Annotated in this window: 718 protein-coding genes, 3 rRNA genes, 28 pseudogenes, 4 riboswitches and 1 other annotated feature (2 of these 754 cut by a window edge); of the genes and pseudogenes, 290 read left to right on the forward strand and 459 right to left on the reverse strand. The window is 45.0% G+C overall.

The genetic code is table 11. The annotated features are described in order from the left end of the window. Both MHI21_RS12165 and MHI21_RS12170 read right to left on the reverse strand, forming a co-directional pair. Positions 1-194 carry the beginning of an AEC family transporter gene (locus MHI21_RS12165; RefSeq protein ID WP_209942071.1) on the reverse strand. It extends 733 nt beyond the left edge of the window, so only the first 194 of its 927 coding nucleotides appear in the window; its start codon is at positions 192-194; its stop codon lies beyond the left edge, outside the window. A 209-nt stretch (positions 195-403) separates the two neighbouring features. Beyond that, entirely contained in the window at positions 404-1,297 is an 894-nt protein-coding gene (locus MHI21_RS12170; protein ID WP_342420090.1) for a rhodanese-related sulfurtransferase, read from the reverse strand. A 210-nt stretch (positions 1,298-1,507) separates the two neighbouring features. Here MHI21_RS12170 and MHI21_RS12175 point away from each other — a divergent pair, with 210 nt between their 5' ends. The 3 genes from MHI21_RS12175 to MHI21_RS12185 all read left to right on the forward strand — a co-directional run bounded on the left by MHI21_RS12175 (position 1,508) and on the right by MHI21_RS12185 (position 6,455). Continuing rightward, entirely contained in the window at positions 1,508-2,797 is a 1,290-nt protein-coding gene (locus tag MHI21_RS12175; RefSeq protein ID WP_341161550.1) for a glycoside hydrolase family 27 protein, read from the forward strand. 227 nt (positions 2,798-3,024) lie between these two features. After that, positions 3,025-4,068 carry a carbohydrate kinase family protein gene (locus MHI21_RS12180; RefSeq protein WP_342420205.1) on the forward strand — a complete coding sequence of 348 codons (1,044 nt, stop codon included), beginning with the start codon at positions 3,025-3,027 and terminating at the stop codon, positions 4,066-4,068. Between the two features lie 647 nt (positions 4,069-4,715). Next, positions 4,716-6,455, forward strand: coding sequence for a proline--tRNA ligase (locus MHI21_RS12185; protein ID WP_342420091.1), 1,740 nt, complete (start codon positions 4,716-4,718; stop codon positions 6,453-6,455). Here MHI21_RS12185 and MHI21_RS12190 read toward each other — a convergent pair. Further along, entirely contained in the window at positions 6,452-7,198 is a 747-nt protein-coding gene (locus MHI21_RS12190) for a fused MFS/spermidine synthase (RefSeq protein WP_342420092.1), read from the reverse strand. The two genes, MHI21_RS12185 and MHI21_RS12190, sit on opposite strands and share 4 nt — an antisense overlap. A gap of 236 nt (positions 7,199-7,434) precedes the next feature. Here MHI21_RS12190 and MHI21_RS12195 point away from each other — a divergent pair, with 236 nt between their 5' ends. The 4 genes from MHI21_RS12195 (at position 7,435) to MHI21_RS12210 (ending at position 10,432) form a co-directional block, all read left to right on the forward strand. Next, entirely contained in the window at positions 7,435-8,154 is a 720-nt protein-coding gene (locus MHI21_RS12195) for a YebC/PmpR family DNA-binding transcriptional regulator (protein WP_013310214.1), read from the forward strand. 170 nt (positions 8,155-8,324) lie between these two features. Continuing rightward, positions 8,325-8,909, forward strand: coding sequence for a TetR/AcrR family transcriptional regulator (locus tag MHI21_RS12200; protein WP_061830154.1), 585 nt, complete (start codon positions 8,325-8,327; stop codon positions 8,907-8,909). A 165-nt stretch (positions 8,910-9,074) separates the two neighbouring features. Continuing rightward, positions 9,075-9,503 (forward strand): nuclear transport factor 2 family protein, encoded by a 429-nt coding sequence (locus tag MHI21_RS12205; protein ID WP_342420093.1) that lies wholly within the window; start codon positions 9,075-9,077, stop codon positions 9,501-9,503. A gap of 74 nt (positions 9,504-9,577) precedes the next feature. Continuing rightward, complete coding sequence (locus MHI21_RS12210; RefSeq protein WP_341161547.1) at positions 9,578-10,432, forward strand: NAD(P)H-binding protein; 855 nt, start codon at positions 9,578-9,580, stop codon at positions 10,430-10,432. 82 nt (positions 10,433-10,514) lie between these two features. Here MHI21_RS12210 and MHI21_RS12215 read toward each other — a convergent pair whose 3' ends face one another. The 4 genes from MHI21_RS12215 to MHI21_RS12230 all read right to left on the reverse strand — a co-directional run bounded on the left by MHI21_RS12215 (position 10,515) and on the right by MHI21_RS12230 (position 13,432). After that, positions 10,515-11,705: an oxalate decarboxylase family bicupin gene (locus MHI21_RS12215; RefSeq protein WP_328802814.1), complete on the reverse strand. Its 1,191-nt coding sequence runs from the start codon at positions 11,703-11,705 to the stop codon at positions 10,515-10,517. 88 nt (positions 11,706-11,793) lie between these two features. After that, the gene (gene ybaK / locus MHI21_RS12220; RefSeq protein WP_250244980.1) at positions 11,794-12,273 is read right to left on the reverse strand and encodes a Cys-tRNA(Pro) deacylase; all 480 of its coding nucleotides are present in this window, start codon (positions 12,271-12,273) and stop codon (positions 11,794-11,796) included. 17 nt (positions 12,274-12,290) lie between these two features. After that, positions 12,291-12,626 carry a ribosomal protein L7/L12 gene (locus MHI21_RS12225; RefSeq protein ID WP_328802604.1) on the reverse strand — a complete coding sequence of 112 codons (336 nt, stop codon included), beginning with the start codon at positions 12,624-12,626 and terminating at the stop codon, positions 12,291-12,293. 104 nt (positions 12,627-12,730) lie between these two features. Further along, positions 12,731-13,432 (reverse strand): GntR family transcriptional regulator, encoded by a 702-nt coding sequence (locus MHI21_RS12230; RefSeq protein ID WP_328802605.1) that lies wholly within the window; start codon positions 13,430-13,432, stop codon positions 12,731-12,733. A gap of 209 nt (positions 13,433-13,641) precedes the next feature. Between MHI21_RS12230 and dpaL the strand changes: the two genes are divergently transcribed. The 12 genes from dpaL to MHI21_RS12290 all read left to right on the forward strand — a co-directional run bounded on the left by dpaL (position 13,642) and on the right by MHI21_RS12290 (position 26,956). Next, entirely contained in the window at positions 13,642-14,871 is a 1,230-nt protein-coding gene (gene dpaL, locus MHI21_RS12235; RefSeq protein WP_342420094.1) for a diaminopropionate ammonia-lyase, read from the forward strand. Positions 14,872-14,910: 39 nt separating this feature from the next. Continuing rightward, on the forward strand, positions 14,911-16,161 hold the full coding sequence (locus MHI21_RS12240) for a Zn-dependent hydrolase (RefSeq protein ID WP_328802607.1): 1,251 nt from the start codon (positions 14,911-14,913) through the stop codon (positions 16,159-16,161). Positions 16,162-16,462: 301 nt separating this feature from the next. After that, positions 16,463-17,371 (forward strand): ROK family protein, encoded by a 909-nt coding sequence (locus MHI21_RS12245; RefSeq protein ID WP_342420095.1) that lies wholly within the window; start codon positions 16,463-16,465, stop codon positions 17,369-17,371. A 35-nt stretch (positions 17,372-17,406) separates the two neighbouring features. After that, positions 17,407-18,015, forward strand: coding sequence for a DUF1349 domain-containing protein (locus MHI21_RS12250; protein ID WP_103047531.1), 609 nt, complete (start codon positions 17,407-17,409; stop codon positions 18,013-18,015). 209 nt (positions 18,016-18,224) lie between these two features. Continuing rightward, a complete protein-coding gene (locus MHI21_RS12255) occupies positions 18,225-19,640 on the forward strand; it encodes a glycoside hydrolase family 1 protein (RefSeq protein WP_342420096.1) in 1,416 nt (471 codons plus the stop codon). A 306-nt stretch (positions 19,641-19,946) separates the two neighbouring features. Beyond that, complete coding sequence (locus tag MHI21_RS12260) at positions 19,947-20,327, forward strand: VOC family protein (protein ID WP_342420097.1); 381 nt, start codon at positions 19,947-19,949, stop codon at positions 20,325-20,327. 22 nt (positions 20,328-20,349) lie between these two features. Beyond that, on the forward strand, positions 20,350-20,652 hold the full coding sequence (locus MHI21_RS12265) for a maltose acetyltransferase domain-containing protein (RefSeq protein ID WP_341161543.1): 303 nt from the start codon (positions 20,350-20,352) through the stop codon (positions 20,650-20,652). Positions 20,653-20,806: 154 nt separating this feature from the next. Beyond that, complete coding sequence (gene yfcE, locus MHI21_RS12270) at positions 20,807-21,358, forward strand: phosphodiesterase (protein WP_342420098.1); 552 nt, start codon at positions 20,807-20,809, stop codon at positions 21,356-21,358. Positions 21,359-21,476: 118 nt separating this feature from the next. Next, positions 21,477-22,508 (forward strand): agmatine deiminase family protein, encoded by a 1,032-nt coding sequence (locus tag MHI21_RS12275; protein ID WP_341161541.1) that lies wholly within the window; start codon positions 21,477-21,479, stop codon positions 22,506-22,508. 29 nt (positions 22,509-22,537) lie between these two features. Further along, complete coding sequence (gene aguB / locus MHI21_RS12280) at positions 22,538-23,413, forward strand: N-carbamoylputrescine amidase (protein ID WP_025721082.1); 876 nt, start codon at positions 22,538-22,540, stop codon at positions 23,411-23,413. 410 nt (positions 23,414-23,823) lie between these two features. After that, positions 23,824-25,845 carry an FAD-dependent oxidoreductase gene (locus tag MHI21_RS12285; RefSeq protein WP_342420099.1) on the forward strand — a complete coding sequence of 674 codons (2,022 nt, stop codon included), beginning with the start codon at positions 23,824-23,826 and terminating at the stop codon, positions 25,843-25,845. Between the two features lie 190 nt (positions 25,846-26,035). Then, on the forward strand, positions 26,036-26,956 hold the full coding sequence (locus MHI21_RS12290; protein ID WP_342420100.1) for a phosphotransferase family protein: 921 nt from the start codon (positions 26,036-26,038) through the stop codon (positions 26,954-26,956). 44 nt (positions 26,957-27,000) lie between these two features. Here the strand turns inward: MHI21_RS12290 and MHI21_RS12295 are convergent, their stop codons facing one another. Continuing rightward, complete coding sequence (locus MHI21_RS12295; RefSeq protein WP_165179703.1) at positions 27,001-27,432, reverse strand: hypothetical protein; 432 nt, start codon at positions 27,430-27,432, stop codon at positions 27,001-27,003. 179 nt (positions 27,433-27,611) lie between these two features. Here MHI21_RS12295 and MHI21_RS12300 point away from each other — a divergent pair, with 179 nt between their 5' ends. The 4 genes from MHI21_RS12300 (at position 27,612) to MHI21_RS12315 (ending at position 31,241) form a co-directional block, all read left to right on the forward strand. Further along, a complete protein-coding gene (locus tag MHI21_RS12300) occupies positions 27,612-28,061 on the forward strand; it encodes an Imm63 family immunity protein (RefSeq protein ID WP_061830167.1) in 450 nt (149 codons plus the stop codon). Positions 28,062-28,194: 133 nt separating this feature from the next. After that, positions 28,195-29,178 (forward strand): ABC transporter substrate-binding protein, encoded by a 984-nt coding sequence (locus tag MHI21_RS12305; RefSeq protein WP_342420101.1) that lies wholly within the window; start codon positions 28,195-28,197, stop codon positions 29,176-29,178. A 33-nt stretch (positions 29,179-29,211) separates the two neighbouring features. Further along, the gene (locus MHI21_RS12310) at positions 29,212-30,237 is read left to right on the forward strand and encodes an iron ABC transporter permease (protein ID WP_342420102.1); all 1,026 of its coding nucleotides are present in this window, start codon (positions 29,212-29,214) and stop codon (positions 30,235-30,237) included. Beyond that, complete coding sequence (locus MHI21_RS12315) at positions 30,234-31,241, forward strand: iron ABC transporter permease (RefSeq protein ID WP_342420103.1); 1,008 nt, start codon at positions 30,234-30,236, stop codon at positions 31,239-31,241. Before MHI21_RS12310 ends, MHI21_RS12315 begins: the two co-directional genes overlap by 4 nt. Positions 31,242-31,516: 275 nt before the next feature. On the opposite strand, the gene MHI21_RS12320 is transcribed toward MHI21_RS12315, so the two are convergent. Next, a complete protein-coding gene (locus MHI21_RS12320) occupies positions 31,517-32,092 on the reverse strand; it encodes an NAD(P)H oxidoreductase (RefSeq protein ID WP_322176160.1) in 576 nt (191 codons plus the stop codon). A 233-nt stretch (positions 32,093-32,325) separates the two neighbouring features. Between MHI21_RS12320 and MHI21_RS12325 the strand changes: the two genes are divergently transcribed. Then, positions 32,326-32,697 (forward strand): helix-turn-helix domain-containing protein, encoded by a 372-nt coding sequence (locus MHI21_RS12325; protein WP_160790722.1) that lies wholly within the window; start codon positions 32,326-32,328, stop codon positions 32,695-32,697. Positions 32,698-32,798: 101 nt separating this feature from the next. Here MHI21_RS12325 and MHI21_RS12330 read toward each other — a convergent pair whose 3' ends face one another. After that, the gene (locus tag MHI21_RS12330) at positions 32,799-33,227 is read right to left on the reverse strand and encodes a VOC family protein (RefSeq protein WP_341161536.1); all 429 of its coding nucleotides are present in this window, start codon (positions 33,225-33,227) and stop codon (positions 32,799-32,801) included. 210 nt (positions 33,228-33,437) lie between these two features. Between MHI21_RS12330 and MHI21_RS12335 the strand changes: the two genes are divergently transcribed. Beyond that, the gene (locus MHI21_RS12335; RefSeq protein ID WP_342420104.1) at positions 33,438-33,635 is read left to right on the forward strand and encodes a DUF3934 family protein; all 198 of its coding nucleotides are present in this window, start codon (positions 33,438-33,440) and stop codon (positions 33,633-33,635) included. 115 nt (positions 33,636-33,750) lie between these two features. Further along, positions 33,751-34,443, forward strand: coding sequence for a pseudouridine synthase (locus tag MHI21_RS12340; protein WP_342420105.1), 693 nt, complete (start codon positions 33,751-33,753; stop codon positions 34,441-34,443). Between the two features lie 106 nt (positions 34,444-34,549). Here the strand turns inward: MHI21_RS12340 and MHI21_RS12345 are convergent, their stop codons facing one another. The 4 genes from MHI21_RS12345 to MHI21_RS12360 are packed head-to-tail and all read right to left on the reverse strand — an operon-like array spanning position 34,550 to position 38,543. Further along, positions 34,550-35,644, reverse strand: a complete 1,095-nt coding sequence (locus MHI21_RS12345) for an endospore germination permease (RefSeq protein ID WP_342420106.1) — start codon at positions 35,642-35,644, stop codon at positions 34,550-34,552. Between the two features lie 12 nt (positions 35,645-35,656). Beyond that, the gene (locus MHI21_RS12350) at positions 35,657-35,884 is read right to left on the reverse strand and encodes a hypothetical protein (protein WP_342420107.1); all 228 of its coding nucleotides are present in this window, start codon (positions 35,882-35,884) and stop codon (positions 35,657-35,659) included. A 5-nt stretch (positions 35,885-35,889) separates the two neighbouring features. Continuing rightward, positions 35,890-37,098 (reverse strand): Ger(x)C family spore germination protein, encoded by a 1,209-nt coding sequence (locus MHI21_RS12355; protein ID WP_342420108.1) that lies wholly within the window; start codon positions 37,096-37,098, stop codon positions 35,890-35,892. A 14-nt stretch (positions 37,099-37,112) separates the two neighbouring features. Continuing rightward, on the reverse strand, positions 37,113-38,543 hold the full coding sequence (locus tag MHI21_RS12360) for a spore germination protein (protein ID WP_342420109.1): 1,431 nt from the start codon (positions 38,541-38,543) through the stop codon (positions 37,113-37,115). A 328-nt stretch (positions 38,544-38,871) separates the two neighbouring features. On the opposite strand from MHI21_RS12360, the gene MHI21_RS12365 reads away from it, so the two are divergent. After that, positions 38,872-39,714 (forward strand): alpha/beta hydrolase, encoded by an 843-nt coding sequence (locus tag MHI21_RS12365; protein WP_342420110.1) that lies wholly within the window; start codon positions 38,872-38,874, stop codon positions 39,712-39,714. A 220-nt stretch (positions 39,715-39,934) separates the two neighbouring features. On the opposite strand, the gene MHI21_RS12370 is transcribed toward MHI21_RS12365, so the two are convergent. Beyond that, on the reverse strand, positions 39,935-40,162 hold the full coding sequence (locus MHI21_RS12370; RefSeq protein ID WP_342420111.1) for a hypothetical protein: 228 nt from the start codon (positions 40,160-40,162) through the stop codon (positions 39,935-39,937). 116 nt (positions 40,163-40,278) lie between these two features. Here MHI21_RS12370 and MHI21_RS12375 point away from each other — a divergent pair, with 116 nt between their 5' ends. The 9 genes from MHI21_RS12375 to MHI21_RS12415 all read left to right on the forward strand — a co-directional run bounded on the left by MHI21_RS12375 (position 40,279) and on the right by MHI21_RS12415 (position 50,521). Next, positions 40,279-40,710 carry a MerR family transcriptional regulator gene (locus MHI21_RS12375; RefSeq protein WP_342420112.1) on the forward strand — a complete coding sequence of 144 codons (432 nt, stop codon included), beginning with the start codon at positions 40,279-40,281 and terminating at the stop codon, positions 40,708-40,710. Between the two features lie 189 nt (positions 40,711-40,899). Next, positions 40,900-41,352, forward strand: a complete 453-nt coding sequence (locus MHI21_RS12380) for a MarR family transcriptional regulator (RefSeq protein WP_028541357.1) — start codon at positions 40,900-40,902, stop codon at positions 41,350-41,352. Positions 41,353-41,363: 11 nt separating this feature from the next. Beyond that, complete coding sequence (locus MHI21_RS12385; RefSeq protein WP_342420113.1) at positions 41,364-42,485, forward strand: alpha/beta hydrolase; 1,122 nt, start codon at positions 41,364-41,366, stop codon at positions 42,483-42,485. Between the two features lie 531 nt (positions 42,486-43,016). Further along, positions 43,017-43,262 carry a DUF6809 family protein gene (locus tag MHI21_RS12390; RefSeq protein WP_342420114.1) on the forward strand — a complete coding sequence of 82 codons (246 nt, stop codon included), beginning with the start codon at positions 43,017-43,019 and terminating at the stop codon, positions 43,260-43,262. A gap of 337 nt (positions 43,263-43,599) precedes the next feature. After that, positions 43,600-44,802 (forward strand): WXG100 family type VII secretion target, encoded by a 1,203-nt coding sequence (locus tag MHI21_RS12395; RefSeq protein WP_076160939.1) that lies wholly within the window; start codon positions 43,600-43,602, stop codon positions 44,800-44,802. A gap of 5 nt (positions 44,803-44,807) precedes the next feature. Next, positions 44,808-45,059 (forward strand): hypothetical protein, encoded by a 252-nt coding sequence (locus MHI21_RS12400; RefSeq protein WP_250261422.1) that lies wholly within the window; start codon positions 44,808-44,810, stop codon positions 45,057-45,059. A gap of 378 nt (positions 45,060-45,437) precedes the next feature. Then, positions 45,438-45,707, forward strand: a complete 270-nt coding sequence (locus tag MHI21_RS12405; RefSeq protein WP_342420115.1) for a hypothetical protein — start codon at positions 45,438-45,440, stop codon at positions 45,705-45,707. 823 nt (positions 45,708-46,530) lie between these two features. Beyond that, positions 46,531-48,426, forward strand: coding sequence for a carbohydrate-binding protein (locus tag MHI21_RS12410; RefSeq protein WP_341161523.1), 1,896 nt, complete (start codon positions 46,531-46,533; stop codon positions 48,424-48,426). A 67-nt stretch (positions 48,427-48,493) separates the two neighbouring features. Then, positions 48,494-50,521 carry a family 43 glycosylhydrolase gene (locus MHI21_RS12415; protein ID WP_342420116.1) on the forward strand — a complete coding sequence of 676 codons (2,028 nt, stop codon included), beginning with the start codon at positions 48,494-48,496 and terminating at the stop codon, positions 50,519-50,521. A 277-nt stretch (positions 50,522-50,798) separates the two neighbouring features. Here the strand turns inward: MHI21_RS12415 and MHI21_RS12420 are convergent, their stop codons facing one another. Continuing rightward, positions 50,799-51,911: an alpha/beta hydrolase gene (locus MHI21_RS12420; RefSeq protein ID WP_342420117.1), complete on the reverse strand. Its 1,113-nt coding sequence runs from the start codon at positions 51,909-51,911 to the stop codon at positions 50,799-50,801. Positions 51,912-52,057: 146 nt separating this feature from the next. On the opposite strand from MHI21_RS12420, the gene MHI21_RS12425 reads away from it, so the two are divergent. Then, positions 52,058-52,633, forward strand: coding sequence for a TetR/AcrR family transcriptional regulator (locus MHI21_RS12425; protein WP_342420118.1), 576 nt, complete (start codon positions 52,058-52,060; stop codon positions 52,631-52,633). A gap of 170 nt (positions 52,634-52,803) precedes the next feature. Here the strand turns inward: MHI21_RS12425 and MHI21_RS12430 are convergent, their stop codons facing one another. From MHI21_RS12430 to clpP, 3 genes are read right to left on the reverse strand one after another with little or no spacing between them, the layout of a single operon-like run. Further along, positions 52,804-53,469, reverse strand: coding sequence for an MBL fold metallo-hydrolase (locus MHI21_RS12430; RefSeq protein ID WP_342420119.1), 666 nt, complete (start codon positions 53,467-53,469; stop codon positions 52,804-52,806). Between the two features lie 48 nt (positions 53,470-53,517). Beyond that, positions 53,518-53,724, reverse strand: a complete 207-nt coding sequence (locus MHI21_RS12435) for a hypothetical protein (protein ID WP_341161518.1) — start codon at positions 53,722-53,724, stop codon at positions 53,518-53,520. Positions 53,725-53,783: 59 nt separating this feature from the next. Further along, positions 53,784-54,368 carry an ATP-dependent Clp endopeptidase proteolytic subunit ClpP gene (gene clpP / locus MHI21_RS12440; protein ID WP_341161517.1) on the reverse strand — a complete coding sequence of 195 codons (585 nt, stop codon included), beginning with the start codon at positions 54,366-54,368 and terminating at the stop codon, positions 53,784-53,786. 199 nt (positions 54,369-54,567) lie between these two features. Here clpP and MHI21_RS12445 point away from each other — a divergent pair, with 199 nt between their 5' ends. Beyond that, positions 54,568-55,293 (forward strand): RNA polymerase sigma factor, encoded by a 726-nt coding sequence (locus MHI21_RS12445; RefSeq protein ID WP_341161516.1) that lies wholly within the window; start codon positions 54,568-54,570, stop codon positions 55,291-55,293. 313 nt (positions 55,294-55,606) lie between these two features. Here the strand turns inward: MHI21_RS12445 and MHI21_RS12450 are convergent, their stop codons facing one another. Then, positions 55,607-56,137 carry a DUF4303 domain-containing protein gene (locus MHI21_RS12450; RefSeq protein ID WP_342420120.1) on the reverse strand — a complete coding sequence of 177 codons (531 nt, stop codon included), beginning with the start codon at positions 56,135-56,137 and terminating at the stop codon, positions 55,607-55,609. Between the two features lie 298 nt (positions 56,138-56,435). Between MHI21_RS12450 and MHI21_RS12455 the strand changes: the two genes are divergently transcribed. Continuing rightward, the gene (locus tag MHI21_RS12455; RefSeq protein ID WP_341161514.1) at positions 56,436-56,726 is read left to right on the forward strand and encodes a hypothetical protein; all 291 of its coding nucleotides are present in this window, start codon (positions 56,436-56,438) and stop codon (positions 56,724-56,726) included. A 209-nt stretch (positions 56,727-56,935) separates the two neighbouring features. Here the strand turns inward: MHI21_RS12455 and map are convergent, their stop codons facing one another. Then, complete coding sequence (gene map / locus MHI21_RS12460; RefSeq protein ID WP_254327420.1) at positions 56,936-57,682, reverse strand: type I methionyl aminopeptidase; 747 nt, start codon at positions 57,680-57,682, stop codon at positions 56,936-56,938. A gap of 26 nt (positions 57,683-57,708) precedes the next feature. Beyond that, the gene (locus MHI21_RS12465; protein ID WP_342420121.1) at positions 57,709-58,431 is read right to left on the reverse strand and encodes a TetR family transcriptional regulator; all 723 of its coding nucleotides are present in this window, start codon (positions 58,429-58,431) and stop codon (positions 57,709-57,711) included. A gap of 401 nt (positions 58,432-58,832) precedes the next feature. Between MHI21_RS12465 and MHI21_RS12470 the strand changes: the two genes are divergently transcribed. The 5 genes from MHI21_RS12470 to MHI21_RS12490 all read left to right on the forward strand — a co-directional run bounded on the left by MHI21_RS12470 (position 58,833) and on the right by MHI21_RS12490 (position 67,836). Continuing rightward, positions 58,833-59,105, forward strand: a complete 273-nt coding sequence (locus tag MHI21_RS12470) for a CD3324 family protein (RefSeq protein ID WP_341161512.1) — start codon at positions 58,833-58,835, stop codon at positions 59,103-59,105. Positions 59,106-59,527: 422 nt separating this feature from the next. Next, on the forward strand, positions 59,528-60,532 hold the full coding sequence (locus MHI21_RS12475; protein WP_342420122.1) for an alpha/beta hydrolase: 1,005 nt from the start codon (positions 59,528-59,530) through the stop codon (positions 60,530-60,532). 128 nt (positions 60,533-60,660) lie between these two features. Then, positions 60,661-62,727, forward strand: coding sequence for a thioredoxin domain-containing protein (locus MHI21_RS12480; protein ID WP_342420123.1), 2,067 nt, complete (start codon positions 60,661-60,663; stop codon positions 62,725-62,727). A gap of 400 nt (positions 62,728-63,127) precedes the next feature. Continuing rightward, the gene (locus MHI21_RS12485; RefSeq protein WP_341161445.1) at positions 63,128-65,128 is read left to right on the forward strand and encodes a methyl-accepting chemotaxis protein; all 2,001 of its coding nucleotides are present in this window, start codon (positions 63,128-63,130) and stop codon (positions 65,126-65,128) included. A 146-nt stretch (positions 65,129-65,274) separates the two neighbouring features. Further along, positions 65,275-67,836 (forward strand): response regulator, encoded by a 2,562-nt coding sequence (locus MHI21_RS12490; RefSeq protein WP_341161444.1) that lies wholly within the window; start codon positions 65,275-65,277, stop codon positions 67,834-67,836. A 5-nt stretch (positions 67,837-67,841) separates the two neighbouring features. Here MHI21_RS12490 and MHI21_RS12495 read toward each other — a convergent pair whose 3' ends face one another. Beyond that, the gene (locus tag MHI21_RS12495; RefSeq protein ID WP_165179665.1) at positions 67,842-68,528 is read right to left on the reverse strand and encodes a response regulator transcription factor; all 687 of its coding nucleotides are present in this window, start codon (positions 68,526-68,528) and stop codon (positions 67,842-67,844) included. A 592-nt stretch (positions 68,529-69,120) separates the two neighbouring features. On the opposite strand from MHI21_RS12495, the gene ectB (MHI21_RS12500) reads away from it, so the two are divergent. Next, on the forward strand, positions 69,121-70,383 hold the full coding sequence (ectB, locus tag MHI21_RS12500; RefSeq protein ID WP_069291890.1) for a diaminobutyrate--2-oxoglutarate transaminase: 1,263 nt from the start codon (positions 69,121-69,123) through the stop codon (positions 70,381-70,383). An 88-nt stretch (positions 70,384-70,471) separates the two neighbouring features. Here ectB (MHI21_RS12500) and MHI21_RS12505 read toward each other — a convergent pair whose 3' ends face one another. The 3 genes and pseudogenes from MHI21_RS12505 to MHI21_RS12515 all read right to left on the reverse strand — a co-directional run. Next, on the reverse strand, positions 70,472-70,990 hold the full coding sequence (locus tag MHI21_RS12505) for an NAD(P)H-dependent oxidoreductase (RefSeq protein WP_165179664.1): 519 nt from the start codon (positions 70,988-70,990) through the stop codon (positions 70,472-70,474). A gap of 168 nt (positions 70,991-71,158) precedes the next feature. Further along, positions 71,159-72,283 carry a GGDEF domain-containing protein gene (locus MHI21_RS12510; RefSeq protein WP_341161442.1) on the reverse strand — a complete coding sequence of 375 codons (1,125 nt, stop codon included), beginning with the start codon at positions 72,281-72,283 and terminating at the stop codon, positions 71,159-71,161. A 95-nt stretch (positions 72,284-72,378) separates the two neighbouring features. After that, positions 72,379-74,026 (reverse strand): annotated as a pseudogene (locus MHI21_RS12515) (glycosyl transferase); the annotation flags it as partial. 190 nt (positions 74,027-74,216) lie between these two features. On the opposite strand from MHI21_RS12515, the gene MHI21_RS12520 reads away from it, so the two are divergent. Then, on the forward strand, positions 74,217-74,951 hold the full coding sequence (locus tag MHI21_RS12520; RefSeq protein ID WP_342420124.1) for an alpha/beta fold hydrolase: 735 nt from the start codon (positions 74,217-74,219) through the stop codon (positions 74,949-74,951). Positions 74,952-74,970: 19 nt separating this feature from the next. After that, positions 74,971-75,834 (forward strand): sugar phosphate isomerase/epimerase, encoded by an 864-nt coding sequence (locus MHI21_RS12525; protein WP_342420125.1) that lies wholly within the window; start codon positions 74,971-74,973, stop codon positions 75,832-75,834. Between the two features lie 91 nt (positions 75,835-75,925). Here the strand turns inward: MHI21_RS12525 and MHI21_RS12530 are convergent, their stop codons facing one another. Continuing rightward, entirely contained in the window at positions 75,926-76,294 is a 369-nt protein-coding gene (locus MHI21_RS12530) for a DUF423 domain-containing protein (RefSeq protein ID WP_061831662.1), read from the reverse strand. A 316-nt stretch (positions 76,295-76,610) separates the two neighbouring features. Here MHI21_RS12530 and MHI21_RS12535 point away from each other — a divergent pair, with 316 nt between their 5' ends. The 20 genes and pseudogenes from MHI21_RS12535 (at position 76,611) to MHI21_RS12630 (ending at position 119,184) form a co-directional block, all read left to right on the forward strand. Beyond that, positions 76,611-79,559 carry a glycoside hydrolase family 48 protein gene (locus tag MHI21_RS12535; RefSeq protein WP_341163677.1) on the forward strand — a complete coding sequence of 983 codons (2,949 nt, stop codon included), beginning with the start codon at positions 76,611-76,613 and terminating at the stop codon, positions 79,557-79,559. A gap of 134 nt (positions 79,560-79,693) precedes the next feature. Beyond that, positions 79,694-80,197, forward strand: a complete 504-nt coding sequence (locus tag MHI21_RS12540) for a ferritin (protein WP_013310291.1) — start codon at positions 79,694-79,696, stop codon at positions 80,195-80,197. A gap of 288 nt (positions 80,198-80,485) precedes the next feature. After that, the gene (locus MHI21_RS12545; RefSeq protein ID WP_165179659.1) at positions 80,486-81,034 is read left to right on the forward strand and encodes a GNAT family N-acetyltransferase; all 549 of its coding nucleotides are present in this window, start codon (positions 80,486-80,488) and stop codon (positions 81,032-81,034) included. A 56-nt stretch (positions 81,035-81,090) separates the two neighbouring features. Further along, positions 81,091-81,887: pseudogene (locus tag MHI21_RS12550) on the forward strand (LLM class flavin-dependent oxidoreductase). A gap of 216 nt (positions 81,888-82,103) precedes the next feature. Continuing rightward, positions 82,104-84,131 (forward strand): S9 family peptidase, encoded by a 2,028-nt coding sequence (locus MHI21_RS12555; RefSeq protein WP_342420126.1) that lies wholly within the window; start codon positions 82,104-82,106, stop codon positions 84,129-84,131. Between the two features lie 613 nt (positions 84,132-84,744). Beyond that, entirely contained in the window at positions 84,745-85,968 is a 1,224-nt protein-coding gene (gene fabD / locus MHI21_RS12560) for an ACP S-malonyltransferase (RefSeq protein ID WP_341161438.1), read from the forward strand. Beyond that, the gene (locus MHI21_RS12565) at positions 85,943-98,617 is read left to right on the forward strand and encodes an amino acid adenylation domain-containing protein (protein ID WP_342420127.1); all 12,675 of its coding nucleotides are present in this window, start codon (positions 85,943-85,945) and stop codon (positions 98,615-98,617) included. The genes fabD (MHI21_RS12560) and MHI21_RS12565 overlap by 26 nt, the downstream gene beginning before the upstream one ends. A 24-nt stretch (positions 98,618-98,641) precedes the next feature. Continuing rightward, complete coding sequence (locus MHI21_RS12570; RefSeq protein WP_342420128.1) at positions 98,642-108,004, forward strand: amino acid adenylation domain-containing protein; 9,363 nt, start codon at positions 98,642-98,644, stop codon at positions 108,002-108,004. Between the two features lie 12 nt (positions 108,005-108,016). Further along, positions 108,017-109,270: an MFS transporter gene (locus MHI21_RS12575; RefSeq protein WP_342420129.1), complete on the forward strand. Its 1,254-nt coding sequence runs from the start codon at positions 108,017-108,019 to the stop codon at positions 109,268-109,270. A 172-nt stretch (positions 109,271-109,442) separates the two neighbouring features. Continuing rightward, positions 109,443-110,546 carry a hypothetical protein gene (locus MHI21_RS12580; RefSeq protein ID WP_342420130.1) on the forward strand — a complete coding sequence of 368 codons (1,104 nt, stop codon included), beginning with the start codon at positions 109,443-109,445 and terminating at the stop codon, positions 110,544-110,546. A gap of 178 nt (positions 110,547-110,724) precedes the next feature. Next, entirely contained in the window at positions 110,725-112,314 is a 1,590-nt protein-coding gene (locus tag MHI21_RS12585) for an acyl--CoA ligase (RefSeq protein ID WP_165179652.1), read from the forward strand. 47 nt (positions 112,315-112,361) lie between these two features. Then, positions 112,362-113,594 carry an aminopeptidase gene (locus tag MHI21_RS12590; protein ID WP_342420131.1) on the forward strand — a complete coding sequence of 411 codons (1,233 nt, stop codon included), beginning with the start codon at positions 112,362-112,364 and terminating at the stop codon, positions 113,592-113,594. Between the two features lie 230 nt (positions 113,595-113,824). Further along, positions 113,825-114,415: a TetR/AcrR family transcriptional regulator gene (locus tag MHI21_RS12595; protein WP_342420132.1), complete on the forward strand. Its 591-nt coding sequence runs from the start codon at positions 113,825-113,827 to the stop codon at positions 114,413-114,415. 18 nt (positions 114,416-114,433) lie between these two features. After that, on the forward strand, positions 114,434-115,060 hold the full coding sequence (locus MHI21_RS12600; RefSeq protein ID WP_235309902.1) for an HXXEE domain-containing protein: 627 nt from the start codon (positions 114,434-114,436) through the stop codon (positions 115,058-115,060). Positions 115,061-115,180: 120 nt separating this feature from the next. Continuing rightward, positions 115,181-115,876: a DUF4309 domain-containing protein gene (locus tag MHI21_RS12605; RefSeq protein WP_165179649.1), complete on the forward strand. Its 696-nt coding sequence runs from the start codon at positions 115,181-115,183 to the stop codon at positions 115,874-115,876. A gap of 150 nt (positions 115,877-116,026) precedes the next feature. Further along, positions 116,027-116,554, forward strand: a complete 528-nt coding sequence (locus MHI21_RS12610) for a TetR/AcrR family transcriptional regulator (RefSeq protein ID WP_342420133.1) — start codon at positions 116,027-116,029, stop codon at positions 116,552-116,554. A 212-nt stretch (positions 116,555-116,766) separates the two neighbouring features. Further along, the gene (locus MHI21_RS12615; protein ID WP_342420134.1) at positions 116,767-117,357 is read left to right on the forward strand and encodes a sulfurtransferase TusA family protein; all 591 of its coding nucleotides are present in this window, start codon (positions 116,767-116,769) and stop codon (positions 117,355-117,357) included. Further along, a complete protein-coding gene (locus MHI21_RS12620; protein WP_061831673.1) occupies positions 117,354-117,869 on the forward strand; it encodes a DsrE/DsrF/DrsH-like family protein in 516 nt (171 codons plus the stop codon). The genes MHI21_RS12615 and MHI21_RS12620 overlap by 4 nt, the downstream gene beginning before the upstream one ends. Before the next feature lie 76 nt (positions 117,870-117,945). Further along, a complete protein-coding gene (locus MHI21_RS12625; protein WP_013310304.1) occupies positions 117,946-118,212 on the forward strand; it encodes a metal-sensitive transcriptional regulator in 267 nt (88 codons plus the stop codon). A 291-nt stretch (positions 118,213-118,503) separates the two neighbouring features. Further along, on the forward strand, positions 118,504-119,184 hold the full coding sequence (locus tag MHI21_RS12630) for a DUF421 domain-containing protein (RefSeq protein ID WP_342420135.1): 681 nt from the start codon (positions 118,504-118,506) through the stop codon (positions 119,182-119,184). Positions 119,185-119,229: 45 nt separating this feature from the next. Here the strand turns inward: MHI21_RS12630 and MHI21_RS12635 are convergent, their stop codons facing one another. Then, positions 119,230-119,457, reverse strand: coding sequence for a hypothetical protein (locus MHI21_RS12635; protein WP_342420136.1), 228 nt, complete (start codon positions 119,455-119,457; stop codon positions 119,230-119,232). 357 nt (positions 119,458-119,814) lie between these two features. Between MHI21_RS12635 and MHI21_RS12640 the strand changes: the two genes are divergently transcribed. From MHI21_RS12640 to MHI21_RS12670, 7 genes are all read left to right on the forward strand, one after another. Then, positions 119,815-120,975: an aminotransferase class I/II-fold pyridoxal phosphate-dependent enzyme gene (locus MHI21_RS12640; RefSeq protein ID WP_342420137.1), complete on the forward strand. Its 1,161-nt coding sequence runs from the start codon at positions 119,815-119,817 to the stop codon at positions 120,973-120,975. 461 nt (positions 120,976-121,436) lie between these two features. Further along, a 16S ribosomal RNA gene (locus tag MHI21_RS12645) occupies positions 121,437-122,992 on the forward strand. Positions 122,993-123,404: 412 nt separating this feature from the next. Beyond that, a 23S ribosomal RNA gene (locus tag MHI21_RS12650) occupies positions 123,405-126,333 on the forward strand. Between the two features lie 145 nt (positions 126,334-126,478). Further along, a 5S ribosomal RNA gene (gene rrf, locus MHI21_RS12655) occupies positions 126,479-126,595 on the forward strand. The 16S, 23S and 5S rRNA genes sit together here, the layout of an rRNA operon. Before the next feature lie 276 nt (positions 126,596-126,871). Beyond that, positions 126,872-127,723, forward strand: coding sequence for an alpha/beta hydrolase (locus MHI21_RS12660; RefSeq protein WP_341161429.1), 852 nt, complete (start codon positions 126,872-126,874; stop codon positions 127,721-127,723). 273 nt (positions 127,724-127,996) lie between these two features. Continuing rightward, positions 127,997-128,722 (forward strand): YjjG family noncanonical pyrimidine nucleotidase, encoded by a 726-nt coding sequence (locus MHI21_RS12665; RefSeq protein WP_342420138.1) that lies wholly within the window; start codon positions 127,997-127,999, stop codon positions 128,720-128,722. Further along, the gene (locus MHI21_RS12670) at positions 128,719-129,264 is read left to right on the forward strand and encodes a GNAT family N-acetyltransferase (protein ID WP_342420139.1); all 546 of its coding nucleotides are present in this window, start codon (positions 128,719-128,721) and stop codon (positions 129,262-129,264) included. The genes MHI21_RS12665 and MHI21_RS12670 overlap by 4 nt, the downstream gene beginning before the upstream one ends. Positions 129,265-129,401: 137 nt before the next feature. On the opposite strand, the gene MHI21_RS12675 is transcribed toward MHI21_RS12670, so the two are convergent. After that, positions 129,402-131,678, reverse strand: a complete 2,277-nt coding sequence (locus MHI21_RS12675) for an alpha-galactosidase (protein WP_342420140.1) — start codon at positions 131,676-131,678, stop codon at positions 129,402-129,404. Positions 131,679-131,760: 82 nt separating this feature from the next. After that, complete coding sequence (locus tag MHI21_RS12680; RefSeq protein ID WP_061830985.1) at positions 131,761-132,747, reverse strand: substrate-binding domain-containing protein; 987 nt, start codon at positions 132,745-132,747, stop codon at positions 131,761-131,763. 177 nt (positions 132,748-132,924) lie between these two features. Here MHI21_RS12680 and MHI21_RS12685 point away from each other — a divergent pair, with 177 nt between their 5' ends. The 7 genes from MHI21_RS12685 to MHI21_RS12715 all read left to right on the forward strand — a co-directional run bounded on the left by MHI21_RS12685 (position 132,925) and on the right by MHI21_RS12715 (position 141,565). Then, positions 132,925-134,733, forward strand: a complete 1,809-nt coding sequence (locus MHI21_RS12685) for a histidine kinase (protein ID WP_342420141.1) — start codon at positions 132,925-132,927, stop codon at positions 134,731-134,733. Next, on the forward strand, positions 134,726-135,832 hold the full coding sequence (locus MHI21_RS12690) for a response regulator (RefSeq protein WP_341161423.1): 1,107 nt from the start codon (positions 134,726-134,728) through the stop codon (positions 135,830-135,832). Before MHI21_RS12685 ends, MHI21_RS12690 begins: the two co-directional genes overlap by 8 nt. A gap of 198 nt (positions 135,833-136,030) precedes the next feature. Beyond that, positions 136,031-137,332 carry an extracellular solute-binding protein gene (locus MHI21_RS12695; RefSeq protein ID WP_341161422.1) on the forward strand — a complete coding sequence of 434 codons (1,302 nt, stop codon included), beginning with the start codon at positions 136,031-136,033 and terminating at the stop codon, positions 137,330-137,332. 78 nt (positions 137,333-137,410) lie between these two features. Further along, positions 137,411-138,289, forward strand: a complete 879-nt coding sequence (locus tag MHI21_RS12700) for a sugar ABC transporter permease (RefSeq protein ID WP_061830977.1) — start codon at positions 137,411-137,413, stop codon at positions 138,287-138,289. Between the two features lie 28 nt (positions 138,290-138,317). After that, positions 138,318-139,160, forward strand: coding sequence for a carbohydrate ABC transporter permease (locus MHI21_RS12705; protein WP_341161421.1), 843 nt, complete (start codon positions 138,318-138,320; stop codon positions 139,158-139,160). A 480-nt stretch (positions 139,161-139,640) separates the two neighbouring features. Then, positions 139,641-139,772: a sigma factor-like helix-turn-helix DNA-binding protein gene (locus MHI21_RS12710; protein ID WP_342420142.1), complete on the forward strand. Its 132-nt coding sequence runs from the start codon at positions 139,641-139,643 to the stop codon at positions 139,770-139,772. A gap of 191 nt (positions 139,773-139,963) precedes the next feature. Next, positions 139,964-141,565 (forward strand): alpha-amylase family glycosyl hydrolase, encoded by a 1,602-nt coding sequence (locus MHI21_RS12715; protein ID WP_165179842.1) that lies wholly within the window; start codon positions 139,964-139,966, stop codon positions 141,563-141,565. 363 nt (positions 141,566-141,928) lie between these two features. Here MHI21_RS12715 and MHI21_RS12720 read toward each other — a convergent pair whose 3' ends face one another. The 4 genes from MHI21_RS12720 to MHI21_RS12735 all read right to left on the reverse strand — a co-directional run bounded on the left by MHI21_RS12720 (position 141,929) and on the right by MHI21_RS12735 (position 146,358). Continuing rightward, on the reverse strand, positions 141,929-142,681 hold the full coding sequence (locus tag MHI21_RS12720; protein ID WP_342420143.1) for an HAD family phosphatase: 753 nt from the start codon (positions 142,679-142,681) through the stop codon (positions 141,929-141,931). A 30-nt stretch (positions 142,682-142,711) separates the two neighbouring features. Then, entirely contained in the window at positions 142,712-143,761 is a 1,050-nt protein-coding gene (gutB1, locus tag MHI21_RS12725) for a 2-amino-2-deoxy-D-mannitol dehydrogenase GutB1 (protein ID WP_069291925.1), read from the reverse strand. A 33-nt stretch (positions 143,762-143,794) separates the two neighbouring features. Further along, complete coding sequence (locus MHI21_RS12730) at positions 143,795-145,036, reverse strand: aspartate aminotransferase family protein (protein WP_165179840.1); 1,242 nt, start codon at positions 145,034-145,036, stop codon at positions 143,795-143,797. 113 nt (positions 145,037-145,149) lie between these two features. Beyond that, positions 145,150-146,358 carry an MFS transporter gene (locus tag MHI21_RS12735; RefSeq protein ID WP_342420144.1) on the reverse strand — a complete coding sequence of 403 codons (1,209 nt, stop codon included), beginning with the start codon at positions 146,356-146,358 and terminating at the stop codon, positions 145,150-145,152. Positions 146,359-146,848: 490 nt separating this feature from the next. Here MHI21_RS12735 and MHI21_RS12740 point away from each other — a divergent pair, with 490 nt between their 5' ends. From MHI21_RS12740 to MHI21_RS12800, 13 genes are all read left to right on the forward strand, one after another. Beyond that, a complete protein-coding gene (locus MHI21_RS12740) occupies positions 146,849-147,757 on the forward strand; it encodes an AraC family transcriptional regulator (RefSeq protein ID WP_341161417.1) in 909 nt (302 codons plus the stop codon). 117 nt (positions 147,758-147,874) lie between these two features. Further along, positions 147,875-148,939 (forward strand): Gfo/Idh/MocA family oxidoreductase, encoded by a 1,065-nt coding sequence (locus tag MHI21_RS12745; protein ID WP_069291929.1) that lies wholly within the window; start codon positions 147,875-147,877, stop codon positions 148,937-148,939. Positions 148,940-149,948: 1,009 nt separating this feature from the next. Further along, a complete protein-coding gene (locus MHI21_RS12750; protein WP_341161416.1) occupies positions 149,949-150,977 on the forward strand; it encodes a helix-turn-helix domain-containing protein in 1,029 nt (342 codons plus the stop codon). A 137-nt stretch (positions 150,978-151,114) separates the two neighbouring features. Continuing rightward, the gene (locus MHI21_RS12755; RefSeq protein ID WP_341161415.1) at positions 151,115-151,909 is read left to right on the forward strand and encodes an SDR family oxidoreductase; all 795 of its coding nucleotides are present in this window, start codon (positions 151,115-151,117) and stop codon (positions 151,907-151,909) included. A gap of 93 nt (positions 151,910-152,002) precedes the next feature. Continuing rightward, a complete protein-coding gene (locus MHI21_RS12760) occupies positions 152,003-152,305 on the forward strand; it encodes a putative quinol monooxygenase (protein ID WP_028541298.1) in 303 nt (100 codons plus the stop codon). A 525-nt stretch (positions 152,306-152,830) separates the two neighbouring features. Next, positions 152,831-153,358, forward strand: a complete 528-nt coding sequence (locus MHI21_RS12765; protein WP_342420145.1) for a GNAT family N-acetyltransferase — start codon at positions 152,831-152,833, stop codon at positions 153,356-153,358. Then, complete coding sequence (locus MHI21_RS12770) at positions 153,355-153,750, forward strand: methyltransferase domain-containing protein (protein WP_238808385.1); 396 nt, start codon at positions 153,355-153,357, stop codon at positions 153,748-153,750. The genes MHI21_RS12765 and MHI21_RS12770 overlap by 4 nt, the downstream gene beginning before the upstream one ends. 396 nt (positions 153,751-154,146) lie before the next feature. Further along, the gene (locus MHI21_RS12775; RefSeq protein WP_341161413.1) at positions 154,147-154,932 is read left to right on the forward strand and encodes an S-layer homology domain-containing protein; all 786 of its coding nucleotides are present in this window, start codon (positions 154,147-154,149) and stop codon (positions 154,930-154,932) included. Between the two features lie 628 nt (positions 154,933-155,560). Further along, positions 155,561-156,781, forward strand: a complete 1,221-nt coding sequence (gene fabD, locus MHI21_RS12780) for an ACP S-malonyltransferase (protein ID WP_341161412.1) — start codon at positions 155,561-155,563, stop codon at positions 156,779-156,781. After that, complete coding sequence (locus MHI21_RS12785) at positions 156,756-162,845, forward strand: aminotransferase class III-fold pyridoxal phosphate-dependent enzyme (protein ID WP_342420146.1); 6,090 nt, start codon at positions 156,756-156,758, stop codon at positions 162,843-162,845. The genes fabD (MHI21_RS12780) and MHI21_RS12785 overlap by 26 nt, the downstream gene beginning before the upstream one ends. Before the next feature lie 709 nt (positions 162,846-163,554). Continuing rightward, positions 163,555-172,431 carry an amino acid adenylation domain-containing protein gene (locus MHI21_RS12790; protein ID WP_342420147.1) on the forward strand — a complete coding sequence of 2,959 codons (8,877 nt, stop codon included), beginning with the start codon at positions 163,555-163,557 and terminating at the stop codon, positions 172,429-172,431. A 23-nt stretch (positions 172,432-172,454) separates the two neighbouring features. Next, positions 172,455-177,080, forward strand: a complete 4,626-nt coding sequence (locus MHI21_RS12795; RefSeq protein WP_342420148.1) for an amino acid adenylation domain-containing protein — start codon at positions 172,455-172,457, stop codon at positions 177,078-177,080. Positions 177,081-177,094: 14 nt separating this feature from the next. Beyond that, a complete protein-coding gene (locus MHI21_RS12800; RefSeq protein WP_342420149.1) occupies positions 177,095-198,115 on the forward strand; it encodes a non-ribosomal peptide synthase/polyketide synthase in 21,021 nt (7,006 codons plus the stop codon). Between the two features lie 279 nt (positions 198,116-198,394). Here MHI21_RS12800 and MHI21_RS12805 read toward each other — a convergent pair whose 3' ends face one another. Continuing rightward, entirely contained in the window at positions 198,395-199,780 is a 1,386-nt protein-coding gene (locus MHI21_RS12805; protein WP_165179810.1) for an MFS transporter, read from the reverse strand. Between the two features lie 111 nt (positions 199,781-199,891). Between MHI21_RS12805 and MHI21_RS12810 the strand changes: the two genes are divergently transcribed. Further along, entirely contained in the window at positions 199,892-200,779 is an 888-nt protein-coding gene (locus tag MHI21_RS12810) for a LysR family transcriptional regulator (RefSeq protein WP_342420150.1), read from the forward strand. Between the two features lie 171 nt (positions 200,780-200,950). Here the strand turns inward: MHI21_RS12810 and MHI21_RS12815 are convergent, their stop codons facing one another. Beyond that, positions 200,951-201,793 carry an AraC family transcriptional regulator gene (locus MHI21_RS12815; RefSeq protein WP_053325439.1) on the reverse strand — a complete coding sequence of 281 codons (843 nt, stop codon included), beginning with the start codon at positions 201,791-201,793 and terminating at the stop codon, positions 200,951-200,953. Between the two features lie 149 nt (positions 201,794-201,942). Between MHI21_RS12815 and MHI21_RS12820 the strand changes: the two genes are divergently transcribed. The 3 genes and pseudogenes from MHI21_RS12820 to MHI21_RS12830 all read left to right on the forward strand — a co-directional run bounded on the left by MHI21_RS12820 (position 201,943) and on the right by MHI21_RS12830 (position 207,146). Further along, the gene (locus MHI21_RS12820) at positions 201,943-204,003 is read left to right on the forward strand and encodes a beta-galactosidase (RefSeq protein WP_342420151.1); all 2,061 of its coding nucleotides are present in this window, start codon (positions 201,943-201,945) and stop codon (positions 204,001-204,003) included. A 263-nt stretch (positions 204,004-204,266) separates the two neighbouring features. Next, positions 204,267-205,196, forward strand: coding sequence for an ArsR family transcriptional regulator (locus tag MHI21_RS12825; RefSeq protein ID WP_342420152.1), 930 nt, complete (start codon positions 204,267-204,269; stop codon positions 205,194-205,196). Between the two features lie 280 nt (positions 205,197-205,476). Then, positions 205,477-207,146, forward strand: a pseudogene (locus MHI21_RS12830) (glycoside hydrolase family 2 TIM barrel-domain containing protein). Between the two features lie 152 nt (positions 207,147-207,298). Here the strand turns inward: MHI21_RS12830 and MHI21_RS12835 are convergent. Then, complete coding sequence (locus MHI21_RS12835; protein WP_013310350.1) at positions 207,299-207,640, reverse strand: helix-turn-helix domain-containing protein; 342 nt, start codon at positions 207,638-207,640, stop codon at positions 207,299-207,301. Positions 207,641-207,746: 106 nt separating this feature from the next. Here MHI21_RS12835 and MHI21_RS12840 point away from each other — a divergent pair, with 106 nt between their 5' ends. The 3 genes from MHI21_RS12840 (at position 207,747) to MHI21_RS12850 (ending at position 209,190) form a co-directional block, all read left to right on the forward strand. Beyond that, on the forward strand, positions 207,747-208,661 hold the full coding sequence (locus MHI21_RS12840; protein ID WP_342420153.1) for an arginase family protein: 915 nt from the start codon (positions 207,747-207,749) through the stop codon (positions 208,659-208,661). 233 nt (positions 208,662-208,894) lie between these two features. Further along, on the forward strand, positions 208,895-208,999 hold the full coding sequence (locus MHI21_RS12845; RefSeq protein ID WP_023988604.1) for a DUF6254 family protein: 105 nt from the start codon (positions 208,895-208,897) through the stop codon (positions 208,997-208,999). Between the two features lie 38 nt (positions 209,000-209,037). Next, on the forward strand, positions 209,038-209,190 hold the full coding sequence (locus MHI21_RS12850) for a hypothetical protein (protein ID WP_342420154.1): 153 nt from the start codon (positions 209,038-209,040) through the stop codon (positions 209,188-209,190). Positions 209,191-209,407: 217 nt separating this feature from the next. Here the strand turns inward: MHI21_RS12850 and dapA are convergent, their stop codons facing one another. Next, positions 209,408-210,292: a 4-hydroxy-tetrahydrodipicolinate synthase gene (gene dapA, locus MHI21_RS12855; protein WP_342420155.1), complete on the reverse strand. Its 885-nt coding sequence runs from the start codon at positions 210,290-210,292 to the stop codon at positions 209,408-209,410. A gap of 108 nt (positions 210,293-210,400) precedes the next feature. Between dapA and MHI21_RS12860 the strand changes: the two genes are divergently transcribed. The 3 genes and pseudogenes from MHI21_RS12860 to MHI21_RS12870 all read left to right on the forward strand — a co-directional run bounded on the left by MHI21_RS12860 (position 210,401) and on the right by MHI21_RS12870 (position 213,941). Continuing rightward, positions 210,401-211,273: a LysR family transcriptional regulator gene (locus MHI21_RS12860; protein ID WP_069292117.1), complete on the forward strand. Its 873-nt coding sequence runs from the start codon at positions 210,401-210,403 to the stop codon at positions 211,271-211,273. A 357-nt stretch (positions 211,274-211,630) separates the two neighbouring features. Next, positions 211,631-212,052, forward strand: a pseudogene (locus MHI21_RS12865) (NAD(P)H-binding protein); the annotation flags it as partial. 983 nt (positions 212,053-213,035) lie between these two features. Then, complete coding sequence (locus tag MHI21_RS12870; protein WP_342420156.1) at positions 213,036-213,941, forward strand: hypothetical protein; 906 nt, start codon at positions 213,036-213,038, stop codon at positions 213,939-213,941. A gap of 497 nt (positions 213,942-214,438) precedes the next feature. Here MHI21_RS12870 and MHI21_RS12875 read toward each other — a convergent pair whose 3' ends face one another. The 5 genes from MHI21_RS12875 to aiiA (MHI21_RS12895) form a co-directional block, all read right to left on the reverse strand. After that, positions 214,439-215,050 carry a TetR/AcrR family transcriptional regulator gene (locus MHI21_RS12875; RefSeq protein WP_342420157.1) on the reverse strand — a complete coding sequence of 204 codons (612 nt, stop codon included), beginning with the start codon at positions 215,048-215,050 and terminating at the stop codon, positions 214,439-214,441. A gap of 159 nt (positions 215,051-215,209) precedes the next feature. Then, positions 215,210-215,401: a hypothetical protein gene (locus MHI21_RS12880; RefSeq protein WP_165179820.1), complete on the reverse strand. Its 192-nt coding sequence runs from the start codon at positions 215,399-215,401 to the stop codon at positions 215,210-215,212. Positions 215,402-215,430: 29 nt separating this feature from the next. Continuing rightward, complete coding sequence (locus MHI21_RS12885; protein WP_029515916.1) at positions 215,431-216,819, reverse strand: Asp-tRNA(Asn)/Glu-tRNA(Gln) amidotransferase GatCAB subunit A; 1,389 nt, start codon at positions 216,817-216,819, stop codon at positions 215,431-215,433. Positions 216,820-216,864: 45 nt separating this feature from the next. Continuing rightward, positions 216,865-218,187 carry an MFS transporter gene (locus tag MHI21_RS12890; protein ID WP_061830911.1) on the reverse strand — a complete coding sequence of 441 codons (1,323 nt, stop codon included), beginning with the start codon at positions 218,185-218,187 and terminating at the stop codon, positions 216,865-216,867. Positions 218,188-218,201: 14 nt separating this feature from the next. Then, entirely contained in the window at positions 218,202-218,960 is a 759-nt protein-coding gene (gene aiiA / locus MHI21_RS12895) for an N-acyl homoserine lactonase AiiA (RefSeq protein ID WP_342420158.1), read from the reverse strand. 1,658 nt (positions 218,961-220,618) lie between these two features. Here aiiA (MHI21_RS12895) and MHI21_RS12900 point away from each other — a divergent pair. The 11 genes and pseudogenes from MHI21_RS12900 (at position 220,619) to MHI21_RS12950 (ending at position 273,895) form a co-directional block, all read left to right on the forward strand. After that, positions 220,619-220,837, forward strand: coding sequence for a hypothetical protein (locus MHI21_RS12900; RefSeq protein ID WP_165179807.1), 219 nt, complete (start codon positions 220,619-220,621; stop codon positions 220,835-220,837). Positions 220,838-220,965: 128 nt separating this feature from the next. After that, a complete protein-coding gene (locus MHI21_RS12905) occupies positions 220,966-221,571 on the forward strand; it encodes a hypothetical protein (RefSeq protein WP_341161399.1) in 606 nt (201 codons plus the stop codon). A 56-nt stretch (positions 221,572-221,627) separates the two neighbouring features. Next, entirely contained in the window at positions 221,628-222,197 is a 570-nt protein-coding gene (locus MHI21_RS12910; RefSeq protein ID WP_341161398.1) for a hypothetical protein, read from the forward strand. A gap of 352 nt (positions 222,198-222,549) precedes the next feature. Next, positions 222,550-222,777, forward strand: a pseudogene (locus tag MHI21_RS12915) (NAD(P)H-binding protein); the annotation flags it as partial. A gap of 173 nt (positions 222,778-222,950) precedes the next feature. After that, positions 222,951-223,973, forward strand: coding sequence for an NADH:flavin oxidoreductase/NADH oxidase (locus tag MHI21_RS12920; RefSeq protein ID WP_341161397.1), 1,023 nt, complete (start codon positions 222,951-222,953; stop codon positions 223,971-223,973). 749 nt (positions 223,974-224,722) lie between these two features. Continuing rightward, positions 224,723-225,133, forward strand: a complete 411-nt coding sequence (locus MHI21_RS12925) for a MarR family transcriptional regulator (RefSeq protein ID WP_013310356.1) — start codon at positions 224,723-224,725, stop codon at positions 225,131-225,133. A 74-nt stretch (positions 225,134-225,207) separates the two neighbouring features. After that, entirely contained in the window at positions 225,208-226,971 is a 1,764-nt protein-coding gene (locus MHI21_RS12930) for an ABC transporter ATP-binding protein (RefSeq protein ID WP_165179824.1), read from the forward strand. Continuing rightward, on the forward strand, positions 226,964-228,814 hold the full coding sequence (locus MHI21_RS12935; RefSeq protein WP_341161396.1) for an ABC transporter ATP-binding protein: 1,851 nt from the start codon (positions 226,964-226,966) through the stop codon (positions 228,812-228,814). The genes MHI21_RS12930 and MHI21_RS12935 overlap by 8 nt, the downstream gene beginning before the upstream one ends. Before the next feature lie 120 nt (positions 228,815-228,934). Continuing rightward, complete coding sequence (locus MHI21_RS12940; protein WP_025723019.1) at positions 228,935-229,243, forward strand: hypothetical protein; 309 nt, start codon at positions 228,935-228,937, stop codon at positions 229,241-229,243. 301 nt (positions 229,244-229,544) lie between these two features. Next, on the forward strand, positions 229,545-229,721 hold the full coding sequence (locus tag MHI21_RS12945) for a hypothetical protein (RefSeq protein ID WP_342420159.1): 177 nt from the start codon (positions 229,545-229,547) through the stop codon (positions 229,719-229,721). Between the two features lie 2,015 nt (positions 229,722-231,736). Beyond that, the gene (locus MHI21_RS12950; RefSeq protein WP_342420160.1) at positions 231,737-273,895 is read left to right on the forward strand and encodes a non-ribosomal peptide synthase/polyketide synthase; all 42,159 of its coding nucleotides are present in this window, start codon (positions 231,737-231,739) and stop codon (positions 273,893-273,895) included. An 885-nt stretch (positions 273,896-274,780) separates the two neighbouring features. Here MHI21_RS12950 and MHI21_RS12955 read toward each other — a convergent pair. Next, positions 274,781-275,674, reverse strand: a complete 894-nt coding sequence (locus MHI21_RS12955) for a LysR family transcriptional regulator (RefSeq protein ID WP_342418310.1) — start codon at positions 275,672-275,674, stop codon at positions 274,781-274,783. 347 nt (positions 275,675-276,021) lie between these two features. Here MHI21_RS12955 and MHI21_RS12960 point away from each other — a divergent pair, with 347 nt between their 5' ends. The 3 genes from MHI21_RS12960 to MHI21_RS12970 all read left to right on the forward strand — a co-directional run bounded on the left by MHI21_RS12960 (position 276,022) and on the right by MHI21_RS12970 (position 279,897). After that, a complete protein-coding gene (locus tag MHI21_RS12960; protein ID WP_023988632.1) occupies positions 276,022-276,462 on the forward strand; it encodes a DMT family transporter in 441 nt (146 codons plus the stop codon). Between the two features lie 21 nt (positions 276,463-276,483). Beyond that, positions 276,484-277,929: a glycoside hydrolase family 1 protein gene (locus MHI21_RS12965; protein ID WP_250261356.1), complete on the forward strand. Its 1,446-nt coding sequence runs from the start codon at positions 276,484-276,486 to the stop codon at positions 277,927-277,929. A 105-nt stretch (positions 277,930-278,034) separates the two neighbouring features. Further along, on the forward strand, positions 278,035-279,897 hold the full coding sequence (locus tag MHI21_RS12970) for a beta-glucoside-specific PTS transporter subunit IIABC (protein WP_342418311.1): 1,863 nt from the start codon (positions 278,035-278,037) through the stop codon (positions 279,895-279,897). A 350-nt stretch (positions 279,898-280,247) separates the two neighbouring features. Here the strand turns inward: MHI21_RS12970 and MHI21_RS12975 are convergent, their stop codons facing one another. Then, positions 280,248-281,162 carry a dihydrodipicolinate synthase family protein gene (locus MHI21_RS12975; RefSeq protein WP_160790423.1) on the reverse strand — a complete coding sequence of 305 codons (915 nt, stop codon included), beginning with the start codon at positions 281,160-281,162 and terminating at the stop codon, positions 280,248-280,250. Positions 281,163-281,380: 218 nt separating this feature from the next. Further along, the gene (locus tag MHI21_RS12980; protein ID WP_342418312.1) at positions 281,381-282,025 is read right to left on the reverse strand and encodes a YitT family protein; all 645 of its coding nucleotides are present in this window, start codon (positions 282,023-282,025) and stop codon (positions 281,381-281,383) included. A gap of 114 nt (positions 282,026-282,139) precedes the next feature. Here MHI21_RS12980 and MHI21_RS12985 point away from each other — a divergent pair, with 114 nt between their 5' ends. From MHI21_RS12985 to MHI21_RS13000, 4 genes are all read left to right on the forward strand, one after another. After that, positions 282,140-282,592, forward strand: a complete 453-nt coding sequence (locus MHI21_RS12985; RefSeq protein ID WP_023988638.1) for a MarR family winged helix-turn-helix transcriptional regulator — start codon at positions 282,140-282,142, stop codon at positions 282,590-282,592. A 25-nt stretch (positions 282,593-282,617) separates the two neighbouring features. Beyond that, positions 282,618-283,142, forward strand: coding sequence for a GNAT family N-acetyltransferase (locus MHI21_RS12990; protein WP_053325458.1), 525 nt, complete (start codon positions 282,618-282,620; stop codon positions 283,140-283,142). A 77-nt stretch (positions 283,143-283,219) separates the two neighbouring features. Next, positions 283,220-283,318, forward strand: a riboswitch (guanidine-I (ykkC/yxkD leader). Between the two features lie 93 nt (positions 283,319-283,411). After that, positions 283,412-283,753 carry an SMR family transporter gene (locus MHI21_RS12995; protein ID WP_053325459.1) on the forward strand — a complete coding sequence of 114 codons (342 nt, stop codon included), beginning with the start codon at positions 283,412-283,414 and terminating at the stop codon, positions 283,751-283,753. 3 nt (positions 283,754-283,756) lie between these two features. Continuing rightward, positions 283,757-284,071 (forward strand): multidrug efflux SMR transporter, encoded by a 315-nt coding sequence (locus MHI21_RS13000; RefSeq protein WP_023988641.1) that lies wholly within the window; start codon positions 283,757-283,759, stop codon positions 284,069-284,071. A 101-nt stretch (positions 284,072-284,172) separates the two neighbouring features. Here MHI21_RS13000 and MHI21_RS13005 read toward each other — a convergent pair whose 3' ends face one another. Further along, on the reverse strand, positions 284,173-285,357 hold the full coding sequence (locus MHI21_RS13005; RefSeq protein ID WP_341161391.1) for a helix-turn-helix domain-containing protein: 1,185 nt from the start codon (positions 285,355-285,357) through the stop codon (positions 284,173-284,175). Between the two features lie 86 nt (positions 285,358-285,443). Next, positions 285,444-286,444, reverse strand: a pseudogene (locus tag MHI21_RS13010) (IS110 family transposase). Positions 286,445-286,623: 179 nt separating this feature from the next. Here MHI21_RS13010 and MHI21_RS13015 point away from each other — a divergent pair. The 3 genes and pseudogenes from MHI21_RS13015 (at position 286,624) to MHI21_RS13025 (ending at position 289,609) form a co-directional block, all read left to right on the forward strand. Then, entirely contained in the window at positions 286,624-287,718 is a 1,095-nt protein-coding gene (locus MHI21_RS13015) for an L-dopachrome tautomerase-related protein (RefSeq protein ID WP_341163676.1), read from the forward strand. Between the two features lie 582 nt (positions 287,719-288,300). Next, positions 288,301-289,140: pseudogene (locus tag MHI21_RS13020) on the forward strand (alpha/beta hydrolase). 1 nt (position 289,141) lies between these two features. Next, entirely contained in the window at positions 289,142-289,609 is a 468-nt protein-coding gene (locus tag MHI21_RS13025; RefSeq protein WP_341161390.1) for a PAS domain-containing protein, read from the forward strand. Positions 289,610-290,421: 812 nt separating this feature from the next. Here the strand turns inward: MHI21_RS13025 and MHI21_RS13030 are convergent. Next, entirely contained in the window at positions 290,422-290,556 is a 135-nt protein-coding gene (locus MHI21_RS13030) for a hypothetical protein (RefSeq protein ID WP_342418313.1), read from the reverse strand. Between the two features lie 251 nt (positions 290,557-290,807). On the opposite strand from MHI21_RS13030, the gene MHI21_RS13035 reads away from it, so the two are divergent. Beyond that, positions 290,808-291,263 carry a MarR family transcriptional regulator gene (locus tag MHI21_RS13035; protein ID WP_342418314.1) on the forward strand — a complete coding sequence of 152 codons (456 nt, stop codon included), beginning with the start codon at positions 290,808-290,810 and terminating at the stop codon, positions 291,261-291,263. 127 nt (positions 291,264-291,390) lie between these two features. Continuing rightward, positions 291,391-291,654 (forward strand): hypothetical protein, encoded by a 264-nt coding sequence (locus tag MHI21_RS13040; RefSeq protein ID WP_342418315.1) that lies wholly within the window; start codon positions 291,391-291,393, stop codon positions 291,652-291,654. 12 nt (positions 291,655-291,666) lie between these two features. Here MHI21_RS13040 and MHI21_RS13045 read toward each other — a convergent pair. Beyond that, a pseudogene (locus tag MHI21_RS13045) lies at positions 291,667-292,052 on the reverse strand (IS1595 family transposase); the annotation flags it as partial. Between the two features lie 300 nt (positions 292,053-292,352). After that, positions 292,353-293,265, reverse strand: a pseudogene (locus MHI21_RS13050) (LysR family transcriptional regulator). A gap of 137 nt (positions 293,266-293,402) precedes the next feature. Between MHI21_RS13050 and MHI21_RS13055 the strand changes: the two are divergent. Together MHI21_RS13055 and MHI21_RS13060 are read left to right on the forward strand one after the other, a co-directional pair. Continuing rightward, positions 293,403-293,489: pseudogene (locus tag MHI21_RS13055) on the forward strand (hypothetical protein); the annotation flags it as partial. 60 nt (positions 293,490-293,549) lie between these two features. After that, positions 293,550-294,111, forward strand: a pseudogene (locus MHI21_RS13060) (alpha-amylase family glycosyl hydrolase); the annotation flags it as partial. Positions 294,112-294,336: 225 nt separating this feature from the next. Here the strand turns inward: MHI21_RS13060 and MHI21_RS13065 are convergent. Beyond that, a complete protein-coding gene (locus MHI21_RS13065; RefSeq protein ID WP_165179876.1) occupies positions 294,337-294,882 on the reverse strand; it encodes a TetR/AcrR family transcriptional regulator in 546 nt (181 codons plus the stop codon). Between the two features lie 304 nt (positions 294,883-295,186). On the opposite strand from MHI21_RS13065, the gene MHI21_RS13070 reads away from it, so the two are divergent. The 16 genes and pseudogenes from MHI21_RS13070 to MHI21_RS13145 all read left to right on the forward strand — a co-directional run bounded on the left by MHI21_RS13070 (position 295,187) and on the right by MHI21_RS13145 (position 311,563). Beyond that, complete coding sequence (locus MHI21_RS13070; RefSeq protein WP_342418316.1) at positions 295,187-296,236, forward strand: NAD(P)-dependent alcohol dehydrogenase; 1,050 nt, start codon at positions 295,187-295,189, stop codon at positions 296,234-296,236. Between the two features lie 206 nt (positions 296,237-296,442). Further along, entirely contained in the window at positions 296,443-297,645 is a 1,203-nt protein-coding gene (locus MHI21_RS13075) for a multidrug effflux MFS transporter (RefSeq protein WP_342418317.1), read from the forward strand. 65 nt (positions 297,646-297,710) lie between these two features. Then, entirely contained in the window at positions 297,711-298,241 is a 531-nt protein-coding gene (locus MHI21_RS13080; protein WP_342418318.1) for a carboxymuconolactone decarboxylase family protein, read from the forward strand. Between the two features lie 14 nt (positions 298,242-298,255). Beyond that, positions 298,256-298,717: a cyclophilin-like fold protein gene (locus MHI21_RS13085; protein ID WP_342418319.1), complete on the forward strand. Its 462-nt coding sequence runs from the start codon at positions 298,256-298,258 to the stop codon at positions 298,715-298,717. 80 nt (positions 298,718-298,797) lie between these two features. Next, positions 298,798-299,193, forward strand: a complete 396-nt coding sequence (locus MHI21_RS13090; RefSeq protein ID WP_250261329.1) for a cupin domain-containing protein — start codon at positions 298,798-298,800, stop codon at positions 299,191-299,193. A gap of 148 nt (positions 299,194-299,341) precedes the next feature. Continuing rightward, positions 299,342-300,013 carry a DUF3737 family protein gene (locus tag MHI21_RS13095; protein WP_342418320.1) on the forward strand — a complete coding sequence of 224 codons (672 nt, stop codon included), beginning with the start codon at positions 299,342-299,344 and terminating at the stop codon, positions 300,011-300,013. A gap of 419 nt (positions 300,014-300,432) precedes the next feature. Then, positions 300,433-300,732: pseudogene (locus MHI21_RS13100) on the forward strand (SDR family oxidoreductase); the annotation flags it as partial. Positions 300,733-301,275: 543 nt separating this feature from the next. Then, a pseudogene (locus MHI21_RS13105) lies at positions 301,276-301,550 on the forward strand (alpha-amylase family glycosyl hydrolase). Positions 301,551-301,664: 114 nt separating this feature from the next. Further along, the gene (locus tag MHI21_RS13110; protein ID WP_342420206.1) at positions 301,665-302,648 is read left to right on the forward strand and encodes a LacI family DNA-binding transcriptional regulator; all 984 of its coding nucleotides are present in this window, start codon (positions 301,665-301,667) and stop codon (positions 302,646-302,648) included. 200 nt (positions 302,649-302,848) lie between these two features. Next, positions 302,849-304,084, forward strand: a complete 1,236-nt coding sequence (locus MHI21_RS13115; protein ID WP_165179882.1) for an MFS transporter — start codon at positions 302,849-302,851, stop codon at positions 304,082-304,084. Between the two features lie 11 nt (positions 304,085-304,095). After that, complete coding sequence (locus tag MHI21_RS13120; protein WP_342418321.1) at positions 304,096-305,577, forward strand: sucrose-6-phosphate hydrolase; 1,482 nt, start codon at positions 304,096-304,098, stop codon at positions 305,575-305,577. Positions 305,578-306,627: 1,050 nt separating this feature from the next. Continuing rightward, positions 306,628-306,696, forward strand: a complete 69-nt coding sequence (locus MHI21_RS13125; RefSeq protein WP_237166414.1) for a hypothetical protein — start codon at positions 306,628-306,630, stop codon at positions 306,694-306,696. A 22-nt stretch (positions 306,697-306,718) separates the two neighbouring features. Then, on the forward strand, positions 306,719-306,835 hold the full coding sequence (locus MHI21_RS13130; RefSeq protein ID WP_254325705.1) for a hypothetical protein: 117 nt from the start codon (positions 306,719-306,721) through the stop codon (positions 306,833-306,835). A 187-nt stretch (positions 306,836-307,022) separates the two neighbouring features. Continuing rightward, a complete protein-coding gene (locus MHI21_RS13135) occupies positions 307,023-307,367 on the forward strand; it encodes a hypothetical protein (protein WP_342418322.1) in 345 nt (114 codons plus the stop codon). Positions 307,368-307,498: 131 nt separating this feature from the next. Beyond that, on the forward strand, positions 307,499-310,927 hold the full coding sequence (locus MHI21_RS13140) for a GH32 C-terminal domain-containing protein (protein WP_342418323.1): 3,429 nt from the start codon (positions 307,499-307,501) through the stop codon (positions 310,925-310,927). Positions 310,928-311,146: 219 nt separating this feature from the next. Next, on the forward strand, positions 311,147-311,563 hold the full coding sequence (locus tag MHI21_RS13145) for a hypothetical protein (protein WP_342418324.1): 417 nt from the start codon (positions 311,147-311,149) through the stop codon (positions 311,561-311,563). Positions 311,564-311,764: 201 nt separating this feature from the next. Here the strand turns inward: MHI21_RS13145 and MHI21_RS13150 are convergent, their stop codons facing one another. Next, a complete protein-coding gene (locus MHI21_RS13150; protein WP_165179886.1) occupies positions 311,765-312,343 on the reverse strand; it encodes an NAD(P)H oxidoreductase in 579 nt (192 codons plus the stop codon). A gap of 242 nt (positions 312,344-312,585) precedes the next feature. Between MHI21_RS13150 and MHI21_RS13155 the strand changes: the two are divergent. From MHI21_RS13155 to MHI21_RS13175, 5 genes and pseudogenes are all read left to right on the forward strand, one after another. Beyond that, a pseudogene (locus MHI21_RS13155) lies at positions 312,586-312,956 on the forward strand (helix-turn-helix domain-containing protein). 121 nt (positions 312,957-313,077) lie between these two features. Continuing rightward, positions 313,078-313,785: a DUF2785 domain-containing protein gene (locus MHI21_RS13160; RefSeq protein ID WP_342418325.1), complete on the forward strand. Its 708-nt coding sequence runs from the start codon at positions 313,078-313,080 to the stop codon at positions 313,783-313,785. 525 nt (positions 313,786-314,310) lie between these two features. Beyond that, complete coding sequence (locus MHI21_RS13165) at positions 314,311-314,781, forward strand: hypothetical protein (protein WP_342418326.1); 471 nt, start codon at positions 314,311-314,313, stop codon at positions 314,779-314,781. A gap of 189 nt (positions 314,782-314,970) precedes the next feature. Next, a complete protein-coding gene (locus MHI21_RS13170) occupies positions 314,971-315,888 on the forward strand; it encodes a hypothetical protein (RefSeq protein ID WP_342418327.1) in 918 nt (305 codons plus the stop codon). Positions 315,889-316,082: 194 nt separating this feature from the next. Further along, complete coding sequence (locus MHI21_RS13175) at positions 316,083-316,376, forward strand: hypothetical protein (RefSeq protein ID WP_165176773.1); 294 nt, start codon at positions 316,083-316,085, stop codon at positions 316,374-316,376. A gap of 58 nt (positions 316,377-316,434) precedes the next feature. On the opposite strand, the gene MHI21_RS13180 is transcribed toward MHI21_RS13175, so the two are convergent. Further along, a complete protein-coding gene (locus MHI21_RS13180) occupies positions 316,435-316,788 on the reverse strand; it encodes a helix-turn-helix domain-containing protein (RefSeq protein WP_061828404.1) in 354 nt (117 codons plus the stop codon). 484 nt (positions 316,789-317,272) lie between these two features. Between MHI21_RS13180 and MHI21_RS13185 the strand changes: the two genes are divergently transcribed. From MHI21_RS13185 to MHI21_RS13205, 5 genes are all read left to right on the forward strand, one after another. Beyond that, on the forward strand, positions 317,273-317,446 hold the full coding sequence (locus tag MHI21_RS13185) for a hypothetical protein (protein WP_342418328.1): 174 nt from the start codon (positions 317,273-317,275) through the stop codon (positions 317,444-317,446). 14 nt (positions 317,447-317,460) lie between these two features. Further along, on the forward strand, positions 317,461-318,246 hold the full coding sequence (locus MHI21_RS13190; protein ID WP_342420207.1) for an LLM class flavin-dependent oxidoreductase: 786 nt from the start codon (positions 317,461-317,463) through the stop codon (positions 318,244-318,246). A 38-nt stretch (positions 318,247-318,284) separates the two neighbouring features. Then, complete coding sequence (locus MHI21_RS13195; protein ID WP_342418329.1) at positions 318,285-319,250, forward strand: nitronate monooxygenase; 966 nt, start codon at positions 318,285-318,287, stop codon at positions 319,248-319,250. Positions 319,251-319,616: 366 nt separating this feature from the next. Continuing rightward, the gene (gene nfsA / locus MHI21_RS13200; RefSeq protein ID WP_341161371.1) at positions 319,617-320,357 is read left to right on the forward strand and encodes an oxygen-insensitive NADPH nitroreductase; all 741 of its coding nucleotides are present in this window, start codon (positions 319,617-319,619) and stop codon (positions 320,355-320,357) included. A 119-nt stretch (positions 320,358-320,476) separates the two neighbouring features. Next, positions 320,477-320,902 carry a MarR family winged helix-turn-helix transcriptional regulator gene (locus MHI21_RS13205; protein WP_160790819.1) on the forward strand — a complete coding sequence of 142 codons (426 nt, stop codon included), beginning with the start codon at positions 320,477-320,479 and terminating at the stop codon, positions 320,900-320,902. 348 nt (positions 320,903-321,250) lie between these two features. Here MHI21_RS13205 and MHI21_RS13210 read toward each other — a convergent pair whose 3' ends face one another. Beyond that, on the reverse strand, positions 321,251-321,679 hold the full coding sequence (locus MHI21_RS13210; RefSeq protein ID WP_061828399.1) for a MerR family transcriptional regulator: 429 nt from the start codon (positions 321,677-321,679) through the stop codon (positions 321,251-321,253). A gap of 169 nt (positions 321,680-321,848) precedes the next feature. Here MHI21_RS13210 and MHI21_RS13215 point away from each other — a divergent pair, with 169 nt between their 5' ends. Continuing rightward, a complete protein-coding gene (locus MHI21_RS13215) occupies positions 321,849-322,970 on the forward strand; it encodes an NADH-dependent flavin oxidoreductase (RefSeq protein WP_341161370.1) in 1,122 nt (373 codons plus the stop codon). Positions 322,971-323,259: 289 nt separating this feature from the next. Here MHI21_RS13215 and MHI21_RS13220 read toward each other — a convergent pair. After that, positions 323,260-323,562 (reverse strand): annotated as a pseudogene (locus MHI21_RS13220) (Tn3 family transposase); the annotation flags it as partial. Between the two features lie 417 nt (positions 323,563-323,979). On the opposite strand from MHI21_RS13220, the gene MHI21_RS13225 reads away from it, so the two are divergent. The 8 genes from MHI21_RS13225 to MHI21_RS13260 all read left to right on the forward strand — a co-directional run bounded on the left by MHI21_RS13225 (position 323,980) and on the right by MHI21_RS13260 (position 338,530). Beyond that, entirely contained in the window at positions 323,980-324,948 is a 969-nt protein-coding gene (locus tag MHI21_RS13225; RefSeq protein ID WP_165176780.1) for a LacI family DNA-binding transcriptional regulator, read from the forward strand. 305 nt (positions 324,949-325,253) lie between these two features. Beyond that, positions 325,254-326,207 carry an ABC transporter permease subunit gene (locus MHI21_RS13230; RefSeq protein WP_235309800.1) on the forward strand — a complete coding sequence of 318 codons (954 nt, stop codon included), beginning with the start codon at positions 325,254-325,256 and terminating at the stop codon, positions 326,205-326,207. 13 nt (positions 326,208-326,220) lie between these two features. Further along, complete coding sequence (locus MHI21_RS13235) at positions 326,221-327,117, forward strand: carbohydrate ABC transporter permease (protein WP_342418330.1); 897 nt, start codon at positions 326,221-326,223, stop codon at positions 327,115-327,117. Positions 327,118-327,240: 123 nt separating this feature from the next. Next, a complete protein-coding gene (locus MHI21_RS13240; protein WP_342418331.1) occupies positions 327,241-328,866 on the forward strand; it encodes an ABC transporter substrate-binding protein in 1,626 nt (541 codons plus the stop codon). A 25-nt stretch (positions 328,867-328,891) separates the two neighbouring features. Next, positions 328,892-331,360, forward strand: a complete 2,469-nt coding sequence (locus tag MHI21_RS13245) for a PfkB family carbohydrate kinase (RefSeq protein WP_342418332.1) — start codon at positions 328,892-328,894, stop codon at positions 331,358-331,360. Then, a complete protein-coding gene (locus tag MHI21_RS13250) occupies positions 331,357-333,630 on the forward strand; it encodes a GH32 C-terminal domain-containing protein (RefSeq protein ID WP_342418333.1) in 2,274 nt (757 codons plus the stop codon). The genes MHI21_RS13245 and MHI21_RS13250 overlap by 4 nt, the downstream gene beginning before the upstream one ends. 190 nt (positions 333,631-333,820) lie before the next feature. After that, complete coding sequence (locus MHI21_RS13255; protein WP_342418334.1) at positions 333,821-337,822, forward strand: GH32 C-terminal domain-containing protein; 4,002 nt, start codon at positions 333,821-333,823, stop codon at positions 337,820-337,822. Between the two features lie 495 nt (positions 337,823-338,317). Then, entirely contained in the window at positions 338,318-338,530 is a 213-nt protein-coding gene (locus tag MHI21_RS13260; protein ID WP_342418335.1) for a hypothetical protein, read from the forward strand. Positions 338,531-338,601: 71 nt separating this feature from the next. On the opposite strand, the gene MHI21_RS13265 is transcribed toward MHI21_RS13260, so the two are convergent. Then, a complete protein-coding gene (locus tag MHI21_RS13265) occupies positions 338,602-338,970 on the reverse strand; it encodes a helix-turn-helix domain-containing protein (protein WP_342418336.1) in 369 nt (122 codons plus the stop codon). Between the two features lie 207 nt (positions 338,971-339,177). Here MHI21_RS13265 and MHI21_RS13270 point away from each other — a divergent pair, with 207 nt between their 5' ends. The 5 genes from MHI21_RS13270 to MHI21_RS13290 all read left to right on the forward strand — a co-directional run bounded on the left by MHI21_RS13270 (position 339,178) and on the right by MHI21_RS13290 (position 345,741). Then, complete coding sequence (locus MHI21_RS13270; protein ID WP_254330413.1) at positions 339,178-340,146, forward strand: nitronate monooxygenase; 969 nt, start codon at positions 339,178-339,180, stop codon at positions 340,144-340,146. A 526-nt stretch (positions 340,147-340,672) separates the two neighbouring features. Then, complete coding sequence (locus tag MHI21_RS13275; protein ID WP_342420208.1) at positions 340,673-340,771, forward strand: hypothetical protein; 99 nt, start codon at positions 340,673-340,675, stop codon at positions 340,769-340,771. A 606-nt stretch (positions 340,772-341,377) separates the two neighbouring features. After that, a complete protein-coding gene (locus MHI21_RS13280; RefSeq protein WP_342418337.1) occupies positions 341,378-342,991 on the forward strand; it encodes a hypothetical protein in 1,614 nt (537 codons plus the stop codon). A 25-nt stretch (positions 342,992-343,016) separates the two neighbouring features. Beyond that, on the forward strand, positions 343,017-345,392 hold the full coding sequence (locus MHI21_RS13285) for a site-specific integrase (RefSeq protein ID WP_342418338.1): 2,376 nt from the start codon (positions 343,017-343,019) through the stop codon (positions 345,390-345,392). A gap of 1 nt (position 345,393) precedes the next feature. After that, a complete protein-coding gene (locus MHI21_RS13290) occupies positions 345,394-345,741 on the forward strand; it encodes a hypothetical protein (protein WP_028541583.1) in 348 nt (115 codons plus the stop codon). A gap of 94 nt (positions 345,742-345,835) precedes the next feature. Here the strand turns inward: MHI21_RS13290 and MHI21_RS13295 are convergent. Continuing rightward, positions 345,836-346,169 (reverse strand): annotated as a pseudogene (locus tag MHI21_RS13295) (transposase); the annotation flags it as partial. Between the two features lie 139 nt (positions 346,170-346,308). Here MHI21_RS13295 and MHI21_RS13300 point away from each other — a divergent pair. After that, positions 346,309-346,779: a Wadjet anti-phage system protein JetD domain-containing protein gene (locus MHI21_RS13300; RefSeq protein WP_023988778.1), complete on the forward strand. Its 471-nt coding sequence runs from the start codon at positions 346,309-346,311 to the stop codon at positions 346,777-346,779. A gap of 496 nt (positions 346,780-347,275) precedes the next feature. On the opposite strand, the gene MHI21_RS13305 is transcribed toward MHI21_RS13300, so the two are convergent. Continuing rightward, a complete protein-coding gene (locus tag MHI21_RS13305) occupies positions 347,276-347,458 on the reverse strand; it encodes a hypothetical protein (RefSeq protein WP_342418339.1) in 183 nt (60 codons plus the stop codon). Positions 347,459-347,602: 144 nt separating this feature from the next. On the opposite strand from MHI21_RS13305, the pseudogene MHI21_RS13310 reads away from it, so the two are divergent. The 13 genes and pseudogenes from MHI21_RS13310 to MHI21_RS13370 form a co-directional block, all read left to right on the forward strand. Further along, positions 347,603-347,722, forward strand: a pseudogene (locus tag MHI21_RS13310) (carbohydrate-binding protein); the annotation flags it as partial. A gap of 108 nt (positions 347,723-347,830) precedes the next feature. Then, positions 347,831-348,238 carry a transglycosylase SLT domain-containing protein gene (locus MHI21_RS13315; RefSeq protein WP_230486250.1) on the forward strand — a complete coding sequence of 136 codons (408 nt, stop codon included), beginning with the start codon at positions 347,831-347,833 and terminating at the stop codon, positions 348,236-348,238. A 215-nt stretch (positions 348,239-348,453) separates the two neighbouring features. Next, positions 348,454-349,734, forward strand: a complete 1,281-nt coding sequence (ectB, locus tag MHI21_RS13320) for a diaminobutyrate--2-oxoglutarate transaminase (RefSeq protein WP_025719505.1) — start codon at positions 348,454-348,456, stop codon at positions 349,732-349,734. Next, positions 349,727-358,366 carry an amino acid adenylation domain-containing protein gene (locus MHI21_RS13325; protein WP_342418340.1) on the forward strand — a complete coding sequence of 2,880 codons (8,640 nt, stop codon included), beginning with the start codon at positions 349,727-349,729 and terminating at the stop codon, positions 358,364-358,366. The genes ectB (MHI21_RS13320) and MHI21_RS13325 overlap by 8 nt, the downstream gene beginning before the upstream one ends. Before the next feature lie 42 nt (positions 358,367-358,408). Then, positions 358,409-375,727 (forward strand): non-ribosomal peptide synthase/polyketide synthase, encoded by a 17,319-nt coding sequence (locus MHI21_RS13330; RefSeq protein ID WP_342418341.1) that lies wholly within the window; start codon positions 358,409-358,411, stop codon positions 375,725-375,727. A gap of 29 nt (positions 375,728-375,756) precedes the next feature. Then, entirely contained in the window at positions 375,757-385,866 is a 10,110-nt protein-coding gene (locus tag MHI21_RS13335) for an amino acid adenylation domain-containing protein (RefSeq protein ID WP_342418342.1), read from the forward strand. Positions 385,867-385,889: 23 nt separating this feature from the next. Then, positions 385,890-386,612 (forward strand): thioesterase domain-containing protein, encoded by a 723-nt coding sequence (locus MHI21_RS13340; RefSeq protein WP_025721395.1) that lies wholly within the window; start codon positions 385,890-385,892, stop codon positions 386,610-386,612. Positions 386,613-386,741: 129 nt separating this feature from the next. Next, complete coding sequence (locus tag MHI21_RS13345; RefSeq protein ID WP_023988770.1) at positions 386,742-387,062, forward strand: short-chain dehydrogenase; 321 nt, start codon at positions 386,742-386,744, stop codon at positions 387,060-387,062. A gap of 288 nt (positions 387,063-387,350) precedes the next feature. Continuing rightward, positions 387,351-388,558 (forward strand): annotated as a pseudogene (locus MHI21_RS13350) (IS5 family transposase); the annotation flags it as partial. A gap of 599 nt (positions 388,559-389,157) precedes the next feature. After that, a complete protein-coding gene (locus MHI21_RS13355) occupies positions 389,158-390,108 on the forward strand; it encodes a phosphotransferase (RefSeq protein WP_023988769.1) in 951 nt (316 codons plus the stop codon). A gap of 196 nt (positions 390,109-390,304) precedes the next feature. Next, positions 390,305-391,375, forward strand: coding sequence for a tyrosine recombinase XerS (gene xerS, locus MHI21_RS13360; protein WP_023988768.1), 1,071 nt, complete (start codon positions 390,305-390,307; stop codon positions 391,373-391,375). Positions 391,376-392,444: 1,069 nt separating this feature from the next. Continuing rightward, entirely contained in the window at positions 392,445-394,610 is a 2,166-nt protein-coding gene (locus MHI21_RS13365; protein ID WP_341161354.1) for an amidase, read from the forward strand. Between the two features lie 181 nt (positions 394,611-394,791). Then, positions 394,792-394,915: pseudogene (locus MHI21_RS13370) on the forward strand (LLM class flavin-dependent oxidoreductase); the annotation flags it as partial. 196 nt (positions 394,916-395,111) lie between these two features. Here MHI21_RS13370 and ppsA read toward each other — a convergent pair. The 3 genes from ppsA to MHI21_RS13385 all read right to left on the reverse strand — a co-directional run bounded on the left by ppsA (position 395,112) and on the right by MHI21_RS13385 (position 399,826). Continuing rightward, positions 395,112-397,724, reverse strand: coding sequence for a phosphoenolpyruvate synthase (ppsA, locus tag MHI21_RS13375; protein WP_342418343.1), 2,613 nt, complete (start codon positions 397,722-397,724; stop codon positions 395,112-395,114). Positions 397,725-398,188: 464 nt separating this feature from the next. After that, positions 398,189-398,560, reverse strand: coding sequence for a hypothetical protein (locus tag MHI21_RS13380; RefSeq protein ID WP_165176824.1), 372 nt, complete (start codon positions 398,558-398,560; stop codon positions 398,189-398,191). 612 nt (positions 398,561-399,172) lie between these two features. After that, positions 399,173-399,826, reverse strand: coding sequence for a GntR family transcriptional regulator (locus MHI21_RS13385; protein ID WP_342418344.1), 654 nt, complete (start codon positions 399,824-399,826; stop codon positions 399,173-399,175). 162 nt (positions 399,827-399,988) lie between these two features. Between MHI21_RS13385 and uxuA the strand changes: the two genes are divergently transcribed. Next, positions 399,989-401,065, forward strand: a complete 1,077-nt coding sequence (gene uxuA / locus MHI21_RS13390) for a mannonate dehydratase (protein ID WP_342418345.1) — start codon at positions 399,989-399,991, stop codon at positions 401,063-401,065. Then, positions 401,065-402,672 carry a mannitol dehydrogenase family protein gene (locus MHI21_RS13395; RefSeq protein ID WP_341161349.1) on the forward strand — a complete coding sequence of 536 codons (1,608 nt, stop codon included), beginning with the start codon at positions 401,065-401,067 and terminating at the stop codon, positions 402,670-402,672. Before uxuA ends, MHI21_RS13395 begins: the two co-directional genes overlap by 1 nt. Positions 402,673-402,925: 253 nt before the next feature. Here the strand turns inward: MHI21_RS13395 and MHI21_RS13400 are convergent, their stop codons facing one another. The 11 genes from MHI21_RS13400 to MHI21_RS13450 all read right to left on the reverse strand — a co-directional run bounded on the left by MHI21_RS13400 (position 402,926) and on the right by MHI21_RS13450 (position 414,466). After that, complete coding sequence (locus MHI21_RS13400; RefSeq protein ID WP_341161348.1) at positions 402,926-403,924, reverse strand: NADP-dependent oxidoreductase; 999 nt, start codon at positions 403,922-403,924, stop codon at positions 402,926-402,928. A gap of 179 nt (positions 403,925-404,103) precedes the next feature. Next, a complete protein-coding gene (locus MHI21_RS13405) occupies positions 404,104-405,189 on the reverse strand; it encodes an alkene reductase (RefSeq protein ID WP_341161347.1) in 1,086 nt (361 codons plus the stop codon). Between the two features lie 47 nt (positions 405,190-405,236). After that, positions 405,237-405,989, reverse strand: a complete 753-nt coding sequence (locus MHI21_RS13410) for an SDR family NAD(P)-dependent oxidoreductase (protein ID WP_342418346.1) — start codon at positions 405,987-405,989, stop codon at positions 405,237-405,239. Positions 405,990-406,300: 311 nt separating this feature from the next. After that, positions 406,301-406,873, reverse strand: a complete 573-nt coding sequence (locus MHI21_RS13415; protein WP_165176836.1) for a TetR/AcrR family transcriptional regulator — start codon at positions 406,871-406,873, stop codon at positions 406,301-406,303. A gap of 100 nt (positions 406,874-406,973) precedes the next feature. After that, entirely contained in the window at positions 406,974-408,011 is a 1,038-nt protein-coding gene (locus MHI21_RS13420; protein WP_061828332.1) for an aldo/keto reductase, read from the reverse strand. A 299-nt stretch (positions 408,012-408,310) separates the two neighbouring features. Next, positions 408,311-409,417, reverse strand: a complete 1,107-nt coding sequence (locus MHI21_RS13425) for a Gfo/Idh/MocA family oxidoreductase (RefSeq protein WP_342418347.1) — start codon at positions 409,415-409,417, stop codon at positions 408,311-408,313. A gap of 49 nt (positions 409,418-409,466) precedes the next feature. Then, a complete protein-coding gene (locus MHI21_RS13430; protein ID WP_342418348.1) occupies positions 409,467-410,195 on the reverse strand; it encodes a ThuA domain-containing protein in 729 nt (242 codons plus the stop codon). 36 nt (positions 410,196-410,231) lie between these two features. After that, entirely contained in the window at positions 410,232-411,404 is a 1,173-nt protein-coding gene (locus tag MHI21_RS13435; RefSeq protein ID WP_342418349.1) for a Gfo/Idh/MocA family oxidoreductase, read from the reverse strand. Positions 411,405-411,456: 52 nt separating this feature from the next. Beyond that, entirely contained in the window at positions 411,457-412,512 is a 1,056-nt protein-coding gene (locus MHI21_RS13440; RefSeq protein ID WP_250268437.1) for a LacI family DNA-binding transcriptional regulator, read from the reverse strand. Positions 412,513-412,631: 119 nt separating this feature from the next. Further along, complete coding sequence (locus MHI21_RS13445; protein ID WP_342418350.1) at positions 412,632-413,489, reverse strand: GRP family sugar transporter; 858 nt, start codon at positions 413,487-413,489, stop codon at positions 412,632-412,634. 137 nt (positions 413,490-413,626) lie between these two features. After that, a complete protein-coding gene (locus MHI21_RS13450; RefSeq protein WP_342418351.1) occupies positions 413,627-414,466 on the reverse strand; it encodes an AraC family transcriptional regulator in 840 nt (279 codons plus the stop codon). 243 nt (positions 414,467-414,709) lie between these two features. Between MHI21_RS13450 and MHI21_RS13455 the strand changes: the two genes are divergently transcribed. Together MHI21_RS13455 and MHI21_RS13460 are read left to right on the forward strand one after the other, a co-directional pair. After that, positions 414,710-416,953, forward strand: a complete 2,244-nt coding sequence (locus tag MHI21_RS13455; RefSeq protein ID WP_342418352.1) for an alpha-galactosidase — start codon at positions 414,710-414,712, stop codon at positions 416,951-416,953. Positions 416,954-417,001: 48 nt separating this feature from the next. Continuing rightward, positions 417,002-417,400 (forward strand): annotated as a pseudogene (locus MHI21_RS13460) (AraC family transcriptional regulator); the annotation flags it as partial. Between the two features lie 428 nt (positions 417,401-417,828). Here the strand turns inward: MHI21_RS13460 and MHI21_RS13465 are convergent. Both MHI21_RS13465 and MHI21_RS13470 read right to left on the reverse strand, forming a co-directional pair. Further along, positions 417,829-418,854, reverse strand: coding sequence for a Gfo/Idh/MocA family oxidoreductase (locus MHI21_RS13465; RefSeq protein ID WP_165176853.1), 1,026 nt, complete (start codon positions 418,852-418,854; stop codon positions 417,829-417,831). 1 nt (position 418,855) lies between these two features. Continuing rightward, positions 418,856-419,875 (reverse strand): Gfo/Idh/MocA family oxidoreductase, encoded by a 1,020-nt coding sequence (locus MHI21_RS13470; RefSeq protein WP_342418353.1) that lies wholly within the window; start codon positions 419,873-419,875, stop codon positions 418,856-418,858. Positions 419,876-420,057: 182 nt separating this feature from the next. Between MHI21_RS13470 and MHI21_RS13475 the strand changes: the two genes are divergently transcribed. Further along, positions 420,058-420,924: a MurR/RpiR family transcriptional regulator gene (locus MHI21_RS13475; RefSeq protein WP_342420209.1), complete on the forward strand. Its 867-nt coding sequence runs from the start codon at positions 420,058-420,060 to the stop codon at positions 420,922-420,924. A 77-nt stretch (positions 420,925-421,001) separates the two neighbouring features. On the opposite strand, the gene MHI21_RS13480 is transcribed toward MHI21_RS13475, so the two are convergent. Beyond that, complete coding sequence (locus MHI21_RS13480; protein WP_342418354.1) at positions 421,002-422,129, reverse strand: FAD-binding oxidoreductase; 1,128 nt, start codon at positions 422,127-422,129, stop codon at positions 421,002-421,004. A gap of 149 nt (positions 422,130-422,278) precedes the next feature. Between MHI21_RS13480 and MHI21_RS13485 the strand changes: the two genes are divergently transcribed. From MHI21_RS13485 to MHI21_RS13515, 7 genes and pseudogenes are all read left to right on the forward strand, one after another. Further along, complete coding sequence (locus tag MHI21_RS13485) at positions 422,279-422,986, forward strand: lantibiotic protection ABC transporter ATP-binding protein (protein WP_254325574.1); 708 nt, start codon at positions 422,279-422,281, stop codon at positions 422,984-422,986. Position 422,987: 1 nt separating this feature from the next. Continuing rightward, positions 422,988-423,719, forward strand: coding sequence for a lantibiotic immunity ABC transporter MutE/EpiE family permease subunit (locus tag MHI21_RS13490; RefSeq protein ID WP_342418355.1), 732 nt, complete (start codon positions 422,988-422,990; stop codon positions 423,717-423,719). A 1-nt stretch (position 423,720) separates the two neighbouring features. Continuing rightward, the gene (locus tag MHI21_RS13495) at positions 423,721-424,479 is read left to right on the forward strand and encodes a lantibiotic immunity ABC transporter MutG family permease subunit (RefSeq protein ID WP_342418356.1); all 759 of its coding nucleotides are present in this window, start codon (positions 423,721-423,723) and stop codon (positions 424,477-424,479) included. A 37-nt stretch (positions 424,480-424,516) separates the two neighbouring features. After that, the gene (locus MHI21_RS13500) at positions 424,517-425,176 is read left to right on the forward strand and encodes a response regulator transcription factor (protein WP_068938789.1); all 660 of its coding nucleotides are present in this window, start codon (positions 424,517-424,519) and stop codon (positions 425,174-425,176) included. Further along, complete coding sequence (locus MHI21_RS13505; RefSeq protein WP_341161333.1) at positions 425,167-426,564, forward strand: HAMP domain-containing sensor histidine kinase; 1,398 nt, start codon at positions 425,167-425,169, stop codon at positions 426,562-426,564. The genes MHI21_RS13500 and MHI21_RS13505 overlap by 10 nt, the downstream gene beginning before the upstream one ends. A gap of 497 nt (positions 426,565-427,061) precedes the next feature. Next, complete coding sequence (locus tag MHI21_RS13510) at positions 427,062-427,241, forward strand: hypothetical protein (RefSeq protein WP_254325710.1); 180 nt, start codon at positions 427,062-427,064, stop codon at positions 427,239-427,241. Further along, positions 427,207-427,374 (forward strand): annotated as a pseudogene (locus MHI21_RS13515) (aldo/keto reductase); the annotation flags it as partial. The gene MHI21_RS13510 and the pseudogene MHI21_RS13515, both read left to right, overlap by 35 nt. A gap of 87 nt (positions 427,375-427,461) precedes the next feature. Here MHI21_RS13515 and MHI21_RS13520 read toward each other — a convergent pair. Further along, positions 427,462-429,525, reverse strand: coding sequence for a fibronectin type III domain-containing protein (locus tag MHI21_RS13520; RefSeq protein WP_342418357.1), 2,064 nt, complete (start codon positions 429,523-429,525; stop codon positions 427,462-427,464). Positions 429,526-430,033: 508 nt separating this feature from the next. On the opposite strand from MHI21_RS13520, the gene MHI21_RS13525 reads away from it, so the two are divergent. Beyond that, the gene (locus MHI21_RS13525; RefSeq protein WP_341161331.1) at positions 430,034-430,363 is read left to right on the forward strand and encodes a DUF3817 domain-containing protein; all 330 of its coding nucleotides are present in this window, start codon (positions 430,034-430,036) and stop codon (positions 430,361-430,363) included. A gap of 206 nt (positions 430,364-430,569) precedes the next feature. Here the strand turns inward: MHI21_RS13525 and MHI21_RS13530 are convergent, their stop codons facing one another. Together MHI21_RS13530 and MHI21_RS13535 are read right to left on the reverse strand one after the other, a co-directional pair. Next, a complete protein-coding gene (locus tag MHI21_RS13530; RefSeq protein ID WP_061828313.1) occupies positions 430,570-430,821 on the reverse strand; it encodes a YolD-like family protein in 252 nt (83 codons plus the stop codon). Positions 430,822-431,022: 201 nt separating this feature from the next. After that, positions 431,023-431,592 carry a TetR/AcrR family transcriptional regulator gene (locus MHI21_RS13535; protein WP_165176873.1) on the reverse strand — a complete coding sequence of 190 codons (570 nt, stop codon included), beginning with the start codon at positions 431,590-431,592 and terminating at the stop codon, positions 431,023-431,025. A 128-nt stretch (positions 431,593-431,720) separates the two neighbouring features. Here MHI21_RS13535 and MHI21_RS13540 point away from each other — a divergent pair, with 128 nt between their 5' ends. The 7 genes from MHI21_RS13540 to MHI21_RS13570 all read left to right on the forward strand — a co-directional run bounded on the left by MHI21_RS13540 (position 431,721) and on the right by MHI21_RS13570 (position 439,690). Continuing rightward, positions 431,721-433,193, forward strand: coding sequence for a DHA2 family efflux MFS transporter permease subunit (locus MHI21_RS13540; protein WP_165176875.1), 1,473 nt, complete (start codon positions 431,721-431,723; stop codon positions 433,191-433,193). Between the two features lie 208 nt (positions 433,194-433,401). After that, complete coding sequence (gene nikA, locus MHI21_RS13545) at positions 433,402-434,937, forward strand: nickel ABC transporter substrate-binding protein (RefSeq protein ID WP_342418358.1); 1,536 nt, start codon at positions 433,402-433,404, stop codon at positions 434,935-434,937. A 1-nt stretch (position 434,938) separates the two neighbouring features. Next, a complete protein-coding gene (gene nikB / locus MHI21_RS13550) occupies positions 434,939-435,883 on the forward strand; it encodes a nickel ABC transporter permease (RefSeq protein ID WP_342418359.1) in 945 nt (314 codons plus the stop codon). Continuing rightward, positions 435,880-436,734, forward strand: coding sequence for a nickel transporter permease (nikC, locus tag MHI21_RS13555; protein ID WP_322172267.1), 855 nt, complete (start codon positions 435,880-435,882; stop codon positions 436,732-436,734). Before nikB ends, nikC begins: the two co-directional genes overlap by 4 nt. A gap of 7 nt (positions 436,735-436,741) precedes the next feature. Beyond that, positions 436,742-437,578 (forward strand): ABC transporter ATP-binding protein, encoded by an 837-nt coding sequence (locus MHI21_RS13560; RefSeq protein ID WP_342418360.1) that lies wholly within the window; start codon positions 436,742-436,744, stop codon positions 437,576-437,578. Continuing rightward, positions 437,571-438,413 carry an ATP-binding cassette domain-containing protein gene (locus tag MHI21_RS13565; protein ID WP_342418361.1) on the forward strand — a complete coding sequence of 281 codons (843 nt, stop codon included), beginning with the start codon at positions 437,571-437,573 and terminating at the stop codon, positions 438,411-438,413. Before MHI21_RS13560 ends, MHI21_RS13565 begins: the two co-directional genes overlap by 8 nt. Continuing rightward, positions 438,380-439,690, forward strand: coding sequence for an MATE family efflux transporter (locus MHI21_RS13570; protein ID WP_342418362.1), 1,311 nt, complete (start codon positions 438,380-438,382; stop codon positions 439,688-439,690). The genes MHI21_RS13565 and MHI21_RS13570 overlap by 34 nt, the downstream gene beginning before the upstream one ends. A gap of 124 nt (positions 439,691-439,814) precedes the next feature. Here MHI21_RS13570 and katA read toward each other — a convergent pair whose 3' ends face one another. The 5 genes from katA to MHI21_RS13595 form a co-directional block, all read right to left on the reverse strand. Further along, the gene (gene katA / locus MHI21_RS13575) at positions 439,815-441,272 is read right to left on the reverse strand and encodes a catalase KatA (RefSeq protein WP_341161326.1); all 1,458 of its coding nucleotides are present in this window, start codon (positions 441,270-441,272) and stop codon (positions 439,815-439,817) included. 289 nt (positions 441,273-441,561) lie between these two features. Further along, entirely contained in the window at positions 441,562-442,164 is a 603-nt protein-coding gene (gene cysC, locus MHI21_RS13580) for an adenylyl-sulfate kinase (protein ID WP_254325560.1), read from the reverse strand. Between the two features lie 61 nt (positions 442,165-442,225). Further along, positions 442,226-443,125, reverse strand: a complete 900-nt coding sequence (locus MHI21_RS13585; protein ID WP_342418363.1) for a TIGR02452 family protein — start codon at positions 443,123-443,125, stop codon at positions 442,226-442,228. A 5-nt stretch (positions 443,126-443,130) separates the two neighbouring features. Next, complete coding sequence (locus MHI21_RS13590; protein WP_023988856.1) at positions 443,131-443,613, reverse strand: NADAR family protein; 483 nt, start codon at positions 443,611-443,613, stop codon at positions 443,131-443,133. A 28-nt stretch (positions 443,614-443,641) separates the two neighbouring features. Continuing rightward, on the reverse strand, positions 443,642-444,547 hold the full coding sequence (locus tag MHI21_RS13595; RefSeq protein WP_342418364.1) for an NUDIX domain-containing protein: 906 nt from the start codon (positions 444,545-444,547) through the stop codon (positions 443,642-443,644). Between the two features lie 284 nt (positions 444,548-444,831). Here MHI21_RS13595 and MHI21_RS13600 point away from each other — a divergent pair, with 284 nt between their 5' ends. Next, complete coding sequence (locus tag MHI21_RS13600) at positions 444,832-445,134, forward strand: hypothetical protein (protein WP_254347401.1); 303 nt, start codon at positions 444,832-444,834, stop codon at positions 445,132-445,134. Between the two features lie 107 nt (positions 445,135-445,241). Here the strand turns inward: MHI21_RS13600 and MHI21_RS13605 are convergent, their stop codons facing one another. Beyond that, positions 445,242-446,300: a DUF1835 domain-containing protein gene (locus tag MHI21_RS13605; protein WP_341161324.1), complete on the reverse strand. Its 1,059-nt coding sequence runs from the start codon at positions 446,298-446,300 to the stop codon at positions 445,242-445,244. Between the two features lie 135 nt (positions 446,301-446,435). On the opposite strand from MHI21_RS13605, the gene glsA reads away from it, so the two are divergent. Next, positions 446,436-447,374 (forward strand): glutaminase A, encoded by a 939-nt coding sequence (gene glsA / locus MHI21_RS13610; protein ID WP_069289638.1) that lies wholly within the window; start codon positions 446,436-446,438, stop codon positions 447,372-447,374. Between the two features lie 73 nt (positions 447,375-447,447). Here the strand turns inward: glsA and MHI21_RS13615 are convergent, their stop codons facing one another. Then, the gene (locus MHI21_RS13615; RefSeq protein WP_341161323.1) at positions 447,448-448,314 is read right to left on the reverse strand and encodes a VOC family protein; all 867 of its coding nucleotides are present in this window, start codon (positions 448,312-448,314) and stop codon (positions 447,448-447,450) included. Positions 448,315-448,361: 47 nt separating this feature from the next. Beyond that, positions 448,362-448,775 (reverse strand): DoxX family protein, encoded by a 414-nt coding sequence (locus tag MHI21_RS13620; protein WP_341161322.1) that lies wholly within the window; start codon positions 448,773-448,775, stop codon positions 448,362-448,364. Positions 448,776-449,046: 271 nt separating this feature from the next. Between MHI21_RS13620 and MHI21_RS13625 the strand changes: the two genes are divergently transcribed. Next, positions 449,047-449,586, forward strand: a complete 540-nt coding sequence (locus MHI21_RS13625; RefSeq protein ID WP_013310428.1) for a cupin domain-containing protein — start codon at positions 449,047-449,049, stop codon at positions 449,584-449,586. A gap of 125 nt (positions 449,587-449,711) precedes the next feature. On the opposite strand, the gene MHI21_RS13630 is transcribed toward MHI21_RS13625, so the two are convergent. The 9 genes from MHI21_RS13630 to MHI21_RS13670 all read right to left on the reverse strand — a co-directional run bounded on the left by MHI21_RS13630 (position 449,712) and on the right by MHI21_RS13670 (position 460,202). After that, positions 449,712-450,719 (reverse strand): copper amine oxidase N-terminal domain-containing protein, encoded by a 1,008-nt coding sequence (locus MHI21_RS13630; protein WP_342418365.1) that lies wholly within the window; start codon positions 450,717-450,719, stop codon positions 449,712-449,714. Between the two features lie 38 nt (positions 450,720-450,757). Then, the gene (locus MHI21_RS13635) at positions 450,758-451,879 is read right to left on the reverse strand and encodes a phosphodiester glycosidase family protein (RefSeq protein ID WP_165176905.1); all 1,122 of its coding nucleotides are present in this window, start codon (positions 451,877-451,879) and stop codon (positions 450,758-450,760) included. A 221-nt stretch (positions 451,880-452,100) separates the two neighbouring features. Further along, the gene (locus MHI21_RS13640) at positions 452,101-453,567 is read right to left on the reverse strand and encodes a potassium/proton antiporter (RefSeq protein WP_061828294.1); all 1,467 of its coding nucleotides are present in this window, start codon (positions 453,565-453,567) and stop codon (positions 452,101-452,103) included. Between the two features lie 200 nt (positions 453,568-453,767). Continuing rightward, on the reverse strand, positions 453,768-455,156 hold the full coding sequence (fumC, locus tag MHI21_RS13645; protein WP_025722755.1) for a class II fumarate hydratase: 1,389 nt from the start codon (positions 455,154-455,156) through the stop codon (positions 453,768-453,770). A gap of 164 nt (positions 455,157-455,320) precedes the next feature. Beyond that, positions 455,321-456,865 carry a 2-isopropylmalate synthase gene (locus MHI21_RS13650; RefSeq protein WP_254349604.1) on the reverse strand — a complete coding sequence of 515 codons (1,545 nt, stop codon included), beginning with the start codon at positions 456,863-456,865 and terminating at the stop codon, positions 455,321-455,323. Positions 456,866-456,961: 96 nt separating this feature from the next. Then, complete coding sequence (locus MHI21_RS13655; protein ID WP_061828291.1) at positions 456,962-457,663, reverse strand: FadR/GntR family transcriptional regulator; 702 nt, start codon at positions 457,661-457,663, stop codon at positions 456,962-456,964. Positions 457,664-457,818: 155 nt separating this feature from the next. Further along, positions 457,819-458,838 (reverse strand): aldose 1-epimerase, encoded by a 1,020-nt coding sequence (locus tag MHI21_RS13660; RefSeq protein ID WP_013310435.1) that lies wholly within the window; start codon positions 458,836-458,838, stop codon positions 457,819-457,821. A gap of 137 nt (positions 458,839-458,975) precedes the next feature. Next, the gene (locus tag MHI21_RS13665) at positions 458,976-459,779 is read right to left on the reverse strand and encodes an MBL fold metallo-hydrolase (protein ID WP_061828289.1); all 804 of its coding nucleotides are present in this window, start codon (positions 459,777-459,779) and stop codon (positions 458,976-458,978) included. A 126-nt stretch (positions 459,780-459,905) separates the two neighbouring features. Beyond that, a complete protein-coding gene (locus tag MHI21_RS13670) occupies positions 459,906-460,202 on the reverse strand; it encodes a hypothetical protein (RefSeq protein WP_342418366.1) in 297 nt (98 codons plus the stop codon). A 162-nt stretch (positions 460,203-460,364) separates the two neighbouring features. On the opposite strand from MHI21_RS13670, the gene MHI21_RS13675 reads away from it, so the two are divergent. Beyond that, positions 460,365-461,597, forward strand: a complete 1,233-nt coding sequence (locus tag MHI21_RS13675; RefSeq protein ID WP_069289646.1) for an aminopeptidase — start codon at positions 460,365-460,367, stop codon at positions 461,595-461,597. Positions 461,598-462,036: 439 nt separating this feature from the next. On the opposite strand, the gene MHI21_RS13680 is transcribed toward MHI21_RS13675, so the two are convergent. The 10 genes from MHI21_RS13680 to MHI21_RS13725 form a co-directional block, all read right to left on the reverse strand. Further along, entirely contained in the window at positions 462,037-463,155 is a 1,119-nt protein-coding gene (locus MHI21_RS13680) for a glycerol dehydrogenase (RefSeq protein WP_165176913.1), read from the reverse strand. A gap of 36 nt (positions 463,156-463,191) precedes the next feature. Continuing rightward, complete coding sequence (bioB, locus tag MHI21_RS13685) at positions 463,192-464,199, reverse strand: biotin synthase BioB (protein WP_342418367.1); 1,008 nt, start codon at positions 464,197-464,199, stop codon at positions 463,192-463,194. 211 nt (positions 464,200-464,410) lie between these two features. Continuing rightward, positions 464,411-465,712, reverse strand: coding sequence for a hemolysin family protein (locus MHI21_RS13690; protein WP_185156284.1), 1,302 nt, complete (start codon positions 465,710-465,712; stop codon positions 464,411-464,413). A gap of 388 nt (positions 465,713-466,100) precedes the next feature. Continuing rightward, a complete protein-coding gene (gene gerQ, locus MHI21_RS13695; protein ID WP_341161315.1) occupies positions 466,101-466,553 on the reverse strand; it encodes a spore coat protein GerQ in 453 nt (150 codons plus the stop codon). Between the two features lie 56 nt (positions 466,554-466,609). Then, positions 466,610-467,032 carry a cell wall hydrolase gene (locus MHI21_RS13700; RefSeq protein ID WP_061828283.1) on the reverse strand — a complete coding sequence of 141 codons (423 nt, stop codon included), beginning with the start codon at positions 467,030-467,032 and terminating at the stop codon, positions 466,610-466,612. 120 nt (positions 467,033-467,152) lie between these two features. Then, complete coding sequence (locus MHI21_RS13705; RefSeq protein WP_342418368.1) at positions 467,153-467,902, reverse strand: glucose 1-dehydrogenase; 750 nt, start codon at positions 467,900-467,902, stop codon at positions 467,153-467,155. Between the two features lie 136 nt (positions 467,903-468,038). Beyond that, positions 468,039-468,434 (reverse strand): DUF2500 domain-containing protein, encoded by a 396-nt coding sequence (locus MHI21_RS13710; RefSeq protein ID WP_013371386.1) that lies wholly within the window; start codon positions 468,432-468,434, stop codon positions 468,039-468,041. Positions 468,435-468,623: 189 nt separating this feature from the next. Continuing rightward, on the reverse strand, positions 468,624-468,806 hold the full coding sequence (locus MHI21_RS13715; protein ID WP_061828281.1) for a hypothetical protein: 183 nt from the start codon (positions 468,804-468,806) through the stop codon (positions 468,624-468,626). Positions 468,807-468,959: 153 nt separating this feature from the next. Continuing rightward, on the reverse strand, positions 468,960-470,210 hold the full coding sequence (locus tag MHI21_RS13720) for a YCF48-related protein (RefSeq protein ID WP_342418369.1): 1,251 nt from the start codon (positions 470,208-470,210) through the stop codon (positions 468,960-468,962). A gap of 163 nt (positions 470,211-470,373) precedes the next feature. Further along, the gene (locus MHI21_RS13725) at positions 470,374-471,765 is read right to left on the reverse strand and encodes an amino acid permease (protein ID WP_076295092.1); all 1,392 of its coding nucleotides are present in this window, start codon (positions 471,763-471,765) and stop codon (positions 470,374-470,376) included. A gap of 232 nt (positions 471,766-471,997) precedes the next feature. On the opposite strand from MHI21_RS13725, the gene MHI21_RS13730 reads away from it, so the two are divergent. Continuing rightward, on the forward strand, positions 471,998-472,927 hold the full coding sequence (locus MHI21_RS13730; RefSeq protein WP_013310450.1) for an L-lactate dehydrogenase: 930 nt from the start codon (positions 471,998-472,000) through the stop codon (positions 472,925-472,927). A 118-nt stretch (positions 472,928-473,045) separates the two neighbouring features. On the opposite strand, the gene MHI21_RS13735 is transcribed toward MHI21_RS13730, so the two are convergent. After that, positions 473,046-474,143, reverse strand: a complete 1,098-nt coding sequence (locus MHI21_RS13735) for a DUF3900 domain-containing protein (protein ID WP_069289650.1) — start codon at positions 474,141-474,143, stop codon at positions 473,046-473,048. A gap of 383 nt (positions 474,144-474,526) precedes the next feature. Between MHI21_RS13735 and MHI21_RS13740 the strand changes: the two genes are divergently transcribed. Beyond that, positions 474,527-475,744, forward strand: a complete 1,218-nt coding sequence (locus MHI21_RS13740; protein ID WP_190299413.1) for an MFS transporter — start codon at positions 474,527-474,529, stop codon at positions 475,742-475,744. Positions 475,745-475,908: 164 nt separating this feature from the next. On the opposite strand, the pseudogene MHI21_RS13745 reads toward MHI21_RS13740, so the two are convergent. The 5 genes and pseudogenes from MHI21_RS13745 to MHI21_RS13765 all read right to left on the reverse strand — a co-directional run. Beyond that, positions 475,909-476,060 (reverse strand): annotated as a pseudogene (locus MHI21_RS13745) (ABC transporter ATP-binding protein); the annotation flags it as partial. Positions 476,061-476,338: 278 nt separating this feature from the next. Further along, entirely contained in the window at positions 476,339-477,319 is a 981-nt protein-coding gene (locus MHI21_RS13750; RefSeq protein ID WP_342418370.1) for an alpha/beta hydrolase, read from the reverse strand. A 211-nt stretch (positions 477,320-477,530) separates the two neighbouring features. Next, positions 477,531-478,898 (reverse strand): HAMP domain-containing sensor histidine kinase, encoded by a 1,368-nt coding sequence (locus tag MHI21_RS13755; RefSeq protein ID WP_165176929.1) that lies wholly within the window; start codon positions 478,896-478,898, stop codon positions 477,531-477,533. Continuing rightward, a complete protein-coding gene (locus MHI21_RS13760; RefSeq protein ID WP_342418371.1) occupies positions 478,895-479,569 on the reverse strand; it encodes a response regulator transcription factor in 675 nt (224 codons plus the stop codon). The genes MHI21_RS13755 and MHI21_RS13760 overlap by 4 nt, the downstream gene beginning before the upstream one ends. 110 nt (positions 479,570-479,679) lie before the next feature. After that, positions 479,680-480,257, reverse strand: a pseudogene (locus tag MHI21_RS13765) (AraC family transcriptional regulator); the annotation flags it as partial. A gap of 613 nt (positions 480,258-480,870) precedes the next feature. Here MHI21_RS13765 and MHI21_RS13770 point away from each other — a divergent pair. After that, positions 480,871-482,832 (forward strand): DNA mismatch repair protein MutS, encoded by a 1,962-nt coding sequence (locus MHI21_RS13770; protein WP_342418372.1) that lies wholly within the window; start codon positions 480,871-480,873, stop codon positions 482,830-482,832. Between the two features lie 202 nt (positions 482,833-483,034). Here the strand turns inward: MHI21_RS13770 and MHI21_RS13775 are convergent, their stop codons facing one another. The 4 genes from MHI21_RS13775 to MHI21_RS13790 form a co-directional block, all read right to left on the reverse strand. After that, the gene (locus tag MHI21_RS13775) at positions 483,035-483,937 is read right to left on the reverse strand and encodes an ROK family protein (protein WP_341161308.1); all 903 of its coding nucleotides are present in this window, start codon (positions 483,935-483,937) and stop codon (positions 483,035-483,037) included. Positions 483,938-483,995: 58 nt separating this feature from the next. Further along, positions 483,996-484,802 (reverse strand): HAD-IIB family hydrolase, encoded by an 807-nt coding sequence (locus tag MHI21_RS13780; RefSeq protein WP_341161307.1) that lies wholly within the window; start codon positions 484,800-484,802, stop codon positions 483,996-483,998. A gap of 267 nt (positions 484,803-485,069) precedes the next feature. After that, the gene (locus tag MHI21_RS13785) at positions 485,070-486,026 is read right to left on the reverse strand and encodes a tyrosine-type recombinase/integrase (RefSeq protein WP_165176937.1); all 957 of its coding nucleotides are present in this window, start codon (positions 486,024-486,026) and stop codon (positions 485,070-485,072) included. A 316-nt stretch (positions 486,027-486,342) separates the two neighbouring features. Beyond that, positions 486,343-486,546 carry a hypothetical protein gene (locus MHI21_RS13790; protein WP_342418373.1) on the reverse strand — a complete coding sequence of 68 codons (204 nt, stop codon included), beginning with the start codon at positions 486,544-486,546 and terminating at the stop codon, positions 486,343-486,345. A 306-nt stretch (positions 486,547-486,852) separates the two neighbouring features. Between MHI21_RS13790 and aiiA (MHI21_RS13795) the strand changes: the two genes are divergently transcribed. The 3 genes from aiiA (MHI21_RS13795) (at position 486,853) to MHI21_RS13805 (ending at position 488,531) form a co-directional block, all read left to right on the forward strand. Then, entirely contained in the window at positions 486,853-487,608 is a 756-nt protein-coding gene (gene aiiA / locus MHI21_RS13795) for an N-acyl homoserine lactonase AiiA (protein WP_250261238.1), read from the forward strand. Between the two features lie 68 nt (positions 487,609-487,676). Beyond that, positions 487,677-487,811 carry a hypothetical protein gene (locus tag MHI21_RS13800; RefSeq protein WP_342418374.1) on the forward strand — a complete coding sequence of 45 codons (135 nt, stop codon included), beginning with the start codon at positions 487,677-487,679 and terminating at the stop codon, positions 487,809-487,811. Between the two features lie 552 nt (positions 487,812-488,363). Then, on the forward strand, positions 488,364-488,531 hold the full coding sequence (locus MHI21_RS13805; protein WP_007432475.1) for a hypothetical protein: 168 nt from the start codon (positions 488,364-488,366) through the stop codon (positions 488,529-488,531). A 116-nt stretch (positions 488,532-488,647) separates the two neighbouring features. On the opposite strand, the gene MHI21_RS13810 is transcribed toward MHI21_RS13805, so the two are convergent. The 11 genes from MHI21_RS13810 to MHI21_RS13860 form a co-directional block, all read right to left on the reverse strand. Continuing rightward, positions 488,648-489,694 carry an iron ABC transporter permease gene (locus tag MHI21_RS13810; protein WP_061828269.1) on the reverse strand — a complete coding sequence of 349 codons (1,047 nt, stop codon included), beginning with the start codon at positions 489,692-489,694 and terminating at the stop codon, positions 488,648-488,650. Between the two features lies 1 nt (position 489,695). Next, on the reverse strand, positions 489,696-490,760 hold the full coding sequence (locus tag MHI21_RS13815; protein ID WP_342418375.1) for an iron ABC transporter permease: 1,065 nt from the start codon (positions 490,758-490,760) through the stop codon (positions 489,696-489,698). 218 nt (positions 490,761-490,978) lie between these two features. Further along, positions 490,979-491,941: an ABC transporter substrate-binding protein gene (locus tag MHI21_RS13820; RefSeq protein ID WP_342420210.1), complete on the reverse strand. Its 963-nt coding sequence runs from the start codon at positions 491,939-491,941 to the stop codon at positions 490,979-490,981. A 56-nt stretch (positions 491,942-491,997) separates the two neighbouring features. Then, a complete protein-coding gene (locus tag MHI21_RS13825) occupies positions 491,998-493,713 on the reverse strand; it encodes an ABC transporter ATP-binding protein (RefSeq protein WP_025720642.1) in 1,716 nt (571 codons plus the stop codon). Between the two features lie 37 nt (positions 493,714-493,750). Continuing rightward, positions 493,751-494,758 (reverse strand): ABC transporter substrate-binding protein, encoded by a 1,008-nt coding sequence (locus MHI21_RS13830; RefSeq protein WP_341161303.1) that lies wholly within the window; start codon positions 494,756-494,758, stop codon positions 493,751-493,753. 219 nt (positions 494,759-494,977) lie between these two features. Beyond that, entirely contained in the window at positions 494,978-495,898 is a 921-nt protein-coding gene (gene rbsB / locus MHI21_RS13835; RefSeq protein WP_025720638.1) for a ribose ABC transporter substrate-binding protein RbsB, read from the reverse strand. A 34-nt stretch (positions 495,899-495,932) separates the two neighbouring features. Beyond that, positions 495,933-496,901, reverse strand: a complete 969-nt coding sequence (rbsC, locus tag MHI21_RS13840) for a ribose ABC transporter permease (RefSeq protein WP_341161302.1) — start codon at positions 496,899-496,901, stop codon at positions 495,933-495,935. A 1-nt stretch (position 496,902) separates the two neighbouring features. After that, positions 496,903-498,384, reverse strand: coding sequence for a sugar ABC transporter ATP-binding protein (locus tag MHI21_RS13845; RefSeq protein WP_165176949.1), 1,482 nt, complete (start codon positions 498,382-498,384; stop codon positions 496,903-496,905). Between the two features lie 30 nt (positions 498,385-498,414). After that, complete coding sequence (rbsD, locus tag MHI21_RS13850; protein ID WP_165176951.1) at positions 498,415-498,849, reverse strand: D-ribose pyranase; 435 nt, start codon at positions 498,847-498,849, stop codon at positions 498,415-498,417. 1 nt (position 498,850) lies between these two features. Then, entirely contained in the window at positions 498,851-499,729 is an 879-nt protein-coding gene (gene rbsK / locus MHI21_RS13855; RefSeq protein WP_341163669.1) for a ribokinase, read from the reverse strand. Further along, a complete protein-coding gene (locus MHI21_RS13860) occupies positions 499,722-500,750 on the reverse strand; it encodes a LacI family DNA-binding transcriptional regulator (RefSeq protein WP_165176955.1) in 1,029 nt (342 codons plus the stop codon). The genes rbsK and MHI21_RS13860 overlap by 8 nt, the downstream gene beginning before the upstream one ends. A gap of 212 nt (positions 500,751-500,962) precedes the next feature. Between MHI21_RS13860 and MHI21_RS13865 the strand changes: the two genes are divergently transcribed. After that, positions 500,963-501,688, forward strand: coding sequence for a DsbA family oxidoreductase (locus MHI21_RS13865; protein WP_341161301.1), 726 nt, complete (start codon positions 500,963-500,965; stop codon positions 501,686-501,688). A gap of 79 nt (positions 501,689-501,767) precedes the next feature. Here MHI21_RS13865 and MHI21_RS13870 read toward each other — a convergent pair whose 3' ends face one another. Continuing rightward, a complete protein-coding gene (locus MHI21_RS13870; protein ID WP_341161300.1) occupies positions 501,768-502,556 on the reverse strand; it encodes an SDR family oxidoreductase in 789 nt (262 codons plus the stop codon). A gap of 238 nt (positions 502,557-502,794) precedes the next feature. Beyond that, complete coding sequence (locus tag MHI21_RS13875; protein WP_342418376.1) at positions 502,795-503,769, reverse strand: copper amine oxidase N-terminal domain-containing protein; 975 nt, start codon at positions 503,767-503,769, stop codon at positions 502,795-502,797. Positions 503,770-504,019: 250 nt separating this feature from the next. Here MHI21_RS13875 and MHI21_RS13880 point away from each other — a divergent pair, with 250 nt between their 5' ends. Further along, entirely contained in the window at positions 504,020-504,937 is a 918-nt protein-coding gene (locus MHI21_RS13880; RefSeq protein WP_025682690.1) for an AEC family transporter, read from the forward strand. Positions 504,938-505,281: 344 nt separating this feature from the next. Here MHI21_RS13880 and MHI21_RS13885 read toward each other — a convergent pair whose 3' ends face one another. The 7 genes from MHI21_RS13885 to MHI21_RS13915 form a co-directional block, all read right to left on the reverse strand. Continuing rightward, complete coding sequence (locus MHI21_RS13885) at positions 505,282-508,353, reverse strand: X2-like carbohydrate binding domain-containing protein (protein WP_342418377.1); 3,072 nt, start codon at positions 508,351-508,353, stop codon at positions 505,282-505,284. 470 nt (positions 508,354-508,823) lie between these two features. Continuing rightward, positions 508,824-509,996 carry a M20 family metallopeptidase gene (locus MHI21_RS13890; protein WP_322172289.1) on the reverse strand — a complete coding sequence of 391 codons (1,173 nt, stop codon included), beginning with the start codon at positions 509,994-509,996 and terminating at the stop codon, positions 508,824-508,826. Between the two features lie 114 nt (positions 509,997-510,110). Then, the gene (locus MHI21_RS13895; protein WP_342418378.1) at positions 510,111-512,243 is read right to left on the reverse strand and encodes a dipeptide ABC transporter ATP-binding protein; all 2,133 of its coding nucleotides are present in this window, start codon (positions 512,241-512,243) and stop codon (positions 510,111-510,113) included. Positions 512,244-512,288: 45 nt separating this feature from the next. After that, positions 512,289-513,185 carry an ABC transporter permease gene (locus MHI21_RS13900; RefSeq protein ID WP_342418379.1) on the reverse strand — a complete coding sequence of 299 codons (897 nt, stop codon included), beginning with the start codon at positions 513,183-513,185 and terminating at the stop codon, positions 512,289-512,291. Between the two features lie 30 nt (positions 513,186-513,215). Further along, entirely contained in the window at positions 513,216-514,142 is a 927-nt protein-coding gene (locus tag MHI21_RS13905; protein ID WP_342418380.1) for an ABC transporter permease, read from the reverse strand. 50 nt (positions 514,143-514,192) lie between these two features. Continuing rightward, positions 514,193-515,836 carry an ABC transporter substrate-binding protein gene (locus MHI21_RS13910; RefSeq protein ID WP_342418381.1) on the reverse strand — a complete coding sequence of 548 codons (1,644 nt, stop codon included), beginning with the start codon at positions 515,834-515,836 and terminating at the stop codon, positions 514,193-514,195. 257 nt (positions 515,837-516,093) lie between these two features. Further along, positions 516,094-516,603, reverse strand: a complete 510-nt coding sequence (locus tag MHI21_RS13915; RefSeq protein ID WP_023988942.1) for a GNAT family N-acetyltransferase — start codon at positions 516,601-516,603, stop codon at positions 516,094-516,096. Between the two features lie 116 nt (positions 516,604-516,719). Here MHI21_RS13915 and xerS (MHI21_RS13920) point away from each other — a divergent pair, with 116 nt between their 5' ends. Continuing rightward, complete coding sequence (gene xerS, locus MHI21_RS13920) at positions 516,720-517,820, forward strand: tyrosine recombinase XerS (protein ID WP_338532467.1); 1,101 nt, start codon at positions 516,720-516,722, stop codon at positions 517,818-517,820. A 4-nt stretch (positions 517,821-517,824) separates the two neighbouring features. Here the strand turns inward: xerS (MHI21_RS13920) and mobB are convergent, their stop codons facing one another. The 11 genes from mobB to MHI21_RS13975 form a co-directional block, all read right to left on the reverse strand. Next, entirely contained in the window at positions 517,825-518,373 is a 549-nt protein-coding gene (gene mobB / locus MHI21_RS13925) for a molybdopterin-guanine dinucleotide biosynthesis protein B (RefSeq protein WP_165176970.1), read from the reverse strand. After that, positions 518,370-519,647, reverse strand: coding sequence for a gephyrin-like molybdotransferase Glp (gene glp, locus MHI21_RS13930; RefSeq protein WP_342418382.1), 1,278 nt, complete (start codon positions 519,645-519,647; stop codon positions 518,370-518,372). Before glp ends, mobB begins: the two co-directional genes overlap by 4 nt. Before the next feature lie 324 nt (positions 519,648-519,971). Then, a complete protein-coding gene (locus tag MHI21_RS13935) occupies positions 519,972-520,103 on the reverse strand; it encodes a hypothetical protein (protein WP_257785361.1) in 132 nt (43 codons plus the stop codon). Next, positions 520,076-520,624: an accessory gene regulator B family protein gene (locus MHI21_RS13940; RefSeq protein WP_342418383.1), complete on the reverse strand. Its 549-nt coding sequence runs from the start codon at positions 520,622-520,624 to the stop codon at positions 520,076-520,078. The genes MHI21_RS13935 and MHI21_RS13940 overlap by 28 nt, the downstream gene beginning before the upstream one ends. After that, positions 520,575-521,288: a hypothetical protein gene (locus MHI21_RS13945; protein WP_342418384.1), complete on the reverse strand. Its 714-nt coding sequence runs from the start codon at positions 521,286-521,288 to the stop codon at positions 520,575-520,577. Before MHI21_RS13945 ends, MHI21_RS13940 begins: the two co-directional genes overlap by 50 nt. Positions 521,289-521,479: 191 nt before the next feature. Further along, positions 521,480-521,932 (reverse strand): SRPBCC domain-containing protein, encoded by a 453-nt coding sequence (locus MHI21_RS13950; RefSeq protein WP_342418385.1) that lies wholly within the window; start codon positions 521,930-521,932, stop codon positions 521,480-521,482. A 222-nt stretch (positions 521,933-522,154) separates the two neighbouring features. Further along, the gene (locus MHI21_RS13955; protein WP_069289667.1) at positions 522,155-522,910 is read right to left on the reverse strand and encodes a DUF4247 domain-containing protein; all 756 of its coding nucleotides are present in this window, start codon (positions 522,908-522,910) and stop codon (positions 522,155-522,157) included. A 13-nt stretch (positions 522,911-522,923) separates the two neighbouring features. After that, complete coding sequence (locus MHI21_RS13960; protein WP_007432513.1) at positions 522,924-523,430, reverse strand: DUF4178 domain-containing protein; 507 nt, start codon at positions 523,428-523,430, stop codon at positions 522,924-522,926. A gap of 24 nt (positions 523,431-523,454) precedes the next feature. Beyond that, positions 523,455-523,862, reverse strand: coding sequence for a DUF350 domain-containing protein (locus MHI21_RS13965; protein WP_342418386.1), 408 nt, complete (start codon positions 523,860-523,862; stop codon positions 523,455-523,457). A gap of 131 nt (positions 523,863-523,993) precedes the next feature. Further along, positions 523,994-524,662: a PspA/IM30 family protein gene (locus MHI21_RS13970; RefSeq protein WP_013310486.1), complete on the reverse strand. Its 669-nt coding sequence runs from the start codon at positions 524,660-524,662 to the stop codon at positions 523,994-523,996. Between the two features lie 87 nt (positions 524,663-524,749). Then, positions 524,750-525,772 (reverse strand): NADH:flavin oxidoreductase/NADH oxidase, encoded by a 1,023-nt coding sequence (locus MHI21_RS13975; protein ID WP_342418387.1) that lies wholly within the window; start codon positions 525,770-525,772, stop codon positions 524,750-524,752. A 295-nt stretch (positions 525,773-526,067) separates the two neighbouring features. Here MHI21_RS13975 and MHI21_RS13980 point away from each other — a divergent pair, with 295 nt between their 5' ends. Continuing rightward, positions 526,068-526,874 (forward strand): polysaccharide deacetylase family protein, encoded by an 807-nt coding sequence (locus MHI21_RS13980; RefSeq protein WP_069289669.1) that lies wholly within the window; start codon positions 526,068-526,070, stop codon positions 526,872-526,874. 198 nt (positions 526,875-527,072) lie between these two features. On the opposite strand, the gene MHI21_RS13985 is transcribed toward MHI21_RS13980, so the two are convergent. From MHI21_RS13985 to MHI21_RS13995, 3 genes are all read right to left on the reverse strand, one after another. Beyond that, positions 527,073-527,741: a 3D domain-containing protein gene (locus tag MHI21_RS13985; protein ID WP_342418388.1), complete on the reverse strand. Its 669-nt coding sequence runs from the start codon at positions 527,739-527,741 to the stop codon at positions 527,073-527,075. A 6-nt stretch (positions 527,742-527,747) separates the two neighbouring features. Further along, positions 527,748-527,916: riboswitch (cyclic di-AMP (ydaO/yuaA leader) on the reverse strand. A 235-nt stretch (positions 527,917-528,151) separates the two neighbouring features. Continuing rightward, positions 528,152-528,874, reverse strand: coding sequence for an amino acid ABC transporter ATP-binding protein (locus MHI21_RS13990; RefSeq protein ID WP_013310491.1), 723 nt, complete (start codon positions 528,872-528,874; stop codon positions 528,152-528,154). Beyond that, positions 528,861-530,324, reverse strand: a complete 1,464-nt coding sequence (locus tag MHI21_RS13995; RefSeq protein ID WP_165176986.1) for an ABC transporter substrate-binding protein/permease — start codon at positions 530,322-530,324, stop codon at positions 528,861-528,863. The genes MHI21_RS13990 and MHI21_RS13995 overlap by 14 nt, the downstream gene beginning before the upstream one ends. 148 nt (positions 530,325-530,472) lie before the next feature. On the opposite strand from MHI21_RS13995, the gene MHI21_RS14000 reads away from it, so the two are divergent. Then, positions 530,473-531,651, forward strand: coding sequence for a M20 family metallopeptidase (locus tag MHI21_RS14000; RefSeq protein WP_342418389.1), 1,179 nt, complete (start codon positions 530,473-530,475; stop codon positions 531,649-531,651). A 42-nt stretch (positions 531,652-531,693) separates the two neighbouring features. Next, positions 531,694-532,764: a hypothetical protein gene (locus MHI21_RS14005; protein ID WP_342418390.1), complete on the forward strand. Its 1,071-nt coding sequence runs from the start codon at positions 531,694-531,696 to the stop codon at positions 532,762-532,764. An 84-nt stretch (positions 532,765-532,848) separates the two neighbouring features. Here the strand turns inward: MHI21_RS14005 and glgA are convergent, their stop codons facing one another. Both glgA and glgB read right to left on the reverse strand, forming a co-directional pair. Continuing rightward, positions 532,849-534,291 (reverse strand): glycogen synthase GlgA, encoded by a 1,443-nt coding sequence (glgA, locus tag MHI21_RS14010; protein WP_342418391.1) that lies wholly within the window; start codon positions 534,289-534,291, stop codon positions 532,849-532,851. A 21-nt stretch (positions 534,292-534,312) separates the two neighbouring features. Further along, a complete protein-coding gene (gene glgB, locus MHI21_RS14015) occupies positions 534,313-536,235 on the reverse strand; it encodes a 1,4-alpha-glucan branching protein GlgB (RefSeq protein ID WP_342418392.1) in 1,923 nt (640 codons plus the stop codon). Between the two features lie 236 nt (positions 536,236-536,471). Between glgB and MHI21_RS14020 the strand changes: the two genes are divergently transcribed. Next, the gene (locus MHI21_RS14020) at positions 536,472-537,698 is read left to right on the forward strand and encodes a glucose-1-phosphate adenylyltransferase (RefSeq protein ID WP_342418393.1); all 1,227 of its coding nucleotides are present in this window, start codon (positions 536,472-536,474) and stop codon (positions 537,696-537,698) included. 84 nt (positions 537,699-537,782) lie between these two features. Here MHI21_RS14020 and MHI21_RS14025 read toward each other — a convergent pair whose 3' ends face one another. From MHI21_RS14025 to MHI21_RS14045, 5 genes are all read right to left on the reverse strand, one after another. Further along, entirely contained in the window at positions 537,783-539,213 is a 1,431-nt protein-coding gene (locus MHI21_RS14025; protein WP_071641091.1) for a HAMP domain-containing sensor histidine kinase, read from the reverse strand. Continuing rightward, the gene (locus MHI21_RS14030) at positions 539,210-539,908 is read right to left on the reverse strand and encodes a response regulator transcription factor (protein WP_023988960.1); all 699 of its coding nucleotides are present in this window, start codon (positions 539,906-539,908) and stop codon (positions 539,210-539,212) included. Before MHI21_RS14030 ends, MHI21_RS14025 begins: the two co-directional genes overlap by 4 nt. 1 nt (position 539,909) lies before the next feature. After that, complete coding sequence (locus tag MHI21_RS14035) at positions 539,910-541,244, reverse strand: hypothetical protein (protein WP_160790034.1); 1,335 nt, start codon at positions 541,242-541,244, stop codon at positions 539,910-539,912. Beyond that, a complete protein-coding gene (locus tag MHI21_RS14040) occupies positions 541,241-541,966 on the reverse strand; it encodes an ATP-binding cassette domain-containing protein (RefSeq protein WP_103049153.1) in 726 nt (241 codons plus the stop codon). Before MHI21_RS14040 ends, MHI21_RS14035 begins: the two co-directional genes overlap by 4 nt. An 82-nt stretch (positions 541,967-542,048) precedes the next feature. Then, positions 542,049-543,206: an MFS transporter gene (locus MHI21_RS14045; protein ID WP_342418394.1), complete on the reverse strand. Its 1,158-nt coding sequence runs from the start codon at positions 543,204-543,206 to the stop codon at positions 542,049-542,051. A gap of 437 nt (positions 543,207-543,643) precedes the next feature. Here MHI21_RS14045 and MHI21_RS14050 point away from each other — a divergent pair, with 437 nt between their 5' ends. Further along, positions 543,644-544,561, forward strand: a complete 918-nt coding sequence (locus MHI21_RS14050; RefSeq protein ID WP_023988964.1) for a hypothetical protein — start codon at positions 543,644-543,646, stop codon at positions 544,559-544,561. A 66-nt stretch (positions 544,562-544,627) separates the two neighbouring features. After that, entirely contained in the window at positions 544,628-545,392 is a 765-nt protein-coding gene (locus MHI21_RS14055; RefSeq protein ID WP_028541704.1) for an HAD family hydrolase, read from the forward strand. Between the two features lie 67 nt (positions 545,393-545,459). Here MHI21_RS14055 and MHI21_RS14060 read toward each other — a convergent pair whose 3' ends face one another. The 8 genes from MHI21_RS14060 to pdhA all read right to left on the reverse strand — a co-directional run bounded on the left by MHI21_RS14060 (position 545,460) and on the right by pdhA (position 556,852). Then, a complete protein-coding gene (locus MHI21_RS14060; RefSeq protein WP_338532472.1) occupies positions 545,460-547,817 on the reverse strand; it encodes a DNA topoisomerase 3 in 2,358 nt (785 codons plus the stop codon). Between the two features lie 529 nt (positions 547,818-548,346). Continuing rightward, a complete protein-coding gene (locus MHI21_RS14065; RefSeq protein ID WP_061831490.1) occupies positions 548,347-549,834 on the reverse strand; it encodes a glutamate synthase subunit beta in 1,488 nt (495 codons plus the stop codon). 237 nt (positions 549,835-550,071) lie between these two features. Next, complete coding sequence (locus MHI21_RS14070) at positions 550,072-550,560, reverse strand: dihydrofolate reductase (RefSeq protein ID WP_341161274.1); 489 nt, start codon at positions 550,558-550,560, stop codon at positions 550,072-550,074. Positions 550,561-550,577: 17 nt separating this feature from the next. Then, positions 550,578-551,372: a thymidylate synthase gene (thyA, locus tag MHI21_RS14075; RefSeq protein ID WP_341161273.1), complete on the reverse strand. Its 795-nt coding sequence runs from the start codon at positions 551,370-551,372 to the stop codon at positions 550,578-550,580. 258 nt (positions 551,373-551,630) lie between these two features. After that, positions 551,631-553,052, reverse strand: coding sequence for a dihydrolipoyl dehydrogenase (gene lpdA, locus MHI21_RS14080; RefSeq protein WP_061831492.1), 1,422 nt, complete (start codon positions 553,050-553,052; stop codon positions 551,631-551,633). Between the two features lie 3 nt (positions 553,053-553,055). After that, positions 553,056-554,669 carry a 2-oxo acid dehydrogenase subunit E2 gene (locus MHI21_RS14085; RefSeq protein ID WP_165177008.1) on the reverse strand — a complete coding sequence of 538 codons (1,614 nt, stop codon included), beginning with the start codon at positions 554,667-554,669 and terminating at the stop codon, positions 553,056-553,058. 34 nt (positions 554,670-554,703) lie between these two features. After that, positions 554,704-555,684, reverse strand: a complete 981-nt coding sequence (locus MHI21_RS14090; protein WP_039271308.1) for an alpha-ketoacid dehydrogenase subunit beta — start codon at positions 555,682-555,684, stop codon at positions 554,704-554,706. A 100-nt stretch (positions 555,685-555,784) separates the two neighbouring features. After that, complete coding sequence (gene pdhA / locus MHI21_RS14095; RefSeq protein WP_165177010.1) at positions 555,785-556,852, reverse strand: pyruvate dehydrogenase (acetyl-transferring) E1 component subunit alpha; 1,068 nt, start codon at positions 556,850-556,852, stop codon at positions 555,785-555,787. A 255-nt stretch (positions 556,853-557,107) separates the two neighbouring features. Here pdhA and MHI21_RS14100 point away from each other — a divergent pair, with 255 nt between their 5' ends. Then, the gene (locus MHI21_RS14100) at positions 557,108-557,842 is read left to right on the forward strand and encodes an alpha/beta hydrolase-fold protein (protein WP_061831494.1); all 735 of its coding nucleotides are present in this window, start codon (positions 557,108-557,110) and stop codon (positions 557,840-557,842) included. Positions 557,843-557,981: 139 nt separating this feature from the next. Here the strand turns inward: MHI21_RS14100 and MHI21_RS14105 are convergent, their stop codons facing one another. Beyond that, positions 557,982-558,446: a low molecular weight protein-tyrosine-phosphatase gene (locus tag MHI21_RS14105; protein ID WP_023988973.1), complete on the reverse strand. Its 465-nt coding sequence runs from the start codon at positions 558,444-558,446 to the stop codon at positions 557,982-557,984. A gap of 148 nt (positions 558,447-558,594) precedes the next feature. On the opposite strand from MHI21_RS14105, the gene MHI21_RS14110 reads away from it, so the two are divergent. Beyond that, positions 558,595-559,236, forward strand: coding sequence for a thiamine diphosphokinase (locus MHI21_RS14110; RefSeq protein ID WP_023988974.1), 642 nt, complete (start codon positions 558,595-558,597; stop codon positions 559,234-559,236). Positions 559,237-559,516: 280 nt separating this feature from the next. Further along, positions 559,517-560,014: a C40 family peptidase gene (locus MHI21_RS14115; RefSeq protein ID WP_028541710.1), complete on the forward strand. Its 498-nt coding sequence runs from the start codon at positions 559,517-559,519 to the stop codon at positions 560,012-560,014. A gap of 64 nt (positions 560,015-560,078) precedes the next feature. Here the strand turns inward: MHI21_RS14115 and MHI21_RS14120 are convergent, their stop codons facing one another. From MHI21_RS14120 to metH, 26 genes are all read right to left on the reverse strand, one after another. Beyond that, entirely contained in the window at positions 560,079-560,771 is a 693-nt protein-coding gene (locus tag MHI21_RS14120; RefSeq protein ID WP_342418395.1) for a response regulator transcription factor, read from the reverse strand. 141 nt (positions 560,772-560,912) lie between these two features. Beyond that, positions 560,913-561,974: a thiazole biosynthesis adenylyltransferase ThiF gene (locus tag MHI21_RS14125; protein ID WP_342418396.1), complete on the reverse strand. Its 1,062-nt coding sequence runs from the start codon at positions 561,972-561,974 to the stop codon at positions 560,913-560,915. After that, on the reverse strand, positions 561,971-562,738 hold the full coding sequence (locus MHI21_RS14130) for a thiazole synthase (RefSeq protein ID WP_254349647.1): 768 nt from the start codon (positions 562,736-562,738) through the stop codon (positions 561,971-561,973). The genes MHI21_RS14125 and MHI21_RS14130 overlap by 4 nt, the downstream gene beginning before the upstream one ends. 2 nt (positions 562,739-562,740) lie before the next feature. Further along, positions 562,741-562,944, reverse strand: a complete 204-nt coding sequence (gene thiS / locus MHI21_RS14135; RefSeq protein WP_061831499.1) for a sulfur carrier protein ThiS — start codon at positions 562,942-562,944, stop codon at positions 562,741-562,743. Further along, on the reverse strand, positions 562,941-564,089 hold the full coding sequence (gene thiO / locus MHI21_RS14140) for a glycine oxidase ThiO (protein WP_342418397.1): 1,149 nt from the start codon (positions 564,087-564,089) through the stop codon (positions 562,941-562,943). The genes thiS and thiO overlap by 4 nt, the downstream gene beginning before the upstream one ends. Before the next feature lie 64 nt (positions 564,090-564,153). Continuing rightward, a complete protein-coding gene (locus MHI21_RS14145; RefSeq protein ID WP_165177024.1) occupies positions 564,154-564,747 on the reverse strand; it encodes a thiamine phosphate synthase in 594 nt (197 codons plus the stop codon). 264 nt (positions 564,748-565,011) lie between these two features. Continuing rightward, a riboswitch (TPP riboswitch) is annotated at positions 565,012-565,120 on the reverse strand. A gap of 93 nt (positions 565,121-565,213) precedes the next feature. Beyond that, entirely contained in the window at positions 565,214-566,767 is a 1,554-nt protein-coding gene (locus tag MHI21_RS14150; RefSeq protein WP_023988981.1) for an ABC-F family ATP-binding cassette domain-containing protein, read from the reverse strand. Positions 566,768-566,951: 184 nt separating this feature from the next. Continuing rightward, positions 566,952-567,941, reverse strand: coding sequence for a hypothetical protein (locus tag MHI21_RS14155; protein WP_342418398.1), 990 nt, complete (start codon positions 567,939-567,941; stop codon positions 566,952-566,954). Next, positions 567,928-568,482 carry a hypothetical protein gene (locus tag MHI21_RS14160; RefSeq protein WP_342418399.1) on the reverse strand — a complete coding sequence of 185 codons (555 nt, stop codon included), beginning with the start codon at positions 568,480-568,482 and terminating at the stop codon, positions 567,928-567,930. The genes MHI21_RS14155 and MHI21_RS14160 overlap by 14 nt, the downstream gene beginning before the upstream one ends. A 1-nt stretch (position 568,483) precedes the next feature. Further along, the gene (locus MHI21_RS14165) at positions 568,484-568,879 is read right to left on the reverse strand and encodes a hypothetical protein (protein WP_134903844.1); all 396 of its coding nucleotides are present in this window, start codon (positions 568,877-568,879) and stop codon (positions 568,484-568,486) included. A 40-nt stretch (positions 568,880-568,919) separates the two neighbouring features. Beyond that, a complete protein-coding gene (locus MHI21_RS14170; RefSeq protein ID WP_023988985.1) occupies positions 568,920-569,399 on the reverse strand; it encodes a hypothetical protein in 480 nt (159 codons plus the stop codon). Positions 569,400-569,449: 50 nt separating this feature from the next. After that, positions 569,450-571,534, reverse strand: coding sequence for a hypothetical protein (locus MHI21_RS14175; protein WP_165177030.1), 2,085 nt, complete (start codon positions 571,532-571,534; stop codon positions 569,450-569,452). Further along, a complete protein-coding gene (locus tag MHI21_RS14180; protein ID WP_342418400.1) occupies positions 571,524-573,359 on the reverse strand; it encodes an ATPase, T2SS/T4P/T4SS family in 1,836 nt (611 codons plus the stop codon). The genes MHI21_RS14175 and MHI21_RS14180 overlap by 11 nt, the downstream gene beginning before the upstream one ends. Next, on the reverse strand, positions 573,360-574,217 hold the full coding sequence (locus tag MHI21_RS14185; RefSeq protein ID WP_165177034.1) for a hypothetical protein: 858 nt from the start codon (positions 574,215-574,217) through the stop codon (positions 573,360-573,362). Next, positions 574,214-574,927, reverse strand: a complete 714-nt coding sequence (locus tag MHI21_RS14190; RefSeq protein WP_068942622.1) for a hypothetical protein — start codon at positions 574,925-574,927, stop codon at positions 574,214-574,216. The genes MHI21_RS14185 and MHI21_RS14190 overlap by 4 nt, the downstream gene beginning before the upstream one ends. Positions 574,928-574,949: 22 nt before the next feature. Next, entirely contained in the window at positions 574,950-575,936 is a 987-nt protein-coding gene (locus MHI21_RS14195; protein ID WP_341161264.1) for an SAF domain-containing protein, read from the reverse strand. Between the two features lie 41 nt (positions 575,937-575,977). Next, positions 575,978-577,471 (reverse strand): serine/threonine-protein kinase, encoded by a 1,494-nt coding sequence (locus MHI21_RS14200; protein ID WP_342420211.1) that lies wholly within the window; start codon positions 577,469-577,471, stop codon positions 575,978-575,980. Between the two features lie 180 nt (positions 577,472-577,651). After that, positions 577,652-578,710: an SAM-dependent methyltransferase gene (locus MHI21_RS14205; RefSeq protein ID WP_341161263.1), complete on the reverse strand. Its 1,059-nt coding sequence runs from the start codon at positions 578,708-578,710 to the stop codon at positions 577,652-577,654. A 22-nt stretch (positions 578,711-578,732) separates the two neighbouring features. Further along, entirely contained in the window at positions 578,733-579,506 is a 774-nt protein-coding gene (locus tag MHI21_RS14210; protein ID WP_165177040.1) for an ATP-binding cassette domain-containing protein, read from the reverse strand. Continuing rightward, positions 579,503-579,817: a thioredoxin family protein gene (locus MHI21_RS14215; protein WP_165177497.1), complete on the reverse strand. Its 315-nt coding sequence runs from the start codon at positions 579,815-579,817 to the stop codon at positions 579,503-579,505. The genes MHI21_RS14210 and MHI21_RS14215 overlap by 4 nt, the downstream gene beginning before the upstream one ends. Then, complete coding sequence (locus MHI21_RS14220) at positions 579,814-580,152, reverse strand: cyclic-phosphate processing receiver domain-containing protein (RefSeq protein WP_025724126.1); 339 nt, start codon at positions 580,150-580,152, stop codon at positions 579,814-579,816. The genes MHI21_RS14215 and MHI21_RS14220 overlap by 4 nt, the downstream gene beginning before the upstream one ends. A 72-nt stretch (positions 580,153-580,224) precedes the next feature. Beyond that, a complete protein-coding gene (locus tag MHI21_RS14225; RefSeq protein WP_185156285.1) occupies positions 580,225-581,073 on the reverse strand; it encodes a deoxyribonuclease IV in 849 nt (282 codons plus the stop codon). Continuing rightward, positions 581,063-581,881 (reverse strand): Fpg/Nei family DNA glycosylase, encoded by an 819-nt coding sequence (locus tag MHI21_RS14230; protein ID WP_165177044.1) that lies wholly within the window; start codon positions 581,879-581,881, stop codon positions 581,063-581,065. Before MHI21_RS14230 ends, MHI21_RS14225 begins: the two co-directional genes overlap by 11 nt. Before the next feature lie 70 nt (positions 581,882-581,951). Beyond that, a complete protein-coding gene (locus tag MHI21_RS14235; RefSeq protein WP_165177503.1) occupies positions 581,952-582,758 on the reverse strand; it encodes a TIGR01457 family HAD-type hydrolase in 807 nt (268 codons plus the stop codon). A gap of 506 nt (positions 582,759-583,264) precedes the next feature. Continuing rightward, positions 583,265-584,194, reverse strand: coding sequence for a ribonuclease Z (gene rnz / locus MHI21_RS14240; protein WP_103049124.1), 930 nt, complete (start codon positions 584,192-584,194; stop codon positions 583,265-583,267). Between the two features lie 79 nt (positions 584,195-584,273). After that, the gene (gene metH / locus MHI21_RS14245) at positions 584,274-587,714 is read right to left on the reverse strand and encodes a methionine synthase (RefSeq protein ID WP_069080595.1); all 3,441 of its coding nucleotides are present in this window, start codon (positions 587,712-587,714) and stop codon (positions 584,274-584,276) included. A 280-nt stretch (positions 587,715-587,994) separates the two neighbouring features. Here metH and MHI21_RS14250 point away from each other — a divergent pair, with 280 nt between their 5' ends. Further along, positions 587,995-588,537 carry a cupin domain-containing protein gene (locus MHI21_RS14250; protein WP_342418401.1) on the forward strand — a complete coding sequence of 181 codons (543 nt, stop codon included), beginning with the start codon at positions 587,995-587,997 and terminating at the stop codon, positions 588,535-588,537. A 100-nt stretch (positions 588,538-588,637) separates the two neighbouring features. Here MHI21_RS14250 and MHI21_RS14255 read toward each other — a convergent pair whose 3' ends face one another. The 4 genes from MHI21_RS14255 to MHI21_RS14270 form a co-directional block, all read right to left on the reverse strand. After that, positions 588,638-589,432 carry an HAD family hydrolase gene (locus MHI21_RS14255; protein ID WP_342420212.1) on the reverse strand — a complete coding sequence of 265 codons (795 nt, stop codon included), beginning with the start codon at positions 589,430-589,432 and terminating at the stop codon, positions 588,638-588,640. 155 nt (positions 589,433-589,587) lie between these two features. Beyond that, positions 589,588-590,097: a hypothetical protein gene (locus tag MHI21_RS14260; protein ID WP_061831521.1), complete on the reverse strand. Its 510-nt coding sequence runs from the start codon at positions 590,095-590,097 to the stop codon at positions 589,588-589,590. 120 nt (positions 590,098-590,217) lie between these two features. Next, on the reverse strand, positions 590,218-590,424 hold the full coding sequence (locus MHI21_RS14265; protein WP_013310543.1) for a DUF896 domain-containing protein: 207 nt from the start codon (positions 590,422-590,424) through the stop codon (positions 590,218-590,220). Positions 590,425-590,532: 108 nt separating this feature from the next. Next, positions 590,533-590,901, reverse strand: a complete 369-nt coding sequence (locus tag MHI21_RS14270) for a LysM peptidoglycan-binding domain-containing protein (RefSeq protein WP_165177506.1) — start codon at positions 590,899-590,901, stop codon at positions 590,533-590,535. 188 nt (positions 590,902-591,089) lie between these two features. Here MHI21_RS14270 and lexA point away from each other — a divergent pair, with 188 nt between their 5' ends. The 5 genes from lexA (at position 591,090) to MHI21_RS14295 (ending at position 593,653) form a co-directional block, all read left to right on the forward strand. Next, positions 591,090-591,716 carry a transcriptional repressor LexA gene (lexA, locus tag MHI21_RS14275; RefSeq protein ID WP_013310545.1) on the forward strand — a complete coding sequence of 209 codons (627 nt, stop codon included), beginning with the start codon at positions 591,090-591,092 and terminating at the stop codon, positions 591,714-591,716. 281 nt (positions 591,717-591,997) lie between these two features. Then, the gene (locus MHI21_RS14280; RefSeq protein ID WP_165177050.1) at positions 591,998-592,300 is read left to right on the forward strand and encodes a hypothetical protein; all 303 of its coding nucleotides are present in this window, start codon (positions 591,998-592,000) and stop codon (positions 592,298-592,300) included. A 233-nt stretch (positions 592,301-592,533) separates the two neighbouring features. Then, positions 592,534-592,698 (forward strand): hypothetical protein, encoded by a 165-nt coding sequence (locus MHI21_RS14285; RefSeq protein ID WP_016821950.1) that lies wholly within the window; start codon positions 592,534-592,536, stop codon positions 592,696-592,698. A 41-nt stretch (positions 592,699-592,739) separates the two neighbouring features. Further along, positions 592,740-592,880, forward strand: coding sequence for a hypothetical protein (locus MHI21_RS14290; RefSeq protein WP_165177052.1), 141 nt, complete (start codon positions 592,740-592,742; stop codon positions 592,878-592,880). 233 nt (positions 592,881-593,113) lie between these two features. Then, positions 593,114-593,653 (forward strand): GNAT family N-acetyltransferase, encoded by a 540-nt coding sequence (locus tag MHI21_RS14295; protein WP_342420213.1) that lies wholly within the window; start codon positions 593,114-593,116, stop codon positions 593,651-593,653. 138 nt (positions 593,654-593,791) lie between these two features. Here MHI21_RS14295 and tet read toward each other — a convergent pair. Then, positions 593,792-595,168, reverse strand: a pseudogene (gene tet / locus MHI21_RS14300) (Tet(L)/Tet(K)/Tet(45) family tetracycline efflux MFS transporter). Between the two features lie 1,084 nt (positions 595,169-596,252). Here tet and MHI21_RS14305 point away from each other — a divergent pair. Next, positions 596,253-596,591 (forward strand): hypothetical protein, encoded by a 339-nt coding sequence (locus MHI21_RS14305; protein WP_342418402.1) that lies wholly within the window; start codon positions 596,253-596,255, stop codon positions 596,589-596,591. A gap of 56 nt (positions 596,592-596,647) precedes the next feature. Here the strand turns inward: MHI21_RS14305 and MHI21_RS14310 are convergent. The 5 genes and pseudogenes from MHI21_RS14310 to MHI21_RS14330 all read right to left on the reverse strand — a co-directional run. Further along, positions 596,648-596,856, reverse strand: a pseudogene (locus MHI21_RS14310) (fibronectin type III domain-containing protein); the annotation flags it as partial. Positions 596,857-597,182: 326 nt separating this feature from the next. After that, positions 597,183-597,395 (reverse strand): hypothetical protein, encoded by a 213-nt coding sequence (locus MHI21_RS14315; RefSeq protein ID WP_341161259.1) that lies wholly within the window; start codon positions 597,393-597,395, stop codon positions 597,183-597,185. An 89-nt stretch (positions 597,396-597,484) separates the two neighbouring features. Then, positions 597,485-597,646, reverse strand: a complete 162-nt coding sequence (locus MHI21_RS14320; RefSeq protein WP_342418403.1) for a hypothetical protein — start codon at positions 597,644-597,646, stop codon at positions 597,485-597,487. Positions 597,647-597,743: 97 nt separating this feature from the next. Then, positions 597,744-598,280, reverse strand: coding sequence for a phage antirepressor KilAC domain-containing protein (locus tag MHI21_RS14325; protein WP_341161257.1), 537 nt, complete (start codon positions 598,278-598,280; stop codon positions 597,744-597,746). A 45-nt stretch (positions 598,281-598,325) separates the two neighbouring features. Next, on the reverse strand, positions 598,326-598,457 hold the full coding sequence (locus MHI21_RS14330; protein WP_274597336.1) for a hypothetical protein: 132 nt from the start codon (positions 598,455-598,457) through the stop codon (positions 598,326-598,328). Between the two features lie 508 nt (positions 598,458-598,965). Here MHI21_RS14330 and abc-f point away from each other — a divergent pair. Beyond that, the gene (gene abc-f, locus MHI21_RS14335) at positions 598,966-600,453 is read left to right on the forward strand and encodes an ABC-F type ribosomal protection protein (protein ID WP_165177060.1); all 1,488 of its coding nucleotides are present in this window, start codon (positions 598,966-598,968) and stop codon (positions 600,451-600,453) included. A 280-nt stretch (positions 600,454-600,733) separates the two neighbouring features. Here the strand turns inward: abc-f and MHI21_RS14340 are convergent, their stop codons facing one another. Both MHI21_RS14340 and MHI21_RS14345 read right to left on the reverse strand, forming a co-directional pair. Beyond that, complete coding sequence (locus tag MHI21_RS14340; protein ID WP_342418404.1) at positions 600,734-601,048, reverse strand: hypothetical protein; 315 nt, start codon at positions 601,046-601,048, stop codon at positions 600,734-600,736. Beyond that, positions 601,018-601,323: a stalk domain-containing protein gene (locus MHI21_RS14345; RefSeq protein ID WP_342418405.1), complete on the reverse strand. Its 306-nt coding sequence runs from the start codon at positions 601,321-601,323 to the stop codon at positions 601,018-601,020. Before MHI21_RS14345 ends, MHI21_RS14340 begins: the two co-directional genes overlap by 31 nt. A gap of 761 nt (positions 601,324-602,084) precedes the next feature. Between MHI21_RS14345 and MHI21_RS14350 the strand changes: the two genes are divergently transcribed. Next, positions 602,085-602,270: a transposase gene (locus MHI21_RS14350; RefSeq protein WP_238807837.1), complete on the forward strand. Its 186-nt coding sequence runs from the start codon at positions 602,085-602,087 to the stop codon at positions 602,268-602,270. Positions 602,271-604,160: 1,890 nt separating this feature from the next. Here MHI21_RS14350 and MHI21_RS14355 read toward each other — a convergent pair. Continuing rightward, complete coding sequence (locus MHI21_RS14355) at positions 604,161-604,913, reverse strand: collagen-like protein (protein ID WP_342418406.1); 753 nt, start codon at positions 604,911-604,913, stop codon at positions 604,161-604,163. Positions 604,914-605,284: 371 nt separating this feature from the next. Here MHI21_RS14355 and MHI21_RS14360 point away from each other — a divergent pair, with 371 nt between their 5' ends. Both MHI21_RS14360 and MHI21_RS14365 read left to right on the forward strand, forming a co-directional pair. After that, positions 605,285-605,587, forward strand: a complete 303-nt coding sequence (locus MHI21_RS14360) for a hypothetical protein (protein WP_342418407.1) — start codon at positions 605,285-605,287, stop codon at positions 605,585-605,587. Between the two features lie 118 nt (positions 605,588-605,705). Continuing rightward, the gene (locus MHI21_RS14365; protein WP_165177070.1) at positions 605,706-605,927 is read left to right on the forward strand and encodes a DUF6199 family natural product biosynthesis protein; all 222 of its coding nucleotides are present in this window, start codon (positions 605,706-605,708) and stop codon (positions 605,925-605,927) included. Between the two features lie 580 nt (positions 605,928-606,507). Here the strand turns inward: MHI21_RS14365 and glnA are convergent. The 16 genes from glnA to MHI21_RS14445 form a co-directional block, all read right to left on the reverse strand. Next, on the reverse strand, positions 606,508-607,836 hold the full coding sequence (gene glnA / locus MHI21_RS14370) for a type I glutamate--ammonia ligase (RefSeq protein WP_013310575.1): 1,329 nt from the start codon (positions 607,834-607,836) through the stop codon (positions 606,508-606,510). Positions 607,837-607,953: 117 nt separating this feature from the next. Continuing rightward, complete coding sequence (locus tag MHI21_RS14375; protein WP_007430683.1) at positions 607,954-608,367, reverse strand: MerR family transcriptional regulator; 414 nt, start codon at positions 608,365-608,367, stop codon at positions 607,954-607,956. 83 nt (positions 608,368-608,450) lie between these two features. Next, positions 608,451-609,704 (reverse strand): methionine gamma-lyase family protein, encoded by a 1,254-nt coding sequence (locus tag MHI21_RS14380; protein WP_341161254.1) that lies wholly within the window; start codon positions 609,702-609,704, stop codon positions 608,451-608,453. 111 nt (positions 609,705-609,815) lie between these two features. Beyond that, on the reverse strand, positions 609,816-611,102 hold the full coding sequence (hflX, locus tag MHI21_RS14385) for a GTPase HflX (RefSeq protein ID WP_013310577.1): 1,287 nt from the start codon (positions 611,100-611,102) through the stop codon (positions 609,816-609,818). Positions 611,103-611,215: 113 nt separating this feature from the next. Then, positions 611,216-612,199, reverse strand: a complete 984-nt coding sequence (locus tag MHI21_RS14390; RefSeq protein ID WP_025718768.1) for an AAA family ATPase — start codon at positions 612,197-612,199, stop codon at positions 611,216-611,218. Positions 612,200-612,314: 115 nt separating this feature from the next. Further along, entirely contained in the window at positions 612,315-613,010 is a 696-nt protein-coding gene (locus tag MHI21_RS14395) for a YdcF family protein (RefSeq protein WP_342418408.1), read from the reverse strand. Continuing rightward, positions 613,007-613,564, reverse strand: a complete 558-nt coding sequence (locus MHI21_RS14400; RefSeq protein WP_013310580.1) for a DUF402 domain-containing protein — start codon at positions 613,562-613,564, stop codon at positions 613,007-613,009. Before MHI21_RS14400 ends, MHI21_RS14395 begins: the two co-directional genes overlap by 4 nt. A 165-nt stretch (positions 613,565-613,729) precedes the next feature. Continuing rightward, positions 613,730-616,390: a PBP1A family penicillin-binding protein gene (locus MHI21_RS14405; RefSeq protein WP_342418409.1), complete on the reverse strand. Its 2,661-nt coding sequence runs from the start codon at positions 616,388-616,390 to the stop codon at positions 613,730-613,732. 190 nt (positions 616,391-616,580) lie between these two features. Further along, positions 616,581-616,826 carry an RNA chaperone Hfq gene (gene hfq, locus MHI21_RS14410; protein ID WP_023989043.1) on the reverse strand — a complete coding sequence of 82 codons (246 nt, stop codon included), beginning with the start codon at positions 616,824-616,826 and terminating at the stop codon, positions 616,581-616,583. A 20-nt stretch (positions 616,827-616,846) separates the two neighbouring features. After that, on the reverse strand, positions 616,847-617,827 hold the full coding sequence (gene miaA / locus MHI21_RS14415; protein WP_069289755.1) for a tRNA (adenosine(37)-N6)-dimethylallyltransferase MiaA: 981 nt from the start codon (positions 617,825-617,827) through the stop codon (positions 616,847-616,849). After that, positions 617,811-618,659 (reverse strand): class I SAM-dependent methyltransferase, encoded by an 849-nt coding sequence (locus tag MHI21_RS14420; protein ID WP_342418410.1) that lies wholly within the window; start codon positions 618,657-618,659, stop codon positions 617,811-617,813. Before MHI21_RS14420 ends, miaA begins: the two co-directional genes overlap by 17 nt. 12 nt (positions 618,660-618,671) lie before the next feature. After that, a complete protein-coding gene (gene mutL, locus MHI21_RS14425) occupies positions 618,672-620,846 on the reverse strand; it encodes a DNA mismatch repair endonuclease MutL (RefSeq protein ID WP_342418411.1) in 2,175 nt (724 codons plus the stop codon). Between the two features lie 64 nt (positions 620,847-620,910). After that, positions 620,911-623,730, reverse strand: a complete 2,820-nt coding sequence (gene mutS, locus MHI21_RS14430) for a DNA mismatch repair protein MutS (RefSeq protein ID WP_342418412.1) — start codon at positions 623,728-623,730, stop codon at positions 620,911-620,913. Between the two features lie 110 nt (positions 623,731-623,840). After that, positions 623,841-625,076 carry a hypothetical protein gene (locus MHI21_RS14435; RefSeq protein WP_342418413.1) on the reverse strand — a complete coding sequence of 412 codons (1,236 nt, stop codon included), beginning with the start codon at positions 625,074-625,076 and terminating at the stop codon, positions 623,841-623,843. Between the two features lie 131 nt (positions 625,077-625,207). After that, positions 625,208-625,765 carry an outer spore coat protein CotE gene (locus tag MHI21_RS14440; RefSeq protein ID WP_061831597.1) on the reverse strand — a complete coding sequence of 186 codons (558 nt, stop codon included), beginning with the start codon at positions 625,763-625,765 and terminating at the stop codon, positions 625,208-625,210. A 126-nt stretch (positions 625,766-625,891) separates the two neighbouring features. After that, positions 625,892-626,788 carry a LysR family transcriptional regulator gene (locus tag MHI21_RS14445; protein ID WP_342418414.1) on the reverse strand — a complete coding sequence of 299 codons (897 nt, stop codon included), beginning with the start codon at positions 626,786-626,788 and terminating at the stop codon, positions 625,892-625,894. Between the two features lie 115 nt (positions 626,789-626,903). On the opposite strand from MHI21_RS14445, the gene MHI21_RS14450 reads away from it, so the two are divergent. Further along, a complete protein-coding gene (locus MHI21_RS14450; protein ID WP_342418415.1) occupies positions 626,904-628,220 on the forward strand; it encodes an amino acid permease in 1,317 nt (438 codons plus the stop codon). Positions 628,221-628,241: 21 nt separating this feature from the next. Here the strand turns inward: MHI21_RS14450 and MHI21_RS14455 are convergent, their stop codons facing one another. The 5 genes from MHI21_RS14455 to MHI21_RS14475 all read right to left on the reverse strand — a co-directional run bounded on the left by MHI21_RS14455 (position 628,242) and on the right by MHI21_RS14475 (position 633,739). Continuing rightward, on the reverse strand, positions 628,242-629,198 hold the full coding sequence (locus tag MHI21_RS14455) for an aromatic acid exporter family protein (protein WP_023989050.1): 957 nt from the start codon (positions 629,196-629,198) through the stop codon (positions 628,242-628,244). 153 nt (positions 629,199-629,351) lie between these two features. After that, entirely contained in the window at positions 629,352-630,185 is an 834-nt protein-coding gene (locus MHI21_RS14460) for an ABC transporter permease (RefSeq protein WP_013310592.1), read from the reverse strand. Positions 630,186-630,193: 8 nt separating this feature from the next. After that, positions 630,194-631,006, reverse strand: a complete 813-nt coding sequence (locus MHI21_RS14465) for an ABC transporter ATP-binding protein (protein WP_342418416.1) — start codon at positions 631,004-631,006, stop codon at positions 630,194-630,196. Beyond that, positions 631,003-632,094: an ABC transporter substrate-binding protein gene (locus MHI21_RS14470; RefSeq protein WP_165177094.1), complete on the reverse strand. Its 1,092-nt coding sequence runs from the start codon at positions 632,092-632,094 to the stop codon at positions 631,003-631,005. Before MHI21_RS14470 ends, MHI21_RS14465 begins: the two co-directional genes overlap by 4 nt. A gap of 127 nt (positions 632,095-632,221) precedes the next feature. Beyond that, positions 632,222-633,739: a carboxypeptidase M32 gene (locus MHI21_RS14475; protein ID WP_342418417.1), complete on the reverse strand. Its 1,518-nt coding sequence runs from the start codon at positions 633,737-633,739 to the stop codon at positions 632,222-632,224. Positions 633,740-633,912: 173 nt separating this feature from the next. Between MHI21_RS14475 and MHI21_RS14480 the strand changes: the two genes are divergently transcribed. From MHI21_RS14480 to MHI21_RS14495, 4 genes are all read left to right on the forward strand, one after another. Continuing rightward, positions 633,913-634,476: a carbonic anhydrase gene (locus MHI21_RS14480; protein ID WP_061831592.1), complete on the forward strand. Its 564-nt coding sequence runs from the start codon at positions 633,913-633,915 to the stop codon at positions 634,474-634,476. 251 nt (positions 634,477-634,727) lie between these two features. Beyond that, positions 634,728-635,300 carry a PadR family transcriptional regulator gene (locus MHI21_RS14485; protein WP_322159886.1) on the forward strand — a complete coding sequence of 191 codons (573 nt, stop codon included), beginning with the start codon at positions 634,728-634,730 and terminating at the stop codon, positions 635,298-635,300. Positions 635,301-635,452: 152 nt separating this feature from the next. Next, positions 635,453-635,908 carry a hypothetical protein gene (locus tag MHI21_RS14490; RefSeq protein WP_061831590.1) on the forward strand — a complete coding sequence of 152 codons (456 nt, stop codon included), beginning with the start codon at positions 635,453-635,455 and terminating at the stop codon, positions 635,906-635,908. 3 nt (positions 635,909-635,911) lie between these two features. Continuing rightward, complete coding sequence (locus MHI21_RS14495) at positions 635,912-636,190, forward strand: YxcD family protein (protein WP_013310599.1); 279 nt, start codon at positions 635,912-635,914, stop codon at positions 636,188-636,190. Positions 636,191-636,335: 145 nt separating this feature from the next. Here MHI21_RS14495 and MHI21_RS14500 read toward each other — a convergent pair whose 3' ends face one another. The 10 genes from MHI21_RS14500 to MHI21_RS14545 form a co-directional block, all read right to left on the reverse strand. After that, a complete protein-coding gene (locus MHI21_RS14500; protein ID WP_250268675.1) occupies positions 636,336-637,250 on the reverse strand; it encodes an STM4011 family radical SAM protein in 915 nt (304 codons plus the stop codon). Beyond that, positions 637,247-638,665, reverse strand: a complete 1,419-nt coding sequence (locus MHI21_RS14505) for an STM4012 family radical SAM protein (RefSeq protein WP_342418418.1) — start codon at positions 638,663-638,665, stop codon at positions 637,247-637,249. Before MHI21_RS14505 ends, MHI21_RS14500 begins: the two co-directional genes overlap by 4 nt. Positions 638,666-638,734: 69 nt before the next feature. Next, the gene (locus MHI21_RS14510; RefSeq protein ID WP_342418419.1) at positions 638,735-639,517 is read right to left on the reverse strand and encodes an STM4013/SEN3800 family hydrolase; all 783 of its coding nucleotides are present in this window, start codon (positions 639,515-639,517) and stop codon (positions 638,735-638,737) included. Continuing rightward, positions 639,510-640,850 carry an STM4014 family protein gene (locus tag MHI21_RS14515; protein WP_342418420.1) on the reverse strand — a complete coding sequence of 447 codons (1,341 nt, stop codon included), beginning with the start codon at positions 640,848-640,850 and terminating at the stop codon, positions 639,510-639,512. The genes MHI21_RS14510 and MHI21_RS14515 overlap by 8 nt, the downstream gene beginning before the upstream one ends. A 64-nt stretch (positions 640,851-640,914) precedes the next feature. Beyond that, positions 640,915-641,757 carry an STM4015 family protein gene (locus MHI21_RS14520; RefSeq protein WP_341161240.1) on the reverse strand — a complete coding sequence of 281 codons (843 nt, stop codon included), beginning with the start codon at positions 641,755-641,757 and terminating at the stop codon, positions 640,915-640,917. A 235-nt stretch (positions 641,758-641,992) separates the two neighbouring features. Further along, the gene (locus MHI21_RS14525; RefSeq protein ID WP_069289769.1) at positions 641,993-643,459 is read right to left on the reverse strand and encodes an efflux RND transporter periplasmic adaptor subunit; all 1,467 of its coding nucleotides are present in this window, start codon (positions 643,457-643,459) and stop codon (positions 641,993-641,995) included. 69 nt (positions 643,460-643,528) lie between these two features. Continuing rightward, positions 643,529-645,046, reverse strand: coding sequence for a DHA2 family efflux MFS transporter permease subunit (locus MHI21_RS14530; protein ID WP_235309639.1), 1,518 nt, complete (start codon positions 645,044-645,046; stop codon positions 643,529-643,531). A 15-nt stretch (positions 645,047-645,061) separates the two neighbouring features. Then, on the reverse strand, positions 645,062-645,715 hold the full coding sequence (locus MHI21_RS14535; protein WP_250268677.1) for an HlyD family efflux transporter periplasmic adaptor subunit: 654 nt from the start codon (positions 645,713-645,715) through the stop codon (positions 645,062-645,064). Positions 645,716-646,076: 361 nt separating this feature from the next. Beyond that, positions 646,077-646,889 (reverse strand): hypothetical protein, encoded by an 813-nt coding sequence (locus MHI21_RS14540; protein WP_342418421.1) that lies wholly within the window; start codon positions 646,887-646,889, stop codon positions 646,077-646,079. A gap of 20 nt (positions 646,890-646,909) precedes the next feature. Further along, positions 646,910-647,368, reverse strand: coding sequence for a flavodoxin (locus MHI21_RS14545; protein WP_069289771.1), 459 nt, complete (start codon positions 647,366-647,368; stop codon positions 646,910-646,912). Between the two features lie 499 nt (positions 647,369-647,867). Between MHI21_RS14545 and MHI21_RS14550 the strand changes: the two genes are divergently transcribed. After that, positions 647,868-648,731, forward strand: coding sequence for a class I SAM-dependent methyltransferase (locus MHI21_RS14550; protein ID WP_028540694.1), 864 nt, complete (start codon positions 647,868-647,870; stop codon positions 648,729-648,731). A 9-nt stretch (positions 648,732-648,740) separates the two neighbouring features. Beyond that, positions 648,741-649,487, forward strand: coding sequence for an RluA family pseudouridine synthase (locus tag MHI21_RS14555; RefSeq protein ID WP_341161239.1), 747 nt, complete (start codon positions 648,741-648,743; stop codon positions 649,485-649,487). Between the two features lie 134 nt (positions 649,488-649,621). Here the strand turns inward: MHI21_RS14555 and MHI21_RS14560 are convergent, their stop codons facing one another. The 22 genes from MHI21_RS14560 to leuC all read right to left on the reverse strand — a co-directional run bounded on the left by MHI21_RS14560 (position 649,622) and on the right by leuC (position 679,548). Continuing rightward, on the reverse strand, positions 649,622-651,124 hold the full coding sequence (locus tag MHI21_RS14560) for a DHA2 family efflux MFS transporter permease subunit (protein WP_341163664.1): 1,503 nt from the start codon (positions 651,122-651,124) through the stop codon (positions 649,622-649,624). Next, positions 651,108-651,593, reverse strand: a complete 486-nt coding sequence (locus MHI21_RS14565; protein WP_342418422.1) for a MarR family transcriptional regulator — start codon at positions 651,591-651,593, stop codon at positions 651,108-651,110. The genes MHI21_RS14560 and MHI21_RS14565 overlap by 17 nt, the downstream gene beginning before the upstream one ends. A 264-nt stretch (positions 651,594-651,857) precedes the next feature. Then, entirely contained in the window at positions 651,858-652,328 is a 471-nt protein-coding gene (locus MHI21_RS14570) for a MarR family transcriptional regulator (protein WP_061831576.1), read from the reverse strand. Positions 652,329-652,603: 275 nt separating this feature from the next. After that, positions 652,604-655,066, reverse strand: coding sequence for a DNA gyrase subunit A (gene gyrA / locus MHI21_RS14575; protein WP_165177112.1), 2,463 nt, complete (start codon positions 655,064-655,066; stop codon positions 652,604-652,606). A gap of 22 nt (positions 655,067-655,088) precedes the next feature. After that, positions 655,089-657,068: a DNA topoisomerase IV subunit B gene (gene parE, locus MHI21_RS14580; protein ID WP_028540692.1), complete on the reverse strand. Its 1,980-nt coding sequence runs from the start codon at positions 657,066-657,068 to the stop codon at positions 655,089-655,091. Positions 657,069-657,166: 98 nt separating this feature from the next. Continuing rightward, positions 657,167-658,156 carry an ABC transporter permease gene (locus MHI21_RS14585; protein WP_165177114.1) on the reverse strand — a complete coding sequence of 330 codons (990 nt, stop codon included), beginning with the start codon at positions 658,154-658,156 and terminating at the stop codon, positions 657,167-657,169. Beyond that, positions 658,149-659,225 carry an ABC transporter ATP-binding protein gene (locus MHI21_RS14590; protein ID WP_342418423.1) on the reverse strand — a complete coding sequence of 359 codons (1,077 nt, stop codon included), beginning with the start codon at positions 659,223-659,225 and terminating at the stop codon, positions 658,149-658,151. Before MHI21_RS14590 ends, MHI21_RS14585 begins: the two co-directional genes overlap by 8 nt. Continuing rightward, positions 659,225-660,169 (reverse strand): GDSL-type esterase/lipase family protein, encoded by a 945-nt coding sequence (locus MHI21_RS14595; protein ID WP_341161235.1) that lies wholly within the window; start codon positions 660,167-660,169, stop codon positions 659,225-659,227. Before MHI21_RS14595 ends, MHI21_RS14590 begins: the two co-directional genes overlap by 1 nt. 175 nt (positions 660,170-660,344) lie before the next feature. After that, positions 660,345-661,025, reverse strand: coding sequence for a TIGR00266 family protein (locus tag MHI21_RS14600; RefSeq protein ID WP_061831571.1), 681 nt, complete (start codon positions 661,023-661,025; stop codon positions 660,345-660,347). A 227-nt stretch (positions 661,026-661,252) separates the two neighbouring features. Further along, on the reverse strand, positions 661,253-661,993 hold the full coding sequence (locus MHI21_RS14605; RefSeq protein ID WP_341161234.1) for a CAP domain-containing protein: 741 nt from the start codon (positions 661,991-661,993) through the stop codon (positions 661,253-661,255). Positions 661,994-662,200: 207 nt separating this feature from the next. Next, the gene (locus MHI21_RS14610) at positions 662,201-662,662 is read right to left on the reverse strand and encodes a GNAT family N-acetyltransferase (protein ID WP_061831569.1); all 462 of its coding nucleotides are present in this window, start codon (positions 662,660-662,662) and stop codon (positions 662,201-662,203) included. After that, a complete protein-coding gene (purT, locus tag MHI21_RS14615) occupies positions 662,655-663,839 on the reverse strand; it encodes a formate-dependent phosphoribosylglycinamide formyltransferase (protein ID WP_341161233.1) in 1,185 nt (394 codons plus the stop codon). Before purT ends, MHI21_RS14610 begins: the two co-directional genes overlap by 8 nt. Before the next feature lie 129 nt (positions 663,840-663,968). Further along, complete coding sequence (locus tag MHI21_RS14620; protein ID WP_342418424.1) at positions 663,969-665,807, reverse strand: ABC transporter ATP-binding protein; 1,839 nt, start codon at positions 665,805-665,807, stop codon at positions 663,969-663,971. Beyond that, on the reverse strand, positions 665,804-667,579 hold the full coding sequence (locus tag MHI21_RS14625; protein WP_061831566.1) for an ABC transporter ATP-binding protein: 1,776 nt from the start codon (positions 667,577-667,579) through the stop codon (positions 665,804-665,806). The genes MHI21_RS14620 and MHI21_RS14625 overlap by 4 nt, the downstream gene beginning before the upstream one ends. Before the next feature lie 263 nt (positions 667,580-667,842). After that, complete coding sequence (locus MHI21_RS14630) at positions 667,843-671,505, reverse strand: dynamin family protein (protein WP_342418425.1); 3,663 nt, start codon at positions 671,503-671,505, stop codon at positions 667,843-667,845. 479 nt (positions 671,506-671,984) lie between these two features. Beyond that, positions 671,985-672,257 carry a hypothetical protein gene (locus tag MHI21_RS14635; RefSeq protein WP_013310628.1) on the reverse strand — a complete coding sequence of 91 codons (273 nt, stop codon included), beginning with the start codon at positions 672,255-672,257 and terminating at the stop codon, positions 671,985-671,987. Between the two features lie 57 nt (positions 672,258-672,314). Beyond that, positions 672,315-672,989 (reverse strand): endonuclease III, encoded by a 675-nt coding sequence (gene nth / locus MHI21_RS14640; RefSeq protein ID WP_023989081.1) that lies wholly within the window; start codon positions 672,987-672,989, stop codon positions 672,315-672,317. Between the two features lie 213 nt (positions 672,990-673,202). Next, on the reverse strand, positions 673,203-673,853 hold the full coding sequence (locus MHI21_RS14645; RefSeq protein ID WP_341161231.1) for a GerMN domain-containing protein: 651 nt from the start codon (positions 673,851-673,853) through the stop codon (positions 673,203-673,205). 45 nt (positions 673,854-673,898) lie between these two features. Next, positions 673,899-675,398 (reverse strand): N-acetylmuramoyl-L-alanine amidase family protein, encoded by a 1,500-nt coding sequence (locus MHI21_RS14650; protein ID WP_342418426.1) that lies wholly within the window; start codon positions 675,396-675,398, stop codon positions 673,899-673,901. A 294-nt stretch (positions 675,399-675,692) separates the two neighbouring features. Next, the gene (locus MHI21_RS14655; RefSeq protein ID WP_342418427.1) at positions 675,693-677,267 is read right to left on the reverse strand and encodes an N-acetylmuramoyl-L-alanine amidase family protein; all 1,575 of its coding nucleotides are present in this window, start codon (positions 677,265-677,267) and stop codon (positions 675,693-675,695) included. A 233-nt stretch (positions 677,268-677,500) separates the two neighbouring features. Then, the gene (gene leuD, locus MHI21_RS14660) at positions 677,501-678,103 is read right to left on the reverse strand and encodes a 3-isopropylmalate dehydratase small subunit (RefSeq protein WP_341161228.1); all 603 of its coding nucleotides are present in this window, start codon (positions 678,101-678,103) and stop codon (positions 677,501-677,503) included. Between the two features lie 20 nt (positions 678,104-678,123). Next, entirely contained in the window at positions 678,124-679,548 is a 1,425-nt protein-coding gene (gene leuC / locus MHI21_RS14665; RefSeq protein WP_013310634.1) for a 3-isopropylmalate dehydratase large subunit, read from the reverse strand. A 703-nt stretch (positions 679,549-680,251) separates the two neighbouring features. Here leuC and MHI21_RS14670 point away from each other — a divergent pair. Continuing rightward, on the forward strand, positions 680,252-681,730 hold the full coding sequence (locus MHI21_RS14670) for an FAD-binding protein (protein ID WP_342418428.1): 1,479 nt from the start codon (positions 680,252-680,254) through the stop codon (positions 681,728-681,730). Positions 681,731-682,030: 300 nt separating this feature from the next. Here MHI21_RS14670 and MHI21_RS14675 read toward each other — a convergent pair whose 3' ends face one another. The 5 genes and pseudogenes from MHI21_RS14675 to MHI21_RS14695 form a co-directional block, all read right to left on the reverse strand. After that, positions 682,031-682,138: a sporulation protein YjcZ gene (locus MHI21_RS14675; protein WP_196233322.1), complete on the reverse strand. Its 108-nt coding sequence runs from the start codon at positions 682,136-682,138 to the stop codon at positions 682,031-682,033. A gap of 131 nt (positions 682,139-682,269) precedes the next feature. Then, the gene (locus MHI21_RS14680; protein ID WP_342418429.1) at positions 682,270-683,073 is read right to left on the reverse strand and encodes a discoidin domain-containing protein; all 804 of its coding nucleotides are present in this window, start codon (positions 683,071-683,073) and stop codon (positions 682,270-682,272) included. 169 nt (positions 683,074-683,242) lie between these two features. Then, positions 683,243-683,553, reverse strand: a pseudogene (locus tag MHI21_RS14685) (NucA/NucB deoxyribonuclease domain-containing protein); the annotation flags it as partial. A gap of 538 nt (positions 683,554-684,091) precedes the next feature. Then, positions 684,092-684,478, reverse strand: a complete 387-nt coding sequence (locus MHI21_RS14690) for a hypothetical protein (protein WP_341163887.1) — start codon at positions 684,476-684,478, stop codon at positions 684,092-684,094. Between the two features lie 252 nt (positions 684,479-684,730). Then, positions 684,731-686,149, reverse strand: coding sequence for a transcriptional regulator (locus MHI21_RS14695; protein ID WP_342418430.1), 1,419 nt, complete (start codon positions 686,147-686,149; stop codon positions 684,731-684,733). Between the two features lie 345 nt (positions 686,150-686,494). Here MHI21_RS14695 and MHI21_RS14700 point away from each other — a divergent pair, with 345 nt between their 5' ends. From MHI21_RS14700 to hydF, 8 genes are all read left to right on the forward strand, one after another. After that, entirely contained in the window at positions 686,495-686,920 is a 426-nt protein-coding gene (locus tag MHI21_RS14700; RefSeq protein ID WP_028540679.1) for a MaoC family dehydratase, read from the forward strand. A 580-nt stretch (positions 686,921-687,500) separates the two neighbouring features. Next, a complete protein-coding gene (locus tag MHI21_RS14705; protein ID WP_238807852.1) occupies positions 687,501-687,983 on the forward strand; it encodes a DUF2294 domain-containing protein in 483 nt (160 codons plus the stop codon). Between the two features lie 127 nt (positions 687,984-688,110). After that, the gene (gene fdhF / locus MHI21_RS14710; RefSeq protein ID WP_165177138.1) at positions 688,111-690,273 is read left to right on the forward strand and encodes a formate dehydrogenase subunit alpha; all 2,163 of its coding nucleotides are present in this window, start codon (positions 688,111-688,113) and stop codon (positions 690,271-690,273) included. After that, entirely contained in the window at positions 690,270-690,920 is a 651-nt protein-coding gene (locus MHI21_RS14715) for a 4Fe-4S dicluster domain-containing protein (protein WP_342418431.1), read from the forward strand. The genes fdhF and MHI21_RS14715 overlap by 4 nt, the downstream gene beginning before the upstream one ends. 32 nt (positions 690,921-690,952) lie before the next feature. Beyond that, positions 690,953-692,458 carry a [FeFe] hydrogenase, group A gene (locus tag MHI21_RS14720; protein WP_322159837.1) on the forward strand — a complete coding sequence of 502 codons (1,506 nt, stop codon included), beginning with the start codon at positions 690,953-690,955 and terminating at the stop codon, positions 692,456-692,458. A 65-nt stretch (positions 692,459-692,523) separates the two neighbouring features. Then, positions 692,524-693,114 (forward strand): 4Fe-4S dicluster domain-containing protein, encoded by a 591-nt coding sequence (locus tag MHI21_RS14725; RefSeq protein WP_013310648.1) that lies wholly within the window; start codon positions 692,524-692,526, stop codon positions 693,112-693,114. Beyond that, on the forward strand, positions 693,111-694,559 hold the full coding sequence (locus MHI21_RS14730; RefSeq protein WP_342418432.1) for an aspartate ammonia-lyase: 1,449 nt from the start codon (positions 693,111-693,113) through the stop codon (positions 694,557-694,559). The genes MHI21_RS14725 and MHI21_RS14730 overlap by 4 nt, the downstream gene beginning before the upstream one ends. After that, a complete protein-coding gene (hydF, locus tag MHI21_RS14735) occupies positions 694,546-695,799 on the forward strand; it encodes a [FeFe] hydrogenase H-cluster maturation GTPase HydF (RefSeq protein WP_341163891.1) in 1,254 nt (417 codons plus the stop codon). Before MHI21_RS14730 ends, hydF begins: the two co-directional genes overlap by 14 nt. 147 nt (positions 695,800-695,946) lie before the next feature. Here the strand turns inward: hydF and hydG are convergent, their stop codons facing one another. From hydG to MHI21_RS14750, 3 genes are all read right to left on the reverse strand, one after another. Next, positions 695,947-697,359, reverse strand: coding sequence for a [FeFe] hydrogenase H-cluster radical SAM maturase HydG (gene hydG / locus MHI21_RS14740; protein ID WP_013310651.1), 1,413 nt, complete (start codon positions 697,357-697,359; stop codon positions 695,947-695,949). 49 nt (positions 697,360-697,408) lie between these two features. Beyond that, the gene (gene hydE, locus MHI21_RS14745) at positions 697,409-698,467 is read right to left on the reverse strand and encodes a [FeFe] hydrogenase H-cluster radical SAM maturase HydE (RefSeq protein WP_223822128.1); all 1,059 of its coding nucleotides are present in this window, start codon (positions 698,465-698,467) and stop codon (positions 697,409-697,411) included. A gap of 250 nt (positions 698,468-698,717) precedes the next feature. Continuing rightward, positions 698,718-700,334 carry an alkaline phosphatase gene (locus MHI21_RS14750; RefSeq protein WP_342418433.1) on the reverse strand — a complete coding sequence of 539 codons (1,617 nt, stop codon included), beginning with the start codon at positions 700,332-700,334 and terminating at the stop codon, positions 698,718-698,720. A 239-nt stretch (positions 700,335-700,573) separates the two neighbouring features. On the opposite strand from MHI21_RS14750, the gene MHI21_RS14755 reads away from it, so the two are divergent. After that, positions 700,574-701,491 (forward strand): LysR family transcriptional regulator, encoded by a 918-nt coding sequence (locus tag MHI21_RS14755; protein WP_069289796.1) that lies wholly within the window; start codon positions 700,574-700,576, stop codon positions 701,489-701,491. A gap of 339 nt (positions 701,492-701,830) precedes the next feature. On the opposite strand, the gene MHI21_RS14760 is transcribed toward MHI21_RS14755, so the two are convergent. The 5 genes from MHI21_RS14760 to MHI21_RS14780 form a co-directional block, all read right to left on the reverse strand. Further along, positions 701,831-701,971 (reverse strand): hypothetical protein, encoded by a 141-nt coding sequence (locus MHI21_RS14760; protein ID WP_023989112.1) that lies wholly within the window; start codon positions 701,969-701,971, stop codon positions 701,831-701,833. Positions 701,972-702,053: 82 nt separating this feature from the next. Beyond that, positions 702,054-702,854, reverse strand: coding sequence for a hypothetical protein (locus tag MHI21_RS14765; protein WP_165177153.1), 801 nt, complete (start codon positions 702,852-702,854; stop codon positions 702,054-702,056). A gap of 46 nt (positions 702,855-702,900) precedes the next feature. Continuing rightward, positions 702,901-703,320 carry a hypothetical protein gene (locus MHI21_RS14770; RefSeq protein ID WP_341163893.1) on the reverse strand — a complete coding sequence of 140 codons (420 nt, stop codon included), beginning with the start codon at positions 703,318-703,320 and terminating at the stop codon, positions 702,901-702,903. A gap of 234 nt (positions 703,321-703,554) precedes the next feature. Next, a complete protein-coding gene (locus MHI21_RS14775) occupies positions 703,555-704,835 on the reverse strand; it encodes a helix-turn-helix transcriptional regulator (RefSeq protein WP_342418434.1) in 1,281 nt (426 codons plus the stop codon). 22 nt (positions 704,836-704,857) lie between these two features. Continuing rightward, on the reverse strand, positions 704,858-705,676 hold the full coding sequence (locus MHI21_RS14780; RefSeq protein ID WP_342418435.1) for a carbon-nitrogen family hydrolase: 819 nt from the start codon (positions 705,674-705,676) through the stop codon (positions 704,858-704,860). A gap of 176 nt (positions 705,677-705,852) precedes the next feature. Between MHI21_RS14780 and MHI21_RS14785 the strand changes: the two genes are divergently transcribed. The 7 genes from MHI21_RS14785 to MHI21_RS14815 all read left to right on the forward strand — a co-directional run bounded on the left by MHI21_RS14785 (position 705,853) and on the right by MHI21_RS14815 (position 713,231). Continuing rightward, the gene (locus MHI21_RS14785; RefSeq protein WP_342418436.1) at positions 705,853-707,034 is read left to right on the forward strand and encodes a pyridoxal phosphate-dependent aminotransferase; all 1,182 of its coding nucleotides are present in this window, start codon (positions 705,853-705,855) and stop codon (positions 707,032-707,034) included. 241 nt (positions 707,035-707,275) lie between these two features. Then, positions 707,276-708,481 (forward strand): glutamate 5-kinase, encoded by a 1,206-nt coding sequence (gene proB / locus MHI21_RS14790; RefSeq protein WP_069289799.1) that lies wholly within the window; start codon positions 707,276-707,278, stop codon positions 708,479-708,481. 12 nt (positions 708,482-708,493) lie between these two features. Next, positions 708,494-709,786, forward strand: a complete 1,293-nt coding sequence (locus MHI21_RS14795) for a glutamate-5-semialdehyde dehydrogenase (protein ID WP_209947394.1) — start codon at positions 708,494-708,496, stop codon at positions 709,784-709,786. Positions 709,787-709,825: 39 nt separating this feature from the next. Then, positions 709,826-710,692 carry a pyrroline-5-carboxylate reductase gene (gene proC / locus MHI21_RS14800; RefSeq protein ID WP_165177165.1) on the forward strand — a complete coding sequence of 289 codons (867 nt, stop codon included), beginning with the start codon at positions 709,826-709,828 and terminating at the stop codon, positions 710,690-710,692. Then, a complete protein-coding gene (locus tag MHI21_RS14805) occupies positions 710,689-711,900 on the forward strand; it encodes a 2,3-diketo-5-methylthiopentyl-1-phosphate enolase (RefSeq protein WP_342418437.1) in 1,212 nt (403 codons plus the stop codon). Before proC ends, MHI21_RS14805 begins: the two co-directional genes overlap by 4 nt. Next, complete coding sequence (locus tag MHI21_RS14810) at positions 711,897-712,574, forward strand: 2-hydroxy-3-keto-5-methylthiopentenyl-1-phosphate phosphatase (protein ID WP_165177169.1); 678 nt, start codon at positions 711,897-711,899, stop codon at positions 712,572-712,574. Before MHI21_RS14805 ends, MHI21_RS14810 begins: the two co-directional genes overlap by 4 nt. Continuing rightward, on the forward strand, positions 712,575-713,231 hold the full coding sequence (locus tag MHI21_RS14815) for a methylthioribulose 1-phosphate dehydratase (RefSeq protein WP_342418438.1): 657 nt from the start codon (positions 712,575-712,577) through the stop codon (positions 713,229-713,231). It abuts the gene before it with no gap. Positions 713,232-713,397: 166 nt separating this feature from the next. Here the strand turns inward: MHI21_RS14815 and MHI21_RS14820 are convergent, their stop codons facing one another. From MHI21_RS14820 to MHI21_RS14950, 27 genes are all read right to left on the reverse strand, one after another. Continuing rightward, positions 713,398-714,009, reverse strand: coding sequence for a flavin reductase family protein (locus tag MHI21_RS14820; protein WP_165177173.1), 612 nt, complete (start codon positions 714,007-714,009; stop codon positions 713,398-713,400). 164 nt (positions 714,010-714,173) lie between these two features. Continuing rightward, positions 714,174-714,956: a hypothetical protein gene (locus tag MHI21_RS14825; RefSeq protein WP_165177175.1), complete on the reverse strand. Its 783-nt coding sequence runs from the start codon at positions 714,954-714,956 to the stop codon at positions 714,174-714,176. 1 nt (position 714,957) lies between these two features. Continuing rightward, positions 714,958-716,226: a multi-tm2 domain protein gene (locus tag MHI21_RS14830; RefSeq protein ID WP_165177177.1), complete on the reverse strand. Its 1,269-nt coding sequence runs from the start codon at positions 716,224-716,226 to the stop codon at positions 714,958-714,960. Positions 716,227-716,321: 95 nt separating this feature from the next. Further along, positions 716,322-716,792 (reverse strand): hypothetical protein, encoded by a 471-nt coding sequence (locus tag MHI21_RS14835; protein ID WP_165177179.1) that lies wholly within the window; start codon positions 716,790-716,792, stop codon positions 716,322-716,324. Continuing rightward, positions 716,789-717,409, reverse strand: a complete 621-nt coding sequence (locus MHI21_RS14840) for an RNA polymerase sigma factor (RefSeq protein ID WP_155729679.1) — start codon at positions 717,407-717,409, stop codon at positions 716,789-716,791. The genes MHI21_RS14835 and MHI21_RS14840 overlap by 4 nt, the downstream gene beginning before the upstream one ends. A gap of 70 nt (positions 717,410-717,479) precedes the next feature. Beyond that, on the reverse strand, positions 717,480-718,208 hold the full coding sequence (locus MHI21_RS14845) for a DnaD domain-containing protein (RefSeq protein WP_312887656.1): 729 nt from the start codon (positions 718,206-718,208) through the stop codon (positions 717,480-717,482). Between the two features lie 3 nt (positions 718,209-718,211). After that, positions 718,212-719,507 carry an asparagine--tRNA ligase gene (gene asnS / locus MHI21_RS14850; protein WP_013310674.1) on the reverse strand — a complete coding sequence of 432 codons (1,296 nt, stop codon included), beginning with the start codon at positions 719,505-719,507 and terminating at the stop codon, positions 718,212-718,214. A gap of 132 nt (positions 719,508-719,639) precedes the next feature. Then, positions 719,640-720,836: an acetate kinase gene (locus MHI21_RS14855; RefSeq protein ID WP_013310675.1), complete on the reverse strand. Its 1,197-nt coding sequence runs from the start codon at positions 720,834-720,836 to the stop codon at positions 719,640-719,642. After that, positions 720,833-721,705, reverse strand: a complete 873-nt coding sequence (locus tag MHI21_RS14860; RefSeq protein WP_061829181.1) for a 3-hydroxyacyl-CoA dehydrogenase NAD-binding domain-containing protein — start codon at positions 721,703-721,705, stop codon at positions 720,833-720,835. The genes MHI21_RS14855 and MHI21_RS14860 overlap by 4 nt, the downstream gene beginning before the upstream one ends. 136 nt (positions 721,706-721,841) lie before the next feature. Beyond that, a complete protein-coding gene (locus MHI21_RS14865; RefSeq protein ID WP_209947386.1) occupies positions 721,842-723,344 on the reverse strand; it encodes an AAA family ATPase in 1,503 nt (500 codons plus the stop codon). After that, a complete protein-coding gene (locus MHI21_RS14870; protein ID WP_061829183.1) occupies positions 723,337-723,870 on the reverse strand; it encodes a hypothetical protein in 534 nt (177 codons plus the stop codon). The genes MHI21_RS14865 and MHI21_RS14870 overlap by 8 nt, the downstream gene beginning before the upstream one ends. 541 nt (positions 723,871-724,411) lie before the next feature. Then, complete coding sequence (locus MHI21_RS14875; protein ID WP_342418439.1) at positions 724,412-724,936, reverse strand: DUF5590 domain-containing protein; 525 nt, start codon at positions 724,934-724,936, stop codon at positions 724,412-724,414. 37 nt (positions 724,937-724,973) lie between these two features. After that, positions 724,974-726,275: an amidohydrolase gene (locus tag MHI21_RS14880; protein ID WP_342418440.1), complete on the reverse strand. Its 1,302-nt coding sequence runs from the start codon at positions 726,273-726,275 to the stop codon at positions 724,974-724,976. Then, entirely contained in the window at positions 726,262-726,915 is a 654-nt protein-coding gene (locus tag MHI21_RS14885; RefSeq protein ID WP_023989135.1) for a redox-sensing transcriptional repressor Rex, read from the reverse strand. The genes MHI21_RS14880 and MHI21_RS14885 overlap by 14 nt, the downstream gene beginning before the upstream one ends. Positions 726,916-726,959: 44 nt before the next feature. Further along, positions 726,960-729,827, reverse strand: a complete 2,868-nt coding sequence (dinG, locus tag MHI21_RS14890) for an ATP-dependent DNA helicase DinG (RefSeq protein WP_342418441.1) — start codon at positions 729,825-729,827, stop codon at positions 726,960-726,962. A 154-nt stretch (positions 729,828-729,981) separates the two neighbouring features. Continuing rightward, on the reverse strand, positions 729,982-730,614 hold the full coding sequence (locus tag MHI21_RS14895; RefSeq protein ID WP_342418442.1) for a tetratricopeptide repeat protein: 633 nt from the start codon (positions 730,612-730,614) through the stop codon (positions 729,982-729,984). A gap of 82 nt (positions 730,615-730,696) precedes the next feature. Beyond that, positions 730,697-731,080 (reverse strand): aspartate 1-decarboxylase, encoded by a 384-nt coding sequence (gene panD / locus MHI21_RS14900; protein WP_013371641.1) that lies wholly within the window; start codon positions 731,078-731,080, stop codon positions 730,697-730,699. Continuing rightward, positions 731,073-732,011, reverse strand: a complete 939-nt coding sequence (panC, locus tag MHI21_RS14905) for a pantoate--beta-alanine ligase (protein ID WP_342418443.1) — start codon at positions 732,009-732,011, stop codon at positions 731,073-731,075. Before panC ends, panD begins: the two co-directional genes overlap by 8 nt. Then, a complete protein-coding gene (gene panB, locus MHI21_RS14910) occupies positions 732,008-732,907 on the reverse strand; it encodes a 3-methyl-2-oxobutanoate hydroxymethyltransferase (RefSeq protein WP_023989139.1) in 900 nt (299 codons plus the stop codon). The genes panC and panB overlap by 4 nt, the downstream gene beginning before the upstream one ends. A gap of 345 nt (positions 732,908-733,252) precedes the next feature. Continuing rightward, the gene (locus tag MHI21_RS14915; protein WP_342418444.1) at positions 733,253-734,227 is read right to left on the reverse strand and encodes a biotin--[acetyl-CoA-carboxylase] ligase; all 975 of its coding nucleotides are present in this window, start codon (positions 734,225-734,227) and stop codon (positions 733,253-733,255) included. After that, positions 734,220-735,542, reverse strand: coding sequence for a CCA tRNA nucleotidyltransferase (locus tag MHI21_RS14920; protein WP_342418445.1), 1,323 nt, complete (start codon positions 735,540-735,542; stop codon positions 734,220-734,222). Before MHI21_RS14920 ends, MHI21_RS14915 begins: the two co-directional genes overlap by 8 nt. A gap of 55 nt (positions 735,543-735,597) precedes the next feature. After that, the gene (gene bshA, locus MHI21_RS14925) at positions 735,598-736,761 is read right to left on the reverse strand and encodes an N-acetyl-alpha-D-glucosaminyl L-malate synthase BshA (protein WP_061829193.1); all 1,164 of its coding nucleotides are present in this window, start codon (positions 736,759-736,761) and stop codon (positions 735,598-735,600) included. Positions 736,762-736,846: 85 nt separating this feature from the next. Next, positions 736,847-737,539 carry a bacillithiol biosynthesis deacetylase BshB1 gene (gene bshB1 / locus MHI21_RS14930; RefSeq protein ID WP_061829194.1) on the reverse strand — a complete coding sequence of 231 codons (693 nt, stop codon included), beginning with the start codon at positions 737,537-737,539 and terminating at the stop codon, positions 736,847-736,849. Further along, the gene (mgsA, locus tag MHI21_RS14935) at positions 737,536-737,973 is read right to left on the reverse strand and encodes a methylglyoxal synthase (protein ID WP_013310694.1); all 438 of its coding nucleotides are present in this window, start codon (positions 737,971-737,973) and stop codon (positions 737,536-737,538) included. Before mgsA ends, bshB1 begins: the two co-directional genes overlap by 4 nt. A gap of 56 nt (positions 737,974-738,029) precedes the next feature. Then, complete coding sequence (dapB, locus tag MHI21_RS14940) at positions 738,030-738,833, reverse strand: 4-hydroxy-tetrahydrodipicolinate reductase (protein WP_069289816.1); 804 nt, start codon at positions 738,831-738,833, stop codon at positions 738,030-738,032. A 31-nt stretch (positions 738,834-738,864) separates the two neighbouring features. Continuing rightward, complete coding sequence (locus MHI21_RS14945; RefSeq protein WP_342418446.1) at positions 738,865-739,383, reverse strand: tetratricopeptide repeat protein; 519 nt, start codon at positions 739,381-739,383, stop codon at positions 738,865-738,867. A 50-nt stretch (positions 739,384-739,433) separates the two neighbouring features. After that, a complete protein-coding gene (locus MHI21_RS14950) occupies positions 739,434-739,763 on the reverse strand; it encodes a nucleotide pyrophosphohydrolase (RefSeq protein WP_023989148.1) in 330 nt (109 codons plus the stop codon). 214 nt (positions 739,764-739,977) lie between these two features. On the opposite strand from MHI21_RS14950, the gene MHI21_RS14955 reads away from it, so the two are divergent. After that, positions 739,978-740,847: a YitT family protein gene (locus MHI21_RS14955; protein WP_069289817.1), complete on the forward strand. Its 870-nt coding sequence runs from the start codon at positions 739,978-739,980 to the stop codon at positions 740,845-740,847. A gap of 77 nt (positions 740,848-740,924) precedes the next feature. On the opposite strand, the gene MHI21_RS14960 is transcribed toward MHI21_RS14955, so the two are convergent. The 9 genes from MHI21_RS14960 to MHI21_RS15000 form a co-directional block, all read right to left on the reverse strand. Beyond that, a complete protein-coding gene (locus MHI21_RS14960) occupies positions 740,925-741,770 on the reverse strand; it encodes a sporulation protein YpjB (RefSeq protein ID WP_342418447.1) in 846 nt (281 codons plus the stop codon). A gap of 18 nt (positions 741,771-741,788) precedes the next feature. Beyond that, entirely contained in the window at positions 741,789-742,094 is a 306-nt protein-coding gene (locus tag MHI21_RS14965; RefSeq protein ID WP_342418448.1) for a hypothetical protein, read from the reverse strand. 243 nt (positions 742,095-742,337) lie between these two features. Then, positions 742,338-742,982, reverse strand: a complete 645-nt coding sequence (locus MHI21_RS14970; protein WP_342418449.1) for a DUF1405 domain-containing protein — start codon at positions 742,980-742,982, stop codon at positions 742,338-742,340. Positions 742,983-743,155: 173 nt separating this feature from the next. Continuing rightward, the gene (locus MHI21_RS14975) at positions 743,156-743,335 is read right to left on the reverse strand and encodes an IDEAL domain-containing protein (protein WP_013371655.1); all 180 of its coding nucleotides are present in this window, start codon (positions 743,333-743,335) and stop codon (positions 743,156-743,158) included. A gap of 22 nt (positions 743,336-743,357) precedes the next feature. After that, positions 743,358-743,864 carry a gamma carbonic anhydrase family protein gene (locus MHI21_RS14980; RefSeq protein WP_023989153.1) on the reverse strand — a complete coding sequence of 169 codons (507 nt, stop codon included), beginning with the start codon at positions 743,862-743,864 and terminating at the stop codon, positions 743,358-743,360. Positions 743,865-743,916: 52 nt separating this feature from the next. Further along, positions 743,917-745,026, reverse strand: a complete 1,110-nt coding sequence (locus MHI21_RS14985; protein ID WP_342418450.1) for a hypothetical protein — start codon at positions 745,024-745,026, stop codon at positions 743,917-743,919. A gap of 165 nt (positions 745,027-745,191) precedes the next feature. Continuing rightward, on the reverse strand, positions 745,192-745,794 hold the full coding sequence (locus MHI21_RS14990) for a histidine phosphatase family protein (protein ID WP_068941607.1): 603 nt from the start codon (positions 745,792-745,794) through the stop codon (positions 745,192-745,194). Positions 745,795-745,864: 70 nt separating this feature from the next. Next, positions 745,865-746,491: an anti-sigma factor gene (locus tag MHI21_RS14995; protein WP_254325417.1), complete on the reverse strand. Its 627-nt coding sequence runs from the start codon at positions 746,489-746,491 to the stop codon at positions 745,865-745,867. Next, the gene (locus MHI21_RS15000; RefSeq protein WP_172828252.1) at positions 746,488-747,084 is read right to left on the reverse strand and encodes an RNA polymerase sigma factor; all 597 of its coding nucleotides are present in this window, start codon (positions 747,082-747,084) and stop codon (positions 746,488-746,490) included. Before MHI21_RS15000 ends, MHI21_RS14995 begins: the two co-directional genes overlap by 4 nt. A gap of 681 nt (positions 747,085-747,765) precedes the next feature. On the opposite strand from MHI21_RS15000, the gene MHI21_RS15005 reads away from it, so the two are divergent. Beyond that, positions 747,766-748,380, forward strand: coding sequence for a class I SAM-dependent methyltransferase (locus MHI21_RS15005; RefSeq protein WP_342418451.1), 615 nt, complete (start codon positions 747,766-747,768; stop codon positions 748,378-748,380). Positions 748,381-748,659: 279 nt separating this feature from the next. On the opposite strand, the gene MHI21_RS15010 is transcribed toward MHI21_RS15005, so the two are convergent. The 21 genes from MHI21_RS15010 to mtrB form a co-directional block, all read right to left on the reverse strand. Further along, positions 748,660-749,748 carry a prephenate dehydrogenase gene (locus MHI21_RS15010; protein ID WP_341163915.1) on the reverse strand — a complete coding sequence of 363 codons (1,089 nt, stop codon included), beginning with the start codon at positions 749,746-749,748 and terminating at the stop codon, positions 748,660-748,662. 26 nt (positions 749,749-749,774) lie between these two features. After that, the gene (hisC, locus tag MHI21_RS15015) at positions 749,775-750,878 is read right to left on the reverse strand and encodes a histidinol-phosphate transaminase (RefSeq protein WP_341163916.1); all 1,104 of its coding nucleotides are present in this window, start codon (positions 750,876-750,878) and stop codon (positions 749,775-749,777) included. Between the two features lie 57 nt (positions 750,879-750,935). After that, positions 750,936-751,742, reverse strand: a complete 807-nt coding sequence (gene trpA, locus MHI21_RS15020; RefSeq protein ID WP_023989161.1) for a tryptophan synthase subunit alpha — start codon at positions 751,740-751,742, stop codon at positions 750,936-750,938. Then, positions 751,739-752,935 carry a tryptophan synthase subunit beta gene (trpB, locus tag MHI21_RS15025; protein ID WP_013310713.1) on the reverse strand — a complete coding sequence of 399 codons (1,197 nt, stop codon included), beginning with the start codon at positions 752,933-752,935 and terminating at the stop codon, positions 751,739-751,741. Before trpB ends, trpA begins: the two co-directional genes overlap by 4 nt. After that, positions 752,932-753,603 (reverse strand): phosphoribosylanthranilate isomerase, encoded by a 672-nt coding sequence (locus MHI21_RS15030; RefSeq protein WP_341163917.1) that lies wholly within the window; start codon positions 753,601-753,603, stop codon positions 752,932-752,934. Before MHI21_RS15030 ends, trpB begins: the two co-directional genes overlap by 4 nt. After that, complete coding sequence (trpC, locus tag MHI21_RS15035) at positions 753,600-754,394, reverse strand: indole-3-glycerol phosphate synthase TrpC (RefSeq protein ID WP_069289827.1); 795 nt, start codon at positions 754,392-754,394, stop codon at positions 753,600-753,602. Before trpC ends, MHI21_RS15030 begins: the two co-directional genes overlap by 4 nt. After that, the gene (gene trpD / locus MHI21_RS15040; RefSeq protein WP_025723078.1) at positions 754,384-755,430 is read right to left on the reverse strand and encodes an anthranilate phosphoribosyltransferase; all 1,047 of its coding nucleotides are present in this window, start codon (positions 755,428-755,430) and stop codon (positions 754,384-754,386) included. Before trpD ends, trpC begins: the two co-directional genes overlap by 11 nt. A 34-nt stretch (positions 755,431-755,464) precedes the next feature. After that, the gene (gene trpE / locus MHI21_RS15045) at positions 755,465-757,015 is read right to left on the reverse strand and encodes an anthranilate synthase component I (protein ID WP_342418452.1); all 1,551 of its coding nucleotides are present in this window, start codon (positions 757,013-757,015) and stop codon (positions 755,465-755,467) included. A gap of 385 nt (positions 757,016-757,400) precedes the next feature. Next, positions 757,401-757,775, reverse strand: coding sequence for a chorismate mutase (gene aroH, locus MHI21_RS15050; RefSeq protein ID WP_013310718.1), 375 nt, complete (start codon positions 757,773-757,775; stop codon positions 757,401-757,403). Between the two features lie 2 nt (positions 757,776-757,777). Further along, on the reverse strand, positions 757,778-758,872 hold the full coding sequence (gene aroB / locus MHI21_RS15055; RefSeq protein WP_342418453.1) for a 3-dehydroquinate synthase: 1,095 nt from the start codon (positions 758,870-758,872) through the stop codon (positions 757,778-757,780). A 1-nt stretch (position 758,873) separates the two neighbouring features. Further along, positions 758,874-760,043 carry a chorismate synthase gene (gene aroC / locus MHI21_RS15060; protein WP_013310720.1) on the reverse strand — a complete coding sequence of 390 codons (1,170 nt, stop codon included), beginning with the start codon at positions 760,041-760,043 and terminating at the stop codon, positions 758,874-758,876. 229 nt (positions 760,044-760,272) lie between these two features. Further along, positions 760,273-761,073 carry a protein-glutamate O-methyltransferase CheR gene (locus MHI21_RS15065; protein WP_023989169.1) on the reverse strand — a complete coding sequence of 267 codons (801 nt, stop codon included), beginning with the start codon at positions 761,071-761,073 and terminating at the stop codon, positions 760,273-760,275. Between the two features lie 30 nt (positions 761,074-761,103). Then, a complete protein-coding gene (gene ndk, locus MHI21_RS15070; protein WP_061829211.1) occupies positions 761,104-761,547 on the reverse strand; it encodes a nucleoside-diphosphate kinase in 444 nt (147 codons plus the stop codon). Between the two features lie 110 nt (positions 761,548-761,657). Further along, positions 761,658-762,632, reverse strand: a complete 975-nt coding sequence (locus tag MHI21_RS15075; protein WP_254325409.1) for a polyprenyl synthetase family protein — start codon at positions 762,630-762,632, stop codon at positions 761,658-761,660. Beyond that, positions 762,629-763,495, reverse strand: a complete 867-nt coding sequence (locus MHI21_RS15080) for a menaquinone biosynthesis protein (RefSeq protein WP_165177225.1) — start codon at positions 763,493-763,495, stop codon at positions 762,629-762,631. Before MHI21_RS15080 ends, MHI21_RS15075 begins: the two co-directional genes overlap by 4 nt. Next, positions 763,452-764,111 (reverse strand): flavin prenyltransferase UbiX, encoded by a 660-nt coding sequence (locus tag MHI21_RS15085; RefSeq protein WP_061829214.1) that lies wholly within the window; start codon positions 764,109-764,111, stop codon positions 763,452-763,454. Before MHI21_RS15085 ends, MHI21_RS15080 begins: the two co-directional genes overlap by 44 nt. Beyond that, positions 764,111-764,983: a UbiA-like polyprenyltransferase gene (locus MHI21_RS15090; protein ID WP_028540635.1), complete on the reverse strand. Its 873-nt coding sequence runs from the start codon at positions 764,981-764,983 to the stop codon at positions 764,111-764,113. The genes MHI21_RS15085 and MHI21_RS15090 overlap by 1 nt, the downstream gene beginning before the upstream one ends. After that, positions 764,976-765,704 carry a demethylmenaquinone methyltransferase gene (locus MHI21_RS15095; RefSeq protein WP_023989173.1) on the reverse strand — a complete coding sequence of 243 codons (729 nt, stop codon included), beginning with the start codon at positions 765,702-765,704 and terminating at the stop codon, positions 764,976-764,978. Before MHI21_RS15095 ends, MHI21_RS15090 begins: the two co-directional genes overlap by 8 nt. 9 nt (positions 765,705-765,713) lie before the next feature. Beyond that, a complete protein-coding gene (locus MHI21_RS15100) occupies positions 765,714-766,583 on the reverse strand; it encodes a heptaprenyl diphosphate synthase component 1 (RefSeq protein ID WP_342418454.1) in 870 nt (289 codons plus the stop codon). Positions 766,584-766,699: 116 nt separating this feature from the next. Continuing rightward, a complete protein-coding gene (locus MHI21_RS15105; RefSeq protein ID WP_061829217.1) occupies positions 766,700-767,251 on the reverse strand; it encodes a hypothetical protein in 552 nt (183 codons plus the stop codon). Positions 767,252-767,349: 98 nt separating this feature from the next. Continuing rightward, on the reverse strand, positions 767,350-767,580 hold the full coding sequence (gene mtrB / locus MHI21_RS15110) for a trp RNA-binding attenuation protein MtrB (protein ID WP_013310730.1): 231 nt from the start codon (positions 767,578-767,580) through the stop codon (positions 767,350-767,352). A gap of 37 nt (positions 767,581-767,617) precedes the next feature. Between mtrB and MHI21_RS15115 the strand changes: the two genes are divergently transcribed. Then, a complete protein-coding gene (locus tag MHI21_RS15115) occupies positions 767,618-767,911 on the forward strand; it encodes a hypothetical protein (RefSeq protein ID WP_342418455.1) in 294 nt (97 codons plus the stop codon). Between the two features lie 71 nt (positions 767,912-767,982). Here the strand turns inward: MHI21_RS15115 and MHI21_RS15120 are convergent, their stop codons facing one another. The 5 genes from MHI21_RS15120 to MHI21_RS15140 all read right to left on the reverse strand — a co-directional run bounded on the left by MHI21_RS15120 (position 767,983) and on the right by MHI21_RS15140 (position 773,452). Continuing rightward, positions 767,983-768,255, reverse strand: a complete 273-nt coding sequence (locus tag MHI21_RS15120) for an HU family DNA-binding protein (RefSeq protein ID WP_013310732.1) — start codon at positions 768,253-768,255, stop codon at positions 767,983-767,985. A gap of 247 nt (positions 768,256-768,502) precedes the next feature. After that, the gene (locus MHI21_RS15125; RefSeq protein ID WP_341163922.1) at positions 768,503-769,489 is read right to left on the reverse strand and encodes an ABC transporter permease; all 987 of its coding nucleotides are present in this window, start codon (positions 769,487-769,489) and stop codon (positions 768,503-768,505) included. Next, positions 769,486-771,003 (reverse strand): sugar ABC transporter ATP-binding protein, encoded by a 1,518-nt coding sequence (locus tag MHI21_RS15130; RefSeq protein WP_342418456.1) that lies wholly within the window; start codon positions 771,001-771,003, stop codon positions 769,486-769,488. The genes MHI21_RS15125 and MHI21_RS15130 overlap by 4 nt, the downstream gene beginning before the upstream one ends. 67 nt (positions 771,004-771,070) lie before the next feature. Beyond that, positions 771,071-772,186: a sugar ABC transporter substrate-binding protein gene (locus MHI21_RS15135; RefSeq protein WP_341163924.1), complete on the reverse strand. Its 1,116-nt coding sequence runs from the start codon at positions 772,184-772,186 to the stop codon at positions 771,071-771,073. Positions 772,187-772,519: 333 nt separating this feature from the next. Then, the gene (locus MHI21_RS15140; RefSeq protein ID WP_341163925.1) at positions 772,520-773,452 is read right to left on the reverse strand and encodes a zinc-binding dehydrogenase; all 933 of its coding nucleotides are present in this window, start codon (positions 773,450-773,452) and stop codon (positions 772,520-772,522) included. Between the two features lie 131 nt (positions 773,453-773,583). On the opposite strand from MHI21_RS15140, the gene MHI21_RS15145 reads away from it, so the two are divergent. After that, complete coding sequence (locus MHI21_RS15145; protein WP_023989180.1) at positions 773,584-774,495, forward strand: hypothetical protein; 912 nt, start codon at positions 773,584-773,586, stop codon at positions 774,493-774,495. A gap of 331 nt (positions 774,496-774,826) precedes the next feature. Here MHI21_RS15145 and spoIVA read toward each other — a convergent pair whose 3' ends face one another. From spoIVA to MHI21_RS15220, 15 genes are all read right to left on the reverse strand, one after another. Next, positions 774,827-776,305 (reverse strand): stage IV sporulation protein A, encoded by a 1,479-nt coding sequence (gene spoIVA / locus MHI21_RS15150; RefSeq protein ID WP_023989182.1) that lies wholly within the window; start codon positions 776,303-776,305, stop codon positions 774,827-774,829. Positions 776,306-776,726: 421 nt separating this feature from the next. Then, on the reverse strand, positions 776,727-777,077 hold the full coding sequence (locus MHI21_RS15155; protein WP_165177234.1) for a 2Fe-2S iron-sulfur cluster-binding protein: 351 nt from the start codon (positions 777,075-777,077) through the stop codon (positions 776,727-776,729). Positions 777,078-777,131: 54 nt separating this feature from the next. Then, entirely contained in the window at positions 777,132-777,767 is a 636-nt protein-coding gene (locus tag MHI21_RS15160) for a hypothetical protein (protein WP_342418457.1), read from the reverse strand. A 178-nt stretch (positions 777,768-777,945) separates the two neighbouring features. Continuing rightward, a complete protein-coding gene (locus MHI21_RS15165; protein WP_013310741.1) occupies positions 777,946-778,221 on the reverse strand; it encodes a stage VI sporulation protein F in 276 nt (91 codons plus the stop codon). Positions 778,222-778,387: 166 nt separating this feature from the next. After that, positions 778,388-779,428, reverse strand: a complete 1,041-nt coding sequence (locus MHI21_RS15170; RefSeq protein ID WP_039271042.1) for an NAD(P)H-dependent glycerol-3-phosphate dehydrogenase — start codon at positions 779,426-779,428, stop codon at positions 778,388-778,390. Beyond that, complete coding sequence (plsY, locus tag MHI21_RS15175) at positions 779,421-780,029, reverse strand: glycerol-3-phosphate 1-O-acyltransferase PlsY (protein ID WP_039271041.1); 609 nt, start codon at positions 780,027-780,029, stop codon at positions 779,421-779,423. The genes MHI21_RS15170 and plsY overlap by 8 nt, the downstream gene beginning before the upstream one ends. A gap of 11 nt (positions 780,030-780,040) precedes the next feature. Continuing rightward, positions 780,041-781,363 (reverse strand): ribosome biogenesis GTPase Der, encoded by a 1,323-nt coding sequence (gene der / locus MHI21_RS15180; RefSeq protein WP_013310744.1) that lies wholly within the window; start codon positions 781,361-781,363, stop codon positions 780,041-780,043. Positions 781,364-781,510: 147 nt separating this feature from the next. Then, complete coding sequence (rpsA, locus tag MHI21_RS15185) at positions 781,511-782,737, reverse strand: 30S ribosomal protein S1 (RefSeq protein WP_165177239.1); 1,227 nt, start codon at positions 782,735-782,737, stop codon at positions 781,511-781,513. Between the two features lie 120 nt (positions 782,738-782,857). Beyond that, positions 782,858-783,451, reverse strand: coding sequence for a lysophospholipid acyltransferase family protein (locus MHI21_RS15190; RefSeq protein ID WP_013310746.1), 594 nt, complete (start codon positions 783,449-783,451; stop codon positions 782,858-782,860). Further along, on the reverse strand, positions 783,448-784,155 hold the full coding sequence (gene cmk / locus MHI21_RS15195; protein ID WP_338532518.1) for a (d)CMP kinase: 708 nt from the start codon (positions 784,153-784,155) through the stop codon (positions 783,448-783,450). Before cmk ends, MHI21_RS15190 begins: the two co-directional genes overlap by 4 nt. Before the next feature lie 129 nt (positions 784,156-784,284). Next, a complete protein-coding gene (locus MHI21_RS15200) occupies positions 784,285-784,944 on the reverse strand; it encodes a flagellar brake domain-containing protein (protein ID WP_342418458.1) in 660 nt (219 codons plus the stop codon). Between the two features lie 165 nt (positions 784,945-785,109). Then, complete coding sequence (gene ypeB / locus MHI21_RS15205) at positions 785,110-786,495, reverse strand: germination protein YpeB (protein ID WP_061829227.1); 1,386 nt, start codon at positions 786,493-786,495, stop codon at positions 785,110-785,112. A gap of 265 nt (positions 786,496-786,760) precedes the next feature. Next, positions 786,761-787,456 (reverse strand): glutamic-type intramembrane protease PrsW, encoded by a 696-nt coding sequence (gene prsW, locus MHI21_RS15210; RefSeq protein ID WP_165177245.1) that lies wholly within the window; start codon positions 787,454-787,456, stop codon positions 786,761-786,763. Positions 787,457-787,542: 86 nt separating this feature from the next. Beyond that, on the reverse strand, positions 787,543-788,157 hold the full coding sequence (locus tag MHI21_RS15215; RefSeq protein WP_013310751.1) for a genetic competence negative regulator: 615 nt from the start codon (positions 788,155-788,157) through the stop codon (positions 787,543-787,545). 197 nt (positions 788,158-788,354) lie between these two features. After that, positions 788,355-788,732 carry a hypothetical protein gene (locus MHI21_RS15220; protein WP_165177247.1) on the reverse strand — a complete coding sequence of 126 codons (378 nt, stop codon included), beginning with the start codon at positions 788,730-788,732 and terminating at the stop codon, positions 788,355-788,357. 94 nt (positions 788,733-788,826) lie between these two features. On the opposite strand from MHI21_RS15220, the gene MHI21_RS15225 reads away from it, so the two are divergent. Next, a complete protein-coding gene (locus MHI21_RS15225) occupies positions 788,827-789,753 on the forward strand; it encodes a polysaccharide deacetylase family protein (protein WP_342418459.1) in 927 nt (308 codons plus the stop codon). Between the two features lie 139 nt (positions 789,754-789,892). On the opposite strand, the gene MHI21_RS15230 is transcribed toward MHI21_RS15225, so the two are convergent. After that, positions 789,893-790,234 (reverse strand): hypothetical protein, encoded by a 342-nt coding sequence (locus MHI21_RS15230; RefSeq protein ID WP_039271029.1) that lies wholly within the window; start codon positions 790,232-790,234, stop codon positions 789,893-789,895. Beyond that, entirely contained in the window at positions 790,231-790,818 is a 588-nt protein-coding gene (locus MHI21_RS15235) for a type II CAAX endopeptidase family protein (RefSeq protein WP_061829230.1), read from the reverse strand. Before MHI21_RS15235 ends, MHI21_RS15230 begins: the two co-directional genes overlap by 4 nt. A 185-nt stretch (positions 790,819-791,003) precedes the next feature. Beyond that, positions 791,004-791,252: a binding site (T-box leader), on the forward strand. 261 nt (positions 791,253-791,513) lie between these two features. Here MHI21_RS15235 and serA point away from each other — a divergent pair. Next, a complete protein-coding gene (serA, locus tag MHI21_RS15240; RefSeq protein WP_165177250.1) occupies positions 791,514-793,106 on the forward strand; it encodes a phosphoglycerate dehydrogenase in 1,593 nt (530 codons plus the stop codon). Positions 793,107-793,326: 220 nt separating this feature from the next. On the opposite strand, the gene MHI21_RS15245 is transcribed toward serA, so the two are convergent. From MHI21_RS15245 to MHI21_RS15270, 6 genes are all read right to left on the reverse strand, one after another. Then, positions 793,327-794,769: an ATP-binding protein gene (locus MHI21_RS15245; RefSeq protein WP_071641423.1), complete on the reverse strand. Its 1,443-nt coding sequence runs from the start codon at positions 794,767-794,769 to the stop codon at positions 793,327-793,329. Between the two features lies 1 nt (position 794,770). Beyond that, entirely contained in the window at positions 794,771-795,487 is a 717-nt protein-coding gene (locus MHI21_RS15250) for a response regulator transcription factor (RefSeq protein WP_029517311.1), read from the reverse strand. 109 nt (positions 795,488-795,596) lie between these two features. Beyond that, entirely contained in the window at positions 795,597-796,355 is a 759-nt protein-coding gene (locus tag MHI21_RS15255) for a pseudouridine synthase (RefSeq protein WP_165177252.1), read from the reverse strand. 78 nt (positions 796,356-796,433) lie between these two features. Beyond that, the gene (locus tag MHI21_RS15260; protein WP_013310760.1) at positions 796,434-796,964 is read right to left on the reverse strand and encodes a spore maturation protein; all 531 of its coding nucleotides are present in this window, start codon (positions 796,962-796,964) and stop codon (positions 796,434-796,436) included. 7 nt (positions 796,965-796,971) lie between these two features. Continuing rightward, positions 796,972-797,715 (reverse strand): nucleoside recognition domain-containing protein, encoded by a 744-nt coding sequence (locus tag MHI21_RS15265; protein WP_039271021.1) that lies wholly within the window; start codon positions 797,713-797,715, stop codon positions 796,972-796,974. A gap of 59 nt (positions 797,716-797,774) precedes the next feature. Next, positions 797,775-799,037 (reverse strand): D-alanyl-D-alanine carboxypeptidase family protein, encoded by a 1,263-nt coding sequence (locus MHI21_RS15270; RefSeq protein WP_341163927.1) that lies wholly within the window; start codon positions 799,035-799,037, stop codon positions 797,775-797,777. A gap of 207 nt (positions 799,038-799,244) precedes the next feature. Between MHI21_RS15270 and MHI21_RS15275 the strand changes: the two genes are divergently transcribed. Beyond that, a complete protein-coding gene (locus MHI21_RS15275; protein ID WP_165177255.1) occupies positions 799,245-799,967 on the forward strand; it encodes a protein-glutamine gamma-glutamyltransferase in 723 nt (240 codons plus the stop codon). A gap of 92 nt (positions 799,968-800,059) precedes the next feature. Here MHI21_RS15275 and ytfJ read toward each other — a convergent pair whose 3' ends face one another. From ytfJ to MHI21_RS15375, 20 genes are all read right to left on the reverse strand, one after another. Beyond that, entirely contained in the window at positions 800,060-800,551 is a 492-nt protein-coding gene (gene ytfJ, locus MHI21_RS15280; RefSeq protein WP_039271014.1) for a GerW family sporulation protein, read from the reverse strand. A 166-nt stretch (positions 800,552-800,717) separates the two neighbouring features. Continuing rightward, on the reverse strand, positions 800,718-801,431 hold the full coding sequence (locus MHI21_RS15285; protein WP_342418460.1) for a DUF2953 domain-containing protein: 714 nt from the start codon (positions 801,429-801,431) through the stop codon (positions 800,718-800,720). 167 nt (positions 801,432-801,598) lie between these two features. After that, positions 801,599-802,210 (reverse strand): SMC-Scp complex subunit ScpB, encoded by a 612-nt coding sequence (scpB, locus tag MHI21_RS15290; RefSeq protein ID WP_013310766.1) that lies wholly within the window; start codon positions 802,208-802,210, stop codon positions 801,599-801,601. Then, positions 802,179-802,973, reverse strand: a complete 795-nt coding sequence (locus MHI21_RS15295) for a segregation/condensation protein A (protein WP_029517304.1) — start codon at positions 802,971-802,973, stop codon at positions 802,179-802,181. Before MHI21_RS15295 ends, scpB begins: the two co-directional genes overlap by 32 nt. A gap of 173 nt (positions 802,974-803,146) precedes the next feature. Next, positions 803,147-803,611, reverse strand: a complete 465-nt coding sequence (gene ribE, locus MHI21_RS15300) for a 6,7-dimethyl-8-ribityllumazine synthase (RefSeq protein ID WP_023989205.1) — start codon at positions 803,609-803,611, stop codon at positions 803,147-803,149. Positions 803,612-803,690: 79 nt separating this feature from the next. After that, positions 803,691-804,374, reverse strand: coding sequence for a 3,4-dihydroxy-2-butanone-4-phosphate synthase (ribB, locus tag MHI21_RS15305; RefSeq protein ID WP_080710688.1), 684 nt, complete (start codon positions 804,372-804,374; stop codon positions 803,691-803,693). A 60-nt stretch (positions 804,375-804,434) separates the two neighbouring features. Further along, positions 804,435-805,100, reverse strand: coding sequence for a riboflavin synthase (gene ribE / locus MHI21_RS15310; protein WP_342418461.1), 666 nt, complete (start codon positions 805,098-805,100; stop codon positions 804,435-804,437). Between the two features lie 325 nt (positions 805,101-805,425). Then, a riboswitch (FMN riboswitch) is annotated at positions 805,426-805,599 on the reverse strand. Positions 805,600-805,667: 68 nt separating this feature from the next. Further along, positions 805,668-806,135: an IDEAL domain-containing protein gene (locus MHI21_RS15315; protein WP_342418462.1), complete on the reverse strand. Its 468-nt coding sequence runs from the start codon at positions 806,133-806,135 to the stop codon at positions 805,668-805,670. Between the two features lie 219 nt (positions 806,136-806,354). Beyond that, entirely contained in the window at positions 806,355-808,643 is a 2,289-nt protein-coding gene (locus tag MHI21_RS15320) for a thiamine pyrophosphate-dependent enzyme (RefSeq protein WP_342418463.1), read from the reverse strand. Continuing rightward, positions 808,643-809,656: a 2-oxoacid:acceptor oxidoreductase family protein gene (locus MHI21_RS15325; RefSeq protein WP_342418464.1), complete on the reverse strand. Its 1,014-nt coding sequence runs from the start codon at positions 809,654-809,656 to the stop codon at positions 808,643-808,645. The genes MHI21_RS15320 and MHI21_RS15325 overlap by 1 nt, the downstream gene beginning before the upstream one ends. A gap of 251 nt (positions 809,657-809,907) precedes the next feature. Then, positions 809,908-810,342, reverse strand: coding sequence for a peptidylprolyl isomerase (locus MHI21_RS15330; RefSeq protein WP_013310775.1), 435 nt, complete (start codon positions 810,340-810,342; stop codon positions 809,908-809,910). Between the two features lie 161 nt (positions 810,343-810,503). After that, a complete protein-coding gene (gene lysA / locus MHI21_RS15335; protein ID WP_342418465.1) occupies positions 810,504-811,871 on the reverse strand; it encodes a diaminopimelate decarboxylase in 1,368 nt (455 codons plus the stop codon). Positions 811,872-811,981: 110 nt separating this feature from the next. After that, positions 811,982-813,667 (reverse strand): spore germination protein, encoded by a 1,686-nt coding sequence (locus MHI21_RS15340; RefSeq protein ID WP_342418466.1) that lies wholly within the window; start codon positions 813,665-813,667, stop codon positions 811,982-811,984. 26 nt (positions 813,668-813,693) lie between these two features. After that, positions 813,694-814,116 (reverse strand): stage V sporulation protein AB, encoded by a 423-nt coding sequence (locus MHI21_RS15345; RefSeq protein ID WP_039271000.1) that lies wholly within the window; start codon positions 814,114-814,116, stop codon positions 813,694-813,696. After that, positions 814,113-814,766: a stage V sporulation protein AA gene (locus tag MHI21_RS15350; protein WP_250261084.1), complete on the reverse strand. Its 654-nt coding sequence runs from the start codon at positions 814,764-814,766 to the stop codon at positions 814,113-814,115. Before MHI21_RS15350 ends, MHI21_RS15345 begins: the two co-directional genes overlap by 4 nt. Before the next feature lie 176 nt (positions 814,767-814,942). Continuing rightward, positions 814,943-815,698, reverse strand: a complete 756-nt coding sequence (gene sigF / locus MHI21_RS15355; RefSeq protein WP_023989213.1) for an RNA polymerase sporulation sigma factor SigF — start codon at positions 815,696-815,698, stop codon at positions 814,943-814,945. Between the two features lie 11 nt (positions 815,699-815,709). Further along, positions 815,710-816,165 carry an anti-sigma F factor gene (gene spoIIAB, locus MHI21_RS15360; RefSeq protein ID WP_013310781.1) on the reverse strand — a complete coding sequence of 152 codons (456 nt, stop codon included), beginning with the start codon at positions 816,163-816,165 and terminating at the stop codon, positions 815,710-815,712. Further along, positions 816,162-816,515 (reverse strand): anti-sigma F factor antagonist, encoded by a 354-nt coding sequence (spoIIAA, locus tag MHI21_RS15365; RefSeq protein ID WP_013310782.1) that lies wholly within the window; start codon positions 816,513-816,515, stop codon positions 816,162-816,164. Before spoIIAA ends, spoIIAB begins: the two co-directional genes overlap by 4 nt. Positions 816,516-816,611: 96 nt before the next feature. Then, entirely contained in the window at positions 816,612-817,805 is a 1,194-nt protein-coding gene (locus MHI21_RS15370) for a D-alanyl-D-alanine carboxypeptidase family protein (protein WP_061829243.1), read from the reverse strand. 215 nt (positions 817,806-818,020) lie between these two features. Then, positions 818,021-819,664, reverse strand: coding sequence for a glycosyl hydrolase family 28-related protein (locus MHI21_RS15375; RefSeq protein ID WP_342418467.1), 1,644 nt, complete (start codon positions 819,662-819,664; stop codon positions 818,021-818,023). Positions 819,665-819,868: 204 nt separating this feature from the next. On the opposite strand from MHI21_RS15375, the gene MHI21_RS15380 reads away from it, so the two are divergent. Beyond that, positions 819,869-821,080: an O-antigen ligase family protein gene (locus tag MHI21_RS15380; RefSeq protein WP_342418468.1), complete on the forward strand. Its 1,212-nt coding sequence runs from the start codon at positions 819,869-819,871 to the stop codon at positions 821,078-821,080. A gap of 124 nt (positions 821,081-821,204) precedes the next feature. Here MHI21_RS15380 and MHI21_RS15385 read toward each other — a convergent pair whose 3' ends face one another. From MHI21_RS15385 to MHI21_RS15415, 7 genes are all read right to left on the reverse strand, one after another. Beyond that, on the reverse strand, positions 821,205-822,029 hold the full coding sequence (locus tag MHI21_RS15385; RefSeq protein WP_209947348.1) for a purine-nucleoside phosphorylase: 825 nt from the start codon (positions 822,027-822,029) through the stop codon (positions 821,205-821,207). A gap of 72 nt (positions 822,030-822,101) precedes the next feature. Then, positions 822,102-823,046 carry a site-specific tyrosine recombinase XerD gene (gene xerD, locus MHI21_RS15390; RefSeq protein ID WP_342418469.1) on the reverse strand — a complete coding sequence of 315 codons (945 nt, stop codon included), beginning with the start codon at positions 823,044-823,046 and terminating at the stop codon, positions 822,102-822,104. Between the two features lie 105 nt (positions 823,047-823,151). Next, positions 823,152-823,394: a YqzK family protein gene (locus tag MHI21_RS15395; protein ID WP_043882230.1), complete on the reverse strand. Its 243-nt coding sequence runs from the start codon at positions 823,392-823,394 to the stop codon at positions 823,152-823,154. Positions 823,395-823,546: 152 nt separating this feature from the next. Next, complete coding sequence (locus tag MHI21_RS15400; protein WP_013310789.1) at positions 823,547-824,044, reverse strand: Fur family transcriptional regulator; 498 nt, start codon at positions 824,042-824,044, stop codon at positions 823,547-823,549. 99 nt (positions 824,045-824,143) lie between these two features. Beyond that, a complete protein-coding gene (spoIIM, locus tag MHI21_RS15405; RefSeq protein WP_023989222.1) occupies positions 824,144-824,797 on the reverse strand; it encodes a stage II sporulation protein M in 654 nt (217 codons plus the stop codon). Between the two features lie 188 nt (positions 824,798-824,985). Next, on the reverse strand, positions 824,986-826,182 hold the full coding sequence (locus MHI21_RS15410) for an endonuclease Q family protein (protein WP_342418470.1): 1,197 nt from the start codon (positions 826,180-826,182) through the stop codon (positions 824,986-824,988). Positions 826,183-826,186: 4 nt separating this feature from the next. After that, positions 826,187-826,798 (reverse strand): NUDIX hydrolase, encoded by a 612-nt coding sequence (locus MHI21_RS15415; protein WP_061829249.1) that lies wholly within the window; start codon positions 826,796-826,798, stop codon positions 826,187-826,189. A gap of 125 nt (positions 826,799-826,923) precedes the next feature. Between MHI21_RS15415 and mciZ the strand changes: the two genes are divergently transcribed. Further along, positions 826,924-827,067, forward strand: a complete 144-nt coding sequence (gene mciZ, locus MHI21_RS15420) for a Z-ring formation inhibitor MciZ (protein ID WP_076159536.1) — start codon at positions 826,924-826,926, stop codon at positions 827,065-827,067. A gap of 71 nt (positions 827,068-827,138) precedes the next feature. Here the strand turns inward: mciZ and MHI21_RS15425 are convergent, their stop codons facing one another. Next, complete coding sequence (locus tag MHI21_RS15425) at positions 827,139-828,272, reverse strand: tripeptidase T (protein WP_039270980.1); 1,134 nt, start codon at positions 828,270-828,272, stop codon at positions 827,139-827,141. An 85-nt stretch (positions 828,273-828,357) separates the two neighbouring features. Between MHI21_RS15425 and prli42 the strand changes: the two genes are divergently transcribed. Continuing rightward, positions 828,358-828,462, forward strand: a complete 105-nt coding sequence (prli42, locus tag MHI21_RS15430) for a stressosome-associated protein Prli42 (protein WP_023989226.1) — start codon at positions 828,358-828,360, stop codon at positions 828,460-828,462. A 120-nt stretch (positions 828,463-828,582) separates the two neighbouring features. On the opposite strand, the gene lipB is transcribed toward prli42, so the two are convergent. From lipB to MHI21_RS15460, 6 genes are all read right to left on the reverse strand, one after another. Further along, entirely contained in the window at positions 828,583-829,281 is a 699-nt protein-coding gene (gene lipB / locus MHI21_RS15435; RefSeq protein WP_039270978.1) for a lipoyl(octanoyl) transferase LipB, read from the reverse strand. Positions 829,282-829,326: 45 nt separating this feature from the next. Beyond that, positions 829,327-830,718: a dihydrolipoamide acetyltransferase family protein gene (locus MHI21_RS15440; protein ID WP_209947341.1), complete on the reverse strand. Its 1,392-nt coding sequence runs from the start codon at positions 830,716-830,718 to the stop codon at positions 829,327-829,329. 88 nt (positions 830,719-830,806) lie between these two features. After that, positions 830,807-831,793: an alpha-ketoacid dehydrogenase subunit beta gene (locus MHI21_RS15445; RefSeq protein ID WP_039270974.1), complete on the reverse strand. Its 987-nt coding sequence runs from the start codon at positions 831,791-831,793 to the stop codon at positions 830,807-830,809. A 2-nt stretch (positions 831,794-831,795) separates the two neighbouring features. Then, positions 831,796-832,824 carry a thiamine pyrophosphate-dependent dehydrogenase E1 component subunit alpha gene (locus MHI21_RS15450; protein ID WP_025723034.1) on the reverse strand — a complete coding sequence of 343 codons (1,029 nt, stop codon included), beginning with the start codon at positions 832,822-832,824 and terminating at the stop codon, positions 831,796-831,798. A 140-nt stretch (positions 832,825-832,964) separates the two neighbouring features. Further along, positions 832,965-834,386 (reverse strand): dihydrolipoyl dehydrogenase, encoded by a 1,422-nt coding sequence (lpdA, locus tag MHI21_RS15455; protein ID WP_209947339.1) that lies wholly within the window; start codon positions 834,384-834,386, stop codon positions 832,965-832,967. A gap of 126 nt (positions 834,387-834,512) precedes the next feature. Further along, positions 834,513-834,746 carry a hypothetical protein gene (locus MHI21_RS15460; protein WP_013310799.1) on the reverse strand — a complete coding sequence of 78 codons (234 nt, stop codon included), beginning with the start codon at positions 834,744-834,746 and terminating at the stop codon, positions 834,513-834,515. A 208-nt stretch (positions 834,747-834,954) separates the two neighbouring features. On the opposite strand from MHI21_RS15460, the gene MHI21_RS15465 reads away from it, so the two are divergent. Both MHI21_RS15465 and MHI21_RS15470 read left to right on the forward strand, forming a co-directional pair. Then, entirely contained in the window at positions 834,955-835,551 is a 597-nt protein-coding gene (locus tag MHI21_RS15465; RefSeq protein WP_023989232.1) for a thymidine kinase, read from the forward strand. A gap of 170 nt (positions 835,552-835,721) precedes the next feature. Then, positions 835,722-836,498, forward strand: coding sequence for a sporulation protein (locus MHI21_RS15470; RefSeq protein WP_209947337.1), 777 nt, complete (start codon positions 835,722-835,724; stop codon positions 836,496-836,498). Between the two features lie 106 nt (positions 836,499-836,604). Here the strand turns inward: MHI21_RS15470 and MHI21_RS15475 are convergent, their stop codons facing one another. The 33 genes and pseudogenes from MHI21_RS15475 to MHI21_RS15635 all read right to left on the reverse strand — a co-directional run bounded on the left by MHI21_RS15475 (position 836,605) and on the right by MHI21_RS15635 (position 866,538). Continuing rightward, positions 836,605-837,009, reverse strand: a complete 405-nt coding sequence (locus MHI21_RS15475) for a hypothetical protein (protein WP_209947335.1) — start codon at positions 837,007-837,009, stop codon at positions 836,605-836,607. Positions 837,010-837,357: 348 nt separating this feature from the next. After that, entirely contained in the window at positions 837,358-837,912 is a 555-nt protein-coding gene (locus MHI21_RS15480) for a hypothetical protein (protein ID WP_245248875.1), read from the reverse strand. 113 nt (positions 837,913-838,025) lie between these two features. Continuing rightward, entirely contained in the window at positions 838,026-839,726 is a 1,701-nt protein-coding gene (locus tag MHI21_RS15485; RefSeq protein ID WP_342418471.1) for a methyl-accepting chemotaxis protein, read from the reverse strand. A gap of 289 nt (positions 839,727-840,015) precedes the next feature. Next, positions 840,016-840,766 (reverse strand): annotated as a pseudogene (locus tag MHI21_RS15490) (class I SAM-dependent methyltransferase). Between the two features lie 355 nt (positions 840,767-841,121). Next, positions 841,122-841,925 carry a sporulation transcription factor Spo0A gene (gene spo0A / locus MHI21_RS15495; RefSeq protein WP_023989239.1) on the reverse strand — a complete coding sequence of 268 codons (804 nt, stop codon included), beginning with the start codon at positions 841,923-841,925 and terminating at the stop codon, positions 841,122-841,124. 216 nt (positions 841,926-842,141) lie between these two features. Beyond that, the gene (gene spoIVB / locus MHI21_RS15500; RefSeq protein WP_039270958.1) at positions 842,142-843,302 is read right to left on the reverse strand and encodes a SpoIVB peptidase; all 1,161 of its coding nucleotides are present in this window, start codon (positions 843,300-843,302) and stop codon (positions 842,142-842,144) included. A gap of 123 nt (positions 843,303-843,425) precedes the next feature. Next, on the reverse strand, positions 843,426-845,144 hold the full coding sequence (gene recN / locus MHI21_RS15505; RefSeq protein ID WP_342418472.1) for a DNA repair protein RecN: 1,719 nt from the start codon (positions 845,142-845,144) through the stop codon (positions 843,426-843,428). Positions 845,145-845,202: 58 nt separating this feature from the next. Then, positions 845,203-845,652 (reverse strand): transcriptional regulator ArgR, encoded by a 450-nt coding sequence (gene argR / locus MHI21_RS15510; RefSeq protein WP_013310809.1) that lies wholly within the window; start codon positions 845,650-845,652, stop codon positions 845,203-845,205. A gap of 16 nt (positions 845,653-845,668) precedes the next feature. After that, positions 845,669-846,145: a hypothetical protein gene (locus MHI21_RS15515; protein WP_341163799.1), complete on the reverse strand. Its 477-nt coding sequence runs from the start codon at positions 846,143-846,145 to the stop codon at positions 845,669-845,671. Positions 846,146-846,300: 155 nt separating this feature from the next. Next, a complete protein-coding gene (locus tag MHI21_RS15520; protein WP_023989243.1) occupies positions 846,301-847,152 on the reverse strand; it encodes a TlyA family RNA methyltransferase in 852 nt (283 codons plus the stop codon). Between the two features lie 76 nt (positions 847,153-847,228). Continuing rightward, positions 847,229-849,127, reverse strand: a complete 1,899-nt coding sequence (gene dxs, locus MHI21_RS15525) for a 1-deoxy-D-xylulose-5-phosphate synthase (protein WP_342418473.1) — start codon at positions 849,125-849,127, stop codon at positions 847,229-847,231. A gap of 107 nt (positions 849,128-849,234) precedes the next feature. Then, the gene (locus MHI21_RS15530; protein ID WP_342418474.1) at positions 849,235-850,158 is read right to left on the reverse strand and encodes a polyprenyl synthetase family protein; all 924 of its coding nucleotides are present in this window, start codon (positions 850,156-850,158) and stop codon (positions 849,235-849,237) included. Next, positions 850,130-850,390 (reverse strand): exodeoxyribonuclease VII small subunit, encoded by a 261-nt coding sequence (xseB, locus tag MHI21_RS15535; RefSeq protein ID WP_013310814.1) that lies wholly within the window; start codon positions 850,388-850,390, stop codon positions 850,130-850,132. The genes MHI21_RS15530 and xseB overlap by 29 nt, the downstream gene beginning before the upstream one ends. Beyond that, complete coding sequence (gene xseA, locus MHI21_RS15540; RefSeq protein ID WP_342418475.1) at positions 850,380-851,744, reverse strand: exodeoxyribonuclease VII large subunit; 1,365 nt, start codon at positions 851,742-851,744, stop codon at positions 850,380-850,382. Before xseA ends, xseB begins: the two co-directional genes overlap by 11 nt. A 12-nt stretch (positions 851,745-851,756) precedes the next feature. Continuing rightward, positions 851,757-852,614 carry a bifunctional methylenetetrahydrofolate dehydrogenase/methenyltetrahydrofolate cyclohydrolase FolD gene (gene folD / locus MHI21_RS15545; RefSeq protein ID WP_069289850.1) on the reverse strand — a complete coding sequence of 286 codons (858 nt, stop codon included), beginning with the start codon at positions 852,612-852,614 and terminating at the stop codon, positions 851,757-851,759. A 37-nt stretch (positions 852,615-852,651) separates the two neighbouring features. Then, positions 852,652-853,101, reverse strand: a complete 450-nt coding sequence (nusB, locus tag MHI21_RS15550) for a transcription antitermination factor NusB (protein ID WP_165177314.1) — start codon at positions 853,099-853,101, stop codon at positions 852,652-852,654. Between the two features lie 135 nt (positions 853,102-853,236). After that, positions 853,237-853,470: a DUF2273 domain-containing protein gene (locus tag MHI21_RS15555; protein ID WP_023989248.1), complete on the reverse strand. Its 234-nt coding sequence runs from the start codon at positions 853,468-853,470 to the stop codon at positions 853,237-853,239. 15 nt (positions 853,471-853,485) lie between these two features. Next, positions 853,486-854,025, reverse strand: coding sequence for an alkaline shock response membrane anchor protein AmaP (amaP, locus tag MHI21_RS15560; RefSeq protein WP_013310819.1), 540 nt, complete (start codon positions 854,023-854,025; stop codon positions 853,486-853,488). 73 nt (positions 854,026-854,098) lie between these two features. After that, positions 854,099-854,512: an Asp23/Gls24 family envelope stress response protein gene (locus MHI21_RS15565; protein ID WP_013310820.1), complete on the reverse strand. Its 414-nt coding sequence runs from the start codon at positions 854,510-854,512 to the stop codon at positions 854,099-854,101. 125 nt (positions 854,513-854,637) lie between these two features. Next, positions 854,638-855,981: an acetyl-CoA carboxylase biotin carboxylase subunit gene (gene accC, locus MHI21_RS15570; RefSeq protein ID WP_165177316.1), complete on the reverse strand. Its 1,344-nt coding sequence runs from the start codon at positions 855,979-855,981 to the stop codon at positions 854,638-854,640. A gap of 60 nt (positions 855,982-856,041) precedes the next feature. Then, on the reverse strand, positions 856,042-856,533 hold the full coding sequence (accB, locus tag MHI21_RS15575) for an acetyl-CoA carboxylase biotin carboxyl carrier protein (protein ID WP_039270944.1): 492 nt from the start codon (positions 856,531-856,533) through the stop codon (positions 856,042-856,044). A 138-nt stretch (positions 856,534-856,671) separates the two neighbouring features. Further along, on the reverse strand, positions 856,672-857,496 hold the full coding sequence (locus MHI21_RS15580) for a SpoIIIAH-like family protein (RefSeq protein WP_342418476.1): 825 nt from the start codon (positions 857,494-857,496) through the stop codon (positions 856,672-856,674). A gap of 62 nt (positions 857,497-857,558) precedes the next feature. Beyond that, entirely contained in the window at positions 857,559-858,200 is a 642-nt protein-coding gene (spoIIIAG, locus tag MHI21_RS15585; protein ID WP_029517255.1) for a stage III sporulation protein AG, read from the reverse strand. A 16-nt stretch (positions 858,201-858,216) separates the two neighbouring features. After that, a complete protein-coding gene (gene spoIIIAF, locus MHI21_RS15590) occupies positions 858,217-858,987 on the reverse strand; it encodes a stage III sporulation protein AF (RefSeq protein ID WP_342418477.1) in 771 nt (256 codons plus the stop codon). Positions 858,988-859,026: 39 nt separating this feature from the next. Next, positions 859,027-860,217, reverse strand: a complete 1,191-nt coding sequence (gene spoIIIAE, locus MHI21_RS15595; RefSeq protein ID WP_039270939.1) for a stage III sporulation protein AE — start codon at positions 860,215-860,217, stop codon at positions 859,027-859,029. A gap of 12 nt (positions 860,218-860,229) precedes the next feature. Next, positions 860,230-860,619 carry a stage III sporulation protein AD gene (spoIIIAD, locus tag MHI21_RS15600; protein ID WP_039270937.1) on the reverse strand — a complete coding sequence of 130 codons (390 nt, stop codon included), beginning with the start codon at positions 860,617-860,619 and terminating at the stop codon, positions 860,230-860,232. A gap of 8 nt (positions 860,620-860,627) precedes the next feature. Further along, on the reverse strand, positions 860,628-860,831 hold the full coding sequence (gene spoIIIAC / locus MHI21_RS15605) for a stage III sporulation protein AC (protein ID WP_010345636.1): 204 nt from the start codon (positions 860,829-860,831) through the stop codon (positions 860,628-860,630). A gap of 12 nt (positions 860,832-860,843) precedes the next feature. Further along, positions 860,844-861,362 (reverse strand): stage III sporulation protein SpoIIIAB, encoded by a 519-nt coding sequence (spoIIIAB, locus tag MHI21_RS15610; protein WP_029517252.1) that lies wholly within the window; start codon positions 861,360-861,362, stop codon positions 860,844-860,846. Next, on the reverse strand, positions 861,355-862,350 hold the full coding sequence (gene spoIIIAA / locus MHI21_RS15615) for a stage III sporulation protein AA (protein ID WP_013310828.1): 996 nt from the start codon (positions 862,348-862,350) through the stop codon (positions 861,355-861,357). The genes spoIIIAB and spoIIIAA overlap by 8 nt, the downstream gene beginning before the upstream one ends. Before the next feature lie 410 nt (positions 862,351-862,760). Then, positions 862,761-864,014: an aspartate kinase gene (locus tag MHI21_RS15620; protein WP_028540593.1), complete on the reverse strand. Its 1,254-nt coding sequence runs from the start codon at positions 864,012-864,014 to the stop codon at positions 862,761-862,763. 196 nt (positions 864,015-864,210) lie between these two features. Continuing rightward, positions 864,211-864,768: an elongation factor P gene (efp, locus tag MHI21_RS15625; RefSeq protein ID WP_029517249.1), complete on the reverse strand. Its 558-nt coding sequence runs from the start codon at positions 864,766-864,768 to the stop codon at positions 864,211-864,213. Between the two features lie 33 nt (positions 864,769-864,801). Further along, positions 864,802-865,875 (reverse strand): Xaa-Pro peptidase family protein, encoded by a 1,074-nt coding sequence (locus tag MHI21_RS15630; RefSeq protein ID WP_061829060.1) that lies wholly within the window; start codon positions 865,873-865,875, stop codon positions 864,802-864,804. An 81-nt stretch (positions 865,876-865,956) separates the two neighbouring features. Continuing rightward, the gene (locus tag MHI21_RS15635) at positions 865,957-866,538 is read right to left on the reverse strand and encodes a YqhR family membrane protein (RefSeq protein WP_013310832.1); all 582 of its coding nucleotides are present in this window, start codon (positions 866,536-866,538) and stop codon (positions 865,957-865,959) included. A 286-nt stretch (positions 866,539-866,824) separates the two neighbouring features. Between MHI21_RS15635 and MHI21_RS15640 the strand changes: the two genes are divergently transcribed. From MHI21_RS15640 to MHI21_RS15650, 3 genes are all read left to right on the forward strand, one after another. Then, complete coding sequence (locus tag MHI21_RS15640; RefSeq protein ID WP_165177332.1) at positions 866,825-867,826, forward strand: iron-siderophore ABC transporter substrate-binding protein; 1,002 nt, start codon at positions 866,825-866,827, stop codon at positions 867,824-867,826. A 176-nt stretch (positions 867,827-868,002) separates the two neighbouring features. Beyond that, positions 868,003-868,995 (forward strand): DUF1385 domain-containing protein, encoded by a 993-nt coding sequence (locus tag MHI21_RS15645; RefSeq protein WP_254325369.1) that lies wholly within the window; start codon positions 868,003-868,005, stop codon positions 868,993-868,995. A 7-nt stretch (positions 868,996-869,002) separates the two neighbouring features. Next, on the forward strand, positions 869,003-869,323 hold the full coding sequence (locus tag MHI21_RS15650; protein WP_023989265.1) for a hypothetical protein: 321 nt from the start codon (positions 869,003-869,005) through the stop codon (positions 869,321-869,323). 117 nt (positions 869,324-869,440) lie between these two features. On the opposite strand, the gene MHI21_RS15655 is transcribed toward MHI21_RS15650, so the two are convergent. The 3 genes from MHI21_RS15655 to mntR form a co-directional block, all read right to left on the reverse strand. Continuing rightward, a complete protein-coding gene (locus tag MHI21_RS15655) occupies positions 869,441-870,430 on the reverse strand; it encodes a patatin-like phospholipase family protein (RefSeq protein ID WP_342418478.1) in 990 nt (329 codons plus the stop codon). A gap of 95 nt (positions 870,431-870,525) precedes the next feature. Continuing rightward, entirely contained in the window at positions 870,526-872,268 is a 1,743-nt protein-coding gene (locus MHI21_RS15660) for a family 10 glycosylhydrolase (RefSeq protein WP_342418479.1), read from the reverse strand. 136 nt (positions 872,269-872,404) lie between these two features. Further along, positions 872,405-872,830 carry a transcriptional regulator MntR gene (gene mntR, locus MHI21_RS15665; protein ID WP_007430946.1) on the reverse strand — a complete coding sequence of 142 codons (426 nt, stop codon included), beginning with the start codon at positions 872,828-872,830 and terminating at the stop codon, positions 872,405-872,407. 252 nt (positions 872,831-873,082) lie between these two features. On the opposite strand from mntR, the gene splB reads away from it, so the two are divergent. Then, the gene (gene splB / locus MHI21_RS15670; protein ID WP_023989268.1) at positions 873,083-874,147 is read left to right on the forward strand and encodes a spore photoproduct lyase; all 1,065 of its coding nucleotides are present in this window, start codon (positions 873,083-873,085) and stop codon (positions 874,145-874,147) included. On the opposite strand, the gene MHI21_RS15675 is transcribed toward splB, so the two are convergent. The 8 genes from MHI21_RS15675 to adhE form a co-directional block, all read right to left on the reverse strand. Further along, positions 874,140-874,856, reverse strand: a complete 717-nt coding sequence (locus MHI21_RS15675) for a cytochrome c biogenesis protein CcdA (RefSeq protein WP_250262059.1) — start codon at positions 874,854-874,856, stop codon at positions 874,140-874,142. The two genes, splB and MHI21_RS15675, sit on opposite strands and share 8 nt — an antisense overlap. A 165-nt stretch (positions 874,857-875,021) precedes the next feature. After that, a complete protein-coding gene (gene metG, locus MHI21_RS15680; protein ID WP_342418480.1) occupies positions 875,022-877,040 on the reverse strand; it encodes a methionine--tRNA ligase in 2,019 nt (672 codons plus the stop codon). A gap of 414 nt (positions 877,041-877,454) precedes the next feature. Further along, entirely contained in the window at positions 877,455-877,745 is a 291-nt protein-coding gene (gene yidD, locus MHI21_RS15685) for a membrane protein insertion efficiency factor YidD (protein ID WP_341163808.1), read from the reverse strand. Position 877,746: 1 nt separating this feature from the next. Further along, a complete protein-coding gene (locus MHI21_RS15690) occupies positions 877,747-878,238 on the reverse strand; it encodes a Fur family transcriptional regulator (protein WP_013310843.1) in 492 nt (163 codons plus the stop codon). A gap of 253 nt (positions 878,239-878,491) precedes the next feature. After that, complete coding sequence (locus tag MHI21_RS15695; protein ID WP_342418481.1) at positions 878,492-880,714, reverse strand: copper amine oxidase N-terminal domain-containing protein; 2,223 nt, start codon at positions 880,712-880,714, stop codon at positions 878,492-878,494. Positions 880,715-880,932: 218 nt separating this feature from the next. Then, positions 880,933-881,691 carry a pyruvate formate-lyase-activating protein gene (gene pflA, locus MHI21_RS15700; RefSeq protein ID WP_013310845.1) on the reverse strand — a complete coding sequence of 253 codons (759 nt, stop codon included), beginning with the start codon at positions 881,689-881,691 and terminating at the stop codon, positions 880,933-880,935. A 51-nt stretch (positions 881,692-881,742) separates the two neighbouring features. Continuing rightward, entirely contained in the window at positions 881,743-884,004 is a 2,262-nt protein-coding gene (pflB, locus tag MHI21_RS15705; protein WP_103048672.1) for a formate C-acetyltransferase, read from the reverse strand. 328 nt (positions 884,005-884,332) lie between these two features. Next, the gene (gene adhE, locus MHI21_RS15710; RefSeq protein ID WP_341163810.1) at positions 884,333-886,945 is read right to left on the reverse strand and encodes a bifunctional acetaldehyde-CoA/alcohol dehydrogenase; all 2,613 of its coding nucleotides are present in this window, start codon (positions 886,943-886,945) and stop codon (positions 884,333-884,335) included. 258 nt (positions 886,946-887,203) lie between these two features. Here adhE and MHI21_RS15715 point away from each other — a divergent pair, with 258 nt between their 5' ends. Further along, positions 887,204-887,920 (forward strand): Crp/Fnr family transcriptional regulator, encoded by a 717-nt coding sequence (locus MHI21_RS15715; RefSeq protein ID WP_013310849.1) that lies wholly within the window; start codon positions 887,204-887,206, stop codon positions 887,918-887,920. Between the two features lie 139 nt (positions 887,921-888,059). On the opposite strand, the gene MHI21_RS15720 is transcribed toward MHI21_RS15715, so the two are convergent. The 8 genes from MHI21_RS15720 to MHI21_RS15755 form a co-directional block, all read right to left on the reverse strand. Further along, positions 888,060-888,827 (reverse strand): class III extradiol ring-cleavage dioxygenase, encoded by a 768-nt coding sequence (locus tag MHI21_RS15720; RefSeq protein ID WP_341163811.1) that lies wholly within the window; start codon positions 888,825-888,827, stop codon positions 888,060-888,062. Positions 888,828-889,532: 705 nt separating this feature from the next. Continuing rightward, entirely contained in the window at positions 889,533-889,877 is a 345-nt protein-coding gene (locus MHI21_RS15725; protein WP_071641521.1) for a helix-turn-helix domain-containing protein, read from the reverse strand. A 246-nt stretch (positions 889,878-890,123) separates the two neighbouring features. Further along, positions 890,124-890,855 (reverse strand): ThuA domain-containing protein, encoded by a 732-nt coding sequence (locus MHI21_RS15730; protein ID WP_342418482.1) that lies wholly within the window; start codon positions 890,853-890,855, stop codon positions 890,124-890,126. A 20-nt stretch (positions 890,856-890,875) separates the two neighbouring features. Beyond that, a complete protein-coding gene (locus MHI21_RS15735) occupies positions 890,876-891,844 on the reverse strand; it encodes a sugar phosphate isomerase/epimerase (protein ID WP_341163812.1) in 969 nt (322 codons plus the stop codon). Between the two features lie 77 nt (positions 891,845-891,921). Continuing rightward, positions 891,922-893,004: a Gfo/Idh/MocA family oxidoreductase gene (locus tag MHI21_RS15740; RefSeq protein WP_342418483.1), complete on the reverse strand. Its 1,083-nt coding sequence runs from the start codon at positions 893,002-893,004 to the stop codon at positions 891,922-891,924. Continuing rightward, a complete protein-coding gene (locus tag MHI21_RS15745) occupies positions 892,997-893,764 on the reverse strand; it encodes a sugar phosphate isomerase/epimerase family protein (protein WP_342418484.1) in 768 nt (255 codons plus the stop codon). The genes MHI21_RS15740 and MHI21_RS15745 overlap by 8 nt, the downstream gene beginning before the upstream one ends. 18 nt (positions 893,765-893,782) lie before the next feature. Further along, the gene (locus MHI21_RS15750; protein ID WP_233903743.1) at positions 893,783-893,953 is read right to left on the reverse strand and encodes a hypothetical protein; all 171 of its coding nucleotides are present in this window, start codon (positions 893,951-893,953) and stop codon (positions 893,783-893,785) included. Beyond that, on the reverse strand, positions 893,950-894,219 hold the full coding sequence (locus tag MHI21_RS15755; protein WP_342418485.1) for a Gfo/Idh/MocA family oxidoreductase: 270 nt from the start codon (positions 894,217-894,219) through the stop codon (positions 893,950-893,952). Before MHI21_RS15755 ends, MHI21_RS15750 begins: the two co-directional genes overlap by 4 nt. Positions 894,220-894,413: 194 nt before the next feature. On the opposite strand from MHI21_RS15755, the gene MHI21_RS15760 reads away from it, so the two are divergent. Beyond that, positions 894,414-895,232 carry an AraC family transcriptional regulator gene (locus MHI21_RS15760; RefSeq protein ID WP_061829048.1) on the forward strand — a complete coding sequence of 273 codons (819 nt, stop codon included), beginning with the start codon at positions 894,414-894,416 and terminating at the stop codon, positions 895,230-895,232. 83 nt (positions 895,233-895,315) lie between these two features. Here MHI21_RS15760 and MHI21_RS15765 read toward each other — a convergent pair whose 3' ends face one another. From MHI21_RS15765 to MHI21_RS15785, 5 genes are all read right to left on the reverse strand, one after another. Next, a complete protein-coding gene (locus tag MHI21_RS15765) occupies positions 895,316-896,800 on the reverse strand; it encodes an alpha-N-arabinofuranosidase (protein WP_342418486.1) in 1,485 nt (494 codons plus the stop codon). Positions 896,801-897,119: 319 nt separating this feature from the next. Continuing rightward, positions 897,120-897,398: a hypothetical protein gene (locus MHI21_RS15770; RefSeq protein ID WP_029517224.1), complete on the reverse strand. Its 279-nt coding sequence runs from the start codon at positions 897,396-897,398 to the stop codon at positions 897,120-897,122. A gap of 97 nt (positions 897,399-897,495) precedes the next feature. Continuing rightward, positions 897,496-897,816, reverse strand: coding sequence for a hypothetical protein (locus tag MHI21_RS15775; RefSeq protein ID WP_061829046.1), 321 nt, complete (start codon positions 897,814-897,816; stop codon positions 897,496-897,498). Between the two features lie 72 nt (positions 897,817-897,888). After that, positions 897,889-898,833 carry a Gfo/Idh/MocA family oxidoreductase gene (locus tag MHI21_RS15780; protein WP_342418487.1) on the reverse strand — a complete coding sequence of 315 codons (945 nt, stop codon included), beginning with the start codon at positions 898,831-898,833 and terminating at the stop codon, positions 897,889-897,891. A 167-nt stretch (positions 898,834-899,000) separates the two neighbouring features. After that, positions 899,001-899,690 carry a TerC family protein gene (locus tag MHI21_RS15785; RefSeq protein ID WP_025722249.1) on the reverse strand — a complete coding sequence of 230 codons (690 nt, stop codon included), beginning with the start codon at positions 899,688-899,690 and terminating at the stop codon, positions 899,001-899,003. A gap of 351 nt (positions 899,691-900,041) precedes the next feature. Between MHI21_RS15785 and MHI21_RS15790 the strand changes: the two genes are divergently transcribed. Both MHI21_RS15790 and msrA read left to right on the forward strand, forming a co-directional pair. Then, positions 900,042-900,659, forward strand: a complete 618-nt coding sequence (locus MHI21_RS15790) for a TVP38/TMEM64 family protein (protein ID WP_342418488.1) — start codon at positions 900,042-900,044, stop codon at positions 900,657-900,659. Between the two features lie 180 nt (positions 900,660-900,839). Further along, positions 900,840-901,811, forward strand: coding sequence for a peptide-methionine (S)-S-oxide reductase MsrA (msrA, locus tag MHI21_RS15795; RefSeq protein WP_254325358.1), 972 nt, complete (start codon positions 900,840-900,842; stop codon positions 901,809-901,811). A 104-nt stretch (positions 901,812-901,915) separates the two neighbouring features. Here the strand turns inward: msrA and MHI21_RS15800 are convergent, their stop codons facing one another. Then, complete coding sequence (locus MHI21_RS15800) at positions 901,916-902,719, reverse strand: lipid II flippase Amj family protein (protein ID WP_061829042.1); 804 nt, start codon at positions 902,717-902,719, stop codon at positions 901,916-901,918. A gap of 151 nt (positions 902,720-902,870) precedes the next feature. On the opposite strand from MHI21_RS15800, the gene MHI21_RS15805 reads away from it, so the two are divergent. Next, complete coding sequence (locus MHI21_RS15805; protein ID WP_342418489.1) at positions 902,871-903,320, forward strand: DUF2188 domain-containing protein; 450 nt, start codon at positions 902,871-902,873, stop codon at positions 903,318-903,320. A 66-nt stretch (positions 903,321-903,386) separates the two neighbouring features. Here the strand turns inward: MHI21_RS15805 and MHI21_RS15810 are convergent, their stop codons facing one another. Both MHI21_RS15810 and MHI21_RS15815 read right to left on the reverse strand, forming a co-directional pair. After that, a complete protein-coding gene (locus MHI21_RS15810) occupies positions 903,387-904,091 on the reverse strand; it encodes a YitT family protein (protein WP_013310869.1) in 705 nt (234 codons plus the stop codon). Positions 904,092-904,553: 462 nt separating this feature from the next. Continuing rightward, positions 904,554-905,444 (reverse strand): DMT family transporter, encoded by an 891-nt coding sequence (locus tag MHI21_RS15815; RefSeq protein WP_061829040.1) that lies wholly within the window; start codon positions 905,442-905,444, stop codon positions 904,554-904,556. Between the two features lie 302 nt (positions 905,445-905,746). Here MHI21_RS15815 and MHI21_RS15820 point away from each other — a divergent pair, with 302 nt between their 5' ends. The 7 genes and pseudogenes from MHI21_RS15820 to MHI21_RS15850 all read left to right on the forward strand — a co-directional run bounded on the left by MHI21_RS15820 (position 905,747) and on the right by MHI21_RS15850 (position 909,979). Then, a complete protein-coding gene (locus tag MHI21_RS15820) occupies positions 905,747-906,148 on the forward strand; it encodes a hypothetical protein (RefSeq protein ID WP_250239353.1) in 402 nt (133 codons plus the stop codon). Positions 906,149-906,364: 216 nt separating this feature from the next. After that, a pseudogene (locus tag MHI21_RS15825) lies at positions 906,365-907,829 on the forward strand (spore germination protein). A 66-nt stretch (positions 907,830-907,895) separates the two neighbouring features. Further along, positions 907,896-908,234: a GerAB/ArcD/ProY family transporter gene (locus MHI21_RS15830; RefSeq protein ID WP_341163820.1), complete on the forward strand. Its 339-nt coding sequence runs from the start codon at positions 907,896-907,898 to the stop codon at positions 908,232-908,234. Between the two features lie 161 nt (positions 908,235-908,395). Next, entirely contained in the window at positions 908,396-908,911 is a 516-nt protein-coding gene (locus MHI21_RS15835; RefSeq protein WP_341163821.1) for a GerAB/ArcD/ProY family transporter, read from the forward strand. 22 nt (positions 908,912-908,933) lie between these two features. After that, positions 908,934-909,266 (forward strand): hypothetical protein, encoded by a 333-nt coding sequence (locus tag MHI21_RS15840; RefSeq protein WP_342418490.1) that lies wholly within the window; start codon positions 908,934-908,936, stop codon positions 909,264-909,266. Between the two features lie 89 nt (positions 909,267-909,355). After that, entirely contained in the window at positions 909,356-909,661 is a 306-nt protein-coding gene (locus MHI21_RS15845; protein ID WP_341163823.1) for a hypothetical protein, read from the forward strand. Positions 909,662-909,787: 126 nt separating this feature from the next. Then, complete coding sequence (locus MHI21_RS15850) at positions 909,788-909,979, forward strand: Ger(x)C family spore germination C-terminal domain-containing protein (protein ID WP_341163824.1); 192 nt, start codon at positions 909,788-909,790, stop codon at positions 909,977-909,979. A 14-nt stretch (positions 909,980-909,993) separates the two neighbouring features. Here the strand turns inward: MHI21_RS15850 and MHI21_RS15855 are convergent, their stop codons facing one another. Further along, complete coding sequence (locus MHI21_RS15855; protein WP_342418491.1) at positions 909,994-912,522, reverse strand: transglycosylase domain-containing protein; 2,529 nt, start codon at positions 912,520-912,522, stop codon at positions 909,994-909,996. A 216-nt stretch (positions 912,523-912,738) separates the two neighbouring features. Here MHI21_RS15855 and MHI21_RS15860 point away from each other — a divergent pair, with 216 nt between their 5' ends. Further along, positions 912,739-914,007, forward strand: coding sequence for a DNA polymerase IV (locus tag MHI21_RS15860; protein ID WP_342418492.1), 1,269 nt, complete (start codon positions 912,739-912,741; stop codon positions 914,005-914,007). Positions 914,008-914,161: 154 nt separating this feature from the next. Here MHI21_RS15860 and MHI21_RS15865 read toward each other — a convergent pair whose 3' ends face one another. The 4 genes from MHI21_RS15865 to MHI21_RS15880 all read right to left on the reverse strand — a co-directional run bounded on the left by MHI21_RS15865 (position 914,162) and on the right by MHI21_RS15880 (position 919,314). Then, positions 914,162-914,449, reverse strand: coding sequence for a stage VI sporulation protein F (locus tag MHI21_RS15865; RefSeq protein WP_342418493.1), 288 nt, complete (start codon positions 914,447-914,449; stop codon positions 914,162-914,164). Between the two features lie 111 nt (positions 914,450-914,560). Next, entirely contained in the window at positions 914,561-916,609 is a 2,049-nt protein-coding gene (gene recG / locus MHI21_RS15870) for an ATP-dependent DNA helicase RecG (protein ID WP_342418494.1), read from the reverse strand. A gap of 1 nt (position 916,610) precedes the next feature. After that, a complete protein-coding gene (locus MHI21_RS15875; RefSeq protein WP_342418495.1) occupies positions 916,611-917,480 on the reverse strand; it encodes a DegV family protein in 870 nt (289 codons plus the stop codon). A gap of 49 nt (positions 917,481-917,529) precedes the next feature. Continuing rightward, positions 917,530-919,314, reverse strand: coding sequence for a DAK2 domain-containing protein (locus MHI21_RS15880; RefSeq protein ID WP_322171427.1), 1,785 nt, complete (start codon positions 919,312-919,314; stop codon positions 917,530-917,532). 508 nt (positions 919,315-919,822) lie between these two features. Here MHI21_RS15880 and rpmB point away from each other — a divergent pair. Continuing rightward, positions 919,823-920,011: a 50S ribosomal protein L28 gene (gene rpmB / locus MHI21_RS15885; protein ID WP_013310881.1), complete on the forward strand. Its 189-nt coding sequence runs from the start codon at positions 919,823-919,825 to the stop codon at positions 920,009-920,011. A 224-nt stretch (positions 920,012-920,235) separates the two neighbouring features. On the opposite strand, the gene spoVM is transcribed toward rpmB, so the two are convergent. The 4 genes from spoVM to pknB all read right to left on the reverse strand — a co-directional run. Further along, the gene (spoVM, locus tag MHI21_RS15890) at positions 920,236-920,316 is read right to left on the reverse strand and encodes a stage V sporulation protein SpoVM (RefSeq protein WP_010345573.1); all 81 of its coding nucleotides are present in this window, start codon (positions 920,314-920,316) and stop codon (positions 920,236-920,238) included. A gap of 390 nt (positions 920,317-920,706) precedes the next feature. Then, positions 920,707-921,375, reverse strand: coding sequence for a ribulose-phosphate 3-epimerase (gene rpe / locus MHI21_RS15895; protein ID WP_342418496.1), 669 nt, complete (start codon positions 921,373-921,375; stop codon positions 920,707-920,709). A gap of 4 nt (positions 921,376-921,379) precedes the next feature. Continuing rightward, on the reverse strand, positions 921,380-922,297 hold the full coding sequence (gene rsgA, locus MHI21_RS15900) for a ribosome small subunit-dependent GTPase A (protein WP_254328364.1): 918 nt from the start codon (positions 922,295-922,297) through the stop codon (positions 921,380-921,382). A 73-nt stretch (positions 922,298-922,370) separates the two neighbouring features. Next, positions 922,371-922,746, reverse strand: partial view of a Stk1 family PASTA domain-containing Ser/Thr kinase gene (pknB, locus tag MHI21_RS15905; protein ID WP_342418497.1) — the 3' end only. The gene runs 1,904 nt beyond the window's last position; only the last 376 of its 2,280 coding nucleotides appear in the window; its start codon lies off the right edge, out of view — the gene reads right to left on this strand; the stop codon is at positions 922,371-922,373.

Genomic DNA, 922,746 nt, shown 5'->3' on the forward strand with positions numbered 1-922,746 from the left:
GCTACATCATGCCAAGAAAGCTGTGCTTTGAGTAGCGTGTCCAGAATCATGGCGGGGCTTAAAAAATATAAATACAAAGTCGAGAGCGGTTTCGTTTCCAGCTTCATGAATTTTCCGAGTAAAAATCCGGCGATCACTGGAATGGACAGCGGAACGATAACGGATAATAGAGTTGAAAGTACGATTTGTATCATGAATTCCACCGATCCTTTCTGTAATGACATTTTCCATTATAAGGCGCTACTTTCGAGCCCGTCCAAGATGAAAACACAATCAAGGTCATAGGTATATACTATGAAGCCTTCGACACTTATTGTGAAAACAATAAAAGGGATGCCCTATTAGCCGTTTATCATGGCTGTGGGCATCCCTTTTATTATAATGAACCAATGATACTGCCGATTTATGCAGTAGCAACGGTTTCCGCTTTGGTTCGACAATCATCGGAGCAATAGTGCTGATGCTGTTCTTCGCAATCCGGACATACGATATGCTGGAGATTGCACACCGGGCAGTTGATATAATGATCGCTTGGCGTTTCACAATGGAAGCACTTGCCGACAATGACGTCTTCATCCGTATGATTGATCGGAATGGAGATTCGTTCGTCAAATACGTAGCATTTACCGTCAAACAAACGTCCTTGTACTTCCGGGTCCTTGCTGTAAGTCACAATGCCGCCATCCAACTGGCCTACATCGTTAAACCCTTCTTTGATCAGAAGACCGGACAACTTTTCGCAACGGATACCTCCGGTGCAGTACGTCAGGATTTTCTTGTCTTTGAACTGAGTCATATTGTCGCGAATCCATTGTGGAAATTCACGGAACGATTCGACTTCAGGGCGAATAGCCCCGCGGAAATGACCGATGTCATATTCATAGTCATTACGTCCGTCCAGAACAACTACATCTTCAGCTTGAAGCTGTTCATAAAACTCCTTTGGTGACAGCCGCTTACCGCTAATTACATTAGGGTCCAGTTCATCCTCATGACGCAGCGTAACTAGCTCCTGACGATGGCGTACAAATATTTTCTTGAACGCATGACCGTCAGACTCATCTATTTTAATAACAATATCGTGGAATTTCGGATTGGCGCGCAAATCACGCATATATTGCTCCGTTTGCTCTACTGTGCCAGACAGTGTTCCGTTGATTCCTTCTGCAGCAATCAAGATTCTTCCCTTGATACCCAGCTCCTTGCAGTAAGCCAGATGCTCTGCCGTAAAGGTGGCAGGGTCTTCTATGTTGACATATTTGTAAAACAACAAAATTCGATAAGCATGTTCACACACGTAAAATCACCCTCTGATTCAAGTCAAAGTTTTTTAACAAGCAATTTTAAATGTACCACATTCTTTAAGTTAGTCAACTTAAATGTATAAAAAGTGGAAATGGAAAAGATGACGAGCGACAAAAGTAAGGGTTTACATTATAATAGTAACGTAGTAATGAGGGGATTTCTGGTAGCAGGATGAGTTTTACTAGGTGAAAGGATGAATGAAATGAAACATCATTTGACAGCGCATACACCACCTATGGGGTGGAATAGCTGGGATTGCTACGGTGCAGCAGTACGGGAAGAGGAAGTACGGGGAAATGCTCAATATATGGCGGAGCACCTGAAGGAATATGGTTGGGAATATGTCGTGGTGGATATTCAGTGGTATGAGTCAGGAGCAGTTTCTTCACAGTATCGCCCGTTCGTCCCATTGGAAATGGATTCATTTTCACGTCTTATTCCAGCGGTGAATCGTTTTCCTTCGGCAGCAGATGGACGAGGCTTCCAAGCTCTTGCGGAATATGTACACAGTCTGGGATTGAAATTTGGTATACATATTATGAGAGGCATCTCCCGTCAGGCGGTGCACCAGGATACCCCAATTTTGGGAACCACATCCACGGCGAGACAAATTGCGCATCCCAACTCTATTTGTCCCTGGAACACAGATATGTATGGGGTAGATGCATCCAAGGAAGGCGCACAGGAGTACTATAATTCGTTGTTTGACCTGTATGCGGAATGGGGTGTGGATTTTGTCAAAGTAGATGACATTGCTGCATCACGTCTCTATGGTATTCATTTGGCGGAAATTGAATTGATTAGGCGGGCTATCGCCCAATGCGGACGTCCGATGGTGCTGAGTCTATCACCTGGTCCTGCACCGCTGGAGCATGCATCTGATTTAATTGCAAACGCGAATATGTGGCGTATGACTGATGACTTCTGGGATGTATGGCCTTTACTGTATGGTATGTTTGAGCGCTGCGAGAAGTGGGCGGAACATGTAGGTCCGGGTCACTGGCCGGATTGCGACATGCTGCCACTAGGTCATCTGGGTATTCGTTCGGTAGATTCGGTGGATTCCGGCAGCCATGACCGATGGACACGCTTTACGAAGGATGAGCAGCTAACGATGATGACCTTGTGGAGCATTTTCCGATCTCCACTGATGTTCGGGGGAGAACTGCAGGATAATGATGCATGGACCCTTTCCTTGCTAACGAATGAAGAAGTGTTAAATGCTCATCGCAACGGTTTGAATGCGCGGCAGGTGTACAGAAAGGATGAACATATCGTTTGGACTTCACATAACGGGGAAGGTCATGTATACGCAGCTTTGTTTAATGCTGGAGATGAAGCTTCAAAGGTGCGTGTATCCTTAAAAGACCTTGGTATTGAAGGACAGGCAAATGCCAGAGATTTGTGGAACCATGTGAATTTAGGTGTTTTAACACAAGAACTGTCCGCAGATTTACCTCCTCACGGAGCAGCTCTATTTATTTTGAAATAATGTAAGGAAGAACTATGCGCAGTTCCAACCCAATCACCCTATCGTACAAGTGGAAGGTAAACTTTACAATAGGGTGATTTTTTTGCATGTGTAACTTTAGGATATTTTAACGAACTCGACATTATTCTTGGGAATATGACATTTGGAACGTGTTAATTTTATATAGTGCCTATTTCTGTACAAATTTAAATCATTCTAACGAATAGACTCGAGAAAGGAGTCAAATGATGAAATTAAAAAAAATCCACAAAAATGAACAGGACGAGCCTTGGCCCTCTAGCAAACCAATACTATGTATCGGGGGGGCCAATCTGGATCGTAAAATCATGATTAAAGGTACATTTCAGCTTCATACCTCCAATCCGAGCAGTACAAGGCTGCAATCTTGCGGTGGGGTAGCACGAAATGTAGCCGAAAATTTAGGGAGGTTGAGCCAACGGGTCAGCCTGCTAACTGCGGTTGGGGACGATGCGGAAGGTGAATTTATTATCGAGCAGTCCAGCCGTTACATGCACGTGGTTCCTCTGCAAGTCAAAGGTGAACCGTCAACTGGGGTTTATACTGCCTTGCTGAACGAGCGTGGTGAACTGATTATAGCGACAGCAGAAATGGAGATTTATGATCAGATTCGTCCTTCAGTAATTTATGAAAATACTCCTTTAATCGCCTCGTCCCGACTCGTTCTGCTGGACACTAATTTCTCTATGAACGTAATTGCAGCCACCATACATGTCTGCCATGAACATCGGGTTCCGATTGTCGTTTCTTCGGTATCGGCCTCCAAGATGAGAAAGCTTCCCCGAAATTTGCATGGAGTGGAATGGCTGGTATGTAAACCGGTGGAGGCTGAAGCTTATTTGGGGCTAGAACTTACAGATGATCAGCATATGTTGGATGCCACCCGGATTTTTCACAAACTTGGGGTTCAAAATGTCATTTTTATCTGTGGTGCTGATCGAGTTTTGTACGCCTCTCAGGATGGAACTCATGGACAAATTCCTATGCATCCCGTTCAAGAGGTCATTGATGTCACAGGCGCAGATGATGCTTTTATTGCCGGGATGATTTATGGAATCACCCAAGGTTATCCTATGGAGCAAGTGTGCCAATTTGGAATTAGCTGTGTCGACTTGACCCTGCAAACGGATCGGACGGTTTCAGAGACCCTTTCTATGAATAAACTCCATTCTAGGTTTCAGGAGCTGTATGGCACACATTCGCAAAATTTTGTGTTTTTCAAGGGCGTGTATTTTAAAAAGGAAGATACATAAGTAATTAAGAGAACTCTACCCTACAACAGCTCGTACTGGGAGCTACACGTACGTAATGGCCTCAACCAATTAATTGGTAAAAGGAGCATGTTGTCTGATGGACAGCGTGAAATACGTAATTGTTTTTCTGCCACAGTGCCTCCTTTATTTGCTTTTAAAGGGAGGTTCTTTGGTAGAGTCCGCTTTGTTCTGGGTTTTCGCAGGTGTATCCGTTCTAAAGTCTGGCCACTCATTATGCAATAGGGTAACCAACGGAATTTAATTATCTTGAAAATTAAATATCGTTCATGTCCCTGGCTGATCTCAGATAGACGATTATCTCCTTGACTAGAAATTACATTTCGTGTAAAGTGGTGAAAATTGTAATATATAGGAATAGTGTAGACCAAGGATCAAAGGTTCAATACCCGCTGTACAGAGAAGAAACTCATGGGCTGAAAGGTTTCTCGCCGCGAATGAACGTTTCCCTGCCTTGCGAGCTGTAGCGGTTTGTAAGATAAACCGTTACCGGCTAGACGCCGTTATCTGATGAAGGACCGTTCCGTGTATGGCTACGGTCAAATTAGGGTGGTACCACGACACATTCGTCCCTGACGGATGTGTCTTTTTGCGTACATTTTATCGTCCATACAAGGAGGTAGCTACACATGCGCCAAAGCCAATTATTACTGACAACCTTGCGTGAAGCACCCGCAGAGGCCGAAGTGATCAGTCATCAGCTTATGTTGCGGGGAGGATTTATCCGCCAACTGGCGGCTGGAATGTACACCTACATGCCATTGGGCAGACGGGTGCTCAGAAAAGTAGAGCAAATCATACGAGATGAAATGGATCGCGCCGGAGCTGGGGAGCTGCTGATGCCTGTATTGCAGCCAATGGAGCTATGGCAAGAATCAGGGAGATACGATGTTTACGGTCCTGAGCTGATGCGTCTGCAAGATCGACATGATCGAGAGTTTGCATTGGGGCCTACACATGAAGAGGTCATTACGTCTTTAATACGAAATGAAGTGAATTCTTATCGCAAATTGCCTGTAACCCTGTATCAAATTCAAACCAAATTTCGGGATGAACGACGTCCTCGATTTGGCCTGCTTCGCAGCAGAGAATTCTTGATGAAGGATGCCTATTCGTTTGATGCACATTGGGAAGGACTAGATCATACCTATTGGACTATGTTCCAGGCATATCAGCGCATTTTTACCCGCTGCGGTCTGTATTTTCGTGCAGTAGAAGCAGATGCGGGTGCCATTGGTGGCGAAGGTGAAACCCATGAATTTATGGCTCTAGCTGATATTGGAGAGGACACCATTGTAGCATGCACCTGCTGTGAATATGCAGCTAATCTTGAAAAAGCCGTCGCGCGGTCGACGGAGAAAATAGAAATAGCTCCAGTCTCAGATGAAAATGAACTTGTCAGCTATCCTTCTTTTGATACAGCTAAAATGGAAAAATTCCATACTCCAGGCCTACGTACAATAGATCAACTGGTTGAATCGCTTCACATAGAACCTGAAGAAATCATCAAAACACTGATTTATATGGCTGACGATCAACCTGTTGCTGTAGTTGTCAGGGGTGATCATGAGGTTAACGAAGTGAAAGTTAAACATATTTTAGGTAGTGAAAAATTCGAAATAGCAAGTACAGACACCGTGTCAAAGGCGACTGGAACCCCCTCGGGGTTCATAGGCCCATGCGGATTGACGATCCCTGTGTGGGTAGATTACGCCGTTGTCCAAATGTCCAGCGGTATCGCAGGCGCGAATGAGCTGGATTATCATTATCGACATGTGAATCCAAGGCGCGATATAGATCTTCGGCATGTGGCTGACTTGCGGAATGTAATAGAAGGGGATAGATGTCCTCGATGTGACGAAGGGGAATTGAAACTTTATCGTGGGATTGAGATCGGACACGTGTTTAAGCTGGGCACCAAATATAGTGAGAAGCTGGGTGCGACTTTTCTGGATGCATCTGGAACGGAGCAAACGATGATTATGGGCTGCTACGGTATTGGGGTTTCCCGAATCCTTTCTGCCATTGTAGAGCAAAATCATGATCAGAACGGAATGATATGGCCTCATGCGCTGGCCCCGTTTCAAGTTCATATCATTCCGATTTCTGTGAAAGACAGGCTTCAGATGCAATTAGCCGAGAAATTATACAACCAACTGCAGGATCACGGTGTGGAGGTGCTGCTGGACGATCGGGAGGAACGGCCCGGGGTTAAATTCAAAGACTCTGATTTAGTAGGCATTCCCGTGCGCATCGTCGTTGGTAAAGATGCCGAACACGGGAAAGTAGAGTTAATGGAACGAAAAAGCTGCAACAAAGAGACGATTCATATCGAAGATGTAGAGAGACGGATATTGGAACTACGCTAAGCATCTGTATCCCGTAGAATATGGCCTTCTCCAAGTGTAATCTCATGAAAGTCCGCCATCTGACGTGCCTGAAACCGGATTGGCTTGTCCCGACCTACCATAATGATATTTTGAATGTCGGCAGCGCCTTCCGAGGGGAGCGAGAAAGTTGTGACATAGGCGAATTCTTCACGCAACGTTGTGTGAATGGCATTGATTAGGTGGTCGTGTTCACTTTTGCCCATTAAATTCATGATCAGGGAGCCTTCGGAATCCAGCTTTTCTTTGGCCATCTTGAAAAATTCCCAGGATACTAAATGCAAGGGTGTACCCTGCTCTGTGAAGGCGTCCAGAATAATATAGTCATAAGCATTAGGCGCTTCCTTCTCCAGAATGCGTCGTCCATCGCCAACAGTTACATTATCCTGATCGTATCCAAAGAATGTTCGGCTGAACTCTACGACTTGTGCATCCAGTTCGGCAATCTTAAAGCGTTTATCTATAAAATGACCCGCTATTGTACCTATACCGTGCCCAATAACAAACACGTCTTCAAATGTCGGATCGTTCAGTTCCATGAGATGGATGATTGCTCTCGGATATTCGAACAGAATGCGTTGCGGATGATTCAAGTCCAGCGCGCCTTGGATGGCTGTATTTGAAAACTGCATCACCCGAAATAATCCCTTTTCACCGTACAGCTCGGTGGTTTCGTATACTGTGATTTCATGATTATGGCTCAACTTTTTGTACAAGACATCCAATTAAATGATCTCCTTCAAGTCAGACTTCCTCCTCATCTTAGACATGGATAGGGGGATTGTCCATAGATGAGGAGAATTGAAAGTTCATATTTCCAAGCATTCCTAATTAGGTAGAATTGTTTATTTTTCCATAACGGAGTTGTTTGAACTTGTTCGTATGTCCTTTAGGAGATATAATATACAAGGATATAATGAAGTTCGTTGTGTATATTCATACAGGAAGAGAGCGGGATATTATGGGACGTAAGTGGAATAACATTAAAGAAAAGAAGGCATCCAAGGATGCTAATACGAGTCGTATATATGCTAAATTTGGCGTGGAAATTTATGTGGCAGCCAAACAGGGCGAACCTGATCCTGAATCCAATCGGGTATTAAGAGTCGTTTTAGAACGTGCAAAAACGTACAATGTACCCAAAGCAATCATTGACCGTGCTATTGAAAAAGCAAAAGGTGCTGGCGATGAAAACTACGTAGAGCTTCGTTATGAAGGTTTCGGACCGAACGGTTCCATGGTCATTGTAGATGCACTGACCAATAACGTTAATCGTACAGCATCGGATGTGCGTTCTGCTTTTACTAAAAATGGCGGTAGCCTAGGCGTGAGCGGATCTGTAGCCTATATGTTTGATTCAACAGCAGTTATTGGTCTGGTGGGTAAAACCGCAGATGAAGTGCTGGAGCTGCTAATGGAGGCAGATGTAGAGGTGCGTGACATCATTGAAGAAGATGAAGCCGTCATCGTATATGCAGAGCCTGACCAATTCCATGCTGTGCAGGAAGCTTTCAAACAAGCAGGAGTGACTGAGTTTACCGTTGCGGAGCTCACCATGCTTGCTCAAAATGATATTTCTCTTCCAGAAGATGCACAAGTTCAATTCGATAAATTGATTGATGCATTAGAAGATTTGGAGGATGTTCAGCAGGTTTACCACAATGTAGACTCTGAGGAATAGTCGGATTGCATCATTTACATCTGAGCGTTTGTATAAAATAAACATTCCTAAACCATCGTATTTCGGTACGATGGTTTTTTTGTATATAAACTTATAAAAAATCAATTTTATTTTCTTGACTGATCAGTCTGTAAAAATTATAATCATAGGCAAGGAGGTGAACATAAGGTTTGGGAAGAGCAAAAGAATTTGATACTGAAAGTGTTCTACGAAAAGCTATGGCTGTATTTGGAGAGCATGGCTATGAGGGAACTTCTCTGACAATTTTACTGGATCAGCTGGGTATAGCGCGGCAGAGTCTTTATGATACCTACGGAACGAAATATGATTTGTTTTTTTCGGCTATTCAGCTTTATATACGTGACAAGACCGAAGCCGTAGTTCATCTGCTCAGTCAACCTGGGAGCATTAAGGATGCAATAGCGATGATTTTTAATGAATCTGTTAGAGTGTTGACGGATAAGAGGCTGTCCAAGGAATGCTTTATTATGAACAGTGCTATTGAACAGGCTCCGCATCATCATGAGATCAAAGCTTTTATTTCTGAAAACACTGAAAAGCTTGAACTTGCTTTTTACGACGCCCTAGTCCGCGCCCAAAAAGAGGGGGAGATTCATGCTACGGAATCTGAGCTATTGTCAATCGCCAGATTTCTAAATCATGCCCGACTATCGTTGACATTTACCGCCAAGACAGGCGCGAGCACTGAGGTGCTTAGAGATATTGTGCGTACAACGCTGTCGATTTTAGATTGATCTTTATGAACGCTTAATAGCGTTTATTTTTTGAACATTCCAGACTGATTGGTCAAATTTTTTTGAGTATTATAGACTGTTCAATCTAGAATGCTTATGTTTATTTTAGCGTCTTGAATTCGTTTTTTAAGCAGTAACTAAAAATATATTTGCGAGGTGTCTACCATGACAATCAATCCGAATACTGACGAAGTAAAACAGCAAGCGCAAGCAGTCATGCATAAATTTACGAGCAACCTGTTAGAAGAAAATATGGAGCAATGGATTTCATTATTTGATGATAACGCTGTTTTCGAGTTCCCTTATGCACCTAAGCATTTTGCACAAATGCTTCAGGGCAAAGCAGCAATTTACGAGTACATTAAGGAGTTTCCTAATATACTTCGGATTCAGCATTTCTCTTCACCAATTATCCATACGACAACGGACCCGGATTTATTCGTGGCCGAGTTCGCCAGTGAGGCGCAGGCTGTGAGCACAGGTAAACCGTATAATCAAACCTACATTTCTGTTATTAAGCTGAAGAACGGAAAAATTATTCACTACAAAGATTACTGGAACCCTTTAGTAGCTCTTGAAGCCCTGGAATCATGAATGAAAGAGTTCAAGCCTCATGGGGATAAGGATATCTAGGCGAAAACAAAAAATTTAAATAGGAGTTGAATTTCATGAAAGACAGAAATATAGCGTTGATTACAGGAGCAAACGGCAAAACAGGTAGCCGTGTAGCCGCCAGACTTACGCAACTTCAGCATCCGGTACGTTTGGCAGGACGTGCTCATCCTGCCGAATGGGAAGGGAAAGATTATGTATATTTTGATTGGTATGATGAATCAACACATGCACAGGCGCTGATGAATGTAGATAAAATTTATTTGGTAGTACCTGTGCTGGATGTCAATCCCGCCAAAGTGATGATTCCTTTTATTGAGAGGGCCTTGAGAGAAGGAGTGCAAAGGTTTGTGCTGTTAGGGAGCGCATCTGTGCCTGAGGACGGACCAGTATTTGGACCTGTACATCAAGCACTACGTAGATTAGCTCCAGAGTGGGCTGTATTGCAGCCATCCTACTTTATGGAGAATTTTACAGAAGGTCAGCATGTAAGTACCATCAAAAACACCAGCACGATTTATAGTGCGACAGGAGATGGGAGAGTAGGTTTTGTCAGTGCAGATGACATTGCAGAAGTGGGAGTACGAGCTCTGATTGACGATAAACCACATAACACAGCTCATGTCATCACTGGACCTCAGTCACTAACCTATGGCGAAGTCGGTAAGATTATTGGGAAGTTAACAGGCCAAGCGATCCAGCATATCTCGTTGCCTGATGAAGAGCTAAAAGAGGGCATGGTTCGAGCTGGAATGCCTGAAGAATATGCAGATATGCTGGCGGGATTGGATAGAAGGATACGTGAAAATGGAAGTGAAGATCAAGTTACTCATACCGTAGAGCGTGTCACTGGGCGCCGTCCGATATCATTCGAGCAGTTTGTGCAAACACACGTAGACATCTGGAAGTAATCATGAAAGGGGCAAATGAATAACCCATCATATTCAAGAAGAGGATTCATTGATCTAGTGGCGAGCGTGATACCGTTCCCGGTTACTTCTTTTTAGGGTCATAAGAATAACCAGGATATTTGACGACGGGCCATTTTACCTTTCGTAAATTAGAGATTACATCAACACCTACATGTAAATTACTCTGAATCAGTTCTGTGGGGGTAAGAGCCATCCATTGATTTAGTGAAACATCCGCAAAACGGTCACTCTTAAACATTTCAAGAAACCATAATGAGCTAGAGCCAGTATTTTGAATGTAATGCCCGTAAGCAAAAGGCACATATCCGACATCTCCGGCTCTAAAATCAAATGTGCGGGCAGCGCCATTACCACCAAAGACAGTCATCCGTCCTTGCCCTGTAAGATAGTATTGCCATTCGTCGTTATTGGGATGCCAGTGCATTTCTCGCATGGCTCCGGGCTCAATCTCAACAAGGGCAGCAGCGATGGTTTTGGATATCGGAAAATTGGAGGAGTCAACGATTCGTACGCTTCCGCCCGGTGTTTTGATTGGGGGCTGGGCTAGTAATTCATGCTTGAAGGATTGGGGCAACGTCCCGTAAGGAGAGGGAACCGCTTGGCTTTGAATTGAACCGGGAATTGAATCCTGATAGATGTATACTTGGTCTTGAGGAATTGCTGCAAAATCAGCTTCTGGTACACCAAAATTTGCAGAAAGTACGTCTTTGGGAGTATGTGCGAACCAATCCGAGATGGATAGGGTGTTCAGATCGGAGAAACTGCCATCATCAAAAACCAGCAGAAATTCACAGCCATCCTCAAGCCCCTGTATAGAGTGCGGAATGCCAGGAGGAAAATACCAGAGATCCCCGGGACCCACATCAGCAATAAAATTACGTCCATTTTGGTCAACTGCCGTAATGCGAGCACTTCCCAACAGCATATATGACCATTCCGCCTGCTGATGCCAGTGAAGCTCACGTACACCACCCGGTGTCAAACTCATATTCACCCCGGCAAGGGTTGTAGCAATAGGTAATTCTCTTACCGTAACTTCTCTTGACCACCCACCATGATTAAGCTGCATATGGGCATCAGAAAAAGAAAATCTCATATTTGGAATGAGACCATTGTCCGTTACGGGGGGAACCAGCATATCGGGATTCTGTAGATCCCTCATCACATCACGTGGACCCTTGTCGATGCCCCCAGCACCATCACTTCTGATGGGTTGGGGGATTCTTACATTTTTCGGGCAATCATTATGCATCATTAGATCTTCCTCTCCAGGTTGAAGCTTGATGAAGTATGGGATAAGAGAAAATACGCATAAAGATTTTATGATCATGTGGTGAGTTTTATGCTGTATGCGTCAGATCTGTAAATTGAGCCTGAATGATTTGAGCTAAATCGTGTGGACTCAACTCCAGTTGGGTCCCAATTTTCCCACCGCTCACAACGATGGCTTCCAGTTCCGATGCAGGCTGGTCGATAAAAGTGGGGTAGAGCTTTTTCATTCCTATGGGGGAGCAGCCACCGCGAATATATCCCGTAAACTTTTGCAAATCCTTAACTGGAAGCATTTCAATTTTTTTCTCTCCCGCGGATTTGGCTGCTTTTTTGAGATCAAGCTCTTTATGTACAGGGATTACAAAAACAAACAGATTTTGTTTGCTGTGTGCAACCAAAGTTTTGAAAACCATTTCCGGGGCTCTCTCGATTTTCTCAGCCACATTCATCCCGTCTATTTTTCCATCTTGATGATCATAACTCAAAATATTGTATTGTATATGTTGCCTGTCCAATATGCGCATGGCGTTTGTTTTGCTGGCACTCATCTTATTTCTTCCTTTCTTTAGAGTTTTTCCAATTGATCGACATAATCCTTTGCATCCTTAAGGGAAAGATCCTTAGCGGTTCTCAGCTCTTTTATGGCTTGAATCTTTTTTCCTTCCCTAATTAGCAGGAGCAACCTTTCATTGATATCTTCTGAAGCTCCTGCATCTAGAACATGTGAAGGAGTGGCGGCAATAGTACCTGACAGCGATGTTCCTTGTATTCCTGAACGATTTTCAAGACGCTCCACGTCGGATTTCAGGTCATTAAGACGCGATTGAAGGCTATAGACCTTAATTAAAAGTATGACGGAGAGGAGCAACGCGATTATTGCTGTATACTCAATAGCTGACAACAGAATCCCCCCAATTTCACTTCGTTTTATCGCAAAGATGCCGCACTAAAAATTTGTTTCTTATTTCTAGTATAGCATGATGATGGAGGAGAAGAGGAAGAGGCTCATTCCTCTTGAAACGGTAGCACGGTTTCGTCCTTTCCTATATCCATTTTAGATAATCGGCGTTGAAAACTTTCTTTCCAATTCGATTCAATCATGTCGGCGGCCGCTGCGAAATTTTTAGCTATAAGCGCACTGATTATTTTTTGGTGTTCTGCAACTGATGACTCTGCGCCCAAAAAACCGTCAAAGTATGTCACCTCATAACGGCGCAGCTTTTTTTTCAATCCCTCCAGCACATAAATCAATTCTTCATTTGCCGACAGATCAATAATAACCTGGTGGAATTGAGCATCATATTGTTGCGCAAGGATTGCATTTTCTTCCTTTAGCGCCCGTTTGAGCTCTCCATTTAATATTTCTAATTCCTCAATGTGCTTAGATTCAATATTTTCTTGAGCAAACGAAACAGCAAGCTTCTCAAGTGACCCGATGATGGGGTACAGCCGATAAGCCTGTTTAATATCAACAGGTGCTACCTGCGTCCAGCTATTGGCTTTAGTCTGAACCATCCCTTCTTCTTCCAATCTTAAAATAGCTTCACGGATAGGTGTACGGCTGGCTCCTAGAACCTCCGCTAATTCTTGATCCTTTAACTTATCTCCAGGCTTTAAAACACCACTAATAATCCATTCTTGTAGCTGAAGGTATACTTGCTCACGTATAGATGAACGCTTAACTTTGGTTGCATGTTTGGATAGCAATGATTAGACCTCCTTCGTATTTTATTTGAATGTAATATATCACATACAATTCATGAGTATCAATGATTGCAGTCCGATTTCATACATATTTCATATCGCAAACCAAGTTGACAGTATATAGCTAGATGGGTAACATGTAATATATCACATGCAATATTTTATTGATTAAGCTAAGACATTTAATATTTTAAGAATAGAAGGAGACATGTATGCAGGACATGACAGCATTAAAATACATGACAAATGAGAAGGCGCGTAAAGTAGAATTTAAGAAAATATCAGTGGGATTTATGGATAGGAATATGGCCCAAAAGGTTAGAAACTTCCATAAAAGTTTTCCTGAATATGAAGTCACTCCACTGCACAGCTTGAAAAATTTGTCATGCAAGCTCAATGTAGGGAACATATGGATAAAAGACGAATCCTACAGATTCGGATTGGGTGCTTTTAAAGTATTAGGTGGGTCCTTTGCTGTCGGCAAGTATCTGGCAGATAGACTGAATATGGATATTTCAGAGCTTTCTTTTGAAAAGTTGAAAACCGAAGAGATTAAGGGACAATTGGGCGATATTACTTTTGTAACAGCTACAGATGGAAATCATGGTAGAGGGATTGCTTGGGCGGCTAGCCAGCTAGGACAGAAATCTGTCGTGTTTATGCCAAAAGGATCTTCTGAAGTTAGATTAAATCATATCAGAAATGAAGGGGCAGAAGCCTCTATTACGGAACTAAACTATGACGACACTGTTAGGTTGGCCAGCACCTATGCTTCTGAGCATCGTGGGGTTTTGCTGCAAGATAGTGCATGGGAAGGCTATGAAGAAATTCCAACTTGGATTATGCAAGGCTATGGGACGTTGATAGATGAGGCATTGGAACAGATCCGAGTGGCTGGAGATGATTATCCGACGCATGTATTTTTACAGGCAGGTGTGGGTTCATTTGCAGCAAGTATACTGGGATATTTGATATCTCATTTTGGTGAAAAAAGACCGACAACGGTTATTGTTGAGCCTAATGAAGCAGCGTGCATCTATAAATCAGCGGCGGAAAATGACAGAAAACCTCATGCTGTAACAGGTTTTATGCCCACGATTATGGCTGGACTTGCTTGCGGGGAACCTAGCACAGTGGCTTGGGAACTATTGAGAGATTATGCGGATATGTATATCACCTGTTCGGATTTTGTATCGGCAAAGGCAATGAGGATGCTTGGAAATCCATTACCTGGTGATCCCCAAATTATATCTGGTGAGTCTGGCGCTGTTGGCTTAGGTGTTTTGAGCTTGTTGCGGAAGCAAGAAAATCTAATAGAAGCTGCATCTCAGCTACAATTAAATGAAGACTCCAGAATCCTCATCATAAGCACGGAAGGAGATACAGATCCCGAGGCATACAGACAAATTGTATGGGAAGGCAAGTATCCTTCTTTTTCATGAGAATGAGCAAAACTTTTAAAATGAAAAGAGGAATGCAAAATGGTATTTAAAAGTTCCAACCTATGCATTGATGAAGCACGTTTACTGGATGGGATTCAATCGCTTGGCCGAATGGGACGTGACCCTGAGCAAAAGCTGACCAGACTGGCAGCTTCTGCTGCAGACATGAGTGGTCGTGACGCCTTGGTAGCCTGGATGAAGGAGGCTGGTTTGGAGGTTGTGGTTGACCGTATTGGAAACATCTTCGGCATATGGAAAGGTGCAAATGATCCTCAACTAGCTCCGGTGCTGATTGGGTCGCATATTGACACAGTGATCAATGCCGGTGTGTACGATGGTTGTTATGGTGTGCTTTCTGGTCTTGAGGTTATTCAGACATTGCAGGTTTCTGGCTTTATTCCTGCTCGCTCTATTGTTGTGGGTGCTTTTACGAACGAGGAAGGGGTTCGTTATGCTCCTGATATGATGGGTTCGCTGGTATATGCAGGTGGACTCTCGCTTGAGGATGCATTGGCCTCTGTGGGAACAGACGGCACTATATTGGGAGAAGAGTTGGTGCGCATTGGGTATGAAGGAACAGAGGAGCCGGGTTTTATGCTGCCACATGCTTATGTGGAGCTTCATATTGAGCAGGGCCCGGTACTGGAAAGTGTCGGCGTTCCAATTGGTGCAGTTGAGAACCTTCAAGGAATATCCTGGCAGCGCGTTACTATTGAGGGGGTTGCCAATCATGCCGGGACTACACCAATGTCGATGCGCAGAGATGCGGGACATGCAGCAGCCAGTGTCATCACATTTTTAAGAGACCGGGCGACAAGGTCGCAGACGCCTACGGTGGCTACGGTTGGTTGTCTTAGCATGGAGCCTAATGCGATTAATGTTATTCCTTCACGCGCCACGTTTACTGTTGATTTGCGTGATCCTGATGAGCAGAGATTGCAGGCTGAAGAAGCGGCGCTGACCGAGTATCTTAGAGAACTTGCAGCTTCCGAAGGGGTAACCATCACCACCGAGCGAATGGCCCGTTTTAAGCCGGTTGCTTTTGATGCCAACATTGTGGAGTTGATAGAGGCTGCTGCCATGCAGCGCGAGCTGCCCTCCAAGCGAATGACATCCGGCGCTGGTCATGACGCTCAAATGATGGCTCGCATTTGTCCGGCAGCTATGATCTTTGTCCCAAGTATTGGCGGCATTAGTCATAATCCGTGCGAATACACGCCGAAGCCGGATCTGGTGGCCGGAGCCAATGTACTATTAGACGTAATTAAACATCTTGCTGGTGATGTATAATACGAGCTATTTCATCAATTTAAAACCAATAAATCAAACGGGGTACCCATGGTTCAAAATCTGCGGTACTCCGTTTTTTCTTATTCAAATGAGTACAAATTGACTTTTTGCAGGCAGAGCGTTATATTACAACTTATTATAAACCTTTTAATAAATACTGGAAAAGGAGTGTATTCAAATACAACCAGTCTCCAATAATACCATTCGGGTTAAACAAATTAATGTAGAGTTAGTTAAAAACACACTGAAATCCAAGGAATATGCAACCAAGTCATCCATAGCCAGTATCACAGGTCTTAGTGTGGCAACCTGCGGAAATATTCTAAATGAGCTTCTTCAAACCGGGGAAGTATTAGAGACGGAATTGGAAGAGTCGAACGGCGGACGTCCAGCTAGACGGTACAAATATAACGCTGATTATTCTTATATTATCTGTTTAAATGTGAAAACGGAAGGCTGTATACATTCTCTTACTTATGCTGTAGCCAATTTGCTTGGTGATATCATCATCGAGAATACTTCCATAGTTCCCCATATTGATTATGAGGTCATAGAAACCCAAATTGGAGAGCTGATTAATAACTATGGAAACGTCAAAGCCATTGGGATTGGCATCCCTGGGGTTGTTCATCAAGGGATTATCGATGTTTGTGATCTCGACCTGCTCATAGGAGTCCCTGTAGGTCCACGACTTCAAGATAAATACGGATTAGAAGTAACCATTGAAAATGATATGCATTTGACAGTCTACGGATTTTATAACATGCAGAATTATGATGAGGATAAAACCTTTGCTATTGTTACGTTTCCCAAGGACAATTTCCCGGGAGCGGGTTTTATTGTCGACGGACATTTGTTAAAAGGAAATACCAAGTTTGCGGGGGAGGTGTCCTTCTTACCCTTTGATTTAACAAGAGAGGAACAGCTTAAACAGTTAAATAGCATAGAGGGATTTGTTCCTCTGGCGATCCAAACGATAACTTCCATTATTGCGATTATAGACCCTGTATCTATCGCTTTGACTGGAGAGTTATCCAAGCCGACTCTGTTGGACGATATTTATAACGGCTGTCTAAAAGATGTACCCAAAGAACATATGCCCGAGATTTTTGTGAAAAACGACACGCATGATGAATACATGTATGGGTTGATTTCGGTGACCCTTGAAAGTCTGACGTACAATTTGCAATTGGTGGAGAAAAGGAAATAGGACATCGTTCAATAAAGCATGAGAGGATGAGATTAATGACTCAAAAATCGATTGCATGGACTACAGGGACATGGACTAATCACCCTGTATCATCCATAGAAGAAGACCAGTTTCTTAAAGTTGAAACCAGAGAAGGAAGCGACTACTGGGAAAAAACTTTGTATGGATTTGAACGCAGTAGCGGACATTCTCTGCTTACAGACTGGGAAGAAGGCTCTGCCATCGAAGTCACGTTTCAATTAGGCTCATTTACGGAGCTTTACGACCAAGCCGGTATTATGTTGTATCAAGGACAGCAAAAGTGGATTAAAGCTGGGATTGAATTAAATGACGGAATTCCTCAATTAGCTGTCGTAGTCACAGATGGCTATTCCGATTGGTCATTAGCTCCTGTACCTGAGTGGGTAGGGAAAAATGTCACGATTCGTGCTTCACAGCTACAGGATGCAGTTATCATTAGAGCCCGAACCGAAAATCAAAGCTGGCGCACCGTACGTGTAGCACGTTTTCCTTATGAAACGGGACAACAGGCGGGTCCTTTTGCCTGCGCGCCGACTCGAGCCGGCTTTCAGGTTATCTTTACACGTTGGGTAAGCACTGAACCAGATAGAGATATTCATGTAGATCCGCCAATTAAAGAATAGTCATTTTACTCAATAATAGAAGAGTTATAAATATGGGAGTACTTATTGGAGATAATACAGTTATAAGCTCTAGAAGTTTTTAAAATAATACTTGACATGAAACGCGTTACAAACCTTAAGATTCATTTAGAAGTACTTATAACACATTAGCATAGAGGTAACATATTTCTATTTAGTTAATGAAAAACATCAGCAAAGGCGGAGAAAATATGAGTACACAGTTTCCAAAAGATTTCCTGTGGGGCGGAGCAGTTGCTGCTAATCAGCTCGAAGGCGCTTATCAAGAAGATGGAAAAGGCTGGTCCATTCAGGATGTAACTCCTCGTGGTGGCTGGGGGCCCGTTACGGATGCCCCAACAGAAGATAACATGAAGTTGATCGGTATTGATTTTTATCATCATTATAAAGAAGATATCAAACTTTTTGCGGAAATGGGCTTCAAAGTATTCCGTACTTCTATTGCATGGTCACGTATCTTTCCTAAAGGTGACGAACTGGAGCCTAACGAAAAAGGCTTGCAATTTTATGATGATTTGTTTGATGAACTTCACAAATATGGAATTGAGCCACTCGTTACATTATCTCACTATGAAACACCTTTACATTTGTCCAGAGAATACGATGGTTGGGTAAACCGTAAGCTTGTTGATTTTTATGAGCGCTATGCTACAACTGTATTTAATCGCTACAAAGATAAAGTTAAATACTGGTTGACTTTCAATGAAATCAACTCCATTCTTGAAGCACCATTCATGAGTGGAGGAATTAGCACACCAAAAGATCAACTTAGTGAGCAAGATCTTTATCAAGCTATTCACCATGAGCTTGTAGCGAGTGCAAGAGCGGTAAAAATCGGTCATCAGATCAACCCTGATTTCAAAATTGGCTGTATGGTGCTGAGTATGCCTACTTATCCGCTGACACCTAATCCAGACGATGTGATTGCTGCGATGGAATTTGATCACAGAAACATGGCATTTGCCGATATTCACGCAAGAGGTCAATACCCTGGTTACATGAAACGATTCTTTAAAGAAAACGGAATTTCTATTCACTTCGAACCAGGTGATGCCGAAGATTTGAAGCATACCGTTGATTTTATCTCGTTCAGCTATTATATGAGTACTTGTGAGACAGCTGACGAAGCTAAAAAAGTCAAAGGTGAAGGTAACATCCTTGGTGGTGTCAGCAATCCGCATCTCGAGGCAAGTGAGTGGGGCTGGCAAATTGATCCGCAAGGTCTGCGTTATGTACTGAATACGTTCTATGATCGCTTCCAAAAACCACTGTTCATCGTTGAAAATGGCCTGGGCGCCGTTGATGAACTGATCACGAATGAAAAAGGCGAAAAAACGGTTGAGGATGACTACCGAATCAACTACCTGAATGATCATTTGGTTCAAGTTGGAGAAGCTATTGAGGACGGAGTAGAGGTTTTGGGCTATACGTCTTGGGGATGTATTGACCTTGTCAGCGCATCGACCGCTCAGCTTAAAAAACGTTATGGCTACATTTACGTAGACCGTCATGATGATGGCAGCGGTACACTTGAAAGATTTCCGAAGAAATCGTTCCATTGGTACAAAGAAGTTATTGCTACGAACGGTGAAAGCTTGAAACGTTAATTTATAAATAAACCAGTGATTAAGTATTAAAGGCTTATAGATAGCGACCGCTTCTTCTCTTTTACGAAGCGGTCGCTAATTTTTTAGGGGTATTAGCAACCGAATTACAAGCTGAAGACGAAAGAGCTTTCATGAATGATTCGTAAGCGTTATTTATTGATAATTGATGATAAATAGATTGGACAAAAATGAAGTACTGAGATATATTAATACTTATTAAAACATTAATAATAACTAAAATAAATAATTGAGTCCAGTATAAATTAATGATTTTTTAATGATGAGGGCTGCAGAAGGAGGAAAATAATGAAGATTGAACATGTAGCGATCTGGGTGAGAGACTTAGAAAAGATGAAAAGCTTTTACGAGCAATATTTTGATGGAAAATCTAACGATAAATATTATAACGCTACAAAAGGATTTGAGTCCTATTTTATCACCTTTGAGGATGGAGCAAGGTTAGAGGTTATGCGTAAAACGGAAGTAGATCATTCACCACAGATAAATATTACGGGCTGGGCTCATGTGGCATTTTCCGTTGGAAGTAAAGAACTGGTGAATGAAAAGACAGAGCAGCTCATGCATGCAGGATATGAAGTAGTGGGCCAGCCAAGATTGACAGGTGACGGCTATTATGAAAGCGTAATTAAAGATCCAGAAGGTAATTTGGTGGAAATTTCAATGTGAGTAGCTTTCCAGTTCTGAAGAGTTGATTGAAGAACGTTTATACGCCAAAAGTCTCTGTCACGAATATAATCAGCTTCATCCTAGAAATATCGAAGAACGAGAAACACTCATCAAAACTTTACTTGGGAAGACAACTGATAGATTCTTGATTGAGCAACCTTTTGTGTGTGACTATGGCTATAACATTGAAATCGGTGAAAATTTCTATAGTAACCATAATACGATCATGCTTGATGGGGCAAAAGGTGTGATCGCTGCTGGAAACCCATGTAAGGTAATCCGTAAAATCACCGAAGATGATAAGACCAAGTACAAAAGGAACTAAGAATAAACTACAGTTCACTCGGAGCTGTAGTTTATTGTCTTATAAGAGTGTTACCAAACAAAAGAACAATTTTGCACAGATTTGTTCAGGGAATAATGCAATAATGTACTTAAGTGGAATATTTTTTAGCCTATTCAGAAAGGAAAGAACAATCATGAAATTGATGTTTATATCAGATATTCACGGCTCATTACACTGGTTGCAATTGGCACTGGAAAAGTACAGGGAGGAGAAAGCCGATCGTCTTGTTCTGCTCGGAGATTATATGTACCACGGACCACGTAATCCGTTACCAGAAGGGTATAATCCGGCAGAAGTGGCCGCTCTGCTGAATAAGTACAAGTCCCATATTGCGGTTTCTGTGCGCGGAAATTGTGATGCAGAGGTGGACCAGATGCTACTGGAGTTTCCTATGATGGGTGATTATGCTTTGTTGCACCATGAAGGACGGAGAATCTATGTCACGCACGGACATGGCTTTAGTATCGGAAATTTACCACCACTGGAAGCGGGAGATGTGTTCATCCAGGGACATACTCATATTCCGGTAGCGGATGTGGAGAATGGGGTCTTTATACTGAACCCCGGTTCGATCTCGCTGCCAAAAGGAAACTATCCATCCTCTTACGGTGTGCTGGAGGGAGCACAATTCACTGTGAAGGATTTTGATGGGAATACGGTGAAAGCAATCACGTTTTCAAAGTAATTTATTCCAATGTGAATGTAAATTATTAAAACTTTTCCGCTTCGATTGAGACAAAGATCATATTATTGTATGATAGGAGCGGAGTCTACATTATGAAAAAGAAAGAGAGCTTCAATACATGCAAATTAAGGATTCACATTATAAGATGCCGCCTGAATGGGCGCCACATGAACGCACGTATATTTCTTGGCCTGTAAAATCTTCAATGGTTTACCCAGATATGCATGCTGATGTATGCAAGGGCTATGCCGGAATTGTACGCGCCATGGCGGAATTTGAACCAGTTACTGTGGTCGTAAATCCGGATGATCTGGAGAGCGTTAAGGCGCTTGAACTTGGGGAACGGGTAGAACTGCTGCCAATTGAGCACAGCGATGCGTGGCTGCGTGACAACGGCCCTACTTTTCTCACAGACGAGCATGGTCAGTTGGCAGGTGTAAACTGGAAGTTTAATGCCTGGGGTGGAAAATACGCTCCATGGGATCTAGATGACCAGGTTGCGCCGCAAATTTTGGACCAACTTGGAGTTCCACGGTTTGATGCACCGCTTGTGATGGAAGGCGGCTCATTGCACGTAGACGGCGAAGGCACACTGATTACAACCGAAGAGTGTTTGCTCAATTCCAACCGAAATCCGGAATTAAGCAGAGAAGAAATTGAACGGTATGTATGTGAGTATACAGGTGTCGAGAAAATAATATGGCTAAAACGTGGTCTTAGTGGCGACGAAACAGATGGCCATGTGGACAATATTGCTTGCTTTGCAGCTCCTGGCAAGGTCATTATGCAAGTATGTGATGATCCTGAGGATGAAAATTACGAAATCACGCAGGAAAATCTGCGTATTTTGGAGCAAGCAACGGATGCTCAAGGCCGTAAGCTGGAAGTGATTCGGATCGGCCAGCCACCGCGCGTGGATTATGAAGATAGCCGATTGACACTGAGCTATATTAACTTCTACTTTGTGAATGGCGGCATTATTTTGCCGGTGTTTGGCGGCACTGCCGCTGAGAGCGATCTTGCAGCTGAGCAAGTGTTGGCAAATGTATTTCCAGATCGCACCATTCGTACTGTAGACGGTATGGCGGTCATCCGTGAAGGCGGTAACGTACACTGTACGACCCAGCAGATGCCTGCTGTAAATCGTTGAACGATACAACATCTAAAAGGAGGACTAACGTGAGAAAAGTAAAAGTGGCAGCAACTCAAATGAGCTGCTCTACCAATATCGAAGAAAATATTAGTAAAGCAGAGAAGTTAGTACGTGAAGCGGCTGCGCAGGGCGCACAAATTATTTTGCTGCAGGAGTTGTTCGAGACTCCATATTTCTGTCAGAAGGAAAAGTCTGATTATTATTCATATGCAACTGAGCTGGAGCACAACAAGGCGGTTAACCATTTTAAGAAGATCGCCAAAGAATTACAGGTTGTGCTGCCCATCAGTTTTTATGAAAAGAAAAACTACGCGCGCTACAACAGTCTTGCTGTCATTGACGCAGACGGTGAAGTGTTGGGTAAATACCGCAAAAGCCATATCCCTGACGGTCCTGGGTATGAGGAAAAATTTTATTTTAATCCGGGCGATACCGGTTTTAAAGTATGGAATACACGTTATGCCAAAATTGGGGTAGGTGTGTGCTGGGATCAATGGTACCCAGAGGCGGCCCGCTGTATGGCGCTCATGGGCGCAGAACTTTTGTTCTATCCGACAGCTATTGGCTCAGAACCACAGGATTCTGCCATTGATTCCAAAGATCACTGGCAGACCTGCATGCTGGGTCATGCGGCTTCCAATCTGATTCCAGTCATTGCTTCCAATCGGATTGGAACTGAAACGGACGAGGACTCCAGTATTACATTCTACGGTTCTTCCTTTATTGCCGGACATCAAGGTAACAAGATCGCAGAAGCGGGTCGTACCGATGAGGAAGTGCTTACTGCTGAATTTGATCTGGATGAGCTGGAAGTAGGACGGATTGAATGGGGCATTTTCCGTGACCGTCGTCCTGAACTGTACAATATGATTGCCACCTATGATGGTGATTTAAAAGTATAATCTGTATACGGATAGACAAGTCTCCCTTGACGTCAAGCTGGGGTGTTTCCTTTCATTGGATTCACCCGGCTTTTCGGGCAGGGGATTTTGGAGCGTGTACCCAACGGTTTCAAAAGAACGGATCGGTAGGTGGTCCGGAATATAAGCATGATTTTTTCACACAAAAGGGACATTCCTCACAGGTTTGTTCCTTTTTTATGTCTTAATCCAGTTAATCCATAGACTGAAACTATGATTCACTACATAAAATAGCATTAGAATTTATGAATTAGATGATATAAAATCAAACCATAAGGAATGATCGTACTCAATAACATCTCGATATTCCTAAAAGTGAAAAAAATCACATATAAAAATGCTTTAATGGAAGCTTGAACATGAAATTTGTAAACTCGCAAGGAGGAAGAACAATGAACCACTATCCTGCTATCTTTGAACCTCTAACCATACGACGCATGACCTTGAAAAATCGGATTGTTATGCCCCCGATGGGAACTAACTTTGCTGCCATGGACGGAAGCTTTGTTCAGGATCATATTGACTATTACGTGCAACGGGCCAAAGGTGGTACCGGCTTGATAACAGTAGAAAATGTTTGTCTGGATTTCCCAATGGGTACGAACGGAACAACCCAGTTGCGTATGGATAACGATCAGTTTATTCCCGGACTATTTAGATTAACAGAAGCCCTGCACTCTTATGGAGCTTGTGTTTCTGTACAAATTAACCATGCGGGTGCTTCGGCTTATGTGGGAAGACTGAACGGAGTTCAGCCTGTATCTTCTTCGAATATTCCTTCCAAAAAGGGCGGAGTGATTCCAAGACCTCTGCAAAAAGAAGAAATTTACTCCATTGTGCGCAAATACGGAGAAGCAGCGGGAAGAGCGCAACGAGCAGGATTTGACTGTGTTGAAATTCATGCGGGACACTCCTACTTGCTGAGTCAGTTTCTTTCGCCGATGTATAATAAACGCACGGATGAATTTGGCGGAAGCGCAGAAAACCGTACCCGTTTTGCCAGATTAGTCATTGATGAAATTCGTTCAGTGGTGGGTCCATTTTTCCCTATTTGCTTACGGTTTAGCGCGGAAGAGTTCACAGAAGGTGGGAACACACTGGAAGATACACTCGAGTTATTGGAGTATCTTAATGATGAGGTAGATATTCTGAACGTTTCTGCTGCTCTGAATGATTCCATCCAGTTCCAGATTGACGGGATGAACTTGCCGGATGGTTGGCGCTCATATATGGCCAAAGCAGTAAAAGAAAAATTCGGGAAGGTCACGATGACCTCAGGTAATATTCGGAACCCACAGGTTGCGCAGAATATTTTGGAGAGAGGTGACGCTGATCTTCTGGCTATGGGTAGAGGCTTGATTGCAGAACCGAACTGGGTGCTTAAAGTGCAAAACGGCTACGAACATTTGCTTAGAAAATGTATCTCTTGCAACATTGGTTGTGCGGATCACCGTATCTCCAAAAGTAAACCGATTTGCTGTACGGTAAATCCGGATCTGTTCAAGGAAGCTGAATACCGGAAACAACGAGTTAAGAACAATGTTCGGGTTGTAGTTATTGGTGGTGGGACCGCTGGTATGGAAGCTGCATGTACGGCAGCCGAAGTAGGCTGCAAAGTAACCCTCTTTGAGGAAAAACCAGAGTTGGGCGGCTTGGCTCGTGATATTGCCCGCCTGCCAGACAAAACACGCATCAATGATTTCCCTGATTATCTGATTCAGCGCACCAAACAGTTAACCAATCTGAACATTGTAGCAGGTACCCGAGCCGATTTGGCGATGATTAGTGCCCTGAATCCTGATATTATTGTCAATGCGACGGGGGCCACACCACTTCTTCCGCCCATTGCAGGTTTACATGAGCAACTGGGTAAACCAGGTACAAAAGTGTTCTCCATCTTTGATCTTTTGCACAACATGGAGAAATTCCAGGAATTTGAAGGTAAACGCATTGCTGTAGTTGGCGGCGGAGCCGTGGGACTGGATGTCGTCGAATATTATGCAGAGCGCGGGGCACAAGAGGTTTCTATTATTGAGATGATGCCGCTACTGGGTAAAGATCTGGATATGATTACCCGGATTTCCATGATGAAAATGGTAGAGGAGCGGGAAGTGAACGTCCATACGGAAACAGCTTTGACAGAAGTGTGTAGCGACCGCTTCAAAGTAAAGCACGGAGAACAGGAGTTTGAGATTCCTTTTGACCTTGGATTCGTATGCTTGGGTATGCGTTCATACAGTCCGCTGATGGACAGCTTGCTCGAATATGGTAAAGAACATCAAGTAGAAGTTATTAATATCGGGGATAGTAAACAAGCTCGTCGTATTATTGATGGCACACGTGAAGGTCGCAATATTCTGAAAACCATTCAACGGGTTAACGAATTTAAACATGAGTTTTCTTATTCTTACTGATTTGAAAATACAAGTGATGGGTGTTCACGATGGCAACTCAGTGAATATTGAGGTTGAAGAGACGGCTTGTCTTTTCAGCCTTTTTTATTTGAGTTTTTCCGGGAAGAGGATTGATTCCTCTGTCATTACGAAGGTAAACTATGGAAAGCATATATAGTAAGTAAGGCTATCTTAACTTGGGGGGATGAGCGTGAATCAACTCTTTAGTGAAATACCGGGTGCCAGCAGGTGGAGACACGTGGAAGAAATTCATAGAGGCTGGTCCAGTGACAAGAAATATTATATTCAAACCACTGACGGTAGGGACTTGCTGCTAAGAATGGCGGATATGGTTCATTATGATAAAAAGAAGCGCGAGTTTGAAGCTGTAACAAAGCTGAACCACGTGGAGAATCTGTTCATGTCCCGGCCGCTTGAATTTGGGATTTGTCATGATGGTCAATCTGTATATTCCCTGTTCACCTGGATCGAAGGGAAAGATGCTGAAGAGATTATCCCTACGTTGACCGCAGCACAACAGTATCAACTCGGGGTTCAAGCAGGAGATGCATTGAAAAAAATGCATGAGATTCATGCGGAGCAAGATCGAGTCCCATGGGCTGAACATTATAATGGCAAAATAAACAGATATATTACAAACTATAAGTCATGCGGTATTCCCCTAAAGGGAGCAGATCAAGCCATAAGCTTTATTGAGCAAAATCGTCAGCTATTAGAAAATCGTCCCCAGACTTTTCAGCATGGGGATTATCATGTGGGCAATATGTTGGTTACCCCATCCGGTGAACTGGGTATCATCGATTTTAATAGAATGGATTATGGTGATCCTTGGGAGGAATTCAATAGAATTACCTGGTGTGCAGCGTTAAGTCCTTTATTCGCTTCGGGCCGTATCCACGGTTATTTTAATAACCATGTACCTGATTTATTTTTTAGATTAATGGCTCTGTATATTGCAAGCAATCAGCTTTCATCGGTTCACTGGGCCATTCCATTTGGCAATAAAGAGGTGGACGATATGGTGCAACGAGCTGAAGAGGTTTTGGAAGCGTATGATTACTTTCAAACCTATATACCGAAATGGTATGTGCCCGGTTACCGCGACTTGTAAAAGCGAAGACCGCCCCTCCTGGGAGTGACGGTCTATTTTTTCTATTATTGTTTCTTAATCTTATACGTAAATTCCCAAACGGCTTGATGACCTGAGTAACGCCCACGGTTTTCAGTAACCGTCACTCTTAGCTTAACGGTAGAACCTTTGGCAGAAACAGAGGAGACCTTTACATTCTTGGTGGCTTCGCCTTCATCAGGAATTTTGTCTTGTTCCTCGGCATACGCATACAGCTTAATGCTGCCCCCTGATTTGACCTTTACCTTTTCGCTGTTGCCTTCACTAATGGATTGGCCCGCCACCTGGGCAGCAATGGCCCATTCGTTGCCTACGTGATCGTTGGATACCAAGGTTGCTTGTTGAAACGTAACGATATACGTTGATGTTGCTGAAGCTGCGAGCGCGTACGTTCCATTGAACAACAGGGATATTACTACCAATAGAATAGCCGATGCTTTCGTCCATACTCTATTCATTCGCCTGTCTCCTTCAGTTGGATATATTGAGGGAAATCCCTCTATTCTAATTATCGTTTGCATCAAACAAAATTGTTAATGGTTGGTAAAAAAAGAGTTTGACTTCTTATTGCATCACTTGTGATCTAATTTAACTATGACTTGAATTTATTTAGCAGAGAAAGGCAAGGGAAAATCTGATGAAAAAAATATACAGTGAACAAGAAATCATAGATATGACTATTAAGCTGCTTGAACAAACTTCAATATATGAAGAGCAGTATGAGCAATATGTAAGACGACCTTTCCGTACGGATTTTTATGATGATCTTAGTCCGTATGTTCAAGTAGGCAAGCGGGGTTATACGCTCCAGATGTATGAAAGAGGCATACAGATGCTGAACAAGCTTACGAAAGATGTAGAGGATGTGATTTATTGGATTATCGAAGATACGATTCACATCATTGCTCATCTAAATCTGCTTCGCAAATATAAAGTGGATAACATAAATACTCATTTAAAATATACCAAGGAGATCATGAAGGAGCTGACAACTGTAATGAACAAAGCCTTTTATGAAATTGGAGGAATCTATCAGGAATGGCATGAAGCAAATAGAAGAGGGGAGCTGGAGAACCCATTAAAGTAAAACATAAAACTTAAAGAAACAGTTGACAATCAGTGAGGTAAAATTTACAATTTGAAATTAGTGATAATGATTATCAATATCACTAATTTTAAGTATGTTTTGCACTTACTATATTTCAAAGGAGATTTACAACATGCATCGTATGATGAATAAGAAGTTTCACATGATTTTATGTGCACTATTCGTAGTGATTTTCGTTATTTCAGGTTGCGGGAATGCTGGCAGTTCCTCTGATTCATCTGCTAAACCCGCGTCGTCCGTGAAGGAAGAGACAAGCAGTGATTCTGATACGCGTACAGTCTCTACGATAAAAGGAGACGTGAAGGTGCCCGCTAATCCTCAACGGGTAGTCGTGAACTGGTATGTTGGCGATGTATTTACACTAGGGATTAAGCCAGCCGCAGTCATGGGGTGGAAACAAGAAACGATGCCTTTTTACGATAAGTTTAACGACATCCCCAATATTGAAAAGTGGGAAACTGAGGAAATTATGAAGTATGATCCTGATCTCATCATTACATATGATACAAAGGATTATGATAAGCTGTCTAAAATTGCGCCTGTTCTTGTGATACCTGAGGATAAAATGACCTCCCTAGAACGTTTGAAATTTCTTGGTCAGGCCACGGGACATGAAGCAGAAGCGGACAAAGTGATTTCACTGTTTGAAAGCAAGCTGAGTCAGGCCAAAGAAAAACTAAATTCCGACATATTCAAGGACAAAACGTTTAGCATTTTCGAAGACTGGGGCAGTGGCTCTTACGGAATATATTATGAAACAGGCTCACGTGGAGGAACGTTGCTTTACAATTATCTGGGACTTCACAAACCGGAAAAGCTCAACACATTGGTTAAAAATTCCGGAGAGAGTCGGGGTTCTTTATCCTACGAGGTAGCTGCTGAATACTTTGGAGATTATGTCCTTTGGTTTAAGCAGGAAGGCAAGGAATCTGAATATGCGAAGACAAAAATCTGGAGCAGTATTCCAGCCGTTAAAAACGGACATATCATCGAAATTCCAGCGAAATATGCAGGACTGTTCTATTATTCGGACGTTGCTAGTATGACGGGACAGCTAGATTATATTATTAGCAAATTGCTGGAACAGACTAAGTAACGATGCATAATTGACCAACTAAGGGTGTAATCGATGTCTACTCACAAAGAACCAAATAAAAAAGGAATATTTCATTTTGTAAGCTACATGATCGTGGGCGTGTTCCTGCTCCTGCTGGTTACCGCAGCATCTATTACCTTTGGTGCTGCGGAAATGAGCCTGAAGCTGGCATGGGGTGCTATATTTCAGTTTGATCCCAACATTACAGAACATCAGATTATTCACACCTTGCGTTTTCCACGAACCGTGGCAGATATCATTGTAGGGTGCAGCTTGGCTGTGTGTGGGGCAATTATGCAGGGAACCACTCGTAATCCACTAGCGGATTCGGGACTCATTGGCATAAGTTCTGGGTCGACATTTGCAATTGCGTTATGTATGGCCTTTTTGCCTGGTCGCACCTACGGAGAAACTATGCTGTATTCTTGTCTAGGTGCAGCAATCACTACAGGCATTACGTATTACATCGCATCTATAGGCAAGCGAGGAATGACGCCTCAGCGACTGGTGCTGGCAGGAATGTCCATCTCCATGCTTTTTGGTGCGTTTAGTACGTTTATCGCTATTAAGTATGAGATTGGCCAAGCCCTTGATTACTGGTCTGCTGGTGGTACAGCCAGTGCCAAGTGGGGTGAATTAGCTTTCATTGCGCCACTGTTTATAGTGGGTTTGATCTGTGCCATCGTGCTTTCTCCCTCGATTACGATTTTGAGCTTCGGGGAGGATGTGGCATCAGGCTTGGGTATTCGTGCGAACAGGATTAAGCTATTTTCAACCTTAATTGTATTAATTCTAACGGGGTTATCGGTTATTGTGGTCGGCCCTGTTGGCTTCGTTGGTTTGATCGTGCCACACATTATGCGCCATCTGGTCGGAACGGATTATCGGTATATTATCCCGGCCTCAGCTTTGTATGGAGCAGTCTTTCTGTTGGCGGCGGATTTACTCGGACGTCTGATCAATCGTCCCCACGAAACACCCCTTGGCATTATTTTTGCCTTGGTGGGCGTACCCTATTTTCTCTACCTTGTGCGCAAGCAGAGGAGGGAGTTTAGTTGAAACTGTCCCGTAATACCAGGGGGATTAGCATTATTTTACTGTTAGTAGTGCTGACGCTGCTAGTGGCTGTACTTAGTATGAATGTTGGGAAAATGAACCTTTCTCCACTCGAAGTTTTCAAGGTTATCATTGGCGAAGGAACGAGCAAACAGAACCTGATCGTGTTTGACTTTCGACTGCCACGTATTGTGCTTTCTATATTGGTAGGTATTGGCATGGGGATATCAGGCTGTATTATGCAAAGCTTGCTCAAAAACGACATGGCCAGTCCGGGAACACTCGGCATCAGCTCAGGCTCAGGGTTATTTGTACTTATGTATATTACGTTGTTCGCTAGTGAAGGATTGCTATCGCCTATTCTTCTTCCTGGGCTGGCTTTTGCAGGCGGCCTTACGGCAGCATTTTTGATTTTTATGTTTGCTTTCAGGCCGGGAAGAGACATCTCGCCTACAGGCTTAATTTTAACTGGTGTCGCTATGGGCAGTGGCTATAGCGCATTATCTCTGATGTTGACACTCCGGCTAGACAAGCAACAGTATGACTTTGCTCTGCGATGGCAGGCTGGAGATCTGTGGGGGGACGACTGGAGCTATATTATGGTGCTGCTCCCGTGGGTGCTTATCATTTGCTTTTACGTTTTTTACAGGTCGAACACACTCAATACGTTGAATTTGGGGAATCAGACAGCATCGGGGCTCGGCGTAGCAATTAAAAGGGAGTTTATCGGCTTGACGATTGCTGCCGTTGCGCTCGCTTCTGGTAGCGTGGCACTTGGTGGAAATTTCTTTTTTGTAGGCATGGTCAGTCCCCATCTAGCGCGCAAGCTAGTAGGGCCCAATCATAAGCTATTGCTACCTACGACGGCATTAGTTGGTGCACTCGTCATTTTGATTGCTGACACACTTACTCGGACGATTAGTTTTGGTGCAGATATTCCAACCGGAATTATTATCACCATACTGGTCACCCCTTATTTCCTTTACTTGCTGTCGAAAGCCAGTTAAATGCACGATAAATGAAGAGACGCTAACCCATGTCCATGCAAAATATGGCTGGGTTAGTATCTTTTTTTGTTACTACTTAGGTCTCCTTGTGGAAAACAATTCTTTCTCACATTCTGTTAGGATTTCCGGCCTTCGTGTTGAAGGGTGGGGATTGTAAAAAATTGATTTGCTATAAAGCTGAACAATTATTGTAGGAAACACATTATCATTGTAGGAGTTTTGATACGTTGGGCCAATAAATTGTCACGATTGTTCAAACTCAGCCTACTTAAAGCCTAATCCTTGGCATAATTCAAACCCAAGTGATAAGCTTGGTCCAGCAGCATTTCAAAATGACCGGAATTTGAACTCAGGGTCTCATATAAGAATTCAACCTTGGAATTGGAAACCCCGCAATAATCTGCAATTCCCACATTCAGCAAATGAGTAATCATTTCATCATACTTACGCTTTTTCATCTGTTCCTTCGAAACTCCGGCCAAGCCAATCCACAAGACATGCTGATGATGCAGGTAATTCGAACCGTACGCAAACCCATTGTTCCATACACGGTCAATATAACCCTTCAGCATAGCTGGCAAATTCCACCACCAAAGAGGAAAAATAAATGCCAATGCATCATGCTCCTTCATCCGCCTCATTTCCATTTCTACTTCAGGGGAAAAGGACTGTTCCGCAACTGTCAAATCCGGTTCATCTACTCCTTTTAAAATAGGATCAAAACCAATCTCATGCAAATCCAATATCTCATAATCGTGGCCTGCATCGGCAAGACCCTGTACGAAACGATCAGCAACCTTAAAGGTCAAGGAATCTTTTCTCGGGTGTGAAACAACGGTTAATACTTTCATGCTTCTTCACTACCTTTCTCAATAGTTTACTTCTGGGAATGCTCAATGCTTGATGCTATTATATACAGTAGGAAAATAATCTGGAAGTACGCACTTTCAAGTTCTATAGGATGGTACAGGTGCCATAGGAACATGGAAGTGCCCTAGGTAGATTCCCTAGAAACTGATCTGAGTAATGAATTGAAGTGATGGTTGTTCTGAGCAAACGAAGCCTTCTAAAGGAGGATTAAGAAATGACTGAACAGATAAAAAATAGGGTTCAAAAGAAGTATCAAGTTGGAGTGGAAGCGGCTTTAGAGGTGATGGGAGGGAAATGGAAGCCTTTAATTATCTATCATCTGATGACAGGACGGAAACGAACGTCTGAGTTTCGTCGGTTAATACCCGGCATTACACAAAAAATGCTGACTACTCAGCTCAGAGGCCTAGAAAAGGATGAGATCGTTACACGAAAGGTTTATAATGAAATCCCTCCTAAAGTGGAGTATGAGTTAACGGACTACGGCTGGGGATTAAAACCCGCGCTAGACCATTTATGCTACTGGGGTGAGGATCACCTGGATAAGATCCATGGAGACAAATCCAAGGTCTTGGAAGAATTCTAAGGCTGCTGTATAGAGTAACTTCAAGCTAATATTAAGCCCTCACAATGCATTCAATCAGAATAGCTTTCGAGGGCTTAATTGTCGTATAACAATATTAAAGACTAACTGTTGGTCATTCCGTTATCATAACTTAATTGCCATTCAATTCCGAACTTATCTTTAAGGCTACCGTAACATTTGCTCCAGAATGTTTCTTGAAGTTCCATGCTTACGGTTCCTCCTTCTTTTAATTTATGAAAGTACGATCGAATTTTCTCTTCGTCCTTATTGACGATGGCGAGGCTGATGTTGTTTCCGGCTACGAAATGCATACCAGGAAAAACGTCTGAAAACATGACATTACTACCATCAATTTGAAGCCGCGTATGCATGACCAAATTTTTGGCTTCTTCTGGTAGAGGATAATTGGGATTGGGCGGTGCTTCACCGAACGTCATGATTTGTGGTTTCTCAGTCCCAAATGCCTCTGCGTAAAACTCCGCTGCTTCACGACAGTTTCCATTAAAGTTAAAATAAACATCAACAGACATGTGTTTTACTCCTTCAAGAATCATAATTTTTCCATACTATACGATCTTATTTCATTATTTACCTGCAAACAAACAAAAATACAATAAGATCCGTTTTGCGAAAGTATTTGCGGCTTAACATGTTCAATTTTTTAAACAAATGGGCATGATGATCAAAGTAATGGTATGATAGCTTAGTTAAATCTGAACGACTAGTAATGGAGTGATCATATGGGTGGAAAAAGCAAGGGCGGCGGAACCGGCAGAGGTACAGGTAGTAAGGGCTGGACACGCTGGAACAAAACTGCGAAGCCAGTAAGGACAAAAAGCGCTTCTACAAGCGCACCGGGAAGCAAAGCGGCACGTGGCACAAAAGGCGGCACTGCCAAACCAACAAGGAATAAAAGCGGCGGTAACAGTAGCAAATAAGCCGGGAAAGTATACGTTGTCGTAAACGGCGAACATCTGATTAAGCAAGAACAATCAGGTGTTTTTTTAATTATTTTACTTAAACTCGCATATTATAATCAGAAGCAGGTGAATCGTGAGAATTAACAAGTACATCAGTGAGACAGGATTCTGCTCACGTCGGGAAACCAACAGGCTGATTGCAGCAGGACGAATTACGATTAATGGAAATGTTTGTGAAGCGGGCGCAGAAGTAGAGCTACAGGATATCGTGCTAATTGATGGGGAAGTTATCCCGCTTAATTCCAGTGAACCTGTATATTTGGCTCTGAATAAGCCTATAGGCATTGTTTGTACCGCAGCGGAGCAAGTGGCTGGCAATATTATTAGTTATATTAACTATCCTTCGCGGATTTTTGCCATCGGCAGGCTAGACAAAGCGTCAGAGGGACTCATTCTATTAACCAACGATGGAAGCATTGTCAATCAAATGATGCGTTCCGAGAATGGTCATGAGAAGGAATATATAGTGACTGTAGACAAACCTGTTACAAACGAGTTTACGCAAGCCATGTCTCGTGGCGTTGAAATATTGAACGTCATTACCAAACCGTGCAAAATTGATCGTACAAGCGAATACGAGTTCCGCATTATTTTGACGCAAGGTCTGAACTTGCAAATTCGCAGGATGTGCAAGGCTTTGGGGTACAGGGTGCTAAAGTTGGAACGTGTTCGAATTATGAATATTACCTTGGATCATCTGGAACGGGGCCAATGGAGACATCTTGAGAGGGAGGAACTGGAGTTACTTCTTGCTAAATTGCAATAATGATTACAACAAGAGCAAGTCCCCTAGCCCAATAGGCGTCTTCCATGTCCTTTGGACGTGGTGGAGAGGCTGGAATTGGCAGTATGTTCATACAGCCAACGCAACTTTAGTGATACTTTTTATTTAATTTCAACGATACCTTACCCACCAGCCATAGCACAATAGGAAACACGATACCGAAAATCATGGCGTAAAAAGGCCATACTGAAAAAAACTTGATTAAAAATTGCATATTTGGCCAAATAGAATGAACCATTGCCAATGCGATTAGGATCAGAGGAACTAAGAGAGAGTTAGCGCTTCGAAGACGAAAAGCATCTGCAAGCCCTTGCGCTGAAACATATAAAAGCAGTGCGAGTCGGAAAAAAATGGTGACAAACCAAAACACTGCAACGAAAATTTCAAACCGTTGAAGAAACTCTCCGTTACTGATTGTTCGGTTAATAAAAAAAGTAGGAAATGTCAAATTAGATACAACACCTTCACTCATCACGGCGATTATTTGTAAAACCATGAAAAAATACATGCCGCCGCTAATCAAAGCACAAGTTATCACTGTCTTTCTCCACTTTTTTGGATCGGGGATGTACTGTGCAAAAAAAAGATACAGAATTGCCTCAAGGTAGGGAAAGGCAAACAAATTGAACGATGCGAGAACGATAGGGTTCAAACCATACTCAAAAATAGGGAGCACATTATCTATGGTGGTATCAGAAAGAAGGGTAATTCTGACCAACAGATACAGAACCAGAAGGAAAAAAAATAGGATTTCCGCACAACGGCCAATTACAGCAGGGCCAGATCGAACGGCAAAATAAATGACTATAAGCATAATGAAATATATCGAGTCGGAGGGAGTTTCCGGCATAATAGCTGTCGTGATAAAGTCGCCCAGATTTCGAAGTGTCATAATGAACACAAGAAAGGGAAAGAAAAAAATGAAAACGATGCTAATCGTCCCGCCCAAGGGACCGAAGAGGCAACGGAGATGCTCTACGAAAGATTTCCCCTGCATTTGCCTAGCGATGGAGGCATATAAAGGTATCAATAACAGATGGAAACCTAAGGAGACTGGGATGGAGAGCCAGGCATCTTGTTTAGCGACAGCGGTAATTACCGCTGGGAGCACCAGATATGCGCTTCCTATTTGATACAATGCAAACCACAAAATAGCTTGTCGAACTGTCAAATTGGAATTCATTCCAACGCCCCCTTAAGATAACATTTCTGTAAGAAACCTACTTATCGGTTGAAATAGGATTTGAACACCCGTCAGTGGAGTCGGCAGTTTAATGTTGGCGATCCGTAGGATAATCAATATAACGCCTATAATCAACAATATCGAGCTGAATACAATTTCACGCAAATAATGTTGCTCCTTAAATTTTTTAAACTCATACAACGATGTTAAAATGGAAGTTACGAGAATCACATAAAGCATTGCACTCACTCCTGATTGTGTATTCCCATATCGATTGGACTGGTAATGTCTCCGAACCGGACTAAACGATAATTGAGCTGAATATCCACTTTAAGCGTTTGAAATTTTTGTGGCCAATCCTCTTTCCATTTATGCCATTCACGTGGGTACTTGTGGTGAAAAGCTTCTCCAAACCCGAATATATCGGAACCGATTTGTTGTGCGTACGAAATGCCTTCCTTCAAAGAGTGTTCCAGATGCTCTTTAGCTGATTCTTGAAGATCTCTAAATGTCTCTTCATTCTTAAGGTTGACATTGCACGAGACCGTTCCGATATTGGATTCTGTATCCACAATAAGAGAAATGTGCGGCTCATGGTCTATTATTTCTGGACGCATCTTTACTTTGGAACGGATTACTTCAACAACAAATTTTCCTTTGGAATTCGGACAATCGATGGAAGCTACGGTGCTGGAAACACGGTTGGATATATAGGTAAAGGCTTTACTTTGTGAATCATCCATCCAATCGATAAGTCGGTCGCCCTTGAAAAGACCAATTCCAGTGAAAAAATATTTAACATGTTGGGGCGACTTTGTCACATTATCAATAGTTAGACCTTTTTCTAGGTTTGTCAGTCGAATACCGGTGAGAACCGGTTCAATGCCATCCTCTGTAAATTTTTGTAAAATATCTTTCACATTGACCGCGGAAGTTGGAGCCCATGCTTTTTCAGAAAGCCTTAATGCCTTATACATATCCATTGCAGGCAAGACCTCGGTCGGAGCTACAAAAGTAACGGCCTCCTTTGCCGTGTTTCCTCTGACAACGGCCAAATAGAAATCAGGCCGAACTTCATGATCACGGAACAGAAAGTCCAGCGGCTCCTTGATTCCTTTTTTTGCCGTTTTTTCATCAAAAATGACAAACTTTAAGTGAGACATATACATTTTTCGGGACGATTCCGTTGTTAATTTTCGAATAGCTTCAAATATGGTATCGGCGCGTTTGGAAAAAACAATCGTTGGCGTCCGTTCCATGGGGGAATTCTGAGACATTTGCGATGGGTCAACCACTTGTAAACTGACTTCATATTGGTCATCAACTGCATCAATGCCCAGAGCCATCACGACGGAAATTGCGCTCAATTCCTTACTGTTCCAGCAACCCGTAAGAAACACCATTAGCCAGATGCACATAAACAGTAATAAAATGGTGGATCGATACGAGTTCATGATGGTCTACTCCTTTAGTTTTTGCGATGTTTTTTTTTAGTTCTATATGGAAAACGTAATATGGCGTCCCTCTGCTCCGACGATTTGTAATTGGCAAAGGGGCTCAAATACGGTACACCGAACGAATGAAGCCCATTCAGATGCACAAAGAGCATGAGGATACCAACAGTCAATCCGTACACACCAAACATAGCGGCTATGCCTATGAAAGCGAAACGTAATATCCGGATTGGAATAGCAAAGGTGTACGAGGGAATGACAAAGCTCGAAATGGCAGTTATTGCAACAACAATGACCATAACAGCCGAAACGATGTTTGCTTCTACAGCTGCCTGGCCGATCACTATTGACCCAACAATTGAAACGGCTTGACCGACCGTCCGTGGCATACGAAGACCTGCCTCCCTCAGAATTTCAAAAACCACTTCCATGATCATTGCCTCAATAAATGCTGGAAACGGTACTCCTTCACGTTGCGCGGATAAGCTTAATAACAAAACTGTTGGAATCATATCCTGGTGGAATGTCGTTAATGCGACATAAATGGCCGGAGCCAACATACAGATTGCTAGACAGATGTACCTTAATATTCGAATGATACTGCTGTAAATAAAGGATTGATAATAATCTTCTGCGGATTGAAGGAAATCTGCAAACACCGCAGGTGCAAGGATGGCGAAGGGAGATCCATCCACAAATATCGCAATTTTCCCCTCCATAATTCCTGCTGCAATAGAGTCTGGGCGATCAGAATTATAAAAGAGCGGAAATATCGTGAGTTGCTTATCTTCATGGAGACATTCTTCCAAATATTCGCTTTCAAGCACGCCTTCTACATGCATGTTCTTTAACTTGGATATCATGTCCTGCACCTTTTTTGGGTCAGCGACCCCATGTAAATACATGACAGATACATCGGTCTTGGTTTTTTCGCCAACTTTTACCGTAGTTAGACGTACTCTTGTATCCTTCACCCTTCGACGAACCATAGTCGTATTCGTACGTAAACTTTCTGTAAACGCTTCTTGCGGACCTCTGACCACAGGCTGCGTCTTCGAGTCCGTAATGCTGCGTTCTTCCCATCCAGGCAAAGAAATGACCAATCCTTCATCCGTATCGTTCAGTAGTAGGAGAAGACCACCTGAGAGGATCTGTTCCAAGGCATCTTCAAAGTTTTGAGTAAAGCTTGCTTCCCCAATGTCCAAAATTGCGTTTTTCAATAACGGTAAAGTGATCTCGTCAGAGGAAACACGATCATGCAACGGACGGATCACGTTGTCCTGTACCTTTTGCATGTCAGTCATTCCGTCTAAATAAAAAAGTGCGGCGTGTTTATGGCCAACTGTGATTTCACGAACAATAAAATCCGAACTGTTTCCCATGAAGTCACAAATGAGATCGATATTCCGGCATAATTCTCTTGAAAATTTGGTATGTAACTTCATTTTCACCCTCCTCAGATACGTAGTATTAACAATAATCCGTAATAATACTACAATAATCCATAATTGAGTTTGTGTCAGTAAGGTCAATGACATCTTAACGGTGGAGGATTCGGGTTAAGTAATTTTTGAAGACAGTTGCGGACAACAAGAAACTCTTGGATAAGGGAAATTTTGATATAGCAAACAGCGTGAAAGAAACCAATTGTGTGCTTAAAACATCCGTTTGACTACGGAAAACACTAAAATCCATAGCTGGGCCTAGTCAGGACTAGCAGAAGGGTGACTACGAAGGGTACAATACCTATATCATTGAGGGGAGGAATTCTACATGAACGAACAACTCATAAAAAGCGATGGAATAGTAATTTGTACTGACAGTTTCGGAAAACAAGTTAACCCGGCAATATTACTGATTATGGGGGCTCAATCCTCACTGGTCTGGTGGGAGGAAGAATTCTGCCAGCGTTTAGCAGAGACAGGTCGCTTTGTCGTTCGCTATGATAACCGAGATGTTGGACGTTCTACAACCTATGAACCTGGGCAACCGGACTATACTTTCGAAGACATGGCAGATGATGCTATTCGAGTATTGGATGCGTATAAGATTGAGCAAGCGCATATTGTGGGCATGTCCATGGGCGGCATGCTGACTCAAATGATAGCTCTGCGACATCCAGGCAGAGTTCTAACCGTTACCCTCGTATCAACGTCCAATTTTGCTCCCGATCTTCCACCGATGGAGGAAAAGGTTATGGACTATTTCTTGAATATGGGAGCAATAGATTGGACGAACGAACAATCGGTGGTCGATTTTGTGATAGGTAGATCAAGAATTCTAGTAGGTTCAAAACACGCTTACGATGAGAAAAAAGTTTATAAATTAGCAAAAGAAGAATGGAAAAGAAGCAACAATATAGCCAGCATGAACAATCACGCAATGCTGTCAGGTGGAGAATCCTATCTGGCTAGGACAAGGGAAATAATCGTCCCTGCTCTGGTTATACACGGTACTGAAGATCCGATTATCCCTTATGAACACGGAATAAATCTTGCTAACGAAATTCCAGGTGCGGTTTTACTGACATTGGAAGGTACTGGACATGAACTTCACTACGACGATTGGGATTTAATAATCGATTCTATTTCAAATCACACTTCGATATCCAATTAAGTTAAACTGATGTGTAGGATAGTTGAATAAAACAGTGGCAGTCTAAGATTTATTTTTCGTCCATGGATGCCGCTGTTTCTATTACTTGGCTCAGTATAATGTAGTGTTGTGCTTAGGGAAATGGGCTATCTTGCAGCAAACATGACCTATAGCTTTATTCTTCGCTTTTCTCCGTTCAACTAACGTTTTCCGTTTGGTAATTAGCAAAACACATAAGGGGTTATACAAAATAATGCTTGTTTTCATTAACCCATTGAGTAAATGTTCTGGCTGGCTTGCCTGTAACGTGTTCTTCTGTAATTTCAACAAGATCAATGTATTTATCTATAACTACAGAAATTTGTTTAACCATACTTCTTGTAGACAATGCTTCTGGTCCTGTGAGATGTGCTTTTATAGTTTCGGGAATATCAAGATCACCTAGAACTACTTGTGCTCCTTTAGGCAAGTTGCTTTCCTTCCTTTACAATGCCTTTACTTCTATAGAAGAAGAAACGAATTACCCAAGCAGCAACTGAGACCATTTCAACTGATATTATTATTGAGGAAAAAAAGGAGGAGTTTTTGGTAGTAACAGAGGCTGATCCTTACACAAATGATAAAAGCATTTACGATTCTATGATAAAACACGAAAAGTACTTGAACATTTATAGTATTGATGCTTCCCATACAGTAGGCTGGATGAGAGATACTAAAAGAGTTTTAGCAAGTGAAACATTCAATTATGATTATCTTTTTACTAGAGTTAGTAAAAAATCAAATTATTCAAATTTCAAGCGAGAAAAAGGAACATATTTAATCGCGTACCATACAGAGGGATACTCAAGCGTATGTGACACTTATGATCGAATAATAAATTATGCTAATGATAAGAGTATAGAACTACAGGGATTTTTTTATGAGGATGTTTTGTTAGATGATCTTTCAGTTAGAGGTTATGAAGAGTATTTAATTAAGATCTCTGTTCAAATTTTAACCATCCATGCATCCCAATAAAACATTTTCCTCGCTGTAGTGAATGCCTAATGTCTGTTGAGCCGTACTTACTACTATTAATTGGTGTGATCTACAGATCGCAAGAGATAATGAATGCAAACATTCAAAAAATACAGGTTGAAAATAGTACCATATCGAACTATAATATTAGTACGATATGGTACTTTTTTTGAGAAAATGGAGGTGCACATGGGAATTATAAAAGGAAGATCTGTTTTTTTATCAGCATCCATAGATGCATTGCTGGCTAGAATAGTTTCAAGAAAACACAGGGAATCTGAGGTTGATACTTTAACAGCAACTCAAGCAAGGATTTTGTTTTATCTTTGGACGAAAGACGAAATACCTATACATGAAATCTCAAGGGTTACCAATCTTCAAAAGTCAACTTTAACGAGTATATTAGCTAAGTTGGAAAAAGCAGGACATATCAGTTTTATGCCTTGCCAAACAGACAAACGGAAAACAATAGTTAAAGTAGTGAACAGAAATGAAAAATTAGTGGAATTAAACAAAAAGATTATTGATGAAGTCGGAGAGATTTTTTACAAGGGATTTAGCGAGGAAGAAATAGCATTGTATCAAAGTTTCTTAATAAGAACTTTAGATAACCTGATAGAATGCGAGAATGAAAAAAAGTGAGGAGAGAGAGTATGAATAAAAAACTAAGAATGGTATCCTTCGTACTTTTAGCAACATTGGCTTTTGCCACACAAAAGGAAAGTTTCGTAGCTGCTGAAAGTCCTCCTACAGATGTGATTAGTATGGCTCCTACCTATAAAGATGTGGTGTATGCAACCGTAACTAATGACGATGGAAAGAAAAAAGAGTTAAAAATGAACATCTTTAAGCCGGAGGGTGTAACCGAAGCAACTCCTGTCTTGGTATATATTCATGGTGGAGGATGGGCTATAGGGGACTATCAGGGCGATGATGCGCCTAAAGATGCAAAGAAGGAAACAGCCGCGCCACCAAATCGACCAGCACAAATGACAGGTAGAGTTACAGATCAAGTGGCTACAGATTCAGCATATCAAGTTTTCAAAAAAGTATTAGAAGATAAAATTGCTTTCGTTTCCATAGATTATCGGCTAAGTGGCGAAGCTATTTTTCCGGCTCCCATTTATGATGTTAAGGGCAGTATCAGATATCTGCGTGCACATGCCAAGGAATACGGTATTGATCCAGAAAAAATTGCAGTAGCAGGAAATTCTGCAGGTGGACATCTGGCTACCGAACTCGCTGTTACTAGTGATATAAAAGAGCTTGAAGGTGATGTTGGGGGCAATCTTGAGTATTCAAGCAAAGTAATGGCTGCAGTTGATTTTTACGGTCCAACAGATATTTTTACCATGGGCCCTGAGATGGACCCAACCCTGCAATCTCCTGAGGAGGCAGCCGAAACACATGACTCTCCACGAGCAGCTGAAGCCAAACTTCTTGGATTTGATAAAGAAGGACAAGGTGTGGCAGTCCTGAGAGATATTCGGGATAAAAAACAAACCAATTCTCCTTATTGGGAAAAAGTAAAGTTGGCAGAATTGGCAAGTCCTATAAATTATGTATCTTCAGATGATCCACCCATGTTTATTGCACATGGAGGAAGTGACAGTTTAGTATCTATTCAACAAAGTTTGAGACTTAGAGATACTCTTAACCATGCAGGAGTAGAAAATATTTTTATGTCTAACTCTAAAGCTCCCCACGGTGGCCAGGGTGAAGATGTCAATAATGCAGCTATAACCTGGGTAACAAAAAAATTGCTTAATAAGTGAGAAATTTTAAATATTTATGTTATTTTATTAAAAAAAGGGATCTCCATTTATGGAGGTTCCTTATTCTTTAAAGCCTACTTTAGATGAATTAGATTGGCTCTTTTAACCGTTTCATTGCAGATTAAGTCGTTAGGCTATGAGTTAGATTAATAATGTACTACCCATTGGATATCAAGATGAAATGTTTCTTGAACGGAAGATGCCGATCGAACAATAGGATCAGACAATTTTGTAGCGGAAAATGCTCATATGTGAGATGGCTTGATGATTTTAGGAACTCTATCCTAAGGGGGAGGGCTTCTTTTGGTTTGTTCTATTTAATAAATAGTCTGTGCTTGTTTGGTGGAAATTTGCCAATAGTCCTTCAATTATTCCTAGTGAAATATTCGCTAAAATTCAATATTGATATTTCCAATAGGATATTCTTATTTTTGGGGAACAAAACGCATCTACGGATCCGAAATTTACGCAAAGTCTGTATCAAGAAGGAGAAGATGAAATGAGTATCTTGGAGGATTTATATTACGGCAAATGTATCCAAGTGAACGAATCAAACCGAAGAACCCTGAACTTGAACTAACCCATCAGAAAATATCCGCTTCTATGGAAACTCTAAAAGCAAGATTGCCAGAACAAGATTATAAGTTAATTGAAGAACTATTTGATTTAAATGATGTCCTAATTTCTATATTATCTGCCTCGGATTATATTTCTGGGTACAAAACGGGAGTTTTGATGATGTTAGAAATATTTGATGGGAAAAATTATCGAAACTAAGGTATACCTTTGTAAAGTAAAGGGAAAGAAAACTTATACAGAATAGAGTTAAAAGGCAAGGGCCGGACGCTATAGCGTACCGGCTTATTTAATATGAGATGGCTGTTAATCTTATGATCATATAACTGAAATAAGATATATTTTCACGATTATTCAGAAGAAGATGAGGCATTAAAAAGGTACTTATTTATAATGAAGGGGAGCTGAATTTAATAAATATAAGTCAGAGGTCATAGGGATTAAGTCTTCTAATTCATATAACAATTAGTAATAAAGATTGTTTTCCATAAATTTGAATAATGTTATTATGTCTTAATGAACTCAACCGAGGTAAATTATGACAACAATTAAAGTGACACCTGAACAACTTATAACTGTCTCTAAGAAATTTGAGCTTGCGCAGCAAACGGCGATGCAAATGAATAGTCAGTTATCGCAGCAAATTTCGTTTATGGAACGATTTTGGGAGGGGATAACAAAGGAGCAATTCTATTATAGATTCCAAACATCTCAGAAGAATATGGCTGACTTTGTTACACTAACAGATTCGATTGCTAGAGAACTACGGCAGCATGCAAATAAGTTTAGATTAGCAGATATGATGGAGGATGGGAATCTAGACCCAGGTTGCTTGCCACCTCCACCGAATACTTGCGCAGTTCCTGTTGCAGATACACGAAATGCGCTTCAGAAATCGGCGGATAGCTTAACGGAGCTTGGGCAGGATTTTGTAGCAGCTAATTCAGAACGATATGAGAAAAAATTTGATTCAGTCTGGAGCTTCCTAGATTATATGTCGTACGGCATTCCGAAGGGAATGTATCAAGGGTACATGGAACGGGCAGCTAAACAAAACGATTCGTGGAATGACATGCTCAATTTCGGTACATTTGGAGTATCGGGCATGATTCAGGGAGCATTTAATCCCACAAATGCATGGTCAAAAGAACATATGGCAAATTTGATTGGTACAGCTGGTTTGATGATAGGTTCTACGACAACCAAAGCGCTGATTAAGCCCAAAAATATTTTGGAAGGGTCTGTAAAGTTTGAATCGACTCAGAGTAAAGCCAATATTTTAAAAGAAAGCGAACAGCGCTCTTCTAATATAAAATCAGACGATTTTAATTATGCTGAAACTGGTGCTCGTAATATTTCTCCAGAGCAATTTTTTAGAGAAGAAGCTATTGCAGAAGAGTTGTATGAAAAATTTAGGAATTTAGGAAATCAAGACGTGGAAGCCATTTCTAAAAATACTGGTTTTTCAGAAAATAGAATTCAAAGAATCAAAGACCATGTTTTTAACGATACCCACATTAAAGATCATGGAATCGGGAGATTTGACCCAGACTTTGAGTTATCACAAGCGTGGGAGAGATTAATGGATGGGAAGTACGTGGATTCTGATGTACAATTACTACATCATGAGCTTTTTGAATCGAGATTTGAAGGCATATTCCATACGAATTACAGAACAGCACATGATAAAACTATAGAATCTGGAAGACCATGGAATTGGGAAAAGATTTATGAGGAGTGAGAATAATGGCCGTATATATAATCATGTTAAAAGATTACGAAGATGAGGAAAGAGTTGTATATAGTTATGGACCGAGTGAAGATGTAATGGGGAAAATAGAATATGACAAAAAAAATGAGGTTATAAATCAAATTTCACCGATAGTTTCAGAGAATTATGCTGACGAATTTTTCTTTAAGAGAGCGGGACGAAGGTTGGCAAGGATGATTATTAAGGAGAATGGAAACTTCGTAGAAAAAACTACTATTGAATCGTAAGTGAAACATATAAACTATTTACAAGAATCGTAGAAACAAATGGCGATGCCATTTTAGTTTTTTAAAGTAGCTCTCACATTAGGAGTTACTTTTTTTATTACAAGAGGTGCAGTACGAGGCTTGGGAAATACGTGTAGACAGAAGGCTTTCTTTATAGATGAGAAAGTTTGCTAGTGAAATCGAAGATATTGTAAATGAATTCTAGTTAAGGGAATTGCATCTAATTCGGATTATGTTAACAATCAATAATATTAAGGGGAGTACGTAAAGGTGATTTTGAGAATGGAAGCATTTATTTTACTTTATAAAGAACAGTATGATGAGACTGTGGTTGTGTATAGATAAGGTCCAAAAAAGAATTCATGAGAGAAAATCCAATTGAATAAAGATGTTAGTTTAACTTTTGAGTCAAAAGATGAAGGTACAATTATAGTAGGAACAAACAAAGGATTAGATCATTTAACCTACCCAGAAATAAAAAAAATGATAGGTAATAAAATTCTTATTAAATATACAAATCAAAATGAAATGGTATTAAGCGTTAGCTCTGTTCAAATTTCAACTTCAATGGCTGAAAAGAAGAATATTGGAATATGCATTGGTAAGTTAGCATCTCCTGATCTTGTTCAAGTGGGGGCAAGTATTTAAAGTTTGGAACATTAATTAATATCTGTTTTAAGGAGGAATAAAATGAATATAGTAAAAAAATTGAAGAAGGAAAATGTTCAATAGATGAGTTAGAAAATTTGCTAGAAGAAAAGAACCCCATAGTTTTATATCATGCAACTAGTCGCATAAAATGAAATGAATATAAGCTTCGCAACAGCCTGGAATTATTAGCATACTCCACAAGTTGCAAAGCTGTCGCACTTGTTCCAAAGTGGCGTTTATGGTATTATATTCCTGGATATCATTTCCCCGACTGCGTAGCCTAAAACTCGCTTCCACGCTTACTAACGACATAATATTCCTTTGTAATTATGTAAAAGCTTTCAAGTTCAACTCTAAAGTTAAAGTTTTCAATCGGTACGTGAAATGATAAAGAAGGGAGGGGAATTTGGGGATTGACATTTGAGCACAAACAGCTCGAATGCACCATCTTGCATGAAGACGACTGTTATGGCTTGCCATCGGTGAATTAAGGCGCTGATATCCAAAAGAATGCCTGGAACCCGTGCAACGCAGTTTGCTGTATGTACCGTAACCAAGGTAATTATAAAAAGCCATTAACTGAAATTTATTGGGCGAAAATAAAATGATGAACTAATTCGGTTTGATTCGAATCCCCACCCAAAAATGAAAGCGGTTACAAATTTAGAAGGGAGGCTATAACATCTGCTGAAAATGTTACAAGTCCGAGTTTCGGAGCACTAACCTTCAAATAGGATACAAAATTACTAATTAAATCTATGCATAGGCAATTTGTAAACTTTTAATAGACATGATATATAGAAATGGAGGTAATATGTTTATGATTAAAAAATTTTCGGTGTTTTTATTAGCTTTTACATTATTGCTGAGTTGTTTACCAATGGTACCTGTACATGCTGCTAACAATGCAATTGCAAAGCTTCCAGGGAATTCAAATCCTCTTATGGACCATAAATTGGGGGCGGATCCCTATGCGTTGGTCTATGATGGAAGGGTTTATATCTATATGTCGAGTGATGCATATGTATATAACAGTAATGGAACGGTGAAAGAGAATGATTTTAGTGAACTAAATAAAATATTCGTCATATCTTCTGCTGACATGGTGAACTGGACAGACCACGGTGCAATTCCGGTCGCAGGATACAATAACAAAAATAATGGAAAAGGTATTGCAAAATGGGCATCACTCTCATGGGCACCGGCCGTTGCACATAAAAAAATAAATGGTAAGGATAAATTCTTCCTTTATTTTGCAAATGGTGCCTCAGGTATTGGTGTACTAACTGCAGACACTCCGATAGGACCATGGACAGACCCACTCGGAAAGGCTCTTGTTACACACGGTACAACTGGAATGTCTGGAGTTACATGGCTTTTTGACCCGGCAGTATTGGTGGATGATGATGGTACAGGATATCTGTATGTTGGTGGAGGTATACCCAATACTTCGGACCCAGCTTCAATTGCAAATCCTAAAACAGCCAGAGTTTTAAAACTGGGCGCTGATATGACCAGTATTATTGGAAGTGCAGTAACCATTGATGCTCCTTACATGTTTGAAGACTCAGGAATTCATAAGTATAACGGCAAATATTATTACTCTTATTGTATCAATTTCTCCGGTACACACCCGTCAAATTACCCAGCAGGTGAAATAGGCTACATGGTGAGCAGCAGTCCTATGGGACCCTTTACTTATACTGGACATTTCCTGAAAAATCCACAAGCATTTTTCGGAGTTGGTGGAAATAACCATCATTCGGTGTTTAACTTTAATAACCAATGGTATGTAGTGTACCATTCCCAAACTGTCAGCAAGGCTCTGTTGGGAGAAGGGAAAGGATATCGTTCTCCTAATATTAACAAGCTTATCCATAATACAAATGTAACGATACAAGAGGTTCAGGGAAATATGGCAGGCGTGCCTCAGATAGCCAATCTTAATCCATACAATAGGATTGAGGCTGAAACAATCGGGTGGAATGCAGGGGTTACAACCGAGGCGAGTCAAGCATCAGGCGGACCGACAAATAATCTTAATGTGACAAACGTACACAATGGAGATTGGATCGCTGTAGGAAATGCCGACTTTGGTAGCGGTGGAGCCAAGACGTTTAAAGCAAACATAGCATCCAATGCAGGCGGTAAAATAGAAATACGTCTGGACAGTGCAACGGGTCCTCTGGTTGGAACTCTTAATGTCAGTTCTACTGGAGGAACACAGACCTGGAAGGAAGTCGAAACCACTGTAAGCAATGCAACAGGAGTCCACAAGGTTTTCTTAGTGTTTACCGGAACAGGGACTGGTAACTTATTTAATATTGATTACTGGCAGTTTACACCCAATACTACTGGAACAAGGGTTGAAGCTGAGGATATGACTCTCGGTGGTACTTACGCTGGGAAGATCAGTTCTCCTTTCAATGGGGTGGCTTTATACGCCAATGATAATTATAGTGCATACACTCAGTATTTTGCCAACTCTACTCATAGTATTTCAGTCAGGGGTGCTTCGAATAACTCCAGTACCGCCAGAGTAGACTTACAAATAGGAGGAACCACAGTTGGTTCCTTTTATTTTACTGGAACTACGCCGACGGTCCAAACCTTGTCTAATATCACCCATGTAACCGGAAATCAAGAGGTCAGACTGATTGTAACCACCGATAACGGGACTTGGGATGCCTATGTGGATTATTTACAATTTAATTAACTAAAACTAAAAGCTTTTAAACCTATCAAAGATTAGGGGCGATTCTAATATGTATAGGAGGATAAGTGTGCTTTTATTAGTTTTACCATTATTCATGAGTATGATGTCCAATACTTCTGTATTTGCAGCTACTACTTTTACAAATCCGTTTATAAATGCTGATTCTCCAGACAACGATGTTATCAGGGTAGGTAATACTTTTTATATGACTAGCACGACCATGCACATGAATCATGGAGTTCCGATCATGAAATCTTATGATCTCGTCAATTGGGAAATCGTAAATTATGTTTACGATACGTATGCCAACAATGACGCACAAAATCTTAAAAACGGGCAGAACGAATATGGAAAAGGCTCGTGGGCAAGCAGCCTTAGATATTATAACGGCATCTACTATGTGTCCTTTGGCTCCAATTCTACCGGCAAAACATACATCTATCAAACCAGCAATATAGAAACTGGTCCATGGACATCATCAGTGCTTGACAACTATTATCATGACGCATCGCTGCTGTTTGATAATGGACGTGTATTCTTGGTTTATGGCAGTGATAATATCAGCATTATTGAGCTTACTGCAGATGCAAAGGCTATCAAGCCAGGGGGACTTAATCAGGTGATTATTTCCGCTGCCAGTAATATTGCCGGGTCCAGCTTCATAGTCAAGGCTGAAGGCGCGCACATACAAAAGATCAAGGGAATGTACTATATATTTCTTATATGCTGGCCATCGGGAGGCAACCGCACACAATTAACCTATCGTGCAAGTAGCTTGACAGGATCCTATACAGGTCAGGTGTCATTGAATGATTCAGGTATTGCACAGGGGGGAATTGTTGATACTCCTTCTGGCTCCTGGTATGCTATGCTGTTTAAAGACAGCGGAGCAATTGGACGTATGCCGTATCTTGTTCCGGTTACATGGTTAAATAATTGGCCGGTATTCGGTGTTAACGGTAAGGTTCCTCTTACGATGGATGTTCCTGTTGAAGGTTATCCCGAAAAGAAGGTCTATGCGTCTGATGAGTTTTCATCTTCTCAAGCCTCCAGTCAGCTTATTGCAAACGGTGGATTTGAAAATGCCACCATAAGCCCGTGGACGAATAATAACACTGCAATTGTTGCAGCAACCACTACAGACTATTACATCGGCTCAAAAAGCTTGTTTGTCAGCGGTAGACAACAAACAGCTGCTGGTCCAAAACAAGTAATTACCGGAAAAGTAACAGCCGGCGGAATGTATAATTTTTCTGCAAAGGTTAAATACACTGAAGGCCCTGCCACTAAGCAATTTAATTTTGGTATTCAGAATGGTCCAAGTTACACAGGTATATCGATTCTTGGGTCCACCACGCTAACCAAGGGCCAATGGGGCACAATTCAAGGAACATATACACTTCCGACAGGTGCCGACCTCTCACAAACGTTTATTTTCATTGAGACACCCTACAGTTCAACCCCAGACCCAACAAGTGATTTGATGAATTTCTATGTGGACGATGTTTCGTTTACAGGAACCTCGTCTTCTGAAGCAACTCTTAAAAAGGAGTGGCAATGGAACCACAATCCTGACAATACTCATTGGTCCCTTACACAGCGTCCTGGATTTATGAGAATGACTACAGGGAAAGTGAGTAAAAGTATTCTGGATGCCAGAAATACGCTTACCCAAAGGACATTTGGACCGAAAAGTACAGGAATCATTGCAATGGAAACAAGCGGGATGAAGGACGGAGACTATTCCGGTCTTGCAGCTTTTCAGGCTAATTATGGATTTGTAGGCATAAAGATGAACGGGACCTCCAAATCCATTGTTATGGTGAATGCCAGCTCTGGAGCAATGACTGAAGTGGCAAGTGTCCCTTTCACCCAGAACAGAGTATATCTTAAGCTTATATGTGATTTTACAAATCAGATGGATAAAGCATATTTCTACTACAGTCTTGACGGCACAAATTGGACGGCTATAGGCAACACACTTCAGATGTCATATACAATCCCTCACTTTATGGGATACCGTTTTGCTTTGTTCAATTATGCTACTAAATCAACGGGTGGTTTTGTTGATTTTGATTATTTAAACTTGCAGTGACAAACAAGAGGGTTTGAAGCTGTGGATCTAAGTTCGTTTCTTGCGCTCCTTCAAGGTTCTTCGGTTCGAAAATCTAACCATGCTAGGCCGCATGAATTGAAAAGCTCAGAGGAAATTACGGACTTCTCCATTGAGATAACAGGGGAAAATGAATGGACTAAACCGACTCCATAATTGGAGTCGGTTTTTACTTGCCAATTGAATAACAACGATTGAAGCTATGGAACTACGATTTTGATGGGCATGTTGCGCATAAAAAAATATATATTTACAGTTGTTATAGGAACTTCTTCATTTCATTAAATGCTAACTCTCTGTGACCTGCTTGGCAATGTTGCTCACCGCCCGTTTCTTTAGTAAATACTTTGGTTGTAATGGACGCAGCATTGATTAATTCTTGTTGGATTTGAGCGAGTCGGCTAATAGGTACGTATTGATCATCTTCTCCAGCTAGTAAAAGAACATCTTGATTAATGAATGCCCCAATGCCGTGCATCGTGTGCTTTTCGAAATTTTTAATGAGATCAAAAGGCGTTGCTTCACCGGTGTTTTCCATCCCTTTGGTAATCTTCCAATGCAAATCAATATTGTGAGTCATCATCTGTTCGAATAATAAATTTACTTGGTCTACTTCATTACGATCGACTAGCTGCACTATGCTCTGGTAAGTTTCTTCTGGCATTCCCATTTTTAAGGCATCTAAACCACAATAGAAAATGTTAAAAGCAACTACTTTATCGATTCTCTTTTCGAAGGCTGCTGCACGCATAGCTAAATACCCTCCCCAAGAAGCACCTACGAGACTTACACGATCTAGTTTGAAATAATCAATCATCGTTGATATGGGCTTTTCCCAGTTGTGAATGAATTTTAGACCGTTTTTTAATGCAGTTCCTTGGCCTGGACCATCAAATACAATAATATTGTAATTAATTCCCTTCATGAATTTCATCATTTTAAGCATCTCTTCCATGTAAGAATCATACCCACCAAAGACAAGTAATGTCTTCGTAGCTCCGTGCGCCAACAATTTTACTGCAGGAAGATAGGAGTCTTCATAGGGAATCTTGTAGGATTCATAATCAAAATCATGAAAGCCTTTATAGAATGTTTCTCTATATTTCTGATACATTTTTTCTTTATTGGGGTCTGTGGTTGCAAGATAAAATTCTGCTGCTTGATAGTAGACTGAGGCTAAGTCATAGTCCTTGCTATCTTCGCGTTCCCTTGCAAAATTGAGCCAAGCTTCATACCAGCTATGGGTGTCTTTTAATTTCGGAATCATTTTTTCTAAGTCAGCTTGTGCTCGATCATCTTCTTGAAAATAATCATTGATAAAACGATTAATTTGAAGATTGAACTGTTCGTTATTGACATAGCATTTAAACATATATTGTCCTCCTTCAATTTGGGTATGTGCTTACTATAGAGTATAGTTACTACATAAAAAATAATTAGTATCGCATAATCTGTAAGATATCTTACACGGTATATATGAAGTGTTCGAAAACTTACACATAAGGAGCAAGTGGTTAAATGAATGAAGATATCAGAATTTATAAAACAAAAATAGCTATTGAGCGAGCTTTCATTGAATTACTCCAACAACATGATTTTAAAGATATTACGATCAAAAAAATCTGTGATCAATCCCTTATCGGACGTTCTACTTTTTATAGTCATTATTTGGATAAGTACGACTTGCTAGAAAAATTAGTTAAACAGTATGCTTCTGATTTTAAAGTTGAAATTGAGCAGCGTTTTGATTCCATGAAAGATGGCAAGGTGGCCAATGCCATAGAACTTGTAACCGATAATATGATTAAAAATAAGCTGGAAATTTCAACATTGTTAACCGTTCATGAAGTATCAGCTGATTTACGTAAAGAATTTGAACAAATTTTGATTAGGACTTGCTTAGATTATTTAAAGCAACAGAATTCTTCAACTTCGATCGCATTGGAGTATTTAGCAGAACTATATGCTGCTAACTCAATGATGTCTATTCAGTGGGTTTTGAAAAATGGTAAAGATACTAACATCATTCTTCTTTTAGATCAAATGCAAGAATATATTTTTTCTCAGTTAAAGTCTGATCTATATACAAGTTAGCACGCGTGGAGTGAGGTTTTTATGACTGATATATCATCAGATGGGTTGCAGGAATAAGCTTTAAAGAAGGGGTCGAAGGGAGGAAACAGTAGAAGAATTGAAGCACTGGTTCAATTCTTCTACGCTAACAACATCGTTTCACCAAAAGGCAGCTTGCTGGAACTTTAACTTTATAATCCTTGGGTAAGTCCTAATATCTGATCATTCACATGTACATTACTTAATCCCCCGTGATAACAAACTACAGATGCAATGTCGAGATCTAAATACTTTTTCAATGAGAGATGAGCTGCATCCATATCCGGTGTGGTCGGGACATGAATTCCCCCGAGAATCCCGTTAACACTGTACATCGAATCCCCGGCAATAAGAGTCTTACTTTGCATTAAATAAAGGCTGATATGGCCAGGAGTATGCCCAGGCGTATGGATGACTCGAATTCTGCCGCAAAACGGCAGTTCCTGACCATCTATTAAGGTATCGTCCACTTTGCCCTTCGGGGGATTCTCAAGGTGACTATCTTTTAAAAGTGGGATATCCCCCTGAATATACGGCTTATCTAGTTCGTGTGCATAGACTTTAATATGATCGCCACACTCCTGCAAAATCTCAGGAAGACTTCCTATATGATCCACATCCTGATGCGTCAAAATCACAGATTTTAGTTGGTCGAACGACACGCCAACCTTTTCCATAGCCACGCGTAAATCTTCCATTTGTCCGGGGAATCCTGTGTCTATTAAAACAACCGTTTCTTGATCCCACAAAAGAATGGGGTGAATCATATTCCCATGAAAATCTAGCTGAAGCATTTCTACTCCCTGTGAAATTTCCATAATATCGGGCCTCCGTACAATGTAATTGCCACCCATGCTAAAATAGGTTCATGGGGCGAATCCAACTCTGTAGCGTTGCCGTTCCTTAATGTCAATGGATACGGTGCGAATGGATGTAATAGGAATAACAAGCGTCTGATATTGCGTAAGGTATTTAACGAACTTGTCGTCAATCTGATCCAGTACCCCGTCGCATACATGGGTCCCATCTATAAAATGAATAGTTACTTCCTTTCCTTGTAAGCTTGTTAACATGATATCACCTCGTATTATTTCTTGAAGTTTCTTGCAGATCATTAGGTTTTGAGCATACTCTACAAAGAAGTTATCACTTGATCAATAACCCCATATTCCAGTGCTTCCTGAGCGGACATGTAAAAATCCCGCTCCATATCTTTTTCGACTTTTTCAAAAGATTGTCCGGTTCGTTCAGCTGTGATACGAGTTGCCTTTTCACGAGTCCATAAAATTCGTTTCGCGCTAATCGCAATATCGCTGGCTTGCCCTTGTGCGCCTCCGTGCGGCTGATGGATCATGATTTCACTGTTCGGCAACGCCGAACGTTTCCCTTTGGCGCCCGCCAGCAACAAGATCGCGCCAAACGAAGCAGCGAATCCCGTACATATCGTGTGTACATTGGGTTTGATGTACTGCATCGTATCATAAATGGCAAATCCTGCGGAAGTAGAGCCACCCGGGCTGTTGATATACATGTAAATTTCTTTTTCCGGATCTTCAGCCGCCAGGAACAATAATTGAGCAATAATACTGTTAGCCAAATGATCATCGATGGCTGCCCCGACAAACACAATACGATCCTTTAAGAGTCTGGAATAGATATCGTACGATCTTTCACCTTGAGCGGTTTGCTCAACAACATAAGGAACATAAACACTCATTTTTATACCCCCAATTTCTTGTTTTCAGTTGATTTCTCCTTGTAAACGAACCGAGGCCGTAAAAAGATACGGAGGTTTCAATGGGAAAACGATTTACGTAAATGGTGTAACTTTTACAACCACTTGTTCGTTTACATTGGAGGTAGCAAATGGCTTTGCTCTAGGAAAGGGCAGAATAAGACCGTGGAGGAGAGGACCTATGCGCATAGATGATTCTATACAAATGACAGATAATACAATAAACATCGAGAACTTGAAGGAATTACAGGCGGTCCTGAAACGTTACTGTCTGTCGCTTACGAAATCAAATTGGGATGCGGAAGAACTGGCTCAGGACACTTGGATAAAAGCATTAGGTAAGTTAAATAGCTTCGAGCATAAAAATCCCAAAGCGCTTTTGCTACGAATTGCTAAGAACATCTGGATTGATGATATACGGAGAAAAGCAGTCTACACTCGAATATTGAATAGGGAACAAGCGAAAGTAACTGTACCGGATCATGGATCTTTTGAAATCGAGATAGCGTTGCAGTCCTTAATGAAACATTTATCTCCGCTTCAGAGAACTGTTTTTTTGCTGCGAGATGTGTTTGGATATTCGATTAGTGAGACATCCGACATGCTCGAAACAACGGAGGGAGCGGTAAAAGTTGCACTCCACCGGGCACGAAAATCGCTTGAAGCAGTCAAGAAGGATCTCCTCAAAGGAGAGTTATCCTTACCGGAAAGTGAAAACTCGAAGACTTTTCTAAGGGCGTTGACGGCGGCATATCAGAAGGGAGATATTGCAGCTATGGTTATGCTCTCCCATCAGGATGAAATGGAGCCGGACGTGGTGATCGGAATCGTCAATCATAAGCTGCAGCGGAGTCTCGCTTTAGTAAAACAAACGGATTCCCATACCATGAGTATGATAGCGGCGTAGTTTGCGAAGAGAAATGCGGGGCTGATCATAGTGGTTGTTTCTGATGAAACAAGTTCCCGGTCATACCAATTTACAGCTCTTAGCTGGGAATAAAATGAAGTATATTAAAGAAGATAGCGGAAGGGGAATGTTCAAATAAGTGAATTAGAAAATTTGCTAGAAGATAGGAACCCCGGGGGTAGTGTCAGCTTCGCTAGTACTACCCCGTGTAGATCAAGAGGGTACTAGCGATGCATAGGACAAGCACATTGCGAATTTGTCTAGCAAAGCAACCTACCTAAACGAAATGAGTGTAATATTCCAAACTGCACTTCTATTGATAACGATGCAAGAAGTCATCAACTAATTTGGCGTTTGTCATCTGAATTACGGACTGATTTTCCAGTTCCTCGGCCATATCATCATCCGTCATGGACACGAAAAAAATAATATCTTCTTTGGATTGGCCAAATTGATTAATAAGTACATCGTCTGTTTCCTTAACTACCTTGGCCATAATTTTTATCACTTCATCTTTATAGTCAAACACATTTTCGGTTGCATACAGAAATTTGCTAATATGATTCAAGTGTGTTGTATCGCCATATTGATATTCGCAAAATCCCCATCTATAATAATTTTCATCTTCCTTGCTGTTGCACAGGCCTTGGGCTTTCATGTTTGTGATATGTCTAACAAGTGATTCCTCCGTATTAACAGCAAGAAACAAAGTGACAAAATCGCTGTCTGTCCCAAAAGCACAACTGTAAACCTTCTCATTCTTCACTTCTTCCAGTATGCTTTTAAGATCATCCAAAAATCCTGCCCTAAATCTTTCCTCAAATTCATTCAGAAAATTGTTCATCGGGTTCATATACTCCTTTATGAGTTTTATGCTTGATTATATTTTACATTATTAGCACGACCGTGTAGCCTACCGTTTATTCTCTTGCTATTCTTGTCTTGTACTGACAATCCAAGGATCGTCACAGTTAACGAATGTCACCTTGATAAACTTAGAAAACCCTTTTATTTGTTTAAAAAAAGTTGTTATAATTGTTAGATCAGTGTGTAGAGATATTGGTACTAGTTTTAATGACCAAAAATATATGTCGCATGATACGTCTACCATCTGAAATATTTTTATTTCGGAGGGAAACAATATGTATAAGGAAGAAAGACTGCCTCAAAACGCAAAAGAAGGTATATTATTTTTATTGATTATTTCAATTATTTCAGTAAACACGATCGCCCCCATTATTATGGGATTGGAACGAGGCTTTAGTAAAGAAAACTATTTAGAAACGCTAAAGATTATTCCGTTTATGTGGATTATCGTTGTTTTATTAGTAAGATTTTGGATTGAGCTATTGGTTGCTCAGCCAATAGCAAGATTTGCAATGAAAAAAATACACGCAAGACAGGCTAGCAAAGCAGAGAGTGTAAATCCGTAACACGATACCAAAGGCATAATAAAAAAACCGTATAACAACGTGGTTTTTCGTAAATCGGTAAAGTTACAAACCATATAAAAAAAGCGCTGGTCCCAAGCTGGAACCAGCGCTTTTTCGCGTTTCGGATTACGAACTTTCGTCAGGCCAAGGAGGGCGGGTTGGCGACTTATTTCCTAAAATGACGCATTGCCGTCCGTTCTCCTCTATTCTTACTGGGCCGTTAAAATCAGTGGTCCGTCCGCAGTAACTGCGATCGTATGCTCATATTGCGCCGACAACTTGCCGTCGGCCGTTCTCGCCGTCCACTGATCGTCGTCGATCGTGATACGGAACGTACCTTCGTTGAGCATCGGTTCAATCGTAAACACCATGCCTTCCTTTAACCGAATGCCTTTGCCGGCTACGCCGATATGCTCGTAGCTCGGCTCCTCGTGCAGGCTCCGCCCGATCCCATGCGCCAGCAGATCGCGCACGACTGAATACCCGTTCGCTTCCGCATGTTGTTGAATCGCCGACGTTATGTCGCCGAGCCGGCCCCCCGGGAGTGCCCGGGCGATCCCCATATCCAAGCATTCCTTTGTCACCTTCATTAATTTTTGCGCTTCCGGCCGGATATTGCCCACCGCATAGCACCAGCACGAATCGCCAAACCATCCACCATATTCCACGACGATGTCGAGCTTCAGCAAGTCGCCGTCCATAAGCGCCCGGTTCGAAGGAATGCCGTGGGCCACCACATCGTTGACCGAAATGCAGGTTTCGGCGGGGAAACCGTTGTACCCTTTCGTAAACTGCTTGCCACCCAGCTTGGTGATGTGTCTGGCAACAAAGTCATTGATTTCCCGGGTGGTGATCCCAGGCTCGATCAGTTTGGCCACCTCGCGGTAGCAGTCCGCAACGATTTGGCTCGCCGGCTTCATCTCTTCGATTTCCCTAGGTGATTTTAGAATGATCATCTTTGTGTATTCGCTCCTTATCAATTCTATAATTTTAAAAACCGGACGATATCTTTGGCCTCCTCGTGCAGCTTTCCGCGACGAAGCGAAAGCGACGCGCAGCCGACCAAGGCGGCCAGCAGCATTTCCGCGCGCTGTAGCCGATACGGCGGCTCCGCCGCGTTTACGCCGGAAGCGGTAGCCCCGTCCGCCGCACGACCGGTTTCCAGCAGCGAGGCAAGCGGCGCGAGCACCTCCCGGCGAAAGGCGTCCGAGAGCGGGGCAGAGCGCGCTTCAGGCAGCGAGGCAAAGCCCTCACCGGCCAGCTTATGCAGCAGGTACAAGGCGTGGTCCTCCGCCCAAAGCTGCAGCAGCCGAATGCCGGCGGCGGCGACGGAGCCAAGCTCTGTGGAAGCGACCGTTTCGCGGCTGCTGCTTTGGGAATCCGCGGCAGCCGAGTTCCCGGTGTCCGCCGCAGCAGCCAAGCCGAAATGCTCGCCCGCTGGCGCCTCCCCCGAAGCCGAAGCGCGCGGGGCCTCCAGCCATCCCCCGGCCCGCTCCAACGCGTCCCACAGCAGATCGTGGAGCAAATTGCCCTTATTGCTGTAATAATGGTATACCGTGCCATAGCCGAGTCCCGCCTGCACGGCCACATCGCGGATTTCCAGTAAAGGCCCTTTATTCAAAAACACATCGGCAGCGGCTTTTCGGATTTGCGCCAGACGCCGCAGCCGGATCTCTTCGTTTTGTTCCTTCGTACGTGGAGACATCTCGTCCGTTCACCTCTTTTATTTTTGACCTACTCTTATGTCAATATAAAACATCGGCTTGCGAATAACAAGAGTCGGGCAAACAAAAGTCCCGGCAACACCTCATAAACGAATGAAGATCAGTTATTTATTAGCTCAATTTTAATGGTTTGATTGTACTGATATCATTTAGCTGGTCTCAGGTGAGCAGAAGTTATGCTATACTTGCGAAGTAAAAGGGGGTGCCTACTGATGGAGAATCTATTGGGATTGTCTGTGACTTCTTACACTCATGCAAAGCCAATTATTAGGAAAGCGTTACTTTGTATGGGGCGAAACCATTTTTAACGCTGAACAAGCTTTTTTAATATTTTTGGCTTTGCACCTTATTTTAAAATAATCAAAATAAGGGGCGAGCAAAATTGAGATATACGAATGCTACAAAAGTTTTACCTCAAAAACTAATTATGGAAATCCAAAAATATGTTCAAGGAGAGACTCTGTATATTCCTAAGCCAAAAACGGAATATATGGATTGGGGAAGTTTGAGTGGCGGGAGAATGTTGCTTGAACAGCGAAATGCTGCAATCAGAAATGCTTTTCAAAATAGCAGCAGTATCGAGCAATTAGCTAAGGAATTTTTCCTCTCTACCGAAACCATTAAGAAAATTGTGTATTCACATAAAAATACCTAGTTTGCAAAGTGGCGTGGTGCTATACTCGCGTCAATGAATTTAATTTTGGCCTCATAACATGGTGAGCTTAGGGCGTGACCGGATGATCGTGGTGAAAAATCAATCCGGTCACGTCTTTTTGTTTGGCAAAAGGTTTGATGTGTGTTCGCATTTCATTTTCTCTCTTGAGCTTTTTTACATACCGTTCTTGATCCCAAAATTCCGTTCACCCTCCCCGATGATCCAACAGACCCATTCTATTTCAAAGGCTGTACTTCATTTTTTCATTATTGTTTTTATGCCAAAAATGATTCTAAATCGTTGTTTTCATTTATTAAGCTTATTTTAATCTTTAAAATATGAATATAAACAACAGCAACAATTAAAGGGAAAAATGTATTGATTCATTGTCTTTAAAATAAGAAAGTGAGGAAACAATTACTATGGGAGAGCAAAAAAGTAGAAGTAGACATCTGATTGATCCGGAAATTATCAGTGCAGTTGATTTAATACCAACAACCGATCTTACCGAATCTACACTAATGGAAGCACGTAAAAATCAATCTCAAATGATGCAACAAATAGATGTAACGCAGATGTTCCCTATTACATTAGAAAAAAAGGTTGTGCCAAGTTACTTTAGTGGTCCAGATATTCAAATAGAAATCATTAAGCCCAAACATTCAAAGCATCATAAGATGCCTCTATATTATTCGATACACGGAGGCGGGATGGTCTTAGGAAGTCCAGTCGTGGATCGTCCTGCTAATGCATCTCTTGCTGCACAACATGGTTTCTGTTGTGTATCCGTGTACTATCGCCTAGCACCAGAGCATGTGCAGCCAAGTCAGTTACAGGATTGTTATTCGGGCCTAAAATGGTGTATTGAACATGCGGAAGAGTTAGGGATAGATACTCAGAAAGTTGCCGTAGGGGGCAGCAGCGCTGGCGGCGGTTTGGCGGCTGGCCTAGCCTTGTACATTCGTGATCAGAAGGAATTCGAAATCCATCATCTAAGATTGATGAGGCCAATGCTAGACGATCGGACAAGTACCGCACCAGAGCATCCATACGCAGGAGAGTTTATTTGGACAAAACAAAGTAATTATTTTGGCTGGAAATCTGTATTGGGGGAAGAACCGGGTCAAGAGGAGGTAAATGAGTATTTTGCGCCGGCCCGTGCTAAGTCATTGGCCGGGTTACCACCGACTTATATAAATATAGGTACCCTTGATTTATTCATTGATGAAGCCTTGGTTTTTGCAAAACAACTAGCTTTTGATGGAGTCTTAGTGGAATTACATGTCTATCCCGGGTACCATCATATGTCTCCTGCGTTTCCGGATGCACATTTTTCAAAAGAAGGGGCCAGAACAAGTGAATACGCCTTACTGAAAGCGCTGGAGATCTTTGATATAAATTCTAATGAGTATAATGCTAAACTCTAATAAGCTCCGACTGCAGTTATTAATTCTAATCTGATATCATCTTTTTTTCATCTCTTCCGACTTTTACCACCCATTTAGGGTAAAATAGTACCAAGCATAAAATCCAACTACGGAAGTGGTGATGTCCCATGACAACGAGCAGCAAACCGAATAGACTATCCAAGGAAAAATCACCGTATTTGCTACAGCATGCTCACAATCCGGTAAATTGGTTCCCTTGGTCAGATGAGGCTTTTGAAATTGCTAAACGTGATAACAAGCCTATTTTCCTATCTGTTGGCTATTCCACTTGCCATTGGTGCCATGTAATGGGGAGAGAATCTTTCGAGGATGAAGAAGTGGCTGAGCTATTAAACAGGGATTACGTATCCATTAAGGTGGATCGTGAAGAACGTCCGGATGTGGATCATATCTATATGTCCATCTGCCAGACGATGACAGGGCATGGAGGCTGGCCACTGACAATATTGATGACGCCGGATCAGAAGCCTTTTTTTGCGGGGACGTATTTGCCCAAGGAGCAAAAGTATGGCCGTGTCGGACTGTTGGAGCTGCTGGACAAGGTGGGTGCCCGGTGGAAAGAACAACCCGAAGAGCTGGTGGAGCTGAGTGAGCAGGTACTTACCGAGCATGAGCGGCAGGACTTGCTTGCAGGTTATCGCGGTGAACTGGATGAACAGAGCTTGAATAAAGCCTTCCATGAATATAGCCACACCTTCGATAAGGAATATGGCGGCTTCGGGGAAGCTCCTAAGTTTCCTTCTCCGCATAACCTGTCTTTTCTGCTGCGATATGCACAGCATACGGGGAATCAACAGGCACTGGAAATGGCAGAGAAAACGCTAGATGCGATGTCCCGTGGCGGAATCTACGACCACGTAGGCATGGGGTTCTCACGATACTCCGTGGACGAGAAATGGTTGGTGCCGCATTTTGAAAAAATGCTGTATGACAATGCTCTGTTGGCCATCGCGTATACAGAAGCTTGGCAGGTGACAGGCAAGGAACTGTACCGACGGATTACAGAACAAATCTTTACATATATCGCAAGAGACATGACGGATGCAGGGGGTGCCTTTTATTCGGCGGAGGATGCGGATTCCGAAGGAGAAGAGGGGAGATTCTATGTCTGGGACGACTCTGAGGTAAGGGCTATACTAGGCGATGAGGATGCCGCCTTTTTCAACGATTTGTATGGGATTACACCTTACGGCAATTTTGAAGGCCACAACATTCCAAACCTGATTGATATCAATCTGGAAGCCTATGGGATCAAACATGACTTGACTGAGCAGGAACTGGAACAGCGGGTTAGTGAGCTACGCGCCAAGCTGTTTGCTGCCAGAGAACAGCGGGTTCATCCTCATAAGGATGACAAGATTTTGACCTCGTGGAACGGGTTGATGATTGCTGCACTGGCGAAGGCGGGACAAGCTTTTGGAGACACAAGATATACAGAGCAAGCTCAGAAAGCTGAGACGTTTTTGTGGAACCATTTGAAACAGGAGAACGGACGGCTGTTAGCACGTTATCGGGACGGAGAAGCAGCTTATCCCGGTTATGTAGATGATTATGCTTTTTATGTGTGGGGCTTGATCGAGCTATACCAGGCGACCTTCGATATAGAGTATCTGCAACGGGCGTTGACGCTCAATCAAAATATGATCGACTTATTCTGGGATGAGGAGCGGGACGGATTATTCTTTTATGGGTCAGATAGTGAGCAGCTAATTGCCAAGCCTAAAGAAATCTATGACGGTGCGATTCCGTCGGGTAACAGCATTGCGGCTCATAATTTTGTGCGGCTTGCACGGCTAACGGGTGAATCCCGATTGGAGAATTATGCAGCCAAGCAGTTTAAGGCTTTTGGCGGCATGGTTGCTCATTACCCGTCAGGCTGCTCAGCCTTGCTCAGCGCGTTGCTGTATGCAACAGGAACGACAAAAGAGATTGTGATTGTAGGTCATTGGGACGATCCGCAGACCGTACAGTTCATTCAGGCGATTCGAGCGGGGTTCAGGCCGAATACGGTCGTTATTCTGAAGGATGAAGGACAGTCGGAGATTGCAGAGACAGTTTCTTATATCCGTGATTACAATCTTGTGGAAGGCAAACCAGCTGTATATGTGTGTGAGCATTTTACCTGTCAGGCACCTGTTACCAGACTTGAAGATCTGAAGGTGTTGTTGGATTGAACTGAATAAAGCGATCAAACCTAATCCCCTCGGGGGTAGTAAGCATAAGGTGATTTTCGAAAATGACCTTATGTTTGCTACCTTCAAGGGGATTATTTTCATATTAAGAGGTAGGTATAGTGAGATGAAACTAATATTTTCTTAACATATGCTACGCATTTTTTTTAATATTTTTTAGGTATATTATATCAAAGAACCGGTTCCGACCAGCCTTGCTGTTTTCGAAAATGAGTACATATACCTATTTAACTAGCGTGTTTATATCTTTTATGTCCAAGCGTTTTAGCAGCAGATGTGAAAAATGTGAAAGAGAGTCTGTCGGGTGATTGTCGTCATCGGCAAGACGAAGAGGTTCGCCATAGGTTAGGAAATCCAGGTAATGAAATGGAGATGTTTATTAATGAAGAAGTTATCGGGGAAAAAGTGGCTAGTCGCAAGGATGCTCAGCAAAAATTTTAAAACGAAGCTAATGGTCGCCTTTATTGCATTTCTGATTTTACCGTCCATGATCGTGGGGGCTTTGTCGTTTGTGAGCGCTAGTCAGCAGATTCGAAACCAGATTGAAGAAAGTGCCGAGCAGGCTATCATCCGCACTAATTTTATTATTGATAGTACTATTGAACCCAAGGTACATGATGCAGAATATTTTGCAGAAAGACTAAAAGGCAATCGGGTAGAGACGGAGGAACAAGCGGCCAAACTGGAAGAGTTTTTTAAGCAATATGCTGCACTTCATCCTGAAGCAGAATCCATTTCTTATGGTACGAAGGACGGTAAATTTACAACCTATCCACAGAAGCAATTACCGGATAATTATGATCCACGAGTCAGACCTTGGTACGATAAAGCGATAAAGGAGCAAGCAAAGACAGCGATTAGTTCTCCCTATCTTTCGGCAAGCTCGAAGCAAATGACGGTTACGGTGTCCAAGGCAACGTCAGATGGATCGGGTGTTATTGGCATTGACCTGAAAATAAGTGGTATTAAAGAGACGTTGAACAATATTAAAGTAGGTCATGAGGGTTATGCTATATTGCTGGACAGCAACCATACTTACATTGTACATCCGACGAAGGAAGCGGGCACCAAAATTACAGATATTGAATCACGCATGTTTCAGAGCGATGCTGGTGAATACGAGTATGAGTATGAAGGACAGCCCAAATATATGAACTATGCGACTAACAAGCTAACTGGCTGGAAGATAGGCGGAACGCTATATTTGTCTGAAGTCGATGAGGCAGCAGGACCGATTTTGATCAGCACTTTACTAACCATCATCGGTTGTCTTGTGATTGGTATTATCATCGTTTATTTCCTGATCCGTTCCATCATCAAACCGATTTTAAAGTTAAAAGAACAAGCGGTAAATGTGAGCGCCGGAGATCTGACACAGGACATTCAAGTAAAGAGCGAGGACGAGATCGGAGAATTAGGAGTGGCTTTTCAAAATATGCAGAATAACTTGCGATCTGTCATTCAGAACGTAGGGAACAGTGCAGATCATGTCGCAATTTCTTCGAATGAACTGACAATAAGCGCGGAACAAACCAGTGCTGCAAGTGAGCAGGTGTCCCAGGCTGTGCAAGAAATAGCCAGTGGTGCAGAGAAGCAGACTACAGGGCTGGAAAATAATTCGGTGGCCCTCGATGAAATTGCACAAGGAATCACCCAAATCGCTGAACGCTCGATTTCGGTAGCCGATTTGGCCAAACGATCTGCCTTGCAAGCCGAGGAAGGACGAAAGTCTGTTGAGCAGACAGGTGAGCAAATGAATTCCATTCATCAATCAGTAGAGCGTTCCAACCAGATGATTCAAACCTTGCAAGCCCGCTCTCATGAAATCGGTGAAATTACGAAGGTTATCGGCGATATCTCCAATCAGACAAACCTGCTGGCATTGAATGCAGCTATTGAGGCAGCCAGAGCGGGTGATCATGGAAAAGGCTTTGCCGTCGTTGCTGATGAGGTGCGCAAGCTGGCAGAGCAGTCTCAGACATCCGCCACACAGATTGCCACCTTGATTGCCGAAATTCAGCATGAAACCGAAACAACAGTGAAGACGATGGACAGGGTTACGACTGAGGTGCAGGATGGACTGCAGATTTCCAAAGCAACCATTGTCAAGTTGGGTCATGCGATGGAAGGCATTCGAGAGACAACACCTCAGGTAGAGGAGGTCGCTGCGATTGCACAGCAAATATCAGCCAGTGTACAAGAGATTGCAGCGACAGCCAACGAACTGGCGACGATTGCAACCGGTAATGCCGCCACATCTGAGGAAGTTGCCGCCTCCTCACAAGAGCAGCTGGCTTCCATGGAGGAAATATCAGCTTCTGCACAGTTGCTTTCAACCATGGCTACTGATTTGAAGGTGATGATCAGTCGTTTCAAATATTAAAACGAGCTTGAACCCTATGGAATCTATAGTACAATGAATGCTCGGGACAGTTCTTTAAGCCTTATGGCATAAGGAATCTGTCCTGAGTTTTTTTATATTTTCGATTTATTGTACAAAACATGGAAGATTATAAGGGGGGCGAACACTTGGTTCGAGATTTAATGCTATGTGCTATCGTGATATTATTGTTAGTTTTAATTTTTCAGCGTCAGCTTGTTCGTCAGGCGATTACAGGTGTTTTTTATGGAGTGGCAGGAATTCTGTTCTTATATTTTGGCATAAGTGATAAAACACTGCTGACCTGCTTGCTGGAGCTAGGGATTGGTCTAATGTTCATGATTCTGTTTGTGCACACTTTAATGACCGCTAAGTATACATATGGACAACGTTTGTTAAACAAAGACCGTGATCTGCTGAATTTACTTCGGGTCCAACCGGGTTTTACCTTCAGGCTGGAGAAAAGTGGTGATGAATTTTATTATAGGCTGCTTGAAGGGGAATTGCTGGAGCGCGTAGGTCTGAATCTGCAAGTCAACTACAACAAAAGGGAGCATGTGAAGCGTCTCGGGGACATATTGGAGCTTTCCTCTGAAACGATGGAGCAGCTTAGTCAATACTACAAGCAAGCTTGGTTTGGTGATCGAACCGTATTTGAATTGGAGTTTTGGGAATATTCGGCTCTCATTACCTTACATCCGGTTATGGAGGACGGGATTACTGGGTATGTTATCGGTCACGTGTTGGATATTACAGAGTATAAAGCCTCCGAGCAGAAGAGAATGGAGATGGACGAGGCTAACCATGCGAAAAGCATTTTTTTGGCTCATATGAGTCACGAAATCCGCACCCCGCTGAATGGAATCATCGGTCTGTCAAAGCTATTGAATAAGACTGAACTGACTGCCGTTCAAAGAGATTACCTCGACAAGCTTCTTGCCTCCTCGCGTACCCTTTCATCCATGCTCAGTAACGTATTGGATTTTTCCAAAATGGAAGCCGGCAGTCTGGAACTGGAAAAGGTAGAATTTGAGCCGGAAAAAATGCTTCGGCATCTCGCAGATACCGTTGGAACTTTGCTGGAAGATAAGGAAATAGAGATCGTATTTATAACGGACCTGGCGTTACCGAAAAGGTTTAAGGGTGATCCGCTTCGAATGGAGCAGGTGCTTTCAAATCTTCTGACCAACGCCATCAAGTTTACGGATCAGGGACATGTATTGTTACAGGTGAAAATGCTCAGTCAGCAGGGCGGACGAGTAGGCGTTTCTTTTATGGTAGAAGATACGGGAATAGGAATTTCTGAGACGTGTATGGACAAGCTATTCGTCCCTTTTATCCAGGCGAGTACCTCAACCAGCCGCAGATATGGGGGCTCTGGGCTGGGTTTGGCCATTAGCAAGCATTTGGCTGAAGCTATGGGGGGGAAAGTAGAGGTGAAAAGCCAATTAGGAGAGTACAGTCAATTTTACTTTAATGTCGAGTTGGATACCGGGGAATTGAATGCGGGAAGCACACGAATAGAAAAACAAATCAAAGGCAAAGCCTTAATTGTTGCACAACATGAACTGGTGAAATACAGCTTGAACGAACTACTGCAAGATTTGGGATTAAAACCATTCACTATTTCATCCTTCCAAGAAAGTATGGACGCTTTTCAAAAGGGTGAGCATTTTGATTTTGTTATCATTGATATGGGGATGGAAGGTTTTAGAGAACTGGACTCCCGGAGGCAATGGCTTCAAATGCTGGATAGGCAGATAACTCAGATCATTGGACTTACAACCGTGTTTCAGATGGAAACCATAGCTGATGGGGACATGGATCATAGGATCGATGCCTTTTTGTCCAAGCCCGTTACCCGGAACGCTCTGCTGGAGGTTCTCTGCTGGAAGAAGGAACAGTCAGTGCCTGCAGATGGTAATACTCTGGAGACTCATGTGACCATGAGTTCCCGCAATGAGGTGGGGGATACAACACAGAAGTATCAAATTCTCATAGCAGAGGATAACGAAATTAACCAGGTGGTAATTACCGAGTTTTTAGCAGAGCGTAACTTTGAGGTAACGATGGTCACGAACGGAAGAGAACTAATAGCGTTACTGGAACTGCGTTACTGGGATATGGTGTTGCTTGATCTGCATATGCCAGAGATGGATGGTTTTGAGACGGCGAGACATATTCGGAGAAACAAAGCTTTTAACAGACTTCCCATTATCGCTTTTACCGCTGATGCTGTGCAGCATGAACAGGAAGTTTGTCTTCGTGCCGGTATTAATGCCGTGCTTCTCAAGCCTATCCATGAGCTGAACGCTGCTAGAGTGTTAACTAGCTGGATTAACTTAGCGTGGCTGCAAGATTTACATGGTATTCACGCAGAGCAGGCGATAACCGCTATGGATGGCAAGGTGTATATTTTTCAATTTGCCCTTTATAAATGGATTCAAGAATACCAGCATCTTGATAAGAGAGTAGTGAAAAAAATGGGCAATGGGCAGTTATCTTCTGCTCTTCGATTAATCCACTCGCTTAAGGGAGGAACGGGGAATCTATGCGCGCCAGAGCTGCTGGCAAAGGTGATAGAGCTGGAAAAGGCATTGAAGCGCAGCAATGAAACCTCAACAGGTGAACTGTATCCGGACTGGAAAGAGCAACTCAGTATGGTTCAGAAGGAGATTAATCAGATCAAGTCATCACTTCCCTGGAGCTGACCGTATTATTGCATAAATTTGTAGCCGATTCCCCAGATGGTCTTGATCAATTGCGGTTTCTTAGGGTCTTTTTCAATTTTTCTGCGTAAATGGTTAATATGTACGTCCACAGCCCTCTCATTAATAAAGGAGTCTGTGCCACGGAGAGCTTGAATCAAAGCATACCTGCTGAATACAATTCCCCGGTTCAAATAAAAAAGCTTCATGAGCTCAAATTCTGAATATGTTGTCTCCACATTCTGTCCGTTAACGGTAATCATTCTTTTCGCTAGATCCAAAGTAATGCCCGTTTCAGGTTCAGGTGCTCTGCCTCTTCCTTGCAAGCGTGTGATTTCAATACGACGGAAAAGAGCCTCTATCCGTGCTTTTAGCTCTTGCATACTAAAAGGCTTGCAAATATAATCATCTGCTCCCAACGTAAGTGTACGAATGCGCTCTGATATGTTGTTTTCTGTAGAAATCACGATGATGGGCACGTCCGTATGCTTGCGTATCAGTGGGCAGGGATTCATTCCATCCAAATCTGGAAGCAACAGATCCAGCAAAATAATATCGGGCTGTACGATCTCAAGCCTAGCAATACCCTCAGACGCTTGTTCCACTCGAGTAACGTTGTAGTCTTCTCCTGTTAAATACAAGGAAAGGGTATCTCCCAGCATATTGTCATCTTCAATAATTAAAACATTAGACATGATCATATTTCCTTATCTTTCTATCAAATTCGAGCCAAATAGTTAGGATAGCTGCAATAGTTTACAACAAGTTTTTGGCAGGTCCTGTTGATAGAGTAAACTCCTTTGGACAGTCTGTCAAAAGATCAGGTTTGTTGTGGCAATCCTGTGGACAAATAGTCCAGATGTATATCTATTTGATATGGAAATGTACTATTTTTGAGATTTATTTCTATAATACGACAATTTTCGTTTTCTTATAACAATATACTACAAGCCGTTGATAATAAATTACAAAAATTTAACAAAACACCTCAGAAACATGCATTGACTTAAATGAAAATTATGGTATTTTATTACATAGGAGTTGACATCCTCTGATAGGCCTCTTAGAAAAACCCACTATTTAATCTTCTACTAACTTACTCTCAATGTGCTATCTCTGTATTTAATTTTCGTACTTTAATTGTTCTTGCGATCATACTTATGATTCTTTGGTGTGGATATCCCATTGTGAATTCAGACTGTCTACTCTTTTAGATTACATATTTACATTTTTTTGCTTTCCATGCTTGTATTTTTTAAAATCAGGTCAGCGGGAGGACGAGAGATCATGAACACATTCGAAGTGCTGGAGTCCAATGTAAGATCCTATTGCAGAAGTTTTCCAGTTGTTTTCAACAAAGCTAAAAACGATGTACTGTACACGGAGGCAGGCAAGGGCTACATTGACTTTTTTGCCGGTGCAGGGGCTTTGAACTATGGGCACAATAATGATTTTATGAAAAATCGGATATTGGATTATTTAACTTCCGACCGGATTATGCATGGTCTGGATATGTACACGACGGCCAAGCAAGAGTTTATGGAGTCTTTTTCAGAGCGTATTCTCCAGCCCAAGGGCTTGAATTATAAGCTGCAATTTTGCGGACCGACCGGAACTAATGCAGTGGAAGCAGCACTGAAACTTGCACGCAAGGTGAAAAACAGAAATGGTATTTTTGCTTTTATGGGCGCGTTCCACGGGATGTCGCTGGGTAGTTTATCTATTACCAGCAACAACTCCATGAGAGAGAGCGCAGGGGTTCCCCTGAACAATGTTACCTTCATACCTTATAACAGCACATTTAACGGAATGGATACCATTTTGTATATGGAGCAGCTTTTAACAGACACCCATTCGGGTGTGGAAAAGCCTGCCGCGATCATTTTGGAAACGGTACAGGCTGAAGGCGGTATTCATATTGCAGAGACCGAATGGCTGCGTGATTTGCGACAGCTGTGCGATGATCATGATATTTTGCTCATTGTTGACGATATTCAAGTCGGTTGCGGCCGGGTTGGATCGTTCTTCTCATTCGAGCGGGCGGGAATTGTTCCTGATATGGTTGTTTTGTCCAAATCGATCAGTGGATACGGATTGCCAATGTCTCTGTTGCTACTGAAGCCAGAATTGGATATATGGAGTCCGGGTGAGCATAACGGCACCTTCCGTGGAAATCAGCTTGCTTTCGTCGGGGCAAAGGCTGCGCTGGAGTTCAGAGATACGGTAGAGCTGGAAGCACAAGTGAAGGAAAAAGAGGCTTTTGTTCAGCAGTTCTTACGTGAACATATCCAATCGATAGATCCTCTTATTGAAATTCGTGGCATGGGATTGATCTGGGGGATTGATGTGTCTCATCTGGGAGAAGTGTTCGCCAAGGAGGTAGCGTCTCTCTGCTTTAGTAGGGGACTCATTATTGAACGCGCTGGGCGTAACGATACGGTAATTAAAATTATGCCAGCGTTAACGATAAGCTTGGAAAACTTGCGTAAGGGCTGCGAAATTATTAAAGAAAGTATGGCACAGGTAACCAGTACCTTGGTTACGATGTAAATCGATCAGTAAAGCCCCTTGGCTGGAGCTGCCGTCTGCTGTAAAGCAGGTATGGCGGGCGCCGTCCAAGGGGCTTTCTAGTAAAAAATTAAGAAATAACCGTTTGGGCGTATTTTTGTGCGGATTGTTCTAGTTGCTCATCGGTCAATACTGCAGCACCATATTGTACGAAATAAGGGAGCAATTTGACACCAATCATATGGCCTGTAGCTTCCAGAGGTCTCAACAGCTCTTCGATCGTATACCTGTTCCGTCCGTCATGTTGATAATTTTCCTCAACGCTGGCAGCAGACAAGGCGATCAACAACTCTTTGCCCTGTAGCTTGCCACCTTCGCTTCCATAAGCCCAGCCGTAGGTTAGAACCTTATCCAGCCATTTTTTCAGCAGAGAAGGAGTGCTGTACCAGTAAAAAGGGAATTGCAGAACGATACGGTCATGCTGCTCTAGCAGTTCCTGCTCCTGGGCGACATTGATTTGCTCATCTGGATATACCTCATACAGGTTGTGAACGGTCACGTCGGATTGTTTCTTGAGTTCTTGCACCCATCTTTTGTTAATGCGAGATTGCGCAAGATCAGGGTGAACGACAATAACGAGGGTTGACATTTAAAAACCATCTCCTTCGAACTTATTTATTGTAAGTAAATAACTAATACATATGTAACAATTTTAGTTTCAACTTATGGAATTGTCAACTCTATTACATTTTAAGCTCTATATTCAAAAGACTCCGGCAAGCTCATGCCGGAGTCCATCAAATGAAGTGTTTTTACATTAAGCGATATGATTAAGAGCAACAATTTTGTTTTTCCCGGAGCGCTTAGCTTGATACAGATAGTCATCTGCTTGCTGAAAAAATACATCTTTATCTTTGTTCATTTCCTCTGTATAGCTTTTCAGTCCAATGCTTACGGTTACAGAAACGATTTGCAATTTCTCCTGAAAGGTCATTTTCTCCACTTCACGCCGGATGTTTTCGACGATCTGATAAGCTTCTTCGAAAGTATGCTCAAACATCAAAATAGCAAATTCCTCACCGCCATAGCGAGCCGCAATGTCATTTGCGGTAATCTGCTCTGTAATGATTTGCGAGATGCCTTCCAAAATTTTATCTCCGAACTGGTGTCCGTAAGTATCATTGATCTTCTTGAAATTATCAATATCCACTAACGCCAGATGGATGATCGCGCCTTGTTCAGCATATTCGAGTGCTTTTTCATAAAAGTTTTGAAAGGACAAATGATTGTAGAGCTTTGTCAAACCATCAGTCATTGACATTTTGCTGATAATCGCGTTACTGATCATTAATTCCTGTTGGGCACGCTTTGTTTTATACAAATCCACTAACAAATCGCGGCCGCTGGCCTGAATAATGAGAGCAATAAAGGTGGATATAATTAAAAAGGTTGGAATCGCCACGATATCAAAGTCTGACAAATAGCTGCGGAATGATCCATCTGCTGCCAGCAACAGAAAAAAGACGACCACTTGCAATACAAAGGAAAGCCATATTAAGCGACGATTGAAGAACAGAATAGAAGAGAAAATAGGCAACAAACATAGCGCAGGAATAATCCGGATATCATAATTTAGGCGAATAATCATCCAGCAAATGACGGAGCTTGCCATAAACAGGATCGCAAAAGAATACCTGTTAAATTTAAAATGAGCCAACTCTGCCAGTAAGTTGGAACCACTCATGATTAGCGTGGGAACAATGAGGGTTCCGACGTAAAATTCATAAGGCGAAGCGTGGTAATCAAGAAATAAGTAGCTGCCCAGCTGGACGATAAAATGTACAGCTATAATCATCCAATACAGTAATAACATTTTGCGTACCCAGCGGGCTTGCTTTGTTTTGTAATCCATGGTTTGAGTAAGCCGTTTTGTCTTGTTCATGATGTCACCACACTTAATGTATCTTTAGCCATTCTCGTATTATAAGATACTATGTGATGAAGTTGAAGCTAATTTTTTTGAAGGCCATGAACTTGCTAGCCTAGCAACACTTTTACTTGGTGGATAGCCCCGTCCCCTGCAACCGGCAGAATATTATCGTAAGGACGGTGCCATCTAAGGTAACTGTAACTACACCCTTGGAGACATGCTGTGGATTCGTGATATGAATCACGTAGGTATCACCGCGGAAGACACGGGTGACTGTGAATTCGTCCCAGGCTGTAGGAATGCACGGATCAATACGCAGACCATCCCATTCAGGCTGAATACCGAGAATGAATTGAGTAATAGCTATAAAGTTCCATGCCGCTGTACCCGTCAGCCAGGAATTTTTGGCTTCGCCTTCACGAACAGCATCCTTGCCCGCAATCATTTGAGCGTACACATACGGCTCGGTGCGGTGAATGTCGCTGATGTCCTCCAGATAGGCGGGTGCAATTTTGCTATACAGCTCGAAAGCACGGTCCCCACGTCCTATTACGGCTTCCGCCATCATAATCCACGGGTTATTGTGACAGAAAATACCGGCATTTTCCTTATAACCGGGAGGATAAGATGAGATTTCGTCCAGGTTGATGTAATAGCGAGAATACGGTGGATTTTGCAACATGATGCCGTAGGGAGTTTCTAACCGATCACGTGTAGAATCGAGAGCTTTTTGAGCTAGACCTTCTTCAACACCAATTCCTGCCATGACACAGAAACCTTGAGGTTCAATGAAATTTGACCTTCTTCACAATCCTTGCTCCCTATTTTGTCTCCATAATGGTCATAAGCACGTAAGAACCATTCCCCGTCAAAACCATGCTCCAATGTGGCTGTTTGCATACGATCCACATATGCTTGAGCGGTTGCCGCTTCCTCATCCAATCCTCTGCGCTTGCAAAGCTCAATAAAATCCGGTCCCGTATATACAAATAATCCGGCGATGAACACGGATTCGGCTATTCGACCCTCAATAAGCCACAACGGATCGTCGTTAAAGCCACCGCCAACCTCGTGATTTCCTTTTTTGGTTAACGGTTGGTACTGATGATAAGCCCCCCCCGTTTTCAAATTGAGTAGAGGCAATGTCGATAATCCGTTCCCGCGCCCGCTCCGGTATTTGGTGGACGAAACCGAGCAAGTCCTGATTCGAATCCCGGAAGCCCATTCCACGCCCGATACCAGATTCAAAATACGAAGCGGAACGCGACATATTGAACGTAACCATACACTGATAAGGGTTCCATATGTTTACCATTCGGTTCAGCTTGTCGTCGTGGCTTTGAAGGGTATACTTGGACAGCAAATTATTCCAATAAGTTCGCAGCTCACTCAACGCTCGTTCTACATCAGATTCATCCGCAAACTGCGCAATGAAGCTTAACCTGATGGACCTCGCCGTCAAAGGATAAGGGCACAAAAGCTAGTTGCGTGACCCGAATACCGCTGCGTTCCCCCATAATTGAGGTATAGCCAAGTCCATGGCGGCATTCATACTGCTCCAGCTCCCGTTTGACCGGCATCCAGCCTGGAGTCCAATAATCCCCGTTATCATAAATATAAAAATAGCGACCGCCATTGTCGACTGGAATATTGTTGTACCGGTAACGTGTTAAGCGACGTAAGCGAGCCATCCCGGTAAAATGCATAGCCGCCACCTGTATTGGAAATCAGTCCAAAAAATCGTTCATTACCTAAGGCCCAACACATGATTATATTCAAACATAAAGCCGTTCTTTCTTTAGAAAAACATTTCCTGCCTTATACAAAATGTGCTTGATTTTCTCAAGCATTCTTCTGGAATTTGCAAAATATTTGAAATGGGTAAATATACCTTTTTATGCTAAAATGAAAAAGTTAGAACTTAGCAAGGCAGGAGGTTGCAAGAATGGCACCTATCACATTATTTTTTATCCCGTATGCAGGCGGATCGGCGTCGGTCAGCTTCAAATGGAAAAAGTTGCTGCTTCCGCAGATTAAGCTTGTTCCACTGGAATTAGCGGGCAGAGGTATTCGTTCTGGGGAACCGCTAAAGGAAAGCATTGAGGAGATGAGCGAGGATCTGTTGCACAAGATCAGCGAAGAGATAGCCCCCGGCGATCCTTATGCCATATACGGTCACAGTATGGGGACGATGATCTCATTCGAGCTGTACTACAAGCTGGTGGCCGCTGGATATGGCAAGCCTGCACATCTGTTCGTTTCGGGTGGACGGGCACCGCATGTCCCAAGAAATTCCCCGTGGTTACACGATCTGCCCGCACATCAGTTCAGGACGCATTTGCAGCGGTACGGTCAGCTTTCGGAAGCGATTTTTGACAATCGGGAATTATACGACTATTTTATGCCAGTGTTAAGAGCGGATTTCAAAGCTGTCGAGTTGTACAAGTACATGGCTAAAGCCGTACCTTTACATTGTCCTATCACCGCTTTGACGGGAATGACCGATAACACGGTGACCTTACAAGATGCGGAGGCATGGGCACACCATACGGATCAGCAATTTCGTATGTTTACCTTTGAGGGAGGACACTTTTTTATTCATGATGAAGTGGAACGGATTACGCACATCATCAATGAGACCTTGGAGCAGAGTTCGGTGACAAGTAGCATACAACAATAAAAATAAGAGGTGATTTTTAGTGACAGTAGGTGTATTGGCACATTTGTTTGGCAAGTTGCCTTATCGTGAATTGGCTGCAAAGGTAGGCGCAGCGGGCTTTACTCATGTTCAGCTGGCTCCGTGGAGAGCGATCAGTGATGTAGATTTTAATAAACCGGGTAAGTTCAATCCGGGATTGGCACTGTCTATCGCAGAAGAATTTCGTAAGCATGGTGTATCCATATCGGTGCTCGGGTGCTATTTACATTTTTTTATACAGGATGAGGAATTGCTGCGTGAAAATGTAGAGCGCTTCAAAGAGCTGATCCGATATGCGGGTCTGTTAGGAGCACCAATGGTTGCAGCTGAAGTCGGACGTAATGAGGACGGTACTGCCTATACGGAACGTGACTGGAGAGTTGTAAGGGAAGTAGTGCGTGAATTAGCAGATGAAGCGGAGAAGTGGGGCGTATTCGTAGGATTGGAAGCTGCAAATGATCACTTGGTCGGAACCGCCGTAGAGTTGGCTACCTTTCTGGAGGAAGTACCTTCTTCACACATCGGTGTTGTGATTGATCCGGGTAATCTGCTGAAAACGGAAAATCTGGCGCAACAGGATGAGATCATCCGCGAAGCTTTCCAACTGCTAGGCCCCCGGATTATCGCAGCGCATGCCAAAGACCGGCGGTTGTCATCGTCAGGTGAAATTGAGACGGTGCCGCCGGGTTTTGGAGACATGAACTATGGCCTCTACATGGAACTACTGGAGCAGTACAAGCCGGGGGTTCATATTATTATGGAAGCTGCTCAGGAGCATGAGATGGCTGAATCCAGACGTTATATCGAAGGTCATCGGATAGCCGCTCAGAAAGCGCAACAAGTGCAACAAGTGCAGACGAGATAGTGCATTCTTTCATATAATCAGGAATGCTGCGTTAATAATTGAGAGACTTGGAAGCGCCTCCTTTTCCAAGTCTCCGTTCCTTTATCCTTCTTTAACCTTGCACAACCGCCACGATTACAATGACCCAGCTTGCCAAAAAAGCCAACCCGCCAAGGGGAGTGATTGCCCCAAGCTTTCTCACACCGGATATACTAAGGGCATACAGACTGCCGGAAAACAGGAGAATACCCACTAGCATAACCCAACCTGCGGTTACGATGAGAGAAGAATGGACAAGGCTGTCAGCAAGAACTCCAAGCAGTAGCAAACCCAGTCCATGAGCGATTTGATATTGAATTCCTGTCTGGAATATGCTGAGCATGTCTGCGGAAAGTCTTTTTTTCAATGCATGCGCGCCGAACGCTCCCAGAGCTACGGCTAAAAACATCACGATACAACCAAGCAATAGCAAAATTTTCATGTTTTAACGCCTCCCTGTGAAATAGTACCGATTCCAATCGATTTCGTCAATTTTCCTTGTGAATCTCTAAACTTATAGAATTTTTCGACTCTCATTTGGCGCCTAGTGTGGTATATTTTTTCCAGGGCCAATGCGAAGCATTTGGAGCAATAGACAGCGTGTCCTCCACCTTTTTTAGGGGAAAGTGAGGTGATGATGCTGTCTTTTTGTGCTGTCGTTTTTCGGAATAAAATCTTGTGTAAAGCCAAAATTGATAATGGAGAGGATGAATGCAAAAGTGATCAGCAGAAAATCAGTGTTCAGGAAATCTGTCTCTATGGTCATGTCAGCCATTTTGGTACTTCCATTAACCTTGGGCTTATTTCAGGCAGGACCCGACCGTGCATCAGCCGCAACACCGGAATCGACACGCTTTCTACAATTGTATAAACAGCTGAAGGATCCGGCTAGCGGATACTTTTCAAAAGAAGGCATCCCTTATCATTCCGTTGAAACGCTCATGAGCGAGGCTCCGGATTACGGACACTTAACGACTTCGGAAGCGTACAGCTACTGGATGTGGCTGGAAGTGCTGTATGGTCATTATACCGGGGATTGGGGGCATTTGGAATCCGCATGGGACAACATGGAGAAATATATCATTCCTGTTAATGAAGGGGACGGTAAGGAAGAGCAACCGACAATGAGTAACTATAATCCGAACAGCCCCGCCACTTATGCCGCAGAATATTCGCAGCCGGATCAGTACCCAAGCCGTTTGAGTGGTCAGTATGGTGCTGGCAAGGATCCACTGGATTCTGAGCTGAAGGCAACCTATGGCAACAACCAGACTTATCTGATGCACTGGTTGTTGGATGTGGATAATTGGTACGGCTTTGGCAATCTGCTGAATCCGTCGCATACAGCTGCCTATGTAAACACCTTCCAGCGTGGGGAACAGGAATCAGTCTGGGAGGCTGTACCGCATCCATCACAAGATAATCATAAGTTTGGCAAGCCTAATGAAGGCTTTATGAGCCTGTTCACTAAGGAAAATAATGCCCCGGCACAGCAATGGCGCTACACGAATGCCACCGATGCGGATGCACGGGCAGTTCAAGCGATGTACTGGGCTAAGGAATTGGGATATGACAACTCCGTATATTTGGATAAAGCCAAAAAGATGGGAGACTTTTTGCGGTACGGCATGTACGATAAATACTTCCAGAAAATCGGAAGCGCTTCCAATGGAAGTCCTATTGCTGGTACGGGGAAGGATGCCAGTCTTTATCTGATGGCATGGTATACGGCTTGGGGCGGCGGACTTGGCCAAAGCGGCAACTGGGCTTGGCGAATTGGTGCCAGCCATGCGCATCAGGGCTACCAAAATGTCGTCGCAGCGTATGCGTTGTCCGATCAAGATGGTGGATTAATACCGAATTCACCAACGGCGGGACAGGACTGGGCGACCTCGCTGAAGCGCCAACTGGAGTTTTATACTTGGCTGCAATCCGATGAGGGGGCCATTGCAGGCGGAGCGACGAATAGCTGGGATGGTGCCTATAAGGCTTATCCATCTGGCACAAGTACCTTTTATGGTATGGCTTATACAGGGGCTCCTGTATATAACGATCCACCGTCGAACAACTGGTTCGGGATGCAGGCTTGGCCTGTCGAGCGAGTTGCCGAGCTGTACTACATTTTAGCCAAGAAAGGGGATACTTCATCCGAGCAGTTTAAAATGGCTAAACAAGTGACGGAAAACTGGATAGCGTGGTCCAAGAGCTATGTATTTGCCAACGAACGGCCTGTGACTGATGCACAGGGATACTATTTGGACGCTCAAGGTAAGCGTATTCTGGGTGGCAAGAATCCGAAAGTGGCTACTACAGCAGCTAAAGGGGAATTCTGGCTGCCGAGCAATCTGGAATGGAGCGGAAAGCCTGAAACCTGGAGCGGATTTGCCAATCATAAAGGGAATACCAATCTCCATGTGGTAACAAAGAATCCAGGGCAGGATGCCGGAGTGCTGGGCAGCTATGTTAAAGCACTTACTTTTTTTGCTGCTGGAACGAAAGCTGAAAAAGGAGACTATTCCGAGTTAGGCAAGGAAGCTAAGGATCTGTCTAAAGCTTTGCTTGATGCTGCATGGGGTTATAATGATGGTATAGGCATTACAACGAAGGAAGCGCGCGAGGATTATTATCGCTATTTCACTAAAGAAGTGTATATTCCGAGCGGCTGGAGCGGTAAGACTGGACAAGGCAACACAATCCCTGGCACAGGTGCTACACCGTCTGATCCGTCCAAAGGCGGTAATGGTACGTATTCCAGCTATAGTGACATCCGGCCTAATATCACTAAAGATCCGCAATGGTCTTATCTCAAAGATAAATACATGACTTCTTGGAACAATCAGACCAAAAAATGGGATAAAGGCGCTCCAGAATTTACGTATCATCGTTTCTGGTCCCAAGTGGATATGGCAACGGCTTATGCCGAGTATGACCGTCTCATTAACGGTGGTGGACCAACCGAGCCGACAGCTCCCAAAGCTCCGGCAAATGTGAAGGCAAATGCTGGGGATGCTCAGGTTACACTGACCTGGAGCAAAGCGACGGGTGCCGATAGCTATACGGTCAAGCGCTCGACAACCAGTGGTGGCCCTTATACCACAGTAGCAACGGTAACAGACAGCACTTACAAGGATACAGGAGTGGTGAATGAAACCACTTATTATTATGTGGCAAATGCAACAAATTCTTTAGGAACCGGCCCGGATTCTGCCGAGGTCAGTGCCAAGCCTACGGCAGCACCCATTCCAGTAACGGGAGATGTGATTGCACAATATCGCGTGGGTGACACCAACCCGGGAGATAACCAGATTCGGCCACTGTTCCGTGTAGTAAACAAGGGCAAAGAGGCAGTTGATCTGAAAAATGTCAAGCTGCGATACTACTACACTGTAGATGGCGACAAGCCACAGGAATTCCATTGTGACTATGCACAGTTGGGCAGTAGTAACGTTCAGGGACGTTTTGTGAAACTGGATAAGGCCGTTACAGGCGCAGATTATTATCTGGAAATCTCCTTTGGAGCTGGTGCGGGAAGTCTGACAGCAGGGGAAAACACAGGGGATATTCAGATTCGCATGAACAAGGCGGATTGGAGCAACTATAACGAAAGTGATGATTTTTCCTATGATCCAACCAAGACATCTTATACGGATTGGGACAAAGCACCTTTGTATATAAACGACAAACGTGTCTGGGGGCTGGAGCCTTGATTGTGAACTGATTGTGGAAATTGCGGACGGAACGTGAGAGCACTGAATTCACTTCCGTCCATTTTTTTGTGATCGGATTCGTGGTACACTATGATCGTTACATCACTACATACATGACCGAGGTGACCTGAGACATGAATGACAATTTGGCACAGGCTCTGAATGAGCAAATGAACTTTGAATTTTACTCCGCTCACGTATATCTGGCGATGGCTGCTTATTGCTCCAGTGAAAGTCTGGATGGGTTTGCAAACTTCTTCCTGGTACAAGCTGAGGAGGAACGGTTTCATGCCATGAAACTGTATAAATACATTAATGACCGTAGAGGACGCGCCACATTGGCTGCATTGCCGGAGCCGAAAAATAGCTACGATTCCATGCTGGATGTATTTGAGCATGGCTACAAGCATGAGCAGCAAAACACGCAAAAATTTTATCATCTGGCTGACTTGGCCCTCGATGGACGCGAGCATGCAACGATCCATTTCCTGAAATGGTTTATTGATGAGCAAGTCGAAGAGGAAGCTCTGTTCGACAGTGTTATCCAGAAGCTTAAACGCATTGAAAGAGACAGCAATGCCTTTTATATGCTGGACAGCGAGTTTGCCAAACGCAGCTTTACTGCCCCTGCGGAGTAATACAGCTTACATGATGTGTTTTGAATGCCGGAGATATGGCCAGTATTTTATTCGTCTAGAAAGTAGAGGAGCCCGATTTTCGGGCTTTTTTGCGTTGACTTTAATTAATGAATTCTCATCTTTCGAGGGGCTATTGTTATTTTAAATGGAGTTATAGAAAAAATTAATTTGTCGCTGAATGGTGAGCATGCTACAGTTATGTTAACTTTTATATCTTATTAAATAGATGGGAATAGTTATATAGTGGTTCACTCGTTTTATAAAAACATTATAAGGAGGCGGGTTAGTATGAGTGAAATCTATCGTCTGGCACTCCAGGAGGACGCAGAAAGATTGCAGTATGTGACGTATGAGGCGTATGAAACAATTCGGCAGTTGGAGCTTCGATGGCCTGCCGCTCAGGCAGACGTTGCTCTCATTCAAGAAAACATTAGAAATAATGATTGCTATGTGCTGGAAGTAGACGGTGTTATTCAGGCTACCGTTAGCCATCTCAAAAATAGAGCCCTTAATTTTATAACCGATCTACCGTTTGTGATGTGGTTCGCTGTAGACCCGGCTGCCCAGGGCAAAGGATATGGGAAAAAACTGCTGAATTGGGTAGAGCAAACGATTATTCGTGACAAGGTCGGTGCTCCTGCTGTGACACTGGCGACTGCGGAAAAGCATCCCTATTTGCTATCCATGTACGAGCGTTGGGGATATGAACGTATCCATGCTTTTGACCATGGAACAGGGGACGGGACGATGCATTTACTACGTAAAGTGGTGAATCCTGAATTATTCTCCACCTACATTCGTGAAAAAAATGAAGCCGAGACAGTTAATCGAAATTAGACGCGATCATAGGGAACGGACGAAGCCGATTCGTTTGCAGAAGGGGGGCAGGACTTATGAAGTTTGTATTGTTCAGCCTAATGGCTAATCTGCCTAATGCGATTACCGGAGAAGCCTGGAGTTCGCAGCAAAAATTCCAAAATGTAATAAAGCAGGCTGTGGTCGCAGAGGAGCTTGGTTTTGATGCGTATGGTGTGGGGGAGCGGCATGGTACGCCTTTTTTGTCGTCTTCACCTCCACTCGTTCTGACCGCTTATAGCAGCGAGAACTGAACGGATTCGTCTGCTGATGATGGTAGCGGTGCTTAGTATTCTTGACCCGGTACGCGTAGCTGAGGATTATGCGACATTGGATCATTTATCGGGCGGAAGATTAGAACTGATTATCGGAAAAGGCAATGATCCACGCCATTATCCGTTGTTTGGAATTACGGAGGAAGAGCAGTGGGAGTCGCTAGCAGAACGCTATCGTCTGCTCAAACGGCTATGGAGCGAGGAAGAGGTTACGTGGAAGGGCAACTATCGGCCCCCGCTGTATCAGGTCACGACACAGCCACGCCTGTATCAACAGCAAATTCCGATATGGCATGGAAGTGCCTCCAGTACATTATCGACGGAGCTGGCTGCACAATATGGAGAGCCGTTATTTTCCTCTAATTCTTTGCGTGGATGGGCTGGGAGAGCAGGAGCAACTTGAACAGTTGCATCGGTTTGCCGAGGATATCATCCCTGTGCTGCGGCGAGAGATTCCCAGCACTATTTGGCAGCAGGTGCCGATTCTACACAAAGAAAATGGATCACTGGCTGCTATTCCTAAAGGTGCTCCCTCCATTTCTCCTATTTTTCAGTTGTGATTGATGAATAACGTTACCCTCTCTCATGAAAGCAACCGAAGTAGCGGTGTTTTCGGGTCGATAGCGACTGAGAGAGGGGCTTTTTAGTTTTAGACAAATTGACAGAGATACATAAAAAGAGTAACGTAATTGTATATTTATTTAAATCTCATAAAATTAATCGGATTAATTAAAATTTAAAGATGTGGAATCTAATGATATAAAGGAGGAATTTTTTTGAGCGACCCACAATCTAGTACGACCAAGCGCTGTATAACAGCCGAGGATTTATATCGACTTCACTGGGTTAGCGATCCAGCTATTCATCCTCTCAGCAGTGAAATCGCTTACGTAGAGCAGCATATTAATAAAGAGCGGACAGATTATAACTCAGGAATTTGGCTATTATCGCCTGAAGGCGCTAACGCAGTACCCTTTACATATGGACCCAAAGATGAAACGCCTGTCTGGTCACCAGATGGAACACAACTAGCTTTTCTTCGTACAACAGACGGCAAGCGCCAGGTATGGATTATTCCGAAACGCGGGGGAGAGGCACGACAGCTTACACACGTAGAGAACAACGTTCGTTCATTAGCCTGGTCTCCTGATGGGACCTGCATATCGTTTGTAGCCAAAACGGCCGAGAACCCGTCAAGCCCTCCATCCGATGGAGGAACTCAGGAGGCACAACTTAAGGGACGAGTCGTTAATCGAACGAAAGCTAAATCGGACGGCTATGGACTGTGGGATGATACTCGTGATCACTTGTATGTAACTGATGTGACTTCGGGGCACACGGTTCAGCTGACGTCCGGCGCCTATGATGTGGCAGAGCCTGTGTGGTCACCGGATGGTCGTCGTATTTTATTCGTCGCCAGGATCGCAGAGCATTCGAAAGAGGATACGGATTTACGTGAGCAAAATGATTTGTTTACGATAGCTCCAGCGACCTCAAGTAGTGATGCAGTAGCACCGCTTAAGCTGACCCATTCCGAACTGCACATTGAGAGTGCTGCTTATTCTCCCGACGGTTCAACGATTGCCTTTTACGGTCATGATCGACATGCCAAAGGCGCTACTCAGACTCGACTGTATACGGTTCCCTCCAGTGGCGGGACGGTAGTATGTGTTAGTGAGACACTGGACGCTCACATCGGTAATGCAGGTATGAGCGACATGCGTTCACATCTTCATATAGGACCACCACGCTTCAGTGCGGATGGTCAATCCCTGTATACGCTAGTAACTCTTGAAGGGAATGTACACGTATATCAGTTTGCGCTTGATGGAACTTTTAAAATTTTAACGCAAGGAGATCGGGAAATTTATCAATTTGAGCTTACTTCAGATGAGCAGCATATCATTGCTGCTTCCACTGATGTGGCTTTACCAGGCGATTTGTTCCGAATTGCGATCCATTCAGGAATTGAGGAACGGCTGACCAGAGTGAATGACCCTCTGCTTGATGAGATTGAGATCAGTGTGCCTGAGAGCTTCTGGACTGAGGTTGAGGATGGACGACGGGTGCAGGGATGGGTGATGAAACCTGTTGGATTTAAGGAGGGCGTATCTTATCCTGCCATATTGGAAATTCACGGTGGTCCTCATGCCATGTATTCCAATTCTTTTTTTCATGAATTTCAGTTGCTGGCCGCTCAGGGATATACAGTCATCTACACGAATCCGGGAGGAAGCCGAGGGTACGGACAGTCTTTTACCAATGTCGTCCTTGGAGATTATGGCGGGCGCGATTACACCGATCTGCTGAGCGCAGTGGACGAGGCTATACGTCAATTTCCATTCATTCATCCAGAAAGGCTGGGCGTAACAGGGGGCAGCTATGGTGGTTTTATGACAAACTGGATTGTCGGCCATACCGATCGTTTCCGCGCAGCTGTAACCCAGCGTTCCATATCCAACTGGCTATCGATGTATGGGGTGAGTGACATAGGGTACTCGTTTACAGAAGACGAAGTTGGCGGGAATCCGTGGAAAGATTTCGAACTCCTGTGGAGACAATCTCCGCTGGCTTATGTGCAGCAAATCAATACACCGCTGCTCATATTGCACGGGGAGCAGGATCTGCGTTGCCCAATTGAGCAGGGAGAGCAGCTGTTTACAGCATTACGTCGCTTGGGGAAACCTACGCAATTTGTCCGTTTTCCAGCTTCAAGTCACGAGCTTTCACGAAAAGGGCACCCGCAGCTTCGCGTGGAACGACTGCAACGTATTACTAATTGGTTTGTCAAGCACCAGATATAACACATTATGCGTTTCTTGCACTTACGACACAGAAATTTTTACAAAAATCATTAAAAATTTACAAACAATGCCTGATTTTTAAACAAAAAAGGGTATTGTTTGTGTGTATAATATTTTTATACATTATAACGTCATACTTTAATTTTTTGTGTTTATAATAACATAAAAAATGACATATACATTTTTTTCTTATTAAAGGAATTTAAAAATATTGACATTTTTATAGTCCATATTTATTATGTAAATAAAATATTTCACATTTAATAATTACTTATGGAAAAACATCCTGTATGACCTCAGCAATTTCTCACCACATTCATCTTTGATGCTGAATTTTAGGTTCCAAGCCTGAAATTCCAGTATACTCCAAGGTTTTTTACACTTCCAAGTCTACTCACACACCTGACTTTTGATCTCAATCACACCACGAATGGAAACTCCATAACCAATTCACTTTTACAAGTCGATTACTGTTTTTTTGGAAATCCGTTTTGTTTCTTTTTGCTGCATCTATCTCTACATCTCGATGTCTCCATACATATGTACATTAACACCTGAATCGTAAAAACATTTTTGTTTTGCCACATCTTTGTGGGGAGGAAAGGGGTTTGGTATGAATCGCATTGCTTTGGTTTTTCCAGGACAAGGTTCTCAGTATGTAGGAATGGGAGCGGCATGGCATAGCGATTTTAATGAAGCGGATCGTTTGTTTGAAGAGGCTGCTGATATTTTGGGATATGATCTGAAAGCTTTATGCATGGCAGGTCCGATTACCCAGCTATCCAGAACATTCTATACTCAGCCTGCACTGCTTACGATCAGCGTCATTGCATTTCGGCGTTATATGCATGAAATCGGGATGATCCCTGAATTTTCAGCAGGTCATAGCCTGGGTGAATATTCAGCGCTGGTAAGTAGCGGTGTTCTAGCCTTTGGCGACGCTTTACGACTGGTACAAGAGCGGGGACGCTTCATGGAAGCAGCCGCAGAGGCCGGTCTGGGCAGCATGATTGCCATTCGCGGAGCTGAGTTGAACGCCGTGGAAGAATTCTGTCGTCTGCACTCCACAGTCGATCAGCCTGCTGTCATTGCTTGTTACAATTCGCCCAATCAGTATGTCGTCTCTGGTCATCATACGTCGGTAGCTATGGTAGCTGGCAAGTTAGAACAGCGGGGAGCCCACATTACTCGCTTGCAGGTTAGTGGTCCTTTTCATAGTCCGCTTATGCAGCATGCTGCGGACAGGCTGACCATCGAGCTGCAAAAATACACTTTCCATGAAGCGCTGTGGCCCGTGATCTCCAATGTGACCGCTCTGCCATACCCCGATGTTGACAGCATCCGTCAAGGATTGATTTTGCAAATGACTCACCCGGTTCGCTGGATTCAAACCATGCAGTATATGGCGAATCGCGGCGTGGAACAAGGCATCGAGTTAGGTCCACGAACGGTGCTGAAAAATTTGGTGAAGGAAATAAACACTACCATTGAATTTCTGTCCGTGGATAGAGACTTGGATCGCGTTGAACTGGAACGCCGCTTCTCAATTCGTGATTGGGTTGCTCGTTCCCTTTCACTGGCGGTATCTACCCCCAATGCCAATTGGAATGAAGATGATTATCGAAAGGGTGTTATTTTACCTGTTCAAAGACTGGAAGAATTACTTCGAAGCTCTGAATCAGGGAGCGGTTCACCTCCTGCTTTTGAGCAAAGACAGGAGATTTTGGAGTGTATTCGCCTGGTGTTGCAAACCAAACAGGTCTCCGAAGGAGAGCAGAAAGTAATGCTAGAGCAATTGAGGAGGGATCAGGATGGAACAGTTTCAAACTTTAACTGAAATCATTCAAGACCGTGCAAGCCGGGATGAGAACGGAATCACCTTTATTTCTGGTGATAAACAAGAGGAATACGTATCCTACTGTAAACTTCTGGAGCAAGCATCACAGGTACTTTATGAATTACAGGAAAAAGGGATACAGCCTGGCGATGAGCTGATCATGCAGATCGACGACAATCATACCTTTGTGAATGTATTTTGGGGTTGCCTACTCGGTGGAATCGTCCCTGTTCCTGTAAGCATAGGGAATAATGATGAGCATAAAATGAAATTGTTTAAAATCTGGAATACACTTTCCCGCCCTTATATGATTGCAGATGACAAGGTATTGGAACAGTTAGAAAAATACTCGCACCAGCACGAACTGCTGGATTCCTTTGAGCCCGTTAAAAAAGCGACTTTTTCAAGCCATATATTCGATTATTCCAATCAGAGTAAAGGTGTTGCCCATATACCCAAACCGGAGGATTTAGCTTTTATCCAATTTTCCTCAGGTTCTACAGGTGATCCCAAAGGAGTCATGCTGACGCATGAAAATTTGGTTTACAATATTCGGGATATTGCAAATCAAACGGGCATGAGCTCCAAGGATGCTTATTTGGGCTGGATGCCGCTTACGCATGACCTGGGATTGATCGCATTTCATTTAACCTGTGTGATCGCTAATGCCAAGCAGTTGATTATGCCAACGGCACTTTTTATCAGACGCCCGTCTTTATGGCTAAAAAAAGTATCGGAGCATAAGGTGACTCAAATATGCTCTCCCAATTTTGGATATAAATTTTTTCTCGATCAGTATAAACCCGAAACAGCAGCTAACTGGGATTTGTCAAGTGTCCGTATGATCTTAAATGGAGCTGAGCCCGTATCTGTGGAGCTTTGTCATGGGTTTATGGATGCAATGAGTGTTCACGGTTTGAATAAAAATGCGATGTTGCCTGTCTACGGGTTGGCAGAGGCAAGCGTGGGCGTTTCCTCTCCACCTCTGGACAAAAGTACGTTTATCCCCATTCATTTGAATCGACAGCAGTTACACGTAGGTGAACCTATAGAAGAAGTGGACAAGTCCGACAAGCGGTGTCTTACTTTTGTGGATTTGGGGTATCCGCTGGCTAGTACCTCTGTCCGCATTTGCGATGAACAAAATCAGGTGCTCGAAGATGGGGTGATTGGACACACACAGATCCGCGGCAAAAATGTGACATCCGGATACTATAACAATCCAGAGGCTACCGCGAAGGTCAAAACAGAGGATGGCTGGCTTATCACCGGCGATTTAGGGTTTATGCGGAACGGCCGCCTGACTATTACCGGTAGAGCCAAGGATATCATTTTCGTGAACGGACAGAATGTCTACCCGCATGACATCGAGAGGATTGCCGAGGAACTGGATGGCGTGGATCTCGGGAAAGTAGCTGTGTGCGGTGTACATGATGCGCAGACCAGGCAGGATCGTATTGTTGCCTTTGTGATGCATACGAAAAAGATAGAGCATTTTGTACCGCTTGTACAAAAGCTGAAAAGCCATCTGAATTACCGGGGAGGCTGGAATATTCAGGATATAGTTCCGATACGGCGTATTCCTAAAACAACCAGTGGAAAGGTTCAGCGCTTCAAATTAGCCCAGAGTTATGAGCAGGGCGAATTTAATGAGATATTGACAGCACTGGCTGAGGCCACGCAAACCGTGCAAGCAGCTGAGCGTGCAGTCTTGCCTCAAGGAGAGATAGAACAGAAGCTGATTGGAATCTGCCAGGATATTTTAAATGTAAAATCGATCGGGACGGACGATAGCTACTTTGATATCGGAGTGACTTCCTTGCAGCTCGTTCAAATTGTGGACGTGTTGGAGGATCAATTAGGGATTCATATTGAGGTGACGGACTTCTTTTCCTATCCGACCATCGCCAAGCTTGCTGCATATATCTCTAGTCAGGGCATGAGCAGCGATCCGGCTGCAACAGCACAGTCCGAGGCCAAGGAGGAAGCAAATGTCCGGGATATCGCCATCATCGGCATGTCAGGCAAGTTTCCTCAAGCGGAAACATTGGAGCAGTTTTGGGCGAATGTGGCATCAGGGGCTGACAATATCGGCCCGTACAGCGATGAAAGAAGAAAAGATGCCGAAGATTTCATTTCCCGTCTGAATACGAAAGGACGGAATATGCAAATTGCAGAAGGCGGCTATTTGGATGAAGTAGACAAGTTCGATTACTCCTTCTTTAAGCTGACTCCACGGGAAGCCTCACTCATGGACCCGAATCAACGGTTATTTCTACAAACAGCCTGGAGCACGATTGAGGATGCGGGGTATGGGGGGAAGCAACTGGCAGGCCAAAAGGTCGGCGTGTATGTTGGCTTCTCCAAAACCAGCTTCGAATACGAGCGTTTGTTGTCCGAGGTGGAACCGGGCGCGCTGCCGAACTTTGCCATTGGTAATTTATCATCCATTATTTCCAGCAGGATTGCCTATTTGCTCGATCTAAAAGGTCCGGCGCTAACCATTGATACAGCATGCTCTTCATCACTCGTGGCAGTGCATTTGGCCTGCAAATCCATCCTTAGCGGAGACTGCGACATGGCCTTGGCTGGTGGAGTGAAGACCATTTTGCTGCCGCTGAAAGCGGGCATTGGCATGGAATCCTCCGATGATCGAGCACGCGCCTTCGACGACCAGTCGGACGGAACAGGCTGGGGTGAGGGAGTTGGAGCCGTTTTCCTGAAGCCGCTGCGCAAAGCGGAACAAGACGGTGACAACATTTTAGCCGTGATCAAGGGAAGTGCTATCAATCAGGACGGCAGCACGATTGGTATTTCCGCGCCGAATGCGCTGGCTCAGGCAGAAGTGATTTTGCAGGCGTGGCGCGATGCACGGATTGATCCTGAAACGATAAGTTATATCGAAGCACATGGCACCGGAACCAAGCTGGGCGATCCGGTTGAGATTGACGGCATTACCAATGCTTTCCGCAAGCATACACAGCGTAAGCAGTTTGTGGCGATCAGCACGGTCAAAACGAATATCGGTCATTTATACGAAGCCGCCGGAATTGCGGGCTTGATCAAATCCGTATTGTCCATGAAGCACCAACAGATTGCACCGCTCGTTCATTTTCGCACACCAAACCAGAAGATCCATTTTGAGGAATCCCCGGTATATGCCAATACGAAGCTGCGGGAATGGAAGACGAACGGTTTCCCGAGAAGAAGCGGGCTGAGTTCCTTTGGATTCAGCGGGACAAACTGCCATGTGGTGCTGGAGGAATATATAGCGAAGACGGAATCAGACCAAGCCTCAACGGACAGCAACAATAGATCATCACCACTGCTGCTGACCTTGTCAGCGCGGAGTGAATCCGCTTTGCACGAGCTGGTCGGGCAGTACGCAGAACGGTTCGGACGTGCGGAAGAACTCGTGATGCAGGATGTATGCTATACGGCTAACACAGGCAGAAGTCACCTGAATCACCGGATTGCTGTGACTGCCTCAGGGGCGGATGCGTTGAAAGCGAAGGTGCTTCAGTTGCACGAACAAGGCAGAGTCGTCGAAGGCGTATACACCGGGAAAGCGGATAGTACAGGTGGCGCAGAAATGGTCACTGGAAGCTTGGACACGTTGCAATCACTGGAGCAACTGGCTGCCAAGTATGTGCAAGGAGCGCAGATCGATTGGAATGCCCTTTATGCAGGTAAGCACTATAAAAAGGTTTCTCTGCCTACGTATCCATTCGAACGGAAAAGATGCTGGATTAACGTACCCGAACAGGTTCGAACGGAACAGAAGGTACCAGTTCATGAGAACTCAACAGTAAAGGAGTCTGGAATTATGGGGAACGAGTATTTAGCGCCAGCATCTGCTACCGATCAGCACAAATCATCTATTCTTCAAAAGTTAGCGAAAATGATCGGTAACGTGTCCCAACTCAGCCTGGAGGAACTGGAGCCACAAACACATTTTCTGGAGCTTGGGCTGGATTCCATTAATTTGTCCCAGGTTCGCCACAGTATCAAGGATACCTTCGGACTGGACGTTCCAATGAACGAATTTTTCGAATCGTTGACCACGCTGGAGCTGTTGGCCAGCTACGTAGCCGAGCGGGTGAGCATTTTCACTTCCGCTGAAACCCCGGTTCAATCTGTGGAAAATCGCCCAGAAACAACTCTGAATCAGGTTGATCATGCAGCTTTCCCGTTAACCCAACCGTCTCATGAATCCGCTGTTCCGGCTGCCACATCCGTTTATGCCATAGATACGGCTGGGCAAACACGGGCTCAAAGCTTTCCAATCGCTACAGCTTCTGCGGCTGTAGAGCGAATTTTGGAGCAACAGCTACATCTGATGTCACAGCAGCTCGATGTTCTCCGGCAACAGCCATCTGCATCCGTAATAGCTTCCGAGCCATTTAACCCGGAAACGGGCGTTTTGCTATCAGCAAGTAGTGAAGGTGCGCAGATCATCCGTACCGAATCCAAGCAGAAAGTCGCGGCTGCATTAGCACCAGCACCATCCGTAAAGGCTGTTTCCAAGCAGATAGGCAATGAAGCCAAGCCGTATACGCCTTATAAAAAGCTGGATGTTAAAGCACGTGAATTGCTTTCGCTCCGTCAGGAACAACACCTGCAAGAGCTGATTGAGCGCTACACGGCCCGTACGCGTAGCACCAAACAGTACACCCAGCAGTATCGCTCCGTATACGCCAATAACCGTAATGTGGCTGGTTTCCGGCCTGTTTTGAAGGAAATGGTGTATCAAATTGTATCCCAACGTGCAGACGGGTCTAAAATCTGGGATCTGGATGGCAATGAATATGTCGATTTGACGATGGGCTTTGGTGTAAATCTGTTTGGACATAATCCAGCCTTTATTCGTGAAAAAATTGAGAAAGAACTGAAGAACGGCATGTGTATTGGCCCCATGTCCAACATGGCTGGGCAAGTCGCCGAGCGAATGTGCAAGATGACCGGTGTGGAACGGATTGCCCTGTATAATTCCGGCACGGAAGCCGTCATGGTCGCGCTCCGTTTGGCACGTGCTGCCACTGGACGAGCTAAAGTCGTCATTTTTGCTGGCTCGTATCACGGTACATTCGACGGGGTGCTGGCACTGGGGAGCGCGGGTGATGACAAGGAGCATTCGACACCTCTAGCTCCAGGTATCTTGCAGCATATGGTGGACGATGTCGTCGTGCTTCATTATGGGGCGGACGATTCTCTGGATTATATCCGCACCCATGCGCATGAACTGGCCGCGGTTATCGTGGAGCCGGTACAAAGCCGCCGACCAGATTTTCAGCCTAAAGCCTTTTTGCAGGAAATTCGCCAGATAACGGAGCAGTCGGGTACTGCCTTCATTTTTGATGAAGTCATCACAGGCTTCCGGATTCAGCCCGGAGGAGCCCAAGCGTGGTTTGGGGTACAAGCCGACCTCGTGACCTACGGTAAAATCATTGGCGGCGGGTTGCCCATCGGCATCGTAGCCGGAAAAGCCGCCTTTATGAACGGGATCGACGGAGGCACGTGGAGCTTCGGAGACGATTCCTATCCGCAGCATGAGCAGCAGCGAACCTTTGTGGCAGGAACCTTCTGCCATCATCCGCTGGCAATGGCTGCATCCTTAGCGGTGCTGGATCATTTGGAGAAGCATGGCGAGCAACTGCAAAATCGCTTGAACAGCCGCACCTCGGCGTTAGCAGCGGAGCTGAACAGCTATTTCACTGACGAACACGTACCTATGAAGGTCGTTCACTTTGGCTCCCTATTCCGCTTCGTGCTCAAAGGCGATTTGGAGTTGTTCTTCTATCACATGCTGGACAAAGGCATCTATATCTGGGAGGGACGAAACTGCTTCTTGTCCACGGCCCATACCGAGGAAGATATTGCGCGAATCGTAGAAGCGGTCAAAGATAGCGTGAACGAGCTGCGTAAAGGGGGATTTTTACCGGACCCGCCCCCGAATGGAAACGGCCCGGGACCGGGAAAGCAACCTGTAACCGTACCTCCAGAGGCTGAAGCAGCAGAAACTATTATTGCGTTAACTCCAGAGCAAAAGCAGCTTTGGTTCGCTTCTGTTTCAGATCGAAGTGACTCTCAATCTTTACACGAAACCGCCTTGTTGCGGTTTCGTGGTCCACTTCAGCAGCAGGCGTTCAACCAAGCTGTCCAGACCATTGTAAACCGTCATGAAGCCTTACATATCTTTATGAGCGGCGATGGGGAAACTCAGGTGTTCGCTCCTGTGATGAAAGCGGAAATCCCGCTTCATGATTTTACCAGTTATCGCCCAGATGAACAGGAACAACATATCCGGGCATGGATGATCAAGGACAGTGAAACCCCATTTGCCATGACGCCAGGCGAGCCATTATTCCGGATTCATCTGCTGAAAATATCGGATGAAGAGCATCTGGGTGTTTTTACGTTTCATCATTTTATCGCGGATGGCTGGTCAATCAGTGTATTCATTCAGGAATTGGAACACATCTATTCTGCGCTTGTCCGACACGCTGACTACAACCTTCCCGATCCAGTACCTTTTCGGAATTACGTTGTTTGGCAGCAGGATCAATTGAAAGCAGGGAAAAAAGAGGCCCTTGCTTTTTGGTCGGCAGTGCTAGAAAAGCAGCAGCCTGTCCTCCATCTGCCATCTCCGGTGAGGGGAATACAAATTCCGTCTTCCAGAGGAAGCAGACATACCATAATGCTCGAAACGAAGCTCGTTAAACAATTGAGATCTGCCAGCATAAAGCTAGGCAGCAGTCTTTTTATAACGCTGCTGTCCGCCTTTCAGATTTTTCTACATCGCCTGACAGGGCAGCAGGAAGTAACGGTGGGGGTTCCCACCGCAGGACAATCCCATATGGACGCCTTCTCTCTGATCGGCAACTGTGTCAACTTGCTTCCGATGATCAGCGAAGTGCGTCCTGATGCTACTTTTACGGAGCATGTCCAAACGGTCAAAAAGCGCATGAATGAACTGGACAGATTTCAAAAGTATAGCTTTGCCGGACTCGCTGAGCTGGGGCTGAGGCATTTGCCTGTCATTAACGCTGTATTCAATATGGATCGACCGATTCCGCGTTTTCAATTCCATGGACTGGAAGCAGAACTCGTTGAGAATGAGGTGTCATTCAGCAAATACGAGTTGTTTTTGAACGTGACAGAGGCGCAGAAACAATTACGTCTTGATTTCGACTACAATTTGGATCTTTTTCAGCCAAACATTATCGAAGCCTGGTCAGGATATTTCCTGAATCTGCTGCATTCCATTGTAGAGGAAGAAGGGGCTCGCGTTTCTACGCTGACTTTACTCCGTGCGCCGGAGAACGAACAACTTCGAGCTGCATGGGCAGCAAATACCGATGCCAACGGAAACTATCTTTGCGTCCTCGATGTCTACAAGCATTTGGCACCTGTTGGGACAGCAGGGGAGGTGTATCAAGCCTCAGTAGCAGGTCTGTTGGGAACGACCCGGGAATGGGCTTACGTGGAAAACGATGGCAAGCTGCGGCATATTGGCAATTTGAATCGGACTATCCACATTCGCGGACATCAGGTTAATCTGGGGCAGTTGGAGAAACATCTACTGCAAACTTTCCAATTGGAGTCCTGCGCCATTACACCGCAAACGGACGAGGCTGGAAAAGTCTCATATATAACCGCCTATGTGGTCGCAAACGCATCGAAGCCATGGGAAGAAGACGCACTGAAAAAGGCTGTAATCGAAATTCTTCCAGATTATACGCAGCCTCGTTTTTGGATTCCTATGGATCATATTCCTCTTCTGCCGGATGGTCAGCCTGATCTACAGGCTTTGCCAGAGCCGGGACAAGCAAGTGTATTCACTAAAACACACACCGCTTCTGAGAACCACGGCGTAGAAGATCAACTCGTGAACATTTGGAAGGACGTTCTGAATGTAACGGATATCAGCTATGACGATAACTTTTTTCAACTGGGCGGTGATTCACTAAAAGCGACGGTCATTCTGTCGAGAGTCAATAAGGAACTGGGTGTACACATTCCACTTAGCCACATTTTTGAGCTGCAAACGATTGCAGAGCTGGCTACATATATTGCGGGTGGAACAAAGAAGACCTACGAACCAATTGTATCTGTGAAATCGCAAGCCTTCTATCCGGTATCTTCTTCCCAAAAGAGAATGTACGTGCTGGATCAGTTGGGAGGTGGAAAGGCCTATCATGTACCAGGTCAGCTTTTCATAGAGGGAGATCTGGAGGTTCCCCGCTTCATTGAAGCCGTTAGGGAAGTTATTTTGCGTCATGAATCCTTTCGGACGTATTTCGATCTGGAAGACGGAGAAGTGGTACAAAAAGTTCGGGACACGATTCCATTCGACATCCCGTGTACCCGCATTTCCAAGGAAGAAGCAAAACAGGCTCGGACCTTGTTTGTTCAGCCTTTTCACCTAGGAACAGCTCCTTTATTCCGCGCCGAACTGTACGAATTTATCGAAGGTGGCTTCATACTGTTAGTGGATATGCATCACATCGTGTCCGATGGTTTCTCCATGGCCGTGCTGCTGGATGAAATCATTCAACGGTATCAGGGCAGACAGCTTGCGAACATTCAGCTTCATTACAAAGACTTTGTTGCTTGGCAGAAGCAGCAGATCACTGACGACGCATTGCAAGCGCATGAATCATATTGGCTCCAGACCTTGAATGGCGAGCTTCCTATACTGAATATACCTACGGACTTTTCACGTCCACAAACACAAAGCTTTGAAGGTGACAGCTTGACCGTCACCTTGGAATCCAAACTTACTAACACACTCTACAAATTGGCCCAAGATACCGAATCTACGATCTTTATGGTACTTTTGGCGGCTTATAATGTCCTGCTGGGCAAATATTCTGGTCAAGAGGACATTATCGTGGGTACACCTGTTGCCGGAAGACGACATGTGGATACGCAAACGATGATTGGCATGTTCGTCAATACGCTGGTTCTTCGCAATCAGCCGCGATCTTTTTTAACGTTCCAATCCTTTTTGCAGAAGGTTAAGCAAAACTCGCTGCTGGCACTGGAGCATCAGGAATACCCGTTTGATGAGCTTGTAGACAAACTGGAACTGGTACGCGACGTAAGTCGAAACCCGGTGTTCGATACGATGTTCAGTTTGCAAAATGTCGGCACAGAAGTTTTGGAAACAGGAGGAATTCGTTTTAAACCGGAAGAATTCAACGCGGGTATATCCAAGGTGGATTTTTCATTGCATGTGACCGAGGAAAAAGAACGTTTGTCCTTCACTTTGGAGTATGGCACAAAGCTGTTTAAACCGGAGACCATCCGACGGCTGGCAGAGCATTTTGTGCGAATTTTGGAAACGGTGACGCAGGATGTCCGGGTACGGTTGGCCGATATTACGATCGTATCTGATGAAGAGAAGCAATTGCTGCTAACCGGTTTTAATGATACCGTCGTACCTTTCCCGTACCATGAGACAGTCCACGGGCAGTTTGAAAAGCAGGTCGTACAGACGCCGGATCATATAGCATTGGTGTTCGGAAATCAGCGGTTGACCTACCGGGAGTTGAACGAACGCGCTAACTCACTGGCACGGGTACTTCAAGCGCATGGTGTAGGACCCGATAAGCTAGTTGGTCTGATGGTGCAGCGTTCGGCGGAAATGATTATCGGTCTGCTGGCCGTGCTAAAAGCGGGTGGCGCTTATGTGCCTATCGACCCTGAATATCCGTCAGCCCGTATTGAATATATGCTGAGTGACAGTGAGGCTGCCGTACTCCTGACCAGTCGCGATCTGGTAGGAGAACACCATTACAGCGCCAACACCCTGTTTATTGAAGATGAGGAAGTATATCAAGGGGAAAGGACCAATCTGGAAGCCACTGCTCAGCCGGAGCATCTGGCTTACGTCATCTATACTTCTGGCTCAACCGGAAATCCGAAAGGAGTTATGCTCCAGCATCGCTCGGTGCTGAATTTTATTACAGGAATGCGTGAAGTGATCGACTTTGCAACGAACAAAACGATTTTATCGCTAACCACTATTTCGTTCGATATTTTCGTTTTGGAAGCGATTCTGCCGCTGCTAGGCGGAATGACCGTCGTGCTAGGCGACCGCCATCATCAGGTCGATCCTCAGGCACTTGGCGAACTGATTACTGCACATCATATTGACATGCTGCAAATGACGCCATCCCGGCTGCACATGCTGCTGAGTCATGAGGAAGGCTCCCGTGCGCTGCAAGGTGTACAGGAAATTATGGTTGGGGGAGAAGCGCTTTCACCCAGGCTGCTGGAGGCATTGCAGAAATTGAACGGCCCCCGTATTTATAACATGTATGGACCTACGGAAACGACGGTTTGGTCGGCAGTGCAGGAACTTACCCATGCCAATCAGATTGACATTGGACGCCCCATTGCGAATACGCACATTTATATCATGGATGCGCAGAACAGATTACAGCCAATCGGTATACCGGGCGAGCTATGCATTGCAGGGGAAGGGCTGGCCCGTGGCTATTGGAACCGCGAGGATTTGACGGCAGAAAAATTTGTGGATAATCCATTTTCAATAGGGACACGAATGTACAGAACGGGTGACCTCGCTCGCTGGAAAGCAGATGGAAATCTGGAGTTTATCGGCCGAATCGACCATCAGGTGAAAGTACGTGGATTCCGGATCGAACTGGGTGAGGTTGAAAATGCTTTGATGAGCCATTCTGCAATTCAAGAGGCTGTCGTCACTGTATATCAAAACAAAGAGCAAGAATCCGTCTTGTGTGCCTACATTGTATTGCATACAGAAGAAACACCAAGCTTAACGGTCATTCATGAACATGCCGCCAAGTTGCTCCCGTATTATTCGGTTCCGTCTTACTTCGTGTTTCTGGATCGGATACCGTTGACACCGAACGGAAAAACCGACCGAAAAGCATTGCCGGAGCCTGAAAAGCTATTCCGACCGGATGTGGCCTATGTAGCGCCACGAAATGATGTGGAAGAAGCTTTGGCCGCCGTATGGCAAGATGTTTTGAGACGCGATCAGGTGGGCATTCAGGATAACTTTTTTCTGCTCGGAGGCGACTCGATTAAAGCAGTTCAAGTCATCGCACGCATGCGTCTCCACGGGTATTTACTGGATATCCGACACATACTGGAGCATCCGTCCATTGAAATCCTGAGCGGCTATGCAGAAACATTGTCCCGTCCGATAGAGCAAGGTCCGATAGATGGAGAAGTACCACTGACACCGATACAACGACATCTACTCGATGGGTTTGAACGGCATCCAGCATCCGAGGCACTTCCTGCCGCAATGTCGGTACTGCTGTTGGCAAAGTCGGGCTTTGACGAGCAACCATTGCGAGCCGCATTGAAGAAAATCGTAGAGCACCACGATGCTCTGCGTCTTGGCTTATTACAACAGGCTGACGAGTCGGTTACGCAAGCTCACAAAGGACTGCATGAGGAGCTAATCACGCTGGAGGTACTGTCGCTTACGGGAACGGAAAGCGAAGCACGCAGCCACATGGAAGCTGAATGTCAACGGATTCAAAGCAGCCTGCGGCTGTTTGAAGGACCACGAGTTCGGGCAGGGCTTTTCCGTCTGGATAGCGGAGATCATCTTTTCCTTGCTGTAGACCCACTAGTGGCTGACGCCATTTCATGGAATCTTTTGCTCGAAGATCTGGCAACAGGCTACGGACAAGCTCTGGATGGGGAAACGATTGTTTTACCGGACAAAACGAACGCTTACCAAACGTGGGCAGAGCATCTTGAGCATTATGCGAATAGTAAAGAGCTGCTCAAGGAGCAGGACTATTGGAACAAGATAGAGTTGTCAGAGTGGAGAACGCTTCCCAAAGACCATGAAGTCATTACGGATTCTGGGTCGGAGAGACAAACACATCAGCTCCACCTGCAATTATCAACTGACGAAACCCAGCATCTGATGACACAGGTCAATCATGCCTATAATACCGTGCCGGAGGAAGTACTGCTGTCCGTACTGGGGCAAACAGTGTCCGAATGGTCAGGACAAGAACGGATTGCACTCTACGTGGAGAACCCTGGCCGAGAGCAGGCTGAAACAAATTCGCTGGATATCTCCAGAACGGTAGGGCAGTTTACGTCCGTGTATCCAGTTGTACTGGACATCAAATCTGCGGATGATATAGCGCTGTTGCTCAAGCGTGTGAAGGAAACGGTTCGGCAGGTTCCAAATCACGGATTGGGCTACGGTGCATTGAGATATCTGACCGAAGCCAGCAATCCAACGGATTCTAAACGTTTTCGTCATCCGGAAATTGGTTTCCGTTATATAGACTCCCCACACCCGGAATCGGTTTATTTTTCAATATCGCCGCTGCAAGCTGAAATTGGACCAGGTACCAAGAATGTGATTAATGGTTCATCTTATGCTCTTTATATGGATAGCCGGTTGGAGGACGGAAAATTAAGTATCCGTATATCCTATGACAGGAATGCATATGAAGAACGCACGGTCAAACAACTTTTCTCCCGCTTCGAAACACACCTGTTGAATACCATTCGTCATTGCCTTGATCAGTCCGGTCAGGAACTGACACCAACAGACGTAGGGGCAGATGATCTGGATTTGGAAGAGTTCGAAGAGATGAAGCATTTTTATGAAAGCCTATAAATATTCGATTGAGGGGGAAATCCGATGAGTAAAAGGCTTGAAATCGAAAAAGTGGCCAATTTAACGCCTTTGCAGGAGGGGATGCTCTTTCATACAGTGATAGAGCCGGAATCACAAGCGTACTATGAGCAAGTACGAATGACCATCCGGGGTGAACTGAACCTGGAGGCTCTGCAAAAGAGCTTCGAGACTCTGGTGCAGCGTCACGAAACGCTTCGTTCGAATATTTATCATAAAAGTGCTTCCCGTTCGCGGCTCATCGTGTTTAAGGAGCGAAATCCAAGGCTTCGTTACGAGAATCTGACGAATATTCCCGAGGCAGAGCAAGCAAAGGCCATTCGCAGCTACGCAGACGCAGACCGAAACCATCGTTACGATCTGAGTAAGGATTTGCTCATTCGTCTGGCTGTGCTTCAAACCCAAACGAACGCATATACGCTGCTTTTAAGCTTTCATCATATTATTATGGACGGCTGGTGCCTCGGCATCGTTATGGACGAGCTGTTCGCGGCTTATGAAGCGCTGAAAGCGGGTAAGACCGTACAACTGCCAACACCGCAGCCCTATACTGGCTATGCCCGCTGGCTGGATAAGCAGGATAAGGAGGCGGCGAAGGAATACTGGCGGTCCATCCTGAACGGCTATGATCAGCCAGCCGTGCTGCCAACCCTGCCAATAGCCCATCCGCTCCAGCCAGATACCGGGTACTTGCTGCATGAGCATAAAATAACACTCACGGATGAAACAACCCGTCAATTGCGGACGGTGGCTGAACGCAACGGAACAACCCTTAGCAGTCTGTTTCTGGCTGCATGGGGAGTGGTGCTTGGAGGATACAACCAAAGTGAAGACGTCGTCTTCGGCACCGTTGTTTCCGGCCGACCGCCGGAACTTGAAGGTGTTGAACAGATGTTGGGACTTTTCATTAACACAATACCGGTACGAATCAAATTGGATGCAGATCTGCCATTCTCAGGTCTGCTTCGTGAAGTGCAGCGCAGCGTGGTTCAATCACGGGCGTATGACTATTTTTCACTCGCTGAAATACAGTCCCAGTCAGCGCTCAAGCAGCAACTCATGGATCATTTTGTTGTATTTGAAAACTACCCGCTGGAGGATATGGTTGGCCGGCCTGATCTGAAGGAACGGCTTGGATTCGTCATGGAGGACGCCCAGCTGTCCGAAGAAACACCTTACCACTTCAACATCGAAGTGGAGGACGGAAAAGCGCTGAGCTTTATGCTGTCCTACAACAACCATGTCTACAGCGATGAAGGGATGACACGGTTAGCCGGGCATTTGGAGCATGTACTCGTCCAGATTGCACGTACATCAGAACTCCTGCTGCGGAACATTCGTCTGCTGACCGCTACAGAAGAGGCGGAACTCACCAATGTATGGAGCGGACCGATTGCCGACTATCCTACCGGAACATTTCATGGAATATTTGAGGCACAGGCAGAACGTATCCCGGAACAGACCGCTATCATCTACGAAGATACTGCATTGACCTATCATGAGCTGAATGAGCAGGCCAATCTGCTTGCTCAAGCATTACAAAACCGCGGGGTCCAACGCGAACATCTCGTCGCCGTGATGCTTGAGCGTTCAGCAGACATGATTATCGCTGTGTTAGGGATTATGAAGGCGGGAGCTGCCTACGTACCTGTCGATCCGACCTACCCGAAAGAAAGAATTGCTTACATGCTTCAGGACAGCGGAGCTACGATTATGCTCACGCAGTCTTCCTTGACTGAACTATTGGCCGATGTGGATTTTGCGAGTGAAGTGCTGGACTTGCCAGCGTTACTTCAACAAGCTTCACAAGCGGAGCATTCCCATCAACAAGCGCCTATCTACGCACCTATTTATGATCCTGAGGCTTTGGCCTACGTCATTTACACATCGGGAACGACGGGCAACGCCAAAGGCGTGATGATCGAGCATCGCCATTACGTAAATACGGCGTGGGGCTATAGAGAAGCTCACCAGTTAAAAGAGTTTCCCGTCAAGCTCCTTCAGATTGCCAGTATGTCGTTCGATGTCTTTGCCGGTGATCTGGCCAAGACATTCGTGAACGGAGGCACCATGGTCATTTGTCCACAGGATGTGCGCAACGATCCTCCAGCTTTGGCCCAGTTTCTCGAACAGCACGAAATTACGACGTTTGAAGTTCCGCCAGCCTTGTTGACGTTGCTTATGGCCTACGTATATGAACACGGTACAGATGTCAGTGCCATGAAGCTGCTTACTACAGGCGCGGACAGCTTTGGCGTTGAAAACTACCGGACGCTTTTGAATCACTTCGGCGATACGATGCGCATCATGAATACCTACGGTGTAACCGAAGCGGCTATTGATTCCAGCTTTTATGAAGAAACAGCTGAACGTCTGCCTCCGTCAGGTATCGTCCCGATTGGAAAGGCACTGCCGAATCATAAAGTATATATCGTGGATGAGGCTTTGCGTCCGCTCCCTGTCGGCGTAGCCGGGGAGTTGTGCTTGGGCGGCGCTTCTGTGGCCCGCGGTTATTTGAACCGTCCTGACCTGACGGCGGAGAAATTTGTACCGAATCCTTTTGTAAAGGGAGAGCGTCTGTACCGCACCGGAGATCTGGCACGCTGGCTGCCGGATGGCAACATTGATTTCATCGGTCGGATTGACTTTCAGGTGAAAATTCGTGGCTACCGGATCGAACCTGGTGAAATTGAGTCGGCCTTACTCCAATTGGATGAGGTACGCCAAGCGGTGGTCACGGATAGAACGGATAAAACCGGACAAAAGTATTTGTGCGCCTACGTAGCAGGTACAACCGACAAATCCTTCTTGCGGACAGAGCTTGCCAAGCAGTTGCCAAGCTATATGGTGCCCGCACATATTATCGTGCTGGATCAATTGCCTTTGACCCATAACGGTAAAATTGATCGACGTGCGCTTCCAGAACCCGAAGATTTTGTGTTGACCGACGTCGAGTATGAAGCGCCGCAGAGCGAACTGGAGCAAACACTCGCTTCCATCTGGGAGGAAGTCATTGGTGTTAAGCCGATTGGTCTGCGCAACAACTTTTTCGAGCTTGGTGGTGATTCGATCAAAGCGTTGCAAATCGCAGCCCGATTGAACGCGAAGGGCCTCAAAATGGACATGAAGGATTTGTTCCGCCATCCGCAGATTGATTTGATTGCTCCTTATATAAAAAAAGTAATTCGGACCATCCCGCAGGGGGCGGTACAAGGTACAGTGGAGTTGACACCGATCCAATGGGAATTTTTTGAGCATCATCGAACAGAACGTCATCATTACAGTCAGGCTGTCATGCTTAAGAACCCCGAAAGATGGAACGAAACCTTGCTGCGAAGCGCCGTGGACAAGCTGACCACGCACCATGATGCCTTGCGCATTACCTTTGATGAACGTGAAAAAAAACCTGTCGCCTATAACAGAGGCACAGCCGAAGGTGAACACTTTACATTGGAAAGCTACGATTTTTCACATGCTGACCAGCCTGAGGAAGAAATCGCGCAGCTCACTGACGCGTTACAAAGCCGTTTTGATTTGCGTAACGGCCCGCTTGTGCGTTTGGCTTTAATCCGGCTACAGGAATCCGATCATTTGTTAATCGTCATTCATCATCTTGTCGTAGACAGTGTGTCGTGGAGAATCCTGCTGGAAGACTTGGAAACAACCTACCAACAGTTAGCTAACGGTGAAAAGCTACAGTTACCCGCCAAGACCGATTCCTACAAAGAATGGGCAACACGTCTGTCCAAGTATGCGCAAAGCGAACTGGCGCGTCAGGAAATCAGCTATTGGAATACGGTAGAAGCTCGTGAAATACTTTCGCTACCAAAAGATCATGAGGTTCCAGATAGCCTGATCCGTGACGGGCGCAGATCCGCAGTGACACTCAGCCGGGAAGAAACCGAAAACCTGCTGAAACACGCGCACCATGCTTACAATACAGAAACAAATGATATTTTACTGACGGCGCTAGGACTGGCTTACCGGGAATGGAGCGGACATGCTGAAATTGCAGTTCAGGTGGAAAGTCATAGCAGGATGGAATTGATTAAAGACATTGACGTATCCCGTACAGTTGGCAGGTTTACGTCCGTGTATCCGTTTGTGGTAAATGTGAGCAAGCCCGAAGATTTGGCCCATCAAATCAAGCTGGTTAAGGACAATTTGCGACGTGTACCCAACAAGGGTGTCGGCTATGGCATTTTACGCTACTTGACCGACAGGGAGCAGCAGGATAGGGCAGCTCTTTTTTCTGCCAAGCCACCTGAGATCAGCTTTAGCTTTGACGGAGAAGCCAGAGAAGGTACGACATGGCGTACCTCGCCACTATCCACGTTTGCTGGTACTGAAATCAACCCTCTGACTGAAAAAGCGTCCAGCTTTGATATTCATGGTGCGGTGACTGACGAAAGACTCCGCATTGTATTCGAATACAACGGACGTGAATATGAAGCATCGACGGTGGAGCGACTTACAGCCAGCTTTAAGACTCATCTGATCGAACTTATTCGCCATTGCTGTGCCAAGGATACAGCAGAACAAAGCCCGACGGATTTTACATATGGGCAATTGTCTCTGGACCAGTTTGAAAATATTGCAAATCGCTTATCAAATAAGGTGTTAAACCACCAAGTGAAAATTAAAGACCTCTATCCGCTATCCCCGATGCAGGAGGGAATGCTATTTCATTCCATACTTGATGAAAAGTCAGAGGCTTATTTCGAACAAACGATTATTACCATTCATGAAGCTATGGATACCAACCTAATCAGCCGAAGCTTACAAAAGCTGATTGAGCGATATGATATTTTCCGTACGGTATTCATGTATAAGGAGATGGATCGTCCGCTTCAGGGTGTACTGGAGGAACGATTAGCTGCTCCTGTCCATACCGAAGATGTGCGTAGTCTACCGGATGCGGAAAAGCACAGACGACTTCAAGCCATTTTACAGGAAGAGCGGCAGAGAGGTTTTGATCTGGAAAAGGGGGTTCTCATCCGGTTAGCGCTTGTACAGTGGGATGAGGACACCTCAAAGCTCATCTGGATCTCTCATCATATTATTATGGACGGCTGGTGCCTGCGGACGGTAGCCAAAGATTTTTTTGATATTTACACATCACTTCGGGACGATACTCCTTTAAAATTAGAGCCTGTCCATCCATTTAGCAGCTTTATTCAGTGGTTGGAAAGACAAAATAAAGAGGAAGCAGCAGCATACTGGAAACAATATGTGACTGATTTTGAAAATGAAACCGTCGTGCCCGGCTATACTCGATCCGTCGATCCTTCGTTTCAGGCAGAGCAACTCATATGCACATGGGGAGAGCAGCTGACCCAAGGCATGGAACAAATCGCCAAACAAAACCGTGTCACCGTCAGCACCTTATTTCAAACCGTTTGGGGCTTATTACTACAAACGTACAACAACAGTAAGGACGTCATTTTCGGGTCTGTCGTATCGGGCAGACCTGATGAAATCCCCGGTATTGAAAATATGGTCGGATTATTCATTAATACCATACCTGTACGTGTTAAAAGCTCCGCTGACCTGCGGTTTTCCGACTTGCTTACGTCTATACAGGATTCCTTGATGGAGTCCAATCGGTATTCCTATTTTTCCTTGGCTGATATTCAAGCCCATAGTGTACTAAAACAAAATCTGATCCAGCATATTGTCGCCTTTGAAAACTTTCCCGTTTCGGAAGAACTTACGGGCCTGGAAAAAAATCCTAAATCCCTCCGTGTTGGTGAAATAGAGGATATTGAACAGACCAATTATGATTTGAATGTAATCGTCATGCCTGGCCGAGAGCTGGAAATCAAATTTAGCTATAACGCGCTGACGTATAACAAAAATGCGATCAAACAATTGGCTGCTCACCTCATCCAAATGATGGAGCAAGTTATTCAAAACCCAAATATCCGGGTTTCGGAGATTGATCTTTTGACAGCGGAGGAAAAACAGCAGCTCTTGTTTGATTTTAATGATACACGGAGACCGTATCCATCGGACCACACCATACATCACGGCTTTGAATTACAGGCAGAGAAAACACCGGATGCAGTAGCTATTGTATTTGAAAATCGTGAGCTAACTTACCGCGAGTTAAATAAAAAAGCTAATCAACTGGCTTCGAAGCTGCGGAAACTGGGTGTTACGCCGGATACCATCGTAGGCATTTTGACTGAACGTTCACCAGAAATGATTATCGGTATTCTTGGTATTTTGAAGGCGGGTGGAGCCTACTTGCCACTGGAGCCTTCTTATCCACTGGAACGGATTATGTTTATGCTTCAGGATAGCGGTAGCGAAATTCTGCTAACCCTATCCAACAAGGGAAAACAGATGAACACTTTCGATTTTTCCGGTACTGTTCTGGATCTGGCCGACATCAGCTCCTACGACTCCGACGACTTCATTTTTTCCGAATCGACAACGGCAGACGATCTGGCCTATGTCATGTATACATCCGGCTCGACCGGGCGTCCCAAGGGTGTCATGATTGAACACCGGAATGTCATACGGCTGGTGAAGAACACCAATTACATGCCATTTGCCGAGAACGAGCGCATTTTGCTGACCGGGGCGCTCGTGTTCGATGCCTGTACCTTTGAAATTTGGGGAGCTTTGCTGAACGGATTGCGCTTGTACATTGTACCGGAATCCGTAATCTTGGATGCTGTTCAGCTTGGTGAAGCGCTGAATCGATATCATATTACAACGATGTGGCTGACATCGCCCTTGTTTAACCAACTCACTCAGCATAAACCAGATCTCTTTGCTTCGCTAGAGCACTTGCTGGTGGGCGGGGATGTGCTTTTACCTGGGATCATTAATACAGTGAGAGCACATTCTCCGGGGCTGAACATTATCAACGTCTATGGCCCGACGGAAAACACAACATTTTCTACTTATTTCCCGATTGATAAGGAATATAATCGCATTCCTATTGGTCGTCCAATTGGAAATTCAACTGTTTATATTTTGGACTCTTCAAGCAGGCTGCTGCCTATTGGTGCTCAAGGAGAAATATGTGTTGGCGGGGATGGTCTGGCACGTGGCTATCTGAACAGGGATGATCTGACCCAGCTAAATTTTGTCCCTAATCCATTCATTCCGGGCGAAAAAATGTATCGGACAGGTGATTTGGGCAGATGGCTACCGGATGGCAATCTTGAGTATCTCGGACGGATAGACCAGCAGGTTAAAATCCGCGGATATCGTATTGAGCCTGGGGAAATTGAAACCCAGCTCATGAGGCATGATGCAGTTCAGGAGGTGCACGTAGCCGTAAAAAGCACAAACGATGGTCAAAAAACGCTCTGTGCTTATATCTCAACCGACGTACCGCTATCTAAGAGTGATATGAAGACCCATTTGACTGGCCAGTTGCCGGATTATATGATTCCTGCCCAGTATGTGTTCCTGCCAGCGTTTCCTCTGACAACGAACGGTAAAATCGACCGCCAAGCATTGCCTGAGCCAGAAATGACCAGCGGTTCCGATATGGAATACGTTGCTCCAAGAAATGAAGTGGAACAACAGTTGGCGGACCTGTGGCAAGCAGTGCTTGGCGTTGAAAAGGTCGGCATTGACGACGGCTTTTTCGAGCTTGGAGGTCATTCATTGAAGGCCATTCAACTGGTATCCAAAGTACAGGAATCGAACATTCCGCTGGATATACATCAATTGCTTCAATATCAGACGATAAGAAGCTTGTCTGATCTTTTACAACGTGGTGAAGAGGGCGGAGTAAACGCGGATACGCTCATTGCGAAAGCTCAGGAGGTTGAGCGGGCTATTACAGAAGCGTTTGGTGTACAGGTCTTGCTTCAGTCCGTATCCACCGATAAGCAAAACTATTTGTTCCTGCAAGTAGAGCCTTTTTGTGTAGAACAAGTTCAGGCAATCTCTGAATTTATCCAATCTTATATCCATCCAGACCTGCACCCGCATTATATCGTTCGCTGGGGAACCGACGAACCAGATAGAATTCTCGGAGCTACACCGATACACGAAGAACAAGAAACCTTACTTAAACAACAGGCCGATGTATGGCTTGCCAGCATTGCTGAGTTAAATACAGAGTGGAATACCAATATACTAAGTCTGAATGCTATTGGGCGCTATCCGCTTGCACCAGCTCAGCATTACCATTTGCAACATTTTACAGGTTCGGGTATGGCTGTGCAGTTAGATAGCTACTTGGACACCGAGCGTTTGACCGTAACAATTCAGCGGCTTATTCAACGCCATGAATTGCTAAGAAGCGTACTTGTTCAATCGTCCGGAGCATGGGAATGGGAGTTGCGTCCAGTTCCAGAGCATCTTTCTTTACCGACTGTTGATCTCTCGGATCAGCCGGTACAAGCACAACGCAGGCTTCTTTCTTCCATTGCCTCTAACCTATTTTTAGAACCTTATGAACTTGCACAGTCGCTGCAGTACCGGATCGTCCTGATTCGCTTAAATTTGCGGGAACATCTGCTATTGCTCCCTTGCTCGCACATCATTTTTGATGCTACGAGCAGTGACATCCTGCGGAGACAACTCCTTGATGAATATCATCGTCCGCAGCAGACGGCACATGCGACAGAAGAGGTGCAATACGGGGAATATGTAAACCATATCCGCCAAGGCCCTCAAGGAATCGGGGATCAGGAAATCAGCGAGCAATTCAAACTCCAGACGTTTGGTGAGAATAATGATCGTATCCATGTGCTGACCGAAGAACGCAACTATGCGGACACTACCAGATATCGTTGGGAGCTGAATTTAAGCGACATTTCAGAGCAGCACAGCGCTGCGAATATGTGGGATATTTCGCTTCAAATGGCTGTACGTTTTTTCAGCAGCTATTTCCAACTCTCTGATGTTCCGCTTTGGCTTACTAATTATGGAAGACAATATGGCGACCGAAACTATTTTGGAACCGTAGGCGAGTGTATTGATCATATACCCGTTGTACTGCAGGAAGATGACACTGAATCCTATGAAAAGAGTATCCATACCCACCTGGGCTTTGCTTCACGCTATCATTTGAACTTTTTCAATCTGATCTTCAATGCTGAAATGGAGAAAGCTTACCCGGTATCCAGCAGCATTTTGAAAAAAGGACTTGAACAGCTGCCTATCGTATTCAACTATTTGGGTGAGGGACGAGAGGATGCAGAATTGCTCGACAATCTGCATACCGAAGGCACACAGGCCAATGTCAACAAGGTTATTTTCTTTGAGTCAGAGCATGTAGGGGATATTCTGAAAATCTCACTTACCATTCCATATCATGAGAACGACCAGTATATCCATCAAATCTTCCAGACTGCTAGTGACAGGCTCTTGAATGCTTTGACCATTTTGCAGTAAGGAGATGAAGATGTGAATCTATTGTTTAAGGATAGCCGTTTTATCCGTTTTTTTGCATCTCGTACTTCTGCCAATATCGCAGACAGCATTTATTCTATCGTCCTGCTGTATTTTGTTCAGCAATCGACACAGTCGGTGGCGATGACCAGCTTCACGTATACGGCCGTATCTGCGGCGTCGATTTTTAGCTTTCTCGTAGGTCCTTTGGTGGACCGTTATTCACCGCCTTTGTTAGCCAGCATCGCCTTGTTTACGCAGGCTGTGCTCATTTTGGCCGTCCCGTTTCTCATTCAGAACGGGATGGTCAATCTGGTCGCTATCCTTGTTATTGTATTCATTGCATCCTGCTTCTCCACACTCTTTTATCCGGCCAACAATAAAATGCTGCCGCAATTGGTAGGCTCGCCGGATTTGATTGTCCGGGCGAATTCCATGATTTCGTCGACGGATCAGGTTATTAATATCGCCGGATATCTGGCTGGAGCCTCGCTCATCATCGCAATGGGGATGAAAAATACGTTTTTTCTAGCCAGTGCGATGCTGTTTCTGTCAGGCTTTGTGTACGTCAGGCTCAACAAGCAAATTGATTCTCCTGCGGTGGAAGACACTAACGGTAGGGGTTCACTGAAGCTGGGGTACTATCTGAAGGAGTTGAAAGAAGGGTATCTTTTTGTAAAACAGCACACCTTCCTGAGAATCATGCTTCCATTTTTTGCGCTGACGAACTTTTCGATGGCGATCTTGGTCATTGCCATGCCTTCCATCGCTGTATCCTATGGCTCACCGATCTATTACAGCTTGCTCTATGTAGCCTATTTTATCGGTATTTTTATCGGTTCCTTTCTGGTCAGTGTACTGAAAAAGAACGGCATTACCATCGCGGTTTCCTGGGTAGCTATGGGGCTGGCAATCTATGTGTTTTCCATTGTGCCGGAGATGTGGATGAAGCTGCTGGCAGCTCTGTTATTAGGCGTTTTTACAGGCATCATCAATGTACTGCAAACGTCTTTGATTCAAATTATTACACCGCTGCCGTTACTGGGACGTGTTACAGCCTTTCTTAACACCTTGTCGAGCGCGGCTCTGCCATTAGGGGCCTTGATTGGAGGGGCGTTAGCTTTACGGTTTGCTCTGAGTGAGGTCCTTTTTTTCAGCGGACTGATTACTGGATTGTGCGGATTGGTTATGTTCCTGGTCAAGGATATTCGCCAGTTTGAGATTCCATCAGAGGAGATTGGAGGAGTAGCCCCTTTCCACAATTCATAAGCCACGCATGCAAAATGTCAGGTCCTCATCACAGGGTCTGGCATTTTTAGTATGTCTGGCTTCGCCACGTTTAGGCTGACTATTTTGGCGCTGGTGTTGGAGCGCCGTTTATGGTTATCATAGACGAAGATATCATTCGTAGTTTACATTCACATATTAAAGGAGATATATAATGGCCGAGCCCTTAAAAAATATGTACACGGAGAATTTTCTTCAACTATTCGGTGAAAAAGTACAGTCTGCGTACATGCCGTTCGATACCAACGGATTCATCCATCAAGTGATGGATGAAAAATGGGATGAGCTGGAGCTAAAAGAACGAATACGGCGTATTTCGTTTACATTAGGGGCATTTTTGCCCAGCAATTATGGAGAAGCTCTGGATATTCTTTTTGCTATAGACGAGCATTGCAGTGGTTTTCCGTATTTGTTTTTCCCCGATTTTGTGGAGGTGTATGGGCAGGGAGAAGAGCATTGGGACCTGTCCATGAAGGCACTGGAGCGCTTCACATCTAAATCCTCTGCGGAGTTTGCCGTGAGACCCTTCCTCCTGCGTGAACCAGAACGGATGATGCAGCAGATGACGACCTGGGCGGGACACCAAAGTGAACACGTTCGCCGTCTTGCCAGCGAAGGTTGCCGTCCACGGCTACCCTGGGGACAGGCATTGCCTGTGTTTAAGCGCAATCCTGCTCCAGTATTGACCATATTGGAATTACTGAAGGCCGATCCATCACTATATGTACGTAAAAGTGTAGCCAACAACCTGAACGATATTGCCAAGGATCATCCTGATGTGGTCATTGCTACGGCTCAACGGTGGAAAGGGACACATCCTGACACCGACTGGATTGTGCGTCATGGCTGTCGAACCTTGATTCGCAAATCCATCCCCGAAGTGATGGCAATGTTTGGCTATGCGGATGAAACAGACGGGGCGCCGTTAGTCACTGAAGCCTCTTTCAGCACAGACCCTGCCTTGTTAAGGCTCGGTGATAACTGTGAGTTGAGCTACGCGCTTCAGCTTCGAGAAGGTGACCCAGTACGAGTCCGTATCGAGTACGGCATCGATTTTGTGAAGGCGAGAGGACAAGTCTCACGTAAACTGTTTTTGCTATCTGACAAAACGGTCCCCGGAGGAACCCGTCTTACAGGTACACGGACACACCGCTTTGCAGACCTGACAACTCGTCGCCATTATGCGGGAGCGCACCGGATTGCGCTACTCGTAAACGGGCAGGAAGCAGCTTTTACAATGGTAGAACTCCAGTTGTAGAATCACGATAGCGGTGAAGAAAATGAGCCTGAAATCAGGCTCTTTATTTTTATCGTTCGCTTTACCAAATTTATTTTTTTCCAAAAAAATGATTCTGGTATTAGAACCTGGTACTAAGACGTGTTATACTACAGTAAGAAAGTGGATCTCATCTTATGTATAAAGGGGAAGGTATAATTTGACAGATCAACAACAATGGCTTGCGCCTGAATATTACAATATGACTTCGGAAATGGAACACCATGATACTGGTAAAACTGCACTCAAGTGGCTGAGTGAGACAGGAGAATACGAAGAAATCACCTACGGAGAGCTGTTGAAAAAGGCTAACCGGCTGGCTGGAGGACTCGCAAATCTGGGATTTAACAAAGGTGACAGGGTTCTGGTCGTAGTACCACGGCGTATTATTGCGTATGTAATTTATCTGGCCTGCTTGAAGCTGGGGCTTGCTGTCATTCCATCTTCAGAAATGCTACGTGCCAAGGATATTGCATATCGTCTTCGCCATTCGGAAGCGCGTGCAGTCATTGCCTGGACGGGAGTAACAAGCGAAGTGGACAAAATAAATGATGATTTGCCTGCTCTGGATTATCGTATCGTGGTCTCCGGGGACGACACGGCAGATGTATCTGGCTGGCTCGTGCTGAATGAACTGATGGATGGACAGGGAGATACTTTTGAAGCTGTAAAGACACACCGTGACGACATGGCCATTCTGGCCTATACATCGGGCACCACGGGAAATCCTAAAGGTGTTGTACATAGCCATGGCTGGGGATATGCTCATCTGCGGATAACATCACCATGGTTGGATATTCGAGCTTCAGACGTAGTATGGGCTACAGCTGCACCAGGATGGCAAAAGTGGATTTGGAGTCCGTTTTTATCCGTACTGGGGAATGGAGCGACGGGATTCGTATATAATGGTCCGTTTCGTCCGGGTCGCTATTTGCAGTTCATGCAGCAGTACGGAATCCAAGTGTTGTGCTGTACGCCGACAGAATACCGGATTATGGCGAAAACGGATGGTTTGGATCAATATGATCTATCCCAATTGCGCAGCGCAGTTTCTGCGGGAGAGCCTCTCAATCAGGAGGTCATTAATAAGTTTCAGGAGCAGTTCAACATTACGATTCGTGACGGCTACGGTCAAACAGAGAGCACATTAATTATTGGTAATTTAAAGGATGCACCTCTGCGTACAGGCTCAATGGGCAAATCTATTGCACCGGGACTCGTTGAGGTCGTAGACGAGGATGGCATTCCGCTGGCTCCGGGGCAAGTGGGCGATATTGCGGTACGCGCTGATCTGCCGGCATTATTCCATACGTATTACCATGATCCAGAACGCAAATTAGCTAGTGTCCACGGAGATTATTTTGTTACGGGAGACCGGGCTCGCAAAGATGAGGATGGATATTTCTGGTTCGAAGGACGTGGGGATGATATCATTATCAGTTCTGGCTATACCATTGGTCCTTTTGAAGTAGAGGAAGCGCTTATGAAGCATGACTCCGTGCAGGAATGTGCTGCCGTAGCCAGCCCTGACGAAATCCGTGGACATGTTGTAAAGGCTTTTGTCGTACTCAAAGCTGGAGTAGAAGGATCACCAGCGTTAGTGAAGGAACTGCAACATCATGTGAAAACATGGACGGCGCCTTATAAATATCCACGAAAAATAGAGTTTATTCAAGAGCTTCCTAAAACTAGCTCGGGCAAAATACGAAGAGTGGAGCTGCGTGAAATGGAGAAGCAATCCGTACTGTAGTGATGAAATCATTCAATATAATCAAAACGGAACAGGAGCGTGGAAAAATGAGTACTTTTGAATCATTGTTGGAGCAATACGCAGAACTGGTCGTAAGAGTAGGGGTTAACATTCAGCCCGGACAGGCGTTTTTGGTAACTGCACCACTGGAAACTGTTGAGTTTACACGCCTGATTGTCAGCAAAGCCTATGAAGCAGGCGCTAAATATGTACAGGTAGAGTTCGAGGATGATTCCATTACACGTAGTCGTTTTGAACATGGTGACGAAGCCAGCTTTGATTACTACCCTGCTTGGAAGGCAGAAATGATGGAGAAATTTGCTGAAGAGGGAGGAGCCACACTAACGATTAAAGTGCCGAACCCTGATTTATATCAAGGCATTGATCCACAAAAGGTTTCTCGTGCGACCAAGGCGGCGGCTACGGCGAGAGAAGGTTTTTCCAAATATACCCGAAATCATAAAATTAGCTGGTGTTTGATTAAAGCGCCGACGAAGGCTTGGGCCGATAAAGTATTTGCTGATGTAGCAGAAGAAGATCGTATACGTGTCATGTGGGATACAATCTTCCAAATGAATCGTGTAGATGGCTCTGATCCTATTCAGAATTGGCAGAAACATTTGAAAAACCTTGAACAGGTACAAGACAAGCTGAATCATAAAAAGTATAAAAGCCTCCACTATCGTGCACCAGGAACAGATTTGAGAATTGAACTGGCTGACGGACATATTTGGCGCAGCGGTGGTGGTGAGAACGAACGCGGAGATTACTTTGTCGCGAATATGCCGACAGAAGAAGTGTTCACGATGCCTAAGCGTACAGGTGTGAATGGTCATGTCACAAGTACCATGCCACTCAATTTAAATGGACAACTGGTGGATCGCATAACGTTTACCTTTAAGGACGGTAAAGTCACTGAATATACAGCAGAATCCGGCGAGCAGCCTTTGACTCATTTGCTCACTACGGATGAAGGGGCCAGCTATTTGGGAGAAGTTGCACTGGTGCCGCACGATTCACCGATTTCCAATCTCAATCGCATTTTTTACAATACAGGTATTGACGAAAATGCCTCCTGCCACTTGGCTCTAGGCAGTGCGTATCCATTTAATATGGAAAATGGCACACAAATGAACCGGGAGGAGCTGCTCCAGAACGGTGCCAATGTCAGCCTGACTCATGTGGACTTCATGATCGGCTCAGCTGAGCTGGATATTGACGGCGAACTGCAAGACGGAAGCAAAGAAGCCGTGTTCCGCAAAGGAAATTGGGCTATTTAGGCCTTTTTTCAATCTCCATTCAATCGACCCGCAAACGATCTCATTCGTTATGCGGGTTTTTCTATTCCCTAAATCTCAAATTGCTCCTTGTTTTGTGAAATATAAAGTGCTAAACTGAGTTTAAACAGTAATTTAAACAACGTTTTAATTACTGTTTGAAAAGTGATTTACATAAAATCGTCCCATTTCATTCATCCGTTATGATTGGACGAAACAGGAGGAGGAAAAACATGAATCACCCAGACAAGAAACAACAAACCAAAGAAAAAATCTTAGACGCTACGCTGGAATTTATTCAAAAGGAAGGTTTTGAGGCGGTTACAATCAGAAAAATTGCCGAGCTGTCTGCTACTAATATTTCTTTAGTTAATTATTATTTTGGCTCTAAGGAAAATCTGCTCAGTGAAGCTATTGAAGTGATATTAAATGGCTTTCAGCATACCTTTTCTATTTTGGACAATACAACGATGCCCCCCCAAGATAGACTGAAACAATTTTTACTTAACTATCTGCAGGTCATTCGTCAATATCCAGAGCTTCTTTCGCGAATTATTGCCATGGGCAGCACGCCCTTTACATCTCAACAGGAATACGGAAGGTTTTTAAACATAATGGGATTTCCAAAGGTTCAGAGCACGATCAAGGAGCTGACAGGTGAGCAACAGCCGGAGCGCTTGTTAGCGATGATGCTGCAAATATTTGGAGCTATTTTTCTGCCTGCACTGATGAGTCCAATTCTTGAATCAGGGGCAGTTGTGGAAATACCTTCAGTAGAGGAACAATTAAATCTGCTGTTCGAAAGATATTTCGATCAAAAATAAATCATAGGGGTGACTAATATGAATCTTTTGAGAAAATATTGGCAAGATGCAGGGGCTATAATCGGTGTGGTTGTATGTATTGTTTTACTTATGAATCCAGCTATCCTTTCGGATATAACAGGCATGTTATGGTTGAGTTTTGTGGCTATATTGTTTCATCAATTTGAGGAGTACCGCTGGCCTGGATATTTTGCTGGTTTATTTAACAATGTTATGTTTAAAAGTGACACACCGGATCATTACCCTTTAAACACTCAATCAGCGATGATTATCAATGTGGCAATTGCCTATGTGTTTTATCTGCTTCCCGTATGGTTTCCGCAAGTAATCTGGCTTGGACTCGCACCAGTTTTTATGGGATTCTTTCAGGTCGTTTGGCACGGCATCGTTGTCAATATTAAAGCAAAAACCTTATATAATCCTGGCTTGTTTACGGCACTTCTCCTGCATGTTCCAGTCGGAATCTGGTATATTCATGAAATAGTACAGCGAGACATCCCAACGGCAATAGACTGGATTGCGGGTACGATCTACTTTGTTTTTGCTGTATACATCTTCATCATTAAAGGGAATATATGGTTGAAGAAGAGTGACTCTCCTTACTCCTTTTCTAAACAACAGCTGGGAGCTTATGGTCGTAAATAGGGTATGTTAGAAAATCATCAATGTCCTTGTTTACAAGTTGGAAACAAGTAGAGGTATTCCGGAAATGAGGTTCGGTTACACTTGGTTTGTACCCAAGAACAAGGAAAGAGTGATCTTATAATGAAGCATACACATCAATCTTATGATCGTAAAAAGTTGGCTTACAAGCTAATCACCACTAGTGCTTTATTGGCTATAGGTTTTGCTGTGATGACAGGATGCAGCAATAGCGGGGAGGAAAAATCAACTGCTCCTACTAGAGCAGAAACAGTCACACCCCCTGCTAGTTCTACAGATCAAAACACGGATCTCAATACTAATGGGCAAGGCTCAACCTCTACCCATCAAGAACCTGCCAGTAGTACAGCTTCATCTCACGGTAAACACAGCTCCGCAGCTGCTATACTCAGCGCAGCCAAGCAGGGGACCTTACCGAATTTGCCTAAAGGTCTTGGCTTGGGAACTAGTAGCGATTTGTTATTTGAGCTGTGGGGGAAATCCGAGTCAGGTTCTACAGGTCCTATGAGAAGCTATGCTAAGTATCATACAGACATCATGCTGGATGGAAGTGATAAAGTTACAGAAATTACATCTTCCGATCCAGACTATAAGAAGTTGCTTATCAAACAAGTTGTTGACGAATTGGGCAAACCTACGGAAACCGTTGACACCTCTAGAGACATACCTGACACAGCAGAAGCTAATTATACGATCAATAACACATCAGGACTTAGTTATTATTTAGTATTTTCCTATCAAACCAAAACGCAAAAGATCAATTATATACGATTATATTTCAACTCTAAAACACCATAATTGGATGTATATAACAGAGTCGTTTCCGTCAGAATTGCGGAGGCGACTTTGTTCAAACTCATTGCATTTTTAGGTTATGTCGTTTATACTAATTTGTAATTGATTAATCACTAATCAGAAAACTGTGCTAAATAAAGGGATGAAAAAAACATGGCTAAAGCTACGTCAACCTCTATAAATCGCCAAAAGGAAATCATATCTGCTGCCATTGAAGTGTTTGCAGAGATGGGCTACTACCGAGCTACAACAGCCAAAGTTGCGGAACGGGCCAATATTTCTCAGCCCTATGTCTTTCGTTTTTTCGCTACCAAGGAAGCGTTGCTTGTTGAAGCCCTGAAGGTTTCATTTGCACGTATCATAGACTCTTTTCACAGCGTCATTCATTCGGCCTCATCTGAACAGCTCGAGCAAGAGCTAATTGCAGCCTATTCGCAAATGATGATGGAATACCGCAATGAAACACTTTTGCAAATGCAGGCGCAGACGATCCGCGAGGATGAGATTGTAAGCGTGATGCAGCAAGGATTCCGTGAAATTCATATGACGGTTTATGATGCTTTCCGACGGGCAGGTATTGAACAAGCAATGGAAAGAACGATGCTTTTTCTCGCCAGAGGTATGCTGTGTAATATTTCGATGTCGCTGGATCTGCCAGAACTGATGAAAAAAGACGATTAATTTTGGTTTATGCATTAGAGTCGCGTTTTTGCGCGGCTTTTTTTGCTTTTAATTTTATTTTGTTCAAGACATGATTTCATTTTCTTCTGAGAAAAAACGGCCAAATAAGTTGACAAGAGAAGCGAGTCTCGTTATTCTAATACCCATAGGGGTATATGTATAAAGAGATTTAACTAAACTAAGTCCCCCAAAAAAAAGACGGAGGTTATAGAATGTCATCAACTAACAATATCCAAGCAGATCATATTCTTGATTGCAAAGGGCTAGCTTGTCCTATGCCTATTGTAAAAACAAAAAAGGCTATGAATGAGCTCGTTCCCGGAAAGATTATAGAGGTTCAGGCGACTGACAAAGGTTCATTAGCCGATTTTCAGAGCTGGGCCAAAAACACCGGACATCAATATTTGGGTACTCTCCAAGAAGGAGATGTAATGCGACATTATTTACGCAAAGCAAATCCGGCTGAAGTGAAGAAGGAGCAAATATTTTCTTCTACGATAAGCCATGAAGAGCTACAAGCAAAATGTTCTGGAAAAGAGAACTTCATTTTGCTTGATGTTCGTGAACCCGCTGAATTTGCGCTTAAACATATCCCTGGATCTAAGCACATCCCTCTTGGCGAACTGGAGAACAGACTCTCTGAACTGAACTTGGAAGAAGAGATCGCAGTGATTTGTCAAGCTGGAGCACGCAGTGAAATGGCTTGTCAGTTATTAGTTTCCAAAGGCGCTAATAAAGTCAAATCTGTACTTTCAGGCATATCCGAATGGGCTGGAGAGACTAAGGGAAGCGAATCCATATGAGTACGACAGCAGGAATTTATACAAATAATCAAGAATATGCTCAGCCCAAAACAACGATTGTATTATTCAGCGGGGAGCTGGATAAGGCGATTGCTGCATTCATTATTGCGAATGGAGCGGCAGCATATGATCATGAAGTAACTATTTTCTTTACTTTTTGGGGGCTAAATACGCTGCGCAAGGATGAAATCGTGAGCACCAATAAGGGAATGCTCGAAAAAGCCTTTGGCTGGATCATGCCTCGTGGACCCAAAAAGCTTGCACTATCCAAAATGAATTTTGCCGGACTCGGTCCACAGATGATCAAGCATGTCATGAAAAAGCACAATGCGCTTTCCTTGCCGCAGCTTATAGAGTTGGCACGAGAGCAGGGGATCAAGCTCGTCGCCTGTACCATGACCATGGATTTGTTAGGGCTGCAGCAAGAAGAGTTAATCGACGGTTTGGAATATGCTGGTGTAGCCGCCTACTTGGGGGATGCTTCGCAGGGCAAGGTGAATCTATTTATTTAGGGTATCCTATTTATTTTTTTGGTTTATAATATACCTATACGTGTATATGGTAAGTCAAAAAAGGAGTGCATTACTTATGGATTACAATTACAGTGATGAACTGAAAACGCGCCTGAGGAGGATTGAGGGACAGGTGCGTGGGGTACTTCGTTTAATGGATGAAGGAAAATCGTGCAAAGACGTCGTTAGCCAGTTATCTGCTGTACGTAACGCATCAGATAAAGCGATTGCCCAAATTGTAGCAGAGAATCTGCAACGATGTATATTGGAAGAGCAAGAGGCTGGAGGAGACACGGATAAGCTGGTTAAAGAAGCGATTCAGCTTCTTGTGAAAAGTAGATAATCCTGACTCCAGAGTCCAAGCTAGCGGGCAATGATGTCACTATGCACAAAATTACGGGAGCTGGCATATTGCCTTTAACCAGCCACATATATTGGACGTGGTTAAGAGTTTTTTGATAAACATCTGAAATTCTAAGATTATATAATAGCCGTAATTAAAAAGTTCGCTGCCTCTAGTTGGTAGCGGGCTTTTTTAATCGGACAATTTTTGGGAATAACCCCTCTGTTTATGCTGAGGTAGACAGGTGTAAATAACACATAAGGAAAACAACTTCTTCCGGGAGGCCTATTTATGGAGGTATTTGTTACGATTGGTGTCAAATTGATCATCAGCTTTTTTGGCTTGTGGATCATCACTTTTATTACAGGTCGGAAAACACTCAGTCAGTTAACACCACTCGATTTCCTAACATCATTGGTGTTAAGCGAAATTGTGGGAAATACGTTATATGACGATAAGGTAACCATTGGGCAGCTATTGTTTGCTTTGGCACTATGGTGCGCGCTGGCCTACTTTTTTGAAAAGGCGACGACCCGTTTTGTGAAATTTGGCTATATGGCAGAAGGTCGAACAGTGCTGCTCGTGGATAAGGGACAGGTCAATCAAGAAATGCTGGAGAAATATGATATAGAATTTACACAGCTACTTTCCATGCTACGCCAGCAAAATATTTTTTCTCTGCGTGAGGTCTGGTACGCTACGTTAGAGACGAACGGCTCATTGTCAGTCATGCGCAAACCCGAATATGAGCCACCCGCCGCTCAGGATATGGGAATAGATGCACAGCCTGATCTTTTTTCTGTTACAGTCATTGATAAAGGAAAGCTTCTGAACGAATCTATGCGTGGGAAGTCAATCGATATTGAAAAGATTAAAGCTAAGGTGCGAGAGCAGGGATATGATAGTATCGATGAGATTGCCTATGCAGAGTTTAGCGAGGATGGAACACTTTACATCGTGCCGATGAAATAGAAAAAGCACAATAAAAGAGGCTAAATTACGAAGCGGGCTGTTTTTTTAGCTCGGTATTGTTCTTTCTAATAATGAAGCAGCAGTAATTCTTTCAAGCTTCAAAGAAGCTGTGGAGGCCATCTCTGTAATCAAGCCCTCCATTAAATCAGAAAGCAAGTTTTGGTCAATCAGTCCTTCAATATAACAAACGGCAAATTGGCCGGCATGGGTAGGACTTTCGGGAAAATCACGAATAATAAAGTCAGAGCTTTTCCCAAGTTTTAATTTGAGCAAAGATAGAGTCTGTGCTAATGATGGATTTATGGGTTCTGAAGAGGCTTGCTGTTTGGATTTTTCGATATCCTGTGTGTACCTTTTCCAGGTTTCAGAACATTTCTAATCCAACGTGTTAACACATGTGAACCCCCTCTTTTTTTGATAAAGCATATCTTTGCCCTGTAACCCCAAAATATACGTTATTTTTATGAATTGGATACTTAGTGAAAGACATTTGGAAGCCTCATAATTCTCCGAATTTCGCAATCAACCACCACAGGGTCTAGAGGATTTTACATTATAGAATATTTGAGTTCCGGATTGAGGAGACTACCATATATGGGTTTGAAATTTTTCAGAAAGTGGTGATCAGGTTTGAGTTTCTCGGATGATCAGCTTATCTGTCTCCGATTTGAGGGCGAACTAGGGGATTTTGCTAAGGCTGCTGCTCCTCCTATTTATGAGACTGCTCCATTTTTCTTTGATACTTACGAAGATTATGCTGAAGCAGCTAATAATGAAAAGGAGCATTATGTCTATTCGAGGGGAACCAATCCTACCGTTCAGATTGCAGAGCAAATGATTGCTGCGCTGGAAGGTGGGGCGGACTGTAAGTGCTTTGCTTCCGGAATGGCTGCTATCAGCGCCGCGCTAATGTGTAGCTTGTCCGCAGGGGACCATCTGATTTTGGTCGGACACATATATGAGACCTCCGTCAGCCTAGCCCAATATTTAAAGAGGTTCCATATAGACTATACAATCGTACATTCGACTTCTACAGAAGCAGTCGCTAGTGCCATCAAACCGCAGACCCGAGCTATTTTTATGGAGTCTCCTACCTCATTCACATTCGATATGGTAAATATTCAGGAGGTAACTGCGCTTTCCAAAGAGAAGGGTATACGCACAATCATAGATAATTCATGGGCTACACCCCTTTTCCAAAAACCATTGGAATGGGGCGTAGATATCGTTGTTCACTCCGCATCCAAGTACTTGGGTGGTCATAATGATTTAATTGCAGGGGCAGTGATCGCTTCTAAAGAGATAATAAACCGTATGTATGCTGAAGAGTATGAGTTGATTGGCGGCTCGTTGGGCCCTTTTGAAGCCTGGCTACTCATTCGGGGGCTAAGAACACTCCCGCTCCGAATGGAAGCCCATCAGAGAAATGCTTTGTTGGTTGCTCGTTTTCTATCAGATCATCCGGCCATTTCCAAAGTGAATTATCCCGGACTCCCTTCTCATCCACAACATGAGCTCGCATGTAGACAGCTCAAAGGCTATGCCGGATTATTCAGTTTTGAACTAAAGGATTCGACTTATGAGGATATATGTAGAGTGATCAATAAACTGCGACTGATCCGGATCGGTGTATCTTGGGGGTCCATGGAGAGTCAGGTGATCTCACCAAACTACGGCTTCAATAAGCAGAGTCTAAAAAAACAACACATGCCTGAATCGCTTATCCGCTTGGCTGTAGGGCATGAGCCTGCTGAACTTTTGATACAGGATTTAGCTACAGCTTTAAGCTAAACGAACATTTCAGGATTTTTATCATAAAAGCTAAAGCAGCAGCTCATCCAATACATAAAGAGCTTCTGCTTTTCTGATTTATGACGTTTATACCTGATCAACTCTGCACTTCAAGTAGGAGATAAGAGAGTTTCGGTTATTACAGGTAAATCATCGTGTGTTGGAGTATTTTAATAAAAACTACACCGTGTAGAAATACAAATTAGCAAACTGGTAAATATTACAACTTGCCTGATAGGTATACACGTGATAAATTATATATCCAGCCAGTTAAACGGCTGTTGATTTGATCTTTGAAAACTGAACAACGAGTGAGTACGGATTTTGTTTACAAAATCCAACGCTGAGATTTTGGTGCATGCCGTCAGGCTGTATGAAATGGAAGCGAAAATGAGATATTTTATCTCGTCAGTTTCAACATGAGCTTATCGCTCTTTCTATAAACCAACTTCGGTTGGTCTTTAATGGAGAGTTTGATCCTGGCTCAGGACGAACGCTGGCGGCGTGCCTAATACATGCAAGTCGAGCGGGGTTGTGTAGAAGCTTGCTTCTAAACAACCTAGCGGCGGACGGGTGAGTAACACGTAGGCAACCTGCCCACAAGACAGGGATAACTACCGGAAACGGTAGCTAATACCCGATACATCCTTTTCCTGCATGGGAGAAGGAGGAAAGACGGAGCAATCTGTCACTTGTGGATGGGCCTGCGGCGCATTAGCTAGTTGGTGGGGTAAAGGCCTACCAAGGCGACGATGCGTAGCCGACCTGAGAGGGTGATCGGCCACACTGGGACTGAGACACGGCCCAGACTCCTACGGGAGGCAGCAGTAGGGAATCTTCCGCAATGGGCGAAAGCCTGACGGAGCAACGCCGCGTGAGTGATGAAGGTTTTCGGATCGTAAAGCTCTGTTGCCAGGGAAGAACGTCTTGTAGAGTAACTGCTACAAGAGTGACGGTACCTGAGAAGAAAGCCCCGGCTAACTACGTGCCAGCAGCCGCGGTAATACGTAGGGGGCAAGCGTTGTCCGGAATTATTGGGCGTAAAGCGCGCGCAGGCGGCTCTTTAAGTCTGGTGTTTAATCCCGAGGCTCAACTTCGGGTCGCACTGGAAACTGGGGAGCTTGAGTGCAGAAGAGGAGAGTGGAATTCCACGTGTAGCGGTGAAATGCGTAGAGATGTGGAGGAACACCAGTGGCGAAGGCGACTCTCTGGGCTGTAACTGACGCTGAGGCGCGAAAGCGTGGGGAGCAAACAGGATTAGATACCCTGGTAGTCCACGCCGTAAACGATGAATGCTAGGTGTTAGGGGTTTCGATACCCTTGGTGCCGAAGTTAACACATTAAGCATTCCGCCTGGGGAGTACGGTCGCAAGACTGAAACTCAAAGGAATTGACGGGGACCCGCACAAGCAGTGGAGTATGTGGTTTAATTCGAAGCAACGCGAAGAACCTTACCAGGTCTTGACATCCCTCTGACCGGTCTAGAGATAGACCTTTCCTTCGGGACAGAGGAGACAGGTGGTGCATGGTTGTCGTCAGCTCGTGTCGTGAGATGTTGGGTTAAGTCCCGCAACGAGCGCAACCCTTATGCTTAGTTGCCAGCAGGTCAAGCTGGGCACTCTAAGCAGACTGCCGGTGACAAACCGGAGGAAGGTGGGGATGACGTCAAATCATCATGCCCCTTATGACCTGGGCTACACACGTACTACAATGGCCGGTACAACGGGAAGCGAAATCGCGAGGTGGAGCCAATCCTAGAAAAGCCGGTCTCAGTTCGGATTGTAGGCTGCAACTCGCCTACATGAAGTCGGAATTGCTAGTAATCGCGGATCAGCATGCCGCGGTGAATACGTTCCCGGGTCTTGTACACACCGCCCGTCACACCACGAGAGTTTACAACACCCGAAGTCGGTGGGGTAACCCGCAAGGGAGCCAGCCGCCGAAGGTGGGGTAGATGATTGGGGTGAAGTCGTAACAAGGTAGCCGTATCGGAAGGTGCGGCTGGATCACCTCCTTTCTATGGAGAATCGTTTCCTGCAATGGAAACATTCAAATCAGCAGGTACAACGTACCTGCAACTGGATATTCAATTCGGTTCATCACGTTCGTGTGAATGAAATGAATATCCTTAACTTACTCACTCGTTGCTCAGTTTTGAGAGTTCAAACTCTCACATCGGATTTCCAAAATATACTTGTATTCAAGTGTTGAGGAATTTGATATGATGTTTTTCCGGGGTTAAAGCCGGAGAGAATATTGCACCTTGAAAACTGGATACCGAAACGAAATTGCGTTTTAGAATATTCCTTTAAGCTGATCTTGTGTAAACAAGTGAAATAAAGGTAGCAGGTAAGGAAAGATCTTTTGCCTTTGGCAAAAATCATTCTTTATCGAACATCGACATTTTCTTTCTTTGAAAGAAAAGTCTAGGTTAAGCTACAAAGAGCACACGGAGGATGCCTAGGCGCCAGGAGCCGACGAAGGACGTGGCGAACAACGATAAGGCCTCGGGGAGCTGTAAGCAAGCTTTGATCCGGGGATGTCCGAATGGGGAAACCCGGCTGTCTTCATCGACAGTCACTTTCTGCTGAATACATAGGCAGAATAGAGGCAGACCAGGGGAACTGAAACATCTAAGTACCCTGAGGAAGAGAAAACAATAGTGATTCCGTCAGTAGCGGCGAGCGAACGCGGATTAGCCCAAACCAAGGAGCTTGCTCCTTGGGGTTGTGGGACGTCTCACATGGAGTTACAAAGGAACCGGTTAGATGAAGAGGTCTGGAAAGGCCCGCCAGAGAAGGTAAAAGCCCTGTAGTTCAAAACTTGTTCTCTCCGAGACGGATCCCGAGTAGTGCGGGGCACGTGAAACCCCGTATGAATCCGGCAGGACCATCTGCCAAGGCTAAATACTCCCTGGCGACCGATAGTGAAGCAGTACCGTGAGGGAAAGGTGAAAAGCACCCCGGAAGGGGAGTGAAATAGATCCTGAAACCGTGTGCTTACAAGAAGTCAGAGCCCTATTTATGGGTGATGGCGTGCCTTTTGTAGAATGAACCGGCGAGTTACGTTCCCGTGCAAGGTTAAGGTGAAGAGCTGAAGCCGCAGCGAAAGCGAGTCTGAATAGGGCGAATGAGTACGTGGACGTAGACCCGAAACCGGGTGATCTACCCCTGTCCAGGGTGAAGGTGCGGTAACACGCACTGGAGGCCCGAACCCACGCATGTTGAAAAATGCGGGGATGAGGTGGGGGTAGCGGAGAAATTCCAATCGAACCCGGAGATAGCTGGTTCTCCCCGAAATAGCTTTAGGGCTAGCCTCGGAAAGAAGAATCGTGGAGGTAGAGCACTGATTGGGTGCGGGGCCCGCAAGGGTTACCAAGCTCAGTCAAACTCCGAATGCCATAGATTTAGTTCCGGGAGTCAGACAGTGAGTGCTAAGATCCATTGTCGAAAGGGAAACAGCCCAGACCATCAGCTAAGGTCCCCAAGTGTGTGTTAAGTGGGAAAGGATGTGGAGTTGCACAGACAACCAGGATGTTGGCTTAGAAGCAGCCACCATTGAAAGAGTGCGTAATAGCTCACTGGTCGAGTGACTCTGCGCCGAAAATGTAACGGGGCTAAACACACCACCGAAGCTATGGCTTGATGCATTGCATCAGGGGTAGGGGAGCGTTGAATGCGGGTTGAAGGTGTACCGTAAGGAGCGCTGGACTGCATTCAAGTGAGAATGCCGGTATGAGTAACGAAAAGATCTGTGAGAATCAGATCCGCCGAAAGCCTAAGGGTTCCTGAGGAAGGTTCGTCCGCTCAGGGTAAGTCGGGACCTAAGGCGAGGCCGATAGGCGTAGTCGAAGGACAACAGGTCGAAATTCCTGTACCACCGTAATCCGTTATGAGCAATGGGGTGACGCAGTAGGGTAGTGACGCGGACTGATGGATGTCCGTCTAAGCAGTGAGGCTGATGTGTAGGCAAATCCGCACATCGTTAAGGCTGGGCTGTGATGGGGAGCGAAAATTGTAGTAGCGAAGGTCATGATCTCAGACTGCCAAGAAAAGCCTCTAGCCAGGAGAAGGTGCCCGTACCGCAAACCGACACAGGTAGGCGAGAAGAGAATTCTAAGGCGCGCGGAAGAACTCTCGTTAAGGAACTCGGCAAAATGACCCCGTAACTTCGGGAGAAGGGGTGCCTCGGTAGGGTGAATAGCCCGAGGGGGCCGCAGTGAAAAGGCCCAAGCGACTGTTTAGCAAAAACACAGGTCTGTGCGAAGCCGCAAGGCGAAGTATACGGGCTGACGCCTGCCCGGTGCTGGAAGGTTAAGGGGAGTGGTAAGCCCTTCGGGGCGAAGCTATGAACCGAAGCCCCAGTAAACGGCGGCCGTAACTATAACGGTCCTAAGGTAGCGAAATTCCTTGTCAGGTAAATTCTGACCCGCACGAATGGCGTAACGACTTGGGCGCTGTCTCAACGAGAGATCCGGTGAAATTTTAATACCTGTGAAGATGCAGGTTACCCGCGACAAGACGGAAAGACCCCATGGAGCTTTACTGCAGCTTGATATTGAATTTGGGTACGATCTGTACAGGATAGGTGGGAGCCGTAGAATCTTGAGCGCCAGCTTGAGAGGAGGCATCCTTGGGATACCACCCTGATCGTATCTAGGTTCTAACTTGGTACCGTGATCCGGTGCGAGGACAGTGTCAGGTGGGCAGTTTGACTGGGGCGGTCGCCTCCTAAAGAGTAACGGAGGCGCCCCAAGGTTCCCTCAGAATGGTTGGAAATCATTCGAAGAGTGCAAAGGCAGAAGGGAGCTTGACTGCGAGACCTACAAGTCGAGCAGGGACGAAAGTCGGGCTTAGTGATCCGGTGGTACCGCATGGAAGGGCCATCGCTCAACGGATAAAAGCTACCCTGGGGATAACAGGCTTATCTCCCCCAAGAGTCCACATCGACGGGGAGGTTTGGCACCTCGATGTCGGCTCATCGCATCCTGGGGCTGAAGTAGGTCCCAAGGGTTGGGCTGTTCGCCCATTAAAGCGGTACGCGAGCTGGGTTCAGAACGTCGTGAGACAGTTCGGTCCCTATCTGTCGTGGGCGTAGGAAATTTGAGAGGAGCTGTCCTTAGTACGAGAGGACCGGGATGGACGTACCGCTGGTGTACCAGTTGTTCCGCCAGGAGCACCGCTGGGTAGCTATGTACGGAAGGGATAAGCGCTGAAAGCATCTAAGCGTGAAGCCCCCCTCAAGATGAGATTTCCCAGTATGTAAGACCCCTTGAAGACGACGAGGTAGATAGGTTGGGGGTGGAAGTGCAGTAATGCATGGAGCTGACCAATACTAATCGGTCGAGGGCTTATCCTAAGATAAAACGCAAATGAGTTTCGGATCCAGTTTTCAGGGTGTAAGTTTTGTGTTGTATAGGCTCAAGTAGCTTATATGAAACAAGTGAACACACAGCATTTGGCGATGCTGATTCCTGAAAAAGAATTTGCGCAGCAAATTCATGTTTGGTGGCGATAGCGGAGGGGTTCCACACGTACCCATCCCGAACACGACCGTTAAGCCCTCCAGCGCCGATGGTACTTGGACCGCAGGGTCCTGGGAGAGTAGGACGTCGCCAAGCAAATACAAGTATGACGTTAACATAAAAAACCGCGATTATCGCGGTTTTTTTGTTTTCAAAAAGATATGCTTGTCAAAAATCCAGTATGAATCCCCTAAGTCAAGACAAGTAAGACAAAAATAACACAGTTTTGTTTTTGAAAAAACCATGTTAAACTTTTCTCTTAGAAATAAATGTACTTTCTGAGGTGAGTTGAAGTGTTGGAACGTTCTATGGGGAATACAAGGGAATTACACAAAGGAAAGGGAGTGATTAAAAAAGAAAAGGAGATTATAAATGAGCACTTATCAAGCAGTTATTAGTGATGGATTTGAGCTGAAATATGCTATAAGAGGTAACGGAAGACCGATATTGGTGATCGGCAGTAGTGTATATTATCCTCGCTTATTTTCAGACCATTTATATAAAAAGTTTCAGTTTATTTTTCTGGATCATAGAGGGTTTGCAAAACCGACTCGAGCTTTAAAACCAGAAGACTATACTTTGGATAAAGTTATTAATGATATAGAAACAGCAAGACAATGCCTTCATCTAAATGAATTTATCATATTAGGACATTCCGGGCATGCTTTTATGGCTTTAGAATATGCTAAACAATACCCGGACTATGTTCAAAAAGTGGTACTTTTAAATTCAGCACCTACAAACAGCCAAGAAAGACAACGGCAAAGCTTTTCTTTCTTTAATGAAACGGCCAGTTCAGAAAGAAAGGAACGTTTTGAAAAGGACATTGTTTTATTAGAGGAAGATATCAAAAGAGACCCTGATAGAAGATTTGTTCACATGTGTATACGTATGGGAGCTCAAAGCTTTTATGATTATGCCTATAATGCGGCCTACACGTGGAATGATGTATATACGAACATGCCTATCATTGATTATTTATGGGGAGAAGTATTCGGAAACATGAATTTGATACAATCCTTAGCGGATATCCATAAATCCGTATTTATTGGTTTGGGAAGGTATGATTATTTGGTTGCGCCAGTTTCTTTATGGGATAGGGTCGATGACACCTACGAGAACGTGAAAAAAGTGGTTTTTGAATATAGTGGGCATAACCCGATGTTTGAAGAACCTCATTGTTTTGATCAAACATTAGCCGAATGGATAAATGAAGATCACTAGGATTCTTGCTAAATCATCTCTTAGATGCTCAGTGGCCCGTAAAATGAGAATCACCTTCATTTTACGGGCTTTCTTATTGAGCGTTATTTATCTTTTGCACCGATGACAAAATACTATGATTTTGTTATTAGTGACTTGACGGCTTAACTAGGTTCTGTATAATAACCGAAAGGAAATAATGTATTGTTAGTTTTTTGTTGTACTTCTATCTGGAACAGCTCAAAGGATCAAGCGGACTGAACAATTTAGTAAAGCAATGATATGGAGGTCGTTATGAAATACGAAATTATTTTGTTTGATGTTGATGACACGCTGTTTGATTTTAAAATGGCAGAGAGTCATGCGCTACATAATACGTTTGCCCAATTTGGATTGCCGCAAGGGGCCACGGAGTATAAATCCAGCTATGATGAAATCAACAGTTCGTTGTGGCGAGAGGCAGAGGAAGGACATATTACCTCGGCACAGCTACGGGTCGAGAGGTTTAAGCGATTATTTACTGTTCATGGTCTAGACTTCAATCCAGATGCCTTTAGTGCTGCTTATTTACGTTATTTGGGTGAAGGTGCTTTTTTGATGGACGGAGCGATTGAATTATGTAATGTACTATCCGACTGTCGTTTGGCGATCATTACGAATGGAATCAAAGAGGTGCAAACCTCCAGAATTCAGCTTTCGCCGCTGCGTGATGTGTTTGAGCAGGTAATTATTTCAGAGGAAGTGGGTTGTCAAAAGCCGCACCCTGGTATTTTCGATTACGCATTTACCAATTTGGCCATCTCAAATAAAAGTAAGGTCCTCATGGTCGGCGATTCTTTAACCTCTGATATTCAAGGAGGGAACAAATACGGAATTGATACCTGTTGGTTCAACCCTTCCAGAAAAACAAATACGTCTGGGATTCAACCTACTTATGAAATAACAAGTTTGATGGAGCTGCCGAATAGTGTACTTTCAAAGTATCCCGTACTGAATCATACATCGGCTGAAATTAGATGAATAATGTCGAAATCAGAAGGCCGGAAATTAAGGATATCGAAAAGTTAAATGAATTGTTTAGAGTTGTGATTACAGACACGTTTGCTAAAGAAGGCATTGGTCATATGCTGGAAGACATAGAGGAGGAAATTGATACTAAGAGGTTATATTTGGAAAGTGACTTGGAGAGTCACGGTGAGCAGCGATATTTCTTAATCGCTGTAGATGGGAATCAAATAATGGGTTCTATTGAATATGGACCAGTAAGTCAACTAATAAGTAAATCTACCAGTGATACATTTAAAAAGTTATGCGAGGTAGGAACTGTATTTGTTCACCCTGACTACCAGAAGATTGGGGTAGGGAATTTATTGTTGAAATCAATGTATTTGGCGCTGAAGAATAGAGGAGTAGAAGAATTTTGTTTAGATAGTGGATATCGTATTGCGCAGAAAATATGGAAAAAGAAATTTGGAACTCCTGATTATTTATTAAAAGATTATTGGGGAGCAGGCTCTGATCATATGATATGGAAAATCAAAGTCAAGGATGCTATTAAATGATCAATTGCTTGGTTGGCAATCTCTTGTGTGTCTTTAATCTACAGGGACCAAAGTTATAAAACAAGGCAGGCCGGAAAATCGGACTGCCTTGTTTTAATTTTTTCATCGATATTCACCGTTGCTAACTGCATTTGTTATTAGTTGGAGATAGCTTTAAGGCGGAAGGTAGAGCTGGCGAAATCTCCAGAGAGATCCGAGACAACAAGCCCAATTTTCATTAGGCGGTCACCTCCAAAAATTTCGCCATCAAATGCTACGCAGAAGGGGGAACCGCCATCTTTCACTAAGGTATTACCCGCATGGACTGGTGTGTTGCCCGTCGCTCCGTGTTCGATTATATACTTTTTATCTGGGTCAAGTCCTTTTAGAGTTAGTCGCCGGATGGGCCCATTCGGTTCAGCTAGTACGCGGAAGTAAGCGACAAAAGCTTCGGACTGGTCCTCGCTAACGAACATCCAGGCCGTATCGCCTCGGCCTTCAAATGGACTAAGGAGTCGATACATATCTCCCTGCTGTACGAGGGAACGAATTTCCTTATACTGGGCAATTTGTTTGGCAGCGAGCTCCTTTTCTTCATTTGTAAAGGCAGTTAGGTCAAGTTCGTAGCCAAAATTTCCGCTCATTGCCACGTCGCCGCGTATAGCGAGGGAGGTGATTCGCCCCACCTGGTGATTTGGTACGTTCGATACGTGTGCGCCCATGGTACTGGCTGGATACACGATGCTTGTGCCGTACTGGATAGCCAATCTTTCAATGGCATCGGTATCGTCACTGGTCCATGTCTGCGGCATATAGTAGAGCATTCCGGGATCGAATCGTCCGCCGCCTCCGGAACAGCTTTCGAACAAGATGTCCGGGAACTGAGAGGTCAGACGTTCCATCAGATCGTAAAGTCCGAGCATATATCGGTGCGCAGTTTCCTTTTGACGTTCACTAGGAGCGGTAGCCGAAGCAATCTCCGTCATATTACGGTTCATGTCCCACTTGACATAAGTAATTGGAGCGATCGAGAATACGGAGCTAAGTGTCTCATACAAGTAGTCACATACTTCCTTGCGGGAGAGATCGAGCACCAGTTGGGATCGGCCTTCCGTCCGCCGCCGGCCTTCTGCATGCAGGCACCAGTCGGGATGGCTGCGGTACAGTTCACTATCCGGTGAGACCATTTCCGGCTCAACCCACAAGCCAAACTGTAATCCTTGTTCATTAACCCGTTTTGCCAGGTCAGCAAGCCCGCCAGGCAGCTTGCGACGGTCTTCAAACCAGTCTCCAAGCGAACTGTCATCGTTGTCGCGCTTACCAAACCAACCGTCATCTAGAACAAAGAGCTCAATTCCAAGGGGTCCTGCTTCCTTGGCAATCGCTTCGATTTTGTCGGCGTCGAAGTCGAAATACGTGGCTTCCCAATTGTTCACGAGAATCGGACGTTCTTTGTCACGGTAAGCCCCTCGGCACAGACGTGTGCGATAGAGTCGGTGATAGGTGCGTGACATGCCTCCAAGACCTTCTTCGGAAAAGACCAATACAGCTTCAGGGGTCTGGAATGACTGACCCGACTCAAGCCGCCAGGAGAAGTCAAAAGGATTGATTCCGATACTTACACGAGTCTGATTGAACTGCTCTACTTCCGCCTGTGCGACGAAGTTGCTGCTGTAGATTAGACTGAAACCGTACACATCCCCACGGTCTTCAGTCGCATCAGGACGAAGCAATGCCAGAAATGGATTCATTTGGTGACTGCTGGATCCCCGTCTGCTCTCGAGTCGAATGGAACCAGGTCCGAGATCGCGTCGTTGGATATGTCTTTCCCGAACCCAGGCTCCAGGTAAGTAGAGAGCTTGGTAGTTGGAATCGGCGAAGTCGACTGAGGCGCTCATGGCATGTTCAATATTTATGGTAGCGCTTCCCTTTTGTTCAAAAAGAGCAGACCTAGCAATAGCACTGTGATTCGCAAATACAGTATAGAGCAGTGTAGTCTTAAGCCCAGAGTATGGATCTTCAAGGATCAAAAAGAGGGTTGTGGCTTCATCATCCGATTCGGTATAGACGGAAGGAAGTCCCTCGAGCTTTGGTTTACCCGGTTCAATACGGTAACCACTATATTTCAGCTCCGTAGTCCGAGTCCCGTCCGCAAGTGCAACCTGGTAAGCTGGTTGACGAAAGTCGCTTGTTCCATACTGGGGGTATTCCTGAGGAAGCGTGTCCAAAGAAATTGTACGGCTGGAAGAAACGGGAGTGGGAGAGAAGGAGCAACGCTCCCTAAGCTCCAGTATACTTGCGAGACTTTGGTCATGATGAAGTTGAGCTCCCCAATAGACATGTGCGGGATATCCTTCTACAAGCTGGATAATATAGCTGCAATCCTTGGACTGCAAATGAAACAAACCAAGCGTCTCGTTAACATGAATGTTCATGATATTCACTCCTTAGGGGGTTATCATTATTGTTTTACGTAAGGATACTGATCAATGACAATAAGACTCTCAAGTACTGATTTTAGCCTTTTTTGCATGAACTCTCCCGAATGACAAGCTTAGTCCCGATCACGCTATACGCAGGTGGTTCACGCCCCTCAAACCGTTCAGAGAGCAGTTGCACGGCAGCCTTTCCCATCTGTTCAGGATAGGCACGGACGGTGGTTAGCGGAGGCTGCACGAAGGCTGCCATCTCAATGTCGTCGAAGCCGACAACAGCCATATCTTCGGGTACCTTGACTCCATGTCCATGAAGGGCGCGGAGGGCACCAATAGCGAGCGGATCGCTTGCAGCGAAGCAGGCCGTCGGTCGTTCCTGTTGGGTTAGAAGTTCGTTCATCATGAGATAACCATCCGCGGTACTCCAGGCACCTATACGGACGAATTGAGGATTGTACAATCCCTGTTCCCGCATGAATCGTTCAAAATAATGCGCTCTTCGCTCACCGTCGCTCTTACCGCCGATAAATCCGATTTGTCGGTGGCCAAGCTCAAGTAGATGTCCGAGTGCCTGATCAACAGCTTGCCGGAAATGAAGTCGTACAGAATCATACTCCAGCTGTTCATGGTACTGGTCGACAAGGACAATGGTGTTCTTGTCAGGATGAAGTTTGAATACCTCTTCAGGATCAACGCCGCCCACAACAATCAGACCGTCCGCCTTCTGCAGGGTGCCGATGGATGAGCGGCCTCGCAAGGTCTGGCCCAACGTCAGTCCAAGCTCTTCACAGCGCAGTTCGATTCCACGGCGGATCGAGGCGTAATACGGATCGTCTCTTTCCTCCTCAATAGAACACCACAGCAGGAGGGAGACCGTTTTCCCGGCACGTTCCGTATTCTGCTTTAATTGCCTCAGCCGGGTAGGCTTATACCCGAGTTGCTCGGCAACCCCAAAAATTCTGTTTTTAGTGTCTGGGCTTACGGACAGTGACAGATCGTTATTTAAAACCCTTGAAACGGTTGCGGCAGACACACCCGCTTCGCGGGCAATGTCTTTAATGGTTGCCAAAAGAGCTCACACCTTTTTAGTTAATAATTTTACTAAAAATCGACTTTATCCTAACACATCTCTAAAGCACTTTCAAGAAGAACGGTTGAATTTTTTTAACTTTATTTTTGATCTACTACTGTAGAGATTGTTTGTGTTAACATGATGAATATTCTCTTGATGAGGGAGGGGTCCTAGTTGAATATTCTGTCACTAGCTCGTAAGTGGTTTGGTCGACTTCGCTTTAAAAGCAAGGTTATAACGGTATTTCTTCCGCTAATTATTATTTCTCTGCTTGTTCTTGGACTGTTGTCCAACCAACTTTTCAGCCGTTCTTTGATAGAGCAAACCACCAGTAATGTTGTCGATGAGTCTCAGCTTATCTTGTCTAGGACCGATTACATATTCAGGAGTGTGGAAACGGCGGCCAATATTATGGTCACGAATATTAACCGGATGTATGATTCATACGGTGTCAAACCTGATACTGCCATGGAGCCTATTCAGTTTGAAAACTTGATGCAGAGCCGCCTATCCATTGATTTGTCAATCTTTCGTGAGGTGGATGCCGCTGTATTCATTGATAATGAAGGGACGATTTTCGCCTCTTATACCGAAAGCGGGGATGATCGTAAGATCTATAGCATGCTTAAGCGGATAAGGGAATCCGAAAGTTATGGACAAGCCCTCTGGTTTGATATGGAGAAGAGGGATTTCCTAACACCAGATCCGAGCTCTCCCGTTTTGACGCTGGGGAAGACGGTCATTAATATAGACACCGGCGAACCCTATGGAACGCTTTTTCTGTTAGTGAAGGAAGAAGGTTTGTCCGATTACTTTCGTTCCAGCGATCCAGATGCACCCAAATCTTATTATTTTTTAGATAACGAAATGCGCGTGGCTGTGGCAGAAGACAATGAGATGTTGATGAATCCGGTGAATCCACAGCTGGGTGAGGCCATCCAACGTTGTGCACCTAATGCATCCCATGGAACGTGCTCATTCGAGTATGAGGGCAATCTGGTAACGGTCACGGATTACAACCGGATGGATTGGAAGTTGGTCAATATTGTTTCACTTAGCCTGCTTACGGCTGATGTCCGGAAAAATGTTAGGCTGTCGCTCTTAATCGGCGTGTTATGCCTTATTTTTTCCTGGCTGGGCGCTAGCTTTCTATCTAAAATGGTCGTTAGCCCTCTCGAACAACTAACTAGGGCCATGCGGACTGTTGTAACCGGTGACTTGCAATCGGTTACAACAGTCCGCACAGAGGATGAGATCGGTACCATTGCTGAAGCGTTTAATTTTATGATAAGACGAGTTCGGGAGCTGCTGGATGAGGTAAGGCAGGAACAGAACCGTAAGCGTGAATATGAACTTGCACTGATAAGTGCCCAAATTAAACCGCATTTTCTGTACAACACTTTGGATACCATTTATGCACTCAATGAGTTAGATCGGAATGAGGAGGCTAGAGATACCACAAAAGCGCTGGCAGATTTTTATCGAATGGTGCTGAACAAGGGACGGGAATTAATCACTTTAGAAAAGGAAGCTCAGATTACTGATGATTACCTGACGATTCTGCAAATCCGTTATCCCGATGTGTTTCGCTATGAAGTGGATATCCCTCCCGAGCTTGCAGGTACACCGATCCCGAAGCTCTCGCTTCAGCCACTTGTCGAGAATTCGATTTACCATGGTCTTAAGAAGAAAGAAACAAAAGGTTTTATCCGTATTTTTGCCTTTAAACAGGGCGATAAGGTGATCGTTCGGGTGCAGGACAACGGTGTGGGGATGGATGAATTCCAAGTTCAGACTATCATGTCCAGACATTTACCGAAAGAAGGAATACGATCAATCGGTACCTACAGTGTTCAGCAACGACTGAGCCTGTATTTTGGCGAGGAGTATGGGATATCCGTGCAAAGTGTGCTCACGGAGGGAACAACTGTTGACCTGTTGCTGCCGATGCTGCCAAAGGGGAGTGAACACCAAGATGTATAAAGTGATGATTGTCGATGATGAACCGCTGTTCCGAGACTTTCTGCGTATTAAGATAGATTGGGAAAGTCATGGCTTTCGGGTTTGCTGCGAAGCAAGGAACGGCCAGGAAGCACTTCAGGAAGCAGAGCGGCATCAGCCGCATCTCGCCCTCGTAGATATCAATATGCCCTTTATTGACGGAATTGAATTAGCCGAGAGGTTGAAAGTCAAGTTCGAACGCATCGTTATTGTATTCATATCCGGACATAACGAATTTGAATACCTACAGAAGGCGGTTCGAACCGGAGTACAGGATTATTTGTTGAAGCCGTTCAATGCAGAAGAAATGCTCTCGATGTTGGAACGTATTAAGCCGAAACTACCGGTGTTTCCACAAGAGAGCGAAAGTACCGAGTGGGGTAAGCATGGTAGCGAAGCGTTGCACGGCAGAGCAGGTATGCCTGATTTGGGCCATCTGCGTGATGCGGTCGTGCTAGACCTCCGAATGAAAGACAGTGAAACGTTAGAGGAGGTCCGTAAGGCAATCCGGCAGCTTAGTATATACAAGTGGGGGGATGAATACGCAGATGCGATGCTTATGGGAATCGTATCTCTAGCACTTTCCTTTGCAAGTGAACGCGGCATTCCTTATGATCGGCTATGGGATGAAGGAGGGAATAAATCTCCTTACGACCGGCTGCGGGAGTTGGATTCCTGGGAGGCTGCTGAAGATTGGATGCTCGCCCTATACCGCAAGCTGATCCAGCTGATGGAGAATATGCGTCCTACGAAGGCATCCAATTTGTTTGCGGCGGCGATCAATTATATCGAGGAACATTATGCAGACACAGAGTTGTCTGCTGAGCAGGTTTCGTGCGGAGTTTTCGTCGATCCCAGCTATCTCCGCCGCGTTTTTCGCAAGGAGTCTGGCTTCTCCATAGTGGATCATATTACACACATCCGGATGAAGAAGGCCAAGGAGCTTTTGCTGTATGGAAATCGGAAGCTGTCAGAAATCGCTGAAAGTGTTGGATACAGTGACCCCAATTATTTCGGCAAATGCTTCAAGAAACGCTTTGGCATGACACCGACTGAATATGAGCAACTTAAAAAAAGGTAGCGCCTTTCCTAAGAGGCAGGACAAATCGATTTAAGCCTGGCGGTTTTCCTATATATGGAGAACCGCTACTCTATTTGTCCCGTTTTTTACTGATTAAGCCCGTTTTATTCCTTAATCAAAAAAAGAAGCGGCAGTATACTGTAGTCATGCAAATGAAAGCGTAATCATAAAACACACTGCATGAGGGGGATTAAACACATGAAAAAAACTTACAGAAGTTGGAGTGCAGCTTTGCTAGTGCTCACCATGTCTATTGGATTGGTCGCTTGTGGCGAAGATAACTCGACCTCTTCCAAGAGCGAGGCAGAGGCCGGTACGATCAAATTGAAGGTGTATGCGCAGCATTTTGATGACGATACCATAAAGCCGTTCGATTATGCGGTGGAAGAACTCAAAAAGAAGATACCAAACGTAGAGATTGAACTGGATCCTGCCGTGCAGGATGGAGGCCAGAAGCTGAAAACCTATGCGGCAACGGGAAACATGCCAGACATCTATTTAGCGGATTGGTCTGTTCTGCAAACTTTCGCAAAATCGAAAAATGTTGAGGTGCTGGACAACTATGACACAACGGCCGAATTCAAGAAGAATCTTAACCCGGGTGTTGAATCGCGTTTGGTAGCTCCAGACAATCATGTATATGCTTATCCCGAAACCGGTATAGAATTCCAAATGATCTATTATAACAAGTCAATTTTTGAGAAGGTCGGAATCAAAACACCGCTTAAGACGATTGACCAGATGGCCGATGCAGCGAAAAAGTTGAAAGCCGCAGGTTATGTACCTATGTCAATATTTGCCAAGGAAAAATGGATAACGACCGCTTTTTATAATGGACTGGTTACAAGGGAGCAGCCACATGGATTCGGAGCACTTGATCAGAAAGGTGTAATAGCATTGCCGAAAGCATTTGTAACAGCGGCTCAGCAGATGAAGCAATTGCAGAGAGCCGGATTGTTCGATGCCAACGCCACGAATACCAATTATGATCAGGCATCGTCCTTATTTTATCAAGGGAAGGCTGCTATGTTCGTGAACGGACAATGGGAAATTTACAGTTCACAAGAAAAGCTGGGCGACCAGGTTGACTGGATGTACTGGCCTGCAAAGGATGAAGCAACCTACGAGAATTCCAAATATTTCATAGACGGCTCGGGTTCACCACAAGGTTACGCAGTATCACCGAGTAGCAAAAACAAGGAAACAGCTGTAAAGGTAGCGGCCTTCCTTGCCACAAAGTCAGCCGAGTACAGATACACCCAACTTGGAAGTCCAATTGTTTCGCAGAAAGTGGATAAGCCAATGGCCTCTAATGTCCCAGCAATGATGCAGCGAGTCGTCAAAGAGTTGCTGCCAAACGCGCAGGAATATGCTCAACTTCTGAGCAATACAAAAATTCAGAACACCATTAATGACAATACTCAAAATTTAATGGTAGACAATTTCTCTGAACAGGATTTTGTGAACAATTTGAATAGTACATTGGAAAAAGAAAACTGAGAATTCAGGGATTCGGCAACCCTTGGCGGATAAGTCGTTGGGGGATGCTGTTCCAAATATAAGGGGTGGAAGCAAGACATGAATAAATATTTGGGGAACAAATCGGCGCTCGCACTGTTTCTCCTCCCTGCTTTGATACTGTATAGCGTGATACTGATATATCCCGTTCTGCAAACTGTTCTTCGCAGCTTTTATGATTGGGACGGCCTGAGTACGCTGACCTTTTCGGGACTGAGTAATTATCGGGAACTGTTCTCCGATCCTCTACTTGCTACTTCGCTTAAGAACGGATTAATCTTTGCCATTGTGCTGGCGGTCTTTCAGATCGGACTGGGAACACTATTAGCGCTAATCTGTGCGGACCCGCGCACACGCGGGCGAAAAATACTGAAAACGTCTTATTTTATCCCAGTTGTCTTATCGGTAACCGTGGTGTGCCAGCTGTGGATCGCAATCTATGACCCAACTAACGGATTGATCAACCGGCTGTTTGATCTCTTGAACATCCCTTATCAGCAAAATTGGCTAAGCTCCCCGACAGCATCGATTATTGCCATCGCCTTCGTTAATGCCTGGCAGTTTATGGGGTATCAATTCGCGCTGCTATATGCAGGAGTTAAGTCAGTACCCGAGGACTACTTTGAAGCCGCCACGATTGACGGCTGCAGCAAATGGAGAGCGCACTGGCATGTCACACTTCCTCTGATGAGGGAAACTTACAAATTCTGCTTTATTATTGCGATTACCTCTGGAATTGGGGCCTTTGTGCAGATGCTGATTATGACAAATGGTGGCCCCGGCACTACAAACTATACAATGACATTCATGATTTACCGCTATGCTTTCATGGAAAGCAACTATGGGTATGCATGTGCTGTATCCGTGCTGCTTGTACTAATCTCACTATTGGCAACTGTAGTCATCAATAAGCTGTTCGACCGCGGACAAACCGCCTGATAAGGCGTGTATCGAAAAGGAGAACGAAATGAGTAAAACCGCTTTGAGCAAGTTCAGACAAGCTGTTCTGCAGATACCGCTGTGGTTGTATTTTATTGTTTCGGTCTACCCGTTGTTCTGGATGGTTTCCTACTCGTTCAAGAACAACGATGAGATCTTTGTCTCTAATCCATTTGGACTGCCGACGCATTTTCGTTACGAGAATTACATTAATGCCTGGACGCAGTTTAATATTCCCCGTTACTTTCTGAACAGTCTGGTCGTATCAACGATTTCGACTCTGTTCATCCTTTTACTGGCTCTGATGTTTGCCTTCGCAGTGGCTCGTATGAGATGGAGGTTTCGTTCTGCCGTTCGGACTTATATGATCATAGGAATGTTTATGCCACTGCAGGTTATCATGATACCGCTGGCGATTCTGGTTCGCGATTTTCATCTTACCAATACGTATGGAGCTCTTATTCTTCCTTATATCGCAATTGGCCTTCCTTTCTCGTCCATGATTTTTTACGGATTTCTTATAGGAATTCCTAAGGAGATTGAAGAGGCGGCATGCATGGATGGAGCTAATATTTATAGACTGTTCCTGAAAATCATTTTGCCACTTGCATTGCCCGCAATTGCGACGGTGGCCATTTTTCAATTCTTGAACAACTGGAATGAGTTCACTTTGGCCTATATTCTAATTTCTGATGAAAATATGAAGACATTACCACTCGGATTGCTTTTCTTCCAGGGTTCCTACAGCACGGATTGGGGAGCCATGGGAGCTGTTATGACTATGGCCTCCTTACCGATGGTACTCGTCTATCTGTTCTTGAGTGAACAAGTGGAGCGGGCGATGACGGTAGGTTCGGCTGTAAAAGGATAGAAAGGATAGAAAGGATAGACTGCCCGGGGTTGAGAATCAGAAAAAGATTCTCAACCCCGGGCAGTTTTGTTATGTACATACGTTAGTTCAATCCGACGATGGTCTGTAGGTAATCAGAAACCTTACAGCAAAGAAATGTTTTAGTAAGTTTAAACTACTGCTCGCTATGACGAAGCTGATTATGATGGTAATAGTTAGGCAAGGAAAGAAGTGAGCAGAATTTGAAAGATCCAAAGCAATGTTTCAATGAAACATTAAAACTCGTAAAAGGACCATTATAACAGTAACAATAACTTACCAACTTCAATCGAAATAGAAGCGATAAGCATTAATATGGATATTAAAGATCTGGAGGATCTATATTTATTTTGTAAATCAGAACTCTTGGGCTATCTTTTGAGAAATATTGCATAACAAACAGGATGCTGAAGATTTATTGCATGAATGCTTTATTCAGTCGAATTCTCTTGATGGCAAGTAATGACGAGCAAAGAACTACTTGAATTGCGTCTAGTTCAAGAATACTCCATAAAAGAAACGGCTAGAATTTTAGACAAAAGTGAAAGCTCTGTGAGGTCTTCGCTACACAGAGCTCAAAACGCATTAAATTAAGATATATTTCCTGAACTGATTTGGATGAAAAGCGGAGTAGACATAGAGTCTGCTCTTTTTTTGCTTGATACAGAGATATAACAATAAGATCGATATTTTCCACCATAATAGATAATAAATATCCCCTTTTTTTGGATTGTTTCTATTTATAATGAAAGCGCACCCATAACAATCAAAGGAGCTGATTTGTTTTGACACGTAACAAACGCTTAAGAAGATTGTCCACCGCCATGTTAACGGTGCCTATGCTCACGATGTTCGCTTCAGGTGCAATGGCAGAGCAGGAATTGAACAGACATAAGCCTCCGGTTTCTACTGGAAGCGGCGTATTTTATGAAATTTATATCAATTCTTTTTATGATTCGAATGGAGACGGACACGGTGATTTGAAAGGAATCACACAAAAACTTGATTACTTAAACGATGGCAAACCCCATTCGGGTAAGGATTTGCAGGTCAGCGGCCTCTGGCTTATGCCCCTAAATCCATCTCCAAGCTACCATAAATATGATGTAACTGATTACTATCAGGTGGACCCGCAGTATGGGAGTCTAAATGATTTTCGCACCTTGATGAAAGAAGCGGACCGAAAGGGCGTCAAGGTGATCATGGACCTTGTTATCAATCATTCGAGCAGCGAGCACCCATGGTTTAAGGAGGCCAGTGCCAACCCACAAAGCAAATACCACAACTATTACGTATGGGCGGATGAGAACACAGATCTGGATGAAAAGGGCTCGTGGGGTCAGCAGGTATGGCATAAGAATCCGAACGGCGAAGGATATTTCTACGGTACATTCTGGTCGGGCATGCCGGATCTGAACTTTGACAATCCCGAAGTCCGCAAAGAAATGATCAAAGTCGGCAAGTATTGGCTGCAGCAGGGTGCAGACGGGTTCCGGCTTGACGCGGCGATGCATATTTTTAGAGGACAGACGAAGGATGGTGCGGATAAGAACATCGCCTGGTGGAATGAATTCCGTTCCGAGATGGAGAAGGTAAATCCAAATGTATATCTGGCAGGAGAGGTATGGGACAAACCGGAGACCATTGCTCCTTATTACGGACCGCTTCACTCCCTGTTTAATTTTGACCTGGGTGGAACGATTTTGAACTCCGTGAAAAACGGCCGGGATCAGGGTATCGCGACATTCGCCGAGAAAACGCTGCAACTGTACAATTCGTATAATAAGGCGGCACTCGATGCTCCGTTCCTGAGCAACCATGACCAGACCCGTGTCATGAGCGAACTGGGCGGGGATGTACGAAAAGCCAAGCTGGCCGCTTCCATTCTTTTGACGCTTCCGGGGCAGCCATTCCTGTATTACGGGGAAGAAATCGGCATGAAGGGAGAGAAGCCTGATGAGTATCTTCGTGAGCCTATGCGCTGGTACAAGGGAGATGGCCCTGGTCAAACGACGTGGGAGAAACCCAAATACAACACAGGCGAGGTATCGGTGGAAGCGCAGCTGAGGGACGATGATTCCTTACTGGAAAGCTATCGCACACTCATCCGTCTGAGGGAAGAACATGAAGCTTTACGCAGCGACAGTCTGCAACCTATACAAGCAGGTTCTGCCAGCGTGACCGCATTTAAACGTACTTCAGGCAAAGAAACAATGTATGTATATCATAACCTGTCTGGAGAGCCGGTTACCTTGCAGATAAAAGATTTCGATAAGGGTAAATGGAAAGTGGTCTTCTCCACCTCAAAGGATGTAAAGGTGAAGAAAGGAACAGTTACAATTCCGGCTTACAGTTCTCTAATTACCGAAGAAGACAGAAAGAGCTGAATATAGGGCAAAATTACCGTTCAGATGAAGCAGGATATATATCTATGAATCCAGTTTGGGGTGTTAACAGCACCCCATTTTTCTATATAAGTTTTGCTGCATACGAATAGAGGATTTAAAACTCTCAGGAGATCAGTTATATGTCAAAAAAACAGTTTTTACAACAGTTGTGTGTTGAACCGGGAAATTACTAGTTTCAACTAGACCACTTCGATGCAAAGCACGCCCCTTAGAGTACACACAGGGAAGGATAAATGACATTCTCCCGTGTATATTCCAAGGGGCATTATTTAATACCCTCAATCATAGTAAAGATCGGACGATTCCATATGATTATAAAGGGAGTATACCTTCCGGTACCTTTCAGCTCTTGCTCTTAGCAAGCAACTGCTCATCGAACGGTAGATTCTCTTTGATCGCCCACAGGTCGTCATAGCTGAGAATCCAGCGATCGGCTCTGGACAGATCCTGCCGGCCGGAGCCGGGGTTGTGAAAGCCGATGCAGTACATTCCTGCACTTTTGGCTGCCTGGACCCCGTTCTGTGAATCCTCAATAACGATGCAATGGGCCGGTGCAATGCCTAGCTGCTCGGCGGCGTATAAGAAGATGTCCGGTGCCGGCTTACCCTGCAATACCTCTTCACCGGTGATTCGAATGTCGAAGTAACGGCCAAGTCCTGTCTTTTCCATAATGAGATCAATCAGCGCCCGTGGAGAGGAAGAGGCCACCGCGACCGGAATCCCTTTCTCTTTCAGCCAGTCCAGCCACCGCTCCAGTCCGTCAATCGCCACAAGGCCCTCGTGCGCAATCATCGTCTGCATCACATTTTTTCGGTGATAGGACAGGGCCTCTTCCACCGTATTGGTGAGCTGATGCCTGTCCAGCACTTGACGCCACATGGATTCGAGTGTCACTCCGACATAGGTGTGATGCTCTTCTTCCGTCATGGGCGCACCGAAATGGGCAAAGGAGCTGCGTTCGACCTCAAAGTAAATCGGTTCGCTGTCTACTAACACACCGTCCATGTCGAAAATGACCGCTTTGACCGGAACGGACGCTGATAGGTCTCCTGTGCATTCATTATTGGTCGGTGTAACATGATGGATGCTCGTCATGTCCATTCTCTCCCTTGTTAGTAGCTAAATTTAGTTGCCGGAGCCATTAGATTGCAGTACAATCTTGATCGCCTGAGACGAAGGCTGAAGTGTCCGCTCGCTGATATTGCATCCAAGCGTCTTAAAGGCTTCATGGTAGTCATCAAGCGGATACGAGTGGGTTATGATTTTTTTGGCGGGAATGATTTGTTGCTCAATCAGGTAATGCGCCGTGGAAAACGTGCCCAGAGAATCAATCGAGCCGATGATTTTAAGGCTACGGTCAACTACCTCTTTCGGATTAAACGAACTTATCCCATCTCTCAGCCCCACCAGCATCAAATACCCGCCGCTCGCAAGCTGGCTTAGTACCTCAGTGCCGACCACTCCTGTGGTATCCACAATCATGTCCACCTGATTTTTTAACGGAGCCAGCTCATGAATGGCCGACTCCAGTGTGGCGTGCGCGGACCACCGTTCGGGAGCAATAGAATCCGCTATAGCGAGCCGTTCCTCCGAGATGTCAACAAGGCAACCAGTTATGCCTTTCGAAGCAAGAGCATAACTGTACAGAATCCCGATCGGACCTGCGCCTAAAATAACGGTTGTGAAGTTCGGCAGCAGGTGAATCTGGTTGATTCCGGTCAGCATACAGCTCAGCGGTTCGGTCAGCGTCGCTTCTTCGTAGCTGATATGGTCCTTCAGCTTGTACAAAAAACGGTCCTCAGTCACATAATAATCGGTGAACGTACCGTCGGCGCTGACTCCGGTCTCGGTTACGGATTTGTGTGTGCAATGATTCTGTCTTCCTGTCCGGCACATTTCGCATTGGCCGCAGTAGTATGTTGGATCAATCACCACCCTGTCCCCAGGCTGCAGTGAACTGACGGCTGATCCTACAGCGATCACATCCCCCGCTGATTCGTGGCCCAAGATAGTGGACGGAACGGCATGATATTTGCCACTAATGATACCTAGGTCCGTACCGCATACGCCTGTCGCCCGAATTCGGACGAGTACATCGTTATCTTTTTTTATCTCCGGGATAGGTCTTTCCTCAAGTGCGACATCCCAAGCCGATTTGTATACCAGTGCAAGCATAAATAGTCCTCCTTTTGCCTGTTAGGCAGATGGTTAGTGAAGGGTGGTCAGAACAGCGTCAAGCCGCTTGGCAATTTCGACAATTTCATCTTCCGTAGCCGTGAGGGAAGGTCTCACTTTGACCACATTGCCGTAACCGTAACGGGAGCCTCTGAGAATCAGCTGCTGTTCGGCAAAAGCGCGGTCGATAATCGCATTGCTCTTAACTGCGTCTGGGGCATTATCCTCATCGACAATTTCCAGTCCCCACATCAAGCCGACTCCGCGAGCCTCACCAATGATGCAATCGTGCTTGTCGGCCATCTCCGTCAGCAGGGTTCCGAGCAGGCTTCCTTTGGACCGAACGGCTTCCAGAAAACCGGGTTCAGATACAACCTCTAGCGTGGCTTTGGCTGCCGTAACCGAGATTAGATTGCTACCTGAGGTGAAGGAGTGCTCGTGCTTCTCGAGGACATTAAGACGAGACTGCATCAATACCGCTGCTACTGGTACACCAATGCCGCCGAGACCCTTAGCGAGAGTAATGATATCTGGTTGGATATCAAATAGCTCACTTGCGAACATGTAGCCTGTCCGCCCAATCCCGGTCTGCACCTCATCAGCGATTAGGATCAGTCCGTACTCGTTGCACAGCTGACGGAGACGCTTAAAATATCCTGCAGGTGGGATGATATTGCCTCCGTTGCCCAGGATGGGTTCAATAATCATGCAGGCCACAGAGCCTGAGCTTGCATACTCAATAGCATCCGATATGGCTTCGACGCATTGATAGCCACACTTGTCAGGCGAAGAATTAAACGGGCAGCGATAGCAGTAGGGAGCAGGTACATGCAGGGAATTTGCTGCAGCCGAGTTGGGAAACTTCCTCCGCCGGAAGGCGTTGCCGGATATGCCTGTTGCGAACTGGGTCTGCCCATGATGGGATAGATACAGGCTGATTATATCGAGCGCTCCCGTATATTTCTGGGCTAGCTTCACAGCGCATTCGTTCGCCGTAGAGCCGGTAATATCTCTCATCCATCCCGCGTCAATGCCGTTCGGCGTATACTGGATCAGATGATCCAAGACTTCCTCGACGTAAGGCTCGGTAAAGGATGAGGACATGTGGGCAAGATTGGCGACTTGTTCCTGTACTTTGGTGACGACATGAGGGTGATTGTAACCGAGTGAGAGATTGAAGGTGCCAGATACGCCATCTAAATATTCCTTACCCGAATCGTCAATCAGAGTAATGCCTTTTCCGTATCTGAAGCGTTCTTTGGTTAAGGTATGCACGATGTTCCCCTCCATATCAGAATATACATTCTCATTAAGTACATCCTTAAAAAATGTACTGCCCTGCTACTACATAAAGCGGTGGGCCTCACCTCCCCCAAGAATAAAGAATCTCATCCTTCCTTGCCCTGATGGACAAGGGAGTCAACTACCCGTCTGCTCCTGCCATTCCACAGATGCGAGAAAATGACCGCCAGCAGCAAAATTAGGCTGAAAGCCGCCAAAATCCAAAGGGTAGCCGTCACCGACCATTCGCTCATGCTCCAGCCTGTTACATATTGAAGCACTGCTCCGCCAATTCCGCCTGACGCAATTAGAATGCTGGTCGTTCTCTCGGTCATTCCCGGAATCAGCACGTTCGCATAGACGAGGGCAATACAGAAGAGACCGGACATGAATAACCCTGCACCAAAAATCAGAAGGTATGTAGCCCACTGACTGGAGACAAACGCCATTGCGACCAGAAAGCAGAAAGTTCCGATTCCGCTCCAAAGCAGGAAAGGAATATATCCTGCGGACTCTGCAATCTTCCCTGAGAACATGCGGCCGATGATCATCGCAATCCATAGTATGCTAACACCCAACGAAGCTACGGATTCCCGAATCTGCAGGGTCTCGATCAGAATAGAGGGCAGGAAGTTCATGAGCCCCAGTTCAAGCCCCATGTAAACAAAGAAGAATACAATGAATATTCCCAGTAACACACGGTGCTGTACAGAGTACCGGGCTTGTTCGACCGATCGCTCAGAGGTTTGGAGATCTGCTTGGACAAGGTGGGAAGAGGAGGAAGTAGGCATGGTAATCCAGAATAGCCCCAGAATAAACGTCAGAAGGGAGATGGTGTAGAAGGTCAAATACCACATTCCAAGCCAGATATACAGGCTTACCACTGCGGGAATGAGCAGTGCACCAAGTGCAAAATAGACATCCAGCTTGGACATGGCTACGGCTTTCTGCTCTTCGGTGAACTCAATCGTGAACGCTCCGATGGACGACTCAATGATGCCTGAGCCGAAGCCAACCCAGATGGTCATCACGATAACCCAGGTCCATGAGGGGAGTACCCCCAAGATGACATACCCTGCTACGATACTAACCAGGGCAATGGACAGCATAGACTTGCGACCGATGTGTAGAGCCATGAAGGGGGAGAACAGAACACCGACAAGAAATCCGAAAAACTGAAGGAACAACAATAATCCGCCATCGCTGTACCCCAGTCCATAGTAAGGCAGTAGGACCGGCAGTAATGCTCCAAGCACCACACTAGTAATGCCGATTAACAGATAGAAAGCACAACTTAAAGCGAATAGTCTCTTCAAGGTCCGTCCCTCCATAAGTCTATATTTTTTATATGGATTCTGTTGCTTTACTAGATTATACCTTTTTCTTGGAAATGTACATACGTAATTATATAAAAATTGTAAAAATAATCGTTCGATAATTTTACACGTATTTGCTTAATCCAGTTAAGGCGAAACCTGTTTATCTGAAGAAACTGCATGCGGAAGGGAGAAATAAGATCAGCCCAAATTGTTTTCGGGCGCCAAACCGCTCATAATTGAGGCATAACTTTGTGTTTGCAAAATTAGGTTAGTAAGGATACCTAATAGTTGTTTTACTTAATACAACTATGATTGATAGGGTAGGAAAAAGAATGTTAACCGCTTACAAGTTAAAAGGGAGAGGGAATTTATTCGAAAGTCGAGAAGGAGAAAAATGAAGAAGGCAAGAAGAAAAGCAGTGCAGCATAATTATCAATAGTCATGTGTACGGCTTTTTTGAACTTTACAACAAAAGGAGTCTACCAAAATGAATTTTTATTTAGAAATCCCGGAGCTTGACCGACATTTTCCTTTCCGGAGTTTTATTAATAAAGGCGACGTGCTTTGCTATCCTCATTGGCATAAAGAAATTGAAATTATTTATGTGACCCAGGGAACCTTGGATCTGGGAATTAACGATATTTCGATACGCATGAAACAAGGTGAAGTTCAGTTTATAAATGGGGGTGATGTTCATTATTTCTTGGCTTCTCCCGACAGCGAACGGGTGGTTATTCAATTTGATCTGAGCTTTTTTCAAGAGGTTTCCACATTAAGTGATCAGAAACGCCCTCTTAGATATATATTTACGGAGATGGAGCAATCAAGCTGGAACTGGCCAGAAGAAACAGTAGCTAAAATGCTTCCTCTGATTCAAAGCATTTATGATGAGAACGTCAACCACCACGAAGGTCATGCCTATATGATCAAAGCCAAGTTGTTTGAGATGTTGACTCTTATTATGCGTGAAGTGCCGAGAAGCATGACGCCAAGGCTTCCTGAAATCTCTGAAAGACCCTTAACACAATCAAAGGACACCCTTAATAAACTGGAACGTATTTTTGAGTATGTGGAATGCCATTATCATGAAACCATCTCGCTGAAGAATGTCGCTAATTATATGGGGTTCAGTCCCTATTATTTCGCCAGGCTATTTAAGAAGAATACGGGGATGACCTTTGTAGCATTTTTGAATGATTATAGACTAAATAAGGCCAAATGGATTTTGCTGAATGAAAACAATTCGATCACTGAGGTCGCAGAGGCAGCAGGGTTCAGTAGTGTAAAGACGTTTCATCATCTCTTTAAAGAAGCAACAGGAACATCACCATTGAAATACCGCAGGACAATATTCGGGAATAAAACAGCAAGAAATGAGGAGGAAAGCTTTTCATGAGATTTGTATGATAGAGCTATCCGACGAAGTGAAGGGAGAGTTACGAGGACATTAAAATTTATTGATCTATGAGCAACCACTTGATACACGGTGGGCTTAAACCAGGAGTGGAGGAAGATGAAAATGGGCAATCGTATATACAATGTAGTCATTATCGGTTATGGAGGCATGGGAAGCTACCATGTTCAATTGATCGAATCTAATCAGCAACTTGCCGTTGGCGGTGTATATGATATTGTCGATTACCGAATGGAACTGGCTGCGGCTGCCGGCTATAAAACCTATGCCAGCCTGGATGCCGTCCTTGCCGATCAGGCCGTGGATATTGTTTTGATAGCAACACCTAATGATGTTCATAAGGAAATCGCGATCCAGGCACTGCAAGCCGGAAAACATGTCATTTGTGAAAAGCCGGTTACGATAACGAGCGCGGATTTACTGGACATTGTTGAGGTGGCGAAGAAAGAAAATCGTGTGTTTACAGTACATCAGAACCGTAGATGGGATGAAGACTTCCGAATTATCAAAGATATAATTGGCAATAAGACCGTGGGTGATCTTTTCCACTTGGAATCGCGAGTTCAGGGGGCTAATGGCATCCCAGGTGACTGGCGGCAACTAAAGGCATATGGAGGAGGAATGCTACTGGATTGGGGAGTACATCTGTTGGACCAGCTGCTTCAGATTACGGACAGTAAAATAGAAAGCGTAGCTGCTACCCTTAGCTATATTTTGGGGACTGAAGTGGATGACGGCTTTACCAGCTTTATTGAGTTCAAGGACGGTCTGACCGCAGTCATTGAAGTGGGTACAACCAATTACGTAAAGCTGCCGCGCTGGTATATTAAAGGAACTGAAGGAACCGCAATGATTAGAGATTGGGATTTGAGTGGAGAGATCGTCACCCGAAATCCAGATGTCGCTCACGTGGAACCCAAGCCGATTCAAGCAGGTCAAGGATTGACGAAAACGATGGCGCCGCCGTCTGAGGAATCTACCCTTAGGTTCCCGATTGAGAAAATACCTGCTGCTGCAGAAAGCTTTTATGAGAATTTTGTCTCTACCATCGAAGGAAAAGCGGAGATTGCGATCAAAAATGAAGAAGTACACCGTGTACTGGTGCTGATTGAGACGATTTTTGAGGCGGCAGCAACCAAAAGCGTGATTCGAAGAACTATTTAAATCCGCTCTATTTTTCGATCCATCATAAGAGAGAGATATAGGATCCTGGAGAGAACCAAACAGTATTGATCTAATGAAATTTTGGGATGCATTTAAGTAATCAGTAAACCTTTGAATGGTGAGCAAAATAATTTTGCCCACCATAAAACCAAGCGGGTATCGCTCCACAATCGAATTCTATTGCTTGATCATTTTTAAGTTGCTGAGATTTCGAATAGGTTTAATTTACACGTAAAGAGAAAAGAAGTTTTTACATAAAATCCGCTATTTCCTCCTTATAAATCAACATATTCTACTCTGAATTCTTCCATAAAAACATAAAATAATCCATGAGAGTGATAGAATAATCATTTGTATGAGAAAAGAGGAAGGGAGAGATCGTTTAATGTAGTGTGCGACCAGAAGAATATAGATGAAGGGACGTAGAGAATGAGGAGTTATAAACGAAGATCCTGGAAACGCTAATTTTCACTCATGATTACGGGGATACTTGTATTAACATCTGTAATTGTTGTAACGCCGATCAATGCTGCACACGATAAAGATATAAAATCATACAGGATGTTGTGTACATCTACTCTAGCCGCTGGGGTGCAAAAGGTTTATTGTACTTTGATCTCCCGGATAATCCTGCCTCCGGTAAGATCGGTGAACACGGGTCTTTCTTGAAGCCAATTTTTTAAAAGAAGCATGAAGGAATGACATTCCTAGGAGTGTCGGTGATTTGAGGTTTTAAAAACACACTCATAAACATATGGGTGTGTTTTTTGGTGTTGAGGATGAGTCGTTCATGCCATTAACTGAATTTTATCATGATTAAGTAATTCGCCATATTCCTCTTCATAGATTGAAAGTAGCACAGATGACAAGAAGTGTAGCATTTTCTGCAGCTTATTACGTTAATGTAGACACCCTAACATACTTAAGAGTATTCTTATGTGTACTTAAGAGGAACCCCATCGCAACCAAAACTAATGAATATGCAAGTAGATAAAGGAGGTCCATATATATGAAGTCTCACACCTCTGACCGTATTAAAATCCCGCTAGGATTGTGGGCAGGATTATGTAAGTTAGGGTTTGGCGCCCACGACGTAGCTCGCAAAGCACGATTGCCGATCACCATTAGTACTGAAACAGTAGTCACCACCGCTCAATATTTCGCGATTTGGCAGGCATATTCTGATCTCATTGGTGACACTGCACAAGGAATCATCAAGCTTGCGACCGTCTTTGATACAGCCAAGTACCCACCGACTGTCTTAGCGACTTACCATGCTCGGGACTACCGCGACGCTCTAAACCGAATGGTTCGGTACAAACAACTGTGTCCCCCGGAAAACCTACATATCACTGAGAAGGGCGAGCACTGTACAATTGATCTGGAATGGCTGTCTCCCGAGCAATCTGGCCCGCCGATGCTGGTGGGTATTACGCTGGCTTGTCTTCTGGAGATTGGACGCCGGGGGACAGGTCAACCTTTGACAGCGCAGCTTGTTGAATTTTCGCACTCCATGGGCGATGTACAAGCCCTTGAAGCATACTTCGGCTGTCGCATCCGAATTGGTGCAAAATGTAACCGACTGACGCTACATCGAAGAGATTTGGACCGTCCCTTTGTCTCGTACAACAAAGAGTTGCTGGGAATCCTGACTCCTGCTCTGGACCGATCGTTGGATGAGCAGCAGCGCAGCCGCTCAATTACTGAGATGGTCAAATGGATCCTGAAACGTAGCCTTACAGGAGGGCGTCCTGACATTCAGGCTGTGGCGAAGGAGCTCAGTATGAGCGATCGTACCTTGCAGCGCCGGCTTACTGACGAAAATACGAGCTTCAAGTTTCTATTGACACAAGCTAGGCATGAGCAGGCACGAGAGTACTTGGCAGACCCCTCGCTCGATATTAAAGAGGTGGCATTTTTGATTGGATATGAAGACCAGAATTCGTTTTACCGCGCCTTCCGCCAATGGGAGGGTGATACACCTTCAAATTGGCGGACTGAACACTTAGGTACAAACTCGATATCAGGAGCACGTTAGGACTGCCTAATGAGTTTTATCATTTGGCGTGTTAAACAAGAACTTTGGCGCAATATGCTAGTTACTGGACAATCCAGACAAGATAATATAATCACTATCCAGAGCTCAAGACTGTTTTAAAAAAGGAGAAGTGTATTATGGATATGGGATTAAACTATAAAACAGCTTTAGTTACAGGATCAACGAAAGGCATAGGTAAAGCAACTGCCATTGAACTAGCCAAAGAAGGTGTTAATGTACTAATTAATGGACGAAATTATGAAGAGGTAGAACGAACTGTAAATGAAATTAAGTCAAATTTCCCAGCTACCTCCCCTCAAAATGCGACTGCCGATATTGTGGATATTGGACAAAGAGAAGCTTTATTTGAAAAATACCCTAGTATTGATATTTTGGTTAACAATACGGGTATTTATGAAATTATGCAATATGAGGACGTAGACGATGAAGTATGGGAAAAATACTTCCGTACTAACGTTCTTGCTGCAAATGGATTATCAAAATTTTATTTACCTAAAATGTTGAAAAATGATTATGGCCGCATTATTTTTATTGCGAGTGAAGAAGCAATTATGCCTTCAGGACAAATGCCGCAGTATTGTATGACAAAATCTATGTTGTTATCATTGTCAAAAAGCTTATCTAAATTAACAATAGGGACAGAAGTTACAGTCAATACGATCATGCCGGGACCAACACTCTCTGAGAATGTGCACCAAATCATTGAGAGTATGTATCCTCATGAAGATATGACTTTTTCAGAAAAAGAGAAAGATTTTATGGTTACAAACCTGCCTCAATCTGAAATACAGCGATTTATCAAGCCTATTGAAATAGGTAGACTAGCTACATTTGTATGTAGTCCTTATGCATCTGCATTTAAAGGTTCTCCAATCCGTATGGATGGGGGAATGGTACCGACTATTTTTTAGCGCTTGTGGAGAAGCTTGCTGAAATTAGCGCTGACATTGCGGAACATTATAATAAGATGAAGTCAAATATCACTCGAGGGTAGGATGAGGATCATGAACCATTTTGCTATGTATGGAAAGTTGACGGCACGTCCAGGGCAAAGGGACGCTCTTGCAGACATCTTGCTAGAAGCGGCCGATCTGTTGAAGTCGAATAATGACTGCTATTTGTATATAGTCAATGTGTCAGACGACGACCCGAATGCGGTGTATGTGACCGAACTGTGGAAAGATGCAGATGCCCATGCAGCCAGCCTTAAGAACGAAGAGGTACTGGCGTCGATACAACGCGGCCGACCGTTGATTATTGGAGCGGAGCCCATTAAACTGCGTGCTCTAGGGGGAAAAGGCCTGTAGGGTCATGATGCAGTTGCTGCTACCACTGCAGCCGATCACTCGGTTGCTTTTAAGCTAACCAGCAGGATAGTCCTAATGAAACACTTTTGAAACATGTGAAAGGTTGGCAGATAAAATTGGCCCTGGTATAATAAGGGTAATTCACTAAGGAGAGATTTTTTTGTCTGGAGCTGTTCTTTACTAATCCAATTCCATAAAAAGAGGTTTTCATGCACCTACTATTCGTCTGCCCAATTTTTGTATTACGGGTGGGGATTTGAAAGCTTCGGAATTAGTTAAGAACAACGGATACTACCAGATCCTTAGGGATACCTGTTATAATGAGTCCAATCCGTGCTGGTTCAGCGCGGATTTTTTTGTGGCAAAATAGCAGGTGATATGAGGGTAGGAATGACGTATGTTCATTCCTGCCCTTTTCTAATTTTAGCAAAGGGGGATAGAAGGGAATTACTCCAATTTGGTCCAATACAACCAGACTTCTTGAATGAAAGATTCAATCTAAGTAAGTAGAAAGGTGGACAATACATGAAACTTCAAACGAATCGGCTCCTATTAAAAACACTTGATCTTAATTTAATCGAAGCAGCAGCCCAACGTGATATAGGTGCTATTGAAGCTTTGGGTTATAAAACCAGTGATGAATGGCCGGGTCCTGATTTCTTTGAAGCTTTACCTTATTTTCGAGAACTTTTGATAAAAAATAATGGCACTAGAGGTTTTGATTCTTGGATCATTGTGGAGAAGGATACCCAAGAAATTGTTGGAGGGATTGGTTTTTTAGGAGATCCTGATCAGAACGGTAAGATTGAGATCGGTTTTGCAACGAATGAAAGTCATCGCCGCAAAGGCTATTGCTATGAAGCCGCTCAAAAATTAATAGAGTGGTCCTTAAATCATGAAGAAGTCGAAATCGTAACGGCAAGATGCGTACCTGACAATAACAGCTCTAAGAATTTGTTATTGAAGTTAGGATTTCAAATTGATCACAAAGATGAAGAATTTCTTTATTGGAAATATCAAATGAAGAAAGTAGGAGGGGGTCAGCAGAAATGATCCGTCGAGATCTAGATAACGTAGATTTCATAAGAGCAAATTTAATGGGGCCTAGTTCGATTATCATGCTCGAGGAGCTATCGAAAAATTTGATTCTGCAGAAAGGAATGCGAGTGTTGAATTTGGGCTGTGGGACCGGACTTACTTCTATCTATCTGGCGCAAAAGTTTGACATAACCATATTTGCTGTCGATTTATGGATTAGTGCAACTGAAAACTATAGAAGATTCAGAGAGTTTGGTTTGGAAAGCCAAATTATCCCCATCCATGCAGATGCCTGCCACTTGCCTTTTGCGGAACAATACTTCGATGCAGTTATAAGCGTAGATGCGTATCAATATTTTGGAGCGAATGAGCTTCCCAGTCCTATGGGGTGGAATTCGCTAAACTAACTAAAAACGATAGTTCAACGCTACCAAAAACAGCCGAGCGCTCGGCTGTTTTTTAACTAACGGGCAGATTACACTAATGCAGATTCCTCATCGCATGAAGCGGTTAATCGATGCTAGGATCGAACTTACAGGCTTAGGTCAAAAGAGTAAAAAGCCAGAACGGCCTATGAAGGCCTCCACAAGCTTCCTCAATTCCCGACGGGTCTACCCGAATATGGAGAGGCTTTAGAACTTGTATCCATAACATTTTTAAACACAGATTGTCGATATTCCAAAATACTGTTTAACAGTGCTTTTTTCTCTCTAATATCATCATTTTCTTTTGAAATGCCGATATAAAATTGAGTCTATAGAACTATTTTATACATAAATTTTACCTAAAGGAAGTGGAAAGAGATGTTGAAAAAGAAATGGCTTATCACCCCGTTGGTTGCGACGACACTGTTTTTCGGTCAATCTGCATTCGCGGCAAACACGTTTCCTGATGTGGAAGGAACAAAATATGAATGGGCTGCCGAATCGATTCGTTCCATGGTTGACAAGGGCGTTGTCAAGGGCTATGCAGATGGGACCTTCAAGCCAAGCAAAACCATAACGAAAGCGGAATTTGTACATATGTTTCATAAGCTTTTTCCAGAAATCGATCATTCTTCCGGCGAACCTTCCGACTTTGTGGATGCGCGTAAACACTGGGCGAATAAAGATTTTGCAGCAATATTCAACGGGGACTACGTCTGGCCGTATGCTGAAAGTGTGGGCGGAAAATATCCAAACTATCAATTCTATGTCAAACCTGACAAATCATTGACCCGCTGGGATGTGATGATGATCGCCTCTCTTCGGACGGATTATACCAATCAGACGCTTCATCCTGAGATTGAGGAAGTGATTTCCGCAGCTGCGCAGTACAAGGATATGAAAGTTCGTCAGGCCAATTATAATGACAATTTCTCGGCCTACTATCCGGTGCTGTACATCGACAAGACTGGAGAAGAGTACAACTATGATGGAGATTCCCAGGATCAAAAGGCAGAAGCATTCTACACCCTAACCAAGATGGGAGTCCTTACTGCTAATGAAGGATACCTTCACCCAAAAGCGCTAGTCACACGGGCTGAAGCTGTTACCATTTTACAGCGTTTGTACGAAGCTACAACGAAGTCAGTGGAGGATCGACACTAGCCGCTTGCACATTGTAGCCATTAAGGAAACTGCATAAGAGATAAATCGCTTTGCATTTTTCTACTTATTTAGTTACGTATCTATGACGACGCCTAACCGTCGATTACTGTCGAATGAAACAATGTATAAAAGTCGCCAAATTGGCGGCTTTTTTGTTTTAACGATAGATGCCAGTCAATAGTTTAGAATATGAAATTTTCATGTAAATTCATTAAAAAGCTGAAAACAATTCCTTTTTTTAAACAAAAGAGGGGATTGTTTTTGTTTATAAAATATATGTATTATATATCACTGTACTTTAATTCATTTTAATGTTTATAATAAATTAATAGCCTTAATCTATGTTTTACTACACTCATCTATGATGCTGAAGTTTCTAAGTATCGAGCCTGAACTTCCAGCACTCTCCATTTTTTTACACTTCCAAGTCTACTTACACACTTTTTATTTCTAACTACATCATGAAACTCAAAAACGATTTACTTTAACATGTCGATTACTGTTTGTTTGTGGCAAGACATTTTGTTGTTTTTGCTGTATCTATTTTAAATACATAGGAATGTGAACATCTGGATCCCATAAAACATTTGTTTTACCGCTTTTTTTATGGTGAGGAAAGGGGTTGGACATGAATCGCATGACTTTGCTTTTTTCGGGACAAGGATCTCAGTATGTCGGGATGGGAGCGGCATGGCATGACGGTTTTTCAGAGGCAGGTCACATTTTTGAAGAGGCTGCTGATATTTTGGGGTATGATTTGAAAACTTTATGTATGGAAGGACCCATCTCTCAATTATCGAGAACATCCTACACCCAGCCGGCACTTCTCACGATCAGTGTCATCGCATTCAGACGTTACATGCACGATGTTGGGATTATTCCTGAATTTTCGGCAGGACATAGTTTGGGTGAGTACTCTGCATTGGTAAGCAGCGGAGTCTTGTCGTTTGGCGATGCTTTGCGGGTGGTGCAAGAACGAGGACGCTTTATGGAAGAAGCCTCAGAGGCCAGAGTGGGTTGCATGGTTGCTGTTCGTGGGGCTGATTTAAATCTGCTAGAAGAGCTGTGCGATCATTATGCCGTAACCAGTCAGCCTATTACCATCGCATGTTATAACTCTTCCTATCAATACGTCGTTTCTGGTCATCATGTCTCTGTTGCTGCGGTGGCGGGACAATTAGAGCAACGCGGGTTCCAAATTACCCGTTTGCAGGTAAGCGGCCCTTTTCACAGCCCGCTTATGCAGCATGCTGCTGACCGATTAGCATTGGAACTGCAAAAATATACGTTTCATGAACCACTGTGGCCTGTCATTTCTAATGTTACAGCACTGCCATATACGGATGCCAACAGCATTCGTCAAGGTTTGCATTTGCAAATGATCCGTCCAGTGCGGTGGATACAAACGATGCAGTATATGGAGAAACATGGGGTGAAGCAGGGGATTGAATTAGGACCGCGAACGGTGCTGAAAAACTTGGCAAAGGAAACAAACATCGCTTTTGAGGTGCTTTCCTTGGACAGAGACTTGGATCGGATTGAACTGGAACGTCGTTTTTCGATCCGTGATTGGTTGGTCAAACCGCTGGCGGTGGCGATGTCTACACCCAATGCCAATTGGAATGAGGATGAGTATCATAAGGGGGTTATTTTACCTATTCGCAGGTTGGAAGAGTTACTCAAAAGCATAGAATCGGACAACTCTTCTTCTGCTTATGAACTAAGACGCGAAGCGCTGGAGTGTATTCGCCTGATATTGCAAACCAAACAAGTATCTGCAGGAGAGCAGGAGGAAGTTTTAGACCTTTTGAGGAGGGATCAGGATGGAACAGTTTCAAACTTTAATTGAAATCATTCAGGACCGAGCCAGTAGAGCTGAAAATGGGATTATTTTCATTTCAGGTGATACACAGGAGGAGTATGTAAGCTACAGTCAGCTTCTGGAGCAAGCACTGCAGGTGCTTCATCAATTGCAGGAAAAAGGAGTACAGCCTGGTAATAAGCTAATTATGCAAATTGAAGACAATCATACCTTTGTGAATGTGTTTTGGGGCTGTCTGCTCGGAGGAATCGTCCCCGTACCTGTAAGTATCGGGAATAATGATGAACATAAAATGAAGCTGTTTAAAATCTGGAGTACCCTTACTTGCCCTTACATGATTGCGGATCATAAAGTACTAGAGCAGCTAGAAAAGTATTCTCACCAGCATGAGATGCTGGATTTCTTTGATTCTGTAAAAAAAGCGACCTTTTCTAGTCATGATTTTGATTATTCCGATCAGAACAAAGGGACCATACATGAATCCAGACCGGAGGATTTGGCGTTTATTCAATTTTCCTCTGGTTCGACAGGTGATCCTAAGGGAGTCATGCTGACGCATGAGAATCTCGTATACAATATTCGGGATATCGCCAGTCAAACGGGAATGACTTCAAGTGATGCGTATCTGGGCTGGATGCCACTCACACATGATTTGGGGTTGATCGCTTTTCATTTAACTTGTGTCATCGCCCATGCCAAGCAACTCATTATGCCAACAGCTCTTTTTATAAGACGTCCTTCATTATGGCTAAAAAAGGTGTCGGAGCATAAGGTGACTCAAATCTGTTCTCCTAACTTCGGCTATAAATTTTTCCTTGATCAATATAAATCTAAAACAGCGGATAACTGGGATTTGTCAAGTGTTCGTATGATTTTAAATGGGGCTGAGCCCATATCGGTGGAGCTTTGCCATGTATTTATGGAAGCCATGAGTGTACATGGATTAAATAAAAATATCATGTATCCTGTATACGGCTTGGCAGAGGCCAGCGTAGGTGTCTCCACTCCACCTTTGGATAAAAATAATTTTGTTACCATTCATTTAAATCGGCAGCAGCTGCATGTAGGTGAACCTATAGAAGAAGTAGATTCATCCGATAAGCGTTGTCTTACGTTTGCGGATTTGGGCTACCCCATGGCCAGCACCTCCGTTCGTATTTGTGATGAGCAAAATCAGGTGCTAAAAGATGATGTAATCGGATACACTCAAATTCGCGGCAAAAATGTGACTGCGGGGTACTATAACAATCCCGAGGCTACCGCAAAGGTCAAGACAGAGGATGGCTGGCTCATTACCGGAGACTTGGGTTTTATGAGAAACGGACGACTGGTGATTACAGGTAGAGCCAAGGATATTATTTTCGTGAACGGCCAGAACGTTTATCCGCATGATATCGAAAGGATTGCAGAGGAACTGGACGGGGTGGATCTGGGGAAAGTAGCTGTCTGCGGTGTACATGATGCACAAACTCGACAGGATCGTATTGTTGTTTTTGTGATGCACACGAAAAAAATAGAGTTATTTTTGCCAACAGTTCAAAGGCTGAAAAGCCATTTGAACTATCGGGGAGGATGGCATATTCAAGATGTAGTTCCAATCCGCCGTATTCCCAAAACTACTAGTGGAAAGGTTCAGCGCTACAAGCTAGCTCAGAGCTACGAGCAGGGAGAATTTGATGCAGTATTGGCATCCCTGGCGGAGGCCACTCAAATTACACAGGTAGCGAACCATGCCCCTATTCATCAAGGTGAGATCGAGCAAAAACTGATTGGGATTTGCCAAGCTATTTTAAATGTACAGTCAATTGGAACGGAAGACAGCTACTTTGATATCGGCGTAACTTCCTTACAACTCGTTCAGATCGTGGACCAATTAGAGGAACAACTCGGGATTCATATTGAGGTAACGGACTTCTTCTCTTATCCGACTATCGCCAAGCTAGCTGGATATATATCCAGTCAGAATTTAGGTCATAAGGTGATTACAGCACCGCAACTGGAATCCAAAGAGGAGGTAGAGGACTTGGATATTGCTATCATTGGCATGTCCGGTAAGTTTCCTCATGCGGATACACTGGAGCAGTTTTGGGCGAATGTAGCTTCCGGTACAGACCATATCAGTCCATATAGCGACGAAAGAAAAAAGGATGCCGAAGCTTTTATTTCCCGTCTGAATATGGAAGGGAGAAACATGCAAATCGCCGAAGGTGGCTATCTGGATGAAGTCGACAAATTTGACTACACCTTCTTCAAGCTAACTCCACGGGAAGCTTCTCTGATGGACCCGAATCAGCGTTTATTTCTGCAAACTGCTTGGAGCACGATTGAGGATGCAGGCTATGGAGGAAAACAGCTGTCGGGGAAAAAGGTAGGAGTGTATGTTGGATTCTCCAAAACCAGCTTTGAATATGAACGATTGTTGTCCGAAGTGGAGCCAGGGGCGCTTCCAAACTTTGGCATAGGCAATCTTCCGTCCGTTATCTCCAGTCGGATTGCGTATTTGCTTGATTTAAAAGGCCCGGCACTGACCATTGATACGGCATGCTCCTCGTCACTCGTGGCGGTACATCTGGCGTGTAAGTCGATTTTGAATGGAGACTGCGAGATGGCTTTGGCCGGTGGAGTGAAGACCATTTTGCTGCCGTTGAAAGCTGGCATTGGCATGGAATCCTCCGATGACCGGGCACGAGCATTCGACGATCAGTCGGACGGCACTGGCTGGGGCGAAGGCGTTGGAGCCGTTCTCTTAAAGCCGCTTCGTCAAGCGGAAAAAGACGGAGATCACATTCTGGGTGTGATCAAAGGAAGCGCGATTAATCAGGACGGCAGTACGATTGGAATTTCCGCGCCCAATGCGCTGGCTCAATCAGAAGTCATTTCGCAGGCGTGGCGTGATGCACGGATCGATCCCGAGACGGTAAGCTATATTGAAGCCCATGGTACTGGCACCAAGCTGGGTGACCCCGTTGAAATTAAGGGCATTACCCAAGCATTCCGCAAATTTACACAGCGCAAGCAGTTTGTGGCGATAAGCACGGTCAAAACGAATATTGGGCATTTATACGAAGCTGCTGGGATTGCGGGATTGATCAAATGCGTGCTGTCAATGAAACATCAGCAAATTGCACCGCTCGTTCATTTTCGCACACCCAACCGGAACATCCATTTTGAAGAATCTCCGGTGTATGCCAACACTAGACTGAGGGAATGGAAGACAGACGGATTCCCGAGAAGATGCGGGGTGAGTTCCTTTGGCTTCAGCGGGACAAACTGTCACGTGGTGCTGGAAGAATATATAGCGAAAAAGGGTGCGGACCAAGAAACCACCGACCGAAAAAATGGATCATCGCCATTGCTGCTGACACTATCGGCGCGAACTGAAGGAGCTTTAAGCGAGTTGATTGCACGGTACGTGGATCGCTTTGAACGTGAGAAAGAATTGCCGATGGAGGATGTATGCTATACGGCTAACACAGGCAGAAGTCACTTAACATATCGAGTGGCTGTGATAGCCGAAGGAGCGGAGGCCCTGAAAGCGAAATTACATCAGCTTCATGAGCAGGGCAAGGCCATTGAAGGTGTATACATTGGGAAAGTAGATAGTAATGTTGGTACAGAAACAGCCGTCGGAAGCTCAGACACTTTGCAAGCACTGGAGCAAGTAGCAGTGAAGTACGTACAGGGGGCACAGATAGACTGGGACACGCTATACGCAGGTCACCCGTACAAAAGGATTTCGCTGCCTACGTATCCGTTTGAAAGGAAAAGGTGCTGGATTCATGTTCCAGAACAGGTTCGAGCGGAGCAGACTGCACCCGTTTATAAAAATACAATAGTAAGGGAGTCTGAAATTATGGAGAATGAGTATTCGACGTCAGCGTCGTTTACGGAAAAGCATAAATATTCCATTCAACAAAAGCTAGCGAAAATGATCGGTAATGTGTCACAACTTAGTCTTGAGGAACTGGAACCGCGAACACATTTTCTAGAACTAGGGCTGGACTCCATTAATTTGTCCCAGGTCCGCCACAGCATCAAGGATACATTCGACCTGGATGTCCCAATGAATGAATTTTTTGAATCGCTGACCACGCTTGAATTGTTGACTAGCTACGTTGCAGATCAGGTGAGTTCCGTTTCTGACGAGGCAGCAGTTTGTGCTCTGGAAAGCCAACCGGAAATACCCCTTAATCGGGTAGATGCTACTACAGTATCAACCTGGACAGGGCAGGATTCCAGCGCAATTGGTACATCGACTCATGGAATAGTTACGTCCGGGCAAGAGCCATTTCAAAGCACAACAGTTATAGCGACTTCTGCTGGTATCGAGCAGATTTTGCAGCAGCAGCTGCACGTGATGTCACAGCAGCTTGATGTGCTCCGAACTCAACCGACTCCTCCGACATCCGTTTCTCAATCATTTCAACCGGAAAGGGGTTTGTCGTCAGCAAATAGAGGAAGCGCAGAGATCATTGAAACCAAACAGGAAGTCGCAACTGCATTAGCTACTGTTTCACCGGTACTAGCTGTTCCGAAGAAGGCAGGCCATGAAGCAAAACCGTTTACGCCTTATAAAAAGCTGGAGGTCAAAGCCCATGAATTGCTTTCACAACGACAAGAACAACATCTGCAAGAGCTGATTGAGCGCTATACTGCTCGGACGCGAAGCACCAAGCAGTACACTCAGCAGTATCGGTCTGTCTACGCGAATAACCGTAATGTAGCTGGCTTCCGGCCTATTTTAAAGGAAATGGTCTATCAAATTGTATCTCAACGTGCAGACGGGGCCAAAATTTGGGATTTGGATGGGAATGAATATGTAGATTTGACCATGGGCTTTGGTGTTAATCTGTTTGGACACAATCCAGCCTTTATCCGTGAAAAAATTGAGGCAGAGCTAAAGAACGGCATGTGTGTCGGACCTATGTCCAACATGGCAGGACAAGTCGCCGAGAAGATTTGCAAGCTGACCGGTGTAGAACGGATCGCTTTGTACAATTCCGGCACTGAGGCGGTTATGGTTGCTCTTCGTTTGGCGCGTGCTGCCACCGGGCGAGCCAAAGTAGCCATTTTTGCCGGCTCCTATCACGGTACATTCGATGGGGTGCTTGCGTTGGGTAGCGCTGGCAACAATAAGGAGCATTCCACACCTCTTGCGCCTGGCATTTTGCAGCACATGGTGGACGATATCGTTGTACTTAACTATGGAACGGATGAATCGCTGGATTATATACGCACACATGGGCAGGAGCTGGCTGCTGTGCTAGTGGAACCAGTGCAAAGCCGTCGTCCCGATTTTCAGCCGAAGGCCTTTTTACAAGAGGTTCGTCAGATTACGGAGCAATCTGGTACAGCTTTTATTTTTGATGAAGTGATTACAGGCTTCCGAATTCAACCGGGAGGCGCTCAGGCGTGGTTTGGTGTACAAGCTGACCTTGTGACTTACGGTAAAGTTATTGGCGGAGGGATGCCAATCGGTATCGTAGCAGGGAAAGCCGCCTTTATGGATGGGATTGACGGTGGCACCTGGAGCTTCGGAGATGGTTCCTATCCTCAGAATGAGCATCGGCGAACCTTTGTAGCCGGAACGTTCTGTCATCACCCGCTGGCGATGGCGGCATCCCTAGCAGTGTTGGATTATTTGGAAAGCCACGGCGAACAGCTGCAAAATCAGTTGAACAGCCGTACTTCGGCGTTGGCAGCAGAGTTAAATAGTTACTTTACCCATGAGCAGATACCCATGAAGATTGTTCACTTTGGTTCACTATTTCGCTTCGTACTCAAGGGTGATCTGGAGCTTTTCTTCTATCACATGCTGGAAAAGGGTATTTACATCTGGGAAGGGCGGAACTGCTTCTTGTCGACCGCTCATACGGAGGAAGATATTGCGCGGATCATACAAGCTGTCAAGGACAGTGTAGATGAGCTGCGTAAAGGGGGCTTCTTGCCTGATCTGACCCCGATCGGGAAAGGCCCAGGTCCAGGTAAGCGAAGTGTGTCTATAGCTGACCCTTCAGAAGTATCGACAGTGGATGTGGATGAAACGGTCATTCCACTAACCCCGGATCAAAGGCAGTTCTGGTTCGTTTAATGTCAAGAAACGAAGTGACTTCTTAACATGCGAACTTATATTAATGTGAGACGTTAAGTGAATTGGCCAATCCCGTATTATTTTGCCGAAAAATTAAGTAAAGTGCACCTCGGCGTCTTTACGCTCCAAATTTGATAAAATGTCAGGTTCTATTCTTAGGACTTGGCATTTTTAGTAGTGCGGGTACCAATTATAAAAAAAGCCAGTGGAAGAAAATCGCAATTGGGCTGTGAGGCTGCGCTGAATCGACAGGAGTCAAACAAAGGTCATATTTTGCAAGTGGTTGTAATCGCTCGTAAAGGGCAGAGCAACCATATTAAAGCCTTTGAGTCTTTAATTTGAGCTTTGAGTGTCGTGAATTTTAAAGTTTATGAGGACGCATGTCAGCGGGTAAAAGAAAATATTTGAGTTTTTAAGAATCAATACTGGAAAAAAACTATATCCTGCATAATAAGTTGAATTAAAGAATTTAGCCATTAATGGTTTAATAAAACAAATTAGATCCTCGCTTTACCAGATGGATACTTATATTTTATTAGTATAAGGATGGTTTCCTTATACAGTGGACCGTTCATATTTACCTTCCTATGAGAACTTTACCTTATCTTGTACCCCTAGCTAGGTTATATCGTGCTTTTTAGGCTAGCGTCACAGCTGGAAAGGATAAAATTAATTCCTTGAATACCCCATAGTAAAGGAGTCTGAAAAGATGGTGAATGAGTATTTTTCGACGGAATCTGCTTCCAATCCCCAAAAATCTACGATTACTAATAAACTGTCAAAAATAATCGAAAGTGTATCCCAACTCAGTCCAGACGAATTAGAGCCGCAAAAACATTTTTTAGAACTGGGTTTAGACTCTATTCTTCTGTCTCAGGTTAGACACAGCATTAAAAGTACGTTTGGCTTGGATATCCCGATGAACGAGTTTTTTGAATCACTGACTACGCTGGAGTTGCTGACAAATTATATTGCTGATAGGGTAGCCTCGACCTCTGAAGAATTGTTCCAGAATTCGGAGGAGCATCAGCTGGGTGCGTCGTCTAGTATCACTTCTTCGGTACCTTCCGTTTTGTCGGGCTGGAGTCAAAAATCTACTATCCCTATAGAAGGCCCCGCACCACAAGAAAGCAAGCTATCAAATAAGGATGTATTTGCGGGGAGAGAACGAATTTTAGAAATGCAACTTCAACTCATGTCGCAGCAGATGGAAATACTGTGTCAATCTCGGCTTGCACCAGTGGCAATGCCTGAATCGCTTTCACTACAAACTGCTGTCGAGCCTCAGACATCCGCGATGAAGGAGGTAGCTGCCACAGTTACTTCTGTTTCCCCCGTACAGGCTTCCATGTCAGCTGTTTTGCCAGACAGAAAAAAACCGAAAGCATTTGTTCCTTATCAAAAAATAAATGTACAGGCCCATAATTCACTTTCACTTAGGCAGGAAAAGCATCTGCAAAAGCTGATTGAACATTACACGATGCGCACACGAAAGACCAAAGAGTATACTCAGCAATACAGGTCTGTATACGCCAATAACCGGAATGTGGCCGGATTTAGGCTTGCTCTCAAGGAAATGGTGTATCAGATTATATCCCAACGTGCAGAGGGTTCTAAAATTTGGGATTTGGATGGTAATGAATATATTGATTTGACGATGGGGTTTGGGGTCAACTTGTTTGGTCACAACCCATCCTTTATCCGTGAATCGATAGAGAAGGAAATACATAACGGGATGTGCCTTGGACCGATGTCTAATATGGCCGGGCAGATTGCCGAAAAAATTTGCAAAATGACAGGCATGGAACGAATTGCGCTATATAACTCGGGGACAGAGGCGATTATGGTGGCTCTTCGGTTAGCACGGGCTGCCACCGAGCGCGATAAAGTGGTGATTTTTTCTGGTTCCTATCACGGTACCTTTGATGGAATATTGGCATTGGGGGGAGCAACGGATGACAGGGAACAACATTCCACTCCTCTGGCACCTGGTGTACTACAGCATATGGTGGACGATGTCGTTGTGCTCAGCTATGGAACGGACGAGTCACTCCAATATATCCGCTCCCATGCCCATGAACTGGCTGCTGTTCTCATAGAACCAGTGCAGAGTCGGCGCCCTGATTTCCAGCCTGCAGCTTTTCTGAAGGAAGTACGCCAGATTACGGAACAATCCGGGACCGCGTTCATTTTTGATGAAGTAATTACGGGCTTCCGTATTCAGCCGGGGGGTGCGCAGGCGTGGTACGGCATTGAAGCCGACCTTGTAACTTACGGTAAAATCATTGGCGGCGGTCTTCCCATCGGTATCGTGGCAGGAAAAGCATCGTTCATGGATGGAATTGATGGAGGAATGTGGAGCTTCGGAGATGACTCTTATCCAACGCATGAGCAACAGCGGACGTTTGTAGCGGGAACTTTTTGCCATCACCCCCTGGCTATGGCAGCTTCCCTGGCCGTACTAGAGCGGTTGGAGAAGGACAGGGGGCAACTGCATAACGAGCTGAATAGTCGTACGAAGGCGCTCGCAGCAGAACTGAATCACTATTTTACGGAGGAACAGATACCTATAAAGGTCGTTTACTTCGGTTCCTTGTTCCGCTTCGTCCTTAAAGGTGACTTGGAACTATTCTTCTATCACATGCTGGATAAAGGAATTTATATATGGGAAGGCCGGAACTGTTTTTTGTCAACGGCTCATACTTCGGAAGATATAGAGCGGATTGTACAGGCAATTAAAGAGAGCGTTGATGAGCTGCGCAAAGGAGGGTTTCTGCCGGATCTGCACCCTCATGCAAACGATCTAAACAAGGCTTTTTTTCCTGAAACTGCAACTGCAGACCTTAAGGAATCGACGATTAAGCTGACTCCGGATCAGAAGCAATTATGGTTCGCCTCGGTGTCGGATTTTAAGGAATCGCAGTCGCTTCATGAAACTGTTTTACTGCGTTTCCGGGGTCCGCTACATGTTAAGGAATTTAACGAGGCTGTCCATCGCATCGTTGAGCGCCACGAAGCCTTACGCACCTTTATGGGGGAGGACGGAGAAACGCAGATTATTGCTCCGGCAATGACCCTCAGCATTCCGCTACATGATATCAGCAGTCTTTCTGGAGAGGAGCAGAAACACGATATCCGTGCTTGGATGGAGAAAGACAGGGAGACCGTATTCCCAATAAGTGCGGGGGAACCTTTATTCCGTATCCAGCTTTTAAAAACGTCGAATGAGAAGCACATCGCTGCATTTACATTTCATCATCTGATTGCAGATGGCTGGTCCATCGGTGTATTTTTCCATGAACTGGAACAACTTTATTCCGCTTGTGTACGGGGCGAACGCTGCACGCTTCCCGATCCTGTTCCGTTCCGAGTTTTCGCAGCATGGCAGCAAAACCAGTTAGAGGCAGGTGGAGCAGCTGCCCTTGCTTTTTGGTCGGATGTACTTGCGAAGCCATTGCCAGTTCTTGACTTGCCGTCTCTCCAACGCAACATCAGCTCTCCCTCTTCGCGCGGAGCACGGCACACCATTGTGGTGGATGCGCCTCTGGTGAAGCAACTGAAATCAGTCAGTATTCGGCTTGGCAACAGCTTGTTTGTGACTTTATTGTCTGCTTTTCAGCTTTTCTTGCACAGACTGACAGGCCAAAATCAAATAATAGTAGGTATTCCAACCGCAGGGCAATCTCATATGGGTGTGTCCCCGCTAATTGGCCACTGCGTTAACTTACTTCCAGTGATTTGTGAGGTAGACTCTGGAGCAACGTTCACGGAATTCACGCAGACGGTCAAGCGAGTAATGCATACGCTGGATGCTTATCAGAAATACAGCTTTGCCGGACTTGCCCAGCTAGGATTAAGCCATTTGCCCATTCTTAAGGTGTTGTTCAATATGGATAGGCCCATTCCGGAGTTTCACTATTACGGACTGGAAACAGAATTGTTGGAACATGAAATATTGTCCTGTCAGTATGAGTTGTTCCTGAATGTTACGGAGTCTGGTCAGCAATTGCGGCTTGATTTTGACTATGCTGCAAGTCTTTTTCAACAAGACACTATAGAGGTATGGGCGCAGTACTTTTTACATCTGCTAAGCTCGATTGTGCAGGAAGACGGAATGCGTGTATCTGCGCTGTCTTTGCTTCGAAGTACGCAAAGGGAGCGGCTTCTGGAAGTGTGGGCGACACACTCGGATTCTAAAGGGAATTATCCTTGTGTCTTGGATAAATATAAACATCCGTCTCCTACGGGTACCATCGGACAAGTATATTTGGCCACATCCGCTGGTTTACTGGGAACGACGCTGGAATGGGCTTATGTCGAGGTTGGAGGGAGAATTCGACATATTGGTGCAGTTAACCAAGATGTTCTTATTCGCGGGCATCAAGTGAATCTTGAGCAGATAGAGAAACATCTTTTGCGAGCACTGGATTTGGATGCCTGTGTTTTGACGGCACGGAAAGACGGCGAGAGCAGTAACTCATCGTATCTAGTGGCTTATATAGTGGACAATAATTCTAATTCGTGGGATATAGCGAAGCTGAAAGAGAGTGTAAGCTCAATACTTCCTGATTATGGGCAACCTCGCTTTTGGGTTTTGATGGATAGCATCCCTCTTTTGGCTGATGGGAAGCCGGATTTTCAATCATTACCGAAACCAGAAGATATCAGGATAGAGGACTCGCAGAAGCAGGTTTCTGACGGTAATATGATTGAGGACAAACTTATATCCATATGTAAGGAAGTTTTGAATGTATCTAATATCGGATACAACGATAATTTTTTTCAAATGGGTGGAGACTCCTTAAAAGCGACTGTTATTCTAAGCAGAATTAACAAGGAATTCGAAGTATATATTCCGCTGGTACAAATTTTACATTTGCAAACGATTGCACAACTGGCGGCACATGTAAAAGGAGGACAAAAGCGAAAGTTTGAGCCGCTTGTTCCGGCAGATTTACATCCCTTTTATCCGGTATCTCCCGCTCAAAAAAGAATGTATGTGCTGGATCAACTGGGTGGAGGTGCAGCGTATCATGTATCGGGTCAACTGCATATAGAGGGAGAGTTACACGTTTCCAGGTTCATTGATGCAGTGAAGGAGGTTTTTTCACGGCATGAATCCTTTCGGACGTATTTTGAGTTAGTAGACGGGGAAACCGTGCAGAAGGTAAAGGATATGCTTTCACTGGACATTCCTGTTACTCCAATTTCCGAAGAGGATGCTAATCACGCCCATGAACTGTTTATTCAGCCTTTTGACCTGAGTAAGGCTCCTTTAATTCGTGCTGAGCTGTTCGCAATCCATCGTGACCAGTTTATGTTGCTGATCGATATGCACCATATCATTTCAGACGGCTTCTCGATGGCAGTATTAATGGATGAGATCAGCACGCGGTATCAGGGTATGCCACTTGCCCCCATTGACGTGCACTACAAAGACTATGTCGTTTGGCAAAAACAACATTATGCCGGAAACAGCCAAGTAAAGGATGAAGCATTTTGGTTAGACACGTTGGACGGCGAGCTCCCTGTATTGGACCTGCCAACTGACTTTGCTCGTCCGCCAAGTCAGAGCTTCGCAGGGGACAGTCTTATCGTCAATGTGCAACCCAAGCTGACGGAAAGACTAAATCAATTGGGAAGAGATACGGGAGCAACGCTCTTTATGGTGCTTTTAGCAGCTTATAATGTGCTGTTAAGTAAATACTCTGGGCAAGAGGACATCCTCGTAGGTACGCCGGCAGCGGGTAGAGGGCATGCGGATACGGAAGCGATGATCGGCATGTTTGTGAATACTTTAGTTCTCCGTAATCGACCGCTAGCGTCCCAGCCATTCAGTGCTTTCCTGGAGGACGTCAAACATAACACTCTGCTTGCGTTGGAGCACCAGGAATATCCATTTGAACAACTGGTCGACAAACTGGATCGAGTACGCGATGTAAGCCGCAATCCCATCTTTGATACGATGTTCAGTCTGCAAAATAAGGGAACAGAGGTCATTGAATTCGAGGGACTTCGTTTGCAACCGAATGAGTTTAATGCAGGTGTATCGAAGTTCGATCTTTCATTACATGTAACGGAAACTCAAGACTATTTAACTTTCACCTGGGAGTATTCGACCAGCCTGTTTAAGTTGGAGACGATTGAGCGATTTGCCCTCCATTATATAAAAGTGTTGGAAATCGCAACTCAAGATGTCGGAATTCGCTTGGCTGACATGGATATGCTGACAGAAGAAGATAAGCACTTATTACTATATGAGTTCAACAACACCTCTGCCTATTTTCCGCGGGATGCAACGATTCATGGAAGGTTTGAGCAGCAGGTTAGCAGGACTCCAGATGACATGGCAATCATATTTGGAGATAAGTGTATGACTTACCAAGAGTTGAATGAGCTGGCGAATCGTTTAGCGCGAACGCTGCGGGCGGAAGGAGTGGGACCGGATCAGCCGGTGGGGATTATCGCTCAGCGTTCACCTGAGATGATGATTGGCATCTATGCAATTCTAAAAGCGGGTGGAGCTTATGTACCCATTGACCCGGGATACCCACAAGAAAGAATTCAATATATGCTTGAAGATTCAAGAACACAACTGGTGCTGACACAACCACAGTTTGCAGAACAGCTGAAGCAATATGCGGACTGCAAGGTAATGGTGCTGGATTATGCTTCCACGATCATGGCTTTGCAAGCGTCCAGGTCGACGGAGCCTATGACCGACTGCATGAGTAGCTGGCATGAAGATGCCTCCAACCTTGCGCCTCTAGCAGAACCCAACCATGCGGCCTATATCATCTATACTTCCGGTTCCACAGGGAAACCGAAAGGGGTTATTGTTGAGCACCGCTCCGTCGTGAATCGGCTCTGCTGGATGCACAATAGATATGGGCTGAACGTAGAAGATACGATTTTGCAAAAAACTGCCTTTACTTTTGACGTATCCGTATGGGAGTTGTTCTGGTGGTCGATGGTGGGCTCTAAAGTAAGCTTGTTGCCAATCGGCGGAGAAAAGTCTCCCGAACAGATCCTGAACACGATTAATGAAGACAAGGTAAGCACCCTTCATTTTGTACCTGCGATGCTGCATATTTTTCTGGAATATCTGGAGCAGCAACCAAGGGAAGTCGTGCAAGCCAAATTGAAAACGCTAAAGCATGTATTTGCCAGCGGCGAAGCATTGCCTCCTCAGCAGGTGGCGCGTTTCTATCGAATTATGTCAGGGATTGGAAGCGCAAAACTAATTAACTTGTATGGTCCAACAGAAGCTACTGTAGACGTTTCATTCTTTGAATGCGAGCCTGTGGAAGAGCACTCGGTGATCCCGATCGGTAAACCGATTGATAATATTCATTTGTACGTTGTACAGGAAGGTACGGAGCGATTGCAACCGATTGGAGTGGTGGGAGAACTTTGTATCAGTGGTATAGGAGTAGCCCGGGGCTACCTTAATCGACCGGAATTGACAAAGGAAAAGTTCGCTACCAATCCGTTTAATAGCGGAGCGGAGGGTTATGAGCGGATGTACCGCACAGGAGATTTGGCTCGTTGGATGCCTGACGGCAACATTGAATATCTGGGGCGGATCGATCAACAGGTTAAAGTAAGAGGATATCGCATTGAACTGGGTGAGATTGAAGCGCAGTTGCTGTCCGTAGACGGAATCCAGTCAGCAGTGGTCGTAGCTCGGGAAAACAAAGACGGCTACAAGGATTTGTGTGCATACTTTGTGGCTTCTGAGCCATTAAGTCCGCTGGACGTGCAAAATGCGCTCAAGCAGAAGCTGCCGTTTTATATGATTCCAGCATATGTGGTGCCTCTGCAGCAGCTTCCTCTTACGGCCAATGGAAAAACTGACCGAAAAGCTTTACCTGAGCCGGACCGTCATGACTCTTTACAAACGGATTATGTTGCTCCAAGAACTGATGTGGAAAGGGCGCTGGTCGTGGTATGGCAAGACGTTTTGGGATGTGATCATATAGGCGTTCGAGATCATTTTTTTCTGCTTGGCGGCGATTCTATTAAGGCCGTTCAGGTGGCCTCACGTCTGCGTCAGCATGGCTATTCCCTTGACATTTCTCTTTTAATGGAGCACCCGTTCATTGAGGAGCTTAGCAAGCTTGTGACAACTTTGTTCCGCTACACAGACCAGAATTCGATACATGGAGAGATTCCAATAACATCGATTCAGCGGCAGTTGAATGAACTGGGTACATTGTACACCTTGCAGACGACAACATCCATGCTATTTGCAGGTAACCCGGACTTCGATGAGGATCTGTTACGGTCTGTGCTGCAAACATTAACTACTTATCACGAGGGACTACGGCTTGGTCTGGCGTCGATCGACGAACCGTCTACCCTTGTATACCGAGATGAAAATGAAGAATTGTTCACACTTGATGTGTTCTCACTCTCAGATGATGCCTATGAAGCTAGCAAGCAATTACAGACCGAATGCTTCCGAATTCAAAACAGTTATGGAATGTTTGAGGGACCCAGAGTACGCGCAGGCTTATTCAGGATGTCGGGCTCCGACCAGTTCTTCCTTTCAGTAGATCCGCTAGTGGCTGATCCCACATCTTGGCGTATCCTGCTTGAGGATTTCACAACTGCCTATGAACAAGCTCTTACCGGGGAACCGATAGTGCTTCCTGACAAAACAGATTCTTACCGCTCCTGGATGCGGTGGCTAGAAGACTATGCAGACAGCAAAAAGCTGGCCAAAGAGAAACTCTACTGGCTGGATAAGGTTCATTTCAATGGAGAATTTATACCGAAGGACCATAAGGCACCTGCACATTCAGAAACACTTCGTCCAGTAGAACATTGCATCATACAGCTTTCGGACGAGAAAACAAGCCAGCTGTTAACACGGGCTAATCAAACCTATAGTACGGTGACCGCTGAGTTACTGCTTGCTGCATTGGGATTGACTATAGTGGAATGGTCTGGACAGTCTAAGATCGCCATTGGATTTGAACATTATGATCGGGAGCAACAAACGGTGACTTTGGACAAACCGGACCTTTCAAGAACCGTAGGTCAATTCGGTTCCATATATCCGCTTGTCCTGGATATGGAGCCTGGGAAAGACAGTTCTCTTTTGCTCAGAAACGTAAAGGAGACAGTCCGGCAAGTACCCAACCAGGGTTTAGGATATGGATTACTAAAATATGGCTCTGCAACCTCCGGTAAATCGGAACTTAATGCTAAGTATTACCCGGAAATTGGCTTCCGCTTGATTCATTCTGAATCGGTTAGTTCCTCTCACTTTCATACATCACCTATGGATGTTGAATTATGGTCCGACCAGAATTGTAGCGTTTCAGATTTAGCCTATCACCTCTATCTGGATGGGCGGCTGAAAGACGGTAAGCTTTCCATCTGCATGCTTTATAACCGTCAAGCGTATGAAGCAGATACTATCCGAATGCTTCTGTTGCGTTTTGAACATCATTTGTCGGGCATCATTCAGCATTGTCTGGACCAATCCGGACGGCAACTAACACCATCGGATGTGGGAGCACGTGGTTTGGATCTGGATGAGTTTGAAGACATGAAGCAGTTTTATGAGAATCTATAACGATTCGTACGAGGAGGATATCCATGATCAAAGGACTTGAAATTGAAAAAGTGGTCAACTTGACTCCCTTACAGGAAGGAATGCTCGTCCATGCACTGATGGAACCAGAATCACAGGCTTATTACGAGCAATTACGTATTTCTATTCGGGGAGATCTGGATTGGAATGCCCTGCAAAAAAGCTTTCAATTGTTGGTTCAGCGTCATGAAACGCTGCGCTCGAACATTTATCATAAATCCGCTTCTCGTTCGCGGCTGATTGTCTTTAAAAAGCGAAACACGGCGATTACTTACGAAAATATGACAGAGCTGACCGGAAAGGAGCAAGCCGACGCTATTCGTAGATTTATGGATGTGGACCGTAACACCCATTACGATTTGAGCAGGGATATGCTCATCCGGATGGCTGTACTTCAGACGGATAAAGATGCTTATACGTTGCTTTTAAGTTTTCACCATATTATTATGGACGGCTGGTGTCTTGGCATCATAATGGACGAGTTGTTAACGGCCTATGAGGCCTATCGTACAGGCCGTTCCGTTCAATTGCCTGAACCACGACCTTACACCGGGTATGCCGACTGGCTTGAAGAACAGGATCAGGAGGCGGCCAAGGACTACTGGCGTTCTGAATTACAAGGTTACGAACAAACGGCCGGACTTCCGATGCTAAAAACTCCAGCTACAACTCCTGAAAAAGGCGGCTATCTGCTGCAGGAATATAGAACGACGCTGACGGAAACAGAGACCAGCACTTTGCGTACGATTGCTGAATGCAATGGGACCACGCTTAGCAGTCTTTTTCTGGCCGCCTGGGGAATTGTACTTGGTCGTTACAACGGAAGCAAGGACGTAGTTTTTGGCACGGTGGTATCTGGCCGCCCGTCGGAATTGGATGAAGTAGAGCGAATTGTCGGATTGTTCATTAATACCATTCCATTACGAATTAGATTAAATGAAGAAAAGAGTTTTGTTGAATTATTGCGCGATGTCCAGAGAGCCTCTGTCCAAGGAAGGATGAACGGTTACTGTTCACTTGCTGAAATCCAGTCGCAATCTGCACTCAAGCAACGCTTGCTTGATCATATCGTTGTATTCGAGAACTATCCGTTGGAAAACATGATCGGGAGACGGGACTGGCAAGACAAACTCGGATTCATTATTGAAGACGCCCGGTTATTTGAAGAAATACCGTATGACTTTAACATTGAAGTTGAAGACAAGACGGCAATGAGTTTCATATTGTCCTATAACGGTAAGGTCTATAGCAGTGAAGCGATGAAGCATCTGGCCCATCATTTGAAGCATGTCTTCCTCCAAATTGCCAGCAATCCAGATGTTTGCCTTCGTGACGTTCGGCTGTTAACAACCGAAGAAGAGGCTAATATGACGAAAATATGGAGCGGACCCGTTGTCCAGTTTCCTGCACTTACTTTTCACGGGATATTCGAAGCGCAGACGGAGCGTACACCAGAACGAGCGGCCGTCATATATGAAGATACGATGCTCACTTACAGACAACTTAATGATAGGGCAGATGCTCTTGCCCATCTTTTGCAGAAGCGTGGAATTACACGGGAGAGTCTGGTCGCTGTCATGGTTGACAGGTCTGTTGAGATGATAGTGGCGGTGCTGGGAATTATGAAAGCAGGAGCTGCCTATGTGCCAGTAGATCCCGTGTATCCAGAAGAACGTATTGAATATATGCTGCGTGACTGCGGAACGACGATTGTGCTTACGCAATCTCACCTGACGGGCTGGCTGAAAACAATGGATTTTATGGGCGAGGTAGTTGATCTCGCTACCTTGCCACTCCAGCCCGAGATGGATTCGAACAAGCAGTATATCTCCACATATGAGCCCGGCTCTTTGGCGTATGTCATTTATACATCGGGTACCACAGGTAAGCCCAAGGGCGTTATGGTTGAACATCAACAATATGTCAACACTGCACTCGGCTACAGACACAGCCAAGGATTCAAAAATTTCCCAGTTAAGCTACTGCAAATTGCCAGCATGTCGTTTGATGTGTTTGCATGCGATTTGGCCAAGGCATTTGTCAATGGAGGTACCTTAGTCATTTGTCCTGAAAACGTGAGAAATGATCCAGCTGCCCTGGCTACACTGTTGGAGCAGCAGAAGATTACTACGTTTGAGACACCTCCTGTGCTTTTAGCTCTGCTATTGAATTACATCTATGAGCACGGTACAAATATCAGTTCCCTAAAGCTGCTTACTACTGGAGCAGATAGCTTGGCTGTTGCAGATTACCGTAAGATGTTGACCCGTTTTGGCAGCAAGATGCGAATTATTAATACGTATGGAGTTACCGAAGCTGCAATCGAGTCTAGCTTTTATGAGAACGAGCTGGAAAAATTGCCGCTGTCCGGTATTGTGCCTATCGGCAGAGCTCTACCGAATCATAAGTTATACATTGTTGATGACAGGATGCGTCCGGTCCCTGTCGGTGTAACGGGCGAGCTGTGTATTGGTGGGGCTTCTGTAGCGCGGGGATATCTGAACAGACCGGAGCTTACAGCGGAGAAATTCGTGTCTGATCCTTTCTCGCCCGGTGGACGCTTGTATCGTACGGGGGATCTGGCACGCTGGCAGCCAGATGGGAATATAGATTTTATCGGGCGAGCTGACTACCAATATAAAATTCGCGGATACCGGATTGAGCCTGGAGAAATTGAATCTATTTTGCTCGAAACGGAAGGAGTACGCCAGGCGGTTGTTGTTGATCGACTGGACACGGCGGGACAAAAGTACTTATGTGCCTATGTTGCAGGTGCAGCTGAGAAAGACATGCTGCGAGATAAACTGGCTCAGCAGTTACCAGTCTACATGGTTCCAGCCCAAATCATTGTATTGGAACAGTTGCCATTGACCCATAACGGGAAAATAGACCGATCCAATCTGCCCGAACCGGATGAAATAGCACTGTTGGATAGCGTGTATGAGGCACCACAGGATGAATTGGAAAAAACAATCGCTTTGATCTGGGAAGAAGTGATTGGCGTTAAACCAATTGGATTACACAACAACTTTTTCGAGCTTGGCGGGGACTCGATTAAAGCCTTGCAAATTGCAATCCGCTTAAATGCCAAAGGCCTGAAAATGGAAGTAAAGGACTTATTCCGTTACCCTGAAATTCACTTGATAGCACCGTTTATAAAAAAAATCACCCGTATCATTCCCCAGGGGATTGTAGAAGGTGAGGTAGAATTGACACCTATTCAACTCGATTTTTTTCAGCATCATCGGAGAGATCGTCACCATTATAATCAGGCAGTCATGCTGCAAAATGATAGAGGATGGAATGAATTATGGCTGAAAAACGCTATGGACAAGCTGGTAGCTCATCACGATGCATTACGCATCATTTTTGTGGAAGAGGAAAAGGGAACCACCGCCTATAACAGGGGAGTGAACGAAGGTGAGTTCTTTACATTAACGAGCTATGATTTGACACAATCAAGCCAGCCTGAAGAAGAAATCCGACACATTGGCGATGAGCTGCAAAGCAGTTTGGATCTGCAACGAGGTCCTCTCATACGCTTGGCTTTATTCCATTTATCCGGTGAAGATCATCTGATGATCGTTATCCACCATCTTATTGTAGACGGTGTGTCTTGGAGAATTTTGCTGGAAGATTTGGGCACCGCCTATGATCAGGTAGCTCGGGGTGAGATGCCGAATCTGCCCGCCAAGACTGATGCTTACAAAGAGTGGGCTTCAGGACTGACCACTTACGCCGAAAGTGTACAGGTACGCCAAGAAATCAGCTACTGGAACAATGTAGATTCACGCAGGATACGTCGGTTGCCAAGAGATCATGAAATCGCGGTTAGCCTGATGCAAGATCGACGCCAAGCGGAGGTGGTACTCAGCAGGGATGAGACGGAAAAGCTATTGAAGCATGTACATCATGCCTATCATACGGAAATGAATGATCTGTTGCTTACAGCCTTGGGCCTGGCTTTTTATGAATGGAGCGGTTACAACGAAATCCCGATTTTGCTGGAGGGACACGGCAGGGAGGAGATCATTAAAGATTTGGACATCTCTCGTACAGTCGGCTGGTTTACCTCCCTGTATCCCTTTGTAATCGAGGTCAACAGACCCGAGAACTTGGCCTATCAGATCAAAATGGTTAAAGATAAGCTGCGGCGGGTGCCTAATAAGGGCGTCGGTTATGGTATTTTACGTTATTTGACCAAGGACCAGACTAAAGCCGCTTCTCTAGTAGCTGCACCATTCCCGGAAATCAGCTTCAATTATTTGGGACAATTCGACGAAGAAAACAAGACAGACATGCCTTGGCGTATTTCCCGATTAGCAGACTTAGCCAATGGTGAGAGAAGCCCGCGTGCGGAAAAGACGAATACATTTGACATTAACGGCATGATCACGAACGGAATCCTTCGGTTTGAATTTGAATATAACGGGTTTGAATATGGTGTAGCGACGGTAGATCGATTAACGATCGGCTTTAAAAAACATCTATTGAATATTATCCATCATTGTTGCACTAAAGATCAGGCGGAGCGCAGCCCTACGGATTTTACATATAATCAATTGTCTATGGGGCAATTTGAACAAATATCAAGCCGATTATCGGATAAGCTGGGAAATCTGTTGAAATAAAGGATATCAGCAAGTTGAAACTCAAATTCTGCATGGATAAAGGAAAGGTGAATGATTTGGCACAGGTAAATATTAAAGATATCTATCCGCTATCCCCGATGCAGGAGGGAATGTTGTTTCATTCCATCCTCGACGCAAAATCAGAAGCTTACTTTGAGCAGACCGTTATTACCTTTAATGAAGTGCTAGATGTTCATTTGGTTCAGCAAAGCTTGCAGCAGCTCATGAATCGATATGATACATTCCGTACCATTTTTATGTATAAAGAAACAGAACGTCCGCTTCAAATTGTCCTGGAAGAACGTGAAGCGTTGCCTGTTCATTTCGAAAATATCAGTGTTTTCCCTGAAGCTGAGAAAAGGGGGCATTTTACTGACTTTTTAAAGACAGAGCGTCAAGCGGGTTTTGACTTGGAAAAAGATGTTCCGATTCGGCTTGCCCTGTTTCAATGGGATGATGACTCTTGCAGGCTTGTCTGGAATGTTCATCACATTATAATGGATGGTTGGTGCATGGGAACGGTAGCCCAGGAATTTTTTACTATATATACTTCCCTTCGGTCTGGAGTGCCTGCGCAATTGGATACGGTATATCCGTACAGCAGTTTTATTCAGTGGCTGGAGCAACAGGACAAGGAAGAAGCGACAGCCTATTGGCGGGGGTATTTAAATGGACTTGAAAATGAAACAATTTTGCCGGGGTATAACCGTCCATTGAATCCAATCTTCGAAGCAGAACGTTACACATGCAAGCTGGGGAAAGAACTGACTCAAGGAATGGAGAGAATAGCTAAACACTACCACACGACAGTCAGCACTGTATTTCAAACGGTATGGGGATTATTGCTTCAAATGTACAACCACAGCCGGGATGTTGTGTTCGGGTCCGTAGTATCCGGCAGACCAGATGAAGTTCAGGGAATTGAAAATATGGTTGGATTGTTCATTAACACAATACCAACACGCATAACCAGTGATGCGGACCAGAGATTCTCAGATCTGCTGATATCTGTGCAAAACTCCAACATCGAGTCTACTCAGTACTCTTATTCTTCCTTGGCAGATATTCAGAATCACACGGATTTGAAACAAAATTTAGTCCGTCATATTGTTGTTTTTGAGAACTATCCTTATTCAGAGGAGCTTATTCATGCGGAAAAAGGGCCTGATACACTTCAGGTTACCGACGTAGAGGATATTGTACAGACCAACTATGATTTTAATGTGATTGTCGTTCCTGGATCACAGTATGAAGTTACATTTAGTTATAATCGACTGGTTTACGATGAAAATTGGATTAAGCTAATTGCAGCTCATCTTAAACGGGGACTGGAGCAGATTGTTCAACAGCCGGATCTACCGATTTCCGCTTTGGAATTTCTGACAACGGAAGAGAAAAGCCAGGTTTTATCCGAATTTAGCGGAGTACAGATCTCATATCCTTCTAGTGATACCATCCATCTTTGTTTTGAAAAACAAGTAGAAAAGACACCGAAGGCAACAGCAATTGTCTGTGAGAACTCCAGTCTGACTTATGTTGAGCTGAATGAACGTGCTAACCGACTGGCTCGTACCCTGCGTAGTTACGGCACAACAACCGATCGGCTAGTTGGACTCATGACTGATCGTTCTATAGATATGGTGGTTGGCATTCTTGCTATTCTTAAAGCAGGAGGGGCATATGTACCCATCGATCCGTCATATCCAGAGGAACGTATCCGTTATATATTTGAAGATTCCGGTGCAGACCTGCTTTTAACACAAACCCATCTTGTGGAAAAGCTCAAAGAAGCCGCCTTTGGAGGAAAAGTTCTGGTATTGGATGGAATCCCAACTGTATATCACATGGAAGGATCAAATCTGGAAGCCGTATCAGGAGCAAACGATCTAGCCTACGTCATATATACTTCAGGTACTACAGGACAGCCTAAAGGTGTAATGCTGGAGCACCATGGATTGTGTAACCTGAAAACGTATTTTGATGAAACATTGCAGATAAGTCCGTCAGATCATGCCCTACTGTTTGCGAGCTACGCATTTGATGCTGCATGCTGGGAAATATTTCAGGCGCTATTTTGTGGTGCGACACTTTACGTGCCTACTTCGGAAATCATTCTGAACTACAACCAGTTTGAACAGTATATGGCGGAACATAAAATTACGGTAGCGGCATTACCTCCTACCTACGCCGTGTATCTAAACCCAGAACGAATGCCGGATCTGCGTATTCTGTTCACCGCTGGTTCCGCTTCCTCGATGGAGCTTGTAAACAAGTGGAAGGATCAGGTTGCCTATTTTAATGGCTATGGCCCGACAGAAAACTCGGTAGCAACGTCCATTTGGCCGGTGTCGGAACACCCCGGAGCAATCGATACCATTTCTATAGGACGTCCCGTACCCAACCACCGGGTGTACATGATCGATGCTCTTGGTCATCTTTTACCTGCTGGAGTAGCAGGAGAGTTATGTGTATCCGGTCCAGGATTGGCACGCGGTTACTTGCACCGCCCAGAATTAACGGCTGAGCAATTTGTGGCTAATCCGTTTGTAGATGGGGAAGCGGGCTATGAACGCATGTATCGGACAGGCGACCTGGCAAGATGGATGCCGAACGGCAACATTGAGTATCTGGGCCGGATCGATCAGCAGGTCAAAATTCGCGGTTACCGGATTGAACTGGGCGAAGTTGAGGCGGCTATGCTGAAGGCAGATCGCATGCAAGAGGTCATCGTACTGGCACATGCAAACAGCCAAAACCAACACGAACTGGTTGCCTACTACGTGGCGGAACGCGAAGTGACGGGGAGCGAACTTCGCAAGCAGCTGAGTGAAGAACTCCCGAATTATATGGTTCCCTCGCACTTTGTTCAGATGGAGCAAATGCCGCTCACACCCAACGGCAAAATCGACCGTAAGGCATTGCCGGCACCGGAGCAGATTTCCCGTTCCACGCAGGAATATAGGGCTCCGCAGACAGCAGAGGAGCAGGCGCTGGCCCATGTGTGGGAGGCTGTACTGGGCGGCGGTCCTGTCGGATTGACGGATCAATTTTTTGATCGGGGCGGGGATTCGATCAAGGCGATTCAGGTATCCTCACGCCTGCTGCAGGCAGGCTACAAGCTGGATATTAAAGACCTGTTTAAGTACCCTGAGGTTGCTGAGCTAGCCACGCATCTGCGTGTGTCGGATACCCAATTAGCTGATCAGGAAGAGATCGAGGGAGCCGTTCTACTGACGCCGATTCAGCAGTGGTTTGTGGAGCAAGGGCAGCCTGTGCCGGACCACTTTAATCAGGCGGTTATGCTTCATCGGGAACAGGGATTCGAGGAAGAGCTGCTACGTCAGGCATTGACGCAGTTGGCGGTGCATCATGATGCGTTACGGATGGTGTTCCGCAAGGGGGAGCAAGGCTGGGAAGCGTGGAACCGCGGAGTGAAGGAAGGGAAGCTGTATGATCTGGAAGTGGCCGATTTCAAAGACGTGCCGATCGGTCCCGTATTGGGTCAAGCTATAGAAGCCCGTGCGAGCACTATTCAGAGTAGCATCCGACTGAATGAGGGGCCTTTGCTGAAAGCGGGCCTGTTCCACTGCGCTGATGGGGACCATCTGCTACTGGCTATTCATCATATGGTGGTAGACGGCGTATCGTGGCGGATACTGTTGGAGGATTTGTCGAATGCCTATGAGCAGGCTGTACGTGGAGAAGCCATACAGCTCCCGGCCAAAACAGACTCTTTCCAGGTCTGGTCGGAGCGGTTATCAGCCTATGCCGACAGTCCTGAGATGGAAAGTGAGCACGCATACTGGGAGCAAGTGAATGAATTGGCGGCATCCGAGTCTTTAAGACTTACAGAATTGTTGGATTCTAAAAAAACATTGACCATAAATAACACAGCTACTTTGAGCTTGAAATTCACGAAAGAAGAGACTGATCAACTGCTAAAGCAGGCTCATCGCGCGTACAACACAGAAGTGAACGATCTGTTGCTGACGGCGCTCGGCATGACGTTAAGCACTTGGACTGGCAGTGATCAGGTTGCAATTCTTCTGGAAGGCCATGGCCGGGAAGATATCATGAAGGATACGGATATATCACGAACGGTTGGCTGGTTCACGAGCCAGTACCCGATACTGCTGCGGATTAACGGGGAAGATCATATCTCCGGGAACATCAAACGGATGAAGGAGATGTTACGCAGCATTCCACATAAAGGGATTGGATACGGCATCTGGAGATATCTCAGCCAGAACGGACCGTCCGGGGCAACATACGCCGAGCCACAGATCAGCTTTAATTATTTGGGCGAATTTGATCAGACGCTGCGGCACAGCGAAACGCGCATGTCACCGTACTCCAGTGGAGCAGATGTTAACGAACAGACCAGAATGCCGTGTTCCCTGGATGTGGGGGGCATTGTAACAGATGAAATGCTCGAGCTGGATATTCGTTATAACACAAAAGTATTACAGGAAGATAATGTAATAAAACTAGCCAGGGAACTCAAGCAGAACGTGCTGGAAGTGATCCGCCACTGTGTATCACGGGAGCGTTCTGAATTGACGCCAAGTGATGTGCTGCTTCCGGGTTTAAGCCTGGAAGCACTGGACCGGATGGTGGAGCAGATTCAGCCTGACGGAGAACTGGAGAATATATATCCCATGACGCCGATGCAAAAAGGAATGCTGTTTCACAACATGCTGGATTCCCAGTCGAGCGCCTATGTAGAGCAGTCCACCTTTGAACTGAAGGGAACGCTGGATCTCGCTGCATTCTCTGCCAGTCTGGACTTGTTGGTGCAGCGTCATTCAGCACTGCGTACCAACTTCCGGAGCGATTTGCAGGACGAGCCCTTGCAAGTGGTGTACCGGAATAAACGCGGAGAGCTGTACGTGGAGGATATACGTGAAAAGGAGAAGGTGGCGCAGGAGCAATATATCGAGGAATTCGCGCGTCGGGATAAGCAGAAGGGGTTTAATCTGGAAAAGGATACGCTGATGCGGGTATCCATCTTCCGTACATCAGACGATTTATACCATTTTGTATGGAGCTTCCACCATATCATCATGGATGGCTGGTGCTTGTCACTGGTCACCAATGAGGTCTTTGGAGGATATACCGCCCTTACAGAAGGGAAGCCACCGCAATTGCCTGTGGTAACACCATATAGCCGATACATCGAATGGCTGGAAGGGCAGAACCGTCAGGAAGCAGCGGAGTATTGGAACGGTTACCTGCAGGGCCATGAGGAGACGACAGTTTTGCCCCAGGCCAAAACAGGGAAAGCGAAGGGATATGAGGCTGAATATCTGGAATTTGATTTAGGTATAGACCTGACGGCGCAACTTCAGCAGCTGGCAAAGCAAGAACAGGTGACGATAAATACGCTGATGCAAACAGCCTGGGGTGTATTGCTGCAAAAGTATAATCGCACAGAGGATGTCGTTTTCGGTAGTGTGGTGTCGGGACGTCCAGCAGACATTGCCGGAGTAGAGCAAATGATCGGACTTTTCATTAATACAATCCCAGTCCGTGTTCAAGGTAAACCAACAACTGCATTTACTGAATTAATGAAGGAAACTCAGCGACAGGCGCTTTCTGCCAATGCCTATGACACGTTCCCGCTGTATGAAATTCAGGCACTGACCGAGCAGAAGCAGGATCTAATCAAGCACATTATGATATTCGAAAATTATCCGGTGGAGCAGCAGGTAGAGCAGCTGGGAAGTGATGGGCAGAATGCATTCACAATTTTAAACGCAGTGGCTACAGAGCAAACCAACTACGATCTGAACGTCGTCGTAATGCCGGGAGAAGGCATCAAGATTCGTTTTATGTATAACGCATTGAGCTTTGATCAAACCGGCATTGAGCGTCTGCATGGTCATTTTGCTCGTCTGCTGGAGCAAATTTCGTTCAACCCGCATGTTCGCGTTGAAGAACTGGAATTGGTGACAACGGCGGAAAGACAACAGATTACAGGCGAGTTTAACGACACGGCTTCTGTATATCCGCGCAATCAGACGATCCAAAAGCTGTTTGAGGAGCAGGCTGAACGTACGCCAGATCACGTGGCCGTCACTTTGGGTCATCAATCGTTGACCTATCGGAAACTCAATGAGAAGGCTAACCGATTAGCGCATACACTACAGACTGCTGGAGTGAAGGTCGATGAGCCTGTCGGCATTCTAACGGAGCGTTCGTTGGATATGATTAGCGGAACGTTGGCTATTTTGAAGGCTGGAGGCGCGTATGTGCCGATAGATCCTCAATATCCGGAGGACCGTATCCGCTATATGCTGGAGGACTCGGGAGCCAAACTGCTGCTGACTCAACAAGATTTACTGGAACGTTGCTATTTTGATGGACAGATTGTCAATCTGAATGAGGATACGTCCTACAGTCCGGATACTTCCAATTTAGGAATAGATGGATCAGGCGAACATGCTGCTTATGTCATCTATACCTCGGGATCAACAGGCAAGCCTAAGGGCGTCGTTGTTGAGCATCAAAGTGTCGTGCGCTTGGTGCGTAATACGGATTATGTGCCGTTTGATGAATCGATCCGAATGTTGCAGACTTGCGCGTTTGTATTTGATGTGTCTACGTTTGAAATTTGGGGGGCGCTACTGAACGGCGGTGAGCTTGTACTCGTGCATAAGGATGATCTTTTGGACGTAGCTAAGCTCAAGGAGACCATACGGGACCATCGCATTACTATGATGTGGCTGACTACACCGCTATTTAATCAGCTTTCGCAGCAGGACAGTAAATTGTTCGGCGATGTGAAGTATTTGCTGGTCGGAGGCGACGTGCTGTCTGCACCGCATATTAACCGGGTGTTGCGTGATAATCCGGACATGAATATCATCAACGGCTATGGACCAACGGAAAATACTACTTTTTCGACCACTTATCATATTAAGGAAGAACAGCTTGATTCTGTGCCGATCGGGCGTCCTATCCGCAATTCTACGGCGTATGTGGTCGATTCGGCGTTTAACCTGCAGCCGATTGGAGCATGGGGTGAGCTGGTTGTTGGCGGAGACGGAGTCGCACGCGGTTACCTGAACCGTCCTGATTTGACGGCTGAGAGATTCCTTGCCAATCCGTGGGTGTACGGAGATCGCCTGTACTGCACGGGAGACCTTGTTCGCTGGCGTGAAGACGGTACATTAGAATACGCTGGACGGATGGATCAACAAGTTAAAATTCGCGGCTACCGAATTGAGCTGGGCGAGGTCGAGTCGGCTATGCTGAAAATAGATCGTATCCAAGAGGTCAGCGTACTGGCACATGCAAACAGCCAAAACCAACACGAACTGGTTGCCTACTACGTGGCAGAACGGGAAGTGACAGGGAGTGAGCTTCGCAAGCAGCTGAGTGAAGAACTCCCGAATTATATGGTTCCCTCGCACTTTGTTCAGATGGAGCAAATGCCGCTCACACCCAACGGCAAAATCGACCGTAAGGCATTGCCGGCACCAGAACAGATTTCCCGTTATACGCAGGAATATAGTGCTCCACGGACGGCAGAGGAGCAGGTTCTGGCTCGTGTGTGGGAGGCTGTACTGGGCGGCGGTCCGGTCGGATTGACGGATCAATTTTTTGATCGGGGCGGGGATTCGATCAAGGCGATTCAGGTGTCCTCACGCCTGCTGCAGGCAGGATACAAGCTGGATATCAAAGACTTGTTTAAGTACCCTGAGGTTGCTGAGCTAGCTATGCACCTGCGTGTGTCGGATACCCAATTAGCTGATCAGGAAGAGGTCAGCGGAGCCGTGCTGCTGACACCGATTCAGCAGTGGTTTGTGGAACAAGAGCAGCCTGTGCCGGACCACTTTAATCAGGCGGTTATGCTTCACCGGGAGCAAGGATTCGAGGAAGAGCCGCTACGCCAGGCACTGACGCAGTTGGTGGTGCACCATGATGCGTTGCGGATGGTGTTCCGCAAGGCAGAGCAAGGCTGGGAAGCGTGGAACCGCGGAGTGAAGGAAGGGAAGCTGTATGATCTGGAAGTGGCCGATTTCAAAGACGTGCCGATCGGTCCCACATTGGGTCAAGCTATAGAAGCCTGGGCCAGCACTATTCAGAGTAACATCCGACTGGATGAAGGACCTCTGCTGAAAGCGGGCCTGTTCCACTGCGCTGATGGGGACCATCTGCTACTGGCTATTCATCATATGGTGGTAGACGGCGTATCGTGGCGGATACTGCTGGAGGATTTGTCGAATGCCTATGAGCAGGCTGTACGTGGAGAAGCCATACAGCTCCCGACGAAAACAGACTCCTTCCGGGTCTGGTCGGAGCGGTTGTCAGCCTATGCCGACAGCCTTGAGATGGAAAGTGAGCACGCATACTGGGAGCAATTGAATGAACTGGCGGCATCCGAGTCGCCCCAACTTCCAGTGTCCCAAGAGCATAGCGATAAGTTTATGCAGCAAGACATGGGTATCGTAAATGTGAGGCTTACGAAGGAAGAGACTGATCAACTACTGAAGCAAGCCCACCGCGCGTACAACACAGAAGTGAATGATCTGTTGTTGACGGCACTCGGCAAGACGTTAAGCGCTTGGACTGGCAGTGAAAAGGTTGCGATTCTTCTCGAAGGCCATGGCCGGGAAGAAATCATAAAGGATACGGATATATCACGGACGATTGGCTGGTTTACGAGTCAATACCCGGTACTGCTGCGGATTAACCGGGAAGATGATATCTCCGGGCACATCAAACGGATGAAGGAGATGCTGCGCAGCATTCCACATAAAGGAATTGGGTATGGCATCTGGAGATATCTCAGCCAGAATGGACCGTCCGGGGCAACATACGCCGAGCCACAGATCAGCTTTAATTATTTGGGCGAATTTGATCAGTCACTGCAGCATAGCGGCATGCATTTTTCTCCATATTCCAGCGGAGCTAATACTCATGAATTGACCCAAATGCCCTGTGTTATGGACGTGGGAGGACTCGTTACAGATGGCATGCTGGAACTAAGTATTCAATACAACATTAAGGCACTCCAACAAAATGCTGCTGAGCATCTAGCAGAGCAATTCAAGCAGAACGTGCTGGAAGTGATTCAGCATTGTGCATCTCGGGAGCACTCCGAATTGACGCCAAGTGATGTGCTGCTTTCGGGCTTAAGCCTGGAAGAACTGGACCGGATGGTGGAGCAGATTCAGCCTGACGGAGAGCTTGAGAATATGTACCCCATGACGCCGATGCAAAAAGGCATGCTGTTTCACAACATGCTGGATTCCCAGTCGATCGCCTATGTGGAGCAGTCCACCTTTGAATTGAAGGGAACGCTGGATCTCGCTGCATTCGCCGCCAGTCTGGACTTGTTGGTACAGCGTCATTCAGCTCTGCGGACCAACTTCCGGAGCGATTTGCAGGACGAGCCGCTGCAAGTGGTGTACCGGAATAAACGCGGAGAACTGTACGTAGAGGATATACGTGAGAAGGAGAAGTCGGCGCAAGAGCAGTATATCGAGGAGTTCACGCGTCGAGATCAGCAGAGGGGCTTTGATCTGGCAAAGGATGCACTGATGCGTGTATCTATCTTGCGTACATCAGATGATTCATACCATTTTGTATGGAGCTTCCACCACATCATAATGGATGGCTGGTGTTTGTCGCTGGTTACCAACGAAGTCTTTGGAGGATATACCGCCCTAGTAGAAGGGAAGCCACCGCAATTGCCTGTGGTAACACCCTACAGCCGATACATCGAATGGCTGGAGGGACAGAACCGTCAGGAAGCAGCGGAGTATTGGAGCGGTTACTTGCGAGGCTATGAGGAGACGGCGGTTTTGCCGCAGGCCAAAACAGGGAAGACCCAGGGATATGAGGCCGAATATCTGGAATTTGATTTGGGTATAGACCTGACAACGGCCCTACTGCAATTGGCAAAGCAAGAACAGGTAACGATAAATACGCTGATGCAAACGGCCTGGGGTGTTTTGTTGCAAAAGTATAATCGCACAGAGGATGTCGTTTTCGGGAGCGTGGTATCTGGACGTCCAGCGGACATTGCCGGAGTAGAGCAGATGATTGGATTATTCATTAACACGGTCCCCGTCCGTATTCAAGGCGGACAAGCAACTGCATTTACAGAGCTGATGAAGCAAACTCAGCGGCAGGCGCTTGCTTCGGGATCATACGAAACGTTCCCACTCTATGAGATTCAGGCACAGGCAGAGCAGAAAGTGGAACTGATTAATCATATTATGGTATTTGAGAACTATCCGGTGGATGAACAACTTGAGCAATTAGGTGAAAGAGAGGAAGCTGATTTTAAAATAACCGGAGCAGGAGCGGTTGAGCAGACGAATTATGATTTTAATATCGTGGTTTTACCGGGAGAGACGCTGCGAGTTCATTTTGGTTACAACGCCCAGGTATATGACTATGAAAGGATAGAACAGATCCGGGGGCATTTGCTGCAACTGCTGGAGCAAATCAAGATCAATCCAGCTGGTCGGATTTGCGAGCTGGATATATTAACGCCTCAGGAACGCGAGCAACTGCTGGGTGCTTGGTGTGACACGAAAGCAGCATATCCACGTGAGCAGACGATTCACGGGTTGTTTGAGGAGCAGGTCAAGCAGACACCGGAGCAGGTAGCGGTATATTTTGAAGGAGCACAAGTGACCTACCGTGAATTAAATGAGCGAGCGAACCGTCTGGCGCGTACTTTACGCAGTAACGGTGTGATGGCAGACGGCCTAGTCGGCCTGATGACAGAGCGATCGATTGACATGATTGTCGGCATCTTAGGTATTTTGAAGGCAGGGGGCGCCTACATTCCGATCGATCCGACTTATCCGGAGAACCGCATCCGTTATATGCTGGACGATTCAGGTACGGAACTGCTGTTAACGCAGCAGCATTTGGTTGAAAAAGTGGAATTTAGGGGCAAGGTCCTGCTGCTGGATGCAGAAATGGACGAAGCCACTGCGGATGCAAGTATGGCTGAGGCAAAAGGAAAAGCTATATCCGCATATCACAGGGATGGTTCGAATTTGGAAGCCACATCGGGTCCTCATAACCTAGCATATGTAATCTATACGTCCGGAACGACAGGTCAGCCTAAGGGAGTCATGCTCGAGCATCGTGGACTCTGCAATCTGCATACGTATTTCAGGGAGACATTGCGGATCAGCAGTTCCGACCGTGTTGTATCGTTCGCCAGCTTTTCCTTTGATGCGGCATGCTGGGAAATGCTTCAGGCGCTCTTCAACGGGGCCACTTTATGTATCCCGACATCCGAAACCATTCTCAGTTATGACAAGTTTGAGCAGTATATGGCGGATCATCACATTACAATTGCAACGCTGCCCCCAACCTATGCCATATACTTGAGCCCTGAACGAATGCCGGAACTACGCATCATGTTCACGGCCGGATCGGCGACCAGCACTGAGCTAGTCAGCAAATGGAGAGACGGTGTGACCTATGTTAACGCCTACGGTCCAACGGAAAATTCCATAGCAACGTCTGTTTGGCCAGTACCGGGAGGGGCCGAAGCAGGGGTATCCATCTCAATCGGACGTCCTGTACCAAATCACCGCGTGTATATGGTCGATGCACATGGGCAACTTGCACCGACAGGAATCCCAGGTGAACTGTGCGTATCCGGCCCAGGGTTGGCACGCGGATACCTGCATCGTCCGGAATTAACGGCTGAACAATTTGTGACCAATCCGTTTACAGGTGGGGAAGCGGGCTATGAACGCATGTATCGGACAGGCGACCTTGCGAGATGGATGCCTGACGGCAACATTGAGTACCTTGGTCGGATTGACCATCAGGTCAAAATTCGCGGTTACCGGATTGAACTGGGCGAAGTTGAGGCGGCTATGCTGAAGGCAGATCGCATGCAAGCGGTCATTGTACTGGCACATGAAAATAGCCAAAACCAACATGAACTCGTTGCTTATTATGTGGCGGAACGGGAAGTGACGGGGAGCGAGCTTCGCAAGATGTTAAATGAAGAACTCCCGAATTATATGGTCCCTTCTCACTTCATTCAATTGCAGAACGTACCTCTTACACCGAACGGTAAAATTGACCGTAAGGCGCTGCCGATACCAGAAGGTCGTTTGTCCGACCATGTTGCACCGCGAACGTGGATGGAAATAAAATTGGCAGACATCTGGCAGGATGTGCTGGGTCTACCGCAAGTAGGCATCAACGAAAATTTCTTTGAAATTGGTGGTCATTCGCTGCGAGCGACGACACTGACTTCTAGAGTTCGCAAAGATTTAAACAAACCGATGGATTTGCAAAACATATTTGAGGCACCGACGATCGAGCAATTGGCGGTCTTGCTTGAAGAACAGGATCAAATCACATATGCATCCATTCCGGTGGCGGAAAAACGCGACACTTACCCGCTTTCTTTCGCACAGACACGGATGTATGTGCTCCACCAGCTGGATCCGGAAGGGATAAGCTATAACACCACATCAGCACTGAGAGTAATCGGTCCGATAGATGTGAACCAGGTGGAAGAGGTATTCCGTCAATTAATTTCACGTCATGCGGCCCTCCGGACAAGCTTTGAACTGGTAAATGGCGTGCCTATGCAGCGAGTGCACGATACGATTCAATTTGAGTTGGAATATGCCACAATATCAGAACTGCGGACAGAATCCAATGAACTTATGCTTGAAAATTTAGCAGAAGAACATGCCCGTTCCTTTGTACGCCCATTTGACTTGAGGATCGCTCCGTTGCTACGTGTAAAGCTGGTCAAATTGGGATTGGACGAAGAAGGCCAGGAGCCGCAGCACTTATTGATGCTTGATATGCACCACATCGTTTCAGACGGAGTATCCATTGAAATATTAGCTGGTGATTTTGCCCGCTTATATAGCGGTGAAGTATTATCTCCGCTGCGTATTCAATATACGGACTATGCTGTGTGGCAGCATAGCAAAACTCAGCAGGAGCGAATAAAGAGTCAGGGAGAGTACTGGCTGAATAGATTTAGTGGTGACTTGCCTCAACTGGATTTGCCAACTGATTTTGAGCGTCCGGTAACACGATGTACGAAAGGTGACGCTGTTGAGTTTGAAATGGGACAGGAATTGACTCAGTGTTTAAAAGAACTGGCGGTGCATACGGATTCTACGCTGTACATGGTACTTATGGCTGCATACACAGCATTGCTGCATTATTACACAGGGCAGGAAGACATCATTGTTGGTACTCCGATTGCAGGTAGACCGCATGCTGACCTGGAGCCTATGCTCGGTATGTTTGTCGGCACGCTCGCATTACGCAATCATCCTCACGCTGAACAGACGTTTTATAACTGCATTGAGGACGCCAAGACGTGTGCACTGCAAGCATATGCGCATCAGGATTATCCGTTTGAGGAGCTGGTGGAAAAGCTCGACCTGAAACGAGATATGAGCCGTAATCCGTTGTTCGACACGATGTTTGTATTGCAGAATGTGGAGAAAAAGGAAGTGAAGTTGGACAAGTTGTTCTTCCGCTCTTTTGGCATAGAGCAGGTTTCTGCGAAATTCGACCTGACGCTTGAAGTTAATGAGGAGGAAGCATCTATTCAACTCCAATTTCTGTACGCTACATCTTTGTTTAAACGGGAAACGGTAGAAAGCATGGCAAGGCATTTTGTACAGTTGGTTAAAACCGTTGTAGCCAATCCCGATACTAAGCTGGGCGAATTGACGCTGATTTCGGAAGAAGACAAAGGGATTCTAAAAAAACATAGGGACATCCTAAAGGCTTCTCGCTACTGGAGTACTCTGCTCGAAGGCTATGAAGAAGCACCTCAATTGCCATATGCCAATCTGATGGGACGCAGTCCATATCAGACAGAGCATCTGGAGATTAATTTGGATGTTGAACGAACGGTAGCACTAGAGCGAATTGCACTGAATGAGCAGGTGACGACAAATACGCTACTGCAGACAGCCTGGGGAATTTTATTACAAAAGTATAACGGTACAGATGATGTGGTGTTCGCTTGCTCCATATCAAGTCCTTTGACAGATAAATTGGATTCGAAGCATTCAATTGGACTGGGTAACCACACCTTACCAGTTCGCATTCGAACCGAAGCAGGAGCTAACTTTATCGGGTTGATGAGAGGTGTGCAGCAGCAAACCGATGAATCTGCGGTATATGAACATTTGCCAATGTCTGAATTGGTTACAGCGAAAGTGCAACAACTGGCCCTCTTTGGCCATAGAATGGTGTTTGAGACTACTTTGGAAGAGGCCAATACTGAGCAAGAAAGCTACGATTTAAGCATCATAGTACTTCAGGGAGATACGCTACGAATTGATTTTTCCTACAATGCCCAGGTGTATGATCATCAGAGTGTGTCGCAGATTCAAGGACATCTACTGCGGTTGCTGGATCAAATTATAGCGAACCCGGATAGTTTAATTGAGGCAATGGATCTGTTGACTAAGCACGAGCGGGAGCACATCATCCAGGTGTGGGGAAATACCACGGCAGAGTATTCGCGTGAACAAACAATTCACGAACTGTTCGAGGAACAGGTTTTGCAGACTTCGGATCAGACAGCGGTATATTTTGAAGGTCAACAATTGACCTACCATGAATTGAACGAGCGCGCAAACCGTCTGGCCCGTACTTTACGCAGCTATGGCGTGAAAGCCGATAGTCTGGTTAGTCTGATGACAGAGCGTTCCGTAGATATGATTGTGGGCATATTGGGAATTTTGAAGGCGGGGGGAGCATATATCCCGATAGACCCAACCTATCCGGAGGAACGCATCCGCTACATGCTGGACGACTCAGGTACGGAACTGTTGTTAACACAACAGCACCTGACGGAAAAGGTGCTGTTTGGAGGCAAAGTGTTGGTGCTTGACGGTGAACAGGACGGAGTCGCTTCCGATACAAGAAAAGCGGATGTACGCGGGGAAATGCTGCCCGTATATCATCAGAACGGTTCGAATCTGGAGGCTGTATCGGGTCCAAACGATCTAGCATATGTCATCTATACGTCCGGGACGACAGGTCAGCCTAAGGGAGTAATGCTTGAGCATCACGGTCTTAGTAATCTTAAAACCTACTTCGAGCAAAAGTTGAGTATTGGCTTGTCCGATCGGGTTGTCATGTTTGCCAGTTATTCGTTTGATACGTCATGCTCGGAAATAATCCAGTCTTTACTATGCGGAGCGACATTGTATATACCTTCCTCCGAGACTATTTTGAATTATGAACGTTTCGAGCAATACATGGCTGCCTGCAGAATTACAATTGCAACGCTGCCGCCAAACTATGCTGTATACCTGAACCCGGATCGCATGCCTGATTTGCGTGTTCTGCTCACAGCAGGATCGGCCTCTACCGCAGAACTGGTGTCCAAATGGAAGGACCGGGTGGCTTATTACAATGCGTATGGTCCTACCGAAAATTCCGTTGCAACGTCTCTTTGGCCGGTATCGGAAGAAAATTCTGAGTTAGGTGGAATCATATCCATCGGACGGCCAGTATCTAATCACCGCGTGTATATGGTGGATACACACGGAAATCTTTCACCTGCAGGAGTCCCTGGTGAGCTGTGTGTATCCGGTCCGGGGCTGGCACGCGGCTATCTGCACCGTCCAGAGCTGACAAAAGAAAAATTCGTAGCCAATCTGTTTGCAGCAGAGGAAGTTGGCTATGAGCGAATGTACCGTACAGGTGACTTGGCACGATGGTTGCCAGATGGGAACATTGAATATTTGGGTAGGATTGACCATCAGGTCAAAATCCGCGGGTATCGGATTGAGCTCGGTGAGATTGAAGCGCAAATTATCAAGGTGGACGGTGTTAAAGAATCTATTGTCATGGCTCGTGCAGATCAGCAGGGAGACTATCATTTGGCCGCTTACTACGTAGCTGAAAAAGAAATCAGCGGCAGTATGATGTTGAATTTGCTGAATGAGAAATTGCCGAACTATATGGTACCGTCGTATTTTATACAACTGCAGAACATGCCGCTGACACCGAATGGAAAAATTGATCGCAAGGCACTGTCAGCATTCGAGGAACATACTGATTTGACTGCAGAATATGCAGCGCCGCGCACAGCCATGGAGGCGAAGTTAGCACAAATCTGGAGAGAGGTACTCGACATTCCGTCCGTCGGAATTCATCATAATTTCTTTGCCATTGGCGGACATTCACTTCGTGCGACTGCATTGGCCGCAAAAATTCACAAAGAACTAAATATTGAGTTTCCGTTGCGTTATGTATTTGACTTTCCAACAATTGAGCAAATGGCGCAGGCTGTTCATGAATTGTCTCCAAATCCATTTGCAGCGATTCCTGTTGCCGAATTGAGAGACAGTTATCCGGCATCTATAACTCAAAATAGACTATACGTTTTGAGCAGTATGAATAACTACAATATGTCTGCCATGCTTTTGATGGAAGGGGAACTGAACCTTTTACGATTAGAAAGAGCGCTTAAGCAATTAATTCAGCGTCATGATACATTGCGAACTTCTTTTGAATTCGTAGATGCTAAACTGGTACAACGGATTCACGACCATGTCGATTTCACTTTGGAGGTTATGCAGGGACATGGGGAGAACGAAGCAAGAGCAATGATGAGACAATTTATCAGACCTTTTGATCTTGGGAAGGCACCGTTAATTCGAGCTGCTCTGTTGCAAGAGTCTCCACAGCGCCATTGGTTTATGTTTGACATGCATCATGTGATTTCAGATGGTGTATCCATGAGTATATTGATGAACGAGCTGCCCGCACTGTATGAAGAAAAAACGTTGCCCGCCTTGCGAATTCAATACAAGGATTATGCGGTATGGCAGCAAGGAGATATTGGTAGCTCATGGATGGAAAAACAAGAAGAATACTGGCTCAAGCAAATGAGCGGCGATATTCCGATTTTGGGTATCCCAGTCGACTTTGAAAGACCTGCAACACGTAGCACTTCGGGCAGCACTGTTTCCTTTGCCATTTCACCTCAGGACGTGGACCGTTTGAAAGAAATCAGTTTGCAGGCGGGAGCTACTTTATTTATGGTATTACTGGCGGCCTACAAGACCCTATTGTTCAAGTACAGCGGTCAGGAGGACATCGTTGTTGGAACACCTATTGCAGGTAGACAGCATCATGATTTGCAGCCGGTCATCGGTATGTTTGTCAACACGCTTGCATTGCGGAGCTTTCCTGAAGGGGATAAGTCTTTTTACGAATATGTTCAGGAAGTGAAGGACCAGGTGCTTGATGCCTTTGAGCATCAGGATTATCCGTTTGAATTGCTGGTGGAGAAGCTGAATGTACAAAGGGACCTGAGCCGAAATCCGTTATTCGATACTCTTTTTGAGCTAGATAACATGGACTCTGGTACGACGGAATTCCAAGACTTGCAGGTTACTCTGTGCCCGGGCGAACAGAATATGGCAAAATTCGATTTGACACTTACGGCCATGGAAAGCTCTGAAGGTTTGGTTTTCAGCTTCACATATGCCGATAGCCTGTACAAGAGAAGCACGATTAAACGAATGGCCGATCACTTTCTCCAGTTGATTAAAGCTGTTGTAGATGAACCACAGACAAAGCTTTCTGAAATTGAGATCATTACGCCACAGGAAATCGAAATGATATTGGATGTCTGGGGAAATACCGTGGTGAAATACCCAAGTGAAAAAACCATTCATCAATTATTCGAAGAACAGGTAGAGAAGACTCCAGATCAAGTAGCTGTAGTTTTTGGAGATAGCCAGATCACATATAACGAATTAAATGTGCGTGCAAACCAACTGGCTCGCGTGCTAAGAGCAGAAGGAGTCCAGGCGGATCAATTGGTCGGAATGATTATGGAGCGTTCTATCGAAATGATTGTAGGGATTTTTGGTATTTTAAAAGCTGGTGGGGGATATGTACCTATCGACCCTGAGTTTCCGCAGGAACGTATGCTCTATATGTTACAAGACAGCCATATTAAGCTTATGGTTGCCATGCCAGAAATGGCCGCGAAGGTACCGTCGGATGTGCTGATCATTTCACCTGAAAGTCACAGGCTATCCGCAGAAGACGGTTCCAACTTGGCTGAAGTATGTGAATCCGGCCATTTGGCTTATGTGATGTATACCTCAGGTACAACGGGCAAACCCAAAGGAGTGATGATTCAACACTCTAATGTCGTGAATATGACAACCGCATTTAGACAACAAGTGTATAAGAAGTACAAATCTCCAATGCGGATGGCATGGCTATCGCCGTATGTATTTGATGCATCAGTGAAACAAATTTTCCCATGCCTGCTTCTCGGGCATGCGCTTCACGTGGTGCCGAGAGAGATTAGCACCAATGGTCATCGTTTGGCTGACTATTTCAGATCCCAACGGATTGATTTTACTGATGGTACACCGGCACACATGCATATGCTGACGGAAATGCAAGACTCCGTTGCAGACCTGAATGTACAGCATTTTATTTTTGGAGCAGAGGCGCTGCCCAGTCATCTCGTTAAAACATTTTTGAGCACCCGGCCCGGATATCGTCCGCAAATAACTAATGTTTATGGTCCTACTGAGTGCTGCGTAGACACAACTGCATACGACATTGACGGGGAAACGATGACAGCTTGGACACATACGGTGCCGATTGGCAAGCCAATGGCTAACCAGCACGTATATATTATGGATATGAATCGGAAGTTGGTTCCGATAGGAATTGCAGGCGAGATCTACATCGGTGGTGATGGAGTAGGGCGAGGTTATATGGGAAATCGTGAGCTGACAGATGAGAAATTTATAGCAGACCCCTTCCAACCCGGAAAACGTATGTACCGCACAGGAGATTTGGCGCGATGGATGGCAGATGGAAATATTGAATATTTAGGCAGGATGGATCATCAGGTAAAAATTCGGGGTTACCGAATTGAACTTGGAGAAGTAGAAGCGCAATTAATGAACCTGCCTGCGATCCGTAAAGCGGTGGTTATTGCTCGTGAGAATGAATCAGGACAAAAAGATTTATGTGCTTATTTTGTGGCTGATAGCGATCTGACCATTCAGGAACTTAAAGCAGCGTTGGTTCCGAATCTTCCGATGTACATGCTGCCAAGCTATTTTGTTCAATTGGAGAAGATGCCGTTGACTACTAACGGAAAAATTGATCGTAAATCGCTTCCTGCGCCGGACGGAGACATTCAAACAGGTGTTGAATATGCAGCCCCGCGAAACGGCATGGAACGGCATATGGTAGATATTTGGAAGCAGAATCTGGGTGTCAGTATTGTTGGCATTGATGATAACTATTTTGATTTAGGCGGACACTCCCTAAAAGCCATTCAATTGGTTTCACAGGCTCAGGCTATTGGCATTGAAATAGGGATTAATCAGGTGTTTCAATATCAGACTATTCGCCAAATATCAGAGTATATGCGAGCAGACACTTCAATGTCGGGTATGCTAACACGTGATATTGCCGAGGCAATCGACATCATCGAAAAGGCTTATGACGTACATGCTCATTTCCAATCAACAGCTGTTGAAGGGCGAGATCAATTAACTTTGCACATAGATCCTTTCGATTCTATACAAGCAGAGGACCTGAAGAAAGTCATTTTGTCACGCCTTCATCCTGACCTTCATCCACATCATTTGCTTCCTTTTGAAGCAGCTGCTCAAGTACCTGACTGTGAAAAGCTGTACACAGATACGATGGTAGATGATGAAGCTGTGAAGCGGCATGCTGAGGAATGGCTGGAACATCTGCTGCGGATGAATGACCAATGGAACAGCACGATGCTGGCAGGAGAGCCTTTACAACGCTATGCGCTTGCTCCCGCTCAACATTATCATTTGGAGCATCCGCAATCTTCAGGAGGTGTCATTCCTTTTGATAGTTACCTGCTGGATGTAGAACGGTTATCTGCAATCATGCAACGCCTGATAGAGCGCCATGAACTCTTTAGAAGTGTGTTGGTCCAAACGGATGTCGGATGGGAATGGGAAATGTTGTCCTTGAAGGAGCGCATGGATATTCCAATGATAGATTTATCGAACTACGGTGCAGAGATGCAAAATCGTATACTCTCACATATACTGCCTGTATTCTTTATGAACCCTTATGAAACAACCGGAAACTTGTTATATCGCATTGCGCTTGTTCGCCTTAATTTACGGGATCATTTGCTGCTGCTCCCTTGTTCACATCTCATCTATGATGGCATGAGCGGAGAGGTCGTTAAGAGTGAATTGTACCGTGCATATGATGACATGAGCAATGTAAAAGAGCAACTAGCAGGAAGCTACCGTGATTATGTGAGTCAGGTTCGCAAAGGACCTCAGGGCATGGGCGATCAAGAGATTGTCGACAAATTTCGCTTGTCTGCATTTGCTGCTGCTTCGGATGCTGTAGTCCTCGCAATTGATGAGCGCAACCATACAACGGGCACAGATGTGACAGTAGAACTTGCAGATTGGAATGATTCTGACGCAATCGGAGACATGTGGGACTTGGCTATACGACTAGCTAACCGCTTTTTCCGCAGATATTTGCAAGTGGACGAGATTCCTATTCTTCTCACCAATTATGGCCGGGCATACGAGGACAAGCAGTATTTTGATATTATAGGTGAATTTATAGACCAAATCCCTGTACTGCTTACAGATGCGGATGAACATGGGCATGAGATCAGAAACAGTATGCAGTTGGCCGTAGCGCGTAACCTGAATTTTCTAAATCTCATATACAATGATGAAATGGCTTCGTTGTATCCGCAGTCTAACCGGTATCTGAAGCATAGCCTGAATAAGCTACCTATTGTCTTCAATTACCTTGGCGAAGCGTCGGATAAATATCAGCTGTTTAAAAATATCGAGCCGGAAGAGAGGGACATCTATCGGGATTCAATCATTTTCTTTACTGTTCAGCATGTGGAGAATGTATTGCAAATCTCACTGGAACTTCCTTTTGAAGAAAATCCAGAAATCGTTAAAGCGATGTTGGAAACAGAGCTAGCGAACTTACTAGTAACAGATGGAAATGGAATAATGTCCACCTAATTTTTCACTTTAGGCATTAAAAACAAGCTCTGAGTTCAAAATAGGGAAACTGCCCCAAAGCTTTCAAATGGCTTTGGGGCAATCTAAACAAACCACAAAAGCCGCAAGTCTCCAATAACCCCGGAGATTTACGGCTTTTGTGGTTTGAATGTAGCAAGTTTTTATGTAGCAATGTCGCTGAATTAAAACTTGTTGTAGTAGATCTTTACGCCAAATTAATGACATTGGAAGCATGATGATTGGTGCCGCGCAATGGTTTGAGATATGAACTTTGTGGGCCTACGACTCATACAATTGCGCTGACTTCCAGTGCTGCCGACTCATGAATACCAAAGACAATGCAATTACCGTGAGGATAATCCCAAGCATTTGAAATCCCTTGAAGCTAAACGTACCTCCCATTACGATAGCTATCAATAATGAAGAGATAATGGTTCCCAGATATCTTGATGTGTTAAATAATCCGGATGCTACACCGATTATTTCTTTTGGAGAACTTTGGAACAGGGCTGCTTGCATACCTACATTGTTCAAACCGTTGCTAATACCGAATGCAGCTAGAGCCAAACACACGCTGATAACCGGTGAAGTTGGATTCAATGTCACGAGCCACACTGACCCCAATGTCATCAGAATTGCGGACACCAGCAATGCCGGTCGGGGTCCTGATTTATCGATCCATTGTCCTGCAATTGGAGAAGTAATTAGCGAGCACAAGCCTAAGCTTAGCATGAGAATGCCTGTTTGGAACTCACTGACATGACGTACCATTTGCAAGTAGGACGGAAGCCCGAAAAAGAGCGAGTAATATAGTACATTAACGAGCATGAATTCAACATTAACCCAAGTCATCGCAGGGTACTTGGCAAATGTACGTAAAGGAATAAAGGGTGATGTCGCTTTTAACTCATGTCGTATGAATATCCCCAGCGCAACGAGACCTATCAGCCCAACAATGACATTTCCTAACGAGATATGCCCAGATGATTTTGCTGAGAGTAATCCAACGAGCAGGGTAACCAAAGCCACTGTGAAGAGCAGAATTCCTAATGCATCAATCAATTCAAACCATTTACGAAAGGACATGTTGCGTGCTACGGATGTTGGCAGTTCGTCCTTAGGAATAGTCCTCCAAGCCAATACAAAGCTGGCCACCACAAACGGAATATTGATGAAAAAGATAGCAGGCCAATTCCACCAGTGAATCAAGACACCGCCAATAAAGGGGCCAATCGCTGCTGCTCCAGATAGGAATATGGACAAAACAGACAACGCAGTTGCTTGTTTCTCTGTAATATGGATTCGAACAATAGCCATTCCAACCCCAGCCATCATGCTTGTTCCGATGGACTGCACAATGCGGAACACGATGAGCCACCCGAAATTTGGTGATAATGGAGCTAATAATGATGCAATGAAGCTTACAACAAGCCCAGAAAGAAATATCCTCCTACGACCGAATAAATCGCTGGCCTTTCCCATGACAGGTTGTGCGATGCTACTTGCAATGTAGAAAGAAAAAATAATCCAGGAAACACCTGTAAAGTCAAGTTGGAACACATTTTGCAGACTTGGAATAGCAACAGAAACCATCGAAGAATTTAATGGGTTCAATAGTATCCCTAGACCAACTGAAATCATTAACCACCAGCTGCGAACGCTCATTTCTGGTCCCCCCATAGCGAATTAATGTCATCGTACTTGAAATCGATTATTTATTCCAATGCATTTGATGTTATAATCTCATTGACTTGAGGGAATGAATGGGGGATCATAATGGAACTTCTCCAACTGCAATATTTTCTGACGGTAGCTCGTTTGGAACATGTGACCGAAGCTGCACGAAGTCTGCACGTTACTCAATCGTCGCTGAGCAAAACGATTCAACGCCTGGAGGAAGATCTGGGGGTTCCTCTATTCGATCGAACAGGGAGGAAACTGCGATTGAATGAGTTCGGAAGTAGATTCCTTCACCGTGCAGAGAGGGCTTTATTTGAATTGGAGCAGGGGAAGCAGGAGCTTAGTGATTTATCCAGCCCGGAACATGGCACTCTCGAATTGGCAGTGACCACCGCAAGCACATTACCCAATATTCTGCGAGAGTTTCGGAAAAAGCGACCCTTTATTCAATTTCATGTGCAAATGCTGACCACGCAGGAAATGGTAACGCTGCTTCATAGAGGAGAGGTCGATTTTTGCTTGTCCTCACCTCCAATAGAGGGAGATGACATCGAATGCCAAATCGTGTTTATCGACCCAATCCTTGTAGCTGTTCCAAAGGGGCATCGGCTGGCAGATCGAAGCAGTGTAACGTTGACAGATCTAAGGGATGAATGGTTTGTCGGTGTAAAGAGAGGCTACGGTACTCGCGATTTAGTGGACTCTGTATGCAAATCGGAAGGTTTTATACCTAAGTATGTGTATGAGGGGGATGAACCTGCAAGGCTTAGTACGCTTGTGGAAGCTGAAATTGGCATAGCCTTCATACCAAGCACGGCAAGAAACTCACGGGAACATCTTAAATATCTTCAAGTAGAAAATCACGAATTGGTACGGGAGATCGCTTTATTATGGCACAGGAGTCGGTATATTTCGCGGGCTGCTCTGGAATTCCGTGAGGTAGTTGTAGAATATTTCGGAGCAATATCCAAACAGACAATATAATCCCATATATAAGCGAAATAAAAAACATTAACAGAAGCGGTAGCGTAGGACATGTTAACCAAACGTCCTAAGCGGCCGCTTATTCTTTTATTCAACTGCAAAATTTGTAATTTCGATTTGTACGCTGCCATACACACATGCCCAGCTATTGAAGGAGTTTTTTAGATTGTACTAACCCATCCTTCTCAGCTGGCGAAACTGCTCCGGTGTGATGCCTGTATGCTCCCGAAATCTCTTGATAAAATAGCTGCTTTGATGAAAGCCAGTTTCCAGTGCAATCTGCTTTACAGTGAGTGCCGTGGATACAAGGAGATGTTTGGCCAGCGTTATTCGGCATTGGAGCAAATATTGAGCTGGGGTGCTGCCCATGATCTGATGGAAGAGCCGGCTAAAATGAAAGGAGCTATAACCTGACGTCGCAGCCATTGTCTTCAAATCGAGCATGTTCCGACAATGCATACGAATATATTCCGCCGTATGACGAATCCTCTCATGGACGGTGCCGCCGGGAGAGGTGCCGAAAATTTGGTGGGAATGGTGGACGATCTCCAGAAGAACTTCATAAAGCAGGGAAGAGATCCGTACATCATAGTCGTGACGGTAAGTTTGGGCAAGTTGCAGCATTTCTTCCATCAGTGGCTTTAAACGTTCTGGTCGGTGGAGCGAGAACAGATACGGTTCGTGAATGCTTCGACCTTGTAATAGCGAATCTACGTCCTGCCCGTCGAAATGAATCCATCGAACATCCCAGGGATCCTCGGGTTTTGTTCGATATTGCTGCGTCGTATGCTTGTCGAAAAGAAAGCCCATGCCAGGGGTAAGCTCGATTTCCTTCCCATCATGCACAATAACGCCTTTGCCTGCAAAAATGATATGTAAATTGTATTCTTTCAGTAATCCTGCATTCCTTCGCTCCCCATGATTAGGGAAGTTCTTGTAACGCCCTAATGATTCGGGAAACAGCATACCTTTATTTAGAATGGGCGAAGGAAGATAACAATCTATTTTAATCATGTGTCCATCTCCTTGAGTAAGTTAGCAAAAAAGTAATTCAATTAGCAAAATCGAGTTATTCTAATCCTTTTATTCCTATATTACAATAGATACGGTTACCAGAGAATCACATTTTCGTACTATCACTTCTACTGAAGGAGAATTGGAGCATGCCGAAATCCTTATCTTTAGATCGCTTTCATTTGGGAGCTTGTTATTATCCTGAACACTGGGACGAATCGTTGTGGTCGGACGATCTCATAAGAATGAAGGAACTGGGATTCAGCATCATTCGGATTGGAGAATTTGCTTGGTCGATCTTCGAGCCGGAGGAAGGAAAGTTCGAATTCACGCTGTTTGACCGTTTCTTGGAGCAGGCAGATGCGAACGGGATTCAAGTGATCATGGGCACACCAACAGCTACGCCACCAGCATGGCTTACTTATAAGTATCCCGAGGTGCTGAACGTATCTATGGAGGGGGTCACGTTCCAACATGGTCAGCGTCGGCATTATAACTACAGTAGTCCCATTTATTTAGAGCTTTGCGCACGTATTACAAGAGAGATGGCACAACATTACAAAGATCATCCGGCCATCATTGGGTGGCAAATTGATAATGAGCTGAACTGCGAGATAAACGTCTTCTATGCCGAGGCAGATCATCAGGCTTTCCGGCGCTGGCTAGAGGCAAAATACGGTACGTTGGAGCAGCTCAACAAGGCCTGGGGTGCTGTATTCTGGAATCAAACTTATGACAGCTGGAAGCAGGTCCATCTAACTCGTCCGACCGTATCTGGGTCAACGAATCCTCATCAGGCTTTGGACGAGAAACGATTTATATCCGATAACACCATTTCGTTTGCCAAGCTACAAGTGGACATACTTCGGTCAGTGGCGCCTAATCAGTGGGTGACAACCAACGGTGTATTCGGGCATTTGGATAGCCATAGGATGACGGATCAACTGCTTGATTTTTTCTCGTACGATTCTTATCCTCAATTTAGTACCATTTATCCGGACCAAGGGGAGAAGCCATTGCTGGATCGCAAGTGGGGGCTTTCTTTAAGTAACGTCAGAGGGATTTCACCAAATTTCTGCGTGATGGAGCAGCAATCCGGTCCGGGAGGATGGGTGAACAGGATGGAGATGCCATCTCCACGCCCGGGGCAGATGCGATTGTGGACCTACCAAAGCATTGCTCACGGGGCAGACATGATTTTGTATTTCCGCTGGAGAACGGCAACGTTTGGTACGGAAATGTACTGGCATGGAATTAATGATTATCACAATCAGCCGAATCGTCGGGTCGCAGAAGCAGGCCGCGTCGGAAAGGAGCTGCAAAAGGTTGGAGGGCGGATTCTTGGCAAACGTTACGTGGCAGAGGTTGCTCTACTTCGTGACTATGATAACGAGTGGGATGGCGAGTTGGATAAATGGTATGGTCCCTTGACAAAGCAAAGTGAGCTCGGCTGGTACAAGGCACTGCAGTATGGACATATACCTTCGGATATGGTTACAATCCGTCCGGGTATGGAATCAGAACAGCTGCGGGAACTGGCCAATTACAAGGTGCTGGTATACACGCATCCGGCGATCCTACGAGACAGTACGGCAGCTATGTTACAGAAATATGTAGAGGATGGGGGCATCCTGATCTTCGGCTGCCGCACCGGTTATAAGAACGAGTTCGGTCACTGCCGCATGCAGCCACTCCCAGGCCCTGCAGCCGCAATGAGCGGCGTCCACGTAGAGGACTTTACGATGATAAATGGGACGGCATCACCTGTATCGGTGCGATTTAAGGATCAAGAACTTGATTTTTGGGCTCCAGGCTTCAACGATATATTGAATGTTCATGCTGATACGGTAGAAGTACTCGCAGAGTACGCATCAAGCTACTATGAAGGGAAACCGGCCTTGACTGTCAACCGTGTCGGTGAGGGACTCGTCTACTATTGGGGTGCAGCTTTTGACTTAGCGTTAGCGGCTGAGCTCCTAAGACAGCTGCCGGTGACATCTCCGCTTGCGGGGTGGTGCCAAGCTCCTTCGACGGTAGAAGTCGCTATTCGTGCGGATGTACAAGAAGAGCTGGTAATTCTACTGAATTACAGCGGAGAAACGGCTATGATTAAACTGAAAGTTGAGACGGAGGAACTCCTTTCCGGTAGCAGGCTTACTGGTACCGCACCATTGGAACCGTATGGAGTATGGGTATTAAAGAAAGTTTAAAATGATTAGAGGATCAGCCGCTGATCTTAGTTCGAAGATCAGTGGCTTTTTATTGCATAAAGCAAGGGAATAACGTGTTGCTTTTGTGTACAGGGTTCGGCTCAATAATCGTTGTCTTTCTTATGGGTTCTTGAACCAGAAAAATCGAACATGATCAGTATTTAATACAAAAATAATGATTTAATACAATATTATTGACTATTTCAAAGCATACAAGTAAACTTACTGTAATATAATCACAGTAAAATGAGATGAGTGATGCAATGCTTGAGCTTAGTTTTGATGATCCGGACAAGCTGGTAACGGTTACACATGCTTTATCCACCCGTTCCCGAGTTGATATTCTCCGCCTCTTGATTTCCAAAAACCTTAATATTGTAGAAATAGCGGAAGCACTTCAACTTCCGGTATCTACAGTAGCCAACAATATCAAGGTTCTGGAGGCAGCTAGACTGATTAATACAGAGCTTCTGCCTGCCTCTCGCGGCGCGATGAAGATGTGCAGCCGCAATTATGATGACATTCATATTGTGCTAAATCTTGAAAAAGCAGTACCCAAAGGGGATGTACAGATCTACGAAGTGGACATGCCGATCGGTCATTATAGCGATTGTGAGATTTCACCGACGTGTGGTATGGCCAATGCCGACGGGATGATCATACGTGAGGACGAACCGGCGAGTTTTTTTCACCCGAAGCATATCGGAGCCCAGATGATATGGTTCCGCAAGGGCTATGTCGAGTATTTAATGCCGCTCGAAATACCAGCAGGAGCGCGAATAGAATCGCTTGAGCTATCGATGGAAATGTGCTCAGAAGCACCGAACTATGACAACAATTGGCCTTCCGATATTTCCTTGTGGATTAATGGCGTGGAGATTGGTATGTGGACGTGTCCCGGTGATTTTGGAGACAGGCGCGGCAAGCTGAATCCTACCTGGTGGTATGAGTGGTCTACCCAGTATGGTTTGCTCAAGACCTGGCGAGTAGATAAAGAGAAGACTGCGCTGGATATGGAGAAGGTTTCCTCGGTTACACTGGATCAGCTCAACCTGCAAAACAGCCACAAGTTGCATCTACGGATCGGAATTAAGCCAGATGCGGTGCATCAAGGTGGGCTCAACCTGTTCGGAAAGCAATTTGGAGATTATGATCAGAATATTAAAATGACTGTGAATTATGTCATGAATTGAGATATGGGTGAGGTAGATAGGCTTTAGTTGCAGGTGTTTTGTAGCTAAAGCCTTATTCAGTTTATTAGTTACATAAAATTAAAATGAAAGCGTTGACATTAAAAACGCATCGCTATATAATCCCCTAAAGACACAAAAATATTGTAACAAATTGATTTTATTGTTTGTATTTCAAAGCGGAAGTAAAGGATGACGATCGGACCTACAGATGATAACAATACACTGTAAAGTCATCAGGCTAAGGTGACTAATTATATATCAAAGGATAGGTGGAAACTGTATGACTACAAACGCTTATATCAAAAATTATCCAAGGCCGCAATTTGTCCGCAAAGAGTGGCTGGATTTGAATGGGGAGTGGGATTTCGCCTTCGACGACGGCAAAATGGGTGAAAGCGAGCAATGCGAAAAGGACAATTCTACATTTTCAGGGTGTAGATTATAAAGCGAAATGCTGGGTGAACGGAATTATGGTTGGTGAGCATGAAGGAGGTTATGCTGCGTTTTCTTTCGACATCACACCCTATATCACTTACGACTCGGAGAATAGCATCGTGCTTAAAGTGGAGGATAGTCAGAGCTGCACGCAGCCCCGGGGAAAGCAGCGCTGGGTGGATCAAAACTTTGAATGCTTTTATGTACAGAGCACCGGAATCTGGAAAAGTGTGTGGATTGAATATGTGAATGAGGTAAGAATCAATGAGGTAAGAATCAATGAGGTAAGAATCAATGAGGTAAGAATCAATGAGGTCAAGATAACACCGGATATCGACCGTCATATGATCCGCTTTGACTTTCAGCTCATGGGTATTGAGGCTAAAGATAATTTACGCCTGGAGACACGGATTGCGCTGAAAGGACAGCATGTGAAAAAGGTCAGCTTATCTGCCGACAGGCCCTGGATAACGGTGGAGGCCCATGTATTTCATGAAGCGGGTGGTCCATGGAAGCAGTGCTTGTGGTCACCGGAATCGCCCAACTTGTTCGATGTAGAGTTTGCTCTGTATGAGGATGAGAAAGAGAGTGACAGGGTGTATTCCTATTTTGGCATGCGGAAAATATCGATTGAAAACGGACGGATTCTATTGAATAATGGCCCTCTTTACCAGCGGCTGATTCTAGATCAGGGCTACTGGCCGGAAACTCATCTGACTCCCCCTTCTGAAGAAGCTCTTATCGAAGATATCGATAAAATAGCTGCGATGGGATATAACGGGGTTCGTAAACATATGAAGTTGGAAGACCCTCGCTTTTTATATTGGTGTGATGTGAAAGGCATGCTCGTCTGGTCAGAAATGGCGTCGACCTTTGAGTTCAATGATCAGGCGGTTAGCCGCTTTACGAAGGAATGGCTGGAAATCGTGCCGCAGCAGTACAATCATCCAAGCATCATATCTTGGGTCCCGTTCAATGAATCGTGGGGCATATCGACCATTGGACATGATGTAAGGCAGCAGCAGTTCACGCAAACGATCTATCATCTGACGAAGACGATTGATCCGTATCGTCCAGTGGTTACCAATGACGGTTGGGAGCATACGGTCTCGGATATTTTGACCCTTCATGATTATGTGGAGACGGGCGAAGAGTTTTTGGAGCGATATCATGACAAGGAAAGCATCGTAAACAACAGCATCTCCTTTAACAATTGGAAATATGCCTTTGCAGAAGGGATATGCCTACCGAGGACAACCGATTATCATAAGCGAATTCGGCGGCATTGCCTTCCAGACGGACAAGGGCTGGGGATACGGAAACCAGGTGGATTCAGTCGAAGCTTTTATCGAACGTTTCCGTGCAATCACCGGAGCAATTAAAGCGACCCCCTATCTCTCGGGCTATTGCTATACACAGGTAACCGATGTACAGCAGGAAGTTAACGGATTGTTGACGGAAGACCGAAAACCGAAGGTTCCGCTTGAAGTGATTCGGGAAATAAATCTGGCTTGAAGCGATAATTAAGATAATAGAATTTGCAGAACGGTTGCATGCTTTTGTTCAGCCATTGCTGGATTCACTTAACTAGAGAGTTTAAACTTGGAATAGCAATGTTGGAAAACAGGACAACTTTTCGCATACAGGATTTTAGTAGAAAACTGGATTTAATTATTTTGGTTTTTTGTTCCCCACTCACATAACCCTTCCAAAACAGGTAATAGCGTTTCTGCTTTATCTGTGAGACTGTACTCGACTTTAGGGGGGACTTGAGGATATTCTTTTCGATTCACCAGACCATCCGCTTCCAATTCTTTTAGTTGTGAACTCAATGTTTTATAAGTAATAGCCCCTATCTGTCTTTTCAGATCATTAAAGCGAACTGTTCGGTTTTCGGCTAGGAGATAAATAATAACCATTTTCCATTTACCACCAATCAGTGAAACTGTATAACCAAAAGGTGTATCTTGAATGTTTTTAACTTTACCTTTAAATTCAGCCATACTCATGTTTACAATATCCTTTCGGGTAGTACCTATCAAAATAGTGCGTACTACGTTTTTATTTGTGTTCAGTTTATACTAACCTTACTTTTGAAGTAAAGGAGAGAAGAACATGACTAAAAAAACAATACGCCTCTTAATGCCACAATGGCAAGGGGGAAACAATCCTAATTACTCTTTTGGAGCCGAACTGCTTGCTTGGCTAGCTCCGGATAATGATCAACCCCTTATTCATGTTCCAATTCAAGCTTATAACGGTACTCCGCTTGAAAACGAAAACGGTATGAATGGGAGAAAACAGCTACTTGAACAGTTAGAGGCGGCTCAGCATATCATTGATGCTCATAAGCCAGATCGTATTGTAATGTTTGGTGGTGACTGCTTAGTGGAACAAGCTCCATTTGCCTATTTGAACGAACGATACGGTGGGGAATTAGGTTTAATTTGGATCGATGCTCACAGTGATTTAGTTAGATATGTGAGCTATGATAACGGACATACATTACCGCTCGGAAATCTTTTGGGAGAAGGAGATGAGGAGTTTGCAAAACGTGTGAAAATCCCACTAAAACCTGAAAATGTTTTTATCGCGGGATTAGCGGCTCCTACAGAACAAGAAACAGAAGCCATTTCAGAAGCGTTTCAAAGACTAGGTATAGCTCCTGCAGAATCAGACACAGAAGTGATTCAAAGACTAGGGATTAAAACTGCAGGAACCAAAGAGTTAACGAATAGTACTGAATCTATTAGAGAGTGGATTAAAGAAAGTGGCATTAAGCATCTAGCTATTCACCTTGATTTAGATGTGCTTGACCCAAAAGCATTTCGTTCTTTACTGTTCGCCAACCCTGAAGCACCCTATAATTTTTCTCCTGCGGGAACAATGCAAATGCCTCAGCTACTTAATCTGATTAAAGAACTATCTGAAGAAACAGATGTAGTTGGATTAGGTATAACGGAGCATATGCCGTGGGATGCTATTAACTTAAAGAATCTGCTTGGAGAGATACCTATTTTAAATAAGTAAGTTCATACATGGATTATAATAGAACAATGAGCTGCTTAATCATAAAAATACACCCCCGCAAACATAAAGTGCGTGAGTGTATTTTTATGATTAAGCGATTTTGACATCCTATATTTGGGATTGTGATATTTAGGAGAAAATTCAACGAATTTAGTTTTATGAATGAACAGAGCTGAGAAATGACAACTTAAGAAAGTAGTATACATCACAATTTCCAAAGGAGGATATCTGTTATGGCTCACCAGAAGAAAAGGAAAGAAGCAGCCTGGAAGTCACGAAAGCAAGAGCAGCATCCCCATGGTAAAGTCAAATCGCTCAAGGAGCTGTCCAGCGAATAGGAGTGAGGAGTATACTGCTTGAAAGAGAAGGACTGTCGGTGAAATTCATCGGCAGCCCTTTTTTTGCAATAATTTCGCTTATAGACAACCCAATGCAGATAGCGGGACTTGTAAAAAATGTTTTCCTGATGGCAGAAAGTTGGGGTTGGTTGGGGATGAAGATGCGCAGTGATCTTTCGGACATTTTTTAAGCTCGATAAAAGACGCGTCTACGAACACCAAATTGCTATGCGTCACATACATCTTCACTTATTTTGGACCAGTAATTTACAGCGTTCTACTATAGAGGGTATCTTCTTAAATTCGTTTTTCTAAAGGTTGCCTGTTCCGGCTAAGAAATGAAGCATCTCCTGTCCAGGAGATGCTTCTTCTACGTTATGATTGGGGAGTCTGAGATAAGCTGATTTATCAGGATACGATTGAATTCAGGAGACCCTGCTTCACCTGATCCGACAGGGGCATAAGTGGCAGACGCAATTGCTCGCCGGCAATAATCTCTTGCTGGGTAAGCCACCACTTGATCGCGGCCGGGGCTGGCTCTGCAAATACATGCTGGATCATCGGTTCCAGTAGCATAAAACTGTCTCGCGACCCGTTCATGTCGCCAGCCACAAAACGTTGGTATATATCCACATACTTCTGGATATGGAGATGAGCGGATGCAAGCATACCACCGGTAGCCCCCTGGCATAGCATGGCATGGAAATAGGTATCCTCTCCGCAGAGGACAGGCTTGGTCTCGTACTGGGTCAATTTTAAGAGCAGATCAAGACCGCCCGTGCTGTCCTTGAGCCCAATTATGCCATCTAGGTCCAGCACTTTGCGTATTGTATCTATTGTCATGCGACTACCCGTGCGAACCGGAATCTCATATACTAGCACAGGCAGGCCTACACGAGATACGACACGGAAATGCTCCAATATTCCTTCCTGCGTCGGCCGGTTGTAATACGGAGTGACCACCATGGCTGCATCCGCTCCTAATTCAGCCGCCATTTCCGTCCGATGCACCGTTGAATAGGTATCGTTCGTTCCCGTGCCAATGACGATCGGAATGGTTTTGTTCATGCTCTTTAGAACATCCTGCGTCACATGTACCATCAGCTTCACTTCATCCCAGGATACGGTTGGCGACTCTCCTGTCGTACCGTTAACGACCAGACCCTGGATGTCATGGCCTGCAAGATAGGTAACATACTTCCGGTACGAATCGATGTCCAGCTTATAGTCACGCGTAAAAGGTGTAATCAGCGGTATGAAAATCCCATGAATATGTTGTTCGTTCATCATCATCAGTTATCCCTTCCCGTTGAATTAAATCTAATGTAACATAGGAAACAGCATCAGAGTTATCTATAATAAACGATAATTCTAATCAAAATTTTCGATGGGGTGGCCAGATTGGATTTCATTTATCTTCAAACATTTCGGGAAGTTGCCATTCGTGAAAGCTTTACAAGAGCAGCAGAAGTGCTCGGTTACGCACAATCCAGCGTCACGACCCAGATTCAGAAGCTGGAGAAAACGTATCAAGTTAAATTGTTCGAGCGCTACAATAACAATAAGATTCGTCTTACCTCCGCCGGAGAAGAGCTGTTCAAGCTTGCTGGACAAATGCTGGAGCTTTTCGAGCAATCGAAAGAAAAATTGGCCAAGCAGGGCGGGGGCTCCATGACGATCGGTACTATGGATTCCATCGCTTCGTATTTTCTGCCGCCGTATATGCAGGCGACTCGCAAAGAATACCCAGATCTGAACATACGATTGCATACGGATCGCGAAGAGATGATTTTGCACCAGGTGAGGGAAGGGGAGGCCGATGTTGGGTTGATCCTCGCGGACGATTCAAGCAATCCGGCCTTGCAGTGGATTACCATTCGAGAAGAACCGCTTGTGCTGATTGTCCATCCGAACCATCCGCTTATCGCTAAAGAGCGAATCGACCTGAATGATCTGGTTGATGCGGAGTGGATCATGCCCGAGCATACGTGCAACTACAGACAACTGCTGGAGAGAGTGCTTCGAGCAAATGGAATCACCTATCGCGTGAGTCTGGAGCTGGGTAATCCGGAAGCGATCAAACGGAGCATCAAGACTGGAGAGGGTATATCCATTCTACCTCTAATGGCTGCACTGGAGGAGATCGAACGGGAAGAGCTGAAGGTGTTACCCTTTGAGCATGCCGAGCTCAAACTGGAAATTCAGCTTGTTCTTCATCCCAAAAAGTGGGTGTCCAACGCATTGAGCTTTTTTATGGAGAGCATGAGAATATAGATTTTCCTCCATATCAAAATTAATATACAATACGAGCGCTTCCTAGTAGATACCAGAAGCGCTCAAAGTTTAACGTACCGAAGGATGAGAACTTAGAAAGCAAAGATGAACCAAAGTTTATTCAAAATATCGACGTATTTTTTCTAGAAGATAAGCAATCAATATTTGTATTCAAAACTTGACAGCAAGTCATTTTTTCACTAAATTAAATGCATGCGCATGTTTTTTTATTTGGTAATGTGCTAAACCATTCGGTTACTTAATGTTTAATTAGAACAAGATGATCGACCTTACTGCCCAAGAATGGTGATTTAAGTTAATGGGAAAGGAAAAAATATAATAATGAGGAGTGATTAGGTGAAGGTTTTGGTGGTAGGTTCAAATGGACAAATCGGACAATATCTTATCCATTTTTTTGGAAGAAAACAAAGAACACACAGTCCGTGCGATGGTTAGGAAACAAGAACAAGCTGATGCTTATCAAAAACAGGGCGTTGAAACGATCCTTGCAGATTTGGAAGGGACTGTAGACTCCATTGCAGAAGCCGCTAAGGGGTGCGATGCTATAGTGTTTACTGCTGGCTCTGGTGGAAAAACGGGATATGAAAAAAACGTTGTTAATCGATCTTGATGGTGCTGGGAAAACAATTGAAGCGGCTGAAAAGGCAGGTATTGATCGTTTTATTATGGTCAGTGCAATTCAGGCGAATAACCGGAAGAACTGGCATGACAATATCCTCCCCTACTATGCAGCAAAACATTATGCGGATAGAGTGCTGGTGTGAGTAACGGTAATAATTGAGACTGATTATTCAAATTTAGAATCATAATTGATACTTTTCGTAAAGGTGGTTTGGTTATGGCTTGGAGAAGTTGGACGTGGAGTTTGGAAGATGAGTTATATCTACCAAAACGAAAAGTAAGTAACCGTGGAAGTCACTACCATCATCATATTATCGGTAGTTTTTTTAGTCAGAAAACAAACGAACCGTTGAGTATGAGTCATTATCCGAACGTCTCTTTTACTACTATCTCGAATTGGATACAGAAGTGATTCGTTATTATGTACAACCAGTTGAAGTGTCTATCTTTGAGGAAGGGCATGAATGGTTCCATGTTCCTGATGTTTTGGTTTTTAGGCAAGGGTATATTCCATTACTTTATCAAATAAAACTGGAGCCCAAAGAAGAACGAAACAATGATCGAACAGAATTGGGTAATAAATATTGTAGAACATACGCATCAAAAAAGGATTGGGAATATCAAGTAGTTTTCCCAAAAACACCTCCGATATCTCTGTCCTGTAACCTTAAGTTTTTGAAAGGTTTTTTAAAAGAGAGAAAGTACTATTCACAATGGTATAACCCTGTTATCTATCGACTTCAGTGTATTTGGGTCTTGTCCAGTTGACCATCTTTCCTCCACATTCGTAAACAATACAGATCCCCTCTTAATTAAACCATTGATTTATCACCTCATCGCAAAAGGAACATTAATCACCAATCTCAACGAGCTTATTTCATCCCGTAGCATAATATCACTAAACACACAGGTGAACCCCCAAGTAAAAAAATAGATGGAGGAATGTTGTATGGCATTTAACCAAATCAGGATATATGCTTAGTGTTGTCTTTATGGGAAAAAGTTCAAGGTGGTTACCATAAATCCCCCTCATGTGTGGCTAAGGAGGCCTGATGGTGAGGATCTAGAGATATTTTTTACTGATTTAGTGAATCACCCGACTTTTGTACCGGAAGCCTCGATGAAACTTGAGAAGCAACAAGAGAAGAAGTCATACGATAATGTACTTGCAAAATTAGATCCGAAAAAAAGAGATGAGGTCAGTAAACGTTTTGATCTGATACAGCCGCTGATTTTACTCGAAAAGATAAAGAATGGTAATATTCAAGGCGTGTCAAAATTTAATGATAAATATAAGGAACTTCTTCATGAGGATGAAGAAGTGTTTAAACTTAAGCAAGAAGAGTTAATCTCTAAAATTGTGAAAAAGTATGGCGGATCCAGGGCAACCATTACGCGAATTTTGGCAAATTATAGAAAATACGAAGACGCATCGATATCCAGAGGACTTGAGAGATTAATATCAAATAAAGGAAAAGGATACACAGGAAGAAAAGATAACAATGTGATGACAATTTGCCATCCAGAACGGCAAGAAATTGTACTGGATACTATTCTTGTCCGTCTTACTGATAAGCAAATTGAAATATTAAAAGAAAGTCTTGAAAGGGACTACCTAAATAAATATCGTGTATCGAAAGCAACAATACATAGATTAGTAGAACGAAGATGCGCGAAGGTGAACGAAGCAGAAGTTAAATATAGCACAATCTCCGATATTATTGACCGAATTGATAAACAGGCAGTAGAAAGACTTCGAAATATAAATAAGGCTAAGACTATTTATGATGAAGTCGCCCGTGGTTATGCAAACAGAGAGGCCATATATAGGTTGGATATTATTCAGATGGATCATACACGCTTGGATATGCAGGTGATTGATGATGTAACAGGTCTTGTAATTGATCGACCCTGGATTACACTTGGAATCGATGTATTCTCTCGTGGGGTATGGTGTCTATATTTATCTCATGAAAATCCATCAATCAATGTAGTAAGGAAAGCTATTTTACCATACTTTATATAAATCTATGCCCGAAGTATTACTGTATATCCGTAAGGAGAAAGATAGACTAAATTTTAATAAAATCCCCAAGTGCTGTACAAATCTCTTCAACTGCAATTTTGGAATACATAAGATGAAAACCTGCTTGTTCTCCATGGATTCTCAGGCCACTAAGCCTGCTGCTACGAAGCCTACAGGAAGTAGACGAAAGAGCGCTGCTGATGATAAGAAGACCGAATAAGGAGAGCGTCCCATGGAAGTCCGATCCGGACAATTCGCATAGCAGCCATTGGCAGAAAAAAAGGGTTGTCCCATAAGTCATAAAAATGACTAGGGACGTCCTGTTCTCCAATTGTAAAACAATAAGAAACCGTTCCTGGGTAAAATGGAGGTACCACCCGACCATTTGAAAGGATATGGTTTCTTTGTACATTCAATATACCATTATGAGATAAAAAGAGGAGTTACGCAGGACTATCCCTCATCCATGTTATGTGGCTTTGTGGCCAGCCCCTCAATTAATGTCTATTAGCTCTTAAACCTTCAATAAATATGCGGTGTAATCCATCAAGAACTCGTTGGCTTGTAAAGCCTTCACCTTGGAGATGGTAATCGATATTGTGAAGCACGGCCAGCAGGGCTTCAATAGTATATGAAATGTCCACCCCGGATACGTCTCCCTGTTCAACGGCCTCATTTAGCAGATTTCTGCTTATATTGCGCATCCATTGACATAACGGAGATTGTAACGGACGATGCCCGGTTGAGGCCCGGCTGACCTCACAGAGCCAAGGAACTTTCGCCTCTAAAAAAGAGACATATCTTACGATTACATGGTAAAGCCGGTCCAAGGCAGCGGTTTCTGGGGATTGATCAAGAAATGCTTGAACTTCATCAAACAAAGGTTGGTATTCTTCATACGCGATCTCCTGACATATGTCGCCCTTATCCGAGTAGCGGCGGTATAGGCTTGCTTGTCCTACTCCAGCAGTCTTCGCAATCTGATGCATATTGACATTGTCAACACCGTTTTTGATGAAAAGTTCTCTAGCCGCCGCCAAAATTCGTCTTCGGTTTAACTCCTCTCTGGGAATTTTCAGAGAGACAGATTGCGATTCTGAATTCACCATAAACATCTCCCTTCATCATTAATTTAACTGTTATTTAACACGAAAAACGGACAATATGTCCGTTTTTCGTGTATAGGACATGTTGTCCGTCTTCATAATTATAATACATTTCGTGAAAAATTAAAAATACATTCATTTGGGTGACCGATGAGCTTTTTTTTAATTCTTGGTATAGTGCTTTTTGTAAATTGGAGGCAAATGCGGTTCAATGCCCGATAGGTCCAGTTCCTTTAAACTTGCGATCGTATGAATAAACTGCTCGTATGCTTTTTTCTTGTCGCTCGTCGTATCTGTTCCGGTTTCGGTTGATGCTTTCCTGCTAACTTCAGAGTTAAGTTGCTTTTGATCCATAGATTACCCTCCATCAAATATAGTCAGGCTTACAAATCCGGATGTCTCTTGTGCCAGTCTGTATTCATTTCATAAGTATTGCCGATACCTAGTACTGTCGCTTCTTCGAAGGGGCGGCCAATCAATTGCATATTAATCGGCAGACCGGAAGGTGAGAAGCCGCAAGGCATGCTCAGGCTAGGCAAGCCAGTCAAATTGGTCGGAACCGTAAATGAGTTCAATCTGAATACACTAGCATCATCATCTGCACGCGGCGCAGTGATCGGTGTTGCCGGCGTCAACAAGATGTCGATTCCGGACAATGCATTCAAAAAATCATTGACAATTAGTTGCCGGGCCCGCTGAGACTGAAGGTAAATGGAAGCCGGAATATCTCTACTGCTTTCAAGAAACATTCGGACGTCCGGTCCATACTGTTCCAATTCTGTCTCAAGCCACTTCTCGTGGTACGAGTACATTTCCGTCATCATAATGGCCATCGTCGCACTTCTAACATGTTTGATCAGGGGCAGGCTAACTTCGATGATTTCTGCTCCCAGTTCTCGGAATTTATTGATAGCGGCCTTCATCGCAGCTTCCACTTCCGGCATCAAATCCTCGTAATAGTAGCTTGTCGGCAATCCGATACGCACACCCCTGAGACCATTCGGATACATCTTGATACCTGGCGCAGGCAGATCGACAGTCGATTCATCCTTTGGATCGAAGCCAGACATCACATCCAAGCACAGGGACGCATCCATGACACAGCGGGTCAACGGACCCGAGTGGTCCAATGACCAGGCCATTGGAATGATACCATACCGACTGACCCGACCGTACGTCGGCTTCATCCCTACGACACCGCACAAAGCAGCGGGTATGCGGATCGAACCTCCGGTATCCGAGCCTGTGCCCAGATAAGTAAGTCCAGCCGCTAAAGCAGAAGCCGAGCCGCCGCTTGAACCTCCCGTTACAAGTTCAGTGTTCCACGGATTGAGGCAAGGACCGAAGTGCGGGCTAGTTGTTGTCAATCCCGCAGCGAACTCGTGAGTCTGTACTTTGCCTAGCAGAACTGTTCCAGCCTCATGTAGCTTAGCTGCAACCGTCGAATCGTAATCGGGGACGAAGCTGTTCAATATTTTTGAACCGGCAGTTGTTCGGATCCCTTTAGTGTAATATAGATCCTTATGAACGATGGGAATCCCGTGAAGGGGCCCTTTGTACCGACCATGCATAATATCGCGTTCCGATTGCTTCGCTTGTTCAATCGCCAGTTCGGACGTTTGGGTAACGAAAACGTTCAGTTTCGGATTCAAACGTTCGATGCGGTGAAGCGCATGTTCTGTAATCTCTACCGGGGATATTTCCCTTGTTCGGATCCCCTCGGCCAGCTCATGAATAGCAGCAAAGGACAGTTGGAAATTTAATTTACTCATCTATTCATCCTCCGTATCTTTCGGACATGTCGTAAGTCTACCAAACTAATTACCATAGCTTCCGCTACGATTTGCTTTTCTTGCGAATAAGTATGTCAGGATTGCCAACAGGGAAATGGTAAAATAAACAACAGAAAAAGGCATCTTTAGATCAATAAGTCGGCCGACCAGCGCAGGGCCGAATGCTCCGCCTAGGAGATAGGCCAGTGTGAAAATACCCATCCCTACACCCAGCTCAGCCGAACGGAGTGTCGTCGAAACTAAATTGCTGCTAGAGGTGAGGACACCGTTGAATCCAATCATAAGGATAATGATCAATAAAGCGTCGATCCATGGCGGCAAATGTACGGATACCCCCAGTAGTATAAATCCGCTGATGACGAGACTTTGCGATATGACAAGCACGCGGGAGCTTCCGAAACGATCTGTCCAACCTCCGATCCGGGATCCGAGCAAGGCTGCACAGGCGGCACCGGGAAGCATCAGCAGACCGATTTTACTAGTTGGTAAATGAAAGGAATTCTTCATCATGACAGGAAGAGTAAAGGTTAACCCCGTGTTGCATACGAAGGTAAGGAATCCAATCCCTAGAATTCGTCGGTAAGGAGCATTTTTCATGAAAGATGCATCGATAAATGGATGTTCTTTTTTCTGAATATGAGTACCGAACCATAGAAGAACTGCTGCTCCTGCAATGAGCATAAACCAATAGTTCGTAACCCCTAGCAATACCAACGCCAGTCCCGCGGAGAACAAAACAGCTCCGAGAAAATCGAATGAACCGCGGTCGTGTTTCTTGTCAGGAACATACTTGAATATCAAAGGGATAACAAATAGGCTCAGACTGGACACGATGAACAAAGCACGCCAGCCAAAGTATTGCTCCACGAAACCGCCGAACACAGGCCCGAAGCCGGAAGCAAAGGCAATTGTGGCGGATAAGGTTCCCAGCACCCGTCCCTTGACTGTAGGCTTAAAATACAGGGTTACTGCCGCATAAGACAGGGGAGAGATGGATGAGGCCCCTGCTGCCTGCAGCAGTCTTCCAATGATGACTTGCAAGTATGAAGCTGCAAAAAAGCCGATCATAGAGCCGAAAGCTAAAAGGATTAAACCAATGACATACAGCTGGCGAAAGGAAAAGGACTCCGTTAACTTGCCGTAAGTACCGGCGCCGATAGCCATCAAAATGCTGTAACCGACCATAACCCAGCTCACCTGCGAGGAGGTCAGGGCAAAGTCAGCGGAAATCGAAGGTATAGACAAATTAAACATGGTCATATTGATGTTTCCGAAAATAATGAGCAAGCAAAGTGTCCCCATTAATTTCCGCTCATTGCCGGATAAAGCCATTGATTGAGTATCCATAGCCTGTCCCTCCATTACAGGAAGTCAGGAAAGGTGCGGCATTTTTGCGCCTGATCTCTATCGTGTCCCAAGAAAACATAGGACGGCCGAACATCCTGAATTAACTCCTGCATGCGAGTAATCGATTTGGCAGCCATCTCTTGATCGAATGTCAAGAACGGTACGCTTTTCTCGAAGTTCTCCCGAGTATAAGCAACATCAATTGTCAGTAGCACTGGACCCGACTTTTCCGTTGTGACAAGGACTGATTGATGGCCAGGGGAATGACCCGGAGTGAATAAAATTTGAACCCCCGGAATCAATTCATGGTCACCCTCAATGATTTGATATTGTAAATCGGGCAGCCTGCACCCTAATGGAGAGTAATCCTCATTGTTTATGGCCGCATCATACTCTGCCCTTTGAATAAGGATCGGCGTATTGCGGAAATGCCCGTTTCCCCCAGAATGATCCAAGTGTAAATGGGAGCTAATGACCATTTGAATATCGTCAGGTCGATAACCTACACGCTTTAACACATTTACGATTGAGTCGCCGTCAGACATGTTGGGGACGACGCGCCCTTCACGTCTAGTCCCCTTGTAGTAATCGGGATTGTTGATAAAAGCGTCGGGCATTCCCGTATCGATGAGTATCGGCCCGCTGGTCGTTTCCAATAGAAAAGACCACACAGGCATTCCGACTAATTTCCCGGGGGCAAGGGTTCGATTAACTGCCGATTGATCTAGGAAACATTCACCTACAGGTAAAAAATACAACTTTTTTATATTCATCCCAGTTTCACCCTTCATATTATAAATTCGGACAGTTTGTCCGTTTTGTTTTGATTATATCGGACAAACTGTCCGATGTCAATTTGTCAACGGTGGTTGGGCTTCGGCAAAAGCCTTACACCTGCAACAATACGCCAAGCTAAAGAATGTCGCCTAGGTGGAGTGCAAAGAAACAACGGGGCTGCGTTAAAGCCGCAGTGTACAAAAACCAAGGGGATCGCGATATCAAAGTGAGCAAGAGTATTTGCGGCTAAAGAGCCACGCAAGACAAAAGCCAAGGAGCTAAGCGAAAACAGACCGCTTAGTCCTTGGCTTTTTACGATTATCATTCTATTTTTCTGGTGAGGGCGTTCAAATGTTTAGTTTTGGGACAGCCTCTTTTAACAAACTACCCGTTTACCCGTGGTTGAAAGGTACAACTGTTTCAGTAGGAGTAGTAATTGGAACGATAGCGCTAAAAAGCGCAACTGCTAGGCACATATCCGCCAATGCTTTTTTCATTTGTCAGCACTCCCTTTATAATATTTTCATATTGTTGTTGCTGCTCAGTTGTAGCTAATTTTCGCACTTTTTCATACATAGCAGTGGTTGTAATGAATTCCTTATATACATTCATATGAACTGCTATTGATAGATATTCCAGTATATAATTTATTGTGTCATGATAGGAACTTTGGTTGAGTTTATAAATTGCTAATTGATGCAACTTTCCATTCAGTGAACCAGAAGTGACCGTATGTCTGATAGTGATCGTTTTATTGAACAGATCAATGGTAGACCATTTTAGACCTACAACCTCACCCAATTAAAGATTTATATATATTTTTATAAAAAAAGGAAAAATATGAGTTTATCATCGTTGATGAAACACAGCGAATATACATCCACCAACTAGAGATTATCATTGATTATGTGAGACAAAACCAAGTTAAATGTGTTTTTCCATACGACCCAGATCAAGTCTTTACTACTAAAATTAAAGAACTCTTAAACAATTCAGTCGGAAAGATTGAGCAATTAAATCATAAAAAATATAAACTCACTCAAAAGATAAGGACTAATAAGGAGATTGTAGCTTTTATTACCAATTTATTCAATACCAATAATATCAACAATAATATGGACTATAAAAATATTCATCTTCAGTACTTTGATTCTGCAAAATCTTTGCGATACTAGTTAGAGCAGTTAAAAGAAAATAGTTGGGAAGTAATCGACTATACCAGTTCCAGCTATTACCTTTTATCAATTGATAAGTACTCAGTGGGAAATCGAAACGCTCATCATGTTATTGGACAAGAATTTGATAAAGTTGCCGTTGTAATAAACGAGCGTTTTTATTACAACGATTCTGGGCAGCTTTTGTCTACTAGAGAAGCGGGGGCACCTCCCTATCGTATGGACAAAATGCTGTACCAAATGCTAACGAGAGCACGACAGGAGATTACTGTTGTAATCTATAAAAACAAGGATATGCTGAATGCCTGTTTAAAAATAATGGGCTTAAAATGATTGATTGTAGTCAGGAGATAACAATGTTTCGGTTCAGCCATCAATCCAGCGGGAGAAAATTTTTAGAGGTAAAGATTGATTGAATAACTGCTACGGGCTGTGCAGTCGATCAGTTGGACTTAATTAATAAGGAAAGGATGAGTTTTATGAAACTAAGCCTAAGTCGAAAAGCTAATCTTGAAGGTATGCTGATAGGAGATCAAGTTACAATTGGAGGGCCGGCGGTAGAGGAGAACATCCGGTTTGAAGTATTGAGAAATGAATCGGGATTTGAAAATAAGGTTTTTGATCGATTGGTAAAAAAGTTAGATAAAGAACCTTTTTCGACTGTAGATCAAGTAATCAAATATATTGAAACCTATTGAGTTCAATTGATTGAGGACCTGGAAGCGGCTGCGGAGTCAATCAGATCGATTGGGGAAGTTCCAGCCTGCAGCCGGGTGCAGGTCGATATGTATGCCAATAATTGAGGACTTGAAAAGGGGGATTTTTTATGGCTGGAACGCAAACCAAGATAGATAATTTTAATGAACAATTACAGAAACTCAAGGACTTTTTTCAACGAATCATGGAGCGAGGGATGAACGGGTATGCGGGTGCCGTCTGGCCAGTTATTGTGCGTCGGTGGATAGATAGATGGGAAGATTCCCCTAAAGCTAAATATGTATACCAATACCCGGAAAGATTCTTTCGAAACCTGAGACACAGATATGATATCTTTTTGAATGCCGAAAAGAAGCCTGACCGTCTCGTAATGCTCAAGTACCTGGTGGACGAGCTCATGGACAATAAGATAGATATTCATCTATATCATTTTGGTATGTATCTGCTCTACCCTTACGCATCCCGGAAGCAAGAAGAAGATGCAGAGGCAGTTGGCAAAAAGCGATCCAAGTTTATTAGTCATCTGCCACGATTTGAATTGAAAAGCAACGATGAATTTGTATCTGAAGTGAGGTCCGATTTAATCTTACGACGGTACCCCGAAGTAGGAGAGGAAATTGTGACAGTGCCCTCTTTTAGTCAGCTTAGAATACTATTTACAGCGGATAACTTCGGAATCACACCGGAACATATTATTAGGATGCGGATTGGATAGAACCGATCCCTGGGTTGGAACTGAAAGTCAGGAAGTGGGTTGGGGAGAAGGACCCGATGACTCCGCAGCCGAAAAAAGATGGAATGATTGAAGATCTGATTACACTTGGACACGAAGGCAGCGGCAATGGCCTGCGGCATTTTGTTGCCGGTAAGCCGATCCAAGCGGGTAGCTACATGGAGGTTAAATTTGGGGACGGCTGGATACCAGGGAGATACGAGCAGAGATTTAAAGATTGGTGGGATGAAATGTTTAAGAGATTCAAATTTTGCTTCAGGCTTTATCAAGCGCGTTCGCTTGAAACTGTTTGCATAAGTTTTATATTTAGTTTTCTCGTTGGATTATTCTTGTATTTAGGTCATGCACCGGTTTCATGGTTGCCAATCTACATTATGGCATTCTTCTTGGATTGCTTAGCTTTAACACGAATAGTCTGGTGGCTACGAGTTCCTGGTAAAGGGACGAATATTTACGGCTATTTTCGGTGGGATAATACGATAGAAATTCATATCGGAAAGGTTAAATCACCAATGGAGTTTCAGCGTCGGATTAGAAACACAATCAAATATGCTCGTGAAAAAGGATATCTTATTGAATACACTTCCGGCATATTGACGCAGGTATGAGTTACGGTAATACATGAGACGAATTTAGCTATACTTTTTTTGGTATATGTCTGAGACTTTTTTAGCCGGGCAGATCGCCCACAGTTTACTCAAACGGATGTTGTGTCGCTGTTGCGGTTCAGGTAGAACCAGTAGCTAAAAGGAATCTACTGGTTCTCATTTCTCTTCACAGTTATAGAATGACGAGTGATCATATTAGGGTGTGATTATGTTATTGTTGGAGGATAAGTCTCAGTTATAATCCAAAAAAACGTAAAAAGTCTCAGTTATAAAGCAAGAAAGTATCACTTATAACTAGAAATTTTAGGAATGTAAGAATAACTTTTGTCTCAAGTATAGCCATTACTCATAGCTGGAAAGCAGCAGTTTGAACTACACAATCATAAGACCGGGGATTCTTTTGAATGAAATCGGTACGGGAAAAGTGGCTGCCGCGGAGAATATCACCTATGGCAGTATCCCACGTGAGGATGTAGCCCGTGCCATTGTGGCAGCTTTAGATGAGGAGAACACATACAAGCGAGCATTTGATCTGATTACTGGTGACGATTCAGTTGTCGAAGCATTGCAAAAAATCTGAAGATGAGGATCAAGTGTGAATCCAAACAATAAAGAATTATTTGCACCAATTACTTTGAAGTTTTGAAATCATGCCTAGAGTTGACAAATGAAACAAACATGTTAATGTATATGCTTGTGCATGCATTTTATTGATGCATTTCATAATATAAATCAGAGAGGAGTCTTTCTCACATGAAAGATTTATTTAGTCCCTATACAATTAAAGGTTTGGAATTGAAAAATCGTGTAGTTATGCCTCCAATGTGCCAATATTCGGTTGACAAAAAGGATGGGGTCGCCACAGATTGGCATTATATACACTACCTTAGCCGGGCGGTAGGCGGAGCTGGTTTTATCATAATTGAAATGACAGATGTAGAGCCAGATGGTCGTATCTCCGATTTTGATCTTGGTTTATGGTCAGATGAGCAGATTCCTGCTCTCAAACGGATTGTAGATGCTTGTCACAGCTACGGTGCCAAAGTGGGAATCCAGATCGCGCATGCCGGACGCAAGGCAGAAGATGCTGAAGTCCCTGTAGCACCATCTGCTATTGCATTTGATGAAAATTCTAAACAACCTCGCGCGCTTACAACAGAAGAGGTTAAAGGACTCGTTGAAAAATTTCGTGCTGCTGTAGCTCGCGCTGTTAAGGCTGGATTCGACAGCATTGAAATTCATGGTGCACATGGCTATTTGATTCATCAATTTCATTCGCCGCTTACGAACAAACGGGAAGATGAATATGGTAAAGATCTTACCCTTTTTGGTCGGGAGATCATTCAGGCAGCGAAGGGCGAAATGCCGGAAGATATGCCACTGTTGATGCGTATTTCTGCCAAAGAATATGTAGAAGGTGGATATGGTATTAAGGAAAGCATTGCTTTTGCCAAGGAATATCAAAAGGCAGGAGTAGATATGTTTGATATTTCATCTGGCGGTGAGGGACCTATAGCTGCATGGGGCAGACCAGGAACTCACGCAGCCTATCAAGTCCCCTTGGCAAAAGATATCAAAGAAGCTCTGGATATTCCGGTGATGGCCGTTGGAAGACTGGAAGATCCAATTTTGGCGAATGCAGTTATCGGAAATGAAGAGGCCGATCTGGTTGCTGTGGGTAGAGGGATGTTGAGAAATCCTTATTGGTCACTGGAAGCAGCATCAAAATTGAAAAAAGAAACTTCAATCCCTACACAGTATACTACAGGGTTTTAAGACTGACTGTATACATTACTGATTGAGCCTGCTTGGGTCAGTAAAACGATTCGAATCAAATAAATTGGCTTCATCAGCAGTGCAACCACAAGGAGAGCAACTTGCGTTTTATGGCGGCAAAGGAGCTCTTGCTAATCATAATTGGCCTGTCAAAGTTAAAAATGATGAACCTCTAGCTATATTCGACCAGGAAAATATTTTAAGTCCGAATGCAACGATAAAGGAATTTGAATTGGTCGATTAAGCAAAAAAAGTACATCCTTTAGACCTTCTGTAAAGTACTCTATCAAGGTACTCTACAAAAGGTCTAATTAATGAGCTCTGCGATCACAGAGAGCATCCAGAATATTGTTGCTCAAACCAATTTGCTGGCTGCCTGGGCATGAGCATGGAAGAAGGTTTCCGATTGTGGCGGGAGAAGTGCGTAAGATTGCCGAATATGCTTTGAATCTGTGGGCGGAATCGATGACCAGACGATTCATCAAAGTACGGCATGTAGAACTTGACCTTACAAACAATAATGAAGATGTTCAGAGGAAGATACATAAGAAGAGATTCAGTTTTAGCTCTGATGTCTTTACATTGGACTTTGTGTAGAAAAATTGGTAAAGATACAAGCTAGTTACGGAGGATTTTTTTGTATCCCATATTTTCTCTAATTGACTTTGTGACTCGACATTATTATTATCTTATACTATAAGATTAATTATCTCATACTATAAGGTATTAGCGAGAAGGTGTTGTGACCAATGGATTATAAAGCATTAGCGACAGAACTATTCGAGTATATCGTCAAATCGCGGAAACCGGCATTAGAGGAACGAGGGCACTTCTCACGTGGCGAAATGGGGATTCTCATTTGTCTGAATTTCAATAAGGACGGGGTTACCTCTGGCCACTTGAGTGAATACTTGTCCGTCAGTACGGGACGGGTAGCAACGGCACTGAAGAGTCTGGAGAAGAAAGGACTAGTTGTACGGCGTACTGATGTCAACGACAAACGTAAGGTGATTGTATTCATTACGGATTCAGGTAAGCAATTTATGATTGATAGGCATAATGAAGGAATTGCATGGACCGAGAATGTTCTTCGAAAGTTAGACGAAGAGGATGCTAAAGAACTGATTCGACTCATTAAGCTTATTGTCTCTAGAAGCTGAATTTCTATGCAGATGCAGGACGCACCATACTTCACCAAACATCAAAGACTATCAGATAAAAGGAGAGCAACAGAATGCTAAAGATATTCAAATATCTCAAGAAAAATGAATGGATGCTCGTGCTTTGCAGCCTAGCTTTCATCGTTGTGCAGGTATGGCTTGATCTGAAGCTACCTGATTATATGGCGGAAATTACGACCAAGCTGCAAACGGAAGGAACGCCTGTGTCCGAACTGCTGATTCCCGGCAGTTACATGTTGTTTTGTGCCGTCGGCAGTATGATTGCATCTATTATTGTGGGCTATTTCGCGGCAAAGGTGGCTGCTGGGCTGGCTATGCGTCTGCGTGCGATGGTCTTTGACAAGACCTTATCCTTTTCAATGGAAGAGATGAACAGCTTTTCGACGGCAAGCCTCATTACCCGCTCCACGAACGATGTTACGCAGATTCAAACGGTGGTTGCGCTGGGGCTGCAGGTGATCATCAAGGCACCTATTCTGGCTGTATGGGCTATTGTGAAGATTGCGGATAAAAACTGGCAGTGGACCGCCTCCACAGGAGCGGCCGTGGCTGTTCTGATTTTAATGCTAAGTGTCATTGTTGTTTTCGCTCTTCCAAGTTTTCAGAGAATCCAGCGTCTCACCGATAATCTGAACAGGGTAACACGTGAGCATCTGATCGGACTTCGGGTAGTACGCGCTTATAATGCAGATCAGTATCAGCAGGAGAAGTTCGAGCAGGCTAACGTTGAGTTGACGAATACAAACCTGTTCGCGAACCGATTAATGACGATGATTGGCCCAGGTATGACCTTTATTATGTCAGGTCTGAGTGTCTCTATCTATTGTATCGGCGCTTACCTGATTAACGGGGCGGCCGTACCAGACCGCATTACGTTGTTTTCCAATATGGTCGTATTCTCCTCTTATGCAATGCAGGTGGTTATGGCCTTTATGATGGTAAGTATGATATTCATTCTGATGCCTCGCGCCTCGATCTCTGCCAAACGGATCATGGAGGTTTTGAATACCGAATCCAGCATCGTTAACGGGCATGAGACGACTGGAGAAGAGAGCGTTATGGGGCAAGTGGAATTCCGTAATGTCAGCTTCAAATATCCAGACGCGGAGGAGGCCGTGCTTCGCAACATTAGCTTTACGGCGAAACGAGGCGAGACGGTTGCCTTTATTGGCGCTACAGGCAGCGGAAAAACCAGCGTGATCAATCTGATTCCCCGTTTCTATGATGTGACCGAGGGAGAGGTACTCGTGGATGGTGTGAATGTCAGGAACTATAATCAGCAGGCACTCCATAACAAAATCGGGTATGTCCCCCAGAGAGCTGTACTGTTCAACGGTACGGTTGTATCCAACGTTTCGTATGGCGATAACGGAAGAGCAGGAGCTTCGGAAAAACTCGTTAAAGAAGCCGTTGGTATTGCTCAAGGAACGGAGTTTGTCGAAAAAATGGATGGTCAATATCAGGGTAGAATTTCGCAAGGTGGAGCGAACGTGTCCGGTGGTCAAAAGCAGCGGCTGTCCATTGCGCGTGCCATCTACCGTCAGCCGGAAATTTATATTTTCGATGATTCCTTCTCGGCATTAGACTACAGAACAGACCGGATTCTGCGCTCCGCTCTCAAAAAAGAAACCGGCCACGCTACGACACTTATCGTTGGTCAGCGCATAGGTACTATCAAAGACGCTGATCGGATTATCGTGCTGGACCAGGGAGAGATTGTAGGGAGCGGCACGCATGAAGAGCTGATGACGAACTGCAGCACCTATCAGGAAATCGCATATTCGCAGCTTTCGAAGGAGGAACTTATACATGGATAAGAATGAACACACCGTCGACAGCCAGCAAATGAAAATGAATCAGCGAGGTCCCATGGGTAAAGGAGCCGCGGGGGGCAAGGGTACTGGTGAAAAAGCGAATAATTTTAAAAAGACCATCAGTCAGCTTGTATCCTACAGCAAGGCCTATGTGCCTATGATTATACTCGCTATGGTACTGGGCCTGGTCGGCTCTACCCTCAACGTGATTGGCCCCGATAAGCTCAGTGATATTGCCAACCTGATTCAGGAAGGAATCGTAACCGGGATTGATGTAAGTGCTGTTCAGAAGATTGTTCTTGTATTGGCGCTTTTATATGGATTTGGTCTTATTTTTAACTATTTCCAGGGCTTCATTACGGCAACCGTCTCACAGCGTCTTACAAAGAAGATGCGGACAGAGCTGTCTCGAAAAATCGATCATATGCCTTTGAAGTATTTTGACTCTACGAGTTACGGTAATGTGCTTAGCCGTGTAACCAACGATGTCGATACCATTGGACAAACGTTAAACAACAGTCTCGGCACGCTTGTCAGTGCGCTGGCTACCTTCGTGGGCGCCTTGATTATGATGCTGTATACGAACTGGATCATGACCGTTACCGGAATTATAGCTACGCTGATCGGCTTTTGCCTGATGAGCGTGATTATGAAGCATTCACAGAAATACTTTGTAGCACAGCAAGCGGAGCTTGGCCAGATCAACGGTCATATCGAAGAAACCTATGCTGGTCATAACGTAGTCAAGGTATATAACGGGGAACAAGCAGCCAAGGAAGTGTTTCATGGTATTAACAGCCGCTTATATACAAATGCATGGAAGTCCCAATTCATGTCTGGTCTGATGATGCCAGTCATGATGTTCATTGGAAATTTTGGTTATGTCGCGGTCTGTGTCGTGGGAGCTTTGCTGGTCAACCAACAGACTATAACTATTGGAACTATTGTCGCCTTCATGGTGTATATTCGTCTGTTTACACAGCCCTTGTCGCAGCTGGCACAGGCCGCAACCAATCTGCAGTCAGCGGCTGCCGCCAGTGAACGTGTATTCGAATTTCTGGGTGAAGAAGAATTGGCAGATGAGCGTCACAAGACCATAAAGCTGGAAACTGCCAAAGGGGATGTCGAATTCAAACATGTCCGTTTCGGCTATAATGCAGATCGTATGATCATCAAGGACTTCTCCATGAAAGCTGAAGCTGGTCAGAAAATTGCCATTGTCGGTCCGACAGGCGCAGGTAAGACCACGCTCGTGAATTTGCTCATGCGGTTTTATGAGCTGAACGATGGAGAAATCTACATTGACGGCACCCCGATTAGCCAATTAACGCGCGAGAATATTCATGAATTATTCTGTATGGTGCTTCAGGATACCTGGCTGTTCGAAGGAACGATTCGTGACAATATCGTCTTTTCCAAAGATCATGTTACCGATGAGCAGGTGGAAGCTGCATGTAGAGCGGTGGGTCTGCACAGCTTCATTAAAACACTGCCGCAGGGCTATGATACAGTGCTGGATGACAAAGCCAATCTCTCTGCCGGTCAAAAGCAATTGATTACCATTGCAAGAGCGATGATTGAAGATTCACCCATGCTCATTCTGGATGAGGCCACAAGCTCGGTCGATACGCGTACGGAATTGCTGATTCAACAAGCGATGGACCAGCTGACTGTGGGGAAAACCTCCTTTGTGATTGCTCACCGACTTTCGACGATCAAGAATGCGGATCTGATTCTGGTCATGAAGGACGGTGACATTATCGAAATGGGTAACCATGAGGAATTGTTGGCTAAAGGCGGCTTCTATGCCGATCTATACAATAGTCAGTTTGAACATGCATCTTAAAAGTAACTGCTTGAAAGCACAATAAATATCCATATAATTCCAAAGACATTGACATCAGCATATGGACATTATAAGGTATGAAAGCCAGAATTTTTTAATCATAATTGTGGAGGCAGATCAATGAACCAGCGTTTTCGAATCACCCGTTCCATGCAGGAAAGTCCTGTGGAGCAATCCATTTCCCTGGAGGAGTGCAAAGATTACTTTGCATCCCAGCCAGACTTTTCGTATTCACGAGTGCTAATCATACAAGGTGCTGAGAGCACCATGTCGATCGAGGGAGATTTTTTCATGTGGAAGTATGCTGATGTAGAAATACCTTTTCGTCATTACATGGGTGATGTGTATGTGGCTATTTCCGATGAGGCTGTCGTGCCTAAGATGATTGAAATTGCAACAGATTTGCAAGCAGATGTGGTGGATGGGTGAAGAACTATTCACTATTCTTATTCTGCTGAAGGTAGTTGACTTCGTAGTATATCTTTACAGCAAATTGACAGTGCTGATTTCTGCCTGCTGACATCGAGTTACATAGATGTCAGCATTTTTGTTAATTATGTCAATATACTGGGAAGAATAATCCATACCATAAAATACATATTCCATTGGCTTGATGCTAAGAGACTTAACAGCTGGATCAACTAAAAGGGGAACATGCTAGGTTAGAGATGTTTCGCTGTTTCCCATTACGGAGGCAGTGCAAGCTGGTAAATTAGGCGAACAACCATTGATGGTAAAAAGCAGCGATTTAATTATTGCTTTGGATGGCGCATTAATGGAGATCTCCAGTTCGGAACAGTTTGGATTGTCAGGATGGGCTGTCAGCGCTCGTTTGTATGGGATGTTTAGCAAGGAAGACAGTGATGAGATTGTTTTGCGTAAAAAACTGGAGCTTCCCAACGGGTGAAGCATTTCGAATCATTTCCCTGCCTGACGCACACCATTTTGAATCGGTTAATGTGAACAGCTGCGGCAAGCCCTTGTCATTTAAAAGACGTGATGTACGAGGGCTTGACTGGATAACTGGTGAGTGGTTTCAAAAGATTCGTTTCCTGTCTGGTCACAGGGCAGAAGCTCACTCGGTTGTGATGCGCTCGGCAACAAAAACGATTCGATTCGTACACAGTATACATTCCACAACAAATGTTTCCGGTACGTTCGCTGTGGGAGTATTCACTTCATTCTTAAGGGTCAAGTCGCCAAAACTTTAAAATAGCAAGTCTCTTGCAACATGGAGACTTGCTATTTTGTATTTTCCGTTCATTAAATTTTGCGAAAAAAAATAGTTCCAAAGTTTTGAGTTTTCTAAAAATTTATATTTTTAAAGGGGAATAAAAACGTTTCTATTAATTAAAAAATAAAATTTATAGCTTAAATTAGAGGAAATTTAAGCTGAACTAAAATTTCAGGAGAAAAATTAAAGAAAATTCCGCATGTAAATTAGTTCAAAAGATCTATTAAAAGTCACTATCTATTTAAAAAGTGAAGAGTTATTAATTTTGAATCATTCCAGTTTAATGCAAATAAATTCCATGATATAGGTAATTAAAGAATATTGCTGAAAAAGTTGAAATTTGTCGGATAATGTCAGGAATATTTGTTATATTTGTGTTAATGGTATGTAACGTAAAATTTGTTTTGGCACAAGGGTTTTGGACTTTCTTGCAAGCCTACATCATTTTGATCTTATCAATTTATAAAATCAAAAATTTTGTTTTGAATCACGTTAACGGGTCATGGTCAGTATTCAATTTAATAAAAAAGTAAAATTCTTGCATTTGAAGATATGAAAATAATAGAATAATATGGGTTATTTATTGATTTCATGAAATCCATCAATTTGGAACTTATGTCCCATGCTAATCGGTTTTAAAGTTTGTATATTTAAAATAGCTAGAAAGTATTGGGAGGAAAAAAGGGATATAAGGATTTATTGTGAGATTTTGGACAGTAAGAGGATATTATATGTCGACTCGGTCATGTCTTGGTTTTAAAAACGTGATCCATCTGACTGAGAAGATCCAGTTATTTTGTTTCGCCCGACATGGGGGCTTTAAACCTGAATGGCTTACAGAACATGAAAGTTGTTCAACAGAAGCTCCATGGATATCAAGCAGAACAATATGCCCTCACGGCTTCCCGAAATGGCTTCATAAGTACATAAGCTGTTTTCTTTTTTAGAACTGTATGGGAGCACTGATTGTAATTGAAACAGCATGGCAGTTGTATAGGCAAAACTGCAAGATTCCCTGTCCATAGCATCATATCTGGTAAATCCGTCTCACATTTTCCGTATTCCAAAAGACTGCTCTATTATTTTTAAGGTATGCGAAATATATCCTTAACAGCCTGGGAAGCCCGTTGGCTCGTCCGATGACCATCATTTTTCATCCATGTACAAAATCAGGAAGTTGTAAGCGCAGTCGTGAGTATTTTTTTGTCCTTTCATCCTAGAATTACGCTCCTCACCACGCTGCAGCAGCTCATGTATCTCGCAGCATCGATACCCTCCAGCCAAGATTCAAACAGCACACAGCATGATACACTACGTTGTTAACACTGCGGCAACCATTCTACAACCCACCACCAAGATGTACTCTCAGCATAATTCAAAAATGTTCTCACTCCATGCACATATTCATACATCCAGAGTCAGAGTTATTTCACTATGTCCGCCCAACTAAAAAAGCTTGCACTGCGAAAGTGTGAGTGATGAAAAAGAGAGATGTGCTTGTTTCGATTCAGATTCAGCTCTTCGAAGACACCCATATCTCAATGGTATATCAGGAGTGGTCGCTTTTGCCGACTGTCATTGGCAATTTAATGCCGGTGAAAAGGTACGCATGACCAGTTCCTTGACAAGGACGGTCATTTATGAGGAGTTACTTTTTACCCACATCTATTTCGCGAGGAGAGATACGTATGACTCAGCACAATGTTCAATTGTTTGCATTAAGCCAACCACAGCAACGTATTTGGTACACGGAGCTTGTGTATCCCAATCGCAACACGTCCACGATTATTACCACTGTTAAAATCAAGGGAACAGTTCGAATAGATGCATTGCAGCAGGCAATGAACCGGGTGATTGCACAAAACGATTCTTTTCGTATCAAAATCACGGCTCGGGACGGCATCCCTTATCAATATGTGGAGCCGTTTGCTGCTCAAAGCATAGAAACGCTTCAGGTTACCCCGGAGGAAGCTGAGCTATGGGTCAGCCATCATAACGCACAGCCGTTCCCCTTGTTGGATTCGCAGCTGTATCGGTTTGTTATTTTGCGGTTGGGGGCAGAAGACACCTGGTTTAGTTTCAAAATGCACCATATTATTTCGGACGGCGTAACCATGGAGCAGGCCATTAATGAAATTACGGGGCATTATATGAATATTGTGCATGGTACAGGTTCAGATGCGTCGGCTCCAGCGAATTCATATCTCGATTTTATTCAGGTGGAGCAAAGCTATGAGCAATCGGAGCGCTATCAAAAGGACAAGACGTACTGGACGGAGAAATTTGCCGATTTGCCGGAGGTTACAGGTTTAAAATCATACAATCCACTTACGGTGAGTACGGCTGCACGCCGGGAGAACTATACACTGGAGCACGAATTATATCGTGGTGTCACGGCTTTTTGCGAGGCGAATAACATCAGTATTTTTACATTTTTCCTGGCTGCTCTGTATATTTATTTGCATAAAATGACAGGGGAACAGGATTTAACCGTGGGTACATTGTATGCTAACCGTACGTTGAAGAAGGAAAAAAATACAATGGGCATGTTCGTCAGCACTGTGGCTACACGTCTGCGGGTTGATCCGGAATCCGAGCTACTCACCTTCCTGCAAGGTGTTGGCAAGGAGCAGGCGTCCATTTTGCGGCATCAGCGTTATCCGTACAACAAAATCATGCAGGATTTGCGTGAACAGCAAAGCGGCACGGATATTCGCCGCCTGTTTGGCGTTACCATTCAATACCGTACACTGAGCTTCTCCCGTTTTGATGAAGCCGTTCAGCAGGTGCATACCGATTTCTGCGGAGATACGGTGAGTGACTTCGATATTGCCATGATAGACATGCTGGATGACGATAAACTTGTATTGCAACTGGATTATCGGACCGAGTTGTTCAGCGAGCAGGAGATCGCCCGAATTATTCGCCAATTCCTGAGTGTGGTAGAGCATATGGTGAAAGGGCCACAGAAGCGGATTCAGGAGTTGTCACTGATGAGTGACGAAGAGCGGGCACAAATTATGGATGTATTTAATGCGACAGCAGTGCCCTATCCACACAATGTGGGGATTCATGAGCTATTCGAGGAACAGGCAGAACGTACACCGGATCAGACAGCGGTTATGTTTGGAAATCAGTGTCTGACCTATCGGGAGCTGAATGAACGAGCGAATTCATTGGCCCGAATGCTTCAAGCACAAGGAGTAGGACCTGACAAACTGGTTGGTCTGATGGTGCAGCGCTCATTGGAAATGATCGTAGGTCTGCTGGCCGTTTTAAAAGCAGGTGGTGCATATGTGCCGATCGATCCCGAATTTCCGTCCTCTCGTATTGAATACATGCTGGAAGACAGCAAGGCCGAAGTGCTTCTGACCAGTCGTGATCTGGCAGAAGAACATCATTACATCGCCAATACCATGTTTCTTGAGGATGCAGCATTGTATCAGGGAGAAAGCGGTAACCTGGAGGCGATTGCCCGCCCAGAGCATCTGGCTTACGTCATCTATACCTCTGGTTCGACTGGAAATCCGAAAGGAGTTATGCTCCAGCATCGCTCGGTACTCAACTTTATTACCGGGATGCGTGAAATCATCGACTTTGAAGCGAACAAAACGATTTTGTCACTGACGACCATTTCATTCGATATTTTCGTATTGGAAACCATCCTGCCCCTGTTGAGTGGAATGACTGTTGTGCTTGGCGACCGCCAGCATCAGGTGAACCCTCAGGCGCTTGGTGAGTTGATTGCTCACCATCATATTGATATGTTGCAAATGACACCATCGCGGCTGCAAATGCTGATGGATCATGAATCAGGTTTCCGCGCGCTGCGAGACGTAAAGGAAATTATGGTCGGGGGTGAAGCCCTTCCGTCCAAGCTGCTCGCAGCACTGCGAGAAATAAACGGCCCCCGCATTTATAACATGTACGGACCTACAGAAACGACGGTTTGGTCGACCGTACAGGAACTGACTCATGCTCAAGACATTAATATCGGACGTCCTATCGCGAATACCCAAATCTATATCATGAATGCGAGTGGGGAATTGCAGCCAGTCGGTGTGCCGGGCGAGTTATGTATTGCAGGGGAAGGACTGGCCCGTGGATATTGGAATCGCGAAGAACTGACGGCCGAGAAATTTGTGGATAATCCGTTTGCCGGAGGCAAAGTCGGGTATGAACGTATGTACCGTACAGGCGATTTGGCGAGATGGACGCTGGACGGCAACATTGAATATTTGGGACGGATGGACCACCAGGTGAAAATCCGGGGCTACCGGATCGAACTGGGCGAGATTGAATCGCAGCTATTGCAGGTGGAATCGGTACGAGAAGCGGTCGTCGTGGCCCATACGGACGAAACGGGTCAAAAACAACTCGTGGCGTACTATGTGGCGAGTCAAGAACTCGGAGCCAGCGAACTGAGAAGTGAGCTGGGGCGGGAGCTACCAAGCTATATGGTGCCGTCGTATTTCATTCAATTGGAGCAGATGCCGCTGACACCGAACGGTAAAATTGATCGTAAGTCCTTGCCAGCACCGGAAGGCAGCCTGCAAAGCGGAGCGGATTATGTAGAGCCACGCACTGCAACGGAACGGGCACTCGCAGCCGTCTGGCAGTCAGTCCTGGGCGTGCCAACCGTCGGAATGTTGGACAATTTCTTTGATCTGGGCGGCGATTCGATCAAGGCGATTCAAATCGTATCTCGTGCATTCCAGGCAGGCTACAAGCTGGACATGAAGGATCTGCTTCGGTATCCAAACGTTGCAGCATTGGCACCGCACATGCACGAGGCAAGTCATATGGCAGATCAGGGAGAAGTGAGCGGGGAAACAGCGTTGCTTCCGATCCAGCACGGGTTCTTTGAACAAGAGCAAGTGGATGCGCATCACTTTAATCAGGCGGTTATGCTGCACCGGGAGCAGGGCTTTGACGAAGCTGCTTTGCGTCAGGCGCTTATGCATTTGACGGAGCACCACGATGCACTGCGGATGGTGTTCAGGAAGACCGAGCAAGGCTATCAAGCGTGGAACCGCGGAATACAGGAAGGCGAGCTGTATCATCTGGACGTGCTGGACTTTAGGGATTTGACGGATGAAGCCATTCTGAGCTCGACGATTGAGGCGAAAGCAACTGAAATTCAAAACAACATAAACCTGTCCGAAGGACCGCTGGTAAATCTGGGTCTGTTCCGTTGCATCGATGGAGACCATTTGTTGGTAGCGATCCACCATTTGGTGGTCGACGGCGTGTCTTGGCGTATTTTGCTGGAAGATTTGGCAACCGGCTATGAGCAATCTTTACGGGGCGAGTCTGTCCGTTTGCCCAATAAGACGGATTCCTTCCGTCTGTGGGCTGATCAGCTGTCGACATATGCGAACAGTTCGGCTTTGGAGAAGGAGCGTGCGTACTGGCAACAGCTGGAGCAAGCGGCAGCTACACAAGCAGCTTTGCCCAAGGATTACACTTGCAAATCCGAGGTCAAGCCTCAGCTACGAGATGACCGCACACTGACCGTGGTATGGACTGTCGAAGAAACAGAACAATTTTTGAAGCAGGCACACCGGGCCTACAATACGGAAGCGAACGACCTATTGCTGACAGCTCTGGGCACCGCAATTCAGGAGTGGGTAGGCATCCGTCAGGTGCTTGTAAATCTGGAGGGTCACGGACGGGAAGCTATTTTGCCGGATGTGGATATTACGCGTACGGTCGGTTGGTTTACCAGCCAATTCCCGGTTGTGCTCGATATGGGCGAGGATCGGAATGTGGGACGGCGTGTCAAGAGCGTCAAGGAAGGGCTGCGTCGTTTGCCGCATAAAGGAATTGGATACGGTATTTTGAGATATCTTGCTGACGGGGAAGGGGAAGCCGCTTTTGTCGCCGAGCCGGAAATCAGCTTTAACTATCTCGGACAATTCGATCAGGATTTAAAGAAAAATGCCTTTCGCATGTCTCCTTATTCCATCGGAGCTTCCATTAGTGACACGTTAACCAAGCGGTATGCTCTGGATATCAACGGCATGATCACGGACGGTGCACTGGAACTGACGATCAGCTACAGCAACAAAACGTTCATGAAAAAGTCAATCCAAAAGCTGGCTGATCTGCTTCAGGAGAGCTTGCGTGAGGTATTGGCTCACTGTGTGGAAAAAGAGTTGCCAGAGCTGACGCCAAGCGACTTGTCCTTCCAAGGACTGACGGCTGGAGAGCTGGAACATATTGTAGAGCAGACGGCTGCTGCGGGTGAGCTGGAAAATGTTTATTCGCTCACACCCATGCAAAAAGGCATCCTGTTCCACGGCTTAATGGAGCCGAACTCCGGGGCGTACTTTGAGCAGGCGACATTTGATCTGCAAGGTAGCTTTCAAGTGGAGGCTTTTGCCGAAAGCTTAAATCAACTGGTGGATCGCCATCAAATATTCAGAACGAATTTTTATAGCGGTTGGAATGAGCAGCCTTTACAGGTGGTGTACCGCCATAAAGCGGCTGGATTCCGTTTTGAAGATGTACGTTCACTGGAGCAAGAGGAACTGGGCGCGTACATTGCTGATTTTGCAAAGCATGACAAAGCCGAAGGCTTTAATTTCAGCTCAGGCGAACTGATGCGGGTGTCTATTTTGCGTACAGGTGAGGAGTCGTACCGTTTTGTGTGGAGCTTCCACCATATTTTGATGGACGGCTGGTGCTTGTTCCTAGTTGTGGGGGAAGCATTTAATACGTACTTTGCCATCCTCGAAGACCGCAAGCCGGAGCTTGCCCCGGTAACGCCATACAGCGAATATATTGAATGGCTGGAGCGGCAGGACAAAGCAGAGGCTGAACGGTTCTGGAGTGATTATTTTGCTGGTTTCGAGCAGCAAACAGTGCTGCCGCAGGCGAAGCAACTGGATGGTCACGCGAAGGGATATGAAGGGGATAAGCTTTCGTTTACCCTGAGCCGTGAAGTGACCAAGCAGATGAACAAGCTGGTCAAGCAGCAGCAGGTAACGGTCAATACACTGCTGCAAGCAGCGTGGGGCGTTGTGCTGCAACGGTATAACAACAGTCGGGATGTTGTATTTGGCAGTGTCGTATCCGGCAGATCAGCGGATATTCCAGGCATCGATACAATGGTTGGTTTGTTCATTAATACCGTTCCTGTACGGATTCACAGTGAGAAAGATATGACGTTTGCTGCGTTAATGAAGCAGATACAGGAGCAGGCACTGGCTTCCCGTGCTTATGAAACCTATCCGTTATATGAAATTCAGGCCCTGACAGAGCAAAAACAGGACCTGGTGAACCATATTATGGTGTTTGAAAACTACCCAGTGGAACAGCGTATGGAGCAAATGGGTAGCCGTGGTGAGAATGGTTTTACAATTACAAATGCTTCCGTATCGGAGCAAACGAACTATGATTTCAACATTACGGTTGTGCCGGGGGATGAAATTTATGTCCATTTAGAGTACAACGTGCGAGTATTGGAACGTACAGCTGTAGAGCAAATCCGCGAGCATTTGCTGCATATGATTGAAGAAGCGATTAACAGACCAGATGCGCCGGTAGATGAGCTGGAGTTGGTGACTGCTTCGGAAAAAGCGAAAATCATCGACGGTTTTGGATCAGTGGGCGTATCTGCATGGAGTGATGAAAAGCAATCAGAAGGGTTGTTCCACGCCTATGTGGAAGAACAAGCGCAGCTTGTGCCGGATCACGTGGCAGTTGTATACGAGGAGCGGCAGCTTACGTATCGCGAGCTGAACGAGCGTGGGAACCAACTTGCTCGTAGATTGCGGAATGAAGGCATTGGGCGTGAATCCATTGTTGGTATTTTGAGCGAGCGCTCGGTGGACATGCTGGTCGGCGTATTGGCGGTATGGAAAGCCGGCGGGGCATATGTACCTTTAGATGCGGATTATCCGTCTGACCGTATCCGCTTTATGCTGGAGGACAGCGGCGCTACGGTGCTACTGACTCAAACAGGTATGCAGGAGCGTGCCCAAGCATGGCTGAATGAAAGCCGATGGGCTTTGGCCGAAGGAAAGGCTGAGGGTGAGCTGGAAACGGCGGTTAGCATTGAAACGATGGAAAGAGACAGCCTTAATGAGGGATTAAGCTTGAAATCAGATTCGGAGTCTGATAGCGAAGCAGCATCCGAATCCGCAGCGAACTTGCGTCTGCACACCGTACTGGCGCTGGACGATGAGTCGTTGTACACCGGGGATGCCACGGATGTGGAACCTATCAATGAGCCGCAGGATCTGGCGTATGTGATCTACACGTCCGGTACAACGGGGCGTCCAAAAGGGGTCATGATTGAGCATCGCAGCTTGGTGAATACGGCTGCGGCCTATCGCCGGGATTACCGTCTGAACCAGTTCCCGGTACGCCTGTTACAACTGGCGAGCTTCTCCTTCGACGTGTTCGTCGGCGATATCGCGCGGGCGCTCTATAACGGTGGCACGATGATCATCTGTCCGAAAGATGATCGCATTGACCCAAGCCGTCTATACGGCTGGATTCGCGACTATCAGATTACGGTGTTCGAATCAACCCCGGCCTTGATTGTACCGTTTATGCAGCATGTGCATGAACAGGGACTGGACATGAGCAGTCTGGAACTGCTGATCACCAGCTCGGACAGCTGCAGCGTGACGGATTATCGGGTGCTGCAAGAACGGTTTGGCGCGGATGTTCGTATTATGAACAGCTACGGCGTCACGGAAGCGGCGATTGATTCCAGCTTCTACGACGAAGAACTGTCGAAGCTGCCAAGTAGCGGCAATGTACCGATTGGTCAGGCGTGGCTGAACGCACGGTTTTACATCTTGGACAGCCAGTCGAATCCGGTGCCGATCGGCGTACTGGGCGAGCTGTGCATTGGCGGTGCCGGGGTGGCACGAGGCTATCTGAATCGTGCGGATCTGACGGCCGAGAAGTTCGTGGCAAACCCGTACGTACCGGGTGAACGATTGTACCGCACAGGTGACTTGGCGCGGTGGATGCCGGACGGCAATGTGGACTTTATCGGCCGGATGGATTATCAGGTCAAAATCCGGGGCTACCGGATCGAGCTAGGCGAGATTGAAACGGCGATCCAGCGGGTGCCGGGTGTGCGTCAAGCGGTAGTCATCGACCGGACGGACGAACGTGGACACAAGTATTTGTGCGGGTACATCACAGGAGAAATCGAGCTGCGGATCGAGGAAGTACAGGCCGAGCTGGAAGCAGCACTGCCAGCACATATGGTACCTGCACGCTTAATGCGTCTGGAGACCTTGCCACTGACCCACAATGGAAAAATCGACCGCAAGGCCTTGCCGGAACCGGAAGGAAGCATCCATACTGGCGCAGCCTATGTGGCTCCACGTACTGCGGTAGAACAGGTTTTAGCTTCAGTGTGGGCCGGGGTGCTGGGTGTCGAAACGGTAGGCACGCAGGATAACTTCTTTGAACTGGGCGGCGATTCGATCAAAGCGCTGCAAGTATCCTCCCGATTGCTGCAAGCAGGTTATCGACTGGACATGAAGAATTTGTTCAGCAATCCGACGGTAGCGTCACTCAGTCCTTTGCTTCGTACAGATGGCAAGATGGCCAGTCAGGAAGAAGTAGTAGGCCAGGTGGAACTGACACCCATTCAGCGGTGGTTCTTCGAGCAGCGGCCGGTTGATCTGCACCACAGCAACCAGGCGATGATGCTGTATCGAGCTGGGCGCTTTGACATCGACGCGCTGCGCCGTACGATGGAACGTATTGTCCAGCATCATGACGCATTGCGCACTGTATTCCGTGAAACGGAGCAGGATTATGTCGCTTGGAATCGGAGTGTAGAGGAAGGCGAGCTATACACGCTGGACATTATAGATTTTAGCGGAGTGGAAGACGAATTCACCGCTGTCGAAGCCAAGGCGAGTGAAATTCAAGCGAGCATTCACTTGAGCGAGGGTCCACTTGTGAAGCTCGGTCTGTTCCATTGCGCTGAGGGCGACCATTTGCTAATCGTCATTCATCATCTGGTTGTGGACGGTGTATCATGGCGCATTTTGCTGGAGGACTTGGCAGCCGGATATGAGCAGGCCGTTGCAGGTAAAACGGGTAAAGCTATTCAACTGCCGCATAAAACAGATTCCTACCAGGTATGGGCCAAACAGCTGTCAGCCTACGCAAATAGTGTGACGATGGAGCGGGAGTTTGCATACTGGCAGCATATCGAACAGGCAGAAGCCAGCCTCGCGAAGCCTCTGCCGAAGGATTTTGCAAATGACAATGCACGGCTCGGAGACAGTGAGGTTGTCACTGTCCGCTGGACGAAGCAGGAAACTGAGCAACTGCTCAAACAAGCTCATCGCGCGTACAACACGGAAATGAATGACCTGCTGCTGGCTGCGCTCGGAAAAGCCGTGTATGAATGGTCTGGTTCCGAACGGGTGCTGGTCAACCTGGAGGGCCATGGACGGGAAGCTATTGTACCCGACGTAGATATTACGCGGACGGTCGGTTGGTTTACGAGCCAGTTCCCGGTTGTACTGGATGGAAGTCTGGGACAAGGGGGAAATACCGCTCGTCTGATCAAACGGATTAAGGAAGGGCTGCGTCATATTCCGCAAAAAGGCATCGGTTATGGTATTTTGCGATACCTGTCAGATATGAATGTGCTGGAAAAAGCAGGCGTACAGTTACAGGCGCAGCCTGAGATCAGTTTTAACTATCTGGGCCAATTCGATCAGGACTATAAAGGCAATGATCTACAGCCTTCCTCCTATTCCATTGGTGTGCCTGTTAGCACGAACGCGGCTATGGATTTTGCACTAGATATCAATGGATTAATCGAGGATGGGGAGCTGATTTTCACAATTCGCTACGGCACAACGCAGTTCCGTCATGAAACGATTGCACGGCTGGGAGAACTACTGGTATCCGGTTTGCGTGAGGTGATTAGCCATTGCGTTGCGCAGGAAAGAACGGTGTTGACCCCAAGTGATGTCTTGTTAAAACATGTAACGCTGGACGAGCTGGAGCAATTGGTGAAAGATACACAAGATATGGGTGAACTAGAAAATGTGTATGCTTTGACGCCGATGCAAAAGGGTATGCTCTTCTTCAGTCTAATGGATGAGAGTTCGGCAGCTTATTTTGAGCAGGCCACCTTTGAATTGAATGGACGGTTTGATGTGGTTACTTTCGGTAAGAGCTTTGATCTGCTCGTACAGCGTCATGAGGCATTGCGGACGAACTTTATCAACTCTTGGAAGGATGAGCCTGTACAGGTCGTTTTCCGCAATCGCAGCGGAGAGTTGTACTATGAAGACCTGCGCGGACTGGAAAAAGAAGAACGAGCAGCGCGTGTTGAGGCTTTTACCCTTGCCGATAAAGCGAAAGGATTCAATCTCGCAGAGGATGCACTCATTCGTATTTCGATCCTGCAAACCGGGGATGAAACATATCACTTTATCTGGAGCTTCCATCATATTTTGATGGATGGCTGGTGCTTGTCCTTTATGACACAGGAGGTATTCGGCAGCTATCTGGCACTGCGCGCGGGTCATAAGCCCGTACTGGAGCCTGTTACGCCGTTCAGTCGATTTATTGAATGGCTGGAACGTCAGGACCGTGAGGCGGCCCTGCAGTACTGGAGCAGATATCTGGAAGATTATGAGCAGCAAATTACGCTCCCGCAGCAAAAAATACAGCCTAAATCGATGCACACCGGGGAATATGTTGCTGAAGATCTGGATTGCGAATTCCAGCCAGAGCTGGTTGCCCAGATCGAACAAGTGGCGAAGCAAAATCAGGTGACGATCAATACGCTGATTCAGACGGTATGGGGCGTCTTGTTGCAAAAATATAATAATAGTTCGGATGTTGTGTTCGGCAGCGTTGTGTCCGGTCGCCCAGGGGATATTCCAGGTGTGGAGCACATGATTGGGCTATTCATTAACACGATTCCAGTGCGCGTGCAGTCTGAACAAGGTGAAACCTTTGTCGAGCTGATGAAACGAACACAGCGGCAGGCGCTGGCTTCCAATGGTTATGATGCGTTCCCACTGTACGAAATTCAAGCACTGACCGAGCAGAAACAGGATTTAATCAATCATATTATGATATTTGAAAATTATCCGGTGGAGCAGCAGGTAGAGCAGTTGGGCAGTGATGGACAGGATAAATTTACGATTTCGAACGTGGTGTCTACAGAGGAAACCAACTATGATCTAAACGTCGTCGTGATGCCAGGTGAAGGCATCAAGATTCGTTTTATGTATAACACGCTCAGCTTTGATCAAGCAGGTATTGAGCGTCTGTATGGGCATTTTGCACGCCTGCTGGGGCAAATTTCGCTCAATCCGCATGTTCGTGTTGAAGAGCTGGAACTACTCACAGCAGCGGAAAAACAACAGATTACAGCGACATTTAATGACACCGCTTGTGCTTTTCCGTCTCATCAGACGATCCATCAGCTGTTCGAGGAGCAGGTAGAATATACGCCAGATCAGGTGGCATTGGTGTTTGGACATCAGAGTCTGACTTATCGGGAACTGAATGAACGGGCAAATTCATTGGCCCGAATGCTTCAAGCACAAGGAGTAGGACCTGACAAACGGGTCGGACTGATGGTACAGCGTTCAGTGGAAATGATCGTAGGTCTCCTGGCTGTTCTCAAAGCAGGTGGTGCTTATGTGCCGATTGATCCCGAATTTCCGTCCTCTCGTATTGCATACATGCTGGAAGATAGCGAGGCCACAGTGCTTCTAACCAGTCGTGATCTGTTGGAAGAGCATCATTGCAACGCCAATGCCATATTTCTTGAGGATGCAGCCTTGTATCAGGGAGAAAGCGGCAACCTGGAGACGGTTGCCCGCCCAGAGCATTTGGCTTATGTCATCTATACGTCGGGTTCGACTGGAACTCCGAAAGGAGTTATGCTCCAGCATCGCTCGGTCCTCAACTTTATTACCGGAATGCGCGAAGTCATTGACTTTGAAGCGAGCCAAACCATTTTGTCACTGACGACTATTTCATTCGATATTTTCGTCTTGGAAACCATCTTGCCCCTGTTGGGTGGAATGACGGTGGTGCTTGGCGACAGCCAGCATCAGGTGAATCCGCAGGCGCTGGGTGAATTGATTGCACATCATCATATTGAGATGTTGCAAATGACCCCATCCCGGTTGCAAATGCTGCTGGGTCATGAAGCAGGTTCCCGCGCACTGCAAAGCGTGAAGGCCATTATGGTCGGGGGCGAAGCCCTTCCGTCCAAGCTGCTGGCAGCACTGCAAGAAATAAACGGTCCTCGCATTTATAACATGTACGGACCTACAGAAACGACGGTGTGGTCGACCGTGCAGGAACTGACCCATGCGGAGCACATTAATATTGGACGTCCTATTGCGAATACCCAAATCTATATCATGAATGCGAATGGAGAATTGCAGCCCGTCGGCGTACCGGGTGAGTTATGTATTGCAGGGGAAGGATTGGCCCGTGGGTATTGGAAACGTGAAGAACTGACGGGCGAGAAATTTGTGAATAATCCGTTTGCTGATGACAAGTCAGACCATGAGCGGATGTATCGTACAGGCGATTTGGCAAGATGGATGCCGGACGGCAACATTGAATATTTGGGTCGGATGGACCATCAGGTGAAAATCCGGGGTTACCGGATCGAACTGGGCGAGATCGAATCGCAGCTACTGCAGGTGGAATCGGTACAAGAAGCGGTCATCATGGCACGCACGGACGAAACGGGCCAAACACAGCTCGTGGGGTACTACGTGGCGAGTCAAGAGCTTGGAGCGGGTGAGCTGAGACAGGAGCTGGGACAAGAGCTGCCAAGCTATATGGTGCCGTCGTATTTCATTCAGTTGAAGCAAATGCCGCTGACACCGAACGGTAAAATCGACCGTAAGTCCCTGCCAGCACCAGAAGGCGGTTTGCAAAGCGGAGCGGATTATGTAGAGCCGCGCACTGTAACAGAACGAGCACTCGTAGCGATCTGGCAGTCCGTCCTGGGCGTGCCAACCGTCGGTATTTTAGACAATTTCTTTGACCTGGGCGGCGATTCGATCAAGGCGATTCAAATCGTGTCGCGTGCGTTCCAGGCAGGCTACAAGCTGGACATGAAGGATTTGTTCCGCTATCCCATCGTCGCAACGCTGGCACCGCATATGCACGAGGTCAGTCGTATGGCAGATCAGGGAGAAGTGAGCGGAGAAACGGCGTTGCTTCCGATCCAGCATGGGTTCTTTGCGCAGGCGCAAGTGGATGCGCATCACTTTAATCAGGCCGTTATGCTGCACCGGGAGCAGGGCTTTGACGAAGCTGCTCTGCGTCAGGCACTTGGCAAACTAGCAGAGCATCATGATGCACTGCGGATGGTGTTCAGCAAAACCGAGCAAGGCTATAAAGCATGGAACCGCGGAATACAGGAAGGCGAGCTGTATCATCTGGACGTGCTGGACTTTAGGGATTTGACGGATAAAGCCATACTCAGCGCGGCAATTGAGGCGAAAGCCAATGAAATTCAAAGCAGTATCCAACTGCAAGAAGGACCGCTGTTAAAGGCTGGTTTGTTCCACTGTGCAGATGGGGACCATCTCCTGATGGCGATTCACCATTTGGTCGTGGACGGGGTATCCTGGCGTATCTTGTTTGAGGATTTGGCTACTGCCTATGAACAGGCCGTTCATCAGGAAGTGCTTCAGCTGCCGGACAAAACGGATTCCTTCCGTTCCTGGTCACAAAAACTTTCCAAGTATGCGAATAGCACAGCTATGGACAGGGAACACGCCTACTGGGAGCAATGGAACGCAGCCGCTTGGGCTGACCAAGTACGTTTGCCTGAGGATCAAGCGCAGGCTGAGCCCTTTACCTTGGCTGACACGGATACAGTGGCCTTCCAGCTTACGGAGGAAGAGACTGAACGGCTGTTGAAGCAAGCACACCGCGCATATAACACGGAAGTGAATGATCTGCTTCTGACTGCTTTGGGCATGATGCTGTACACATGGACCGGCCATGAACGCAGCCTGATCAACCTGGAGGGACACGGACGTGAGGATATTTTGCCGGATACGGACATTTCTCGTACGGTAGGCTGGTTTACGAGTCCATATCCGGTATTGCTGGACGTTGGTCGTGATCCCGCTTTGTCAGAACGCATCAAACAGGTCAAAGAGAGCCTGCGCCTTATTCCGAATAAAGGACTGGGCTACGGAATCTGGAGATATTTGAGTGAATCCGGCCAAGTCGCCAGTCAGCAAGCAGATACACTGAACCCTGGTCAACAGCAAGCTTTTGCCGAGCCGCAAGTGAGCTTCAATTATCTCGGACAGCTGGATCAGGACTTGCAAAACAGCGATATGCGTATGTCTCCTTACTCAATTGGATCGGTCGTTAGTGACCGGACGAAGATGAAATATGCTCTCGATGTGAGCGGAATCGTAACGAACGGCATCCTAGAACTGGACATTCGGTATAACGGCAAAGCCTTCCGTAAGGACACCGTCCACATGCTGGCTAATCTATTAAAATCCAACCTGCTTGAAATGATCGAGCATTGTGTCACACGGGAGCGGACCGAATTGACTCCAAGTGATGTATTGCTAAAAGGTCTGACCCTGGAGCAATTAGATACGATTAAGGAGCAGACCAAGACGGTTGGGGAATTGGAAAATGTGTACCCGTTGACCCCTATGCAAAAGGGGATGCTGTTCCATAGTTTGATGAATGCAGAAACAGGCGTGTATTTTGAACAGGCAAGCTTTGATCTGGAGGGGTACTTTGAAACGTCCCTATTCGAGGAAAGTCTGAAGCTGCTGGTTAGCCGGCATGCTATATTACGGACGAATTTCTACAGTGGCTGGTATGGTCAACCGTTGCAGATTGTCTATCGTCATAAAAATTTGAGCTTCTTTTATGAGGATGTCAGAGGGCGCGAACACGCTGTAGCTGAATTTGTGACCCAGGATAAAGCTCGAGGCTTTGATCTAAGCAAGGATGCGCTTATGCGCGTAGCCGTCTTCCGCACGGGTGAAAGCTCATACCGTTTTGTATGGAGCTTCCATCATATTGTGATGGACGGATGGTGCCTGTCTCTGATGACGGACGAAGTGTTTGGGGCATATGTTGCCTTGCTGGAGCACAAGCAGCCAGAGCTCGCACCTGTCAAGCCGTATAGTGACTATATCGAATGGTTGGAACATCAGGATGCACAGGAAGCGACCCGTTATTGGAGTAAGTATTTGGCAGGTTTTGAGCAGCAAACCTTGTTGCCTGGGGAGAACGCACAAGCTTCTGTCGTCGCACGGGATGAAGAACCGGACAGAAGTGGTGCGGGTTCCCATTCCGGCTATGTTTTGGAAAAGCTACCCTTTAGGTTGGGTAAAGAACGGACTGCGGCATTAAACCAAATGGCCAAGCAAAAACATGTCACGATTAACACATTGCTGCAAAGCGTGTGGGGCGTTATTTTACAGCAATACAATAATCATCAGGATGTTGTGTTTGGTGGTGTGGTATCCGGTCGTCCGGCAGACCTTCCAGGCGTGGAGAACATGATTGGATTGTTTATCAACACGATTCCAGTACGCATTTGCAGTGCACCGGATGCTACATTTGCTGAAGTATTGCAGCGCACCCAGGAACAGTCTTTGGCCTCCAGTGTCTATGATACGTTCCCGCTATACGATATCCAGGCACTGACTGAACAAAAACAAGACCTGATTCATCACATCATGGTCTTTGAAAACTACCCGATCGGGCAACAGATGAAGCAGATGGGCGGTTCCGGCGAGACAAAGGCACAAACAGGCTTCTCGATTGCCAATGTGGCACTTGCCGAGCAAACCAACTACGATTTCAACCTGATTGTCGTGCCTGACGAGGATATCTCTATCCTGCTTGAATACAATGCTCAGGTGTATAGCCGGTCTGCCATGGAGCGTATCCAGGGCCATATCGACCATGTCATCGAGCAAATTATCGACAATCCACATATCTGTGTGAATGAACTGGAATTGGTGACACCGGAAGAGCAGGCGCAGATCGTTCAGGTCTGGGGGGATATGGCGGCAGCCTATCCGCAGGATCAAACGCTAAGTGCACTGTTCGAGCAGCAGGTAGCGAACACGCCAGAGCAAGTAGCAGTGCTGTGCGGAGCGGAATCGCTGACCTACCGTGAGTTGAATGAGCGCGCGAACCGTCTCGCACGCACCTTGCGTGCCGAAGGTATTGAACCGGATCAGCCCGTGGGCATTTTGGTTCAGCGCTCGCTGGACATGATCGTGGGTATCTACGCGATCCTCAAAGCAGGCGGAGCTTACGTGCCCATCGATCCAGAATATCCGGCGGATCGTATCCGCTTTATGCTGGAGGACTCGGGCGCGAAGCTGGTGCTGACGCAATCGCATCTGGCGGAGCAAGCATTGCTGAGTTTCGACGGCCAGGTGCTGGTACTGGATCGTCATGAGCAAGATGGCCAAGACATTTACCACGAAGACGGTTCGAATCTGGAGCCACTGGCCGGGCCACACCATGTAGCCTATGTTATCTATACGTCCGGTTCCACGGGAAAACCGAAGGGCGTGATGGTGGAGCACCATTCTGTGCTGAACCGGATTTTGTGGATGCATGATCGTTACGGCTTGAGTGCGGAAGATACGATTCTGCAAAAGACGGCCTTCACGTTCGACGTGTCGGTGTGGGAGCTGTTCTGGTGGTCGCTGGTCGGCTCGAAGGTGAGCCTGCTGTCGGTTGGCGGGGAAAAGAACCCGGAAGACATCGTCGACACGATTGCCCGCGATGGCGTGAGCACGATGCACTTTGTACCTGCGATGCTGCATGCGTTCCTGGAGTACGTGGAGCAGCAGCCACGAGAAGTGATGCAAGCGAAGCTGGGTACGCTGCGCCATGTGTTTGCCAGTGGTGAAGCATTACCGCCACAGCATGTGGCGCGATTCCAACGGCTGGTGTCGAGCCTGTCCGGAACGAAGCTGATCAATCTCTACGGTCCAACCGAAGCGACGGTGGACGTATCGTACTTCGATTGCGAGCCGGATGAGGAATATGGAGTTATTCCGATCGGGAAGCCGATTCAGAATATTCGTCTGTACATCGTGAAGGAAGGCACGGAGCAATTGCAGCCGATCGGGGTTGCAGGGGAGCTGTGCATCGGCGGTATCGGGGTAGCCCGCGGTTACCTGAACCGACCGGAGCTGACGGCCGAGAAATTTGTGAAAGATCCGTTTGCTGGCGGGGAAGCCGGCTATGAGCGGATGTACCGCACAGGCGATTTGGCGAGATGGATGCCGGACGGCAACATTGAATATCTGGGCCGGATCGACCATCAGGTGAAAATCCGGGGTTACCGGATTGAGCTGGGTGAGGTCGAATCGCAGCTGCTCCAAGTGGAATCGGTACGAGAAGCCGTGGTCATGGCGCGTGCAGACGAAACGGGCCAAAAACAAATGGTGGCGTACTATGTCGCGGGGCAAGAAATGGGTGCCAGCGAGCTGAGAAGTGAGCTGGGCCGGGAGCTGCCAAGCTACATGGTGCCATCGTACTTTGTACAGCTGGAGCAGATGCCGCTGAGTCCAAATGGCAAAATCGACCGCAAGGCCCTGCCAGCACCGGAAGGCAGCCTGCAAACCGGAGCGGATTATGCTGAGCCGCGTACCGCGCAAGAACGTGCTCTGGCAGCGGTCTGGCAGTCAGTACTGGGACTACAGACTGTCGGTATTTTGGACAATTTCTTTGATCTGGGCGGCGATTCGATCAAGGCGATCCAAATCGCATCCCGTGCGTTCCAGGCTGGCTATAAGCTGGACATGAAGGATTTGTTCCAGTATCCAACGGTTGCAGCACTGGCACCGCATATGCATGAGGTCAGTCGTATGGCAGATCAAGGAGAAGTGAGCGGGAAAACCGCTTTGCTTCCGATCCAGCATTGGTTCTTTGCGCAGGAGCGCGAGCGTCCGCAGCACTTTAATCAGGCGGTCATGCTCTATCGTGCCAAGGGCTTTGATGAAACGGCGGTTTGCCGGACCATGGACCATATCGTGAAGCATCATGATGCGCTTCGTACGGTTTTCCGTCAGGCTTCAGCCGATTACGAGGCTTGGACACGCGGCGTAGATGAAGGCGCGTTGTATACGCTGGAAACCGCAGACTACCGTGAACAAGCATCCTATGCGGAAGCGCTGGAAGCGAAGGCAACCGAAATTCAAAGCAGCATCCACCTGTCCGAAGGGCCTCTGGTCAAGCTGGGATTGTTCCGCACAGCCGAGGGCGATCATTTGCTCATAGCCATTCACCATTTGGTGGTGGACGGGGTATCGTGGCGAATTCTGTTTGAAGATTTCTCGACAGGTTACGAGCAGGCGATCAAGGGCGAGCCTGTACGATTGCCCTATAAAACGGATTCCTTCCAAACATGGGCACGGGAGTTGTCGTCTTACGCCAACCGTCCAGAGGCTGCATCGGATGAAGCCTACTGGCAGCAGCTGGAACAGGCCAAAGCGAAAGCGGCACCGCTGCCTAAGGATTTCGCCTACGAGGGTTCCTTGAATGCAGACAGCGAAGTGCTGACGGTAGAGTGGACCGAAGCTGAAACCCAGCAGCTGTTAAAGCAGGCCCATCGCGCTTATAACACCGAGGTCAATGATTTGCTGTTGACCGCGTTAGGATTGGCGATGCACAACTGGACAGGCGCCGGACAGGTGCTGGTGAATCTGGAGGGGCATGGCCGGGAAGCGATCCTGCCAGAGGTGGATATTACACGTACAGTAGGCTGGTTTACGAGCTTGTATCCGGTGCTGCTGGACACAGATGTCAACCTGACGCTGGCCCAGCGGATTAAAGAAACGAAGGAAGGTCTGCGCCGGATTCCGCATAAAGGGCTGACGTATGGAACTTGGCGCTACTTGTCCCCTGCGTCCCATCCGATTGCAGCAGAACCGGAAATCAGCTTTAACTACTTGGGACAGGTCGATCAGGATGTGCAAAACAGTGGAATCACATGGTCATCCTATAGCGCAGGGGAGACAGAGGATGCCCATTCACCGCTGCAATATACGCTGGATTTGAATGCAATGATCTCGGAAGGCACGCTGCGCTTGACGATCGCTTACAGCCGTAAGCAGTATCGCCAAGAAACGCTGGAACGTGTGGCAGGACTGCTGCAATCCGCTTTGCAAGAGGTGATTACGCACTGTGTCGCTCAGGAACAGCCGGAGCTGACGCCGAGTGATGTGTCCTTCAAAGGTCTGACGACTGGAGAACTGGAACAAATTGCGGAACAGGCGGCACATATCGGTGAGCTGGAAAATGTATACGCACTGACGCCGATGCAAAAGGGCATGCTCTTTTACAATCTGATGGATTCGCAATCGGGAGCATATTTTGAACAGGCATCCTTTGATCTGCAAGGACATTTCAATATCGCTGCATTTGCGGCCAGTTTGGATGTCTTGGTGCAGCGGCATACGGTACTGCGCACGAACTTCTACAGTGGCTGGAAAGATGAACCACTTCAGGTCGTGTATCGGAATAAGCGCAGCGAACTGTATGTAGAGGATTTGCGGGATATGGAGCAAGAGCGGCAAAACGAGTACATCCTCGAATATACGCGTAAAGACAAGCAAAGAGGCTTTGATCTGGCGCAAGATGCTTTGATGCGTGTGGCTGTTTTGCGCACAGGTGAGGATGCGTACCGTTTTGTATGGAGCTTCCATCATATCGTCATGGACGGCTGGTGCTTGTCGCTGGTGACAGGCGAAGTGTTTGCGAGTTATTTTGCGATACTGGCTCATAAGCAGCCTGAACTGGCACCTGTAACGCCGTACAGTCAATATATTGAATGGCTGGAACAGCAGGATCGTCAGGCCGCATCAGGTTACTGGAGCAAGGTTCTGGAAGGATATGAGGAACAGTCCCGCCTGCCACAGGCTAAAATTCAGGGCAAAACGGAATATCAGGCGGAGCGTCTGGATTTTGACTTGGGCGCGGATCTAACGGCAGGCATTCAGCGCGTAGCCAAGCGTTATCAGGTAACCATTAATACGTTGATGCAGACCGTTTGGGGCCTGTTGCTGCAAAAATATAATGGTACAGATGATGTGGTGTTTGGCAGCGTGGTATCTGGACGTCCAGCAGACATTCCGAATGTGGAGCATATCATTGGTCTGTTTATCAATACCATTCCTGTACGCATCCGCAGTCAAGTGGACAGTTTATTCTCCGATGTGATGAAGCAAACCCAGGAGCAATCGATTGCTTCCCATACCTATGATACGTATCCGTTGTATGAAATTCAGGGGTTGTCGGAGCTTAAGCAGGATTTGATCAATCATATTCTTATTTTTGAGAACTATCCGGTAGAGGAACAATTGGAGCAATTAGGTAGCAGTGATGAGTCCAGCTTCAGCATCACAGGAGCTGAGTCTGTCGAGCAGACCAACTATGACTTTAACCTGGTGGTGCTGCCAGGGAACACCATTCATATGAGCTTTGGGTATAATGCGCTGGCCTTTGAACGGGAAAGTGTAGAGCAAATTCGAGGTCATCTGGTACAGCTGCTGGAACAGGTGACAGCGAAGCCGGACATTCGCGTGTATGAGCTGGATATGGTAACCACGCGGGAACGTGAGCAAATTCTCAGCGTATGGGGAGATACGGCGACCGAGTATCCAAGCGAGCAAACGATCCATGGCTTGTTCGAGGCGCAAACCGCGCAGACGCCGGAGCAGACAGCCTTGTTCTTTGAAGGAGAGCAGCTGACCTATCGCGAGCTGAATGCACGCGCCAATCGTTTGGCTCGTACCTTGCGTAGTCAAGGCGTGACGAAAGATCGTCTGGTGGGTCTGATGACCGAGCGTTCGGTGGACATGATCGTGGGCATCTTCGGGATTTTAAAAGCTGGAGGTGCATATGTCCCCATCGATCCGACGTATCCAGAGGAGCGTATCCGCTATATGCTGGACGACTCAGGTGCAAAGCTGCTGTTGACACAAAGTCATCTGGTGGACAAAGCAGTTATCGATGGTCAAGTACTGGTATTGGATGGAGCGCAGGATGTGTACCACAAGGATGATTCCAATTTGGAGCCGTGGTCCGGTCCGAACGATCTGGCGTATGTAATCTACACGTCGGGTACAACGGGGCAGCCGAAGGGCGTGATGCTGGAGCATCACGGGCTATGCAATCTGAAAACGTATTTTGATCAGACACTCAAGATCCGTACGTCGGATCATGCGTTGCTGTTCGCCAGCTATTCGTTTGATGCGGCTTGCTGGGAAATCTTCCAGGCGCTGTTCTGCGGAGCCACACTGTATGTACCAACGACAGAAACAATTTTGAACTACGAGCGGTTTGAGCAATATATGGCGGATTACCAAATCACGGTAGCCGCTTTGCCGCCGACCTATGCGGTGTATCTGGAGCCAGAACGGATGCCAAATCTGCGTATTCTGTTCACGGCGGGTTCTGCATCCTCAACCGAATTGGTGTACAAGTGGAAGGATCAAGTGGCGTACTACAACGGCTACGGTCCCACCGAAAACTCGGTGGCGACGTCCATCTGGCCCGTATCCGAGGATGATAGAGCCGGACAGCTGATTTCTATCGGACGCCCTGTGCCGAATCACCGGGTATACATGGTGGATGTGCATGGACATTTGGCTCCGGTAGGCGTAGCGGGTGAACTGTGCGTGTCCGGTCCGGGTCTGGCTCGGGGTTATCTGGATCGCCCAGAGCTGACGGCTGAGAAATTTGTAGCGAACCCGTTTGCGGCTGGGGAAGCAGGCTATGAACGAATGTACCGTACGGGTGACTTGGCGAGATGGATGCCGGACGGCAACATCGAATATTTGGGCCGGATCGACCATCAGGTGAAAATCCGGGGCTACCGGATCGAGCTGGGCGAAGTCGAGGCACAAATATTGAAAGTGGAAGACGTGCAAGAGGTCATCGTGCTGGCCCAAGCGGACGAGCAGGGGCAGAACCAACTGGTGGCGTACTATGTCGCCGAAAGAGACGTAAGCGCTGGTGAGCTACGCAGCTTACTGGGTGAGGAGCTACCAAACTACATGGTGCCTTCGTATTTCATCCAGCTGGAGCAAATGCCACTGACACCGAACGGTAAAATCGACCGCAAGGCCCTGCCAGCACCAGAAGGCAGTCTGCAAAGCGGAGCGGATTATGTAGAGCCGCGCACAGCGCTGGAGCAGACGTTAGTGTCCATTTGGCAGGCTGTATTAGGAGCAAAGAGAGTCGGGATTTTGGATAATTTCTTTGATCTGGGCGGCGATTCGATCAAGGCAATCCAGGTATCCTCCCGTTTGCTGCAAGCGGGCTACAAGCTGGACATGAAGGATTTGTTCCAATATCCTTCCATTTCGCTGCTGAGTGGTTATGTACACAAGGTCAGCCGTACAGCTGATCAGCGTGTGATTTCGGGGGCAGTTAGATTGACCCCGATTCAGCAATGGTTCTTTGGACAATCCTCAGCAAAGCCACATTATTTCAACCAGTCGGTGATGCTGTATAGAGCACAGGGATTCGATGAAGCCGCATTGCGTGAAACGGTGACCAAGGTAACGGAGCATCATGATGCGCTACGTATGGTCTTCCGTCAGACCGAACAGGGCTATGAAGCGTGGAATCGCGGTTTGAACGAAGGTCAGCTGTACAGTCTGGACGTTGTTGATTTGACGGGTATCGAAGATGCTGCGGATGTGGCGGTGGCGATTGAAACGAAAGCGAATGCCATCCAAAGTTCCATTCGTCTGGACGAGGGACCACTGGTCAAGCTGGGGCTTTTCCGCTGCATGGATGGAGATCATTTACTGATTGCGATTCACCATTTGGTCGTAGACGGGATTTCATGGCGGATTGTGTTTGAGGATTTTGCCGCGGGATATGAGCAGGCCGTGCGGGGAGAAGCGATTCACCTGCCTTATAAAACGGACTCGTTCTCCACTTGGGCAGAGCGCTTATCACAATATGCGAATAGTCCGGCCATCGAAGACGAACTCGAATACTGGCACCGTCTTGCCCAAACGGAAGTTGCATCGTTGCCTAAGGATCAAGAGAGAGCGGAGGGACAACATTCTCTAATCAGAGACACTGCGACGGTGAGCGTAGCTTGGAGTGAACAGGAAACACGGCTGCTGCTTCAGGAAGCACATCGTGCGTACCACACCGAGGTCAATGATCTGCTGTTGACCGCACTCGGCACAGCGGTATATAACTGGAGCGGTCAGGAGCGTGTGCTGGTCAATCTGGAGGGACATGGCCGGGAAGCCATTGTTCCAGATATCGACATCACCCGTACCGTGGGCTGGTTTACGAGTCAGTATCCGGTGCTGCTAGATGTGGACGGAAAGGCAGAAGTCGGGCAGCGCATCAAGCGGGTGAAGGAAGACCTGCGCCATGTACCGCATAAGGGCATTGGCTACGGGATTTTGAACTATATGTCTCAGGATGATGCCCATCCTTCCTGGACCTTGCAGCCCGAAATTAGCTTTAACTATTTAGGACAATTTGATCAGGACTTGGAAAATGGGGATATCACGCTGTCTTCACATCCAGGTGGAGAGCCGATGAGTGACCATACCGTTCTGGAGCATCCTTTGAATGTGAACGGAATGATTACAGCGGGCGCGCTGACACTGGACATTCGCTATGACAGTAAGGTATATCATCAGCAAAATGTAGAAAAATTTGCGCAGTTGCTGCAGGAAAGCTTGCAGGAAGTGATCGCTCATTGTGCCTCCAAAGAGCGGAGTGAGCTAACACCAAGTGATGTATTGTTCAAGAGCTTGACGCTGAAGCAGCTGGAACAATTGACAGAGCGAACGGCTTCTGTGGGCGAGCTGGAAAATGTGTATGCTCTTTCGCCTATGCAGAAGGGGATGCTGTTCCATAATCTGATGGAGCCGGACTCAGGCGCCTACTTCCAGCAAGCGTCGTTTGATCAAAAAGGCAGCTTTGATGTAGCTGTTTTCCGCAAGAGTCTGGATGTACTGACACAGCGTCATGAAGCACTGCGAACGAATTTCCATATGTTTGAGACAGGGCACAGTCAGGAGCCATTGCAGATCGTGTTCCGTCATAAAGATAGCGACCTTTCTTTCCAAGATATACGGGAAATGCAGGAAGCAGAGCAACAGGCGTATATCCAGGCGTTTAAGCAAGAGGACCAGGCTAGAGGCTTTAATCTTGGTACGGATGCGCTCATGCGCGTACAGGTATTGCAGACCCATGAAGAAACGTATCATTTGGTATGGAGCTTCCATCATATTGTCATGGATGGCTGGTGCTTATCGCTGGTTACAGGTGAAGTGTTTGGTACGTACTTTGCACTACTGGAGCAGAAGCAGCCGGAGCTTGCTCCTATCACACCATATGGCCAATATATCGAATGGCTGGGGCGTCAGGATGAACGTGCGGCAAAAGAGTACTGGAGCAGCTATTTGGCGGGCTTTGAACAGCAGACGTTGTTGCCGGGTGCAGATGCTTTATGGAAGGAGCCAACGCCGGACAGCAAGGAAAAAGAAAAGGAACATGTTCCATCCACTACAGCAAGTGAAACCAGCGAATATGTTTCTGAAAAAATAACGGTAGATCTGGACCCAACGTGGAGCGGAGCCATACATCGGATTGCAAAGCAGCAGCAGGTCACGATTAATACGCTGATGCAGAGCGTGTGGGGCCTTATTTTGCAGAAATATAACAACAACGAGGATGTTATTTTCGGTAGTGTCGTATCTGGACGTCCGACGGATATTGCTGGCGTAGAGCATATGATTGGTTTGTTCATTAATACGATCCCGGTGCGGATTCAAAGTGAACGGAATGCCACTTTTGTGGAAGTGATGCGGAAAACGCAGGAACAGGCACTGGCCTCGGGAGCCTATGACAGCTTCCCGCTGTATGAAATTCAGGCATTGACCGAGCAGAAGCAGCATCTGATTAACCACATTATGGTATTTGAGAATTATCCGGTAGAGGAGCAAGTCGAGCAGCTTAGTGAAGTTCGTCCATCCGCTTTTGAAATTACGAATGTAGAGGTTGTCGAGCAAACGAATTATGATCTGGACTTGATTGTGATGCCCGATGAAACCTTCCGCATCATGTTCAGATACAACGCCAATGTATACGAGCGGTCTACGATAGAGCGAATGCAGGGACATGTACTGCATGTCATCGAGCAAATCGTGAATAATCCGCATATCCGTGTGAATGAGCTGGAATTGGTGACACCCGAAGAGCAGACGCAGATCGTTCAGGTCTGGGGGGATACGGCGGCAGCCTATCCGCAGGATCAGACGTTAAGTGCGCTGTTCGAGAAGCAGGTAGCGGAAACACCAGATCAAGTGGCAGTGCTGTACGGATCGGAATCGTTGACCTACGCGGAGTTGAATGAGCGCGCGAACCGTTTGGCTCGGACGCTGCGTGCCGCAGGTGTTGAACCGGATCAGCCTGTGGGCATTTTGGTTCACCGTTCGCTGGACATGATCGTAGGTATCTATGCGATCCTCAAAGCAGGCGGAGCCTACGTGCCCATCGATCCGGAATATCCGGCGGACCGCATCCGCTTTATGCTGGAGGACTCGGAAGCGAAGCTGGTGCTGACGCAATCGCATTTGGCTGAGCAAGCAACGCTGAGTTTCGGCGGCCAAGTGCTGGTACTGGAACACGAGGACATCTACCACGAAGATGGCTCCAATCTGGAGCCACTGGCCGGGCCACACCATGTAGCCTATGTCATCTATACCTCCGGCTCCACGGGAAAACCGAAGGGCGTGATGGTGGAGCACCATTCTGTGCTAAATCGGATTTTGTGGATGCATGATCGGTACGGCTTGAGTGCAGAAGATACGATCCTGCAAAAGACCGCCTTCACCTTCGACGTGTCGGTGTGGGAGCTGTTCTGGTGGTCGATGGTCGGCTCAAAGGTGAGCTTGCTGTCGGTAGGCGGGGAAAAGAACCCGGAAGACATCGTCGACACGATTGCCCGCGATGGCGTGAGTACAATGCACTTTGTACCTGCGATGCTGCATGCGTTCCTGGAGTACGTGGAGCAGCAGCCACGGGAAGTGATGCAAACGAAGCTGGCAACGCTGCGCCATGTCTTTGCCAGCGGCGAAGCGTTGCCGCCACAGCATGTGGCCCGGTTCCAGCAGCTTGTGTCGAGCTTGGCCGGAGCGAAGTTGGTCAATCTCTACGGCCCGACCGAAGCGACAGTGGACGTATCGTACTTCGATTGTGAACCGGATGAGGAATATGGAGTTATTCCAATCGGAAAACCGATCCAAAACATTCGTCTGTACATCGTGAAGGAAGGTACGGAGCAATTGCAGCCGATCGGGGTTGCAGGAGAACTGTGCATCGGCGGTGTAGGTGTAGCCCGCGGTTACCTGAACCGTCCAGAGCTGACGGCCGAGAAATTCGTAGCCGATCCGTTTGCGGGCGGGGAAGCCGGCTATGAACGGATGTATCGCACAGGAGATTTGGCGAGATGGATGGCAGACGGTAACATTGAATATTTGGGCCGGATCGACCATCAAGTCAAAATCCGCGGGTACCGAATTGAGCTGGGCGAGGTCGAATCACAGCTGCTCCAAGTGGAATCGGTACGCGAAGCCGTGGTCACGGCGCGTGCAGATGAGACGGGCCAAAAACAAATGGTGGCCTACTATGTCGCCGGGCAAGAGCTCGGAGCCAGTGAGCTGAGAAGTGAGCTGGGCCAGGAGCTACCAAGCTACATGGTGCCGTCGTACTTTGTACAGCTGGAGCAGATGCCGCTGAGTCCAAATGGCAAAATTGACCGCAAAGCCCTGCCAGCACCGGAAGGCAGCCTGCAAAGCGGAACCGATTATGTCGCACCGCGAACGTGGGTGGAAGTGAAACTGGCGCACATTTGGCAGGATGTACTGGGTCTCACGCAGGTTGGTGTGAAGGAAAACTTCTTCGAGATTGGCGGACACTCGCTGCGGGCGACGACACTGGCCTCGAAGATTCACAAGGAGCTGAACAAGCCGCTTCCACTGCGCAGTATTTTTGAAGCACCAACGATTGAGCAACTAGCAGTCGTACTGGAAGGTCTCGATCAAGTAACCTATGCGTCCATTCCGGTAACGGAAGAACGCAGCTTCTACCCGTTATCCTCGGCGCAAAAACGACTGTATGTGCTGCATCAGTTTGATCCAAGTGATGTGAACTACAACATGCCGTCGGTGCTGCAAGTGAGTGGTCCGCTGGATGTGAAACGAGTAGAAGATGTGTTCCGTCAATTGATCGCCCGCCATGCGACCTTGCGTACCCGCTTTGAGCTGATCGACAGTGAGCCAATGCAATGGGTTGAGGACACCGTGCCGTTCGAGGTGGAATATACGAAGGTACAAGCAGAGCGTGCAACTACGGATACAGATCAGGACACATCTACAGATTTGGATACAGCTACGGACACGACGGTCAGCCAGGAAGCACAAGAACAGGTCCGGCAGTTTGTGCGTCCGTTCGATCTGAAAGCTGCGCCGCTGCTGCGGGTAGGCTTGGTGGATCTGGGCGCACAAGGAGCAGAGCAGGAATCCCAGCATTTACTCATGCTCGATATGCACCATATCGTTTCGGATGGTGTGTCGATGGAGGTACTGACCAATGAATTTGTCCGCTTGTATGGCGGTGAAGAGCTACCGGCATTGCGGATTCAGTACAAGGATTATGCGGTATGGCAGCAAAGCGAAGCCCACCAGGAGTGGATGCAGCGTCAGGAAGCGTACTGGCTGGGTACCTTCCGGGGCGGCGTGCCTGTGCTGGATCTGGCAACCGACTTTGCCCGTCCGGCGGTGCAGAGTACGGCAGGGGATACGATCGAATTCGGACTGGAGCGTGAAGTTAGCGAACGCCTGAAAGAACTGGCTTCGCAAACAGGTTCAACCTTGTATATGGTGCTGCTGGCGGCGTACACTACGCTCTTGCATAAATACACAGGCCAAGAAGATATCGTAGTCGGCACGCCGATTGCTGGAAGACCGCATGCGGAACTGGAGAGTCTGGTAGGTGTCTTCATCAACACGCTGGCAATCCGAAATTATCCGTCTGGCGACCAATCGTTCATGGATTATCTGCAAGAGGTGAAGGAGCATGCGCTCAGTGCTTATGAGCATCAGGACTATCCTTTTGAAGAGCTGGTTGAAAAGCTGAATTTGACGCGGGATACGAGTCGAAATGCGCTGTTTGACACGATGTTTGAGTTGAAAACATTGGAGCAGCAGGAGTTCGAGCTGGAAGGTCTGACCTTGAATTCATATCCGCTGGAAAATAATACGGCCAAATTTGATCTGAGCTTGGATGCAATAGAGCAGCCAGAAGGCATTCTGTGCCGTCTGGAATACAGCACGGCGCTGTACAAGCCTGAAACGATTGCGCGATTGGCGCAGCATTTTACCGAACTCGTACGTGCAATTACACTGCATCCACAACAGCCACTGGCAGCTTTGGATATGGTACCTGCCGAGGAAAAAGCACAAATCATCTCCGGTTTTGGAAATGTGGGGGTAACGGATTGTGCTGCTGTTGAAGCAGGAGCCTTATTCCATACCTATGTGGAAGAACAGGCACAGCTTGTGCCGGATCGCGTGGCGGTGGTGTACGAGGAGCAGCAGCTTACGTACCGAAAACTGAACGAGCGCGCGAACCAATTGGCGCGGAGATTGCGGAACGAAGGCGTTGGACGCGAGTCGATGGTTGGCATTTTGAGCGAGCGCTCGGTGGATATGCTGGTCGGCGTATTGGCGGTATGGAAAGCCGGAGGTGCATATGTACCGTTAGATGCAGACTATCCATCAGAACGTATTCGTTTCATGCTGGAGGACAGCGGCGCGACAGTACTGTTGACCCAAACGGGCTTGCAGGAGCGTGCACTGGGTTGGCTGAATGAAAGCCAATGGGGTCTGGGCGAAGGAAAGAATGAGAGTGAGCTGGAGACGGCGGTTAGCGCTGAAACGATGGAAAGAGACCGCCTTAGTGAAGGCGTAAGCTTGAAATCAGATTCGAAGTCTGACAGCGAAGCAGCATCCGAACCGGCAACAGTGCTGCGTTTGCATACCGTGCTGGTGTTGGACGATGAGTCGCTGTACATCGGAGACACCACCGATATCGAGCCTATTAACGAATCGCAGGATCTGGCGTATGTCATTTACACGTCCGGTACAACAGGACGTCCGAAAGGGGTCATGATTGAGCATCACAGTTTGGTGAATACGGCTGCGGCGTATCGTCGGGATTACCGTCTGAACGAGTTCCCAGTACGACTGCTGCAACTAGCAAGCTTCTCCTTCGACGTGTTCGTCGGGGATATTGCGCGGACGCTCTATAACGGCGGCACGATGGTTATTTGTCCGAAAGACGACCGGATTGATTTTAGCCGTTTGTATGACTGGATTCGCGATTACCAGATTACCGTATTCGAATCGACCCCGGCCCTGATCGTACCGTTTATGCAGCATGTGTATGAACAGGGGCTGGACATGAGCAGTCTGGAACTGCTGATTACCAGCTCGGATAGCTGCAGTGTGACGGATTACCGGGTGCTGCAAGAACGATTTGGCGCAGATATCCGCATTATGAACAGCTACGGCGTCACAGAAGCAGCAATCGACTCCAGCTTCTACGATGAAGATCTATCGAAGCTGCCAAGCAGCGGTAATGTGCCGATTGGTCAGGCGTGGCTGAACGCCCGCTTCTACATTGTGGACAGCCAGCTGAATCCAGTGCCGATCGGCGTACTGGGCGAGCTGTGCATTGGCGGAGCTGGAGTGGCACGAGGCTATCTGAATCGTGCAGACCTGACCGCCGAGAAATTCGTAGCGAATCCATATGTGCCGGGTGAACGATTGTACCGCACAGGCGATTTGGCGCGGTGGATGCCGGATGGCAATGTGGACTTTATCGGCCGGATGGATGATCAGGTCAAAATCCGGGGCTTCCGGATTGAACTCGGCGAGGTGGAAGCGCAGCTGCTGACCGTGGACGGCATTCAGAAAGCCATCGTCACCGCCTGGGAAAACGAAGACGGAGACAAGGATTTGTGTGCGTATGTCGTAGCCTCTGAGGCGCTGAATTTGCCCGAGCTGCGCAACCTGCTGCAGCCCAAGCTGCCGGGGTATATGATCCCGACGTATGTCGTACAACTGGATCATTTCCCGCTGACACCAAACGGGAAAATTGACCGCAAAGCGTTGCCTGCGCCGGAAGCACGGCTTGAAGGAGGCACAGCGTACGTGGCACCGCGGACACTGCTGGAAGAGCAGTTGGTACGTATTTGGCAAAGTGTTTTGAATCACTCGCGGATAGGCATCCAGGATAACTTCTTTGAAGTGGGAGGACATTCTCTGCGCGCGACAACACTGATGGCGAAAATCCATCAGGAGCTGAATTACAAGCTGGCGCTGCGAGATATTTTCCAATATCCGACGATTGAGCAACTGGTGCAGGTGATGGGAGAAGATCAGACACAGCAAACGTATGTATCCATCCCTGTTGCGGAGGAACGTGTATATTATCCGGTTTCCTCGGCGCAAAAACGGATGTACGTGCTGAGTCACCTGGAAGGCGGAGAGGTTAGCTACAATATGCCAGGCGCTTTGATTATTGAAGGTTCCTTGGATAAAACGCGACTGGAGCAAGCCTTCCGCCAGCTGATTGCCCGTCATGAAGCCCTGCGAACCCGATTCGACATGGTAGATGGTGAGGTGATTCAACGGATTGAATCGGGCGTCGCATTCAACGTGGAGCATGTGCAGGCAAGCGAAGAAGAGACCCAGCAGTACGCACAGGACTTTGTACGTGCATTTGATCTCGCACAAGCACCGTTGCTGCGGGTTCAGCTGGTGGAAACCGGACCGGAGCGTCACGTCATGCTCTATGACATGCACCATATTATTTCGGATGGCGTGACTGAAGGAATTATCGTGCAGGAGTTCTCTCAATTGTATGAAGGCAAGGAACTGCCGCCCCTGCGCATCCAATACAAGGACTATGCCGTTTGGCAGCATGCCGATATGCAAAGTGAACGTCTTCGTGAGCAGGAAAGCTACTGGCTGAACACGATGGCTGGTGACATTCCAGCACTGGATATGCCAACGGATTTTGCAAGACCAGCCGCACAGCGTCTAGAAGGAGCTCGATTGGAATTTGCGATCAGCCTGGAGGACAGCGAGCAGTTGAAACAGCTGGCCGCGCAAACGGGATCCACCTTGTACATGGTGTTGCTGGCAGCGTATAGCACGCTCTTGCATAAATATTCGGGGCAGGAGGATATTATCGTCGGCACGCCGATTGCCGGAAGACCGCATGCGGAACTGGAGGGCTTGGTAGGCGTATTCCTCAACACGCTGGCGATCCGCAATTATCCGTCTGGCGACAAAACGTTCCTGGATTATCTGCAAGAGGTCAAAGAGCATGCGCTCAGTGCTTACGAACATCAGGAATATCCTTTTGAAGAACTGGTTGAAAAGCTGAATTTAACGAGGGATACGAGCCGGAATGCGCTGTTTGACACGATGTTTGAGCTGAAAACATTTGAACAGCAGGAGTTCGAGCTGGAGGGTCTGACCTTTAAAACGTATCCGACGGACAATCATACGGCCAAATTTGATCTGACCTTGGATGCAGTGGAGCAGCCGGAAGGCATTCTGTGCAGTCTGGAATACAGCACGGCGCTGTACAAGGCTGAGACCATCGCGCGATTGGCACAGCATTTTACCGAACTTGTACGTGCAATTACCCTGCATCCGCAGCAGCCACTGGCAACTTTGGATATGGTAACTGTCGAGGAAAAGGCACAAATCATCTACGGTTTTGGAGATGTGGGAGTATCGGATGTTGCTGCTGTTGAAGCAGGAGCCTTGTTCCATACCTATGTGGAAGAACAGGCGCAGCTTGTACCAGATCACGTGGCGGTGGTGTACGAAGAGCAGCAGCTTACGTACCGCACACTGAACGAGCGTGCGAACCAATTGGCGCGTAGATTGCGGAATGAAGGCATTGGACGCGAATCGATTGTCGGCATTTTGAGTGAACGTTCAGTGGACATGCTGGTCGGCGTATTGGCGGTATGGAAAGCTGGAGGCGCGTATGTGCCGCTGGATGCAGACTATCCGTCCGAACGTATTCGTTTCATGCTGGAGGACAGTGGTGCGACGGTACTGTTGACCCAAACGGGGTTGCAGGAGCGTGCACAGGTATGGCTGGATGAAAGCAAAACTACATCCGAATCCGCAACGGGGATACGTCTGCATACCGTACTGGCGTTGGACGATGAGTCGTTGTACACCGGGGATACCACAGACGTCAATCACATCAACGAACCGCAGGATCTGGCGTATGTGATCTACACCTCCGGTACAACGGGACGTCCGAAGGGCGTCATGATTGAGCATCGCAGCTTGGTGAATACGGCTGCGGCATACCGTCGGGATTACCGTCTGAACCAGTTCCCGGTACGGTTGCTGCAACTGGCGAGCTTCTCCTTCGACGTGTTCGTCGGGGATATCGCGCGGACGCTTTATAACGGCGGAACGATGGTTATCTGTCCGAAAGACGATCGCATCGACCCAAGCCGTCTATATGGCTGGATTCGCGACTACCAGATTACGGTGTTCGAATCGACCCCGGCCCTGATCGTACCGTTTATGCAGCATGTATATGAACAGGGACTGGACATGAGCAGTCTGGAATTGCTGATCACCAGCTCGGATAGCTGTAGCGTGACGGATTACCGGGTACTGCAAGAACGATTTGGCGCAGATATTCGCATTATGAACAGCTACGGCGTCACGGAAGCGGCGATTGACTCTAGCTTCTACGACGAAGAACTGTCGAAGCTGCCGGACAGCGGCAATGTGCCGATTGGCCAGGCGTGGCTGAACGCGCGCTTCTACATCGTGGACAGCCAGCTGAATCCGGTGCCGATCGGTGTACTGGGTGAGCTGTGTATTGGTGGAGCTGGGGTAGCACGGGGCTACCTGAACCGTGCAGAACTGACGGCCGAGAAATTTTTAGCGAACCCGTACGTACCGGGTGAACGATTGTACCGCACAGGCGACTTGGCGCGGTGGATGCCGGACGGTAATGTGGACTTTATCGGCCGGATGGATTATCAAGTGAAAATCCGCGGCTACCGGATCGAGCTGGGCGAGATTGAAACGGCGATCCAGCGGGTGCCGGGCGTGCGTCAAGCGGTAGTCATCGACCGGACGGATGAGCGTGGACACAAGTACTTGTGCGGATACATCACGGGAGAAGCCGAGCTGCGGATCGAGGAGGTACAGGCCGAACTGGAAGCCGGGCTGCCAGCGCACATGGTGCCAGCACGTTTGATGCGACTGGAGACGATCCCCCTGACGAGCAACGGAAAAATCGACCGCAAGGCCTTGCCGGAACCGGAAGGAAGCATCCATACCGGTGCAGCTTATGTGGCACCGCGTACCACGGTGGAGCAAGTGCTGGCTGGGGTATGGGCCGGAGTACTCGGCGTGGAAGCGGTAGGCACGCAGGATAACTTCTTTGAACTGGGTGGCGATTCGATCAAGGCCTTGCAAGTATCCTCCCGATTGCTGCAAGCAGGTTATCGACTGGAGATGAAAGACCTGTTCAGTCATCCAACCGTGTCTGCCTTGGCACTGAAAGTCCAATCGGTGACCCGATTGGCGGATCAGAGCGAAGTGGTGGGCGCTGTGAAACTGACACCCGTTCAACAATGGTTCTTTGAGCAGAACCTGACGGATGCTCATCATCATAACCAGTCCATTATGCTGCATAGCAAGGACGGTTTTGATGAACCGGCCCTGCGCACAGCGATGGATCAAATCGTTAGCCATCACGACACACTGCGTATCATTTTCCGTCCTAGTGAGCACGGTTATGAAGCCTGGAACCGCGCGATTGGGGAGGGCGAGCTGTATACGCTGGAACGTATGGACTTCAGCCATGAGACTGGGGTGGCAGCGGCGATCGAGGCCAAAGTGAATGAAATTCAGGCGGGTATTCATTTAAGCGAAGGACCGCTGGTGAAGCTGGGGCTGTTCCATTGTCCAGATGGAGATCATTTGCTGATAGCTATTCATCACTTAGTGGTGGATACCGTATCTTGGCGCATTTTGTTCGAGGATATTACGACCGCCTATGAGCAGGCATTGAACGGACAAGCGGCTCGTCTTCCGCACAAAACGGATTCGTTCCGCACCTGGGCGGATGGGCAGTCTCAATATGCGAACAGTCCGGCCATGGCAGCAGAACTCGCATTCTGGCAGGAAATGGAACAAGGCGTATATCAGCCGCTTCCAAAAGACGAGTCCCCTTCTCATTCCTTAAATAGGGACAGCGAGAACATTACAGTTACGTGGACAGCTCAGGAAACGGAGCAGCTGTTAAAACAAGCGCATCGTGCTTACAACACGGAGATGAATGATTTGCTGCTTACCGCATTGGGACTGACGATTCATCGCTGGGCGGGCCTGGAACGAGTGCTCGTGAGCCTGGAAGGTCATGGACGGGAGTCCATTCTGCCAGAACTGGATATTACGCGCACCGTGGGCTGGTTTACGACCCAATTCCCGGTTGTGCTGGATATGAGCGTGGGGCAAGACCTTTCACAGCGCATCAAACAGGTGAAAGAAGGACTACGCCGCATTCCGCAAAAGGGCATTGGCTACGGTATGTTGAGATACCTGTCCGCAGCACGTGAGCAAGAGCGTTTTGTAACCGAACCTGAAATCAGCTTTAACTATTTGGGACAATTTGATCAAGATATGCAAAATCAATCCATTGGCGTATCTCCTTACGCTAGCGGTGCAGAGCTTAGCGCCCATGCAGCCAGATCGCACACGCTGGATATGAACGGACTGATTTCGGAAGGCGAACTGCAATTGACGATCAGCTACAGCAAGCAGGAATATCGTCGTGAAACGATGGAGCAGCTAGCTGAAGCGTTCCGAATCAGTTTGCAGGAAATCATTGCGCATTGCACAGGCCGCAAACAGCAAGAGCTGACGCCAAGCGATGTCATGCTGAAACATGTAACCATGGCCGAGCTGGATCAATTGGTAGAACGGACTCGCGACATGGGGGAACTGGAAAATGTCTATGCGCTGACGCCGATGCAAAAAGGCATGTTGTTCCATAGTCTGATGGATGCAGAGTCAGGTGCTTATTTTGAACAAACGACCTTTGATTTGCATGGACGCTTCCAAGCGGATATTTTCCAAGATAGCTTGAACCATTTGGCGCAGCGGCATGAGATCTTTAGAGCCAATTTCATCAGCGGTTGGCAGGATGAGCCTGTGCAGGTCATTTTCCGCCGCAAGGAGGTTGGTTTTAGATGTGAAGATTTGCGTCATCTGAATGAGCAGGAGCGTGACGCGTATGTGAAGGAATTTATTCGCAAGGACAAGGCAGCCGGATTCGATTTGTCCCGGGATGCGTTGATGCGCGTGGCGATTTTACGAACAGGTGATGAGGATTATTATTTTGTGTGGAGCTCTCATCACATCTTGATGGATGGCTGGTGTGTGGCATTAGTCACGGATGAGGTGTTTGAGGCTTATTTTGCAGCCGTGGAGCATAGAGACCCGAAGCTTGCCCCCGTGACTCCATACAGTCAGTATATTGAGTGGCTTGAAGCACAGGATGTAGAAGCAGCTGCTGCGTACTGGAAGGATTATTTGCTCGGCTATGATCAGCAAACTTCGATTCCGACCGGAAAAGTAGGCGTGAAAGCGGACGGTGCACAATTTGAGCATATCCTGTGCGATCTCGGCAAGGACTTGACCGGACGTATGGAAATGGTGGCTAAGCAGCATCACGTGACCGCGAATACATTGCTGCAAACAGCCTGGGGCTTGCTGCTCCAAAAGTACAACGGTAGTGACGACGCTGTTTTTGGCGGTGTAGTGTCTGGTCGTCCAGCGGATATTACGGGGATCGAAAATATGGTGGGCTTGTTCATTAACACCATTCCAATACGTATCCGCAGTGGGGCTGAGGACACCTTTGCTGACATGATCAGAACGAATCAGCAGCAGGCGCTGACTTCTCAAGATTATGAAACGTATCCGCTATATGAAATTCAAGCCTTGAGCGAGCAAAAGCAAGATCTGATCAACCACATTATCGTGTTTGAAAACTATCCGGTGGAGGAGCAGGTCGAGCAACTTGGCGAAGGTCCAGCGTCGGATTTTGAAATTCGCAATGCCGGCATGATTGAACAAACCAACTATGATTTTAATCTGGTCGTTATGCCGCAGGAAGCGATGAAAATCCGATTTGAATACAATGCGAAGCGATATGATCGTGAAGCCGTTGAACGGACTCAGGGCCATCTGATACAGCTGTTGGAGCAGGTGGTGGCGAAGCCGGACATTCGAGTGCATGAGCTGGATATGGTAAGTGAGCAGGAGCGCGAGCAAATTCTCAGCGTATGGGGAAATACAGCTGCTAAGTATCCAAGCGAGCAAACGATTCATGGCTTGTTCGAGACACAAACGGCGCAGACACCGGAACAGCCAGCGTTGTTCTTCGAAGGAGAGCAGTTGACCTATCGCGAGCTGAATGAACGCGCCAATCGTCTGGCTCGTACCTTGCGTAGTCAAGGCGTGACGAAGGATCGACTGGTGGGTCTAATGACCGAGCGTTCGGTAGACTTGATCGTGGGGATCTTAGGCATTTTGAAAGCCGGGGGTGCATATGTGCCCATCGATCCGACGTATCCGGAGGAACGTATCCGCTACATGCTGGACGACTCGGGGGCAGAGGTGTTATTGACGCAAAGCCATCTGGTAGACAAAGCAGCTTTTGACGGTCACGTGCTGGTGCTGAATGGGGCACAGGGTGTGTATCACGAGGATGGTTCCAATCTGGAGTCGCTGTCTGGTCCAAACGATCTGGCGTATGTGATCTATACGTCGGGTACGACGGGGCAGCCGAAAGGCGTTATGGTGGAGCATCGTAATGTCGTACGTTTGGTGAAAAATACAAACTACGCGCAATTGGATGCCGACACGCGCATTTTGCAAACAGGGGCTATTGTTTTCGATGCATCCACCTTCGAAATTTGGGGGGCGCTATTGAATGGTGGACAGCTGGTGCTAGTGAGCCAGGATGTCATTTTGGACGCACCCAAGCTTAAGGAAGCTGTGCGCAGCCACGGCATTACCACGATGTTTCTGACCACACCGCTCTTTAACCAGCTGTCCCAGCAGGATCTGACGCTGTTCGAGGGGATACGGGAACTGCTGGTCGGCGGTGATGTGATGTCCGTAGCACATATGAACCGGGTGCTGGAGGCTCATCCGTCCCTGCGAATCAGTAACATCTATGGGCCGACTGAAAATACGACTTTTTCCACAGTGCATGCGATCACCGGTGTGCAATCGGAATCGGTGCCAATTGGTAGAACGATCCATAATTCAACAGCGTACGTCGTGGACCGTTCGATGCGGCTTCAACCCGTCGGGGTATGGGGTGAACTGCTGGTAGGCGGTGACGGGGTGGCACGTGGATACCGCAACCGTCCGGACCTGACGTCCGAAAAGTTCATCGACAGCCCGTTCCGCAGCGGAGAACGCTGCTATCGCACAGGTGACCTGGTACGCTTGAATGTGGACGGGACGCTGGAATATAAGGGACGGATCGACGCACAGGTGAAAATTCGGGGCTACCGGATCGAACTGGGCGAGGTAGAAACGCAGCTGTTGAATCTGGAAGCGGTGCAAGAAGCTGTGGTCATCGCGCGTGAAGATGAGCAAGGGCAGAAGCAGCTCTGCGCTTATGTGGTCGCCGATGGGGAAGTTGTGGCAAGTGAACTACGCAGCGCTTTGAGCCAGAAGCTACCGGGTTACATGATCCCTTCCTATCTGGTACAGCTGGAACAAATGCCGCTGACACCGAACGGTAAAATCGATCGCAAGGCTTTACCAGCACCAGAAGACAGCCTGCAAAGCGGAGCCGATTATGTAGCACCGCGGACATGGGTGGAAGTGAAGCTGGCGCAAATTTGGCAGGATGTGCTGGGTCTGGCGCAGGTCGGTGTGAAGGAAAACTTCTTCGAGATTGGCGGACACTCGCTGCGGGCGACGACGCTGGCCTCGAAGATTCACAAGGAGATGAACAAGCCGCTTCCACTACGCAGTATTTTTGAAGCGCCAACGATTGAACAACTGGCAGCGGTCATGGAAGGTTTGGATCAAGTGGCGTATGTGTCCATTCCGGTGACGGAAGAACGCAGCTTCTACCCGCTTTCCTCGGCGCAAAAACGACTGTATGTGCTGCATCAGTTCGACCCGAATGATGTGAACTACAACATGCCGTCAGTGCTGCAAGTGAGTGGTCCGTTGGACGTGAAGCGAGTGGAGGACGTGTTCCGTCAACTGATCGCCCGCCATGCAACGTTGCGTACCCGCTTTGAGCTGGTGGACAGTGAGCCGGTGCAATGGATTGAGGACACCGTGCCGTTCGAGGTGGAGTATACGAAGGTACAGGTAGAGGGTGCAACTGCGGACACGATGGTCAGTCAGGAAGCACAAGAACGTGTGCAACAGTTTGTACGTCCGTTCGATCTGCAATCCGCTCCGCTGCTGCGGGTAGGCTTGGTAGATTTGGGTGTACAAGGAACCGAGCAGGAACTACAGCATTTGCTCATGCTCGATATGCACCATATCGTCTCGGATGGTGTGTCCATGGGAGTACTGACCGATGAATTTGTCCGCTTATACGACGGCGAAGAGCTTTCCCCATTGCGTATACAGTACAAGGATTATGCGGTATGGCAGCAAAGCGAAGCCCATCAAGAGTGGATGCAACGTCAGGAAGCGTACTGGCTCGACACCTTCCGGGGTGAACTGCCTGTGCTGGATCTACCGACAGACTTTGCCCGTCCGTCGGTACGAAGTACGGCAGGCGATACGGTGGTGTTCGGGCTGGAGCGCGAAGCAAGCGAACGCCTGAAGGAACTGGCGGCGCACACAGGCTCGACGCTGTATATGGTGCTGCTGGCAGCGTACACCGCGCTCTTACACCAATACAGCGGGCAAGAAGATATTGTAGTCGGCACACCGATTGCAGGACGACCGCATGCAGATCTGGAGCCAATGATTGGGATGTTCGTCGGAACGTTGGCATTGCGAAACTATCCGACAGCGGAACATACCTTCCGCAGCTACGTGGAAGAAGTGAAAGTTTGTGCTCTGCAAGCCTATGAACATCAGGACTACCCATTTGAGGAACTGGTGGAAAAGCTAAATGTGAAACGGGATATGAGCCGCCATCCGCTGTTCGATACGATGTTTACCCTGCAAACTACCGAGGAAGGCGAACTGCAACTGGCCGATCTGAGCTTCCGTCCATACGGCTTGGAACAAACGCCAGCGAAGTTTGATTTAACGCTGGAAGCCAGAGAGGAAGAGGCAGGTATCCAGTTCGGATTGCAGTATGCAACTGCGTTGTACGAGCGCGAAACGGTAGAACGGATGACGCGTCACTTTGTTCGCTTGGCCGAAGCCGTGGCGGCGAACCCGGATGCGAAGCTGGGTGAGCTGGAGTTGATTACGGCAGAAGAAACCGAGCAGATTCTGAAGGTGTTCAATGATCCGAATGCGCACAGCCTGCTTGGAGCATTGCAAGGACGTTCGCTCAGTGAGCGCTTTGAAGAGCAAGCTGAGCGCAACCCTGAGCGGATAGCAGTCGTGTCTGGGGACACCGCGCTGACCTACACTGAGCTGAATGAGCGTGCGAACCAATTGGCTCGTGTGTTACGAGCGGAAGGGGTCGAAGCAGATCAACCGGTAGGGGTATTGCTGGAACGTTCTGCGGATATCCTGGTGAGCATTCTGGGGGTACTTAAGGCCGGAGGCGCGTATGTGCCGATGGATACGATGTATCCACAGGAGCGCATCGACTACATGCTCCAAGACAGTGGGGCCAGGGTCGTGATTACAAGCAGAGTCGCCAACCTCTCGCTCAGCTTGCCATCCCTAGTACAAGCTGTAGTACTTGACGACGAGGACGTTCAAGCTCAGTTGGGAGCACAGGATGCGAGCAATTTAATCCCTGTCGCCCGCCCGCATAACCTGGCCTATATGATTTACACGTCAGGTACCACCGGCCAGCCGAAAGGGGTCATGATCGAGCAGGGCAGTGTTAGCAATCTGGTAGATGCTTTATTGGAGCGAGTATACAGCCGTTATGAACAGCCGCTTCATGTCGCATGGCTGTCGGCATTTGTATTTGACGCTTCAGTGAAGCAAATCTTTGCCAGCTTGCTGTTAGGCCACACCCTGCACGTGGTGTCCCGTGACGTCAGTCTGAGCGGAGAGCATTTGATCGCCTACTACCGCACGCACCGGATTGATCTGTCGGACGGCACACCTGCGCATCTGCATATTTTGAACGAAAGCGTCAATGTGACGGAAGCGCCGGAAGTGAAGCATTACCTGATCGGTGGCGAAGCATTATCCGTGCAGCTGGTAAATGTGTTCCTGCACAAGTGGTCCGGGTATCATCCGGTCATTACGAACGTGTATGGTCCGACCGAAACCACGGTAGATGCGACTGCTTATACGGTTGAAGATGTAGAGTCCCTGAACGTACTGCTGGAAAAAGGGGAGCATACGGTATCTATCGGAACGCCGATAGCGAACCAGTCTGTGTACATCTTGAACAGCCAGCAACAGCTGGTGCCGATCGGTATCGCAGGTGAGCTTTATATCGGAGGTGCAGGTGTCGGACGAGGATACCTGAACTTGCCGGAGCTGACGGCAGAGAAGTTCGTCCCGAATCCGTTCGCTGATGCAGCCGATCAAGCGGACAGCACTCACGCAAACCGGATGTACCGGACGGGCGACCTGGCACGGTGGTTGCCAGACGGCAGCATTGAGTATTTGGGCCGGATCGACCACCAGGTGAAAATCCGGGGTTACCGGATCGAGCTGGGCGAAGTGGAAGCGCAGCTGCTGACCGTGGCCGGCATTCAGAAAGCCGTGGTCACAGCATGGGAAAACGAAGACGGACACAAGGACCTGTGTGCCTACATCATAGCTTCAGAGTCCCTGAGTTTGCCGGAGCTGCGCAATGCGCTGCAGCCGAAGCTGCCGGATTACATGATCCCGACGTATGTGGTACAACTGGATCGTTTCCCGCTGACACCGAACGGGAAAATCGACCGCAAGGCGTTGCCGGCACCGGAAGCACGTCTCGAAGGAGGCCAGGAGTACGTTGCACCGCGGACGCCGCTGGAAGCCAAACTAGCCCAAATCTGGCAGGATGTCTTGAAGCTGTCCACCGTAGGAGTCACCGACTCATTCTTTGACGTGGGTGGGCACTCCCTGCGGGCAACGACGCTGGTGGCCAAAATCCATCAGGAACTGGACAGCCGGATTACGCTGCGTGAGGTGTTCCAACACTTTACGATTGAGCAGCAAGCCCAGCTCATAGCTACGCACGGCACAGACACCTATACGATGATCCCTGCGGCGGCGAAACAGGCGTACTACCCGGTTTCCTCGGCTCAAAAACGACTGTACATTTTGAGCCATCTGGAAGGTGGGGATCTTAGCTACAATATGCCGGGTGTATTAACCGTAGAGGGACCGCTTCAGGCCGATCGGCTGGAGGATGCGTTCCGTCAGTTAATAGCCCGCCATGAAACGTTGCGGACTTCCTTTGAAATGGTGGAAGGCGAGGTCGTTCAGCGGGTGTACGATCAAGTGGAGTTTGCAGTAGAGCACTTGCAGGCCAGGGAGTCCGAAGCCGAAGCCTATATCGGGTCCTTTGTACGCAGCTTTGATCTTCGTCAGGCACCACTGCTGCGTGTCCGTCTCCTTCAAACTGGACCAGAGCGCCATCTCCTGATGTACGACATGCACCATATTATTTCGGACGGTGTATCGTCTAACAATATCGTGCAGGAGCTGGTACAACTGTACGAGGGACAGGCATTGGAGCCGTTACAAATTCAGTACAAGGACTATGCCGTGTGGCAGCAGCAGGAGATGCAGCGTGAATCATACCAACGCCGGGAACACTTCTGGCTGGAGCATTTAGCCGGAGAATTGCCGGTACTGGATTTGCCAATTGCTTATCCTAGACCTGCTGTTCGCAGCTTCGAGGGTGCGATGTATGAATTTACAGTGGACGCGAATGTATCCGAGCAACTGCACCGAATTGCGGCACAAACCGGAAGCACGCTGTACATGGTGCTATTAAGCGCCTACACCGTTCTGCTGTCCAAATACAGCGGTCAGGAAGATTTGATCATCGGTACGCCGGTAGCAGGCCGCTTGTTGCCTGAACTGGAGCCACTGATCGGAATGTTCGTCAATACGCTAGCCATCCGGCATCAGCCGAGGGGCAACCAAACGTTCCACAGCTACTTGCAGGAAGCCAGAGATCGTACGCTGCAAGCCTTCGAGCATCAGGATTATCCACTGGAAGAGTTGGTGGAAAAGCTGGATGTAGCACGGGATGCAAGCCGTAACCCGTTGTTTGACACTATGTTTGTACTGGAAAATATGGAGTCACAGGAAGCGAAGCTTGAAATGCTGTCCTTCAGTCCGTATGTTCAGGAGCATCGTATTTCCAAATTCGATTTGACCTTGTCCATGAGTGATGAAGACGGGGAGATCAAGGGTTCGTTTGAATATTGCACGAAGCTGTTTGGAGCTGACGCTATTGAGAGATTAAGCAGGGATTTGATAGCGATCCTGTCCCAGGTTGGGATCAATCCAGATTTACTGTTAAGCGATATTCAGGTGAACTCGGACGAGCAACCGGAAGGCTTCTCGCCGGATTCCATCGACTTTGTTTTCTAAATGCAATGAATTCACTTTGTGTGTGCAAAGGGCGGCGGCTTGTCCGACTGCCCTTGCCTGCAAAGTATTCTTTTTCTGACACAACGCTCAAGTACGTAACAACGCACCATCCAACCGGGGGGGGGAACAGGCCCCGAGAAGCAGGAGGGATGTCATTGAAAGCCTTATTTGAGAAGGAAAAAAATTACTGGAGTCATAAACTGGAATCTGAGGATCATATCATCTGCCTGCCATACACCAACCAGGTGTCCAGGGATACAGCTGCAACGAGTATACGTTTGAAACCAAGGTAGAGGGCCATACGACTCCATATCGTAGAAGGTTGGACGTATCATAAACTCATGAAGAAGTTTGGGATCGCAGATCGAATTGATTACAAGAATGGATCAGAATAATATGACATCATGGTTACCTAAAGTAAACATCCCGACAAAATGGATACTCCAATGCAATATTCAGTCACCCATCGGGATACGGGTGGTGCTTTCCATATGCCAATAGTTAACAGCCGAAGGGCACTGCGGTTGGTACGTCATGTCAGAACGAGGAGATTGATTCAAAAAAATTGGTTGGTAGACTTGAGCTTTGAGTTAATAAAAGAATGTCGGAGGACAAAAGCATGTTGCATTAGGAGCCGCCTAAATGACGGCTTTTTTGTTTTAAGAAATCAAGTTCCTTGCTCCGAGCCAAGGACAAGAACTTGATTATTCCATTGCCGATTAGATATCTACCTATTTAATGCTCACTATACCAACCATCCAGTTGTCGCAGGAGCAGACGACCTCATTCTGGAGCGGTTGAAGCGAGGTTCGTTGACTGTCAAATAAGAAGCCCTCAGTGAGCTTTTTTTAGACAAGTCTTTAATAAATAACCCAATTTATAAATTTATACTGTGCAGCTTTGAAAAAGCTCAATAAACTTCTGAGCTGCTGAAGAAAGGGGCAAGTCTTTTTTGATAGCAATACTTAAAAACCTTTTAGGTATGATTTCTTGGATGGGCACTATGAATAGCTGTTGTTGATCCAAATCGCTGCGAACAAAATCCTCGATTACACACGATATGCCCAAACCTTTTTTAGCAAACTCAATTAACAGTTCCATGGTACTCAGTTCTACTTTAGGTATTACTTTTAAGCCATATGAAGTGAAAAAGTTGTCAATATATTTTCTTGTATTAAGTCCTTTCTGCATGAGAATGATCGGGTAATTTACCACTAGTTCTTTTAAGAATATTGGTTTATCACATATTTCTTTAAATCTCTCACCTACTACAAAACAATCTTGTATTTCTATTTTTCCAATCACCGTCAGCGAATCTCTGCTTCCGTTCAGATTGATGATTCCTATGTCAACTTCGCCTGACTCTAGCTGCTTAATTGTAGAATGAGTAGATTGATCTTTGATATAAATCTCGATATTAGGGTAAGCCAAGGAGAATGTCTCTAGGTATTGCATCAAGAAGTTACTACAAGCTGTTGTGCTTACGGCTATTTTTAGTTGGCCAGCATCTAAATTCCTTAATTCCAAAAATTTTCTTTCAGCCGCCTGTAATAACTCATAGCTTTGTTCTACATATTGAAATAATATCTCTCCTTCCGTAGTAAGGGACACTCCTTGTGCTCTTCTATGGAACAATTGTCCACCTAGCTTATTTTCAAGTAGTTTTATGGACTGACTAACTGCCGATTGTGATGTAAACAGTTCCTTTGCCGCATTAGACATACTTCCAGCTTTTACTGTGATATAGAAGATCTTATAGAGTTCATAATTAATATCCATATAAGTATTTAGTATACCTCCTATATTTATTATTAATTTTACTTATTATACTGCGTGAATTATACTCGGGTTGTCAATGATTAATCGAATAAATTGAGAAGGTGACCAATCTAGTATTCCCATATTTAAGTTATATTATTGACTCATCTGTAGGGGATATTCAATCTTCAGAATTTGAGAGGGGATAATACTGTGAGGCGGGATTACTTTTGCAATGGACACACTTGAAACCGTTCTTTTGGTATTTTCTTTTCTCGTGGTTCTAAAATCGGATAAACGATTTATTGAAGCACTTCGTTCAATTTCAGATTGGCTAATTGATCAAAGTAAGAGAAAGGGGAAAATACATGGCTATCATATTCATAATTTTCGCATTATTGGCAGGAATGGCCTTGCCTACACAATTTAGTGTTAATGCGCAGCTAAGGACGGTGGTGGGATCACCTATTGTTGCTTCGGCCATTTCTTTTACAGTAGGTGCCATCTCATTAATAATCATATCTTTTTTTGTAAAAGGATCGTTGTTCAAAAAAGAATGGTTTGAAGCTCCCTGGTGGATGTGGACAGGAGGACTACTGGGTGCTTTCTATGTATTGGCGACAACCATTCTCATGCCCAGAATAGGAGTAGCAGCTACGGTTGGATACGTTTTAGCTGGACAAATAATCGTGTCGGTGATCATTGATCATTTTGGATTAATTGGTGCTAGTATGCACACTTTGAATATTCCTCGATTATTGGGAGCTCTTTTGGTTATTGCAGGAGTCTTTATCGTACAAAAATTTTAAATACATTTGGGGGAAACGTACATGAGCAAAATAAGAAAAGACTTTCTGTGGGGAGGAGCTATTGCTGCTAATCAAGTAGAAGGTGCACATCGCAGGGATGGAAGAGGGCTAAGTACCGCTGATATTCAGCCGTTTATTCCAGGAGCTGATCCTATTGATCTACATTTTAATGACATGGATTCAGAAACATACGAAAAATACAAACATGGGACATACTATTTCCCTAAGCGCCAAGGAGTACATTTCTACGAACGATACCGTGAGTATATCGATGCGTTAGCAGACATGCATGTAAAAACATTGCGGTTGTCTATTTCTTGGAGCAGGATTTTTCCGAATGGAGATGATACCGTTCCAAACGAGCAGGGTTTGGCCTTCTATGATCGATTATTTGAGTACATGAAAGAAAAAAATATTGAGCCAATCGTCACGATTTTCCATTATGAAATGCCTTTAAATTTGGTTGAGCAATATGGCGGTTGGACAAACCCGAAACTGATTGATTTCTTCGTGAAGTATGGGCAAACCGTCCTGCAAAGATATCACCAAATCGTTAAATATTGGATCATTATCAATCAAATTAACCTTGTCCACAAAGAGGCATTTGCCTCCCTTGGCATACTGAAAGATAAAGTTGATCATTACGAGCAGTCTAAGTTTCAAGCGGTTCATCACCAATTCGTTGCTTCTGCAAAGATTACTGAGTTTGGCCACAAGCTAAATCCATCCCTTCAAATGGGAATGATGTTGGCCGATACATTAACCGCCCCTTATTCATGTGAACCTGCAGATGTCGAACTGAATTTCAGACGGAATCGAATGCAATATTTCTACAGCGATGTTCTGATTCGAGGCGAGTATCCAGAATATGCATCGACGTATTTCGAAGACCATGACATCCAGCTGGAAATTACGGAATCGGAGAAAGAGTTGCTTCGGAACAATACAGCCGATTTCCTTGCAGTCTCTTATTACTGGTCAAATACTGTTAAAGCTAGTGAGAATACGATGGACCCTAATTCTACCGTCAAAAATCCCCATTTGAAAGCGAATCGCTGGGGCTGGTCTATAAATGCTTCAGGATTATATCTCTGCATGTCTAAATATTGGGACAGGTATCATGTTCCCATGATGGTGGCTGAAAATGGTCTTGGATTTAAAGATGTTTTAACAGCGGACAATAAAGTTCATGACGATTATCGCATCGAATACCACCAGGAGCATATTGCAGCACTGAAAGAGGCAATACATGAAGGGGCAGATGTTTTTGCCTATTGTACCTGGGCCCCTTTCGACATCATCAGTGCAGGTACTGCTGAAATGAGCAAAAGATATGGCTTTATTTATGTGGACTATGATGATGAAGGAAACGGAAGTGGACAATTCCATTTTAAAGATAGTTTTTACTGGTATAAGCAAGTTATTGATTCAAACGGCGAGGATCTTCATAGAACCACCAACGATTAGGATGAGAATGACTGAATGATTAAGGCACCCCCGGATCATTTTGTATCGTGTCAGTTATACGGTATGTGGAAAATGGTCCGGGCATTTATAATAGGGGGGACAACTATGAGTTATCAAAAATTGGCAAAGGATATTCTGGATGGCGTAGGAGGAAAAGAGAATGTAAATGCGGTGTGGCATTGTGCCACTAGGTTGAGATTTAAATTAAATGATGTGAGTGCTGCAGATACTAAAAAGATTGAAAACACAGATGGGGTTATTACCGTCGTCAATAGTGCCGGACAGTATCAGGTGGTTGTTGGTAATTCCGTTGCTCAAGTCTATGATGCACTAACATCATTACCTGGAATGGCATTACATGTTTCTAGCAACAATGAAAGCGCTTCAGAAAAAATAACTGGGAAATTTAATCCTGTCAGTCAGTTGATGGATTTTGTTTCGGCCGTATTTACGCCATTTCTGGGAGCCTTGGCTGGATCCGGAATTTTGAAAGGCATTCTAGCTTTATTTACAACAATGAACTGGATATCGACCGACAGTGGTGCGTATAAAATATGGAATGCAGCAAGTGATGCCATTTTCTATTTTTTGCCGATTTTCTTGGCATTTACTGCGGCCAAGAAGCTGAAAGTCAACCCATTCGTAGCCGTTTCGTTAGCTGGTGCACTCATTCATCCGTCTTTAGTAGAGATCGTATCCAATTCACAAACGATTGATTTCTTTGGCATACCGATCATACCAATTACGTATACGGCGTCGGTGTTTCCCATTCTGTTGTCGATTTGGGGCCTCTCTTACTTGGAACCTTTGTTGAACAAATTCTTTCCGGAATCAATTCGTAATATGCTAACCCCTCTGGTTTCTCTAGTGATTATGTTGCCTCTAACTTTGGCTGTTATCGGCCCTCTAGGCACAAAGATCAGTGACCTGTTCGCCATGGTATTGTTAGCAATCTTTGGTTTCTCCCCATTACTTGCTGGGTTGGTTTTAGGAGCGTTCCATCAGTCGATTGTCATTTTCGGAGTCCATTGGGCGCTGATTACGCTGATGATAAACAATGTCGCTAATCAAGGATACGACCAATGGTTGCCGATTGTATGTGCAGCCGTACTTTCTCAAGCAGGTGCTGCTCTAGGCGTATTTTTGAAAACCAAGGATGCCAAAATCAAAGGCCTATCGGGTTCTGCAGCAATCACAGCCATTTTTGGTATCACTGAACCGGCAATTTACGGCGTAACCCTTAAATTAAAGCGTCCATTCTACTGTGCAATGATCGCTGCTGGTATTGGAGGCGCTGTTATTGGATCGTTTGAAGTACATGCATCCACATTTACATTTCCTAGCTTGTTGGCTATTCCAACTTATTTAGGCCAAGGTTTCATTGGAGAAGTCATCGGATTAATTGTTGCATTCTTTGGAGCCGTCATTTTAACTTATTTCTTCGGTGTTTCGAATAAGAGTGTGACGAATTTGAGTGATCAAGCAAATCCAAACGAGGTTGTGGTACCTGTTAATGGCCAAATTGTTCCTTTAAGCAGTGTAAGCGATGAGGTGTTTGCTTCTGAAGCGATGGGTAAAGGAGCAGGGATTGTTCCAATTAGCGGAATTGTTACAGCTCCGGTAAACGGAACGGTAAGCAGCGTGTACAAAACCGGGCATGCGATTGGCATTGTATCTGATTCCGGTATAGAACTTTTGATTCATATCGGTATTAATACTGTGAAATTAAAGGGACAACACTTTAAACCATTGGTTAAGGAAAATGATAGAATTGGCATTGATGACAAATTAGTTGAGTTTAACTTGGAGCAAATTAAGGCTGCGGGTTATGATCCTACGGTAATGGTTATTGTTACGAATTCATTTAATTATGATCAAGTGCATGTGAATCTGGAGGATCCAAATTCAAAACAGTTATTACATGTGATTCCTGCAAAACCTAGCGTTTCATCTTCAAATTTGGTTTAACACAGGACAGCATGGATTTGATCTTGGAAGTAAATTGAAAAAACGTATAACAGCCAGCTATAGCTATTATAGCTGGCTTTTTTTAGTAGATAGTTCTGTTGCTAACGAAGAAAAGGATTAAGAAATTACGAATGCTTGGGTAGTTCAGCAAAGTATTGGACAATAAGGTCTCGAAATAGCCTTATCGACTTCGAGAGGTAATGAGTTTGCTTCTAGGACAATGTAATTCAAAGCCTCTAGAACACGTTCAGCACCAATTGCAAATGTGAACCACATCTGTTGTTCCTCCAACACTCATAACGAAAAATTTTAATGCAAACGTGCTTAGTAGTCTCCCCTTCGAAAAGGTATTAGCCGAATGGTGAACAGAATGTTTCTGTAGACTGAAGATCCTTTAGTATGAATTTCAAGTGTTCTCTAGCTGATTGATTCAATGGTTGTAAGGGCAAAGGAAGACTGGGACTTGAGATCAAGCCACTTATTTCTGCTGCTGCTGAAATAACGCGAAGGCTGCCATATTGACGAAATAACGACCAAAGCGGTTCAAGTAGCGCCGAGAGTTGTTTCGCTTCTTCAGCAAAACCGGACTGGGCCAAACGGGTCATTTTTTGGCACGCCCTTGGAAACAAACCACCAAGAACTGAGTACCATACTTCACAGCCTGCATCCAAGCCAGTGACTGCGGATGAGTCTCCACTTACTCCTATAGTTACATGGGGAGGAATGGCCGTTCGCAGTTTTCTAATGCGTGCCTTGGCTGCTTCAGGATCAGAAGGCACTCCAGGAATCTTGATAGAACGAACGTTAGGCAGCTCAGCAATCCGACCGTGCAACTCATCACTGAAATGAAAATGTGTAGTCCCCGGATTATCATATACGCAGAGCGGAATAGAGAGCGAGCTTGTCACCTGTTCATACAACGAATATACCTCTTCATTTGTTAATGCCTGGTAAGAAACAGGAGCTAACAGCACTGCGCTTGCTCCTGCTCTTTGTGCATCTTCCGCTAATCGAAGTACTTCAGAAGTACGAATCGCACTTATACTTGTCATCACGGGAATCCCCTCAGATGAATGGACAGCAAGTCGAAGCACACGTAAACGTTCTTCTCGATTAAGATATGCATAATTTCCAGTTGAACCCAATGCACCAATTGAGTCTACACCAGCTGCAACTAATCGTTGAATTAGTGTCACAAATGCTTTTTCGTTAATACCTGTCTCGTTAACTGGGGTGAGTGGAAAAGCAGATAATCCACAGAACATAAAGCTACACTCCTTTATTAATTGACCTTCAAAATACAAACACATTATAAAAATGAATTAGACACAATTAAAGTACCAATGGAGAGACAAATAACAGTACCAATTCTTCTAGACAAACTTAAGATCGAAACAAAGAGATATGAGCATCAAGCTTCAGTGTCAACTTGGATATTACATCTTTTAACAGATCAGGTTAATTGAGAAACATAAAAAGCATTCTATATAGAATGCTTTTTATGTTTCTCATGATTTAGTGATGTATCAGAGTGTGTTAATATGCGGTCAAGTACTTTTTCAGTAAGTGGCATAAAGTAATTGAGTATTAGCCCCCCTAAACAAACGGTTAACAAAGTTCCAATGCCAATGGGTCCATTTAAAATGACTGCTATGATCAAGAATATAAGATAGATGAGTGTTCTCGAAAAAAATAGATTTGTTCTAGTTAATTCTTGTATGATTAATGTTAATCGGTCAACTGGAATTGGTGCAAAATTTGTCTTTAAATATGTTGCAGTTCCTAATCCTACAACAACTAAACCAATTCCAAAACAAACAACTTTGCTGTACCATAGTTCAGGTGCTATCAAATTGTGTAATAAAAAAAGCCACATATCAATACCAATACCCGTTATAAATGCTGTTAACAACCCCAAAACTTCAGGTCTTTGTCTTTTTAAAAGCGAATTACAACATATCAATATTATAGCTATTATGATTTCCCAACTTCCCACAGTAAGCCCTACATTTATGGACAGTCCTACCAAAAGTGCATCAAAAGGTGAAGTCCCAAGGTCTGATTGTATAGTGAACGAAATTCCAAGGGATAATATAAAAATTCCTAATACGAAAAAAACATATCTCACTTTACTCGACCTCTTTAACATAATTTTATGTTGCAAATGCAATAAAAATAAGGTAAATTCAATATATATCATTTTTATTGCATTTGCAATAAAATAGGTGCGAAGGAGTTAACTATGAAGGAAGTACTTCGTGAAATTGGAATGATCGCAAGGGCATTAGATTCTATAAGTAATATCGAATTTAAAGAATATGACCTTACAAAAGGGCAGTATTTGTACCTTGTGAGAATATGTGAAAACCCAGGAATCATTCAAGAAAAGTTAGCTGAGATGATAAAAGTAGATCGAACAACTGCATCTCGTGCTATAAAAAAACTTGTAATTAATGGATTTATTGAAAAGAAAGAAGATAACCATAACCAAAAAATTAAAAAACTCTATCCAACAGATAAAGGGAACAATGTTTATCCTTTTATAAAAAGAGAAAATGATTATTCCAATAACGTTGCATTAGAGGGATTTTCGGAAAGAGAAGTAGAAACCATTTTCAATCTTCTTCAAAGAGTGAGAGAAAATATAGGGGAAGACTGGGAATTTGTAAAAAAGGGGAACAAGAGAAATTATTGATTTACATGAAGGAGCGATACATTAAGTGACTGTAAAAATAATAAAGTGCAACCGTGAAGATTTACAAATACTCCAAAAAATAAGTATTGAAACATTTAATGATACTTTTAAAGATCAGAATTCACCTGAAAATATGAAAGCCTATTTGGAAAAAGCATTTAACTTTAAACAGTTGGAGGAGGAATTGTCCAACGTCTCTTCAGAAATCTTTTTCATCTATTTCAATGAAGAACTGGCTGGATATTTAAAGGTAAATATGAATGACGCCCAATCTGAAAAAATGGGTGATGAGTCGCTCGAAATTGAGAGGATTTATATAAAAAACAAATCTCAAAAACATGGGCTTGGTAAATATCTGCTAAATAAAGCTATGGAAATTGCGATGGAGCATAATAAAAAGAAAATCTGGCTCGGCGTATGGGAAAAAAATGAAAACGCCATTGCTTTTTATAAGAAAATGGGGTTTGTTCAAACTGGCGCACACTCTTTTTATATGGGTGATGAAGAACAAATTGATTTCATAATGACCAAAACAATGATACAAGTTTAGAATGATATAAGAATTCTTTATTATTTTATATTATAATTTATTCACTACTGTGTATAATATTAACTATAATTGAATTCGAAAATGTTTTCTAGGGTTCCGCGATGTAATATCGGCTGGTCCGAGAGAAAACTCACAGTCGTCGTACTGTGCCACGGAGGGATAAAAGCCTGGGAGAAAAACTGCTGTATGCAGTATTCTCTCAGGCTTTTTTTATTGCTGCTATAAATCCATACTACTTTGCAGCATTATCAAAAAGGAGGAAGCACAAAATGAACAAGACATGGTTATCTGTTGTAGTTGCGGCATTATTCGAAGTTGGATGGGTCATCGGCCTGAAACATGCCAGCGGCTGGTTAGAGTGGGGGGGCACTTTAGTTGCCATTTTAGTAAGTTTCATACTCATGATTATGGCTTCCCGTACGCTTCCGGTAGGTACGGTGTATGCAGTATTTGTCGGGTTGGGAACGGCCGGCACTGTATTAGCAGAAATTTTGTTGTTTGGTGCTGAGGTACAAGGATCTAAATTGTTGCTAATTGGGGTGCTTCTGCTCGGAGTTGTAGGGCTCAAAATACAGAGCAAAGAGAAGAAACAAGGAAAAGAGGTGGACTGACGTATGAACTGGGTATTTCTAATTTTGGCAGGCGTATTTGAGATGATGGGAGTTCTCATGATTAATAAGCTCCATAAAGATCGGAATTTCCTGTCTGCTTTTTACCTGCTTGCAGGCTTTGGATTGAGCTTCTTGTTTCTATCCCTGGCCATGGAAACACTACCAATGGGCACGGCCTACGCTGTTTGGACCGGTATTGGAGCTTCTGGCGGTGCCATATTGGGCATGATCTTTTACAGTGAACCGCGTAATACCGCGAGAATTCTGTTCATCGCGATGGTACTCGGTTCAGCAGTTGGCCTAAAGCTGGTAAGCTGAATAATGATGGAATTGGAAAAAATAAAGAAAATAGATAGAAAAGACCAGTATGCAGACAAAGTAGCGATAAGAAATTTTGTCTGCATGTTTTTTGCATTTGCTTACCCTTCTATACTCTGATCTTTAGGATCGTCGCGTTGTGTTTTCAGTTTTAGAAAATGAAGAGTCAATTGAAGTTTCAGGCGAATATCACCATCGCTTAGATCAATCTCGAAAAGCTCACGTATCCTGTTGATTCGATAGAACAAAGTATTTCTATGAATAAAAAGTGTTTTAGCAGCAATATTTGGAGTGTCCACATATTGAAGATAGGCTTCAAGGGTAGATAGCAAACTTGTTTTGTGGGCATTGTCATAAGCAATTAACTTTTGGATAACTGGATGGCAGAAGTCAGCGAGATCGTTCTGTTCCGATATGATTTTTCCAATATGCTCGCAGAGATAGTCCTCATACATATACACTGGCTTGTTAGAATTAATTTGGAAACCAATCTCAATGGCGGTTAGGCATTGCTTATAATATTTTCGCAAAAAAGTTAAATGACTAAAGCAGTCACTCAGCGAAGCAGTTAGTCCGTTTACTTGGAGAAATTCCAGAATACGTTTGTCTTCAGCAATGATTTTACAGGATGAATCAACAAGGGAAATGAGAAATACAATACGTCCCTGATATACGATCCAACGGCTATCCGGAAGTAATTGGATCATATGCTGTGCAACCAGCTGAACTTTCCCGTCAAAAAAGCCGTTCTTCAGGTCTGTCAAGGTCAGCACTCTCAGGTAAGGTGTAAGAGTCCATTCCAGATGAGCCAGTCGCATTGCGATGACATTAGCATCATTGAGCTCGCCTGTAAGCAGTTCGGAAAGCAAAAAACTATGCATCATTCCTGGATTGTAATTATAAAAGTCGTTCTTTTGCAATTCTACCGAAACCAGCTCACAAAGAAATTGTACGAGTTTAAAATCAATATCTGTAAATTTACGATCCAGTTCCATAACACTGACCTGCGCGAATTCTATACCATGTACGTACACAAAAGCTGTTATCCAACAGTCGTTGGTCTCGGGATCACGTGAATAATAAGGAATAAGAGCCATAAGGGTCAGTTCGTACAGATTGGATTTCTTCATGCTCTCAATATTACTGTCAAGAATATAGCCCAAATTTCGCTGCTGTTCGATATCAGGTCGGCTGGGGATAGGGGCTTGACACATAGCGAGTAACTTATAGCCTGCGTCGACAATGATTACCGGATTACCAAAGATGCGGGAGGCCTCGTTTGTCAAGTTCGGCCACCCTTATGGCTGCAGGAATGGTTCCTTGTATCGCTGCACGTGATTGACGAAGCGGTGAGAGTTACCTGAACAAGATTCTAAAGCTTTCGAACTTCTTGTTTAACAATTGCTTCTTGCTGTCGTTTTTCGAAATAATTACCGCCTAAATCTTTGTAATCCTTGCTGCGCGTGAGGAGATGGTAAACAATAGTCATGATGGAGTGGGCGACCGCCACGGCCGCTCGGTTTCTGCCTTTTCAGCGTCGGTACTGAACACCCGAGTAATTGTCGGATCTGCATACGGAATGGGCAACTTCAATGAGTGCCGAACAAAGGTATTTGTTGCCTTTGCGAGAGTCTTGGAGGATATTCGTTTACCACTTTCGTTCTGCCTTGGAACTAGACCTATCCACTAACAGAGATGAGTGTCGGAGGGGAAACGCGCACCAATGTCGGTCCCGACTTCGTGCAGAATTTGTTCCACGGTGCGTGTTGCGATCCCCGGGATCGTATCTAGCCTTCTTCAGTGTTCTTCGGGCGAATGCAGCCAGCTTTTCCGTATCTTCTTCACCCTCGATCAGGAATTCATCATGTCGCTGCTGCTCACCCCATGATGTCGGAGACAACGGCAGCTAGTTTAATGTTGGCTCCTTCCAGCACTTTTTGGCCCGGTTGTGTTCGCGGGACCGTCTCTGAATCAGGCTGCAACGGTAACGAACTAATTCGCGCAGTTCTCTTAGGTTCCGGTCTGGGATGTAACTGGGTTTCAGCAGACCGTGGCGGAGCAGATTACAAATCCATTCTGCATCTTTTACGTCCGTTTTTCTGCCGGGAATGGCTTTGATGTGCTGGGCGTTAACGACGAGGAACTGAATTTCTTCAGCTTCAAGCAAATTCACGATCGGTTTCCAGAACACGCCGGTACTTTCCATGGCCACATGAGTGCAGCAATGTTGCTTGATCCAGTCGATCAAATCAAGCAGGAAAACCGTGTAGCTATGAAACGTCTTAATCGCTTTCCTTCGGGAGTTACGACACATGCGGTAATGGACTTCTTGTGAACATCCAAACCGCAAGCTCGCTCGATCAGGACATCCATAACATTCACCTTTCTACGGCAATTAAAATTGAGAACTGGCGCAACAACCAGCAAAGGGTTACTCTACCCAGCGTGCTTCTATGTTATGGTTAGAAAAGAATCATTAAGAGGCAGGCATTAGAAAAAGTTTTTAAACATATTATAGGTAATATCCGTTCAAATATGTTGGGGAGGATATCATAAAACCTATGTTACCTATGGAAGAATATTTCGGTAAGTTAGAACTCGTTTATTCATTTTATGGGGCTATGCCTACAGGCGTTAGTGTATCAGAAACCGGGCGTATCTTCATTTGCTTTCCGAAATGGGGAGATGACGTTAGATTTACGGTAGCGGAAATTGTTGAGGGTCGGTTGCAGCCTTATCCTAATTTAGAAACGAATTTGGTAAATCCTTTGAATATCACTATGTCCTTCATCAGTGTCCAAAGTGTAATTGCTGATGGAAGGGGAACCCTGTGGGTACTGGATACAGCTGCACCAAATTTTTCTGAGCCTATTAAAGGAGGGGCAAAATTAGTCGCTGTAGATTTAAAAACAAATACAATAAGAAAAGTATACACGTTTGCAGAAGATGCAATCTTGCCGACAACGTATCTGAATGATGTCCGATTTGATTTTCGTGTTGGTAAATCAGGTTACGCATATATAACGGATTCTTCTTCCAAAGGTCCAGGCGCTATTATAGTCGTAAATTTAGAAAATGGAAATGCGTTTAGACGGTTAAATGGAGCAAATTCAACTTCACCCGATCCGTATTTTTTACCGAAAGTGGAAGGTAAAATTTTGATGAATCGAAACACAGATGGTTCGACATCTCCCTTTCGATTGGCCTCTGATGGTATAGCGATTTCTCCTGATGGAAAAATTATATTTTTTTGTCCATTAACCAGTCGTCATCTATACTCGATCTCAACAGAAGCCCTAAGAGACAGAACGATACCGGATTTCAATTTACGTTATCATGTGCAGTATTGGGGAGAAAAAGGTGCGTCTGATGGATTGATAACCGATGCAAAAGGAAACGTTTACGCTGGTGACTATGAAAACGATAGTATTCGAAAGATATTTCCGAATGGAATAATGGAAACCATCGCACATGATCCGAGAATTTTATGGCCAGATACTTTTTCTATTGGTCCAGATCAATACTTATATGTTATTGTGAACCAATTACATCGGCAGGCAAGATTTCATTATGGAAAAGACCTGCGACAAAAACCTTATAGTTTACTTCGTATAAAAATTGATGAATTACCTGCTCCTACCTTTTAATAAATATTTCACTTTACAAAGTTGACTTTATTTGAATAGAAAATGCATTTCATAACCAATGCATGCTGCCACACAATTAGTAGCGGCATGTATTGTTAATTTCAGCAATTCCAGGGAAGCTCTACATATTCTTATGTATACTTAAATTAGGACGTTTACGTTTTTTGAGAAATTGGAAATCAAATAGCTTTAATCGGTATGCTAGCTGCTGTTATTTTTGATCTTAAGCACTACACTACATTGTAGACTATCGGTACTCTGTTAAGAGCTAACAGGCAGTTTAGTCCAACGAGTAATCCTAATTCCGAAAAAACATTGTGGATAATGGAGCTGCAAACTGGCGACGGTAACTCAACTGGTGTTAGTCTCTTTAATCCAGCTTAGGTTCTTCGATTGTAAAACTATAAATCAAATCGGTGAATTGGTGGCTAGCCTTTAAGCCAATGATATGCGTAGCTTCTTGTGGAACCGCAGATAAGAGTCAAGCAGATGATTACGCACGTCAGAAAAAATTTAAAAATCTTGATATAGTGGTATAATGATTTATTGAACAGAATTTATCGTAACCAGGAGGAAAAGTCGATGGATAGCCAACAAATTCTCATTCGAAACAACGTCAAAGTAAGGGGCTTTGGTTCCAAGACTCTTATATTCGCCCATGGCTTTGGCTGTGACCAGAACATGTGGCGCTTTGTCGCACCAGCTTTCGAAGAGAAGTACAAGCTGGTATTGTTTGACTTTGTAGGTTCGGGAAAGTCCGATATGCAGGCCTATAATCCTTGTATTTATCATGATCTGAACGGGTATGCCCAGGATATCTTAGACATTTGTTCAGCGCTCGAATTGAAGAATGCCATTCTAGTGGGTCATTCCGTCGGTGCTACTATCGGTATGCTGGCCTCTATTCAAAGATCGGAATACTTTGATCGGCTTGTTCTGATTGGTCCTTCTGCACGATATTTGAACGATTTACCTGATTACATCGGCGGGTTTGAACGGGAAGATCTGATGGATTTATTGGACTTGATGGATCAAAACTTTCAAGGTTGGGTGAGCTAGCTGGCTCCTGTCATTATGGGGAATACAGACCGGCCGGAATTATCTCAAGATCTTGAGTTGAGTTTTTGCGCAACCGATCCTAAGGTAGCCCGTGGTTTTGCGGAAGCAACGTTTCTCTCTGATTACCGTAAGGAACTCGGTAAGGTAGTGGTGCCTTCGTTGATTTTGCAATGCTCCGATGATGTAATCGTTCCGATGGAAGCTGGAGCCTATATCCATCAGCAGATGAAGGAGAGCGAGTTCCGACTGATGGATGCAACCGGTCATTGTCCACACGTAAGCCATCCGGATGAAACCATTAGACTCATCAGTGAATATCTTGCCTCAATCGATTCAATACAGGAAAGCGAGTTGCACACATAATATGGACGAACGGTTGGATCATGCCCCCTGCGGTTATTTGTCGATGGATCAAAATCTGACAATACGCATCGTCAATGCAACGCTGTGCCGCTTGTTAGAATATGAAAAACAAGGGGTAAACGGTATCAGTTTTGAATCCCTGCTAAATCGGTCCAGCCAAATTTTCTTTCAGGTTTATTTTTTACCGTTGATTCGGCTTAATCATCACGTAGATGAGATATATTTAATGATGAAAACGGGTAGCGGCGGAACACTTCCCGTTCTTTTAAATGCTGTGATTCGAGAGCAGGGAGACGAATTGGTGTACGATTGTGTCTTAATTCCCATGCTGCGTAGGAAGGAATACGAGCAACAGATTGAAAAAGCTGAGAAAGCCTGTCGGAAGGCGGGAGAGGAGCTACTAAAGATTGAGCAGAAGCTTGATAAAAAAAAGGAAGAACTTTCATCTTTACCTAATCCCAAGATATAGTTCAATGCTTCTTTGAGTAGTTATACTCTAAAAGCCCGAATCACCCCGGCTTTTTATTTTTGGCTCTGTTAAACTATAGTATTGATAATGTCTATTGGAACCCCCCAGCTATCAGACTTACCTTTATTGACTACCGATAGGCAATTAAAAGAACAGGGAATTTGAACGAGGACCTATACGAACTCGCAAGTGATTTTTTCCAAGCGAATGAACACCCCTTTCGGTAAACAGATGTTGTCGTTATTGATATCAACATTATTAGGTATTCGAAGATTTCCGAATCATTTTGGGAGAATCACTCGCTACCAAAAACTAAGGAAATTTCAAGTATTATTGATCGCTTGAACGATGGTGTGTAAATGTTGACCTAGCTGCGGATCTTATGGTTGGTTTTAAACCACCGGCAAGTGATTTGGATGGCTCCATTAAGCAAGGAACTGAAATAGTTGTGAATGGTATGAGAAAACCTGATTAGGTCTTGTAGAAATTCTACAAGACTTATTTCATTGACATCTCCGATACGATACTGTCACCACGCTCCAGTCTACGTGTGTCTCCCAATTCAGGACTGAATGAGATCGTTAATAATAAGCGGTCTGAACTTGTTTCATAGTTTATATGATCTTCTTTTTTGACATGATCTCCACTTTGGGATAAAAAGATTTCACGTAAACAAGGTTTTGAATTTCAAGTTGTAAGTTACGTTTCCTTCTTCCTGATTTAGTTTCCAAGTTTAAGTTATAAGTGGGTGCCGTTTTTGAGAAAAGTTATAAGCGATGGCATACCCTTGTCACCTTTTTGACACAATTGCTTTACGTATTATATTTACGCACATTCATCTTTTGAAGATCGTTGAGAGAGTTGATGTCCTGCTTTCGATGATTGTATTTATTGGAATCGGAGTCAAAACGGCTGGCTTTGTGTTTGGTGCTGTCATTGGGCTCCAAACGATAACCCCCTTTAGATATAAGCCTGCTTTACTGTTGCTAAGCATCATCATATACGCTCTTACGTTTCTCTCCTCTAGGTTAACCGAATTTTTGTGGTTCGGTCTTCATGTAGCTGCTGTAGTCACGAGCATACAGGTCGTAAAAGATAATGAATGCAAGCATTTAAAATGGATGTTGAAAATAGTACGACACCGTGCAGAAATTTTAGTACGATATCGTACTATTTTCGAGGAAAAGGGAGGTGAAAAATGGGAATTATAAAAGAAGGAAGAGCTGTTTTTTTATCAGCAACAATAGATGCATTGCTGGCTAGAATAGTTTCGAGAAAACACAGGGAATCTGAGGTTAATACTTTAACAGCAACACAAGCAAGAATTTTGTTTTACCTTTGGAGGAAAGACGAAATACCTATACATGAAATCTCAAGGATTACCAATCTTCAGAAGTCAACTTTAACAAGTATATTAACTAAGTTAGAAAAAGCAGGACATATCAGTTTTATGCCTTGCCCAACAGACAGACGGAAAACAATAATTAAAGTAGTGAATAGAAACGAAAATTTAGTGGAATTGAATAAAAAGATTATTGATGAAGTCGGAGATTTTTTCTACAAGGGATTTAATGAGGATGAAATAGCATTGTATCAAAGTTTCTTAATAAGAAGTTTAGATAACTTGATAGAATGCGAGAAAGCAAAAAAGTGAGAATCATTTGAAAGGCCTTAAGGCATAGCTTTGAACCAGATTCTCGCTAATTCAGATTAAATGTTTCCAACCGCCGTCGGGATTAGATTCAAAATCGGCACCAAGAATATATATCAGGAGAGAGAGTATGAAAAATAAACTAAACAATGACGAAGGGAAGAAAAGAGAGTTAAAAATGAACATCTTCAAGCCGGAAGGTGTAACCGAAGCAACTCCTGTCTTGGTGTATGTTCATGGTGGAGGATGGAGTATAGGGGACTATCAGGGTAATGATGCTCCTAAAGATGGAAAAAACAAAACTGCCGCACCACAAATGACGGATAGAGCTACAGATCAAGTGGCTAGAGATTCAGCATACCAAGTTTTCAAAAAAGTAATTTCAATCAACTAACCTGCCACATTTCTTCAAGCGGCTATGATAGCTGTTTACGTTTAGGATATGGCACACGCCTTTGCCACGTTGTTTTCCTTCGGACTTGAATCGGTAATGAGCCAAGCCCTTTGCATTCGCATAGGAGCTGAATGCACACCAGGAATCCGTGCAAAGCATGTTTTGGTCCGATAGATGACCGCCAATCGCCTCATCTAATTTCGTTGTCCGAATGCGACCACGCCCAAGAACGCCAGAGTAAGTCATTTTCTGACGGTCACGGGCAACGAGGACACACACTTGGTCCTTGCTTATGCCACGATATTTAGCTTTTCCGCCTCGATACGTGGCTTGCGTTCGGTGATGTTCCTCTTGCTCTTTTCCGATTACAGAAAGTATGTCTCGTCCATTTCAACGATAGCTTCTGGCTTTAGAAGCGATTTGCTGATGTGCATCTTCCAAATCATAAAACCAGGAGAGATTTGTAATGGTCAATCATAACAAACGGAGTTTGGCGAAAAGGGATCAGCGATGTTAACGCGAAAAAAACGGCCTCTTTTGAATGGTCCAGCATGAAGGTCGTCTTTTTATTGTCCTCCGAATACCATTACTCAGATGTCATTTCATTACCTGATACGACATCTCATGCAGCTAGAGGCAAAAAGATTATTATGATTCGAGTAGATAATACGATAATACCAATTATCCAACAATGGTGCTCATCTTGATCTTTCGATCTCGTTATCCGTTTCACGTATCGACTTTATAACAAGTTCAGAGAAAGCTTTCACTGTTGGAGATAGCCACTTTTTCTTTTTAATCAGCATATGGGAATATATCGGATCGAACTTTTCGGAATGACTTACAATTTTAAGTTTTCCACTATCCACGTCTTCTTTAACTGTAATATAAGGCAAAAAAGAAAATCCAAGCCCACTCATCACGGTTTGTTTAATCGCCTCTATACTCCATAACTCCATGGTTTGAAATGGATGAATATCATGCTTTACAAGATATCTTTCAAACATGGTCCGATAACTACAGCTTTCTTCATTCGTTATAAAAAAATGGTTGGTGTTCTCTCGCTTATATTCATCGAAATGGTCTGGGCCGTCATTGCTGCACACCAGGACAATGTTCTCCTGGGCCAAAGAATAATGAATGTTGAATGCATTTTTCCGGATCTATTTCCGGGTAGACCATCAAAGCCACATCTACACGTCCACTGATTAAGTCAACCTGGTTTTGTTCACATGTACCGTTGGTAAGGATGAGTTTGACATGAGGATATTTCAAAGAGAATTCCCTTATAATCGGACTTAATCTAGAAATCGTTAAAGACTCTGGTGCAGCCACCTTAACAACACCTTTAACTTCCTGGTTGCTTCGTATATTTCTAATCTGGTCATGAGTAGCCAGTAGATCTTCTGCCAGAGGTATTAATTCTCTCCCTAATGGAGTAAGTTTCAAATGCCTTCTTTCGTAAGTGAAAAGCTCCCCGCCAATCTCTTCTTCAAGCGACTGTATATGGGCAGTGATCGTGGACTGAGTGTACCCCAATTGCGATGCAGCCCCTGTATAACTTCCGATTTCGATAATCGTCTGAAATGTAATAAGGTGTCTAATTTCCATCGGTGTTCTCCTTAGGTTTAATTTCTATCGATAAAAATGATAATGATTTTGAATATTTCAATTTTATTAATGAACAGATCCATCATACAATAGAATCCTTCTGATCGTAAATTAATCTACAAGGGAGGAAACAATGAATGGAACCGTTCAAAATTTCAATTCCAGAGCAACAATTGCACGATCTATCTATCAGACTAAAACAGGTTCGATGGCCTTCAAGTTTCTCTATAGAACCATGGGCTCTGGGGACAGACTATTCCTTTTTGATGAGATTAGTTGATTATGATTTTGGTTATGATATTTCGGACTATCGGGATATCGATCCGATGTTCGGGTCTTTGGATGATATGATGAGCATCCCTGGTTTCAAGAAGCAAAAAAAGTAAAGAAAATCCGTACCATGACTATTATGTCTGGAGAGATGGCATTGGAGAAATGCCACCAAACGACTTGGGTTCCATATTTGGTGGTTCAGCTTGGGAATGGTTACCCGAGATAGGACAATATTATTTACATCTTTTTTCTGTAAAACAGCCGGATCTCAACTGGGAGAACCCAAAAGTCCGACAAGAGATTTACGAAATGATCAATTGGTGGATAAGCAATGGTGTAGGCGGTTTTCGGCTTGACGTAATTGACTTAATCGGAAAAGAACCAGATTTGAAAATTACCAGCAACGGGCCAAATCTGCATAAGTATATCAGGGAACTCAGCAAGGAGACGTTTCAAAAAGCTGGAGATCTGCTGACGGTTGGAGAAACATGGGGCGCTACGCCAGAGATCGCCAAATTGTATAGCAACCCGGACGGCAGTGAGTTTTCAATGGTATTTCAATTTGAACATATCAGATTAACAAGGCTTGAGCTACGAGAAACTTGTTCATTATGGTATAAATGGATAATTTAAGGGAATGGGCGAAGTGATTACTGATATATCATTGAGCAGACGAAAAACGTTAGTTGAAAATAGCATGGAGCAGTTTGCCGGTTGGTAGCTGCTCCATTTTTGATAAACTAACGGGCAGTTATCTTCAATCAGTATAGACTCTATTTTAACCTATTATTTAACCCTCTATAGACTTCTCTCCAATAAGGCTCCAACTTGTTCAGCCATGATTTGTGGCGGATACGGCATTTCATTTCTAATCCACCATTCTATTACCCCTACATAAGCGGTACCAGCATATTGCAACATAACGTCTTCATTTAAATCCACATTTCTTCCACTTTCTCTATCAATCTCACCTCTGAATCCTCCCATAACATAATCAAGAAGACGAGTTCTAAAAGAGGGGGCTCCTTTACTGGCTAACATAGTCGAAAAAAATAAATAATTTTTCTCAAAATACTCAAAAAAAGGTACAAGTCCATTGCTCCAATCCAGCTTACATGCCCATTCATCCATTTCGCCTAATTCATTCATGTGTGATTCGATCAGTTTATCCAACAAATCATATTTGTCCTGATAATGAAGATAAATCGTACCACGGTTTACGTTTGCCTGGTCTGCAATGTCTTGAATGGTAATGTCATCGAAGTTTTTTACAGCCATCAGTTCAATAACGGCTTTTTTCAAGGATTCTTGCGTTTTTAGAATTCTCCGATCCACTTTTATCATTTAGTCTTTTCCCCCTGACCAACTCAAAATAATGAACACTTTTCGTGATGATGTTGTTATTTCAACAAATTGCGCTTTTTTAACCATTGAACTTAGGCTTCTTTTTTATAATAATAGACGTGAGTTGATAAAACAACAAGTTTTGTTTATCCGCTCTCTGCGGTTCACTAATATTACCTATAAGGAGAACTTAAATTTAGAAAGGAGGGATGTTCACTTGGTAGTTAATAAAAAAATGTGAATAATCATTACTAATTTCTAAAAAAGGACTAATAGATAAAATTGTATTCATTGGAGGTTATATATGATTAATGCTAATGCACGTGCTGTGTTCGGTCCAGAAGGTCCGTTCATACTAACTACAATTGAGCGCAGAGATCTTAAGCCGCATGATGTTCTCATTGAGATCAAGTATGCGGGTATTTGCCACTCTGACATCCATACCGCCCGTGGGGATTGGGGGCCAGTCCAATACCCTATCGTTCCAGGACATGAGATCGCCGGTGTTGTCACCCAGGTTGGCTCGGAAGTCACAAAGTATACTGTTGGTGACCGAGTAGGAGTTGGCTGCATGGTTGATTCCTGTCGAGAGTGCGAGAGTTGCCGTAGAGGAGAGGAGCAATATTGTCTTAATGGACATACGGGTACCTACGCAGCTATCGACAGATATGGACAATATACACAAGGGGGTTATTCCACCCACATCGTCGTAACGGAAGATTTCGTGGTTCGAATTCCTGACGGCATTGATCTTGATGTCGCCGCTCCGCTTTTATGTGCTGGGATCACAACGTACTCTCCGCTGCGCCATTGGGGTGCTGCTTCCGGCAAGAAGGTAGCAGTTGTTGGACTTGGCGGACTCGGACACATGGCTGTGAAGCTCGCTCATGCTATGGAAGCAGAAGTAACGGTTTTATCTCAAACCTTGAAGAAAAAAGAAGATGGTTTGAAACTAGGAGCGGACCATTATTATGCCACCAGCGATGCGGAGACATTTAAGAAGCTGGCCGGCAGGTTTGATCTCATCGTGAATACGGTGAGCGCGAAAATTGATTTGAATGCCTACCTATCACTGCTGGCAGTGGACGGTACCTTGGTTAATGTCGGTGCGCCGCCGGAGGCATTGCCTGTTCAAGTATTCTCTCTTATCCCGCATCGTCGGTCGTTTGCTGGATCGGCAATCGGCGGTATTCGGGAAACACAGGAAATGCTTGATTTCTGCGCTGAACACCACATTACGCCTGAGATCGAGGTTATCTCCGCTAATCAGATTGATGAGGCATGGGAACGCGTACTTGCTTCGGATGTCCGGTATCGATTTGTCATCGACATCAGCACGATGGGGAACGAATAGGGATTCATTGCAGCAAAAAAATATCAAGGGCACGCCGGGTGGTGTGCCCTTGAGTTGGATAAGGAAAAGACAGATCTTCCGAAATTTATCTAAGACCCTTTGTATATCGGAGGGGTATACTGTCACAGGGTAATAAAACGACAAAACCTAAAGCAAATGCGTTGGCTTAAAGAATGTGCATTTAATCAATCATAGGAGTTAAAGGAATGAAATATAAGACCCAAAAAAATCCCCTCGGTTTTGCTCTAATATTGGCCACATTCTCGGCGCTGGGGCCGTTTACCGTCGATATGTATCTTGCATCACTTCCGCAAATCGCTGTTTTTTTTGGAACAAGTGCAACTGCCGTTCAAGCGAGTTTAACCACTAGCCTGTTAGGATTAGGGTTAGGACAGTTGATAATGGGGCCGTTAAGCGACATTTATGGAAGACGCCGGCCTTTGTTGATTTCCATGATATTATTTATCCTTTCCTCGATTGGATGCGCTTTTGCACCAAGCATAGAATGGTTTATATTTTTAAGATTTATTCAAGGGGTTGCTGCGTCCGCCGGACTCGTTATTTCGCGCGCTATTGTTCGAGATCGGTTTAGTGGGATTGAAATGACTAAGTTTATATCGTTGCTAACGATGATAAGCAATGTCGCTCCGTTAATTTCCCCTACGGCCGGAAGTACGGTCATGTCATACAGCTCTTGGTTAGGTGTATTTATATTTTTAGGGGTGCTAGGTATAGGATTAACTGGGATAACCATATGGGGGTTAAAGGAAAGCTTACCTGTACAGCAACGTGCTCCAAGCAGTCTCCGTTCGTTGATGAAAAATTATAACAGCTTGTTCCGAAAGCGGTCTTTTATGGGATATGCTCTCGTCAATGGCATATTGTTCGCAGGTGTTTTTGCCTATGTTGCGGGTACCCCATTTATTTATCAAAACATATACGGCGTTTCGCCGCAACTGTTTTCGATTCTGTTTGCGTTGAATGGCCTTGCTATTATCTTGGGATCTCAATTCGTCAAACTGCTTGCAGGCCGGGTAACGGAAAGTCGACTATTTTTGATCGGATTAATACTGTCTTTTATATCTTCCGCTGCGGTCTTATTTATAGTACTAGTACATGGAGCATTATCAGCTATGTTTATTTCGATCTTCTTATTCGCCTTATCCATTGGGATCATTGGACCCATCTCTTTTACATTAGCAATGGAGTCGCAAGGGCATATTGCAGGGAGCGCTTCTGCCGTGCTCGGCACCTTACAATTCGCGTTAGGTGCCGTTACGTCTCCGCTTGTGGGAATTGCAGGCGAAAATTCCGCTATACCTTTTGGAATTATTATTTTTTCTACCAGTTTATTATCTATAATTACCTATATCATTCTGGTTAAAGGGATAAAAAAATTATCCGTTTGATGCACTCCATATCAAAGGAGTATTGGCGCTCACTCTATGTATGCACCGCGTGAAACCAACCCCTAATGTACATCAATAAAGGCGCTCATTGGACTATTTTTAAAGAGGCCATTTACCAATGTGCGCCTTATTTAGGATTCCCCAAAACGCTAAATGCCATCGCGGAGATTAAAGAAGTTTTCAAGGCCGAAAATATAGTGTTACCTCTCGAAAGCCCAAAGCAGGTTGAAGAAGAGAATCGGTTAGACAATGGGCTTGCAGTGCAGGTAGAGATTTTTGGCGATATCATTGAAAAAAATAGGGATAATGCTCCATCCAATCAAAAGCATATACAGGACTATCTTTCTGCCTTCTGTTTTGGCGACTTCTATACTCGTGGAGGTCTTGATCTGAAGACACGGGAGCTGCTGACCCTCTGTATCTTAAGCAGCCTGGGCGGTTGTGAAAGTCAAGTCAAGGCACATGTACGGGGCAATCTGAATGTGGGCAATGACAAGGATATGATGATCACTGCCATCACTCACTGCCTTCCATATATGGGTTTTCCGAGAACATTAAACGCTTTAAGTTGCTTAAATGAAATCATTCCGGAATAGGTGGAGAGAATTTAGTGAAGAAACAGATTTCTCTATCCCTTGTTTTTTTGCTGACCCTTACCCTCATGGCTTGTGGCGGTAATACCATTGGAGGAAAAACTGTGGCCAATCAAACAACTAATATAAAAATAAAATTGATATTTAACAACGAGGAAGTAATGGTAAGCATGTACGATAATCCGACCAGCCAAGATTTTTTACAGCAACTTCCAATGACTATAACCTTCGAGGATTATGCTGGAACCGAAAAAATCAGCAGGCTAGAGAAAAGATTGTCCATTGAAGCTGCGCCGTCAGGCATCGATCCTTCCGTTGGAGATTTTACTTATTATTCTCCTTGGGGCAATTTGGCTATATTTTATCAAGATTTTGGTTATTCAAGTGGACTTGTAAAGCTAGGTCATATTGAGGTCGGAGTTGAAAAGCTTGTAAAAATGAACGGCAGTTTCACGATGGCGATTGAGCAAGCCCAATAGCGTTAATGATTCCTAAAAAGTAAGAAGTCGATAGCATCGCGTTGGATAATAATAAAAATATAAGAAAGTAGGGATAAAAAATGAAGAATGAGCACTTAAGCAATAGCACACTCTTCCCATTGGGTCAAAAAGTCGAAAAAAATTTTATCGGTGACGCATACTTACAAATGGTGTTTACCGATCCAGCACCACTCAATACAGCAATTGGGAATGTAACCTTTGCTCCCGGTGCCCGCAATAACTGGCACTCTCATCATGCTGGGCAAGTGTTGTTGGTTACTGGCGGGGAAGGATGGTATCAAGAAGATGGAAAGCCAGCCCAATTACTCAAAACAGGCGATGTGGTAAACATTCCACCAAACGTAAAACATTGGCATGGTGCTACGAAGGACAGCTGGTTTGTTCACTTAGCTCTTACACCAGGACAAACAGATTGGTTAGAACCCGTAATGGATGAAGATTATACTAAACTTTAATAAATGAAGTAACACACAGAAACGGCAGACATCAATGCTGTCGTTTCTATTGAAGCTTCTCATAAACCAGGAACCCTCTGTTTCTAGTCTGCGGATATTCATCAAACGAATATGAGGTCAGGGAATATTTGAAGCTAGTACTGAGTGATTGGAGACAGTATTATGCAAACGATCGATCAACAAATACTTACTGGAGAACGAGCACTTTTCAAAAGAAATAACCTTACTATTACAATCTATTTTTGCAGATGGCGAGTCCCCACTGAAGGAAAGCAACGATATTACTATCGATAATAGCATTTTCAAATGGAAGTATCCCTTATGGTATTGCAATAATATTCGTGTTAGTAGCAGCACTTTCCTTGAAATGGCCCGATCAGGAATATGGTATACACATCAAATTGCCATCAGTGACAGCGTAATAGAGGCACCAAAGATATTTCGGCGTTCGAGCGGGATCCGACTGACAAAAGTCGATCTACCCAACGCGCAAGAAACCTTATGGAATTGCGCAGATATTCACTTGAATCATGTGACCGCAAAAGGCGATTATTTTGGAATGAATAGCGCAAATATCATCATCGACGATTTCACATTAGCGGGGAACTACGCATTCGACGGAGCAAAGAATATGGAGATTCGCAATGCAAAGCTTATTTCAAAGGACGCCTTCTGGAATTGCGAGAATATCACCGTTTATGATTCATTGATCATCGGAGAATATTTAGGCTGGAATTCGAAGAACATCACGTTTATCAACTGCACCATCGAAAGCAATCAGGGAATGTGCTACATGGACCGTCAAAGATTGGACGATTGATTCAATAACGGTTACTGGACACTCCTCCACGAAACGAATGGAAAATCTGCTTTAGAGATACGTAAAAAATTCGTTTAGTTAGCGATCGAGAAGTTATATATTATGATCAAACTGAAATCGATTTGACCTCTTTGGCGGCCACAATGCGGTCATGGTTATTAAGCATTTTGAGCCATAAGTGAAATATAAATGATTAAACCCCAGGGACCTTATCCATCTGGAAGGAGCCCTGAGGTTTTTTGTTATTGAGCAGGAAGGTCTTGTCTGTAGTAATACGAAGCAGTCTCAAAATCTTTTTGGTGATAATAAGCTTCAGCTATAAGGATATACAATTCGCTTAATACATGCAAAAAATTATCACAGATCCTTTGTGAAGAAGGCAGAATTATTATTATTTCCTCTGTAGCGGCTTTACGAGAGGAAGCTTCGGCCCTCATTATGGTGCTTCCAGTCTGATTGATTGGATTACCAAATCCTCAGCCCGTGAGCTAGCAAAATACAATATTAGTGTGAATGTGATCGCGCCGGGCCCGATCGCTTTGGAAATGACAGATTCATTAAATGACGCTGTGATGGAAGGGATTATCGGGAATACGCCGCTGGGTCGCCTGGGTAAAAAATCCGAGGTTGGGGGGCTTGTGCTCCAACTTGCCAATCCGAAAATTGGTTATCTCACTGGACAAACCGTTGTCATGGATGGAGGACGCTATATGCAATAATCATATTCGCAAATGGTGATATGGCGAGTTTCAACTAGGGTACTTTACAAATATTATGGCAAAGGGCTGACGTCGATATCAGGTAGACGTAAATACTATTATAGAACCCATTTACTTGGATACTAGCCGAAGTGGCATAAAAGTCACCCCTATTTTGCCGATACATGTAATAAGTTAAGTTAAAGTGTGCGTTTTACTTTCAAAAAACCTTAAGACCTACTGATTAAAATAGCTTATAGATTCTGCAGAGGCGTCGCCAGATTGGCTCCTTCTTTGTTGTATACTACCAGTTTCTACATGTAAAGCATGCCGCCCAAAAGCGGTAACACAGCCCCATCTTCTTCTACGAAATCACACATGAGATTCATTCCATTATGGTACGTTCGTATATTAGTCCATATAAAATGGCAAAAATCTCGGGATGTATACACTTAAATGGATACATTTATCCATACTCCACAAGATAATAATTCAACCAAGTATATTCACAAGACGGACACAGTGACTTGAAAGGAATTACACAAAAACTTGATTACTTAAACGATGGCAAACTCCATTCGGGGTGGATTTGGAGGTCAACTGCCTCTGGCTTATGCCCCTAATCCGTCTCCAAGTTACCATAAATATGATGTAACTGATTACTATCAGGTATACCCGCTGTGTGGGAGTCTAAATGATTTTCGCACCTTGATGAAAGTAGCGGACCGACAGGGAGTCAAGGTTTCATGGACCTTGTTATCAATCATTCAAGCAGCGAACATCCATGGTTCAAGGAGGCAGTAGCAACCTACAAAACAAATACCACTGTATATGGATGATATTACAGATTTGAATGAAAAGGGCTCGTAGGGTCAGATGTTTTTTCACGTTTAACCATGTTAAAATAATAGAATAATTGGAGACTTGGCATGGAGAGAAGGCAGGTTGAATCAATGAAACCAAAACTTAACGATGTTGCACAATTAGCTGGAGTTTCACCGACTACAGTTTCTCGCGTACTTAATAATCGTGGCTATATCAGTCAAGAAACGAAGGATCAAGTTCATAAAGCGATGCAGGAACTGAATTATTTACCAAATGATGTGGCTCGGTCATTATTTAGTAAACGAACAAATCTAATTGGATTAATCATTCCAACTACAAGCAACCCATTTTTCGGAGAGCTGACTTTTCATATAGAGAATATTTCTGCGTCATTAGGCTATAAGCTGTTGCTTTGTAACAGTTTGAATCAGCTGGATAAAGAAGAATCTTATGTGGATATGCTTATGCGAAATCAAGTTGACGGTATTATCGTTGGCACACACAACCGAGGTATCGTAAATTATGAACAGAAGAATATTGCCGTCATTGCGATCGATCACTTTCTATCCGATTCAATCCCAGTTGTAGGATCGGATAATTATTTGGGTGGAAAACTGGCGTCAGAACTGCTTATTGAAAAGGGATGCAAGCATATCTTACACATAAATGGCCCTGTTGAATTGGAAACACCGGCAAGCTTAAGAAGAAAAGCATATGAAGATGTGATGGAGCAGTATGGTCGAAAGGCAATTACCTATGAAGTACATGATCCCTTCCACCAACAGAATCACGATGAACCGATTAAACGCTTGCTCGATGAACATCCTGAAGTAGATGGATTGTTTGCGAGTAATGACTTGGTGGCTGCGTCTTTTATTGCTAAAGCAAGAAGAAGAGGAAAACGTGTTCCTGAAGATATTCGCGTAATTGGATATGACGGAACAGAAACAACCCGCAATCTTCTCCCAGAATTAACGACAATTCAGCAACCAATACAGGAGATCGCGAGATCTTCCATAGAGTTACTTATTAAAGAAATTGAAGGTGGATTCAGTGATGTCCCGCGAGAAACCTATCTACCAGTGAAACTTATTGAAGCTAGTACAGCTTAATACAATTTCCATAGTTTTCAGCATTGTGATATAAGGTGGAGCAATCCCTATTAGAGTAATTGAAATCAAAGAGGAGAGCTCTTTTCCTTTTAGAAATATGTCAAACGGTTGACATATGAAAGCGGTTGACATATAATCGATCTGTAAATACGGAAGTGCTTTCATTTACATTAAATGTTCAACTTAGAGGAGCGTTCGATATGAGAAAGTCAAAGAGCATGTACTGGAAACTAAGTGCCTATTTCTTCTTTTTCTTCTTTACTTGGTCAGCAAGTTATTCATTGTTCTCCATCTGGCTAGGGCAAGAAATCAGTCTGAATGGTGCTGAAACAGGTGTTATCTTTACTGTAAACGCTATCTTTGCGCTATGTATGCAACCGCTTTATGGCTATATATCTGATAAAATCGGATTAAAGAAGCATATTTTATTTCTAATCAGTTCTTTGCTCTTATTTGTTGGTCCTTTCTATATCTTTATCTATGGGCCGTTACTTCAATACAATGTATTCCTCGGCGCCATTGTAGGTGGATTATACTTGGGTATTTCTTTTTTGGCAGGGATCGGAGCCATCGAATCTTATGTCGAGAAAGTCAGCCGAAAATATGACTTTGAATACGGAAAATCTCGTATGTGGGGCTCGCTAGGTTGGGCAGCAGCAACATTTTTTGCTGGTCAGCTCTTCAATATCAACCCTAACATTAACTTCTGGATTGCATCCGTATCTGCTGTCATTCTGTTTATCATTATGATGACAATTAAAGTTGAAATGACAGATTCCGAGATGGAGCGAGCAGAATCTATTAACTTTAAGCAAATCGGCTATTTGTTTGCAAATAAGCATTTGTGGTTCTTCATTTTATATGTTCTTGGTGTTACCTGTGTTTACAATGTGTATGACCAGCAGTTCCCGAATTACTTTTCATCGACGTTCTCAACGGTTGCTTTAGGCAATCAAGTTTACGGTTACTTAAATTCCCTACAAGTATTCTTGGAAGCAGGCATGATGTTCTTAGCGCCTTTCATTGTCAACAAAATTGGAGCAAAAAAGGGTCTGATATTGGCAGGGTTCTTGATGGCATTCCGGATCATGGGTTCAGGCTTAGTTATTGGACCTTATGGTATCTCAGCTATGAAATTGATTCACGCATTGGAACTGCCAATCATGTTGATCTCCGTATTTAAGTACTTGGCTGCTAATTTCGATACGCGTCTGTCTTCGATCTTGTATCTGGTGGGATTCCAGTTTACGAGTCAGGTAGGAGCTTCGATCTTCTCGCCAATCGCCGGTATGTCTTATGACATTAGAGGCTTTGCAAATACGTACGTGATTATGGGTGTTTTCGTATTTGCCTTTACAACAATCTCAATCTTTACCTTAAAGAAAGAACCGAAAAAGCTGAATCCCAAGCCTAACAAGCATATTGAAACAGCATAGGAGGAAGACAGATGAACACATATAATAACAATACGAAGCAAGCTGAGGAAGCATTGAAACAGGCAGAAGCGAAAATGAACAAGCGGTACCGATTAGGTTATCATATTATGGCACCAGCAAACTGGATTAACGACCCAAATGGATTAATTCAATTTAAAGGTGAATATCACGCCTTCTATCAGCATCATCCTTATGATGAGAACTGGGGTCCAATGCATTGGGGTCACGTGAAGAGTAAAGACCTTGTACATTGGGAGCATTGTCCGATTGCATTAGTACCTGGAGATGCGTGTGATCTTGATGGCTGCTTCTCAGGAAGCGCAGTAGATAATAACGGAGAACTGACATTGATCTATACTGGCCATCACTATATTGATCAACCAAACAATATCTTCTTCCAAAACCAAAATGTGTCAGTAAGCACAGATGGTATTCATTTTACAAAACTAAGGCAGAATCCCGTAATCGCTGAACCTCCGATAGATAGCTCCCAGCATTTCCGTGATCCGAAGGTATGGAAGCATGAGGATACATGGTACATGATCCTAGGTAATAGCACGAAAGAAGATCTGCCGCGTGTTATTCTATATACATCTCCTGATCTTAGAACTTGGACCTATCATGGTGTGCTTCTGCAGGGAGATAAGAATATGGGCTTCATGTGGGAGTGCCCTGATTTCTTTGAACTGAATGGTAAGCATATATTCATGTTCTCCCCACAAGGTATCGATGCGCAAGGAGATAAGTACAATAACTTGTTCCAGACGGGATATTATGTTGGCGAATATAATTACGATAATAATGAATATAAACATGGAGAGTTTATCGAGTTGGATAATGGTCATGACTTCTATGCGGTTCAAACTTTTCTAGATGATCAAGGTCGCCGCATTGCGATTGGTTGGATGGATATGTGGGAATCGGATATGCCGACAAAAGCAGACGGCTGGTCGGGAGCACTGACGATCCCACGTGTAATTATGTTGGGTGCCAATAATAAATTGCTGATGAATCCAGTAGAGGAAATGAAATTGCTTCGTCAAAGCGAACATGTTTTGTACCAATATCGCGCTATTTCTGGAAGTTACTTGGCGGAAGTTGAAGCGGATCTGCTTGAAGTGAAGGTCGTGTTCGACCTGACGAAGTCAAGTGCAGACCTGGTAGGCTTGAAGCTTCGCGGAACAGGTGAAGAGGTGACGGTTATCACTTATTCTATCCTGGCTCAGAAACTTTTGCTTGATTGTTCTAAATCAGGCAAGAAAACGGATGGAGTACGTCAAACAGCCTTAAGTGCAGAGGGGCAGCTGACGTTGCATATATATCTGGATCGCTCATCCATTGAAATGTTTGCGAATGAAGGACAAGCTACGATGACAAGTCGCATCTATCCGAGTGAGAAATTGCTAGGCATAGAAATCATAACGGAGGGTGGAGAGGCTCTAGTAAATGAATTGACCTATTGGAAATTGAAAGATATATGGCAAGCTGAATAACTCAATGAAAAGATTGCAGTTCATATTATGTAAAAGAAAAGTAAGATTTTATATCGCTAAATTACTTAAGATAATCGGATTAAAGACGACACTGCAGAAAATATGTAGTGTCGTTTTTTTAAGGCGATAGAATTAATATTTTTTAAAGGCAAATGAGTGGATATTTAGTCTTGAATGAAGGAGCATAAAATTGTAAAAATCAGAGGTGTCAAATAAAGTTTTTATGATTTTTTAATTATTATATGTATACTAATACATTTATGTCTTAAACTTTTTTAAGCTTTATTGTCAGGAATAGTGGGGTGTCAGTTGGTTTTATGGTGTGCCTGTTTTTTTATGCCTGTAATATGTCTAATTCGGTGAGCCATCGTGGAAGAAAGCTCCAGCCATATATAACTGAAAATGAGTTCTGAAACAAGGGCGTTCATGGATTAATGAGCGTCCTTGTTTCGTTCCTGGTTGCACTCTAGGCTTGGCTTAAACCAAGCTTGGATTAAGGGAGGATTCCAGATAGGGAAGAAATCGGACCGTCTGCAGGAGGATCGGACGTGTTGCAGCTGCCGCGGCGAGACTAAGAGCTTGGTTACTTTGCCGGAAAGAACAAGAACTTGTAAACATTTGTAGATACATTTAGTTTACAAAATAAAGAAGGACGATTAGATAAAATTAAATAAAAGTTTCCATTTTCGAGTTATTTAATATATTTTTGTGCAAATGTAAAATCAACAAGCTCATTTATCTAAAAATATGTGAAATGAAGTAAAAAAAATTGACAAATGCACGCTATTGGATTATTTTGTTTCATAAGAGATGCATTTTTCAGGTACACTAAGCAGTTATTTGCACGCATTCCAATTTAGTTGCCAAGCTAGTTGAATCATTTCTATTAAGATCCTAAATAACCTAAAAGGAGGGTGAGTAACATTAAAGAAATACATTTATCTGGTGAGATGAGTAGCAGAAAAGGACCAGTGAATATTTTTTATAAAATAAATACAGCCTCAATTACACTATTCGCCTAAGGAAAATTGGATGAATGATCCCAACGGCATGGTTTACCATGAAGGAGAGTACCATCTGTTCTACCAACATACCCCTTATGATACACAGCCAAGGTAACCCTGTTTTGTTCCCAACGAAAATGCTAGACTTTCGTGATCCGAAGGTGTTTTGGTATGACGAATCGTCAATGTGGGTAATGGTTCTTGCCGTAAGAGACCGTGTAGAATTTTACACGTCTTCGAATCTTAAGGAATGATCTTTTGCAAGCGGTTTCAATTCCGATATTCCGGGTATCCATCGAGGATATTTTTGAATGTCCTGAGGCATTTAAAATCCAAGTGGATGAAGATCGCAATATCACTAAGTAGATTCTGATGCTAAGTGTCGGGGATAGAAATGGTGTGAATCCAAACGATTCAGAACCACCGGCAGGCGGTTCTGACATGATGTATTTTATAAGCAACTTTGACGGTAAGGTATTTACACTGGATGAAACGTTGGAACCATTCGATACGATCAAATGGATAGATTACGGATCTGACTTTTACGCGGCCGTGACCTGGGATGGCATTCCGAACGAGGACGCGCGAAAGTTTTGGGTCGGCTGGATGAACAATTGGCGTTATGCTTCCACTCTTCCTTCAGAAGAATGGCGTGGTCACATGTCAATCCCCCGAGAGATACAGCTTAGGACGTATTCGGAGGGAATTTGCTTAATCCAAACACCCATAAGTGAATTAAGTCAGCTAAGAGCTGTTCCCGTTGATTCGAAAGGCTGTGCTACATAACCTGAACGGCTATGTCAGCTCTAGTGTCATACTGGATCACATTGTTGATTATATTGTGCTGCCAGGACTCGTCCAGTTAAGCTCGAGTTGCTGACCGCTACTTTCAATTCCATTAGAAAAGAGGGTAAGGAATGAAAGATAAATCTAAATTTGCAATATGTCTTCTGATGGCAACGGGGTTAGCTCTGACTTCAATGGGCGTTTTTACATCTAATCCGGCTACGGGTTGGGCTGTGTTCGCTGATCAGGAAGCAAGTAAACAGGCAAAGGAGGAGCTTTCTATTTTTGAAAACGCAACCAAATCAAACACCAATTTGACAGGCTGGCAAGTGAAAGGGAAAGGGTTATTAGAGTATACTTCAGAAGGAATCTTGCTGACTTCGCAGCCTAAAGAAAATGTAACGGCCATCTCCGAGACGGTGTCCGATGATTTTATCTATGAAGCTGATGTCATGATCAGGGATACGAAGGCAGTCGCAACGTTGTTGTTCCGTTCTAATGAGGATGGCTTTAGCTCGTACATACTCCAAATCATTCCAGATACAGGTCTGATTCGGTTAAGAGATGCAAGGAATGGAGATGGGAAATTAAAGGAGGAGCGTAAAGTTTCTGTTGAAGCGGGTCAGATTTATCATCTCAAAGTGAAGGCAGTGGGTTCCTCGCTAAAAGTATATTGGGGCAATCAATATAAACCTTTGATTGATGTTCAGGACATTACGTATCGAAGCGGAAAGCTGGGACTTCATGTATGGGATGGATCCGCCTTGTTTTCGAACATCGTGGTGAGCGATCTGAAGGGTAATTTGGGTACAGTGGTTGCAAGTAAGGGAAAATGGCAGCCTGATATCAGCGGCAAAAGAGGGACGATAGCACATGAGAGCAAGGCACAGCAAATCTATAACAAACAGGCGGCTGATATTGTGTATGAAGGGAATATTACCCTTCTTCCTGATTCTGTTGCGGCTCTCGCATTTCGTTCCTCCGCCGATGGAGCTGATGGATATGAAGCTACTCTTACGAAGGAAGGAGATCAGGTCCGTGTAAGTTTGACGAATACGAAAGGAACAGTAATTGCAAGTTCACTGCGTACTTATCCGAGTCAGATGGGAGCCAAACATCATGTGGAGATCAAGGCAAAGGGAAATCAAATTCAGGTCTTCCTGGACGGATACACTACGGCCGCGATTGACGTGAAAGATTCAACCTACACGAATGGAAATACCGGAATCGTCGTCAAACAGGGGACGGCTTATTTCCAGGATACTTATGTGACGGAATCGAGCCAATATTATAACGAAATATATCGTCCTCAGTATCACTACACGCCAATACGTGGTTCAGCAAGTGATCCGAATGGACTTGTCTACTTCGAAGGAGAATATCATCTCTTCCATCAGGATGGAGGCACATGGGCGCATGCTGTCAGTAAAGATTTGCTGAACTGGAAGCGGCTTCCGATTGCACTTCCGTGGAATGATCACGGACATGTCTGGTCTGGATCGGCTGTTGCGGATATGACGAATGCATCCGGTTTATTCGGGGATTCAGGAGGCAAGGGCCTTATTGCATATTATACTTCCTTTAATCCGGATGGCCCGAATGGGAACCAGCGTATAGGTCTGGCATACAGCAAGGACCAAGGTCGCACTTGGGAATATTCGAAGGACCGCCCGTTCGTGATCGAGAACCCAGGTAAGAGCGGAGAAGACCCTGGGGGTTGGGATTTCCGCGATCCGAAAGCGATCTATGATGACGAGAATAACCGATGGGTTATGGTTGTGTCCGGAGGAGATAATATTCGTTTCTATACGTCAACGAATTTACTTGACTGGTCATTGACAGATAATTGGGGATACGGGGATTACGTCCGCGGAGGTGTATGGGAATGCCCTGATTTGTTCCAGCTTCCGGTAGACGGAACGTCACAGAAGAAGTGGGTTATGATGATCAGTACGGGAGCGAATCCAAAAACTGGTGGATCAGATGCCGAGTATTTTATCGGTCATTTAACAGCTGATGGTAAATTCGTGAATGATAATCCGGCGGGTAAGGTGCTAAGAACAGATTTTGGTAAAGAATTTTACGCTTCGATGTCTTTTGCTAACATGCCTGATCATCGCAGAGTGATGATGGCGTGGATGACGAATTGGGACTATCCGTTCGCTTTCCCAACGACGAATTGGAAAGGTGAACTAACCATTCCGAGAGAAGTATCATTGGTAACGACCGAAGATGGAATTCGGATGGCACAAAGTCCAATTAAAGAATTGGAATCATTGCGTAAACCGTTGTACTCTGCTTCTAACAAAGGGGTGAGTCCTTCTTCCGGGAACCTGCTAAAAGGCATTATTTCAGGTGCTTACGAAATTGAAGCTGAAATTGAAATCCCTGAAGCCAGCACAGTGACCGAGTTCGGCTTTAACCTTCGTGAGGGTGCAAATCAGAAGACGGTTGTGGGTTATACCGCAAGCGAGAGTAAAATGTTTGTGGACCGAACTGCATCTGGAGTAACGGACTTTTCCAGCCTTTTCAATAAAAAGCATGAAGCGCCGATGCAAATGGAGAATAATCGGGTCAAGATGCGTATTCTTGTGGATGAGTCTTCCGTTGAAGCCTTTGGTAACGGCGGCAAAGTCGTCTTTTCAGATGTTATATTTCCGAATCCAGCCAGTAGAGCGATGAGTTTTTACGTGAAAGGCGGGAATGTGAACGTTGTTTCCTTGAAAGTGCATCAACTTCAATCCGTCTGGAATGAGGACATTAATTCAAAAGCTCAGATAAAGATGGATACGAGGGTTCGGGAACTGGGTATAGGGGGGTCGGACACACTGCAGGCAATGGTCGAGTACAGACCAGGTTTTGGCGTTCAACCGCTTAAGTGGGAGTCCAGCAATAAAGAAGTAATAGCCATAGACGTGGTAGACAATTCACAGGCGGTTATTGAGGCGAAAAAAGAAGGGGAGTCCACGATCACCGTATCTACTCCGGATGGTAAAGCATCCGCTAGTGTGCTCGTTAAAGTCACAGGTGGTGAGTTCCGGACAAACCTGAGTGGATGGACCAAAGATCTGTCTGCTGCTTCATGGTTAGTTAGCGAGAATGGGATTCGTGGTAATTATTTCAGCGATGCGAATTATATCGCTAAAGAGAAGGCTGGGAATTTTACGTATGAAGCAGACATGATGCTTGGTGAAACAGGAGGGGCAGGTTCTATTTTGTTCAGGGCTAGCGAGGATGGGCGCAGTGGTTACTATCTGAATCTAGACCCTAACATGAAGGCGATCCGTCTGTTCTATAAAATTAATGGAGGATTTGAAGAACGGCAGGTTCTTGCGAAAGTACCGACTTTCATTCAGCCAGGTCAAACTTATAAGGTGAAAATAGAAGCGAATGGACCGCATATTGTAGTTTATGTGGATAGACAAAAAGTCATAGATGTAATGGATGGTACTTTTGCAGAAGGCCACTTTGGACTTCATGTATTTGGCGGCTACGCATCTTATCAAAACGTCAATGTGAGCAACGAAGAACCTGCAAACATCATCATGTCAGCCTTGTAAATGCCGCAGCACAGAAATCGATTTATACAGTGAACCTTGTCAATGGGGAGCCCGTTGTCCTGCAGGATGCAAGTGCAGCTTCAATGAGAACTTTTCTTATGTTGCCTGCATCATCATCAAGGCTGAAGTGAAGAGTCATTCTCTGACTTATACGGTTGCCATCCTGGCAGGAGAGACAATCTAATATTCCGCCGTGAAAAGCATGAGGTGGAAGTCATTGTGGATAACAACATGAATCTGACCGTGTATGGGTTCTATCAGAAGCAGGGATATGATGAGGAAAAGTCAGTTGCGGTTGCGACATTTATTGAAGTTTGTTTGTCAAGAGCAGGCATGATGGTGGGCGGACATATCCACAGAAGTATTACTTGCTTTACGGGAGAGATTGCCTTTTTACCATTTGGCATGTCTCATGATGAGCTGTACCGCCAGTTGCATGATCGGACAACTTTTCATTCTTTGTCTGGTCGTGCCGTAACCAGCTTGATTGCAATAATGAACCCGGAGACTATTGCCCTGACGGGGAGCTTGGTAGACTCCGGTGATGTGGATATCATTCGTCAGGAATCCCTGAAGTATATTCCAGAGATGCATATGCCAAAGCTGAGGCTGCTCGAACATCCGGATGAGGATTAGCGCAATACCTACATTTCCGTTCGAACAAATGCCAATGAAAAGGAAGAAGGACGCCCAGAACGTTGCGGGCGCTCCGGGCGTTCTGACAAAATAAGCTCAAAATAAATTTGAAATTCTCTGCTCAAATAAGGTGTAATTTCGTATTATTATTTTATCGCATTTCCTTGGACAGACTCCATAGAGTTCAGACTTAACTTAAGGCTACTGTTCCTTGGCATAATTCAACCCTAAATGATGAGCTTGGTTAAGCAGCATCTCATAGTGCTTGGGATTGGAGTCTAAAGTCTCGTATAAAAATTCAACCTTGGAATTTAAAACACCGCAATAATCTGCAATTCCCACATTGAGCAGATGAGTAATCATTTCATCATAGTTGCGCTTTTTCATCTGTTCTTTGGAAACGCCCGCCAAACCAATCCACAAGACATGCTGATGATGAAGCCGGTTCGAACCGTACGCAAACCCATTGTTCCATACACGGTCAATATAACCTTTTAGCATGGCAGGCAAATGCCACCACCAAATTGGAAAAATAAACGCCAAGGCATCATGCTCCTTCATTCTCCTTGTTTCCATTTCTACTTCAGGGGTAAAGGACTGTTCCGCAGCTGACCAGTCAGGTTCATCTACTCCCTTTAAAACAGGGTCAAAGCCAATCCCATGTAAATCCAATATCTCGTAATCGTGGCCAGCCTCGGCAAGACCTTGTACGAAACGATCGGCAACCTTAAAGGTCAGGGAATTTTTTCTCGGGTGCGAAACAACGCTTAATACTCTCATACTTGTATTCTTCACTACCTTTCTCAACAGCTAACTTGTAGCCATGATCAATGGCTGATGCTATTATAAACAGTACTAAAATAATCTGGAAGTACGTACTTTCAAGTTCTATAGGATGATACAGGTCCCTTAGGAACATGGAAGTGCCCTAGATAGATGCCCTAGAAACTTACCTGAATAATGGACTGAAGTGAATGAATGTTATGTAGGAAAAACACAGCCTTTTAACGGAGGAATAAGAGATGACTGAAAAGAGGGGAAATAGCGTTCAAAAGAAGTATAAAGTTGGAGTGGAAGCGGCATTAGAAGTAATGGGGGGAAATGGAAGCCTTTAATCATCTATCATTTGATGACAGGACAGAAACGGACGTCTGAGCTTCGCCGGTTAATCCCCGGCATTACGCAAAAAGTGCTGACCACTCAACTAAGAGGCCTGGAAAAGAATGAGATTGTTGCACGAAAGGTTTATAAAGAGATCCCACCCAAAGTGCAATATGAGTTAACTTCCTACGGCTGGGGATTAAAGCCCGCGCTAGACCATTTATGCTATTGGGGAGAGGATCACCTGGAAAAGGTTCATGGCGACAAATCCAAGGTTTTGGAAGAGTTTTAGGTCTGTACAAAGTAAACAAAGGTGCTCAAAAGTATGATGTTCAGTTATACATGAACTAGCTTGGATTGTTACTAAAATAGAGATGATTAAAATGAATAGCAATATAGTAGGAGTGTGTAAAATGAATCTAAAAGAAAAGTTGATATTGATAAAAGCAAATGACTACCAAGCACCTTCCGATACATTCCAATTGATACAAGAGATGATGAATAACATCGGTTCTTTAGATGCCCAATTACGTGATGAGCTAATTTATACAACCTTATCCAATTGGATTCCTGGTAATGCTCTAACTGTAAACGAACTGGAACAACTCCTACCCGTTGTTTTGGATAAAAACCATTTGCTTTTCAGGCTTGATGAAATAAATACAGACTCTGTCTTCACTAGATCTTTCTCTATGCTAGTTATACCGCTTCTCCTTATGAGGCATAGGGAGTCACCATTTCTCTCAAGTGAGCATATTCATCAGATCAAAGAGAAAGTATTTTGTAATATACATAAGGAGCGAGATTACCGTGGGTATGATGAAGAAAAAGGATGGGCTCACGCCATAGCTCATGCAGCAGATGCTTTGGACGATCTGGCCCAATGTTCCGAACTGGACAAAAAAGACCTCTTAACCATCCTCGATTTGGTTTATGAAAAGATGACCATATCAGATCGAGTTTACTCCGATGGGGAAGATGAAAGAATGGTGAAATCCGTAATTAGTGTTTTAAATAGAAAAATACTTAGTCAGACCTATGTAGAGAAATGGATCCAAAGTTTTGGTGACGTGGAGAAAAATCCAGAATTTCTTCATGCCTTTAAGAAAAAAATAATATAAAGAACTTCTTGAAAAGTTTATACTTTCGAGTTAAATTTCACAAAGTAGATGCCGAACTTTGTCCAACTATCGAGCATACATTATATAAAGTAGAACAAGTATACTATTCCTAGTTAAAGTGGGGAACGCCCCCTCACTTGTTCGTCTCACTTCAAGTGCAGTAAAAACAGTAGCCCCCAGAGGACACTTCATCTCCATATTTTTCACAGTTGATTTGATTGGTGGTTCAGATAAATCTCCATTGTTCAAGACGTGAAGTTATTCTGTCATCGAAGAACTCATTTTTTATATGCGGCAATTATTAGACGATTGGGGACGCATTATTTTAAATTTAAACGGAGCAGTTTGCTGTCAGCAGCTGCTCCGTTTTACATTAAGCTAACGGGCAGTTTAGTTCAACAAGTAATCTTAATTCCGAAAAAACATATTAAACAGTATTTTACTAATCTCATGAATTTGATTTGTAACAAATTTACTTCTTCTATCGTTGAATAATTAGGGTCGAATATAGATAGGAGGGTTTATATGAAGAATACAGTCTTGTTATTCGTTATGGCACTAACTCTTATATGTATAGTTGGTTGCGTGGGTGTTCAGGCAAAAAACAAGGACCTTGAGGGAGAAAAACCACCAAAGGTTCAAATTCAGATTGATAAACGAATGTACAAAACAAAACTCGGCACATATTGCTGGACAACATCATGTGTGGATTCAGCTGGTCCAGTTGAACTTTTAAAAGGAAAAGAACCGATTCCAGTAAAGCCTGGTGATGTTGTAAAATTCCTTATGAATTATGAGCCCCAACCGAATAAATTTCATGTCGAGCAATTCTATGAAGGAAGACTTACAGAAGTTTTATTGAAAGAAAATAGTTTTCAAGTTCCTACAGAAAAAGGGACATATTTTTATTCATACGGGGTATGGTGGATGGATGAAGATGTAGAGAACCAATCTCGTGGCGATGCGTTTTATCATTTTGCCTTAAAGGTCACCTAGAGATTAAGATAATTAACGCAACACGAATGGTATCATAAGAATAGGTTGCCGTAATATCGGCTGCCTGATAAGCTAACGGGCAGGATGGGTTAATAACATATCGAATTTTTTAAGAGTGGAAGGGTATACGAGATGAGCGTTGCTTAACTGAAGCATGAAGTAGAATGTAATCAAAATGGAGATACCCAGATGGAAACAAATCAAAATATTCGTTTAGCAATCGAAGAATCTATACAGTTCCTTGAATCTACTCCCCATTTGGGGATGACTCACGGCGAGTGCAGCCGTCGAAAATGGGATGGAGCTTGGTGGCATATGGCTGCTCTTTATGAAATGGGAGAGGTGAAACTAATTCCCGAGTCTGCTATTGTCGGAGCAAAATATTTACTCGAAACTCAGGTCTGGCCGACCTTCATCATATCCGCCGATGACCATCCAACAAGTGAAAGTGATAAGATGAAGATGGATTGCTGCCATTGTGAACTTGCCGTATACTATATGATTCTAATGGCGTATGGCTGTGATTTGGACAAGGAACTGCCTTGGATTCGCGAATGGCTCTTAAAGCATCAGTTACCTGATGGCGGGCTGAACTGCGACCCTGAAGCTTATACTTATTCTAAAAAGAGCTCTATTGTTTCAACACTTCCTCCGCTTGAAGCTATCTTATGGCATACAGACCGTGAATTTACTGAACAGGAAGTCGTTTTCTTAAATGAAGGCGCACGTTATTTAATTGAGCATCGTCTTGTATGTTCTAAACAAAATAGAAGCGTCATCGATATGGAATGGCTGAAGCCTTGCTTTCCGAGGTTTTTTGAATATGATATATTACGCGGCATGTCCTTCTTGGCAGAATGGTCCCGACGTAGGAACAAAACGCTGCCGATCGGGCTGCTTATTGAAGGATTGGAACGATTGAACATCTTCAAGGAAACAGGAGGATTGCGAATCGGTAGACAAGTCTTTGATCCACGAGGCCCGTGGAGTGGGCAACCCTTTCCCTTGTTGGAAGCAGTGGCTGGCATTGGTGACGTTTCGCCTTATCTAACCAAACAGTTGGATCGAGTTATCGAACGATTGGGACCGGAGTATACCTATGCATAAAGACTTCCTTTAGAAGGGAGCTCATGGTGGAAGAGGAAGTGACCAGGATGAGGAAGACTTAGAGGGGAAAGTTGCAAATTTCACATATGTAAAAGATTGTCTAAACACTGATTGAAGCCGTAAAACGGGAAGTAAAAGAAGAGGTCTTTGTTGAGGCAACTCAATAAACTAAACCATGAGGCTGGAGGATTACAATGAAAATAAATGATGAATATTTGAAGGAACAATTAAAGCATGTATATTGGTTAAATGGTGGTTGTTGTGCAGGGAAGTCCACAATGACAAAGAAATTTGTTAAAGAGTTAGGATTTCAAACACTGGAAGATAACGTGATGAAGTACCGACCATTCACCAATCCAGTTGAATACCCTGCCCTACAGTATCCTCATTCGGGTTTAGATTGGGATAAATGGTTCAATAAACCCAATGATGAACATGTTCATTGGCTTTTTCAAATTGTCGAAGAGATGATGGAAAGACTTAAATAAAAATGTTTTCTTTGGATTCAAAATTTCGGTAATAAGCTTGTTTGAAAACTTCATCAGATTAAGGTTTTTCGCCGTATTCCTTACCGAATTCCTCCATCTTCTCAAGGATCGGTAGTAATTTGATTCCCTTGCCTGTTAATGAATACTCTACTCGCGGAGGAACTTCCGGATAAACATTACGTTTAATAACTCCATCGTTCTCCAACTCTTTAAGCTGCTTTGTGAGAGAGCCTTGTGATAAACCTCCAAGAAATTTTTTTATATCCGTATAACGGCGTGTTTCTCCTTTTAAATACCATAATATAAAATATTTCCAACGTCCTGAAAGAACATTTTGGGTAAATGCTATCGCGTACATATCCCTTTTTTCATCCATAAATTCTTTATCAAATCCTTCATTACAGACCCTCATTGATATCACTCCTAATCTTAAGGTACAAAAAGTTGTACTATGTTCATTTATATTGCCCTCTTTGCAAATGAACATAATGACTTTATGATTGTGTCAACAAACCAAAACAATTAATTTTAATTAACCTAAAATGCGAAAGGATAATGTTCTTGTTTTCGTTTTATAGTTTAATAGGATAACTAAGATTGCGTTTTTATATTTAGTAAGCTAAATAAATATAACACAGAAAGGAGTTACTGATAAGTGAATACAGGAAATAGACTACAGCTTTCGATTTTAGACTTCGTTCATGTCTATAACGGAAGTGATGCTAAGAAAAGTCTCCAAAACATTAGGACTTCTGTAGCTGATGGCTGGACCATGTGGGCATTGCTAACATCCAGAGAATTATTGGGGTAAATGATTTTCCAGAGCAATTAGATAATCTGCTTTCCTTTTTTGACTGTAACTTTAAAGAACCTCATGAAAGGGAGATCATTCAACAATGGAAGGAAGAAAGTTAAAAATAGGAGGGATTATTGATGGCGTTGGTTGGAATCACACGGGATGGGGACACCCCGCTATTCCAGCAGATGCCAGTGAAAATATTGATTATTACGTTCAAAAAGCCAGGCAACTTGAACATATGCTGATCCATTTACTGTTGCTAGACAAATAGCCTCACTCGACAAGATTAGCAAGGGCCGAGCAGGATGGAATGCGATCACCTCTAATCCGGGAGGGTTAGCCAATTACAGTCGGTCCCATTTAAGGAAAGCAGATCTTTATCCCATGAAAAAGGAGTTTTTAGAGATTGTTGAAGGCCTCTGGGATTCGTATGAAGACGATGCATTCATACGTGACAAGAAAAGCGGAGTATTCTATGACCCAAGTAAGATGCATCCAATAAATTATACCGGGAATTACTTTTCAGTGGAGGGACCATTAAATGTTAGTCGATCTCGACAAGGCAGACCGGTCATCTTTCAAGCCGGTACTTCCTTGGAATTCATGGATATAGCTGCACAGCATGCCGAAGTCATCATGGCTCCTGGAGATCAGTTTGAATATCTTAAGAGATTCACTACTGAACTTAAAAGAAAAGTGCAAAATCAAGGGCGTTCACCAAACGATCTACTGATTATGCCTTCACATAGCCCCATCGTTGGTGAAACGGAAAAAGAAGCCTTAGAAAAGCTAAGAGAAATCGAATCATGGATACCTAAAGGTTATCGATTGCCAAAACCTCAATGGATGGGAGCTGCAGAGAATGTTGCAGAAAAAATAGAACATTGGGATCAAGAAGGCGTCATGGATGTCTTGCTGATTAGACAAGATTATCCAGCAGGATTTGAGGACTTTATTAAATTGGTAGTTCCCATCTTGCAAGATAAAGGCATCTTCCGCAAGGAATATGAGGACGACACACTTCGAGGGAATTTGGGTCTACCTTACCCTGAAAACAGGTATACGAAGTAATAATTAAAATTTTTTTTAAAAAAGAGGAGAAATCAATCATGAAAAACCGAATTACAGAACTACTGGGTATAGAATATCCTATTATTTCAGCTGCAATGACCTGGGTAACCTCTGCGGAATTTGTTGCAGCAGTATCCAATGCAGGTGGAATGGGCGTACTCGGGCCAAATGCCGGCCAAACCGAAAAGGCAACAAGTGCAGAAGATATGGCAGACCGGTTAACCCAAGAAATTCGCAAGGTAAAAGCTTTAACGAATAAACCCTTTGCAGTAAATTACATTTTCCCGATGGGAGGGGCTACAGAAGACCCCTTTACTAATGCAGTTTTTGATGTATTGGTTAAAGAAAATGTCAAAAACGTTATTGCCATTGGACAACATGTGGTCGATCGTGAACTGAAACGGCTTAAAGAACAAGATATTAAGGTAGTGTACAGAGACTTAAGTCCAACTGTAGAGAAGCTTGTAGAAGCCGAGAAATCAGGAGTGGACGCACTCATCGTTACAGGTTATGAAGCTGGTGGCCATATGAGTGATTATAAAATTAGTACGTTTTCCCTTGTTCCACAAATCACTTCACTTGTAAAAATCCCTGTTATTGCTGCTGGAGGAATTATAGATGGTCGGGGAGCGAAAGCAGCACTATCTATGGGTGCAGAAGGTGTATATATGGGAACAAGGTTTATAGTGACCAAAGAAAATCCAGCTAGTATGGAAACAAAGAAAGCCATCATTAAGGTAAAAAGTGAAGAGTTTATTGAATTTAAATCAGGTACAGGACATTTAAGAACCATTCCTACAGAAGCGGGCAAAAAAGCGTTAGAACTCATTAATCAAGGAAAGCCTGCAGAAGCATACAAATATTATGGAGAAGGGTTCAAAATAGGAATGTTAGATGGCGATCTGGTTAATGGGACCGTTAGTGTATCCGAATCAGCTGGTGGTATTCAGCAAATTCTAACGTGTCAAGAAGTGATTGATGAAATTGTTAAAACCATCGGATGAAGATCTCAAAAATTTTTTTCCTACAGTTTACCACTGATCAAATTCGGATAAATCTAATTCAACCAGGACCTATACAAACAAACATTGTGACTAAAGCTCTAAGTGAAAAGGCAATTGAAGAACGGGCACAACAAGTTCCTATCAAAAGATTAGGTCAGTCTCAAGAGGTAGCGAACCTTGCTTTGTTTCTTACGAGTGATGAAGCCTCTTATATTACGGGTGCTCATCATGAATTGATGGAGGATTGTCTGTAATGTAACGCAATTTTGTATTGAGTTAGTATATGAGGCCACCTATAACTAAGACCTCATTGCTATTTTTGCTAACACTTTTATTTATGATAATAACATTGAAGGAGATATTCATATGAATAATACCCTTAAATTACTTCATAATCATACGTCCATTCGTTCTTATACAAATCAACCACTGACACAAGAACAACGAGAAGAAATCTTTAAGGCAGCTAATCAAACATCATCATTCAGTCTTTTGCAGGCCGTTTCTATTATTAGAATTACAGATCCAGATCTTCGAAGAAAGGTGATGCAACTTTCGGTTAATCAACCTTATATTGAAGAAGCCGCAGAGTTCTGGATTTTTTGTTCAGATTTCCACCGGAATCATCAAATCGCCCCTGAAGTTGACCTTGAATATATAGAATTTCTTTTAATCGGTTCATTTGATGCCGGGCTTATGGCGCAAAATGCTTTAACCGCAGCAGAATCTATTGGACTTGGTGGCGTTTTTATTGGTGGTGTGAGAAGTAACATTAATGAATTATCTGAAATTTTGAATTTACCGAAGTATGTGATTCCTTTGGTGGGACTATGTATTGGTAGTCCATCTGGAAATAAACCTGAACTCAAGCCAAGGTTGCCTAAATCCATGGTTTTACATGAAAACCAGTATCAAACACTCGATAAACTGAAATTAGCAACTTATGATAAGACCATGTTGAAGTATTATGAAAATCGGTCTGTAAGCGCGCCTTTCACAGTGAAAAAAGTAAAAGGATGGAGTGATCACATTCATGATCATCTCCAAAGAAGCATTCAGCCACAAATGATGGACTATCTCCACAAACAGGGATATGCCAAAAAATGAAGCAGGGAAGAAACTTTTTTGACCAGAAGGAAGTTCATCACAAATTAATTTGACACATCAAATTCGTCGTGATATAGTTAGCCCGCTAAATAACATTCGAGTCGAGGGATGATGAATTAATGACAGATCAAGTGGATTGTGATATTCGTCAGTCGTTAGATCGAATCTCCTCCCAAATGCGTCGAAATTATAGTGAATCTCTCAGGGAACTTAACCTTTATGTAGGGCAAGATAATTTGCTGTATCGTCTGTGGTTGGGTGATGGGGTAACACAAATGCAACTATGTGAACACTTAAAATGCGAACCGCCTACGGTAACGAACATGGTTAAATCATTGGAGCAGAACGGATTTATATATCGTAAACGTGATGAACAAGATGCAAGGATAATGCGCATTTTCCTAACGGACAAAGGCAAAGAATTAGAGACACCGGTTGAGATCAAATGGAGACAACAGCAGGAAAAACTACTTCAATCCATTTCTACGGAAGATCGGCTGATATTAAGACAATTAATGCAACAAATGGAGAATAATCTATCATGAGTTCTCCATCTTTTTTAATATATTTAGCAAGCTAAACATTGCTGATTTAATAACACAACGAGAAAGGGTGCATTATTATTGGCTGCATCCCTATGTGTAATCATCCGAAGAAGGGGTAGTACCAGCGTCGCTGTCACAAGGGTAAATAGATGGATAAATATGTCAAATATAAGTTCTGGGAATTTCGCTATGATTGGAGAAATACCAGCGTCTCAAACGTATGGAATAAACCTTCATTTATCTTGTTGGGTAATGTGCAAAGACAGAGCTAGGCTGCCGACATTGATCGGCAGCCTAGTCTTAGTTGGAGATTGAACTATCGTTTCCCGTTAGCGCAAATACATTACATTAATTCACCGTCTTAATCTCCAGGCCGTGACCGTGACATTTAAAGTTATAGTTAGGGTTTTTCATAACCTCTTCTTTCTGAAGTTCATACATGGCAATTTTATAGTTTATTTCTTCCATGTGTTTAAAACTTTCGTCAATTTTCTTCTGAAGTTCCAATTTATGCTGTATCAACATCTCCTCTCTTTGCAAAAAGGTGCTATTTCCCAATTCATAAAGTTCCTTGTAATCCTTGATTTTTGAAAGAGGCATTCCTGTCTCTTTGAGACAACGAATAAAAGAAATCCAATCTATTTGTTGTTGGTTATAAACTCTACGGCCTTTTTCGTCACGAGATATATTTGGTAATATCCCCTGCTCTTCATAAAACCTAAGTGTCTTTGCAGATACATTTAAATTCTCCACTACGTATGTCATTGAATACAACATCTACTTGTCCCACCTTTAGTTACAGTTACTGTAACTAAATATATATCATAAAGAGAATGAAAGCACAACAATTCTATATGTAATCATATAAAAATAAATCCTTGACCTACTGTAACGGTAACCAATTACACTGAAACAGAAAATAAAATATGATAGCGAGGTTAAAGAAATGAATCAAAAATATAGTAGGTTATTTGAATCCTTCACATTCAGAAGTGGAATAACAATGAAGAATAGAATTGTTATGGCACCTATGACAACCTGGTCAAGCAATGACGATCTTACCATTTCGGATGACGAAGTAAAGTATTACAAACAAAGAGTGAATGGAGTAGGACTCGTCATTACAGGGTGTACTCATGTTACACCGAATGGACAGGGTTTTACGAATGAATTCGCCGGGTACAATGATGAATTTACTCCAAGTTTACGAAAATTAGCTGAGGCAGCGAAAAGTGGAGGCTCTCCTGCGATCCTACAGATTTTTCATGCTGGCAATAAAGCATTGCCCGAATTGGATGCAGTTAGTGCGAGTGCATTGCAACCCGAAATTACTAATTTAGGTTCAACTCCAGAAACAAGAGAACTATCACATGAGGAGATTTTGTCGATTGTACGTGCTTTTGGAGACACAACAAGACGAGCGATAGAAGCCGGATTTGATGGCGTCGAAATTCATGGGGCACATGGATTTTTAATTCAAAACTTCTGGTCGCCAGCAACGAATCAACGGACGGACCCATGGGGAGGATCACTTGAAAATCGCTTGCGTTTTCCATTGGCGATTATTAACGAAATCAAAAATGTCATTGAAAAACATGCTACAAAACCATTCATTTTAGGATACCGATTTTCACCTGAAGAATCCTCCAAAGTGGACGGATTACGTATGAAAGACACGTATGAATTAATCGATATTCTTGTTGAACAGAATTTGGATTATATACATGCTTCATTAGATAATGTGTCTTCAAAGCCAGTAGATAGTCAAGATGAAAAAACACGGCTTGAATTAATTCTTGAAAGAGCAAACGGTAAGGTACCTGTGATGGCTGCTGGTTCCATAATAACACCGGATGATGCTCTTAAAGCTGTGGAATTAGGATTGCCGCTAGTTGCCATTGGGCATGCGTTAATTATGAATCCTACTTGGGTTGAAATGGTCGCAAATGGACGAGAAGCCGAGGTAGATTCTAAGTTGAACGTTTCAAAACTCGACCAGCTTAATATTCCAGAAAAACTCTGGAATGTAATTCAAGCAATGCCCGGTTGGTTTAATATTGGGAAATAAAAAGTAGTCCTAAAGGCTACTCAGATTGACGAGAAACCCACGTCTTTTATGAGACTTCGGGTTTCTTTTGCTAATTCTTAAGTGCTCCGTCCATCCGTAGTTCGGTGGGGCAATTCTTACTGTTGCGGACACACATACTGCGAATGTTTCGATCTTGAAGGGGTACCACCAGCAAAACGCAGATTTACAACGCTAAGGAATTCTGAGTACAAAAATAGCCGGTTTTCACACGTTAAGGGTGTAACCGGCTTTTATGCTATCCTTGGTTCAGCGGACGTAATGATTCTAAGATACTAGGCGTTGCATCAGCCATTTTTGTTAAGCCTATATTGGTACCCATAGCCATGAGCGATGCCAGAACAATCGGTTTTTCTTCGGATTTAGGTTGACGATTGGTTGAAGCATGAATGAATTGCTCGTCAAACCCAGTCCAACTTGCTACTTCTAAAAGTAGGTCTGGTAGCTTTACCCGTGGCAACATGCCGTAGAGAGCAGCGCTATATTGTTTCGCCTCTTCTGGAACATCTTTTTCAAGCCGATTAATATGTAGTCTACCTTTTTCAACGTTTACTCCATCAAGCGCATCGATGTTGTCACCAATCTTAAACCGGAAGAGCTCGAGAGAAGAATCGGTCTCTAAAAGGAGATTTTATTTTTTTTGAAGAAGAAATAATAGATGTGATTATCTATTTTACATTGCGGTGGCGGTCATTTTGACCGCCGTTTCTAATACAATAAAGAGCTACAGTTCGCATCAACTTAATCTGAAATAATTAAGTTTTAATTTTATAGAGTTGCCATACATGTTTGTGTCGCTTCGAAAAGTACATTGAGTAAGTTTGTAAAAAAATAGAATAAAAAGCGAATAGGTGTGATTGAATCAGGTGGCACGAAATTCATATGCGGGGTAGGCAATGAAAAAAGTCAGAAAAAAAGCGCTTCAAAAAATAATTGAAACGTTTCCAACTTAGTGCTATTATAATTCCCATAAGAGAGATGGGGGGGTTAAATGCCAAGTATTAGAGATGTAGCTAAGGTAGCTGGTGTTGCTGTGGGAACGGTGTCCCGAGTTATTAATAACTCGGGCTCTGTAAAACCAGATACACGAAGGAAAGTGGAGAAAGCTATACAAGAACTGAATTATTTTCCTAATGAAGTCGCTCGAAATTTTAAAATGAGGAAATCCAAGATGGTAGCCTTGCTGCTTCCAAGTATCTGGCATCCTTTTTTTTCTGAACTAGCTTATTACATTGAGGATGAGTTGGATCGGGAAGGCTTTAAGCTCATGTTATGTAATAGCGGCGGCAAGCCAGAAAAGGAACTGTATTACCTGGATATGCTACGGCAAAACAAAGTGGCTGGTATTGTCGGCATTACTTACAATGATATAGAAAATAGCGTAAGCAATGACATTCCGATTCTAAGTATTGACAGACATTTCAACAAAAAAATCACTTGTGTAACCTCAGATAATTATGAGGGAGGCCGTCTAGCTTTGAGGGAACTTGTTAAAGCAGGGGCCCAGAAACCGGCTTTTATGGGAAGTGTAACTTCCGTTTTTAGTGAAACCATGAATCGAAGAAAAGGTTTCATTGATGAGGCGAAAAAATTAGGTGTAGACTATGTTGTATACGAGAAACCAGATCCTATTGTGGACGACGAAGCCTATTTTGGCGAATTTCTATCTAAGCATCAGGATGTGGACGGCATTTTCGCTATTACCGATATGTTTGCCGCCAAATATATAGAAAGAGCAGGTAGGCAGGGGATTCGTATTCCCGAGGATGTAAAGGTCATCGGTTACGACGGCATTCAGGATCATCGTTATTTTCATCCGATATTGTCTACAATCAGGCAGCCAGTGGAGGAGATGGCACGTTTGACAATCAGACTACTGTATCAAAAGATCGATGGTATAACTTTAGATCAGCAAGTGTATCGTCTCCCCGTTATCTTCAGACAAGGCGAAACTACATGATTTTATTGTAAAGATATTAGCTCGTAAAGTCGGATCACAGTCTGAATATGCAAACTTGACTTTCTCTTATAGAAAATTGGAAACGTTTCATTTGACAATCAGACTACTCTGTTAAAAGATCGAAGGAATAAGTTTGAATCAGCAAATGTATCATCTCCCGTTATCTTAGGCAAGTTTTTTTTAGATTGGAAAAACTTCAGCTCATTCGGTGGATTTATGGTATGGATCACCGACTGACGTTTTTCTTATAATAAATTGGAAACGTTTCAAAAATGAAAATATCCTTTTAGAAGAAAGGGAGTGTAATGGTGAATTCAAGAACTAGTGAGTTGGATCATTCCACGATCAAGCCAAATCGCAAAATATGGAACCAGGTCAAACGGGATTATGAACTGTATCTGTTTTTGCTGCCAATCATTATTATTTATCTCGTATTTAAGTACTATCCGATGTATGGAATACAAATTGCTTTTAAGGATTTTTCACCAAGTCGGGGAATCTGGGGAAGCGAGTGGGTAGGCTTTAAGCACTTTATTGATTTTTTCGATTCCTATAACTTCTGGACGATTATGACGAATACACTTACACTCAGTGTTCTATCGCTTGTGTTTAGCTTCCCAGCTCCGATTATTATAGCGATTATGTTGAATCAGATGCTGGCCAAAAGATACAAGAAAATTGTACAAACTGTAATTTACGCACCACACTTTATTTCTACCGTAGTGCTCGTCGGTATGCTTAATGTTTTTCTATCTCCAAACAGCGGAATCGTGAATCACATCATCACCTTGTTCGGAGGAGACCCCATTATGTTTTTGGCCGACGAAGGTTGGTTCCGTCCTTTGTATATTTTATCAGGGGTTTGGCAAGAGACAGGTTTTGCTACCATCATTTACCTTGCTGCACTGGCAGGGGTCAATCCAGAATTGCATGAAGCCGCGATTATGGATGGAGCAAGCAAATGGAAGCGCGTAATGCATGTGGATATTCCAAGTATTTTGCCGACGATTGTCATCTTATTGATTCTCGCACTCGGTAACATTATGGGCATCGGTTTTGAAAAGGCTTTCCTTATGCAGAACGATTTGAATTATGCCACTTCCAATATCATTCCGACCTATGTTTATGAAATCGGGATTCAAAAGGCACAATACAGCTTTTCTACGGCAATTGGTCTGTTTAATTCTGTTGTAAATATTATCCTGATAATCACCGTCAACCGGATCGCCAAGAAGTTGACTGAAACCAGCCTGTGGTAAGGGGGAGTTCATTTTGAATCAATTATTAAAGAGAAAAAGTAAGGGAGACCTATGGTTTGACATCATCAACTACGTCATGCTGACCATAGTTATGCTGCTTGTATTATTCCCGCTGTATTTTGTATTGATTGCTTCACTTAGTGACCCCAATCTCATCTACTCAGGAGAAGTATGGTTTTTTCCAAAGGGTTTTACGCTGGATGGATACGGGCGGATATTCAGTGATTCATCTATATGGATTGGTTATGCCAACTCGATTTTATATGCGGGTCTAGGAACATTAATCGGAGTAGCCGTGACCGTATGTGCAGCTTACCCGTTAGCTCGTAAAGGACTGGCGGGAAAATCGGCGATTATGTGGTTTTTACTGATCTCCATGTTTTTTAGTGGAGGGCTGATCCCAACCTATTTGCTGATAAAAGATCTTCACATGCTGAATACGATCTGGGCACTTGTTATTCCTGGAGCGGGAGGTGTGTTCAATGTCATTATCGTAAGGACTTTTTTTCAGTCGACCATCCCAGATGAAATGTGGGAGGCAGCTTCGATCGATGGTTGTTCCAATACCAGATTTTTTTGGAGCATTGTATTGCCTTTGTCTAAGTCCGTTATAGCCGTAATGGTACTGTATCATGTTGTCGGGTTCTGGAATGGTTTCTTTGACGCTTTGATTTACTTGAACGATGAAAGCAAGTATCCATTACAACTGGTCCTTCGCAACATTCTTGTCCAGAATCAGGCCAACTCGAGCATGATGATAGACGTGGAATCCTACGCAGCGAAGATGCGCGTTACAGAGCTTATCAAATATGGTGTCATCATGGTATCCAGCCTACCGTTGCTGATTTTGTATCCTTTCCTGCAAAAATACTTTGTTAAAGGCGTGATGATCGGCTCGATCAAAGGCTAACATTGTCAGGGTGCCTGAAAGGGGGAATGTGCAACAGAATACCTAAATTCAGCATTCAGACAAGTAAATAACAAGGACAAGGGAAGTTCTCGCTTGTGGACTGACATAAGGAGGTTATGTACGATGAAATTATTCAAAAGGGCTGGAATTCTAATGCTGGCTGGAGTGTTTGCTCTTAGCGGATGTTCGGGAGGCGGTGGCGAGTCAAAAAATCAGACGGTGAATCCGGATCAGGATTCGAATTTTAATAAAACCGGTCTTCCGATTGTTAAAGAAGCAGTGACATTAAAGATGGTATCCCCAAAAGCTGCTTTAGCGCCAGATTACTCAAAAATGGAAATATTTAAGCGGCTGGAAAAACAAACAAACGTAAAAATTGAATGGGAAAACATTCCGGACACTGACTTTGCAGAGAAGAAAAATTTGTTGTTGGCCAGCGGAGATTTGCCAGATGCCTTTTACGGAGCCGGATTCACAGATTACGAGCTGATCAATTACGGTAAAGACGGAACCATTATTCCGCTGGAGAATTTAATTGATAAATATGCGCCTAATTTGAAAGCGCTTCTCAATCGTCGGCCTGACATTAAACTAGCCATCACAGCACCAGACGGTCACATCTATGGGCTGCCGTCGTGGGAAGAGAATAAGCTCGATACCAACCCCTTCTTTCACGTCATCAATAAAAATTGGCTCGATAAACTGGGCTTAAAAGTACCTCAAACGTTGGACGAATACACGCAGGCTTTGATTGCCTTTAAAACGAAGGATCCGAACGGCAATGGCAAGGCTGATGAAATCCCATTAAGCTTTATGCACATGCAGTGGTGTAGTGACATTGCTGGCATATTCGGAGCTTTCGGTCTTCCGGATAATTTGGAACATCGGATCGTCCGCGAAGGTAAAGTGATCTTTACCGCTTCGCAACCTCAATATAAGGAAGCATTAAAATATATTCATGATAACTGGTATAAGCAGGGGCTGATTGACCCTGAATCGTTCACCCAGGATGCCGCTCAGTATTTAGCAAAAGGCAAAACACCAGATGAAACGCTCGGCTCCTACGTTTGGTGGGAAGTCGAAGAAGTTGTCGGACCGGAGCGTAGTAAGGATTATGCTCTGCTGCCCCCGCTTAAAGGCCCAAATGGAGATCAAATGGTTGGTCGCAACAACGGCGGAGGACCGGGACGAGGTAGCTTCGTGATTACAAAGGAGAACCGTTATCCGGCAATGACGATGCGTTGGATCGATCAACAGTTTGACCCTTACATGGCGGCTCAAATTCACTGGGGTCCGTTGGATGTCGTATTCAAGAAGGACGAAAAAGGAAAATTGGTGAACCTGCCGCTTCCCAAGGGAGTCTCAGCAGGTGAATTCCGTCAAAAAGTGGCTCCAGGCACAGGAAATCCGGGCGTCATTACTTTCGATGACTTCGGAAAAGTTGTTGATATGGAACCCCGAGCTCAGAAGCGTGCTGATTATCTGGAGAAATATTACACTCCATATATGAAAAAGGAAAACTATCCGAGCATCTTCTTTGAACCGGATGAACTAGATAAAATCAATCGGATTGAGCCAGAACTTATTAAATATGTAAATACCCAAAGAGGCAAGTTCATCGTCGATGGCGACGTAGATGAAAAGTGGGACAGCTATGTGAAGACACTCGAGAAGATGGGGCTGAACGAATTAATGGAGATCTATCAAAAAGGGTTGGACCGATATAATGCAAATTTAAAAAATAAATAATCAAACGATAGGTGGGGAGAAAACTGTGCTTGATGTAATAACCATTGGGGAAGTATTGATAGACTTTACGCCATCAGGTCGTACAGCGGGAGGCAACGAGCAGTTTGAATGCAATCCTGGAGGGGCTCCGGCTAACGTAGCAGCTGCTCTATCCCGTTTAGGAGCTAGAGCGACGTTGATTAGCAAAGTTGGGGATGATCAATTCGGTTCCTTGCTGCACGATACCTTGATGAACGGCGGCATCGACGTGTCTGCGCTTACGTTTACAGATGAAGCCAATACAACGCTGGCATTTGTTCATCTGGATGACAACGGAGACCGATCGTTCAGCTTCTACCGGAAGCCAGGAGCGGATACATACTTGCGCACGCAGGATGTCCCGTTCGATAGGATTGAAAACTGCCATGCACTGCACTTTGGTTCTTTGTCGATGACCCATGAGCCCGCCCGTACGGCAACAAGAGCGGCAGTTGTGAAGGCTAAAGAGGCAGGAGTCCTACTTTCATTCGATCCGAACATCCGGTTTGCTTTATGGGAGAGTAAAGAGGAAGCGAAACAGAATATCATTTGGGGCATGAAGTATGCCGACATCCTGAAAATATCGGAAGATGAGCTCCACTTTATAACGGGTACAACTGATGTGGAAAAAGGCTCGCTAGAGCTGCAACAGCAATTCGGCATCGCTGGGATCTTCGTAACTTTAGCGGAAAAAGGCTGCTATTACCGATTAGCGGGTCATGACGGATATGTGCCGGGTTTTCAAGTAGAGGCCATTGATACGACAGGAGCCGGCGACGCTTTTCTGGGCTGCTTATTATATAAGATACTGAATGCTGGTATTTCTTTGAATCAGCTGACCAAACAGCAAATCATCGGTATGCTAACTTTTGCTAATGGCGGTGGTGCATTAGTAACCACACGGAAAGGGGCTCTTCAATCTATGCCGACGACAGATGAAATTACCCAGATAATCGAGACAAATAAACAGCACGATGATGATAGATTTAGGCCGGGTTTTCATTTTTCACCTCACTCCCACTGGTTGAATGATCCGAACGGATTAGTCTATTACGAAGGAGTCTATCATCTGTTTTATCAACACCATCCTTATAGTAACCAATGGGGACCAATGCACTGGGGTCATGCTGTAAGCCAAGACCTGGTTCATTGGGAGCATATGCCTATCGCTCTGTTCCCGGATGAGCACGGCGCTATTTTCTCCGGTTGCTGTGTGGTTGACTGGAATAATAGCAGCGGACTGTTCGATGGTTCCCATGGATTGATCGCACTCTTCACTCATGCAGACAGCTGTCCGGAGACCGGACAACCTCGCCAGCGGCAAAGCCTAGCTTACAGCAGCGATAAAGGCCGAACTTGGCACAAATATGAGGGGAACCCAATACTCGACGAGCATGATCTGGTCGACTTCCGGGACCCCAAGGTGTTCTGGCATTCGCCAAGTGAATGCTGGATTATGGCTCTTGTTGCTGGAGACCACGTTCGGTTTTATCGTTCCGACAATTTGCGTGAATGGTCGTTGTCAGGCGAATTCGGAAAGAGTGAAGGCTCGCATGACGGAGTTTGGGAATGCCCTGATCTCTTTGAATTGCCGGTTGACGGCAGCGGATGTTCCAAATGGGTACTTATCATAAGCATCGGGGATAATCCCAACTGTCCGGAAGGCTCACGCACGCAATACTTTATCGGAGAGTTCGACGGAAATACGTTCATCAATGACCATCCGGCCGATCATATCCTGTGGCTGGATTATGGCCGGGACAATTATGCGGGGGTCACTTGGTCGGATATAGCTGAGCAAGACGGACGGCGCGTGATCATCGGATGGATGAGCAACTGGAAATATGCCAACCAAACGCCTACCGGAGCCTGGAGAGGCGCAATGACTCTACCTCGCGTCTTATCATTGACCAGCAGAGACGAGGGCGTAGTTCTGACTCAAATGCCTGTCCGGGAAATAGAGCAGCTGCGAAAAGGAACGCTCTGCTGGAATGAGGTCAAGGTTACGCCGGCGGTGCCGTTTACGCAAAAAATGAATGATGTTCTGCTTGAGATTGAAGCGGATATCGACATTCGTTCCGGGGACGAGGTTCATATCAAAATGAAGTCCTCTGGGCAAAGTGAGACTATTATCGGATATGACCCTGTGCGCCAATGGCTATTCATCGACCGTTCAAAATCAGGCCTGACTGACTTCCACCCGTCGTTTGCGTGCAAGCACGGTGCTAGAATGGTTCCGGAGAATGGAAAGATCAAGCTGCATATCTGGCTGGATCGCAACGCGGTTGAAGTGTACGCAAATGAGGGTTTGGTTGTACTGACGGATCAAATATTCCCTGATGCTCCGATGGATCGTATTGAGATAAGTGCGAAAACAGGGGAAGTTGTACTGAACTCGTTTCATATCCATGCTCTTAACTCCATCCATATTCCCAATGGCCCTACGGAGCAGGCATCAAGGAGGGTTGAAGTATGAGCCATGCAACCGATAATCGGGGATTGATCATGTATTGGGCCTTCAATGAAGGAACCGGTACAAGCGCTCTGGAGAGCGTATCCCAAGTCCAGGATAATATCCAGTACGTATTTAACCAAGCGGAGTTTACTAAACCTTGCCCTCCACGGTGGAGACAGGGAGTAATTGGAAATGGGCTCCTGTTCGATGGTTATTCGACTTACATTGCGCATTCGTTCGATGAGGGAAATCAGAACACCGAGCCAGAGTATCGCTCAGCGCTAAGCATTGGAGTATGGGTAGCCCCACGCTCCTATGAATGGGGGGATGATGGCAAATTGTCTGCCATCGTGAACCGCTACAACCTGGATCGCAAGCAGGGTTATCTGCTCGGCATGTTCCGTCACGGTTCCTGGTCCTTCCAAGTCGGGCTGGAAGGAGGGGATTGGAAGGAACTTTGGTCGCCGGACGGCCATGAACTGCCCAAGAATGAATGGTCATACGTGAATGCTGTGTTCGATGGGAACCAAGGGGAAATCAAGCTGTATTTGAACGGCAGTGAAATCGCTTCAGCTGCCGTGCCTCGTGGTTCCCGCCTAGCTGAGGCGGCGGACACGGATCTTCTTATCGGCAAGAATAACCATAGCAGCCTGCTGGCGGAAGTGTTCAGCCTGCACATGTTTAGCGGTATCGTTGATGAACTCAAGATTTATAATCGGGCGCTGAGCGCGGAAGAAGTGGCCGCTTCTTATCGGCATGTGCTGGATACCTTTCACGAAGGTATCCGGCCGCAATTAAACTATGACGAGATCAAGCTGGACCGGACGCCACTGCTGCTTGATCGGCACAGACCGCAATATCATGTTAGCCCGCCAGCCCATTGGATGAACGAACCCCATGCACCGATCTATTTTGACGGGCAATATCATTTGTTCTATCAGCATAACCCGCATGGGCCGTTCTTTCATCAGATCCATTGGGGACATTGGGTAAGTCAGGATTTAGTGCATTGGCGTGATCTTCCCGTGGCCCTGGCACCCGAAAAGGATCAGCTCGCACCAGACGGGATCTGGTCGGGAAGCGCAAGCTATGATGCAGATGGCCTGCCTGTCTTGTTCTTTACGGCGGGCAATGACAGCGCTTCGCCGAATCAGAGCGTGGCGCTTGCCCGAAGCACCTATACCCTTGACGGAAACCCGGATCTGGTTCACTGGGTCAAACATCCGGAGCCGTTGATCGTGCAAAAAAAGGGAATGGGCGCATTTGGGGATTTCCGGGATCCGTTCGTATGGAAGGACGATGACGGCTGGTATGCTCTGGTCGGGTCCGGAATCGAAGGCGGAGCAGCACTGGCATTTGCGTCACAGGATATGCTGAATTGGATATATAAGGGGCCATTTTTTAAAGCGGATATTCAGAAGTTTCCTTACCTTGGACCCATCTGGGAGCTCCCTGTTCTTCTTCCTCTTGGCAGTGACAAGCAGGGAGTGAACAAACATCTCCTGCTTGTCAGCCCTGTGGGGAAGGGAGCGGATGTCGAGGTGTTCTATTGGATCGGGCAACTTGACAAGCAAAATCTTTCGTTCATCCCCGATCAAGAAGAACCTCAATTGATTGACGTCGGGGATTTCCATTTTACCGGACCGAGCGGAATGGTTGATCCGAAGACCGGCAGAAATATCGTCTTTACGATAGCCCAAGGCGACCGGACGTCCGAGATGGAATATAAGTCGGGCTGGGCTCATAACGGCGGCTTGCCGTTAAGCGTGTATTTGAGGGATGACGGACGTCTGGGAATAGAGCCGATTCAGGAGCTTCAATCGCTGCGTGGCGCCAAGCGGCTATCGCTTCGGGACCAGTCATTGGCTGAAACTAATGTACAGCTCAGGGATGTTCGTGGTGACATGCTTGAGATTCAATTGGAATTGGAGCCCGGCAGCGCCAAACAATTTGGAATCAAGGTCCGTTGTACGCCGGACGGAGAGGAAGAAACTCTGCTGTATTATGATTGGAATCAAGCGATGCTCATGGTCGACCGGTCGAAAACGACACTGCATCCGGGAGAAAAGTGCAGAGGGATTCAGGGCGGTAAGCTGGAGCTACTTGGGGAGAATCTGAAGCTTCATATTTATTTGGACCGCTCCATGGTCGAAGCCTATGCAAACGGATTGAAAAGCCTGACAACCCGGGTGTACCCGAGCCGTATGGATGCTTTGGGACTCGAGATTTGGGGAGATGGAGAACCGTTTGTTAAATCCTTGGATATATGGGATATGCAGTCCATTTGGTAAGACGATTGCTTAGGCGCTCCTTACTAATGGGGTCATGCAGCAAATGATCAAGTAACTTCGCTTTTCTCTAATTGGAAACGTTTCATATATTTTCTCCTTTCTTCTTGACTTTCATCTTTGTACTAGGAGAGCATTTCGAAATGAAGTATCGATGTTTGAAAGTGCAAGAAATTTCGAAGGAGGATCTAGAATGAGAAAGGTAAAAATAAGAAAATATTGGATATCAGGAATGCTTATATGGGCTATGGTGCTCCAGCTTGTTATTCCAGGAATCTCCGCAGTAGCCGAATCTAGAACTGTTGCTGGGAACACGCTCATTCCTAAAAATGACGTAGACTCGTCGGTTACGAATGCGGTTTATCAAATCAAGAATATTCCTAAGAATGACGTGGGATTGTCAGTTACGGATTCGGTCTATCAAATCCGGAATCCTGGATTTGAAACAGGAGATTTGACGGGATGGACCGTTGTCAAAGGCAATGCGTTCGGTCCGAATAGCGTGACAGACGAAACGACTTGGTGGGCGGAAAAAATACCGTATAACCAGGAAGGCGCTTATCATTTAAACGGCTGGAAGTATGACGAATCTGCGACAGGTGTACTTCGTTCCAGCACTTTCGAGCTGGGCGGAAGCGGCTGGATCAGCTTCAAGCTTGGCGGTGCGAAGAACCCAGACAAGGTATTTATAAATATTGTGGAAGTCGATACGGGACAAGTTATTGCCCGATACGGAAATAGCGCATTCGCCGACGTTGGCTTCCCGGAGCCTGTGCAGGGCATGCGGCTTGCCAATATGGTGCAATACAAGGCGGATCTTTCCACACAATTGGGCAAGAAACTGTATGTGGAGGTCGTCGATAATGCAACCTCAGATTGGGGAATCATTTTTGCGGACACATTCTCCGTGTACCATGAATCGGAGCCAGCTGAAGGAATGGTTGCAACGGATATCAAGCCAGATTTCAAACGCTATGAAATCGATAATCCAAGCTTTGAAACCGGAAATCTCGATGGCTGGACGGTTGAGGGAGATGCTTTTGAAGTGACCGATGAAGCTCATGCGAGCAAAGAAGGGAACTTCTATGCCAAATCCTCCGTGCAAGGTAAGGGCTCCATCACCTCTAATACTTTCACGCTTCAGGGAACCGGAACAATTAACTTTACTATTTTGGATATCCTCAAACCAGAAAACGCATATGTTGCACTTTACGATGCGAACAGCAACACATTGCTTATGAAAACCGGGAATGTCAACGCGAACGAGAAAATCTCATGGAAAGTGCAAGAACACTACAACAAGAAGCTCTATGTAAAGGTCATCGATCATTCCAATGAAGCCAGCATTGCCGTTGATGGGTTCCAAGCAAGTGGTGTAGGTACCATTTTCTACTTAAACCTTGATGAAGGCGCAGGAAAGAAAGTGTTGGAGAATGTACGCAATCTTAAGCATGATGTGAACTATGTATTTAACAACGCCAGGTATATGGCATCGAAGGATCCAAGATGGACTCCGCGTGGAATAAAAGGCGGTGCCTTGTTGTTTGATGGATACTCGAATTATATTGAGGTCAATGCAAAGGATACTGTGCCTGTAAGCGACGCGTTAACCATCGAAGCTTGGGTTGCACCGCGGAGCTATGAATGGGGAGACGGAAACAAGCTGTCTGCGATCGTAAACCAATCCGATCAGGATAAAGCGGAAGGCTTTTCTCTTGGAATGTATCGGCACGGTACATGGTCGATGCAAGTAGGCATTGGCGGCCAGTGGATTCAGGTATGGGTAAAGGATCACCCGTTGGAAAAATACAAGTGGAATTATGTGGCCGCTACTTTCAGTAAAGAAGATGGAAAGATTAAGTTATATCTAAACGGTGAGGAAGTGGCTTCCCAAGCAACCCCCGTCAACGTTCCGATCACACCATCTACCGAAAGCATGATCATCGGTAAAAATAATAAACCTGTAGAGTTAGCAGGGTTGTTCTCCTTCAATATGTTCAGCGGACTCCTAGATGAAGTGAGGCTGCATAATAAAGCCCTTACGAACCAGGAGATACTTGCTGGATATGAGAGCGTGAAGGCGCTTCATGGAGGTTCGATTCCGAAAATTCAGAATGCGGACATTGATGAGGATCCAAGTGTGTTTGACGGAGATCAGCACCGGCCCCAGTACCACGCGATGCCTCCGCAAAACTGGATGAATGAAGCACATGCACCGATTTATTATAACGGCAAATACCATTTATTTTATCAGCATAACCCGCAAGGTCCATTCTGGCATCAAATCCACTGGGGGCATTGGGTGAGTGACGATATGGTGAACTGGGAAAATGTAAGACCTGCTCTTGCGCCCGAAGCGGGCACCCTTGATCCGGACGGCACGTGGTCAGGCAGTGCAGCGTATGATCCAAACGGCAACCCCGTTCTGTTCTATACCGCCGGCAACGACTCCCTGTCGCCGAACCAAAGAACCGGGCTGGCAACTCCGGCGGATTTGTCCGATCCCTATTTGGAAAAATGGGTGAAATATCCTAAACCAGTAACGGAGCAGAACGGAAAAGGCATCCACAACGAGTTCCGCGATCCGTTTGTATGGTACGACAAAGAGGTGGACAAGTGGTATCAGCTAGTGACATCTGGTCTTCCAGACTTCAGCAGCGGCACAGCTTTGGTGTATGTATCCGATGATATGTACAATTGGGAATATAAGGGGCCGTTATACGTTAGTGACAGAAGCCGTTATCCGGAGTTGGGGACGGTATGGGAGCTACCAGTGTTATTGCCGTTAGGCACGGATAGTACGGGCAAGCAAAAATATATTTTCATGGTTAATCCCCATGAAAAGCCGGAGCATGTTCCTCCAGCGAACGATGTGCAAAGAGATGTTGAGGTCTTTTACTGGATCGGGACCTGGGACCGGGATAACTTTAAATTTATTCCTGATCAGGAGGCACCCTCCAAAATGGATGTAGGTGACGGCTATTTAACCGCAGAGAGCGGTCTGGTCACACCTGACGGAAGAACGGTCGTATTCTCCATGGTGCAAAATGTAAGAACACCGCAAGCCGAATATCAATCCGGATGGGCTCATAATTTATCTTTGCCGGTTTCCCTAAGCCTCGACAAGCATGATAAATTGCATATCGAACCGATTAAAGAACTGCAGAGCCTTCGAGGGAAAAAATGGGTTGATTTTTCGGACAAAAATTTGGAGAGTGCCAATCAATTGATTAAGAATGTAAAAGGCGACATGCTAGAGATTGTGATGGAAATTGATCCGCGTGAAGCCCAAAAATTTGGTCTCAAGGTGCGACGCTCGGAAAAAGGCCAAGAAGAGACGCTCATTTACTACGACAAGAAGAACGGGACATTTAACGTGGATCGAACCAAGAGCAGCATTGATCCGGATGTGCGTGTGGACGGCATTCAAGGAGGATATGTAGATCTTGACGGAGAGAACCTGAGACTTCATGTCTTTCTCGATCGCTCGGTCGTTGAAGCTTTTGCAAATTACAAGAAAAAGCTGACAACTCGTGTCTATGTAGGCAGATTCGACTCCTTGGGCTTGCAGATCTGGGCCGATAGCGATATCACTGTCAAATCCATGCAAGTATGGGATATGAATTCCTTAACGGGTAAACCGGCTGCTCCGGTCTATGTACCCGATAACTGGGATAACTCCGTGTATACAAATATTACGGATCTACCTAACCATGACTTTGCTACAGGCGACTTAACAGGATGGATGACGGAAGGAGACGCCTTCCAGAATGTCCATGTGACCAATACCCAATTCTTCTGGGACACCATTTATTTTAACCCGTCGCATAAAATTCCGGGCGGCTACCATTTGTGGGGCTTCAACGAGCAAGCCGGCGGCGACAGCTTGACAGGAGCGCTAAGATCTCAAAATTTCGTCCTTGGTGGGAACGGTAAGATCAACTTCCTTATCAGCGGCGGCCGGGATATAGACCGTCTGTATGTTGCGCTAGTTCGGGCGTCGGACGGCAAAGAGTTATTTAAAGAGACAGCGACCAATTATGAGGAATATCAACGGAAGATTTGGGATGCGTCGGATTATATCGGCGAGGAGCTTTACATTAAGGTGGTTGACCACTCCAAAGGCGGGTTTGGACATATTAACGTCGATGATTTCAACGTACCTGTTCAGGTGAAGAAGAAGACCAACAACTGACCTTGTCAATACAGAACACCCGTGAGTCCTGCAGTCACTCCAAGCAAACCGAATAGTCAGAGCAGCTTGCCATTCGAAATGGCAAAGGAGAACGGCAGGTACTTGTAAAACGAAGCTGAACCAATTTTATTTGGATGGGAGATAAAAATGTATTTAATTTAATGATTCGGTGTATCAAAATGGATATTTCAAAACAAGTTGCTATTGTCAGCGGTTCAAATCGAGGTTTAGGCAAACATCTAGCTCTTGAACTTTAGCAAGAGGAGCTAAAGTATACGCTGGTGCGAGGAACCCAGAATCAGTCGATCTGCCTGGTGCTATTCCACTACAACTCATATTACTGATCCGAAATCTGTGGTAGCTGCAGCAGAGATCGCAGGGGATGTTACCCTTCTAATTAACAACGCTGGTTCAGCAACGGGTGCTTCTCTGCTCACAGGTGAGCTGGATGATATTCATTTGTAATTCGACACTCATGTTTCTGGTACACTTTCAATGATTCGCACGTTCGCACCAGTGATTGAGAAGAATGGAGGGGGTTCGATTCTGAATATCCTATCCGTATTATCTTGGATCAATATAGGCGAAGGAGGGACATATTCAGCTGCAAAATCTGCTCAATGGGGAGTAACTGTTACCCGATATGTTATGCAATTAGAAGTAGTGGCAAGGCCATTCCTTTTGAGGTGGACTAGAATGGCTGGCTGAAGGAGCAATCCTGAACATACATTTGGTCCGGATGGCGAGATTTTATGTGCTGGCTGATTAGGGGGTAGCCTTTATCCTTCATCTAATTCAGACTTCTCCCCATATTCTTTACCGAATTCCTCCATCTTCTTTAGGACAGGCAGCAGTTTGTTTCCTTTCTCTGTCAGCGAATATTCGACCCGTGGCGGAACTTCCGGATACACATCGCGCTGAATAATTCCGTCGTCCTCCAGCTCCTTGAGTTGCTTGGTGAGCGAGCCTTGCGACAAGCCTCTCAGGAAATTTTTTATCTCGGTAAACCGGCGTCTTTCCCCTTCCAGATACCAGATAATGAAATATTTCCATCGCCCCGAAAGTACATTTTGCGTAAAGGCTATTGCGTACATATTTCTTTTTTTATCAATAAACTCTTTTTCAAATCCTTCATTACATACCCTCATGATATCGCTCCCAGTCTAAAAGTACAAAAATATGTACTACGTTCATTTAAATTGCCTTCTTTGCAAATGAAACGTATGGACTTATGATAGTGCCAAGGCTGCTAACTAATTAGCAAGCTAATGATTATTGTAACATAACCCGGAGAGCAGACCAATTAAGCTTTACAGTATTATGCCAATAATGGTGCTAAAGAGAGGATAATAATTATGAAAAATCGTGTAACAGAAATTCTTGGTATTGAAAAGCCCATTTTACAAGGACCTATGAGTTGGATTACGAATGCTGAATTTGTTGCTGCCGTGAGTAATGCGGGTGGTTTAGGGATTCTTGGTCCGAATGCCGGTCAAACGACAATTACAACCTCTCCAGAGGAAACCGCAGAACGTATGCGCCGCGAGATTCGTAAAACAAAGGAACTGACGGATAAACCATTTGGTACAACTTTGATTACTGATGCAGATATGAAGTTCACTTGGCCAATTTTAGAAGTTGTCATTGAAGAAGGTGTTCAAGTTATTCTTCTTAATGGTGTTGAAGGAACATTGACTGAAAAGATCATTACCCCATTAAAGGAAGCGGGCATTAAGATTGTTTATCGTCCTTTGACTCCAACGATCGAAGATGCAAAGGCTGCTCAAGCTATGGGTGTTGACGTTTATGTTGTTACTGGATTTGATGAGGGTGGAACATTGCCAACAAGTATCATTGGTACGTTTACAATAACTCCTATGATCGTTGATGTGCTTGATATTCCAGTTATCGCTGCTGGTGGAATCGGTGATGCTCGCGGTGTTGCCAGCGCCTTTGAATTGGGGGCAGAAGGTGTCTTTTTAGGAAGCCGTTTTATTCCTACTGTTGAAAACCCCGCAGCACAATCAGTAAAGCAAATGATAGTGGATTCATCTGCAGCAGATTTGTTGTTGTACCGTACTTTACCAGCTTACTACCGTTCGTTGCCTACACCGTTTGCTGAAAAATTGGTGGCTATGGATAACCAGGGCGCATCTCGTGAAGAAATTGCTAAGGTTGGGGGTAGTTCAAGTGTAATCCGTATCGGTATGCTTGAAGGTAACGGCGAAGGTGGTATTATCACTGTTGGTACTGGAATTACCCCAATCAAAAAGATCCAAACTGTACAAGAAGTGGTTGATGAGTTGGCAGCTGGTATTAAGTAAAACGGAGACCCATCCTTTGAATAATACGCTTGAATTACTTTAAAATCATACCTCTGTTCGTTCTTATGCGAATAAACCCTGACGGCGGAACAACGGGAGGCCATCTTTAAGGCAGCTAATCAAACGAATTTACCTAAATATGTGATTCCGTTGGTGGGGCTATGTATCGGTATTCCGTCGGGAGATAAGCCTGCTCTTAAGCCGCGGTTACCTCTAATCCATGGTATTATTTGAAAACCAGTATCAGCCACTCGATAAAGAGTAATTAGAGCCGTCTATGATAATATCAGACTGAAGTATTATGAAGGCCGTCCTATTAAAGCTCCGTTCACCGAATGATTGGATATATTAACTTGGTTACAAGAATGGTATTATTTACACTGCGATGAAGATTGAGAGCATCAAGAACGAATAAAATAACAACGCTTGATAATCCAGGATGGCAAATTTAAATTAATTTAAAAGAAACAGAACTAGAAACAAAAAATTTAATGCGCTTATAATAGAGAGAAGCGATGATGACTGGATTCACTGCAATATCGAGAGCAGTTTATTTTCTGCAGGGGGCCCAGGAAATCTAGGTGAAATGCTATCTATATGCTATAGATGGGTAAAGTTAGATTAATACTCGGTATCGCAGAGAATGATAAAACAGATGTTAAGCCTTAGAACTTTTTAACCCATGCTTAGGCGGGTTTTCTTAACTGTGGAACTAAGCTAGCTCAAGATAAAGCAGAAGCCAAAAGACTTTGGGTTGAACGTGTGCTGAAAAAAAAACAAAATTCTCCTGTACATCGACACAAAGTTACCTACCAAAGAAACCCTTAATTTTTAGAGATTTTTCTGTTTTTAGTAGGCAACTTTGTGTCATTATTTCGTGACACAAAGTTGCCTACTTGACTGGGAAATGACACTAAGTTACCTACTTGACTGGAAAAGTAAAAGTCTTATGCAATAGCATTACTGATACAGCTATGCTTATCTGTTCAGAAACAAACTTTAGAAGATGAATAACGCTTTTCCAACAAACGTTTACATGAAAAAATCCGTTCGATACTTTTTTAGAATTCGACAGAAAGTTTGTTACCTGTCAACCAGAGGTCGTGTTAATCTGTCGGATTTCCCCGTCAAAATGGGCCTCCTCAAAAATTCAGAAGCAGAACACATCCGCAAAAAAGACTCAAACCGTATAGGTTTGTTCAACAAACTATCTATACACCTTCTAGGTGTTATGAAACCGCTGGGCGATTTCACGGAAGAAGATATAGCGTTAGCGGATGTAATGCGTCCGAACGACAAACGTTATAACGCCAAGTGTTTAAAGGACATTCTTTTTGAGCTTGGATATTCGGATGAACCAGGAAGACGTAGGCAAAGAATACTGTTTGACGATTGCTGTGAGCATCCAAAGTGGGGGGATATCGCACGTGAGTTTCGCGAGCATTTAAAACGAAGTAATTCGCTAGACTATTATATTCGTAAAGCGGGCAGTGCTTTGCATAAATTTTTCAAATGGCTTGACCAGCACGGGGAGTCGGATGCTTCATCTCTCGAGTATGAAGATTTTCTCGATTTGTTTGATTACATTTCAAAGAATAACGATGGAGAGGAGTTTTCAGCTAAGTATACCGGGAACAATCTTCTACACATAAAGTTATTCTTTGATTGGGGGAAAGGTTCTCATACATTTTTTCCAACATACGTTGACTGGCCCAGTGATTTATATTCTGGAATTCATCGTGAGGCCCAAGAAGAAACATATTCCGGTGATGGCCTCGCTTTTGATGACCCAAACTTCCCGATGCTCATGAAGGAAGCAATTGAAAATTATCATCCCGAAGATGATGTTGAAGTTTTATGTCGCGCTTTTTGGTTAATTATTGCCTCATCACCGGTGCGTAAAACGTATCTGCTCAATCTTCAGGCTGAAGAGTGTGTGCTGCCATTGCCTAATGCTCCATCAGCGGTAGGATTATACAGCCCATATTCAGGTATTGAGAAAGCTAAACATCGTAACGGCCAATTTCCTATAATTGATTCTGCAGGTCTTAGAGCGGTCGAATTTTTACAGAAAAGATCGAGCGATAAAGCCTTCCGACCGATACGGAACGAAAGAGCGGATGCATCGTATGTGCATCTTTTTCAATTGGATAAATATCCCTGGATTTTGAATGAAAGACAAATATATAGGTTTTTTGACAAGATAGCAGAATTTATTGGACATGGAGATAAAAAAGGGAAGGCTCATGGTTACAGACACTATCTCATAACTCACATTGCAATCGAAACCGGGAACAGTGAGTTAGCACGACTTGCTGCAGGTCATGAAAATCAAACCATGCTGAATCGATACTTACGAAGTAATCTCTCCCGTCAAGCATTGTTATTTGCTACTATTAAGAAATATCAGGATGGTGAGATTGCGGGACGGTTTATTTGGCGAATCTTCGAAGCACTTGCCAGCGAACAAACTGAGCCTGACGAATTGATAAAAGCTTTGGGATCTGAAGAGCTATCTTTAGATGAATTCTTTGCAAAATTCGGGCTTCCAGCTCCTACAGGTGTAGGAAGATGTTTAATACAGGGGGCTTGCCTTTTTGAGGCAAAGTGTTTTTCCTGTCATCATTTCGCCATACGAAAAAGTGAAGCAGCACAGGCATTTCATACTTTGGCCAGATTAACCAAGGACATGTGGAACATGATGCGAGGCAGTCGGGATTTTACAACCAAAAACGCCAAGGCGGCCGGATTAGCTACGCAAATAGCGTTGCTTGGGGACATGATTCGGCATTTCGGCTATAGTGACGAACAGATTCAAATAGAGGTTATCAGTCGACTAGTCTGAGCTTAGATTGGAAAGAGGTGAAATCGTGTCGCAAATATTAGCTTGGCAATCCCTGAGATTTGGACCCATTACTGTAAGGCGAAAGGGACAATTCGAGAGTAGAGAGCATCTGACAAGATCGGAGTATGAACAATACAGATCGGCAGAGACTTGGGGACGGGTTGAACCTATTTTATCAAGCTCCTTAACGGATTTGGTACAACCCACAATATTTTTCAAGTTACCCGGCACCCAAAGAGATTACGTATTACTGCTTGCCTTTTTACAACGGATCAGTTTGCCTTTAGAGATCGTATTTCCAACCAAGACCGAATTCAATAAATTTCCTTTTCCCGAGTTACCGAATTTTGAGTACTTTGATGCGCTTTACGATAAATACTATCCGGTATTGTATCCGATGGATAGCGAAAAACAACTACAAAAGGCAAAGAAAAGGATTCCTTTGCTTCGAACTGTAGTTTGCTTATGGTTCGCAGGTTACGCCCTTAAGGAAGGGTTAGAGGGTAATCATATTATTACTTCCTCTGTATTAGCAAAAGCAAGTAAGATCGCTAAATATCATAGAAGTAGTTTAACCCTCCTAGGTAAGATGTTAGCTAAAGAAACAGATTCCTTGATTGAAAATAAACCGGTCATACCTTGCGATGAAGCGGAAAGAAGTCTCTGGATAGCCGCGGGAATATATCCAACCCAAACGCCGTTTGAGGAGAGTCTCTATACCTTTGCATTTTCTTACTTGAGGCAACGTGTGAATGATTCAATAACTGATGATTATTACGACGATGAAGAAAATTTACTTTTCAGATACGGTAAAAAAACTATCAGCATAAATTATTGGAAAGCGATAGTCAAGTACATCCGGTATTTTGCAATCAAATGTCGATCAAAAGGTCTTACTGACATAAGCGAGAATTCAATATCAGAAGTATACACAGAGATTTTTGGCCAGATGAAGGGACAAGAAGATAAGACGTTTTTCCGAGTGGCGCTTCGACATTGGCTTAGGTGGCTTATAAGAACTACAAATGCTTCATACAACATAGAACGGATTATGCCAAGACCTAGACGTGTTATGTCAAAAGATCATGGACGAGTATTTAGTATGTCCAAAGCTTATATTCTTGTGCAGACCTTAATGAACGATCAAACTCCTTTAATTAACGAGAACATTCTGATGAACTTTCGTCATAGGCGGGCTTGCCTGTTGATGTTATCAACTGCAGCAAGGCCTCATGAAATAGTTAATTTGCTTCAGAATGCTTTATTTATAGATTCGCAGGATAATTCCTGGATTCGTTTTCACAAAACCAAGACCATTCGCAATCAACCCGATCGAAACGGCTATGAATGGGTTCATCACGCTCTAGTGAAGAGCGATGCTGCAAGATGGTTTAACGAATTGATTCATTTTGCCCCATCAGAACCTATATTTTTTCCAAGAGAGTGGGGTGGGGATGGCCTTACGGAACTTCGTTTACTGGCTTCAAAACATAATGATGGCCCTATACGAACTAGCGGACTGTATAATTTTTTAACTCGCATTCAATCGAAGTTATGGCCTGAACTTAGGAAGCCATATTTCACACCCCATAATCTAAGAGCGCTCCATCTTACTTATCGGCGTATCTTAGGAGACAATGATGAGCTACTAGAGAGGCAGGCCGGACATAGTCATCCTTCCTCAAAAAAGCCTTATACGGAAACAATGCCTGCAGAAGAAGTTGCAAAGTTTGGTCATCTACTTCAAAAAGGCGTTTGGAGAAAGAAACCGGAAGGGGAGGATGCTGATAAGACAGAAGGGGCTGGAATTTCGTCTACTGAATATGTAGCCATTGATGAGATAACCGAAATTTCATCTAAGTTTGAGGTCACGCCTCAAAAGCTAGATGAAGCATATAAATTAACCCAGAAAATTATAGAGGAATCACCACGTTTCCAAGGTAAAGTTATTGATTTGGAAGATGAGTTACACGAGGTTAACGTAGGTGGTTATACGCATAATTGTAATGCACATGTCTTGCTAAACTGTGGTCATACACCCGGGCATTGTAGAGCATGTGATGATTATAGTCCTGATGAGGGTACAGAAGATGCGCACAAGGCCGACATATTTCGTGAAATGTTGCATTATTACTATTGTCTCGATGCAGAGAAAAATTTCAAGTCCACAGGACAACGAAAAATGGTTTTTCAGAAGGCTGAGGATATAAAGGAACGGTTGAACAAAACAGAAAGAAGTCTCTGGGTAAATAAATTTAAAATGCCGCCAAATGAGGCGAAAAAACTGCATTCATTGCTCTTTAAGAAAGCAAAGGCATACTTTCGTGAACAGTCTAAAGAGAAGCCTAATCCAACTAATGCAGAAGTGCTTTGTTATATTTTAAGTGGGGAGTTAAAGTAAATTGGCTCGTCCGGTTTCTTTCAGTAGCAGCGACTTGGCATGGGAATGTGCACAAGTAAAAAGAAAGCTTTTAAATGATGTCAAAAAGGGGCGATTATCGCGTCTTTCAAAATCAGATGTGTACGATATGATTGCAAAACGCCCGCGAATCAGATTGAAAAGCTCGCGAATGTTGTGGACGGGTTCCTATAAGGAATATTTGGAAAAATGGTTCACCAAATTGAATGAGGAAATACAATTAATCCTAGACTCGGCCTCTGAAGGAGAACCAACGATTACAAGTCCTGAGATTGTAGCCCAGGAGCACCGGGAATTGCAAGCCAAGGTTACTCATTTACACAGCTTATAAGTACGTATAAAGATGCTTTGGACGAATTACGCATAGAGAACGGACAGTACCGAGAATTAATCAGCCAGCGTTTCGGAGATATTGACTTATTCTAATGATCCTGAATGTCCCGTGTACTGATACCCTTCGCATACATATGTGCTCCTCAATGCCGGTCACATTCGTTTGATTTTTCTTCACGACTACAGGTTCAAATTCTACATCACCGTATTCGGAGGTTACGGTTTTCTTACTGTTGTAGCCGTCGCGGCTGTTTCTCGTTTGTTTGTTTTTACATCATGTTTCTCATAACCGGGATGCGTATCCAGTTCGGCTTCTAATGCTTCTTGAAGTACATCTGCAAATAATTCCTTTAATGTCCATTGAATATCTTCTGCCGATTGAAAATTATGCTCTTTTACGAATTGACGTAATTCTTGTTTTGACAATAATCCGCTTCAGGTCACCATGTGCTTATTCCTCCAACTTTGATCTAGTAGTCAGTATTGACAAATTTATCTCAGTTGAAGTAAAGATTATGTCCAAACTAAATTGTTACTTCAAGCCTTGTACGGAATTGAATTACAAATGGGTGAATCTCTCCCGGAGCGACTATTCTTTGGTGTGACGGTTCACTCGCAATTAATGAAAGCAGGCCGCGTGATAGATTTGAGGGCTGAACGCATTCTTATCATTGGAAATAAAACTGTATTTCATGAATATATCCAATCGTTATCGAGAATTGGTAATTTGTTAGAGAAGAAGATCATTGTTGTTTATCTTGGAGGTTTTCCAGGACCGGATAAACGATTTTTTCTTCGGCAAATCCAAGATAAATTTGATAAAAATGGTCTTCAGATTGAAGTTCAGTTTTGGGGCGACATCGATTGGGGAGGGTTCCAAATATTCCGGCATTTGCAAAAATCAGTGTTTCCACAACTACGACCCTATCGTATGGATAAGACTACTTTCCATCAGCATTTGGATTGGGCAGAAACCTTCACTGCAGATTATCAAGTCAAATTGGAGCAGCTACTGGAAAACACGGATAATTCCTAGTTTCACGGATTAATTCGAGAGATGTTGTGTACGGGCAAGCGTTTAGAGCAAGAAGCTATACTATTATAAACTGTATTTCAGCCACTGGTTGTTGCCGAATTCTATAAGATTCGTGGTAATACTTTGTATTGACAGTGTATTTCACAATAGCCGCGACTTTTGCGGCTTTTTTCATTTATTGTTATTAGTTGTTTTCTTGGACTGGGACAAAAATCAAAATTGAGCCTTCTATTTTTACCATAAAAATGCAAGTAAATCCGTAACTGGCCGATCAAGGAAACAAGGTTGTTACCAGGTTGGTGTAGAGCAAGGTAACGTCTGGGTATCTTGGCGGCTTATTTAAATGGGGGATGAAGAGCCAGTTGCAGACTACATTCTCAGTTTCCGGCTACAGCAAGCGATCAAAGCGTGATCGTGTGCTGACACCGGCGGTAAGCTTGTCCCTAGACACCAACAATAAACAGCACGCGATTCTCCAAGACCATGACATCTTCTTTTATTTATTCTTTGTACCCCCGGTTGTTTCAAAAATGTCATTTGTAATCCGATAAATCATGCTGATTTCCTCTAAGCTTTTTTGAATTAGCAGTTCCTGAAGCAGTTGAATGACGGTCATTTTATTTGAACGTATGCTGTCTAGTTGAATATTCTCCAATCTTAGTAACTCCAGCATCGTCACATTATCCTCTTCTCCTAAATTCCGCCTTTTGGAGGCGCGAAAAAGATGAGAGTTCTAAAGTTAGAACATGTAGGTGTTCTAACACATAACGAACATTGTTCTTTACGAACAATGTTCGTTATGGTATAAATATTGTATGAACGTCCAAATACTGCATATGCGGTAAATGATACAGTAACATATAGTGGAAGTACTTATACCTGTCTTCAGGCACATACTTCCCTTGTAGGCTGGGAACCATCCAATGTTCCTGCTTTATGGAAGAAAGGCGGCAGCGGAACTACGCCACCTACAACACCCCCAACAACGCCACCAACAGGTCCTTCAGTAACAAAGCCTTCCGAAGTTCCAAGCCACATATGGACATACACAATGAATGCGGGCGATAAATTCGGTAAAGGCGGAGATTTTGCTTTATTGCTGAGTGCTGTGATCAAAAAGGAAAGCAGCTTTGGAGCAGGCTTACCAGGCAGTCCATCAGCCGGCGACGGATTGATGCAGGTAGAACCAAACACACGTAATGCTTATTTATCTCAATTCAGCTCAAAATTTGGCCGTGCTTATAATCACGGCAGTGAACAAGATCAGGTATGCTTGGGCGGACTGATTTTAAATGAAAAGATTACTAGATTCGGCAACATATATAATGGCTTATTACACTATAACGGAGGAGATAACTGGTATCCGGGAGCTACAGACTCTTATGGCCGTCCTATTCTGGCCAATCAATATGCAGATGCAGTTTACGCTACTTATAAGGGCTATGGCGGTAAGAACTAAGATGTTATTTATTTTCCACCCTTGCAGGTTTTACAATCCTACCGTACATGTACACCCAGTTTTGTAAGTAATACCGGGAGTGGGCGGGGGAGGACAAAGGCAACGATGCACATCCACCACAAGCCGGGAGAGAACATGGATGTGCATTGGGCCGGAAAAATAAACTGAAGTTAGTGTTTAAACACTAACTTCAGTTTAAGGGAGGAATTATGAGTATGGAAATTTTTGAGCAGTATGAATCCAACGTAAGAGCATATTGTAGAAACTTCTACGATGTGTTTGACCGGGCTAAAGGTGCACTGATTTATTCAGAATCCGGAAAGAAATTTGTTGATTTTTTTGCAGGAGCAGGAGCTTTAAATTATGGACATAACAACGAATACATCAAACAAAAGATACTCGCTTATCTTGAATCGGACAGTATTACTCATGGGCTTGATATGTACACAAAAGCGAAACGTGAATTTATCGAAAAATTCTCGCAGATCATATTGGAACCCCGAAAGTTAAACTATAAAATTCAATTTTGCGGGCCTACAGGTACAAACGCTGTAGAAGCATCGCTGAAGCTTGCCCGAAAGATCACTAAACGGACTGGTATATTTGCGTTTATGGGAGGATTTCACGGAATGTCGCTGGGGAGTCTGGCTGTTACCAGCAACATTCAGAAAAGATCTTCCTCCGGCATAGCATTATCCGATGTTACCTTTTTCCCATACTCCGAGAGTCCAATTGACTCATTCGATACTATTGAATACATGGAAGCCGTTCTAAACGACGGTCACTCGGGAATCGAAAAACCGGCGGCTATTATATTTGAAACCATTCAGGCGGAAGGCGGCGTAAATATAGCTTCACCCGAATGGATGCTCAGGCTGAGGGAACTTAGCGACAGACACGGTATTCTACTGATTTGCGATGACATTCAGGTTGGCTGCGGACGCACCGGACCGTTCTTTTCATTTGAACGTGCCGGGATGATCCCTGATATTGTACTGCTTTCCAAGTCAATCAGCGGGTATGGCCTTCCCATGTCTATTCTGCTGATGAAACCGGAACTTGATGTCTGGAAGCCTGGTGAGCATAACGGTACGTTCCGGGGAAACCAGCTTGCTTTCATTGGAGCTACAGCTGCGTTGGAATATTGGGAAATGAATAATTTGGAACAGTCTGTGAAATATAAGGAAGCATTTGTAAGAGAATATTTAACCAAGCAGATTTTGTCATTACATAAGGGCCTGACCATTCGGGGTGCAGGTTTGATTTGGGGTATTGATTTTTCCAATGTGGAGGATGAGCGAATCACGCAAAAAGTAGTAGAGGAATGTTACCAAAACGGTTTAATCATCGAAAGCGCAGGAAGAAAAGACAGTGTTATAAAACTTATGCCTCCGTTAACCATCGAGCTTGAACTTTTGCAGCAGGGTTGTTCAATTATCAGACAAGCTATTCAAGAGAATATAAATAAAGTATTGGAGGTCGAAAGTTATGGATAAAATCGCCATTATAGGAATAGGATGCCGTTTGCCAGGAGGAATAAGGGGGCCTGAGGAGTTCTGGGAAGCATTGACTGCGGGAAAAGATATGACTTCCGATTTACCCGAAGGCCGCTGGGATTTAGAAAAGTTTTATGATCCTGACAAATCAAAGCCAGGCAAGCATTACACCTGTCATGGTGGATTTTTAGATAAAATAGATGAGTTTGACCCTTTGTTTTTTGGTATTTCTCCAAGGGAAGCGGCCTTTCTTGATCCACAGCAAAGACTGATGCTGGAGACATCATGGGAAGCAATGGAAGATGGAGGCTTGGATCCGGCCAAGCTAGCAGGAACCAATACCGGTGTCTTTGTAGCGGGCTTCACCCTTGACTATCAAGCAATACAATTTAAAAACGAATCGGTTGAAAGTTTAGATACACATTCGGCAACGGGTATGATGATGACAATGTTGTCCAACAGGATTTCATATATATATGATTTCAGAGGTCCAAGTTTGTCTGTAGATACAGCGTGTTCGGGCTCTTTGGTTGCAACACACCTTGCATGCGGGAGTTTATTGAATAATGAATGTAATCTCGCAATAGCAGGCGGAGTAAGTGTTATAGCTACACCTGAGTATACCATAGCGGAAAGTAAGGGTGGTTTTTTATCTCCCGATGGACGGTGCAAAACTTTCGATTCCAGTGCAAACGGTTATGCAAGAGGAGAAGGAGCCGGCGTTGTGGTTTTAAAACGCCTGTCAGATGCTATCGAAGACGGAGATAGGATTTATGCCGTAATAAGTGGATCGGGTGTAAACCAGGACGGCCACACAGACGGGATTACTGTTCCAAACGGGCAGGCTCAGGAAAACTTAATGAAGGAGGTATACAAAAAGGCAGGAATATCACCTTCAGATATAACATATATTGAAGCTCACGGCACCGGCACTCCGGTTGGAGACCCTATTGAGGCTAATGCAATAGCACGAGTGGTTTCAACAGACAGGCCAAAAGATAAAAAGTGTATTGTCGGATCTGTTAAGACAAACATTGCCCACCTTGAGGCCGCTGCAGGAGTTGCCGCACTGATAAAAGCTTCACTAATCATAAAGCATAAGCAAATACCTCCACATCTGCACTTTAAGAATCCAAACCCTAAAATTCCCTTTGACGATTTATGTATACGAATTCCTCAGACCCTGGAGCCTTTGCCGCAACCCGCATTGGTTGGCATAAATTCATTCGGTTTTGGAGGAACAAATGCCCATATCCTCTTGGAGGAAGCTACAGATCTCCAAAAAGAGGGTACTCCTGAAGTTAATGTAAATACCGGATGGCCATATATGATTCCCATATCTGCGCGCTCAGAAAAGGCGCTAAAAAACTATGCGCAAAAGTATGTTGATTTTATTAATGGAAGTGGAGAAAGTATTTCTTTATATGATATTGGAAGCATGATGAGCAAAAAGCGCACCCATCATGACTATAGACTAGCGGTTTCGGCATCTTCAAAGGAAGAACTTGCAGGAAACCTGGAAGCGTATATTAAAGGACAAGCACGCCAGGGGATGTCTGCGGGAAATGTTGAGGCAGGAAAGTACAATAAAGCTGTTTTTGTATATACAGGTATGGGGCCCATATGGTGGGCTATGGGCAGACAGCTCCTTGAAAAAGACCCTGTGTTTAGAAATATGATAGAAAAATGCGATAAACTTACACGTCAGTATGCTGGATGGTCTCTACTGGAGGAACTTCTCGCCGATGAGGAGAATTCACGTCTGGACCAGCCCCAGTTTGCTCAACCTGCCAATTTTGCTGTTCAGGTGGGTTTGACTGAAGTATGGAAATCCTTGGGTATTATACCCCATGCGGTGGTAGGACACAGTGTTGGAGAAGTGGCTTCTACATATGTTGCAGGAATTTACAGCCTTGAAGATGCCATGTTGGTAAGTATTCACAGAAGCCGTGCACAGCAAAAAGCAGTAAACAAGGGCACAATGCTGGCGGTAGGTTTACCAGAAAAAGAAGTTGTGGCCCTGCTGGATGAGAACATAAAAGGTGTTTCAATGGCAGCAATCAATAGCCCAAATTCGGTAACTTTGTCAGGTGATCCTGGTGCCCTTGAGCAGATCCAAAAACAGTTGCAGGATAAGGGGGTTTTTGCGCGGCTTTTAAAGGTCAATGTAGCGTATCACAGTTACCAAATGGAACCATATGAGCAGGAGCTATTGGAGGCATTAAAAGGAATAAAGTCCCAGCCTGCCGGGATACCGATATATTCCACGGTTACAGGGAAAATGCTGACGGGTACAGAGTGTGATGGACATTACTGGTATAAAAATGTAAGAGAGCCGGTACGTTTTGAAGCAGCAATGTATGAAATGATTTCGTTGAATTATAACTTATTTATTGAGGTGGGCCCTCACCCTGTTTTAGCAGCTTCTATTTCTGATTGTCTGTCAGCTAAAAACGTTGAAGGTAAGAAGTTGTTCTCTATAAAAAGAAATGAAAACGAACAGGTTTCAATACTGGAGAACTTAGGGAATCTATATGCACTGGGATACCCTATAGATTGGAACAAGATTTACCGGTACCAAGGTGAGTTTGTAAGTCTCCCTCTTTATCCATGGCAATGGGATAAATACTGGATGGAAACGCAGGAATCAAGTGAATTTAGGCAGGGAAAAAATAAGCACAAGTTTTTAGGACGCCGTTTGAAAACTTCCAGCCCTATATGGGAGATTGAACTTAATACTACCTATATGACGTATCTTTCTGATCATAAAATACAAGGTATAGAAGTTTTCCCCGGAGCAGGGTATGTAGAGCTGGGAATGGCTTGTGCCAGAAGCTATTTTGGAGAGGGTTTTTATACAGTTGAAGATATAAAGTTTGAAAATGCTTTATTTTTAAATCAAGGAGTATCACCTGTGGTGCAGGTGGTTTTGGATCCAAAAACCGCAAAATTCGAGATTTCAAGCAGGATACCGGGACAAGATAAGACTTGGACATGCAATGCATCCGGCACAATAAGAAAACGGCAAAACATAAAGATCACTGCTAAAGATGAGTTGATTCAAATACTTGGCAATTGTACCAAAGAATACGGAAAAGAAGTATGTTATAAAACCTTCTATCAAATGGGTTTCCATTATGGTCCTTATTTCCAAGGTATAGACAAGATATGGAAAGGTGATAACGAAGCTCTTGGCAGGATCGAGGTCCCTAAAATACTGGAGATTGATAGCTCTATCTACGGTCTTCACCCGGCGGTATTGGACGCCTGTTTCCAGGTTACCATTGCGGCAGTTGCACCACTTAATGAAGATGAAAATAACGAAGGCCAATCATTCCTACCTGTAGGAATAGACAGGGTGCAGCTTTATGGAAGGCCGGAGCCTGTCATGCTTTGTCATACGCAGATGGTAGATAGGAAAGATAATAATTTGAACGCCAACATCCGTCTATATAGTGAGGACGGAAATCTAATCGCCGAAATACTGGGCATAAGAACTAAGGAACTTGGAAATAGTGGAGGGTCTGATGCTGGAAGAGTTAAGGATTATCTTTATGAGATAAACTGGGAGCTTCTAAAAAGTGAAGAAGTTGATACCCGCACAGCTGCTGCTAACTCTGGAGCATGGCTTATTTTTGTGGATCATAAAGCAGCAGGAAAAGAACTGGCAAATCTCCTTGAAAAAAGGGGAGAAGAATGCTTTATGGTATATCCTGGTGAGAATTTTGGTTGGCAGTATGAAGAGCGTGAGATATATATAAACCCTCGAAGCATTGAGGATCTTAGAGCGTTGTTTGATGAATTCTCAAAAATTAAAACGAAGCTAACAGGTATTGTATATATGTGGAGCCTCAATATCCTTGAGATCCAGGAAGTTAGCAATACAGCTATAGAAAAAGCTTGTTTTGAAAACCTGTTTGTATTAAAACACCTGGTACAAGCAACCACAAATCTGGGATTAAATTTTAAGCTGTGGGTTATTACAAGAGGAGCCCAAATGATCAACAGGGCTACTCCAAATTCTGCATTCTTACAGTCGTTGGTATGGGGCCTTGGCACCGTCATAGGTTACCATGAGTTGCCTTCAAATTGGGGAGGCCTTGTAGACCTTGACATAGAGGCCAATGCGGGTGAAATGGAAATGCTGTTAAAAGAAGTCTTAGGTAATGGAGAGAACCAAATTGCTTTCCGTAATGGGAATAGACTTGCAGCAAGAATCGATAAACTGCGGATTGATATGCAGCATCAAGTACCCGTACATCTTCGCCCCGATGGAAGTTATGTTATTACAGGTGCTTTTGGTGGCATAGGTATGATTACAGCCCAGTGGATGGTTGCCAAGGGAGCAAGACATCTGGTACTGCTTGGACGCGGAGAATTTCCAAAACGTTCTGAATGGAACAATGTAGAGCCAGGCAGCAGCCTTGCAGAGAGGATTGAGTTTGTTCGTAAGCTGGAGTCCCAGGGGGCAACAGTATATATTGGATCAGTGGATGTAACTGATGAGGAAAAGCTTGCTGGATTTTTTAAAGATTTTGATAAGGAAGAAAGGCCTCCTATTCGAGGTGTTGTACATTCTGCTGGTATTACGGATGATCAATTTCTTGAGGTTAGTAAAGATGAGACTTTTTATAGGGTCCTTTCGCCTAAGGTAAATGGTGCATGGAACCTTCACCGTATGACAGAGGGACGGCCTATTGACTTCTTTATTTTATTTTCTTCAGTTGCTTCTGTATTTGGTTCACCAGGCCAGGGAGCATATGCAACTGGGAATGCCTTTTTGGACTCACTTGCACATTACCGTTTATCGAGAGGACTTCCTGCACTGAGTATCAATTGGGGACCATGGTCAGAGGTTGGAATGGCTGCAAGGTTTATGGAACGTGATCCGGAGTATTATATACAAAAATCCATAGAATCTGTAACGGTAGAAAAGGGAATTAGGGCTATGGAGCACCTTGTTGGAGAAGCTGTTGCACAGTCTGTGGTTCTACCTATACTCTCGTGGCAAACGTTTGGGGAAAAATGGTTCTCACCCATGAGTTCTCCACATGTGCTTAAAACTCTTTTGCAAGATGAGTCAGGACAACAAGAGAATATAAATAAATCAAAGGTGGATGTTAATATCCTGGAGGATATTATTTCATCTCCAATACAGAGCAGGCAGAATATCGTTGAAATGCATATTAAAACAATAGTAGCGAAGGTTTTGCGTTATAATCCTGAGGATCTAAGTACCAAACAACCACTAACTGTTTTTGGGATGGATTCATTAATGGCCACCGAAATAAAAAACAGGATGGAGGTTGCCTTTAAAACACCTGTTTCCATAGTAGAACTTCTTAAGGGTTCCAGCATATACGATCTTTCCGAGCAAATGATATCAAAGCTATACGAATCGGGAAAGATTTCAGAACAGGATTCCCTAAATATGGGTAAGGCTGAGCTTGAAAGAATACCTAAAGTTTCTGAAAAAGAGTACTATGAAACCTCATCTGCACAAAAGATGATGTATATCATTAATAATCTTGAGGGTAACAACATTGGGTATAACATACCTGTGGGAATTTTATTTGAAGGTGGGATTGAAAGGGTTGCCCTTGGGGAAGCATTAAAAACATTGATACAAAGGCATGAAGCATTTAGGACATCCTTTGAGATGATTGATGGGGAGCTTGTGCAAAGGATACAAGATGAAGTTGATTTTACTATAGAATATTTTGAGTCTGAGGAAGACGGAGTAGAGAAAATAATCGATGAATTTGTAAGACCGTTCGATTTAAGCAAAGCACCCTTAATAAGAGTAGGTCTTATAGAAATCCATGCTAGCAGGCAAATACTTTTGCTTGATGTACATCATATAGTCTCGGATGGAACTTCAATAATCAGGACTTTTGATGAAATAGTTTCTATATTAAGTGGTGAAAGCCTTCCGGCAATGGAGGTGCAATATAAGGATTTTGCCCAGTGGCAGAATGGCTTGTTTAGCACTGAGGTTTACAAAAAGCAGGAAGAATACTGGCTTAATAGGTTCAAGGGTGAAATTCCTATCCTTGATATGCCTACAGATTATCCTAGGCCTGTCCTTCAAAGCTTTGAAGGAAATAGGTTGCTATTTGATTTAGACAGTCATTTGATGGATAAATTAAATGTACTTTCCTCCCAAACAGGAGCCACCGTGTATATGATACTTCTTGCGGCATTAAATACACTAATGTATAAATACTCAGGACAGGAAGACATAATTATTGGTACTCCTATAGCGGCAAGAACTCATTTTGATACTGAAAGAATACTGGGGATGTTTATAAATACCCTGGCATTAAGGAATTTCCCAGAGGGAAATAAGGCCTTTACTGAGTTCTTGGAAGAAGTAAAAGAAAGCTCCTTAGAAGCATATGAAAATCAGGAATACAGGTTTGATCAGTTTGTGACAAAACTTAACGTAAAGAGAGATTCAAGCAGAAATCCTTTATTTACTGTTATGTTTAATATTGTTCCTTCTGATGAGCATATTATGGAACATCGTGGTGAATTAAAGTATTCCAAATATCCGGTTGAAAGTAAAACATCAAAATTTGACCTAACATTCCAGTTGATACCAGATGGTCATAATATAATATTATGGATGGAATATGCTACACGTCTGTTTAAGAAGGAGACGGTAGAAAGGCTTGTTCAGCATTACTTTAATATCCTTGAAGAGATAACCTCAAACCCTGAAAAAAAACTATCAGAAATCAATATGTTATCCCAAGAAGAAAAGGAGCGAATAATATACGGCTTTAACGATACGAAGGTTGAATTTGAACATCACCTGACGGTACACCACCTGTTTGAGCAGCAGACGAAAGTACGTCCAGACAATATAGCAGTAGCGTATGAAGGCCGTAGATTTACATATGGCCAGATCAACCAAAGGGCAAACAGGATAGCAAGGTACATGCTAAAGGCTGGCACTGGTAGAGAAGAAGCCGTAGTTGTCATGCTGGAGAGGGGACCCTTATTTGTAGAATCGGTACTTGGTATATGGAAAGCAGGGGGGGCTTACATACCTGTAAATCCAAAATACCCTACACAAAGGGTGCTTGATATATTTAAGGAATCTAAAGCTGCCTATGTGTTGACCTTATCAGATTATGTGACCCAGCAGCTTAGTGAGAACTATAAAGGCCGAATTATATACCTTGACCAGTGTGAAAAAGAGATTGAGGCTGAAAGTGGCGAAAACCTAGATCTAGATATAGACATAAATAGTTTGGCCTATGTTATATATACATCTGGTTCAACTGGTGTACCAAAGGGAGCTATGATAGAGCATCTTGGCATGATAAACCACATCCATGCGGAAATAAAGGAACTTTGTATAACTAACAACAGCATAATATCCCAGAACTCGCCTCAATACTTTGATGTATCTGTATGGCAGTTCTTTGCAGCCCTAACCATAGGAGCTCAAATTATCATCTATCCAGATGAAATAGTAAAGGATGTTGCAAGGTTTACGAATCGGATCATAGAAGATGGCATAACGGTCCTTGAGGTGGTACCTTCATACCTTGCTTTAATGCTTGAGTATGTGGAAAATACAGGGAATAAACCGGAAAAACTTCATTACTTGCTGATAACGGGAGAAACCGTAAAATCCGGCATAGTAAGGAAATGGTTTGACCTATGTCCAAATACTAAAGTAGTTAATGCCTACGGACCTGCAGAGGCAGCGGACGATATTACTCTATATACTATGGAAGCTGCTCATGAAGGAGAGAACATTCCTGTAGGCAAGCCTATACAAAATATGAATCTATATATAACAGATAAAAACATGAACCTGTGCCCTATCGGAGTAAAAGGAGAGATCTGCGTCTCTGGAACAGGTGTAGGAAGGGGTTATTTAAATGACCCTGAAAAAACAGCCCATGTATTCCTTGAAGATCCTTTCAGAGAAGAAAAGGGGATAAGGCTGTACAAAACAGGAGACCTGGGAAGATGGCTGCCTGACGGGAATATCGAATTCCTGGGCAGAATAGACCATCAGGTTAAGATCCGCGGATACCGAATAGAGCTTGGAGAAATAGAAGCTCAGCTTCTAAAACATTCTTCAATAAAAGAAGTTGTGGCAGCAACAAGGGAAGACCCCCAAGGGAACAAGTACATCTGTGCATATATAGTTGGAGAAAGTGAATTGACAATACCGGAATTAAGGGAGTATCTCTCCAAAGATCTGCCAGACTACATGATCCCTTCATATTTTGTACAGTTGGAAAAACTGCCTTTATCAGCGAATGGCAAGGTAGATAGAAATGCCCTGCCTGCCCCTGATGGAAATATTAATACAGGGGTAGACTATGCTGCACCATTCGGTGAAATTGAGGAGAAGCTTGTACTGATATGGAGCCAAATCCTTGGAGTCCAGAAGATTGGAGTAAATGATAACTTCTTTGAATTAGGAGGAGACTCATTAAAGGCAACCAATCTTGTATCAAGGGTTCATAAAGAATTTGACATAGAATTTGCATTAAAAGAAGTGTTTATGGGTCCTACAATTTCGGCAATAGCAAAAAGTATTAAAAATAGACTTAACGATACAGTGGAAATCGAAGAAATTTTAAGCATGATTGAAAATCTATAAATAGGAATTAAAAGAGATGAAATAGAGAAGAGGGACGAAGTTATGGATAATTTGATGAAAAGAATAGAATCTCTTTCTCCAGAAAAAAGAAAGCTATTTGAGACGATGCTAAAAGAAAAAGGAAAAGATGTTTCAAAATATACGCCAAATGCCTTTTCTGGAATACCTTCTGCCAGAGAGCAGGAATTTTACCCTATGTCATCTGCCCAGAAAAGGCTGTATATACTAAACGAGCTTGAAGGAGCAGGTACTGCATATAACATGCCAGGCGTCGTACTGCTGGAAGGAAACATTGATGCAGTACGCTTCGAACAGGCATTCAAGGAGCTAGTAAAAAGACATGAGGCTCTGCGCACATCATTTCATATGGTTGAGGGTGAACCAGTACAAAAGGTTCATGATTACGTGGATTTCAGTATTACGTACCTGGAACTGGATGAAGAAAAAGCAGCAGAAATAGTCAAAGAATTCATAACGCCCTTTGATCTTAGCCAAGTTCCATTACTGAGAGTAGGACTTGTAAAAACGAACGAAGACAGGCGTGTTATGATGTTTGACATGCACCACATAGTATCAGATGGTATATCAGTCAATATACTTATGAGTGAGTTTTTGGATTTGTACCAAGGGAAGACCCTTTTGCCACTACGGATACAGTACAAGGATTTTTCTGTATGGCAGAAGGAGATGTTTGCCGGAGACTCAATAAAGAAGCAGGAAGAATACTGGCTCCAGACATTTAAGGGTGATATACCGGTACTGGATATGCCTACTGACTATCCAAGACCGGCGGTACAAAGTTTTGAAGGAGATGCTGTAAGCTTTGAAATAAACCCTGAACTTTCAGTCAAACTAAATAAGCTTGCAACAGATAATGGAGCTACCTTATACATGGTACTGATGGCTGCATATAACGTACTCCTGTCCAGATACACTGGACAGGAAGACATCATAGTTGGAAGTCCTGTAGCCGGAAGGCCCCATGCTGACCTGCAGGGTATCATTGGTATGTTTATAAATACCTTGGCCATAAGGAACTATCCTGAGGGAGAAAAGACCTTCGTCCAATTCTTGCAGGAAGTAAGGGAAAATGCGTTTTTGGCTTTTGAAAATCAGAACTACCAGTTTGAAGAACTTGTAGAAAAACTTAATCTCATGAGGGACATGAGCAGGAATCCTCTTTTTGACACTATGTTTGCACTGCGCACTTCAAACAAGACAGAATTTGCAGCATCGGGTATAAACTTCAAACAATACAACAACTGGCTGGAAGGCAGAAAGGCAAAATTTGACCTTATGCTTGAAGTGGTAGAGGGTCAAGAAGGTATAACATTTAACCTTGAATATTGTACCAGGCTGTTTAAGAAGGAGACAATAAAAAGGTTTGGAACCCATTACATTACCGTTCTTGAAGAGATAACGGCATGCCCTGAAAAAAGGTTGTGGGAAAGTGATGTACTGTTACAGGAAGAAAAACAGCAAATCCTATATACCTTTAACGCTACAGAGGCACAGTATCCTAAAAACAAGACTATCCATCAGCTTTTTGAAGAGCAGGCAGAGAAGAACCCTGATCATGTAGCTGTGGTATTTGAGGGTAAAAAGCTTACATTTAGTGAACTCAATAAAAAATCAAATGGGTTGGCCCATGTATTAAGGGCTAAAGGAGTCAAACCGGACAGTATCGTAGGTATTCTGGCAGAACGCTCACTTGAGATGATAGTAGCAATCCTAGGGGTATTAAAAGCAGGAGGGGCATATCTTCCCATAGATCCAGATTATCCTGAGGAAAGAATAAGTCATATGCTGGAAGACAGCCGGGCAGTGATCCTGTTGACCCAATCACATTTTATAGACAAATATACATCAATAGGTACAGTAATAAATTTAGAAGATGAGCAGGAATATTCAGATGAACAATATAACTTATCGGAGGTAAATAAACCTTCCGATCTAGCTTACTTAATATATACCTCAGGCTCTACAGGTAAACCCAAAGGGGCAATGATAGAGCATAGAAACATAGTAAGGCTGTTATTTAACAGTAAAATGCAGTTTGATTTTAACGAAAATGATGTATGGACTATGTTTCATTCTATGAGTTTCGATTTTTCCGTATGGGAGATGTACGGGGCGTTGTTATATGGGGGCAGATTGGTGGTAGTTCCTAAAATGACAGCACGCAGCAATGTAGAGTATCTGAGACTTCTAAGGAATGAGAAGGTGACCGTATTAAATCAGACACCTTCAGCCTTCTATAATATAGCCAATGAAGAAGTATCATATGAAGAAAAAGAACTTAAGATAAGATATGTCATATTCGGAGGGGAAGCATTAAAGCCTGCATTGTTGAAGGAATGGAGAAAGAAGTACACGCAGACTAGACTCATCAATATGTATGGAATAACCGAGACAACAGTGCATGTCACATATAAAGAGATAGAAGAGGAAGAAATTAGATCTAATGTGAGCAGCATAGGAAGGCCTATACCAACCCTTACAACATATGTAATGGATAAGAACATGAAAGTTGTTCCCATTGGAGTAGCCGGAGAGCTTTGTGTAGGAGGAGACGGAGTTTGCAGAGGATATCTTGGAAGACCGGAGCTTACAAAGGAAAAGTTCGTTCAAAATCCGTACAAGCCGGAAGAGAGGTTATATAGATCTGGAGACCTGGTCCGGTTATTATCTGATGGAGAAATGGAATACCTGGGTAGAATAGACCACCAGGTAAAGATAAGAGGCTTTAGGATAGAGCTTGGTGAAATAGAAGCACAACTGCTAAAGCATCCTTCAATTGAGGAATCTTTGGTGATTGCAAAGGAAGACCATCAGGGCAGTAAATACCTGTGTGCATATATAGCGGGAGAAAATGAGCTGACAATATCAGAACTAAGGGAGCATCTCTTAAAAGAACTGCCCGAATACATGGTACCATCATACTTTGTGCAGCTTGAAAAAATGCCATTGACAGCTAATGGCAAGATAGACAGGAAGGCATTGCCTGAACCCGAAGGTAATATAAATACGGGAATAGAGTATGAAGCGCCTATAGGCGAATTTGAAGAGAAGCTTGCACTGATTTGGCAAGACATCCTTGGAATTAAGAAGATAGGAAGAAATGACAACTTCTTTATGTTAGGTGGACACTCTTTAAAGGCTACAAGCCTTGTAGCGAGAATTCACAAAGAGTTCAATATAGACATGCCTCTTAAGGAAATATTTAAGGCTCCAATTATAGCGGAAATAGCAAGGTATATGAAGGAAGCAAAGGAGAGTATATATCAATCCATCCAAACTGCTAAAGAGATGGAATACTACCCTATGTCATCAGCCCAAAGAAGGCTGTATATATTAAATCAGTTTGAAGGAGCAGGGACAGCATACAATATGCCAGGCAGCTTGCTGGTTGAAGGCAGTATTGATCTGGAGCTTTTTCAGAAGACCTTCCAACAGCTTATAAATAGGCATGAGACCCTTCGAACATCTTTCCATTTCATAGAGGGTGAACCCGTCCAGAAGATCAATGATCCTGTGGGTTTTAGTGTAGTGTATCTAGAATCTGACGAAGAAAAAGTGGGGGAAATCGTAAAAGAATTTATAAAGCCGTTTGATCTTGGAATTGCTCCGCTGCTAAGAGTAGGCCTTGTGAAAACGGGAAAAGACAAGCATGTCATGATGTTTGACATGCACCATATCATATCTGACGGTACGTCCATGGATATACTGGTACATGAGTTCATGGATATGTATGGAGGAAATAACCCTTCTTCCCTCCGTATACAGTACAAGGACTATTCTGTTTGGCAGAAGGAACTATTTGCTGGGGACAAAATAAAGAAGCAGGAGGAATACTGGCTCCAGGAATTTAATGGAGAAATTCCTGTGCTGAATATGCCAGTAGATTACCAAAGGCCTGCGGTTCAAAGCTTTGACGGAGGTTTTATCCGTTTTGAAGCAGGCAGTGAGCTTACGGGAAAACTTATTAAGCTTGCAAGGGATAATGGGGCTACTCTTTACATGACATTGCTTGCTTCATACAACATACTGCTGTCTAAGTATACGGGGCAGGAAGATATTATAGTGGGAAGCCCTATAGCTGGAAGACCTCATACAGATTTACAAGACATAATAGGTATGTTTGTAAATACTTTAGCCATGAGGAACTATCCCCAGGGAGAAAAGACCTTTGCTGAGTTTCTAAAGGAAGTAAGGGAAAACTCTATAAGGGCTTATGAAAATCAGGACTACCAGTTTGAAGAACTGGTGGAAAAGCTTAATGTAAAGAGGGATATGAGCAGGAATCCTCTTTTTGATACTATGTTTGTATTGCAAAATACCGGCTCATCAGAATTGAAGATAGATAGGCTTAAGTTTATACCCTATACAAATGAATTTAGAATATCCAAATTTGACTTGACATTAAATGCTCGGGAAACCCAGGAAGGTATTGCATTTGATTTGGAATATGCCACAAGGCTGTTCAAGAAAGAGACTGTAGAAAGGTTTGCAGCCCATTACCTTAATGTTCTGGAAGAGATAACGGTTTATCCTGGAAAAAGGTTGTCAGAAATTGATATGCTTTCACAGGAAGAAAAGCAGAAAATACTATATGACTTTAACGATACAAAGGTCCGGTATCCTAAGGATAAGACTATACATCAACTGTTTGAAGAGCAGGTAGAAAAGACACCCAATAATATTGCTGTAGTGTTTGAAGATAAACAGCTGACTTATAAGGAAGTAAACGAAAAGGCAAACCAACTGGCCAGAAAATTAAGAGAAAAGGGAATAAAACCTGATAGTGTAGTGGGAATTATGGTAGAACGTTCCCCGGAAATGATCATAGGGATCATGGCTGTCCTAAAAGCTGGGGGGGCTTATTTACCCATAGCTCCTGAATACCCTGAAGACAGGATCCAGTTTATGCTTGATGACAGTGGCAGCCAAATTATTCTGATACAGGATAAATTTATAAATGCTAAAGGTAGTTACAGAAATGCTGAATTTATTAGCATAGAAAATCAGGAACTATTTACTGGGGATGTATCAAATCCAAAGTTAATTAGTAAACCTGAAAACTTGGCTTATGTAATATATACATCCGGTTCTACCGGCAAACCCAAAGGGGTAATGATAGAGAACTACTCCGTAATCAACCGGATCAACTGGATGCAGAAGCAATACCCGATAGCTGAAGGTGATGTGATCCTGCAGAAAACTCCCTATACCTTTGACGTATCGGTATGGGAATTATTGTGGTGGAGCTTTACTGGGGCCAAAGTCTGCCTGCTGATACCGGGAGGAGAAAAAAATCCGGAAGAAATCGTGAAGGCAATCGAAAAAAATAAAGTTACCACAATGCACTTTGTACCATCCATGTTGAGTGTATTTTTAGAGTATGTAGAGGAAAAGGGGATAATAGAGGAAATAGCAAGCTTAAAGCAGGTATTTGCCAGTGGAGAAGCACTGAACCTGAAGCAAGTAGAAAAGTTCAACAAGCTGCTGTACAAAGAAAAAGGAACAAGCCTGCATAACCTGTACGGACCAACAGAAGCAACAGTAGATGTATCCTACTTTGGCTGCTCCACGGAAGAAGAATTGGAGCTTGTACCAATAGGAAAGCCCATAGATAACATTAAGTTATATGTTGTGAGTAAGGAAAAGGGCCTGCAGCCGATAGGAGTAGCGGGAGAACTATGTATAGCAGGGGATGGACTGGCAAGAGGGTACTTGAACAGACCGGAACTTACAGAAGAAAAATTCGCAGCAAACCCATTCGCACCGGGTGAAAGGATGTACAGGACAGGTGACCTGGCAAGGTGGCTGCCTGACGGCAACCTAGAATACCTGGGCAGGATCGACCATCAGGTAAAGATAAGAGGCTACAGGATAGAACTGGGTGAAATAGAGAACCGGTTATTAAAGCATGAAACAATAAAAGAAGCAGTGGTATTGGACAAAGAAGGAGCTGACGGAAATAAGTATCTTTGTGCGTACGTCGTACCGGATCAAGAAATAACCGTACAGGGGATGAGGGAACACTTGTCAAAAGAGCTCCCGGACTACATGATCCCTTCCTACTTTGTGCGGATGGAAAAGCTGCCATTGACCCCTAATGGAAAAATAGACAGGAAAGCATTGCCTGTGCTCGATAGCAATGTTAATACCGGCGTAGAATACGTAGTACCTTCGGGAGAAATAGAGGAGAAACTTGCGCTGTTGTGGCGGGATATCCTTGGAATAGAGAAGGTAGGAAGAAATGATAACTTTTTTATGCTTGGGGGACACTCGTTAAAGGCAACAAGCCTTGTAGCAAGAATTCACAAAGAGTTCAATATAGACATACCTCTTAAGGAAATATTCAAGACACCAACCATCTTAGAAATTGCCAGATATATTAAAGACTCAAAGGAGAGCCTATATCAGTCAATCCAACCGGCAGGAGAAATGGAATACTACCCTATGTCATCTGCACAAAGAAGGCTGTATATACTAAACCAGCTTGAAGGGGCAGGGACAGCATACAACATGCCTGGTATTATGCTGCTGGAAGGAAGCATTGATACAGCGCGTTTCCAGGAAGTCTTCAGGCAGTTGGTAAAAAGGCATGAGACTCTTAGAACATCGTTCCACATGATCGATGGTAACCCGGTCCAGAAGGTTCATGACCATGTGGAATTCAGCGTGATGTACTTTGAAACTAACGAAGAAAAAGCCGCAGAGTATGCTGGGGAATTTGCCAGACCTTTTGATCTTGGCAAGGCTCCTCTGCTAAGGGTAGAGCTTGTAAAAACGGGAGAAGACAGGCATCTTATGATGTTTGATATGCATCACATTATATCCGATGGTGTCTCCATGGACATACTGATTCGTGAGTTTATGGATCTTTATGAAGGAAACAACCCTCCAGCACTTCGGATACAGTACAAGGACTACGCTGTATGGCAGAATAAACTGTTTGATGAGGGCGGAATTAGCAGCCAGGAGGAATACTGGCTCCAAGCATTCCAGGGAGAAATACCTGTACTGAATATGCCGCTAGACTATCCAAGGCCTGTAATACAAAGCTTTGAAGGGGATTTTTTTAGCTTTGAAGCAGGCAGTGAGCTTACGAATAAATTAAACAAGCTTGCAAGGGATAATGGGGCTACGCTTTACATGACACTGCTCGCGGCATACAACATATTGCTGTCTAAGCACACCGGACAGGAAGACATAATCGTTGGAAGCCCTATAGCCGGAAGGCCACATTCAGACCTGCAGGATATCCTTGGTATGTTTGTAAATACCTTGGCTATGAGAAATTACCCCAAGGGAGATAGTACCTTTGTAGAATTCTTGAATGAAGTAAGAGAAAACGCTCTAAGGGCTTATGACAATCAGGATTACCAATTTGAAGAACTGGTTGAGAAGCTTAACTTGAAGAGGGACATGAGCAGAAACCCACTGTTTGATACTATGTTTACCATGCAAAATGCCTCTAAGGTAGAATTTGCAGTACCTGGTATAAGCTTCAGACCTTTTAATAACGGGCTAGAGTATAGAATATCAAAATTTGACCTATCCATTGATGCAATAGAGCGTGAAGATGGTATGGCTTTTAGCTTTGAATATTGTACTCGGCTTTTCAAAAAAGAGACTATAAAAAGGTTGGCGGCTCATTACCTTAACGTGTTGGAAGAGATAACCGCAAATCCGTTTAAAAGGTTGTCGGAAATAAATATGTTGTCCCAGGAGGAAAAACAGCAAATAATCTATGGCTTCAATGATACAAAAGTAGAATATCCTAAGGATAAGACCATACAAGAGCTATTTGAAGAACAAGTGGAAAAGACGCCTGATAACATAGCAGTAGTATTTGAAGATAAATACTTGACTTACGGAGAACTTAATGAAAAGGCCAATCAACTGGCTTGGATCTTAAGGGACAAGGGATTAAAACCTGACAGTGTAGTAGCTATAATGGTAGACCGGTCCATAGAAATGATAATAGGTGTAATTGCTGTATTTAAAGCAGGAGGCGCGTATTTACCCATAGACACCGAATATCCTGAAGAACGAATCAGATATATGATCGATGACAGCTTGGCTGGAATTATTCTTACGCAAGAACATCATAAAGAAAAAATTAAATTTGATCTTGATATTATAAGCTTTGATGACTGTGTGAATTACAACGGGAGAACAGAAAATCTTCCTGTCATTAATAAATCTTGTAATTTAGCATATGTCATTTATACATCAGGAACCACAGGAAAGCCAAAGGGGATCATGATAGAGCATAGAAGTCTTGTCAACATATCTTACGCATGGAAAAAGGAATATAGGCTTGCGGATATGGATGTAAAGCTGTTGCAAATCGCAAGTTTTTCTTTTGATGTATTTGTGGGAGATGTTTCGAGAACGCTGCTCAACGGAGGCCAAATGGTTATTTGTTCATCCGAGGAGAGATACGATCCTGCACGATTATATTCACTTATTAAAACCCATAAAATAACCATCTTTGAATCCACACCGGCACTGATTATTCCTCTTATGGATTATATCCATGATAATGCTTTGATTATTGATAGCCTCAAGTTGCTTATACTTGGATCAGATACTCTCTCTGTGGAAGATTATGAAAGATTACAATCCTGGTATGGAGAGAAACTGCGGGTTGTTAATAGCTATGGGGTTACTGAGTCCACCATAGATTCCAGTTATTACGAAAAGAGACTGGGAAGCTATTTGGAATCCGGGAGTGTACCTATCGGAAAGCCAATGCAAAATATAAAATACTACGTTGTTGACAAACACTTGAGACCTCAGCCTACAGGGGTTTTGGGTGAGTTGTGCATAGGGGGAGAAGGGCTTGCAAGGGGATATCTAAACCGGCCTGAACTGACAGCTGAAAAATTTGTACCTAACCCGTTTATACCAGGGGAAAGGATGTATCGTACAGGGGATCTGGCCAGATGGCTGTCTGATGGGAATATGGAATTTTTAGGAAGAGTAGATCATCAGGTAAAGATAAGGGGATTTAGAATAGAGCTGGGGGAAATAGAAGCACAACTGCTAAAGCACGTTTCAATAAAGGAAGCAGTGGTTATTGCAAGGGAAGATCAGAAGGGAAACAAGTATCTGTGTGCCTATGTGGCAGGGGAAAATGAATTAACAATAGCAGAACTAAGGGGACATCTCTTAAAGGACCTTCCAGACTATATGATACCATCCTATTTTATGCAGTTAAAAAAGCTGCCGCTGACTCCCAATGGCAAAATAGATAGGAAGGCATTGCCCGAACCTGACGGCAATATCGATGCTGGAATAGAGTATGTCGCACCCTTGGGTGAAGTGGAGGAGAAACTTGCGGGGTTGTGGCAGGATATCCTTAGTATAGAGAAAGTGGGAAGAAACGACAATTTCTTTGAGCTGGGGGGACATTCCTTAAGGGCAGCAAATCTTATTGCCAGGATTCACAAAGAGTTCAATGTAAACATACCGCTTAAAGAAATATTTAAGAGCCCAAATATGTCTGAAGTTGCCGAGTGCATCAAGATTGCAAAGGAGAGTGTATTTCATTCTATTGGGCCGGCTGGGGAGATGGAGTACTATCCAATTTCATCCGCCCAGAAAAGGCTGTATATTCTAAACCAGCTTGACGCAGTTGGGATGGCATACAACATGCCTGGTATTATGCTAATTGAAGGCAAACTCGATAAACTGCGCTTTGAACAGGCTTTTAGGGAGCTTGTTGACAGACATGAGTCTTTCCGTACCTCATTCCATATGATAGATGGTAAACCGGTACAAAAGGTCCATAGCAATGTGGATTTTAGTGTTATGTATATGGAAACCGATGAGGAAAGAGCTGCGAAAATAGCCAGTGAATTTATTAGGACCTTTGACCTTGATGAGGCTCCTTTACTTAGGGTTGGGCTTATAAAAGTTGGAGAAGACAGATATATTATGATGTCTGATAAGCACCATATTATATCTGACGGGGTGTCTGACGACATACTGGTAAGAGAATTTATGAGCCTGTATGAAGGTAAGGAACTTCCGGAACTTAAGATTCAGTACAAGGATTTTTCCGTATGGCAGAACAGGCTGTTTGCTGATGGGACAATTAGTAAGCAGGAAGAATACTGGCTCCAAGTATTCAAAGGAGAAATTCCTTTGCTTAATATGCCGCTAGACTACCCTAGGCCAGCTATACAGAGTTTTGAGGGAGATGTGATCAGTTTCAAAGCAGGCAAGGAGCTTGCTGTTAAACTGAACAAACTTGCAGTGAATAATGGTGCCACGCTCTACATGGTACTTTTAGCTTCATACAATGTCCTTTTATCCAAGTACACCGGACAGGAAGATATTATAGTTGGAAGTCCCGTTGCAGGAAGGCCGCATACTGATCTTCAGGACGTTATTGGTATGTTTGTAAACACGCTAGCCATGAGGAATCACCCTCAAGGTGGAAAGACTTTTGTGGACTTCCTTAATGAAGTAAGAGAAAACTCCTTAAGGGCTTACGAAAACCAAGATTACCAATTTGAAGAACTGGTAGATAAGCTTAACCTGGAAAGGGATCTGGGCAGAAATCCACTTTTCGATACTATGTTTGTACTGCAAAATATCGAGGCATCAGAAGTGAAGATGGATGGGCTAAGGTTTATGCCCTATGACAGTGAAGTAAGAATATCCAAGTTTGACTTGACTTTAAACGCTGAGGAAACAGAGGACGGTATTGCATTTGAATTGGAGTATGCTACCAGGTTGTTTAAGAAAGAGTCAGTTATAAGGCTTATTGCCCATTACCTTAATGTATTGGAAGAGGCAGCAGCCTTTCCTGAAAAAAGGCTATTAGAAATTGATATGCTGTCACAAGACGAAAAACATCAAATATTATATGAATTTAATAATACAAAAGCAGGATACCCTCGGGAAAAGACCATCCATCAGATTTTTGAGGAACAGGTGGAACGGACACCCAATAATATTGCTGTAGTGTTTGAAGATAAACAGCTGACTTATAGGGAGCTAAACGAAAAGGCAAACCAACTGGCCAGAAAATTAAGAGAAAAGGGAATAAAACCTGATAGTGTAGTGGGAATTATGGTAGAACGTTCCCCGGAAATGATCATAGGGATCATGGCTGTCCTAAAAGCTGGGGGGGCTTATTTACCCATAGCTCCTGAATACCCTGAAGACAGGATCCAGTTTATGCTTGATGACAGTGGCAGCCAAATTATTCTGATACAGGATAAATTTATAAATGCTAAAGGTAGTTACAGAAATGCTGAATTTATTAGCATAGAAAATCAGGAACTATTTACTGGGGATGTATCAAATCCAAAGTTAATTAGTAAACCTGAAAACTTGGCTTATGTAATATATACATCCGGTTCTACCGGCAAACCCAAAGGGGTAATGATAGAGAACTACTCCGTAATCAACCGGATCAACTGGATGCAGAAGCAATACCCGATAGCTGAAGGTGATGTGATCCTGCAGAAAACTCCCTATACCTTTGACGTATCGGTATGGGAATTATTGTGGTGGAGCTTTACTGGGGCCAAAGTCTGCCTGCTGATACCGGGAGGAGAAAAAAATCCGGAAGAAATCGTGAAGGCAATCGAAAAAAATAAAGTTACCACAATGCACTTTGTACCATCCATGTTGAGTGTATTTTTAGAGTATGTAGAGGAAAAGGGGATAATAGAGGAAATAGCAAGCTTAAAGCAGGTATTTGCCAGTGGAGAAGCACTGAACCTGAAGCAAGTAGAAAAGTTCAACAAGCTGCTGTACAAAGAAAAAGGAACAAGCCTGCATAACCTGTACGGACCAACAGAAGCAACAGTAGATGTATCCTACTTTGGCTGCTCTACGGAAGAAGAATTGGAGCTTGTACCTATAGGAAAGCCCATAGATAACATTAAGTTGTATGTTGTCAGTAAGGAAAAGGGCCTGCAGCCGATAGGAGTAGCGGGAGAACTATGCATAGCAGGGGATGGACTGGCAAGAGGGTACTTGAACAGACCGGAACTTACAGAAGAAAAATTCGCAGCAAACCCATTCGCACCGGGTGAAAGGATGTACAGGACAGGTGACCTGGCAAGGTGGCTGCCTGACGGCAACCTAGAATACCTGGGCAGGATCGACCATCAGGTAAAGATAAGAGGCTACAGGATAGAACTGGGTGAAATAGAGAACCGGTTATTAAAGCATGAAACAATAAAAGAAGCAGTGGTATTGGACAAAGAAGGAGCTGACGGAAATAAGTATCTTTGTGCGTACGTCGTACCGGATCAAGAAATAACCGTACAGGGGATGAGGGAACACTTGTCAAAAGAGCTCCCGGACTACATGATCCCTTCTTACTTTATGCAGATGGAAAAGCTGCCATTGACCCCTAATGGAAAAATAGACAGGAAAGCATTGCCCGAGCCTGACGGAAGTATGAGTACGGGAACAGAATATGTAGCGCCGCGGAATGAAGTGGAAGAGAAACTGGTTGAAATATGGCAGGAAGTGCTTGGAGCAAAACAGGTAGGAATAAGGGACAACTTCTTTAAAATAGGCGGAGATTCTATACGTGCAATATCATTAGTCAGCACAATATGCAAAAAGTTGGATATAAACATCCAAATCAGGGATATATACATGAATCCTGATATTGAGAGATTGTCTGCATTCTTAAAAGTAAAAGATACGGAAGCTTTTAACAGTAAGATGGGTAAAGCAAGGGAAGAACTGGAGTTATTTAAACAGCGAATATTGATGAATGAAACTCTCTCAGAAAAGTTACCTTCGGACATGGAAGATATATATCCGATGAGTCACATAGAGCTGGGTATGATTTATCATTCCAAAAAAGACTATGAAAATGCAGTTTATCATGACCAATTTGCATTTCATCTGAATGACAAAGACTTTGATTTCCCAGCATTTAAAGAAGCGATGCTTCTAATGACGTCAAAACATGATATTTTAAGGACGGTTTTTAATTTAGAGGATTTTGAAACTCCTGTGCAAATTGTTTACAAGGGCAGTAGTCTTGATATTGAGCAGATAGATATCATGAATTTTAGCAGGACAGGGCAGGTTGAGTATATAAACAAATATTTGGAAAATGACAGAGCGAATCCGTTTGATATATCAAAGCCCCTTTGGAGGATAAGAATATTCAAACTTGACGCAAACCATATTTGTCTGGTTCTGATATTCCACCATGCTATCCTGGATGGCTGGAGTGTTGCTTCATTGATTACGGAAGTTTCAAACCTATACTCTAAGCTTAAGCAAGAAAAAGATTATATACCAACACGGCTTAAATGCAGCTATAAAGATTATATAGCAGACCAAATGACAATTAAGGACAACCAGGAAGTAATTAATTATTGGAGAGAGGAATTAAGTGAATATAAAAGGTTGAATATGCCTGCAAATATTCATGGAAAAACAAAAAAATCTTATAAAGTAGACCATGTAACACGCCATTTAAGCCAGGAATTTTTAGGTGATTTAAGAAGTACTGCCAGAAGATATGATGTAAGCTTAAAGACACTTTGCTTTGCTGCATACACTTATATGCTCAATATGCTTTCATACGAGGATGACTTTGTCGTAGGTTTGGTAGAAAATAACAGACCTGTATGCGAAGATGGAGATAAGATGCTGGGGTGCTTCTTAAATACGGTTCCCGTCAAAATGTGTTTTGATAAAATCGATATATGGGAGGAATTGATAAAAGTTGCAGAAAAGAAATTAATAAACTTAAAGCTTTATGGAAGACTGCCTTTATTTGAGATCATAAATATCCTGGGCGGAAAAGAAAACAAAGAGGAAAATCCTTTATTTGATACCATATTCAATTATGTGGATTTTCATATATATAACGAGATAATAAACAAAGAAATCGGTGATGTTAAAGATAGAATTTCAGTTGATGAATATGAAGCAACCAATACAAGTCTTGACTTTACAGTAAGTAATACATTCGATGATCTTAATATAAGCTTGATCTACTCGGACAAAGTATTGGAAAGAAAACAGGCAGAAGAGTGTATAGACTATTTTATTAATATTTTAAATATGTTTATCCATAACCCCAAAGGGTCAGTTGACAAGCTTATTATATTAAGTCATGAAGAAAGAAAGCAGTTGCTGATAGACTTTAATGATACTAAGAAAGACTATCCGCAGGACAAAACCATACATGAGCTGTTTGCTGAGCAGGTGGAAAGGACACCTGACAACATAGCTGTGGTATATGCAGACAAGCACTTGACTTACAGGGAATTGAACGGAAAGGCAAATCATTTGGCCAGAGTATTGAGGAACAAAGGGGTAAAGCCTGACCGTATTGTAGGAATTATGGCCGAACGTTCATTTGAGATGATTGTGGGGATATTTGCCATATTGAAAGCTGGAGGGGCGTATCTGCCGATAGATCCTAATTATCCTGATACAAGGATAAAGTATTTGTTGGACGATAGTGGTTCCCAGATCCTTTTGACCTCCAGGACCTTTATGGAAAATAAGCAGATTGATGCGGATATTATATATCTGGAGGAAGAATATTTAAATGAAGAGAACTCAAAGCTTGAAAATGTAAACAAACCCTCGGACCTTGCGTACGTCATTTATACATCAGGTTCGACAGGGAAGCCCAAAGGTGGAATGATTGAGCATACTAGCGTTGTAAACATAATTACAGCCCTCCAGGCCATGTATCCGCTTAAAGCGGAAGACGCTTTTCTATTTAAAACAACTTATACCTTTGACGTATCCGTAGCTGAGATATTTGGCTGGTTCCTCAACGGAGGAAAGCTTGTAATATCACGCCAAGGTGTGGAAAAGGAAGCTATGGAGTTAGTAGAGGTAATAAACAAGCATAAGATAACCCATGTAAACTTTGTACCATCAATGCTGAATATAATGGTACATACTTTAAAAGATAATGGTATAAAACTGCCATCAACTCTCAGGTATATTTTTGCTGCTGGAGAAGCGCTGCCCAAAAAGCTTGTCCATGAGCTTTTCGATGTCTCAGAGAACACATCTCTGGAAAATATCTATGGGCCTACAGAGTCCACGATATATGCAGCGGGTTACAGTATAACAAAGAAAATAGCAGAAGAACTTATAACAGTACCTATAGGGAAAGCTTTACAGAATGTATACCTTTATATACTGGACAAGCACAACCAATTAACTCCTGTAGGAGTGGCCGGTGAACTTGTGATAGGTGGAAGCGGTCTTGCAAGGGGCTATTTGAATAGACCTGAACTGACAGCAGAAAAATTTGTACCTAACCCGTTTATTCCCGGCGAAAAAGTGTACCGCACAGGGGACTTAGTAAGGCGGCTTCCTGATGGGAACATCGAATTCATGGGCAGGATCGACCACCAGGTAAAGATAAGAGGCTTTAGAATAGAGCTTGGAGAAATTGAAGCACATCTGGTGAAGCACACTGCTATTAAGGAAGCAGTGGTTATTGCAAAGGAAGAGCAGCAAGGGAAGAAGTACCTGTGTGCATATATTGTAGGGGAAAATGAATTGACCATTTCTGAGCTAAGGGAGCATCTCTTAAACGAACTACCTGACTACATGGTACCAGCATATTTCATGCAGCTGGAACAGCTGCCATTTAATGCCAACGGTAAAATTGATCGGAAAGCATTGCCTGAACCACAGGGGAATATTAATACCGGAGTAGAGCATGTAGTTCCTAGAAACGAAAGAGAAGAAATACTGGCCAAAGTATGGGAAGACGTACTAAAAACTGAAAACATCGGGGTAAAAGATAATTTCTTCAGCCTTGGAGGAGACTCAATAAAAGCCATACAGGTAATGTCGCGTCTTAACGTCCATGGGCTAAAGCTTGAAATGCGGGACTTATTCAAACATCCTGTAATTGAGGAACTCGTCGAATATATACAATCTACAAGCCGAAGAATTCATCAAGGCCCGGTAGAAGGCATAGTACCGATAACACCTATACAAAGATGGTTGTATAAACAAGACAGCAAGGATATCCATCATTTTAATCAGGAAATAATGATATATGGGCGTAACGGATTTGAAGAAGCTATTATTCGAAAAGTATTGTCAAAGCTTGTAGAGCACCACGATATTTTTAGAACAGTGGTAAAAATAGAGGATCAAAATATACTCCAATACAACAAAAACCTTGAAGGTGAACATTTTTCATTGGAAATTGTAGACCTTAGGGACAGCTATAATTACCGGGAAAAAATAGAGCTGGAAGCGTCGAGGATTCAGAGGAGCATGGACTTGTATAACGGTCCTTTAGTTAAGGTTGGTCTGTTTAAGACTAAAGAAGGGGACCACCTGCTAATAGCTATTCACCACCTTGTAGTTGATGGGGTATCGTGGAGAATCATACTGGAAGATTTGGACATAGGATACAGACAGGCGCTAAACAATGATGAAATAAAATTCAGCAACAAGACCGACTCTTTCAAAGATTGGGCACAGAGGCTTGATGAGTATGCCAATAGCCCTGAACTATTAAAAGAAATAAATTACTGGACCAATTTGGAAAAAACTGAAACAATACCGCTTCCAAAAGACCGAGAGATTGAAGAAAGAAGGTATATGAATAACAATAGCGTCAAGATCGAGCTGAGTATTGAAGAGACTGAGAAGATGCTAAAGCGGGTAAACCATGCTTATAACACAGAAGTAAACGACATATTGCTTACCGCCTTGGGATTAGCAGTGAGGGAATGGACCGGAAATGATAAGGTTCTGATCAGTCTGGAGGGGCACGGCAGGGAGGAAATCATTAAAGACATTGACATAAGCAGGACCGTGGGATGGTTCACCACCCAGTATCCCGTGGTGTTAGATGTCAGCGGACAACTCGATATTTCCCGCATGATCAAATCGGTAAAAGAAAACATCAGGCAGATACCTAACAAAGGGATAGGTTACGGCATACTAAAATATCTTACCTTGCCGGAAAACAAAGCCGATTTAAACTTTAATCTAAACCCTGAAATAAGCTTCAATTACCTCGGTCAATTCAACCAGGATAATGTAGACAATTTATTTGGAGTGTCTGATATTCCTGCCGGAGAGTCTACAGGACCAAACTATAAAAGTGAGTATTGTATTGATATTAACGGCGGAACTGTAGAAGGCGGGAAGCTGGAATTAAACTTTAGCTACAACCAGGGCGAGTATGAGAAGAGTACTATTGAAGGGGTAGCGGTGAGTTTTAAAAAGCATTTAGTAAACATAATAACCCATTGTGCAGAAATGGACTATTCAGAAGCTACACTCAGTGATTTTACAGTAGACGATCTGAATATGGATGAGTTTGAAGACGTATTGAATAACTTCGAATAAAAAGAGTTTGTATTTAAGGAGGAGTACTTATGAGTGATTTGAAGAAACAAAACATAAAAGATATGTACCGGCTCACTCCTATGCAGCAAGGGATATTGTACCACTATATGATGGATAAAAATTCAGACGCCTACTTTGAGCAGATATCACTTTCTATAAAAGGCATCCTGGACATTGATTGTGTTGAAAAGAGCGTTAATATCATTATTGAAAAGTATGACGCTTTGAGAACAATTTTTTTGTATGAAAATGTAGCCAAGCCCTTACAAGTAGTCATGAAGGAAAGAAAGCTGTCTGTCAGCTATGAGGATATTACCTCCCTTGCCGAAGAACTAAGGGATAGGTATATAGAAGAATACAGGGTTAAAGACAGAAAAAAGGGCTTTGACTTATCAAGGGATATTTTAACAAGATTAAGTGTAATTAAAACAGGCTACCAATCTTATAACATGGTATGGAGCTTTCATCACATCATTATTGATGGGTGGAGTCTCGCAAATATATTTAGAGAATTTATGGAAAACTATGAAGCCCTGATGAATAGCCGGGAGCCGGAGTCAGGAAAGGTATATCCTTACAGCCGCTATATCAAATGGTTGGAAGGCAGAAATCAGAACGAGGCCGCAGATTACTGGGAAACCTATCTTAAAGGTTACGAGCATCAGACAGTCCTTCCCCAAAACGGCAGGTCTGCAAGTGATGATTTCAGGATTGAAGAAACGGAGTTTAAAATATCTGAACAAATAACTAGCGATCTTGAGAAGTTTACAGCCAAAAACAATACAACCATGAGTACCATTATAAAGACCATATGGGGGATATTATTACAGCGGTATAACAATACCGATGATGTGGTGTTTGGTGAGGTGGTATCGGGAAGGCCTCATGAAATACAGGGAATTGAGAGCATGGTGGGTTTATTTATAAATACCGTTGCAGTAAGGGTGAGTTGTGATGAGGATAAAACTTTTACCGAACTGATCAAAGAGATGCAGCAATCGGTGCTTGAATCTGACCGGTACAGTTTCTATCCTCTGGCGGATGTGCAGTCAAAAACATGCTTGAAAGATGCCTTGATACATCATGTCATGGCTTTTGAAAATTACCCTATGGATGAAGCGGTTAATGCTTCATCCAGTAATGGCATTTTAAATGTAGTTGGAATGGAAATATTCGAGCAGACGAATTATGATTTTGGGATACTCGTTGATGGCGGTAAGGAATTATCTATTAAATTCAGTTACAACTCACTGGTATATGATGGTAATTTCATAGAAAAAATCAAGGGACATTTTCAGTCGGTAATAGAAATTGTAACCGATAATCCCGATATGCATATTAGGAATATTGATATACTCACCGAAGTGGAAAAGAAAGAAATAGTACACTGCTTCAATAATACAACGGAGGAATACCACAGGGAAAAGACCATTCACCAACTATTTGAGGAACAAGCGGTGAAGACACCTGACAATGCGGCAGTGGTGTTTGAGGGTAAGCAGCTAACCTATAGGGAACTCAATGAGAAGTCAAATCAGCTTGCAAGAGTGTTGAGGGATAAGGGAGTTAAACCAGACAGCATAGTGGGTATTATGGTAGAACGCTCACTGGAGATGGTCATAGGTATATTTGGCATACTTAAAGCCGGAGGGGCATATATGCCTATAGATCCTGACTACCCTAAGGCAAGAATCGAATATTTACTCGAGGACAGCGAGATAGGGGTGCTGATTTCCCAAAAGCAATTCCTGGAGAAAGTGGAGTTTTACGGGAAGTATATAGACATAGAAGATGAAAGCCTTTATGCCGGAAACCCTATGAACCTGGAAGTGGTATGTTCACCGCAAAATTTGGCATATATCATTTATACATCTGGGTCTACAGGAAAACCTAAAGGGGTTATGGTAGAACATAAAGGGGTAGCAAATCTGGAGGCGTTTTTCAAGACCCGCTTAAATGTAAGTGAAAGCGATAGGATTATTCAATTTGCATCAATTTCATTCGACGCTGCAGTTTGGGAAATATTTATGGGACTATTGGCAGGAGCAACACTATATATATCTTCAAGCGATATTATCAATGACTATCGAAGATTTGAAGAATACCTAAATGAAAATGAGATAACTATTGCTACTTTACCACCTCCGTATCTGGCAAATCTGGACCCGGAAAAAGTAACTTCCTTAAAGAAGGTAATTGCAGCAGGTTCGGCTTCCACTCCCGAACTTTTAAAGAAATGGAGCAACAGGATTTCATATATAAATGCTTATGGACCTACTGAGACAACCGTATGTGCAACGGTATGGAAAGCAGATGATTGTGAGACGGCCGATAAGTCGGTACCTATTGGTAAACCTATTACCAATACCCGGGTGTTTATAGTTGATGAAAACAATAATCTTAAGCCCATAGGTGTTGAGGGTGAACTCTGTGTTTCCGGGGCAGGATTGGCGAGAGGATACTTGAAAAAACCGGAACTTACCAGGGAAAAGTTTGTACCGAACCCATTTATGCCTGGAGAACTGATGTATAAAACAGGAGATCTTGCAAAGTGGCTTCCTGACGGGAATATTGCATTTGCCGGCAGAAAAGACCACCAGGTTAAAATAAGAGGGTATAGAATCGAGCTTGAGGAAATAGAAGCAGCCCTTTTGAAGCATGCTGATATAAATGAGGCGGTGGTCATTGACCGGGAGGATTCAAGTGTAGGCAGGTATCTTTGCGCTTATATAGTGTCTGACCGAGAAGTGACAGTGACCGAAATAAGGGAGCTTATATCTAAAGAGCTGCCCGATTATATGATTCCATCCTATTTTATGAGGATAGCAAAAGTACCGTTAACCATAAATGGAAAATTGGACAGAAAGGCGCTGCCGCTGCCTGATGGAAGAATAAATACAGGAACAGAGTATGCAGCGCCTTCAGGTGAAGTGGAGGAAAGGCTTGCGCTGCTGTGGCAGGACATCCTTGGAATAGAGAAGGTAGGAAGAAATGATAACTTCTTTATGCTCGGAGGACACTCGTTAAAGGCAACAAGCCTTGTAGCAAGAATTCACAAAGAGTTCAATGTAGACATACCTCTTAAGGAAATATTCAAGACACCAACCATCTTAGAAATTGCCAGCTACATTGAAGACTCAAAGGAGAGCCTATATCAGTCCATTCAACGTGCTGGGGATATGGAATATTATCCCATGTCATCCGCCCAGAAAAGACTATATATATTAAACCAGCTTGAAGGAGCTGGAATCGCCTACAATATACCTGGCATAATATTGCTGGAAGGTACTGTTGATAAAGCACGTTTTGAGCAGGCTTTTCATAGTCTGATAGAAAGGCATGAGAGCTTTCGAACCTCCTTCCATATGATCGAGGAAGAGCTGTCTCAGAAAGTCCATGACAAGGCGGACCTAAGTATCATGTACCTGGAAACCAGTGAAGAGAAGGTTCCCGAAATAGTGGAGAAATTCATAAGGCCCTTTGACCTTGGAAAGGCTCCACTATTAAGAGTTGGACTTGTAAAGATTGGAGAAGCCAGACATATTATGGTGTTTGACATGCATCATATCATATCGGATGGAGTGTCCAACGACATACTGGTAAGAGAGTTTATAAGCTTATATGAAGGGAAAATACTTCCTCCACTGCGTATACAGTACAAGGACTACTCAGTTTGGCAGAGGGAATTGTTTGCAGGAGCTGCCATAAGTAAGCAGGAGGAATTCTGGCTCCAGACCTTTCAGGGAGAGATCCCTGTGCTGGATTTATCCACCGACTACCCAAGACCCGCAGTACAAAGCTTTGAAGGAGACTACATCAGCTTTGAAGCTGATAGCGAGCTTGCGGTTAGACTTAACAAGCTTGGATCAGACAATGGAGCTACATTATATATGACGCTTCTTGCTGCATACAATGTGCTGTTATCTAGATACACTGGACAGGAAGATATTATTGTGGGAAGTCCTATAGCTGGAAGGCCTCATGCTGACCTTCAAGACATCATAGGTATGTTTGTAAACACTCTGGCCATGAGAAACCACCCGCAAGGAGAAAAGACTTTTATTGAATTCTTGAAAGAAGTTAAAGAAAATGCTTTGAAAGCATACGACAATCAGGACTATCAGTTTGAAGAATTAGTGGATAAGCTGGACATAAGGAGGGATATGAGCAGGAATCCCCTCTTTGATACCATGTTTGCCATATACAATGTTGGAAAAGCAGAGCTCATAACGTCTGATCTAAGCTTCAAGCCGTACAACAAAGGGATAGAAGGCAGAATATCAAAATTTGACATCACCTTAAATGCATTTGAGACTGAGGATGGTATAGCCTTTGAACTCGAATACTGTACAAGACTGTTTAAGAAAGAAACAGTTGAAAGACTTGGGGCTCATTACATCAATTTGCTGGAAGAAATTGCAGCATACCCCGAAAAAAGGCTTTATGAAATCGAAATGTTATCACAGGAAGAAAAACAGCAAGTATTATACAGCTTTAACGATACTGCTCTCGAATATCCCCTGGATAAAACCATACACCAAATGTTTGAGGAGCAAGTGAAAAAGACTCCTGATCATATTGCAGTGGTTTTTGAAGGTAAACAATTAACCTACCGAGAACTGAATCAAAAGGCAAACCAATTGGCCAGGGCATTAAGAGAAAAGGGAGTAAAGCCTGATGATATTGTAGGCATAATGGTGGACCGCTCGCCTGAAATGGTTATAGGTATAATGTCAGTAATCAAGGCTGGGGGGGCGTACCTTCCTGTAGATCCTAATTATCCATTGGAAAGAAAAAGGTATATGATGGAGGACAGCAAGGCCAAAATTTTACTCACCCAAAATCATCTTATGGATCGTGATGATTTCGATGGTGAGATTATTGATTTATCTGATTATGATTATAATTTTATAAACGATGTGAATATAAAATGTATAAATAAGCCTGGTGATACAGCGTACATCATCTATACCTCTGGCTCAACGGGAAACCCTAAAGGTGTTTGCATTGATAATAAGAGTGTATTAAACCTGGTAGAGGGTCTGTTCCAGAGAATATATAGCAAATATGAATCACCGTTGAATGTTTGCCTCATTGCCCCTTATGTTTTTGATGCTTCGGTGCAGCAGATTTTCGCAGCACTGCTAATGGGGCATGCATTGTACATTGTACCGGAGGAAGCAAGGAAAGACGGTAAAAAGCTGCTGGACTTCTATAGTGAAAATAGGATTGATATTTCGGATGGAACGCCCATACACGTAAATATGATGTTAAATTCTCCTCCTATAGATAATAACCTAAAAGTGAGACATTTTATTATAGGCGGAGATGTTCTTCCATTTGATGCAGTAAAAGACTTCCTAAGCAGATTTGAGGATGTGCAACCTTGCATCACAAATGTTTATGGTCCTACCGAATGCTGTGTGGATTCTACGGAATATTTGATTACTGCGGCGGGGCTTAGTAGATTGGATAATATCCCCATAGGCCGTCCTTTGCCAAACACCAGAGCATGCATACTTGGTAAGAAATTAGAAGTAAATCCTATAGGTATCGCTGGGGAATTATATATATCTGGGGATGGTCTTGCCAAAGGCTATTTAAACAAGACGGGGCTTACTGCAGAAAGATTTGTATCTAACCCGTTTATAAAGGGAGAAAGAATGTATCGTACTGGGGACTTGGCAAGATGGCTGCCTGACGGGAATATAGAATTTTTAGGCAGGATGGACCACCAGGTAAAGATAAGGGGATTTAGAATAGAACTTGGAGAAATAGAGGCTCAGCTATTAAGACATGCTTCAATAAAAGAAGCTGTGGTTATTGTAAAGGAAGACCAACAGAAGAACAAGGATCTGTGTGCATATTTCGTTGGGGAAAATGAACTGACAATAACTGAACTAAGGGAATGCCTTTCAAAAGAATTGCCCGAGTATATGATCCCGGCATACTTCATGCAGCTGGATGAAATGCCTTTGACAGCCAATGGTAAGATAGACCGGAAGAACTTGCCCCACCCTGCTGCTCATTTAAATACTGGAGTAGAGTATGAAGCACCTTCAGGTGAAGTGGAAGAGAAGCTTGTACAATTGTGGCAGGATATCCTGGGGGTTGAGAAAATAGGGAGAAATGATAATTTCTTTGTGCTTGGGGGGCACTCATTAAAAGCAATAAACTTTGCAGCCAAAATTCACAAAGAGTTCAATGTAAATATATCTCTTAAGGAGATATTCAAGCTGCCGACAATTGCAGAAATTGCCAAGTACATCCAGGAAGCCCAAGAGAGTATTTATCAATCTATCCAGCCCACTGGAGAAATGGAATACTATCCTATGTCGTCTTCCCAAAGAAGGCTGTATATATTAAATCAGCTTGAAGGAGCAAGGGTGGCATACAATATGCCAGAGTTTATTTTGTTAGAAGGCAGTATTGATATAGAACGTTTTGAGAAAGCCTTAGATCAGCTGGTAAAAAGGCATGAGGCTTTCCGGACCTCCTTCCATATGGTAGATGGTGAACCGGTGCAGAAGGTCCATGATGAGGTGGAATTTAGTATCATGTACATGGAAACCGGCGAAGAAAAAGCCTCAGAAGCAGCAAATGAATTCATAAGGCCATTTGACCTTGGCAAGGCTCCTTTACTAAGAGCAGGGCTCGTAAAAATTAGAGAAGACAGGCATGTCATGATGCTTGATAAACACCATATCATATCTGACGGGGTGTCGGATGAAATACTGGTAAGAGAATTCATAAGCTTGTATGAAGGAATGAATCTTCCAGCACTTCAGATTCAGTACAAGGACTATTCCGTATGGCAGAATAAATTGTTTGCTGACGGCACAATCAGTAAACAAGAAGAATACTGGCTCCAGGCATTTAGGGGAGAAATACCAGTACTTGATATGCCGGTAGACTACCCAAGGCCAACTATACAGAGTTTTGAAGGCGATATGGTCAGTTTTGAAACAGGCCGGGAACTTGCACATAAACTGAACAAGCTTGCCGTGGATCATGGAGCAACACTGTATATGGTGCTTCTAGCTTCATACAATGTGCTTCTTTTCAAATACACCGGACAGGAAGATGTCGTAATTGGAAGCCCTATAGCAGGAAGGCCACATACAGATTTGCAGGACATCATAGGCATGTTTGTCAATACCCTAGCTATGAGGAATTACCCTCAAGGTAAAAAGAATTTCAGCGAGTTTTTGATGGTAGTAAAAGAAAATGCTCTAAGGGCTTATGAAAACCAGGATTACCCATTTGAGGAACTTGTGGAGAAGCTTAGCATTAAGCGGGATTTGAGCAGAAATCCGCTGTTTGATACTATGTTTGTCTTGCAAAATAAAGAGGCATCAGAATTTAAGATGAATGGGCTAAGGTTCATGCCCTATGATAATGAGTTCAGGGCGTCCAAATTTGATTTGACCCTAAACGCCCAAGAGACCCAGAATAATATTGTATTTGGGTTAAAGTATGCTACTCGTCTGTTTAAGAAAGAGACAATAGAAAAACTTGGGGTCCATTTCATCAATGTACTGGAAGAGATCACAGCTTACCCCGAAAAGATGCTGTCCGAAATAAATATACTATCTCAGGATGAAAAACAGCAAATACTAAATAGTTTTAATGATACAAAGGCAGAATACCCTAGGGATAAGACTCTACATGAGCTGTTCCAAGACCAAGTGGAAAGGACACCTGATAATGTAGCTGTAGTGTTTGAGGACAAGCAATTAACCTACAGGCAGCTCAATGAAAAGGCAAATCAGCTTGCCAGAGCACTAAGAAGTAATGGTGTAAAGCAAAACAGCATAGTTGGAATAATGGTAGAAAGATCCGTAGATATGCAGGTTGGAATACTGGGAATTTTAAAAGCAGGAGGTGTCTATTTACCAATTTCAACCAAACTTCCTGAACTAAGAATAAAAAAATTACTGGAAGATAGTAATGCAACTATGCTGTTGACGCAATCACATTTAGCGGATAAAGCAGAGTTTTACGGTAATATATTACTGCTTGATTCCCCTGAAATATACATTGGAAGTGCTGAAAACCTTGATAAAATAAATAAACCAGAGGACTTAGCTTATATCATTTATACATCGGGATCTACTGGAGTTCCGAAGGGTTCAATGATAGAGCATCGAAGTGTAGTTAACTTGGTTTATGGACTAAGAAAGCTTGTCTATGAAAATTATGATAATTATTTAAATGTTGCCCTTGTGTCCCCTTACTTTTTTGACGCATCTGTAAAACAAATATTTGCGGCTTCTCTCCTTGGCCATACGCTGTTTATAGTTCCTGAGGATACAAGGCTAGATGGTGAGGGCCTTCTAAAGTACTATAACAGGAATTCAATTGCTGTTTCAGACGGAACACCAGCACATATAAAGCTTTTAACAGATACTGCCAGGCCTGGCGAAAGTCTTTCAGTTATGCAGTTTATTATCGGAGGGGAAGAACTTTCATGTAAAGGTATACAAGGTTTCTATGATCGGTTTAAAGATAATAACCCTACTATAACAAACGTTTATGGTCCAACAGAATGCTGCGTAGATTCAACTTATTACCATTTAAGCCGTGAGAAGGTGAGAAATCTAACAAGTATACCTATAGGTATGCCATTGCAGAATTATAAGATATATATACTTAATGAAGACATGAATATCTTACCGGTTAATACAACTGGTGAAATATATATATCTGGAGATGGGCTGGCAAAAGGCTATTTGAACAAACTTGAATTGACTACGGAAAAATTTGTAGCTAATCCTTTCAGCTCTGGAGAAAGAATGTATCGTACCGGTGATCTTGGAAGGTGGCTTCCTGACGGAAACATCGAATTTATAGGCAGAGTAGACCATCAGGTAAAGATTAGGGGCTTTAGGATAGAGCTTGGGGAAATAGAAGTGCAGCTATTAAAGCATCCTTCAATAAAAGAAGCTGCGGTAATTGCAAAGACAGACCAGGAGGGCAACAAGTATTTGTGTGCTTATATAGCAGGGGAAAGTGAATCTACAATATCAGATTTAAGGGCGCTTCTCTTAAAAGAACTTCCCGATTACATGATACCACAATACTTTGTTCAGCTGGAAAAGCTGCCTTTGACAGCCAATGGCAAAATAGATCGGAATAATTTACCCCGAAATGACGGTACTTTAGCTACATCAGTAGAGTATGTAGAGCCTTGCGGTGAAGTTGAGGAGAAGCTTGCACTGCTGTGGCATGATGCCCTTGGAGTACAAAAAATTGGTGTGAATGATAACTTCTTTGAACTGGGAGGATACTCACTGAAGGCAATATCCCTTATAAGCAGAATTTATGAACAGTTAAATGTTGAGGTACCACTAAAAGACTTTTATATGGCCCCAACCATAAAGGAAATTGCCCGTTTTATACACAATACGTACGCCAATGATTATATTACACCAAGTCCGGCAATTCATTTTAATTCAGCAATGGAGAGTCTTATGTTTGCATTCCCTCCAGGAGGAGGAAATGGAATAGCTTATGGTAGTTTATCAAAACAAATGAATGCTTATTCCATATATTCCTTTGACTTTATAGAAAATGAGAGCAGGATGGAGGAGTATGTGAAGGCAATTACTTCTGTCAAACCCGAGGGCCCATATATTCTATTTGGTTACTCGGCAGGAGGTAATCTGGCATTTGAAGTTGCTAAAGTATTAATTGAAACTGGACATCATGTATCCGATATAATCTTTCTGGATTCGGCTAAATCATTTGTCCTTATTGAGGAAGAAAGCGAAGATGCTAAGAAACTTGCTGAGCAACAGGATAAAGAATTTATAGAAGAAAATGAGAAACTTATAAAAGGCATGTTTGGAGATAACCAGGCAGTTATTGAAAAGGCCATTGAAAGAATGAGAAATTATCATAAATACACTAGAAGTGTTATAAACTCGGGACAGATAAACTCCAATATCCATCTTATTATATCACAGCAGCAAGACAATGAAGGTGAAGCTGATTTATGTGAAGGATGGAGAGAGGCAACAACGGGAGAGTTCAAAGTATATAACGGATTTGGCAGACATTTTGATATGTTAAGTACAGGATATATAGATAAAAATGCGGCTATTATTAAAGAAATATTGGAAGAGATCAACCAATAGTTCAGATATAAGGGGTAGATATAATGGATAAGATTAAATTGTTTTGTCTGCCGTATGCAGGAGGTTCTGCAGCAGTATATAAATATTGGGAACAATACTTGCATGATAGGATTGAGCTTTTCCCGATTGAGCTTGCGGGAAGAGGCAGCAGGATTGGTGAACCGTTTTACGGAAGTGTTGAGGAAGCGCTTGAAGATATACACCGTATTATCATAAGCAACCTTGAAGAACAACCTTATGCGTTGTTTGGCCACAGTATGGGCAGTGTACTTGTATATGAACTTGCCTATAGAATAAAGGAGCTCGGACATCCATATCCTGTCCATATGTTTATTTCCGGCAGATATCCTCCGGGTTTTGTAAGTAAGAAGAAGGTACTCTATGATTTGCCGGATAAGGAGTTTGTGGATGAGGTATTTAAGCTGGGAGGCACGCCCAAAGAGGTTCTGAAAAGCAATGAATTAATGGAGTTGTTTTTACCGATACTCAGAGCGGATTTTAGAATTACTGACACATACAGGCACATTGAAAAAAACGCTAAGCTTGACTGCGATATAAGTGTATTGTGGGGAAAAAGAGAAAAGGGAGCCACTATTTTTGACGTTGCAAAATGGCATGATTATACGTCCAAAAGTTGTAAAATTCATATGTTTGACGGGGATCATTTTTTTATACACGATTACAAAAAGGATGTAGCAGCAATAATAAATAGTAGTCTCATCGACTTTGCAGACAATGGTATGTGAAGACTGAAGTTTATTTAAAATTTAATATGAAATCAAGAGGCTAAGTTTTTAGGTTGACTTTAATGACCTGTAGACTTAGCCTCTTTCCAGTCTAATCAAAAATTTCAAGAAAGTAGAACCTACGTCCTATTGGAATTATTTTCATGTTTCTGTATTACGACGAAAGCAGCGCTCCATTCCTATACGCTATCCCAACGGTACATGCTTAAAGACACATCGGTGAAAATCCTGGAAATTGCGCCGCCAGGGGTTCAAACGTATTTCAATAACGATCCGAGCTCTATGCTACTAGCATCATTCATTGATGAAACGATGAAGGTACTTGGTACGGATGCGGACGAGGTTCTAGTGGAAGAAGCGAAAGTATTTCGAAACAACCCGGGCCCGAACGAAGGTATTTTTGTGAACCAGTTAAACAATATGATGTTTGAGCCGCCAAAGGGTCATTAATCCGTTTAATACTTAGCGTATATTTTCGTTAATTATCTCAACTCGCTTTTAGAAAATCCTTGATTATCAAGGGCGTGTACATCGAAGACATGTAAACAACGTATTCGCCTTGACAATGAGCCTCGCGGCATCGGAGTCTAAACACGTGCGCCGATGCCCATAGGACACGGTTTACCTAGGGCTTGCTGAACGAATCAAAACTCCAACAGGCACAAGGGTTTAGGGCCTCTTATGTCGAAGGAAAACGGGGCAGCCCCGTGAAAAACCGTGCACTTGGAGGCGTCAGGATTGTATCAGCGAACCGAGAACCAGATGAACCTGCCCGTCGACTTTTTTCTGCCGTTCGGCGGAAAGCTCGCAGAAGATAACCGCTGGGTGCTGCTGGCCCAGATGATTCCGTGGTGGATGCTCGAAGAGAAGTATGCGAAAAACTTCAAGAAAAGCCTCAAGGGCCAAAAAGCCGTTTCGATCCGTATCGCGCTCGGCGCACTCATCATCCAGGAGCGGCTTGGCACCGATGATCGGGAGACACTTCGTCAGATTCTGGAGAACCCGTATCTGCAGTACTTCCTCGGTCTGCCGGAATATCGGTACCGCCGTCCGTTTCATCATTCTCTCATGACGCATTTCCGCAAGCGATTGGGTGGCGAAATTCTGGATGAAGTGAATGAATGGATCGCTCTGGAAGAAGCGCGCAAGTGTCGGATGATTCATCGGACGACGATGAACCTGGCAGCGGAACTGACGCAGCGTCCGGTAAGCCTTCAGAAACGCAGCCACAGCAGATGGAACTGACGAACGAGGGCGAACTGCTGCTGGACGCTACCTGCGCGCCGGCGGATATCGCCTACCCGACGGATTTGTCGTTACTGAATCAGGCCAGAGAAAAGCTGGAGAAGATCATCGACATCCTGCACGAACCGGAACGTGGAAAGACCCGCAAGCCCAGAACATACCGAGAGCGTGCCCGCAAAGCCTATCTGGCGGTTGCCAAGCAGCGGCGCGTGAAGCCGCGCGCGATACGAAAAGCGATCGGCAAGCAGCTCAGGTTCGTTTCCCGTGATCTGCGCATGATCGCCGAACTCGCCGATATGACGAGCGGCCTGCCGCGGCGTTTGTACAAGGAACTGCTGGTCATTCAAGAGCTTTATCGTCAGCAGCAAACGATGTATGACAAGCGGACACACAGCATATCGGATCGGATTGTCAGTATCGCACAGCCACATGTCAGACCGATCGTGCGCGGCAAAGCCAGGGCAAACGTCGAGTTCGGAGAGAAGCTGGCGATTAGCGTGGTGAACGGCTACGCTTTCCACGAGCATCTGTCGTGGGATAGCTACAACGAAGGGCAGACATTGCAGGACGCCGTAGAGCGTTACCGCGCCAGATTTGGTTATTATCCCAAAGCGGTGCTGGCCGACCAGATCTATCGAACCCGCGACAACTTGCGCTTCTGCAAAGAGGGAATTCGCTTAAGCGGACCGCAGTTGGGTCGTATTAATAATGGTTTCGCATTTTCAATAACCTTAGATATAGTCGAGCTATTTCATAACTACACTCACCTAAAATCACTTTGCGATGATTCGCTGCTCTCATCAGTTGGAGTAACTACAGACAATCTCTTTGTATTAGCAAAGTTAACATCAATTAAAGACTTTATGAGATTATTAATAAATTTACGCCGACCAATCGGAATTATTGGTTCGATTTCAACTTTACGGGAATACGGGTTTCTCAGTTATGAATCTGTTAATTCAATGGACATTACGATATATCCGATTAAAAGTGAAACAAGCAATTTTTGGAACACAATTCCAGAAAATCCAATTAACCAGTGTGCAAATCATTTAAGATTATATATTGATGGTGATGGTTATATTTATCCTTGCTATGGACTAGTGGGGCTGAGAGAGTTTTCTTTGGGTAACATTAAAGATGGTTTTGAGAATTCAACTTTTGTAACAGATAATTACGATTTAGATTTATTAGAGTTAAAGAGAAATGGACCGAAGCTACATGAAAGTACAAATCAGCTACAACGAGTATCAACACTTCCTTGGATTTGTGAACGTCATAGAATGGAGTTGTTAATGGATTGAAGTATCATTCAAATACTCAAACATTGTTATTTCACCTTGATTCTATATTTCCACACATGAAAATTCAAGAATTACTCCCACTATCATTAAATAGAAGTTATGTATATAAAGCCATCACAGCGCGTGAAGATTTTCTTTTGAAGATTCTTCCTATCAACTCTTTGGATAGATTACAACGTGAATATCTTGCTATACAAACACTATTTCGCGAAGGAGCTCCCGTACCACGTCCCCTCAAAGAAGAGAATAATATAATACAAATTAATGAAGTGGCATTTATGGCAAGGGCTTATGAGTTTGTTGAAGGTCATGCACTACAAATTAATAAATCCAATTTCTTCTCACTAGGCACTTCAATTGGTCATATACACAATATTTGGGATAAGATGAAGAAGCCGAGTTGGCTCCGAGATATTACAATTAATGAGTTACTATATAACTCATTGGACGCAATAAGAAATTCTTACAATGATTGTGAAAGTCTCTTATTGACTGAACGACTAACAAGCACAATAGCTGTAATATTAGAAAAGTATAACGATGAATCTTTATTTGGATGCTCACATGGGGATGCACACCACTTAAATGCAATACAAACAACTCTTGGACAAACTGTGATAATCGATTTTGAAGATGTTGGTTGGCAGTGGAGAATATATGATCTAGCGACTGCAATCTGGGGCACTTTTGGGAGAGGGGGGACCCCTGAAATTTGGAAAGAGCTTATTTCAGGGTACTCCTCTATACGCTTTTTAAACCAGGAGGAGGAAGGCCTAATACGTTTCTTAATTTTTGCCCGTCATTTATGGTGGCTAGGCTTACATGCTAAGAACTGGAATATGTGGGCGCGACAATATTCAAAAAAACATTTTTTCGAGTCAGGGATTAATTTGTTAATAGCCATAAGCAAAGATGTTTGTGGACTTAAGGTGCTGGGTGGTCTCTAACAGTACATTCTCTTAGGTATTCGTTTGCAACGCGACATCATAAGGAAAATAATAATGTACCTAAACCAAGGAAGAGACCAGTTTAATTACTTGGAAGTATTTTGACCTACTGTGACCTCATTTGATAATTACGTAAAATATAATTTTGACGAATATTTATAACTGAAGTATAATAATTTACGGAGGTTATACATATATGGATAAACAAATGAAAATGCATTACATGAATCGAATCGATGAAAAATTGTCTGATCTTCCGTGGTTTATTACGGAATTTATTGATAGTAGAAAACGAAAACTTTCTCCCACAACGCTTCTGAACTATTGCCATGACTATATTATTTTTTTTGATTGGTTAGTTGCAGAAAATTTTACTGAAGATAGCCGTAAAAACATTAAATTAGCTACTTTGGAGAAACTAACGATTCGTGAAGTGGAAAATTTCCTATCTTTTTTGGAGTATCAACTAGGCAATGCCAAGCTAACCATCAACCGTAAATTGTCCTCACTAAAATCCTTATTTGATTACTTACAGAACAAAGCTGAAACAAATGACTTAAAACCATATATCCAGCGCAATGTTATGGCCAAAATGGATTTAAACGTGATTAAAGAAAGCCAAGAAACCATTGCCAATCGTATTGATGGGAAAATTCTTAGAGAAGACGATTTTGAGTCATTTAGGCAGTTTATAGCTCATGATTTCGGAGAAATCAATAAAGAGAATAAACGTATTTTCAATTTCCATCAATTTAACCGTGAACGAGATACAGCTATTGTTTCCCTCATTTTAGGTTCTGGTCTTAGGCTCTCTGAGGTAGCAGGTATTAACATTGAAGATTTAGATATGAACAAAGCTTTGGTGCGTGTTATACGAAAAGGCAATAAAGAACAATACGTGTATTTCAGCAAGCAAGCGTTACTAGATTTAGAAAATTATCTGCAGATTAGAGAATCCAGATATATCCCAGAAAAAAACGAAAGCTTTTTGTTTATTGCAGCTTCCATAGGTCGTAAAGGAAAAAGCCGACGTTTAACGCAGCGATCTATTGAAAAACTAATCGAAAAGTATGCTTCAGCTTTTGGAAAACCAGCATTAACCGTGCATTCTCTAAGACATTCATTTGCAACGCGCTATCATTTAGAGAACAATGATGTGCCTAGATTGAAAAACCAATTAGGACATTCCTCAATACAAACAACCATGATCTATACACATTTAACAGATGAGGAAATGAGGAAGGCAGTCAATAATATGGATAAGTAATGTAGAGCGCGTCAAGTAAGTGACACTAAATTGCCTACCTGACTGGGAGAATGACACAAAGTTACCTACTTGACTGGGTGAGTGACACAAAGTTACCTACTTAGCTTGATAAATAAAAAAAATTACCTCATTCGCTTGAAGAAAAAGAACTAAGTCACTCAAAAGTATGATTTAACTACTAAAGTAGGGAACTTTGTGTCATTTTAGTAGGGGATTTTGTGTCAATGTACAATTCTCCTATTCATAGGGATACCCGCGTTGCTATACGGGTTTTCTAAGACATCTTCACAAAACCCGTATTTTGTACATATGTATATAAAAGCTGTATAATACCTCCAGGTTACTATATTCTATTTGATGTCATACACATATAACCCCTTTTATCATATTAATAATAGCAACTATCCACAACCAGTTAGGTGAATTGAACAAGCTGGACAAGCTGTAGTAATGTTTGTGCAGCTCTTTATCCTTTGTATGGACTTAAGTTATTAACCTGAAGAATCATCTTAAGATACTTATGTAAATTGCCTCAACTAATTCAGAAATTTTTATCAAATTGGAGAAGCTGGTTTTTGATCATTAAGTCCAAATATATCAATGTTAATCCATTTATTTTGTTCATCGCCTCGTTTCATGACTGTAAAATAACCCACAATGCTTTTGAAGAGCTAATGCTGGATCAATATTTTCCTGCAGTATTCTTTCATCTTTTGCTTCTTACACGGCGATGTAGCCCATAGTGGCGGCTTGGGGCAGTCATTCGGGATTTTGAGATTGGCAGCGTGTATATGCCAATAATCTCCTCCAATACAGAAATGTTTGTGATAAAGGTTTGAAAATCTAAAGTCAAAGCTGAAGTACCCCCTATCGCACGATGATACAGTGAAGGCACAATTACTAGATTTCACATTAAAAGTAGCGAATTCCCTTGTGTTTCTCATTACAAAAATTGACATTTCATATGAAAATAAGTAATATAATTAGAAACATTTATACTGTAATAGGACCTTTCTCATCCCCCTCTTTTTAAATTCCTGATCCTACCTAATTTAAGGAGTGAAATGCTATGTGCGCACGAACGCTAAAAGCGAATACAAGGAATGTAATCGGTAACTATTGCAAATGGATCACAGTTGGTATGATTTTAACTTTCACGGGATGCCCGCTTGCATCCGCCGCTCCTTCACCCTCATCCTCTAGTAAAACTAGTGAACCCTCCTCTTCCCTAGTTACATTTCAATTGCAAGAGGCTACGATTGCTCAAATGCAGGAAGCGATGAAGTCAGGGGCACTGTCAAGTGTCGAGCTCACTGCTCTGTACCTTAACCGGGTATATGCCTATGATTCTAGTGGCATTCGACTGAATTCCATCCCTATTCTGAACCCCGACGTACTAAAAGAAGCTGCTCAAGCTGATCAACTAAGGGCACAAGGTATTAAGACTGGTCCTCTGCAAGGCATCCCCTACACGGTTAAAGACAGCTACAAGGTTAAGGGACTCACTGTCGCTTCTGGATCTCCGGCTTTCAAAAACCTGATGGCAAAGGACGATGCCTTTACAGTAGAAAAGATACGCAAATCCGGTGGGGTGCTCATTGGTAAAACCAATATGCCGCCAATGGCAGCAGGGGGAATGCAAAGAGGCGTTTATGGCCGTGCTGAAAGTCCGTACAACCCAGATTATTTGGCTGCAGCCTGGTACTCTGGCTCCTCTAACGGATCTGGCGTATCAACAGCCGCCAACCTCGCTGCCTTCGGTATGGGGGAAGAAACGGTATCCTCTGGAAGATCACCAGCATCTAACAATGGTTTAATTGCCTACACCCCATCGCGGGGCCTAATCTCCATTCGGGGGAATTGGCCGCTCTTCCCTATACGTGATGTCGTTGTCCCACATACGAGGACTGTCGAGGACATGCTCCGCTTGCTTGACGTGATCGTTGTAGAAGATAAGATCACCAAGGGCGATTTCTGGCGAGAGCAGAAAGCCGTTCGGCTCCCTTCTGTCAACAGTGTCCGTCCCAAATCCTATTTAGAGCTGCGAGACATTCAAGCTTTGAAAGGCAAACGCATTGGCGTTCCGAAAATTTATATCGGTAAGGACCATGAAACCACAACTCCGATCAAATTCAGACCTTCGATACAGGCATTATGGGAAAAAGCTGTAAAGGATTTAACTGCTCTTGGAGCTGAGGTTGTGGAAGTTGACTTCCCCTTGCAGGCGAATAGTGAGAAGGACCGGCCAACAGCGAAAACACCTGAAGAGCGTGGTTTGATGCCGGCAAAGTGGGCTGAAAAGGAATTCGGGTTGCTTAATCCTTATGCAGCTGAGGAATTCCTTAAAAGTGTGGGCGATCCAAATTTCCCGTCATGGGCAAATATCGACCCTGCAACCGTCTTCCCGAATCCGCCCGGTTCGGTAGATGCCAAACGTGGCAGAGACCTTGGCCACTATGACGTATTCATTGAAACCATAAAGAAAGGCGTCACCCCTTACGAACAAATTCCTCAGTTTCAGGAAGGTCTGAGGGGGCTTGAAAATGTACGAAAGATTGATTTTGAAGATTGGATGAAGCAAAACAACCTTGATTTTATTGCATTCCCGGCAAATTCGAATATCGGCAAAGCTGACTCCGATGTGAATGAAACGTCCTACGAGGAGGCTTGGGAGAATGGCAACTATTTCTCCAATACGAATTTCATTCTACGCGAGTACGGGATCCCAAGTGTGTCTGTGAGTATGGGCGCTATGAAGGATACCGGTATGCCCGTTAATCTGACGATGGCAGGTGCCGCATACAGCGATAATGACCTGCTTCGTTACGCTTATTCCTATGAGCAGGCGACCAAAAACCGTCCTATTGCAGCACGTACGCCAGCGCTTGAGGATGAAACCTTTTCCTATAACCCGCAAACCACTCTCCCACCCTTTAAACGCAAGGAAACAGGAACCCCTGTACTTAAGTTGAATGCTTCGATCACGGATGATGTTCTCGCTTTGGAAGGTTCAGTCACAGATCAAAGTGATATCGCGCAGCTTAAAGTTTATGTCAATGGCATTCGTGTCGTTATTACAGAAGATAAAGCCAATTGGTCAGCAACGCTTCCAACTACTAAATACAAACAGGATGGTGCCTCCCAAGCTGATACGCTGCATATTCTCGTGCTGGCCAAGGATATTTACGGAAATACCTCTGCTCAAGTCAAGTCTGTCAATTTACCCCAACGATAAAGGACATCATAGAACTGACTATAATTGTGGGTTCCCTGACCGTAAGATTATCATTAGAAAAGCTATCGCTGCAGCTAGCCTGAGCGACGGGATATATCCTAATTCCTATTGCTGTTGCAATCCCGCTTCCATTTAATTGGTATTTGAAGGGAGCGGGCTGTAAGCTATCACCAAATAACTTGACGTATTGAACGATATTTTTGAGCGGTTTGAGGCTGGGGCTATTGACGGATTTGTTGGTTGAAAGAGGCTTGTTCAGAAGCGAATATGCAGGTTCGACTCTGAGGGCACACTTGGGTATTTAACACCTGATACTGTCGAGGACAAGGACTTGTACCTATTGCCGTAAGGACAAGAGATTTAGATTATCGGGTCAGCTATGTATAAATCATTTTGTGTCATGGATAAAAGGACGAACAGGGTAACCGCCCTTTTATCCATGACAGGTTGCATTTAATACTGTCCATTATGACAGAGGCTATTACTTAGCGCATTCAGCCATTACAATATTTCGATATACCCTTCTGTTCCATGCACACGAATTCGTTGCCCATCTTTTATCAGTTTGGTAGCATTCTCCACTCCGACAACTGCGGGTAAGCCATATTCACGTGCGATAACGGCTCCATGAGTCATCAGTCCACCAACTTCGGTGACTAGGCCTTTTATGGATACAAACAATGGTGTCCAGCTGGGGTCAGTAAAGGCGGTGACTAATATATCTCCATCTTCCAGATCAGCATCTTCCATGTTTAAGATGACACGTGCTCGTCCCTCTATAACTCCGGTAGAAACAGGCAGACCTACAATCGCTTCGGCTGGGAGATTTTCTCGTTTGTACTCACCCGCAATGATTTCACCATCAGACGTGATTACACGCGGGGGAGTTAGTTTTTCATATAATTTATAATCGTCTTTTCGTTTACGGATGATCTGATAATCCAGTTTATTTGTGCGTACGACTTCGTGAAGTTCTTCAAAAGTGAGATCGTATATATCTTCTTTCTCGTGAATAACACCAGCTTGTACGAGTTGTTCGGCTTCTTTTAGTAAAGCCTGCTTATAAACGAAGTAGCGATTAACCATGCCGTATTTGGGATATTCACGATAACCGATGAAATTCCTGATCAGATCGATCATTCGTTTTGTTTCTTTGGCTTTTTGTTCACCATCCGGTAATTGCTTCAATCGATCTAATAACTCTTGTTCTTTTTTCAAAGCCTCCTGTCGCCCCTGCTCAAATTTCCAATTGCCAGCATTAGGCTCAAAGTTTTTGATATTACTGAGAATCATGGGGACAAGTATAATTGGTTTTTCACTCCAACGAGTTCTCGAAATATCGATTTCACCGGCACATCGCATTCCGTATTTGTTGAGATAAGCATAGATAGCGTCTTGAGTTTCCTGTCCACCATCCAACTTAACCAGTTCATCCAAAAAATTATCATCTTTTACATGTTTTAAATAATCAATTACCTCCGGATAAGGACGAATCGCATCTGCGACATCCAATAGCGCCAGACCCATTTCCGAAGTAATGTTGTTTGGTACAGATTGAGAAAGCGTATCTGCTGCGTTTTTTTCACCTAACCACTCGTACATTTTTTCATTGATCCATGACGAAGCATTCATAGCAGTCATAAAAACCTTTGAACTTTGTGGGTCAAATAAGATCTTCTTTAATTCTTGGAGATCTTCCAGTATAAAATCAAATAAATCTGCTCCTGATTTCGTTTGGATGTTTTGTTTTAATTTTTCTATCGATGTTTGACTGTTCTTAATCAAATCAGAAACGATTGCCGGATCGTTTTCGATTTGTGCTTGAATACCTGCAGACGCCCTACCTTTACTGCTATTACCGGGACTCCGTTCTGTTCTATCATCTGGTAACGATTTTATAAAATCTCTCTCTATTAGGGTCATAAATGCGTCTTTTATGAGCGGATCAGATTGTCCCAGGGTATTTAAGAAAGTTTCTCTGCTGACAGGTGAAGCCAGCATTTGTGTAACATCAACAAACAGCCTTCCACCGGCTATACGCATGGGTGCAGGAGTTATTAACAGATAAAAAGACAATCCCAATGGTTTTATCGGGTCAGTCATCATTTGTTGATGACCGACAGATACATAAACGTGATTTTCTTGATCATTTGCTTTAGGGATCGGGTATAAAGTCGTGATTGGACGACTCTGGACAATATAAAAAGTATCATTGGCCAAACACCATTCGATATCTTGTGGGCAACCAAAATGAGACTCGATATGTCTTCCGATACGTGCCAGTTGCAAAATTTGTTGTTCAGTAAGGGTTTGAGTCTTTTGCTGATCAGGCTCGATCTGCTTTGTCTCTGTTCCGCCTTCTTTTCGTCCATAGATAGCCAATTTTTTGGTTGCTATCCTCTTATCGACGATTGCCTCTTCCTGTACTTTATAACAATCGGCAGAGACCAAGCCAGAGACCAATGCTTCTCCAAGTCCAAAACTAGCATCGATTGATAGCAGCTTCCGGTTGGATGTAATCGGATCAGCGGTAAATAAAATTCCTGAAGCCTGCGGGAAAACCATCCTTTGAACAATAACGGATAAATAAACTTGACTGTGGTCAAATCCATTTTGCATACGATAGATAACCGCGCGATCCGTAAATAGGGAAGCCCAACATTTGCTGATATGCTGCAAGATTGCTTCTTTGCCGATGATATTTAAATAGGTGTCTTGTTGACCAGCAAAAGAGGCATGTGGCAAATCTTCAGCAGTCGCACTGGAACGCACTGCGTAAGCATGTTCTTCTCCAAACCGGGAGAGATAGTGAGTAACTGCTTCCACAACATCGGCAGGAACTTCTACTTCCATAATGATTTGTCGAATCTGCCTGCTGATTTCACCAATTTGAGCACGATCTTCTGCTTTTAGCCTTGTTAGTCGATCCAACAATGCATAATACGTTTCTTTTTGTTCGATGGCTTTTTGATACCCCACTGTTGTAACACAAAATCCTTCTGGTACATGTATTCCTTCAATTTTTGATAATTCCCCTAAATTCAACCCTTTTCCGCCAACGAGCAAAAACTGCGTTTTTTCCATTTCCTGAAAACTGAGAACCAAAGAACTCATTCAATATCTCTCCTAACTATTAAATTGAGAAAAAAACATTTGACAAGAGTTTAGCGGCATGGTAAAGTTAAAGTGTAAGATGTGATATTTATGAACACTCAAATTAAGAAATCACAATCTAATTATATCATCGTGTCTGTTTTATATGCAATAAAAAAGAACCTGATAAAACTATCCAGGTTCTTTTTTGATTTTCCACTATCATTAGTCAAATCAAAAACCGTGGCTCGGGCTGAACTCAGTTACTGCATAGTTCCATATCGGTTCTATGCAGCCTAAAGAAATCCTGAAGTGGCGTCAGGTTCTTATTGAGCTAACCTGCCCGTTAGTTCAGCGAACGAAGCACGTATAGTGAACCTCTTATATTTTTTCCGGGCTGCTCTTCTTTGCACTTGGAAAATGGGAAAACATATAAGTTTCTATAATACACTTCATCTCACATGTTAATAATTAGCCCGAGTCAACTAGCTTTGCAAAAGCCGGTACAGCAGCGCCTCTCCCTTATTCTCGAACGTTCGCTGGTTCTCCAGAAATTCAGGTACCTTCGACAGCCGAGAGGGTCTGTACCCGGGGCCGCCGCAGCCGCAGGAGTGGTAAGCGTATCCTTGTTGATATAGTAGCTCTACCTTTTTCCACTGCTTGATATCCGTTTGCTTGGGGGCCTGAAAATCATGACCCATGTCATGCATGGATGCCTGGCATTGCGGACAGACATGGACAATCCGTTCATATTCATCCTTCGGCATTTCAAACCTTGATGTCTGCTTATATACCTTCCTGCAGGTAAAGCATGCAAATATATCTTTATATGGGCCGTACATTGCATATCTGCACATATCGTTCCCCCCTTATAATCTAGAATCGGTCTGGCATTTTTCACTTACATCATGGAAATATTTCAGTATTTTTTAAATTGTAAATAATTTTTCTTTTGATGCAGCAGTTTAGGAAGTTCCCCGGTGAGCGGTTGCGTAAAACAATATACCCGACTACTCTTTCATTCTATACGAATCAAGCCTTAAGAACTTTTACTCCCCAAACTATTTATAATGCTCCCTCGCTCAAATAAATTAAATTGAATTTGGGTAAACAGCCGGAACATTATACATCTCCATGTACAATTGATTTTTCATGAATTTAAATTGCGAGTCTGTCAAAAGATCGGGATAGCTCATGATACATAGAGTGTATTCAAGGAGGATTTACCTATCATGTATACAAGGACGAAAACTCCTATGATGATTCCTCCAGTTTGACCCCGCCTGAGGGTATATAACAATACTCACGAGCAAAAACGGAATGACACAGCCAGCACGTTTCCGCCCATAAATTTCGCTGCAGTCTCGCATTTCTTACCCGCTCTTTCACCGACATATCCAACTTGTGGAACAGCCCCATGAATTCCTCACTTCTTTAATATTCATAGATGTTAATTTGAGCTAGCTGCCTTATTTCTTGATATAATCAGCGAACTTCCGAAGAAAATCGAGCGAATGGATATCCTCTCTGAGATGATGATGAACCAGATCATCCATTTTAGTTGTTTCCTTATTCAGCATGGATTCAAGCATAGCTTGGTGCTCATGCCAGATGCCTATCAGCTTCCCTGTTTCCAGCATATGCAGCTTGCGATATCTGATATAGTGAACATTCGACTGCTGAATGAGATGCCAAAGAAACCCCCGCCCCACCAATTGGAACATGGTTTGGTGGAACTGATCATCCAAACTGAGAAATTGATCCGTAGCATGATCTTCTTCAATCACAGCTCTCTGTCTGTCCAGAATATCGCTCAGCTTCTGTACATCGCTTAATGCAATTTGCGATGAAAGCTCCTTCATAATCTCCTTTTCCAATGCGCTTCTTAAGTAAATAATTTGTTCAACGGACTCCAGATCAATATAGGACACAATGTTCCCCTTCTTGGGATAAATATCAATGTAGGACTCAAGCGCAAGCCACTTCAATACATCGCGTAGCGGAGTTCTGGACAGCTGAAAGCGTTCTGACAAAGTCGTCTCGCTGAGAAGAGTACCCGGCTTTAAGGTCAGTGACAAAATATCTTTTTTCAACAGTTGCATGATTTCTTCTTTTGTAAACATATCATTCCTACCTTCACTTTATAAATCTAGTAGACTTATTATAAAGCATTTTGAGGTGACGGACTCCTCTGAGATTATCATTGACAAGAACAAACCCTATAATTTATGATCAACTCAATCTTGTATACAAGACAGATGAAATATAATCAGGGAGGTATCGTTATGAATATGACCTGGAGATGGTATGGGGAAGGCAACGACAATATTACACTGGATCATATCCGGCAAATTCCGGGAGTTATGGGCATTGTCTGGTCTTTACATGATAAGGTAGCCGGTGAAGTATGGGAAATGGAGCGAATTCAGGAGGTAGCTGATCAGATTACGAGCAAGGGCTTTAGTACGGCGGTCGTAGAAAGTGTAAATGTCCACGATGATATCAAAATCGGCCTACCATCCCGCGATCAATATATTGACATTTATATCGACACCATTCGAAAATTAGCCAAAGTGGGAGTTAAGGTGATTTGCTATAACTTTATGCCTGTCTTTGACTGGACCAGAACAGAGCTGTACAAAGAACTGCCTGACGGGTCCAATGCCCTCTTTTATGAAAAGGCTGCCATTACCGATGATCCCCGCCAAATGGTGGATCGGATTCTCAAGGGAGCTGGGAAGTTCACCATGCCTGGCTGGGAACCGGAACGGTTGGCGAGACTGGATGAACTTTTTGCTGCTTATGCGGATGTCACAGAAGACAAGTTGTTTGACAACCTGAAGTATTTTCTTGAGCGCATCATCCCGGTCTGCGAGGAGGTTGACATCAAGATGGCCATTCATCCTGATGATCCGGCATGGCCCATCTTCGGATTGCCGAGAATTGTCCGTAGTCGTGAGACCATCCAGCGCATCCTAGATGCAGTGAACAGCCCATATAATGGTCTGACCTTCTGCACAGGCTCACTGGGGAGCAATCCTGAGAATGATTTGCCAACCATGATTCGAGAGTTTCATGATCGTATTCATTTTGCGCATATTCGTAATGTCAAGGTGTTTGAGAATGGCGACTTTATTGAAGTGTCACACCGCGGGAAGGACGGAAGCGTCGATGTACCGGAAGTAGTTAGAGCTTATCACGAGAACGTCTATCAGGGATATGTACGCCCGGATCACGGCAGACATCTATGGGGGGAAGAAAAGAATTGTCGACCTGGCTACGGTTTGTATGACCGTGCACTGGGGGTTATGTACTTGCTTGGTGTCTGGGATAGTCTCTCTCAAGGCAAAGGAGTGAAATAATGCTCCAACTTGACTGGAAAGGCCTTTCAGACAAAGCGGCCTGGCGAGCAGCAGGCATTGAACTGCCAAAATATGATCTGGAGCTTGTAGCCAATAACACCCGAGTTAGACCACAATGGGTGCATTTCGGCGCAGGCAATATTTTTCGTGGGTTGATAGCCAATGCGCAGCAACAACTGCTGAATAACTTGAAAGCGGATACAGGTATTATTGCGGCCGAAGCCTTTGACTTTGAAATGATCGACAAAGCTTATAAGCCTTACGACAATCTAACCTTACTGGTGTTGATGAGTGCAGACGGAAGATTTCACAAGAGCGTGGTCGCAAGCATTGTTGAGGGACTCGCAGCAGAGCAAAATCGTCCAGACGACTACCTCCGTCTGATTGAAATATTTGAGAATCCGTCCCTGCAGATGGCCAGCTTTACTGTCACGGAAAAAGGATACGCCCTGACCGGGCCCGACGGCAAGTATCTGGCTGTTGTGCAGAGGGATTTGACGAATGGTCCTGAACAGCCGATGCATGTGATGAGCCTGGCTACTTCGCTTGCCTATCGGCGTTATCTGAGGGGGCGGCATCCAATGACCTTTGTGAGCATGGATAATTGCTCCCATAACGGCGATCTGTTAAAGGATAGTATGATTGCCATCGCCAAGGAGTGGGCTCGCAGAGGCCTGGTAGAGGAAGGATTTGCAGACTATCTGCAGAATGAGGAGAAAATAACCTTCCCCTTGACCATGATTGACAAAATCACCCCCCGCCCTTCCTTGCAAGTACAGTCTGCTCTTCGGAAGCTGGGGTTAGCTGACATGGAGATGATCGTTACCTCCAGGCATACGTATACGGCTCCCTTTGTCAATGCTGAGGTTAGCGAGTATTTGGTCATTGAAGACAAGTTTACGAACGGGAGACCTGCACTGGAGGAAGCTGGCATCATCTTCACGAATCGGGATACGGTGGACAAAGTGGAGAAGATGAAAGTCACTACCTGTCTCAATCCACTGCATACAGCGCTGGCCCTCGCTGGGTGTCTGCTTGGGTACGAGCTCATCGCAGATGAAATGAAGGATCAGACATTACGTCGTCTGGTGGAAACCATCGGCTACAAGGAAGGCTTACCTGTTGTAATTGATCCCGGAATTATCGAACCGAAACCATTTATTGACGAGGTATTGCAGGAACGCTTCGCCAATCCCTATATTCCGGATACGCCACAGCGGATTGCAACAGATACGTCTCAAAAGATGAGCATCCGTTTTGGGGAAACCATAAAGTCTTATGCTAGCACAGCAGGGCTTGATCCTACGAACTTGACTGCTATCCCCTTGACCATTGCGATCTGGTGTCGCTATTTGCTGGGAGTGGATGATCAAGGAGAACCCTTCACACTCAGTCCGGACCCGTTACTGGATACGTTGCAGGGATATTTGCAGAATACGAAGCTGGGCGATCAGACCTCCGAGGTTCGCTGCCTCCTCGAGGATGACAAACTGTTCGGTGTCCGATTATATGAAATTGGTCTGGGCGACAAGATTGAAGCCATGTTTCATGAAATGCTGGCAGGTCCCGGAGCAGTCCGAAGCACGATAGAGAAGTATGTGAACTAGAACTTACATTAATGCAATCCCCCCTGCCAGAAACTTTAGTCAGGGGGATTGCATTAATGAGAACCAATTCTTTAAATAATCAAATTCCACATGACTAATCATCTGTTCTTCTCCCCTTTTTTGGGTTCGCAAAGTAATATCAAATCCCGGGTTGCTTCACCCGCGAATACCGTTTTTTAACTCGCTAGAATGCACGTTTTAGAAACAAATAGTAGAATAAACATTCTAGTATCATGAAAAAATGTAATATTACTTAGAAGGTCACAATCACTTTGCCTTGGGAGTGGCCCGTTGACACTTTAATCAACGCTTTGTTAATGTCATCAAACGTATAAATTGAATCTATAGAGGGCTTGATATTTTCTTTTTCAACAAGTTTAGTGATTTTTTGTAATTGACTTCCATTGGCTTGCACAAATAAAAAGCGATATTCATTTTGATTCTTGCGTGCTAAAGAATCTAAGCGAGCACCCACTAGACCGAACAATGCTTTTTTCCACATTGGAAAATGATTGTCAACCGCAAAGCGATAATTAGGTCCGGCTTTCAATGATACCAATTTCCCTTGTGGTTTTAAAATACCCAGTTCAGCTTTGATCTCTTTGGTACCCAAGGTGTCGATCACATAATCGATATCGGACAGTATGTTAGCATAATTCTCTGCCTTATAATTTATGAATTGATCAGCCCCGATCGACAGTATACGTGATCTGCCTCTTTCACTTCCACTTGTAATAACAAATAGTCCCAGTGATTTGGCAATGGGGATTGCCATAGCGCCAAATCCTCCGGTTCCTCCAGGAATGAATAGCTTTTTATTCGGCTGGACATGGAGTACATCGTGCAATGCTTGATAAGCAGTCAAGGCAGTAAGGGGTACAGCAGCAGCTTCAATAAAAGATAGATTTTCAGGCATGATGGATAAAGCATCTTCATTTACGGCCGCATACTCAGCAAAAGCACCGATTTTATTAAGCGGCAACCTCGTATAAACAGGGTCACCAACCTTAAAATTCAAAACATCATCACCAACAGCTTCAATAACCCCAGATAGTTCATTCCCTAAAGTTAATGGCAACTTATAGTCGGCAATCATCCGAACACTGCCATTCAGATTAAGAATGTCCAGTGGATTTACACCTGCAGCTTTTACTTTGACAAGTACCTCATGGCTATTGATCTGTGGTATGTTTACATCATTTAATTCCACATGGATTATTTTTGAATATTTCTGTACTTGTGCTGCTCTCATATTCATCCTCTTCCTTTGCTAATTTGGAGATAGCATAGCCATGAACGCAATCGAGTTTTTAGGTTGACCCGCTCGCTATACCATTTTTTACTAAATGCGTTTTTTTGAAAACATCAAACATCTTAGACTAAAAACGTGGCGCACAATTTTCAGTTGTACGCCATGTTTCAGCCTTTATGTTATTGTAGACCCTCTTGCGATTCTAATTCTTCCATCGTAGGATAATCCGTGTAACCTTTACTTCCCAAACCAAAGAATGTTGACGGATCTGCTTCATTTAGTTGCGCACCTTTTTGAAGCCGTTCCACTAAATCTGGATTGGCTAATGACCATACACCAACAGGCACCAAATCAGCAAGGCCACTTTCTATATCCAAGCTAAGATCTTCCAGAGCTCGTCCAGCACGATTGACTAACAATGGATTCGTCCAGATTGAGCGAATGTCTTGGAGCAGCTTTTCATTTCCAAGATGCATAACATGAAGGTAAGCTAAATCCAATTGAGCTAATTCCGTTACAAGGTAGCGATAAAGTTCAGGGCCTTGTTCACCATCCTGAATCCCACCAAGAGGTGTCCCTGGCGAAATACGGAAGCCTGTTCTATCAGCTCCAATTTCTTCGACGATGGCTTTGGTTACTTCAATCGCGAAGCGAGCACGATTTTCTATAGATCCCCCATATTCGTCTGTCCGTATATTCGAGTTTTCTCCGATAAATTGATTAATCAGATAACCATTGGCTCCATGAATTTCAACGCCATCCGCGCCTGCTTTGATAGCCGCTGCTGCTGCTTTGCGGAAATCCGCAATGGTAGTTTGTATGTCCTTTTTACTTAACTCACGAGGAACGGGGATGTCCTGCATACCTTTAGCAGTAAACATTTCTACACCGGGCGCGATTGCAGATGGCGCAACAGGTTGGCGATGATGTGGTGTATTATCAGGGTGCGACATGCGACCAGCATGCATTAACTGAATATACATATATCCACCTGCTTCGTGCACTGCATCGGTCACCTTTTTCCATCCCTCAATATGTTTATCCGTATAAATCCCAGGTGTCCATAAGTACCCTTGGCCATCATCAGAAGGTTGTGTACCCTCCGTAATAATGAGTCCCATTGATGCACGCTGAGCATAATAAAGGGAAGTTAGCTCTCCCGGTGTACCATCTTCTTGCGATCTACTACGTGTCATTGGTGCCATGGCTAAACGATGAGGTAATTCCATTGTTCCAATGTTTGTTTTACTCCACAACTTTTTCATTCGGATACTCTCCTCTTCTAATGTATTCAAGGATATATGAATTGAATTTAAAATTCTGAAATGATTGGATAGATTTGGCCTCTCAGGTTGAAATCATAGTTCTGGTCTACAATACCTACCACTTCGTTGTTATCATAAAGATTCACCATGAAGCCCGCCATTTGTTTGGCAGTGTGGTACTTAGGCATGTTTGCTTTGTAATCAAATTCTTCAGTATCTAATGATTTCTTCACGAATTCCGTTTCCGTTATAGCTGGTGCTAAAACCTTTGCTTTTAGTTTTGCACCTTTCATTTCTAGTTCTTTTGCAAGGCCTTCTGTGAAGGCACTAACGTAATATTTAGATGCAGAATAAGCAACACTCCCAACAGCAATGGCATATCCGAGTGCGGATGAGACGTTAATTAACTGAGTTCCTTCTACATCAGCATAATCTCGTACATATAGTGTAGAAAGGATCGTCAAGGTTTCAATGTTAACACGTAGCATAGTTTCAACTTTATCTAAATTCTGTTCTGCTACAAAAGAAGCTTCACCGAGCCCCGCATTGTTAATCCAGGTCTCAATTTGGTATTCCTTTAAATTGTTATATAGTGTGTAGGCCTGGTCTGTAACAGATAGGTCACTTGTACGAACAATAACATTTATAGTAGGATCCATATCCAGAATTGCTGATTTGAGTTCTTCTAATTTATCCAATCTTCTAGCTACCAAGATTAAGTTTTTGCCACGTGCAGCAAACGCCAATGCCGTTTCATATCCAATCCCTGAACTTGCTCCTGTAATAACTGTATACTTCATAATATTCTCTCCTTCATAACATGCAGATTAGTGTAAATGAGTTTTAAAGACGATTTTAGAATGATCATTCTTATTAGAGTAAAAAAAACAGTTAGATCTAACTTGCTATTAGCATATCAATTTTAGAACGAACAGTAAAGAATTTTTTTATGACTAAAATTTTAATTTTGGAGCGGTATTCCTTGACTTGTTTGAGGCATAAGATACAAGTTCTTTCTTTCATTAGAGGGACAAGAAAAAACTTGTATCACGGAAACAAACAGTCCTCCATTTAGGTGACTCCTTTTGCCTGTCATGCTGTAATTCCACTTTTAATCTAAAGCGGTCAGTGTCATATCAATAATATTCTTTAATTTTTGCTGATCCGTTGTTGTCTTAACCAACGTACGTAGCCCTAACCACGCATTCATTAAATAATGAGAAATAACTACAGGATCCAAGTCAGCCTTGAACTCACCCGATTGTTGACCCTTCAGAACAAGGTTAGTCAAGAGTTCCTCAGTTCGCGAATAACTCTCATCAACTAAGGATGCAACTTCAGGATCCAACACGCCGAGTTCCACGCCTGAATTCACGAGAAAACACCCTAGAGGTTCTCCTTCATTTCTTACTGTCGCCTCAAACAACTCCCGAATTAATTCTTTGATCGGTTTTTGTTTTTCAATCAGAAACCTCATTTTGCTGGTCTGCTTCGTTTCATATCTTTCGAGAGCTTTCATAAATAAGGCATGCTTATCCCCAAAGGTATCATAGATACTTCTTCGGTGAATGCCCATAAACTCAACTAAATCTTGCATTGAAGTTTTCTCATATCCTTGTGCCCAAAACAGGTGTATTGCTTTATCTAATACTTCATTAACTTCAAATTCTTTTGATCTTGCCATCGTCATCACCTCGAATAATCATTATACAATGTAGTGAAGGATCGGCAAACTAGATTTAAAAAAAGTGAATACATTACAGGTATGAGGTCTATCTATATATTTAACCCAGGATTCTTCGTTTGTCTGCTTGTAACCAATCAGGCGTCCATCCTTTTTCCAGAGCATCCAGGGTTACTCCTGGCGGAACGATAGCATCTATCGCATCCAGGATATCAGTGCTTAATCGGATGTCGCTGCCTTTTAACGTTTCACGAAGTTGCTCAATTGTTCTTGCCCCCACTATAGCAGAAGTAACTGACGAATGAGCTTGTGTAAATGCCATGGCAAGATGTGGCAAAGTTAATCCTGCTTCATTTGCAAGGGTTTGGAGCTTAGCAACGGCTTCGAACTTGATGCGATTTTCTTCTCGATTCGGATCTACAACAGTTGAAAGTTTCCCTAGAGAACTTGCTGCTCTTGAATCTGGGGCAACAGCTTCTCCCGAGCGGTATTTTCCCGTTAGTAGACCACCCGAAAGTGGGCTCCAAACCATTACGCCCATTCCGTATTTTGCGGTTGCAGCAAGCAAATCGAATTCGATGCTTCGATTCAATATGGAATACGGGGCTTGCTCGGATACAAATCGTGCGGTATTTTTGCGTTCGCTAGTCCATTGTGCTTCGGTCACTTGCCATGCCTGAAAATTGGATGTACCAATATAGCGAATCTTCCCTTCACGAACCAGGTCCGTAAGTGCATCAAGACTCTCTTCAATGTCAGTATGGAGATCTGGCTGATGTAGTTGATACAAATCGATATAGTCCGTTTGCAACCTTCTCAAGCTTCCCTCTACTGCACGCTTAATCCAATATTTTGAGTTACCGGATTGATTAAGCCCACTGCCCATGGGCATTCCGCCTTTCGTGGCCAGAATAACATCCTGTCTGCGTCCTTTTAGGATGTGACCCAGAATTTCTTCGGATTGACCACTTGAATAGACATCCGCTGTATCGATCAGATTAATGCCTCCAGCCAAAGCCTCATCTAACATGACTGCAGCTTCTTTCTCCGTATTGTTGCCCCAAAAACCAAAAGTACCCGTACCTAATACAAAACTGCTTATTTTAAGGCCTGTATTTCCTAATACACGATATTCCATGTTCAATCCATCCCTTCTCCATCTGCTATAATTAGAATGATCGTTCTAATATTCGTAGAAGAGTCCACGGCAAGATCTCACACCACTCCTCATAACTCTTGGCTTCTTATCCGTGTATTCCTCCTACGCTAACAATATAACATATTTAGAATGATCGATAAAGAATGATTTTATGTCTGAAATTAAGATTCTTCCTGAAAATGAACTAAGAAGACTCCAAAGCCGCGGTCAAAACGGAGCTGAAGTCTTCTTTTCAGTAGTAATGAACGTTCAAAGCGGGATGTAAAATTTACATTAGTTTACGCATCTAACGTATACAAGGGCAGGTTTTCCGGTAAAGCCGCCGGGCGCAGACATGTGCTCTGCATTGGATAGAAGGTTTGCTGATCGGAGGAATCGTGGAACGCCCACATCGCCTCCAGCACATGATAAGCCAATTCACCACTGGCGCGGTGAGGCCGTCCGCTGCGGATAGCGTAGGCCATATCGGCAACACCGATGCCCCGTGTGTTTTCCTGGTAGCCCGACAACAGCGGTACCTCTGTCCATTCTTGCTCGCCCAGCAGTCTGTAGCGAACTGGCCCTCCGAACGTGTTCGGGTCAGGCACTTGTAGCGTGCCCTGAGTGCCGTATACCTCGATCGGTGGCAGAGTGCTTCCACCAAAGATGTCAAAGCTAGTAATTAGGGTGCCGACAGCCCCCTGCTTGAAGCGCAGCAATCCGGCCACATGGGTCGGTATATCGACCGGGATGGTCTGACCTCTCTTTTTCTCGCTCGTAATCGTTCGCTGATCTATCGCCTTGCCTGTCATGCCCGAAATGACAGCAATTGGACCCAGCAATTGCACCAGAGCCGTCAAATAATAAGGGCCCATATCAAACATTGGACCGCCGCCGACTGCATAATAAAATTCAGGATCAGGATGCCAATGTTCATGTCCACGGCTCATCATGAAAGCCGTAGCGGCTACCGGACTCCCGATGACTCCGTCTTCAATCAGCTTCAATGATGTCTGTATACCGGAACCGAAGAAGGTCTCTGGTGCGCAGCCGACAAGCAGTCCCTTTTGATGAGCAAGATCCAAGACAGCCTGCCCCTGCTCGCGGGTGACGGCAAGTGGCTTCTCCACATAGACATGCTTGCCTGCCTCAAGAGCTCTGAGACATACGTCGGCGTGAACGCCCGGAATGGTCAAATTAATGATGAGTTCGATCTCCGGATCAGCCAAAATCTCATCTACCGAATATACATGCGGAACGTTGAACGCTACCGCCTGCTCCTCTGCCCGACCTTGGTCCAGATCCGCTACTGCGTACAGCTCCAGAATGTCGAAACGATGGCAATTTTCCATGTAAATTCCGCTAATTTTACCACACCCGATAATGCCTACTTTCATTTTGTTCATGCCTAGACTCCCTTCTTCTTCAGAAAAAATGGATAATGGCATTCTTTTGTTACCACTGTTGGTTGTCTGTCATGCCTGTATAAGCCTCTGCCAGAGAGCTGCCCCGGCTGGCCACCGCCTGTTTGCCTGCTGCTGCCCACAGAAACCCGCTGCGCATCATCTCGGTCACTTGAGGCATATCTATGATATCTGCGTGATGGCCCAGCGAATTGTAGAAGACGCGGCCGTTCCCCCAGCGCTTCGTCCATACAACGGGCATATCCACTGGCCCATTGGCTGAATGAGGGCCTGGTACGATCGGAAAGCGTGTGGTTGCCAGCACTTCAACTGCCGGGTCTACGTGGAGGTAATACTGCTCGCTTTTGACCTGAAAATCCTCAATATGGTCTAGAAGTGGGCTGGAGCCGCGCTTCATGTTCACCATGTACTCTACGCCGTCATTGCCGGGATGCGCAACCCATTGCCCGCCTGTCATAAACTGCCAGTCTACATTGTTCCGGAAGGCATCACACATGCCGCCATGGCAGCCTGTGAGACCTACGCCGCTTTGAACCGCAGCTGAAACATTATTGACCAGTTCCTGCTCAATCTGTCCCATGGTCCACATTGGAACGATCAGGTCCAGGTCAAGCAGTTTCTCAGCATCTTGGTAGGCTTCCAGGGTATTAGACACTTCCACCTCGAACTGCTCTTCCTTCAAAATGCGTTCAAAAATGGCCGCCACCTGCTCCGGCTCATGTCCGTTCCATCCACCCCATACAATCAGTGCCTTGCGCATCTGTAATCCACTCACCTTTCGGAATGTATTGTTATACTACATTTCTTCAATGGATACCCAGCGGCGTTCCTCTATGGATCGTTCTACCGCTTCAAGCACAGCCTGACAAGCAACACCGTCACGGAAGTTCGGCGACGGTTGCCGTCCTTCAGAGATGGCACTCAACATCTCAAGCATCTCATGGGTGAAGGTATGTTCGAATCCAATCGTATGTCCTGCAGGCCACCAGGCTTCGGAGTACTTGTGTGCCGGATCGGTGGCGAGTACGCGGCGAAAACCCTGAACGTCCTCCTCATCCTGGGTGAAATACACTTCCAGTTCGTTCATTCGTTCAAAGTCAAACCGCACACTGCCTAAGCTACCGTTGATCTCGAATGAATTTGTGCTCCGATGTCCGGCAGCAAAACGTGTGGCTTCGAAGCTGCCCAGCGCACCTCCGGCGAAGCGTGCCAGGAACAACGTGGCATCATCGACTGTCACTTCTCCCATCGGAGCATTTGCTTCAGCGCTCCTTTTGGAGCTCAACCCGCTCATCTCCAAAGCCAACGGGCGCTGTTTGATGAATGTCTCGCTCATGCCGATCACTTCATGGAACTCGCCGACCAAGAAGCGAGCGAGATCAATCAGATGGGCGCCAAGATCACCATGAGATCCAGAACCGGCCACTTCTTTTTGCAGCCGCCATACCAGGGGGAAGGACGGGTCCATGATCCAGTCTTGAAGGAAGAAGGCACGGAAATGATAAATTTTGCCTAGGCGTCCGCTCTCGATTAGCTGCTTAGCCAGCTGGACAGCCGGAGAAAAACGGTAGTTGAAGCCTACCATATGTCTGACCCCTGCTTCCTCTGCTACCTGCAGCATGTCACGTGAATCCGCCAGCGAGAGCGCAAGTGGCTTCTCACAGAATAGATGCTTGCCATGAAGGGCTGCCTCAACGACAATTTCCTTATGGGCATTACTCGGGGCATTAATGTCAATGAGGTCAATATCGTTACGTTTCACTAGATCACGCCAATCCGTAACACTTTCGGTCCAGCCGTACTGGCGGGCAGCTGCCTGAACCCCCTGCTCGTTGCGTCCACAGATAACGGACATCTCTGGCTGCAGCGGGGCATCTGGGAAGAACATGGGTAGACTACGGTAAGCGTTGCTGTGAGCCTTGCCCATAAATTTGTAGCCAACCATTCCGATACGAAGACGATTAGACATGTCGTGATCCTCCTTATGGGTCTGAGTTTCAACGAATTTTTGACGAATGGTGTTATGGACGAATGGATGACGCCCTGATAATCAGCTCTGTGGACAGGAGTTCTCTTATCGAGTCGCGCCCGGTTAGTTCCAGGGCTGGAATAAGATTCAGAGAATCGGGTATAAGCTTCGAGGCTGCAAGCTCCCCCATCTCATAAAAAGGTACGCGGACACTGCTTAGCGGCGGAACAGCCATCTCAGCCGCATCCGAATCGTCATAGCCTACAAACGCCGGAAACCGGTCTGCTGCCAGTCCGCGCTCACGGAGACCCTGCATTACCCCGAGGGCCATCCGGTCGTTCGCCGCAAATACAGCATCAATATCATTCAATTTGTCTGCGATTGTAGCTGAGGCTTCGAGCCCGCTTCGACGGCTGTAATTACCTTCCAGAAGTAGATCGTGGTCATATTCAATACCGGCCTCCTGAAGCGCGTTACGGTAACCCTTCAATCGCTCAGTACTGTTGGAATAGATGTCCGGGCCGTTGAGAAAGGCAATCCGCTTGTATCCCTGCTCGATGAGGTGACTTACAGCCGCCCGGCTGCCTTCTACATGGTCTGCATCCACTTCACAGAATGATTGCCCTTCAAAATGGTGATTCATGACGCAGAACGGACGTCCTTCTTCCTGAAGTCTCTTTAGAGCTTCCTCCTCATCGTGGTCATCCCTGGCTCCAAGGATGATACAGGTATCGATTCTTTGCTGGCGGAAAAGACTACTGTAATCAATCCGTTCCCCCGGCTTTCGGAACAATAGAAGCAGATCGAGCCCGCTGTCTCTGGCCTTGTTTCCGATACCGCTCAGCATCTCAGAGAAAAAATAGGCTGAGAACAGGTGCGCCTTCGGGACATAAGGCATAACTACACCAAGATGGCCACTCTTACTTCGGGCAAAGTTACGAGCCAGCGCACTGGGTACATATCCAAGCTGATTAGCTGCGTCCAGAACCCTTCTCCGCGTATCCTCTTTGATAGGACCTACTGCATTCAAGACCCGAGATACCGTCGCTTCAGACACGCCGGAAAGTTCTGCTACTTCCTTGCGCGAAACGATATTACCCACCTCCAAATCATTTTATGTACGCGCGTACATTTTCTCATGCAGTCATATCTCTGTCAATCCCCAAAAAGCGTACCCCGTGGACGGATAAGCTCTTTTCGTTACTCAAAGGAAAGGGTCTCGATTCCTTAAGGCTTGAGCAAGCTAATCATTCCTACTCCAATCATAAGTACTGTAATTCCCGCAAGTATGCCTATCCATTCCTTTGGACTCTTCTTTTCCTTAAATATTAAAATGCTGCCAACACAAGCAATGGCAATGCTCGCTTGAGAGATCGGAAAACTAGCCGCCATGCCGATCAGCCCGTTGGAAATAAATAATGCTAGATTCGCGATGCTCCAAACCAATCCTGTAGGTAAATTGTGAACCACCAGAGAGAATCCTAGCCGCTTTTTCCCCTTCAGGTTCATGACCATGGCTGAGCATAGCATACCGAGCGATTGCGGCAGAATGACGGATAGCCCTGATATATGAAAGAACTGATTAATAACGACATAACTACTTAACGCTAACCCCGAGCAAACCAACATTATGATAATGGGTACCGGCAAAGGCTTGGACAACCCAGCAGACTTGCCCTGATTGCTGGTTAACAGAACCCCTGCCAATATACACAGAAGAGAACCAACGCCTATCCCATACTGGTACCCTGTTATCCATTCACCCAAAATAAGTGCGGCAAATAGCGTCGTCCCTATCAACTGCAGACCACAAATCACAGGAATGGCGATCGATACGCTTACTTTTTGAAAAGCTTGAAACTGAAGCAATTGTCCAGCAGCCCAGAAAATACCAGATATAAAACTTACCACAAAATGAATCGGTGCTAATGAGGTAGGGTGAATGATATACAAGCACAGGGCAAACAGCACAGCACCAATCACGGTACCTGTCAGCTGTTCTCGGGGACTGGCTTTTGTTATATGTGCCAATATCGGCATAACTCCCCAGCCAACGGCTGGAATAAAAGCAATAATGAAATCCACGTGCGGAATTCTCCTCCCGTAAAAAGTACTCTTCCTACAATTGTTAAATATGCCATGCAGGAAAAAATCTACAGTTTTACGATAGCAAAAAAAACCGCTTCTAAATACAAATATTTTTATAGATTAATATAGCAAAATCAAAGAAATTGTTTTCTATACGCACTGGGAGATATGCTCATTACATTTCTAAAAGCTCGCGAAAAGGTCAATTGATCGGTATAGCCGACCGAATTAGATATGACCTGAATCGAATAATCTGTATGTTGCAGCAGTTCGCACGCTTTTTTAATCCTGAGGTCTATCAAATATTGTTTAGGCGTTTCACCAGTCTCAAGTTTGAAAACGGAGGTCAGATAATTCGGATGTAGACCGAGGCACTCCGCTACTTCACTAATCTGGATGCCACTGATGTAGTTTTTCTCAATAAAGTTTATCGCTTGAACCGAATAAGGAAGCTGCTCCTTCACCGACATCGTTTCCCCCAAGTCGTGCACAAGTTTGGCGAGAATATGGAATAAATACCCCTGTATAGCCAACGATGAAGAAAGTGTGTTATCTCCGATCCGCAACATCTCAAGAATCGTGGAATGAAAGAACGTAATATCTTCGATATCGATTACATAAGGGTTCTGGCTCGGAAGTGATATGTTCTGCAGGTAGATGTCGGATTTAATGCCCATAAAGCCGACCCAACAGTACTCCCAAGGCTCAGCTTCATCCGCCTGGTAATAAGCTACTCTATTGGCCGGAATTAAAAAAGCCTGTCCTTCTCCTATATCGTAATTTTTGTTGTCAATCACCAACCTACCTCGTCCTTTTAGCACAAAATGAACCAGATTAAAATCGCGGGCGATGGGTCCAAAATCCTGATTGGATAAGCAGAGCTCTGTTCCACAATTATATAAAATCAAATCTGAGATATTTTTATGCTCTGAACTGGTATACGTATCAACATATTGAATCATATTCTCGCCCATTGGCATCCTCCCCATTTTCCCAAATAAAGAACCTATGCTGGTTAATTTATCAGTATAGCATAAGTTAAGGATGACAAATATTCAGAAAAGGTTTAGCTCTAAACTATAGTCTTTTGTAAGGTTCTTTGTTTTTCCTATATTCGACTTAAAAAAAGTCATGTATTTTCTATCACTCCCTTTGTTATGCTGATTCAATAATAACGCTTTCAAGTGGTTCGACATATTTTGAAAGGGGCTATGTACATGGCTAGTCTACAAGTTAACCAAAAGGAACGGACATTTCACTTAACGAACAAATACTGCAGTTATCTTTTCCGTGTCATGGAGAACGGGCAATTGGAGCATTTATATTACGGCAAAAAAATAGAGTACCTGGGTCAATATGACCGTTTTATCGAGCGAAGCTACCGTCCCGTGTCTGTCGGTGAGTTTGATAGTGACTTGGTGACATCGTTGGAAAGTATTAAGCAGGAATTTCCTTCTGCGGGAAGTGGAGACTTTCGAGAGCCAGCAATTGAGATCATACAGGAGGACGGATCTCATATAATGGAGTTCACTTATGACCATTACGAGGTAATCACTGGAAAACCTAAAATTCCTCATCTTCCAGCTACGTTTTGTAAGGAAGCACATGAAGCACATGAAGCAGAGACACTCCTCATAACGCTGACCGATTCTCTTACAGGAGCGGTGGCCGTACTTGCTTACACCATCTTCAGCGAACTGCCCGTGATCACGAGATCCGTATCCATAACGAATTCCGGGAATAATCCCCTGAGAGTCAACCGTCTAATGAGCCTGAGTCTTGATCTCCCTGACTCCGAATATGAAATTATTCATTTATCAGGGGCTTGGGGCAGGGAACGTTATGTGGAGCGTACACCATTGAGACCTGGGCTACAGTCGATTGGGAGCACACGAGGAATTAGTAGTCATGTTCACAACCCATTTCTGGCGCTTGCCAAACCCGGATCACAGGAACACCAAGGAGAAGTATATGCGGTTAATCTCGTTTACAGCGGGAACTTTCTTGCCCAGGCGGAAGTGGACAGCTATTCAACTACCCGATTGATGATCGGCATTCATCCTGACAAATTCTGCTGGACCCTGAAGCCAGGAGAATGTTTTTATTCGCCTGAAGCAGTTCTGGTCTATTCTGAGAGCGGTTTAAATGGCATGAGCCAAGCATACCATAGCCTGTACAATAAACACTTAATTCGCAGTAGTTGGACCGAGCGGGAACGACCTGTATTGATCAATAACTGGGAGGGGACCTATTTTGATTTTACTGAGCAGAAAATAGTTGATATGGCAAAAAAAGCAGGTGAACTGGGGATTGAACTCTTTGTCTTGGATGACGGCTGGTTCGGTCGAAGAAACAATGATACCTCTTCCCTCGGTGACTGGTTTGAAAATCCTGAAAAGCTACCGAACGGGATCTCGAATTTGGCAAAGAAGATCAATGCGCTCGGGATGAAATTCGGTCTTTGGTTTGAGCCGGAAATGGTTAACTCCGACTCTCATATTATGAGGGAGCATCCAGACTGGGTTGTGGGAACACCCGGCCGTCAACGCAAGCATGGACGCCATCAATATGTTCTTGATTATTCCCAACCGCCTGTTGTGGATTACCTGTTTAAGTTAATGGATGACGTGCTCTCTTCTGCTCGGATCGAATACGTAAAATGGGATATGAATCGCTGTATTTCAGAAGCCTATTCGTTATCTCTGGGCAAGGAAAGACAGGGCGAATTTTTTCACCGCTATGTCTTGGGTGTATATGCTTTATATGAGAGGCTGATTACCGAACATCCTGAGATTTTGTTTGAGTCCTGTGCTTCCGGTGGAGGACGGTTTGATCCTGGGATGCTTTATTATGCCCCGCAAACATGGACAAGCGACGATAGTGAGGCTATAGAACGTCTGAAGATTCAGTATGGTACATCCATGGCCTATCCGCTTAGCAGTATGGGAGCTCATGTGTCAACCATCCCGAACCACCAGGTAGGCAGAACCGCACCGCTGCAAACCAGATCCAATGTCGCCTACTTTGGTATATTCGGTTATGAACTTGACCCATTGGCTTTGTCCGAAGAAGAATGCGATGTAATTAAAAAACAAATACAAGTGTATAAACGTCACCGACGATTAATTACACAGGGAACCTTTTATCGTCTGCTAAGTCCCTTTGAAAAAAATGAGACTGCCTGGATGGTCATTGATGCAGAATGTGAGCATGCTCTCGTCGGTTGGTACCAGGTGCTCTCGCGTCCGAATCAAGCTTATTTACGACTAAAGCTAGTCGGGCTGGACGAAATGGCAGTATATTTTGTGGAAGAGCTGGGCCAACGTTTTACCGGCAGCGAGTTAATGAACATTGGACTTATACTCACCCCGCCTTATAAGGCGGGACAGGATTTTAATATTGCGGAGAAATACGATTTCTCATCTCAATTATTTACTTTAACAAAAGAGATTTCCTCATGATTGGATTATGACTTGAAGAATTAGATCAAAGACCCGTTCTTTTCTCCAGTGCAGGGACCTTATGGCGTCGAATTGGCTCAGATTGCAGTCGAAGGAAGCAGCACCTATCGAATCCGAGATGCTATTGACTATATCGTCCGGAATTGGGACCAGTCTTTTCGGATCGAAGATCTTGCAGACACCGCCAGCATGAGTGTTTCTTCGTTCCATCGGCATTTTAAAGAGGTAACCGCCATGAGCCCAATTCAGTTCCAAAAACAGCTGAGACTCCAGGAAGCCCGCCGTCTCTTATTAGCTGAATCGGCGGACGCCGCAGACGTCGCTTTCAGGGTCGGATACGAGAGTTCCTCCCAATTCAGCCGCGAATACTCCCGAATGTTTGGGGCTCCTCCAAGAGCGGACATTAAGCGATTGAAAGAAAAATACGACCAGGTCATGAATGACTGAGTATCTGGACCGATCGGTGAAGAAGAAAAAAGGACGGCCTTGGGCCGTCCCTTTTTCGGTATGCTTCGTTTAACTTCGCAGCGAGTTTCCTATTAAACCTGGAACGCCGACGAATTCCCCAACATTATTTAGGCGGTCTTCGGTCTTCAAGCCCAATTCGGCAGCAGCGTCTCACCCCGGTCTGTAGCAGGCGCGGGAGAGGGCTGTACGAAATGGCCCCGATCTACTCGGAAGCAGCAAAAGGCAGGATTTCTACCTCACACCTGACGTTTGACCAGGTTGTGCATCAGCTGGATCAATTCAAAGCGTACCCCCTCCTCCTTGGCAGAGATGGCTGATACAGAATGCTTGCCATTGATAAATATGCTTGATTTCTTCATTAATAGACATATAAGTTAAAACATTAATAGACATATAAGTTAAAACATTCAATTATCATTTAGAAATTTAGGGGTTGAACACAGTGAAAGTGGATCAGGGCCAAATACAAGATTGGCGGACTGCTTGGCCTCCTCGATGACCTTCATGACCTTTTCACTATGTTCAAGCATATCCGAAACTTTTTCCAAATCGTTTTCTCGGATGATACGGTCAAATTCAACGAATTCGTCATACATTCGATGCGAATGATCTTTAAAGTCCACCCGAATTGGCGTTTCCTTATTCGCAGTGTAATCAAAGTAGTCGCATATATTAGCTGAACTTGCCATGTGTATATGGCCCTTATTGCCTTGAATGTTCACGGCATTGGGGGCCGTACTATCTTTTGAACCTATGCAGACACACTTGAAATCACCGTAATCAAGCAGCAGCATACCTGAAGTATCAATTCCACGCTCCATGTTCGCCCAATACTCCACTTTCTTAGGGCTCCCGAAGAATCCAACAACAAAATGAATATTATATAAATTAATATCCATCAAGGCTCCACCAGACATTTCTGGATTAAACGCAGGCTGGATTATCCCCGCTTTGAAGGCTTCATACCGAGATGAGTATTGAGAATAGTTGCATTCAACGATTTTGATCTCACCCAGTTTAGGTAGATACTCCTTCATGGACAAATAATTTTTCAAATATTGATTTGTTATGGCTTCCACCAATATCAGTTTTCTTTGCTGAGCAATTTCTTTTAGCTCTAGGAATTCTTGCAAATTGGAAGTAAACGGCTTCTCACAAATGACATGTTTGCCACTCAATAATGCTTCTTTGGCATATGAATAATGAAGATGATTAGGCAGCCCGATATAAACTGTATCCACTTCACGATTCATCAGCATCTCGCTGTAATCCGAATAAATCTGAGAGATTCCATATCTATGTTGCCAATCCAGTAATTTTTCCTCATGACTAGGTCTAGAACAAATTGCCTTTAATAAAATAGTCGGGATATCCTGAATAAAGCTTAATAGATCCCCTACGATCATCCCTGCTCCGACAATTCCCAACTTCATTTTAGTTGCACTCCTCTATACCTTTTTCAAGTATTTCCATACAAATTATCGTCTCTTCGTCTTTAATCACTTTTTCTTTACCAAGTACGATCGACTGATAGATATCGTCATATACTCGAGCATAGTCTCCCTTTTCAGAAACGACTTTTTCTTCATGATACTCGCCTTTATCATCCAGATATGTTAAGATGCCGTAATGCTCGGGCTGGTCGATGCCGAAATCGGAGTGTCCCTTAGGCAGATAGTATAATTTCAGATGCTCCTCCTGACGATCCTTCGTTTGCTTTAAAAAAACGCCTTTTTTGCCGTATACAACAAAACCCGGCCGCTCTTTTAAGCGAAAAAAGCTGGATTTGATGGATACCTTGAGCGAGGGATAATAAAAATCCAGATCAAAGTAATCATTCATTCTCCCAGTACCCAGCAATTGACGAACATCATAATGGATTGTGTCCGGCTTCCCAAAATAGGAAAGAACCTGGTCAATGGTATGAACGCCATGTCCATATAGGTAACTGTTATATCTGGAAAAATGAGAAGTGGAGTTCGGGATCTCAGGGCGATAATAATCGTAATGCATCTCCACCTCCAGTGAATCTCCAAGCTTTCCTGATTCAATAACCTTCTGGGTAGTGAGGAAATCCGAATCGTAACGTCTATTCTGATAGCATTGTATAACCAGATTTTTCTCTTTAGCATATTGGAAGATCGACACGGCTTCTTCTTTGGTTAACATAAAAGGTTTCTCAACAAGTACATTTTTCCCGTGGTCTAGCGCCATTTTCGCATAAGAGTAGTGGGATTCTACAGGTGTACAGATAACAATCAACTGAATCTCCTTATCGTTCATTAAAGATTCTATATTATCTGTATACAGCACTTCAGGGATTTTTTTCCACTCCCTTTTATCTAGATTACGGGCATATATCGTCTTCACTTTCAATTCAGCTCTGTTCAATGAAAAAGGAAGATGATAACGGTTCGTGCTTTTCCCATTTCCAATATAACCAATGGTAAGCATATTATTTCCCCCTTAGGCTCTTTTTCATTTATTATAAAAGAAGAACGTTGATCGTAAAGGATTCGCCACCAAAATGGTACATTCAACCGATTATTTTTAAAAATGGTTGTTTATTTTTAAACAAAATGTTTATTTCATATTATTTTTCGAACGTTTTATTCAATTGAGCCGGGGTGAACCTGTTGAAAATACTAATACAATTATCAGAAATGCAAAACTTTACACCAAACGAAAAAAGCATTGCATCCTATATTTTGCTTCATAAGGAAAGTATCCTGCACTTAAATATTCAGGAGCTTGCAAAGGCAACGTATACTTCGCATTCCGCAATTAATCGACTAACACATAAACTTGGGCTATCAGGCTTCAAGGAGTTTATAATCAAACTTGCTCGGGAGTTTCAGCAGAACACCCAGAACATTTCCAATGTAGACCCCAACTATCCCTTCGGTTATGATGAATCCCCACTTCAAGTGGCGAAAGAAATTGCAGAATTAATGAAAGGAACCATTGAAAAAAACTTTACATTCATGGATGATGATTCATTGTCGCAAACAGCCCTATTGCTGGATCAAGCGAAAAGGATCTTTATATATGCGTTGGGCGATTCACAAATCCGTGCGAAAAGTTTTCAAAATAAATTGGTAAAAATAAACAAGTATGTGGTTATAGCTACGGAGCTGTCTGAATGGGCTTACCATACGGCTAATCTTACGACACAGGACTGCGCTGTGTTTTTAACTTATCACGGAAAGTCGCCGATTTTTTTAAAAGCAGCACGGCATTTCGCACATGAAAATATCCCTTTTATCACAATTACAGCAACCAATCAAAGTGAATTGGCCAAACTCTCTAATATCTGTATCCGGGTGCCTAATGACGAAGTAAAACATGCCAAGATTGGTACATTTTCGTCGCAAATTGCTTTTGACTATGTATTAAATGTGATCTATTCCTGTATCTATAAAATCGACTACTTGAAAAACATGCAAACCCTAACACAATCGTTGGAGAATTCGCATCTCAATGACATGATGAATGACGTATAAAATGAATATGCACTAAAACAAAAAGTCGCCAATATGGCGACTTTTTCAGTATATATATTGTTCTCCTCAGTCAAGAATCAACTTTCATCTATTGCTTTTCGAATATCATAATCATTGATATCGATATCTAAATTCATTCCAAGTGCCAACTTTGCCAGCTGATCTCCAATAAAGGGGCCCATGGTCAACCCGGATGCTCCAAGCCCATTTGCCGCTATAAGACCATCCCAGCCTGGAACAGCTCCGATCACCGGTAGAAAACCGGGTGTAAAAGGACGGAAACCAACTCTTACCTCCTGAAAAGTGCTGTTTGCTAAATCAGGGGCCAATTCTAAACCTTTATCCAGAATTTCCTGTATCCCCCCTGCTGTTACTCTCGTATCGTAACCTTCGATTTCATTTTCGTGAGTCGCCCCTATTACGATCTTTTGTTTATCAAAAGCCAGCAGATATTGATCAGAAGGCGGTATGACTACAGGCCAGGTGCCTGTGTCTTGCCTATTAGAAACCTGCAAATGCATAATTTGTGCTTTTTGATAACTAACCTTAAAATGAATGCCCAAGGGCAACAATAGTTGATTTGCCCATGCACCTGCACAAACAATGACCTTGTCAGACGAGAAGCTTTTTGCACCGACCACTACTCCTGTTACATGGTCGGACTCATATTGAAGCGTAGCATTTCCTTGTATAAGGACCGCCCCGTTTTTTTGTGCTGATCGGACCAACGCATCCCGCAGCGCACGCCCATCTATTCGGGCGGCACCGCTAATATGAACAGAATGATAACCTTCTACTAACAATGGAAACCGTTCATGGGTTTCTTTTTCATTTAGCCGGGTAATTTCACCGATTTCCGGTGCATCCGCTTGTCGTAAGTGTGCCCGCTCCTCCATTTTTTTGATTTTCTCCAAATCATCATGAATACTGAGAGCCCCCACTTTAGCATAGCCAGTTTCTGTTTCTCCCTCGCTTTTGAGTTCTTCAATCAACCCAGGGTAAAAACGCGCTCCCGCTTTGGCTAGCTGGTACCAAGCCTGATTGCGTCGCTGTGATAGCCAGGGACAGATAATGCCAGCAGCGGCATCAGTAGCCTGTCCTTTATCTTTACGATCTACAATAATGACATTAGCACCCATTTTTGCTAGATGGTATGCTGTCGATGCCCCCAGAATTCCTGATCCGATTACGATGACCTTCTTCATGATTACATCCCTTTCCTACATCACTGTATCCATTATAGCGAATAGTGCATGAATGCATAAAGTTTGAAATTAATATTTTAAATCCTTATAAAGTTCTTAGAATTGATCTTTAAAGTAGTTGTCAGAACAAATGAAAAGGATGAACTGATATGGATAACATTATTTTACAGACTAAAAATCTCTGCAAAACCTTCGGACGACAACAGGCGGTGAACAACGTCACACTGTCTATTCAGGAGAATTCCGTCTATGGACTACTTGGTCCAAATGGGGCTGGAAAATCAACCACCTTGAAAATGTTAACCGGTATGCTACGCCCGACATCCGGTGAGATTTTATTTCAAGGAAAACCCTGGTCCCGAAAAGATCTTGCTCAGATCGGCGCACTGATCGAATCCCCTCCACTCTATGAGAATTTGACAGCTAGAGAGAACCTCAAAGTTCGTACAACGTTGCTGGGATTGCCTGATTCGCAGATTGATGAAGTGCTGAACATTGTTGATTTGACCCATACCGGGAAAAAGCGCTCGGGCCAGTTCTCGATGGGTATGAAACAGCGGCTGGGCATTGCCATTGCTCTCCTCAATCATCCCAAGCTATTGATCTTAGATGAGCCAACCAACGGACTAGACCCCATTGGTATTCAGGAGCAACGCGAGTTGATTCGCTCCTTCCCGAAGCAAGGAATTACCGTAATTCTTTCCAGCCATATTTTATCCGAAGTCGAACAAATCGTTGACCATGTCGGTATCATTGCCGGCGGCGTATTAGCTTATCAAGAGGCGGTCACTCCAGGGCAAAACCTGGAATCGTTGTTCATGCAGATTGCACAGGAATACCGAAAAGGGGATGAGTAGGATGCAGCAATATATAGCCGCCGAACATCTAAAATTAAAGCGCACCTTCACAAAAAAGTTGGTCTGGCTTGCCCCCATCGCTACTCTTCTTCTGTGTACCGTACTCATGGGGGGACGTATGCTCCAAAGCGCCAGCTACAATTGGTGGTATTTCATGCTGCTGCCAGGTGCCCTCACCTTAATGTGCTCAGGAGTGATCCAAAAGGATGGCAAGAAGCTGAAATACCGTGCTGTCCTCGGCATGGCTGTAGATTTGGCTCAGGTATGGTACGGTAAAATCGGGGTTTGCGTAAGACTCTTAATGGTTTCCTTTATTGTCCTATTTATAGGGATAACTCTTGGCGGATTCGTATTCTCAACTTCCGTGACACTAGCAGGAAGCGTTGCTGCAACTCTAATCCTCTTCATCACCTTTTTGTGGCAAGTTCCACTTTGCCTGTTCCTGACGGACCGAATAGGCATGTTTGCCACTCTAATTATTAACATGCTGGGCAACGTATCTTGCACCGTTTTGTTCGCTACGTCCTCTGTGTGGTGGGCGGTCCCTTATGCTATTCCAGCCCGATTAATGTGCGCCGTCATTAAAGTGCTACCTAATGGGCTTACCGTTCCTTCAGGAGATCCGCTTTTGGATAAAGGCGTGATTGTGCCCGGCCTAGTGATCACAATCTGCCTGTTTATAATTCTGTCGATACTGACGGCGATGTCCTTCCGCAAGCGGGAGGCTAAATAAGATGATTTCTTTTTTCCGCTATCTGAAATCCGATGTGCTTAAACTTAGAAGGCAGCCCTTACTGCTTGTGCAGCTGTTTGTGCCGCTTTTAGGCATAGCAATCTTTCTAGCCTACTATTCCTTTACTCCATATTCACCGATTTCAAAGGTGGACGGCTATTTGCAGGTCTTGGCCGTAGTTCTACCTACCATGATTGGTATTGTCTGCTCCATTGCTGTTGAGCAGGAGGCAGTCGCTGGCAATTTCCAGCAGCTATTGATCTCGCCAGTGAAGCTGCTACCTTTCCTGAGCAAGCTCAGCCTGCTCCTGATCTTGGGATTTGGCAGTGTGCTGCTTGCCTCCGGTGGCTTTGGGGCTGGCTATATATATCTTATGAGAGAGTCACCGTATGGCTTGAAGTTTTATGTGTTGGCTGCCTGCATTCTGTTTATGTCCAGTGTATTCCTCTATTTTCTGCATTTTTTCATTAGTTTGCGGTTCGGCAAGGGAGCTTCCATCGGTCTAGGCATTATGGAGAGTCTATTGTCCGCTTTGCTTCTTACAGGGCTGGGGGATCATAATTGGATATTCATCCCTTCTGCTTGGGCTGCCCGGTTCATCACGATCTGGGTGCAATACGGTATAAACTCAGCAGTATCTATTCCTGAAGCTATACGGCTTGATTCGGGAGTCAGATATTGCGTAGTAGGGACCGTAGTCATCATGGTATTATTAGGATTATGGATTTGTCGTTGGGAAGGACACAATTCGTCGGAATAAAGACTAGAGTAAAGAAAGCAAGGGAAGTGAATTAAGCATGGCAAACTTGTTGGCCGTTGATGATGAACCCGCCGTTTTGGCACTCCTTCAAAATATTTTGCAGAAAGATGGCCATGTTGTCACGGTGGTCTCCGACTCCCCACAGGTTCTCACCATGCAGCTTGGAGCCTTTGACCTCATCCTGCTTGACGTGATGATGCCTACCATGGACGGGTTCACACTCTGTCGGGAAATTCGCAGCAAAATAGACTGCCCGATCCTGTTCCTCACCGCAAAATCCATGGAGAACGATGTGATGTTAGGGCTTGGGGAAGGGGCGGACGATTATATTGTCAAGCCGTTTGGTGCTGGAGAGTTGCGTGCAAGAATCAACGCCCATCTCAGACGGGAGAATCGTGAACGGCGTAATGTATTCTGCATCGGGGAAGTTCATTTCAATCTGTCCGGCAAGGAAATCACCGTTCAGAATGTTGTAGTCCCGTTTACCAAAAGCGAATATGAGATATGTAAGTTTCTAGCCCTGAACTGGGGACAGGTGTTCCCTAAAGAGCAGATTTACGAAGCTGTCTTCGGCTTGGATGGGGACAGCGATTCCGCCACCATCGTGGAGCATATTAAAAATATCCGAGCCAAGCTTGGCAAAGTAGAGGTTTCGCCAGTGGAGACGGTTTGGGGGATCGGGTACCGATGGAAGTAACCAAAGTACAGCAAACATGCAAGACAACCAAACTACGAACCATTTTTCTGGGTTATTTAGTTATGTTCTGTATCGGGACGATTGCGCTCGCTCTGTTCCTGGTTCTCATCTTCTATGTCCTGATGTCTTGTGGGACCATTCTCCCCGCGAACTATGCTGAGAATCAGGTGCGGGAGGACAAGACAATCATTGAAGCTGGCAAGACCCTACAGCCGGATTCTCGGCAGAAACTGTATAAATACGCATCATTCACTTCGGAAGGCCGCCTCAATGAGGGAAACCTTTCTGAAAAGCAGGCTCAAACTGCTTGGAGTGTTACGCAGCAGAACGATACTGCTTATCAATTTCCCTATAACTATGTAAAAGTCTCACATAATGATAAAGTTACTGTGATGCGCTATTCTGTCTCGGCTCAGTTTGAACTTCCTATCCTGCGTCAATACCTGCCGAACGCGGAATTGTCCTTTTTTGCCGTGTTCTGTATCGCCTTTCTGGGGGGAGGTGCCTTGCTGGCTTCCTCCTTCGGACGAAAGCTGGCACGTAAGATGAGTGGGTTGCAGCAGGCCACCAAGCAAATTCAAGCACAGGATCTGGACTTCTCAATCGAATTCAGTGGCGTGATGGAGATCGATCAGGTGCTGCATTCCATGGATAAAATGAAAGAAACGTTAAAGACTTCGCTTCACAAACAGTGGAATCTGGAAAGATCACGTCGCGAGCAAATATCCGCCCTGGCACACGATGTCAAAACACCACTCACTATCGTTCGTGGAAACGTAGAGCTGCTGTCCGAGACCGATCAGTCCGAAGAACAAAAGAACTATACGGATTATATATCGGAAAGCACCAGGCAGATGGAGCAGTATATTAAGACTCTTATTGAAATTTCAAAAGCGGAAACGCTTGTCACCCTGCGGGCGGAAACGATGGATGCTGACTTCTATTTAACGAAAGTGAAAGATCAGATAATAGCCTTGGCTGCTGTCAAAAAAATATCTGTAGCATTCGCTGCATATAACCTCCCTAAGACGCTGTATGCAGACCCAGTTCTACTTGAGCGAGCCATTATGAATGTTGCTTCTAATGCTGTAGATCAGGCGCCTGAATATAGCGAGATCCAGCTGACCGTAGAGTCTGTGGAAGACTGCATTCGGTTCAGCATCTTAGACGAAGGCCCAGGCTTCTCTCCAGAAGGCCTCAAACAGGCCGCCGAGCAGTTCTATATGGGTGACTCGTCCAGAAGAATAAATGGACATTACGGTATGGGTCTGTATATAACAAAATCCATTGTCAATCTACATGGCGGAAAGCTGATCATCACCAACTCCACCCAGACAGGCGGCGGACAGGTAAGTATTAAAATTCCACTCAGGTCATTACCGATATGATCGTCAAATTTTTAAAAAAAGATCATCTACTATCTAGGTTAGTTCGATTTCATCAGGCATACGCCTCTTCCTTGTTCTATGCTTAAACGATATAAAACGCTACTGACATTTATATATCAGTAGCGTTTTATCATTTTGCATCGGAATGAAGACACTCCTGACACAACCAATGTCGGTGAAGGAGTTAAAACCTATTATCCAGCTTCAATTAGATGAGAGCAACATATCAAATAATGAATGGTATGATAGGCTTTACGATTACCAAAAAAAAAAAGATAGATCAGTAGCTGCAAGAACTTCAGGAAATTAAGGATATGATTGAATTGAAACTACAAACCGGGCAAAAATTTGGTCATAACTTTTTGCCACTTAAGACCCAAACTTAATCTATTTTAAAATTGGATTTTTCTGCTTGACCTAGTGTTTACACCAGGTTGTAAGATGTGCATTAGAGTCCCTCCAAGGATTCCACATCATACAAAAGGGAGCTTATAAACATGAACAATACAATAGCAATAGGAAAAACAGGATTAAAAGCATTTAAACTTGGTTTTGGAGCAGGTGTGGTAGGTAATTCAATGATGTATCCAAAAGTCGATGATACTCTAAGCCGACAATTAATTAGAACTGCCCTTGCAAAAGGCGCTAGCTTGGCTATTAACGCGTCCAGCCGTTGATCTAATTATTCCAGGTGCAACCAAGCCTGATCAAATCGAGTCCAATCTTCAAACTCTGGGTGTTCGACTAACAAGTGACGAGCTTAAGCAACTCGATATTCTTTTCAATCAAGATAACTTGTTTACAGAGTAACAGATTGTCATTGTTCTACATGCACTTCCTAATACACAAAAAGGATTCTAAAGTGAAAACTCTAGAACCCTTTTTGTGTAGAAGTATTTATTTTGTAATCGTAATTTGTTTGGATGCAGTATTATAGTTCACCTGATACCCCGAAAGCTCGCTAATCACTCGTAATGGAACCAGCGTGTAGCCGTTAACAATAACCGGAGCTGTGATATTCGTCGAATAACTCCGGGAGTTGTTTAACTCATACACAGCAAGGGTAGAATTCTTGACTTGAAGCACTACTTGTTTGCCGTCTGTAGGTCGAGTCAGAATGATCTTTTTGGTCGCCTTTTCATAATTCACCTCGTAACCTATCCGTTCACTGATAAAGCGCAGCGGAACCATCGTCGCCCCATTTATGATTCGCGGAGCCTGAGCCATCGTCGTAGCACGACCATCGACATAAGCTGATTTAGCTCCTGGTGTCAGGGTGAACGAAGTTGAATATGAGGAAACCGCATTGTTAGGGTATGAGGACGTTGTACCAGAAGTTGTTGTTGTAGTAGAACTCGTCCCGGATGATGAACTACTAGTACCAATCGCTCTATTGCGAATAGCTTCTAACCGATCCAGCAAATCGCTTTTACGGGTTCCGCTCGGCAGATCACTGATTGCATCTCTGGCAGAACGCCAGTCCGAGGCATTCAGACTGTTTTCTGCAATTCGCATCAAATCTCTCGCTTTCTCATAATTCGATGAACTAGATGAAGAAGAAGAAGAAGAAGAATAGTAACCATCCGAATCCGTGCGTTCTGATATCTTTACACCGCTAGATTCTCTTCCATTACTATTGACTGTCACGACCTTAATCTCATACCAGCGTCCTTCTCGCAAATCCGTGATTTTATAGGACTCAGAGCTTGTAGTTCCCTCATAATCACCATCAACATATATCTTTACCTTGTCGGCTTTACTCGGCATATCGTAGGTGATTTTGATCCAGGTGTCGCTCTTACTATCTACTTCAAGATTGGACACTTCTGACGAATTGGAGGACGTACTGTCCGTTGTGGCAGTCAGTCTCACACCAGAGGACAATGCACCTGTGCTTCGCTTGGACCTAATCGTGAACGTGTAGGTCTGGCTTGCCGAAAGATTGTTGAATGTATAGGATGATCCTGTTGAATCAGTTACCAGTTGCCCATCCTTATACAGACTGACCGTATTAATTCCGCTAGGTCTTGTCCAGGAAACAGTAACGCTATAGTTATTAACTGATGTTACTGAAGCTCCTGTCACTTCGGGCACTGTATCAACGGTGAGCGCTGAGGTCGTAACCGGAATACTGATTCCTCCAGATATGTTGCCGGATTTGTCAATAGTCTTGACCAGTACTGTATAGTTTGTGGAAGCAATCAATCCACTGAATGAATAGGACGTCCCTGTAGTTCGCTGCACTTCCTTACCATTTAAATAGATGATCGCTTGGCTCAGGTCAGCATCCTTAGGCAATATGTAATTTACGGTAAAAGCGTTATATCCTACATTCGTAGCTGTCAGCCCGCTTACCTCTCCTGGAGGTGTCTTATCCACAGGACCATCAACGGAAGCCGTTTTAGCCTGTATTGTCGTACCTAGAGATTCATCTCCACTCTTATTCACCGTTTTCACGCGAAAGGTATATGTCGTGTTCGGCTGTAAACCGCTCATCATATAAGAGTTACTTCGAATGTTATCTACATATACATCGTTAGTGACATTTACCACTTTTATGTGGTCAAAATTAATGTCCGACGGATTGGTCCAGAACAAATTTACTTTTGTTGTTTCTGTAGGAATCGCTGTCAGATTGCTTATCTCTGCCGGCGCGATATTCGCAGTAACCATTTGGCTCGACATTACTTTTAGCATTTGGTTAAGATAGGTGTTCTGACCGTAGCCTTTTGTTAACGTAGTCACTTTCGTGCCTGAAGTAACAGGTACATGACGGCCTTGAGCGGTTGCTAATTTGGTATGTAACTGTGCTGTATTCAGGCCTGTCAGATTTGAGTTATGCCTTTCAATCGACAACGCGCTAGCCACTGCATCGGGTGCCAAAATGCCATATCCCGTATTCAAAATCAGTGTAGCCGTTGCGAACGGAGCCATCCATTGACGCAAACGTTTTTTATTCATGATCTAAGCTCTCCTTGATACCAGTATGGAAATTTTATTTGTCAAAACTAATAAGTCAAGCTTACAAACCCTTCTGCTGCAATCCAGCTTTTAAAATTAACACTATAATGAACAGACATTCATTTAACTGTTATCGGAATTTCCATACAAAATGTTTAGGCTTCACACTAGCTTTTTTACAGATAGGGGTCGCGCAAACAATATATTCTAAGCCTTCGAACTACACCAGCTTAGTGTTTTTTCTTACTCCAAGCCATCTTTCTAAGCCCCATTGTTTGTTTCAACAATTTAAACGAAATTACGATTATCGTTTCCGGGGACGCTAAGCTGTGGGACGTTGGAATCAGCGAAATGAAGCATTGGCGGGAGATACTTCAATCATGTGAAAGCTCTGACATAACCTTTGGATTCAGCTATAAATATTCGATATATCGTAACTTTCTACCGTTTAATAACATTGCATTATAGGATATATTAAATTTTAAGCAATAGGAGAAGGAGGTGTATTATGTTCAAAAATGCCTTTAAGATGTTTGGTGTTATTGGTAATATTGAAGCGATTTCATATCTGCTGCTTGTGTGTATCGCTATGCCACTTAAATACGCAGCTGGAATGCCACAAATGGTAAGCTGGGTGGGTATGATCCATGGGGTACTGTTCGTGGCCTATGTTCTAGCGACTGTGGTCATGCTGATTCTGCGAAAAATAACGCTACTACAAGGTCTTGCAGCCTTGATTGCCTCGCTGTTGCCGTTTGGTCCCTTCATTTTTGATCGTAAGGTGCTTAAGAAAGCCGAAGCACGTGCCAGTCATACCAGCCCGATAAAAGCTACATAAGCATGTGCAAGGGAAAGTGCCAACACAATAACGTTGCTTTCTCTTCCCACTCATGCAGCAGTATACAAAAACAACCGATGGCGCTAAACCACTCGGTTGTTTTTGTATACGCGAATTGTAAATTGTTACTTTCCCACGCAGTAAGGGAGACTCTAACTTTGTCATTCTTTTCTTCCCTATCTGCTATATTTATGTAATCACAACAACTAATCTCTCGGGTAATTTACACTCATAATATCCATAAAAGGAACTTTATCCGTTTCTCCATTACTCTCTACATGAACCTTTCCTGTTCTCGGGTCCATTTTAACAATTTGTCCACGGGTTGTTTCTTCGCGTCCCCATACGGTCAATACAACTTCGGATTGCTCTCGTTGTGCTTCTACAAGCTGATTCCCGATTTCCTCCAGTACAAATTCATCCCGAGTAGGCCGTTTGGGTACCTTCGCTTTTGCCACTTGCTATCACCCTTCCTTCGTGCAAAATCAAAATCAAATTCATTCTATTTTACCATACTTTTCATCATTTGGTGCTGGTAATGTGAGTAAAATTACGTCTCAAAACCACAAAAAAGCCGAGTTCTCAAAAACGAGAACATCGGCTCTCTAAAGTTGCTTGTTGGAGCTCATTAGGAGAGATTGAAAATCGAAGAGACAGGATTATTTGACCAACTGTGGAATGTAATCCACGATATTATAAATAGGAGCACTGCTCTGTTGCGTAACGGCCAAAATCAATGCACCTTCGAGCATCGAAATGATAAGTACCGCCAGACTGTGTGCCTTTTCCTCTTCCCAGCCCGAATCCTGAAGGCGCTCCATATAGATGTGCTGCCAATCTGTAAACGTATTCACACAGGCATGACGTAGCGATTCACTAATACAGGAAGTTTCCGCAGCAGCCCAGAAACCAATCGGCATGAAGTCGTTAAAGCCGGTACGGTCTGCCTCCTCAGCTGTATTACGAATAAAATCCTGAATGGCTAATACTGGATTATCATTCCCGTCCAGTGTCTGTTTTAATTTTTGCTTTATAAACTCATTCCCTCTTTTTATGCACTCCAAAGCCAATTCTTCTTTACCACGCGGAAAATAATAATAAAGTGAGCCCTTCGGTGATCCACTCTCCGCAAGAATCTGATTCAGTCCGGTCGCGTGATATCCCTGATGAAAAAAGAGCTTCGATGCGGTTTGTACGATATTCTCGTATGATTCGGGTTTAGCAGCCATATACAGCATCCTTCATTATATAGTAGTTATAACTTATACTTTGACAAAAAAATAACAACATGTTTATTATATATAGACCGATCGTTATAATTCAATACCCATTAATTTATTGGAGGAACAAAAACAACATGAGTACAAAGAGTCAAACAAGTTCACCCTCTGAACCCAAAACGTTCAAGGTGCTACCTATTATGATTGCCCTGCTCCTTAGTGGCTTTATTGGAATGTTCAGTGAAACGGCACTTAACATTGCACTGAATGATTTGATGCAGATTTTGCATATTACAACTGCAACAGCCCAATGGCTGACTACCGCTTATCTGCTGACACTCGGTATTTTAGTACCTGTATCGGGATTGCTGATTCAAACCTTTACGACAAGACAGCTGTTTGTTACGTCGTTGCTGTTCTCAATAGCTGGTTGCCTCGTTGCTGCACTTTCACCTACTTTTTCAGTGCTATTGATCGCTCGTATTCTTCAGGCCATTGGTACAGCGCTGTTATTGCCGTTGATGTTTAACACCATCTTGATCATTTTCCCGGCTGAAAAGAGAGGCGCGGCTATGGGGATCATCGGATTGGTCATTATGTTTGCACCTGCGGTGGGACCTACCATTGCAGGACTGGTACTGCAAAATCTGTCTTGGCACTGGATCTTCTGGATTTCTCTTCCGTTCTTGGTTCTCTCGCTGATTTGCGGTATTTTATTTATGCAAAACGTTTCAAAAACGACCAAGCCTAAAATTGATCTTTTATCTATCCTCCTGTCTTCCATTGGCTTCGGCGGTGTTGTGTTTGGTTTCAGTAAATCTGGAGAAGGTGGCGAAGGTTGGGCTAGCCTGATGGTTCTGCTTCCTGTGATTGTCGGTCTGGTATCGTTGATACTGTTCTCTGTACGTCAGTTGAAGATGAAGCAGCCTATGTTGAACTTGCGTGTGTTTAAATATCCTATGTTCGTGATCGGCGTTATTATGGTGTTCTTATGTATGATGACGATCCTTTCTACGATGCTGATTCTTCCACTCTTTTTGCAAAAAGGGCTGGCTCTGTCTGCTCTAACAGCAGGTTTGGTACTTCTGCCTGGTGGGATTATCAACGGTCTCTTGTCTCCCATTATGGGCTCCCTATTCGATAAGTTTGGTCCCAAATGGCTTGTTATTCCAGGCCTTGTGATTGTGGCCGCTGTTTTGTTTTTCATGTCCGGCATTACAACAACTTCAACTCTCGTACTCATTATTGTGCTTCATAGTTGCTTGATGATCGGCATTTCCATGATTATGATGCCAGCTCAGACAAATGGACTTAACCAGCTCCCTATGGATCTATACCCAGACGGAACGGCCATTATGAGCACGCTCCAACAAGTTGCTGGTGCTATCGGTACAGCCGTAGCGGTAAGCATTCTCTCGAAAGGCATGGACAGCTATTTGAGCCAATCCAGTATGCCTGAATCCGTAAATGAAATGGCCAATGCCATGGCAATCGGATCACAAAATTCATTTTTCTTTGCGATGATCATCAGTGTGATCGGGTTGATCCTTGCGTTTTTCATCCGCAGAGTTCATGTTGAACATGGCACTGCCAAAGCACCCATGCATTAATTCATAAAATTTTTGCCATTCCAAATTAAACATATCTAAATATACTTAAAGGCTGCTAACCATCTCACTATTGGTTATGCAGCCTTTTTTATATGGATTTACATACACATTCATCAATTACATATTTACAAAGCTCCTTCATTTGGTTACGATATGATTTATGAATTAAAGCGTAAAAATTACGATTACTATTAAGGAGGACTCCCTGTTGTTTAAGCGTTCGTATTTTAAACTATTTATACCTGCGGTAATGGCGGTGATGATGGCAGCCTGTGCTTCATCTCCGTCAGCTTCACCCTCTCCATCTGCTGCACCACAAGATAAAAGTGTCACCTTATTGTTTAACGTGCAAAGCCCTTCTATAGATCCTCATTCAGATGTAAATTACACAGCTGTTCGTGCTGGAGTAAGTGAAACACTGATCAAAGTGAACAAGGATCTCAAGCTGGAAGCTTGGCTTGCAGAGAAATGGGACAGCAAGGACGGACAGCACTGGACCTTCAACATCCGACCAGGTGTGAACTTCCACAGCGGTAAAGCCGTCAATGCCGCTGCTGTCAAAGCCTCTTTGGAAAGAGCGCTAAAGCTCAATCCATCGGTCAAAAATGCGCTACATATCCGTGATATTCATGCGGATGGACAGATTTTGACCATTACGACAGACAAGCCTTTCCCAGAATTTGTGTCTGAGCTGGTTCATCCGAATACCGCTATTATAGACACCACAGCTACAGATGGCTTCCCATCAGGGACGGGACCGTTCAAGGTTGCCAGCTTCCGTGCTGGAAGTGAACTGAATTTAGATCGCAATGAACAATATTGGAACGGTGAAGTAAAGTTGAAACATGCCAAATTCATGTTTAACGAAGACGCCAATGCACGTCAGCTTGCTTTTCAAGCCAAAACTGCTGATATTGTGTATCGCCCGCCAATTGAAAGCCTGGAGCTATTGAAAGCTGATTCTACCGTTAAGGTTGACTCGCTTCCTAGTTTGCGAACACATCAGCTTATTTACAATATGAACAATAACGATCTGAAAAAGACGGCTGTACGTAAAGCATTTGATAACCTGATTAACCGGGATGAGATCGCCAGTGGTATCATGTCTGGTCAGGGAACCCCTGCTCAAGGCCCGTTCTTGCCCAACTTTCCTTTTTCACCGGAATATATTACGAAACAGTTTGATTTGAATGCTGCCCGAGAAGGCTTCAAGCAAGCTGGATATACAGTACAGAACGGAAAAGTTGCGAACCCCGACGGCAAGCCGCTTCATCTTACATTGCTAACTTACCAGTCGAGAGCGGAGCTTCCACTCATCTCTCAGCTTATTCAGGCTAACGCTAAAGAACTTGGCATTACGATTGATATCCGTCAGGTTGATAATATTGACGAATATCTTGCCGCTCATCAGGATTGGGATTTAGCGACTTATAGTAGCATTACAGCCCCGCGCGGCGATGCAAGCTATTTTCTGAATGCGGCTTACATCCCTGAAGGAGCACTGAATTATGGGCGTGTGCATGTACCAGAACTCACGGGTATGATTTCACAGCTGAACACAACCGTGAATGAGGAAGAACGCAACAAGCTGGCGCTGAAGGCTGTCACGCTGATTGACCAAGAAAATCTGCAATCCTTTCTGGTCCATCCTAACAACGTAGTGGCCTATCGCGATTACGTACATAACTGGGTAACTAGCCAAAGTGAATACTACTTGCTGACCCAGGACCTGGATGTGAATTAGCATGTTCAAATCCATCGCCAAAAAGTTTCTTGAACTGGTTTTGTTCTTTCTTATTCTTTCCTTTGTGAGCTTCTGTCTGCTTAAGCTTGTTCCAGGCGATCCCGTCCAGAGCATTCTCCGAGTCGATGATGTAGCTGTGTCCAATCAGCAAATTATGGATATGCGCAGCCAACTGGGGCTGGATCAATCATTGCCTGTGCAATATGGTAAGTGGTTGATTCAGTTGCTTCAGTTTGATTTTGGACAATCTTATTTAACCCATCGTCCGGTATTCACAGAGTTTATGGAAAAACTGCCTTATACACTTCTGTTGACCGGAGGCTCCCTGTTCATTATGCTGCTGATAGCTCTACCGCTCGGAACGATGGCAGCGCTCTACCGTAACCGTTGGATTGACAGAGCCAGTCGTGTGTTTGCCTTAATCGGCTCCTCGATTCCCAGCTTTTGGATGGGGCTTTTGTTTATCGAATGGTTTGCAGTTAAATTGCGCATTTTGCCGTCTATGGGTGAAGGAACCGCTTTTCATTTGGTACTCCCTTCTCTTACCTTGGGATTGGCAATGGCAGCCGTTTATGTACGAATGATCCGCGCAAGTCTGATTGAAAGCTCGGGGCAAGACTTTATCAAAGCGGCGCAAGCCCGTGGAATCAGCCCCATCCGCATTTTTTTCAGACACATGCTCCGTCACAGTCTAGTTCCACTCATTACGGTATTCAGTGAGAGTATAGGCAGCCTACTGGGAGGCACTGTCGTGATTGAAGTGCTATTTGCCTATCCGGGGCTGGGCAAATGGATTGTGGATGCCATTGCTGCAAGGGATTACCCCATTATTCAGGGCTATACCGTATTTATGGCTGCATTCATTGTATGTATCAATATTTTGGTAGAGCTGTCCTACCGTTGGGTCAATCCTGAAATCGCTTTGAAGGAGAAACGTTTATCATGATAAAATCCGTACATGCGGGAAACGGGCAGCTCACTAGAACACGATTGTCCAAAACATGGATCGTGTCGCTCTCCATCCTGCTCATTCTTGCAGCAATTACAGTCGTTCCGTTGCTTGCTCCGCAAGATCCGTATCGTATCCAGATGGGGAATCGACTACAATCGATCAGCGCTACGCACTGGCTGGGAACGGATCATTTGGGCAGAGATGTACTATCTAGAGTCATAGCTGGACTTCGGACGACTGTAGGAACCAGTTTGTTGATTTTGGCCGTTTCGCTGGTTGTCGGGGTCCCTCTTGGTCTGCTTTCAGGATTTATTGGAGGCTGGATGGATCGTGTATTCAAACGGGTGGTTGATGCCTTCATGACATTACCTGATTATATTTTTGCCATTGTACTGAGCGGTTTGCTCGGACCAGGCTTAGTAAATCTTATTTTCGCGGTGACTGCGGTAAAATGGGTTGGTTATGCACGCCTGGTGCGTAGTACCGTTCTGGCAGAAAAGCAAAAGGATTACATTTCGTTATCCATACTGGCGGGCACCTCCTCCCTGCGGATTGTCATGCGGCATATTCTCCCCCATGCAATTGGGAATGTTCTTGTGCTGGCTACGCTGGATATCGGCAAAATCATTTTAATGATTGCCTCCCTATCTTTTTTGGGCTTAGGTCCACAGCCGCCAATTCCTGAATGGGGTACGATGCTGAATGAAGGACGAGCGTATTTTCAAATGGCTCCCCACCTGATGCTGGTTCCAGGGATAGCTGTCGTGCTAACAGTGCTACTGGCGAACGTATTGGGAGACAAACTGCGCGACCGTTATGATGTTAAAACCCGGACAGAGGAGTGAGCTGTACATGCTGACTATTGAAGGCTTAACGATTCGGACAAATGTAAAAACGATTGTAGAGCAACTGGAGCTTGCCATTCGTCCGGGGGAATGGTGTGCTCTAGCCGGCGAAAGCGGTAGCGGCAAAAGCATGACGGCGTTCGCTATCGGCGGCCTTCTCCCCTCTTCTGTTACAGCGGAAGGAATCATTGCGTGGAAGGACAATAATTTGCTGGCCCTATCCGCTAAACAACGACGTTCTTTGCTTGGTAGTGAAATATCTTACATTTTTCAAGACTACCACGGGGCTTTCACCCCCTTTCTGCGTGTAGGCAGCCAACTGGACGAGCTGATGCGCGCCCATGGCAAACAAGATCGCAAGGCGCGCAAACAGCGCTGTATCGAGGTGCTGGAGCGCGTACAGCTTCCCTCCGAGCGTGTGTACCGCAGCTATCCGTTCCAGCTCAGCGGCGGTCAATTGCAACGGGCAGCTATTGCGGCTGCACTACTGCTAGAGCCGAAGTTGCTTATTGCCGACGAGCCTACAACAGCGCTGGATACGCTCACAGCTCATCGGGTGCTCCAACTCATTGACCAAATCCGGACGGAGACGGGTATTTCCGTCTTGTGGATAACTCACGACCTGCGTCATGTACGCAAGTATGCAGATCGAATCGCAGTGATGTGCGAAGGTTCACTGGTTGAAACTGGTGAAACGCAAGCGGTGCTGAATCATCCGGCCCACCCGTATACTCGTCGTCTACTGGCGGCTATTCCGCCGCTGTCTCCGGGCGCTCCAGCACGTTTGCCTTACAACAGCACTGAAGAACAGAACGCAATGGAAAGGAGCGCTTTACATGAATAATCAAGCCGCCTGCGCTCAGCGGCAAGACACGTCTAATCCTGTCGTGACCGTCTCCGGTTTGACGAAGGATTACGCTGGAGGCAAAACGGTGCTGCAAGATGTTGCTCTGACGATCTCCCCCCGAGAATGTCTGGGCATCGTCGGGGAAAGCGGCAGTGGGAAAAGCACACTCGCTCGCTGTATTTTGACATTGGACCCATTTGAACAAGGTGAGCTTAGACTGGATGGGCAGTCTATCCGGGGATTAAAGCGGAGCGAATTAAAACGGATTCGCAGCAGGCTGGGTGCAGTTTTTCAACATCCATCTGCGGCTTTGAACCCCAGACTAACCATCCTGCAATCCCTACTGGAACCACTGGACCAGCTTAAGTACTATGTTCCTTCCTTTATGGCGGGTATGTCCTCAGAACGTCGGGATATAGCAGAACATTTGCTTGATATGGTAAAGCTTCCAGCCAGCTATCTGGACAAGTTTCCACATCAGCTCAGCGGTGGGGAAAAGCAGCGTGTAACCATCGCACGTGCCATCAGCACAGAGCCGGATTTTATCGTATTGGACGAGCCAACGGCTAGTTTGGATGTGACTACACAAGCCACCGTTTTAAATCTGCTCAAGGATTTGCAGGATGAACTAGGACTGGCTTATCTGTTTATCTCACATGATCTGGCGGCTGTGCACTTTATGAGTGATCGAATCATGGTCATGAAAGAAGGCAGTGTGCTTGAGCACTTTCCCAAGGAATCATTATTTCACTCGGATCGCCATCCCTATACACAATCATTACTGGAGGTTTTTTCAACATGTTGCCTTCCCACCGAGCCTATCTTGCTTTAGCTATCCCTTTAATTATTTCGACGATTACAACCCCGCTGCTCGGTGCGGTGGATACAGCTGTAATCGGTCATTTGAGCCATTCCGCGTATTTAGGCGGTGTAGCGGTGGGCACTCTTATTTTCAATACTTTATATTGGCTGTTTGGCTTCCTGCGAGTCAGCACATCAGCTTTCACGGCACAAGCCGCGGGGGCACAAAATAACGACCAGAGCATAGCTGCTCTCATGCGCCCACTGGCCATTGCTCTACTCATTGGTGCGGTATTCATTGTGTTACAAAAGCCAATTCTGCTAGCTTCTCTTCAGCTAATCCATCCGGCTCAGGATGTAGCGGCGCAGGCAGCAATTTATTTTAACATTCGTATTTGGGGAGCCCCTCTTACATTGGTGAACTATGTGCTGCTTGGCTGGCTGATGGGATTATCCCGTGTGAAGGCTACATTATTTTTGCAAATTTCAATGAACGTAATCAATATGGTATTAGCTATTGTATTTGCACAGATCATGCATTGGAATGTCACTGGTGTAGCAAGCGCTACTCTGATTGCGGAGGCTCTTGCATGTATATTGGGTCTAGTTCTGGTGTTCCGCTCATTGATTTGGAGAGAATGGAAGCAAAGCGGACAGATGAATTGGCGAGGTTGGTTTGGAGCCTCAGAGTTGAAAAGTGTCATGGCAACAAACCTTGATCTTATGATTCGTACAGCCTGTCTGCTGACGATGTTTAATCTGTTTACGGCGCGCAGTGCGAGCTTTGGGACCGATCAGTTGGCGGCGAACGCTATTTTGCTACAGATCCACTATATTATGGCTTACTTTTTTGATGGGTTCGCTAACGCCAGTAGCATTATGACGGGTCAGGCTCGGGGTGCCGGGGATCGAAAAATGCTGCAAAGGGTTATTCACTTGTCCTGGTTCTGGACACTGGTGACCAGCGTAGTGACGGGAGGATTATATTTCGCACTGAAAGAGCCGCTTATCTCGCTATTTACGGATAATGCCACAGTGATTAGTCTTACAGGTCCTTATAATGGATGGCTTGTGGTCTTTCCGCTGGCAGCCGGGCTGGGACTGGTATTCTACGGTGTGTTTACGGGGATGACGGTAACGTATCCGATCCGTAATTCGATGCTGATCTCATTGCTCTGCTTTTTGATCGCTCTCTTCTGGTGCGTTCCCCATTATGGGAATCACGGACTTTGGCTGTCCTTTATCGTGTTTGCACTAGGACGGTCACTGTTTCTTGTAATCTATTTACCTCGCTTGCAGAGGATATAATAGCACCTGATTTATATCGCTCTCAAAAACAAAGGATGTCCCATCCACCATGTACGTGGTGTTGGGACATCCTTTTATTATTTATTCATACGGGTTTATCAGATTAGAAGTTTGCAAAATCCTTTTACTCGCCTTGTGGAACGGTCAAGCCCAGACCATCCGCTACACGACGTCCATATTCAGGATCAGCTTTATAAAAATGACCGATCTGACGCAGTTTGATTTCATCACTTTCTACGGGCTTCATCGCATTTACGATGTTTCGGACCAAACGTGCGCGCTCTTCTTCACTGAGCAAGCGGTACAGGTCGCCCGGCTGTGTGTAGTGATCATGATGATCGTAGGCTACACTTTGCGCTTCGCCAGACACTTCAAAAGGAGCAATTTTGTGCGCAGGTGATTCTTTGGGTCCACCGAGACTATTAGGCTCGTAATAAACAGATCCTCCGCCATTGTTGTCACTGCGTAATGCACCATCACGTTGGTAGTTGTGTACTTCCGCATGCGGACGGTTAATCGGCAACGAGTTATGATTTGCACCTACACGGTAGCGATGTGCGTCGCCGTAGGCAAACAGGCGTCCTTGCAGCATTTTATCCGGGGATGCTTCAATTCCAGGAACAAATGAACCCGGAGAGAATGTCGCCTGCTCTACCTCAGCAAAGTAGTTCTCAGGATTGCGATTCAACACCATGCGCCCAACCTCAATCAGCGGATAATCCTTTTGAGACCATACTTTTGTCACATCAAATGGATCAAAGCGATACGTATCTGCATCTTCTACTGGCATAATCTGCACATGAAGTTTCCATGCCGGAAAATCACCTTTTTTGATGGCATTAAACAAATCTTCTGTATGATAATCCGGATTTTCACCGGCAATTTTCGCAGCCAAATCCACATCAAGATTTTGCACACCTTGCTCTGTTTTAAAATGATATTTCACCCATACTGCCTGTCCTTCGGCGTTGACCCACTTGAACGTGTGACTACCGAAACCATGCATATGTCTAAGTGTAGCTGGAATACCGCGGTCAGACATAAGGATACTTACCTGATGCAGCGATTCAGGAGATAAGGACCAGAAATCCCAAACTGCATTCGGGTTTTTCAGATGGGTTTGGGGATGACGTTTTTGCGTATGAATAAAGTCGGGAAATTTAATGGCATCCCGAATAAAAAACACAGGTGTATTATTGCCCACGAGATCATAGTTGCCTTCTTCTGTATAAAACTTCACCGCAAAACCACGTGGGTCGCGTACAGTATCGGACGAGCCCAGCTCACCCGCCACAGTAGAAAAACGGATAAACATCGGTGTACGCTTGCCCACTTCAGACAAGAAGCTTGCTTTTGTATATGCAGACAAATCATTAGTGACTTCAAAATATCCGTGCGCCCCTGCACCTTTTGCATGAACGACACGTTCCGGCACACGCTCCCGGTTAAAATGCGCCAGCTTCTCCAGCAGATGCACATCCTGAATTAGTGTGGGACCCCGTGAGCCTGCTGTGATCGAATTTTGATTATCTCCAACAGGAGCGCCCCAGCTTGTAGTCAGGTTCGTTGGTTGGTTACTCATGATTGAAATCACCTCTTGAATGAATTGGTTAACTATGTGCCTTTCACTATAAATTGTACACAAACAAAAATCAATACTTTTTTATAATTATTATAATCTAGGATTTAGAATTAGTTTAAAATCACAAATAAAAAAGCAAGCCCCATAAGGCTTGCCGTAAATGCAGTACTGTATTTATTCACCAATATATATGTTTCATTTTTACTTTCTATAATGATTACTTTGATCACTTCTCGAAGTTTTACCATTGAGGCTTTCAGATAATATTCATGTAGAATTCATCATAAAATCATAATAGCAGCTGCTTCCTATCAAGAAAATCCAAGATATCCTGAACCGACTGGATTACCTCTCGACCTTCAGTAGATACGATTAGATCAGGTTCCAGCGGTGCTTCATAGGGAGCATCAACCCCCGTAAAATGATGAATTTCTCCGGCACGCGCTTTCTTGTACATTCCTTTTGGATCGCGTCGCTCACATTCCTCCAGGCTGCACTGTATATAAATCTCATAGCAACCTTCCTGCTGTAAAATCTCCTTTACCATTTCACGATCTTCACGATAAGGGGAAATGGTGGCGCAAATCGTTAGAACACCCGCATGTGCCATTAGCTTTGCAACTTCAGCAATACGGCGGATATTTTCTTTACGGTCAGCGGGCAGGAAACCTAGATTCTGATTTAAACCGTGCCGAACATTATCTCCATCCAAAATAAACGTGTGTATGCCTCGTGCGTATAACGCTTTTTCAAGTGTGGAGGATACCGTTGATTTTCCCGAACCAGACAGCCCTGTAAACCAAAGCACCGGACTATTATGGCCATTCAAAAGCTGACGCGCTTGCTTATCAATATCGGACACATGCCAGGTTATATTCGAAGATGGATTCATTCAGCACCTTCCTTTTTCATGAAATATTATAGTAAAACAGTTTTTATGCACTGCCTTCACTTCAAGAAAGAACATTTTTAAAGCTATTTAAAGTATGTTGGTCTGCTTTGCGATCCAACACTGCAAAAACAATCCGGTCAAACAGCAAACCATATCCTTCATCTACAAGCACTTGCTTGAACCAGAGGGCAACCTCTTCTGGCTTATTGCGAAATACTCCGCAACCATAGGCTCCCAGCACAAGATGTTCTACGCCGTTTTGCTTAGCCATTCCAAAAACGTAACGGATCCGCTCCAGCATCACTTCCCCAATCCGATTCACCTGCTCTGGCTCCCGTTCTCGCACAACTCCAGCATTTACAGCAGGTGCGGTCAGGAAGTCGACTTGATATGGCTTCTCCAACAATGTTCCCTGATCATCCCGAAATACCGGAACTTCAGGCGAATAAATCATATAATCTGAATAAAAACAGCTCCGCAGCTTCCGATTATGTCCATACATCTCTTCCATTTGTGAAATGCAAGGATATAATGCTGACGAACGAGCCAAGCTTTCTTCTTGAGCCTGGCTGCCTCCGAGAAATCCACCTCCCGGGTTTTTAGCTGATGCAAAATTCAAACACGCCACGTGGGTCAGCTTCTCCTCTACCTGGAGTCTGTATGCCGCCTGTAACGTGCTTTCTCCCGTAATTTCCAATTTTGCAATAATCGTCTGTTCTTCTATGCGGGAAGAAGGCCCCAATATACTTTTTATTCTTTGCTCTGTTTCTTGCTTTACAGCTACCAGTTGAGAAGGTGTATATAACTTCGAGCCTGTGACCGCATTTCCTATCTCTTTTGTCATATTTACTTGAACTGGTTTGATATTCGTGTAATATCCATTCTCCAAAATGGATAGTGTCTCCTGCGCCATATGTGATCGTGCATCCCGGCTACTCCGGGAATTCATTGTATTTATCATGGTGACTATTCCTCCTTTTGCAATACATCCTCACGTAAATTCGTCAATATTTCCCCAAGCCAGTTCGTGCCACGCCATAGCTTGCGGTTCCGTATACGAGCATCGCTCTCAGCTAAGCCTACACCCCAAATGGTGTCGGTTGGACTAGCTTCAACCAGAGTGGTTCCTTTCGTTTTAAGCAGGTGCTTGAGCAAATTCGGATTTTGTGTAAACTTAGCGTAATTACCGTCATATACAAATTGCCGGCAATTGGCCTCCCACAAGGATTGGTCAAATCCGCGCACACTGCGGCCCCGGGCTTTTTGCTCCCTTGGGGTGGGGGCTTGCATAATTTTCAAGGCCGCCTCTTCATCCCCAAAAAGCTGTGCTTTTTTCAACATCATATATTGCTCGGCACAGTTAAACTCCAATCCATCCACGACAAAATCAGATGGATACCATTGCGAAAATGGCGAATGACTGCGATAAAAAAATGTAAACTTTTCCATGAAGATTCCTCATTTCATATTCCTTATGCTACATTAAACGCGACCGAGGCTTAAATCGGTATAACTTGGACGGACGATGTCCAGCCGCCTTTCTATACTCATTGGTTTCTTCCACGAGATCAGCTATTTTGCGACGAAAAGCTGCGGCCAACAGCTCCTTACCTAGAATAATTTCATACACCTGCTGAAGCTCACTCAGTGTAAATAGAGCTGGCATCAGGTGAAACGCGATATCTGTGTATTCTATTTTGCTGCGCAGACGCTCTATACCGTACGCAATAATTTTGGCATGATCAAAAGCAATTCCTTGTGACTCCAGCACCTCTCGCTTGATTTCAATGGTTCTTCCCTTAAGAATTTCAGTTATTTTTACTTTGGCTGATAGATGGATGTCCCCATGCTTCAATGTGATATCAATGTCTTGTTCCCATGTGTAACCTTCCGGCTGCTTCGTCCGCGTCTCCTGAGCTACGCTGTAATCCAGCTCAAACCATTGGGCATCAGCGGCATCATCCCCCGCCTGTACCTCCAAGGAATCGTGGTCCACCAATGCCATGTAAGCGCAGCTAATTACCCGCATACGAGGATCACGTGCCACATCTCCCCAAGTATATAGCTGCTCCATATAAATCTGATCCACATTCGTTTCCGTTTTAAGCTCGCGTCGTGCAGCCTCTTCCAGACTTTCATCTATACCTACAAAACCACCCGGCAACGCCCATTGCCCTATATACGGATGCTCCCCTCTTTGGATCAAAAGAAGCTGAAGGGTCTTCTCCGGCAGCTTCCGGTAATTTTGTTGGAGCTGATCCATTACCGTAAATAGCAGCATATCTACCGTTACGGATGGGCGCTCATATTCATTCGCATCATACAGGGCCAAGAACTCCTCTTCCGTCAAGCCACTGTGATTATGTTTCGATCCATCTGTCACTTGCCTCACCTACCTGTTCATATATGGGTCATTTGTCGCTTTTAGTGACGAATGCTCTATGTAACTTTTAATTTGAATCAATTGATAAAAACAAAATGTTAATATCAATACAGTAATATATAAAAACTGCTTCGTCAATAGGGTGTATAGTCCTATTTTTAATCATTTGATAGTACTATTAGACTGTTTACTGAATTTCACTTGTTGCTTATTGTCATATCATGTATGATGTTTTGGTCAATATAGGAAACACAACATACTAATCACGTAGGGAGAAGATCTAATTGTCTAACCAGTTTAATCCGCAATTCAATCAGCAAGGAGCACCATCCAGACCAGCCCCTGTTTACCCGCCTCCTGTATCATTCAAGGAGTGGATGATCAGTTTACTTCTGATGGCTATACCGGTAGTTGGACTTATTATGCTATTTGTGTGGGCATTTAGCGGCTCGACTAATCCGAGCAAAGCTAACTATGCTAAAGCAGGCCTTCTTTGGGCAGCTATTGTAATTGTGATCTATATCATTATGGCTGTTGCTCTGTTGCCTGCCATCATAAGTTCATTGAATTCAAGCAGCTACTATTGATTCTAATTACATAGCAAAATAACCTTCCGATGAATAGCCTGATCATCAGAAGATCTTTAAACTAAACTGCCGATCTCGTCGGCAGTTTTATTTGATTTCTTTTCGCTTTACTCTTTTATTTTCACAGCATAACGATTCATCATTCCCGGCATCCCCTGAAAATCAAGTTTGCCATAAGCGATCAACTGTTGAATCCGGTATTCCAAAAAAGTATCGCTTCTTGGCTGCGACCACTGCGTTAAAGCTTGACCTATTATTTTTCCGGTGTTCACAAATTCCAGATTATCAGCTAACTGTATCTGGCTAATCATATCAAGCATGGCCTTATCCAAATAATCCTCCGGCACATGAACAATACGGTCATTGTCCCATAATCTCAGGACACTATCTTGCTCGCTAAGCTCCAACCACTCCCGTTCGTATCGACGTCGGTCTTCCATACACACCACATAAAGTTCATCTTTACTTCGCTTAATGAACCGTTCGATTTCTTTCGAATGCACCACGCCCATGGATAAAGGGAATGGACTCTCATTATATAAATAATCATCCGGTTCCCGCTCCAAGGTATCCGTGACATTAATGACTCGAATAGGTGTAGCTCTGTTGCGCAAGAGATATAATGCAAAGCGTAATCCAACCTGCTCGTCAGCATTAGAGCCACACCAGATCGTGATCGACTTATCATCCGGAATTTCACTAAGGGTAACCATCATCTGTTCAATACGCTGCTCCCAATTGGCGTAATGGAAAAACTCATAATGCATCATCCGTTCAGCCAACCAGCTGTGACGGTTTTCTTGTCCTTCTGATGTTTCCAACCTCCACAATGGTCCTATGGAAAACTGATCATTAAAAGACAGAACGATACTCTCAAGCCGCAATCCTGCACCGGAAAGTCCTACCTTCATCGAGCCTGCGGCAGACTGAGAAAACAATAGATGCACATGCCTCTCCCGGGTGCGTTCATGCTCCAGACGCTCATTTCGGCTCGTTTCCACATCATTTGCCCACTGTTTCAATATGGGGTTAGCCCATTCAGGATTTTTGTCTGATAAGGCTGCAGCCTGCTCCAGTACACTACGTACAAAACCTCTAAGTCTTCGACCCTTAAAAACCTCATCATAGTCTTCATCAAAATTCGGTTCATTATGAGATAACAACAAATCACTACCTCCTCTTATCAAATTCAATTCAAACTTGTCTTTCGACCAGAAATATCTTTAGAATAGGCGTATAGCTATCACTTCTTACTCTACAATAAAATACCACAGATTGGTTACTCGACTGGAGGAAAATAAATGACATCGGAGTGGCAGAGATTACAGACCAAACTGCCGGAATGGGTAGAACAAAGCCGTCATGAGTATATTCATGGCAAGGTAGCAGCATATATTCCCGAGCTGTCCAAAGCACCAGCCGACGCGCTGGGTATTGTTGTAATGAACGGTGCGGGCGAGACCGTGGTAGCCGGGGATACGGAAATCCAATTTACGATGCAAAGTATCTCAAAGGTATTTACGCTCATTCTGGCCTTGATGGATAATGGAGAGGACGTTGTCTTCTCTAAGGTGGGTATGGAGCCTACCGGAGACCGTTTTAATTCCATGCTAAAGCTAGAACTAGTTGAGCCGGGCATTCCGTTTAACCCACTGATTAACGCCGGAGCAATCGCAGTCTCCTCTCTGATTCGCGGGAACAGTCCAGAAGAGAGATTTGCCCGTGTTCTCCAATTTTTCCGCCTGCTTACCCACAATGACACATTGGAATATGATCAGGATGTCTACGATTCAGAATCAGCTACAGGCCATTTGAACCGTTCCCTTGCTTATTTTCTAATGGAAAAAGGAATTTTAAGAGGTCATGTGGAGGATGTGCTTGAAGTTTATTTCAGACATTGTGCTGTCAAATTGAACTGTACTGATTTAGCTCGTATGGGACTTGTATTAGCTTACAATGGTCGAGATCCAGTGACAGGTATACCGCTGATTCCCCGCCGCTATGTACAGATCGCCAAAACATTTATGACGACATGCGGCATGTATGACGCCTCAGGGGAATTCGCCATTCAAGTCGGACTACCTGCCAAAAGCGGCGTATCAGGCAGTATTATGACGATGGTACCCGGACGATATGGCATTGGACTGGTTGGACCTTCTCTGAACCGTATGGGCAACAGTACAGCTGGTGTACACTTGCTGGAGAAGATGTCTCGGGATTTGGACTGGAGCTTATTCTAAGTATACGAAAAAAGGGTATTCCCAGCCTTTACGGCTTAATAGGAATACCCTTTTTTGTTACGTGCCTTCTTTGTTACGAGATTTGACCGTTAATCAGTTTAATTTGAATGCGGAACGGATCAGCTACATACTTGGCGCCCTCGCGTTCTTGCACTCCATAGCCTGCAGCCTCTAAACGAGCGACAATGGCATCCAATTCCTTCTGATCTGGTACGATCAATTCAAAATAATCCAATCCGGCAGCGTGCTCAGGAGCTGGTGGTGCTCCTTCACCTGCCCATATGTTCAAGCCCATATGGTGGTGGTAACCACCTGCGGAAACGAACAAGGCTGAAGAGCCATACCGGCACGTAATGTCAAAGCCAAGCACATCGCAATAAAATTGCTGTGCTTTGAGCAAATTAGACACATGGAAGTGGACGTGCCCAATTACCGTTCCCTGAGGTAGTCCCTGCCAAGGTAGATTTTCGGAAATCGCAACCAAGTTTTCTGCATCCACGGGATCTGTTCCCATCATGTAAAATCCATTTGCATCCTTTTTCCACTGATCACGGGGACGATCTGCATAGATTTCAATTCCGTTATTATCGGGATCATGGATATATAGGGCTTCACTTACATCATGGTCTCCCTGTCCGATTTCAATCTCATGAGCCAGCAGATTACGCAAAGACAGGCCCAGAGCTACACGGTTTGGGACAAGAATAGCAAAATGATATAACCCGGCAGCAGATTGACGCGGCAGAATAACTGCATTTTCAATATAGTTAAGGATCAGTAGCGCATGCTTCCCATCGACAGTCAATTCGGCGGTATTCGCCGTTTGACGCAGTAGCTGAAAACCAACCACCTCTGTATAAAATTGAATAGAACGCTCCAAGTTACTAACTTTTAATGAAACCTGCCCAATTTTGGTGTTGTCATGTATATGTGCTGTCATGAGATTTCCCTCTTTCTACATGGATTGGAGGACTAAACAATCAAAAATTACTTTTCTGTTGACTCACGACGCCCGAACAAAGAGTCCAGAGACAAGCGAGTCGTTGGTGCAAATACCAGATGAAGAGCTACCAGAATAAAAGCAATATCCAGCTCATAGCCAGCGCCTTGACCATTCCCCATCAATCCGCCGGACAATTTTGCTGTGAAAATAGCGCCGATCAAAACAATAACCAAAAGCCCAGATACATAACGAGTAAGCAATCCAAGAATCAATGCAATCCCGCCGACCAACTCAATCACCGCAACGACATAACCTAGAAATCCTGGAACGCCAATGCTGGAAAACCAGCCTGCCACATTACCCAACCCCATTTGGAATTTAGCAATTCCGTGTGCCAAAAACAAAATTCCCAGCGCCACCCGCATAATTGTAGAAATGTTTTTGCTTGCTGAACTCATGTTTATCTCTCTCCATTCTGTTTGTTTATTACACTCATACAAGTGCATATGAATAATTAATTTATATTACTAATAATTTGGTTAAAAAAATAATACCGTCCCGATCTAAGCTGCAACACATTTGGATGAATCAAACTCAAATTATTAGTAATAGGAATAATTATTTTGTAATGTGAATTTATCATAATAAACTGTAGTCTGTCAACAAATTATTTGGTATGATAAATATTAAATTAGTATACATTATATTCCCTTAAAGGAGGAACGCTCTATGGGTATAGGATGCAACATACGCGCCGCTCGTAAACGTAAAAATTTATCCATCCAGCAAATATGTGAACGAACCGGACTATCGCAAGGGTTTATGAGTCAAGTAGAAAATAATAAAACCTCCCCTTCCATCGCAACATTGGACAGTATCGCAAATGCGCTTAAGGTTCCCCTTGCTTTTCTGCTTCTTAAAGAAGAGGAACGGATGCAAGTGATTCGCAAGGACGAGCGTCGTAAAACGTTATATGGTAAAAACAACCTCCAGGTTGATCATTTGGGGGGGCAAGGAAACGTTAAAATGATGCTGGTGGACATGCCGCCAGGCTCATCTACAGAAGAGGAGCATGCTCATGCGGGGGATGAAATCCATTTTATCTTGGAGGGCACGGTATACGTGGAGCAAGGCGAGGATTCGGCTACTCTGGAAGCAGGGGATTCCTTTAGCTGGAGAGCAGCTATCCCCCACTATGCCAAAAACGTAGGAGAAAACAACGCACGAATTCTGATCTCCGTGTTTCTCGAAGCAGATAATGACGCTTAATCGATATTTACGCAAGCACGAAGCAACAAAAATACAAATCCTATCGAAAAAAGCGCGTACCGGAAGTATCTTTACTTCAACGATCCGCGCTTCTTATATTTTCATTTGCTATTGCTGCTCTTAACTTATTCCATCGCCTGCTGGACATCTGTACGCGATTCCCACGGTAGCTTGAAGGTTTTCATAATTTGTTTGGTATCGGCCGGGAGTCCAGTTATCGGATCACCAGTAGTACCCAGCAGTTCTTCTTTTTTATCCGTAGTAATACGCCCATAGAAAGTGGTACTGCTGTCTCCCCATCCTGTAGTGAACTCGTAGATCAGCGGCTTATTTATTTTCGGATAAGTTCCCCACTGATTTTTGGCTTTATTCTCCAAAAAACGCCCCAGCGGGTCGTATTCCATTGTAAATTCTTTATCAAAGGGAGCTCCCACATACCCTTGATAGGTGACAATCGGAAAACCGTCCTTCACTTCAACCAGACTCAGCACATCCCCGTTCACTGTAAAATACCGTAATGCTTCACCTTGGGGGAACATGTAAACACTGGACAGAAGCTCAGTGTTAGGACGGTGTGCTTCTATATAAGGATGGACAGAACTTCTGTTTATGCGGATTAACGCTTCGCGTGCTGCCACGAGATCTCCCTCATATATTTGTTCTTTTAGTTTACCGTGAATCGGAGGCTGAATCTGAATCTGTGTATTTGTCTTCTCCAACGTATAACCTAAATCAAGCGAAACATCTCTCAGAGGTATATATACTTCTTTACTTACAACTTCAAAGGTAAGTTGCTGCTGGTTCTTACGTGATCGCTCCTTAAGAATCAAGGGTTCTGCCCACTTTTGTAGCGTGACCTGCTTCTTTTTGACATCCCAATGGTAGGTTGCACCCACAGCTTCGGCGAAAGGTTTAAGCGGAACCATGAGCTTTCCGTCGATCAGTAGAAGCTTAGCCTTGCTGTCTATAGGTTGACCGTTTATAACAATATCTATGAACTGCGTTGATTGAGACGCTATGGCACCCTGTTCAGCAGCTTCGGCAACCGCTTGATGCATTGTGGTCGAGAGTAAGGATAGCATTAACAAGGCGACAAACAATCGCTGAAATTCTGCTCGTTTTAGCTTCATCATCAGTCTCCGTTCACTTAATGAACTTGTTCATTCCTGATCTATCTCTTTTTGGCTGCGTCAATGTCTCCAGGATTCAAACCTTCCCATATGTTCGGGATACTAACGGTCTCTGGATGCTCAAATACGAGAAACGCAGTCGGCAAATACCGCTCTCCGTATTCAGAAGAAGGCTTGTTTACAATGGCATTATCCTTGACGAGCACCGTTGAAGAACCTCCATCCAGATTAGCACCGATAACCGCTCCATGTTTAAGCAAAATATTTTGCATATCATACAAGTTGGCACCAATGCTGTACCCAGGCTGACGACCGTCGATGGTCACGAATATAATGGCCCCGTCTGCTCTTTGCCCCATTGCGGTACGGGGAGCGATTCCCCACCCCTCGCTTGCATTGCGAATCAAACCTTTCCCATTCACGATTAGGCGTGGTTGAAAAGTAACCGCTTCTTGCACATTCATTTTGGACAACTCGGACAACGAATAGTGACCGGCTATCATTTTTCCCTGTTTATCAATACCTACGATTTGAACAGAGGCATTTTTGCCCATATCATTGTAGTATATCTCTCCCTGGGAAATGACAACGCCAATCGGTTTAAAACCATTCCCATTCCAGTTGGGATCGGCAAAGCCACCGCCATTTACGCCAGCAACAGCCCCTAAACGCTCGACCATACTAGATACCCTTTCTCCCCGGCCGACCTTGGCAGGAACCCCGAGCCGAATTTTAGTGGGGTCATGAACCGTCATAACATAGCCATGATAGTTACGGCCCGATACCTCTTCCACTTCAACCAGCGGCGTTTGTTGTACTTTGGTCGGTATCAGATCAGGCAAATTGATTGTGTGTCTGTCCTTCTCCTCACCCATCGCTTCAAAACGGGCCGAATATTCAGCCACACGTTTTTTCGCCTCTGCTTCACCGATAAAGTACTTCGCCCAGTGACGATGTTGGGTGGTGATCAGCGTATCCGCAGCCAAATAGCGCATGTCCTTGCCAGATGACGTTAAGAACAACCACGCACCACCCCCTATTCCTGCTAACAGGAATACAATAAAAAGTCGCAGCATAAAGCGACCGAATTTTCCTTTTCGTTTCTTTTTTCTATTTTTCTGCCTGCGAGCTGCTGCACGCTGTGGCAAGACTTCCGGTTTCATTCATCATCTCTCCTGTTATTAGTGACTTCTATTTTATTCATCACTATGGCCCATCAAATGATCCGTAACGATAGGCAGCGACATCTAACGACAATATCATAAACTAATTTTGTAGAATGATAGTGTCAATTTTTTAACAGATTCATCCACTCTGAAAAAAACACAGGAAAAAGTCCTCCACATGAATGTGAAGGACTGTAATTAAGGGTACTCTACGCTTTTTACGGAGCAGCCTCTGGTTCGAGTAGCATGAACAGTTCTTTCATCTGCTGTCGCTTGAGTTTGGGACTAAGCACATACAATGTATCGCCTGGTTCAATTACAGTAGTGCCTCTAGGGGCAATAATTTGCTCGTTCCGAATTATGGCTGTGAATAAAATATCTTCAGGCAACTGTATATCCTGAATCGCTTTGCCCGCTATCGACATCCCTTTTTGTACCTGAATGTGGTTGATTTCCGAAGTGGTTTTTCCCAGAGAAACTAATTCCAGCAGTGAAGGAGATGACGTCTCGTTAGGGTCCATCAAGCCAAGCTTCACCGCTAGCCACGAAATAGTGGTACCTTGAATAATCGCAGAAGTGAGCACGACGAAAAATACAACATTAAAAAACAAGGGTCCTACATCCATCTCATCCAGTAAAGGATAGGTTGCTAGTACAATAGGTACTGCCCCCCGCAGTCCTGCCCAGGATAACAGTGTCTTCTCGCGCACAGAGTACCTGGAAAAAAGTAAGCTTAGGAACACGCCTATTGGACGAGCCACGAGCATGAGGATGAAGGAGAGCGCCAAGCTTTGCCACGCAATGCCCAGCAATTGATCGGGAAAGACCAATAGGCCGAGCAGGACAAACATCATAATCTGCACCATCCAGGCGAAACCATTGTTAAAATGAATAATGGATCGCTTGTAGGTCAAGTCGGAATTTCCCAAGACAATGGCCATGACATAAACCGCCAGCAATCCGCTTGCCTCCAGTAACGATGCCGCCGCATACGTCAAGACTGCAAATGCCAGCGCCATTACAGGATACAAACCGGATGAATCAAAATTCATTTTATTAATCGCATATACACCTATGCGTCCGAGTACAAAACCAACGACTAAACCGAAACCCATTTCCCATAAAAATAACAAGATATGTATCCAAATGGATTGCTCAGGGTGATGTATCAGCTCAATCAATGTTACTGTGAGAAATACAGCCATCGGGTCATTACTGCCGGATTCCGCTTCGAGCGTTGAGGTAATTCGTTTTTTGATGTTTTTACCTCCTAGAACGGAAAACACGGCCGCCGCATCGGTCGATCCGACAATAGCGCCAAACAGCATGGATTCCATCCAGCTTACGCCTAAAATAAACTTGGCGCATACGCCAATAACTACGGTCGTAATGATGACCCCTAACGTTGATAATGACATTGCAGGTCGAATAACCGGCTTAACATCTGCAAACTTTGTCTGCATCCCGCCTTCAAACAAGATTACAATGAGCGCGAGAATGCCCACCAGCTGTGTGATAAAGGCATTATCAAAATAAATAAACTGACTGAGCACCATACCTACGGCAATAAACAAAACGAGCGCAGGCATACCGAAACGGCTGGAAAATTTGGTAGTCAGCACGCCAACCAGCAGCAAGCCGGACAGCAAAAGTACAATCAAATTAATAACGGTTGTCTGTTCCATACGGCTTCTCCTATCTTGAAAATAGATATTCAATTTTTCGCCTTCTATCTATATACCCTCAAATCACACAGAATACTAATCCTAAATAAAAAATTATATAATAAAATCAAAAAATCCAGCTCATGGTTTGTGCTAAATCGCACTCCATGAGCTGGTTTGTATATTTTTTATAAGGCTTAAGCAGAGACTATCGTCGTGCTTTAGGCTTTAGGATGAATCATATGCGCAGGTACAACATATTGATCGAACTGTTCTTCAGTCAACAGCCCGCTGCGGAGTGCCGCTTCTTTTAGGGACAGCCCTTCTGCATGTGCAAGTTTGGCGATTTTAGCGGCATTTTCATATCCGATATGTGGATTCAATGCCGTCACCAGCATCAGCGAATTATTCAAATTGTGCTCAATTTTAGCGAGATCAGGCTCGATGCCAATCGCACAGTTGTCGTTAAAAGCAATCATGGAATCGGCCAGCAGATGAACAGATTGCAAAAAATTGTAGATGATTACTGGCTTAAACACGTTCAGTTCAAAATTACCCTGACTCGCAGCAAAGCCGATAGCTGCATCATTACCCATTACTTGCGTAACGACCATCGTCAGTGCTTCACTTTGAGTCGGATTCACCTTACCTGGCATAATGGAGCTACCTGGCTCGTTAGCAGGAATCGTGATTTCGCCCAAGCCGCTACGCGGACCACTTGCCAGCCAGCGAACATCATTGGCGATTTTCATCAAATCAGCCGCGAGCGCTTTGACTGCTCCATGTACGGCCACCACTTCATCGTGGCTGGTCAGTGCATGAAATTTATTGGGTGCGGAAGTGAACGTTTTGCCAGTGAAACTGGAAATTTCCGCAGAGGTTCGGGAGCCGAACTCTGGATGAGCGTTAATTCCTGTCCCTACCGCGGTTCCGCCAATCGCCAGCTCCTTCATGTATTGCACCGTGTCAATGATAATTCGCTTGCTCTTGTCCAGCATGGCATACCAGCCGCTTATTTCCTGACCCAGCGTAAGCGGTGTCGCATCTTGTAAATGGGTTCGCCCAATTTTTATAATATCCTTGAATTGCTCTGACTTCTGTTGAAAAGTCTCCTTCAGCTTATCAATGGCAGGCAACAAACGGTCCTCCACTGCAATGACACCCGCTACATGAAGCGCCGTAGGAAACGTATCATTTGAGCTTTGCGACATGTTTACATCGTCATTGGGATGCAGCTTCGTATCTTTTCCCTGCTCTTGTAACCATTGGCTTCCCAGATGAGCAATCACTTCATTTACATTCATATTGGACTGCGTACCGCTTCCTGTCTGCCATACAACCAACGGGAAATGGTCATCAACCCGCCCTGCGAGAATTTCGTCCGCTGCATAAATAATGGCGTCCTGCTTCTCCTGTGATAACTTACCCAGCTTATAGTTACTGATCGCCGCGCTTTTTTTAAGCACCGCGAACGCCTGTATGACCTCTAATGGCATTTTCTCCGAGCCAATCGGGAAATTTTCCTTGCTGCGCTGTGTTTGCGCTCCCCACAGACGGTCTGCCGGTACCTTGATTTCGCCCAACGTATCCTTTTCGATGCGGTAGTTCAACTCATTTCCTCCTCTTGGCCTATGTAATTCAGACAAAATATGGTGCTCTCTCTTGCCTATTATACATTAAATTTCAAATGTTATCATTTATTTTGCAAGCGCTTTTTTACGATGCGGCCAGAGGAGGCGAAAGGAAATTTCATTTACAAGCATGGCTACTAGGTTCAACTAATGGTGATATTGCTTTTGCCATGGACTTCTTTTCTGCCCAGTAGCTTGTTCAGCGCATCGATGTAAGCTTTGGCGCTAGCTTCCAAAATATCAGTACTTGTGCCTCTTCCCAGAGCTGTGTACTCACCTTGCCTCAAAATAGCGTGTACTTCCCCCAACGCATCTTTGCCATATGTTACAGATTGGATCGAATAATCCTCCAACTCCACCTCTTCACCACTGGCCTTGTCTATAGCATGGAAAATCGCATCTACAGAACCGTTACCCATTGCTACTTCATCAATTGCTGTCCCATCTTGTTTACTCAACCGAATGGATGCGACTGGAACCGACTGATTGCCATAAGACACCTGAATGGAATCCAGTGTGTACATTTGAGGTGAGGCATTGCGGCTTTCGTCCATCAGGACGTGCAAATCTTCATCTAGCACCTGTTTTTTCTTATCCGTCAAGGCCTTGAATTTGCGGAACGCCTCTTGCAGCTGTTCCTCCGTCAAAGCATCAAACCCCATGTCCGCCAGTTTTTCTTTAAATGCATGTCGACCCGAGTGCTTGCCCAACACAAGTTTACTCGTCTTCAGCCCAATACGCTCAGGGGACACGATCTCATACGTTGTACGCTCTTTAAGCATTCCGTCCTGGTGTATACCGGACTCGTGAGCAAACGCATTGGCTCCAACAATGGCCTTGTTTCCCGGTACCGACATCCCCGTACGTTTGCTCACTAGGCGACTGGTGGCATACAGCTCCTCCAAAACCAGACTCGTTTGTGCACCATAAAGCTCGGTTCTGGTATCAAGGGCCAGTGCAACTTCCTCGATAGGTGTATTTCCGGCTCGCTCACCGATTCCATTGATGGTACCTTCAAATTGATCTACACCATTACGGATGGCCGCCAGCGTGTTAGCTGTTGCCATGCCAAGATCATCATGACAATGTGTGCTGAGTTGTATTTTTTCGATACCGGGCACTTGTTGCTTTACAATTCTAAACATTTCACCGAACTGATCCGGCGAGGCATATCCCACCGTATCCGGTAAATTGACGACTGTCGCTCCAGCACGAATCGCCATATCCACGACTTCACAAATAAAGTCCAGCTCGGTACGACTGGCGTCCTCTGCTGAAAATTCTACCTTGCTGAAATACTTGCGTCCATAACGAATGGCAGCAGCAGCGGTCTCTAATACTTTCGCTTTATCCATTCGCAGCTTATGTTGGCGGTGAATGGGTGAGGTAGCCAGGAACAAATGAAGACAGGTATCCTCAGCTCCTCGTAGCGCCTCTCTGACTGCATCAATATCCTGTTCTTTCGAGCGTGCAAAACCAACCAGTGTTGCTTGGGTAACCTGTTTGGCAATCTCCTGCATGCTGATAATCTCACCAGGCGAGGTTGCTGGAAAGCCGGTCTCAATCCGATCTACGCCTAATTTTTGCAGCTGAAGAGCAATTTCCACCTTTTCTGTGCTGGTTAAGCTAACCCCTGGTGATTGCTCTCCATCTCTTAACGTTGTGTCCAACACCCATATTTTGCGCATGCAGATACCACCTTTGGTTTGATTTTAGGAGATGCTCAAGTAAAAGGCTCAAAGATCATTATTCATCTGATCATCTGATGTTTAAGAATAAAAAAATTACGAACTTCCCATATGCTTTTGCAGCTCCAGCTTGGTGCCGTCCAAATGTTGAATGCTATAAAGTTCGGCAGCCTTGCCATCCTGATCCCGGATTGCTTCATATATTTTTTCATGCTGCAGAGTAAAATGATTTTGCATCGCTGGATCGGTAATGAGATTGTTCAACGCCTTGCGGATGGCCTCTACAAAGCTGCCATATACGTCTGTAAGCACCTTATTGCGTGTAGCTCCGGCAACAGCCAAGTGAAAAGTGATATCCGCATCTAGGTACCCAGTCAAATCTCCAGCGGCCAAAGTTGCAGCACGACGGTCCAACGCCGCACGCATTAAGCGTAAATCCTCGTCATTACGACGTAATGCAGCCAATCTGGCAATCTCTAGTTCCAACACACTCCGCACTTCATAAACCTCAATAATTTCAGCACGGCTTAGACGGTAATCCAATGGCTCTTGAGAAGTCGTCGGTTGGCAGACAAAAGTTCCGTGTCCTTGCTTTTTCTCTAATAGACCGGCATGTACCAGAACGCTAACCGCTTCACGTACTGTAGATCGCCCAACTCCGAATAGCTTCATGAGCTCAGGCTCGGTTGGAATCTTAGTGCCCACATTCCATTCACCAGCAGCAATTTTTCGTTGCAGCTGTTCAGCCACTTCATCGGCGATTTGCTTGCGTTTGACGGCTTGAAAAGGAAAATTCATCTGATCATCTCCTGTTTCGTATCATACTACGACTGCTTGTCATTCTGCAACCTTTTTCGTCCTCCTTCCCCATTGGTCCTTACCTATGCTTTACATACCCAAATAAAGCCTGCACCGTTGGACACGATACAGGCCTATAAGGATAAATTTAAATGTTAGGATTTCGATTTATTAGGTGTAATACAATACAAACGGCTGGTTGCTTCAAAAATATGGCCTGGAGCCAGTGCAATCAATCCGATCTCCTCTGCTGGCAGGTCCGGACGATTCGGTGCATTGATCATGTTCATTTGCGGCTCAGGACAGATGAATTCCTTGTTCGCTTTGTTATTCCAGATCATCCAATGCTTATAAGCTGTGCCTACATCGTATACGAGGGTAGCACCTGTCTTACTGTGTGTCAGTTCCATGTAGTTGCGTCCATTTTGCGGAGCTGCCGTGTAATGATTATCCATAGAGGCAAAATAAGGACTAACTCCCGTCGTCTTCAGCAGTTCCTCTTCCGGAGATAAAGGCTGGAACTGACCTGTGGCCAACAACCGTTCCGTCAGCTCACGACGCTCACCGATTGTGACCTTAATCTTGTAATCCTCAGGCGAGCTATCGGGTACGAACGGAACGCGAATCGCTGTGTGAAAGGCAAATAAGTTGGGGATCGGTTGATCGCCCTCGTTATGGATCACATAACGCTGATGCAGGCCAAATTCGTCCAGGCTGTACGTTAACTTCATGGTAAAGGTGAAGGGTAAATAGCGGAACATGGGATGTCCTTCCCTTACATGCTGATTCATTACCACATAGCTACCTTGCTCCCCAGAACCGTAGTCCTCAACCTCCCACCGAACAGTGTGTAAAAAGCCATGCAGATGGTTGTGGGTCGCCTCTTCATTTATCGGCAGCTCATATGTAACACCATTCCACAGGAATTTTCCATCCTCATACCGATTCGGAGGAAACAGGAAAGGAATTCCGTAAACAGACGGGCTTTGCTTAAAAGCCTCTATGCTCTCAGCATCTGGCTCACGCAGAAAAGAATATCCCGTTTCATTGTCACGAAAAGAAATCAGATTTGCGCCGTTTCCCGGCAGGGCAACTGCTTCATATCGTCCAAATTTAAGACGAATCGCCGGTATTCCATAATAAAGATCACCAATTGCAGCATGTTGTTGTGTCATCAAAAAATCCTCCTTGATGAAATGACGATGTTTAATGAAAGCGTTTAGCTTTTGGCTTGACTATACCATGCTGAGCAAAAAAATTCCACGTCCACACAAAAAACGATGCCCCGCAAGGCATCGTCCTTCACACATCATTACACATAACGGCCCTGTTTGGGTACAGCCATGTGCTCAAAATCTCCCGCCAGTCGCTCCAGCTGATCTGTCAGCTCAGCACCATGCATGTAATGACCATGTCCTGTGACTGCAATCTCAGGCTTTAACTTGGCTAGCATTTCCACCGAACGCTGCGCAGCTTGCCAATCTGTCGTAAAATACGCAGGAGGCCCATGTATTTCTTTTTCCTGTAAAATAACGGCCAGTGCCGATTCCTGTTTCACCGTAATAAAAGCGTCACCGGCCACCATTAACCTTCTTCGCTCATGAAAAAGCGATACATGACCAGGTGTATGTCCTGGCGTATGCAGCCACTTCCAACCAGGGGCACCGGGGACACTGCCATCTGGGGGCAGTGATGTGATGCGATCATCGAGATCTATAGCATCATTAGGGTATAAGAAGGAAATGCCCGACATTAAACCTCCCCCTACACTAGGGTCAGGTTTTTGATAATCCTTCATTCCCGTCAAATAAGGTAATTCCAAAGGATGTGCATAAACAGGTGTACCCCAATGCTGTACCAACTCAATAACCGAACCTACATGATCAAAATGACCATGTGTAAGCACAATAGCGATCGGAGGGCCAGTGAACCGTTCCTCTGCCAGGCGTATGATCGAGTCTGTAAATCCTGTCATCCCCGTATCCACCAGCACCCAGGAACGGCTTCCCGGCTCCCCAATAAAACACATATTTACAAACAGCGTCCGTAAGCTCAGGAGATCGGGAGCAGCCTCTTCATTTGCCGTCATTCCTTCGGTGAACAGATGATTTGCCAAAGCTTCACCCTCCTATTCACATGGAATTTCCTGTTAATATCGACCTTTAGGCTTCCCCCATGTCAGCAGATTATGCGGACACTGCTAAATATAATCCGCTTGTCACGAAAATAGACCATGTTTACATTACTCGGGTAATTTGCTCCATGCCGTATCTAGCAAATAGTCGAACAAATCATCGTTCTCTTCAATCCAGCTATCCATTAGCAGCATCTCTTCCTCCACCCGTGGCTCTCCCGCAAAATGGAGACTGTAATCCCATTCCTTTCCCCTTTTGCTGTGGAATGTGATTTCATATACAGAACTCTGTCCCTCTACTTTAAATACCACTTGGCCCAGATAAGCACCATTCTCATCTTTTGTCATTTGAGCCTGTTGAATATGTACTTCTTTCACTTCCTGAGGTGAATTTTGCTCTGTCATTCATCTATCCGCCCTTTCATTTTCACTAAATAGTACCAAAACTGATTTGTGAACCTTTTCGTTACATTGTACAATATATAAGCTATGTGTGGAATTTGCAAAAAAACTGTGCAAATTACCCAAGCCTTGTTTAAGGCTTTTCGTGAAATGGAGGAAAGTTACATGTCAGATTTTCAACAAAAATTGCAAAAATATGCCGAGTTAGCCGTTCGGGTCGGCGCCAATGTCCATCCTGGGCAGACACTCATCGTTCATGCACCAATTTTGTCCGCCGAACTCGTGAGACTTATCGTCAAATCAGCGTATACTGCTGGGGCCAAGCTGGTTACAGTAAAATGGAGTGATGAGACTATTACTCGATTACAGTATGAACTAGCTCCTGATGAAACTTTTAATATTGCTCCCAAATGGTACGCAGCCGAAATGACTGAAGAGGTCGAAAATGGCGCAGCTGTACTGCATGTCATTGCAGAAAATCCGGATTTGCTTCAGGGAATTCCGTCCAGCCGAATTACTGCTGCCCAGCGTGTGCGGTCACATGAATTACGTCAATATCGTGAGTATCAAATGGCCGACAAATTCAGTTGGTCTCTGATTGCTTATCCTTCAGCAGAGTGGGCTGCCAAAGTATTCCCTGATCTGCCAGCTTCAGAGCAAATGGATAAACTGTGGGATGCCATTTTCAGCACCGTGCGTGTGGATCTGGATAACCCTGTGGAGGCGTGGAAAGAGCATTTGAAAACCCTTTCCAGCAAAGCTGATATTTTAAATGCCAAACGCTATAAAAAGCTGCATTATCTGGCTCCAGGCACAGACCTCACCATCGAATTGGCAAAAGATCATCTGTGGGTAGCAGCGGAAAGCGTCAACCAACAGGGACATACTTTTGTAGCCAATATGCCTACCGAGGAAGTGTTTACAGCTCCGCTCAAAACGGGAGTGAACGGTAAGGTCAGCAGCACCAAACCACTTAGCTACAGCGGAAATATCATCGACAACTTTTCATTGACTTTTGAAAATGGACGTATTGTCGATGTGCAGGCAGAAACCGGTTTGGAAACTCTTCAGCATCTCGTAGAAATGGATGAAGGTTCACACTATCTGGGAGAGGTTGCTCTCGTACCTCACAAGTCACCTATCTCTGATAAAAATATTTTATTTTATAATACGTTGTTTGATGAAAATGCCTCTAACCACTTGGCCATCGGTAATGCTTATGCATTTAACCTTAAAGGCGGCAAGGATATGACTCAAGAGCAGTTGGCTGCCAACGGCCTGAATTCCAGCCTGACTCACGTCGACTTTATGATCGGTTCAGCTGAAATGGACATTAACGGCGTTACCGAGGACGGTACTGAGGAACCTATCTTCCGTAAAGGAAATTGGGCGATCTAACACGGCAAAAAAGGCTCCCACCGCTTTATGCGTGAGAGCCTTCTTGCTTCTTCCTATAGGCTATGTTAGATCTATTTTACAACGTGTTAATCCAAGAATTCGCTGCAATTCCAAAAACAATTTGTATCACGCTGATGATGAAAAAGATAATAAGGCAATTTACAACTCTTCGATTGGTGGTTTGATGCATGGATAAAGATGATTTCACGTAAAACATGCTGCCCAATATTCCTATACACACACCGAAAATCCCCGAAAATAGCAATCCTATAACCAAGCTGACCACGACAAAAGCCCAACTCCAGCCCGGAACTTTACTCACAGGAACATAAGGTTGATTGGACCCAAGATATACACCTTATAACACAAGTTGCAAGTTAAAAAATGGAAAAAAGGTCGCTGATCAGCGACCTTTGAATCTACTTTATTTCGTATGAGGTTAGCTTTTATGTCCAATTTTAGCCTTGTAGACAAGTGAATATTGGTCAGCCGCTAAAATCGCATCAAGCACATCATCCGCTGTGACAGCAAATGGTAGATTGTGAGCAGTTTCGCCTTCTTTGGTAGCAGCCTGGGCTACCCTGTATAAATCCTCTCGGGAAGCTTCCTGTAGCTTAATGTCTTCTAGCGTGACAGGCAGATCGAGTTTTAGATAAAAGTCAATATACCGCTCCACCTCGGACAAAGGTCTTTTTTCCAAGGCAAGCTGGACTAAGGTGCCAAAAGCTACCTTCTGACCATGTGTCAGGTGATGAATATCCCCTTCCAGAACGGTAAAACCATTGTGAATCGCATGTGCGCCTGCCAAACCGCCGCTTTCAAAGCCCAAACCGCTTAGCAACGTATTGGCTTCGACTACCGCTTCAAGCGCAGGTGTGACGACTTTGCGTTTTACGGATTCATAAGCCTGCAGACCGTAATCGAAAAGAACTTCCTCACACTTGGACGCAATGGCTTCTGCCGCCAGGGTTGGCAAACCACCAGCCATTGTCGTTGCGCGAGCTTCAATGACCGCACGGACCTCAATCCACGTTGCCATGGCATCTGCAATGCCTGAGGAGAGGAACAAGGGCGGCGCTTGAGAAATGACTTTCGTGTCCACCAGGATCAGGCTCGGATTTTTACTGAAAAAGGTATACGTATCAAATGCACCCTCATCGGTGTACAAAACAGATAGTGCACTAGTAGGGGCATCTGTAGAAGCAGTCGTTGGAATAATCACAACTGAGGAACCGAGTAGTTCATTAACGGCTTTGGCCGTATCCAGCGTTTTACCACCACCTACACCAATGACAATATCGACCTGGGCGCTTCGTCCCTGATCCGCAATACGGTTGACTTCATTTTTCGATGCTTCCCCTTGAAACTCAATTTTAACCGCCGTAATATCAGCCTGTTCCAGACTTTTTACTACGCGGTCGGCTGCAATCTCCCAAACCAGCTTGTCCGCAATAACCAAGGCAGTATGACCTAATGGCTTAACATACTCACCTGTTTTATCAATCACATTTTTCCCTTGCACATATTTACCTGGACTAATAAATACTTTTTCGCTCATCGTTTAACTCTCCCTTCCAAGTTTGTACAATTTCTATTATACGGTTGAAAGGGCACACATCTCAATTTCGAAACCAAGATCTTCAATCATTTGATGATCAAATGTGACCTCTTGGCCTTCTGTCGTTAAATAATCTCCTACAAAAATTGAATTCGCTGCATACAGGCATAGCGGTTGTAACGAGCGTAAATTCAACTCTCTTCCACCTGCAACGCGTATTTCTTTGGATGGACAGATGAAGCGGAACAGTGCCAGCACCTTCAAAGCTTGGATAGGTGATATTCGCTTTGCTCCTTCCAACGGGGTTCCAGGGACTGGATTCAAAAAGTTAACCGGAATAGAGTCAGCATCTAACTCCCGTAAGGCATAAGCCATTTGTACGATTTCCTCATTCGTTTCCCCCATCCCGATAATAACGCCAGAGCATGGAGACATTCCGTGAGATTGAGCCATTTTCACAGTTTCGACGCGTTGATCGTATGTATGTGTGGTTGTAATCGAAGGATAGTTGGCCTTACTTGTATTTAAATTATGATTGTATCGATGTACCCCAGCCTCTGCCAACCGCCGTGCCTGATCTCCCTTGAGAATCCCTAAGCAGGCGCAAATTTTGAGCGGCATCGTGCGATTAATTTCTTGTACTGCCTCAATCACCTGATCCAGCTCTCGATCTGTTGGACCTTTGCCGGAAGCTACGATGCAATACGTCCCTGCTCTCCGCGCTACTGCTTCCCTAGCTCCAGCCAACAGTGATTCCTTGTCCAGCATACTGTACTTGCTCACAGGCGCCGTGGATACGATAGATTGTGAGCAATAACCGCAATCCTCCGGGCACAGGCCACTTTTGGCATTGATGATCATGTTGAGCTTTACTTTTTTTTCATAAAAGTGATGTCGCACCTGAAATGCAGCTTGCATAATCGGTAATAATTCCTCATCGTCGGCTTCCAGTACCTCCATACCTTCTTCCAGCGATATACGGCTGCCTTGGATCGCTTTTTCAGCCAACAAGCCCCAATCTATAACCTCTTTTAGTAAATTCATACTTCTTGCCTCCCAAAATTTAATGATCATGTAAATGGATAAGATTTCAACGTAGAGGAAGTTTCTTTGTTTATTGTCAACCCAGACGATTATAATTAGGTTGACAATAACACGAACATCATATCAATTCATATCCTTTCTGTAAAGGAGGCAAATTAAAAAGCGACCCCACATCGTTCAAGGTCGCTCTCAAGATTTATTCCGTATTCCGTTATGAGACTCCTGCTTTTTCCACGATAATAGGCTGTTTTATCAGCCGAATACGTGAAATTCGCTTATTTTCAACTTCTTCTACCGTGAACATACATCCCTCAAACAATACAGACTGGCCAGGCTGTGGAGGAATAACCTCGACATGTGAGTATAGCCAGCCCCCTACCGTATCATAATCCTCATGATCCAGATCCAGTCCAAAGCGATCGTTCACTTCATCAATTAATAACATGCCGTCAATGGAAAATTCCTCGTCATTAATCTGCTCACAACTCGGACGTTCCTGATCGAACTCATCCTGAATTTCACCAACGATTTCTTCCATAATATCTTCCAGTGTTACCATCCCCGATGTCCCGCCATATTCATCAATCAAAATGGCGATTTGCGTCTTGCTACGCTGCATGCGTTTGAGCAGATCACTAATTTGCGTAGATTCCGGGACAGCAAGAATCGGTCGAATCATCGTACGGGTATCCAGTGTGTTCGCCCGTAGAAGGTCCTTAATATGGATAAAGCCGATAATATGGTCCTTATCTTCGGCGCAGATTGGATAACGGGTTCTCATGCTTTCCGTCGCAATCGCGAGATTTTCTTCTGTGGACTCATTACTGTATAAGCAGATCATCTCAGTTCGCGGAATCATGATTTCCCTGGCGGTCGTGTCGGTAAAATCAAATATATTATCAACAAGCGCCAATTCCGTATTATCAATTAGTCCGCTCTTATTGCTTTCTTTCATCAGAATGCGTATTTCATCTCCGGTATGCGCGGAATCGTCATTTTCAGATACCGGCTCCAGACGGAATAAACGCAGCAGGCTGTTCGCCATTCCATTTAACGCCCATATGAATGGATACATTAACTTGTAAAACCAAGTCATCAGCATGGCTGAATACAGCGTAATGGTCTCAGATTTACGAATAGCTATCGTTTTGGGCGCCAATTCACCCAACACAATATGCAGAATCGTAATAACAATAAATGCAATAACCACGGCAGTACCGTGCACATATACCGCTCCTAATCCAGCGGCTGTAAATACAGGTTCGATCAAATGTGCGATGGCCGGCTCTCCGATCCATCCTAGTCCCAACGATGCTAGTGTAATACCCAACTGGCAGGCAGACAAATAAGCGTCCAAGTTGTGTAACATATTGGCGGCGTACACGGCCTTTTTATTGCCCGCTTCCACCAATGTTTCAATACGGCTGCCTCTGACCTTCACCATGGCAAATTCCGCAGATACAAAAAAACCATTCAATAGTACTAATGCAAAAACAATAAATAAGTTAAACATACTCGGTAAAGGGTCACTCAATATGCTCCCCATCAGCCGTCATTACGGCAGACAGGCGCACCTCCTTCGGATAGTTTCATCATAGACAGAACGATAACACATCATAAGCAGCGTCAACTTCCCAACACATTCACTCCCTCCGGCTTCCAAAGCCATATTCCGCATAAATGATTAGATCATTCATCAGCTTATATTTAATTATATAACTATACTCTATACAGTCAAACCACAAGCAATGTCAGAAAAAACAGCTCCCCTATCATTTAGGTCATAAAGCTCTCGTTTTCGCCGCTTACCATCAAGAAAGCTACTATATTTGAGAAAGATTATAAACAAAATACATCCCCTGCCGTCTGGCAGAGGATGTAGACTCATATATATGAAGGCATCAGCGAACCGGGGCACCCGGATTCCCGATGACGCCGGGATATTGGTACAACAATGGCTCATCAAACGTTGCATAGTCCAGGTTTAGCATCAGCAGAATGGTCCGTTTGCCTGTCGCCGGATCACTAATAATAATGTGATCCCGACCTGCTGCTTCCAGAATGCCTTTGAATATTTTCGCATTCCATTCCCGGTTATTTTCATAGGTCATATAAAAGGTTCCAGTTTTGCCTAAGTTCAAGCGTAAAATATTTTCGATGTATGATTGCTCGTATTGCGGAGTCTGAACCTGCACTACGGTACCCGTTGGTGTCATAGGGCTGCCACTACTTACTTGAGGTGGAAAGCCAGTCATAGGCTGCATGGTTCCCATTGGAGCCATCCCTCTTGGCCATTCGGGATATCCGTTGCCGGAAGCATAAGATACGGGACGGTAAGCTTGCTGTGAAATCATGTAAATTCCTCCTAAAATGGTTTTAATTTAATTCTTCAAGCCATTCTGTAAAGTGTCTAATATACATTAGGACAATCCTGTACAGACGGGCTAAAAAAGCAGTGGGCTTTAAAACGTCCGGTATTGGTCTGGTCATACCAAGTGCCCGGACAGTTTCCTGCTGGTCTGAAAAACCATAATGCATTGGATGCCGGATGTAGCTTTTCTCCATTGATTACACGCTGGGCAAGTCGAATGTCCCGATCACGGGCTTTCTGATAAAAATACCCCTTCTGAGTGGCTTCAAAACCTCCGGGGCTTTGAAACACCATGTCATTCATGAGACGTATCCCCCGGAAATCTAGGCAATTGGATAAAATTCGGTTCACACCGACATTCCCAACCATGAGCATCCCCATCTCGCCTTCACCTTCAGCCTCAGCCCGCATCAGCCGGGCGAGGGTCCTTACATCTTCTGAGTTGGTCTTGATTACAGCCACCGCGTCCCCTCCTCGCTTCTCCATCACATACCCTATCGTATGGTACAAATGCCCAATGGGTGACAGTCCAGAAAAATAAAAAAATAGCCCCAAGACTGGGACTACTCATTCAGGCTTTTATTATGGCTCATAAATCATTTTACGCGTCATGCCACCATCTACTACCAGATTCGTGCCTGTTACAAAATCATTGCCGGGTTGTGTCAAATACAGACAGGCCCGTGCGATGTCCTTAGGGGTTCCTACTCGCCCAGACGGATGCTGTTGATGGTCTTCTGCACGCAGTTGATCATAATCCCCGGTTTCAATCCACCCTGGACTGATGCAATTGACCTGAATCCCGTCCTTTCCTAGCGATATGGCCATCGCGTGTGTAAGGGCCCCAATCGCTCCTTTGGATGCCGCGTAGGCTTCTGTATCCGACTCTGACATGAAAGCTCGTGTAGAGGTCATATTGACCACAGAGCCACCTTCTGCGTTTCGTTTCATCACCTTAGCTGCTTCCCTAGTGGCAATAAAACAGCTGCGTACGTTTGTATTCAGAATGTCATCCCATTCTGCTATCGTTAACTCATAAGGAGATTTCCATTTGGACACGCCAGCGTTGTTAATTAGCGTATGAATCGTACCGTATTCTTCTTCCGTGGCACGGATTAGCGCTACAATATCTTCTTCCTTCCGCACATCACAAGGAATAAAAATGGCCTGATAGCCCTCGTTCCGGGCCGCTGCAGCGGCTGCGGCCCCCTCCTCCTCATTGTAGTCGGCAAATACAACATGGGCACCCTGAGCAGCGTAGGCAAAAGCGACCTCTCTCCCGATGCCATGCGCCGCTCCTGTTACAATAACAACTTGTCCCTCAAATGACACAAATCATTCCTCCTCTGAACTACACTGTTCTAGTATATATGTACCAAAATGTACTGTACAAGAAACATCTACAGCCCTCTACCCTGGCTTCTCGCAGAAGGCTGTAAATGAATCTAAAAAATAATTAGACTGAATTCTACATTTTAACCTGTTCCAAGCTATAGCGATTAAGACGCTGAAACCCGATATACCTTGTACCCTGAAAAGTAAGCCGTCCCTCATCCCCTTCAGCGCATTGACCATATTCTTCCCCAGATACCTTAAACTCCATCCGGTCGCCACTTTCCACCTCGAAGGTTACGTAATAGAAAGTATAGGTACGAGTCCCTTGTTCCTCCTGCCGCCTCTGTTGGAGATGTGTCCTTCTGGCTGTAATTCGGGAACCGACCGTCAATACAGGCTGCCTTTTATTCCGACTCCATTCCATGACTTCCCTGCCTGCAGACAACACGACAATACCCAACACGACAACGAAAAATACGGGCAGTACCGTGCCCAGCCAATCGAACATCCATAATGACTCAAAACCCATGCACCGCACTCCTCTCCGCCAGGCATTTCACAGGGAAACTACCGGGCCTCCTGACCTGACCTAAGCTTTCTATAACAGTATATGTATGTTCCTGCCCAAATTTGATAGCAACCCTTAAGAACGCCAAGAGCCCCCACGGAATTATCCGGGAGGGCTCAAGAAATGGCGATATCAGAATGATGCATCGATTTACACATGTACAAGCTGGAGATAACGTTGTGTTTCATCCAGAACTTCATGATTTTCGTCTTCAGCGTAACGCTCTGCACACTGCTTGCAGTCCTCTTCAGTCGTGCAACCATAGGCATCCTGGCAAGTATAACAAAATTGAAGGTAGTATTGGGTTAACATATGATCCTGATTCGCTCTCATGATTATCACTCCTATCGTTGTTTACAGGTTTAGTATAACAGCGGCTTATTCGTTAGTTTGTGATTTTTTTCACATATAGTCGTATAAAATTTAAAGTTTTTAAAAATAAAACGCCCTGGGAAAAACACCCCAGGGCAATCACCTTTATAGCGATTATAAAATTCTCCAGTTCGCACCGCCGTCTGTCGTTTTCAGCAGCAGTGACTTTTTGTCATCAAGGCGTTCCAAAAGAAGCCAACCCACCGAAGAAGAAGCGAAACGGAGCTTAACCGATCGTGGGTAGTCTTTTAGCTTCAAAGGTAGCACTTTGTTGCCTGTGAGACTTGTCCACGTCTTCCCCCCATCCATTGTACGGCTCATTCCGGTCTCGGTTATGATCCACCCTTCCTTTTCATTTAGAAACGTACGGCCAGGGATAATAGAAATAATGTTGCTACTCAGACCCAAAGGCACACCGTTCCATTGTGTCCCTGTATCGTTTGTAAACAGTCCGTTATATTTTATGGCCTTATCCCCATAGCAAAGAACCGGAATCCAGTACGAGGCACTGCTCCCTTTCAGAGACTGCTGGGCTTCTGCTTTGGCCTGAGGGCAGCCCTGTATTCTGTTAGCTACCGGAGTCCAGGTTTTCCCTTGATTCAAAGTCTTGTACAACTTAACACTGTTATCCAGATTGATCGCTACAAACCCCTGATTGTTGGAAGAAAAGCTCATCCCCGCCAGGCTGCCCCGATCGGGTAAACCTGAGCCTGATTTGTTGGATGTCATACCCGAACTTTGAGCAACTTTATTCCATGTGGCTCCCCCGTCAGTGGTGTGATACAACAGTTTTTGTTGATCCTGCTCATTCAGATTTACATATGCCATGATCCAGCCAGTAGTTGGATTTACATATTGAATCGAGCTCACATGGTCCCCGCTTGGAAGCGCTGAAACATCCCAGCTCTGTCCTCCATCTGCTGTTCTCAGAATGACGGTTGCTGTTTTGTCCAAATTTTGACGGACAACCCAACCGTGACGAGAATCAGTGAAACTGATGTCCTTTCCATATTCAAGCTTGTCTTGAAATTGGACATTTTCGGAGGGGGAAATATTATTCCATGTCTTTCCGCCATCATGAGTATCATAAAGCCGGAGCTCATTATGGGTAACTCCCCAAACTAGCCCTTTATTGTTATCAATTAAATGAAAATCCGCTATTCGCGTCTGTACTACATATTTGGCGTTGGGATCGCCCACCTTTGGAGTCACTGGTGGATTAATTGTAATCGTCTGACCCTGGTCATCAGGTTCCTCAATCGGAGGTTTAGTTAACGTATCTGGGGCTTCAGCAGAACAGGCAGTCAGTAGAATGCCCGTCAGCAGCAGTACTCCCCCCAAGAGCGCACGCCAGCGCAGTTTCATATAAAATCCTCCCTCGATGGCATGCTGTAATCACGTGCCAAAAGCTTATCTGAAACAGAATTATACCATAAACGCCTCTATGTGACACTTTTCGCGTAATGTCAAAAAAAAACGGACCCTTCACAAAAGTGCAGGATGCCGGCTTTTTTTATACTAGAATTTATTAAGATTTACGGTTCAACAAACTTTTGTGGTATCCATAGAAGAAATAGATCAACAATCCAAGCAGGAGCCACACAATGAATCCAATCCAGGTGCTAATATGAAGCTGAAGCATCAGACCGATGCAAACCAAAGCACTTAAAAGTGGGAGCAACGGAACCCACGGCACGGTAAAGCCTCTTTTCAAATCAGGGCGTTTCTTGCGCAGAACGATAACTCCTACCGATACCACAGCAAAAGCGAATAGGGTTCCAATACTCGTCAGATTGGTCAGTGCATGTAACGGGAACAATCCACTAGCCAATGCGATAATGCTGCCCACCAGCCAAGTGCTTCGAATTGGCGTTTGAGTTTTGGCATTTATTTTAGATAAAAAAACGGGTAAAAGGCCATCACGTGACATGGAGAAAATTAACCGCGTTTGACCATACAAGAGCACCAATAAAACGGTCGTCATCCCCGCAATCGCACCGACTGAAATCAATCCGGCTACGAAATCCTGATGAATAAAGCGGAGAGCAAACGCAACAGGATCACTTACCCCCAACTGCGTATAAGGTACCATTCCCGTTAGCACAACTGAAACCGCAATATACAGTACTGTGCAGATCGCTAGAGAAGAAATAATACCGATGGGCATATTCCGTTGCGGATTGCGAACCTCTTCGGCTGCAGTTGAGATGGCGTCGAAACCCAGATAAGCAAAAAATACGATTGCCGCAGCACTCAAAACACCAGAAAATCCATAAGGCAAAAATGGTGTCCAGTTGTCAGGCTTAACATAAAAGATACCGATCCCAATAAATAGCAATACAACTCCGACTTTAACACAAACCATTATTAAATTGAATCGGACCGTCTCCTTGGCTCCGAGACTCAGTAACAATGTGATGAGCATAATGATGCACACGGCTGGTAGATCAATAATGGTCCCCTTGGTCGAATCGAAGGCTGCGGTTAAAGCCAGCGGTAAATGTACATCAAATCCAGCCAGCAAGCCTTGAAAGTAAGCAGACCATCCACTACTCACAGAGGCGGCCGCCACTCCATATTCCAGAATTAGGTCCCACCCCAGTACCCAGGCCAAAATTTCTCCAAATACAATATAACTATACGCATAAGCGCTCCCAGCTGCGGGAACTGTAGATGAAAGCTCCGCATAGCACAAGGCTGCTAGTACGCAGGCAATACCTGCAATAACAAAGGAGAGCATCAATCCAGGACCTGCATTTTCTGCTGCTGCCTTGCCAGTAATAACAAAAATCCCGGTACCGATAATACATCCTACACCTAGCATGGTGAGATCAAAGGCACCCATTGTTCTCTTTAAGCGACCTGTAGATCCGCTTTCCTCATGCGGGAGCAGTCCTGTTTTTTTTCGAAATAAGTCCATATGCCGAATCCTCTTTCCATAATTTCATGCGTCAATATCGGTGCTGCAACGCTTTAGTGCGTGTTCTTATCATTCGATTAATTATTAGCGAGCTCGCCTTTGAAGTCAAGGAAAAATGTCATATTTCTTTGCGGTGGGTTAGTATATAGGGTACACTGAGTTGGAAAGATAAATTTTTAAGTAATATCCCAAAATGAAAAGGTATACAACCCGAGAAGGAGATGAGGATTTTATGAGCTTAAAACCTTACAAACGAAGTAGAGTGGCTATTGTCGGCATGGGAGCGGTTGGCACAACAACCGGCTACACCCTGCTGTTGCGCCAACGCATGTCAGAACTTGTCTTTATTGATGTCAACGTCAAAAAGGCGAAGGGGGAAATGCTCGATATGAATCATGGGCTTCCCTTTCTCGGTGGTGTCAAAGTGTGGGCAGGTGATTATGAAGACTGCCGTGATGCAGATATCATTATTGTTACAGCGGGCGCTTCACAAAAGCCGGGAGAAACGCGCATTGATTTACTGAAGCGTAATGCCGAAATTTTTGAAAGTATTATTGATAATATCGTCAAGGTCAATACACATGGCATTTTGCTGATCGCAACCAATCCAGTGGACATTCTCTCCTACATCTCTTGGAAACGCAGTGGTTGGCCTTCAAGCAGAGTCATTGGATCAGGAACGTTGCTGGACAGCGCACGCTTCCGCTATCTGATCGGGAAGCAAAAGGGCATCGATCCACGAAGCATCCACGCCCATATTATTGGAGAACATGGTGACTCTGAGTTACCTGTATGGAGCACAGCCAACGTAGCTGGAACTCCGCTGGAACTGGGTGAAGAAACGAAAAATGAAATTTTTGAAAATACCAAGAATGCTGCCTATGAAATTATAGATGCTAAAGGCGCAACTTCTTATGCTATAGGGCTGGCTCTCGACCGAATCGTAGCCGCCATTCTCGGGGACGAGGGGTCGGTACTTAATGTGTCCACCTTGCTGGAAGATTATAACGGAGTATCTGACGTATATTTAGGTGTTCCAAGTATCGTAGATCACAATGGAGTACGTGAAATTTTGGATCTTCCGCTCAATGACGAGGAACGTGCCAGGTTGCTTCAATCTGCGGACAAGCTGAAAGATCAAATTAGCAAAGTTCATATGTAGATCGGGAACATAAAAGCTAAACAAAACTGGCCTCCACAGCGGTAATATCCGTTGAGAGGCCAGTTTTTTAGTCATTATAATGTAAAAGTTCAATTTGTCGTCTTGCTTTGCATTCGAATTACCAAGGTGGCGTATCGCCATCCTCATTTTCATGCTGGCGTTTCTCTTTTAGCCGCTCAGCCACCGTTTCAAACGATTCAGGTTGGAGCAGCTCAATCGGTGAAAATCCCTTTTCAAACGTAAATGCATCGCCTTCAATAATAAGTGCATATCTATCATGAAGTTTCGTGATATGCAGCTTGGCGCCAAAGTCGGACAGTAGCCCACGCACGGCCGTATCATCTAGTTTAAAACGAACTTCAATTTCTGGTTTCAGCTCGACAATATGCTGTGCAGCCTCTACGACCTGAAGGGGTTCCCATTTCCCTTGCAAATCCCGTTTTTCGCTAGCCGCCCACAATTCCAGATCACGCTCTTCCTGCTGTCTTTCCTCATTAGATGCATCCGGCCATTTGGTTTCTACATAGTTCTGAACGAAGCCCATAACATGCTCATTGACGATTTCGGGCATGGATTGCTCATAGGTCACGAATTTCAAAAAATCTTCAAAATACCGGGCATGCGAAGACTGGTGAATTTTAAGCTCCCACTCATCGTTCATCCCCTCCTCAAGCATGTAAGGATACATGATGGATTTCATATTACGGGCAGAAATAGCCATTTCGACCTCACTCACCAAACTGCTTTCAGTAATTCTGGCAATTTTAGGTTCAAAATCACATTTAAGCACAAAAATAAACGGATCATCCGAGTGTGTATTCAAGGTAGCCTGTACAATGATCAGCGCTCCGCCGCGTACTGCGCTCGTATCCAGATACATCCGCACCAGATCGTCACAAGCATTTTTAAAATCTTCCTTATCCTCTGCTGCCCGCAGTCGGGCGAACATATTGAAATTCGGATTACTGCTCAATTCATGCTCCGGTTCGACGATAAAGCGGCCGATTTTGGTCGGTGCCTGCTCTGTGCTGGGATTTTTTTCAACCTTCCGCTTGCTAATACGAGTAAATTCCCCGTCCAAAAATTTTTTAACATCGCTTTCGTCATAATCGTAGTCGTCCATTGTAGCGTAATGCTTATAGGACTTACCACCCTGTCCTTCTTTTCCATCTACCTGAATTACAAAAAAAGATAAAAAATCCACTTGAAAGTTCATTTATGTTCCATTCGCTCCTTTTCAGGCATGTACGCGTAATTATATCACTATGATTTTAAAAGGTACATCGGATTCAGAGCCCTATTATTAGATAAGCAATTTAGTTAACATAATATATATTATGTTATTTTTTTGATTAGATATTATTACCAACTCGCAAGTTTAAAGTGAGTACTTTTATCACTATTCTAATTCACGTCCTTAAGGATCATTGGCCTCTTTATTTCCATGCTCTACTTTCTTCTTGGTTTCAAAAAACATTTGACTAAACAGTAGTTAATTTATTATATTATCTATTATTATATAGACAAAAATAAATTTTGTTTATATAAAACAATATCCCAAGGGGTTGCGCCTTGAAAACAGGAAAGGAGAGTTTGTTGTTGTTTAAAAATCCATATATAAGGACCATTATCGCCTCCAATGCGCTGCTAAATTTGGGCATTTGGGTGCGCAACTTTGCCATACTTTTGTATGTAACAGATTTGACTCATAATGATCCCGTCTACGTATCGCTCATTTCGGTTGCTGAATTCATGCCTATTTTTCTGTTCGCTATCATTGGAGGAACATTTGCGGACCGTTGGCGGCCCAAACGGACTATGATTAGTTGCGATTTGCTATCCGCGGCCTCTATTTTTATTGTCTTGTTGGCATTATGGTACGGGTCATGGCAAGTACTTTTGCTGTCTACTTTCTTTTCGGCCATTCTATCTCAATTTTCTCAGCCGTCTGCGATGAAGATATTTAAGCAGCATGTAGCACCAGAACAGCTACAGGGAGTGATGGCCCTTTTTCAATCTCTCATGGCATTATTTATGGTTATAGGCCCTGTTATCGGTACATTTATTTATCAACACTTTGGAATTTTCATTTCAATGTCTATAACCGGAATATTGTTTCTCATCTCGGCGCTTGTCCTGACTCGTATTCCACAAGATGAACAAGCACTTGAGATAGATGATCAACCCACTCATTTCATTCAAGAGCTTAAAGAAGGAATACGTTATGTATGGAATAACCGCACACTTCGCACGCTTGGGGGAACATTTACCGTAATTGGGCTTGCGGTTGGACTTATTCAACCATTAATGGTTTTTGTCGCCATCGAGAACCTTGGACAAAACAAGGAATTCCTGCAATGGCCATTAATGGCGAACGGAGCGGCTATGCTGGTGGGAGGTGGCCTGATTATGGGGGTTGCCAAAAAAGTACAGCCGCAATTGCTGCTGGTGGCCGGACTTTTGGTCAGCACACTGACAACCTTTGGAGTCGGATGGTCGCACAATATTGTGCTGACAATGGCACTACAAGTTTTCAGCGGCTTATTTTATCCTTGCATTCATATCGGTATCAACACGATGATGATGAAAAATGCCGAAGCTGCTTTTATCGGCCGCGTCGGTGGTGCCCTCTCTCCCCTGTTCTCCGGGATGATGGTCGTCGGTATGAGTATCGGCGGAACACTCAAACACGAATCCTCCCTGAACACCGTATATACCGTGAGCGCCGGCTTATTTTTGGTCGGAGCGATGCTATTGTTACCATTGCTTCGTGACAGGCAGCCCGTACAAGCTGTCATAGCCGATGATTCTAAATAACAGCACAAGAAACCGCCCCTGGAGATATGATATGGCATCCTCCGGGGGCGGTTTCTTAATGTTTGTATCATGATTTCATACAGATTATGACTCTCTTCCTTCATGCTGTCTTTTCCACAATCGTGCATACAGGCCGTACTTTTTCCGCTACCCGAAGGCCCTACAACAAAATTCTCTCCGATTAGTTGGTAGGCTTTAATTACCCGAATACCATTTAAATACTCCTGTAGGCGATTCGCAGCATTGATTTTGGCAGCATATGATTGACGTCCAGCCGTCGCTGGATACGTGAAGTAAGCAATACCAACAAAGCAGCTTGTATGATTTAATTGAAAATTAAAAGAAATAGGGGGGTTGTGAACAAGAAAAAGACGAAAATTATCGTTAGGCGATGCCCCTGCCTGTTGTTGTCTCTACTTTTATAACTACGAGTGATTTCAGTCTTAACTCAAACAGCGCGCACCGATTCAGTACGGCACTCGCTGGCTGCATAGCTTTTTCATCTGTCTACTTGACAGGGATATGACCAAAGGACGTTTTTTTATATCACTTATACATTTGTAGAAAATAGTGAAGGTGCCTTTTTCGGTGCACTTATTTTATTTCTTTCATAAAGATCCTGAAGTTTCCAGCGATTTCCTTTGATTTGGTATGGTGTAAATAATGTTCTCCTTCAAGTGTCATTACTTTTCCATGAACAGAATCTTTGACTTGCTCTTCATGTAGTGGTATCCATCTTTCCACATCTGTATTATTCGCTTGTATAAAGAAAATAAGGGGCAGATTTTTTGGGAATGTTAAATTTCTAGCTGCTTTAAAATTAGGATAAATATTTTCCATTTCGTTTGAGGTGCTGGAATTATACATGTTTTTGAGAGAAAGAATTCTCATTTGTTCTTTTGTTTCATCATCATAGGGTAGTCCAGCATATGGGTCACCAGTTAGTTTCATTACCAATCTGGCTAAACCTGATTTTTTGAGAAATTTAAACGTTTTTATTGGTAATTCAGCATCCATACCACCTTGCGTTGGAACACTGCTATCAATCCCGACAAAAGCACTCACTTCGTTTTCATATTTGTTCACATAATCCAGTCCGTAAATGCCTGCAATGGAATGACCCATTAAAATATATCGGTCAATTTTAAGACTCTGTAAAGCTTCATGAATTTCACTTACAATATTCTCTGTATTTCGTTCCTTTTCGGTTAGATCACTTAATCCATAACCAAAAGGCTCAATAACGACGACTTTGTAAAATGGAGATAGCTCTTCTACTAGTGGTTTAAAATCAAGTGCTGGTGCTGCTGTTCCATAACCTGGTAGTAACACGACGGTCTCTTTGCCTTTTCCTTGAATCAAAACATTCATTTTTTTCCCATCTACAGGTACGAACTGACCATAGGATTGTATTTTTCCTTGCTCCGATTTGCTGCTGATAATATTAACTGTATAGACAACGGCTAGAAAAAGCACGATTGCTATAACTATTGTTCCTATTATTTTAAGCAAAATGCTTCGTACTTTATTTGTTCTCGTTCCATTCCTCATTTTCATTACCTCTCTTCGTTTCACGCTCAACTTCTCCTGTCCCCATTCTGTTTGTTGGGCTACCTTAACGAGCCGCTAATGAAAGCTTAACGAAAGAAGATGTACTCCCTATGACGACAATATGAACGGAGTATGAACAAGCAAAAAAATGCTACGTTGTCCAAGGAAGCTGCACATAATGCTGTATCATGGAAAATGCGGTTTAGATAATCCGAATGATACCCTATGAATCTAACTAATCTGGTGGCGTTGTGATTGGCAAGGTGACAATGACGGTCGTTCCTTGGCCGGGTTCACTTTCCACTCGAATGTCGCCTTGATGAAGCGATACGATCTGTTTAACGATGGCGAGTCCCATACCGCTACCGCCATATTTACGACTGTGGGAACGATCAGCTTTAAAAAACCGCTCGAATATACGCTTCTGGTCCTCAAGGGAAATACCAATGCCCGTATCGGATATTCGGACTGTTACGCTTTTGATATCTTGCTTGATGCTGACGTTAATAACGCTGCCATCCTTGGAAAATTTGATGCTATTACCGAGTATGTTCGTCCATACCTGGTTTAATTGATCTTGATCCGCCAATAGGCGAACGGTCTTCAAATTGAGCTCGAAACGGATGTTGCGAGCCGACCATTGCGGCTGGATCGCGACGATGACTCGTCTGATCTGTTCATCAAGGCTGAACGTGACCAGCCGCATCTGCTGTGACTGCGATTCAAGTAAACTCAGCTTTAGCAGGCTATCGCTCATCTTGGACATCCGATCTGCTTCCGAGATGATGATATCGAGATAACGGCTTCGCTCGTTATCTGCTATGTCTACTTGCTTGAGTGCTATAGCATAACCGGATATCGAGGTGAGCGGCGACTGAACTTCATGCGACACATTCGTGACGAACTCCCTACGCATCTGCTCAAGTTGCTGTAGATCATGCATCATTTCTTCAAAGCTGCGAGCCAAAGTACCTAGCTCACCCTTTTGCTTAATATTCAGCTTGACGTTGAAATCTCCAATTGCTATACGTCTGGTCGCTTTTGTCAGTTTTTTGATCGGTCTAACTAGGAATATAGAGGCAACCAAAATCAATAGGCTTCCTGTTACCAACGAATAGGTCAAAAAAGTAAATAACCATTTTTGGGCAAAAGAGGTGGAAGGATACATAAGCGGCTCCACAAACATCGCTTTCATTCCCATTTCCGTTTTCAACCTCAGTCCCAAGAGGTTCATTGAAACACTACTCGGATTAACTTGAACAACTTCTCCATCCAATACTTTCCTTACTTGATCCATCGTCACAGTAACAGGTTTTTGTCCGTTAAGCATTCCGTAAGACTGGAACTGCCCCGTTTCATCAAAAATTCGAATATAATAGGAATCGAGTTGTTTCATTCCACTTACGAATAAGTCCGCTTCACGTAACGGAATGGTTTCGTAAACCCGGACAATGTCCTGACCAAAGTTAAATAAGGTGGTTTGCAAATTTTCGTTCAAATTCTCTTCAAACACCCAAAATGTTACAAAAAAAGCAATGATCGTGCCCGCGAGGACGGAGACCAGAAATGTCAGGACAACACGTGTATATAAGGATCTGATCATTCGTAAACCTCAAGCCGGTAGCCAAGCCCACGCACCGTCTCGATACGAAAATCGGGTGTAGTCGCGAACCGTTCGCGCAGGCGTTTAATATGTACGTCTATCGTTCGATCATCTCCAGTATAATCGATCCCCCAAATTTGATCGATCAACTGCTCGCGCGTATACACTTGTCCAGGTGTTCCAGCGAGCTTATACAGCAATTCGAACTCCTTGAGCGGCAACGTGAGCGACTCCGTCCCTCTCATCACCTTATAGGTCTGCCGATCAAGGATGACGTTGCCGAACTGGATCGTCTGCGTGGTGCCAATCCGATAGCGTTTCAGCAGTGCTCTGACCCGAACTGTCAATTCCAGTGGATCAAACGGTTTCGTCAAATAATCATCTGTTCCAAGTTTGAAACCTTTCACTTTCTCCCATGTTTCGCCTCTCGCAGTCAGCATAAGTAAGGGAAGATCAGGATTGGCTCTTCTGAGCTCCTTGCATAACGTCCAACCATCCATTATCGGCATCATAATATCGAGCACGACAAGATCGACATGCGTTGTAGCGTAGACAGTCAGTGCTTCCTTGCCGTCTGCGGCTTCGGCTGTTGCGAATCCGTCGTTGCGTAGAAATAAACAGACGAGTTCGCGAATGTTCGCATCGTCGTCAGCAACCAGTATAGTAGGCATCCGTTTCCTCTTTCCCTGTTTTCCATTCCATATTGAAGTAACCATTATACTATAAATAAAATTGAATCGCTCCTATTCTTCCTATAATTTTACAGTGTTATTCCTCCCGGTCTCTGCTGGCGAACAAAGCCAAATACCGTCGTGCCGAAAAGCTCTTTAAAGCCATTTTTAAGCTTTTGTTCATTAATATGTACCATCTGTTGAGATGACAATTCCTGAGCAATAGCTCGCGTGTCAGGAGTAATCAACGCCTCCATACAAGCAAAAGATTGCTCCAGACGTATATCCAATTCCTGTAGCAATTCTCCCCATAGCAAAGGGTTAAAGCGCAGCTCCATGTGATTCATCGCCTTTCTTGCTGGCATCTCCGCGTGGATCTTCACATCATTCATGTAAATGAACTGTACATGTCTTCCATGTTCACGCTCTGAATGAAAGCCATTCACGGACCAAGCAGCTGAATAGTCGATGTTCAGCGCTAGCTCTAAATAAGGAGTACCGAACCTTCTTGTAATCTGGACTGGATCATGAAATAGCATTTTACTGTGTGAAAGCTGAAGCCTTTACGTAAAAAATGTGTACGATGCACACCGCTTCCCCACTGTTCGGGTATATGATAAATATGCTCATGTTTCAATGGCGCTTGAGTGAGATCATTTTCATCATTTATAAGATTCGAATCGGCTATCTGGTTATAGTAATCATTAAATTAGACGGAGAATTTTGATATTAAGTATACATAATATATATTATGTAAATCTCATCCCCATTGCATCGAATTAAAGAAGTCGGCCTTGACTTCAACGCCTGTCCAATCGTATAGTATGGTTATATCTTCAATTAAGGGAGAGATTTTGATGTCGGTGAACGTTCTTAACTAAGCAATTGCATATTCAGGGAGTAACACCAGGCGCTTGAACCCTTCGGGTACAGGTTTGTTTGTTGCTGTGTTGTTATCCTGATATTAGTTAAGAACATGCGGATATCATAAATCGCCTTCGGGATTATCTTCATCCGGGCCTTATTCCGTGCTGTGTTCAGCGCGGTTTTTTTGTTTTCAGATTTTGTAACTTCCCTTTTAACGTTTCCATTCGATCCAAATAGCTTAGCAAAGAGCTGTTGCGTGAATGAATTGGAAACACGGAACTCGGAACTACAAAAGCTGTATAACAGGCTTATTTGATGATAAATTCCCTCTTTCCTTAAGGGCGGAGAATGAACGTTTTGTTCATTCTCCGCCCTTTTTTATTAGCAAGGTTTCCAAAATCCTGTCACTACACAACTAAAGGAGAGATTTATTCATGAACGAAACTACAATGCTGCGTTTGGAATATGATCAAATTAAAACAAGAGTTTCCGAATGTGCTTTTTCTTACCTGGGTAAGCGTCACGCTGCTTCTATGCGCCCAATTACTGATATCCGTACCATTAAGATTCGTCTTGACGAAACCAACGAAGCGTTACAGATCATTCGCCACGGAGCAAGCGTCCCTGTTCCTTCGTTAGAAGGAATGGAGCACATTCTTCAACTGCTCGGAACCGGGTATATGTTCAGCGAGCGTGATTTTTCTCATATGGCTCAATTCATTCGAAGCTGCATTCAACTCATAAAATATATGCATTCCAAGGCGGACGCTGCTCCAACCGTCAGCGCTTATGCATCTTCCATGTATAGCATGGAGCCGCTTCTATCCGAAATCGAAAGATGTATTCATTCGGGACGTGTGACGGATATCGCCAGTAAAGAACTAGCTAAAATTCGCAAAAAAATTGCGGTTACTGAAGAACGTATCAAGAGAAAACTTGACTCTCTCACCAGCCGCCACCGATCCATTATGCAGGAAAATATGATTAGTCAGCGCAATGGCCGTTACGTGCTTCCAATCAAAAAAGAATTCCGTAAACAAGTGAAAGGCAATGTACTGGATGAATCGGGAAGTGGTCAGACGGTTTACGTTGAACCTGCCGAAATCACGAATCTGCAATTCGATCAGAGCGCAAACATGGCAGAAGAATCTAAAGAAGAAATGAAAGTGCTGGGAGACCTGACGGCAATGGCTGAGTCATACAACCGGGAACTAAGCATCAATACAGAGACTGTAGGTGTACTGGATTTTTTATTGGCAAAAGCCAAATACGCCATGACTCTGGATGCTGTCCCTGTCGAACTTAACCTTGACGGGATTATAGACATCCAAGGTGCACGTCACCCGTTGATGTCCAATACGATGGTGCCGCTTGATTTCTCAATTGGTGAAGGATATTCCTCACTCATCATCACCGGACCGAACACAGGCGGAAAAACGATGGCACTTAAAAGCGTCGGTCTATTAACACTAATGGTGCAATCTGGGCTACTGGTACCTGTTTTGCATGGCAGCCGAATGGCTGTATTCGAGGAAATTGTGGTAGACATTGGGGATGGACAAAGTATTGAACATGCTTTGAGCACCTTTTCTGCACACATCCGCAACATGATTAGCATTTTAGAAACAACAGGCAACTCTACTCTGATTCTGATTGATGAAATGGCATCCGGCACCGATCCGGGAGAAGGAGTAGGCCTCTCTATCGCGTTGCTAGAAGAATTCCATCGTCGCCGAGCGACAGTTGTGGCTACAACACACTTTAGCGAAATCAAGCATTTTGCTGAAAACACACCGGGATTTCAGAATGCTCGTATGGAGTTTGATACCGAAACACTACAACCTTTGTACCGACTTCGAATTGGTGAGGCTGGAGAAAGCTATGCATATGCAATTGCCTTGAAGCTGGGCATGTGGACACGTATTATCGAGCGTTCTGAGGCCATTTCTGCAGGCAGAGCGTCTCGGAATACACAGGAATCGTTTGTTTTTCCCCCTTTTGTAGATGATGAAAAATCTGATGATGCAAATAAGCCTCTCCCTAAAAAAGCGGCTTTAGACGAGACAGTCACAAAACGGCGCAAACAAGAAATTCCTCTCAAAACCAAACCATTTGCCCTTGGCGATAGTGTTTATGTAGGCTACCTGGATCGAACTGGAATTGTATACAAAACCGAGGATGAACGGGGTAATGTCGGGATATTGATCCAAGGACAGAAGCTGAGCATTAACAAAAAGAGGCTCGTCCTTCACATCGCTGCTACTGAATTGTATCCTGACGACTATGATCTGGATATTGTTTTAGAAACCAAGGAAAACCGCAAAAAACGAAAACTGCTGGGACGCAAGCATGTCGAAGGAGTGATGATTGAATCTCCCCCGGAAAATGAAATATAGACGCATGCGTATATTCTCAATATAAAAAAAATAAGTTATTTTTATATTGTCAGTGAAACTTGAATCTGCAAGTGGACACTTGATAAGAGTGATTCACTTGCAGATTTCACCACACTAAAAACATAATATATATTATGTAAACTTTATGCTTCCCTATTAGACAGGACAAGATAAATCAGACATCGAAATATAACTTTTGTTATCATTCAAGATGATAGGTTTGTTTGTAGTTATATATAGCACCTAGCAAATTCGCTTCATTGCCTAATTTACTTTGCTCAATATCTGCACGCACAAAATTTAAGATCGAATCTAGATAAAGTTTCTCTAGTTCTTCTTTAATAGTAATAACCAGTAAAGGATTTGCAGATATGCCTCCCCCAATTACAAACTTTTCAGGATCAAGAATCGTTTGCAAATTAATAATTTGTGTTGCGATGTTCCTACAGTATTCTTGAAAAATCGCTTGGACCGTGTGATCTCCTTCTTCAATGAGCTTGAATACTTTTTCACCTGTTATAGAATCTGCAGGAAGCCCTTTAGCTTTGGCAACAGTTTTAGATAATACAGAACTACTCCCTTGCATACCAAGCAAATAATCAACATTGTCTGTATACTCATTGTTAGTTCTGATGAAGGAGAATTCCCCAGCCGATAAATGATGGCCTTTCAGCAATTTACCTTGAGAGATGATTCCACCGCCCATTCCGGTTCCAACTACCAGAACAACACCATCAGCGATTCCCTGTAATGAACCACACCATGCTTCTCCCAGAGCAGCGCATTTTCCATCATTTTCAATTGCTACGGGTAAATGAAACGCTTTCTTAAAAACTTCGATCATATTTATATCATTTATATATCTTAATGAACCGCCATGCACCATGTGACCGCTTTCCGAATCCACAATACCTGGCATGCTGACAGCTATACCTTCACATTCATCTATAAACTGATTATGAATTTGCTTCAAAGCTACAAGTAGATTCTCAAGTGAGTCCAATGGAGTTTTAACTTTCCCCTTACACATAAACTCACCTTGAAAATACAAACTAAATTTAATAAAAGAGCCACCAATATCAAAAACCAGTATTTTATTTTTCATGCTACGTATAGTCCTTTCATGATGCAATTTGGTGTCTTCTCAATAACGATAATTAACATTATTGCTTTTGTAAATCCATCATTTTTTTTATCGTTAATAAGACACCGTTTTCTTCGTTGGATTTAGTGATAAAACTGGCTGCATTTTTAGTGTTCTCACATGCGTTTTTCATAGCAAAACTATATTTTGCTATAATCATAAGTTCCACATCATTTTCACCATCTCCAAAAGAAAGGGTCTCATCCTCAGTAATCCCTAATATCTCTTGGAGTTTTCTTACCGTTTCCCCTTTATGGGTATGAAGTGCTGTAATATCCAGCCAATTTGCTTCAGAATCAACAATATAAATTTGATCCATTAGAGTCTTTTCAACATGTTTTCTTAATAAGGGACTTCTTCCAGCTGGATCATATACAGTTATTTTAAGAAAGCTACTGTTGATTTTATCAAATGAATCAATCTTAACCACTTCTTTATACGAGCCTTTCACAATTTTATAGTATTCGTCTTGAATATGAGAATGAACAAATGCTGCTTCCGTTGTACATGCTATGATAATAAAATCATTGGAAAAACTTTCGATATCTCTTATCGCTTGTAATGCTAGATTGTGTTCAATCGTAAACTCTTTGACGACGACTCCATCCTTTTTAATCCGCGTAGCACTGTCCCCTAAGATCCAGATCCCTTTTCCGTGCTCGCCAAACAATTCTTCTACTCGTTCACATTGTTTACCTGTACAGGCTACAAAAGAAATATTATTTTCTTGCATTTCTCCATACACCTGATTAAATAATTCGACATCGAAAGTGCCACTATTATTCAGAAAAGTACCATCCAGATCACTTACCACCAGTTTAAACATATATAAAATCCCCCAATATACACTAGAATCTGAGTTTAATTTCTAACAAGAGTGGATTAAAAGCTTATACATTTAACCTAGCTTATGAAACGCGTTCCAGGTCAAGTTCTAATGTGGGGTTCTCTCACAAGTTTACAACGTTCACAATATTGATGAGACAAAGTCGTTGATTCTATTTGCGAGTCGAGATATGACTCCTCATTAAAAGTTTACATAATAATTATTATGTAAACTCATTTTTATTTAATCTCAACTTTCATGCTATACTCACAATCCTGTTATTGGTATCTGAATATCCAGTTTATCCATTGCTTTTTCTTTTTCCCGATCAGTGACATGTGTATATACTGTGGTTGTCTGAATGGATGAATGCCCCAGTAGCTCCTGCACGGTACGCAGATCTGCTCCCTTACGTAATAGCATCGTCGCAAAGGTATGTCTTAGCTTATGGCTGGAATAAGCCTCCCGGCGTTCCATACTCTTATCTTGCTGGAATCGTTCGAACGTTTCTGTAGCGATCTGTTGAATGGTGCGCACTGCCAGACGGCGGCCTTTTTGGGATACGAACATCGCATCCTCTTTACCTCTCCACGGCGTCAATCTTTCCTCCAAAGCATGCTCTACAAAATCACACACGGCTTCCGGTACCGGGAGAGTACGCCACTTACGTCCTTTACCGAACACATCTAAGGTACGTCTTTCTCGGCTGTAATCCGAGACATTCAATGAATGAACCTCCCCCACCCGCAATCCCATGTAGACCATCAGCAGAAAAATCGCCATATTACGATTTGCATATTTCCCCTCCACCGCGAGCAAAAACGGATGAATATCCTTTTCATCCAGATAGACGGGCATACGATTCTTTTCAGTCTTTGCTTTTTTAATTCCCGCTGCCGGATTTGTGCTGCATAACTCAAATTCCTGTAGCGCTTTAAAAAAACTATTCACCGCTGCATGCTTCCGGTTCCGCGTACTATCTCCGGCGCCTCCCTCCCGCGCTTTGGACAAATACGACATAACATGAATCTTCTTCACCTGATCGAGTGGTTTTTCACGCAACGTCCGTAAAAACTGCTTCACATCCCCCATATAATTTTTTTGCGTATGTATCGTATATCCTGCATCCTTCATCCAGATCAAAAAAGCTTCCAGCTCCTCAGTATATATTTCATCAATTTCTTCAGTTGTATCGAGCTCCACATGTCTCATCTCTTTTTTCATCTCGCTTGCCTCCAATTCAGTTCATATTCCGAAATATACTGTAAAACGATCATTTTCGTCTGATTTTTATCGACAATCCAATCGACATCTTATGCAGGAGGGATTCTAAAAGTCGTTTTAAACCTAAACAGCGTATAATTTATATTATACGCTGTTTTTTTAGTGCTTTTCAAGGGCAAATAGAGCGTTTTTCCTCTTGTCCAGCCTAGTATCGCCTTCAAGCAGACATTTCAAAGCACTTAACGGCGTGGCATTAGATCAGAGGGGAGCGATCCCACAATGTAGACAAATTAAAACACGCTCAAGAAAAGTTCACCTAATGTAATTTATTCATATCCAAAACAAAACTAAATAGCCAATAGTCTTGCATGCGGCACCACTTCTCTACTTCATCAGCAAGCTGGGGGCGCTGCTCTCGATCGGTAGCAGTCAAAATCGCCATAGTGGCCAAAACATGAATATCATGTGCAGTTTCCAGCTCGCTATCCGGATCACCTTCCGGCGCGTGCACCATCTCCATATGATAGCCTGCTAGCTGATTGTAATTTTCATCCACTAGCAGCAGTGGATCACCAAGAAATCACCGATTTTCGAGATGATGACCGTGTGATCCAGCTTCTGGGCAAATTTCTGCTGGACGCCTACATGCCTAATCATTTAAACTATTAAAAATTAATTTTCAAAAGAGTGAGATTGCAACGACAGCATGAGTCTCCAGCACCCAGATCTTACAAACGAAAATACAAACATCACTTTCTGTCAGCCGAAACCCTGATTAATAACTACATAATAATTATTATGTAAACTAAGATTGGAGGATGATTGTATGATTAACAAATTGTACTGGTTACCGATCGGTCAGCTTGATATTGATCGCTCCTCACTCAACCATCATGCACAGCCCGGTGAACTGGTGCGCCTGCAAATCTGGTCGTATCTGCTGGAGACAGATCACGGTCCGATTCTCATTGATACCGGTATGCCGGATTCGTTTATCGACAATCCGAATTATTTTAAAAGTACACCGTTTGAAGGGCGCTTCATTCCCCATATGTCAGCCGATGATAGTATCGTGGCTGTACTGGATCGGATCGGCTATCACCCGGACGATATCCATGCCATCGTAATCTCTCATATGCATATGGATCATGCCGGAGGCAATCCGCATTTTCCAAATACACCGATTTATGTGCAGCAGACCGAAGCAGACGCTGCGATCGGTAATCTGGAGTATGCGCCACCGGAATGCGTGCAGGCGGACTTGAATTACCGACTGCTTCAAGGGGATCATGAGCTGGTTCCAGGTTTGCAACTGTTCTATACTCCGGGGCATTCGCCGGGTCATCAGTCCGCGCTGGTCACAACAAAGGAATCGGGTCCGGTCATGCTGACGATTGATGTTGCCTACACGCAGGAGAATTACGCAAACGACGTGCCGTTTGACAGCTTTAACCGTGAACAGGCACGCCAGTCAATCGCCCGCATTCAGCAGATTGTGCAGGAGGTTAAGCCGAATCTGTTGTTCTTCGGTCATGATCCTGAGCAGGTAGTCGTTCAGCCGGTATATCCACAATACAAATAATGTTGATAAAGCAGCTATTTCTCCACCATTCCGGATCTTTTCGGTCCGGGGTATGATGAATTGGTATTATGAATGCACACAAAATAGACGTATCCGGAGCCGTGCTTCATTCGGATCATGGCTTCCCAGTATACGTCAACGGCGATAACACAGGACTTGAAAAGGTCGGCCTCAAAGGCAAGTGGTGCGGACTGGCAGAATAGTCGTAATTCGGCCAGATCCCCTCCATAGCTTTTAGCAAACTGATAAGTGATTCCATATACATTCGCTTTAACTGGTCGGGTTCATCTATAAATTCTGTATGTAAATGCTGATCTTCAGAACCTAGCTAACTTTTAAGCGCACAAATTGATTTTCTGCAAATACACAATTGATCCTTTGTATTAACTCGCTATTAAGCCCCTGCTTGTTCAGAACAGCCTGAGCAATATCCAATACGCTCCTTACTGACAAATATTTCAAATGGACTAATACACTTAATCCGTTTATATCAAAAAAACAATTATATACATGAAGTTAATTACGCCTAATCCCCTGTTATCGCTAGCATCAGGAAGTATATCTAAGAACTCATGGGGTGAGTCGCTGTCGACACAGCATGGATGATGAGAAAAAGCAATTTGCTGTCTCGCTCCGTTTTCCCTTGATCATCCAGCACGATATACTTAAAGAAGTCGAAAGGCAAACTTAAATTCAGCCTATGCTCATTTCAAAAATGTAGGTTTATTCATGACAAAGGGAGTGTTCATTTATTTATGAGTACCGAAATGCTGGAACGTCGAAGTGAAATTCTAAAACGAAACATCCATCAGTTGCTGGTTCAGGAAAATCAACACGGCGTGACACGTCAGGAAAATTACACGTTGCATAAAATGATCAGAGAGCTGCATCAAACCTCTCATGCCTTGAATACTTCCCGTTGAGATGAAAGGCTGCTAAATTAAATGAAACAAATAACCTTCAGCCCCACTTCCTTAGTGGTGTTGAAGGTTATTTGTTTGCGTAGCCTTTAATTGACAGGTGGTACTCTTTCGTGACGTTACCCTTTGGAGCGACTCAACAGGTATAAGAAGTATGGCGCACCAATGATGGCTACAATTAAACCTGTCGGGATTTCTTTCTGTAAAGGTAAGGATCGTGTGATCGTATCCGCTACAAGTACCAGGAGTGCTCCGACTAAAGCACAGGTTACCAGCAGCATTTTATGCTTCGGCCCCACCAGCTTTCTCGCCAAATGTGGAGCCACCAAACCGACAAAGCCGATTCCGCCACTAACCGAAACACTAGAACTGGCCAATCCAACCGCAGCAGCGAGAAGGAGAATACGTTCCTTTTCGATAGCTGTACCCAACCCCGATGCCGTCTGATCTCCCAGATTAAGCACATTCATCACATTTGCTTTGTAGTATGCGAAAGGAAGCAATACAATCAGCCAAGGCAACAGAGCCATCACGAATTTCCAGTTTGAGCCCCAGATGCTTCCTGCTAACCAATTAGCTACAAACGTGTAACTTTCGGGTGTCAGCTTAAGAGTCATAATGATCATCGCAGCACTGATACCCGCCGCTACGCCAATTCCGCTCAGCAGTAGCCTTGTCGGAGAAATTCCTTCACCTTTCTTGTAAGAAAGCGCGTAGATGAGAATAGCAGCTGCTCCTGATCCAATCAGTGCAAGGGCGGGAAGTAAAAACAATGAATTCGTAGTTTGCATAGATGGAAAAAGCAATACAAACAGCATGACCATCAACCCGGCGCCTGCATTAATGCCTAGAATACCAGGGTCCGCTAGGCCGTTACGCGAAACCCCCTGCATGATGCAGCCAGAAACAGCGAGACCTGCACCGATAAGAAGGGAAATAACCATTCGTGGCAATCGGAATTCAAATAGGATTAATTCCTGCTGTGGAGTCCCTTGTCCAAACAAGGTTCTAAATAGCTCCATTGGCGAAAGCCGGATGGTTCCCGTATTCGCACTTATGGTGAACGCAGCAATGAGCAATACGAGCAAAATGACTACAACCATCCAATCATGTATTTTTTTACGATGACTAGCTTTGGCAATAGCCCCATTCGTAACGTTATTCATCTTACAGTGCCCTCCTTTCTTTACGTGCCAGATAAAGGAAGAACGGAACCCCAATTAAGGCAATAAGTACGCCCACCGGTGTTTCCTCAGGTGCGTTAATCATACGGGCTGCCAGATCGGCAAACACAATGAGTAAAGCTCCCATAATGGCCGAGCATGGAATAATCCAGCGATAATCGACGCCAACCAGCTTGCGGGTTATATGGGGAATAATCAATCCCACGAAACCTATAGAACCCACCAACGACACCGCTGCACCCGCCAAAATCAGAACAAGAATCATTCCGACTACCTTTACTACCGCAGTTCGCTGACCAAGGCTCAACGCAATTTCGTCTCCCAAACTGAGTAGCGTAATGGAGCGCGACAACATGAGAGCACCGATAAAAGCTGCCACAACCCAAGGCAAAACTATACCGAGCTGAACCCACTTGATTCCACTAAGCCCTCCGGCATACCAAAAGGCCAAATCCTGTCCAACATCAAAGTACAAACTGATCGCATCTCCTAAGGCAGACAGCAATGCCGTGACAGCTGCACCTGCCAATACAAGACGAACTGGCGTAAGACCTGATTTGGATATGGAGCTTGTACCATATACCATCACAACAGCCAGAGCTGCACCAACAAAGGAATACAACATTAACTGTAAAAAGGAAGAGCCAGGAAAAAGGGCAAAGCAAATCGCCATCGCCAAGCTGGCTCCCGAGTTCAGTCCAAGCAAGCCCGAGTCAGCAAGCGGATTTCGGGTCATTCCTTGCATAATTGCACCTGCAACAGCAAAGCAAACTCCGATTAAAACCCCACCCAGAATCCGAGGTAGACGGATTTCCCAAATAATCTGATGGTTTTGCAACTCGGGTTTAAAATGAAAAACGGCGTTCCATACCTCTTCCAGCCTAATTGAGGCTGCACCAAAAGATAGAGATAGCGCGATACCGAACGCTAAAAGTCCAAGCCCAACTGTCAGGATAAGCGAAGCCGCCCATGGTCGCGAGTGGAATTGAGTCGGCGACTGGTTATGATTACTTTGAGCGGGGCTATCCGATGATTCTGATAATTTCATAACTATTGTTCACCCTTACTGTTGAATAGTATGTAGCTATCACGAACTGTGTTGAAGATGATGTTGATAATGAGAATTATTATCATGCAATCTTTACTATTGTAAATTAATGTGGCAACGGCATCAATAGCAAATTTCGAGGAATGCCTAATGTTCTGCCCTATTGTGAACAAATAAAGCCCTTCGGCATAAATACCAAAGGGCTGCCAACGAAGCAATTACTTCTGTGTGGCGTTCTCTTTATTCCGCTGGACGATCATGTCTGCGATTTCTTCAGCTTGTCCTACAATGGCAATGGGATCGAAGTACCAATATTGATCCTCCTGGAGCTCAAAAACCTTACCTTGTCGGACCGCATTCAGTGATTTCCATATGCTGTCTCCTTCGTAACCTCTCAAATCCTTGTTAACCGTCAGAAAGATATAAGAGCCGGCATATTGATTAATGACTTCTTTTGACACCGATTTCCATTGAGTCTCACCTAATAACTCTTTTTGGACAAGCGGCGGAGGTGTCAAATTCAGACCTCTGTATACCGCCTGTCCTCCTCTGCCAAAATTATCACCATATACATAGTATTCTTTTTCCGAAGCTTCCATTACGGTGAACGTATCTTCAGGCTGAACAATTCCCTTTAGCTTGTCACGTGCGGCCTGCATCCGCTGATCGTATTGCGCAAGCCATGTTTTGGCTTCCTGTTCTTTTCCAAGCAGCTCACCAAAAGCTGTCAGTTCCTCATGCACATTCTTGTACGTTCCATAAGGAATGACTATGGTCGGAGCAACTTTACTATATTTTTCATATTCATGAGCATCTTTGGAACCAATCAGAATCATATCCGGCTGTAGAGCCAATACTTTTTCAATGGATACACTACCGCGGTCTCCAATGCTTGCAATGCCTTGTACAAGATCCTTTGAAAACGGATTATCCAGATAATATTTAACACTTCCCACAGGTTTAATTCCTAGTGCTAATAAATCATTCTGGTACATATCTACTACAATCCGCTGAGGGTGAACCGGTATTTTAATATCTCCATGAATCGTTTTGACTGTTTTCATTTCCTCTGACTTTTGTTCGCTAGATGTTTGATTCTGCTTTTCACCAGGTTGCTTTACATTTCCACCACAGGCGGTAAGAGCTAAAATGACTGACAGAAGCATCATTACAATCCACATTTTCTTTGTCAAACCTGTTCATTCCTCTCTCTATTTACGGTGTCATATTGGCCTATTTACGTTCCGTATTGAGCTTGGTGCAGGCGGCTATATGCCCCTTTTACTGCCAATAACTCTTCATGTCTGCCTTGCTCGGCAATCCCTTGATCTGCAACTACGATAATGCGGTCAGCATTTTTGATCGTTGCCAGACGATGCGCGATAACGAGTGTCGTACGGCCTTGGGATAGCTCTGTCAGCGCTTGCTGAATCGCGGCTTCTGTCTCTGTATCCAATGCTGAGGTTGCTTCATCTAAAATGAGAATTGGCGGATTTTTAAGGAACATCCGGGCAATAGACAAACGTTGCTTTTGACCACCGGAGAGCTTCACACCTCGCTCACCGATCATTGTATCCAGACCATCCGGATATGAGCGAACAAGGTCTTCAATCTGAGCTCGACGAGCAGCATCCCAGATTTCTTCTTCCGAAGCATCGAGCTTACCGTAAGCAATATTTTCACGAATCGTTCCATCAAAGAGGAATACATCCTGTTGTACGATACCAATCATGGATCGCAGCGATTCCAGCTTCATTTCACGGATATCCATTCCATCAATAGTAATGCTGCCTTCCTCGACATCGTAGAAGCGAGGCAACAAACTGCAAAGTGTCGTTTTACCTGCTCCTGAAGGACCCACAAGTGCTACGGTTTCACCCGCATGGATAGATAGGTCCACTTTGCGTAATACCTTATCTTTGTTTTCGTAACCAAACGTTACACCTGCAAATTGAATATCTCCATTAAGATGGCTAACCGCCTTGGCCCCAGGCAGATCTTCTACATCCGATTCACTTTCCAGCAAATCCAGGTATCGTCGGAAGCCGGCAATCCCTTTCGGATACGTTTCGATGACAGAATTAATTTGTTTAATCGGCCCCAGGAATACATTAGACAGCATTACAAATGCGATAAATTCCCCGTAGGTCATCTGTCCCTCGATAACAAACCATGTTCCACACACAAGTACAAACAATGAAACCAGCTTCATTAGTATAAAACTAATCGAGGAATTCCAGGCCATAATCCGGTACGCGATCAGCTTCGTTTTACGGAAACGCCCATTATTTTCAGCAAACCGTTCCATTTCATGTGCTTCGTTGGAGAACGCTTGAACAACACGAATCCCGCTTACATTATTTTCAATACGAGCGTTATAATCCGCAATATCAGAAAACATACGATGGAATGCAGCAGACATTTTACGGCTGAAATAAAGAGACAAGTAAATCATGAGGGGTACAATGATGAAAGTCAGTACAGCCAGCTTCCAGTTAATACCGAGCATGATACCAAAGGCTCCCCCCAGTGTCATCAACGCGATGAACAAATCTTCGGGTCCGTGGTGGGCAATTTCCCCAATATCCATCAGATCATTAGTCATACGTGAAACGAGATGCCCTGTTTTGTTATTGTCAAAAAACCGAAACGATTGCTTTTGTACCCGATCAAACAGCTTTTTACGCATGTCCGATTCGATGTTAATGCCCAGCTTGTGTCCCCAATAGGTGACCACGTAATTCAGTGCAGCACTTATGACATAAATACCGAGTAGAGCCAGACAGGCATATAAAATCCATTTCCAGTTCCCGCTGGGCAGCAAATCATCGACCACCCGGTTGACTGCAAGCGGAAAAGCCAACTCCAGCAGTGCAGCCAGCAAGGCACAAGAGAAATCAATGATGAACAAAGTCCGGTAAGGACGATAATATTCAAAAAATCGTCTAAGCATGGTTATGACTTCTCCTCTCTTATTTCAATTGAACTGATCACTTCGGATCAACGGAAAACATTTTAACAGCCTCATCGAGCGATTCGTCAACGGCTAGCGGTGAGTACGTAAACCACGGATCGGCTTTGATGAAATACACTTTGTGGTTTTTAACAGCCGGGAGATTTCTCCACAATGCACTTTGCTCAATTTGCTTAAGCATTCCGTCCTTGCTCGCTTCATCATAAACCAGCATAATAATTCGGTCTCCTGATAGTTCAGGTAACTTTTCCATTGAAATAACATCATAAACATAATTAAATCTCGGGTCCTTCGCCAGCTTCTGGCGTATGTACTCAGGGGGATTCAATTCCAGTGAACGGTAAATAACATGTCCTACATTCCGCGCTCCGTATACTCTTAACACATTCTTATCGTAGGCCATATAAATCGTAACCGTTTCATCTTTTTTGAATTTTCCAACCAGCTTCTTTCGACCTTCCTCAGCCTTTTTGTTGAAACTAGCGATCCACTGCTCGGCTTCCTTGTCCTTACCCAGCACGGCTGCGACATTCCGCAGTTGCTCAAATACATCGCCTTCTCCAAACGAAACGACTACGGTTGGAGCAATTTTCTCTAGCTGCTCCTTCACTTCGGGCGTGGTATATTCTGTTGTGATGATCAGGTCCGGTTGTAACTCCAGCACCTTTTCTACATTTGTCGGGTTCCCAATATCCGCCACTCCGTCAATCTTACCTTTTAAATAGTCGCCTTCTAACAAATGGGAAGCAGCACCTGCAGGCTTAACTCCCAAGGCCAGCATAGCATCCAAATATTGTGTCGTGACAACTCGCTGTGGATTTGCAGGGATACTGATCTTATTGCCAGTGGCATCAGTATATTCGCGCATAACAACCGTTTGGGACTGCCCGGAAGGATCATTAGTGCTGGTCTTGTCGTTTGTCTGGTTGTTGCTAGCTGCGTTTCCACATGCACTCAATACAACCATCAAAAGAACCACAAGACAAAGCGTGGATTCCCATTTTAATCTGTACCTTTGTTGCACAATATACGTCCTCCTTAGATATATACAATTCATAATATGATAGTGATTCTCATTATCATATAATTGTTATTCTATCTTTTACCGTCTCTTCTTACAATACAAAAATAAAAAACTTCCATTTATGTGTATGTATCGTCATCATAGAATAGCCAAAAAAAGAACTGATGCGCATTACAGCATCAGTCCGAATAGCTTAATATGTTGGGGCAAGCGCCCTTTTTATTTCGATTGATCCACTAACTCCAGCTTAGCGGGAATTGATGTTTTCACGGTTTTACCTTGAAGTACATCCTTGGCTGCCTGCACCGCCAATTGACCAATAAGCTCGGGTTGCTGAGCTACGGTGGCTGTCAGTTTCCCTTCCTTAATTGATTTAAGCGCATCCTCGTTACCGTCAAAACCGATGACTGGAATGTTTTTACCTGAGCTTTGGATTGCTTCGATCGCACCCAAAGCCATTTCATCATTGTGGGCAAATACTGCCTGAACGTCCGGGTTGCCTTGCAGCAGATTTTCCATCACGTTCAAACCTTTGGTCCGATCAAAATCGGCCGATTGTTTGGCAATGACTTTCAGATCCTTATCTGCTACTTCATGAAATCCTTTTCCGCGTTCACGGGTAGCGGATGCTCCTGGAACACCTTCCAGCTCAATCACCTTGGCACCTTTTCCAACTTGATCAATCACATATCTGGCAGCCATTCGTCCTCCCTCTACGTTGTCTGAAGCGACGAGTGCTTTTACATCGCCTTTGTCAGCAGAACGATCCAGTGTAATAACCGGGATGTTCAATGCATTCGCTGATTGTACCACAGTAGAGATGGCCGACGAATCTGTCGGATTAATAAGTAACGCGTTTACTCCCTGTTGAATCAGATCATCCACGTCATTACTTTGTTTCGCCGAATCATTTTGTGCATCCACAACAATGACCTGCATTCCTTGTTTTTTGGCCTCTGCCACAACTCCGTCTTTGAGAGATACGAAGAATGGATTATTCAGTGTTGAGATCGACAAGCCGATTTTGATGTCCTTCAGGTTCGCGGCCGCTTTAGGTTTCGCCCATTCGGGCGGTTCCAAGGAACACCCTGTCATGAGCAGGAGCAGCAATGCAGTCATGATTAATGTAAGCTTTTTCATATTTATGTGTCTCCTTCTACGCAGATTAGGTGTATTATGCGGATTTTTTACGGTCAATCAATACAGCAATAGCGATGACTATCCCTTTTACGACCATTTGATAAAATGAGTTAACCCCCAGCAAGTTCAAGCCATTGTTTAGTGTACCGATGATAAGCACACCAATTAACGTACCTACGATTCGTCCGCGTCCTCCCGAGAGACTTGTTCCACCTAATACGACAGCCGCAATGGCGTCCAATTCATAAGAAGTACCTGCTGTCGGTTGCGCCGAGTTCAAACGTGAAGTCAAGATAGCTCCCGCCAATGCAGAGAGCATTCCAGCCAGAGAGTAAATCCAAATTTTTACACGTGGTACTTTAATACCAGATACAATCGAAGCCTTCTCGTTACCACCAATGGCATACGTTTTACGTCCGAATGGTGTTTTATGCAAAATGATCCATAGGACAGCAAAGGTAATGAGCATCGTAATCGCTGGAACCGGAATACCGAACTGATAGCCACGACCGAACAATTGAAATACCAGACTGTCCCCGAGTCCTGTAATAGGGTTACCATTGGTATAAACGAGTGTCAATCCTCTGAAAATGGTCATGGTTGCTAGTGTAGCGATGAACGGAGCCATTTTACCCTTCGTAATCATCAAGCCGTTGACCATCCCCATCACGCCACCCAATGCACAGCCGATGATAATCGCCAAAATAGGATCGAACCCGGCCAGCATCATATTTGCGACAAACGCACTGGATAGTGCTAATATGGAGCCGACTGACAAATCTATTCCGCCTGTGAGAATAACGAAGGTCATACCGAACGCAATCAACGCATTAATGGATACCTGGCGCAATAAATTCAAAATATTAAGCGGTTCCAAAAAGCTGGGATTTAAGACCGATACGATAATCACCAAAATAATGAGTCCCAACAACGGGCCAAGCTTCTGTGTGATTTGTGACATTTGAAAGCCTTTGCTGCTTTTTGATCCATTCATAGTTGTCATATTACTGTCCTCCTGTAGCTAGCGTCATAATATTTTCTTGTGTGGCTTCTTCCCTGCTCAGCTCTCCGCTGATCTTTCCCTCGTGCACCACGACTATACGATCGCTCATGCCGAGTACCTCAGGGAGTTCCGAGGATACCATGATAATCGCGACTCCACGTTCGGTCAGCTCGTTCATCAACTGGTAGATTTCCCGCTTGGCTCCCACATCTACACCTCTCGTCGGTTCGTCAAGAATGAGTACATTTGGACCAATACCTACCCATTTGGCAATAACCACCTTTTGCTGATTACCACCTGACAAACTGCGAACCGTTGTTTCACCCGATTGGGTTTTAATTTGTAAGCGCTTAATTAAAGTGTTAACAAAATCCAACTCTTTTTTACCTGAAATAAATCCTTTTGAGGTAAAGCTGAAGAGATTTGGCAGCACCATATTTTCCCGAATGGAAAAATCCAGAACCAAGCCCTCATCTTTTCGGTCTTCTGTAATGAAGCCAATCCCTAGTTTCACCGCGTCATCCGGCTTGCGAATAGTCACCTTTTTTCCACGTACATGGATCTCACCACGATCCAAAGCATCCAGTCCAAATAACGCTCGCATGATCTCGGTCCGTCCCGAGCCCATCAAGCCTGAAAAACCTACAATTTCACCAGATCGTACAGTGAAATTCACATCTTCAAATAACCCTTTATGCGAAGCATTTTTGACCTCCAGCACCACTTCTCCCAAAGCTGGCGTTCTTACCGGATAGCGTTCAGTCAGCTCTCTACCTACCATTTTCCGTACAACTTCATCAAAATTTGTATCGGGAATCGCCTGAGTATCCACCGTTTTCCCGTCACGCATGATGGTAATCCGATCACAGATCGCGAATATCTCCTCCATCCGATGTGAAATATACACAATCGAAACACCATCTTTTTTCAAGGAAGTAATAACCTCGAACAGCTTCTGAATTTCCCGTTCGGTTAAGGCGGCTGTGGGCTCATCCATCACGATAACTTTAGCATCCGTCATGAGTGCTTTGGCTATTTCAATCATCTGCTGTTGACCCACTGAACACTCGCCTGCTTCACCGTTTAATGGAAGGTTTACCGAAAGCTTGCTGAATTGCTCATTTGCTAACGCTTTCATTTTAGAGCTGTCTAGTAAGCCCCACTTGGATGTCATTTCCTTGCCGATAAACAGATTTTCCAGCACGGTCATCTCCGGCCACACATTTAGTTCCTGGTGAATAAAAGCAATTCCTTTTTGCTCCGCTTCTTTGGGGTCGGCAAAATAGGTTTCCTGGCCGTCAATGATGATCGTTCCCTCATCTCGCCGATGCAGTCCGATTAAAATATTCATCAGCGTTGATTTTCCTGCACCATTTTCACCCATGAGGGCATGTACTTCTCCTTCACGAAGATCAAAGTCAACACCACTCAGTACCTGATTGGTTCCAAAGGCTTTGTGAATTCCTTTCATTTGAATCTGCATGCTGTACCCTCCTTTTTATTCAACATTGATTTATCCAAAATGAACTCCTGCCTGCAAAATACAATTGGCAAATGGCTTAGCCTCTCCTGTACGAATCACCGCCTTCGCATAACGGGTCAGCTCCTTGAATTGTTCATGAGAGCAAAACTCAATGACGGCAGCCTGCGTATTAATCTGTGGATGTTCTAATTGCTCCCCTGCAAAGTTGCGCATAATATACTGCAATGCTTGTTCATTTTCTTGTTTGATTTCTTCGGCCAGCGTTATTTTTTCGATCACCATATCTGCTGCAATGACATCAACGACGTCCTGAAAGGATGGAACACCCAGCTTAAGGGCCAAATCAATTTTGGTAACGCCTTCAGGAACAGGTAAGCCGGCATCAGCCACGACAATATAGTCTGTGTGGCCGAGATCCGACAGTATTTTGGATATATGACTGTTTAGGATTCCATGTTTCTTCATATTATATTTGCTCCTCCACTTCACGACGGGTTGGCATTCCACCTTGGGCTCCAAATTTGGTTACGGACAATGACGCAGCACGATTAGCAAATTTCACACTGTCTGCCAGCGAATTTCCTTCAGCCAATGCCACTGCAAAAGCAGCGTTAAACGTATCTCCTGCACCTGTTGTATCAACGGCCTCTACTTTATAAGTAGGAACCACGACTTCCTGTTCTCCGTCGAAGAATCGTACACCGTTGCTGCCCTCAGTCACAAACAGCTTGTTGGGATATTTACGCAACGCTTCTTGCAGGCTCATATCCTTAAACATAATGGCAGCTTCATGCTCGTTTGGCGTAATGTAGGTCGCATTCGCAATTACGCTTTCTTCCACTTCACGAGCCGGGGCTGGATTCAGCAACAAGGGTATCTGGTATTTCGCACAAATCTCGCTTACGTAAACAACCGTTTCTGTTGGTATTTCCTGTTGAATTAGCACAATATCCGAACTTCGGATGACGTCAAGCGCTTCTTCCACATAGGCGGGTGTCACTTCATTATTTGCTGCTTTTACCACGACAATACTGTTATCACCTTCAGCTAATACAATATGCGCTGTACCGCTTTCCATATGTGTAACCGGTTTCACATAACCAGTATGAACATGATTTTCTTCAAAATTTCGTAAAATCTGTTCTCCAAAATGGTCATCCCCTACACGTCCAATCATCGTAACGTCTGCTCCGAGTCGTGCTGCGGCTACTGCCTGATTGGCTCCTTTACCTCCAGGTAAGGTTGTAAAGCTTTCACCCAATACCGTTTCACCAGCACCGGGACGTTTGGACGAAGTAACTACGAGATCCATAGAACTGCTTCCGATAATCGAAATTTTAGCCATCATAATCCACCTTTCTCGTCGTTTCCCGTTCTATAAATTTGACGGGCAATTGTATGCTTGAATAGGTAAGTACTTTCGAATGAAGATTAGGTACGCTTGACTTCGTTACTTGCGACTGCTCAATCAACTGAATGAGTAGTCCTGCTGCTTCCCAGCCCATTTCATAAGCAGGTTGTCGGATCGTTGACAAAGGCGGGAATAACAAACTGCTTAATGGTATATCATCAAACCCGATAATTTGAACATCATCTGGGATTTTCTTTCCTAATCTATGTGCCTCATGCATCACCGCTGTAGCCACGATATCGTTACTTGCGATAACTCCGTCCGTATCCGGGTACTTGCTAAACAGCTCTTTGGCCCACGACTCGGCCTCCTTGAACGAAAAGGAAGTTGTCTCGACCACATGGTAAGCAATTCCGGATTGCTGAAGCTCTTCAACCGCCCCGCGAAAACGGTCTTGTGCTGGACGAATATGTGCAGGGCCCTGCATGACTGTAATTTGTTTGCTGCCGCGGGCAACCATTTCTTGAGCAGCCAAGCAACCGCCATGGGCTCCATCCGCATATACGGAGAGGCTATCACTGGAAGTTCGATCGAGAAAAACGACCGGGATCTTCAGTTTGGCGTAACAGTCGGCATCGGGATCATTGGTAGAAGAAATAACACCAACGACATTATTTTGAACAAAAGTATCCATGTAATCCAATTCTTTTTGGCGATCTTCATCACTATTACCGAAAATAATCCGAAAATCATTTTCCTGCATTCGATCCTCCACCCCACGAGCTAACAAGGGGAAGTAAGGGTTCGTAATATCCGGCAGCAGCAGGCCGATTAATCTGGATTTCTTTTTATACAAAGAACGTGCAACTTCATTGGGCTTGTAATTTAACTGCCTCACAGCAGCCTCTACCTTTCGCCGTGTATCCTCATGTACATATCCAGTTTCATTAATAACTCTGGATACGGTCGCTACGGAAACACCTGCAAAGCTGGCGACTTCTTTAATTGTTGTCATAGTGTAGGTTCAACTCCAATGTGTAACCGGTTACACATATAAAATATCATAGCATTAATTTTTTGACAAGCATTAATTATTTGCACGTTGAATGCTTTAGCTTTATAATTCTTATTGTAACTAATGAAGTTCCACCTTTATGAACATTCTAAAGTGGGGAGCACCTCTCCCGGTTACTCAATAAAATACGTATACATGGAGGCTTTTTCCTGATGAATATTGAAGTATGGTCTGATTATATGTGCCCATTCTGTTATATTGGCAAACGCCGTTTGGAGCAAGTATTACAGCAATTTCCACATCGCAATGAGGTGCAATTGACATTCAAGAGTTTTGAATTGAACCCGGATGCTGTGAGAGATAGCGGTAAAACGATCAATGAAGAACTATCCGCTAAATATGGGGTCAGTCTGCAAGAGGCTCAGGCTATGAATGATCGAATGAACGAAAACGCACGCTCTGCGGGTCTTGATTATAATATTCATGCCATGGTGCCGACGAACTCTCTTGATGCTCACCGCTTAACACTTTGGGCTCAAACACAAGGCAAAATGCTGGGGCTGAGCGAGCGTTTATTCCAGGCTGTATTCATCGAAGGCAAGCATACAGGGGATCATGAAGTGCTGGTAGCGCTGGCTACTGAGGTTGGTTTGGATCAAAAGGAAGCGGCTGCTATATTAGCCAGTGATCGTTTTACCGACGAAGTTAGAGCTGATGAATCCGAAGGCGCTGAGTTAGGTGTTCAGGGTGTGCCATTCTTTGTATTTGATCGAAAATTTGCTGTTTCTGGTGCCCAGCCGGAGGAAGTATTCCATGATGCGCTTCAAAAAGCATGGGATGAACGCTCACCTTTCACCATGATAAGCGGCAGCTCGTCCAAACAAGATGCAGGTGGTATATGTACCGATGAGGGTTGTGAGCTTCCAGGTCGTGAATGAAGATTATCTATTCCCTAAATAAATTTTAAAAAAGCGTGCCAGCACCCAATTAAACCTGAGGCTGGCACGCATCTTTATTTTATAACGATTTAATCATTCCGCCATCCACAAGGATGGTGCTCCCTGTCAAATAGGATGAAGCTGAAGACGCCAGAAAAGCAACAACTTTACCGAACTCTTCAGGCTCTCCATACCGCCCCAATGGAATGCCCTCTTCTGCTTGTTTACGAACCTGATCTGTCGTTTGCTGGGTTTTCTCAGCTCGATGCTCGTCCAAGCTACGCACGCGATCGGTTGCAATTCTCCCCGGTGCTACAGTATGTACCAGAATATTATGAGGAGCTAATTCCAGAGACAATGTTTTCGCCAATCCAGCGACTCCCGTACGTAGCGTATTTGAAATGATTAACCCCGGAATTGGCTGCTTAACTGAGGAAGAAGCAATATTTAAAATCCTACCGCTTTGTTGTTTTTTCATATATGGTAACACCTCACGGATCAACCGGATATGACTAAGTAAATTTTGTTCAAAGGCCTGCATCCACACTTCATCTGTAAAATCATCAAAGGTACCGGCAGGAGGCCCACCCGCATTGTTAACCAAAATATCAACGGTGCCAAACAAATCAGCTGTACGACGGATGGCCTGGGAGATATGTTCTGGTTTTGTTACATCGCAAACTACATATTCAACGCGGCCACTCGCTGTTTCCAGTAATTCCGCCTGCGTCCGCTGAAGCTCTGCTTCGTTCCGTCCTGAAATGACGACATTCGCACCCTCGCGTGCCAGCTCCCGTGCGCTTGCCTTGCCGAGTCCTTTACTGGAACCTGCAACAAAGGCTATTTTTCCCGTTAATCCTAAATCCATCTATAACACTTCCTTTTCTCAGTGTTCTCTATTTAATTGTACACATGACCAGCACATAATGCGAATAGCTTGGTAGTATCATGAAGGCTATCTATCTTCTCACCATTAAAAAGAATACGAAATCATTAATTGCAAGGTAAAACAAAAAGGCCTGACATTTAGTCAGGGGCCCTTTTTGCTTTACAAAATTTTGTTTGTTTACAACACGTTATGATGTTGATGTAGTAGTTGTTGTTGGCTACTCGTATACAACAACGGACTGGCTCTCAGGCTCCCATTTAACATTTGTCCCCAAGGCCTCTCCGATTACCCTTACAGGTACCATTGTCGTCCCATCCACTATGGATGCTGGCTGCTCGATAGAATACGGCTGACCGTTAATATATGCTTTCGGACTGTTAACAAATAATTTGACGGACACGCCGTTACGGGTGACAGTAACAGCCTTTTCTTTCGGATCCCAGGAAACCTTTGCATCCAAAGCTTCGGAAGCTGTTCTAAACGGAACAAGTGTGGTCCCCTTGCGGTTAATCGGTTTGGCATCGTATCCTTCACCATTCACGAACAGCTTCATACCCGACGGCCGTCCAGCCTTCTTCGAGAATTCACCGAGCTTTTTGTAGCTGTCCAGGTCGGACACATTAGCCAGTACCGCCTCCTCCTGCATGTATACGGCATCTGTCACATTTCCGTTTTCAGCCAGTAGCTCAGCTGCCTCAGTCAGTGCTTTACCAGAATTCCGGATCAATTCAAGTTCAGCAACCTGCTCTGGAGTCAAACGGTCCGGGTATTTCGTAAGCAGCAGATTCGCAATAACCGCTCCTGCCGGCTTATCCTTCGTATTTTCTACCGCGTGAAGCAGACCCTTGTAACCGTTGCGTCCCTTGTGACCATTATGGTCTTTGGACTCCTCGTACGTATCATCCGTTACTGCAACAGGTTCGGTTTTTCTGATTTCTGCGTGTTTTTCTTTTTTACTGTTTTCATCCTTTTTGCCGGATGCTTTGTCCTTTTGTTTTTTGGACTGATCATTGTCTGAGTCATGGGGATTGATTAGCTCTTCCCCGCTCTTTTCATTCGCGTCTTTAACAGACGTCTTTGCTTCCTGTTTGTTCTCCTGATCATTTCCGCGTCCCTGCTTGGCCTCAGCGGTTCCCGCTGCCAATCCCAAGACCAGTATACACGCTAATAAAGCTGTCCAAGTGTTTCTCATGATGCGATTCCTCCTTATAGTAAAAACCGGGCTCAAATGTCCCTAGATGTATTAACGGCTTCTCTAAGCTGATTTTTTATCTTTTCTTATCTAATGTGTGAGACACCAATATAGCCGCAGTCCAGATTCCCAAAACCACTATAAAATTTTATTATACGCCTAACCTATTTACACAGTATAATGAGAATTACACATGCATTTTTAAGTATCAGCCTTTACATTCGCATAATAGAAAGAAGATGAAACAGACATGTTCGGCACCATTCTTTTGGACGTTGTTTTACCTATTTTTGTACTTATCGGTTTTGGTTGTATCATGCAATATTTTTTTCGACTGGATTTGTATACCTTAGCTAAAATCAATTTTTACTATATCACCCCCGCAGTTGTGTTTACAGGTCTTTATAACTCGGAAATTTCTTTAATGCTCATGGGTGAGGTTTCACTTTTTTATGCCTTGTACATAGCTATTCTGTACGTAATCAGCACTACCGTCGCCAGATCTCTGAAATATAGCCCCGGAATGCGTGGAGCTTTTACAAACAGTGTAATGCTAGATAATTCAGGAAATTATGGTCTGCCAATCAATCAGTTGGTGTTCAAAGGTGACCCTTTGGCCATTTCCGTTCAAGCTCTGATTATGACCTTTCAAAGCTTTGTCACATTTACATACGGCACTTTTGTTGTGCAAAACGGCAAGGCCAATACTCGAAAAATATTAATTAATTTTTTGAAAATGCCTGTTCCCTATGCGCTTGCGCTAGGTTTGCTCCTAAATCTGCTGCATAGTCCATTGCCTAATTTACTGGCTGAACCTTTGAATTATATTAGTCAGTCGATGGTTGCTGTAGCTCTGCTTACTTTGGGAGCACAAATTGTGCAATATCCCTTTCGTTTGCGCCGGACAGCCGTGTACATCAGTATGGTACTACGCCTGATTGCTGGTCCAATAGTCGGTTTTATGCTCGTCTTGCTGCTGGGTCTTAAGGGGATTCCCGCTCAAGCCTTGCTCATTGCATCGGGTATGCCTACCGGTGTTAATACCAGTATTTTAGCGGAAGAATATAAAAATGAACCCGATTTTGCCGCACAAACAGTATTACTTTCTACGATTGTGAATGTCATTACGATGACACTGTTAATTTCAGCATCTCGGCATCTTGTTTGAGGTGTATGATAAATATAAAAAATGGATTAAAGACGCTTTTTGTCTAAGGACAGGAGCGTTTCTTTTTCAAGATAAAGGGAACATATGTTCGTGTTAGTGTTTCTTTTTTCTACTTAAAGTGGTGTGTTTGTTTTGTGGAGATCGTATGCGAGAAAGAGTTTTTTTCTATTATGAATTTTTCATATAGTGAAATAATTATATTATATAATTTGAATCTCTATTAGTAGCTGTTTTCAACTTGTCGTTGCTTTTTCCCCAAAAAAAGAATGCGGGACAACAGGTCGTCAAAAATAAAGCCAGCTCACTCATTAGAGTGGCTGACTTAGGATTATCCTTATTAAGGTTTAGGGCTCAATTCCCCATTGCTTGCTTCCAGACAGGTAAGCGGTTATTTTAGCAGAATCTTGTAAACTGTTTGCTGTGGGATTAAATGAATAATCATCGGTTTGTGTGTAACTGCTCCAGTCCTCTTTGGATATCCGGGTTTGCAACTCCACACTTTGACCGGGTTCTAAAGAACCCGCAGCCGATTTAAACCCGATTTCTGCATAAGAATCTGCCCCTGGCTTCGCATTGGATAATGTTTTGAAGCTAGCAATCACATTCCCTGTACCGACGCTCGACCAATCCGTAAAGAAATTTTGTGCTTTCTCCCCGTTAATGGTGTAATAATAACGCAATGTCACGTCTGCTAGGGAAATTGATGAGGTTCCCGTATTGGTTATTTTAAATTTGGAACTGATTGTATTGCTTGTGGCGGATACATTCCCATTGAAGGTTTGCACCTTCAGAACGCCCTCGCCTGTTCCCGGCTCACTTGGCGTATCCCCTTTCACCGTAATTGTAAACAACGCATCATTGCCTGTACTAAAATGGAAGTTTAGTGCTGTCTCTCCTTTAGGAAGTTTAGATAAATACTTGTTGGTAAGAACGACTGTTTCTTCACTAAGCGTATAATCTTCACCTTTGTTCAACACCACACTCCCCTGCTTGATAGCTTCTAACGTATTGCCGTTAAGTGTTAGCTTGACAGTAATATCCGTATTGCTGTTATTCACTCCATAGGTTGCAGTCGTTGGTGTAATACTTGCTTGCCCGGTAGATGGCTGATCACCACCCACACGATCTGCCACCAGAATGCCACGGCCATTCGTTCCCAGATAAGCACGTCCATAAACCCGAGGGTCCCCAATAATTTTGGTCACTCGAGCATATTGATGCTTGTCATCATTAATGCGCGCCCAGTTTGCGCCAGCATCGTCCGAACGGTAAAATCCACGTGTACCATCAATTTTACCAACGATAAATACCGCTGCATTCGTACGGTTCGGCGCTGCCTTACCAAAGCCTACAAAATCCGCTTCCTGCACATTATCGAGTTTGGTGAATGTAACACCTGAATCCTTGGAATGCCATAAGCCGTATGGTCCTCCATCCTCGGAGCCTCCGGCGAACCACACATCTCCTTCTGCTCCTCGTACAGCATCAATATCAGCATTGCCTGCTGTCGGTAAGCCAGTTGCCGCTGATGGAGTAAAGGATACGCCTCCATTGGTGCTCACATATATTTTCCCGGAGGCAAATGCGTAATATTTATTAGGGTTCACTCGGTCAGAGGCGATCTTTGCATTCGCTGGAATCCCTGTGCTTGCTGTCCATGAGTTGCCGCCAGTTTTGGAGTAGAACACACCTTTGTCTGATGTACTCCACAGCAAGCCATTACCATCTGCTGCTACGGCGATGCTGCCTCCTCCTGCTGTACCGGAAGGCTCGCTATTTGCTTTATACCAGTTGGCTCCTCCATCATTGGAAAAACCGATGGATTTGGCATTTGGATCTTTTTTATAATCCGCTTTACCTACTCGGGCCATAAAAGAAGGATTCAGCTCGGCATAATCAATGCTTTCGCTGCTTGTAAAGGTCGGATTATCCAGCATTTTAGCTGGAGCCTTGAATAAATCGTCATGTCTGAATCCAGAGACATCACCTACTGCGCTCACCAAAGGCGCGCCGGTTGGAGGGCTCACCAGATCCAAAATTGCCGTTTCCTCTACCCCTTTAGCGGCTACTGAAATATCCAGCTTTCCGCCTTTATCCCAATTGGTCAGATTTTTAGAGCCATAAATCGTAGCTCCGGTGCCGTACAACATATGGTCTGAATTAAATGGATCTATCTCCAGATCTCCAATCATCCACCCCAGCTTGGGTGATACTTCCGGTGGAGCAGGGTTGGCATTGAAAGTCAGCCAAGGCGCACTGCTTATATCCAGATTGTATTTTAGCTTACGAGACGGATAACCATCAAATTCCCAAATAGGACTCCAAGTTGCCCCACTATCCGTGCTGCGATAAATCGTTTCATCCGGCCACCAGGCATTCAACGTAGCAACCATGAGTGTACCTGGCTTCTGGGCATCCACCGTCAGTCCACCATATCCAAAATGATTGTCCGCACTACTGCTACCTATGGGGCTAATGTTAGTCCACTGCCCGCTTGCTGTATTCAATTTCCACAGTTCACCCTTTGATCCATCATATGGACCTGCTCCATCGCTATAAGAAATATATAGATTGCCGTCCGGTGATAACACACCGTGATGTGGCAAATAGCCCGTAGGCTGTCCCGCTATAGCAGACCAGGTTGTCCCGCCATCTGTACTGCGATAGACACTTTGCTTTTTATCTGCAACACCTACATAGATCGTCTGCGTTGCTTTATTGGAAGAGCCTGTTTTTTTGTCAAAGGTGATCCACGCTAAACCGACAATGTCGCTGGTATATTCATTGGAAGGGTCCTGTACATACGTCCCTGGATTCGGGAAACTGCTTACCTTGCTCCAAGTTGCTCCAAAATCAGAGCTTTTCCATAGTCCATTACCACTTCGAGCTCCAAAGAACAAAATATTATTCTTATTTGGATCAATCGTCAGACGTTCACCCATTGAACGCCCCGGCATATTGCCCCCCACCTTAAAAGGAAGCTTGGTTGTCTGCCACGTATTGCCCCTGTCGGTGGAACGCATAATTTGCCCGTTTTGTTTATCCCATGAATTAGTATACGTACCTGTAGCTATATATACACGATTCGGATCAACAGGATCAGTCGCTAGTGCATCGACACCATTTTTGTTCCAATCCTCCCAACCCACAGAATCCGTCAGCGGAATCCAGCTCTCATTGGCAGCATTCCAGCGGTAAGCTCCTCCAATATCTGTCCGGGCATAGATCAGGTCTTTTTCCGTTTCATTAAAAATAATGCCAGGTACAAAACCACCACCTCCACCCGTAACGACACTTTTCCAACTGTAATCGTCACTTGGAGCAGCATGAGCCGGTGCTATCATTCCTGTCCAGGAAGCACCCGCTACCACAAGCGCCAAACAAGCAATTCTCAACCTGTTTTTTGCCTTAGTCAATGAATTCAACCTCCTTCTTCAATATCATTTGAATATGCGAGTCATTTTGAGATCAAAGTAATCAGCCGATTCTGAATACGTTCCTATCGTTATCGTTGCTTCTCACAAATCTGACAAATGTTTTCTCAGGCTCACCCCCATTCAACCAATATATACGGTGCAATACTCGTTTTGTTAGCGCTTACATCGGTGTCTTGCTCAATAGATTCGTCATCTTTTTCTCATTTCCTTGTGCAAAAAATCAAGATAATGCAATATTATCTCCTGCTCCTCAGCTTATAATATGAGTTTTGGACTTCCTTCAGAGTTAACACCTTTTATTTAATTCTATTATGAATTTTTCATATAATGAATTAATTACTTCATTTTCATTCTTTATGGGTGTCAAAATACTTGGATTTACAACAAAAAACCGCGCAATGCGCGGTTCCAGCTTCGTTAATATGTCGTCAGTCATAAACATATGCCTATTATTGCAAGTATTCAAGCGCCAGTGCTAAAAAAATATGCCCTGAGACGAGCAATGCCCGCTCATCAAAATCAAAGTGAGGATGGTGATGAGCAAAATGCGTTCGTTCATCCTCATTGCGTGCACCCACATGAATGAAGGCTCCCGGTCGATGCTCCAAATAATAAGCAAAATCCTCTGCTCCCATGACCGGCTTCAAATCCAAAAAAGCGTCTGCTCCATACAGTCTGCCGATGAGCTCACGTACACGTTCCGTTTCGGCTTCGGCATTCACCAAAGAAGGATAGCCATTCAGATAGTCAATTTCGTATCCGGCATGATAAGCCTCAGTCAACCCCTTGACGATACTGCGAATTTCATTCTCGACTTCCTTACGCACTTCCTTATTAAACGTACGTACAGTCCCTTCAATTTTGGCCTTATCTGCAATCACATTAAAGGCAGTTCCAGCTTGAAATACCCCAATCGTTAACACTGCTGATTCAATAGGGTCCACCCTGCGACTAACCACCTGCTGCAACCCATTCACAATTTGACTACCGATAACAATAGAGTCCACCGTCTGATGCGGTCGTGCACCATGCCCGCCTTTACCGTTGATCTGGATCGTAAACGCGTCGACAGCCGCCATCGCAGGCCCACTCTTTAATCCAATTTTACCAAGCGGAATTTCAGATGCGAGGTGAATACCGTATACCGCCTCTACCCCATCCAGACAGCCATCCTCAATCATAAACTTGGCTCCACCAGGCGGTTTTTCTTCCGCATGTTGAAAAATAAACACAAGCTTTCCCTTCAGCGCCTCACGGTTATGGCTCAACACGCGTGCCACTCCAAGTAACGCAGCCGTGTGACCATCATGTCCGCAGGCATGCATAACACCCGGAACGGTCGATTTATAAGGCACATCCTTTTCATCCTGAATGGGAAGCGCATCAAAATCAGCACGAAATGCAATCGTTCTACCTGGCTGACCGCCTTCTAAAAACCCGAGCACACCGTTTCCACCCACATTCGTTCTTACCTCAATGCCAAAAGAGCGCAATTGATCGGCGATGAATGCAGACGTATTCGTTTCTTCGAAAGAAAGCTCGGGATGCTGATGTAGATGTCTTCTCCATGCAATCAGCTCTTGTTCACCATCTTTTAATTCCTGAACCCATTTTTCTAGCATAATACCCTCTTTTCCTATTGATTTTATATACTTCTATCCTTATCTTACCATGAACGGCCTGTAGAATGTAGTTCTCTTATCATGCCGATAGTAGATCAAAGGGGTGTCTTGAACCTAGGACGGGTAATGACAAGCGGCATAATGTCCTGTGCTAATCGCTGTCAGTTCAGGCACTTCCTCACGGCAACGCGAGGTCGCTAGTGGACAGCGGGTATGAAAACGACAGCCGGATGGAGGCTTCGCAGGCGAAGGAATCTCACCTTGTACCGTAATTAGCTCCCGACGGTTTTTCGGATTTGGATTAGGTATCGAGGCAACAAGCCCCCGGGTATACGGATGGGCAGGATGCCTGAACAACTCGTCACTTGGCGCAATTTCTACAAGTTTCCCCAAGTACATAACCCCTATCCGATCTGAAATATGGCGGACAATGTGCAATCCGTGTGCAATAAACAAATAGGTTGTATCCAGCTTACGCTGTAAGTCCTGAAGCAGATTGACAATTTGTGACTGAACGGAAACATCCAAAGCCGACACTGCCTCATCCGCCAAAATAAACTGCGGTTGCAGAGCAATGGCACGGGCTATCCCGATTCGCTGGCGCTGTCCTCCCGAAAATTCATGCGGAAACCGCGTAACCAGCGAAGGTGATAATCCAACAGCGCTCAGGAGTTCTTCCACCCGTTCCTGCTTTGCCTTGCCATACAACCCTTCATGAACCGCAAGCGGCTCCCCTATGATATCTCCCACATTCCACCGTGGATCAAGTGATCCGTAGGGGTCTTGAAAAATCATCTGCATATCACGGCGAACGGATCGCAACTCAGAATTTCCTAAACGTGTCAGCTCCCGATCCTGGAACCATACCTGCCCTGAGGTCGGACGTTCCAGCTGCATCAGCAGCCGGCCTAAAGTAGACTTACCGCTGCCGGATTCTCCGACCAATCCAAAGGTTTCGCCCTGCCGGATTGAGAACGATACATCATCCACCGCCCGGATCGAAGCACCCGTCCGACCGGGAAAGCTTTTTTTCACCGGATAATACTTGCGAATTCCATCCACTCTAAACAAGTCCTGCTTGTTCTGGACGGTTTCCGTGATAGTCTCATTGGATTTAGGGGAGTTCTTTACCTGTACGCCATGACTGCTCACCTTAGCCCCATCAACAGCAGATACGTTCGTCAATTCTTCCTTTACTTCGGTTGCCTTTGCAACAGCATCTGCCGTGATCTGCCCTTTCACCGATAGCTCTGTAATACGCCAGTCACTGGACGTAGCCAATTGCTCGGAATGCCAGCAAGCTACCTCACGTTCATCCTTGGCTGCCAGCGGTGGCGCTTCGTTTTTACAATGATCCGTCGCGTGCGGACAACGCGGGTGAAACAAGCAGCCTGAAGGCAATGCACTCAGGCTCGGAATTGTCCCTGGGATCGAAAACAACTTGCTGCTGCGATCTGTATCCAGTGTTGCCACCGAACGAAGCAACCCTCTAGTGTAAGGGTGCAATGGCAGCTCGAACAGTTCTTCCGTTGCGGCCTGCTCCACGACTCGACCGGCATACATCACAACAATTCGATCCGCAACCTCTGCGGCAATACCCAAATCATGCGTAATCAACAGAATCGACATGTTGAATTCTGCCTTTAATTCCTGAAGCAATTGCAAAATTTGTGACTGAATCGTTACATCCAGCGCCGTTGTTGGTTCATCCGCTATTAGCAGCTCAGGGCCACATGAAAGTGCCATTGCAATCATTGCCCGTTGTAGCATCCCACCGGACAGTTCTCCGGGGTACTGCTTCATACGAAGTTCTGGTTCAGGAATCCCTACCCTGTTCAGCAAATGAACCGCATGAGTCCATGCTTGCTTTCGTATCTTCCGGTTATGCTCCATGATGATTTCTATCAGTTGATACCCGATAGTGTACACCGGATCAAACGCCGACATCGGCTCCTGAAATACCATCGCCATCTTTTTGCCGCGAAGTGAGCGTAATTCCTGCTGCGACAAAACGGTCAAATCTATGCCCTGCAACCGTATTTGTCCTTGGGCAATTCGTCCGTTTTCATAATCGATTAGCCGCATAATCGCCTTGGAGGTAATCGTTTTTCCGCTGCCGGATTCACCGACGAGGCAGACCGTTTCTCCCGCCCCGATCGTTAGTGATACGTTGTCGAGTGCTTGCAGCAAACCTTTTTTAGTGTGAAAATCGACCGACAAATGTTCAATCTCCAGCAATGATGACAAACGAACTCCCTCCTTCTATAGCACTTAAGAATAGGCTGCCTGATGCTAGTTTGCATTCTTTTTCGGGTCCAACTGGTCTCTCAGCTTGTCGCCCAAAATATTGACTGACAACACAAATAACGTAATGGCTAGGCCAGGAAAGGTACATATCCACCAAGCTACTGTCAAATATCCTCGTCCTTGAGACAATACTGTTCCCCAATCCGGAATTTCCTTTACTGTGCCAAGTCCCAGAAAGCTTAATCCCGATCCGGCCAAAATAGCGCTACCGATGCCAAGCGTCGCCATCACGAGCAAAGGGGACAAGGAATTAGGAAGCACATGACGCCAAAAGATCCCGAAGGGTGTAACTCCGATGGAACGTGAAGCCGTGACGTAAGAACGTCCTTTTATACTCATAATTTGACCGCGCATAACTCTTGCATAACCGGGGACAGCAGATATGGCTACCGCCAGCACAATATTGAACAAACTTGGGCCAAGAGCCGCCGCAATCGCCAAAGCCAGTAGAATGCCAGGAATAGTCATCAAAATATCAATAAATCGCATCAGTATCGAATCCACTGTACCGCCAATGTAACCTGAGAGCGCACCAATAATTCCACCCACCAGACCGCCGACGAGTACCGACATAAAGCCAATAAACAGAGAATCCCGACTTCCGTGAACAACCAGACTGAATACATCCCGCCCAAAATAGTCCGTTCCGAACCAGTGAGTAGCACTTGGGCCTTGTAAAATATGGTCGCTTAACATCTCTGTGGGCGCATAAGAAGCAATCCATTGCGGAAACGCCGCACAGGCGATTACGAACACAATAATCAGTCCTGCCGCATATACGAACCCATCCAACACTCCACCGAACTGCAACTTTCTAGTTTGCCGAGCTACCCGCAGCTTTCTTTCCTTCCAAATTGTTTTGGTAGCCATTGTTTCTCTCAACCGTCTTCCTCCTCCCTGAATCCTTCCGGCTTACGCCGAGCGTCTAACCCTTGGATCAATAAACGTATACGATATATCCACCAGCAGATTTACGATCACATACATGATGGCAGAGAACAATACAACTCCCTGCACAACGGGCAAGTCTTTAGCCATAATTGCATCCGCAATTAAACGCCCAATGCCTTGCCGTGAAAATACCGTCTCACTCACAACTGCTCCGGCCAGCATTTCTCCCATCAGCATCCCGATCATCGTTATCGCTGGAATCAACGCATTGCGTAGCGCATGGCGATACATAATAACCTTCTCAGACAAACCCTTGGAACGGAGCGTTACGATGAACTGCTCATTAATGACCTCCAGCATACTGTTGCGCACCATTCTGACAATGAACCCTGCACCGACAATGCCCAAAGTGAGAGACGGAAGCACAAGGGTTTTCCAACCATCCGAGCCCATAGCAGGCAGCCATCCCAAGTGAATGGAGAAAATAAGCAACAGCAGAATGCCTGACCAGAATGTGGGCATAGAAATGCCGAACAATCCAACGATTCGTGCGATGATATCAATCGGCTTATCCCGATGAATGGCTGAGAGCACTCCAAGCAGGACACCGATAATGACCGAAATAGCAGAACCGGCAAGCGTCAGCGCCAGTGTAGGCGGGAGATTGACCCATATTTTAGGCAGCACCGGATCAGCATTGAGCAGTGATTTTCCAAAATCACCTTGTAGCAGATTTCCGAAATAGTTCAAAAACTGAACATGAAAAGGCTGATCCACTCCCTGCTTATGACGTAAATTGGCGATCATCTCTGGCGTGGCCGTTGAAGGGTCAAGAATCGAATCCACCGGGTCCCCCGGAAGCAGATACAAAATACTGAATACCAAAATACAGGAACCCAGAATGACCAACAAAGAAGTAACCAGTCTTGCTGCAACAGCTCTGATCATAGCCCACACTCCTTCCCGTCTGAATGGTCCCCAGAAACTATTTAGCAATACTATTTTTGAATACGCACATCGTTAAAGAGCGGATAACCCACTACATCGAATTTGAGACCCTGCACAGACTTGGCGGCTCCAACCGTATAAGGGAAAACATAAATAGGAATGATGACGGCCTGATCGCGGATTAGCTGTTGCACCTTTTTGTAAATCTCCTCCCGCTTGGCATCATCCTTTTCAATAGCTCCCTGCTCCAACAGCTTGTCGACTTCTGGATTGGAGAAGTTAGGCAGTGTAGGCCGCTGATTTGGTGCCGCTGTGTGGTAAAAAGCATATAATGCGTTCGGGTCCACATTGACCTGGCTATTTCCGTAGAAATCATAGTTTCCGTTCGAATATACAACTGTTGCAATATCCTTGGTAATTTCAATCTTCACATCAACACCGATTTTCTTCAGCTGCTGTTGAATAATGGCTGCAATGTCGTTCCGTTTTTCACGGTTCGGAGTGCCGTCTACATAATGTAGCGTCAGGCGTTGTCCATCCTTCACCCGGAAACCATCAGTACCCTTAACCCACCCCAACTCATCCAGTAACTGATTGGCCTTGTTAAGATCAGGCTGCAAACCGTTTTCCAGTGATTTATCATATCCAAAAATACCTGGAGTGAGTGGCGACCAAGCCTGTTCATAAGTTCCTAGATACAGTGTTTTGACGATCATCTCCACATCAATACCATATTGCAATGCCTGCCTCGCCTTCAATTCATTCCACGGTGTCTTCTTTTGGTTAATGAACAGCGTGTATGGCAAGCCTAGAGTATTGACCTGCAACAATTGGAAATTAGGGTCACTCTTCAACGTTAAAATATTCTGCGGTGGGACGGTTTCAGCGGCCAAAGCCTGACCACTCTGCACACTGCCGATCCGGGTTGCCTCCTCGGGAACAATTTTAAAGGTCACGCTGTCCAAATACGGTGCTCCCTGATTTTCAATAGTTTCCGGTGCCCATTTGTAATCCGGGTTACGTTCGATTTTGATTTCTGCATTTTCGTCCCATTTTACAAACTTAAAAGGGCCTGTACCCACAGGATGCTTACCGAATTGATCTCCATATTTTTTAACTCCTGCCGGAGAAACAATGGCTACAGCCGGAACACTTAAATTGCTCAAAAATGCTTGCGATGGTCGTTTCAGATTCAATTTAATCGTGTATTCGTCAATCACCTGTGAGGACTCATAGGGAGCCAGCAAGTTAGCGGCATTACCTACTACGGCTTGCGGATCAATAATCCGATCATAGCTAAATTTAACAGCTTCCGCATTGAACGGAGTTCCGTCATGGAACTTAATGTCCTTGCGCAGCTTGAATGTATAGCTTTTGCCATCCTCGGAAACGCTCCATTCGGTTGCCAGCCAAGGCTTAATCGTATTATCCGGCAGCTTTACCACCAAATTATCGAATATCGCACGATATACCCGAGATGCTACTGCCAATCCACTCTTATGTGGGTCCAGTGAATCCGGCGATGTTGCCAGGGCATAGGTAAGATCTCCGCCTTCTGCAGCTTGCCCGTCTACTGCTGCATTTGCATCGGTATTCGTAGAATTGGCTCCGCTATTACCCGAGCATGCTGATAAGACTAGCACCATCGACAGGGTTAAAGCTACCATTTTTGCAAATCGACTTGTTCGTTTCACGAAAAACACTCTCCGATCTGATGGGTAATGTTATGATTACATTGCATTTTGGGAGCCGATGTTCCATTGTTGATAATTCCAATCTGATATATATGAATTATGTTAATAACTGTATACCTGCGTTTTTCTAGTGTCAATGCAGGTTCTAATTGGAATGATCTATAGATGGATAGAAGACTTGAATTGACAACAAAAAAGAGCCGACAGGATACTCTCCCCGACTCTTTTTCATTACTGATTTTTCTATTGTGAATTTTTCAGGTATTGAAAAACTGACTTATATTCCCTCTTACCGGATGTGTTTGTTCCCTGTACTCACCTTTCGTATAGCTTCCAATCACCTTACGCCAAAAGGATTGTGCCGGCCTATTGGTGCTCATTTGGGTCACCTTCCAACGTCCGTTAAAACGTCCAAACAGCTCATGAGCCGCCCAAGTCCCAACCCCATTATGCCGATAAGGACGAAGTACAAAGAACTCAGCCATGTAGTAGTCAGCTTCTCGATTGCTGGACATTCGGTCAACGAGTGCAAAGCCTACAGGAATATCCTGTCTCCAAATCAGAAAAGGCAGCTTCTGTTCACCGCTCGTCCAATATTGATACAAGTCTGGATAAGCCGGGAATGTACCCTTCTCAGTGACATCAATTCGAAGATAGGCTGTAAAATCGTATAAATAAAATTGCATGAGCTGTACAATAATGTCCTTTTGCGACTCCGGTACACTCTTAATAGACAGCTTCAGTTCCGATTTGATATTATACCCCATACTTTCACCTCTCTTGGCGGTTCAATCTGTTCTTTAACTTCGAATTACATCCCATCCAGTGCTGTTCAAAATATGCTAAAATACATATATATTATGACCGGACGAGGTGGAACCCAATGAATATACAAAAGATCATCGACCGGCGCAAACTAGATGAAAAAATGCCGGGATTACCATGGTACGTGCAGCAATTTATGGATTACAAGCTGCCCGACCTGTCCCCTTCCACATTACTAGAATATGTGCGGGATTACGAAGCTTTCTTTTCATGGCTTCGCTCGGAAGGCTTGTCTACTGGAGAAACAAATGCACAAGTTACACTGGAAGAATTGGAGACACTTCATATGGACAGTATTACAGGCTTTCGATTATTCCTGTCTACTAAGCGCGAAGGCTCCAACTCCCGTATTACCATTTCACGTAAGCTATCGTCCCTGCGTTCGCTTTTTCATTATTTGAGTCAGATCGCTGAGGATGAAAATTTTTATCCATTGCTCAAACGCAACATTATGGCCAAGGTCGAAATCAAGCGTATACATAAACCCAAGGATACGGCGGCCAAGCTTAAAGGTAAAATACTGGAAGAGGAAGAACTGCTTGAATTCATCGGCTATATTTATGAAGGCTATGGTCAGGATTTGGCCGATAACAAGCAGGCGTTATACTCCTATGAACTAAATAAGGAACGGGATGCCTGCATCGCCAGTCTTATTTTGAACTCAGGCCTGCGCGTATCTGAAATCGTCAATCTGAATCTGGATGATTTAGACATAAACAATAAATTAATATATGTGTACCGCAAAGGCAATAACGACGAAACCTTTAAAACGCCGGTGTATTTCCGCGAGCAATCCAAAGATGATCTCATACTTTATTTGTCCTTGAGACATACCCGTTACCGCGCCCCAAAAAAAGAAAAAGCTCTCTTTGTCGCACGTCCTAACGGCAGTACAGAAGGCAAACGGATGACCAAAAGAGCGATTCAGGCAATGATCATCAAGTACGCCAAGCGTTTCGGCAAGCCTTACCTTACCGTGCATAAACTTCGTCATTCCTTTGCTACTGATTATTATTTACAAAATGATATTTACAAAACAAAGGAACAACTGGGGCACGCTTCGACAGAAACAACAGAAGTGTATGCCCACCTGACTGACAAAACCATGTCCCAGGCGATCGAACGGCGGGTAGAGACTCTAACCGACTCAGCCGATTGATGTCTCACCCCTGCTTATTCCTCATTCCTTCTATCTGCTTTTGAATCTGTTCGAGCAGCCAGCGGCCTGCGGGTCCGTTGGCCTCGGCAGGAAATATCTGTATCATTTCATCTGAGTAGTGACCTTGAGCCCAATCCATTTGATGCTCCCAAACCGCTACTCCCTGTACATTTGTCAGCTTACCGGTAAGCTGAGCATCCGATTGTTCCTTCATCATGACCAACTTTGGATAATCCTCCTGCTTGAAGCCTTCCAACAAGACACAATCATAGGCCTGAAAATGCCGGATCAGACTGGTGACAGGCTGACTATGCTCCTCTAAAATGGCTGTTCTTCCAGCCGAAACAATAGCTACGCCTTCAGCACCCGCCTGTCGGTGCTTGTACGTATCTGTACCCTCATGATCCATTTCAAATTCATGTCCATCATGCTTGATCACTGCTACGCGTAGACCTGACTTCTGCACATAACGAATCAACCCTCCGAGAAAGGTCGTTTTCCCCGTATTTTTGAATCCGACGATTTGACATACAAATGGATGTTTCGTATTCACGTTACCTGTCCACCTTGTAATACCAGTACACGCACCTCTTCACCCTCGCGTAATCCTTCTGTTGTAGGAGGAATTACGATCAGACAGTCGCTGTCCTTAATGGTCACCATGACACTAGATTCATCTGCTCTCGCAGGAATCGCGTATACTTGCCCACCACGTATCTCCAAAGAGCTGCGTACAAAGCGTGTATAATTGTTTACCTTCGTATAATCTGCGCCTAACTTCGCCGTCCAGGTTTGTAAATATGGATGTGCCGAAGATAACATCATTTGGATCGTCGGCCGTACAAACAGCTCACAGCCTACAAAGCACGCACCGGGGTTGCCTGAAAGCGCAAATAACAGCTTGCCGTCAATCACTGCGGCTGTGGTCACACTTCCTGGACGCATCGTAACCTTGTTGAACAGCATATTCACATCTTCCTGTCGTACCAGGTCACCCATAATATCAAAATCCCCCACCGATACTCCTCCACTCGTGACCACGATATCATAGGCAGCTATCGCTTCACGTACAGAGGTACGGGCAAGGCTCAAATCATCATGAATGGCTTGTAAAATGAACGGCTCTCCTCCTGCCTCTCTAATTTGAGAAGCCAGCATATATGTATTACTGTTTCGAATTTTCCCCGGTTGTAACGGCTCATCCACTGCAAGTAATTCCGATCCTGTAGAAAAAACGGCCACCCTGGGCTTTCTGTAAACAGGTACCTGATGTACTCCAAAAGTAGCCAGTACCGAGATGTGCCCTGCTCCCAGGCAGGTTCCCTTACTAAGCAAAAGCTGACCTTCCTGAATCTCATGACCAATCTGTGTTACATTTTTGCCAATCTCCATACGCTTCTTCAAGCCGACATATGTTTGTCCGTTTTCCTCACGCAGCTGTGTTGCTTCCAGCATGACAACTGTGTCCGCCCCTTCAGGTAATTGCGCTCCTGTCATGATACGGGCAGCCATTCCAGTCTCCACCCGCTTGTCCGATACGGTGCCACATGGAATTTCATCAATCACATGTAACCAGATTTCCTGACCGGACGAGCAGACTTCGGTGTCCGAGCCAAGGATCGCATAACCGTCCATACCTGAGCGACGAAAACGGGGATACGGGTGTGGTGCGGTCAAATCCATTGCCAAAGAACGTCCATGCGCCTGCTCCAGCTCTACGTCTTCCCTTTCACCCTGTTTAACATGAATAGCTATCCTGCTTTGCGCCTCTTCCACCTGAACTGCTTTACGCTGGAATTTTTCTGCGTTTAATGATGTATGATTCATAATCTCACTCCGTTCTTCTAAAATGCCCTCTTTCTGTTATAACGCTAAATCCGTTATCTGGCAAATCGGGGGGGGGGGTCTAAGTATGTATGGCAATAAAAATAACCCGTGAATTCTACGGGTCATTTCTATAACTTTTTAAGTGCTTTAAGCTTATTATGAGACATAGAGCAAGTGAAGTCAGATTCTTCGAATCGCACCTCCAAATGCGTTAGACTCGATCTCACAAAACCAAGCCGTGATAGCTGAAAAGCTTCCTTGCAAGTCTGTGTGGTTAGCCCGATCGATAAAAGCAATACCCCAAATTGAAAACGCGGTACTTCATCAGTTCTTTTCTTTTTTCTTAAGCTCAGCCGGTATCGGTTTAGCACCAAATACTGTTTTTTCATTTTTGGTAGATTCGTTAGCGTATTTTCCCAGTCTTATATTTAAAGCTCTCGCCAATCTCTTATCCATTTTCGTTCACCTCCTTTCCATAAAGGAAGAATGCTGAATGCTTGAATAGCTAAAGCTAAACATATTATGTGGGACTGCATAAAAAAATTCACTGCGCATACCAAAACACATACCGTTTTATAATATTTGTGGTTATTGGTCTTATGAATATAAATAAAATGATTGGGTGCATAAACTAAAAACACTAATATTGAACAAGCATTAATAATCGAAATTGTTGATAAATTTAAAGAGACGAAGGGTATAGTTACACATATTGCCGTTGTAAAACAGACACAAAATGTAAGATTACTGAAGTGTGCCCCTCCTGAAAATCTTCTTACAAACATGATAGTAACCAGAGCGAATAACGATCCCAAAAAATGCCCAGTCATCCAAGCGATAACCGCAACCATTAGTATCGACGACACTTCGGTAATTTTTATACCAAGCGCATACTCCATCACTTCTACACTTGTTGGGCCATCAGGATCAGCTTTTTTTATTTCCGTTGCGATGTACCTTGATAGCGCTTCTAGCACCCTCGTAATCTCCTCTCTCTGAAAAGAAATACGACAAACCGAAAGTAAGCAATGAAATGGATAGTAATCCTATGGTATTTGATCTATAGAGCATATACAAAGTAATAAAAATGGTGGCAGCTGATATTAGAGCACCTAGAATCAACAGCTTATTTAGAGACGATAAGTAATTTTCAGCTCTTAAAAAATCATGTGGAGGCTGAATTATAAACGAGAATCCAAAGTTATATTTTCCCATCACAAAAGAAATAAAGTACGCAATAATAATAGAAGATAACTGAATAACGTAAATAGAAGAGCCAGAAGTATCATTAATAACACCTGGTTCTGCTACTCCGAAAAAATTTGCAAACAGAAATACAAAAAGTTGTAGGTTAATGTAGGCTGTTAGACCAGAACCAGCAGAAAAAGCTGCTAGATGGGTTTTGATCCCTAAACCGAATCTAAAAAAGATAACCATTAACAAATACTGAAGCGGCAAATCTAATTTAGGCAAGCCTATAACTTCCCTCATTAGAAAGGAAAACAAAGCTATGCCAATTGCATAGAATAATATTTTTGTGCGATATTCCCTCACGGGAAGCATATAAAGCTTTAAGACCAAAATAACAGCGGCCAAAGCATCGAATACACCAAGTAATATATATAAAAAAGCAGATAACACAGATACACCATCCTCTTATTTCGCCTGTTGTAATTGTATATTTTACTAATAGATGTGGCAATGAAATAATCTAGTAAACTGGTAATATTTGTTTTTATGTAAGGTAAATATTATTTTTGTCGTCAAAAAATATGAAAAGAACGATTTTAAAATCGTCCTCTTGTTGCAATTTTAGCCTGTAACCTTCTGAATTATCTATCTGGCATCATCCTTTTGTCGAGCTGCTCAATTACAAGCGGCCAAGCCTGCTCATGTTGGTTCCTTGAATTCTCATCTGGAAAACCTGCATGCGTTAAGTAAAGATGCGTGCCATTACCGCGAGGTTTAAGCTCAACGGTGACCACTGTTTCAGCTCCCTTGGTGCCGCCTTCGCCAGTAACCCAAGTCAGCTCGATAAGTCTGTTTTGCTCAAGTTTTAGAAATCTTCCGTAATGTGGATGACGCTTCCCTTCAAAATGCGTTTCGAAAAAGAAGGTCGTGTTCAATTCAGCCTCCATTAATACTGATCCTGGGGCTGCAAACCAACTGTCAAACTGCTTCGTCCACGCCTGATACAGGACATTCGGAGAACACTCCATTTTTCGTTCCACCATTAGATTAAATGGTCTTTGTGAAAGATCTGGCCAAGAAATAGATAGTACCATTTAATTTTCAATCCCTTCAATCAAACAGAGTTTTGATTATCTCTACATTATTATATCCATAAAGGTGTAGGTTGCGGCTGCTTTCCCTTATCTGTCCACTTCTACTTGATGGCTGTGCCGCTAGATGATCACCAACGTCATCTCTAAAAATAAAAAAAGGAACTGTGCATCAGTACCACAGTTCCGCGAATCTTTTGTTTTCAAATAAATTGACGATACCCGTCATCGTCGACTTCGTCGGCTGATTTTACCTGAACCGCTACGTGTTTTGGGCTTACTATAAGATCTACGCGGCGAATCAAATATGCTGGAACCGCCGCTGTCGCTACGGTCACGTGAAATCGAGCCTCTGCTCGGTGAACTGCTGGACCCTCTGTCGAACAGACTTCCGCTTGATCCAACACTGGAATCCGAGTTCTTTCCTCTACGGGTAACCGAACCTTTCCGCTCCACCGTAATCGGCGGAATCGCCTTTTTCTCCTGCACCGTAGGGGCACGATATTGGCCCTGAGAAGGTCGGTATACATCTCTGCTGGAGTAGCCCCGATAGGAGCCTGAACCACGCAACGAATCAAACAGAGCATCCAGCACAGTTGCGGTTAAGTATCCTTTTAGAAAGCTTGAACTGTAATTTTGTTCGACATACTTTTTACTGTCAATCTCAATGAGTGTATCTTCCTTCTTAGCTGGATCTTGCTGCAAATGGTACCACTCATCGCTATATACCAGAAACATCCGCTCATTGCTCTGCGGTGACATTTGTTCCGGTGTACGCTGTTCTTTCAATTCCTCCGCTACTTCCGGAACTGTCTTGCCAGCTGCCCGGTATACATACGAGGTTGAGTTTCCGCTGCCACTAACCGATTCCAGCGGATACGTATCTTTTACACTTGGCGCGCCGCAGCCGCTTAACACGGATACGAACAAGCTCAGCGCCACCATGATCTTTAATGCATACTGCCAGGTGCGTTTGCTCATGTGTAACCCTCTCCTAGCTTGCCCGAATAACCTTGACGTCTCCGGTAATCACTTCTTCTCCTTCATAAAGCATAAAGCGACCGTCCTGCCACTCTACCCGCAACAGATGATAATCATCAGACTGGTACTGCCAAACATGCTGCTCTCCACCCTGTCGGAAAGGAGCACGGCCCATGACGGTAACATGCCCAGAATACTGCTCCTCCAAATGATACGTTGTATCATCCAGCTCTAAAATGGTCGGCACTTCCTCAGGGTTGTCAAGTCTGCCGTCGATGGCCTGATATAGTCCGAATTGCAGTGTTTCCCGTTCCTCAATATGAAGATAACTGACTTGATTACCATCCTGAAGCGTCAAAACAACGGCATTCCGGGCACGATTATGTACACGACCTACCACTTCATAGGTAACAAGCGACACTTCACAGATATCACCTGGATTTAAGTGAAGCATGCTTTTCTCTGCTTTTGGCGGCTCCGGCTTAGCAAATAGATTTGAAATTCGTTTCCACACACCCATGGTTATATTCCTGCCTTTCTTAGCCTAGAAGCATGCTGTAATGATCAAGGCGCCAACCAGATGCAGCGCTCCTGAAAACAGACCGAAACCAATTTTACCTTCCTGTGTACCTTTATCCAGATCAAACTGAGCCCAGTACCGCAACAGCAGACGTACAATAACTTCCAAAACAAGCAGGATGACAAAGGCGATCACAGAATACACAAGCGCTTCGAGCAAATTATTAGCTGTAGCGATAGACCCCGACAAAATATAGCCTTGTGCAAACAGCTTCATAATCATTCGTACCGTTACGGCCATATTTCCAGCTTTCACTTCGGCAAAATCCTTATACTTTGTAAATAAAGAGTCGATATACATTAATGCGAAGATCAAAATAGCCCCCGCACCAGTCCATACAAGCATTGCTTTCATCGTTTCTAAAAAATGCATTTCATACCATCCTCCACATCTTCTTGACCTTCATATAATGTTTTACGCCTCCAGGCAGGGAAAAGCGAAGGAGAAAACGTTTCTCCTTCGCTTCCTGAGCAATCACACTTGGTGGCATTGCTAAAATGTTCTTATTTATTTTCGTATTGCTTTAACAAAGCGGCAAGCTCATCGTCCACGGCGCTTTTCTTATCCAGCTCTTTGAACTCTTCATCCAACGATTTTTCCTTAGATGACATTTCGTTGCTCGCTTCGGCACGTGCTTCTGCTTGCAGCATTTTTTCTTCCATACGCTTCAATCCGGCAGTTGCCGTATCAGAGCTAAAACCGTTCATAGCTTTGTTAATTTCGGTTTGCGCTTTAGCTGCATTATAACGGGCAACCAGTGTCTCGCGCTTGTTTTTCATTTCTGTCAGCTGTCTGCGCATTTCATCCAGCTTGCCACGTAGATTATCGGCTGCAGCTTTATTCTGTTCGTAACCAGCTTTGAACTCGTTCATTTTTTGTTCAGCAGATTTCTTTTCTTCCAGCGCACGACGGGCCAGATCTACATTTTGTGCTTTTGCAGCGGTATGTGCCTGTTCTTCACGTTTCTTTACCAAAGCAGCCTGTTCTTCGTATTGCTGTTTGAACCTTTTTTCAATAGCAATTTGAGCGGCTACCGCTTTCTCTGCATCTTCCAGGTCCTCTTGCATATCACGAATGTATTGATCCGTCATTTTAATTGGATCTTCTGCCTTGTCGATAATGGCGTTAATGTTGGACATCGTAAGATCTCTTAATCGTTTGAAAATAGACATGTGAAGTTCCTCCTAGAGTTGAATGCTTAAATTTTAAGCTCTGTACACATGTTTACGCAAGCTTTGCAAAGAGGGTTTCAAAAATATCTAAAAACCGCGCAAGTAAGGCTCTGGGATGTCGGCCTGTACTTTTAGCTCCCTCGATGCATGCAGCGCCCAATAGGGATCACGCAGCATGGCACGCCCTATTGCTACCAGATCAGCTTCTTTCTGCTGAACAACCCGGCGGGCGTCCTCATAATCATCCAGTAAGCCAACAGCAATCACAGGTACATTCAACTTTTCTCGGATGGTATGAGCCAAATCCACCTGATAGCCGGCACGCGCAGACGGGCCTCCGCCAGAACCAATCGGACCCTCACCACCAGAAGAAATATGGAAAATATCCACACCTGCATCACGATATCGTTCCCCTACGCCTGCTATGTATTCCACATTATATCCATCCTCGACGTATTCTTTGGCAGATATCCGCATAAGCACAGGCATATCAGCAGGAAGAACCTCTTTAACAGCATGTATGACCTCAACACCGAACAGTGACAAATCCTGCCCATATTCATCTTCTCTGGTATTTGTTAAAGGCGAATGAAATTGATGGATCAGATAGCCGTGAGCGCCATGTATCTCAACCGTATCAAAACCGGCTTCCACCGCGCGGCGCGCGCCTTCTTTGTATGCCTGGACCAATTCCCTGACTTCAGCTGTCTTTAAGGCGTGCGGCTTTTTAAAGCGTTCGCTAAAAGGAATCGTGGACGGACCCACAGGTTGCTCAGCATCTTCAGCCTTGCGTCCAGCGTGGCCTAGTTGAATACCAATCTTGGCACCATACTTGTGGACTTCCTCTACAATCTTACGATATGCAGAAATATGTTCGTCACTCCAAATACCTAAATCACGATCCGTAATACGTCCATCTGGATGGACCGCTGTCATTTCCACAATAATAAGTCCAGTGCCACCTACTGCACGGCTCACATAATGGACATGATGCCAATCCGTTGGATTTCCGTCCTTGGCCTCCACGCTGTATTGGCACATCGGGGGCATGACAATCCGATTTTTTAAAGAAAGCCCCTTTAATTGATAAGGAGTAAACAAGTCGGTCACTTTTATCCATCCTTCCTTCAATTCCATGTCTGTATAATTATGAATTGCATCCCCATTATACACCAGCTGTCACGGTATACCGAATTCGTTGTAAGGCTAAAACTTGCGAAAATGCTCCTGTTTTCGGTCATGTTTAAGAGAATATGTACGTCTAGCTCCATCATCTTCATTGATAATCGTTTCTCTTTCCAGTCGTTTATGAGCCGAACTTGGTTACCAGCATATTTTTAATAGGACAGGTACATAATAGTCGAGAGCACCACTAGGTACCACTGCACGGAAAGGGGGGATACATATGCCGTACAGGGGAGTGTTGCCATGCTTGGCACTGTTACTAGCATTCTCAAGTTTACCCGTTCACGCGGATGCGCCTCCCAACACCGGAACGCCCCATCCCAAGGAAGCAGCTGTTGCTTCTTCTGTACATCAGAGCACAGATCGAGCAACTCCTACATTAGCAATGCTGCGAAAAAAACATGCGGACATTTTTAAAATGTGCGGTCCACACACCCGCCAAATTGCCCTAACCTTTGATGATGTGCCCGATTCTAGGTATACGCCGCAGGTTTTGGACGTATTACACGCCAATGGCATCAAAGCCACCTTTTTCATCGTCGGTCACCGTGCGGAAAAGCATCCGGGGATCATACGCCGTATTATCCGTGAAGGCCACGCTATAGGAAACCATTCCTATACTCATCCAGATTTTAGGAAGGCCACACCAGAACGCTTTCGCAACCAGATTACAAAAACAGAACGTATTTTGCAAGCCAGCGCAGGTTTTCGCCCCAAGTTGATTCGTCCACCCTACGGTGAAATCACGGAGCCTCAAATCCAATGGGCACGTCGTCATGGCTATATGATTGTCAATTGGAATGTAGACTCTCTCGATTGGAAGGGATTAAGTAAAACACAAATTCAGCGCAATGTGATTCCAGCTACCGGGCCTGGCTCTATTATTTTAATGCACGCAGGTGGAGGTCAAAGTTCCAACCTGCAAGGCACTGTCCAAGCTCTGCCGGGTCTAATTCACTCTCTAAAAGCTAAGGGCTACAAATTTGTGACAGTCCCCCGGCTACTCCACACATCGGAACGGAAATAACCATATGTTTATGATTGAGCTGCAAGCTAAAGCAACGTAAAAAGGCTGTCTTACCAGCAGAAGTTTTCTGCTCGTCAAGACAGCCTTTTTTATGGATAAGACCTGATAAGAGTCCGACCTAGTTATATGCGGTAGGATACAGACATTAAGTTTACATAATATATATTATGTTTAATTAAACCGTATATACGTACAATGCTATTTATCAATAACGTACAGCTTCACATTTTGAAATCCAAAGTCGTTCACAAATGATTTGTTGCCAGGAATAAAGATATCAATCCTCTTTCCTGTAATGGCGCTGCCCTGATCGCGAGCGACAGCTACAAAAGAATGATCCGGCAAACCTGGGTGGGAATAGCCTGTAACCAGCACTTTCGTGCCCATCGGAATGACGTTCGGGTCTACCGCAATTGTACCTAGTTTAAGCGGATTGCCGTAGTAGTCCACTGCTCCCCATTTACCATTCTCGTCGGCTGCGGCAGAATACGCTGAAGCCTTAACGTCAACTATTTTGCTATAGTTGAATGTTTTGCCCCACGCTTCAATCGTTGGCCCCTCATTCGCTGTTGCTTTCTCCGTAAGAAGCTGCGGCTTCGAATCCGAAGCTGCCTTCACACTTTTTTCGCCAGGTACCTTAATTTGCAGACCTGCATATATATTGTTGGAAGCAATGTTTGGGTTCGCCTTCGTTAGCTCGTCTACCGATACTCCATAACGTTGAGCAAGCAAAAAGAAGGTATCGCCCTCTTTGGCAGTGTGAAGCGAAGCAGCATCCGCTACTCCAGCTGTCTGTGCCAACCCTGCAATAGCTGCGGCAAGCACCGCAAATTTCATCGTTTTACCAATATGTTTTAGATGTTTCAAAGATATGTACCTCCTCTGTTATGCCTGCGAAGTTAGCTGTCGGATTCGGACTCAGGAGAAGCCCTATGCTTGTGCAATTCACCCCTAGGCATATTCCACATCGTCTTATGACGTATCGGAATGACTGCCGTTGTTACGTCCCCCGCACTTCCCATAGTTTGGACCCAGCATTCAGCGTTTGTCATAACTGTATGCTGTCCCGGTAAGTTTTGGCTTACTGCATAATATCACAATTTTGTAACCTTATCCGCATGAAAATGTTGGGAACCTTGAACATCATACTATACTCGTTACAATTTTGTCATCAAGAAATCGATATTTGTTACGAAAGTATGGGGAAATGGTGACAAAAAGAAAAAAAGCCCTCCGTTAAACGGAGGGCTTTTTTTATAGATTATATCAGCACTTCCTTACAATACTTTGGCAAGAAAATCACGAGTGCGATCATGGCTTGGAGTGCCAAATACCTGCTCTGGTGTACCTTGCTCTACAATTTGACCGTTATCCATAAAGATAATTCGATCGCCCACCTCGCGGGCAAAACCCATTTCATGCGTCACGATTACCATTGTCATGCCGCCTTCGGCGAGCTTCTTCATTACATCCAGAACCTCTCCAACCATTTCAGGGTCCAATGCAGAAGTCGGCTCATCGAACAGCATTACGTGCGGCTGCATGGCCAAAGCACGCGCAATCGCAATACGCTGCTTCTGACCACCGGATAGCTGGTTCGGATAGGTATTCTTCTTATCCTCAAGCCCTACGGTACGCAGGAGTTCTAGCGCAATTTTTTCCGCTTCTTTGCCTGACTGTCTTCTAACCTGCGTTGGTGCAAGCGTCAGGTTCTGCAACACTGTTTTATGCGGGAAAAGATTAAAATGCTGGAACACCATCCCCATCTTCTCCCGGGTTACATTAATATTATGGCCACGAGCTGTAATCGGCTCGCCCTCAAATAAAATCTCCCCGTCTGTAGGTTGTTCCAACAGATTCATACAACGCAAAAACGTACTCTTCCCCGAACCACTGGGGCCGATGATGACGACGACTTCACCTTTTGCGATATCTATATCAATGCCTTTTAAAATCTCATTCTTACCGAACGATTTACGCAGTTGTTTAACGGTGATCACTGGCTCTCAACTTCCTTTCCCATAAACCCAGCAGCTTAGACAAGCTGAATGTCATTACAAAATAAATAGCGGCTGCGATTACGAACGGACTTAATCCTTCGTAGGTGATGTTCTTAATGACCTGGGCCTGATACATAATATCCACCATCCCAATGGTCGAAATAATGGATGATTCTTTAATGATCGTAATAAACTCATTACCGATAGCAGGCAAAATAGATTTAAACGCTTGCGGCAAAATGACATGACGCATAGCTTTACCGCGTCCCATACCCAACGAACGAGCAGCCTCCATCTGTCCACGGTCTACTGCCTGGATACCTGCTCGGAAAATTTCAGCCAGATATGCTGAACTATTCAGAGACAATGTGATTATACCAGACTGGAGTGGGGTAAAATTGACACCCAGCGTCAAAGCAACCCCGTAGTGAATGATCATAAGTTGTACCAGCATAGGTGTGCCACGCAGGATCTCCACATAAGTGGTACCTAACCACTCAATGATGCGTATACCGCTCATCCGCAGCAAGGATACGATCAGACCAATGATAAATCCAAACAGGACTCCGAGTGCAGACAGCAACAGAGTGTAGCCGATACCCGTAGCGTAAAAACTGCGGTATTTCCAAAAAATATCTACGATGTTATTAGAAGAAACCTGTCGATCTGCAGAGAGCGCGCTCGCTTCTGTGGAAAACTTTTCAATCGACCCGTCCGCTTTTAGGCGAGCCAACGTTTTATTTACAGAGGCAAGCAATTCTGCGTTCCCCTTGCGTATACCTACAGCTGTTTCTGCTCCGGCATCCTCAGGCACGGCCTTGGCAAGTGTTACGGTACCATCTAACGTGTATCCTTTAGCAACCGTATCTTCGATCACAACAGCGTTGATACGCTGGGTCCGCAGCTGGAGTACCAGATCGGATATTTTGTCCAGTGAGGTTACAGTGGCATTGGGCACTTTTTGAGCAATTTCTTCCTGAATACTCCCTTTTTGTGCCCCAATCTTCTCGCCTTTCAAAGTATCCATCGTAGGATATTTGTCTTTATCCTCTGGGCGTACCATAATGACTTGCTTGGAGCGATAATATACATCTGAAAAATCAATGCTCTTTCTCCGCTCATCCGTCGGTGTCATACCGGACAGTACCAAGTCTACACGACCACTTTGCAAAGCAGGCAGCAAAGAGTCAAAACTCATGTCCTCAGGGACCATCTCCGCATCCAAATCCTTGGCGATTTCCTTGGCGATATCCACATCGAACCCAACAATGGTATCCTTACCGTTAATGACTTTATGAAACTCATACGGTGGAAAGTCGGCACTCATGCCCACTACAAGTTTTTTCTGTGGCTTTGCTTCCGTTCCGTATGCAGTGAGCATGGGAAGACCAGTCAACAGCAAGATAACCGCCGACAAAACCAGGGCGGTAAAACGATATGCCTTTTTCAATCTTTTTTTCTCTCCTTAAATTCTTTATAATAAATAAGATTGTGTCATTATAAATGAATATGCATGATTATGCAATGAATGTTATAGTACAATTTCAGCATACCTAACGCAGTACCTACATTACAGTTTATATAAAGGAGTTTTCAGCATGGATTTTAAGCAGACCATTCAAAAGACAATTGAGCAGCATGCCCCACGGTTTAAGGACATTTCGTTATATATTGGCGCAAATCCTGAACTTGGAAACGAGGAATTTCTGGCCGCTGCCCGTTTAAAAGAAGAACTGATTTTTCACGGCTTTGAGGTCCAGGCAGCCGTATTGGGCATAGAAACAGCCTTTATTGCAACTTACAAATCTGCAAAACCCGGACCGGTTGTCGCTTTTCTGGCAGAATATGACGCTCTGAAAGGTCTAGGACACGCCTGTGGGCACCATTTGATATGTATGATGAGTACAGGTGCTGCCGTCGGCCTCAAGTCGATCATCGACGAAACTGGTGGAGAAGTACGGGTATATGGCACACCTGCCGAAGAAACACGCGGTGCAAAGGTCCCGATGGCCGCTGCCGGGTTGTTTGATGATTGCGACATAGCACTTATGACGCATCCTTATGACCATTACGAAAAATCAGGCAAATCACTGGCGATTGATGCTGTACAATTCGAATTTTTTGGTCAATCTGCTCACGCGGCTGCCAGCCCGCACGAAGGCATTAACGCGCTGGACGCTGTGATTCAAACGTTCAATGGCATCAATGCGTTCCGTCAACAAGTAAAAAGTACAGTGCGTATCCATGGGATCATTAACCAGGGTGGGCAAGCAGCCAATATTATTCCTGATTACGCCTCAGCCCAATTTTATGTGAGAGCCGCTACTCGTCAAGAACTGAACCCGCTGACTAGCCGTGTTATTCAAATTGCTGAAGGAGCTGCTTTACAGGCCGGGTGTCGTTTGAAGACCTCCAATTATGAGACTTCTTATGATGAAATGGTCACGAACCGTGTACTTTCCGATGCGTTTACCGCAAATTTGGTGCAGGCTGGCATTTCACAAGAAGATATAACGGAAGGCGAAGATCACGGCTCCATGGATATCGGAAATGTATCGCTTCATTGCCCTGCTATCCATCCGTACATTCAAGTTATTGACGAGAAGCATGCCTTGCATACACCAGAATTCCGCGATTTGGCGATGCAGGACCGGGCCATGGAAGGAATGCTGCTGGCTGCGAGAACTTTGGCATGGACTGCTTGCGATGTAATCACGAATCCTGAACTGCTAGCCCAGATAAAAAAAGAATTCGCTCTGCTGAATAACGAACGCTAAATCTTAATTCCGTGTTCTTTCAGAAAGGAGTAGTCAGCCATCATGGATAGTATGAGCAGTTTTTGGATGTTGTTTATTGTGGTGGACCTCATCATTTTTTGGTTTATATTCCGTGCAATACGCAGGAACCGGGGAAACAGAAAGACACGGCGCCGGAATGCTTTTTTCCTCAGCTCCCCTTCTCCTTCGTCCCTTACACAGGAGCGTCATCCAGAGATTACAGAGCTGATGCAGCTACTGGAGCAATCCATTCCCGCCTCCTATGCTCATAGCGTAAGGGGTCGTGTAATGGAAGCCCACCCAGAGCTGACGGACCAAGAATATGATTGGCGCTGGCATGAGCTAAAACGATATTTTATGCTATGCGCGATTATGAATAGAGTGCCTATGTTCAGTAGTGATGTGGATGAATTATGGCACGAAATGTTGATGTTTACCCGCGAATATCAGCAATTCTCGGAAGCTTTTTTTGGTCGTATGCTTCACCATGCGCCCCATTCCGGCGGCTCTAAGCCGATGCCTGAGGAGCGGGCGTGGTTTGACTGGTTGTATGTGGAATGCTTTGGCTGGAACCGCTATAGCGCTAGTTTGTGGGGTACTTTTTTTAATCATCCATTACCGAACGACGAGCTTTCGCGCTATTATAAACTCGCAACTTCGACGCAGCCAGCAGGTGACCGCTGGAATACGCAGGAGAATACAGCCATTTCACAGCAGGCCCAACAAGCGGTTCATAAGATTGTACAACATCTGCGCGAGCGGGTGAATAAAGCGGTGGATGATCCTGAGGGTAAGCAATTGCCTAAGGTCAACTATTTACAGGTCGACTATTTATTATTAGCTGTTGTGTGGTATTCATGGTATCAACCTGAACAATTTGCCGTACACATGCACCCGGATGCTACAGGTAATGCCGTATTAGCTAGCTCATCCGGCTGTAGCTCGGCAAGCGGTTGCTCGAACTGGGATACACATCACTCGCACCATCATTCCTCCCATGACAGTTCTCATCATGGAGGCTCTTCTCACCATGATTCAGGCGATTCTGGTAGTCATTCTTCGTGTAGCAGCGGCTCTTCATGTGGAAGCAGCTGTGGTGGCGGGGGCGACTGATCATAGCAAAAAGGGAATTCCTCAGCCAAACACTGGCTAAAGGGATTCCCTTTTTCATTAACATGACTATAGTGTTCCTACTCTTCAGTCCGTCTTTGTTAGCAAATGGTAAATATCCATATACGCTTTAGCTGAAACATCCCAACTATATTCTCCTGCAAAAGCCGTCTGTGTAAGCTTCGACCAATGCTCAGATTGGCGATAAAAATGAACAGCACGACGAATAGTGTTCAGCATATCATGTGCATTGTAGTTCGTGAAACTAAATCCGTTTCCTTCCCCTGTGGACTCATTGTAAGCCTGCACAGTATCGTTAAGGCCCCCTGTTTCTCGCACAATAGGGATACTTCCATAACGAAGCGCCAGCAGTTGGCTGATCCCGCAAGGCTCAAATCTTGATGGCATAAGATACATATCACTTGCCGCATATATTTTTCGTGACAGAGGTTCGCTAAAAGCGAGCTGCGCCGACATTTTCAGTGGATAGCGTCCCGCTGCCTCACGAAACCAATGCTCAAAAGCCGGGTCCCCTGTTCCCAGAACGACAAACTGGATATCATCATAATACAGGATTTCGTCAAGCACTCTCGTTACCAGATCTAGCCCCTTCATATCTACAAGCCGGGTTACCATGGCAATCATAGGTACGTCTGGCCGCACCGGCAGACCCAACTCCTTTTGCAGGCCAATTTTGTTTTCCATTTTCTTTGTCAGACTCGTGCGGTACTTCGTATAAATACGATTGTCCGTGGCAGGATTGTAGCTTTTGGTGTCAATTCCGTTCACAATCCCTGTTAAGCGACCCTGATCTCCCAATTTACGAAGCAGACCCTCCAGCCCGTATCCGTAAAATTCTGTTTGAATCTCCTCTGCATAGGTTGGACTCACGGTCGTGACATGATCCGAGTACGTAAGCCCACCTTTCATAAAATTCAGTCTACCATGATACTCCACACCCTCGGGGGTGAAATAGCTTCCATCCAGGTTGAGCAGCTCAGTTAAGACCCCATACGGAAAATCCCCTTGATACAGCAGATTATGTATCGTAAACACCGTGCGAATATCGCTGTAGAAGGGCAAATGTCGATAATCGGCATTCAGAAGCAGCGGAACCATTGCCGTATGCCAATCATGACAATGCAAAATATCCGGTCGAAAGTTCAGTTCAGGCAGCATTTCTAAAATCGCCCGGTTAAAAAAGGAAAAACGTTCGCCATCATCCATATAACCGTAAATACCGTCACGACCGAAGTAATACTCATTGTCTATAAAATAAACCTTGATTCCGTCTAATGTCAGTTCCTCTATTCCGCAATATTGATTACGCCAGCCTACGGCTACTTGCTTCACCGCTACCGGACGCAGAGACTTTTTATAAGTATCGGGAATCCCCGCATATTTAGGTAAAATGATTCGGACGTCGCACCCCGCCTGACGAAGTGCCTTCGGCAGTGCGCCAATGACATCAGCCAACCCGCCTGTTTTAATAAATGGATGTGCTTCTGCTGCCGCAAACAAAATGTTCATATGTGCTTCCTCCTTATGTGTTTAATCTGCTTTTTTAGACCTCCGAGGCGCTTTCTTGAGTATAACGATGCTTAGGGGTGGTATGGTCACCTCCAAGCTGTAAAGCTGTCCGTGGCAAGGAATGGAAGCGGTCCGTATCACTCCAGTATTTAGCTGACCACTTCCCCCAAAGTCCTTATGATCGCTGTTCAGCAGTTCGATATAACTCCCGGCCTTTTCCAGCCCAATTCGGTAGTTCTCTCTAGGCACGGGCTGAAAGTTAATTAGCACGACCAGTGTATCTCCCGGCTTTTTACTTTTACGTAAATACGTAATTACGCTCTGCCCACGATCCTCCGCTTCAATCCACTGATATCCATCCCACGAATGATCCAGTTCCCATAACGCCTTTTCCTGAATATACAAATGATTCAGCGCTTTCGTATAAGCGTGCAGCGAACGGTGACTGTCATAATCCAGCAGAAACCAGTCAAGCTGCTCTTCATCCTTCCATTCGATGAATTGGCCGAATTCCCCTCCCATAAATAAGAGTTTTTTGCCCGGTGAGGTGATTTGGTAACCGAGAAGCGCTCGAAGCCCGGCAAATTTTTGCTCATAGCTACCTGGCATTTTATCAAGCAGCGACTTCTTACCATGAACAACCTCATCGTGCGACAACGGCAGTGTAAAATTCTCGCTGTACGCATAAGCTATGGGGAATGTCAGCAAATTATGGCGCTCCGGCCTCTGATCGAAATCCGTTTCAATATAATCAAGCGTATCGTTCATCCAGCCCATATTCCATTTGTAATTAAAACCGAGTCCTCCATCGCTTACCGGGGAAGTCACCATCGGCCAGGCACTGGACTCCTCTGCCATCATCAGAGCATACGGATAATAGCGGAATACTGTTTCATTCAGTTGTTGAAGGAAGGCAATAGCCTCCTCATTTTCAATGCCTCCTTTAGAGTTAAAACGATATTGACCGTCCTGCTTTTCAAAATCCAGTCGTAGCATACTTGTCACAGCATCTACGCGCAGGCCGTCAATATGGTACACATCCATCCAGAATAGCGCATTAGATATCAGGAAAGAACGCACCTCCGGCTTGCTGTAATCAAACGTCAGCGTTCCCCAGCCGGGCTTTTCCGCAATCAGCGGATCCGCGTATTCGAACAGGGGCGATCCGTCAAACAGCCTTAATCCATGAGCATCTTTTGCAAAATGGGCTGGCACCCAATCCATCAGCACTCCGATTCCCGCCTGATGGCAACGATCCACCAAATACATAAAATCATGCGGCTCTCCATAACGGCTTGTGAGTGCAAAATATCCGGTAAGCTGGTAGCCCCAGGAAAGATCATACGGATGCTCACTCAGCGGCATCAGCTCAATATGTGTATACCCCATATCGGTCACATAAGGCACAAGAAGCTCAGCTATTTCCCTGTATGTATAAAACGTACCATCTTCTTTTTGCTTCCAAGTGCCCAGATGAAGCTCATATATGTGCAGAGGTTTTCCATAAGGTGCTCTACGTTTTCGGCGCCAAATCGCATCGTTCCAAGCATAACCATCTATAGAAGCTACCACAGAAGCCGTTGCTGGCCTCACTTCAGCACGTACCGCGTAAGGGTCTGCTTTCAGAAATCGTTCACCGTTTGCACCCGTAATGTCGTATTTGTAAAAAGTTCCTTGGGATATCCCCGGAAAAAAACGACTCCAAAAACCGGATTTGGGAACCCTATATAAGGAATCCTGTTCCCCATTCCAGTTGTTGCGATCTGTAGCAAGCCCGACATGGAGAGCATGAGGAGCCCAGACCGTAAAGCGGACGCCCTGTTCTCCGTTCTCCACAGTAAGGTGGGAACCCAAAGATCGGTAGCTGTGATAAAGCGTTCCTTCATGAAACAAATAAATATCTTCCGATGAAATAGCCTGTTGCGGAAGAGTTTGGTCTGTCATCACGTCACCACCCTTATATGTTTTGTAAGTAAAAATGTATGAATCGGTAATGCAGTCGCTTTTGGGTCAAAGCTGACCTGAGTTATTACCCCATTCTAGCCACATTGAACAGAAAAATGACTAGGAAAAAAATAAACCTTAGTTTTGGGGGAATCTTATATACCTTATGGTTTCAAGAGTACCCCATACCGTTTATGTATGTACTACACTGACAACTAAACCGGGAGGGAAACGAAATGTTTAATAAAGAATGCATTGCCATGCTGCTGGCAGGCGGAGAGGGACGCCGTCTTGCTCCCCTTACTTCAACGATTGCAAAACCCGCCGTACCTTTTGGCGGTCATTACCGGATCATCGATTTTCCTCTCAGTAACTGCGTAAATTCAGACATTGATACTGTAGGTGTCTTGACGCAATATGAGGCAGAATCCTTGCACGAACATATCGGGGATGGAACACCATGGGGTCTTACGAAAACAGATGATAAGGGAATTACCCTACTTCCATCTTATAACACAGGTAACGCTGAATACTTAGGAACGGCAGATGCTATTCATAAGAATATCGAATATATTGACAGCCAAAATCCGGAGCATGTGCTTATTTTATCCGGTGATCATATCTACTATATGAATTATCGTGAAATGCTGAACCACCATAAGGAAAAAGGAGCTGCGGCTACCATTTCTGTCATGGAGGTACCTTGGGATGAAGCACACCGTTTTGGTGTTATGAGTGCCGATGAAGATCTGCGTGTCACAGAATTTGCAGAGAAGCCGGAGAAACCGGAAAGTAATTTGGCCTCCATGGGGATTTACCTTTTCAAATGGGATTACTTAAGAAATTACCTGTTAGAAGACGCACAGGATGCTCAATCCAGTCATGATTTTGGTAAAGATATCATACCTAAAATGTTAGCGGACCAAGAATCCTTGTACGTTTATGAATTCCAGGGCTACTGGAAGGACGTAGGTACCGTTAAAAGCCTATGGGATTCACACATGGATTTGTTACACGAAGATTGTGCGATCGACCTTCAACGCAAGGACTGGCCGATGTATACACGTGAACGCCGCACAAGGTTGAGCGCACAAAAGGTACCTAACCGTCAAACACAACCATTGGGCAGCTTGTTGCATGATTCCTGCCAAGTAGAGGGTCGAATAGAACGCTCCGTTGTATTTAGTGGTGTCGAGGTAGGTAAAGGTTCAGCCATTAAAGAAAGTATCGTTATGCCTGACACACGCATTGGACGTAACGTCCATATTGAACATGCGATTATCGGTGAAGGTGCAGTGATTCGCGATGGTGCTGTCATTAAAGGTAAACCGGGCGAAATTATGGTCATCGGACCCAATGAAACGGTATTTGGTAAAATGGCGGTACGACCGCAAACTACGCGTATGCTGAAAGAAGCTTACGAGCGCAATACACGCTTGCGTGCCGAAGGTTTTACTTCATAACGTTACCCCCAAATTAAAAACAGCCAGCCCTCCCGATTTGAGAGGACTGGCTGTTTTTCTAGTTAAATCTATACAATGGGCCTTTTAAATCAGCCCTTCAGTAAGTTGTGATGGTTCCACGGACTGCTCTGCTTGCAGAGCAGGTAATGAAACCGTAATGGTAGTTCCAGCCCCCAGTTCACTTCTAATGAGCATCTGACCATGATGACGCTCGATAAACTGTTGCGAGATTGCCAATCCCAGTCCAGTACCACCGTTTTGGTGGTCTACCTGGAAAAAGCGGTCTCTAACTCTGGCAAGATTTTCAGCACTAATTCCAATCCCTGTATCTTGTACGGATATCTCGATATTGCCATCAATCCGTTGTAGAGACAGGAAAATAATTGAGCTTTCATGCGAAAACTTGATAGCATTGTCCACAATGTTCAAAAACACCTGTTTTAGACGGTTACCGTCTCCATGGACGAGATATGCCGTTTCCTCCGAATCCAGCTGAAGTTTTATCTGCTTCATTTCTGCTTTGGCCCATACGTTCAGCATAATTTCCTGCAAAAGCTCCCGTAGATCCACCGTTCCCATCACAAGCTTCATGGCATTCTGCTCCAGCTTGGAAAAATCGAGGATTTCCTCCACCAAGCCAATCAGTCGATCCGTCTCTTTAGAAATAATCTTCATCCCGATTTTCGTCTCTTCCGGGTCATAACCGCCAGAATTTAACGTTTCACTCCAACCCTTAATAGATGTAAGCGGAGTACGCAATTCATGAGATATGGATGATATAAAATCATCCTTGATTTGATTTGTTCTGACAATTTCCTGTGCCATATAGTTCAGAGTCGAAGCCAGTTCACCCAACTCATAGCGATAATCGCCTTCAATGCGTGCATCAAACCTCCCCTGAGCCATCTGAGCAGATACATCGCGTATATTATTAATTGGTCTAACAATGGAATTCGCGAGCCCTGTACTGACCACAAATACAATAACCAGTACAGCTGCCATGATGCCAAGAGAAAACAGCGTAATCGTAAACAGCTTATCATTTACCAATTCCAGCGAAGTCGTATACCGAATAACATACACCTGGTCTCCGACGATATTGTCCAGTTTTTGAGATACCGCCATCACTTGCTGCCCCGTACTCGGTTGCTTTCCGATCCATTTGCCCGTATCTCCAGCTAATGCTTGTGTCACATCACTTGTTTGCACACTTAGATCTGCTGCAAAATTCGTCGAGTTATCAATTACATTTCCCTGTTCATCAAGCAACTGCAGTTCAGTGAAGGGCAGAGAAAATGTATTTAACAAATACGATTGCAAAGACTGTTCCGGCTCTTTGAATTTGGGTGCAAATTCACTTACCGATTCGATACGGCTTTCGATATGTTTGTAAATGGAATCGTAATAGTACGACCGGAGTGCAAACATAAAAATGACTTCTACTAACAGAAGCGCCAAGAACACTACGAAAAAATAGTGAAGCACAATCTGTCGGCGAATTCCCTTTTTGATCATTGAGACTGACCTTTCCATTTATATCCATGTCCCCAGACTGTTTGTAAAAAAGCTGGCTCGGAAGGATTGTTTTCAATTTTCTGCCGCAGACGTCGGATGTTCACATCCACAATTTTCGGATCGCCCATATATTCCTTGCCCCATACGTGGTCAAGTAGAACATCTCGGCTGAGCGGCGTGTTTTCTTTTTCGAGAAAAAATTGAATCAAGGAAAACTCAGTCGGTGTCAACTCGATCAGCTGCCCGCTCTTCTTAAATTGCTTAGCAATCAAATCTAGCGTGAACGGACCGGATTGGAAGGATACTTTGGCTGCTGTTTCACGATGTACATTCACCCGACGCAATAACGATTGAATACGTGCAATCAGCTCCGTCGGGCTAAAAGGCTTGCTCACATGATCATCGGCCCCTACAGACAAGGCATACACCTTATCCTGCTCCTGTACCTTCGCTGTGAGAAAAATAATGCCGATGCGCTCATTCGTTTCCCGGATTCTCCGACAGACTTCAAAACCATCCATACCGGGTACCATTACGTCAAGCAGTGCAATATCAATATCCCGCACCGTGTTCAAAATATTCAGAGCCTCATGCCCTTCCGACGCCTCCAGCACCTCAAAACCGTTACGTTTCAAGTTAATGACAATAAAACTGCGAATGGATTCCTCGTCTTCCATGATTAAAACTTTACTCACTCTACTCTACCTGCCTTTCCCCCATCTTGTTTTTTATGGTTTTACGCGGTTCCAGCTCACTGGATCGCTTAATGCCAATGACCTGCGCATTCGTTCGCCACAGTTGGCTATACCCTTCGTTGTTTCGCTCCCATTGTGACAACGAGAAAAATTTAATTTCCGCTATCGTTTTGTCTGTATCATCCAAAATGAAGCGCAAATAGCTGTCCTTCTTCGAAACTTTCGGATCAATCGTCACCTTGCCATGCAGCTCTTTCGGCAATCTGAAGTAGACCTGTTCATTAGAATCACGATACTGCTGCTGCTTAAAAATCGTTCCTTTCGCCCCGTCCCACTGATAAAACGACACAAAATATGGAACCTCATCCAGTGGTTTGTTACTCCAACCTTTTGGCTTCTCCAAATTACCAAATTCCAGAATACCGTCACCATCCACATCACCACTGGCGATGGTCGCATCCTTGAAAGTGACATCCATAAGATTAAGCTTCCTGAGCTTGCCGTGATCCATCACAATGACATTGGAGACGGTAGTGGTCTGGGCAATTTTGGTGTCTATAACAATCCCCTGTCTACCCTCGGCTACCTTGCCAGCAACGACATTATAGACACCTAAGACCTGACTGTCCAAATCCAACGATCCGATTTCCTTAAAGGTTCCCCCACTGAATTGAAATGTTTTAACTGTAAAGAATTCATTACGTCGCAGCGTGATAATCGTCAAATCATTCAAATTATCCCCATTCAAGTCCATCTTGTTATGGTTAAAATCATCTACGACGAAGTCCGTATAGCCTGTAGCATATATTTTCTCCAGAGTTCCTCCGGTATAGGAATACACGATGAGTCCCTTCTGATCCCCGCCATCGCCACTATCTCCACTGGAAAAACCCGCTACAATATCGAGTGTTCCATCATTCGTTAAATCCACGAGCTTAAATGACTCTAGCACAGTGCCTTCCCCATCAAACGTTAGCTTCTTTACCCACGTTCCGCCCTGATCTTCAAACAAGGCACCATGTATTTTTACACTCTCATCTGGCGTTTCATAAAAGAGCACTGCTTCGTCTGTACCATCATTGTTCAGATCACCCGTCCGAATTGGCGTCGGGTCATCTGGGTCATTCGGCCTTAAAGGCTGTACCGCCCCTAGTTGCGTATTCACTGCACCATTCAACTGCTGTTTCTCGTCAGACATCGTCGGTGTCTCCATCAGCGAAATGGGATCGCTAATAACATTACAGCCGCTTAAAAATCCAGCAAGGAGCAGCAAGGAACAGCAGGCAGCCACCATTCTCAACAGCATTATTTTCACTTCTCTTGCCGTCCCCTTCACAATTTGTTCTTTTCTGCTTGTGTCAATCGTCTTCCCTGAATATCAAACACCAATTCACCATCATTCAACCCCCATATACGGGAAGCAAAGCGTTCAGCCATTTCCAGCGGCAATACAGTAATGATCGTCACCCGCTCGTCAGAACACAGCTTGCGAAAGGTCTCCAATACATGCGCTGCCGAAGCTGGATCAAGTCCATTTACAGGCTCATCAGCTAAAATAACTTTAGCTCCGTGCACGAGAGCACGCGCAGTCGCTACCCGCTGCCGCTCGCCACCACTGAGCTTGTCACATTTATCATGCGCCTTATCCAGCAGACCCAGATCCTCCAGTACGTCCATCGCTCCCATATAATCGTCGGAACGCACCATACCCGTCACCATTCTCCACATTGGAGTTTGACCGGATCTGCCAATGAGCACATTTTTAAGAGCGGTTCGATTCATATTTAGATGCGGGTTTTGCTCCAGGTATGCCCATTCCCGCTTTATTTTCATCTTGCCCGTCCACCCGAATTTCAGCACATCATTGCCACCTACAATTAAACTGCCTTCATCCCATGGCTCTTGTAAAGCAAGACAGCGAAGCAGCGTTGTTTTGCCGCTTCCACTTGGCCCCACTATGGCAATGAATTCGCCCTGATGAATTTCAGCATCAATTCCTCGAAGTAGCTGGGTCCGTTCAGGCCCCACTTGCTTGGTCAGCTTCCGAATTTTAATCATCTAAGTGATTCCCCTTTGCGCGCCATCAATACTGTTTATATTTTATAGTAAATGTGAAACAAATACCATGCAAACCGCAGTTTTAAACCGCCGTTACTCTTTTTCTGGAAAACAAACCTAACAATCCGAAAACAACGTAACTACCTCCAAGGACAAGAAACATGCTGCCTTGAGTTCCAAAGTCCAGCAACCCTCCGCTAATATTAGGTCCGATCACACTTCCCAGATTAAAATGAAAGGATGCCAGTACATTCGCGGCTGCTAAAAATGATTTGGGCAGCAGATCAGCGGCATAGGCCAAACCGAGGGAGAAAAAGGAGCCTACTAAACCACCTGCTAGGGTCAGCAATATCAAAGTGAACATAAAATGATTGCCGCTCCAAGGTAGCAACATAAAGGTCATTCCCCCTGCTATACCTACGCTCATTAGCACCTTTTTACGTCCCCAACGGTCACTCAATATCCCTAGCGGTAGCTGCAGCACTAACCCTCCCAAACTGACGAACGGCAGCAAGGCGGCGATTTCATCGGTATGAAAGCCAATACGTAGGCCATAGACTGGAAAGTTACTGTTCAGGCTCGCTTCCATATAGCCGTATAGAAATGCTGGCAAAAGAGCGTACCATGCCCAGCTGTAACTGCGACGAAATCTTTGAGTGGGACGTGCCTCGGACTCCAGCTTCTCCGGTCTGGAGTCCGGCAGCTTAATTAACACCAACAGCAAAACAAGCAAGCATAATAAGGCCAACGCAGCGAATGGAACCAGCATTCCATAATCGAGTAGCCATAATCCCAATGGTCCTAATGCAAAACCCAGACCGTATGACATACCATAAAAGGAAATGTTGCGGCCTCGCTTCTCTGCTGGAGTCACCAGCAATATCCATAGCTGCGCAGAGTAGTGCAATGCACTGTCACCAATACCTACTAGCAGACGCAGTATGAACCATATCCGAATATCAGGGATTAGCGGGAATAGCAGCAGTGTAACGAGCACTAGCACAAGCCCTCCGGCCATCAGCTTTTTGAACCCCAACAAGCCCAATGTCCGTTCTGCCACCAACGTCATTGCGAATGAACCAATATACAGGGCAGCCGCATTCATTCCGTTTAGTGAAGATGAAACTCCCATTTGTTCCAACGAGATAGACAGAATAGGTAATAATAAACCTTGGCATAATCCAGCAACAATAATAACAGCAATTAAAATAAAATAATGAACCCGTAACGACGACGACATCCTAGCTCCTCCTGATCGAACAAATAAAATAATTAAAATTAATGTTAAGAAATGATTTGCATTTGATTCCATAATCAATAATAATTCTTATCACTATGTATTCCATACCGTCCTGCAAAACCGACAAACACATACAAATTCAGGTGTAATTAGTGTATTAAAGAATAGAAGAAAAAAATCGCCATCTGAGATGACGATTTTACGGAAAGAGCTTGTCTGGTATGTATCCGACTCCTTTGGTTAAGGAGCCTCGTATGTTCAATCCGAACCCATTCACGTCACAACGCACTATTTCATATTATAGTGGACAATCCCTGGCAGAACAAGCCATAATAAATAAATGAGCAATTATTAAAATGCTCATGTTTTGCTTATGGACGGGCTTAATTACGTTCACCGCTCTGGGCTAGAAGACAGAATAGGAGGCATTGGGTTCCATGAGTTATCAAATTAAAATAGACACTTCTCCAATTTATGAATTGCTCGGCAGCTTCATGGCCTATGTGACTAAAAAGTGGGTCCAAGATATGGACTTGGGCCATGAATGGATCGACAAGGTGGATGCACGACTACAACATGAAGTTCGTACTGAGCTTGCTACAGCTCAGGATTGCCCTTTTAGCGATTATGACGCACTCTATGCCTGGGCGTTACTTCGACCGGAATCGGATGAAATATCTGATTATATCTCTTATTTGGACCACGGTCCGGATAAAGATATGTTTGAGCTGCTCGTTCCGCATATCCCTTTTTTAACCTTTGAAGAATCTTTACGCATTCGTAAGGTATACGCACCACTCCTCAAATTGTGGGATCGTGATTATTTTCGGGCCTTGGAAGGCGAACTACGTGTGTTGGCAGAAGAAGACGCTGCGGAAAAGCGCATGCTACTGAGTAAAATGGAACCGGAAGCACTGGTTGAGTATGCGACAGCTGGACTAGTCGTGCCACACATGGAAGACCTGGATACAGTAGTCCTATTTCCGGTTGTCCATAATCGCCCGATTAATTCATACTGTTTTTATACCCGCACACTGCTGATCCAGTATCCAGTAGATATTCCCGAGGAGAGCGAGGAAGAACCGCCTACGCTTCTGCTACGGCTCACTCGTGCGGTCAATGATCCGCAGCGGCTGCGAATTCTGCGTTATGTAGCTCAAGGTCCTAAGTCTCTCGAAGATATGCGCCATGATTTGAGCCGTTTGGAAGATACACTCATGTCTGATATGATGATTTTACGAGTGGCTGGTCTGCTCCGTATTCACATCGGACGTTATCATAAGGAAAAATTCAGCATCCGTCCCGATGGCGCGGCTGATTTACAGGTGTTTTTGGAATCCTATATTGGATTGTAATTTGAATTGTACTTTTAGTTATAACCAAAGCAGCGTTAAAGCTTTGGCTTGGAAGGAGTATGCATCATGTCGTATCCGAAGCAGCACATTTTATTTGATCTTGATGACACCTTAGTCCACTGCAACAAGTATTTTGACCTTATCCTCAACCACTTTTTTGATTTGCTTCAGGAATGGTTTGCAACTCATAACCTAACGAAAAATACGATTCGTGAAAAACAAATCGAAATTGATGTGGCCGGAGTTCATCAAGTGGGCTTTGCCAGCGAGCATTTTCCACAATCTCTGATAGATACGTACCAATTTTTCTCGGAACAATTCGGACGCCGTCTCGATTTTCGGGAAGAGCAGGAGCTTCGCTCTCTTGGCCGAAGTGTGTACGAACAGGAAATCGAACCGTATCCAGGCATGGTCGAAACGTTGAACTCCCTCCAAAAAGCAGGGCATTCCCTCCATCTTTATACTGGGGGTGAGCAGATCATTCAAGAAAGAAAGATTGAACAAATGAAACTGGCTACCTACTTTAATGAGCGCATCTACATTCGCCAGCATAAAAATGTCGAAGCACTGGAAGAAATCATCCAGATGAATCGCTTGGACCGAAGCATCACCTGGATGATCGGGAATTCTCTGCGCACTGATGTATCTCCAGCCCTTGCCGCAGGTATTCATGCTGTCTATCTCAAGCAGCCAAAGGAATGGATTTACAATATGGTTGAATTGCAAAAAAACGTGAACTCCGTGATGTATACGATACAGAAGCTAACGGAAGTACCACGGGTTATCCACGAAAGCATACAATTGCATCAACAAAAAAGGACCCTCGGATAGGGTCCCTTTTTTGTTTTTAATGTTATTCAACCTTTGATTCAGCCAAAATAGTGGTCTAAACCCTGTCTCAGGATTCCTCTCGAACGCTAAGTTGTCCTGTACCTGGTTCATTCAGAACAATTCGCGCTTTGACGGTCGATCCATCTTTACGCTTAAAAGACAACAATTGCGTCTGTCCCTTCGTCAACAGAGATTTGAGCATCGTTCCGGTAATCTGCTTTCCAGCATATTCCTTCCAGACGACAAAGCCACAGCCCTGCTTGTAGTGGCTGCACCCATACCCTTTGCGGCCTTCTATAATGCTTCCGCCGCAATTAGAGCGTGGGCAGCTACCCAAAGCTTGCCTTTGGCTCACCGAAAAGCCTGAGGCTCCATCGGAGGAGCTGCGTGCAGCGGAACCCGCTGTTCCCGCAGCACGACTTGCTGGTGCTGCTGCCTGCTCCAGCGTTGCGCTTCCAGCGCTGCCACCGCGTCCTGATGTAGCACGCCCTCCCCCTTTGGCGGCGGTGCCTCCACTCGCGCGTACATTACGTGCGCCTTCTTTTCCAGCTGCACGTTTCCCCCTTGCTTCCTCGCCAAAGGCATTTGCCGGAGCCGGTGGCTGCTGCCTCACCTTGTCAATGATGGACAACGTAAATCTTTTAACGTTATCCATAAACTTCTCTTGAGCCGCCTCTCCTTTGGAAATTTGGTGTAGACGACGTTCCCATTGACCAGTCATCTCCGGCGAGGCTAATAGATCAACCCCGGCATGACGGATCAGGTCAATAGCCATCTTTCCCTTTTCCGTAATAAGAATCTTTTTGCCCTTCATTTCAATATAGCCAACCTTTTTCAATCGTTCAATTGTGGCGGCCCGCGTCGCAGGTGTGCCTAAACCGGCGTCCTTCATGACCTCACGCAATTCCTCATTCTCCATCTGTTTGCCCGCGCTTTCCATCGCCTTAAGCAATGTACCCTCCGTGTAGCTTTTAGGGGGCTGAGTCGCCTTTTCTTTCATCTCGGCCCGAACACAATCCACGGGACGCCCCGCATCAATCTCAAACTTCTTATCCGTCCACTCGTCCGTTTCCTCTTCATCCTCTTTTTTCGGTGATTTGCTCTTTTTACCTTTATCCTGATCAGCCTTACTCAAAACCACTTTCCATCCCAAGGAAAGAAGCTCTTTGATATTTGTTTTAAACAGATGCTTGTCCACCTGTGTCATTACGGTATGCATTTTGTATTCAGCAGGTGGGAAAAAATGTGACAAAAACCTGCGAATAACCAGGTCATATACATTTTGCTCCTCCTTGCTTAACGTTCCTGGCCTTTTTAACGTCGGCAGAATAGCATGGTGATCCTCAACACGAGATGGATTGCAGACAGATTTATTTTGTTTATGGACCAAATTGGGGTTGGCTTGTTGTACCAGATCAGCATAAGGACCTGTCCCCAGCATCCGTAGTGCCTTGTGCATGCCGTCTATATTTTGCTCTGTCACATAGTTAGAATTGGTACGCGGATAGGAAATGACCTTGTGTCGCTCATAAAGCGCTTGTGCCACATCCAGTGTTTTTTTGGCCGAATAACCGTACTTGGCATTCGCCTCGCGTTGAAGCAGCGTTAAATCGTACAATTTAAAAGGATACTCTTTTGTCTGCTTGGTATCATATTTGGTGATTTCACCTGTTTTTCCGCGAACGGCCGCAGCGATCGCCTCAGCTTCCTCTGGCTTCGTCAACCGATCCCCCTGCCACGCACCTTTGTACTTGATCTGTTCTTGCTTAAATTCAGCCCACACATCATAGAAGGTTTGAGACTGAAATGCCTCAATTTCCTTTTCCCGGTCATGAATCAGTGCCAGCACGGGAGTCTGCACCCGTCCTACTGACAGCAGTGTATTATGTCGTGTTGTGAACGCTCTGGAAGCATTCATTCCGATCAGCCAGTCCGCTTCACTTCGTGCCCTCGCAGCTTGAGTCAGAAATTCAAACTCCGAAGCATCTCGCAATCGTTCAAAGCCTGTCGCAATACTTTCCGCTGTCAAATCTGAAATCCACAGCCGCTTAACTGGCTGATGCAACTTCAATTGCTGCTGAATCAACGCAAAAATATATTGCCCTTCCCGTCCAGCATCACAAGCATTTACGATGGCATTGCAGCGTTTAGCCAGTTCACCAATCATTTTCAGCTGATCTTTTGTTTTCGGATTCGGTACAATTTTGAACTGCTCAGGGATAATAGGAAGATCCTTAATATTCCATCGCTTGTACTTCTCATCGTATGCATCCGGCTCAGCCAAACCCAACAAATGTCCGATCGCCCAGGTTACAATGTATTTCTCACCTTCCAAATAAGTACGGTTATTTTTAGCCCGCGGCTCCATAACAGCGGCAATCGTCCGTCCCATATCTGGTTTCTCAGCAATAATCAACGTCTTCATTCATACTCCATTCCTTCCTGACGGCCTTCTGTTTCTCCTCCATGAATCATACATATACATGGAACGTTAATGAAAACACAGGTATCCCGGCCTCATGCAAAAGGAGCCTTCTCGCGACGAAAGCTCCTTTGTAAATTCATTTAGTCTAACGTTTCAACAATATACGTGTATTATACCATAGATACCACGGTTCTCTCAGGTCATGATTTTATACAGTCAACAAAAGTTATGTACATGTTAATTTATATTACATAATCATCGACTTTTATCTAATTTTCTTGTGAAATAATCCTTTTTTCTATAAAAAAAATCTACACTAAACACCACTTTTTATGTTATGATCAATTTAGATAAGAAATATATGGTGATAAGATTAAATTTAAGTTATATTATATAACATATATTTCACAATGTTTCACAGCTCAATAATCATTTATTCATTTTTCGCTTCTGGCAGACTCAGCTTGAAATACAATAAAGCCCCATCCGAAGATGGAGCTTTGACTGATCCGTAACATGAAATTTATAATTACACCAAAACGGTAGCGCCCATGAGGTATTTATCAACTTCTCGTGCAGCTTCTCGACCTTCATTAATAGCCCACACGACAAGACTTTGTCCGCGACGCATATCACCTGCAGCAAAAACCTTATCCACATTAGTAACATATTTTCCATAACGTGCTTTAACGTTGGAACGACGATCCGTCTCCAAACCGATTTGCTCTACAATCGTTTGCTCAGGACCATCAAATCCAATGGCAATAAGAGCGATTTGTGCAGGGAATACGCGCTCCGTACCTGGAATCGGTTGATAGATTTTGCGCCCCGTTTCATCAACAATCCGTTGAATTTGAATGGTGTGCAGCTCTTTCAGATTACCGTTCTCATCACCTACAAATTTGGTCGTCATGATGGAGAACTCACGTGGATCTTCTCCGAACAACGCCTTCGCTTCTTCCTGTGCATAATCAAGAGAATACACGTTTGGAAATTGTGGCCAAGGATTGGCAATCGGGTCACGCTCCATAGGCGCTTTGGTGTGTGTGCCAAATTGAGTGACACTCCGACAACCATGACGCAAAGAAGTAGCTACACAGTCCGAACCCGTATCACCGCCACCGATTACAATAACGTCCTTACCTTGGGAAGACAAATAGTTGCCATCTTCCAGATTTGAGTCCAAGTAACTTTTGATGGTACCATTCAGATAATCCATCGCATAATGAACACCCTTCAAATCGCTACCTTCAATGTTGAATTCTCTTGGCTTCGTAGAACCACCGCATAGGACAACAGCATCATATTCAGCAATCAACTGATCGGTAGGGATATCTTTGCCGATTTCCGTGTTTGTGATGAATTGAATACCTTCAGCCTCCAGCAAATCCACACGCCGCTGAACAACCTTCTTATCCAATTTCATGGACGGTATGCCATACATCAATAATCCACCCACACGATCTGCACGCTCATACACAGTCACGCTGTGCCCTGCTTTGTTAAGCTGTGCAGCTGCAGCCAAACCTGCCGGACCCGAACCGACAACAGCCACTCGTTTGCCTGTACGCTTTTCTGGCGGATTAGGGACAACCCAGCCTTCCTCAAAACCCTTTTCGATAATAGCTTCCTCAATGGTTTTAATTGTAACAGACTGTCCGATCAGGCCGACTGTACACGAACCTTCACATGGTGCAGGACAGACACGACCTGTAAATTCCGGGAAGTTATTTGTTTTGTGCAGCCGCTCTAGCGCTTCCTTCCACAAACCACGATATACGAGATTGTTCCATTCCGGAATGAGATTATGAACCGGGCAGCCTAAAGTTGCTCCCATGATATCCATCCCCGTATGACAATAAGGAGTTCCGCAGTCCATACAACGCGCCCCTTGGGTACGCAGCTCTTCTTCAGACATATGCTTATGGAATTCTTCCCAATCCTTTATACGCTCTGCCGGGTCCCGGTCTGTAGGAAGCTGTCGTGTGTATTCCATAAATCCAGTTGGTGTAGACATGTTACGTTCCCCCATCTCTTCGCTTATGAACCCCGATCATCCATTCAGAATTTAAGTCAAATTCGAATTTGTCTGCTTGTATTATGAAAGGGTCTGTTCTCGTTGAATTTGATTTATTGTATCACAATACAGCGTAAAAGTAATGAAAACTTATGCAACTTTTTGCATCAACACCAAAAGGATTTTTTATATGGTTTATTAATTTTTCAAATGAGTGGGGTCGGATACAGTCTATTCTTATTCCGTTTTCTCGTAAACAACAAAACGGTACTCATATGGATTTCTGTCATCCTTGATACCCGGAGTCTCACTAACTATATTCCAACCGTTCCAATCCAGCTCGGGGAACGTTGTGTCGCCTTCATAAGTCTCCTCAATCCGAGTCACAATCAGCCGATCGGCATGTGGCCAAAACAGTGCATAAATTTCTGCTCCTCCAATGACCATTAGCTCCTCCTGCTTTGCTAATTGGAGCCCTTCTTCCAGTGAATGAATCACTTCCGCACCTTCCACCCGATAACACTGATCTCGAGTTAAGACGACGTTACGTCGGTTTGGCAGGCTTTTTCCTCCAAAGGATTCCCACGTCTTGCGCCCCATGAGTACCGTTTTATTAATCGTCTGCTCTTTGAAAAAGGCCATGTCTCTAGGGAGGTGCCAGGGAAGTTTGTTATCCCGGCCAATCACACCATTTTGTGCCATAGCCCATATCATTGAAATGCCCATTTTTCCACCTCCTCTAATCAGATGGCGACAGGCGCCTTAATTCCTGGATGATACTCGTAATTTTCAAAAGCAAAATCGTCATAGGTATAATCAAAAATCGAATCCGGTTTGCGCAGAATTTTTAACTGAGGCAACGGATAAGGATCACGTTCCAGCTGTGTATGCACTTGTTGCATATGATTTGAATAAATATGCACATCGCCGCCTGACCATATAAATTCGCCGGGCTCCAAACCACACTGCTGTGCAACCATATGCGTAAGCAATGCATAACTCGCGATGTTGAACGGCAGCCCTAGAAAGGTATCCACAGAACGCATTGTTAGCATACAGGAAAGCTTTCCTCCAGCTACATAGAACTGAAATACAAAGTGACATGGCGGCAACTTCATGGATTCGATTTCCGCCACATTCCAAGCACTGACGATGTGTCGACGTGAGTCTGGATTGTTTTTAATAGCCTCTATGACATTCGCAATTTGATCAATATGTTGCCCGTTTGTTGTTTCCCACGAGCGCCATTGCGATCCATATACAGGCCCCAGATTCCCCTGCTCGTCCGCCCACTCATCCCAAATGGTAACTCCGTTCTCCTTGAGATAAGAAATGTTGGTATCTCCCCGCAAAAACCATAACAGCTCATGAATAACGGATTTCAAATGAACTCTTTTGGTGGTCACCAAGGGGAAGCCCTTGGCCAGATCAAAACGGAGTTGTCTTCCGAAAACAGATAGTGTACCCGTTCCTGTACGATCCTCTTTTTTTACTCCATTCTCTAAAATATCCTCCAGCAGTTCCAAATAGTTGCGCACGTTATTCCTCTCCTTTGAGCATGAATAAAAACCTGGCTGGCATCGCCAGATTCTAATCTTTAAAATTCTTTTTCTGCACCAATATCTATATTTAGTTTATCATGTACGGTGCTTCGTTGACCATGTACTGTGTGAATTTTCATAGTAGTCCTGAAAATCCTAAAGTTTGAAAAAAAAGAGACAAAGAGCGCAGATATAGCGCTCCTTGCCTCTCTTTGTCATGTATGAAAACCAAAAACGAGATAATGAAAAATGGTATTAGCGACGTGGTGCCAATGCATGGATCGGATGACCCAGCACGACTTCCGCTGCTTCCATAACGATTTCGCCCAATGTAGGGTGAGCATGAATAGTCAAGGAGATATCTTCGAGTGTAGCACCCATTTCAATCGCCAGACCCAGCTCAGCAATAAGGTTGGAGGCTTCCAGACCTACGATTTGCGTACCCAGTACCAGACCTGTGTCAGCGTCAGCTACGATTTTCACAAAACCTTCAGCAGCGTTCAGGGAAACCGCACGACCGTTTGCTCCATAAGAGAACTTGCCAACTTTGACATTGTAGCCTTTTTCTTTGGCTTCTGTCTCTGTGTAGCCTACGCTGGAGCATTCTGGATCTGTGAAAACGACAGCTGGCATACATTTGTAATCTACTACAGACGGCTCGCCTGCGATTGCTTCAGCAGCCACTTTACCTTCGTAAGAAGCTTTGTGTGCCAGAGCAAGACCAGCTACGATATCGCCGATTGCAAAGATGTGAGGAATGCTAGTACGTCCTTGGTGATCAACTTTCACCATTCCGCGCTCATCCAGTTCTACGCCGATCAGATCCAGACCCAGTTCACCGTCTGTGTTTGGACGACGTCCAACAGTTACAAGCAGATAATCAGCAGTTACTTCTTTGCTTTCGCCGTTAACGGAGAATTTCACCGTTACGTCTTTATCTGTTTGCTCTGCACTTTCCGCTTTAGCGCCAGTGAAGATTTCGATGCCAGTTTTCTTCATGCTTTTCGCAACGATTGAAGTCATATCTTTGTCGAAACCAGGAAGCACTGTATCCATACCTTCAATGATCGTTACTTTGGAACCGAATTTGGAGTACATTTGTCCAAGCTCTGCACCAATGTATCCACCACCGATTACGATCAGGCTTTTTGGAATTTCAGGCAGGTTCAATGCTTCTGTAGAAGACAGGATGCGTCCGCCAAATGGGAATGGTTTCAGTTCGATTGGACGGGAACCTGTTGCGATAATTGCATTTTTAAAACGGTAACGTGGTGATTCATGTTCGTTGAATACACGCGCTTCGTTTTCGTTGATGAACATGCACTCGCCATTGAAAACTTCAACTTTGTTGCCTTTGAGCAAGCCGCTTACGCCGCCTGTCATTTTTTTAACAACACCGTTTTTGAATTCTTGTGTTTTAGCAAAGTCTACTTTTACATTTTCAGCCGTAATACCGAAGGACTCGCCATGTTTAGCTGCTTCGTATTGGTGAGCTGCAGAGATCAAAGCTTTGGATGGAATACATCCACGATTCAGACAGACACCGCCCAGCTCAGATTTGTCAACGATCAATACGCTTTGTCCCAATTGTGCGGCACGGATGGCAGCTACATAGCCGCCAGGACCCGCACCGATAACCAATGTGTCAATATCCAGAGAAGCGTCTCCTACTACCATTGATTACACCTCCATAACAAGCAACTCAGGGTTAGCGAGCAGCTGTTTGATATAGTTCATGAAATTTTGAGCAGTTGCACCGTCAATAATACGGTGGTCAAAGCTCAAGGAAAGAGCCATTACTGGAGCGGCTACAATTTCACCGTTTTTCACGACTGCTTTTTCACTGATGCGGCCAGTACCCAAAATCGCAACTTCAGGGAAGTTAATGATTGGAGTAAAGAACATACCGCCTGCAGAACCGATGTTAGTGATGGAAATTGTACTTCCTCTCATTTCGTTCGCAGCCAATTTTCCATCACGACCGCGCACAGCCAGATCACGAATGGAATCAGCAATCATCCAGATACTCTTACGATCAGCATCTTTGATAACAGGAACGATCAAGCCGTTGTCTGTATCTGTAGCAATACCGATGTTGTAGTATTTTTTGTAGACAATTTCGTTTGCTTCTTCGTCGATTGTGGCATTCAGAGCCGGGAATTGACGGGAAGCAGCAACCAAAGCTTTTACGATGAATGGCAGGTATGTTACTTTTGTGCCTTTCTTCTCAGCAATTGGTTTGATACGAGTACGGAAAGCAACCAGTTCAGTTACATCTACTTCATCCATAATCGTAACGTGCGGAGCCGTATAAGCCGATTTAACCATAGCGTTGGAAATAGCCTTGCGGATACCTTTAAATGGTACGCGCTCTTCTTCAGCACGTGGATCTGCTGCTGGTGCGGATGCTGCTGCAGCTTTCGCTTCTTTCTTAGCAGGCTCTTGTGCTTTTGCAGCTTCTTTCGCTACTGGTGCAGCCGCTTGGCCTCCACCATTTTTGAAAGCTTCTACATCTTCTTTGGTGATTTTACCATTTTTGCCGGAGCCACTCACTTGAGCGATGTTTACACCTTGCTCACGAGCAAATTTGCGGACGCTAGGTGTAGCTAGTACATCTTTGTTAGAAGCAGCAGGAGTTGCAGCTGGTTTAGTGTTAGCTCCGCCTTGTGCAGCATCTTGTTCTTGTTTAGCAGCAGCTGGTGCTTCTTCTTGTTCAGGAAGTTCACCTTCTGCAGCGATTACAGCTACGACTTGACCTACGTTAAAGATGTCGCCGTCTTTGGCAAATACCTCTTGTACTGTGCCATTGACCGGACAAGGAACTTCAACTACAGCCTTATCGTTTTGTACTTCCATGATGATATCTTCATCTGTTACTTTGTCGCCGGGCTTGATGTGCATCTTGATGATTTCGCCTTCGTGAAGACCTTCACCCAGCTCTGGGAATTTATATTCAAATCTAGCTGTACCTGCAGCTCCGCTTTGTGCAGCAGCACTTGGCTCAGGGCTAGCAGCTGGTGCTTCTGGTGCTTCTTCTTGTTCAGGAAGTTCACCTTCTGCATCAATTACAGCTACGACTTGACCTACGTTAAAGATGTCACCGTCTTTGGCAAATACTTCTTGTACTGTACCATTAACCGGACAAGGAACTTCAACTACAGCCTTATCGTTTTGTACTTCCATGATGATATCTTCATCTGTTACTTTGTCGCCGGGCTTGATGTGCATCTTGATGATTTCGCCTTCGTGAAGACCTTCACCTAGCTCCGGGAATTTATATTCAAATTTAGCCACGTTTAAAACCTCCCAAATTTACGGTGTGCTTTAATTAAAATTCCAATACTTTATTAACCGCATCAATGATACGTGTTGGCGTTGGCAACCAAGTATCTTCAATTTGAGCAAAAGGATAAACGGTATCCGGGCCTGCTACACGCAGAACAGGTGCTTCCAGATGCAGGATTGCTTTTTCGTTAATTTGTGCAATAACTTCAGCAGCTACACCGGAGCTCTTTTGCGCTTCTTGAACCACGATAGCACGGTTGGTTTTTTGAATAGAAGCAACAACGGTATCAATGTCAATCGGGCTAATGGTACGCAAATCAATGATTTCCACTTTGATACCTTTTGTTTTTTCCAGCTCATCAGCAGCTTTAACCGAAGTGTGCACCATCATACCGTAAGTAATGATCGTCACATCGGAACCTTCACGAACTACGTTAGCTTTGCCCAGTTCAACTGTGTAATCATTCTCAGGAACTTCAGCGCGGAATGCATGATACAAGTTCAAATGCTCCATGAAAAATACTGGATCATTGTCGCGAATAGACGCGATCATAAGACCTTTTGCATCGTAAGGGTTGGAAGGAACAACAACCTTGATACCAGGTGTTTGAGCCAGAAGACCTTCCAAGGAATCTGTATGCAGCTCGGCTGCCTTAACACCGCCACCAAAAGGTGTACGGAATACGATTGGAGAATTGTAACGTCCACCGGAACGGTAGCGCATACGGGAAGCTTGAATTGCCATTTGATCGAGTGCTTCAAAGATAAAGCCTACGAACTGGATTTCAGCTACAGGGCGGAAGCCTTGGATACCTAGACCCACAGCAAGACCCCCGATTGCGGATTCCGCCAGCGGAGTATCGAATACACGTTCTTCGCCAAATTCTTTTTGCAGACCTTCTGTAGCGCGGAATACGCCACCTACATGACCTACGTCTTCACCGAAAAGCAGGACGTTAGGGTCGCGTTTCAACTCTACGCGCAGTGCGTCACGAATCGCTTCTTTCATGTTCATTTGTGCCATTTGCTTCATTTCCTCCTTAAACATTGACAGATCAATTTCAGTTCAGGTCAATCGAAAAGCAGACCGGATCGGGTTACCGCCCGGTCTCTTTCAAGTTCAATTATTTAAAATCAGCTTTTTGTTCTTCCAAGTGCTTTGGCGTTGTTTCGAACATGCTATCGATCAGGCCAGGAATTGTCATTTTCTCTGTTTTCTCGGCTTTTTTGATCTCTTCGTTCACTTTTGCCTTAGCTTCTTCTTTTACGCGAGCTGTATCTTCTTCACTCCAAAGACCTTTTTTCTCAAGGTATTTCGCAAAGCGGGCAATTGGATCTTTCGCATTCCATTCGCCCTCTTCTTCTTTAGAACGATATTTTGTTGCATCATCAGAAAGGGAATGCGGACGGAAACGGTACGTTACGGCTTCAATCAAAGTAGCACCTTCACCATTACGTCCACGCTCTGCAGCTTCTTGAACGGCTTTAATAACTGCAAGCACGTCCATGCCATCAATTTTCACGCCTTTAATACCAGCAGCTACTGCTTTATGAGCAATCGAAAGAGCAGCCGTTTGTTTTGAAAATGGAGTCGTGATCGCGTAACCATTGTTTTGCACAAAGAAAATAACTGGCAACTTGTATACACCAGCATAGTTCAGGCCTTCGTAGAAATCACCTTCGGAAGAACCGCCGTCACCTGTATATGTAATGGCGACTTGTTTTTGCTTTTTCAGTTTGTAACCCATAGCAATACCCATAGCATGCAAAATTTGTGCGCCAATGATGATTTGCGGCATCAGTACATTAACACCGTCCGGCACTTGGCCGCCGTGTTGATGACCACGGGAATACAAGAAAGCTTGGTATAATGGCAGGCCATGCCAAACGATTTGCGGAATATCGCGGTAGCCTGGAGCAATAAAGTCTTCTTTTTGGAGCGCATATTCACTACCAATCATGGTTGCTTCTTGTCCGGATACCGGAGCGTAGAAACCGAGACGTCCTTGACGACCTAAGTTAACGGCACGGTCATCCCAAGTACGTGTAAATACCATTCGATACATAATTTCTTTCAATTGATCATCTGTAAGTTTAGGCAACATATCTTTATTGATAATTTCACCATCCGGAGAAAGTACGGACAGCGCCTCAACTTCCTCTGTGTAAACTTCATAAGGAACCTTGCTCATTTTCTTCACCTCAACAAAAAAATTTGAATATCAAGTTCCGCTGTTATAGGATTATTATACACCTGTTATATCGCTCGCGTCAAAGATTTAGTTATTTTTTTTGAGTTTACCACATTTTTGTGTGTGTAACAGGGTATGTTTTTTACTATAACAGCTTAGTACATGATTGAAATTTTAAACATCTATTGCAATCAGGGTAATCTTAACTTATTGTGATCCCGAATGCAAAATAATACCCAAGAAAGGTGACGAAAAATGACGGATTCTCGGTATTTAAAACGAACCATCCTTAAAGACGAAGTAAACAGCCGCTTTCTTAGCGAGACCAGAACTCTCCGGATATATTTGCCGCCCGGCTATAATGAAATATTGAGCTACCCGGTCGTATACTGTCAGGACGGAGAAGAATTTTTCAATTTTGGCCGCATTGCAACTCACGCCAACCGCCTCATTCTGGATGAGGGCGTCGAACCCTTCATTATTGTAGGTGTGGAAGTGAATACCAAAATCAGAACTCAGGAGTACGCTCCCTTTGGCAATCGTTTTGAGGCGTATACCACCTGTTTTGCGGAAGAGATTATTCCCTATGTGGAGCAAAAGTATCCTATAAGAAAAGATGCAGCGTCCCGCATTTTGGCGGGGGATTCACTGGGAGGCAGTGTGTCTCTGCATTTGGCTTTGATGTATCCTCAGCTGTTCAACCGCATTATCAGCCTCTCAGGTGCTTACTATGAAGCTTCCCAGGAAATCATCGCCCGTGAGAAAGATCTGTCTCATTTGCGGGTGTGGATGACGGTTGGCCTTCAGGAAGATGCATTTGAGAGTGATACTGGCATTTACAACTTTGTAGAACTTAACCGTCAATGTGCAGATTTGCTGCGCGAACGGAACGCTGAAGTTTCTTACCGTGAAAAGGATGGCAAACATTTGTGGGGCTTTTGGCAAAACGAGTTGCCTGACGCGCTAATGTATTTTTTGGATCGCGCCTGAGTAAAAATTCTTCTATAGGGAATGGAGCATTGACCTACTAGGTCATAAAGCTCCTTCCTCATTTTTTAATGCAATTTGGTTGCGCTTTCAAAAAAGTATAACGAAAAACGGCAATTATTGCCGTCATCTTTCGTTCACATTATAGCTTTTCTTCTATGATCTTGTCCAGCAAGGCGTCGCACCCTGCGTCCATTAATCGATAGGTCTCTTCAAAATTCCCTGTAAAATACGGGTCGGGTACTTCTCTTAATTTTTCTTGAGGGAGCAAATCCATAAATTTTAGAATATCAGCCTCCGCCCCACCTGCAATCTTACGCATGTTTTGTTCATTGGAGTCATCCATGCACACAATATAATCAAACGCGTCAAAATCGCGGCCCGTTACTTGCCTCGCCTGTATGCCTTGTTCGCTGATTCCATGCAGCTTAAGTTGCTTTAGTGTTCCCTCATGCGGGGGATTTCCGATGTGCCAGTCGCCTGTCCCGGCCGAGTCTACCCCGATTTCTGCACCCAATCCCCGTTCCTGCGCCTTATGTCTCAGTATCGCCTCCCCCATCGGAGAGCGGCAAATATTGCCCAAACATACAAACAAAACGTTAATCATTTCGTTCTCCTTCCTATTACACGTTACACTTCCTTTTTTCTGTTTCATTGTATCCGTGTCCTCCAAAATTGTGCAAGCCATATTTAACGCGGTATACTTAAAAACGATGGTATATATAGGATCGTATCAGAAAGAAAGGATGTTGATTATGACAAAAAAACGAGCGATTGTATTTTCAGGCGGTCGTCTTAATGAAGAAGATTTACATCAAATACAACCCGATGATTTTATTATAGGTGCAGATAAAGGTGCTCTTTTCCTGATCGAACACGGTATTACACCACATGTCTCTGTAGGAGATTTTGATTCGATCACACCAGAGGAAAAAGAAAAGGTAGAATTAGCAAGCCAACGTATGATTGCGTGTGATCCAGTACTTAAAGACTTAACAGATACTGAGCTTGCTTTGGAAATCGCTATGGACGAGCACGTAGATCATGTATTGTTGCTTGGTGTGACTGGCACCCGGATGGATCACACATTAGCTAATGTTCAAATATTGGTACGCGCAATGCAGCATCATATTAGCTGCGCTATTATGGACGCACATAATTATATTGAGCTCACCGGATCAACGCTTGAGATCCAGCCTATGGGCTATACATATACATCGCTGCTTCCTATGACTTCCGAAGTAACAGGTATACAACTGGAAGGATTTATGTATCCGCTACATAATGCCACCCTCAAAATGGGACAATCGCGTGCTGTCAGTAATAAGCTAACGGCTTCAAAAGGTACGATTTCCATCAAAAGCGGTCTACTACTCGTTATTCAAAGCAAGGATTAATTATGACATTGTTGTAACCATTGTTCAGATTGTTCTTTCACTCAAAACCCTTGATTAACAAGGGTTTTTCCGTTTATAGAGATCTATGAATCGATATATTTTTTACAAATTGTAATTTTTAATCGTTTTTTAATAATCGCTGTGTAAGTCTTGTCCCTCAAGCATTTGAGAGTTCTTTTCCAACTATTAGGCGGTTTCAAAACTGTTATACTCAACGCTGTCAGTTAGTTAGCAACTCAGCAAAATATTGCACAAATCAATTTCTGGAGGTACTTACAACATGAATATGCAGAAAATCATAAAAAAGGTAATTATAGCAGGGGTCGCAGCCACTATCGGCTTTGGTACTTTTGCAATTGAGGGAACAAATACGGCACAAGCTGCCACTACTACTTCAGTAGGCCAAAAAGTAATTAACTACGGTGAAAAATATATGGGAACTCCTTATAAGTTTGGAGCTTCCACGAGCACTACACGTAATTTTGACTGTTCTTCTTTCATGAAGCACATATTCAAGAAATACGGAGTGGATTTGCCACGTACTTCTGTTCAACAGTCTAAAGTCGGACATGCCGTATCCAAGTCCAATTTGAAAAAAGGTGACTTAGTGTTCTTTTCAAGCGGTAGCCGTGCCACAGGACGCAACATTACCCACGTAGCAGTCTATATGGGCGGGGGTAAAATTTTACACACTTACGGCGGACCTGGCGTGACCATCTCCGATTTGAACTCCGGCAACTGGAAAAGAACATACATTAAAGCACGCCGCGTGCTGTAGTATGAAACTCATTATGAAATAGCGAGCCGGGACGAAAGTTCCGGCTTTTTTTATATGCCTTATGCTATTCTGATACGGTTGGTGTTCTGAGTGAATAGCCAATTCCTCGTTCCGTACGGATCATTTTAAACTTATATCCTTTATCTACTTTAACCCTCAAATGTCTGATATAGACGTCTACTACGTTCGTATCAACGATATAATCATGTTTCCAAACATCCTTCAGAATTTGCTGTCTGCTACAAACTTGGTTAAGATGTATCGCCAGATGAAGCAAAAGATCAAATTCTTTCGGAGTTAATTCCAGCTTTTGTTCCCCTCTGCTCACCATTCTGCTTGCATTGTCTATATGTAAATCACCCGCCTCGATTGCCCTTTTCACATCACGTTCAATACCAAAAATCCGTAATAAATTAGCCACTCTAGCCTGAAAAACTCTAGGATAAAAGGGCAGGACGATCACATCATGTGCTCCTTGTTCAAAGCAGGAAACAATATGGTCCTCCTCATCTGATGAAGTCATAACAAATAGCGGGACATGAGGATGGTATTGCTGCAATGTGCGAAGTAAGCCATGTGAATCCGTCGGTTCATCTCCTATATTGAGTAGTAACAAATCCACAGGATTATGGGCTACATAAGAGCTTGCATCTGTCGTATTGCTAACATGAATCACCTGATAACCTGCCTGCTCCAATGGATGAACAAATACGGCAGACGCTTCATTTACATCCACAAGTAAAATTAACGGGCTCATCTTTTCACCCACCTGTTTTGGATATAGCATTACATATTGGATACGAACAAGTTTGTTATAAGCCATTAAAGCATATTAATATTATTGTAACAAAAAAGCAGAAAATCATTCTCCAAAAGAATGGCTTTCTGCTTTCATGGTTTAACCCAAATAGCGATGATACAGACTTCTTGCTTTTGCCACGTCCTTTGTCCCATGGATCAACGCTCTGCCATCTGCAAAAACAACCAAGCGATACTCGCTTGTACTAAAGGAAACCAAAAACGGATTCTGCTCTACTTTTCCTTCTCCCAAAGAAGCAAATCTATCTGCTATTTCTGCAAGATTCAGATGTGTCGGGTTTGCTGGTCTAATTTGAACGGTATCCCTACCGCACAAAACATCTGTCTTCTGCCGATGAGAGGCCGACAAGTAGGGATACGTCGGTTGGTTGCCGCAAGAAGGACAATTCTCCTTTTTAAGACTATCTACTGCTATCGTAACATACTCATTGTTCCACAAATCAAACGAAAGCAGCTTTCCTCTCAAATCTTCTGGATATCCACCAAGAAGTTTGAAAGCTTCCGTAGTTTGGTTAGCCGTGACCATCTGTACGGCCTGCGGAATAATCCCGGCGGTATCACAGGTTTCCCCACCAAACGGTACAGTTCCCAGCAGACAGTGAAGACAAGGCGTTTGACCCGGTAAGATGGTATAGGTTACACCATAGCTGCCCACACATCCCCCATAAATCCAAGGTATCCGATGCTTGAGTGCCATGTCGTTCATAAGAAGTCGGGTATCGAAATTATCGGTTGCATCCATCATGAGATCTACCCCCTGGATCAACTCTTCCAACTCTTCCACCCCAACATCCAGTACATGTCCGTGTATAACCGTTTCAGAATTAATATCCTTTAATCTTCGCTGAGCAGCTACTGCTTTGGGATATCTTTGCGCAGCATCACTTTCCTGAAAAAGCTGCTGGCGCTGCAAATTGCTCCATTCCACATAATCCCGGTCTACGAGGCTCACTGTACCTACGCCCCCACGAACGAGCGTTTCCGCAATACCTGTACCTAACGCTCCGGCACCTATGATTAGTACGTGGGAAGAAGCAAGCCGGCGTTGTCCTGTCGGTCCAAAGGGCGCGAATCTTTCCTGTCTGGAATAACGGTCACTTGGATGTGTTTCTCCTACACCGGATTTGTCAGTTACCTTCATGCCTGAACCATACCTTCTGTCGGACTGCTTGCTGAAGCGTAACGTTTTACAGGAATCATCCCCGCCTCAAAACCATACCTTCCAGCACGAACAGCCAGTTTCATGGCCTCGGCCATTTTTACTGGGTCCTTCGCTCCTGATACGGCTGTGTTCAACAAAACAGCATCTGCCCCTAACTGCATCGCCATTGCCGCGTCACCGGGTGAGCGAATACCCGCATCGACAATAACCGGAACCTCCGCCTGTTCAATAATTAGCTCTAATGAAAACGGATTGAGCAAACCATGTCCTGTACCAATCGGTGAAGCTCCAGGCATAACGGCGTGTACTCCAAGCTCTTGTAGCCTCTTTGCTAGAATCACATCGTCCGATATGTAGGGCAGCACGATAAAGCCTTCTTCTAACAGCTTATCACTAGCTTTCAACGTTTCAAAAGGGTCAGGGAGCAGTGTCTTGCTATCCCCAATGACTTCCACCTTAATCATATCGCACAGGCCGGAGGCTTTTGCCAATTTGGCAATACGAATCGCCTCCTCTGCTGTTGTAGCCCCTGCTGTGTTGGGAAGAAGTGTATACCGGCTCAAATCCAGCATATCGAGAAAATGCTGCTTATCCCGTTCCTCCAAGTTCAATCTCCGTACAGCAAACGTCAATATTTCCGTCTCAGCAGCCTCTACGGCTTGGGATTGGATATCCAGATCAGAGAATTTTCCTGTTCCCAACAACAACCTCGAGGTAAAAGATGCTTTTCCAATGGTTAACATAATCAACCGCCTCCCACAAAATGTACAATCTCTAGGCAATCTCCATCCTTCAGTACCGCTTCATCATGATCTTCACGGCTCAATATATGCCGATTCAGCTCCACCACTACGGTTTTCACCTTTACATCAAGCTCATGTAGCAATTGATTCACATGAGTGATTCGATTAGAAAAGGTCATGCTCTGGCCGTTAATCGTCAGCTTCATAAGCTTTTCTCCTTGAGGAGCTCAGAAGAAAAACTACTTATCCCAAGTTCTGCTGCACCAGCCCCGCTAAGCATAGCTGCCATCGCACGCCCGGTAGCATCACTCAGCAGGACACCGTTGCGATAATGCCCGACTGCAGCATATACGCCCTCGACCTCAGGAACAGTGCCTATAAAAGGGTAACCTGATGCAGCCTGCGGACGTAAGCCCGCCCAAGTGCGTATAAAAGAAGCTTCACGGACGCGCGGCAGCCAGGCAGAGGCACGTGCCAGCAAGCCCTTCAAGCCTCCTACGGTCACTTGTTCGTCATATTGATGCGGAAGGCTCGTTGCCCCAATCCAAAGCTCGTTATTCTGTTTAGGCACGAGGTAAATATCATCAGCATAAATGGTGTATTCTAATGGGTGATCCTTCAAGGAGACCGCTACTGCTTCGCCCTTGACCGGATAAAGTGGATATTCAAACCCAACCTGCGCCAGTAATTTCATGCTATCCAAGCCTCCAGCAATAATGACCTGATCGCAGGAAAAAAAGCCGCTATCTGTTCGGACACCGCAAACTCGACCATCCTGTATGACCAGTTGCTCTGCCCGTGTACCAGACCATACCGTTGCTCCCAGCACCGCAGCAGCACCTGCATAAGCACGACAAAGCTGGACAGGAGCCACTTGTGTCTCCTTTGAACGATATATTGCTCCGATCGCTTGTTCATCCAAACCTGGAATTCGTCGGGCCAATTCCCTCGCATCCCACCAGATAGGACAATCATACTCTCGCGTTTTAGCAGCTTTCCAGCGTTTTTGGCCTTCAGTTTCCGTACGGAAAGGGGTCACAAATCCTTCTGTACGGAATTCCACCGAAATACCCGACAAACGCTCCAGATCACAGACAAGCTCAGGGAATGCATCTCGACTTCTGCGAGCAAATCGTGCCAGCTCAGAGTCGGTGAACTCTTCACTTTCCGCTGCCAGCATTCCAACCGCTGCTCCTGAGGCTCCCTCACCCGGGATCAATCGTTCCAGCATGATCGTACTTCTTCCCTCCTTGGCCACATGATAAGCAATGGAACTGCCGATGACACCTCCACCTATGACCAAGCATTCAGCATGTCCTATCGCTCTTGCCTCTGTGTGTATCTTTAGCATTTGTTCCGTGTCTCCTCTCCATAAACCATTCTGCTTTCAGCTTGCCTCTACTCTCGTTTTCTCGCTACAGGCTGTGAACTACAAGATCTGCCATTCGCCTATATTCCATCGCAGCTGCAACGGGCGACTCAGCCTCCCATATACCAGACATCACCGCAATTCCGCTTGCTCCGGCCATATAAAGCTCCGGGATATGGTGCGGTTGTATGCCGCCCAGCGCGATCACCGGAATGTTCGACAGCCTGCAAATATGTTCAAGCTGAGCTAAACCCCGCGGTACAATACCGGGCTTACAATGGGTCTCATATACGTGACCATAAAGTACATAGTCTGCTCCTGCCTGCTCGGCAGTCTGCGCCTCCTCCAAGGAATGCACAGACACTCCACAGCGTGTACTCTTTGAAAGTAGGCCTTTCACATCCACAACAGGTAATCCATTAGCTGGTAGCTGGACGGTTCCAACCAAAGTAAGTAAAGCTACATCCACACGATCATTTACTACAATTTGTTGCAAAGGAACTTCCTGCTCCACCATGCTGCGAGTCAAAGAAAGCAATGCAGAGGCACCATTCTGTTTTAAACGTGCGTGTACATAATGAACATACGGACAAATCATAGCAGCCACTCGGGCGGCTTGTGCAATAGTGCCCTTTTCCATCGAAATTGCGTGTAATTCGATTTTGTCTTCACCTCACATTGGATTAAAGGATTTAAGCTTAGCAGCCACGTCTACCAGCAGTAATGAAAGGGGATTGTATGTGAATCCGTCTACGGAAGCTCGAACAACTTAAAATGAACGAAACGCAAAAAAACCACTTCCCCAAGGAAGTGGTTTAACGAACGTCCAATAATCGAACGGACCATGATATCCGTATACGTGTATCGTCCCACGCACAAACAAAATAAAGATGGTGTTGCCTTGTTTGTACGGCGCTCACTTCCCTACGCTGGCATAACCCAGATCAGGTGCAAAGGGTCCGAAATCCATTTATTCCGTCTCAGCCGCATGGGCGGCTCCCCTAGTGTGACTATTTTATTGTATAAGCTATAGATAGCTTAGCATATTTTCCTAATTCTGCAAACCCCACTTCGTGTGAAATATGCAGAACTGGATTTAACTGATTTTAGTTAACTTTACTTGACCACTCTTCCACATTCCACGTTTTGGTTACCCAATCCTCGTAAAAGTCCGGTTCGTGAGATACAAGCAATACCGTCCCTTTGTATTCCTTCAAGGCACGTTTCAGCTCATCCTTTGCTTTAACATCCAAGTGGTTGGTAGGCTCATCGAACAATACCCAGTTGCTTTCACGCATTAACAGTTTGCAAAGACGGACTTTAGCCTGTTCTCCACCACTAAGCGCAGATAGCGGACGTGTGATATGCTCATTTTTCAAACCGCAGCGCGCCAAATGCGCTCGTACTTCATGCTGGTTCAAATGCGGAAATTCATTCCACACGTCGTCAATCGGTGTAATTTTCTCTGCCTTTACTTCCTGCTCAAAATAAGCGGGCTGCAAAAAATCACCTTGATAGGTTTTTCCACTGATTGGCGGAATTTTTCCCAATATGGTTTTGAGCAATGTCGATTTACCGACACCGTTGTAGCCAACAATTGCAATTTTTTCGCCACGTTCAATCGTCATGGACATTTTAGGCAAAAGGGCATGTGTATAACCAATCTCAAAATCAATACCCTCAAATACCGTCTTTCCGCTTGCACGTGCCTCTTTGAATTGAAAGGTTGGTTTTGCGGCTTCTTCAGGCTTATCAATACGTTCGATCCGATCAAGCTGCTTTTCACGGCTCTTTGCTCGGCCTGAGGTAGAAGCACGCGCTTTATTACGCTGAATAAAATCTTCCTGTTTCTTAATAAAGTCCTGTTGCTTCTCATAAGCATCAATATGCTGAGCTTTGTTCAGATCCGCCATTTCAAGAAACTTTTCATAGTTAGCTGAATAACGGGTCATCTTGGCAAATTCAAGATGGTAAATAACATTAACGACCTGGTTCATAAACTCAGTATCATGTGAAATAAGAATAAAAGCATAGGGATAATCCTTCAAATAGCGCGTAAGCCATTCAATATGCTCTACATCCAAATAGTTGGTAGGCTCATCCAAGAGCAGGACATTCGGTTTTTCCAACAGCAACTTAGCAAGAAGCACCTTTGTCCGTTGCCCGCCACTAAGTGCAGATACATCCCGATCCAGTCCTATGGCCGACAGACCTAGTCCATTCGCCATTTCTTCAACCTTCACATCAATGAGGTAAAAATCCCCCATATCCAGTTGCTCCTGAATTTCACCCATCTGTTCCAGCAACACTTCCAACTCTTCAGGAGAAGCATCCCCCATTTTGTCAGTAATCTGCATCATTTCCTTTTCCAATTCCAACAAAGGAAGAAAAGCGTCTTTTAATACATCACGTACCGTTTTGCCCGGTGTCAGCTTGGTGTGCTGATCCAGATAACCGTAACGTACACGTGGAGTCCATTCCACTTTACCCTCATCCTTAAGCAATTTTCCAGTGAGAATGTTCATGAGTGTCGATTTACCAACACCATTAGCTCCTACCAAACCTACACGTTCCCCCGCAAGCAATCGAAAGGAAACATTTTTAAATAATGCGCGGTCCCCAAAGTTGTGGGATACATTTTCTACAGTCAATAAACTCATAAGCTGTTTTTGGCTCCTTATTGTCATCGGCGTTGCCGACTGTTCTTATTTCATATGCATTTCGTTTCTTTCAAAGCTTTATTGTAGCACATTCTGCAACCATATCGGAATATTGAAAACAGTGAATTTTAAGGTTTTTTGGTATGGATCTGCCTAAAAAAACAAAAACCACCCATGAGGGTGATTATTTTAAGCCGTTATAACATTTGTACTCAAAGTATCCCGCAGCTGCTGCAGACTTCTCATTCGTAAAACGTTCACTAGCTTTAAAGGGAGCTGGACATGAATCTCTATAAAAATACTTCATTCCAGTATCTAGTTCTATGCCACCGATAATGTCTTGCTTTCTGACGACTCTCCCACCACCAAATCCATAGTTATTGTAATACCTGTCTCCGACCGGAATGCCCTGGATAAACGCGATCAGACCCACATCATCTACCGTGTTGTACCACTCCTCTTGCGGAATGATCGGTAGTGTGAATGTATAGGATATGCCGTTACGTGCAGCTTTTTCGTTATGGACATTAATAATTCGCGCCAGGTCCTCTTGGACGCTGCCAACAATGGTGGAACGACGTATTTGTTCAAAAGTTTCTGAATTATTCAGTAAAGATATAGGAGTCTGATCCTGAAGTTCCTTTTGAAAGCCCTCCACCCACCTGTGATTCCGCGCATCGTATGCGTGTACATAATTATCCAAGGTGAACCCCACACTGTTGCCTACTGAATCAACATAGGCATATGGCTTTTTTTCGCTCCATTTGTGTCCAATAGCAGCTTGTCCATGCTCGTCTGTATAGACTTCTGAAGTGAACGCATAATAACCGTCATAATCCAGAATTACAATGACTGGTATGTAATCCAATAATGCACGTTGTGCTACTATATCCTCATCAATGCCTATATTAAGAAAAAGGGTGTGCAGGAACGTGTGCAGCGCTGCTTCTTTATCTACACGAAAAAACTTATCCGATCCGTATCCGGCCTCGCGTTCCTGACGTTCATTCTGTGAGAGCACGACCCCTGCATCCTGAACTGCGGTACGAAGAGCCGACGTATATTTCATTTCTAGCTGCTGCACATCACGCTGATTCTGCACCCGTAGGTCACTAACTACACCAAAGGGCAAGAACAAAAGTATAAATATGACTGCAAAATCAGTAATCTTCATTCAGAACCATGCCCCCGTAAGAAGCTGTAACTGCCGGCTTGCCGCTATTTGCCCCACCGAGAAGCCATGATTTGTACAAGTCCGCAGGAGTCCGATTCGTATTATGTAACCGGACCGTAAAATAATCCCCGGCCATCAAGGTATACCGACGTGTCTGATCTGATTTTGGCTGCTGATTGCCAGGAAACAGTACAGGCAAGATTTGCGGATTATAGTACCCATCATATACAGATTCATAATTGCCCAGAAAACTGTCTGGCTTCGCGGCATCTGCATAGTCCGGTACATACTTTTTGTGCATATGCTCCAAGTCAACTTCGTACGTATTGCCTGTCAATTCCAGATCACGCATAAAATCGTTATACATCGTCGGTGTAATGTAACCTTTGGTTCTTACCATATCAACAAAACGTACAGTTGAATGATATGTATTTAACCCGGATATATCATCCTGCCGTTCAGCAGCTTGAGCTGCGGGTACGATGTACAAAAGCAATACAGCGAGCAGCGCCCCCAACAACTTGGATATTGTTTGAACCACTTCAGTCTTCCCCCAATTTCTCAAAACGTACAGATGTTATGTCCCCATTCCCATTACGCTGTGGGTACATGGAATATAAAGAGGAAGCATCCAGGGTAGATACATCAGGCTCAAACGGTTCAGAATATACATCGTACTCTGTCCCGTCGACTTGAATCGAAATCCCCTCCTGTAAGTTCATGCGAATTGCCTGTATGACCTGAGTTCCTTTAATCCGTTCCGGCAATCCCACCCCAACAGTACGGGCTATTCGCCCTTCAGAATGCTCCTCTTGCTGTGATCTTAATTCCAGTGCACCATCCAGCTGGCTGGACAAGTCTGCTGCCGTTACACATGCGGTTATGAACAGAATAACTGACACACCAAGCAGCAGCATACTTGCAGCGTGATCAGACATACTCTCATCCCCCTTATGATTATTATCTTTGCTGTAGTGCTTAGGACTGGGTAAACAACAACCCACGGACAACGTTCGATTTGTCCTTTACGATTTCAGCCTTGAATTTGCCACTTGGATTTACGTATTCATTCTCTTTCTCATTAAGCGTATTCGTGATTTTCCCTGTCTTATCACTGCCACCATTCACTGCGCCATACTGTTCACTGTCTGGGCTAATGTTCAGAGCATTACCGTACCACTGGCCTGCCATATTTTTACCGGTTTTAATCTGAATGCCGAATTGATCCTTCCCCTGAAACTTCCGTAGCGCGTTGGTCACCTGGGAACCGCTAATCGTTGTGCCGTCATATACCGTAAAAGAGGCTTGAGACAATTCGGTCTGGATATCAGCAAAATTGTTTTGTGCCGTTTTAGTCGCCTCCTGGGCTGAAATAAACAGTATAACTACAATCGTAATTAGAGCGATGGTCAAAAATATCCCAGCGGCTACCTTTAAAGCTGTTGATGCGTTATTCATATTTTTTTCTCCTCAGCTTGTTATTTTGTATTAGTGATAATAGAACTTTCTTACTGAATTTTTTGTATTTGCTCATAATAGTTATCCATTTGAACAAAACTCATGCCGATCAACGGAATCACCAAATATAAAAAGATAAGACCATACATCGGGGCAAAGCCAATCATCCTTCCCCAGATAGCCTTGCTGTCTATTATTTTTTCATACTCCTGTTTTCTTTGTTCGAAATAGTAGGACATATGGGATTCCAAATCATCAAAGGCCTCTCGAATCGTAATTTTACCCAAAGACAAATGGAGCTTGTCCACTAGACGCTGAAACTCCGGCAAAGGTGCCTCTTCATTTAATAAGTCAAGAGCTGCCTCTGGCCCATGTTCATAATGAAGCAAACATTTTTGCAGAGGTCTTTTGAATATAACTGAAAATCTGTTCAGCCACTCCAATATTTCTTCGACAGACATTCGTTCCATAACCCGCAAAATGGAAATAACTGTTTGAAATTGATACACCTCGTGCCTCATATCCAACCGACGCATTTTTCGTTGCAAATATAATAAAAGCATAGGCATTTGATAGGCTACATACCCAACAATCAAACTAATCAGCACTTCCCACCACTTGATGTATTCATCATTCCAATCTTTCAGCTTTTGGAGAATACGCCGAGTATTTGTGGATAGCTGTTCAGGAGTAACAGTTCCATTGGCATTATGTTCTAAAGCAGCGTACGTTCGTTCGTATGTGCTGTCCGCTCTCATGTTCAGCAAATGCATGATTTTGCGATCAATCCCACTCTGCTTCAAAGCTTCTTTTTGCTCCATCGGACTTAAATGTCCAAACATTTGACCCGATTGTACCGGGGCGTGAAGGATATGCGTTTTCTCAGCTTCATGTAAAAAAAATATCGTACTAATACTTAGTACCAAACCTACGATAAAAAGAGCCATTCTGCGTATGTAGAGCCACTCCAGCTTTATCTCCGCACCACTTTCTTTTAATAGACGGGTTATTTGGAAATAAGAAGACATATGCTGACGCGGAATTAAAGAATCCACCACATTACGGATGATGGGAAAACGGTATAGCTTCTGTTCCCAAACCCTCCGTCCTCTACCCGCACGATATCCTGTTTCATCGGTCTGTTGAAGCTTCTGTAACAGAAAATAAGATACGATTATCACAATATAAACGGACAATTTCGTGATATAACCCAATTTTCCCTGATAAAACTCATCCATGGATGGAAAGCTGGATCTCGCCCATGTCTCGATTGGGGTGGTAAAGAAAACAGGTGCCAGTGCGATCACGTTTAGACTTTTTAATAGATAGTCCAGTTTATTTCTTCGCAGCAACTCCAACTGGATTTCGCGTGCGAGACTACCGAGCCCCTTCAAATAAATGGAGCCCCCCTCCTCAATCCGATCACCAAACTCCATTACCATATACGAGATACCGGCAAATGCTTTTAAAAATCGATTAGGAGCCGACTCATAGTATCTTTCCAATGCTTCGTGCGGATCAACATCTGTTAGCGCCTCATGGATGAGTCGTGCGTGTCTCCCAGCCTCTGCCTCCGCCAAATCGGCCGCTTCGGATATGGCTTCCTCCACCATACCGTGCTGATGGTAATAATGACGTACATTGGCGAATAATTCGATCATCTGTGCAAGTAGCCTTTTTTCCATCCGGCTAATGGCCATATCCAAAATAAGACTGTTGATTACCACTCCGCATAAAACAGCCAATATAGCAAACTCTATTCCTGGCTTCATCATGACCAGTACAACGCCACTGCAAGCAAAAGCCCCCCAGATGAACAGTGTCATCTTCATAGTCTGTAGGCGAAGCTTGTACTCATCGTAGGCATGCTGACCAGCTAGTCGCTTACGTACACTCGTGATGTATCCAGATAAGAAAGGGACCTTCATACACAGCGTATACAACTTATGCAGTAAGGCTTGCAGCTCACGTTGCAGTACCGCTTTTCCCTTGCGTCCTTCCTCCACAGAATAAATTCGTCCTCTGCGAACTGCATGACTATTGCGCTTATGCAACCCCCACAAAACTATATATAGAAGCGCAAAGCCCCCACCTGATATAAGTAAAATCCATAATAAAATTTCTTTAAGACTCATAGTCTTCCTCCCAATAGCGGGTCAAAAAACTGCGGAAATCTCTGGCATCCTTTACATTCATCTGCTCACACATTTCTTTTGCACTTTTGGCAGTTAAGGGCTCCATCGGTATATAGCTTCCGTTCCGATATTCCATAACGTGGCGATAACTATAGCTCGATGAAGCATTGGAGCCTGCATCTGTATGATCCGGGTCACGCGGCACACATTCTGTGATCCGTTCGATGTAGCGTCTCCCTTCCGCATCACGCTTGAGATGCACATCAAAGTTAATGACATGAACTACCTGTTCCTCAGCGATGCCTTCATGCTGAAATACTCCTGTTTTGAGCAATGAATTACGAAGTGAAAACACGAGATCACGAAATGTTTTGGCATGATGAGTAAAAATGGTGAACAGACTGGCAACCTGCGACATTTGTATCATCCAAGCAGCTACTTCATCACTTGCTACTTCGCCTAGTATATTGACGGTTCCATCTGTTTTTTTCTGCAAGTCAAGTCCTTGTTGTCCTGAAATATGGTCCGTTTCTCGAAAGGTAAGAATGTTACGGCGACTGTAAATGCTGCGTAGATGCAGTTCAAAGGCCATTTCCTGAACACGAAGCGTATACGAAGCATAAATATGCTTGACCATCGCCATTAACAACGTCGTCTTACCTGAACCCTGCGCGCCTGTAATAGCAGTAATCCGGCTACCTTTCATTAAATAAGAAAGTAACTGGATTGGAAAATCAGCATTTTGTCCCTTAATTAACTGTTCCAGTGATGCGCTTTGAATATCGAATTTACGAACAAAGAAAGCCCACGATTCTGAGAAAGGAGGACGCACTACCACTACCCGCGACCCATCCTTCATTTCGTTGACCTTATAACCATTCGCTTCGGAAAGCTGTCCCGGGTAATTGTATTTGTAAATATTTTGGCACACCCTTTTAAGTTCACGCTCAGATCCGAAGGAAAGGAACGAAAGATGGATCGTTTTACCTTTATAAAAAATCCATACGCTCTCATAACCATTGGCAGTAGGCGCAGATGTTTGTTCAAATACATACCCATCCGAAGGCCAGTCTGATGATGCAGGAATCCCACCTTCCGGCATACCACTGACGCCCCCACTTACACCGTCGATCCGCTGGTCACGAATATCATCAATGACGGAAAAGCCTTTGTAATGCTGATAAATGCGCTGGACAATAATATCCACTTTCTCCAAAAAGGAAAGAGGGCGGTACTCACAATCATAGATATAACGAATATCCTCTGCGGTAACGAGATAACTTCCATCTTCTTCACCTTGCTGTGAATACCTCATTTCGGCTAAGTCATAAGTATCCAATAAACGTGATAGTGCATCAGCGTCAAACTTCTGCTGGTATTGGTAAAATATAATTTCGAATTGATCCTGTATGCTAAACAACTCAGGTCTGGAGAATGGCATAACAGTATCGACGATTTTCTCGTTTAAGCCGTAACCGTTAATCAGAAGCTCAGCCATCAGATTTTTAACAAAACGTTTATCTCCAATGCTGCCATTGGCACAGTCCTTTAACGCCCTGCGTAGTTCCGCCCTTTGATGGATACGCCGTCTATATTCCTCTTCATGCAATCCGGCATCCGCCATCTGGCTATGACTCAGTTCATGAAGTGCATTTTTGATATACTCTATTAATGTTTCGAATGTGGCATCTTCGTTCTTTTTTTCTACCCGAAGGGTTGAATGTCGCGAGTGGAGATTCCCTCGATATTTAACAATAATCAGTACGATGCACATCAGTACTATGCAGGTAAGAATCAATCCGTTGATCATTTGAGCGGACAGCATTTAAGCGCCCCTCTCCAAAGCCTTGAGCCGAAGGTCGGACTCTGCCGCCTCCAGAATAGCTTTGATGATATGTCGTATACTCTGCGCCCACCCTACGGGCATAAAAAGCTTGCGGTGCTGCTCTTTTCCACTTCGTACCTCACGCTGCACATGGCCGATCACATCCCTGCGATTCCATGCGTCCATAAATCCGGTGCTATAAGGGACTGTATACAAAGCACCTTTGTAGCCATATCTCCTACGAATATTCGTTTCATTCGCTTGAGAATGCACATCATATTTCCCAAGTACTATTAATAAGGGCAATGATGAGTAGGTAGATAACGGAGACACGGATTCAAAATAAGCATCTAATTCTCGCATATTCTGAGTGAGTGAAAGAACGGCCAGTTTGGCTCGTGCACATGCTTCATGCTGTACAGCCCCCCACCCTGCTCCACTTCCTGCATCAATCAGCGTTAAATCATAATATTGATTCGCTGTATCTATTACTGCCCGTACAAGCCCTGGAGATAGTAACGGCGGTGCAGCTCCAAAGCTGGAGGTTCCCTCAAGTACATCCAAAGTATGTTCGAGTACAGGTGTCGTATAATTACGAATATTTTCTTTAGACAGTGTCCCTCGCAGAACTAAACGTGCGGCAGCATCCCAGCCCCCTTCCTGAAGCTGTAGGGTTGGATCGTCCATACCATACTCCTGTATAGGTAATCCTGATTCAATACCGGTATATCTACGACCTAAATGAGTCAATAATAGTCTTCCTCTATATAGATTTCCTATGGTAATTGCTATTGCTGCCGCCAAAGAGCTACTTCCACTAGCCCCCTTAATGGGGCTCCAAAACAAAATGGTACTCATGCTCTACTCCTTTCCGCACGTTTTAGCGCACGACGACTCACTTTTAATTCCCAACTCATCCATTCCCCAATACAACGGCATAATTCTTTCTTATACATTCTGGATAGCGGTTTTAGTAGTAGCTGTTTTTTATGCTCATTTTCCAGTTTCAGAGCAAGCAGCCCCTCATCCCATGGCAGAACATATGGCTCTTGCTGCCAAGAAGCCGGGAAATGGTTCATGTATTCCCACAGATACGGCTCCTCCACACCACAATCCACAGCCTGTAAAAATAGCTTGTGAAATACAAGATCTTTGGGGAATTCGGGTTGACTGAATAAATGCTCAAGCCAATTCTGTCCGTTGTGCATTAGCATACGGCTATAATCACTGACCCAAACTCGCAGTTCTGCCCCTTTCCAAACAGAAATTGGACAAAAATCAGGTAACTCTACATCCAAAATAACAATGTCATAAGCCTGCTCCGCCTTTTGATCAGTTATCATAACGGTATGCAGGTCTTCCCATGCTGTAAATCCAATTGCTACATCAAAACCACTAAACTGCGTAATGGGAAGTGGTTTGTCGAGCATCCCTATGCTATACCGATACTGTCCCCGCAGCGTAGCATCCACAAGCAGTACCTGTTGGCCGGAAGCTGCTAATATGCTGCTGATATATAACAAGGTATCGCTTTTGTCACAAAGCCCGGCAAATATCCACGTTTTCATACTTCCCTTCCTTTTCTCTCATTTATTTGGCATACGGATCAGAGCTTCCGCCCTGCGTCAGAATCTTTGTTTGTTCTTGATGATCCTGCTCATTCTCATATTCATTTCTTGTAGCATCAATCCCGCTTGCTGAGTTTTCTATAGTAGCACCCGCATGCTGAGCTGCAATTTCCTCACTCAGACTTCTTTCCACGGATGTTGAAATCACATTGTTTGACGAATTAATTGCATTTTCAAGCGAATCCCGCAGCTGCTTGGACAGCTTTTGTTCAGCAACGCGTATCAAATTCTGATCACTATTCATTAACGCTAACACCTGGGCATTAGGCGGATAGGTCGGGATTGCCTTGGGCTGAAATTGGGGATCGACATATGTTAGGGCATAGATAGATGCTTTATGCAGATAAGCATCAACAATCGCACTCGAAAGCGATAATATTTCCTGCTCATTCAAAGTGACCCAGACAATTGGACCTTCCAGTCGAGAAATCTTTTTCTTAGATAATAGAATGTAATCCTGCCCTGTTGGAAATTGAATGCGGATATCCACTTCGTCACCCGACTTGAGGCTGTTGGGCAATACTACCACCTTTAGCTCACGGTTGCGTAAATCTTTAGGTGTGGGCTCATCAGCAGTAATCATGGCCGATGTAAGCACAGATCCCTTTTTTAGCTCAATCTTGGCTGTGGTACCGGAAACCTCACTTTTATCTGTCAGCAAATTTGATGGGGCCTGAGAACCGGGAACTTTAATTCCCTTCAAATCATTAGATGCTATCTGTTCGCCTGGAGAAATGTCACGGACAACCGCCCAACCTTTTTTCGCGGTTCGTTGCTCCTGTTCATACACTTTCCATTTCTGCTCTGCCTCTACTTCAGCCTGTTTCCTGATCTCATCCATTTTATGGATATTAATCATGAGATAGCCAGCAAAGATAGTGCCAACAATCCCTGCGCCAATACAACCGGCGTATAGCTTTTGCTTACTGCTTTTTCTTAGCTTGGACACACAACTTCTCCCCTGCCTCTTTTTGATATATACCGTTCTATTTAGCGCTGTCGTTTAAGGAATCCGAAGCGTTTTTTCCGGGTATCTGGAATGACTCCGCGAAACAGCTCGTCCAGCACCTGATCCATCTCATCATCTCGTTCGAAGGGGTCTGAGTGGAACGGTAAAGCAAATACTTTATCGTGATCCAGCTCCTTACGAAGCCTGCGAACCGCCTCCGAGGTTGCCAATGGCAAGCAGTAATTCCATTTATGCTGTGGGTGGCGCTGAAGAGATCGGGCTAGCCCTGCTATATCCTGAACTCTCCATTCGGCCCCTGAGCCAACGACAAGCGGATAATCGGCTCTCAAGAATTCTTCCAGTCGTTCATTGTCCTGCCCACTCCCCAGGTCCAGTACGATAAATCTATAGGAACCACCCAACAAAGAAATGACATCCGCACGAGATGTTTGCCGCCAGTAGTGTACTCCATCAACTTCAAAACGCCGACTTGAACTCGATTGTCCAACGGATGTGCCTTCTACGACTTCTTGAAGTCGGGCAAATGCTTTGGCTGTGCTGTGCAGCTCAACCAAAGCTACGGAGCGGGTCCTTCGAGCCAGATAGTGGCTCACCGCAATTGCTGTATGAGTAGCACCGGAGCCGGCAGAGACACCCAATACAGCCACTACCCTTGTACCTGCATAATCCATTGAGGCATCATTAACGGATATTCCTTGTTGAGCAGGCTGAAAATCCGCACTGTGCCGCAGTTCTCCAATGACCTCCCCGGCAGATTGAAATCGTTCCTCAGGATGCTGACGCAGCAGTTTTCGAATCACCGGGATCAATTGGCGGGGCAATTCTCCGCGAATATACCCTTCTACTCCCGCAGTCCACTCGCTATATTTGCCTCCTGTACATAGATACAATAGCAGCGCTCCCAAACTGTATAAGTCTGAACGAGCATCTGTCTGACCTGCTCCATATTGCTCCGGGGCAGCGAAGCCCACTGTGCCCAGCTTTACCGTATCTTGATCCAGTTCAGCCTTATAGCTCCTCGCTATTCCAAAATCAATCAGTATAAATTCCATTTCCGGTGTCAGCATAATATTCGTCGGTTTCAGATCCCGGTAAATGACTGGCGGTTGACGGGCATGCAAATAATCCAACACATCTAGTACCTGCAAAGCGAATGGGACGATTTGCTCCTGTGGAATATAGCCTTCATAGCCCTTCATGTATGCTTCCAGCGTAATTCCTTCGATGTAATCCATGACCAGGTATACCGCACCAGATCGAGGATGCTCAAAAAAATCAACAATTCTCGGTAAACGTGGATGACTTAGCGAAATCAGCATCTCTGCCTCCGTACGTACAAGCTTCATCACTTGTGGCCCGGCAACCGACTCCTTCACCGCCCATTGCTTGCCTGGCAGTTTTAAATCCTCTGCCATGAACACGCGGCTCATTCCTCCCGAACCCAATGTGCGAACAATACGGTAACGCTCACCGACAATGGATCCGAATTCCAACTGTGATGGTTGCTTCATTATTCTCCTACCTCCTTTCTAAAGCAGACAACGCAAAAAAGGGAAAGCTGCCGCAAAATCAAATTTCCATGTCGCCATGAAAACCGTTTTCGCGGGATGCTTTCCCTTGATTTAAACACGATTATTATTTTTAAGGAACAATTTGGATTTATTATATAGCACACCTGTATCTATTGTAAAGTACTATTTTCCATACTTGATCATGTACAGGGTAATTTCATCTCGGTTATGGAATAGCTGCTTAGCTCGCTGAATCTGCATGCCGGACTCCTCAAATGAAGCAATTACATCATGAATGAGCGCCAAGGGCTTTTTATGCATTAGCTTGACCGTAACGATAGCAGTACCACCACTTCGCAAACTATATAGTAAATCAGTAACGAGCCTTGCCATTTGCTTAGGACTCCAGCTCATATCACAAACCAGCAGATCGAACGAATTCTCTTTAAATTTGACTTCACTTGCATTTTTACGCAAAAAAGTCAGATTGGCGTACTTCATCAGTGATGGCTCCATCTTTGCCGGATCAACCGCTGTAACTTTCAGTCCCCGCTCCAGTAAGAAGGAAGTCCATCCACCCGGTGCTGCCCCAATATCCAGTCCCTGACGGAAAGCGCCAAAATCTATGCCGAACGTTGCTTCTGCTTCCAATAGCTTGAATTTGGCACGAGAAATTTGTCCATCTTCTTTTTGAAAACGAACCGCGCCTCCGCTCCAATCCGATAGGTTATCCTCAGGACGTGATACACCTGCATACCACGTATCTGTATCTGCAAAAACGGACACAATAAGATCGGCGCCTTGTACTGTCTGCTCCATAGGTAGATCACTTATTTGTTCACTCAAAGCCTGCTTGAGCGCACCTGCGCTTTCAGTCCAACTGCTATTAGATCCTTTGCGCACTTGTAAAGAAACACGTTGATCCATCAGTTCCTTGCGGTTACGGATGAATGCAACCAGCCGTTCCTGCACCTGAACCAGGTCCGTTCCTTCTTCCTGAAAATGAACTGGAAACAAGTGACGTAAAAACATCGGCGGCTGAGCTGTAATTGTCCTCATTGCCTCAATTTCTTCCGCAGGTAATGTAGCCAGAAAAATTTCACCAGGTAAAAGCATCGTGCTTTTTACAGAGCCAAATAATCTTCTAAGCTCCTCTTGAGCATAGGGTGCAAAACCGTGATTGGCCGTACAAACAAATCTTGATGATGACAAAGTAGATTCACTTTGTTCATCTGTACTCATATATAGTTCCTCCAAAATAACATTACCCTCCAGTGCACACCCGAATCCAGGGACGTTCTCCATCCCAATCCAGCTCAACCGGAACTTCATATGTGTGCATAATCAATTCTTTCGTTAAAACTTCTTTTTTCGGTCCAGCTGCTGCGACCTTACCATCACGAATCAATGCAACATGCGTAAAGAGAGGGACAATCTCCTCAATGTGGTGAGTCACATAAACCACTGATAAGTCTCGCTTGCGGAGCCGATCAATCTCGACCAGCATTTTTTCCCGCTCAAATAGATCCAACCCGGCACAAGGCTCGTCCATAATCAGCAGACGAGGTTCTGCCATCAGTGAGCGGGCCAGCATCACCTTTTTACGTTCTCCTTGAGATAACGTCCCCAGTGGGTGATGAATCAAGTCGCCTAAATTCATACCCTCCAGCAAAGATATGGCCTTTTCTTTTGCCTCTGTCGGAATTTCCTGATAAAAGCGCAAAAAAGCATACGCACCTGTAGCGACAACTTCCCAAACGGGATCTTTTAGCGCCAGCTTTTCCAACAAGGTCTGGCTGATATATCCGATTTGCTTGCGAACTTCCCGCACATCACATTGACCATACATTTGCCCAAGCACTTTAACCGTTCCATGACTTGGAAACATATATCCTGTCATCATTTCCAGCAATGTTGTTTTACCGGAACCATTGCGACCCAGAATAGCCCAATGTTCACCTTCTCGTATGTCCAGGCTTACATTGTCCAAAATCCGTCTTTCTTCCCGCTGCAACGTAATGCTCTTCATGGATATCATTCCATCACGCTCCTTATTTTGCTCAGCAAGTGTTCTACAGATTCCATTTTGTAGATGATTTCAGGATTTTTGTCTTCACCATTATATATAAGAAGCGCGGGAACGCTGGATATCCGGTACTCCTGTACCAGTTCAGGAATATAGTTAATGTTGCTCTGCACCACTGCTTCTTCAGGGAGCAAATGCTCTGCTACCTCCAGCATTTTACGGGCAGCCGCGCATGTTCCGCACATGGGAGTGTACACAAACAAAGCCAGCTTGCATCCCTCCCATATGGCACGGCGCGCCTCTTTTTGTCCGATCTCTTTCATCGTTCAGACCCTTTTCTGATCTCTCGCATACGCTCTTCGGGTATGGGCCCGTTATGCACGGTGACTCCCTCTGGCTTATTCGCATAGAGTAGCTCATACATGGCTCGCCGCCCCTCTGGACTGGAGGAATGCAAGTAAATTTCACGCGGATATAACCGTTTCCCTGCGATAGCAGCAGCCACATCCTTTCCCGTAGGCTGACCTGGACCCAAATCATAATCTAGCGATAGTATTGAAATAGGGTATTCATGAAGTAGCAGCAGACACTCATCCGCATCTCTTGCCAGCTTAAAGCCCGGAGGACAAGGCCGATAATCGTCCATAAACAAATACATCAACTTCTCCTCCTTTTTCCCATAAATGCAAGCTCACAAGCCTCAAAGATAGTTATTATCAATCAGACCGATTTACTCCCAGCTTAGAATCATTTGAATATCCTCCTGATGTGTCCCATCAGGTCCCGTCTCACTCTCCAAAACGATAGGAATACCTCTTACAGCCTCCTGATTTGTCATCCAACGCATACCCTCAGTACCAATGTAGCCTTGACCCACACGGGCGTGTCTGTCTTTTTTAGAGCCATACGGGTATTTAGAATCGTTCAAATGAACTCCGCACAGAGCTGACCAATAGCCGAGACGATCTCCTTTTTCGATCAAAGCCTCGTCCATTCCACCGTTCCACAATCCCGCTGCATATGCATGACAAGTGTCTAAGCAAAAGCCGATACTGTCAGGATACCGGCACAGCTGACGGATCTGTACCATTTCCTCAAGCGTGGTTCCCATGGGTCCATGATCTCCCGCCTGATTTTCGATCAATATTTTAGCATTTCCCAGCCAGCCTTCCAGCACATCATTAAAACAGTTAATGATATTACGGTAGCCCTCTAGAGGGTCTAACGAATGCATATGACCAAAATGAACGACAATCCCTTTTGACCCACAGGCTTCAGCAATATCCAGATCATTGCGTAATGAAGCAATCGTCAGCTCATAAAGTTCCTGACCACGCTCGGACCCATGAGCCGGATTAACGGGATATGGTGAATGAGCAATGGATTGAAGCTGGTGCTCTAAACAGTAAGCGTTGCAAGCAGCAGCATCAGTAGCACTCCATTCCTTAAGCCTAAGACTACGAGGATTTTTCGGGAAATATTGAAATGAACGTCCCCCCTGCTCTCGCGCACGCATAGCGGCTTTGGAAAAGCCACCACGCGTACTCACATGGGAGCCGATGAGCAATTTAGGCATCATGCTGCTGTACCGGGCAATAAAATGCTTTTTTCCCCGCCAGTTCAACCCTTACAATTTTCCCGCCACTTGGAGATTCTTCTCCTTCGCGGTCATATACTCGACACTGATGATCAAATCCACCTGTTAGCGTGTCCCCCTCCATTAGAGGCATTTCCATGTACCCGCCTTCCGCTGTAGCTTCACGTAGTACGGATTGAGTGGCATGATATAGCTTTTCCACTTTTTCTGGCGACTGCACAATGTTCTGTACTTTGGAACCCGGTGTAAATCCGGCGATATAAGCAATTTCGTCTGAATAACAATTGCCAATACCCGAAAAAATGTGCTGATTCACCAGCGTTGTTTTCAAAATCCCCCGGCGTCCCTTCAGCCGTGCTGTAAACTTTTCCAACGTCATGCGACGGTCTAACGGATCAGGTCCCAGGTCTGACAAAGCTTCTTCTGTTTCTTTAGCCGTTAGCAGGTGTAGATAACCTAAGCGCAGTCCGATAAAATAAAGCTTTACTCCACTAAAATCTAATTCGATTTGAACTGTACGATCTGGACGCTGCTCCTCCGTTCCCAGATATAATAGTCCTCCGAGCATCAGATGAAGTACGAGCCGCCCGCCCGTGTTTAAATGAAAAATCAAATGCTTGCCTCGACGCTCTAAATATACAACGGTCGTTCCCAGCAATTGCTTCTCAAACGTTTCCACTTCAGTATTAATGGACTTTTCACGGCTAACCGTAACTCCAGTAATCGGAATGTCCAAAATTTGTTTTGATAATAAGATTCTGTAGTTTTCCATTTCAGGAAGTTCCGGCATAACAACATCTTTCCTTTCGTAGCTACATAGCTTTTAATTCTCGCAAGTTTTGTAAGACATATACTTTCTATTATTTCAGCTCTTCTTTCATCCAGTCCTGCAGTTCAGCGAGATTGTCAAACATCAGGTCAGGTTTCACTCCAACGGTACGCACATGCTCGTCCATATTAGCGCGGGTCGTCACGCCCGACAGGATCAGAGCTGTTTTACAACCTGCTGCTGCACCTGCCGCAATATCTGTAAGCATATTATCGCCCACAACCAGAGCTTCATCCGCCCTAATGTTTAAGCGGTTCAGCGCATAGTTCATCAATACGCTTGAAGGCTTGCCGATGACAATAGGCTTTACCTGTGAAGCCGCTTCAATTGCAGCTCCAATCGTACCTGCACCTGGCGTTAGCCCATCATGTGAAGGCAATTGGAGATCCGGGTTTGTCAAAATAAAAGTTGCTCCTTCCCGAATCCAACGCATGGCAGCGGCCAGCGCATCATATGTAAATTGACGATCTATCCCCTGCACCACATAATCAGGATGGTTCTCAACAAGCTGCAAACCGGCTCCTGTGAGTGCATCGCGTAATCCTGTTTCACCAATACAATATACACGAGCTCCAGGACTTTGCTGTGCAACATATTGTGCAGCTGCTAACGCCGAAGTATATACTTCATGGCTGGCCGCTTCAATTCCCATACCAATCAAATGCTCAGCCACCGAATCGGGTGTACGTGAAGCATTGTTTGTAACATAAGCATAAGGTATCTGGTCTGTACGCAATCGGGATATGAACAGATCCGCACCCTTGATCATCCGATTTCCATGATAAAGTGTTCCATCCAGATCAATTAGTAACGATTTTATCGCAATCCCCTCCCCCACTTCAAATCCATTCACATCTTAGCATTAAAAATTATAATTCATCCCATGAACTATGTTCTCCTTCTTATTTAACCACCTTAATTATTCAGGTCATAAAATAATCGGCCGTCTCTATTCATCTCATCTATCTTAAGTCAAAAATGCGTATGAAGTCCATGAATTGCTGGTAAACCGTCCAAAATAGTGCCATTCCTCGCTAAAACCCGTCGCTTTCACATGACATAAGTTCACTTCTTCGTCGAAATCCATCGAAGGCGCTATTTCCTCAAAGGAAATCTCCTGTATTTCCTGGTCATGCTCAAGAAGTATAATCCTTTAAATTCGATATATAGAAACTCGAATATGACACGCCTCCATATGTGGTAGAACAAATTCATCCCCCACCACCCTGCACGGGTTCTCATCTCTTGTCGCATCCTGCGCTTTCCCGGAAAATAATTTCGGTGAAAAACAAAGGCACCGAGGCAAGCCCCGGCACCCATGCACATATCTTCTCCAATCGTTTATTAACCGATATCGGGTACCGGTAACAACACATGCTGCTCCGCAAGCAATGAATTAGGAAATATGCTTTGCGCTTCCTCCAGCAATGGCTGAAGCTGCTCCTGATCTTTATACCTAGAACTAAAATGCGTCATGATTAACTGACCCGCACCTGCGGCTTTTGCAGCTTCCGCTGCCTGAAGCGCTGTACTATGATGATACTCGTAAGCTGTATCTGCCAGTTCATGCAGAAAAGTGGCTTCATGAACGACGACAGTTGCATCTTGAGCCAGCACTACCGTATTCGGACAAGGTCTCGTATCCCCTAAAATCGTGATGATACGCCCTTTTTTCGGCGAACCCAGTACATCCTGAGGATGCAAAATAACTCCACCCTCTACCTCCACGCTTTCCCCACGCTTTAACTTACCGTACACCGGGCCAGGCTTAATACCATATCGCTCCAACAGCTCTTGGTTAAGCTTACCGGGCTTATCCATCTCTACAACTCGGTAGCCATAGCTGTCAATCCGATGATCCAGCAAAGCTGACTCTACCCGGAATTGTCCGTCATCAAACAGAACCCCGCCCGTATGCTCCACAATATGTAGTTGGTAATTGATACGCGATTGGCTGATCCCTAAAGATAGCTCTATATATTGCTGGATTCCAGGCGGCCCATATACCGTCAGTGGTGTCGTTCCCCCTTGATACGCTCTGCTCGACAGCAGTCCCGGCAGACCAAAAAGATGATCCCCATGCAAATGGGTGATAAATATTTTTTCAAGTCTGCTTAGTTTGAGCGGCGAACGCAATACCTCTTGTTGAGTGCCTTCGCCGCAGTCGAACAGCCACATGCTTCTTCGTTCTTCCAGCAAACGAAGAGCGATGGACGTTACATTTCGCTGAATCGTAGGCACCCCTGCATTTGTACCGAGAAAATAAAATTCCATAACATTAACCTTCTTCCTGCTGACCAGCAAAAAACCTCCGAAGCTCGGAGGGTATTTGCTATCCCATCTGATAAAGGTGTTAAACCTTTTCGACGTTAAAATACTGCGCCTGAGGGTGGCTGAACACCATGGCTGATACAGAAGCCTCCGGTTCCATCATAAACCCTTCCGTCAGCTCAACGCCAATATCCTCAGGTTTTAACAACTGGAACAACGGCCCCTGATCCTCTAGATCTGGACATGCCGGATAGCCAAAGGATACCCGAATGCCTTGATATCTGGCACCGTGTCGCTGTTTCATTGTCATATCGGCAGGGTCCGGGAACCCCCAGCTATCCCTGATAATATGGTGAAGCCGTTCCGCTAACCCTTCTGCTACTTCGAGTGCTACCGCTTGAAGTGCATGCGAGCGCAGATAATCTCCTTTATCTTTCCACTGGGTAGATATCTGCTGAATCCCATGACCAGCTGTAACGACCATGAAACCTACATAGTCCATAACCCCGGATTCCACTGATTTCAAGAAATCAGCCAGACATAGATAAGGCTCTACCTGCTGGCGCGGGAATGTAAATGTGTGCAGTACCTTGCTCACATCCGACGGATCATAGATCAGAATTTGATCTCCTTGGGACTGCGCTGGAAAGAACCGATACATAGCATGTGCCTGGATGATTCCGTCTGTCACAGCTTCAAACATGATGCTGTCCACGGTTTCCTTCAACTGAATCGCTTTCGGATCTTCCGAAGCCAGCAGCTGTTCAACATTGCCTTTTAAACCAAGATGATGCCCCATTAGCATCTGCATATTCACGTAAGGCAAAATATAATTCAGTGGATAGTTGCGTAGTACATGGCGATCCGTATCTGGTGGAATATAAACGGGCAAATCCTGAGCAATATTAGAGCGCACAGCTCGAGTGAGCTTAGGGAGCGGCTTGGCTTCCACGACGATTGCCGCTTCCGCCTCCCGCTCAGCCTCCATGTCCTCAGCCATTTTTTTGCGGGACTCAGGATTCATAAGCTTATTGGCAATATCCAGACCATCCATAGCATCCTTTGCATAGGCAACCAGACCATCATACTCAGGACGGATACGATTTTTAGTGAACTTACGTGTTAAAGCAGCTCCACCCACCATTATTGGAATATCAATATTCGCATTTTTTAAATCCTGTGCGGTCAGCACCATTTGTTGTGCCGATTTAACAAGCAGTCCGGATAAGCCAATCATATCGGCCTTTTCTTCACGGTAAGCTTCAATAATGCGTTCTGGTGGTACTTTTATACCCAGATTCACGATATGGTAACCATTGTTGGATAGAATAATCTCCACCAGATTCTTACCAATGTCATGCACATCACCTTTGACTGTAGCCAACAAAATCTTACCTTTTACTGAGGATTCATTCTTCTCCATGAACGGCTCTAAATAGGCTACGGACGCCTTCATCACTTCAGCGCTTTGCAGAACCTCTGCAACAATCAGTTCGTTATTGTTAAACAGTCGTCCTACTTCCTCCATCCCCTTCATCAGCGGGCCATTAATAATTTCCAGCGAAGAATATTTCACGAGCGCCTGCTCCAGATCCGGAATGAGTCCCTCCTTACTTCCCTCGACTACATAGGAAGCCAGTCGTTCTTCGAGCGAAAGGTTTGATATCTTTTCTTTTTTCTCCACTTTCTTGTTACGGAAAGCTGCTACAAAAGCGGATAAAGTATCGTCATTTGTTTTATAGATCAAGTCTTCCGCAAGTTTCCGCTCATGCTCTGGAATGGATGCATAACGTTCAAGCTTCTCAGTGTTTACAATCGCATAGTCCAGACCTGCTTTGGTGCATTCATATAAATAGACGGAATTGAGCACTTCACGACCCGCTTCCGGCAAACCAAAAGATACGTTACTGATGCCCAGGATGGTATGTACCCCGGGAAGCGCTTCTTTAATAATGCGAATGCCCTCAATCGTTTCCTTAGCTGAACCGATATATTGCTCATCACCTGTTCCTACTGGAAATACGAGCGTATCAAAAATTAGATCCTCCGCTGCCAAACCGTAACGGTTCACCAACAGATCATAAGAACGTTTAGCTACCTCAAGCTTATCCTCACGTGAAATAGCCTGTCCGCGTTCATCAATGGTTCCAACAACAACAGCGGCGCCGTACTTATGAATAAGAGGAGCCATTTTCTCAAATTTCTCTTCACCATCCTCCAAATTAATGGAGTTAATAATCGCCTTACCTTGCGAATATTGAAGTGCTTTATCAATGACTTTAATATCCGTGGTATCAATCACCAAAGGTACTTTTACCTTGTTTACAACCAATTTCAAAAACGCTTCCATATCCGTCATTTCATCGCGATCCGGGTCCTGCACACAAATATCAATGACATGCGCTCCGCTTTTTACCTGAGCGCGGGCAATTTCAGATGCCTCTTCATATTTGCCTTCCACGATCAAACGCTTGAATTTGCGGGAGCCCAGAACATTCGTTCGTTCACCAACCATATACGGACGATTGTCCTGTTCAATATATACAGGCTCAATGCCTGATACGGCAGGAGGATGATGACCTACCAGCGGACGCGGCTCAAACTGAGCCATACTTTCACTCATAACTCGAATGTGCTCAGGCGTGGTACCACAACAACCCCCAGCAATATTCAGCCAGCCTTTTTCAGCGAAAGCAGCCATTTTACGTGCTAATGAATCAGGCGATTCATGGTATTGGCCATTTTCATCGGGCAAGCCCGCATTTGGATAACAGCTAATAGCTGCAGAGGACATTTCAGACAGAGAGCGAATATGATCACGCATAAACTCTGGACCTGTAGCACAATTCAACCCAATCGAAATTGGATGTAAATGTTCCAGCGATATGCAAAAGGATTCGATATTTTGTCCGGCCAACGTCGTTCCCATAGGCTCAATCGTGCCTGAAATCATTAGTGGAAGCTCGATACCTGTCTGCTCAAAAGCCTGCCGAATTCCGATGCTTCCAGCTTTGACGTTAAGCGTATCCTGTGAGGTCTCCAAAAGGAGTACATCCACGCCGCCTTCAATAAGCGCCAAAGCCTGCTCTTGATAGCTTTCAATCAGCTCAGCAAATGTAACACCACCTGTGACAGACAAGGTTTTCGTGGTTGGGCCCATAGCTCCTACTACAAAACGAGGCTTGTCCGCAGTGCTGTATTTATCCACCGCGTTACGCGCCAGTTTGGCTGCCACCAGATTAATTTCACGGGCACGTTCTGGTATATCGTAATCCGCCAAAACGACGGATGTTGCTCCAAATGTATTCGTTTCAATTAGGTCTGCTCCGGCCTTCAAGTAGGCTTCATGAATGCCTTGAATGACATCCGGTCTCGTTAAGACCAGCATTTCATTACAGCCCTCCAGCTCTTCCCCACCAAAATCATCGGGGGAAAGGTCTTCCTGTTGAATCATGGTGCCCATGGCCCCATCAAGAAGGAGTATTCTTCGTTGTAATGCATCCTGCAAGCTAACTTTATCCAAATTTCTTCACCCCCGCAAAACGTTAAATCCTAGTTTAGCAGAAACCGTATCATTTAGATAGATTGAAGTAAAAACATACGTTTTATACAGGTTGTTCTTTGTAAAAACGACTTCTCTAATCCATTTTTATAGTTTGTAGCATTACAGAACGTACTTAACCCTGACCCTTTAGCTATAGTCATTTGCATTATAAAATGTTGAAATCCTGTATTGTACAACGTTTCAAGACATGGTATTCTTTATACAACATTAATCCAAGTGGAAAAGAGGGAATAAGCATATGGCCGAAATCTTAATACGTAATACGAACGAGCGAATTAGCGGTGAAGAACAAGTACGTGAATTTCTGGAGAGTCACGAGATATTGTATGAACATTGGGATACTTCCAAATTGTCCGGGGAGCTGCAAGAGAACTTTACCTTAACAGATGATCAAAAGGCCGCTGTTCTCAAAACATTTGAACCCGAAATCAAGGATTTAGCCGCACGTCGCGGATATAAAATATGGGACGTTATCACTTTATCTGAAGCAACGCCGAATTTAGACGAGCTGCTGGCCAAGTTTGAGCAAATTCACACCCACACCGAGGATGAAATCCGTGCCATTGTCGCTGGTAAAGGCATCTTCATCATTAAAGGCCCTGAAGAGATCGGCTATTTTAACGTAGAGCTTTCACCGGGGGACGTTATCTCCGTACCTGAAAATATACCTCACTTCTTCACTTTAATGGAGAATCAAAAGATCGTCGCAATCCGATTGTTCATCGAAGAAAATGGCTGGATTGCCGAACCGTATGAAGACCCAACCTTCATTAAAGCATAATTACGAATTTATCCTTGTGTGAATAAAAAACTCCCTCTGCTCTGTAACAATCGAGCGAAGGGAGTTTTTTTAATACTCGTTTCTAAAGACTATGGATTTCTTACTTTAACGATTGAATAATTCCGTCCAATTCAGACAGATGCTTGATTTCGAACTTGGGCTTGATCTCTGTGGTATTGGTTTTAGCGTTCCGGTTCACCCACACCGAGTGTACACCTGCTGCCAACGCTCCTTGAATATCAGTCGTCAGCTTATCTCCTACCATTAAAGCATGTTCAGGCTCAATACCAAGAAGCCCCAAAGCATGCTGGAATATAGACGGATCAGGCTTGCCTCGACCAAATGAACCTGAAATGACAACATGATCAAAAAAAGGAGCTAATTGAGGAACTCCATCCAGTTTCTCCTGTTGTAGATCAGGGGAGCCATTTGTCAGCAATAACAGTTTGTAATGTCCCTTCAATTGTTCTAGAATCTCAAACGTTTCTTCATATACATGTGGACGCGCGCGTCTTTCCGAAGCAAATTGGATAGCCAGCTTTTCCGCCAACTTCTCATTATCTATCCCGAGTTGCAGGAGTCCTCTACGCCATGATTCCTTTCGATAAACAGGGGCCAACTGTTCCAATTGGCGGAATTCAGGTTGCTCACCTGCTGTAAAATTCGCCCACAATCCTTCAAACGGGTTAATGCCGATCATTTGAGTAAAACTAAAGGTTTCATAGGATTCATACAAAGCGCGTGCTTCCTTACGTACCGCTTCCTCCAGAGTTTTCGGATCAACGCCTGCTTCACGTGAGCCTGTTTGGCACGCTGCATCAAATGCCTCTTCTACACTACGTTCATCCCATAAAAGGGTATCATCAAGATCAAACATTACCGCCTGAATCGTCATCTGAATTATCCACTCTCTTTCCACAGTATATGTACACCTATTTGCTCGGTTAAGTATTTGAATCGTTATGTGTGCCCATATTAAGCAAGCGGCCGCAGCATGTTATATGAAATAACATCATACGGCCTTTATTAAAGAGCTACAGGCTAAATCAGTTATTTCTTGTCCACCTGTATCTGATTGGATAGCGCAAACTTCTCAAGTCGCTCTGCAATGGCATCCGTGTCATAGCGACCTAATGATTTTGTGAAAATGAAATTACCGCCCTTACCTTTTCTTTCAACGGTTACGTAACCCTTTTCAATCTTGATGGCTTTCATGTCCCCAGCCGTCATTGGACGTTCTCTACCACCTTTCAGCATATAGAGAGTATCCTTTCCCACTTTCAGATAAGGACGACGGATGAAAAAGATAACAGCCAGCATCAAGTAGAGGCCGAATACAAGCCAATCCATTCCTCGCATGCCAGTCTTAGTCAAAAAGTAACTCATAAGCATGTACAATACAGAAAGACCAGCCAGCATAATTGGCACAGTAATGTTACGGCCACGGAAAATATCCATTGCAGAACCTGCGCCATTAATGGTTTGAATGCCTTGCTTTTTGCGCGATTTATTTAAATGCGCTGTGTTTTTGCGTACTTTTCTTTCAAATGATCGGGCCATCTCTCAATTCCTTCCCAGATATATTACAATAAAACAATTGCCTCAAAGCTGATCTATATAGATACCGAGAACGGTACCTAAAACAAAAGGCAAATTGCAGGCTTGGGCGCTTTAACAACTTTAATGCTTCAGCCCGTCATTTCCCTTCGATGTATCATCGTCCACAAATTCAATCGTTTCAAGCTGCTGCCGAAAATTACGGCGAATGTTACCTAAATAAATTTCCCGAAGATTGGCGCGCTCTGTGGCTTCCTCTTCCGTCAAACCCTCGGATTTTGCTTTGCGCGCTAATTCATTGATGCGCTGAACTAAGCTGTCTATATCCAAATTGTGTCCCCTCCATAAAAGCAAAGATATAATACACTTTGACATGTAGAAAAGAGCTTGTCAAGGCTCCCGCATTACGCTCCCTGACAAGCTCTAATTGTCTATAGATCAGAAGTTAGGAAGCTTGAGTACCTGACCTGCCTGTACTCCCCGATCCTCCAAACCGTTAATCCGCACAATTCCTTCTATATATACCCGTGTATCCATTCGTTCCGGTTTATGATTTGCGGCAATCTCCCACAACGTATCTCCAGGTTGTACGGTCAGTTTAGTCACTTCTTCCTTGGAAGCTGAAGGTGCCGCGAAAACCGTAAGTACACCTGCCCCTGCAATCCAAGCAACAATCACTAAAATAAGAAGCTTAACTAAAAGAGTATTAGTAATAATTTGCATAAAATGCGCTCTACCCTCTTTTCGGGTCTCCTGCAAATTTTCTGAATTCATCGGAAAAATACTTTGATAAGTGCTATATTTCATCATTGGCTGCGACCTCCAAACGTTTGTTCTTATGTTTTCACAATATAACACGAACATTTGTTTTGTTCAATAGAAAAGAGAACAAAAGTTCGCGATTATTTTTAGGGATTATTTAGAACTTATGTTTGTACGAACGGAGGTTCTATGCTATAATTTTCCCAAACGTTACTAAATGGGGTTGATACGGTATGTCTAAGATTTCGAGCCGCCAGCAGGCCATTCTTGAATTTATCCGCAATGAAGTGCGTCTAAAGGGATACCCCCCTTCTGTACGCGAAATAGGCGAGGCTGTCGGATTGGCCTCCAGTTCTACGGTTCACGGTCATTTGGATCGTTTAGAGAAAAAAGGACTCATTCGACGCGATCCTACAAAACCACGGGCTATTGAGTTACTCGGTCAAGACGAATCGGATAACAGCAACTTGATTAATTACTCCATTAGTCGTGTCCCCGTCGTCGGCAAAGTAACTGCTGGCCTTCCTATTACGGCGACAGAAAATATTGAAGATTACTTTCCTCTTCCCCAACACTTTGTTGGTGAGGATAAAATATTCATGTTATCTGTTGTAGGCGAAAGCATGATTGAGGCTGGGATTGCTAACGGAGACTATGTAATCGTACGTCAGCAGCAGACCGCTGATAATGGCGATATTGTTGTAGCTATGACAGATGAAGACGAAGCTACAGTTAAAACCTTCTACAAAGAAAAAGATCATATCCGGCTTCAACCTGAAAATCCAGCCTTTGAACCGCTTCGCCTGACACACGTCAGCATTTTGGGCAAGGTTGTAGGACTCTTCCGGGACTTCCACTGATTTCTCGTTCTTTCTTCCCCGTTATTCTAACCACTAATACAAAACCGGCTGCCTAGGGCAAGCCGGTTTTGTATTGTTATTATGTATACTATGTATCTCACAACTATTTTTTCATTTCAGCAACCTATTCCTATTGTTTCTACTATAAAATCAGCCTCCTCATCTCAAATAATCACCCACTGATCTTGAGCAGCTATATTGATGGGCAAAACTAATAGATCTTTCTTTGTTTTAGATAAATATGGTATATTAATTACTCATAGCTCTGTAGGAGGAATTAAATGAAAAAAATTATAATTTCAGCGTTTGTTGTGATATTTATCGCCATAAACTGTGTAGTACCAACAATGGATCATTTGTATGCAGAAGAGAAATCACACATAACAACCTACGATCGTATTCAGTACATACAAATACTTATCCATTTCAGGTATTTAGAAAAGCAACTCGAAGCTGTAATTTCCGAAAGAAACAATTACCCAGAAGACAGCCAAGAATATAAACTGCTCTCTGAACAACTGAATCATATTCTTGCTCAAGAGGCGTACTACGAGAAAAAACTTAACACTCTTAATAGTAAATAATTTTCATACTAAACTGCATATTATTTATCTACACTATTAGACTCATGCCGACCTGCCTGTAACATTCTCCTGCAACGTAAAGTTGAAATGGCGAAGACAGGTTCGCATGAGTTTTTTGTTAACCATTAGGAATATAGGTACCAGCTTCTTTTTGCTTTTAATAGATTTATGCTGATACATTACTATCACAATTGACATAGTATATAGCAGACCTAAGCAAAGGAGATATGCAGATGATCAGAAATAGAGTTAAAACGTATAAGCATCGCATCGGAAAAAACAGATATCTGGTCGTTAAAGTCTTTCAAGCCGCAGCTGCTAAAACAGGAAGCGGAAATGCACTAGCAACCAATGCCTTGAATATCAAAATTTCCAAGCGTAAGCATAAACACCACTAAGATTCATCCGTACCTTCATTTCCTTGAAGGGAGGTGATCACATGAGCAGAAGACATTGCAGACGTGATTTGAGAAGAAGAAGATCAAACATCCGTTCGAATCAAAGAGCTGTTGCGCGTGCAAGAGGTAACGCACTGGCTGTTAATCTGTTTAGCGTGAATGATAGACAACGCAGACGTTAATAATCGTTTTCAAGCAAAAGCAGGAAGGATTCTTCCTGCTTTTTTTTTAGTGTTAAACAGCACACCTAACTACTGCTATGAATCGTTGAAGCAAGCGGACGAGATCGTAGAATATCACACATAGTTGAACAGTCGCTACAATTTTGCTCTTTTTATAAATCTAACAGACAGGAAATGGTGGTTCTCTTTTAGAATAGTGTGCATAGAGAAATTAAACCAGGAGGAGACAAGCCATAATAATTAAAATGTCACTTTCGAATATGGGAGATTTTAAGAAGTCAAATGAGAATAACGGCTTTATTGTGTCAGGAAGGATTATACCTAAATACGAGAACGATAATTGGACATATATAGAAGAAAGTTTCCCCGAACCATATTTTAAACAGTATGAGGATGATGACGTCGACATCAGTTATATTGATGAACAAGGAAAATCTATTTTTTTATATTATGATGAGAACGACTGTGTTGGGCAAATTAAACTTTGTACTAATTGGAATGGCTATGCTCTAATTGAGGATATTGCCGTCGCTAAAGACTGGAGACACAAGGGAATCGGAGCAGCCTTATTGAGTAAAGCAACCGAGTGGGCTAAGCAGAATAACCTTGTTGGTCTTATGCTTGAAAAACAGGATGTGAATGTTTTAGCTTGTCGATTCTATGCTAAAAATAACTTTGTAATCGGCGGAGTTGATACTATGCTATATTCTAGCTTTTTCACAGCCCATGAAAAAGCGATTTTTTGGTATTATAAGTTTAAGCATTCAAATTAGCCTAAAATCAAACTGATCAGCAAACAAAGCTCTGCCAACCAATTAAGGTTAGCAGAGCTTTTGATTTATTTAGAGTATCCACTTACTTCAAACGTGAGGATGCGATCATTTTCAGCATGTAATCCTTTTCTGCTCTTATCAGGAATCTGAAACTGAACGTCTATATACAATAACAGTTAAAATCCCGCTAATTATAATGACCACTGTAAAAATCAATAACATATTGCTATATAAATAAGCAGATGGAAAATTAATGATTGGTATAAATTTTTGATGAATAAAACGTATTGATAATAAGCCTCCTACAACTGAAATCCCTGTTCCTTCTGATAAAAAGCTTATAAAATTAAGCAAGCTCATTCCTGCGCCAGCTTCTTCTTGTCTTTAACTACTTGAAACAATAGTGGATATTACTGTTTTAATAAAAGAAAGACCACCGAAAACAAAGACTATAATAATAGACATCAGCCAAGGTATCATTTCAATAAAGAAAGCAGCTATCAAAAAGCTGATGGCAAGAAATGCAACGCCGACTGCTAGCACATGTAAGGAACCTTTCTTATCAACAAGTGCTCCTCCAAGGAAACCAAAGAAAATAACACTCATCGTTCCAGGAAAAATAATTCCACTGCCAATCATTGCGGTACTTAAGTGATGAACGTCTTTCATCATATAAGGGACCATAGAAACAAATCCAGCTACGGTACCAAACATAAGTCCGCCACAAAGGATTCCTATCATAAATGCAGTATTTTTCCCCAATGAAGGATCAACAAAAGGATTGGTTACTTGTCTGATATGTTTTAAAAAGATCAAGAAGAAAAGAATACTTATCACCAGAAAAGAAATTCTGTAAGACGTTGTATACAACATAAACATTACAATGCCTAGAGATATAAGCACGATTCCTGCAATGTCAAGTGAACCCTTTGATATGACTTCCTTTTTCAATAATTTTATCAGGAAGGGAACAGTGACAAACGTTAGAACAGGAAGAAGCAGTAAATGAGACCAATGAATATAATGAGCAATCATCCCACCAATAGCCGGTCCTATCCCTTCACCCATTGCTACGATAGACCCGATGAGGCCATATGCCTTGCCCCTGTTTTCTTTTGGGATATAGCGAGCAACTACGACCATCACAAGTGAAGGAAATGGAGCTGCACCAATCCCTTGTATAAATCGCCCCAAGATAAGTGTTGGAAAAAAAGTATGTCCCATAAATCCAATTAATGATCCTATGCAATTCACTATCATTCCAAACAGAAGCAACCTTTTAATACCTAACTGATCAGATAGCTTTCCGTATACAGCGGCTCCTATAGAAAAACTTAGCATAAAGGCAGTATTTACCCAATTTGTAACGGCTGGTGTTTTATTGAATTCATCAGCAATATCAGGTAAAGAGATATTAAGAACCATTTCATTTAACACACTAAAAAACGAAAGAACACAAAGCCACATTAAAATTTGGTTATGGTGTAAAACAGACTGTGAATAAGGGGTTTTCACTTTTGACCCTACCTATTTTTTTCATTCTACCACCTTATCTAGAATAGGAAAAAATGTAATTATATATACGAATGCAACAATCCATGAATTACAATTTTAAAGTTTTTTCAGATCCCCTTTAAAGTTAATGAAGTAAGTAACGATGTAGCAATATATATCCGATCTTTTCCATCCATTTGTTTTAAATATAAGAAACAAACCACTCCAGAAATAAGATACATTCAAGACATGAGTGCAGCCTCCTGATGTGTTATGCGCAAATTATATTCCGAGTACAAAAAATAAGCTCCATATCATTGGAGGTTTAATACAGCGCCTATTTCCATACGAGAAAATGTAATGATCTTTGGGTCACCATTCCAGCCCTCTATGATTACAATATAGAGCGTATATCGCTCTTGTTGTCCCCCTCTTCCAAAGCCAGCAGACGCGCCTTTATGTCCACTACACTGCTACCTGTTTTCAACTCCAGTTCGTTCATGTTGGGCCCACGTCATTGCTCAGTAGAATAACTGTAGAGTATTGGTAGTAGCGTTTTGATATCGGGTAACAAAGCGCTCAACTTCTTTGTTACCTGTCGTTTTCCGTATACTATACAGATCAGAACAATGAACGATAAAAGAGGATACAACTATTGCGCAACAATAGCGGATTAGACGGTTGCCAAAGCGACACTGAACTTTTGCAGAAGTTTACGATGGTGTACGTGAAGCCATGGAAAGAATATGGGGGCGATATTCCTGAGCCAGTAAGAACTAGCAGTAAACTTAATGTGTGTATTCCTAAAAGCCTGTGTCGTCCAATGTCAAAAAGGGCTGCCGCAAATGTTTCCTTGAACCAGCATTGTCTTTAAAAACCTGAGCAAATGAGAAATTTATAATAAAATCCAGAGTTCACAACTCCGTTAGCCCAGCCTAAACAGACGTATCCCAGCTAGTACCAGCCTCAAACAGCAGGTCATTCACCAGATTGGTGCCAAGATGCCAAAGGCTGAGGATAGCTGCCACTTCCGTAAAACAGTTTCCAATTAAGCGTACAATCGCAGCACGTTAGATATAAATTATCCAAGTAGGGGGAAATAACCATGGCATTTGAAGGTTATAGAGAAGACAAGCGAGGACATTGGTTTGACTGGCCATTCCCCTTGTCGGTATCAATACTGTATGTAGATGCGGATGTAGACGTAGATGTAGATGTAGATGAAACAGAAACGAAATGGTACCTCATTGTCGAAGAAGAAAAACATTTGATCCGAATTAGGGATGAAAAGCAAATTGAACTGCTTAATCACTGCATGTATGGAATCTTGTTAAATGACGAGAAGATCAACTGGATTATTGATAAAAATGGCGGTAGATTTACCTATCACGACAGTGTGCAAGATTTCATCAAATTCCAGAAAGAATACCTGGATATATTCTAAAAGCCGTGAACAGTTAAAAGCTCTGCAGACCAATTAAGGTAACAGAGCTTTTCGATTTATTTAAAGTATTCACTTACTTCAAACGTCAGAATACGATCGTATAGCATGTAATCCTTGCGGTTGTGAATGGTCCTTTATTGTTATCGTGCTTATTAATGGCATATGAAGCCGATCCAGATCCATCCTGCTTACTTTCGTACCATGTGATAAATTCATTGACCTCTTTCATGCTCAGATCGAATTCTTTCCCCAATCCTGTTGTCATTCCATGAGTGTCGAAGTTAGGGGGAATTTGTCCTTCAAAAAAAAGATTCTATCAAACTTTGGCAGATAGAATCTTTTTCCGTTATTTAACGATAAATTCAACAACTGTTAAAAAAGATTGTGGACATGTAAAGATTAAAGTTCGGAATAAAGGAACATCAAATCTCACTTGGAGTTTGCAGGGTAACGGGAGAGAATATGTCTATAAAACTGTTGGCAAAGGAGACACATTAACGTGGACTAGTCTTAATTCATTCCCTAATACAACAGCTACAACGATTAACAATTTAGGGTCGATTAACGACCATACTGTATTCCAATCCATTGTTAAATTCCTCCCGTTTCTTCTTTTCGATCAAGTCGTTTATGAGCCTGTTTCGCTGATTCTTCAACCCGCGTAACCCGTTCGGATAAGGCATCAATCCTTTGGACCTGCACCCTCTGTTCGAGCCGAATGTCGTCCACGCCGCGCTTGATGTAATCAACATCCGCACGCTGCAAAGCTTCCGCTCCCGCCTCTTGAATGATGTCTTGCCGCATTGACCTGCTGCGCCCGGCCCAACCTAAAATAATCCCACTAATCGCAGCAATTAAACTGTAATATCCATCGTGTTCCCCCGTCTCTCTGTTCAGGAAACTTTTCCTGAGCTATCATCATCTGTTTTCTGATCTTTTTCTTCTTGGGCCTGTATTTCTGCTAAAGCACTTCCTACTGCTATATCCAAACCTATAAGTATTTCTTTCCGGCGTGCTGGCTGCGAAGCAATGACAGCAGAAATGACCTCAGTCAATTCTTCAACTGGCCTGTTAGATCCATTTGTATATCCAATGCGGATTTTATTTTTGCCACGGGTTTCATCACCTCCTTGGACAGCAAAAAAGACACCTTTAACTTACAGATGCCTTTGATTGTTCCTTATTATAAATTTTCAAAAGCCATTCACGACCTAACTGAGTAAATCTGCGGTGATAGATCACTTTACCGTTATCAAGAACTTCTTGTTTGATTTCAACATAGCTGCAATCCGCATATCTGCTATACAACAACCATGTGTCATTCTGCCTGAATTGAATCTTTCGATTGCCTAAATCATGGTTAAGCGCAATTGCTGACTTAAATCCGAGTTCCTTGGCAATCTCTGTAGCCGTATACGTTTTGTTTACATGCATTAGGATTGCATTTGTCCTTTCCGCCTGTACTCTGGCAGCACGTTCTTCCTTGAGCTTAGTCACCAGTTCAATTCCAAAGTCAGGATTATTGAGGATATTGTCAATCACATTATCCGTAGCATATATTCCATGCTTCCTGATCGACGGCAATATTTCATCAGCTACCTTGGCCTGAAATGCTTCAGCTACTTCGTTTCTTGCCTTCATTGCCAGTCGATAAAAGATGTTTTCGGGAATAAAAGTATCTTTCGACACTTCTGTCGAAAACTTCAAATCCGATAAATACTGCCTCACTCTATCCTATTTGACATACTCTGTACTTTTGGATTTGTCTGTAAATCCTAATCCTCGAGCCACATCCTCCAAATTCAATTGCGGCGTGCCGTTTCCATCAATAAATCCTCTTACTCCGTGAATTGTAAGTATATCCATTACTGATCTCACCTTTCATTGTACGCAAAATAAGCCCCTGAGTTATCAGAGGCTTTCATATTTATATCTTAGATTGCTTCAGCTGCTATAACGCTACGGATTTTAAAAACCCATATGTTATTAACCTAATACGAACGAACAGGATAGTTGAATAACATTAATCAATCTAAATAGCATGTCGACCTACGTGAGGCTTCAGCCTAAACGGGACTACGCAGGTTGTAGTTAAATTACCATTGTGATAAACTGAATGTAATTTGATGATGGGAGTTGAACGGATATATGTAGGACTTTCTTGCTTCGAGATCACGAAAAGAACGGACTCAGCGATCGGCTGTGGTCGTTTTATTTCATCTCTGCAAGAAAGCTCTGCGTTTCGTTTGCGCTCCCTCTCCGGACAGTCATACGGCCCCTTGGAATGGGGTCGTATTTCCTCGTATGGATTAGAGCCGCAAGAAAGCACCTTTCTTGCGGCTCTTTTTTATTTCCAAACGAAAGGATGATTGCCATGCCCGCCATTCAGGTGACCAATCTTACTTTTGCCTATCCAGGCAGCTATGACCCCATATTTGAAAATGTTCATTTTCAAATTGATACAGACTGGAAGTTGGGCTTTACGGGGAGAAACGGTCGGGGGAAAACTACGTTCTTAAACCTGCTTCAGGGGAAGTACGAATACAGCGGTACGATCTCCACACCAGTCGCCTTTGATTATTTTCCGTTTCCCGTCGAACACCCTGAGTATTTGACCTTAGACGTCGTCGAGGAGATCGTGCCAAACTATGAGAACTGGAAGTTGATGCGCGAACTGAACCTGCTTAAGGTTTCAGAAGACGTGTTGTACCGGCCATTCGAATCGCTGTCCCAAGGAGAACAGACGAAGGTATTGCTGGCCGTGCTATTCATCCAAGACAATCGATTTCTGCTCATCGACGAGCCGACCAATCATCTCGACTTGCACGCACGCAAGCTTGTCGCCGATTATCTGAATACGAAGCGCGGTTTTATTCTTGTTTCACACGACCGGGCTTTTCTCGACCGCTGCGTGGATCATATTCTATCGATCAACAAAACGAATATCGAAATCCAAAAAGGCAACTTCTCGAGCTGGTGGACGAACAAAACTCGCCAGGATACGTTTGAAATGGCACAAAACGAAAAACTGTACAAAGATATACAACGTTTATCAGCTTCTGCTAAACGTACTAGCGGCTGGTCTTTCGAGACCGAAAAATCAAAAAACGGCACACGAAATTCCGGTTCCAAGCTTGACAAGGGATACGTCGGGCATAAGGCAGCAAAAATGATGAAACGCTCGAAATCCATCGAACAGCGGCAACACGCAGCTTTAGAGGAAAAATCGAAACTGCTCCGAAATATCGAACAGTCAGAAAGCCTTGCGATCTCTCAGCTCGTGTATCCCAAATCGGAACTGGCGATGTTGGATCACGTCACGATTTACTATGGGGAAAGAGCGGTTTGTAAGAACGTTAGTCTGACGATCGAACCAGGAGATCGGATTGCAATTTCAGGTCCAAATGGTTCAGGTAAGTCTAGCTTACTCCGCCTGCTCAACGATGAGACGCTACACTATACAGGAACGTTTCAGCGGGAGCCGCAGCTTCGCGTTTCCTATGTATCCCAGAATACTTCTCATCTGCGAGGAACGCTTTCCGATTATGCAGCAGAGCACAGAATTGACGAAAGCTTATTTAAGGCCGTGTTGCGTAAGCTAGATTTCGCCCGCATCCAGTTTGAGAAGGATATATCGGCGTTTAGCGGCGGTCAGAAGAAGAAGGTTCTGATCGCGAGAAGCCTATGTGAGGAGGCTCATCTGCATATTTGGGACGAACCGCTCAACTTTGTCGACGTGATTTCCCGGATGCAAATTGAAGAGCTGCTGCTTGAGTACACGCCGACCATTGTATTCGTGGAGCATGATCGGGAATTTCATGACCGTGTCGCTACGAAAACGGTTGAACTCGGTGGGGATTAGAATTTTACAAAGTGACTTGGAGTAAGACATGATTTCAACGACAGAAAGCTTTGCACAACAACCTTTATGAAAAGGGAAGAGATTGACTAACGGGACACAATAGTTCAATAAAAAAACGGCAGTCTAGGATTTTATTTTCTCGTCCATAGCTGCCGTTTATTTTGTTTGAGTGCAGTCTAATACTAATTCCCTTATATAAGAGTAAAAGCCCTCTGTTTAAGAGGGCTTTTGTGTATACAGTATATAATTTTTGTTTGCTACTAGATTACTACATATTTATTTAAGTAGCTAATGCTGCTTTAAGTTGTTCTAGCTCTTTTTTATGCTCTAATAAACTGTCTTTGGATTCTTGTAATTCCTTTTTTGTCTTAGTGGCGCTTTTTTCAATGCGCTCAATAAGTCTTTGATCGTCGCCCGCCGCACCTATTTTTCTATCGATGTCAGTCAATGACTTTTCATATTTTTTAATATTATTATTAAGTATTTCGATCAATTCTTCCACAGTTCCAATGTGCTTTACAATTAGTTCCTTGGACCAATTGGTATATGGGTTATCTTTCAAAGCTATAGCTTGTGACTGCTCTTTAACAACCACATTAGAAGAAGGAGTTCCTGTTGCAATTTCAATAGTTTTCCCTTCACCGCTAGGTTCGCCCCCAAAGATTCTGAGATCGAACGCAAAGGTACATACGCTGTACCATCGACGGCAATAGCGTTTTCAGACAATGTTGTTCCATTTACTCTCACATTGTATTCCCCTGCAATAGTCTTCCCAACTAGTAATTTCACTTGATCTGCCGCAGCTCCACCAGAATTAGCTAGCAGTACTCCAAGTAAAGCACCTATAAACATATACATCTTTTTATTCATCTAAATGCCTCCACTAACGGTTTATTCGTTCTCATATTACCATTGGAAGATATTGTCGTAAACAATTATGTTGAACATGAACTGCTACCCCCACCTACAGGACTTCTACGACCCAAGAGCATTAAGCTACCACCCGAACCTCTTCGACCTAAAGAAATGGTCTCTTGTCCTGTTAAGACATAAGCCACAAGTCCGAATGAATCAACCTTAATTCTTCGACCTGTCTCACCTGTAAAATTATTCCAACTGCCAGACAAAACTATTAGGCCCTGGTGGAGGTATATATCCCGGAGAAAATTGTAATTTCTAAACAAGCCGAGGTAGTTAGGAACATTGTTGAAACCACTTATTATAGTTACAAGAAGAAAATTATTCTACGTCACGATTAAATCTTTCCATAGAGGACTTTGCGTATTGAGCAAAATGAATCTGTTCATTTATAAGCACATACATGTATGTCAGTAAGATCAATGAAAAAAGTAAAATCAATCCGCTTATATGGAAACCACATACGGATAAAGTAGCGAGTGCTGGCAGCAGTGATATCAATAAAAAAACTCCGATTCGCTTCATCATATTATTTCCTTTTCTCATGTCATTTTCGCAATCTGAGATATACATATATTAGGCTTGCACTGGCCCCCAATTGGCTCCTTTCATTCGTTCAAAAGTAAAAACCTCTCCAAGTGTGATATGTTCCTCTCATAGTAGACAGAAAAGAGCAAGCCATCTAATCTGTCTATTATGGAGGGGATTTTTCTATGGGAGAAATAAGAAAAACTTACGATGTGAGCTTCAAGATAAAGACAGTGGATCTGTACCTCAAAAAGGGAATCGGATATAAAAACGTGGCACGAGAAATGGAGATTGACGCTTCGCTGGTTCGCCGATGGGCGAGACACTTTAAAGCCGAGGGAATGAAAGATCTAGAGGAAAACGAGACATAGCAAAAGGGCCAGGCATCGGCAGACCTCGAACACGCCCCGAAGATCCGGAGGTCAAGCTGAAACGCCTCGAAGCAGAAAATGAAATGCTAAAAAAGCTCTTGCAGATGTCAAAGGAGGAATGGAGGCTGTACCCAAGAGTAAAAAGTTTGCGGTAATCTAAGAATTGCTTAGTAAGGGACATAGCTTCGTACTACTATGTAAACTGGACCGAGTGTCCAAAAGTGGTTTTTATAAGTGGATAACATGGAAGATGTTGTTTCACCCAAACAGCGGGAAGATGAAGCTATGAAGCTAAAAATCATGGCATGTGACGAGGAACTAAAGGGAATACACGGTTACCGCAGGATAAAGGTTTAATTGAATCAAATCTACAGCATACATATGAATCATAAGTGCGTACGGAGACTTATGGGTGAACTGGGGACCAAGGCGATCATTCGTAGGAAAAGACCCTACTATGCCAAGAAAGAACCCTAGGTCATTTCTGGCAATCATCTGAACTGGGAGCTTAAGGCTGACCTGCCGAATAAGAAGTGGGTAATAGACACCATTTACCTCATGTTCAATGGACAGAGACCCTACCCTTCCGCGATTCAGGATCTTTTTAACAACGTAATTGTTGCCTAACAGATCAGCCGCAGAAACGATTTGAGCCTGGTGTTAGATACGGTGAAAAAGGCAAGGAAGCGACAGGATGCTCGAGGTGTTCTACTGTATAGCGACCAAGAATTTCAATATACCTCTCGCCAATATACCAACCTGCTCAAGCGAGACGGAATACAGGCCGACATGTCCCGAAAAAGGAACTGCAGGGACAAGGCATGTATAGAGAACTTCTTCAGTCATTTTAAAACCGAGTGTTTCTATCTCCACTCCTTCCATTAGCTCAACAGGTGGAGAATGCCGTTCAAAAGTATATCCATTTCTACAACCATGAACGCTTTCAAGAGAAACTAAACAACCTGACTCCTTCTCAGGCTGCTTAATTATTGCTTTTTGATAGCTGTTTACTTTGCAGGAGCACTTCATGTTTGCGGATGCTTCTTAATTTACTTTGCGAAGAAACCAAGATCAGATAGTGACTTGACCTTCTTCGGCTTTTTATTTTCCACCTTACCAGCGTGGAGAATGATTTCGAATTCCCGGTTTCTGTTCTTGGCCTTCATGAGCGCTCTAATCTTTGGAATGGTCATATTAGTCTATTCTGAATCAGAAATACCATTACTCACGCATAGAGCCCAAAATTCTATCCAGTTTATTTTCCGATCATCCTCAGGAACCTCTTAGTCTTCTTCGTCGTAGGCTCATAAACTTCATCAGGTGGAAACAACCCCTTATAGAAATCGTTCTAAGAGGCCATCCAACTCCTTAATGCCCTCTTCGTCTACATTCTTGTATTCTTCCTCCGTCAGTCCTTCTACCAACACAAGGTTAAAGGCTTCCTTATGCAATGCTCAACTTTAGGCCAATCGACCTCGGCCCGTTCTTCTGTAGCTTCCCATTTTTCGCGACTAATCAAAAAAGAAAATTTATATTGATTGCCGCTCATGAGTTTGTCGTACCTGACGGATCAAAGCAATAGTTCCGATTTGTCACAACAAAAAAGAAGGTGGGAGAAGTTTCCCGACCTTCTTAGCATTCATATTTCTATGTCTGAATAATATCATCTTTTTTACAATGTTATCCATTTCAACTTTGAAGATAGGCTTTGGAGTAGTGGTAGTGTTTAATGGTTCTTATTACTGCCACTACGTTCTCTTGCCATGCTACACAATCCCCTCATAAATGCGTCTGCTTACTATGAGTGTAATTAGACAAACTGACGATGGAAATCGTACAGTCTTTTCTAAGGCGGCTACATATAATGTTCTATATATCATTAAGAATGGCTTAAACAGTCAACTTTAATATAGTAAGAGTGGTATTGGTAAAGTTATGAAGTTGGGCTGGGGTTGCACTTGCATTTACCAATTGAATAGTTGTAGGAACGACTCCTACAGTAATAATGACTTCTGCCGAAATTGGTCCGCCACCGTTACCCGTGAAGGGAACAGGGGTAACAGGGATTCCATTTACGGTAAGGTTAAAGTTAGCATCACCTTGGTTATGAATTGTAAAATCTATTAGATAGCTCCCCGTTTCGTTGATTGTTATCGTTGTAGATGGAGGAGTGAAAGTAAATGCACCACCAACATTAGCTAAAACTCCTGTAAAGGTAATTGGTGAGTTACCCGGAACTGTGTCAGTTCCCGTACCAGGATCTGCTCGGAAAACACTTAAGAAGTCTGTTATCCCGGCTCCTGCAGGCCCTGCTGCCCCCGTTGCTCCTGCTGGTCCTACCGCCCCCGCTGGACCTGCTGGACCTACCGCTCCTGCCGGTCCCACTGGTCCTGCTGGTCCTACTGCTCCTGCTGGTCCTGTTGGTCCGACAATTCCTTGAAAACCTTGTAGCCCTTGCTGGCCTTGAGCGCCTGGAACTCCCTGTGGACCCGGCAGTCCCTGCGGTCCCTGAGGTCCTTGAGGTCCTTGAGGTCCTCGGATCCCTTTAACAATAACTTTCGGTAACACTTTGACTTTTTTAACTACACATCTTCTAAATTTTCTCCGATGCATATTCTTCTGCCAACAATAATGTCGAAACATAATTAATGGTCACCTCCAAAGTCTAGTCAAAGTAGCTTATTGTGCAATTAACCAAAAAGATTGGGCTATTGACTTCATTTCAGGAAAATAGGCATAGGTCTGACCCTATCGTGTTAGCATTATTACAGCTCATCCTTCGAAGCTTAATACCCAGTTCAATCAACCGGTCCAAATCCTACACTGTCTGTATTTTTATATTTCCAGCTTGCAAATCCTTTACCCAAAAAGGGAGATGAGATAATGACTAGATTGTTAGATGCTCGAACATCTCAAAACGCAAGTTACGGTAATACAATCTCTATTCCCTTGCCAGCCATACACCCGTTGCCATTGCTGAGCTTGGCTTAGATGTAACGGGCGCAGGGGAAAACATGCGTGTACAATTATCCGGGATAGCTGAGCTTGCATTTCCTACCCCACCACCATTCGACTCCGTTATTTCTTTTTCCATTGTTAGAGGCAATTTCGATTCGCTTGTTGCTTACGCCCTTTACTCTGTAAGTGTCTCCGAAGCAAACCCAAACGCTGTACAGGTCGTCACCATAAATGCTTCCGATTACAATATCCCTCTACTACCTTCAAATGAATTGGTGTATACCTTATATCTATTTTGCATAGCAGATGCTACCCGAATAGGAATAGAAAGTTTTAATGCTGTTGCCTACTCAGATTAAAATTGAACCATAACATGGAGGGCAAAGCCCTCTTATTTTTCTTCTATCTGTCCTTGAGAGACGATACTTTCCATCTGTCGTTCTTTTTTGGTATAGTTTACTTAAAGGGGTTGATCAAATGGGATTCATGCTTATTTTTATTGCGATTATTTTTTTCTCACTTGGTATTTTAAGTAAACGAAATCCCACTTGGGGATGGCGTGTAAACGAAGCCTGGAAGATCAAAGGTGACTCTGAACCAAGTGATGCTTACATTGATGACATGAAATTTAGAGGCTCTGTTTCGATACTCTTTGGGTTCTTCTTTTTAACATGTGGACTTTTAGTTATATTCCTGTAAATTCTACTATCTGTTTTCAATCCTCAAAATACCCTTATCCAAAAGACACTTGCTGTTTAGCTGAAGCTCCTAAAATATCATTTAGCATATTTTCAAAAACAGAAATCTGTTTCTTATCCATAGTTTCCACTAATCGAACTTCCTTAATCTTAGACCGGCCTGCCGCTGTAATAAGTAGTAAAGATCATTTTTCTCCCATTGTATTTACTCATCTAACCAGTCACCCTATAAGGAAGAACAATGTAGAAACTCGACTCGTCACTCTGGAAAGCGAGCGACTTAGAGGAACTAGTATACCCGAGTGTAGTCACTTCGTTTTCAAAGACTTTCAAGACATCCAACACATATTTTGCATTCAATGTTAGTTTAAAATTTTTTCACAGCCGACGTTTATCCACACATCTCCAAAAAAATAGAGATGAATAGCATGGAGAACTATGAGTCTTTTACCGAGAGTATACTTTAATAATATTTTTTTGTGGGGAGATTGAGGGGAGAACGAATTGGCGTCAAATGACGAATGAATTACCCACAAACAAAAAAATCCCTCAACGCTTAGAGCGCTAAGGGATTTCCCATTTTAGTAAAGAGTTAGATATTGATCGCGTTCCCATTGATGCACTTGGGTGCGATACATATCCCATTCAATTTCCTTAAGCTCATAGAAGTAGGCCAGAGCATGGTCGCCCAGTGCGTCAGAGATAACTTCGCTCCGAATAAGCTCAGACAAAGCTTCTTTCAAGTCTGCTGGCAGACTTGGAATGCCTTCTTCAATCCGCTCTTCCTCAGACATTACGTAAATGTTACGATCAATCGGAGCTGGCAGAGCCAACTGACGTTTGATACCATCCAAACCTGCTCTCAGCATCACTGCCAAGGCCAAATAAGGATTCGCTGCCGGGTCAGGGTTACGAACTTCAACGCGAGTGCTCAGACCACGGGACGCAGGAATCCGAATCATTGGACTGCGATTGCTTGCAGACCAAGCCACATAACAAGGCGCTTCATAACCTGGTACGAGACGTTTGTAGGAATTTACCGTTGGATTCGTGATCGCTGCCATTGCACGTGCATGTTTAAGAATACCAGCCATATAGTGGCGGGCCGTCTGGCTTAATCCGAGTTCGTCCGTTTCATCATAAAATACGTTTTCATTGTCCTTAAACAACGATTGATTGCAGTGCATACCGGAGCCATTTACACCAAACAAAGGTTTTGGCATAAAGGTAGCATGCAAACCATGCTGACGAGCAATCGTCTTAACAACAAGCTTGAACGTTTGAATCTGGTCGGCAGCTTTAATCGCATCTGCATATTTAAAGTCAATTTCATGCTGACCAGGTGCAACTTCATGATGAGATGCTTCAATTTCGAAGCCCATCTCTTCAAGCTTAAGTACAATTTCACGACGACAGTTTTCACCCAGATCCATCGGAGCCAGGTCAAAATACCCGCCTTGGTCATTTAGTTCTGTAGTTGGCTCGCCTTTTTCATCCGTTTTGAACAAGAAGAATTCAGGCTCTGGTCCGACATTCATCGAAGTGTAACCCAACTCTTCTGCTTCCTTAAGTACACGTTTCAAGATGCCCCGCGGGTCACCTGCAAACGGAACTCCATCCGGCTTGTAAATATCGCAGATCAAACGAGCTACACGATCCGAGGTTACCCAAGGGAATACCACCCAAGTGTCCAAATCCGGATATAAATACATATCAGATTCTTCAATACGCACATAACCTTCTATGGAAGAACCGTCAAACATCATTTTATTATCCAATGCTTTTTCCAGTTGACTAACCGGAATTTCAACGTTCTTAATAGTGCCCAGCAAATCTGTAAATTGCAAACGAATAAAACGAACATTTTCTTCTTTCGCAATCCGAAGGATATCTTCTCTGCTATAACTCACTCTAACCTCTCCCTTTCTGTAACAACTATATACGAATCTGTTGTTCTATAAATTACTTAAATGATAAGACCTGATTTTAAAGTAAAACTACCTTATACCAAGAGGTAAGTCAAAGCATTATCTCTTATTGAAGAACCGTGATAATTCGCCTTGGATTAGGGATACCTGTCCTGGTCTTTTGCCTGCAACAAGTTGTTGTTTCAGTAAGCGGTGAAGCTGAGTATCGGACATTTCACGGCGTTTGACTTCCGTATCTGCAGTAATAACCGTAGCTTCCTCCGATTCCTTGGTAACCGGATTCATGACTTGTTTAATTCCTGCAATGTTAACACCCTTCTCGATCAACGCCTTAATTTCAAGCAGACGCTCTACGTCATTAAAAGAAAAAAGACGTTGGTTTCCCGATGTACGGGCAGGAACTATCAAGTTATGCTGTTCATAATAACGAATCTGACGTGCTGACAAGTCCGTTAGCTTCATGACAATACCTATTGGAAATAAGGCCATATTTCTGCGAATTTCGTCGCCCATTTGTCATCAACCTTCCAGTGATCTATTATTCACCTTATTGTACATTTAGCTGATGCAAAGTGTCAATGACATGTTAGAAAAACTCACAATAATTTACGTTCTTTCATCGTTTGCAGAGCCATAAGCACTCCAAATTTAACATGAGAGTAGGTTAAGCCCCCTTGCATGTAACCAATATAAGGCTCACGAATCGGAGCATCTGCGGATAGTTCCAAACTTCCCCCTTGTATGAACGTACCTGCTGCCATGATAACTGGATGCTCATAACCCGGCATATCCCACGGCTCTGGCACCACATGGCTATCCACGGCAGCCGCACGCTGAATGCCCTGTACAAAAGCAATTAGATGCTCTGGTCCGCTAAAAGAAATAGCCTGAATCAAATCCGTACGCTCCTCATGCCAGGCAGGTTTGGTCTCAAATCCCATCTCCTCAAAGACCGCAGCTGCGAATACACTCCCTTTAACCGCTTGCCCAACCAGTGTTGGGGCAAGGAATAGTCCCTGAAATATGCCTCGTGTGGTACCTAACATGGCACCTACTTCTCCACCGATTCCAGGTGCAGTTAATCGGTAGGATGCCAGCTCTACATACTTTTGTTTGCCGCAGATATATCCACCCGTTTCTGCAATGCCACCACCGGGATTTTTAATCAACGAACCTGCCATCAAATCGACACCGACCTGAGTAGGTTCCAGCTTCTCGGTAAATTCACCGTAGCAATTGTCAACAAAGACAATGACGTCAGGTTTTATTTCTTTCACACGTGCTGTCATTTCTTCAATATCTGCTACACTAAACGAAGCTCTCCAATCATAACCGCGTGAACGCTGAATACCGATCACTTTGGTATTGACATGGATCGCAGCCTCCACCGCTTCCCAGTCCACTTTGCCTTCTGCTGTCAGGGCGGTTTCTCCATAAGTAACGCCAAAATCCTGCAATGATCCTGTTCCGTCGCCGGGCTTACCAATCACTTTGTGCAGGGTATCATAAGGCCTCCCGGTAATGTATAACAGTTCATCCCCTGGACGCAGCACACCAAATAAAGCAGTGGCAATTGTATGAGTACCCGAGGCAAAATGCGGACGCACCAACGCTGCCTCCGCACCGAACACATCCGCATAGACTTCCTCCAGCACCTCACGCCCCCGGTCATTGTAAGCATATCCCGTAGAACCCGCAAAATGAAAATCACTCACTTGCTTCCGCTGGAATGCCTGAATTACCTTCCACTGATTTGAATCTACAATATGATCTATGTGCTGTATACGTTCTTGTATTTTATGTTCTGCCGTTTCCTGAATTTGCTGAATTTCTGGACTAAAAACTACCATTTACCTTCTTGACCCTCTCTCTTACGCAGCCTTAGGCTATTCATGTTATATTATTGTTCAGTTTGAACGATGAGCATTATCATTTTATTGACCCAAAAACATCATTACATGTTAACCTTCTGTGAACTCGCTGAGTGCATGACCATACTTTTCGTACTCGCCTCTTTGAATTTCAACCTCATAAATGACATCATTTCCATCATACTCTGTCAGCAGTACATCTCCGATTCGATAAAGCACCGAGGTTAAATCCCCACGTTCCGCAGGAATGCGGAATCTCAGCGTATCACCGCTCAGATGCTCTTGAATCAGTTCACGAATGCGCAGCAAATCGCCTTCATCAAAAGCGCTAATTTTCAAATAGCCCTCCCCAGAAGGAAGCATTTCCAGTTGCTCAGGGGTACAGGCATCTTTTTTGTTAAATAATACGATCTGAGGCTTGTCCGCAGCCCCTAGCTGCTGCAAGATCGTCTCTACAACTTTCATCTGTTCGTCTCGCATATCCGAGGAAGCATCCACGACATGCAAAATGAGATGAGCCTCATTCGCCTCCTCCAAAGTAGCCCGGAAGGAAGCAACCAAATCATGAGGAAGATTTTGGATAAAACCCACCGTATCCGTAAGAATAACTTCTTTTCCACTCGGTAGCTCCATTGTTCTGGAGGTAGGATCCAGCGTCGCAAACAGTTGATTCTCAATATATACATCGGCTGCTGTCAGTTGCTTCAACAGCGTCGATTTGCCCGCATTGGTATAGCCAACAAGTGCAACCTGAACAATGCCGCTCTTTTGTCTGCGCTCCCTGTGCAAATACCGGTGGCGGGTCACTTCCTCCAGTTGGCGTTTCAGATCACTGATTCGATCACGAATATGACGGCGGTCTGTCTCCAGCTTGCTTTCACCAGGACCACGTGTCCCGATTCCGCCACCGAGACGCGAGAGATTTTTGCCATGTCCAGACAAACGTGGGAGTAAATATGACAACTGCGCCAGTTCAACCTGAATAATACCTTCCCGTGTTTTTGCACGTTGTGCAAAAATGTCCAGAATCAATTGTGTCCGGTCAATAATTTTGAGATCCAGACTTTCTTCCAGATTGCGTACTTGGGCCCCCGAGAGCTCCTGATCAAAAATAGCTGTATTCGCTCCCAATTCTTCAGCAACTGCGCGCAATTCCTCTACTTTTCCTTTGCCAATAAACCATTTTGAATCCTTAGCTTCCTTATTCTGTGTCAGGACGCTCAATACTTCAACTCCCGCTGTCTCAGCCAGTTTCACCAGCTCATCCAACGAGTATTCCGTATTGATGCCAGATCGTTTAACTTCATCCGTAATTAGACTAACCAGTACCGCCTTGTCCTGCATTTCGGTTTGTGTATCATGAGTGGAGTTCGCCATATTGTTTGCTCCTTTATTTTCATGTCAACTCTCGAACAGAGACCGACCTGATGTTCAGGCCGGCCCCCGCTCGATGTCATACCATTCGATGTGATTCAGATTCCTATTATCGCCTATCTTTTGTCCATTTTCAAATCCTCTGGACGCAGCGTCATCAATTCCTGTTTGCCAGGTTGCCCGCTCCGGTACTGATTGAGCAACCTGACAGCTTGGTGCCGAATCGCTTTTTCAATCACGTTACGAACATATCGTGCATTACTAAATGCATGAAGACTGTCATTACGCTCGTTTAGCAAATGCTCCTTCATTTTAATTATGGACTGAGGCATGAGAATATAATCCCGCTCCTTGGCCATCATCTCGGAAATTTGGATAAGCTGATCCACAGTGTAATCAGGAAAATCCAACTGGATTGGAAAGCGAGAAGGAAGACCAGGATTTGTTCGTAGAAAAAAGTCCATTTCCCCCGAGTATCCAGCGAGAATCAAAATAAATTGATTTTTTTGATCTTCCATTGACTTTACCAAGGTATCAATCGCTTCTTTTCCAAAATCCTTTTCCCCCCCGCGTGCCAAACTGTAAGCCTCATCAATGAACAACACGCCGCCAAGAGATTTCTTTACCAGATCTCGCGTTTTTTGTGCCGTATGGCCAATATACTCACCGACCAGATCAGCCCTCTCTACCTCAATCAGATGACCTTTGCTCAGTACACCCATTTTTTGCAGCATTTTAGCGATAATGCGGGCTACTGTCGTTTTCCCTGTACCTGGATTTCCTTTGAAAATCATGTGATATACGTGTGCATTGCTCAATAATCCCGCATCCGTGCGCATATGGGCGATTTGCAAAAAGGCATATACCTCAAATACCAGGTCTTTGATGTTATCCAAGCCGACGAGATGATCGAGTTCTTTCTGAATTTCCTGATAAAGACTGAGATACTGCGGTAGCGCCTGTGACTTGGTTGAAGCCACTGCTTCCGTCTCGTCCACAGTCACCGAAGCTATCGGCTCCGGGCTACGCAGCACGACATTAATTTGTCTGGAAGGTCTCTCCTCCGACCGCTTGCCCGCGGCGATTCCCCGTCCGTTCATGCATCCATCACCTCAACATTTCTTCAGGCACAGCTTACCCTATTAATGTATTCGGTCTGGCATGTCCTTATTAGCATAAAAGCAACGGGAACGTGCACAAAGCCTTTTCTTTAATTCAGGCAACCCAAGTTTGAGCGCTGATCCACCACCGTTGCAGCGTCCATTTAGCGTATGCCAATACTTCTCTTGATTGATGAATTGGCATATTCAACACTTTGGATTCCGTCAGAGCCATCTGAGGATGATCAAATTTCAAGAATTGAGCAATCTCCATCGCTCGAGGGCCATGATAGCTATGTGTGATGATCACGGTGGAGGTCCATCCATATTCATTCATGATGCGCTGGCTATAGAGAAGATTTTCATAAGTACTGGTCGCATGGTTTTCCAACACAATATGCTGTACAGGGACCCCCCTATCTACTAAATAGCGTTGCATGCCCTCAGCCTCCGTATACGGAAAATCTGGTTTATCCAGTCCCCCACTTACAATTAGACGCTGTACCGTCCCGTTGCGGTATAAGCGCAATGCTTCTTCCAGCCTTTCCTTCAATCCAGGACTGGGCTCAGCCCCCCACATAGAAGCACCTAGTACGATACCAATTTGCACTTGCTTGAGCGGAGTGGTAGAGGCGGCCGTATTCATGTCCCACACTCGGATACCTGCCCATACCAATCCGACCAAAATGAAAATCATCAAACAAAGTACAATACACTTGGATACCATAGATATTTTCTTAAGGCGACTGTGCTCGCTTTTCAACTCAGGACGTTTGGGCCCAGTGTCTTTAATCCACTGCAAAACTTTCACCGTTCTCTCTTGAAATCACCGTTGTGAAACCATTCTGCCCGGTGTTTCAGCGACATTTTAAAATAGGGGAACACGTGGGCATCTATCTGATGTAACACATCAGCCGCTGTACGGTTAGCCAATTCTGCCTCTTGCGTTGAGATATGCCCCCGTTGTAACGCCTCCTCCAATTCATCCTCATCCACTAGGAAGATTTCACCGTTTTTAAGCACCACAACATCCAAATACAAATCGTCAAACCATGGGACTCCTTGATCGGTCACACCCTGATTTCGGCAGGTATCAATGTACCATTCAACGATTTGCTCCCGGTTATCAAACATAGCAGTCACCACATAGTGCTCACCTTTTGGATAATATTGTAGCCAGGAATATCCTTTATCGGCTATGCAAAACGTATGACCACCGTAACTTTTCCATAACGGCTCCTTGAGACTCAAAATTGTATACAGGGTCACATATCCTGTAAACGCGTCACTTTCTACATACCGGCAAGCAAACTTGCGATTGGTGATTCTGCGCCAGTTGGCCCGGTCTCCGAATTTGCGCTTCATAAATGATGTTCCTCTCCAACATTGGTAAAACCAGCTTACCATATTTAAACTGTACACTCAAAAAGAACCCCTTTACCAAAGCAAAAAAAGGTATTCTCAGACCGTGAAACGGTCCGAAAATACCTTTGATTTGAAGCAAATTCAACTTACATAAAGCAATACTTGCTAATCCCGATTGTGACGTCCACGATTGGAGTTCGAATGACCGTTGGAATTGCCTTCTTGAGTTCCATCCGTTGTGACTTCAGTCGTAGATGCATCCGTATTTTCTGGATTTACCATAGTATCTTCATCAGAAATACCTGCATCCGGTGTAGTAGTCTGACCATTTTCCTGATTTGTATCGTTTCCATTGCCGGAATTGCTATTATTGTTGCCTGTGCCTCCAGCACCATTCCCACTAGTATCTCCAGGAGATGCCGGAACCTGACCTGAGCCATTATTGTTGTTGATACCGCCAGGAACTGTATTTCCCTGATCTGTACCGTTTTCTCCGTCTGTAGCCCCGCCATTATCCGGTAAGGTTCTATTCTCGTTTGGATCAGTCCCTTGTTGTGGATCAACCGGAGTAGTCTCTGCCGGAATTTCCACACGGATCGTATTAGAAGCCTCGGATTCTTTGCCATCCGCTCCATAAGCCACTACATAATATTCATACGTGTTTCCAGCTATAGGAGACGTATCTTCACCACTCGTGCCCTTCATGGCCTCCATGATTGTTGCAAAGCCTGCATCAGAAGTCCCTTTGCGATACACACGGTATTGTACATTATCCCCCGTCGCCGCAGTCCAGGACAACGATACAATTTGGGTGTCATGACTATAAGACCCGCTCAGCCCGCTTGGAGCGGTAGCCTGAACCGGCTCTTCTGGCTTCTGCTCAACTGGTGGTTCATATCCCTTCGGCTCGCTGAATTGCGTAACCGGGTGTCCCTTGAGAGCTTCACCCATGACTCTTCCGAAAAAGGCTGCCGACTGCCCACTGTAGTTTCTGAGCATATGTTTGCTGTCCGGCTTATCATAACCCATCCATACTGCTCCGGTATATTCTGGCGTATAACCGACAAACCAGATGTCCCGGTTACCACTGTTACCGCTAATTCCACTTTGGGTCGTACCCGTTTTACCAGCTACAGGCCAGTCAATACGTGCTTTGCGACCTGTACCGCTATTGACTACATTTTGCATCATTTGTGTCATTTCATAAGCCGTTTTTTCACTCATTACAGATTTAGTATCCTCTTCATGAGTATAAACAACTTGATCATCACTATTGTTAATTTGCTTAATAGAATAAGCTTTTTGGAATTGTCCTTTATTGGCAAAAGCGCTGTACGCCTGCGCCATTTCAAGGGTATTCGTTCCTTTGCTTAATCCACCCAATGCGATAGCAAGTGAGTGATCATTTTTGTCCATCGGAATCCCTACGCTCTCGGCAAATTGAACCCCTTTTTCCACACCGATTTGGTTCAGCAACCATACAGGCGGAATATTTTCAGACTTCGTAATGGCATCGAGCATGCTGATGGTTGATGAGTAACCATGCAAGTTTTTCGGACTGTATCCGTTAAAACTCTGGCGTTCGTTACTCAAAGGGGTATCCATCGTAAATTTACCGGATTCAAGAGCTGGCGCATAGGCTACAATCGGCTTAAAGGCCGATCCTGGCTGTCTGCGGCTCTGTGTCGCACGATTGAAGGTTCCCTTTTTATAATCTCGTCCGGGTGCCATCGCGGCAATTCCACCTGTTTGGTTGTTAATAATGACCATCGAGGCTTGAACAGGCTGATCGTCAGGACTTTTTTCGAACATGTCATCATCTGCCATCGCCTGATCAAGCGCATTTTGGGCCTGGGCATCCATTGTCGTATGAATCTTATAACCACCAATAATCAAATCATTGCCGCTAACTCCTGGCAGTGCATCCTCTGCCTCATCCATGACGTATTCCATAAAATTTTGATACTTTTGAACTTTTTCCGGCTGTTTGTAATTGTAATTTACAGCCTTGGCCTCTTCCATCTCTTGCTTTCCAATCATCCCTTGCTCAAACATCAGCTGGAGAACCACCGCACGTCGTGCCTTCGAGTTCTCCGGGTTACTGATCGGATTATACTTGGATGGCCCTTTCGGAATAGCTGCCAGTGTAGCAACCTGCCACAATTTTAATTTGTTTAAGTCTGACACGCCAAAATAGCCTTCCGACGCTGCCTTAATTCCAGAATACGAGCGTCCAAACCAAATCCGGTTCAGATATAGTGTAATGATGTCTTCTTTAGTCAAATTCCGCTCCAGCGCCATTGCGATGGATACCTCGGTCGCTTTACGGAAAAAGGTTTTGTCACGTGTCAAAAACAAGTTTTTGGCTAGCTGCTGAGTTAGTGTGCTGCCGCCCTCCACTGCCGAACGAGCCACGATATCCTTTACGGCCGCCCGACCGATAGACCAAATATCAACACCCTGATGCTCATAAAACCGTTTATCCTCTGTCGCCACAAAAGCTTTTTTCAGCAGGTCTGGTATTTCTTCACTTTTAACAGGATCGCTTTTTTGCACAGACAACTCACCCATGAGCACACCGTTGCGGTCATAAACCTTCGATGTCTCGTTCACTGTAATTTTGTCCTTGTTGGCTTTGTAAATTTTTTCGCCATTAACCATGACAAATAAATATCCACCAAGTGCACAGAATATGGCTAAGGCCGCTGTAATAAATAGCGTCCACCCCACTCGCTTACCTGTTATTTTCTTTTTCTTGCCCTTCGGCTTCTCTTTAGATGTGTTTCTATTGCGATTGCCGGATCTGGACAATGAATCGTTTGGCATTCCCCTGACTCCCTTTCGCGAATAATCATATGATACCTAACATAAGCCTAAAGCTTGCTGTCGGCAGCATGAAAATAAACGGAATGAAAAGAACAACCCTGATCAGGTTGCTCCCGGTCACATTCCTATACAGTTAGACGAGACGGACGCCTGAAAAGTTTCATGAACCCGGGCGACCGTCAAGCCGTAATCAGTTATCGCTAGCGTTATCCTGTTGTTGTACAAGCGATACATTGCGTTGCGGTGTAAAGGTGGAGATGGCATGCTTGTAAATCAGCTGTTGCTTTCCATCCGAGTCGATAACAATCGTAAAATTGTCAAATGCTTTAATCGTCCCTCGCACCTGAAATCCATTGATGAGGTATACCGTTACAGGTATAGAATCCTTGCGCAATTGATTCAGAAACGTATCTTGGATATTAATGGACTTGTTCATTTTAGCCGTACCCCCAATAATCATTTGGATTGTTTTGAAGTATATTCAAGGTCTGTCCGGAACTTTCCTGCTATAATTTCGTGTATTCGGGCTGCATGAGCAGAAAAATTTCCGAAATCAGTGACATCTACCCACTGGATATCCTTCATATGGCGAAACCACGAGAGCTGTCGCTTCGCAAAATGACGCGTATCCCGTTTTAGCCAAGTCACCGCCTCTTCCAAAGACACCTCTCCCCGCAGGTAGGAGGATATCTCTTTATAGCCTAGACCTTGCATGGAGATGGCATCGCTTCGCACTCCCCGTTCCATTAAGGAGGTTACCTCAGCAACAAGCCCTTGATCGAGCATCCCGTCAATTCGGTCTTCAATACGTTTATATAGCATTTGCCTATCCATTGTCAAACCTACGATGCAGAGTTGGTAGGGAGATTCCTTTTTTTGACTGGCAAGTTGAGAGCTAAGTGTCGTTCCGCTAACATGGTAAATTTCCAGTGCCCGAACGACACGACGACGATCATTAGGATGCAGACGAAGTGCACTTTCGGGATCAACCGCCTGTAGTCGCGCATGAAGCGCGTCAGCTCCAAACTGTTCGGCATAGTCAAGCTGTTCCTGACGAAAAGCTTCGTCAGCCCCCACCTCGGAAAACTGGTATTCATAGCAGACTGATTCTACATATAAACCTGTTCCGCCTACGATAAACGGTAGCTTTCCTCTAGATTGAATATCAGGTATGAGACGACGACAGTCTTCCTGAAATTGGGCTACTGAATATGGGTATTCAGGCTCATGAATATCAATTAAATGGTGCTTGATTCCTTCCATTTCCTGTTCGGAAATTTTGGCAGTTCCAACGTCCATATGACGGTATACCTGCATGGAATCCCCGGAAATAATTTCCGCGTCAAATTGTCGAGCCATCTCGATGCTTAGTTTCGTCTTGCCAACCGCAGTCGGGCCAACAAGAACAAGTAGTTTAGGCTTAGGTGCCACTGTCAATATCAATCACTCCGTACACTGTTTTCGTTGTGCCCCGCTGCTCTACACGGAAGCCGAGGCGGGCAAATTCCCCGCTACCCCGTTTTTCTTTTAATACAATTGTTTTTCGTGCAATCCGTTTCGCATGAATAATACTTTCCTCATTCAACGCGTCTGAATTAGCCAACCCTCTCAATGGACCGATTGCGCTGGAATCGAGCAAGGGATCACGAAACATAGGGTCAAAATAAATAATATCTATACTGCGATCCGGCAAACTGCGCAAATAGTCCAAATGATGACCAAAACGAACGTCAATGTTGGAAAAGGCCTGATCTACTTCAGCGTTGCCGGAACGGTAATGCCTCATTCCATCCTTGATTAAAGCATAGACGGGGAAAGAACTCTCCACAGCCGTGACTTGTCCAGAGCTTCCCGTTCCAATTGAAAATAGAAGAGAATCCGTACCAAGTCCTGCGGTGCAATCCAGTACAGTATCACCCGGGACGAGCCGGGCAGCCGTCAACATCGGGTCAGGTTCACCCTTTAATACCCGTTTGGCGCGAATGAAGCCCATACTCGGATGAAAAACCATCGGTGATTGTTCTGGGCTGATCAGTCTCACTCCGCCCTGCACCAGAACCAATGCTTGGCGGACTCTGTGAGCCGCGATTAGCTTAGCTATCGATATGCCACGACGAGGGGCATACAACACCCCTAACTCGGCTGCAAGCAGCTTCGCTCGCTCCACAACCTCAGCCGAGGGGGAATCCCCTGTCGTGACCAGTAATTCGACTTTTTTTTCCCGTAGCCTCGACCGCTCTTCTTCACGGTTTTCCCGATCCTGTAACATATATATACTCCCTTACATTACTCTTTTAAACAGCTTCTCTAAATCATATGTGGAAAAGGAAACCACAATAGGTCGCCCATGAGGGCAAGTATATGGTTGTTTGCACGCTGCCAAACGCTCTAGCAGCACGACAGCCTGTCGGTCAGTCAGCTTTTGGTTTGCTTTAATCGAGGCCCGGCAGGAGCACATGATCGAGGCTGCTTCCCGCAGCTTTGCAAGATCAATGGCTCTTTCCTCGAGCACCCATCCGGCCATTTCCTCAATAACATCCGCTTCTTCCCCTTGGGGAAGCCAGTACGGGTAAGAGCTGACACGGAAAGTTTGACCGCCAAAATGCTCCAAATACACCCCCGCCTGCTCAAACCAGTGCAGCCTTGTTTTCAACTTTTCTGTCTCGGAAGGCGTAAAATCCAGTGTAATTGGCAGTAGCAACTCCTGCGATACTGACTCGGGATTACCGAATTTTTCATAATAAAATTCATAATTGACTCGTTCATGTGCGGCATGTTGATCAATTAAATACAAGCCCTGGTCGTTCTGTGCAATCAGATATGTCCCGTGGTGCTGACCGATTAAATTCAGTTCAGGAAAAGTGGGCAGCTCTGGAACTTCTCCCGACACCGCTGCCAATTGCTCTGCATTTAGACGTTGCTGGCGAGGCTTCTGATCCGCGAAATGACGGGAATCCGTAGCGTGTCCTGCAATCGGCGGCACAGAAGATGGGTAAGCAGCAGAAGCAGCCGTTTCCTTTATCCCTCCACTGTATAAAGAAGATGTGCCTATTGCGGCATTATCTCCTTCGGGCGACTGTACAGTCGCTCCATCAGGGAGCGGCACGTCCCCTCTAACTTCACTCCCGTTGTTTTCTTCCACAAAATCTGCATCCAGTTCATCATCACTAATACTTTTACCTGAAAGGTTGTTTGCCCGTCCAATGGCTGAGAGGCTACCCCTGCTCGGACGTTGCTCACGCTCCTGGCTACCTCTGTTATTCTCTTCGTTTCTGTTCAAGTAATTGGATTGGCCCGGCACCTGGTTCTCCGGCGAGGTCACGGAAAGTGGCAGTGCTCCCCCCCGGTCTTTGCCGGAAGGAGCATCCCCTTCCGCACCATTTCCCTTCGAGAAGTGAAACTGCTCCTGCACAAACGAGCCACTGTCCTTGCCACCGATCTCGCGCTTGACTGCCTTCGGAATCAGCACTTGCTGCCCTAAAACAGCTTTTACCGAATCCTCGACCAACTGAAACAGTTCAGCTTCTTTGCTGAACCTTACCTCCAGCTTGGCAGGATGAACGTTAACATCCACCAAAGAAGGATGCATTTCAAGTTGGATCACAGCCAGCGGAAAACGATTGATCGGCAGTAAGGTATGATATGCCTTGAGCAACGCCTGATTAAGCCCGTAACTACGCACAAAACGTCCATTCACTACCGTCGATATCGCATTCCGATTCGATCTGGTCCACTCTGGGCGGCTGATATAGCCGCTAATTCGGTAATCGAGGCTCTCTCCTTCCAGCAGCAGCATGGACTTCGCCGCAGAAGTTCCATAAATAGCGGCAATCACCTGGAGCAAATCACCATTACCCAGCGTTTGCAACAATGTATTGCCATTATGCCGCAATGTGAAGGCAACCTCAGGGTGCGAAAGCGCCATTCGGTACAATACATCCGAAATGTGTCCCAGCTCGGTCTGGATTGTTTTCATATATTTCAGCCGTGCAGGTGTATTATAAAACAGCTCCCGGACGGTAAAATCCGTCCCTTGCCTACTAGCGGCATCCTCGTGAAGCACCAGCTTACCGCCCTCAATCACCAATTTACGGGCACGCCCGTCATCTCCGGCTGCTGTAAGCAGCTCTACTTTCGATACAGCCGCTATACTTGGCAACGCCTCTCCCCGAAAGCCGAGACTTGTGATCTGAAACAGGTCGCGACCATGTCCAATTTTGCTTGTCGCGTGCCGATAGAATGCCGTCTCCACATCCTCAGGCTCAATGCCACTTCCATTATCCGTCACCCGGATACTTTGCAGACCGCCCTCTTCTACCCATACGTCCACCCGCGTACCGCCTGCATCAATCGCATTTTCCACCAGCTCCTTCACGACGGAGGCTGGACGTTCCACGACCTCACCGGCAGCAATCTGGTTCGCAATATGTTCATCCAGTACCCGAATTTTAGACATCCTTTTAACCTCCTCCTGACTTCAAAGTGTGATGAAAAATAGGAATAAATGTCACTTATTTTAACTACAGGCCATTGGCCTTGTTTTTAAGATCATTTAATAGCTGCATTGCCTGTAAAGGAGTCATATTCATGACATCAGCATTTTTCACCTTGCGCAAAATTTGGCGCACAATCGGATTAGCCTCTACTGTCTCTGCATGGGGCTTGGAGGCGGCAAGCTCCTGCTCTCCGAAAATGGACAGCTGTACCACTTCGGTTGCTCCTTGCTCCAACCTGCTGGAATCCTCCACAGTCTGTAGAGTATCTTCTTTTACCAGGGTGGCCTGCTGTGATAAAGACTGAGTTGATGATGCAGTTTCTCCGCTTTCTCGCAATGTCTGGCCTGAATTATATTCGGTCAAAGAAGAAATATCTTCCGTCCCTGAAACTGTACGAAGATCAGTCCCTTCCTTCCCTCCTACTACTATCTCGGTACCTGCCGTTACTTGAGCCGCTGCCTGTTCAAAACCATTCAGCAGTCCATTCGCTCGCTCAATAATGTTATTGGGCAAGCCTGCAAGCCGAGCACAATAAATGCCATAGCTACTGCTAGCCGCTCCCGGTATGAGCTTGCGCAGGAAATTCACCTTGTCGCCGCTTTCCTGCACGGCCATAGAGTAATTTCGCAGCGAAGACAGGCCTTGCTCCAAATGCGCCAGCTCATGGAAATGCGTGGATACCAGCGCCTTACAGCCGATCGTGTCATGGACAAATTCGATGACTGCCTGTGCAATTGCCATCCCTTCACTAGTGGACGTACCTCGTCCCAGTTCATCAATAATAATCAAGCTTCGCGGAGTTGCCTTGTCCGTCATTACTTGGATATCTGCCATTTCGACCATAAACGTACTCTGCCCGCCGATGAGATCATCCGCCGCGCCGATCCGTGTAAAAATGCGATCCAGCATCGGCACCTTGGCACGTGCAGCTGGGACAAAGCAGCCAATTTGAGCCATAATTGCAATAAGCGCAACCTGACGCATATACGTACTTTTCCCAGCCATGTTCGGCCCGGTGATAAGTAGAATATGCGCATCGCCTTCCTCCAACACCGTGCTGTTGGCGATAAAACCGCCATCTTTCATTACGGCTTCCACCACGGGATGGCGCCCCTGCTCGACTACGAAATCATATCCTGTAGTCAGCTCAGGTTTCACAAATCCCCGTTCCGAGCTAACCGAAGCCAGCGACTGATACACGTCAATTTCAGCAACTTGTTCTGCCAGCTTTTGCAAACGTGGAATTTCAGCGTTCAGTTTACTGCGAAGCTCGGAGAAAAGCGTGTACTCCAGATCAACCATTTTATCCTCGGCTTCCAGAATTAGAGATTCCTTTTCCTTCAACTCCGGTGTAATATACCGTTCCGCATTCGCTAGCGTCTGTTTGCGTTCATATCGACCTTCTGGTAATGAAGCCAAATTGGATTTGGTCACTTCGATATAATAACCAAATACTTTGTTGTATCCAATCTTAAGTGACCGAATGCCGGTTGCTGCACGTTCCTTGGCCTCTAGCTCAGCGATCCAACGCTTACCGTTCACACTCGCCTCGCGCAGTTCGTCCAGACGCTGATGGTAGCCTTCCTTAATAAGACCTCCATCCCTTACGGAAATCGGCGGTTCATCCGCCACCGCTTCCTCAATCAACGCACACAGGTCTGTACAGCTATCCAGCGTTTGTGCAATTCGTCTCAGCGTCTTCGAAGGAGATTCAGCGCACAATTCGCGTAAAGACGGAATTTGGGCCAGCGACAGCTTGAGAGCGATCAGATCACGTGCATTAGCACTACCAAAGGCGATCCGCCCAACTAGACGCTCCAGATCGTAAATCTCTTTAAGCTGAGCACGTACATCCTCTCGGAAAATAAATTGGTGGTATAGCTTGTCCACCGCCTCCAAGCGCTCCTCAATAAGATTGCTGCTCAACAGCGGCTTGTCAATCCAACGACGCAACAGACGCGCTCCCATGGAAGTCTCTGTGCGATCCAACAGCCACAGCAGCGAGCCTTTCTTTGAGCGTTCACGTACCGTCTCCACCAGTTCCAGATTCCTGCGGGTAAATGGATCCAGAATCATAAAATGGTTTGGCTCATATACCGAGATTTGGGTCAATTGGCCTAACGATCTTTTTTGCGTTTCATTCAAATAGGAAATCAGGCGCGATACGCACCGTCTACGTTCCTCCGTAAGCCTTGCCCATGTGGCTTCGCCAAATTGATCCCGAACCAGATCATCCTTGGATTTGTCCCAAGCCGTATACACAACGCGCCGTCCAACGGGGGACATACGGGATGTCACAAAATCGAGCAGATGACCATCCCCCAACATTTCGGAAGGCTCATAAATGTTAATTTCATCTAGTAGCCATTCTTTCGAATCAGGCACGGAGGTCACATACAATTCACCTGTTGACAAGTCGCACGCCGCCAGCGCCAGCATTCCGTCCGTCTCTGTGACACATACCATGTAGTTGTTGGATTTGTCACCCAGCACCTTGCCTTCCATCACCGTTCCCGGGGTCACAACGCGGACAATATCCCGCCGTACCATCCCCTTTGTAGCTGAGGCTTCCTCCATTTGCTCACAGATGGCCACCTTATAACCCTTCTCAATGAGGCGCTGTATGTAATTTTCAGCTGAATGATAAGGCACGCCGCACATCGGAATTTTTTCCGTGGCGCCACCCTCACGACCCGTAAGTGTAATTTCCAGTTCCTTGGATGCAAGAATTGCATCATCGAAAAACATCTCGTAAAAATCTCCCAGACGGAAAAACAAAAATGCATCTTTAGCCTGCTCTTTTATGGATAAATACTGCTCAATCATCGGTGTATATTTGGACATACCGTTTACTAACCCCCACACTTTGTTCCGTTTAAACTTATAATTATCTCTCATTATATCAAAAATGACAGTTGATAACATGAAACCGTTCCTGGTGTCGACACTTGATTTTACGTAAGCTTCCAATATGGGCGCAAATCCCGTGATTCATCCCACTGTTTCCCCTTGCGGAGGCTGTCCAGCAATGGCGCTACATAAGCTTCATATTGCGAGTATATTTCCAGTGAAACCATATCCAAAATAAGAGGTTCCATATACTCCTTAAGCACAGATTGATTTCCTTCATAAAAGGCTCTGTGAGCCTCCTCCTGACCCAGCGGCCTACGTTGCAAACGCGGATATTGAGAAGCAATGAGAAACGCCATTCCAATCACACCTTTCGCCAGCTGTGGCGAAATAAGAAAACTGGGCAGTGTACGATATTCAAAGCCTCCATACGACTGACGGCGAAAATCACCCAAATTGCCATAATGCGGTCTGCGCCGGACCGCACGCTTGTCTTCCAGTAGCGCCAAAGGCAGTGCCAAATAGTTATCCAGTGCCCGGAGCAAGGCACCGTTTAGCGAAACCCCGCTGAAATGCAGATGTCCGCCCAGCGGAAAACCCGGTTGCGGCATCCCCCCCGCCTGCCAGATGAGTGTGCGGTCAGCAATGCGCCGGGCAGCTGTTGCAAAAGCTTGACGCAGATGCTTCAGTAGGCGGGCCGGATCTTCGCTCGGCGCAGGACGAAGCTCAGCGACTGGATACAGCGTTCGTCCCCGGCGGGTAACTGCATCACAGCCGGCTATGCCGAGACGGCCCAAATATCTTGAGGCCGGAACGACCCGTCCCTCTGGCATACGAACCAGCACAAATTCGGGGTCCATTCCAATGAGTAGTCGATCTCTCCCTCGTTCCACTGAAAGATTCTCACCCTCAATATCCCCTTCACGCGCAGCAATTTCATATAACGTGGCCAAACGTCTATCGTTCAGCCATGGCTGTGCCGAGACTTCGCGCACCTGACAGCTGCGCTCCCCCAGCGGCGTCAGTACCACCTCACCACTGTCCAAACCCAGTGTGTACAACGCACGTACAGCCAGCCGCTCCATCCGGACATAGAGCGGTGAATGTTGATCCAGCTCAGAAAGATCGTATGCGCGGACTTTGGAAGATCCCTCGATGGCACGTCTACGAATTTCCAGCACTCGCAGTTGATGGATTTGCACCGCGTAGCCTATCGCAAAATCTGCAAGGCTGCTATCCATCCACTGCACTGCTATGCCTGAACGCTCCAGTCTACGCTTTTTTTCATCATTTGGCATCTGTCTGAAGCGTATGAGCGCCTGTCCCGGCTGCTGCATCATATTCCCCCCTACGGACTACGTACGGATTTCACCCCAATTTCAACCCAAACAATAAAAAAGGAGGGCCTTTGCCCCCTGCGCAGAATCAGCCGGCGCAAAGAGTAAAGCGGCCCTCTTTTTGGTTACTTCTGTCAGAGCTCGTCGTCAATGAGGTCGGGGTCGAGCTCCTCATAGTCCCCCTCTTCCGCTCCAAAATCAAAGTCTTTTTCAAAATCATCGCTGCTACCATTCGGGAATACTTCTACAACAATCTTCGTTTCCGCCACCAGCTCCACCGCAAATTCCCGCTCGACCCGGATCATTACGCTGCCACCTCCAGAAGACACACTGGCCTCGACACAACTCGGCTCCTGTGTAGCTTCGGCGGATACTTCCACTGTAGACGCCCGGTGCTTCGGATCAAGATACGAGAGCGGCACATTTTCTACGTACGACACCGTTTCCTTGGCCACATCGGTCTGCGAGTTTTTATCGTATGAGTACCAAATATTGATATCATACGTCCCGACGACCTCAATGCCGTCCCCCGCCGCCACAGCTTCATACTGGTGGTTAATAATCCATGCCCCTAAAATGCTCGTTGGATTATTCGGCGGAGTTACGGTATGGGTTACGGTAGAGAATCTGCGACCTTTACCACAGATCGCTTTGGTAATAATCTCTCTACGATTTTTATGACTTAATGCCATTCTTGAACCTCCTCCATACAATCAATCATTCCATACATATGTATGCAGGTTGTGGGCGAATGTTGAGTGAATAGGCGAAAAGGAAAAAATATTATTTGTATAAGCATATGCCGCGATGGCTTGAACTCATGCACGCCAATGTGTTACATGCTGATCAACGATCTGTAAAAATTCACTAAGAGCCGGAGATTTCCACTTTTTCGTGTGATAAGCGACCTGAGTAGCCACCTGCTGTTCACTGTCATCCCAGGCTAAACGCGCCATTTTACCTTCTCGCAGCTCATTTTGTACCGTTACCAGCGGAAGCAGCGCTATACCCAATCCAGCCATGACACACTGCTTGATGGCTTCAATACTCCAAAATTCCAGGCTAGGGTCTGAAAAAATTCCGTGTTTATTCAAATACTGCTCAAAAAGGATACGGTACGTACATCCTGCCTCCGTATGCAAAATGGTTTCATCCTTCAAGTCGGCAGGCTCTACCCGGGTATAGGTAACCAGCGAATGCTTAAGTGGAGCAACCAAGGCCATCGGCTCATGAATAAGCGTGGTGACATTCAGTTCTCTATCCTCCGTCTCAGGCTGTAGCAAAAAAGCCAAATCCAGCTCACCGGAACGAATCAAATCGCGTAATTCCCAGCATTCACCGGGTTTAAGGACAATTTTAACCTTCGGATACTGTTCTCTGTACTCACGGATCAGGCTTGGTAGACGAAAAGCGGCCAGAGATTCTGGTGCTCCTATTTTCAGCGTGCCTGCCAATTCCGTTTCTGAACGAAGCGCATCCTTAGCCATAGCATGCATCTTGGAAATTTCCTGCGCATAGGGCAGCAGACGTCGTCCGGCATCCGTCAGCATGATTTTTTTGCCAATGCGATCAAAAAGCGGCGTACCCAACTCCGTCTCTAGCGCTTGAATTTGAGCAGTGATACTCGACTGTGCATAATCCAGTATACGCGCTGCTCGCGTAAAACTGCCTGCCTCAACTACATTTAAAAAGGTAAACAAATGCCGCGATTCCATAATCCGCTCCTTCAATCGGTTTTTCCGATGCAAGCAATCGTTATATTCCGTTTTTCCGATAGATTGATTATCTGATAAGCTGGAGGAAATAACAAGCGAAAGAAGGCTTTTCTGCATGACAAATGAAAATAAACTTCAATCCACCATTGGTCTTCCTCAGGCCATTGCACTCTATATCGGAGCTGTACTGGGTTCGGGGATATTGATTGTGCCTGGTCTTGCTGCCCAAATGGCGGGGCCGGCATCGCTGCTGGCATGGGGTTTTATGACCCTGCTCATCCTGCCAATGGCACTTTCCATGGGGCTTCTATCTGCCAAATTTCCGAATGCGGGAGGGGTATCGCACTTTGTCACGTTGGCCTTTTCCCCACGTGCCGGTGCTTATATCGGGTGGTTTTTTCTCATGTCGGTTCCGATTGGGGCACCTGTTGCCGCACTCACCGGAGCCGGCTATATGACCGCAGCCATGGGCTGGGGAGAGGAAAGTCGCATAATGTTAGCCGTTGCTATGCTGGCGGTGGGCCTGATCATCAACTGGATCGGCATGAAGGTCGCGGGACGTATTCAGATCGCAGTCGTCATAGCTATCGTTGCCGTCCTTATATTCGCCATTGCCGCAGCACTTCCTCAGATGAAAACAGTCCACTTCACCCCGTTTGTTCCACATGGCTGGCTCTCTATCGGTCAAGCGGCCGCGATTTTGTTTTGGTGCTTTATCGGTTGGGAGGCCGTGTCCCATATGTCAGAGGAATTCACCAATCCCCAGCGGGCGGCCGTTAGAGGTGTGACCATTGCAGCCGTCATTGTCGGTTTACTTTATTTCTTAACTGCGCTGGCTACTGTGGGCACACAAAGTTACCTTGCAGGGGATTCGGATGCTTCGCTCGTATGGGTGATTAGTCGAGCTATCGGGCCATGGGGCGCGATAATTGCAGGCTTGACGGGTATCTTTATTTGTACCGCTACTATTATTGCTTATGTTGGTGCCGCTTCACGTGTCGCTTATGCTTTATCCCGGCAAGGACAGGCCTTTCGCTGGATGGGCAGGTTATCCCAACGTTTCCATACCCCTATCGGAGGCATTGCTTTTCTTAGCGTCTGCTTCGTGATCATTATGGTTTTGTACGGTAGTGGCGCTGTTTCACTCACTAACCTGATCCAGTTCCCGAACGCCACCTTTATTCTGACCTATCTAGGAGGTTGTGCAGCAGGAATTAAGCTTCTGCGTGGTAGTCGCTGGGGCGTTTCCATTAGTTGGATATCGTTCATCTCTACGGCGATCGTTTTCCCCTTTGTCGGATGGGCTATGCTGTACCCTTGCCTGATCACCGCTGTCTTATGGATCACAGACCGAATTCGGCACAAACGGACTTTGAGTCAATCGGCTTCTACCATTACTGAACAAGAAAAAGCTACTGTCCGTCATGGATAGTAGCCTCTCAAGGCCTTTACTCTAATTTTTCACTGGAGTAGGGGCCTTGTCCTTTTTCGCAATTTTCAAATACTGATGAAGCTCATGTGTAAGCTGCAATAATGCCGAACGAATCTCAAATTCCTCCCGGGTTGCGGGAAGCTCCATTGCTTTAAATTCTTCACGAACCTGCTCCAGCAGCTTCTCGGTCTGTCCTGTATAATGTCCAGCCAAAACGTCATTGCTAAGCTGGTCGAACAGCTCGGCCAGAAGCTTGGCCTGCGGCATATGCTGATACATTTGTGCGATCAACTGCATCATGTTTTGGATCGAATCCAGCTGTTCTTTTCGCATATAAAAATACACATTCCAGCCCTCTTGGGGACGAAGCATCTGATTTTCCAAGGAACGCCCCGCCTCAGTAACCCCTTTGGCTATCACGCTGTTCGCTTCAATAACTTCCTTGCCATCCCATATGTATGCTGGACTACGCAGCGTATTGGCCATATTTCTGAATATAACAGAAAATGTCCGATCCACCTCCTGCCGAATTTGTTGCATTGTATTATCAGAACCCGGCATATAGGCTAAATTGACAATCATCGCGGAACCCAGTCCAATCACTAGCAGAGCTAGCTGGGTCAGCAGTACCTCCATATCAATCACGCCGCCGCTGAATACGCGAAAAACTACGACCGAACCGGTGACGATCCCTTCTTTAAAGCCCACCCGTACAATGACTGGAAACGCCGTTAAAATATATAATGCCAGTACCCAATCATGGAATCCGAATACCACAAACAAAACACAAGCAAAAAGAAGCCCCACGACGGATGCAAAAAATCTCGCCGAAATGGTACGGAGACTTCTCTTGCGTGTGACATCCACCCCCAAAATCGCTAAAAGCCCTGCTGAGGTGGCTCCATGAATGCCAAAACCCTCCGCAATAAGTACGGCCATTAATGCGGCAATAGCCGTTTTAATCGTACGAAAGCCCATGAAAAAATTCTGTCCTCTCTAGATGAAATCTGTTTCAGCATTTTGCATAATTCGAAATTTATGCATAATGCTCATTTTCATAAATTTTAAGTATTTTCATTTTTCATGGTACTTTATTTTCACGTTTTACACAAATGTTCAGAAATTTTATTATTAGCGATGAGGACGACCAGAAAGCAGACGATGCTCCACATACACGACCGCCTGATACATCAGTGTAGCTACGACAGCAATGATCAACAGACTGGACATAACCAGCGTGAAATTGAACACCTGAAAACCATAGATAATCAAATAGCCTAAGCCGTTTTTAGCCACCAGAAATTCACCAACAATCACACCAACCCATGCCATACCGACATTCACTTTCAGCGTAGAGACGATTGCAGGAAAGGATGCAGGTAAAATCACCTTTTGAAACGTATCACGGCGTGATCCGCCAAACGTGCGAACCACTTTGATCAGATTCGAATCGACTTCCTGAAAGCTGTTGTATACGACTAGTGTCGTAATGATGACCGTAATGGAGAGGGTTGTCATTAGGATAGCAGTAAATCCCGCCCCAAACATGACGATAAAAATTGGACCTAGCGCCACCTTAGGCATACTGTTGAACACGACCATATAGGGATCAAGGACCCTCGACAAAAACGGTGACCACCAAATAAGTACAGCCAGCAACGTACCTAACAGTGTACCGAGTAAAAACCCCGCCATCGTCTCTCCCACGGTGACACCTACATGTCCCCATAATTCACCACTGACCGCATCCTTGCCGATCTGGGTGAAAATTTTGCTCGGATAGCTGAACAGCAGTACATCAATCCACTTCAAACGGCCTGCAATTTCCCATAGCACAAACAAAAGCAGTAAAATAGCTGTCTGCACACCTGTCACTAACCATCGTTGCGAACGCCTGCTGCGTAAATACGCCTGATGTAGTCCTTGAATCCAACGTTGCTCAAGCTGATCCGCTTCGTCCTTCATACGTTAACTCACTCCTTTGCTCCCGAAGCCTCCAGTTCACCCCATATTTCATGAAAAAGCTCATTAAAACACGGCTGCTCGCGTGCATAAAAAGGCTGAGCTTTTCGGATGCAATCCGGAATCTCGAAGGTACGTCGGATATGACCCGGATTTCGACCCATCACTATAATCCGGTCACTGACCGCAATGGCCTCGGCCAAATCATGTGTGACTAAAATAGCCGTCTTCCTCCGCTCGCGCAAGGTTTCCGCAATCAGATCTTCCAGCTGTAGCTTGGTTTGATAATCCAGCGCGGAGAACGGCTCATCCAGCAGCAGCAGTCCCGGATTGGTCGCCAGCGTCCGTACCAGCGCCACGCGCTGGCGCATTCCCCCAGACAACTGGGATGGATGCAGATGCTCCTTCCCTCCCAGACCCATGCCTTCCAGTAACAGCCGTGTCCGCTCACGCGCAGCTTCATCTACTCTGTTGCCTAGTTCCAGACCCAACAATGCGTTATCCATTATCGTCCGCCACGGGAACAGATAATCCTGCTGCAACATGTAACCGACCTCTGGACTCGGACCACTTACCGGCTGACCTTGCAACATAACTTGGCCTGCCGCTGGACGCAGTAGCCCCGCGATCATGGACAGGATCGTCGTTTTGCCGCAGCCGCTTGGACCAACCAAGCTGACAAACTCCCCTGTCTCTACGGAAAAATCAATATTCTCAACCGCCAGCGAAGCTTCACGATCCGTTACATAGACATGCGTTACTTGCTTCAGTCTCACCATCGGGATGGTCGCGTCCAAAGTTAGGCTACTCCGTTCCTCCATCATGACGAACCTCCAGCCCCGACACCTGCATCCGTAGATTCAGTTGTGCTCTTTTTCACAGGCGGTTCAGTATTCCCGGTAGAGCTTGACGAAATCGCTTGTTGTGCAAAGCTTGGGTTCACTAACTTATCTAGTGCAACCGGACTTTTAAGCTCCCCTGCCGAGGTCATGACATCCTGTAAGTTCTTCCATTCCTTTTCCTCAATCATCGGGTTCAAAGCATAGGTACTCTGTTCCTTATATCGCTTGATACTACTCGTTAAAACAGCTAAATCTGTATCTTTAAAATAGGACGTGATTGCTTCGGCAATCTGTTCAGGTGAATGCGTAGCAATCCACTGTTGTGCCCGATATACAGCATTTGTAAATTTCTGTGCAGCCTCGCTATTTGTGTTCAGGTAGCTTTGCTTAGCCATATATACCGTATACGGCAACTCGCCGCTCTCCACACCGATAGAGGCAACAACCCGCCCACGACCTTCCTTTTCAAAAATAGATGCCTGCGGCTCAAACAGCTGCACATAATCCCCTGTACCGGAGCCGAAAGCAGAGGCAACATTAGCAAAATCAATATTTTGAATCAGCTTCAGATCCTTGTGAGGATCAATGCTGTGTTTGCGAAGCGTAAATTCAAGTGACATTTGCGGCATTCCGCCCTTGCGTTGGCCTAAAAAATTTTGCCCTTTCAGCTTTTCCCATTCAAAGCTATCCTGCGTTTGACGGGCAAACAAAAAGGTTCCATCCTTCTGTGTCAGTTGGGCAAAATTAATGATAGGGTCCTCTGCTCCTTGCTGATACACATAAATAGATGTTTCCGCGCCGATCAGCGCGATATCCGCCTGATTGGACAACAACGCCGTCATCGCCTTGTCACCCCCGGGAATCGTTGCCAGCTGGACATCCAGTCCCTCCTGAGCAAACATCCCCTGGCTCAAGGCTACATACTGCGGCGCATAAAAGACCGTACGGGCTACCTCGCCTAGTCTGATCTCAATCGTCTGCTCCCCTCCTTTGGGGGTGCACCCACTGAGCAACAGTAATCCGAGTAGTGCCGCAGCCACCACAGCTTTGAAACGAGCGCCGTTTTTCATCCTTATTCCCTCCCCACCTTTTTACATCGGTTGACTTCATATATTGTTATGCCGTTGTCGATATATTGGTTAATTGCAAAAAAAAAACCCACGTTCGCCCGGGAACGCGGGGTAGATGCTATATGATTCACAGCTTGTATATGGAGGTATATTTCTCTTCCAGATAGTCGGCGAGATAATCCGGGTTCAGATCCTCACCTGTAATGACTACAATCAACTCGGACGGCGTCCGACTCTTGCCGTAACGGTAAATACGTTCGGTCAGCCATTGCTTGATCGGCTCAAGCTCTCCAGCAGCAATTAATTCATCTAGATTTGGCAACTCTTTACGTAATGTCGCCAAAATTTGCGCTGCATACATATTGCCAAGCGAGTAGGAAGCAAAATAACCAAAATCACCGCCGGACCAGTGAACGTCTTGAAGTACGCCCAGTCCGTCATTCGGTGGAACAAGTCCCAAGTATTCCTTATATTTCGCATTCCACACCTCGGGGAGACGCTTCACATCCAGCTTTTCATTAAACAGCATTTTTTCAATTTCATAACGGATAATGATATGTAAATTATATGTTAGCTCATCCGCTTCAATACGAATCAGTGAATTTTCCACACGGTTGACTGCCCGGTAGAATTGCTCTGCCGTAACCTTTGCCAAACGATCAGGAAAATGCTTTTGCAAATCATCGTAATACCGATCCCAGAAAGCACGACTGCGTCCGATTTTATTCTCCCACAAGCGGGACTGGGATTCATGAATCCCCATAGAGGTTCCTCCAGACAGTAGTGATCCTGCCAGCTCTGGAGCAATATTTTGTTCGTACAGCGCATGACCTCCTTCATGCAACGAACTGAAAATAGCACTGGTTACATCATCTTGCAGATAATGAGTTGTTATACGCACATCACCTGGATTTAATCCTGTTGCGAAAGGATGTACACTCTCATCCAAACGACCTGCGTCAAAGTCATACCCCATCTGTCCTAAAATGAATAGGCTGAACTTCTCCTGCTGCTTCACATCAAACACACCATCTAAAAAGCTCTTATCCGGCTGGTTCGATGAAGCCTGAATTTTAGACAATAGGGGCACAAGGCGCTTCTTGAGACGATCAAACACAGCATCCAGCTTTTCAACCGTCATCCCCGGCTCATATTGATCCAAAAGCGTGTCATACTCTGTATCCTTAACACCCCAGTAGCCGATAAACTCACGCTTCATGTCTACGATTTTAGACAAGTACGGTTCAAATCCGGCAAAATCGCTATGTTCCTTTGCGTCCTCCCACTTGCTCTCTGCCTGTGCTGCAAGAATGCTATAATCCCGGTATCGGTCTGCCGGAACCGAACGATTCAGTTCATAATTTTTACGGCATTCCTCCACCAATCTGCGATCATTGTCCTCCAGTTGCTTCAGCTTGTCTTCTACGGCAAAAAATTGCAGCAATTGTCCCATTTCATCCGAGATCATCAGCTTGAACATTTCAGTGGACAGCATACCCAACGTCTCCGACCGAATATCAACGCCCTTGCGCGGAGCGCCAGTCCGTAAATCCCAGTGCAGCAGACCTACTGCTTCGCCATAACTACTAATTTTGTGTGCAAGCTCCTTTAAAGCCGTCAATTGATCCAACGTCTGTTGCGTCATATTTGAGGTCACCTCTCTAACTTAAAATGGTTAAAACTTTACAATACCTATACTTGATGATACTTATATTAAAAAGTATAATCAACACACAACATGTACGACCAGCTCCTAAGACCTAAAACAAACGTTGGACTGTACATATCAAACTTTATTAGAATCTGGAGGGAACAATCGTGGATCACATCAAAGAAATTTTAGAGTACAATCGTGTTTTCGTAGAAAACAAAGAATACGAGGCCTATAGAACGGGCAAGTTCCCCAATAAAAAAATGGTCATTATCACCTGTATGGATACACGGCTAACGGAATTACTCCCAAAAGCTATGAACCTGCGCAACGGTGATGTGAAAATCATCAAAAATGCGGGTGCGATTATTTCACAGCCCTTTGGAAGCGTAATGCGCAGTGTGCTAGTCGCCCTGTATGAGCTGGGAGCAGACGAAGTCGTCGTCGTAGGCCATTATGAATGCGGTATGGCTGCATTAAATGCAGACCACATGGTCAATGAAATGCTCGATCGCGGAATTTCTCAGGAAGTGCTGAACACATTAGAAAATTCAGGCATTAAGCTAAATAAATGGTTAAAAGGTTTTGATAACATTGAAGAAGGGGTAAGAACTACCGTGAAGCTTATTAAGAATCACCCGCTTCTCCCCCCTAATGCCCCCGTTCACGGCATGGTTATTCATCCAGATACAGGAGCGTTAACGCTTGTCGTTGACGGGAATGAACAGTAAACAGGATACGCTTCGGTAGAAAGTTACCAGGGTAGTTTAAGCTCGTAAGTGCGAGCCTAAACTACCCTTTTTTATGAAAAAAAGCGCATATACGTGGAGAATGACAGGAGCCAATTTTGGCTAACCTGTGAACGACCTGTCTGAAAGTTGTCAAACCATACAGTTTCAGTGTACACTTTTCATGAAGCAGCAGAATACCTGCCGCAGTGCTGTTACAACCGTTACTATGATGGATGAAGGAGATAAGATCTATGAATTTACTATCGTATGGTCTGTTGGGGCTTCTCGCAAGAGAGGAATCCTCCGGCTATGATCTGATGTTGCGTATTCAGCCTTTTTGGCAGGCTAAGCACAGTCAGATCTATCCGCTACTGGCCCGTATGGAGAGCAAGGAACTGCTAGCCTCTCGTTGGATTCAGCAGTCCGACAAGCCTGATAAGAAAATGTATACCATTACCGACAAGGGAATCCATATGCTTCAGCAATGGTCCCAGGAAGCGTTAGCTGCTCCGGTTACACGGGATGAATTAAGTCTTCGACTGTTCTGTCTCTGGTTGACGGACAAAAGTAGTGCCAATCGTATGCTGGAGGAACGCAAACGTCATTTTATTCAGAAAATCCAGCATCTTGAGGATATTCTGAACGACATTCCCGCAGAGAATTTACATTTTGGCAGTAAGAACTTTGGTGACTATATTTTAGTACAAAAAGGACTTTTGAATGCTAAAGCAGGTCTGGAATGGTGCCAATTGGTTCTGCGCATGCTGCTTGCCGGTGATGTCAGTACGGATACTAATCCGTTTTTACTTAAGCCGCAAAGCTGAATGCTTTTACCAATCCATGCATAGGATTTATGGGACGTTATTATTTAATTTTTAAAAATTAAAATTCTTTGAAACCCTTTTCCATGCCATTCGTATTACTGGTTAGCGGTTGTTTGACCTATAAAAAAATTTACTAAGGGGGATATATTTACATGAAAAAAACATTCACTTTGAAAAATATGATGATGCTGATGATGGCTTTTACCCTACTCATTGCTATGATCGCACCATCTACAGCTGATGCAAGGCGAGGCGGCGGGTTTAAATCCGGGCCTAAATCATACCAATCTACACCAAGCAAGGCAAATGACAGCAGTGGCGTCAATAAGTCAGATAGCGGAACCAAGTCAGGAGCAACTGCTGGGAATACAAACAGAACTGGTGGATTCCTTGGCGGTGGCGGCGGATTCCTGAAAGGTATGATGCTGGGCGGTTTGGCAGGTATGCTCTTCGGCGGATTGTTCGGCAACATGGGCGCATTGGGTAGCTTGCTTGGTCTGGCCGTTAATGTTCTCGCCATTTACGTCCTGATCATGGCCGGAGTAGGTATCTACCGTGCTATTAAAAATCGTCGAAGACCAGATGATTCCCGCGGAGGACGTTACTAAGCTATGATTTTGAGTATGGATGAGATTGTCAACGCTATTTGCTTGCATATGGCTGAACGCAAAGGTGTCCAGCCCACTGATGTAACAGTAGAATTAAGCTGGGAGGAGGATACAGGTTATTCCGCAGAAGTTCATGTACAGGGCCGCAGTCAATATCTGGTGGAAGCCAACATGATTGAAGCAATTCTGAGATACCTGTATTCCGAATACAATATTCGTGCCTATCGCGAACAAATCAGATTGGATCTGGATGAAGAAATTACTGCTATTGTCCAAACTTGATTATTTCGCATAAGATCGTCGCACAAACTTATTATAAAACAGAAAAACCGACCCTTGCTTGATGGCAAGGGTCGGTTTTTTTGCTCGTTTTCTAATAGATCATTAAGGTTGCTATAGCATTACATTTAGACGCGGACGTTCCTTGCTATATGGATTCATTTGCTCTATGAATAGCCTGTCTGCTAAATGATGGAGCCGGAGATAGCTGTACCTGCGGCACCCTTTCGAGTAAGCCACTACCGTACATTTCCCGAAACGGCTGCTCCTCCATATGAATATAGCCGATATAGCAGCCGCATTCTTTCATCCGGCACGGACGTTTGCCACTCAGACCCTCAAGACCATCCCTGTATAAGTGTCCTAGCACCCGTCGATCCTGATAGCAGTGTTTTACTCTTCCGTCACCCTGGACATAAAATACATCTTCACCAGCGCGACATGCCCGCCCCTGACTGCTATAATCCTTTAAATTCCATTGAAAATAGGGATCTATCGTAGTTAATTCAGCAACCTCAACATCTGTATAATAATGTGGTCGATCCTTGTAGGCGTTGATCCACAAATAAACATCCCTTGGAAGTTGCGATCGCAAGGAACGAATAGCCGGAAATGCCTGTCTTAACCCGACGGTACCGACACTATAGGAAATGCCAAGTTCATATAGCTTCATAGCCTGCGATATAAAAACTTGCTCTTTCGTCTCTCCAGGGTGATATGTAGCCCACAGCGCAGCAGTCTCCGGGTTCAGTTCTTGCGTCCAATCCAGCTTAGTCGATAGATTCGTCTGTACCGCCACTTTTTCCACATGCGCCATGTGGGAAAACTCAATCATGGTCTTGCGATACCAGGAATGAATCAAGGCTTCTCCATACGGATTAAAAAAAATAGAGAGACGATGCCCCAGAGCGCCCTGTTCTCGTACCCAATCGGCAAAACGTTCCAACTGGGCCCGATCCTTGTTCAACGTTTCCCGACTATCAACGTTTTTACTGAACGGACAGTATGGGCAGGCATAGTTGCACGAGGTCAACGAACCACGATAATATAAGGTCGCTCTCATGCGCCTACATATCCTTCCATGCGCTCACGTACTGATGTGGAGATCATCCAGTCCCCAATCGCATCGGAATAGGCCATTCCTCCCTCTGTAAGTCGCAGCCTACCCTCCTCGACGACAGCCATACCGGATTCCAGCAGCAATGACATTCCCGTAAAATCGTCCGACAGGGATACATCGAAGCGCTCTGCATAGGCCGATAGCTCCAAACCTTCCCGATGAAGAAGCGCCTTTAAGATAAAGCGTCGCTTACTCTCATCCACATTTAAAATAAAGCCGTAGTCAGCCAGATCATGACGTTCCGCAGCAACATAATCTTCGATAATACTACGCGTAGCTGCTGAACTAACACCGTACCGGCTGGCATAGTGAACATTACGTGTATAGGATCGCGCACCACATCCCAGACCAGCCATACCTTCCTCCTGACAACTGTAGGGCAAAAGCTCTTTGCTGGATAAACCATCATTTTTTGCAAAACGGCGCATGGAATATTGTACATATCCTGCCCGTTTGAGCCGTTCGCGCGCCACTTCATACAAGCTAAGGCGAATATCATGTTCCAGCCCGGTATAGCCTGGCTTTAAAATCGTATTTTCTCGAATATATAGCGGATAAAGAAAAATCTCCCCTGGCAAGTAAGACAGTGCTTCCTCTAAAGAATACAGCCAGGTTTCCACTGTTTGACCAGGCAGGCCATAGATCAGATCCACGTTCAGCAAAGGAAAGTTGTATTCCACCAGCCGCTCAAGTGCTTCTCTAACAAGTTTGGGCTTCTGAGGTCGGTAAATGGCGGCACTTTCTGATTCCACAAAGCTCTGAATTCCCATGCTGACACGATCTGTCCCGCGGCGCTTGAGCACCTCCAACCTATCCTCAGTCACAGTATCGGGAGAGGTTTCCACCGAAATAGAAGCTCGTTTAGGGTCCAGTCCCATTATATTTTCCGCAATGTCAAACAAGCGCTCCACCAAAGGAGCCTCCAGTAAGGTCGGTGTACCGCCGCCAATCGCAAAACGTGAAAAAGGCCGACGGCCCATAATGGGTGCCCATTGCTTGGCTTGTCTTTCTAGCGCATCCACATACTCCTTATGTACATCGAGACGCTTGTCCGGCAAAGTGAAGAGGTTACAAAATCCACAGCGAGCCGCGCAAAACGGAATATGCATATACAAAAAATAGCTTTCTAACTCCTCCTTCTCCCACAGCTCCTGCAATGAGAGCGGTGTATCAAACGAACGATAGGCCGTTTTATGCGGGTAAGAGTACAGATAGGAGCGGTAGGGAGCTTCACGGATCGTGCGTGCCCATTCAGCAGGAGTTTCAGGCCACTGAAACCTAGAGGGTACTAAGTTTGTGTCTATCTCCGGGGCTACCTCACCCGTTGGATGTGAGTGATTCAGATTCATGGCTTTCATTTCTGCTCCTTCCTCGCGCTGGATTGATTTCTTGATATTTTACTAGTGCAATCTATATTTCTATTTGCTTTATAATATAAATTCGCGGTAAGGCACATTCCAGACTACCTCATGAGCCAGACGATGTCCTTCATAGCCGTCTTCCCCATAAGCTGTACCATGATCGGAAAAAACCATGCAAAACGTCTTGCCCCGATTTCGTAAAGCATCAAACAAACGTCCAAGTTCACCATCCACATACCGCAAGGCTGCTCGTTGAGACTCCACTGAATCTTTAGCTGAGCCCTTCACAAAATAATGATTAGGCCCATGGATCGCTGATACATTCAGAAACAAAAACAAGCGCTGCGACGGGTCTGTATTCCCCAACAGTTTCAGAGCATGATTCACCTGATGCTCCGTCGAACGGGGGTTGGTAACGCCAAAGTTCATACGCCAGTAGCTTTCTTGGAAATACCCTGGCAGCACTTTGGCAAGCTTATTTTTCTTCGTGAAAAAAATAACGCCGCCGATACAGATGGTCCGATAACCTTCACCCTCTAGCCCGGACACAATATCCGGGGCATCGAACAGCCAGGTATGTGGATGCGTATGCAGTCCCGTATCCTTTGTGTGAAACAGACGGATATGTGAAGTCTTATCCGTATTCGCTGGAGTCGGCAAAAATCCGCCAAAAAAGGCATGATGTGCAGCATAGGTAAAGCTACCCGGTGTATGACGCTTTTCCCACGACCCGGAGCCGCACAAATTCGGACAGTTCTCTTCCTCCAGCTTTGCTACATCATAACGCAGAGTATCAAGCGTAATCATGACAATATCATGAGAGCCGACAATTTGGTTCATATCAATCATATCTGTCTTTCCTTTCCGTACCCACGCTCCTATTAGCGAGGTGCTGCATTTCCCATTCATACGGATTCCAACCCTGATGCTCAACCCGGTACAGCAAATCACCGAACGGATTAACATCCAATACATAGGGACGACCGCCATGAGCCGGAACCAGCACATCCAGTCCAGCAACCATGGAGGCTGGAAAAACACTCATAGCGGCTTTCGCCGTAAGCTGGATCGATTCCACCGTATTCTGTGGTAATCCGGCTTCCTTCAGCGAGAGCCGCTCATTACGCAAATGCAAATTCGTAATGGGGCTGTGGCTCAAACGTAAAACCGCATGGCAAGCTTCTGATCCGCACACGAGTTGGCGCACATCATAAACACGCCCGTTCAGGGTCGCTTTGGGAATCCAGCGCTCTACATGTACCCCTTCCAGGCATAGCCAGTTAAGGATAGCATGAATGTCCTGCTTATCCGTATAACGACGCAGTCGTCCGGCATTATAATACACGCGCTGTCCGCGTATGATTTCCGTTCCAATCGTGGTCACCGCCAGTTCCGCGTGTGTATGGGGATGTACCTGATAGGCCATGACACCAGAAGCACCAGACCCACAAAATATTTTCACAAATACGCGGTGAAACCCGCTCTCCTTTATTGCCGCGTGCAGATCGACAACATCATGAAATGCACCACCTGAAGATGCAAGCACTGGCGGGACTCTTATATCTGCCTTGCTTAAATCGGCGCTACAACGCCGTTTGTCGAACATCACGGCCACTTCCGCCGGATCGTTCATCCAGTATGACGAGGGCCAGAGCAGAGCCACTTCATCCCGCAGCCAGGCCAGCAGACGGCAATAGCCCCGGAACCATTGTGCCGGGTGCCAAATACGACCGTGCTGCTCCTGCAGACGTCGCGCTTCTGCCGCCGATATACTTGTGCCTTGTGTCCATTCGGGCCATGGCAACAGAGAATCGTCTCCCTCACCATCCGAGGCGCCCAGAGCAATCAACTCACGCTCTACCTCAAAGCTTTCGCCCGGTGCATCCAGACGAAGCATCGGACCACTGTTCATCTGCCCCTCCAGTAACTGATCAATGCTCTCTTGCACAAAGGAACTGCCATTCACGCTATCATGCGTAGCTCGCGCGGCTATTCGCGCCATCAGCTCGCTCAGACCTTGTTTCTGCCGAATAGCTTCCAGCACATTCTTATAGGAGACCTCCAGAGCGGGTGGGAGCATTAATCTGCTTCGCGCCTCCTGTAGTCCGGTAGTTCGACGATTCCCCGGATTACCGAACAAGATAAACGGCTCGCTGACATTACAGTCTGACATTCTAACCATAGAGCCGCCTCACTTTAGATCATTTTAATTTTGAAAACAGTCCGTTTTAGTCCATTTGTACAAATTACTCAGTCAGTGATGGATAACGCCAATCATCTTCCTCATCCGCTTCTTGTTGATCTTCCACGTTCACAGATAGACCCGAGCTTTTCCAACGTTGCATCATTTCACTAGACATATAATGATAGCTCAAATCCAGATGCTTCAGCCCTTTTATACTTTCACTAGCCAGCAGCGCTTCTGCACCTTTATCAGACAACGTACCTTGTGAGAGATCCAGCACTTCCAGTTGTCCAATCACAGGGGCATTAGCTGCTGCAATTGCAATTTCATCCTGTATTTCACTATCTTTCAGTCCCAAGTATGTAAGTTTGGGGAAAGGATTGCTATTCAAAAACGGCAAAACATCTTTCAGGTTACCGTCAAAACCATAGTTATCGACACCCAAATACAGTTCCAGCTTGCGCAGTTCAGGCAGTTCTGCATTGTGTATTTGCTGAAGAACGCTCACAGGCAGGCCACCACAAATAATAACTAATTCCTGAAGGTTGTTATGACGAAGTGGTTCCAGACTCAGGTCCTGGCTTCCTTTGATATGAAAGGACTCCAACGCTGGAAACGCTTCTAATAACGGGGATAGATTCGTCTGGTTAATCCATGAAACCTCACACTCATCATATTCCATATCACCAATAAACAGCTTGCGTAACTTAGGAAAATGATCTTTAAGCTTCACTAACACTGGGATGAAATCATCTGGTGAGCTCTCATAGGCTCCACCCCAATCTCCAATGATCAGATCCGTAACTTCCGCGCTCTCCGGCTTGGCTGCCAGTTCCTCAAGCAATTTTGCCATCGTTTGGCCACTCTCATAAGCTTCAAAATCCACTACCAATTTTACTTCCATCTTACAATTCCTCCGATCACTTATCTGAGAATGTAATAAAACTTGAAAACTATCTATTTCCAATTTAGTCTATCCTATTCTACCAATGTTCGTCAAAAATAGTCCTAAATCGACATCAATCCTATGTAAAATGTGCTCAATGAAATCAAAACAAGACAGCCCACTAAGCAGGCTGTCTTGCACATATGTCTATAATAAACTTCTACTATTATATAGCAGTAATTCTAGAACCAAATTATTGGCTAATTGTAATCGGTGAGTTATCGGACAGCAATGCCAGATTATTCACGATCACATTCTCCTCATTGCTCAAGCCACTGGTAACGAGTGTTTGTGAACCTGCCGTCTGAACAGTCTTCACTTCCTTACGTTTCGCATGGTCTCCGTTTACAACATATACATATTCTTTACCTTGATCCTTTTGAACTGCCGCAGTAGGAACCACAATGCCTTCTTGTGCATTGGCAGCGACAAAGCTGATATCAGCCAACATGCCGGATTTCAGTTTTGTGTCTGGATTCGCAACTGAGATTTTTACAGGATAGCCTTTTCCACTTGCATCCAACGGGCTTACATTTTTAACTGTACCTGTTGTTACAATGTTGGAAGCTGCAACACGAACCTGTACCTTGTCACCTACTTTTACATTGTTGATCTGTTCCGCTGGAACATAGATTAATGTATTGACCGTACTCAGATTCGCAATGACCAGCGCAGGAGATTGAGCGGATACCATTTCGCCTACTTCTGCATTTTTCGTACCCACAATACCATTAATCGGTGATGTAACAACGGTGTCATCCAATGCATCCTGAGCAATGTTTACATTCAGCTGAGCCTGCTTAAGAGATTGTTGGCTGGACTCGATGACCGCAGTATTTTGAGATACTTTGAGTTGGTTTTGCGCATTGCTGTAGCCACTATTGGCATTACTGTAGCTATTTTTTGCTGAATCATAGCTGTTGCGAGCTGTAGTCAAGGCCTTCTGCGCAGCTACCAACTGATCTTGTGCATTAGCCTGCGCATTTTGTGCATTATTGTAAGCCGCTTCCGCATTCACAACTGCTGTTTTGGCTTGTTCTAATTGTGCTTGAGTGCTCGCACCTGCATCAAATAGACTTTGTGTACGTGTTACATTCTTCTGTGCATCTGCCAAAGCTTGCTGCGTTTGTTTCACCGTATTGGCTGCCGAGGAGACACCATGTGTTGCTTGTTCTACGGCTGTAGTGGCTTGATTAATAGCCCCCTGTGCCTGATTGATTGCGCTTTGGGATTGAATCACGCCGCTCTTGGACTGCACTAAGCCCGAGTTTGCTTGAACCATCGTAGATTCGTGGGATGCTTGAGCGGTGCTTACTCCGGCTGCTGCCGCAGCTGCTGCGGCGCGAGCTTTCGCAACATTATTCCGCATGTCTTTATCATCAAGCTTGAACAGTACTTGGCCCTTTTTAACCTCGGAGCCAATATCCACAGGCAGCTCAACCACTTTACCGCCCACTTTAGGCACAATGTTCACCGTCTCCGAAGGTGTTACCGTTCCTGTATAAATATTTCCCTGTCCGATGATGCCTTGCTGTGCTTGGCTGATTTTAACCGGAACGACCATGTCCTGAGCCGCCCCGCTATTACTGGAGCAGCCTGCCAGCACTGCGCCGCCGAGCACTAAAGCCGCTAATGTACTTTCTACTCTCAATATTTTCATGATAATTCCCTTTCTTTCTGTCCGTGGAAATAATGTAAGTCATCCAGTCGATATTTTGTACTTCACTTATTAAGCTTCCGGCTGTGTCTTTGCTTTCTTCCTCTGAATAAACAAAAAGATGAGTGGAATTGTGCAAAACAGCGGTATGGATGAAATGAGGAACGTATCCCCAATTCCTCTTGATGTAGCATCCAGTGTGATTAAACTACTTATGGATGACATCCATGAGCTGCCCAATGTCGCTTGAAGCGCATGAGCCGAGTCTGGTGTAATGGACTCCGAAATTTGCTGGGCATGAGCAGCCGAACGGCTTTGCATAATGGCGGTTAACACCGCAATCGCCATAGATGCAGCCACAGTACGTACCAGATTGGACGCTGTAGACGCATTGGCTACCTTGCTCGGATGAACGGCATTCATGCCGACCGTGGACAATGGCATCATACAAATACCAATTCCCAGACCCCGTAATGCCATTACGGTTTCCAACCAGGCATGCGAAGTATCTGGCGTAAGCTGGTGAAGATGATAGGTCATAAAGCTGGTTAGCGTCAGGCCCACAAGTCCCAAAGGCACAATGCCGAACTTATCGAATAGCTTCCCGGCAATAGGCATCATAGCCGCCATGGCAATGGCCTGTGGAATGAGGATAATACCGGTATCAATCGGTGACACACGCTGGATATTTTGCAAAAACAACGGTGTTAGGAACGTTCCTCCGTACATCCCCATCATGACCAGACTAGAGGCAATCACACTAATCGTATACTTTGAATTCTTGAATAATGAGATTTCAATTACAGCATTATCCTTGCCGCTTTCTACATAGATCAGAAAAACAAGTGCCCAGAAAGCAATAAACAGCAGGGATACAATTCCAAAAGAAGTCCAGCCATCACGCTGGCCGTTTGTCAATGCGTACAAGAGTGTTCCGGCACAAGTTGCGGCCAGCAAAAATCCCGGTAGATCAAACGGCTTCGGCTCTACTTTAGGCGGTTCTTTGATTAGAAGAATAACCATTAAAATTGCAAATAAAGCAACTGGCACACTGACAATAAACAAGAATCGCCAGTTAAACCACTCAATTAAATATCCGCTGAGCGTAGGCCCTACAGCCGGCGCTGCCATTGCGGCGATCCCCCATATACCAAGGGACATACCGATTTGTTCACGCGGCATAATTTTGTAAATAATCGTCATACTCAGCGGCATAATAACACCACCGCCCAGACCAGCCAGCACCCGTGCTGCGATCAGGGAAGAATCACTCCATGCAAAAATACATATTCCCGTTCCCAGCGAAAATACGCTGAGCGCAAGAATCAAAAACTTTTTGTATCCGAGGCGCTGCTCCATATATCCGGTAATCGGTACGATTACACCAGATGCAAGCGTGTAACCTGTAATAACCCACTGAATACGTGTCGTCGTAGATCCTAAATCTGTCGTCAATCTAGGAATGGCGACATTGATCAGACTGTTGTTCAGAATGGCGACAAAGGCGCCTAAAACGATAGCGAAAAAGGCAAGCCAGCGTTCTTTGGAAGAATCTGTCGAAGGAGCAGCAGCAATATCATTGGCAGCCACATGGACCCCTCCTTTTTAAGGTGTATGAATTTTTACTTCCACGTTCGTTCCAGGAATAAGCTTCAGATCCTTCGGCTTGTTCACAGCAATCTCTACAGGCACACGCTGAGTCACCTTGTTAAAGTTACCACTTGTGTTCACTGCAGGAACGAGTGAGAACACGGCGTTGGAGGCTTCGCCCACTTTACGAACTTTACCCTGAATCACCTGATCACCTGCTGCATCAAGCGTAATATCAACAAGCTGTCCTGGTTTAATACGGTTAATATCAGTTTCTTCAATATTCGTAGATACGTACAAGCTGTTCATATCCACCATAGTTGCAACAGCACTACCCGGCGATCCGATTTCATGCTCTTTCGAATAAATCTTAATGACGGTTCCGTTGATCGGCGCGCGCAGTACGGACTTGCTGATCATGCTCGCATCCAACCCCGATACATCCTGCTCGGCAATCGGTTCATTACGCTGAACAACATCTCCTTCTTCCACATCAATGTGACTAATTTCTCCAGAGATTTGCGGCATTACCTTATATTGATCGGCTTGAACGCGCGCATCGTCACTTTTAACAAAGTGTGTTGCTTGATACCAATAATAGTAGCCAATAGCTCCACCGCTCAGAATGAGCAGTACAATGAGGATTGGCAATACAGTTTTCTTACTCACTTCTTCCACCCCTGTTGTCCAAAAAATTTTTATTATTCAACGCTAATATTTTAAAATTGAAATATTAGGCCATTAAACCAAATAGAGAACGTAAATAAACACATGGCAACATTCCATGCAAAAGACAAGACAGGACTATCTTATGTACATAGGACAATCTGATCCATGGTCCAGAAACCGTCTTTTATATTTAAATATTTTCATATAACTATTGTACATTGAAATATTATAGATATATTTATCTATTCAGGCAACATAAATTTTCAGTTTTTTCATAATTTTTTTTCATAAAAAAGAACCTTGTTTCCAAGGCTCTTTCACGAAAAGGGATAGTTTACAATTAAAGGGTTACACAGTAACGTTAAGAGAAAGGCGTAGGTACAGCTGACCGTTGTTTGCAGTTTTTCGCCTCCTGCCCTTCCTTCGTGTTCTTATTCATTCTGTTTCCCTGAGAAACTTGCTCCCCTATGCACCCCCCGCAACGGCAGCGTTCTGCCGTCCCATGTACATCCTCTTTGGAATCCCGTAATAGCCGTACGTAATCCAGAGATTGCTGTAAAGAAGCAGGTCCTGGAATGAAACGGACCTTCTTGCCTTCCAGCAGACAGTATACCTCAATAAGCTGAGGAAGAGCTCCAAATGCATAATAACAAAATACATTTGTCATATGTTGGAATGTACTGACAACGTTAGGATTATAGTCAACGATGTACTTTTGAATGAGCAGGGAATCTGCTTCTGCTGATAGTTGCCAAGCAGCCTGAACAATAAGCGAAATATTGACCTCTAACTCAGGCACAGACGTACAAAATTGTTCATACAGCATCACAGGCACCATCAAGTCATTATTTAAGCCACAAATTTTTGACAACTCACCTGACACTTTATTTTTGACATCCCAATAATGGAACAAAGATTCAAAGCTGTTTGACTGCTTGGGCCACCATTTCTCCAGCACATACTGGACAGGGACTTCCCGCCGTACCTTTACTTCCATTCCAAAGTATTCGTTGAGCGCATGCCCTACTGCATATTGAACCCGTTGCCGCCAATTCCAGCCCTCACGCCCTCTTTTCCTCTGTGATTGACGGATTGGCTGTGGAGTTCTCCACATCTCCTCCAGCTGATAGTCGTGCAGAAGAGGAAAGCCGCTTAAGCTATCGCTATTGCGCATACCTATCACTCACTCTCTTCTCAGGACACTTCAATACCAGCCTGTGCAAATTGTCTTCCGTAAGCTCGGCAATTCTCCTTGTCATCATCCAATGGATTGAATTCAATCTTCAGACTCTCTTGAATGACCGATGCACCGCGTTCTTTGACTTTTTCCTCTACCAAGTCCACTGCGCCACAGAATTGCGTATAAGATGTATCTCCACTGCCAAATACTGCGGTCTTTTTACCAGACAAATCAAGTTCGTCTAGTTCCTCATAAAAATCCAAAAATTCATCAGGAAGCTCACCATCTCCCCATGTATATACACCCAGTAGGAACCCGTCATATGCGAGCAGTTCTTGCGCGCTGCAATCATACGAAGCCTTCAACTCCGCCTCATGCCCTGCCTGACGAACGCCCTCGGCGATCAATTCCGCAATTTCCTCTGTATTACCGGTCAAACTGGCATAAGCAATCATGATTTTACCCAAGTTCATCCCTCACCTTTATTTGAAATATGGGATGCTTTCACTCCCTGTTACTCAAATAATATTTGATAATGATTCTCATTGTCAAATATTAATTTCAAAAACTAGCTTTAATCTTGGGGAGATATACGCAAAACAGCCGCATTACATGCGGCTGTTGGCTGATAAACTCTATGGATAAGCACATTAAATTAGAGGCTTGTTTAATTAAGTAGAATTTCAGCTGTGTTGATAAAAAATATTATGTACGTACAATTCAATCCGTTTTTCATTATTATAATAAAAAACGGATTGTTGTACGTACAAGTGGGATTGATTTCATTTTAATATGGAAGCGCTATAATTACAAGTACATCCGAGAAAAAATATTTTAGACCATTTGACTACTTACTTATTTATGTAATCATTCGATTGTTGCTGAGGTTTGTTGTACAATAGACTCCATATGGGGATTTCTGTGCAGCTTGCTGCCTGAATCCTGAATTGACTGCTGAAGGATGGATTGTACATGTATGTAGCACAAGAATGGAAAGACTATGAAGTAATGGATACAGGCGGTGGTGAAAAACTGGAACGTTGGGGTGATATTGTCCTGCGTCGTCCCGATCCGCAAATCATATGGCCTTTGGCCCAGGAAACAGCCGAATGGCGTAATGTTCATGGGCATTATCACCGCAGTTCCTCCGGTGGCGGCAACTGGGATATGAAAAAACCTATCCCCGAGCGCTGGACAATTAGCTATGGACCGCTTAAATTCCACATTAAACCGACCAGCTTCAAGCATACCGGTCTTTTTCCGGAGCAAGCAGCGAACTGGAGCTGGATGATGGATAAAATCAAAGGCGCAGGCAGACCGATTTCCGTACTGAATTTGTTTGCATACACGGGAGGAGCCACGACTGCTGCTGCGTATGCTGGAGCCAGTGTAGTTCACGTGGATGCCGCCAAAGGCATGGTGCAGTGGGCAAAGGAAAACGTTCAATTGTCCGGTCTGGCTGACCGTCCGGTACGCTTTATTACGGACGACGTATTCAAGTTCGTGCAACGAGAACAACGTCGGGGCAACCGTTATGATGCCATTATTATGGACCCTCCTTCTTACGGACGCGGACCGAACGGAGAAACTTGGAAGCTTGAAGAAAGCTTATACCCGTTTCTCGAATCCTGCATGAGCATCATTTCAGATCAACCGCTGTTCATGCTGATTAACTCCTATACCACAGGTATTTCGCCTACTGTATTGCGCAACATGCTGAGCATGACCATGCAACAAAAGTACGGCGGACAAATTAGCGCTGGTGAAATCGGATTGCCGATCACACGCTCGGGATTGAATTTGCCTTGTGGTATTCTCGGACGCTGGGAGGCTTAAATTCCTCTTATGACTCAAAATGAACTTACCCGGCATGAGCATGCACTGCCCAACATTCCTGTCCTATATGAGGACAATCATGTTTTGGCAGTTGTAAAGCCTGTCAATGTTCCAACACAAGAGGATGCCAGTGGTGATCCTGATCTGTTGTCTTTACTCAAGGAAGATCTAAAAATCAGACACAATAAGCCTGGTAACGTTTTTTTGGGCTTAGTTCACAGACTGGATCGGCCTGTAGGTGGGGCCATGATTTTTGCTAAGACGTCCAAAGCTGCTTCTCGCCTGTCAGAGTCGGTACGAAGTCGTCATTTTCACAAACTGTATACCGCAGTTCTGAATGGCGTTCCTACGGCCCCACAGGGCCGTCTAACCCATTATCTGCTAAAGGATAGCCGTACCAACACAGTTCAAGCGGTTCGGCCTGGCACGGCTGGTGCGAAGGAAGCCATTTTGGAGTACCGCGTGATCGGACAAGCAGATGGACTCAGTCTCGTGCAGATTAAGTTGCACACCGGACGCTCACACCAAATTCGTGTGCAAATGCAGGCGATCGGCTGTCCCCTCTACGGTGACCAAAAATATGGCGGTCATCTGAGCCGACCCGGTCAACAGCTGGCGCTCTGGTCCTTACTCGCTGGAGCACCGCATCCGGTTAGCAAGGACGATATGAGATTTCACTCGTTACCTCCTGTCCAATTTCCATGGAATGAATGGCCAAGGTCTCTTTATGAGAACATGATTACGTCTGAAATTTGAATCGGAAAGTCCTGCTCTATCTGAATATCGATCTTCAACCCCATTTGCACAAAGAACCTGCAGCGCATGTGAACAAACATGCATTCCAGGTTCTTTTTTTGCAGAAAATTAAATTAATGCGTCATCTCATCCTTTTATGACGAGGAAGCCACGGACTGCCCCTTCTTGCTGTTTACCAGCTGTTGACGGGGTTGGGCGTTTTGTGCATTCGTATTTTTGATGAAAAATGCTAAAATCAGAGCGGCCACACTCAACACTGTTGCAATGATAAAAGCCGAGTTAATCCCATAAATCGTAGCTTGATTACCTGCAGCCAGCATCCCCGCTTTATCCGTCACGCTTAGTCCCTCAGATGTAACAATCGATGTCAAGCGGTTGCTGCTTTGTGTGGACATCACTGTCACCAGAATTGCTGTCCCAATCGAGCCGGAAATCATACGCAGCGTGTTACTCATTGCCGTACCATGTGCATTCAATCGTTGCGGAAGCTGATTCAACCCGGCCGTTTGGATCGGCATCATCAGCAACGACATCCCGAACATCCGCACCGTATAATTAATTAACAGTGTCATATAGGTGGTTGTTTCGGTCAACCGCGTAAATTCCCAAGTCGTTATAGCCATAATCAGCAAGCCAATCACAGACAACCAGCGTGCTCCAATTCGGTCAAAAATAGCCCCCGTTACAGGAGACATGAGCCCCATCAGAATCGCTCCCGGTAACATCAACATACCAGACTGGAGCGGTGTAAAACCCCGAATATTTTGCAAATAAATCGGAAGCAATATCATACCGGCGTACAAAGCCATCGTCACAATCACATTAATGATTGTCGTCAAGCTGTACACATCGTATTTAAAGATACGGAACTCCAGCATAGGCTCATCTGCCTTCAGTTGGCGAACAATAAACAAAATAAGCGCAATTGTCCCAACGATAAGCGTAGACAGGACTGGAATACTTCCCCAACCTGATGTTCCTGCATCACTAAAGCCGTATAACAGTCCACCGAAACCGAGCGTAGACAAAATGATGCCGGGAATGTCCAGCTTTGGCTTGGACTGCTCCGTTACATTTTTCAGAAAAATAAATCCGATCACAATTGAAATTACTGATATCGGCAGGATGATCCAGAACAATACCCGCCAGTCATAATGCTGTACTATATAACCGGATAAGGTTGGCCCAATGGCTGGAGCAAAACCCATCGCAATCCCCAGGGTTCCCATCGCCCGGCCACGACGCTCTATTGGGTAGATGTTCAAGATAACGACCATCATTAAGGGCATCATGATACCTGCCCCCGCGGCCTGAATAAGCCGACCGATAAGCAATATGCTGAAGCTTGGCGCTATAGCACATAACAGCGTCCCGATTGAAAAAATAGTCATCGCGCTAATAAACAATTTACGAGTGGAGAAACGGGCAATCAAGAACGCGGTCACCGGGATCAATACCCCATTCACGAGCATAAAGCCCGTGCTGAGCCACTGAGCTATATTGGCATCTATATTCAGATCACTCATCATTTTCGGTAAAGCCACACTGATCAACGTCTGATTTAATATCGCTACAATCGCGCCAATCAACAGAGCGGCCACAATGGGTGCTCTGCGTACATTACCTGGTAGTGTCATTTGAGGACTGCTCAAGTTGATTCATTCCCTTCGATGTTAATTTCATGATCATTTGTTTATGGATATCCAGGACCATCTCTAGCTGCTCCTTCGGGATGTCCAGAATGGGCAAGACTCGCTCCATCCACATGGCGTCTACTTTTTGCATGATATCTTTTCCTTCCGGCGTAAGCGTCAACACTAAGGATCTACGGTCATGTTCATGCCGTCCGCGAGCAATATATCCCGCCTTGGTCAAGCGGTCAACCACCCCACTCATAGAGCTGCTTCCCACATGCGCTATGTCTGCCAACTCGGATAACCCGATGTTGGGGCGTTTATTCAGAATGGCCAAAGCCATATGTTGAATGGCCGTCAGATCCAAATGCTGCTCCTCATTCCAGAAGGCATAAAATATCGTTTTGTTAACCTCCCTTACCGATTGAATAATCCGGTACACCTCAAGTCTGTCTTCCTCTCTGTCACTCACTGAAACCATCCTTCTTTCTAATACCCAATTCACAATCCATATACATAAACAAGCAACTATTTGTATACGAATTGTTATTTATTTATAACTATTATTTTATCATCTCTTATGTAAATGTCAACATTCACCCAAATATCACCTATACTTCAACACAAAAAAGCGCGGTATGAATACCACGATAGGTATTTACATCCGCGCACTCCTACTTACCTTAAAATGATAATCTGCTGCGTACAGCTACTTTTCATGTAGCCACCATTCTAGTTATTCTGCTCGCTCTATTGGTTCCTTTACTCCCTCAGTCTCACTTGCCGATACTGAAGTCTTCGCCTTCGTTGTAATTTTCCCCAACAAATAAACCAGCAAATTTTGATTGTGCTGAGAAATTCGGTTTAGTGCAGAACCCAGAAAATCATCCCGTATTCGTAATCCACGCTCTACTTCTTCTCTCCCTTGATCCGAAATGACAATCCATACAATTCTACGGTCTTTTACGTCTCTGAAACGGGTGACCAGTCGATTCCGTTCCATCCGATCCAGCAGCATCGTAACCGCGGCTGGTGTGGTGGCGAGATATGGGATTAGTTGAGACGGTTTCATACGGCCGTATTCGTTCAAAACCTCCAGCACCGTAAGTTGAGCTTCGGTTAGTGATGGAGCCAGCTGCTGCTCCATATGAACCTTATAATCCTTAGCCATTCTGGACCAGATTTTCGCAAATTCGGTCGTTTGCATTTTGCCTCACTCCTTTGAATAACAGGGTCAGTAAAAGCATCAAAGTTACCGTATGGGCCACCGTCCGGATTGTATTTCATCACATTAAATTTTCGCCATTCAGCCCTGGTTTCCTGCCGTTTTTGGAGCACGAAATGAAAAGGGGAAGGAAGTCTCACCTCGGTTTTGAAGGCTGGTCAGAGTTCGACACCATGACGGCAAAAAGGTCCTCATTCGTGCCGGAATGGCACGAGAGGACCTCTCTTTTTCGAGCTAATAAGCGCTTGACTTTCCTATTATTCTATGGACTGAGAAGTTTGCGGCTCACTACGCAGCAGCACATTCACAATTTCGTCCTTCTTCTCCACTGGAGCCAGCAGCTTGCCTGTATCCTTTCGGTCGGTCAAAGGAGCCTTTTCCGAAAGGAAGGACATTGTTTGTCCTTCTGCTGTGATTGCAAATAATTGAACAGCTTCACGGCAATAGAAGGCAGCCACGATTCGAGTTCCATTCGAACGTACTCGTTTGCCTTCCTTGAACTCAAAGGTAGTGATACCTTTGCCGCCTCTTCCCTGTGTAGGATAGTCCAACAGAAGCGTACGCTTACCATAACCAGACTCGGTCAGCACCAACACTTCTCCTTCATCCTCTTCTACCCATAACGCCGCGATAATTTCATCGCTTTCCGCTAGCTGTATACCTTTGACACCAGCCGAGACGCGACCCATAGCATTAACCTCTTGCTCCTTGAAGCGTATACTCATACCCGCGCGGGTAATCAGCATAATATCCCGGGTACCCTCGCTTAACGTTACCGATAATACCTCATCGTCCCCTGCTACTTTGCAGGCGGCTACGGCACTAGAACGTTTTGTAGCATATTCTTTTAATTCTGTACGCTTTACTTGGCCCTTCTTTGTTACAAATACTAGACTTTTGCCGATTTCCTCGATGTTTTTGAGCGGGATAACACTTACGATACGATCTTCCTTCGATAACGGAATAACGTTGACAATTGGTGTGCCCGGCTCTCTCCACTTATACTCTGGCACCTGATGTACAGGTAATAAAAAGTATTGTCCTCGCTGGGTGAAGACGAGCAATATGTCCAGCGTATTCACATCAAGCAATTGGGTAACGTAATCCCCTTCTTTAACACCGGAACTTGAACGTTCCCCGCCTGAACGAGTGAATGACAACATACTTGTACGTTTCACATAGCCATCTTTTGAGAGTGTCAGCAACACATCCTCTGCTCCCACCATGACTTCCAGGTTCACCTTAATCTCTTCTACCTCGCCCTGGATATCTGAACGACGGTCAATGCCGTACTTTTCGCGAATTTCCAACAGTTCCTTGCGAATTAGGCTAATCAGCTTGCGATCACTTTCCAGAATAGAACGATATTGCGCGATTTTTTTCTGGATATCACCCAGTTCTTTTTCAAGCGTGGTGATTTCCAGATTGGTGAGACGGTACAACTGCAAGGTCAAAATAGAATCTGCCTGCCGTTCGCTAAAACCAAACATCCATTGCAAATTATTTTGTGCGTCCTGGCGATTTTTGGAAGCTTTTATAGCTGCGATGACCTCATCCAGAATGTTCAGCGCCTTGACCAAACCTTCCAGCACATGGGCACGATCCTCTGCCTTTTCCAGTTCATACTGGATACGGTGAGTGACAACTTCGCGTTGATGGGCGATATACGCTTCCAAAATGGACTTCAGCCCAAGCTGATGTGGCGCCTTGTTCACAATAGCTACCATGTTGAAGTTATATGCCACCTGTAGGTCGGTTTTTTTCAGCAAATAAGCTAAAATCCCTTCCGCATCGGCTTCCTTCTTCAGTTCCACAACGATACGCAAACCATTTCGTCCACTTTCGTCACGAACCTCGGCAATCCCTTCCACCTTTTTCTCCAGACGGATATTTTCCATGGCGGTTACGAGCCTTGATTTGACGATCTGATATGGGATTTCGGTAATGACCAGCTGCTGCTTACCTCCGCGCAAAGACTGAATTTCCGTTTTGGAACGAATATAAATGCGTCCTTTTCCCGTGCGATAAGCGTCCTTGATGCCTTCGCCACCCATAATGAGTCCACCCGTCGGGAAATCAGGACCTTTAATAAAGGTCATAATCTCTTCCAGCTCAATCTCGGGCTTTTCCATCACCGCAATGCTGGCATCAATAACTTCGCGTAAACTATGTGTAGGAATCTCTGTCGCAAATCCCGCCGAGATCCCACTGGAACCGTTCACCAACAAATTTGGATAACGAGACGGCAACACAACGGGCTCTTTGGCCGAGTTATCAAAATTGTCCTTGAACAAAACCGTACGCTTTTCAATATCGCGCAGCATTTCCATTGCGATCGGAGACAAACGAGCCTCCGTATAACGCATAGCTGCCGCCGGATCATCATCCTGGGAGCCCCAGTTACCGTGACCATCCACAAGCACGTGACTCATTTTCCAAGGCTGCGCCATCCGTACCATGCCGTCGTAAATCGACGAGTCACCGTGAGGGTGATAATTACCCATAACGTCCCCAACGGTTTTGGCTGATTTACGATATGCTTTATCCGGCGTATTGCCCGAATCGTACATTGCATACAGAATACGACGTTGTACGGGTTTTAATCCATCTCGCACATCGGGTATCGCCCGATCCTGAATAATATATTTGGAATATCGGCCAAAGCGGTCACCGACCACTTCCTCCAGAAAAGCTGGCAAAAACTGCTCCGATAAGCTCATGTATACACCTCTTTTGATAGCACTACTCTACGTATTCCGTGAAATCTACGTTTTCCACGATCCAGCGCTTGCGCGGATCCACCTTATCACCCATCAAAGTGGACACCCTGCGTTCAGCCTTGGCTGCATCCTCTATCTGAACGCGTAACAAGGTGCGTGAATCGGGATTCATCGTTGTTTCCCATAACTGATCAGGGTTCATTTCCCCAAGTCCTTTATAGCGCTGAAGCTCAAAATTTCGTCCAAATTCTTTTAAATAATTATCAAGCTGCTCGTCAGTCCAAGCATAACGCACCGTTTCGAGCTTACCCGACTTTCGAGTTATTTTATACAATGGCGGTTGAGCAATAAATATGCGTCCTGCATCAATAAGCTCTTTCATGTACCGATAAAAGAACGTCAACAACAGCACTTGAATGTGCGCACCATCTGTATCTGCATCGGTCATAATGATGATTTTGGAATAATTGCTGTCTTCCAGCGAAAACTCTGTTCCTACTCCCGCACCAATAGCTGCTGTAATAGCACGGTACTCATCATTCTTCATAATATCCGCCAGTTTGGATTTTTCCGGATTCATCGGCTTGCCCTTTAGCGGCAATATGGCCTGAATTTTGGAATCCCGTCCCTGCTTGGCTGAACCTCCAGCCGAATCGCCTTCCACAATAAACAACTCATTACGTGTAAAATCCTTGGACTGCGCAGGCGACAGTTTACCATTCAAATTGGAACTTTCACTGCGCTTTTTACCGGAACGCATCTCATCTCGAGCTTTACGTGCAGCTTCACGCGCTCTGGATGCTTGAACTGCCTTCTTGATCAAAGTTTGTGCTATCTGCGGATTTTCTTCCAAAAAACGCTGCATCTGCTCAGATACGATGGCATCCACTGTACTCCGTGCCGAAGCGCTACCCAGCTGATCCTTTGTCTGGCCGACAAATTCAACTTCAGCCATTTTGACACTGATTACAGCCATCATGCCCTCACGTAGATCGTTGCCCTCCAAGTTTTTATCCTTTTCTTTCAACATCACCGTTTTGCGCGCATAGTCGTTCATGACACGAGTGTAAGCGGTTTTGAATCCCGTTTCATGCGTACCTCCGCCACGTGTCGGAATGGAGTTAACGAACGAAGCAATCGTCTCTGTATAACCCGCATTGTACTGGATGGCAATCTCTACTTCAATGTCTTCTTTCTCGGCATTAAAGTGAATAACGTCATGCAGCACATCCTTGCCCTCATTCAGAAAAGCAACAAACTGACTTGCGCCACCCTCATAAAAATACTCATCTGACTTTCCGCTGCGTTCGTCTTTAAGTTGAATACGAAGGCCCGAATTTAGAAAAGCAATTTCCTGAAGGCGCTCAGCCAACGTATCGTAGTTAAAATGAATGCCTGCCTGAAAAACACGAATATCCGGTTTAAATGTAATTTTCGAGCCCGTCTTGTTAGTATTGCCCAGCACTTCAAGGCCTGTGGTCGGTTCTCCGACATGCTCCACGCCCTTCTTGTCCTGCCAATATTCAAACCGCTGACGGTGAATCTTGCCGTCCCGGTAAATTTCTACTTCAAGCCATTCCGAAAGAGCGTTCGTTACAGACGCACCTACACCGTGCAGACCCCCGGACTTTTTATATCCCGAACCGCCAAACTTACCTCCGGCGTGCAAAATGGTGAATACAACCTGAGGCGTAGGAATTCCCGTTTTGTGCATTCCTGTAGGAATACCGCGCCCGTTGTCTGATACTGTAACGGAACCGTCCTTATGCATTGTAATATCAATGCGAGAGCAAAACTTGGCGAGATGTTCATCCACCGCGTTGTCTACAATTTCCCATACCAAATGATGCAGTCCCGAAGAACTGGTGCTCCCGATGTACATGCCCGGCCGTTTGCGAACTGCCACAAGCCCTTCGAGCACTTGAATGTCGTCCGCGCCATATTCTGAAGCTCCGCTTTGTGTGCCGGATACTCCCGCAGACAAGTCGATTTTGTCGACCATTCATGCTCCCCCTTTGTCTAATCGTAACCGTGTTTTGCCTTATTCTTGATGATTTTCACCAAAAATGCAAACAGATGTTTTCTTTTACCTTGTCCATTTTAATTCAATATATCCCGTTTCGTAAAGACGGCGAATGAAACAATCAATGCCGCAGCCCCCCAAATGCCCAGTACAGCTAAAGAAAAGGGTAAGGTCATTCCCTCAATCGGGGCGGGGCTTCCAGATAAATAATCGGTTAATTGGAGGTTAACCATAAATAAATATTTAGCACTCTGCCAAGATGAAGCCATGTTTGTCAAAATAGTGCCCGAAATAAGCGCAGCCATCATGACCACGATACTTGCCGCCGTACTTCGTACCAGGACAGATACCATAAAGGCTAACGAAGCTACCACAAGACTGACAAACCAGATCAATCCGGCTTGCAGCATCAGATAATGCCATTGTGGAATCGCATGTACAGCAGACAAATCCACCGTCGATCCAACAATTTGAAATCCGGTAAATACCGGAACATTAAAACCGCGAAAACCAAAAAACAAGCCTGATATGAGATAGCTAATTATAAATACAGCCAAAATGATGAGCGAGACGAACATATACAATGTCAACAGCTTGCTCAGCAGTATTTTCCACCGCCTGACTGGGCGAGTCAGCAACATTTTTATCGTGCCTGTCGTCCGTTCTCCAGAAACCAAGTCGGAGGCAATGGCCATAATCAACAGCGGAACGAACAGATTTATGGAATTATCCATAAACTCTCTGGTAAAGGTGACGCCACTCGGCTCATTAGGATTCACATCATTCTCCAAATAATATTGCATCTGCTGCACAAAGACCCGACGATAGGTCTTCCATTCCTCGGGAACCCGGTCACTTCCCAGCGAGTTTTGATTATCGGTAATTGCCTGACGCAGTTCAAGTCGCCAATCATTGCCGAATTTTTCGCGATTGTTTTCTGCCACTTTCATCTGAGCGTACGTAAAAATCGGCACAAGCACAAGTAAAACAAGTAAAATGACATAAAATCGTTTCTTCTTAATAATTTTGAGCGTTTCATTTTGTACGAGCGGTAAAATGTTATTCAAGTATCTCACCTTCCGTCATTTTCAGGAATAGCTGCTCCAGTGTAGGGTTGATTTTGGTTACACCTTTAACGGAAATACCGGAAGCCGTCATTTGTGTCACCAGCTCCGCAATATGCTCTTCATCCATTTCTGTAAAAATTGCATCGGCTCCGCTGCCTGCAACAATGCTGTCATCAATTAATTCATCGGCATTCGTAATCATTTGTACATGCGGAGAATTTTGCAATATCGCAAGACCCTGATCACGAGGCTCCAGTTGCCACACGGCCATGTGCGAGTGCGTCTCAACCAGTTCCCGTACACCACCTACAGCTAGCACCTTTCCCCGACTTATAATTGCCACCCGATCACATAGCAGCTGGATTTCGCTGAGCAAATGGCTGGAAACAAATACAGCCATGCCTTCTGCCGCTAGCAAACGGATAAAAGCTCTCATTTCCTTGATCCCCTTGGGGTCTAACCCGTTCGTCGGTTCATCCAAAATGAGTAATTTCGGTTTACCTAGCAAGGCTTGGGCTATACCAAGGCGCTGGCGCATTCCGAGAGAATACGTACTTACTTTATCATGGATACGGCGATCGAGCCGAACCAGCTCAACGACTTCGCGGATACGCTGCTCGTCTACACCAGGCTGCATACGGGCAAAATGCTCTAAATTCTCCCACCCTGTCAGGTAGCTGTACACCTCTGGATTTTCCACAATAGAACCAATATGCCGTAAAGCCTGCTCAGGGTCACGATTTACATTATGTCCACAGACAGTAATCGTCCCTTCCGTAGGCTTAATTAAATCGACCAGCATACGAATAGTCGTCGTTTTTCCAGCCCCATTAGGACCGAGAAATCCGAAAATTTCACCCGCACGAACGTCGAATGTGACATCATGAATGATCATTTTGCGTTTGATACGTTTCTTAACGTGCTGAACAGAGAGAACTGTTTCGTTATTGCTTCTGTCTCTGCCTGCGCTGCCAACCTGATTGGCGGAATGGAAACTGGACACTGCATCCCTTGATGTCGGATTTTGGGTTATTCCAGCCCCGGTCTTGTCAGCAGATTGGATGCTCATTACTTGTTCCCTCCCTTTTTCACTTCAGCGGGTTGGCTTGTAGACTGTTGTTCATTATCCACTTTATCGGCATCCTTCGTGGTTGCAACTGCAAACCCTTGCGCGATACGTTCAGCGATTGCCTGATAGCCCTGTCCGTTTGGATGAAAATGATCGGAAGATAAATAGACGGGCAAATTTTGCTGGAACAAATCGAAAGTTGGAACCAGAGTCATATTGCTGTTTTGGTTGGTAATTGCCATGGCAGCCAGATTCCATTCTGTGACCACAAGATTACCAGGAATTTTCATTTCCTGCAGATCACTGAATGGATTATATAATCCGACATAGATAATTTTAGCATTCGGATTGATTTTCCCTACCTTTGTCAGCACTTTTTGCAGACGTTTGGCGGCATCAGGCACAGCTTTACGCAAACCACTGAGTGTAGGTGGCTCTTTGCCAGTTTGGGCAGCCTGAGCCCCCTGAAATAAATCATTTCCGCCAATCGAGACAATAATGACGTTAGCCTTTTTCAACACATAAGAAACACCAGGCTCATCCAGCTTGGTCAATAGTCCTTGAGTCGTCAGTCCATTAATCCCCAGATTATTTATGAGCTGAGCCTTATGGCCTTCCTGATTATTTAACAAGCTCACCGACCGACGCACAAAACCACTTCCGGAGTCATCCCCCGTGCCTTTGGCTAGCGAATCTCCAATGGCAGCTACCCGAAACTCCCCCGTCTGATTAGTAGCGGATGGCGCAGTTTGTGTCTGCGATGAACCGGAATGTACAGGTTGAGTGCTAACCATTGGCTCTGGAGCCGTGATACTTTGTACTGCTGTAAAAAATCCGTACAATAATAGCAATGTGGCGGCAATGGAAACGGAGCCGACAGACCGCCAAATCCATTTTGATGAATTCACTCGTGTTCCCTCCTGATAGCTTAGTGAAATAAACATAAAGCTTCTCATATCATTTTGCAAATAAACCGTTCGGAATAAAAGCGCAATAAATGTTTAGAGTCACATATAATTTCCCATGAACATGCAAAAAAAGGATGGCAAATGACCATCCTTATATAATACTTTCTTGTGCGAACAGTTGATCTTCTCATCTCTAATCAGACGAATCAAACTATTTGCTATCAGGGATAAAACTTTTGATCCATTGTCCAAAACTGCCCGGATTTCGACTTTGAATCAGTACCGTTCCTTCACCGCGAAAGCGGCATACAAGTGCTTCTCCACTCGTTACGCTGGACAACCAGCCTTTAGATGCTTTTTCAATTTTATAATCCATATAATCCGGCCATGCCACCAGATGTGCATTATCAATAATACGCTCTTCTCCTGGCGCAATATAAATGGGATGAATGGCTCCATAAGAGGACAGGAATACCGTACCTCGACCACTGATTTCTACGATAAAAAAACCTTCACCGGAAAATAAACCTTTCATCAGGTTTTGCATTTTGGTGCTAACCTCAATGCCTTCCGTACAAGCCAGAAAACCGTCCTTTTGGACGAACAGCCTATACGTTCCATCCAGTTCCACCGCTTGTACATCACCTATACTAGCAGGGGCTAACAATACCTCAGCCGGTCCCCTGGCTGCCCTCAGTTCTTGAAAAAAGAATTTTTCTCCGCTCAGCATTCTGCCTAAACCACGTAACAGTCCACCGTCTACCGTCCCCTTTATATCTACACTGGAAGACATGGAAACCATCGCTCCCATTTCTGCTTTAATCATTTCCCCTGGTTTCAACTGCACCTTGAGCATAGCAAAGGCACCTTCATGCACGATTTCGTAGCTCATTTGTTCACCTGGCTTTCCATAAGTAGTCTGATATCTATTCAACTTGCTGCTATCATACTATAAATACGTCCCTTATGTCTTTTCTGGTATAAAGCAGTGGTTATGCCACTGGAGGATGAAGAGACACCAAAAGACCCGCTGAACGTGTCAGCGGGTCTCTAGATTAACGTCACGTCACTATCTTTTCGTAGCAGCGACATAACGTTGGGAACGTATTTACTATCATCTTAGTTACGTGTAAACTCTTGTACCCAATACCCATTGTAGTAAGCCACACCGATTTGTGTAAACTCTGCCTTCAAAATATTCTCACGATGTCCCTGACTGTTCATCCAGGCTTTCATCACTTCTTGTGGTGATTGTTGTCCCATAGCAATATTCTCACCCGCATACGTATAAGTTACACCGAATTTTTTCATCATATCAAATGGTGAACCATAGGTCGGTGAAGTATGGGAAAAGTAATTGTTCGTACTCATATCCTTCGCCTTGACTAAGGCTACTTCTGTAAGCTTCGCATTCGATGCGAGGGGCTTGAGACCTTTTTGGCTGCGCTCGTTATTTACAAGCTTTACAACCTCAGCTGCAAATTGGGATTTGCTGAGTTGTGCATCCGTACCTGCAGACTGACCCGCGCCTGAGTTTGTGTTTTGTTTTTGGGTCTGTTGCTTGGTACCAGACTGCGAAGCCTTTTGGCCACCCTGTTTGGTTGTTGTTTGTTTGCCGGATGAAGGATTTGCTGTTTTGTTTTTAGCCTTGTCCTTTTCAGAAACATCCTTAATTACGGTCTTTGTTATCGTAGTCGTCCCGTTGGACATATTGACGGTATATCCGTTATTTTGAAACCATTGTTGCAGTTGGGCAGTCAAATCGTCAGCTGGTGAAGCTGATGCCGGAACGATGAATCCTGCGGATAAAATGGCGCTAAGACTTCCCATCACCAGTGTTTTTTTCAACATATTCTTCATTTCGTCATCTCCTTGTTGTATAAATGCCTTGGTGTGAACGCGTCTGGTTACAACTTTGTAATCTTTACTCTAGCAGTATATCATGTTTTATAGCAGGATCAATGGTATAAAAGTTGGAAAAAAAATAGCCCCGCTCGGAATTGACCATGCGGAACTGAGTTAAAAGTAGTGAGGCTTTAAGTATTAGATTGTCTTGTTATAGGCTGATTATCTAAGCTTTTTGCTGAAACGGTAGCCTTGCTTTTCAAAGCCGATTCGGTTGTAGAAAGCTCGGGCCTCTACTTGTTTGATGCGGTTATTCGCTCCGGTAATGAATAAATGATAGCATCCTTGCGCACGTCCCCACTCCTCACCACAAGCCACCAAGCGCTTGCCAATGCCCTCGCCGCGATACTCCCCGCTCACGACCAGCATGGTGATTTGTACGGCAGGATCAGGATAAGCCAAGCTTTGAGCCGTATGCATGCCGATTACTCCGACAACACGACCATCCATTTCTGCAACCATCATATTCGCTTGACTGTCCTCCCGCGCTGTTCCCATAACTTCTTTCATTACACCACAAGTCATCGGGTACCCGACTTCTCTTAGTAGTCCAGTTACGGCTTCGCAATCGCCAAGCTCTACGGAACGAATTGTCAGTACTGGAATCATCACATTGTTAGACATGATTTACCTCCACTTTCAGCATATTAGCAGCTTCTTTGGCCGTCTTCCGTGCTGTTTCCACATCTTCTGCAGCGCTAAGCGCTACAGCCATCCGGCGTCCCGGCTTGGTTTCAGGCTTCCCGAACACTCGCACCTGTGTCCGGGGTAGCAATAATGCATCATGCAGACCGCTTATTACGAAATCCCGCGTAGTCACTTCTGCCTTCAAAGTAGCTGAAGCTCCTGGTGTAAGCAGCGTGACGGATGGCACCGGGAATCCGAGAATGGCCCGCACGTGAAGCGCAAATTCCGACAAATCCTGCGTAATCATGGTCACCATTCCTGTATCATGCGGACGAGGGGATACTTCACTGAATATGACGCCATCAGCTGTTAAAAATAGCTCTACGCCAAACAATCCGTAACCACCCAGTTCATCCGTTATCCTACGGGCAATGTCTTCCGCTTCCGAAAGCTGCTTGTCCGTCATGCCATGAGGCTGCCAGGATTCGACATAATCCCCATCTTTCTGAATGTGGCCAATCGGTGGGCAAAAAGTCGTACCCAAAACCGATCTGACGGTCAATAAGGTAATTTCGCTCTCAAACGGGACAAAAGCTTCCACAATGACACGTGTTGTTTTGGCACGCGCGCCTTCCAGCGCCGTATTCCAGCAGGATTCTGCATCTTCGATTGCCCGGCATACAGACTGCCCTTTACCCGACGAACTCATCAAGGGCTTGACCACGCATGGCGTGCCCAGCTCATGAACCGCCGACCGCAACTGCTCAAAGTTATCTGCAAAACGATAGGCAGCAGTCGGAAGCTCTAATTTCTCGGCAGCCAGCCTGCGGATACCTTCCCGGTCCATCGTAAGACGGGCGGCACGGGCCGTTGGTACTACGTGAAATCCTTCTTGCTCTAATTCTTCCAAAGCACCCGTAGCAATAGCTTCGATTTCAGGTACAATTATGTCGGGCTTTTCCTTACGAATTAGTACCTTCAACGCCTCAGCATCCTGCATATCCAGACAGTGAGAGCGATGGGCCACCTGCATTGCTGGAGCCAGTTCATAGCGATCTACAGCAATACATTCCACGCCAAGCCGCTGAGCTTCAATAATGACTTCTTTTCCCAATTCGCCGCTACCCAGCAGCAGCATCTTCTTAGCCTTGGCAGAAAAAGGAGCACCCCACATCTTGAACTCTTCCCCCTCTGACGAAATTGCTCTGATCTCTTTTCATCTTTATTTTCAGGGTTTAGCTCCAAGAATGCAATAGTGCTCGGCATTAAAATTTACAAAAAACGCGATTTTTTGATCTTTTTTTTACAAAAATCTGAACTGTGCTTCCACCAGCCCCCGATATATTCCATGTTTTTTCATCAATTGTTCATGATTACCACTTTCTTGGATTTCCCCATGATCCAGTACAACGATATGATCAGCATTACGGATGGTGGACAAACGGTGAGCGACCATAAAAGAAGTTCTGCCTTCTAGTAAAACCTGAAGAGCCTCCTGAATTTTCAACTCCGTTTCTGTATCAATACTAGCTGTGGCCTCATCTAGGATAAGAATTCGCGGATTAGCCAGCAAGGCTCGAGCAAAGGATAAGAGCTGTCGCTGGCCCATAGACAGCATTCCCCCCCGCTCCTCTACCTCTGTTTCATAGCCAGCTGGCAAGTGAACAATGAATTCATGAGCATTGACCGCCTTCGCAGCCGCTTCAATTTCCTCATCCGTTGCATCCAAACGGCCAAATCGAATATTATCACGGATCGTCCCCGAAAAAATAAATGTATCCTGAAGTACGATGCTAATCTGGCTTCGCAAGCTCTCCACTGTGACATCACGCACATCATGACCGTCAATCGTAAGCCGCCCTGACGTAATGTCATAAAAACGGCTTAGTAGATTAATAATTGTACTTTTACCTGATCCGGTATGACCCACAAGCGCTATAGATTGACCCGCCTCGACAGAAAGATTAATACCTTTAAGCGCCTGACGTCCCTTTTCATACTCAAAAATGACCTTTTCAAATTGGATGTCTCCCCGAATGGGCGGCAAGGCTATTGCTCCCGGTTTGTTTGCAATATTCGGCTGTTCATCCATAAACTCAAAAATTCGTTCTGACGAAGCCATCGCAACCAGTAACTGATTATACATTTGGCCCAGCCGATTAATCGGCTCCCAAAAGTTCCCAACGTAGTTAGCAAACGCAACCAGTAATCCCACCGTAAGTTGGTCTGTCTGAATTAAATGCGCTCCAAACCAGAACAGCACAAGCGTACCAAATCCTCCGGTAATATCAATAAGTGGGCCAAAAACCTGATTCATGGCAGAAGCCTTATCCCACGATTTTTTGCTAGAGCTGTTCATGTCGTCGAAATAAGCCATGTTTTCCTGCTCCTGCGTATACGCTTGTGTCACACGAATCCCCTGAATAGACTCATTCAAATGAGAGTTGATACGCGAGTTCTTCATACGCACTTCTTGCCAAGCGCGACGGATGCGAACGCGCAGCTTGGTCGAGATCAAAAACATGATCGGAACAGTGACAATTACCGCTAAACCGAGCTTCCAGTTAATAAGCAGCAAAATGACAATAATTCCGATAAGCTGTACGCAGTCAATCAGGACATTCACTGCACCGTTCGTAAATAGATCCTGTAGCGAGTTAATGTCATTCGTCACGCGCACTAATACAGAACCTGCCGGTCTCTTATCAAAAAAGTTAAAAGATAGCTTTTGAATATGCTTGAACAAATCTTCACGCAAATCGTAAATAACCCGTTGACCGATAATATTGGTAAATTTAATGCGGTACGTGCTGGCTGCCCATTGAATTAAATATAACAAAAGCACGGCACCCGTGATGAGCAACAGCAACTTTACGCTGGGCAGTGCAGGCCATGCGGGAGCAATTGCTTTATCAATGGCCAGACTGATCAAATAAGGAACGGTCAGCTTGGTAATGGTGCCGAGAATCATCATGACCAGAAGGATCGGCAAAATCTGACGGGCATAAGGCTTCATGTATGCCAGCAAACGTTTGAATTCTGACCAGTTAAACGGTTTGTCAATGACATCATCATCTTGATAGACAAAGCGCTCATTCGTTGGTTTTTTTAACGGTTTGATTTTTTCTGCGGGTATATTCATGGTCTCACCTGCCCTTCGGATACACCGTCTGGAGCCTGAGCTATGTAATCGGCGTATTGAATATGATACACATCCTGATATGGACCTGGAGTAGCAATGAGCTGTTCATGTGTTCCACGCTGAACGATTCGTCCTTCCTCAAGCACCACGATTTCATTAGCATGACGAAGCGAAGAGATTCGATGAGCGATTATGAATGTTGTTCGACCACGCATAACCTCTTGAAAACCGGTCTGTATTTCATGCTCTGTTTCCATATCGACCGCACTGGTAGCATCATCTAGAACCAGAATCTTCGGATTTTTGAGTAGTGCGCGCGCGATGGCGATCCGTTGTTTCTGGCCTCCGGACAGTCCCAATCCACGTTCTCCGACGACAGTGTCATAACCCAGCGGTAGTTCAGTTATGAATTCATGAGCCTGAGCCAGTTTGGAAACGCGTATGATGTCATCCATACTGACATGGCTTAAACCATATGAAATATTGTTGCGAATAGAGGACGAAAACAAAAACGTCTCCTGAAACACGGAAGAAATTTGAGCACGCAAATCGCGAATCTTTAAATGACGTATATCCTTGCCATCCAACTTGATACTTCCTGCATTCACATTATAAGCGCGCATGAGTAATTGAATAATGGTAGACTTCCCTGACCCCGTTCCCCCTAAAATTCCAATGACTGATCCTGGCGGTGCGTCTAAATTGATGTCAACAACAGCAGGAAGCTTATTTCCGTAAGCAAAGGTAACATGTTCAAACGTAACATGTCCTTCCACCTGATCGGCATTGAGTGTAAGTGCTCCGGCTTCATCGGTTACATCTATGGACTGATTTAGCAGTTCCAAGACCCTTTCACCAGAGGCTTTGGACTGCGTATAGTTATTGATATGAAAGCCTATGCTCCAGATGGGGCCAATAATATACCAAATTAAGCTAAAGAAAGCGACGAGCTGCCCCAAGGTCATTGACTTCTGAATAACCAGATACCCCCCCATGCCCAACAGAAGGACCACACTGACAGAAGCAATCAGTTCCATAGCGGGGAAAAACCGACTCCATAAGGAAGCAGCCTGAATTTGATTACTCTTGTATTGTTCATTACGTACTGAAAATTTCTCAACTTCATAGGATTCGCGGGCAAAAGATTTGACGGTTCGCACACCTGTTATATTTTCTTGGACCGCTGTTGTCAAAGCGCTAAGGGCAATCCGCATTTCCTGAAAGGTGGGATGAATCCGGGATTCAAACTTGAATGTGACGAAGAGCAGCAATGGCATACTGATCATCGTAATGAGGGTGAGCTGCCAGTTAATATACAGCATCATCATAGAGCCGAATACGACCATCAGTAGCACATTGAGGAGTTGGGCAAAACCAAACCCAATAAAGTTACGAATTGCCTCCAAATCACCAGTCAGTCGGGACATGAGATCACCCGTTTTGGCAGTGTCATAATATCTGAAGGACAGAAATTGCAGCTTTTCGTAACAAGCATTGCGGAGTCGGTACGCCAAGTAGTTACCTAGCCGTCCACCAAAAAAACCATGTAAAAATTGCATGAACCCTTTGATGATGACTACTCCCAGCACAGTCAGAGCCAGCGCCGGGACTTTCCCGAAGTCACCGGGGATGATAGCGTTATCAATAAGCCTTTGGAGCAGGTTCGGATACACCAGTCCCAGAGCCGTCGCTATCGCAAGGCATAAAATAGAAAGAAACAGATAGTGTCTCCTCTCGCGAAAAAAAACTTGCAGTTGCCTGAGCACTTCCATGTCAATGTCCCTCCATTAGTTGCACGACGTTGTTATATGGCTTAGTGAAGTTTACCATTCGCGTTCCAAGGCGGCAAAGAGGATAACGAGCCGTATTCAGGCAGGTTATCAAGTGGTGGGTGATTAGACAAATTAAATCGCTTTCTTATTATTGAATATGGCTATTTACTCAGTATTGCTTTCTTTTTGGAGCATGCATAAAACACCGGGTTGTCCCACAACCCGGTGTCCTGAACTTAAATAAATGGTGTACTTATTTATCTTTACTCCAAAGCCGCAATCTTGCCAGCAAGCTCTTCCCAAACCTGTGGCTGCTCACCGCCCATAAGCGCATGCTCCATGCCACGAGTCGTCTCCAGCATTTGCTCTCGAAGCTGAGCTTTCTGCCACGTTTGCTCCTCCTGCATCAGCGTAACGTAAAAAGAAGCCATTCGTTCTCGTTGCTGATCCACAGCTTCCCCGATTTGCTCGCGTAATATCGGCTCCAGTTTGGTTTGTAGATTCGCTCGACCAGTTCCTTCAAAGAATAGCTTTGGATTTTTAAAGCTATTCCAATAATCCTTCCAATGAATGGACTCTTGCAAGGAAATTTCATTTAGCTCGGGAACAGCCCATTTTCTGGATTCAGGAATTGTGCAATCTAGTCCTGGCAACTGATGGTTCATGTGTTCTACGCATTGTTGTATAGCCTTGTGCACCAAAATTTGTCCCGTTTTTTCTAGCCGAAGTGTGGTTGCCAGTAATTCCTGAGACAGCTCCAGTTCGATTAAACGCATCAGCTCACGACCACAAGATGCAAAAGCCGAACGAAGATCACCTACTCCTTCACGCAGAACAGATGGATGAAACGCCTCTGCCATAAATTCTCCAGTCCGATAGGACAGCCTTTGACGTACATGATACAGCAGTTCATCGGTTTCGCCCGATAACACAGATGCACCGTTGCTGTCAGTCAGGTCTAGGAGCGTATGCTCCAATTCCCCACGGATGCGAGTTAATCGCTCGAATCGGATCTCACGTTCTTCCACGCTATACCGGGCATCGGCTGCATGTTGCTCTATGCGGTTCCGCAGCCGGCTCAGTTCCTGCATAGCAGAAGCAATGGACAGACCTGCCAGCTCTTCGGCTGCAAATGCCGAGAAATCATCTTCAAATGCATCAAAACGTGAAGCTGAACGCAATGAAGCCTCTCCCTGTTCGGCAGCTTCCAACGCCAGCATACTGGAAAGCGGATAAATGCGTGGCTTTCGGATTCCATTCGCCTGTAGTTGTTCCTGTACATGCCGGGTAACAGAATGAAGTTCTTCTTCAGAAGAAGCTAGATCTGATGCATTCACAATAAAAAACGTCTGATCGAGCGCCAAGGTCTCTTTAACTCGACCTAGTTGGTTCAGGAACTGTCGGTCGCCTTGCGTAAAAGCATGGTTATAATAGGTGACAAATACAAGAGCGTCCGCATGCTTCATATAGTTGAAGGTCACGCCTGTGTGTCGTGCATTCACAGAATCCGCTCCAGGCGTATCCACTAGCACGATGCCCTGACGGGTCAGAGCGCAATCATAATAAAGGTCGATATGCTCCACAAAGCATGATTTGTGCTCAGACGCAACAAAATCTCGATACTGCTCTAAATCCACCTGAAGCTGTTGTCCCAGCAAGCTTTCAGCTTCTTCCCATCCCGCTGCGGCAGCCTTCAAAAAACTATAATGAGGCCTACCCGCAGGATGGATGCCTTCCGGAGATAAAGCATGAACGACTTCTTGCCAGCCCGCTGCCGCTGGTTCCCCCAATCCTAATAGCCGAAATGAGTATTTAAGATCTTCCCGCAACGCGTCCACTGATTTCATATGGACGTCAGCCGTGGCATGGCGCTCAGCACTTGCAGGCGCCATTATGCGGTTAATCGCCGCTGTCGTCGGATGCGGCGATACGGGCAACACAGCTTCACCCAGCAAAGCGTTGGCGAAGCTAGATTTCCCAGCGCTGAACGCTCCGAACAGCGCCAGCGTAAACTGCCCACCCTCCAGCGCAGCGGCGCGGGCATGTAAATCCCGTACCGCCGTTTGCATGGCAGGGTATGGGCTTACCAGGGCAGCGGCGGCCTTCAATCGGGCCGCTGCTGCATCCAGCCGCGTGCGGCGGCCTCCGGCGGCAGGCTGTGCTGCCGCCGTTCCTGCTAGCGGCTGCGCCGATGCGTTCCGCGAGCCAGCAATACCAGGACGCGCAACGCCCGTTGGCGCCGCAGCTGGCGAGACAGCAGCAGCGGTATCGGGCGCAGGTGCAGGCGCGTCCGCACGGGGCAAGCCGCTTGGCGCGGAAGCCTGCGGCAGCAAGCTGCGCAGTAGGCTGGCGTGCGAAGCCAAGGCTTGCACGCGGGTGCTGTAGCGGCTCGCCGCCTCCGCCTGCGCCAGCAGCGCAGTGCGCGCATCCGCGAGAGCCGCGCGGCGGGCTTCGGCTCGCACTGCAAGCTGGGCCAGCAGGCGGTCTACTAGCGTAAGCGCCTTGCGGCGGCAATCGGCGGTCACAGCAGCACGTAGATCCTTGCAATAGTTCAACGTATACTCCGGCGACAACGCATTTTCCTTCACCGTCTGCTCTACCAGTTGCCGATCCGTTACAGGGCGGATGTCATCCAGCTCCTGCTCCATCGCAGCGGACCACAAACCCTGACCGTCACCCCAAGACCTCAGTAGCTCCCGCACATGAGGAAGCAATTTTCCCTCCACCTGATCAGTCAGCATTCCTGTCAGCCGTTCCAAACGGCTTTCCTTTTCTCGCTCAGTCTTTCCTCCTGCAAACCATAGTCCTGTTTTGAAGCCCGGCTTGCGGCTCTCTAAGTATTCGCTTGCCGCTTCACGTAGCTCCGCTGGCGTCAAATGTGCGTGTTCCAGTAGATGATCCAGCTCTTGACGCAGTTGTTTACGCTCCTGCTCCGGAAGCATCTTCCAGTGTTCATCTTCTTGCTGCAAGGTTTTCTGCTCTATATCCAGGCGCAAAATGGCTTCTTCTCCACCTGCTTCTTTTAGCAGTGTGTTCAGTTCCTCTTCTTCAGCTGCCTGCACAGTCTCCACATGTTGCTCTACCAAATGGTGCATAGAGGACACTAAACTGTATGCCAAAAGCTCTGTTTTTCGCTCCAGCAATTTCGGGATCAGGTGCGTCAACTGTTTCCACTGGTTCCATGGATGATTCTGCTCCTTCAAGGAAGTAAAGAGGATATCCGTATAATGAACCTGCCAGGCATGAAAGCTAGTCTCCACCTCATTACGATAACGTGTAAATGACAGCTCTCGCTCCCGGTGTTTATCGATTTGATTGATAATCAAATATAACGGCTTACCCCAATCCGACAAACTTTTGGCAAAGGACAAATTATTTTCAGATTGGACATGGTTGTAATCCATCACATAAAAAACAATATCTGCCCAATGTAAAGCAGAATGTGTCGCCAGCGCATGTCCGTGGTCTGTGGAATCTACGCCTGGTGTATCCAGCAACACTCCTCCGCAAGATAATATGGGAACATCCTCCCACACTTGAACCGATTCATAGGCTCCACCATTTTTACAATACTCAGCAAGCTCGGACAGGGAGGCCTCCACGATTTCCGGCTCTGGATTTTCCGCTGATTTGGCTGGATGAATGAGCGCTCTCGGACGCCCATAACGGATGGACACTACATTAGCGCTCGTAGGCACCGGTCCAGATGGCAGCACGGTTTTACCACATAGGCTGTTAATCAAGCTCGATTTACCCGCTGAAAAATGTCCACAAAAGGCAATGGTCAGCTCCTGCACATATGCTTTTTCCAGCAGATCACCTGTCGCCTTCGCTCCCGCTTCGTCCCCGGCTTTACGCAATGTATTCTGTATCTGTTCTATCGTATCCAACCACTTTCCCGCATCTCCTGTAATCGTTTGCATCATAAGCTACGGTTCCACTCCTTATCACTTGTCTGCACCAAATAGCTATATTGTAGCATTCCTAAGCCGTTGTGAGAATCATCACATCAAAAAAACTAAACAGCGCTCCCCGCCAGTACCTGGCTTTAGGGAACGCTGTTTTTGTACATGATAATAATAAGTTCATTTTATTCTGTCCAAAACGGATCATTAGGAATAAGTATTTTGGCAACCGAATGCATTTCATCAAAGTCCCCTTAAAGGACAACGACGAAGATATGTATACAACGGGTGAGCCTACTCATCATGTACATTCACCTTTTGGAACATAGGGAACGCGATACCTTAATTCAGGGTGCAAAATGTATGCACACTTCATTGGAATAGGCTCTAGCCATATCAGGATGGTCTGCAAGGTTCATGTATAATGCGCCTTCGGGCTGGATAAACCAGCCGAGCCGCCTACACCGGAACATGCAACGCATGTCGTCCGCTAATTGAAATTAATTGGCTGCAGTCTCAAGCACTGGCAGCAAAATTTCAAATACTTGACCATGCTGTAAAATCGTAATCCCACGGGATTTGTCCTTCATTACGACCACTTCTGGCTTTTGTGACATACGCTCCAGATAATGCTCAGGTACATCACCGGAATGACTAACCGTGATTCCCTCAAGCTCGCGCTCTTCGTTTTCAGCAAATTCTGTTGTTACAATTTGCTCAAAAATATCAGAGAACGCTTCAAAATTGTCTGTATATACCGAAATGCACTTCATACTCTTCATCCTTTTCTACACATAAATGGTTAAACCCTTTGTAACCTCTGTGGGTCTTTAAGCTCTACGTTCCTTATCTTTTCTGATAAGAGACGTTTTCATACGTTTCTTGCCTTCCCTGCACACATCAAGCAACGGACATACCTGACATTGAGGATTTTGAGCTTTGCAATGGTAGCGTCCGAAAAAAATAAGCCTGTGGTGGGTCAAAGACCATTCATCCCTAGGTACCCTCTTCATCAGCTTTTTTTCCACCTCAAGCACTGAATCATCCCACCCTGCAAAACCGAGCCGTTTGGAAATACGCTCTACATGCGTATCTACCGCAATAGCTGGTACATTAAAAGCAGTAGATACTACGACGTTAGCCGTCTTGCGGCCGACACCGGGTAGCTTAACCAGTTGATCGTGCTCTGAAGGTATCTCTCCCCCGTACTGGTCTATTAAAATACGACAGAGGTTATGAATATGCTTGGCCTTGTTTCGGTACAAGCCGATTCTGCGAATATCCTGCTCCAGTTCCTCAAGAGGAACAGCCAAATAATCCTCAGGTGACTTGTATTTTTGAAACAGGTCTGCCGTTACTTTATTGACCATCTGATCGGAGCATTGAGCAGACAATAACACGGCGATCGTTAATTCAAAAGCATTGTCATGGTTCAACTCACAATGGGCATCCGGAAACATCGTACCGATGGTGTCCAATATATGACGTGCGGTTGCTGCATTCACGGAAATCCTACCTCCTACCAAAAAAAACGTCTTGATACGGGATAGCCCGCATCAAGACGGTCACTCTAAATAATCATCCGGAAAGAAACGAATACTATTTGTGCATGACTGCCTGCATAGGCGAGAAATACACTCCTATATTATCATTATCTGTCACAGATTGCACGTGAAAAGTGTGTAAATCCCCAAGAAATTTTCATACCGTCTGATCGGTTAGCGGCTCATGGGATGATCCAAATCTACATGTCCCATTAAGGACTCCAGAGATTGCCCATCTACGAGCAAATCCAGCGTTTTGACTTCCTTGAATTGGAACATCGTTTTCTTCAAGGCATCGATAGCCAATTCCTCGCCGCCAGCTCCCAATCGAGCCTCGTCCGGCAGGGAAATATCAATAGTCAATGCACCGTTATCCAATTTGATCTTATGCACGGAAATTTTCTCGGACCACAACGGGATTAGAGCAGAATCCCCACTCTTTTGCAGAGCTTCAAACGCTTTTTGCAATTTTTCCAGCTCGCTTGGATAGGTAATTTCCTTTTTCTGTTCTTTCAAGCCGTTCTCTTGTGTATCCGTATAGTACACCGTAATCTGCTGTGTTTGTCGATCTCCTGAATTTTCCGTGTCCGTCTTGGTCTTTGTAGGCTCTGTTGACGGAGATGCAGGTGTTTGACTCGCCCCGTTATTCTCAGCAGACTGAGCCGATGGATCAGGAGTCGTCTGTTCAGGTGTACTATTTTGTGCATTAGAAGTTTGTGTTTCCTGAGATGGAGTCGCAGGAGCCGATGTTTGCTTAGAGGCACACCCTGCACCTGCAATGGCGAACAATGCCAGCAGGCCTGCAATTACGATTTTCTTGTTCATATGTCCCCCTCCTTGCTTGACGTTGACAAGCGATTTGTTGAAGATTTATTTTACGTCGAGATACTCTGTGATTCCATCTGCAATCCCTTGAGCTACCCGATTTTGAAAATCTTCATCAAACAGTGTGGCTTCCTCTTTTGCATTACTCAGATATCCTACTTCAAGCAATACGGCTGGCATAGTCGTTTCCCGAATTACATGGAAATTGCCATAACGAATGCCTCGGTCTGTCAGACCCGTCGCAGGAGCAAAGTACTTATGCATAACGTTAGCGAACGCTTTGCTTGCACTACGCTGGTAATACGTCTCTGTACCGTTGGAAGCTGAGCTACCGCTGCTGTTAGCATGAATGGACACGAACACGTTAGCATTAAGGTTTTCAGCTACTTTTACGCGCTGTTTAAGCTCCAAGAATGTATCATCACTGCGTGTCAGCACAACCTCAAGATTGGGGTTCTGCTTTAATATGCTTTCTACTTTCAGAGCCATAGCTAGGTTGAAGGTCTTTTCATAATTTTTTCTCGAAACACCAACTGCACCTGAATCTTTTGCTCCATGACCAGCATCAATAACAACGACCTTTTTACCATTGCTGTTAGTTGGTGATGTCTGCGTGTCATCCGGCTGTGAGCCATCTGGTAACGTTGCGTCTGGCGTGGTATTCACTGAATCCTTGGAAGCCAGATCGACGATAACACGATTCGATCCATCATTATATGCGGTATAATTCATGGCATGTTTTAAATCAATAACAACGCGCACCGTTGAAGGTTCCTTTTGAAACAAAGCATACCGGATACCGGACACATCCGCTTCATTCTCAATGTCCAACGAACCATTTAAGTTGCTATCCAGCTTCTGCTGGTCTCCGAAATTGTCAGCAAACGCAGTCGCTGGCAAATCCACAACTACCCGATCAGGGCCTGTCATCGTAAACGCTTTCGGCTTGACGGCACTGGCTGTTGTGATGGTTAAACGGTTTTGGCTGAAACTAACTCCCTGCACCTGTGTAACACCTGAGTTTGCATTATTCGTTGGCGCAGTAACACTTCCAGTACCTGTACTGTTATTTCCAGACTTGGGAGGTGTAAATTCCCCGTTTCCAGACCCGCTACTGCGGGTATATAATTTTACGGACTTGGAGCTGCTGTCCCATTTTACGTCCAGTCCCATTTGCTCGCCGATAAAACGAAGCGGTACAAGGGCATAATTGGAACGCAGCAGAGGCGAAGCATCCAGACTAATGTCGCTTCCATTGACAGTCGCCGTCTTACTTCCGATTATCATTCGGATCGAGGTACTGTCTTTCTCAATCGTTATGGTTCGCGCCTGCTGCTTCCATGTCACGTCATATCCCAAATTTTCAGAAATTACGCGTAGCGGGACCATTGTACTTCCGCCAATTACTTGTGCCTTAGCATCACTAGGGACACTTAACTGTTGATCGTCGAGATAGATTTGTGTTCCACTCGAAGCCGCATGTCCATAACCCGGAACCGCCCACATGAAGACAAATAATAACAACAAAAAACCAAATTTCTTCATTCGTCACCCTTCCATTCATAATTTTTTTGCCACATGCTCCGGTGCGGCGACCTGATATACGCGCTTATGTAATATCAGACAACCTTTTAGACGTTATCTCACACCAAAAGTTGCGAATATATTCCATCATAACAGAAATATACGTGCCAAAGAACTATTTTTGTCGAATTCTGACTAAAAATATAGATCATTCGCTTTCCGTCAAAAGTCACAGCCAAAAAAACTAAAAAAGCTACTTTTCACCCCCATGAATTTTCATTAAAAGGTGAAAAGTAGCTTTTATTGCTAACATCCTTAGTTAAGTGATTCAGTTGCTCCTGGGCCTGTTCCGAGATACTCCTTCAACCCATCGACAATACCTTCAGCGATCTTCTCCTGTGTTTCTTCTGTGAACATGGCTGCTTCATTTGATAGATTACTAAGGTAGCCACATTCCAGCAATACAGCGGGCATTTGTGATTTTCTCGTCACCACATGGTTTGCCACCCTGATGCCATTATCCTTAAATCCGGTAGCCGCTACAAGATATTTATGCATCGTCTTTGCCAGTGCCAAACTGTCCTGGCGTGCATAATAGGTTTCAGAGCCATTGGTTTTCCCTTTATCTGAAGCTAGCATACTATTACCATGAATGGATACAAACACGCTTGCCTGTTGACTATTAGCGAGTTGTGGTCGTTCATCCAGCGTGGGATACGTATCTCCATTGCGAGTCAATACGATTTGAATGTCAGGATCATTTTGCAGAAGCTGCTCGACCTTTAGCGCTACCGCCAATGTAAATTCCTTTTCATGTCGCCCAGTCACACTACCTGCTCCAGGGTCCTTGCCACCATGTCCGGGATCAATGACGACGATTCGCCGTCCTTCGACATTCGTTGGTGTTACCGCTACTGGATTCACACTATGCTCACGCAATTGAAGGGTGATATCGCCTAGGCCATCGGTTGAAAGATCGTAATCACGTGCTTGATTTAAAGCAATGACAATGCGTACGCCCCCATTCGGTCCATCTGTGGGAGCAAATCTAATTTCCTGCACATCCTCACTGTCACTATTCGTCAACGCCCGCGTGCCATCGGTGCGAATCGGGAACGGCTGAAGAAAATCAGTCGCCAGGGAAGCCCCGGGTAAATCTACAACAATACGATCATTCCCCGTCATTTTGGATACTTTAGGGGTAACATCTTTGTTCAAAGAAATCTTTAACGTTTCACCCTCAAAAGTAATATTTTGTACAAGCAACGCATTCGCTGTGGTCTGTTCTGTACTCTGCTGCTTGGATGGTGAAGATGTAGCTTCAGTATGCTTGTCTGCTTCAACTGGGGTTATTGTCGTCGCTGTTGCTGAAGACGTTTTATTGGTGCTAGTTGTACTCTGTGTTGACGTTTGCGACGATGGTTGGGATTGAGACTGTTTATTCGCTTGTTGAGTTGCAGCCTTTTGACTGAGATTTACGGATTTACTTTTATTATTCCAATCTACTTTCAGCCCCATTTGCTCCCCAACAAAACGCAATGGAACCATGGTCGAGCTGCCTCGAAGCACAGGAGGTGCATCCAGACTAACTGTTTTTCCATTCACATCAGCCGATGTACGGCCTACATACATAGACATATCGGTACTATTTTTTTGAATTGAGATTTTATAGGATTGTGGTTCCCACTTGAACTGATACCCCAGTTGCTCCCCAACCACCCGGAGCGGTACCATGATTTTTCCATTGACCATTTCAGGCTTGGCATCTGCAGGCGCTTCCACCCTTTTGCCATCTAAAAACAAATCTGCTCCAGCCGCATTCACATGAGGGGAGGACGGCCACATCCAAATCAAGATAGCCGTTAGTATCACCCAACCATATTTCTTCATCCTCATTCCCCTAACTTATATATGTATTTTTTTGGTATTTCTCACAAACACAGTCCTTCAACCATTTTACATTTACAATACCATGCTGAGCCGAACCGTCAACCCCTTATTTTCCAATTTATTGTTTGAGCATAATAAAAGCCCGCAGGCAAAAGAATTGCCAGTACGGGCTTTCTGTCTAACAAATGAGCAAGCTATATGGCTTCGTATTGATACTGAACTGGGAAATATGATTATGCGCCTTGTTTCGCAGCGCGTCTTTGTTCATACGCCAGAATTTCAGATTCATGCTGGAGTGTCAGGCCAATATCGTCCAAGCCTTGTAGCAAGAATTGACGGCGATGTTCATCCAGATCGAATTCAATTTTCAGACCATAGTCGTCAGTGATTGTTTTTTCATTCAGGTCTACGTTCAATTGGTAGTTATCATGCTGCGCCGTACGCTGAAACAATTCCTCTACTTGCTCTTCAGATAGCTTGATCGGCAATATACCGTTTTTGAAACAGTTATTATAGAAGATATCTGCATAAGACGGTGCAATTACGCAACGAAACCCATAGTCCATAATCGCCCAGGGCGCATGCTCACGTGAGGAGCCGCAGCCAAAGTTAGCGCGAGAGATCAGCACAGACGCTCCTGCATAACGAGGCTTGTTGGGTTCAAATTCAGGATTGATATTGCCCGCTTCATCAAACCGCCACTCGTAGAACAGAAACTGTCCAAAGCCCGTACGTTCAATTCGTTTCAAAAACTGCTTAGGAATAATAGCATCTGTATCCACGTTCACCCGATCCACAGGTGCTACAATTCCTTTTAATGTTGTGAAAGCTTCCATCGTAATTCCTCCTCTGTATCCTAGCGGACTACTTCTTCCTGCTTGAATTTCCAATCCCGTACATCAACAAAATGTCCATGAATCGCCGCAGCGGCTGCCATTGCTGGAGATACCAGATGAGTCCGTCCTCCGCGTCCCTGACGACCTTCAAAGTTACGATTAGAAGTCGATGCACAACGCTGTCCCGGTTGCAGTACGTCTGGATTCATCGCAAGACACATACTGCATCCCGCTTCACGCCACTCAAATCCTGCTTCTGTAAAAATGACGTCCAGCCCTTCTTCTTCAGCCTGAATTTTCACACGCCCCGAACCTGGTACGACGATGGCCGTTACTTTGTCAGAAACCTTGTAACCTTTGGCAACCTCAGCGGCTGCACGCAAATCTTCAATCCGCCCATTGGTGCAGGAGCCGATAAACACATAATCAATCGCAATATCCGTGATCGGAGTACCTGGCTTCAAATCCATATATTCAAGCGCTTTTTCAGCTGCTTTACGTTCGTTTTCGGTTGGCAGTTCTGCCGGAATCGGTACGGTTGAGGAAATATCTGTACCCATCCCCGGGCTAGTGCCCCAGGTTACTTGCGGAATCAAAGCATCTACGTCAAACTCCAGCACGACATCAAACTCAGCACCTTCATCTGTGACAAGCTCTTTCCACTCAGCAACCGCTTGCTCGAAAGCAGCTCCTTGTGCTACATGTTGACGTCCACGCAAGTAATTGAAGGTGGTTTCGTCCGGTGCAATCATTCCTGCTCTGGCTCCGCCTTCAATGGACATGTTACACACAGTCATGCGCTCTTCCATGCTCAATTCGCGGATAGATTCACCTGTGTACTCAATAACATAACCTGTGGCGAAATCTGTACCGTATTTGGCAATGACACCCAAAATCATGTCCTTTGCTGTCACACCAGGTTTGCGGCGGCCTACAAAGCGAACTTCCATCGTTTTGGCTTTAGCTTGCTGGAGACATTGTGTTGCCATTACGTGCTCTACCTCACTGGTTCCGATACCAAAAGCGAGTGCTCCGAACGCCCCGTGTGTGGAGGTATGGCTATCACCACAAACAATCGTTTTGCCCGGATGAGTCAGACCAAGTTCAGGTCCCATAACGTGAACAACACCTTGATCAACCGTATCCAGATCATACAGTGTGACACCGAAATCACGGCAATTTTGAGTTAATGTATCGATCTGCTGCTTGGAAATCGGGTCCGTAATATTGTAACGGTCCTTAGTCGGCACGTTATGATCCATCGTTGCAAACGTAAGCTCTGGACGACGCACCTGACGGCCGCTAAGACGTAATCCCTCAAACGCCTGTGGCGATGTTACCTCATGTACGAGGTGAAGATCAATGTACAAAATACTCGGCTTACCCGCTTCCTGATAGATGACATGGTTATCCCAAATTTTCTCGAACATGGTCTTTTTACTCATCATTATTCACCCCTGTGTTTTTCGAACCTAGTGGAGAGAAGCTAACGGCTCTCTCTTGAATGTCAACAATATACCACGGGATGTTTGATTGGTCTAAGATATGATATCTATAGAAGTGATAGGTTAAGGCTATAAGGCTGGAGAAGGTGAATATAGGCGGTTCATTGCACTGTTTCTCTATCAGCTCTTAATTAGTAAAAACCTTCGACTAAAAGTCGAAGGTTAAAAAAAGGGTTATACAAATGGATGAATACGATGAACTCTGTGGCCCTTTCTAATTATTACATTAAGAATTTGTTTGAATATTCATACTGTGAAAGCTGAATCAGTTATATATTCTCAGATAATGTTGACAAAATAAGGAATAAACTTGTACAATCAGGAAAATATTTTGTTTAGATTCCATTCTTCGTCGGTAACAAGAATATTGTAACTCGTAATAAGAATCATCTTAGCAATTGCTATAATGGTTCTTTTTTCCTCTACTTTTGCAAAATTGTTTGTATTTGATTTTGTTAGCTCTTAATAACTATATAAAGTATAAAACGAAATATAGTTATATAATTTGATATAAATCACAGGGAATTAACAACAGAGCAAGAATTTTATAAATATCATCCTGATGCGTTTTGTTGCAAAAAAATAGAAAACCGACTACGAGATTCAGCCGAAGATAACATTCACATCCTAAAAAGGAGTTGGAATGATGAAACAAAATGGAATATCCGTTGAACACTACACTCCAATTTTGATTGTCGGTACGGGGATCTCAGGGCTTACTGCTGCTTATTATTTGTCAAAAAACAATATCAAGTACACGATTGTAACAAAAAAGAGTGCACCCAAACAAAGCAACTCCTTTCTTTCAGCAGCAAATACACGTGTTCCCTCAGAGAATGAAATTAATCATATTATTAATCTTACTATTGATAAATGTGGAGCAGATCGATCCGTAATTGAATCGCTATATAGGAATTCCAACATAATTATAAATTTCTTCGAAGAATTGGGTATTTCTTATGAGAAAACATCCTTTGGTATCATGCCTGAATGTATGATTAAATCACATGGGGGAAAGAAATTAATCAATTGTTTATTACAACATATTGAACAACCGATGTGTAATAAAATTTTGATACATTTGGAAAAGTACGATCACGGAATTATCGCAATATTTTATGACACACAATCAGATCAATTTATCAGAATATATACTAATTATTTGGTATTAGCTACGGGGGGATATGCAGGACAATTCTGTTTCAATGATAATTCGCCCGGTTCAACTGGTGAAACGCTAATCTTAGCTAAGAAAATAGGTGCGAGATTAAAGGGAATGTCTACAGTAATGTGTCATCCTTGGTCTATATATAACGGAAGACAAATTTTATTGGGCGGGGTTGTATCTTTGAGTCAAGGGAAAATAATAGATGAGGAAGGAGTTCAATTATTAGAAGATGAATATATTTGTGATGCAATTGCTCGGGATGATTACCACGAAATGATTGATGAGATTTTAAAATTCCAACTAGAATGCATCAAACAAAAAAAGGATATGTACTTAGATATGAGCCATGCTGATGAAAATGTATTAAATGAAAAATTCAAAACATATGGATTTAGTCCTAAGGTAGTTAAAAATAAAAGAATTAAAATTACACCAACGATGCACTATTCTTCAGGAGGAATCGAAATCAATGCTAATGCTGAGGCTATAAACTTGAATCGTGTTTTTGCTACTGGAGAAGCTCAATTTAATGGTGATCTTGGTATAGGAAGAATTCCTGGGCAAGCATTCGCATCAGGGATCGTTTTTGGTAAATTAATTGTTGACAAAATAGCTAATGAAGGTGTTTTCAATACTCAATATCAAACTTCATTTAAAGATCCACCTGAAACGATGCAGCTGTATTCGAAAGAAAATAATGACTTTCCGATTGAAGAGTTTCAGAAAAAGTTGTCAATTCTAATGATGGATTTGATCGCTTCCAATTCATCCGTTGTTTCTCTATCTTTCCATAAAAAAAAAATACAAGAAAGTCAAAATATATTATTAAGTAGAGCAAGAGGATCAGGAAAGCGATACGAGGATATTTTAACATTATTTTTCGGATATTTTGTTGCACTGGAAATTATAGAAGATCTTGAAGCAAAGTCAGGCTTGTTGATTAACCAAAAATAGGATAAAAAGAGTCGCCTTTTCAGCTAATGGTAAGCACAAACCAACCATTCCAAAAAGAGGCGACTCTCATGAATCAGTCTACTTTATTTCAGCCGCTCCGACGTGGATCAGGCTTCGTTAAGGGGTTATTACCCTACCTTCTCCGGAAAAGCCGCTGACGTTCCTTTTGTGTGTCTAAAACGTTGTTTCACCAACTTCTTTAAGGTCGGGAATGGGCCAAACGGCGAACCTTATAGGTTCCTCAGGAACTAATGGGGCTATGCTTTAGAAATTAAATCCCTCGGTGGAGCTTAAGAATCTTTATAAATGAATTAATTTCAAGATGATTACCAGCAATATGAACAGTGCCAAGACAGCAGCTATCGATGTCCAAACTCTTCCGGTGATTCCCTCGTAGTCTCTTTTCATTTCCCCCACACGTAACGCCTCCTTTATTTTAGGGTACTCCTACTCCATAGGCTATGCGAGGTCTTGATTAAAGGAAGGGCTTCTTAACAAAAAAAGCTCAGCCGACCCATTAAGGTCCTGAGCTTTTTGATTTATTTAGAGTATTCACTTACTTCAAACGTAAGGATACGATCATATAGCATGTAATCCTTGCGGCTGCTGAATGGGCCTTTATTGTTATCGTGCTTATTGATTGCGTATGAAGCCGATCCAGAACCAGCCTGCTTGCCCTCATACCATGCAATGAAGTCATTGACCTCTTGCATACTCAAATCAAATTCCTTCTCTAAGCCAGTTGTCATGGTGACTACCAGAATAGCACGATCCCCGTTTGGAGTTGGTTCCTCTGTTCCTGGATTAGGAGTGGAGCTCGACACTTTAGACATCATCTCTAATTCGCTAAGAGCTAGATACTGACTTCCATTATTGCCTGTAATATTAATTCTATAATCCTTGTATGAATTAGAATTAGAAAAAGTGAATTTTTTGGGAGTGCTATTTACCCATCCAGTGATATTTGACTGAGTGTCTAGCACGTTCCAAGTCATCCCATCATTTGAGCCTTCGAAAGTCCAATTTTTAGGGGCACGGTCAGTTGCCGTTGTCTGTGGATATATAACATATTGCTCAATAACTTCGGGGTTAGGAAAGTCATATCTTAGCCAAGCAGCAGTTGTACTTGATGTCCACGCACTAGCAATAGTAGCAAATTCCTTGTTAAACGCCTCATATGCGTATGAATATTCATTACTTGCGCTTGCTACTCCAGATGGCAAAATGTTAGTTGTCATATGTGGAACTAGATTTTCTGAATACTCTGCTTCGGCTGCAAAAACATTGGATAAGGGAAGAGATAAAAGAACTAAAAATAAAATTGTTATACATGCTTTCTTCATTAAATAATCCTCCAATAGGTTTAATAGAACTAAGAATAATTTAATTGAGGAATTGTGTCTAAACATAAACTTGCTAATCTATAAATATAATCTAAATATTTGCATATTTATTTTTTAATGGGTATAAAAAAAGACTCTATCGGCTGATAACCAGTAGCGTCTCTCATCCTTATTTCACAATAAAACTCACCTTTGTACCATCATTATACTTATTTAACTGACTACTTACCCAAGATCCTGTTCCCCTGTTGTACTAAGGGTTATGTATCGGATATCAGCACCTGCGCCACCTTCAGCGCACATCGCCATCGGTCACTCGTCGCGGTCAAATCACTTTTTTTGTAGGAACATCTTTTAAAGACTCTTCCGAGTTTCTTCAGCTCCGTCCCGTTCAATAGTACATACAGCAGAATGGCCGGCTGCTATAGCATCTTTGTTGTGTGCTCCCATTTCTGGATAGCGCGAACTCGGAAACTCCAGTGTATACTCAGCTACTGCTTATTGGCTTGCTACCGATGGTCTATTAATATGTGGAATAATTATAAGTTTGAATTTTGTAACGGGTGCATCCTGCTAATAATTCGCATGTGGAGTCGGTATAACTAATAGAGATTGAATCGTGCCTATACCCATTTAGGAAGTTCAAGTCCTAATAACCTACTCCTGTAGCTGCATAGTCTTCCTAATCATTTGCCCAAGTTTTAAATTGCTTGTTTCTTGCATAATTAATGACATGCTCTGTGTAAGCTTGTGGAGTTACAACACCTTTTGGATTAGCCACGTCACTACTTGCATTTGCAAAGCCTGTTCCTGTGGGAAAAGAACCCTCAAAATCAATCCAGCCGAGCCCATCTTTACATCTACTCTAAATTCAAACTGCTCGATAATAAAGAAATTCCCACAAACCAATTAAGAGACTAATTCCCTTACTATCTTGAACGACGCATCATCCACCCACCCAATAACGTCGCTTAGCTTGGACAAGTTAGATGTCTCCAGGCTGTGAACCAGCCACTCCCTATGTTTCCCCATTAACTTTATAATCGCTGCCTCTCCACTGAAGTGTGTAGTATCCAGAACGCAAACCGTTGGTGATACCTTCATCAGTAGATTTCCAAGTAACTGTGTCGTGAGGAGTGATTACTAATGCATCAATATATAGTTTGTTTGAACCGTCGTGAATTAAACTCACCTTTACTGGATGATCAGAGTGATTCTTCATACGAAGTTTAACATGACCCCATCCTTTAGGGACATTAAAGGATTCTCCTACAGTTGCGCTTCCACCCGATCTTTGAGAAATTATGGTGTTTTCGCTAGTTGTACTTACTGAAGCTGAAGCAACCCCTACCGTAGTTGCTATAGCTAAAGATAAAATCGAGAAAAGAAATATTCTTTTCTTCATAAATTCCCCTCCTATTTTTTTTTGATTTGGTCTACCTGAAAGAGACTTCCGACTACAATCTGGTAGTTCTTTTTATATCTACTCTAAATTCAACTACTTCGGTGAATTCTGTGGTAATTCCTGCATTGAAGAAAGCTCTGCTAACCTTATGGTCGGCAGAGCTTTCTTTAGCTTTAGAATCCCCCAATTTGTACAAGGGTCTGAATAAGCTGCTCATGATTGTGAGCCGGTACAGTTATAAAAAACAAAAAGCTACTCGCAACAATTAACAATGCCATTTTTTTCAACATTACTTAACCACACCTTTTCAATTAGATTGGAGAACTCTGTTTTGATTTCAGGAGTCGCATGGACTTGAAAACGCATAAACAGACCAATACAATTTATAAAGTTTGTTTCATTAGTTATTATATGTGACTTTGCCATTGCATACATCAAGTATTTAAAGCCATCACTGTATTTCACCCGATGTAAATAATAATGAGCCATTTCGTAAGCAAACCATGCGAAATAGTCTGGTATTACTTGTTGGGTATATATATCAGATGATGTTGGGAGTTGAGCAAATGAATTAATATTTGTTTCAAAACGTGAAAGGACATCATCCACATCTATTTCATATCGGTTAGCCGCTATCATAACGTTCAACAGCTTTGAGAGTTTCTCATTTTCGTTAGCGGTTGATGTTGCCGCTATATATTCAACATAGTCTGGCAGCACGCTAACATCTCCAGACAGGAGTTTATTGACGTACGTGTTACCTTCTGCCCACTGACTGAACAGGTTTACCCAGTGTTTTGTATCCTCGTCATCCTCTTTAACCCAGTCTAAATCCGCATAGGCGTATGTATATTGTAGAGCTTGTTGATAATCGCCTTGGGCTTCACAAACACTAGCACACAACAAATCGGCGTAAGCAATGTATCCAAATAACGGATTTCTGGTTTCCTTTTCATGCTCCCTGTTCTTTCGATTCTTCTGCTGATGCTTTATGGAATATTGTACTTCAGCTTTCCCTCTCATTTGCCTTGCCATTTCCTCAACCTTGTCCCACTTACGCAAAGACCTGTACACATTAGCCAAATCCTTTAACGCATCAAGTTGTTCTAAATCATCTAGGCGCTCGACATAAGACTCAAATAGTATAGCTGCCTTGTGGTTGCGGCTTTGGTCGTCACCAATCTGAATCGTGAATATACGATATTGACAGACTGCCAAGCGTTCAGAATGTTGATATTTCTCCGCTTCAGCTACCCCCTCATAGAGCAGCAATGCAGCCGCATGTCTTCCCTGCGCCAACAATTCTTCTGCAATTTCAAATAGCTTGGGTGAATACAGTAGATTGTCCATGATGGCTCCCACCACTCGACGGATTGCATCCAACTTGTCCAACTCCGCACAGCGAAACAAAAATGGCTCGATTCGTCTCATATTCGGAGGATGGTCGATGATGTAGTTTTCTATGAACAAGTCATAAAAGTGACCTTCCGGTAACCCCATAGCCTCGGTAATGCGATCTATCTGGTTAACAGACATAGATTTATTGCCTGACACTATGCTACTTACTATCCCCCTATTCATGCCCGCTATATGCCCAAACTCCATCATGCTCAAACCTTCTTGTTTTAGATATTGTTCCAATTCTGCTCTAATCGTGGGTGTAACTTTCATAGATAAACCACCCTCCATACAGAAGTACCAATATTTATATATTATTGCATTCTATTGTTGTCCATAATTTAACAGTTGTCAATAATTTTTATTTATTTGCATCGAATGTCGAAGTATATAAAATAAGCAGTTCCAAAGAGTCACTCTGCATTGAAGTCAAATAACCCTGCCACTGTTACCGGTGAGACTTATGTTAATGGAAATATAATCCTTCAAAAAGCAGACACTTACATTGATCTGACTGTACAAAAGTACGGAGGGTTACTTGCTGAGTGGGACTACAAATGATTGGTGATATTATGCTACTCTATAAATAAGCAAATAATTTAATCAAGAGGTGTAATAATGCGGTTTCATGAATTTTATATCGGACAAGTATTTAAAACCAAGTCTTTAAAATTAACTAAAGAGGATATTACCAGATTTGCAAGGGAGTTTGACCCGCAATATATGCATTTAGATGAAGAGAAAGCATTACAAGGTAGATTTAATGGAATTATCGCTTCAGGAATTCAAACATTAGCTGTTTCTTTTAAGCTTTGGGTTGAAACAGGCAGTTACGGTGATGAGGTTATTGCTGGAACTGCTATGAATAATATTAAATTTATTAAACCAGTATATCCAGGCGACGAATTGTACACCATTGTTGAAGTGATTGGAGTAAAAGAGATGAGGAATGGAACAGGACTCGTTACTGTATTGCTGTCGACTTTCAACAACAAAGAGGAGCAAGTTTTTGAAGGCGATTTATCCGTTCTGGTTAAACAGTAAAGTTTCATAAAAAATCAATTATTACAAGTTTGAAGAGGTCCATGCATTTTAGCACGAACCTCTTCTCTTTATTCTAACGTGGCTTGACTTGCGGCTTCATGTTCAGCCACACGTTGCAGTAATTCCTACTAAGTCTTCATTTGGCGACCTTGACGTTGCCCTTCTACAAACTGAATATCGCATAGATTCTACATCTTGAACCCGTACTTTTCCACCATTTTGGATAACATATCTATGCCTTCTGGAGTTCGACTAGCATTTCCGTCCAATGTAATAATAATAAATTGATATTGCAAATCATGTAATGAATAATTTACTATAAATCTCTGAGATTCGCACTGAGCTATTTCAGTATAGAGGGCTTTGAGAATGCCATTTACTAATCTCAGCCCATAGTATGTCATTCAACTGCTTTTGTATTGGAGCTGTACAAACAACACGACGGAATGAGAAGCATCATACAAACCATAGAGGTATAGCTACTTCAAGAGTGGTCTAATCTATGTAAATTTTTGGTTCAGTGTAATGAATTTCACATCTTTCCGAGTCAACCTGTTCTACCATAGAAGGGTGATACGCCGTGCTGGGCAGACCACTTGGGTCGGGACGGTTACGTTTTGTTCTAAAACCAGCTACACAGGCTGTCTGGCATGCGCGGCAAGTACGCCTTTATTTTGATTCGAAGCGGAGTGTCCAGATGTTGAATACCGAATTGGAATACCGTGAGCGCATCAGGAAGTTGGCCGTATGTATTGTCAAGCACTACCGTGGAAAAGGACCGGACAACGTCAAGGTTTCACTGGATTCGCCGCTCCGGATTACGGTAGAAATTCGAGGTACATTGTCTAATTTGTCCGAAATTCTCGTTCATGAAGGGGCCGAGGACAAGGTCAGGGAATATTGGAACGTCCTTCGTCCCTATCTGGAAAAGGAGTTTATGAACGAAGCCGAAAAAACACTCGGCAGTCCCTTCACTTATACTTGGGAGGTCTGCCCCTCCGTCCATGGAGACGGACACATTATCATTTCTCTAGAACTACAACACATACACCGGTTGGATTAGCGGGAAGGAGCTTGTCTCCTCGCTCGCGGATAAGCCAGTACAGGATGCAGCGTAAAGCGGCATTTTTGTATTGGCTTTTTTTATGTTACGAGTTTCATCTATTTCATATAAAAGAGGTGCTGCACTTATGGCAGACAAGGTATTGACCGTATGTCCCTACTGCGGGAGCGGTTGTCAGCTTCATTTGCTGGTGGAAAAAGGACAGGTAATTGGCGCAGAGCCGGCTGGTGGTCGTACGAATGAAGGAACGTTGTGTCTGAAAGGACACTATGGATGGGATTTTTTGAATGACCCACAAATTCTGACTGCACGCTTGCGCAAGCCCATGATTCGCAAAAATGGAGTTATGGAGGAAGTGGAGTGGAAGGAAGCCATTCAATATACTGCCGAACGGCTGTCAGCAATTAAGGAAAAATACGGACCCGACTCCATTATGGGAACGGGCTCCGCACGCGGTCCGGGAAATGAAGCCAATTATGTCATGCAAAAGTTCATGCGGGCGGTCATTGGCACGAACAATATTGACCATTGCGCTCGTGTATGCCACGGCCCTTCTGTGGCAGGTTTGACTTACTCGCTCGGAGATGGAGCTATGTCCAACTCTATTCCTGAAATTGAACACTCTGATCTCATTTTCGTGTTTGGATATAATGCACCCGAAACACATCCAATCGTCGCAAGACGCATTGTAGCTGCCAAGCAAAGAGGCGCCAAGATTATTGTATGCGATCCGCGCATGACCGAAACAGCTCGTATTTCGAATATGTGGCTACCCCTAAAGGGCGGTTCAAACATGGCTTTGGTGAACGCTTTTGGTCATGTACTTGTGCATGAAGGACTGTACGACAAACGATATGTGGAAGCAAACACAGAAGGCTTTGCCGAATACGTAGACAGCATTAAAAAATATACTCCCGAATATGCGGAAGGCATTACGGGGGTCAAGGCGGCCGATATCCGGGCGGCTATGAGGGAATATGCAAAGGCCCCTACCGCTACAATTTTGTACGGAATGGGTGTATGTCAATTTTCACAGGCCGTTGATGTGGTAAAGGGGCTCGCTTCCCTTGCACTGTTGACGGGAAATCTGGGCAAGCCGAATGTCGGTATCGGACCAGTACGGGGACAAAACAATGTACAGGGTTCCTGCGATATGGGCGCTTTGCCGAATGTGTATCCTGGCTATCAGGATGTAACAGACAACACAGTCCGCAAAAAGTTTGAAAAAGCATGGGGTGTTGAGCTGCCGCGTAAAAAAGGCTATCCACTTACAGAGGTACCGCACCTCATCCTGAAGGAGAACAAGCTGAAAGCTTATTACATTTTCGGAGAGGACCCTGTACAAAGTGATCCGAACGCCGCCGAGTTGCGTGAAGCCCTAGACCAATTGGAATTTGTCGTGGTTCAGGATATTTTCATGAACAAAACAGCGCTGCACGCCGATGTCATCCTCCCTTCTACTGCTTGGGGCGAGCATGACGGTGTATATTCTTCGGCAGATCGGGGCTTTCAGCGCATCCGTAAAGCCGTTGAGCCACAGGGTGATGTTAAGCCAGACTGGGCTATTATTAGCGAGGTTGCTACCGCCATGGGCTACCCTATGTCCTATGCAAACACAGAGGAAATTTGGGATGAAATGCGCAGCCTCAGCCCATTATTCTCGGGTGCCAGCTACCAAAAAATGGAGCAGCAAGGCGGCGTTCAATGGCCTTGCCCTACCGAGGATCATCCAGGTACACCGTATTTGTATAAGGGAAATCAATTCTCGACACCTAGTGGCAAAGGCAGATTATTCGCCTGCGAATGGCGTCCGCCACAAGAACAACCGGATGCAAAATACCCGCTTGTCTTGTCCACAGTCCGTGAGGTAGGTCACTATTCCGTGCGAACCATGACTGGCAATTGCCGCGCGCTGCGCCAGTTGTCTGATGAGCCTGGCTTTATTCAGATTAGCCCAGAAGACGGAGCAGATCTGAATATTCGGGATGGCGAAATTGTTGCCATATCCTCCCGTCGGGGACGCATCATGGCACGGGCACAAATCAGTGACCGTGTGCAACAAGGTGCGACTTACATGACCTATCACTGGTGGGTTGGAGCATGTAACGAGCTGACCGCTGATTTTCTCGATCCGGTATCCAAAACCCCGGAATTAAAATACTGTGCCATCCGTCTGGAACGGATCGCCGACCAAGCGCAGGCCGAACGTGATGTACATGAATCGTACCAACGGATTCGCAGACAGATGAACGTCCAGGAAGCTGTTTTGGCTGATAAGGTGACGAGATGAGCGGCACAGGGAATATGATGCGCCGTCCGACAGATAACCGGTCAGCTTCGACGAGTAGAATGGGAGCAGCCAGTAGAACAAGCGCTGTTGCTTCTTCTTTTGTAGTCGCAGACGCCGGGCAGTGCATCGGCTGCAAAGCCTGTGAACTGGCGTGCTTCGCCGTTCACAGTCAGGCTAACGGTATAGGAGCTTCGGTCGGAACCGTCAGCGTACCTGTTGTACCCAAGGTGTATGTTGTACGTACAGGGGAGATCTATGTGCCGGTGCAATGCCGGCATTGCGAAAATGCCCCCTGCGCACATGCCTGTCCGGTACAGGCCATTCGTCAGGAGGACGGCGTCGTTATGATAGATGAGGAACGATGTATCGGCTGTACCTCTTGTGTTTTGGCCTGCCCCTTCGGGGCAATTGAGGTGTCTCCGGTCTACCGGGCAGGACACGTTGTAACGCAGTCCGGCCTGACTCACCGTGCAAATCGAGTCGCCCTTCCCCGCACCGCGGCAAGCAAATGCGATCTGTGCGCGGAAACAGAGAACGGACAGCCTGCATGTGTAGAGGCCTGCCCGAATCATGTCCTACGGCTGGCCAAAGGTATATCCGACTCACCTCCAGAGCCTCGGCGGGAAGTCTTTTTCCCACGCCTATAAGGTCAAAATCAGCCGCAGAAAGGTAGAAAAACATGTCAACCACAATAGACAAGATCTCTTCACCTCCTTGTATGAAGACGACTGATTGCACAGACCCTGTCATTCATATTGACCCTACGCTCTGCACGGGATGCAGACGTTGTGCTGGGGTTTGTCCAGTAGATGCCATAGAGGGACTGCCCGGAGAACCGCAAACCGTTAATGCAGACCGATGTGTTATTTGCGGTCAATGTGTACAAATATGCAGCGTATACGCATCTGACTGGGCAGGTTCATCTCCGCAGGAAGGCGCCGCTAGACGGCTGGAACGTATCCAAGAACGCGATATGCCTGCCGACATCAGAGAGCCGCTATTCGCTGCCTATTATAGCTACAACTTGAATAAGGTAGCCGATATGATGACCAAACCTGGACAGTTTCGGATCGTCCAATGTGCTCCTGCCATTCGTGTTTCACTCGCGGAGGAATTCGGAATGCCGTTCGGCACCTTGACGCCTGGGAAAATGGCTGCTGCTTTGCGCCGCCTTGGCTTCGATCGAGTATACGACACCAACTTTGGAGCTGACGTGACCATCATGGAGGAAGGCACTGAATTGATTCGTCGCGTGACCGAAGGCGGTCCCTTACCCATGTTCACATCCTGCTGTCCAGCATGGGTCCGATTTGCAGAAATAGAATATCCCGATCTGCTAGACCATCTATCCAGCTGCAAATCCCCGATGCAAATGTTAGGAGCGCTAATCAAATCTTATGGCGCACAACTAGACAAGGTGGAACCTGCGAATATATACAGCGTTGCCATCATGCCATGTACCTGTAAACAATTTGAGTGCGATCGTCCCGAAATGGAATCTGACGGTTATCGTGATGTGGATGAGGTATTGACCACGCGTGAACTTGCATACTGGATCAAGCAACGCGGAATTGATTTTGCGAACCTGCCTGATGAAGAATTCGATTCACCGTTAGGACAATATTCAGGTGCAGGCTCCATTTTTGGAGTCACCGGAGGAGTCATGGAAGCTGCCATCCGTACAGGTTACGAGCTGCTGACAAATGAAAAACTGCCGAAGCTCCAACTCGATTTTGTTCGTGGTGAGGAAGGCATTCGAGTAGCTGAGGTTCAGGTAGGCAAGCTCCAGCTCAAGGTAGCTGTCGTCGCCGGGCTACAACATGCCTATCAGCTATTGGATCGTGTCCAGGCGGGCGAATGTGATTATCATTTTATTGAGGTGATGGGCTGCCCTGCTGGATGTATCAGCGGAGGGGGACAACCCAAGCTCATGTTAGAAAAGCAACGAATTGAAGCTTATCGGGCACGTAAATCCTCCATCTATGGACATGATGCTGCACACCAGGTACGAAAATCGCATGAGAACCCTCACATCATCAAACTTTATGATGAATTTTTAGGTGAGCCGCTGGGTCATGTGTCGCATCATCTGCTGCACACGACCTTCCAACAACGGGGGCCCGGCAAGCAAAGCCGCAGTAGCACTATTTCCACCAAAGGGGATACGGGTTACTCCATTCATTAATACGTTAAGTTATTTTTATGCTGTATACATTATATTTGTCGTTAGTTAGAGAGGAGTCGAATTGTATGAACCGTTTTGTTTTAGCTGATCCCGATCAGTGTATCGGCTGTCGTACCTGTGAAATCGCATGTGTCATCGCACATTCAGCGGAGAACCCTTTTATCTCGCCGGATGATGAGTTTCATTTTCACCCTCGTCTGAAGGTTATCAAATCATTTGGAGTCACTGCACCCGTTCAGTGTCGTCACTGTGAGGATGCCCCATGCGCCAACGCTTGTCCGAACGGCTCCATTACGAATGCAGATGGCTGCATTCTCATTAATAGTGAAAGCTGCATTGGCTGTAAAACCTGCATGATCGCCTGCCCTTACGGCGCGATTACCATGGTACCCGAGTATCGAAACGGGCAGCCTGTAGTGCAGGACGGATTGTATACCAATATGTCAGGTCGTTTGCAACCCAAAGAACGCATGATTGCCAGTAAATGTGATTTGTGCGAAGGCGTGGACGGCGGTCCGGCCTGTATTGGTAAATGTCCAACACAAGCCCTCAAGCTGGTCGAGCCAGATCTGGTTCATGCCCGGGTAGAGGAAAAACGCGCTGCAAGTGCACGTCAGCTACTGCATATGACACGCATTCCGGCAACGGGTCTATGACTGAAGGTCTTTCTCTGCCTACAAATACGCGAACCGAGCGGGATGCGCTAGGAGAGATGGAAATTCCCGCAGATGCCTTTTACGGTATTCACACCGCACGCGCGATGAACAATTTTGCGGTCAGTGGCAGGCCCGTGAACCAAAACTTGATCCACGCTCTTGTGTTGGTAAAAAAAGTAGCCGCTCAAGTAAATGGTGAGCAGAAACGAATTCCTGCCCAACGGGCCTCCGCCATTGTAAATGCCTGCGACGAAATACTCGTCGGGAGGCATCAACATATGTTTACCGTGGATGCCATGCAAGGCGGCGCAGGCACCAGTACCCATATGAATGTAAATGAGGTCATTGCTAATTTGGCCATCGTACAGCTGGGAGGCAGACCAGGGCAGTATGAGATTTTACATCCGCTAGATGATGTGAACTGCTGCCAGTCTACGAATGATGTCTATCCGACAGCGCTACGAATTGCAGCGATACGGCTGCTTCGGCCTTTATGTGACACGATGTCTTCGTTACAGGATGCTTTACAGCACAAAGAAACAGAATATGCCGACTTGCTCAAGCTAGGCCGCACTCAGCTAATGGATGCCCTGCCCATGATGGCCGGGCAGGGCTTTGGTGCCTACGCAAAGGCTATAGCGCGCGACCGCTGGCGTCTCTATAAAGCTGAAGAGCGGCTACGGGAAATCCCTATTGGGGGCACGGCGATTGGCACAGGTATGAACGCGCCCCGCGCATACAGCTATCGGATGGTCGAAAAGCTGGCGGATGAGACTGGCTTTGGACTGAGTCGCAGTGACCACCCAATGGACCCGATTCAAAATATGGATGTCTTTGTGGAGGTGTCCGGTCTACTCAAATCAGCCGCCGTGAATCTGTACAAAATATCTGGCGATTTTCGCCTACTGGCCTCTGGTCCTTTCGGTGGTTTTGGCGAATACACGCTGCCTCCAGTTCAGGCGGGATCCTCTATTATGCCTGGCAAGGTCAATCCGGTAATAGCTGAAATGGCAGGACTCACAGCCATGCGTGTGATAGCCGAAGATGCGGCTATCACTATGGCCGCTGCCTCCGGTCAGCTGGAGCTAAACGCATTCCTGCCGCTGATTGCCGAATCGCTGCTGGAATCGCTACATATTCTGAACAGCGCGGTTCGACTATTCGAGGAGCGATGTGTGCGCGGCCTGATCGTGCGTGAGGAACGCTGTACTACAAATCTGCGTAACTCAGCCGTGATGGCTTCTGCGCTGGTCGCGGAGCTTGGCTATGATGAAGCTGCCTCTATTGCATCTGCAGCCATTGTGCAAGGTCGCGCACCAGAGGATATTGTAGAAGATCGCGGCCTACTGACCCGTTCGCGGATTGAGCAATTATGCCATCCCTATACAGTAACCAAGCCCGGAATTCCGGGACAGGAAGAAGGAACTCATCATGGGAATGAATGATACCCCTCGTAGCAACCGACCACATATCGTCCTGCTCGGTCGCCGCAACGCAGGCAAATCCAGCATTCTGAACACCCTGACCGGTCAGCCCGCCGCTGTGGTATCTCCTGTAGGTGGTACGACCACGGACCCCGTTTTCAAACCAATGGAGCTGCTCCCTGCGGGTCCCATTGTTCTGGTGGATACCGCCGGACTGGACGATGAGGGTGAGATCGGAGAGCTGCGCCGCAACAAAACGCTCGAAATACTTAATAGTACAGACTTGGCCCTGCTCGTTATCGACGCCACCGTTGGTGTCGGACCATTCGAGCATGAGCTACTCGAAAAGCTCCGCACCAAAAAGATTCCTGTTATTGGGGTATTGAATAAAATAGATACCCTTACTGAATCAAATAAAACGGCTACAAAGCTGGCAACTGAACTGGATCTCACCCTGATTCCATTCAGTGCATCTTTGCTTTGGGGAGACACGGAACTGAAGAAGGCTATTACTAATACGCTCCCTCAAAACGAGGATCGTTTCCGTATCGTCGGTGACCTGTTGTCACCCGGCGATGTTGTTGTGCTGGTCGTTCCCATCGACAAAGCTGCACCAAAAGGCCGATTGATCCTGCCACAGCAGCAAACAATCCGCGATACACTAGAGAGTGATGCCATCGCTGTAGTGACCAAAGAACATGAACTACGATTGACGCTGGAGAGATTGGGACGTAAGCCTCGCTTGGTCATTACCGATTCACAGGTTTTTATGAAAGTAGCGGCCGACACACCCAAGGATGTGCCTCTTACCTCTTTTTCCATCCTGTTTGCCCGTCATAAAGGCGATCTGGACGAACTGGTACGAGGTGCAAGAGCCATTGATCGCCTCAAGGATGGAGACCGTGTACTCATTGCCGAAGCCTGCACTCACCAATGCCAATCTGACGATATTGGTCGAGTGAAAATTCCCCGCTGGCTCCGCCAAACGATAGGCAAACGTCTCATCATCGAGCATGCATCCGGCTCCAGCTTCCCTGATGATCTGAGCGAATACGCACTGGTTATTCATTGCGGTGCATGCATGCTCAATCGGCGTACGATGCTTCATCGAATGTCGGAAACAAAAGCTGCCGGGGTGCCGATTGTGAATTATGGTATTTTCATCGCTTATGTACAGGGGGTCTTTCCCCGTGCTATTGAATGCTTCCCATCTGCTATGCTGGCATGGGAGCAAGCTGTAGAAGCCGGCAGTTATTCCTAAAAGACCTCATCTCATCATTAATATTTTTTTCCAGACACACAAAAGCAGTCGCGCTGATTCCAACGCGACTGCTTTTCATTTTCAAGTTCTATTATAAATCATGAGAATTTTCATAGCGTGAAATGATACTACGAATAATATAAATTACTAAAAATACAAATCACGTTCGCCTGCTTCCAGTCGTTCCAGTCTGTCAAGCGTCAAACGGCGCGTCGATTCACGTGGTATACGCTCCAGATTCTCTCGCAGAGCGGCAGCTCCCAGTTCACGCGCCTCCTCATCCCCATAATCCAGCAGATATTCTTGGAAGGTCAGCAGCGAATTCGGCTGGCACACATTATGAATTTGTCCTGATTTGGCAAGCTCCATGAAACGATCCCCAGTTCGCCCCTCACGGTAGCAAGCTGTGCAGTAGCTCGGCATATATCCGCCACGGCACAAACTTTTAATAATTTCCGATGGTGAGCGATGATCCCCCACCTCAAATTGAGGTTTATCATCAGTTTCCTGTTTTGCATATGCACCTACGCCTGTAGCTGAACCTGCACTAATCTGCGACACGCCTAGACCAATGACGCGGTCCCTATATTCTGGCTCCTCGCGAGTGGACAGGATCATGCCAGCATAAGGAACAGCCAGTCGAAGAACGGATACAATTTTCATAAAATCCTCATCGTTGACCAGGTACGGATATCGCTCCAGATCTACATTTTCAGCCGGACGCAATCGTGGAACTGAAACCGTATGAGGGCCACAGCCAAAGGCTTCTTCCAAGTGTTCGGCATGTTTCAGCATCGCTACGGTCTCATAGCGGAAATCATACAAGCCGTACAACACACCGATCCCCACATCATCTATACCCGCACGCATGGCTCTGTCCATTGCGGTGGTGTGCCAATCAAAGTCCCGCTTTGGTCCCTGTAGGTGGAATTTACGATAGCTTTCCCGATGGTACGTTTCCTGAAATAAAATATACGTACCAATGCCCACCTCTGCCAGCTTCCGATAGTCCTCCTCGGTTGTGGATGCAATATTCACATTGATCCGCCGTATGCTGCCGTTATCTACCTTGACCTCATAGATCTGACGCAGACAATCGACGATATAGTCAATGGGACAATGGACTGGGTCTTCCCCCGCTTCCAGCACGAGCCGCTTGTGTCCCAGTTCTTGAAGCACTCTAACCTCCTCCACCAATTCCTCCGGTGTCAGACGGCTACGAGTAAAGCTGTCATTGGTATGTTTATAACCACAATATTCACAGTTATTCACGCAGTGGTTGCTTACATATAAAGGGGCGAACAGCACAATCCGGTTGCCATAAATTTGTTCTTTGACTGCTCTCGAAGATTTGAACATCTCTTCCAATAATTCAGGATCATCCACATGCAAAAGAGCCGCCGCTTCACTCGCACTCAGTCCCCGGCAGGCTCTCCCCTTTTCTAAAATTTCTAAAATACGGTGTCGATCTGTTGCCTCTTGTTTCCCCTGCTCCACTGCCGCCATAATCTCTGCTTCATTAATAAAATCCGCCGACACTTTCTCTCGTACTCCACTCACGTATACCCATCTCCTTATTTATGGTTACTGCAATGTTTCCGTTATGGCCTCACAAAGTTTCCTGTCTCATAAGCTGTCGTTGCACCCTCAAACTATCGCCGCGCCCCATATCGACTTCAAATCCCGCTCCGCGAATCCGCAGTTCCAGGCAATGTCGACATTGGGCAGACTCATCGCCCAAACATATTTTATTCTCATAAATCGCGTACTTAGGTCTCACCGCCAGTGGCGACAAATTGGGCATCACCACATTCGCTCCCGCCTGAAGCGCCTTCTCCCTGCCTTGGGGATGAATCGTTCCCATTGCCGTAGACGCCGGAATAAGTGCATCTGGAACGACCAATCGGGATAACGAAATAATATCAAGTGCCTTTTCCATGCTCCCCTGACTGGCATCCCGAAGCGGCGTGTTGCTATGCGGTAAAAAGGGACCAATCCCGATCATATCTGGTGACAGGCTGTGTAGATAGACCAAATCGTCTGCTAATTCACTATTCGTTTGTCCTGGTAACCCCACCATACATCCGGCCCCGATCTGAAAACCGATTCGTTGCAAAGCCAGCAGACGGCTGCGCCTGCTTTCCATCGTCATCGTCGGATGCAGCTTGGCGTACAAATGGGGAGAAGCTGTCTCATGCCGCAGCAAAAAACGATCCGCGCCAGCCTCGTATAATTGCTCATAAGTTTCATCATCCCGTTCACCGATGGACAGTGTAACCGCCACATCCGCAAAACGGCTTTTAATTTCCCGAATCAATTTCGTCAGCCGGGCTGCTGTAAACCAGTAATCTTCCCCACTTTGCAGCACAAAGGTCCGATAACCGAGTTCATACCCCTCCGCACAACAGGCCAGAATTTCTTCTGGCTGCAAACGGTAACGATCTGCCTGTTTATTCGAAGCGCGCAGCCCACAGTACATGCAGTCCTGACGACATATACTGGAGAATTCAATTAATCCCCGTAAAAAAACACCTTTGCCATAGCGCTCCAATTTGGTGCGAGCTGCCAGGTGTCTCAGTTGAGCCCGCAGCGTCGGCTCATCATCCAGACGTGTCAGCAGCTCCATCATTTCCGTATGCGTCCATTCCTTGCCGTCAGCTAGACGCAGTAATAATTCGTCCGTGACTCATCCCTTCTTCCCTCGTCCATCCGGACTTCACATCATCAGCGGCTTGTACCGTACATGTATTATTCTAGCAATATCGGAGAGGTTGTAACGTGATTAGTTTCACAAAAAATCCCATTTTATAAAAACCACCTCCAACTTCTGCCCCAAAAAATACACATTTATATCAACACACAAAAAAGCTGTCTCTTCCTCTAAAGGAAGAAACAGCCCTTGTCGATGGTTCTGCTTACTACTGAATCAAATCAATCGCCTGCTGGGGTACAAAATAATCAACGCCGTTAAATACAACTACACCGTTGAGCGTGGTATTTTTACCATTCAGCGTAGCTATATTTTTGTATACTGGAAGCTCCAGCTTGTTACTGCCTTTGGTCACTGTAATGACTTTCGTGTCCGCAGTAAACCTGGCTCCTTTAGCTTCAAAAGCGGCTTTTGCAGGAACAAAAAGCTGCTTGCTGACCGTATCCAAATCCAGTCCAAGTAAACGTGTCATATATTTATTGACATCTGTATTGTCGATTACACCGGTTGGACGGTCTCCGTTCGGCGCATACGTGTACAACACGACATCGCCTCCTGTATGTCCGCCTGTAGTCCAGCCAATATTCGCACGTTTGCTAATGATCGGTCCGACAGCATAGTTCATGCTGCCTTCTTTGGCATCTTTAATGGTTTTTACTTCTTCGTCTGTCAAATCGGTGATGCCAAAATATGTGGAAAGCACCTCTTTAATATTGCTGCGATCTGCATTCAGCTTGGCTTCCAAGCCTTCACCCGTCAGCTTCGCTTTTTTCAGCGGGTCTATAAAAGAAGCTAAAGGTGTTTTATCATAATTGCTAGTTGTATCGCTGCTACCAATCGTCAATCCACCATTTCCGTGGTCTGTCACTGCTACGACGACTGTATTTTGGTTTTGTTTGGCGTAATCCACAGCAACTTTCACTGCATCGTCAAATGAAAGCACGTCACTGATAATTCCGGTTGGATCATTTGCATGGGCGGCCCAATCCACTTTACTGCCTTCTACCATTAAGAAGAAGCCTTTATCGTTTTTGGACAACACATCAATTGCTTTCGATGTCATTTCCGCCAGACTAGGTTCCTTGGATGCATCGCGATCCAGGTTATACGCAAGGGCTTCGGGAGAAAAGCTGCCCCAGAGCTTGCTGGAGGTCGATTTTTTCAACCCTTCAGGTGTCGTGACAAAGTCATAACCCTGGTCTTTAATTTGGGCTACCAAATCTTGGCCATCTTTACGCCCTGCTTCCTCCAAAAACTTGCCGCCTCCACCTAACACTACGTCAACCCCGTTGTAGGCTTGCTGCATGCTGAGTGCATCATAATTTTTACGATCAGGATAATGTGCGGTAAAATCAGCTGGTGTCGCATGCATAATCTCGGAAGTCGCAATAATTCCGGTCGATTTTCCTGCCAGCTTGGAAGCCTCAAGAATGGAAGCTACAGGCTTTTTGGCGTCACCCGCTGCAATGGGTTGTTGTCCAGGCATTGTCGCTTCATCAGGAAGGACACCTACATACCCAGTATGTGATTTATGTCCTGTGGCAAAAGCAGTTCCCGCTGGAGCAGAATCGGCAATTGGAGCATCCGCAGAATGCGTACGCACCATGCCGCTTGCCATGCTGTCTAACGTTAAGGAGGATCCTTTGTACCATCTAGCCAGTGCAGTGGCGTCATTAGCCATACCGTCTGGAATCAAAATAATTACGTTTTTAATCGACGTGTCCTTTTCGACTGCCATCGCCGTCCCACCGCTTACTGCTAGCATCATAGTCGCTACGAGTGCAGCCACCGATTTTTTCGTATGTATCCCCCAACATTTTAGCATTCATTTTCCCCCCAGACACTTTTTTGTACAACCAGAACTAAGATTAATCACGTTTTATCAGGAGAATGTTAAATGAATTGCTTATCTGTATTAAAAGACTCTATTTGTATAAAAACGCTTCATCTATATAAAACTTGTGACACATGGGATTCGTTAAGATTGGGAATTTCTTTTTATTATTGTATAATCAGTCTATGATGTAATAGGTAAAGCTTATAAGACAAGGGGCGCAAAATTCGATGGAATTCAGACAGCTTCAGTACACCCTGCAAATTGCAGCGGAAAAAAACTTCTCACGCGCAGCAGAAAAACTGCATATTGCTCAGCCCTCTTTGAGCCAACAATTATCCAAACTGGAAAAAGAACTTGGGGTACTTTTATTTCAACGCAACACCAGCACGGTGGAATTAACACATGCAGGAGCAAGCTTTGTAGAAAAGGCAAAAAAAATAGTCGATGCAGTCGAGCAGCTCCGGCAGGAAATGGACGACATTTCTCAACTGCGAAAAGGGAAGGTTGTGGTTGGCAGTATGCCTATCACAGGTTCTCATTTGCTGCCGCATGTGCTGCCTGTATTCAAGAAAGCTCATCCGGACATTGAAATCGTGTTAGTCGAGGATTCATCCATGAATCTGGAGAAAAAAACTGCCAGTGGGGATACAGATCTCAGCCTGCTATCTCTTCCATTAGTTGAACCTACACTTTCCTATGTGCCCATCGGTGAAGAGTGGATTGATCTTGCCGTTCCTCCAGGTCACCCCCTAGCCCTGCGTAAAAAAGGAGGCCATCCGCAGCCTGTGCATATGGAAGAACTGAAAGATGAGCCTTTTGTCGTGCTGAAAAAAGGGCAAGGCTTTCGCAAGCTGACGATGGATTTGTGTCATCAAGCGGGCTTTGAACCTAATGTGGTGTTTGAGAGCACTAATATGGAGACGCTCCAATCGCTCGTAGCGACAGGTATGGGAGTGACACTCGTCCCCCGTTTTATCGCCCGGGCCGCCAGCAGCGAGTTTGTTCCAGCATTATTGCCACTCGCCGAACCTACCCCTAGCCGTACCCTGGCCATTGCTTACCGAAACGGACGTTATTTGTCTAAAGCCGCCGAAGCCTTTATTGATACCTTCCGAGAAACGGTCGAGCAACTTTCTCAAAAGTAGCTTCCAATGTGAAAAGGACCGTCTTCCTCCCTAGCCAAAGCCAGAGAAGAAGGCGGTCCCGGGGCTTCCCCCCTATACTTTCAATACTTCATTTACTTTACGGGTTCGATTACACTGTTGCGATGTTGCTTCCATCTGTCTTCAACGAACCACATTTCATGTTCATTTGAATTTCATGTCAGCCTCGCCTGATTACTTTACGCTTGCTCGGAAACTCCACTTTATCCATCCCGCATCACTTCTTTCCTTAAGGTCTCTAGCCTTGGTCTCCCAAGAGTGTCCTACCTCAGTTCCAATGTGCTGTGTGATCCCAAAGTGCCTGTCCTCGCCTTTTTGTGATCAGGGTCTCCCTAAATCTGGTGGACTTTTATCCTGATCATAGCCCATTTCATAATTGTTTCCGACAACCTGTCTATTTAAGCCTCTCGGCCGTGACAGGCCATCCCTATTCGCCAGTTCGGATCTACTTTGGTTATCCATCGTTATCAACCTCCTGGTGTCGGGATACTATTATAATACACCTATGGGCTGTATCTGAAACAGGTATCGAAAAACTTTTTTATTATCGAGAAGAACCAAATGCTTGCTGTACCTCGGCTTCACTCACTTGTGTTTTAAAGACTAATTTTGAAGGATCTTGAGGTGAATAAATGACCTCTATAATACTTCCCTGCTGCAGTTTGGATAGTTGGGAAGAAAAAACATCCTTTTGCGTGGTTACATTAAATGTATCGCCGTTGTTTTTCGTTACACTCAGCTTAAACTGAAGCTTAATTTTATTAGGTCCTGCTTCCCCCATGGGTGTGACATCCAGCACCTTCGCATATGCCTGCTCACCGGTTTTGGCAACTTCCAACAGTTCAGGCGATACGCCCTGCTTAACCATTTGCTCATTCATTAACGCTTGTAAATCCGTTTGCGACACCTGTCCTTTCAGGTCAAGTCCTACTTTCATTTTGTCTTTCTCCGATACGACCAACGGAATGATTGAGCCTGGCTGAAATTGAGCCATGGAAGTCAACGGAATAATCGTCGTCAACGCAGTAGCATATTTGTCTTCTCCATGTTTGGTTACGGTTAACCCGAGCTTTACCTGCGGCTGATTGTTTACATAAGTCCCTGTTTGCTGAACGCTTGTAATGATCCCAACCCCAGGAACACCCTTCTTGACCTTACCGCCTCCAAAAAACACACCTAAAATGCCTGGTAGAAAAATCAGTGCAAAGCCTATATAAATTAACGGCCTATACCACGGGGCATCCATAATCACAAATGGATCATCCCATAAATAGTTAGCCAAAAATGGTGAGAAGCCTACACCAAACACCAAAAGTACCCCGATCATACTCAAAAATCCTTTCATCCTCCAAAGCCCCTTTTTCAATCATTTGTTCAAACGATCTACTCATTTACGCTGTCACCAGTCCCATATAAATCAGCTCCGATGGATTTACCGGATTGCTCCCCAGACCCACCGTATCTCCAGGCCGCGGAATTTGCAGCTTGGATACGAGCGTTTCCAGCGTTTTTGGGTATCGATTACCGTTTACTTCCGTCACATCTAGCACTAGCACCACGATCGGATCAAAATTCACGAGCTTCCCGGTATCTGTTACCGAAATAACAACCGCAGTCGCCGCCATCGACAAACTACTGTTAGCTGCCGTTTGAGCTTGTCTTGCCGAGTTTAGGCTTTGGTTGATCTGTTCCCGATGCTCTTTGGGTACCAAACCTTTCATAAATAATCCGGACAAACCCTTATTCATCAGTTGATCTGCTTGTTCTATCGCATCCTGCTGTTTTTTCTTTTTACCGAAAAAGTTCATCATGTGGTTGCACCTCGTATTTTGTATTGTCGTTCCCTATGAATTCAGTATAAAAGAGGGTATATGGCACCACAATACGTTTTGGCGCATACAAAAAAACCGAAAAAACAGGAGCTTTAACCTGTACTTTTCCGGTTTATTTTGAACTCTGGGACGGTTTACACAAAATTTTGCATACTTTGGAGTATTCTTTCGCACGATCATCCGATAGTTTTGTGAAAAACGAGTGAATTCAGGCTATTTTTTACGCAAAAGATAGACCAATTTGCGATAATACGCCGATGATTCTTTATAACGACGACTGTCCTCGGACACAACTGCCAGCGTTTCATATAACTGTTCAAGCCGCGCTGGATGCTGGAGAGCTTCAAAATAAGGCAAGCATTGCAAGGCATGCGTCCAAAAGGCGCCCTGATTCCCTTGCGCAAGCGCAAGCTGGCTTTCATAAAAATCAAGCCCCATTTGCTGACCTATTGTCAGATTGGTTTGGCGAAGCTGATCCAAATGCTGTGACAGCAGCCCCCAGTTTTTCCGGGTAAATGCGATTTCACAACGATATATCAGCGTAACGGGCAGCATCATCTGCTGCATTTCCTCCCGCTCCCGGCTCACCAGCGCTTCAAAACGTGCTACTTCCTCCAAAGCCTTATCCAGCTCGCCAATCGATGTTAGCATAATAATCCGGTTGTTCAGGATAGTCGTGAGCATATCTGGTGCATTTTCCAAATACACCAAATTGGCCTCAGCCATAGACAACGTTAACAGTGCTTCCTGTACAGAACCCATGGCGAAACAATATCCGCTGTAAGCCACATACAGGCCCGTCAAACGGTGAAAAAGCCGATCATCATATACCCTGCGCATCGTCTGCTCGAATACCTGCTTCGCCTGATCAAATTGCTTGACCTGAATACAGGCATCCATCATAATGTTTTGCGCATTCAGCCAGTTTTCCGTCCCCTCTTCCACCAGACGTCTTAGCTGCGTAACGTTATTCAGCACATCATAATAATGATTTTTAGAGCGGAAATACTGGATTTTATAAAATAAAATTGCTTTTTTTAGCGGTGCGGGCAGCTCCACCTCATCCGAACGGCCAAACTTCTCCAAATAAAAATTTAAATAGGTCTGATGTAAATATTCATAGGCCGTTGGGTCATTTAATTGCTGGTAATATACGGCCTTCATCAAATAAGTCGTCATTTCCACCACAAGCGAATCGTTGCGATCCTCCAGCTGATCCACATAGCTTTCCGTGGCAGGATTAGCCAGCTTGGACAGCTCTGTGAAAATCTTATCCGCTGTAGCCAGCGTCTCCTCATCCTCTGCCGCTGCACGCAAGAGGTAGGATGGTTTTACACCTAAACGCCCAGCAATTTGCTCGGCCAAATCCTCTGCCAAAGGGTAACGGTCAGCCAGTATATTTGCAAAATGTGCAGGTGTAACCAACCCGTCTACCAGCTCTTTTCGGGACAAGTTTTTCTTTTTACACAAAAATTCAATGCGTTCCTTAAGCATGGAGTATTCCTTTCTACACTGATTATCGGTCATACAGTGAGGGACGCCGATCTTCAAACACCGGAATACGACCACGCACGTCCTGCACCAAGGCAGACTCAATCGTTCCTGTGAGAATCTCCTCCTGCTCTCCACCCTCGGCAATGATTTCTCCCCATGGATCAATTATGAGCGAATGCCCGAAGAAATCAGTTTCTCCGCTGCGACCTACCCGGTTACAAGCAATGACATACATCTGATTTTCTATAGCACGTGCGGTCAGCAAGGTACGCCAGTGATGAAGCCGGGGATGAGGCCATTCCGCGGGTACGATCAGCAAATTTGCGCCCGACAAGGCCAAACTTCGGGCTAGTTCAGGAAAACGGATATCATAGCAGATTGACGCACCTGCCTGAATACCGCCATCCAGTGCGAATAAAACCTTTTCTTCGCCAGGCTGCAAATATTTTTCTTCATCCATAAGTCGGAATAGATGAATTTTGGAATACGAAGCAACCTCTCTGCCTGTGCGGTCAAAAACGAGCATCGTATTATACACATGACCGTCGCTCTTTTTCTCTGCGATTGACCCAGCTACTACGTTCACTTGATGGGTGGCGGCGAACGCTGCTATCCATGCCCGAGTCTCCGTCCCTTCCTTATCCGCCAGCTCATGAATGCGATCCAAGGCATAGCCCGTATTCCACATTTCCGGCAGGACAATCAGATCCGGCTTCAGTTCGGTTTTCATCGCTTGTTCCATTAAAGCTTGGATATGACTGCGGTTTTCCGGGGGATTTCCTATCTCTATATGAGCTTGTATGAGTGCAACACTGAACGGCTGAGCTTCCTGATACTTCAAAATCCTTCATCCTCCTTGTGAGCCGGAGCTTCCCGCGACCCATTATCCGGTATTTTCCCCCATCATAGCCCGATCAGTCTGGATTACGCAACCATGCAAGCTTAATTCCTCCTATACAACTCGGTAAAATCGTGATAGATTATTTCTTAAACTATTCCAAAAGGTCGTGTGTATTGATGACTCATTTTTCTATTCCCTCCGCTGACGTCATGAAACAGTTACCTACTCAATTTTTTGCCACACTTGTACAAAATGTAAACCGTGAAATTGCGGCGGGACATGATGTCATTAACCTCGGACAGGGGAACCCCGACACTCCCACTCCTTCTCATATTGTAAAAGCTTTGCAGGAATCAGCGGATAACCCGCTGTATCATAAATATTCGCCATTTCGCGGTTACAGCTTTCTCAAGGAAGCCGTTGCCCAGCGCTATCAGGAGGATTACGGTGTGACGCTCAACCCTGAAACCGAGGTCGCCATCCTGTTTGGCGGAAAAACAGGTTTGGTTCAGCTGCCGCAAGTCTTACTCAATCCCGGCGATGTGTGTCTCGTCCCTGATCCCGGCTACCCGGACTACTGGTCTGGTGTAGCCTTGGCTAAAGCGGAAATGTCTTTTCTCCCATTAAAGGAAGAGAACCGTTTTCTGCCCGATTATGAAGCCATTTCCGTGGAAGACCGCCGCCGCGCCAAGTTAATGTTCCTTAACTATCCGAATAATCCAACCTCGGCAACGGCTCCACTTTCTTTTTACGAGGATACGGTTGAATTCGCGCAACGTAACGGTATTGTGGTTGCCAGTGATTTCGCCTATGGCGCTATTGGATTTGATGGCGAACGTCCGGTGAGCTTCCTCCAGGCAGAGGGTGCTAAAGACGTGGGGATTGAGTTCTATACCTTGTCCAAAACGTACAATATGGCGGGCTGGCGTGTTGGTTTCGCGCTCGGTAATGCCGAAATCATCTCGATGATTAATCTGTTACAGGATCATATTTATGTAAGCTTGTTTGGCGGCATTCAGGCAGCAGCGGCGACAGCCCTGACGGCCTCGCAGAACTGCGTAGGCGAGCTGGTAGCCCGCTATGAATCACGCCGTAACGCTTTTTATGATGCACTTGGGCAAATAGGCTGGAAGGCGACGCGCCCAAGCGGCTCCTTTTTCAGTTGGCTGCCTGTGCCGCAGGGCTATACTTCGGCTTCTTTTGCCGATCTGCTGTTGCGGGAAGCCAAGGTGGCTGTCGCTCCAGGGATCGGCTTCGGGAGCGGCGGCGAAGGATATGTGCGAGCGGGGCTGCTGAGCTCAGAAACTCGACTGACCGAGGCGGCTGATCGAATTGGCAAGCTAAACCTGTTTGGTTAAGCCGTATTTTCCAGCTACAACTTCTTTGCCAAACCTGGTCTTTTCGTGGTATTCTGTATCCAATATCATTTAGCGCGTTGAAGGGACTATTAAGAGAGACTCGGTCCTGTTCAGAGAGTAAATTCCGATAGGCTGCAAGAATTTACCTGGACTCTCTCCCAACTCCTATCCCCGAGCGCCCTGCGCAATCAGGCGGTCCCTGCCGTTAACAGGTTTCAAGTGGGATGATCATGAATCATCAATGAAGGTGGTACCGCGGAAGCACAAACTTTCGTCCTTTGCATACAAAGGATGGAAGTTTTTTTGCATTAAAAAGAGTAAAATTAAGGAAGTGGACGTCTTGTCAACACGAATCGTCATTAAAATCGGAAGCAGCTCTCTGACTGGAGTGGAAGGTGGCTTGAATCGGGAAGCCATCGCTTATTTTGCCCGGGAAATCAGCTTGCTTCGTGCAAAAGGTCATGAAGTGCTGCTGGTTACATCAGGCGCAGTAGCCGCCGGATTCAGGGAGATTGGGTACCCGTTTCGCCCTAAGCTACTGCATGAAAAGCAGGCGGCAGCAGCTGTTGGCCAAGCTCTTCTCATGCAGGCCTATGAGCAGGCTTTTAAAGATTTTGACCTAGTGATCGCGCAGGTTCTGCTAACCCGTAGTGACTTTTTGAGCCGCAAACGGATGAATAATGCCGGAATGACCGTAGAAGAATTGCTGCGCCAGCAGGTTATCCCGATCTTTAACGAAAATGATACTGTATCGATTGACGAATTGAAATTCGGCGATAACGATATGCTGTCCGCGCTGGTTGCCAATCTGGTCAAAGCTCAGCATCTGATTATCATTACGGACACCGATGGCGTATATACGGCAGATCCGCGCAAGCATCCGAATGCCGTACGTTTTGAACGTATCGAAGAAATTACAGAGGAGATTTATGCATTAGCTGGAGGTTCTGGATCGTCTGTAGGTACTGGCGGCATGCGATCCAAGATCGAAGCTGCCAAAGTCGCTACACGCGGCGGTGTACCTGTATATGTGGGACGCGTAAGCGCGAATGGTGATCTAGACGCAGCCGTCGAAGGACACGGACCGGGAACTTATTTTGACACCCACCTCTCTTCACTTCCGATGAAAAAACAGTGGCTTGGATTTATGTCCACCCCTCTGGGCGCAGTGCATGTAGACGAAGGGGCTGAGGAAGCGTTGGTTCACGGAGGACACAGTCTACTTCCGGTTGGCGTACGACGGGTCGAGGGCAGCTTTCATGCCGGAGATGTCGTTGAGGTGCTCGGACCGGAAAATAAAGTGTTAGGACGCGGCATCGTCAATTATGACGATGAACAGCTCCGAAATGTACAAGGATTACCCAGCGGCGAGGTTGTGGGCAAAATTGGTCCCATTCACCGGCTTGAGGTGATCCACAGGGATGAATGGATTACATTATGTATGTAGGGAGGCCGTAACATGAGTGATTTAACGACTAACACAGCTGCAACCGAGGAGAACCATTTTAGCGAAGTACGAACCAAAGCGAATCTTGCTAAAAAAAGTGCCGGGGTCATGAACCGCCTGACTACAGCACAGAAAAACGAAGCATTGCTTGCTATGGCTGAAGCTCTAGTAAATCATACTGAAGAGCTGATTGCAGCAAACCATAATGACCTGAAACGTGGACGGGAACAGGGAACATCAGAATCTCTGCTCGACCGCCTCAAGCTGACCGAGGACCGAATCGGAGCTATTGCCGAAGGATTACGCCAAATTGTGGCACTGCCTGACCCGGTCGGCGACACCCTTGAGCAAATTGAACGTCCAAACGGCCTGCGAATTGAGAAGATACGTGTACCGCTGGGTGTCATCGGCATCATATATGAAGCGCGTCCAAATGTAACCGTGGATGCCGCGGGCCTGTGCTTGAAAACAGGCAATCCGGTTGTGCTACGCGGTGGTTCGGCCGCCCTCTTCTCCAACCGCAAGATTATCGAAGTACTCCAGCAGGCACTAGACGCAACAGCTGTGCCACGCGAGGCGCTTCAACTTATTGAAGATTCAGACCGTGCCTCGGTCAACGAAATGCTCACCTTGAACGGCTTGCTGGATGTAATTATTCCACGCGGCGGGCGTTCACTCATTCAAAATGTTGTTCAGAACGCTACCGTACCTGTCATCGAAACCGGAGCTGGTGTATGCCATACCTTTTTGGATGCTACAGCGGATACCGCAATGGCCGAAGCGATTACACTGAATGCCAAGGTGCAAAGACCGTCCGTGTGTAACTCGATGGAAACATTGCTCGTACACTCGGATTATGCAAAAGCACATTTAACAGGATTGGCAGAACGCTTTCGTGATGCGGGGGTTGAGCTACGCGGCTGTGCACGCACACGAGAATTGGTTCCTTGGGCTGTTCCTGCTACAGAAGAGGATTATGGCACCGAGTATAATGATTACATTATGAACGTAAAGGTCGTGAACAATCTGGACGAAGTACTGGAGCATATTGCCCGTTACGGTACGATGCATTCAGAGTGTATTGTCACCGAGGACAAAGCACATGTCGAGCGTTTTCTGCAAGAAGTGGACGCGGCAGCCGTGTACCACAATGCATCCACTCGCTTCACGGATGGCTTCGAATTTGGGTTTGGTGCCGAGATCGGAATCAGCACACAAAAATTACATGCCCGCGGTCCAATGGGATTGCCTGCCTTGACTTCAACCAAATATCGCGTGTACGGTACTGGACAAATCAGGGAATAATAACTTAAATCAATCTGTATCCTTGGAGGTTATGAATCTATGTGTGAATCACAAACAAAGGTTTTAATTAATGAGCAGATTACATTTTTCGGGGCAGGATCAATGGCAGAGGCTATTATTCGCGGAATGACGGCTCGTTCTGTTGTCAAACCTAGTGGTATTACCGTCATCAACCGCAGTAATCAGGCTCGCCTTGAGGAACTTCAAAAGCAATATGGAGTCTTGTTCCAAACCGAGGATGCCGCCAAAACCGAGCTTCTGCGTCGTTCTCCGGTCATTGTGCTTGCCATGAAGCCCAAGGATGCTGCACAAGCACTTGGACAGCTCGGCCCACTTCTGTCTGATGAGCAGCTGATCATTTCGGTAATCGCCGGATTGTCTATTCGTACGATGCAAACGTTGCTGGGTCGCAAGCAGCCGATCGCACGGACGATGCCCAATACATCCAGCTCAATTGGGCTGGGAGCCACAGGTATTAGCTTTTCCAAGGAGATCAGCGAAATCCAGCGTAAAAACGTGCTTACAATGTTCGAATCTGTAGGTACGGTAACGGTTATAGAAGAAGAGAAAATGGATGTTTTGACCGGGATATCTGGAAGCGGCCCTGCGTATGTCTACTACCTGATGGAAGCCATGATTGCCGGAGGAATCCGTGGTGGCTTGACCCCTGAGCAAGCGCACGAACTAACGGTGCAAACCGCGCTTGGAGCGGCACGTATGGTGCAGCAAACCGGAGAGGAGCCTTCTGCCCTTCGCCACAAAATTATGTCTCCTAATGGCTCTACGGTAGCTGCATTGGAAATGCTGGACAAAGGTGACTTCTACGAAACAGTAATTGCGGCGGTACAGCGGTGCGCTGAACGATCCCGCGAGATGGGAGCTGTACTCAAGGAGGGAATTGAATGAGCTATTGCTTGGCGACCTACCGGGTATACGATGACAAAGCCGATTTTAACCAAAAGGCCCAATCTATTGCCATCGGCATGACGGTGGGCAGCTGGACTGAGCTCCCGCAAGCCAAACGGGACGCGATGCAAAAGCATCTTGGCTCGGTTCATTCTGTGGATATTCACGATGGAGGTCCCGGTGAACGGTACGCGGACCTGACCATCGCTTACCCGGATGTCAACTTCAGCCGAGACATTCCCGCTCTGCTGGTCACGGTCTTCGGCAAAATTTCGATGGACGGCCGAATTAAGCTAACGAAGCTGGGTTTCTCGGAAGCATTCCGCTCTGCTTTTCCAGGACCGAAATTCGGTATCAGCGGCTTGCGCGAGCAGCTTGGCGTGTATGATCGCCCCCTGCTCATGAGCATTTTCAAATCTGTAATTGGCCTCAATTTGGACGAACTTCGTGAACAGTTTACCCGGCAGGCTCTCGGTGGTGTTGATCTGATCAAGGACGACGAGATCTTATTTGAAGACGCGCTGACGCCGATTGAAAAACGTGTCGAAGCCTGCATCAAAGCCGCCAAAGCGGCTGAGCGTGAAACCGGTAAAAAGCTGCTGTATGCCGCTAATTTAACGGGACCGACCTCGCAGCTTAAGACACAAGCTCTCAAGGCCATTGATGCGGGTGCCAACGCGTTACTGTTTAACGTGTTGGCCTACGGTTACGATGTGCTGCATGAACTTAGCAGCGATCCCGCCGTCTCGGTGCCGATTGCAGCCCATCCTTCGTTAGCGGGTGCTGTTTATCCATCGCCACATTATGGTATATCGGCGTCCGTCCTACTCGGTCAGCTTATGCGGCTGGCTGGCGCTGACCTCGTGCTCTTCCCTTCTCCCTACGGCTCAGTGACGATGCCGCGTGACGAAAACATGGCAATCCGCGATGAGCTGATCAACCCTGATCTACCGCTGAAGGCCAGCATGCCTGTCCCTTCCGCAGGGATTCACCCGGGCCTCGTGCCGCTCATTGTACGTGATTTTGGTACTGACGTCGTGGTCAACGCCGGGGGCGGGATTCACGGTCATCCGCTGGGTACAGAAGCTGGTGGGCGCGCCTTTGTGCAGGCGATTGAAGCGGTACAGCAGAATGTCCCCCTGGCAGAATACGCCCATACTCACCCCGAGCTGCAATCTGCGCTCGACACATGGGGAGGCGAACGATGATCATAGCAAAGAAACCCGTCATTTTTTGCGATTTTGACGGGACAATTACGAACAGCGACAATATTGTCGCCATTATGAAGCATTTTCAGCCTACAGGCTGTGAGCCCATCATGCATCAAATCGTAAATGGGCATACATCCATTCGTGAAGGCGTAGGTGCGATGTTCGCCCTGATGCCTTCGGAACAAAAGGACGAAATTATCTCATATGTACTTGGACAAGCTGGTATACGCGAGGGCTTTGCACGCTTTTTGGACTATGTACGAGAGCAGCAGATTCAATTTTTCGTCACCAGTGGCGGCATTGATTTTTTTATTGATCCATTGCTAAAACCCTTTGACATTCCACACGACCACGTCTATTGCAACGGAGCGGATTTTTCCGGGGAGCGCATCCAGATTACGTGGCCGCATCCATGTGAGGAACCGTGTACAAATGATTGTGGCATGTGTAAAACGACTGTAATTCGTCAATATCCTTCCGGACAATACGAACGGATTTTGATCGGCGACAGCCTGACCGATTTTGAAGGAGCTAAAATTGCCGATCTTGTGTACTCCCGTTCGCATCTGACTTTAAAGTGTCAAGAGCTTGGCGTACCACATGTACCCTTTGAAACATTTGATGACATTATCGAGGATTTAAAGCAAAAACAGGAGCAAGGGGTGCTGTAAATGAGTTTTAACTTGGCAGACATTTCATTGGAAGAAAAACGCCGCGCACTGGAAGAACTCGCTGATGTCAAAGAACTATTCGCATCTCGCAACTGGTTCCCAGGCACGAGCGGCAATTTGTCGATCCGAATCGGTGACTTTCATCCCGAACAATTTTATTTTGCAGTCACCGCCAGCGGTAAGGATAAAACCAAGCGTACTCCGGAAGATTTTCTGTTCGTAGACCAGTACGGAAAAGCGGCAGAAGCGACAAACCTCAAGCCAAGCGCAGAGACGCTTATACATTGCGAAATTTACCGCCTGACAGGCTGCGGAGCCGTTTTTCATGTGCATACCGTGTTTAATAATCTGATTTCCGAATATTACGGTGAGCAAGGCGCTGTACCTATCCAAGGTATTGAGCTGATCAAGGCTTTTAACATTTGGGACGAAAATGCTGCGATTGATATTCCTGTACTGCCTAATTACGCAGATATTGCCTCGATTGCCAAGCTGGTGCCCGGTGTGCTAAATGATCAGGTGCCTGGAATTTTATTGCGTAACCACGGCATTTATGCGTGGGGCAGTGATGTATTTGAGGCTAAAAAGCATTTGGAGGCGTTTGAATTTTTGTTTGAAACGACCTATCGCTCCCTGCTGCTGAAAACTTTGAAGTAAATAAACTCATAAATATCAAAGATGCTTATCATTATTTGTAAAAGTGGCCATTGAATATCGAGAACGGAGCCTAAGCGATAGCACAGGAACGTTCTCTTTTTTATAATTAGGGTATTCTATTCTACTAGCCACATAAAATCTTAGGCATGCTGTAAAAAAACGCCCCCTATTGGGGACGCTCCAGCGTGAATTGCTCTCCTAGCTTCGCATAGTTGTTCCCAGCCAACCGACTTACTGGACGCAACTCCTTAGCAATCACATACGTATTTTGGTATGCTTCCTCGGACAAATGATACTGCACTACGCGTCCGATTAACAGATCACAGGCAGGTGAGTCCTCCTTGCCTCCCAACGGTATAACTTGTTCCAGAATACATTCCATGCGTATTTTCGCTTCTGCCACACCGGGAACTTCGATTTTTGTACTTTTGACCGGGGTAAGGCCTGCCAGTGCAACCTCACTCTCCTGCGGCAACAGGCGGGAAGCCGTCACATTCACTGCTCCCACATTGTCCTCGTCTGTGATATGTACGACAAATGCCTTGTGCTCCATCGCATTACGTGCTGTATCTTTGGGTACTCCATCAACACGTTGTACGGATACAGACAGCAGTGGCGGTTCAGAGGCTACGATGGAAAAATAACTGAACGGCGCACCATTCAGCACCCCTTCGCTGCTCAAAGTCGTTACAAAGGCTACCGGCCTTGGGATAATACTTCCAGTCAACAGCTTATAATTTTCACGCCCTGTAAGCGTATCAGGATTCAACGAAATCATTTTTCTCCCTCATTTCCGATCACAATCGCTATTCGACTGCACATCATCAAGTTTCGCCTGATAAGCAAATACACCATTAGCTAGCGACATGGATGACATCTCAGGCCTCCCTTCCAGTATCGCGTGAATGATACGAAATGTAAAGTTGGAGCCGGAAGATCTCCCTATTTTTCAATTATATTTCCTCTGCTATCGCGCACAGTAACCGTAGTTCCCTCAGGTACAGCAATCGTAACATCAAGCTGCTGCTGAGTCTGCATAAAACGTGTCGGAATTTGACCCAGTAATACATACAAGGTATCGCCGATTTGCTTAGTTTGATATAAATCTTGTCCTTTTAATTCGTCCTCTTTGCCTGTGTATACATAACTTCCAAACACATGCACCTCTGGTGAGGTGGTTGCGTCAATTTTGACCGCATAAGGATCTTCCCCTTGTACAATCACCTTGTTCACTCCGGCAGGTAGTTTTTCATGCCAGTCTGGGAGAACCCTTGTTTCCTGAACCGAACTCATTATTTCTCTGACTTGTGGAGTGATTCCCAATGAACTGACCAAGGCAAATCCGATACAGCAAAAAACCAATACCGCCGTAATAAACATACTAAACAAATCATAACCAATGCGCTCACGCGTCCCCTTCCAAGCAGTATACATTAAAATTTCCAATCCCAGCAAAACAAAAACGACAGGCCACCAGGTCAACGCCTGGTCCAGAATGCCCGCTCCCCAAAACTTGGAGGCAAACGTTACGCCCCCCAGCAGGACAAGGAAAAGTCCCATTGACAGCCTTCCAACTTTCCACACCCCTGCCGGAGTGTTTGACGCTTTAGAGGAGCTATTTTTGTTAGATGATGTACCCAATATACCTGTGGCACCTCCTCCATCGCTATGAGGATGATGGACTCCCTTTAAGGGAGCCTCACTCTTTGAAAATTCAGTATCCATTCTATTGCTTCTCCTTTACTCGTTTAGATTTGGAATTCCCAATCATCATCCAAATACCACCGCCGATCAACAATAAGGATACGATAATCGTCCGTAGATACATGTCAACCAAATTATAAATCTCTCCGTTTGGAAACAGACGATCCAGAGTAGGAACTAGTACGTTAATTAAGATGTAATAGGCGCCCAGCAATAGTAACCCCAAGCCTACCCAGCGGTGATATTGTGCAAACATACCGATCACAGGTTTGTCGATCAGCGGCTCCCGTCCATAACGGCTTACTTGCTGCAATGCATCAAAAAAACTGTAAAACCAAACCACCGGAAGCAGGAACAAAAAGAGTGAAAGATGCAGCACGTCCAGTACATAGATGCCTCCTAAAAACAAAAGCATGAGTTGGAGTCCACGCTTTTGCAAACCTATATACATATGTCCGGCACCGGGAAATACCGATAAAATGGTAGCCAGCATTTTACTTCGGCGTCCCTCGATTCTTCCATGCTCCAGTTCCTCAAACAAAGTCCGGTCCTGAAGAATTTCTCCAGCTTGTTTGCGATGTACATGCTGCACCGCATCAAACATGCAATACAGCCAAATAATCGGCAACACGCCCGCAAAGGCCAAAAATCCGGATTCGTTAGTAATGCTAGTAATAAAGATAAGAATCGCACCAAAGCCAAAGAAGGACAGTAAAAAAGACAAACCACGCTGCATCAGCCCCAAATGGAGGTGTCCCAATCCAGGAATGAACGACAGCAAAATCGTAAAAAAGCGTTCATTCTCCGATCCTCTTTGAAAAGCAGGTGATCCTGCCATACCATAGTGTCCTTGTTGATAATGGTTATTATAGCCCGGGCCATATCCCATTCCTGCTCCCGGTACATCCGTATCTGCGTGTGTTGCCCCCTCCGGCATCTCCCCTGTTAAACCAGCCTGTCCATAAGCTCTATTTTGCGAGTAAAAATCGTATGGATTGGGCCCTGCATGAGGGGGGTATGGAGCAGCGACTGCACGAGGATCATAACGCAACAAGCTAATCATGATATGCAGCGTGCTGAGTCCCCAGAAAAGGGCGGCAACAAACATACTGGCCAATAAAGGCATTTCGTCACTTGATATCACTGAAAAAAATAATCCTCCCGCCAGACATCCGAAAAACAAAATGGTGTATACAAACGCATTGGCTTTTCGGGTCCAGTAATAGTGTCCCACACCGGGAATGATGTTCAATAGAAATGCCAAGAGCTTGCTTCTTTCCGTATAAGGCATCGCTACACTTCCTTTCTATTTATGGGATTTTGATAAAGTTCCCAATTGAAGGTTGTTATTTTTGAGTTTTTTCATCTCAGCCTTTATCCGATGATTTAGGGCTTTAATTTATCGAGCCAGGTTGTTGTAGCTCGCATGACCTCTTCACTGTAAGAAACGCGTTCTTTTGGAGGAATCGGCTTTCCGTCTATTTGCGGCATCATTTTGTCAAAGGCTCCACTGGACAACAAGATCAACGTTAGGCTTGCGGCGACAACATAATGAAACACAGGTTTTTCAAACCAGCGGCGTTTTTTAAACATAACTTGACTCGGTTCAGCTTCTATCTCGGGAAGAACGGCCATTACCTGATCTGTGAAGCGCTCCGTATCCATCCAGGCAGAATAATCTTTTAAAGTTGACTCCAGTTGCTCCAGTGCAACAAGATATAACATCAGCGCCTGTTCGTCTTCCAGCAGTAGCTTTTCCAGCCGGGCAGATTCTTCTATCGTGCAAGTTCCTGCAATGTAAGCATGCCAGTCATTCGATTTCCCTTCAATCCACGGTTTATCTTGTTGGTCAGTCATTGCCATTCCTCCTCCTTCCAGTGATTTCGAATCCATAGCCGCGCCCGATAAAGTCTCGACTCTACTGTTTTTAAAGCTACCTGCGTCTCTTCTGCAATTTGATCGTAAGTTTTGCCCTGCATATAATAGGCTTGAATAATATCCCGATGTTGCTGGGGCAACTGGGCAATTTTTTGCGATAGTTCTACAGTTTGCTCCTCGCGGATGAGACGGGCCAGCACATCCTCATCCCGGGAAGGGAGCTGTACAAGGGATTGTGCCACGTCTATAAGCTCTGCGGGTCGTCTGTCCTGTTTGCGCTTAATATCCAGCGCTTTGTGGAGCGCAATTCGGCTCAGCCACGTTTTAAATCCTTCGTTCCGGTACTGGGGGAGAGACTTGTACACCTGAACGAACGCCTCCTGCGCGGCATCTTCGGCTTCCTTGCTGTCATGCAGTACCGAGTAGGCGATATGAAATACATGCTTGCTGTACAGCTCTACGATCTCACGGAACGCCTGCCGGTCACCGGACCGTATTCGTTCAATGATTCTCTCTATATCAATGACGCTCTCCCCCTTCCCAATACTATAGACGCCAGGAAATTTCCTTCCCCTGCATATCTCGAAAAAAAATATTTAAAAAAGGACACACCCTCCTGACGGAATGGTGTGTCCTCTATCATTAAAGCCTATTTAGACCGATATATCAATTGCGTCCGCCACCACGGAATCGCTGGGCGTATTCTTTGGCATCCTGTGCATTACGAACACGGTTTCGGCTCCACTCCAGCAAAATACGGTCTATATACCGGAAATGTACTTTCCCTGCAAATACCGCTTCCTTCAAAGCCAGCAAAATCAGCTCCTCGGGATACCGATCCTGATCCACCCAGCTGGTGATCGTCTCGTATTCCATCGGTGACAATGGGCGCCCGAATTCTTTCTCAAAAATCGTGAACAAATTCCGTTCTTCTGTAAGCGAGGATTCTGATATTCCATTCAGTAAATCCGGCTTTCCGGCAAACAAAATGTCATCTTCATCATGCTGCTCATTACGCTCAGCGATCATACATTCTGCCAACTTACGGTACAGCCCCGTCAAATTGTAACGTTCGAATTGTACGGATGAGCTGCGGTCTTCTACGGAATCGATTCTCAAAAATCCTTCTTTCATGAGCTTACTGAAATAGAGTGCGATTTCGTTCGCAGTGCATCCGATACGTGACTGCAATTGTTCCCATGTTGGAAATTCATTACGTTCTGCTTGTTTAAAGGCAAGCAACTGCATCAGTAGCAGCATTTCACCATCCGTCAGCCGAAGTGTCCGATAATGCTTGAGCAGGGCGTAGGGAATCTGGACCATTCCGGCTTCCATAGCAAAGGCTACTCCCTCCGCCCATTCTGCCGCTGACGTCTTGTCGAATGATCCGGTCATCGGTTACGGATACAAACGATACAGCATACGTGGGAACGGAATCGTTTCACGTACATGATCGAGTCCACAAATCCATGCTACTGTACGCTCCAGGCCCAGTCCAAAGCCGGAATGCGGAACGGTACCATAGGTGCGTAAATCCATATACCATTGGTAGGCTTCACGAGCCAAGTTATGCTCGTTAAAACGTTCTTCCATCAATGCTGGATCATCAATCCGTTGGGAACCCCCGATAATTTCGCCGTAGCCTTCAGGAGCGATCATATCGGCACACAAAACAACCTCTGGACGGGTCGGGTCTGGTTTCATATAGAATGCCTTAATGTGAGTCGGCCAATGTGTAATGAACACAGGCTTGTTATATCTTTCAGCAATCGCCGTTTCATGAGGAGCACCAAAGTCTTCTCCCCATGGAATATCGAAACCTTCACCTTGAAGGAAGGCAATCGCCTCATCATACGTAATACGTGGGAATTCGCCTTGAATTTGCTCCAGCTTCGAAACATCGCGTCCGATTGTTTCAAGCTCCTTCGCACAGTTTTTCAGAACAGACTGCACGATATGACTTACAAACTGCTCCTGAACGCGCAAGGATTCTTCATGATCCACAAAAGCCATCTCAGGCTCGATCATCCAGAACTCAATCAGGTGACGACGTGTTTTAGACTTTTCCGCACGGAAAGTTGGACCAAAGGAATATACTTTGCCCAGCGCCATTGCCGCGGCTTCCATATACAACTGTCCGCTTTGTGTCAAATACGCATCTTCATCAAAATATTTAATGTGGAACAATTCTGTTGTGCCTTCTGCAGAGGAAGGAGTCAAAATGGGTGGATCCACCTTCGTAAAGCCGTTGCCGTTAAAGAATTCCTGTACCGCACGGATAATTTCCGCCCGTACGATCAGAACAGCACGTTGCTTGGCGGAACGCAGCCATAAGTGACGATGATCCATCAGGAAATCTACACCATGCTCTTTGGGTGTAATCGGGTAGTTTTCGGTCAAATGAATTATTTCAATGCCTGTAACCGTTAATTCAAAGCCCGATTGGCTACGCGGTTCTTCACGAACCACTCCTGTAACGTAAAGGGAGCTCTCTTGAGTCAAGGATTTGGCGTCATTCCAAATATCCTCGGACACTTCGCTTTTCACGATAACCCCTTGAATATACCCGCTACCATCGCGCAGTTGCAGGAACTGAATTTTACCACTAGATCGTTTATTGTTTACCCAAGCACCGATTGTAACCGTTTCCCCTACATGGCGGCCCACTTGGGCAATCGTACTTTTATTCGTCATGACCGTCTCTCTCCTCTTAACCGAAAATCAAACAGCCCTTCCCCCTGGGTCAGGCTGTTTGCTCTCGCTGTTTGGTGCATGCGGAACTCAAACAATAGTCCGCATGCATAAAGTTTACACTTTCGAACCGAACTACTGAACCAGACGGAACGTGTCACGGGCAATAACCAGTTCTTCGTTCGTTGGAATGATCAGTACTTCTACCTTTGAATTTGCAGTTGTAATCCGGCGAGGCTCGCCAGAACGAATAGCATTCAACGATTCATCCAGCTCGATACCGAGGAATGTCAATTGCTCCAACACTCTCTTACGCAGAACGATGGAGTTCTCGCCTACACCTGCTGTAAATGCAATTACGTCTACCCCGTTCATTGCGGCAGCATACGATCCAATGTATTTGCGCAGACGGTATTCATACATTTCGAATGCCAATGTAGAATTAGCTTCGCCTTTTTCCATACCTTCTGTGATTTCACGCATGTCACTGCTGATACCCGAAATAGCTAAAAGTCCACTATGCTTGTTCAGCATGGAATTGACTTCATTGACAGTCAATTCTTCTTTGTTCATGACATAAGGTACGATTGCTGGGTCCAAATCACCACTACGAGTACCCATCATAAGACCTTCCAGTGGAGTCATACCCATGGAAGTATCAACAGACAAACCGCCTTGAACTGCTGTTACGCTACCACCATTACCGATATGACAAGTGATAATCTTCAGGTCTTCCAAAGGACGACCAAGGAATTTGGCAGCTTCCTTACTTACAAAATCATGGGAAGTGCCGTGGGCACCGTAACGACGAACCTTATACTTATTGTACAACACTCTTGGAATGGCGTACATATAAGCTTTTTCAGGCATGGTTTGATGGAACGAGGTATCAAATACCACAACCTGCGGTACATCTGGCATATTCAATTCAGCCGCTTTAATCCCCATCATGGAAGCAGGGTTATGCAGTGGTGCCAGGTCAAACAAGCGGCGGATTTCACTCTTCGCTTCAGGCGTTACAACTGCTGACTGTTTGAAGATTTCGCCTCCATGAACCACACGGTGGCCTACAGCCTGAATTTCACTAGTACTGGAGATTACACCATGTTCAGCATCTGTGAGTGCGTTCAGCACTTTACGGATGGCTGTAGTATGTTCCAAAATTTCGCTAACTTCGGTGTATTCTTCTTTATTGGTTGGCTTATGCGTCAGAATGGAGGAATCCATACCGATGCGCTCTACCAATCCTTTTGCCAGAACGGACTCGTCCGTCATATCATACAATTGGTATTTCAGGGAAGAACTCCCTGCATTGATTACGAGAATTTTCATATCCGGTCACCATCCTTGTCGTACTTAAAGAAGCCTTCGCCCGATTTCACGCCCAGATTACCTGCACGCACCATTTTCTTCAGAACGATGGACGGACGATATTTCAATTCGCCGAATTCACGGAACATACGCTCCAGAGCAGCCAAAACGGAATCTAGACCAAAGCGGTCAGCCATTTCCAAAGGACCGCTTTGGAAGTTATAGCCGATTCGCATAGCGTCATCGATATCTTCAGCGGAAGCCACGCCCTCTTGAAGTACATGGGCCGCTTCGTTAATCAGCAGACAGATAATCCGGCTTGTTACGAATCCAGGAGATTCATAAATCATGACTCCTTTTTTCTCCACTATTTCTTCCACGAACATTTTAGTGTGTTCAAATGTATCGTCCGAAGTTTTCAAACCACGAATAATTTCTACAAGATCAATACGGGATACTGGATAAATAAAGTGCATACCAATAACACGCTCAGGATACTTGGTCGAGCTAGCAAGCTCGGTCAGGCTCAGCGTGGATGTATTACTTGCAAGAATAATATTGCTTGGACACACATAGTCTAGCTCTTGGAACACTGCTTTCTTCTCGTCCAGATTCTCTGTAATAGTCTCAATGACCATATCGCAGCTGCCGAGCTCCGCCAAATGGATTACTTTTTGAATACGGGATAAGATCAATTTTTTCTCAGCCTGAGTAATTGCCCACTTTTCCAGTTGTTTGTCCAGACTCGTTTCAATCATATTGTAGGCGTAGTCTAGTTTCTCTGGTGTCTGCTCTACCAGCAGCACATCGATTCCTTTGGACGCGAGCATTTCAGAAATCCCCTGTCCCATGGTGCCGCCGCCGATGACGCCGATTTTTTTAAATTGCATGATTCTTTACTCCACCCTTTCCTGGTCACTCTCATATATTGTATCCTTCTTTGTCGAAAAATACATGTTTATGTCCCAATAGATAATAATATCTTAGCACGGACTAAAAGTAAAAAAAAATAACCAGCATAAAAAATTATGCTGGTAATAAAGCATTTTCACTAAATTGACATCTAAATTGATCTCCAGACAGAGTTTCTTCCTTCATCAGGATGTCAAGTGAGTTGTCGAACACAGGACGATGCTTTTCCAGCAACTCCAAAGTTCGGGTATGCAGGTCAGCCATAATCTCGCCATTTTCCCGCATAAGTTCTTCTTTGGTTACCATTTCCATGTTAATAATGCCAAGTGAAGTCAAACCGGAAGTCATCATCGTATGGACGATATTCAGCGCCTGCTCAAAATCATTACTTGAGCCGGTACTGCGACCGCCATAGTACATTTCTTCCGCCGTAGCCCCTGCGAGTGAGATCATGATCTGCTCCTCCAGGAACTGCTTGGTGTATAAATAATGCTCTTGCTGTGGATTGTGGCGCACATAGCCAAGCGCTTTCCCACGTGGGCTAAGTGCTACCTGGCTTACGCTACCGGGACGAACAATTTCGGCCATAATAGCATGTCCCAGTTCATGAATCGCTACACGTTTTTTCTCTTCCAACGTCGATTCTCGATCTGTCTTTTCACCCATCATTACTTTGTCAATTGCCATCGACAGATGCTTCTGCGCAATCATTTTCTGATCCTGTCTCATCGCATAGATTGCCGCTTCATTCATCACGCTCTCCAGCTGTGCGCCGGAAAACCCGTAAGATTCCTCAGCAATTTTGTCCAGATTCGCATCTTCCTGAATCGGTTTGTTTTTGGCATGAATTTTAAGAATATGAAGACGGCCCTTCTTGTCAGGCAAATCCACTTGAATATGACGGTCAAAACGCCCTGGACGCGTTAAGGCACTGTCCAGCATTTCTTTACGGTTTGTTGCTGCAATGATCAAAATCCGCGGTGTATCTGCCGAATAAATGCCATCCATTTCTGTCAGCAACTGATTCAAAGTCTGATCATATTCTCGTTGCTGTCCACCCTCACGTTTACCACCAATTACGTCGATCTCGTCAATAAAAATAATCGCATTTTCCTTCTTTTCCTTGGCTGCACGAGTACGTGCCTCCCGAAACAACTCACGGACACGACCCGCGCCAACACCAACGTACATTTCAACAAATTCACTACCTGAGGCTGCAACAAATACAGAATTAGTATAGTGTGCGGCTGCTTTCGCCATCAGTGTTTTCCCTGTTCCCGGAGGACCTGTGAGCAGAACACCTTTTAATGGACGGATACCAAACTTAGAAATTTCATCATGTCGATTCAAAAAGTCCAGGGCCTCACGCAGCTCCTGCTTAGCGCTTTCCTGCCCACCGATTTCCTCAAAAGTCAGTTTGTCCGGACCACTTTTTTTGCGTTTACGTTCTTGCCCAGCACCTACGGCCAAGCCACCACGCGCATGCATGAGCATTAACAAGCCGCTGAGCATCACGCCAGCAACTAGAAGAGGGATAATATTCACCCCAATAAAAACGAGAAATATAATAGTCACCGGCACTATGCCGATTAATGTTTCCTTGATCCATCTAGGCATTAGGCCATACCCCCATTTGCTGAGATTGACGTGGCAATACGATAAACTTGGTCGCTTTACCTTCGCTGAGTCGGATATAGACATTGTTCGAATCCATGTCGGTATCAGCTTTGATACCCGTCTTTTTCTTTTTCATCTGCTCAACTGTAGATGAAATTTGAGTATACTTTTTATTTTCCATCGCTTCGGCTACAGGAAACATAGCCTCAGACCACCATTGATTCAGTGCTGAATTGGAACGATCTTCAATATCTAGCTTAATGGTACGGCTACCAATGATGGTTTGTCCTTTTTGCTTAACCACATCGACTAATCCGGCCACATCCGCCTGCGGTTTGAGATCTAGTTTCAATACAACCTGATCCTGTTTAATATCTATTTGAGCGCTTGTCACGCCTGGATATTGAGAAACCAGTTTTTCCAGAGGGCTTTGCATTGTAACCTGACGGTAAATGAACCATCCCCCAAATAGCAGCAAAGCTGCCAAAACTGCCGCCACAACGATAGGAACTGCACGCAATTTCAAACAACATCCTCCTCTCAAAATGTAAAACACAGAAGAAACGGGACGAATGTCAACAAACAACCAAATTGCATGATCTTACAGCGATCAGCAATTCTTTTTTCTATCATTTTTGTCTATCACTTATAAAATATAGTATATCATAACGTATATCTAATATCGAAGGCAATGTGTGGAGGAGTTGTGATGAGGCAAAATCTTTGGTTAAGGTGGAGGCGAGACGCTGAGCGTAGGATTTGATCTTACGATCGCTGTTGCCACCCGATTTTTCTCGATTTTATTCTTACGGAGAAAATCCGGCGGTAAAGGCGAACGCTCCGCTTCTCCAGATTCAAATCCTCCACTCCGTACTGCCCGCCATAAAGATGAATTTTCCCTAGGAGAGAAGATGGATAGGTAAAGATGCTTCACTGGTTTTCAGCCCATTTTACGACATAGCAAGACTAAAAGACGTAAATACGATTTCCATCGCATTTACGTCTTTTTCTTGAGTTTTCAATTATTTACTAGTCATTCATTCCACATCTGCTAATCCTCAACCAGCTCAGTTATTGGGCAAAGTATATTTCACACCTGTCGCTACCCCATCTGAGAAACGATAAAAGCTGTAGTAATGATGACTTCCATCATCGTAAAACAACTGCCACACATATTCGCCATTGAACACACTCGGCTGAAGCCTTACAATTTTTGCACCTGGAAGCTGCTGTTGAATTATTGCCGTCATTTTTTGCTCATCGACTCCATTCTTCAGCAGTTCGGTGTGAACACCGCTATTATCTGCGGCAGGTACGTTAGGTTGTCCTTCCACTTTTTGAAAAGGAACCCACACCATTATATTTTCATTCTGTGCATTTTTCCCTTGAACCACCCAATATACCTGATCCCACACAGACTTCCATGTTTGAGTCGTGCTAACCAGACCACCTGATTGCTTGGCCTTAATGATAGCGGCATTTTTCTCAGCCACCTGGCCTTGAGTAACATAGGAATAATACCAGAAAATGCTGACCAGGATCAGTATTACGGCCAAAATGGCGACCGCTATCCACTTTTTCTTATTTTTCAAACCCGTGCTTCCTCTCTAAGGGGATGTGACACCTGAATTAGCGCGACAGCAGCCCTTCAAAGGCGGCTTGTGCCTCATGTTTGATGCGTTCCTCGTCCATAGTCAGGCATTCGCCGTTTTTCACAACCTGACGACCGTCTACCCATACGTGAACCACGTCTTTGGCGCTTGCTGAGTATACCGCATGGGAAATAAGATCTGTACGCGGCAAGAAATGTGCCTGATTCAGATCCAGCGCGATAAAGTCAGCCTTGTTGCCTGCTGCCAACGCTCCTACTTCTTTTAAACCAATTGACTTTGCACCGTATTCTGTTGCCAGACGCAGCGCTTCACTCGCAGGAACTGCCGTAGGGTCACCAGATACACCCTTGTGAATAAGTGCTGCCAGACGCATTTCCTCGAACATATCCAGGTTATTATTACTGGCAGGACCATCCGTTCCGAGAGAAACGGTAACCCCTGCACGCAGCAATTCAGGCACTCTTGCCACACCACTTGCCAGCTTCAAGTTGCTACCTGGGTTGTGCGAAACCGCTACACCACGTTCAGCCAGTAAAGCTATTTCTTCGTCATTCAAATGAACGCCATGGGCAACAAGCGAAGGACGGGAGAAAAAGCCAAGCTTATCCAAGTGTGCAACTGGACGCAAACCGTAGTCACGTACGTTTTGCTCCACTTCGGCGATCGTCTCAGACATGTGCGTATGCAGCGGCAAATCCAGATCATGCGCAGCTTGTACGAATTTTTCAATAAACGCAGGTGGACAGGTGTATGGCGCATGCGGTGACATCATCGTTGTAATACGCCCGTCTGCTTTACCATGCCAGTTACGCGCAAAAGTTACGGCCTCAGCCAGCTTGATTCGCTGTTCTTCCTCCGAACATAGTCCAATTGCTCCACGCATCAGACTTGCACGAATACCTGACTCTTCAGCCACACGAGCCACCTCATCCATATGATCGTACATGTCCAGGAAGGTCGTTGTACCACCTTTCAGCATTTCCAGCACAGACAACGACGTACCCCAGTACACATCCGTAGATGTAAACTTGGCTTCCATAGGCCACATTTTTTCCTGAAGCCATACCTGAAGTGCCAAGTCATCTCCATGCCCACGCAGCAGAGACATCGCCGCATGACCATGAGTATTAATCAGACCAGGTAAAAACAAAAGCCCCTTACCATCGATCGCTTCCGTCTCTTCCTCACCCGAAGGCAATGTCTCGCCAATGTAAGTAATGCGGCTATCTTCTACAATCATAGTACCATGGATTACCCCAGCTTCTGGTCCATTTACGGCAAAAGAGCCGTTTTTAATCATCCATTTATTCACTGTCATATTGTGTTTCTTCCTTTCCGTCCTCCAAATAATAAGCGAGGCTAAGCAAATCAGTTGTAAAGTCTGTGGCATGAATCCGAATGTTGGCCGGTGCCTTGAGAGTAGTCGGTGCAAAGTTCAGGATCGCTCCAATTCCGCTCTCAATAAGCCTGTCAGCCACGTGCTGTGCTTCAAAATCAGGTACGGTAATAATCCCGATTCGAATGTTTTTTTCTCTCACAGTCGCTTCCAGTTCATCCATCGGTTGCACGACCAATGTATTGATCTTGGTCCCTACCTTATCCGGAAACGCATCAAATACCGCTACAATCTTCATATTGTCTTTTAAATAAGCGTTATAATTCGAAAGGGCTTGCCCCAGATTACCCGCTCCGACCAATACTACATTAATTTGCTGATCGATTTTCAGGATATGGCGTATTTTCTCAATTAGATAAGAAACATCATAACCGATACCCTTCCGACCAAAATCTCCAAAATAGGCGAGATCTTTACGGATTTGGGCCGGGTTCAAATCTAGCCTCTGTCCCAACTCTTGAGAAGAGACCGTAGCCACCTCCCGTTTGTGAAGTGCATTCAGATAACGTAAATATACGGGTAACCTCCGTACGACAGCCTCTGAAATTTTATCTGATTTCATACTTGCTCCCCCTAATTGTAACGAACATACTTAGTGTCCGTCCGTTATGCCTCGGTCTCCGGGGCGGATTGGAGCCATTCGGCGATGCGGGGCACCATTTGCTCCGATGGCATATGCTCCATTTTTGGTCCCGGTAACGAGTACAAAAAGTGCTTTCCGTAATAGGATTCGATCACACGCGTATCGTAAACGATAACGACCCCGTGGTCGCTCGCTGTACGAACCAACCGACCAAATCCCTGTTTGAAGCGAATGACCGCTTGTGGTACAGACAGCTTCATAAATGGATTCTTCTTCTGCTGCTGGAGCAGCTCGCTTTTTGCCTCCAGCAACGGGTGATTCGGCGGTTGAAATGGCAAGCGAACAATGGCTAGACAAGTCAGAGCCTTCCCCGGAATATCGACGCCTTCCCAGAAGCTGCTGGTTCCCAGCAATACAGAAGCTTTGGCTTCCTGAAAACGGCGGGTTAGCTTGCTGCGACTCCCACTGTCCACTCCTTGTCCCAGCACAGTAATTTCGCTGGATGCTAAGGCCTCTTTGAGCGGCTCATACACTTGCCGGAGCATCCGATAGGAAGTAAACAGAACGAGCATTCTCCCCCGCGTCGCCTGAGCAGTCGCTCCTAGAGAGCTAACGAGCATATCTACAAAGTGTGCATCTCCTACACTGCCCTTCACGCTTGGGAAATCCCGTGGAATGACCAGCAACACCTGATCCCTGTAATTAAAGGGTGACGGGAGCTGCGAAGTCATCAGCCGCTCTTGATCTGCGGCCTCCTGCAAGCCAAGCTGATCGATCATGTACTGAAACGACTTATCTACCGATAAGGTAGCAGACGTCAGAATGATGCTTCTTTTTTTGTCAAAAAACATTTCTTTCAACTGGCGGCTCACATCGACGGGCACTGCATAAAATTGTAATGATTTACTGCGGAATTGCCCACTCGCTTCTAGCCAGTATACGGTTGTTTCATCATCGAGTCGCATAAAAAAGCGCAAATTTTCTCGAATCCCCGCCAGATCCTTGAGCAGACCCGTGATATCTGTAATAAGGCTATCCGCCGCATAATCGTCATGTTCTTCCTTGACGTCCAGCATCAGCTTGTCGCCCTTGCGCAAAATTTCACTCATCGTTACATATAGCTGATTTTCCAAAGCCCCCGCCTGATCCCACTTTGCAGGCTTGGCTGAAGGTTTGAGACGGGAAGAAAACTGTCCTGTTTCACCCGGTGTCGCATCGCTTCGCTCTGGCAACATGCCAAACAGCTTATCGCTTAGCAGGTCCCAAGTTTCCTTAACCTCTAACACGAGCGGATACATCTGATCGATGGTTGAGGCCCAATCCGTCGACTTCTCGTGCCCCGATTTCGCCAACTGTTGACGAAGTGAGGGCAGTTGTCCATTCTTGCTGTCTTTGAACAGTCGCGTCAGTGTATGCACGAGTGTGAAATATTTCATATGCATACCTAGGTGCTTACCAGCTACTTCCTCCAGGTGATGGGCTTCATCAATCACCAGATGTTCATAGCTCGGCAACAACTGGTGACTAGCTTTGACGTCTGTAAACAACTTAGAGTGATTCGTAATAACAACATCCGCTATCCCTGCTTCATGGCGTGCACGATGATAATAGCATTTGCGGAACCATGGGCAAGAACGACCAAGACAGGACTCTGAATCACTCGCCACCGTTTCCCAGAAATCTCCACCACGGTTGCTCAGATTCAGTTCTTCATCATCACCGGTTTCTGTTAGCGTCAACCAGACGATCATCTGAGCAGCTGTAATTAAATCTTCCTTCGGTGTCGCGAAGTCTCTTCTGTTTATTTTATGTTCAAACTTACGCAGACACAAATAATGTCCCCGACCCTTGAAAATAGCAGCCCGGAACGGAAACGGAATCACCTTAGTCAGCATCGGAATGTCGCGCTCGCGTAATTGCTCCTGCAGGTTGATCGTATGTGTACTTACCATAACTCGCTGTCCTTTTTTCACACTGTGATACAGCGATGGGAGCAAATAGCCGAGGGACTTCCCTGTTCCTGTACCTGCTTCGATGAGTAGATGCTTGTCTTCACTCAGTGCCTGATTTACACCCTCAATCATCTGTATCTGCGCCTCGCGCTCCTCATATTGGCTCAAGGATGAACGCAAGTTGTCCCGCACATCATCCATGTACTCCTCAAAGGAAACACCTGACAGTGGATTCGGGTCATCTTCTCTACGCGGAGCAGCTAGCTCCGTCCAATCTTCCACTTTTAGCGCAAGCTGACGAAAAAACTGATGTCCCTCCAGATCCTGAATAGGATCAAGCTCTTTCTCTTCACGCACCCCATCAAGAAACCATCCAAGGTCACTGTCTTCCTCTGCAAACAAATCGCTAAGCCGCTGTATCGTTATCAAAGGTAATGCTTGAAGCTCACCCAGACACTTTAAAAACACCTCAGCCGTAGCCAACGCGTCGCTGTCTGCTTGGTGAGGGCGATCATGCGCCAGCCCAAACTCAGAAGACACAAAACCCAACTGATACGAAGATAGCGATGGAAACATAATTTTCAGAAAATCCATTGTATCCAAGATTCTTCCGCTAAACGGCAAATATCCGCACCGATCCAGAGCGTTTTGCAAAAAATTAAAATCAAACGCCACATTATGACCGACCAGTACAACATCGTCCAGCATAGGCACGAGCTCCATCATCATTTCTTCAAGTGCAGGAGCATTCTTGACGTCATCGTCTGTAATTCCGGTCAACCCGGTGATAAAAGGGGGAATAGATCTGCCAGGGTTTACATAAGAGCCGTAAACACGGGAAATGCTGTTATCATGATCTATAATTGCAAGTCCGACTTGAATGATGTCATCCGCGGACTGGGTGCCTGTCGTTTCAAAATCCAATACCGCAAATTTCATTCGGGCTGATCCTTTCTTATGACACTTACAAAATAATAACTCTGTATATTAGCATAGCAGAAGATCGCCTGTTTGGAAATTAAGACAGCCAAAAAAGACGATGCACACGCCGCCTGAGAGGTGGGCATGCATCGTCTTGCTCGGTGTCTGACAACTACATCCAGGTCATCATGGAGCTGTCGTATCGAAGCTTTTCGGTACCGGACAGACAGGCTTCCATATTGTGCAGCGGCTCGGGTAACGCAGGATCGAACTGATGTGCGAGAGCAAAACATTTTTGCGCTTCCTCTACGTCAGCCTGCTTTGCCAACAGACAGCCTAGCGCATTATAGATGACCGCCTTTAGTCCTGCCTGCTGAGTCAGGTCCAGCACCTTCTGAAAATGGCATACAGCCTCTGCTGGATCATCTAGTTGAAAATAGGCCATTCCCATATACATGCGACTCTGCCAGCTGTTCGGAAAATGCTGTAGTACCTGCTCAAATTGTTGGATCGCCTCAGGGTACATGAGTAATCGATAATACCCTTGCCCCCGATTAAAAGCTGGCAGTTCTTTTTCAGGCAGCTCCGTGTCAGACATATCGGTCTCCGCGGAAAACCCGGCCGCACGCAGGCAAACCATTTTTTCCTCAAAGGCCAGCCACTCATCCATAATTCCGTCACTCATTCTCCGCAGCAGACTCCAGTGCTGTAGCAGCTCCTGCCTGCGGGAGCCCTGGGCTGATGGGTAATGCTTCACGATATCATCTAACATGCTGTTCATTTCTGCGAATACATGCTGGAACATGTGCATCCCGCCCTTATGAAAGATGGATTAATACACTCACATTTTTCGCTTAAAAGACGGGTTTCATCCGCACTCCCATTCATTACATGATCGTCGCGTGTACTTCTTTGTTCATCGTTTGGGCTGGTTTATTATGTTCATCAACAAATACCACTGTTGGTTTGTATGTTTTGGCCTCTTCATTCGACATGGAAGCATAGGAAATAATAATGACTGTATCACCAGGCTGCACCAAACGGGCTGCCGCACCATTGAGACAGATTACGCCGCTCCCACGCGGTCCGGGGATAACATAGGTTTCCAGTCGAGCTCCATTGTTATTGTTTACAATTTGAACCTTTTCATTCTCCAACAAATCCGATGTCTCCATGAGATCTTCATCTATAGTGATACTCCCCACATAGTTCAGGTTAGCTTCCGTAACCGTAGCACGGTGAATTTTAGATTTCATCATAGTTCTAAACATGGGAAAGCACCTCCGCCTTCTGTATTCTTATATTGTCAATCAGTCTGGTATTGCCAAATTTCACAGCCAGCGCTACGATGACGTCTTCCTGAACATCACATAGCCGCTGCTCGGGAAGAAGGGGCTCCAGACCGGGAAAAGTTAATATTTCAATGTAATCAATGTCTGCTAAAGGAGAGGAAGTAATGGTGGACTCCACCATTTGATGTAGCTGACGAATCGTAATTGTGTTTGTTACTATATCTTCGCTCACTTCTTGCACTTTACGCAGTGACTGAGACAGCACCAACGCCTGCTCGCGCTGTTCTGCACTTAAATACACATTGCGGGAGCTGAGGGCCAAACCATCCGCCTCTCTGACGATGGGACAAGGTACGATAGTCACGTTCATATTGAGATCAGTCACCATCTGCTGGAGCACAGCAACCTGCTGCGCGTCCTTCATTCCAAAGAAAGCCAAATCAGGACCTATCATGTTAAAAAGCTTGGCTACCACCGTAGTCACACCATCAAAATGGCCAGGACGGGAAGCACCGCACAAACGATCTGTCAAAGCGGATACACGAATTTTGGTTTGGGTTGGTTGTGGATACATTTCTGCTACAGTTGGTAAAAAAACAATATCCACGCCTTCGCGCCGCGCTACCTCCAAATCACGAGCTTCATCGCGAGGATAGCTGTCTAGATCTTCATTCGGTCCAAATTGAATCGGATTTACGAAAATGCTAAGCACCACCGTATCCGCCATTTCACGCGCCTTATGCATCAAGCTCGCATGCCCTTCATGCAGGTATCCCATTGTTGGTACAAAGCCGACTTTATGTTGCTGTAAAGAGGTAGAACCGTGTACCTTTTTTGTTCCGCTTGTCCCAAGCTGCCGACGTTCAGCAATAATCTTGCGCAGCTGAGCCACTTCTCTAACGATGATCATGATCGTGACTCCACCTTTTCCTTAGCTTGTTCCTGTGTCTGTCCTTTTGCTTTACCATACAGGGATTCCACAACGCGGTCATCCGCGCTGAACACATGCTCCGCGGCCGGAAATGCCCGCCCTTTTACATCACTCACATACTGCTCAATGCTGCTGCGAATCAAGCCGCCTACATCGGCATAGGTTTTAACAAAGCGTTTGCTGAAATAAGGCGATGCGTACTGAATCAGATCGTGATAAACGAGTACCTGACCGTCACATCCACGTCCAGCACCAATTCCAATGGTTGGAATGGAAAGCTCTTTAGAAATCGCTGTTGCCACTTCCTCCGTTACCAGTTCCAATACAACGCCAAAAGCACCCGCCTGCTCCAGCGCCTTGGCGTCCGCCATTAACCGGCGTGCGTCCGCTTCGTCCTTGCCTTGAATGCGATAGCCGCCAATTTGATTAACCGATTGCGGAGTAAGCCCGATATGTCCCAATACAGGCACACCTGCCTGAACAGTTGCTTTTACAACATCAGCAATTTCAGCTCCGCCCTCCAATTTAACAGCATGCACATGTCCTTCCTGCATCAGACGGCGGATGCCCTGAAGACTTTCTGATACGCTGCTGTGATATGTCATAAAAGGCATGTCCGCTACGATAAATGTATGTTCCGCGCCTCTTGCGACTGCCCGGGAATGGTACACGATATCATCCAAGGTTACAGGGATGGTTGAATCGTAACCAAGAACTACGTTACCCAGCGAGTCACCTACGAGAATCATGTCAATTCCCGCCTCCTCGGCTATTTTAGCCGATGGATAATCATAGGCGGTCAGCATACTGAGCGGAATGCCCTCTTGCTTCATTTTTTTCATTTTCACAATATTCAGTGCTTGTTTTCCTGCCATTGTAAATGGCTCCCTTCCATCTTTTTTTGGCACAAAAAATAACCTTTTATGAACGCCTGTACATCTGCGTCATCAAAAGGTCCGAACAGCCAAAAAAGACACTCATTTTGAGATCGTCCCTTCTGTCTCGGTCCTGTTCGGCTCAGAGCAGAATCCAACGTAACCTTCAAATGAAGTTATGATGGTCTTACAAACTTGCTAAAGTAGAGCATGTGCCCCTGGAGTGCAGCTCGGACCGTCCGATGCCGCCTCCTGCACAGTATAACAAAAAACATCAGCTTTTTCACGTGAAGTTTTGCACAGGGAATAGAACGATTTTGGTCGTTATCATAGCTTGGGTTGCTTCTACAATTGTATATCCCCTGAAATGACCTGAATTCGCTCTCCCAGATCCGTTTCTATCACGAGCGCTCCGGAAGGGTCCAAGCCAACAGCTGTACCTTCTACAATTATCCCTTGTCCGGTATGTGCCCGTATGCTACGGTTCATAGTCACGGACAAAGCCTCCCATAGCATGGCTATAGGCTGGAACCCCTGCTCGGCATACAACTTACTTAGCTGTTCCATCTCTTCCAGCACTGAGGCGATCAGCACAGTACGGTCAATTTCACGCCCTGCTTCTATTTTCAAGGACGTTCCCACCTGCGATAACTCTTCCGGGTAATCTTCTTTATTTAAATTCACATCAATGCCAATCCCTGCAATACAGTATCGAACCCGTTGATCCTCTGTTGCAGATTCCAGCAGAATACCGGATATTTTGCGACCATGAATCAGCAGATCGTTTGGCCATTTGATACCAGCCTCCACACCCGTCAGCCGACGAATGGCCCTACACACTGCTACACCTGTAAGTAGCGTTAGCTGGGGGGTAAAAGCCAAGGGCTGGGTAGGACGCAACACAATGCTCATCCAGACTCCTTTGCCACGAGGGGAATACCACTTCCGTCCCAAACGTCCCCGACCTGCCGTTTGTTCCTCCGCAAGCACTACTGTCCCCTCTGGCGCGCCCTCTTCTGCCAAACGCATGGCATCTTGCTGAGTGGAAACCGTCGAATCCAGTACAACAATACGCTGGCCAAACGATTGAGTATTTAACATATCGGCCAATTTGGAGACTTGCAGCCGATCCGGTCGGGATATCAATTGATAGCCCCGACGCGAGGAGGCATCAATGTTGTAGCCCAACTCACGCAGTTTGTTGATCTGCTTCCATACTGCTGTTCGGCTAACCGAGAGGCGTCGGCTGATTTCCTCCCCTGATACGTAATCGGATGTACCTTCCTCCAGTATGCCTAACAATCTTTCATGATTATTCACTACTCATCACCCGTTTCGCTTCCTGAAGCAATGTTTCTGTTTCATTTGGAATATCTCCGCAGGCAACAGCTTGTAAAAGCTGTTCCATCATCTGACCCAGCCAAGGGCCGCCTGGTCGATTCATCGCCTGAACCAGTTCATTTCCTGTAATATTTAAATCTTTGATACGAACGACTACAGCCTGCTTTGTCCACGAGCTTGCCAGTTCGGCTGTTTTCGCCACATGCTTTTCTACCCACGGCGGTAATCCGCGGAATGAAGCAGGCAGTGTCTTGTAAAGATCAAGCCAGTCTGAAGCTGTATCTTTTCCCAGTCTAATTAGCAGACGAATCCAGCTACGACGCAGCGCCTCATCGTTGACAATGCCAGACTCCCCCGGATCGGAATCGCCAGCTATGGCACCAGCACTGTAGATTAATTCGGTCTCCCATTCCAGCAGATGAACCAGCCGAAGTCGTACCGCGTTGGAAAAGGTCCAAGCTCTTAGTAGCTCGTCCGCTGCCTCTGAGGTAAGTCTACAAGACATTAAGAGCAGGCCCCACCGCAGTTCTTCTTGCAGTTGAACGATCCCCTTGAGCGCCCATGCTTCACATTGTTCCCAAGGAACCGGAACCTTCGTACAACCGAGCAATCCGCTACGGCTCAGCATCTCCAACCCACGTAAAGGGTCAGGGCCCGCTAGCATCTTTTCCAGCTCGACCCGCACACGTTCCATGGCTATGTAACGAAGTCCCTCTTTGCGCCGAATCATGCCTTTCCAGGTGTTGTAAGCAACACGGAACCGAAACACAGAGGCAAAACGGATGCATCGCAGCATTCGTAACCCGTCCTCTTCAAAACGTTCCTCGGCTCGGCCTACACAACGAACGAGAGCGGCTCGTAAATCGGCTTCTCCTCCAAATGGGTCCACCCGCTCTCCGTGTTCTGCCATCGCAATCGCATTCATAGTAAAATCCCGTCGCATCAGATCCTCACGGATATCCTTTACGAAGGCAACTTCCGTTGGACGGCGGTGATCGGCATAACCACTTTCCGTACGAAAAGTGGTTACCTCGAACGCATGGCCACCCTGCATGACCGTAACCGTCCCATGCTGAATTCCTGTCGGAATGACGTGAGGGAATAGCGCTATGACCTGTTCAGGCTCAGCCGAAGTAGTCAAGTCCATATCATGAATGGCTCTTCCTAATAGCTCATCCCGCACACAGCCACCGACCCAGTAGGCTTCGTGGCCTGCTGCGGTTAGTGCATGTATGACCTCTCTGCCATGAAATGCCATCTCTTGGTCAGCATATTGCCAAGTATTTGTATTCATAGGGTTTCCCCCTTTGCAAGTATTCAATATAAAAAACGGACGCGAGTCCGCCCTCTTAAACGCTGATCGGTTTAAGATCCGGCACCTCGCGTCCCAACACACGGTAATATATCTCTTCATATTGACGGGTAATCAGCTCATCACAAAAAACGGTACGGGCGCGGGTCAGACACGCTTCACGGAAACGTTCCGCCATCGCTTCATCGGACAACAGCTCTACTGCATAATCAGCCATTGCCTCAGTATTACCGATTTCAGCAAGATACCCCGTACTTCCATGCACAACCAGTTCAGGTACTCCCCCTGCCTGAGAGCCGATTGTCGGCACTCCACAGGCCATTGCTTCCAGTGCAACCAGACCAAAACTTTCTTTTTCCGAGGGAAGCAGCAGCACATCCGCCATAGAAATCACTTCTGCGATCTGATCCTGCTTACCTAAAAAGAAGACCTTATCTTGCAGACCTAAATTCTCGATTTTGCAACGGATTTTTGGAAGATCCGGTCCTTCTCCCACCAACAGCAGCTTCGCAGGTACTTTACGTTGCACTTTTTCAAATATATCCAGCACATCTCCCACCCTTTTGACAGGACGGAAATTGGAAATATGCATCATTATTTTTTCATGCGGTTGGGCAAAATCTCTTCTAAGCGCCGCGGCATCTCGTGGATAATATACCCGTTTATCTACAAAATTGTAGGTTAAATCAATAGGTCGTGTAATTTCCAACGCATCTATCGTCTCCCGAATCAAATCCTTGGAAACCGCTGTCACAGCGTCACTTTTGTTAATAGCCAGCCGAATCAGGTCCTTCAACGACTCATCCTGTGCCAACACTGTAATGTCCGTACCGTGCAAGGTGGTTACCACCTTCAGATGATCACCCACCATTTCCTTCGCCAAGTAAGCGCATACTGCATGAGGTACCGCATAATGAACATGGAGTACGTCCAAATTCTTCATTTGTGCGACTTGGGCCATTTTGGTCGCCAGTGACAAATCATAGGGTGGATATCTAAACACGTAATAATCGTTAACTTCAACCTCATGATAAAAAATATTTTTCTGAAACGCCCCGCCTAATCTGAACGGAATGCTATTGGCAATGAAATGGACCTCATGCCCTTTTTCTGCCAGCAACTTACCCAACTCAGTAGCCACTACGCCGGAGCCACCCAACGACGGATAACAGGTAATTCCAATTTTCAATTTGTCATTCAAGCTAAGCTGCCTCCTTCCGCTCATCAGTGATAACTTTCCTGCCGATTTATTTTAACATTCTGCAAAATGCTCAAGTATAGAATTCTTATGTGAATAGCTTAACCAGATATGGCGTTTTGGACGCAAAGCCTTCTGCATACGAAATCAGTTTGCGTTGACCCAACAATGAGTCGCGAGCTTTTACGCGTTCCACATATCCCTGATTTAAGGGTGTGGATACTGTATCCTTTCCAGGTGCTGCCTGAAATTGCGAAGCATAACTCAACAAAGACCGTTCTTTGGCTTCATAATGCTCGGTGATATCCACAATTAAATCCGTTCTGCCAATATCATTAATAAAATAAAAATATAATTGCTCTACCTGTACCGCAGGATTTTCTGGCATAAAACGTCGCAACTTGGCGTTAAATACCGCTTCCTCCACTAACTTACTGCACATGACATGGTCTGGATGCCGATCCTCCCAATAAGGAGCAAATACGACTTTCGGTGCATGGCGCCGTATTTCTGCTGTAACTGCAGCTACATGTTCTGGAGTTACATATAATCCACGATCCGGCAGACCTAGATTCGTCCGCACGGCAAGTCCGAGTACTTTTGCAGCGTGTTCTGCCTCTGCCATACGAGTATCCACATCACCATTGGATGACATTTCAGCCCGCGTCAAATCGCACACGCCCACCTTTAAACCAGCGGCTGTATGCTTGGCAATCGTGCCTCCCATTCCTATTTCTGCATCGTCGGCATGAGCTCCGAAAATCAAGATGTCCAGTGTCATTTTATATCACCTTGCTGGTCAATCCCCGGTTTATATTTATGTACCAGCTCACGCCAAGCAAAATCGCCACGGTCTAGCGCCTTAACCAGTATTTCAGCAGTTGCAACGTTGGTTGCCAGAGGAATCCCTTGTACATCACACAGACGTAACAGGGCGCTAATATCCGGCTCATGCGGCTGGGCCATAAGCGGATCACGCAAGAATATAATCAAGTCCATGTCATTTTGTGCAACCATAGCCCCGATTTGCTGATCTCCTCCAAGCGGACCGGACATGAAACGGTGAATTTGAAGCTTGGTTTGCTCCATAATGCGCAGACCTGTTGTACCTGTTGAAAATAACTGGTGATCTGTAAAAACATGCTCATAGGCCGTTATGAAATTTACCATTTCATCCTTTTTTCGGTCATGCGCTATAAATGCAATCTTTAACATTCAAAGTTCCTCCTGCCTCATTCTATAATTTCGTTCGTCAAATCATTCGCGTATTCTTAATCGATGTAATGCTCAAATCCATATACAAGCCCTGGCTGCTCCATGACCTTCTGAATACCGATTTTAACACCCGGCATATAGCCCGCTCGTTCATAAGAATCCTGACGAATTTTCAGAGATTGTCCAAACCCTCCGAAGATTACTTCTTGCTGTGCGAACACACCGGGAAGACGGACACTATGAACACGGAACCCTTGATAGTACCCCCCCCGTGATCCTTCTAACGTTTCTTCCTCTTCCGGGTTACCCTGTCGTAGCTCTTCACGCTGTTCGGCGATCAGCTCTGCGGTCTTAATAGCTGTGCCCGATGGCGCGTCCAATTTTTGGTCACCATGATACTCGATGATTTCCAGATGTGGGAAGTATTTCGCTGCCTGAGCCGCAAACCGCATCATCAAAATGACTCCAATCGAAAAGTTCGGCGCGATCAGACCACCAATTTGCTGCTCACGACACTGCTTGTCCAGTTCATTAATCTGTTCGGGGGTAAACCCTGTCGTTCCGATAACCGGACGTACTCCATACTTGATAGCAAGCGCTGTATGTGCGTACGCAAAACGCGGCCCCGTAAAATCGACCATGACATCCGCTCTACTATCCAGTAAAGCCTGCTCCACGTCCTCCACAATAGCGATACCCGCTTCCGGTAATCCGACGAGAAGGCCGGCATCACTGCCGGCATGTGTTCTGTTCACTGCGGCCACAAGCTGTAGTTCCTCATCCTGAAGAACCAATTTGACAACTTCACGGCCCATACGCCCTGCTGCTCCTACAACAGCCACTTTTATTGGTTCTGACATATCCCTACAACTCCTTATGCATCCATTTGTGTTAGATCTGTTCATTCATCTGCTGGCATAACTTCTTCATGAGGTTGGCAAGCTGCACATTGTGAGGAAACAGTGCAGCCGCCTCGCGAGCAGCCTGCACAGCTAGCTTATACTCATTCAATTCATCATAAATCAATGCGAGCAGCAAAAAAGCATCCCCACATAACGGATCGAGGGCTATTGCTCGTTCCAGTAGCAAAATCGCATCCTGACGCACCTGTGCCGTAGCTCTGTCGACATCCAGCATTTTTCTGGCCTTCTCCGTATGCTGCCTGGCTTCCTGCGCATGCAGATGGAGAACATATTCATCCTGCTGTGGAGCGAGACGAACCGCATGCTCTGCATATGCGAGAGCCTGCTCCAAACGACCACTACGAGCATAGGTAACCGAGCACCGGAAATAATGCTCCGCATGATCAGGCTGGGCTGAAATTGCTTTTTCAAACCATTCCACGGCCTGCTCAAAATCGTTCTGCAAAATGCACTGATAAGCTTTCTGAACGTATTCCTCCGCCTTCATGACACTGCACCTCCGGGTAACCGGTTTGGTACAGCATATGTACAAAACGCCTAATCGGTGTCCTTTTTGGTCCAGCGATTCGCGTCACGCGTGTTAAATTTTTGCATGACCTTATCATGAGCCTCGGTCAAATTTATACCTAGCGAGTTCGCAAAGCAAACTGTGATGAACAAAATGTCTCCCAGCTCCAGCTCAATCGAATTGTCCGCCTCATCCGTTTTTTTCGGTTTCTCACCAAAGGAGTGATTGACTTCCCTCGCCAGTTCCCCGACTTCCTCAGACATCCGGGCCAACATCGCCAAAGGGCTAAAATACCCTTCCTTAAATTGAGATATATACTGGTCTACCTCACGTTGAATTTCATCTAATGATTTTTCCATGAAACACGCAATCCCCCCATGTGCAGGTTTATTCATATGTTATCGTAAAGCACATTTTAAAACAAATTTTTTTTAATTGTGTACTTATGATCCCAACTTACAGTCATCAGTCTTTTAAAGCTACCGTAAAAAGGTATACTACATATAAGGAACTGCGATTTAGCAAAATCAGCATGAAATCGTTCTTCCTTAAACTGCTACTGCGAGGGATCATATGAAGATATCCAAGTCCATGGAACAGCTTAAACTGATTTTACCCATTGTGCTCGGGACCGCCATCTATGCATTCGGTCTGCTTTATTTTATAATACCCAGTAAACTGATGGAAGGTGGTATTACAGGAATCACCCTGCTGCTCAATTATGCTTTTTCGATTTCACCCTCTCTCTCCACATTACTGCTGAACATTCCTTTATTTTTAATTGGGTGGAAAATGCTTGGGGGCAAGCAAATTCTATATACAGGGGTAGGTATCGGGTCGCTCACTTTTTTTCTGTGGTTGTATGAAAAAATGATTCATTTCGGATGGATGGGAACATTTCAAACTGAACACGATTTTATACTTTCTTCATTATATGCGGGGGTTACGCTTGGGGCCGGATTAGGTATTGTGTTCCGCTTTGGCGGCACCACGGGCGGCTCGGATATAATCGCTCGTATTCTAAACCGGAAGTTTGGCTGGAGTATGGGAAGGATTCTGCTGGTCATTGATATCGTCATTATCGGTGCTTCACTACTTTACATACCAAAAGAAAAAATTCTATATACATTAGTCGCCGTGTTCATCGCGTCCAAAATTATTGATTTTATACAAGAAGGGGCCTATTCTGCCAAAGCCTTTATGATTATCAGCGACCACACGATGGACATTGCGGATATTATTATTAGGGACATGGATCGTGGAGTTACTATTATTCCGGCTGTAGGTGCATTTTCCAAGCAGGCCAAGCATGTTGCCTATTGTGTCGTGCCTCGTCAGGAAATACGACGTTTGCACCAAATTGTTAAATCGGTTGATCCACGGGCGTTTATTATCATACAGGATGTGCATGATGTACATGGAGAGGGGTTCAAAGAGGAATAGCCCGGAAATCCGGGCGATGGGCTAACCTATATGGATGGCTCAGCAGCCAACGACGCGAATATTCGAATTTTGCATCGTTATCCAGAGAAACCAGCTCGATATTTACGATAACCTGCATAGGCCAGCGCCAGCAGAACAATCATGCCGATTGCCAATTCTGCCCGGCGCTCACTTTCACGCGGGATAAATGGCGCCAGGGCAGTAGCGTCTTTTTCACGTCCAAACAAGGCATTAAACGTCGGATTTCCCTGATCCAACGCCCCTCTAATCGCTGAGGCATCTGCATTTTGCTGATCCCCCAATCCTTTGACGTAGGAAATCCATGAATCAGCCCGGACAACTTCACTTGTTCTGCCATGAATCAATGCTGCTGTACGGATCGTCTCATAGTGGTCCTCCAGCACCGCGGCTCCAGCTTTGAAACCCTTCATGTTGCCTTTAGCAAACTGGCTGTTCAAGCCACTAACATCTTCTTTTAAAATCTTATAATACTGCTGCCATAAGGGCTGACGCGGATGTGCAAGCGCATCTGTCGCAAGTCGTAAATTGGCCGCAGCCTTCACCCATTCATCCGGTGATGCTTGGACGGACTGTATAGCTTGCTGCACCTCAAGGATGCTGCCGGACAAAGCATGAATGGCCTCTACAGATAACGCTGCCTGCACCTGTCCAGTGCCAAACCATCGACTCACTTCGGCTACATCCGCGCGCGCTTTTTCAATGTTCCCGTCCATCACATCCCGGTACAGTATCGCAGCTGCATGATCCAGTTCCTCAATCTCTTTTGTATTTCCTACGGGTTTTGACTGATCACGCGCTTCTGCCACACCTGGAGGGACGCAGACGGACAGCAGCAGGACCATAGTTAAAACAACACTCGAAACAATACGTATCATAATTTGAAACGCCTGACCCCTAATCATGGGACATCCCTCCTCACCTTACTGTATGGCAAGGTTACCGAGACTAGAACTTGCTTTAGGACAAATGGTATCCCCCTCAAAATTTGCAACCACAATCGTGTCATATTGAGGTATATACATAAATTTAACTTTAAAAAACGAGATGCCATAGAATAAGACCAGCCAATCACTACTTTTCGCAGCAAAAAGTGAATACGGATTTAATCTAGCGCTTTTATTTTTCAGTAAATTTAAATCCGACTGCTCCTCTATGTTCAATTTCTCAACTTTAATATCTACGTTGTTTGCGGTTACTTTCCGTTTTAATTGATATTCTTGTGCCAAAACAAACCCGAATTTAGGGTGAAAATTCTTCACCCTATCATTGCGAACAAATACATAGCATCACAGTTGCCCTGCCGTACGTAAGGGATATATTTATCATTCCAAAAGCCCAATTGATACCAAGCTTCAAAATCAAAGCCAAAACTTTGTTTGGCTAAATGATTAAAGGTCTTTCTTATTTTATGATCATCACGGTTCCTTTTTTAAATATATATTCTTTTTGGTTTATAACAATGTTCATCTCTATTTCTCCACTTCTACTCCCATTCGATTGCGCGCAAACATGGCAAGCCATGCCGCTATGACACTGACAAGGGTCAGCATATAGGTAAAAGCACGCACTTGCGGTACATCATCCGTTAGCGTCTTCGGAAGATACGGATATATACCAAATGTATAATCCATTGTATCATTTAACAATGTCCAGAGTGTGGCTAGGCATAAAGCAGTCCATTTGCAGGTGAAAAAACGCACGAACAGCAGTGCTTCGACCGCCATTGCCGTGTGAGATGCCACCAGCATCCAATCCTGCCATATCATATGTCCCCCCTGCGCAACTCCCCAAAAAATAATAGCTGAAGCCCAGATGCCATATTTTACACTCGTGACAACAGCCAACGCCTCGATGATCTGGCGAATGACCTTCAAACTCTTGAGACGCGGAGAATAGAGCAAAAATGCTATAGAGATCGTAAAAAACAGACTCGCCGTTGGACTATCAGGCACAAATACAATCTGCCACATTGGGTGATAATTTAGTGTATATTCCAACTGCCCCCCATACCATATGTACCCATACACCGTTCCAACCAGATTACACCAGAACAGCAGCCACAAAAAAGGCCGGCTCGTCAAGAACGACCGGCTCCACAAATAAGGTAACGACACGTCCTTCATCCTCCGTTCATACGACAGTTGCCTTGTACAGGTCCCATCCTACAAAGACTATATCATATCCAAGCGTATCAAAAAAACCTGACCGCCGCTACAGTCAGGTTTGATGATCATAATCTTGAACTAAAGATTCGTCTGAAATCCAACTTAGGATTCCTAAGATTGTTCTAACTCATTGCTTTCAGCTCATCCGTAAGATGACGAAAAGCTACTTCATCTCCGGAGGCTAGCGCCTCATCAATATCCTTGTAGAGTTTTTCACTCCGGTGTTTACGTAATGCCTCGTCCAAAACCATTTCAGCAGACAGGCCCAACATTACTTCATAAGTAACCTTCATTTTATCCATAGGATGCACCTCCAACATGAGTTTAAGAGATCCTATATTCTTTTCCTTTCGCCACATAGCTGAGTGCCGTTCGTGACATCCGCTGCAAATCTGCATCTGTCAATTCGCGCACCACTTTGGCAGGTGTACCGAGAGAAAGAGTATAGGGTGGTATTTTGGTATTTTCCGTAACGACCGACCCTGCTCCTATTAAAGCATATTCACCAAGCTCCGCTCCGTTGAGTACAATGGCCCCCATACCGATTAAAGTGCCTTTGCCTACCGTACAACCGTGGATTATTGCAGCATGACCTACCGAAATATCATCCGCCAGCAACAGGGGCTGATCCGTGTTCACATGTCCCACGACACCGTCCTGAATATTGCAGCGTTCACCGATGATGATAGGCGCCATATCTCCGCGCAGTACGGCATTAAACCATACAGAGGAATCTTGACCGATCGTTACTTTTCCGACAATTTTTGCTCCTTCTGCCATATAGACAGATGAATGGAGCTGTGGCATGTTTCCGTTATAGTGAATCAGCAACAACTTCACCCTCTCATTTTGGGTGAAATTCTATCAACATGTGTGCTGCTTGTCAATGGAGCCGTATACCCGAGTCGTTCCGCCCAATGCGGCACTCTCCCGCCAACTTCAGCCCCCAGGCCGTCATCTGTACAGATGGTCCCGTCGAATGTTCACCCTGACGAAGCATACCCAAGTGAAGCATCATTCGTATAATCCTCTGATCAAAGACCGAACGGGGCGTATCATAGTAAAACGGTCGAATCAGTGGGCCGATATGTACAAAAAGCGACTCTGAGGACGTCCAGGGCCTGGCACATTCTCCAATCCAATAGACTAGAGACAGCAAATTAGGAACGGCTCCTTTATACAATCTTAACCAAAACCTGAATAGCTGTATCATTTCTTCCTCAATTGTATGCTCCTGATGCACTTCTCCCTTTGCCGTCAGCACAACTTGGTCCCCTTTCTCCTCAATGTACTTGGAGTGACGGGCATAATCATAAAGTAGTGCCATTCGGTCTGGATAAAACTTAAAAGAGGAGCCATACCCGAAACGCCATCCTCCCTTACCCAAAAGCGGCTCCGCAATGTGCAAATGTTCCATCAGCTGCTGCTGATTGCGACGATACCAAGCTCCCTCGGGATTTAGCGGAACCTCATGCTGCCCCATGTATTGAAGGAAAAGCCGTAAATCCTCTGCTAGCAGATGCCCTTCATCCCGGTACGACGACGGTTCGCTTACCCGGGTCATTCCGTTTTGGAAGTCATGTACCATAACACGTCGAAAGCGCTCCTTCATATCCAACGGAATTTGGAACAAATACCTCGTATTGTGCGTCGAACCGTTGAACAACCAGCCACTAGAACGCAGACGGGTCACAATATCCCTTGGCCGCTCACCAGGATTCTCGTCCTCCTCAACAGACTGTTTGGCTATTGCAATCAATTCCTCCATGCTGAAATACGGTCGGTCATCGAACAGCAACGCGTTCAAAAACCTTACCTCTGACAACCTCAGCTCCTTGACCTGCGTCTCAAAAAAACTACTGCTGCCGAGCTTCGTCAAAATCCCCTGGATCAACTCATGTTTGGAATTAGGTTTACAGTCACAATCGTAATACACCGCGATTCTGTTCAAATGCACAATATCCGCAAATGTCAGCATATCCGCCAGATTCATTGTTCCATCGCCTCGTCACTGGACTGTCATCCGGAATTGATTCTTACCTGTTGTACCCACAGCTTTGACGGATTGTTCAGACTCTAAACCTCTTTTTTGCAAAGGTATAATTAAAAAACAAAAAAGACCACGACTCCTACGATAAGTAGAAGCCTTGGTCTTTTACTAACTTTTTGAGTTACAGTCACTTTTCTCTTGCAAATGCTTCGTGCAATTATACAAAAGTGGTGCCCAATCCATATCCTCACGCTGGAGTACACTAAGTGACAAATTGCCGATTCGTTCCGTGAATTTTTCCTGATACAGAGCCTTATACAAATTAGCCAAAAAACCGCCGTGGGAAACGACCAGCAGATTCTTGTCCCGATTTTCCGTCCAAATGGCTTCCATAAAAGCTAGTCCGCGAAGCTGAAGATCCGCATCGCTTTCCTGCCCTAGATCCAGCAGATGCCAGTCGACTCCCCACTTCTCTTCACGCTCGGCCTGGGTCATGCCCTCGACCTGACCATAAGCACGTTCTCTTAGTCGATCATCAGGCTCTAACAACGGGAGATGCAGAGCAGAAGCAATAATCTCCCCGGTCTCTTTCGCTCTGGAGAGACTACTTGTAATAAGCCCGTCCCAATGATAAGGTTCTTCCTTTAATCGTTCTGCCAGCAAGCGTGCCTGCCGACGCCCTTCCTCATTCAACGGAATATCACTGTGACCCTGGATTTTCCCTACCGCATTCCAATCCGTCAATCCATGTCTGATCAAGCCAATAAGCATCGTGTCGTTTCCTCCGCTGTTTTGTTATTCAGGCATTGTTATGAATTCATATTGGAGCCCAGCTGTCCTGCTAATTTCTGACCCTTCTCGCCCGATGGATCCAGCCCAGAGAAAATAAAGCAAGCGCAAGTGCCAATACAGACAACAACATCCAGTATTGCGGATAAGTAGGAACAATGCTAGCAACCAGCGGGTCCATAATGCCACTATTCACATCTTTAATGTGGTATTGATATTGTGGAGATGTACTTGTAGTTTCCAACAGGCCTGTCGGTAAAATACCTGTGTCCATGACAGGAGCTGCTTGAGGGGGATTTTCCTGAGAGGAGCTTCCGTTCCAGTTCAAAAACAAAAAGCTACATAAAAATACGGCCAAGAAGCCGGCGATCCATACAGACATATACTTACGGGCTGCTGGGTTCACACGCGCACGTCGATGCTCGCCCGGAACAAGCCACGGTGATTCTTCATAAATTCGATCCATGACTCTGCGATTCATTGCCTCTAGCTTATCATCTGTTATTTCAAAGGAAATATCACGAATGGCGGACCGATTTTCTTTTGACAAATTCCACTCTTTTTCTTCCGAACCATGCTCCCACCCAGCAGACGAGCTTTTGGCCCGTCTGCGCTCCGAGTCTTGTTTCGATACATTTTTGCCTGTAGCGAACAAATCCTCAGTGTCCCTGGATTTCATTGGCTGCTCATCCCTTCGTTTTCCTCATAGAGAGGCTCAAAAAAATAAGGCTCCAACTGCGTCTTCACACTGGATCTTGCCCGGAAAAGCAATGACTTCACTGCACTGACCGTCTGTCCTAAAATAGTCGCAATCTCCTGATAATCCAATTGCTCATATTCACGCAATATCAGTGCAGATCGCTGCTTCTCAGGCAATCTATTGATCGCTTCACGAACCATTTCTACCTTCTCGCCGCGAAGGACAGCCTGCTCCGGAATTACATCCGATGGAGCTACTGGTACATAACCGCTCTCCTCCAATGGAACCTGACCGCTACGGTGCTTGCGAAGCTCACTTAGCACCGTATTACGTGCAATCGTATATAACCAAGTGGAAAACGATGCGTCTACCTCGCGAAAAGAATGCAGGCTCCGATACGCTTTATAAAACGTTTCTGAGCACAAGTCCTCAGCAATCATTTCCAGGTTCGAACTTTTCAGCATATGATAAACAAAAGCTAAAATTTTACGTTGGTGCCGCCTCATTAATTCTGAATAAACCTCAACATTACCTTGTTTGATTTCCTGAATCATCTGGGAATCTGTCATCATCCGAGTGAGACCCTCCTCGCCCATACATGTGCTGTTTTCCCGTTCGATTCTGTCTATATATACCGAACAGGTCAAAAAAAGTTGCGCCCTCTGCGCAAATGGATGAAACAGCATCATGGAACATTTATTATTTTCTTACCCTATGTAGTGCCAACATTAACGGTGCTATCCCCAACAATATTCAACATCCAAAATGGACTTACCCATTGTACCACAAAATGTCCATCAGTAAAAAAGTCCAAAATCCCCACGATTTCTATCAATGCCTCCCTAACGCTGGTACCTGATTCATTTATACAGCTTTTCAGGGGATTTTAGATTTTTTCAAGATTAAATGACAAACCCATTGAAAGTGTTCTATTCAAATGCATCAATAAGGATAAATACACATAAAGAAAACGCTTTAAAAAAAATATTGACAAAATGAAAACGTATACATATAATAAAAGTACAGTATGGTTTCTCTCCACTCCTATCCTACTCAGCTACTTCACTAAAAGTAGCTACCACCCGGGGCTTTACCCGGGTGGTCTTTTTTTGTTTTCCAATACTCCTCTTTACCTTACTCACCTACCCCATATGTAGGTTGATAAAATACATCAATATTTTACCAATTATTTGGTTGTCCCATTAAAACACATTATTATATAATTAATTTTTTCAATAGATAGGGGGCAGGAAATGAATAATAAGTGGAACAAGGCTGTATATAAGATTTGGTCTCCAATTTATGATAACTTTTTCAATTCAGGTAGCTTCCTCAATTCTAGAAAGATCATATTTCAAGAAAAGTCATTTAATAGCGAGCAAAAAATACTTTTTGTAGGTGTAGGAACTGGAGCAGATTTAGAATTAATAAATCACTACGGGCTGGATATTACTGCCATAGATTATTCACCTGAAATGCTTAACAAAGCAAAGGGTAAATTTACCAACAAATCCATAAAATTCTTGGAAATGGACGCTCAACAAATGAATTTTATGGATGAGCAATTTGATATAGTAGTAGGAAGTTTAATTCTCTCAGTAGTACCTAACGCAAATAAATGCTTCGATGAGATGGTGCGGGTTTTGAAAAAAGACGGGGAAATTATTATTTTCGATAAGTTTTCTCCTAAAGGAAAAAAGCCCTCATTATTCAAAAAAACGATAAGGCCCGTTATTAAGGTGTTAGGAACCGATATAGGGTTGAATTTTGAAGAACTGCTTGAAACCCAAAAAACAAAACTGCGGATCAAAGAGGATGCACCTATAATGTTCAACGGTATGTATAGAAAGATAGTAATTACAAAATAACGCGTAGCTCCACTACCTCTTCAAGTAACAAAAAAGCGAGCGAAGAGAACCTTCACCCGCTTTAGATCTTTTCTTACTACTTCACTCCCAGAAAGTGTGGTGCTTTTAAGGCGGTCCATAGCGTAGAGGTTCATTTGAATCTGGAGAAGCGTAGCGTTCGCCTTTGCCGCCGGATTTTCCCATTAAAGAATCTGATCGAAAAAAATCCGGCGGCAAGAGCGATCGTAAGATCAAATGAATCGCGAAGCGGCCTCCTTAACGAACATCTCACTTTCCTTCCTATACCACCACTTTATACCCCATCGAATCCAGCAGAATCTTGGCACGCTCCCAATCCTGCTCTTGACGGAAGGAAAGCCGCATGATGCCTGGGACATCCTCCCGGCTTTCAATGATTTGCATATTGCTCAGATTAATGCTGTGATTACCGAGTTCCATAGCAATTCGCCCGATAATCCCTGGGGTATCCGGTACATCAATATACAGATCAAACGTGGAGACGATGACTCCTTTGCGACGCTCTGGCAGTTCACTGCGGAAGTGCCCAGCTGTCAAAAACTCGTCAGCTATTCCCTCACCGTCTTGTATTCTCAGTAAATGGGTAAAACGCTCAATCTGTTCGTTCCATTCTTCCAACAGGCCTAGTAAAACTTCACGATTGCTCAGTAAGATGTCCCGCCACACAACCGGATCACTAGAGGCTATCCGTGTAATATCACGGAACCCGCCCGCAGCCAATGTACGGTACAACGGATTTTCATCATTGTGCTTTCGCACCTGATTCACCAGCGCCGCTGCAATAATGTGCGGAAGATGGCTAATCGCACCGACAATATCATCATGCATATCAGGTTGGACACGCACAACATGAGCACTAGTATATTTTAATAAACGTTCCAGTGAACTGTATGCTTCCTCAGGCACACCCTCTGCCGGGGAAAGCACATAATATGCGTTTTCAAATAACAATGCGGAAGCTGCCTTTACACCGGAACGCTCCGAACCGGCCATCGGATGACCACCGATAAAGTAAGCGTTGCGCAAAGAAATTTCTGATGCTTTTTTGGCAATTGCCGATTTCGTGCTGCCTACATCAGTAATAATACAACCCGTTTTAAGCGGTAGCTTGCTTAACAGTTCGAGATAATGTTCCAATAAGCCCACAGGTACGCATAAAAAAATAAAATCGGCATCCTCTGCCGCTTCTTCAACCGAAAGAGTCGCGGTGTCCACGACACCACGGCTTAACATCGGTTCCATCAGTTCAGGGAGATGGGCATGGCCGACAACAGTAATATCCGGCTTCCCTTTAAAACAAAGTGCGAGGGACCCACCAATCAGTCCCACGCCGAAAATGGCAATCTTCATCAATTATCAAATCCCATCTGCGGAAATTATAGGCGTACTTTCGCCGCTTCCGCCCCCAGGACCTGTTCCAGCACACGAATAAACAACTCATTTTGCGGCTGTGATCCAACCGACACCCTAATATATGTCGGATATTTATGATGACCTGCGCGAATAATCACACCTTTACGAAGCAACTCCTGGAATACCTCACCGGATGGACGACGTACATCCAGCATAATAAAATTACCATGTGCCGGGAAAGACTCCAGCCCCAGACGCTTGAGTTCATTTTGCAAATAAGCTCTGCCCTCTGCATTACGATCCCGGCATTCTTGAACAAATTCCTGATCTTCCAAGGCAGCAATGGCCGCAGCCTGTGCTACCCGTGATGTATTAAACGGTTCACGAACCTGATTTATCAAGCGAATGATTGACTCAGCTCCCATACCATAACCAATGCGTAGCGAAGCAAGCCCATAGATTTTGGAGAAGGTGCGTAGTACAACCAGGTTTTCATACGCTGGCAACAAACCAATGCCGTCGGGATACGAGCGATCTGTCACAAACTCGGCGTAGGCTTCATCCAGTACAACCATGATATGCTTTGGTACTTGGTCCAAAAACGCAATCAGCTCTGCTTCGGGTACAATCGTGCCCGTCGGGTTATTTGGATTACAGATCCAAATAATTTTTGTACGGTCATTGATGTGGGACAGCATAGCATCCAGATCATGTACACCGTCACGCAAAGGCACCTCAACTGCAACCGCTCCCTCAATTTCCACATTACTTTTGTATACGGAAAATGTCTGATCGGCCATAATGCTTTCTTCCCCGGGAAGGAGAAAAGCACGCGTAATCAACGCAATTATTTCGTCAGATCCGCAGCCATAGATAAACTGTTCTTCTTTTAAACCCGTCCGTTTAGCTAGTGCCTGTGTCAAAGCTACCGCACTTCCGTCAGGATATACACTAATGTTAGCAAACTCCTGCTGAATGGCCTGTAACACTTTGGGAGAGCTACCATACGGATTTTCGTTCGAGGCGAGCTTGATGACTTCATCGAGTCCCAGCTCACGTTTTACGTCTTCAATCGGTTTACCGGGCTGATATACTGGCAAATGTACAATATGCGGTTTAGGTTGCATACCCCTACCTCCTCTATCCAATCAGAACATATTTATTACTTTCTATTTTGACAGCCATTACTGCTTTAATTGTGCCACAAAATTATGAATTTGCAAAAGACCTTCTTGCCTGCGCGCAGAATCATTCAGCAATGGAATGGCTTCTTCCACCTGACGTACAATAGCACTGCCGACCACAACTCCATCGCAAATGTTTGAAAACCGGGCCACCTGCTCTTGAGTAGAGATCCCAAAACCGACCGCTACCGGAATATCCGTATGCCGTTTGACCTGCGCGATAAAACCCTCTATCCCTTCAAAAAAGGAAGCTCTTTCCCCGGTTACACCCAGCGAGGATACACAGTATACAAATCCTCGGGCCTGACGGACAATTCGCTCGATCCGCTGTTCAGAAGTTGGAGCCACCAGAGGAATCAGATGCACACCCACCTCTGCTGCCCGTCCTCCCAGCTCCTCCGCTTCCTCAAGCGGAAGGTCCGGAATAATCAGACCACTGATACCGTGCTCCTGCAAGCCTGCGAAGAAAGCATCCATACCCATCTGTAATACAGGGTTATAATACGTGAACAGAATAAAAGGCAGGCTTGAACCTGCCGCCCTAGCCAGAGAAGCTGTCTCCATGCACGTGCGGATGGAAATTTGCCGTTTCAGTGCACGCTCAGACGCGCGCTGAATTACAGGACCGTCAGCCAATGGGTCGGAATAGGGTACACCCAGTTCCAATATGTCAGCTCCGGCCGACTCTAACTGCCTAATGATCTCTATTGTAGTATCCACATCCGGGTCGCCTACCGTCAGAAAAGGAATTAATGCCGTTTTGCCTTCATTTTTAAGGCGACCAAACGCCTGATCAATTAAATTCATGACGGATTTCCTCCCAAATACTTGATAATGGAGTCCACATCTTTATCCCCGCGTCCAGACAAACAAATAACGATAATATCATCTGCCGTCAACGTAGGTGCCAGCTTGACGACCTGTGCAACTGCATGTGCCGACTCTAATGCAGGAAGTATTCCTTCGGTACGGCAGAGAAGCTGAAGCGCATCCAGCGCTTCCTGATCGGTAATCGGAACATACTTGGCCCGCTCAATATCTTTCAGGTATGAATGCTCCGGTCCAACACCTGGATAATCCAGTCCAGCCGAGATGGAATGCGCAGGCTGCACTTGTCCGTACTCATCCTGAAGCAGATAACTCATAGAGCCTTGGAAGACCCCTTGTGTTCCCTTGGTCATCGTAGCTGCATGGAATTCCGTTTCGACACCTTTTCCAGCGGCCTCCACGCCAATCAAAGCGACACCCTGATCCTCAATAAAAGGATAAAACATGCCGATGGCATTGCTTCCGCCACCGATCGCTGCCACGATGACATCCGGAAGTCTGCCTTCCTTCTCTAGGATCTGGCGACGTGTTTCATCACCAATCACACGCTGGAAGTCCCGCACCATCATCGGATAAGGATGCGGGCCGACAGCTGAACCCAAAATATAGAACGTATCATGGACATGGCTGACCCAGTAACGCAAAGCTTCATTCCCGGCATCCTTAAGTGTACGTGTACCTGATGTCACCGGAATGACCTCTGCACCCAAAAGCTGCATCCGAAAGACGTTCAGCTGCTGGCGCACAGTATCCTCTTCGCCCATAAACACCTTGCATTCCAATCCGAGCAACGCAGCCACAGTCGCTGTCGCGACACCATGCTGTCCCGCGCCTGTTTCAGCAATGACCTTCTGTTTCCCCATACGCTTCGCCAGCAATCCCTGAGCTAATGCATTATTGATTTTGTGGGCACCGGTATGATTTAAATCTTCGCGCTTCAAGTAAATTTTAGCTCCGCCCAAATGCTGACTCAGACGCTCCGCATGATAAAGTGGCGTTTCCCGACCAGAATAGTCCTTTAGGAGCCCGTTCAACTCTGCTTTAAACTCGGGATCATCCGCGTACTTACGGTAGGATTCCTCCAATTCAATCAGTGCGTTCATCAACGTTTCCGGTACAAAACGTCCTCCAAATGTTCCAAAACGTCCGTTGTTATCAGGTAATTGTGTCATGCCTGCTTCACCCTTTCTACGAATGCTGTGATTTTTGCAATGTCCTTGACTCCGTTCGTCTCTACACCGCTGGATACATCCAGCCCATCGGGATGATACTCATGAACTAGCTTTTCCGCATTATCGGCAGTCAGCCCGCCGGCTACAAACAAAGGAATTCCATGTTGATGAGTCCAAGCCTGATAGGCAGGAATTCGATCCCACGCAAACGTTTTTCCGGAGCCGCCACCATACAGGGGATCGTATGTATCCAGCAGTAAAGCGTCAATTGTCCCGACATAGGCATCCAATTCGTCCGCCGAGCGTTCTAGCTGCCCTTGACTGTCCACAGACCATGCCTTGAATACCTGTATACCAAAACGCTCCCTGATCTCCCGACAGCGCTGCGGACTCTCCTGTCCATGCAGCTGTATGACATCCAAGGGTGCTTTCTCCATCACATCATTTAACAGTGCATCACCAGGGTTCACAAATACACCCACGCTGCGCGGTCTGCTGCCTGAGGTCCATTCATCTAATACGCGAAGCAGCTTTCCAGCCTGTACGCCGTCAATCCGGCGCTTGCTGTCAGCAAACACAAAACCTATATAATCGACCGGTAAGTTTACCATAGATTTTAGCACTTCAACGCTTTGAAGTCCACAAATTTTTACGCCCGTTTTGTTCATGCTTTAACCCCGTCCATCAATTCGGCTACAGCCTGTCCTACATCTTCCTTGCGCATCAGATGCTCCCCCACCAAGATACCGTGTGCACCTACCGAATGCAGATAATTAACATCTTCCGGTCCCGCAATTCCGCTCTCACTGATGAACGTAACCCCTTTAGGAATTAGTGAGATCAGCTCCTCTGTCGTCTGGAGACGAGTCTCGAATGTCCGCAGATTTCGGTTATTTACGCCAATTAAGGTTGCTGTCCCCAGCTCCAGCACCGCTTTAAGCTCCTCACTGTCATGCACCTCTACCAACGCGTCCAGCCCGAGGTCCTTGGCAATCTGTAAAAAAGACCCTAATACACGGGGTTCCAGGATAGCGGCAATCAATAGCACCGCATCCGCTCCCAGCAGACGAGCTTCATATATTTGCCGTTCATCAATGATAAAATCCTTTCGCAGCAGCGGAATCTTCACCTGATCGCGAATTTGCTGTAAATATTCAGGGCTCCCCTGAAAATACGTCACATCTGTCAGTACAGAAATGCAATCCGCTCCTGCTCCCTCATATGCACGTGCAATGTCCACCGGATGGAAATCCGGTCGAATCAGCCCTTTGGATGGGGAAGCCTTCTTCACCTCAGCAATCAGTCCGAGCGGACGATTGCGTCTGCTCGCGATCGCATTTTCGAATCCTCTCGTTGCAGGTAAATCAGCAATTAATCGTTCAGCTTTACTTATTTGAAAATGCTCCTTAAGCTGCTCCACTTCTTGTCGCTTCGTCACCACAATTTTGTCAAGATACATATTGATATTCCCCCGTTGCCTGTATTAATTGATCCAGCTTGGAAAGTGCCAGTCCCGAGTCAATGGCTTCTGCCGCTCGTGCTACTCCGTCCGTCAAGGTAGCCGCTGCACCTGATACATAAATGCACGCTCCTGCATTCGCTAACACAACATCCCGATAAGCTCCATGCTCTCCGTTTAAAATTCGTCGTATGATATCTGCGTTAACCTGTGCGTCGCCGCCCAGCACCTGATCAAGAGAATGCGTCTGCAAGCCCAGATCCGACGGATGAAGCTCGAACGTGTGAACCTTGCCGTCCTTCAGTTCGGATACTCGTGTCGCAGCTGAAATACTAATTTCATCTAGCCCATCCAGACTACTGACAACCATGGCCCGTTTGGAGCCGAGCTGGTTCAATACCTCGGCAATGACTTCCGTTTTGTTGGCATCATAAATGCCCAACAGCTGCCGATCCGCACCAGCCGGATTCGTCAAAGGACCTAGCATATTGAATACCGTCCGCACACCCAGCTCGCGGCGCGGCGCGGCGGCATGCTTCATAGACGGATGATACAGCTGTGCGAATAAAAAGCAGATGCCGATTCGGTCCAGACATGACCTAGCCTGATCACTCGTCAAATGAATGTTGACTCCCAATGCCTCCAGGACATCAGCGCTCCCGGCACGGCCACTTGCAGAACGATTGCCATGCTTTGCTACCCGTACAGACACCGAAGCAGCGATGATCGCGGATATCGTGGAAATATTAAACTTGTGAATCCCTGAACCTCCGGTTCCACATGTGTCCAGCAGACGACCGCTGCCTTCTTCAGCTTGCACTGGACTAGCGTAGCTACGCATAGCCTCGGCAAAACCAGTGATTTCATCTACCGTTTCCCCTTTGAGGCGAAGAGCCGTCAGCAGCCCGCCAATTTGCGCCTGTGTAGCACTTCCACTCATAATCTGTTCCATTACGCTACGGGCCTCCGTACGCGAAAGGTGCTGTCCCTCAATGATCCGGCTTAACCCCACTTGCATCATGTCATGTCGTTCCATTGTCGTCTCCTCCTCAAAATCAGATTTTTGTGTGTTACGGAGTGTACAAATAATCCTGGTTGATGACGCTGTTATAGGGCTGTGTCGTTGCCGGGAACATCACTTCTGCCGTACGGATTGCCTTCAGCAATGCCTTCGCTTTGTTCACCGTCTCCTGATACTCGCTTTCCGGAACCGAGTCCCACACAATTCCAGCGCCTGCCTGGACATAGGCCCGGTTCTTTTTAAACACAATCGTGCGAATCGTAATACAAGCGTCCATATTGCCTGAGAAGCCTAAATATCCAATCGCCCCTGCATAGGGTCCGCGTGCTTCCCGCTCCAACTCAGCAATAATCTCCATGGCTCGTAGCTTCGGAGCCCCCGATACGGTGCCGGCTGGCAGACAAGACAGGAAAGCATCGAAAAAATCTTTGTCCTCCCGTAGCTCACCTGACACATTGGATACAATGTGCATGACATGGGAATAGCGTTCAATCTCCATGAACGTATCGCATTTGACTGTGCCAAACTGTGATACACGGCCCAAATCATTTCTTCCCAAATCGACCAGCATCAGATGTTCTGCACGTTCTTTTTCATCGTTTAACAGTTCTTCAGCAAGTGCCGCATCTTCTGTCTCCGTTACCCCACGCGGTCTCGTTCCTGCAATAGGACGGGTTTCTACCCGGCCGTTTTCCACCTTGACGAGTGCCTCAGGCGAGGTGCCTACGATGATCTCGTCATCCATTTTCAAATAATACATATATGGCGACGGGTTCATCGTGCGCAGCACGCGGTATACCTGTAAAGGAGAGGCCTCTGTATCAATGTGAAAACGCTGGGATAGTACAACCTGAAAAATATCACCGGAGCGGATATACTCCTTCGCCTGCTCTACGTTTGATATAAACTGTTCCTTCGTCATATTGGATTGGATCTCACCTAGTTCCACATCATCAGGAATGGAAGCCGATCCTAATCGCTCAGGCGGGGTCTGCTTGCGCAGATACTGCGCCGTTTCCTCCAACCTGCGTTCCACATCAGCATAAGCAGCACGAATGTCCTCATCGCGAAACCCTTCGCCTATATGAACATTGCCGACCAGCAAAATTTGCTGCTTCACATGATCAAAAACAATGACTTGATCGCAGAACATAAAACGAATATCATCCATATTCAAATCATCTACCGAATGCTCTGGCAGCTTTTCATAGTATTGAAGCAAGTCATATCCAAAAAATCCGATAGCCCCGCCTGTAAATGGAGGCATTTCTTTCAGTTTCGGACTACGGTATTTACGAAGCAATGCTTTGAGCGCTTCAATCGGCTTGTCGTTTAATATTTGCCGTTTACCGTGTTGTTCCAATATCAAACGTCCTTTTTTACCCGAGACCATTAGAAACGGATCTGTACCGATGAATGAATGTCGCGCCCACTGTTGGCCTCCCTCTACACTCTCTAGCAGAAAGGCACGGTCCCGCTCGGCATACCGACGGAAAATCCGAATCGGCGTCTCCATATCAGCCAGCACTTTTTTGTACACAGGAATCAGGTTAAATTCATTCGCCATCGTTATCACTTGCTCCACATGCGGCGTTAACATGAGATCACTTCCTTTCCAAATTGGCGCAGAACCAAAGGAGAGAATATAAAAAAGCCTCTACCGGTAAGGTAGAGGCTGTCAGTTATTGAAATTATAAGAATGCTCCATATGTAAATGACTACAGCAAATAGATAAGTATACACTCATCCCTTTTGTCTAACCGCGCAGGTTGCCTCAAATAAGCTTCTCTGTAGAAGAATATCTCTTCATAGACAAAAGCTTACCTGCTACCGCCGGTCTCTGTAATCTCATATGGAATTGACTAAGGCTGCACTCTTCTCATCTCAACTCTGTCTCTGGCTAACTCTACTCTACTTAACTCTGCTACACACACTATATCTCATGGAATGTTACTTTGGCAACCATCAACTTTAAAAACGGGCACTTATTTCCCTTGGGAAGCCAGATCCGGTCTTAACGCCTGTGCTCCGTTCAAATATACATGTTTAATTTCCCGCTGGGATTTATCGGTGTTCACCTGTACCATCAAACGGATGCACTTGGGTAAACTGCCTGCCACAGGAATTTCTAATGCACACATGAGCGGAACCATATCCCAGCCATCAAGCTGACGAATGGCCTTGGCTGGAAAGGCAGTATCCAGGTCATGGGTCACCGTAATCCATACGTTACTAATATCCTCCGGCTGAATTTCATTGTAGGATACAATTTCCTCCAGTAGTTGGCATGTTGCTTCCAAAATTTCGTTTTCTTCATTATTCACTACGGTCGTCGCGCCACGAATTCCCCGATTGTACATCGTTACGCCCCCTCTTTTAACTGTTCAATAACTTGTCGGATGCAAGAGACGGAAATATCCTTCACAACCTCCACGTGCCCGATGCTACGTGGGACGACAAAAGTAATGCTACCTTCTTTGAACTTTTTGTCATGCATCATCGCGTCCAGCAGCCGATCTGTATCGAGATGTGACGGAAGGGAGGTCGGTAGCCGTAGCGAAGACAACATCTCCTTCGTTTCATCTACCAAAGAAGGAGCTGCCCCCAGCTTCACGCCCAAAAGTGCGGAGCCGACCATACCAATAGAAATGGCTTCCCCGTGTAAAAACTCACCGTATCCCGCAATGGCTTCAATTGCATGACCAATCGTATGACCTAGGTTTAGAATAGCGCGCAAATCATTTTCTCGTTCATCGCGCGACACCACTTCAGCTTTTACGGAACATCCCTTTTCCAGACCGTACTCCAGAGCTGTCGCATCCAGCGCAAGTAAATCAGTCGCATGGTCACGGCACCACTGGGCGAAATCAGCATCCCAGATCAAGCCATGCTTGATCATTTCAGCAAGCCCCGCAGATACCTCACGAGGAGGTAATGTTGACAACGTATCTACGTCATATAACACAAGTTCCGGTTGGTGGAAGGCTCCTATCATATTTTTCGCCAAAGGATGATTAATGCCAACCTTACCGCCCACGCTGCTGTCATGGGCAAGGATCGTAGTGGGGATCTGTACAAACTTGACACCTCTCATATAAGAAGCCGCCACAAATCCAGCCAAATCGCCCACCACACCACCACCAAGTGCAATAACGGCTGAATTGCGATCCAAGCCGCCCTCAATGGCTGCTGTTATGACCTGCTCAAATACAGCAAGCGACTTGGAGGTTTCACCTGGTTTAACGACAAAGGACACTGTCTTGTAGCCAGATGCCTGAAGATTGCTCTCCAATGTTGCCAAGTAGAATCCCGCTACATTTTCGTCAGAAACAATCAACAACGGGCTTTTTTGCGCAATTCCTCGTTCCTTCAACAACTCTCCGGCTCGATGTAACAGCCCTCGTCCGATATGAATAGGATAAGAACGTTCCCCAAGCTGTACCGTCAGCGTACTCATCTTAGTACCGCCCCAGTTGTTCTTCGTAGGATGCAATATTCGCGCGAATCTCTTCAATCGAATCCCCGCCGAATTTTTCTAGCAAAGCTTTCGCAATCTCCCAAGCTACCACATGCTCCATAACTACGCTAGCCGCGGGTACTGCACATGCATCTGAACGCTCAACCTGTGCAGTGAACGCTTCCTTTGTATCAATGTCGACGCTTTGCAGAGGCTTGTAGAGTGTAGGGATCGGCTTCATTACGCCACGAACCACAACTGGCATTCCATTCGTCATGCCACCCTCAAAACCACCCAAACGATTGGTACGACGGTGATATCCACGTTCCTCATCATATAGGATCTCGTCATGCACCTGTGAACCGCGCAATTCACCTGCTTCAAAGCCAATGCCGATTTCCACGCCTTTAAATGCATTAATCGACATGACGCCTTGTGCGATACGTGCATCCAGTTTCCGATCATACTGTACATGACTGCCCAGACCAATCGGAACACCTTCTACAATACATTCCACTACCCCACCGACTGAATCACCTTCTTGCTTGATCAGATCAATGTATGCTTCCATTTTCTTTTCGGTTTCTGGATCGGTTACTCTCACCGAGGAGGCTTCTGTCACGGCAATCAGCTCATCAATCGGCAAATCACGGTAAGGAGCTTCGATTTCCCCAATACGGATGACCTGACCTGCCACCTTGATTCCGAACTCAGCCAGCAATTGACGGGCCAAACCGCCGCATGCCACACGAATTGCTGTTTCGCGTGCACTGGAGCGCTCCAGCACGTTACGAAGATCCTTCAGGTTGTATTTCATTCCGCCATTCAAATCCGCATGACCCGGACGTGGTCGGTGAACCCGACGTTTTTCTTCATCACTGCCTTCAATAGGCTCAATATTCATAATGTTCTGCCAGTGCTTCCAATCGTTATTTTCCACAACCAGCGCAATCGGTGCACCCGTGGTGTAGCCGTGACGTACGCCTCCGGCAATTTTCGCCGTATCTTTTTCAATCTGCATACGCCGACCCCGTCCATATCCTTTCTGACGACGGTGCAGCTGAAAATTCAATTCCTCAAAATCCAATTTTAAATTGCTCGGCATACCCTCTACAATGGCAGTTAGCTGGGGACCATGCGTTTCCCCCGCGGTTAAATAACGTAAACTCATGACGCGTTCCCCCTTTAAACTGTTAAACTGTGCATCGCTAAAATCTTTAACTGTGCTTCATTATAGTATACGCACCTTTCTTTGACAAGAAAAGCCACGTGTATGCAGATAAACAAAAACACGCCTCTTAGCCAAAGGGGCTAAAGGACGTGCTTTGCTGATAAGCCAACCATCAATTACTCAAAGATATAAATAAGTTCCTACAAAACTTTGGATGATATACGCAGGCTTATGCTTTTTTGCGATAAAAAAAGGTTTCCGTCGATTCCAGACCATATTGGTTAGGAGAAAAGATTTGCTCTGTGCTACCGACAAATAACACACCGCCGGGACGAAGACTGGCTGCAAACTTTTGATACAACGTATGTTTGGCCTCTTCTGTAAAATAAATCATTACATTTCGACAGATGATGAGATCATAGCCATCCTCAAACCGATCCAGCAGCAAGTTTTGCTTTTGAAATTTCACGGCTTGTTTTAAACGGTCATCAATTCGATACATCGCACCATCCGGCTTGAAATATTTGCTAGCTACCTGCTCAGGTACATCCTTGAGCGAACGCTCCAAATATTTACCTTCCTTGGCTTTTGCCAATGCACCATCATCAATGTCGGAAGCTGTAATGGAGCAATTTCCTAAAATCCCTTTACCGTCGAGAACCATAGCCAAGCTATAAGGCTCTTCACCAGTCGAGCAGGCCGCACTCCACAGCTTAAGCTTCTGCTTTCCCACAAGCAGTTGTGGCAAGATTGTATCCCGCAGCACTTCCCACCGATTGGGATTTCGCCAAAATTCCGAAACATTGATCGTCATCCGATCCAGAAATTCATAGAATAGAGGTTTTTCCTTCATCATGGCATCATAAAAAGAAACAAAACTGGGAAACCCGTTTTTGTTGCGAAGCGTAGTTAACCGCCTTTTCATCTGTGCTTCTTTGTATTGTGCAAGATCAATACCTGTGCTGTCCTTGATTTTGCGGATAAACGCTGTGTAATCGGGGTCCGTCTGACCCAGTTCCATATCCGTCATGCTACCATCCTTCTTCATACGTAATTAAACTTATACCCAGGTCGCCACACTTTTTTCATACCGAACGGATTCTTCCGGCAGGAAAAAATTTGCAATCTCGCGCTCTGCGCTCTCCGGTGAATCTGAACCATGAATGAGGTTAAACGGTGTATGTGCTGCAAAGTCTCCACGAATTGTGCCCGGAAGAGCTTCGGTTACTTGTGTTTTACCAATCAACAAGCGGGAGAGCGTAACGATGTTATCCCCTTCCCATACCATAGCAAACACAGGGCCTGATGTGATAAAGCCTACAAGCTCTTCAAAAAAAGGCTTGCCCACATGCTCTGCATAATGCCGTTCCGCCTGTTCTCTTGATACTTGCACAAGCTTGCCAGCCGCCATTTTGAAGCCTTTGTCTTCCAGACGACTGATGATACGTCCAATCAGTCCACGTTGTACACCATCCGGTTTAACCATCAAAAAAGTACGATCCATCGGCTCACTCCCAATCCAATCTAATGTATTTATACAGTACTAAACTGTATTGTAACAGAAAGCTTGGAAACGGTTAAAGCATTTTGTCACAGCAAACCCAAAACACAACTTTAGTAGGAGCGGCGTGTTACAAAATGAGCAATATCGCGTAGCGTCTTTTTTGTTTTGACATCCGGTAGTAAGTCCAGCGCGTTTAGCGCTTTATTAATATATCGGTCGGCGAGAATTTCAGCTTTAGCGATTCCTTCACTTTTTTTGATCATATCCACCGCTTTGCGTGCATCTCCTTGCCCATCCCCATCCTGAATGCGGCGGATTTCAGCCAGTAGATCTGCACGCAGCTCAGGCTGTTCGAGCGCATAAATCACTGGAAGCGTAATATTCCCCTGTCTCATATCGCTGCCCGGCGGCTTGCCAATCTTTTTTTCCGTGCCACACAGATCGAGCAGATCATCCTGAATTTGAAAAGCCATACCTACGTTATAGCCATAGCTGTACAGCAGGGAATTGATACCTTCCCGTGCCCCTGCAGCCATAGCTCCCAACTGGCAGCTAACCGCAATCAACAATGCTGTTTTGCGACGTATGCGAAGCAAATAATTACGCACACTCTGATCCACATTAAAAAAATCACGAATCTGTTCCATTTCACCAATGGACATCTGCACCAGCGCTTTAGACAGAACCCGGTGAATGTCGGGATTCGGCAGTCCAGCAGCAATAGACAGCGCACGTGCATATATGTAGTCTCCGGTGTACATAGCCACCCGATTGTCCCATTTGGACTTCACCGTGGGTTGACCGCGTCTCATTTCCGCATCGTCAATCACATCGTCGTGAACGAGAGAGGCAGAATGAATCAGTTCTAGAGGTACCGCTATACGCTTGAGCTTGTCCAGATCATATTCTCCAAACTTGCCTCCCAGCAATACAAATACGGGACGCAAACGCTTGCCCCCTGCTTTAAGCAGATGAAGCGACGTATCATTAATCAACGGCTCCGTACTGTCGATACTGCGGTACAACTCTTCTTCTATAAAGTTCATATCCTTCTTTAATAAACCAAACAAATCCAATCGTTTCATTCTTTCACCCGTGTCAGCGTATTGTCACTCCAGAGAAGCGGCTTCACTCGTCGGTCAAGCAGCCCCAGTTCATGCGCATACTGAAAATAAAGCTCTAAACCTTGTTGTTGCTTCTCTCCAAAATCATAACACAGATTAGTAAAGTAGCGCTCCCAATAATCTCGCAGACCTCCAATTTCCTCGCATGCTTCAGAAATAACAGGCGTCAGGTCCGACAGACTACGCTGCTTGCTTGCGCGGAACGCACTCGCAATTTCAGCCACCGCGGCAGGATTCTGAGCAGCAACAGCACGTCGTACTGCCCATACAGCAAAAGTCATACTGTAGCCCGTCCAGCGCTTCCACTCTTCTCCGAGGTCCGTAACATACAGATCTTCACTTCGCCAAGATGCCTTAATCGCGTGATCTCCAATCAATAGCCCTGCATCTGCCTGTTCCAGCATCAAGTCAAGATCCGGTTCACAGTCAAAATAGGAAGGATGGCCTTCCCATGCCTTTTGCATCAAAATTTTCAACAAATTCACGGATGTAGCAGACGTATTCGTAAGTGCAATGGTTCCGTTTTTGATTTCGTCCAGCGGCTTGCGTGAAAATAGTAAAATGGATTGCACAGGACCATCTGCACTGACGGATAAATCTGGCAACAATAGCATTTCCTCAGCACCCGATGCATACGCAAAGGAGGACATCGCACTGATATCCAAACTCCCAGTCAGCATACCTCGATTCAATTCAGCCGGAACTTTAGATACCATCTCCGCCGAATGGAGAAGCTTAGAAGGATTAAAAAAATGAAAAATAGGCCAAGCGTTTGTATATTTAATTTTTCCGATTGTGATTGTCTTGGTGTCCGGTGTCGGCATCGGAATCCCCCCATCTCGTAAACAGTTGATGTTCTATACGCAAGCTGTCCAATACTTTGCCTACGAGGAACAGCACAATATCATCCAGCGTCTTGGGATGAAAGTAAAAAGCCGGCATAGCCGGAATCATTTTGACGCCGAGTCTCGCAAGCTTAAGCATGTTTTCCAAATGAATGGCATGTAGAGGCGTCTCACGAGGCACAAGGATCAGCGGCCGACCTTCCTTCATCATCACGTCCGCTGCCCTCGCCATGAGATTATCGGACGAACCGTGTGCTACTGCTGACAACGTCCCCATCGAGCATGGCATGATAATCATCGCATCCACCAAATAAGAGCCGCTCGCAATCGAAGCTCCAATATCTGTGAACGGATGGTATACAAGAGAACCGGGACGGCCTCCGAATTGTTCATTCAAAGCCCCTTCCCGGTCAGTCACATTCCAGCCCAACTCCTCTTTCAACACCCGCCAGCCAGCATTGGAAACGATCAGGTGAACTGTGTATTGCAAGTCCAGCAGAGTCTCTACCAGTCGCACACCATAAATGCTTCCGCTCGCGCCTGTAATGCCAATAACGATTCGTTTGCCTTGATGTCCGCTCACCTGATTATTCATTAGTACTGACGCACCACCAAATCAATCAGTGTAAAGGCAAATACGACAGTGCTAAGTACACCGTTCATAGTAAAGAATGCCGTCTGCAATCGACTCAAATCTTTTGGAGATACGATATAGTGTTCATAAAATAAAATAATGTACGAAATAATCATGCCCGCCAGATACCACCAGCTTAAATCTGCAATAAAGAACAATACAATAAATCCGATTGCCGTAATGACGTGGAATGCCCGAGCGATGTTCAACGCACCTGCTACACCAAAACGGGCAGGAATAGAATAAACTCCTTCGTTTTGGTCAAAATCTATATCCTGACAAGCATAAATTACATCAAATCCCGCCGTCCAAAATGCAATCGTGAGATATAGTACGATAGCGGTCAAATCTATTTGTCCCGTTACTGCAACCCACGCGCCGAGTGGCGCCAAACCAATGGTCAGACCAAGTACAATATGGCAAAGCCAAGTGAAACGCTTGGTGTAAGAATAAAAAACGAGCATAAAAAAGGCCAGCGGGAACAGCTTGAACGCCAGCGGACTTAACTTGAATGATGCCCAGAATAACAACACCAAACTGACGATAATGAAAATCACCACTTCGCTCGATTTGAGCAACCCCGCCGGGATAGCGCGTCCTGCTGTGCGCGGATTTTTCCCGTCAATCACCCGGTCAATCATACGATTGAAGCCAAAAGCCGCGCTACGTGCGCCAACCATAGCTAGCAGGATCCAGCCGATCTGCGGCCAGGAGGGAAGGTTGCCTGTCACGATAACAGACCCCAATACAGCCCCCATGAATGCAAATGGGAGCGCAAATAACGTATGTTCAATTTTAATCATTTCCAAAAAAATAGCAATTTTCTTAAACATGCTGACTCTCCTTGATTCCAATGTGCAATGCCGCAATGCCTCCGGTGAGAGAATGAGCCTGAACATCCTTCAATCCGACTTCACGGAAGATGCCAGCCAACTCATCCCTTCCTGGAAAAAGCGCCAACGAATCAGGGAGCCATTTATACTGCTCATAACGTTTGGCGAACAATTTGCCGAGCATGGGCAAGATGTGTTGAAAATATGTGTAGTAAATTCCCTTGAACGGCTGCCAAGTAGGTTTGGACAATTCCAGACATACGACCTGCCCGCCAGGTTTGACGACTCGTTGCATCTCCTGTAACACGTGGCGCAGATCAGGCACGTTGCGCAGACCGAAACCAATCGTCGCATAATCAAATGAATTATCTTCAAAAGGTAGTTCCATCGCGTTGCCCTGAACAAGCTTAATTTGCTTTTCACGGGATTCTGATGTAATCTTACGCTCGCCAACATTGAGCATGTTCTGACTAAAATCGAGTCCTACGATGTGACCACTTTCACTTGCTCGTGCCATCGCAAGCGTCCAATCACATGTACCACAGCAAAGATCAATTGCCGTATCGCCGCGATGCATGTTCATTTTTTTCATCGTAAATTTCCGCCAAGCCTTATGTCTGCGAAAGCTCAGTATATCGTTCATCAAATCGTATTTACCTGCTATGCTTTCAAACACACCATGAACGAATTGCTCTTTCGGCTTGGTGTCGCTTGATCCCATCACGTTCACCTAACCTTCCCTCACAACTGGGTGCGGACTATTTAGCAGCTTCTGGAAAGGCTCAAGCATGCGTTCAAATTCCTCGATCCCTGTATTTTGATCATCTGACAGGATATGCCTGATGTGTGTAACAGCCGTGCGAAGCTTGTCCAGTATCGCATCCTCGGCTTTGTATTTCAGAACAAGCTTACGCCATGCTTCAGTGTCAGTACCACTCCCTGAAAGCAATGCCTGCTCGTTCCGGTCCCCGTTACCATAAATATGCCAGAACATATATCCGAAACGGGACTTGTCCGGTTCTGCCCGCTTGCCCCATTCCTCCACCAAGGTATCACAGAGAGCAAATTTGTTGAGAAGCTGCTTCCAAATTTCCTGATCCTGTTCTGCTACAAGTGAAGTGAATGATAAAAAAAGCTCCTTTTTGAAACGAACCATCTGAGTTAAATACTGAGTTGCATCCAATCGGAATTGCTTCATTCCCCAGTACAGACTCATTTTCCCTGCGTTCACTTCACATACAGCATCACTCAGCTTCGAAATGGCCGTGATGCGGCCTGCCAGTGCAAGCAGTTGATAAAAACGACTGCTAAAATAGTCCCCTGCTAACACTTTCAGCTGTCTGGAACGCATCTCCTCCGGGCTCCGTATACCGGATAAAGTATCAATCATATCATGCGTATCCAGCCCCATCTGCACAAGTGAGGTTACCAATGCGTACAGTTCGTCCTCACTGGCATGCAGCTCCTGCGCATTCCGGTTCAAAAACACAAACATCAAACGGGTACGGCTGTCAGGAAAAGCCGGCATTTCCGTATGTTGTTGAATCATGTCGTATTCCACATATTTCCTTGCTAATTGGGGTACGCGATACGGTTTCATCCTAAGCCTCCGAGACATGACTTTCTGCTATACTCAAATAATTGCAATGCCTTATATTATATCACAATTTAAAATGATTCGCGACTAAAGTACTGTAGGTCCACCGGCAGAAACATCTAATCTGTATATACACCGTTAAACCTGTTTTGCCACATGGGCGTTACTGTAATGCGGAAACGGGATTTCAATTCCTCTGGCAATTCCGCGCCTTCCCGGCTTCTCAGCTGTTCCAATGCCTCGTTCGTCCACTCGTTCCGGCGTATATCTGATGCAAGCAGCAAATGACGTTCTCCTGACCATTCGTCCTGCGTCACCACCCGAAGCAGCAATTGCCGTACATTCGTCGTTCCGTAAAAGCTAAAAGCGGCAAGCTCCGCCATGTTTTGATAAATCTCTAGTGGGGCAGTTTCTTCCTTTGACAGCTTGACATCCAGGGTCAGGACTGAATGTTCCCAGCTTGCGCTTGCAATCGGTGTGGTCAACGGCAGCTCGTTCAGCGTATCCACCAGATTGTCATCCGACAGCAGCACCCGTTGCTGAGGCGAAATCGTCGCCTGTGTCTCACGAACTGCTGCGGTTCCTGAGTCCAGCACCTGTAAGGACGGTAGCAACACAGCTGCTGCGATGGTTATGAGAATGGAGCCACCGAATACAATCCAAGGTTTCATCAGAGCCTCCCCTGACCTCTACCTCATAATGTGGGTTTGCTACGGTAAAGGTCCTCACTCTCATTCTACAACAAAAAAAAGCAGGCTATGCCTGCATTTTAATCCTCCGTATCTACTACCCCGTGCTTAGTCATCACAACGGCTTTGCCTCGAATTTTAATAGCAGAAGTATGATCCGTAAATTGGACGATCAGTACCTCGCCCTTGTCCAATTTTTCTGAATGATGCAAGCGTGTATCCTGACCTCTAGTCAGACCAAAAACCTGACATCCGTTGCTTTTCGCTTTAATTACGACGTACTCACTGCTACCCGTCACGTTATCTTCCATGTCCTTTTCCTCCCTGAGAGCCGAAGCTATACTTTTTATGATGGAGATTCAAGCTAGTTTTGTCAACTACATGCTTCCCGAGCTACCTGCAACAATTAGCGTGTCCCGAGCCATACTATCCGTGCAGTCCCATCCATTAAAGAAAGGAACGGATCTGATGAAAAACTATCTTCCCGTCAATCTCAGCCCTGCCCAAATCGAACGGCTTCAACAGCTAGAGCATGAATTTGCTGAGCTAACGGGTGAACCCCTGGTGCTGATCGCTTATGCCTCGCGAAACGCCAGAACAGCTTCCTCTTCTTCAGACCATAGCACATCTACCACGAAGTAAACAGGGCAAAAAGAAAAGGCCGTGAATCAAATTCACGGTCTTTTCAGCGCATTGGGAATATGTAAGAAATCTTATTTAATTCCGTCTTTGAGCGCTTTACCCGGTTTAAATGCCGGAATTTTGCTCGCAGGGATTTCGATTTCTTCTCCTGTTTGCGGGTTACGTCCTTTACGTGCGGAACGTTCACGAACCTCAAAGTTCCCAAAACCTACCAGCTGCACCTTATCTCCGCTTTGCAGCGCTCCAGAGATCGCCTCAAATACTGCATCGATTGCTTTGGTTACGTCCTTTTTGGACAATTCAGTGCTTTCAGAAACCTGATTGATCAAATCCGTTTTATTCATAATATTCACCTCCCAATTCAAGTGTAGTCCAGCATTAAGGTTATCGGTGTTAATGACCGATATGAGGTCGCCTGTATAAAATAACCCGGGCGGCGTACTGCCTTCCATAATGTTATCATCTGTTTCCGTTTCGTCGTTAAATATACATAGAATATACCTAACCTCCGCAATATAGGCCGAAACTGGCGTTTTATGGCACCCTTCTTGCGTGGAACAAGGTTTATAGTAATACAGTCCACAGACAATTTCAAGTACGACGACGGTTTAACACGTAGAAAGTAACGGCCAGCGCAAGTACCAGCACTACTCCTTTGACAATATCATGGGCAAAATATTGCACATTCATCATCGTTAGTCCATTAACCAACACACCGATCAATACCGCACCAATAAATGTACCAATGACATTGGGTTTACCAGCACCAAAGACCGAAAAACCGACGAATACTGCAGCTACCGCCTCCATGAGCAAAGGAGAACCCGCGTCAATTTGGCCTGAGCCTACTCGCGAGGCATACAAAATTCCGGCAATCGCCGCAAATACGCCTGAAGCAACATAGGCCAGAGTACGGACTTTTTTTACCCGTATGCCCGACAGACGAGCAGCTTCCTCATTTCCACCCGTTACATACATTTGACGCCCATGCTTTGTATAGGTCAAGAAAACATGCACCGCCGCCACAGCCAGTAACAGTAAAATAACCGAAATCGGGATACCCAACCATTTACCTTGCCCCAGCAAAAGAAATGCAGGAGATATCTCCCCCGGCGCCTTGCTGCCATCGGGAAACTGCATATGATTGTATATGGTATAGCCCTGAGCGTACGTTTTGTGAATCCCGCTTACAATATACATGATTGCAAGGGTTGCGAGCAAATCAGGAATACGCAATTTAATGATCAATAATGAATTTAACAGTCCTACCAAAGCGCCGACAATCAGAGACACAATAATGACCACCGCAACAGGCTGCTCATACCAGACCATCAAAGAAGCTGAAACGACCGTTGTCAAAGATACTGTAGCTCCCACCGACAGGTCAAAACCGTCCACGATAAGGGACAACGTCACACCAATGGCAATGAAAGTAACAATGGCAATCGAACCTAGAATATCCATTAAATTATCATAAGTCCAGAAATAAGGTAATGTAGATGAAAAAAACGCCAATACACCTATAATGACAACTACGGCACCGTAACGAAATGACACGTTTAACCATTTTTCCTTCATGAATGCACCTCTTCACCGCCGCTGGCATACAACAGAAGCTGTTCCTGTTCCACTTCGCCCCGCGCAAATTCCTTTATAATTTTGCCATCATACATCACTGCAATCCGATCACCAATGCCAATCCCTTCAGCAAATTCACAGGTTAGATAGATGATCGCTTTTCCTTGCTCCGCCAACTGGCCAATGATACGGAAAATATCACTTTTTGCCCCTATATCCACACCCTTGGTTGGCTCGTCAAAAACAAATACATCCGCTCCCGAATGCAGCCATTTGCCAATCGCAACTTTTTGCTGATTCCCGCCACTCAAATATTTAACATTCTGGCGGAGTGACGGCGTCTTAATACCGAGAGAGGCGACAATCCCATTACCGTTATTTCGTTCTTTACGCCGACTGATGAAACCAAGGACACTCAGCTTCCCCAATAGCGGAAGGCTGAGGTTTCTTTCTACACTCTCCTCAATCAACACCCCCTGCTTACGTCGCTCCTCGGGTATGGACACAATTCCTCGAGCTATCGCATCCGCTGGCTCTCTCAATCGAATGGAGCGACCTTTAAAGGTCAGTTCTCCCTTATCCGGCTTGTCTGCTCCTGTAAGAAGCCGTGACAGCTCTGTCTTGCCTGCACCAACCAAACCCACTATAGAGAGAATTTCACCACGTCGGGCCTGTAAATCAACGCCGTGCACTCGTAATCCTTTGTGAAGCCCTTTTGCTTCCAATATCGTTTCACCAATCGGTACCTCTGTTTTTGGGAATTCCTCTTCAAATGTTTTTCCAAGCATATGCGTAACGATGTCGCCTACACTTAAATCAGAAGCAGGTCCCGTGAACACGCGCTCGCCATCACGCATCACCGTAACACGGTCACTGTGTTCGATAACCTCCGGCAATCGGTGTGTGATGAGAATACATGCAACTCCCTCATCCTTGAGTGTATGGATTGTACGGAACAAACGTCGCGTTTCTTCTTCGCTGAGCGGCGCCGTAGGCTCATCAAAAATGATGGTATTTGCTTGCTGTGTCAGAATACGTGCGATAAGTACAAGTTGTTTTTCTGCCAATGTCAGTTCAGACACATATCGTCGAACGTCAATATCTACCTCTAGACGTGCTAATGCCTCACGCGCTCGTCTGCGCATAGCCCCCGGCGCAGCCCACCATCGACCATCAGGTGCAGACAAATCGTCCATTACAATGTTTTCAGCGACGGTTAACTGAGGCACAAGCGCTGAATCAACCTCCTGATACACACAGTGGATTCCCGCCCTTTTGGCCTCCCAGGGTGAACTAATGTTTAGTTCCTTGCCACCAACTACGATAACTCCCTGATCGGAACGATACGCACCGGACAAAATCTTCATCAATGTGCTTTTCCCTGCCCCGTTGGCGCCCAGCAGAGCGTGAATTTCGCCACCCTGCACCGTAAAATCCACGGCTCGCAGCGCATCTACACCAGCAAACTGTTTGCTGATTTTCTTCATCTCCAATGTATATACTTGTGAACTCATGGTGCCCCCTCACGCCTGCTTATGATAAAAGCGCGCCGAAGCGCGCCTTTTGCATGATGCAAACTTTTTATTTGGACGTTTCATATTCCTTCATCCAATCCTTATAGCCCTGCTCACTTTGGCCCCATCCCTCCACATATTGGGACAGCTCGGATGTGGAAATTTGCTTATCTGGCAGCGCTTCGCGTTGCACATATACAGCCTTCAGTACAACTTTCTCCTCCGGATTATCCCCATGCAACTTCTGATATGCATAGCGCACTTGTACGCGCCCGATATCTGTTGGATCTACGGCTGCCGAGGCCACCCAAGGATTTTTCGGGTCCTGGATCATTTGCAAGTCCTCGTCGCTCATGTCAATGCCGTAGACTTTAATTTCCGTACGTCCCGCTTGTTGGATGGCACGGGCTGCACCTTTGGCAAACTCATCCCACGCCGCCCAGACGGCTGTAATTTCGCCCTTAGGATATTGCTTTAATACAGCTTCCATTTTGGCTTGCGTATCCAACGCAGGATTCTGAGCCGAACCAAAAGTCGCAATTTCTTTAATATCTGGATTGGATTTCAAAAATGCACCATAAGCAACCTGACGACGTTCCATCGGTGCAAATCCGGCAACCCATACTTTCACAATGTTGCCTTTGCCACCGATATCCTTTTTCATTTGCTCCAGCGTCAGCTCAGCCATGCTTTGGTCATCCTGTGAGAGCACTACCGCACCCGGAACATTGACGGCAGCATCAAACACGATAACCGGAATATTGCGGGAAATTGCCTTTTTCAGCCCTGTCTCCAGCAATGCATCACCGTGATCAGTCAAAATGACATCAAATTGCTGGTTAATCGCACTATCAAGCAGAGAAGCCATTTTAGCCTTATCGTTATCTGCCACAAACTTAGTCAGCGCACCGCCAAATTTCTTAACTTCCTCTTCCACACCTTGAACATATTGTTGCGAAAATGTGCCCGTGTTAAACTCCATGATCAACGCAACCCGTTTACCCTTTAGATTTAAATTGTCCGTTTTTCCGTTTGTTGTATTCGATCCTGCAGTGCTTGTCCCTTGAGTGCCGCTCTCTGTCTTCGGCACGCCGCATGCAGTAACCAGCAAAACCAGCACCAGTAGCATGATAGCCCCTAGCCCTAGCTTTTTGTTTCTTTGGAGCTCTTTTTGGATATTCATGATTTCATTTCCCCCTCGTTCAATCCACAAAATGATTCAAATTTGATACTTAATATATCGCTTTAAACCAAGTATGTAAATAGGTTTTATGAAATATAGAAAAAATTCCGACTACATATGACAAAATACGACAATTCCACAAAAAAATTAAACAACCGCCCCCGATTGAATAACGGGGAACGGTTGCTGCATAGAGGTGTCTTTTTAGTTCTCTACTTGACAGGGTACGCCACAGGGTCGATTTTTGCTTATGCTTAAAATGTGAACATCATGAGCGGAGACTAGCCTGGAGATACAATCTCCTTGTCATTTTCAATATGAGGACGCTCCCATCTAACTTATTTGGAGCACTGCTTTACCAGAAAACTTCCGATCTATCAGTTGTTGGGTAATAGTTCCAATTTCCTTCCACGATGCCTCCACTTCGATCCTTGGTACTAACTGGCCTTTTGAAACAAGCTCACCTAGTAATTTCAGATCTTCCGCTGGCGAATAGCGATTTATCTCCTCTCCTAGAAAGAAGCTATACAAGGTCCTACCCCCTAAGCCTCTGATATTAATCGTTGCGTAAGGTGAGGACGAATGTCCCATAGATACACATATCCCCTTTGGCACAAGCTGAGGTAGTAATGAAGCTAGCGTATCACCACCTACTGAATCCAAAATTAGATGATAAGGTCCAAATGTATCAACCGATAAAATCGCCGTATCTCCAACGACAACCTCATTAGCACCAGCCTCTTGAACAAGTAGAGCTTTTTCCTTGGTTCTGGCTACCCCTACTGTAAAAGCTCCTGATTGCGCTGCTAGCTGGTGTGCAAAAATCCCCACTCCGCCAGTCGAGCCAGTTACCAATATCCGCTTACCGAGCAGCATTCCTCCTTTTCTAAGCGTATAGAGCGCTGACAGACCGGCTACCGGTAAAGTAGCAGCCTGGGCGAAGGTAATATCATCGGGAAATTCAGCCAGTAATGAAGTAGGGGCAGCAACTTGTTCGGCCCATGCTCCCATTTGGAGAAGGCCTACCACACGGCTTCCTTGTTTCGGACCCGTGCCATCTTTGGCCTGCTCGATGACGATCCCAGCAAAATCCCAGCCTGGTCTGATCTGTCTTCCATTATTCCTTGCATCTACAACTTCACCCCGATTAAGAGAGAAGGCCTGTACTTGAACGATCGCTTCCCAAGGCTGGGCCTGTGGGGCGGCTACTTCCTTTATCGCGAAAAATCCTGAAGCAAACGGATCTGTTACAATTGCACGAACCATACGATCTCCTCCATGATTATCATTGAGAACCTCTTGTAAATAGCTCACCTTTTTCACAATGTAGTATACTGTAGGGAATCATCTGCACCAAGTGTAGAACTACACCTCATTATGAAAAGGATTGAAAAAGGATGACCATGCACAAGGACGAGGACTTCCAATATAAAACATTAAAAATCGTATTGGGAGAGATTGAAGCTGTTCGCATGAAACGTCAACGGGAATATACTGAGCTATCTCACCCGTTATTGAAACGATTTACTCAGCAGGAGCTTAATGATGAGGCATGTCCTACGTATAAAAATCTATTGGTTGGACGGTCTCGTCGAATACCGGATCGGCAAACGATGATCCATATTGCTGAGTATCTGGAGTGCACTTCAGATGAGCGCAATGATCTTCTCCTCGCCGCTGATTATCTTCCGATCCATTACGAATTGGAGGGACGGTCTCTGGAGCTGGCTCTGGAGCAAGCGCAGCAGATCATGAGTAATTTGCCATTTCCGGCAATGATCGTTACTCATACCTTAGATATCAAGGGGTTAAATGAGCCGTTTCGCCATTTATTTGATATCCCCTCCGATTCTTTTATGAATGGAAAACTGAATAAAGTTGATTTTCATTTTAACTCCGATTTTTCCATTCGTCCCCGTTCTACCTTCGATGCTGAGTCGTTCGAAGAGTGGGAGTCTCATGCTATTTACGGGATACAAGCTTTCAAAAGATATAACATGTTTTCCCGATACGACCATTGGTATAAAAAGTTAATTGACAGATTTCGAAAATACGACGATCTTAATAAATATTGGAGTATGCAGCCAAAGGACTCATCAAATGAAGTTGAGCACTCTAAAATCATTTTGGCCAGAATGGGAGCCATGGCCGATTTAGCCCCCATTCGCTACAAGCAAATTCATCTTTCTGTAAGCAGCCACATGTATCCTGGAATTGAAGTGTACTTACCGATTGACGAACCTGGACGCAGAGTATTTGAATATTTGGGGTGTCCTGCCGAATGCCAGAACAACGCTTTTAATAAATAGCCAGTCAATTGCTATATCGATTATAAGAATCGTTCATTGCAAATTAAATAAGCCTCGGTGCTACGTTGAAAGAGACCAAATATGAAAATGACTACCAGGGTAATCACGTTGTGAAACTCATTAATCGGATTGTTACATTTGAACCTAAATCCCGCTAGGAGAAACGAAATGCTCAATAAAAACAGAGGTAGTCTAGGACTTTATTTTCTCGTCCATGGCTACCCCTGTCTGGTTTTAGAGGTCAGTCTAATATTTTGTTTTTGCGAACCATAGAGAGCCAATTGCTCTCCACGGTATTTCTCTTATACATTTTTTTGGGTGTGGCTTAGCCTTAAAGAATAATAGCAATGAGACCGCCGGAGCCTTCATTAATGATACGACCCAGCGTTTCCTGCAGCTTATAGCGTGCATTGTCCGGCATCATAGCGATTTTACCCTGAATGCCTTCCCGTACAATGGAATGCAGCGAACGTCCGAAAATATCTGACTCCCAAATTTTGATTGGGTCATTCTCAAAATCCTGCATCAGATAGCGCATAAGCTCCTCACTTTGCTTCTCTGTTCCGATAATCGGAGCAAATTCCGATTCCACATCCACACGGATCATGTGTATGGAAGGTGCTGTTGCCTTGAGCCGCACACCAAACCTTGTGCCCTGACGAATCAACTGCGGATCGTCTAGTGCCATTTCGGACAATGACGGCGCTGCAATGCCATATCCCGTTGTCTTGACCATTTCCAGCGCCTCGGCGAAGCGGTCGTACTCCCGTTTGGCATGGGCAAAATCCTGCATCATTTGCAGCAAATGATCCTTGCCGCGAATCTCTACCCCGACGACTTCGACCAAAATCTGGTCATATAGCTCATCGGGAGCATACAGATCAATTTCAGCTACGCCCTGCCCCATATTCATCCCGCTCAATCCGGCCCTGTCGATGAATTCATATTCCATAAACTGGCCAACCACTCGATCTACATCACGCAGACGTCGAATATCTTTAACCGTATCGCGAACGGAATTTTCATAATTGCTACGCAGCCAGTGCTCTTCGTTCAGTACCATGACCCAGCTCGGCAGGTTTACATTCACCTCATGCACCGGAAATTCATACAATACTTCACGAAGTACGCCTGTAACATCATCTTCCGTCATAGTCGCCGCGCTGAGTGTCATAACTGGTATATCGTACTTGGCAGCCAGCTCACTGCGAAGCTGGAGTGTTTCATCACTGCGCGGATGCGTGGAGTTGATAACCAAAACAAATGGCTTGCCAACTTCCTTCAACTCCTCAATGACGCGTTCCTCCGACTCTACATAAGAGCTGCGCGGGATTTCCGCAATCGTGCCGTCTGTAGTGACTACCACACCGAGCGTCGAATGCTCCTGAATAACCTTGCGTGTACCAATCTCCGCCGCTTCCTGAAAAGGAATGGGTTCTTCGAACCATGGTGTGGAAATCATCCTCGGACCATTTTCATCCTCGTACCCTTTTGCTCCTTCTACTGCATATCCTACACAGTCAACCAGACGCACATTCACGTCCAGTCCTTCCGTTACTTTGATCTGGACGGCATTATTCGGTACGAATTTAGGCTCCGTCGTCATGATCGTCTTGCCTGCCGCACTCTGCGGCAACTCGTCTACGGCGCGGGCACGGTCCGCCTCACTTGTAATGTTCGGCAGAACAATCGTCTCCATAAACCGCTTGATAAACGTTGATTTTCCTGTTCGGACTGCGCCGACGACCCCAAGATAAATGTCTCCTCCGGTGCGTTCGGCAATGTCTTTAAAAATGTCCACTTTCTCCAATGAAATCCCCTCCTCAAAAGTCTCCGAAGGAAAAATGCTTAAAGAGCATCCGCTTCGTGTTCAACCAACTGCTTGATCCCAGATGCGGCAGAACAGCCTTTAAAATGCCCGGAAGTCGTCCGCCGCCGAGATTCAGGAGACTGATGGAATCGGCGAAACGGCGTAAACTCGTACATGCATTTGGACTGATACCATCATATGTATCCCCTCCGTAAAATATGTTTAGTTTTTTAAAAAATAGATTACGACACAGCGATCATTGCAGAAACGATATTTTACGTTTGGGTCCACTCACCTAATATATGCGGGGCAAGACTCTCCCATGACTTCGTCGCTAGACTAAATAAAAAAAGGATGTTTCTCCTGACCGTTTAGAGTCGTCGGAAACCATCCTTTTTTTATTCTCCTGACATAATCGGCATTACCACAGTTCATCATCCATCGCCTGACGCTCCAGTTGCCGCCTGATAGCCGCCTTGAGCTTATCCTCCGGTATGGTTACCTCCATATCGCCTTGGACACGGGCCTGGCAGGATAAGCGTATTCCTTCATCCAGTAAAGGTCCCAGCTTCCGCTGCTCTGCATCGCTGGGTTGACCTGCCAATTCAGCCCATTCCGGTGATATTTGTACTTTACACATCAGACAGGCTGCTTTTCCGTCACAACGAGTGGGAATATATACGCCCGCTTTACGAGCAGCCTGAAGCAATGACGTACCCTGACCGACCTGTACGCGCCTGCCTGACGGCTTAAACGTAATCTGCACATTCATGAACGGTCCTCCAGTCGTCTTTCTCCTAATACACACAGCTTATACTTCATTGCCCTACTGGATGACAGAGTGCAACTCTGGCCAAGGCAGAAGTTCTGCAAGCTTGTCCAATTGCTCCTCATTAAAAATATTACTGACTAGTAACTGCTTCAGTACAATTATATGACGTCGCGGGTCGCGCTTCATGACATCTGCAATCGCTTTGTACCGGTCGGGTCGATTTCGCAATATATTGAATAAAAGTTCATGACTGAGCGGCATCAGACGCAGTGAAGCACTCCCCAGCTCAAGCTGAACACCAGTCGACCAAAGTAGTCGCTCGATCTCTAAGCGGTATAACGCTCCGCCACATAATACCTCAAATCCTCCCACCAACTCGACTGGAAATCCCTCCAGATCATAGTGGCTCAGCAATGAAACGTAAGAGCCGCTACGGTCAACCTGCTGTCGATCTATACTCATACCCAGGGGGTGCGAATGAAGCTGCTTTGCGGCATGAATATCCGCATAAATATCAATGTCCCGAGGCAGGCGATCCAGTTCAACTTCTTGCACAAGTAGTGAACAGCTCCCGCCCAGCATCCACGGAACCGACACTGTTGACCAGCTCTCTGCCAAGCTACTCAGCGCAACTGCCAGATTGTGAGGAAGCCTGTCTACTAACACTGATGATATTGCCTCCTTCAACATTATTGCCTCCTTTTCCGTCTTTCCTTCCGTTTCCTGATGGGCATCATTATAACATGTTCGACAGGGCAGTTCGATATTTTGTGTACTGAAAAAGAGGTTACCTACTCCAAAATACAAAAAAAACCGCGAACCTTCCCGGTTCACGGTGAATAATACTAACTGGCGTGCGACCAGCGGTCTATTTTTTCATCATCATTTTCATCAACGCTTCCATATTGGAAGGATTCATTCCGCTCTTTTTGACGGCACCAACAATATCCCTTACTGTATCTTCCGACACCGGAATGTTGGCCATCGCAGACACCTGCTTGATAAGCTGACGCAGTTGCGCTTCGCTTTGAAGCGTGTCCGCCTTTACCGTGCCTGCCAGCTTTTTCACTGCATTTTCGGATATGTTTTTGCCGCCTTTTTTGTTAATGGCCTTCAATGCATCTTTCGGAAAGTTTTTATTCACAATCTCCCCTCCTCCGCCATTGCTCAACTCAGTCTATGAGTGGCAGAGACAAAAGGTGATTAAGCATACATAAGACATGCCAAACGCCTAACTAAAAAAGGCTATCTCATTATAGAAAAAATCTACCATGAGACAGCCTTTATATTATTAAAGCTCATCCGAGCCCTTAAGAATGCCATTGCTCCCAAGTTTGAAGTGGCATGACTTCCATCTCGGTCTTAGGATCGCGACCCATCAGCGCCTCAACGGCCTTACGGACATCACGTCCTTCAAACAGTACTCCATACAGCACCTCTGTAATAGGCATCTGAACACCTAATTTTTGAGAGATGGCGTATGCCGCTTTTGTCGTTCGAATACCTTCTACGACCATGCCCATAGATTCCAGCACAGCATCAAGCTGTTGGCCCTGTCCCAATAGTGACCCTGCACGCCAGTTGCGACTGTGACGACTCGTTGCAGTGACCACTAGATCGCCAATACCAGCCAGGCCGGCAAAGGTTAGTGGGTTAGCGCCCATCTCAACTCCGGCACGGGTAATTTCAGCCAATCCACGGGTCAATAAAGCCGCTTTGGCATTATCACCGAAACCAAGTCCATCTGACATTCCCGCACCCAATGCGATAATGTTTTTTAGCGCCCCGGACAGTTCCACGCCGAGCAAATCACGGTTTGTATAGACGCGGAAATAGGAGTTCATAAACAGCCCCTGTGCGGCTTGTGCAGCCTTCTCATTGGAGGAAGCTACAACGACCGTTGTAGGACATTTCCTCACCACTTCTTCCGCATGACTCGGACCAGACAGCACAGCAATATCACCCTCAGCGACTTCCAGTTCTTCCGAGATCACCGTGGACATACGTTTAAGCGTTTCAGTTTCAAAACCTTTAATGGCATGCACTACCAGCATATCCTTGCTAAAATGAGCTTTCAGACTACGTGCCACCTGACGAGCAGCAGCCGAAGGAGATACGATAATCACTGCTTTAGCACCAGATACCGCAGTCTGCATATCAGTTGTAGCTGAAATGCGGTCAGACAAAATGGAGCCTGGTAAATAATGCTCATTCGTATGCTTCTCATTGATTTCAGCTGCTTGCTGCTCGTTTCTCGTCCAGACAGAGACATCGTTGTTATTGGCCGCAAGAACGGAAGCCAGGGCTGTTCCCCAACTCCCCGCGACCAGCACAGCTATTTTCTCAGACAAGACGATCTCCTCCTTTGGAGCCAAGCTTGTTCTCATTCCCACGTACCAGCTTGACTATGTTGGTACGGTGTCTCCACACAGCGAACAGACAAATGATTAGAGCCGTCCAGAATAACGGCCATGCATAACCAAGAACGAGTAATATCCAGGGAGTCAAAATGACAAATATGAGCGATCCCAAGGATACGTAACGCGTCATTACGATTGCAAGTATCGCAATGATTCCGGCATATAGTGCGGGCAGTAAGGCAAGCGATGCCAATACACCAATAGCAGTCGCAATACCTTTTCCTCCACGGAAGTGAAAATATATCGGCCAGTTATGGCCCGCAATCGCTGCAATGCCGCACAAACCCGATACCCAGGATGATTCTCCACCTAACCAGTGCCCTATTAGCACTGCAATAACCCCTTTAAGTACGTCCAGCAGCAGTACCAGAATAGCTGGGCCTTTTCCAAGCACACGCAGCGTATTCGTCGCACCGGCATTGCCGCTTCCATGCTGGCGAATGTCGATTCCTTTTAATTTTCCATACAGCAAACTAAAGCTGACAGAGCCAAGCAAGTAACTGAGTACGATGGCAACGATTTGTAAAATCAACCTATTCGCTCCTAACTTTCGTCAGACTTGCGCCGTGTAAAGATACGAATTGGAGTTCCTTCAAAATTGAAGGCGGCGCGAATTTTGTTCTCCAGATAACGCTCATACGAGAAGTGCATTATTTCTGGATCGTTTACGAATACAACCATCGTAGGCGGCTTAACAGCAACCTGGGTCACATAGTTAATACGCAGACGACGTCCCTTGTCTGTTGGTGGAGGATTGATGGCAACCGCGTCGGAAATTACATCATTCAGCAAATGTGTCTGAATACGCAATACATGCTGCTGTGCCACATGCTGTACAACAGGAAGCAGCTTTTGCAGGCGTTGTTTCGTTTTTGCAGACAAGAACACAATCGGAGCATATGTCATAAACAGAAAGTGATCGCGAATTTTCGTTTCAAACTGGTGCATCGTTTTATCGTCCTTGTCCACGACATCCCATTTGTTAACGACAAACAGTGACGCTTTACCCGCTTCATAAGCATAGCCCGCAATGTGCTTATCCTGCTCAATAATGCCTTCCTCGCCGTTAATAACGACCAGTACAACATCTGCACGCTCAATGGCACGCATGGCACGCATTACACTATATTTTTCGGTCGTTTCATATACTTTGCCACGTTTACGCATACCTGCCGTATCAATCAGCACATACTTTTGACCGTCTTTTTCAAAAGGTGTATCAATTGCATCACGCGTCGTGCCCGCAATGTCACTAACGATAACCCGTTCTTCTCCCAGAATGGCGTTAACCAGTGAAGATTTACCTACATTCGGGCGGCCGATCAAGGCAACACGAATAACGTCTTCATCATAGTGATCTTCTTCCAGCTCAGGCAAATTGGACGTAATGGCATCTAGCAGGTCGCCTATCCCTGTTCCATGACTACCAGAAACAGCAATTGGATCACCAAATCCATAAGAATAAAACTCATAAATCAGATCGGCGCGACTGAGGTTGTCCACCTTATTGACAGCTACGATGATCGGTTTACCCGAACGATATAACATTTGAGCTACCTCTTCATCTGACTGTGTAATTCCTGCTTTCGCATCACTCATGAATACAATTACATCTGCTTCTTCTATTGCAAGTTCGGCCTGCATACGGATGGATTTTAAAATGACATCCTCACCATCAATCTCAATGCCGCCGGTGTCAATAATACTGAAGGATTTACCATTCCACTCCGATATACCGTATATACGGTCACGAGTGATTCCGGGTTTATCTTCCACGATGGACAAACGATCCCCGATAATCCGATTAAAAATAGTGGACTTACCCACATTCGGACGACCAACGATAGCCACAACGGGTCTTGCCATAAATTCACTCCTCCTGTCAATTCTTCCGCTATCATCATAGCAAAAAACATACCTATTGGCGATATGGTCACGTAACAACAATCGGCGAACCCTCTGGGTCCGCCGATGGTGTACGTTATGCTTATTATAAAATGTATTGATTTAAACTCATTTAAATTTGTTCAGCTTATCGCCAAAACGCTCGCCGAGCGTAATGCTCAGACCGGAATTATTGAGGGAAACGTTAGGATTATTCAGTTCCTCACGAGGTGCACGAGATGCACGTGGTGCTCTCTCTGCTTTAGGAGCAGCTTCAGGAGCTTCCTCAGTTTCTTTAATGCTCAGGCTAACACGTTTTTCGGAAGGATTCATTTCAAGAATTTTAACTTTCACTTCTTGTCCTTCTTCCAGAACTTCTTGTGGAGTTCCAATGTGTTTGTGGGAAATTTGGGAAATATGAACCAAACCTTCCACGCCAGGAGCGATTTCAACGAATGCACCGAAGTTAACCAGACGTTTTACAACACCTGTTACGATGTCATTGTTGTTGAATTGTCCAGCAGCCGATTCCCAAGGACCAGGCTGTGCAGCTTTCATGCTCAGGCTGATTTTCCCTTTTTCAGGATCTACTTTCAAGACTTTCACTTTCACTTGATCTCCTTCAGAAACTGCATCAGAAGGCTTATCGACATGAGTCCAAGCAATTTCAGATACGTGAACCAGACCGTCCACGCCGCCAACATCTACGAAAGCACCGAACTGAGTAAGACGTTGAACCGTACCTACGATTTCTTGGCCTTCTTTCAGCTCAGCCATTACTTTAAGCTTGTTGGCTTCGAATTCTGCTTCCAGAACGTCTTTTTGAGAAAGGATCACTTTGTTATTTTCACGATCCAGTTCTTTTACAACAACACGCAATGTGCGGCCTTTGTAATCACTGAAATCTTCAACGAAGTGGCGTTCTACCATGGATGCAGGGATGAATCCGCGCAGACCCACGTCTACCACGATGCCGCCTTTAACGACATCATTCACAACAACTTCAAATACTTCTTTGCTTTCGTACAGTTGCTCCAACTTTTCCCAAGCATTTTCACTGTCGATTGCACGTTTGGACAGAACAAGTTTTTCCTTGCCATCGTCAATGCTGATAATTCTAGCTTCAACCTCTTGGCCTACTTGTACTGCTTCTTCTGCGTTATCCAAACCAGAAGACAACTCGCGAATTGGAATAACTCCATCGTATTTATATCCAATGCTTACTACCGCTTGGTTATCTTCCAATTTCACGATTGTACCCTTAACGGTGTCACCTTTTTTCAGGGAGACGATTTGATCGAGCTCGTCTTGATTTGCCGCTTCAGCAGCTTCTTGATTTTTAATTTCTTCCGACATGTCAATACCCTCCTCAATTCAAAAAAAACCATTTATTTAAACCTGCGCATGGCAGAGTTCAAAACATAAATAAACTTTTGTTCTAGTTTTCCGAGCTTAGACACAATTCATGCAAGCCTTTCAGTTATTCGTAGGCTTACCCGTTTCCTTCATCGTGCGAATACGAGACATAATTGCTTCTGTTGCAAGTTCAAGCGGATCTCCTTCGATATCGGCACCCTTTTGGTAAGCGTCCAAATTGACAGGTTTACCGTATAACACTTTCGTTTTACGGAAAAGCTTGTAATCACCAATAATGGCGACCGGAACGGCAGCCGCTCCACTGCGTAGCGCAAAGCTTGCAGCACCCTTTTTACCGATTCCCCCAGCTCCTCTGGAGCCTTCGGGAAAGATCCCCATAACCTTACCATCACGCAAAATGTTCAATGCCAGCTTAATGGATTCCTTACTTACACCGCCGCGTTTGACTGGAAAAGCTCCCAGTTTCCCAATTAGTGGACCCAGTACAGGAACATTAAACAGCTCGGCTTTTGCCATAAAGTGAACCTTTCGCTTCAGCAAAATACCGACTGTAGGAGGGTCAAGATTACTAATATGATTAGAACACAACAGCACTCCGCCCTCGGCAGGAACATTTTCCCTACCTACCGCCTCAAGTCTAAACAGAACGCGGTAAATAAGACGCAAAATACTGGCGCATACAGTATATATCATTGGCTGATCTCTCCATCCTTCTCCGTTAAGCAATAAGATACGATCGTATCAACGACATCCTGAATGCCCATATGGGTCGTATCGAGCACGATGGCGTCCTCACTGCAACGAAGCGGGGATACCTCCCTCTCCTCGTCAAGCTTGTCACGTGCCGCAATGTCACGTTCCAGTTGCTCCAGAGTGATATCATCAGTTTCGCTCAGTTCTTTAAAACGGCGGGAGGCACGTTCCTGAACACTTGCGGTCATGAACACCTTGACTTCCGCATCGGGAAGTACAGTTGTTCCAATATCGCGACCATCCATAACGACACCCTTGCGTGCAGCCATCTCACGCTGGTTTTCAGTCAAACGTGTACGTAAACCAGCAATACTTGAATACTGTGACACGTTGCTAGTCACTTCCATCGAACGGATCACAGTGGTTACATCTTCCCCGTTACAATAAACCTTTTGGCCTGTGGGGTCCGGTACTAATTCAATCACCAGCTCAGGTACATGTTGAAGCACTTTTTGTACATCTTCTGCAGGAATTTCCTTACGCATCATGTACCAGGTTGCTGCTCGGTACATGGCTCCGGTATCTACATATACATAAGAAAGTGCTTTCGCCACCAGGCGGGCCACTGTACTTTTCCCTGCACCAGCAGGTCCATCAATGGCTACATTTATTTTGTTACTTGAAGATACATGTTGCCTTGCCAACAGGGAATTCCTCCTAACCTAACCTCAAGAAAAAAGCAGGCATTGCCTGCGACGTGAAAATTATACCACACATTTATAGGCGATGCAAAATAAGCGACAGGTTTACTAAAAAAGAAAAATTTCGGATGATTAAGATTTCCCCCGGAATTCCAGCTGTCTTTCAAAACAATATTTAATCAGTTTTTGGCGCTCCTGATCAGCGATTTCCTCATATTTCAGCATAATGAGTTTGCGACCGTTCTCCATCTGCTGAATGCGCACAATTTCAGATTGGAACGGAACATGCTCCTGAGTACCGTTTTTATATGGAACTAAAATCCAGCAAGACAATGATTCTCCTTCTTCAAGATGATGAGTTCCCTGGGTGTGAAAAGAAACACCCCCGCCTCCTACATCATGTGTCTCTGCTACAAACCTGGACTCGTTCGCACCATGCTTTACTGCAATTTCCAAGTTGGCCTTAACCCGAAGAAAGTTGCGGCGCTGAATTTTGCTGATGCTGTCTGGAGCAGGTTTGTGGATACGAACCATCCGGAGGATATCCTCTTTAAAACCCGTAACGTGGGTATTAAAATAATTTTTAATCCCACCCTCGCTCATAAAAAATATAGACAGTTCTTCCCCTAGAAACAATTTTTTCAAATGCCCACTTGTTTGTGACATAGGAATTTCAATTAAGAAGTTCTGTGACTCCTCTTCTACAATACGAGACTTAAATTCAAAAATCTCGTCCTTATGGTCAGTACCAGCCACTTGTATGTATAACACATCATTAATTTTGGGAAACAAATGATCCACCATCCTTGTCCATTAAAAGCTCTAATTAAGGTATATAATACCACGACTTTGTGCCTATATTAAGCATTATATTTGTTCGATCTATGACTAAAGCACAAAAAACCTCCTTCATGAAGGAGGTTTAGAGTGACTATTGATTCATTTTCATGTAATCAACTACGCATTACTTGCAGTAACCTGAGGTTCATCTGAATCTTTAACCTCTTCAATCGTTTCTTCCATCCCCGTATTGGCGTTAATGTATATCCGGTAGACGGAACCATTGATTTTACCACCAAATTCATAACAAAGAACTTCATTCGAAAGTTCATTTTCAATTAATGCTTTACGGTGGTAAGTTTCACGAAATTCAGGATTCAATTTTGCTCGTGCTGCATTCAAATTCAATTTCGCTTGCGGAATGCGGCGGAGATGACTATGCTCATACACATAATCACTGGATTGAAAACCGATCACTTGTCCGTTATCAAGGCCTGATCTGACTGTGATTTTTTCTGGATAGATAATCACGTCCCCTTGTTGGCTCGCAAATGTAATATTAGCTAAATTCCCGCTTTCATCATACGCAACTGGCTTCATTCCTTTGTAACCTTTTTGTTCAAGGTATTCACTAGCATAGCGAATCGCTTCATTACGTGTTGCTTTTTTAGGACCTACTGCCCTCATGTCATGATAAGAAATAAGCTTGCCGCCTTTTTTCGTGAAATCCATACTGGCCACGGGTTGCTTCTTATTTAGCAGGGTAGCTGTATAAGATGCCCATTCCGTTCCTTTACCGTTTTCGTTCACACGGATCTGACTTTCCGGTTTTCCTGTAAATTCAGCGGCATTTCGTTTAATTTGTTCTGCATTCACTGCCGGGAGACTCAATTTTTTCACAGAGCGTTTATCATAGATGCTGGCTACAGACGGTCCCCAATCCAGCTCCTTGTAGTTTTCCACCTTTTTGTCCACGGTTTTAAAGCCATCAATAATGGTATTGTCCTTCGGCCCAGTTTGCGAACCTGCCGCCATATCTACATCCATCCATCGCAAATTTTTGCTAAGGACCTTTTGCTGCACTTCCTGCATGTTTTTCGAAATTTCTTTGGAATTGTTATATAGCGTTTTCAGGTTCGAAATTTCTTTCTCGTTTAAAGGCTCGTGATCCAGATCACGGACAGCGGTCTGATACGAAAACGCGGATAGATGTGACAGTAAATCCTTGGCATGATTAAAAGGCATTACATTCAGAGGCAACTGATTAACCTCATTTTGGGCCTCACTTGCAATCCTCCACACGTTCATCAAACATTTGCGGTGCATCGCGTGTGAAGTATTATGGACAGCAACCGCGTTCCCGAGTTGAGAATGCAGCTGATCCATATGAAACGACAAATCGTGAAACGCACGCTGGTATTGATTTTCCGCTTTTATCGACATGCTATTTGCCTGAAGAGACACCTCTTTTCTCATCTGGCTTTGCTGATAACCCCACACAAATGCTCCTATCATCATCAGGGTAACCACCGGGAACAATACGGCACTAAGTCGCTTATACATATTGGGAGTCTCCTTTCTTCAAGTACACTACCGATAGTGTGACAAGAAGAATGCTCTCTTATGCATGGTTTTCCATGACTTCAACAATAAACTCACAGTTATCGCAAATGCAGCGTTTAAAGCCGGTCTGAATCTGTCCTTGCTCTATACGTCCTCTCAGCACAAAACGTTCCCCACATCTTTTACAATGAATTCTTACTTTTATACGCAAAAAAAAGACACCTCTTTCTCTAACAGGTTTGTCAGATCAGTGTGTCCCATTTCGTTACATATTAACCTTTTCTTCCCGTTTTAACAAACGAAAAGGAGAACGGTTATTAGCTCGACTGATCTTCGCCATTCCTCCATACCATAGAAATGCCATAAGTGGAATGATAAACCAGATCCAGTCATGTGAAAATTTCGTTAAAATCAAATCGTATACTCCGTGCCAGAACCATGGAAGCACCAATGACAGCAGCAACATGTATTTGCTCCTCAAGCCCTCTGAAAACTTGGCCTTCCCCATGTAGTAGCCCATCATTACGCCAAACATCGCATGACCGGATACCGGTAGCAATGATCTCATCAGCATCAAGCTAATCGAAGCATGACCCGCCCAGGCATATAACAGATTTTCAACCGTTGCAAATCCGAGTGAGACTGCGGCCGCATACAAAATACCATCATAAGGCTCGTCGAACTCGGTATGATTATAGATGATGTGATACAACAGAAACCATTTAAAAAACTCTTCCACTCCGGCTGAAATGCCGAACACCTGGATTAACGTGTGATCCCCTAGCCAAAGCAGCAGCCCGCGTTGAAAAATCATGACAGGAAGAACCACCAAAAAGCCGAGCAAAAACACTCTAATAACCATGTGCAGTGGCTCCGAATCATACCTGTCCTTCAAGTAAAAATACATCAATAAGGCGAGACCCGGCGCTGTGGCTGCCGCTAAAACCGAAAACAGAAGCACCGATCATCCCTCCATAAAAATGAGTCGGCCCTGCTTTCAGCGCAGAGCCGACAAATTCACTTCGATATCACTTTCGATAAAACGAATCAAGAACGGCTGTCAAAATGAGTGCAGATGACAGCAACTGCCTGCTCAGGAATGACCAGTTTGCCGTACTCTTCCAACATAGCTGGTGTAACGGATGAGCCTTCTCCAAATTCAGCAAGAACAGCGATTAAAGCCGCAAGCTTGGACTCCTCTACTTCTTCTGGTTCCAAGTGCAGAATCCATTTTCCTCTATAATGATACAGCTTACCTGCTTCCGTAGTGTTACTACGAAGCATATGAGCCGCTTCTATGAGTACTTCGAAATCGCTAAACGCGTAAACGATGGAATCGCTATGCTCCAGCGTGACTTCCATTTCGTAGACTTCCTCTGGAAGCTCCTCATCGGGACCCGAACCATACTGTTGATGGTCGTATTTTCCCCGGGTGACGATAACAACCATTCCTTGAGCAGGAAGCGCAAAGACTTCGACAGCTAACGGTCCCGTGGCGTCGAAGCCCAGTTCGCTGTATGCCTGATCCATCATTTCGGTAAACAGCTCATGAACTCTTGGAATTTCTTGCCACATATCGTCTTTTTGAATACCGCGTTCGCTCAAATCGTCAAAGGTAAGGAAAATCCGTATCTTGTCCTGACTTAATCTTTCTATTTTCATACTGGACCCTCCTCCTGGCAGCCGAGTGTTATTAACAGATTATGATGCAATTATGATGCCTGTGATGAAAATGGTTCTATGTAATCATGTTATCATTTTATAATCGTAAATGCACGCAATAAAAAGATAAAAAAAAGAATCATTTGAACGGCTTTTACAAAAAAGCCGCAAAATGATTCGGAATAAAGGTTTCTGGTTTACAATCCCGGTACGGCTGTATGAGTTTCTTTCAAAATTTGCTCGACCTCACGTTTAACATCGGGACTTGTGCTGATGAAGTCTTTAATCAACTTCATATTTTCTTCTTTGTTCTTGGCAGTATGGGCGTTATGAGCGGTTTTATCTGTTTGTGAATGATGGTCTTGATCCTTATGGGTGTCTTCTTTATTGAGCGTTATCTCGCCCATTCCGGGGAATGCCGCGTCCATCATTTTAGTACGGGCTTTCTGCACTAAATTGCCGCTTTTTTTCCCACCCATGTCCATAGATAAGCCCAACATGTCGCGGTTGCGGGAGATCAAAGAGCTTGCTACAGCGCCCAAGACGATTCCCAGGAAAAATGAAGATGTTTTCACAATTAGAACCTCCCTTTGTGGTAGAATCAAGCATAGTGTTCGTCAGTAGTGACAAACTCATACGGTATAAAATACAGGAAGGTGAGATGAAATAATGGGTACAAAAACAGCAGCCATTTTGTTCACAGCATGTCTGCTGCTTAGTGCTTGCACTGCAACCAAGCCGGAATCTGCGGCAACAAGCAACCAGCAGGATTCGGTAGCGTCTGACTCAGGTAACAGCGCCAAAGATCAGAGCAGCGTCTCTTCCCCAAAAAGCAGCAGTAAGCAAGCAGGCAGTGATGATCATAATTCAGCGGGTAAAACCAATGCACAAAATGATAAAACCAGCGAAAGCAACGAAACAGGAGCTGCGACATCTGCAACTACCAATAACAAAATGTATCACTTGAACAAAGCCTACAATGTAATTCCTAACCAACAAGGCACCGAAAAAAAAGTCGTGTTACTGACCTTTGATGATGGTCCTAAGGAAGTAGCCATGATCAACAAAATCATAGATGTATTGGATAAACACAAAGCGAAAGCGATTTTCTTCGTAAACGGTTACCGTGTAAAAGAGCATCCTGAGTTGCTTAAGCTTATCCATGACCGTGGACAGCCCATCGGCAACCATAGCTGGGATCACATCGTGCTGAAGAATAAATCTGAGCTTGAGGTCAAAAAACAGATTGAATCGGTACAAAAAGTTGTTAAGGACATTACAGGACAAGCCCCCGTATTCTTCCGTCCCCCTCATGGTGCCGCCGGAGACGTAGGTCGCAAGGTCGCTAAGGAAAACGGTCTCCTATACATGACATGGTCCGTCGGTTCTCTGGACTGGACAATGAAAAAGAATCAGCCTAATAAAACGGAGGCACTTCTCAAAAACGTAACGGAACAACTTCATCCAGGCAGCAATATTTTGATGCATGAACTGCCATGGACAGCTGAGGCTCTGGACAGTCTATTGACACGCCTCGAGCAAAAGGGTTACCAATTTGTTGATCCTCAAAGCATTGAGGTTCCTGCCAGCAAATAGACACTTGCGTATACTCAGTCTTAACTGTAGATGATGCAATAAAGGCCTCCACTCTCCGCTATTCATGCGGAGATGGAGGCCTTTTTACCGTATCATTACGCGCCTTGACCTAAGCACAGACGTCCATACTTACTTTATATTACCAAAGCATTTCACTGATGGGTGGTGCACCCTTGATGCCCCACCACAGTAACGCTGCAGTAATCAGCACAAAAAGAGTACTCAAAAAATTTAAAAACCACTTGCTTACCCGAATACGGCGGGACGGAAACATTTCTGCCCGCGTTCGGTACTCACTGGCAGGAGTATCATCCTCCATCGTCACAGCAACTTCTGGTACAGCGGCAACGTGAGCCAATTCTGGCACGGGCCGTGAAGCACGGGAGCGAACTGGTTTAGATTTTGACCTGTCCTCCTCCTTGCCTTTGCGACCATTTCGACGGCTACCATAGGTCTGCACTCTGCTAAGTTCCTGATTCATTCTTCATACCTCCGAAAACGTAACGCTAAGCCAGATATAAGGTCAATCACAAAATGACAAATGATCGGTGCCCACAGACTACCGGTCTGCACATATATGTAGCCCAATCCATAACTGCTAAGAAAAACCCAGCCAGTGGGAATCCAATGCCGTAAATACCGGATATGAATCACCGCAAACAAAATGCTTGTCCAATAAGGACCAAAGCTGTACTGAATTGCACCTCTGAACAAGAGTTCCTCACAGATAGAGACGATAGCTGCTATACAAATAATATGCCAAACCGGACGATTTTGAAACAGCATTTGGTTAATACCACCGTCATCCATAGCATCCTCAGGCATAATCCGGGATAGCAACAGATCCACAAGTAACATAGCGGCGGCCAATCCCAATCCCCACCATAAGACGTGCAGAGTGTTCGGCAATGCAAATAGTTCTAACACATTTCTTTTCTGAAAAAATATCCAGATTGCGCCAATCAGCAGGGTCAGCCCCTGAGTTAGATACAAATTGTAAAGCAGCAAGCGGTCGTTCAATTCATGAATTTGCGCTCTTTTCCATTTCACTTTAAGCTTTTTCATAGTTAGTTAGTCCTCTGCATAGTCTTCTTTAGCATCATAGCCAAAAAGTCGGGCGGATTCAAGAAGACTTAAATCTTAATTTTCCGCATTCTGTAGCTATATATCTAGACGGCTATCCACACATGTCGCATGTCCTATTGACATGCCCATGTAAGCCATGATACATTATGAAAAAATTATTAGCGACAACAACAATGATGGAGAAAAGGTATTGATTTCGTCCTCAGAGAACCGGTGCTTGGGTGGAAGCCGGTGACGAAGTAACTACTTTCAGCGCTCCTGAGTTATTGCACCGAGGTCTGTGGAATACTTCCCGGCATTAGATGCAATCGGCAGAAAACCGTTATCCTTTCGGTCATTTATGACCGCTGAAGGCAGTCCATTGCGAAATGGCTGCGAATTAGGGTGGTACCACGATAACTCTCGTCCCTTACTATGGAGATAGTATGTGATTCGGGGGTTTTTTTGATGCCCGAAAACCGCAAAGCGCCTCCGCGTAAGACTTTTGATCGTCAGTTTGGTGCATAATACTATTTTATCCCTTTTCTGCGTCAATGCGTTATCACACTAGTATTTTACACCGCTCTCCTGTACTTTTAGAAGCATTTCAAGTTTTTTCATGTTCTTTATGGAATGTATTTCAGTTTGAAGTACATCCTGTCCATAAAAGAAGTTAACTTTGAGGAGGAAACCAAATGTTTAAAGTGTTAGTATCCGATCCGATCAGTGACCTGGGCATCCAGCAACTGATGGATGCAGACGATGTCACGGTAGACAAGAACACAGGTCTCAGCGAGGATGAATTGGTTCAAATTATTGGTGACTATGACGCATTACTCGTTCGAAGCCAAACTCGGGTAACCGAACGCATCATGACGGCAGGGAAGAACCTCAAGGTTGTAGGGCGAGCTGGGGTCGGAGTGGACAACATCGATCTCGAAGCAGCAACACAACGCGGGATTATCGTTATTAACGCTCCTGACGGCAACACGATTACGACTTGTGAGCACACTTTTGCGATGATGATGGCTCTAGCACGTCATATTCCACAGGCATATGCCAAAACCATTGGCGGTACATGGGATCGTAAAACATTTCTCGGTGTCGAACTGCGTAACAAAACACTTGGAGTCCTCGGCATGGGACGTATCGGCAGTGAGGTCGCTAAACGTGCTAAAGCATTTGGCATGAGCATCCTCGGCTATGATCCATTTCTAACGGAAGAACGCGCTGAGAAGCTGGGCATTAAGCTGGCGAGCGTGGACGAAATTATCCGCAACGCAGATTTTATGACCGTACACACACCATTAACACCGGAAACGAAACATATGATTGCTCGTCCACAGTTTGAAGTGATGAAAAAAGGAATGCGTATCATCAACTGTGCCCGGGGCGGAGTTATCGATGAAATGGCTCTTGTTGAAGCCATTGATGAAGGTATCGTTGCCGGTGCAGCCTTTGACGTATTCGAGTCAGAGCCGCCAGCACAGGATCACCCATTCCTGAGTCATTCGAAAATTATCGTCACACCACATCTGGGTGCCTCGACTGTCGAAGCTCAGGAGAATGTAGCTATCGATGTGTCCGAGCAAGTGCTGCATATTTTGCGTGATGAGCCTTTTAAAAATGCGGTCAACATGCCTCCAGTACCATCCAACGTCATGACGCAATTGCAGCCATATTTCTCGCTTGGAGAAAAGCTGGGCAGCTTTGCCGCTCAGATCACGAACCAGGCTGTACGTGAAATTCAGGTAGATTACGCCGGCGATTTGTCCTCTGTGGATACACAGCCGCTGACACGGTATATTTTGAAAGGTGTTCTTAGCCGTCATCTGGGTAGCGATGTGAACATTGTAAACTCTGTACATCTGGCCAAAACACGTGACATCCATCTTGTCGTATCTCAGGCGCCCGCCACCAAGGGTTTTACCAATCTGATTACCGTTACACTCAAGACGCAGAGCGGCGAAGAGCAACGTGTATCTGGCACCCTGCTGGCAGGCTATGGCGAACGTATTGTTCGGTTGAACCAGTTCCCGGTAGATGTGGCACCGGAAGCTCATTTCCTGCTCATCTCCCACAATGATAAACCAGGCATTATCGGTCGTGTCGGCACCTTGCTTGGGGAGAACGGCGTCAATATCGCTTCCATGCAAGTAGGGCGTAAAATTGTCGGCGGTGAAGCCATCATGATCCTGACCGTTGATAAAGCTGTACCAAAAGACGTGCTGATTCAACTCGTTGGTTTGCCAGAACTAAATACTGCCCAAGAAGTAGTGTTAAATTAGTTCCAGAGAATAGAGAAGTCCATGGTTTTATAATAAAGAGAGGCGCCTGGCTACCCAGGCGTCTTTTTCTCTTATACCGTTATCTGTCATGAGAGCAATCATCATACATGAAATAGGATGTTCCACGTTGAACAAGATAAATGTTGATTTTCCAACAAAAAGCACCCTCTTCCGAGGATGCCTGCAAACCGGGGTATATCAGCTGGGACTTATAATTCTGTTACAGACCCAGCTTTGTTTTGTTGGAGATGGGCAGCAAAATAGTAAATTCCGTCCCTTCCCCCAATACGCTGGCAGCAGAGACAGAGCCTCCGTGAGCCTCTACAATGTTCTTGACAATAGCAAGTCCCAAACCAGTCCCTTTATCCTCACCACGTACTCTGGCCTTATCTGCCTTGTAGAAGCGGTCGAAAATATAAGGTAGATCCTCGCTGGCAATGCCTACACCTTCATCCTTAATCCGAATACGGATTAACTCATGCCGTTCTCCCAAAATTCGATCCGCCGCAATAGTAACCTTTTTCCCGCCGGGTGTATGTCTGAATGCATTATCCAGCAAGTTGGTCAATACCTGCTCCAGTCGGTCTTCATCTGCCTCAGGCAGCAGTAAACGTTGGCCTTGCTCATGGTAATCGAGTGTCAGTCCCTGTTCCTTTGAACGTACCGTAAATTTACGGTGAACACGCTCGATCAGCTCATTCACATCCACTTCCTGTCGGTGCATGTCTGTATGACCAGCCTCCATTCGGGCCAGATCAAGCAGATCCTTGACTAACCTTCCCATGCGTAATGATTCATCATGGATGACCTGTACCAGCTCCTCGGATTCTTCAGGGGAACCCGCCATGCCATCCAGCAACGCCTCACTGTAGCCCTGCATCATAGATAAAGGTGTACGGATTTCATGAGATACGTTGGCCACAAAATCGCTCCGCATCTTCTCCAGCTTCACTTCTTCCGTAATATCTCTAAGCACAGCTACTGCACCGCGGATTGCATTATCCGTATACAGAGGCGCCATCTGCACCGACCAGGAGCCCTTCTTGACATGGATATAGTCTCCGACATCTTCTCCCCTGTCCATAACAGTATGGAACAGAGACTGCAAAGGCTCAGGTACAGAAGCTCCAAACTCCTCAAGATCACGTTCCTGCCACTCCAGCTTTTTCCAGATATCCAACAGACTTTGTGCCGGTGGATTCGTCAAGATGATTTGTCCGCTTCTGTCAAAGGTGATTACGGCATCAGACATGCTTCGCAGTACGCTGGATAAATGGTTTTTCTCCTCATTCAGACTGCGGATCGTTGCTTCCAGTTCCGTAGACATATGATTAAAAGTTTTCGCCAGTTCTCCAATTTCGTCACTGGTCACCAACGAAAGCCGAGTATCATACCTTCCCTCACGAATCGCATTCGCCGCCTGAATCAACAGCTGCATAGGCTGTGTGATTTTAGTAAAAAGGAATAAGGCAAAAAAGGTCGTCAATAAAAATCCGACAATGCATGTATAGGTGAACAAATGCTTGATTTCCGTCGATTCATACGCCGCAAAATTTCTGTTGATGTACGGCAATAAAAAAAGCCCTAGAAAAATAAGCACAGAGCCTACAAGACAAATGATGGTGATCCACAGCTTGCCTACCAGCGATCTCCAGAAGTTCACGTTATTTTGGAACCTCCAGCTTATAACCTACGCCCCACACGGTCGTAATCATAGCCGCTGCCTCTGGCGATACTTTATTCAGCTTTTCACGAAGCCGTTTCACATGCGTATCCACAGTGCGCAGATCACCAAAAAATTCGTAATTCCAAACGTCTTTCAGCAGTTCCTCACGCGAGAAGACTTTATCTGGCGACACCGCCAAATAGTGCAACAGCTCGTACTCTTTAGGTGTGAGACTGATTTCAATCCCGCCCGCAGTTACCCGGTGCGCATCATGCTCAATGATAAGATTCGGAAAAACAATACTATTGCTTGGTACCGCCTCTTTCGTTAAAAAGGCAGTTTCCGACGAACGGCGTAAAATCGCCTTCACCCGGTAAATGACTTCTCGCGGGCTAAAGGGCTTAACTACATAATCATCGGCTCCGACTTCAAAGCCTTGTACACGGTTCACTTCCTCACCTTTGGCAGTCAGCATAATCACAGGTGTAGCTTTGGTCTGACGCAGCCGTGTACACACCTCAATCCCATCCATCCCCGGAAGCATTACATCCAGTAAAATAATGCTGTAATCGCTTGCAGTCGCTTTTTGGAGGGCAATCTCACCATCCTCAGCTTCGTCAATTGCATATCCTTCTTTTTCCAGATACATCCGCAGAAGGCGGCGAATGCGTTCTTCATCATCTACAATTAATATGCGGTTGCTTTGTTCTGACATATTCCCAGCCCCTTCGCTAAAAAAACCATTCTCTCTATTTTACTATTTTCCCGTGCTTGGTCAAACTTTACTCTCATCCAACAGTCTCTTTACACCAAAAAGGCCGGGGTTATGACCCCCGTCCTGTCCGTTTCTTTTTCGTGTTGTCTGATTTGGCAAGTTGAATGAGACGGTTGATTTCGTCCTTGGTTAAGGGTCTGGTCAGACCGCGCTTCAAGTTTTGTAGCAAAAGATCACCGAAGGCAATTCGCTTGAGTCTGATGACCGGGTGTGAAATGGCCTCAAACATCCGTCTTACCTGGCGATTTCTGCCTTCATAAATGGTAATCTGGATCACAGACTCCTTACCATTCGGATCTACATCTTTATATTCTACCTCGGCTGGTGCAGTAATGCCATCTTCCAGCACGATTCCTTTTTTCAGCTTGTCCAGCTCAGTACCATGCGGAACGCCTTTGACTGTTGCCACATATGTCTTGGGCACATGATGCTTGGGATGGGTGAGCAGATTGGCGAACTCGCCATCATTGGTAAGCAACAGCAGTCCTTCGGTGTCGTAATCGAGACGCCCTACCGGATATACGCGTTCCTTAACGCCTTTCAGATAGTCTGACACGATTTTACGGCCTTCCGGATCGGAAGCACTCGTAATGACTCCTTTAGGTTTGTTCATCATCAGATAGATTTTTTTCTCGGTTTTGATCGGGCGTCCCTTTACCGTAATCATATCTTGATCAGGGTCTGCCTTCGTTCCCAGTTCAGTTACGACAACCCCGTTCACTTCCACGCTGCCCGACTGAATAAGCTCTTCACATTTACGTCTGGAAGCTACACCAGCTTGGGCCAATATTTTCTGCAATCTTTCCATGTTCGCTAATTCACCTCATGCTAATGATACCCATCCATGAGCAAAATCACAACCCCCGTTCAAAAAACGATGCAGAAATTAAAATACAAGCAGGCAAATGGCAATGGCTGCCACAAAACCAACCACATCTGAAAATAGTCCTACCTTCAAAGCATACCGTCCATTGCGGATACCTACCGCACCAAAATATACAGTTAGCACATATAGCGTCGTGTCTGTGCTGCCCTGAATCGTTGAGGCGATCCGACCGATCATGGAATCCGGGCCATAAGTGCGAATTAGATCCGTCGTGAACGCAAGTGAACCGGTGCCCGTCAATGGACGAAGCAAGCCTAAAGGCAGTACCTCACCGGGTACACCCCAGTGTTTAATCCATGGGGTTACCCAGGAGATCAAATAGTCTAAAGCGCCGGATGCTCGAAAAATGCTAATCGCCACCATCATGCCTACGAGATGAGGAATAATGCTGATGGCGGTAGAAAAGCCGTCTTTGGCTCCATCCACAAAAGAATCGTAGACAGGTACCTTTTTAGCATATGCATATAAAGGAATAAAAGCGAGAATAACCGGAATGGCCCAAGTCGATACGAGGTTTATAAAATTAAGCATGCCTCCCTCATCCTTTCCAAGTGGTGTCCCTGCCCTTGGCAGCCGTGATTCCCGTTCGCGGAACGGCAGGTGAAGATACGGGCAGCGTCGTTGAAGAGGCAGCAGATGTTGGTGCTGATGAGGTGAGTGGTGCCAAGGATGTCTGGGACGGCGGAATCGCTGGAGGACGGCGGCGCAATTCTCGACTACGGTACCAACGATCCGCCGCAATAGCAGCAAAGGTGGCTATTGCGGTCGCTACCAGCGTCGTACCGACGATTTCTGCCGGATGTGCGGAATGAAAATTAAGCCGTATCGCGATCAACGTCGTAGGAATAAGCGTAATACTGGCTGTATTCAGGGCGAGCAGCGTACACATGGCTGGTGTGGCGGTTTGCTTATCTGGATTGAGCGTCTGCAACTCTTGCATAGCCTTGATTCCCATCGGTGTGGCTGCATTCCCCAGGCCCAGCAGATTGGCGCTCATATTGGACAAAATGTAACCCATAGCGGGATGATTACGCGGAACATCAGGGAAGAGAAAGGCAACCAAAGGAGAAAGCAGCTTGGATATTTTCTGTAAGAGCCCACCATCTTCAGCCAGCCTCATCATGCCCATCCAAAACACCAGCACACTTATCAGTCCAAAGCACACTGTAACCCCCGTAGTTGCCCCGTCAAAAGCTGCTTTCGTCACCACCTCAATATTTCCCTGCGCGGCAGCAAATACAAATCCAATACAAATCAAAGCCACCCATATGAGATGAATCATGGCTGATTCCTCCTTTTCCCAATGATGTGACACGTCCCAGCTCTAATTTCCTGCTTGCCCTAGGCTCCAAACAAATTTTTTAGGATTTCGTTCCATCTGCTCGTCCAACCTTGTTGCTGAGTATTGTTCGCAGGATCTTGTGCAGTTGGAGCCTCTTGCTGTGGCTGTACGGTACTTTGAGCAGGCAGCTTACTACCTTTTTCATACACAGGAACAGAACCGATAAGTTTACCTTCTATAAGGAATTCGACCCGCCCTCGTAAGCCAAAAGATACGTCCGCTCTGTCTGCAGAAGCAGAATTTTTATACAACACCAGTCTTTTGTGCAACTGGGTCTTCTCACCATCATGTAAAGGATAGGCAAAGCTTGTACCTGTTAATAGTGGGTAACCATCGATAGGTTGCTGCTTGTCCGTAATCGGAATGAGCGGATAATATCGGAATCCGTAATCAAGCATACGTGCATGATCGTTCCAATCGTCCCCGTCATTCAAGGTAACGGCAGCGAGCTGGCGGCCGTCCCGTGTGGCAGAGCTGACCAGACAGCGAAACGCTTTTTTGGTAAAGCCTGTTTTCACACCGTCAGCTCCCTCATACAGCCGCAGCATTTTGTTTTTGTTGTGCCATGAGTAGTCCCAAGAATCGTTGGGATTCGGTGCTTTTTTCAGTTCTGTTTTTACGATACGGGCAAAAGTTGGATTATGCAGCGCATAAGCAGTAAGTCGGGCCATATCATTGGCTGAGGAATAGTGTCCCTCGGCATCCAGCCCGTGAGGATTAGCAAAATGTGTGTGGCTTAGCCCAAGCTGAACCGCCTTGTCATTCATCAAATGGACAAATCCCTCTTCCGTCCCCCCCACATGCTCAGCAATGGCAGAAGCGGCATCATTTCCAGAACGGAGCATTAAGCCGTACAGCATATTTTCCAGCGACATTTGTTCACCCATTTGCAGAAAAAGCGAGGACCCTTCTTTGGCATACGCGGTTGGACTCACCTTTACCCGGTCCTGCAAGCGTCCATGTTCAATGGCCACGATTGCAGTCATAATCTTGGTCAGGCTGGCAATACGTAGCTCCCGGTCACCCTCGGTAGAATAAATGATTCTTCCTGATGTGACATCAATTAAAGAAGCAGCCTGTGCATGGGTTCCTAATGCGGGCGGCGCTGCTTCTGTTTTTATCGCTCCCCGAACGGGCTGTGGACTCAGCAACGTAAGCGGCAATGACAAAATAAGTAGAACCACCAGCGGCAAAACAAATGCGCGTGCCTTGTTCAAGAAATGGCTGTGGTCCGCGTGAATGTGTTGCTTTTTTTTAAACATTTGGATTCCTCCGGTTTTGAGCAAGTCTTGTACCAGTATATGTCCAAGCTGTTCAAAGTATGTCCACCTTTATAACAGAAAATTCCTTTACGGTACAGCCATTAGCTGCTCTCTTTTTGCTTTCTTTCTGCATAAACCAAGCAACTTGCCCTCCCGAGTACATATATATTAGTTACCAAAGTTAAATATGGATTTGGGGGTTACATCATGCTGCGTCTCCAGTTTGAAATGATTTTAAGATCACGGATTGTAGAGTCCGCAGAAGCATTGCATCGAAGCGGTGTATCCTTTGCCACTTTTGCTACCGCACGTTGCAACCAGCAATTTTGGGATTTAACGGAAAAGGGTGGTTTTCAGATTAAAGCAGGTGTCACTCCGGCAGAGGGGATCAGAGACATTTTTTTAAACGGTCATCAATACGCTTTTGAATGTGCAACAGCTATGGTTATTGTGCTGTACAAAGGAGTGCTGGATTCCATTCTGGAAAGTGAGTTTAATCGGATTTTTGCAGGTATGCTGCTGTATGACTGGCATTATGACAGTGACCTCAGGCTCATACAGCAGCAAGGGAGTCATAAAGCAGCTCCTGGCGATATTCTGTATTTCAACAATCCGGATGTGTCATCTGAAACATTGGAATGGAAAGGAGAAAATGTCGTTAAGCTGAAGGAAGACTTGTTTTATGGACATGGGATTGGCATCTTGCCGGCGAAGGGTATTATCGATTCCCTGAATCAACATCGTCGGCCGGAAGCCACGGTATCTGCTTATTTGACGAATGAAGTGGTCTATCCGGACTTCATCTACTTATCGCAGTTCGCTACCGAAGGAAATCGAAAAAATGAATTGTCGCTGCCTACTTTGTATCACCAGGAATACAGTCACCGTATACATGCTGTCATTGGGGGAAGGCAGTATATTCGGGGATAGGGCCAAGTGTAAGCAAAAAAGAAGGTATTCCTTAGCCTATACTCGGCTTTGGGATACCTTCCTGAGAGAACGCTTTTCATTTCCAATGACTTTTACAAGTAAGCCGGTCCAGAATTACTCTGATCAATATTAATATCTACAGGTACCTGTGGGGGTGGAGTCTGCACGTTGCCGCCTGCATTCCGGAAGATAGACTGAACCTTATCAATCAGGTATGGGGTGGAGTCAATGAGTTTCTCAATCAGATGCGTTTGATTGTCCAATGGAACGATTTGTGCCCCCTGTTTACCAACAACCAGAAAAGCAATGGGATGAATAGATACACCACCACCGCTACCGCCACCAAAAGGATGACCTTCCTTCCCGCTATGATTACCCGAAGCCGAGGAAGTATGAAGTGCCTCTTCGTCTACGTTAAAATCACTTCCCCCGGCAGCGAAACCAAATCCTACCTTACTGATTGGCAAAATAACGGAACCATCGGGTGTTTCCACCGCGTCTCCCACAATCGTATTCACGTCTACCATGGCTTTAATGTTTTCCATTGCGGTTTGCATGAGCCCTTGAATCGGGTGATCTGACATGATTAATTCCTCCTCTGCTTATCTCAAGCGTAGACTGCCTTTTCTTTCGCTATTGTGCGCAGGAGTTCAAGGAAATATGTATGTCATTCGATTCGGCTATGCATTAATCTGGAGGACACTGAAATCCCAAAGTTTAGAAAGATTAAGTTTCACCACACTTCATTGTTTATCTTTCATTGTTAGCTTGAAGATCTTCATTTTTTTTGAAAAAAACCCGCTTCCATGCCTCGGGTCCACCCGGAACGCGCCATATGCGGTAAGATAAGATGAACATGGAGAAAATTAAATAGCCGAGCGATACGTTTGCTTCACAGTTCAAAGTGGTGGTAAAACGCAAGCGATCCACCCAATACGGCACAACATACAGCTTAGGGGTACAATCCATGCGCACAAAGCTGGAAGCAAAACCGATCAAGGTCGTTTTTAATCCCCACAAAATACCGGTTGAGGTAGCTGTATAAGCCGCGTCAGCAAGACTAATATTAGTGGACCACTCCATTTTGGACATCGTCACATGTGCCAATGTATGTCGCAACCATCGATTGAAGGATTTCGTTCCCTTGAGCAAAACCCGTATATCATATATAAATTGCTTGATTTTTTCTGTATCAATATTACCGCTATCCACGGAGGCATCCGTTTTATGTATGTTTTTGTTGCGATCAAGCCGATAGAGAAGCCCTTTTTTCAAACCTGTTATGAGAATGGCCGGAACATCGTAATTTATTTTAATCATCCCGTATAGAAATCTGATCTCTAGATGCGCCCGATCATCATTGTCATGTTTGGCAATATCCAGCTTCAATCGAATACGAGAGAGCAAAATAGCCAGCACAAGTAATATAACGACGATGATGGCGATACTGATCCATTTCCACACTGGCGAGTCCTCCCTACCTTTTTGCTATAAATATCATGGCAAAAATAGTATGACCGTTCGCCGGAAAATCATGCATCTTAAAATACCAACAGCCAGCCCCTAACTACTTGAGGACTGGCTGTCTATTTGATATTTTACATAAGTGAGCTGCAAGATCCGGATGAACTTTATTGGGATTCAAGATCCAGATCGTTGGCTGCAGGCTGGCTGCTCTCCAGACGCTCGAACAATAATTGAGTCTCTTCCTCCAAATTGTCCGAATCTTCGAACAACTCCGGTTGTGGTAGATCTGCCAAAGAGCCCAGACCGAAATAATCCAAAAATGATTTCGTCGTTCCGTACAATATTGGCCGTCCGATGGCTTCAGCTCGACCTTTCTCTTCAATGAGCTCCTTGTTGACCAGTGTATGTATGGCCCGCTCGGATTTGACACCCCGAATCTCTTCGATTTCAACTCTTGTAATGGGCTGGCGGTAGGCCACAATGGCCAGCGTCTCCAAAGCAGCTTGAGACAGTGAGGCACGTGCCGGAGAGTATGCGAGCTTTTCAAAGTAAGGTGCATGTTCGGATAAAGTTGCAAGCTGATAATGACCGGCAATACGGACAAGTTGCAGGCCTCTTCCTCCCTGCTCCATGTCCTGCTTCATATCTTCCAGGCACTGTTCAACCAGCTCTTGCTGCTGCTCTACAATGTCGGCGATCTGCTTGGTGGACAACCCTTCCTCTCCTGCGAGAAACAGCAGTCCCTCAATAATTGATTTCAGCTTCAGATAATCCATTAACCCGTAAATCCCCTCTCCACTCCATTACAATATCATCGAAAAGCTTCTCCTGATAACAGAAAATTTGTTTCATTTTCATCAGTTCAAGGATAGCCAAAAAGGTCACAACCACTTCATGCCGATACATATCCTCATGCATCAGCTTAGAGAACAGCAGCCGTCCTCCATTCCCCACCATCTCTAAAGCTCCGATAACTTGCCGAATACGGTCCTTGACTGAAATTTCGTCCCGATGAACACGAGTTACCGTCGTACGTCGTTCTGCTTTGCGCAAAGCACGCTGAAAGGCCGCGACCAAATCGCTTGCATGCAGCCCATGTACCGGATTTACGGGTTCAGTAGGCAGGAATGCGCTTAGATCTTCTGGCTCCTTGCCATAAATTAGACTCCGCTCCCACTCACGTTCACTTAGATGGCGAGCAATCCCTTTATATTTACGATACTCCACCAGCTTGCGGACCAGTTCCTCACGTGGATCATAATCCTCTTCCTCATAAAAATCCAAATCGTCATATTCCATCACAGGTGGCTTGGGAAGCAACAATTTACTCTTAATAGATAAGAGCGTCGCCGCCATCACCAGAAACTCGCTCGTAATGTCCAGTTCCAGCTCCTGCATACTGTGCAAAAAAGCCATATACTGATCAGTAATATCGCTAATCGGGATATCCTGAATGTCGATCTCGGCTTTATCAATCAGATGCAACAGTAGATCCAGCGGACCCTCGAATGTTTCCAGCTTGTAATTTACGACTGTCAATGTGCTTCCCCCTGCCTTACTCCAATCATCATTCAACAATACCTTTCCCTATAGCACTTATGCTCTACGTTATCAATCCCTCTTTCTGTAGTATATACGTCATCGCCTTGCTTAACAATCCAATCCCTTTTTCACCTTGCAGTTTATAGCATTCTATTCAGCTATTCCTATAATTAAAATTGCTTGCCGAGATTGGCCATTTCAATCGCAGCCAATGCAGAATCCCAACCTTTATTACCAGCCTTCGTACCTGCTCGTTCAATAGCCTGTTCAATGTTTTCTGTAGTCACTACACCAAAAATAACGGGCACTCCCGTTTTCAGGCTGCTCGCTGCCACACCCTTGGCCACTTCATTGCAGACGATATCATAATGTGAAGTAGAACCACGGATGACCGTACCCAGCGTAATTACGGCATCATATTTGCCGCTTGCAGCCATTTTTTGTGCAATCAGTGAAATTTCAAATGCACCCGGAACCCAGGCTACATCAATTTCATCTTCCTGTGCACCATGTCGTTGAAGTGCGTCAATTGCGCCGCTTAACAGCTTGCTCGTAATAAACTCATTAAATCTGCCTACCACAATACCATATTTTAAACCGTTCGATACAAGATTACCTTCTAGAAAACGTGCCATGTTTAATCAACCTCTCTTAGTTTAATTATTTAGGGACTTCGGACAATACTTCAGATTTACTTGGAATCAAGATGTATTTTTACAATGACAAACGACGACGGTAGTCCACCAAATGCTGAATACTGATCAGCTTCAATTGATGTCGCTTGGCGACCACTGCCAGATCAGGCAGGCGGGCCATTGAGCCATCTTCCTTTATAATTTCGCAAATGACCCCAGCAGGCTTGAAGCCACTGAGTCGGGCCAGATCAACAGCCGCTTCAGTGTGACCAGCACGCTGCAAGACACCACCATCGCGAGCAATCAGCGGGAACATGTGACCAGGCTTGCGGAAATCACTGCCTGTGACTGCTTCGTCTGCCAAGGCGCGTACAGTCAAGGAACGCTCGGCCGCTGAAATACCCGTTGTTGTCTCCATATGATCTACCGATACCGTAAAGGCAGTACCGTGGAAATCTGTATTTTGCTCTACCATAGGATGCAATTCCAAGGCCTCGGCTCTTTGTCGTGTAATTGGCACACAGACCAACCCGCGACCTTCTGTAATCATGAAATTAATGACCTCAGGCGACGCTTTTTCAGCCAAAGCGATAAAATCGCCTTCATTTTCGCGCTGTTCATCATCCACCACAATAACAACTTTACCGTTTTTTAAGTCCTCCAACGCTGCTTCGATGGAATCCAAACGAATCTCTTCGTCATGTTCCAACTCGCCATGCTCTATGACGTTTGCCATTGCACTTGTTTGGCTACCTCTATCCATAACACTTTCCTCCTTATGTCTTGTGCCACGAATGCTCCTAAACAGGCTTACCCTTCAATATCAGGCAAAGCCGTGTTTCGCCAAATAGTCCAAACTGAGAGGAGCTTCTTCTACTCTCTCCGCCTCCGCTGCACCTCTGTAATTTAAAAGCTGTTCTACATATTTGCCCAAAATATCGCATTCGATATTGACGGTATCTCCCTCACGTTTGGCTTGTAAGGCCGTTTCGGATAAGGTGTGGGGAATAATGGATACGGCAAAGGTATCTCTCGTACGCTGTGCGACTGTGAGGCTGATACCATCAATTGTGATTGACCCTTTGAGAAGAATATATTTAAATAATGTTTGATTTTTAGGCTCAATTTCGAACACAACTGCATTCTGATCTGATGTTACCCCGCGAATCGTTCCCGTCCCGTCCACATGTCCTTGCACGATATGTCCTCCGAACCTTCCGCTCGCCGTCATCGCTCGCTCCAGGTTGACTCGGCTGCCTGATCTCAACTCTTTCAGATTACTGCTGCGAAAGGTTTCCGGCATCACATCAACCTTAAAGTCTTTCGTACCGATCTGTATCGCCGTCAGGCAAACGCCATTCACTGAGACACTGTCTCCTATTTTCAAATCGCCCAACACCACGGAACCCGAAATCCCCAGCACCATCGCTTCACCGCTTTTGGAAATAGTTTGAATGCGACCCACTTCCTCGACCAATCCGGTAAACATGCCTTCACTCCTTTCCACTACATTCAGTTTATCCCTAATTCATCAGCTATAAGCGCAAAAAACCCCCAGTTCGGATTCAATCCGTCATGGGGGTGATGAGAGTCACATTTGTAGTATACAAGCGCAGTTCATATGCATCTTAAGACGACATGAAATCATAGGTTTGCCAATAGAAAGCATGACTGAGGATACAACCAAATACGCTCTGAACACCATCAAAAAGAAAGCTTAAGCAAGCTATCGCCCGATGCTGTCCTACAACGAAATAAGCCGTACGCACAATTGGGTATGCTAAAAATTGGCACATGTCACGTCACATGCGCTTCGTATCCTTCTCCCATCCAGACTATACTGTCGGTCCCGGATTTGCACCAGGTCCACCTTCTGCCGATCATTCAGCATCCGGGTCACGGACTAAGCCATGCTGTTTCTCACAAAAACGGTCCACAAACATGTCATCACCGCCGGTGGGGAATTTCGCCCCGCCCCGAAGGATCTTGCTCTTATTTAATTGAATTAACATTAAACTTGTTACGTATATTAGCACCGACTTCTAAAAAAAGCAAGTTATCTAATAGAAGCTCCTGCTTTGGTTTTGACATATTGGCTGGAGAGTTCTTCAAACCAGATTTTATCATTCATATGAAGCGCCAAGTCAATCAGATCGGCCAGTTCCTCGACTCCCAACTCTGTTGCATGATCAAAGGTAATTACGGCTGAAGCAACCGGTCCCCGTCCTTCCTCAGAACATGCTTCATAATCCAGTCGCACATCAACATGTCCGTCAATAAACTCGCATTTCAGAAAATAAATAATTTCGCACATTAAAATGGGGCGTACCTGTGTTTCTAACACGCAATCCATCACCTTGGCAGAATAATGCTGGTTCGTCAGCGTGAATTTGTGTTCTGTCGCTGCCAGCGAAGCCCGTCCAAAATCATCCGTAAACTTTAGCTCCACTGGCTTGATGTTCATAACCTTAGGGATCTGCTTCTTTATAATTTCGATTATTTCAACTGTATTCAGCTTAATCATTTCCTGCACCTCATTGCATCTTAAAATTCAGAAGAAAACTTTTTAACGTGCCTCTTATAGGCCTCCACTCCTATATCGGAAATCATTACCTGTTTTTTTATGCTTCAACCCATAAACGACAAAAAAGATTCTTTGCGCAATAAACGCAAAGAATCTTGATTGAACCACCACAGTAACAGCGGCTAACAATGTTAATCGATGATTATGCAAAAAACGTAATTATAGCTCTGAAATTTCATGTTTCTTTTTCAGGATAGTCCAGCGACGCTCAATCTCCTGCTCAAAGGTAGCCAGCGTAGCCTCCTCCTTGAGAAGATGCTTCGTTTTACCCATTAATTTCAACCATTCAGCAGCTGGAATCCGTTTTCCCTTGTCTTCCGGATTGTACGTAATTGTCGTACTGCCTTGCTCTATTTCGTACAAAGGAAAGAAACAAGACTCGACTGCAGCGCCCACAATGCTGGTGCCCAGTCTGTCTTCCGATTTCCAATTCAGTGGGCAGGCGCACAGGATCTTACCATAGGCCGTACCCACGTTGTTCGCATACCATTGAGCCTTGGCTGCTTTGCGCAGCATATCCTGCGGATGACTTTCAGCTGCTGTAAAAGCATACGGAATGTTACAAGCAGCCATGATTTGCACGGTATCCTTGTGATGTCCTTGCTTTCCTTTTTGCATTTTCCCTACACCCGACGTACTGGTCATGTGACCAACCGGAGTGGAGTATGATTGCTGTGAACCTGTATTCATGTACCCTTCGTTATCATATTCCAGCATGATCAGCTTATGATTACGCAGAGCCGCACCAATCGCAGAACCCATACCTATATCCATCCCACCGTCACCACTGATCATGATAAAGGTCGGATCGTCTGACATTTCAATTTCATTACGGCGCTTCATTTCCATATAAGCTTCCAGCGCTCCTGAAAGTGTAGCGGCCCCGTTTTGAAAAAGATTGTGGATCATCGGTTGTTTATGTGATGTATATGGATACCCTGTCGTCGTCACATATACGCAGCCTGTCTGGAACAGCACGACAATATCCCCTTCAATACCTTTGAAAAACAGTTCCAGCGCAGATAATGCCCCACATCCTGGGCAAGCCCCGTGACCTGGTGTAAGACGGCGTGGTTTGGTTGTCAACGACCGCAGGGGTGGCACCTTGACTTTGAGCTTCCCGGTCGCCTCGTCCGGCGTAACTTGAATCATGCCCGTACGGTATGCATTGCCACGTGGCGGCTGCATAACTTGCGGCATCACTTTGTCCGGTGAACCCGGATTAATACCGTAATAATCAAAGGGCTTCTCCGCTCGGCCGGCCTCGGCCGCCTCAATCGCAAGCTGGAAGAGCGCCTCTGCATCTTCCGCATAAAAATCCTTGCCGCCCAAGCCAAAGATACGGCTCAACACGAGTGTCCGATTCAGCGGGTCCTCCTGCAAGGCCGCCTTAATTTCATGCGTTAAATTCCCGCCGTCTGCCCCATACGAATCTGCACGTTCACCTACCAACAGCGCCTTGACATCACGTAAGGCTTCCCGCAGTTGTGCGGCTGGGAACGGTCGGATGATATTCGGACGTATCACACCAGCTTTAATCCCGCGCGCACGGAGTTGATCCGCCACATCCTTAGCCGATTCAGCCGCCGAATTCAACAGGAATACCGCGACCTCAGCATCCTCCATTTGATACAGATCTAAAATTGGGTATTCCCGACCGGATAAAGCGGCATACTCTGCTGCTACCTGCTCATATACTCCTTCTGACAGCTTTAGTGCTTCGGACAGCTGAACATGATTATTCGTCAGGTCATCGCCGTTCATATGCGCACCTACGGTAACAGGATGATCAAAATCCGTAATATTCGGATAATTTAAGTTCGGGTTAGGACCTACAAAACCGCGCACGGTCTCAGCATCGGCAAAATATTGCACTTTACGTTTTTGATGGGACGTATAAAAACCGTCATATGCGACCATTACAGGCAGCCGAACATCGCTATGCTCTGCGATTTTTAGTGCCATGATGTTCATATCATACACAGCCTGTGGTGTACTTGCCGTCAAAATGACCCAGCCTGTATTCAAACCATAGTACAGGTCCGAATGATCCCCGCGAATATCCAGGGGACCACTGACAGCTCGTGTCACCAGATTCATAACCATTGGAAAACGGGTACCTGACTGAACAGGTAACTGCTCCAGCATGTACAGGAAACCTTGCGAACTAGTGGCGTTCACAACCCTCGCTCCGGCTGCGGCAGCTCCATAACAAATCCCTGCCGATCCGTGTTCTCCGTCTGCTGCAACCAGCTTAATATTATGCTGACCTCTCGTTCTCATCTGATCCAAATACTGCGCTACCTCAGTAGAGGGAGTAATCGGGAAATATCCCATCATATGATAATTAATTTGCGCAGCCGCCGTAGCTGCCATTTCATTACCGGATTCGAACGTTGTCACTTGCGCGGCGCCTGTCTGTTTGAGTTCTTCCTCCAGTTTTGCCATTACGCACGCCCTCCTTCATATACCGGAAATTGGTGGGCAACTCGATTCTGTTCCGCCCATCCCCATTGCTCACGACGCGAGCTTAATGCCCCCGATGGGCAAATATCTATACATTTCAGACATCCTTTGCAATACTGGTAATCAATCCCTTGCAAAAATGGCATCACTCTTCCGCGTTTGTCAGCTTGCTCTTCCCATACAAAACAGTAATCCGGGCAAATCGAATCACACTTGGCACAATGGGTACATTTATCAGCTTCATATTCAGGCACATACCCCTGACGTGAACCACTAACATCTCTCGTCATGCTGTTTCCCTGAGTCGCAATAACGCCCCCCAGTAGTTGCGTTTCGTATCCCAGCAATGGCTGCGGACGTTCATAAACCCGATCCTCTGCGTCATCAGTAACTGGATATACGTGCAGTTCCATCTCCTCATAACCACGGTTAAACGTACGGAGATTAGGTTCCACTAACAGCGGATTTTTCTTTTCAAAGGTACTGCGTATAACCGATCTCATCGCTTCCGGGTCCAGGAAATCACAGACACGGAACAAGGCACCGAGCATGGACGTATTTAGTTTGGTTCGTTCTTCCAGTGCGATGCCCATCGCATCCACCACCGCTAGTGTACCGGATACCAGTCCCAAATCAGCCCGTATTTCTTCTGCTGGACGCGTGGAATTAACCACTACAATCCCATCCGCTGGCAGTCCGCTGATTACATTTACCGTTTTGTATAACGTTTCATGGAAAATGCCTACCACATGCGGTTGCTCAATCGGACTGTGATCCCGAATATCGACCTCCGGCTCACAGAAGCGGACGAAGCTTTTAACCGGAGTTCCCTTTTTTTCCGAACCGTAGGACGAAAAATTTGAAGCATTCAGCCCCAGACCAAGCACCCCGGTTTCGGCCAACATTTTGCCAGCCAGATTAGCGCCGAGTCCACCAATGGATTCCAGCCGGATTTCAAAAAATCCGAGTCGATTTGTGCGCGTTAAAATAGACAATGTGATAAGCCCCCTTCTTTTCCAATCCTTACTGAGTTTGAATACTCATATAAAATAAATGGAAAATGCATTCTTATCGAAAGGCTATCACAACACTTACTTTTCGAATGTGATCTTACGCACTGTAATGCCTACGTGATTGCGAAAATCAATAAACCGTCAAACAAAAGACAACAAAAGCCGCCCTGTCCAAAGACAGAACGGCTTAGGTGCAACGCTATTTGAAAAAGATCATGTAATTAACGGTAAAATTACACGTCAAATACTTTAACCTCTTTCATTTTGTCGCCTTGTTTTACAGCATCAATGAATTCCATACCTTTGGTTACTTTACCAAATACAGTATGTACTCCATCTAAATGTGGTTGTGGAGCGTAGCAGATAAAGAATTGGCTACCACCTGTGTTGCGACCTGCATGAGCCATGGACAGAACGCCTTTGGCATGCTTTGTTGTATTCGTAGCTGTTTCACAGTCAATCGTGTAACCAGGACCGCCTGTACCGTTACCGATTGGACAACCACCTTGAGCAACAAAGCCCGGAATGACACGGTGGAAGCTCAAACCGTTGTAGTAACCGCTGTTTGCCAGCTTTTCAAAGTTAGCAACGGTGTTTGGAGCTTCTTCTGGGAAAAAGTCAATTTCAACGATACCGCCGTTTTCAAGATCTATTCTACCTTTTTTCATTGTTTGTATCTCCTTTTCAACCTGTTTTGAGAACTAAATAACATCAAGTTCCAGTTTACTATGAATTGCCGCGCTTAGCAAAGTCTTGTCCAAAAAAAGAGCCATTGTCCCCGGTGTATTATTACCGACTCAATGGCCTGCTTGATCTTACAAGTCTAAAATCAGGACGAAACGGTAATCTTGGCGTTGGGCTGAACCACTGGACTAGCTTGATCACGAATCAAGCGCTGTGGCACAACATCGTTGCGTACGATATCTTCGTAGGTTTCCCGACGCACTACCAACTCGGCCTCACCGTTGTTGACAAATACAACTGCTGGTCGACGTATTCGGTTATAATTACTCGCCATGGAGTAATTGTAGGCTCCGGTTGAGGCAACAGCGAGCAAATCGCCGCTATTTATACGAGGCAGCTCTACATCCCAAATCAGCATATCGCCGCTTTCACAGCATTTGCCCGCAATGGACACAGTCTCTTCGTTCGTATCCTGCGCTCGGTTAGCCAGCATCGCTTCATACTTGGCCTGATACAGTGCAGGGCGTGGATTATCTGTCATCCCGCCATCTACCGAGACATATTTGCGTACCTGCGGGATATCCTTGATGCTTCCTACCGTATATAAGGTCGTGCCTGAATCGCCTACAATACTGCGTCCCGGCTCAATCCAAATTTCTGGAAGTTCATCGTAAAGTCCTGAAAAATAGGTTTTCACCGCTTCGCCGATAGCCTGCACATAGGTGGATACTTTCAGCGGTGTGTCCTCCTCTGTGTAGCGAATGCCAAATCCCCCACCCAGATTAATCACTTTGAAAGAAAACTGAAGCTGTTCTTTAATTTCTCTGGAAAAAGCTGCAACCCGTTCAGCAGCCATTTGAAAGCCATTCACTTCGAAAATTTGCGAACCGATATGAGAATGTACCCCTAACAGGTTAAGATGGTCCAGCTCGATAGCCTGTTCCACTGCTTGGCGTGCTGTACCGTTTCCAATGTCAAAGCCAAATTTCGAATCTTCTTGACCTGTGGCCATATATTCATGCGTATGCGCCTCAACCCCTGGTGTAACCCGCAGTAAGATATTCACCTGCTGTTCTTTCTCGGAGGCAAGGGCCTGCAACAAATGCAACTCCATTTCGCTATCGACGACGAAGCAGCCAATTTGCGCATCTAACGCCATTTCAATTTCTTCCGGTGTTTTGTTATTGCCGTGGAAATGGATTCGCTCTGCCGGGAACCCTGCTTGTAGCGCAGTAAACAATTCTCCACTGGAAACTACGTCAAGCGACATCCCTTCTTCAGCAGCTAAAGCGCACATCGCCATAACACAAAACGCTTTGCTTGCATAAGCGACTTGAAACTTCAATCCGGTTTCACGAAAAGCTTCTATATACTCCCGGCAGCGCCGGCGGACTAACTGTTCGTCTACAATATATAGCGGTGTCCCAAAACGCTCTTTCAAAAGTGTTGTATCACAACCGCCGATTTCCAAATGTCCATTGCTGTTAATTTTACTGCTTCCATGCAAATACATGTTCTGGCGCCTCTCTTTCTGGAACAAGCTAGTCATATTCCATCGAATGTTTACACCAGTATAGCAAAAAAAACATCAAGAACAATGGATTTTTATGCAGATCATTTATATTAATGCTCCTGTCCATTGCCTGAGTTCGAATCTGTGTCGGCATCCGTATGGGGCATACGCGTATTGTCCCTCGTTTTGTTAGATGACGGGCGGTTAGGTGCATCTAGTACAGGCATGCGGAACAAGATGGAAGCTAACGCTTTGGCATTAAAAGGAATGAACGGCCACAAATACGAAGAATTATATGACCGATGCAGCGTCAGCATCAAAATGATCAGTGTCGTACCCACGACAAAGCCTGGTACGTGAAAAATTGCAACAGCAACCAGCAGGAATAGTCGAATCAGTCTATTCGCCAGCCCTAGCTCGTAGCTCGGTGTTGCGAACATTCCTATGGCAGCGACAGCCATATACAGCACAACCTCATTCACGAAAAGTCCCGTCTGAACCGCTATGTCACCGACCAGAATGGCTGCGATCAAGCCCATAGCGGAAGCCAGTGGTGTCGGAGTATGCACAGCCGCCATTCGCATGAGATCGACCCCTAGTTCCACGATGATAAACTGTGCAATCAGCGGAAGATGTGCTTCCTTTTGAGGACCGATAAAATCGAGAAACGCCGGTTTTAATTCGGGATTGATGACCATTAGCAGCCACATCGGAAGCAGAAACATCGAGGCGAATATACCTATAAAACGTACCCAGCGCAAATAACTTCCCATAAAAGCGGTTTGCCGATTCTCTTCTGCATGCTGACACAAGTCAAAAAAAGTAGTAGGCAAGATCATCACGCTGGGTGAGGTATCGACGAAAATAACGAGCCTTCCTTCCATAATATGCGATGCCACGACATCTGGTCGCTCCGAATATCGTACTAATGGATATGGATTCCAACCTTTATTGATAATCGTCTCCTCTAATTGCTTGTCGGCCAGCGGAATACCATCCAAATTAACATTTTTAATTTTGTCTCGTACAGTATCCACCATCACCTTATCCACAATATCGTCAATGTAACCCAAACAAACGTCTGTTCGAGTTCGACGACCGACCTGCATAGCCTCAAATTTAAGTCCTGGGTCCCGCAAACGCCGGCGCACCAGACCTACATTTGTAAGCATTGTTTCAGTAAACCCGTCGCGGGCACCGCGCACAACCCGTTCCAAAGAGGGTTCCTCCGGACTACGCACCGGATAATTACGGGTATCCAGAATAAGGGAAAAACGCTCTCCTTCCATGAAAAAGGCACTCATCCCCGTCAGCACCTTGTTAATGACGACAGACATCTTATCTGTCTTCTCCACCTGAATATGTGGAATGAAATTTTCGAAATACGCTTGTAGTCCATCCGAAGAGAGATTATCCGGCGTCAGATAGGTGAGCCGCTTTAGCACTTCAAGCATGATCTGATCCTTCGCAAAGGTATTTAGGAACAGATATCCGGTATGACGCCCACCCAGCGTCATTTCCCTGAATACAACATCAAAGGTCTCCCCCAAACCTAATACTGTTTCAAGTGTATTCTTATTATCCTTCATCCTCGGCGATATATCATCATCGGCCTGCCAGTAGCGAACGGACTCCTCTACGTTATCAGACCGCTCACTCTCTTTTTTGTGTTTAAAACGTGCAGATTCCTGCGCCTGCTTTTCCTTCCATGGACTCAACTCTTCTCCGTCAGTATGATATTCCTTTCCGATTCCCCCGTCTTCTTGATGTTGCTCTTGATCCGCTCTGTGATCCATATTCCTTGCCCCCTTCGCTTTCGTTGTTAACGGTTGTATACAAACCAGTCAAATAAGGAACCCGTCACCTTGCCAAGCACCATTGCCATTAATAGGCCGAACATATACACGGTCATGTGGAGTCGCTTGGCGAGTATAGGCAGGAGATTCAATACCTCCGTTAAAGCCGCGGCGAGCAAACCAATAAACACTCCGCAAAATAACCCAGGTATCCATGTAAATATGCCCGGTAGTGGCAAGCAGATGTTCCAAAAATCGACCACAGTCCCCAGCACTGAACCTATAATCATTGCCTTTTCGTATGCACGTGATTTTTTATACGTACGGGTGAGTTGTGCTAATCGCGGCATGATATCCAGCACAATAAAAAAAGCAATTACACCGCTACCCACCGCAAGGCCCCCAGCAATACCTAAAATAATCTGAAGTGCAGCCTGTACAAATATCATGGTTTCTTATCCTTTGTGTGCAAACGGGCCATCTTTTCATACTCCTCTGCCACAACATACTGATCCACATTTTCCTGGTACAGATACATTTCCACCTCCAGCGGCGTCGGCTCCTCGTTCCAATGTTTCTTGAACAAGTGATTAAAAAAAACGATCATGCCAAAGCCGATGCCGATCGAGTAAGCAATTTGAAACAGGTACGGATGTTCATCTTTATGTCCCGTAATCATCTCCACAATCCGAACCTGTACCTCCATCATGCTAACGTCGGCATGAAAATTCATAATTGTCAGCGCAGAGCCAAAAAACAGAAGCACCCATACCAAAACAAACAGTATTTTGGACGGCTTACGGGGTTTCTCCACGAGTTCCACAAGTACATGTGGCTTCCCGAGAGATTCAACTACGACCCCCGGAATATGATCTCTAATTTTCGCTATGATCTGCAGCATGTCTATCAGTATCAGATTACCGTCCTGGTGCTGCGGGCGCTTGAGAACAAGCTCAAGCAGATCCTTTTCCCATTCAGGATTAGTCAGCAGATGGGCTACATCACCCAAATGTAAATCCTGCCCTTGTATCATGCGGACACGGCTGCGGAGCCGCAAGTAGACAATAGGAGCTACTGTAGGAGCCGGACTATGAGTCATCCGATCCCCTCCTTATCCTCGTAATTATCGATTAGTATGGAACGAAGCAAGGAAACCTATTCTGTGTATTATCTTTTATCCCACGCAAAAAAGAGTACCCCTGGCCATTAAAATGGCTTTGGAATACCCTTTATAAATACGTAAGCATAAGGATTTCACTAAGATCCTGACTGTTATTATTGGGCAATCTGATCGCGGATCAGTTGTAAAATCTTTTTTTCCAGCCGTGATACCTGTACCTGAGAAATACCAAGCCGACTTGCAACCTCTGATTGAGTCTGATCCCGGTAATAGCGCAGGTACACAATCAACCGCTCCCGCTCAGATAGTCCGCCAATGGCTTCATTGAGTGCCAGCTTGTCGAACCACCTCTCCTGTGATTCGTCAGCAATCTGATCCATAAGTGTAATCGGATCACCGTCATTTTCGAACACCGTTTCGTGAATGGAGGTAGGCGGCTTATTGGCCTCCTGCGCAAAAACAACATCCTCCGGTGTCACTCCCAGCTCATCAGCAACTTCCTTGACTGTAGGCAGACGGTTGAGCCGTTTGGATAGCTCATCTTTCATTTTACGGACCTTATTAGCCGTTTCCTTCAAGGAACGGCTAACTTTGAGTGTACCGTCATCACGCAGGAACCGTTGAATCTCACCGATAATCATCGGTACTGCATATGTTGAAAATTTGACTTCGTAGCTGAGATCGAATTTATCCACCGATTTTAACAAGCCGATGCAACCAATTTGAAAAAGATCGTCAGGTTCATACCCCCGGTTCATAAAGCGCTGCACGACAGACCAGACGAGCCGGATATTACTATTGACCAGTGTCTCACGAGCCTCATTATCACCGGATTGACTCAGTGCAATAAGCCGCTTGACTTCCGCATCCTCCAAATAGCTGTGCGAAGTTTTTTTTCCTCCTGCTTCCATAGGATCAACTCCTAATTATATAAAGCTTTCTTGGATTCAATCCTTTTCTTCATCCGGACCGACGTGCCTCCGCCCGGCTCACTGACTGCTTCAAACTCATCCATGAAATTTTCCATAATCGTAAAGCCCATGCCGGAGCGTTCCAATTCAGGTTTGGACGTATATAGAGGTTGCTTGGCAAGTTCCAGATCCTCAATTCCTCGGCCTGCGTCCTCAACAACCAACGTAATCACGTCCGCTTCAATCCCGACTTTGATCGTTACGACACCTGACGGGTCGCTGTCATAACCGTGAATAATACTGTTTGTCACCGCTTCAGACACCACGGTTTTCAAATCACTTAGCTCATCCATTGTGGGATCAAGCCTGGAAATAAATGCCGCGACAGCCACACGAGCAAATGCCTCATTCTCCGATTTGGCAGCAAACTGCAAGCTCATGAAATTGTTACCCGTGCCTTCTCTCATGACACTACCTCCAGTTCCGTGAGCGCATTTCCCTCATTGTCATATATGGGCATGATTTTGAACAGCCCTGACATATCCAGCAGTCGGTGTACTGGCGGATTGACATCACAGACTGCCATTTTCCCGCCCTTTTGCTTGATCAGTTTGTACCGTCCCAAGATAACGCCAAGGCCGGAGCTATCCATAAACTGAAGATTCTTCAGGCTGAGCACAATATGCTCGCATTGCCGACGCTGAATCGCCTCATCCATTTGCATACGGACCATGTCCGACGTATGGTGATCAAGCTCACCAGACAGCCTTACAATCAGTACCCCCCGGTGATGCTCCATTTCAATTTGCAGGTTCATGCTTACTCACTCTCCTCCCGGTCTTGGACAAGGATTTCTACGTAGCCGCAGACGATTCCTGCCCTCCGACAAAACTAGAAGAAAACCCCGTAAAATCTACAAAGAAAATAGGTTCGACATGGTACGTTTAAACAATTTCCACCATCCGGCCTTTTCGATAGCCACAGGCGAAGTGATATTAAACTCCTTAAGACGTTGTCCATCCTGATAGACGACCAGCTTACCGATTGGATCACCAGCCCGGACAGGAGCTTTGAGGCTTGGGGCCAGTTGTAATTCATGACGCAACGTTTGTTTGTTGCCACCTTTTTTCACCAACACACTGTAAGAACGCTCAGCCTGAATTTTCAGCTCTGGCAATACGCCTTTTTCAACTTTTACACTACCCAGCAATTCACCCGGCTTGTATATGGATTTCATAGTATATTGAGAAAACGCATAGTCGAACATGGAAGATACTTCATTGTTGCGTATCTTCGTATTCGGCTCCCCAAGCACGACAGCTACGACACGCAAGCCATCACGCTTCGCAGTAGCGGAAAGACAGAACTTTGCTTCTCCCGTATAGCCTGTTTTCAGCCCGTCTGCTCCAGTATAGAAACGGACAAGCTTATTCGTATTCACCAGCCAAAAGGGTTTTACCGAGGATTTGCGCAAATAGTCCTGATAGGCTCCCGTATATTTCGTAATTTGCGGGTATTTCAACAACTCCCGGCTCATAACCGCAATATCATGCGCAGAAGAATAGTGATTCTCGACAGGCAAACCGTTGCAATTGGCAAAATGGGTATCCTTGAGCCCGAGCTGCTGCACCTTGGCGTTCATCATGTCGACAAAAGCCTGCTCAGACCCTGCAATTTTCTCAGCCATCGCCACAGAAGCATCGTTGCCGGAAGCCATCGCGATTCCCTTCAGCATCTCATCAACCGTCATTTCCTCTCCCGGCTCCAAGAAAATTTGCGAGCCCCCCATTGAAGATGCATATTCGCTGGCACGAACTTTATCGGTCAGCTTAAGCTTGCCATCCTGAATGGCCTCCATGGTCAGCAACATCGTCATAATCTTGGTGATGCTCGCTGGAGGAAGCTTTTCACGACTGTTTTTTTCATAGATGACTGTGCCCGTATCTGCATCCATCAGGATCGCCGAGAGAGCCTGGGGAGCTAGCTCAGCCGCTGATCCCTCTTTGGTTTTGCTTTCAGGTATGCTTTCTTCGGCCCAACCGCCGACAGGGACGGCAGTCAAGGCTACCAGGCAAGCCAGGATGAACGCCACCACTTTTTTCTTCACAATCGGTTCCCTCCTCAACATATTGGCGTAAAGCACCGGAGCCCATTTACTTAACCCTCCGGCCTATTCGCGTGCTGCTAACCATTGTCGTCAGAATGAAAGAAAAATATTCCATATGAATAAAAACATCAAATAGCACCAAGCTGAGTCAGCATGGTGCGCATTTTCCAATATATAAAAAGACAGAACACATCTATCGTCTGTGAAATAATGGTTTAAATTCGGCTTACGGTGAGATATGTGATTCCTCCACCCGGTAGAATATCCATTGTATTTTGACTGAACACCCGTATATCAATAAAAGAATTCGCTTCCAGTCTAAGTTCCATTGCTCCACTCAATGCACTATAGTTCAGTCCGCCGATAACCCTATCATCGAGATAGGCATAGGCGGAGCTCCCGGCAAGCTGCTCATCATTCAGGTGAAGTGCCAGCCGTGTGCGATTACCATCCACTTGAGGATCGGTCGAAATGTAAACTTGTATTCTGTATTTCCCAGCTCGCTTGGCTCGCCATCGGCTATTCGCCGCGTCGAATTCAATCAGCTCATCATGGTTGATTTGATTGAACTTTACCTTCTGCCAGCTACCTGCAGGGAGATTTTGCCTTGCTCCCAAGTAGGCTTTAACAAAGGTTTCGTCCAAATGTTCAATCCCGTTGTTCGAGTATTTCTCGACCAGCAGCAAAGCCTGCCCTGTCCCATTGTTCTCGTCATAACGATTATTGCTATAGCTAAAATCCAAATGTGAGCGAAGTGTCACCTGCTGTGTGGAAGAGCTACCAGAGAAAGAAATAAGCTGCTTTAGATTTCGGGGGTACCCTCCCACCTCGTCCACCAAAACTTTTTTGCCAATGACCACATCCACAAAATAGTTACATACGGATTGGGTGTCATCGAATTTGTCCGCTATCGCTAAAATGGAGTCACGCAAGGCCACATTTTTCGTTTCTTTGGTAGCACCAATTTGAATAAAAGAAGGCACTGTCATCTTATGCTCTCTACTTAGTCCCTCAAACCAGCAGCCTATAAATTCAGCGTTCATAAAATCATTAATTAGAATGGGAATATCATTGGAACTTCCATCCTTAATGTGCTGGCTAGCCAAAAATCTGGCTCCGTTGGAGCTGTTCAGATCCAATGCCGTATCGTTCCCCAATGTAAAAAGCGCTATGCTAGTAAACTGTGAACTTCTATTCTGCAAGTGAATCCCTGTTTTATTGTAATTAATCTCCGTGCATTTAAATAAATTCACATCACTTTCGTAGCCCCAAAAAGCCGTTTCAAAATGCTCAATTAGGACGTTATCTAGGGCAACTCCGCCGCCCTTCCAATCCTGAATACCTAAAGTACCTTTGCCATAATATCCACGCTTCACTGACTGCGAAAACGGATTATTTAATGTGGATCTGTCAGCCCCCTCGTACCGAATCGCTAAGTCATGAAACTGCACATTTTGAAATCCGCTAAACGATGGTAGACTTTCATCTCCAATTTGAAAACAAGGACCCGTACCATAATATTCAATCGACGTAACACCTTTGCCTTGTCGGTATCTGCCCTTATGAATGCCAAAAATGCGTATACCCTGCTTGCGAATCTGTAGGGTGGAGGTTATTTTGTATCGTCCACTGGGGATGTGAAGAATGGAATAATCGAGGGTCTTATTAATCAACTCCTGCAAAGCTGCCGTGTCATCCTGAATACCATCACCAGCAGCTCCAAACCAACTTACGTTTACACTGCGTTCAATGAATTCTTTTTCAATGGTTTTAAAATTTTCATTTAATTGCTGCGGCGTTAAGTCTTTGCCTGTACCACTCAAATTCAACTTCAAACGGTCTGTAAAATGATCCTCCACCCGAACACCCCCATGTTTAAAAACGTAAAAAGTTCCTTTTTAACCAAGCCGAAGAATTCTTCATTTTCTTAGCATGGACTGAGTATATGCACAATAAGGCTTGCTCTAGGCTTGAGAAAAATGAAAATAAATATTTTATTATTATTGTACAAGAAGATACGTTTTGTATATTATAGATACATAATGTATCTAGGTGGTGAAATCGTGAAACATGTACTTACCGTAGCTGGTTTACTGGCTTTTTCGATTCCTTATGCTTGTCAGGGTTTGTCCCCCAGAGTTATCACGATTTCCCTGCTTATTCTGTTGTTCAGCTATACCATGCTACTACCTTCACTCAAGTCATTGATCGCAACCTTAGTCGACAATCCGTTGCTGACTTTACTCATGCTGTACATCGCTGCCTCCTGTTTATGGGCTGAACAAGAGCAGACCTCTTCCTTGCTGATGGTTCTCAAATTTCTTGCCTTCTCTACCTTTGGGCTCTATTTGGTCACCCATTATACAACACAGGGCTGCATTCGCCTCTTAGTCGTTACGTTAAGTATTTTGAGCATACTCAATCTACTCGCCGTTTTGCTCGTTCCCTCCTTTGCTATTCATGGTGGCGTAGAACATACTGGGCTATGGAAGGGCATCTCTGGTCATAAAAATACACTTGGAACTCTCTCTCTGTTAAGTTTTGTTTCACATGTTATTTACTTTTTTAGGGGTAAACATAAAGTTTTGCATATTGGCTTCATCTTACTCAATGCCTTATTGCTCATCGAGTGCCAATCTACCACCTCTTTGGTGCTGACATCTTCGCTCTTCGTATTTATATTGTTTATATTGCTATTCAAGAGAATCCGAAGCATTGCATTACGCGGTTTCTTCATTAGCTGTTCCTGCTTGTTCGTTCTTTTGGGTTTGGTATTCATCTTTACTTATGGAGATGCGATTGCGTCGGAATTTGGAAAAACAACGACCTTAACTGGAAGAACGGAAATCTGGCAGGGGATTGGTGGTGCTATTCAGAGCCATTACTGGTTCGGACATGGTTACGGCTCCTACTGGGCAGCCCGGCCCAGTATCTATGCGAATGGAATTCGATTTGATCTGACAAGCAGCCATAGCGGTTTCCGAGATCTGTGGATTGATGTGGGCCTTACAGGACTACTGGCAACCATTACACTCGCCATAACCACTTTATTTAAATTCAGAATTGGTAAAGAAGATATGTATACATGGCTGACGGCAGCGGTTTTTTTCCTTTTTATCGTATTGAACAATATAACGGACAGCCGTTTCCTGAACTCGCTATCTATTTACTGGATTATTTTTATGGTTATTGTGATCAAGGTGCAAGAACGACATAAACTGGCTGTAGCAGAAAAAGCGAATTCAACTGCATTGAGCACACAGCCTCTTCATTAGGAGATCATACTCAGCTCAACCGCTGTATGTGAAAAAGAACCCCGTACCCACGCCAACAAAAGGCGTTCGGATACGGGGTTCTTGGGGTATATGTCCACCGCTTCGGTTGAACATGATCCCCAATCTACATTTGTGGAATAATCGCTAGCACAAGTTTTAAAAATTGCTCACGCACCTTCTCTGCCGTCTCCATCACTTCACCATGGGACAAAGGTTGATCCAGAATGCCTGCGGCCATATTCGTGATACAGGAGAAGCCCAGTACCTCAATACCTGCATGACGGGCTACAATAACCTCAGATACGGTCGACATACCCACCGCATCTGCGCCCAGTGTACGCAGCATAACGATTTCAGCAGGCGTTTCATAGTTAGGTCCCAGCAATCCAGCATAAACACCTTCTTGCAGGCTGAAGCCCTGTTGGTTAGCCGTTTGCTTGGCAATTTCACGCAAGCGGCGGCTGTACGCCTCCGACATGTCTGGAAAACGAACGCCCAGACCGGCATCGTTCGGTCCGATCAGCGGATTTTGTCCTGTCAGATTAAGATGATCCGAGATGACCATCAGATCGCCTGCTTCGTAGGAAGTATTTACACCACCTGCTGCATTCGTCACCAGCAGACTTTGAATCCCCAATTGCTTCATCACCCGAACTGGGAAAGCCGTCAGTTGCGGGCCATAGCCCTCATACATATGGAAGCGCCCTTTCATCATGACGACAGCGCGACCTTCAATCGTGCCTAACAGTAATTCTCCCTCATGACCTTCTACCGTCGATACAGGAAAATGGGGAATATCCTGATAAGGAATACTAATTCCATCCTGAATTAAATCGGCCAGAATACCGAGACCCGATCCCAGAATAAGACCAATCTCTGGACGTATTCCGCTTTTGGCACGGATATATTCTGCTGCTTCCTGAATTGTAGCTTGGTTGGCTGTTGACATTAATATCTCTCCTGACTTGTACAATCGTAAAGTTATAGTCATAATCACATTTTCTATGAAAGTAAAGTATCGTTACGTTCGATCTTTGCTTTCATGAGAAGTGCGGTTGCCGCCATGCGGGTGATGCTTTTCATATACTTCCTTCATATTCCGTCTTGCCGTCTGCGCATATACCTGCGTCGTCGACAGATCAGCATGACCCAGCATTTCCTGTACAGAGCGTAAGTCCGCTCCGCCCTCCAGCATATGTACCGCAAAGGAATGCCGCAGCGTGTGGGGCGTGATATCCTCCCTTATGCCTGCTTCCTGGCCGTACTTCTTAATCATTTTCCAGAAGCCCTGTCTACTGAGACGCTGTCCAGATACGTTCAGGAACATGGCTTCCTGCTCTACCTGAGCTTCTTCACCCTGCCCGGATCTCAGCAATAATAGACGCTGCTCGTCCATGTAGGCTTGTGCCCACTGTGATGCCTCACGGCTGATCGGTACAACACGCTCCTTGCCTGCCTCGCCGCCACAGTGCACAAAGCGCAGATCGGTGCGCACATCACGCACGTTAAGGGCAATCAGCTCCGATACGCGAATGCCCGTCGCATATAACAACTCCAGCATCGCCTTGTCTCGCACCCCTTGCGGGGCAGTCACATCTGGCGCGGCCAGCAAACGCTCTATCTCATCCTGCGTTAGCACCGAGGGCTTCTTTTTAGTCGCTTTAGGCAACTCCAGCAGAACGGACGGATCATGGATCGTAATTCCCTCCCGAATAAGAAAATGAAAAAAGGAGCGAATGGAGGCGACGCTACGTGATATCGTCGCCGCAGCTTTTCCCTGTTCCTTCAAATGGCCCAAATACAGTACCAGATGTGACCGTTGGACATTATCCGGCTGCTCAATACCACAGCTTTCTGCGAACTCGACAAACTGCTGTACGTCTCGTTGATACGCTTCCAAAGTGCTGCGCGACAAACCCTTTTCCTCTTCCATATATTGAGCGAAAGGTTGAATGTACATTTTCATGAGTTCCAAAAGTCTCCTTGTTCTGCATACAGCGGTTCAGTCTCAGCGTCTGCTTCTTCGTGTACTGCCTTCATTTCATAAGCTCATCAAGACCGATTACTTAGACTATTCACCATACCAGTAAAAGAAACGTAAACGTTCCAACACTGCTATTCGATGCTCGGACCCTTCATTTACTTTTTGTCCGCCAAATACCTTAACTGCATGTCCTTCCGGTATTCGGTAATGATCTACAGGTGTTATCCAATCTGTAAACAGCCTGAGGCTAAAAAAGAACATACATGCCAACACCCCGAACAAGATTACCAAACGCAGCCATTTTAGTCCTCTCCGCAACGATAGTACCATGTGAATCAGCCGCCTTTTCCCCAGAATATGGCCCTAATTAGGACTCTCTATGGAAGGGTATGACAAGCTATTCCTTTTTATACCGCTTAATCCCGAACCAAAAAAGCTCTCCCGAACGCATCTTCGTCGGTGAGAGCTTGGGTAGTCAGCTTTTAGTCCTGAGATTTGTTTTTTCTGGATTTGCCCAAAGATTTCTGAGCGGTCGTATCGTTCTTCGCCTTACAACGATAACAAATACCGTGGAAGTCCAAACGATGATCCACTACGGTAAAATTATATTCCCGCTCCAGGCGCTCCTCCAATGGTCCAAGCCAATCTTCCAGTATTTCATCTACACTGCCACACTGCACACATATCAAATGGTGATGGTGATGTTTGGTTGTATCGCCGCGCAAATCATAACGCGCAACGCCATCACCAAAATTAATTTTCTCCACGACATGCAGTTCACTTAGCAGTTCTAGGGTACGGTATACGGTTGCCAGACCGATTTCGGGAGCTTTCTCTTTGACGAGCATAAATACATCTTCCGCACTCAGATGATCATCTTCGTTCTCAAGTAAAACTCTGACGGTGGCTTCCCGCTGAGGCGTTAGTTTGTAGCCCTGGGATTGCAGTTGCTGCTTAATTTTTTCGATCCGTGCTTCCATGTGTCTCCCTCCCCCTGCAAAGCTACTGCCTACTGCACTTTTTTCACTCCTATTATTATAGGGGGTCTATACAAATAAAGTCAAACATTTTGAAACGGATCAAGATGACACGGAAGCTGTCAGCATAGGAGTGACCCATTGCATCATAACCGGGGTGATCCAAGTTTCAAAGGACGCGCTACCAATAAGAAGCACCATCATCACAGCAGTCAATCCTGCGTAAGACAGCAACGGACGCAGCATTCCGTCTGACGGCCGGGTAGCGAGTATTTTGGTTTTGATCATATGGATGGAAAAAGTCATCGCAGCCACGCTGCAGACGAGCAGTACCGGAATCACGAGCAGGTTATGGGGAGCAACTGAAACCAAAGAAAATAGCAGTCCTTTCCACGAATATTGCCCCACCATATAACCTACTGAAAATCCGATTAGCACACCCTTGAGGAAATTTAATACAAGAATGCCCGGTAGACCAATAACCGAAAGGCCACACACCCAAATTAGGCCGACCCATTTCAGATGTAAAGATACGCTATCCCAAAAGGTCGAGGCCGCCTGCGAATCAGCGAAGCCCTGTTCGTTTTGATTGACCGTTACAAAAAAATCCTTCAGGTAACGGGACAAATCCTGTAACTGCTCCAGCGAGAGTGCGTTTACCATAAGTGCGCCAAAGACGACTCCCACCAGAAACAGCACAGCCAAGAAAACATAATACGGCGTCTGATCCTTTAACGTATGACGAAACCATTGCATCGGCGTCCTGCCCCTTTCATCTGCTTGTTTGTCCAAAAAACAACCGTAATCCGACGGCTGATGGCTAGAAATGGGGCAGCTTTCGCTGCAGATCAAACATCACGAATGATGTGCCAGGCCAGCGGCATAGATAATTTATGGTTATGAACAAGCAGACGCTGATATGCCTTTAGTGGGACAAGACTTTACTAGGACTTAGCTATTTTTCCGTATGTTCCACCACCACCGGACACAAGCGACAGTCGTCCCTCGCGTGAAAGCACAATTTGCTCTGCTAGCACTTTTCCGACGACTGCTGCTAACTCCTCCTGTGTAACCTCATGTAAAATATTCATTTCTGTTCCAAATGCAGCCAATAGCTGGTTCAGCTTGGCTTTGCCCAGACCTGGAATAAACTCCAGTGGAATCTGGTAAATGTACGGCGGACGATGGGACGGAATCATGGGTTGCTCGCGGTCGGCAATGCTCCATATTCGATCCAACACACCTCGCACAAGCTTGGTATGACCACAGTCAGGACAACGTTCATCCGCCATCTGTTGCTCGTCAATAATCGTACCGCAGCTTTGACAGTAAGAACGATGGTATTTGCCCAGTTTCGGATTTAATCCGTAATTGGCACGCACCCGTCGTCCTTCCCGCCGCTCCAAAGCCATTCTGAATTCATCAAAACACGGCTTTGCCAGTGATAATTTATTGTATTCTCGTCCGATTTTCCCAAGTGAATGGGCATCTGAATTCGTGAGAAAGCTGAAGCGATCCAGTTCCGAAATCAAACCGGCCATAGATGAATCTGCGCTCAGCCCCAGCTCCACCCCACTGATGAGCTCCATATCCAGCAGTTCCTCCATACGAGCCGCTGAACTGCCGTATATGCCCTTATGAGGAGTAAAGACGTGTGCAGGCACCATAATGCCTCCACGTCCGTAAATTTGCTGCTGCAACTCACGTGGCGGTGCATAGATTCGTTGTGAGCTGAGATTAACATTTTTCATATGCCGGGCCAGCCATTGGGTAAAATCCTCCATCGCCGCCAGATCTGGAAAATAGGCCAGTACGTGCGCCTCAGGACGACCTTCAGCACGTATTTCCAGCTCCGTGCCAAGGAGAATGACCGTATCCCGGTATGCGATACCTCCGCCGCTGATTTCCTTCATTTCACCCGTATGTAAATAGGTACGAATATCCTCCTGTACATTAGGTGCATGGCAGTCAATGATACCGATCAGCCCAATTCCTTTGCGACCGGAGGCTTCCTTAGCTATGTTGGCAAAGGTCAGATCGCGGCTGCCACTAATTTTGACCGGATTTCCCTTCTCTGTCCTGCCAATATGAATATGCAAGTCTGCAAAGTAGTCGCTAAGTTCTACTATATTTTCATCCATACGCTCAGAAGCTCCCTGTAAGTTGGCGGAGTTGCCATGCATAGACGGCCAGAATCGTTTTAGCATCACTAATCCGTCCTTCACGAATCAGCGTCTGTGCTTCTTCCAGCGTCACCTCAAACAGCTCCAGAAATTCATCCTCATCCGGTTCCATCTCACCTAACTCCAGTTCTTCGGCCACATACAGATGAATGATTTCATCCGCAAAGCCAGGAGAGGTGTAAAAGGAGTGCAGCAGCTTCAACGACTTAGCAGTATAACCTGTCTCTTCTCTCAGCTCACGCCCCGCTGCTTCCATCGGGTCTTCACCCCGCTCTAGCTTACCTGCAGGAATTTCTACCTCACAGCGCCCCATCGCCTGTCTGTACTGGTCCACGACCAGCATTTTCCCTTCATGTAGTGCCAAAACAGCCACCGCACCTGGATGCTTTACGATCTCACGCTTGCCAGTGGAGCCGTCGGGAAGCTCTACCGTGTCTACCTGTAATGTAATGACCTTTCCCTCAAAGATAGGCTGTGTGGACACGGTCTTTTCCTCCAGCGCAGGATTGGAATAAGGCTTGCGATGTGCATCGTTTGTTGGATTGTTCAATTGTCCGTTCGTTTGCTCGTTCATCGGTAAGTTTCCTCCTTCATATCTATCTTTCTTTATTAATTATCACCAAAGTTAGTCTAACTTGTCCACTTTGTACATATGCTGGTGGTAGAATAACAAACTTCCTGTCCTGAGGAGATGCAGAAATGAAAAGCTACCGTACTGAAAGCACCCTCCATATCGTTGGTAAAGCCTGGCAGATTCAAGCACTCTTGCGTCAATGGCAAAAGGAACATGGACCTACAGCCACCATCGCTTCGCTAGCTGTTCCAAAAAAGGTTCAGGTCTAAAGACGAAGGAACGCTGTTCCTGTCTTTAACCTGAACCTTTTTTCAGTATGTTGCAAGTGTATAATACAAATTTATTTTGTGGTTTCTTGAATCAGAGCTACGACAACTTCAGCAACCTTCACCAGGTCATCGGCCTTAATCTTTTCCTCTGTTGTATGGATGTTCTGGTAGCCCACAGCCAAATTCACCGTTGGAATTCCAAGCCCGTTGAATACATTAGCATCTGAGCCACCACCGGAATGGAAGGTTGGCGTTGCCAGTCCCAGTCTTTGAATCGCACGCTGAGCAACCTGTACAACTTCATCATGCTCCGTAAAGCTGAATGCCGGATAGATGACTTCACTGCGGAACTCTCCCTGTGCACCAAATTCACGTGTGGTAGTTTCCAGTGCTTCACGCATATGCTGGATTTGATGATTAACCTTTTCTTGCACAATACTACGAGCCTCTGCACGGATCAATACAAAATCGCATACCACATTTGTCGCGCCGCCGCCCTCGAAACTGCCAATGTTAGCGGTCGTTTCCTTATCAATCCGTCCTAGTTTCATTTTAGAAATTGCTTTAGAAGCGACCTGAATGGCACTAATGCCATCTTCGGGATTTACCCCCGCATGAGCGGACTTCCCAGTTATCTTCATTTCAATACGTGCCTGCGTTGGGGCAGCTATACAAATAGAGCCGACCTCACCATTTGAATCCAAAGCATATCCGAAATCAGAATCTAGCACTTCCGGCTTCATCGCCCGTGCACCCATCAAACCAGATTCCTCACCAGCCGTAATCACGAACTGGATTTGACCATGGGGAATATTCTGTTCGCGCACGACACGAATCGCCTCGAACAAAGCAGCAATTCCCGCCTTGTCGTCAGACCCCAGAATCGTTGAACCGTCACTACGAATCCAGCCATCCTCACCCAACTGTGGCTTAATGCCTTTACCCGGAGTAACGGTATCCATGTGGCAGGTAAAAAACAATTTGGGTGCTTGCTCCACACCTTCCGCTTTCCAGGTGACGATCAGATTGCCTGAACCATGTCCGGTTCTTTCACGAGAATCGTCTTCCATTACTTCCAGCCCGAGTGCATTAAACTTTTCTTTTAGAACACGTGATATTTCCTGCTCATTTTTCGTTTCGCTATCCACCTGTACAAGTTCCATAAATTCCTGTACGATTCGGTCTTTTACTACTTTTACTGTCATTAAACTTTCCTCTCTTTCCCGATTACGCTACAATACGGATAGATGTTCTTATCTATGACTTAAACCTATCCTAAAGGAGTTACACATGTCGAACAAAAAATGGGTTCGTTTTTTCGTCTACATTATGCTCGCAGCTATGATTGGTTCTACGCTGTTCATGGTAATTGAGCCGTTTATTATGCCACTATAATAAAATCCCACTCAAGGTATCCAGCTGCTCTAAGGCACTATTGAAGCCTTGAAGTGGACGAGCTGTTACGTAAAGCAAACAGGCGGGCTTCCGTGTAGATACACAATAGCCCGCCTTACTTTATTGGAAAGAATGCGTTTGCCATTGCGCAACAAATGAAAATTGCTGTTCAAAGTACGGTACAATTTCCTTCGCAATCTGCTCCACCGATATAGGCTTCTGTATGCAGTCCTCCAATGATGTCACACCGTATTCCTGAATTCCGCACGGGACAATGCCCTCAAAGCCCTCATGCTGTATCCCTGATTTGATGTTAAAGGCAAAGCCATGGCTGGTTACGAAGCCCCGACGGTGCTTACACTTGTTGAATTTGACGCCAATGGCCGCAATTTTAAGATTCCCGATCCATACCCCTGTATATTCAGGCTTACGGCTTCCCTCAACTCCATAAGATGCCAACAACCGGATGATCACTTCTTCCAGACTTCGAAGGTATCCGTGCAGATTCAGCGCCTCCCGGTTGCCGAGCATAAGGAGAGGATATCCGACAAGCTGCCCCGGCCCATGATATGTAATGTCTCCCCCACGGTCAATCTGAAAGACGCTGATTCCCTGCTCCTTCAGTTGCTCTGGTGTGAGGAGCAAATGTTCAGGATGCCGCTGAGAACCAATCGTATAGGTCGGCGGATGCTGGAGAAGCATAAGCGTTTCTCTTGCCTCTCCCGCATCCAGCTTTCCCACAATCTCCTTCTGGACATCCCATGCATGGGCATATTCCATCCTATTCGTATAGGTTACATCAAGCGGTCGTCTGTTCACGGCCTGTCACTTCCTCTCCGTACATTTCCCCCACTGTTCGGATGATTAGTACAGCTTCGTATCTAAAGTGTAGCCTTCTAGATTTTCTTTAACCCGTTGCAAGAATCGTCCGCAAATCACTCCGTCCAAAATGCGATGATCCAGCGACAAGCACAAATTAGCCATCGAGCGAACCGCAATCATATCATCAATAACCACGGGTCTTTTGACAATGGATTCAAAGGTAAGAATTGCAGCCTGCGGATAATTAATCACCGGATAAGATAAAATTGAACCAAAGGAGCCTGTGTTGTTTACAGTGAACGTTCCGCCTTGCATGTCGTCCAGTTTGAGCGTGCCTTCCCGGGTTTTACGTGCCAAATCGTCAATTTCACGAGCTAATCCAGCAATATTTTTCTGATCCGCTTTTTTAATAACAGGGGTAAGAACGGAGTCCTCCGTACCTACGGCTAGCGAAATATTGATGTCTCTTTTGACGATAATTTTGTCCACTGCCCAGACCGAATTCATAATCGGATATTCCTTGATTGCATTCACGACTGCTTTCATGAGGAAAGCTAGATACGTAATATTAATGCCTTCTTTTTGCTTAAATTCGTTTTTGATCTTGTTGCGGAGCATCACCAGGTTGGTCACATCCACCTCAATCGTCGTCCAAGCATGTGGAATTTCGGAAACGCTTTGTCGCATATTACGAGCAATTGCACTGCGAATGGGTGTAACATCAATAAAATACTCGGATCTGTTGTTGTTGCCACCTTCAACTTCGATCACAGGAGCTTTTGGAGCCTCCGTCAAATGAATCCCACTGTTACGAACCGGAATAGCAGGGTCCATATTTTGAATCGGTGTACCTTGCTGAGTGGCAGACTGCTGTCTTCCTGCAAAAGGAGAGCCTTGTCCTGATGTCGTCGCAGTCGGCTGTCCAGATACTCCAGTAGGAGCAGAACCGCCCTGCTGCACATAATTCAGCACGTCTTTGCGGGTAATTCTTCCCCCCATGCCCGTGCCTGGTACTTGGCTTAAGTCTACATTATGCTCAGCAGCCAGGGTTTGCACCGCTGGGGAAAAACGTCCTCTCATGGACTGATCCGATCCAGCACTCTGCTGAGATTGTGTTTGTACGGTACTTTGAGATGCTGGTGCAACAGGTGTCGCCCCTGTTACCGCCGCAGGTGCAGCCGACTTCGTCTGGATACGGCAAATTAACTCGCCTACCGCTACTGTCTGACCTTCCTCTGCCAACAAATCACCCATAATGCCGTCCAATGTGGATGGGATTTCTGCATTCACTTTATCTGTAATAACCTCGCAAATCGGCTCGAATTGCTCTACCGTTTCACCAGGTTGTTTGAGCCATTTGGCAATTGTCGCCGATACGAGCGATTCTGCCAATTGTGGCATGATCACGTCGTTCCATTGTGTTTGGTCTGACATTTTTTCAACTCCTTAACATCATAGGAGGGCGCGTTTTACCGCTACCCCCGCTATACTTTTGGAATGCTTTCGTCCAATCTGCCCTATATTAATACATTGCAAGACGGCGCATGGCTTCCTTAACCTTATCCTTGTTTAACATATAAAACTTCTCCATCGGTGGGCTGATCGGCATGGCTGGTACATCAGGAGCACATAGACGCTCAATCGGCGCATCCAGCTCGAACAGACACTCCTCATTAATAATAGCCGATACCTCGGCACCGATGCCGCCCGTTTTGTTGTCCTCATGCACGATTAATACCTTACCTGTATGTCGTGCAGCCTCAACAATGGCTTCGCGGTCCAGCGGTTGGAGTGTGCGCAAATCCACAACATGTGCGGTAATGCCCTCTTCCTTCTCCAATTCCTCAGCAGCCTGCATGACAAAATGCAAAGGCTGGCTATAACCGATGACCGTAATATCGTCACCCTCACGTAATAGATTAGCCTTGCCAATCGGAACGATATAATCATCCTCAGGCACTTCACCCTTGATCAGCTTGTAGGATTTTTTATTTTCAAAAAACAGCACCGGATCAGGGTCACGAATGGCTGCTTTCAGCAATCCTTTTGCGTCATAAGGGGTAAATGGAGCAACAATTTTCAAACCCGGCGTACCAAAAAAGATCGATTCTGGACACTGAGAGTGATACAAACCGCCAAAGATCCCACCACCGATTGGCGCGCGGATTACCACAGGACAGTTCCAATCGTTGTTAGAGCGGTAGCGGATTTTAGCAGCCTCACTAATAATCTGATTGGTCGCCGGAAGCATAAAGTCCGAATATTGCATTTCGGCAATCGGCTTCATTCCGTACATGGCCGCACCAATCGCAACCCCGGCAATAGCCGACTCAGCCAATGGCGTATCCATGACACGTTGCTCACCGAATTGGTCCATAAGCCCCTTTGTCGTTGTAAAGACACCGCCCTTCACCCCGACATCCTCACCTAATACAAAAACCGTTTCATCCTGCTCCATCTCTTCTTTCATGGCAAGACGAATCGCATCAATATATTCCATAATCGCCATCGTTATCGGCCCTCCCCATCGCTATCTGCATACACATGCAGCAGCGTATCTTCGGGCTTTGGAAAAGGCGCTTTATCTGCATATTCAATCGCTTCCTTGACTTCGAGCAGCAGCTCAGCCGACAGATCCGCATCCTTGGCCTCATCCCAAATGCCGCATTCGATCAAGTAGCTTTTCATACGGGCTACGCCATCCTTGGCCCAGTTCTCATCCACTTCCTCCTTGGTCCGGTAAGCCAGATCATTATCCGAGGTGGAGTGAGGAGACAGTCGGTACATCATGGCTTCGATCAGCGTAGGACCTTCACCGCGGACAGCACGTTCGCGTGCTTCCTTCACCGCCGCATATACCGCCAATGCATCATTACCATCGACTCGAATCCCTGGAAATCCATATCCCAAAGCACGGTCGCTTACCTTGCCTGCCAACTGTTTATGAATCGGAACCGATATCGCATATTGATTGTTCTCGCACATAATGATGACTGGCAGCTTCTGTACACCAGCAAAGTTACAGCCTTCGTGAAAATCTCCCTGATTGCTGGAGCCTTCTCCAAACGTAACAAACGATACAAAATCCTTTTTCTGCATTTTGGCAGCCAAAGCTACACCTACTGCATGCGGAACCTGTGTCGTTACTGGGCTGGAGCCTGTCACAATACGCAACCGTTTACTACCAAAATGTCCTGGCATCTGGCGACCACCGCTATTGGGATCATCTGCCTTGGCAAATGCCGACAGCATCAGTTCGCGCGGCGTCATTCCTACCGCTAGCACGAATCCATAATCCCGATAATAGGGAAGAAAATAGTCCTTTTCCCGGTCAAGGCCGAAAGCTGCACCTACTTGTGCTGCCTCCTGTCCAATGCCGGAAACGTGGAAATTAATTTTCCCTGCCCGTTGCAGGAGCATGTTGCGCTCGTCAAATCTTCTTGCGAGCAACATATATCTGTACATATCAATAACTTGTCCGTGAGTAAGTCCCAGCTGTTCATGTCTGAAGCCAGCGTCTACAGCGCCTTTAGAACTCATTGAGGCACCTCCTTAAGTGTCAAACATTCTACTTCCATTACCTAGTACCATCTTGTCTTAAAACCTGGTACTAAACTCTGACTAACCCCATTATAATCCTTTTCTCCCCAAAAAGAAAAGCACCGATTTATTTGAAACGTTTATATGCCAATCGCCTGTCCATCAACGGCCAGCATCGCTTCTCCCAAAATCTCCGACAACGTCGGATGCGGATGAATAAGCTGTCCGACTTCCCACGGCGTAGCATCCAGCAGTTGCGCAAGAGCCGCCTCGCTGATCAGGTCCGTCACATGCGTACCGATCATATGTACACCGAGAATATCATTGGTCTTCTCGTCGGCCACTACTTTGACGAAGCCGTCCCGACTGCCGTATACTAGCGATTTTCCGATAGCTTGAAAAGGGAACTTCCCTGTCTTCACCTGATGTCCACGCTCGCGGGCTTCTTGCTCCGTTAAGCCGACGCTTGCGGCTTCAGGACGTGTATAAATACACCGCGGAATCAGATGGTTAGGTACACTGTGAAAATCTTCGCCCGCCAGATGATGAACCGCCTGCAAACCTTCATGGCTCGCTGCATGCGCCAGTTGTAAGCCGCCGATGCAATCCCCAATGGCGTAAATATGTGGTTCATTCGTCTGCAAATGTTCATTAACTGAGATAAAGCCACGCTCTACGCGGATATCCGTATTTTCCAGCCCGATATTTTCCACATTTGCCTGACGCCCTACAGAAATGAGCAGTTTGGTAGCGCTGAGGGTTTCGGTTTCTTCCCCTTTTTGCACGTCAATCTGCACACCTTCCTCATCTTTGCCGTATGTTTTAGCCAGCACTTGTGAACCCGTCAGCACCTTGACACCACGCTTGGTTAACAAGCGCTGCATTTCACGCGAAACGTCTTCGTCTTCAGTGGGAATAAGTCGATTCGCAGCTTCAACCACCGTAACCTCCACGCCAAAATCATTTAGCATGGAAGCCCACTCCACGCCAATAACACCACCGCCCACGATAATCAGGGATGCTGGCAGCTCCTCCATAGTTAACGCTTCGTCACTGCTCAGAATAAATTCGCCATCTGGCTCTAGTCCGGACAGCACACGCGGGCGTGATCCTGTTGCAATAATGAGATGTGCAGGAACAATCGTTTCCATCTCACCATCTTCTAGTTCCACGGCAACTGCCCCGCTTTTTGGAGAAAATATAGACGGACCAATCACGCGCCCCTTACCGCTCAGTACCGTAATTTTATTTTTACGCATCAAAAATTGAACGCCCTGATGCAGCTGTTCCACAACGGCTTCCTTACGTTCCTGAACCTTGGGAAATACAAGCTGTGCTCCCGATGTCTCGATACCGTATTGTGCACTTTCTTTAATCGTGGCATATACTTCCGCACTGCGTAGCAAGGCCTTACTCGGAATGCAACCACGGTGCAGACAGGTTCCGCCAAGCTTGTCCTTTTCGATGATAACCACTTCTTTGCCTAGCTGGGCGGCACGAATGGCTGCTACATACCCCCCGGTTCCTCCACCCAAAATAGCGACATCACAATGTATAGTCATGTTTCTCCTCCATTAACAATTGATTATATATAGCTTATTGTACTCTCTTTATTTCACTGTACAAAATATAGCGTTTAGGCATAGGCTACAAAAAAGCTAACCCTTTAATCCAGATATCTTTCCACATCATTCATACAGCGCATCTCGTAATTTGGTAGACATCCTTGGACTTTGTGCTGATTTGGCTCGCAGCGCCTTGCGAAATGATTCATTTTGTTTGCGCAGAAAGTTCAGCTCTGTCTCCAGCTCAGTGATGAGTTCTAGAGCTTGCGGACTGATCAGCCCTTGCTCCAGTAATGCTCCTTTTTTGGCACTATAATCCGTATTTTTTTCGTCCATGCCTTTCACTCTTCCCTTCATTCCACTACGCTTCACCATATCATGCCCGCGGCGGCAGAGCAATGACGACCACATTTACGTTTTAGGAATGAACATACAAAAACATGTCGAAAATCAATATATTTTCTCTAGTCTGTATACGGCTGGTTATGGTAATCTATAATGGCGTTTTCTTTCGGAGAAGAAGATTTACAGTGTTATGTACATGTTACAGAGAGGGGAATTCGCTTTGCCTACAGGACGAATTACGATTATTACAGGCCCCATGTTCAGTGAAAAATCCGGCGAATTGATTCGCCGCTGTCAAAAACTAATCCAATACGGGCATCGTAAAGTGGTAGCTTACAAACCCGCTGAAGATAACCGCTATGCCGAGGACGAAATAGTAAGCCGGATCGGATATCGGCTGCCCGCTATCTCTATCCCAAGAAAACTTACAGATGAGCTCGTTCAGCGTATTTTGCAAGAAACAAAAGATGCCGACGTGGTTGCCTTTGACGAAGTCCAGTTTTTCAGTCGTCATATTATGTCGCTTGTACAAGAGCTAGCTTATTGCGGCAAGCATGTAATTGCCGATGGGCTGAATCTGGATTATCGAGGCAAAGAGTTCGGCTATGTCGGTGGTCTGCTCGCCATGGCGGATGACATCGAGAAGCTGACTTCCTTTTGCGCTGTCTGCGGTAGCTCGGAAGCAGTATTTACGCAACGTATGGTAAATGGTAAACCTTCCACTGTGGGACCTATTGTGATGATCGGCGACTCTGAGGCTTATGAGCCTCGTTGTCGAAATTGCTTTATACCTCCTCATAAAGTGAACTGCGATTAGTGGACAGATAGATCGACAAGCTGCAATATGCTACGTGAGTACCAGTGACTTTTTTCTTGCATTTTTTTGGAACGAATCGAACCATTGCCCCGTATATCCGGTTAAGCTGTACAAGTTTTTAGTTTTCGTTTGTATATCATGACCATGAGATTATCTGGGGGGACGGAATAATGAGTTTTTTCAACAAAATCTTAGCAAGCGCAGGAATCGGTTCAGCTAAAGTCGATACGCTGGTGGATCAAGCCGTATATGTGCCTGGGGAAGAACTTAGTGGGATCATGCGCATCAAAGGCGGCAAAATTGATCAGGAAATCGGCAAAATTGACATCGAGCTCAAGACTGAATATATCGTGGAGCACGATGATAAAAAAACTATCAGCACCTGCTGCATTGCACGGATTAAGGTATCTGACGGCTTTCATCTAGAACAAGGACAGGAGCTTGAAATTCCTTTTTCCTTCAGATTGCCGTTGGAAACTCCTGTTACTCACGCCAAACAGCCCGTCTGGCTGGAAACAGCATTAGATATTGGCATGGCTTTGGACCCGACCGATCGTGATTCACTCAAAATCGAGCCACATCCCTATATGAATACAGTGTTTGAGGCGGTTAACCTGCTGGGCTTCCGATTCCGCTCCTCCACCTGCGAACGTCATCCTAAGCTGGGACGCGGCGTTCCGTACGTACAGGAATTTGAATTTACGCCCGGATCAGAATATGCACGTGATATCGAGGAGCTAGAGCTGATTATGCAGTTGGAACCCGAGGGTGTGCATGTGCTTGTAGAAGTAGACCGCAGGGGAAGAGGGTTATCTGGTTGGCTTGAGACTGCATTTGATATGGATGAGCGTCATGCCTGGTTGAGTTTAAGCCGGGAAGATCTCTCCTATGGACCCGATCACATAGCAGATGCGCTCGAGGAACTGATTGACAGGCAAATTAGATAACGATGTAAAGCCAAACAAAAAACTCCTAACCAATTTACTACATCGGTTGGGAGTTTTTATTAAATAAAAGAATTCTTTAATGATGGTCATCAATCGTCTGTATAGACTAAAGTGGCAACATATCCTGTCTTTCCGCCTTATGCTTACACTCTTTGCATACCCCATACAGCGATCCATTGTCATCCGCATAGAAGGTTAATTTGTCTTCTTTTTTACAAAAGGAGCATTTTTGCTTGCCTGTGCCCTGGATAGAGTCAGACAGTCCAAACCCAGTTTGGGCCTGAATACCTGCTGCTTTTGCATTCGTGCGTGGACCGGAAGACACTTTAGACTTAGATTCATTACCGGTGCGGGATTGTCGAGCGGACTTACGAGGACGAAATTCAACGACATTACTGTCCCGCTGTTCATTCACTTGTTTGTTGCTGCTGCGACTACGCCTTACTTTAATAATCCAACCCAACGCCACCAACAACACGCCGAAGAATATCCAAGTCAGACTATCCCACATACTCTCATCCCCGCCTTTGCTTTAGAATCAATTGGGTTAATACCACTAGCCCGTTCAATGCGATGACTTAGCCTATAGCTTTATTCATTGAAATATACCCGTGTATACAGCCTCTGTGCTGTTCATCCGATTGTCTCCATATAAAAATCGTACCCTCCCGTGCAACTCCAACTCGTCTCTAAGCAAGAAACTGAGCATATTAGGTAAATCATCTTTTCCTGAGGAGTACATTGACCCGTTTTACAAATTGTACATCATCCTTTTGAAAAACGATAATATCCCCTCTATGAAGATCGTTCTCCTTATCATAGCCCAATGGTGAGAATAAAAATGGCCCAGATGGCTACATTACTCCCCTTGATAATAAAAATCAATGAATCTTTTCGTCAACGGATTAAACTTATCAAAGCGTTTGCGGTGCGGTAAAAAGCCTGACTTATGTACTTGTTCTGCTAGTGTTTCTACATGTTCAAATCGCTTGAAAAAGGGCAACGCGAAAGTGTAAATATCTTCAATAATCTCTTGGATCACCCGTTCTCTTTCAGCTTCTGTGGACACAAGGTAATCCCTGTTTTCCGTATATTTCTTGGTGAGAGCAATCAACTCACTGTGAAAACAAGCGCCAGTATTATACTTCTTTTTTATTCTTTTGGATTCTACGATAATATAAACTTTTAATGCACCATATTTCGTCGCACCAAAACTAATTTCAAATATAAATTCCTTGGTTTCTTTTTTCAAAACTTTTCTGCTTTTCAGATATTTAGAATCATTCAAAAATGGTGTAGCTATGATTTTTTCTATCGCTAACTGACGTAGGTCATTTGCTTTAAGTTCAGTCTTATTGTCCATCATGTCACTCCAACCCAAAGAAGTTCCCACCATTATATCATATCTTTCCAATTACAGATTCCTCATATCTCCACCCTTTAATCACAATATATTAATAAAAAAAGAAAAAAGCCGCTCACAATAGAGCAGCTAGTTCCTCTGAAACATAAAAAGCAGTATACGAATTATACTTTGAATTTACCAATTTGCCCTTGCAGGTCTTCCGCCATTTGGGACAGATTTCTTGCAGAAGAAGCAATTTCCTCCATAGATGCCAGCTGTTCCTGAGTTGCGGCAGATACGTGTTGTGTCCCTGCTGCGGCTTCTTCAGCAATCGCTGAAATTTGTCTGACAAAACCAACAATCTCATCAGTACTTGCAGACATTTGTTCTGATCCGGCAGAAACCTCTTCAATTTCACTGGCCACTTTATTTACAGTTTCCTGAATGAGTTCAAAGGATGCGCCTGCATTTTGTACAACTTCACGACCTGTCATGACATCCTTCCCGTTGGACGCTACCGCTTCAATAGCATGGGTAGTATCCTTTTGAATCAATCCCACAAGCTCCGTAATTTGTTGAGCAGAATGAGCCGATTGTTCAGCCAACTTGCGAACTTCGCCTGCAACTACAGCAAATCCGCGACCATGTTCTCCTGCACGGGCCGCTTCGATCGCAGCGTTCAAGGCAAGAAGGTTGGTCTGACTAGAAATATTGGTGATAACATCAATGATCTTGCCAATTTCGTCTGAGCGCTCTCCCAATCCAGCCATGAGATCTGCCAATCCATTCATCGAATCATTTACGGCATTCATCTGCGTAACTGCCTGTTGAATCATCTGGTTACCTTCAGCCGATTTATGGGCCGCATCTTGCGCAGATGCGAATACATTTTGCGCGCGGATGGCGATTTGCTCAACACCGATAGACATTTCTTCAATAGCTTGGGACGATTTCGTCACCATATCTACCTGATCTCCTGTTCCAGTAGCTACTTCTTGCACCGTTTCGGTTATTTGTGCAGAAGCTTGGCTATTTTGCTCTGCGCTGGCCGTCAATTCTTCTGAGGAAGTGGTTACCAACTCAGTCGTTTTACTCACTGATTGAATCAGTTGGCGAAGGTTCTCAACCATGACATTGAAGGAATGTGCCAACGTACTGATCTCGTCCTTGCCCTTCACAATGATAGCTTCACTTGTAAGATCACCCGATGCGATACTTTCAGCGGCACGACTGATTCGCAAGATAGGTTTAGAAATAATTTGAGCTATGATGATTGCCATGATCAATGCCAATATAACGGCTGCTATACTCAAAACGATGACCAATTGTCTACCTGAAATAAAGTTGTCAACAGCTTCCTTCGTAGTCTGTTTAGATCCATCTGCATTCAATTTAATGAGCTGACTGATCATATCGTTTGAACTATACCACAACTTATAGGACTCCTGATGAAGGATGCTTGATTGAGTGTAATCATTAGCTTTCCCAGCTTCAATCACTTCTGGCAACTTAGCCAAATACTCCGTATAATTTTTGGAGAATTCTTCGTACATTTCGCGTTCTTTAGGGGTAGCAATTAATTTTTCGTATGTTTTTCGGCCTTCCTCAACCTTTTTTAAAACCTTATCATATTCACCCTGAACCTTCTCCATTTCCTCTGGGTCACGTTCTACAATAATATTTAATGAGAGCCGTTCAACATCAGATACATCACCATTTAGTGTTCCCAGGATGGTCACACTAGGCATCCAATGGCTATCAATTTCCATCGAAGTGTCGCCTAGGTTTTTCATTTTTGAGATAGATACTGTACTAATTACGATCAGCAGGATTATTACCGCAAGAAAACCCAATATCAATTTTGTTCGGATGTTAAATTTCATATATTCGCTCCTCAGTTCTCTTTATATTAGATACTATATCGACAAGAAACGACACATTGTTTATATCAAATGTAAAGAGAATTTCAGAACTGTTTACTAAAGGAAAATTTTTCATTGTGAAAGTTAGTGCAACTGATTCAGGTTTATTTTATAAACAGTGTGAAGGGTATTATGTCTCATAATTCCCAATGGTTCTGCCATTTAGCGAGGGCGATGCTGAAAATCTTTATTCACTCATTCCATAAAACTTAAAAAAAAGGATACCCAAAAACGGGTATCCCTTTATGTTTTACTTCCTAGCAATCACCATAAATCGTTCTGAATTTGTCCTTATTCCTAATTCGGTTTGATTGTCCAAAATAAATTGTTGGAGTATTTGAAAATCAATTTCTTTTTCTCCGAAGTTAGAAATAATCGGAGTGTGTTTCAAGAGGAATATTAAGTCTGCAGGAGTCTTATAATATTCGTTTGCATTGAATTCAAATGACTGTATGTCCTTAAAGCCCGCGTCACTTAATTCGGTAATATATTTAGCTTTTAACGAGTTTTTCTTAGCACCCCATGCCTGTCCTCTTCCAAACGCTTCTTTAATATTTAATTTGTCGTTTTCGCTTACTTGCTGTGTCAGGAACATACCACCCTTTACTAACACCTTTGCTATTTCTTTTGCATAAAAACAAGAATGTCTAGAAGAGATTACATTAAAGAAATTCTCAGGAAAATTTAGATTTTCAGCATCCATCTGGAGAAAACGAACATTTGCTATGTCTGATTCAGCAGAATTCTTGGTTGCTGTTTCAATCATTCCGGTGGAATGGTCAATCCCAACTAGAAGTAATGCAGAATCTACTATTGATAAAATTGCTTCCCCGCCGCCAGTACCGATATCAAGCAATATATCCGACTTCTTGCATGTCTTCGCTACTTCATTGTAGAAGTCCCATTTTACTCCTTCGGAGATACATTTCACATGTCTGAAATTCCAGCCGTTGATTTTTCCACTCTTATTATAAAAACTCTTTATACTCTATTGAATTCATTTTCTTTCCACCTTCCAATTAGGGATAAATACTACGGGATAGCAGACCGATATCATTCAGTATTTTGTATTTTAACAACTTTCTACCTTAATAGAACGACCACTGATAGCATGAAAATGATGATAATTGAAGAAAACTTTAAATTGTCCAATTGAAATTCAAAATCGTTCATAAAAAATACCGCTCCTTTACTGGTTCTTGGAAGAACCAATAAATAGGCGGTATTAGTTGTCTACTATTCAGAAGTTTATCGGATCGGGTCGGCAGTTTTGGAAATTAGTAGCCATCCCTGCAATTATCATTGATAAACGTAAAACCACAAAAATCCCTTGCTTTCTCAATCATTCTGACCCTTTCAGGACACCTTGTTCTCAATTCTCAGCTTATCTGCCACCATCGCTATGAACTCTGAATTGGTTGGTTTGGACTTACTGATATTAATGGTGTAACCGAACAGGTGTGAAATGCTGTCGATATTTCCACGGGTCCATGCTACCTCGATAGCATGACGAATGGCGCGTTCTACGCGAGATGCCGTCGTTTTGAACTTTTCGGCGATTGCCGGATATAATGTTTTGGTGATGGCTCCCAAAATTTCGATATTATTGTACACCATCGTAATGGCTTCGCGTAAATATTGATAGCCCTTGATGTGAGCTGGTACACCAATTTCATGTATGATGGCCGTGATACTGGCATCCAGGTTTTTCGTCTTACCCATAGGTACAACGTTGGACCGCATGGATGAAATGGTCACCGGACTGCTGCTTACTAACTGCGGCCCCACTAATTGGCGAACACGGTTAGCCAGCACTTCCATGTCAAACGGCTTCAAAATATAATAAGATGCCCCAAGCTGTACGGCCCTCTGTGTAATATTTTCTTGACCGAATGCAGTCAGCATAATGATTTTCGGCTGTGGAGTCAGGTTCATTTCTCTTAAACGCTCCAATACACCGAGACCATCCAGATGAGGCATAATAATATCTAAAATAAGTACATCAGGTATGTTGCGGGATTCTGCGATGCGTTGGAGCACTTCTTCGCCGTTATAGGCGATTCCTGTAACTTCCATATCCTCCTGATCGGAAATATATTCAGCAAGCAAATTCGTAAATTCCCGGTTGTCATCAGCCAACAATACCTCAATTTTTTGCAATGTACTTCCTCCTCATTGAGTGATATTCCATTGTGATATCTGTTTACAGTATATAAATATTTCTTGTCGGAGTATATGATTTCGACATCGAATTATGAATTCCTTCTGTCGAAAATTATTTTTATTTATTTTTTTTATAGTTTCTATTATAATTGATTCTTTATCTTGCAAATATGAGTTATTCCCCTGCTTTTCGACAAAAAAATCTTAAGGCCACTAGCTCGCCTTAAGATTAGAAGATGATTTCAAGCTTACGTTATTCTGCATGATTCCTGCATCGCGCAGCATCCATTCGATAAAACAACCGTAACCTGATTTAGGATCATTCACAAATACATGTGTCACAGCCCCGATAAGCTTACCATTTTGAATAATCGGACTACCGCTCATTCCTTGCACGATTCCCCCGGTCTTATCCAACAGCTTTGGATCTACAATGCGAATCACAAGTCCTTTGGTTGCTGGTTTGTCCTGCTGAGAAATGTGTACAATTTCCGCCTGAAACCGCTGAATTTGTTGACCTTCCAGTACAGTCAAAATTTCTGCAGGTCCTTCCTTTACTTCATTCGCAAGAGCCACCGGAATAGGAGTTGAATACAATCCATATTGCGGCTCATCTGACATTTTCCCAAAAATTCCGAAATTCGTATTTCGTTCAATATTTCCTAATACCCGATGATCTTTGAGAAAATGAGCGCGTTTTTCTCCTGGTTCCCCACTTTGGCTTTTCGCAATTGACGTCACATTGGACTGCACAATCTCTCCGCTCCCCACGACAATAGGGGTTTGGGTATTCATATCGGTAATTACGTGGCCTAATGCCCCGTATACACCCTGGTCCGGTGCGTAAAACGTTAATGTACCTACACCTGCAGCCGAGTCTCTAATATACAACCCAAGCCGCCACGCTTTATCATCTTGATCATATGCTGGTGTTAACTTCGTGGAAATCGTCTGCTCTCCTCGACAAAGTGTAATGTCGAGCGGCTTTTTATTCTTACCTGCTTCGTCTACTGCCTCAGCAACCCTTGCCAGGCTATTGAGTGGTTTGCCGTTCATGTGTGTAATCCGATCCCCTAGGCGAATCCCCGCTGTTTCACCAGGTGACACCTTACGATCATTACTTTCCTGAATGATATGGTGACCGACGACAAGCACTCCTGAAGATTTTACTTTGACCCCAATCGTCTGCCCCCCCGGGTATACTTTTAAATCGGGAACTACACTTTCTTGGGTTGTCCTCATGCTTTTAGAGCCGAACAAATCCAAAGAAGCTTGTGGAGGCAGCGCAGCTTGCACATGCTGAGCGTTACCGATAGAACACATAAGAAAAACAAGCAAAAGACCGAGCAATTTGATCCTGGAGTAAAAATTCAATGGCTGTCACGCTCCCTTTGCTTCTTTCGCTTGACGAGTAAAGGTGGTCGCCAATTGCGTACCTATAAGGTAACCTTGCCCCCAGGCTTTTATAACTGTTAAACATTACGCCAGCCGCTCTTTTCAGGCTTTCTTTCCTTCCGCCAAATTCAGCATTTCCTGTGCGTGATGCAAAGTTTTTTCGGTAATTTCCACGCCGCCCAGCATCCGTGCCAATTCCTTGATACGCCCATCCTCCGTAAGTCCCTCAATTTGAGTCATGGTCCGTCCATCATGGACATTTTTCTCAATAAGGTACTGATGATCTGCCATACATGCCACCTGTGGCAAATGAGTAATGGAAAAGACCTGACAAACGGAAGATAAACGATATAGCTTCTCGGCAATGGATTGAGCTGCACGACCACTCACCCCGGTATCCACCTCGTCAAAAATGAGTACTGGAATTTGATCATGACGCGCAAAAATACTTTTCATCGCCAACATGATACGTGATAGCTCACCGCCTGAAGCGATCTTACCAAGTGGACGTAATGGCTCACCTGGATTGGGGGATATAAGAAATTCCGCATTATCAATGCCCTGCTTGGTAGGTCTTACCTTCAGACCTTTATACTCATATCCGCGTGGATCTTCAATTGGATCAATGCGCACCTTGAGTGACGTTCTTTCCATCTGCAGGTCTTTTAACTCCTGCTCCACTTGCTCTGCAAGCTCTTCAGCACAAATTTCGCGTGCTTCTGTAAGCTCTTCCGAAATCTCAAGCAAATCGGAAAGCAGCTCGTCCCGTTTTGCAATGAGCTGCTCCAACCGCTCATCTTTATTTTCCAGCAGATCGGTTTCCTGCTCAATACGGCTATAGTATTCCAAAATCTGCTCTATACTATCACCATATTTTCGCTGTAATCCGGTAATTTGATTCAAACGTTGCTCCACTTCATGCAGCTTGCCTGGATTAAATTCAATATCCTCACGATAAGAACGTAATTGGAATGCTGCGTCCTCCAACTGGTAAAAAGCAGACTGAATCTGCTCCGCAATGGGCTGAAGGCTTTTGCTGTCATAGCTTTGGACATCGTTTAATCTGGACAACACGTTATTGATCGTATCCAGTCCACCTCTGCCGCTTAGCAGTTCGTATGCTCCTGATATCCCATCCATCATTTTCTCACTATGGGATAGCTTGACCCGTTCCTCTGCCAATAATTCATCTTCTCCCAATTTCAACTCCGCCGCAGCGATCTCTTCTAATTGAAATCGGTACATATCCAAAAGCTGATAAGCCTTTTGACTGGAACTTTGCAGTTCTCTTACTTCTTTTTCCGCTTTGACAAAAGCATTGTAACGCTCCCGATAAAGCGTTTTGACCGGACCGATGACCGAATCACCGAACGTATCCAGCAGCGCCAGATGACGATCTGCACGTAGCAGGCTTTGATGCTCATGTTGCCCGTGGATATTGACGAGTTGCTCACCTACCTCACGCAGCATCGTTAAATTAACCATCTGGCCATTAATTCGAGAAGAGCTTTTCCCTTGAACCGTAAGTTCGCGACGAATCAGCAAATGCTCCTCCGCATTAGCCTTAATCCCTTGTTCCTCAAGTGTATTCCAAACTGGATGTTTTACCGGCAGTTCAAATAAGGCTTCCATCTCTGCTTTATCACAACCGTAACGCACTAAATCAGCAGAGCCCCTACCGCCTGCAATCAGCCCAAGTGCATCGATAATAATGGATTTACCAGCACCTGTTTCCCCGCTCAACACATGAAACCCTTTATAAAAATGAACATCGACGGCCTCTACAACCGCCAAATTCCGTATAGACAAAGTGACCAGCATCGTTCTTTCACCTCTATGATGTACAAATTAAAACGCCTAATATGCGTAGCCATTATAATTAGGAAATGTAGCCCATAAGACGATTCACGATAGCTTCGCTGTTTTCTTCCGATCGGCAAATAATCAAAATAGTATCATCCCCGCTAATCGTCCCCATGATCTCGGACCATTCAATATTGTCCAATAAAGCAGCAATCGAGTTGGCTGTTCCCGGCAGGCATTTCATCACAATCAGATTGGTTGTGTAGTCAATATGCAAAAAGTTATCGACCAACGTACGTTTCAGTTTCTGGGCCGGATTGTAACGTTGATCTGAAGGCATCGAATATTTATATCTGCCATCGTCCATTGGAACCTTGATGAGCAGCAACTCCTTGATATCACGCGATACGGTCGCCTGCGTGACCTGAAAACCAGCCTTACGCAATGCTTCAACCAGATCATCCTGCGTCTCAATCTCATGTTGTGAAATAATTTCCCTAATTTTAATATGTCGTTGACCCTTCATATAATCCTCCTATGGATTAACCTTCATATTCCTCTTCTTCGAGGTCTTCCACTAATGTAATAAGGCGAATACTTCGCTCGTCCGTATCAACGTACAATACACCCGCGCAACCCGGATAGAGCAATAAATACGGCATGAGCCTGTCCCTTAAATCAGGACCACTCCACTCCATTGGTTTCTTGCGGCGTGACGTTTTGACCATATATGTCGAACCGTTTCGTACAGCCACGTAGTCTATAAACAAACGGCTATACACGGTATGTCCATTCACTTTAAAAGCAAGCGGTATTTTCATCTTCCCGCCCACTACTTCATATCCTGCTTCTTCGAGTAGGTCTGTGGCAGGTCCTTCGTCCAAGTCCTCGTTAATCGGTATCGTCTTTAGCACAAGCGGCCCTGGCTCCTTCAACCAGGCACGTAGGCTATACAAAGCCCATATCCCTAATATCACCCCGATCACAGCGATGATAACCGTATCATATCTTGTGTCCATGGACCGATCACCTCATGGACATATTCTAGGACAAGATGTAAAATCCCTTTTCCTTTGTACATCTCATTATAGGCGAACGTGAGTTCTATAATCAATCCCTCACACCAAAAAGAGGTTCCCTTAAGTTCACAGAACTCATGGAGAACCCCTGAATGTTACTTACGCGATGGACCATTATTAAAAGTCTGACCTGCTTCCTGAACGGTACGTTCAATCAGTGGTCTGAAATCCATCTTCTCCAGCTGCGATTCTGCAGCAGGAAGCCCATCCAAACGCCAATGCGCTAAAAATTCAATATTGCCTTCTCCACCTGTAATAGGCGAATAAGCCAAACCTTGCAGCGTAAGTCCAAGCTCATGTGCAAACATCAGAATGGTCTGCAACACTTCTTTATGCGTAGCAGGATCACGGACCACACCGGATTTTCCGACCTTTTCGCGTCCAGCTTCGAATTGCGGCTTGATTAGAGCTACAATATCAGCAGGTTGATGCAACAAAGCAAGCAACGGGGGCAAAATAATACGTAATGAAATAAAGGAAACGTCAATACTAGCGAAATTCGGCACGGAACCATTCAAATCCGCGGGTGTCATATATCTGAAATTCGTTTTCTCCATTACGCATACTCGTTCATCATTACGAAGGGACCAATCCAGCTGATTATAACCCACATCAATGGCGTATACGTATTCAGCTCCATGCTGAAGCGCACAATCCGTAAAACCTCCAGTGGACGAGCCAATATCCAGCATTGTCCTGCCCTTCATATCCAGCTCAAATTGCCGGATGGCCTTCTCCAGCTTCAATCCTCCACGGCTTACATACGGATGCACCGAACCCTTAACTTTAAGCTCGCTGGCGCGTGGTACCTTCATCCCCGCCTTCTCGATCCGTTCGCTGTCCGCCAGCACTAGCCCAGCCATAATCGCAGCTTTAGCTTTTTCACGGCTTTCAAAAAAGCCTTGTTCTACAAGTAATACATCAATGCGTTCCTTCGGAACAGACATGTTAATCTCCCTTTAGGCAGCCAGGCTGCTTTTGTCATACTTTTTATAAACGTCATGGTCTTCACTTCAAGTTACCCTATACGGATTGTCCCATGCCATATGCCGGCTCAGCAGCCCATTTACGCAGCTTTAAGCATACATCTTCAATGGTAAGACCTACTTCAGCACGCTGCTCTTTGATGGAGCCATGCTCCACGAACAGATCGGGAATCCCCATTAGGCGCACCTGTGCCTCTTGTATTTCGGCTTTAGCGTAAAATTCCAGTACAGCGCTACCCAAGCTTCCTGCTTCAGAAGCTTCTTCCAATATGATCAGCTTCGTATGCTGACGAGCCAGCTCACGCAACATATCCTCGTCCAAAGGCTTCAGGAAACGGGCATTCACGACGCCCACTTGCAAACCTTCCCGTTTCATCGCCTCCGCAGCCTCTGTCGCCACCTGGAGCATCGGTCCTGATGCGATTACAGCAAAGCCCTCGCCTTTACGCAGGAGCTCCCAACTGCCGATGGGAATAGCCTGTAATTCTTTATCCATCGGCACGCCAACCACATTAACACGCGGGTAACGATAAGCAATTGGACCATCTTCATAGTCGAGCGCTGTTTTCATCATATGGCGTAGCTCGTTCTCATCCTTTGGCATCATAAGCACAAGATTCGGGATATGACGCAAGAATGCCACATCAAACACGCCATGATGAGTTTCCCCGTCAGCCCCAACAAAACCTGCACGGTCAATCGCGAACATTACGTTCGCATTATGACGACAGATATCATGCACAATCTGGTCATAAGCACGCTGCATAAAAGTGGAATACACCGCAAACACCGGCTTCATCCCTTCCATTGCCAACGCAGCACACATGGTAGCTGCATGCTGTTCAGCAATGCCGACGTCAATCATACGGCTAGGAAACTCTTTACTAAACGGTACCAATCCTGATCCGCCAGGCATAGCGGGTGTGACCGCAACGATGCGCTCATCCTGCTCAGCCAGCTCAATCAACGTTCGACCGAAAATTTCCGTATACATCGGATTACCTACAGCTTTGAGTACCTGACCCGATTCAATTTTGTAGGGACTGATTCCATGCCATTTGTGTGAATCTGCTTCCGCAGGTTTATAGCCCTTGCCCTTGGTGGTTACGACATGCACCAATACAGGGCCAGTGACATTATCAGCCTGCTGGAAGGTTTCGATTAGCTTCGGCAAATCATGTCCGTCCACTGGACCGAGATACGTAAGTCCCAGTTCCTCAAACAGTACACCAGGCACCATCATATATTTAAGACTGTCCTTGACACGGCCAGCCGATTTGGCAAGTTTACCGCCGATCGCGGGTATTTTTTTCAGCAAAACTTCCAGCTCATCTTTTGCTCGCAAATAATGACGGTCCGAGCGGATTTTACTCAAATAATTATGCATGGCCCCTACATTAGGTGCTATGGACATTTCGTTGTCATTCAGAATAACCATTAAACTTTTGCGCTCATGACCGATATGATTCAACGCTTCGAAGGCCATCCCCCCAGTCAACGCTCCGTCTCCGATCATTGCAATGACTTTATTATCCTCGCCCTTCAAATCTCGAGCCAAGGCCATTCCTATTGCCGCCGACAGAGAAGTACTGCTATGACCGGCTTCCCAAACATCATGCTCGCTCTCACTTCTTTTTACAAAACCACAAAGTCCATCACGCTGACGAAGTGTATCAAAACGGTCCATTCGCCCTGTCAATATTTTGTGTACGTAGGCTTGGTGCCCAACGTCATAAATCATCTTGTCCTTCGGACTGTTATAGCAATAATGCAGGGCGATCGTGAGCTCAACCACTCCCAGATTCGATGCCAGATGCCCCCCAGTCACGGACAGCTTCTCAATCAAAAAGCTCCTGATTTCCTCGGCTAGAGAAGCCAACTCCTCAACCGACAGTGATTTCAGATCGCCTGGTTGCTTTATGTGTGGAAGCAGCACGCATATCTCCCCGCTTTCCTTCAAGTTTGTGTGTAAAGTTAACAAGTATTATATCACACTTTTTAACTGTGCTTAAACGCAGACAAGTCAAAACAGCTCTAACGCAACTAATGATCACGCTTCATCAGGTAATCCGCTATCTCCAGCAAACGAGAAGAATCGGGAATACCGCTCTCTGTTATCACTTTTTTAGCAGATGCGGTGAGTTCCTCCACCTGCCGCAAAGATGCGTCCATACCAATGAAATACGGATAGGTAACCTTCTCCTGCTCAACATCACTTTGCGTTTTCTTACCCATTTTGCTCTCATCGCCTATGAGGTCCAGTATATCGTCCTGTATCTGAAAAGCCAGCCCCAAGTCTCGTCCAAAGCGGCGAAGCGCCTCTAATTGACTCTTGTCCGCCCCACCAATCCGTCCACCTGCCAAGAGCGAGAAAATAATCAAATCAGCAGTTTTATGAAGATGGATATATTCCAGTTCCTCGATCCCCGTCATTCCTTGCTCGCCTGACATATCGGCGACCTGTCCGCCTACCATTCCCCGCGCGCCACTCATTTCGGACAAATCCTCAACAATGGACAACAGCGAATCGGATGAAACACCGTGACGTCGTCCTGCTTGCACAATGCTGTAAAAGGCATGGGTCAACAAAGCATCACCCGTAAGGACGGCAACCGCCTCGCCGTATACCTTATGATTCGTCAGCTTACCTCGCCGATAATCATCATCATCCATGGCTGGCAAGTCGTCATGAATGAGAGAGTACGTATGTACCATTTCTACCGCACATGCCACTGGCAACGCAGCTTCCCTGCTTCCACCGAATGCTTCAGCAGCAGCGATCACAAGCAGAGGCCGCAGCCGTTTTCCGCCTGCGGTGAGTGAATAATTCATAGATTCTCGAAGAACATCGGGAATGTTCCAATCGGCCGGGAACTGCTCGGTCAGTGCAGACGAAACCGCATCCGCCGTTCCGGTCAAATATTCCTTGAACGACGGTCTATTCAAGCCCTTCACCGCCGTTTTCATCTAATCCGCCGCCAAAAGGCTTCTTGCGCAAATCTCCATCCTCTTCCACGATCATTTCAATTTTGCGTTCAACCTGCTCCAGCTTTTGACTGCAAAGCTGAGACAGCTTCATCCCCCGCTGGAACAAATCAATGGCTTGCTCCAGAGGAACGTCTCCATGCTCCAGTTGTCCGACAATTTCTTCAAGAGCGGCCATAGCCGCTTCAAAATTCAATTCCGTTTCATTCGCCACCGTGCTTCGCGTCCTCCTTCATTCCCCATACTTGGCAGTCCAACTGCCCATCACTCACTTTAATCTTGATGGAATCTCCCGGCTGTACGTCTTTGAGCGACTTAATCAGCCGTTTCTCCTGCTCATCGTATACCAAGCTATAGCCTCGGGCCATGACTTTGAGTGGGCTCAGCGCATCCAGCTGACGAATTCCCGTGTGCAACTGCTGCCGTCCCGTTTTCGTAATAGCACGCATCGCAGACTCCAGCTGACGTTGCGCCATATCCGCCTGCTTGCGTGCCGAACGAATTTGTTCACGTGGATTAAACCGCTCTAGTACCTGACGCATACGTGCATTCTTTTCTGCGTTTAAGCGTGAACGGTTACCCACTGCGCGGATTAGCCGCTGATGCAGCATGTCCATTCGCTCTGCATGCTGTAGCATATAGCGGCGTGGGTGCAGCAGGACTGGTGAACGCTGAAGCCTCACCAAGCGTTCACGGCTGGTTTCCAGCCGCTGCCGGAGGGCGTTGCGCAGGCGTTGCTCACGCTGGAGCAGCTGATCCCGTAGCTCTGCCTGATTAGGCACAGCCAACTCAGCTGCTGCGGTTGGCGTTGCTGCACGCAAGTCAGCCACAAAATCGGCAATGGTAAAATCTGTTTCGTGTCCAACTGCCGAAATAACCGGAATGACCGATGCGTAAATGGCGCGCGCAACCGCTTCCTCATTAAACGCCCACAGTTCTTCCAACGAGCCACCTCCCCGTCCGACGATCATCACCTGAACCTCTTGCATATGATTCATAGCTTCAATTGCCTTGACAATCGAGGGTGCGGCACCTTTTCCTTGTACAAGCACAGGATACAACACAATTCCAGCCTGCGGGTATCGCCGTTGAAGGGTCGTAATAATATCACGCACAGCCGCTCCGGTCGGTGACGTAATCACGCCAATGGTTGCCGGATGGGCAGGGAGATTACGCTTACGAGCAGTATCAAACAGTCCCTCTGCATCCAGCTTTTGCTTGAGCTGTTCGTAAGCCAAATAAAGGCTTCCTATACCATCAGGCTGCATTTGAGTCGCATAAAACTGATATTGTCCATCTCGTTCGTACACAGATACGTTTCCCCGGGCAATAACACGCGTACCTTCTTTCGGTACGAAGGGAAGCCGCTGATTATGGGTTGCAAACATAATCGAACGTATGCGGCTCCCCTCATCCTTGAGCGTAAAGTACATGTGACCACTCGAATGATGCGTAAAATTAGAAATTTCCCCGCGTATCCATACATCAGACAGCACCTGATCCGATTCCAGTTTCATCCGGATATAACGATTCAGGTCCTTTATAGAGTAAATACGTTGTTCAGCCATAGGCAGCTGCCCTTATGCCAAACCGTGCGACCGCTTGGCCGCTACAAGCGTATTTTGCATCAGCATCGTAATCGTCATCGGGCCTACTCCGCCGGGAACAGGCGTAATCGGACCAGACACTTGCTTCACGCTCTCAAAATCAACGTCCCCCGCCAGCTTTCCGTTCTCCAGACGGTTCATCCCCACATCTATCACAACCGCTCCGGGCTTCACGAACGAAGCATCAATAAAGTTGGCTTTGCCGATCGCAACGACTAAGATATCCGCTTGTCGACTTAGATCCCCGATATTCGCTGTACGGGAGTGGCACATCGTAACCGTAGCATTTTCACGTTGCAACAATAAAGACACTGGCTTGCCTACGATATTACTGCGACCAATAACTACCGCATGTTTACCAGCAATCTCCACTCCAGCACGCTTGATTAACTCAATGACTCCAGCAGGAGTACAAGGCAATAGACTATCGTCACCGATGACCAAATTCCCTACGTTCACCGGATGGAATCCATCCACATCCTTCTCCACTGCAATCGCGTCAATGACAGCTTTTTCATGAATATGCTTTGGCAACGGCAGTTGAACCAAAATCCCATGGATAGTACTTTGATGGTTCAGCTTGTCCACTAGTTTCAGTAATGCTTCCTGAGAAGTATCTGCTGACAACCGGTGAACCTCTGAGTAATAGCCGAGATCATGGCACGCCTTTTCCTTGTTTTTAACATACACCTGCGAAGCGGGATCTTCGCCTACCAATACAACAGCCAGTCCCGGTTGAAAGCGGTGCTCTTTCAGACGAATGACCTCTTGCTGAATGCTTGCGCGAATATCCTGAGAGATTTGTTTACCATCAATGATCGGTGCTGACATGTTTAACCACTCTCCAACCTGATTCAGTAGTCTCTACTTAAAAACGTGTTTTCAATTGCTCCAGTTCTTGAATCACTCGTCCCAGTACACCATTAACAAATTTACCGGATTCCTCGGTACCAAAGTGCTTCGACAACTCAATCGCTTCATTAACAGCTACCTTGGCTGGAACATCCTCACGGAAAATCATCTCATATGCCGCAAGTCTCAAAATTTGACGATCTACACGTGAAAGTCTGCTGATCTGCCAGCCTTTAAGATAATCCACCAACAGCCCATCAATGGCTTCCTTGTGCTCCCACGTACCCCGCACATGCTCTAAAACATACGCTCTTAACACTGCCGCGTCTTTAACGACAACTTCCGCTTCGTTTTCCTCAGCGGCTTCTTGAAGCAACATGTCCACGGCTGCTGCCGCATCCACTTCATTCATTTCCATATGGTACATACTCTGTACCGCTAATTCCCTCGCCAGACGTCTTTTCATGCCCTGCCTCCTACGCTTGCCTATATCTATTTTTCATTCTAACCAATTTCCACAAAAAAACCTGTGAACGCATCCTCCAAAACGTTGGGCGCAAAGAAGCTACAGCTCTATTTTGGAGAACACGTATCACAGGGTTCATTTAAAAGGACGCCAACGCTGCGACAACCAATCGCCCCATTCCTTCCAAGGGAGAAATGAACCAAGCGCTGAATCGCTACGTCTTCCTAGCGTATATCCGATGAACACCATCAATGCAAAGAACAACATATTCCAAAAGCCTGCCCACAAATAAATAAAACCGAAAAAAATACCAGCCGTGATCCCCATGATCCGGCCCTTGTAACTTCCCCATATTTCTTTCCAGGGCATCAGGGAAAATCACCTCTATTCCACACGACTCTTAAAGCTGGGTGACTGAGAAACATTAGCGATGTACACCGACACATTGGACACAGGAATTCCTGTAATTTCTTCCACATGATCGTGTACCCCCTTTTGTACCTCGGAGGTTAACACCGGAATGGAGCTTTCCCCGTCTACAACCGCCCGAATCGTAATATCAAGTCCCGATTCCAACACGCGAACGCGTGCTTTCAAATCCTGCATCCCGCGAAATCGGGAAGCTGCTTTGAGGCACAGATTTTCAATGGTGTCCACTGAAATCTGAATGTCACCATATTCCGTTCGTTGATCAATAGAATGCTGTACGGTTTGGTTCCGTCGAATAGAGATATAAAAAAAACGAAGACTCAATAACAACAGAACCCCTGCAATAATCAGGCTGGTGAACCACACCACTCGCTCATCCTCAATACTTAAAACATACGGAATGGCCCCGCTCAGGAGGAGGATGGCGAGAATGGAAATAATTCCGATACTTAAGCTGTACAAGAACAGCAGAAGTCTGTCCATAACTTTAGCCACGAAACGCACAGCCTCCTTAAATTAGAGTAAACCCTCGACCCATAAGGGTCGGGGGTTTGTACAAAGTATCGCTCTATTTAACCCGTCCGGCGCCCAGCACTTCCGGCTCTTCTACTTTTTCAGCATTTTTGAATTGAACATCATGAATTTGCACGTTCACTTCAACAACGTTAAGACCTGTCATGTTCTCAATCGAACGCTTAACATTATGCTGAATAGCAGCAGCCACCTCAGGCAGACGGTTACCGTACTCAATAATGACGGAGACGTCTACAGCAGCTTCACGCTGTCCGACTTCCACTTTTACACCTTTAGATAAATTTTTGCGGCCTAGCAGTTCGGCAAACCCACCAGCAAATCCGCCACTCATTCCCGCTACGCCTGGTACCTCAACGGTAGCCAGTCCGGCAATGACTTCAATAACTTCTGGGGCGATTTGAATCTCCCCAATTTCTGTACGTTCGAATTCGGTTGGCACTGTGCTCATACCTTCAACACCTTTCGGTCAAAATAAGTTTCATTCCAGCTTTGGATTTCAAAGCAGACATGCTCACTTATTATCCATACTATATCATTTGGCGTTCATTATGACAAACTGAGGAAATATACCGATTAAACTTCGTTTTCCTCCAAAAATTTAATATCAAAATCGCCTCTAATAAAGGTCGGATGCTCTAGCAAGCGCTGATGAAAAGAAATCGTTGTGGGTATGCCCTCAATAGCAAACTCAGACAAAGCCCGCTTCATTTTGGCAATTGCATCTTGCCGTGTAGGTGCCCACACAATCAGCTTGGCGATCATAGAGTCATAATAAGGAGGAATGCTATAACCTGGATATGCTGCGCTGTCTACCCGTACTCCAGGACCGCCTGGAGGCAGATAAAATCCGATTTTACCCGGTGCAGGCATAAAATTGCGATCCGGGTCCTCAGCGTTAATACGGCATTCTATCGCCCAACCATTGATGGTGACTTCTTCCTGCGTAAAGGAAAGCGGATGTCCTTCAGCGACAGAAATCATTTCCTTAATCAGGTCTACACCGGTAATCATTTCTGTTACGGGATGTTCTACCTGAATACGTGTATTCATTTCCATGAAATAGAAATTATTGTCCGGGCCGAGCAAAAATTCGAGAGTACCTGCACCAGAGTATTGAACGGCCAAAGCTGCGCGAACAGCTGCCTGACCCATTTCTTCACGGACATCCTGCGATAGTACAGGACATGGTGCTTCCTCCAACAACTTCTGACGACGACGCTGAACAGAGCAGTCCCGTTCGCCCAAATGGGCAACATTACCATGCTTGTCCGCTATGATCTGTATTTCCACATGTTTCATACCGGTCAAATATTTTTCTAGGTACACACCCGCGTTGCCAAATGCTTTTTGCGCCTCCTGCTGAGCGGTAGTAATTTGCTGAATAAGGTTATCCTCATCTTCGGCGATACGAATACCTTTACCTCCACCACCTGCTGTGGCCTTGATAATTACCGGATATCCAATATCACGTGCGATGCTGATCGCATCCTGCAAATCCTCAACCAGCCCGTCTGAACCCGGAATAACCGGAACTCCGGCATCCTTCATGGTCTGCTTGGCTACGGCCTTATCTCCCATTTTGTTAATGGCTTCAGGAGAAGGACCAATAAACGTAATATTACACGATTCGCAAATTTCAGCGAAGTCTGCGTTTTCCGCCAAAAATCCGTAACCTGGATGAATGGCATCACATTCAGTCAATGTAGCAACGCTCATCAGGTTCGTAAAATTAAGGTAGCTGTCCTTAGATAGCGTCGGTCCGATACAGTAAGCCTCATCTGCGAGACGCACATGTAACGAATCCTTGTCAGCTTCCGAATATACGGCAACTGTCGAAATATTCATCTCGCGGCAAGCGCGAATGATACGAACCGCAATTTCTCCACGATTTGCAATCAATACTTTTTGAAATGTCATGACTTTACCTCCCTGGGAGCAGTCTTGCCGAACCCTCAAAAGAGGGTTCAAACAAGCTCTTTACTCCGGTTTCACAAGGAACAATGGCTGGCCATACTCGACCAACTGTCCGTTTTCGGCCAAAATTTCCACAATTTCGCCCTTCACTTCAGCTTCCAGCTCATTCATCAGCTTCATCGCTTCAATGATACATACCGTTGTTTTTTCGCCCACTTTGCTGCCAATACTCACATACGGAGCCGTATCCGGGGATGAAGAACTATAGAAAGTGCCTACCATCGGAGATACGATTTTATGTAGATTGCTTGCATATTCCCTCGGTTCCCCAGCAGTTGCAGGTCCAACATCGGACTGTACTTGTGGATTTGGAATAACAGCTTGTGGTGCCACTGCATAAGTAGGTGTTGCCACAGGAGCCTGTACCGTAACGATCTCGCTTTTGCCAGGTTTTCGGATCAACAGGCGAGTTCCTTCATTTTCAATTTCAAGCTCATGCACAGACGTTTCATCCACCAGCTTGATCAATTCCTTAATCTCGCTTAATTTAAACATCTCTATTAATCACTCCTTCAGCATTTTGCCGGTTGCTGATTACATTGTTGAAACAGCTTTATGTATTATATCACAATCATTAAAAATAGAAAGAGCCCGGAATAATGCAGAAATCCGGGCTTTTTCGCGTTTTTTGTCTTATTGTGTAACATACTGGACACTGATCTTATCCTGCGATACGTTCAGTTCCTTCATGACTTTATCAACAATTGTTACCGCTTGCTTAGCATCCAATTTTTCACTCAGAACCACTACTTTGTATTTATCAGCATCTTCCTCACGGACGACCGCATTGGCGAACTGCTGCTGAAGCTCTTCTTCAATTCCAGTAATTTTAGCCTGCTTATCTTCAAGTACATGTAATTCCTTTTGAGCCTCAGCGGCTTTCTTGGGTGTGCTGTCGTTCATTGCGGTAGTCAGTTCATCATTTTTCTTCTGATTTTCCACGTCCCGTTCCAGCAAATAGTTGTCAATCACAGCTGCTGCTGTAGGTTGGGCAGCTTGATCGGTTGCCACTTGATCCAGTACCTGCTGGTCGGTTTTGGCTGTAGAGGCTGCTTTGTCGTCACTTTGTGCTGTCGCGTCCGTCTTAGTCGCAGTTGTGTTTTGATCGGATGTCGCTGGTTCAGTAGTAGGGGTAGCTGCCGTATCTTTATTGCCTTTTGAGTTTTCTGTTGCTGGGTCAGTTGTGGAAGCCGTATCCGATTTTGTGGAAGGTGCTGATGCTCCATCAGTTACTTCTCCATTCGTCACTACTTCATTTACCTTCAGTTCGTTCAATTGTTCCTCTGCCTTCGTCGTTGCTTCCTGTGCGGCATCCTGCTTAACCTTGCTCACTTGCTCACTATCGGCTACTGGTGGATTTGCAGGGCTTGAGTCCTCCGTAAACAAATAATACGCAGACAGCACGACCATTAAACTCAGCATGGACACCAGCCAAACGGTTTGTCTTTTGTTATTCATGTTCCGTCCTCCATATTCATTAATGGTTTAAAATATAAACTTCTTTGCTCTTAAATTCCAAATTACCCCTGTTTGCGCGGTACGACTGAAATTTTGTAGGAAGGTACATTTAGTCCCTTCTGTACAGCATCGACAATTAGCTGCTTCACTGTAGGGTTTTCTGCCCCCATAGCCACAACAAGCACTCCCCTCACCTGCGGTTTTACTTTTTTTGTCACAATCGGGGTGTGCTGGCCACCTGATGACTCATAGGTGACAATCTCGCCATCACGTGTATATTGAGTAGTGTGCCGTTGTCCGCCATTGGCGTCCGTCTCGTTGTTCTCTTCTTGCATGTCCTTTACATTGCGTTGAACGATAACTTCTTCGGTGGAATCTACCGTAACCATGACATCGACGGTTCCTACGCCAACAATCTGCTCCAGCATCTGTTTCATATTGTCCTCAAAAACCTTCTCGATCCCGGCAAAGGAACTTTCTTCACCTGTTGTTGTCTCTAACGTAGGCTCATTTTTCATCACGCCAGGCGGCTCACGGCCTACGTTTTCTGGATCAACCTTTTTCACATTAACGAATGAATTAAAAAGCATGATCGCTACACCGATAAGGCCAAGTATAAGCAGCCAACGAAATGAGTTGAATCTTTTCGCCCCATCCGCCCCTCCACCCAGCCATTGCTCCAGCTTTTTCAGCCATTTGCTCATTTCTGCTCACCTCCTGTTACCATTCATGTGTTCCATCCTGCGAAGAAACCACCTGAACATTTTTGCTGTCTATCCCCCATTTTTCACGTAGAAGTCCTGTAATTAGGCCAAAAGCTTTCGTATCCGTTGGCTTTCCGTCCTCAGCAGTTTTATCAGGATTACGATCATCTTCTCGTGTTCCTTCATTAAGTTCTGAATTTTTTGTATGTGTCGGTTCCACACGAATATTCACTGTCTTTTCGGCTACAGGCTCCACCATTATCGGCTTGGCATCTGCACTAGGCGAGCCCTCTGTGTTGTTCTTTTCTTTTTCTGGCTGCTGCTCTGCCAATTTGACCACTACCGACTGGACACCCGTTCCTGCCTCCAGCTCCGATTCCTTCTGTTGAATCTTTGCAAGGGTAACCTGGACCGACTGAATTGCTAACCCAGTATATTGTTCCAACTGTCCTTTCATTTCCTTAGCTACCTCTTTGCCGGCCCATTGCATGGAGCTTTGTTCTTGCTGTTGCTTCAACCGGCTGCCTTTTGCTAAAATCTCCTCCAATGTCGGTTCCCTCTCGCCTGTCTCAGCCTGACGTTGAAGATCCAATGCTCGCCCTAGAACCTCGGAGGGGCTGCTACTCAGTAAGCGCACGACCGGAGACAGCAACGTCAGCAAAATAAGCAGGCTGAGAACGAGTTTGACATACCTTTCCATAGATCGGCTCGGTAAGATCATATCGACAAAAGAAGCCAGCAACACGATTAGCACCAGTTCCTTAAGCCAGCCTCCCAACCAGGTCACTTCACTCCCCTCCCCCCTTGTTGGTTTACATGCATTGGTTCACCTCATCATGACCGTCATATTGCCTGCTGCGAGCATGACTGTAATCGCAAGGAAAGACATTAATCCCACTGCCGCCAGCGCCGCGAAAACATAAATCATGCTCTTGCCGATTGCATCCAGACATTCCACGATAGGCGTATCACCCAAAGGCTGCATGATCGCTGCTGTCACTTTATAAATGAGAGCCAGTGTCAGAATCTTGAGGGCGGGAAAGGCGCACAGGAACAATATAATAATGACTCCTACCAGACCAATGGCATTTTTAACGAGCAGCGAAGCCGAAATGACTGTATCTGTCGCATCTGCCAACGCCTTGCCGACCACCGGAACAAAGCTACCCGTAATATATTTGGCTGTGCGGATCGTTAATCCGTCAGTAACTGACGAAGTCAAGCCTTGTACCGAAATGACTCCCAGAAATATGGTCAGCAGCACTCCCAGCACTGCTACTCCAGCGTTCCGCATCAGATCGGCTAGCTGGGTCAGTTTGTATTTGCCCGTCAGCGAGTTGACCAAGTACAGCACAGCCGAGAAGAACAGTAGCGGGAAAACCAGCGTATGAATGACTGTTCCGACTGTGTTGATCATAAATACAATCAGCGGGTGGGTCACCGAAACTGTTACGACGTTCCCCATCGAGGCTAACATGGTAAACAACAAGGGCAACATTGCCATCATGAAGTGAATCATGCTATCAATCGCTTCTTTGGCATAACCAATCGCTACACTAAAGCTATTAATCGCCAGAATGATAATGACCATGTATACGATAGCGTAGGCCACTTTGCTGACCTGTTTGCTTTCAAAAGCGCTTTGCAGCGTTTCCAGCACCATACTCATAATGCTGAGCATGACGATGGTGACGAGCAACTTGGCATTTACTCGGATTTCATGGATGAAAAAATCAGCTATAGCGCTCAATACACCCTTTATGCTGAATCCTTCACCGCCTGGAAGCAGCATGTCCATGAAGGAAGGCGTTTTCTGATCAGGGAAAAATCCGCCGTATTCCTGCATGAGCCCGTCCCAATAATGTTCTACTTCATCTTTGGGCATTTGCTCCGCCTGCTGTCTGATCCATTCGTTAGTCGGTGTATCTGCAAAGAGGACCGCAGCTGAGGCACACCAAAGACATAGCAACAACATCGCAATTACTTTGAGATTCGGCATGCCCCCTAGCCTTTTCATGGCATCACCCCCTCAGGCGGGCATCAGCTTCAGAATGGTATCAATAATAATGCTGATAATCGGGATTGCGAGCACCATAATGAGTACCTTTCCGGTAAGCTCAATTTTGGAAGCAATCCCATCTTGTCCTGCATCCCGAACGATTTGCGCTCCAAATTCAGCAATATAAGCGATACCGATTATTTTCAATACGGTTTTAAAATAGATCATATCCATGCCTGAAGACCGAGCCAGTCGCTCCAGTACAGAAACCACAGATCCGATCTTGCCAATCAGCAGCAAAAAAATGACGATTCCCGCAGCTGTTGCAATCAAAAAGGCAAACATCGGCTTCTGTTCCTTAATGACTAAAATGAGGACTGTGGCAATGAGGGCGAAGCCCACCACCTGAATGATTTCCATGTGTCCACCTACTGAAAAAGAAAGATAGATTTGATCTCTTGCAGAAGGTTATCCAGCATTCGCACCACCATGAACAGGACCACGACGAAACCGATGACCGTTACCCAGTGGGCCATGTCTTCTTTGCCCATTTGCTTTAATACGGTATGAATCATAGCGATAATAATGCCAATTCCGGCAATCTGGAAAATCGCATTCACTTCTAAATTCATTCGAGCACCCCGCTAATAGATCAAAATGACGATCAATGCTCCGATCAGCAGTCCCAGGCTCCTGCTCATACGCTCGTACCTCACCTGATCTGCCTGCGCCTGCGCTTCCTCATGGGATAACTGCTGGATGGTCAGCGCAATGTGCTTGATCTGGTCTTCACGGTCGCTGGTTCCAAGACTGTAAGCAAGCTGCCGCATCGCTTCCTTCTCGGCTTGCTTCATAGAGGAACGGCTCCACGAGTCTTCAATGGCTTTATGCAAGCTTTCTCTGGCAGTCAGGCCAAAAGAGGGGTGCATCCAGCGTGAGGCTTGCTGAAACAGAGTGCGCAGCGGCTCTCGCAAGGGCTCTCCTGTCTTGGCGAAAGCATCTGGTAGCGGAGACACCCCGTAGGAAACCTCGGTGGTCAGTCTTTGCAGCGCAAGAATCAACTCCCTGATTTGCCGCGGCCTCATCGCAAACTGCCTTGCTCGCTGCCAGCCTGCCAGCGTAGCGGCCAGTATAACCAAGGCGGCACCCAGCAACTTAAGCATAGGAGATGCCCCCATTCTGCCCTTCTCCAGGCAGTGTAATCCTGCGTTGCTTGGCATCTGCCAGCCGGAATGAGACGCCCCGGCTCGTCCGCTCCAGCATGACGTAGAGTTGAAACAGCTCTTGCCCTGTAGTTAATCCAGCAAAAGCAGGCCGGGTCGCCATTTCAGCCACATCGCGACCATGTGCGGAAGCAATGACTGCAATGCCTGCATGAAGCGCTTCGCGCACCGCCTCCGCATCTTCCGGTCGTCCGATTTCATCAACAATGAGGACATCCGGTGACATCGAGCGGATCATCATCATCATGCCTTCTGCTTTCGGACATCCGTCCAATACATCGGTGCGAGGTCCGACATCAAAACCGGGGATACCTTTGTGACTGCCAGCGATCTCAGAGCGTTCGTCTATAATGCCTACCTTGAGTCCATTCCGTCGCCCCCCATTGCTTTCCATCCCTCCGTAACTGAGTTGCCGAGCCAAGTCCCTAAGCAGTGTCGTTTTGCCATGCTGAGGAGGGGACAAAATGAGGGTGTGCCGGATTTTCCCGGACATTCGATCTGCTACATAAGGCAATATCCGATCAGCTATGCCGGGAATTGCACGAGCAATTCTTACATTAAAGCTGCTTATATCCCTCAAATGTTCCACTCGTCCTCGGTTGAGCACGGTTCTCCCTGCCAAGCCAATACGATGACCGCCAGGGATCGTAATAAACCCTTTACGAAGCTCCTCTTCCATGGTATACAGGGAATGATTGCTGATAAAATCCAGCAGTCGGTGGGCATCCTCACGGTCAGGCTTATAGGCTTCTACATGGTTCAAAGTCAGCCGACCCGCAGACGTTACAAAATGATGATCACCATTTGCATTAATTTCCAACGGCCTTCCTTCCCTGACCCGGATTTCTTCCAGTTGCTTAAATACCGTTTCCGGAAGCCTTCCGAGTATACCGTGCAACGGTTCGGGAAATAACTCCAGCCATTCCATACCGATGCCGCCCCCTCACAGTTGTCCTTTTTCTTTAAGACAAGTCTATGGTTGACTCTCGCTTTTTATGCCGAAAATATATTGAAAACCTAGGCAAACTTTTGCTAACTCCTATCAACGCTCAACAGACCTTTCCCCCGCTTGTTAAAGCACCATTCTCTAATTCGCACAAATAAAAAAGGGCCTCTCAAAGCCTTGTCGGCTAAGGGATGCCTTGGGTAGAAAAGATAGATTCAGCAAAAAAGAGGCTGCCCCTCAGTTTAACTCTCACTGATGGAACAACCTCTTAACCTACTGCTGTATTCTATGATTTATCAAACTATAAATAGAGGACTTATAATGTATCAACCTTTACCTGTCATAGCATCGTTCACATTAGACATATTCATGTCTAGATCACGTTGCAGTTATTAACGACGGTCTTGCGGTCCACCCACAAACGCTTGCTCCTCGGTGTCCAGGTTATAAGCTGTATGCAACGCCTGAATAACCTCATGAAGCTTACCCGCTTCAATTACACACGATACTTTGATTTCAGATGTGCTTACCATTTTAATGCTAACGCCTTGCTCTGCCAGTACGGCAAACATTTGCGCAGCAACACCTGGATGGCTAACCATTCCTGCACCTACAATGGATACCTTCACCAGATTTTCCTCAGACGTTACTTCACGGTACGGAAGCTCTCCACGAATACCTTCCAGCGTCTTCAATGCTGCTTCACGATCCGTCAGAGCTACTGTAAAGGAGAAATCTGCTTTACCAGCTTCGACCCCGCTCTGTACAATAATGTCTACATCAATTTTAGCTGCCGCCAGTGTTCCGAATACTTTCGCCAGTACACCGGGGATATCGGCGACGCCCAAAATACTGATTCTTGCTACATTTTTATCATATGCAATCCCACTGACTACAACGCCCTGTTCCATTACTGCATCCTCCTTTACGACCGTTCCTTCATTATGGTTAAAACTGGACCGCACAATCAGCGGTACCCGGTTATGTTTGGCATATTCTACCGCACGAGGATGCAATACAGCTGCACCCAGATTAGCTAATTCCAGCATTTCATCATAAGAAATTTCTTTTAGCTTACGAGCAACCTTCACGATCCGTGGATCTGTTGAATATATGCCGTCCACATCCGTGTAAATTTCACAGGCATCCGCTTGAATCGCTGCCGCCAGCGCAACCGCCGTCGTATCAGATCCACCACGTCCCAGCGTCGTAATGTCTCCCTCTGCAGACATCCCTTGGAAACCAGCTACAACAACGATCTTGTTGCTGCTCAGTGCATCAAGCACACGCTGAGGTTGAATGTCCGTAATCCGTGCTCGACCAAAGTCAGATTCAGTACGAAAACCAGCCTGCCATCCCGTAAACGATACCGCTTCATGACCCAACTGCTGAATAGCCATCGACAATAAGGCGATTGAAATTTGCTCACCTGTCGTCATCAACATATCCAACTCACGTGCAGGCAACTGCTCATTCAACAATTTGGCCTGGTCAATCAGTTCGTCTGTCGTGTCTCCCATTGCGGAAACGACCACTACACATTGATGCCCTTCACTCTGTTTCTCAACAACGCGTTTTGCCACGCGCTTCATGCGCTCCGTGTCACCGACGGAACTGCCTCCGAATTTCATGACATACAAAGACAACGTTATTCACTCCCTCAGACTCAACAGTATGTAACCTTGAGATGGCACCAAACGACTGAACGTGACATCCTGCGGCATAACTTTAGTACAGTATAATACGAAAGTGCTGTGTGGAGCCAATGTTTTTTAATATTAGTGCTTATAAAAATATCCCCTGCCCTTAACAAGGACAGAGGAAATCTAAAAGTTGCAAATTTTATGCGCGAGACATGTATTTGCCGTCACGTGTATCAATCAACAATACGTCATCTTGGTTAATGAACAAAGGAACTTGAACATTCAAACCCGTTTCCAGTTTGGCATTTTTGGTAGCACCTGTAGCTGTATTACCTTTAATGCCTGGCTCTGTTTCGATTACTTTCAGTTCCACGCTTGTAGGCAGGTTAATACCCAGAATTTCGCCGTTATAGCTGACGATATTTACATTCATGTTTTCTTTCAGGAAGTTAAGCTCCCATTTCAGTTGATCGCTGGACAATGTAAATTGATCATATGTTTCATTATCCATGAATGTATGGTCGTCTGCACTAGCGTACAGATAGGACACACCACGATTTTCGATTTGCGCCCGACCGATCGTTTCACCCGCACGGAATGTACGTTCAACGGTGTTACCGTTACGCAAGTTTTTCAACTTTGAGCGTACGAATGCAGCACCTTTACCCGGTTTTACGTGTTGGAAATCCAGCACCGTAAAAATATCTCCGTCTACCTCGACGGTCAAACCTGTTTTAAAATCATTTACGTTAATCACTAAAATACCCCTCCTACAGGACTGTTATCGTTATTAAACGACTGTAAATTCTTTGCTCGAATGTGTTAATACTTTGATGCCGCTATCTGTAATAACGATATCATCCTCGATCCGTACACCGCCCAATCCAGGGACATAGATACCTGGCTCGACCGTTACCACCATACCCGGCTCCAGAATATCATCACTCGCCTTCGACAGACGTGTAGATTCATGTACTTCAAGACCCAGACCATGACCTGTACTGTGCCCGAAATTGTCTCCATAGCCATGGCTCGCAATAATATCCCGGGTCAGTGCATCCGCTTCACGGCCTGTCATGCCCGGCTTAATATGTTCGAGTGCGTGAAGCTGCGCCTTAAGTACAATATCGTAGATTTCGCGCAACTGGGGCGCCAAATCCCCTTGTGTAGCCACTGTACGTGTCAAATCAGAGCAATAGCCATCCAGCAACGCACCAAAATCAAACGTAATCAGCTCGCCTGCTTGTACTAACTTAGCACTGGCTACGCCATGGGGCAATGCCGAACGAACCCCGGAAGCCACAATTGTGTCAAATGAAGAGGATGTAGCTCCCTGCTTGCGCATGAAGAATTCCATTTCCAGATCCAGCTCACGCTCGCTGACACCTGGCTTGATGTAAGGTAAAATGTGTGCAAATGTAGCATCTGCCAAATCCGCTGCCCGCTGCATCACTTCCAGCTCTTCTGCATCCTTGTACACCCTTAACTTCTCCACAATGCCCGACACCGGAACCAGTGAAATAGGTGACAAATCTTCGCTATAAGCTTTATGCGTCGCAACAGTTACAGCGTCTTGCTCGAAGCCTGTTTCGCTGATCTGATGGGAAGACAGCAATTCTTTCACCGTTTCCATGACCTGTGCAGCGTGCTGCACCACCGTGAAGCCTTCGGCTTGTTCGGTCGCTTGCGTCATATAGCGAAAGTCAGTCAGCAAATAGCTATGGGATTCCGTAATCAGCACATAACCCGCCGAACCTGTGAAGCCTGTCAAATATCGACGATTGACAGGGCTAGTAATTAGCATAGCCCGCAGATTATGCTCGCCCAGCGCCTGCCGCAGCTTTAACACCCGGTCATTCTTCATCTTTCATTCCGCTCCCCTCTGTCAAATAACCAAATGCTATTTTAACACAGGGAATAGGCGCTTGAGAAGTTTTTGTTACGTTCAGCCCTCAGCTTTCTCAGGCTCGCGCTTTCTTTCATCCGTATACTCGACAGCAACGGTATATCCGATAAATAGTCCCCACAGCATAAACACACAAATTTCCGTATATAAGGAATTCCATGTTAACCGATTAGGAGCATTCATCATCCCTAGCTTAGGACCTGTTAATACAAATAAAACAACCCACCAAATCAGGCCATATACAATTCCGGGTAAAGGACCCTTAAATCTGCGCAGCAACAGAGTGTACACCAGTGAAGCTACGACGGATAATGCAATAAAAAACAGTAGCCCTACCAGGTGCCCCGCCATGGTGTTCATAAACGAATGCTTGAAAAAAGGCTCTGCGAGAAAGCCAGGCGCTACTACGGTAAAGTGCAACTTATAAAACAGCCAGCGCAGCAATCCCCAGAGCAAACCCGCAAAAAAACCCAACTCAAGTGCAAAAGGAATGAGAGGCGTATGTATTTTGCCAGACTGCTGCCTGCCTCTACCACTGTCGTTATGATTACGTTGATCCTGAGATTCGCGAGACTGCTCCTGTTCATGGCCTATCTTGGGTATAGAGTAGGTTTCACTCATGTTGTTTAATCCCCTTTCAATATGCAAACTTTTTCCATGGTAAAGACTATTGCAATCGGAAATGCATGTACTTTCATCGGATTTTGTATTCCCATTTTGCTAGGTAGTATGCTCAAAAGGAGGATCGTTTAACAATGAACCGGAATGCTGAATAATAGCAGCTTACCAGTTAAGCGTTCGGACCCGTTTTTTGCATTGACAAAATTTCAATCCTCTATCATAATATAATGATGAAAATGATAATCATTATCATTTTCTAAAAACATATATACGGGAGAATGCTTCTATGAAAAAGGGACTCATTGGCATTTTATTATTAATGGTTTTTACGCTCACTTTGGCAGGTTGCGGAGCAGCCGACAAAGCATCGGATAAAGATCAGGCACCCACGTCGGGTAGCAAACCGACTGACACAGCGACCGGTCCTGTGACGGTAAAGCATAATCGTGGTGAGATCACGCTCGACAAGCCCGCACAGCGTGTCGTAGTACTGGAATGGACATTTACAGAGGATTTGATTGCATTGGGCGTTCAGCCGGTTGGTAATGCTGACAATGCCAACTACAAGGTGTATGTGACACCGGAGGCGGCTCTGGACAGCAGCGTGGTCGATGTCGGTACGCGTAACGAGCCGAACCTTGAGGCGATTGCTGCATTGAAGCCGGATCTGATCATTTCCAATGTTGATGGGAATGAAGCTATCTATGATCAACTCAAGGCCATCGCTCCGACGATCGAATATAATCTGAACGATGGTAACGGCTACGATCATGATAAAATGGTAGAAATTTTTAATAGCATCGCAGTCGCTCTTGGAAAAGAAGACAAAGCTAAGCAGGTGCTTGCCGAACTGGATCAGCATTATGCTGAAGCCAAAGAAAAGCTCGCCGCTGCTGGCAAGTCGGATTATCATTATATACTGACACAGGCTTTCACTTCGCAAAATGCGGCCAGCCTCCGTATGTTTTCGGATAATTCAGTCGTCGTGGCAACACTGGCGAAGATCGGTATGATTAATGATTGGAAACCGAGCAAAGTTGAACAGTATGGCTTTTCAACTGTAGGCATTGAAGCTCTGTCTGCCGTTCAGGATAGCAACTTTATCTATATTGTGCAGCCGGACGATAATGTTTTCGGTGCACCTATGAAAAATAATTCGGTTTGGAACGGTCTGAATTTCGTTAAAGAAAAACGTACCTATTCACTGAGCGGTACGACATGGACATTTGGCGGTCCTCTCTCATCAAAAGGACTGGTTGACCAGGTTGTTGGGGCTATTACAAAATAAGTTGTTTTCCAAATATTCATTCGGTTTTATAATGATTAGCATTTATGTGAGCAGTCTGACGCTCCATAAATGCTTTTTTTATAAGCCTGTGGTTACACCTGTTTCAACTAACTAGATATTCCCTTCCAAATTCGATACAATATACAAAAAAGCATGTATTAAGAGAGGTGAGACGGTTGTCACAAGCATCCAAGCCTGTGAGCTACGGCGGTCAGGCAGTCATTGAAGGTGTCATGTTCGGCGGCAAGCGTGTCAATGTCACGGCAGTTCGCCGCAAAACTGGCGAAATCACATATTTGGAAGTACCACGCAAGGAGCAATCCTGGGTATCCAAATTCCGCAGAATTCCTTTATTGCGGGGGATTGTAAGCATCATCGACTCCAGCGCCAAAGGTACCAAGCATTTAAACTATTCAGCCGATGCGTATGCTGATGATGAAGTAGATCCGGAAGAACGCGCTGAGCAAAAGAAAAAAGAAGAATCTCGCTGGAGTCTGAGTATGATGATCGGTGTAGCGGCAGTCGGGATTATCTCCTTTTTGTTCGGCAAAATTGTGTTAACCCTCGTTCCGGTTGTTGTAGAAGACTTCCTGTTCGACGGCTTGTTTCACAGTCAAATTTTGCATAACCTCGCCGAAGGAGCTATTAAGCTGATTCTGTTACTGGCTTATTTATGGGGTATTTCCCAAACTCCGTTAATTAAACGATTGTTTCAATATCATGGTGCAGAGCATAAAGTAATTACTGCATTCGAAGCTGGGGAAGAACTAACTCCAGCCAATGTACAGAAATACAGTCGTCTACATTACCGCTGTGGTAGTAGCTTTATTATGCTAACTGTGATCATCGGGGTGCTTGTCTATTCCTTATTTACCTACGATAGTCTGTGGGAACGTATGGGGCAACGGCTTTTACTACTTCCGATCGTACTGGGGCTTTCTTTTGAATTCCTCAAGCTAACCAATGCCCTTCGTGAAATTCCGGTACTTCGTTATTTAGGTTACCCCGGTCTGTGGCTGCAACTACTTACCACCAAAGAACCGACTGATGATCAAGTGGAGGTATCTATTGCCTCATTTAAGCGTATGCTTGAATTGGATGCTGAGTTGGAAAATGTACCTGTAAAGGAGACCTTCAACAGTCCGGTCCTTGATCCTGTGAAAGGATGAGTGAATAATGAACAGACATGCCGTTATTTTCTGGCTTACCCTTGCTTTGGGTGCATATGGGATTGTGGATATGCTATGGAGAGGAAGCTGGGGCTTTCTCATGAGTTTACTAATTCCCGTCCTTGTTTTTGCAGTTATATTTCTGCTATACAAATACCTGCCAGGACAACGTAATCGTACTCCCAAAATCAAACCCTCTGTGCGTACCATGGCCAAAACAGCCAACGCACGTAAGCAGCAAACTACAGGCAAGCGCAAAGCGTATCCTTTTCATGTAATTGAGGGTTCCAAGGGAAAGAATGAAGAAGAACAACCTAAATATCATTAATGATAATCATCCTTTAAAATGTAGCACAAAGGAGCCATCACCCGCGTATTCAAATATGACGGGGAAGATGCTCCTTTTTTACACCCTTTTAAATTAACTTTAACTGCAAGTAAGTGTTTATTTCATAGCGTACAGGGTATCCTTCATCAATTGATATTTGCTATACTGCTGCTGGTAAGAAGTGATGCTCCATTTGTGGAAAAAAGCATCCCCTGCCTGCACACCGGAAGCATACAACAAATCACTTTGCTCTGTAGAAATATTAAATTGTGCAGTGCGGATACCCAATGTTGGAATCTTAATCGTCCGATACCGATTCTCCTGCTCAATATATCGCTCATCGTGTGCTGATAGCATGGTATCAAAAATAGCCTGCAGCATGGTCAATGGACCCCGTATATAAGAAACTTTGGTCTCCGTACCCGTTTTGCCCACCATTTGAAACCCTACCGTTGGAATCGTTTTGGCCTCACGTTCATTTACAGGCTCATCAAAAAGCCACAGAGGCAAATTGCTTAGTAAAGCCCCATCAACTACAAATACAAATTGCTGAGAAAAAGTCTTTCCCTTGGCAAGTGCAGAATCAAGCCTTAACATAACAGGATCAAAAAAATAAGGGATACTTGTGCTCATCCGAATGGCTTTAGCTACCTCCAGTGAAGAGGGATTGATACCAAAACGTTTGATATCCTCAGGAAGCACCAAAATGCGTCCATTCGTGATATCTGATGCAATAATGCGCAATTTACCAGGAGGTAAATCCGCGAACGTACGCACTCCCTTAGCTCGTAACAGCTCACGTACCCAGTGCTCCAGTGCCTCCCCTGAGTAGAGCCCTTTTTTAAGAAAGATACGAGCTGCTGGTCCAACCCACTTAATATTGAACACTGGAGAACGTCGTAACAACTTGACCAAGGGGGTTTTCTCAATTACGGCTTTCATTTCATCCGCAGAGTATCCCGCTGCCAATAAAGCAGCTACAATAGAACCTGATGATGTACCTGCCAAACGATTGAATACAATTCCATGCTCCTCCGCAGCCTTAACTGCACCCGCCAGCGAAATTCCCTTAACCCCTCCACCCTGGAACACAGCATTGATCAGCATAGATCAAAAAACCTCCGTTCTCTTGGGAGTAAGCAGTTCTACTGCTTATGTATGAGAACGGAGGCCCAAATAGAACCTATATGATCCAATTTATATCACATTTGATAATAATTTTGAAGAAGCTGAATGAGTCCGTATGGATTTTTACGCAAATGCTGTGCACTAAAGTAAATATCCCCTTTGACCTGTTTATAATCTTCGTTCAGTTCAAGCTGCTTAATTAGCTCTTGAGCCGTTTGCCAGCCCTTTTCAGGGGTGCCGATCTTATACGGAGAATGACCGATATACAGCTTAACATCTGTGTTTTTGACCTCATTGGACCACCATGCGACAAGCTTGTCATATCCCGCTGCCGGGAAACCGATACTCCAGTAAATTTGTGGAGCTACATAATCAATCCATTCTTTGTTAATCCAGGTTCTTACATCCGCAAACGTCGTATCGTACGCTGTAACGCCTGCCTTCGTGTCTGAACCCGTTAAATCCTGAGATTTGTTACGCCATACCCCAAAAGGACTAATTCCAAATTGAACTTTAGACTTGCTGCCATGAATACTTTTGCCCAAATCGCGGACAAAACTGTTCACATTGTCTCTCCGCCAGTCGCCCTTGTTAGAGATTTTGTTGGCATTATATGCTTTGAAGGTCGCATCATCATCAAAAGTCCCGCTGTAAGGATAAAAATAATCGTCCAAATGCACGCCGTCAATATCATATCCGTTCACGACCTCCATAATCGCCGCAATGACATGCTGACGTGCAGCCGGAATTCCTGGATTGATGTATAATTGGCTACCATTCTTAACAATCCAGTCCGGGTGTTGATTAGCCACATGGTTTGCAGCCAAACCGCTGGTTGTTCCTGTGGAATTCGCACGGAATGGATTAAACCAAGCATGAAATTCCATCCCTCGCTTATGCGATTCGCTAATCATAAATTTCAAGGGATCATAGCCTGGATTTTTACCTTGGGTGTTGGTCAAATACTTGCTCCATGGTACGAGACTTGAGGGATAGAGCGCATCACCGCTGGCACGAACCTGAACAAATACCGCATTGATGCCCATCCCCTGCAAATCATCGAGCATTTTAGTAAACTCCTGCTTTTGCTTCTCGGAGCTGCTTCGGGCAGCGGAAGAAGGCCAATCTCCATTAATGGTAGAAATCCATGCTCCACGCATAGAAGTTGAAGCCTTTACCTGAACAACATTTGCCTGCGAAGAACTTGAACCCTCCTCACTAGTAGACGTTGACGGTGAAGTGACAACCGCCTGCTCATCATCGATAGCTCCCTGATCTCTACTTACACTGTTCTGATTGCTTGATGCAGACGTATCTGATATGGAGCCGCTGCTTCCGGCAGAAGTGTCCCCGCCAGTAGAGACACCTTCCTTACCACTGCTTAACGTAATGACTCGCTCTGAAGCTTGCCAATCTACTTTTAATCCCAACTCTTCCCCAACAAAACGCAGTGGCACCATGACTCTCCCGCTTGTCATACGGGCAGATGCATCCAGTCGAACTGACTTGCCATTCACTGTAGCGCTTTGTGCACCGTTCTCCATAGATATATTTTTGTTCTGTGCTGTAATCGTTACCGTACCGGACGATTCCGACCAGTTGACCTGAGCGCCCAATCCCTCACTAATCACTCGCAAAGGAACCATCGTAACATTGGCTCCCTGTACAATATACGGTGACGCGTCACTTTGCAGGGACTGTCCGTCCAATATAATTTCAATATCACCAGTTGGAGCTGCTTGAACTCCAGGAACGATGGCAGTCTGCACTGCTAAGAGTAGACCTGCAGCCAACGCCACTATTTTCTTTCGATTCATATTATTACAATCCTCCGCTAACCCTGTTAATTTTAACCCCTATCTTGTCCTGCTATATAATGGATAGACGCTAATAACCGGATATTTGTTGCGGTCGGGACAAATAAAAAAGCATCGTCCGTAAGGACAGATGCTTTTAGGAATCTCCACTCAATTCCTTGTGTATGTCATGAAGCTGGCGCAAGCGATCTTCATCCCGGCGAAAATATTCGACCAATGTTTCGATACGGGTGATGGAATCCCAGCTCAGATGATGCTCAATACCTTCCACATCTTTATATATCAGGTCCTTGTCAACCCCAATCATATCCAGAAATTGCTCTAATAACTGATGGCGATCAACCAACCGTTTGCCGACCTTTTTCCCTTTCGGTGTCAAAATCAGTCCCCGATACTTCTCATATACAAGATAATCGTCCTTATCCAACTTCTGAATCATTTTGGTGACAGACGAAGGATGCACCTCTAACCCCTCTGCGATATCCGAGACACGAGCATAGCCCTTCTCATCAATCAGTTGGTAAATGCGTTCCAAATAATCTTCCATGCTTGGCGTTGGCACTTGTTTCCCTCTTTTCTGTTATTGAACGGGCGCTTACCGCCTTCATTTCCTGCGTTAAACCTACTATGTAATGATACATGTTATCATTGCCCATTGGCAAGTCTCATCCCTTCACTCACAGCTATTGCCACGATTTGTTCAATTTAAGCCGGGCATACTAATATCGTCGTTCTGTATCGGTTTATTTCTGCGGCAAAATGTTAAAGTTGGACACCAGAGCACTGTGGATTTATTTCGAAAGGAGCGTTAGCCATGTCTACGCTTGAGCGTACTCCTGTCCAAACCAGAGGAACCAAGCCATTTTTGCCTGATCTGGTGTTTTTTGAGCCAGACGCACTGAATTATCCCAAGGGCCAACGTATTATGGATTGGGTTAAAGCCAAGGATATTCCGTATCGGATGACTACCTCTCACAACCGAATTACCAATTTACCAGGTGAAACTGAAGTTGAAAAGTACCGAATGGCAAAAAAAACTTTGGTAGTCGGTATCCGTAAAACGTTGACTTTTGACCAATCCAAACCCTCTGCCGAATACGCTATCCCCATTTCGACTGGTTGCATGGGGCACTGTCACTACTGTTATTTACAAACAACCTTGGGAGCAAAACCGTATATTCGTGTATATGTCAACACTGACGATATCTTATCAGCAGCTAAAGCTTATATCGAGGAGCGTGCGCCTGAAATTACCCGTTTTGAAGCAGCTTGTACCTCCGATCCGGTTGGTTTGGAGCATATCACCGGAACGCTTGGAGACTTGATTCGTTTCATGGCAGATGAGGAATTTGGTCGTCTGCGTTTTGTTACTAAATATCATCATGTTGATCCATTGCTGGATATTAAACATAATGGTCATACTCGCATCCGCTTTAGCATTAATTCCGATTATGTAATTAAACAGTTTGAACCTGCAACTTCACGCTTCGAGGAACGTATTGAAGCCGCGGGCAAAATCGCACGAGCCGGTTATCCATTGGGGTTCATCATTGCACCCATCATCTGGTATGACGGCTGGGAAGAAGGCTACGGCGAGTTGCTGCGTAAATTGGGAGAAACCTTGCCCCAGCATGCTACAAAAGATTTGACGTTCGAATTAATTCAGCATCGCTTCACCAAAACATCCAAAGCTGTCATCGAGAAACGTTATCCGAAAACCAAGCTGGAAATGGACATAGAGAAACGCAAGAAAAAATGGGGCCGCTGGGGACAAAACAAATATGTTTATCCCGATGAACAGCAAAATGCACTACGAGAGTTTATCACAGAGCGCATTTTTGAACATTTCCCTTTAAGTCGTATTGAATATTTCACATAACTAGCATCCAATCTGGGGTAATCCGTTGTAAAAATAGCGTTACATCAGTCATATGATCCGTTACCAGTAAAATGCCAGTGATAACAAGTAGTATGCCACCTGTTTTGATTAGGATGGAGGTATAGCGAGAGGATAGTCGAACAGAGCCTGCCAGCAAAGCTAATACAAAAAATGGAATCGCAAAGCCAAGCGCATAGCCTGTAATCAGCTTGAACCAAATGTGATGCTCTACTGCCGCCAAAGCGATAATAGCTGTTAGCATGGGACCGATACAGGGCGACCAGCCTGCCGCAAACCCAATTCCGATCACAAAGGAACCGGCGTACCCGGCAGGCTTCCATGTCCAGCGAAGCTTATGCTCCCTCATTAGAATCAAAGGACGCACCACACCAAGAGATACCAGTCCCATTAGTAAAATAAGTAACCCTGCTACCACTCTTAGCGTATCCCCATAATTAGCAAACCATTCTCCAAGCAACCCGACACTTGCACCCAGTGAATAGAAAACGACCGAAAAGCCCAATACAAAAGCAAGTGTATGTCCCATCGTACGATAACGAACCTCGGCCTTGTGCCGCCCTTCAGCCAGTTCACGCGCAGACATCCCTGTCATATACGATAAATAAGATGGATACAGCGGTAAACAACACGGTGAAAAAAAAGAAACCAGTCCGGCTACAATCGCCAACCCGGCGTTGATATTTGTCATCATATTCCCTCCCACCTGTCTTAAGTGAACACGAACAAACAAGCCCTGCCTACTAAAACATACGTGTAGCGGGAGCAAAATATGATGCAAGCCAAAAAGCGCATGCCCAGGAAGAATGATTCCCGGACATACGCTCATTACGTTCTTTTATTTTTACATAGCGTACTACTTTACAACTGCACCATTCGGCATACCTTCCGGTACGGTGGCCAGCGTAAGCTGATCTCCATGTGATGCTGCCAAAATCATACCTTGCGACAGCTCTCCCCGAAGTTTTACTGGCTTCAGATTGGTCACACAGATCACCTTGCGCCCAATGATATCTTCAGGTGTATAAAACTTCGCAATCCCTGATACTACTTGCCGCTGCTCATAACCAAGGTCAAGCTGAAGCTTCAATAGTTTATCGGCCTTCTTCACAGGCTCGCAGGCGACGACCTGAGCAACGCGCAGTTCCACCTTGGCAAAATCCTCAATGCCAATCTCTTCCTTTGCCTCCGGTGCTTCCTGGCTCGTCTCAGATGCATTCTGCGGTTGAGCTTGTGTCGTAGCTTCCTCCGGCTTCTTACCTCCAGTCATCGCTTCCACGATAAAAGCAACCTCTTGCTCTGAATCCAGACGCGGGAAGATCGGATTACCTTTGACCAGCTGCGTTCCTTCCGGAATACGACCGAACTGTTTGCCACTATCCCATGTAGTCAACTCACCTTGGCTAATACCGAGCTGCTCCCAAATTTTATGAGGAGCACGGGTTAAGAATGGCTGGAGTAAGATGGAAGCGATGCGCAAGCTTTCTACCAAATGCAACATAACAGATGACAATTCGCGACGTTTTGCCTCATCCTTAGCCAAATTCCATGGTTGCGTCTCGTCAATATACTTGTTGCTACGGCTAATAAATTGGCTAATCGCCGTTAATGCCACGGAAAACTCCATGTTTTCCATGGCTTCTTCTACTTTACTATAAGTCGATGTTGCCATGTCTTCCAAAGCTCCGTCGAATGCTGTTACATTCGCTTCATAAGCCGGAACCTTGCCATCAAGATATTTATCTACCATCGCCACGGTACGATTCAATAAGTTGCCCAGATCATTTGCCAAATCCGAATTAACTCGATCTACAAAACTTTCTGGTGTAAATGTTCCGTCTGCCCCAAAAGGCACCTCGCGCAGTAAGTAGTAACGAAGTTGGTCCAAACCATAACGGTCAATCAACGTCACCGGGTCTACAACATTGCCTTTAGATTTCGACATTTTACCGTCTTTCATGAGCAGCCAACCATGTGCAAATACTTTTTTAGGCAACGGAAGATCCAGCGCCATCAGCATGATCGGCCAATATATCGTGTGGAACCTTACAATCTCTTTACCTACGATATGCACATTTGCAGGCCAGAATTTATCATACAGCTCGGTATTGGAAGAGCCATAACCCAAGGCTGTGATGTAGTTGGAAAGTGCATCAATCCACACATACACGACATGCTTCGGATCCCCCTTCACCTTAATGCCCCAATCGAAGGTAGTACGTGATACAGCCAAATCCTCCAGACCCGGCTTGATGAAGTTATTGATCATCTCTTTTTTACGTGATTCCGGCTGGATAAACTGTGGGTTCTCTTCATAAAATTGCAGCAACCGATCAGCATACTTGCTCATACGGAAAAAGTAACACTCTTCCTTGACCAGTTCTACAGGGTGTCCACTATCCGGGCTTTTTCCTCCAGCCACATTGCCTTCGGCGTCCTTCACCACGTCAACCAGCTGAGTTTCTGTGTAATACGTCTCGTCAGGGATGCTGTACCAGCCTTCGTATTCTCCCTTGTAAATATCGCCTTGCTTCAGCAAACGATCAAAAATTTCCTGTACGACAGCCTTATGACGTTCCTCCGTAGTACGGATAAAATCGTCATTGGAAATGTCGAGCTTCCGCCACAGTTCTTGAATACCTGCCACAATATCATCTACGAAACGTTGCGGCGTTTTGCCTGCTGCACTCGCTTTCTGCTCAATCTTCTGACCATGCTCATCCGTTCCTGTCAAATAGCGCACTTCATAACCACGTAGCCGCTTGTAACGGGCCATTGCATCTCCCGCAACCGTCGTGTAAGCATGACCTATATGTAGCTTGTCGCTCGGATAATAGATCGGTGTCGTAATGTAAAATGTGTTCTCATTGGACATGTGTGTTGCCTCCTGTTTTGTTCACGGCAGCTCGATAAGATCTGCTGACATGATGGTACTCCAATTCATGAATTTGGCACAAATTGGGCACAAAAAAGACCCCCGCCCCTATGGGACGAGAGTCACCTCACGCGTTACCACCCAATTTTCCTGTATCCTCGCAGACTACAGGCTTCACCGGTCACATCTGACCGCCCATTAACGCTGGAACACGCCTCCCCCTTACGCTTGCCTCACAAGCACTAATAACTGTGGCAAATACGCTCGAAAAAGGTTCCTCCAGGACCATATTCAGGCTTCGCTCCAGACCGGTTTGCAGCTAACCCCGGCTCTCTGTACTGGACGGTTTACCCTACTCATCCCTTCGCAGGAAAACAATATTAACCAAAATATAACCAAATCCGCATAGCGCTGTCAAGTCAGACCCTTCTTGGAGTGGGTAGCCAAACGATCTTCGCTAGACCTATCTGTTCCCTTTTTTGCAGGAGGGACCAAATCTACGCCGCCCGGATGAAAGGGATGGCACTTGGCTATACGCTTAGCAGCAAGCCATGAACCTTTGAGTGCACCATGCACCTCTACCGCCTCCAACGCGTACGCCGAACACGTTGGATAGAATCGGCAGGTAGCCGGCTTTAACGGTGAGATATAGGAACGATAAAACTTAATCGGAGCCTGTGCCACTCTGCGTGTGGTGATTTTCATTTCAGTAGCCCCCGTGGCTGTGAGTGTGACTGCTCGTCTGTCTGAATCCCCCATCCGAATTACTATCAGTATGCCCATTCTTCTGTTGACAATCTTTGCAATAACCAAAAATTTCAAACTTGTGCTCGACGATTTGGAATTGATCCGTTGTATCTGTCATTTGCATTGGGCAAAAAGAAATCGGTAATGTTTTCTGACAGCTCAAGCAAATCATATGGTGATGGTGATGATGCTCATTACAGCTCACCTTAAACTTCATTCCATCCTCAAAAGATACCTGTTCCAACACACCCAATTCCTGCATTACACGCAGATTACGATAAACCGTATCAAAGCTAAGTCCACTGTACTTCTTACCCATATATTCATAAACGTCTTTGGGGGACAGATACCCTTCATTCTCGGAAAATAACGTGGCCAACGTCTTGCGCTGATCTGTAATACGCAGACCCTGAGCGGACATTGTTGCAATAATCTCATCCTTTGTCAGCATGCGTTTCACCCTCCCCTGTCTGTAGTTTCAGGTTTTCTGATGCAGGCTTAGGCTTGCATCTATTTATTATACCACGATTAAAGTCAATATTATAAGAGATATTCGGATCTAGACATAAGAAAAAGACGCTCTCCGGCGCTACGATTAAATTCGCAGCAGGAGAACGCCTATATTCTGCAAGTGACATCGACTTTTAAACGGTGAATGACGAGACCCAAGGTCTAAGCCGGTAAACAGCACCGGTTATTTCATATTAATTTTTAATAGCTGGCAAAGGCATAACTACTACGGAAACCGGCAAGTTACTTCCTGCAGCAGCAGTGAAATACATTTCTACACTTTCCTCGATATGCCCTGTGCGATACAGCACACTCATCTCATTTGGAGCCCATACTGCGCCGTTCGTCGGGATACCCACAACCTGATTGTTTACCATCGCATAGCCGGAATATTCGCCTCCACGCGGGTTGAACGTAATCAGTGAATACGGCGCTACATGATCCAATTTAACTTTATATACAACACCAAAATTACCGGCATTGGAAGCAGAAGAGCCGTCCAGACCGTCCGTACCAATCAGGTTCGGATCTACCTTATTATCACCAAGAACGATACGTTGAGCTGTTTTACCAACCTCTTCGGTATAATTGAGCGTGATATCCGAATTAGCATACGTTCCACGGTTATGAATACCGTCCTTAGGCAGTTTTGCCAGAGTAGGCAACACAGTTAACGGATCTACATTTGCATCTAACACAATTACCGTGTATTGAATAGGTTGATCCGTATACAAATCGGATAACAAAGATATGACCTGTTTTTGCTTGATTTTTTGTGCATTCAAATCCTCTAAAATAATGCGGCTTTCGCCAGGATTTAGAACTGTGCTAGAACGCTTGCTTCCATCCTGCATGGATTGAAAATATCGTTGAATTGAGACTTTACCCGCAGCTGTGGCAAATTCAGATGGTCCAGCAAAACCAGAATTTTCGACATTCATGTTGGCAGGAGTAATATTGTTGTTGGTCGCAATCACGTACATTTTCACATCTCGACCCGTTTCATTCACATGATGGACGAGTATGCGCGTGCTGCCTGATCCGGTTTCCTGATACACAATTCCGTCCTGAAATACACGTTCCGGGCTGTTAGCACGGATCAAAAGACGCGGAGAAGATGTACTAGTCAAAGGAATGGTAGCCATGGTAGGCACCTGACTGCCGTCTACTGTATATTTATCACCATATGGTGTGAAGATTTTATTGAAATCATCTTCGTTGTACAGCAATTCATTCGTAATTTTAATTGTTTCACTTTTGGTACCTGTTACGCCGTGCTTATCAGTCACGGTGAGTGTGATTGTTACATCACCTGGTTGGAAGAAGGCAAGTTTCTTATTCTCCCAATCACGCTTAGTGATAGCATTCTCATCATCTGTACTCAGGTCGGTAATGGTGATTTTCTCACCCATTTTGTACTCTTTTTTATCAGTTGTAAACAGAGCCACTGGCGGCTGATTTGGTGGCCTTACTGTAATTGTAACTGAGTAAGGATCACTCCAGTTCCCAGCAGAGTCAAGAACAGAATAGGTAACTACATATGTACCCGGCTCCTGAAATACGTCCTGCTTACCTTCCCAACGTTGGTTTACAATCGGAAGACCTGTAGGAGAAGATTCCTTCGTCAAATACGTAACTTGGGTTTCGCCCGCATAGATATCTTTTTGCTGAACCGTGAAGGAAGCTTTAGGTTTCTGATTCAAATCCATGATAACTTGTTTAGTCGTATTATTCACAGTATAAGGAATATTTAAGGCCTGTGTAATCGAGGTCAATGGCACCATAAATACGTTCTTTTGCTGAAAAGCCGGTCCCTTCATTTGTCTGGCTTCACCGTTAACCGTATAAACCTTGCTGTCTGTTTTGAAGCGCATGACATTTGTTCCTTGTGTGATTACGGTTTCTTTGGTGGCAGTGTCATAACTAAACTGCAATCCGACACGGCTGACAAGAGAACGGATAGCTACATAGGAAACTCCGTCCTTAACAGTCATCGGCTGAGTTGCTGTGTACACCTGTCCGTTTTGTTCCATTTTCGCGCTGTTTAAGTACAAAATCAATTGATTAGCACCCATGGATGTTGGAGCTCCACCAGGATTGGTGATCGTTCCGTCTCCACCGTATACATCATTGGAAACGTTCGATCCGTTGGTTGTATCCGTAGGCAGGCCAGTCAATGGATCATTGGATACGCCTGTGTTATTAGGTGTAACCGTGTCATTTTGTGTGCTAGTTCCATCTTGATCTCCGATGCTATTCTGAACGCCTGAATCAGCAACATTGGCCTGAGCCTGCTGTGCGCTAACCGAATCGGTGGATTGAACGGTTGTTGATGCTGCTTCTGCTCCTACAGGGGCTACTGCGGCCACCTGAGCCACCGCAAGGGCGGTGAGCATGGTCCATTTCTTGAAATTCATTGTCTGTCTCCTTCTATCACCAAATTATTATCATTCCCGTAAAAAGTCATACTATTAGACGCGTCAGTTGTTAAAAAGTTTCTGGAAATTTTGCTGATCATGAAAAAAAGGGAACTTTCTCCTGTGACTGCAAAAAATTCAACAACAAAAAACCGCCGCCCATCTGACCTGATGTGGCGGCGGCTTCATTACTAGGAAATAGCTTTGAGCCATTTACATTATGATGGACGACAGACAGCATTCTTTCCTGCAGTCTCCAGACGACCCTCTTCAATGAGTCGGTATGCACGTTGAACTTCTTCATCTGTAGGAGATGGAACTCCCTCCAACGGATACTCCTTACCAAGCATTTCCCATTTGTAAACACCCATTTGATGGTAAGGTAAAATTTCGAATTTCTCGACTCCGTTCAACGTTCCGATAAACCGTCCCAAATTCAATAAATCTTGCTCGTCATCATGAATACCCGGTACAAATACGTGTCTAATCCACATTTTGCGCCCTTGCTCAGACAACCAGCGAGCCGTACTTAGCATACGGTCGTTAGACTTGCCTGTAAGCTTAATATGCTTGTCATTGTCAATATGCTTAATATCCAGTAGCACCAAGTCTGTTACGTCCAGCAGTTCATGGATACGGCCCGCGTCATTAAATCCGTTACTGTCCAGTGTCGTGTGCAAATTCCACCGACGTTTCACTTCTTTGAACAGCTCTGCGACAAAATGAGCTTGCAGCGTCGGTTCTCCACCGGATACGGTCAATCCGCCTCCTGAAGAACGGTAATAGGCTAAATACGGCTCAATCTCAGCCAATACCTCCTCCAACGTCATCGGATTACCTTCATTCAAGGCCCAAGTGTCCGGGTTATGGCAATATTGACATTTCAACAAGCATCCTTGCATAAAGAGCACGAAGCGGATGCCGGGACCATCGACGGTCCCGAAGGTTTCCAATGAGTGTATGTGACCTTTCAACATGTTGCATCATCCTTCCCGCATCCGCTATGCGTGCGTCATTGTAATACTTATTTACATTGTACCGTGGAAAGTACGGTTAATAACATCCAATTGTTGTTCACGAGTCAGCTTGATAAAGTTAACGGCATAGCCGGAAACACGAATCGTAAGCTGTGGATAGTTTTCTGGGTGCTCCATTGCATCCAACAGTTGTTCGCGAGCAAACACATTGACATTCAGATGATGTGCGTGGCTTCCAAAGTAGCCATCCATCATCGAAACAAGGTTTGTTTTGCGTGTTTCTTCTTCTTTACCCAGTGCTTTAGGCACGATGGAGAAGGTGTTCGAGATACCATCCAGACTGTGTTCATAAGGCAATTTGGCTACGGAACTCAGAGATGCCAAAGCACCTTTTTTATCACGGCCGTGCATTGGGTTTGCCCCTGGTGCAAACGGTTCGCCTGCTTTACGTCCATCTGGTGTTGTACCTGTTTTCTTACCGTACACCACGTTGGAAGTAATAGTCAGTACAGATTGAGTAGGAACCGCATTACGATAAGCTTTATGCTTGCGAATCATGCTCATGAAGCTTTCTACCAGTTCCACAGCGATGTTATCTACACGGTCATCGTTGTTACCATAGCAAGGATATTCGCCTTCGATTTCAAAGTCAACGGCAATCCCTTTTTCGTTACGGATTGGTTTAACTTTTGCAAATTTAATGGCACTCAAGGAGTCGGTAGCAACTGACAGACCCGCAATACCACAAGCCATGGTACGGAGAATATCACGATCATGCAACGCCATTTCAATGCGTTCGTAGCTATATTTATCATGCATGTAGTGAATAACATTCAAAGTGTTCATGTACAGTTTTGCCAACCATTCCATCATAGGTTTGAAGCGGCTCAACACTTCTTCATAATCCAGAACTTCACCTGTAATGGCTGGGAATTCAGGCCCTACTTGAACGCCAGATTTTTCATCTTTACCACCGTTAATTGCATACAGCAGAGCTTTAGCCAAGTTGGCACGAGCACCAAAGAATTGCATTTGCTTACCGATTTTCATTGCCGATACACAACAAGCAATACCATAATCGTCTCCATAAATTGGACGCATCAGATCGTCATTTTCGTACTGAATGGAGCTAGTTTCAATAGAAACTTTCGCACAATATTTTTTGAAGCCTTCAGGCAATTTTTCCGACCACAGTACAGTCAGGTTCGGCTCCGGTGCAGGTCCCAGATTGTAGAGGGTGTGCAGGAAACGGAAGCTGTTTTTAGTTACCCGAGTTTCTCCAGTTACGGACATACCACCAATGGACTCAGTAACCCAAGTTGGATCTCCACTGAATAGTTCATTATAGTCAGGTGTGCGCAAGAACTTAACAATACGCAATTTCATAACAAAATGATCGACCAGTTCTTGAGCTTGTTCTTCTGTCATTGTACCCTCTTCCATATCACGTTGAGAGTAAATATCAAGGAAGGAAGATACACGTCCTAAGGACATTGCTGCACCATTTTGTTCTTTGATTGCTGCAAGATATCCAAAATATACCCATTGGAAAGCTTCTTTCGCATTGTTAGCAGGTTTTGAAATATCAAAACCGTGCTCAGCAGCCATTTGTTTCAGTTCATTCAAAGCACGAATTTGTTCGGAAATTTCCTCACGCAGACGAATTACGTCTTCTTCCATGGAATCAACTTCAAGGCTTTTCAGTTGCAGCTTTTTATCTTGGATCAAGAAGTCTGCACCATACAAAGCTACACGACGATAGTCACCGATAATACGACCACGACCGTATGCATCAGGCAGACCAGTAATGATACCAGCTTTACGGGCTGCTCTCATTTCATCTGTATAAGCATCAAATACACCTTGGTTGTGAGTTTTACGAATATGAGTGAAAATATCAATGATACTTTCTGGTACTTCAAACCCATAGGCTTTACAAGCGTCGATCATCATCCGAATTCCACCAAACGGCTGCAAAGAGCGTTTGAATGGAGCATCTGTTTGTACACCGACAATTTGCTCTTTATCCCGGTCTAGATAACCCGGTTTATGTGAAATAATAGTGGATGGCGTATTCACGTCTACATCAAGCACGCCGCCGTTTGCCAACTCTTTTTTGGTAAGATCGGATACAATATCCCACAATGCAGTTGTGTTGGCGGTAGGACCAACCAAAAATTCTTCATTGCCAACATAAGGTAAGATATTAGTTTCAATAAAATCGTTGACGTTAACTTCTTTAGTCCATTTGCCTTTTTTAAAACCTCTCCAGCCAGATTGTTGCTCTTGTAATTCTCTCTCAATCACCGACATGTAAATCCCTCCAAATTGTTTGGTCTTCCGGACTTGTGATTTTTTTCACGATAAAGCTATTTCTTGAGCCCGGCCTGTTCACCGATGCCTTACGCTCAGTGTCGGGACCTTTCTTACACCCTTATTGTAGAATAATGATAGAGTGTAGTATGTGATAAAAATCACAATATGAGTGATTTTTATCACTTTATTTTCCCTAGCTTCACGCCTATATCCTTAGCCTTGCCGTTCACCTCCCTTCCCAAACCAACAGGCCCTCTATATAGAGAGCCTGCATGGGTATTGAACGAGAAAATGCTTTTTCACAAGCCTCTTCGTACCTATTATATTATTGGTCAAAACGTCCGTAGAAGGCATTGCGATAGACATCAGCCAACTCAGTAACCAGCGGCAACTTCGGATTCGCAGTTGTACATTGATCTTCAAAAGCGCGGTCAGCCAGATAGTCTACACGTGATTCGAAATCCTTCGCATCGAAACCGATTTGTTGGAACGATTCCTCGATACCAAGTGTTTTGTTCATCTTACGGATCGCTTCGATCAAGCTGTTAACCCCTTCTTCGGTGGTACGTGCAGGCAGTCCCAGTATGCGCGCAATTTCTGCATAACGCTCATCCGCAACAAAGTGCGAATATTTAGGGAACGAAGCAAATTTTGTCGGTTTTTTCGCATTATAGCGAATGACGTGCGGCATCAAAATGGCATTCGTGCGGCCATGCGCTGTGTGGTATTGTCCACCCCATTTATGTGCAAGACTGTGGTTAATGCCCAAGAATGCATTAGCAAACGCCATACCAGCAAGTGTGGAAGCATTATGCATTTTTTCACGAGCCAGCTTATCACCGGTCAGAGCCGATTGTTCCAGGTATTGGAATACCAATTGAATGGCTTTAATCGCCAGACCGTCTGTGTAGTCATTAGCCATTACGGACACGTAAGCCTCGATAGCATGTGTCAGAACGTCCATACCTGTGTCCGCTACAGCTGTTTTAGGCAGCGAATATACAAACACTGGGTCAATAATTGCCACATCAGGAGTCAACTCATAGTCAGCCAGCGGGTACTTCGTGTTGCCCAGGTTTTTGTCCGTAATTACTGCGAACGATGTAACTTCGGACCCTGTACCCGAGGTTGTAGGGATAGCTACAAATTGTGCTTTTTGACCCAAACGTGGGTACTTGTAAATCCGTTTACGGATATCCATGAATTTTTGTTTTAAGTTATTGAAATCAGTATCTGGATATTCATAGAACATCCACATGCCTTTAGCCGCATCCATTGGCGAACCGCCGCCCAGTGCGATGATGCAATCCGGTTGGAAACGTCTCATCATTTCAGTACCACGTTCTACCGTAACTGTCGATGGATCTGGCTCTACTTCAGAGAACACTTCGATAGCTACTGGTGTTTGGCGTTGATGCAGATAATGAATAACACGATCTACATATCCCAGTTGTACCATCATAGGGTCCGTGATAATGGCTACACGTGTGATATCAGGCATTTTAGCAAGATACTGTGTCGAATTTTTCTCAAAATAGATTTTGGAAGGTACTTTGAACCATTGCATATTCACCGTCCGTTTCGCCACCCTTTTCACATTAATCAAATTGACTGCCGATACGTTCGACGAAGTCGAGTTACGACCGTACGAACCGCAACCGAGTGTCAACGAAGGAAGGTTGGTGTTGTAAATGTCGCCAATCGCACCATGTGTGGAAGGTGCATTTACAATGATACGTCCTGTTTGCAGACGGTTTGCGAAGCGAGCGATAACGTCCTCATCGTTCGAATGAATAGCGGACGAGTGGCCCATGCCCCCGAATTCCACGACTTCAGCAGCGCGTTGAATACCTTGTTCTGCATTTTTTACTTTATAGCAAGCCAATACAGGACTCAATTTTTCCGCAGACAATGGGAATTTTGTTCCTACCCCTTCAATCTCAGCGACCAAAATTTTAGTTCCTGCTGGTACTGTGATACCACTCATTTCAGCAATTTTCACAGCAGACTGCCCGACGATAGCTGGGTTCACTGCACATTTCTCGACATTCATAGCTCCTTGAGTGAGCTTAGCTGCTTCTTCTTTATTTACAAAATAGCAGCCGTTAGCGATCATCAATTTTTTCACTTGTTCGAAGATTGGCTCTTCGATAATAACCGCTTGCTCGGAAGCACAAATCATACCGTTGTCGAAAGATTTAGAGAGGATGAGATCGTTCACAGCCTGCTTGATGTCTGCTGTTTTTTCAATAAAGCAAGGCACGTTACCTGGGCCTACACCCAGAGCAGGTTTACCGCAGCTATATGCCGCCTTAACCATGCCTGATCCACCAGTTGCCAGAATCAGCGCCACATCAGGGTGGTTCATCAGTACATTGGTCTTATCCATCGAAGGTGCTTCAATCCATTGAATACAATCAGCTGGAGCACCATGTTTAACAGCTGCTTCGAGCAAGACGCGGGCTGCTTCCGCACTACACGATTGAGCAGATGGATGGAAACCGAAAATGATTGGGTTACGTGTTTTAATGGCAATCAACGCTTTGAACATCGTAGTCGAAGTCGGGTTTGTCACTGGAGTGATCCCCATGATAATTCCGACTGGCTCTGCTATCTTTTGAAAACTCTCAAAATCATTGTCCTCAATGACACCGACGGTTTTTTCATTTTTGATACTATGATAGACATATTCTGTTGCAAACATGTTTTTGGTGATTTTGTCCTCGTACACACCGCGTCCTGTTTCTTCAACAGCCATCTTCGCCAGGTACATGTGTTTATCCATCCCTGCAAGTGCCATAGCTTGTACGATTTCGTCAATCTGTTCCTGATTCATACTCATGAAAGCTTGCTGTGCCCGGTTTCCCCGGTCAATCAGCGTTTGAATATACTGCTCTGCGCTTTGCTCTTTTTGGATAACCTCGTTTTTAACAGCCATTTCCCTCATCCTCCTGTTATCTCGTGTACTATCTCTTGTTCACGCACTGATCGTAACACAGCTTTTCAAGATATATTGTGATTTTTTTCACAATCTATTTAAAATTTTATTTTATGAAGTGAATTAAATCACAAAGTTTGGAATTCTGCCACTTTTCCCCCCTCTTCTTGCCCCAAAAACTCATTGCACAGGTATATAATGAATTTGAATTGATCAAGTTGCAGATAAAAAACATAGGATACAAAGGGGAAATGGACGATGAGAAACCCTACAAATGTAATGGAAGCCCGCGGCAACACCTGTTGCTTCTCGGAGGCCAGCTTCAACCGATTGCAAGTGATGATGAAAGATCGAGTTATGCCAGAAAGCTCGCATCTGTTCTGGGAAGGAGATACAGCGGATAAGCTGTTTTATATTAAGCGCGGACGCGTGAAAGTAACCAAAACAACGGATGAGGGTAAGGAACTTATTCTATATATGTATCAAAGCGGCGATCTTGTTGGTCAAGCTGATCCATTTTTCGGCACCAAGCATTCCTTTTCTGCTGAGGTTCTGGAAGACAGTGATATTGGCGTAATCGATCATACAGATCTGGAGCTGCTTATTTGCCAACATTGTGATTTTGCGATTGATTTTATGAAATGGATGGGTTCGCATCACCGCATTACTCAGACTAAGTTCCGCGATTTGATGATGTACGGCAAGCCAGGCGCTTTATGTTCGACACTCATCCGTCTATGCAATACCTATGGTGAGCCTCACGGCGAACATATCCTGATTCATAAGAAAATTACTCATACTGACTTATCTAATATGATCGGTGCGACCCGGGAAAGCGTAAACCGGATGCTTAGTGATCTACGTAAGAAAAATGCAGTAGAATACGATAATGGCATGATTGTTGTCAAGGATTTGGAAATGCTGCAAGGCGTATGTCATTGTGAATTGTGCCCTCGTGAGATTTGCCGGATATAATAAATTGTTTTTTATGTAAAAGGGAGTGTTATAAGCCATTATAGCTTATAACACTCCCTAATTTATTTCCACTCCCCTACTTATACAGGAGCAGTAGCGAAGCATTTTAACAATAGTTATTCTTCTGTCAACACACTTTTTAAAACTGTAAGCATAGATAACTTAAATTCCCCATCTCATAGCTTCTATGGATGACCTTGGCTTTGTTTGCAGGATTGCCACTCCCCATTGCAATAAACAACGGTACAAAGTGCTCTGCTCTTGGTACCGCCTGGCGAGCATACGGCGCTTCGCTTTCATAGTGATCCAAAGCCTCTATATCTCTACTTTGCACTTTTTCAATAATCCAATTATCAAAATCTATAGCCCAAGGTTCTGTTTTCGTTTCCCCCCATTTGACGATACGCAGATTATGAACAGTCACTCCACTGCCAATGACCAGAATATCCTGTTCTCCCAGTCCACGTAGCACTTCACCAATGACATATTGTGCTTTGGGCGAGAGATATGGATTTACAGAGATCTGAACTATCGGAATGTCTGCCTCAGGATACATACGATGCAACAATGTCCAGGATCCATGATCCAGTCCCCTCACCCGATCAGTTTGTACGTCAATACCCTTTTGTTCATATAATTTTTCCAACTTATTGGCCAGTTCCACAGAACCATGTGCTGGATATTTCACCGCGTACAGTTCCGGTGGGAAACCACCAAAATCATAAATGGTATCGTACACGTCATCCATCGAACTGATCGTTAACGTTTGCGCTTCCCAATGAGCAGTAAAGATAACAACCGCTTTAGGACGAATGCTTTTCCCCAGTTGCTCTAAAAATGAAGTATAGTCTGTCTGTTCAATAGCAAGCATCGGTGAGCCGTGGGCCAAAAATAAAGATGGCATCATATAAATATCCCCTTGTCATCAATAATTTATTTTATTCATTAAGTAACTTTATGTAAGTAATAGTACATAAGTAACAGAGTTATGTCAACACAGACTCCAACATACACTTAGATCAGTGATTCCATAAATAAAGATTGATATAGGTATAAGGTCATAGTAATATGTAACTAATAAATTTCAAAATTTCACTATACTTCGATACAAAGGACTGGTTTCTATGGAGATACATAATTCTAATTGCCCAAAATGTGGTTCCGTTTTTCGTCAGAACCTTAGAAACCTGTGTAGTACTTGTATTCAGGAAGAAAATATATTCTTAGACCGCTGTTCTAACTATCTATGGAAGCATCCTTCTACTCATACCCGCCAGCTCAGTGATGTAACCGGCACACCTATAGAATTACTCACAGACTGGGTAAGAGCAGGCAAGTTTCCCTCCACATACAGTCAGCTCGATTATCCTTGTGAGTCCTGCCGTTCCCCTATTTATGCAGGAAGACTTTGCCATTCCTGTCTGGGTACATTCCGTTCGGCCGCGCTGGATATTCAAACCCGTGTGCCCCGCCGTGCAACAGCAGCATTATTCTCAGTTGCAGGGCGCGTCAAAGGCTATTAAGCCGTGCTACCTATGCACAAAATAAAAAAACAGCCTTTTTCCTAGGAAAAGGCTGTTTTGCTATGAGAAACGCTTATTTAGTTTGGTGCTCATCTAATCCATTCCTCAGCCCAAAATTGAATCTGTTCCATAACCGGCTGAAGTGCACGGCCTTTGGTTGTTAGCTCGTATTCAATGCGGACAGGAGTTTCCGGATATACATGACGTGTAAGAATTCCTTCATTTTCCAAATCTTTCATCCGCTCTGATAACATTTTGTCACTCATTGTGGGAATCAGATTGGAAATATCCTTAAACCGCTTAGGACCGCTCATCATGGATTGAATAATTAATCCATTCCAACGCTTGCCCAAACATGAAAAGGCGGTTTCAAAACGCGGACACATTTTTGCACATTGCGGTTGACTCTCCAAATTTTTCACCTTCTTTTGCATTTCGGTTTGATAAAGCTTTCCTTTTGTTAGTATATATCATTTTAGCATACTTTATCCCGAAAGAAAACACTTTCTTCTTAAATTAAATACCTGCGCCGATAAAGTTGCCATGACCAAAACTGATTATACAACAAACCAACACAGCAGGTATATGTCTAAATCGTTAAATACAAAAAGGCGGAATCCCAAGAGGTTCCGCCTATCAGTCTGTTCATTATACAGCTCATCCATATGTGATGATTGTCATTATACCAACACTCCACCGAGAGGTCTTACAGGTTCACTCCTACCATATATTGGTTTGTTAATACTTGTCGGAGAAGACCAACGAATGCTGTTGGCGATAACTTTCAAAATATCAGGCTGGTAATAAGTCGGATAGGTCTCATGACCTGGGCGGAAATAGAATATCTTACCGCTACCTCGGCGGAAGGTACATCCGGTTCTAAATACTTCGCCGCCTTCAAAGTTACTAACAAATACCAGTTCATCCGGCGTAGGAATATCAAAGAACTCGCCATACATCTCTTCCTGCTTCAACAAAATTTTGGCATCTATGCCTTCTGCAATGGGATGTGACGGATTCACCGACCAAATAATCTCCTGTTCACCTGCCACCCTCCATTTCAGGTCACAGCTAGTGCCCATTAGGGCTTTGAATGGCTTGGAAAAATGGCCTGAGTGCAGCACGATCAACCCCATTCCTTCCTGCACTCGCTTGACAACACTCGCCGTAACTTCATCGCTCACCTGATCGTGGGCTTTATGCCCCCACCACAGCAGCACATCTGTGGAATTCAGAATATCTTCTCCCAAACCATGCTCGGCATCATCACGCAGAGTAGCTGTTCGAATGGCAAATCCCTCTCTTGCCAGGCCGTCAGCCAACGCTTTGTGTATCCCATCAGGATATATCTGTTTGGCTTCATCATTCAACTTTTCGTTCAAAAATTCATTCCAAATGGTGACGTTAATCATCAACATTTCCCCCTATTAGGTTAGACCCACCACATCTCGCTCAGCGGTTCTTCAATCAGTACCTGGCGAAGATTGTGGACGGCCTTAGTAAAGCCTTCCTCCACGGACATCAGACCATCTTCATGCTCAATACTCACTACATAATCGTATCCCACCAGACGCAGGGCACTGATAATATCTGCCCAGGTTTTTACATCATGCCCATAGCCCACAGTTCGGAACTGCCAAGCACGATCTAGCATTTTCGTATATTCCTGCATATCGGTAAGTCCATATTTATTTACATTGATCGGATCAATCGTCGTATCTTTGGCATGAAAATGGTGAATGGCTCCCTCTCGGCCCAAAATTTGAACCGCCTGCACTGGGTCAATTCCCTGCCACCACATATGGCTCGGATCCAGATTAGCACCAATGACCTCTCCCGCAACTTCACGCAAACGCAGCAAGGTCGCTGGTGTATGAACGGAGAAGCCCCCGTGTAGCTCCAGCCCAATTTTAACATGATGATCTGCTGCAAATTTCCCCGTCTCGGTCCAGTAAGGAATAATTTTATTCTCCCATTGCCACTTCAACACTTCCTGAAAATCATTAGGCCACGGAGCCACAGGCCAGTTTGGATATTTCGCATCCTCGTGATCACCCGGACAGCCAGAGAAAGTGTTCACAACTGGAACTTCCAGCTTTTCTGCCAATCGAACGGTTTTAAGAAACGTATCATGATCAGCCTGGGCCAAATGCTTTTGCGGATGGAGAGGATTGCCGTGACAGCTAAGCGCACTAATCGTTAGTCCGCGGGACTCTACTGCCTTTTTGAAATTTTTGAGCGCTGTATCATTCTCCAGCAACTCATCCGGCTTACAATGCTTATCTCCAGGGTTGCCACCTGTACCGATTTCTACAGCATCCAATCCTTGAGAAGCCACATAATCCAGCGCCTCCTCCAACGAACGTCCGCCAAACAACACCATAAATACTCCAAGTTTCAAAAGAAATCCCTCCCTGTATCATATGTGAAAAAAGCTGCTTTCATTATAATGATGGTCTATTCGGGATAATTACGGGCTTAGTCAAAATAGACAGCTTTCCCCGTACGAGCCGATTCATAGATAGCTTCCAAAATTTCAGTAACAACCAGTGCCTGTTCCGGCTTCACAAGAGGTTCTTTGTCGTCCAGAATAGATTCGATCCATAGACGGGCTTCGCGGTCTGCTTCATTTTCCGTTTCTCCAGAGTAAAAGGCAACACCGCCTGCATCCAGATCTATTTTCGTATCAAACAAGCGGCTGTTCTTTTCCCCGTTAATGCGCAATCCATCCTGCATATCGGCTCCGCCTTCGGTACCGCATAACAGCGTCTTCGCTTCGCCAAACTCTACAACGTTCAATGCCCAGCTGGACTCTAGTACAATAGTAGCTCCATTTTGCATCGTAATAAAACCAAAAGCTGAGTCCTCTACCTTAAATTCCTCAGGATTCCAAGGTCCAAAGGCATTTGCTGCATCTTTACGACCCCCTAGCTTATGGAAGGTTGAACCTAGTACGCTTTTAGGCTTGTAATTATCCATCAGCCAGAGTGTCAGGTCGAGTGCATGCGTGCCAATATCAATAAGGGGACCACCGCCCTGCTTCTCTTCATCCAAGAATACTCCCCAGGTCGGAACTGCGCGACGGCGTAGAGCAATGGCTTTGCCCAGATAAATGTCTCCAAGCTCTCCTTGTTCGACCAAGTGCTTCAGATACAAACTATCATCACGATAACGGTTTTGATACGCAATAGACAGCTTCTTACCTGTACGGTTGGCCGCATCGAGCATTTCCCGTGCCTGCTCTGCAGTTTTAGCCATCGGTTTTTCACACAGCACATGCTTACCTGCCTCAAGCGCCGCTACGGTAATTTCCGAGTGCGAGTCGTTGGGTGTACATACATGTACGACTTCAATGTCTTTATTTTCTAACAGCTTACGGTAATCGCTATAAACTTGCGAGCCTTCAACTCCAAACTTTTCTGCTGCCTCTTCAGCGCGCTCCTGAATGATGTCACAGAATGCAACGATTTCTGCACGCTTCTGCTTGGCAAGACTCGGCAAGTGTTTGCCGTTGGCAATCCCTCCACAACCAATAATCCCGATTTTGAGTGTTTTAGACATGAATATTTCCTCCCTGAGCTGCGTATTGTTGGAGCCATTTAATGCTGGTTTCAATGCTTTCGATTGGAGGATTTGAGCAGAAATCCTGTTCTACGACGATCCAATCCACACCTGCCTGAATAGCGGCGTCTGTAATGGCCTGAAGCTGCACTTCGCCTTTGCCAAGCTCTACAGTCACTGCTTTTTGTTGCTCGTCACGTGCCATATCCTTTAAGTGAATGATAGGCAGGCGTCCATTATAACGTCCGATGTATTCCACTGGATCATAGCCCCCATAGTATACCCAACAAGTATCCATTTCGACCTGTAACAAATCATCGGAAACCGCATCATATAAAGCATCGAATACCGGGCGATCATTGATTTTTTCTGTCAATTCAAAATCATGATTATGATAAGCCAGTATCAAGCCCTGTTCTTTCACTTTTTCACCAATACGATCCAAATTAGCAAAAAGTTCATCCCACTGTCGCTGTTCTTCGGTTAAATAAGGAATGATTAGGTATTTATTTCCCAATTCTTTGTGGTATGCAATCTCCTCATCCAAATGATCCAGCAAACGAGAATATTGTATATGAGTTCCGACAACTTCCAGATTCAGCTCATCCAGAAGCGCTCTGACATCCTTGGCATTGCGTCCGAAAAAGGTATGAAATTCTACCCCTTTATAGCCAAGCTCAGCTACCTTGCGCAACGTACCTTCAAAATCCTGTTCAAGCTCTTCCCTTACTGTGTACAATTGCAATCCTACTTTAGCCATTCCCCTTCACCTCTTTAATTAAGATGAATTTTCCATTATATCTGTTCCATAATACAAATCCTCGTCCGGTTTGAACGTGCTTTCCATCGTAATGTGATTGCCTTCCAATGATGAGCGCTGAAAAGCATGCATGGCTTCTAACACATGGTAGGCCAGTTCAGCATTGGCACGATGGTCCGTGAATTTCAATGCGCCAAAGGCTTTTCACTGTACACATGCTTGCCTGCCTCTAGTATCGCCACATCTGTCAGTGCATGGCTGCCAGGCACGGTCAGATTAAATACAAGCTCAATCTCAGGCTGACGAAGCAATTCATCCACTTTGTATACGTTTTCAATGTTGAATTCATCGGCCCTCTCCTTGGCCCTCTCATCCAGTAAATCAGCGGCGGCCACCACTTCAATAAGTGGGCTCTTTTGGAGATTTTCAAGATATACCGAGCTAAAGTACCGCATCCGATAATCCCGGCCTTCATTCGTTCCACGTCGTCACACTCCTTGGCCTCCAACATGTACTTTCTCATCTAACATGTAAGCTTTACAGTTCACATAGTATTCTATTTCTGTTTCGTTTAAAATGAATAATATGATTAAAACATGAACAATCTGGTCAATATTTGAAACAGCCATAGCCCAAAGGAGTCATCATCATGTCTATCGTCGAGCCTTGTCAGGTTCTTACCGCAGGCTATTCCTTCCATCGAAAGCCCTTTTATTCGAACCAGCCTGATGGGATCAAAAATTATTTATTCCGTTTGCAAACAGATGGACGCTGCCAGGCCCGCATTAACGGGGAAATGACACGGATTGAGGCGGGTGACCTACTGCTATTCAATCCTACCGAGCCTTATGAACTGGATATTCATAGTGAGTTGAACCCCATGGGAGAGCAGGTCGTGGAAAGTGGAGATTATCACATTTTTTTCGGTGGTTCCTGGGTAGATGAGTGGTGGAACCATCATAAACGACCCAACAGAATTAAGGTTCAGCTCACAGAAGCCCTGCTTGGTCTATTTCGTCAGCTTGTGATGGAGCAACGACGTATTTCTAATCCTTACCCGGAAATATCAAGTTATTACATACGCATTTTATGTTTGGAGTTTGACCGTATGCTATCCGATCATCCTATCGCTACTCATCATAACTATCTTGCGTATCAGATTAAAAATTATATTGAAGAAAACGCATCCTCTAACTTCAAACTGGATGACGTGTCTTCACACGTCGGTATCAGCGTATCCCGAGCAGTACATCTGTTTAAGGAAACATTCGATACGAGCATTATGCAGTACACGCTGGACATCAGGCTTAACATGGCGAGAGAACGAATCATTTTCAGTCCCATGTCACTGGAACAAGCCGCCGAATCGTCAGGATTTGCAAATTACACGTATTTTCACCGTGTATTTCGTTCCCGCTTCGGTATGTCGCCTAAAGAATTCAGGGTGATTCACCGCGAGCAATTGTAGGACAAAGAGAGCGTTCACCTGAACGCTCTCTTTGTCCATAACCAATAATAGTGAATACTGCTTACATACCACGACCCAGTTTTTTACGGAGCAATTGTCAGTATCACTACCGACATTGGTGGCAGTGTAACATCCAAATGCTGACCTTGCAGCTGATAGGATGTGAAAGCTTCCTTTTTCACACGCTCTGGCTGATCAAACGTATTATGTGCCTGCATATCGTCGCTGGCAAGGACAACACCGCTGATCTTTTTAATCTCTTCCAGTCCTCTTAGCTCCAAATTCAAGTTTGCCGACTCGCCCGGATGGACGTTGCAAAAGCTAATATGAATATTGTCATCCTGCGCCTTGGAGGCGGACACGCTTACTTGTGGGATGGAATCCCCGTCATATTCATAATCGCCTACCTTTACATGAACAGCCAGTGCTTGTGCATCCTGATGCACCTTAAACATTTCAAATATATGGTATGTCGGTGTCAACAACATAGCAGGACCTTCGGTCAGAATCATTGCCTGTAAAACATTGACCATTTGAGCTATATTCGTCATCTGTACTCGGTCATGGTGATTATGGAAAATGTGTAGGTGCAGCCCAGCTACCAGCGCATCGCGCATCGTATTTTGCTGATACAGGAAGCCTGGATTGGTTCCCGGTTCAGTCAGGAACCAGGTTCCCCATTCATCGACGATCAGTCCGACCCTTTTGTCAGGATCATATTGGTCCATAATGGCTGAATGACGAGTAATCAATTCATCCATATGCAATGATTTTTTCATCGTCTCGAACCATTCCGCTTCATCAAAACCGACTGCTTGCCGTTTCCCTTCCCAGTTTCCCGGGATCGTATAGTTATGCAGGCTCAAACCGTTCATAAGATGCCCAGCTTCACGCATCAACACTTCGGTCCAACGATAATCATCCACATTCGCCCCACCTGCAATCCGATAAATGCGGTTCTCGCCATAGTTACGGACATATGTCTGATATCGGCGATACAGGTCGGCATAATATTCTGGGCGCATGTTACCGCCACAACCCCAGTTTTCGTTACCCACTCCAAAATATTTGAGCTTCCATGGTTTCTCACGACCGTTTTCCTGACGCCATGCAGCCATAGGGGACTCTCCATCGAAGGTCATGTACTCTACCCACTCCGACATTTCCTGAACTGTACCACTGCCGACATTTCCACAAATATAAGGCTCTGCATCTAACAGTTCGCACAATTGAAAAAACTCATGTGTGCCAAAATGATTATTTTCAACCACACCGCCCCAATGCGTATTTACCATTCTCTTACGGTTTTCTTTTGGCCCGATACCATCTTTCCAATGATATTCATCGGCAAAACAGCCTCCCGGCCAGCGCAGCACAGGAATGTTCAGCTTTTTCAGGGCTTCCACCACATCATTACGAATTCCGTTTGTGTTCGGAATCGGTGAATCCTCTCCAACCCATATGCCTTCATAAATGCAACGTCCAAGATGCTCAGCAAATTGTCCATAAATGTTTTTATTAATAATGCCTTGTTTCCAATCGGTATTAACAACAATAGAACCCTTCACAACAAACCCTCCCCAAAAATATTAAGATTGTTGGAACATCCGCACAAATGTTTGCGCTTTCATTTTGGCCTAAATATCACTCATACACCGATTTTCTTTCGATCATAATTTTTACGCATCATTACTTTTAGTAATCATTAATATAAATATTAATAATTAAACAAAAACATTTCACGTGTTTAATATATTTTATTGTCTACTTTTTGTCAATCGTTAAGATAAGGTCCAATCAAACCAAAAAGCCTGCCATTAAGGCAGACCAAGGTATGACTATTTTAACCCGTAATCCAGGTTCAACCGAGCCTGAGCATTGTATCTTTTAGGCTGTTCCTATCCAGCGTGAACCATGGTAACTGGGACAATTTTGAGCTGCCGCCAAAGCACGTACACGAACAATACTTCCGCTGATACCACATGTATGCCCGGACATTAACTCTTCACATTGTGAGCAGGCCAACAGTCTGGCTTCGTACACTTCATCATTTACACATTCCATTTTGGGTCTCATGTTGGTTAGAATTCTGGTAATTTGCTCTTCCGATATCGAGATATCTCTTTCACAGCCTTTACAGGTACTTGGCACAGGTATATCTTCCATCGTAAGCTTACCCTCCCCATCAACAATGTCTTAAGTAAATATAGTTGAGTCCATGATGCCATAAATGATAACAGTATATTCTTTATTCTGGCTAGCCTTATTTCCGTTCCGACGGAAGGCTCGCAGCCGCCTCAGATACGACCATTGCCAAGTCCTCATTTCCGAACATGGACAGTACCCCTAATACCGTATCCAGCGGAATATCACCCGCTTCTTCACGCGATACAGTCAACTTGCGTACTCTTAGCAGACGCTCGTTGCTATCCTGATGCGGATATGCTTCACTATATAGTTCCTCTGGCTCCAACCCGTGATTGATACACCATTGCGCAAACACAAGGATCATCATATCTTCTTCTTGCTTATAATTTTCAATGATGGCTTCTTCTAGCTGTTTACCACGGTTATCTTCTTCCATTCATTCATTTCTCCTTCAACCTAATTCTTGATGTCTGTCTGGACTGTTAAGTTCACGTTCGGACGTTCCATATTAATTACTCAAACGGCTGATCAGCTCGTCAGCCAGCATATGGCTATCCAATACTTTTCCAGCCCGTACAGCACACTCCTCTGGACGATGAATATGCTCCAGAAAATGATTTACGACTCCGGTGAATCCCCGTCTTTCCAAAATCGTATCCCAGCTTCCAAAAGCTTGCGTTAGTGGTGAATGATTTTTTTGCATAAAAACAGCCTGTTCCATATTTGTTACTTCAACAGACCGTCCTGCCCCGTGAAGCTCCAGCTTCTCTATGTCAGCTCCTGCCTGTCTACTCATACTATAGCTTCCGGTAGCATTCCCCAAACGTACGGTCCCGAACGCAGCATCCATATATCCTTCACTCGTCCTATTCAGATTACTATGCAGCAGCTCATAATCATCGCCACCCAGCCACAAAAGCAAATCAAGCATGTGAATTAAATCATCATAAACCGTCTGTGCCGCCGGTCTTCGGTCATATCCAGTACGGTGTTTAATGGCCGCACATTGACTAAATCCACCTGCTTCCTCTAACCATGCTTTAGCAGCTACATAATGCGGGGCAAAACGTCGATTAAAGCCCACCGCCAGCAGCACGGCCTGCGCTTCCGCAAAAGCGGTCATTTCCAGATTCTGACGAACATCATAGGACAACGGTTTATCCACATACACGGCAATCCCTTTTTCAATACACGCCATAACCAGATCAAAATGAGCTTCGGTCGCGGCATGTATAAATACAGCTTCCGGTTCCCATGCTAGCAGCTCTTTCACATCTGTCGTTCCTCTTGGCAACCTATATTGCTCCATAATGGAACTCACCGGCTCCTGTGAACGGTTCATGACACCTACAATATCTACACCTTGGTGTGCTGCCAGTAACGGTAAGTATACTTTTCGAGCAATACCACCCAGTCCTGCAATAGCTACTCTTGTCTTCGTTTGCTTGTCCATATCGTTCCCACCTCTAATCACTCATTCATCTGTTGTCTAGTTTACATGGAAGTCTGCTGACAAGCAAAGAAAAGAGACTGCTCCCGGTCCAGTTGGAGGACCTAACGGAACAACCTCTATGGCATGAACGTTCAGCTTCAGCTAAGTTTACTTCAGTGTAAGTTAGCTTAGGCGTGCTGTGCTTGCTTTCTTGTTTTTTCACTTTTAATTTTTTTAACACGCATCCCAATGGCTACAACCAGAACCACAACCAGAACCTCAAAACCGTATTTAACGACCCCGTTCATAAACCAGTGCGCAATCAGCGGTTCCGCCACCACCATTTTGGCAGCAGTATAAGCCAGTACAGCAGCACCAATCGTAATAACTACTGGGTAACGTTCAGTCAGCTTCAAGATAATCGTACTTCCCCACACCATGATTGGAACGGAGATTGCCAGACCCAGTATAACAAGCAGCATGTTTCCATGAGCTGCTCCTGCAACAGCAAGTACATTGTCGAGGCCCATCATCGTATCCGCGATAATAATCGTGCGGATCGCTGCCCACATTTGATTCGTAGCTGAAATTTCATGTTTTTTCTCTTCGACCAGCAGCTTATAGGCAATATAGATAAGTGCGAGTCCCCCAATCAAACGCAATCCATAAATTTGCAATAAATACGTGACCAGCACTGTAGCAATCACCCGAATGATGACCGCTCCGACCGTCCCCCAAATAATGACCTTCTTTTGATTGGCCTTATCAACATTGCGAGCCGCCAAACCGATTACGATCGCATTGTCACCAGCTAGCACCAGATCAATGATAATGATGGATACTAATGCGGTTAAAAACTCAATTGACAAAAAATCCATACGTTTCTCCCACCTTTTTTATTTATTTGTTATACTGTACATAGTTCAGCGCTTTATACTAAAAAAGCGCCATTTCACGGAATCCGGAAACGGCGCTTGACCCAAATTTGGCATCAAAAAAAGACCATTTACCCGGATTCCTAAAATCCTGGCAAAGGTCTCGCTTACAACATTACGTTGCCAATAAAGCCGGGGATTAAAAATCCCGTAATGACGACTTTACTCGTTGAGCTACTCCCCTTTGGGAACTATTCTGTTAGTGGCAGTATAGCACACATTATTGGGAATGTGAACCCTATTTTTTTCTGTATAAGCGATAAGCCGAACAGGGATATTGAAAGAGGTATGTAAATGAAAAAATGGCTACTCGTCGCGGCTTATGTTTCGCTGCTTTGCTTCGCGTTTATCTACAGATATGATTGGCTTGCCTGGGCGGACAAGCAGACCTCCTTTCCAGTTCTGCTACTACTCGCATTTTTATTCGCGCTAATTCCGTTTGTGCCTTACAAGCTGATTATCGCCTCCATTGCTTATGCCGCAGGCCCCTGGCAAGGTGCTCTGATCTGCTGGCTTGGCACTACATTGGCTGCGTTGGTCGTTTTCACTGCAGTACGTACCCTGTTCCGTGACAAAGGACGTGCCTATTTGAAGCGGGTTCCCGCATTGGAGCGCTTCAATCGAGTCATGGAGAGGGAACCTTTTGCTGCTGTTCTGCTGGCTCGCCTGATTCCAGTCATCCCCCAAGCAGCGGTAAATGTATACGCTGGAGTAGCAGGGTTTCCGTTCTGGAGCTTTATCCTAGGTACAGCTATTGGCAAGCTTCCCGCAATTGCGGTGTATGCTTATGCTGGCGGCACCTTTGCAGAACACCCAATCACCGGTTTGCTCATTTTGGTGCTATATACTGCGCTGATGGGCGGCGCCTTTATACTCTACCGAAAAAGGCTTCAACGCGTCAACAGAACATAATGCGATGAGTTTTCCACCGTCTCTGTATGAAGTTTCATTGCGATTTTTGAGGACAGAGCCAATTACACTACGGATTGGTTTCTGACGTTTCGTTGGATTTTGCAAAAATCTCGTATATAATTTAATTGTAAGCTATTTAAATAACAACTAATTAAACATTCTCAGATTGGAGTGACAAATATGAGCACCAACAATCCACACACGGTAGAAAAAGCAACTTTTGCAGGTGGCTGCTTCTGGTGCATGGTTTCCCCTTTTGAGGAATTACCCGGTATTTTGAAGGTTAGATCTGGATACACAGGGGGACATACCGAAAATCCTACCTATGAAGAGGTGTGTTCTGAAACAACGGGACATGTGGAAGCCGTACAGATTACATTTGACCCACAAGTATTCCCGTATGAAAAACTGTTGGAGCTCTTCTGGCAGCAGATTGATCCGACGGATGAAGGTGGACAGTTTCACGATAGAGGTTCATCCTACCAAACGGCTATTTTCTATCATAATGAAGAGCAGCGAATCAAGGCAGAAGCTTCTAAAGAAGCTTTGGCTCAAAGTGGCCGCTTCGACAAGCCGATTGCTACACCGATTCTGCCTGCAGCCACTTTTTATGAAGCAGAAGAATATCATCAGGACTATCATAAGAAGAACCCCGCTCATTACAAACGCTACCGCAAAGGTTCGGGACGTGAAGATTTTATCGAGCAAAATTGGTCCGGCAAGATTGATAAATCCGATCTTAAAGATCGGCTGACGCCTATTCAATACGAAGTAACACAAAAAAACGCGACCGAGCGCCCTTTTCAAAATGAGTTTTGGGATCATGAGGGTGAAGGCATTTACGTGGATATCGTATCAGGAGAGCCCTTGTTCAGTTCATTGGACAAATATGATGCAGGTTGCGGTTGGCCCAGCTTTACCCGTCCGTTGCGCAGCTACAATGTCAAAGAAAAAACCGATCTCAGCCATTTTATGATCCGTACCGAGGTGCGAAGTCGTGAAGCTGACTCCCATTTAGGGCATGTATTCGATGATGGCCCAGGTCCAGATGGTTTGCGTTATTGCATCAATTCTGCCGCGCTCCGCTTTGTGCCTCAAGAAGATTTGGAGCGTGAAGGATACGGAGCATATAAGTCATTATTTGAAAAGTAAGTAGCATAGAATCATTGGGGCTGACCCGCGATCTATCTTTAATTGATGATCACGGGTCAGCCTTTTTTGGGATATGGCAGCACATCATTACGTAAGCTAGCAATTTAACTCATTACCCATCCAAGCCAAATGGCTAGCGGTACTAGCAATAGCTGAGCTAATAAAGTACCTGCCAAACGCGAGATGATCATCCAGCCGTACATGCTGTTCATCCGAGTTAAGGGTAGCTCCCCTCGTAGCGTTTTCTCCGACAAAACCGCCAATCTTGGATCAATTAACAAGGTCAGTAATACCGTTGCGACGCCATTGATTAGACCTGACGACATTGACATGGCTGTACCTTGAGCAGGCCACAGAAATGATGCATATAAAGCAGATACTACTCCGGTTGTATAAATCGCAGTAACGGCTATATTCAGAATAATTAGACGCTTGGGTATCGCTCCACTAATCAGTGAAGTAAGCATTGACCAGGTGGGGCGCTTTATGTAGTAGCCTGCATGCTTCCAGCGACTTCGCAGCATTAAATGACGCACCAAAGCCGGAATAGATCCGGTATGCTCCAAATGCACAATCCATCTGGCTGACATGCGTACCACTGTTGGATACAGTAATATAGCAAGCATAGTTCCAACGGTTGCTGCCAGCAGTACCCCATGCATATATAGTTCCAATCTAATATCCGTTCCGCCCACTTGTGCTGCAGCCTTAGCCTGATCGACCATCCCCCCGAGCAAAGGCCCCTGCGCCATGTTAGAGGTGCGTGAAACCAACAGCAGCATTCCCGCAACGGTTAACGCCAATCCAATCCGACGCGCTCGCAAACCACCAAGCCGGAGAGCATAGGACAAGCTATCTGTAGTATGAATGATGATAGTCAGCAAAAAAACAAAACCCCAGGCAAGCAAATGCTTCACTCCTTTTCCTCGTATTCTGCACACCATTATACGCTTTTTTTCAAGATACATTTTACAATATATTCATTTCTTTGATTTCCGTTTGTTTAAGCCGACAACGGGTAATACATAATACATCATCCGCTATAAGGAGTGTGCAACTATGCCTTGGAACAAACATGATTACCCTCCATCCATGAAAAACCTGGAACCTCGGGTGCGAGAAAAAGCCGTTGATATTGCTAACGCTCTACTCCGTGACGGCTATGAAGAAGGACGCTCGATTGCGATTGCCACTTCCCAAGCCGAGGAATGGAACGATAATCATCCAGCCGAGCAAGATGAGAAACCTAAAAAACATGAAAAACAGCATTCAAGCGAAAATGTACACGACCATCATTCCGCTTCTTCCGATGAGAAGGAACCCATTCATGTAGTGCCGTACGAGGATCGCTGGGCAATCAAAGAAGCGGGACACAACCAGCCCATTTCAACCTTTAAACACAAAAATGAGGCGATTGATGAGGCTCAAAGTTTTGTAGAACGCCAACAGATTTCTGCAATTATTCATGACCGGAATGGACGCATTCATTCAACTTTAAAGCCTTCCTGATAGAAGCTGAATACAGCGAAAGGGTGTTACGTAAGAAGATTTCTCTCCTGACGTAACACCCTTTCCTTATTGACGAAGGCTGTGGACGACCGGCACTGTTTTGGCAACCACCTTTTTAGCGGGAATAGCCGCTGGCAGTACCTTTTTCACAGGTCGGTGCAGTTGGAACGTGGTCGTCCATGTAATTATTTTTCCGGCAAGCCACACAGCCAGTATTGTAAACATTGTTTCCTTCATAGGCAGATACAACAATGATAATCCCAGTACGATGATGTCACTGACAATAAACACGTTGCCGATTTTCCACCCGCGCCACTCACTGATCAGCAGAGATAGGATATCATCGCCCCCGGTTGCTCCACCGAATCGCAGTACGATTCCGGCTCCCAAACCTGTAAGCACCCCACAAAGTAGAGCAGCTATCAGCAGATTTCCATGTAGATCTATAACCAGAGTCGAATACTTCTCAAATCCTGCATAAAACAGTGAAAAAGCGACGGCTCCGATTAACGCAAGCAGCATAAATCTTCTGCCCTTCAGTACCCATGCCAGCAATATGACGGGAATATCAAGCAACAACATACTCCATGCTGGAGATATGCCAAATGCGTAATGTCCCAGCAGGGCCAAGCCTGCAAAGCCGCCTTCTGACAAATGATTTTGAGCATTAATGTGATAGTACGTAAAAGCTAAAATGCATGTTCCGAGCAACATGACAGCAATCTGTCTCAATGCTCCATTGTTCACGATAGATTCGTAAGTTTTCCTCATACAGGCTCCCTCGGTTTCTCGTAAGTTTGATGTGGATGAACCCACTCTTACGGAAGCTACCGGGTAAGATGTGCCTGGAGGACTTGGTCCTTCGCATGTACAATCCCCTCTTCCGCAGAGTTGGCTTTCGCAACTTGACGTTACTCCGCGGAAAAGCTAAGTATAAGACAGATCAAATCGTTTCCAAATCGTCCTTTGGGGAAGTATCCTTCGGGGACACATGGTATCCTGATCCTTTCTTTTGTGGAATAAAACTCCGACATTTCTGTGGTGCATATAATTCTATAATTTATTATACCACACCTTGTCACCTGCTAAACAGCTTGCTTTTTTGCTGCACCATATTTTATTTTATGTGTGAGCATGCTTTATTGTATGTGCGAATTAACGCATTATACCGAAGGTTTGGCGAATGCACATTTAATATAATAACCAAAGCGTATTTTATTTCTGTTTAGATTATTATCCACTTAATTTGGCGGTTCTACGCTGGTTGGCCATAAACACGCCTCCAAGTATAAGGACCAGCCCGGTCAGAACGTTCCAGCCGATATGTTCATTCAGGAGCAAAAAGCCCCATACAATGGCGCTTACTGGTACAAAATACGTCACCGAAGAAGCAAATTCCGCACTCCCCCGCAAAATCATGTAGTTGAACAAAATATATGCTACTCCTGATCCCAAAACTCCCAGTCCTATAAGAGAACCCAATACACCTGGATCAGAAACAATCGACAAATCAGGTCTCTCCACAATTGCCATCATAATACCACCCCCTACCGCCGCACCAAACAGTGTCGCAAAGGTAGCCTGATACATGGAAAGATTGGATAGAAAACGTTTGGAGAGCTGTGTTCCAAATCCATAGCAGAGAGTCGCAAGCAGCATACACCCAAAACCCACAGGGTCAACAGAAATAATAGATGCAGGATTAATACCCAATAAAATAATAATTCCTACAAAAGCGAGCCCCATTCCTAACCACTGCATCCGATGAAAAATAGCCCCGAAAAAAACAAGCCCCACCAACATGGTCCATATTGGCGTGGTGGCATTCAATACAGAAGCCATGCTGCTAGCTATTTTGGTCTCGCTAAAACCGATCAATGTCCATGGCAAAACCATGTTGACCAAAGCTACCAGAGTAACCGATTTCCACGGAATGCTTTTAATTTTAAACGGCCTGCGCATAAGTAGCATTAATAAGACGATAAAAATAAGTCCAAAGCTGGATCTAAGAAATACAATAGTCCACGGTCCTACTTGATGTAGCAACAACACCTTGATAAACATAAACGAACCGCCCCAAATGAGGCTCAACAATAATAAAGCTGCATATAACGAACGTGACAATATGTATACCTTCTTTCTCCACTTTCTTAAGTTAAATAGTAGAGGCTGACCGCAGTCAGAACGATCTCCCCTTTTATGTAAGTTTTTATCCATTAGCTTAACATAAACTCTGCTTGACTGTCATTGGCGATAAACGCAAGAATTCTTTACACAATGGCACATGGGTATCGCTCTTTACCACTTTTCCAATAATTGAGGATTGCTTTAGCCTTGGAAAAATACCTATGATGAGGTATAAACAGAACACACGTTCTATATAATGATTATATATTGTATTCTTACTCGGAGTAAAGGAGATTTTTATGCCAAGCCAAAAGACACTGAACCACAAGAATAAAGCTCCTTTGCCTTCTGAAGAAGACGCAGGGCTAGTCAAGATCTGTGTACTTCTAACTCTTGTGCTGGATGTGCTGGAACGAGACATTCGTATTATACATACCTCCCCTCTAAAAATGCCTGATTTGTATGTTCGTAGCCTGACTGGAGTACAACAGCGTGTAGCTGTTCAATTAGCAGAGACAAAGACGCGAATGAAAACACTAGGGGTTAAAATATACAGCGAAATCCGAAATCATGAAGGCGTAGAGGTTTTGTATATATGCCGCGGCTATCAAAGACGATTTTTCATGCTTTCATCCTTTGCCCGCAGCGAGGTCCGGCGGAAACTGGGACACTATCTAGGAATTGATCCGACGCAAGATTAAGCCCCCTTGTAATCTAGTCTCTAGTTCTTGCACGATTACATTTCATTCCTTGCAAGATAACCAACCCATTTCCCATTTTCAACCTAAATTCTAGTATAAAACTATTGCATTACGCAAAGTGAAGGTGATTCAAGAATGGATAAGTCACCAGATCATGGATAAATTCAATCCAGATGGCACACATTATGCCTATCTCATCCAAAAAGGAGGGCTCTCTTGGCTGGACATGACGCAGCTTCCGTTGAATTAAACAGAAATGTTTCCTTTATTGAGCAAGCCCTTTTTTTATACGGATGATTTAAAAAAACAGGCAATTTCCGTTGACGGCAAAGACGGTTGCTGCTCTATATTGATTCGCTCGTAGATCAGGAGATGATTCAAACTCATATCCTGAGTGCCTTATATGAGAAAATCGATGCAGTCTCTCATCAAATGTTCACCACCTTAAGCAGTCAAAAAGACACCGACCTTCAAAATGCTGCTGATTCGCTTATTCAGGGATATTGCATTTTTATGATAAATGGGGCGGAAGAATTTTTTATCCTTTCTTCCGAAAAGACATATACTCGCAGTACGGACGAACCAGAAAACGAAGGGGTTATTCGCGGACCGCACAATGGATTCATTGAGCAGTTATCCATCAATCTGAATCTGATTCGTAAACAAATTGTCACACCGTCGCTGGTTGTACGCTACTTTTATGTAGGATCTAAAACCCGGACTAAAATCGCTATTGTCTATGTTCAAGACTTAGCTAATCCTGAGCTAGTGGAAGCAGTGAAAACGAGAATTAAAGCGATCTCCTCCGATATGGTGCTCCCCCCCGGTTTTATTCAAGAGTTTATTGAGGACAACCCTTTTTCCCTCTTCCCTCAACAGCTCAGCACGGAACGACCGGATCGTGTGACCGCCAATCTAATGGAGGGACGGATAGCGATTTTGGCTGAAGGTAGCCCTACTGCTCTAATAGCTCCCGTCTCTTTTTTTGCATTTTACCAAAGTCCAGATGATTATCACGGCCGTTGGATTATTAGTTCATTTCTAAGAACGATTCGAATGATGAGCTTTTTGATCGCTTTTACGCTGCCTGCCATTTACATTGCGACGATTGCTTTTCATCCAGCTATTTTGCCACTAGAGTTGGCGCATACCATTAAAAAATCACTGGAAAATGTTCCATTCCCAGCGATTGTGGAGGCTATGCTGCTTGAATTGATCTTTGAGGTGCTACGAGAAGCCGGGGTTCGTCTACCCAGTCGGGTTGGCCAAACTATTGGAATCGTTGGTGGTCTCGTCATCGGAGATGCTATCGTTCGGGCTGGTCTCGTGTCGTAATACGATGATCATCGTCGTCTCGTTAACAGCCATTTCTTCTTTTTTAGTGCCTTCTCATGAAATGAGCTCAGCGGTTCGTATCCTTCGTTTTCCGATGATGATTGCTGCAGCCTTGTTTGGATACATTGGCATTGCTTTCGGTTTACTTTTTCTTACTATCCACCTTTGCAAGCTGGAGACCTTTGGTACGCCCTACTTTGCTCCTCTTGCACCATTCCGGCTCGGTGATATGAAAGATGTTTTTATCCGCCTTCCGATTTGGACATTTCATCAGCGACCATATGATTCCCAAGCCCAAAAATTGAAGCAGCAGAACGACTCTAGGAGCTGGAAACGACGTGAATAAAGAAAGTACCATTGCATCGGGTCAATTTTTTTTCTCATCATCAAGTTTGAGATTGGCGTAGACATTTTGTCACTTCCTTATCCGATGCACCTTTCAGCTAAAGGAGGGGGTTGGATATCTGTCATTATTGGCGGCCTTTTGATTCAACTCATTATTTTGATGTGCTGGCTTCTGCTAAGACGTTTTCCCTCCTCTTCGATTTATCAAATATTAACCCAAATTACTGGTTGCTGGATTGGAAAAGCATTGACTGTAGCTTACATTGCTTACTATCTGCTTATGGGTACCTCCGTTCTTGTGAACGCATATGACGTCATCAATCGCTGGATGCTGCAATATACTCCCCGTTGGGCTATACTTCCCTGTTTTTGTTCAGTAGCATATATCTGGTTCGCGAAAATTTAAGAACAATTGCTCGAGTGCTTGTTTTAATTTCATTTCTGATTTTTCCCATGATGCTATTAATTAGCTATGGTATAAAGCAGTCCACCCCGCTTTATCTGCTACCTCTGACTTAGGCGGGATGGCCCCGTATTATTGTCGGTTCAAAAGAAACGCTCCTAGCTATGTTTGGTTTTGAGTTCATTCTTGTCGTCTTTCCCATGGTTGAGGGCAAAAGTATAGGCAAGCTCAAGTCAATTTTGGCAGCTAACGCGATCGTGGTACTATTGTATTGTTTTACTGTATTTACCTGTACAACCGTATTCAGCCCCCAACAGCTTGAATTAATGCCGGAGCCAGTCATTTATTTGCTCAGATCCATTCCACTGGGAACGATGGATCGGGTCGATTTTATTTTTCTGCCAATTTGGCTCATTTCGATCTTTGGCGCTATAAGTGGTTATTATTATGCGGCGTCTTACGGAATAAGCTATCTATTCAAGCAAAAGAGCCATAAAAAGGCGGTTCCCTTTGTTGTGCTCGCCTCATGTTGTATTGCCTATTTGCCTCAACGAAGAGAAGATTTCGAGCTTATTGGTTCCATAGCCAATAATTCTGCTTATATTTTCCTAATTGTATTCCCTTTTCTGCTGCTGATCCTATCCTATCTCTTCAAAAAAAAGGAGGGACCTGAAACATGAAAAAAAGAGCAGAGCGCTTGGAATGCTAACTCTACTCATTTTTATAACAGGCTGCTGGGATCAGGACAATTTGAAGGATGCCCGATTGGCAAATGCATCGGCTTATGATCTCACTTCTGAAGGTATGTTGTTGCAAACGCTAGAAGTTGTAGACGATTCTCAAAGCAATCAAGGTAAAAGCACCAATGAAATTCACTCAGGCACCGGCCATTCCGTTCGACAAAGTACAGACAAAATCCGAGCCAAAGTAACCGGGGATATCCGCCTTTTCAAATATGGAGTTATTCTGTATGGTACAAGCTTGGCCCGAAAAGATCTATATCCCTATCTGGATGTGCTGTATCGTGAGCATTAGCTGGAGAAATAATAGATCAAAAAGGCATAGGTAACCTCTTAATTGGCGAATTTATAACCAAAAAAATCAGAAGCCTTGAGGAAATGTGTATGTTCCCGGAAATGACACTGGAGACACTGCTCCCCCCAATGCTTGATCCGGGTCAAGATTTTGTGCTTCCCTATCTTTCCAAAGAAGGAGAAGATATTACAGCACGTGGAATTGCCTTATTTCACGGACAAAAATTCACAGGAAGCCTAAGTAATGAGCAAGGTGTGTTATATGTCCTGATGACTGGAAAGTGGAAAAATACAGCTCGCTTTGTAAAAAGGATACATCCAGGATCTGTCGGTGATTGCAAAACTTTATTACGTATCAGGCTAACATTCAGAATATCAAACGTAGCCTTAAAGTGAAAGTTCAGCGCGATGGACAAATTGATGTGGAGCTTAACCTGAAATTGCCTGTCGATATTATATGCACGAAATCATCTTCAAGATAAAGCTAACGTACGGCGTCTAAACCGTCAACTTTCCGAAATCATGACCCAGGATGCGGAACAAATTATCCGTACACTTCAGGAAAATGGATGTGATGCCTTTGGCGTAGGCAGACAGTTGATCGCTCATCATCCAGCAGTATGGAAAAGTGTAGATTGGAATAAAGAATATCCCAATGTCCGTTTTCATCAGCAGGTCACTGTAGACATTGTCGGGAACGGCATTTTAAACTAAGCCGTTCCTGTCGTTTAGTTTTTGGGTTGATCAGATATTATTTCTGGATAAATAACTTCATCAGATTGGGTTTTTGGAGTCTCCTCACTCTGGCTTTCCGATTCAGAAGGAGTCCCCTGTTCGTTTTCAACAGAAGGTTGCGAAGTATCTGTTGATGGCACATCGTTATTCTCATCAGGCATTTCTATCTCTGTGTCTGCGTCAGGAACGGGAGGATCCGTTTCCTCTGGTGGAATTTTCTCTTGATCTATTGCAGGTACCTCAACCTCTGGGACTTCTTTTTCCTTGATATCTGGTTTGGACGGGACCACTGGTCTAGCAGAACGCGGAAGTCGTTCTCTTCCAACTTCAGTAGGCACATACTTTTGATTAAACCAGTCAGTCACAAGTTGACCCGATTGACGGGAATAACGCCCTGGCAGCTTACCTGTAAGGCTAGAAACCGTAACTCTTACAACACCTTCCGGCCGTATAAAGTGCTTATTCTTAAAAAGTTCAGGCTGGTCCTTGACCGCCTCATTCATGATCAGTGCCCACACTGACTGTGCTCTGGAATGGCCTTCTTGAGATAATGTATTAACCTGTTGGCGATAACCAGCCCAGACGCCTAGTGTAACGTCAGGTGTGTACCCCATAAACCACACATCACCAAAGTTTTGTGTTGTACCGGTTTTACCGGCGATATCAATGGCACCGTAGCTTTTAAAAGCATTTTGCAGGCGTTTACCAGTTCCCCTCGGATCTGATATAACAGTTTTAAGCATATCCGTCATCAAAAATGCGGTTTGCTGCGAATATACACGCTTCGTCTGCGGTTTAAATTCATATATGATCTTCCCGTTGGCATCCGTAATTTTGCTAATCAGATGAGGTGCATTATATACACCCATATTGGGAATCGTTCCATATGCTGCGGTCAGTTCCTCGACGGATACCCCTTTGCTTAGTCCACCCAGAACCCCTGTCTGAGCATGTTCATCCTGCGGCTGAATCGTCGTAATTCCAAGAGAACGAACAAAATTCCAAGCGTTTGGAATTTTAACTTCATATAAGAACAGCCTCAGTGCAGGGATATTGATTGACCGATTGAGTGCTTCACGGGCTGTCATAAGCCCCTCGTACCGTCTGTTATAATTTTTAGGAATATGATAACCTTTACGCCCGTCTTTCAATATGATTTGTGAATCATCAATAAGACCGGCTGGCTGAGTGTAGCCCTTTTCCAAAGCAGGTAAATAAGCAGCAATAGGCTTCATGGCAGAACCGGGCTGACGTGTCATTTGAGTTGCATAGTTCATTTGCTCGGTATTAAAATCCCTGCCCTCGATCATACCGAGTATAGCCCCTGTTTTATGATCAATCATGATTGCTGCAATCTGCTCTAATCCCTTCTTCTTACTGTATGGAGAAAAGTTTTGTGGATTGGCTGCAATCTGCCGCATATTGTTATAAATTTTCTTATTTATCGTTGTATAAATTCGATATCCGGACCGTTGCAACTCTTCTCGCGTATTTTGAAGAAGCTCGGCATGCTCAGGCTTGGAAATCTCGGATGCCGTGATATCCGGATTTTGCTGGAGCGCTAACAATTGGGCGGCTTCCCGCTCTGTCTCCAGCATTAAATAAGGGAATGTGTTATAACTTTTTTCGCGATGTGGCGCAAGAGTGGCTTTCACATCAAATTGAAGCGCCTCGTTATATTCGGATAGCGTAAGTTTACCTGTTGCCAGCATTCTTCCCAACACGACACGTTGGCGCTCCATCGCTTTATTGAAGCCTTCTTCATCAAAGTTCCCTTTACCATCAAAAGCGGAATAAACAGATGGCAGTTGGGGAAGACCTGCCAAATAAGCCGCCTGAGCAATATGAAGCTTATGTAGATCACTTACATTGAAAATCCCTAACGAAGCAGACTTGATTCCATATAAATTGTAACCAGCGGAACCATTACCAAAGGGCATTTTGTTTAAGTAAGCCGTTAATATTTTATCCTTACCCATAAAACGCTCCATACGCAATGCCAGCAGCATTTCCTTCACCTTGCGACTGTCCGTCTTATCCAGACTGAGAAAAACCCTTCGGGCTACCTGCTGCGTCAGTGTGCTGCCGCCTGTTTGGCGGTTTTCATTCAAAAGCTTCTGCTTAACAGCACGAGCTGTTCCCTTTAAATCCACACCACGATGCTCATAAAATTGGCTGTCTTCCGTTGAAATGAGGGCGTCCACAATAGACTGAGGGACATCCTTCAGATCAACGAGCTGTCGATCCTCCTCCATGCGCATTCTTCCAACCGGAGTTACCTGATCGTTAAAAAATACAAAGCTGGTCAGAGCGTTCTCATTTACCTTTTCATATATCAACTGACGTGATCGTACAGGTTCATCATGAACCAGTGCCGCTACATAACCGGATATAAGACCTCCAGCAAATAGCACTCCAAGTACACCCGCAAACGAGAACCACTTGATATTAATCAGCAAAACTCTGCCAAAAATACGCCACCTACTGCGTTTTTGAGATGATGGTCGACGTTTTGGGTTCATAAAAATGGTTTTCTCCCCTCAATATTCATTCATTTCCACTTGTTTTTGCTCAAGATATTATGATACGCCATGTTAGGTTTTCCGTAAACTGTAACGTTCCAAAAAATACATTTGTATTAGGAACACTTGTTCTGTATATAATACTACTATAAGAGTATACATTCAAGAATATTTTGGAAGGATGATCCACACATATCAGGAAAGGAGGTCGTATTTTTGGAGGAACGCAGAAATAGAACCATATTCTTATCGGACTGCCAAAGTTTTTATACTAGCATCGAAAAAGCAGATGATCCTAAATACCAACATAAGCCACTCGTTGTGGCCGGTGACCCTGCACTTCGTTCAGGCATTATTTTAGCTGCGTGTCCGCTGGCCAAAAAATACGGTATATCTACAGCAGAACGTCTGGGAGAAGCGGTGAAAAAATGTCCTGACCTTATCATTGTACGTCCGCGTATGCAGCATTATATCGATGTCTCATTAAAAATAACAGAAATTTATAATGAATATACGGATTTGGTTGAAGTTTTCAGCATTGATGAACAGTTTCTGGATATGAGCGGAAGCCTCTCCCTGTTCGGGGATCCGGTGAGTATTGCAAGTGAAATTCAGCAAAAGGTACTGGCACAAACAGGAGTATGGATTCGAATTGGTATCGGCTCCAACAAAATGCTGGCTAAAACCGCAACAGATATATGGGCTAAAAAAAATGACAGTGGCATTTTCTTGTTGCCTGCATCCGATATTGCAGCGTTGCTATGGCCCCAGCCAGTACGTCTTATGTTCGGCATCGGTTCACGAATGGAACGGCATTTGGAGAAGCTTGGACTACACACCATTGGAGATATCGCACGTACTCCCTTACCTCGGCTACAGGACAAATTCCGGTCTCATTTCGGTAAGCAGTCCGATATTCAGGCAGAGGTAATATGGCGAACTGCTAACGGGATCGATCACAGCCCGGTCAAGCCGGAAACATTTAATACACCTCCCAAATCCATCGGTCATATGATGACTCTTCCTCGAGACTATCTCCAGCCTGCGGAAGTGGAAACCATCCTGCTTGAACTAACAGAGGAGGTGTGTCGGGACGCCCGCCGCAAAGGATATATGGGCTCGGTTGTGACTGTTCATTGTATATGCAGTCCCTACGAGGCACCAACCGGATTCTCCCGACAAATGAAGATACCCGATCCTACAAACCATACCCAAAAGGTATATGAAACCGTTAAAAAAATCTTTTATACTTTTTGGAATCATATGCCTGTGAAGCGCGCAGGAGTTACTTTAAGCGGATTGGTGGATGATCAACTGTATCAACTGGATTTTTTTGAGGATCAGGAGCGATCCCGTGCTTTGGAAAAGGTGACGGACACTTTAAAGGATCGGTACGGTCAGTCCATCATCATGCGCGCGTCGTCGTTAACAGATGCCGGGCAGGCTATAGAACGGTCTATCAAAATTGGCGGTCATTACAAATAAAAAATCTCATGATAAGCTCACACTAGCTATTGCCCGGGGAATGAACTAACTAAAACAAACCAAAAAGGATCGCCTGATATCAGGCAATCCTTTTTTTATCTGTGCTTCACAAAAAAACATGGAGAGCGCTTCGAAGCACCTCTTCAAATAGCAATCAACGGAACATTCCCCACAGCTTGATTAGATGGAATGTATTGGACGGATCAATTTTTTGTGCCAATACGAAGGCGGTCAATTGCTCCTCCTGCGCAGCCGTCAAACGCTCGTTTAAAATAGCAGAAGTAGTCTTCACAAGATAACGCACCTTAGCTTTATTTTGCAGGTCCGCTTTAGTCACACCTTCGATCTGCTGCTTAACCCGATCCTTGAGTGCACGATTTTTCATTTTCAACTTAATCCGCTCCACCAGTTGCGGACTGATTCCATATTGCTGATAGCTCAATGTTGCCACACCTCCCATATCATTCGGTCATTCCCAAATATATGACGGCCAGCCTGTCCATTGTGCCTATCTGTTTAAAACGTTTAGAACAACCTCATGATTCATGGTGGATTAGTCGATGAGATCTCCCTGGAAAATCTGCTCTTTTTGCAAATAACCGCGCAGTGCTTCATACTGCGGAGATGTCCAAAAGGACGCATCCTTGATCAGATCAGTTGCATCCTCACGCGCCTTTTCCAGCACCTCAAAATCCGCTACCATATCTGCTAAACGAAACTCGGGTAGCCCACTCTGCTTGGTGCCAAAAAAGTCACCCGGCCCTCTCAAATCCAGATCGCGTCTAGCCACCTCAAAACCATCGTCCGTATCGGTCATAACCTTCATCCGCTCCTGACCAACCTCCGACTTAGGATCAGCGATCAGTACACAATACGAGGCATGTGCTCCCCGTCCGACACGTCCACGTAATTGATGTAACTGGGACAGCCCAAAACGATCCGCATCCATAATGATCATTAGCGTCGCATTGGGGACGTCTACCCCCACCTCCACAACCGTCGTTGAAACGAGCAACTGAACCTCATTCGCATAGAAAGAACGCATAACTTCTTCCTTTTCTGCGGGAGTCATTCGTCCATGTAATAGCCCAACGCGGTAATGTGGAAAAGCCTGTTGCATTTGAATATGCAAATCAATGGCATTCTGTACGTCCAGCTTCTCCGACTCTTCAATCAACGGGCAAATCAGATAAGCCTGCCGTCCCTGATCTACCTCGCGGGAAATAAAACCAAGTACCCGATCCATCAGTTCGTGCTTCACCCAATAGGTGGAAATTGGAATACGCCCCTTCGGCCGCTCTGACAACGTAGAAACATCCATATCGCCAAACGCAGTGATGGCCAGCGTACGAGGGATCGGTGTGGCCGTCATCGTCAGCACATCGGGATTATAGCCTTTGCGACGCAGTACACTACGTTGGTTCACTCCGAATCTATGCTGCTCATCCGTTACAACAAGCCCAAGCTGGCGAAAATATACATCTTCCTGAATGAGAGCATGGGTGCCTACTACAATGTCCAGCAGACCCATTTGGAGAGCAGCTAGCAGCTCCTTACGCTTCTTCCCGGTTGTACTCCCAGTCAGTAGGCCCACACTGATTCCAAAGGGCTCAAACAGCTTGTGAAGCGACCGCATATGCTGCTCGGCCAATATTTCGGTTGGCACCATCAGCGCTCCCTGAAAACCAGAACGTACTGTGGCAAATAAACCGATGGCAGCAACAACTGTTTTACCTGACCCAACATCTCCCTGAAGCAGACGGTTCATACAATAAGGTGAGCGTAGATCGTGCAGTATTTCAAGCTCTACCTTCTTCTGTGCATCCGTTAATTCAAAAGGCAAAGCCCTTACAAATTCACGAATCGTGGTGTTATCCACCGTATGTACCACACCGTCCGCTCGACCACGATTTAGCGCCCGGAATGCCTGCATTTTCAGCTGAAATAAAAATAGCTCCTCATACACCATCCGCCGACGAGCCTCTTGCCCCTCGCGGTTGTCCTGAGGCTGGTGTATACCCGCGATAGCCTGCTTGCGCGGCATCATACTATATTTGCGTACAAGCAACTCAGGCAATATTTCGGGGATCATTTCGCCAAACTGCTGGAGCGTCTGATTCATCGTTTTTCGCATCCAGCTTTGCGTAATCTTGCCGCCTATAGAGTACACCGGTTGAAGCGTCCCCGAGCGGGCTACTCCTTTATCAGGAAACTCAGAATCTGCAACAGTCATCTGCATACGTTTGAGGTCCCATTTACCAGTCACCACAATTTCACGACCAGAGGTTAGCTGCTCCTTCATGAAATGCCGATTAAACCATGTCGCGGTAAACATCCAATCCTCGGCCATCAATTTACAAGTCAACCTTGATTTGCGCCCGTAACGCTGAAGCACCGGAATGCCCATAATTTTGGCCTGTACCGTAATCTTATCTCCGTCCTTCACTTCGCTTAGCGAGCGCAGTCGGTAATCTTCATACCGAAACGGGTAATATTCCAGCATGTCCTGTATGTTAGAAATGCCAAAAGCGTGAAGCTCTCCCTCTTTGAGAGCACTCACGCCATGTATTTGTTTTAAAGGTATTTGATCCAATTGCAGCATATTACCTCTCATCTCCGGCCGGCCACACAAAAATGCCAATCGTTCCTGGCCCTACATGGGTCCCAATCACAGCGCCAAGTTCAGTATATATTCGATCCCCCAGCTCAAAATGCTCTGCCAGCTGAGCCACGAACGCTTCTGCCGCTGAGCGATCTGCCGTATGACCCACAGCAATATTAATTTTTTGGCCTTTTAAATCCCGCTCCAGTAGTTCAATAATTCGTGCTGTCGCTTTTTTATGCCCTCTCGCCTTATCAACCGAATAAATAATGCCTTCTTTGTCAATCGAAAGAATCGGCTTAATGTTAAGCAACGTACCAACCAATGCCGCTGCCTTGCCAATACGTCCGCCTTTTTGTAAGTATTCCAGGGTATCCACCAGGAAATACAAACAACGGCGCTCCCCACGACGTTCCACAGCCCGAACAATATCAGCCGGGGAGTGCCCGGCAGCCGCCAGCTCTGCCGCATAAACCACTAGCATGCCGTATCCGTATGAAGCTGATTTGGAATCCATCACAGTCACTCTATGTTCATGCTTCTCCAGCATGGATTTGCCCAGCAGAGCAGACTGATACGTTCCGCTCACACCCGAGGATAAATGGATAGAGATAACCTGGCTCTCGGGGTATTGCTCCAACAGCGTCGTGTATGTCTCCAAAAAACGGGCTGGTGAAGGCTGTGACGTCGTAGGCAGCTCATCAGCCCGTACTAGTTCGCTGTAAAACTGCGACGCTGACATCTCAATGCCGTCCAGGTAAGCTGTGCTGCCGAACATCACTGTCAAGGGTACAACAACTATACCGAGACGGTCTGCTAATTCTTGTGGAATATCAGCCGTGCTATCCGTCAAAATGATAGTACTGCTCATCAGTCAGACCTCCTTTTGTTGTGGACTTCCATGGGCGTGCTAAAGCACATCAGGTTTCCACTGAGAACAAATAAGGATAAATTGGCTGACCACCTTCATGAACTTCCACTTCAGCATCCGCATAATTTTCTTCAAGCCATGCAACAAGCTGATCTGTGTCTTCTTGATTTGCGTCTGAACCTGTGAGAATCGTAACAATTTCATCGCCATTCACCAGCATTTTCGCTAGCAAAAGACGGGACGTTGCCATTAAGTGTTCCTCGGTCGCTACAATTTTGGAATCCTGAATACCGATGTAGTGCCCGGCTGTAATATGCAGGTCATCAAGCGTCGTATCCCGTACCGCGTAGGTCACTTGCCCAGATTTCACCCGGGTGACTGCGTCACGCATATTGTCCTGATTTACCTCAAAAGCCTCTTCCTCCTGGAAGGCAAATGCTGCCGCAATGCCCTGAGGAATTGTTTTGCTCGGAATAACCGACACCATACGTTCCATCTCTAGCAGTTCACGCGCTTGTTCTGCCGCCAAAATAATATTGGAATTATTCGGAAGAATAAAAATATGTTGAGCCGCAATCGAGCGCGCCGCATTAACGAAGTCCTCTGTGCTCGGATTCATTGTCTGGCCGCCAGAAAGGACAACATCGACGCCTAAACTTCTGAAAATATCAGCAATTCCTTCACCAGAAGCCACAGCTATAAAACCAAAGGATGCCAGTTCATGAGCGGGGGGCTCAGACGGCTCTTCCTCACGTACAGGCTCTGTTGGTATTTCAGCAAACCACTCAGGCTCAGGAGCAACATCCATACCCGCAGACAACAAATCACGATGCTGCTCGCGCATATTTAAAATACGAATCTGTGTAATTTCTCCGTAACGCAGTGCCAAATTCAGCACTTCACCAGGAGCCTTAGAATGCACGTGAACCTTGATGACATCATCGTCTGAAATTACGATAATAGAATCACCATCTACGGATAACGCTTTTCGGAAGGCTTCTTCATCAAAATCGGTACCTTGCGCTTCGCCCAATTGTCGATTAATAAAAAACTCCATATCATACAAAAATTCAATATTATCCGTTTCGAGCTTCGCTTGCGCAGAAATCGGCGCATCTGGAGAAGGAACAACTGCAGTAGCAGTAGGTCTCTCCGATACGTGAGGAGCAAAAACCGGGCGTACATTATCACTTTTTGCAGTTGGAGACGTCACCAAGCCGCTTCCAAGATGTTGCATAAAGCCTTCATAAATATACACAAGGCCTTGCCCACCCGAATCTACAACTCCTACTTGCTTCAGTACAGGGAGCATGTCCTGCGTCATGGCAAGCGTTTCCTTCGCTTTGGCAAGCACTTCTTCCATCAATTCCGTGATGTCGTTCGTCCGGCGCGAGAAAAATACAGCATGCTTGGCCGCTTCCTTCGCCACGGTAAGAATTGTACCCTCCACCGGCTTAACCACCGCCTTGTAGGCCGCATCCACCCCGCTCTGCAATGCCGATGCGAACTGAAGGGTATTCAATTCCTCGTATGGGGCAGCGTAACGGCTGAAGCCACGAAACAACTGTGACAGGATAACCCCTGAATTGCCGCGGGCTCCCATCAGCAAACCTTTGGATAATATGCCGGACATGACACCGATGGAGGAAGAATCCCCCCTCTTTAATTCCGTTACGCCCGCGCTCATCGTCAAATTCATGTTGGTTCCCGTATCACCGTCTGGCACCGGGAATACATTTAGTGAATTGACATGTTCCGCATGCTGCTGTAATTGTTCCGCCCCGGCTAAAACCATTGCGGTAAAATCTGTTCCATTCAAAGAACGATTACTCAAGAGAATTCCCCTTCCTAGCTTTATACACTTGTTTTACTATCAACCTTCACCACACCTTATCCAGCTGTGCCTACGGGTTCAATTAAATTATACTAAAGCCAGACGACGAATACGAATGTCACACTTTCATAAGCTCTTGTACTCACGTCTGGTCGCTCTTCTACAGGTCATATAAAATGAAAAACCAGTCAACTACCCAACATAAATCATCGGCTGGAATGATAACTATAGTCCCGCCTCTGAACCGCCGGCATGACTGGAATAAGAATTCACATTCCATTTAAATACAAAATAATCGCAGCAATAACTATCCCATATTGTACTATAATGCGAAAGAGAAATAAATAAAGTTTTTGAATCAGTTGACGGAGCTTTTTTGACTATGATATTATATTTAAGTATTGTTTTGTTCAGGTTAGTGACTTACAAAGTCCGGCTGACCCAGTCGGCCTGAAGAGAGACCCGTTCCATATGGAATTTGGTTATTTTCAGAATAGGAGGTGGAATCATGTCTCGTAAATGTTCTGTAACAGGCAAAAAGCCTGGCAGCGGTAACCACGTATCTCACGCTAACAACCGTAATCGCCGTACTTGGGGCGTCAACGTACAAAAAGTTCGCATTCTCGTTAACGGTAAGCCGAAACGCGTTTATGTCAGCACTCGTGCATTGAAAGCCGGTAAAGTGACTCGCGTGTAGTCGTAAAAAAATATCGTTATAAACAAAAGGCACCTCGTTTTAAACGGGTGCTTTTTTGGTTATTCGAAAAGTATTATCCATCTGGTTCAGGAAAACAAAATGTCAGGCACCTTCCCGTGCGTTCCAATCTTTTACTACCGAGCTGCCTATCTGTTATGCCCGGGAAGCGTGCCCTGTGTACCTCTAGCTTTCATCCTACATCCTGTGTTTACATTACGTTGAATTCAGTTTTTCTGGAATGTATTCAAAATGGCTTTAACGAATCCACCCAGAAATTTTGGCAGCTTGATTGTGTAAAACTTCATGCCTCACCCTCCCCATCATCCTCCTGCATCCGTTCTCTGTAGTTTATGCAACCTATCAAGGGTTGTTGCCCCACAAAAAAAGGCTACATGAGAATCCCGCTCATGTAACCATATTTATGCACAACTATCCCAGGCTATACCATCAGACAAGTCCGCGAACATAGAGATATGCTGAGAGTATGAAAATAAACAGGATATAATAAAGTACGCTGCACACCACAAAACCTATTCGTAAACCACGCCGTTCATTTTTTCGAAAATAAAACAGTACAATTAGAACAGCCAAAAGTGAAAGAACAGCATTCCAAGGAGCCTTCACTAGCGAGAAACAGCTAAGGGTCAACCCCGTCGCCATGCTCGCTACAGTCATCCACAATGCTTCGGTCAGCTTCACTTGGACAAACGTGCTGCACTGTCCCGAATCGCAGCAATAGCCGCAGCGCGGTCTGTTCTGCCGAATACCGCACTACCAGCCACCAGCACGTCAGCCCCCGCTTCAAATACGGCTGGTGCCGTCTCCTCCGCAATACCTCCGTCTACCTCGATATGTACGTCTGGACGACCCAGTTCGTTCAACCAAGCACGAATTTGTCTAATTTTATTTAACGTCTCTGGAATGAAGGACTGACCTCCAAAGCCAGGATTGACCGTCATTACCAGAATCATATCCACATTTGGCAGCACTTCCTTGATCGCATATGGTGAAGTTCCCGGATTGAGAGCCACTCCAGCCAGAGCGCCTTGCTGCTTGATCAAGTGAAGGACACCATGCAAATGAACACAGGCCTCAGCATGAACAGTGATGATATCGGCTCCTGCTTTTACGAAATCGCCAATATAGCGTTCGGGATGCTCAATCATCAGATGAACATCCAAGGGAAGAGTCGTGTGCGGACGAATAGCCTGAACGATAGGTGGGCCCAGTGTAATATTGGATACAAAATGTCCATCCATTACGTCCACATGAATCCAGTCTGCCCCTCCTGCCTCAGCTTCCGCAACTTCACTGCCCAAGCGAGCAAAATCAGCGGATAAAATCGACGGTGCTATTTTTAACATATACTCAGTACCTCCGCTTTTTTTCTTTTAATTCCTGATAGAACTGCAAATAGCTATCATACCGTCCCTGTGAAATATGTCCTTCTTCCAGGGCCTCTCTTACTTTACAACCAGGCTCGTGAATATGGGTACAACCCCGAAATTTACATCCTTCCGCATACTGCTGGAATTCACGAAAACAGGGAGATAGCTCATCCACACCCAGCTCCAGAAAATCCAGCTGGCTAAACCCCGGTGTATCTGCTACAAATCCTCCGTTGTCTAGAGGAATCAGCTCCACATGACGAGTCGTATGTTTTCCTCGGCCCAGCTTATTGCTTATGGCGCTCGTCTCCAGCGTTAACCCAGGCTCTAGAGCATTAAGCATGGAAGACTTTCCTACACCTGACTGCCCGGAAAACACGCTGATTTGACCAGCCAATAGCTTCTTAAGCTCAGCCGTCCCTTCTCCGGTACGGGCACTGGTTACCAGCACCTCATAACCGATCTTCCGGTACATCTCCTGAACGGCCAGTACGGTGTCATCCTCTGAAGGGCTGCCTTCATACAAATCGCGCTTAGTCAGACAGATAATTGTATCCAGCCCGGCGTGCTCAATATGGACTAAAAATTTGTCCAGTAAAGGCAGGTTTAAATCCGGCTCACGCAAGGAAAACAGCAGCACGGCAAGCGTGGTATTTGCTACCGGAGGACGTATTAGCTCCGTCGTACGCTTTCTAATCTCCTTGACCATACCTTCCCCGTTTTCAGTCAGTTCGTAAACGACCCGATCACCAACAAGAGGCGTAATCTCTTTTTTCTTAAAAATGCCGCGTGCTCTGCATTGTACCGTAGCTTCGCCAGATACCGGACGCCCATCCTGATCCAGGCTGGAGACATAATAATATCCGCTAAGCGCCTTGACGATCAGACCTTCAGGCATGTGTAAGATGTCCTCCTTCATAATGTTCAAGTTTCATTGCGTATAGCAGGTTGAGCATCTTCCTATTGCAAGTTTACTGATGCTGAACAGCCTCAATCACTTTTTCCTTCTTTTTGTGGGAAGCGTGGCCTGGGTTGTTTTTATAACTAACCGCCAACTCACTGCGCGTCTCCCCCGTGGAATTCGTTCCAGGAACAAAGGCGGAAGGGTCACCATTACTTCCCGTGCCCTCCTGGTTGTTCAAGTCTCCTCCACTATTACCACTATCATTAGAAGCTCCCCCGCTATCACCTTCCTCGCCGTTTCCACTTCCATTCTGCGAGGAAGTACCATCAGGTGTATCCGTTGGTGAAGTTCCGGCAGGCGGAGCAATTTGAGGCATTGTCACCGTGCCATTTTTCGCATCAATATATGAGACGGGATACGTATCAATAAAGTCGCCATCTCTA

Origin of the sequence: Paenibacillus sp. FSL H8-0168, from assembly GCF_038592955.1 — a bacterium.
GTDB classification, from domain to species: domain Bacteria; phylum Bacillota; class Bacilli; order Paenibacillales; family Paenibacillaceae; genus Paenibacillus; species Paenibacillus polymyxa_B.

Bases quoted from the DNA above. Each gene is read 5' to 3' on its own strand.
- MHI21_RS12385 (WP_342420113.1), top strand. From the start codon at position 41,364: ATGAATAAAAAACTAAGAATGGTATCCTTCGTACTTTTAGCAACATTG.
- MHI21_RS15840 (WP_342418490.1), top strand. From the start codon at position 908,934: ATGCTAACTCTACTCATTTTTATAACAGGCTGCTGGGATCAGGACAAT.
- MHI21_RS13680 (WP_165176913.1), bottom strand. From the start codon at position 463,155: ATGAGCGAAAAAGTATTTATTAGTCCAGGTAAATATGTGCAAGGGAAA.
- MHI21_RS15635 (WP_013310832.1), bottom strand. From the start codon at position 866,538: ATGAGTGAAACCTACTCTATACCCAAGATAGGCCATGAACAGGAGCAG.
- MHI21_RS15440 (WP_209947341.1), bottom strand. From the start codon at position 830,718: ATGTCAGACCAAACACAATGGAACGACGTGATCATGCCACAATTGGCA.
- MHI21_RS12835 (WP_013310350.1), bottom strand. From the start codon at position 207,640: ATGAGTATGGCTGAATTTAAAGGTAAAGTTAAAAACATTCAAGATACA.
- MHI21_RS12760 (WP_028541298.1), top strand. From the start codon at position 152,003: ATGAACCATTTTGCTATGTATGGAAAGTTGACGGCACGTCCAGGGCAA.
- MHI21_RS15770 (WP_029517224.1), bottom strand. From the start codon at position 897,398: ATGGAAGATATACCTGTGCCAAGTACCTGTAAAGGCTGTGAAAGAGAT.
- ytfJ (WP_039271014.1), bottom strand. From the start codon at position 800,551: ATGTCAGATCACCCGATTCAAGGGCTCATGCAAACCGCAATGGAAAAC.
- asnS (WP_013310674.1), bottom strand. From the start codon at position 719,507: ATGACGAATAAAAGTACGATTGCCCAAGTGGGCCGCCATGTAGGGGAA.
- MHI21_RS12840 (WP_342420153.1), top strand. From the start codon at position 207,747: ATGACTAAAAAAACAATACGCCTCTTAATGCCACAATGGCAAGGGGGA.
- MHI21_RS13980 (WP_069289669.1), top strand. From the start codon at position 526,068: ATGCCGTACAGGGGAGTGTTGCCATGCTTGGCACTGTTACTAGCATTC.
- MHI21_RS15340 (WP_342418466.1), bottom strand. From the start codon at position 813,667: ATGGATCACAGAGCGGATCAAGAGCAACATCAAGAAGACGGGGGAATC.
- MHI21_RS14180 (WP_342418400.1), bottom strand. From the start codon at position 573,359: ATGCTGTCCGCTCAAATGATCAACGGATTGATTCTTACCTGCATAGTA.
- MHI21_RS12765 (WP_342420145.1), top strand. From the start codon at position 152,831: ATGAAACTTCAAACGAATCGGCTCCTATTAAAAACACTTGATCTTAAT.
- MHI21_RS12330 (WP_341161536.1), bottom strand. From the start codon at position 33,227: ATGTCTGTTGATGTTTATTTTAACTTTAATGGAAACTGTCGTGAAGCA.
- MHI21_RS14675 (WP_196233322.1), bottom strand. From the start codon at position 682,138: ATGAAAAGAGACTACGAGGGAATCACCGGAAGAGTTTGGACATCGATA.
- MHI21_RS14280 (WP_165177050.1), top strand. From the start codon at position 591,998: ATGAAAAAAATTATAATTTCAGCGTTTGTTGTGATATTTATCGCCATA.
- MHI21_RS14350 (WP_238807837.1), top strand. From the start codon at position 602,085: ATGGGAGAAATAAGAAAAACTTACGATGTGAGCTTCAAGATAAAGACA.
- MHI21_RS15580 (WP_342418476.1), bottom strand. From the start codon at position 857,496: ATGAATAACAAAAGACAAACCGTTTGGCTGGTGTCCATGCTGAGTTTA.
- parE (WP_028540692.1), bottom strand. From the start codon at position 657,068: ATGGTCGACAAAATCGACTTGTCTGCGGGAGTATCCGGCACACAAAGC.
- MHI21_RS14070 (WP_341161274.1), bottom strand. From the start codon at position 550,560: ATGGGCATTTCAATGATATGGGCTATGGCACAAAATGGTGTGATTGGC.
- nikC (WP_322172267.1), top strand. From the start codon at position 435,880: ATGATAAAATCCGTACATGCGGGAAACGGGCAGCTCACTAGAACACGA.
- MHI21_RS14115 (WP_028541710.1), top strand. From the start codon at position 559,517: ATGAATATGCAGAAAATCATAAAAAAGGTAATTATAGCAGGGGTCGCA.
- MHI21_RS13675 (WP_069289646.1), top strand. From the start codon at position 460,365: ATGTCAGATTTTCAACAAAAATTGCAAAAATATGCCGAGTTAGCCGTT.
- recG (WP_342418494.1), bottom strand. From the start codon at position 916,609: ATGCTGCAATTGGATCAAATACCTTTAAAACAAATACATGGCGTGAGT.
- MHI21_RS13175 (WP_165176773.1), top strand. From the start codon at position 316,083: ATGAAAATAAATGATGAATATTTGAAGGAACAATTAAAGCATGTATAT.
- MHI21_RS12350 (WP_342420107.1), bottom strand. From the start codon at position 35,884: ATGCTTTATGTGATTCTCGTAACTTCCATTTTAACATCGTTGTATGAG.
- MHI21_RS15755 (WP_342418485.1), bottom strand. From the start codon at position 894,219: ATGCGGTACTTTAGCTCGGTATATCTTGAAAATCTCCAAAAGAGCCCA.
- MHI21_RS12565 (WP_342420127.1), top strand. From the start codon at position 85,943: ATGGAACAGTTTCAAACTTTAACTGAAATCATTCAAGACCGTGCAAGC.
- MHI21_RS13035 (WP_342418314.1), top strand. From the start codon at position 290,808: ATGGGAATTATAAAAGAAGGAAGAGCTGTTTTTTTATCAGCAACAATA.
- MHI21_RS13335 (WP_342418342.1), top strand. From the start codon at position 375,757: ATGAGTGATTTGAAGAAACAAAACATAAAAGATATGTACCGGCTCACT.
- MHI21_RS15660 (WP_342418479.1), bottom strand. From the start codon at position 872,268: ATGAATCGAAAGAAAATAGTGGCGTTGGCTGCAGGTCTACTCTTAGCA.
- MHI21_RS12520 (WP_342420124.1), top strand. From the start codon at position 74,217: ATGGCACCTATCACATTATTTTTTATCCCGTATGCAGGCGGATCGGCG.
- MHI21_RS13140 (WP_342418323.1), top strand. From the start codon at position 307,499: ATGAAAGATAAATCTAAATTTGCAATATGTCTTCTGATGGCAACGGGG.
- MHI21_RS14040 (WP_103049153.1), bottom strand. From the start codon at position 541,966: ATGATTAAAATTCGGAAGCTGACCAAGCAAGTGGGGCCTGAACGGACC.
- MHI21_RS12910 (WP_341161398.1), top strand. From the start codon at position 221,628: ATGACTCCGCAGCCGAAAAAAGATGGAATGATTGAAGATCTGATTACA.
- MHI21_RS13790 (WP_342418373.1), bottom strand. From the start codon at position 486,546: ATGGAGATGGTGCACGCGCCGGAAGGTGATCCGGATAGCGAGCTGGAA.
- MHI21_RS15230 (WP_039271029.1), bottom strand. From the start codon at position 790,234: ATGAATCAGGAACTTAGCAGAGTGCAGACCTATGGTAGCCGTCGAAAT.
- mgsA (WP_013310694.1), bottom strand. From the start codon at position 737,973: ATGTTAAAGATTGCATTTATAGCGCATGACCGAAAAAAGGATGAAATG.
- ribE (WP_342418461.1), bottom strand. From the start codon at position 805,100: ATGTTTACCGGATTGGTCGAGGAAGTGGGTCGCATTCAAACTATTTCC.
- MHI21_RS13000 (WP_023988641.1), top strand. From the start codon at position 283,757: ATGAACTGGGTATTTCTAATTTTGGCAGGCGTATTTGAGATGATGGGA.
- MHI21_RS14375 (WP_007430683.1), bottom strand. From the start codon at position 608,367: ATGGGCGACGAAATTCGCAGAAATATGGCCTTATTTCCAATAGGTATT.
- MHI21_RS14670 (WP_342418428.1), top strand. From the start codon at position 680,252: ATGATGAAACAAAATGGAATATCCGTTGAACACTACACTCCAATTTTG.
- MHI21_RS14755 (WP_069289796.1), top strand. From the start codon at position 700,574: ATGGAATTCAGACAGCTTCAGTACACCCTGCAAATTGCAGCGGAAAAA.
- spoIIIAD (WP_039270937.1), bottom strand. From the start codon at position 860,619: ATGGAAATCATTCAGGTGGTGGGCTTCGCCCTCATTGCCACAGTCCTC.
- MHI21_RS12435 (WP_341161518.1), bottom strand. From the start codon at position 53,724: ATGTTAACAAGCTTACAAGGAAAGGAAGTAACTATTCATTTTATAGAT.
- MHI21_RS14315 (WP_341161259.1), bottom strand. From the start codon at position 597,395: ATGCGGCAAGACATCATTCAAGAGGCGGGAGCGGAAGCTTTGCAGCGT.
- MHI21_RS15725 (WP_071641521.1), bottom strand. From the start codon at position 889,877: ATGCAAAAGAAGGTGAAAAATTTGGAGAGTCAACCGCAATGTGCAAAA.
- MHI21_RS12395 (WP_076160939.1), top strand. From the start codon at position 43,600: ATGACAACAATTAAAGTGACACCTGAACAACTTATAACTGTCTCTAAG.
- MHI21_RS12770 (WP_238808385.1), top strand. From the start codon at position 153,355: ATGATCCGTCGAGATCTAGATAACGTAGATTTCATAAGAGCAAATTTA.
- MHI21_RS15345 (WP_039271000.1), bottom strand. From the start codon at position 814,116: ATGATATTTGTACAGGCTGCACTTCAGATTATTTTAGGTATTGCTGGG.
- MHI21_RS14175 (WP_165177030.1), bottom strand. From the start codon at position 571,534: ATGAGTCTTAAAGAAATTTTATTATGGATTTTACTTATATCAGGTGGG.
- MHI21_RS12400 (WP_250261422.1), top strand. From the start codon at position 44,808: ATGGCCGTATATATAATCATGTTAAAAGATTACGAAGATGAGGAAAGA.
- katA (WP_341161326.1), bottom strand. From the start codon at position 441,272: ATGAGTAACCAACCAACGAACCTGACTACAAGCTGGGGCGCTCCTGTT.
- MHI21_RS14270 (WP_165177506.1), bottom strand. From the start codon at position 590,901: ATGAAATATAGCACTTATCAAAGTATTTTTCCGATGAATTCAGAAAAT.
- accC (WP_165177316.1), bottom strand. From the start codon at position 855,981: ATGACATTTCAAAAAGTATTGATTGCAAATCGTGGAGAAATTGCGGTT.
- MHI21_RS12905 (WP_341161399.1), top strand. From the start codon at position 220,966: ATGGCTGGAACGCAAACCAAGATAGATAATTTTAATGAACAATTACAG.
- rbsB (WP_025720638.1), bottom strand. From the start codon at position 495,898: ATGAAAAAGCTTACATTAATCATGACTGCATTGCTGCTCCTGCTCATG.
- dinG (WP_342418441.1), bottom strand. From the start codon at position 729,827: ATGAAATTTGCGGTATTGGATTTTGAAACGACAGGCACCCAGTCCGCG.
- MHI21_RS15330 (WP_013310775.1), bottom strand. From the start codon at position 810,342: ATGAAAAAAGGTAGAATAGATCTTGAAAACGGCGGTATCGTTGAAATT.
- MHI21_RS14475 (WP_342418417.1), bottom strand. From the start codon at position 633,739: ATGACGCAACAGACGTTGGATCAATTGACGGCTTTAAAGGAGCTTGCA.
- pflB (WP_103048672.1), bottom strand. From the start codon at position 884,004: ATGTCGGTGATTGAGAGAGAATTACAAGAGCAACAATCTGGCTGGAGA.
- MHI21_RS14760 (WP_023989112.1), bottom strand. From the start codon at position 701,971: ATGGATAACCAAAGTAGATCCGAACTGGCGAATAGGGATGGCCTGTCA.
- MHI21_RS14465 (WP_342418416.1), bottom strand. From the start codon at position 631,006: ATGATGGAGGAACGGAGTAGCCTAACTTTGGACGCGACCATCCCGATG.
- MHI21_RS15235 (WP_061829230.1), bottom strand. From the start codon at position 790,818: ATGAAAAAGCTTAAAGTGAAATGGAAAAGAGCGCAAATTCATGAATTG.
- MHI21_RS13755 (WP_165176929.1), bottom strand. From the start codon at position 478,898: ATGATCAGATCCTTATATACACGTGTTGTCCTGACATTTCTGGTCTCC.
- MHI21_RS12510 (WP_341161442.1), bottom strand. From the start codon at position 72,283: ATGAACAAGACAAAACGGCTTACTCAAACCATGGATTACAAAACAAAG.
- MHI21_RS12195 (WP_013310214.1), top strand. From the start codon at position 7,435: ATGGGACGTAAGTGGAATAACATTAAAGAAAAGAAGGCATCCAAGGAT.
- MHI21_RS14845 (WP_312887656.1), bottom strand. From the start codon at position 718,208: ATGACCGGATCATTCGACAAGACGTCAGCGGCAGAATGGGCGGAGGGA.
- MHI21_RS15415 (WP_061829249.1), bottom strand. From the start codon at position 826,798: ATGAACGAGCAAACGAACGGACAATTGAACAATCCAACAAACGATGCA.
- leuD (WP_341161228.1), bottom strand. From the start codon at position 678,103: ATGGAAGCTTTCACAACATTAAAAGGAATTGTAGCACCTGTGGATCGG.
- MHI21_RS12660 (WP_341161429.1), top strand. From the start codon at position 126,872: ATGAGCACTTATCAAGCAGTTATTAGTGATGGATTTGAGCTGAAATAT.
- MHI21_RS15530 (WP_342418474.1), bottom strand. From the start codon at position 850,158: ATGAAAACGGCGGTGAAGGGCTTGAATAGACCGTCGTTCAAGGAATAT.
- accB (WP_039270944.1), bottom strand. From the start codon at position 856,533: ATGTTTAAATTAAGCGAGATTAAGGAATTGATCAAGCTGGTGGATGAA.
- MHI21_RS13625 (WP_013310428.1), top strand. From the start codon at position 449,047: ATGGGTATAGGATGCAACATACGCGCCGCTCGTAAACGTAAAAATTTA.
- MHI21_RS15095 (WP_023989173.1), bottom strand. From the start codon at position 765,704: ATGGGATCAAGCGACACCAAGCCGAAAGAGCAATTCGTTCATGGTGTG.
- splB (WP_023989268.1), top strand. From the start codon at position 873,083: ATGTCTACGCTTGAGCGTACTCCTGTCCAAACCAGAGGAACCAAGCCA.
- MHI21_RS14360 (WP_342418407.1), top strand. From the start codon at position 605,285: ATGCGTGTACAATTATCCGGGATAGCTGAGCTTGCATTTCCTACCCCA.
- MHI21_RS12215 (WP_328802814.1), bottom strand. From the start codon at position 11,705: ATGCATAATGATTGCCCGAAAAATGTAAGAATCCCCCAACCCATCAGA.
- MHI21_RS15810 (WP_013310869.1), bottom strand. From the start codon at position 904,091: ATGAGGAAAACTTACGAATCTATCGTGAACAATGGAGCATTGAGACAG.
- gutB1 (WP_069291925.1), bottom strand. From the start codon at position 143,761: ATGCTTGCACTGGTATACAAATCGGCTTGGGATGTCGCACTTGAGGAA.
- MHI21_RS14500 (WP_250268675.1), bottom strand. From the start codon at position 637,250: ATGAGAGCGACCTTATATTATCGTGGTTCGTTGACCTCGTGCAACTAT.
- MHI21_RS12690 (WP_341161423.1), top strand. From the start codon at position 134,726: ATGTATAAAGTGATGATTGTCGATGATGAACCGCTGTTCCGAGACTTT.
- MHI21_RS14815 (WP_342418438.1), top strand. From the start codon at position 712,575: ATGAGTTTTAACTTGGCAGACATTTCATTGGAAGAAAAACGCCGCGCA.
- gyrA (WP_165177112.1), bottom strand. From the start codon at position 655,066: ATGAGCTTATCGGAGCAGTTTTTGCCAGCTTTTCTGGAGGAAGTGGTC.
- MHI21_RS13110 (WP_342420206.1), top strand. From the start codon at position 301,665: ATGAAACCAAAACTTAACGATGTTGCACAATTAGCTGGAGTTTCACCG.
- MHI21_RS14725 (WP_013310648.1), top strand. From the start codon at position 692,524: ATGAACCGTTTTGTTTTAGCTGATCCCGATCAGTGTATCGGCTGTCGT.
- clpP (WP_341161517.1), bottom strand. From the start codon at position 54,368: ATGAGTGTTTATGTTCCTTATGTTGTTGAGCAAACCGCTCAAGGTGAA.
- MHI21_RS13820 (WP_342420210.1), bottom strand. From the start codon at position 491,941: ATGTGGATTGTAATGATGCTTCTGTCAGTCATTTTAGCTCTTACCGCC.
- MHI21_RS12600 (WP_235309902.1), top strand. From the start codon at position 114,434: ATGAATCTTTTGAGAAAATATTGGCAAGATGCAGGGGCTATAATCGGT.
- MHI21_RS14065 (WP_061831490.1), bottom strand. From the start codon at position 549,834: ATGTCTACACCAACTGGATTTATGGAATACACACGACAGCTTCCTACA.
- MHI21_RS13770 (WP_342418372.1), top strand. From the start codon at position 480,871: ATGAACGAAACTACAATGCTGCGTTTGGAATATGATCAAATTAAAACA.
- MHI21_RS15805 (WP_342418489.1), top strand. From the start codon at position 902,871: ATGCCTTGGAACAAACATGATTACCCTCCATCCATGAAAAACCTGGAA.
- MHI21_RS15260 (WP_013310760.1), bottom strand. From the start codon at position 796,964: ATGCTTAATTTTATAAACCTCGTATCGACTTGGGCCATTCCGGTTATT.
- MHI21_RS13410 (WP_342418346.1), bottom strand. From the start codon at position 405,989: ATGAAGTATACAGTTATTACAGGAGCAAGTTCAGGGATTGGATATGAA.
- map (WP_254327420.1), bottom strand. From the start codon at position 57,682: ATGATCATTCTAAAATCACCTAGGGAAATCGAAGAGATGAAGCCGGCG.
- xerS (WP_338532467.1), top strand. From the start codon at position 516,720: ATGAATATACAAAAGATCATCGACCGGCGCAAACTAGATGAAAAAATG.
- MHI21_RS15555 (WP_023989248.1), bottom strand. From the start codon at position 853,470: ATGCCCTGGAAAGAAATATGGGGAAGTTACAAGGGCCGGATCATGGGG.
- MHI21_RS14960 (WP_342418447.1), bottom strand. From the start codon at position 741,770: ATGATTAGGGGTCAGGCGTTTCAAATTATGATACGTATTGTTTCGAGT.
- MHI21_RS14490 (WP_061831590.1), top strand. From the start codon at position 635,453: ATGAAAAAAACATTCACTTTGAAAAATATGATGATGCTGATGATGGCT.
- ectB (WP_069291890.1), top strand. From the start codon at position 69,121: ATGAACACATTCGAAGTGCTGGAGTCCAATGTAAGATCCTATTGCAGA.
- hydF (WP_341163891.1), top strand. From the start codon at position 694,546: ATGGGAATGAATGATACCCCTCGTAGCAACCGACCACATATCGTCCTG.
- MHI21_RS15090 (WP_028540635.1), bottom strand. From the start codon at position 764,983: ATGTTTAAGAAAATTGCTATTTTTTTGGAAATGATTAAAATTGAACAT.
- MHI21_RS12325 (WP_160790722.1), top strand. From the start codon at position 32,326: ATGACTGAACAGATAAAAAATAGGGTTCAAAAGAAGTATCAAGTTGGA.
- MHI21_RS13280 (WP_342418337.1), top strand. From the start codon at position 341,378: ATGAAACCGCTGGGCGATTTCACGGAAGAAGATATAGCGTTAGCGGAT.
- MHI21_RS12790 (WP_342420147.1), top strand. From the start codon at position 163,555: ATGGTGAATGAGTATTTTTCGACGGAATCTGCTTCCAATCCCCAAAAA.
- MHI21_RS12430 (WP_342420119.1), bottom strand. From the start codon at position 53,469: ATGGAAATTTCACAGGGAGTAGAAATGCTTCAGCTAGATTTTCATGGG.
- MHI21_RS12365 (WP_342420110.1), top strand. From the start codon at position 38,872: ATGAACGAACAACTCATAAAAAGCGATGGAATAGTAATTTGTACTGAC.
- MHI21_RS13620 (WP_341161322.1), bottom strand. From the start codon at position 448,775: ATGAGTTCAGCAAGCAAAAACATTTCTACAATTATGCGGGTGGCGCTG.
- MHI21_RS15655 (WP_342418478.1), bottom strand. From the start codon at position 870,430: ATGCTGATCAATGCTGTGTTCCAGGGTGGAGGGGTTAAGGGAATTTCG.
- MHI21_RS12535 (WP_341163677.1), top strand. From the start codon at position 76,611: ATGGTCATGTCAGCCATTTTGGTACTTCCATTAACCTTGGGCTTATTT.
- MHI21_RS15155 (WP_165177234.1), bottom strand. From the start codon at position 777,077: ATGAATGTGCAGATTACGTTTAAGCCGTCAGGCAGGCGCGTACAGGTC.
- MHI21_RS15630 (WP_061829060.1), bottom strand. From the start codon at position 865,875: ATGAAGAATGACCGGGTGTTAAAGCTGCGGCAGGCGCTGGGCGAGCAT.
- lpdA (WP_209947339.1), bottom strand. From the start codon at position 834,386: ATGACTATACATTGTGATGTCGCTATTTTGGGTGGAGGAACCGGGGGG.
- ribE (WP_023989205.1), bottom strand. From the start codon at position 803,611: ATGGCACGTTTTCTAGAAGGTAATCTTGTATCGAACGGTTTAAAATAT.
- MHI21_RS13425 (WP_342418347.1), bottom strand. From the start codon at position 409,417: ATGAACAAAATGAAAGTAGGCATTATCGGGTGTGGTAAAATTAGCGGA.
- MHI21_RS14090 (WP_039271308.1), bottom strand. From the start codon at position 555,684: ATGGCACAAATGAACATGAAAGAAGCGATTCGTGACGCACTGCGCGTA.
- MHI21_RS13635 (WP_165176905.1), bottom strand. From the start codon at position 451,879: ATGAAACCGGAAGTCTTGCCACAGCGTGCAGCAGCTCGCAGGCAGAAA.
- MHI21_RS15790 (WP_342418488.1), top strand. From the start codon at position 900,042: ATGAAAAAATGGCTACTCGTCGCGGCTTATGTTTCGCTGCTTTGCTTC.
- MHI21_RS15715 (WP_013310849.1), top strand. From the start codon at position 887,204: ATGAGAAACCCTACAAATGTAATGGAAGCCCGCGGCAACACCTGTTGC.
- spoIIIAB (WP_029517252.1), bottom strand. From the start codon at position 861,362: ATGCTTAAGTTGCTGGGTGCCGCCTTGGTTATACTGGCCGCTACGCTG.
- MHI21_RS15130 (WP_342418456.1), bottom strand. From the start codon at position 771,003: ATGAGTTCACAAGTATATACATTGGAGATGAAGAAAATCAGCAAACAG.
- MHI21_RS15080 (WP_165177225.1), bottom strand. From the start codon at position 763,495: ATGCCGACACCGGACACCAAGACAATCACAATCGGAAAAATTAAATAT.
- proC (WP_165177165.1), top strand. From the start codon at position 709,826: ATGTGTGAATCACAAACAAAGGTTTTAATTAATGAGCAGATTACATTT.
- yfcE (WP_342420098.1), top strand. From the start codon at position 20,807: ATGAAATTGATGTTTATATCAGATATTCACGGCTCATTACACTGGTTG.
- MHI21_RS13455 (WP_342418352.1), top strand. From the start codon at position 414,710: ATGGCTAGTCTACAAGTTAACCAAAAGGAACGGACATTTCACTTAACG.
- MHI21_RS12795 (WP_342420148.1), top strand. From the start codon at position 172,455: ATGATCAAAGGACTTGAAATTGAAAAAGTGGTCAACTTGACTCCCTTA.
- MHI21_RS13135 (WP_342418322.1), top strand. From the start codon at position 307,023: ATGATGTATTTTATAAGCAACTTTGACGGTAAGGTATTTACACTGGAT.
- MHI21_RS12605 (WP_165179649.1), top strand. From the start codon at position 115,181: ATGAAGCATACACATCAATCTTATGATCGTAAAAAGTTGGCTTACAAG.
- serA (WP_165177250.1), top strand. From the start codon at position 791,514: ATGTTTAAAGTGTTAGTATCCGATCCGATCAGTGACCTGGGCATCCAG.
- MHI21_RS12940 (WP_025723019.1), top strand. From the start codon at position 228,935: ATGAACCAGCGTTTTCGAATCACCCGTTCCATGCAGGAAAGTCCTGTG.
- MHI21_RS14750 (WP_342418433.1), bottom strand. From the start codon at position 700,334: ATGCTAAAATGTTGGGGGATACATACGAAAAAATCGGTGGCTGCACTC.
- MHI21_RS14765 (WP_165177153.1), bottom strand. From the start codon at position 702,854: ATGAAAGGATTTTTGAGTATGATCGGGGTACTTTTGGTGTTTGGTGTA.
- MHI21_RS14505 (WP_342418418.1), bottom strand. From the start codon at position 638,665: ATGAAAGCCATGAATCTGAATCACTCACATCCAACGGGTGAGGTAGCC.
- MHI21_RS13040 (WP_342418315.1), top strand. From the start codon at position 291,391: ATGAAAAATAAACTAAACAATGACGAAGGGAAGAAAAGAGAGTTAAAA.
- MHI21_RS14950 (WP_023989148.1), bottom strand. From the start codon at position 739,763: ATGGAAAAATCATTAGATGAAATTCAACGTGAGGTAGACCAGTATATA.
- MHI21_RS12995 (WP_053325459.1), top strand. From the start codon at position 283,412: ATGAACAAGACATGGTTATCTGTTGTAGTTGCGGCATTATTCGAAGTT.
- MHI21_RS12380 (WP_028541357.1), top strand. From the start codon at position 40,900: ATGGGAATTATAAAAGGAAGATCTGTTTTTTTATCAGCATCCATAGAT.
- MHI21_RS13185 (WP_342418328.1), top strand. From the start codon at position 317,273: ATGGAAGGAAGAAAGTTAAAAATAGGAGGGATTATTGATGGCGTTGGT.
- bioB (WP_342418367.1), bottom strand. From the start codon at position 464,199: ATGAATTTACTAAAAGAGGTTATAGATTGGGGCTTGTTGGCTGAAAAA.
- MHI21_RS14695 (WP_342418430.1), bottom strand. From the start codon at position 686,149: ATGAAAGTTACACCCACGATTAGAGCAGAATTGGAACAATATCTAAAA.
- MHI21_RS14355 (WP_342418406.1), bottom strand. From the start codon at position 604,913: ATGTTTCGACATTATTGTTGGCAGAAGAATATGCATCGGAGAAAATTT.
- MHI21_RS12355 (WP_342420108.1), bottom strand. From the start codon at position 37,098: ATGAACTCGTATCGATCCACCATTTTATTACTGTTTATGTGCATCTGG.
- MHI21_RS12610 (WP_342420133.1), top strand. From the start codon at position 116,027: ATGGCTAAAGCTACGTCAACCTCTATAAATCGCCAAAAGGAAATCATA.
- MHI21_RS12920 (WP_341161397.1), top strand. From the start codon at position 222,951: ATGAAAGATTTATTTAGTCCCTATACAATTAAAGGTTTGGAATTGAAA.
- MHI21_RS12360 (WP_342420109.1), bottom strand. From the start codon at position 38,543: ATGAAGTTACATACCAAATTTTCAAGAGAATTATGCCGGAATATCGAT.
- MHI21_RS14570 (WP_061831576.1), bottom strand. From the start codon at position 652,328: ATGCAAACGACCGAATTTGCGAAAATCTGGTCCAGAATGGCTAAGGAT.
- MHI21_RS12900 (WP_165179807.1), top strand. From the start codon at position 220,619: ATGAAACTAAGCCTAAGTCGAAAAGCTAATCTTGAAGGTATGCTGATA.
- MHI21_RS12455 (WP_341161514.1), top strand. From the start codon at position 56,436: ATGTATAAGGAAGAAAGACTGCCTCAAAACGCAAAAGAAGGTATATTA.
- folD (WP_069289850.1), bottom strand. From the start codon at position 852,614: ATGTCAGCACCGATCATTGATGGTAAACAAATCTCTCAGGATATTCGC.
- MHI21_RS12815 (WP_053325439.1), bottom strand. From the start codon at position 201,793: ATGATTAAAATAGATTGTTATCTTCCTTCGCCCATTCTAAATAAAGGT.
- MHI21_RS14390 (WP_025718768.1), bottom strand. From the start codon at position 612,199: ATGAACGGACGGGGAATCGCCGCGGGCAAGCGGTCGGAGGAGAGACCT.
- MHI21_RS12285 (WP_342420099.1), top strand. From the start codon at position 23,824: ATGAACCACTATCCTGCTATCTTTGAACCTCTAACCATACGACGCATG.
- MHI21_RS13405 (WP_341161347.1), bottom strand. From the start codon at position 405,189: ATGAAAAAGTTGTGGAGTAAAACAAACATTGGAACAATGGAATTACCT.
- lexA (WP_013310545.1), top strand. From the start codon at position 591,090: ATGTCTAAGATTTCGAGCCGCCAGCAGGCCATTCTTGAATTTATCCGC.
- MHI21_RS14655 (WP_342418427.1), bottom strand. From the start codon at position 677,267: ATGAAGAAATATGGTTGGGTGATACTAACGGCTATCTTGATTTGGATG.
- MHI21_RS15215 (WP_013310751.1), bottom strand. From the start codon at position 788,157: ATGAAAATAGAAAGATTAAGTCAGGACAAGATACGGATTTTCCTTACC.
- MHI21_RS13880 (WP_025682690.1), top strand. From the start codon at position 504,020: ATGTTCGGCACCATTCTTTTGGACGTTGTTTTACCTATTTTTGTACTT.
- MHI21_RS12805 (WP_165179810.1), bottom strand. From the start codon at position 199,780: ATGAGCGTTCGCAGCTGGTGGTTAATGATTTCAGTTGGTCTAGGGATA.
- MHI21_RS13255 (WP_342418334.1), top strand. From the start codon at position 333,821: ATGAGAAAGGTAAAAATAAGAAAATATTGGATATCAGGAATGCTTATA.
- MHI21_RS12615 (WP_342420134.1), top strand. From the start codon at position 116,767: ATGTCATCAACTAACAATATCCAAGCAGATCATATTCTTGATTGCAAA.
- MHI21_RS13825 (WP_025720642.1), bottom strand. From the start codon at position 493,713: ATGCTTAGACGATTTTTTGAATATTATCGTCCTTACCGGACTTTGTTC.
- MHI21_RS12580 (WP_342420130.1), top strand. From the start codon at position 109,443: ATGGCCGAGCCCTTAAAAAATATGTACACGGAGAATTTTCTTCAACTA.
- MHI21_RS15855 (WP_342418491.1), bottom strand. From the start codon at position 912,522: ATGAACCCAAAACGTCGACCATCATCTCAAAAACGCAGTAGGTGGCGT.
- MHI21_RS13650 (WP_254349604.1), bottom strand. From the start codon at position 456,865: ATGCGCAAAATATGGGTGTTGGACACAACGTTAAGAGATGGAGAGCAA.
- MHI21_RS12495 (WP_165179665.1), bottom strand. From the start codon at position 68,528: ATGTCTAATGTTTTAATTATTGAAGATGACAATATGCTGGGAGATACC.
- MHI21_RS15135 (WP_341163924.1), bottom strand. From the start codon at position 772,186: ATGAATATCCAAAAAGAGCTCCAAAGAAACAAAAAGCTAGGGCTAGGG.
- MHI21_RS12810 (WP_342420150.1), top strand. From the start codon at position 199,892: ATGGAACTTCTCCAACTGCAATATTTTCTGACGGTAGCTCGTTTGGAA.
- MHI21_RS13415 (WP_165176836.1), bottom strand. From the start codon at position 406,873: ATGGCAAGATCAAAAGAATTTGAAGTTAATGAAGTATTAGATAAAGCA.
- MHI21_RS14330 (WP_274597336.1), bottom strand. From the start codon at position 598,457: ATGGATATACTTACAATTCACGGAGTAAGAGGATTTATTGATGGAAAC.
- MHI21_RS14990 (WP_068941607.1), bottom strand. From the start codon at position 745,794: ATGCTTATTGGCTTGATCAGACATGGATTGACGGATTGGAATGCGGTA.
- MHI21_RS14605 (WP_341161234.1), bottom strand. From the start codon at position 661,993: ATGAAGAATATGTTGAAAAAAACACTGGTGATGGGAAGTCTTAGCGCC.
- MHI21_RS15320 (WP_342418463.1), bottom strand. From the start codon at position 808,643: ATGGCAAAACTGGAGGAAGAACTCAAACAGACAGGCGCCGCGCAAGTG.
- purT (WP_341161233.1), bottom strand. From the start codon at position 663,839: ATGTGGGGTGCTCCTTTTTCTGCCAAGGCTAAGAAGATGCTGCTGCTG.
- MHI21_RS14650 (WP_342418426.1), bottom strand. From the start codon at position 675,398: ATGAAGAAATTTGGTTTTTTGTTGTTATTATTTGTCTTCATGTGGGCG.
- trpB (WP_013310713.1), bottom strand. From the start codon at position 752,935: ATGACACAATTACCTGATAACAACGGACGTTTTGGAACATTTGGAGGA.
- MHI21_RS15385 (WP_209947348.1), bottom strand. From the start codon at position 822,029: ATGTCAACAGCCAACCAAGCTACAATTCAGGAAGCAGCAGAATATATC.
- MHI21_RS12475 (WP_342420122.1), top strand. From the start codon at position 59,528: ATGGGAGAGCAAAAAAGTAGAAGTAGACATCTGATTGATCCGGAAATT.
- MHI21_RS14185 (WP_165177034.1), bottom strand. From the start codon at position 574,217: ATGAGTACCATTTTGTTTTGGAGCCCCATTAAGGGGGCTAGTGGAAGT.
- MHI21_RS13065 (WP_165179876.1), bottom strand. From the start codon at position 294,882: ATGATAAAAGTGGATCGGAGAATTCTAAAAACGCAAGAATCCTTGAAA.
- MHI21_RS14825 (WP_165177175.1), bottom strand. From the start codon at position 714,956: ATGGATACTGAATTTTCAAAGAGTGAGGCTCCCTTAAAGGGAGTCCAT.
- MHI21_RS15775 (WP_061829046.1), bottom strand. From the start codon at position 897,816: ATGGAAGAAGATAACCGTGGTAAACAGCTAGAAGAAGCCATCATTGAA.
- MHI21_RS15475 (WP_209947335.1), bottom strand. From the start codon at position 837,009: ATGTGGGATAGTCTGACTTGGATATTCTTCGGCGTGTTGTTGGTGGCG.
- MHI21_RS13215 (WP_341161370.1), top strand. From the start codon at position 321,849: ATGAATCAAAAATATAGTAGGTTATTTGAATCCTTCACATTCAGAAGT.
- MHI21_RS14630 (WP_342418425.1), bottom strand. From the start codon at position 671,505: ATGATGCAAACGATTACAGGAGATGCGGGAAAGTGGTTGGATACGATA.
- MHI21_RS15820 (WP_250239353.1), top strand. From the start codon at position 905,747: ATGCCAAGCCAAAAGACACTGAACCACAAGAATAAAGCTCCTTTGCCT.
- scpB (WP_013310766.1), bottom strand. From the start codon at position 802,210: ATGGATTATCTGAAGCTGAAATCAATTATTGAGGGACTGCTGTTTCTC.
- MHI21_RS13510 (WP_254325710.1), top strand. From the start codon at position 427,062: ATGAACAATACAATAGCAATAGGAAAAACAGGATTAAAAGCATTTAAA.
- gerQ (WP_341161315.1), bottom strand. From the start codon at position 466,553: ATGATTTCACAGCAAGCTTACCGTCCCGTATCTTATGCTTCCGGCAAC.
- MHI21_RS14165 (WP_134903844.1), bottom strand. From the start codon at position 568,879: ATGTCTGATCACGCTGCAAGTATGCTGCTGCTTGGTGTGTCAGTTATT.
- MHI21_RS13535 (WP_165176873.1), bottom strand. From the start codon at position 431,592: ATGGCTGCTAAACCCGAATCATACGAGAATATCGTACAAACCGCATCG.
- MHI21_RS13070 (WP_342418316.1), top strand. From the start codon at position 295,187: ATGATTAATGCTAATGCACGTGCTGTGTTCGGTCCAGAAGGTCCGTTC.
- mutL (WP_342418411.1), bottom strand. From the start codon at position 620,846: ATGTCTAAAATTCGGGTACTGGATGAACATATTGCGAACCAGATTGCT.
- MHI21_RS14785 (WP_342418436.1), top strand. From the start codon at position 705,853: ATGACTCATTTTTCTATTCCCTCCGCTGACGTCATGAAACAGTTACCT.
- MHI21_RS12180 (WP_342420205.1), top strand. From the start codon at position 3,025: ATGAAATTAAAAAAAATCCACAAAAATGAACAGGACGAGCCTTGGCCC.
- nfsA (WP_341161371.1), top strand. From the start codon at position 319,617: ATGAATAATACCCTTAAATTACTTCATAATCATACGTCCATTCGTTCT.
- MHI21_RS15400 (WP_013310789.1), bottom strand. From the start codon at position 824,044: ATGGAAGCACGGATCGAAAAAATTAAGCAGCAACTGCAATCCCAGGGC.
- MHI21_RS13800 (WP_342418374.1), top strand. From the start codon at position 487,677: ATGAATGCACACAAAATAGACGTATCCGGAGCCGTGCTTCATTCGGAT.
- lysA (WP_342418465.1), bottom strand. From the start codon at position 811,871: ATGTATTTGCATGGAAGCAGTAAAATTAACAGCAATGGACATTTGGAA.
- MHI21_RS13805 (WP_007432475.1), top strand. From the start codon at position 488,364: ATGAGTACCGAAATGCTGGAACGTCGAAGTGAAATTCTAAAACGAAAC.
- cysC (WP_254325560.1), bottom strand. From the start codon at position 442,164: ATGAATCCATCTTCGAATATAACCTGGCATGTGTCCGATATTGATAAG.
- ypeB (WP_061829227.1), bottom strand. From the start codon at position 786,495: ATGTATAAGCGACTTAGTGCCGTATTGTTCCCGGTGGTTACCCTGATG.
- aiiA (WP_250261238.1), top strand. From the start codon at position 486,853: ATGATTAACAAATTGTACTGGTTACCGATCGGTCAGCTTGATATTGAT.
- MHI21_RS12410 (WP_341161523.1), top strand. From the start codon at position 46,531: ATGATTAAAAAATTTTCGGTGTTTTTATTAGCTTTTACATTATTGCTG.
- glsA (WP_069289638.1), top strand. From the start codon at position 446,436: ATGACATCGGAGTGGCAGAGATTACAGACCAAACTGCCGGAATGGGTA.
- MHI21_RS13500 (WP_068938789.1), top strand. From the start codon at position 424,517: ATGGCAAACTTGTTGGCCGTTGATGATGAACCCGCCGTTTTGGCACTC.
- aroC (WP_013310720.1), bottom strand. From the start codon at position 760,043: ATGAGTTTACGTTATTTAACCGCGGGGGAAACGCATGGTCCCCAGCTA.
- spoIIAA (WP_013310782.1), bottom strand. From the start codon at position 816,515: ATGAACCTGCAAATTGAAATGGAGCATCACCGGGGGGTACTGATTGTA.
- MHI21_RS13435 (WP_342418349.1), bottom strand. From the start codon at position 411,404: ATGTCTAATCGTCTTCGTATCGGAATGGTTGGCTACAAATTTATGGGC.
- MHI21_RS14290 (WP_165177052.1), top strand. From the start codon at position 592,740: ATGAGCAGAAGACATTGCAGACGTGATTTGAGAAGAAGAAGATCAAAC.
- MHI21_RS15850 (WP_341163824.1), top strand. From the start codon at position 909,788: ATGACCCAGGATGCGGAACAAATTATCCGTACACTTCAGGAAAATGGA.
- MHI21_RS13395 (WP_341161349.1), top strand. From the start codon at position 401,065: ATGCTCCAACTTGACTGGAAAGGCCTTTCAGACAAAGCGGCCTGGCGA.
- MHI21_RS13465 (WP_165176853.1), bottom strand. From the start codon at position 418,854: ATGAAGTTGGGAATTGTCGGAGCAGGGATGATCGTAGGGGATCTATTA.
- MHI21_RS13325 (WP_342418340.1), top strand. From the start codon at position 349,727: ATGGATAAAATCGCCATTATAGGAATAGGATGCCGTTTGCCAGGAGGA.
- MHI21_RS12825 (WP_342420152.1), top strand. From the start codon at position 204,267: ATGCTTGAGCTTAGTTTTGATGATCCGGACAAGCTGGTAACGGTTACA.
- MHI21_RS12820 (WP_342420151.1), top strand. From the start codon at position 201,943: ATGCCGAAATCCTTATCTTTAGATCGCTTTCATTTGGGAGCTTGTTAT.
- glgA (WP_342418391.1), bottom strand. From the start codon at position 534,291: ATGAACATTTTGTTTGCGGCAGCAGAAGCACATCCATTTATTAAAACA.
- MHI21_RS15000 (WP_172828252.1), bottom strand. From the start codon at position 747,084: ATGATGACAGATTCCCAGATGATTCAGGAAATCAAACAAGGTAATGTT.
- glgB (WP_342418392.1), bottom strand. From the start codon at position 536,235: ATGACAGACCAAACTCTTCCGCAACAGGCTATTTCATCGGAAGATATT.
- MHI21_RS15190 (WP_013310746.1), bottom strand. From the start codon at position 783,451: ATGATATATACTGTATGCGCCAGTATTTTGCGTCTTATTTACCGCGTT.
- dpaL (WP_342420094.1), top strand. From the start codon at position 13,642: ATGCAGGACATGACAGCATTAAAATACATGACAAATGAGAAGGCGCGT.
- MHI21_RS15875 (WP_342418495.1), bottom strand. From the start codon at position 917,480: ATGAGCAGTACTATCATTTTGACGGATAGCACGGCTGATATTCCACAA.
- MHI21_RS12890 (WP_061830911.1), bottom strand. From the start codon at position 218,187: ATGGATACTCAATCAATGGCTTTATCCGGCAATGAGCGGAAATTAATG.
- MHI21_RS15565 (WP_013310820.1), bottom strand. From the start codon at position 854,512: ATGAGCACAGTGCCAACCGAATTCGAACGTACAGAAATTGGGGAGATT.
- MHI21_RS12295 (WP_165179703.1), bottom strand. From the start codon at position 27,432: ATGAATAGAGTATGGACGAAAGCATCGGCTATTCTATTGGTAGTAATA.
- leuC (WP_013310634.1), bottom strand. From the start codon at position 679,548: ATGAGTAAAAAGACCATGTTCGAGAAAATTTGGGATAACCATGTCATC.
- MHI21_RS13120 (WP_342418321.1), top strand. From the start codon at position 304,096: ATGAACACATATAATAACAATACGAAGCAAGCTGAGGAAGCATTGAAA.
- rsgA (WP_254328364.1), bottom strand. From the start codon at position 922,297: ATGCCTGAAGGTCTGATCGTCAAGGCGCTTAGCGGATATTATTATGTC.
- MHI21_RS14400 (WP_013310580.1), bottom strand. From the start codon at position 613,564: ATGAAGCGCAAATTCGGAGACCGGGCCAACTGGCGCAGAATCACCAAT.
- MHI21_RS15225 (WP_342418459.1), top strand. From the start codon at position 788,827: ATGGGTACAAAAACAGCAGCCATTTTGTTCACAGCATGTCTGCTGCTT.
- MHI21_RS13240 (WP_342418331.1), top strand. From the start codon at position 327,241: ATGAAATTATTCAAAAGGGCTGGAATTCTAATGCTGGCTGGAGTGTTT.
- MHI21_RS12705 (WP_341161421.1), top strand. From the start codon at position 138,318: ATGAGTAAAACCGCTTTGAGCAAGTTCAGACAAGCTGTTCTGCAGATA.
- MHI21_RS14105 (WP_023988973.1), bottom strand. From the start codon at position 558,446: ATGATTAACGTTTTGTTTGTATGTTTGGGCAATATTTGCCGCTCTCCG.
- trpA (WP_023989161.1), bottom strand. From the start codon at position 751,742: ATGAATTTAATTGATCAGGCGTTTGGTCGCCTTAAAAATGAAGGCAAA.
- MHI21_RS13865 (WP_341161301.1), top strand. From the start codon at position 500,963: ATGAATATTGAAGTATGGTCTGATTATATGTGCCCATTCTGTTATATT.
- recN (WP_342418472.1), bottom strand. From the start codon at position 845,144: ATGCTGGTCACTTTGTCTATACGGAATTTGGCGGTTGTAGAGGCCGTC.
- MHI21_RS15675 (WP_250262059.1), bottom strand. From the start codon at position 874,856: ATGACAAATATCAACGCCGGGTTGGCGATTGTAGCCGGACTGGTTTCT.
- MHI21_RS13150 (WP_165179886.1), bottom strand. From the start codon at position 312,343: ATGAGAGTATTAAGCGTTGTTTCGCACCCGAGAAAAAATTCCCTGACC.
- MHI21_RS13630 (WP_342418365.1), bottom strand. From the start codon at position 450,719: ATGATGAAGCTAAAACGAGCAGAATTTCAGCGATTGTTTGTCGCCTTG.
- ectB (WP_025719505.1), top strand. From the start codon at position 348,454: ATGGAAATTTTTGAGCAGTATGAATCCAACGTAAGAGCATATTGTAGA.
- MHI21_RS14255 (WP_342420212.1), bottom strand. From the start codon at position 589,432: ATGACGATTCAGGCGGTAATGTTTGATCTTGATGATACCCTTTTATGG.
- MHI21_RS13420 (WP_061828332.1), bottom strand. From the start codon at position 408,011: ATGGAATATCGTGTATTAGGAAATACAGGCCTTAAAATAAGCAGTTTT.
- MHI21_RS12345 (WP_342420106.1), bottom strand. From the start codon at position 35,644: ATGAATTCCAATTTGACAGTTCGACAAGCTATTTTGTGGTTTGCATTG.
- MHI21_RS12205 (WP_342420093.1), top strand. From the start codon at position 9,075: ATGACAATCAATCCGAATACTGACGAAGTAAAACAGCAAGCGCAAGCA.
- MHI21_RS14305 (WP_342418402.1), top strand. From the start codon at position 596,253: ATGGCATTTGAAGGTTATAGAGAAGACAAGCGAGGACATTGGTTTGAC.
- abc-f (WP_165177060.1), top strand. From the start codon at position 598,966: ATGCCCGCCATTCAGGTGACCAATCTTACTTTTGCCTATCCAGGCAGC.
- pdhA (WP_165177010.1), bottom strand. From the start codon at position 556,852: ATGAGCAAGGTTCCTTATGAAGTTTACACAGAGGAAGTTGAGGCGCTG.
- MHI21_RS13775 (WP_341161308.1), bottom strand. From the start codon at position 483,937: ATGAAAAATAAAATACTGGTTTTTGATATTGGTGGCTCTTTTATTAAA.
- MHI21_RS14510 (WP_342418419.1), bottom strand. From the start codon at position 639,517: ATGATTGATATGAACCAAATTGTCGGCTCTCATGATATTGTCATGATT.
- MHI21_RS15395 (WP_043882230.1), bottom strand. From the start codon at position 823,394: ATGGTACTATCGTTGCGGAGAGGACTAAAATGGCTGCGTTTGGTAATC.
- MHI21_RS14680 (WP_342418429.1), bottom strand. From the start codon at position 683,073: ATGAAGAAAGCATGTATAACAATTTTATTTTTAGTTCTTTTATCTCTT.
- MHI21_RS14520 (WP_341161240.1), bottom strand. From the start codon at position 641,757: ATGGAAGTAAAATTGGTAGTGGATTTTGAAGCTTATGAGAGTGGCCAA.
- hisC (WP_341163916.1), bottom strand. From the start codon at position 750,878: ATGCAACCTAAACCGCATATTGTACATTTGCCAGTATATCAGCCCGGT.
- MHI21_RS13080 (WP_342418318.1), top strand. From the start codon at position 297,711: ATGTACATCAATAAAGGCGCTCATTGGACTATTTTTAAAGAGGCCATT.
- MHI21_RS14455 (WP_023989050.1), bottom strand. From the start codon at position 629,198: ATGGGCTTTCGTACGATTAAAACGGCTATTGCCGCATTAATGGCCGTA.
- MHI21_RS15140 (WP_341163925.1), bottom strand. From the start codon at position 773,452: ATGGTTCGTGCAATTGTAACAGATCCGTTTGCTTCAGGATTTTTCGCG.
- ppsA (WP_342418343.1), bottom strand. From the start codon at position 397,724: ATGAGTTCTTTGGTTCTCAGTTTTCAGGAAATGGAAAAAACGCAGTTT.
- panC (WP_342418443.1), bottom strand. From the start codon at position 732,011: ATGATCATCGTTAGAGAAGTGGCTCAGCTGCGCAAGATTATTGCTGAA.
- proB (WP_069289799.1), top strand. From the start codon at position 707,276: ATGAAGGTGGTACCGCGGAAGCACAAACTTTCGTCCTTTGCATACAAA.
- MHI21_RS13585 (WP_342418363.1), bottom strand. From the start codon at position 443,125: ATGATAAATACAATGAATTCCCGGAGTAGCCGGGATGCACGATCACAT.
- MHI21_RS13730 (WP_013310450.1), top strand. From the start codon at position 471,998: ATGAGCTTAAAACCTTACAAACGAAGTAGAGTGGCTATTGTCGGCATG.
- MHI21_RS14485 (WP_322159886.1), top strand. From the start codon at position 634,728: ATGAATTTACTATCGTATGGTCTGTTGGGGCTTCTCGCAAGAGAGGAA.
- uxuA (WP_342418345.1), top strand. From the start codon at position 399,989: ATGAATATGACCTGGAGATGGTATGGGGAAGGCAACGACAATATTACA.
- MHI21_RS12710 (WP_342420142.1), top strand. From the start codon at position 139,641: ATGACGAGCAAAGAACTACTTGAATTGCGTCTAGTTCAAGAATACTCC.
- MHI21_RS13315 (WP_230486250.1), top strand. From the start codon at position 347,831: ATGAATGCGGGCGATAAATTCGGTAAAGGCGGAGATTTTGCTTTATTG.
- panB (WP_023989139.1), bottom strand. From the start codon at position 732,907: ATGGCAGGAAAACAAGCACTGAATATTGTGAAAATGAAAAAAATGAAG.
- MHI21_RS13025 (WP_341161390.1), top strand. From the start codon at position 289,142: ATGGACGAACGGTTGGATCATGCCCCCTGCGGTTATTTGTCGATGGAT.
- thiO (WP_342418397.1), bottom strand. From the start codon at position 564,089: ATGCTAAAGATACACACAGAGGCAAGAGCGATAGGACATGCTGAATGC.
- glp (WP_342418382.1), bottom strand. From the start codon at position 519,647: ATGAATCATACATCATTAAACGCAGAAAAATTCCAGCGTAAAGCAGTT.
- MHI21_RS12750 (WP_341161416.1), top strand. From the start codon at position 149,949: ATGAAGTCTCACACCTCTGACCGTATTAAAATCCCGCTAGGATTGTGG.
- MHI21_RS12885 (WP_029515916.1), bottom strand. From the start codon at position 216,819: ATGAGTAAATTAAATTTCCAACTGTCCTTTGCTGCTATTCATGAGCTG.
- MHI21_RS13710 (WP_013371386.1), bottom strand. From the start codon at position 468,434: ATGGGTTTTGAGTCATTATGGATGTTCGATTGGCTGGGCACGGTACTG.
- MHI21_RS13815 (WP_342418375.1), bottom strand. From the start codon at position 490,760: ATGAAATTATCAGAATCATCGGATAGCCCCGCTCAAAGTAATCATAAC.
- MHI21_RS13330 (WP_342418341.1), top strand. From the start codon at position 358,409: ATGGATAATTTGATGAAAAGAATAGAATCTCTTTCTCCAGAAAAAAGA.
- MHI21_RS15160 (WP_342418457.1), bottom strand. From the start codon at position 777,767: ATGTTGAAGGAGGCAATATCATCAGTGTTAGTAGACAGGCTTCCTCAC.
- mtrB (WP_013310730.1), bottom strand. From the start codon at position 767,580: ATGGAAGATAACGTGACGGGTAGCAGTGAGTACGTCGTAATTAAAGCG.
- adhE (WP_341163810.1), bottom strand. From the start codon at position 886,945: ATGGCTGTTAAAAACGAGGTTATCCAAAAAGAGCAAAGCGCAGAGCAG.
- MHI21_RS12975 (WP_160790423.1), bottom strand. From the start codon at position 281,162: ATGTTCTGTGGATTATCTGCTTTTCCACTCACCCCAGTTAACGAGACA.
- MHI21_RS15065 (WP_023989169.1), bottom strand. From the start codon at position 761,073: ATGACGGATATGGAACTGGGTCAGACGGACCCCGATTACACAGCGTTT.
- MHI21_RS15250 (WP_029517311.1), bottom strand. From the start codon at position 795,487: ATGTCAGAACAAAGCAACCGCATATTAATTGTAGATGATGAAGAACGC.
- MHI21_RS12695 (WP_341161422.1), top strand. From the start codon at position 136,031: ATGAAAAAAACTTACAGAAGTTGGAGTGCAGCTTTGCTAGTGCTCACC.
- MHI21_RS14025 (WP_071641091.1), bottom strand. From the start codon at position 539,213: ATGATCAAAAAGGGAATTCGCCGACAGATTGTGCTTCACTATTTTTTC.
- MHI21_RS13250 (WP_342418333.1), top strand. From the start codon at position 331,357: ATGAGCCATGCAACCGATAATCGGGGATTGATCATGTATTGGGCCTTC.
- MHI21_RS12955 (WP_342418310.1), bottom strand. From the start codon at position 275,674: ATGGATATTAATTATGAACTCTATAAGATCTTCTATATCACAGTAAAA.
- MHI21_RS13590 (WP_023988856.1), bottom strand. From the start codon at position 443,613: ATGGAAAAGTTTACATTTTTTTATCGCAGTCATTCGCCATTTTCGCAA.
- MHI21_RS14045 (WP_342418394.1), bottom strand. From the start codon at position 543,206: ATGTCGTCGTCGTTACGGGTTCATTATTTTATTTTAATTGCTGTTATT.
- MHI21_RS12675 (WP_342420140.1), bottom strand. From the start codon at position 131,678: ATGAACATTCATGTTAACGAGACGCTTGGTTTGTTTCATTTGCAGTCC.
- MHI21_RS14495 (WP_013310599.1), top strand. From the start codon at position 635,912: ATGATTTTGAGTATGGATGAGATTGTCAACGCTATTTGCTTGCATATG.
- hfq (WP_023989043.1), bottom strand. From the start codon at position 616,826: ATGAACAAGTCCATTAATATCCAAGATACGTTTCTGAATCAATTGCGC.
- MHI21_RS13340 (WP_025721395.1), top strand. From the start codon at position 385,890: ATGGATAAGATTAAATTGTTTTGTCTGCCGTATGCAGGAGGTTCTGCA.
- mutS (WP_342418412.1), bottom strand. From the start codon at position 623,730: ATGTCCAAATATACACCGATGATTGAGCAGTATTTATCCATAAAAGAG.
- MHI21_RS14190 (WP_068942622.1), bottom strand. From the start codon at position 574,927: ATGAAAACGTGGATATTTGCCGGGCTTTGTGACAAAAGCGATACCTTG.
- MHI21_RS13570 (WP_342418362.1), top strand. From the start codon at position 438,380: ATGTTGCCTTCCCACCGAGCCTATCTTGCTTTAGCTATCCCTTTAATT.
- MHI21_RS15515 (WP_341163799.1), bottom strand. From the start codon at position 846,145: ATGGACACAAGATATGATACGGTTATCATCGCTGTGATCGGGGTGATA.
- MHI21_RS14470 (WP_165177094.1), bottom strand. From the start codon at position 632,094: ATGAAAAACGGCGCTCGTTTCAAAGCTGTGGTGGCTGCGGCACTACTC.
- MHI21_RS14120 (WP_342418395.1), bottom strand. From the start codon at position 560,771: ATGAGCCCGTTAATTTTACTTGTGGATGTAAATGAAGCGTCTGCCGTA.
- MHI21_RS14645 (WP_341161231.1), bottom strand. From the start codon at position 673,853: ATGAACAAGAAAATCGTAATTGCAGGCCTGCTGGCATTGTTCGCCATT.
- MHI21_RS13560 (WP_342418360.1), top strand. From the start codon at position 436,742: ATGCTGACTATTGAAGGCTTAACGATTCGGACAAATGTAAAAACGATT.
- MHI21_RS13385 (WP_342418344.1), bottom strand. From the start codon at position 399,826: ATGTTTACAAAAGAAGAAATCATGCAACTGTTGAAAAAAGATATTTTG.
- MHI21_RS14775 (WP_342418434.1), bottom strand. From the start codon at position 704,835: ATGCTTAAGGAACGCATTGAATTTTTGTGTAAAAAGAAAAACTTGTCC.
- MHI21_RS15485 (WP_342418471.1), bottom strand. From the start codon at position 839,726: ATGAAATTTAACATCCGAACAAAATTGATATTGGGTTTTCTTGCGGTA.
- MHI21_RS14220 (WP_025724126.1), bottom strand. From the start codon at position 580,152: ATGTATTTGTTTATGGACGATTATCGGCCTTGTCCTCCGGGCTTTAAG.
- MHI21_RS15835 (WP_341163821.1), top strand. From the start codon at position 908,396: ATGTTTGGTTTTGAGTTCATTCTTGTCGTCTTTCCCATGGTTGAGGGC.
- MHI21_RS12425 (WP_342420118.1), top strand. From the start codon at position 52,058: ATGAATGAAGATATCAGAATTTATAAAACAAAAATAGCTATTGAGCGA.
- MHI21_RS12630 (WP_342420135.1), top strand. From the start codon at position 118,504: ATGGAGGTATTTGTTACGATTGGTGTCAAATTGATCATCAGCTTTTTT.
- MHI21_RS14855 (WP_013310675.1), bottom strand. From the start codon at position 720,836: ATGAAAATTCTCGTAATCAATGCAGGGAGTTCTTCCCTGAAATACCAA.
- MHI21_RS14225 (WP_185156285.1), bottom strand. From the start codon at position 581,073: ATGATGCCTAAATTGCTCATCGGCTCCCATGTGAGTACGCGTGGTGGC.
- MHI21_RS14050 (WP_023988964.1), top strand. From the start codon at position 543,644: ATGAGTTATCAAATTAAAATAGACACTTCTCCAATTTATGAATTGCTC.
- MHI21_RS14885 (WP_023989135.1), bottom strand. From the start codon at position 726,915: ATGAAATCAGATAAAATTTCAGAGGCTGTCGTACGGAGGTTACCCGTA.
- MHI21_RS12445 (WP_341161516.1), top strand. From the start codon at position 54,568: ATGCGCATAGATGATTCTATACAAATGACAGATAATACAATAAACATC.
- MHI21_RS13660 (WP_013310435.1), bottom strand. From the start codon at position 458,838: ATGACACAACAACATGCTGCAATTGGTGATCTTTATTATGGAATACCG.
- MHI21_RS14540 (WP_342418421.1), bottom strand. From the start codon at position 646,889: ATGCGCAATAGCGATAGCTTAAGCGGCTTTCCTCTTCTGCACGACTAT.
- trpD (WP_025723078.1), bottom strand. From the start codon at position 755,430: ATGGAACGACATGACATGATGCAAGTGGGGTTAAGCCGGATCATTGAG.
- MHI21_RS14595 (WP_341161235.1), bottom strand. From the start codon at position 660,169: ATGTTTATTTCACTAAGCTATCAGGAGGGAACACGAGTGAATTCATCA.
- MHI21_RS13720 (WP_342418369.1), bottom strand. From the start codon at position 470,210: ATGAAACTGCGCTGGCGTGCGCTCTTGGGGGGAGTACTGCTGCTGACG.
- MHI21_RS12935 (WP_341161396.1), top strand. From the start codon at position 226,964: ATGGATAAGAATGAACACACCGTCGACAGCCAGCAAATGAAAATGAAT.
- MHI21_RS12755 (WP_341161415.1), top strand. From the start codon at position 151,115: ATGGATATGGGATTAAACTATAAAACAGCTTTAGTTACAGGATCAACG.
- MHI21_RS15120 (WP_013310732.1), bottom strand. From the start codon at position 768,255: ATGAATAAAACGGATTTGATCAATCAGGTTTCTGAAAGCACTGAATTG.
- MHI21_RS13505 (WP_341161333.1), top strand. From the start codon at position 425,167: ATGGAAGTAACCAAAGTACAGCAAACATGCAAGACAACCAAACTACGA.
- MHI21_RS14525 (WP_069289769.1), bottom strand. From the start codon at position 643,459: ATGAAAATATTGAGAGTAGAAAGTACATTAGCGGCTTTAGTGCTCGGC.
- MHI21_RS14770 (WP_341163893.1), bottom strand. From the start codon at position 703,320: ATGATGAACTTTTTCGGTAAAAAGAAAAAACAGCAGGATGCGATAGAA.
- MHI21_RS13470 (WP_342418353.1), bottom strand. From the start codon at position 419,875: ATGCTTACCATTGGTTATATTGGAAATGGGAAAAGCACGAACCGTTAT.
- MHI21_RS12985 (WP_023988638.1), top strand. From the start codon at position 282,140: ATGAAGGAAGTACTTCGTGAAATTGGAATGATCGCAAGGGCATTAGAT.
- nusB (WP_165177314.1), bottom strand. From the start codon at position 853,101: ATGAAAAGACGTCTGGCGAGGGAATTAGCGGTACAGAGTATGTACCAT.
- MHI21_RS14145 (WP_165177024.1), bottom strand. From the start codon at position 564,747: ATGGAAAAGGGCACTATTGCACAAGCCGCCCGAGTGGCTGCTATGATT.
- MHI21_RS13205 (WP_160790819.1), top strand. From the start codon at position 320,477: ATGACAGATCAAGTGGATTGTGATATTCGTCAGTCGTTAGATCGAATC.
- MHI21_RS13265 (WP_342418336.1), bottom strand. From the start codon at position 338,970: ATGAGGGTATGTAATGAAGGATTTGAAAAAGAGTTTATTGATAAAAAA.
- MHI21_RS14555 (WP_341161239.1), top strand. From the start codon at position 648,741: ATGACTCAAAATGAACTTACCCGGCATGAGCATGCACTGCCCAACATT.
- MHI21_RS14600 (WP_061831571.1), bottom strand. From the start codon at position 661,025: ATGAGCTACGAAATCGTGCATGAAGGTGCCTTTGCTATGCTCAAGGTG.
- panD (WP_013371641.1), bottom strand. From the start codon at position 731,080: ATGTTTAGAACTATGATGAAATCTAAAATTCACCGTGCTACGGTTACG.
- rpsA (WP_165177239.1), bottom strand. From the start codon at position 782,737: ATGTCGGAAGAAATTAAAAATCAAGAAGCTGCTGAAGCGGCAAATCAA.
- MHI21_RS15745 (WP_342418484.1), bottom strand. From the start codon at position 893,764: ATGGCTAAAGTAGGATTGCAATTGTACACAGTAAGGGAAGAGCTTGAA.
- MHI21_RS14865 (WP_209947386.1), bottom strand. From the start codon at position 723,344: ATGCCTAGATGGATCAAGGAAACATTAATCGGCATAGTGCCGGTGACT.
- MHI21_RS13170 (WP_342418327.1), top strand. From the start codon at position 314,971: ATGGAAACAAATCAAAATATTCGTTTAGCAATCGAAGAATCTATACAG.
- MHI21_RS12300 (WP_061830167.1), top strand. From the start codon at position 27,612: ATGAAAAAAATATACAGTGAACAAGAAATCATAGATATGACTATTAAG.
- aroB (WP_342418453.1), bottom strand. From the start codon at position 758,872: ATGAGTACGCTGACGGTACAGCTTGGGGAACGTTCTTATCCTATTCAT.
- MHI21_RS15075 (WP_254325409.1), bottom strand. From the start codon at position 762,632: ATGAAACGATTGGATTTGTTTGGTTTATTAAAGAAGGATATGAACTTT.
- fabD (WP_341161438.1), top strand. From the start codon at position 84,745: ATGAATCGCATTGCTTTGGTTTTTCCAGGACAAGGTTCTCAGTATGTA.
- MHI21_RS14550 (WP_028540694.1), top strand. From the start codon at position 647,868: ATGTATGTAGCACAAGAATGGAAAGACTATGAAGTAATGGATACAGGC.
- MHI21_RS14345 (WP_342418405.1), bottom strand. From the start codon at position 601,323: ATGAATAAAAAGATGTATATGTTTATAGGTGCTTTACTTGGAGTACTG.
- MHI21_RS14100 (WP_061831494.1), top strand. From the start codon at position 557,108: ATGACGGATTCTCGGTATTTAAAACGAACCATCCTTAAAGACGAAGTA.
- MHI21_RS14880 (WP_342418440.1), bottom strand. From the start codon at position 726,275: ATGACAGTGAATAAATGGATGATTAAAAACGGCTCTTTTGCCGTAAAT.
- MHI21_RS14515 (WP_342418420.1), bottom strand. From the start codon at position 640,850: ATGGTTAGAATGTCAGACTGTAATGTCAGCGAGCCGTTTATCTTGTTC.
- MHI21_RS13230 (WP_235309800.1), top strand. From the start codon at position 325,254: ATGGTGAATTCAAGAACTAGTGAGTTGGATCATTCCACGATCAAGCCA.
- mciZ (WP_076159536.1), top strand. From the start codon at position 826,924: ATGAAAAGCTACCGTACTGAAAGCACCCTCCATATCGTTGGTAAAGCC.
- MHI21_RS14420 (WP_342418410.1), bottom strand. From the start codon at position 618,659: ATGTTACAGGATCGGGAAAACCGTGAAGAAGAGCGGTCGAGGCTACGG.
- MHI21_RS15695 (WP_342418481.1), bottom strand. From the start codon at position 880,714: ATGAATTTCAAGAAATGGACCATGCTCACCGCCCTTGCGGTGGCTCAG.
- pflA (WP_013310845.1), bottom strand. From the start codon at position 881,691: ATGTTGAAAGGTCACATACACTCATTGGAAACCTTCGGGACCGTCGAT.
- MHI21_RS12275 (WP_341161541.1), top strand. From the start codon at position 21,477: ATGCAAATTAAGGATTCACATTATAAGATGCCGCCTGAATGGGCGCCA.
- MHI21_RS12540 (WP_013310291.1), top strand. From the start codon at position 79,694: ATGAATGACAATTTGGCACAGGCTCTGAATGAGCAAATGAACTTTGAA.
- MHI21_RS14405 (WP_342418409.1), bottom strand. From the start codon at position 616,390: ATGCCAAACGATTCATTGTCCAGATCCGGCAATCGCAATAGAAACACA.
- MHI21_RS13670 (WP_342418366.1), bottom strand. From the start codon at position 460,202: ATGACAGAGCAAAATTCACCTCAGGAAGTGAAAGAAGTACATATTCAA.
- ribB (WP_080710688.1), bottom strand. From the start codon at position 804,374: ATGGATAGAGGTAGCCAAACAAGTGCAATGGCAAACGTCATAGAGCAT.
- MHI21_RS15105 (WP_061829217.1), bottom strand. From the start codon at position 767,251: ATGAAACCTTGGATTGTATTCGGTGGCTCCATTCTCATAACCATCGCA.
- MHI21_RS13565 (WP_342418361.1), top strand. From the start codon at position 437,571: ATGAATAATCAAGCCGCCTGCGCTCAGCGGCAAGACACGTCTAATCCT.
- MHI21_RS12925 (WP_013310356.1), top strand. From the start codon at position 224,723: ATGGATTATAAAGCATTAGCGACAGAACTATTCGAGTATATCGTCAAA.
- MHI21_RS13450 (WP_342418351.1), bottom strand. From the start codon at position 414,466: ATGGGCGAGAATATGATTCAATATGTTGATACGTATACCAGTTCAGAG.
- MHI21_RS12255 (WP_342420096.1), top strand. From the start codon at position 18,225: ATGAGTACACAGTTTCCAAAAGATTTCCTGTGGGGCGGAGCAGTTGCT.
- MHI21_RS15125 (WP_341163922.1), bottom strand. From the start codon at position 769,489: ATGAAGGAAAAATGGTTAAACGTGTCATTTCGTTACGGTGCCGTAGTT.
- MHI21_RS14130 (WP_254349647.1), bottom strand. From the start codon at position 562,738: ATGTTAACCATTGGAAAAGCATCTTTTACCTCGAGGTTGTTGTTGGGA.
- rbsC (WP_341161302.1), bottom strand. From the start codon at position 496,901: ATGACAACTATGAATGGATCAAAAAGCAGCAAAGGCTTTCAAATGTCA.
- MHI21_RS12785 (WP_342420146.1), top strand. From the start codon at position 156,756: ATGGAACAGTTTCAAACTTTAATTGAAATCATTCAGGACCGAGCCAGT.
- MHI21_RS13165 (WP_342418326.1), top strand. From the start codon at position 314,311: ATGAAGAATACAGTCTTGTTATTCGTTATGGCACTAACTCTTATATGT.
- MHI21_RS13490 (WP_342418355.1), top strand. From the start codon at position 422,988: ATGCAGCAATATATAGCCGCCGAACATCTAAAATTAAAGCGCACCTTC.
- MHI21_RS15780 (WP_342418487.1), bottom strand. From the start codon at position 898,833: ATGGACAAGCAAACGAAGACAAGAGTAGCTATTGCAGGACTGGGTGGT.
- MHI21_RS12845 (WP_023988604.1), top strand. From the start codon at position 208,895: ATGGCTCACCAGAAGAAAAGGAAAGAAGCAGCCTGGAAGTCACGAAAG.
- MHI21_RS13935 (WP_257785361.1), bottom strand. From the start codon at position 520,103: ATGGATAAGAGATTGGCGAGAGCTTTAAATATAAGACTGGGAAAATAC.
- MHI21_RS12665 (WP_342420138.1), top strand. From the start codon at position 127,997: ATGAAATACGAAATTATTTTGTTTGATGTTGATGACACGCTGTTTGAT.
- spoIIIAE (WP_039270939.1), bottom strand. From the start codon at position 860,217: ATGAAAAGGCTAGGGGGCATGCCGAATCTCAAAGTAATTGCGATGTTG.
- MHI21_RS12485 (WP_341161445.1), top strand. From the start codon at position 63,128: ATGAAGAAGTTATCGGGGAAAAAGTGGCTAGTCGCAAGGATGCTCAGC.
- aiiA (WP_342420158.1), bottom strand. From the start codon at position 218,960: ATGAATATAAAAAAGTTGTATTTTTTACCTGTAGGTGAATGTTTCCTA.
- MHI21_RS13890 (WP_322172289.1), bottom strand. From the start codon at position 509,996: ATGCTAGAAAAATGGGTTCAGGAATTAAAAGATGGTGAACAAGAGCTG.
- MHI21_RS13485 (WP_254325574.1), top strand. From the start codon at position 422,279: ATGGATAACATTATTTTACAGACTAAAAATCTCTGCAAAACCTTCGGA.
- MHI21_RS13365 (WP_341161354.1), top strand. From the start codon at position 392,445: ATGTGCGCACGAACGCTAAAAGCGAATACAAGGAATGTAATCGGTAAC.
- MHI21_RS13960 (WP_007432513.1), bottom strand. From the start codon at position 523,430: ATGGGTGTGTGGAAACGAATTTCAAATCTATTTGCTAAGCCGGAGCCG.
- MHI21_RS15740 (WP_342418483.1), bottom strand. From the start codon at position 893,004: ATGTCTAAAACACTCAAAATCGGGATTATTGGTTGTGGAGGGATTGCC.
- MHI21_RS12930 (WP_165179824.1), top strand. From the start codon at position 225,208: ATGCTAAAGATATTCAAATATCTCAAGAAAAATGAATGGATGCTCGTG.
- sigF (WP_023989213.1), bottom strand. From the start codon at position 815,698: ATGGAAGCAGGAGGAAAAAAAACTTCGCACAGCTATTTGGAGGATGCG.
- hflX (WP_013310577.1), bottom strand. From the start codon at position 611,102: ATGGCGAACTCCACTCATGATACACAAACCGAAATGCAGGACAAGGCG.
- MHI21_RS15445 (WP_039270974.1), bottom strand. From the start codon at position 831,793: ATGGCGATTATGGAATATATTGATGCGATTCGTCTTGCCATGAAAGAA.
- MHI21_RS15270 (WP_341163927.1), bottom strand. From the start codon at position 799,037: ATGTTTAAAAAAAAGCAACACATTCACGCGGACCACAGCCATTTCTTG.
- MHI21_RS15265 (WP_039271021.1), bottom strand. From the start codon at position 797,715: ATGATTCATCTCATATGGGTGGCTTTGATTTGTATTGGATTTGTATTT.
- MHI21_RS13090 (WP_250261329.1), top strand. From the start codon at position 298,798: ATGAAGAATGAGCACTTAAGCAATAGCACACTCTTCCCATTGGGTCAA.
- MHI21_RS15650 (WP_023989265.1), top strand. From the start codon at position 869,003: ATGAACAGACATGCCGTTATTTTCTGGCTTACCCTTGCTTTGGGTGCA.
- MHI21_RS13735 (WP_069289650.1), bottom strand. From the start codon at position 474,143: ATGAACTTTCAAGTGGATTTTTTATCTTTTTTTGTAATTCAGGTAGAT.
- MHI21_RS12775 (WP_341161413.1), top strand. From the start codon at position 154,147: ATGTTGAAAAAGAAATGGCTTATCACCCCGTTGGTTGCGACGACACTG.
- rbsK (WP_341163669.1), bottom strand. From the start codon at position 499,729: ATGGCTAAAATTTCGATTATCGGAAGCAGTTCTATGGATCTCGTAGTT.
- MHI21_RS13905 (WP_342418380.1), bottom strand. From the start codon at position 514,142: ATGATCAGAGCTGTTGCAGCAAGACTGGTTACTTCTTTGTTGGTCATT.
- MHI21_RS14945 (WP_342418446.1), bottom strand. From the start codon at position 739,383: ATGAAGGCGGAGGAATACGTTCAGAAAGCTTATCAGTGCATTTTGCAG.
- MHI21_RS14150 (WP_023988981.1), bottom strand. From the start codon at position 566,767: ATGAGTTTATTGACTGTAGAAAATGTATCCCACAACTTTGGGGACCGC.
- MHI21_RS13260 (WP_342418335.1), top strand. From the start codon at position 338,318: ATGATTCGCACGTTCGCACCAGTGATTGAGAAGAATGGAGGGGGTTCG.
- MHI21_RS12880 (WP_165179820.1), bottom strand. From the start codon at position 215,401: ATGGATCAAAAGCAACTTAACTCTGAAGTTAGCAGGAAAGCATCAACC.
- MHI21_RS12335 (WP_342420104.1), top strand. From the start codon at position 33,438: ATGGGTGGAAAAAGCAAGGGCGGCGGAACCGGCAGAGGTACAGGTAGT.
- MHI21_RS14625 (WP_061831566.1), bottom strand. From the start codon at position 667,579: ATGGAAGTGCTCAGGCAACTGCAAGTTTTTTTTCGCGAGAGGAGACAC.
- MHI21_RS15690 (WP_013310843.1), bottom strand. From the start codon at position 878,238: ATGCTGACAAAGGATGAGATTATTGCAACAATGTCCGCTCAGGGTCTG.
- MHI21_RS12450 (WP_342420120.1), bottom strand. From the start codon at position 56,137: ATGAACAATTTTCTGAATGAATTTGAGGAAAGATTTAGGGCAGGATTT.
- MHI21_RS14920 (WP_342418445.1), bottom strand. From the start codon at position 735,542: ATGAATACAAATACTTGGCAATATGCTGACCAAGAGATGGCATTTCAT.
- MHI21_RS13075 (WP_342418317.1), top strand. From the start codon at position 296,443: ATGAAATATAAGACCCAAAAAAATCCCCTCGGTTTTGCTCTAATATTG.
- MHI21_RS13655 (WP_061828291.1), bottom strand. From the start codon at position 457,663: ATGAATTTTCCTTTTCAAGCCGTCAAACGCAAGCAAATCGCCGATGAA.
- MHI21_RS14795 (WP_209947394.1), top strand. From the start codon at position 708,494: ATGAGTGATTTAACGACTAACACAGCTGCAACCGAGGAGAACCATTTT.
- MHI21_RS14060 (WP_338532472.1), bottom strand. From the start codon at position 547,817: ATGAAGACGTTGATTATTGCTGAGAAACCAGATATGGGACGGACGATT.
- msrA (WP_254325358.1), top strand. From the start codon at position 900,840: ATGAGCACCAACAATCCACACACGGTAGAAAAAGCAACTTTTGCAGGT.
- MHI21_RS12505 (WP_165179664.1), bottom strand. From the start codon at position 70,990: ATGTCAACCCTCGTTATTGTCGTTCACCCTGATCTTGCGCAATCTCGC.
- metG (WP_342418480.1), bottom strand. From the start codon at position 877,040: ATGTCCAATGAGAACACATTTTACATTACGACACCGATCTATTATCCG.
- MHI21_RS12745 (WP_069291929.1), top strand. From the start codon at position 147,875: ATGAAAATGGGCAATCGTATATACAATGTAGTCATTATCGGTTATGGA.
- MHI21_RS13955 (WP_069289667.1), bottom strand. From the start codon at position 522,910: ATGAGCAAACGCACCTGGCAGTATGCATTAAAGATCATGGTGGCGCTG.
- MHI21_RS14020 (WP_342418393.1), top strand. From the start codon at position 536,472: ATGTTTAATAAAGAATGCATTGCCATGCTGCTGGCAGGCGGAGAGGGA.
- rnz (WP_103049124.1), bottom strand. From the start codon at position 584,194: ATGGAATTTTATTTTCTCGGTACAAATGCAGGGGTGCCTACGATTCAG.
- MHI21_RS13130 (WP_254325705.1), top strand. From the start codon at position 306,719: ATGCTAGACTTTCGTGATCCGAAGGTGTTTTGGTATGACGAATCGTCA.
- rpmB (WP_013310881.1), top strand. From the start codon at position 919,823: ATGTCTCGTAAATGTTCTGTAACAGGCAAAAAGCCTGGCAGCGGTAAC.
- MHI21_RS13725 (WP_076295092.1), bottom strand. From the start codon at position 471,765: ATGGACTTATTTCGAAAAAAAACAGGACTGCTCCCGCATGAGGAAAGC.
- MHI21_RS14590 (WP_342418423.1), bottom strand. From the start codon at position 659,225: ATGAGCATCCAATCTGCTGACAAGACCGGGGCTGGAATAACCCAAAAT.
- MHI21_RS13540 (WP_165176875.1), top strand. From the start codon at position 431,721: ATGAGTACAAAGAGTCAAACAAGTTCACCCTCTGAACCCAAAACGTTC.
- MHI21_RS14985 (WP_342418450.1), bottom strand. From the start codon at position 745,026: ATGAATCTGGCGGATATGCTGACATTTGCGGATATTGTGCATTTGAAC.
- MHI21_RS14720 (WP_322159837.1), top strand. From the start codon at position 690,953: ATGTCAACCACAATAGACAAGATCTCTTCACCTCCTTGTATGAAGACG.
- MHI21_RS12240 (WP_328802607.1), top strand. From the start codon at position 14,911: ATGGTATTTAAAAGTTCCAACCTATGCATTGATGAAGCACGTTTACTG.
- MHI21_RS14210 (WP_165177040.1), bottom strand. From the start codon at position 579,506: ATGATATCCATGAAGAGCATTACGTTGCAGCGGGAAGAAAGACGGATT.
- MHI21_RS13400 (WP_341161348.1), bottom strand. From the start codon at position 403,924: ATGAGAGCAGCACAAGTACAGAAATATTCAAAAATAATCCATGTGGAA.
- MHI21_RS13210 (WP_061828399.1), bottom strand. From the start codon at position 321,679: ATGTTGTATTCAATGACATACGTAGTGGAGAATTTAAATGTATCTGCA.
- MHI21_RS12260 (WP_342420097.1), top strand. From the start codon at position 19,947: ATGAAGATTGAACATGTAGCGATCTGGGTGAGAGACTTAGAAAAGATG.
- argR (WP_013310809.1), bottom strand. From the start codon at position 845,652: ATGAAGGGTCAACGACATATTAAAATTAGGGAAATTATTTCACAACAT.
- MHI21_RS15315 (WP_342418462.1), bottom strand. From the start codon at position 806,135: ATGATTAAGCTGAATACAGTTGAAATAATCGAAATTATAAAGAAGCAG.
- MHI21_RS14250 (WP_342418401.1), top strand. From the start codon at position 587,995: ATGGCCGAAATCTTAATACGTAATACGAACGAGCGAATTAGCGGTGAA.
- MHI21_RS13950 (WP_342418385.1), bottom strand. From the start codon at position 521,932: ATGGTACTATCTATTTCTTGGCCAGATCTTTCACAAAGACCATTTAAT.
- MHI21_RS14810 (WP_165177169.1), top strand. From the start codon at position 711,897: ATGATCATAGCAAAGAAACCCGTCATTTTTTGCGATTTTGACGGGACA.
- MHI21_RS12945 (WP_342420159.1), top strand. From the start codon at position 229,545: ATGGTAAAAAGCAGCGATTTAATTATTGCTTTGGATGGCGCATTAATG.
- MHI21_RS13495 (WP_342418356.1), top strand. From the start codon at position 423,721: ATGATTTCTTTTTTCCGCTATCTGAAATCCGATGTGCTTAAACTTAGA.
- MHI21_RS14230 (WP_165177044.1), bottom strand. From the start codon at position 581,881: ATGCCGGAACTTCCTGAAATGGAAAACTACAGAATCTTATTATCAAAA.
- MHI21_RS12670 (WP_342420139.1), top strand. From the start codon at position 128,719: ATGAATAATGTCGAAATCAGAAGGCCGGAAATTAAGGATATCGAAAAG.
- MHI21_RS13615 (WP_341161323.1), bottom strand. From the start codon at position 448,314: ATGACAGCACATATACATGACAACACCAAAATTGGGCAGGTTTCATTA.
- MHI21_RS13845 (WP_165176949.1), bottom strand. From the start codon at position 498,384: ATGCAGATTCAAATGAAAGGAATTCACAAAGCCTTTGGAACCAATCAG.
- MHI21_RS14975 (WP_013371655.1), bottom strand. From the start codon at position 743,335: ATGGATAAAATGAAGGTTACTTATGAAGTAATGTTGGGCCTGTCTGCT.
- MHI21_RS14435 (WP_342418413.1), bottom strand. From the start codon at position 625,076: ATGATGCAGCAGCCGGGACAGGCGCTCATACGCTTCAGACAGATGCCA.
- MHI21_RS15350 (WP_250261084.1), bottom strand. From the start codon at position 814,766: ATGACTCATAGTCCGGCTCCTACAGTAGCTCCTATTGTCTACTTGCGG.
- MHI21_RS12545 (WP_165179659.1), top strand. From the start codon at position 80,486: ATGAGTGAAATCTATCGTCTGGCACTCCAGGAGGACGCAGAAAGATTG.
- MHI21_RS14215 (WP_165177497.1), bottom strand. From the start codon at position 579,817: ATGAAAGAGATCGGACAAAAAGAGGCGCGCCGTGCCATATGGGAGGGA.
- fdhF (WP_165177138.1), top strand. From the start codon at position 688,111: ATGGCAGACAAGGTATTGACCGTATGTCCCTACTGCGGGAGCGGTTGT.
- ybaK (WP_250244980.1), bottom strand. From the start codon at position 12,273: ATGAGTGCCAGCAAAACAAACGCCATGCGCATATTGGACAGGCAACAT.
- trpC (WP_069289827.1), bottom strand. From the start codon at position 754,394: ATGTATCTTGACAAAATTGTGGTGACGAAGCGACAAGAAGTGGAGCAG.
- MHI21_RS13380 (WP_165176824.1), bottom strand. From the start codon at position 398,560: ATGTGCAGATATGCAATGTACGGCCCATATAAAGATATATTTGCATGC.
- MHI21_RS15255 (WP_165177252.1), bottom strand. From the start codon at position 796,355: ATGGAAAGATTGCAGAAAATATTGGCCCAAGCTGGTGTAGCTTCCAGA.
- MHI21_RS13640 (WP_061828294.1), bottom strand. From the start codon at position 453,567: ATGGAACAGACAACCGTTATTAATTTGATTGTACTTTTGCTGTCCGGC.
- MHI21_RS13300 (WP_023988778.1), top strand. From the start codon at position 346,309: ATGGGTGAATCTCTCCCGGAGCGACTATTCTTTGGTGTGACGGTTCAC.
- MHI21_RS13715 (WP_061828281.1), bottom strand. From the start codon at position 468,806: ATGAGAGCGAATCAGGATCATATGTTAACCCAATACTACCTTCAATTT.
- dapA (WP_342420155.1), bottom strand. From the start codon at position 210,292: ATGATGATGAACGAACAACATATTCATGGGATTTTCATACCGCTGATT.
- MHI21_RS14205 (WP_341161263.1), bottom strand. From the start codon at position 578,710: ATGAGTACAGATGAACAAAGTGAATCTACTTTGTCATCATCAAGATTT.
- MHI21_RS13970 (WP_013310486.1), bottom strand. From the start codon at position 524,662: ATGTCTATTTTCAAACGATTAAGAGATCTTACGATGTCCAACATTAAC.
- MHI21_RS15115 (WP_342418455.1), top strand. From the start codon at position 767,618: ATGATGGAGATTCAAGCTAGTTTTGTCAACTACATGCTTCCCGAGCTA.
- MHI21_RS15030 (WP_341163917.1), bottom strand. From the start codon at position 753,603: ATGAACAAAACGGGCGTAAAAATTTGTGGACTTCAAAGCGTTGAAGTG.
- MHI21_RS12390 (WP_342420114.1), top strand. From the start codon at position 43,017: ATGTATCCAAGTGAACGAATCAAACCGAAGAACCCTGAACTTGAACTA.
- MHI21_RS12590 (WP_342420131.1), top strand. From the start codon at position 112,362: ATGAGTACTTTTGAATCATTGTTGGAGCAATACGCAGAACTGGTCGTA.
- MHI21_RS15720 (WP_341163811.1), bottom strand. From the start codon at position 888,827: ATGATGCCATCTTTATTTTTGGCCCACGGCTCACCGATGCTTGCTATT.
- MHI21_RS14545 (WP_069289771.1), bottom strand. From the start codon at position 647,368: ATGAACTTGGGTAAAATCATGATTGCTTATGCCAGTTTGACCGGTAAT.
- MHI21_RS14635 (WP_013310628.1), bottom strand. From the start codon at position 672,257: ATGAAGTGCATTTCGGTATATACAGACAATTTTGAAGCGTTCTCTGAT.
- MHI21_RS15730 (WP_342418482.1), bottom strand. From the start codon at position 890,855: ATGATTAACGTCACCATTTGGAATGAATTTTTGAACGAAAAGTTGAAT.
- MHI21_RS14620 (WP_342418424.1), bottom strand. From the start codon at position 665,807: ATGAATATACCCGCAGAAAAAATCAAACCGTTAAAAAAACCAACGAAT.
- MHI21_RS14380 (WP_341161254.1), bottom strand. From the start codon at position 609,704: ATGGTAGTTTTTAGTCCAGAAATTCAGCAAATTCAGGAAACGGCAGAA.
- dapB (WP_069289816.1), bottom strand. From the start codon at position 738,833: ATGTCAGAACCAATAAAAGTGGCTGTTGTAGGAGCAGCAGGGCGTATG.
- xseA (WP_342418475.1), bottom strand. From the start codon at position 851,744: ATGGCTGAACAACGTATTTACTCTATAAAGGACCTGAATCGTTATATC.
- MHI21_RS14995 (WP_254325417.1), bottom strand. From the start codon at position 746,491: ATGAAATCCAGGGACACTGAGGATTTGTTCGCTACAGGCAAAAATGTA.
- MHI21_RS12210 (WP_341161547.1), top strand. From the start codon at position 9,578: ATGAAAGACAGAAATATAGCGTTGATTACAGGAGCAAACGGCAAAACA.
- MHI21_RS15085 (WP_061829214.1), bottom strand. From the start codon at position 764,111: ATGAATAATCAGGTGAGCGGACATCAAGGCAAACGAATCGTTATTGGC.
- MHI21_RS12310 (WP_342420102.1), top strand. From the start codon at position 29,212: ATGTCTACTCACAAAGAACCAAATAAAAAAGGAATATTTCATTTTGTA.
- MHI21_RS13860 (WP_165176955.1), bottom strand. From the start codon at position 500,750: ATGACAACAATTAAAGAAGTCGCCAGCTTTGCAGGTGTTTCCGTAGCG.
- spoIIAB (WP_013310781.1), bottom strand. From the start codon at position 816,165: ATGAGAGAAGGCACGGGTAACAATTTCATGAGCTTGCAGTTTGCTGCC.
- MHI21_RS14365 (WP_165177070.1), top strand. From the start codon at position 605,706: ATGGGATTCATGCTTATTTTTATTGCGATTATTTTTTTCTCACTTGGT.
- aroH (WP_013310718.1), bottom strand. From the start codon at position 757,775: ATGTACAATCGGGGAATTCGTGGCGCGACGACCGTAGTGAATAATGAA.
- MHI21_RS13870 (WP_341161300.1), bottom strand. From the start codon at position 502,556: ATGGATTTAGGATTAACGGGAAAAATAGCCTTTGTTGCAGGTTCCAGT.
- der (WP_013310744.1), bottom strand. From the start codon at position 781,363: ATGGCAAGACCCGTTGTGGCTATCGTTGGTCGTCCGAATGTGGGTAAG.
- thiS (WP_061831499.1), bottom strand. From the start codon at position 562,944: ATGAAGCTGACGATTAACGGCCAGAGCATGACCTTTTCTAATCGAATC.
- MHI21_RS12720 (WP_342420143.1), bottom strand. From the start codon at position 142,681: ATGACGAGCATCCATCATGTTACACCGACCAATAATGAATGCACAGGA.
- MHI21_RS13430 (WP_342418348.1), bottom strand. From the start codon at position 410,195: ATGCGCAAGGCACTGATTGTATGGGGTGGATGGAACGGACATGAGCCG.
- MHI21_RS13915 (WP_023988942.1), bottom strand. From the start codon at position 516,603: ATGGGGTATAATATCAAATCGGAACTGAAGCTGTCTATTAAGAGTGTA.
- MHI21_RS14460 (WP_013310592.1), bottom strand. From the start codon at position 630,185: ATGAAGGACGAAGCGGATCAGCTTGAGCAACGTTGGATTCAAGGACTA.
- MHI21_RS13690 (WP_185156284.1), bottom strand. From the start codon at position 465,712: ATGTTTAACTTATTTATTGTTTTTGCATTAGTACTATTGAATGGTTTT.
- MHI21_RS12185 (WP_342420091.1), top strand. From the start codon at position 4,716: ATGCGCCAAAGCCAATTATTACTGACAACCTTGCGTGAAGCACCCGCA.
- MHI21_RS15410 (WP_342418470.1), bottom strand. From the start codon at position 826,182: ATGGATGAAAATATAGTAGAACTTAGCGACTACTTTGCAGACTTGCAT.
- MHI21_RS13225 (WP_165176780.1), top strand. From the start codon at position 323,980: ATGCCAAGTATTAGAGATGTAGCTAAGGTAGCTGGTGTTGCTGTGGGA.
- MHI21_RS12320 (WP_322176160.1), bottom strand. From the start codon at position 32,092: ATGAAAGTATTAACCGTTGTTTCACACCCGAGAAAAGATTCCTTGACC.
- MHI21_RS13160 (WP_342418325.1), top strand. From the start codon at position 313,078: ATGAATCTAAAAGAAAAGTTGATATTGATAAAAGCAAATGACTACCAA.
- MHI21_RS12950 (WP_342420160.1), top strand. From the start codon at position 231,737: ATGACTCAGCACAATGTTCAATTGTTTGCATTAAGCCAACCACAGCAA.
- xerD (WP_342418469.1), bottom strand. From the start codon at position 823,046: ATGAAAATGTACATTCAACCTTTCGCTCAATATATGGAAGAGGAAAAG.
- MHI21_RS14125 (WP_342418396.1), bottom strand. From the start codon at position 561,974: ATGAAGGTAACTGACAAATCCGGTGTAGGAGAAACACATCCAAGTGAC.
- MHI21_RS13525 (WP_341161331.1), top strand. From the start codon at position 430,034: ATGTTCAAAAATGCCTTTAAGATGTTTGGTGTTATTGGTAATATTGAA.
- prli42 (WP_023989226.1), top strand. From the start codon at position 828,358: ATGTCGAACAAAAAATGGGTTCGTTTTTTCGTCTACATTATGCTCGCA.
- MHI21_RS13760 (WP_342418371.1), bottom strand. From the start codon at position 479,569: ATGCCTACTATACTGGTTGCTGACGACGATGCGAACATTCGCGAACTC.
- MHI21_RS12480 (WP_342420123.1), top strand. From the start codon at position 60,661: ATGACAACGAGCAGCAAACCGAATAGACTATCCAAGGAAAAATCACCG.
- MHI21_RS14155 (WP_342418398.1), bottom strand. From the start codon at position 567,941: ATGAAGATTACTGATTTTGCAGTCATATTTATACTTTTGTTCTTGCCC.
- MHI21_RS14110 (WP_023988974.1), top strand. From the start codon at position 558,595: ATGACAAAAAAACGAGCGATTGTATTTTCAGGCGGTCGTCTTAATGAA.
- MHI21_RS15785 (WP_025722249.1), bottom strand. From the start codon at position 899,690: ATGGATTTTTTGTCAATTGAGTTTTTAACCGCATTAGTATCCATCATT.
- MHI21_RS12530 (WP_061831662.1), bottom strand. From the start codon at position 76,294: ATGAAAATTTTGCTATTGCTTGGTTGTATCGTGATGTTTTTAGCCGTA.
- MHI21_RS15460 (WP_013310799.1), bottom strand. From the start codon at position 834,746: ATGAAGGGAAGAGTGAAAGGCATGGACGAAAAAAATACGGATTATAGT.
- MHI21_RS14830 (WP_165177177.1), bottom strand. From the start codon at position 716,226: ATGCCTTATACGGAAAGAAGCAAGCTCTTGGCATTTCTATTGAACATC.
- MHI21_RS15145 (WP_023989180.1), top strand. From the start codon at position 773,584: ATGACCATGCACAAGGACGAGGACTTCCAATATAAAACATTAAAAATC.
- MHI21_RS14610 (WP_061831569.1), bottom strand. From the start codon at position 662,662: ATGTCTAACAATGTGATGATTCCAGTACTGACAATTCGTTCCGTAGAG.
- MHI21_RS13780 (WP_341161307.1), bottom strand. From the start codon at position 484,802: ATGTTTAAACTGGTGGTAAGTGATCTGGATGGTACTTTTCTGAATAAT.
- MHI21_RS13785 (WP_165176937.1), bottom strand. From the start codon at position 486,026: ATGAAAAAAGAGATGAGACATGTGGAGCTCGATACAACTGAAGAAATT.
- MHI21_RS13810 (WP_061828269.1), bottom strand. From the start codon at position 489,694: ATGAATAACGTTACGAATGGGGCTATTGCCAAAGCTAGTCATCGTAAA.
- MHI21_RS13875 (WP_342418376.1), bottom strand. From the start codon at position 503,769: ATGAGAAACACTTGGACAGCTTTATTAGCGTGTATACTGGTCTTGGGA.
- spoIIIAC (WP_010345636.1), bottom strand. From the start codon at position 860,831: ATGAATTTAGAAGTGAATGCGATTTTCCAGATTGCCGGAATTGGCATT.
- MHI21_RS15520 (WP_023989243.1), bottom strand. From the start codon at position 847,152: ATGTCTGTTCCGAAGGAACGCATTGATGTATTACTTGTAGAACAAGGC.
- MHI21_RS15450 (WP_025723034.1), bottom strand. From the start codon at position 832,824: ATGAGTTCTAAAGGCGCTGTAGACGCTGGCTTCAGACATGAACAGCTG.
- MHI21_RS14055 (WP_028541704.1), top strand. From the start codon at position 544,628: ATGTCGTATCCGAAGCAGCACATTTTATTTGATCTTGATGACACCTTA.
- MHI21_RS14560 (WP_341163664.1), bottom strand. From the start codon at position 651,124: ATGACACTACCAGGTAATGTACGCAGAGCACCCATTGTGGCCGCTCTG.
- MHI21_RS12620 (WP_061831673.1), top strand. From the start codon at position 117,354: ATGAGTACGACAGCAGGAATTTATACAAATAATCAAGAATATGCTCAG.
- MHI21_RS15470 (WP_209947337.1), top strand. From the start codon at position 835,722: ATGAGTTTTTTCAACAAAATCTTAGCAAGCGCAGGAATCGGTTCAGCT.
- MHI21_RS14170 (WP_023988985.1), bottom strand. From the start codon at position 569,399: ATGAATAACGCATCAACAGCTTTAAAGGTAGCCGCTGGGATATTTTTG.
- MHI21_RS12960 (WP_023988632.1), top strand. From the start codon at position 276,022: ATGGCTATCATATTCATAATTTTCGCATTATTGGCAGGAATGGCCTTG.
- MHI21_RS12570 (WP_342420128.1), top strand. From the start codon at position 98,642: ATGAGTAAAAGGCTTGAAATCGAAAAAGTGGCCAATTTAACGCCTTTG.
- MHI21_RS15010 (WP_341163915.1), bottom strand. From the start codon at position 749,748: ATGAAGATTGCCATTTTCGGCGTGGGACTGATTGGTGGGTCCCTCGCA.
- MHI21_RS15100 (WP_342418454.1), bottom strand. From the start codon at position 766,583: ATGAAACCGTATCGCGTACCCCAATTAGCAAGGAAATATGTGGAATAC.
- MHI21_RS12465 (WP_342420121.1), bottom strand. From the start codon at position 58,431: ATGTCTCCACGTACGAAGGAACAAAACGAAGAGATCCGGCTGCGGCGT.
- trpE (WP_342418452.1), bottom strand. From the start codon at position 757,015: ATGTTAACGCCGCATGTGGAGCAAGTGATAACGATGGCGAATGAATTT.
- MHI21_RS12700 (WP_061830977.1), top strand. From the start codon at position 137,411: ATGAATAAATATTTGGGGAACAAATCGGCGCTCGCACTGTTTCTCCTC.
- MHI21_RS12970 (WP_342418311.1), top strand. From the start codon at position 278,035: ATGAGTTATCAAAAATTGGCAAAGGATATTCTGGATGGCGTAGGAGGA.
- spoIIIAA (WP_013310828.1), bottom strand. From the start codon at position 862,350: ATGGAATGGCTGGAGTTATTTCCCGAACCGTTGCACGGTATACTCGGA.
- MHI21_RS13480 (WP_342418354.1), bottom strand. From the start codon at position 422,129: ATGAAGAAGGTCATCGTAATCGGATCAGGAATTCTGGGGGCATCGACA.
- MHI21_RS15425 (WP_039270980.1), bottom strand. From the start codon at position 828,272: ATGACAGTAAAAGTAGTAAAAGACCGAATCGTACAGGAATTTATGGAA.
- spoIIM (WP_023989222.1), bottom strand. From the start codon at position 824,797: ATGCAATGGTTTCGTCATACGTTAAAGGATCAGACGCCGTATTATGTT.
- MHI21_RS12875 (WP_342420157.1), bottom strand. From the start codon at position 215,050: ATGGTGAATTCAGAATCGCAATCTGTCTCTCTGAAAATTCCCAGAGAG.
- MHI21_RS14805 (WP_342418437.1), top strand. From the start codon at position 710,689: ATGAGCTATTGCTTGGCGACCTACCGGGTATACGATGACAAAGCCGAT.
- fabD (WP_341161412.1), top strand. From the start codon at position 155,561: ATGAATCGCATGACTTTGCTTTTTTCGGGACAAGGATCTCAGTATGTC.
- rpe (WP_342418496.1), bottom strand. From the start codon at position 921,375: ATGTTAAAAATAGCACCGTCGATTTTATCCGCTGATTTTGCTCGCTTG.
- MHI21_RS12250 (WP_103047531.1), top strand. From the start codon at position 17,407: ATGACTCAAAAATCGATTGCATGGACTACAGGGACATGGACTAATCAC.
- MHI21_RS14955 (WP_069289817.1), top strand. From the start codon at position 739,978: ATGAAGATATCCAAGTCCATGGAACAGCTTAAACTGATTTTACCCATT.
- MHI21_RS14820 (WP_165177173.1), bottom strand. From the start codon at position 714,009: ATGATTTCGTTGAATCCTGATACGCTTACAGGGCGTGAAAATTATAAG.
- MHI21_RS13520 (WP_342418357.1), bottom strand. From the start codon at position 429,525: ATGAATAAAAAACGTTTGCGTCAATGGATGGCTCCGTTCGCAACGGCT.
- MHI21_RS15005 (WP_342418451.1), top strand. From the start codon at position 747,766: ATGAATAATAAGTGGAACAAGGCTGTATATAAGATTTGGTCTCCAATT.
- ndk (WP_061829211.1), bottom strand. From the start codon at position 761,547: ATGGATCGTACTTTTTTGATGGTTAAACCGGATGGTGTACAACGTGGA.
- MHI21_RS13965 (WP_342418386.1), bottom strand. From the start codon at position 523,862: ATGCATTTTTTAGAAACGATGAAAGCAATGCTTGTATGGACTGGTGCG.
- MHI21_RS14005 (WP_342418390.1), top strand. From the start codon at position 531,694: ATGGATAGTATGAGCAGTTTTTGGATGTTGTTTATTGTGGTGGACCTC.
- MHI21_RS14730 (WP_342418432.1), top strand. From the start codon at position 693,111: ATGACTGAAGGTCTTTCTCTGCCTACAAATACGCGAACCGAGCGGGAT.
- MHI21_RS14895 (WP_342418442.1), bottom strand. From the start codon at position 730,614: ATGTTCCAGCATGTATTCGCAGAAATGAACAGCATGTTAGATGATATC.
- bshB1 (WP_061829194.1), bottom strand. From the start codon at position 737,539: ATGACACTGGACATCTTGATTTTCGGAGCTCATGCCGACGATGCAGAA.
- spoVM (WP_010345573.1), bottom strand. From the start codon at position 920,316: ATGAAGTTTTACACAATCAAGCTGCCAAAATTTCTGGGTGGATTCGTT.
- MHI21_RS15275 (WP_165177255.1), top strand. From the start codon at position 799,245: ATGCTGCGTCTCCAGTTTGAAATGATTTTAAGATCACGGATTGTAGAG.
- xerS (WP_023988768.1), top strand. From the start codon at position 390,305: ATGGATAAACAAATGAAAATGCATTACATGAATCGAATCGATGAAAAA.
- MHI21_RS12175 (WP_341161550.1), top strand. From the start codon at position 1,508: ATGAAACATCATTTGACAGCGCATACACCACCTATGGGGTGGAATAGC.
- MHI21_RS12740 (WP_341161417.1), top strand. From the start codon at position 146,849: ATGAATTTTTATTTAGAAATCCCGGAGCTTGACCGACATTTTCCTTTC.
- MHI21_RS12625 (WP_013310304.1), top strand. From the start codon at position 117,946: ATGGATTACAATTACAGTGATGAACTGAAAACGCGCCTGAGGAGGATT.
- MHI21_RS12965 (WP_250261356.1), top strand. From the start codon at position 276,484: ATGAGCAAAATAAGAAAAGACTTTCTGTGGGGAGGAGCTATTGCTGCT.
- MHI21_RS14285 (WP_016821950.1), top strand. From the start codon at position 592,534: ATGATCAGAAATAGAGTTAAAACGTATAAGCATCGCATCGGAAAAAAC.
- MHI21_RS13180 (WP_061828404.1), bottom strand. From the start codon at position 316,788: ATGAGGGTCTGTAATGAAGGATTTGATAAAGAATTTATGGATGAAAAA.
- MHI21_RS13270 (WP_254330413.1), top strand. From the start codon at position 339,178: ATGAAAAATCGTGTAACAGAAATTCTTGGTATTGAAAAGCCCATTTTA.
- nikB (WP_342418359.1), top strand. From the start codon at position 434,939: ATGTTCAAATCCATCGCCAAAAAGTTTCTTGAACTGGTTTTGTTCTTT.
- MHI21_RS14690 (WP_341163887.1), bottom strand. From the start codon at position 684,478: ATGAAGAAAAGAATATTTCTTTTCTCGATTTTATCTTTAGCTATAGCA.
- rbsD (WP_165176951.1), bottom strand. From the start codon at position 498,849: ATGAAGAAACATGGAATCCTAAACAGTCATATATCCAAAATACTGTCG.
- MHI21_RS12870 (WP_342420156.1), top strand. From the start codon at position 213,036: ATGAAACTTGAGAAGCAACAAGAGAAGAAGTCATACGATAATGTACTT.
- yidD (WP_341163808.1), bottom strand. From the start codon at position 877,745: ATGAAAATCACCACACGCAGAGTGGCACAGGCTCCGATTAAGTTTTAT.
- MHI21_RS13195 (WP_342418329.1), top strand. From the start codon at position 318,285: ATGAAAAACCGAATTACAGAACTACTGGGTATAGAATATCCTATTATT.
- MHI21_RS12305 (WP_342420101.1), top strand. From the start codon at position 28,195: ATGCATCGTATGATGAATAAGAAGTTTCACATGATTTTATGTGCACTA.
- MHI21_RS14260 (WP_061831521.1), bottom strand. From the start codon at position 590,097: ATGGCCCGATCATTTGAAAGAAAAGTACGCAAAAACACAGCGCATTTA.
- MHI21_RS12420 (WP_342420117.1), bottom strand. From the start codon at position 51,911: ATGTTTAAATGCTATGTCAATAACGAACAGTTCAATCTTCAAATTAAT.
- MHI21_RS14450 (WP_342418415.1), top strand. From the start codon at position 626,904: ATGACAAATGAAAATAAACTTCAATCCACCATTGGTCTTCCTCAGGCC.
- spoIIIAG (WP_029517255.1), bottom strand. From the start codon at position 858,200: ATGAGCAAATGGCTGAAAAAGCTGGAGCAATGGCTGGGTGGAGGGGCG.
- lpdA (WP_061831492.1), bottom strand. From the start codon at position 553,052: ATGGTAGTAGGAGACGCTTCTCTGGATATTGACACATTGGTTATCGGT.
- MHI21_RS15760 (WP_061829048.1), top strand. From the start codon at position 894,414: ATGTCTATCGTCGAGCCTTGTCAGGTTCTTACCGCAGGCTATTCCTTC.
- MHI21_RS14440 (WP_061831597.1), bottom strand. From the start codon at position 625,765: ATGGCATTAAGTCATAAAAATCGTAGAGAGATTATTACCAAAGCGATC.
- MHI21_RS14715 (WP_342418431.1), top strand. From the start codon at position 690,270: ATGAGCGGCACAGGGAATATGATGCGCCGTCCGACAGATAACCGGTCA.
- MHI21_RS12595 (WP_342420132.1), top strand. From the start codon at position 113,825: ATGAATCACCCAGACAAGAAACAACAAACCAAAGAAAAAATCTTAGAC.
- MHI21_RS15845 (WP_341163823.1), top strand. From the start codon at position 909,356: ATGTTCCCGGAAATGACACTGGAGACACTGCTCCCCCCAATGCTTGAT.
- MHI21_RS13115 (WP_165179882.1), top strand. From the start codon at position 302,849: ATGAGAAAGTCAAAGAGCATGTACTGGAAACTAAGTGCCTATTTCTTC.
- MHI21_RS14700 (WP_028540679.1), top strand. From the start codon at position 686,495: ATGCGGTTTCATGAATTTTATATCGGACAAGTATTTAAAACCAAGTCT.
- MHI21_RS14000 (WP_342418389.1), top strand. From the start codon at position 530,473: ATGGATTTTAAGCAGACCATTCAAAAGACAATTGAGCAGCATGCCCCA.
- MHI21_RS15640 (WP_165177332.1), top strand. From the start codon at position 866,825: ATGAAAAAGGGACTCATTGGCATTTTATTATTAATGGTTTTTACGCTC.
- MHI21_RS14835 (WP_165177179.1), bottom strand. From the start codon at position 716,792: ATGACTGACCAACAAGATAAACCGTGGATTGAAGGGAAATCGAATGAC.
- MHI21_RS14445 (WP_342418414.1), bottom strand. From the start codon at position 626,788: ATGGAATCGCGGCATTTGTTTACCTTTTTAAATGTAGTTGAGGCAGGC.
- MHI21_RS14860 (WP_061829181.1), bottom strand. From the start codon at position 721,705: ATGCAATTTAAAAAAATCGGCGTCATCGGCGGCGGCACCATGGGACAG.